Below are 922,746 nucleotides of genomic sequence, written 5' to 3'. Positions count from 1 at the left end.
TGAACTCAGAATCATTTTTAATTTTGGTATACTTTAGTCCGGATTCCGTTTTAACTGTACCAAAGGTTTTTTCCAGGTCTGCCTGTCCGGAGTAAATTCTGTATTTACTAATCGGATTGGCCATTGTAGAAATAACCCCGGAAGTAATGGTATTAGAGAAATTTCTGGCGTTGGCATTGTTGATCATCATATTGGCGGTCAGGTTCAGCTTGCCTCCCGTACTGTCCAGTTTTGTTTCATAAAATGCCGTGGCATTATGAACATCCCTGCTGTTTTTATTGTTAAAATTAGACAAAATATTCAGCAGGCCTTCCTCATTGAATCTTGTGGATTTACTTACTCCTTTCTCCTGAGGATTACTGTGGGAATAATTGTAGTTGATCCCCACTAAATTTTTATCACTGATCTTGTATTCTGCCTTTATATTTCCGCTTTTGTATTTATAATTATTGAGATTATCGCTGTCCCGGTTCCAATAATCAGTCGTGTTGATCCCGGTCAGATAATTGTACGTATTGTATTGCCAGTAATTGTCGCCCACAGACAGATTGGTGCTGAGGGATAATTTTTCTCCCTGGTAATTAAACGTGGCACCGCTTCTGGCAGAAACGGTAGGTTTCCCCCAGAAATAATTTCCGGAAGTCTGGATAGAGCCATTCCAGCCAAGGTTGGCATTTTTTTTAAGAATAATATTGATCAGTCCGCTTTTACCCTCTGCATCATATTTTGCCGGGGGTGTGGTAATCACCTCGATTTTAAGGATGTCATCAGAACGTAGGGTCTTCAGATAGTTGATCAGCTCCTGGCCATTGAGATTGAGAAGCCTGTCATTGATCATCACGGCAACATTGCTTTTACCTGCAATGCTGATGGCGTCATCGCTGGTTTTTACCATGGGGGTTTTTGATAAAGCTTCAATGGCATCAATACCCTGAGAAGCTACAGAATTCTCGACATTGAAGACCAGACGGTCTACTTTTCTTTCAAATAACTTTTTCTTTGCGGTAATGGTGACCCCTTCTACCTTTTGTATTGTGACAGGTTCGCTGAGCTGGATGTTTTTTTGAGCGTTACCCTGTACTGTAATATTTTCACTGTTCGTTTTTACTCCGTCTTTTATGATTTCTAATAAGTAGTTTCCATTTTCTCTTAAAGGAATTTTAAACATCCCTTTTTCATCCGTGATCGCAGAAAATTTAGCATTGTCTTTTATAATCAGTACCTCAGCTTCAGCAGCCGGTTTATTTTCCCTGTCTGTAACGGTCCCTTCAACACTTTGTGCAAAAATGAATGAAGTGGATAGAAGGCTGACAAGAATAACGGTCTTTCGATTCATACTTCGTTTTTTATACAAGACAATTTCTAAGGAGATGATATTACATGGGGGCTGTGAAAAATCTTTTTTGGAAAGAAGGTATTTCTGATGTTTTGTTTGGTTATTTTTGCAATGGATTCAGAAAAAAAATCACTTTCAATGCACGATAAATTATTGCAATATATACGTTTAGGTTATGATTTTACCGAGGAAGAGACCGAGGCGGTAAAGCGTTGCTTTGAACCCGTGAAATATTCAAGGAATACAGTGATTGAAGAAGCAGGAAAAGTCCCGAATTATCTTTATTATATTGTTTCGGGCTATATGAGGCTATATTATCCGGATTCCAAGGGGAATCAGGTAACCACCCATATCAACTGCCCTCCCGGCTTTTTTACTTCTTATGCCCATTTTATCAACAGAACCAGATCTGAAGATTATGTAGAATGCATTACAGATTGTGAACTGCTTAGGATTACCAAAGATGACCTTGATTCTTTAGTGGCGGGAAGCCAGGCTATGAAAGACTTCAGTATTTCTGTTTTCCAGCAGTCTATTGCTTATAACGAAAACCGGTCCAGGGAATTGTCAGCTTTGGGAGCTGAACAGCGCTACCTTAAGCTTCTGGAAGATTACCCGGGCATTATTCAGAATGTTCCCATCCAGTATATTGCTTCATTTTTAGGGATGAAACCTGAAAGTCTCAGCAGGATCAGAAGAAAAATAATTAACTAACAAAAGTCAAGTGATTCGGGAAACAGGAAGATGAACTTTGCAGTATTAAAATCAATACAATGACAAAGAATCATCTAAGTCTGGTTTCAGGAGCAAACGGACATTTGGGAAATAATTTGGTACGGTTTCTAGTAAAACAGGAATTCCGGTGCGGGCAACCGTACGGAATATCAGGAATAAGAAACCTTTTGAAAATCTGGATTGTGAAGTGGTATATGCAGACATTACGGATAAAGCTTCATTTGTAAAAGCACTGCAGGGTGTGGAAACATTTTACGCCGTAGGAGCATCCTTTACCTTGTGGGCGAAAGATCCCCAAAAGGAAATTTATGATGTTAATATAAGCGGTACCCGCAATACCATTGAAGCGGCGGCTGAAGCAGGGGTGAAGAGAATTGTCTATGTAAGTTCCATCGCAGCGCTGAACTACAGCATTCTTCCTGCCAAAGAAAGCAACGGCTATAATCCTGACAGAAGGGATATGTACTATAATTCCAAAAACGATGGTGAAAAGCTTGCCTTTGAACTGGCTGCCAAACTAGGAATAGAACTTGTCTCAGTGATGCCTTCTGCAATGATCGGAAGCGAGGCATTTTTACCTTTAAACGTCTCTTACGGGGTTCTCAGGCTTATTCTTAATAAACAAATTCCGGTAGATACTAAAATAACCCTAAACTGGGTAGATGTGAAAGATGTGGCTGAAGGATGCTACCGGGCTGCCCAAAAAGGGCGGTCGGGAGAAAGGTATATTCTGGCGAATGAAAAATGTATGAGCATAACCGATACTACTATTTTAGCGAATACGCTGTACCCGGAACTGAAGCTGAAAGTGCCCGGTTCGGTGCCTAAAGGAATGCTGTTGGTCATTGCCGGCATTATGGAATTCTCTGCCAAATTAAGCGGAAAGGCTCCTGTACTGACCAGAAAAGATATTGCCATGTTTTCAGGGTTGCAGCAGGATTTTGATATCTCAAAAGCAAGGAATGAACTGGGATTTGATCCTAAAAGCCCGGAACAAGCAGTGAAAGATGCATTAGACTATCTGATGAAAAACCCGGAAATTTTAAAAGAGGCCTGAAGAGTCTCTTTTTTATTACCGGTTTTAAAGCTGAATAATAGGACCTTTATAAAATTTTGTCAGATCATACAGATCGTTAAAATAATGGTAGAGGCTTAAATCACTTTTGTCATTCGGATCTTTTAAATAAAACTGATTTTCAGCAAGAAGGTACAAAGATTCATGATCGGCTTTTAAATAATGGGACAGAACATTTTCATGGCCATGATTTCCGTCAAATAAGCTGGTGAAAAATAGTCCATAGATCAGGAACTGATTGAAGTTTTGGGCGTTGACAATATAGTCCAGATGCTGTTGGGAGGACTTTTCATAATCTGAAAGGATTTGCAGGAAATGCTGTACATTATTTGCAGAAGGGATTTCGTAAAAGAGGTCAATACCATGAACAAAAAGCTGTGTTTTGATTTCTTCATGGTTGGCTGGGTACTTATAGCTGAACCATGAAAAAATATTCATCAGCTCTTCTTTCGAGAGCTCTTCTACAGAATCTTTTACCTTCTCTTTTATCGTTTCAAGGTTGATCTGGGAATCAGCCTTCAAAAACTGGGCTATCTCTTCTTCTTCCCGGCAGAGCTTATTGTATAAATTGATTTTAGCAATATTAGGATTGGTTTTAATAAAATAAAGTTCTTCTGCCATTACTTTTTACCAAATGTTTTATGAATATGGTAACTAAAGATACAAAATATGCGGATAATTCAACTAAAAAATACTATGTATAAAATGATAAGTTGATTACCGAACGGTTTCGTGCAGTGCAATTCTGTTTCCTTCAGAATCTTCAAATTCTGCCACGGCAAAGCCATATTTTTCATCTGCTTTTTTGGGATAGAGAATTCTTCCTCCCTGTTGAAGAACCTTTTTCAGGGTTTCATCAATGTTTTCATCCTTAAAATAACTTTAGACGGTGTATAGACATCACCTTTTGCCAATGCCCCGGTAATTCCGCTATTTTTTTCTTCAAAAGGAAATAAGGCCATTTCATACCGGTCTATAAGCTCTTTTTCAAAAGAAAAATTGAAAACTGCGGTGTAGAATTTTTCTGCACGTTCCAGATCATTGACGGGAATCTCAAAATATACGACCGGATTGCTGGATTTCATAGTTGGGATATTAGTCTGTTTTTGTGTCTGATTACAGGATATACAGGTCAGAAGTAAAAATATATAAAATAGGGATTGAAGGCCCATAATAAATTATTTTTTTACAGATGCTACCGCAATCTTTGCCATATTTCTGGTGATCTCAGTAGGAGAGTGGCAGTCGCAATTGCTGAATCCTATCACATAAATATCTTCCTGGGGAATATAGATCCCCATACTTTTGAATCCGAAAATACTTCCTCCATGTTCGCGATCCGGAATTCCGCTGATCTCTTTCAGATGCCAACCATATCCATACGTGAATTCTTTACCATTATTCAGATTATATGTTTGAAATGCCTTTTGGGTTTCTTCAGGGTTTAATAAAACATTCCCGTTTAAAGCCTGCTGCCATTTAAGCATATCATCTGCGGTAGACAATAAGGAACCTGAGGAAAAAGGAACACTGAAACTGATCACGGTTTTATTCACAAATTCCTGCTCTTTTTGATGGTATCCGTAAGCTCTTTTAGGAATGACTTTTCTGTCAGAAGCATAGTAGGAGCTAGACATCCCGGCTTTGTCAAAAATGTTTTTCCTGATAAAATTTTCATACGTTTCCCCCGATACCGATTCTATGATATAGCCCAGAACAACATATCCTGAATTGTTGTAATCAAACTTTTCTCCCGGTGCAAAATCCACAGGTTCATTCTTAAAAAAATCAACCATAGCCTCAGGTTTCATTTCTTTTTGAGCAATGGAAGACAGGGATTTCATTTTGGTGAAATCCTTAATTCCCGAAGTATGGGTCAGAAGATGGTGAATGGTGATTTTATCTCCGTTAGGATAATCTTTGATGTATTTGGAAATAGGGTCGTTGACATTAAGTTTGCCTTGTTGTTCCAGCATCAGAATAGCCACAGCGGTAAACTGTTTGGTCATAGAACCGATTTGAAAAACATGGTCAGGAGTCATATCAACATCAAGCTCCAGGTTAGCTTTCCCGAAAGCTTTCCTGTATAGGACGTTTCCCTTGCGGGTCATCATAAATACACCTCCCGGTTCATTTTTATTCCCGAATACAGTTTGAATAAGGCTGTCAATTTTCTTTTCATCTCTTTTTACAAGCTTTTGGGCATCCACTGCAATGCTGAAGAATAAAAGCAGAGGAAGGGCAATGATCAGTTTTTTAATCATCATATTTATATACTTTGTTAAGCAAAGATATAAATTATTTTTATTACTATGTTATGCAATATAGTAAATTGTGTTTTTAATCTTAACAATGAAATTTGATTTCGGGTATTTTACATCATGGTTTTACTTTTCTGCAGAAATTAATAACATCATGGGTCTTCTGAGCTCATCTTTCATCTCCGCGATTTCTTTAAGCATGTCTGGGCCCGGTTCCGGCTCTATCATTTCTTTGATTTTGAAACCCTGCTTTAGTAAGGTATTGAGATAAGAAGTTAAAGTCCTGTGGTATTTGGTTATCTGCTCGCCTAAAAACGTGGTGTTTCTTTTTCCTTCCATAAAATACCGGTCTACAGGCCAACAAGTTTTTTCACCGTTTTTATCATATACCCAGTCCTGGCTCCCTTCAGCTGTAAAGACAGGATGTTCCACAGAGAATACCAAATGCCCCCCGGAGCCAGCCATCGATAGATATTTTGGGAAAGAACATCAAAAGATTCCACATAATGAAGGGTCAGCGAACTTAAAATCATATCAAATGTTTCAGCAGGATATTCAAGATCCTCCAGCGCTTTTCTTTCATACCGGATACCTTCCAGATTATTGATTTCTTTAGCTTTAGCCAGCATTTTCTCCGAAAGATCTATTCCGGTAACGGATGTAGCGCCATTTTCAATAGCATAGCGGCAGTGCCATCCAAATCCACAACCCAGATCAAGGACTTTTTTTCCTTTAAAATCCGGCAGCATTTTTTTCAGGGCATGCCATTCTCCGGCTCCTTCCAGGCCTATTTGTGACCGAAGCATTTTTTCATACTGGTCAAAAAAAGACGGATTGTCGTATTTATTTTCTTTCATAAATAAGTTGGATTATGGCTTTTCGTTTTTGATAATTTTTTGAAAAAGGTTCAAACTTTGGGAGTTCCCTTATAGATAAAGGTCTTACTATTTTATCAGTTGTTAGATGATCTACAGTAAAATTACGATAATTATATCAGAATCTGAATCATCAATATTATAATTTCTCTTCTTCACATATAAAGCCGGACGTTTAAAACATCCGGCTTTATATATTTTTACAATTTTTAATGAATGATAAGTTGATCTATCCTTTATTGTCGCGCATGGCTTTAATCAGCCTGTCAGTTCTCTTGTCCGCCCGTGCATTGTTTAAAGACACAACAGCCCAAATGGCAGCCGGAAGCCACCCGATTAATGTGATTTGTAAAATCAAACAGATAATTCCGGTAATGATTTTTCCCCGTACCATAAAAGATAAAAAGGGAAGTAAAATGGCTAATAGCATAACATGGTTTTAGATTGATTGATGTTAAATTTAATGAGATTGAGGGTCAAAATAAGCTTTAAAAGTGAGAGGATCTTCAATTTTATCTTCAGCTTCTTCAAGATATTCTAAATATTCTTCCTGATGTTTCTCCATATAAATAAGTACGATCGCAAGATTTACGAATAAATTTTTGTCGTTCGAACCCAGCTGTAATGCCATCTTTAAATAGTGCAATGCCTTTTCATTTTCACCCATATCAGAATAAACAGCACCGATATTAATTAAAGCCGGATTGTTGTTAGGCTCAATAAGTAAAATTTCATCCAATTCCTTGACTAATAAATCATTTAGAGTATCCCAATGGTCTTCATTTTCCCATCTTTTAGCCTGGAGCTTTTTTACGTTTTCTAATCTCAGTGTTATATTACTCATTATTTAAAATTACAGAATTGATGTTTTTTTTACTTTACAAATTTAGCTTTCCTGCAATAAATCTTTCGTTTTTTGATCTGCTAAAAATTGGATTAATAATTATCGTAACTTTTTATATTTAACAAAATCCCCTTGACTCTACATCAAAGGGATTTGTTTATTTATCCAAAAGCTCTTTTCAACAAGCTTTCCACCTTCGGCTCACTTCCTCTGAAATCTTTATACAGTTCCATGGGATCTTTTGTTCCGCCTGAAGAAAGGAGGACCTTATATTTAGCTGCGATTTCCGGATTGAATATTCCGTTTTCCTTAAAATACTGGAAAGCGTCGGCATCCAATACTTCTGCCCATTTGTAAGAATAATATCCTGCGGAATATCCGCCCTGGAAAATATGGGAGAAACTTGGGCTCATCGCTGTTTCAGAATGGATAGGGTAAAGGGTGGTAGGCTTTGTATACTTATCTTCAAAATCCTTTATACTTTCATGTTCTAACTCTCCAACTTTCGTATGGTAGTTCATATCCAGGATTCCAAAACCAAGCTGTCTCAAAGTCTGGTAGCCTTCCATGAAATTTTTAGACTGTTCGATCTTTTCAATTTTTTCATCAGGAAGTACTTCCCCTGTTTTATAATGTTTGGCAAAAGTTTTTAAAAACTCAGGCTCATAGCAGAAATTTTCAAGAAATTGGGATGGTAATTCCACAAAGTCCCATTTTACGGAAGTTCCGGAAAGAGACGGATATTGGGTATTGGCCATCATTCCGTGAAGGGCATGTCCGAATTCATGGAATAAGGTAGTCACTTCCTGGAATGTTAATAAACTAGGCGTATCTTTTGTAGGTTTGCTGAAATTGCAGACAATGGAAATATGCGGGCGGGAATTTTCCCCGTTTTGCTGATACTGGTTTTTGTAGCTTGTCATCCAGGCACCTGCTCTTTTTCCTTTTCTTGGAAAATAGTCAACGTAGAGCAGGGATTTGTAGTTTCCATTCTCTTTTACCTCATATACCTTTACATCTTCATGGTATTTTGGAATATCTTGTCTCTCCTCGAAAGTCAATCCGAAAAGTTTTTCTGCCAATCCGAAAACGGCATCCTGTACCTGGTTCAGCGGGAAGTATGGTTTAAGCTCTTCATCATTAAGGTCAAACTTCTGTTTACGAAGTTTTTCGGCGTAAAAGGCATGATCATAACTTTGCGTTTCTTCAATACCATCTGCTTCTGCCAAAGATTTTAATTCTTCAATCTCCTTATCAGCATACGGCTTTGCTTTCGTTAAAAGCTCATTGAGAAAGTCAAAAACTTTTACCGGAGACTTGGCCATTCTTTCTTCAAGGACAAAATCTGCATAATCTGTGTAGCCTAATAATTCTGCTTTTTGCTGTTTTAAATGAAGAAGTTCTTTAATAAGATTCTGGTTGTCATGCTCTCCGCCGTCAAAGGATTTTTTACCATTGGCTAAAGCAAGTTCCTTTCTCAGTGCACGGTTTTCGGCATAGGTCATGAATGGAATGTAGCTTGGATACTGTAAAGTTACCACCCATCCGTCAAGATTTCTCTCTTTAGCCTCCTCAGCATATTGTTCTACAATTGCTTCAGGAATTCCTGCCAGATCTTCTTTATTGGTGATATGTTTGAAATAGGCATTCGTAGAGGCCAGCACATTCTGTCCGAACTGCAGAGACTTGACAGAAAGATCCATGCTGATCTTCTTCAGTTTTTCTTTATCTTCTTCATTCAATAAAGCACCGCTTCTTACAAAACCTTTATAGGTCTCATTTAAAAGCATTTTCTGCTCTTCATTGAGGTCATACTTTTCCCTTTCATCGTATACTTTTTTGATTTTGTTGAAAAGGGCCTCGTTTTGAGATATTTTTGAAGAATATTCAGTTAAGATCGGAGAAACTTCCTGAGCGATCTGTTGGATCTCATCGCTGGTTTCTGCAGAATTTAAATTGAAAAATATATTGGAAACCACATCCAGCTGTTCTCCTGAATATGCTAATGCTTCAATAACATTTTCAAAAGTAGGGGTATCAGGATTATTGACAATAGTGTTGATTTCTTCTTCAGACTTCTGGATCAGTTCTTTAAAAGCAGGAAGAAAATCTTCATTTTTAATGTCATTAAAGGGGGCAGCATGATATGGCGTGTTAAATTTTTCTGTTAGAATATTCATTTTTCAATTTTTAAATGAGGTTAAATTTTAATGATTCATGGGGAATCACAGCTGAAATCGTCAAAAATAATGCCTGAATACCAAGTTATGACAAAAATACTTATCTTTAAATAATCTTGTCATATGAAAAGAAGGGGTGATGTTGGAATATTTAATTTTGAGAACAGATTTAACCAGTATCAGTTAGAAAAACATAACCTTAAATATATAGACTATGAAAACACTCTTAAAAATTATCGGGATCATCATTCTGTTGATTATCGTATATGCTGTAATTGCAATACTGACTTTCAGTAAAGATTATCACTATGAAAAATCTGTTGTGATCAATGCTCCCAAAGAAAAAGTATGGCAGTATGTAGGCTCTTTAAAAGGGTATAATGCCTGGGATCCTTTCTCAAAATCAGATAAGAATATTGTAATTACCTACTCCGGAGAAGGAGATAAAGTAGGAGATTCCTACCATTGGAAAGGAGATAAAAATGTGGGAGAAGGAGAGCAGTCCATTGCTGAAATAGTTCCCAATGAAAAAATGGCTACCCATCTTCATTTCATTCAGCCTTTTGAAGGGACGGCCAAGGCCGCTTTTATAGTGACCCCGGAAGGAAACGGAACCAAAGTAACGTGGATGATTGATAATGAACTCAACACCATGATGAAGATTATGAAACCCATGATGGATCATAATATGGATAAGATGTTTGGACAGGGATTGGGAGATCTCAAAAAATTATCAGAAAAATAAAAAAAGAAGCCTTGTAAATTTTACAGGGCTTTTTACAGGTGTCTGTTTATTGTCTCCGTAATCACTTCCGCCTGACAGCATAATAAAAAAATAACCTTGAATCTTCCTGTTTCATGGGATAAAAAAGAGGAAGTTTTATAGTACTTAATGGCCTTATGGATCATAATTTAAAGCAAAACAGGTGATAAGTGAAATAATATATTTTCCTCTCTTGATTCTGCCATGCGGGAGAACTGAGTGAGAATTTTGCAGATCCAGTCTGTTTTTAGAGGAGGGAAAAATATAAATTATTATGATAAAAATATTATCTTTATATAAAGAATCGATTTATGGAGAAGATTGTATTTGAAAAAAACAATATCAGAGACTTCGTAAAAACTACCATTACAGAGAAAATTGAGAAACTTAAAAATTTTATAGAATTTACTCTGGAAGCAAGCCGGGATATTAAAAAGACCCCGAAATATGACAGCATGCGGGAAGAAATGCAGGAGGAAATTTACCAGATGCAAAGACAGCTGGGTGCTTTAAATGATCTTAAAAGAAATATGGCAAAAGTTCTGAATACTGCCACTGAGAGAGTTCAGCTGGGCTCTCTGGTCATTACCAATAAAGCCCGTTTTTATATTTCAGTTTCTTTAGGTGAATTCTTTTTTGAAGGAGACCGGTTCTATGCCATTTCTCCGGAAAGTCCCATGGCCAAAAAAATGATGGGAATGAAAGCCGGAGATGAATTTACATTGAATAAAATTCATCAGAAAATAGTGGAGGTGCTGTAATGATTGAATCTCATGTTGTAAATTTGCTGGTATGAATAAAGCAGAAATTTTAAAAGAAATCATAGAGCAAAGAAGAAGTATTTTTCCTAAAGATTATACCGGTACTGAAATTTCTCAAGAGGTAATTGATGAAATTTTAAATTCGGCAACATTTGCCCCCAATCATAAACGTACGAAACCATGGCGTTTCAAAATATTCAAAGGGGAAGAAAAAACAAAACTGGCTTTAGAAATGCAGCAAATCTATAAAGCGACTCAGCCTGAACACCTTTTCCTGGAAAAAAATACAATGACATAGGCTTTAAAATCAATAAAGCTGATAGGGTCGTTTCCATTGTTGTTAATTTCAGCGGAATGGTTCCTGAATGGGAAGAAATTGCTGCGACTTCAATGGCTGTTCAGAATATGTATCTTACCTGTACTGCCCACCATATCGGATGCTACTGGAGTTCTCCTAAAATTGTTGATTATTTGAAAGAATCTTTGACGATTGAAGAAAATCAGAAATGTTTAGGGCTTTTCTATATGGGAGCCGTTTAGGATGAAGAATATTTACAGAAATTATAATGAAGAAGACCTGATCGTGGCTTATCTTTCTTTGATTGACCATACAGGTACAATCAATAATGAAATGGATGAAGCGATTCGGCAGAATTTCAATTATGATGATTTTGTAAAGAAAGCAGAATACAGGAGAGCATTCATAAAGGAAAAAGGACGAATATCATTTGAGGTTCATCAAATGGTACGGAAAGGATTGGATCACAATTTTATTTTAGACAACACTTCTTCTGAAATTATGGAAGATAAAGAGCTGAAGAAATTCATTTTGCAGAAATTTTCTGAATTCTCAGCTGTCAAAGAAAATAATACCATTGATAAGGATACCATTTATAGAAGCCTTTTGGGGATTCTGATATCTTCCGTTACCGGGTTTCTTTTCCTCGGAGTATTTGCTTTTATAATGAATACGTTTTTATTTGCCCTGCTTGTTCCTGTGTATATTATTAATTATTTTGTCATCCGGTTTGTTACAGGGAAAACAAGGGATAATCTGATTGTATTTCTTGCCGTTTTTATTTCCGTAATCATTTCAACGCTATTGCCTTTTATCTTAATACGCCAGGTATGACAGGACGGCTGTAAAATAAGTCTTAAAATAATTATTGCATTTTACATTGATACATTGAAAATTTTATTTATCTTTGCACTCTTAAATATTTAACTGGGACGAGTTCCCGTAAAATTCAAACATTATGTCAGTAAAAATCAGATTACAAAGACACGGTAAAAAAGGAAAACCTTTCTTCCACATCGTGGTTGCAGATTCTAGAGCTAGAAGAGATGGTAGATTCATCGAAAAACTAGGAACTTACAACCCAATTACTAACCCGGCAACTATCGAATTGAACGTTGATTCTGCTGTACAGTGGTTAAACAACGGTGCTCAGCCTACTGATACAGCTAGAGCTATTCTTTCTTACAAAGGTGCCCTTTACAAAAAACACTTACAAGGTGGTGTAGCTAAAGGTGCTTTTGATGAAGCAGAAGCTGAAAAAAGATTCAATGCTTGGTTAGAATCTAAAGAATCTAAAGTACAAGGTAAAGCAGATGGTTTAGCTCAATCTAAAGCTGATGCTAAAAAAGCTGCTTTGGAAGCTGAAGTAAAAGTAAACGAAGCTAGAGTGGCTGCTGCTGCACAAGCTGAAGCTGATGCTAAAGCTGCTGAAGAAGCTGCAAACGCACCTGCTGAAGAAGTTGCTGAAGCTGCAGAAGGAGAAGCTCCTGCTGCTGAAACTGAAGAAAACACTGAAGCTTAAGAACAAACCCTGTTATGCGTAAAGAAGATTGCTATTTTTTAGGAAAAATCACACGCAGACACGGACTTGCGGGTAACGTGATCCTTAAACTGGATACCGATCAACCCGAGCTTTACAATAAATTGGAATCAATATTCGTTGAAATCAACGGATTATTGGTTCCATTTTTTATTGAAAAATCCTCTTGGAGCAAATCTGATGCTCTGAATCTTGCATTCAAAAACTCTTCCGAAGCAATGGTAGACCAGGTTTTAGGTAAAAACGTTTACCTGCCGCTTGCCACATTGCCTAAACTTTCCGGAAAACAATTCTATTACCACGAAATCATCGGATTTGAAATTTTTGATCAAAATGATAACAACTGTGGAGTGATCAGATCTGTAAACGATCAGACGGCACAGGTGTATTTCATTACCAATCTGGATGGGAAAGAAGTGGTTATTCCTATGATCAAAGACTGGATTCTTGAGGTTGACAGGGAAGAAAGAATAATCAAAATGGAACTTCCTGAAGGTCTTATTGATGTTTTTCTGATTCCTTCGAAGAAAGACGAATAGTTTTGCAATAAGCAATAAGCAATAAGCAATAAGCAATAATAAGCAATAAGCAATAAGCTATTCTTTCTCACCTTTCCACATTACTCATTACTGATTATTCATTACTCATTTTTAAGGCGGGTAAAAGATACTCCTGTACCATTTTATCTGCTTGTGAATGGGCGTAAGGCTTATTGTAAGCTTTCGCCGTAATCACCATTACAACAGGTATTTCCGTAAAAATGATAATTTTGTTTCCGCCATTTCCGCTGGACTGATAAGCTTCAATGTTTTTATTTCCCATTTTATAAACTTTCCGCCAGAATAAATAGCCGTAGCCTTCAAAATCTTTATGGTCCGTAAAATAATTGGTGAACGATTTTTTTACCCAGCCTTTATCCAAAACAGTTTTTCCGTTCCATTTTCCGTTATTTTTATACAGCTGTCCGAATTTTGCAAAATCTAATGCCTTCATTCGTAATCCTCCAGCTAAAGAAGGCTTTTGCTGCGGGGTAAACTGCCACTGATAGCCGGTAACTCCAAGAGGTTGAAATAATTTTTTATCAGCATAATTTTTTAACCCTTTCGAACAGCCCGGTCTAAGATATCTCCGGTGACTACAACCCCAGCGGTAAAATAGCTCCAGTTTCTCCCGATCTCATTTTTTGTCATAGGCAGGTCTAGCGTAAATTTTACCCAATCACTGGTGGGATACATATTTTCTTCGTTACCCGGAGATTCGTAGTCGTCATCATTTCCTTCAAAGCCGGAGCTCATAGTGAGCAGACTTTTAATGGTGACACTGTCTTTTTTAGGGGAGTAATTGGCGAACTTTCTTAGCTCATAGAATTCTTTCAGATTTTGATTCTCACTTTTAAGATAACCGTCTTGTACTGCAATTCCTGTGAGGGCCGAAGAAAAAGATTTCCCTACTGACCTGGTATCCTGCAGCGAATCTCTTCCGGATGAATTGAAATATTCCTCAAGAAGGAGTTTACCGTTTTTAATCACAACAACACTGGTGATCTCTCTAAGCCTGTTTTCAGCAATTTTTAAATTGAGAAGTCTTATTTTTTCAGTATTAAATGTTTCATCAGAAATTTTCCATCCACTGTCGGACTGAATCGGCTGAACCGCAATCAGGTTTTCACTGATATTCTTTTGGGGAACATATACATGGAGCTGCCCCGAAGCAATAATCTTTCCTGTTTTTACCGTTGAAGTATTGAGGTAAGGCCGGATTTCAATTTTTAGAATATGGTTTCCGGCTTCCAGGGCATCAGCACCATTGCCTTTAAAATAAAATCTCATCCATAAAAATCTGCCCCAGGAATCTTCATTGCTTGAACTGATAAGAGGGATCCTGAATGTTGTTTTCACTTTTTTACTTTCCGCTGTCCCGGCCCTAGTATTTAAATTTTCCTGATACATCATTTTTCCGTCTACATAAAATGAAAACTGATAATTTCCCTTTTGGAGAAGTTCTTTTTCTGTTAAAGAAGGATCAAGCTGATGCAGGTAATTTAGCAATGAGTTGTCCATAAAGATACGGAGATCCAAATCTTTGTCTTCATGAAAATCCAGATGATTTATGAAATCAGATTCCCTGATATTCTCTAAAGAAATGGGTTTGCTCAGGAAAATAATTGTATTCAGATTGTTTTTATGAATAGGATTTTCGATTTTTTCATGATCGGCGATATTGGGAATCTGTCCATAAAAAAAGCTGGGTAAAAGATAAAAAACAAATAAAAGTATAAATCTCATTTCAGCGGTTGTTTGATATTGTAATTATAAAATTCTTTTTGTATAAATTTCTGAAATTCAATACTATCATCCTAATTTTTTTTATGGTTATATATAATCATCAGGACTGTCGTCCAAATGGTAGGAAAGGATTGTCTTTCTAATTGTTTAATCTTTGTCTAAGGGATAAATCTGTCCATACATCCAAGAATTTGTCCTGATTTAATAGGTTTATCCATCCATCCATAAAATTTTAAACGGGATAGAATAGATCAAAAATGTGCCCGGCTGTTATTGATTTTAGAGAGAGGAATGAGATGAAGGTCTGTTACTTTTTTGACGGATCAGGGGTATAATCTTCTTTACGAAGATAAAGGAAAAGTATATTAGCCGGAAGGCAGGGCAGAGTGGAAATGATCTCCAAGCGGACAATAAAACTGTACTGTCTATTTTGATATGTAGGGAAAAACAAGTTCAAAAAAATTTAAATTTCAGAATAAAATATTCATATTCGTGAAGTTGATATTCATACCGTGGTGATAAAACCCTACAAAAACACGATGATCATTTTCCATGTGATACAATTGAGATAATAGCAGTGATTTGTCTGTAAGTTTCTTATTGTGAGTTAGTTAAAATTCATAAATTCATAAATTTATAGATATAAATTTATGAATTTATAAAGTATTCACTTGTATCATCATTCTTCTTTACTGCATCTTTGCTTCAAGGTAAAAACACAACATTTATGTTTTTGTATGTGTACAGTACAAAAATGTAAATACCCAAACATCCCATGCAAGGGATGGTATGACAAGAAGATTATCTGAACTGATAAAATTGAGAAATGAGAAGCCAATTTTGAATTGTTCAGGGTGAGAAATTAAAAAAACAAATTACAAAAAGTAAAGATGGCCGATTAAATTAATAATGTTCAGAAAGTTAGATACGTAGATTAGAGGTCATCAAAATTATTTATCAATACTATTAAAATGGGCGGAATTTATTAACTGTGTCAATAAGCGTGGTGTAAAATATAATGACAGAGTTAATGACATGACTTGAACGTAAGAGAATCATGAGTCATATCGAATTATCACTTAAAAACTAATAACTATTTCCATAAGTAAAAACTAACCATTGAAAACCAGGAATGACGTAGACTTATTCCTTTTAGAAGTGATAAAATTGATGTGTTAAGTTCAAGTCAAGGTACATTCTAAGCAAGTTCAGGATAGAGTTTATACTTTATAAAAAAGGGAACGGAGAAGAATACAAAGGGAGTTTTCTTGAACTAAGATTTTTAATACCTGATAAATGATTTTTAAAGACAGCGTAACCATTAAGTTGCGCTGTTTTTTTGTAACTTTGCAAACATTAATTTTTATACAAAAATTTATCATCAACAAATGAAAAAGCAAACGATCAAAGAAATCCTTAAGGATTACAAGAAAGTATTACATCATGACATTACAGTTTTCGGATGGGTAAGAACATTCCGTGCTAATCGCTTTATTGCACTTAATGATGGATCTACGATTAATAATTTGCAGATAGTTGTTGATTTCGAAAATTTTGATGAAGAGATCATCAAAAATATTAATACAGCTTCTTCCCTTAAAGTGGTAGGTGAAGTGGTAGAAAGCCAGGGAGCGGGACAGTCTGTAGAAATTATCGCTAAAAAGATCGTCATTTTAGGAGATAACTTTACAGAAGAACTTCAAAACACGATTCTTCAACCTAAAAAACACAGCCTGGAAAAGCTTCGTGAGCAGGCCCACTTAAGATTCAGAACCAATTTGTTTGGAGCTGTTTTCAGAGTACGTCACGCGGTCAGCTTTGCTGTTCACTCGTTTTTCAACCAAAACCAGTTTTTCTATATCAACACTCCTGTAGTTACAGGTGCTGATGCAGAAGGAGCAGGAGAAATGTTTGGGGTAACGAATTTTGATCTGAACAACATCCCAAGAACTGAAGAAGGTGAAATTGATTTTGCACAGGACTTCTTCGGAAGAAAAACAAATCTTACCGTTTCAGGACAGCTTGAAGGAGAAACTGCGGCCATGGGGTTAGGAAGAATTTATACATTTGGACCTACTTTCCGTGCTGAAAATTCGAACACAACGAGACACCTTGCAGAATTCTGGATGATTGAGCCGGAAGTGGCTTTCAACAACCTGGAAGATAATATTGACCTTGCTGAAGATTTCTTAAAATATGTGATCCAGTATGTTTTGGACCACTGTAAAGATGATCTTGATTTCCTTGATAAGCGTTTTGCAGAAGAACAGAAAACAAAACCGGAAAAGGAAAGAGCAAAAGAAGGGCTTATTGAGAAACTTCAGAATGTAGTGGCTAAACGTTTTAAGCGTGTAAGCTATACAGAAGCTATTGAAATCTTATTAAACTCAAAAGAGAATAAAAAAGGAAAATTTGCTTACCCGGTAGAAAAATGGGGGACAGACCTTCAGTCTGAGCATGAAAGATTCCTTGTTGAAAAGCATTTTGAAAGCCCGGTTGTATTATTTGACTATCCAAAAGAAATCAAAGCTTTCTACATGAAACTGAATGATGACAACAAAACCGTTGCCGCAATGGATGTTCTTTTCCCGGGGATCGGTGAAATCATTGGAGGTTCTGAAAGAGAAGCAAGATTAGACGTACTGAAGCAGAAAATGGCTGATATGCATGTTGATGAACATGAGCTATGGTGGTATCTTGATACCCGTAAGTTCGGTTCGGTTCCACATGCAGGATTTGGTTTAGGATTAGAAAGATTAGTTCTTTTTGTTACAGGAATGACGAATATCAGAGATGTGATTCCTTTCCCAAGAACGCCGAAAAGTGCTGAATTCTAGCATAATAAAAAAAGCCTTAATCATAAGATAAGGCTTTTTTTATTTTTTAGTAGTTTATTATGTTAGTAAGTATAATGCAAAAATCATGCTAAATGTATTTATTATCAAATAAATTTATTAAATTCGTAGAATATGTTATGTTAAAACGCCAATATTAGTATGCTTAAACAACACTTACAACTCAAATTAGGACAGAAGCTGGCCCCTCAGCAGATCCAGTTGATGAAGCTTATTCAGCTTCATACTCTTGAATTTGAAGAGGAGTTGGAGAGAGAGCTAGAGGAAAATCCTGCTTTAGAAATTGCAAAAGAGGATTCTAAAGAGGAAGAATATTCGTCTTTGGAAGATGCCTATCAGGATGAAGGTACGGAAAGCATCGAAACAGATTTTGATGTGAATGAATATCTTTATGATGACGAGCCAAGCTATAAAACGGCATCCAGCAACTATTCTCCTGATGATGAGGAATTTGACAACGAAAGCCTTTTAACGGAAGGGCAGTCATTATATGATTATTTGATGGAGCAGATCCATTTGGTTAATATTAATGATGAAGATTTAAGGATTGCAGAATATGTGATCGGAAACCTGGATACCGACGGATATTTGAGAAGAGAGATCAAATCTATTGTTGATGATCTTGCTTTTTCACAGGGAATTTATACGACCAAAGAAAAAGTGGAAGATATCCTTGAGAATTATATCCAGAAACTGGATCCGTCCGGTGTAGGGGCAAGGGGATTGCAGGAATGTTTACTGCTTCAGATAGAAAAGAAGGTCAGTTCAGATAAAGCAGTTTCTCTGGCTGCCAATATTTTGAGATATCAGTTTGATGCTTTAACAAATAAGCATTATAATAAAATCATTCAGAAATATGATATTGAAGAAGATGATCTGAAAGACGCTTTAGATGAAATTTCCAAATTATCGCCTAAAGTGGGTGGGAATTTCGATACCCAGACTATTACCATCAACCAGGAAATTATCCCGGATTTTGTGATCCAGGTAAAAGATGGTCAGGTAATTCCTATGCTTAACAGCAAGAATGCGCCTACGCTGAGAGTCTCTGAAGAGTATAAAGATATTCTTACAACGTATTCACATGATAAAAATTCATCCGAACACAAGCAGGCTGCCTTATTTATCAAACAGAAGCTGGATGCTGCCAAATGGTATATCGATGCTATTAATCAGCGTCAGAATACCTTATTACAGACCATTACAGCGATCGTTAAATTCCAGAAAGATTACTTTATCACAGGGGATGAAAAGTCTCTGAGACCCATGATCTTAAAAGATGTAGCAGATATTACGGGATTTGATATTTCTACGATCTCGAGAGTGGTAAAAAGCAAATATGCAGATACCCCGAATGGTATTGTATACCTTAAAGATTTATTCTCAGACAGCTTGACCAATGATGATGGTGAGGAAGTTTCTACGAAAGAAATTAAGACTCATCTTCTGGAAGTAATCAGCAAAGAGAATAAAAGAAAGCCGCTTACAGATGATGCTCTGGTAGTCATCTTAAAAGAACAGGGCTATAATATTGCAAGGAGAACGATTGCCAAATACCGTGAACAGCTCAATATTCCTGTAGCGAGATTAAGAAAAGAACTTTAGAACTAAAATAAAAAGCATTTCCATTAGAAATGCTTTTGTTTTTTATAAAAATTGTGGTCGTTATGAATGGGAACCGTGTTTTGCATTTTCCAGGCCTAATTCTCTCACAGAGATCTCCCGCATTTCCACTTTTCTTATCTTACCTGAAATAGTCAATGGAAATTCATCCACAAATTTCCAGTATTTCGGTACTTTATAATGAGCGATCCTTCCTTTGCAGTAAGAAAGAAGTTCCTCTTCAGTGATCGTAAATCCTTTTCTCACTTTGACCCATGCCATTACCTCCTCTCCGAATTTTTCACTGGGAACTCCAATGATCTGGACATCCAGAATATGAGTGTAGGTGTATAAAAAGTCTTCAATTTCTTTAGGAGAGATATTCTCTCCACCCCGGATGATCAGATCCTTAATTCGTCCTGAAATGGTAATATAGCCGTCTTTATCCATTACCGCCATATCTCCGGTATGCATCCATCGGGCATCATCCAGTACTTTTTTTGTGTTTTCAGGATCATTCCAATATTTTAACATTACGGAATACCCTCGTGTACAAAGTTCACCGTGCTCTCCACGTTTCAGTATTCTTCCGTTTTCATCAACGATTTTTATTTCCAGATGATCCTGAACGGTTCCTACCGTACTGACCTGTTTTTCCAACGGAGTTCCGATCAGGGTCTGAGTGGAAACAGGAGAAGTTTCTGTCATTCCGTAACAGATGCTCATCTCCTTGATATTCATCAGATTCTCAACTTTCTTCATGATTTCAGGCGGACATACTGAGCCTGCCATAACACCTGTTCTTAAAGTTGAAAAGTTATATGTATCAAAATCTTTCACGGCAAGTTCTGCAATGAACATCGTAGGAACACCATATAATGAAGTGCACTTTTCTTCAGAAACGGTTTTAAGGGTAATATCCGGATCAAAGCTGTCATTGGGAATTACCATGCAGGCCCCATGCGTAGTACAGCATATATTTCCGATTACCATTCCGAAGCAGTGGTAGAAAGGAACAGGAATGCAAACCCGGTCCTTTTCAGTATACTTTAACCGGATCCCGATGAAATAACCGTTGTTTACAATATTATGATGGGAAAGTGTTACCCCTTTTGGAAAGCCGGTAGTTCCCGAAGTATATTGAATATTGACAGGATCATCAAACTGTACATGTTCTTCAAAGCTGTGAAGTACTTCATCTGAAATATCCTGTCCGTTGTTCACAAAATCCTCCCAGCTTTCATCAAAGAAAATCTCGTGCTCAAGGCTGGGACATACCTCTTTTGCATATTCAACCATTTCCTTATAATTACTGGTTTTAAAGCGTAAGGAAGAAAAAATAAAACGAACTTCCGATTGGTTGAGGACATAAGTAAGTTCATGGGTTCTGTAGGCAGGATTGATATTGACTAAAATAGTTCCTATCCTGGCAGTAGCATATTGGAGAAGTACCCACTCATAGCGGTTGGTAGCCCATATTCCGATCCGGTCTCCAAATTTTGCCCCTAAAAATAATAATGCTTTGGCAACAGCAGTGGTTTGGTTATAAAATTCCTGGTAAGTTGCTCTGTAATTCTGATGAACGCAGACTAAGGCTTCCTGATGAGGGTATTTTTCGACAGTACTTTTAAGGTTTCTCCCGATAGTCTGTCCTAATAATGGAATCTCAGAAGCTCCATAGACATAAGATAATGGCATAATAGTATAAGATTTGGTGAAATAAAAGTAAAAAAAAATCTTAACTATTGCCCTATATGGATTAATTTTCCTGGGAATCTATACTTCTTAGCTGTTTTAAGTTTTTGTCTAGTTTTTTAATAATACTTCCATAGACTAACCGGTAATAAAACCAGATCATGGATACAGCAAGTAATGTGCTGACTACAAGTCCAACAATAATGATGGTCAGGTTGGAATTGGTAGGCTGTATGTTTTGAGAATTTAAAGTATAAAATATAAAAGCCGTTAAAACAAATGTAAAGATAACCAGCAGTACAATACTGATAAGAATAAATGCATTGACTGTCTTTTTGAATTTAATAATCTTTGTAATAAGCCCTTTAAGGTTTTCTTCAATCTTTATTTTGCGGTAATTCTGATAGAACTTCAATACAAAATAAGCTGTGATCAGTAAGCTTAAAATTTTTATAGCTAAATAAACATGACTGAAATTATTTTCTACCTCAGGAGATTCCTGGGCTCCCAATCTTTCCAGCATTTTGCGGAAGCTTTCTGATTCTTCTTCCTGAAAGAAATAGAACAATCCCAGAACAGAAAAGAACAGGAATTCTACAACGCTAATCCAGAAAATATATTTTATATAATTGCGTGATTTTCTATTCAGCATCTGAAGAATCTCGCTGTTATCATATTTTGGCTGAACAGGCTGCTCCTGCCATGTTTTCTTAAAACTATCTAAATCAAATTCAGGCATATTTTTCCATCTGTTCTTTAAGGGTTTTCTTTAATCTGTTCATTTTTACACGAGCGTTAACTTCGGTGATCCCGAGGTTTTCGGCAATATCCTTGTAAGGCAGATCGTCAAGATACATCATGACAATGGCTCTTTCTACATTGGGAAGAGTCTTGATTACAGTGTACAAAAGTGATATTTGTTGTTGTTTTTCGTCATCATCTTCCACAAAATCTTTGTGATTAATATCCAGCTCATTGGTGGGAAGACTTTTACTTTTTTTCTGAAGAGGGTAATGGCTGTATTAAGGGCTACACGGTACATCCATGTAGAAATTTTAGAATTTCCTTTGAAAGAATCATAACTTCTCCAAAGCTGTAATACGATTTCCTGAAAAAGGTCCTCTTCGTCTTCGAGAGAATTAGTATACAGGCGCGATACTTTAATAATCAGACCCTGATTATCTTTAATAAGCTGCGCAAATTCTTTTTCTCTGGAATCCATAGATATATAATGGCACGAAGATAATAATAAAGTGGTAATTGATGAAAATTATAATGGTAAAATCGTGAAGTCGCAAGGAAGTCGGAAAGCATAAGAGCGAAAAAACTAAGAAAGCCAATAAACAATGAGCTTCTATACCAGCATTCTTTGTATGCAAATTCAAGGTTTATAAAAAAACGCTCTCTGATTTAAAAAAGATATTAAAAACAAAAAATGGGCTGTTCACCTATTTGCAAATTTGCCCTTTCCCTTCGCTGCTTTCTTTGCCTCTTCGCGGTTTACCTTCCCGAAATTTATGTATCTTTGCCATCGCGAGAAAATCGGCCTGTTGATTCCTGTTTTGACAGGGGTAGGAAAGTCCGGACACCAAAGAGCAGCAAAGCGGATAACATCCGTCACCCGTGAGGGTAGGACAAGTGCAACAGAAAGCAAGTACAGTTCGGCTGTAGTGAAACCAGGTAAACTCTTTGCGGTGCAATGGTAAGTATATCGGTTCTTTTCAGTAATGGAAATAGGGGCGGCTCGTCCTGAAAACCGAGGGGTAATCAGCTCAAGTCATGCAGCAATGCAGGACGTAGATAAATAACAGGCGCTTCTTCGGAAGTACAAAATCCGGCTTACAGATTTTCTCGTGATTTTTCTTTTTACAATGCAGAAATAAAAAAATCCTCAATTTAACGTATTGAGGATTTTTTTATTATTCATTTTCAAGACTGCTCTTGGCATCAATAAGCTCCTGTTTTTCTTTTTCCGAAAGAGTAGGATATTTAAGATTCATTTTTTCAAGAGTATCGATAATAATCTGTACCGCTGCAACCCTTGCAAACCACTTACTGTCAGCAGGAAGCACATACCAGGGAGCATAATCTTTTGACGTTTCGTTGATGGCCGTCTCATAAGCTTCCATATACTGATCAAATAAAGCTCTTTCCGGAAGGTCTCCGGCAGAGAATTTCCAGTTTTTTTCCTGCTCGCTGATTCTGTCCAATAGCCTTTTCTTTTGTTCGTCTTTAGATACGTTCAGAAAGATCTTGATAACAGTGGTCCCGTTTTGTGCAAGGTGTTTTTCAAAATTTCGGATGCTTTCATACCGGTTTTCCCAGAACTTGCTGTCAAAGTCTTTTACCGAAGACCAGGTTTTTTCACTGAGATTGTATTCTGGATGAACTTTACAGACTAAAACACTTTCATAATGGGAACGGTTGAAGATCCCGATCATTCCTTTCTGAGGTAAAGCTAAATAATGTCTCCATAAAAAATCATGGGAATACTCTTTGGAACTTGGTGTTTTAAAACTGTTCACGTTACATCCCTGTGGGTTGACTCCTCCGAAGACATGCTCTATCATACTGTCTTTTCCAGCAGCATCCATGGCCTGTAGTACCACCAGAAGAGATTGGCTTCCGTCTGCGTAGAGCTTTTCCTGCAGTTCGCGAAGCTTTTCTTTTTCATTGATGAGCATTTGCTCTCCTTCTTCCTTTGTAAGCTTTCCTTTATAGGTTGTTGCTGTTTTTTTTATTGAAAATTTTCCGTTAACCTGAAAGTCATCTGAGAAATTGGTGTCCATATGTTTTTTAAGATTAAAGATTAAAGATTAAAGATTAAAGATTAAAGATTAAAGATTAAAGATTAAAGATTAAAGATTAAAGATTAAAGATTAAAGATTAAAGATTAAAGATTAAAGATTAAAGATTAAAGATTAAAGATTAAAGATTAAAGATTAAAGATGTTTTAGTAAAATTCAATAGGGCTGTGCCTTAGTCTGATTTCATACATAGATCCGATTTATCCGGCTTCAGTCAACGATATGCAGATTTCAATATCTTACATTCAAAATCTGATGCATCTGTGATCCCTCTTTATTATAAATGTAATAAAAAACCACACACACACACACACACACACACACACACACACACACACACACACACACACACACACACACACACACACACACACACACACACACACACACACACACACACACACACACACACAAGTCTCCATGGAGACGGTTTTTTTATTTTTTTGAGTAGAGCTTACTTTGCAGCAGCTTTTTTAGCTAGTTTAGCAGCTTTTTTCTCAGCTTTTGCAGCTTCTTTCTGCTCAGCAGGAGTCAATACTTTTGGCTCAGGAGCATTAGCGTCTACATTACCTTTGATGTAGATTACACTTCTACTGTTGGCAGGGTCATTAGAGAAAACTTCGATCATTTTGTTGAACCCTCCGTTAAGAGCTGTGTTGTATCCAACTTTGATCTTAGCAGATTTTCCAGGCATGATCGGATCTTGGCTAAATTCCGGAGTGGTACATCCACAAGAAGGTTTTACATTTGAAATGATCAAAGGTTTGTCACCTGTGTTCGTTACTGTAAAGAATCTCGTACCGTCAGCATTAGGCTTGATAGTGCCATAGTCAAAAGTAGTTTTATCAAACGTGATCGTTTGTGCAGATGCTAGAGCAAATGTTCCGAATAATGCAATTCCTGCGATTAATTTCTTCATATTCTTGAATGTTAATATGTTTGTTAGATAAATTTTGTGAAACAAAGTTAAAAATTATTTTAATTCATGCTTAAAAATTTTTTTCTTTAGACTATTTTTGCAAATTGCAAGCCAAAGAAATAGAATTTATGCAGATTTCAGAAAAGTACAATCCACAGGAAACAGAACAAAAATGGTACAATTACTGGTTGGAAAACAAATATTTCCACTCAGAGCCTAATGACAAACCACCCTATACTGTGGTAATACCTCCGCCAAATGTTACGGGGATATTACACATGGGACATATGTTGAACAATACCATTCAAGATGTTTTGGTCCGCCGTGCAAGAATGCGTGGCTTTAATGCCTGCTGGATTCCGGGAACAGATCACGCTTCAATTGCTACTGAAGCTAAAGTTGTTGCCAAATTGAAGTCTGAAGGAGTCAGTAAGTCAGATATCACCCGTGAACAATTCCTGGAACATGCCTGGGAATGGACTAATAAATATGGCGGGACAATCCTTGAGCAGCTTAAAAAATTAGGATGTTCTTGTGACTGGGACAGAACCCGTTTCACCATGGAAGATCGACTTTCACAGCAGGTCATCAAAAGTTTTGTAGATCTTTATAATAAAGGATTAATCTACAGAGGGTATAGAATGGTCAACTGGGATCCTGAAGCAAAGACCAATATTTCAGATGAAGAGGTAATATTCAAAGAGCAGAACGGAAAACTGTATTTCCTTAAATATAAAATTGAAGGTTCCGAAGAATTCCTTTCGGTAGCTACCACACGTCCGGAAACTATTTTCGGGGATACTGCCGTATGTATCAATCCTAATGATGAGCGGTATGCCCATTTGAAAGGTAAAAACGTAATCGTTCCGATCGTAGACAGAGTGATTCCGATCATTGAGGATGAATATGTAGATATTGAATTCGGTACAGGAGCACTGAAAATTACGCCTGCACATGATATCAATGACTATGAGATCGGGCAGAAGCATCAGCTGAAAATGATTGATGCCCTGGATGATGATGGAAACCTTAACGAGCATGGTTTACATTATGCCGGGAAAAATAGATTTGAAGTAAGAAAGCAGATCGCTAAAGAGCTGGAAGAGAAAGATCTTTTGCTGAAAGCTGAAGATTATGTAAATAAAGTAGGAACCTCTGAAAGAACAGGAGCCGTGATTGAACCTAAAGTTTCGGTACAGTGGTTCCTGAAAATGTCTGAAATTGCTAAACCTGCATTGGATTTAGTAATGGATGATGAGGTGAAGTTCTACCCTGAGAAGTTTAAAAATACTTATAAACACTGGATGGAAAACATCCGTGACTGGAACATCTCTCGCCAGCTTTGGTGGGGACAGCAGATTCCTGCTTATTATTATGGTGCCGGAGATGAGGATTTTGTGGTTGCCGAAACTAAAGAAGAGGCTGTAGAGCTGGCTAAACAAAAGACTGGAAACCAGGAGTTCACTGCAGAAAACCTGAGACAGGATGATGATGCATTGGATACATGGTTTTCATCATGGTTATGGCCAATATCTGTATTTGATGGATTGCTTGATCCAGAAAATAAGGATATCCAATATTATTATCCGACGTCTGATCTGGTGACGGGGCCGGATATTATTTTCTTCTGGGTAGCAAGAATGATCATGGCAGGACTGGAATATAGAAAAGAAGTTCCGTTCAAGAATGTTTACTTTACAGGAATTGTAAGAGATAAGCAAAGAAGAAAGATGTCAAAATCTTTGGGAAATTCTCCTGACCCGCTTGAATTAATGGATAAATATGGTGCAGATGGTGTTCGTGTAGGAATTCTGTTGAGCTCTGCTGCAGGAAATGATCTTCTTTTCGATGAAGATTTAATGCTTCAGGGAAGAAACTTTATGACGAAAATTTGGAGTGCCTTCCGTTTGATCCAGGGATGGAATCATGAAGATAAACCGGCAATTGCTACAGATACCCAGGCTATCGAATGGTTTGAAAATAAATTAAACAAAACGATTGTTGAGATTAACGATCAGTTTGATAAATTCAGAATTTCGGATGCGCTGCATTTGATCTATAAATTAATTTGGGATGATTTTTGCGGATGGTATCTTGAAGCAATTAAACCGAATTATGGAGAAGGGATTTCAAAGGAAGTGTATAACAGAACCATTCTTTTCTTTGAGGAATTGATGAAGTTACTTCACCCGTTCATGCCTTTCCAATCGGAAGAAATCTGGCAGCTGATTTCTGAAAGAAATAGTGAAGACGCGCTTGTTATTGCTCAGCAGAAAGAAGCGGACAGCTTTAATGAAGATGTAATTAAAAACTTTGAGACTTCAAAAGACTTGATTTCCGGAGTTAGAAATTACCGCCAGACCAAAGGGATCTCCCCAAGAGAGGCTGTAGAAATATATACCAATGCATCTGAATTTGCCAATGAAGCAGTGGTAAGAAAATTAGCCAATATTTCTGAGATCCATTTTGGACAAAAAACAGACAAACCAAGCTTTACCTTCCTGGTAGGGGCAACTGAAGTTTCTATTCCTTTAAGTGAAAATTTAGATTTAGGGGAAGAAAAAGCTAAAACTGAAGAAGAATTAAAATACTTAAAAGGATTCTTGGTTTCAGTGGAAAAGAAACTTTCTAACGAAAAGTTTGTTGCCAATGCTAAACCGGAAGTGGTAGAGGTGGAACGTAAGAAACAAAAAGATGCTCTTGACAAAATTGCCATTTTGGAAGAGAAGCTTAAAAGTTTATAATTGATTCAAATAAGCTAAAGAATCATTGATAGGGATGTCGGGCTGAACAGAGCCAAAGCCGTTTTAAAATAGGATGAAACAATATTTCGTATATATTTTAAAATGTTCTGATAATTCCTATTATACAGGAGTTCCGACTGATATTGAGATCAGATGATCTCAATATCAGTCGGACAAAATTTCCTGAAAGTTATGCCCATAAAAGAAGACCGGTTGAACTAGTCTTCTTTTATGTATTTAATGATATAAATCAGGCAATCATACTTGAGAAGCCGGTGAAAGGATGGGCAATCTGTCAAAATCGAAGTTATTCTGATAATTGTGAAAAAAGAAATCTCAAAGGTTTTATGAGCACTTGTCCGCAGATATTTTCATCTGTACCGGCACTAAAATAAATATTACTATTCAATGACACATATAGAAAACATACAGAAGCTATTTTCAAAGGACTTTGTAGAAAGCCCGTTGTTAGAAAGTTTTGAAGTTGGGAAAATTTATCTTTCCAGTGGGAAACTGGTGGCCTGTGATCCTTTGATCACTAATGATATGCTTCCTTTTTCTACGGAATTCCCCAAAGGAGATTTCCAGGTAATGCTACATAAAGAAAGAGAAAGTAACTGTGTAGCGTATGCCGAAATTATTTTCAGTAAGTCTGAAATCAAAGATTGGAAACTAGCCACTACAGCCGGCCAAAATATTAAGGATCTTGCCGAAGAGGAAGTTTTCGGATATCCTGTAGAAAGCGGAATGGGCTGCCTGATGGATGTGGATACCCAAAATAACCTTAATGCACTGGAGCAAAAGTTATATCATAGCAAAGGAGTAGATTTTATGGGAATTTATGAAGAGTTTTTCCATGAACATTTCTTTGATGAAAACGGAGCGATAGACCAATATGCCTTTTTAAAGCCGGCAGATGAACATCCCGGAACTATATTTGCTTTTGAAACAGGATATGGAGAAGGCTTTTATGCCAGTTATATAGGCTATGATGGAGATCAGCAACCGGTAAAGATAATTACTGAATTTATTGAAATAAGTTAATTAAAATTAGTTATTTTTGGTTCAACGATTTTCATTCAATATAAATCTTAAAACTAACATAAATCACAATGAAATTCTCCTCAGAACAACCCAGAATTATTGTTGTAGGCAGTTCATCAATTGATTTGGTTTTAGAAACCGAAAAACTTCCTTTACCGAACGATACCGTTTTGGCTGTCAACTCAGATAGCTATTTCGGAGGTAAGGGAGCCAATCAGGCAGTGGGTACAGCAAGGCTTGGAGCAAGTGTTTATTTCATAGGTTGTGTAGGAATGGACCCGCTTGGACAGCAGATTATGAGAAATCTTGTGGGCGAGAATGTGAATGTAGGTTTTGTACATGAAACGGATAAAGAATCTACCGGAACAGCTTATGTGACAACTTGTGAAGGAAATGCTGCTATTGTAGTAGTACCTGCCGCCAATAAATATTTAAATAAAGAGCATATAGACGAGGCAGACCGGTACTTTAGCACTGCTGATCTTATTTTGGTACAGCTTGAAGTTTCCATGGATGTTGTGGAATATACCGTTAAAAAAGCCAAAAAATATGGCAAAAAAGTGGGATTATATGCCTCTCCTGCTATGAGAATCAACGATGCCATCATTGAAAATGTTGACTTTATTGTAGCGAAGAGCAGCGAGTTGTATATTATTTTCGGTGAAGAACAGCGGGAAGAAGTTCTTAAAAAGTACTTCAACAAAGTTTTTGTAAGAGATGATACCAATTCCACGATCTATTTTGACGGTACTGAAATGAAGTACTACAGAAATGATAAAGACACTACTGTTTATAAAATGGGAATGGGGGACGCTTTTACTTCAGGATTTGCCATTGCCCTTTGCCATGGAAATTCTATTGAAGACTGTGTGAAGTTTGGAAATGAAGTTTCCTCAAGAGTGTCCGGAGGAAAAGGTTCGCAGACAGGGCTGCCCAGAATGACGGATTTCTTCTCCTAAAATTATTTGAGGCATATCAAAAGTTCAAAACTTACTATAAAAATATATTGAAAATGTCCACTTTTATAGTGGATTTTTTCTTTTATACTATGGAAAAACTAATACTTACCACAGAAGACTATGTCTCTTTAACAGCTCATCTTTTCAAACCTGAAAAAAGCAATGGCAAATTATTGCTTATCAATTCTGCAACAGGGGTAAAGCAGCAAGTATATTTCTCATTTGCCCAATATTTTTCTGAACAGGGATTTACAGTTATTACCTATGACTATAGGGGAATTGGGCTATCTAAACCTAAAAATATGAGGGGATTTAGCGGCTCTATGAGGTTATGGGGCTCGAAGGATTATAAAGAACTTACCCGTTATATAAAAGTAAAGTTTTCCGGCTACAGGAAGTATTGTCTGGGGCATTCCGTAGGAGCTCTCATTCTAGGAATGAACAGGGATTCTGAAATATTTGAAGAGCTTATTTTTGTAGGAACTCAAAATGCTTTTGTAGGCCATTTAAAGCTGAGAACAAAAGTGGAGGCTTATCTGGGCTTTGGAATTGTTCAGCCATTAACAACCTCTCTGTTAGGCTATTTCCCTGCAAATTGGTTTGGACTTGGAGAAAGTCTTCCAAAAAATTGTGCATATGACTGGAGAACCTTAATTTTAAACAGAAAATCAACCAACAGACTGCTGGAAAAAGTGGATGATTATTCTAAAAATTTAAAACAGAATGTATTTGTAATCCGGGCTGAAGATGATGTATGGCTGACTGAGAAAGGAGTATTAAGTCTATTGAATGATACCTATCCTAACCTTATCCCCACCTACAGACTTGTAAAAGCTTCCGAATCCGAGAAAAATGAAATAGGACATGTTAATTTTTTTAGAAATTATAATAAAAAACTCTGGGATATTATTTTAAATGAACTGAAAGATCAATGAAAAGTACAATTGAAAACACCGTAGAATTTGTAAAAGAGAAACTGAAAGGAGCAGAGGCAGGCCACGATTGGTATCATATTGAAAGGGTATGGAAGCTGGCCGGTAAAATAGCAGAAACGGAAGACTGCAATAAAGAGGTTGTAGAACTGTCTGCCCTTCTTCATGATATTGCTGATCCCAAATTTCATAACGGAGATGAAACTATAGCGCCGAAAATTTCTAAGGAATTTCTAGAAAAGCAAAATGTTTCCCATGAGATTATTGATAAGGTTCTCTTTGTTATTGAAAATATATCGTTTAAAAACAGAGGCAATGGCCTTCAGAATCCATCGATAGAACTTAAAATTGTGCAGGATGCTGACCGTATTGATGCCATTGGGGCTATCGGTATTGCAAGAACATTCAATTTCGGGGGATTCAAAAATAACCTGATGTATGATCCTGAAATTAAGCCGAATCTTACTATGTCTAAGGAGGAGTATAAAAAATCAAATGGTACTACAATCAATCATTTTTATGAGAAATTACTGCTTTTGAAAGATTTAATGAATACAGAAAGCGGTAAGAAAATGGCTCAGGAGAGGCATGATTATATGCTGAACTTTCTCGATCAGTTCTATAAAGAATGGAACGTAGACTAAGATTCTCCTGAAAAATCTGAAATCAGTATCTTTGCAGTATGGTATTTTTCATTTTTGTTATCTTTTGGGCTTGTGTGCTTTCTTTGGTTTTATATAAAGTAAAATCAGGAAGGATGGCAAAATGGGCGAAATTGTTCCGTGTACTCACTGTTGTCTTCTCTATTTCAACTTTTGCTTATTGGTTTATTCAAAAAAGTGCAGTCTCCTTTGTCGATAACTCCGTAGGCTTGCAGGTCGTGAATAAACTTCCGCAAACACTGGATTTTTATCTGATCAAAGTGAATAAAGAGGAAGCCAGCACAACACTGGAACCCAAGCATATCGGAAAAATACGCCCGGAATACTACAGGATAGAATATCTGAAAATGGATCGCTCTGACGAATATTGGATTGTAGGGTATCTGGGTAAAAAGAATCTGGTGTATTTTTCCCAGCATTCTGTTCCTAATAAAAATATTGATCAGATTGTAGAAGTACAAAATTATATCAATCAAAGTGTAAAGCTTTCTGATGCTGCCAAAAAGCAGGTTGATGCTTATAACTATGAAAATGCAAAACTGGGGATCTGGATCTCCCTGGATTTTCTGCTTTTATTTCTCAATCTTGTATTGCTCCTCAGAAAAGTAAATAAGAGTGGTAAGCAATGAGTAATTAAGATCAAATTATTACTCATTGCTGATCCTCCGTTAAGGATAATCCAGGAAGTGCATGATCTTTTCTTTAAGCTCTTCCGGGCAGTTTTTTATTAACTTATCTTTGCTTTGTTTACTGATTTGCCCGGGCTCCAGCCATTCAGTAACATCTGAACTCAGACTGTGGTTGTCATAGATTCTTTTTATCGTTCCGTTGTCATAAAAGATATAGTCATCGTTGAGCGAATTGGTGGAGATACTAATTTTACAAATTTCCTTTTCCATGTTTTGTTTTTAAGTATACACTGTTGTGTGAAATATTTTGCACTAATGTATAAAATTTTATGATATGAAAAGGTTTTTCCCCTTATATTTATTTTTGAAGGGGAAATTTAAAATTAGTCTATTTAAGTTTTTATAAATGAACAGATTATTATGTCAAAATGAAGCTGCGGGAATCTGTTTTGATTAAAATAGTGTACCAGTACTTTCGGTTGCCATTTGCGGAATATGGAGATCGGTCTTCCATTCTTCGTTTAATTTTTTGATAAAATACGCGGACAGTAACGGAGAGGCTTTTTCAATATTTTGGTGTACAAAAAAATAAAGATTTTGTAAGCCCTCTTTTTTCCATTTTGTTAGATGTTTCAGCCAGTCATCTAACCTTTCATAATCACTTTCGGCATTGGCCCCTACGTAACGGATGAAGGCATTGGGGGTCGTAAGTCTCATGTGAAGCATATCTCTTCTTCCCGCAGTATCTACGATAATATTGGTGATGTTATGGGCTTCAAAAAGCTCACAGGTCGTATTCAGAATTTCGTCATTGGTAAACCATTCCGTATTTCGGAGTTCAATAGCCAGCGGTACTTCTTTAGGCCATTCTTTTACAAATTTTTCAAGTCTGTCGTAGTCTTTTGGCTTAAAATTATCGTGAAGCTGAAGAAAAGCCATTCCTAATTTTTCATCAAAATTGATGACCGCAGAGGCAAAGTGGGTCACCGGATCCGTTACATCAATAAGTCTTCTGAAATGGGAAACCGTATTGGTGATTTTAGGAAAGAATTTGAAGTTTTCAGGAGTCTTCTCTTTCCATGTCTTTACCTGATCAGGAGTGGGCATTCCGTAAAAAGTGGCATTCAGCTCAATAGAATTAAACTGAGTGGCATAATATGTCAGTTCGTCCTTGGTTCCTTTAGGATAAAAACCTTTAAGGTCGGTTTTATTCCATTTTGCACATCCGATAGAGATATTCTCCAGTCCGTTTTTATTAAGAGCTAGTATTTCTTTAGTCTTAGGATGATCTTTAGGAAGTGTAAAATCTATGGTTGAAGGGTCTTCTACTTGTCCGAATTTCATATTAAGCGATTTTAATTTTTTAAAATTAAGCATTTTTTCAGTGATTTCCATAGAAGAGCGAGAAATTAATGATGAAGATTGGGTATTGATATTAAGTTTTTTTTAAGGAAATGTTAAACTTTGTGTTACGTAATGTTAATTGTATGTTACCATACTTCCTCTTTATGACTTCTAATTTTACTCCCGATTTCGTAGCAATAAAAATATGAAGAAAAAAATTATCTGTGCTTTTGCTTTACTGTCTTTTGGATTTGCATTCTCACAGGAAACCAGTTCTAAAGTTTTTGGAAGATTAAAAGGGATTTCTTCCGAAGTTACAGTAAAGATAGTACATCTCCCTACCAACACTGCCTTTGAAACCAAAAGCAATAGCAAAGGGCAGTTCAGCCTGGATAACCTTCAGCCGGGAGGTCCCTATAAGATCGAAATATCAGATGGCTCCCAGGTTATTTATGAAAATCCTAATGTGCAGCTTTCTTTAGGAAATAATGATTTACCTGTAGTAGACGTCGGAAGCAAAGAAAAAACAATTGATGAGGTAAAGATTACCTCTAAGAAGACCAGTGTGAAAAATGGCGTAGGGATCAGCCAGGCACAGATTTCGGGATTGCCTAATATTAACAGGGGAATTCAGGATGTCACTAAATTGGTTCCCCAAAGTGCCAACAATTCTTTTAACGGGACTAATTTCCGTTATAATAATGTTACGATTGACGGATCAATCAATAATGATGCAATTGGCTTCAGCCCGTCTTTGGGAGGGCAGACCGGTACATCCGGAATGCCGGGAAGCAGTACGCGTTCCAATTCTATCAGTTTGGATGCCATTCAGGACGTGCAGGTCTATATTGCTCCTTATGATGTAAAGCTGGGGAATTTTCTTGGAGGAAGTATCAATGCTGTCACCCGCAGCGGAAGTAATGCTGTCACAGGATCGATGTATGTGTATGGGAGAAATGCCACCATTACCGGTAATAACAGGGTTGGTGACAACTCCAAAATGCCGAAGGATTTCTCGGATTTCATTTATGGAGGAAGAGTAGGATTGCCGGTGGTAAGGGACAAAGTGTTTTTATTTACCAATTTAGAATATACCAAAAGGACAGATCCTGTTTTCTATAATGCCGGTGACCCCAATGCATTGGTTAGTGAAGGAGTAGCCCGACAGATTTCAGATTTCGTAAGAAATAAATATGGTTTTAATGTAGGAAGCTCTAATCAGTATAATAACTTCTCGGAAAGTTCCAAGCTTTTTAATAAGTTAGACTGGAAGATCAACGATAAACATACTTTATCCATTAAAAACAATACGGTGTTTTCACAGGCTTCCAATCTTGAGAGAGATGGTGCCAATTTCCGATTCTCCAGTATGGATTTCGTTCAGAAGAACGCCGCTTCTACCACAACCCTTGAATTGAAAAGCCGTTTTAATGATAAATGGAATAATAATTTAGTATTGGGATACTCATCTATTCATGATTACAGGGATCCTACTTCAGGAAATCCAATGTTTCCGCAGGTTGAAATTGCGTATAACGGGGGGAACGATCTTGCTAGGGAACGACAGGGAGGCCACTGTTTTTAATATGAAGCAGAAAACTTTTGAAATTACGGATAACCTTACCTATAAAACTGGAAACCATACTTTCTTATTAGGAACCCACAATGAACTGTATAATATTAATTACGGTTTTGTAAATGCCTTAAATGGAAGGATTTCATACAAAAGTCTTGATGACTTTTATAATTCCAATCCGGCAAGGATAAGAGGTACCTATCCTTTCAACGGAGACAGCAGACAAACTCTTTTTGATAATCCTTATGCCCAATATAAAGTGAACCTTCTTTCATTGTATTTCCAGGATGAAATCAACTGGGGAAGGGTAAGATTATCTCCGGGAGTCAGAGTTGATTATACGGATTTACCTGACAAACCACAATTGAGCCCGTTAGTAACCAATTCACCTCAAGACCCGAATTACGGGAAGACCTATACCTATACTCCTTTGAACCAGCTTACCAATACTTATTTAAATAAGCCGACCTTATCTCCAAGATTAGGATTTACCATTGATGTCACTGAAGACAGGTCTATGGTATTAAGAGGAGGGTCTGGTATCTTTGTAGGGCGGATTCCATTTGCCTGGTTAGGGTATGCATATTATAATGACGGGGTAGGCTTTGGAAGTTATGATTATAATGCTCCGACAGCGGGTCAACTTGCGGCCAATGGCGATCCGCTGGTAGGTTCAAATTTCCCGAAATGGCAGAATTCTTCCAAGGTACAGGTAGACCTTGTTGACAACAATTTTAAAATGCCAAGGGTATGGAGAAGTTCTTTAGCTTTTGATTATACTTTAAAAGGCTATAAACTTACCTTAGAGGGTATTTATACGAAGGTTCTGTATGATTTGAAATTCCAGCAGGTCAATAAGACGGATAATGTTACTTATTACAGCTATGATATCAATCATGAAATGCCGGTCTATACTACTAATATCAATAGCAATTTCTCCAATGCCTATCTTCTTTCCAATACCAAGGAAGGATACCGTTATAACCTGACCGCACAGCTCTCAAAGTCATATGATTTTGGATTTAACTTCTTTGTGGCCTATACCTATGGTGATGCAAAGGATATTACCAACGGGATCAGAAACTCTATGGAAAGTAACTGGCAGATGAACCAATCCCTGACTCCCAACGATCCTAAGCTGACAACCTCCAATTTTGCAATCAAAAACAGGGTAGTGGCAAACTTAGGATATATGTTTAGCATCTCTAATTCGAACAGGTTATATACAAATGTGTATTTCAACGCACAGTCAGGAAACCCTTTCTCATGGGGATTTGTGAACAGTACGATTGCGAATACGGGGCAGGCCGCGGGATTGGCCTATGTCTTTAAAGATGCAGCTGAAGCGGCTAAATATATTGTACCTATTAAAGATGCAGGTGGAAATGTCCTGGTATCTGCTCAGCAACAGGTCGCAGATTATGAAAATTTTGTCAACAATAATGACTACCTGAAATCAAGAAGAGGGAAGTTTACAGAAAGAAATGGCGACTTTACCCCTTGGAATGTACAGGCAGATATCAGAATTATGGATGAAATCAGGCTTAGTGAGAAATCGAAGAATAATATCCAGATTTCTTTAAGCATAATCAATTTCACCAATTTGCTGAATAAGGATTGGGGAAAAGTTTATTTTGTCCCGAATACCTTCAATTCCACGGCAAGTGTCGGACTTACAAAAGTTGGCAATGTTGCTGCAGGACAGCCTTCAGCAGGAGATCCTACTTATAACTTTAAAACACCGGGATTACCGTACACAATTGATCAGTTTGCATCAAGATTTCAGGCGCAGCTTGGGGTTAGATACAATTTTTAGTGATCAGTTTTTATTTTACTTTACAACTTTTTCAATGGGCCCGGATTTTCTTTCCGGGTCTTTTTTGTAAATGTAGAGACTGGAGATGATCAACTGTTTATATCGGAAAGAATCGTTGGGAAGTGAGCTGTAAATAATAAAAGCACGCCAAAAGGCGTGCTTTCGTTGATATGGTGTATTTATTATTTGGGTCTATGCTTCGCAGCTTGAACATGATACAAAGTTCACCATCATCTCTTTTGATACAGAAGAACTTCTTTGGTAGTAAAGTGTTTTTACTCCTTTTTTCCATGCCTCGATGTACAGGTAGTTTACATCTTTTACAGGCATTGTAGAAGGAATCTGAAGATTCAGGGATTGTGCCTGGTCGATATACTGCTGTCTTTGTGCTGCCTGAGAAATAATCTCCATAGGAGAGATTTCCTTGAATGTTTTAAATACTGCTTTTTCTTCCGCAGTAAGTTCATTCAGGTGTTGCACAGAACCGTGGTTCAGCATGATTGTTCTCCATGTTTCCTCATTATCCAACCCTTTTTCCTCTAATAATTTTGCTAAATACTTGTTCTTACGCATAAAGTTTCCTTTAGCAAGACCAGCTTTATAATAGTTGGAAGCAAATGGCTCAATTCCAGGAGACGTTTGTCCTAAAATTGCAGAACTTGAAGTGGTAGGAGCAATAGCCATGGTTGTGGTATTTCTTAATCCGTATCCTTTTAATACTTCCGGTTCTCCGTATATATTGGCAAGCTCCCTTGAAGCCTGTTCAGCCTGTTCTTTGATATGTCTGAAAGCTCTTGCATTGAACTGTGTCGCCTCAAAACTTTCAAACGGAATCATATTTTTCTGTAAATAAGAATGGTATCCTAAAACCCCTAATCCAAGGGCTCTGTGGCGCATTGCAAAGTTTCTTGCTCCCTGCAGGTAATAGTTGCCTTCAGTTTTATCGATAAACTCTGATAACACAGCATCCAGGAAGTAGATTGCTAATTTTACAGCATCCGTATCTTTCCACTCGTCATATAGTTCAAGGTTCATTGAAGACAGACAGCAGATGAAAGACTCCTCTCTTGTAGAAGGAAGCATAATCTCCGAGCACAGGTTACTTGCATTGACTGCCATTCCCAGATCCTTATACACCTGCGGTTTGTTTCTGTTAACGTTATCCGTAAAGAAAATATAGGGAAGTCCTTTCTGCTGGCGGCTTTCTAAAACCCTTGCCCAAACTTTACGTTTTTCCATATCACCGTCAATCATATCCTGCATCCAGTAATCCGGAACACATACTCCGGTGAACAGGTTTTGAATTGGGCTGCCGATATCTTTAATCGCTAAAAATTCTTCAATATCTCCGTGGTCAATATCTAAATAAGCAGCAAAAGCCCCTCTTCTTACTCCTCCCTGAGAAACTACGTCCATTGCCGTATCAAATAACTTCATGAACGAAACCGCTCCTGAAGATTTACCATTGTCCGTTACAGCCGTTCCTCTGTTTCTCAATTCCCCGAAGTATCCCGAAGTACCTCCACCGATTTTTGTCTGCATGATCACCTCACCCATTTTATGAGTGATTCCCTCAATGCTGTCCGGGATGTGAACGTTGAAACATGAAATAGGAAGTCCTCTTTGCGTTCCCATATTCGCCCATACAGGAGATGAGAAGCTGATCCATCCTTTTGTGATCATTTCCTTAAAAGCCGCCTGAAGTTCAGGTTTGTATAACCTTTTTGCAGCAGCAGTGGTGATTCTGTCAATAGCTCCGTCTACTGTTTCACCTTTCAACAGGTATCCTCTGTTCAACATCTGCTCAGACTCTTCGTTGAGCCACCATATATTTGAATTTTGCTCTTCCATAGATCTTATATTTTCGAATTCCGGCGTGATGCTCTCACTCCGGAATTTTGTTTTTTTTTATAGTATTGATTGTAAAAATTCTACTTTGTGGGAACCGTTTAGTCCACTTTCATCTCTTAATTGCTGAAATTCTTTAAAAGACGGAACATTCAAAACTTCATGCTGAACTTCTTCATTAATGTAGTTTGAATAATGTACAAAAGTAACACCGTCTTCCTTTACAAAAACTTTGTATTCAAACATGGAAGCATCTAAATTCTTAAAATCTTCCAGAAACTTTTGGATATTAGCTTTGTTTGTAAGAACAAATTCAGGGTTTACAGTGTAGCTTACGATTACATTAATCATCTTTTATATTTGTGTTTGTTGATATTGGCTTATTCGGTTTAATATACCGGAATGATATGATCCTAATATGATTGGCTTTGGCGCTCGCTTCGCTCGCGCTTTCGCTCTTAGAATAAATCGTTTGCCGTAATACTCTTATCGTGTTTCGTGTAGTCTACAGGTCTTTTCGCGAAGAAATCATCCAATGAATTGGCGAAAACTTCTTCCTCGAACCATACCATAGGTCTGTATTGCTCAGGAGTGATGTTGTATCTTGTTTTCATGTTGATTTTCTTCAAACTGTCATCTACACGATACTTCATGAAGTTGAGCAAATCTTCTTTCGAAACGTTGTCGATCTCACCCAATTCAAAGATCCAGCTCAGGATATCGCCTTCTCTTGCGATCGATTCGTCTACAAGGGTGTAGATATCTTCAATATCACTGTCTGTTAACAGATCCGGCTGTTCTTCACGGATTTTGTTGATCAGATAAATCCCTGCATTAGCGTGAATCTGCTCATCTACGGAAGTCCATGCAATGATATTCGAAACATTTTTCATGAATCCTTTAAACCTTGTGAAAGAAAGGATGATGGCAAACTGAGAGAAAAGAGAAACGTTTTCTACAAGAATACTGAATAATAACAATGCTGAAACATACTCTTTAGGAGTAGCGGAATTCGCATGTTTTAAAGCATTTCCAAGAAATTCAATCCTCCCTTTTACAGCAGGAATTTCGATAACGTTAAGGAATTCATCGTTATACCCTAATACCTCTAACAAACGGGAATATGCTTCAGAATGGCGGAATTCGCACTCTGCAAAAGTAGATCCTAATCCATTGAATTCCGGCTTTGGAAGGTGGTTGTATAAATTCCCCCAGAATGTCTTTACAGACACCTCGATCTGTGCAATGGCTAACAGCGCATTTTTCACAGCGTGCTTTTCATGTGGTTCCAACTGCGAATGAAAATCCTGAACATCTGCAGTAAAGTCCACTTCCGAATGTACCCAGAATGATTTGTTGATGGCCTCTACATATTGAAGGACCTCAGGGTATTCAAATGGCTTATAGCTTACTCTTTTATCAAAAATTCCCATATTAAATATCTTTATAATTAAAATAATTCAGATCTCTGTGGATAACGTTCAGAAAATATATAACTTTTTGTTTATCTGGCGGTTGCGAATGAAAGTTATTCACATGATAAGTTTGTGTCTCTGACCAAAATCTAACTACAAAGTTCGAAAAAAAGAACTGATTTTGAAAGAGGTAAATACTAATTGACTGACTTTTAGCTGTAAAAGTTTTCCACATTTACATGAAACCAGCACGGATAATAGGCTAGAAGGCAATATTGGGGAGAAATAGTACGAAAAGCAGACTTACAACTAAACACTTTGTTGTAAAGTATTATAAATAAAGGATTATATTATTAAACAAAAAAAAGTTTGAATAAATTTTCATTCTTGTAACAATTTGAAAATATCATCTACTTATTGGGTATAAAACAGAGATCACTTAATGTTAGTAATTCAGGATTTACATAAGTCATACGATACAGGAAAAAGCAAGCTTCATGTTCTTAAGGGCATCAATCTGAATATTTCAGAGGGTGAGTTTGTTTCTATCATGGGAAGTTCCGGTTCCGGAAAATCTACACTTCTTAATATTATTGGTATTCTGGACGAAAAAGATTCGGGAACCTATGAATTGGATGGGGTTCCGATTGAACATTTATCTGAGGTAAAGGCCGCAGAATACAGAAGTAAGTTTTTGGGATTTATTTTCCAGTCTTTTAATCTGATCAGTTATAAAACCGCTTTGGAAAATGTAGCGCTTCCTTTATACTATCAGAATGTACCCAGAAAAGAGCGGAACCAGCAGGCATTGGAATACCTGGAAAAAGTAGGGCTTACACAATGGGCCAATCACCTTCCTAATGAACTTTCAGGAGGACAGAAACAGAGGGTTGCCATTGCAAGAGCTCTGATTACCAATCCAAAGGTTGTATTGGCGGATGAGCCTACCGGAGCGTTAGACTCAAAAACCACCCATGATATTATGAAACTTCTTCAGGATATCAACAATGAAGGGAAAACGATCATTGTGGTTACCCACGAACCTGATGTTGCTGCTCAGACCAAGAGAAATGTCATATTGAAGGACGGGATTATAGAAAGCGATGAGTTTATTAAGCAGATCGTGTTGTAGAGAATAATTGGAGAATTTGAAACTAAGATAATTTGAAAATTTAATGATTGTAATCTTTTAATTTTCAATCTTTTAATACTAATAAAAATGTTTGACCTAGATCGTTGGCAGGAGATATTCAGTTCTATCCGCAGTAATGTACTCCGGACAGTACTTTCCGGATTTACCGTGGCCTTGGGATTGTTTATTTTCATTGTGCTTTTCGGAATTGGAAAAGGGCTACAAAATGCATTCTCTGAAGGGTTTGCAGGTGATGCTAAAAATCTGATCACTATTTATACAGGGAAAACCACATTAGCTTATAAAGGCTTACAGTCTGACCGTACGGTTACCATGAATAATGGGGACTACGATTTCCTGGTCAATACAGATAAGGAAAAAGTAGGCGCATCCAGCCCGAGATATGAAGTCAATTTAATGGTAAAATACGGGAAAGAAAGCGGACTTTACCAGATACACGGAGCAGAGCCCGGAGAACAGGTCATCGAAAACAGAAAAGTAATTGATGGCCGCTATATTAACTCTTTTGACCTGCAAAGAAAACAAAATATAGCCGTTATCGGAAGAATGGTTCAAAGGGACCTTATCAAAAACGGAAGTCCCATAGGAAAGGAACTGGATATTAACGGAACCATGTTTAAGGTGATCGGAGTATTTTCAGATGATGGAGGAGACAGGGATGAAAGACATATTACGGTTCCGATCACTACTCTGCAGCAGATGAAAAAGGGTTCTGATACGGTAAACACGGCTTATATTTCCTATAGTGATAAACTGACCCCCGAGCAGGCCATCAAATACGGTGATGAGCTGAAAGATAAATTAAAAGCAAGAAAAAATGTTTCTCCTGATGATGAGAACGGAGTCCGTATCTGGAACAATGCCAAAAATATGAATGACACCTTTACATTTATGGCAGTTCTTACCGCTATCGTAGGATTTATCGGACTGGGAACTCTCCTGGCAGGAATTATCGGGATCAGTAATATCATGGTGTATATCGTGAAAGAAAGAACCAAAGAAATTGGGGTGCGAAAAGCCATTGGTGCAAAACCAAAAGGAATTGTAGCGCTGATTGTTCAGGAAAGTGTGGTGATTACCGTAATCTCAGGATTTGTAGGAGTAGGGGTAGGTGTTTTAACTTTAAATCTGCTGGGAGACAGCCTCGAAGCGTTTTTTATTAAAAGTCCAAGTGTAGGATGGGGTACGATTTTTATGGCATTTATAGCCTTGATTTTCTCCGGATTGATCGCTGGATTTGTGCCGGCATACAGAGCTTCGAGAATTAAACCGATAGAAGCGTTAAGAACAGAATAAATAAGCAAAAAGGTATTTAAAAACTTATAATTTAACTCATAAATCAGAAAGGTGAATATCATATTTAAAAAAGACACTTGGCAGGAGATTTATTATTCTTTGAGGAATAATAAGCTTCGGACATTTCTTACCATGATAGGCGTAGGATGGGGGATGTTTTTGTATGTAAGCCTTTTAGGTGCCGCAAAAGGGATGGAGAATGGTTTTGATAAATTATTTTCCGGGTTTGCTACCAATTCAATTTTCCTGTGGGCACAGAAAACTTCTATTCCATATGAAGGGTTTCCTAAGGGGCGGGAAGTTCATCTCAATCTATCTGATATGGAAATGCTGAAAAGAAAAGTGACCGCCATAGATTATATATCTCCGCAAAATGCTAGAGGAAGTTTTACCGGAACACCTGGAGAATCCATGTCGAAAAATGGGAAAAGCAGCACCTATTCTCTAACGGGAGATTATTCGGTAGGAAATAAAATCTCCGAAAAGAAACTTATTTTCGGCCGATATATTAATGATGCCGATGTTTCAGGAAATAAAAATGTAGTAGTGATCGGAGAGGAAATCTATAAGAACTTTTTTGATTCCAAGAAAAAGGAAAACCCAATCGGCCAATCTATCAATATAAAAGGAATTTTCTTTAATGTAATTGGTGTTTTCAGAGTGAAAAAAGGAGGTGGTTTTGAAAATGACCGTACCGCTTTTATTCCACTTTCAACATACACAAAGATGTACAATGCAGGAGAGCAGATCGACATGTTTGCCATTGTAAGCAAGCCTAATGCGAACGTGAATGCTGTAGAAGAAGATGTAAAGCAGGTCCTGAAGTCTAAGAATAAAGTTTCTCCTGAAGATACCAATGCCTTTGGAAGCTTCAATCTGGGAAAAGAATTTAAAAAACTGACCGGTTTTCTTACAGGGATGCAGCTGCTCACCATTATTGTGGGAACACTGACGATTCTTGCCGGGGTAATTGCCATCTCCAATATCTTGCTGATTACCGTAAAGGAAAGAACCAAAGAAATCGGGATCAGAAGAGCCCTGGGAGCAAAACCGGCTGAAGTAAGAAATCAGATTCTGCTGGAAAGCGTAGTTATTACCCTATCATCCGGATTGCTGGGATTTATGTGCGGGATCTTTTTGTTGATGATTTTAAATGCAGTCACACAAGGCCAGGATGCATTTCCATTCTATAACCCGACCGTCAATTATGGGAATGTATTTGCCGCAATGGCTGTAATGGTAGTTCTGGGATTGATTATCGGAATGATACCTGCACAGAGAGCGGTGAAGATCCGGCCTATCGAAGCATTAAGAACAGAGTAGTGCATAATTTGAAATGAAAATAATTTGAAAACGAGAGGGCTGGCCATCAGTATGCTGGATCCGTCTTTATTTTTCAATCTTAAAATAAAAAAATAAACTATACATATGAAAAAGAAATTCACTTGGAAAAAAGCCGTTTATATCGTGTTAGGGCTTTTATTTGCAGTGGCATTGTTCTCAGGGATTGGCTATCTCGTAAAATCTAACTCTAAAGAGAGTGAGGCCTTTCTTATCCGTAAGCCTACCGTTCAGAATATGGATGATAAGGTAATGGCTACAGGAAAAATTACTCCAAAAGAAGAAATTGAAATCAAACCCAATATTACAGGGATTATTGATAAAATTTTAGTGAAAGAAGGAGATCGGGTAGAGGCAGGACAGTTGATTGCTACGGTAAGAATTGTTCCTAGTATTTCTGAGGTAAACGCTGCGCAGCAGGAAGTCCAGAATGCACAGCTTCAGATCAATAATGCACAGCTGAATGTGAATAATATGCAGAAGCAGTTTGATATGCAGGATAAATTGTATAAACAGGGAGTCGCTTCCAAGCAGGAGTATCTTAATTCTCAACAGCAGTTGTTTTCTCAGCAGCAGTCTCTTAAAAATGCCCAGCAGCAACTGAATACCGCTCAAAAAAGATTACAGATTGCCAAAACAGGGGCTACCCCTGAGCTTCAGGGACAAGGTTTGGCTACTACCCAGATCCGTTCCAAAGCTTCAGGAACCGTTCTTGAAGTTCCTGTAAAAGTAGGAAGCCAGGTAATTGAAGCCAATAACTTCAACGCCGGTACAACGATCTGTTCAGTAGCAGATTTGAATTCTCTGATTTTTAAAGGAGAAATTGATGAAGCACAGGCCGGAAAATTAAAAGAAGGAATGGATATGAATATTGTAATCGGTGCATTACAGAATAAAACTTTCCCGGGAAGACTCACGATGATTGCTCCAAAAGGAAAAGATAATGCCGGAACCATTAAATTCCCGGTTGAGGGAGATGTCAATAATCCTAATAACGAATATATCAGAGCCGGTTTCTCTGCTAATGGCGAAATCGTGCTGAGCTCTCAGAAAAATGCATTGCTGCTGGATGAATCTTTGGTTCAGTATGAAAAGAAACAGGGAAAAGATGTTCCTTTTGTAGAGGTGAAGCAAAAAGACGGGAAATTTAAGAAGGTATACTTAAAACTTGGAGCAAGTGACGGAATCAACGTTCAGGTTCTTCCGGGATCAGATATTACAAAAGATTCTGAGGTGAAAGTATGGAACCCGTCAGATAAAGACAAAGAAGAATTAAAATCAAAGCAAAAATAATAAACTGACACTATAAACATTTAACTGTTAGATCCCGGAGCAATCTCCGGGATTTTTTATTTGTAGCTTTAAAATATGGAAGATGTAATGAAACAAATGTTTTAAATGTCTTAATTTTAATTCTAAACTTTAAACCATGAAGAAAAGCTATTGGATCCTCTTTCTTTTTATCATTGCAAAATTTATCCTTCAATATTCATTGATCAATCCTGAATATGAATTGCAGCGTGATGAATATTTGCATCTTGACCAGGGATATCATCTGGCTTGGGGATATCTGTCGGTACCCCCGGTAAGTTCATGGCTGGCCTGGCTTATCAGAATACTGGGAGGATCTGTATTTTGGGTTAAATTTTTTCCTGCCCTGTTCGGAGCATTAACAATTTTTGTGGTATGGAAAATTATTGAAGAGCTAAATGGAGACTTGTTTGCTAAGCTCTTAGCATCTTTTGGAATTTTATTTTCCGTCCTTCTCCGTTTAAATATGCTTTTTCAGCCCAATTCTTTGGAAGTGCTTTTATGGACTTTATTCTTTTATATCCTGATCAAATATATCAATACAGAAAAGATAAAGTGGCTGTATTGGGGAGGAGTGGTATTTGGAATCGGTGTGTTGAATAAATATAATATTGCATTCCTTGCACTCGGGTTCATTCCGGCACTCCTGATCACAGAACAAAGAAAGATTTTAAAAAATAAACATGTATATGGGGCTGCGCTGCTAAGTTTATTGATTGTTTCCCCTAATCTTTTCTGGCAGTATAATCACGGCTTTCCGGTTGTTCATCATATGAAAGAGCTCTCAGAAAGGCAGTTGGTCAATGTAGACCGGTGGGACTTTTTAAAGTCTCAGGCACTGTTCTTTATTGGAGTTGCCTTTGTTATTATAGCCGGTTTGTATGCTTTGCTGTTTTATCGTTCTTTTAAAAACTTCCGGTTTTTTTTCTGGGGATATGTAATGACTCTCGCAGTATTCATCTTTTTCAAGGCGAAAGATTATTACGCCATAGGTCTTTATCCTGTTTATATTGCTTTTGGAGCTGTTTACCTGGGTTTTATCTTTCAGAATGGATGGAAGAGGATTTTCAGGCCCATCTGTATCCTGCATCCTGTCATTTTGTTTATCCCTTTATACAATATTAGTTTTCCTAATAAGAGTCCTGAGTTTATCGCCAGCCATCCGGAACGGTATAGAAAATTTGGGTTACTCCGTTGGGAAGATGGAAAAGACCATTCCTTGCCTCAGGATTTTGCCGATATGCAGGGGTGGAAAGAATTGGCTCAAAAAGTGGATCGGGAATACTCCAAGCTTTCAAAAAATGGAAATACATTGGTTTTATGCGATAACTATGGCCAGGCGGGAGCCATCAACTATTATTCAAAACTGGGAATAAGGGCGGTTTCATTCAATGCGGATTATATCAATTGGTTCGATCTAAATAAAAAATATAAGAATGTTATCAGGGTTAAAGATTACTCAGAAGCAGGCAATGAGCTAATGGAGACAAGTCCTTATTTTGAAATTTCTGAAATTTCAGGCGCTGTCACCAATCCCTATGCAAGAGAAAAAGGCGCTGCGATTTTCAGTTTTAAAAATGCAAAAATCGATATTAACGGGAGACTTCAGAAGGAAATTGACGAAGAGAAGTGGTGATATTAACCCTTGGTTAACTCTTCAATGTTGGTGTTGGCTTTACAATAATTTCTTAATTCGCTATGATCAAAAGCATTGGTATGCATCTAATTTCTAAAGTTCCGTTGGTATCATTAGCTTTACTTTTCTTAAGCTGTACTACTTAAAAATCCCGGGGGAAGCCAAAAGTGGTGTATAAAACAGAAAATCTTTCAATTATTAAATGGTCAGATCATGTGATCAGTATATCTCTATCTTGGCGATATCCATGTTCAGGCGTAGCCGGTGATTCTTGAAAAGATCAAAAAACAATATCCTGACGCAAAGTTGATCATTCCGGGCCATGGAGAGGTTGGAGGAACATAACTGCTGATTACACAATACACCTATTTAAAAATAACTAAATATACACCCGATCAGTTGTGTTTGCATACCATTCGTCAAAAGCTGATTTTTGAATTAAAAGTTCGGGATTGGGTTTTTGGCTTTTAATCCCGCTGTTATTACTGCAACTTTATTGCATTAATTGTTTTTTGTTTTAACTTTGCATAAGCAATAACAACAAAATATGAAAAGTAAAACCTTTGATGTGATTATAATAGGAGGAAGCTATGCCGGTTTATCAGCAGGAATGGCTTTGGGGAGATCTTTGAGAAATGTGTTGATCATTGATAATGAAAGACCGTGTAACAGGCAGACTCCGCATTCACACAATTTTATTACTCATGACGGAAAGACGCCCAAAGAAATTTCAGAGGCGGCAAGAGAACAGGTGAAAGCATACCGTACCGTAGAGTTTTATAATGGAACTGCTGAAAAAATGAGCAAAGATCCTGAAGGTTTTAAAGTGGAGACCTCATCCAATGAAAGTTTCTATGCTAAAAAGCTTATTCTGGCCTCCGGAGTAAAAGATCTCATGCCGGCTATTCCCGGTTTTGCAGAATCCTGGGGGATTTCCGTCATACACTGCCCTTATTGCCACGGCTATGAAGTGAGGAATGAAGTAACAGGAATTCTGGCGGATGGTGATATGGCTTATGAATTCTCAAAACTGGTTTTCAATCTGACTAAAAATCTCACTTTGTTTACCAATGGAAAAACAAACCTTACCTCTGAACAAATCCAAAAATTGGATCAGAATAAAATTAGGGTCAATGAAGATGAAGTTCAAAGCATAACACATGAGCATGGTTATATTCGGGAAATTATTTTTAAAAACGGAAAGACAGTTCCATTGAAGGCCTTGTATGCCAAAATACCGTTTGAACAAAATATTGATGTCTCATCTGATCTCGGTTGTGAATTGACAGAGCAGGGGTTTATCAAGGTCGATTTTATGCAGAAAACTACGGTTCCCGGTGTTTTTGCCTGTGGTGATAATGTGACCATGATGAGGTCTGTAGCCAATGCCGTTGCTCAGGGGAATTTTGCCGGAGCAGTTGCTAATAAGGAGCTTTCGGAGGAAGATTTTGAAATCGGTAATTTTTAAAATCACCAACTAAAAATCATGCTTTCCAATACCGAAATCTTACGGGAAATTCCGTACATTTGGGGTGAAAAATTTCAAAAACTAAAAGTAAAATGGATATTATTTTTGACCTGATTGAAAAGGAAAGACAAAGACAGGCCCATGGATTAGAGCTTATCGCATCAGAAAATTTTGTTTCTGAAAACGTGATGAAAGCAATGGGAAGTGTACTGACAAATAAATATGCTGAAGGATATCCCGGAAAAAGATATTACGGAGGATGTGAAGTAGTAGATGAGGTCGAAACACTAGCTATCAACAGGGCAAAAGAGCTTTTCGGAGTGGATTATGTAAATGTGCAGCCACATTCGGGTTCTCAGGCTAATGCTGCCATTTATCTTGCGGTTTTGAAACCTGGTGATAAAATTATGGGAATGGATCTTTCCATGGGCGGACACCTTACTCATGGTTCCGCAGTGAACTTTTCAGGAATTCAGTATGAGGTTGTTTCTTACGGAGTAGAAAAAGAAACAGGTCTTATTGATTATAACCAAATGAGAGAAGTCGCTTTAAGAGAAAGACCAAAAATGCTGATCGCTGGTTTCTCAGCTTATTCAAGAGATCTTGACTATGCAAAATACAGAGAAATCGCTGATGAGATCGGAGCTACTCTTTGGGCTGATATTGCCCACCCTGCAGGTTTAGTGGCTAAGGGATTATTAAATTCTCCATTTGAGCACTGCCATGTAGTGACTACCACCACCCACAAAACATTAAGAGGTCCTAGAGGAGGAATGATCATGATGGGTAAAGATTTCGAAAATACCTACGGTCACAAAACGCCTAAAGGAGAAACTAAAATGATGAGCCAGGTATTGGATGGAGCTGTATTCCCGGGGATCCAGGGTGGCCCGTTAGAGCATGTAATTGCGGGTAAAGCAGTGGCTTTCGGAGAAGCTTTGGATGGTCAGTTCGAGACCTATGCCAAACAGGTGAGAGCGAATGCTCAGGCGTTATCAAAAGCCATGATCGACAGAGGATTTGATATCGTAAGTGGAGGTACAGATAATCACCTGATGCTGGTAGATCTTAGAAATAAAGGAGTAAACGGTAAGGAAACTGAAAAAGCATTAGTACTTGCTGATATTACCTGTAACAAAAATATGGTTCCTTTCGATGATAAATCACCATTCACAACATCTGGTATCAGATTGGGAACGGCAGCGATTACCACAAGAGGGCTGAAAGAAAATGATATGGATACGATTGCAGGATTTATTTCTGAAGTAGTAAACAACATCAAAAACGAAGACGTGCTTGCCTCTGTAAGAAATAAAGTGAATGAATTAATGGAAGGTAAAGCACTATTCAATTATTAATATTCATTACAATACAACATAAAGAATGGGCAACGGCTCATTCTTTTTTTATGCCTATGGAAAAAAAGTCTTTTACTTTTGATGAGATTAAACAAAAACTGGTTAACTATTGTGTTTACCAGGACCGGTGTCATGCAGAAGTGGAACAGAAAATGAGGGAGTTCCTGCTTATTGAAGAAGCTAAGGAAGAGATCATATTGTATCTTTTGAAAGAGAATTACCTGAATGAAGAACGGTTTACACGAAGTTATATCCGGGGGAAGTTTTATATTAAACACTGGGGTAAAAATAAGATCAGAATACACCTTAAGCAAAAGCAAATCTCTGAAAAACTGATTAATATGTGTTTTGATGAGATTGATGAAAACGACTACAGGAAAACCATTACCAGAATTTACGATGATTATCTTTCTAAACAGAAAGGACTTCAGGAATATCAGAAAAAATCAAAAACTATAAAGTATTTGATGGGAAGAGGTTTTGAATATGAAGTAATTTTACAGGTAATTGAGTAAAATTTTAAGAAATATTTTAAAATTTAATAGAAGCCGGCAGGTAGTATTTTTTTAATTGTAATACTTTTATTTGTAATATCTTACATTATTTTATTAAAAAAAAATTAAATTTTTAATGTTGGAATCTTGGAAATGGCATGAAAAATGCATTTGCTTAGAATATTTCTCTTTTAGGGATTTATTGTGAAAAAAATGATTGTACTGTATAAAATAAGTAAATTTTATGTTGATTATTGTATGCAGGTTTTATAATCATGGTAATTGAAAGACTTCCTGATATGGGATACATATCCATAAAAAGAAAATTAAACACCATTTAGATTATGAATATTATCCATTACCCTTGCCCGGCAAATAAATCACTTTATGCTGAATGAAAAAGTTGCGCGATGCTTTTAATGCTCTTTACAATGGAGATAACATTGTAAAAATTACGAAATTACGATATATACCACGATGGCTGGTTATTGTTATAGATATTTTAATTATTCTATTTTCCATTTTTCTTTCACGTTTATTCTTGCAAAATCTAGACGTTGAAGTTAATTTTCCGGAATATACGCTTCAGAAAAGATTCGTTGTTATAGGATTTAACATTCTGTTTATGTACGTTTTTAAAACGTACGCAGGAATTATCAGGCATTCTACTTTTTTTGATTTTTTCAAGATTATCCTGGCCTCAGGAAGTACACTTTTCAGCCTTTTAATAGTAAATTATATTTCGGAAATAATATTAGGAAAATCCTTGTTCCTGTATCCCAACCTCTATTTGTACTTTCTTATTTCTGTTTCCATTATGTTCTTTTTTAGAATGGTTACGAAACAGTTCTTTAGTATTCTTGTGGATATTCAGGGAGCTTCATCTAAAGTAAGAGTTGCTGTTGTAGGAGTAGGAGAAGCATCTGTTGCTGTAGCAAGAGCAATTATGCATAATCCAAACTATCCCTATAGACTGGAAGGATTCCTTACCGGTAGGTCAGATTCTTACAGGGCGCTGTTGTTGGGATATAAGATTTACAATAAAAATCATTTCTTTACAGATGAGAAACTGATCAAACAATTTGATGCTGTACTTCTCATCAAAGAGATTATGTCGAAACAAGAAATTGAAGAGTGGATGACTCTTGCCCTGGATAAGGGTTTAAGAGTTCTGAAAGCTCCTACGCTGAGTAAAATGCGGGACAGTGATCTGGTAGGCGGAATCAGTCAGCTTCAAATTGAAGATTTGTTGAATCGTAAGCCAATTAAAATAGAAAGTGAAGAGGTAAGAAAAAGACATTTTGATAAAAATGTTTTGATAACCGGAGGTGCCGGATCTATCGGTAGCGAAATTGTAAGACAGGTTTCCCAATTCAACCCTTCACTTATCGTCGTTCTTGATCAGGCAGAATCACCTTTATATGAACTTGAGCTTGAACTTCTCGAAAAATTCCCGGACCAGAACTTTAAATTTATATTAGCTGATATTTCCAATAAATACAGGTTGGAAAAGGTATTTGAGGATCATCAGTTTTCTATGGTATACCATGCTGCTGCTTATAAGCATGTGCCATTAATAGAAGAGAATCCTCATGAAGCTATTTTTGTCAATATTTTAGGAACAAAAAATCTGGCTTTATTATCTAAAAAATATAAAGTTAACCGATTTGTAATGGTTTCTACAGATAAAGCAGTAAACCCAACGAATGTGATGGGTGCATCCAAAAGAGCCGCTGAATTATTTGTACAGTCTTTACAGAATACTCCGGGGCACCCTACAAAATTTATTACTACACGTTTTGGAAATGTATTAGGATCAAACGGTTCAGTAATTCCTCATTTCAGAAAACAGATTGAAAAAGGAGGACCGGTAACGATTACACACCCTGATATTATTAGATACTTTATGACAATCCCTGAGGCTTGTGAGCTGGTACTTCAGGCCGGTACAATGGGAAATGGAGGTGAGATCTATGTGTTTGATATGGGAGAACCGGTTAAAATTCTTGACTTAGCAAGAAGAATGATTAAACTTTCAGGCTATACTCCGGATGTCGATATTCAAATTACTTTTATAGGCTTAAGACCCGGAGAAAAACTGTATGAAGAGCTTTTAAGCAATAATACAGTTACTATTCCTACTCATCATAAAAAAATTCTAATCTCAAGAGATCCATCAATGGGATTTGAAGAAGTGAACATTTTAAGCAAACAAATTATTATGGCTGCCATGAAAAGGGATAAGTTACAGGTTGTAAAAATGCTTAAAACAATTGTTCCTGAATTTATAAGCAATAATTCGGAATTTGAAGCTTTGGATAAGGAGATTGCTATGGACAAGGAGATTATTAAGAATTTTATATCTTAAAATTAGGGCATGAAATTTTATTTTATACAGTTTAAAATGAAATTAAAGTAAGATTTTTATAGAAAAAATAGTGATTTATTGAAATTTAAAAATTGATTAGCAATATCTTTTACTGGATGCGCTTTAAAAACGGTTTCACCTTAAAATAATTATCCTATTTTTGTGAAAAAAATTACCAAAAATGAGTTTGAAATATTTAATCTGCGGAGTTATAAGCATCATATTATTTTCTTGTACCCCAAGACAGGAGATCAATTACATGAAAGATATCGACAATATAGCTTTGGAGAATTCAATTAAAAATAGCAGGGTTGATTTTCAACCGGGTGATCAGTTAATAATTTCTGTTTCTGCAAAAGATATGGAAGTGGTAAAGATTTTTAACCAGAATTATTCTTCCAGCAGTACTGTGGCACAATACTCATTGCCAAGCAGTAATAATCTTCCTCAAGCTAGTCCTGTGGCGGGTCCTACTTATACAGTAGATACAAACGGAGATATTATATTTCCTCAGATCGGACAGGTAAGTACTAAAAACGAAAATATTGAAACATTCAGAGCTAAATTATCAGGTCTTCTCAAAGAGTACGTAAAGGATCCAATTGTTGATGTTAAGCTTATCAATTTTAAGGTTTCTGTTTTAGGAGAAGTTACTAAACCCGGAACTTATGTAGTGCCTGATGGCAATACAACATTATTAGGAGCTTTGGGACTTGCAGGAGATCTTACCGCTTATGGAGTAAGAAATAATGTTTTAGTGGTTCGAAATATAGACGGACAAATAAGTAAGGAAAGAATAGATCTGACAAGTGCTAATTTTATTAATTCTCCCTATTATTATCTGAAGCAGAATGATGTTGTTTATGTACAACCCAATGCTGTGAGAGAGAAAGCTTCCAGAGTAGATCCAAATACAGGATTATACATATCTGTTGCTTCAGTAATTGCTTCAATTACAGTGGGAATATTAGCTTTAATAAAGAATTAAAATATATAATTTAACCAAAAAAATATTATTTGAAGAGCCCAATGATGGCCAATTAATAGACACAAATAGTTTTGTAGTGCGTTATCTCGGTACTGTAGTTTTTACTGATCGATGTAGAGCATACTTACTAGATATAAATAACATCATGAAAAAAACAATTATTACATATCTTATACTGTTATCAGTGATCCTTTTATCCTGTAAGCCAAAACAGAATATGGTTTACATGGCACAGCATAATATGGAAGAGGAGGTTGCCAAAGCTAAATTTCAAGGACTGCATATTCAGGAAAGTGATGTACTCTTAATTTTAGTTTCTGCTCTGGATGAATTAGCGGTAAAACCTTTTAATCTAAATACGGCAAATCGTGTCGGTAGTGAAGCTCCAAATGGGGTTAACCAATATGTGCAGCCAAGTGAGTATTTGGTAAACGAAGCGGGATATATTAATTTTCCTGTATTAGGTGATGTATACGTTAAAGGAATGACTCAAATACAATTGAAAAACGATCTTGAGTCCCGTTTGAAGAGATACCTTAAGGATCCTTTGGTAACTATTACTCTAAAGAATTTTAATGTAAGTGTTTTAGGCGAAGTTAAAGTGCCGGGTCAAAAAGAAAGTGCTACACAGAAGCTTAATATTTTTCAGGCATTGAGTTTGGCAGGAGATATGACTGATTTTGGGGACCGAACAAAAGTAAAACTTATACGTACTGCAGATAACGGAGAAGATCAGGTTGTTAATTTAGACCTGTCAAGATCAGATATTGTCAATTCACCTTATTATTATATGAAACAGAATGATGTACTTTACGTAGAACCGGATAGAAACAAACAGGTTCAGGCCAATTCAAATCCTAACAGGGCTCTTACTTTTCAGATTATTGCTTCTGCATTGGGAGTTGCGACCCTTATCATTTCCCTAACCCGATAAACTAATATATGCAGCAGATAGAATTACAGGAAAATGAAGGAACGTTAGATTTAAGAAAGATTATTGGAAAATATCTAAGTAAGTGGCCCTGGTTTGTGGGATCCGTTTTACTTTGCTTAATAGGAGCTTTTATATATCTCAGATATTCTGTACCTCAATATCAATCAACGACAACTCTTAAATTTGATAAAAAACAATCGGATTTAGCGGGAGCATTAGCTGATCTTGATAATCTGGGATTAGGATTAGGGAATGCAGACGAATTAAAGAGTGAAATTGCAGTGGTGAATTCCAGACCCATTCTTATGAAGGTTGTAGAAAATCTTAATCTGAACGTACAATATTATAATTCGGGTGAAATTAAAGATTCTGAATTATTTGCAAAAATTCCCATTGTAGCTAAAGTCATTTCCTATAGCGATGAAAAAAAATTCGTTACTTCTGAATACATAGTGAAAGAAGTAAATGGAAATAATTTTACTTTGGAAGACAAAGAAAAAAATCTTATTAAAGGAAATTTCGATAAAACATTGAAGCTGAATTTTGGAACTGTTATACTACAAAAGGTCCCAGGATTAAACTTTCATTCAAAATATAAAATCGTTTTTTGGAATCCTTTAGAGAAAGTTAAAAAATTACAGTCGAAATTGCAGGTCAATCTGCCGGATCAGAAAGCTATGTTGATGGATATAAGCATAGTAGGGACTGTTCCTGATAAATCTGAGGCCATTCTTAATGAACTGACTAAGCAATATAATATGGATGGGCTTAAGGATAAGAATTTACAAGCTCAAAATACGCAGGAGTTTATCGATAAAAGATTGGAGGTGATCACTCATGATCTTTCCGGAGTAGAAAACCAGAAAGAAGATTTTCAGAACCGTAATCGCATTGTAGATTTGCAGGCACAGGCACAATTAGCACTTCAGAATACCAATGATAATACTAAGGTGCTTCTCCAGCAGCAAACCCAGCTGGATCTGCTGAATTCTCTTCAGGCAGAAGCCTCAAAAGGAGATAATCAGCTTATGCCTTCCAATCTGGGGCTTAATCCATCATTGGAGCAAGCTATCTCTCAATATAATACTCTTTTGATCAGTAGGAATAAGACATTAAAGCAGGCTACCAATGAAAACCCTGCTGTCATAGAAATGAATAAGGAGATTGCGTCACTAAAGGATATTGTTCGTGATAATATCCGCCAGCAAAAAGCAACAATCCAAGCTTCTATTGCCCAGATAAACGGACAGATCTCCACGAGTACAGGGATGATAGAAAAAGTTCCCGGCCAATCAAAGATTTATAGAGGAATAGAACGTCAACAAAATCTTAAGGAACAACTTTTTCTTTTCCTCTTGCAAAAAAGGGAAGAAAATGCAATTAATTTATCAATAAATGTTCCTAAAGCTAAAATTGTAAATCCTGCATATACTAACGATATTCCGGTTTCACCAAAGAAGAATATCATCCTGTTAGCGGCTATTGTATTGGGATTATTATTCCCCTTTCTATTATTTTATTTGTTTTTTATGTGGGACGATAAAATATATAGTCGTAATGATATCACAGAGCGTACTTCTTTAGGAGTATTGGCAGATATCCCATCATTAAAAGATGACCAGAATCACCTGGTACAGAAAAATGACTTTTCTGAACTGGCAGAAGCTTTCCGGGTGTTAGTATCCAATTTAAAATTTGTACTGCCTTCTAAGGACTCCGCCAAAGTTGTTATGGTAACTTCTTCAGTGAAAGGAGAAGGAAAGACATTGGTGTCTGTTAATTTGGCTTTAACATTAGGGAATAAGAACGGAAGATCATTGCTGATCGGTTCTGATATCAGAAATCCTCAGATTCAGAGATACGATAATGAACCCATCAAAGGTAAAGGTCTTACAGAATATCTGTATGATGAATCCATAAATGTAGAAGAACTTATTCATACGTCAGATACCAATCCTAATTGTGATGTGATCTATGCAGGAAGTATTCCACCTAATCCACAGGAACTTTTATCCAACGGCAGATATCAAAAGCTTATTGATAAAATGGGCGGCCAATATGCCTATATCGTTATAGATTCAGCACCTCTTATGCTGGTTTCGGATACTCTTAACATTGCAGATACAGCAGATGCCACCCTGTATGTAGTAAGATCCGGAGTATCAAGGAATATTCTGATAGATTTTGCCAATGGATTGGTAAAAGAATCAAAACTGTCAAACGTTTCCTTCGTTATTAATGATGTTTCTAAAAATGCAGGAGGCTATGGCTATGGTTATAATTATGGTTATGGCTATGGCTACACCAGTGAAAAGAAGAAAAACTGGTGGCAAAAATTATTTAAATCATAAGTATGCATAAAATTTTAATTACCGGTGGAGCAGGTTTTATAGGCTCTAATTTAACTGAGTATTTTTTAAATAAAAATTATAAAGTTGTTTGTCTGGATAATTTTGCAACTGGGCACCGTCATAATGTAGAGCCTTTCTTCGAAAATCCTGATTATACTTTAATAGAGGGAGACATCCGTGATCTTGACGTTTGTAGAAAAGCGGTTGATGGAGTGGATTATATTTTACACCAGGCAGCATTAGGTTCTGTTCCCCGTTCGATTAAAGATCCTATTACGAGTAACGATGTTAATGTTTCAGGCTTTTTAAATATGCTGGTGGCTGCACGTGATGCCAATGTTAAACGTTTTGTATATGCAGCATCGTCATCTACCTACGGAGATTCAGAATCTTTGCCGAAAGTGGAAGAGGTGATTGGAAAGCCATTATCTCCTTATGCAATCACAAAATATGTCAATGAGCTTTATGCAGATGTGTTTAGTAAGACTTATGGCATAGAATGTATAGGATTGCGTTATTTCAACGTTTTTGGACGCCGCCAGGATCCGAATGGTGCTTATGCAGCAGTAATTCCATTGTTTGTAAAACAACTGATGAGCCACGAATCACCCAAGATTAATGGCGAGGGTAATTACTCACGGGATTTTACCTATATCGACAATGTTATTCAGATGAATGAACTGGCGATGTTGACAGATAATCCTGAAGCGATTAATACCGTTTACAATACTGCGGTTGGAGACCGTACCACTTTAAATGATCTGGTTAAATATCTAAGGGAATATCTTGGAGAATTTGATGCAGAAATTGCTGATATTAATGCTATTCACGGTCCCAACCGTATCGGAGATATTCCACATTCATTGGCTTCTATTGAAAAAGCGGAAAAATTATTAGGCTACAAGCCCACCCATACTATAGATAAAGGATTAAAAGAAGCCGTTCAATGGTATTGGGAAAATTTAAAATAAATATTAAAATCAAATAATAAATAAAGTATTAAATGAATACGACACATAAAATAGCAATTATTGGTTTAGGCTATGTAGGTCTACCCTTGGCACGTTTATTTGCTACAAAATATTCTGTAGTAGGTTTTGATATTAATCAAAAACGTATTGAAGAATTAAATGAAGGGAAAGATCATACATTAGAATTAGATGATGATATTTTACAAGCTGTACTGATCAATGAAAATCCTTTTACAACATCAGAGTATGGACTTTATTGTTCTTCAAATCTTGATGATATTAAAGAAGCTAATATTTATGTGATAACAGTACCAACGCCTGTAGACAAACATAATCGTCCAGATTTAACGCCTCTATACAAGTCCTCAGAAACTGTTGGGAGAGTACTTTCAAAGGGAGATATTGTGATCTACGAGTCCACGGTATATCCTGGTGTCACTGAAGAAGAATGTATTCCTGTGTTAGAAAAAGTATCAGGATTAAAGTTTAATCAAGATTTTTTTGCAGGATATTCACCAGAACGTATTAATCCGGGAGATAAAGAGCACACTGTTGAAAAGATTTTAAAAGTGACTTCTGGTTCTACTCCTGAAATAGGTCAGGTTATAGATGATCTATATAAGTCTGTTATTATAGCAGGTACACATTTAGCTCCTACCATTAAGGTGGCTGAAGCAGCAAAGGTTATTGAAAACTCACAAAGGGATATAAACATTGCTTTTGTCAATGAACTGGCGAAGATATTTAACTTATTAGATATTGATACTCACGCCGTTTTGGAAGCAGCGGGAACAAAATGGAATTTCTTGCCTTTTAAACCAGGGCTTGTTGGTGGGCATTGTATCGGGGTTGACCCTTACTATTTAGCTCAGAAAGCTCAGGAAAGAGGTTATCATCCTGAAATTATTTTAGCAGGGCGACGTCTTAATGATTCTATGGGGCAATATGTTGCTTCTCAGGTAGTTAAAACAATGATTAAGAAAAGTATTAAGGTAAATGGTGCCAAAATATTAAATTTAGGAATTACCTTTAAAGAAAATTGTCCGGATGTACGTAATACCAAGGCCGTGGATGTTATTACAGCCCTGGAAGATTATTCGTTGGAGGTCACTACTTATGACCCTTGGGCTAACGAAGCAGAAGTTTATCATGAGTATGGTATACACTCTAACAACTCTCTTGATGATATTACAGAAAAATATGACGCAATTATCCTTACCGTTGCCCATAAAGCGTTTCTTGAATTAGACTTAGGCAACTTTTTGAAGGAAAATGCAATTATTTATGATGTGAAAGGTATTTTAGATAATTGTGATGCCAGATTATAGTGTAATACATAGATAGTATAACAGGAAGAGCCGGTTTTATCGGCTCTTATGTTATAAGGCAATTAATTATTCACTATCTGATATTGAATTTTAACTTAGATTCCAGTTTGGACTACCATTGAAGAATGCTGATAAAATGAATGTAGAAAATACTTTACTTATATATGATTCAGTGAAACATTTTGTACCGTTTATTGAAGATAAAGGTGTAAAATGCTTTTCGTCATTTCGAGCTGTAAACAGGCTGGAGAAAGTTCTTAGAAAAATTTCTTTTAAGACCGGTCTATGCAGAAAAGAATGGTATGGCGAGTGGAAAAACCAGTTAGCCAATATAGAAACTGTTATAATTTTTGCTACCAATCGTTATGGTTTTATAAAGGACTTAGCAGATAATCATCCAAATATAAGGATTATTGTTTGGTACTGGAATCCGGTATTCAGATGCTTTAATCCAAGTCATCTTAAAAGAAAAAACATAGAGTATTGGTCTTTTGATAAAGACGATTGTAGAAAGTACAATCTACACTATAATACAACTTTTTATTTTGATAATATTTCAATTGAAAAGAAACCTCTAGAAAAAGAAGTTCTCTTTTTAGGAGCAGATAAAGGAAGAAAAACAGCTCTTACTGATTTAGAAAATAATCTGATTCAACAAGGAATTTCAACTAATTTTCATATTGTTCCAGATAAAAATCATCCTAATCCTTACAATATAAGGCCAATCAAATATAATGAATACTTAGATTTAATTAGTAAAAGTCAAGTAATAGTAGATTATATTCAGTTAGGGCAAGTTGGACTAACATTGAGGCCGATGGAGTCGATTTTTTTAATAAAAAGCTAATAACAAACGATATTAATATTATCAACGAAGATTTTTATAATGCTCATAATATTTTTGTTTTAAACCATGATAATTTTGAGAATATATTTGACTTCATCCATTCACCTTATACAAATATTAATCAAAATATTTTAGAAAAATATGATTTTATGAATTGGCTAAAAAGATTTAATATAAATGAATAACTTCTTAAAAGCATTCCTATCCTTTGGATTAGCAACCTCGATTGAGAAATTGTTAGGGTTTGTTATTTTACCTATTTATACCAAATATTTCAATGCAACAGAATATGGTATAATAGATATGATAGGAACCGTTTTGCAGGTCGCTTGTATATTTGGATTATTACAGTTAGAAACATCTTTACAGCGTTACTATTATGAATATGATAAATTAAAAAGGAAATTACTGGTTTCAACGATTTATTATTGGATAGGTATATGTTCTATTGTTATCGGTGGGATTATCTTTTTAGCTTCAGGCATTTTATCACAACAGCTTTTTAAAACTCCAGAATATGCAATGCTTATTAAAACAATTGCTATACAGCTTCCTCTTACTAATATTAGTATGTTAGGTTTAGTGTTGCTGCGTTTTGAGAAAGAGAACTTAAAATTTTTAAGTGTTATTATAACAAAAGTGGTCTCAACTCTTCTTTTTGTTTATGTTTTTGTAATTTATCTTAAACTTGGATTAAAGGGAGTTTTTATAGCACAGGTAAGCGCCATTTTTTGTTCAACATTTCTGGTTACTTTTTATGTAAGGAAACAATTTGTCATGAAGTTATCGAAAATAATGTCGCGCAAAAATTTAAGCTATGCTTTACCACAGTTTCCTGCCCGTGTGGGAAGTATGGTATTGGGACAGGCAAACAGGTTTTTTATGTTAGGCTATTTATCGCTAGCTGCAATTGGGATCTATTCTGTTTCTATGAAGCTGGCTTCTTCTATACAGCTCATTAATACAGCTTTTATTATGGCATGGGCACCTTTTATGCATGCTCAATTCAAAAAAGAAAATAATCAGAAAGTTTTTAGTAATATATTCCCATTGGTCGGTTGGGGTCACCTTTTTATGTGTATGTCTGATTAGCTTATTTTCTTTGGAAATGGTAAAGCTACTTGCTACACAAGAGTTTTATTCAGCAGCAAAATACGTTGGAGGATTGTCTTTGTTCTTTTCATTATATATTATTAAAGAGGTGGTTGATATCGGTCCTAAGATAAAGGAAAAAACAAAATATTTATCCTTTAATTTTATTCTGTCAGTGATTGTGAATATTGTCTCTCTCTATGTATTAATTCAGTTTTTTGAATTAAAGGGTGTTGTTATAGCTATGATTATAACTAACTTGTTTTTAGTAAGCCTTTCATGGTTTATATCCAATAAATTATATTATGTCCCATTCAGTATTCCTAAATTTATATTACTATTAACTCCTACATTGTTCATTACAATATTGATGATGTATGTAGAGCTTGATTTGTACAAACGAATTTTAATAGCACTAATAGTTTGTGTAGCTTTTGGTATGCATTTGTGGTTTTCTTATAAAAATGTAAAGAAAATAATGAAATGATTTATTTACTGGTATTTATTTATCTTTTATTATTGTCAATATCCTTTGATTTTTTTAGAGTCAAGGGGCCTAAAACGTTTTTCTACTATCTATCAATGATTATCCTGATTCTGATCGCAGGATTAAGATGGAAAGTAGGCGGTGACAGTATGATATATCAATTAAGATTTGAAACATTGATTTATCCAATTGATCAATTTTCAAAAATTAATTTCCTGGAAATAGGATGGGAACCAGGGTATGTGTTGCTTAATTCTATTGCAAAATCTATAGTACCGGAATTTTGGTTTTTCCAAACCATTCATGCAATTTTCGTAAATGTTATAATTTTTCAATTTTTTAAACGCTATACTCCTTATTACTTTACGGCTGTTTTATTTTATTCTTTTTTTTATTATTTCTATTTTAATATGGAAATTTTACGGGAGATTATCCCAGTATGTATCTTTGCAGGTTTTATGTATCCTGCAATGGAAAAAAAGAGTATAAGAAGTACTATATAATAAATATTATATTGCTTTTTTTCCATAATTCGTCTACGATATTGTTATTGCTGCCTTTCCTTGCTAATTTTAAATTGGATAGGAAAGGATTAATGATTCTGATATTTTCAGGGATCACAGTAATGTCTGTTTTTACATTATTTCCTGGTCTGGTAAATTTTATTGCATTGACAGAAAGTATGTCATCCAAATTTGCCAATTATTCAAAATACTCATTGAGTGTTAATGGAATGATATATAATTTTATAGTTTTTGCTTTATTTCCTTACTGTCTTGTCGTTTTAAATAGAAAATATTTTAAAGAACTTACTTTTGAGAAACTTATTTTTCCTTATTTCTTTATCATTTCTATTTATATACCTTATTCAGGATTTGGGCGTTTAATTAATTACTTTGGATTATTCATGCTTGTCTTTTTTGTGAACACACTATACCTGGTTATGCATGTGAAAAAGTTTAATAAAGCACGATTTTTAATGGTTTTTATCTTAACAATAGGTCCGTTATTTTATAAATATCAATTTTATAGTGCTGATACTTCAAAGTACTATAAAAACACTCAAAAAGCTAATTTGTGGTATCCTTATTCGGATATTTTTGATAAAACTGAATATCAATTCAGGCAGGTAATATTTCAAGAAGGTATGAACGAGTCTGCTGAAAAGGCAAAAAAATAGATGTATCTTAATAACAATAATTAATAGATGAATATATTATTTTTAGAAGCTGTACAGGTTCATGGAGGTGCAAGAAAAAGCACAGTAGAGCTGGCTGAAAGATTGAAAAAACAAAATCACAATGTTCATATTGTTGATTTTTGGGGAAATTGTACAGAATTTGTTGATGATGTCACACAAAGGAATATTAATTTAAAAATATTATTAAATAGAAATAATCCAATTATAATTAACTCATCCAAAAATCCTCTGGTAATACTAAAAAATATAGTAGATTTTTATGTGCAACGAAAAGAAATGCAAAAGAATCTTGAAAAATATATTACTACGAATAAAATTGAATTAATAATTGTAAACAACTCAAAGACCTTATCAATTTTAAAAAAGTCTGAATCTTATAAAATTATTTACTTTGCTCGAGGTTGGTTTAATTTGAATTCCATTCCAAAATTAAAAAGGTATATTTTTAAAAGCAAAGCCGAATATTTTATCGGAGTTTCAGAATCAACCCGTCAAGCCATTTTCTCAGGAGGATTTTCTAAGCCAGAAAATATTTATGTTGTTCACAATGCTATAGATATTGATAAAATTGAATCTTATAAAGTAAACAATCCTGTAACAAAAAATAACAAGCTTACAATTCTTCATTGTGGAGGGTATCTAAAAGAAAAAGGGCAACTGCTCACTATTGAATTAGCAAAAAAATTAAAAGCTGCTGAAGTAGATTTTGAGATTATAATTGTAGGTGCTATATATGACCACTTGGATTCTCAGGAATTTTATAAAAAGATAAATGAATTAATTGATCAGAATAATTTAGGGAATAATATCAAACTAGTTACTGATAGTAATGATCCTTATAAGTATTTTAATGAAACTGATATTGTAATACACCCTTCTTATACAGAAGGACTACCTCGTGTTGTGATGGAAGCATTAGCATTTAAAAAACCTGTTATTGCGAATGCCGTAGGGGAGTTACTGACTTTATTCTGCATAATTTCACAGGTTATTTATCAGACTTTAATGCTGTAGATGATTATTTTAATACTATTATGTTATTGAAAGGGAATGATTATGAGTATAATAAAATAGCTCAAAATGGTTATAATTTAATTATAGCAAATTATGCTCCTAAACAACAGGTTGATAGATTCGAGAACGTGTTAGAGAAGATTTTGACAAATGAATAAAATAACAATATTTACTCCTACTTATAATAGAAGAAATACTCTATTCAAGTTGTATGAAAGTTTACTAGAACAATCATATCAAGACTTTGAATGGTTAATCGTTGATGACGGAAGTACTGATAATACAGACGATCTTGTAGATTTATGGAAGTCGGAAAACAAAATTTTAATCCGTTATTATAAACAAGAGAACGGAGGAAAACACCGAGCTATTAATAAAGGATTAGATTATGCAGAAGGAGAACTGTTTTTTATAGTGGATAGTGATGACTATTTACCTTCCGATAGTTTGGAAATTATAAACAAGCACTACAGTACAATAAAAGGAAATGATTCCTTTATTGGTGTTGTAGGTTATATGGCTACACCTAATAGAAATATTTTGGGAAGTAAACTACTTCCCGTTGATATATTGGACTCTAATTTGATTGAAAGAAGAGAGAAATTTGGAATAGTAGCTGATATGGCTAAAGTATTAGTGACAGAAAAATTTAGAGAATTTTACTTTCCTGAAATAAATGGAGAGAAATTTGTTGCAGAATCACTGATATGGAATAGGATGGCTCTTAAATATAAATTCCGGTACTTTAATGAAACTATCTATATAGCGGAATATATGGAAGGAGGTTTGTCTAATAATAGTATTCGAAATAGAAGAAAAAATCCTCAGTATGCAACATTATTATATAAAGAATTATCGCACAGTCAACAAAGTTCTATGAATCTTAAATTAAAATCTATGATCAATTATTGGCGGTTTGGATTTTGTAAAGATAAAAATATATTAAGGTTGATGCGGGAATTAGGGGCGGAACCATTATCCCTTATAACTTTACCATTTGGGCTCGGACTCTATATCAAAGACAGCTTTTCCGATGACATTAATATCAAAAAACTAAACAATGACGGGTAGAGATCAGTTTAAAAAGTTTGAGAGCATTATAAAACTGCTAATTACACTTTTTAGTCTTTTAGGAAAAGGAGGAAATTATTTCCTATTGAAAAGTTTTAGAAATACCAATGGAAAAGTTGGTTTGTTGCTACGTTATATTTTTGTTAAAAATATCGCAAAAAAAGCAGGAACCAATGTTTCTATACAACCTGGGGTTTTTATCTTTAATTTGGAAAATATAGAATTTGGAGATAATATAAGCATTCATCCTATGTGTTATATAGAAGGAGCTGGAGGAGTTAAAATAGGTAATGATGTCTCAATAGCACATTCAACAACATTGATCTCTACAAATCATACTTGGAAAGACACTACAATCCCAATAAAATATAATCCAGAGACTTTAGGACCTATATGTATTGAAGATGATGTTTGGATTGGTTGTGGTGTTAGAGTTTTATCAGGTGTTACAATTTGTAAAAGATCTATTGTAGCTGCAGGCGCTGTTGTAAATAAATCTTTCAGTGAAAAATTATTAATTGGAGGAATACCCGCTAAGATCATTAAAATATTAGAGTAGTAATTATTAATGTTTTGAATTACTATTAACCCCATTAAAAGATATGAGCTATGAAAATAATGTTAAATATTATGTCTGCCCTGTTATTTTCTAATTGTATTAAACAAAAGGACAATAATATAAGTATTGATAATAGCTATCAAAATCAGATAACGTCTGAAATGAGCATTGGAAAAGAGGGAAATAAGCCCACCCCAGGTATAGAGAATAAACATCCGGATAAAAATGATATTTCAAATATCATTAAGTATTTACCTGCAAACTATTCTATGAAAGGAGATGTTGATTATACAAAATATCTGCAACAAGCCTTTAATGAAAATAAGGAAATTATTATGCCTAATTTTCCAATAGCGGTAAGTTATACAGGAATAACTGTTCCAAGTGATCGGATCATTACATTTCAGAAAAACTCAAGCCTGATCGTATTGCCCAATGATCAGCCTAAATATCAGGCATTGTTAGTTTCTAATGTTAAGAATGTGAAAATTATTAACCCCAATTTGGTTGGTGAACGAGATCAGCATATGAACAGTAATGGAGAATGGGGAATGGGAATTAATATAATTTCTTCAAATGATGTGAATGTCATTAATCCTAATATTAAAAACTTTTGGGGCGATGGTATTTATATTGGAAGAAGCGGAAAGCAGCAGTCTTATTGCAATAGAGTTAGGATTTCGGGTGGTGTCTTAGATAATAATAGAAGAAATGGTATTTCTGTTATTTCTGGAAAAGATATTATTATTGAAAATATGACCATTAAAAATACCAATGGGACAAACCCTATGGCAGGAATTGATTTAGAACCTAATTTAAATGATGAGTATTTATATAATATCAATTTAAATAATATTAAGACTATAAACAACAAAGTTGATGGAATAAAAGTCGTATTTCACAAATTTACAAATAAAAATAATGTTTTGGTTAATATAGATAATCATATAGATGAAGGAAGCCAAAACCCATTAACTTTAGTTGGAGTAGATAATGTGAATACTGGAGATTTTACCGGAACCCTGAATTATACCAACTCAAAATGGAATAATGCAAAATCTAATATTAGAGTTCAAAGAAGTCTGTCTCCCAATTTAAAATTAAATATTAAGCAAGTAGATGTTAATGGGAAAATGATGAACAAGTCCGTTAAATAAATAGGTCTTGCCTATAAAGATTGGTTTTGTTATTTCTCATCAAGAATCTATTTTATAACAAGCAAATAACAAGAGTGGAAATTTTTGTTGCCATTGAAAATAGCAAATGAAAGAGTAAAAATGAAATTGATGGCCTTACTTGTATTGAATTTAAATTTCCGGATGCTGGATAAACCTTGTTGTAAAAGTTAAATCTTTGCTGATTGTTCATAATATAAAGAGTCTAATTTAAATAAAATAATTGCTGAGTTTGAAAGCTAAACTAATACGCATAACTACAATTCCACTTTCTCTAAAAGTATTACTTAAGGGACAACACCAATTTATGTCGAATCATTTTGAAGTAATTGGTGTTTCTTCACCGGGAAAAGAATTGGAAGAAATAAAATATGATGAAGGAATAGAAGTTATATCTGTTAATATGTCTCGTAAGATTACCCCTTTCCAGGATCTCAAATCTTTGAGGAAGATGTATCAATTTTTGAAAAAAGAAAAGCCTCAAATTGTTCATACCCATACTCCAAAAGCGGGGATTGTAGGAATGTTAGCTGCGAGATTAGCAGGAGTACCTCACAGATTACATACTGTAGCAGGCTTGCCTTTGATGGAAGCCACAGGTGTAAAACGTAAAGTACTGGACTTTGTTGAAAAACTCACCTATTCATCAGCTACCGGTGTATATCCCAACTCAAAAGGGCTGTATGATTTTATTCTTCAAAATAACTATATTTCCAAAGAAAAGCTAAAGGTGATAGCCAATGGCTCTTCAAACGGAATTGATACTTCTTATTTTTCTCCGGATCAAATAACTCCGGATCAAAAAGAATCATTAAAAAGAAATTTGAATATAGGAGGCTCGGACTTTGTTTTCGTGTTTGTTGGCCGTTTGGTAGGAGACAAGGGAATCAATGAACTAGTCAAAGGATTTGAAATGATGAGTAAAATGAAGAATCTGCCGAGTACCCCAAAGTTATTACTGGTTGGGCCGTTGGAAACGGATTTAGACCCTCTGCATCCTGAAACTTTAAAAGAAATTGAAAATAATAAAAGTATAATAGTTGCAGGATTTCAGAAAGATGTACGTCCTTACTTTGCGATTGCAGATGCATTGGTTTTTCCAAGCTATAGAGAAGGATTTCCGAATGTTGTAATGCAGGCGGGAGCTATGGGGCTGCCAAGCATTGTTTCAAACATTAATGGATGTAATGAAATTATTATAGAAGATAAAAATGGCATTATCGTTCCTGTCAAAAATATTGAAAAATTGCAGAATGCAATGGAGAGAGTAATGACTGATGCGGATTATTATGATCAGTTAAAAAAGAACGCACGTTCTATGATTCAATCACGATATGAGCAATCAGTTATTTGGAACGCTTTATTAAATGAATATAAAACTTTACTTAAACAAGATAGTGATGTATAGGTTTTTTTTAAAAAGAGTAATTGATTTTCTGATAGCTTGTATAGGATTAGTAATCCTGTCTCCAATATTAATAGTCGTAATAATATGCCTGTATTTTGCTAACCATGGAAAACCTTTCTTTTTTCAGGAACGTCCGGGATTGAAAGGGAAAATCTTTAAAATCGTTAAGTTTAAAACGATGAATGATAAAAAAGATGCGGATGGACAATTGTTATCTGATGCAGAAAGACTAACAACAGTAGGATCATTTGTCCGTAAAACATCATTAGACGAAATTCCTCAGTTAATAAATGTTTTAAAGGGCGATATGTCTCTTATTGGACCAAGACCATTATTAGTACAGTATTTACCTTTATATAGCAGGCATCAGGCAAGAAGACATGAGGTAAGGCCCGGAATTACAGGTTGGGCACAGGTCAATGGGAGAAATGCCATCTCATGGGAAAAAAAATTTGACTATGATGTATGGTACGTAGATAATCTATCGTTTTTACAAGATATTAAAATTCTTTTCCTTACCGCAAAGAAAGTAATGATAAGAGAAGGAATTTCTCAAGAGGGACAGGCAACAATGGAAGCCTTTAAAGGAAATATATAATAAAAAATATGAATAAAATTGCAATTGTAGGAGCAGGAGGCTTTGGCCGTGAAGTGAAGATGTTGATTGATAATATCAACGAAGTAAATAAACAGTTTGAAATTATAGGTTTCTATGATGACAAAGAATATCCAAGTGATATCAATGGAATTCCTTATTTGGGAAAAATTGAAAAGCTTAATGAAGTAGATTATCCATTAAATGTAACGGTTTCGATAGGAGATCCTAAAACAAAGAAAAAAATAATAGAAAATATTACCAATAACAATATTGGGTTTCCTAATTTGATACATCCGTCAGTTATATTGGGACGTGATAATGTTAAAATTGGAAAAGGCAATATTATTTGTGCAGGTGTAATTATTACTATTGATATAGAAATCGAAGATTTTGTAATTTTGAATCTTTCCTGTACTGTAGGACATGATACTAAAATTAAAAAATATTCTTCATTTATGCCTTCTGTAAATATATCGGGAGAAGTTTTAATTAATGATTCAGTGTACGTAGGTACGGGTGCGAAAATTATTAATTTGTTAGAGATAGGAGAAAATACTGTAATAGGTGCAGGAGCTGTAGTCTCAAAAAGCCTTCCTGCAAATTGTACTGCAGTTGGTATTCCCGCGAAACCAATAAAATTTCATGAATAATATGTTAGAAAAAATATGGCTTTCTTCCCCTCATATGGGAGGTAATGAATTAAAGTATATCCATGAAGCATTTGACGCCAACTGGGTAGCCCCTTTAGGACCTAATGTGGATGGGTTTGAAAAGGATTTGGAGAGTTTTCTACATGCTGATGTGAAAGTAGCCGCATTATCTGCGGGAACTGCAGCATTGCATTTAGCATTGATTGAATGTGGAGTAGAATATGGAGATGAGGTGATTTGCCAGTCAATGACATTTTCTGCTTCTGCCAACCCGATCGCTTATCAGGGGGCTAAACCTGTTTTTGTAGACTCAGAGAAAGATACCTGGAATATGTGTCCGGCAGCTTTACAGGAGGCGATAGAAGACAGGATTTCAAAAGGTAAAAAGCCTAAAGCTATTATTATCGTTCATTTATATGGTATGCCGGCTAAGATGGATGAAATTTCTGCGATTGCGGAAAAATATAATATCCCACTGATTGAAGATGCTGCTGAAGCATTAGGATCCAAATATAAAGGAAAGGCATGTGGAACGTTCGGACGTTTTGGCGTGTTGTCTTTTAATGGTAATAAGATTATTACAACTTCTGGAGGGGGAGCGTTGGTTTGCCATTCAGAATCAGATAAACAGCATACCGTGTTTTTATCAACTCAGGCTAGAGATAATGCACCTCATTATCAGCACTCTCATATAGGCTATAATTACAGAATGAGTAATATTTCTGCAGGAATAGGGCGTGGACAAATGGAAGTTTTAAATGACAGAGTAAATGCCCGTAGAAAAATGCACGATTTTTATGTGGAATTATTTCAGAATATAGAAGGGGTTGATGTGCTGTCTGAGAGCAGCGCTGATTACTATTCCAACCACTGGCTGTCTGCCATCCTTGTGGATGAAAGGATAACAGGTAAGAGCCGCGAGGATTTACGACTGGCACTGCTGGAAGAAAATATAGAATCCAGGCCACTCTGGAAGCCGATGCATATGCAGCCTGTCTTTGCTGAAGCTCCTTATTATGGTAAAAATGTTGCTGAAAATTTATTTGAACGCGGGCTATGTTTGCCTTCGGGTTCCAATCTTGAAGAAGAAGATAAAAAGAGAATACAACATATCATTGAGAAAGTATTTTCCAAATAATATAAAATCTGCTTTATTTTAATAAAGCAGATTTTTGTTTCTATATAATTAAATTAAAATATACTTTCCTTTAGTACAATCATCATCCTGATTTGGCAAAGTTTCAAATCCCAACATTTTTATATATTTGCTGTCAATACAAATATTTTGAAAAAATACCCTCTTTGGAAAATGCTGATGGACTACAGTATCGCACTTTTGCTGTTGTATTACTGTTTCCCCTGTTTATTTTGCTCCTGATTTTGACTTCCTGGGATACAGGTTTTCCCGGAATATTCACCCAGGAACGTATAGGCTGTTATGCAAAACCTTTCACCATTTATAAATTCAGAACACTGGATACCAAAACCCGTCGAAAATCATCCATTGGCCATTGGATGAGAAAAACAAAATTAGATGAATTACCTCAATTGTTCAATATTTTAAAAGGAGATATGTCCTTAGTAGGTCCCAGACCTGATATTCCGGGTTATTATGATAAGCTGGAAGGAGAAGACCGCAATATACTTTTACTAAAACCGGGGCTGACCAGTGAGGCCGGAATAAAGTACAGGAATGAAGAAAAATTATTATGTGCCCAGGAAAACCCGTTACAATATAATGATGAAATTCTTTTTCCTGATAAAGTGAAGATGAATCTGGAATATTACCATAATTTATCTTTCAAAACAGATATCAGGATATTACTGAAAACTTTTTTCGTCCTGCGAATTTGAAATTGTAAGTTGGATCTATATTTTTAAACTCATAACCTGCCGCTATTACATAAATTTGATAGGGCTCCGAAATATAGATAAATTGGGATCAATTATTTGCTAATCAATTGTTTATTTGAACGTTTTTTTTCTTCTATGGTTTGTGTTGCTGTCATTATTCTATGGGAACTATGTTAATACAATAATAGTGCTGAGATTGTGTAAAATATTAGATATATTTGCATGTCATAATCATAAGTAATGAATAATTCTAAATCTGAACTGGAAAACAGTGTTGTTACCAAAGAAGTTCCTGCCAATACGATCTTGGTTCGGGAACCCGGCAGGACAAAAAGATCACTTGATGAGACGGGAAAGATTACTTATTTATAATAAAAAATGATGATTAAATTTCTAGATTTACAGAAAATAAACCTTGTTCATCAGCAAGAAATAGAAGAAAAGTTATTAAGCACATTTCGTTCGGGTTGGTATCTTTTAGGAAATGAAGTGAAAAATTTTGAGATCCGTTTAGCAAAATATATTGGCTCTCAATATGCTATAGGGGTAGCCAATGGATTGGATGCGTTAAGATTAATACTTAGAGCTTATATCGAGTTAGGAGTTTTCAAAAAAGGAGATGAAATTATCGTACCGGCTAATACTTATATAGCCTCTATTCTAGCCATATCAGATAACAATTTAGTTCCTGTTTTAGTGGAACCGGATATTGATACCTATAATATAGACATTTCTAAAATACAGGAAAAAATTACTTCAAAAACTAAAGGAATATTGATTGTGCACCTTTACGGCAAAATAGTCTTTTCCGAAGAATTGAGGAATATTGCAACAAAACATAATCTTAAAATTATTGAGGACAATGCGCAGGCAATAGGAGCAGAATGGAATTCAATAAAATCAGGCAATCTAGGTGATGCGGCAGGATTCAGTTTTTATCCGGGTAAAAATTTAGGAGCTTTGGGAGACGCTGGAGGAATAACCACCCATGATGAAAGTTTGGCCAAATGTATTAGAGCATTAGCTAATTACGGTTCCCACCAGAAATATATCAATATTTATCAAGGTTTAAATTCCAGATTAGATGAAGTACAAGCCGCAGTTTTAGATGTTAAGCTTAAATATGTTGACGAGGAAAACCAAAGAAGACGAGAAATTGCTCGACGATATAGTGCAGAAATAAACAATCCGGAAATTATACTTCCTGAATTTCCTGAAAATGAACATGAACATGTCTGGCATTTGTTCGTAATCAGGACAAAATCAAGAAATGACCTTCAGAATTATCTTTCTGATAACGGTATACAAACATTGATACATTATCCTATTCCTACCCATAAACAGGCTGCTTATAAGGATTTGAACCATTTGAGTTATCCGGTTACAGAACAGATCCATGATGAAGTCCTGAGTTTACCTATAAGCCCTGTAATGACTCATGAAGAAGCAGATAAAGTAATCCACATTATAAATTCTTATCCTAACAAGTTTTAAAATTACTTTTAGCAAGTATAAAGCTTTGTTTCTTACAGATAAGCCATGTTAAATATTTCAGATAATTTATTAGAGATTGTCGGAAACTATGAGTAATGAAAACCTTTCATACCGCCAGATTTTTAAGGCCACATCAATTTTTGGTGGAGTTCAGTTTATTAATATTTTAATTTCTGTTATCCGGTCTAAATGCATTGCAATCTTATTAGGACCTCTGGGAATGGGAATAGCGGGCTTGCTGAATTCTACTATTACTTTGTTATCTTCAATTGCTAATTTTGGAATAGGAGTAAGCAGTATAAAAGATATTGCAGTAGCTAATGAGCATCAGAACAATGCTCGGCTTTTACAGGTAATAAGTATTGTCAACAAATTAGTTTGGCTGACAGGTATTTTTGGAATGATACTGACTTTGGTGCTTTCCCCGTTATTATCAAAACTGACGTTTAATAATTATGATTATACTTGGTCTTTTATTTTCTTATCAATCACTTTATTTTTAGGACAGCTCACCTTAGGAAAGGATGCGGTTTTGCAGGGGACCCGGCAGATAAAATGGCTGGCATATGCCAATATATCAAGCTCAATAGTCTCTTTACTTGTCACACTGCCATTATATTTTTTATATGGGATAAATGGGATTGTCCCGGCAATGATTATACTATCATGTACAACCCTTGCCGTTACTCAGTTATTTTATAAAAAACTTAATTTAAGTTTACCTCCGGTAAGTTTTAAGAAAAGTTGGGAAGAAGGGCTGCCAATGCTAAAATTAGGGTTCTTTTTAAGTCTTAGCGGTATTATTGCTACAGGATGTACTTATGCTGTCAGGATTTTTATAACCCGTATCGGCGGGTTGGACGATGTTGGCTTTTATAATGCAGGTTTCGGAATTGTTAACTCTTATGTTGGAATTATCTTTACTGCAATGGCAACCGATTATTATCCGAGGTTATCAGGAGTAATAAATGAAAAGCTAAAATATATAGAAACAGTAAACCAACAGGGCAATGTAGCTCTATTGATCTTGGGACCTATAGTTACAATATTTGTTGTGTTTGCCAATCTTGCGATTACAATGCTTTATAGCAAAGACTTTTTACCTATCAATACAATGATACAATATGCGATGATTGGCATCTTTTTTAAAGCTGCTTCTTGGTTAATGGGGTTTATTGTTTTAGCGAAAGGCTCAACACAACTGTTTTTTTGGTGTGAATTAATAGCCAATATTTATATGACCTTTTTAAATTGTATAGGATTTTATTATGGAGGTTTGGAAGGCCTTGGGGTTTCCTTCCTTGTGGGATATATTCTTTATGCTGCACAAATGTTTTTTATTTCAAAAAAGATATACAATTTTTACTTTGATATCTCTTTCTTAAAATTATTTGTAGTGCAAATCTCTATATCCATTATTGCGCTATTAATAATGAAGGTGGTGGATAATGATTATATTTCATATACTCTGGGGAGCATTATGGTGATTATTACAGGAATATATTCAATCTATCATATCAATAACATCATAAGCCTGAAAAGCTTAATTTCAAAATTCACACGGAAATGAGTATGATCCAGAATCCTTTAGTTTCAGTTATAGTTATAACTTACAATTCAGAAAGCTCTGTTCTGGAAACATTGGACAGCATTAAAAGCCAGACTTATCAGAATATTGAGTTGATTATTTCTGATGACTGCTCGAAAGATAACACTGTTGAACTCTGTAACTCATGGCTACTGCAGAATAAAGAAAGGTTTGTTCGTACTGAAATGATTACGGCAAAAGAAAATACCGGAATTTCAGCAAATTGTAACAGAGGCCTTAATCTGGCTCAGGGTGAATGGGTGAAATTAATTGCAGGAGATGATTCTTTATTTGAAGATTGTGTACTACAAAACATTGCTTTCATTAAAGAGAATCCAGATATACGTGCTTTGCAGTCATTTTCAGAGATGTACGTTGACAAGCTGGTTGGCCAGTCAATAGGTAAGGTCCCACTTGAAAAGAACCTGAAGTTTTTTGAACTGCAAACACCAGAACTTCAGAATAAGCATCTCCAAAACCATGGAAATGTTGTTGCTGCGCCTTCAATGTTTATTGAAAAAAAAGTATTGGATAAAGTGGGAGGATATGATGAGAGATTTAAAATGATGGAAGATTTCCCGCTATGGTTAAAACTTACTGAGACAGGAACGAAAATTTATTTTTTTGGAGAATCTACAATACGTTACAGAATACACTCAAAATCTGTAATGAAAAATAAAAAACCATTTATATCTGCTAAATTTGCATATGAGTATATAAGCTTTATTGACGTATTTTTTAAAAGTAAACAGTTGACTTTTTATTTTAAAAAAGAAAAACTGAAATATAGAACAGCGGTACTTTTTGAGAAACTAGGATTAAACAGACCTGGCTTTATTCCTAAGGTACTGTATGCAATACTGTTTAGATTGTAAGCAAGATATTTACTTTAACATTAGTTGGAAATGAAAAAAATAAATGTACTGCATGTTGTTAACCAAATGAATAGAGGAGGTGCGGAAACCTTATTGATGAATTTTCTGCGTAGAATTGATAAAAACCGGTTCAAGTTTTACTTTCTAATATTCAATAATGCTAAAGGTGACTATGATGATGAAATTGGGTCTTTAGGAGGCGAATTTATTAATATTAACGGACGGAACTCGTTTGCCCGGTTTTATAATTTATATTGTTTTCTAAATAAAAATAAAGGAAAATTTGACATTGTTCACAGCCATTTACTCCTGAATGATGGGTTTCAGCTTACCGCTGCAAAGCTGGCAGGCATACATAAAAGGATTTCCCATTCACATAGTACGGTGTATAAACAACATATGACAATGATTGACAAAGCATATGAGTTTTTTTTTAAAAAAATGATTGCTTTCTCTGCCACCCAGAAGATCGCCTGTGGAGATCTTGCCGGAAAATATTTATTCGGTGACAATTCGGATTTTACCATTATTAATAATTCAATAGATCTGAATAAATTCAGGAAAATAAAAGAACTATATGAGAATTATTGGGATGTTGTAACAGAGCATAAGGGCTTGAAAATTATACAGGTAGGCCGTCTTACAGATCTTAAAAATCATAAATTTTCTTTAGAAATTGTGAAAAAAATAAAAGATTTAGGTCATGAATTTACCTTTATGATCGTGGGTAAAGGGAGAAGAATATGCCGCCATTTCGGAAATGATCAGAAATTTGAACCTTACTGATAATGTTATTTTAATGAATGTACGTTCGGATGTGGCAGAATTAATGGCTGGAGCTGATATTCTTTTGATGCCATCTAAATTTGAAGGCTTTCCTATGGTATTGGTTGAAAGCCAGGCTATAGGCCTCCAGGCTTTGGTTTCAGATAGGGTTTCTGAAGAAACTAATTTAGGATTAGATCTTATTAAATTTCTGGAAATTGACAAAATTGACGGCTGGGTCGATGAAATTGTAAAGTATTCGAAACAAGCTTCTTTTTCAGAAAATGCCTACGAAGTACTTCGTAAAAAAGGATTTGATCTTGATTCAAATGTAGCATTATTGGAGCAATTGTACAGCTAAGTGAAAATGTAAAACAATTCCATATGATCTAAATTATTATAGATAATAGGATTAAAGAGTAAGAAACGTTTTTTTAAATAAAATTATTTATATTCGTCAACCAAAATTCAGGGTAACATAAACATGAGGAAAGAGTATCAGAATTCAACAGAAGATTCATTGAAACACATTATACAGCCATATATAAAAAAGTGGTATTGGTTTGTTATTTGTCTATTCTTAACAGCAACGCTAGGTTTCATCTACATTAAAATGACCACTCCGGTGTTTGAAGTCTTAACAAAAATCCTAATTAAAGATGCAAAAAAAACTGGAAGTTCTGCATCCGATATTGCTGAAATGCAAGGGCTTTCGGCTTTTTCAGGTTTTGGATCAAATACTGTTGAGAATGAAATGGAAGTTCTGTCTTCCAAGAAAATTCTTTCGCAGGTAATTAATGAGCTGCCTCTACAGTGCTCGGTTTTTAGTATTGGTACATTTCATGATACTGAACTCTACAGAATACAGTCTCCAATCATTATTCAGGTAATTAATGAGAAGCCCTTTGCACAACAACCCAATAAAAGAATTAATCTGACAATTAATGGTGATGCATTAGAATTAAGTTCCGAAGAGCTGGAAAAGCCAATAAAAACTTTTTTTAATAAAACGATAAGCTTACCGTATGCTAATTTGATGATTATAAAAAATCCATTATTCAATCCAAAACAATTAAAAAATGTTAGCAATTATAATTCCTTATATTTTATTTATAAAAACAAGGAAACTATTATTGATGATCTGCAAGAAACATTGAATGTTGGACTTAGTAATAAGGAAGCTACAGTTATCAGTCTTTCCCTGAATTATCAAAATGTAGATAAGGCTAAAGATATTTTAAATACTTTGGTGAGAAAGTATAATAATGAGGCAATTGTTGAAAAAAATACAGAGTCTGAAAAAACAAAGGAATTTATAGATGAAAGAGTAGAGCTAATTTCAAAAGAGCTCGGCGATGTAGAGGTTAAAAAGGAAAATTTTAAAACAAATAATAATATTGTTGATATACCATCCGAGGCTGGTGTAAATTTACAGACCAATACAGAAGCTGAGAAAAAAAGACTGGAATTGTCTACTCAGCTGGAACTCAACAATATGTATGCGAATTATTTGAATAATAAATCTTATGACGATATATTACCGGCAAATATTGGTTTAGATAATGGTACTGCAATTAGCAATATTGCATCTTATAACCAGCTTATTATAAAAAGAAATAGGTTGCTGGAAAATGCTACACCTCAAAACCCACTTATAAAAGAGTTGAATGATGAAATAAAAGTATTAAGATCTACTATAAAGGAGGGGCTTGATAAAAATAAATCAAATATCCAGCTGGCAATCAACAACATTTCTTCAGTTGAAAGGAAAAGTAATAATGAACTGAAAAAAATTCCTTCCTTTGAGCGTATTTTCAGAAATATAGAACGACAGCAACAAATTAAAGAAGAGTTATACTTGGTTTTACTGAAAAAAGAGAAGAAACTGCTATTACCCTGGCAATGTCTTCAGATAAAGCTAGGATATTGGATCTGGCTTACGCTAAAAGAAAGCCGGTAGCTCCTAAGAAAATTATTATAATGGGGTTAGCTGCATTGCTAGGGGCAGGGATTCCCTTTTTAATTATATTCTTAAAACAATTCTTTAATACAAGAATATCAGATAACAAAAGTATAGGTAAGCATAGCGACATACCTGTAATAGCAGAGATTCCACACTTAACACTAAAGGAGAACAACTTAATTCAACATAATGACATATCTCCGCTTGCAGAATCTTTCAGAATTTTAGCAACCAATGTGAATATGCTTTTGCCTGCTTCTAAAGAAAAAGACAAAATAATACTTGTGACATCCAGTGTAAAAGGAGAAGGAAAAACCTTTATTTCTATTAATTTAGCATTAAGTATTGCCAAACCGGGTAAAAAGGTTCTTGTAATAGGTTCTGATATCAGAAACCCCCAGTTACAGAGATACAAGCCAGAGATGAAGAATGCATACGGATTAACAGAGTTTTTATATGGAAGTGTTGATAAAGTGGAGGATATCATCTATCCTAGCGGATTTAATGTTAACTGTGATTTTATTTTCTCAGGAATTATACCTCCGAATCCGGTAGAACTTTTTGAAAATGGTAATTATAATGTTTTAATAGAACAGCTTGCAGGTAAATACGATTACATTATTATAGATTCTGCACCGTTAATGCCGGTTACAGATACATTTATCATAGTAAAATATGCTGATGCTATTCTTTATGTTGCACGTTCGGAAAAAACAGAAAAAGCATTTATCGAATATGCTGATAGCGTAGCAAAAGAGAAACTCAAGAATGTCAATTTCGTTCTCAATGATGTTAAGGCGGAAAACTTTGGCTATGGTAACAAACATGGCTACGGATATAAAAGTACAAAGCAGCAGAATACTTTAGGAAGTAGATTAAAATCTTTTTTTAATAAATAGATTGAATTAAATGGACAAAATAAATATTGCAGGTTTTTAAAATAAGGTTGATGGATGTTTTTAATTTAAAGTACTATATCATATACTTTGTGTTTGCTGTTGCAGCGTTTATTTTTTCTATGTATGTAGATATTAAAAAGAAGAATTATAATAATATTTCCCGTTTTGTTACATTCCTGTTTTTTATAATTATTGCTTTTATTTTTGGTTTTAGAGACTCGGATATAGGTTCAGATACCGAAATGTATAAATGGCAGTTTCTTACTTATTCAAATGTCGATTTTGGTATCCAGATTGCTTTTAAATATCTGATAATTCTGACTCATTTTTTTACAGGAGATTATCACTACTTTTTATTTACCGTAAGTTTATTATATGTTTCGGTTATTTTTTGGAGTATTAATATTTACATGAAAAATTTTGAGACTAATTTCCTTTTGGTGGGCTTTGCCTTTGTAAGTCTCATTTTTTTTATTCAGCTTGGGATTAATATTGTGAGGCAGGGAGTATCCCTTGCCTTCGTGTTACTGGCTATAAGTTACTATATTAAAGATAAAAATAATGTTAAGAGTTGGCTGCTGCCTTTTATTGTGGCAATAGGGTTTCATGCAACTTCAGTGATAATACTGCTTTTGTTTTTTGTTATTTTATTACTTAAAAGAATAACATTAAATTATTATTATTTCTGGTATTTTATTTTACTAGGGATATCAGCAGTTGGAGGCAGTATTTTATCCTTAGGTGCTTTTTTAAATTATTTTTTAGTAATTGATAGTAAGCGGGCAGATTTCTATGTGAAAGACCAGGGAACTAGCGGGGATTTCGTTGTTGGATTTAAAGCTCAATTTGCCATTTTTAATACCATATTTCTGGTTATTTTTTCTTTAATTAATTATAAATTACTGAAAAATGAAAATGAAAATTACAAATTACTTTTAAAATACTACATGCTAATCAGTGGTGTGTTTTTTATGATGTTCCAGATCCCTTATTCGGATCGGTGGGGAATCATGTCGTGGATTACCATACCATTTCTGGTTGCTCCTCTGTTTAGTATCAGGAATACTTCAAAATTTGGAATGCTTACTGTTATGTTTTTTATTTTTATTTTTGCTTTCTTTAACATTTATAATAACAGCAAATGACAGAAGTAACTATTGCAATACCCTTTTACAACGCCGAAAAATATCTCGAACAAGCAATTCTTTCTGTCTTATCTCAAACATTTGAAGATTTTATCCTGTTATTAATAGATGACGGCTCTACAGATTCCTCTTTGAAAATAGCTCAAAAATATCAGCACGATGCGAGAGTAAAGATCTTGTCTGATGGTGAAAATCTTAATTTGGGGAATCGTTTAAACCAAATTCCTTTTATAACTGAGACTGAATTTTTAGCAAGAATGGATGCGGATGATATCATGCATCCTAAAAGAATTGAGCATCAGCTTAAAATATTAAAAAACAATCCTGAAATTGATGTTTTAGGAAGTAATATATATTCTATTGATGAGGATGATAATGTGACAGGGAAAAGGATGGATCTTGCAGATGATCAGCTGGTCATAGCCCATACATTTTCACATCCTACCGTAATGGCAAAAACAACTTGGTTTAAAAATAACCCCTACGATGTACATGCGGTGCGTATCGAAGATGCAGAGCTTTGGTTAAGGACAAAAGATAAATATATCTTTAAAGTTACTGGAGAACCGCTTCTTTTTTATAGAGAAATAGGTAATAAATATTATGAAAAATATTTTAAAGGCATGCCCGGTATTTGGTATATGATAAAAAAACATAAATTTTCGGCGGCTTATTTTATATTCTCTACAAAATATTTACTATCTTGTATAGTGTATTTTATTTTTGATTTGTTTGGGAATGAAAGCTTTTTGATCCAAAATAGAAATGATATCAAAATTGAGAAGAAGAATTATAAATTTTACATATAAATAACATAAAATGATGTATAAAGATATTTTTCAATTATTTTTTCTTAGAATATCATTAGGATTTGTACTATTGAGCTGTGACGGTTTTGCACAGGGGTTCTCCACTAAAGTAGTTTCTCAACAAATTGTTTCAAAGTATTATTCACCCAATTATAAGAGTCAGTATTATACAACGGATCCTATTTTTATCGTGGGCCCGGAGCTTTTAAAAGGGGACGACCATACGGCGGTAATTCAAAAAATTATCGATACCCATCCCAATATACTATTACCCAATACCACCATACTGATTAATAAAAATGGTCTTAAAATTGGGTCTGATAAAAAGATAGTTTTTCAGAAAAATACAAAAATTAAGTTTTTAGGTCCTGCTAATGGAAGCTATTCAGACGTCGTAAAAATATATGATGCTCATAATGTAGAAGTGATAAACCCTATAATTGTTGGAAGCAGAAATAGCAATCTCGAACAAAGCGGGCAGTGGAGTGCCGGTATTTCTGTTTTGAACTCCAAAAATATAAAAATTATTAACCCTAGAATAACAGAAACCTATGGTGACGGAATTTTTATAGGTTCTGAAAATGGAGGGTTTTCTGAAAATGTAACCATTTATGGTGGCTGGATTGATATTGCAAGACGAAATGGAATTTCTATTACCTCGGGAAAAAATATAAAAGTTCAAAATATTTTGATCTCAAATACATTTGGGCATGATCCGGAATCTGGCATTGATATAGAACCCAGCTGGGACAAAGATATTCTTGAAAATATAGTAGTTAATAATGTTTGTACGTTCAATAACGGGTCAGCGGGAATCTCTATTAATCTTAATGGGTTAAGTACCAATGATATTAAAAAAGCTAAAGCTACAAATATCCTTATCGATGGACATACCGATATAGGCTCCAGACATGGATTTTTGACATCCTTAAACGTAACACAAGATATGTTTGATGCTACAGGAAACATTATTATTAAAAATGCTGACTGGAAGTTAAGTAGAGATGTTGCTTATTGGAAAACTCCCCAGGATCACCGGGTAAATATTACTTTTTCTAGGATTAAGATTGACAATGTACAAAAGCAGCGGGATTTTGAAAGCAGTATCAAAAAAACACAAAATATAAAATTGACTCAATAGAATGAAAATCTTACATGTCATTACGCTTGCTGAGTTGGGAGGTGCACAATCTGTGGTAATAAACTTAGCGGGAAAGTCTATTGAACAGAATCATGAAGTTTTTGTAGCATCCTCTTCACATGGTGAGATGTGGAATGTATTACATAAAGATGTACATCAGATAAAATTAAAAAATCTGCATCATGCAATAAATGTCAAAGATATTTTAGTTATGAATGACCTGAGAAATCTTTACCATGAGATTAAACCGGACATTATTCATTTACACTCCTCCAAAATTGGAATCTTAGGCAGATTATGTTTCCCAAAATCGAAAATAATATATACTGTACATGGATTTGATTCAATACGATTGCGGTATAGAAAATTTTTGCCCATAGAAAAAGCATTAAAGAACAGATGTAAAGCAATAGTAGGCGTAAGCCAGTATGACACCTCAAATTTATTGAAAGAAGGTATAAAAGATAACGTTTACCTTGTTAGAAATGGAGTGAAAGACTTCGCTGCACTGGATAAAGAACAAGATCCTGAAAATGTCTTATACAAGATAAAAAAAGATACTGGGAAAAAAATAATTCTCTCCATTTCCCGGCTGGCACCACCTAAAAGATTTGATCTGTTTTGCAAAGTTGCTGAAGAATTTTTAGAGTCTGACTATCAGTTTGTCTGGATTGGTAACAAAGAAAATGTTTCTGAAATTCCTGAAAATGTTATAATGTTAGGAGAAATAGAAGATGCACACCAATATTATCAATATGCTGATATTGCCCTTTTATTGTCTGATTATGAAGGCTTGCCAATATCATTAATAGAAGCTTTATGCTATTCAAAACCTATTATAGCCTCTAATGTGGGAGGGATATCCGAATTACTCGAAGAAAACGGAGCACTGGTTTCCAATGAAAATTTACCTGAAATCGTAAATTCTGTCAGTTTTATACTTGCCAATCAAAATATTTATGAGAAATTTGCGCAAAATTCCAGGCAAATTTTTGAAAATAAATTTACAATTGGAAAAATGTATGAAAAATATATCCATGTGTATACACAAAATGACAAATGATGAGTATTTCAAAATTATCACCCCCAGCAAAAAGGCTCCTTTTTGTAAATGTTAGTGACATTTCTTATAAATTACTTAAAGAAACAAATTTTGTTGAAAATAATAAAGTTATCTTCTTTAATACTAAAACAGAAAAACGGAGTATTTCAGAATATATTGTGAAACTAAAAATAAAAACTGTAATCATCGAAACTTCAAATATCAACCATATTTCGGAAAAAGTGACTAACGAAATAATTGAGAGTAGAATAAAAGGGGTTAAAGTATATGATGCTCAGGAATTTTATGAAGTTGTAAATAAAAGAATCCCCTTAGTTAAATTTGAAACAAATGAATATTTTGCAGATAATATTTTTTCAATAGGACTTCATAGATCTGATGAAATATTCAAGCGTATATTTGATGTATGGGTCAGCCTAATGATTTTACCATTTTCGTTACCTCTGATCGCCCTCGGTTGTTTGTTGATTTTTATAAATTCTCCAGGAAGTGTTTTCTTTACGCAGAAAAGAGTTGGGAAAAATTCCATTCCGTTTAAAATTTATAAAATCAGAACCATGAAACTACATCATCATGGTGATTTTACTCAAAAAAATGATGACAGACTTTTAAAGGTTGGGAAGATCTTAAGAATAACCAAAATAGATGAGTTACCTCAACTTTTTAATGTTTTAAATGGTAATATGAGTCTTATTGGGCCAAGGCCGGAAAGACCAGAATTTGTTGAAGAATCAATCAAAGAAAATGCTTACTTTGATTTAAGACATTTAGTGAAACCAGGGGTTACAGGTTGGGCACAGGTCCACTTACCAAAAGCAACTCCAAAGGATAATCTTAAAAAGCTGGAATATGATCTCTATTATATTAAAAATTACAGCTTTAAGTTAGACCTGGTAACACTTTTAAAAACCATTAAAGTTGTTTTGACTATGAACAGCCACTAGTTAAAATGATGAGTTTAAAACTTTTAAAAATAGGTGTAATAAAGAAAAATGAAAATTAAAGAAACCCCGCTTAAAGATTGCTATATCATAGAACCTACTGTTTTTGAAGATGAAAGAGGCTATTTCTTTGAAAAGTATAACGAAAAGAAATTTGAAGAATTAACCGGTATGAACGGGCACTTCGTTCAGGATAATATTTCAAAATCATCTTATGGAGTATTGAGAGGACTGCACCTTCAGAAAGGAGAGCATGCCCAGGCGAAACTGGTATCATGTCTTGAAGGAAGTGTTTGGGATGTTGCAGTAGACCTTAGAGAAGATTCTCCTACCTTTGGAAAATGGTTTGGCGTTGAGCTCACTGCAGAAAATAAATTACAGTTATATGTACCCAGAGGCTTCGGGCATGGGTTTTCTGTATTGAGTACCAATGCTGTTTTTTCATATAAGTGCGATAATTTTTATAATAAAGAATCAGAAGGAAGTGTGAAATTCAATGACCCTGATCTGGGCATAGACTGGAGGATTGATGAAAAAGATGCTGTGCTTTCAGACAAAGACGAAAACGCACCTGGTTTTAAAGAAAAAAACTTCTAAAGTATATCCTTGAAAACCACTTTTTTAAAGTGGTTTTTATTTTTTAATCTTTCCTCTCCAATATTTTGTATCTTTGCACACTCAAAATCAAAAAGATGCGTACAAAATCTGTAGGGAAGAAGAAAATCAATGTAGTCACTCTTGGATGTTCCAAGAATGTATATGATTCTGAAGTATTAATGAGCCAATTGAAAGCTAACGGCAAAGAAGTGGTTCATGAAGATCGTGGTGATATTGTTGTGATCAATACCTGTGGTTTTATAGATAATGCTAAAGAAGAATCCATCAATACCATCCTTGATTATGTAGAAGCCAAAAACAGAGGTGAGGTAGAAAAGGTATTTGTTACAGGATGTCTTTCCGAAAGATATAAACCGGATTTAATAAGAGAAATTCCGGATGTAGATCAGTATTTTGGAACAAGAGACCTTCCGGTTCTTTTAAAACATCTCGGAGCAGATTATAAACATGAATTGGTAGGAGAAAGACTGACCACGACTCCTAAACATTATGCATACCTTAAAATTTCAGAAGGATGCGACAGGCCCTGTTCATTCTGTGCCATTCCATTGATGAGAGGAGGACATATTTCAACGCCTATCGAAAAGCTGGTTACCGAAGCTCAGAAATTAGCCAAAAAAGGGACCAAGGAATTGATCCTTATAGCTCAGGATCTTACGTATTACGGTTTAGATTTATATAAAAAACGGGCACTCGGAGACCTTTTAAAAGAATTGGTAAAAGTGGAAGGAATAGAGTGGATCCGTCTTCACTATGCTTTTCCAAGCGGTTTCCCTGAAGACGTTTTGGATATTATCCGTGAGGAACCAAAAGTTTGTAATTATATAGATATTCCTCTTCAGCACATCAATTCAGATCTGCTGAAATCAATGAAAAGAGGAACGACCCATGAAAAAACAGATGCTCTTTTAGCCAAATTCAGAGAAAAGGTTCCGGATATGGCCATCAGAACCACACTAATTGTTGGATATCCCGGCGAAACAGAAGAAAGATTCCAGGAACTTAAAGAATGGGTAAGAGAACAGAAATTTGATAGACTGGGTTGCTTTACTTACTCCCATGAAGAAAATACGACAGCATATGTGTTGGAGGATGATATTCCACAGGAGGTAAAGGAAGGAAGGGTAGAAGAGATCATGGAGCTGCAGTCCCAAATTTCCTGGGAGAAGAACCAGGAGAAAGTAGGAAAAACATTCAGATGTATTTTTGACCGTAAAGAAGGGAACTACTTTATTGGAAGAACAGAATATGATTCTCCGGATGTAGATAATACAGTATTGGTTCTGGCTGAAAATACATATATTTCTATAGGCGATTTTGCCGACGTTAAAATTACATCGGCAGAAGAATTTGACCTTTATGGTGAATTAATATCATAATTTTGGTTATTGTTGATTATCAATCTATATATAATATGAATTTTTAGATAATTCTAAAAAATACTTATCAAAGTGTCTTTGTTTAATGGTCTGATTTTTAATTATATATATTTTTACTAAATTAAGATTTATTTAATTTTCGATTATAAAGTATACATAATCAAAAATTATGTATTAAATTTGCACAATAAGCAATATTTTTTTAAGTCATGGCTTTCAGTAAGTTAATTGTTGAAATAGAGCTTGAAATGACTATTTATAATGTATTATTTTTGTTTATATTATATTAGCTTTACGGGGTAATCGTCTCAAGTTGGGATATGTTTTCCTTTTTGAAATATTTGATGAAAAATAATGTAATTAAAATCTTTAAAAACTTATGAAAAAATTTTTATTAACAGCGACTATGTTAGTCGGCTTTGCAACAGTTTCTCAGGCTCAGCAAGGACGTGTTGGGGTTAATACAACAACACCCGCTGCTACTTTAGATGTTGTAGCAAATACAACAGATACTAATAGACCTGATGCACTATTGGTCCCTCGTATGTCAAGAGCTGAATTAGAAGCTAAAAATGGAGCGTATAACAACGGTACCGGTGCTGGAAATCAGAACGGTGCTTTAGTGTTTGTTAATGCTTTAGGCGGTGCAGGAACTGGTAAGACAGTAAATGTTACTGCTACAGGTTTCTACTATTATGACGCGCCGAATTCAGTATGGAAAGCGGTAGGAGGAGGAACTACAGCTCCAAACTTCCAGATCCAGAAAGGAAGACTTCATGCTGTAAACGCTCCTATTGTTTGGGCTGCTGATGATTATTCCGTGGTTACAACTGCAATGGGAGGAACTAGCCAGTTATTATTACCAAATGCAACTACGCTTCCATTAAACTCAGTAAGATGTGTATCATCTAACGGTCCAGGAAATGTTGGATGGGACCCTGCTGCTGTAGCGGGACCAACCAGACCAATCAACAATTTACCTAGTACAATTACTTCCGGAGGTTCTTTCTGCTTTATAGTGGTTGACCAGGCTGGAACAAATGTTTGGGGTATGCTTTCTGGAAGATAATAGAATTTAGTTGTAATATTTAATTTAAAACAAAATGAAAAAAATAATATTTGCACTTTTTGTAGCTACAGGTACATATGCAAGTGCGCAGGTTTTATCTAATGGTGCTATTGCAAACCAGTTCCCCAATGAGAATATATTTTTAGATGCTTCTACAAATAATAACGCTTCAGTTAATGATGGAAAAGGGCTATTATTCCCTTCAACTGATTTAACTCAATTTACTTTTAAGACAGGCAGTCTTGACGGAATCAACTTCCCATCTGCATATGATGGGATGGTAGTTTATAATACTGCTACTGGTAATACTGTTGCCGGTAATGGAGTCGTAACTGCGGTAGTTCCTGGTTTCTATTACTTCTCTAATCCTGGTCAGAGTACTAATGTTACTTCAGGCAGATGGTTGCCAATGGGAGCGAATCCGAATGCTGGAAAAGTAGATATCCTTACTACTGAAACGATTACCAATACTTCCCTAAACGGTAATCAGGTATACGCTAAGAAAGCATCATTTACAGTAAGTGGAACTTCTACAGCTCCTACTTCCTATACTCCTGCTGCTATTTCAATTCCTGCAAGTTCTACTGCCGGTATCTATAGAGTGACTGTTTATAAAGCAGGTACAGGTACTGTTTTTGCCAACGGAGTTTACTCTTATGACATTACAAATGGTAACTTAATTACAGGTTCCCCAAGTATGTCTGTAGTTTACCCTGCTGGTACATATGACTATATCGTAGAATATACCAAATAAGAATTACTTTTATAAAAATAAAAACCAATGAAATTTTCATTGGTTTTTTTGTTGTTTGAATTTTAACCGTTTGATCATCTGGTAGCAGATTAAAGAGATACATGTTATAAAAGGTGTAGGTACGTGTTTTGATATGGTATGCAATAGAATGGGAAAAGCTTAAAATGCTGCCGGTTATCAAGCTTAGGAATATAAATTGTTATATCGGCTGAATAGATTCACCAATATATAACGGGTATTATAAAACAGCAGCCCTGCTTTTAAATCCTTTAAATAAATAAGAGGATATAGCTGATGTAAATAATTTTAGGACTCCATTTTTTTAATTTTAATAATTTTTAACTTATTGATAATTAATTGTTTATGAAAGTTAATTTTTATAATTATGCATGAGTTAGTTAATTATATTAACGTTTTAATTATTTTTTTAACACTTTTTAACAGTGCTCTCTAAAAAGCCTATTCATAGGGGATTACAAGGTTGTTTAACATATCTTTTGGTTTTTGTTAACTGTTTTTAACAGTTCGGCTATGGACTTTAGCAGATTCCTGATACATTTGCTCCGTCAAAACCAATAAAAGTTCAAAATGATGAAAAGATTCATTCTCGTAATCATAATGATGATTTCAACCTTAGGTGTTTATTCTTTTACGATGAATACCTTAGATGCGAAAAAAACAAGTTATGCATCGTACTACCACGATAAATTTAACGGTAGAAAAACCGCTAGCGGAGAAATTTTTGATAACTCAAAGTTTACTGCAGCAAACAGAACGCTTCCATTTGGAACAAACGTTAAGGTAACAAACCTTAAAAATGGTAAAGAAGTAATAGTGAGAATTAATGACAGAGGACCTTACCATTCATCAAGATCTTTAGATATGTCTAAAGCAGCGTTCGATGAGATCGGAGATATCAGTCATGGTACTATTCCGGTTGAATATGAAATTGTCGATTAAATTTATGATTTAAATTAAAAAAGCCAGCTGATTCAGCTGGCTTTTTTGTATCCTTTTATTATACCTCTAATTCCAATAAAGCAGGACAATGATCCGAATGTACCGCTTCCTTTAGAATAACAGCTCTGCTAAGCTTGTCTTTTAAACCATAAGAGGTAAAATTATAATCTAACCTCCATCCTTTATTTTTTGCCCTTGAATTTTGTCTGTAGCTCCACCAGGTGTAGTTGTCAGGTTCATTGTTAAAAAACCTGAAACTGTCAATCAGCTCACATTCGTTGATAAAGTCCGTCATCCATTCCCTTTCCATAGGAAGAAACCCTGAAACATTTTTTAAACGGATGGGATCGTGAATATCAATGGCCTCATGGCAGATATTAAAATCACCGGAGATGATAAGATCAGGGATTTCTTTCTTTATATTTTTAATGTATTCTAAAAAGTCATGGCAAAACTGCATTTTAAAATCCAATCTTTCAATATTGGAAGCAGACGGTACATAGACTGAAATGACAGAAAAACCATCAAAATCTGCACGGATTATCCTGCCTTCATTATCATAGCTTTCAATACCGCAGCCATACTCTACATGATTGGGCTTTACTTTTGAGGCTATTCCGACCCCGCTGTAGCCTTTTCTTACTGCGGAATGCCAATAACTGTGATATCCTAATTTCTCGAGGCTTTCGATGTCTATCTGATCGTTTCCGGCCTTGCTCTCCTGAATGCAGATAATATCAGGATCTGCGGTTTTTAACCATCCTAAAAAATCTTTGGTAAATGCAGCCCTGATTCCATTGACATTGTATGTAATTAATCTCATTAGTCTTTTATAAAGCGTTTAAAGTTTTCGTTATGTTTTGAAGGGATAAATTCAATGATCTCATAATCCGCGATCTGTTGAGTATAAAATGGGTCTTCACTGATGATCTGCTCCGCCTCATTTTTGGAAGAAGCATTCGCAATGATGATGCCTCCCGTCCTCGGCATCTTTCTTCCTGAGGCAATAAAATGTCCGGAATCATAATACTTTTGAAGAAATATGCTGTGCTCCGCAATATAGCGCTCTACCTCATCAAGGGAAGCTTTGTAAGTGAGTGAAATAATAAACATGATTTATTTTTTACGAAGATATAAACTATATAAAAAAAGCGGAAAAAATCAGATGATTTTTTCCGCTTTAGAGCCCAATTAAATAAACTATGAAAAAACTATTTGGGTTCTAATATACTGAACGGAATAATACACTCTTCAAGTGAAATTCCTCCATGCTGGTAGGTTTCTTTATAGTAATTTACAAAATGATTGTAATTCTTAGGATAGGCAAGGAAAATATTATTTTTGGCAAAAATATATTTTGAGCTTAAATTTCCTTTCGGAAGGAAAAGCTTTTCCGGATTCGTGATGGCCCATACATCACTGTCATCATACGTTAAACTTTTACCTGTTTTATAACGGATATTAGTAGAGGTTTCCCTGTCTCCCACTACTTTGCTTGGCTTTTTAACGTATACAGTACCGTGATCGGTTGTAATCACCAGTTTATAACCGCTTTCTGCCGCTGCTTTAATAATTTTCATTAATGAAGAATTTTCAAACCAGTTCAGCGTAAGGGAACGGAACGTCTTATCATCACGGATCAGCTGGTCTACAATATGATTATCTGTTTTAGCATGTGAAAGAATATCAATAAAGTTATAAACGATAACCAGCAGGTCATTGTTTTTATGTTGATTGAAATCGTCATAAATTTTTCTTTCAAAATCAGCATTCAGTACCTTAAGATATTTCATAGACTTGGAGCCAAGTCCGATTCTCTTCATCTGGTCTTCCAGGAAATCACGTTCAAATTCATTTTTATTTCCTTCTTCATTATCATTGAACCACTTATCAGGAAAACGTTTTTCAATTTCAGACGGCATCAGACCTGCAAAGAAAGAGTTTCTCGCATACTGTGTAGCCGTAGGAAGTATACTGTAGTAATAATCTTCTGAAATTTTATTGTAATATTTTGTAAATAAGGGTTCTACTACTTTCCATTGATCATAACGGAGGTTGTCTACCATCAGAAGAAGTACCTTTTCCTTTTCCACTTCCGGCTTTACCTTTTCTTTAAAAAGGGTATGGCTCATAATTGGTTTATCGGGATCCGTAAGCCATTTTTCGTAATTTTTTTCAATAAATTTGGCAAACTGAATATTGGCCTCCTCCTTTTGTGACTGCAGAAGGTCAGCAAATTCATTATCGGCCACTTTATCAAATTTAATCTCCCAGCTCAGGATCTTTTTATAATATTCCGCCCAATCCTGGTACGTTTTCAGATAAGAAAGCTCCATAGAAAGGTTTCTGAATTCCTGTTGGTACTGTAAAATGGTTTTCTGTTCAACCAGATTATCTTGTTGAAGGTTTTTCTTTAAGGAAAGTAAAATCTGGTTAGGATTTACAGGTTTTAGAATGTAATCAGCAATTTGAGACCCGATTGCTTCTTCCATGATGTGTTCTTCCTCACTTTTAGTGACCATTACTATTTTCAGGGAATTGTCTTTTTCCTTGATCATAGGGATAGCCTCCAGCCCGGAGATGCCAGGCATATTTTCATCAATTAATGTTAATGCAAATTTCTCTGAATCCATAAGCTCCAGCGCCTCATTCACGTTATTAACGGGGGTTACCTGGTAGCCCTTCTTTTCTAAAAATACGATATGAGGTTTTAGTAAATCTATTTCATCATCGATCCATAATATCTTTTCTGACATAATTTATTTTTTACGTGATTATTCTATCAAAATGTTGACCAAATCCTTTTAAAATCTCACAAAATAGAAAGATTAAAAGTTAAATATTAGTTAAATGAAAAAAGCCGGTTTTATATAAGGCATTCGTTTCATTTACTGATTGTTTTTTATATAAAGTAAAGCCCTTTCCAATACTTCATCAGTCCCTTTTTTTATACCCTCCACGGTTGGTTTAACGATAATGTCGGGAATGATGCCTACTCTTTGTGTTTCCCTGCCGTCAGGATAATAAGCGCCAAGGCCGGTAAAACAGGTATCCAGATCAGCAATCTTAAACAGGATAATATCTCCGTTGGCTCCCGAAGTATTACTTCCGATTACTTTTGCTCTGGGATGCTGCTTAAACATCATGGTGGTTGTCTCTGCCTGGCTCTGGGTGTTTTCATCTGCCAAAACGATCACATTCCCTTTATAATAGTCCTTGTTTCTTCTTCCGATACTGTTTTTTCTGCTGTAGAACTTGCCGGGATAATCGGTTTCAGGAAAGTTAAACTGATAATAAACGGTCGTTTCAGGAAGCAGGAGCCTGCTTAGCGGTATGATCGTCTGTTTGGGGTAGTTTCTGAGATCGAAAATGATAGATTGGGTAGATTGTAAGTTTCTATACATTTCATCCAGATCTTCCTTTTCAATGATTCCCATATTAACGTAGCCAATATTTTTTTTATGATCCAGGAATTTCCACTTTGGGGGAGCAGGGGAATTTTCTTTGATAATGTCTTTTATAAAATAGGTTTTTGCGGTAACCGACAGATTCTGTCCCGCCCTTTCAATCTTTACGGTAACTGAATCTTTATTGCTGAAGAGCAACAGATTCTTTACTTTTTTTACCTTGCCCCAGGAATTGGAAGCGGGAATGTATTTTCCCAAACTGTTGACCATCTGTGGAATGGTTTTTCCGTTAATATCGTAGATGACGTCTCCGGCATATAAAGGTATTTTTTCATTAAACCGTATGGTATTTACTTTGGTAATCACCAATTTCCCTTCTGCATATGAATATTCCACCGGAATTTTTCTGTTCCCATACTGGTGGAGGCTGATCAGTGTAGAATATAAAAAGGCATGGGAGTCATCCGTTTTGGCAACCAGTTCTGCCAACGTTAACTGATAGTCTTCATCGGTTGTTGCCAACAGGAACTTGGGGATCATTTCTGACAAAACCCTATTCCAGTTCTGATCTGTCTGATATTTATAAGGAAAAAAATATTCTACATAATTCCAATATCTGAACAGTTCCAGTAAAGCAATAGACTGGGAACTAAATGCAGATCCATACGAATTTTCATTTCTGAAATAAATTTTTCTTCCGCCTTTTCCCAGGTAATGGTTACTCCCTGTATTCCGGTTGTTCTGAATGCCATGAAGCTGTTGAGTGACATTTTCAGTGAATATTGCAGGATCATCTATCCAGTTCAAATCAAAATTTTTCAGAAAATAGGTGGTGCCGTCATCTTTTGAACATGATTTACAGGCATCAATTTTTCCGAGGCTTTCAATCCAGGCAGCATATAAGTTATTGAGCTCAGTTTTTTCATTGATTTCTTTGAGTTCACGGAACTTTTGAAAAAGTTGCTGGTCCCAGTCCAGTTTTCCTTTTGCCACATAAGGATGGTAATATTTTAAAAATCCCCAAACCCTACAGAGGGACTCCAGTTTTTGATTTTCTGATAAAACCTGTGCGGAAAAAAGTAAGCTTACAAATAAGGCAATGAAAAGAGAGAGTTTTCTCATGTAAGAGTTATCGTGTTTTCTCTCAAAGATAGATTTTTAATGCAACAGCCGCAATGGTTTTTAATAAAATAAACAGGGACCTTGGTATTGGGTTACAATCTCAAGGGGTTAAAATTAAATTACGTCTATATATTGATGTATTTAGGTTAAATATTTTAATGGTAAATTAATCAGGGCTAAAATTTAAAATCCCTAACTTTGTTTACTAATTTCGACGTTTCAATGCAGAACAAGCTAAAAATCATCAACGATCCTGTTCACGGATTTATCAAAATTCCACACGAAATTTTATTTGATATCATTGAACACCCCTATTTTCAAAGATTGAGAAGAATTGGGCAGACCGGTCTGTTGAATCTTATTTTTCCGGGAGCTACCCACACAAGATTTCATCATGCTCTGGGAGCGATGCACCTGATGTTTACCGCATTGGAAACGCTGAAACAAAAAGGGATTAAGATTTCTGAAGAAGAAGAAAAAGGAGCAATGCTGGCTATTTTAATGCATGATATGGGTCATGGTCCGTTTTCCCACGCCCTGGAAAGCATGCTGATGGATGACTGGCACCACGAAAACCTTTCGCTGTTGCTGATGAATAAATTGAATGATGAATTTGACGGGCTGCTATCCGTCGCTATTGAAATGTTTCAGGGAAAATACCACAGGAAGTTTTTTAATCAGTTGATTTCATCTCAGCTGGATGTTGACAGATTGGACTATCTGAAAAGAGACAGCTTTTTTACAGGGGTATCGGAGGGAAATATTAATACCCAGAGAATTATCTCGATGATGAATGTCTGTGAAGAAGGAGAGCTGGTTATTGATGCTAAAGGAATTTATTCTATTGAAAACTTTTTGACGGCCCGGATGTTTATGTATTGGCAGGTGTATTATCATAAGACTTCTGCTTTGGCCGAGTTTCTTTTGGTTAAAATCCTGGAAAGAGCAAAATATTTGATTTCTCAGGGAATTGAGCTTCCTGCAACAGATAATCTGAAGTATTTTTTATACCGCGAAAAGAGTGCTGCAACGGATGAAGATATAGAAAGATTTACCCAGCTTGATGACAATGATGTAATCCAGGCCATGAAAGAATGGCAGAATTCTGATGATTTTATTTTATCTTATTGGTGCCAATGCGTGATTCAGAGAAACCTACCCAAAACAATCATTTCTTCACATCCATTTGACCAGCAGATTGTTGAAGAAAAAATAAAAATTACCAATGAATTTTTCGGAATTGATAACGGAAAAGAATTGGTTCACGAAATTAAAAGAAAACTTGTTCCCTATGTTACGGAGAAACAGCCGATCTATCTATTGCAGAAAGATGGTCAAAGAACGAGGCTTCATGAGTCGGAATACCAGCTTTTATCGGGGTTGATGATCAATAAAACCACAAGGCATATCCTCATGTTTCCCAGGGATATTTCCATGCTAGACTCTTAAAGGAATATTAAAATTTACGATCTGAAACTAAAAAATGTTTGCAAATTATAGAATTTCTTATCTTTGCAGAATATGGAATTTACAGCTTCGCAAATTGCAAGTTTTATTGACGGAAAAATAATAGGTGACGAGAATGCACTTATTACTGGGGTTTCACCAATTGAAAATGGGGAATCAGGACATCTTTCTTTTATAGCACAAGATCGATTTTCTCATTTTTTGGATACTTCCAAATGCTCTGTTATCATCGTTTCGGAACAACTTTTAGTCAAAGATAATTACAGCCCAACCTTAATTGTAGTAAAAGATGCCTATCTATCTTTTCAGATTCTGATGAATTTATATCAGGAAATGAGAGGGAGAAAAGAAGGAATTGAGAATGGATCTTCCATTCATGATACCGCTGTGATAGGAGATAAAGTTTATATTGGAGCATTTACTTATGTTTCAGAGAAAGCAAAAATCGGCGAAGGGTCACAAATCTATCCACATGTATATATCGGAAAAGGCGTGAAGATTGGCAAAAACTGTAAAATTGACAGTGGTGCCAGGATTTACGACTATTGCATTATCGGGGATAACTGTGTCATTCACTCCAATACGGTAGTAGGAGGGGATGGTTTTGGCTTCCAGCCTACAGCTGAAGGATTCAAGAAGATTCCTCAGTTAGGAAACGTAATTATCGAAGATGATGTTGAAATCGGTTCAAACTGTAGTATCGACAGAGCTACAATTGGCTCTACAATCATTGGAAAAGGAACCAAAATTGATAATCTGATTCAGATTGCCCACAATGTGAAAATTGGCCAGAACAATGTGATTGCAGCACAGGCTGGAATTGCAGGTTCTACCACAATCGGTGACTGGAACCAGATTGGTGGCCAGGTAGGAATCGTGGGGCACATTAAAATCGGAAACCAGGTGAAAATTCAGGCCCAGAGCGGTGTGAATTCCAGCGTTAATGATAAAGAAACATTGTACGGTTCACCGGCAATAAGCTATAATGACTATTTGAGGAATTATGTTCATTTCAGAAATTTCACTGAAATAGTAAGCAGAATAAATAATCTTGAGAATAACTCAAAAGATAATACTAATGAGTGATATGCAAAAAACACTTCAGGAAGAGGTTACTCTTTCTGGAATTGGTCTTCACACAGGTAAAGAAGTAAAACTTACCATTAAACCTGCTAAAGAGAACACAGGTTTCGTATTCGTAAGAACAGACTTAGAGGGGCACCCTCAGGTAGAAGCAGATGTAAATTATGTTGTAGCAACCGAAAGAGGAACGACGTTAGAAAAATTAGGGGTAAAAATTACCACATGCGAACACCTTTTAGCAGCCTTAGTAGGGTGTGATATTGATAACGCAATTCTGGAAATGGACGCTTCTGAACCTCCGATTTTGGATGGATCTTCAAAGTATTTTGTGGAAGCTATCGAAAGCGTTGGGGTAGCAGAACAAAATATTGCCAGAGAATATCTGGTGGTAAAAGAAGTTCTTACTTACAGTGACCCGGCTACCGGTTCGGAAATCACAATCATTCCTTCAGATACCTACGAAGTAACAACAATGGTAGATTTTGGTACTAAAGTACTAGGAACCCAAAATGCTACTCTTAAAAATATTTCTGAGTTTAAAGACGAAATCTCTTCAGCCAGAACATTCAGTTTTTTACATGAGCTTGAAATGCTCTTAGACCACGGATTGATCAAAGGAGGAGATATTTCCAATGCTATTGTATATGTAGATAAAGATCTTACTCCGGAAACTACAGAAAAACTAAAAAAAGCCTTTGGTAAAGACAATGTGTCAATCAGACCCAACGGTATTCTTGATAATCTTAACCTTAACTATCCTAACGAAGCGGCAAGACATAAATTACTTGATGTAATTGGTGACTTGGCGTTAGCAGGAGTAAAAATAAAAGGAAAGGTCATCGCCAACAAACCAGGACATTATGTAAATACTCAGTTTGCAAAAAAACTGAACCGTCAGTGGAAATTACAGAAAAAGAAAAATGTTCCGGATTTTGATCTGACTAAAGAACCCGTGTTCGATATCAATGGAATTATGAAGCTTATGCCTCACAGACCTCCATTCTTATTGATTGACAAAGTTCTTGAGCTTTCAGATTCTCATGTGGTAGGGTTGAAAAATGTAACCATGAATGAACCTTTCTTCGTTGGACATTTCCCTAAAGAGCCTGTGATGCCGGGTGTACTTCAGGTAGAAGCTTTAGCACAGACCGGAGGTATTTTGGTATTGGCAAGTGTTCCGGATCCTGAAAATTATTCTACTTACTTTATTAAAATAGATAAAGTAAAGTTCAAGAGAAAAGTAGTTCCGGGAGATACTATTATTTTCAAAATTGAATTGATAGAGCCTATCAGAAGAGGGATCGTCCACATGCAGGGATATGGATATGTAGGAGATACAGTGGCAGTAGAAGCAGAGCTTATGGCTCAAGTTGCAAAAAATAAAGTTGATTAAATGATTCATCAATTAGCAGCCGTAGATAAACGTGCGAAAATCAGCAAAAATGTAATTGTAGAACCTTTTACTACAATTGCAGGGGATGTGGAAATTGGAGAAGGAACGTGGATTGGTTCTAACGTTACGATTATGGAAGGAGCAAGAATCGGAAAAGATTGTAAGATCTTTCCCGGGACTGTAATTTCTGCAATCCCTCAGGACTTGAAGTTCGATGGAGAAGATACACAGACAATTATCGGAGACAATACCACGTTAAGAGAATGTGTTACTGTAAACAGGGGAACGAAAGCACTCGGATTTACAAAAGTAGGCAGCAACTGCCTGATTATGGCGACTTCTCATGTCGCTCATGACTGTATCATAGGAGATAATGTGATTATTGCCAACGGTTGCGGTATTGCGGGACATGTTGAAATCGGAGACTTTACCGTAATGGGAGGATTATCCGCAGTTCAGCAGTTCGGTAAGATCGGAAAGCATACGATGATTTCGGGTGGATCTTTGATCAGAAAAGATATCCCTCCTTATGTAAAAGTAGCCAGAGATCCTATTTCTTATGCCGGGATCAACTCTGTTGGGTTGAGAAGAAGAGGGTTTTCTAATGAAAAGATCTTTGAAATTCAAAAAATCTACAGAGCTATTTTCCAAATGAAGATGAATGTTTCTCAGGCTTTGGCCTATATCGAAAAAGAAATGCTTCCTACAGCTGAAAGAGATGAAATCCTGCAGTTTATCCAAAACTCGCCGAGAGGTATTGTAAAAGGCTACGGAACAAGCAAAGACAGCAACTAAGCAATGCTAAAAGCAAATTTGTACATGCTCTTATTTGCTGATGGCCCAATAAAAAATTAAGTAAAAAGATAATATAAATTAATGGCAACAAGTAACGATATCAGAAAAGGGCTTTGCATTGAGTACAGCAATGATATTTATAAAGTAATTGAGTTTCTTCACGTGAAACCTGGAAAAGGTCCGGCTTTCGTAAGAACAAAACTAAAGTCAGTAACCAACGGTAAAGTAATTGATAATACTTTCTCTGCAGGACACAAAATTGAAGAGGTAAAAGTGATCACCAGAAAGTTCCAGTATCTTTATGATGATGAGAACGGATTCCACTTCATGAATAATGACGATTTCTCTCAATTATATATCAACAAAGAAATGATCGAGAATTCTCAGTTTATGAAAGCTGGTGAAGAAGTAACGATTATTTTGAAAGAAGCTGACGAAACACCGCTTTCTGCTGAACTTCCACAATCAGTATATTTGGATGTTATCGAAGCTGATCCGGGAGTAAAAGGAAATACGGCAACCAATGCTCTTAAAAACGCAATCGTTGAAACTGGAGCAAGAGTGATGGTTCCTTTGTTTATTGAACCGGGAGACAGAATTAAAGTAAGCACTGAAGACGGCAGCTACTTGGAAAGAGTGAAAGAATAAATAAAATGTACATAAATTCGGTTTGCACTAGCAGTCCGAATTTTGTTTTATAAGAAAATCTATTGTTATGAGATTCCATTCTCCGCAAAAGCTTAAAACAATTGCTGATTTAATTGGCTCAAAATTTGTTGGCCCGGAAGACTTCGAAGTCTTAGGTTCCAATGAAATCCATATGGTGAAACCGGGAGAAATTGTTTTTGTCAACCATCCTAAATATTACGACAAAGCATTAAACTCACCGGCGACCATTATTCTGATTGATAAAGAAGTAGACTGTCCGGAAGGTAAAGCGCTTCTTATTTCTGATGATCCTTTCAGAGATTTTAATAAAATCAATACTCATTTTACAAGAATATCTAATTTCACAGAGGAACTCCATGATGCAGAAATTGGGGAAGGAACAAGAATCCACCCTTCAGCAGTGATTGGAAACAATGTGAAAATCGGAAAAAATTGTCTTATATTCCCTCATGTTGTTATTGGTGACAGGACTGAAATAGGAGATAATGTCATCATCCAGTCTGGAACGGTGCTTGGTGGTGATGCTTTCTATTACAGAAAACTGAACGGAAACTTTGACCGCTTGATTTCTGTAGGAAACGTTGTTATAGAAAACAATGTGGAGATCGGAAATAACTGTACCATTGACAGAGGGGTGACAGATTCCACTATTATTGGAGAAGGTTCTGTTTTGGATAACCAGATTCAGATCGGACATGATACCATGATCGGGAAAAAATGTCTGATTGCTTCTCAGGTGGGAATTGCAGGATGCTGTATCATCGGAGATGAGGTGACATTATGGGGGCAGGTAGGAATTGCTTCCGGCAATAAAATTGAGGCAGGATCTGTAATTTTGGGAAAAACAGGAGTGAACAGAGATCTGGAAAAAGGAACCTATATTGGGATGTTTGCAGAAGATTTCAAGACTTATCTGAAAAAAGAAGTAAAGCTGAGAAATCTCAAATAAACAATTCCAAAGGTTTTATCCAAAATCAAAGAAATTTAAGTAAATTTGTGATCATTAATAAAATAATAAATAAATTAAAACAACAATAAAATGTCAATTTTAGTAAACAAAGATTCTAAAGTAATTGTACAAGGATTTACAGGGAACGAAGGTACTTTCCATGCAGGTCAGATGATTGAATACGGAACCAATGTAGTAGGTGGTGTTACTCCAGGAAAAGGAGGCAGCGAGCACTTAGGGAAGCCGGTATTTAATACAGTAGCTGACGCTGTTGAAAAAGCAGGAGCTAATGTAAGTATCATTTTCGTACCACCGGCATTTGCAGCAGATGCTATCATGGAAGCTGCTGAAGCAGGGATCAAAGTAATTGTATGTATTACTGAAGGTATTCCTGTAGCTGATATGGTAAAAGTAAAATCTTATATCGCTGACAGAGACTGCAGATTAATCGGACCAAACTGCCCTGGAATCATTACTTCTGAAGAAGCTAAAATTGGTATTATGCCTGGATTCGTTTTCAAAAAAGGTAAAGTAGGTATCGTTTCAAAATCAGGTACTCTTACGTATGAAGCAGCTGATCAGGTGGTAAGAGCAGGATACGGAATTTCTACGGCAATCGGTATCGGTGGTGACCCAATCATCGGGACCACTACAAGAGAAGCTTTGGAATTATTTATCAATGATCCTGAAACTGAAGCTGTTGTTATGATCGGAGAAATTGGTGGTGGATTAGAAGCTGAAGCTGCAAGATGGTACAAGGCAAGCGGATCTACAAAACCGGTTGTAGGATTTATCGCAGGACAGACTGCTCCAAAAGGAAGAACAATGGGACACGCTGGTGCTATTGTAGGAGGTGCGGAAGATACAGCACAGGCAAAAATGGAGATCATGAGAGAAAATGGGATCAACGTTGTTGATTCTCCTGCTGATATCGGTGCTACCGTTGCAAAAATCCTAGGATAATCTTAAACTCAATATATGAAAAAACTTTTATTAACCTCAGCTCTGACTTTTTCTGTTTTATCCTTTGCGCAAGTTCAATGGAAGAACACAAGATTTGGTCTTACTGCAGGATTAAACTATTCCAGAGTAGCGAATGCCCACAATCCTTCCGGCCCTAGATACACCGCTCAAGGTGGAGCTTTGGCTTTAATTCCCGTAGGAAAGGCAAACCAGTTCTTTATCCAGCCTGAAGTACTGTATTACGGTGCAGGAGAAACCGGAAAAGATAAGGACGCCAAAGGAAAAGACGGTTATGATGCAGTATATGCGAATAACTATTTAAGTGTGCCTCTCTATTTTAAAGGATACTTCTCAGAATCTGCATCGGAATTCTTTGGAATGGCAGGTCCTAGATTCAACTTTTTGTTAAGTCAAAATGTTAAAAATGCTCCTTTAGACAGACCTTATTATGATCCGGACGTTATCGATCCGGCAAGACCGTCATTAAGCGGTAAAGCAAAAAGCTTTAACTGGGGGTTAGGATTAGGAGTAGGATACAGCTATAAAAGACAACTGGAATTAGCTGTTAAATATGACATTGGATTTTCAGATACTTATCCCGGCCTTGCCAAAGAAAAAGGAGGTACTGATAAGAAAAAGTCTGAACAGGTAATAGCACTTACCTTAAGCTACATATTCAAATAAAAGATATTTATCAGAATATAAAAAATCCCGGAAGTTATTTCCGGGATTTTTATTGCAATATATTTTAAAAATTAAGCATACTGAAAGATTGGCTTCTATCCTCTGATCCATTTCCAAAGCTCTTTTAGGGTGGCTTTGTTTCCATACATTAAAATACCTACACGATAAATTTTTCCGGCCAGGAATATCATGAAAATGGTGGTTCCCAATAAAAGGACAATGGATAATGCAATCTGCCATGCCGGAACTCCAAACGGTATTCTTGCAATCATGGCAACCGGGGAGGTAAATGGAATAATTGACAGCCAAAAACCTAGCGGGCCGTCAGGATTATTCATCAGCGAGAAGCTACCATACATTCCCAACATCAGTGGTAGAATAGCAAATAAAGTAAACTGCTGAGTCTCTGTTTCATTATCTACAGCAGAACCGATCGCTGCGTAAATAGAGCTGTAGAAAATATATCCTAAAAGAAAAAATACGATGAACACAAAGATGATCAATGGGAAATTCATTTCCAGTAAGCTGTGGGATATCTGGGTGGCGAGCTGCGTCACATCAAGTTTATTCATCACTTCCTCATTGCCTCTGGGAATATTCCTTTGTATTGAAGAAAAACCGGTGTTAAGAACCACAGCCCCAATCACAGACATGGTGATCCAGATAATAAACTGGGTCAGTGCCACCAATGTTACACCAAGGATTTTCCCCATCATCAGCTCAAATGGCTTTACAGAAGAAATAATGATTTCCACCACACGGTTGTTCTTTTCTTCCAGAACGCTTCGCATGACCCTTACCCCGTAAATAATGATAAACATAAAGGTAACATACATTAAAATCATGCTTAAGCCTGTTTTTACTCCAAAAGCAAGATCAGAATCTTCCTTGTTGTCATCAGAAACATTAATGGTTTTCAAGACGAAACTTTTATCGAGATCATTTAGCTGGGCTTCCTGAATCCCTAATTGCTTGATCTTTTCTTTTTTGATGACATTGGAAATATCAGAAACGATCTTTTGTTTGGTATCAAGGCCTATTTTACTGTTGATGACCAGCCGGGTCTCTTTTTCCAGCGCATCAAAATTCTGATTCCGTAATTCGGGTAAGATCAAAATGCCGTCTAAAGATTCATTGCCTTTTAGATGATTGATTTTTGATTTTTCATCTGCTGCAGAAATAAATTCATAGTTCAGTTTATCATTAGAGGTAAGCTGATCTTTAAATAATCCGCTTTTATCCACCACTTCTATGATACTGTGAGATTCATTCGCCTTAAACATGAGTCCTATCACAGCGCCAAAAGCAATAATAAGTATAGGAGCTAATAAGGTCAGTATAATGAAAGATTTTTTCTTAACCTGGGTAAGAAATTCCCTCTTTGTAATTAAAAAAATATTATTCATAAATTAAGAATGATTACTTACGGCATTAATAAACACTTCATTCATACTAGGAATCCTTTCGTCGAATGATCGTACCTGGCCTACATGGATAAGGTCAAGAAGAATATTATTTTGACCGGTTTCGTTTTTAAGATCGAAAGAAATAAGTTGGTTAGCATTGGTAAAATTGAAAATTTCGTATTTATTTTTAAAATTTTCAAATTGATCATTGTTGACCTCTGAAAGGGTAACCCCAAAAATATTTTTCTTAAACTTTTCTCTTACATCGAAAACCCGGCCATCAATAATCTTCTTGGAATTGTTGATCAACGCTACATAATCGCACATTTCCTCTACACTTTCCATTCGGTGGGTAGAAAGAATAATGGTGGTTCCGTTATTTTTAAGGTCAATGATCTGATCTTTTATTAAATTGGCATTGACAGGATCAAAACCGGAGAACGGTTCATCGAGAATCAAAAGATGGGGCCTGTGCAAAACGGTTACCACAAACTGTATCTTTTGTGCCATACCTTTGGACAGCTCGGAAAGCTTTTTCTTCCACCATTGATCAATATTTAGCTTTTCAAACCACATTTTGGCTTCATTCAGGGCGTCGTTCTTACTCATTCCCTTGAGCTCGGCAAAGTAAAGGATCTGATCACCCACGCTCATATTTTTGTATAAGCCTCTTTCTTCGGGCATATAGCCGATATTTCTGATATGGTCCGGATTCAGTTTGTCTCCATTGATGAAGATGTCTCCTGAGTCAGCCTGAGTAATCTGATTGATAATGCGGATAAAAGAAGTCTTTCCGGCTCCGTTGGGGCCTAAAAGCCCATAAATACTGCCTTTTGGAACATGGATGCTAAAATCATCCAATGCGACCTTTTTTCCGGCATTATAGGTCTTTTTAATATGTTCAGCTTTTAACATTAAATTGTTCTTTTACAATTAGTATAAAAAAGTTCTGAAAGTTACGGAAATATTACACAGAATTAATGTAAAAGAAAAAATCCTGATGATTATCAGGATTCTAATTTATTGTTTTACGATTTGAGTAACCTTTTGCGTATTATCACTTAAGATATAGCGGATCAGATATTTTCCCGGCTTCAATTTTTCAATATTGATTTCCCCGGAATTCATATTGACCGCATAATTCGCAACCTGCATACCCAAAATTGAATAAAAAGTCACACTTTTGATTCTTAAAGAAGAATCTTTTGCCTTTATGATAAGGTAATCCTTTGCAGGATTGGGATAGGCAATCACTACTCCATCATCCGATTTTTGTGAGATGGAATTTGGCTCCTTTAGCTGAGCTTGTACATTATTGGAAAACCCAACAAAAGTGCCTGCGAATAAGATTAAAAGTAAAAGTTTTTTCATCAATTTATAATTTCTCGAATATATATAACAAATATAACAAATTCTATAATCTTGTACAATAGTTTTTTATAGAACTTATAGTAAATTTGTAGAAACTTATTCAAAAAGTATTCCAAAATGATACATTCAAGAAATAGAAGACTTAGAGTTAATGAATCTATCAGAAGTCTGGTAAAAGAAAATGTGCTTACCACTGATGATTTTGTAATGCCGATCTTCGTAATGGAGGGCGAAAACAAGCAGGAGGCGATTCCGTCGATGCCGGGAATTTTCAGGCGGAGTATCGATTTAACGGTGAAGGAATGTAAGGAATTATTTTCTTTGGGCGTAAAAGCTGTCAATTTATACATGAAAGTGTCAGAACATCTGAAAGACAATACAGGAAAAGAGGCATGGAATAAAGACGGACTGATGCAGAATACCATCAAAGCTATTAAGGATGCCGTTCCGGGTATGGTGGTAATGCCGGATGTCGCATTGGATCCCTATTCAATCTATGGCCATGACGGAATCATTGAAAACGGAAAAATTTTAAATGATGCCACCAATGATGCCCTGGCAAGAATGTCTGTGTCCCATGCTGAAGCAGGTGCCGACTTAGTGGCTCCAAGTGACATGATGGATGGCAGGGTATTGGTGATCCGTGAGGCACTGGAAGAAAGTGGATTTACAGATGTAGGGATAGTAAGCTATGCTGCAAAATATGCAAGCTCTTTCTATGGACCTTTTAGAAGTGCTTTGGACAGTGCTCCGAAAGATGATATGGAAATTCCGAAAGATAAAAAAACATACCAGATGGATTTTCATAATTCCCGTGAAGCGCTAAATGAAGTGTATAAGGATATTGAAGAAGGGGCTGATGTTATCATGATCAAACCGGGCCTTCCTTATCTGGATATTGTTTCGAAAGTACGTGAGGCCATTGATCTTCCCATAGCAGTTTATAACGTAAGTGGAGAATATGCCATGGTAAAGGCAGCCGTTCAGAATGGCTGGCTGGATAATGACAAAACAATCATTGAAAACCTTACCTGCTTTAAAAGAGCCGGTGCAGATATGATCTTTACTTATTTTGCTAAAGAAGCGGCAATGATCTTAAATAAATAATGTAACAATAGTCTACAAAAAACACCTCACATAGAGGTGTTTTTTGTTATCCGGAACAGATAGCCCTGTTGGGATCTATCGGATTGCCCGGTCATCATTTAAAATACCATCCCCGAAAATAGTTGCCATTTTTATCAGGATAGGTAAAGCAACCTCCTTTGATTTTTCTTCAACTCTTTTTCCGTTAATTTATTCGTGATCAGTATTTTAATATTTAGTTTAACCAAAATATAAAAGTTACATGATATTGAAATCTTTGCCTTTGGTAAATTTTGCTGCAAAAGGAGCTTGCTTTCCGGAATACTGTAGAACGAAATGCTTTTGAGTATCCGTATCTATTTTTGAGTCCACTTCTACATTTTGAGTCTGGAAGCTGATGTCTAAGCCAACCGTTGACTCTTTTTCCAAATAAATTTCGACACTTTCAGCGTAGAATAATGAGGTGCTCAAATAATTAAACTTAATATTTTTTCTATACGTTTTAGATTTTGTTTGTGTGAATAAAGAATAATTTTTCAAAATCTCAATTCCGGGAGAATCAATATTGGTAATTCTGGACTTTGTAACATTGTTTACCCTCACTGAAAGGCTTTTGACATTTTTGATATTTCCGTTGATGCCTATATTGAATAAAGAAGGTAGTGACAGCCCGTATTCAATCATACTGTCTTTTGTAAATTCAAAATCGGGGATTAAGGCAGGATGTTTAGGAATACTGATGAGTTGTTCTTTAACAGTATTCAGTGCTCCGTCGGAGAATAAATATCCAATAAGATTGTTCTCGGTGGTCCGCCAGTTTCTGCCGTTCCACTCGAAGATTTCACATAATAATGTGTCTGCTGAAGAGTGGGGAAGAAGATCCATATCCTGCCATTTAAAAACCTCCTTGGCATAGGGCCTTCGGTTGACAATATTGATCCCCAGATCCAATGCCAGCAGATCCGTTAGTTCCTGGTTATTTTCCATGATAATTTAATTCTTGATTTGGGTTGATAAAAATAGGGAATAAAATTTTAAATCATTAAGCTGGATCAGCTTAAGGGTATGAAGAGAAATGTAATTAAAAAAAGAGATTAAAAAACATTTGATTTTAATCTCTCTTATTATCTTCATTATTCTTGATGGCTAAAGAAATTTCTGGTTTACTGTAAGAAACCGCCTCATCTTATAACCAGCCTTTTCTGCCGTAGACATACGTGTCATCAAATTGCTTGTCACTCATAAAAAGATACAGAATACCTTCAATAAAAGGGATAACCGAGGCTACTCCGAAAGTAACAATATTAAGCACAATTTGAATAATTCCCTCCTTAGTATAGCCCAGATAAAATTTATTTAAAGCCAGCCACCCTACCAGAATACCCAATATGGCAGCAGGAATCTTTTTTTCTGAACGATAAGGAATATTGTTTTGTTGAGGCTGTGGACCTTATGTCTTTGTATAACCGTAATTTTCCATTTTTACTGTTTTAATATTTAATAATAGGTCGGCAGATCTTGTAAGTCGTTACAGGATAATAATGTAATGGATTTTATCCAACAAATATGCTGGCTGCAACGAATTAAATAAACCGCAGACAGTGGAATACACCTGCATGCAGGGACATAAATTTAACAATTAGCCCGGTTATCGTTAAACTGTATATAAACTATGGGAAGGTGTATATAAACTTGTTGGCATTTTTGATATATTTGCCCTATGATTTTACGAGGAGAAAACTTAATCAAAGAATACGGTCCTAAAAAAGTTGTAAAAGGCGTTTCTGTACAGGTTCAACAGGGAGAAATTGTTGGTTTGCTAGGCCCGAATGGAGCCGGGAAAACCACGTCGTTTTATATGATCGTAGGATTGGTTAAGCCTACTTCAGGGAAAATCTTCCTGGATAAACAGGAGATCACCACAGATGCAATGTACCGCAGAGCTCAGAAAGGAATTGGTTACCTGGCGCAGGAAGCTTCGGTTTTCAGAAAGCTTTCCGTAGAAGAAAATATCATGGGAGTACTGCAGCTGACCAAGCTTTCGAAACGTGAACAGCAAATCAAATGCGACGAGTTGATCGAAGAATTTTCTTTACAGCATGTCCGTAAAAACAGAGGAGATCTTCTTTCCGGCGGCGAAAGACGTAGAACAGAGATTGCCCGCTGTCTTGCCACAAGCCCCAATTTTATTCTGCTGGATGAGCCGTTTGCAGGGGTAGACCCTATTGCTGTGGAAGATATCCAGAAAATTGTAAGAAGCTTAGTCGATAAAAATATCGGGATCCTGATCACGGACCACAACGTACAGCAGACGTTAGCGATTACCAACAAAACATACATCATGTTTGAAGGAAAAATCCTGAAGGAAGGGCTTCCGGAAGATCTCGCGAATGATCCACAGGTAAGAGAGGCCTATCTTGGAGAGAATTTTGTGTATCAGAGTATTTTGGATAAACCTAAAAAGAAAAAATATGCCTACAATATCTGGGCAGGAAACTTTGATTCCAGAGCCCATTTCCAGGGATTTGTTAATGAAAACTTTAAGCACTTTGATGATTTGAGACTGATGTACGGCTTTGAGGATATCAGTTTTGCTTCCTTAGCGAATTCTGAAATTGAACATATCTTTAATGAGGTGGTAGACAAGAATGCCAATAACGCATTTGTTTTCCAGAAAAAAGAAATTAATAGTCAGTATTCTTTAGAACAGGCCCAGGCAGAATCTAAAGAAGCCAGCCGGCAGGAGCTTCATTATCTGACTACCTATATCTATGAAGGCTAAAATCCGAAGCAAATAATTTGCTGAAAATAATAATAAAACGTACCTTTTTCTCTGGAAATCGGTGCGTTTTTTCAGTTTAAATAATTCTATGGCAAAACCTTTTAACAGAACAGTCACTTTATTCGGAATCTATAAACAGCTTGTCCCATTTATCAAGCCCTACCGGCCAATGATTTACGGAACACTGTTTCTTACTTTTCTGGGCGCTCTTGCAGCACAGGTCAATCCCATTGTTCTGAAATATACAGTAGATGAGGTTACCAAGCTTACGCATCTTCCACATCCGATGACAGAGGGAATTCATATTCTAATTGTGATCTCTGTTATTTTACTGGGAAAAGAGCTTCTGAATATTTTCATCAATTTCGGGCAGAAATTTTACGGTGAAAAGATCAGGATTAATGTAAGTTCTATTCTGGCACAGTCAGCTATTGATAAGATTTTAACCTACAGGGTAGCTTATTTTAATGATGAAAACCACGAATCCGGAAAATTGCAGATCCGGATAGACCGGGGGATTGAAAGTCTTACGAAACTCGTTCAAAACTTTTTTATTGATATTCTTCCGCTTTTTTCCAACGCCATTATTGCCCTCATCATTATGTACATGCAGAATGTGTATGTGGGAGCCGTATCAACGATTATTGTCCCCATCTATTTTTATATAAGCTCTCTTCAGGCAAAAAAACTAAGCGGAGTCCGCCGGCAGCTGAGAAACCAAAGGGAAAAGAAAACTTCCGGACTTTTAAACCTGATCAATTCCATTATGGTGATCAAAAGTTTTGTCCGTGAAAAATTTGAAGGTAAAAAACAGTATGATCTGCAGATGCAGCTTATGGAAAGTCAGATGTTTACCCGGAAGACCAATTTTATTTATGATGGGTTAAAAACTTTTCTCGAACAGTTTGGAGTGGTTTTAATTATTCTTCTGACGGTTTATCTTGTGCTTGATCAGCAAATGACCATAGGAGCGATTATGCTTCATATTATGCTTTTTAATAATGTTTCTGCACCGATCCGTCAATTGCACAGGATTTATGATGATATGAATGATGCAATGATCTATGCTGAAGGCTATTTTGATATTCTCAATGCCGATAACGAAGCCGAGCCGGATGGTAGCTTTATAGAAAAAGAGATCAGGGGAACTTTTGAACTGAAAAATGTTGATTTTACCTATCCTAACGGGACAAAAGCTCTTCATAATGTCTCTATGAAAATTGAAAACGGAAAGACGACAGCTCTGGTAGGATTGAGCGGTGCTGGAAAATCAACGGTTATTAACCTTTTATGTAAGTTTTACCTTCCGGATTCCGGGGAAATTCTGCTGGACGGGGTAAATCTGAATGAATATGATAATACATTTCTGAGAAGTGATCTTGGATTGGTCCTTCAGAAAAATCATATTTTTCAGGGGAGTATTGAAGATAATATCCGTTACGGAGATATGAATGCGAGCTTTGAAGAAATTCAGGAAGCAGCAAAAAAGGCCTATCTGCATAATCAGATTATGGATCTTCCCGATCGGTACCAGCATGATGCCACCCAGCTTTCCGGCGGGCAACAGCAAAGAATTGCCATTGCAAGACTGTTTCTTAAAAATCCGCCGATTATCTTTCTGGATGAGCCTACCGCCAGTTTGGATGCTATTGCCACGGAGCAGATCAAAAATTCTCTGGACGCTATAAAAGAAGGACGAACGGTTATTATTATTTCTCACTCACTATCCCAGATTCTGGACTCGGACACCATCTATGTGATGAAGAAGGGAAGGGTGGTTGAGAACGGAACTCATGACGAACTTTATAATAAGGACGGGACTTACCGTGAAATCTTTGACGCATCAGCGCGAAGCTTAAACCTTGATAAATTGGTAAATACTTTTAAAGAAAATTAAATTAAAAAACTCAGCGGTCCGCTGAGTTTTTTAATTCCATCATCATCATTGACTAGGCTTTTTCAGGAACCTGGTAAGCACCAACATTAGCTCCGAAAGCAATATTAATTCTATTATAGCTGTTGATCGCAATGACAGCCATGGTTAGATCCACTATTTCTGTTTCAGAGAAGTGATGACTTACCTTTGAATAAATTTCATCATTGACTTCCTTCCCATTTAAAGCCGTTAAAGTCTCAGCCCATAATAATCCAGCCTTTTCTTTGTCCGTATAAAACGAACATTCTCTCCAGGCACTTACAAGAAATATTCTTTGTTCGGTTTCACCTTTTGCCCTTAATTCTTTAGAATGCATATCCAAGCAAAAAGCACAGCCGTTCATTTGAGAAACCCGGAAATACATCAGTTCCAGAAATGAATTGTCCAGTGAAGAGTTCTGTACCTGAAACCCCATGTTGTGAAGTGCATTTACAGCCTTGTTGCCAATTGCAAATGCGTTGATTCTTTGTGACATACTATTTGTTTTTTTTGATTAATGATGGGACAAATGTAGAACTGAATTTTTTGGATTTTTTTTACAAATGATAAATAATATGAAGAAAGATTTTTGAAGCTGGAGGATGGGAGCGGGATGCTGGAAGTTACTATTAGGTAGATGATATATATTCAGTCTTCAATAACTTCTCTCTCCCAGCTTCCAGCATCCTTTCTCTTAAAATTTCTGAGCTCTGATTCTGCTTAAAGATACCTGAGTGATGCCGATATAATCTGCCAGATCTCCAAGGCTGATACGCTGGATAAGGTCAGGTCTTTGTCGTAAGAAATTATAATATCGCTTTTTCCCATCGTCTTCAAGCATTTCACTGATCCTTCCACCATATTGACCGGTGCTTTTGAATACAGTTTGCTGAAAAGTGTTTCAGCCGTGTGGTATTTTTTGCATAATCCTTCGATCACATCTCTGGGTATCCGGAGAACTTCTGTAGGTTCCAGAGCAACGATCATGTATTTTGACGGCTGTCCGGTAAGAAAACCACTCAGTTCTGCAAAAAAAGCATTTTCAGCAAAAAAGGTCATGATAACATCTTTTTCACCATTGTCAAAAAATAGTTTTACCAGCCCTTTTTCAATAAAATAGAAATACCTGCAGGTTTCATCAGCTTTTAACAGAAAATCTCCTTTTCTATACGTCTTAGATTCTAAACCTGAGACAAGTTCGTTCATAACTTCCTCTTCGGGTTTTAAAATCTTCTCAATGGTCTGGATAAACTGGGAATGAGGCATAAGAAATAGTCTGTTTGAAAAAAATAAAATTAGTAAAAAAGCGCTTACATTTTATGGGATACCTCAAAAAAGAATTTTAGCTTTGTTATCATAATGAACGATCACTATCTTAAAAAACTCGATCGGGTAACGGCCATTCTTACCCAATTACAGTCAAAGCCTGTTGTGCGGGCACAGGATCTGGCTGAAAAGTTTGATGTAAGTATCAGAACCATTTACCGGGACGTAAAAACCCTGGAAAATGCGGGTATTCCCATTGTAGGAGAAGCTGGGAACGGATATTCTTTAATGGAAGGATATAAGCTTCCGCCGATCATGTTTACCAAAGAAGAAGTATTGAGTTTCATCACTGCTGAAAAACTGATGCAGAAATTTTCCCATCAGAGTTTGGGGAATCATTATCAGGCTGCAATGGAAAAAGTGAGGTCAGTATTGCGGTATTCCGATAAAAATCTGATTCAGAATATAGAAAAACAGATTGATGTATTCAGCTTTCATACCGATTCAGGGAATTCTCTCAAAAATGTGATTCCCATTATTCTGGAAAGCATAGCAGAAAAGACCCAATTGGTGATAAAATATAAAACCGTAGACGCTGCAGTGACCAGCAGAACCATTGAGACTGTTGGGGTATTCTTTGAATTTAATTTCTGGTACATCATGGCATTCTGTACTTTGAGAAAAGATTTCAGACAGTTTCGGGTAGACCGGATTCTGGAGATCATGAAAACCCAGAACCCATTTTTACAGGAATACGGACAGGTAAATGATTACCGGAAAAAATCAAACGGAAATAAAGTCACCGCTAAGCTTTTAGTAGACAAAAAGATAATGTCCCATCTTGTCAACTCTAAAAAATACTACGGACTCGTTGAAGAGGTGGAAACCGATAACGGGGTAGAGCTTACTTTTGAAACAGAATGGATTGATGGCGGATTTCCGCGCTGGCTGATCACTTTTGCAGATTATGCTACCGTGTTAGAACCGGAAAGCCTTCGTACAACGCTCAATGAGATGCTTCTAAAGATGACCGAAAGACATAAATAAACCCCAACAGATGATTGTTAGGGTTAATAAAGACTTAATTTGTGCAAAAAGATGAAATGGGTATTGAGGCAAAACTGCAAAAAAGCAAAGGGGCAAAATTATGATAAACAATGGTTGATATGAGCTTTGTTTACATTGAGTGTACTGATCATTATTGCCAAGCATAATAACACCGGCAAATCTGCCTGGTCTTTTCGCGCTTTCACTTTTTTGCTCATGCTCTATTAAAATCTCTCCCAGAAAAAAGGCGGTTCAATTCCCAGAGCTCTTAAATAAACATATCCCTGGCCGCGGTGGTGAATTTCGTTATCTACAAAATAAAGAATGTTCTGATATACCGGGAATTCATATTGTCCGAATAAATTGAAGGTCTCCTGGAAACGCTCTTCAGAGATCTGACCGAAATAATGGTTGATCACTTCAGTCTCTTCATCCCATTTTTTCAAAATTTCTTCTTTGGTCTTTGGAGTAAAGCCTTCCTCGTTATACGCTTCCATATTTTTTTCAACAATTCCTTTTAAAGCAACTCCGCCGATGCTGATCAGCTCTACTGCCAGTTTTGCGAAGGGTCTCATTCCGCCTAGTGAAAATTCAAATAATTCTTTTTCGGGAAAAGATTCAATTACTCTTCTCGTAAGGTTTCTATGACCTTGCCAATGGTTTAATAATTGCTCGGTTGTCATGAATTGTTGAGTGGCTGTTGCTGTAGTTGTCATAATTGTATGGTTTTTATTTGTTATTGTTGAGACAAAGGTAAGAGCCGGTTGTGACAACAGCGTGTCAGCAGGATTTTGGATGCTGAAATTTTTTATTCTTTGTTAAAATATCCGGCCTGCTTTTCCGTTTGAGAAAAAGGATATTAATAAAAAGATGACCCTTATTTAGAATTATGAAGAAGTATATTTTGCCTGTTATTGCTGTTCTTTTATTAGTATCATGTAATAAGATTGAAGAAAAAATAGATCAGACCGTTCAAAAAACGACAGAAACGGTGCAGCAGAAGGCCCAGCAGGCTGTAGAGGAAACTGTCAAAAAAACAGTGAATGAATCGATCAATTCTTTAACCCATTCTCAGGATGTTAAGTTTAATGAAGTGTTCCCCGGTATAGGTTCCTCCGTAATTTCAGAGGAGAAAGGAAAAAAGTTCAAATTTCCCAATGGCTCTGAAGGCTATATTTTTAAATACAAAGCTGATATTGCTGTATTGTTGCCTCTTTTGGAGGGGCAAACTACTACTGATGAAGGTAAATCAGATCAAAAAGCCCGTAAGATTGACGGACAAAGCCTTATTGATAAAATAAGTCTTTTGTCAAAATTTCTTCCTGATAATACCTTTGATACAAGTATTCTGGAGGATATAAAATCTGATAAAGACATTCAATATTATAAATTGAAAAGGTTTCCCAACAGTAGTACAATTATCTACAACCCAAAAAATCAGACCATCATACAATACGTAGAGGTAAATAAATAATTTGGATATGGCCGGTTTCCCGGCCATTTTTTATTCCCACTCATTGCGAGCCATAGGCGAAGCAATCTCAACCCGTTGAAAACTACTTATCAGAACGAATGAAATCATGTTTATTTCTGATGTTAACTAATTAATTTTTTTATACAGATATGATATTATTGATTTATTTTTTTTCATATTATTAATAAATCACTTTATGTTTGTAAATAAATTCTTGTTTTTGTGAAATGATATATTTTTCACAAATATGGAGATTAATTTTTATTATATGTTTTATTTTTATGTTTAATATTAATTTTTTTACTAGATTTATTAAATAATTAACAATTGACATGGAAAAGAATTTATTTAAGAGAAAAATCTATGCATTAGTATTAAGTGGAGCTGGTGCTATGGGATATGCTCAGGACAGCATAAAACAAAATAAAATAGATGAAGTGGTGGTTACCACGGGTAGAACCAAGCCCAGGACCATCATTACCTCTGCAATTCCTATTGACAATATTTCGGCAGTACAGTTAAAATCCACAGGGCAGGTTACTTTTGATAAAGCTTTGACTTATGCTGTACCCTCTTTTAATTCATCACAGCAAACTGTTTCTGATGCAACCGCTCACTTTGATCCTGCAGATTTAAGAGGATTAGGACCTTCCAGAACATTGGTTTTGGTGAATGGTAAAAGAAAAAATCAAAGTGCTTTAATTTATGTAAATGATACACCAGGAAAAGGTGAGGTAGGTACAGATCTGAAAAGTATTCCTTCAGCAGCCTTACAAAATGTAGAAGTATTGAGGGATGGAGCATCTGCACAATATGGCTCTGATGCCATTGCAGGAGTTATTAATATAATTCTTAAGAACAGTGTGGGCAAAAGCACAGTCAATCTTTTTTCAGGTATTACTTCAAAAGGAGACGGTTTTAATATCGGAGCAGATTTTAATACGGGAATCAGAGTAGCAAAAACCGGAAGTCTGAATCTTACATTCGGATTTTCCTCTCAAAATAAAACGAACCGCGCAGGCTCTATTACAAAAGACGAACTTTTTGGTGTCGATAATGCCTGGACTCAGGCTAATCCCGGTTTAGGAATGATTATAGGGCAGCCGGAGACAAAAGTTGCCAATATGTTTGTGAATTTTGAATTGCCAACGGGTGAAACTGGTAAATTTTATGCTTTTGGGGGTACCACTTACAGAAATGGGACTAGTTTTGCTTTGTATAGAACCCCCTATTGGGTACCTTCAGATTTTGGTTTATTAACTCCAAAAGGACAACCTTACAATGGATTTCAACCGGAATTTAAAACAGATGTTTATGATTATAATTTAACTTCCGGATGGAAAGGCATGTTTGGAAAATGGAGTTTTGATGGGAGTGCAACCTTTGGCTCTAATGCAGTAGATTATGCTGTAGGAAATACTATTAATACATCTTTGGGTGCAAATTCACCAACCCGTTTTAAAGCAGGTGGCCACCAGTTCAGTAATATTATAGGAAACATAGATGTCAGCCGGGATTTTGGTGCCCTTGTTTTAGGAGCCGGAGCTGAAGTGCGCAATGAAAATTATCAGGCAAGGGCAGGAGAGGAAGCGTCTTATATAGGAAGTGGAGCAGAATCATTTCCAGGACTGCAGCCTCAAAATGAAGTCAATAAAAATCGTCAGAATATTGGAGCTTATATGAATGCTGAATGGGATGTTACGAAAAACCTGTTACTTGGAGGAACTGTGAGGTATGAAAATTTCAGTGATTTCGGAAATAATGTTTCCTGGAAAGGAAATGCAAGATATAAACTGTTAGATGATAAATTGGTTTTCCGAGGGTCTGTTTCTACAGGATTCCGAGCACCTTCATTACACCAGATTTATTATTCTAATGTTCAAACCAAGATTACAGGGAATACGGTAGCTAATCAGGGTACTTTTAATAATGATTCTCAAATTGTAAGATCTGATCTTGGGGTACCCAAATTAAATGCTGAAAAAGCCTTTAATATTACAGGAGGATTTGCTGTAAAACCTTTTAAAAACCTGACTATTACAGCAGATTATTATAGAATAAAAATTAAAGACCGGGTACTTTTCTCAGGAGATATTGGGTACAAAACCGGTGCTCCAGGGAATCCGGATCTAACAAACCCTGTGGAAGTAATATTAAACAATAACAAAATAACCTCCCTGAAGTTTTTTACCAATGCTGTAAATACAGTGACTGAAGGGATTGATTTTGTAGCTAATTATTATACTTCTGCTATTGGCAAAGGAAAATTGGGAATTATTGCTGCTTTCAATTATAACGAAACTAAAATAGTAGATAATATTGCCGTTCCGCCTATTTTGGCTGAAAATGGTTACTCAGAAAACTTTTTTGATAGAAAAGAACAATCCAGAATTATCTCTGCAAGACCAAAAACAAAAACTATTCTTAGTCTTTCGTATGACATTTCAAAGTTTAATTTTAACCTTAATAATACGTATTTTGGTTCTGTTACATGGCAGCACGCCACTGATCCTGCCAAAGATCAGACATTTTCCGGTAAGGTAGTTACAGACATCGTTTTAACCTATAAAATCACGAATGATCTTAAAGTTTCCGGAGTCGTGAATAATTTATTTAATATTTACCCGGATGTAATAGACAGCAAAGGAGATGTAGTAACGGATCTTGGAGGAAGATTCAAATATCCCTGGGAGGTAAATCAGTTTGGATTTAACGGAACCATTTTTCAGCTAAATGTTAATTATTCTTTTTAATCTATACATAAAGAATTGGATTTGCGTTGTAATGCTTAACAAAGACGAAGCAATCTCAAAAGATATAAAACTTACATGTACAAATATAAACTGACATTAATTCCTAGTGTCAGTTTATCATTTTTCAGATAGAATAGGAAGCTATTGCTACATTTTACTTTTTACATTCTACAAAAAAAAGTATTTTAGTCGTATGAAAATTTATACAAAAACAGGAGATAAAGGGCAGACAGCATTATATGGCGGAACAAGAGTTTCCAAGGCCAGTGCGAGAGTTGACAGTTATGGAAATATAGACGAACTGAATTCATTCATCGGAATTGCCAAAAGCCATATTGAAGATGAAGAAGTTCTAAAGCAGCTGAAAAAAATACAGTTTGATCTGTTTACAGTAGGTTCTGAAGCAGCAACGCCGGTGGATAAATTGATGCTTGCCAATGGTAAATCTAGACTTCCATTAATTATTTCAGAAACTGAGATTGAAGAACTGGAACAATGGATGGATGCGTTTGATGAAAAGCTGGAACCTCTTCAGTATTTTATTCTTCCCGGCGGCGGAAAGCCGGCGACTTTTTTACATGCGGCAAGAACCATCTGCAGAAGGGCAGAGCGTTCCCTGGTATTTTTAAATGAGTCTGAAGAAGTACGCCCTGAATTAATCAAATATTTAAACAGACTTTCAGATTATCTTTTTGTATTGGCAAGATATGTTTCAAAACTGAATAACGAACCGGAAGAATACTGGAATCCGAATGAGAGATAAAGTATTGCTTTTTATCAATGGTGAGGCTCCAAAAACGTTACCTGATCCTGAAAATTATGGATTGATCGCTTGTACAGACGGTGCTTTCCATTATCTGAAAAAAATGGGCTTCCGTTTAGATCAGCTGGATTTTATTTCCGGTGACTTTGATTCGCATTCCGGATCGGATGAAGATAGATATCAGGAAAAATTTATCCTTACATTGGATCAGGATAAGACAGATTTTCATAAAGCTTTGGAAATCATTTTGGAAAAAGGCTTTTCGGAGATTGATGTTTTCGGAGGAAGTGGAGGTGAGCAGGATCATTTTCTTGGAAACCTTACGGTTGCTTATGGATTTAAAGACCGTATGGAAATCAGGTTTTATGATGAATTTTCGGAATATTATTTTATTCCCAGAAAATTTAAATTGAAAGGAGTAAAGAATAAAATGGTCTCTCTTTATCCTTTTCCGTCAGCTGACCAAATTACAACAAAAGGGCTCAATTGGCCCCTGACTCATGGAAACTTAAGCATTACCTCAAGAATAGGAACCCGGAATTTTGCTATTGAAGATGAGATTTCAGTGGAATATGAATCAGGAGATGTATTATTTTTTGTAGGTCTCAACGAGATAGAATATCCAATTATATATTAAAGCAATTAATTTGAATAGAAACGGGCTTTAGCCCGTTTGATCAAAATAAACAAGTCAACCGGCTTTAGCCAAAACTTAAAACAACATACAATTTAAAACCTGGGTTAGTGCCACAATGGGACGCGTGAAAATTCCTCTCCCCAGGAGCGGGGCAAATCGACAGATTTGACAGGGTGCATAACTTTTGTAGCTAAACAAAAAACTATTGAATAGATTAATCAAAATATCAGTTTTTACGATTTCATTATTCTGTATTTTATCCTGTAAAACACAGCATTTTGAGACACCGGAATATGGGCAAAATGAAACGGAGAAAAGTCTTCCGGTCAAAAAAGTTTATAATTTCCGAACGGTAGGAGACCTTAAAAATATCCAAGGAAGGGCATTGAGGAAAGGTATATTCTATAGGAGCGGCCATCTTCACAAGCTTAAAAAGACATCTTTTCATGATCTTCAAAATCTGGGAATAAAAGAAGTTATTGACCTCAGGAATTCAAAAGAAATTGCCCAGAAACCGGATAACCTTCCAAAGGAAATCAGATACAAAAATTATTCAGCTTTTGAAGATAAAGGTGATCAGCTGGATCAGGCTAAAAAACTTGTACTAAGAGGGAAAGTGAATGGTTCTGATGCTGATCAACGAATGATTGATTTTTATCGTGAGTATGTTGCAGAAAATCCAGGAACGATAAAAACTATTATTACAGAAATTTTAGAATCCAAAGGTCCGATTCTTTATCATTGTACAGCAGGTAAAGACCGCACCGGAATTATTACCGCGTTACTACTGACCATTCTGAAGTTTGATAAAGATACCATCTATAACGATTATCTTTTGTCCAACAATTATAGAAAAGGTCTTGTTGAGAAAAGACTTGGACTAGCCAATAACCTGCATTTCTTATATCCTAAAATGGATATACAGGTTTTGGAAAAACTGAGTTGGGTGGAAAAAAGATATCTTGACGCAGCTTTCGGGGAGATAGAAAAAAAATATGGCTCAACAGATGCCTATATTCAAGAAGCTTTAGAGATCTCTGACAGTAAGAGGCAGGAATATATTCAAAAGTTTACCTATTGATTTTCAGGGAGAAATTTTTGAAGGGAGCAATATCAGGGGATTATAGAAAATTATAATAATTTTAACACCCAAAAACCAAACTTTTTTAGCAATTTTGCATTTCTTAATTCACTTGTTTAGAAATGAAAATAAAGTACTCGGAACTTATTGATCAGACATTATATTTTCCTACAGAGGAATTTAATGTTTCTGAGAACAATTTGTTGTTTCACGATGTTCCATTGATGGACGTTGTTGAGCAATTTGGCACTCCGCTAAAGATTAGCTATTTGCCGAGAATTTCTCAAAATATTCAGAAAGCTAAAAGCTGGTTTAAAGAAGCTTTTGAAAAAACCGAATATAAAAAGAATTATACCTACTGCTACTGTACAAAATCCAGTCATTTCAATTTTGTATTGGAAGAGGCACTAAAGAATGATATTTCGATAGAAACTTCTTCTGCTTATGATATGGATATTGTAAAGTCCCTTTACGAGAAAGGTAAGGTAAATAAGGATATTGAAGTGATCTGTAATGGATTCAAAACGGATGATTATCTGACGAAAATTTCAGATATGATCAATAACGGGTTTGAAAATATTACTCCAATCCTGGATAACTACCGTGAGCTGGATAAACTGACGGAAAGTATAGATTCTACTTTCAATATCGGAATCAGAATCGCGTCTGAAGAAGAACCCAAATTCGAATTTTATACCTCAAGACTGGGAATCGGATATAAAGACATTATCCCTTACTACAGCCAGAAAATCGCTGAACATCCTAATGCAAGATTGAAAATGCTTCATTTCTTCATTAATACTGGGATTAAAGATACTTCATACTACTGGAATGAATTGTATAAATGTCTCCGGGTGTATGCACGTTTGAAGAAAATTGCTCCTGAAGTTGATTCATTGAATATTGGAGGAGGTTTTCCCATTAAAACTTCTTTAAATTTTGATTACGATTATCAGTATATGGTAGAGGAGATTGTTTCTCAAATCAAAAAATTCTGTGAGGAAGAAGGAGTGGAAGAACCTAATATTTATACAGAATTTGGAAGCTTTACCGTAGGAGAGAGCGGGGCTAACCTTTATAAGATCATTTCCCAGAAACGTCAGAATGACAGAGAAAAGTGGAATATGATTGATTCTTCATTCATGACGACACTTCCTGATACATGGGCGATTTCAAGACACTTTATCATGCTTCCGCTAAACCGTTGGGAGGATACATATGAAAGGGTTTTCTTAGGAGGGTTAACGTGTGATTCAGATGACTACTATAACTCTGAACAGCATACCAATGCAATTTATTTGCCGGTATTCAGTGATACGAAACCTTTGTATATCGGATTTTTCCATACCGGAGCTTATCAGGAAACGATCGGAGGTTACGGCGGCGTACACCACTGCTTGATGCCTCAGCCGAGACACGTCCTGATCCAAAAAGATGAAAACGGTGAGCTGCAGTATGAAATTTTCCGTGAAAAGCAGGAACCTGAGGATGTATTGAAACTTCTCGGTTACAAATAAGACCTCAACTTGCCATTGCGAACGGAGTTGAATTCCACTTCATTCAGATGATAAGGCAGATATAAAATAAAAGCTCTCACCAGGTTGAGAGCTTTTGCTATTTAAAAATATTTTGAAATTTTATCAAGTTCAAGATCCTCATAATCTGAAATTACAGTGTCGGCTAATGTATAATCCTGATTTTTAGAATGGGGGCTTCTGTAGGCTGCACAGAAAATCTCTGCCCGGTGTGCCGCCAGAATTCCATTGGTGGAATCTTCGATAACCATACAGTTTTCCACTGGTTCTCCAGCCATTTCAGCAGCTAACAGGAATACTTCAGGATGAGGTTTTGATTCTTTTAAATCTGCACCACTTATTTTTCCGCTAAAATATTTCTCAAGTCCGAATTTATCAAAAACCATATTGATCGTAGTCATTGTTGCAGAAGAAGCTAAGATCAGCTTTATACCATTTTCATGATAATGTTCGATCAGTGGTCTTACTCCCGGGATCAAATCAAATTCGTCATCGTTATAGAAATAATCTTTGAAATGGGATCTTTTGATTCCGGCAATGGCTTCATGAGTGTGATTCAAATTATATTCATGAATCAGAGTTTCACAAACTCTTTTGGTGGAAGCTCCCGTAAATGAGGTGTACAGATCTTCGGAAACTGCAATTTCCAATTCATCAAATGTTTTGAAATAAGCTTTTCTATGTAATGGTTCTGTATCTACAATGACTCCATCCATATCGAAAAGAACAGCTTTTAAAGACATATTTGAAAGTTTTTACAAAAATAGCTAATTGAGAGACAAGAGGCAAGAATCAAGAACCAAGAATCAAGAGACAAGATAACAGATTTCAGATGCCAGACTTTTAGAATGTATGGTTTCAGACCTGAATATCCCAACGAGCAACCGATAACCGTAACTCGTCAATTCTCTTATCCTCAAACTCGCAAACTCTTCGTATCTTTGTTCCCAATATTTCAATCTTTACAACATTAAAATTTTTACATAAAGCATGAGAACATACGCAGGAATTCCCGAAGAAAACGCAACGTTAGAGAATTCAAAAGTAATGTTGGTAACGGTTCCTTATGATGGAACTTCAACATGGGGTAAGGGAGCTGATAAAGGTCCTGAATTATTCTTAAACGCTTCTGAAAATATGGAGCTTTACGATATTGAAACAGGAACAGAACCCTATCTTGAAGGTGTATATTTAGCTGGAGAAGTTTCTGAAAACTCCAGTCCTGAAGCAATGACAGAAGCCGTATATCAAAAAACAAAGGAACTTTTACAGAATGAAGGGAAAGTATTTACGCTTTTCGGAGGAGAACATTCTGTTTCAATAGGTTCTATCCGTGCAGTAGGTGAGAAATTTGAAAATTTAACGGTTCTTCAGCTTGACGCTCATACAGATTTACGTCCTGAGTTCCACGGATCTACTTCTAATCATGCCTGTGCCGTTTTTGAAGCAAATCAGAAGCATAATTTAGTTCAGGTGGGAATTCGTTCTATGGATATTGAGGAGGCTGAATATCTGCCTGAAGGAAGAGTGTTCTTTGCTCACGAGATCGCAAACAACGAAAACTGGATCAATGATGTATTGGAAAAAGTATCAGGAAACGTTTATATTACGATTGACCTGGATGCTTTTGATCCTTCTATCGCTCCTTCTACAGGAACTCCTGAACCAGGCGGGTTACAATGGTATCCGACATTGGAATTATTAAGAAAAGTATTTGAAAAATGTAATGTAGTGGCATTTGATATTGTTGAACTGATGGATTCTCCAATGGCTAAGCCTACTGCTTTCTTGGCAGCTAAATTATATTACAAAATGCTTGCTTATAACAATATTTATAATAACAACTAAAATTCCGCAGGAATCGGATTTTTTCTGCCGTATATTCTTTGGAAATTTGTGAGGTAAAACAGTATAAAGATGTCCACACAAAGTCAAATAGATTATAACAGAATTGCCAAAGCGATAGAGTATATCCGGAGCAATTTCAGGCTTCAGCCAAGTTTGGAGGAAGTGGCAGAGAATATTCACTTGAGCCCGGCCCATTTTCAAAAGATCTTTACGGATTGGGCAGGAACAAGTCCGAAAAAATTTTTACAGTTCATCAGTCTTGAACATGCTAAAAATCTATTGAAGGAAGAAAAGGCAAGCCTTTTTGATACGGCTTATGAAACAGGGCTTTCCAGTACAAGCAGACTTCATGATCTGTTTGTAAAAATTGAGGGAATGTCTCCTGCGGAATATAAAAACGGAGGAAAGAATCTTGTCATTCATTATAGTTTTTCTGAAAGCCCATTTGGAAATATAGCAGTAGCTTCTACGGAAAAAGGAATCTGTTATATGGCTTTTGAAAATGATAAAGAAACAGCATTAGGGGAGCTGAAACATAAGTTCCCCAATGCTTCTTTTATTGAGAAGCAGGATGCTCTTCAGAAGAATGCATTGTCTATATTCGATAAAGACTGGTCAAAACTCAATACGATCAAACTTCATTTAAAAGGGACCGATTTTCAGCTTAAAGTCTGGGAAAGTTTGCTGACGATTCCTATGGGTAAGCTGTCTACTTATGGGAGCCTGGCAGAGAAGATCGGAAATCCTAAGGCTTCAAGGGCTGTAGGAGCCGCCATTGGCAGTAATCCGGTAGCGTTTCTTATTCCATGTCACCGTGTCATCCAATCTACGGGGCATCTGGGTGGGTACCGATGGGGAAGTGTGAGAAAACAGATGATTATGGGCTGGGAGAGTTCGCATATCTATTCATAAAACACAACTTTACATTCACCACAAAAGCCATTAAAGACTCTAGGCAGAGATTGAAGCTAAAGCTAAGATTGCCCCTATACTGAATGAAAATCTTTGATTTCAAAAATTTAAATGTATTTCTTATATCTAAACTTATCCATTAAAATAACTCAGGGATTCAAATCTTTTGTGACTTTTTATGTTTAAGTTTTGGCTGAAGCCAATTGATTTTGTTTATTTTTGATTACGGACCCATTCCGTTTCTATTAATGTTTATCGGTTTTATTTGTGAAATTTGTGGTTCATAATTCATTGACAATCATTAATATATTTTAGCTTGTACTTTTTACAGAAAAATTATGCTGAACTTATTCGAAGAAATATCAGATTATCCCATCAATATACTTCCGCACGATGGAGTTGTTCATTATTATGGAAAAGTTTTCTCCAAAGAAAAGGCGGATTGGTATTATCAATATCTATTCCATCAGATTCCCTGGGAACATGATGAAGCGATGATTTTTGGGAAGCTTATTGTAACCAAACGGAAAGTGGCCTGGTTTGGAGAAAAGCCCTTTGAGTATACCTATTCCAAACGAACAAAATATGCAAAATCCTGGACTCCCGGGTTACTTGAATTAAAAAGAAAATGTGAAGAAGTTTCAGGGGAGACCTATAATTCCTGCCTGCTGAATCTCTACCATGACGGAAGCGAGGGAATGGCTTATCACAGTGACGGTGAAACAGATCTGAAAAAGCATGGAGCTATTGCTTCTTTGTCTTTCGGAGCGGAAAGAAAGTTTTTATTTAAACATAAAAAGACAAAGGGGAAAGTAGAAATATTCCTGGAGAACGGAAGTCTGCTTGTTATGAAAGGAACGACTCAGGATCATTGGCTTCACAGGCTTCCTCCAACAACAAAGGTAAAAGCACCCAGAGTAAATCTTACGTTCAGAACGATTGAGGAGTAATTTATGGTGTGCAGCCTATGCTAATTAAAAATCTGTGCAATCTCTTCAGCGCGTAAATAAAAAAAGCTGTTCAAACGAACAGCTTTTTCATTTTATTTCAGGATTTCAGCTTCAATAGAGCTGTCATCATATACTTTAATGAATGCTTTTGTATAGTCTTCCTTTGTGGCAAAATTAGGATTATCTAAAAATTTTTGCGGATTGATGGCAAAAAGCGGGAACCAGGTACTGCTGACCTGTATTTGGATTTTATGTCCTTTTTTGAAGGTGTGAACTACATCCTGAAGCCTGAAATTGACTGCTGTTTTCTGGTTAGGAACTAAAGCCTCACCCTTTTCTCTGGAGTTTCTGAATCTAGCAGGCATAATTTCACTTCTTACCATCTGATGATAATTTCCATAGACAACACCGTCTTTCTTCTCAGCAGGTTTGAAATCTTCAGGATATACATCGATCAGTTTTACAGCAAAATCAGCATCAGTGGAGGAAGAGGCAATCATAAGTTTAGCCATAATCTCTCCGGCAAAAGTAATATCTTCTGTCAGTACATCTGTTGTGAATGTCAGTACATCAGGTCTTCCTTCGGCAAATCTTTGGTCTTCCGACATATAGTTTCTGGGAGTGAACCCATTGAAGTCCTTTAAATGATCAGAACTTAAAACAGGGTTTTCGGGATCGCTGTAATATTCGGAATAGCCTTGTCCTGAAGTCTTTTTTAGGGTTTTATCGGATAAATAGAAATTCACTTTCTGAGCATTTTTAGGAGGATAGGAGGCAAACTCCCTCCATTGTTTGGCTCCCGTATCATACATTAATGCTTCAGGAAGTCCTGAATCTTCTTTTGTATTTCCTTTCAGATAATGAGTAAAGAATTTTGCTTCCACATTTTTCTGATAGTATGTTGCGATACTGTCTCCAAAATAAGTTTCACTGTGAAAATGTTTCCCTTGTTCCTGAGACCATCCACCATGAGAGAAAGGTCCCATGACAATTGTATTTTTAGCCTTCGGGCTTGTCTTTTCAATCGTTTTGTAAATATTTAAAGGGCCGGAAAGGTCTTCTGCATCAAACCATCCTCCTACGGTCATCACTGCATGGCTGATATTTTTCAGATGAGGAAGAAGACTTCTTTTTTGCCAGAATTCATCATAGTTGGTATGATTCATAATTTCTGTCATGAAGAAGTTGTTTTTGTAATATTTTTCATAAGCCTCTTTCAGGGTGCCAAGCTCCCTGTAGAATTTTAAACCGTCTTCAGAAGTTTGTTTAATGAAAGAATCCATATACCATGCCTGTTTTTCAGGCTGTGTTTTTTGAACTCCAAAAACAGGAAGTGTTCTGAAATATCCCAGCATAAACCTTCCGTTGTGAAGAAAATCATCATTCCAGAAATCAGAAATAGGGGCCTGCGGAGATGAAGCCACTAAAGCCGGATGCTGGGCCAGTGTTCCTACAGCAGTATAAAATCCAGGGTATGAAGTTCCGAACTGGCCTACTTTACCATTGTTATCCTTAACATTTTTCAAGAGCCATTCGATGGTATCATAGGTATCCGTACTTTCATCCACATCTTTTTTTGTTTTATGTTCCACCTGCGGAGTCATATTGGTAAAAGTGCCTTCACTCATGTATCTTCCCCGTACGTCCTGGTAAACAAAAATATACTTGTCTTTCATCAGATAGATGTTCGGACCCAGCTTTGTTTTATACTCATTCTCACCGTAAGGAGCAATATTGTAGCAGGTTCTCTGTATCAGGAAGGGATATTTGTTTTTATTTGAAATATCTTTCGGAATATAGACTGCCGTGAATAATTTTGTCCCATCACGCATCGGAATATAAAATTCTTTCTTGGTGAAATTATCTTTAACAAAATTGTCTTTCTGTTCCGCTTTTTGCGCCTTCCCAAGAAGAAAGAAAAGAATTAATACAACTGAAATATGGATTTTCATAAAAAAAATTTACGGCTAATTTAGAAATAAAAATGCGTCTGTAGAATTTTATCCTATGAATCTTCCTGTAAAAATGGGCGTATTGAGTTTTTTAGGAAGCAGGGTTAGGAAAATATTGTCGAAAGAATCCTCATTAAATCTTCAATATGCCCCCTCTCCGGGAAAGGTACATTTCATGCCTTCACTGGGAATATTATAAGATTAGATTTTCAAAAAATGTAGAATAAAATATCAATGTGTAATCACCGGTTTATTTTTTATTCATTTTTTTTACCGGAAAATTTATTCAGTTTCATGCTTAATGAAAACATGATATACCGTTTTAGGATCAGGTCTTCACGATCTTCAAAATAAGAATCTGTGATGGTTCTTCTTACACTTTGATTTTGATTGAACACATCATAGATCTTCACCTTCGCGGTTAATTGTTTTTTAAAGAATGAATATCCCAAGCTGGTATTCCAGAAATAGAAATCTTTTTTAAATCCCGGTGCAATATTGGAGCTGGTATTATATTCGAAATCATTTCCAAAAACGAGCCTGCTTTGGAACAGATAATTCGTAAGTTCCAGTTTTAAAGACTGATTGGAAGTATTAACCTGGTCAATACTGTAATTGGAGTACTTTGAAAAATTATATCCGATTCTGTAGGAAGGCTTTATGGTGATTTTATCCCTGATCTCATAGTTCAGATTTAAACCGGGGTTGAAATTATATGAATTGCTTTTGAAGGGCTGTCCATTGATAAAACCGTTATTGTACGTATAATTCATGCTGAATCTTGGGCTGACCGTCAGTTTGTTATCCTTCCATTTAAACGTTTTGCTTAAACCTGTACTTAGATTGATATTTTTATTTCCACTTATGTTGTCATAAGTAACAATCTGTTTTCCGGAACTGTCATACTGGGTATAATTGATGACATCATTATTCCTGTAGGTAAAGCCTGCATTGATATAGTAGTTGAAATTTTTTATAATATTGAAACTGCTAAAAGAAGCATTAGTGCTGGTGACCCAGGTATTTTTAAGATCAGGATTTCCGGTATAGGTGACCAGCGGATCGGACTCATCTTTATAGGGAATTAACTGTTCTGCGCCGGGAATATTGAAGCTGGATGAATTGGATAAGGTTAATCTGTTGCGTTCCGAAAAAACATACTGAAAATTGACGGAATATCTCGGAAGGACAAAGTTTTTTTGCAGCTGATACTGCTGCCCTTTAAAAACGGAATTTACCTTCATATCTGAAATGTCAATATTGAAAGTACTCCAGGTATTAAACTTTTTTTTGTTGAGGAAAAAAGAGAGTTCAGGTGAAAACTGATTGACCCTTTGATCCATGCTGTTGGAAAGAAGACTGTTATACTTTGAATACTGGCCTGTAGCAGGATCAAAGTCGCTAAAATCTCTCAAATCCCGGGATAATTTAGAATTATACTGTATCTCAAAACTTACAGATGCAGAATCCGAAATAGGTTCTGTATATCCGGCTCTGAAATTATAATTATTGCCTTGGCTCCGATTCCTTTGTAGCTGATCGCGGTTGTCTGTCGTCACCCCGGAATTCTGATAGAAGGAGTTCTGAGACTGGTGGATAAGATCGCTTTTAGACTCTGAAATGGTACTGTTGATCATAGCAGAGATCAAACGGCCTTTTTTTCTTAAGTTCTTAGAAAAGTAAATATTGGGAGTAAACGTATTGCTTTCTCCACGGGTGTTACTGAAAGAAGCACTTTCATTAAGAAGCTTCTCATCTTTTAACGTTGAGGATGCTGACCTGCCGGAACTGAAATTTTTTGATCTTGAAAAAGAAGGGGAGATATAGATATTGGTCAGCGAGTCCAGTTTTATTCTTGCTGAGCTGTCAAAGCTATACTCTCTGGATTCATTTTCACCCTTATTTTCAGAATTTGTTTTGAGCGTATAATCCGGAAGAAGGGTGGTTCTGGAAACTTTGGATCGGGTTTCCATATCAGAATTGGAATATTTTAAGCTGAGGTTATCAAGATCGGTATCATTTCCTAACTTGTCGCTGTAATTAAGACCAAAAGTGGTCGTTTTTTGAACTCCGCTGCCAGTATTCTGCATCCCGGAATTTCTGCTGTGTCCCATATTATCAAAAACATCATCCGCGGAAACACTTCTCGAATTGATATTATTCGAAGAGGCCAAAAGACTGATCTTTGTATTTCCTTTAAAATAACTGACGAGTCCGCTTCCCTCATACCGTTTATCAGAGCCATAACCTGCCGTAATCCTTGAAAGAAATCCCTTGTTTTTCCTTTCATCAATATTAAAATTAATGGTGGTGTTTTGTGATTTCGGGGACTTTCCGCTAAGTTCTTCTTCTTTGCTTTTGGTGGTTGTAAACTGTATGTTTTTAATGATGTCTGCCGGGAGATTCTGTAAGGCAATTTTACCGTCTTTATCAAAAAAAGGTTTCCCGTTGACCATGATCTGATCCACTTCTTTTCCGTTGGCTGTAATTTTCCCGTCATTGCCGATTTCCACCCCGGGAATTTGTTTCAGAAGTTCTTCAATTTTACTGTCAGGGCGCACCTTGAGTGCAGATGCATTGAATTCTATGGTGTCATTTTTTATTTTTACCGGAGCCACTGTGATGTGTATCTCGTCAATATTGATTACTGCTTTTTTCTCAAGCTCTATATCACCCAGGGATAAAGAATGATCAATCTTTTCAAATGTTTTTGAATAGGACATCTTTTCAGCATCGACCGTCAGAATAGAAGGCTCTTTCACCTCATCAATTTTCAATGAAAATTTACCTTCCTTATTGGTAGCGGTATAATTAACGATCGATGAATCTTTTGCTTTCAGCAGGTAGATGGTCGCATTTTCTAAAGGTTTCTTTCCCAAATCATAGACTTTTCCGTCAATATGCAGTTTCTGAGCATGTGCAATCAGGATATTGCATACCAAAATCAATAACAGTAAGAGGTTCTTCATTGAGCTTTTTCAAAGCGTAAAAATAAAAAAACATCCCAATATCGGGATGTTTCTCAGTATATTTCTGAAATTATTTTCTGTAAAATTATGCTCTCAGATATCTTGAATATGCATATCCTTCCTGGCCGTCAGCTGTTTTTACTTTCCACCAGTCGTCAGAAGTCTGCTCAATTAAAGTCACTGAAGAACCTTTTGCTGCTTTTCCTACAACAGCTGCTTCCGTAGAAGGCTCTTGTCTGATGTTGAGGTTAGATTCATCTGTAGCTACTGTTAAAGAAGCTCCTGAAGAAAGTCCCGCTACCTGTACATCGATATTGATGTCTGAAGCGGAATAGGTAGAATCAATAGCACCTAAAGCATTCCATACTGCATCTTTTGCAGCGGTGCTGGAAGCATTTCCGGAAACGTATAAAATCCCGTCCTGCTCCTGAACCTGAAGGTTTGAAATCCCTGCAGACTGAGCTGCCGAAACTACACTTGAGTATTTATCTTGTAATTCGCCCATCTTAAATTATTTTACAATTAAATTATTGTTATACTTTCCGATTTTCAAAGCATCTACAGATTCTTTGATCTTTCTTGCCTGTAGGCTTGAAACATTTCCTGTAAGGGTAAGCTGTCCGTTTACAACTTCTACCTTTACAGATGGGAAATCTTTTACAGCGTCTTGAACTTTTTTCTGAACAGCAGGATCTACAGCAGATGTAGTTTCAACCGGTGCAGGCGCAGGTGCTGCGATAGTAGACATATCCATTACGTCTTTTACTCCACTGATTGCTTTCAGTTTTGCAATCATTGCATCCTTAGACTGTTGGTCGGCAAAAGTTCCGCTCAAGTGTGCTACACCTTCTTTTACTTCAACAGAAGCATTGGGATTAGAAGTTACTACAGTTGTAGCCTGAGTCTGAAGATCGGCATCAGAAACTTTCTTTTTACAAGAAACTGCTCCGAAAGATACTGCTACAGCTAATGCAGCCATTGCGATAGTTTTTTTCATATTGTATATTTATTAATGTTGTTATACAATCAAATGTAATAATAAAATTTGTACCAAAAGAATAAAAATTAAATAAATGTTTCTTAAATTTTTTGCAATATTTTCTAAGCCAACGATTTAATTTTTTTGTTTCAAAAACTGGATACAGACTTCAACTCAATTTGAAGAAAATCTTCTGCCAATTGAAAAACCATTATATTTGCGCAAATTGAACTATATATATGAAAGGACAAAATAAACTTTTTATAGCAATTGTCATTGCTCTTATCCTGGGAGTAGGAATCGGAGGTATTGTACACGTGAAATATCCGGAAAGTGCAGAACCTTTTTCCAAGAATATAAAATTACTGGGAACTGTTTTTATCAGGCTGGTACAGATGATTATTGCACCATTGGTATTTACCACACTGGTGGTAGGAATTGCCAAAATGAGTGACATCAAAATGATCGGAAGAGTAGGAACAAAAGCAATGCTTTGGTTTATTTCTGCTTCTTTGATCTCCCTTTTCATAGGATTGATGCTGGTGAACTGGCTGGAGCCGGGGCATGTCACAAAATTACCGGTACAGGATGTGGCTTCTGCTGATGAGCTTCTTAAAAGCAGTAAAAGTTTCTCTATGGAAGACTTCGTAAAGCACATGATTCCTAAAAGTTTATTTGAAGCTTTTGCTACCAATGAAGTGTTGCAGATTGTGGTGTTTGCCATTATGTTTGGGGTTGCTTTGGCAAATTTGGGGGAAGATTATTCTAAACCTGTTGTGAAGCTTTTTGATATCATTGCTCATGGGATCCTTAAAATGGTAGGATATATCATGTGGTTTGCCCCGCTGGGAGTATTGGGAGCTATTGCAGCTGTGGTTGCCACCAATGGTTTTGAAATATTTAAAGTGTATGCCATCTATTTGAGGGATTTCTTCTTTGCGCTTGGCGTACTTTGGTTGGTCCTTTTATTGGTAGGTTATTTTATCTTAGGAAACCGTTTGTTTGATTTATTGAAGAGAATTAAAGAACCTTTACTGATTGCCTTTTCTACAACAAGTTCAGAAGCGGTATTCCCAAAACTGGTAGAAGAGCTTGAAAAATTCGGATGTAACAGCAGAGTGGTATCTTTTATTCTGCCTTTAGGATATTCTTTTAATCTGGATGGAAGTATGATGTATATGACGTTTGCCTCTATCTTCATTGCCCAGATCTATGGTATTGAAATGACATTAGGACAGCAGATCACCATGCTTTTAGTATTAATGCTTACTTCAAAAGGAATCGCCGGAGTGCCAAGAGCTTCCCTGGTCATTATTGTGGCTACCTGTTCAATGTTTGGGATTCCACCGGAAGGGATTGCCTTAATCCTGCCAATTGACCATTTCTGTGATATGGGAAGAAGTATGACCAATGTATTAGGAAATACACTGGCAACTTCAGCAGTATCGAAATGGGAAGGGGAATTAACCGAACCTTTAGACAAAATTTAAAATAATCAATGAGTGTAAAAAACTTGGAATTCTATAAAAGCCATATTCTTGAATATGGCTTTACTGTTATTAATAGCATATTTTCAGTTGAAGAAACAGAACAGATAAGTACCGTTCTCCAGCATCTGGATACTTCGCGGGAAAATTTTAGGAAATCTGAAGACCTGTTTGCGATAAGACAATTTTTAAAGGAAGTTCCGGAGATTCAGGACCTCATCTTTAACGACAATATGAAAAGAATAGTCAGGGAAATCTTTGGAGAAAAATATTTTGTGGTAAAAAGTATCTATTTTGATAAACCTGAAACCTCCAACTGGTATGTGGCCTATCATCAGGATCTGACCATTTCCGTGGATAAAAAACTGGAATTGTCCGGTTTCGGACCGTGGACAACAAAGAAAAACCAGTTTGCCGTTCAGCCTCCGCTGCATATTTTAGAAAATATCTATACCATCAGGATTCATTTGGATGAAACAGATGAAAACAACGGAGCTTTAAAAGTAATTCCTAAATCTCACACGAAAGGAATCTGGAGACCGGAAACAATAGACTGGGATGTAGAGACGGAAGAAATATGTACCGTTGAAAAAGGAGGCATTATGATCATGAAACCTCTTACCCTTCACGGTTCAAACAGAACTACCAACGGGAAGAAAAGAAGAGTGATCCATATTGAATTCTCTGATATGGAACTTCCGGAAGTCCTGCACTGGTCTGAAAGAATGAATGCATAAAAATGCCCTTCGAATTTTCGAAGGGCATTTTTATGCTAGCAAGCCGGATGCCGGAAGAAAGAGATTTCTGAAAGACTAAAGACAAGTCTAAGCCTATTTCATTAACTTTTGGAACAAACCGGCTTCAATAAATAAGCCGTCAAATAGTAGCTTCCATCTTCATTCTTCCAGCTTCCATCTTAAATTATCTCGCAGAAATCTCATCAATAAAGATATATGCCTCACCGCCGGCTCCCTGATGCCATTCAGGAAGTTTTCCAAAATAGTAGGCTTTTACTTTGATGTATCTGGCTTCAGTGGGAAGAATTTCAGTGGAAAAATCTTTAATCTGTACTTTTTCGTCTTTGGGATCAATGGTATTGTCAATTGCTGTAAGCAAAATGAAATCTTTACCGTTCATGGAAGCATAATATTCCACTTTTTTAGGCATCAGGATCCAGGCCTTGCTGTCCTGAAGGTAAGTGGAAGATAATTTTGAGATTTGCTGAGGAGATTTAAAATCAATAATCGCTTCAAAATTCTGTCCCTGATATCCATGCCATTCGCCTTTTCTCCAGTTGATATCCCCTCGGATTCCGTCGATAAGTGCCAGTTTTCCATTGGCTGTATACTGTGGAGTTGCATTTGACAGAATATTGATATCCCAATAATTGGGTCTTCTGTTAAAGTTGGCAACAGCAGCAGAGCTTTTCTCCCCGTTTTTTTCCGCATAGGCAATGACCTGCGTCGTTTTCGTGATTGTGAAAGGCCCTTTATAAGCGGTGAAAGTTTTCCTTTTATTGCTGTCATTTTCATCCATGGTCATGTAATAGACTTTATCTCCCGGGTTCAGCGGAGTGATCTCAACTTTTGTAGAAAAGTCGAAAATCCGGTCTGCAGCAATAACCGGAGATGCGGTAAGCTGGGAATATTTAAAATCTTTAACAGGCTTTACGTTTTCAAAACCAAGTTTTTTAAGTGCTGCTCTGGCCGTATTTTTAGTAATGATTCTCGTGGTTCCGTCTTCAAGATGGATTTTAATTTCATCAAAATAAGGAGTCGTAGTTTCCCATTCAGGCAGTCCCGGGGTTACAGAATAGATTCCCATTGAACTTAAAATATACCAGGCGCTCATCTGGCCGCAGTCTTCATTTCCAATCAATCCGTCAGGGGCATTTTTATAAAAGTTATCAAGGATATATTTGATTTTGGCATCTGTCTTTTCAGGCTTATCTACAAAATTGTACAGATAGGCGATATGATGGCTTGGCTCATTTCCCTGAGCATACTGACCTAACAATCCTGTAATATCCACCTGTTCTCTCCCTGTTGTTTTATCCGGAGCAGCAAAAATAGCATCGATAAACTGCTCAAACTTTTCTTTTCCGCCATGTGCTGCGATAAGCCCCGGGATATCCTGTTGCACAGAATAAGAATAATGCCATGAATTCCCTTCCGTATAGTTATTATTTACCTCTCTCGGATCGAAAGGCTGGTACCAGTTTCCATTCTTTCTTGGCTGCATAAAACCGTTGTTGGGATTGTAAAGGTTCTTCCAGTTTTGAGAACGTTTCATGAAATACTGATAGTCTTCTTTCTTGCCTAAAATTTTTGCCATTTGGGCAATACACCAGTCATCATAGGCATATTCTACCGTCTTGGAAACGCTTTCATGCTCATCATCTATGCTGATATAGTTGTTCTGCTTGTAAGCATTTAAACCGAAAATATCCAGCATGGCTGAGTTTTTAGATGCCTGATAAGCCTTTTCATAATCAAATCCCCGGATTCCCTTGGCCATGGCATCAGCAATTACCGAAACGGCATGATAGCCAATCATACATTCCGTTTCATTGGAAGCCAGTTCCCATACCGGAAGTTTTCCGCCCTGCTCGTATTGTCTGATGAATGTATTGATAAAATCTGCAGTTCTTTTCCTGTCTATTAAGGTCATCAGCAGATGAGCGCTTCTGAATGTATCCCAAAGTGAGAATACGGTATAATAATTAAAATCTTTTGCGGTGTAGAGTTTATTGTCCCGGCCTCTGTATCTCCCGTCAACATCCATATTGATGTTCGGTTGTGTAAAAACATGGTATAGGGCAGTGTAGAAAATAGCCAGTTTGTTTTTATCATCAGATTTGACTTCTATCTTAGAAAGTTCTTTATCCCAATCGGATTGGGCCTGTTTCTTTATGGTTTCAAAATCTTTGGACTGCCCTTCTGCCAGCATATTTTTTTCTGCTCCTTCATAGCCTGTTGGAGAAATGGACACCTTTACATTGATTTTTTCTCCTCTTTTCACATCGGTAGAAAAGGCCAAGACCAGCTTTGTTCCTGTATATAAGTTAGATTCCTGTTTTCCATTGACATCTTTTTTAGAGATCTTCATCGGTTTTGAAAACTCAATTCTTGCGTAGATATACTGGTTGGTTGCCCAGGCTTCACTTCTCCTGAAAACTTCGATGGTTTTATCATCAATGATCTTTACTTCCCCTTCCAGAAGCTTGTCTCTATGGTTGAGATCTAAGATGATATTGGCACTTCCTGCATTATTGAAGGTATATTCATGATAACCGACTCTTTTTGTTGTAGTCAGGCGGACATCGATATTATCTTTATCTAATCTGACAGCATAATATCCTGCTGCAGCTTTTTCATTTTTATGCGAAAATTTTGAAGAATAATCTTTACTGTTCAGACCCGGGTTTCCCATGGCAGGCATCAGCATAATGTCTCCGTAATCTGAAACTCCGGTCCCGTTCAGATGGGTATGGGAAAAACCGTAGATCAGTGAATCTGAATAATGATATCCGCTGCATCCGTCCCAGCTCCCGTCTATTCTGGTATCCGGAGAAAGCTGTACCATACCGAAAGGGACAATTGCCCCTGGAAAAGTATGTCCGTGGCCTCCGGTTCCTATCAACGGATTGACATATTGAGAATAATTCTGTGCAGAAATAATCTGGGTAATAAATAAAGAAAATGCGATCAGCCTTTTTTTCATATTCTAATTTTATAACAGCGAATATATCGAAAAACGGTAAGACAGATGTAATAAAAAAAGAGTAAAGCCTGTCTTATAATAAAATACAATGTATGAAGAAAATACTACTTTCTGCCATTATGCTGCTGCCGGCGGCTGCATTTTCCCAAAATATAACAGGAAAGATCACACAAGCCGGAAAAGGGGTTTCCTATATTGAAATTATAGCAAGTAAAGACCAAAAAAAGCAGACCTCTATTTCAGATGAAAAAGGAAATTATCAGCTTAAACTTCCTGAAAATGGGAATTACAACATAAAGCTGATACAGGATGGAACTGAAATATCAAGCAGGGAGATTATGGTAAAAGGTGATATGAAAGAAGATTTTTCCATCGAAAAAAAACAGGAAAAGCAGATTGAAGGGATTAGTCTTACCGCCAAAAAAAACTGATTGAGAGAAAAGCTGACAGATTAGTTTTTAATGTCGCCCATTCCGTGGCATCACAGGGAATGGATGGGGCAGAAGCGCTGGGAACTGCTCCTCTGATCAAAGTAGATGATACTTCTGGAATTTCCATTGTGGGAAAAAGTGGCGTTGCAGTAATGATCAATGAAAGAATGCTGAATCTTTCCGGAAGTGAGCTGATCAATTATCTGAAAAGTCTCAGGTCAGAAAATATTGAGAAAATTGAAGTGATCACAACCCCTCCTGCAAAGTACGAAGCCCAGGGAAACAGCGGTCTTATTAATATTGTCCTTAAGAAAAATCAAAATCTCGGTTGGGGAGGGAGCTTTACAACAAGCGTTCAACAGCAGACTTATACCGGATTTTCCAACAGCGCAACGGTCAATTATCAGCATGAAAAACTTCGGTCTTCATTGAAACTGAGACAGTATGAGTATGAAAAACACTCTTATGAAAATTATAGAATAGAAGGATCGGACGGGCTTAAAAGTTCTGATGACAGAAGAGATTTTGGAGATGGGCTTGGTGCTAATATAAGTGTTGACTACCAGCTGAATGTGAAATCTAATGCAGGTTTCATCTATGACTATGGATATGGGCATTCCAATATGGATATTACGAATACTTCGGATTATTTTCAGAATGAAAGTTATACGAATACATTATCTACCTATGCCGAACACAGAGGGAAGAGCCGGCAACAGACAATAAGTGCCTATTATGATCTCAAATTCGGAAAACGGGATAATAAACTGAGTATTACCGGGAATTATTTTTCCAATATTCCGAAGAATGTGATCGATTTTACCACCACCACTGAAAATACAGGTGATCGGTTTGCGGTGAAAACTCCTTCTACAGTAGATTATAAAGTGTATTCAGGGCAGGCGGATCTTACACTGCCCTATCAACTGGCCAAAACGGAAGCAGGGGTAAAATTCACCAATTTCGATAATAATTCGGATATATCTTATCAGAATCTGATAGAAGGAAATTATGTCACAGATCCTGTAAGGAGCAATGACTTTAAATATAATGAGAAAAATTATGCGGCTTACATCAGTTTTGAAAAATCTTTCAATGAGAAATGGTCTGTAAAGGCAGGAGGGCGTTATGAATATTCTATGGTGAACGGAAACTCTCTGACCTCGGGGCAGCAGACAGAAAATTCTTATGGGAAATTCTTTCCTACAGCGTATGTTACCTATAAAAGTAATGAAAACCATGTATTCAGTCTCAACTATTCAAAGAGGATCAACAGACCGGGATTCCGGGCGATCAATCCATATCGGTGGTATATCAACATCAATTCTTATTTTACTGGAAATCCTCTTTTAAAACCTTCAATCAATCATAATTTGGAATTTTCCTATGTCTATAAGGGAAAGCTTTCCGCATCCGCCTATTTCCAGAGAACATTGAATGGTTTTGATCAGGTAGTGAGTCTTGAAGGAGAAAACAGGACCAGTACTTTTGCGAACTTCTATAATGTAAACAGCATGGGCGTTTCATTGAATTATTCAGATACTTTCTTTAGAGTTTGGGAAGCCAGTTATGCTGCCGATCTGTCTTATATGGAAACGGAAGTCTTTGCTACCGATGCTGTGTCCAGAAAAGGAAATGGTTACAACTTTAATTTTCAGAACAATCTGTCATTGAATAAAGGCAAAACAATTCAGCTGATCTTCAATTATTGGTTTCGGTTGCCGTCAAATTCCGGAAATAAGTACTGGAACTATGTAGGAAATTTTACATCAGGGCTTAAAATGAGCCTGATGGAGAAAAGCCTTCAGCTGAATCTGTTGGTTTCTGATATTTTCAGGCAGTCAAAAAGTAAGGGACAGATTTATTATACGACAGGAACTCATTCTTTTAATAATTATTATGATGCCAGAAGGCTTACTTTATCAGCAGCTTATACTTTTGGAAATAAAAAGGTAAAAGGAGCCAGCCGGAATGTAAATTTTGATGAAAAAAACAGGGCCAATTAATAAGCTATTATTAAGAGGACTATTCAGTGCTTTTATTGGCAGGGCTATACCCGCCCTTTTATTTTGGATTTCATTAAAAATAAAAAATATAGGCGGTAAAACTTTTAATGATCTGATTTATCACCTGATGTTATAGATTTTATTGATTCTAAATTACCAAAAAAATGCGTAAATTTGTGAACAATTTATATTTAGTATGTTGACGAAAGAAAAGGTTCAAGATTTCCTTAAAGAAATAGAAGTAGACGATTTGGTGAATAATCTTCAGATTGTGGGTGATGATGTGTATATCGACATGACCGCTCATTCGCCTGCCATGCACGAAAAGAAAAAGCTGGAGGCTGCCATGAAACAGGCTTTTGCCAGTGAGTTTGGAGAAAACGTTCATTTAAAACTTAAAATCACTTCTCCGGAGCCTAGTGAAATTCAGCAAAGTCAGATCAAAGGGAAACAAATTCCCGGAATTCAAAATATTATAGCCATTGCTTCCGGCAAAGGAGGGGTAGGAAAATCTACCGTTTCTGCAAATATGGCCGTCACATTAGCTAAAATGGGCTTTAAAGTAGGATTACTGGATGCCGATATTTACGGGCCATCTGTTCCTACCATGTTCGATACAGAAGGTGAAAAACCAATTTCTGTAGAAGTAAATGGTAAAAATATGATGAAGCCTATCGAAAACTATGGTGTGAAAATGCTTTCTATCGGATATTTCTCAGGAGCTAATCAGGCTGTAGTCTGGAGAGGTCCTATGGCTTCAAAAGCATTGAATCAGATGATCAGGGATGCTGCATGGGGAGAGCTGGATTTCCTATTGATAGACCTTCCTCCGGGAACTGGTGATATCCACCTGTCTATTATTCAGGAAGTTCCTGTAACAGGTGCTGTGATTGTAAGTACCCCTCAGCATGTTGCATTGGCAGACGTAAGAAAGGGTATTGCGATGTTCCAGATGGAAAGTATTAATATTCCGGTTCTTGGATTAATCGAAAATATGGCGTATTTTACGCCGGAAGAACTTCCTGACAATAAATATTATATCTTTGGAAACCAAGGAGCACAATATTTGGCTGAAGATCTTGGAATTCCTGTATTGGGAGAGATTCCATTGATCCAGAGTATCAGAGAAGCCGGAGATGTAGGAAGACCTGCAGCGCTTCAGGAAGGCTCTAAGATCGCAGAGATCTATACCGGAACAGCAAGAAAAATGGTTGAAAGCTTAGTAGAAAGAAATAAAAACCTTCCTCCCACTGAAGCCGTGAAGATCTCAACGATGGCTGGATGCTCACCCAAAGCAAAATAATAATGACTTTCAATCAAATTTGAAAAAACCGAATTGAACTGAAAAAATATGGAAACAAATATAACGCACGAAGATACAGTAACAAGAGTAATGGAAGCTCTGGAAAGCATCAGACCGTTTTTGAACAAAGACGGAGGTGATATTGAGCTTATTGACGTGAAAGATAATCAGGTTTTTGTGAAACTTTTGGGTAACTGCTCCGGGTGTTCATTGAACTTTTCAACTCTTAAATTGGGAGTTGAAAATACCATTAAACAACACGCTCCGGAAATTGAAAAAGTAGTGAACGTAGAGTAAAAACTACATCTGAATATTTTTAAAGACAGACTTTTTATAAGGTCTGTCTTTTTTATTGTCTGTCTTGTTTGAAGACCGGATGGTTAAACTACTTTGATTTCCTATCTCGGGACGAACAGAAAAGCTCCGGAAAATCCGAAGCTTTTGAATTCAATAATTGATATGATTTTACTTTACAATAATTCTCTTAAGATGACCTTCCGAGGTTTTCACAAGGTAAACTCCTGTAGAAAGGGTGGAGGTGTTGATGGTGAAGGCATTTTTTTCTTTTCCGACCAGTCTTCCTGAACTGTCATACAGCTCATAATCCTGTTTTCTGTTGAAATAAAGAGTATTTCCTTTATTGACAGGATTCGGGAATACATTGAATGTTGCAGTTTCTGATTGGGTTTCGCCTGTTCCTAGGGTTGGAGACATCACGACTTCATACGTGGATAAGGTTCCACTGATTTCATTGGCAATTATAACATAGCCTTTGGCTGTTGTGGTATTTTCAGGAGCAATGTAAATGATTCCTTCCGGTCCGTTGTCACCTCCGTAAGCAGAAGTGGACCGGGAGTGTTTATAATCCGTGAAAGTAGGATTGTTGGGATCTGTGATATTATATACCATTACTCCTCCAGTCCTTTCCAGGGTGATGAAAGCATAGGTTTGTCCGTTAATGGTTCCCAATGCTACACCTTCCGGTTCAGGACCTTTTGCACGGCTTCTGTTTTTAACGGTATTGGATTCATTGTCCGCATTAAAAATAAGCGGATGTTTAGCTGCAATATATCTTTCAAACTGATCTCCGCTGTCATAGACCTGTTGTTTTGTATCGGTATTGAAGATGGAAAATGAACGGGCTCCTAAAGCGGCAATTTCTTCAAATTCCGCATCTCCGTCTGTATTTCCTGTTGCTGTTGATACCCTTAATCTTCCCAGGTTATGGGAAGCTTTCAGTATCGCTGACTGTGGAAAAACGGCAGGATCTAAAGTATAGGTATTGGCTCCAACTGTTGTTCTTTCACTGTATCCGGAAAGATCTTTTTCATCCCCTTCATTGGCGGTTACAATATAATGGGTATTTCCTACCTTATAATTCTGTACGGCATCCGGGAGGTAGTAGGCTTTCACCGGCCAGTTGGCGATCAAGATTTCTCCATTATTATCTGAAGCGTCAAAACCATTGCCCGGAAGATTCATATCTTTCTTTCCTAGCCCCCAGATGCCGGTAATTGTTTTGGTGGCAAGATTCACTTCTGCAATGGCATTGTTTTCCTGAAGGGTTACCCATGCTTTCTGACTGTCTGCACCCACTGTTACATATTCTGGTTCCAGATCCTGGGAAAGCGTATTATTTGTTCTTACTTTTCTTAACCCTGTTGCTGTAAGAGCGGCCACCTGAGAATCAAAATTATTAAAATTGAGGGTTGTTACATGGGTTTGTGTAAGATTGGCAATTCCCCCTGAAATATCGATGATACTGATGGTTCCTTCTGGATCTACGGTATAGGCATCATTGGGTTCCCCTTCATTGGCGGTAATTACTTTTGTTCCGTCAGGTGTGAAAGTAATCATATCGGGTAAAGCTCCTACGGTAACCTGTTTCAGGAAGTTTCCGTTAATATCAAAGAATACGACAGAACCATTCTGCTGTGGATTGGTATTGGGTGATGCTGCGGCAATGATTCCGTTTTTCACGGCAATACTGGTGATCCCACCATAAGGAGCCATATTTACCGTACTGATAACGGACGGACTGGTAGGGTTGCTGAAATTGATGATATCAAAAACATCGGTAATGGAGCTGATGGTAAATAACCGTTGCGATGCGGTGTCGTGTACCACAATTTCCGTAGAACTGTTGTTGTTTCCCGAAGGATCAAAGCTTCCGATATAATTCAGTTGAATTTGGTGAGAAGGAACAGGAGCCACTTTGTCATTATCTACAATATAAACGGTAGCAGACTTGTCTCCGGAAATAGTAGCACCGACTGGGTTTTCAAGGCTTACAACGAAATATTCTGCCTGCTGTTCCTCCAAAGTATCATCAATTATGGGAATATTGATGGTATAACTGCTTGTGGAAGGAGTAATATTGATTGTTTGATTGGCTAAGGTAAAATCATTACTGTCAGCAGTGCTGAACGGTGCCGGCTTTACCACAAGATTAACCGTTGCTGCGGAAGGATTGGCTACATTGATTTTGAATTCCAGATTTCCGGCATTTTCATTTACTTTAATAAAGGTTTTATCCAGGGAAATGGATGTTCCGGCTGTTGTAAATGTGCTCGAAGTTGATGCTGTCACTCCATTATCACTAAAGTCTTCCACGGTATTGGGCTTGAGGGCCAAATAATAGGTTTGTCCCGGCACTAAGCCGGAGTTTGGGATAATGGTGATGGTATTGCTGCTGAAAGCAGTGGTAAAGGGAACTTGTGTACCTGCAGAGTTTCCGTTCCGGAATTCTACAAGATTTTGTGCATTAGAATCGTTGATCGCGGAATTGTTGGCCAATCTTATGTTTTCATTAAAAGAAATCGTAGGATTGACAGTGATAGAGGCGTTATTTGTGTTGTTTATAGGAAGATAAGTAACCGTGGGTGGAGTCGTATCGGCACCTCCTGTTGAGGCAGCATCTACAGTAAAATTATCAAAACGGTTGTTTCCGCCAGTTCCTCCACCAGTTGCGGAGAATTCAACTTTTAATTTAAAATTGGGGTTATTGGAAACCCCGGGAACTGCGGAAAAATCAAAAGTGATTAACTGCGGATTGGCATCCTGTGGACTCACGGTCTGATAGGGAATAAAAGAAGTGCCATCTGTGGAGTAAGACCATGTTTGTGTTCCTGCTCCCTGTCCTGATCTTCTTGTCGTAAATTTTACAGTGACATTATCGTATCCCGGTGTCGGCAGATTAAATTGTAATGCTCCGCCGATAGGATTGTTAAGCCTCAAATGGGCCCCGGATGCATCACCATTTCGGGCATTCAGGTTTTCAATATCAAAGTTCTGTCCGGTACCCCCTGCAAAATCAAGACTGCTGTTTCCTCCTGCTATGGCTGAAAGAGAACCGTTGGCCAAAGTGGAAGAAGGAGAGGTAATAGAGGCTGCGGAAGTATTATTGTTGAAATTCCAGTAATGAATCAGGGTCTGTCCGAAAAGTCCGCTCTGAAAAAAGAAGGCGGCGAGGACAGATCCTTTTAATAGGTAGTTGTTGATCATTTTTCACTTCAATTAGATGAATACAAAAATGAACTTAATATTTGGTAAGTATTTTAATGTAATTTTAAGAAATGTTTAAAAAATAGGTCTAGTGATTGAAAGCTGTATTTTATGAGACTGGAAGACCTGTACGGTTGCCATGCATATGGCTATTTGGCAGCTTTACCGGAAAAATTTAAGAGCGTTCCTGATTTATTTTCTTCCAGGGGATGTTTCTGCATATAGAAAAACCCTGAAACGGCGGTCAGAAGCAAGAGTACAAAAATAACCAGAATAATTCTTTTTAACATGTCTCTCATATCGCTAAATTTTTAATATCTCTAATTTCTAAAGTTGAGGTAGGGTATCCTTTTTGTACAGCATTGATCATTGCTCTGCCCACTTCGTGTAAAGTTAATGATTTTGACGGTAAAAAAACAGGAAAAATCCAAATAAAAGGTTTGAAGAACCATTTTACATTCAATTGGCCGTCAACGGGTTTCATAAATCCGGGGCGAAAATTGTATACCCTTTTGAAATTCATTCTTTTTAAATCATTTTCTGTTCTCCCTTTTACTCTTGCCCACATCAGTTTTCCACTTTCCGAACTGTCGGTCTGTGCTCCGGAAACATAATTGAAAACCATTTCCGGGTTTTGGTTCAGGACAGCTTTTGCAAAATGAATGGTCGTATCATAAGTAATTTTGGTATACTCTTCTTCATTCATTCCTACACTGCTGATTCCGGCACAGAAAAAACAGGCATCATAGCCTTTCAGGTTTTCATCATGGATATCTATTGACAGAAAGTCAGGAACAAGATATTCTTTCAGTTTGGGATGTATTTTCCCGGACGGTTTTCTGCTTATACTCAGGATTTCAGCAACATTCGGATTTTCAAGACATTCCATTAAAACACCTTCGCCTACCATGCCTGTAGCTCCTGTAATAATTATTTTGATTGGGACCATTGTTTTGCTATTGATAGTTGTACGACGGATAAGAGGTTGGTTTTACTTTAAAATTAGGCAATTTTTTTTGAAAAGAATAAAAGAATAAAAGAATAAAGAGTAAAGATGCTGTTGTTATAATTCAGTAGGAGCAGGCTTTAGTCTTGTTTTACTTATAAATCATGTCTTATAATCACAGGAATATGATATTTTAACAGAGAAAACCGGACAACTGTGCCCGGTTTTCAGATAATGATGCTTTAAAAATTATTTTTTATGCTGCAACTGGCTGTAAATATTCTGAATAAGCCCGTCTGCTACGGAGATTTTAGGAACAAAAATTCTATTGATCTCCGACCATGACATAATATTGTTGAAAATGCTCAGGGCATGAACCAAAACGTCAGCTCTGTCTTCTCTGAGACTGTATTGAGTCATTCTTTCTTCTACGGAAAGTTCATTAAATTCTTTGTAAACCTTTTTAAGGTGTGATAAAGACATGGGTTTTCCGTCTTTAATTTTGCTCATAGAAAATACTTTATTGATATTTCCTCCTGAACCGATTGCCACGATAGGTTTTGTGCTGACAATATTTTGTTTGATCTCATCTTTCATTTCTTTCCAGTTGTCCATTGTAACCAGATTATTCAGAAGCCGGATGGTTCCGATATTGAAGGATCTTTCATAGACCATTTTGCCGTTTTCATAGAAGGTAAGTTCGGTGGAACCTCCGCCTACGTCGATGTACAGGTAGGCAAATTCTTTATCTAAACCTTCTGCTACGTGGTTTTCATAGATCAGGGTAGCTTCTTCGTCACCGGAGATAATCTCTATAGTGATACCTGAGGTTTCCTGAACCTGCCGGATGATTTCATTACCGTTGGCGGCATCACGCATGGCACTTGTGGCACAGGCTCTGTAATGGTCTACCTTATAGATCTTCATCAGGTCACTGAAAATTTTCATGGAATCGATGACCATTTTTTCTCTTTCGCTGCCTATTTTTCCAATGGTAAAAACATCCATTCCCAGCCTTAAAGGAATTCTTAAAAGATTGAGTTTGATGAATTCAGGCTTTCTGTTATTGATTTTTACTTCATTGATAAGGAGGCGGGCTGCGTTACTTCCTATGTCTATCGCTGCTATCTTCATTTTTATTGGTTTTAGCTTTTAAATATGTATAGGTTTCTATCTGGGAACGGCATTCTTTCTTGTCATTTCTTATATATTCATTGCTCAGTTTTTTATCCAAAATTCTCGCTTTTACATTGTCTCTGAGCTGAATTTCGAGAATGTCTTTCAATTCTTTTTTAAGGTTCTTATCTGTAATTTTTGCTGCGGCCTCAATTCTGTAATCAAGATTTCTGGTCATCCAGTCGGCAGAAGAAATATACAGGTCTTCAATACCTTTATTGTAGAAATACATGACTCTGGCATGCTCCAGGTATTCGTCTACGATACTTATTGCTTTTATTTTTTCTTTAAATTCTTTTTGGTTGACTGCACAGTAAATTCCCCGTACGATCAGTTTTATAATAACTCCTGCTTTTGCGGCATCATATAATTTTTCAATCAAAGATCTGTCACTTAGAGAATTCACCTTGACGATGATCTCCGATTTTCTTCCTGCTTTGGCTTCTTCAATTTCTTTATCGATATGATGAACGATCCTTTCACGCATGAATTGTGGGCAAACTAATAAATTTTTACAAGTTTTCAAAACCGGAAGATTATCTTCTTTTGGTTTTTTCAGAACATTGAATACTTTATTGATATCTGCCATAATGCCGCGGTCAGCCGTTAACAGCAGATGATCTCCGTAGATTCTGGCTGTTTTTTCGTTGAAGTTTCCGGTACTCACAAAGCCGTACTGAATGGTTTTATTGTGAGCCCTTTTTTTGATGACACAGAGTTTGGCGTGAACCTTTTTATTGGGAAGCCCCACCAATACAGTGATTCCTTCCGGTTCCAGCATATCTTTCCACTCCAGATTGGATTCTTCATCGAATCTTGCCTGAAGTTCAAGCATGACGGTTACTTCCTTACCGTTTCTTGCTGCATAGATCAGGGCATTGATGATCTTGGAGCTGCTTGCCAGGCGGTAAGCAGTGATCTGTATCGATTTTACATCCGGATCCATGGCTGCTTCGCGCAATAGGTCAATCACCGGATTGTATTTATGGTACGGAAAGGTGAGCAGTACATCTTCTTTTAAAATAACATCCGTTACTCTCTCGCCATGTTCAAAAGCCTGATGGGTAAAGGAAGTTCTCTCCACTGGTCTCTCATAAGTTTCGAAAACATCAGGGAAATCCATAAAATGTTTGAAATTATGGATTTTTCCACCCGGAATGATGCTGTCTTTTTTGGTAAGGTTTAATTTTCGGATAAGAAGCTCCAGTAAAGCTTTGTCCATATCTTTATCAAAAACAAAACGGGTAGGTTTTCCTTTTCTCCTGTTTTTGAGTCCTTTTTCTATTTTTTCCGCGAAATTGGTTCTGATATCATTGTCCAGATCCAGTTCGGCATCTTTGGTTACTTTAAAAGCATGGGCTGCAAATTCGTCATATCCGAAATAGGAGAAAATATGGGGCAGGTTGAATGTGATGACATCTTCCAGAAGCATTACATTTTTTTCTTCCGGATCTTCGGTAGGCAGTAGTACAAACCTTCCTACAAAACGGGACGGAATTTCAATGATAGCATAATTACTGGAATACTGCCAGTCTTTTTTTCTCATGGCAACGCCCAGATAAAGACTTTTGTCTCTTAAATAGGGCATTGGAGTGTTTTCATGAAGCAGAATAGGAATGACATTGGACTCTACCACTTCATCAAAATATTTTCTGACAAAATCCTTCTGTTTAGCGGTCAGATTTTTTGAATTTTTAATGGAAACTTTATGATCAGCCATTTCAGTCTGGATCTTTTTCCAGGTTTTATCGAAGTTCAGCTGCTGTTTCATGACAATTTCATTAATCCGTTGAAGGATTTTGGAGGGCGGCTGATAGAAAGACTCAGCAATTACCTTTTCTTTAAAATCCATGGCGCGCTTTAATCCGGCAACACGTACTCTGAAGAATTCATCTAAATTGTTGGAGAAGATTCCGAGAAAACGTATTCTTAAATGTAAAGGAACTTTTTCGTCCATGGCTTCTTGTAAAACCCTTTCATTAAAGGCCAGCCATGTAATATCTCGTGGATTAAAGTGTAAAGACATTCTTAATGTATATATTTTATCAAAATTAATAATTCATGAAGTTTCTATCCCTATTTCTAAGATTAAACTTTGATTAATTTTATCTGGTAAAAAGGTTGGATAGTCATTAATTTACAGCTTTCAGTTCAATAACACTACTTTTGAAGCTTCCATTTAAAAACCACTGAAGTCCTACTTTCATCAGATAATCTCCTGAAAATATTTTCCCGTTTTGAGGGAGCTGAGGCTGGGCCTCATTTTCAAGATTGAGTTCTTTGAGCTGGTATTTTTTATCAGGATCAAGTCCCTTACAATATACCGGAGTAAAGTAATCCCCTAATTGAGTTTGCAGGTTATAAGTATAGAGTACTGCTTTACTTTTGGATTGGTCGGTCAGCATCCATGCTGCGTAATGATTGTTGTAAGGAGCTATTAATCGGTACATTTTACCGGTATTGATGATGTCCTGGAGGCTCTTATAATTGTTCAGGGCATTCTGCGAAAGTTGAAGTTCCTGGCTACTCATTTCATCAATTCTAATGTCAAATCCAAGTTTACCGCTCATGGCTACATCGAGTTTAAATTTCAGAGACTGTTTTCCCCAGTTGGTTACATGAGCACACTGGATTCCCATAGGGAAGAAATAAGAGTATCCGTATTGAATAAATATCCGCTGTAAAGGATCAGTGTTGTCACTCGGCCAGAATTCGTTGGTATATTTTAAACCTCCATATTCAGCACGCCCACCACCGCCACTACACCACATAAGTTCTACATCAGGGTATTTCTGACGAATGTTTTGTAACACCTTATAAAGTCCTAAGGTATAATCAATATAGAGGTTATTTTGTTTGTCTTTCAAATAACTGGAGAAGCTATTGGTCATATATCGGTTACAGTCCCACTTAATATAGGCGATATCGGGATTTTCCTGAAGGATATTGTCTACCACTTTGAAAACATGTTCCTGAACTTTAGGATTGGCCAGATCCAGCACCAACTGGGATCTGCGGAGGTTTTCAGGTCTGTTGGACAATTTTAGAATCCAGTCGGGATGTTTTTCATACAGTTCACTTTTGGGATTCACCATTTCCGGTTCCACCCATATGCCGAACTTGACATTATGCTTTTTGGCTTCATTTACCAGAAATGGCAGCCCGTTAGGCAATTTTTTACGATTAGCTTCCCAGTCTCCCAATCCAGCATTGTCATTATTTCTGGGATATTTATTTCCAAACCAGCCATCATCCAAAAGGAAAACGCTTACCCCTAAATTTTGTGCTTCCTTCAATAAGCCGGAAAGCTTTTGTTCATCAAAATTAAAATAGGTAGCTTCCCAGTTGTTTAGAAGGGTCGATTTATTTTCTTTTCCTTTATAAATTCCATAATTGATAGCCCATTGATGAAGGTTTCGGGAAGCCTGTCCTTTTCCGGTGTAAGAATAGGTGTAAATAAATGGAGGGGTGATAAAAGAAGTACTAGGAGGCAAAGTATAATCGGATGCATAATTGTTAATACCCGGTAATACCTGCAGGAGGTGTCCGATATCTTCACTATAACGGATGTTTTCAAAAGTTAATTTGAAATTACCGCTCCAGGCCAGTGTTCCGGCCAATACTTTTCCATCTTCTTCATTGGCCGGGGTATTTATTGAAAGCATGAAGGAAGGCAGATCAAAGTTAGTTGCCCGTGTACCTAATTTGGATTCTATATTGTAAATACCTTCCGGGAGAAGACTTTCCTGCATACGCATTTCATTAGCCCAATCGCCAAAGAAGTGAGTGAGATAATAGTTTTGTACAGATAGCTGGAGAAATGCTGAGGAATAATATTTTAATAGGACAGGTTTCTTTTCCTGATGTTTTATTTCAGTCCACTGTTCAATAACATTTTCATTCCTGTATGCTTTGAAATGCAATGACACAAAAAATGGATATTGAGGATCCCTGAGCTGAATTTCAGTAGACTGTATATTTCCTTCTGTCTTTGTACTGTGATTAAGATACTGAAGTTCCAATGACGGGTTGTTGTCCGCATGTACCACTCCCAGTGCCGGTTCGCGGACAGGGCCGGTTCCTTGTGTAATGAGCGCAGGAACAGAAGGTGAATTGATCAGTGAATATTCCGGAATTGTTTTTAGAGTTTGCCCAAAATATAATTGAGCCAGCTGATTTTTAGTATTTATTGTATATACAAGTGCTGTGTTTTCTGTAGAAATTATAATAAGAGGAGCTTTTTTCTGAGCTTGTAAAGCTCCAAAACAGAGGATAATACAATAGATCATGAGTAAACAGATTTTTTTCATATGATGTGTATGCTTTTTAATAAAGATATATAAAAAATATAAGTCAGTTCTACTTTTTTTAAAGTAAGCTTACGTGAAAAAATTTCCGTATTAATCCACAGAAAACCTCATACAGCCAAGGTTTTTATTTTTAGTGTGTCATTTTGTCACAAATCTTTGAATGGTACAGATATTGAGAAATTGAGAGTGTAAATTAAATTAAAAATTAGAAAAAAAATAAAATATTATGAGTAAAATAATTGAATTGACTTAGGAACAACCAACTCTTGTGTTGCTGTTATGGAGGGTAAAGACCCTGTTGTTATCCCAAATGCAGAAGGTAAAAGAACAACACCTTCTATCGTAGCCTTTACAGAAGATGGTGAAAGAAAAGTAGGTGATCCTGCAAAAAGACAGGCTGTAACGAATCCAAAGAAAACTGTATACTCTATCAAAAGATTTATCGGTACTCATTTTAAAGAAGACGCTAAAGAAATCTCAAGAGTACCTTATGAGGTAGTAAGCGGACCAAACGATACCGTAAAAGTAAAAATCGACGATAGAGAATATACACCACAGGAAATTTCTGCAATGACTCTTCAAAAAATGAAGAAAACGGCTGAAGATTATCTTGGACAGGAAGTAACAAGAGCGGTAATCACTGTTCCTGCATACTTCAACGATGCACAAAGACAGGCTACTAAAGAAGCTGGTGAAATCGCTGGTCTTAAAGTAGAAAGAATTATCAACGAACCTACAGCTGCAGCGTTAGCTTATGGTCTTGATAAAAACCATAAAGATCAGAAAATCGCAGTATATGACCTTGGTGGTGGTACTTTCGATATCTCTATCCTTGATTTGGGAGACGGTGTATTTGAAGTATTGTCTACAAATGGTGATACCCACTTAGGAGGTGATGACTTTGATGATGTGATCATCAACTGGATGGCTGATGAATTCAAAGCTGAAGAAGGAGTAGATTTAAAATCTGATGCGATCGCGCTTCAAAGATTAAAAGAAGCGGCTGAAAAAGCAAAAATCGAATTATCCTCTTCTCCTCAGACTGAGATCAACCTGCCTTATATCACGGCTACAGCTACAGGTCCTAAACACTTGGTGAAGACTTTAACTAAAGCTAAATTCGAGCAGCTATCTGCCGATCTTGTGAGAAGATCTATGGAACCGGTTGCTAAAGCATTGAAAGATGCAGGTTTATCAACTTCTGATATTGATGAGGTAATCTTGGTAGGGGGTTCTACAAGAATCCCGATCATTCAGGAAGAAGTAGAAAAATTCTTTGGTAAAAAACCTTCTAAAGGAGTTAACCCGGATGAGGTTGTTGCCATTGGTGCAGCGATTCAGGGTGGGGTTTTAACAGGAGATGTAAAAGATGTATTACTTCTTGACGTTACACCACTTTCTTTAGGTATTGAGACTATGGGTTCTGTATTCACTAAATTGATTGAAGCGAACACAACAATCCCAACTAAAAAATCTGAAGTATTCTCTACTGCTTCTGACAACCAGCCGGCAGTAAGCATCAGAGTAGGACAGGGAGAAAGATCCATGTTCAACGACAACAAAGAAATCGGTAGATTCGATCTTACAGATATTCCGCCAGCACCAAGAGGTGTTCCTCAAATCGAAGTAACTTTCGACATCGATGCGAACGGTATCTTAAGTGTATCTGCTAAAGATAAAGGAACCGGTAAAGAGCAGTCTATTAAAATCCAGGCTTCTTCAGGTCTTTCTGACGAAGAAATCGAAAGAATGAAGAAAGAAGCTCAGGAAAACTCTGCAGCTGATGCTAAGAGAAAAGAAGAAGTTGAAATCTTCAATAAAGCTGACGGATTGATCTTCCAGACTGAAAAGCAGTTGAAAGAATTCGGTGAAAAACTTTCTGCTGACAAAAAAGCAGCGATCGAAAGTGCTGCCGCAGAATTGAAAACGGCTTTCGAAGCTAAAAATGCGGATGACGTAAAAGCTAAAACTGAAGCGCTGGACGCAGCATGGATGGCAGCTTCTGAAGAACTGTATGCAGCAGGCCAGCAGCCGGGAGCTGATGCAGGAGCTCAGAACGCAGGGGCTGGTAGCAATGCAGGTGGTGAAGATGTACAGGATGCAGACTTCGAAGAAGTAAAATAATCGATGTAAGGAATACTAACATTTAGTTATAAATCATAAACCCGCGGTAAAACTTTGTTTTACCGCGGGTTTTGTATTTTAATGATTATAAAAACATGTTCAGGTAGAAGCTTACAGTTCATAAAATATAGGCATTGATTTAAACAGTTGAACGTGTTGAAAACAGTAATCAGAAGTAGATGATTTTCATTACTTAATGGAAACTATGGTACTTTGTTTGTGAAACTTTATAAATCAAATATTTGATACTCTTTTATTATGTTTCATTTCTTTAAGAATAAAATTTTTGGAACAGGCTCAGCTATTTTAATGTATTGGCTTTATGGTAACAAATGCCCGTAGGCGGATATCATCTTCCACATCAATAGGCCTGAATAAGTCATACCAACCGGAGCGAAAACCGCTGGCGCCATAATTAATATGCACATAAAAAATACTGTCTTTTTCCGAATATCCGTCTATTACTGTAGAATGGCCGTAATTAGTAAAATTGCCCATGTGGAAATAGACTGGCCTTTTCTGTCTGATCTCATTTTTAATCAACGGAATGATACTGCTTTTATCAATTATATTTTTTATCTGTTCCTTATCAGCAATGAGTTTCATCTGTTCTTGTGGAATAGGAATTTTACCTGTGAAACTGACATAAAAAGTAGCATTACAAGTGAAGTGTTTTGCAACCTGAGGTGCTGGGTTGATCATTTCCAGATACTTTGAAGTTCCGAAATCTTTCCGGATTGCAACAGCAGTAAGATATGAATAGCGTGCCACTGCATCTATAAGCTCCGGGCGGCTTTTATCGTTTATACTTGTTGTAAAATTCTTCCAAATGGGAACATAGTATGATAAAGTATCCTTAATGATATATCCTTTGGAACAGCGATAGGAAACTGAGCCAGATGCCTTCAAACGATGATAGTACAGTATTTGTGCTAAAGCTGTACTCCAGCATCCCAATACTTGTTTGTCAGGAGTATATTTGGCATAGGTTCCCCACTGGTCCCAATTCGTTTTCAGTAGAAAAGGGGCCTTAATGATAACAGGTTTTTGTGCAGGAATCTGGTTTGCACTGATTTGAGAATATCCCATGTGGCAAATCATCAATAGGGCGACGGATAATAGTTGTATCTGTTTCATAAGTAAAATTTATTGCGCAAATGAACAATATCCTAAACTCTTAACCCACTCAAAATATGTTTTGAGCGTTCTTTTAATGCTCGCGTTTTGTTGTCTGCAGATAGGTTTTGGGAGAATATCCGGTATGTTTTCTAAAAATACGGTAAAAACTGGCTTCAGAATTAAATCCACAATCAAAAGCAATACCGGTAAGGCTAAGGTGTTTATGTGCCGGATCATTCAGCCTTTTTTTTACTTCTTCCACACGGTAATGGTTTACCCAGCTTCGAAAATTTACCCTAAATTTTGCATTGATAGCAGCAGAAACTTGTGCAGGCGGGAAATCAATCGCTTTTGCTATCTCTTTAAGGCTTAATTCAGGTTCCATATAGAGATGATGATTTTCCATTATTTCTATCAATGCGGATTGGATGACAGAGAGGTTTTCCTGGCCTGCCGCAGTTTTTATATCAGTGTCCGGAACATCTGTCAGTGCCACTTGTTCCGAAGGTTGTTCATCATTTGACAACCGTATGATTTGTACTTCAGCAGCTAAGATAGTCCTGTATCCTTGAAAAGAGAGATAATAGATCAGTATTGTAAGATAGCCATAAAAGATTTCAAGATACAGGAACGAATTATTAAGCTGGAAAATAGTAGAAGATATTGAAGATAAAAACAACAGAACTACCAATATACCGGTTCCGATAAGCAGGTTACGGAGCCATGCCAATTCAGAATACTGTGTTGCAGATTGACTGGTAAACAGCCAATGCCGGTATCTTTGTGTCTTCCGGAAGCTCAGATACCAATAAATGCCGGCAGAAAAAAGGGCAAAAACGTCTTCAGTCCATTTAATAGTATTATAATGCATATACCGCTCAGCTATAAAATCTTTTGTTGTTATATCGGAATATATAAGACCTATGGCATACACGATCATTGCATGAAGCTGAAATATAAGTACAGGTATAAAGTGCCTCAATTGTCTTGCATCCAATGAAAAATTCTTTTCCGTCAAAGAACAGGTATATAGATAAAATAAAGGCTGGATCAGAGTATCAATGGCCAGAGGAAAATAATGGAAAGCAGGAGATTGCCATAAACCGAGACTGTGAAGCAGTATTTTGACGTGAAGAAATGCCAGGATAAGTAATATAGCAGATAACAACCTTTTGCCGGGTGCATTGGAAGGATAGCACCCGATAGATATTGCAGAGGCTGCGCCCTGTATAACACCAACGATAACGATGGTATCAAAAATATCAATGGTTTCGTTCATTCATAGGAAAGCTATAAATCAAGAATGATTATTCAAATATACAGAGTTCTATGATAATCCCGGATGAAAATTTATGTACTCCTGTTTATTCCTATAGATATACATTAACAGTTGTTTCTGTTTGCTGAAATGTATTCGGTAATATGATTTGCTAAGGTGAAAGTGTCCTAAATACTCCTTTTTAGGACCTATCCTGTAATATCCTGCCGTAATGCTTAAAAATGATGAATAACCCCCTCAAAAAAATTGAGAAAGGGAAATAAATTATTTATACATTTGTTTTTATTTAGAATAAATAAAAACATTATGAAAACTAAAAACTATGGAACAGCAAAGTAAAAGAATTGCAGCCCTTGATTTAATCAAAGGAATGAGTGTCATAGGAATGATCATTATCCATACCTTACTCATATTTGCAAATGTAAAATCACAGTCAGAGACCGTTATCGGTAGTTTTATCGTCTTTTTAGGCAGAGGAACGTCTATTTTTCTCATCTGTATGGGAATAACATTTATGACTTCAAGCCACCAAAGTCTAAAAAGTGCCGTACAGCGGGGCGGTTTACTTTTAGTGGCTGCTTTTTTTATGAATTTTATGAAATTTATTGTCCCCGTAATGTTTGGTTTTGCTTCTGATAATTTTATCCAAAAATATGGATGGCATGCTCCAATAGAGCAGCAATATCTGTATTTGGAACTGTTGGGAGATATTTTACAGTTAGCGGGATTGTCCTTACTCTTTATCGGCTTTATCAGGAAGTATGTAAAAAATAAATACGGCATTCTTGCTATAGGATTATTCATTGCATTAGTCTCCAGAGAAGTGAGTGGAATTACTATTGATTATCCTGTTATTAATTATATCCTGGATCTTCTTTTTAGTAATGATTTTCCTGCCTATGTCTATTTTCCGGTTTTTCCCTGGATGTCTTTTATCATCATCGGGATGTTTTTTGGTAAATGGTATCTTGAATTGAATTATAACGCAAAACAATTATTTAAGAATATGCTGTATGCAGGACTTCTGTTTGTGGCTCTTGGCGCTCCTTTGGTTTTTATATATGGTGAATATCATTATAATGGTTTTTACCATATGGGGCCTGGAGGAGTTATTTATTTTGCCGGTTGGACATTGATTTTTCTTTGGGCTATTTTTACAGCAACTTCAAAGATTCAAGAGAACAGTTTTATTAGAATTTTAAAGTATTGCAGCAGGAATTTAACATCCATGTACATGATACAGTGGATATTAATTTCCTGGGGAAAAGGCATCTTTGGATACAGACAGCACGGTATTGGATTCGTATTGCTGCTTATTGTATTATATATGGTACTGACATTTTCAGTTCAGTTTTCGTTAGACCTATTAAAGAAAAAAGCCATTCATGGTCTTTCAACGGATCTCAACAGATAAAACGGCCCTGAAGTAAATATTACCATGGGCTCAATCTTTAACATAAAGATATTTTTGCCAGTCAGGAGGTAAGCCCTTTCATTACTTTAGGACAGGATAGGATATTTGATCTTCTCTGGGTTTATGATGTTTTTTTATCCCGTTTAATCATTATAAAACCGCTGTAAACAATATCTTACAGCGGTTTTATGGTCAATAGAATCCTTTAAAGGATTTCCACTTCTTCAGGAACGACAAAAAGGATCATGCAGCCATTTTCCGACGTCACAGCATGTTTGAAATTTGGCGGAGTGTATAGATAATCTCCCTTTTTCAGTTGGGCACCTGCAATGGTAGCATCACCTTCCATGATGAACAGCTCTTCACCTGCAGGATGATTGTGATAAGGATAGCTTGCTCCCGGTTCAAACTTTAATAGAATGGTGGTGGAACGGTTATTTTCAGGATCAAATTTTAATGATTTTACGAAAATACCTTGATAATGAACTCCTTTTTCAAGTAAAGGCTGCCATTCTTTCTGTTCTGTTTTTACGATATAATCGTGGATGTTTGTGCTCATTGTCATATGTTTTTAAAGTATTATGGATGTAAAAGTTGATCTAAAGACCATTTGTAACGGGGAAAAGTACTTAGCAGAAAAGATGAGGCGCTGAATACAAAGACCGAATAATCTAAAGGCTCTTTAAGTCCAAAAGAAATACCCATGGCGATGGCAAATAATAGTGTTAAAACGGAAGCGCACAAAGCCGTTTTACTTATCTGATACCCTATAAGAAGTAAAATACCCATTGATAGTTCAGCAAGAGTTGATACTGCTGCAATACTGGGTGCAAATGATTGTGGCAGAAACGAATTGGTTTCGGCAGTAGAGTGTACAAAATTTTTCCAGCCGGAAGAATGCCTTCCCCAAAGATTCAGCCTGCTTGCCGTGGCGGATAAAAATCCTGCTGCCAGAGTTATTCTTAATAAGAATATAGCGAGGTCCTGTTGAGTTTTTATACTTGTCATTTTTAGGTCTTTATTACAAGTACAAAGTTCAGTGAAAGCCCTGATTTAAAGAATAGACAATTCTTGGAAAAGCATGTAATATTTTAATTTTTGACGGCTTTCTGATATTCCTTTGGGGATCGTGAAATATGTTTTTTAAAGAAATTGGAAAAATAAAAAGGATCGTTAAAGCCAAGCTGGTAAGCAATTTCCTTTACACTGAGCTTTTCATAAAGCAGCAACCTTTTCGCTTCGGAAATGATAAGGCTATAAATGACATTTTGTGCTGTTTTCTGGGTGTGAAGCTTTGAGATCTCATTCAATTTGGCTTCAGTAGTTCCTAAAATCGCTGCAAAATGAGATACAGGATAATTGTCACTAAAATGATATCGGACACTTTCCAGGAATTTTAAAAACAACGCATCAGGTTTCCAGATCTCATCTCCGTTGGCAATTTTACTGCGGTTGATTTCTATTAATAACAGTTCTACCAGGGAATGGGTGGAAATCAGATATTGATAAGGTTTCTCCTGGATTTCCTTTTCAATCATGCTGAGGGTTTCTGTAAAAAATGAAGGACGGCGAACGGTGATGATTTCATTCATCCCGAAATGGCAGAAGAGCCCGTTGTGAAAGATAAGTTCAATGTCACTGTCACTTTTACTGAAAAAATCCAGGGTAAATTCGAGTGCGGTCACTTCGCCTTCTACAGCGATCAGCTGATGAAATTGTCCTGAAGTAATGGTAACGGTCTGACCGGCTTTCAAAAAAAAGAGATTTTCATCAATCAGAATTTCAGCACTTCCGCTCGTACACCAGAAAAGAGTATACCTGATCACCCGTCTTGGCTCCGGATAGCCTTCCTGATTTGAATATTTTTTTATTTCAATCATTGTATAAACCTGGTAAAAGTTGAATGTTAAATTGAGCGGATAAATTTTAGTTTAATTTTTTAATATCAATCTTTTCTAACTGCTTTTTTACAGACTTGATATTTTCTTCCGTAAGTTTACCATAGCCCAGTTCTTTGATTTGCCTTAATTGTATTTTTGATATTTCATCTTTATTTTTTAATAACTGATCCCGTAACGAAATATAATCTTGGGCTGAGTATACTTCATCTTTCAAAAACTCTGAAATATTTTTATGTTCTCCAACACACCCCAGGGTATATTTCATAATTAAAGGATTGCCAGAATAGAATGTATAGATTTCTAAAAATCTTTTATCATTTCTTTTAAATAGCTCTTGTCCGGAATAAACTCTTAAAGCATTGCTGCCATTCATCGCATAATAATAGAGTTCATCATTACTTGCTATTTTGGCAATTTTTTTAAATTGATTATAAATTTTACTTTCTTCTCCCATATACCCGATATGAGAGGACTCAGCATAAGAAATAGTATCTAAGGGCTGAGCCAGTTTTTTTACCGCATCAGAAAACTGAGCATGGGAAAATACAATAGTAATGACGAGCAGAAGACTGTAAAAATATTTATACTTCATTATTTATAATAATATTTAAAGTTAAATAAAATAACTGAACGATTAAATACCTAAATTCGTGTAGATTTAAACAAAATTCAGAATGAAATACTCAAAAATTATTATCATTATAACGCTGTTCATGTTTCAGCTGGGTATGGCACAGGAAAAAACAAGTGTAGTACTCAATAAGGCCCTTACAGAAGCAAAGGCCAACAACAAAAATGTACTGCTGATGTTCCATGCTTCATGGTGCAAATGGTGTAAGGCGATGGAGAAAAATATGAATCTTCCGGAAACAAAACCTATTTTCGATAAGAAATTTGTCACGGCCTATGTGGATGTTCAGGAAAGGGGAGAAAAGAAAGTCCTTGAAAACCCTGGCGGCCAGGAACTCATGAATAAATATAAAGGCGAAAATGCCGGGCTTCCCTTCTGGCTGATAATAAACCCTAAAGGAGAAGTGCTCGCCGACTCTTTTGATGATAAAAAACAAAACCTTGGAGCACCTTCTACAGCTGAAGAAGTAGCGGCTTTTACAGCAAAACTTAAGAAAACTGCAAAACTCAATAAAGAAGAAATTCAGCTCATTGAAAATGCGTTTTTGAAAAAAGATAAATAAAACAAATCCCAGGCTTGCAGCCTGGGATTTGTTTTATCATAAAAGGATTCTGTACAAAGCCAAATGATAGCGGATCATCCGTTTGAACCTGTTTATAATGATTGATAGGAGTATTCGATATTACTCCAAAGGACTTCATCCCCGTTTTGGGTCATCTGTGAAGGGGCGGAAAAAACAGATCCAAACATATTTTCATATTGAGTCGTTCCGAAAAAAGCACTTTTAGTAATAAACAGGGCGTCAGTTTCATTTCTGGGTACTTTTTTTACATATCTGTAGGTTCTTTTTAAAGTAAAGGATGATTCTTTTTTATTAAAACTACCGATATAATTCGGTTGCTTGGGGGTATCATTGAGTAATACGGAATCATTAGCAATTGTAATGCTGTGCGTCTGAACTGTGGAGTTATCAGAAATTAATTGTATAGAACTGTTCTTCAGATCAAGAATGATCTTTTTCCATGCCGGTTCCTGATAGAGACTCCAATAGGTATTCAGATAAGATTCTTCAGGGTTTGATTTCTGGCCTAATGATCCCTGGTAGAGCGTGGTTCCCTGTACATGGTAGCTTTTGAATGCAAAATTGTAAACGTCTTTATCAATGGGTCTCGGATCTTCTATTATCGTATCATTGCTTCCACAGGATACTATTGATAACAGGGCGAAAACCGTACATAAGGCATACTTCATGATTAATTTTTTACAAAAATAAGTTTTTTACACGGATTGGTGAAAAATATAGAGTGGGAAATAATTATAATGAAGAGGAGTTCGAAAAGCTTTTTTCGCTCTTCCGCCTTTGGCTCTTTGCGGTTTCTCCAAAATATAACTCCCCGGACAAACGAATGCCCAGGGAGTCTTTTTCAAATTAAACTATTTTATTTACCAAAGTAGATCTGATCCTGTTTTTGCTGTTCATTGTAGATAATCTGGAAACTGACAGGCATATACTGATATAAAAGCTTCCAATGCTGGATCTTAGCATGCTTTTTAAAGCTTTCAAAAGACCTTACAAACAGGTTTTCGATCATGGTCCTTACATAGGAGTTTCCGTTCCTGTAAATCCAGTCCATCAACTTAATATGATGGGCAATAATATTGATCTTCGATTCCTGCAACAGGTTTTTCAAATAATTGACAGTAGCCTGCATTATTCCTGCAAAATTATCCTGAACAGATAACTGTGCGATTTCATTGCGGAGTGGCGGATAGAAAAATTTTAAGTATTCAACAGCTATTTTTTGATTAATAGTTTGCATTTGTACTTTCATCATAATTAAGAATTTTTCAAACACTTTTTATTGCAGCGAAATGTATACCAAAATTTAAAGACAGGCTGCAAAAATGAATACTCCCACAATCACAGCGATGTGAGTGAGTAATATCTCAGAATTGTGTCTGTTAGTCGTAGTTTTCCAGCTTTTCCAGTCTGAAATTTTTCTGATTTTTGTTTTCATAATCTATTGATTGTGAGTTATTTTTAATTTTGTTTAATTTAAACACTTTGTAATGAAACGGATAAAAAATGTAACAAAACCTTTATATACCGTGACTGTAAATCTGTCTTGAATATACCTGCTGAAGGTTTGCAGAAATATGACTAAAAATCACTTTTCTGTATTCCTCACTGCAGAAAGCGGTACAATTGTCCAGAGAATAGATAAAAGTAGTCTCAACAGCATTCTTTAATACCGTATCTCCGTCAGTGTATATTTTGTCCATTTTCTGCAAACTTCTCAGCAACAGGTTTCTGTCATTCTGGCGGATCATATTTTTAATCCGTTCCGTAAAAGCTCTGACGATGGTGTATGGATTTCGGTTTTGAGTTTCTTTCCATTCATTTTCAAAATCGGGAACCACTTCTGTGATTTCCTGCGCGGCTTGTAGATAGTTCATATTTATGATGATTTAATTGGGTTTGTGTTCCAGTACCTTGATGACGGCACCAAAAATAAAAATGGTTAAAAAAGCAAAAAAGAGCAGATGATAAGGCTTCAGCCATTTGGGAGTCTCCGGTCCTTTGCTTTTTAATCTTGTGAGCTTGTCTATTCGGTTTAATGTTTTTAAGTCCATTTTTCTATGTTTTCAAATGATGATGCCAATCGTATTCCGTTGGTGATGAAATTGATTTAAAGTATTGATAAGCAATATGTTGTGATTTTTACAATCTGTTTTTCGAAGAAATAAGCATGTCAAAATGATAAGGTTTTTATCAATTTGGAAAAATGAACGACAAAAAACGTCTGATATAGCCCATCACAAATGAATGGCTGAGAATTCCCCTCCTTTGGAGGGGTGGCGAAAATTCAAAGAATTTTTGACGGGGTGGTTTAAAATTCTCTTTAATAAAGTCTATCCTGTGTCATGACATTTTTAAGTTTCGCAGTAAGGATAAGAATGAATATCTTTGCAGTCCAAATATTCAGAAAAATGTTTTCAAAAATAATAGTACACAGAGTCGGAAATAAGATCAACGGAGATTCCCTGACGCTTTCCCAGGAAGAATTGAAACTGGAAAAAGGAATGGCAGAAATGCTTGAAGATTACTTTTTAGGTTCTTTTAAATCGGAAGAGACCTTTCATTTTTACAGTGACACGTATCTGGTGAATAACCCGGTTTACAGTGCCGTATCTGAAATTTTTGATGACAAGTCCAAGTTTCTCTGGGAATCTGAGAATATTGCCAAACACCTTTTTGAAGCTGCAGAAAACCCAAGGGTTCAGAGTGGAGAACTTTTCATCGTACTTTTTGAAGATGAAAGTGACCGCCCTGACAAAGTGGATAAAATCGGGATCTTTAAAACAGAGAAGAGAGAATCTTTCCTGAAAATCAATCCTGCCGAAGAAACATTTGATATTGAAAAAGATCAGGGAATCGGCTTATCCAAAATTGATAAGGCAGCTTTGATCTACAACAACAATAAAGAAACCGGGTATGTGCTTTCTGTAGTTGACAACAACAAAAACGGGGACATGTACTACTGGTTTGAAGATTTCCTGAAAGTAAAACAGCGTGACGACGAATATTTTCACACGCAGGAAGCTTTGATGGTCTATAAAGATTATATCACAAAACAGCTTCCCCAGGAATTTGAAGTTTCCAAAGCTGACCAGGCAGATTTCCTTAACAAATCGATCAATTTTTTCAAAGAAAAAGAAGAATTCAAGTTAGATGAATTTGCCAGTGAAGTATTGGGAGACGAACACGTTATTGAAAGTTTTGTCAATTTTAAAACAGATTACGAGCAGGACATGCAGGTGAATATCGCTGAAGAATTCCCGATCAGTGAAGCTGCGGTAAAAAAGACTCAGAGACACTTTAAAAGTATCATTAAATTAGATAAAAACTTCCATATCTACATCCACGGAGACCGGCAGAAAATTGAGATGGGAGAGGATGACAAAGGAAAATACTACAGGCTTTATTTCGAAAAAGAGGTGTAAAAATACGCTTCCCGTTCCATAATAATATCATAACTTTATTGCTGATTACAAAATAGCAGCTATGAAATTTATGATCATTTTCTGGGGAGCTTTTCTCTTTTTTTTCTGCGCTCCTTTTCCGATTTTCATTTATATGATGGGTGAGGAACTCGCAACAGAACCGAGAAATTCATTAGCGGTGAGCTATGGATATCTCGGTTTTTCTTTGTTAATATGAGGATATGTGATTATTTTCTTTATCAATAAGCTTTTCATTACAACTTTTAAAGAGAAAAATACGATTAAGTCCATTCTACGGAACGGAATTCCGAGAGAGGCCAAAATCATTGATTATAAACTCCTCAAATACATTCCGAAATCCAGTATGAATCTCATTCAGGTTGCGCTTTCATTTCCCAATCTCAGCAATACACTGATAGAACATAAAATGATGTTTCATGATTCCAGGCCACGGGAAAAAAGATTCGATGTCGGAAATAAGGTAAAAGTCTTGCTGAATCCCAAAGTATCACAGGAACCTTACTTTATTTTAAGTGATCAGAAAGTAGGATTCAACCCTTCAGGGATGATGTTAAGAATTATTTTTCTTGGATTACTGATCGCTTATGTCATCGGATTATACTATTATTTCTATAGGCGGGAATCCTTTGATTTTGGTTGGAGATTTCTGACATTCATGCACCCGATTATTTTCAGTGGCGTAATGACGATTATTTATGTATTGGTTTTTCAGCTGATTTTCGGCAAGTTTTTTAAAAATACAAAAGAAGAACGTATCCTCTTTTCAGGGAGAAATGCTGAAGCCAATATCATCAGTGTAAGCGAGACAGGTCTCACTGTAAATGATCAGCCTCAAATCATGTTTCAGGTAAGTTTTAAAGATTTCAGAGGAACCGAACATATTGCTGTATATAAGAAAATTGTCAGCCGCCTGAACCAGTCTTCCGTTCCTAAAAAAGGAACCATTGAGATCATGTATGATGAGAATGATCCGAAGAAGATTATGATCCCTAAAGGGTTTTAGGGCGAAGAGGTGAAAGTGCAAAAATAGCAAATAGACGAAATTGCTCTTTGTGTTTGGATTAATAATGATGAATTTTTAGGAGAAGCAAATCAGCCTTTTTACTATTTCACCCTTTTGCTCATTTGCCTTATTCGCTATCTTTGCTTCCTTAGCTAAATCATATGAAAACAAGAATTGTAGATTTAACAAAACCCATTCAGTACAATACAGGAGATCCATGGTTCATGCGGGTGAAAATCAAACATAAAGCACACCGAAAATCGCACTGGCTGATTCGTCTGGCATTGAGGCTTCCGTCAAGGCTTTTTCCTAAAAACTGGACCGGCTGGGCAGATGACACCATCAAAAATATGGGACTTCACGCCACCACCCATATTGATGCTCCATGGCATTATGGTCCTGTAGTAGAAGGGAAACCTGCTAAAACGATAGACCAGATTCCGTTGGAGTGGTGTTATGGTGATGCTATCGTGATCGACTGTACCCATAAACAAGATTTTGTGGCCATCACCGTAGATGATTTGAAAAATGATCTTGATAAAAATGGGATTATCATACAGGAAGGGAATATCGTATTGATCAGAACCGATCGCGATAAAATGATGGGAACCCCGGATTTTGTAGAAAAAGGAACGGGAATGAGCAAAGAAGCTACAGAATGGCTGATAGACCAGGGCGTAAAAGTAATGGGAATCGACCAGTGGGGATGGGATCTTCCTCTAAAATATATGGCCCGGAAAGCCAAAGAAATGAATGATCCCGAGTTCTTCTGGGAAGGGCACCGTGTAGGAATCGAAAAAGAATATCTGCATATCGAACAACTAACGAATCTAAGTGCACTGCCTCCATCCGGATTTAAGATCTGTGTATTCCCGCTTAAAATTGTCGGCGGTTCTGCAGCTCCGGCGAGAGTGGTGGCGATGATGGATGCTTAGGAAGATAAAACAGGAAATGGGGCAAACAGCAAAATTGTGAAATGGCAAAAAAGACAAATTTACTTTGTTTATTCTTAAGAATTTCTGCTAAAAATAAAAGGACGAATTTGCCTGTTTACAAATTCGCCCTTTTAGCTTTTTGCGGTTTTGTCTTTTCGCTAATTAATTCTTTTTCTGAAAAACAGTGCCCTGTTATACTCAAAATTCATTCTGGCGATATTCAGGACTGAAATCCCCTGCGGACATTCCACCTCACAGGCTTCCGTATTGGAGCAGTGCCCGAAATGTTCGCTGTCCATTTGGGCAACCATATCCAGTACACGTTTGTTTCTTTCTTCCTTTCCCTGAGGCAGCAATGCCATATGGGTGATTTTTGCCGAGGTGAACAATGCCGCACTTCCATTTTTACAGGTAGCTACACAAGCGCCACATCCGATACAGGCTGCCGAATCAAAAGATTCCTCAGCTGTTTGATGATTTACAGGAATTGCTGTAGCATCCGGAGCCTGGCCGGTATTTACCGATACGAATCCGCCTGAAGAAATAATTCTGTCAAAAGCGGAACGGTCTACCTTTAAATCTTTCTTTACAGGAAAAGCTTCTGAACGGAACGGTTCTATCAGAATTGTTTCACCGTCTTTAAAAGAACGCAGGTGAAGCTGGCAGGTGGTTGTATTTTTTAAAGGGCCATGAGCTATTCCATTGATCATGATACCGCACTGTCCGCAGATCCCTTCACGGCAATCGTGGTCGAATTCTACAGGTTCATCTCCTTCAATAATCAGTTTTTCGTTTAATGTATCCAGCATCTCTAAGAAAGACATGTGAGAATTCAATCCTTTCAGGTCATAATTAACCAGTTTTCCTTCACTTTTTCTGTCTTTCTGTCGCCATATCTTAAGGTGTAAATCCATAATTTTTGTTTTTTATTTGTAGCTTCTTACCGTAGGCTGTATTTCTTCAAAGATCAGCGGTTCCCTGATCAGTTCAGGTTCTCCATTCTCACCAGTCCATGCCCATGCAGAAATAAATTGATATTCTGTATCATTTCTAAGGGCTTCTCCATCCGGAGTCTGGAATTCTTCCCGGAAATGAGCTCCGCAGGATTCATTACGGGTTAAAGCATCATAGCACATCAGTTCGCCGATTTCAAAATAATCAGCAACCCGGCCTGCTTTTTCGAGTTCAGTATTCATTGTATTTTCCTGGCCTGACACTTTTACTTCTCTGTAAAATTCCTGTTTCAGTTTGCGGATCTCCTGAATAGCATATTTCAGACCTTGTTCATTCCTGGCAAGCCCACAATAGTCGTATAGCAGCTTTCCTAATGTTTTATGGAAATGGTCTGCCGTTTTGGTTCCTTTGATATTGATTAAATCCTTTATCTGATCTTTAACCGCATTTTCAGCCTGTTCAAACTCAGGAGCATCCGTTGAAATTTTTCCGGTATGAATTTCATCCGCCAGATAATTGGCTATGGTATAAGGTGCGATAAAATAGCCGTCTACGGAAGCCTGTAAAAGAGAATTAGCTCCCAAACGATTGGCTCCGTGGTCTGCAAAATTGGCTTCTCCCAATGCAAACAGCCCCGGAACGGTAGTCATCAGTTCATAATCTACCCAAAGACCGCCCATAGAAAAGTGTGCTGAGGGTGAAATCATCATCGGTTCTTTATAAGCATCATATCCCGTTATTTTAAGATACATATCGAATAAGTTGCCATATTTCTCACTGATCTTATCTTTTCCCTGCTCTTTGATCGCTTTGGAAAAATCAAGATAAACAGCATTTTTCAAAGGTCCGATTCCAAATCCTGCATCAATTCTTTCTTTGGCGGCGCGGGATGAGATATCTCTTGGAGCTAAATTTCCAAAAGCGGGATACCTTCTTTCAAGGTAATAGTCTCTTTCGTTTTCGGGAATATCATTGGGAGGTCTGTTTTCATCTTGTTTTAAGGGAACCCAGATTCTTCCGTCATTACGCAGGGATTCGGACATCAGTGTTAATTTAGACTGATAATCTCCGGACTGTGGAAGAGAGGTAGGGTGTACCTGGATCCAGCTTGGGGATGCCATTAATGCTCCTTTTTTATGGGCTCTCCAGATCGCAGAGCCATTGCAACCCATGGCTAAAGTAGAAAGGTAATAGATTTTTCCGTAACCTCCTGTTGCCAATACTACAGCATGAGCAGCATGTCTTTCAATTTCTCCCGTGTCCAGATTCCTTACGATAATTCCTCTGGCTTTGCCGTCCACAACTACCAAGTCAAGCATTTCATGTCTGGAAAACAACTGTACAGTTCCTTTTCCGACCTGTCTCATCAAAGCCTGATAAGCACCCAGAAGCAACTGTTGCCCGGTTTGTCCCCTTGCATAAAAAGTACGGCTTACCTGAACGCCGCCGAAAGAACGGTTGTTGAGATAACCGCCATATTCACGTCCGAAAGGAACACCTTGTGCGACGGCCTGGTCGATGAGGTGCAAAGAACATTCTGCCATACGGTATACATTCGCTTCACGGGCTCTGAAATCTCCCCCTTTCAGCGTATCTGCAAACATTCTGTAAACACTGTCACCATCATTTTTATAATTTTTAGCAGCATTTACTCCTCCCTGTGCAGCCACAGAGTGGGCCCTTCTTGGACTGTCCTGGAAGCAGAATGATTTCACATTATATCCCATTTCACCCAATGAAGCAGCAATAGAACTCCCTGCCAGTCCCGTTCCTACTACAATGACATCCAGTTTTTTACGGTTGGCCGGGTTGACAAGTTTTGCTTTCTTTTTATAGTTATCCCATTTTTGTTCCAATGGGCCTTTTGGTATTTTTGAATCTAAAATCATAATCGTTCTGTTTAATGATAAGTAAAGAATACATAAACCGGCATCAGGGCAAACCCTAAGCTGATGATGATGGAATAAGCGATCCCGATGGTTTTGAACCATTTTACGAACTTAGGATGATACAATCCCAATGTTCTTACCGCACTATATATTCCATGAATCAGGTGATAGCATAATGCAATCATGGACAGTACATAAATAATGACATACCACCATTCTTTAAAAACAGTTACCACCAGAATATACAGGTCTTTATTTCCATTCTCATCCAAAGGCGGGTTTCCGAATTTGTAGACGTACCAAAAATTCTGAAAATGGATCACCAGGAAGATCAGGATCAATGTTCCAAGGATTCCCATATTCCGGGAGGCCCATTTGCTGGCTCTTCCGCGTCTGTCGGTCTGATAATTTCCGCCCGATTTTTTATTCTTTAAAGTAATCGCCAATCCGTCTACGGCATGCAGGATGATAGAGGTATATAAAACATAGGATACGATTTTGATGATGATATTTCCGGATAGAAAATGGGAATACGCATTGAACTGCAGATGTGCCTGTTCCTGTGGAAGAAACAGCTGGAGGTTTCCCAGAAAATGAATCAGCAGGAAGAACCCCAGGAAAAGTCCCGTAAGACACATCAGCATTTTTCTTGACAATGTTGATAACATATATTTGATTTAATAATTAATAATATCCTAAAACTTTCATCCATAATCCTCCTACAACCATGTAGATAATTAATAATACGATTCCTATTTCAAGACCTCTCAGCCACCAGACTTTCAAGTCGACATAGCCGCTTCCGAAGAATACCGGAGCCGGGCCATGGCCGTAGTGGGTAAGCACCCCATAAATAGAACCTAGGAAACCAAGCATCATAGCCAGCAACATAGGCGGAATTCCCAAAGAAACACCTACTCCCAGCAATGCGGCATACATAGCTGCTACGTGGGCAGTAGCACTTGCGAAAATATAGTGGCTGAAAAAATAGACTACAATAATGACAGGGAAGGCTACCTGCCAGCTCAGTCCACCGATTTTCATCTTGATAAGGTCACTGAACCAGCCGATGAAGCCTAATTCATTCAATGAGCTTGCCATCATTACCAGTACGGCGAACCAAACAATGGTATCCCATGCTCCTTTTTCTCCTTTTACATCCTCCCATGTCAGCACGGAGGTCAATAATAATAAGGTTAGCCCAATGAAAGCCGTGGTTGTCGCATCGATAGAAAGGGCTCCCCCAAATATCCATAAGGCCAGAAGAATGAAGAATGCCAATAACATCAGCCACTCGTTTCTGGAAATAGGCCCCATCTCTTTTAGTTTCTGAGCTGCCATTCTTGGAGCATCACCTGTTTTTTTCAGTTCTGGCGGATATAATTTGTATAGTACCAAAGGAACGATAAAGAATGCTACTGCCCCCGGGATGAAACCCGCTGCTGCCCAGGACATCCAGGTGATATTGATTCCGAGATTGGCTGCAAATTTCTGACACATCGGGTTACTTGCAGTACCAGTCAGGAACATGGAAGAGGCGATGAGGTTCATATAATAGCTGTTCAGTGTTAAAAAAGAACCTAATTTTCTATGTGTCTCCGGTTTTTCCGGAACTGAATCAAAGCTCATAGCCATAGATTTCATGATAGGATAGATAATCCCGCCTCCTCTTGCCGTGTTACTTGGAATAGCAGGGGCCAGGCAGACATCTGCCAATCCTAATCCATAAGCCAGTCCTAATGAACTTTTACCAAAAATTCTGATAAACAAAAAGGCGATACGGTTTCCAAGACCTGTTTTGATAAATCCTCTGGCAATAAAGAAGGAGATCCCGATCAGCCAGATCACTTTATCTCCAAATCCTGAAAGGGCTTTTGTAATGGATTTTCCGGCATCACCGGGAGCTACCACCTGCGTTAAAGCAGTAAAAGCAATAGCCATCATACACATGGTACCCATCGGAGCGGCTTTAAGAATAATTCCTAAAATGGTTGCTGCAAAGATGGCAAACAAATGCCACGCATCCTGGGTAACACCTTCGGGTACAGGAATGAACCATATGATCAACGCAACGATAAATGTGACCGCAACGTTTTTAATATTAATTTCTTTCATGATAATAACGATTTAAAGGTTAGAATCTACTCTGTACCTGAACAATGAATAGATTGTTGTTGTATTGCGAGGTGTTTTCCACCTGATATTTGTAACGGTCAAACTGTACGCCCAGCTGGATCCTTGCTCCGTAATTTTTCAGGAACTCCAGGCCGAACATCGGCGTAATGGTCTGTCTTGGGTTGGAAGCCATCCTGAAGTTGGTATCAAGATATTCGTAGCGGCATGACAGCTCGAAGGCGCTGAGGTTTTTGTGGTTGATCTCATATCTTACATTCGGAAGAAAGTAAACGCCACGAATCAGGTACTGATCCGGATTTTCGGGTCTGACCTCCGGGTCTATAGAATTGTACAGGACGTGATTGGTAGCCTGCTTGGCTTCCAGCTGCATATCAAGGCTCCATCGTGGATCAAATTTGATCAGAGAGCTTAAGTCAACGCCTAAAGCATATACTTTTTTACTGAATACTTCTCCGATTCCTCCATTCAGGCCTACATTGAAATTGTATTTTTTAGACAGCCCGAAAAGCAGGCGGGTAGAATATTGCTTTCCGTTGTCGTTGTCATTGACCTGGTTTTTCCCGTTTCCGTTCACTACAGAAACTGCATATTGGAAAGGAATCTCTCCCAGCTGAAGCTGTCCTGTTGCTGAAATCCCGATCTGGAAGCTTGTCCAGCCTAATTTACCGAATTCAGCGTATTGATTGGACCAATCGAGAGATTTAATGATGTCAATAGGATAGGTTTCTTCAATTCCGAACCAGGGTCTGAACTGTCCTACTGTAATGGCCAGCTTAGGATTAAAAGTATACTTCAAATAAGCATTTTCAAGAACTCTGCTTTTAGGGTCATTTTTGAAATCTGCTAAATTGGCGAGGGCAACTACTTCGGTACGTTTGCTGATCTGTGCCCTTACCTGAACCCTCATATATTTAAGCATGAAATTATTACTGGTTCCGGATCCGTCAGCATGATGAAGTCCGTTGACATCTACATCTTTTGTCATCCCTACGAGATAGCGTGCCTGAAAAAGCCCTTTGATCTGAAGCTGAGGATATTTTACATGATCTTCTTCCTGTTGAGTTTTGGTTTGTAAAGAATCCTGTATCTGGGCATTGGCTGAAAACCAGCAGGTAAGAATGCAGAGTAACAGGCTTTTCTTTTTGAGTGAAAAAAAGGCCATATCTTTTTGTTTACTGATTGTTTGTTGTTTTTATCACAAGGCCAAAAAGTACTTAAGAAGTTTTAAGGCCACCCCGGCAAATCGAAGATTTGCCGCCTCTCCCGAGAGAATATAACCCATCGGATAGGAGTTGTTTACATAATCTCCGGTTAGAAACCACGTGTATTTCCTGCACATTGGGTAGGGCACTTCAATAGCTTACATGTTGTATTCTCTGGTCTTGTGATTTATTCTAGTTTAATCCAAGGAATTTGAAAGGTACTGCTTCTTTAAAATCAGTATTTGTTTTCCCATTGTAAGTATGGAAGCTGCTTAGATCCAGTTTCATGACTTTTCCTTTTGGGCTTAGGTCGAAATCCTTAAGATCTACCCAGAAGGTATTGGGGGTAAATACTGTTTCAAAATAGTAGACCAGATTTTTTTGGTCTGAAACAGAGCGCCATCTTGTAGAAGAAATATTGGGTTCTGTTGCCGAAGTAATTCCATAAGGAACGGAGCAGTTTCTGATAACACTGAAAACACTGGCTACGGCACTACGGGTATCGGCAGTTTGCGGAATGGCATTGATATAATAAGAGGCTCTTACGAATCTGTCTGCGGCGCGGTTGGTGCCCGGAAGCATAACCGTTCCCGGAATTCCCTTCCAGTAATTATTAAGTGCAAGTTGTTCTTCAAAGACAGGAGAGTTGGTCATCACTGTATATGATGGATCATGATGGATCACCAGTTTACCATTGATGTATTCAAATACGGCATTGTCGCCTGAAGCATCGGAAATGGAAAGGTGTATTGTTGTAAATCTTTCGGTTCCCGGAATATAATCGCTTACAATGACAAAGGGCTCTTTTCTTGAAAATTCCACCGCTTCTTTTACGGTCGCAAAGTTGTCGAGATAATACTGTGCCCATAAAGAAATGGAAAGTCCCTTTTTACTTCCCTTTGGATCGAATTTGGGGTACTGTGATTCGCCTAACCATAATAAATTGGCGACCAGTCCTTTTTCGTTCATTCCGTCTGCTGAAGCGATATCCCAGCTGGAACTGATGATGCTTCCGTATTTAGAGGTCCATTTTACAGATTTTGGTCCGGTCTGTCCGGTGTGTTCTATGCCTTTTGGAAAGACCCAGAGATTGGCAGGGATTTCATCACGCCAGTCCATAGAGCGGGCTGTAATGACGGTGTTTTGTGGACCTTTGTAAACAACCCGTGTACATGCTTCTGACGGATTCCATAATCCTATTGAAAGAACAAGAGAAAATAAAATTAATGGGAACTTTTTCATAATAGTATTATTTGAATTTAAATTTTATGTTGAATTTTTTGTGAATAATTCAATGGATTATTGCCTGTATTCATTATTTGGTGACATAAATTTAGAGAAATTTGTTTAAATAACATAATTATTTTAGCGGATAATGTGTTATTCATGTTATGAATCATATATAAAGGGGCAGATACCCGCTATATCAGTTTTTTTTCTTATATTTTAGAAATATCCCAGTAAAACATGACGAAAATAAAGAATGCTTCAATAAAACGGATACCAGTTTTCCGGGTCTTGAAAAAATTACATACCACACGACACGGGCTGTTAAAAAAAAGCCCTATCTTTGATTGATAGACTGACAGCTTATATGAATTTTGTAGAATGCCATGAAGAACCTATCCATATTCCAGGGTATATACAAAGTTTTGGTTATTTGATTGGCATTGATGCGGAATCCCGTTCCATTACTTTTTTCAGCAGGAATATTTCGGATTTATTTAAAATCGATCGCTTAGATGAGCTGTTCGGGAGAAAACTTACGGATTTCCCGGAAAGTTTTCAAAATATTATCGCTTCAGATTTCTACACTTCACTGGACAGGTTTACCAGAAGGGAAAATGAAACGTATTTCGACAAAATTTTTATCCATCAAAAAGAATATCATTTTTCTGTTTTTAAAAGCGGAAATTCTGTCTTTTTAGAATTTGAAAAAGTCCTGATCAATCCTGATAAACGGATCTCCAATAAATATGATAATTTTTATGGCATAGATAATCCGCCGGAACTTTGGAACCATTTGCTGGAAACCCTTTCAAAGGTGGTGAATTATGACCGGATGATGGTCTATAAATTTATGATGGATGGTTCAGGAAAGGTCATAGCAGAGAAGAAAAATGATGATATGGAGAGTTTTCTGGGACTACATTACCCGGAATCTGATATTCCAAAACAGGCCCGGGAGCTGTATCTTAAAAAAAGGAAAAGAATTTTCAGTAATATTTATGCTGAAACAGTTCCGATCGTAAGCAAAACCGAAAAAAACATTGATCTTACTTTTGCGGCCTCCAGAGGGATGTCTCCTATTCATGGACAATATCTTAAAAACTCCGGGGTTTCTTCCAGTTTCAGTGTTTCGATTATTATTGATAATCATCTTTGGGGACTGGTAACATGTCAGAATATTGAACCTAAGCATATTGATCTTGAAGACAGGGTACAGGCCGGAATTTTTACGGCCCTGGCAGCCAATGCCTATTCTTCATTTAAATCTAAAAACGAACTGAATTACCGGTTGGAGCTGAATGAGAGATTGGCAGAGCTGAAAACAGACTTTTTAAAACATACCTACCTATTGGATTCTCTGATTGAAAATAAATCGGAGATCAAAAATTTACCTGAAGCTGACGGTCTTGCCATTGTTTCAGAAGAGCATATCGTGACAGAAGGAGTGACTCCTTCCATAAAAATTATTAACAATATCCTGCAGTGGGCATTAGAAAATACGGAAGAGCAGATTTATGTCAGCCGGGAATTTCTGAAAAATTACGGTGATGAACTGGGACTTTCTGAGAATGCAGCCGGGATCATTATTTATTTTATTGAGCGGGATAAAAATGAAATGCTGATCTGGTTCCGTAAGGAATTTGATGAACATATCAACTGGGCCGGTAATCCTGAAAAGAACATCGGAATATTCTCTCAAAATGGAGAGGAAAAAAGATTGTGTCTCCGAGAACGTCCTTCCGCATTTTTACAGAGAATATTAAAGGATATTCAAAAAGATGGAGTTCCAGGAATATCAGTGCCGTTCATGCTGTTCGTGATCTGATCCTGGAGACTTCCCATAAAAATTACAATGCGATCAAAAGGCTTAATGATGAGCTTAAAAAGGTGAATGAGGAACTGGACAGTTTTTCATATACCATTTCTCATGATTTGGGAACCCCGCTTACGGTTATGAAGCTGAACGCACAAATGCTTTTGGGAAATCTTACCATTGATTCGGAGAAAAGTAAAAAGAAGATCAATACGATCATTGAGGAAATAGACAATATGGCGGAAATGATGCAGGATGTTTTACAGCTCAGCCGTGCAAAGCACAGTGAAATTCAGCTGGAAAGTTTGAAAACAGATGGTACGATCCGCAAAATTTCTGAAAATGCGAAGATGACTTATGGCAGTTCAAAAAGTGAGGTTGTGATCAAAGAATGTCCGGATGTACTTGCTGATAAGACAATGCTTCATCAGGTGTTTTTAAATATCATCAACAATGCTGTAAAATACTCTTCCCATCAGGACCAGCCGAAAGTAGAGATTGAGGGAACAGAGGATGGGCAGACCATTGTGTACCGGATTTCAGATAACGGAATCGGGATTCCTGAAGAAGAGAAACATAAGATGTTTAAAATTTTCAACAGGCTGGATAATGCGAAAAAGTTCAAGGGAAACGGAGTCGGGCTGTCCATCGTTCATCGGATCATGAAAAGGATTGGTGGAAATGTAGATTATGAGAGCAATAAAGACGGAACTTCTTTCATTTTAACGTTTAAAAAGCCTTAAATTTGAGAAACTTTTAAAACGTTATTATGGTATCAGAATATTTAAAACAAAACACCGCAGACTATCATGATGCAGCTGAAAAGCTTTTTAATTCTGAAAAAATTTTTAATAAAACTTTCACTTTAGAAGATTATAAAAAGATCATTCACACGAATTATCTGATGCTTCTTCACAGTGAGGATCAAATTTTCAGCAGCCTTTCTGATAAATATTCAGAAAAGCTTCAGCTTAACGAAAGAAAAAAACTTTCTCTTATTGAAAAAGACCTGAAAAGCCTTTCTCTGGAAAATCAGACCGCTTCCCACAACCTTGAATTTACTAATGAGCATGAAGCATTGGGAGCAATGTATGTGATCGAAGGTTCTACTTTGGGAGGAAATGTAATCGCCAAACAGCTTTCTAAAACGGAAGGTTTTGATGAGGTTACTTTTAACTTTTTCGGATGCTATCAGGAAAATACAGGGCCGATGTGGAAGAGCTTCAAAGAGGTTCTGGATACTGAAGTGGCTGAAGAAAACTATGGCAAAGTACTTTCCGGAGCAAAAAACTCTATACATTTTTACTGAACGTCAACTAATTTATTTTAATTCTAATTAAATTCCTGAAAAATTGCGCATTTTTTCAGGAATTGTTAAATTTGGGGAGTTTCAAATTTAAAACTTAACTAACAAAAAAATAATTTAAAAAGTAACAATATGAAAGTAACTGTAGTAGGTGCAGGCGCTGTAGGAGCAAGCTGTGCAGAATACATCGCAATGAAGAACTTCTGTTCAGAAGTAGTTTTGGTAGACATTAAAGAAGGGTTTGCTGAAGGGAAAGCAATGGATTTGATGCAGACAGCGTCGCTTAACGGATTCGATACAAAAATTACCGGGACAACAGGAGATTACAGTAAAACTGCAGGTTCTCATGTAGCAGTAATCACTTCAGGGATTCCAAGAAAACCAGGAATGACAAGAGAAGAATTGATCGGTATCAATGCAGGTATCGTGAAAGAAGTTACTGAAAACTTAGTAAAACATTCTCCGGAAGTTATCATCATCGTAGTTTCCAACCCAATGGATACGATGGCTTACCTTGTACACAAAACTTCAGGTCTTCCTAAGCACAAAATCATCGGAATGGGTGGTGCATTAGACTCTGCAAGATTCAAATACAGACTGGCTGAAGCATTAGAAGCCCCGATTTCTGATGTTGACGGAATGGTAATCGCTGCCCACAGTGATACAGGTATGCTTCCATTATTGAGCAAAGCTACAAGAAACGGTGTTCCTGTAACTGAGTTCTTAAGCGAAGAGCAACAAAAATATGTAATCGAAGAAACCAAAGTAGGCGGCGCTACTCTTACTAAATTATTAGGAACGTCTGCTTGGTATGCTCCGGGTGCAGCTGTTTCTGTAATGGTTCAGGCCATTGCATGCGACCAAAAGAAAATGATCCCTTGTTCATTGATGCTTGAAGGAGAATACGGACAAAATGATATCTGCTTAGGAGTTCCTGCAATCATCGGAGCAAACGGAGTAGAGAAAATCGTAAACGTAACGCTGACTGCTGAAGAGCAATTGAAATTCGCTGAAGCTGCCAATGCGGTGAGAGAAGTGAACGGAGATTTGAAATTCTAATTGATTAGACTTTATATAAATTGGAAACCGCGCCTGAAAGGCGCGGTTTTTTTGTGATTATCGGCGCGGCCAAAGGCCGCGCCGATAATTATTTTCACAAGACTTCTGTCATTTTACCTGGCTTATAAACCCCTTCACAGCATTCACAAAGTCTTTATTTTTTTCATAATACAAAAGATGTCCGCCATCAATGGAAACCACTTTCTGATTGGGAAACTGAAAGGTCTTATAATGCCGGGTTCCGACTGCTTTATCCTTTTTTCCTGTGATAACCAATACAGGAACGCGCATATCTCTGGTCATGGGAGCATAATCCATGTAATATTCAGGAAAATCTTCCGGTTTTGAAATGACTGCCCTGCCGAAATCGATGATCCGTGGATGAAGAGAATCAATTTTATCCGATTGTTTTATGGTTTCGATATCCTCAGTAAGGAATTTATACCCGATTCTCTTTTTTCTTAGTGCACTGCTTATCTTGGAAAGCTCCGAAGACAGGCTGTCTTTGGAAACTGCTCTGTTTTTTACTTGTAAAAGGCTGTTCCCGTATTCAATCTGTTCGGTGACAGATTCATTATTCAGAAAATGAAGGGTGACGTTAGCAAGAATAAGTCCTTTAGTATGCTGAGGATATTTTTTAGCATAACTGACGGCAATGATTCCGCCAAAGGAATGTGCCAGCAAGAAAACTTTCTTTAATTTCAGGTGCTGTCTCAGCTCTTCAATGTCCTGAACCATCTTTTCCAGATGATAATTTTCCGATGTGCCCGATTCTCCTGAACCCCGCTGATCCATATAAACCATTTGCATATTTTTTTCCAGGCTGTTTCCGCCCATCAGTTCAAAGGACGGATATCCCTGGCCGGGACCTCCGGGAATATAGATGCAGGTTTTTCCTTTTCCGGAAACTTTATATTTTATTTTGATATGATCTGAGGTTTTGAAAAAGCCTTCATAGCTCTTGCTTTGAGCTACAGCAATCATCGATAGGAAGAAAAAAATAAATAATGCGATGGTTTTCATATACTAATAACAGTTGAGAAAAGCTATTTATTACTTTTTCTATATATTGTTTTTTTGAAAAAGAAATTTTAAAGTATTGCAGATATGAACTTTGGGTAAGCCTTATTTTCTATAGAGTTGTTGATATTTGAGAGGGCTTTTACCGGTAATATTTTTAAAACATTCATGGAAGCTGGTAAAATTGTTGAAACCGCTGGCAAAACAAATCTCCTTTACAGAAATCTGGTCTTCTATTAATTTTTGGCAGGCATCACCAATGCGTATTTCATTAACAAACTGGGTGTAGGTTTTTCCTGTTTTGGACTTAAAGAATTTACAAAAAGAGTTGGGGCTGAGACTGGCAATCTCTGAGATTTCCTCCAAAGTAATCTTCTCTGTATATCTGGATAAGGTGTAGTTGTAGATCTCCTGAATCCGGCGTTTTTCATCCTCATTAAAGTGATATTTGAAATGAGATGAAGCTAAAAAATCATATTCTATAGAAGTACTGATGCAGGATAAGGCTTCCAATAAATTAATGATTTTCATCGTCCCTGCATTGTTGATAATCTCCGGAATTAACTGTGTCAGCTTTTCACGGGTTTTTCCTTTGATTTGAAGCCCTCTTGAGCTCAGAATAAGCATTTTTTTCAACTCATAATTTTCCGGAAGCTTTAAAAAATCTCCACCCCAGAAATTTTCATCAAAATGAATCACGAAGACCTCCACTTTGTTTCTTTTGGGATTTTCAAAGTATTTTGGATCAAATTGCCAGTAATGAGGCAGGTTTTTTCCAATCAATGCCACATCTCCTTCCTTAAACCTTTCAATATTGTTTCCTACGTATTGGGTTCCGGAGCCTTTTCGGAAATAGATAAGTTCCAGGACCATATGATAATGCCATTTATTATTCACATCAGGCATTATATCCTTTCTCGCACTGAAAGAATGTAATGCATGAGACGATATTGAAAGGAACTGAGGTTTCATTATTTAGTTATTTCATCATATATGAGATAAAAATATGATTTTCTGGATAATATAGCTTAATGATTGGATAAAATGTTGGAATTTTATTTTTGATATAAAGGCTAATTTAGGTGAATAAAATGTAAATTTTTGTTTAAATATTTATTAAATTAATATGAAAGTTGGGTTATTTATACCATGCTATATAGATTTGCTGTATCCTCAAGTTGGAATTGCTGCCTACACTCTTTTAAAAAAACTGGATGTGAACGTGGTGTACCCAATGGGACAGACATGTTGTGGACAACCCATGGCTAATTCCGGTTATGGGCATCTCACCTGTGAAACCAATAAGAACTTTATTCAACAATTCAAAGATTTTGAGGCAATAGTAGCACCTTCTGGGAGCTGTGTTCTTCATATAAAGGAACATCTGAAGGGAGAAAATGGCAGAGAAGAGGATAAGGCTGTACATATTCAGGAGAATATCTATGAGTTGACAGAATTTCTGACAGATGTATTAAAGATCGATGATCTGAAGGCATCTTTTCCCCATAAAGTCGGATTCCATCAAAGCTGTCATGGGCAGAGAGGCTTGCATCTTTCGGGAATGAGTGAGCTGACTGCCGCTTATTTTTCAAAACCGGAACAATTACTGCAGCAAGTTGAGGGAATTGAATTGATTCAGCTGGATAAACAGGATGAATGCTGTGGTTTTGGCGGAACATTCTGTATTACGGAAGAAGCTGTTTCTTCTAAAATGGGAAAGGATAGGCTGACAGATCATATTAAAAACGGAGCAGAATATATTACAGCCTGTGACATGTCCTGCCTGATGCACCTGGAAGGTATTGCGAACAGAGAAAAAAGAGGCGTGAAAATCATCCACATTGCTGAAATTTTAAATGCCGAAAATTTAAACAGATGAAAAGCCATGCCTCTTTAGCAGAACAGTTTAACCGGGATGAAAATCGGGTGGACTGGCATAATGAAACGTTATGGTTTGTCCGGGAGAAAAGAGACAGACAGAGCCATCAAGTCTCCGACTGGGAAAAATTAAGGGAAGTGGCTTCAAAGATAAAACTGAACGTTCTTTCAAATCTCGATATCTATTTAATGGAATTTGAAAAAAACGCCTTGACTAATGGAATAAAAGTACACTGGGCTAAAGATGCTGAAGAGCATAACAAGATTGTACTTTCTATCCTTCAGGATCATCAGGTGAAATTTATGGTAAAGAGCAAATCTATGCTGACAGAAGAATGTCACCTGAATGATTATCTTGAAAAAAATGGTGTTGAAGTAACCGATACCGATCTGGGTGAAAGGATTGTTCAGCTTGCTAAAGAAACGCCGAGTCATATTGTATTGCCTTGTATCCATAAAAAGAAAGAAGAGATCGGTGAAATTTTCCATCAATATCTCAATACCCCTAAAGGACTTTCGGATCCTCAGATGCTTACTGAAATAGCACGTCAGGATTTAAGAAAGAAATTTTTACAAAGTCAGGCCGCATTGACAGGAATTAACTTTGCAGTGGCAGAAACAGGAGAATTTGTAGTCTGTACCAATGAAGGAAATGCAGATATGGGAGCCCATCTGGCAAAAGTACATATTGCCTGCATGGGACTGGAGAAAATAATTCCGAAGCGCGAACATTTGGGAGTTTTTCTTCGCCTCCTTGCCAGAAGTGGTACGGGACAGCCTATTACTACTTATTCCAGCCATTTCAGGAAACCCAGGGCAGGGCAGGAAATGCATATAGTGATTGTTGATAATGGCAGGTCAGAACAACTGAGTAAAGAGAAATTCAGAAATTCATTAAAATGCATACGCTGCGGAGCGTGCTTCAATACTTGTCCTGTATACAGGCGGAGTGGGGGGCATAGCTACCATACGGCGGTTGCCGGCCCAATCGGATCTATTCTGAATCCGATACGGAATATCGCTGCCTATAAAGATCTGCCTTTTGCTTCTACTCTATGTGGTTCATGTACCCATGTATGCCCGGTACAGATCGATTTGCATCAGCAGCTATATGAATTAAGACAAGAGATTATCGCTTCCGGAATGGGAGAACCGGTGAAAAGTTTCTCAATGAAAATTCTGGCACGATCACTAAGCCATGTAAAAAAATATGAAAAGCTAAGGCGAACAATGAAATTCGGCTATCGTTATGCTCCATTCCTGCTTAAAAACAATGCAAACCCTTGGTATAAACATCGGGAAATGCCGGAAATGCCCAAGGAAAGTTTTAAAGAATGGTACCAAAAAAATATAGGAGATGGGAAGTAGAGAAGATATTTTATCAAAAATAGCAAAAGCTAAACCTGTAGGAAATGAACTGCCGGAAGATTTATCATTTATTTCCATAACTGAAAATTTGTTGGAAACATTTGTGCTGGCAGCTCAGAATAATGGTTCACAGGTAACATTGGTAGAGGATACAGCAGAGATTCTGGCCTATATCAGTGAAAATGTTGCCCCGGAAAAAAGAATAATTTTTAATATCAAGGAATTTCGGGGAGAAAATGCAGAGGTAACAGATCAGGAAATGAATGACCCCCATACGTTGGAAGATGTGGAGATAGCAGTGATAGAAGGAAGTATAGGCGTAGCCGAAAATGCTGCCGTTTGGATTACGGAAAACCAGATGAAGTACAGAGCTTTGCCATTCATCACCCAACATCTGTTTGTGATCCTGGAGGCAAATAAAATAGTTCCCTTACTGCACGATGCTTACAAAATCATACCGGTAGAAGACGGATTCTCTTGTTTTATTTCAGGTCCTTCTAAAACAGCTGATATTGAGCAATCATTAGTGATTGGTGCACATGGAGCGAGAAGTCATCATCTATTTTTAGTGAAGTAATTCAGTATATGCAAAAATTAAATACAATCATTTAAATCATAGCCGCAAAAAGATTATGGATTTAAAATTAATTTTTAACCATTGAGTTTCAGGTTAAGGATAACTTATAGATTATCACACTATGCAAAATATAACACCAAAACAATCAACAAAAATTCCATCAGAAAGAAAAAATTATCTCTTTCCACTGATTCTTGTTACCAGCCTCTTCTTTTTTTGGGGGTTTGTTCATAATTTGGATCCTGTGCTTATTCCTCATTTGCGGAAAGCATTTCAATTGACTGATTTGCAATCATCCCTGGTAGATTTTTCTGTGTTTATTGCCTATTTTCTGATGGCTATTCCTGCCGGAAATGTAATGCGGAAATATGGTTATAAAAGCGGAATTATATTAGGATTGTCCCTCTTTGCGCTAGGAGCTTTCCTTTTTATTCCGGCAGCCAATACTAAGATGTATATTTTCTTTTTGGGCGCTCTCTTTATTATCGCTTGCGGACTGGCATTCTTAGAAACCGCCGCCAACCCTTATGTAACCATATTGGGGCCGGCAGAGACAGCAACACGAAGGCTCAACTTTTCGCAGTCCTTCAACGGGCTGGCGGCATTTATAGCACCAATTGTCGGCGGTAAATATATATTGAACGGGCAGTCTCTTACCGATGTACAGATAAAGGCTCTTTCTCCTGAGAATCTTGATAGGTATATCAAACAGGAATCTGCCAGTGTGAAGGGACCTTATCTTATTCTGGGAATTATTATTGTGGTGGTGATGTTATTGTTTGTTTTTACAAAACTACCGGACATTAAACATGAGGATGATGGAGATTCATCCAAAATTTCCAATGCCTGGAAACATAAACACCTGAGATGGGCCGTAGCCGCACAGTTTTTTTACGTAGGGGCTCAGGTATGTGTACTCAGCTTTTTCATCCGCTTTATTGTTGTTTCTGCAGGAATTACAGAAAAAAATGCAGCCTTTTATTCCGGATTGGCAGGGCTGGCTTTTATGTTGGGACGTTTTGTAGGAACTTTCTTTATGAAGTTTGTAAAACCTAATATATTACTAATGATATATGCTGTTCTGAGTATGCTACTTACTTTAGTTGCCATATTCGGGGAAGGAAATATGACCATTTATGCATTAATTGGAGTAGCTTTTTTTATGTCTATTATGTTTCCAACTATCTTTTCGCTGGGTATTGCAGGGTTGGGAAAAGATACCAAAATAGCTTCATCCCTCATTGTAATGTCTATTGTCGGCGGAGCTATTCTGCCATTGGGATTGGGATATATATCAGATTTTACACATAATATCCAATATGGTTATATGGTACCTTTCATCTGCTTTATTGTTGTATTTGCATTCGGCTTGTATGGCTGGAAACCTGCTGGGAAATCCCCAGAGAACATTTTAGAAAACAGATCATGAAAAATAAAGTTTTAAAAATTAATCAAAAAGATAACGTCCTTGTAGCATTACAGGATATTAAGGATGGTGAAGAGGTACTGTTCGAAGGTCAGAAGTATAAAGTATTGGAACGCATTCCGGCAAAACATAAATTTTTCATGCAGGATCTTCCGCAGGGAAGTGATGTATTGATGTATGGAGTATTGGTGGGAAAGACCCAGTTGGAGGTGAAGAAAGGAGAGCGCATGAGTGTAGAAAATACCAAACATGCAGCAGAGCCATATGCTTATAGAGAAGCAGAGTATCACTGGAAAGCTCCGGATGCTGCACGGTTTAAAAACAGAACATTTGACGGTTATCATAGAAGCAACGGAGAAGTGGGAACGGCAAACTACTGGCTTTTTATTCCTACTGTTTTTTGCGAAAACAGGAATCTGGATGTTATTAAAGAAGCCCTGCATAATGAATTGGGTTATGCCGTAGGAGATAAATATAAAGAATATACCCATCATCTGCTGGAAGCTTATCAGAAAGGAGAGAATCTCGAGAATATTTCTTTAACCCCGGTTATAGATCCTAAAGAAAGAGTTTTTAAAAATGTAGATGGGATTAAGTTTCTTAACCATAGCGGAGGTTGTGGCGGAACAAGGCAGGATTCAGCAATCCTGAGCAAATTGCTGGCTTCGTATGCAGACCATCCTAATGTAGCCGGAGTTACCATATTAAGCCTGGGTTGCCAGCATCTTCAGGTGGAGAATTTAAGAAAAGACTTGCAGGAAAGAAATCCAGAGTTTGATAAACCCCTTTTTGTTTTTGAACAACAGGGATCACAAAGTGAAGAGGCCTTGATTAAGCAGGCCATTCATGACACTTTTATCGGGTTGACTGAAATTAATAAAATAGAACGGAAACCTGCGGGGCTGGATAAACTCGTATTGGGCGTAAAATGTGGAGGGAGTGACGGATTTAGCGGTATTTCTGCCAATCCGGCAGTGGGGCATACTGCAGATATATTGGTAAGTCTTGGTGGAAAGGTATTGCTGGCCGAGTTCCCTGAACTTTGCGGTGCCGAGCAGGAAATGATCGACCGGGCGGTAAATAAAGAAATTGCAGAGAAATTCATCAGGTTGATGACAGAATATGACGCCTTAGCCCATCAGGTGGGCTCAGGGTTTTATATGAATCCTTCGCCGGGAAATATTAAGGATGGGCTGATTACAGATGCCATAAAATCAGCTGGAGCCGCCAGAAAAGGCGGGCTTTCCCCGGTTACGGATGTGCTGGATTATACTGAAAAAGCAATTAAGCCAGGGTTGAACCTGGTTTGTACTCCCGGAAATGATGTAGAGGCTACCACCGGAAAAGCCGCTTCAGGAGCTACTTTGATATTGTTTACAACAGGTTTGGGAACGCCAACGGGAAACCCGGTTTGCCCTACTATAAAAGTAGCCACCAATTCTGCATTGGCCATGAGAATGGCCGATATTATTGATATTGATACAGGCCCCGTCATTGAAGGAGAAAAAACAATAGCAGAAATGGGAGAAGATATATTAGATTATTGTATAGAAGCAGCAAGCGGAAGAATAATACCAAAAGCAGTGCTGCTGAATCAGGATGATTTTATCCCCTGGAAAAAAGGAGTCAGTTTATAATTTAAAAAAAATAAAATGTTTTCATTAAAAAATAAAATAGCAGTCGTTACCGGAGGTGGAAGTGGTATAGGAAAAGCCATTTCGGAATTATTTGCAGAACAGGGAGCGGAAGTTCATATCCTGGAACTCAATGAAGCTAATGGATCCGAAGTTTTGTCAAATATAGAAGCTAAAGCTGGGAAAGCCTATATACATGCCTGTGATGTTTCAAACCATCAGCATATAAAAGATATATTTATGCATATCGGACCCATTCATATTCTGGTGAACAATGCGGGTATCGCACATGTAGGGAAAGCAGATACTACTTCGGAAGAAGATTTTGATAAAATAGTTTCCGTGAATATAAAAGGAGTATACAATTGCCTGCATGCTGCAATCCCCCAGCTGAAAGTATCCGGCAATGGAGTGGTGCTTAATCTGGCTTCAATTGCAGCTTTGGTAGGTATTCCTGACAGATTTGCCTATAGTACGGCAAAAGGCGCTGTGAAAGCAATGACGATGAGTGTTGCTAAAGATTATATTCATGACAATATCCGTTGTAATTCTATTTCCCCAGCAAGGGTTCATACCCCTTTTGTAGACGGCTTTCTGCAAAAAAACTATCCGGACAGGGCAGAAGAGATGTTTCAGAATCTTTCCAAAACTCAGCCTATTGGAAGAATGGCAACCCCGAAAGAAATTGCAGCATTAGCATTATATTTATGCAGCGATGAAGCGTCTTTTATTACAGGATGCGATTACCCGATCGACGGAGGATTTACAACATTAAATAACTAATTTTAGAGGAAGATGAAATTGATAAGATACGGCGCAGAAGGCCAGGAAAAACCAGGCGTAATAATTGATGAAAAATATTATGATGTTTCTCACCTGGTAAATGATTATGATGAAAAATTTTTCTCTGGAAATGCTATTGAAGAGATGAAAGAGAGAATTATGGCAGGAGGGCTTACGGAAATTGATAAGAAGGTAAGGCTGGGAGCGCCATTGGCACGGCCGTCAAAGATTGTATGTGTAGGGCTCAACTATAAAGACCATGCCGCAGAAACCAATATGCCCATCCCCTCAGAGCCGATTTTGTTTTTTAAAGCAACTTCAGCGATAGTAGGGGCAAATGATGATTTAGTTATTCCGAAAAACAGTACAAAAACAGACTGGGAAGTGGAACTGGCAATTGTAATCGGAAAAAAAGCCAGTTATGTAGAACCTGAAGATGCTTTTGACCATATTGCCGGATATGCCCTGCATAATGATTACAGTGAAAGAGCTTTTCAGATTGAAAGAAACGGACAGTGGGTAAAGGGAAAAAGTGCAGATACTTTTGCACCTATAGGACCTTTTATCGCAACAAAAGATGAAATAGATAATGTTAATAATCTCCATCTTTGGCTGAAAGTAAATGATAAAATGATGCAGAATGGGAATACGTCCAACTTTATTTTTGATGTAGCTTATATCGTAAGTTATATCAGCCAGTTTATGACCTTATTGCCGGGAGATGTTATTTCAACCGGTACACCTGCCGGGGTGGGAATGGGACAGAAGCCTGAAGCCTGGTATTTAAAACCCGGTGATATTGTAGAATTAGGTATTGAAGGGCTGGGAACAAGTAAACAAAACGTAAAATCTTATTCTTAATGAAGAAATATACGCTGGCGTTGGATCTTAAAGATGATGAAAATCTGATCCGCCAATATGAGGAATACCATCAGAAGGTATGGCCGGAAATTCTGGAAAGCATTCAATCTTCCGGAGTCCGGAGTATGGAAATATACCGCACAGGAAACCGCCTCTTTATGATGATGGAAGTGGAAGAGGAGTTCTCTTTTGAAGCAAAAGCCGAAGCTGATCAAGCCAATCCTAAAGTTCAGGAATGGGAAACTTTAATGTGGAATTATCAGCAGGCATTGCCCCATGCTAAGCCAGGAGAAAAATGGATGATAATGAGTAAAATCTTTAGCCTGTAAAAAATGGTCGACGCCCACGTACATTTCTGGAAATATGATAAGATTCGGTACTCCTGGGTTGATGACAGCATGTCCGTCATCCGGAAAGATTTTCTGCCTTCGGATATTGATGGATTACTGATGAATAATAATATTGAAGGGATTGTTGCGGTTCAGGCAGATCAAAGTCTGGCAGAAACTCAATTTCTACTGGAGCTGGCAGAGAAATATCCTAAGATCCTGGGTATTGTAGGATGGATTGATTTTCTGAGTGATCATTTTGAAGATCAGCTGCAGACGTTCAAAAACTATCCTAAAATAAAAGGTTGGCGTCATATTGTTCAAGCTGAGCCCAAAGGCTTTCTCACCCATCCTAAATTTGTAGAAAATATCAGAAAATTACAAGTATATCAGTATACTTATGATATTTTAATCTACCATTCCCAGATGGAAGAGGCGATCAGTTTTGTAAGAGAACTTCAGGATCAGAAATTGGTTTTGGATCATATCGGAAAACCTGATGTGAAAAATCTGGAGATTGCATCCTGGAAAAGGAATATTTCCATATTGGCCCAGTCAGAGAATGTCTATTGTAAACTTTCGGGATTGGTAACCGAAGCTGAACGGGGAAAATGGACAAAAGAAATGCTGGAACCTTATCTGGATATTGTGTTCAGATATTTTGGAACATCCAGAATGATGTTTGGCAGCGATTGGCCGGTAATGCTTTTGAATACAGAGTATTGTGAATGGCTAGAACTTATAAGAGAATATATACAACAATTCAGCAAAGAAGAACAAAAACAGATCCTTGAAGGGAATGCTATTCATTTTTACAATTTATAACATATGGATTTACAACTCGAAAATAAAATCATTGTCGTAAGCGGCGGAGCTAAAGGAATTGGAGAAGGAATTGTACGGGTGTTGGCTCAGGAAAAAGCGGTTCCTGTTATTGTAGGAAGAAATGCGGAAGACAATCAACAATTAATTGATGCCCTGACCTCCGAAAATCTTACCGCTCATGCTGTAGTGGCAGAGCTTACCCAACCTAACGAGTGCCGGAAGGCGATTGATGATATCATGGCCAAGTTTAACAGAATAGACGGTCTTGTCAACAATGCCGGCGAAAATGACGGTGTTGGATTGGAGAATGGAAATTATGAAGCCTTCATGCAATCATTACATAAGAATCTGGTTCATTATTATCTTCTGGCTCATCATGCCCTTCCAGCCTTGAAAAATAGCAGAGGAAGCATTGTCAATATCGGAAGTAAAACCGCTGAAACCGGCCAGGGTGGAACCTCAGCTTATGCTGCGGCCAACGGAGGAAGAAATGCACTGACCAGGGAGTGGGCCGTAGAATTGCTGCCTTACCATATCCGGGTAAATGCCATTATTGTAGCGGAAGCATATACTCCTTTGTATGAAAAGTGGATCAAAACTTTTGAGGATCCGCAAGCCAAACTTAAAACAATAACAGATAAAATCCCCTTTGAAAAAAGAATGACTACTACCGAAGAGATAGCCAATATGGTGGCCTTTTTACTTTCGGAAAAATCTAGCCATATGACAGGTCAGCTCATCCATGTGGATGGCGGCTATGTACATCTGGATAGAGCTTTATAAAAAAACACAATTATTATATTAGCATTTGATTTTTTCAGAGGAGAGGCTGTCCCTATACTTGATTTTACAAATATAGGGGGCAGCCTTCTTGTTTATTGCGGATTGTTATTTGAAAAGGGTCAGAGTCTTATTGTTTTTTGGATCTATTCAAACATAGGGATATTGGTAAAAGTGCCCAGAATAAAGGTTGTATACTATTTTACAGGTTTTGTAAGAATTCACTAGTCTTTTCAAACAGCTTAGGGTAACTGATCACTAATCCTGCTTCATCTACTGAAATCTCTGCTTTAAAATCGGTTTCAATATTTTCATAGAGATATTTATTGAGGGCTGTTCGGGTATATTGTTGTTTGGCAGGTCTGATATGATGGTTTAAAACATCAATATAAATAACATCGATTTTCCGGGAGCTGTTCTCCGCAAGCTTTAAGTTGTTGATCGGTAGCGTATTGGTAAATGGGGTTAAAGAAATATCAATGTATTCAAAGCCTTTAAAATCCGGATGGATCACATTATTGATTACCCATTCATCCTGCCGTTTTTTTCCTGTGAGTATATTTTTAATGGTATTGATTTCAGATTCAATGACAAATTCCAGAACAGTCCAGTCTTGAGTGATGAGAATTTTGTAATCGGCTGTATACATTTTATTTTCATAACATCCAATAATTTTTGATTCTATGGTGTAGCGGTCCCCGTTTTCTTTTATTTTAAAATATTCAAGAGACTGATAAAGGATTCCCTGCCAGATTAATGTTTTCATGTTACTTGGATTTATGTTGAGATAATATTTCGGATATTGGAGAGGCATGGTCATTCATTAGAAATTCTCCGTTTTCTGATCCTGCTTAATGTTTCTCTTGCCACCCCTAAAAATGAAGCCAGTTGAGTAAGGGGTATGCGCTGCATCATTTCAGGATATTGGGTTTCCAGATAGGCTAATCTTTCCTGGGCCGTATAAAGTTTGAAAAGATTGGAAAATTCTTCCTGTTTCAAAGCAAAGCGGCGGATACAATGGCGCCCCAATGCTTCTATTTCAAGAGATTCTTTGGCTGCTTCGAATAGTTTTTCTTTATCAAAAATAATAGTTTCTGCTTCCTCACAAGCTGCTATAGTAAACTCTGAGGGCCGCCCGCTTCCAAAGCTGTTGATATTGGTAGCAATTTCATTTTCAAAGAAAAAACCTGTATTTTTTACCACTCCATCTATTTCATAATAACTTTTGCAGAATCCTTTATCCATAAAAAACAGGGACCTACATACTTTGCCTTCCTGCAGCATCAGCTCGTTTTTCTTAAAGCTTTTTTCAGAGAGGGCCGGCTGGAGCAAATCCCAGCTTTTATCGGAAAAAGAAGTAAGAGAACGGATATAGTGTAACAGGTTTTCCATATTGAATTTTTTATTCTTATCTATTTTTTTAATCAGAATAAAGTTTTTCAAAGGTCAGTATTTTTTGTTACAATCGCCAGTTCAAGATTCATTTATTATGAGTAAATTGCAATAGACCGGCTGTATTTGCATTATGAAAAAACTGATTCTTCCTTTATTTTTTATTCCTGTTGCCATGAATGCCCAACAGATTGTTCACAAAGATGCTGAAATTGCAGATTATGTTTCACAGGTGAATATAGATTCGTTGAAAGGGCATATCAATACATTGGTAAGCTTTGGAACGAGACACACGATGAGCGCTACTACAGATCCTAAAAGAGGAATTGGAGCGGCAAGAAGCTGGGTATTGAAAAAGTTTAAAGAGTATGGCAGGAATACAGATGGAAGAATGGAAGCTTTTATACAGAATCAGACGATCCAGCCTGATGGAAAAAGAATAGACCGTCCTACGGATCTGGGAAATGTTATCGCTGTTCTCCATGGAACCAATCCTGATGATAAAAGGCTGTTTATGGTAAGCGGGCATCTGGATTCAAGAGTAAGCGACGTCATGAATACAAAAGATAATGCTCCGGGAGCCAATGATGATGGGAGTGGAGTGGCAGCGCTCATAGAAAGTGCAAGAATACTAAGCCGGTCTAAATTCCCTGCAAGTATTGTTTTTGTAGCTTTCTCCGGAGAAGAGCAGGGATTGCTGGGTTCAAAAATGCTTGCGGAAAAGGCGAAAAATGAGAACTGGCAGTTAGAAGCTTTGCTGAACAATGATATGATTTCAAATCATCTCAGCAGTGAAACCAATCTTACCAATACCCACCAGTTAAGAGTCTTTTCTGAAGGCTTACCCCAATATGAATTGGATAAAAAAGCTCAGGGGATCAGAACATTGGGATTGGAAAATGACGGGGAAGCCAGGCAGTTGGCAAGGTATATTAAAGAAACTGGGGAACGCTATACAGATCATCTGGAGGTGAAATTGATCTATAGAAATGACCGGTTCTTAAGAGGCGGGGATCATACCCCATTTGTTGAAAAAGGGTTTCCTGCTGTAAGACTGACCGAGTTTAATGAAAATTTTAATCATCAGCATCAGGACATCAGAAAGGAAAATGGTATCCAATATGGGGATTTACCTGAGTTTATGGATTTTGAGTATTTTAAAAAGAATGTAAGCGTTACTCTTTCTGTTTTGGCTAATCTGGCAAAATCTCCTTCCCAGCCTCAAAATGTAAAAATAGAAGTAGAGAAACTAACCCATTTTACGACCTTATCCTGGGAAAAACCAAAATTTAGTGATCAGATCCACGGTTATTATGTTTTAATGCGTGATACAGATGCTTCGATGTGGCAAAAAAAGTTTTTCTGTAAAGAGACTTCTGTAAAGCTGCCTTATTCTAAAGATAATTATTTCTTTGCTGTACAGGCTGTAACCGTCTCAGGAAACGAAAGTCTGATCGTTATTCCGAAAATATCAAAATAAAAAGGTCAGGTGAATCCTGGCCTTTTTGTTTTGATAATACATGATTATTCCAGATCCAAAGTCATAAAAACAGCGATCTCATCCGGGTGATCATATAATCTCGTATTCACACCGGTAATATTGAACCCCATTCTTCGGTAAAACTGAATGGCGGGGTAGTTGGTATTCTGTGTTTCAAGTTCAATCACCCTGCAGTTTAATCTACGGGCTTCCTTAATGATCCTTTTAATCAGCTGTACTCCGGCTCCCTGTCTTCGGTATTGTTCATGAACCAGAATGTTTTCGATGTAAAAACTGTTGTTCCACGTTCTTTGCTCACCGATGATCCAGCCTATGAGTTCCTGATTGTCGTAGACTCCGAAAGAACTGCCTTTTTCGATGACTTCATTGAGTGATTCAATGTCATCAGCGTTCGTTTCCCATCGTTTGGTATAAGGCAGGGATTTTTCTTTTAAGGTGAATTCAAAAATACGGGCGTACTCAATGGATGAAACGGAATAGATCTTATCCGTGATGTAGCCGTTGTGACCCCAGCCGATGGTGGGATTGGTATTTAATTTTTCCAGTTTTTTTATTTCCATAGGGTTTGGAGATTAAGTTTACTGCATCTCAGTACAGATTTCTACTAAATAATTATCAGGATCTTTGATGTAGGCTGTTTTCTGTCCCCAAGGTTTTACGGCAATATTTTCATACAGGACAGCACCGTTTTGAACAGCTTTTTCAATGAGTGCTTCCACCTGGTCAGTTACGAAACCCAGTTCTATCCCGAAAGGCTTGTTTTCTGTTTTAGAAATAATAAAGCCCTCTTTTATATTTGAGCTGGCTAAGTCTACAGAGGCAAAGGAAATGGTGGTTTCTCCTGTCATCAGTTCTCCGTAATCTTTTTCCGGAGTGATGAATTTTATTTCGGTATCAAATGTATTTTTATAGAAATTCATCGATCTTTCTACATCTTCCACATACAGAATGACATATTTAAATTTGATCATAATGTTGAGTTAAATGGGATTTATTTTTTATGTAATATATGGTTTTCATCTATCATAAGCTCAATATGAGGCCCGTTAAGAGGATAATATTTCATACCTCCAAAATGACCAAAATGAAGCGGATATTTTTGGGAAAGATCTCTTACTTTGCTTCCGAACGAATTGATATTGACAGATTGAATGTGATTCTTGTATTGTCTGCCATTAGTAAAAAAAAGCATTAGGTTACACTGACTATTAAAATCATAATCGTTGTAATAAAACACATGAAGGTTTTCTTCGTTGCATATTGGAATTAAGTCATTGATGAAATCTTTTTTATAGACTAAAGGCAGGTTGCAGTCAATTCTGATCGAGAAATTTTCGGCATTGTTTTGTTTGAAATCTGATCCCACCATCTGGATAAACCGATGCTCTATCGTTTCAAATTTCTCTTTTTCGGGATGATAGTTTTTACTGAATTTTGTTTTAAAAGGAATTTTATCATCTAACCGTACTGCATTTTCCTGAAGAAGCAGCTCTTCTATGCCGGCAGCCAGTTGAAAATGATAATCGAAAAGCTGGCGATCTCCTGTTGCAATGACTAATTGATGATCATTAACACTAATAAAAAGATATGTTCTGGGAAATTGTACTTTTAGATCTTCCAGCTTTTGGATGAAGCCTTCCACATTATCCACCTGAACCCTTGTTCCCAGTTCAGCCCCATTATCGGCATGCCCGCCATATCCTCCAAAAAACTTGAAAAATTTGAATTGGTATAAATTTTCAGGAAATTTAAAATACCAGTATACTCCTAAAATCATAGCGGAACTGTTAATCTATTGAATGTTGATCAAAAGTAATTAAAATTTTGCACCTGGCCCTGTTCAATAAAAAAACGCATCATATGATGCGTTTTAAATAATCTTTATCATTTTCAAGACATTAGAACTGATAGAGTTCTCTCCATTTGAATAGGGGTTTGTAAGTATCAATCCAATAGTTGCTTTTGGAAATCCCGATATCATAGCCTGAGGTTAATGTTATGTTTAAGATATCCGTATCCTTTTCATAAACCTGGCTGTCGATAAATTTTTTTACAGCCTGTTTCACCTCTTTATTATGGATGATGTATTCAGGGTCTTTCATATTGGCTATATTATTCTTGAATTGAATCACAATAGTATAAACCTGCGTATTATTATTTAATGGAAGGGTATTTACTGTAATACTGGCGTTGGCAATTTCTTCCTGTTTCATGATGTTTTCATATAAAGGAATCAGTTTTTTGGCAGTGGAATTAGTGGTAAAATTGTAAACTGATGTACAGATGATGATGACAATAAGTCCCCCGGTAATATAAAATGACCGTTTATTTATTGGAAGCATCAGTTTAGCCATGCTGTTTCTGTAATTCTGAACCACATAGGTTCCGGCGACAAGGTCATGAACCGATTGCCTGGTTTCTTTATTGGCAATATAAAATACGATGATTCCGATACCTAATGTCATGATCAGAATAGACTGGATGATTGTCAGTACTGAGAAAGGTGTTAGTCCGGGGATTTTATATCCATTAAGAAAAAATGGCGCTGTAAATATCAAAGCCCTGATAAAAGAAGTTTTCAGGGATATGAATTGACCTGTACAATCAACGACCTGAATATTCATCATTTTTTTTCCTATGGTCTGCCCTTTATTAAGGGTAGAATTTAAAAGAGAAAAATAAGCGAGTGCAATAAACCATCCGATCAGTTTTCCTTCACTGCCCAACGAAATAAAAAAGTTTTTGAATAAAGCTGTCAGGATAAACCCAAAAATTCCCAGAATAATACTGTCGATTAATAAAGCCCAGATTCTTGTCCAGAATCGGGATAAAAGTAAATTTGTTTCCATGATTACTGAGTTTTTAACGGGGGCAAAAGTAATGAAAAAATGTTCTGTTTTTTCTAAAATAATAGCCGTAAAATATATTGTACGTAATAAAAACACGTTTATTTTTAAATTTGAATAAAATTTCATACGCCAAAACTTTCAAAACGCTTAAATTTGTGGTCAATAAAAATTTACTTGGATGCTTAGGAAAATTTCAATTGCGGCCGCTACTTTCTTGTCCGTAGTTACAATCAATGCACAGAAGAACAGAAATACCCAACTGGAAAGACCCAAATTAGTAGTAGGTTTGGTAGTGGACCAAATGCGTTGGGATTATTTATACCGTTTTTACAACAAGTTTGGAAATGATGGTTTCAAAAGGTTACTGAATACAGGATATTCTTTAAATAATGTACATATTCCTTATGTTCCTACCATTACGGCGCTGGGCCATACATCTATCTATACAGGATCTGTACCTGCGATCCACGGAATTGCGGGAAATGACTGGACAGATAAGGAAACAGGGAAAGGAGTATATTGTACTGCGGATGAAAGCGTTCAGCCGGTAGGTACAACAAATACAAAAATCGGGAGCCATTCTCCTAAAAACCTTTGGTCTACAACAGTTACCGATGAGTTAAGATTAGCAACCAATTTCCAGGGAAAAGTAATCGGTGTTTCCCTGAAAGACCGTGCCTCTATTCTTCCTGCGGGCCATACACCCAACGGAGCTTTCTGGTTTGACGACAGTACCGGAAATTTTATTACGAGTACATGGTATATGAAGGAACTTCCTCAGTGGATCAGGTCATTCAACTCTCAGAATTTACCGGAAAAGCTAGTGGCTAATGGCTGGAATACCCTGCTTCCGATCAACCAGTATACGGAAAGTTCACCAGACAATTCTGCATGGGAAGGATTACTGGGAAGTGCAAAAACCCCTACATTCCCTTATACCAGCTTAGCAAAGGACTATCAGGAAAAGAAAGATAATATCCGTTATACGCCTTTCGGAAATACACTGACCTTAAAATTAGCTGAAGCTTCTGTAGAGGGAGAGCAGCTAGGAGGAGATAATATCACAGACTTTTTAGCGATCAATTTAGCATCTACCGATTATGCAGGGCATAAATACGGGCCTAACTCTATTGAGGTTGAAGATGTTTATATCAGACTAGACCAGGATTTAGCACAGTTTTTCAGCTATCTGGATTCCAAAGTAGGAAAAGGACAGTATACTGTTTTCCTTTCTGCTGACCACGGCGGAGCCCATTCTGTAGGATTCCTTAAAGAGCACAATCTTCCGACAGGTTTCTTTGGAGAAGGAATGGAAAAGAATCTTAACCAAAAGCTGAAAGATAAATTCGGAGCAGATAAACTGGTCAATGCTATTGATAACTATCAGGTTTACTTTGACAGAAAAGTATTGGCAGACAGCAAACTTGAACTGGATGATGTAAGAAACTTCACCGTGAAAGAACTTGAAAAAGACCCTACGGTTTTGTATGCTGTTTCTGTAGACAGAGTTCAGGAATCCAGCATTCCGGAGCCCATCAAGCAGAGAATTATCAACGGGATCAACAGACAGAGAAGTGGGGATATCCAATTGATTTCTCACGATTCTATGCTTCCGCCATATTCTAAAACCGGAACTACACACAGTGTATGGAATTCTTATGATTCACATATTCCATTGATCTTTATGGGTTGGGGAATTCAGCATGGAGAAAGCAATAAGGCTTACCATATGACCGATATTGCACCTACGGTTTCTTCTTTACTGAAAATTCAGTTTCCAAGCGGAAATGTTGGAAATCCAATCACAGAAGTTATCGGTAAATAATATAACAATACCTTTATACAATATAGGGCTGCCTCAGATAGTGAAGGCAGCTTTTTATTTTACATTATCAGGAGGATTCTGCAAGAGAGATAAAAAAACGGATTACAGGTCTCTAAAACCACTTTTTTGTCCAATGCATTTAAAAAGCTATATTTGCAAAAATTTTGGTTTCCAACATATTGGAATGAAAAGGGAATCGGGTGTAACTCCCGGACTGTCCCCGCAACTGTAAATCGCATGTCAAGATTCTGTAAAAAACCACTGTAAAAAAACGGGAAGGTGCAGAAAGCGAAAGTCAGGAGACCTGCCAGGATAATAATCAAAATATATTGCTTTCGGAGGAAAAGTAAAATAGTATGGATATAAAAAGATCTTTAGTACTGTTTTTTTCATCTTACGGTTGTTTTCTTTTTGGACAGGAGAAAGCAATAGATACTGTTTATCTATTTGACAGCCAGATGAATAAAGTGAAGCTTTTTCATCATGTAACTTCCATTACCAATGAAGACGCTGAAAAAAATTCTACCAACCTTTCCGAACTGCTGAGGTTTCAATCGCCAGTGTATATCAAAGAAAATGGCCGTGGAGCAGTTTCTTCACCCTCTTTTAGGGGAACTACCGCACAGCAGACTGCTTTTGTATGGAATGGAATCAATATCAACTCCAGTTTTTTAGGACAGGGAGATATCAACAATATTGCTTTGTTCGGATATGACCAAATCGGAATAAAAGCAGGCGGCGGAAGCGTGATCTATGGAAGCGGAGCTATCGGCGGAAGTATTCACCTGAACAATAATCTTGATTTTAATAGGGGATTTCATGCCTCTTTATTCTCAGAACTGGCTTCCTTTAATACCTACAATAATTTTGTTAAAGGGGCTTACAGCAATGATAAGTTCAGTTTTAAAGTTTCCGGTAATCATTCCATAAGCCGGAATGATTATAAAGTACAGGAAAATGGAGGGAAAAGCTATACCAATGATAACGGACAGTATTATAATACGGATGTCAACATCGCCGCGGCTTATAAAATTGCTCCTCACCACCAGATCTCATGGATATCGGAGATTTTTAACGGCAGACAGCATTATCCCGTTCATTTTGGAAACCTGGAAGAGAAGACAAAATATCATACCCAAAATATCCGAAGCCTGATCTCCTGGGATTGGAATAAACTCCGTTTCAGCAATTCATTCAGGGCGGCTTATACAGAAGAGAACTTTCAGTATTTTGACAATATTGACGGCCCCGAGACCAGCGGTGGAGCAGGGAAGAATTATATTTTGAAAAATGATTTCAATTATTTCCTCAACTCAAAGTGGAATATCAATATTATCGGAGAATTTCAGGTCAATAAAGGAAACGGGGAAGGAACCTCCAGAATCGGCCGTATCAGCAGAAATGCAGGATCCATTGCCGGGTTGCTCCGTTATTTTGCCACCAAAGATTTACGTTTTGAAGCCGGAATCAAGAAAGACTTCGTAGAGGATATCAGTTCGCCTGTCCTGTTTTCTTTTTCAGGAAAATGGAATGCCGCAAAATGGTATGATCTGGGAATAAATGTGTCAAGAAATTTCAGAGCCCCATCATTTAATGATCTGTATTGGTCTCCCGGAGGGAATTTGAACCTAAAACCGGAAACATCCTACCAGTTTGAACTTAGAAACCTGTTTAAGCTGGGAGATGTTAAGCTTTCCATAGCTCCTTATTATATGAATATCCGGGATATGATCAGATGGCTTCCGGCTGCTTCCGGATACTATGCCGCTTTCAATACCAGCAGGGTAGAATCTTACGGACTGGAATCGCAACTGGAATTTGAAAAAAAGCTGGGAAAACATATTTTGAAAACCAACTTGGGATATTCCTATACGAAATCTACAGATCTTGACACTCAGAAACAGCTGATGTATGTTCCTCTTCATAAACTTACCGGAAGCATTGATTATCAGTATGATTTTGTGAAAATATACGTACAGGGGATGTTTAACGGACTTACCTATACCGATTCTAATGAAAAAAGAAGTGAAGCCCTGGATCCTTACTTTGTGATGAATGCAGGCGTCAATGCAACATTTCTTAAAAATTATACGGTAGGCTTTAAAGTGAATAATATTGTAAACGAAACCTATTACACGATGCTTTCTTATCCACTGCCTCAACGAAATTACAGGGTAAGTCTCAATATCAATTTTTAAAATAAATTAATTATATATGAATATCAGAAAAATTTTATCTTTTGCATTTGCTTCCATGCTAGTTTTTACCCTTTCATGCAGCAGTGATAGCGAAAATATTGAACAGCCCATTACGTATGAAGCCGGAGTGCTTATTGCCAATGAAGGCGGATTTACAACAACAACTGCTGAGGTTTCTTTTGTAAGTAATAACCTGGGGAACGTTTACAATAAAATTTATGGAGGGAATAATAATAATGAACCTCTTGGAAAAGTTCTTCAAAGTATAGGTTTCAGTGGCGACCGTGCTTATCTGGTTTCCAATTCTCCTAATAAAATTGACATCGTTAACCGATATACATTCAAAAAACAGGCGACTGTAACGGCTAATATTGATGGAGCTAGATATATTGCTTTTTCCGGAAACCAATATTATGTAACGAACACGAATTTTACCACTAACAAGAAAAAACTTAATATCTACAATACTGCAGATAATTCTTTTGTAAAGAGTATTGATTTTACCAATGCTGCTGAAAAAGTAGTGGAAGCTGAAGGGAAAATCGTAGTCCAGACTGATGGAGTGGGATATGATGCGAACTGGAATCCAATTGCAACAGGATATACTGTTACTGTGGTGAATCCATCAACGAATGCAGTAAGCCAAACTGTCAATCTTCCAAACAGTGGAATTATCAAAGATCTTATCTCCTATAAAGGAAGTGCCTATGTATTGGTTTCCGGGGCTGCCAATTCAGTCATTTATAAGATTAATACTGCTGACGGAACCTATGCAGCGACCACTCTTACTGCAATTCCGAATGTTCAGAAGCTGAGAGCAGATGATAATAAATTCTATTTTATTACGGATACGAATAAAGTCTATGGAATGACTATTGGCTCTACTACAGTTCCAGCTGCCCCTATCCTGACTGCAACAGGTAATGTATATGGTTTTGATGTTATTGACGGGAAGATTTTCGCTTCTGATGCAAGCTTTACAGCTGACAGCAAAGTAAATGTTTATACCGCAAGCAATGGAACTTTATTGAAAACCTTTACTACAGGGATCGGAACGAATGGATTCTATAAAAACTAAAAATTACGCTTCGGCGTATACCTTATAATTTTTTATTTTTTCATCATTTGTGTTTTTTTCCGGCCGGTTCGAAAGAACCGGCCGGCTTTGTTCCCTGATATTGTACTCATAAAAAACCCCGGCTGGATGATCATCCAGCCGGGGTATATTTTCTAATAAGATGGGCTTATATTGTTAATCCCAATTTTTCTGCCTCGGCAATTACAAATTTTGTTGCTTCTTCCTTTTCGTTGGGAATTTCACCTTCAAGGATCGCTTCTTTTACCTTTTCTTTTAAAATACCGATTTCACGGCCAGGTTTAAGCTTGAACATCTCCATAATTTCTTCCCCTGTAATGGGTGGCTGGAAATTTCTTACCTGGTCTTTTTCTTCCACTTCCTTGATCTTAACCGCCACATATTCGAAATTCTTCTTAAATTTCTCCTGCTTTTTAGAGTTTTTAGTGGTAATATCCGCCTTGCAGAGCGTAAAAAGATCTTCAAGATTCTCGCCGGCATCAAACAGCAGTCTTCTGAGTGCAGAATCAGAAGCATCATCAGTGATCAGTGCGATCGGCCGCGAAGAAAGCTTTACCATTTTCTGAACATATTTCATATCGCTGCCCAATGGCAATTTCAATCTCTGAAAAAGTGTTTTCACCATTTTTGAACCTAAAAATTCATGCCCGTGAAAGGTCCATCCCGTCCCTTCTACAAATTTTTTAGTAGGAGCTTTTCCTATATCATGAAGCAGGGCAGACCAACGCAGCCAAAGATTGTCTGTATTTTCAGAAATGTTGTCCACCACTTCCAGTGTATGGTAAAAGTTGTCTTTATGGGTTTGCCCTTCCACTTCTTCCACACCTTTTAATTCGATCAGCTCAGGGATGATCAGTTTTAAAAGACCGGTTTGTTCCATCAGTCTTAATCCCACAGATGGCTTTTCGGACATCATGATTTTATTAAATTCAACCATGATCCTTTCCATAGAGACAATGTCTATTCTTTGGGCTTCCTGTTTAATAGCTTCCAAAGAGTTTTCTTCGATGGTAAAGTTTAAAGTAGAAGCAAACCTCAAAGCTCTCATCATTCTCAATGGATCATCAGAATATGTTTGGGCAGGTTCCAGCGGAGTTCTTAAGATCCCTTTTTCAAGGTCCTCAATCCCGTTGAAAGGATCGATCAGTTCTCCGAAATTATCTTTATTGAGAGAAATCGCCATCGCATTGATCGTAAAATCTCTTCTTTTCTGGTCATCTTCCAGTGTTCCTCCTTCAACTTCCGGTTTACGGCTCTTTTCTGTATAGCTTTCTTTTCTTGCCCCTACAAATTCAAGTTCAAGATCCTTATATTTGATCATCGCAGTGCCATAGGTTTTAAAAACAGAAACCTTGAGTTTAGGATCAATATCCCGGGCTACATTCTGAGCAAGCTCAATACCGCTTTGTTCGGTGACAAAATCTATATCCGTAGATGCTTTTCTTTTCATTAAAAGATCACGGACATAACCACCGACAATGTATACAGATTGGTTATTCCTTTCTGCAGCCTCAGAGATTATTTTGAAAAGTTTTAAATTTTTATTTTGGTTAAGATTAATTTTCATCGTTAGTCAATAGCGTCAAGTTCTGGTCATGGTACTCATTAATCATAATGAGCATACATTTTATTAATTTTTCCTTCTTCATTAAAAAACATTACTTCAACAGCATGTTTGTCCATAATAGATTTGTACAATAAAGCAACAGAGTCAACTCCTGCAGTAGATTGTATCAGCTCAAAATGAAGATCAGGAAATTTATCCAATGCTTTTCTCCAATACTGGCGGACAGCCTCTTTTCCCTGTAGTGAGCTTTCCTTTCCTCCCGTAGCCATGGCAATCATCGGAGTAGTGATTTTAATATCATCAGAATAATGGGAAAGGATATCTTCCAAATCATGAGAATTCCAGGCATTAATCCACTCCAGAGCAAAATCTTTATGGTCCATACTATATTTTTATGAGTTGAGGTTTTGCAAAGATAAAACTAAAAAAAGAAATCCTGTCGATATGAACAGACAAGACTCTAAAATAAGACAGATAAATGCAGGATTTTTATTCTCTGAGAATTTTAATCCTGTTGTCGCTCCATATTTTAATAACCGAAGATCCTGAATATTTGGAAACTTTTTCTCTATCCTCTTTTACAGCATAATCTACAAGATGAATGATCTCATCTGAAATATCTGAAAATTTAAGAGGGCTTTTTTCTCCGCTAAAGTTGGCAGAGGTAGAGACCAAAGGTTTATTCAGTTTTGTAATCAGCTTTTTACAAAAATCATTTTTGACAAGCCTGATTCCAATGCTTCCGTCTTCTGCAAGTAATTCTTTGGGTAAACCGCGTGGATTTTCATATACAATCGTTACCGGCTTTTCGCTAAGATCAATGATTTCCCAGGCCATTTCCGGAACATCCACGAGATCCTGAAGCCTTTTCTCGGACTCTACCAGAATAATCATAGATTTGTTTTTTTCACGCTTCTTAATGTCAAAAATTTTATTGACAGCCTCTATATTGGTGGCATCACAGCCAATTCCCCAGATCGTATCTGTAGGGTAAAGAATCGTTCCGCCGGATTTTAATATTTCGATAATAGGTTCCATAGTTGTATTGATTTCAAACCAGTTGATAAAGGTAGAGAATCTATGAAATTTAGGCAAAAAAATACGGTGTAAATGATATCGTATTTTGAAGATTTTCAGGTTTCGGCTAAAGCCAGTGGAAGGATTTTTAATTAGAAAAACGGGCTAAAGCCCGTTCCTATTGATGTATATTAAATTCAGCTTCGGATGATCATATTGATACCGCCAGGGCTGTTGGTGAAAATGATATTGTATTCATAGAAATAGGCTTTAGCCCATTTAACAAAAAAATAAAAGTTCTGTTGGATTTAGCCCAAACTTATCAAAATAGAATCAGCGAGATATGGAATTAAATAATTTTATTTATCATATTCGGGGTATTCTTTAGTTTTTCTTACATCCATCCCAGTTTAGATAAATATCTTTCTTCTATAATATGGAGATGGTGATAATTGTGTCCTATGATCAGTTTTCCGATGGTTTCTACTGAAACTTCATTGCCGTTGGCGATTCCTGTATTCTGTAAAGCAGAAGGGGTAAGAGTTTCCAGAAGAATCTGGGATGATTTTCTTACCAGTTTATATTCTTCCAGTAAAGACTCCACTGTTCTTTCATCAGCAAAAGAATGGTTGGCATATTGATTTTCATCAAATCCCGGCAGGTTGTTTTTATCACCTCTTGCAAATGCTAACATTCTGTATTGAAAAACTCTTTCAGTATCGGATAGATGCAAAAGCAGCCCTTTTAAAGTCCATTTTCCTTCAGCATAAGCAAATTTAGACTGTTCTTCAGTAAGATTGGAGTAGATACCTATTGTTTTTTCTGCTGATATTTTTAATTCAGCCAGCCAGTCTCCAGAAGGAATTTGGTCTAAATATCTTTGAATGTATTTTTGAAAATCGGTCATAGTATTATGTGTTATTGATTATGAAATGATGAGTCTGTGATGCGGGTTTTAAGTTAGGAAACGGCATCGTACCTATGAATTTGTCCACTCGTAAAAATTCACCGAGTCATAAAGTTGAAAGCCGCAGGATGGATACAACTGATTTCCGATATCATTGCTTTTACCGGTTTCAAGTAAGATTCCACAGGCATTTGATGACCTGCATACCTCTTTAGCCTCTTCGATCAGGTCTTTAGAATGTCCTTTTCCTCTGTGATTTTCATTGACAAATAAGTCATTCAGCAGCCAATAGCGCTGCATTCTTGTCGAGGAGAATATAGGGTATAGCTGTACAAAACCTGTCAACTCACCATTCTTTTCTGCAACAAAGATTTCAGAATCTTTATTTTCTATTCTTTCCCGGAGAAAGTTTTCTGCGGAAAGAATATCCGATTCTTTATGATAGAAAACTCTGTATTGGTCAAATAACTTGGCCAATTGGGGCAGATCATGAATAAGAGCTTTTCGTGTGTTTTTCATATGTAGTAGGTGATCATAGTATAATGAGAAGGAGCTTACATCAAAATACTCCTTCTCATTATTATTTATTTTAAGAAAAAGCTTTCTCTAAATCTGCAATAAGGTCTTCAGCATCTTCAATACCAACGCTTAGACGAACTAGGTCATCCGTAATTCCTAATTCAGCACGTTTTTCTGCTGGAATAGAAGCGTGAGTCATTAAAGCAGGGTGGTTCGCTAAAGATTCTACACCTCCCAAAGATTCAGCTAATGTGAATACTCTTACTTTCTCTAGGAATTTGATGGCATCTTCTTTTTTTCCGGATTTGAAAGTGAATGAAACCATTCCTCCCGATTCTTTCATTTGAGATTTTGCCAGGTCATATTGCGGGTGAGATTCCAGCCCCGGATAAATCACTTTATCCACCGCAGGATGAGTTTCAAGATATTTTGCTACAGCCAGACCGTTGTCAGAATGTCTCTGCATTCTTAACGCTAAGGTTTTGATCCCTCTCAATACAAGATAAGAATCGTGCGGACCTAAAATACCACCGCTCGCAAACTGAATAAAGTGAAGTTTTTCTCCTAATTCAGCATCTTTGGCAATAAGGGCCCCGGCAATTACATCAGAATGTCCGCCTAAATATTTTGTTGCAGAGTGCATCACAATATCAGCTCCCAGATCAATAGGTCGCTGGATGTAAGGAGTCGCAAAAGTATTGTCTACCGCCACTAAAATATCTTTCCCTTTGGCAATGTCTACTACCGCTTTGATATCTACCAGTTTCATTAATGGATTTGTTGGCGTTTCCACCCAAATCAATTTTGTGTTATCAGTAATGACATCCGCAATTTTAGAAACATCATCAAAATTCACGAATGTAAATTTCAACTGATATTTTTCAAAAAGTCTGGTAAACATTCTGTAAGTACCCCCATAAAGGTCATCTACAGCAATAACTTCATCACCAGGATTTAGTAACTTCAAAACACAGTCGATCGCAGCAAGACCGGAACCGAAAGCCAGACCTCTCGCTCCGTTTTCAATGCTTGCCAAAGAATCTTCCAATGCCTGTCTTGTAGGGTTGGCTGCTCTTGAATATTCATATCCGGAATGCACTCCCGGGCTTTTCTGCGCAAAGGTAGAGGTTAAAAATACAGGTACATTGACAGACCCTGTTGCAGACTCATGATGCTGCCCTCCGTGAATTACTTTTGTATTAAAATTCATAATATTTTATAATTTATCAATCTAACAGTGTACTAATTTACCATTGTTTTTATAATATAGGGGCACGGTTAGACTGATTAGGTTACATTTTTATTTTATAGCTGATTTTACAGCAAACTCTTCTGCAATTTCTTCCATCCATTGTGCTACATCCTCTTCACCGGTTGCTCTGTGGTAGGTATTTCCTAAAGAGATCATGATCTGGTGGATAAACATCTTCATCTGGTCTACAGGCATTTCTTTCGTCCAAAGATCGATTCGTAAAGCTTCCATTGTTTTGTCATCCCATACCGAGATCATCGTTGCTTTTGTCTCTTGTTTTTCAATACCTCCATCCTGTGCGTTCCACGTTATATTTTCAGGGATGTGGTTTTCGTCCAGTTCTACATCTATTGTAATCTGAGTCTTTCTCATTTCTCTATTTTTTCTAAATTCTGATTTTTATTATTTAAGTTTCGGTTGATAACCGGATTGATTGAATATGGTTGTCGCATCCATTTTCAGGAAGTCTGTCAGTTTGGTTTCCGGCTTCTCCCTAAGATAAGCTTTACAGATCTGCCATCCCGTAAAAATCCCGATTTGTGGTGAAGACTCATTGTCAATCTCTGTATAAAATTTGGAGAAAGGCCCCGGAGCAATAAAACGCTCACCCAATCTAGGATCATCTCCAAAGATCAGGTTACTTTCCACAAAGTAGTTCCAGATATTCGCTTCGTTTACTTTAGCCCATTCATATTGTTTCTGGGTATAGTTCATTTTAAGATAATCAGGAAAATCCGGTAAGAAAGCATCCTGTAGAATCATTACTTTACCATTCAGTATGATCTGATCAATAAATTTCTGGTGGTCAGGAGATTCCGTAACAATATTTTCAGCGAAAATCTGGGAAACTTTCGGAACCATATTCTGAGGATTCATCGACTTCTGGAAATAAAGTTCCAATCCTTTATAATGAGCATTGCCGTCTCCCATGAACCCTGTAACGTCAATAAAAAGGAAATTCTGCTTTTCATCATAAAAAATAGGATCCTGGGCCATCTGTAATGCCGATGAGAAGAGGTATACCTTAGGATTCTTGAATTGTGGGAAATGATAATTGATATGGGAAAATAAATCCTGAAGCTCTTTCTGAAGTTTTGCTTCATCAATTTTTCCAATGGCTTCTTTGTAGATCTTCATTTCCTCTGCGTCAGCTCTTCTTTTTTCATAATCTGCGTCAGATACACTTCCCTGGAACCAAGGAAATTTAGCTTTAAATTGATCCAACGGAATTCCCTGATTATAAAATTCTTTGGAAATATCCGTCATTTCAATTTTTTCAGCGGTCTTCTTTAATTCGACCTTCCATGGATTTTCCGGTTCTTTTTTGCAGGAACTCAGTCCTGTCACTAAAACAGAAGAAAGCGCAATAATTCTAAAAATCTTCATTATTTTTACATGAAATTTAAGGGTACAAAAATAAGGATTAAAAAGACAATTAATGATGAAAATTAAAATATTTACAGCGCTTTGCCTTATTTCGGGACTTTCTTTTTTTTATAGTCAAAAGCTTGAATTTAAAGATAAAAACTTTGAAAAAGCAGTGCTCGAAAACTTTGATCTGAATAAGAATGGAATACTGGAGCAGACCGAAATAGGAACGATCACCAATTTATTTTTAGTTCAAAAAGGCATTACTTCAACGGAAGACCTGAATCTTTTCAAAGACGTGAAAATGGTTGTATTGGATGATAACGCCATTTCCGGGATCACGGTAAGCAACCTGGATAAGCTGGAGCTGTTTTCCTGCACGGGATGTAAAATTTCATCGTTCAAAGGGGAAAATCTTAAAAATCTGACGGCATTGTATCTCGATCGTAATCTTTTGGAAACAATTTCATTGAAAGGAACTCCGAAAATAGATCAATTAACATTATCTTTAAATCAGTTAAAAACCATTGATCTTACTCCACTTAAAAACCTAAGGAAATTAAACCTTGAACATAATAAGCTCCAACAACTGGATGTCTCTGGAAATCCTGGCCTGCAAACGGTCAATGTAGGAGGAAACAATATGAAGGAAACGGATATTAAAAAAGGAGTGAAAACAGATACTACCATTTTTGGAACTGAGAAATAAACGAATACGATGATACTGGAAACGAAAAGACTTATTTTAAGAAAACTTGAAGATACTGATTACGAACGCATGTTTCTCATGGATTCTGATCCCGAAGTAATGAAATATATTGGAGTACCGGTCCTGACGGATATCAACGAGTCAAAAAATGTAATCAAAATGATTCAGGAACAGTATAAGACCAATGGAGTGGGAAGACTTGCTGTTGTTGAAAAAGAGAGCGGAAAGGTGGTAGGATGGAGCGGCTTAAAGTTATTGACCAAAGAAGTTAACGGCTATCAAGATGTATTAGAACTGGGATATCGCTTTTTGCCAGAATCCTGGGGAAAAGGATATGCGGTGGAAGCGGGTATGGCTTCTCTTGATTACGGATTTAATGAGTTGAATGCAGATACAATCTATGCGTACGCTCACTCTGAGCATGATGTTTCAAATCATATTTTAAGAAAGCTTGGTTTCGAGAAAACAAGCGAATTTGAAGAACCGGATGGAATTTGTTTCTGGTATGAGTTGAAACGCGAAAAATACATTTAATTTAACATGAAGCTGACCATACGGAAAGAAGAGGAAAGAGATTTTCAAAAAGTTTTCCAACTTACCGAAGAAGCTTTCAGGGATATGGAACACAGTGATCACCGGGAGCATTTTCTGGTTGAAAAATTAAGAAGATCCGATACTTTTATCCCGGAACTGTCACTGGTAGCAGAAGATGAAAACGGCGGAATTGCCGGGCATATCCTGTTCACAAAAATTACAATAGAGAATGGTTCAGAGTCCTATGAATCCTTAGCATTAGCTCCCGTTTCTGTAAAACCTGAATTTCAAAACATGGGTATTGGAGGTGCGCTGATTACTTTTGGGCACACCGTTGCAAAAGAATTGGGATACCATTCTGCCATACTCATTGGACACCAAAACTATTATCCTAAGTTTGGTTACGAAAAAACCAGTAATTTTGGAATTTCTTTTCCGTTTGAGATTCCGAAAGAAAACGGAATGGCCATAGAATTGATAAAAGACGGATTAAAAAATGTAAAAGGTGTTGTAAAATACCCGCAAGAATTTGGAATAGACTAAAAAAATAAACAATGCAGACACAAAAAGTGATAGACCATATCGTAGGCTGGTTAAAAGATTATGCAACAAAGGCCAGAGTAAATGGTTATGTAATAGGGGTTTCCGGAGGTGTGGATTCCGGAGTCGTTTCTACCCTGGCGGCAATGACCGGTCTGAAAACCTTGCTGATCGAAATGCCGATCCGTCAGAAAGCAGATCAGATAGACCGCGCATGGGAGCATATGAATGACCTGAAATCAAGATTTCCCAATGTAGAAGTGATGTCTGTCAATCTGACTCCGGCATTTGAAGAGCTTTACAAAACTTTTGATGTAAAGGATGATCTGTATCCCAACGAAAAATTGGCTTTTGCCAATACAAGATCACGTTTAAGAATGCTTACCCTATACTATTATGGACAGCTGAACGGCCTTTTAGTGTGTGGAACAGGAAATAAAGTGGAAGATTTCGGAATCGGATTTTATACCAAATACGGGGATGGCGGGGTAGATGTTTCTCCAATTGCAGACCTTTATAAAACTGAAGTATATACTCTTGCCAAAGTACTGAACCTGATCAAAAGCATCCAGGAAGCTATTCCTACGGACGGGCTTTGGGATACAGACAGAACAGACGAGCAGCAGATCGGAGCCACGTATCCGGAATTGGAGAAAATTCAAAAAGAATACGGAACCAAAACCGCTGAAGATTACGAAGGCAGGGATAAGGAAGTTTTCCTGATCTTCGACAGAATGCATAAAGCCGCAAAACATAAAATGGAACCTATCCCTATCTGTGATATTCCTGAAGAATGGAGAAATGAATAAATACCATGTCAATGTATCAATGTGTCAGTGTACCAATAATGTACACATTCTTACATGGCTAAATTGTTACCCTAATACTTATTACCATGAACAGTAAAATAAGAGCTGTATTTTTTATGTGTCTGGGACTTCTCTTCGGGATGTCTGTGATGTATATTTATAATCATTTTATAGCAGACAAAAAAGATGAAGCAACGCCTGCGAAAACAGAGACGGTAAGTTATGGAAGTGCCTCTACGGAAAACCGCTATAATACTGAGAATGCTTCAGAACAGGTTTCCATTGACCAGCTGACAGGAGAAAAAACAGTTATTACCTATGTAAAACAGAATCACAGGTTACCGGAGTATTATATCACAAAAAATGAAGCCAGAAGACAAGGGTGGAATCCATCAAAAGGGAATCTTTGTGAAGTGCTTCCAGGAAAAGCCATTGGTGGAGATAAGTTCAGCAACCGGGAAGGGCGGCTTCCGGAGGGCGTAAAGTATTTTGAAGCAGATGTCAATTACCATTGCGGCGCTAGAAATGCAGACCGGATCATTTACACAGACCATGGAGATGTTTACCTGACCAAAAACCATTACAAAAGTTTTGAAAAACAGTAAATAGTCATTGCGAGGAGCGAAGCGACGAAGCAATCTCTAAAAATGTAATAAACAGATGAAAGCAGGTTTTATTTATATAATGACCAATAAAAATCATACAACTCTTTATACAGGAGTTACTTCAAACCTGCCCAAACGTATTCAACAGCATAAAGAAAAGTATTATTCTCAAAGTTTTACATCAAGGTATAATTTGTATATACTTGTTTATTGGGAAGCTTTTCAAGAGATTGGTGATGCTATATTTAGAGAAAAGCAGATAAAAGCGGGCTCAAGGCAAAAGAAATTAGATTTAATTAATATGATGAATCCTGAGTGGAGAGATTTGGCGGATGAGATCCAGAATATAATGGATACTTATTGAGATTGCTTCGTCGCGCAGCTCCTCGCAATGACAAATTATTTATAATAATTATAATATAAAGAAATATGAAAACAGTATATATAGATTTTACAGAAATAGGCGATTATGAAGATTTTTACGCCCAATTAAAGGAAAAAATTCAGCTTCCTGAACATTTTGGGGATAATCTTGATGCCCTTTTTGATACCATTACCGGAGCCCTCGGAATGCCACTCCATATTGAATTTGTAAATATGACGGTAGATCAGCTTGAAATTTTTGAAGATCTTCTGACCACATTGGAAGATGCAGAAGATGAAGTGGAAGACTTTAGTTTCAGCTATTACCTGGAGCAGTATGAAGATGATCAAGATGATGATGTAGAGTCAGAAGAATAATGGAAGTAAAAAAATACAAGAGGTTATTTCAAAAACAGAGATAACCTCTTGTATTTTCCCCGAAACCCAAGAGATAATACTGGTTTCTCTACAGATATGGACCTGAAAATTAAAAAAATAAAACCTGTGGAAATTTCCACAGGTTTTTAATTTAAATATTATCCATAATATTCCCATAAGATAAACAAACCGCCTCAATATCAAAGCAATAGCTAAGTATGTATTGTAGGGCATTTGACCAGCCCAATTGCAATGTTGCCGATTGGCCTCTCCGTTTTCTTATAGGAATGTCGAATCAAAATAAAACGGCAACAGATCCTTTACAGCATGCACCTTGACCACTTCCTCATTCATACTTGAAAAATAAAGGTCAATGTTTTCGTTTTGCTTGGTTTCGTATTCTATTAAACTCTGCCGGCAGGCTCCACAAGGAGGAATCGGCGGATTGCTCTCATGGAATTCCTTAGGACCACCTACGACAAAGATCTTTTTGATCTTTACATCCGGAAAATTGGCGGCTACCCAAAAAAGGGTGGTTCTTTCAGCGCAAAGTCCCGACGGATAAGCAGCGTTCTCCTGGTTATTGCCGGAATAGATCTCTCCATTTTCCAGCAATACGGCGCATCCAACTAAAAATTGAGAATAGGGTGCGTAAGCATTTTCGCGGGCTTCTTTGGCTCTGGCAAATAATTTATTTTCTATATCGCTCAGCTCACTGCTATTTTTAAAATATTCGTAACTGATCTGTATGTCTTTTTTCATATATTGTAGACTAAAAAAGGGGGGTAAAATTAGTTCTTTTTAATGAAGTGGGCAATATTTATTCTTCCGGAGTTAAGTTGAATTTTTTTTAAAGATAAAATGCTGTATACACCAATAAAATTCAGGAATGTAGAGTTGAAAAACCGATGGGTAATGTCTCCTATGTGCATGTATTCATGTGAAAACGGAATCGCTAATGATTTCCATTTTGTCCATTACGGAAGCAGATCCCAGGGAGGAACAGGATTGATCGTTGTGGAAGCTACGGGAGTAGAGCCCAGAGGAAGAATTACCAATCACTGTATGGGAATCTGGAATGATGATCAGGCCGAAAACCTGCAGAAAATTGTAGCGTTTGTACATAGAAATTCAGAAAGCAAAATAGGCATTCAGTTGGCACATGCCGGAAGAAAAGGATCCACATGGAATAATCTGCAGATCCCTGTTGAAGAAGGCTGGGAAACCATTGCTCCAAGTTCTATACCCTATCATCCGTCAGAAAGAATTCCGCATGCATTAAGTATTGTTGAGATAAAGGAACAGATCCTTAATTTTAAAGAAGCTGCAAGAAGAGCAGTGAAAGCAGGGTTTGATGTTATTGAAATTCATGGTGCCCACGGATATCTTATACATCAGTTTCTGTCACCGCTTTCCAACATAAGAACCGACGAATATGGCGGAAGTTTTGAAAACAGGATCAGATTTCTGATTGAAATTGTGGATGCTGTGAATGAAGAACTGAATGAAAATACAGCTCTTTTCGTGAGGATTTCCGGGACAGAATATGCCGAATACGGATGGGATATAGAAAGCAGTGTAGCACTAGCAAAAATTTTAAAAGAACATGCTGTTGACCTGGTAGATGTATCCAGCGGAGGAAATATTCATGGAGCAAAGATTCCTGTTTTTGACGGGTACCAGGTTCCTTTTTCTTCACGGATTAAAAATGAGGCAGCTGTTAAAACAGGAGCCGTAGGTTTAATTACCGGAGTGGAGCAGGCAGAAGAAATTCTTCAAAATGGAGACGCCGATCTGATCTTCGTGGCAAGAGAAATTCTGAGAAATCCCTATATTGCTGTTCAGGGATCATTTGAGATGAAAGAAGACTGTTTTTTTCCGCATCAATATACCAGAGCGAAGCTCTCTTCATAAATAATAATAAGCGGTACTACTTAAGAAATGAATATCGAAGACTTTATGCTGACCTGTCCCAGTAAAAAATTTCTGGGAGTGGAATGTCTTGGGTGTGGTGCCCAAAGAGCCATTGTGCTGGTATTTGAAGGGAAGTTTTCAGAAGCTTTTCAAATGTATCCTGCCGTATATACCCTGTTATTGTTCTTTTTTACACTTGGTCTGAGCTTCATTGACAGGAAAAGAAAATACACCGCCGTTTTACTTATCATGGCGGCTGTCAATCTAATGATTATGATTGTTTCTTATGGATATAAGCATTATTATTTACATTCTTAATAATGTTATAAAAAGAAAATATTTATCAGAAAAAGTCGTAGAACTACTACAATTTATGAAACTGTTGCCTAAAAACTTTTTAAATTAGAACTTGAAGTCTATCTTTGTTATATAAATCCTATACGAGGGAACAATTATTAAGGCTAAAATTTAAGAATATGGCAGGAAATTCAAGAGGAATCTTAAAATTCAATGGAGGTGAAGGTCAAAAGCTATTAAAGCTTAATTACAGCGTATCGAGATCTACAGATGTTTCAGGACGTGTGGCATCAGACCCGTCAAACGCTCTTATTAAAGTAACCATCGAAGCAACAGAAAAGTCTGATGTTTTGGAGAGCTTACTGAACAGTAAATACAAGCCTACAAGCGGAGAAATCAATTTCAACAAGTCTCATGAAGAAGGGACATTGATCACTTTGAAATGGGAAAATGGATACGTCATCCAGCATGAAGTAGACTTTGATGCTTTAGACAGCAACAATATGCTGATCAGCTTTGTAGTAAGTGCAGAGAGTATTACTTACGGAAATTCATCTTATGAAGGACTTTGGCCTTTAAGCTAAGTCTTCAGTATTAAGATATCAAAAGACTGTCCTTATAAGACGGTCTTTTTTTACCTGTTATAAAAACCAAATTCTAAGGGAATTTTGTTTGTTTTTAAAAATTCCCGTTTTCTTGAATAATTTTTTAAAACGTAAACAAATCACTACAAAATATGAACACACCTGAAAAATCAAACGCAGCGTCTTTTCGTCCGACGCAGAATGCAGATGGTGTTTCTGAGAACCACCATACCGGCATTAACCGTTTGGTAAAGCTTTCTCTGGTCATAGAAGGGAAAATTATCAAATACTATAAACATTTTAAGCTTAAGCAGAGTACAAGACATCACCATGAGTTTACCCTTATATTGGCCCATGACACATTGGGAGGGAGGCAAACCCATGCATTAGAGGATGCTAATAAATTCCTTGGAAAACGTCTTACGGCAATCATCTCATATAAAGACATAGACAACAGCCCGGAAAGAACTTTTGTAGGAGTCATTACAGGAGTAGGATTCAGCCAGGAGAAAATGAGTCTTGGAAATATAGTCCTCAGCGGCTACAGTCCTACGATCCTTCTTGACGGAGCCCCTCATATCCAGAGTTTCGGAGGAGCTCAGCCTGTCAATATGGGAATTATTGCTGATGAAGTGATCAGACAGGGAATCGATAAAGGACGCTTTGATATCAGAGTGGATGCGAATAATTTTTCCCAGATTATTTACAGCAGCCAATACGATGAAACCCATTACAATTATCTGGCGAGGATGGCAGAAGCATACGGCGAACAGTTTTACTATGATGGTGAAGTATTGCATTTCGGAAAACTTCCACCTCAGAATAAACCTATTGTACTGACGTATGGAAGCAGTGCCAATGATATCAAGGTTGAGCTGAAAGCAGTTCATACCAAGCCGCAATTTTACGGTTACAACAGTAATAAACATGAAAAGCTGACGTCAGGCTCCACTCCCATCAAACATGTAGGAGATTTGGCTAAAACGGCATATGATCATAACGATGCGATTTATAAAACACCGGCATTACAGATTGCACCGATCAGAGCATCTACCCATCTTGATGTTGAATATTCACAGAAAAGTGCTTCAGGAAGTGAGGCCGTGAATGTTTTTTCTGTTTCAGGAAATACAACGGTTCCTTTTCTTCATCCGGGCTGTGTAGCGGATATGCAGATGCGCAAGCCTGATTCCAATGAAACCTCTTATTTTACAAGAATCATGATCACGGAAGCTGAACATGAGATTGATACAATCGGCCATTACCATGGAAGTTTTATCGGAATTGCAGCAGATACGGGATTCCTCCCAAAACCGGAATTCACCGTTCCCAAAGCTGAACCACAGACTGCAACTGTAATATCAAATACTGATCCTGAAGGACAGGGAAGAATACAGGTAAGGTTCGACTGGCAGACCAGCGATACCACCCATTTTATCAGAATGATGAGCCCGGATGCCGGAGGAACCGATCAGGTTTCTCAAAACAGGGGCTATGTGGCCATTCCCGAAGTCGGGGATCAGGTCATGGTAAATTTCGTTCACAGCCATCCGGACAGACCTTTCGTAATGGGAGGAATGTTCCATGGAGGAGTCGCTCTGGGAGGAGGAATCAACAACCGTTTGAAATCTATACAAACCAGAAGCGGCATCAGAATTTTATTGAATGATGAGGAGGGAAGTGTAACGATTCTGGATCCAAGCGGCAACAGCTATAATATGGATGGTAAAGGCAATATCAGTATGAAAGCGCCTAAAAACTTCACCTTAAATGCCGGAGAAAATATCAATATTACTGCGGGAAAAGAAATCTCAGTGAGTGCAGGAGCAAGCATTACAAGCTCAGCCAATGAAGATATTGTTTCTACGGCGGGAAAAGATATGAGACTTACGGCATCAGGTGATATCAGAGAATCTTCGGACACCAGAACAGAAATGGTAGAGAAGGAATTCAAAAGACAGTCTGAAACGTCTAACGAAATAGCAGGGGAAATTTCCATGTTCAGCGAACTTGAGAATATGACCATGCAGAGCGGAAAAATTGTAGAGTTCAATAGCGCTGAAAAATCAAAACTTTTCTGATATGGCAATTATTAAGACAGCAACCAATATCCTGATAACGGTCAAAGACTCTTATCAGATGAACGTAGGGAAGAAGGTGGAAAAAATTGCAAAGAAAATCAATGTAGAGGCACAAAAAGAAAACCTTGTTTTGGCAAGCAATAAAAAAATAATGTCTCATGGGAACAAGTAATGTAAAAGGGCTCATCCTTTTAGTTTTATTGAGTTTCTCGGTAATGAATTGTCAAAAGAAAAAAATGGAAGAAAAATACAGCTGGCTGGGAACCATTTCCGCACCTCAGGAATATCCGATGGAAATTTACAGGGGCGCTATTGTAGCGGATGATTTTACCTATAATTTTGATAGTATTTGGGGAACCCAAAATACAGGCTGGGGAAATGAAGGCGGAACCATGAGTGTGGAAACCGAAACAATGGAGCTTCCGCATCATCTGGAATTTACCTGGTATTCTTTAGTGGAAAAAAAGTTTTACACCGGAAAATGGGAGCTGGATCAGAAAAAAATAAAAAGTCTTTTTGATGAGGGTTTTGTAGATCAGGATACCCGTAAACGTACAACGTACAGTTCTTTTGTTGTAGGGTTGGCCCCGAAAGGAAGGGTCGTTTTATGGGTAAAAGGTCCGGGAAATCAGAAAGAAGCAGGTGTCTTTCAGGCTCATGATACCATTATTGCCAAGGAAAAAGCATATGATAACGCTCAGTACATGTTTAAAGAAGGATTTGCAGACAGAATGCTGAATGATCCGGAATACAAGACTTTTAAACCTGAAATTCGTGAAAAGATTAAGGAACAGGGATATCCGGCTGCAGATACTTATGATCTGTACAGAGAAAAATACCACTGGAAACCTGTGGTGATCCTTCCTGAAGGAGGTGTATGGATCGATTTCGGATTTACCAACTATAATGGAGAACAGGAAAACCTTTTTGCAAAGAGTTTAGATGACAATACTTACAAAAGCCGGGCTATTCCAAAATTCTGTGGATTTTACTGGAGAGATAAAAACAAGAACAGATATGCTGTATGGGTAGATTCTTTCGATGAGAAAGAAATCTTTGAATTATTTCAAAAACTGGGTAAAGACGAAGACATTGATTTTACCATTAAAGTTAACGGAGATAACACCAACGCATTTTTATCTTTAGTGACTGAAAAAGAAGAACTTTCTATTACGAAGGCAAAAATCAGGTTATCCCGTAAGATAGAGTGATGTATTTCTGCCAATCCATTTTAAAAGAAGAACTATGCACAACAATCAATTTGGAGATTATACACCTTCTATATCCAAAGAGGAAGTATTAGATATTACGATTGGAATTTTTTTTGACGGGACTTTAAATAACAAGACCAATACCACAGCCAGAAAAGAAAATAATGAGGCTTATAAAAAACATGGAGGTAAACCGTCTGATAACAACAGTTACAATAATGACTGGAGTAATGTAGCCCGGATGTGGGATAACTACGATAAAAATTTCGGGATTTATATAGAAGGGATCGGTACTGAAGATTCTAAAGGAGATGCCACCTTGGGATATGCTTTTGGAACAGGTGAAACCGGAATCAGAGGAAAGGTAAGAAAAGGCTGTGAAGAGATCGTAAAAAAAGTGAAAAACATTAAAAGTTCAAAAAAAGCAGATAAGATTGCGGTCCTTACTTTTGATGTATTCGGCTTTAGCCGCGGAGCCGCTGCCGCCCGTAACTTTGTACATGAAATAGGAAAAGCAAAATATAAAGCGAATACCCATACTGCCTCAAATGAAGGGATGAGCGTCACTTCCTATTCGGATGACGACGGTAAAAGTGTCAGCTCGGAAGAACTTCCTAAGTGGGGACATCTGGGATTGAAATTAGAAGAAGCCGGAATTACCGTTGATGTGTTGAAAGTAAGATTCTTGGGAATCTATGATACTGTTTCTTCCTATTCAAAATATTTATCGCCGGTTCCGAACTTCAGTAATGATGTAGAGGAATTAAGCTTAAATGATATCGGTAAAGCACAGACGGTGATTCATTTTATCGCAGAAAATGAACATAGGGAAAACTTTGACCTTACCCAGGTACATATTGGAACTGAAAAAACGTTTCCCGGTGTACACTGCGATGTGGGCGGAGCGTATGAAAACGGAACGGAAATATGGGAAGAAGTGGAAACATCATGGACTACCAGTTCCAAATTAGTTGCCTTGAAGGAACAGCTGGTTTCAGAAGGATGGTATGAAAAAGATCAGCTTATCATTACCCCGGGGTTTTACCTTGCACTGCGGGGAGAACGTTACCTGCTAAAAACCTATAGCTATATTCCTTTGCACTTTATGGCTGAGTATAGTATTGATAAAAATCTTCCCATTACCTTAAAAAAACTTACTGATGAGAAGTATTCCATTACCAATGACCAGTTTTTACTGGGTATAAAAGACCGTCTCAGACCTTATGTGATGGGCGGAGGGAAGCCTTATTCCTTCAGACGTTTCAAGGAGCTGCGTGATGCCTATGGAGGGGCAGAAATTCCGGAACATCACTATGACGCTTACCAGAAAGAAGTTAAAGAACAGGATGATCTGAGATTTCTTCGGAATAAATACCTGCACTGGTCTGCAAGAAGAGAAGGTATTGGTATGGACCCTAGATCCGACAGAAACAGGGTAATTCATTAAAAAACAATAAATAACTGAAGTCAATTAGATATAGAATTTTGAAGCCGGATCATTTGTATGCAGAGATTTAATAAACATATCATTCAGGAAAATGAAACCTTAAAAAGCATTGCTGCGCTTTACAGGCTGGATGCTGATACCTTAAAGTTATTTCACAATAACCACTGTGAAGTAAAAGATATGATTCTGATAGAGCTCACCGGGCAGCAGGAGCTTTTTGTTCCAAGAACGGCCATTGCTGACACTGAAAAACTGGTCAGATTCGGAAGAGGCAACAGCCTGATATTCCAGCCCGCGAATTCTTTCTGCAGATTTGGAGTTATCATCAATATTGAAAAGGGGAGCTGTAAAAATGAGCTGAAATATGAAACTTCAGTTCGCTGGATGAAAACAGAAAAAAAACTGCATTTTTTTGAGATCGACCGAACCTCCAATCTCTTTTTAAATGAAGAAGAAGTGAATGATATCGCAGATGTATTGGCTTATAAAACGTCTAAAGTCTTATATCCGCTACAGATCAGTGTAGATGAGCACGGGAAATTCAATGCCGTTGAAAATCTTTCAGTTTTTAAGGAAAGATGGCCCGCTGTGAAAGAAGAGGTCTATAAAGAATTTGATGGTGAAACAGTAGATCGATATTGTGGAAAAATTGAGAAAATAATATTTGACCCTGATGCGATCAGTCTCTATCTAAAAAATGATTATTTCATCAGAACCTTATTTTTGGGGATCTATCAGAGCTTCGGCCAGCATTATCAGGCTGAAGGAACTGAAACCTTTCCTATCCTTAATAATCCTGTGGAACCCAAATATAAAATAAAACTGGAGATTGACCCCCTGAAAGACGAATATGATCTGGTATGCATAACTGGTGAAGGAAAATTAAATGAGGAAAGAACGGTACATGATTTTATCAACAACTCCCCATTTTCACTGATGATTGATGATCATCCCGTGGTAAATGACAAGGGAAGTTTCAGAATAAGATATTACCTGAACGGAGAAACTCAACGCCCGGAGTCCATGTATCTGGAATGCAGCATTATGTTGGAGGAAGAAAAGAAAATATCAGTAGTGGTAGCTGCTATACCGGAATTATAAAAAACAAAATACAATGAAAATAAAATTAAATCATACCCTTTTTACATTACTTTTTGTCGTATGCTTTACCCTGTCTTTTGGACAAAAAACAGAGTTTACAGTCCCGAAAAATATTGAGACGCTGCAAAGCTCTATTTTTAATTTCAGCAACGATTTTACAAAAGACGAACCAAAGGCAGCTGCAGCAGCAGATGATCATTTTTCAACGACCGTGGATCTTTATCAATTAAGATATGAAGCAGATTATAAAAATCCTTACCTGAATCTGGCTCTTACAAAAGGAGCCCGGCCAAAGCAGTTTATTCAGCGGGCAGTTTGGAATGTAAGCATGAAAAAAATCTCTGCGAAAAGTACAAAAGTCACGGTTGTCCTGGGAGAAGTTACTCCCGACCGCGAGTCAAGGAAAGATGTAGATGTGAAACTGACCAGATCAACAGGCAAAGTTGAAGAAGAAATCAAAGATTTTCTGTTCAAAGATAAAGAAGCTGAATCTTCAGATGCCCATGCAGTGTCAGGAGCTGTATCTGCAGCTGATGAGGCCGGAGCAGCAGCGGCACAGGCACAGGCTGAGGTAGCCGCTTTTGAAGCAAGAAGCTCACTGAAAAAAATAACATCTGAGAAATTACAACGTATATTCAGTAAAAAGCAGTTTATTCCCCTGCCGGCCACGGCAGAGACTTTTACAAAACCTTTACAGGTACAGCCAAGTGAATTGGAATGTAAAGGATGTAGAAACGGAAAATATACCAGCTGGGATTTTGATGATTTTAATATGATCTATGCGAATATGGCAGCCGGAGAAGAGTATTATGCTTTACAGTATTATGGAAATGATATGGTTTCCGGATTACCATATGGTTTGGTTTTTAATGAAAGCTCACCCACTGAGTGTAAGTCAAAATTTGCAAGGTATGATGCGCAGCTCTACCAAACTACGGTTGATACAGATGAAAATACTTCAAATGCACTTACGGTAGTTACTTTTAAGATGAATGCCGGTTTTGTACGTCTTGAATTTGGGAATGGCTATTTAAGCAGACTTGTAATTTCAAATAAAGAATTTTAACCATGGCAGAAAAACATATTGTAGTACAGGGCGCTATGTGCAAATGTCAGTTCGGACAGGCTCCGGATAAGCTTAAGGTGCTTACCCATCAGAAAGAATATGCCAATGATAAGAGTGCTTCCAAAAAGCTGATCGTAACCACAAAGGAGATCGGTGGGGCAACCTTTGAGAAAAATACTTTTGGCAACTGTACCAAAAATGGAGGCCCGCCGCCGCCGTGCAAGATTATGGTTACCGAATGGCAGAATTTTTATGATAAAGTACAGCTCAGCAACGGTGGATTTATCATCCTTGAAGACAGTAAAGCCGTTTGTGCTGTAGCCGGTACTCCATGCATTGAGATCATAGATCATGGCCAGAGAACCGAAGCCGGTCAGCAGAATTTTAAAAATGCGGACCCGGATGTGCAGCAACAGATCAATCCATTGGTGGATGCTGAAGAAATGTACAAAAAAGAAATAATGTATGATACATCAGGGGATGCTTAAATAATTACCGTATGGCAAAGGGAATAAAAAAAATAGGGATCGCTACAGGCCGGGACAATGCAAAAGTAGTGGCCACTCAGGGTGATTTTATTGGGGTGGAACCCGGAAAACATATATGGTTTAAAGTTTCGGAATGGTTTCCTGATACACCGGATGCTGACCAAAAAAAGGAAGTGATCTGGATCAGGCAGGACTCCTCACGCCAAAAGGTCATTAATCAGCTCAGAAGACCTGCAGGCTTTGTATATGGCTATAAATTTACCAAAAAGGAATGTGGAGTTCTTTCCTACTATATCGAAGCCAGTTTGGGAGGAAAACCGGATAAAGTCAATAAAGTAGGGAAGTATATTTTTGGACACTGTCCTCCGAAAATCATAGATTCAAGATGGAGTACTACAGAAGGAGGGAAGGATGTAAGGCAGACATTTCAGTTCAGTTATGGACATATCATTTATCTTTACCTGGGAACGGAAGGACTGAACGGAAGAAAGACCTTACTGTTGAGATATACAGAAGAATCCGTACAGGAAGAGGAGCGAAAGATGATCCTATGATGAGGAGATGGGTGAATGTAGAGGTAAATAACGGTGAAATTAATGTCAAAGTCCAGAATACTTCCCAGTGGAAAGGAACAATAAAGGATATAAAAGAGGTCGAAGAATTATATGTAAAAGTTAAAGATCCTAAAACCGGAAAATATATTGTCGATGAGAATAACGATGATATCCACGCAAGATTTCTGAGGATGAAGAACCAATTGGTTGCGGAAGCCCCTCAAAAACCTCAGAATGTTGTTCCTACCAAGATCTATGCACCCGATAAAAACCTGGCAAGGTATGAGCCCTGTAAGTTTGAGACCATTCAGATCAGCGATATCATTTTTGATAAGGACAAAGAGGTTAAAAAACCGGTCATGCTTTTTGATAACGGGGTCGGGGTTAGAAATATCGCAGCAAAGGAAACCATTCATGCCACTATTTTTTATGAATTTAATTCTGCAATTATAGAAGGAGACGGAGAAAAAAAACTGAATAATATTCTTCGCTTCTTATTGGAACACCAGCATTCCACCATTACAGTGGACGGATACGCCTGTGTCATTGGAAAAATGCAGTATAACCAGGGCCTTTCACAGAAAAGGTCGGATATTGTAAAAAAGTTTTTTACAGATGGAGGCCTGGACAGCAAAAGGATAAAGTCTCTCGGAAAAGGAGAGGTAAATCCTACAGATGATAAACAGGGCCGGGATAACATAAAATATAAGGACGAAAAAGAATATAAAAATAATCGCAGAGTAGATATCTATTTCGATTATTTCCCACACGACGCCAATACGATTGTGTACGAAACGATTGCCCCTTCAGTTTCCACGAAAAGGAATATAACCATCGAAGTGGCAGGCTATGATACCAAGGCGTGTTTCAGAAATAATGACCTCCACACAAAAGAGATCCGGGTACTGGATGTGGGGCAGGCCATTGATGCAGGAGATAAAGAGAAAAAATTTGCTCCGCCATCATTTGATTATCCGGTTTATTCCGAGCTTTCCAGGATTAATGTACTTCCGCTGCAATACATCTGGCCGGAAGCCAATACTCCGAACAAAATCCATCTGCATGCCCACAGCTGCAGATTTTACAGCAGCAAGAAAAGAACTACCGTCTTAATAAAAGCTTATCCCGATATCAAATGGGGATTTCATTTCTTCCTGAATCTGAGCAATGATCTCAGTGTTAAATGGCAGAACCTTTCGGCGGCAAAACATAAAGAAATGCAGAGCAAAGCCGGTAAAATAGGGGCCGAAAAAAGATGGAAGCAGACCGAGATCGATTTTGGAGTAACGCTGGAGGCGGATTGGGACAGAACAGGGGCCGATAGTTATAATGGCCATTTTGATGCTACCCTGAAATACGAGGAGAAGATAAAATGGATGTATAAAGTCTTCAGCTCACTGAAAGAGTTTTCAAAAGGAGTGACTGACCAAACCAAAGGTAAGATAAGAAAGAATAGCTTTACCAGTAAGCTGCCGTTAAAAATAGAAATGAAGCCGCCTAACTTCTGTCTGGGAGCAGACTGGATGTTGCAAAGAGGCCAGAAGAACAGGAAAGCACTGCCTACTATTGGGACAGATCTTAAATTGTATTTTAAAGCTTCCCCGGTGGTAGGGATTGAAATGACGATAGATCTTCTCGATATGCTGATCCAGGCCGGAGTAGGAGTAGTAAGTGGCGGAACGGCCAACGTTGCTGCCAAGCTGATCCTTGATGAAGTAAGAGCCTGGCTGGCTGATGATGATCATCCGATCACCTTAAATATGTATATAGACCTGAAGTTTTTCGGAACCATTTCAGGTGAATCCCATATCAATTTTAATACTAATTCAGATGCGGGTAAAGCAGATGCAAAGCTGGAGACCCAGATTGGTATTGAATTGGATGCAGGTATCGAGGTAAAAGCAAAATTTGTTGTCATCATTGCTGAAGCTTATGCTGAAGGGAAAATAAAAGCAACAGGTAAGGCTACCGCTACTTTTGGACATAATCTAATTTATGATCAGAAGAGCAGTACCCAGAAAACCCTCTACTATAAACCGGATCTTAAATTTGACGGATTGATTGCTACAGTAGTAGTGAAGGCAAGTGTTGGCTTATACATTAAAAAAGGAATTTTAAAAGGAGACAGAAAAATGGATCTTGCAGACTTTGATAAAACATACGAAATCATCCCTGAATTTGATATTATTGAAAAGTTGGAAAAATATACAGGATTCTCTGCAAGGATACCATTCATTCAGCAAGGATAAAAGATCATATGAAAAGAATAATAACCATAGGCGTACTTACGTTATTTAATGTATGCAGTTCACAGTCAAAAACAGATCTGGCAGTAATGAAGGTGGGAGTAGCCAATGATGCTGCGATTAAAAATACAACCAGGCAGACCGATCTTGAACAGACTACCGGCTACCCCTATTATAATACGTATCAAGTTGACCGTTATCAATATGGGGACATCAGTTTTCTGCAGGATTATCCTAAGGAAAGGAAATATGTGAAAAGCGAAATCGGATTTTTGGTGGAAAATCAGAATGAAAATACGCTTGCAGGATATTATATAACCACAAAAAACCTTACGGAAAGTGAAGCCTTAATGGCGGCATTAAAGAAAAAGTACGGAGCTCCCAAAGTAATCATCGAAGCTACTGAGAGATGGCCTTATGCAGGATATTACTGGCAAAATACCAGGGATGGGTTTGATATTCTCCTGGAACAGGTAAAAAAGAAATTCACCATTGATCAGAAAGAAATGAAAGGATTTGAGACCAGCCTGTATTTCATAAAAGCAGGATCGCATTACGGAAATATGAAAGACAGGGAAACTGTTTTGCAGAGCTTTATAACCAGACATGAACAATAAGAATATGAAAAATTTGAAATACGTATTACTACCGATAATCTGTATGGGATTTACATCATGCAACCAGCAGGAGAAGAAAAACAGCGAATCACCCGGGATACAGAAAGAAAGTCTATCAGGATCTTTTGACTCTGCTTCTCTTACTGTAGGACAAAATATCAATGATATTCTAAAATCTGCGGGAGTAACCGTTAAAGATACTGTTCTTACCGATGAAGTGACCCTGATCGGCAATGAAAGGATGGCATTTTCTTCGGGGAAATTATTGCAGTATAACGGAATCAGCCTAGCCGGGAAAAATAATAAAAATACCAATAAAGTTCTTTTGCATTATGGGAAAGTAGATCAGGAAATTGGTCCTCTTGCTCATGAGAAGAATGACGAATTGGGGATGTATCAGATTGATATTTACAGTGAGCCGGAAAAAAAGCACTTCAGGATAACTTAAACAAAACGCTTCAGAAACCTGTGTTTAGTACAACCCATGAAAGTTTTGACGCCGACGTGAAAGATAATGAAATCATTCAGACTCCGAATAAACTCAGACAGGAAGTGGCAATCTGGAAAAATAGAGGGCTGGTATACTATTACTGTGAAACCAAAATTGATAACAAACCCGATGAATACCGGTGCAATTTGTTTGTTTTCAAAGATAAAGAATGGAAAGACCTCCTGAAAGGATCAGGATATCCTGATTTGGATAAAATTTCTCAGAATTGATCTGAAAAAACTCTAAATGACAGTTAAGAACAATAAAGTTTTAGAAAAACATATTATAAATTTCCTATGCAGCAGCCTTATTATGTAATTGACTTCAGTGCATCAGCATGCATGTTTGAAATCAGAATCAATGATTATCCTGTTATCCACATGAATGCCGCCAACCAGGTGTCTACCATGATTCCTATTAATTATGCCATTCTGGAAAAAGGAAAACAAACAATAACCGCCTCCGTTTTACCGGTAGCAGGACAGACGGAATTGGATAAGCAGGCTGAGCTGAAATTCAATATCAAACTTTTTGATGTCACCAATAATTTTGTATTTGACAAGCAGTTCGGAGACTATCAGTCAAAACCGGTCCAGGATAAAAAAATACCGGTGATCAGGTATGATAGTTCATTTGAGGCAGAGGTCCCCTATAAGCTGGATGCATGGCAGGATGGAACCAATCTTAAAGAGGTGAAAGACTGCAGAGAAAAACTGGATCTGGCGTATAACAGGATTATCAGACTGATTCAAAATGGAAAGTATGAGGAATACAAAAAGCTTATTGCGAGAAGAGAAAACAATATGGCCCAATCGATGTATCTGTCAGACCAGGAATCTGAAGGAAGATTTAAGGAATTGCTTAATGAATTCGTTGGAGGAATGAAAATACAGCCGGTACCTGATGATGCAGCCATGATCCTGTATGCAGACAATAGGACCGCTGTTTTAAAAAGACTGAATGGCGATGCCGCATTATATTTAGTAGATCCCAAAACCCAGGAAGAGCTGATGCTAGACATTACCTTCTATATTCCTAAAGGAAAAACTGAATTTGAGATCATATAATTTTGAAATAAAATGTATTTTTAAGGGCCGGCTTCATTCCTGATGGATGTTACCGGCCCTCACATATCTATCAGTACATCCATGAAAAACGAAAAGAAAATTTCATACACAGGCTATGCTATTTTAGGAACAGGACTGTTCTGTTTTCTTTATTTTATTTTGTGGCTGATCTTTACAGAAAAAATGCCTTTGCATGAATACATTTCGGACATTTACAATAATTATGATCACTATGCAGAACGGGCATTGATCCTTTTTCCTCTGGTTCTTTTTGTTTTCATTTTCCTCAGTCTCATGAAGCCTACTTCGGCAAAACGCTTTTTGCGCCTGCAGGCCTCGCTTCCCACCTCAAAAATACAGTCAGTTGCTAAAGGGCTTGTGGAAATAGAAGGAATACTGGTGATGAAGACTCCTTTATCTTCTCCGGTAGACAATGAAATATGTATCGGATATTACTATACCATTGAAGAGATTGATAAAGATTCTGATGGAGATACATCTTACAGAACAGTTCACCGGGAAACCCAGTGTAATGCTTTTCAGATACAAGATGACACCGGAATCATAGAGATTCAACCTGATGGAATTGAACTGGCACTGCTGGGAGAAACCAATATAAGCAGTAATCATAATAAACGATACAAAGAAACCCTTCTGAAAGACGGGCAGAAAATGCTGCTGGTAGGATATGCAGATTCCCAAAACGGGGTCCCTTTCATCAGAAAAGATGACCACTATAAAATATTGGGAATTACCTCAGCTTCAGGAGTTTCAGTATGGAACAAATACCAGCCGCTGATGAGGTCTTTTTTATTGGTCTGTTCTGTCATACTTTTAATAATCATATTTATACTTATACAATAATGAACCAAGCCGTTGCCATCATATTACTTATCCTGCTCGCAGTAGCTGTGATTAGCTTTCTCATCAGTCTGTACAACAAACTGGTCATGCTTAAATTCAATGTCGAAAAAGCCTATGGAAATATTGATGTGGTGTTGAAGCAGAGAGCCGATGAAATTCCTAATCTGGTCAATGTAGCAAAGCATTTTATGAACTACGAAGAAAAGCTCCTCGCCCGTCTCACGGAATTAAGGACTTTCTATAACAGTACCACCGATTCGGACAAAAAAACGGAACTGGCCAATGAAACGTCAAAAGCCCTGTCTTCCTTCTTTGCTGTTTCCGAAAATTATCCGGAGCTTACCTCCAACAACAACTTTTTGGAACTGCAGAAAAGAATCTCAGAACTTGAAAATAAAATAGCTGACAGGAGGGAATTCTTCAATGATAGCGTTAACCTTTATAATATAGGAATCCATGAATTTCCTAATGTTATATTGGCAAAAATGCTGGGATATAAAGATAAAACCTTACTGGAAATAACAAGTGCCGAAAAACAATATGATGGAGTTCAGTTTTAATACTTTTTTCGGGCTCGAAAGAGAGCTTGCTGAAAATCCTGAGATGGTCATATTCGGCGCACTGTTCCTGCCGTTGATTGCCTTTTTGCCCGTTGTGTTGATAGGATGGATCTTTAGAAAACTTAAATTTAATAAGTACATCATTCATGTATTGCTGTACACCTTATTGTTCACTTTCCTGTTGGGGATCCTTACCATTTTTATCCTCTACTTTATTACAGATAAAAATGGGGTCAAATTAGCGTATTGCTGGCTCACAGTGCTGATAGGAATGTTTTTCTTTAGCATGATGAATGCCAATACGCTTACCAAAATGTTTACCGACTGGTCAAAGATAATTAAAGAGAAAGGGGAAGTTGTTAGAATAAAGAATAAAGAATAAAGAATAAAGAGTAAAGACGCAGTATACTACGAAAGAGTTTTCTGCTGATCTGTAAAAGCAAAAGGCTGTCCTCTGAAAACAGGGACAGCCTTTTCTATATTAATTTGTCTTCGGTTATTTTACCAAAAACTGCATGGTAGTATTATCCAGCTTCAAAATATAAATTCCCTGACCAAGGTTTTGGGTCCTGATAGAATTTCCATTTTTAAAAGGGTGGGTAATGGTTTGCAGGACTTTGCCCTGAAGATTATAAATTTCTGCTTTTTTGATGTGCTGAGCATCACCTTTTACCAGGATTTCCTGATTGGTAATCGGATTAGGAGATATTTTGATACTTTGTACAGTTGCTTCTGCGGCTAAACTTTGAGTTTGAGCTTGTCTGGCGGCAGATCCGTAACAAGTCCATGTAAGATCATCAATCGCTACCCTGTTGGTGCCGGAATTGTTAACGATGCTTACCGTTACGTTACCTGAGATATTGATGTTATTGATCGTTGTTGTAGCGGCAGCTGTACCGTAAGGAATCGTTCCTACAGTCGTTCCGTTTACTTTTACATCAAGATTTCCGCTGCTGCCGGAGAACTTCAGCTGAGTCGTTACTGTTAGAGAACCGATACCATTGCTTGCGTTCCCTGATGTTAAAGCTCCGGTTCTTACCGTAATCGCTCTAGTGTTGATGGTCTGATCCGTTCTTGAATCTGTAGCCGTCCAGGATATCCCATTGTTGCTCCAGGTTCTGGTAGTATAAGAAGAATTGCTTGCCGGGATGGTTTCAAAAGTTTCATTGACACAGTTGGAAGGTGGAGTAGTAGAACCCGCACTGGTAGTTCCTGAAACGGTTGAGCTGTTCGAAGAAGAATTGCCGGCAGCATCTTTGGCTACCACATAAAAACTGTAGGTCGTGGAAGCGCTTAATCCCGAAATCGTTGCTGAAGGTGAATTTACTGTGGTCTTTAGATTTCCGTCCATATAAACGGCATAAGAGGCAACCCCTACATTATCTGTAGAGGCGTTCCATGTAAGAGAAATACTGCTGGAGGTTGTTCCGTTTACAGTTAAACCTGTTGCTGCCGTAGGGGCCTGGGTATCACCTGTCGGCTGCTGGGATCCCCAGATAAGATTTACATAGCTAGGATTGTCTATAAAAGGATTTCTGTTTCCCTGGTAAGTATAGGAAGCATTGTTTCTTTTGATTTCGGCCTGAGATACCGGATCCTGATTGTGCCAAGCTAAAAGAACGTTAAGCTCCCAGGTCTGTAAGCCGGGAAAAGTGGAACTTCCCAGCATATCTCCTGAAGAAAAAGAAGAAAGCTTGCTTTGATAGCGGGTTACAAAATAAAAGATCATACGGGCTACATCACCTTTAAACTCATCGATGGGTTCGAAAACCGTTCCCGAATATCCTGAAGAAGCAGAACTTCCCAATTTTGAACCGTTTTTAGAAGTAAAAGAAGCACTTCCTACCTTTCCGAAAGGGTAATTGCTTCTCATTCCGTTTACCTTTCCGTCTGTAGCCCTGATAAAATGAATATCAGAAACCATAGGAGAAGCCTGGTTGAAGAGACTCTGTGGAACGATATGCTCTCTGTTATAGCAGTTTCCTTCCGTAGAATAAGTACCACACTGGTTGGTTCCCGGGGTATAGTTATAAGGATCGGCACCTGCTGGTTTTTCCGAATAGATATCAAGGATGGAGCCGTCATTTTCGTAATCCTTGTCAATATCAGTGGTTTTATAGCCTGTCCATAATCCACTATAGCCCTTGTCCATGTGCCCATTGGCAGTAATGGTGCTTAAAGCTGTTTTTAATGCGGCGCCGCTTAATCCGTTGGCAGCATTGTAGTATCCCGCCGGAGCCTGTGCATTGGCAAGTCCTACAGCAAATACAGAGAATAAGATGATTTTTTTCATATTAATATAATTTCCAGCAAGAATACTACATTTTTATGAATAAAAAATTACATGATTGTTAATTTTTAATGCACTGCATTTAGCTTTAAAAAAATAATATATAAATTTTATTTTTATGTGTTAAATATTAATAGTCGCTATGTAATCTAAAAAAATCATAGACTATTCTGAAAAATTCTAATAGTCAAATAAAAATGCCAGTACAAAAATTGCACTGGCATAGATATAATGATTGATTTAAATTTATTTTTGCTGTGGCGGATAGTTTTTCATGATCTCAGCCATGATTTCAGGAATCTGTCTCTGTTTAGCTTTCGGAGAATCTACAGAAATTCCGCTTCCGATACCCTGCCAAACCAATTTGTTTGTTTTTGAATCAATAAGGTCTACGATTATGGCTCCTTCATTATAATTGCTTGTCCATGTTCTGCTCATTCCAACACCCCAGCCAAAAGGACCGCCCCAGCCCCACATTCCGTAAGGGGAGCTGCTGTTGATATCTGTAATTTTTTTATGATTGGCTTTTACATTGATAATCAGATCAGGGTTTTCTCCGGATTGAAGCCCTTTGCTTTGAAGCTGTCTGGATAATTCGTTTAAAACTCTGTCTTTGTCAATATCATTCAATTTCAAATCATCGATTCTTATTTTATAGGTTTTATAAGAATTAAAGTTGGCTGTTTGAGCATAATCAGAACGTACCTGGAAAGGGCTGCATGAGGTAAGGCCCAATGTAGCCGCTGCCATCAGAATAAAAATATATTTTTTCATTTTATTTATTTTTTTTATCGTTTTTAATGAATGTATCTGTCTTTTTATCGTACCCGTAAGGACAGTGTCTGCAGCCGCTTTTACAACAATATCCTCTTTTCAGATGGAATTTTTCCGTAAAAACCTTGTATCCCTGTTCGTTATAGTAAAAGTCCTCACCTTCTTTGATGTCAAAATGGGCCATAAGTTAAACGTTAGTCAAAAACTTTTTATATTTGTTATTATGATAATTGTATGCCAAAAGCCATTAAAAAAAATGAAAATTAATGGCATTGCACTCTTTCCCTTTATCTTCATTAGGAAACCCGAAGATAAGGAAAATAAAGTACTTATCAATCACGAAAAAATCCATTTAAGACAGCAGTTGGAAATGCTTGTCATTTTTTTCTATATTTTCTATGTCATTGAATATTATTACTGGCTTTTCAAACTGAAAGACCGCTATCTGGCATACAAAAGGATCTCTTTCGAAAGAGAAGCCTATGCACGGGAAGCGGATTTAAATTACCTTCAAAAAAGAAAGCTCTGGAGCTTCAGGAAATATCTGTAGTTGATGATATGTAGACTCAGAATAAAGATAGAAGCGGGCTTTAGCCCGCTTAAAAATAAATATCTTCTCATCCGGCTTTAGCCGAAACCTGGAAAAATTAAAGCATTTCACAATCTGATAATCTGCTGTACACATTTTACAATCTCTGAAAACTAAATCTTTTGCTAATTTTGCAGAGAATAAACTTTGAATAGTCTACCGCCGAATGTTATTAAAACTCCCCACAGACCCCATTCCTATTCAGGAAATCCCTATCCATAAAAATGTGAGACTTTTCATGAAACGGGAAGACCTGGTTCATCCCCAGATTTCAGGGAATAAATACTGGAAACTGTTTTACAATATCAATCATTATCTGGAGAAGAATCCCGAGAATCCTTATATTATTACATTTGGCGGCGCATTTTCAAACCATATCGCTGCGGTTTCTGCGGCGGGTAATCTGGCCGGTATTCCCACTTTGGGAATGATAAGAGGAGAAGAATTGCAAAATAAATGGCGTGACAACCCGACTTTACTTTTTGCAAAAAGAAATGGAATGAACCTGAAATTTGTCACCCGTGAAGAATACCGCCATAAAGAAAAACTCACAGAATTCCTGCAGCAGGAGTTCCCGGACGGATTGGTGGTTCCGGAAGGCGGAACCAATGAAGAGGCTGTAGCCGGCGTAAAAATGATGCTCAATGAGCAAACAAAAGATTTTGACTATCTTTGCACCGCAGTAGGAACCGGAGGAACCATTGCCGGAATCTCAAAATTTTGTGAAGAAAATCAGAAAGTTATAGGATTCAAGGCCGTTGATGACTCTTCATTGGAAAATAGAATATTTGAATTAACTTTGAAACGGAATTTCAATCTAATAGATTCAAGTTTTGGAGGTTATGGTAAAATAAATGATGAAAATATCCGTTTTATCAATGATTTCAAAGAGAAATATGGCATTCCTTTAGAACCGGTTTATACAGGAAAGATGATGCAGAAGATTTTTGAACTGATAGAAGAAGGATACTTTCCTGAAGACAGTAAGATTTTATGCTTTCATACAGGTGGTTTGCAGGGTATTGAGGGAGCTAATCTGCTTTTAGAAAAACAGAATAGAAATTTAATTATATAAGTAAAATTGAAAAACATGAAAAGACTTTTTTTATCCATAAGCCTTTTAGTTTTATCAAAATTTTCTGCCCAGAATTGGGCTACCGAAGATCAGTACATTCAGAAGTTTGCTAAATATGCGGTAGAAGAAATGGAAAAATATAAAATTCCGGCTTCTATTACGCTGGCCCAGGGACTCCTGGAAACGGGAGGCGGACAAAGCAGGCTGGCGCTGGAAGGAAAAAACCACTTCGGAATAAAATGTAAAGAAGACTGGACCGGTAAGACAATGAAGCACACAGATGATGCACCCAACGAATGCTTCCGTGTGTATGAAGATCCAAGACAATCTTACGAAGATCACTCTGTCTTTTTATCAACCAGAAAATATTACGCCAATCTTTTCAAACTGGATATGAAAGATTACAGAGCGTGGGCCTACGGATTGAAAAAAGCAGGCTATGCAACCAATCCACGCTATGCTTCCATTCTGATTACTAAAATTGAAAAGTATAAATTATATGAATACGACAATACCAGCTCAAATGAAGTATTGTATGCTGTTCTTAAAATGTATCCGGATCTGAAAGACGACAGAACTTTCATGGCTCAGCTGGAACCGTCAAAAGCAGGGAAAAAAGCTAAAGAACCGGTAACGGTTGAAGTTCCTTACAAACAGACCTCTTATGCCCAGCAGCAGAAAAGAGTGGAAAGAATTAAAACAAAAGCTGAGATTCTTAATGCTATCCTTATCAAAAGCCATCCGAACGACGGCCTGAAATATATTATCATTCCTGAAGATACCAATGTACAGTTTATTGCGAACAAATTCAAAGTGAGTGAAAGCAGGCTGATCAAGTGGAATGAACTGCAGGGCGATGTATTAAAGAAAAATGATATCGTCTTCCTTGAATCAAAAAACTCTTCCGGAAATACAGCAACCTATAAAGCAGAATCAGGAGAAAATATGCACGATATCGCTCAGAAATTCGGAATTAAATTAAATAAATTATATGCTAAAAACAGAATGGATGACGGCCAGCAGCCTTCTACCGGACAATTGATTTATTTAATAGACAAAAAACCAAGAAACTAATTTTTGTTGATCGTTTATCATTGACAGTTGATTGCTAACTGCCAACGGATAACCGTCAACCAGCAACGAATATATGAAGTATCAAAGAAGTTCGGCTTTGTTTGATGAAGCCTACAAATACATTCCGGGAGGAGTCAACTCCCCGGTTAGAGCATTTAAATCAGTCGGAGGTGTTCCGGTTTTTATGAAATCGGCCAAAGGAGCTTATCTTACCGATGCAGATGACAATACCTATATCGATTATATTAATTCCTGGGGACCGGCCATTTTAGGACATACCCATCCTGAGGTATTGGAAGAGCTGAAGTTGCAGGCTGAAAAAGGATTCTCTTTCGGAGCCCCTACAGAGCTGGAAACAGAAATTGCCAAATTCATCATTGAAAATGTTCCGAATATCGACCAGATCAGAATGGTTTCTTCAGGAACAGAAGCATGTATGAGTGCCATCAGACTGGCAAGAGGCTATACAGGAAGGGATAAAATCGTAAAATTTGAAGGATGCTACCATGGGCATTCAGACTCATTCCTGATCAAGGCGGGAAGTGGTGCTGCCACATTTGGAAATCCAAATTCACCGGGAGTAACGGAAGGTACGGCTAAAGACACTTTATTAGCACGGTACAATGATTTTGAACAGGTTGAAGATTTATTCCGTCATAACCAGGGAGAAATTGCTGCTGTGATTATTGAACCGGTAGCCGGGAATATGGGATGTGTGCTGCCTGAAAATAATTTCCTTCAAAATTTAAGAAAAATCTGTGATGAGAACGGAGCTTTATTGATTTTTGATGAGGTGATGACCGGCTTCAGATTAGCGTTCGGTGGGGCGCAGGAGCTTTTTAACGTAAAAGCGGACCTGGTTACTTACGGGAAAGTAATCGGAGGAGGGCTTCCGGTAGGAGCTTTTGCCGGAAGAAATGAGATTATGGATCATCTGGCACCAAAAGGCGGTGTATACCAGGCCGGAACATTAAGCGGAAACCCGCTGGCCATGAGAGCAGGATTAAAAACCCTTCAGCTCATTAAAAATGATACGGAATTTTTTAACAGATTAAGTAAAACAACAGAAACCTTAGATTTTGAAATAGGGAAAATTTTAAATGAAAAAAGTATTCCCCATAAGATCAACAGAAAAGGTTCTATGATGTCTGTTTTCTTCCATACCAACAGAGTGTCTAACTTTGATGAAGCACAGGAAGCTAATCATCCGCTGTTCAATAATTTCTTCCATCAGATGCTTCAAAACGGAGTTTATCTTCCGCCAAGTGGTTATGAAACGTATTTCATCAGCGATGCGATCAAGGATAAAGAAATTGATATGACGCTGGAAGCTGTAAGAAAATTTGAATATTCTAATAAGTAAATAGAATGAGGCCGGATTTTAAATCCGGTCTTTTTTATAGAAAGTATAATGTCAAATCCTTACGGATGAGGGTTGATAAAAAGTCAATATAATTTTGCCATTCGGGATGAACCTCAACAGTTTCTACGGAATGACCGGCTTTGGGGTTTATCACAGCTTTTCATATCTGTGATCTCGTCTTATTATGTAAACGGCTCCGGAATCTGTGTGATCTGAAAGAAATTTTATTTTTACAATGGGTTCAGAAGGTAGAGATCAAAAACATTAATGATCCACAAAGCATAAATCATACAGATTTTGTAATAAACCATACACTTCGTTCAGGACACTTCTTTTTAATTTTGTCAGAAATAGATTGGAAAATGAAGACTTCAGACAATAGTATATCCCGAAAAGATTTTCTAAAAAATTCTGCGCTGGCCATGGCAGGATTCACTTTAATACCCGGTATTATGAATGCATCCCCGTTTTTAGATGAGAAAAATACTTTGATAAAAGGAAAGCTAAGCCTTAAAAATGTTCGTCTGGAAACCGGGTTTGAATATCAGGAGGAAGAGGTTGTCTCAACAAAAACCGATCTGTTTTATATAGAAGTTGAAAACGGAAAGATCACAAAGGTGGCACCCAATCAACCCAATGCAAAAGCAGTAGATGCAAAAGGCTTGCTTATGCTTCCTGCGTTTAAAGATATGCATATTCACCTGGATAAAACCTTTTACGGAGATCAATGGCAGGCTGTAAGAAAAAGAACAGGCGGTGTGAAAGGGATGATTGAACTGGAGCAGAAGATTCTTCCTGAAATGCTGAAAAATTCAACCTTTAAGGCCGAAAAGATGATTGAATTGCTGCAGTCCAAAGGAACATCATTTGCCCGTAGCCATGTGAATATTGAACCGACTTCCCGGCTTCAGTCTTTAAAAAATCTGCAGAAAGCCTTAGATAATAAAAAGAAGAGTTTTGGTGCAGAGCTGGTCGCTTTTCCTCAGCATGGCGTATTTTATACAGACTCAGTCCCTTATCTGAAAGAGGCTGCCAAAATGGATATTGATTTTATTGGCGGGGTAGATCCTTTTAATATTGACGGAGATATTGAAAAAGTAATGGATTTTACCGTTCAGCTTGCTTTGGATCATCAAAAAGGAATCGATATCCACCTTCATGAAACCGGAGATCCGGGATTGAAAACAGTGGAATACCTTATTAAGAAAGTGAATGAAAATCCTTCTTTAAAAGGAAAAACTTATCTAAGCCATTGTTTTATACTTGCCAAACTGGACAGTACAAAACAGGAAGAAATTGCTGAAAAATTAGCTGACGCACAGATCGGAGTAGTGTCTACCATTCCTTTCGGAAGGCTGATCATGCCGATCCCAACCTTGTATAAACATAATGTAACAGTATTGACCGGTAACGACAGTATTGTAGATCACTGGAATACTTTCGGAACAGGAAGTGTTCTTCAGAAAGCCAATGTAATGGCCCAGCTGTATGGATATTCCACGGAGTTTTTATTGTCAAGAAGTTTAAAGCTGGCAACAGGTAATATTCTTCCGTTAGATGATAAAGGAGTTCAACAGTGGCCTAAACAGGGAAATCAAGCCGATTTTGTATTGCTGGACGCAAGCTGCTCAGCTGAAGCGGTATCAAAGATTTCAAATGTTGAATCGTTGGTACATCAGGGAAATGTTGTCTTTTAATGTAAAGAAAAGTTATGAAAGTTTTGCTGTTTCTTTTAGCGTTTGGGTGCATGAGTGCCTGTGAAATAAAACCCGGTAATTCTTCAAAAGAAAACAGGATGCAGAAGAAAAATATAATAGACCTTGTAAAAAAGAATGATATTGCTGCAGTGAAATCTGCTCTGGACCATGGTGCGGATGTTAACACCCGGGATAAAAACGGACGTTCTTTATTGCTGATGGCAACCCTAGAGAAGCAGACTGAAATGGTGAAGCTCCTTGTTGCCTATCAAGCTGATGTTAACCTTCAGGATAACCAGCTGGATAGTCCGTTTCTATATGCCGGGGCGAGTGGGCAGACAGAATTGGTCCGGTTATTTCTGGAAAACGGAGCGCGCTTTGATCTGTTCAACCGCTATAACGGGACAGCTCTCATTCCTGCATGTGAACGGGGACATGTGGAGACTGTGAAGGTGCTCGTCAAGACAAAAGAGTTTCCGGTAAATCATGTGAACCGGTTAGGATGGACAGCCTTAATGGAAGCCGTGATCCTTGGAGACGGGACCTTAAAATACCAGGAAGTTGTACAGATTTTAAAAGATAACGGAGCTGATATTAGTATTCCTGATCACTCTGGAAAGACTCCTTTGCAGCATGCCGAATCTTTAGGGTTCACAGAGATCGTTCAGATATTGAGATCTTAAAAAGTGAGATGTCCTTATGCTGTAATTGGTTGGCAAGGGTGAAAAATCATTTTCCGAAGATAAAATCGTTGCGCCTTAAAACCATAAAAATATTAATAATCTGTTGCGCCTTTGCGGTTAACAGCTTGTCAAAGTAATGTTAACAACTGATAAGATTAGATCTATCATTGAGTTGATATGTTAACCACAAGAGATGAGAAAGGTATTCTATTTGTGGTTATTTTAATATTTCATCCCATAATTTTTATTAATTTTAGGAGAAATTCAGGGAGTGTGGGGCATCATACAGATCATTTTCCTATTTTAGGAATTCAGGAGTTTAGTGAAAATCAGCTGACGGGCTGCCATCTGCTGTTCAATGAACTTTACGGGGCACGTTCTATAGATGATCCTCATAAACACGATTTTTTTATCATTAATCTTTTCGAGCACGGACGAGGTTCCCACACCATTGATTTTACAGAGCATCAGATAAAAGACCACCAGATCCACCTTGTTTTTCCCGATCAGGTTCATCAGTGGGTCATTGAAAAAGAAACGATAGGCTATCAGCTCATGATCAGCAGGGACTGGTTTGAAAGTTTTCTGCCGTCATTAAGGTTTTCTGCTTCCTATTATCAGAATCATCCGGTAATTCATCTTTCCAAAGAAGTTTTTGAAACTTTCCTCTATGAATTTCAGGCGATCCAAAAAGAACTTAACGGAGAAAAAGTGGTTTGGGAACTGATCCAAAAGCGGAGTGAATTAATCGGTTTGTTGGTCAGCAAATCGGTAGAAGGGGTTTTTAAGGACTTTGAAGTTTATAATTCAAATCCTATTATTTCCAAGTTTTTACATTTAATAGATGAACACTTCAAAACCGAAAGGTCGGTTTCTTTTTATGCGGATAAACTCAATATTTCTGCGAATTATCTGAATATTGTCTGTAAAAAGAACCTTAATGCTTCTGCTTCATCTCTTATCCAGGACCGGATCCTGCTGGAAGCAAAACGTCTTTTAAAGGTTTCCGAGATGTCTGTAAAAGACATTGTCTATGATCTTGGATTTTATGATCACGCCAGTTTTTCCAAATTCTTTAAAGCTCAAACTGGCATGACGCCGTCCCAGTTCAAAGAATAATTGATACAACACAAGACATAATTGATACACCGGTTGTAAGCAGAAGCAGATGTAATTTTGTAGTGTTAAATTTAAAATCATGCAATTTCCATATCAATTAACTGCAAAAGGAAAATATTCACTGAAAAATGTACGCCTGGAAACAGGGTTCGAATATGAAAATGAAGAGGTAGCCGCAACAAAAACAGACCTTTTCAGTATTGACATTGAAGACGGAAAGATCAAATCCGTAAAAGCAAATGATCCTGCTTCTGGTGCGATAGATGCCAAAGGATATCTGATGCTCCCTGCTTTCAGAGATATGCACATCCATCTGGATAAAACATTATACGGACTTCCGTGGCAGGCACTTTCTCCGAAAAGGAGAACCGTGAAAGATATGATCGCTTACGAACAGGAAATTATTCCTGAGCTGCTAAAGACCTCTGTGGAGAGAGCGGAGCAGCTGATCAGCCTCCAGCAGCATTATGGGACTTATTTTGCCAGAACGCATTTCAACATTGATCCCACTTCAGGATTAAAATCGCTTGAACATTTGGAGCAGGCTCTTGAAAATAAAAAAGATTCCTTTAAAGCGGAGCTGGTTGCTTTTCCGCAACATGGAGTATACTACACAGATTCTGCCCCTTTAATGAAAGAAGCTGCACAGTTGAAAAGTGTAGGTTTTATCGGGGGGCTTGATCCTTTGAGTATCGACGGGAATATTGAAAAAGTAATAGATTTTACAGTTCAGCTGGCATTAGATCACCATAAGGGAATTGACATCCACCTTCATGAAGCAGGAGAATCAGGAATGAAAACGATCAATTACCTCATCGATAAAGCGGTAGAAAATCCACCGCTTCAAGGGAAAACATTTGTAAGCCATGCTTTTGCTTTAGCCCATCTTTCACCAAAAGAAACGGAACAGATTGCGGAAAAGCTGGCTCACGGTAAAGTAGGCATTGCTTCATCTGTACCGTTTAAAGGAACTGTAATGCCGATCCCAACCCTGAAAAAATGCGGAGTGAATGTGCTGATAGGAAATGATAATGTACAGGATTACTGGAGTACGTTCGGCTCGGGAAATATGTTGCAGAAAGCGAATCTTATTGCAGAGCTGTATGGCTATGGAACAGAACTGGCGCTGTCAAGAGCACTACAGTTTGCCACTCAAAGTATTCTTCCTTTGGATGAAAAAGGAGAGCAGCAGTGGCCTAAAGCCGGTGATGAAGCAGCCGTTATTCTTACCAATGCTTCATGTTCTGCAGAAGCAGTCTCCCGAATGTCGCCAATAGAAGCCCTTATGAATGAGGGAAATCTGTTCTGGCGAAAGTAAAAGAATATATTTTTTATATACACTTGTTTTTTTGTGAATGAGCCACCGGTTTTTACGGTGGCCTTCTTTTTATACTTATTCTGTTTGAAAATAATTCATTTGTTTTTTTACAGTCTATATTCACATAAAAAAGCCTTCGGAATATTCCGAAGGCTTTTTTAATAATGTGAAATGATATTGAACTGCTAATATTATAAGTTGAAGTTAGTCCAACCAGCATACCAGGTATCACTGTTATCTTTTACGGCACCTCTGTAAGTTACCTTATTGAACCATGACCCTAATTTTGTATTGGTGAAGTCACCTCCTGTTAATAATGGAGAGCCGGAAGCTGGCGAGAAGTTTGGTGTAGTCCCTGCAGGAGCCCATGCATTGGTAAGTTTCGCATCAGCTGTATAGGCAAGGATCGTATTTCCTTTACTGTTAAATAAAGTCGTAAGATCGCTGAGCGTATACCCTGTTACAGTAGTAGTAGAAGCTCCAAATTTTAAAGGAGTTACATTTCCTGCCAAAATATTATTTTCGAAAGAAAGACTTCCTGAAGTAAGGTTCTTGTCTGTTGGAGTTCCTTTGGTAGCATCAATGAATAAACCAACCGGGAAACCTGTGAAAACAGAGTTGAATACTGAAATAGATGAATTTCTTCTGATTTGTAATGCGTTTTGGAACAATGAGTTGATTGACCCTACATTCGTGCTTGTACTTGAAGAGTTGATGGGCCCGATGATCGTCATATTTGAGAATATGGCTGAAGACTGAGGGGTTAAAGAAGAACCGTTGGCATCATTATCAGATTCAAATCCGTTAGACCCGGAAACGTCGGCAACCTGAGAATCTCTTACGGCAATACCGAACTGAATTTTTCCTGAGAACCCATTATCAGTATCGAAATCGTCATCCAGCCCTTTATAAGAAATAAGGTGAGAACAGTTTACCGTTCCTCCGAACCACTCAAAGCTGTCATCATTGGCGTACGCAACTTCTACGTAATCTACCGTAGTACCGTTACCTACTCCTCCGAATGTAATACCGTTGATTTCTTTATCCGGTAAGAAGGCATATCCTGCGTATTCAATTCTTACATATTTCAATACGCCACTGTTGTCAGCAGCGTTAGTTCCTCCGTAAAGACCATGTCCTTCCGTGTTATTGATCCCTCCTTCGATTTCTCCAACTCCCTGTTGACCGTTGAAAGAAGAATTGGTAGGAGCATTTCCTAAGATAACAAGACCTGCCCAGTCACCTCTTTTTGGACTTGGTTTTTCAGAAGTAAAGATGATTGGGTTGGCAGCAGTACCTTCTGCCATGATTTTACTTCCTCTTGTGATGATCAAAGCTCCGTTTTTATCAGCCTCACCTACAATTTTTGTTCCCGGTTCGATTGTTAAGGTAGCTCCGTTCGTTACATATACTAATCCTCTTAACTTATAAATTTTATTAGCTTTAAGCGTAAGATTGGATGTGATTTTTCCTGAAAGAATAAGGTTTTCAGTATCTCCGTTTCCGGAACCTCCACCTTGAACGATGGTTGGCCCGTCTTCTTCTATATTTCTACATGCAGTAGTTGTAGCTAGGGCGCCAAGCATTAAAGAATATAAAACGAATTTTTTCATGTTATAAAGAATTAAATTATTTATTAAATATTGATTGTGTTAAAAATTGTATCCCAGTGTTAAACTGATATTGGTTCCTGTTACTCTTTCTATGGCAAGAGCGTCAGCATTGTCATATTTCTTGTTTCCGTTCAGGTCATGATAAAATTTGGCACGACGGTTAAGGATATCTGAAACATTGAGTTTGATTTCTCCTTTGTTCTGCCAGATTTTTTTAGCGATCTGGAAGTCTAAAAGCGGTCTTGGAGCTTCCCATATGGGTGGAACCTGATCGTTACCTACATACAGGATTCTTCTTCCGATCATGTTGAAAAGTACGGTGGAACTCCAGCCTGTTTTCTCAGCATCATACTGAAGGCTTAGGTTGATGGTATAAGGAGACTGTCCCTGCATCGGTCGGTCGGTCTTCGTTGCTTCATCCGTTACTTTGTTTTTGATGAAAGCGAAGTTTCCGCCGAAGGTGAAGTTTTTAAGAGCACTTGCAAAATCAAGTTTTTTTCTGAATTCAAGCTCCAGACCATATGCATCAGCCTTATCAGCGTTAAGGTAATTGAACGTATTACTTGTTCCTACCCCGGACTGATTGAAATATAATTCGATTGGGTTTTTGAAGTTCTTATAGAAACCTGCTACGGAAAGGATCTCTCCGTTTCTTGGATAATATTCCCAGCGGAGATCTGCATTGGTGATCTTCGTTCTTTCGATGAATTTGTTACCAATTACTGTAGCCCCCAAATCAAAGTCGTAATATGCCAAAGGAGAAACTTCTCTGAACTCCGGTCTTACCACCGTCTGAGAACCTGCAAGACGTACGTTCATTTTAGGATTTACCTTGAACGTTAAATTAACGGCAGGTAAAAAGTCGGTCACCCGGGTATTGACAAAACGGTCATCACTTCTTTTTGTGCTTCCTACCAATTGGTCAAAGTTTTCAACTCTTAATCCCCACACCGCTCGTAACCATGGCGTAAAGTTATTGTCAAACTGCAAATATCCTGCGTTAAGGATGGTATTGGCAATGTATCTGTACTGGTTTCCGGCGATTTCATCAAATGTAAATTTGCCGTCTGTCCCGAAATTCTCAGCATTAAAAATGGTTTCAAAAGGTTGGGAAAGTAATCCCTGGTTGTACCTTTCAAGTCTTACAGAAAATGGTCTTGAGTTATAGATCCTGTCTTTTACCTGGAATAAATAACCTCCTTTAATTGTTTGTTTCTCACCAAACATTGTAAAAGTCTTAGAGGCATCTCCACCTGCATTATACAGATAATCACTCAGAGTAGAATAGAATACACTTCCTGATTTTTGAGAAAGACCATTAGAGATTAATGCTAAATAAGGGCTTCCGTCAAGATTAGTATACTGGTTGTATTGTAGACGCTGCAGTAATGGAATATACTGGTCCAAAATTCCGAAACTTCCGTACCAGTTTAGGGTAAGGCCTCCAAGAGCGTCTATTTTATGAGTCCCGTTAAGCGTTGAGTTGTAGAAGGTCGTTTGTTTAAACCCTATTTCTCTCGCAACAATGTTGGTCCCGTTAATAGGGTCAAACTCAAAATCCTTTCCTGTCCTGAATGACATATGGTTCACGGTATTATTCGTGATGATATTCTTAAGGGAAATTTTGTTGTTGCTGTTAAGCTTTAAAGTAAGGTTTAATAAACCTCCCAGGATGACATCGTTGCTGTATTTTTCAGTATAATAATCAAAGTTGGTATCAGCAAGCTGGCTGTTGATGGTAAAGAAACGGTTTTTAGACTCGGTTCTTCTTTTGTTATTACTGTAGTTAAGAACTGCGATTACTCCGAGGTCTTTTCCAAAAATCTTGGTATTGAATCCTCCATCAAGCTGTAAGCTTACATTTTCAGGATACCCCACACTGTTGAACCCGAAATTTTTTGTAAAACCTTTACCGATATCAGTTTTCTGAGCTTCGTTCAGAATGCTGAAGGCATTTTTAGCAGGCATATTCGTGGGGATCTTTCTGTATCCGTCATCAATACCCAGGAAGTCCCATTTTCCGCCTTTCTGCATGAAAAATTCATGATTCATGGTAATGGAATTTCCTCCCACACCTACCTGTACATTGAAGAAATCTTTATTGGGAATATCTTTAGTGTTTACCTGGATCAATCCTCCGCCCCATTCACCGCTGTATTCAGGAATAAAGGTCTTATTAATCACCAGGGTTTCAATAACGTTGGCTGGAAAAAGATCAAAAGAAAAAGTCTTTCTGTCAGGTTCAGTACTGGAAAGCTGAATACCATTTAACATCGCCTGATTGTAACGGTCTGATAAACCTCTTACAACAATATATTTTCCGTCAAACAAACTCACACCGGATACTCTTTTCAGAACTTCTCCCGTATTTCTGTCTGGACTTCTTTTAATGGCTTCAACACCTATAACCTGTGAAACGACACCAGCATTTCTCTGTAATCCGATGGTAGAAGCTATTGTTTCTTTTCTCGCATTAGATTTTATAACCACTCCTTCGATCTCTTTTTCTTTAGCTGAAGGCTTGTCTAAAACAATGTCCAGGTGGGTGTTTGCGTCATTTTTTACAATAACTTCGCTGATCTCTTTTCTGTTGTATCCGTTGGAAGTTACCGTTACAATATAATTGGTTCCAGGTGACAGGTTGATTGAGTAATATCCGGAAATATCGGTTACGACCTCCTGGTCATTTACCTTTACCTTTACACCTTCAATAGGAGTGTTGTCTTTCTCGTCCAGTACCCTGCCTTCTAAAATCTGACTTTGTGCATAGGCAAAGCCAGCAGAAAACAAGGCAAGTAGCATAATGCTCTTGTGGAGTTGTTTTTTCATTTTACTTCTTTTTCAGTGGCAAAATAAAGGCTAAGTTTTTAGGAAACGTTTAGGAGAGTTTTAATTAATTATGAAGTTTGTATTAATAACACAAAGAGGTTCTTACTTGCTGCTCGTCGTTTTTTTATTTGATTTTTTTATTTTATTTATAAATATTATTTTATATATTTGTTTAGTATGTATTTATTTACCTGTTTTATTGTTGATTGTTGAATTTAAGATAGATCATTTGTTTTTTAATAATTAGTTAACATTGGGAGGATAGATAAAATCAATGAAAATAATTAATTTTGTGGGAATTCTTAAACTAGAAGATGAGCAAAAAAATTCTTTTAATAGACGACGAACTGGACATTTTAGAGATACTGTCTTACAATTTGGAAAAAGAAGGTTACGACATCTATACAGCTACTAATGGTAATGAAGGTATAGAAAAAGCAAAGGAAATCATTCCGGACCTTATTTTACTGGATGTGATGATGCCTGAAAAAGACGGCATTGAAACTTGTCAGGAACTTCGTAAAGTGAAAGAACTTCAAAAAACACTTATCGTTTTCCTTTCCGCAAGAAGTGAAGAGTTTTCACAGCTGGCCGGTTTTCAAGCAGGAGCTAATGATTATGTTGTCAAACTGATCAAACCGAAAATTCTTATCTCCAAAGTAAACGCATTATTACAACTGACTTCTCAGGTTTCAGACAACGCAAAACTGATAGAGATAGGAGATCTGGTAATCGATAAAGATAATTTCAGAGTTTCAAAAAGCGGACAGCAGTTTCTGCTTCCTAAGAAAGAATTTGATCTGCTTTATCTTTTGGCTTCCAATACTGAGAAGGTTTTCAAAAGAGAAGAAATCCTTGAAAAAGTTTGGGGGAATGACGTCATCGTAGGAGAGCGGACTATTGATGTCCATATCCGAAGACTGAGAGAAAAATTGGGAATCAATACCATTCAGACCTTAAAAGGAATTGGATATAAACTGATCGTTTAATCACTTAAAAATCCTAACTTTACATTCACTAACTAAAACTTTGTAAAATTGAAATTTTACAGACTTACCTTCGTTGCTTCTTGTCTGCTGACACTGGTGATGCTTTTTTTAGTGGTCGTTTTCGATTCGCTGAAGGATATTTATTATGAAACCCCTTTATTCAAGATCGGGCTTCTCATCTGTGTTATACTGATCTTCATTATCAATTTTGTTGTATTGGAGCTTCTTTTTAATTATTATGGACGGAAGCAGGTTAGAGGGCTTTCTCAGATCCTTCCGCAGGAAATCGTTCATGATCATGATGAAAATATTACCATCAAAGAATTAGGAGAACGTTTTTCAGATCTTAACCAGCAGCAGGTAACAGAGATCGATATGATGAAGGAAATGGAAAGCTACCGTAAAGAATATATCGGAAACGTTTCTCATGAGCTTAAAACACCGCTATTTTCTATCCAGGGATATGTGGAAACATTAAGGGACGGCGGTGTCGATAATCTTACCATTCGGGATAAATATCTCGAAAGAATTGATAAATCCGTTGAAAGACTCATTGCCATTGTAACAGATCTTGATATGATCAACAGGCTGGAGGCAGGAGAGATCAATCTTACCGTTTCAAAATTTGATGTTAACCTTCTGATCAAAGAAATTTTTGATCTTCTTGATCTTGAGGCAGAAAAACGGAATACAACATTACAGATCCAGACCCTGCATCCGCAGATTTTCGTAGATGCCGATAAACAGAAGATTTCCCAGGTTTTTATCAATCTTATTTCCAATGCCATTCATTATGCGAACCGGCAGGAGGCCAAAGTGGTTGTAAAGACCAGCATTTTAAAAAATAAAGTACTGATAGAAGTCATAGATAACGGAATGGGAATCAAATCTGAAATTCTTCCAAGAATTTTTGAACGGTTCTACCGTGTAGAAACCAGCCGGAGCAGAAGAGAAGGAGGTTCAGGACTTGGGCTTGCTATTGTAAAACATATCCTTGAAGCTCACAACGAAAACATTACCGTAGAAAGTGTCTATCTCGAAGGCACAAAATTCAGTTTTATGCTTGAAAAAAGCAAATAATTCCGGCAAAATGTAAGAAAAAAAAATATTTTAAAAAATCCTGAAATATTTTTTTGTCACATGTCATTTATTATATATTTGCACCAGAGATTTATCATAATTATAAAGGCAAAAAAGTAATTTAAGAAACTGATATGGTTTACAAAATCCGCGTAATATTAGATGCGAAAGAGGATATTTTCCGTGATATTGAAGTTAAGGGAAAACAGTCATTATGGAACTTACATTTAGGAATTAAAAGTGCGTTCAGTCTGCAAGGGGACGAGCTTTCTACTTTTAATTTGTTAGAGAATGACGGAACGATAGTAAAAAGTGTTCCATTGGAAGATATGAGTGACGATGGAGACGGAGAGATCATGTCAGACGTATACATTGATGAGGCTTTTGAAAGCATAGGCGACAAAGCTCAGTTTCAGTATGGACTTCTTGATTTGTGGGAGTTCTTCTGTGAGCTTGTAGAAGTGATAGAAGAAACAAAAGGAGTCAATTATCCAATTACAGTGTACAGATTCGGGAACGTTCCTTTGAAAGCACCTAGTAAAAGCGGTACGGGAGGATCTAAAAAGAAATCAGCAATGCCTTTAATGGAAGATGATTTTAGTTTCGATGATGATTTCGGATCAGGTGGAAACTTCTCTGATGAAGATGACAACTTTGACGATGATGAGGAAGAAGACTACAACGATGATGTTTTCGATGATGAAGATGATAATGACGATGAAAGATAAAATATAGCAATATACGATACAGCCCCGGATTTTTGATCCGGGGCTTTTTTTGCAGCAAATTTGCCCTTTTGCCTTTTTTCCATTTCGCTTTTTTACCCTTTTACCTTCCTAAAATCCTTACTTTTGTTAAAAATAGATTAATGAAAAAATTAATTTTATTAGCCTTAATTGGTCTGGGAATTGTTTCCTGTACCACTCAAAAAAAGACCCGAAAAATGACAGAGCTGCCAAAAGAATGGAAACAAACCACTAATATCTATGAAGTAAACATCAGACAATATACCCGGGAAGGAACTTTCAAAGCATTTGCCAGGGAAATGCCCCGCCTGAAATCAATGGGAGTGAAAACCCTTTGGTTTATGCCTGTTACCCCCATTGCCCAGCAAAATAAAAAGGGAAGCTTGGGAAGTCCCTATGCCGCAGCAGACTACACCTCTGTTAATCCGGAATTCGGGACACTTGAAGATTTTAAGGATATGGTGAATGAAGCCCATAGACTGGGATTTAAAGTGATCATAGATTGGGTAGCCAATCATACGGGCTGGGATCATGTATGGACGAAAACACATCCCGAGTTTTATTTAAAAGATCCTGACGGAAAGTTTCACATCGCTTCCGGAATGGATGATATCATTGAACTGGACTACAAAAACAGGGAAATGCGCCAGGCGATGATCGATGCGATGAAGTTTTGGGTGAGAGAAACCGGTATTGACGGTTTCAGATGTGACCTTGCTTCATGGGTAGAAGTCGATTTCTGGGAACAGGCACGCCCCGAAGTGGAAAAAATAAAACCTCTTTTCTGGCTTGGAGAATTTGACGAATTGGAAAGCCCGGAATATGGAAAGGTTTTTGACGCCAGCTATTCCTGGAAATGGATGCATAAATCAGCTGATTATTATAAAAAAAATGAACCTCTTCAGGAATTAAAAGATCTGCTGGTTCAATATTCCAATATAGGGGATCGCTCAATGAGGGCATGGTTTACAGCTAACCACGATGAAAACTCATGGAATGGGACAGAATATGAAAAATATGGAGTTATTGCAAAACCTATGGCCATATTTTCTGCAACATGGAATGGTGTTCCGTTAGTATACTCAGGCCAGGAGCTTCCGAATATGAAACGGCTGGAATTTTTTGAGAAAGATCCTATTAAATGGACCAATACTTACCAGGTAGCAGACTTTTACAAAACATTACTGGATTTAAAAGCCTCCAATCCTGCGTTAAGAGGCGGAGATTCAAATGTTACCACCTATCTTTTGAATACAACCGCTAATGACAAGATCCTGGCGTATGTAAGAAAAAATGGAAATAACGAAGTGCTGGTCGTTTTGAATATGTCTAAACAGCCGGTCAGCTTTACGATTGAAGATGAGCATTTGGCTGGTAATTTCAGAAATGTCTTTGATAAGACCAAAAGAGATTTTAATGACGGAAAACATTTCGATTTCAAAGTTTCAGACTATGCTGTTTTTGAAAAATGAATAGTAAAACCATTCGATTGTCGGATGAATTTATAAACTTACGGCTTACATTTTTTTAGGACAACCGCTATTCCTTTTCCGAAAAGAGTATGAAGGGATGGCTCATTCCATTACAATTCCAATATTAACAATGAACAAACAGGAAATATTAGACCTCGTTAAGATAAAAATCTCGGATAAGATTCAGTATTTTGAAAATCTTATTGCGGAAACCCGGGCTTCGAATAATGATACGAAAAGCTCGATGGGTGATAAATATGAAACCGGCAGGGAAATGCTTCAGCAAGAAATCAATCATCTGCAGAGACAGCTCAATGAAGCCTTGAATCAGCAGAATGTTTTACAGAAAATAACCTCCGATCCCTCAGAAAAAGTTCAGAACGGAGCTTTGGTAAAAACAAATAAAGGCCTGTTCTATATTGGAGTTTCTATGGGTGAAATTGTTTTTGAGGATCAGAAAATCATGACGGTTTCTGCAGAATCCCCTCTGGTAAAGGCTATGTTTGGCAGGAAAACGGGAGAGACATTTAGCATAAATACCATGAATCAGGATATTGAAAATATCTGGTAATCTCATCTTTGGCTTTATGATGAAATTTAAAAATCTACTTCTCTTTGCTTTTGTACTGGCCGGCCTATTGATGAATGGCCAGATCCGGGCGAATGTTTCGGGAAAATCATATGATCTGGAATCTGTAAATCTTACCGTTGACGGTTTTATTATTACGGTGGATTCCCATGGGGAAATCAAAGATTTTCACGCTCCTGACCTGAATGGAGATATTGCCTATTATGATGATCCGTACTTTGATCCGTATAAATATGGAAAGGTTAAGCGTATTGGCGATGTCAAAATAGATTACTGGGATGATGTGAACAAAAACAGTGCAAAATACGGTAAACTGAAAAATATCGGAGACATAACCATAGAATATTGGGACGACTCGTTTTTTAACAAAGAAAAATTCGGTAAAGTAAAGAAAATCGGAAGTTGTACGGTGGATTACTGGCCTGATGATGTTATTGATAACAGCAGGATGGGAAAGCTGAAATCAATTGGGGATATTTCTATCGACTATGGAATAAAAGACATTATCGATCAAAGCAAATATCAGAAAATCATAAAGTTCGGACCGGTAGCACTTGATTATTGGAATGATAAATTTATTGATAAAGATAAATATGGGCAGCTGAAATCCATTAACGGTAACAGTAATATGATCAGTGTATTGATATTGTAAATGATCCCGGGTCCATATTTCAATACTTTTTTTGATCCTTTTTTAGTAAATTTGAACCATAAAATTCCTTTCAAAATGCAAAACTACCTAGATCTTTTACAACATATTTTAGATAACGGAACCGATAAAACCGATAGAACCGGTACCGGGACGAGAAGCGTATTCGGGTATCAGCTGAGATTTGATCTGTCTAAAGGTTTTCCTTTGGTGACTACTAAAAAGGTGCATTTGAAATCAATTATTTACGAACTGCTCTGGTTTCTGAAAGGAGATACCAATATTAAATACCTTAACGATCATGGAGTGAGCATCTGGGACGAATGGGCAGATGAAAATGGTGATTTGGGACCGGTATACGGAGCCCAATGGAGAAGCTGGAATGGCGCAGATGGTAAAATTGTGGACCAGATCACAGAAGTAATTGATCAGATTAAGAAAAACCCGGATTCCAGAAGACTGATTGTGTCTGCCTGGAATGTAGCCGAAATTCCTACCATGGCCTTAGCTCCCTGCCATGCATTGTTCCAGTTTTATGTAGCAGACGGTAAACTTTCCTTGCAGCTTTATCAGAGAAGCGCGGATGTTTTCCTTGGAGTGCCGTTCAATATTGCAAGCTATGCCCTGTTATTAATGATGGTAGCGCAGGTTTGTGATCTGGAAGTAGGAGATTATGTTCACAGTTTTGGAGATGTTCATATTTATAACAATCATTTTGAACAGGTACATAAGCAGCTTTCAAGAGAGCCAAGACCGCTTCCCACAATGAAGCTGAATCCGGAAATCAAAGACATTTTCGATTTCAGTTTTGAAGATTTTATATTAGAAAATTATGATCCGCATCCCGGAATCAAAGCTCCCGTAGCCATATAAAAAAAACATCTCAGTAGAGATCCCTGTAAAAGTGAAGCGCAGACTTCACTTTTTTTGTAACTTTCAGCTGGTTTTTTCAACTTATCTTTAAATTCTTTATATGATCAGGAAGGTTTGTTTTCTTTTAGCTGTAAGCATTTCAACCACTGCTTTCTCTCAAAATAGGGTAAGAGAAAAGCTGGGGGATTACCTGGACTCCCTATATGTACATCACAATGTAATGGGAAGCTTTGCTTTTACAGACGGTAAAAATCCTTCTTTTTTGAAAGTTACCGGATTTGCAGATGCAGCAAAACAGCAGAAAGCCAATATGAATACCCAATATCGCATAGGGTCTGTTTCCAAGATGTTCACTGCTGTTTTGATCATGAAAGCCGTTGAAGAAAAAAAACTTTCACTCAATAGCAAGCTGTCTCAGTTTTATCCACAGATAGAAAAGGCCAGTACCATAACGATTGAAAATCTCCTGCAGCACAGAAGCGGTATTCATAACCTTACGAATGAAAAAGAATACTGGACGTATAATACAACTCCTCAAACTGAAAATTCACTGGTTGCCATTATCCAGCAATATAAAAGTGATTTTGTACCGGGAATACGATATGAATACAGCAATTCAAACTATATTCTGCTTAGCTTCATTTTAGAAAAGATCTATCATAAAAGCTATGCTGATCTTATTCAGCAAAAAATTGCCGGCCCATTACAGCTGGCACTCACCAAAGTGGGAGGGAAAATTGATCCCGCCCGGAACCAGGCACTTTCTTACCAGTATTCCAACGGAAGCTGCCAGCCTTGGCAGGAAACAGATATGAGTGTCCCTATGGGAGCCGGAAATCTTATTTCCACGCCAACGGAACTTCTGAAATTTATCACTGCCTTGGAGAGTGGGAAACTTGTCAGTAAAAACAGCCTTGTACAAATGAAGGGCTTTATCGACAATTATGGATACGGCATTGTAAAAGTTCCGTTTGGAGAACATTCGGGGTATGGGCATAATGGAGGGATAGACCAGTTCAGGTCTGTATTGTATTATTTCCCCGGTCTGAAAGTGGCTGTCAGCAGTATCACCAATCAGTCAGATTATGATAATAACGAAATCTCTATTAAAATGATAGAGACGGCATTGGGAAAGGATTTTACTATGCCGGACTTTAAGAAAATTTCGGTGGCGGTAGATATCCTGAAACACTATGAAGGGCTGTACAAAACCAGCAGCTTCCCATTAGCCATAAAAATTTTTATAGAGGACGGAAAACTGAAAGGACAGGCAGACGGCCAGGATGCTTTTCCACTGGAGGCTGTTTCTGAAAATGAATTTAAGTTTCAGGCAGCCGGAATTAAATTGAAATTCAATGCTGAAAAACAAAGCATGGATTTTTCTCAGGGAGCTGAACATTTAATCTTTAAGAAACAATAAAATGAAATATTTAAAAGTCAATATCGAAGACCATGCAGATATAGAAGTCCTTAAAAATACCTTACTCCAGTTGAAAGGGGTGGCTTCTGTAGACCTCATTGATGATGAGAATCCTGAAAGTGAGTTGAAAAAAGCTTTTGCCAAAACAAAAGAACAACTGAAAACAGGGGATTATGAAACCCTGGTCAATGATATTTTTGAGATCATCATAAAAAAATAATTCTAAATAAAATAGACGAATGAAAAAGGCCATTTTATCCATTGCAATACTTGGAATTTTATTTTCTGCCAATGTATCGGCACAAACTGATACTTCGGGAAGAGAAAAGGTATACAGAGCCACTCATACCAAAGTAACGGAGCTTAAACACACCAAGCTGAAAGTGAAGTTTGATTATCAGAAAGAACAGATGAACGGAGAGGAATGGGTTACAGCTTCGCCTTATTTTTATCCTTCCAATGAGTTGATATTGGATGCTAAAGGAATGCTGATCCACGAGGTAGCTCTTGATAATAACGGGAAAAAATCCCCTTTGCAATATGAATATAAAGATGAAACCTTAAAGATCAAACTGGATAAAACGTATCAGAAAAACCAGGATTATACCGTATACATCAAATACACGGCCCGCCCGAATGAGGTGAAACAAAAAGGAAGTATGGCGATCAATGACGCCAAAGGGCTTTACTTCATCAATCCGCAGGGCACAGAACCCAATATGCCGACACAGATCTGGACACAGGGAGAAACCGAATCCTCTTCAGCATGGTTTCCAACAATAGATAAGCCCAATCAAAAGACCACGCAGGAAATTTATATGACCGTTCCTGATCAATATGTAACACTCTCCAATGGGATCCTGAAAGATTCACAGAAAGAATCAAACGGCCTCAGAACAGATCACTGGGTGATGGATAAGAGGCATGCTACCTATCTTTTCTTTATGGGAGTAGGAGGATATGCTATTGTGAAAGACAAATGGAAAAATATTCCGGTAGATTATTATATCGAAAAAGAATATGAACCGTACGCAAAACAGATCTATGGCAATACCCCGGAAATGATCGATTTTTTCTCCAAAAAAATGAATTATGACTATCCATGGGCAAAATATGCACAGATCTCAGGAAGAAATTATGTGAGCGGTGCCATGGAAAATACAACAGCAACACTACATGGAAGTGATATTCTTCAAAAGCCAGGACAGCTGATTGATGAAAATAAATGGGAAGATACCATTGCCCACGAGCTTTTCCACCACTGGTTTGGAGATCTTGTTACCGCAGAAAGCTGGAGCAATCTTACAGTAAACGAATCTTTTGCCAATTATTCAGAATATCTTTGGAATGAATACAAGTATGGAAAAGACCAGGCAGACTACCATCAAATGACGGATGTGAACATGTACATCCATAATCCTTCCGATTTTAAGAAAAACCTGGTGAGATTCAATTATGATTCCCGTGAAGATGTTTTTGATTTGGTGACCTACCAGAAAGGAGGAGGAATTCTTCATATGCTAAGGAATTACCTTGGTGATGAGGCTTTCTTTGCCGGCATGAATGATTATCTGAAAACCAATGAATACCAGAATGCGGAAGCCCACCAGCTAAGGCTCTCTTTTGAAAAAGTTTCAGGGAAAGACCTGAACTGGTTTTTCAACCAGTGGTATTTTGGAAGCGGAAATCCGAAGATTAACTATTCATCTACTTTTGAACCGGTAAAAAAACAGATCGCGGTAACCATCAACCAGACTCAGGATCAGATGTTTGAATTTCCATTAGCTATTGATGTCTATGATAACGGAAAGCCAAAACGATATAACGTATGGGTCAATGCAGAAGCCAAAAATACATTCAGTTTTGATGTTTCCAAAACACCTGATCTGATCAATATCAATGCAGATGGAGTGTTGCTTGCAGAAATTACAGAGACTAAAACACCGGAGCAGAATCTGTTGCAGTTTACGAATTCAAAAGAATTCAAAAGCAGATATAAAGCATTGGCAGGGATTAAAGATCAGGTAGGAAAAAGCCCGGCTGCCACAAAATTATTGGCGGCCGCATTAAAAGATCCGTTCTTTAGAGTCAGAATTAAGGCATTGGAACTGATGGACCTTACCAGCCCGGAACAGATGAAAGCATTAGGGGCAGAGGTGGAAAAGCTGGCTTCAAACGATCCTAAAACACTGGTTCAGGCTGCAGCGATCGGAGCTTTGGCCAAGACAAAGGATAAGAAATACCTTCCTTTATTTGAAAAAGGAGTCAATGCAGTCTCTAATGCCGTTAAAGGAAACGCTCTAAGCGCGGTTCTTACGATCGATCCGTCGAGAGCGGACGCTTTGGCAGGAAAGATTGATCTGGATGGAGCTTCAGATGAGCTGTTAGCGCTTTTCCTTCCGGTTGTTGTTAAAAATAAGATAAGCTCTCAAATGGAGTATATTGCTCCTCTTGCAGCGTTTTATCCATTTGTTAAATTCCAGAATCCGGAGCTGGGCAAAACAGCAGAAGATGGATATAATTGGATCATGAGCACTGATAACCTAAAGGCAGTTGAAAGTATTACAAAAATGCTTGGCTATGCAAAAAATCAGATGGGAGATAATCCGCAAGCTAAAATGATGATTGTCCAGATGCTGAAAGACGGATTGAGCAAAAAAATGGATCTGCTGAAGCAAAACCCACAAAATGCAGCAAGCATTAATAAACAGATCGATGCTTTGAATAAGGCCATTGAAAATTATAAGTAATTTCAGACCGATTGGAGTATCAATACAGATAAGCAGCAGTAAAAAATGATACTGCTGTTTTTTTTGCTATTCAGCGCATCCAGGAGAAGTTATCAACAGAACCTTAAAAAAAGTTGGATATTGAAAGGTTATTCAGGCTACATTTTCTAAATTCGTATAAAAATTAGAATAAAAATGACTTTTGGAATTGAGGCTGCTAGCTATTATGTGCCCGGATTGTATTTGGAGATTAAGGAGTTAGCTGAAAAAAGAGGAATAGAACCGGCAAAACTGGAAAAAGGCTTAGGACTATATAAAATGGGGCTTCCCGATGTTCATGAAGATGCAGCAACCTTTGCAGCAGAGGCACTTCTGAGATTAATTAAAGACTATCATATCCATCCGAAAGAAATAGCAAGAGTATATCTGGGAACAGAAAGTGCATTGGATGCAGCGAAGCCTACCGCTTCTTATGCGGTTCAGATGGTGGAAAAAGTGGTAGAAGAGGAATTCGGGGAAAGATGCTTTAAAAACTGTGATATTGTAGATATGACTTTTGCCTGTGTAGGAGGAGTAGATGCACTGCATAATGCACTTGATTTTGTAAGGGTAAATCCGGACAAAAAAGCGGTAGTGATTGCCAGTGATTATGCCAAATACGAATTAGCATCATCAGGAGAATATACCCAGGGTGGTGGAGCGGTTGCCTTACTTATTTCTTCAAAACCGGATCTTCTAGAGATTGAAAACCAATGGGGAGTGGCGTCTGAAAGTGTTTTTGACTTTTTTAAGCCGAGAAGGCAATATAAGAAAGGAGATTTAAATAATGCTCCTGAGGTTTATCCTGATACGATTGAAATCTTCACGGATGAGCCCGTTTTTGACGGCCAATACTCCAATCAGTGTTACCAGGACAGAATAAGAGAAGCGTATCAGCATTATAAAGAAGTGACGGGCAGAGAAAAACCGTATGAAAATTGGAAATATATCGTCTTCCATCTTCCGTATGCCTTTCATGGAAAAAGAATATTTACTGAAATCTACAGCCTTGAGAATGGGCTTCCCCATACGGGGCCCGATGAGCAGAAAGCGGTTGCAAAATCTGAAAACTATCTGAATTTGATCAGCAGTACCATAGAGAAAACACAGCGGGCTTCTTCAGAAATAGGGAATATGTATACCGCTTCTATCTTTATGGCTTTCCTTTCTGCCCTGCAGGCTTCCTTTAATGAAAATGAAGAACTGTCAGGAGCAGAGATCGGTTTCTTCGGTTATGGAAGTGGTTCAAAATCAAAAGTATTTGCAGGCAGGATTTCTGAAAACTGGAAAAAGGTCGTAGCACATTGGAAGTTATTTGAAAATCTTAATAACAGAACCTCCATTGATTTTGCTACCTATGAAAAACTACACAGGAAACAGCTGGAAAAATCTGTCAATCAATCTTATAAAGGATTTGGTCTTAGAGCGGTAGAAGCTGAGAATGCTGTTCTTATCGGGGCTAGATATTATACGTATCAGAATTAGTTTTTCTCTAAATAAATTAAACAAAGCATTTCATTTTTTGGAATGCTTTGTTTTTTTAAGGTGTTTTGGAGTTTATTTTTGTTGATTTTGTACGTTTTTATTGATTTTAGTAATAATTTACAAAGATTGATTTTGGCATTTTTTTAACTGAAAATTCTAAAACTCTGAATTTTTTTTGTTGTTTTTTCAAATTACGTGTAGGGAAAAGGAATTTTTAATGGTTGTTAAAATTCTGTTAATATTATATTGTGATTAATTTTTTTATTTCTTTTAAAAAAATCACTTGTTTTTTACAGTACATCATTTGTTTTAAACGAAATTAATACGTTTTAAAGTATTGTTTTTCAGTATTTTATATGTTGACGTTGTTGGTATTTATTAACATATTTGTGGGTAGAATATTAAAATGTGTTAAAATGAATGTAAAATTACGTGTATTGAGTGCTGGAGCAATATTTTTCTTTGGAGGAATGGTATTTGCGCAGCAGACAACAACTAAGAAAAAGGACACGATAAAAAATGAAACATCAATCGATGAAGTGGTTCTATTAGGTTACTCAAAAAGTATTACAAAGCCTAAATCAACTGTTGCTTCTAATACTGTTGGGGAAATATTTCTCGAGAACAGGCCCAACGTCAATATGTTGACTTCTTTGCAAGGCTCAGCTCCCGGGGTGATCATGAATGGAGGTTCCGGAAGCCCGGGTTCTGCTAAATTTAGTTTACTGATTCGTGGAACGAGTTCTATTAATGGTAATACAGATGCCTTAATAGTCATAGATGATATTCCATCAAATGCTTCAGAATATAGAAACTTAAACCCTAATGATATAGAGTCTGTAACTATTTTGAAGGATGCTGCAGCAACATCTGTATATGGTAACCGTGGCGCTAATGGGGTTGTTGTTATCAGGACAAAAAGAGGGAGATATAATGGTGGTTTTAAGCTTTCCTATACTGGTATGACAGGTATGTCTTTACGGCCGCTTGATAAATATAAACTTGCCAATACAGATGAGTATATGCAAATTATGAGATTGTATGGTATGACCTCAGCCAATACTGCTTATCAGAAAGCAGAGGAAGGAAAAGCTGCAGGTATTGATACAGACTGGTCTAAATATTTTTTCAAACCAGAAATGTTTCAATCTCATGATGTAGCAATTTCTACCGGTGGGGAAAATATATCATCTTACAACTCTTTTGGGTACATGGAGCAAGGCGGAGCGGTACCAACTACAGATTTTAAAAGATTTACTGTAAGATCAAACATTCAGGCAAAATCTAAAGATAACAAACTAAATATTAATTCACAAATTGGCCTCGCTTTTTCAAGAAGAAATGAGTTGAATGAGGAAACTAATGCAGGCATTAGCAACAACTCTGTGCAAAATCCGCTTCTTGGTGTCCTTTTAGGACTGCCATATTTAGCACCCAATAAATATGCCAATGGGCAAGAGCTATTTAAAGCGATAGGTACTAATTTCGATTATGGAAATAATATTTATGTGCTAGAAAATCTTTTAACCAGAGGCAATCTGCCCAGTTATGTAGATCAGATATCCATCAGTGGTAATTTAGGTGCATCTTATAATTTCACAAAGAATTTTAGTTTAGGCAATAAGATAGGTGTTGATTATAGGCAAGGTGACAGGATTTTTGGGCGAGCGCCTTGGTCCTATTTGGCTAATGCTACTCAGGGGAGTGCTAAATATACAGGCTTTGAAGACCAGACTACAACAAGAGATTTAACTATTAATAATGTAATCTCAGCTTTATATAGTGGGAAGTCTGGTGATCATTCCGTAGATGCTTCCGTGAATATGGAATATAATAAAGTATATTATAGAACAACATACAGAAGGCAAAACGGATTAGACCCTAGAACATATGTGCCGGGTTCAGGTACCGGATATGTACCATTTGATGGTACGGCAACATCACGTTATGTTCCTGTAGTAAGTGCTTCCAGAATTACAGCCGGAACCTTGGCTGTTTTCGGAACTGTAAACTATGATTATGCAGGACGTTTTGGTTTTAGCGGTACTTTAAGAAGGGATGCATCATATCGATTTGTAGGAGAGAATAGATGGGCAACTTACTGGTCTGTAGCAGGTAGATGGAATATTGATAAAGAGAGCTTTATGGAAGGTTCTATCTTCAATAATCTTAAACTAAGGGCATCTTATGGAACTAATGGTAACCAGAATATTGTAGGAGCAGCATCTGGTGCAAACCCATTACTAACAGCAAATAATGTAGTAAGAGATTTGTATACTTCTCCTACAGGATATGGTAACGCTCTTGGATTAGGTTTTGCCTATGGAAACCCATTAGTAAAATGGGAAGATGTAGCTCAAGCCAATATCGGACTGGATTTTACTCTACTTAATAATAAATTGGAGGGTACTCTTGATGTATACAGAAAGAAAACGACCAACCTTTTTAGCACAATCCCAATTTCAGGTGTTTCGGGTGCTTATTCAATAAATGGTAACAACGGGGCAATGACAAATGAAGGTATTGAACTTGGATTACGATATAATGTTATAAAAACTGCAGATATCAACTTTAGTGTATTTACCAATGGATCTTATAACAAAAATACAGTTAATGAATTTACTATTTTTGGAGATCCTGCACCTGGTTCAGCAGTTACTATGGCTGGTCACATGTTAAATGAATGGTATGTATATAAATACGCAGGAGTCAATAAAAGTAATGGTAACTTATTATTTCATACAAAGGATGGTGGGGTTACCGAGGCTCCTGATGTGAAGGATGCACAATATACTAATGTAAGTCCTATTCCTAAATATGCAGGCAGCTTTGGTTTTGAAAGCGGTTATAAAGGATTTTTCTTTGATACATTATTTACGTTCCAAGCGGGGGTTAAAAAATTTGATAATTCACTTTATTGGTTAGCCAATCCTGAAGGATTAGGATCCAGTGCTGTTGGAGCATCCAATATGACAAAAGATTTATTAGGAGCATGGACTCCTGAAAATTCAAATTCTGACATACCAAATTTAAGAGCTACAAACTGGGGCTATACTGCAAATTCTGATTACTTCTTAAAAGATGCATCCTTCCTGAAAGTAAGATCGGTTACTTTAGGATATCAGCTTAGAAAGGATCAATTACAAAATATGCCTATTACAGGACTTAGAATATATGTACAAGGTGAGAATCTTTATACATGGACAAAATGGAGAGGTTTCGATCCTGAACCACTTACAGGAACAAATTTAAGTTTATATCCTAATCCAAGAATGTATACAATAGGGGTAAAAGTTGATTTTTAAAAAATTATTATAATGAAAAAAATATTTTATATATTATCGTTTTTCTTAGTGTTGACTTCATGTAAAGATGCACTAGATATTGTTCAGGATGGGGAAATTAATAATCCGGAAGTTGCTTTTCATTCAGTAGAAGATATGCAGAAGTTTCTTAATGGAAGTGTTTATCCGGCTGTAAATCCATTAAGTGAGATTTCCTTTACTGCGCTTTTTACAGATGAAATAGGTTATGGACCAAGTAGTGTAAGTACTTCGGATATATTAACTCATAGATTTGTACTTAATTCCACAACAAGCCAGGTATCCGGTATATGGGTTGGTAATTACAATATTGTAAATAAAGTGAATATCCTTTTGAAAGGAAGTACTTTAATTAACTATAATACTCTGTCAGCTGATGATAAATTGTTGTACACCAATGTTTTGGCACATGCAAGAGCAATAAGAGCATTAGCCTATATAACTTTAGAGTCGTATTTTTCTCCGAATATGAAAGATGCGAATGCATTAGGGGTGATACTTAGTGCTATACCTGCAGATATTTTTACTACCAAATTGCCAAGAGTTAAAAACTCTGAGATTTATGCTTTGATTGAATCTGATCTGCAATATGCACTTGCCAACTATAATACAAGTAATATTACAGCTGGTACCACCCAGCCGCAGCATTATTTACAAAAAGCTGCAATTAATGCTATTGCTGCCAGATATTATAATTATAAGGGCGATGACGTTAATGCAAAGCTTAATGCTTCAGCTGCTATATCAGAAAGTGGTTTAACGCTAGCAAATGGGACTGGTACCGCGTACACTACTATGTGGACTGATGCAACCAGAGGCGAAATTTTATGGTCTCTTTACAGGCCAAACAATACAACTGGATCTTGGTCAAATATTGCAGGTTTATGGACAACCAATTCTACTGATATTAATGGGTCTGTGAATTTTGATATGAGTAGAAAGCTATTTTCTCTTCTTAATAACCAGATTGCAGGAGGTGATATTCGTTACGATGTATTTATAGATGCAAGCAGTAAGTTTGATCCGGCTTATCCTTCAGGACCTAATCCTAGAGAAGATGATGTTATTGTTATCAATAAATATCCTGGTAAAAGTTCTCCTGCAAGTTCTGCAATGAACTTGAGGAATGATATCAAAATGTTCAGATTGTCAGAAATGTATCTTATTTTGGCAGAAGTTGCTGTACATGAAGGAAGTTTAACAACTGCTGCCACTAATATTAAGACTATTAGAATAAATAGATCTAAACAAGGTGTGACAACTGCGGTTACCTATACAACTGCTCAGCAGGCATACACAGATATTCTTCTGGAAAGAAGAAGAGAGTTATGCTTCGAAGGACACCGCTATTTGGATCTTAAGAGAATGGGAGTAGCTGCTGGAGTGGGTATTGATAGGGATGTGTATGATGATGATAATCAGACAATGCCACTTACATTACCTGCTAGTGACTATAGATTTACACTTCCGATTCCGTTAGATGAAATTAATGCGAATCCTAATATCCAACAAAATACAGGTTATAATTAATAAATCAGATCTATGAAAACTATGAAAAAGTTTACATTTTTAATATTGGCATTTGTTATTTTCTTCTTAAATAGTTGTAAAGATGAAGCCGAAGTTTATGAAGGGCAGCCTTATTTGCATTTTAATAAAGGAGTAAGGTCGGAAGCTATTGTAAAATCAGGAACAGGTTCTACTACGGTTAATCTTGATTTTGGCACAATCCATGCGCTCTCTGGATCAGCACAAGTGAAGCTGGTAGTAGATACAAGTATTTCAAATGCTGTAGAGGGAACGGATTTCCAGATTGTAAATCAAAATTTGACGGTTGATGCTGGTAAAATTGGAGGACAATTCCATGTAAAGTTACTGGAATCGGGAGCAACCGTTGAACCTAAATTTATTGTGTTTAAGTTACAGTCATCATCAATTGCTAATGCAACATTTGATCAGACCTATATCTTAACCTATGCAAAATCCTGTCCGAATTCAGCATTTATTGGTAATGGAATCTTTAAAAATACAGTAGCCAGCTGGTTTAGCGGGGATGTGAATTATACAGTACAGGATTTGGGTGTTACAAATGGCGTAGGAACATTTAAAATTCTTGGTATCTGGGATGATGGTAGCGATATGATATTGAAATATAATCCAGATACTTATATTGTAACCATGCCTGAGCAATCTACGGGTAACCATCCAAGCGCAGGCAGTACTACGTATGGCTCTGATGCCAGTGATGGGACTAAATCAACTTTTAACCCATGTACGAGAGTTTTAAAACTTCGAGTTCATTATTACATAAAAAATAGTAGTGGTCAAATGACAGGTACTTATGGTAATTATGATGAAGTATTTACAGGTCAATAATAAAATATTATATATTTATTTGTAAAATTAGCTCCACATTTACTGAACTGCCCCTAAAAAGCGTCTAGCTTTTCAGGGGCAATTTTTTGTCGGATCATTAAATAGAGCTTAATTTTTAAGAAAAACTATATAGAACAAAAATCATTAAAAACTATCTTTTGATAAGGTAGTAACTTTATAAACGTGATGGTGAGCGGGGTTTTTATAATAAATACGACCACTGTTTTTTGATGCAGGATTTACAATCGACATTTAGAGTGGCTAACGAGAGAAGGAGAACTTTTTACAGAGATCTCTTTTTGTTTTGTATCATCCTCCTAAACAATTATTTTGAAAATATACTTCCGCTTCTTGTCTGATAGCTTTTCGGGGTGACACCCACCAGCTGTTTAAATACTCTGGTAAAGTAATTGGTATCGGAGAAACCTGTCTGGTAAGCTGTTTCTTTAATGCTGTTCTGGTTGGCTAACAGTTCTTTAGCCCTGTTGATTCTTTCCTGCAGGATAAAATCATTAGGAGAAGTTCCCAGTTCGTCTTTAAACATTTTAAAGAAATTGGATTTGCTTACATAGGCAAGTTTTGCAATACTGTCAATAGATAGTTTCTGATGCAGGTTTCTTTTGATATAATCTACTGCAAAACCTATTCTTGATTTATTTTTTACCACATTTTTTTCCACCATGCTTCTGGCCTGGGTTTGCATCAGCCTGATCAGAAGTTCTTTCAGGGCAAAATCGGCCATGATATCTTTTTGAGAATTATCATCCATGGCAATTCTCATGATATTGTTGGTGGCAGAGGCTAATGCTTTGTTATTAAAAAGAAAATATTCATCCAGCTGAATATTCCACTGGGCCGTTTCATCTACTTTCGGGAGGTGATAATTCAGGTAATTCAGAGAATCCTCAATGAATTCGGGATTTAAGCTTAAGGAAATACATTGGGTAGGCGTATCATCTGCTTCAGGAAAATCAATAACCATAGTTTCGCCCGGGGCGACCAATATACTTTCACCCGGGAAATAATCAAAATAATTGGTTTTATTATCCAGCTTCATATGTTTCTTGCCTCTTAACATGGCGGTAAAAGCTATATTTTCGAAATGAAGTTTGACATCGAAAGCCGCTTTATGCGTTTCGTAGATACTGAATTCACAGTTGTTGAGATTGAATTTGGTCTGGTTTTCAATGATGTTCAGCAGTCGGTTCTCCTGTGTTAATTCAGGAGTATTTAATAAATATTTATTATTGTTATTCATTTCTAAATATTTTTAAGAAGCAAGTAACTCAAATATAGAGATTTTGACCGTACGTTGCTGTTAATAAAATTATAAATTTGACTGTCTGCATTATTCTGCACTTTTTTTATACGATTGTGCTATAGGTTTTAGGGCTGTACATGTAATTTGGCATACAACAAAAATGTAAAAAATACTAATATGAGCACAATTACAGAACCTAGATCAGCGACTCTTTTACAGCGTCCGGAGTTTAAACACAGATATGATAATTATATTGACGGGAAATTTACACCCCCAGTTAACGGACAGTATTTTGATGTCGTTTCACCGGTTGATGGTAAGAATTTTACCCAGGTAGCCCATTCATCAAAAGAAGATCTGGAACTGGCGGTAAATGCTGCTGAAAAAGCATTCCAGTCATGGAAAAATACCTCTTCTACAGAAAGAAGTATTATTCTGAATAAAATTGCAGACAGGATAGAGCAGAACCTTGAATACCTGGCGATCGTAGAAACGATTGACAATGGTAAAGCCGTGAGAGAAACACTGGCAGCAGACTTACCGTTGGCGATTGATCATTTCAGGTACTTTGCCTCAGTGATCCGTGCAGAAGAAGGCTCTCATAACGAACTGGACCAAGATACCGTATCTCTGATTGTACACGAACCGCTTGGCGTCATTGCACAGATCATTCCATGGAATTTTCCGATACTGATGGCCGTTTGGAAACTGGCTCCTGCATTGGCAGCCGGAAACTGTGTGGTTTTAAAGCCGGCAGAGAGTACCCCGGTTTCTATTATGGTGCTGATGGAGCTTATCGGCGATCTTCTGCCCGCAGGAGTAGTCAATATTGTGAACGGCTTCGGAGCAGAACTGGGACGGGCGCTGGTAACGAATCCTAAGGTGGCAAAAGCGGCGTTTACGGGTTCTACAGCTACAGGGCGTCTGGTAATGCAGTATGCTACTGAAAATATTATTCCTGTGACACTGGAATTAGGTGGAAAATCTCCGAATGTTTTCTTCAGCTCGGTAATGGATGCTGATGATGAATTCCTGGATAAAGCGATTGAGGGAGCGGTACTTTTTGCCCTGAACCAGGGAGAGATCTGTACATGTCCTTCAAGACTGCTGGTTCAGGAAGATATTGCAGATGCCTTCATCGAAAAAGTAATTGAAAGGGTAAAAGCTATTAAAGTAGGAAACCCATTGGATAAAACGGTTATGATGGGCGCTCAGGCATCCCAGATCCAAAAAGACAAAATCCTTTCTTATATCCGGTTAGGAAAAGAGGAAGGTGCGGAAGTGCTGGTAGGAGGAGAAGTCAATGACCTTGGAGAAGAGCTTGAAAGCGGATACTATATCCAGCCTACCATTTTTAAAGGAAACAACAGGATGAGAATCTTCCAGGAAGAAATTTTCGGACCGGTACTGGCCTTTACCACTTTCAAAGATGAAGAGGAAGCTGTAAAAATTGCCAATGACACCATTTACGGACTTGGAGCCGGAGTATGGACGAGAGATGCACATCAGCTTTACAATATTCCACGCCGGATCGAGGCAGGAAGAGTTTGGGTGAACCAGTATCATTCATACCCTGCAGGAGCTCCTTTTGGAGGGTATAAGCAGTCCGGAATTGGAAGAGAGAATCATAAAATGATGCTTGATCACTATCGCCAGACTAAGAATATGCTGATCTCCTACAACAAGAATAAGTTAGGTTTCTTTTAATATTTATTTAGGACGTGCCCGATTGCCCTGGCCTGGTCAGGGCAAAACGGTCGGGCTATTCAGGGCTTCACTTCGTTTCGGTGCTCCATGATATTCCGCACCGGCTCGTTCCTCGCCGCCCTTCCTATCCCTCACAGGGAAATGCCGCTCCTTCGGGCAGTATCCTGTGATAAACTTTAGATTTTTAAAAGCCAATTGCTGATTTACAAATTTGGCAATACAGAAGTCTGACTCAGAAAATATAATCATCATCATAAAAAACTAAACTCAAAACATACAATATGATCCCAAAAACAATGAAAGCTGCTGTAGTTCAGGGTTATGGCCAGCCACTAAAAATTGAAGAAGTACCGGTAAGAGAACCTGGAAGATATGAAGTTCTCGTAAAAGTAATCGCCTGTGGCGTCTGCCATACAGATTTACATGCTGTAGACGGCGACTGGCCGGCAAAACCTAAAATGCCGCTTATTCCGGGGCATGAAGGAGTAGGAATTGTGGTAGCATGCGGACCGGAAGCTTTCGTAAAAGAAGGAGATGCTGTAGGAGTTCCCTGGCTGTATAGTGCCTGTGGATGCTGCGATTATTGTATAACGGGATGGGAAACACTCTGCGAAGCCCAGAAAAACGGCGGCTATAGTGTGGATGGTGGTTTTGCAGAATATGTTATTGCAGATTCAAGATATGTGGGACATTTAAAATCTGATGTTAACTTCCTGGAAATCGCTCCTATTTTATGTGCAGGAGTAACTGTTTATAAAGGATTGAAAGAAACTGAGACAAAACCCGGAGAATGGGTTGCGATTTCGGGAATCGGAGGATTGGGACACGTCGCAGTACAATATGCCAAGGCAATGGGAATGCATGTTGCAGCCATTGATGTAGCAGATGATAAACTTGACCTGGCCAAAAAACTCGGAGCAGACCTGGTTGTCAATGCAAAAAACACGGATCCGGGAGAATATCTGCATAAAGAAGTCGGCGGAATGCACGGCGCATTAATTACAGCAGTCTCGCCCATTGCTTTCAAGCAGGGAATAGATGTTTTAAGAAGAAAGGGAACCATTGCTCTCAATGGTCTTCCTCCGGGATCTTTTGAACTTCCGATTTTTGAAACCGTTTTAAAAAGAATAACCGTGAGAGGCTCTATTGTGGGAACCAGGAAAGATCTGCAGGAAGCTCTGGATTTTGCCAATGAGGGACTGGTGAAGGCTACTGTAACCTCAGCAAAACTTGAAGAGATCAATGAGGTTTTCGATAAAATGAAGAAAGGGCAGATTGACGGCAGAATCGTATTGGATATTGCCGGCTCAAATTAACCATGATAAGAACTAAGTCCGGCCCGTTTATCGGCCGGACTTTTTAATAACGAAATGAATCGTAATCATAAAACAATGGAAGAAAAAATAGCCAGACTTTCTGCAACAGAAAAGGCTCTTGATGTCATCAGGGAACTGGAAAATAAATATGGTGCACTGATGTTTTATCAGGCAGGAGGATGCTGCGAAGGGACACAGCCCCAGTGTTTTGAAAAGGGCGGCTTTTTCCCAAGAATGAATGATGCCATGATCGGAACAATTAACGGACATGAGTTCTGGATAGACCGCGATCTGTTCGAATATTGGAAATATTCCCATTTTACCCTTGATGTGGCAGATGGATTCGGACCGGGAGGTTTCTCACTGGAGACACCTTTAGGAAAAACATTTAAAGTTCAGTACAGGCTTTTTACTCCGGAAGAATATGAAAATCTGGAGCCCGTAAAACGCAGTGAGTAATCCAACAGGAGAAAAAAGTTAGACGTATTGAACTGGTATGGCTCAGCTATGTTCGTCAAAAGAAAGTTTTCAGATCATTTAAGACGAGACTTTTACAAACCGGTTGACAAACATGGCCGCAACGATATCCCCTACCGCATTCAGAACGGTTGCTAAAGGGTCTACCAGTGTTCCAATGATCATCACGGCAGGGATCGCTTCCTGAGGGAGTTTATACACTGAGATCATTAGCATTTCACCAATATACCCGCCGTTAGGAATTCCTCCGGCCACTATGCTTACAAAAACAGTTATTCCCAGAGCCAGCAATAAATTGGACGGATCAAAAAAGTCTTTTCCAATGATGAGAAAAGCAACATAGATCTTTATAATAGAAGACATGGAAGATCCGTTTTTATGCAATGTCGTACCAATAGGAATAACCAGATTGGCAATAGAATTCGGGATTCCTATTTTGGAGGCGGCCAGCAGGTTTGCCGGCATGGTAGCAAAGCTGCTGCAGGTACTTATGGCGGTAAGGGTAGGATAGATGGCATTTGTCCAGAAATTTTTCACTCCTTTTTGCCCACTGGCCATAAAAGCATACATTGAAAAGAAGACAAGGAAGTATATAATTCCTGCGATATAATAAAGGCCTAAAGGTTTAGCGTAAAAGCCAAAAAGCTGAGGTCCCAAAGTTGCCACCTGATAGGCAAAGTAGGCTCCAAGACCTACAGGAGCCAATTTCATAATTAATAAAAGCAATTCTTTCATCACTTCATATCCGGAAGCGATAAAAACTCTGAAAGGGCCGCCTTTTTCTCCGGTTTTTCGGGCCGCAAAACCGGTCAGAAAAGCAAATATAAGAAGAGCAAGCATATTCTGTCTTGAAAAAAGAGCCGTGAATTCTCCCACGGTGAAAAACCCTACAATTCTGTCACCCCAGGTATCATTATTGGCTGCTTCTGTAATGGCTTCAGAACTTCCGGAAACTCCGGAAACAGGGAAGAGATACACCGCACAGATGGTAAAAACAGCGGCGGTGAGAATGAAGAACAAAAACGTAAGAGCCATAATCAAAATGATTCTTCCGAATTTCGATTGCTGCTCCAAAGAGGCAATAGAATTGGAAACGGCAAAGAATACAAGAGGAACCACACTCACAAAAAGAAGATTAAGGAAAATATCTCCCAAAGGCTTGATGTATTGCACGATACCCGGAGCCGCAATTCCAATAATGCTTCCTACGGTAATCCCTAAAAGTAAAAATAATATTCCTGAATAATTTTTCAATACCTCTTTCATACGGTGTTTTTTATCAAAGATAGGTTTATTTTCTAAGTGTATGAGAGAAATTGAGCAGACTAAGTATGAAATTTATTTATCATATGATTTTAGTGTATTTGTTTAAAATTACACTATTTTGATTGTTAATAATTGAATTTTTTTCTATAAAAATCCAATTTAATGTAAAATAATTAAATTAACTTATATTCATTATTTTTATTTAAAATATGAATTATTGATAATTAAATTGCAAAAATATTGATTTAATTATTTTTTTTATCCAAAATTTGTGATATATTTGTAAAGCACTAATCAAAAAATATTTCAAATTATGAAGAGAAAAAACGAAATTTCGTTATTGTTGATTGCGGCTGCAATCACTGTAAGCTGCAACACTGACAGAGGCAGCGATGTAACCCATTCCAATGAGGTTGCAAATTTAGAGAATACAGCTTCTTCCAATTCTTCCACTCCTATTCCGGGACAGTATATTGTTGTTTTGAAGGATGGTATTCTGGAGGCAAATGGCCTTGCTGTTTCTAAGACAACCACCGAGAACAGGGAAAGCTATTTAAGGAAAAACGGGGTATTATTAGACAAAATGAAAAGTAATAATGATGGATTGAAACTGGGTATCGATAACCAAAAGATTTCTAATGCTTTTGGCTATGCTCTCGAAGGTTTTGTTGCCAAGAATCTTACCGATGCTGAGGTGGAAGTACTTAGAAAAGACGGCAGAATCAAAAGTGTTGAGCAGGATTACTTAATCTCATTAGGAAATCCAAAAGGAAAAGTAGTACAGGCCGCTACACAGGAAACACCATGGGGAATCACAAGAATAGGTGGTGCGGGAGATGGAACAGGGAAAACGGCCTGGGTAATTGATACAGGAATCGATCTGGATCATCCGGATCTCAATGTAGATACCCAAAGAAGCGTTTCTTTTGCAGGAGATAACAATCCGGATGACGGGAACGGGCACGGAACCCATGTTGCAGGAACCATTGCAGCCATTAATAATAGTATTGGAGTGGTAGGGGTAGCTGCAGGTGCCAGCGTTGTTGCCCTGAAAGTTTTGGGGAATGACGGGACCGGAAGTTTTTCATGGACTGTCTCTGCATTAGATTATGTGTATGCTAATGCTTCTACAAATGATGTTGTCAATATGAGTTTAGGCCCTAAGACACGATTTAGAGATTCAGCTACAGAGCAGGCCGTTTTAAAAGTGGCCCAAAAAGGCGTTAAGCTCGCCATTGCTGCAGGTAATTCTTATGACGATGCCAATTATTATTCACCAGCTGCGGTCAATCACGCAAACATTTATACCATTTCAGCAATAGCTCCCGGGGATTTTTGGACAACATTTTCTAATTATGGAACGTGTGTAGACTATGCAGCGCCGGGATATCAGGTGAAATCAACCTGGCTGGCTGGCGGTTATAATACAATTAGCGGAACTTCCATGGCATCCCCGCACGCAGCAGGAATTCTTTTATTAGGAGCTCCAGTAGCAGACGGTTCTGTAAAAGCGGCTTATTGGGAACATAATTATGTTAATTATAGTGGTAATTATGGAGCGACTAATATTTACTCGGCATCATCTTATGTCTATGACAAAGACGGTGTAATTGACAAAATTATTCATAGATAATTATTGGAGTTTTTAACTAAAAGAGAGATGGAATTATTCATCTCTTTTTTTATTGCCCAATTGTATAGTAAGCGCTGCCTAACATTTTTAATGTGTTTTTTCATCTTTTGGGCATTTTGTTGTGTGATTTTCAAAGATAAAATTCATAAATTTGAGTAAACATCGTTTCTATGGCTTATATAGATTACTATAAAATTTTAGGTGTAGATAAAAGCGCAACACAGGATGATATCAAAAAGGCTTATCGAAAGCTGGCACGAAAATTACATCCTGATCTTAACCCTGATGATAAAGAGGCAGAAAGAAAATTCAAGGAACTGAACGAAGCTAATGAAGTACTCAGTAACCCTGAAAACCGTTCCAAATACGATAAGTATGGAGAGCACTGGAAGCATGGCGAAGAATATGAAAAGGCCCAGCAACAGCAAAGGCAATATCAACAGCAACAGAATTATGGAGGAGGATTCTCCGGAGCGGATTTTGGAGAAGGGGAAGATTTTTCAGATTTTTTCCAAAGTATGTTCGGCGGAGCCGGAGGTTTCAGTAAAAGTTCCCGGGGAAGCGCTTCTGGTAAATTTAAAGGACAGGATGTTCAGGCAGAGCTGACTTTGAATTTAAAAGATGCCGCTACCACACATCCGCAAACCTTTGAAATTAATGGTAAAAAGGTAAGGATTACTATTCCTGCAGGAGTGTATGACGGACAGCAGATTAAATTGAAAGGACACGGTAATCCCGGTTATAACGGAGGTCCACACGGAGATCTGTATATCACCTTCAATATTCCTGCTGATCCCGACTTTGAAAGAATAGGTGATGATCTGAAAACCAAAGTCACCATTGATCTTTTTACCGCTGTTTTGGGCGGAGATGTAAAGGTCAATACCCTGAATGGCAGTGTAAATCTCAAAGTGAAACCGGAAACCCAGAACGGAATGACGGTAAGACTCAAAGGAAAAGGCTTTCCTGTTTACAAAAAAGAAGGGCAGCATGGCGATCTTTTTGTAACCTATGAAGTAAAACTGCCGGTAAACCTTACCGAAAAGCAGAAAGAACTTTTTGAACAAATAAAAAATTCCTAGGCTATGAGTGAAAGAATATCACGGGAAGAACTCGTAAGAATTTATAATATAGAAATTACTTTTTTTGATGAGCTTGTAGATTATGGTTTGCTGAACATACAGATTGAAAATAATATTCATTATCTGATGTATGAGGACCTGCCGGAACTTGAAAAGTTTGCCAACTGGCATTATGATCTTGAAATCAACCTTCCCGGCCTGGAAGTTATCCATAATATGCTGAAAAAACTGGATGCTCTGAAAAAGAGAAACAGGGAGCTGATGAACAAACTTTCTGCAATAAGTGATCAATATGAGGATATTTAGTTTAGCTTTGTAGCTTTTTAAAGCTGACTATAATTATGAGTGAGGAAAAGGTGATTGTATTAAGACCTGACAGAAAGACTTTTGAAGATATTTATTTTAGCGGGAACCAGGGGAATTTACTTTTCTCGCCCACCACTAAAAGTAAGACGGTAACAACAATTGTTTCTGCATTTATTGTATTGATTGCATTTCTTTTAAAGGATCGTTTCAGTAAAGACAGTGTGGGAGTTTTATACTTTCTGAGTTTTATATTTCTTCTGTGTGCAGTGTTCCTGTCCGTAAGTGTCAATAAGGTCTCACGATGGAAAAAACAGGTGAACCAATACCTTAATGTACTTGAAAACTGTACAGTATACGAAATCCGATTTGATCATTTGTTTTTTACGGTTACTATCGACGGGGAAAAGGAAACCAGTGAATGGAAAGATTTTGAATATTTTGATTCCAATGAAAACTTTATGACGGTGGAAGGTAAATACAGTTATATGTTTCCAAAAAAATCAATGGGTGAGAAAGATTATAATCTGCTCAAAAAAACACTGAAAGACCATATCAATAATAAATAAAAAAATCAGAGCAAACGCTCTGATTTTTATTTTATAGTAAAAGTAAATGTGCTACCCGCTTTTTTACGTTTTCTTCTTTAGCTTATTATTCCAGCCATCCCATTTCTTTCATCCACTCATCGTTGTAGATCTTTCCTACATATCTTGAACCGTGGTCATGAAGTAAAACGACAATGATGTCATCTTTTGTAAACTGATCTTTCATCTGAATCAAAGAAGCAATAGCGCTTCCTGCAGAATATCCACAGAAAATACCTTCTTCTTTAGCCAGTTTCCTTGCATAGATGGCTCCGTCTTTATCCGTTACTTTTTCAAAATGATCAATGACAGCCATATCATAGTTTTCAGGAATGATATCTTCTCCGATACCTTCTGTAATATAAGTATAGGCATGATCATAGTGAAGTTCTCCGGTTTCATGGAATTCTTTCAGAATAGATCCGTAGGTATCCACTCCAATCACTTTAATATCCGGATTTTTTTCTTTGAAGAAAGTTCCACATCCCGTAATCGTACCTCCTGTTCCGGCACCTACTACAAAGTGAGTCAGCTTTCCTTCCGTCTGTTCCCAGATCTCAGGAGCTGTAGATTCATAATGGGCAGCTCTGTTGGATAAGTTGTCATATTGGTTTACATACCATCCGTTTTCTGTTTCTTTAGCCAGCCTTTTAGATACTGAATAATAAGAACGCGGATCAGTAGGTTTCACATCGGTAGGACAAACAATTACCTCAGCACCTACCGCACGAAGAATATCACATTTCTCTTTTGACTGCTTGGAGTTGGTTACAAAAATACATTTGTAGCCTTTGATAATAGCAGCAAGGGCTAATCCCATGCCTGTATTTCCTGAAGTTCCCTCGATGATGGTTCCTCCGGGTTTTAATCTGCCTTCTTTCTCGGCATCTTCTATCATTTTAAGAGCCATTCTATCCTTTACAGAATTTCCAGGGTTGAATGTTTCTACTTTTGCTAAAACCAGTGCCGGAAAATCTTCTCCCAACACATTGTTAAGTTTTACCAACGGTGTATTACCTATAGTTTCAAGAATATTTTTTGCGTATTTCATAAATGTTTTATATGCAGTGCAAAGATAAGGCTTTTAAAATTATCTTACTTGGGTAGCGGAAGGACAAAACAAATTAAAAGCCCTTTGGAAATAGCTCTGAATTGGCCGTTAATCCCTTATTATTAATTATACTTAATAGCTTTTACCGGCGAAATCTTACTGATCAGGTAGCTCGGAATAATCAATGCAAATCCTGATATCAGCAAAATTCCCAATGAAATAGAAATAATGGCAATAGGATTAAGATCTACCGGAACTGTACTCACATAGTAATTTTCAGGGTTAAGTTTAATGATTCCAAAGAATTTCTGAATCAGAATAAGCCCTAATCCAATGGCATTTCCATATAAAAGCCCGGGAATCATAATGATAAGGGTGTAGTTGATAAAGGTAGCCCTGATCTGGGAATTGCTGGCTCCCAATGTTTTAAGGAGGCCTATGGAATTTGTTCTTTCAATGATAAGAATCAGGAGAACCATGATGATATTAATGACCACTACGATCAGCATAATAATGATGATCAAAGCAATATTCGTGTCAAAAATGCTGATCCAGTCGGTGATTTGTGGAAATTTTTCTGTTGCTTTTTCAGCGTAGTTTTTATAGCCGATCAATTTTTCAATATCCGGGAAATCCTTGTCGATGTCGTTTACATCTTTCAGGAAAATGTCAAGACCGCCAATTTCATCAGGCTTCATATCCTGGATCTTTCGGACATGATTAATTCCTCCAATAACAAATTGCTCGTCAATCATTTTGATGTCGGTTCTATAGATTCCAAGGACACGGAATTTACGGTAAATTGGTTTTTGATCTGACTTTAAAAATACCGTGACAATACTGTCATTGATCTTGAGGTGCAGGTCATTGGCTATTTTTTGTGAAATAGCAACATCATTATTGAATCCTACTTCTGTAACTTTTGGAGTGGTACCCGCCACTAAGAATTTCTTAAACCGGAGGCTGTCAAAATCTTTTCCAATTCCTTTAAATATAATGCCTGCAAAATTGTGCTCATTCCGCATGATACCGGTAACGGTTGCATATTTTTGAATGCTTTCCACATCGGGAAGTTCTTTGATCTTCGGAATATGTAATCCCTGATTGTCAAGTACCGAAGTAATATAAGAAGAATTGGACCGTGTAGATCTTACCGTAATATGACCGCTGAAATCTGCCAGTCTTTCTTTAATAGCCTTTTTAGAACCAAAACCAGTGGCAACGGTAATCAGGGAAACAATAATTCCTAGCGCAACGGAAAGCCTGCCAATGAAGATGATAACTCTTGAAAGGTTATTTTTGTTATCTTTGGAAAATGCTATTTTTCTAGAGAAATATAAAGGAAATTTCAAGCTTATGAATTTAGATTTCAAAATTAAAAATTTACTTCTTATTTGCCTAATTTTTTTAGGAGGAATCAATCAATATTATTCTCAAACTCAAGATCAACCGGATTTCAAGACCGGGGCAGACCAGCCTGAATTGTATTTACCATTGTTGAAAAATAAGACGGTGGGCGTAGTGACTAATCAGACGGGATTGATGAAGGACAGAATTCACCTGGTAGACTTTTTAGTAAAGAATAATATCAACGTTAAAGCTATTTTTGCTCCGGAACATGGGTTCAGAGGTGAGGCAGATGCCGGCGCCAAAGTGAAAAACGGGGTAGATGTTAAAACCGGAATTCCTATTATTTCTTTATATGCCAGTAATAAAAAACCAAAGCCTGAACAGCTAAAGGGAATTGATATTGTCGTTTTTGATATTCAGGATGTGGGCGTGAGATTCTATACTTATATTTCTACTTTAACTTATCTGATGGAGGCTGGCGCTGAAAATAATGTTGAGGTAATGGTACTGGACCGTCCTAATCCGCATGACGGTTATACAGACGGGCCCGTTTTGAAAAAGAAATGGACCAGTTTTGTCGGGATGCATGAAGTTCCGGTAGTATATGGGCTGACCATAGGAGAATACGGAAAAATGGTGAATGGCGAAAAGTGGCTTAAAGATGGTGTGCAGGCTAAATATACCCTGATTCCGATGAAAAATTATCATAAAAAACAACGGTATCAGATATCGGACAGACCTTCACCGAATTTGCCGAATGATAAAGCGATCAACCTATATCCAAGTTTATGTTTTTTTGAAGGAACCCAGGTTTCTGTAGGAAGAGGTACGGATCTGCCTTTCCAGATGTATGGTTCTCCATGGACAGAAGGATTGCCTTACCAGTTTACTCCAAAACCTAATTTTGGGGCTAAAGATCCTTTCCTGAACGGTAAATTATGTTACGGTGAGAATCTTTCGAATTATCCGAAAGATTTAAGAGAGCTGAACCTTGAATGGGTGATCAAAGCATACCAAAGTTATAAAAATCCCCAGCAGGATTTCTTTTTGAAAAACTTATGGTTTGATACACTGTCCGGAACTGATGAACTGCGAAAACAAATCATGGCAGGGCGATCAATTCCGGAGATTAGGGCATCATGGAAAGAAGGGTTGAATAATTTTGAAAAAATCAGAACCCGGTATATTGTGTACGAAGATTAATCAATCAAAATGTTGGGGCGGGTTTTTGTCATTTTTCCCTCTGTTTAAGATGAAAAGACCAATAGTTAATCCTACAACTCCTGCAAAAGCCGTTAATAAGGCTCTCTGCAGTTTATCAGGAAGATCATTCCCGATATAGTTCATTAAAAAAAGGATCACAAAAGTGATCACTGAAATGATAATATGATTTTTACCGAATGGTTTCATTGTATTATTTTAATTTGTAAGAGATCATGATACCGCCTCTGTATGGGATAATTTCTCCACTTTTATTAAGGCCGGTTGCCTGGTCATAGCGCTTACCTGTAGTGCGGTCATAACCTTTATAAAAGCTTTGGGATGTTCCGACAGTACCGTAAATGTCAAGATTCCATCGTTCAGATAACTGAAACTGATACCCTGCTGTGACGCCTAGCAAAATAGAGTATCCTTTCTGGTGAAGATTGGAGTTGACAAAAGTTTCTCCATTATCATTCACATGTATTGTGTCATTCCAATAGTTCCATTTCTGGACGTTGTACGCTGCAAAGCCAAGGTTAGCGCCTATATACCAGTGTTTGAAGGCTTCCTGAAAATAATATCTCCCTTCAACGGAAGCAGAATAATACTGAAGCTCATGTCCTGCGAACGACTTCCAGGGGGAAATAAAAACATCTCCCTGGAGGGTATACTTAGAACTTAACTGCTTTTCTGCCCCTACATTTAAGATACCGATTGGAGCAAACAGCGCATTTCCCTTTATGTATAAACTTTTATCCTGTCCCTGCTCCTGCTCCTGGGCGCTTAGAGTTCCTACAGATAAGAACGCTAAAACACCTGTCAATAATTTATATTTCATCAGTAATGTTATTTTATTTGGCTTAATAATTCTTCAGCCAGTTTTGAATCTTTATGGGTCTGAGTTGCTATATTCCTAGACATTTCTGCATAGTTTTTTGCCATATCTTTATTTCCTGTTACAAAGTAGAGTTTGGCAAGAATATAGGTGTTCTCTGATGTTTCACCTCTCATGACGGACTTTTCTGCCCATTCAGTTGCTTTCTTTAATGAAGCCGGTGTTTTGATATGATCACTGAACACCCATGCTGCTCTTAAGAGCTCATTGGGTTCAAATGAATCTGAATTTTTATAATATTCCAATGCCGCCTTTTCAAATTCCGGGAAATTAGCATTTTGCTCATAATAGCTCAGTTTGGTCTGATTGAGTTTTGTGATTGCGGCCTCTTTTCCAACCAGAGGTTCAGCTGCTTTCATGAATTGCTCATCATTGATTCTTCTATTCTTTTCATCAATGGACTGCTCTACGATTTTGGCCAGTTTCAGCTGTGCATCAAATTCCCTGTATGTTTCTTCCGGCAGAAACTGGATGATTTCATCTTTTCTGGCTGTGAAGACATTGTAATTATGGTCCTCTGTTGATTTAACAAAGTATAGCAGCAGACCTATTTCCTCTTTTGAAAGTTTTTCCGTCTTTTTCTTAGTATCAAAGTATCTTTCAGACGCTTTTTTTGCAAAATCATAATCACTGCTGGAGTTCAGTTTCATGATGTTGATCAGGAATTCGGGGTCTTTGTCTCCGCTGGCAAAGCGTTCTTTCAGAGATCCTTTTTTATTACCCGGAGAATTGATATCCTGAGCCATGGTTACAAAGAGACCTGCATCCATATAACCTGTATTTTGCGAAACAAGTTCTCCCTCACCATTTAAAAAAAGATAGGTAGGATAGGAACGCACACCATACTTGGCCGCAATTTCTCTTCCTTCTCCTTTTTCCATATCAAATCTTGCATTAACGAAGCTGGTATTGAAATAATCACCAACGGTTTTTTGAGTAAATACATTTTTCTCCATCAGTTTGCATGGGCCGCACCATGAAGCATAGGCATCAATAAACACCAATTTCTTTTCTTTTTTAGCTTTTGCAATAATGTCTTTGAATGGTATATCCTGAAACTGTATAGCTTCCTGGGCTGAGATAATGACGGTACAAAAAATAGATATCCCGGAGATGATCTTCTTCATTTTCAAATAAGATTTGTAGGCGAAGATAAATAATTTTCAATATATAAAAGGTTGATTCTGCTGCTCAGTATATCATATTAACTAATTTTAAGACTTCCGGCATTTGGCATTCATGACTGTTTACAGGAGGGTTTTCTATACTTTATGTCGATGAAATTTCTAAGATAGAAATGGGTGCAGAGAAAAAAATCAGCGGTATTTTTAATTCACTTTTCGGTCCTGAAATCTTTGTTATATTTTTGCAAACGAATAAATTATCTGCAGAAGAAGTCATAAAAGAGTTCCGCTTAGCCTAAGTATGGTCCCGTCTTTCTTTCAAAGAAAATTAAGAATATAGAATACATTGAAGATTAACTTTAAACACGCTTTATCCAAAAAATCCATTTATATTACTGCTTTGTCTGCCTGTCTGATTGCTGTGGCAGCATTTGCTGTCTTGAGCCTTTTAATTACAGAAGACAGCCGTAAAAATACTGATGATTTTGCAAAGAAAACGTTCTTTAGAAAATATGAATCGATAGAACATGAGTTCAGAAATATTGAAGATTATCAGTATCTGCTTCGTGCGCTGATCCAGAAAGACGGTCTGAAGAATTATAAAGACTATTCTTTAGTTTTAAATGATTTAAACAAAAAAAGAAATCTGCTGCCTTACAGCTGGTATTATTACGAAAATACCGCTTCAGGAAAGTCAGAGAGCAATAATCCGTTATCCGATATTTTCAAAAAGAAAGAGTATAAAGAATCCTCTATTGCTATAAATAATAATGGCCCCGGACATTTTAAAGATCTTTTGATAAGCAAAAGAGACAGTATGTATTGGGTAAGCTATGATTCTCTGGTACTGCCAGACAAAAACAAACTGTATTATGGCTCTACAGTAAGTCTGGATGATCTTCATCAGTATTTTATCAATGTAGACAAAAGTTCTAATACTTATGCGTATGTTTTTACCAAAGAAGGAATTTGCATCACCCATCCTGAGAAGAAATACATCGGGAAGAATATTTTTGACTTTACGGATATTAAACCAAATGACACTTTAACCAGGAAAACTGAAGCCGGATATACCAAAGGAACCGCGATCTCAGAATACCTTGGAGTGGAGGTGACACGATTTATAAAACCATTAAAAACAGATAATTTTGACGGATACACAGTCGTGAATCATGTTAATTTTATTATCGATGAAAATATCAGCAAGATAAAAACCTATACCGTCTATATTTTTCTTGCCGCCTTATTCCTTATTGTAACGGTCTTTATTTTATTCCAGAGGGCAACCAATCTAGCCTATCAGGAAAAAGAAAAAATACAGTCTGAGAAGAACTATCTTCTTATTGAGAACGAAAAAATGCATAAAGCGGAAGTCATTAACCAGCTGCAACAGCTGAAAAATAATATCAATCCGCATTTTCTTTTCAATTCGCTCAATTCTCTTTATATGCTGATCGGTATCAATAAAGAGAATGCCCGGAAATTTACCATGAATCTTTCAAAGATTTACAGGTATCTTATTGTGCCTCCTAAAGAAAATATTGTTCCCGTTTCTCAGGAAATTAATTTTATACAGCAGTATATGGAGCTTCTGAAAAGCAGGTTTGATGAAGAGTTGAGTTTTGAGCTGATTATTAATGCTCCCGGAAGTTTGGAAAAACGGATTCCTTATTTGTCCCTCCAGATCGTAACTGAAAATGCGATAAAGCACAATATAGCAACCATAGATCAGCCTTTAGCGATTCTCATTACCGTAGAAGAGGACGGAATCATTGTAAAGAATACCTGGCAGCCCAAAACGGAGCCTGTCCAGGGAGAGAAATTCGGGATTGATTATTTGAATCAAATTTATGGATATTTTAAGAATAATTTTCTTAATATTTCTGTAGATGGTGAATATTTCATATGTTTTTTGCCATTAATGAAGTGAAAATAAAAATCCACTCACTCCCGAAAAATCACCTCTCACTCCCTAACACTGTTTATATAATTTTCGATACCTATAGCTTTGCTGGCTGAAACTAAGATATTTACTATTTGGAATGAATCGGACTATTTTAATGAAGAATTACAGGCTGGCACTGTATTTAGGACTTGCTATGGCTTCGCCGGCAGTTCTGGCTCAGAAAAAAGATACTGTAAAAACGGCTAAAGAGAAAACTGATAAAACAGATGTTTCGTCGAAGAAAACAAAAAAAATTGAAGATCTGATCAAAAAAGGGACTTATAAAAAAGGGCTTTTTAATACGATCCAGGTAAAAACGGATATTTATTTTGAAATTCCCGACAGTTTAATGGGGCGTCAGTTTTTGGTGGTTAATAAACTTTCTCAGGTACCGATGCAGGTGAATGAGGCAGGGTTGAATAAAGGAATGAATTATGAGAATAAGATCATTTCTTTTCACCGGGATACCGTTGCTAAAAAAGTATGGGTTAAAACTTCGGTGGCGAAAGTGTCTTCCCCTCAAAATGATGCCATTACAAAATCTGTAAAAGATAACTTTTCAGAATCTGTTATCGAAGTTTTTGATATTGAGGCTCAAAATAATGATTCTACCGCTGTAGCAATTAAAGTGAACAAAGTTTTTGATGGAAATCAGAAAAGTTTTAATGATGTTTTGGCGAATGTAGGTCTGGGAGGATCTGTTAAATCAAGTCTTTCTTATATTGAAGGCGTAAAGACATTTCCTCGGAACCTTGTTGTGAAATCTCAATTGTCTACGTCTGTGAACGAAGGAGGAGTTGATCTGCCTGTAACCCTTGGGGTGACAACAAATCTTGTATTGCTTTCCAGGACGCCAATGAAGCCGAGAATAGCCGATCCTAGAGTAGGATTTTTCACTGAAAAGCACTGGTCTTTTAACGACCGTCAGCAGAAAATGGATGAAAAATTCTTCATTACCAAATGGAATTTAGAGCCTAAAGACGAAGATAAAGAAAGGTATTTGAAAGGAGAACTTGTAGAGCCTAAAAAACCGATTGTTTATTATATTGATCCTGCAACACCAAAGCAATGGCGTGAAAAAATTATCGCAGGTGTTCATGACTGGCAGGTCGCTTTCGAACAAGCTGGTTTTAAAAATGCTGTAGTGGCCAGAATGCCGGATGAAAAGGATGAAGATTTTGATATTGACGATGTACGATACTCGGTGATTACCTATGCGGCTTCCCCTAAGTCCAATGCAATGGGACCTTCTGTAGTGGATCCGAGAAGTGGTGAGATTATAGAAGCTGACATCATCTGGTGGCATAATGTAATGACTTCCCTTCATGACTGGATGAGAATTCAGACGGGGCCTATCGACCCGAAAGCCAGAGGAAATAAGTTCAGTGATGAGCTTATGGGAGAAGCCATTAGATTCGTTTCATCCCATGAGGTGGGACATACTTTTGGGCTGAAGCACAATATGGGAGCTTCATTTGCATTCCCGGTAGAATCCCTTCGTTCCAAGGAATTTACTGATAAAATGGGTGGGACGGCACCCTCTATTATGGATTATGCACGCTATAATTATGTAGCTCAGCCTGAAGATGGAGTTACTGCCATCACTCCAAAAATCGGGATTTATGATAAATATGCGATTGACTGGGGGTATCGTTGGTATCCTGACGAATTCTCTGAGAAAAAAGCATTGAGAAGTTTAATAGAAAAACACGAGGATGATCCTCTGTATTTTTATGGTGAACAACAAAGTTATTTAGAAACAATTGACCCGCGTTCGCAATCTGAAGATTTAGGTGATGATGCGATGAAGGCCAGTGAGTATGGGATGAAAAACCTGAAAATTGTTGTAGATAATCTTTTAAAATGGACGTATGAAGATGGTAAAGATTATACGGATGCGGGGAAATTGTATTTGGGAGCCATAGGGCAGTGGGATTTATATACGGGCCATGTGATGGCGAATGTAGGAGGAATTTATCTGAACAATACGGTTTTTGGAAATAAGAAAAAAGCGTACGAAGCAGTACCTGCCGATATTCAAAAAAGAGCTGTTGATTACCTTGTTAAAAATGCCGTCAACCTTCCGGAGTGGTTATTTTTTAATCCGATCACAGAGAAAACTTATCCTGTTAAGAATTCACCGGTGGGACCGTTCGAACAGACTCCCTATACTTTAGCGAGAGGAATGCAGTATGCCAATATATATTCCCTGTTTATGGATGACAGACTGCTAAGGCTGCTTGAAAATGAGTTAAAACATGAGGTTTCAGGTTCGAAAGAAGAAATCTATACAGTTGAGAATTTATTTGATCAGGTAAGAAGTGCTATTTTCAATAAAAAGGGCAGTCTGACTATTCTTGAAAAGATGACGCAGAAAAACTATGTGGATGCCCTGATCGTTTCTGTCAATAAATTATTTGAAAAAACTGCAGTGAAGGGATTGAAGGTAGACAATACTCTGAACATGCCGCTGATCTGTAATTTCCATGAAGAAGACAGCAATCTTAGAAACATTAATTATTCATCGATGAAAAGAGTATCTGAAGTGACTACTTATAAAAGAGCGGAGCTTCAGAAGGTACTGGACCTACTGAACAGAACCAGATATAAAGGAGATGATGCCTCAAGGGCTCATTATACAGACTTAATTATCCGTATTGAAGAGGCTTTAAACAAATAATCAGCTATGAAAAAAACTCTAATACTTTTACCTCTTTTGGCTGCTAATATTGTGTTAGCCCAACAGAAGAAAACCATCACAGGTAAGGTCCAGGACGGCAATACCTCACAAATCATCGCAGGAGCATCCATTAAAATTGAAACACAATCCGTTTCTGCAAAAACCAACCAGAAAGGAATTATTGAAAGTGTTTCAATAGGTACCGTTACTGATAAGAATGGAAAATTTGTTTTAGACATTCCTGCAGATACAAAGTCTGTATTGGTCAGCTATCTTGGATATGAATCCAGACTGATTCAGATCGATGAAGAACAGACCAACTATAATATTACATTGATGCCTGCCGGTGAGGTTTCTGATAAAAATAAAATCCAGGAAGTCATCATTACCGGATATCAGAAAATTGAAAAGCGCAAGCAGACCTCAGCGGTTTCTACGGTGAAGATGGATAATATTACCCAGGCAGGTGTTGCCAGCGTGGATCAGATGCTTGCGGGACAGATTGCGGGAGTTGCCGTAACTCCTGAAACCGGTGCTCCGGGAAGTCCTGCCAAAATCAGGATCAGAGGAACGGCTTCCCTATCCGGACCGCAGGATCCGTTATGGGTGATCGATGGTCTTCCGTTAGAAGGAAATGATGTGCCTAATTTCACGGATAAGGACAATATTGACCAGCTTCAGAATTTTTCTATCGCAGGGCTGAATCCTAATGATATTGAAGATATTACCATTTTAAAAGATGCCGCTGCTACTGCAATTTATGGAGCCAGAGCTGCCAACGGGGTTATTTCTATTACCACGAAAAAAGGGAAAAGAGGAAGCATGAAATTAAATTTCTCAGCAGATACTTTTGTCACAGCCCGTCCTGATTTTAGTAAACTTAATCTTTTGAATGCCTCTGAAAAAGTTGACCTTGAATTAATGCTTGCTCAACGTGCCGACCTAACGTATCGTGCCGATAAAGGGGAGGTCATGAGAATTCTAACGAAAAACGGGCAGCTTGATACTTTTAGAAACGGCGGTTTAGATGCACTGAATGCGTCAACACTTCAACAGATTAACGGGTTACGAAATAACAGCACGGATTGGGGTAAACTGTTGTACAGAAATGCGATCAACAGACAGTACGGATTAAGTATTTCCGGAGGTAGTGACCGCTCAGATTACTATTTCTCATTAGGATACTATGATGAAGAAGGGACAACGATAGGCACCGGTTTTAAACGATATAACCTGACTTTAAAAAACAATTATAAATTAAGCGATAAGCTGAATGCAGGAATCTCTATTTTTGGAACCCAAAGTGAGCGTGAATCGTTTGTGACAGACGCTGACGCTTCGATCAGCCCTGTAAATTATTCAAGAAATGCCAATCCTTATCTGAAGCCTTTCAATGCAGACGGAAGTTACAACTATGATAAAGATATAGATGGTTTTGATGATAGATATATTCCTTTCAATTTTCTTGAAGAAAGAGAAAATACAAGCTATACCCTGAAAAACAATTCACTGAAAGCGATTTTGGATTTAGAATATAAGGTTTCAAAAAGCTTGAGGTTTACTTCACAGTTGGGCGTTCAGTACGATGGCAATAAAACGGAGAAATATGCCGCTGAAAATACATATTTCACCAGAAAAATGAGAGAAGGTACCCGTTATTATAAAGACGGTGGCTACCACTATTTCCTACCGGCAGGGGCGGTAAAGCAAAACTGGGATAATGACTTCTTTCAGTACAACTGGAAATTGCAGGGAACCTACAGTACAAAAATCAATTCAGTGCATGAAATTGATCTGATGGCGGGAACGGAAATCCGTAAAACTGAAGATAATACTACCGTTACCAGAGCGTTCGGGTATGATCCTACAACGAGAAGAGCTACTGCCATTGTTTTTCCGAACTCAAGCTTTGCATCGGATAAGAGATATGAAACTTACCGTGAAATGCCTCCGATAGAGAATGCATATGCTTCCATGTTTGCTACGGCTTCTTATACCTATGATCAGAAATATACTTTCTTCGGAAGTGTGAGATATGACGGTACCAATTTGTTCGGAGTAAACAAAAAGTATAAATATCTTCCGATTTGGGCGGTTTCAGGATCATGGCTGGTGACAAAGGAAAACTTCATGAAAAATATTTCTGCGGTTTCTAACCTTAGATTAAGAGCTTCCTATGGTCTTCAGGGAAATATAGACCGTAATACTTCTCCGTTCTTCATCGGAGAATACAGTGACGCGACTATTCTTCCGGGAATGAAAGAAGGGATTATTAATGTAATCAGCCCCCGAATGATAAGCTTCGCTGGGAAAAAACCACCAATGTCAACCTTGGGCTTGATCTTGGATTATTCCAGAACCGTATTAACCTTACTGCGGATATCTACAGCAGAAAAGGTACGGATATGATCAGTATGAAAGAAACTCCGCTTGAAACAGGGTTTGAATATACGATGATGAACTGGGGAAGCTTAACCAACAAAGGTTTTGAATTGGCATTATCTACCCGAAATATCAATCATGACAATTTCAAATGGTCAACCACCATTAACTTTGCCCATAATAAGAGCAGGGTACTTAGCGAGCAGCCCCGTGACAATTCTTTCCTTCCTTCCAGAGAAGGTCTTCCTGTGAATGCTGTTTTTGCCTTAAAAACGGCAGGAATGGATGAACATGGAAACCCAATGTTCTGGAAAGGAAATGAAAAAATATCAGCGGTAGAATTCTTTAAGCTGTATGACGTGTATGCAGATTTTCTTCCGGGACAGCTTGTGGATACGAAACTTACCAATGCAGAGCTGAGAAGCCTTTTCACTTATGTAGGGGATAGAGATCCGAAGTTTACCGGAGGGATCATCAATACTTTTAAGGTACGTAATTTTGACTTTACAGTCTCTGCAACTTTTAATCTGAAGCAGACCGTAATGAGAACACCTTCTTACCGTGGAATGGAGCTGGACAGAGGAAGAAACTATACAAAGGATATCTATGAGGCGGGATCTTCACTTCCGGGGATTACAAGTCCCGATATGGATGCCAATCCGGACGGATGGATGGCCAATAAATGGTTTGCCGGAAACCGCTCAAGTGCTTACAGCCTGCTTGATGTTTGGGCAAAAGAAATCAGTTATGTAAGAATCAGCAGTATCCGTTTAGGATATACGCTTCCTAAAGAATTTACAAGTCCTATGGGAATCAGCAGCCTGAGACTGAGTATTGAAGGGCGTAACCTGTTCGTATTCAGTAATGGCTATAAAGGGTATTTTGATCCGGAAACGTACGGTAATATTTATGCACAGCCTATAACAAAGTCGGTTACCGTAGGATTTAATATTTCTTTTTAAAACTTGAAAAAAATGAGAAAAATTACAGCATTTATAGCAATTGCAGCCATCAGCTTTATCAGTGTAGGATGTGACAGGTTTTTAGATATCCAGCCTGAAGGGAAAATTATCCCTACCACTGCTGAGGATTACAGAAAAGTATTAACGTCTGCCTATTCAAAATATCCGGTTCACAAATCTTTAACAGCACTTCGTACCGATGAGGTCAGCATCGATGAAAACGGAATGGACTTTATTTCCTACCGTGAAATTGCCATGTGGAAGGATTCAAATAATGATCCGGCATCCACGGAGTTTCCATGGGTAAGCTTTTATTCCGTGAACTTTTATCTGAACCAGATCATCAACGAAGGAAGTAAGACCATGCAGGATTCCCCTGAAATGAGACAGATCCTCGCGGAGGCCTATGCACTTCGTGCTTATCTATATTTTGATATGGCCAATTTGTATGGAAAGCCATACAACAGTGCGACAGCCTCTACGGACAGAGGGGTACCGATCAACCTTGAAATTGATCTTGAAAAGGTATTGAAACCGTCTTCTGTACAGGAAGTCTACAACCAGGTTCATGCAGATATTAAAAAAGCTGAAGAGCTTATGGTGGAAGAGAAGCAGCCGGCCGGTATCAACTACAGATTCTCTAAAACAGCGTTAAGAGCTTTCCAGGCCAGAACGGCTCTTTATGAAGGAGACTGGAACCAGGCTTTATACTACGCAGAGCAGGTATTGGCGGTAAAAGGAGATCTGAGTAATTTAAATACGGTAAATACACCACCCAACCATTATGCTTCACCAGAATCCATCATGGCTTTGGATAATACATGGGACAACTCTATAAAGAACTTGTCTTTTGCGTCCCCGGAACTGATTTCAGCATATAATGCTACGGATAAAAGATTTGGAATTTATTTTGAAAAGAACGGTAACAAATATAAGGTCATCAAAGGAGGAAGCTCAGATTTCAGAGTGTCTTTCAGAACTGCCGAACTGTACTTTATAAAGTCTGAAGCATTATTAAAACTGAATAAGCTTAATGAAGCTAAAGAAACACTTCTTAAAGTCTTAAAAAACAGATACACTCCTGACGGTTATACTTCAGTACAAAATGCAGTATCTCCAATGGATGCATCAGCATTCATGACTTTCATCCTGGATGAGAGATACAGGGAGTTTGCCCTGGAAGGACAGCGCTGGTCTGATTTAAGAAGAGCCAACCAGAAAAAAATCACCCATACCATCAATGGGAAGGAATATATTCTTCAGCAAAATGATGTGAGATATACGATAGAATATCCAATGAGTGCGAAGAAGAATAATCCTAATTTATAACACTTCATATTAACACCCTTTGAAACCGCTTGAACTTGATTGTTTTAGCGGTTTTTTTGTACTTTTGCGGATAATTATGAAAATTGCCATTATAGAAGATGAACTGCTGGCTGTTAATTATCTGAAAAATCTGTTAGATAAACAAAGCATAGTCCCTGTTACAGAGACGGTTATTCTTCGTTCTAAAAAACAGGCAATTGATTTCTTTCAAAAAGATTCAGCGGATCTGATCTTCATGGATATCCATCTTGGTGACGGGATGAGCCTTGAAATCTTTGAACAGGTGGAACTTTTTACCCCTATTATTTTCATTACCGCCTTTGACGAATATGCATTAAAGGTTTTCAGGCATTTTACCATAGACTATCTTTTGAAACCTTTTGAAGAGGAAGAACTTCATCAGGCATTGCAGAAATTTATTTCGATACGGAATAATTTTGATCCTGAACCTGTCCTGAAGTCTATTTCTACCTTACAGCAGCAGGCAGGTGATTCCGAACTTATGAAACGCTTTATGGTACGGGAAGGGAATAAGCTCAAGTCTGTAGATGAGCATAACACCGCTTATTTCTTTGCCTCCGGAAAATATCTTTTCCTCACCACTATGGATCATCAGACCTATATTTATGATGATACCATTAAAGATATTATTCAAAAGCTTAATCCGCAGGTTTTCTTTAAAGTGAACCGTAAATTTATCATTAACAGAGCGGCAATTACTGAAATAATCAAGCATTCAAGCCAGAAGGTAGAGCTCAAGCTTTCTCCTGAACCGGAGGTGAATACGGAGGTTTTTATCAGCAAACGGCAAATTGCAGAGTGCCTTCATTGGCTGAACAGGTAGATGCTCTTTCTGATTCCTTATTTATAGGGTAAGGCTAATCCGGTCATCGCATCAGCATGATAATTTTTTGTATTTTTCATACTTCAATTTATTTGTGACTCACGTTATTTATGGTCGCATCATAGGAATTTGTTTTTTTTCCGGAAAAAATATAATGCGTCAAGTTTTGACGTTCTGCCCCGATACCTTTGTTACAGAATAAAAGAGCAAGCTATGATGAAAATGAATAGAACTCAGCCAATGATGTTCAAAGATTTTTCGAATCCGGGAGCGGGTGATAAAAAATAATCATATAAGAGATGACAGAAGTTTAAATTTTTCTATCATACAATATAACACGTCAGGTTTTGACGTTATACTACAATAGCTTTGCCTTACAATCAAACACCCAATCACAAAATAATAATCAATCATGGATAAACCAAGTGAAAACAGAATAAAAAAACTTCATCCTTTGGTAAGGGAAGAGATCATGCAGGTCGTCAGGGAATGCGATCAAGCCCTTACCGGGAGAGCCAAAGTAAGGATTACCCAGGGGTTAAGAACCTTTAAAGAACAGGATGCACTCTATGCGCAGGGAAGAACAAAAGCCGGAAAGAAGGTCACCAATGCAAAAGCCGGACAAAGCATTCACAATTACGGATTAGCGGTAGATATCTGCCTGATTATCGATGGAAAAGTGGCAAGCTGGGACACTGCCAAAAACTGGGATAATGACGGCGTTGCCGACTGGTATGAATGTGTGAAGATCTTTGCCAGACATGGCTGGGACTGGGGCGGAAACTGGAAAACAATGAAAGACCTGTCACATTTCGAAAGAAGATCCATCTGGAAGGAGAGCGGAAGATCAAAGCCTCCTGGAGAAACTTACAGAATTTACCAAAAGATAAGGACGGATATGTAATTTTCACGAAGTAATCAAAAGATGATTTACCGTTGAAAATCAATATTACAATCAATGAAGGTGATTGTACAGGAAGGGTTTTGTCTTTACCGTAAATACCATCCTTTCTGAATTGGGCAGATCATAATATTTGAAAGAACTTTTGAATCATTGCGACTCTTGAAGCGGCTAAGATACATGAAGAAAACTCACTATAAATTTAAGGAAATACAGCTTACATAATAACCAGGCTTAGTCTTCTTAAAGCCTTAATTGTCTCTGATGGTTCAGGACAGCTTCAATATGGCTGCCATCATCAATCACCAGCCTTACCTTTTATTAACACCAAAAATCACAAAAATGCCACAAAACATTCCATCGGGAACTTTACCAACAGCTCCCGACAGCAAAGGGCTTAACGTACGGCCAGACCTTCTGCCGGAATCTTTCTTCTTTCTGGAAAAGGGGAAGACTTTCTCGCAAAGCCCGGCCCAAAAGTTTGGAGCTAATGGTACTGTATTCAGGACCACCTCCAAAATAAGCGAATACAACGGCAAAGTATATACAATTTGCCAGGGACAGGTATTTTTACAACCTTGTGGAGATGATTCCACTAAAGTAAACGCGATCCTGAAGCCTTTTAACCAGCCGGTTAAAGGACTTGCGATCAAATACATTGTGTACAGGGGTCTGAATAAATTAGATTTCTTTGGAGCCAATGATGTCATCAATGACGGAACAGCAGTAACAGGATTTGTAGATCTCATCAGGAAAGATTTTAAAGCCCTGTATAATATGCTGGGAATTACAGCACCTACATTTACCGCTCAGTATATCGGATACCCCGGGACCAACAGCCCACAGCCCGGAAATACTCTTATTGATGATTATTTCCTTAAGGTTTCCAAAACACAAACAAATACTGGAACAACGACTGAAGCAGATCCCACCAAAGCATTTGAACTGCCCATGATCCCAAGAGGAACCCATCTTGGAAATGCTACAGGAAGCATAGGAATTGATATCGTATTGAATGAAGGAGATTATACTGTAGCGAATGATCCCAATCCCTTCCAGTTAAATTTAAATTTTGCCCGTCATGCGGATCACGTTTTAGATCAGGCGGCAGGTACTACTGCATTTCAAAAGAAACTGATCAGGGAAACAGCCACTCAGTTCCTTGATATTGCGGCCTTTTATGGTTTGCATACTCAGGGAAAAGGCAAAATTCATATGAATGATAACTCTGTCCTGCAAACGGTAGAACAAATTGCCAGCCAGATTTCAGGCTTTAAAACAGCGGAGACTACCTATCTGTACATCCAGGGAAGCAGGCAGAGATCATATAATTTCTACGGAAATCAGAACCTTGAATCCAGCACCAATAACATTAAGATTGGACCGGCAGCCGGTAACCTTTTCCTACAACAGTTCGAACAGGGCTGGCCGGTGAAAGAGCTCGAGGCACAGCCATCACTTGTCATTCAGCTGACTACGGATAACAATGATGCCGCTGCTTTGTATGTGAAACAAGGAGTTTTACATGCGGATACTCCGAATGAGGACTATTTTATCCGAGGGAAAAATTTACTTCAGGAAGCAGGTGACGGAATTGATACCAATTTCACAAAGCCTATTACTTTCAGTTTAAATAAAACAAGTGCCAATAAAACGGTTGCTTCGTTTGTGCAGCTGATTTATGAGGGAAAGGTTATTGAAATTACCAATACAATTCCTCCCACAGCTTCTACTAAACCCATAATCTTAAAGGATATAGATGATGTTTTTGGATTAATTAATGTAAGTCCAGCTATAGAATCCAGAACTTCAAATGAGCTTCGGTACGTAATTGATCAAAATCTATTGCTTATTGATTTTGAAAATAAAGATGGCGCTAAGGATATAGCAACAGTTACGACAAAGCGGGTGGAGGATATGATCTATAAAAATGACACCGAAACTTTGGAACGAATAACGTATGAAACTTTATTGAACGATATTCGTCAGACTTTTGGGGGCTTTGTTAGAAGCAGATCGGCTTATCGGGATAATAGTAATGGAGGGACACTTACTTTTAGTGGGCAAATGAATAATTACTATATGCCGGAAATTCCATACTACCTTAAAACTGAATTTTTTACTGAAGAAAATGGAGGTACAATAACAGGCTTATCTCTGCAAGTTCGTGAGAAATTTTTACCGAGCAAAAAACTATTGGGAATTACAAAAACTCAGAATGATAAACTGGTGAGTATCATCAGTGCTAACGTACTAAATAATCCTAAGTTCTATCTGAGAAATGAACTTCCTGATGAATCCTTTTATTCTACTTCTTTAGAAGGAATACGATATAAAAAATATGCGGTAGGAGTAATTGGAGAAACTCAAAATGGAGGGTTACTCATTGTATTTCCGACAGAATTATTTTATGTGACAACAATCGATAATATAGTCTTTACTTCTTCCGTCTTTAAGTATAAGTGCATCTGCCATTAGAATAAGTCTAGTTTAAATGTTATTTCTTTCTCCGCAACCGGATTATGCTAAATATAATCCGGTTGCGGAGAAAGAAATAACATTTAAACTAGACTTATTCTAATGGCAGATGCACTTATACTTAAAGACGGAAGAGTAGTAAGAAAAGGAGCTCTAAATGAGATCATTTATTTTACTACAGGACATTTGGCTAGTTTTGTATTAGCTGACGGTCGTTATACCTGTGCAGGTTATTTGGATGGTAAATCGAGCCATACTTTTTATGTACAGGAAACTAGTTTCTATGAAAATATTGAAGCAGGAAACTACGGTAACATGAAAAAATATGAACAGTGGGAGAATGCTGAGATTAATGATAAAATGACAATAGAAAAAAGAGAGATTGCTCTTACAGGAACTCCTAGCTATTGCTGGAATCGCTATACTAAAAATTTTAAGGAAAAAGACAGAGAAGTTTTTTTAACAGGAGTAATACCATCTAATGGTTTTGCTAAAGATAATAATGGTAGCCGATGTGGCAGCTTAACGCTTACCAGTACAGCACTTGAATTTTTTAATAACAATGTCATATTAACAGACAGTCCTGATGTTAAAAATAAAATTGCAGATGTAACACAATTAATAAATAATATTGATAAATTCATCTTTGAAGCGTTCAGTTCAGGAGTTGATTTATTAAAACAAAATCAGAAGGCACTTTGGAGTACGACAAACACATCATCATTAACTGATTCTCAAAAAGAAGATTACTATACTGAATATTATTTTTATTTATTAAAATATTATAATGAGGTTAAAAAGCATCTTTATATCTTAAATAATTCTACAGATATAAAAGCTACGATCTTAACACTAATGGGTATGCACCCTAAAATTCTAGTAGGTCTTGGCGTATCTAAGAAAATAGAGATATTGAAGTACATGGCTAAAGAGCTGCTTTCAGAATATATAAATAGTGTAAACTACGAGGAGTTCGCCATAAACCTTGCTTATTCATTTGAGAGTACTGATACCGATAATATAAATGCATTCCTGGATCAGCTGATTCATCAAAAGAATTGGATTCCAGATACCAGGCAAAAACAACAGCCTACGTCGCAAGATTATGAAATCGGAAGAAATTCAGCAACGTTATTCGAAGCATTATATACTAGAATGTCACAAAGTTGGCATGTTACACAAGATGTGATATCATGGGTAAATTATATTCCTGGAATAGAATTAGACCCTGTAAAAACAAGGTATAATTTTGTGAATGCGGTTTACCGTTTATGGCGATATAGCAGATTTAATCCCTATAAAGATGATATTTATAATGATAATCTGCTGAGTTTGGTGGAAGAAAACAGAAATACCCTTTTCAAGTATAATAAGAAACCATCGATAAGGTATGCTCCCAATTTAGGTTATACTATTGATAAGACATCGGGACCGGTTATTATTAATTATAAATCAAGTGATTGGGGGTTTTTTAATCAGAATTTTGTTTTTGAATTTACAGGAAATAATAAAATCTGTGCACTTACCAATGATTGGAATATTGCAAAGTCAGGCGATATATCTGAACCACCACTTGCAAGAAGCTGGTATCCTTACGGATATTATGATATATATCAACCGGTTACATTAGTCAATCATTTAAGTTATACGGAATTGCCTATTTTATCGACAGATAACCATGACCCTTCAGGAAATCTAAATAACTATAATGCAATTATACCGATATTTTATATTAAATATATTGCAGAAGTCAATAAAAATAAAAACGCTGAGTCTTTTATTTTTAAGGCACTGGATGTTGTAGATTTCTTTACTTCTGGTGGTATGGCAGGAAAAGCCCGTAAATTTCTGCATATCAGAAAACTTTCCAATTTTGAAAAGTTTATTGTATTTACAGATGCAATTAGCCTTTCAGAACAGTATAGTAAAAACATATTAGATTATGCAGCAAGCTGTAATAATGGTTCTTCAGAATTTTGCAGTAAATTGAAAATATTGCTTGGCTGGTTAGAATTAAGTTCACTGGGAGATGATGCTATAGCACGTCGTCAGAAAAAAGTTGCAGCGAAACGATTGCTATTGGCTCCTGTACCCGCAGATTTTAATACACCCGCAGCCAATGAATTTCTTCAAAAAGTAGCCTTAATAGCAGAAGGCACGGGAGATCTGAACGATTATGATGAAGAAGAAGTAAATTATTATTTTGATCGTATAAGACCTAATATGGCCAAAAGGATAAAAGATTTTAACGGGGGACTCAATAAAGAACATTTCGCAACACAATTTCCTGATCATAAAATAAAATTGCTAATTAAGGAATGTTTGATATTGGGAATAATTAATCCTAAGTTTGTTGAAGATATGATATTAATGGCATGTAGAAACTCAAAACCATGTACATATGATGAACTATTAATACAAATAGTTTACTATAAAAAGGTTATTTTAGCTAAAGGATTTCCTTCAGGATTTGAGACTTTACAGGATTTTAAATCATATTGTACACAGGCAATTAATTTTTTTGAAAAATTAAACTTTATTAAAGGCAAGGTGGTAAGATATGCGATTCAAGGAAGTACACTGTTTAAAAGAGCAGAAGGAATTGATCCGCCAGATCCTACGAATACACCCTATCTTCCTGGTAATCCTCCAGGCGATTTGGATGTACAGTTAGTAATGACAAAAAGTGATGCAGAGTCTGTTGTAGATTTTGTAATTAATAGATGGGTTGGGTATCGAGAGACTGTCAAACATGATTCGGCAAGAAGGGATATTGCCTCAGGTGTGATTAGTAGCATACCAAAAAAAGTATTTAATGAGCAGGTCGGAGGAATGTTGATGGGAGATGTTATTTTTGATAAAGACCCTTATATTGAGAATACAGCACAGCCTCAGAAGAATAAGTCAGATATTATGAGAGCTTATAGAGCTGCAATTAAAAAAAGTAACGGACAGGAATATTTTAAAATACCAGAAAACCCGGCAATTCCGGATGTTGTTAAAATTGGGTATTCAATTATTGTCAAGGATAGCCCTTATGATATTTTACCTGTCATGAATTTTAAAAAATCATAAAATGAGCACAACAGTAAGTTTTTTTAACAGCAATAAAAAGCAAATTACAGAGCAACAGGCATTTTCTTTAAATAATTTTTCTAAACATATACATATTAATAATGTACTAAAAAAAGAAGAGACTTACAGAGATAATAATCTTTGGGGCGGAAGATATTATTTATCTCCTGGAGAAGATGTTATTCAAGTTCTCACGGCATTGGATCCCAGTTTAAACTGGACGATTTTGAGTAATAAACAAATTATTAATAATTACACTGTTTGGGATTGTAAGTTTTATACCGATCTGCAGCAAGATGCTACCTATTCAAGAATTGTTTTAAATTCTGGAGGAAATAAAATAGCAACAATTACTTATGATAGCATTACTCATGAGGCAAAAGGAGGCCTGAAAGTTTTTAATTACGGCAACAAACACATTCCTTGGGGAGATCCCGATGATGTGTTCTTTGAAGACTCTGAAATTTATTTTAGTTTTTATGATAATGGCGACATTAGAACAATATTTATGAATTATGATCTTTTCAGTAATGATAGCTTTTGGGACAGCTTAGACGTCTTTCTGAAAGATGCTGGTGATTTTTTTCAGAAATTGGGAATAACTAATGAGCAATTATATTATTTTACTCATGTAGAGCCGCTGGTTCCTAATTTTTAATGAACGTAGCACGTATAAATTAGAACTTTTATTTACTATACTTATAAGTTACTTTAATTGCCCATAATTTTATGAGCCTCAATTGTCATTGTCTTTACTCTGATATTCTAAATCGAAAATCAATTAAATATATATAGGTTTTTAAATATATACCACTGAGTTCTAAGTATACCACGGGAAATTAAGTAATCCCTACTTAAATAAGCTTTGTACATATACAAAAGCTTCCAACTACCCAAAACACAAAATTATTTTTATGTCAAATCAAACACCGGTAACACACAGGTATTACCCGAGGTTATCCTCTGTGATTACACAAGACGACATCCCGGATATTCTGGGATTCATAAAAGATGGGGTGACCAACCTCCTCGACAAAATCTACTATAAAGATTTACAGTACAGTAAAGGGCCAAAAGGAGATTCGGCTTTTTACAGTTTATCTATCGTTTCGAAAAGGATCGATATCGAAATTCCGGGAACCGGAATCGCTTTGGTCCTGAATCCGGATCTCAAAAATAACGATTCTAAAATCTCCGCATTCCCTATAACGATCGAATACCAATGGAAGATCCTGGCGTATTTACGCTATTTCAGCTTAGGAAACTTTTCCTTTGAGCCCCAGCAGATCTTCGAGGTAGCGCTGAGAGTGCTCAACGTGACGGAAGAACAGGCGATAGCCCATTTTGTGAACACCTTTGTAGAGCCTTCGGATCAGGATATTACGCCATTGGTGCAATTCGTCAATGATATGAATGCTGCTTATGGAGGATGGTCCGGAAACCCGATTCCTGTGCCTACTAATGCCACAACAATTACTGAAGTAGTACAGCAGATTTTTTCCAGAGCAGGAAAATATGCCTCTTTAGCAGCATTCGGCGCCTATCTGTTAACAAATGATCTTCAGGAAACAGGAAATAATGTAAAAAAATTCTTCAAATCCCTGATTCCGCAGGATATTGATGAATTTATTAAGGAAGTCGTGATCCCAAAATTTAAGGCAACATTGATGCTGTCTGCGGCAATTGAGTTTCCGAGAAATATTTTGGTGCCGGTTTATCCGCTTAAACATCCAACCACTCCGTTGGATCCGATTCCGGAAGGCAACCAGGATCCCTTATATCCTGATAAAGTATTGCTGAGCTTCGGAGAAGCATTATTTTATGCGGATACCGAAAAAGGATTCGGTTACAATATGGACCTGGTATTAAATACCAATACTCCGGCTCAAATCGGAAATACAGGTTTTGTGATTGATATCCACAACCTGAAAATTGACCTTAGTAAAAAAGAAAACATTGCTGAAGCCGATGCGGACGGAAGGCCTAAGGAATTTATGGGAGTATACATGGAGTATACAGAGATCTTCCTTCCGAAAAAATGGTTTAAAAAGAAAAATCCGGAAGCCAATACCCAGCAGACCATCGGGATTTCTGCCAATCATTTACTGATCGGAACAGGGGGGCTTTCAGGAAATATCTCCATTAAACCGACCTATGCTGTTAAAACAGAAGGTAATCAAACATCAGTAGTTGATTATTTCAGCAAATTTTTCTCCCTTGATTATACCAACCTTAAGGTAAAATCAATGTCCAATGATACGGAGGTGGCAGTTGCCAATAAAGCTAAATTACTTGAATATATCAATACACTGCCTTCTCCTTCCCAGCTTAAATTTGTTTATCCGATAGGGTTGACGACCTCAGCGGGTGATTACAGGGAATTTAAAAAAGAAGAGGAATATTATAAATTTATCAGCAGCCTTTCTGTAGACAGCCTTGATGAAAATAACCGTACATTATGGTTTGACCTTGGTAAAGACCCTGATAAAGCATGGCAGTTAGGATTCAGCAAATTTGAAATCGATTTCCATCAGGGGAAAGTGGTGCATTCATCACTGGAAGCAGGATTAAAGATCAAGAAATTTAAACTTTACAACAGTACTGCAGACCTGATCATTAAAGTTAAAGGAGAATGGGAAAGTAAAGAGAATTTCAAGCTTTCTGCTGCATTCCTGCCATTTGGTCTTCCACTGAACCTTTTTGACGTTCTTACTTTCTACCTTCAGAATATTGAGATCGGGAAGAAAAATGATAACTTCTACATTGAAGCTGATACTAAAATTACTTTCCCGGATGGTACTTTTGGGGCAGAGCTCTTAAAAGAAGGAATTGACCTTCCTGCCGTACGCTACTATGCTAACGGTAAATTTGAAATTGCCGGAGGAAACTCTATTATTCCGCTCAACCTCAATCTGAATTTAGGACCCATTGTGATGAGTGTAACAGCGATCCACTTCGGAACCATTCAGAGAGAGCGTGATGGAGTGATGAGAAGTTACAATTACATCGGATTCGATGGAGGAATCAATGTGAATCCTTTAGGTCTTGATGTAAGAGGAAACGGAGTGAAATATTATTACACCAATGATGATGATGAACACGGAGGGAAAGGAGACAGTTATTTCCATATCTCAACATTGGAAGTGGATCTTGTTATTCCGGGATCAGCAAGCCCGGCATCCGCGATGGCCATTATCAAAGGAGCACTTACCATTCCGGAACCTGGAGTTTCTACCGAATACAGAGGTAAAATTTCAGTACAGCTTCCTAAAATGAATATGTACGGGGCTGCAGAAATGGCATTTGACCCTAAATATCCAGGGTTTTATATTGATGCCAGCGTAGATCTTCCTACAGCTATTCCTTTAGGGTCATTCGGGATCTTCGGATTCAGAGGACTGTTAGGGTACCGGTACATTGCCCATAAAGAAGCGATCGGGATGACCGATAACGATACATGGTATGACTACTATATGCATCCTCAGCGGGGGATCAATATGGATAAATTCATTGGACCTCAGTATACTCAGAAATACGATTTCCCTTTCTCCGTAGGACTTGGAGCTTCTTTGGCAACATTAGACGGAAGGCTGGCTTCGCTTAGAGCGATGGTATTATTGTCATTACCGAGCATGTTTGCCATTGATGCCGGGCTTACGATTATCAGTGAGCGTCTTGGATTGGCAGAAACCGATCCGCGTGTACCGCCATTCTATGCTTTTGTTATTGTAGGAAACAACTCATTGGAAATCGGAGCAGGAGGAAACTTCCAGCTGAACAGAAAAGACGGTTCCTTTATTGATATCAAAGCTGAGGTTCAGATGGGATTCTTCTTCAAGAACCAGCGACCATGGTATGTAAATTTTGGAACCAAAGAAAAACCGATTACAGCAGCTCTGTTCAAAGATTCCGTCAATATCAAAGCACAGGCTTATCTGATGATTGCTGCAAAAGGAATTGAAGCCGGAGCCAGGGTAGACTTTAACCTGAATCTGTTTATCGTCAAAGTATGGGCAGCCATAGAAGTGGGTGGTAAAGTCAGCTTTGAAAGACCTCAGACCGGAGGATATATCTATGTGGAAGGAGGAGCGGAAATCAACCTGTTTATCATCAAGGTTTCCTTATTTATTTCTATTTATTTCAGAGTAGAATTGGTAAAACCATTCCTGATTCTGGCAGAGCTGAAATTTGAACTCAAGGTCAAAATTGTATTCATTAAGATCAAGCTTAAAGTTCATTTAACTCTTAAATGGGAAAAAAATAATGAAACAGATACTTCAGGAATACCTCCTATCACCCACCAGTCAGATCCACCAACGATTGATTATCCAAAAGAAGCAAGACTGGATAGTGCGGTAAAAGGGGTACATATGTTGACGAGTGAAGAGTTTCTTCTAAAACCTTTCCTGCCGATTAACGCCATGCCTGCTCCGAACAAAGTTAAAGATGAGGGGCCATATATCCCTCTGGATACTTATGTAGACATCAAGGTAGAAAAAGGATTGATTCCGACTGCTGCAGCGGATCATAAGATCGGAGGACATACGACCGGCGCAAGCGGTTATCTGGATCTTATCCCACCAGAGAAAAATCAGCCGGGAGGACACGTGATCCGCCAGGTACAGCATAAATATTTTATCGAAGATGTCATCATTAATATCGTTAATAAAAATGGAGCTTGGGAAGAATATAACCCTTACAGAGCCGTGGTTTCAGATAATGATCTGATCCATATTCCCAATATCAATGATTTCAAGATCGGATACTGGCAGAAAACGAATGAGAAATATGATACCATCCGTCTTTTGGCGTCGACTCCATTCTCATTCCTGGATGGCGGTCAACCGGGATGGTTTATTCCTGAGCAATATGGAATTACCGCATCTTCTCTGTTCTGTACGGAACATACGGAAACATGGCATGAATCCAATGTTCTTGATAAAGCGGTTGGAACAATCTACCATCAGCCTTTAATGTATCCTGCGGAATATATCAACGGAGCTTATTACAGCCTTTTAGGTACGGTTACAGACAATGATTATATGAGTGTATCCAATATATCGAATCCACACAATTTTGCCCAATCATTAAAAATCAATAACGGGAATTCATTGGTAGTCCTTCTTCCTCAGGCTTCTGCACAGGTGAAGTTATGGCTTTCTACAATGGCATCCGGTGTTACGGTGAAATACTATAAAGATGTTTTCTCCAATGCGATCTACCAGCAGTATGAGCTTATTACTGAAGTGGTAAAAACAAAAGCAGAACTGGCAGATATCTTACTTTACAACTCGCAGGATTTTAATGGTCAGTATGTATCCAAAATTGAGATTATTCCTCAGAATGCCAATCAGTCACAAATTGATAATATCAATACGATGATTGACCAGATTTGGACTGATGCTGTAGCCAATACCACGGGAGAGGTTTCCACAGTTATTCTTTCACCTGATCAGCAGAAAGAATATGATGAGCTTCTGGAGAAATTACAGTATTTAAAAAATAAAGGATGTACGTCCTCTCCATGTAATGAACTTGATTTTGAAGTATTAGAGGTACAGAAAGACTTTGGAGGAATCGGAGGAACAGGAGTTGTTAACCTTACTGATTCAACAGTAGTAAACAGCCTGAACGACTATCAGTATCAATATCAATTGATTACAGGAAACGACGGTCCTTATGTAGATTTTAATTTGCATTCGGTGCTATTCCTTCATCTGCCCTATGAGGATGTTGAAAATAACAAGGATATTGTAAAAGTTTCTGAGGGAACTTCAGCGCTGAATATCTGTTTCGCCAATGACAGCATCAAAGATTTTACCAATAAGGTGATGATCATTAAAATCAATAAGACTACCAATAAGCCGGTTAAACTTAAATATAATCCCGATTGTGGTTGTGAAGATAAAGGATGTACCAAAAAAGATGAACTCTGCAACTTCCTGGCTGAGATCACTTATAACCTTAATAACTGTGTTTCTAACTCATCAGATGTATTGCACGATAGCTGGAAATGCTTTGATAGTATGATCTATAGGATTGATGAGTTTGATAAAATGCATCCTGAATATGAGTTGCGTAATGGCAAAGAATATATCCTTGCCCTTATTAAAGAACTCCAGGAATACGCCGGACAGAAGGGAGCTACATTATCCTATGCAATGCAGATTGTTCAGAAAATCTTTAACATTATGTATGAGCTTGGAGATTGTGGATGTAATGGAAACGGCAACAGCGGTACTGTGATAGACTGTCATACAATGCTTCAGCAGGTTTCATGGTTTACAGCACAGGACTATGAATATCAGCAAACCATTCCGGGACAGCTGGCAGTTCAGCAGGATACCGGATTAATGATGGATGCCATTGAAAATGTAGTACAGCCTATCTGGAGACCTAATAGTGTTTACTGTGTCAATCTTAAACTGAGAGATGAAGTAAACGGAGGGGATTCGTCTACCACTTTCAATTATTATTTCGGATTTAAAACTGCTGGACCTATCGGGCACTTTGAAAAACGAAATATTGAATATTTAGAGGAAATAAAAGATGAAAACGGAGCTTCATTTAATCCTGTAAAAAGAAGAAAACCTGAAGAATATCCGATTACTTCTCTGAAATCCTATATCGATATGAAAAAATCATATCCTAATGCTGACGGGAATTTATTGATGGCCAAACCGGTATTCTATGGAAATGAAGAATGTGAGATCCGTCTCTTCTTTACGAAACCATACGTTTATAACATGCTTAAAACATGGGAAGGATATTCTCAGCTGAAAGAACTGAAAGGAAGTGTCAATATTGTTATTAAAGATCCCGTTACGGATGCTATTGTTCCCTATCCTTTACCACAGGACTGGACGCATGAAACGGTTCCGGAGACGATTGAAAACTGGGCACCGGATGATCCTAACTTACCGCTGGGCATTCAACAGATGTTTAATTATATCAACCACGCCAATCTGCCGGCCAATGGTATGAATTGTCATATTGAACTGGGTAACCCGGTGAAACCTAAATCACACAGTTATTCCGTAGTGCTTACCAATCTTAACCCTGAAAAATTATATACAGCAATTGTTTATAATGCATTTGATGAAAACCAAGACGGAGTTATTGCTCCACAGTTAAGTGGAACTAAAATCATCTATGAAGAGAATCAGAAGGTACATGAGTTTGTATTTAAGACTTCAAGATATAAGAATTTCCTTGAGCAGATAGAAAGTTATAAACTGAAAGAGGTTGATGATAACAATGTATTGGTAGAAGAAAGAGATGCTGTTTACAAGATTGATGTCAATCTTTCCCAGCAGCAGTTGGACGACGCCTATACTTTAGTTTCAGGAGGTACGGAAAACAGCTATTTACAGGGCCTTGTGAATACATACTCTGAAGTATTCGACAGAACGTTTGAAGGCGTATTGGGAATAAAACCGTTGAATCCTGCCTCTACAACAGAATTTGTAAAAATTGTAAATGCCAATAAAGACGTAGTTGCAATTTTGGTAAGAAACCCTGAGCCTTTCAATGATCCGAAAGTTCCAATGGCAGATGGTAAAGAAACATTCAAAATTCTGAATGCCTCCGGAGGAGATGATTACAGTTTCAAAGTTCTGCACTCTAAAGATTATTCACAAATGCTTGTGATGAATGCAGGTAAGAAAATTACAAATGAAAGAATCAAATGCAAATTTGTTCATAAATCATGGAATGGAACAGCTTACGTTCCAAAATCAACAGTGATCACCAACGAAATACAATTAATAAAATAATCAAATCAAAAAAATGAGTTTTTTAAAATATTATAATTATTACAGCCCTGATACCCAAATCAATTACTCCTGCAAAGGTACAGGAAATGTAATGCAGGTAGGTACAGTAGGAGCATCAGGACTGATAACGCTGTTTGATGAGGCTGGCAACCAGCTGTGGAGCAAAACCTACTCTGAGGATAGGGATATTGTTTTTACTAAAGTAATGCCGTTTCAGAATGGAGATTTTATTGTAGTAGGTATTCGTGGAGGAAAGACCCCTTTGGTGATGAGAATTACATCTAATGGAGTAATGGTATGGTGCCGTTATTTTCAGCAGACGACTACCATAGTAGGACATTTACACGCTGCTACATTCCTCAATCTCGCAGTTTATCTGGCATTCTTTGATGTTAATGATTCAACGAGTGGAGTTATGTTTATCTCCGGGAACGGAAATGTTGAAACCAGAACCAGAATTAAGCATAATAGCAGTCCGGGTACGATGTTGCAGGTAAATGGTATTGCAACATTTGGTGAAGAAGTCTTCTTAAGTGCTAATGAAACAGCTCCAAGCGGACAAAAGCGAGGGGTTTATTTAAGAGGACAGGTCAATTATCCGGTGATGCAGTCTGAATATTTATCTGTGGATGGAATTAAAGTGAACCTGAATGATGTTTACTGCAGACCTACCCCGGACAATTATTACGAAATTTATATGCCCGGAGATATAGACAGCACGCCTGTTTCCCTGAATATGGCTGATAACCGGGCAATGTTATATAAGGATTGGTATGGCCAGAAACTTCGTTTTACGTACGGTGAAAAAAGCCTGTATGCTATTAACAAAAATAATGAAGTGCGCTGTGCACAATATTACAATACTTTACCAGACTGGACCAAGAAAGTGGATGCCAAAGAATTCTTTATTGACCATGTGGCAGGAGGCGAAGTTGTAGCCAGAGGCGAAGACAGTACCGGAGGTTTTTCCGGTCTTTTACCAGACACCATAGACTCCTGTAAAATATATCCGGCAGGTATCTTTGAAACCCCTCAAAAAGGGGTTCAAAGAGAGAATGCAGACTATATCGGAACCAATATTCCTTATGATGAAAATGATCTGCTTCTTTCTGTTCAGGATCATCTGTACGACGGAAAGAATGTATGTGATAACGGTGGAGATTCAACAATTAATTTTGACGAGTTCTCGGGATTACAAACACCAGCTTTCTATCTTCAGGCCGCAGGATCCACAGGTGCTGATAGTACTGAGGGGATTCACTTAAGATGGGCCTTTGGAGGAAAATTGGGAGAAAATCACCTGCCTAAAGGAACAGAGGCTGCCAATAAAGAAAATTTCAACAAGAAAGATGATTTTGTAAAGATCTACAGAACTCCTTATGTCAAATCTACTTTCAATCTGAATTTTTCAGTACCGCCACAAATGATTGATGATAATCAGAAACTGTGGGTGTACAAGTCAGGAAACAACAACCAGAGAATGGTGTATGTCTATTTTAAAAATGCCGGTACCTATGCATTGGTAAGACAGACGATCAATCCCCTTACACAGCCGGCTCAGTTCATAGAAAAATACGGGAATGAACTGATTGAGGTACAGTGTAAAACAGATCTGTTTTTCGCAGCCAAAATAAATGTATTGAGACTGATCGGATCTGAACTAAAGATTGAAGCGCTTTCTGTGGCTGATCCTGCCAATACATCGCAGCAACATCTGGGCTTCAGGGACTCTACAGGAAAAGGTAATCCTTACTTTACAATAGAAAATGGTAAAACAATTCGTTTTAAGGCCAGTAAATGTAAAGTGATCTCTCTGGATTTTGAATTCTATTCCGATTTTATCAGAAGCAGGAATAATGCTCAGGCCTGGAAACCTATGGGAGATTTTGCATTGACTAAAGATACGGAGACCGCTTTTAAAGCACTTGATCCGCTTCCGGATATAAGGCCTGTTCATGGAGCATGGCTCAGATATAATGATGATGCTTATGTAAATACCGAAAATTATAGAAACAGATGGGAACATCAATCCCAGGGGCCTTTAGACAGGGATATCCGGACTGTAGTGGAAAATTTCATCAACCTGAGTAATGATCCGTCCAATCCGAAAGCCTATGAAACCATCAATTTCAATTTATCTGTAGATCCGGTTGTTAATATTTCAACTGATGACCCTGAACCGGGAGCCACACAGGTTTCGAATCTTGATCTTTTGAATATTGCAGCACTTGATTATCATATCGCCAGAATGCTTGGATTAGGATATCTTGATTTAAGTGATGATGCCATGGGACCTGAGTACATCTATATTGCAGAATATTATACCAATAGGAATCTGGATATCAGCTCTACAGATAAAGGCTATCAGTTGCTTTCAATGTCTCTTCCTGTTTCCACTAATATTGAAAGGCTTTCCTTGCCTGTTCAACTTTTAAAATTAGGGAAAGGAATGGATGGTAACAATCCGAACTCTTCAAACCTGTACAACAGTGAAGGCTATTCGCATGATGGAAAATACCGGTATATCAGTATTTATAATCAGCCGGTACCGGATGTTGAAATCAACCCGGGCTTCTTTTCTTCAACAGACTTTTATGATGCGGCCTCACAGACCAGACCGGTATATGCAGGATTAGAGCACCGTTTGATAGAACCGGGTGCACAGGATGATTTTAAATGGGTGAAACCGGAACTTTCTCACGATACTCAATATCTGAACATCGATTCAACGGTTGGAGCATCAAAAGCTATGGAAACCATTTCAATTCAGATTCCTGATACGAATGCCCCTATGTATATGCACAGACAGGAAAAAAGCGGAATATATCATTACCAATCTTATGGAATCAACTGGTTTTCAAGAGCGCAGCGGGCTTATGGTGAACTTTCTATATCTACAGAAATAAAACCTGCTAACAGGCTGTTGCCGCCATCGGGAGTTACGGCTTTTAATATCCAGAAAGAATTTCCGCTGACGTTTACTTCACAGGATGAGCAATTACGTTTACAGGCTATACCGGCGAATGAGGATAAAACATTGGTAAGAATTCTCTTCGACTATTACAGTTATCAGGATCTTATTAATTATTCTATTCCTTTTGATTCACCGGTGACCAATCAGGAATACCTTTCGGATCCGAACTCATTGTTCCCGGATAATAAAGAGATCTTTGCTGATGAAGCAGAAATTTATTTCAGAAATTCCGAACCTAAAGTTATTTCTGCAAAAGCTTATAATGTACTGCCTCACCAGAATCAGCTACTGGCTGTCTTTGAAACAAAAGATTATCCGGTACCGAGTTCAGGTGCAACAGTTTTGGGCAGTGCTCAGCCGTCTGTAGTTCAGGAAACCTTTAAATCCAAAATTCCGGACGGATCGGTTGCCGGTGATTTTATTGGAGGAATCTTTTTACTGGGATCGGATGCCTACATCATCCATGAGATTACACAGGGAACATCGGGGCTTAATTTCACGGTGTTTAAAAAAGGGCCTAGTGATGCTATCATGGCGGGGCAGACCCCTGTCATAACTCAGGCTGGGCTGGCGCTTCCTGCAATTGCTCCGGCAACGGAAGGATTATTTCATGTTACTGAAAACATGCAGAATACATCAACCTGGGGCGTGAAGAATCCCAATACCTTAAAGGTGAAAATCGGATCCAATGACTGGGCAGTACACAGAGAAATAATCGAAGTTCCGGCTTCTGGCGGAACGACCCAGAGATATCTGGAAAAAACCAGAGGAATCTGGAAAAATGCGAAAATTGAACCTTTCCTTGAGAAAATTGATAAATATCAAAACAGTGAAGGAGTAGTGACCACTTTTCCGGATACTAAGCCGCCGGTATTCCAGGGAGTCTATAAATTAACGCTTCCGGGATTCTCTTTAGGCCAGCATTCACAGTATATGGACAATAGCCACTCTGTGGAATGGTATAAAGGAATTGTAAGGTTGTTTATCAATGAAAATTTAGTTAACGGAGTTGCCGTTGATTCAAGATCTTCATTTAAAGTGGTAAAAACCGAAGGAATCGGGACCGCCCAGGATCTGGTACTTTATATTTATGATGAAAGTTTTGAGATTAAAGAAAATACAGCAAAAGAACCTATCCTGTATGATCAGATGCAGAATGTTCCTAAGCTTCCTTCGAACCCTTTAACCGGGGATTCGGTGATGATCAACTATTATCCGTCGTATAAAGTGTATCTGTATAAAAATACGGCCAACAACCTGACCCAGGACGCTATTTTACCGGAAGGTGAAGAAGAAGTGAGATATTCTGTTTTCGGACTGAAAAGTGTGGATAACGATTATGTAGACATGCAGGGAGCGAAGTACAAATCGAAGTTCAGTGTTCCTGCAGTAATGTTTGCCAACAGAATTGTGATACCGAAGCAGCCTGAGCTGCCTACCGGGTCTACCTATGCTACGAGACCGGATCAGTTTGGAAAATCTACTTATAGTTTTATTACAAATTATCAGCAGAAACCTTATTCGGTACAGTTTTACAGAGCCAATAATGCCCTTTTACTAGCAGCGTTGTATAAACCGAAAACAATTGAGGAAATTAAAAGGAGACTGGCTTCAGTAGGAGGAAATGATGAATTATTCTTCAATGACAGATGGAAAAACTTTGTCGATTTTGATATGCTGACCAATGGCGGAATGATGTATCAAACGTATCCAAAAGCAGGACGTGTAAGATATGCATTGCCACTTCCGGACAGTAAGGAATTTTTTGCAGACATTAATGAGTTTATCAAAGCCCATAATGACCATTACAATGTAAATGTTCCTCTCTTGAATGATGGAGCTATAGGAGGTACTTTCTTTAGTGATGTAATTATTGCAGCCATTCCGAATGTTTCAGGTGAATTAAAATTTGGACATTTTATCAAAGAAAGAATATTCAACTGCTTTTTACCGCTTACTGAGGTTCCTGTGATCTATCAGCATATAAAAAAACTGAATGTATCAGATCCTGCAGGGCATAGACCAAAAAATAAGAAACAGAATATAAGGGATGCCAGCGGTTATTTATTGCCAACTACCCACGATGATTTTGATATGGCGCCTATGGCCGCCGTGTATAGTGAGAATCCTCATTCAACCTTATTTACCGATTTCACGCTGGATGGCGCTTCAGATAACTTCTATTTTTATGGCGCCCGTGAAATGGGCAACCAGATGCAGATGGGAGAGTTCAGTCCATTCTTGGGGCCTATTAAACTGGTCAATACCAATCCGGCTGAACCGCCAAAAATCCTGAGCTTACTGCCCATTGTGGATAATACTACACTGGGAATAACTGCCAAAGTCAGAATTGAAGTCAATCAGTATCCGGATGTACAAAAGATTGAAACTGTTTCTATCTATAGAGCCACCAATAAACTTGATGCTGAATCTATTCTGACGATGAAACGTATAAAAACAGTTAATGTTTTAACCGTTGAGACAGATACGGAGAATAGTTCCTGGATCTTATATGATGAATTTACTGATATGCAGAATAAACCGTATGGAGATCCTCTGTATTACCGTGTAGTAGTTTCAAGGAGAGTGGATTATACTACAACAGATTATACTGTGATACCTCCTTCTTCCAAGGAAGTTATGGAGCTGGCTCCGTCACAGCCTTCAAAAATTGTGGTTTCTACTTTAGTTGAAAATTATAATCCGCCGACACCAGTGCTGAGATACCATTCAGAGCCGGTAGATTCCGACGTCATCAACTGGGTGATCTTATCCTGGGATCAGGTATGCTATAAAGGCAAATATCACCTTTATAAGTTAAACAACCTGGGGAACTGGAAAGAAATTGCCAGAATTGATACCGACGAAAAGGATATTTCAAAAGCAAAACTTTATGTATTTGCCAATAACCCTGCCACCAATACAGACGAATGGGTATTTAAAGAAACATTTGACATGACTGGAAATGAGTTTTTCCTTCCGGTAGAAAAACTGGGATTAGATCCTATGCAGATCAAAGATGCAGACGGAAATGTATTGTATCACCACTTCAAAATGGAAGCTCAGAATACGTCTAATATGCTCAGCACGGAAGAAAAGATTCTGACCATCTATAAAAAAGAAACGTGGTCTGATATCGGGGGAATTTCTCATGATGGAACAGACGGTATGATCTTACAGGGAACTTTCATTGTAAGACCAGACTAAACCCTTTATTATAATAAATGAAGATGAAACAGTTCCTTCCTCCTTTCATCAGTGAGAAGGAACTGATCTTCAAAAACAAAAATTATGGCAAAAAAAACAATAGCACAATTAAAAGATTATTTTAAAGTAAGCAAAAGACCTACAGAAAGTCAGTTTGGAGATCTTATTGACAGTTATTTACATTTGGATGCTTTTAATCCCAATGCATATTTACCGCTTGCAGGGGGAAACATGACAGGATCTATTAATCTCATGGCTTCAACCACAAATGCGTTGAATAGAGATATGTCTTCAAATACCACATCAGGAGGATTTGCTAGAAACTTTACTCAGTTGAAGGGGACTAACGGAATTGCAGATATATATGGTCATTTAGGATCTGTAGATGCCTCAGGAAATATAACATTGACCTATGGATATATTGGTGGCACCACCTATAATGGAAAAAATGCAATCAGATGGACTTCGGATCAGAGGGTTGCAATAGGAGGGAGCTCTGCAGTAACTCCAACGGCAGGATATGCATTGGATGTAATAGGAAATGAATACGTAAGAGGAGATGTTACTATTGCTGGCAACTTCAATACCTATCAAGGTTCATTAACAGCTCAACATCAAAGTGTGAATAAACTGAGGGCAGATAGCGTAAACACAATTTTATCAGCAGTTTCAAATAGTGGCACAAGTGGAATATTTTTGAGGCCTGCAGGGGATACAGTGGCTACAAACCAAATTATTATTAATGCAAACGGAACTCAGTATGTAGATAATTATAATGTACTTTTCGGATCTCAAACCGCTGCAGGATCATCCATTTTCCATACCAATGTTTCAGGGAGCAATACTCCGGGTTATGGTATTTGGCTGGCACACAATCTTCAGTTTAACGGAACAGATTTTATTCAGCCAAGAGGAAGCCTTAATTCCTTGGCTTTTACTGTCAATAATCATAAAGGTTTTTCCTTTAACAAAGCAAACCTAAGTGGAACAAATGGTTCAGCCGTGTCACCAATTGAATTGGCAAAGATATCAGGCACAGGTGTGATTACTACATTAAATACAGGAAGTTCAGATCAATGGAATACAGCTTACAGTTGGGGAAATCATGCTGGAAAATATTTACCCGTAAATTATGCTAGTCCGGTTAGTGCATTACCTTATCAAAATGATATGTTAGCTGTACCTGTAGGAACTTACGTAGCAGCAGTTACTTCGGGTTCTCTTAATGCACCTTTCACACAGACCGGGGGATTGATCTCTTTTGGGAGTACAGCGGTTTCAACAAGATTGTTGGGAGCCAGAGACAACTCAGATAATTTGTGGTTTCAATCCGGTGATGGTAAAGGAGCCTGGAGGCAGCTTGCATCCAGGGATTGGGTCATTTCTCAATTAGCATCAGCATCAAGGGCCAAGCTGGAAACAGCTGAAGTATCGGATACTCAAATGCGGGAAAGTATTACGGCAACTAAAAAACAATACGAAATCGGTTCAGACTTGTATTTGGAATTAAACGATGAAACGAAATGTATTACTGTTACAGGCAGTCAATCGTCCGATATGATTTGTAATATAACGGAATTATATCAAGAACAGGAAATCAAAATCATCAATTTATCAACTTCCTCTTTAATTACACTTCAGTTAAAAGGAGATCAAACCGCTATAATAGAACCAATGAAGTACATGAAAGTCTATATCACAAGAGGTCTGCAGGTAATAGATTTAGGACAGTTTGGTTTGAAGATTCTGGTCTAAACAAAAATATAAATCTCTCCTTTTATACATTAAAAGGAGAGTTACCAAACAACAAAATTATGGCAAAAAGAACAATAGCAGCATTAAAAGAATATTTTAAATCAGGAAAAAGACCGACTGAAAGCCAGTTTGGCGATTTAATAGACAGCTATGTACACCTGGATGCATCATCTGAATATTCTACATTCGTAGAGTTTCCCGCAGATTTTCAGGTAGGGGATTATATAGAGTTTGTAAATTTCGAGCCTTCAAGTGCCCGTGCGGGGGGATTTTTTGAAGTCTCTATGGCATATACAAGAGGGAATATTGCCTGTGGAGCGACCCATGTTGCTGCCGTTTCACATTCGAATTCCGATACCTGGAAAGAATGTGGTGCAATCAATAGAAATAATTACATCGATGGTATTGATAATTATAACTTTACGATGGATGTAAATGGCGGAACATGTAAGTTTCGTATCAGAGCGGTCAATACCTATGGAGAGACAAGCCAGACGCTAAGAGTGTTTATTAAAATAAGATCCGTTAATAAAAATGACTCCTGGGTGACAACAGATATAAGAGGCAATAGTATGGCCTCTATTCCCCGCCAGCCGATGAGCAATGAGTGGAATCTTTGGGTAGGCAATCTCTTGTCCGGTGAAAGTGCTAAAGTGGGGCTCAAAGTGAATACCCAAGGAAATGTAGGAATTGGCACAGCGACTCCCGAAACAAGACTGAATGTAGTAGAGGAAAACTCATTGAATCAAAATTCGACGATCGCTAAATTTACAATGAATGGACCGACAGGAGGAAGTAATATCATTAACCTTTCTTATCATAACAGTGCCAATTTAGAATTAAATTCAGGATATTCAGGCAATGGAAGGAGATATGGTGATTATTTTGATTTCAATATTGAAAATGATAATTCTTATGATCACAATTTCGGTTCCATCAATTTTGTTACAAGTCAAAAGGTCCAGATGACCGTCAGACCTAATGGAAATATTGGAATTGGAGAAAGTAATCCAACGTCTAAATTAGATGTCCGCGGAAATATCTTAGCCGGCGACACGGATTCTACAAGGGGAATTAATGCTCTTGCGATTCGTTATGAAGATGGTTCTATGAATAACTGGGGATCTTTAAGAAGTAATGCCGAAACCTATATGAGCTACGGCGCCAAAGCAGATCCTTATACAGCTTCGGCATGGCTATCGAGTTGTGGCACTTTTTCTAATTTCAAAATGGCAGTCACTGCCGGACACGAAGGAATTAAATTTTTAAGCTCTGCCAACCAGCAGGTTCCTGTAGATAATCCGGTAGCGATGTCTGAACTGATGAGAATTACCCCTAACGGAAGTATAGGGATTGGTACAGATACTCCCAAGCAAAAACTGGATGTACAGGGAACAATAGTGTCACAGGTAAGCAGTAAAGAAGGAGGAGCAATATTTTTGGAAAACCATAGCAAAACAGCACCTGGTACTGCAAGCAGGTGGGCAATCTATAATATGACCGGAGGCTACGGTAATGGCTTACAGTTCTGGAGTTATTCTGACGATGGCAACTATGGATCCAGGTTATTTTTATCCGATGCCGGTAATATGGCATTGTATGGTAAGTTGGAAGCCAAGGACGTACTGGTTACCCAAACTCCTACGGCTGATCACGTATTTGCTGCAGATTATAACTTAAGAGAAATCGGGGATCTTGAAAAATTTATTTCTGAAAAGAGCCATCTTCCGGAAATCCCATCTGCTAAAGAAATGACGGATAATGGACTTTCAATAGGGGACTTTCAGATCAAATTACTTCAGAAAATCGAAGAATTAACACTGTACATGATCTCAATGAAAAAGGAGATTGATGTTCTTAAATCAAAATAACCATGGCAAAAAAAACAATCACAGAATTAAAAGAATATTTCAAGGCAGGCAAAAGGCCTACAGAAGCTCAGTTTAGTGACACATTAGACAGTTTTGCCCATCTTGAAGATCCACAGCTATTTCCAAAGAACTATTATCAAAAAAGGCTGTATGTAACTTTTCCCAATCAGGTATCTGATCAGGCCGTTGATATCCTATTTGGGAACAGGGGAATGGCTGGATGGCTCGAAGTGGAAATTGTAGGAACTTTTATGCACACCAGCAGCGTTGGGAACGTAAAAAAGCTTTTTCAGATCGGAGCTAATCCGGATAATGGGATATGGTATACGCCGACTTCCAGAATAGTAGAAGCAGGAGGACATGTTATTTACAACATTTATATCGGGGACTTTGTATGGGACAGTTCCGTTAATCAGTACAAAGTGACGGTCTTCCATACCAGTCCGTTGGGTAATCCATATGACATCAGGCTTACTTATCACTGTGCATTAGATACACTCGATTTTAAAGATGTACAGCTTTCGGATGTTTATACTAATCCACTTTCAGGACCAAGAACTCATTATATACATTACAATGATAACCTTGGGGTAGGAACATCGCAGCCTGAGGCCAAATTACATGTGAAAGCCATTCAGAATCAAGGGCATTCCAATGTAACTTCTGCATTATTTGACAGAAGTGAGGCTGCAGGCGGAAGTAATATTGTACAGTTGAGATATCATACAACAGCTGATCTGGAGCTTAATTCCGGGTATACAGGAACAGCTTTCAGATATGGCTCGTATGGCGATTTTAACATCGTGAATAATGCAGATGGGGCTGCTCTAAACTTTGTTACCAATGCTGCCGTAAGGCTTTCTGTAAGAGCTGATGGAAAAGTTGGAGTAGGAACCAACGAACCTAAGGCGAAAATGAATGTAATTTCAGCAATGCATACCCCAGATCAGGAAGGTACCCTGATCATTGGCGATACTTCCAACACTAACCTGAGATTAGGATGTGCTGAAAATTATTCATGGATACAAAGTCATGCAGGAATGCCGCTGCATATTAACCCTGTTGGCAATAATCTGATTCTTAGTGCAGATGCAGGAAATGTTGGAATAGGAACAAAAAATCCGGATCAGAAGCTTACTGTAAAAGGAAAGATTCATGCAGAAGATGTTATCGTTGATACCAATGTCCCTGCAGATTATGTTTTCCAAAAATATTTTGACGGCGAATCTTCAATCAGACCGGATTATCAGATGCCAAGCATTCAGGAACTTGAATCTTTTATACGGGAAAACAAACACCTCCCGGAAATTCCTTCTGCAGAAGAAATGACGGATAACGGGTTGCCTGTAGGAGACTTTCAGATCAAATTACTTCAGAAGATCGAAGAACTTACGCTTTATATTATTGCTCAGAATAAAGAAATAGAAAATTTAAAAACCATGATCAATGCATAACCTCATTGAGTTTATCCTTATGTAAAAAAACTCCCCCAAATCTATTTTGGGGGAGTTTATTTTTTAGCTGAGAGTTTTAGCATAATAAACAAAAAAGCCTCTGAATTATCAGAGGCTTTAAGTGGTTTCTCCAGGAATATATTTAATCTTCCATCCATAATTTTGCGAATTTCCATTTAACTTTGATATCCCAATAATTTTCTAATTTGATAGAAGAACCTATGGATCAATCGTAAATCTTGTGTAACAATTTCAGCATTACCTTTAAGTTCTTTATCAAATGGGAGGTTTTTGTTGTAAGTTGTCTTTAAACCTTTTGGAAGAGTAACATCTACATAATAATTTCCGGTATTATCTGGAGTAAGCGAAATGTTCCGAACCCTACCTTCTATAATACCGTATTCCTGGTAACGATAATTGTCAAGTTTAATTAAAACTTTTTCTCCTGATGCGATCTTGCCCGAATTTGTAGCCGGTACAGACATTCTGCCTACCAAATTTTCCTTGTTCTTTGGAAAGATAGATAAAATAACGTCCCCCGCTTTTACGAACTGATTTTCGCCAAAAAACTGCTGGAAACTAGCAGGACCATTAATAGAAGAAATGATAAGATAATTCTGTTCCCATTGCCGTAAAGATTTTCTAAGCTGTTCAAATAATTGTGATGTTTGTGAAGAATAGGTAATCTTATCTTTTTCGGTATTAATGGAAGCTCCGCTTTTGGTTTTTGTAACATTAGAAATTCCTTCTTCGATTTGCGATAATGAAATACTAATGTTTTCTATATTCTGTTGAGCTTGTAAAAATTTGATTTTCTCATTTTCCAATTCCACAGCAGCGATCACACCCTGATTAAATAATTCCTGAGAACGGTTATAATTTTTCTTTGTTAGTTCATATTTTGCCAGCTCAAGGTTCTTTTGTTGTTTTAACATAGCAATCCTGCCTTGGTATTCAGAAATAATTTGATTGGCTGCCAAATTTTCCGGTGCATAAGGTTGTAATCTTGTAAACAACTTTTCATCCTGAAATGCCTTTGCAAAACCATTATAATCTCCTTGTAACTCACCCAATTTAAAATGGGAAGTTTGTTGAATGGGAAAAGAACTCAATTCATTAGGCGAAATGGAATCTATTAGTTTTTTAAGCTCCAAAACATCCTTATAATTAGCAGTGGATTGCATGACCATCAAAACGTCATTTTTTTTTACCTCCTGATGATCTTTAATGAAAATTTTTTCGATTTTAGAATTGGTTCGTGCCTCTAATTTTTCCGGTGGATTCTGAGATGTAACAACGATTGGTGCAGGGATAAATTCAGGATACCTGATCATATAGCTCATTGCTAAAATAAGCATGAGAATAATTAATATAATGGTATTTCCCCAACGGATCATCCAGTGAGGTGGCTGAGTAAGAATATCCTGAACGCTTTCAGAACGTAATTCTATATTATCTAATATTTCTTTGTTAGTTTCCAAAATTTAATTTTTAGTAAACAATGTTTTTATAAATTCATAATAGCTTTGACTTGTTAAAGTAGCTAATTCCCCAATTCTAATTGATTTTTTACCAATCTGTAATATTCACCTTTTAAGGCAACCAGCTCATTGTGATTTCCTTCTTCCACGACTTTTCCTTTGTCTAAAACAATAATCTTATCGGCGTGTTTTACGGTTGAAAGCCTGTGTGCAATGACGATAGCAGTTTTACCCTGAAAAAACTGCTCTAAGTTTTCCATGATGACTTTCTCATTGTTGGCGTCTAAGGCAGAAGTAGCTTCATCGAAGAAAATATATTCCGGAGATTTATAGACGGCTCTTGCGATAAATAACCTTTGTTTTTGTCCGCCACTCACTCCCAAACCTTCGTTACCTATTTTTGTGTTATAACTTAACGGTAATTCTTCAATAAAATCTTTAATATTGGCGATTTCTACGGCTTTTCTTAGCTTTTGCTTATCCACAAAATCCTCTCCGACGGCAATATTATTGGCAATTGTATCATTAAAGACATAGCCTTCCTGCATCACCACGCCGCAATGATCTCTCCATAATCTTGGAGAGACATTTTTTAATTTTGTGTTTCCGATTTTAATATCGCCTTCATTGGGCTCATAAAATTTCATAAATAATTTTAAAAGCGTTGTTTTTCCACTTCCACTGGCTCCCACGATAGCAGTTGTTTTCTGATAAGGAATATTTAAACTTAAATTTTCAAAAACCAAAGCATCTGAACCAATATATCTGAACGAAAGATTTTCTATTTCAATATCTTTTTCAGGAATATCGTGAGCGTATTGTTCGTCTTTACTTTCCTCATCTTCTTTATCATGAATTTCACTTAATCTTTCCAATGAAATTTTAGCATCCTGCGTCTGTTTGATAAAATCTATCAATTGTAATAAAGGACTATTCAACTGTCCAATAATGTATTGAACGGAAAGCATCATTCCCAATGTTAAATTTCCACTAAGAACAAGCTTTGCAGAAAGAAAACTTACCAAAATATCTTTCATTTGATTAATAAAATTTCCTCCGACGGACTGCCATTGTTCTAATGACAAAGATTTTATCCTTATTTTAAATAATTTAACCTGTAAAAATTCCCAATCCCAACGCTTTTGTTTTTCGGCGTTGTGCATTTTGATTTCCTGCATTCCGTTGATCAGTTCGATCACTTTACTTTGCTCCTGGGAAACTTGTGAGAATCTTTTATAATCAAGCTCTTTTCTTTTATTAAGGAAAAAACTGATCCATGCGATGTACAAAACAGCTCCGACCAAATAGACGACGAAAAGCTTGTAATCATAAAATAATAAGATGATGCTGAAAATGATAAGGTTGACCAATGAAAATAATGTATTCAGAGATGAGCTGGTCAAAAGCTGCTCAATCCTGTGATGGTCATTAATTCTCTGCATGATATCGCCGGTCATTCTCGTATCAAAAAAGCTGATGGGAAGCTTCATTAATTTAATGAAAAAGTCAGAAATGATGGAAATATTTATCCTTGCTGAAAGATGGAGCAAGATCCAGCTTCGGATAACTTCGATTCCCATTCTTCCCAGGAAAAGCATGATCTGGGCTAATAAAATGATATAAATGAAATTCAGATCTTGATTCTGAATCCCGACATCGACGATACTTTGGGTAAGGAAAGGAAAAATCAATGATAATAAACTTCCCGCCAAAAGCCCGACTGCCAGCTGAATGACAAGAGATTTGTATTTTAATAAATATTTTGAAAGAAATGTAAAGCTTGCTTTACTTTCTTTATCATCAAATTCGGTTTGAAAAAACGCAGGGGTAGTCTCCAAAATCAGAGCAATACCTTCTTCTGTGCTTTCGTTGGCATTTTCGCCGATCCATAATTTTATAAATTCGTCTCGGCTGTAGGTGATCAACCCGTAACTAGGGTCCGAAATGTAAACTTTATTGTTTTTATCAATTTTATAAACGACTACAAAGTGATTTTTGTTCCAGTGAACAATACAGGGAAAAGGAACTTCTTCTGTAAGAGTTTTAAAATCAATTTGTACTCCGAGTGAGCGGAAACCAAGATCTTCAGCAGCATCACTCAAACCAAGTAAACTACTTCCTTCTCTTGTAGTCTCCGAAAGGTTACGGATTTGTTGCATGGATATAGTTTTTCCGTAAAATTTGCTTACAATACGGAGGCAAGTAGGACCGCAGTCTTTGGAATGGGGCTGCTTATAAAAAGGAAACTTTTTTTCAATTAATTATGTTTTAATTTCTCTTTACCAATTGCTCCCACATGACTTAATATTTTATGGCTTTGTCTTTAAGAGGATTACTCCATTCCGTATTCACCTGTACGAATTATAGCGACCTGATATTGGGTTTTTCTGATCAGAAATTTATATTTAGATTTTTATACTGTACACATGTAAAAAAATAAATTTATACCTTTACCTAGAGCAAAGATGCAACAATATCAAGAAATTTTACAATATATTGGTCCATAAATTCATGAATTTAGGTACCTGATTTCATAAATTTAAAATAGTTAAAATGTTTTATTCCAGATATATATATATCAGTTCTTTAATTGTTATCTGCTACTTTTCAATTTACTTGAATAGATAGAAAGTGGAGTTGCTTTGCGAATGATTGTTCAGTATTATACCCTAATTAATCAGCAATAGAAGAAATTTTGCATAAACAAAACTTTTGTCTTTGCTAATCTGTTGATAAAGCAATTAATCCAATGCAAAAAATCTTTGAGTTGATTATCATAAACGAGAGTCTAACAAGGTTATTGTTCTCATCTGTTTGGTACCAGATAAAGATAATTTATTCCGCAAATTAAGTTGCAGCAGAAGTAGCTTTGATCTATTATTCTAAATGAATTTGATAGATGTCCTCTAATTTGTTTTAACTTTTTGTGAACTGCCCTCAATTATAACTTGAAACCAGACAACAAATAAAAATATGAGAAGTATTTTTTTTATCTTTAATATTGAAAAAGATGGTACAAATTTGTACAGCCAATTACAGAAATTATGCTCGAAAGCGCCGTTTCAAAAACGGTTTATGAAAACAAGAAAAGATAATTAATACTTGTATTTGATGGAAGGACCTTACTTCTGTATCATGCTCCGTGAGAGTATATTTCCGTTAATAGCAGCTAATTAATCCAAACAACATATGAAAACAACATTTTTTTTATTTTTCACCATTTTTTCTTTGAACATAAAAGCCCAAAATCTTTATAAATTTTCAAATGATATTGAAAAGGAAATTAATAATGATAAAAGCGGAGACAATTCTTATAAATATCAAATTGGGGCAATGAAGTATTCTATGTCAAATTATTATTTTAAGGGATTACAAACTTGGGATAAACTAGGACGAAAAGAAAAAAATTATCTAATGATTACAGTTTGAAATTCGTAAAACATAAAGTTGAAAATGCTAAAGATTATATCTTAAATAAATCAAAAAAAGAGGAAATATTGATTCTCAACGAAGCGCACCATTATGCGAGTCATAGAACATTTGCAACATCTCTATTAAAAGGACTTTATGAAAATGGCTATCGTTATTTAGGTCTGGAGGCTTTAGGTGATGATTCAATAAATATTAGAAAATTCCCAACAATCCACAGTGGCTTTTATACTTCCGAACCACAATTTGGTAATTTCATTAAAACTGCTTTGGATTTGGGCTTTATTCTATTTAAATATGAAGCGGAATCGGGAAAAAAATGGAAAAGAAAGAGAGATAGAACAAGCAGAGAATATCTATAAATTTATGCAGAAAAATAAAAATGGAAAATATTTTATTTACTGTGGATATGAGCATGCATATGAAGGAAAACACCAGACTTGGGAAAAAACAATGGCAGGAAGACTTTTTGACCTGACGAAGATCAACCCTCTTACAGTTGATCAAACGCAATTATCTGAAAGAAGTGACTCTGAAATGAATGACCCATTATTAAGCTCTATAAACGGGAATTTTCCTTGTTGTTTTATTAGACGAAAATAAAATGGTATTCACAGGAATTCAAAAGGAGCCTTTTACAGATATAAAAATTATACATCCAATTACAGCATACATTAAAGCAAGACCTAATTGGATGCTAAATAAAACCCGCCAATTTTATGAAATACCAAAATCTAAAATTAAAAATTATCCATCCTTAATTTTTGCGTATAGAAAGGGAGAATTTGAAAACAAGGGTGTTCCTGCAGATATTATAGAATTACAGAGTGTAAAAGATTCAAGTTATCTTATTTTAGATAAGGGAAATTATGATATTGTAGTAAAAGATAGAGCATATAACATTACTAATAAGTTTGAAGAAACCATAGAATAACTACCTCTTAATTCCCGAGTTCCAGTTGATTTTTAACCAAACGATAGTATTCGCCCTTCTGAGCAACCAATTCTTGATGATTTCCTTCTTCAACGACCTTACCTTTATCCAACACAATAATTTTATCTGCATTTTTTACGGTAGATAAACGATGTGCAATAACAATGGCTGTTTTACCTTTAAAAAACTGTTCCAGATTTTCCATGATAATCTTTTCATTATTAGCATCTAATGCGGATGTTGCTTCATCAAAAAAAATAAATTCAGGAGATTTATAAACAGCTCTTGCAATAAATATCCTCTGTTTTTGTCCTCCGCTAATTCCTACCCCTTCGTTTCCAATTTTAGTATTATGGCTTAGCGGTAAGCTGTCAACAAATTCTTTAATACTGGCAATTTCTAAAGCTTTGCTTAGCCTTTGATTATCTATATAGTTTTCCCCTACAGCCACATTATTAGCAATTGTATCATTAAATACATAACCATCCTGCATGACGACTCCGCAATTATTTCTCCACGTTCTTGGGGAAATATCTTTTAGAGTAGTGTTTCCCAATTTAATTTCTCCCATATTAGGTTCATAAAACTTCATTAAAAGTTTTAAAAATGTAGTTTTTCCGCTTCCACTTGCTCCTACAATTGCAGTAATTTTTTGATAAGGAATTGTAATATTCAGGTTTTCAAAAACAAACTGATCAGATCCCATATAACGAAAAGAAACATTATTTACTTCAATATCTTGAGAAGGAATTTCTTTAGCATACTGTTCATTTTTGTTTTCTTCGTCTTCTTTATTATGAATCTCGCCCAATCTTTCAATGCAAATTTGCACATCCTGAGCCTGTTTTATAAAATCAAAAATCTGCAAAAGAGGACCGTTTAATTGCCCGATGATATATTGTACAGAAAGCATCATACCTAAAGTTAAATTTCCACTTAAAACTAATTTCGCTGAAAGAAAGCTTACCAAAATATCCTTCGTTGTATTAATGAAATTTCCTCCAACAGATTGCCACTGTTCTAATGAAAGAGATTTAAGTCTAATCTTGAAAAGTTTGATCTGCAAAAATTCCCATCCCCATCGTTTTTGTTTTTCAGCATTATACATTTTAATTTCCTGCATACCATTAATCAGCTCGATTACTTTACTCTGCTCTTGAGAAAGCTGAGAGAATCTTTTATAGTCTAATTCTCTCCTTTTTTTAAGAAAAAAGATATCCAGGTAATGTATAAAATGGCCCCAACAATGTATACAAAAAATAAACGATAATCATACAATAACAGTACAACACTATATATGATGAGATTGATCAGAGAAAATAATGTGTTAAGAGAAGAATTTGTAATTAATTGTTCTATACGATTGTGGTCATTGATTCGCTCCAAAATATCTCCTGACAATCTTGTATCAAAGAAACTAATGGGAAGATTCATTAATTTAATAAAGAAATCGGAAACAATAGAAATATTGATCCTGGTAGAGAGGTGAAGTAAAATCCAGCTTCTTATGACCTCTATACCCGTTCTGCCTGTAAAAAGCATTATTTGAGCCAATAACACAAGATAGATAAAATTAAGATCTTGATTTTGAATCCCCACATCTACTATACTCTGCGTAAGGAACGGAAAAATAAGGAAAGAATACTTCCTGCAAGAAGACCAATAGCAAGCTGAAAAGCCAGTGGTTTATATTTGAAAAGATATTTGGAGAGAAATTTTAGACTGACTTTACTTTCTTCATCAAATTCATTTTGATAAAATGTTGGTGTTGTCTCTAAAACAAGTACAACTCCTTCTTCGGTTTGTTCATTAGCATTTTCACCGATCCATTGTTTGATAAATTCTTCTTTTGAGTACGTTATTAACCCGTAACTTGGATCGGAAATGTACACCGTATCATTTTTATCAATATTGTATATTACAACAAAATGTTCTTTATTCCAATGTACAATACAAGGAAGCGGAACTTGTTCTTTTAACGTATTAAAATCAATTTTAATGCCTAACGAACTATATCCTATTTTCTCCGCTGCATTGCTGAGTCCCATGAATGAACTTCCTGCTCTTGTAGTTTCCGAGAGAGTACGAATCTGTTGTAAGGGATCTCCTTTCCATAAAACTTGCTTACAATTCTTAAACAAGTTGGACCGCAGTCTTTGTAATCTGGCTGTTTGTAGAATGGGAATTTTTTCAAACTTAAATTAATCTGGATATTTTATAGCATCAGACAGCTCTATTGGATTGTTATTTTTTTTTCAAGCGGGTTTGGGCTGTTGTTGTCATTTTTCTGAAATCAGGTTCAATATCTTTTCCGTTCTCATCTTTAAATTTTGCCTTTATATTTCCAGACTTCATTTCTCTGAAAGGGTCATTGTAATAATCTAAAAATGCTTTTTGCAACTGCTTTTGAGGGATATTAATTGCTCCTTTATACATGTTTTCAAATTCTAAAGTGTCAGTTCTCTTCTTTATCGTATAAAGGCTAAATTTATAAGAACCCGTAGTATCTTCCATATAAACTATTACTCCAGGTAGATTTCGGAATATATACGGGCCCCCTTGAATTGGTAGATCTTGAGTAAACCATGCTTCCCAAACTCTTCCTTTATATTTCAAAATTGCCTTTGTACATAGATAGTTGTCTATTTTTTTGGTTTCGGGTTTCAGCTCCCAATTTAAATTGACATGTTCTGTTACTTTGTATACATCTTTAAACAAAAAATAATATTTAGAACTTAAGTTTTCTTCATGATTAACAACTAAAAAGCTGTTATCACCCACAGCAAAATCTTCAAATCCTTTGCTTCTCATTGAATCTACTTTGTATTGTTTTTCAGTCAAGAATTTAGATTTTCCTCCCTGAACCAAAAGCGTCATGTTTTTATTCATTGTCTCGGAACTTAAGGAATCTTCTTTATAGGTAAGTTGATAATCAAGTCGAAAATTTTGGGCATAAAAATTACAAGACAAAAAGATTAGTACTAAGCTTTTTAAAATTTTAGAATTCATAGTAAATGTAGATTTATCATTTAATTTTTTGCTCTTTTAATTAAATTCTGCGATGTAGGGATTATAATTACAATTAACTGTATATCCGGTTTTACCTTTCTCTGGTAGATATGTCGTTGTGCAGCAATACCTAAATTCACAAACATTACATGGGGTAATATCATCTTTTTTAATATTCCATAATTGTGATAATTTTTTTACAGTGTTTGTTTTTTATTTCTTCAAAATCTTCCAAGATATTTCCGTAACTATTTTTATCTGAAAAACTATGTTTTATATTGCCATTTCCATCAATAAATATCGTTTTGTACAATGCCAGATTATAATTATTAGCAATGTTATATGCACCTATACTTATTGCAATATCGTAAAGTCTAAATTGTGTTAAAAATAAATTAGAATCGTCTGTGGTTATATAATTTGTAATTACCTCACTGTTTTGGCGAGTTCTTTTTTTAGGAGAATTAAATAGAACAATTGATTTTACTCTATCATTTTGATAAATTCTTTTATCTATTTTTGGTATGGTATTGAAAATGACAAATTAGATACTTGTGAATATTCCAAAGATGATAATATCTGATGTACTTGTTCCATACAGTTTTTATTATCAATATGAAAATGCAGCCTTTTAACACCTAGTTGCTGAATATTTCTCGCAAAAGAATTAATATTATCATAAATATATTGGGATAATATTACAGTTGTAAAAATGAATATTGATGTATCTTCATTAGTGCTTAAAGCGGGTAAATCTGGAAAAAAATTGTTGGCAGAATAAAAAATAAACTCTTTTTCTTCCAATAACTTTAAATATTCTTTTGCTATTTTATTGTGTTTATATTCTTCCAAAACATCATTGACCTTTCTTCCTCTAATATCTTCAACAAAATCTATTAAGGTATTCGGTATAAATTCTATATTTTCTCTTTGGATATCATATATAGCACTTCTTTCAAAACCTCTTACCAATAGGCAACAAGAAAAAAAGTTAATATATTTGTCTTTATTGCTCTGTAAATAAATTGATTCCATCTTTGTATATGCTTAAACAGTAAATTTCTGATTGATGTGCAAGTGTATTGATTGCTCTATATCGACGATTCCTCCTAACAGAATTGGTATTTACAGGATATAGGTTGGAAAACTGTATTGGGAACAATTCCTTCTTACTAGTTCCCATTTCTTTTAATAGACTTCTTTTCATACATTCATATTTTTTAAACAATTAGCAACTTCAATATGAAGATTATAGCCACAAGGAAACGAGGTCATTCTAAACTGACCGGAAGGATTTATTTCTAAAAAATAATATTCACCATCATCAGCTTTAATCATGTCCAGGGATCCCGTGTTCAACCCTAATTTTTTCATCAAAGAAGATATTTTCTGATCCACATCATTGGGAAGTGTATATGGTACAAGCCTATTAGGGTTAACATAATTGTATTGCCTATAATCTGTACTTGTTTGATTATCAGTTTGAGAAAATATAGCCATACTGTAATTTTTTCCATTCAAGTGAAAAATCCGAAGTTCATATTCTTTGTTAATTTTTTCTTGAAATAAACTTGGAAAAAAATTTTCATAACTACGAATCTTTTTCTCTCCTATTTCATTGGTGAAAAAGTAGAATATTTTGTCTTCTATATCTAAAACTGTAGCGTCTTTTATAGATTTAGTGATATATGACTGATTGTAGTTTAAATTATTTGAATTGTTGGTTATATACGTTTGGGGAATTTTAATTCCTAATTCCTGAGCCGTCATTAAACACCTAATTTTAGTCATTTGATTTACGTTGAGATAATGGTTAAGCCATTTTTTATCTTTTAAAAATTCAAAAAAAATATCTAATGTTGATATGTACTCTGATTTCAAATAATCTAACATTTCGATATTTGTCTCGGATCTAATATGCTCTCTATACTTTCTAAAAAAACCAAATTTTCTATACCAAACACAATTAACATCTGAAATATCCACTTTTCCAAAAAAAATATTTTCAACAAACAATTTAGGAAATGGTTGTAATTCAACATACATTTTTGTTTTTCCAGTAAATAAATCTAAATCGTTAATTCTTATGTGTTTTTCACCAAGTATTGACAAGTGTTCCATTACCCAGTTCGTGTCGTCATCATTGGGAGTAGATAAAATCAATATCATATTAAATTATTAAAACATTTTAAAAGAAAAAGGCTGCTCTTAATACTTAGAGACAGCCTCTTTTGTAAGACTGTTGTTACCTATGATTTATCATCACATCCGTCATCAGCCGTACCTCCATTGTTCATAATCGTAGTAGTTGCAAGCATGCTAGCATCACTAGGTTGTAGAGACAATGATCCTGCATAAACAGATTTCAAATCACCTAATTTTTTACCTTTTAAGGATTCTAGGGATTTTTTTGATTGCATTTCTTTTTTCATAACATAGAAATATTAAAATAATTTTTTTCCTACTCTATTTAAGCTTTTCGGATTCCGCTATTATTTATTATTGTGAAAATTAAAAAATCAATTGTGATTTGCTTTGAAACAAAGATGCAGGAACAGCAAAAATTCCACAAGTATACACTCAATAGATTCAAGAATTTATAAGCATAAATTCTTGAATCTATTGAGTGCAAATATTGATAATAAGTATTGTGTGTCGCTAAGCGGTTAAGTCTATTTTATTTTCAATTTCTTTTAAATAGACCCCAAGGGGAGTTCCTGTTCTTCTTTTGAATGCCAATGTAAATGCCTGTTCATTATTATATCCTAATTCTTCCGCAACAAAAGATATTTTGTAGGAGCGAAATTTTTTGTCAGTTGCTAATCTGTTAATAGCATGGTCTATTCGTAAATCATTTATGTAAGTTGCAAAGTTTTTACCCTTATAAATATTAATGACTTCCGACAAATAACGGGGGTTTGTTTTTATCTTTTTTGCTAGACTACCCAGCGTAATTCCTTTTTGTAGAAAATGTTCTTTTGCTTCAAACATGTTTAATTCTCTTAATATACTTTGAGCAACTTCTTCAGAAGTTATCCTGATTATTTTTTCTTCTGTGTTTTCATTTTCTATTGAATCGCTTGATATATCTTGAAGTTTTCCCGTATTATTATTACTTTGATTTTTCTCGAAGACCGAATCTAGCAGTTCTTGAGCAATAATTTTATGCCTTCTTTCTGATTTTTTAGATTTATAATACAGAATTACCGTCAACAATAATATTATAGCTAGAACAACAATTGAAATATAAAGAATTACTTTTCTGTTTTGTAGGTCATTAATGATATTTTCTTTTTCTTTTACAAGATTAGGAGCATCGTACCTTCTAGGAAGCTCTCTGGATACATATCTAAATTGTGAATCGAGTTTTTTATCAATATTCAAAAAACGATCAATATAGTAGAGTTGTTTTTCTTTATCATTCTTTTCCTTATAATAATCTATCAGGTAGGAATAGACTTCTCGGAGCTCAGGAAAAGTATTATCAGTTTTCTGAACAATAGAATCTATCGTAATAAAATTTTTTATGGCATTTTCCTTTTGGCCAATACCTGCATATGCCTGACCAAGATATAATGCAGCATAATTAATACTTAGAGCGTCTGCTTCTGTTTTGGTAAAATATTCCTTAGATTTACTGAGCTCATTAATAGCTACAGCATAATTCCTGAGCTTTAGATTATACAAGCCAAATAGTGATAGGTATTGATTATAGCGATAAATATTTGTTTTTTTGATGCTTGCAACCCTTCCTGAATAAGTACTTTGGCGGAATCCATCTTCTCAATATCCAAATAAGTACTTGCCAAATTTAAATGAATATCAGAAAGTTCGTTTTCAGTTAGGTAAGGGGCACTGTAAAGATAATATCTCAATTTCTTTGCAGCTTCATAATGTTTGCCAATATAATTATTTAAGTAAGCGATACTAATCTCAGCAAAAGCAATCTGTCTTTTATTTCCCTTTTCCTTAGCATACTTCAATCCCAAAATATAATTGTTCAATGCTTCTTTTTGATGATCGTACCTCAAATATAGATTGCCCCTCAGTAAATAAATGCGTGCTGGATAGGTGTCTTTTTTAGAATTTTTTGTTAAAGATTGCAGACTATCAAGATATTTTAATGCATTGGGTAATGAATCGTTAAAATGCATTAAAACGTAAGCTTCTGCAATTTTATCATTATTTTTTTCTTGCTTAGCCCTCCGCAGATAGTAATGACTTATTAAATTTGCCTTCTGTAGATTGTCAGTACTGTTGTACTCGTAATATTTTGTTTCTAAATCTGAGAACGAAAATTTTTTTAATGAATCAATATCGTTATTTTTTGCAGATATTAAACTAAAAGACAGGACTAATAAAAAAAAATCGAACTTTTATCATCATTTTTTAATATTATGTAAAAATATAATTTTAATTCCTTATAAAATTACGTATATCATGTTTTTCATAATAGATGTGTAATTGATTGTAAACTTGTTGTTTATATTCGTTTTTATGGCCATAAATTCAAGAATCTATGGTTACACTTATTTGGCAATTAAATAAATAGCACTTTATTTGCTAATTGCATTAATTACAAAAATAATCAACAAATGAAAAAACTAAATCAAAATCAAAGCGAAAAAAAATTATCTTTGAAAAAGTTACAACTAAGTAAAATTAATAACATGGCAAATGTTCATGGTGGGGGGCCTTTGCAAGCTCAACTTGCTGAAGGTGGGAATGATTGTATGTTTCCAGAAGACGCGAGTAAACCTGCTGACCATGGTATTAAAACTCCTACACAATAATCTTTAATGATTTATGAAAAGCAAAATATTTATCATTACTTTTTTTTTATCGGTTTTCATCCAGGCACAAAAAACAAATGTGGCTCCTTCTGTACCCGTTACAGAAGAATACTTTGGAATTAAGGTCACCGATGATTACAGAAATCTTGAGGATCTAAATGATTTTTCAACTAAGCAATGGATGAAATCTCAAACAGATTACACCAATTCTATACTTAGAAAAATTCCTAATTGGGATAACTATTTAAATCTAAGAACCGAATTGGATAAAAAACAAGGGTATTCTGTGTCTGATTTAAAAATTACCAGTAATGATAAATATTTTTATTTAAAAAGAAATGCAGGGGAAAAGACTGCAAAAGTATATTGTAGAGAAGGATTTGTAGGTAAAGAAGAATTACTATACGACCCTTCTAATTTCGTTTCTGCAAATGAAAGTAAAACTTCAAATAGTCATGAATTCATTATTAACGTAATAAGTCCTAGCTGGGATGGTAGCAGAATAGCTATATCTTTATCCGAGAAAGGAAAAGAATTTTCTGAAGTTATAATAATGGATGTAAAAACTAAATATATTCATCCGCAAATTATTACACAGCTTAATCCATCTAGTATAGGTGGGATTAAATGGATGGGAGATAATTCTGGTTTTTTCTATGTATATTATCCTGAAATAGATGTCAAATCGCCATTATTTGCAAAAAACACTCAAACAGTATTATATAAAATTGGAGAAGATCCTAATAAACGAAATGTTGTTTTTTCTAATCTTCATAATCCTGATTTAAATATTACAAAGGAAGTATATCCTTCAATATTAACATTTAATCCTAAAGATAAATATTATATAGGTATATTGGTTGACGCTGAGGATTTTAGGAATACATTTATAATAAGCAAAAAGATCTTCTTGCTGGTAAAAACAACTGGAAACCATTGTATAATAAAAGCAATAAGATATTCTTTTTGAGAGTGGCAGATGATGAACTGTATTTTTTGTCAGGATACAATTCTCAAAATTATAAGCTATGTAAGACAAGTCTTTCCAACCCAAATTTCAAAAATCCTGAAATAATAGTACAAGAGAAAAAGGATGAGGTCATAAAAGGTTATACAATTACTAAAGATGGCGTTTACTATACTACCACCAAAAACGGAGTAGAAGCAAAATTATATTTACTTAAAGACCGTAAAGAAGTCCCTATTAAACTTCCTTATGTTTCTGGAAATGTTGATTTGCTATCGAAAGGCAAAGACTTTTCTGAGTTATGGGTTAAATGTTCTGGTTGGGCAAATGTAGAACAGCGATACAGATATACGTTAAATACAAATACTTTTACCAAGGAGAACCTTGCGCCAGTTATTGAATATCCACAATTTAAAGATATTATCGTCGAAGAAATAACCGTGGAGTCATATGACGGTACAGAAGTTCCTTTATCTCTGATTTACAGTAAGAATCTTAAGAGAGATGGCTCTGCACCAGTGCTTATGCAATGCTATGGAGCATTCGGGGAGTCTTTTTTATCCATTTTTTGCCATTAGTTATCTATCATGGGCAAGTCAAGGTGGTATTGTAGCCGTACCACATGTTCGCGGAGGCGGAGAAAAAGGAGAACAATGGCATATTGATGGACAGAAGCTGAAAAAACCAAATTCGTGGAAAGATCTCATTGCTTGCACAGAATATTTAATAAATAAAAAATATACTTCGACTAAAAAAATTGCTGTATGGGGAGCTAGTGCCGGTGGAATATTAGTTGGTAGAGCAATTACAGAAAGGCCGGATTTATTCGGAGCTGCCATTGTAGAATCAGGAGTTTTGAATCCACTTAGAGTGGAAAAAAGTGGTAATGGAGGAACGAGTATTCAAGAATATGGAAATCCTAATGATCCCAATGAATTTAAGGGTTTATTAGAAATGGATGCTTATCAGTATATTAAGAAAGACGTTCAATATCCTGCTATGTTAATTAGCACAGGAGTTAATGATCCCAGAGTTGCCCCTTGGCAATCAACCAAATTCTCTGCTAAAGCATTAGCTAATAATGTATCCAAGAAGCCGATTTTACTAAATATTGATTATGAAGGAGGTCATGGAGGTGATATTACGGTATTAAAGAGATACACTGGCTTAAGTGAAATTTTCGCTTTTGCATTTTGGCAATTAGGACATCAGGATTATCAGCCAAAAGAAAACATTGTCAAATAAATGTCTAGTTTTCCTTATCAGTTTTTTGAAGAACTTGTAGTCCGCACTCCAGTATTTTCGTACAAAACATTTATACAACGTTTAAGTAAAGATAATATTTCTGATTTCGAACTTAAGGAAATATACTCAGATGCTTTTTTTCAGGAAGCTGTTTATCTTGCTTCACCAGATCTGTATAAAGAGTTGAGAAAATGGTTTTTGTCTGAAAAAGAACTTACTTCAAAAGACCAATCCAGATTAAAGAATACTCTACTGAAATATTACAGCCGTATCAGTTCGCGTTGTACTCCTTTTGGATTGTTTGCAGGAGTAGGTTTAGGAAAATTCAATAAAGATGTTTCTCTTTTATCTGAAATAAGCAGTTCGGATAACAGCATAATAAGAGATACAAAATTGGATATGCATTTTCTTGTATTATTGTCTCAACATTTTGCTAAAATACCTGAAATAAAAGAAAAATTACTATATTTTCCTAATACCAGCATTTATAAAGTTAGAGATAAAATACGGTATACAGAATATGAGGACCACCGTGGTAAAAGACAATATATAGTTTCGACCGCATTACTTTCTAAAGAGTTGGAAGAAATATTAGAATTTTCTGAAAAAGGTAAAACTATTTCTCAAATTACAAATATTCTTGTAAAAAAAGATGTCTCAGAAGAAGAAGCAAAAGAATTTATAGGGGAGCTTATAGACAATCAAGTATTATTAAGTGAATTAGAACCCCATGTTTCGGGCGGAGATTTTTTGTCAACACTTATTTCTCTGCTAAAAGATAAGAAGAAGGAAAAATATGATATGTTGGTAACTATATGGAGTAAGTTGGAAGCACTAGACAAAAACTTATCCAATGACATCCAACTTTACCATGAATTAGAAAGTCTAATAAAATCTTTTCAAATAGAATATGAAGGTAAATTTCTTTTCCAAACCGATTTATATTATCAAAACAAAATAGAGCTTCCCAATCATTTGAAGAAAGAGTTGAAAACGGGAATAAGTTTTCTAAATAAAATTACTCCGGTTAATAAACAAACTTATCTTGAAAAGTTTAAAAAAGAATTTATAGAAAGATTTAATGAAGAAAGGTTCCATTGCTCTATGTATTAGATACGGAAATTGGAATCGGCTATAGGCAAGATATTGTAGCCAAAGGAGTGCATCCTTATCTGGGGGATTTAAAAATGCCCATATCAAAAATAAAGCAGGAACTTCATATAAAATTAAATCCAATACAGATTCTGTTGAATCAAAAATTGCAAGAAGTACAGTTTGAAGATAATGCAATTATTAAATTAACTGATGACGATTGTTGTGATTACAAGGAAAACTGGGAAGATATACCAGACACTCTTTCTATTTTAGCTGAAATTATTACTGAAAAAAATGAAGAAAAACTTGTGTTACAAGGATATAGAGGAAGCAGCGCAGCCAATATACTAGCTAGGTTTTCTTCAGACAAATCAGAAATACAAAATGTATCAAAAAAAATAGCTGAAAAAGAAACTGAATTGAATCCTGGCTACATTTTAGCGGAAATTCTTCATTTGCCAGAAGCCAGAATAGGAAATATAATAAGACGACCAACTTTAAGAAGTTATGAAATTCCATACTTAGCACAATCTATCTTATCAAAAGAAAATCAAATATCTGTAGATGATCTATATATTTCTGTAAGGGAAAATAAAATTGTTCTGCGATCTAAAAAATTAAACAAAGAAATAAAGCCCTATTTAACCAATTCACATAACTATTCAAGCAATTCCCTTCCTGTCTATCATTTTTTATGTGATTTGCATTCACAAGATGTCCGCCCAAGGCTACAATTTGACTGGGGAGATTTAAAACATTTATATCATTTCTTTCCAAGAATAGAGTATAAAAATATTATTTTGTCTAAGGCAAAATGGATGGTTATCGAAAAAGAGTTCGAGCAATTACATGCAATAAAAGATGATAAAACTAAGTTCCTTTCAAAGACATATAGTTGGAGAGAAAAAAGAAAAATTCCGGTTTGGGTACAATGGGTAAGGGATGATAATACCTTAACTTTAAACTTGGAAAATTATGATATGATAAAATTGTTCATCCAGATTGTCAGAAAAGAAAAGAGAGTGAGGATTGAAGAATTTTTATATAATGAAAGTGACAATTTTAAGCGTGAGTTTATCTTCCCAATGTATAAAAATAGCAAATGAAGATGGTAAAAAGAAAACTCATTCCCGGAACTGAATGGCTCTACCTGAAAATTTATACAGGAATAAAAACAGCAGATATTATTCTGGAAGAAACTATCACCCCAATAATAAAATATTTTCAAGAGAATAATTATATTTCACAATGGTTTTTTATCCGTTATAATGATCCTAAATCTCATTTAAGAGTAAGATTTAAATTAAACAATACTGATGATTATAGCAGAATCTTTGATAAAACCAATGAGGCTCTGCAAAAATATATCGAAAGCGGAGAAATTTCAAATATTATAATTGATACTTACAACAAGGGAGCTTGAACGTTATGGCGAGAATACTATTGAAGAAGCTGAAACTCTATTTTATAAAAATAGTGAATTTACCCTAAAATGTTTACATTATGACGATGAAGAAAAAATTATGGTCAGCCTTTTCTTTATCAATGAAATGCTGAATAAACTCAATCTTTCAGTTCAAGAAAAGTTGGGTTGGATCAAAGATTTCAATGTTACTTTTAAGCAGGAATTTAATGCAAATAAAAAGCTTAACTCACAACTGGATAAAAAATATAGAGAATTCAAACCAAAGTTTATAGATTTGACCCAGTCAGAAGAATTTTCGGAGGAAAGAAATTATATTATTTGCAATATTCAGGAAAGCAATTCGGCATTACAAAATATTACTCACCACCATGAAAACCAATCTTTAGGTATGCCTTTACAAAGTTTTTTTCAAAGCATATTCCATATGAATATCAACAGACTATTTGTTTCTAATCAAAGGCTGTTTGAGATGATAATATATGATTATTTGTTGAGGTATTATAAAATGAAATTTTACACTGCTTTATAACTTTAATATGAGCTGTATTCCCTCATTTTTAAGACTTCTTCAAAATGATCACTATAAAAATGGGATGATGCAACCTTTTGACTATTGCAAAATTTTTTCCATTCAGAATCTGTAAAAGCTTTGTAAAATGGATTTGCAAGTTCCTTTTCATAATGTCCAGGTGTTCCATCCCGTAACCAAGCAATAGGATAAAATTCTCGCCTTTTAATTTTATCTGTCAAATAGTCGAAGGATCTAATTTCAGCTCCAATTTCCTCGGCTATTTGATTTCTTTTTTCGACTTCATAATGATTTGATAATCTTCTACCTATTATTATCTTGAATTTAAAATGCATTGGGTTTGATATTCTTGTATTGACAGTGGGCAAATATTTCCCCATCCAATTGCGATTATCCATTAACCATCTTTTCCAATCTCTTATTTGTTGTGTAGCTCTATTAAACTCTGCAGTCATTAATCCCTTATCCGTAAATAATTTGGCTGACGGTTGTTTGATTTCAATAAATTCAAAAATGTTTCCATTACTAAAACCATCTGATAAAGTTATAAAATCAGTTTCTAGCTCACTGCCAAGTTTTAGTTTAGAAATAACTAAATGGCAATCATCATCGCTTAAAAAAATCCCTGCATTTTCAGTCAAATACGTTTGATAATTATTTTCTAACAAATTTTTAGAGAGGAGATTTTCCCATTCTTGTATTTTTTGGGATTTAAATTCTCTTCCGTACCATTCTGAATGATTAATGTTTTCCAAAGTTTACTAATAAGATTTTAAAATTTCAATTAACTCATCATAAAGATCAAGTATAGTAGCTTTTACTTCAGCATTAACTAAGTTTCCTGTACTAATATCGTGAGGTTCACGCAAACCAGCTAAAATCAACTCTATTTCATTATAACGTTCTCCATGAATTTTATCTTTCGATTTGACAAGTCCCTCAATAACAACAGATATGTTATTCAATAAATATCTGTTATATTGGTTGTTACGAGAAGCTTCTAATTTTTGGATAAAGGATTGGATTTCTTGAGATTTTAAAATTTTCATAAAAGAATGTCTTGACCCAAATATAAAGATATTTTTTTATTGAATTTATAAGATTTATATGTAAAATGAAGCGAGGGTAGACCACCTCAAGAAAATATAATTTTCACTATCGACAGATCAGAAATAAGGTGAAATGAGGTGTTTTTACTATCGGGTGTTGATGGTTGCTCTTATTATTCTATATAGCTAATATGGTACTTAATTTAGTTGCATGTTGATTTTTCAAAATAATAAGATTCCGAGGTTTTTAAGTTTTGAACTACAATAAAAGAGCCTGATTTATGTAATTGTAATGGTCAGGCTCTTAAGATATTTAAATGAATATTTTTGTTATTCCATTTTGGGATAAAATAGGAATTTAACAATAAAATAGTATTTTATTTTTTCCATGCAGAATGTAGGCTATCAGCTACCATTTCACGGGAAAATTGAACGTATTTTTTGAAAGACTTGTAATGCTTATGACCCGTTATTTTTCGGATAAATTATTCATTCATACCTTTAATTAGGGAGTTTGTAATAAAGAATACTCGCGCGTAGTGCATTGTTAAGTAATCATGGGCCTTTTTTTCTACTGTAATTTTGCTACTACCTGAATATTTTACAAATCGTATTTTATCATCAAAACCAATTGCTTCAAAAAGTTTTTTGATTTCTCTATTGCAGAATTGATTAGTGGGTACTTTTAGTCTACCATAACGTTCTGTGTGATTTTTGATTATCTCTTTTGGTACATCCAATAAAGGAATTTCGAGCATTTCTTTTGCTTTCTTAATGTGTAAACGTAAGAAATCTTCTGTAACATCTTCTGGTCTCATATTCTGAATGTCAATAAACCTCAAACCTGTGTAAGAACTAAAAATGAAAATATCTCTAACGATATTGCTGTAATCATTCTCGAAATCTGTTGTTCTCAACTTTTCTACGATTTCAGGAGTAAGTTTTATTTTTTCAGAATCCTCTTTAAAAACTAAGAATTTTTTAAATTCCATATTATTATGAAATCTTCTTTCTCCTGTCCAATTCATGAACGTTTTGAGTATTGTTGTATATTTTCCAATGGTAGAGTTATAAAAGTTTTTTTCAAAAAAATATGCAAGCAGTTCATCATGAAAATTAAGGTTGATATTTTCAAACGATAGATTAAATTTTGTTTCATCTGAAAATGCTTGAAGGTGATTTTTACACGTTTTATATGTCTTTACTGTATTTTCAGACTTTTCAAGTCTTCTAACTTCTATAAATTCATCAAAAACCGTTAGGAGACTTTTTTTCTTAGCAGCTGTTGTGGTAATAGGAGTAATTTTGTGTTCAAACTCTTTTTCCAAAATCTCTTTAGATAAAGGTTGCTCCTTTAATAAATACTCCCTTTCAATATCTTTTAAGATTTTGACAGTGTTTTCGATTTTCAGATTTTTAGTTGCTGATTCGGGAGCAACTTGTCTCACTTTTGTCCCCGTCCATTGTGAGGGCTTTACTTTTACCCCTGTAGAGCATTTCAGTCTCTGACCTTTTACGGTTGCTGAAACATATACCATTGTTTCGGTTGCCTTTTTAGGCTCTTTTAAAAAGAATGCAATGTTCATAGTTCTATTTTTTGTTTCAAAATTAGGCTGTGATACAACTGAAAATCTTTTTAAATTGTCCTCAGGGACAGTATAGGGACAAAAAAAGGACTAAATTTGATGGACACTATTAAACATCATTAAAGCAAAAATCCCTTCTAAACATTGTTTAAAAGGGATTTTCTTGTTTGAGTAAGTTAAGTTGTGTTTAACTTTTGTGGTTTCTCCAGGAATCGAACCAGGGACACATGGATTTTCAATCCATTGCTCTACCAACTGAGCTAAGAAACCATTGTATTGTTGTTTGTCTTACTTCGTTGTTTTAAAGTGTTGCAAAAGTAATACATTTTGTAATACCGCGCAAGTAATTTTTGTATTTTTTATTGCTAATCGTGATTGTTTATTCCTAAGGGATACATTAGCAGGCTTATAAAAAATAAATGAGACTGATATTTTTTTGTTCTGAGACTTGCCTGAACGAAAGATACTCAAGTTTTGACTCCTACGGTCTAACATCTGAAATCTGAAATCTGATATCTAGCATCTAATCTCTAACATCTTATAAGGAATAAAAAACAAAAAAACCTCTAAATAAATTAGAGGTTTTCAAGTGGTTTCTCCAGGAATCGAACCAGGGACACATGGATTTTCAATCCATTGCTCTACCAACTGAGCTAAGAAACCATTGTATTGTTGTTTGTCTTACTTCGTTGTTTTAAAGTGATGCAAAAGTAGTAAGTTTTAGTATACAAAACAAGTATTCATCGTACTTTTTTTTGATAAAGTTAAAAACTTATTGATTATCAGCCGGATTATTTTCCTGCTCTTTTCTGATTTGTTCACTCATCTCTTCCAATACCGGTTTAATCGTATTTTCCGGAAGATCACTGATTCTGATATACATCAATCCGTCAATTGCATCATTGAAGTTAGGATCAACGTTGAAAGCGATCACTTTGGCATTTTGTTTAATGTATTTTTTTATCAAAACGGGTAATCTCAATTCAGGTTCCAGGTCGTCAATGATTTTATCAAGCTTGTTAAGATCAGACTCCATTTCTTCAAAGAAAATATTTTTATCCCTGTCGCGCAGCTTTACTTTATATTCATTTCTGGGCGTGATATATTGGGCTACTGCGGAATCAAAATAATTGGAACGCATGAATTCGATCATCAGGGATTTGGAGAACTCTGAAAATTTATTGGAAATACTTACGCCTCCCATCAGGAATTTATGGTCCGGATTTCTCAGGCATACATGCACGATTCCTCTCCAAAGAAGGAAAAGCGGCAGCGGCTTCTGCTGATACTCCTGGCAGATATAAGCACGGCCCATTTCGATAACTTTTTTAAAGAAAGGATGAATGTCCTGCTCAAACTCAAATAACGAGCTTGTATAAAAGCCTTTGATCCCGTATTTCTTCATGACTTCTCTACCAAGTGCCATCCTGTAAGCTCCTGCAAGTTTCTGCTCAGCATTGTCCCAAAGGAAAAGATGATGGTAATGCTTGTCATATTCATCCAGGTCAAACGGAAGGTTACTTCCTTCCCCTACGGCACGGAACGTAAGTTCTCTCTGGCGTCCGATTTCCCTCATAATCGAAGGAATTTCCTCATAGGTGGTAAAGTAGATCTCGTAGTTTCCGTTACTGAATAACATTTTATCAGTACCCCTCAGTTTATCAATATCCTTGACAATATCTTCTTTGGGAGTTTCATCAATGATATTCTGAACAATATTCTCTTCTTTTAATAAAGGAAACTTTACATATAAATTTTGAAGATTGATGCTTTGGGCAAGAGATTTTCTTTTTTCATAATAAGATTTCATCATATACACCTTACGTTTCAGAAACTCGCCCAGTTCCTCAATCGTTTCCATCTCGTCCATCGCCTTTACAGTAATAGGACGTCCGATTCTTATTCTGATTGGTCTTTCCCGGTCATTCATCATTTCAGCCGGCAGCATCAGAGTCTGTAAGCTCGGATGAAGTTTGGCTACCTGATAAAATAAACGGCTGTTTTTTGCATGAAAATACATAGGAACCACCGGCACCTTAGCCATTCTGATCAGCTTAAGTGCCGTTTTTTCCCATTCTTTATCTAGAATTTCTCCGTAAGGATTGTTTTTGTTGGAAACTTCTCCCGCCGGGAAAATACCTACACAGCCTCCGTTTTGTAAATGCTTCAATGTTTCACGCATTCCTGAAGAGCTGCTGTACGCTTCTTTTCTGTTTTCAAAAGGATTTACAGAAATTACATACGGTTCCATAGGTTTGATTTTTTCCAAAAGAAAATTTCCCATTACCTTGAAATCCGGACGAACCTCCGTAAGGATCTTGCACATTAAAATTCCGTCAATAGCCCCCAGCGGGTGATTGGAAACCAATACAAAAGGTCCCGTTTTCGGAATTTTGGCAAGATCTTCTTCAAAAGCTACATAGCTTAGGTTTCTTTCTCTTACAAATGAGTCGAAAAAGTCTTTGCCTTCCTTGTCTTTTAGTTTATCGTATAGTTTATTTACCTCATTTATTTTAGCAATGCTCATTACAGCAGATGCTACCGGATTCTTGAGGAACCCAATTTTACTTAAGCCGGAAGCTTTGATCAGATCGTTTTTCGAAATTAAACTCATGTGTGTTTAGTCGCAATTAATATTATTGTGTTACCATTTGAAGAGTATTCTTGGAAATCTGCTCCAATAATACATTTTTTTCCTGGTAAAATCTATCAATGTGATCCATCTTCGCATTTCTTACTGTGAATAAAGATACATTTTTAATTGCTTCAGTTTTAAAAATTTTTTGAAGCTCTTCGTTAAGCTCTTCAAGGTGATTAAATTTATCTTCCAGACATAAAGCCAGTGAAATGGCAGAATTCTGCATCAGGGAAACTTTAATTTTATATTTGGATAAATATCCGAAAATCAAGCTCATATGATCTTCTGCAATAAAAGAGAAGTCTCTGGTGGAAATTTTTAAAAGATCCTGGTTCTCTTTCAGAATATAAGATTCTTCCTGCTGGTTTTTGTCTGAAGCCCCTACTTTGGTTCCTTCCTTGGTAGGATCTACAAAAGATTTTACATAAAAAGGAATATTCTTTTGTTGTAGCGGCTGCAATGTTTTCGGGTGAATTACACTCGCGCCGTAATAAGCCATTTCAATAGCTTCTTCATAAGAGATATGGGAAAGAAGAGAGACATCGCTGAATTTTCTTGGATCTCCGGTCATGACTCCCGGTACATCCTTCCAGATCGTCATCGCATCAGCATTTAAGCAATACGCGAAAATAGCAGCAGAGTAGTCAGAACCCTCTCTTCCCAATGTTACGGTAAAATTATTGTCATCGGAACCAATGAAACCCTGGGTTACATAGCAGATCTCGGGATTTAAATTGGATATAAACTCTTCTGTTCTTACCCAATCTACGACCCCTTCTCTATAGGAGTTGTCTGTTTTTACATAATCTCTTGCATCCAGCCACTGGTTGGTAAACTGAATCTCGTTCAGGTATTCACTTACGATTTTAGTAGAAATCATCTCTCCGCAACTGACTACCTGGTCATAGACAAAGTTGTAATTAGGAGATTTATTCCTTCTCAAAAAGGAATCAATGTCATCAAAAAAGAGATTGATTTCTGCAAAAACTGCATGGTTTTCAGGAAACAAACCTTCCGCAATACCGATGTGTTTCTGTTTTATCTTTTCAATCTCAGTTTGATAGTTATCCTTCTTGAAATAAAGCTCTACCACTTTTTCCAACTCGTTTGTCGTCTTGCCCATTGCTGAAATCACCAGCAAACATTTGGCAAATCCCTGGCTTTTTAGAACCATGGACACGTTTTTTACACTTTCGGCATCCTTTACAGATGCTCCACCAAACTTGAAAATTTTCATTAAATTGTTAAAAATAAAATTGTTAGATAAAAAATTACATGAGTTTTTTACGGACGTCAAAATTATAAATTTACAACGAGATATGAAATAGCCCGGCTCGCTGATGAAATTAAGATTTCCTTAAAATGTCTGATCGATAGAAAAACCTTGGATTTTCACCAGTCTGATAAGGGGAATCCGGATTGATAAGAAATGCTCATTGATCAGTTTTATATTTAATTTTAAATGTATTGTGTTGTAAAACAGCGAGTAATATCTTTTGGAATTAAATTTTCCTAATGTGATAAATTTTCCGAAATTTGGGAAAACCTAAAAAGTAAAATATGTCAGATCAATCATTACAGACGCTAGGAGAATTTATTATTGATAAACAGGAAGATTTTCAGTATTCCACAGGGGAGCTCTCCCGTCTTCTAAGTGCTATAAGGTTGGCTTCAAAAGTGGTAAACAGAGAAGTAAATAAAGCTGGGCTAGCAGATATTCTGGGGAAATCCGGAAATGAAAACATCCAGGGGGAAGAACAGCAGAAATTGGATGTTCTTGCCAACGAAATATTCATCACTGCCCTTTCACAGAGAGAAGTGGTATGCGGTATTGCATCCGAGGAAAATGATGATTTTATTGATATCAAATGCTCCGGAAACGGACATTTAAGTAAATATGTCGTATTAATCGATCCTTTAGATGGATCTTCAAATATTGATGTGAATGTTTCCGTTGGAACCATTTTTTCTATCTACAGAAGAGTTTCTGAACCGGGAACCCCTGTACAGCTGGAAGACTTTTTACAGAAAGGGATTAATCAGATTGCAGCAGGATATGTTATTTACGGCTCTTCAACCATGATTGTGTATACTACAGGAAACGGAGTGAACGGATTTACCCTGGATCCGTCTTTGGGAACGTACTATCTTTCTCATCCGAACTTAAAATTTCCGACAACAGGAAAGATTTATTCTATCAACGAAGGAAACTATATCAAATTCCCTCAAGGAGTAAAAAACTACCTTAAATACTGCCAGATGGAAGAAGGTGACCGTCCGTATACATCAAGATATATCGGTTCTTTGGTAGCGGATTTCCACAGGAATATGCTGAAAGGGGGAATTTATATCTATCCTTCCTATTCACAGGCTCCCAACGGTAAGCTGAGACTCCTGTACGAATGTAATCCTATGGCATTCCTGGCAGAACAGGCAGGAGGAAAAGCCACAGACGGATTCAGACGGATTTTGGAAGTGGAACCTACAGAGCTTCACCAGAGAATCCCATTTTTCTGCGGAAGTATTGATATGGTAGAAAAAGCAGAAGAATTTATGCGTATCGACAGCGTGAAATAAATGGAAGCATCATATTTTAGATATTTATTAGAATTCAAACGCCCGAGTGGAACATCTCGCGGCGTTTTGCATGAAAAGGAAACCTTTATTCTGGAAATCTCAGAGAACGGAAAAAAAGGGGTAGGAGAATGTGCGGTTTTCAGAGGATTAAGCTTTGATGACCGGCCTGATTATGAAGAGAAACTGAAATGGCTCTGTGAAAATATAGAACAGGATAATGCTTATCTGAGAGAAGAACTGAAAGCGTTTCCATCTATATGGTTCGGTTATGAGCAGGCGGTTCTCAACCTAAAGCATGGAGCCCGTATTTATTTTCCAAGTGAGTTTACAGAAGGGAAGTCTGCTATTACCATCAATGGGTTGATCTGGATGGGAGATATTGGGTACATGGAAGAGCAGATTCAGGACAAGCTGGAAAAAGGATTTCATTGTATTAAGCTCAAAATCGGGGTTAACTGGAAAGAAGAGTACGTGGTCCTTCAGAAATTAAGAGAAAAGTTCTCAAAAGATCAATTGGAGTTACGTGTAGATGCTAATGGAGGTTTTCATAAAAATGAAGCAATGGCTGTTTTACAGCAGCTGGCAGAGCTGAACATTCATTCCATTGAACAGCCTGTTAAAGCGGGAAACTGGAATGATATGGCCGAGCTGTGCGCAAAAACCCCTACGCCGATTGCATTGGATGAAGAATTGATTGGAATTACTGATACGGATCAAAAGAAAGAACTCCTTAAAATGATAAGGCCTCAGTATATTATTTTGAAACCTGCCTTAGTAGGAGGTTTTGCCGGTTCTGATGAATGGATTTCTTTTGCTGAAGAACACAATATCGGTTGGTGGATCACTTCTGCACTGGAAAGTAATATCGGACTGAATGCCATTGCTCAATATACCTTTACAAAACAAAATCCAATGCCTCAAGGTTTGGGCACTGGAGCTTTATTTGTAAATAATTTTGAATCAGATCTGGAACTCAAAAATGAGCTGCTGTGGTTCAGAACTGATCGGAAAAATTAATAAGGACAGGTAGGATTATCCCAGTGATCAGAATCCCATTCTCTGCAACATCCTGCTTTGAAATCCCAGCTATTGCAACCGATGGGAACCGGCGGAATATTTCCTCCTTTAATAGTTTTTAATTCGCCCTTTTTTAACTTTTTCATGTTGTTTTGTACAGGTTTCATAATTAATAATTTTAATGATTGGTGTGAAAATATCAAAAAAAATTCTAATTATTCCCAATTTTAAGACTTATGATTAATGATGTTGTTTTAAAATAAAGCATAATAAATGATCCAAACTTATGAGATAGATTGGAAAATCATTTTTAATTCCCCCATATGATCTAAGGAGTTTAGATGATCGGCAGGGTGGTCTGTTACTTACCGTTTCAGTTTCAAACTGGCCAATGGTAGAAATACGAATAGACCCTGCAAAGCATTGAAGGATCAGTGTTTTTCTTTACTATTTGTTAGGACTGTGATGATTGATAGGACCGGATATTCAGAAGTTTTTTTAAGTTAAAGTTTTTCGATTAATCAAATGATGTCTGTTACAAAAATTGCTTTCTTAATATGACTCAGAATATAAGAGAGTCTTTTTTTTATTTTTTTCATGATAAATATTTGTAATTCCCCACAGTATGAATTGCAATCTTCGTGCCATTTTGATAATATTCAAAAAAATTAACTTATATTTATTTTTATAATATTTATTTAATTAATATTATGAAATAATTGTGAACATATTCTCGTTATTTTTTATCCTATTGGTGATTAAATTTCTATCTACACCATACAGATTTTGGAATATATCTTTTTGAACCTGAGAACTTGAGAGATATCCCCAGTGATTTCCCACTTCAAATTTAAAACTGTTTAAAACATCATCTTTAACAAAAGTACAGTCGATGACGGAAACAATATCTTTGAAATGCTCTATATCACTCGGCCCATTTTTTCCTAACCTTGGAGTAAGTATATTCTTGGTGAACTGTGATATCCCCAGAATGGCATCCTGTCGGTTTAAATAAATGGAAATACGGTTGGCGAGAAGAGGAAGTTTGTTAAAGGAATCTTCAGCATCTTCAAATACCTTATACGTAACATCTGCATTCAACAGGATGACCTGATCAATAACTCTCAGGATATTTTCTCTTTTCAGGCTGTACAGCATGCTTTGAAGAACCCTGTTTCCCAGGGAGTGAGCGATAATATGAATCCTTTGATTGCATGGGGTAAGATCACGGTTCGAAAAAATATCTTTTAAAAACTGGGTATAGAAATAGAATAGCCTCATAAGGGATGTTCCCGAGTTGATACTGGAGGCTTTATCATCAAAATAAGTCAGTGGTACAATACTGCTTGAGGCAGGCCAGCTTACAAATAAAATATGTTCAACAGGGGAGTCCGGATTATCTATAAATAGTTTTTTCAGGTCAATGATCGCTTTTAATTCATCATCAAAATCATAAGCATAACCATGGATAAATATCAATACATCACTCCTGTCCTTGGTAGAAGACATATTTTTATATAATTCATAAAACATTCTTTGTGTCCCACCGAGGTTATTAGCTGTTAAAGGAGATTTTTTAATTCCTTTTTCACTGAGCAGAACCTCCAAAACTTCTTCATATCCCTGTTTCTCCGGCTCAGAGAATAGTTGATAATCCAAAATATTCCGGTTGGTATACTCTTTCTTCTTTTTAGCTTGCGGACTTTGTTCTTTATCATTATCAAAATTACATTTAGCAATCCTGAAATTTGGAATTGAGTATTCATCATTGGAAAAAGAATCTACTCTCTCGCCTTTATGGCGGACGATTTTTCTATTGCTTAAGATATAAACGGCCATGATTAATAGTTTGATAAAACGGGTTTAACGTTTCCTAAATTAGTGAAAAAATACAGGATTGCAATAAGCCGGGCTTTTAAATTATCATTTTCACAAACGCTTATTTTTCCGTAACTTTGTTCAACTTTTTTTGCTAAAAAATAAAAGCTAATTTAATGGAAGAAGAAAAAAAATCACTCAATTTTATTGAGCAAATTATAGAAGATGATTTGGCAAACGGTCTGAAAAGAGATCAGATCCGTTTCCGTTTTCCCCCTGAACCTAACGGTTATCTGCATGTAGGACACACAAAAGCGATCTGCATCAATTTCGGGTTGGGCGAAAAATACAATGCACCCGTAAACCTTCGTTTCGATGATACAAACCCTGAAAAAGAAGAACAGGAATTTGTAGATTCAATCAAAAAAGATGTGGAATGGCTGGGTTTCAAATGGGATAAAGAATTGTATGCATCAGACTACTTCCAGCAGCTTTATGAATGGGCAGTACAATTGATCAAAGAAGGAAAAGCTTATGTAGATGAGCAAGCTTCTGAAGTGATTACAGAACAGAGAAAGAATCCTACAGAACCAGGAGTGGAATCACCCTACAGAAACCGTCCGGTTGAAGAATCCCTTGATTTATTCGAAAGAATGAAAAACGGAGAGTTTGAAGAAGGGACCATGTCTCTTCGCGCTAAAATCGATATGGTTTCCCCAAATATGAATATGCGTGACCCTGTCATGTACAGAATTCTGAAAAGACCTCACCACAGAACTGGTACCGCATGGAAAATCTATCCGATGTATGACTGGGCACACGGTGAATCAGATTATTTGGAACAGGTTTCCCATTCATTATGCTCATTGGAGTTTGAAAACCACAGACCTCTTTATAACTGGTATTTGGAGCAGGTATATGATGAAACTAAAGTAGCTCCCAAGCAGAGAGAATTTGCAAGGATGAATGTTTCTTATATGATCACCTCCAAAAGAAAGCTGCAAAGACTTGTAGCCGAAGGAGTGGTGACAGGATGGGATGACCCGAGGATGCCTACCATTTCAGGAATGAGAAGAAAAGGTTTTACGCCGGCTGCGATCAGAAACTTTATTGAAAAAGTAGGAGTTGCCAAAAGAGAAAACCTGATCGAAATCCAGTTACTTGATTTCTGCGTGCGTGAAGATCTTAATAAAGTGGCTAAACGTGTCATGGCAGTAGTAGATCCTGTTAAATTGGTGATCGAAAACTATCCTGAAGACAAGGAAGAATGGTTGGATACTGAAAATAATCCTGAACAGGAAAATGCAGGAACCAGAGAAATTCCTTTCTCAAGAGAACTGTATATCGAACGTGAAGACTTTAAAGAAGAAGCGAATAATAAATTCTTCAGACTGAAATTAGGCGGAGAAGTTCGTTTAAAATCAGCATATATCATTAAGGCAGAAAGAGTAGAGAAGGACGAAAATGGCGAGATCACTACCATCTATGCTACTTATGATGAGAAAAGCAAGTCCGGAAGCGGAACAGAAGAAAGTTTAAGAAAAGTAAAAGGAACATTGCACTGGGTATCTGCAAAGCATGCTATTCCTGTAGAAGTAAGGATTTACAACCAATTATTTACAGTAGAGCAGCCTGATGCTGAAAAAGATGTTGACTTCTTAAACTTCATCAATCCTGAATCGGTAACTACTATTCAAGGTTTTGCCGAACCTGGCTTGAAAGAAGTTGCGGTGGGAGAACCCCTTCAGTTCCAGAGAATCGGATACTTTACAAAAGATCAGGATTCTACGGATGCTACGTTGGTATTCAACCGTACAGTCACATTAAAAGATTCTTATAAGCCTGAATAATTTTCAGGAATATATAATAACAAAAGCAGGACTTCATTTGGAGTTCTGTTTTTATTTTTGTTGAAAACGCAAAGGCGCTAAGAAATTTATGTATTATGGATATTTTAAGATGCAAGGAAATCAAAGATTTTCAGCAAAAGTGAAGATCATCAATGCGTATATATTATGTCTTAACAGTGTTTAATTTTAGCGGAGATAAAATCCTTGCGCCTTAAAACGTTTCGGAAAGAAATAATCTTGCGTCCTTACGTTTTCGAACAGACAGTTTTATGGAAGAGAATCAATCTTAAGAATATTTGATAAATAAAAAGCAGAACTTATATTAGGTTCTGCTTTTGTTTTAATAGTTTGAAATCTGAAGTTTACTATCTTATTTCAGAAAGTCTTTGTCCTGGTAAGCCGGATTCGGGTATTGATAAAATCCTTCACCGGTTGATACCCCTAATTTTCCCTTGTCGATATAGTCTTCTTTTAACTTCTCAACAGCTTTGATCTTCAGCGGATCCTGGGTTTCTTCAGCTTCCATCTTATTAATATTATAAGCCGTTGTAATTCCTACAACATCCAAGATTCCAAATGGTCCTACAGGAGCTCCGGTAGCTACCATCCAGGTCTTATCGATCGTTTCAATATCGGAAACCCCGTTGATCCAAAGATTAACAGCGGCATCAAGAAGAGGAACCAACAATGAGTTGACAATATAGCCCGGCTGCTCTTTATAGATAGGAAGTGCAACCATACCAATCGCTTTGGCGAACTGAATGACGGAATTGAATACTTCATCTGATGTTGCCGGGTGGCGCATTACCTCTCCGGTGTTGTGTTTCCAGATTTCATTGGCAAAGTGAAGGGCAACAAATTTTTCAGGTCTTCCGGTCGCTTCCGCAAACTGGCTGGGAAGAAGCGTAGAAGAATTGGTTGCAAATACGGTCTTTTCCGGAGCTGCCTGAGCCAGTTTATGGTAAAAATCCGTTTTGATTTCAGGGTTTTCAGGCACTGCTTCTATCAGGAGATCGGCATCTTTTACGGCTTCAGCAAGATCTGATGAATAGCTGAGGTTTTTGAATGTTGCATCAATTTGTTCCTGGGTCGCATGCAAATCCTGTTTGAAAGCTTCGCCTAAAGTGGTGAATTTAGTTTTGGCTTTTGCCAATACTTCGTCATTGATGTCATACACTGTGACAATGAATCCGTGGTAGGCAGCCTGAAATGCAATTTGATATCCCAATACGCCGCTTCCGGCTACCGTTATACTTTTAAAATCCATGAGTTTTATATTTATGATGGTAAACAACCTTATATTTGGGTAAAAACACAAAGAGACAAAAGTCCTTTTCAATGCTTTACGTGGTAAGGTGCAAGAATTGTATCGACAATAAAATTCAATAGTGTTTATAACCGCCAGAATGCACAAGTCATTTTGTTAGTACATTCTTCAATTTTCCTGCACCTTAACCATCTGTACCATGTATCACAGAACTGCATCTTTGCATTTACTGATACTTTTTGATACAGTTTTATTAAACTTTTTTATCCTTTTACTCCTTTGATCCAATCTTGGAATTTGCCTACCTGCTCCATGAAGAAAGATTCATGTTCTTCTTTTTCTTCAGGACGGTTGACTAAAATATGCTCAAAATAAGTTCCTTTCAATATTTTTCTTAAGATTCCTTCTCCGAGGAATGGTTTATAATCATTAAGAGCCTGAGTCGCTTTTAATAAATGCCGGATGTCATACTGCAGCGGATTGATGTCCGGAACCTGTTTGTTAAGATTAAGAAGGTTGTATACTGCTATTCTGGCTGTTCTTACAGAACTTTCCATCGTGAATACAACATCATTATTGGTTTCCACAAACTGTCCTACCAAACCTAAGTTGGTACAGCCTTCAGGAACTACTCTTGGACGGTCTCCCTGAGCTCTCGGCATGAACATCGATGTAATATAGGGCATAAATGCAGTACGGACGATCGTATTTTCTACAATATTGTCAAGCTGATCTATTAAACCTAAGTGGTGGCACAATTCTGCAAGAATTTCGTTTCCGGTACATTGAGGCATGGTCTTCTTGATATAATTTCCTTCTTTGTCCATCAATAAAGCATATACCCATACAACAAGAATATCATCAGGCTGAGTAGGGAAATGGGGCTGTCTGTTGCAGGTAAAACTCATCACCCAATTGGAATCGGTGATGGTAATAATACCTCCTGTAGCCGTTCTTCCTGAATAAGGGTCATTTACACACAGTTCTTTCAGTTTTTCTGTAAAAGCAGAAGGACGGCACGTTAATGTGGCAGATTCCCACGAAGATTTTTCAATATGGCTACAGAATTTTTCAGGTTTACCAAATACTTCAGATTTTGCAGCAAGGTTTTTCCACAGTTTCCATCCGGCACTTTGTCCTGCACTGCTGTTGTCTATAGTCACCTCCGGAACTGTATTATTGTCTCCGTAGAAAGTACTTTCCGTCATAGAACCGGTAGTGACAATCACATAATCATCTTTTCCGACCGGGATTTTTACTTCCTCTCCGTTCTGCTCGGTGATAATTCCTTCTACTGTTTTTCCTTCCGTATTGATATGAATATCCAGATCTTTCACCAGGGTATTGAACTGGATCTGTACTCCTTTTTCAACAAGGAAATTTTTCAGAGGAGTTACATAAGTATCATATTGGTTGTACTTAGGGAATACAAGGCAAGAGAAGTCTTTCATTCCGTCAATGGCATGCAGGAATCGGTGCATATAGAGTTTCAGTTCCAGCAAACTGTGCCAGTTTTCGAAAGCAAACATGGAGCGCCAGAAAAACCAGAAGTTACTGTTAAGGAAAGATTCTGCAAAATAATCTTCAATGGTAAGATCATCAAGTTCTTCTTTTTTCTTTAATAGAAGTTTAACAATGGCCAGCTGATCTTTTTTCTCAAGTCCGAATTTACTGAAATCTTTGATCTGTCCCTGGTTATGGATCAGTCTTGCCTTGGAATAATTGGGGTCGTTGTCGTTGATCAGACGGTATTCGTCCAAAACGCTGTAGGGAGCGGGTAATTCCAATGCCGGAATATCCTGGAACATATCCCAAAGGTTTTCATAGGTCATATCCATTTCCCGTCCTCCACGGATGATGTAGCCGTCTTTTGCATTTCCGGCTCCATCCAGGGATCCGCCTTCAACATTCAGCTGATCAAGAAAAATGATGTTTTTGCCCGGAACATGTCCGTCACGGATGAAATAGTAAGCGGCAGACATCCCTGCAATTCCGCTTCCTACAATATAGATTTTGCTGTTTTCGTAAGATTGTATAGGAATTCCTTTGTTACGCTGGTAATTTCCGATCTGGTCGGAAAAAGGCATTGTTTTTTCAGGGGTGTTAATCTGAACTTCTTTACTTGAATCCGGTTCGTGATTTACTTTTCCAAACTGGTCAGAGGCATTTAAAACGTTGTCGAATTTTGAATTGATCGTACTCATTTTTTGTTTTGTTTTGAATTAACATGTTAAAGGTACTTCTATTCATCATGCGGTACATATCCCCAATGTCGGAATTATTATCCCCAAATTCTCAAGACTGGATATTTTCTTTTGTACGGTACTCGGAAGGAGAAATGGAAGTCTGTTTTTTGAAAAAACGTCCGAAAGCAGAAGCGGAATTAAACTGGAGCTCAAAGGCAATTTCTGAAATTATGAAATCCGGATTTCCGAGCATCACATATGCTTCTTTCAGTAAGGTCTCGTCTATGACTTCATGCGGTGTTTTTCCACAGGCCTTTTTAATGATTTCTATGAGGTATTTATTTGAAACACAAAGCTGGTCTGCATAAAACTGAACTGTTCTATGCTGCCTTATATTTTCCCGGATAAGTTGACTGAATTTCAGAAATAGATCTTTTTTTCCTTCTTCTTTTTCAGGACGGGTGCTGCTTTCTTTTTCTATGATTTCTGCAGCTTCAAGCAACAGATTAAAAATAATGGTGCGGATAATCTCTTCCGTGAATTTTCCTTTCTTCCTGGATTTCTTTTTTAGGTAATCCAGCAGGTTTTGTATTTGCAGAGAATTTTTTGCTGCTGTTTTTACAATGCTGTAGGATCCTTCAGAAAAAAGATTCATTTTTTCTATGATGAAAGGATTGGAGATATTTTTAATCAGGAAATTCTTGTCAAAAAACAAAAGTTTCATCATAAAATCTTTGCTTGTTTTCAGGAATCTTACAATGGTGGAAGGAGCTGCTATCAAGAAGCTGTGAGCATCTACCTTGTATTTTTTACTGTCAATCTCAATATTGATTTCTCCCGCAGTGCAAATGCATAAAGCATAGTAATCCATTCTGAAGGGTGCTTTTGGGAAATCAAAAATGGGGTTTCCGGAGGAAATGTAGTAAGACTGGCGGCAATCAATATTGTAAAAAGACAGGGTATCATGTAAGTTTTCGTAAGTAACCATTTTTACGGATTGCTTGAATTTTTATTACTTTTTTCCAGGTTTCCAGACAGAAAACCACTGTTATTACTGCAATTTACAAATTTTATAAGAGTTTTTATATCTTGTTTATCAAAAATATTCACTTGTAAAGCCTTGTTTCCGGGATATGTATTGGTTGATAGAAAGGCTGATCAGTCTTTCCAACAGAGCCAATTGTTCAAAACTTAATGCTTCCATTTTTTTAACCGTAATAACATTAGTATTTTTGCAGCAAATTAATCACATGCAAAATTATTTAGAATTCAATTTCAAAATTTCTCCATTGCAACCTTGGAATGAGATCTTAATGGCAGAGCTTATCGAAATAGGTTTTGACAGTTTTACAGAAGAAATTGACGGAATTTTAGGATACATCCAGACCGATTTGTTTCATGAAGATCAGCTGAAAGCTCTTTCTATTTTTGAAAACGAAAACGTAACGATTGAATATTCTTTCGAGGAAATGCCTAATATCAACTGGAATGAAGAATGGGAAAAGAATTTCTCTCCTATCAATATTGACGATAAAGTATTGATCAGAGCGGAATTTCATGACTCTGTACCGGGAATGCATGAAATTATTATCCAGCCTAAAATGTCTTTCGGAACAGGGCATCACCCGACAACGCATCTGATGATCCAGCAGATGATGGATATTGATGTTAGCGGAAAGAAAGTATTGGATATGGGATGCGGAACTTCTGTACTGGCTATTTATGCAAAACAGCAAGGTGCCGGAGAGACCAAAGCCATTGATATCGATGAATGGTCTGTGGAAAACTCAAAAGAAAATGCTGTAAGAAATAATGTTGAACTGGATATTGAGCAGGGAACGGCTGAAAATTTAGGAAAAGAAAATTTTGATGTTATTTTAGCCAATATCAACAGGAATATTCTGATTTCGGATATTCCGGCCTATGTTTCCGTATTGAATGAAGGAGGAAAATTATTGCTTTCCGGACTTTGTTTCTTTGATGTGGATGATATTCTGGAAGTATGTAAGGACAGCGGTCTTGAGCTGAAAAGACAGCTGCAGCGAGAGGAGTGGGTAAGTCTTTTACTTGAAAAATAAAAAAAACGAAATACAAAATACAAAATACAAATATGAAAACTTTATTGACCGCTTTAATTTTATTGACGGTACAGCTTTTTGCAGCTCAGGAGAATGAAGTGTTTGCAGATGGTGTTTTTAGTTTTGAAGACAATAAACCCCAGAAAATTTTTACAGACTGGACCAGGATCAGAAAAGAGCCTGATGTAAAGGCTCAGGTTTTGGATTCATTACAGTCTAATCAGCCGGTATTAATCCTTAAAAAAGAAGAAGCAGTATTGAAACTGGGAGAAAGAGGAGCCAACTGGTATAAGGTCTCTTATCAGAAAGGAGATGTGACTTCTGAAGGGTATGTTTGGGGAGGAAATCTTTGTGTGGGATATCGTAACAAAAACGGGTATGATTTCCTTTTCGGGCTTTCAAAAACCGTGGACAGGAAAAGCAAGGACTTCAATGATGTTGAAAAGCAGAATATTGCCGGTATTAAAGTAATGGAAGGTAATACTCTGATTGATGAGGTTTATTTTGATACCGGAAGAGGAGAGGAGCTGAGCTATGCGACATTCAATATTGAAAGTAATCATAAGCTTCAGAATGTTGAACTGACTTTAAAAGCAATGGTTTCCGGTGAAGCTTGCGGTATTGCAAGTTATGATCAGTATGTTCTTTTTAAAGATAAAAAATTAATTGCCCTTCCACATCTGATGAATGTAGGGGATGCGGATGTTTTTTACCATAGTGAACACTATATTTTCCCTAATGATAAAGGAGGAATTCCTGATGCTTTCATCTTTAAAACGGAAGAAATGGAAAGAGATGAGAAAGACCGTGAAAAGAAAAAACGGTCTTCCAAAACTTATCTTTGGAATGGAAGTTCCTATCATCTGAAATAACTTTTTACCATTTAATACATGAAACCACTGTAAATATACGGTGGTTTTCCAAATTAGAAGTTTTGTTATTTACTAAAACAATTGTCTGTTCACTTTGTTTTTTTATAAGCTGATCTAAAGGAAAGTATTTGATCGTTAGCTTCATAATTTGTACTGTAATCAACAATAGGATTTTTACAATCTAATGTATATTTTGTTCTTGTATTACAATTATACAGAACTAAAACTGAAAAATAATGTAAATAAATATTTCATAGTAAAGTATACCACTTGGGTAAAGTCATTTATGTTTTTGTAAAATTAATTCTTACTTCAAATCCTACATCCGATAATGCTCAATTGCTTTTTGTTTTAGTGGATTTGTACTCCACTCTTCCCATTCACCAGTATATGGATTGTAGCCACATTTTAAAGGCTTGGAAATATCTAATCCTTCTTTGCTGATATGGGTTTGTTCTGTGTATGCTCTACAATCTGTGCAGATATATCGAAATTCACAATCTTTGCAAACTTCAATACTATCTTTGGTTAAGTTCCAATATTTCTTAAATTCAGAATGATTGAGAGTATTTTCCAATGTTGTCTCCTTTATATTTCCAAAACTTTGAGACATAGAAGGGCAGTTTTTAATGTTGCCTTCTTTATCAATTCCTATTTTTTTATAAAGACAAGAGTTATGACACTGAGCCTCCAAATAAAAAAAGCGATTAAGATTAACATTTTTCAAATCAATAAAACCACAGCTTAAAGGGATCTTAATTTTATTTTTAATAACAGTTATATTAACATGGTCTAACATCTGAAAATCTTGTTCATTAGATGAATGTAATACAATGCTAAGAAATTTATTTGAGATTTTATAACTATTTTCTTTAATGAATGAAAGTAGCTCAATACTATATTCTGCAATAATAGAAATTTCATTGATGTTGAAATCATTAAACTGTTCTAGTTTAGAAATTATTTCTATTATTTCGTTTGATCCTAACTCTAAAAATCTTATTTGCAAATATTTAATTTTTAAATTACAAACCTGTTTTATTAGATTGTTATTTAAAATTCTTGAATTATTAATATCTAAAATTAAATAATCAACATGAGAAGGTATTTCATTAAAATGAGATTTGCTTTGAAAACTCTGCAATTCTTTTTTAGAACTTATTATAAATCCCAGATTATTGTCAATTATAAAACTCAGATATTCTTCTAAAGCCTCTAAACTACTAGGGTCTAACTGCTTTTTTAATACAGCATAATTTTGCTTTTCATTTGATAGTAAGTCAAAGAAAGCATTTGGAATGAGTTTTAAAAAGCCAGTATTTGTATCAAAAATGATAGAGTTTTTAGCCCCTTTGGTAATCTTAACGGAATCAAATAATTTTAAAAACATCTTTTAATATAAAAGTGAATAATATTTGGGTGAACGATAAATTCTGGTCTTACTAGTCTTCTTATTTTTATTTTTAGAAAATTTAACTTTTGATATATTGTTACTCTTTCTCCATTCCTGTAATGAAAATTCAATCCCATTTAAATGTAGTATCTCTTCTTCTTTCATAATAAGTCTGCGATATATTTTTCAATCTGATAATTACCATAATAACTAACTTGATGAAATTGTCCTAAAGGATTTATCTCTAAAAAGTAAAAGTCATCTTCTGATTTTATTAAATCTATTGTACCGCACTTTAAATTTAATGTTTTTGCCATTTTAAGGATTTTTCTCTGTATCTCAATAGGAAGCTTACAGGGCAGGTATTTCTTATCACTGTCTTTTATATTTCTAATATCAATATTATCTGAGAAATCAAATGTAGCAACAGCCCAAATTTTCTTTTCAAAGAAAAACACCCTTACTTCATAAATGTTATGTATTTTCTCTTGTATAAGAGAGGGTATAATATTCTCTTTTTTATTCTGAATATGGTTAATGTCTATTTCATGAGTATAATTTAAATACAATGCATTCTCAACGAAAATAGGTTTCATTTCTGAAACAGCTTTGGTAATATATTTCTGGGAAGAATCAATTTTTGCCAAGTCTTTTAATTGTGATAAAATATAGGTGTCAGGAACTTTTATGCCCAAAGATTTAGCCAAAAATAAAACCTCTAATTTGTTGACTTCTTTGGTGAAAAGATTTCCAAATATACTTGCTCCATTTATTTTTAAATAATAATAGATAAACTCGGTTATTGATCTAAATTCTGAATTATAAAATTCAACTAAACTATTATCTATTTCTTGTTTAGGTATATCATAATAAATTCCACCATTTCTATAAAACACTGATTTAAAATTATTTAAATTGTATTCAATATCATTTATAGAAATCTTGAAAGCATTATTATGGAAATCAAAAGATACTTTGGTAATGTATTGATTTTCATTTAATCGCACAAACTCTTTATTTTGATAAGATAACCAACTACATATTTCATCAGTCATAGTATCATTATCAACACTAATGAGCAGTATCATTAAGTTTTATCATAAGGTTTTTAAATTGTTCTGCATCTTTAGGATCTCTAAAATTAAAGCCTTCAAGTACATTATTTGAAAATATATATTCTTTATTATTCAGGAAGAATATGCTTTTACGTATTTCATCTTCTGTTGATGATAAACCAAGTAACTTTCTTTTATCATTAACTTGTTGGATTTTTTTAAGAGAACTTTCATTTCTATTTCCAGGTAAAAAATCTTTATTCACATAACAACAATCGGATTTTCCATCATTTGAATTAAATTGATAAATTTTGAAATAAGAATAATCATAAGTGTTATTATTTAAATCAAGTAAAAATCCAGCTATGTCTGGTCTTATTTTTCCATCATTTAAAGCCTTGACTATTTCATTTGAAAAATTAACTTTCTGACTGCTAATATTATTGGATGCCAACTGATGCCAAATAATATAATAGAAGTTATGAAAATACACATCATTTTTCATACTTAATCCAATATTATACTCATTTGGGAACCCTTTTTTCTTGATGAGTTTTAACAGGTTTATAGAAGCAATACTATCACTTTTTGTGAGCTCCTTTCTGTATGAAGTATAATTTCCTTTAGATAATTTTCTATAATATTGATCTATGTCAAATAATGAATCTAAGCTTTTTTTATATTTTAAATCAATTACATTTTTACACAATTGCTGTTTAAACGGTTCAGGATTTTTAAAATTTTCCTTTAAAAAATCTTCATCAAACTCTTTCCCTAAACATTTTAAAGATCGATAGTAATCGTATGCAGTTTCAATATCTTTTACTTTTAAAGCTATTTTCAATGCATTATGTAAATCTTTTGCGTGTGGATATTTAAACTCTCTGTAAGCGCTCTTATATAGACTATTTGCACCAATCAAATCATTATTTATAATCTTGTTTTCTGCCTCATTAGTTAAATTATAATATTTAATTAAAGTTGAATCTCTTAAAACGTAGTTTTGAGATTTAGCATAAATACTAAATATAAAAAAAACTAACATTAATAATTGTTTCATAATACTTTTATAAAAAGAGAAGCTTAATTAAGCTTCTCAAATTTTAATAAAATTAAGAATTAGCAAGGTTTATCAACTACTTGATCCAGTTCAAAATAAATTCCACCATTGGCAAGTCTTGTGTCTGAAGAATATGTTACACATTTACCTAAAAAACATGTTTCACCTGCTCCAGTAGTTTCAACATCAATAGACAGAGTTGGTGCAGCAGGACCTCCTTGTCCTCCTAAAACAGTTGCTAATTTTTCGTTTTTAAGCTCAAAGCTTGCTAATTTTTCTAATGATTTTGTTTTCATCATGTTTAAATTTAAATTGTTAATAAATAGTTTTATTAAATTCACTATAAATATGTATTGATTAGTGAATATTATGTCAAATAAATGTATTTTATGGCATAAAAACAAATTTTAACAGCTTTTTATTGATAACTCCAATATTTAAAATCATCAGCTTCATTAATGAAAAGTGATTATGTCTATTAATATTTCACGTTGTAATGAATGTAATTGATATTTGTATCAATATGTGAATTTATTTTAATTGAAATTTTCAACATATAAATATTGTTTTTTTTAAACTTAAAGCAAAGATTATCAACCCTTTTTTATAATCATTAAGTAATAATGATGAAAATTAGGCTTTATCCAGAATGTGAAATCATCATTTAACTAAATCACACTGAAAAAACTTATTATCTCACCGAATAGTAGAGTAATAAAAGCTAAAAATATTGGAAGTGGTAAGGGGGGTAAAAGACATTATGTCACATAATTAAGAAAAATACTCAACCATTGAGTTAAAAATGTAAATGGTATTACTATTGACATTATAAAAATGGCTGAGTTGCAGACAACCTTGAAGGTATCTTTATTTTTAGCAAAGCAAATATACAACTTCTAAAGGTTCTAGCAAACGGGATTTCAATCTCACCCGTTTTGTTGAGAGGTACAAAAATCAATGTATATGAGTTGTTATATTATTAACTACGATTTGAATAACTCCAAAGATTATGAGCCTGTTTAAATCTATAAAGTCTTACGGGACATGGGCAAAGGTTTTAAAATCCTGCTGGGCAATCATAACAACAAAAACTGCTGCTGAAGTAAGAGACCACTTAGCATCTGTTATGGATTATGATGATGGACTTTTTGTTGTTAAATCCTGTGGTTTAGGGGCTTGGAGAAATTTGGATCCTTCAGTAAGTGATTGGTTAAAAAAGAATCTGTAAAATTAGAGCTACTTAATTGTGGCTCAATTTGTTTAGATTTGTATTTCTCTAAATAAATCATCACAACCACATAAAAGTTCTTTTTAAATCATGAATTATTCTTTATCTGTGGTTCAGTTCCCTATATGAACAACAAGCCCCTCCCGTTGTTTTGATTTTGGCAATGCCCCCTCTTTCTGAAATCAGGCTTTTTTTGTGATTTGTGGCAGAAAACTAATTTTGGAGTTTTAAAGATTTTTTATAAAAGTAAATTTGCTTGAAGTGTTGTTGAAAGAGTAGGAGGGATTAAATTTTTGTTAAGATAATTTTAGATTCCTTTTACTGCCATTTACTAAAAAACCTGACCCTAACCCAGACCTGAGTAAAAATAAAAAAGTCCTTACATTGCTGTAAAGACTTGATTTTCAATTAGTGAGCGCGAAAGGATTCGAACCTTTGACCGTCTGCTTAGAAGGCAGATGCTCTATCCAGCTGAGCTACGCACCCTTGAATTTTTTAAAGTCGGGGCGGCAGGATTCGAACCTGCGACCTCCTGGTCCCAAACCAGGCGCGATGACCGGACTACGCTACGCCCCGAGGATGGTCATCAAGAATAACTTTGTTTTGCAATCGCAAAGGTACAAAGCCTTTTGAAATTAAAAAAAACTCACAAAATATTGTGAGCCTTTGGTGAGCGCGAAAGGATTCGAACCTTTGACCGTCTGCTTAGAAGGCAGATGCTCTATCCAGCTGAGCTACGCACCCTTGAATTTTTTAAAGTCGGGGCGGCAGGATTCGAACCTGCGACCTCCTGGTCCCAAACCAGGCGCGATGACCGGACTACGCTACGCCCCGATTGGCTGTCATCATTAACGAATTTTACTTCGTTTTTGCGGTTGCAAAGGTACAATACTTTTTTAATTAAAAAAATAAAATGAAGAATAATTTTTAATTAATTTTTCAGCTGACTTTTTCGTTAACTTTACGTTGCTAATAACCATTGAGTTATAGCCATTTTAAAAAACAGGAGTTTTTTTAACTTTTTTTGTTTTCTCCTTTTCAAAGGAGGTAAAGCTATATTTCTTAAGATGGAATCTTTTGTAGTGGAAATAAAAGATCTTTACAAAATATATATTCCTGCATTGAAAAAGCACTTCAGAATGATGAAGCCAATGATGGATTAAAATTTACAGAAAGGAAATCAAAAGGGGAACTCTAAAGATACGCTCGCTTTTTAAGCAGCAAAATAGAATAAACTAATACTTTGGATGTTATCGAAAATTATTTTTAAAACTGAAGCTAGATAAGAAAAAAACTTCGTAAAATCCTTTAAAATGGGAATATTTATAGATTTTTAGAGGTCTTAAATTTCTATCTTTACGGGATGAAACGATTGATATTGGGATGCTTGTTTTTCCCACTGCTTATTTTCTCCCAAACCAGTGGAAGAGTCATTAAAATTTCAGATGGAGATACCATCACAGTACTCCTGAAAGGGAACCAGCAAAAAAAACTGAGACTGGCTGAGGTAGACTGTCCGGAAAAAGGACAGCCGTTTGGAAAAAACGCCAAGCAGTTTACTTCAGATCAGGTATTTGGGAAAACCATTACCTTTATTGAAACGGATACAGACCGTTACGGCAGATCTATTGCCAAAGTGTATTATGACAATGGCAGATATCTTTCAAAAGAGCTGATAAAGGCAGGATTGGGATGGTGGTATTTCTCTTATTCCAAGGATGCTTCGTTAGGAAAACTGCAGGAAAATGCCCAGCGCGGAAAAGTTGGACTTTGGCAGGATGTACATGCTGTTGCTCCCTGGGATTTCAGGAAAATGAAAAGAGAGCTTAGAAACAAAAAAGATGAGGTGGCTAAAAACGAGGTGAAGGTAAAAGGAGCGGCCTAGTGATGTCTTCAAAAGTTTCCTTTTCAAGTGCAGGAGTTCTATAAGTACTACATGTTTATAGTCTGCATCTGGGTATTTTTTTAAACTCCTTAATAACAAAAATGATATTTGTTACTCCTGTCTTCCAGAATGGGAGTTGTCTTTGGTATAAATTTTCTGCTGCCGTAGGGCATTTACTTTTTTGCTGGCAATCAGTTAAAAACTGAAAGAGCTGCTTGGATCTCCCAGACAGCTCTTTATGATTGCTTATTTTTTCAATATTCCAAACTTCTTATTTTTAAAATCGATGATCAGTATTTTATCGAGGAACAGCACATTGCCGGTAAACCCAAAAATACCATTGTCATCAAAGAATTTCTGTGAGCTTGCTGCTTTATCACTATAGTACACATATTCGTTTTTAACCGGGCTTTTACCCAGATGCATCCGTTTGTTCATCTTTTTCTTATACATCTGATGGACTGCTCCCCAGCTGGAAACACCCAAAGAATCAGTAACAGGTTCTTTAGGGTCTGTGATGAGTTCGGCATATTTAGGAAAGGTGATAATAGGAAAGGCACTAGAACCCGTATCAAACATCAGGAACTCCGTTTTATTTCCGATGGCAAATGGTATCATCACTCTGTCGTCCTTATTAAATTTCGCGGGCAGAAATTCGGTTTTGGCCAGAAAACTTTTAGGAATATCATCGAGAATGGCAATCCTCCGGTTAGGGTAATCAATGATCAGCGTTTTATTGGCACACAGATCAACGCCAATTGTACCAATATGCTTAACGCTGCTGGTCTTTACGGAATCCGGTGGGATCTCTTTGCCAAAACCGGGTAATTTCACGACCGTCAAATTAGGAAATGTAGTTTTGTCCAGACGCAGGGTAATATTTTTTAACAATGGGAATTTTCTCCCTTTAATCCGCAGGGTATCACCGGATTCCTTTAGATTAGGAGAAAAAGAAGAGTAATGGGTGATCGACTTACCATATATGACCGTTGCAAAAGATCCAAGATCAAACTGGGCATCAAATCTATAGGGCAGATCTTCAATCTGAACCGGGATATTGATGTAAGCTTTATCAAAATAATGGTTGCCTATATAATCCCCGACCCAATTAAACTTGATCCAGGGGATATTATCATCAGTAGTTTTCTTCTTACTATTTTGAGCAAATAAACTCGAAGAGAAGGTAAATACTACCAGAAACAGGATGAAATGGCTGATTTTTGACATATAATAAATTTATTATCGAAATTATTACTGGGAGGCATTGTAACTTTTCATACCTGCAGATCAGTGAAGTGCTAAGATAGTTTAAATTTCATTGGCTACTTAAAACATTTCTCAGAAGTTCCAATAAGCCATCATCATCGGGCAGCATGAAAAGAAATTATTCCTCTTCTGATGTAAATGAATCACTGCCGTTTTATTCGAAGATAATGCCTCGGGATTATTTATTTTATTTGCAGAATACAATTGCATGCTATATTTTATAAGCTCCTCATACCGGATATAAGGTCTTGTTTAATAAAAGATTGTATTTTTTTATAGAGAATATAGTTGATTTTTTATTGTATTTAGATTTGTTTATTTCATATTATTCATTGTTTTACTTTAATTATTGTTTATTTTATAAGTTAAATGTATTTTGTATTGTATATTGACAATTAAACGATTATTTTTATGCGATTAATTTATTATATGTGAAAAATATGGAAAAAAATATCCTCTTTTAATTGCATTTTTTTATTTAGCTGTGATCAGCTTTATTTCAAATGCTTGTACAACCGCGACTTTCCCATATAGTGAGAACTTTGATGCAGGGAATGGGAATTTTATTTTTGAAAATTCTACACAGAATAATCAATGGGTGTATGGGGTTGCTGCCGGCAATCCGCCCAATGCTATTTATATATCAAATAACTATGGACTCTCAAATAACTATGATGTAACTAGAGCAAGCATTGTTCATACCTACAGGAATATTGCTATTCCGGCGGGAATTACTATTTGTAAGTTATCATTTGATTGGAAAGCTGGAGGAGAGAATGTACAGGACCGCTTAAGAGTATGGCTTGTCCCTTTATTTTTTACGCCGGCAGCAGGAGCTAATATTACGGCAGGATTAGGAAGAATTCAGGTGGGTAATGATTTTAACCAGAAGACTACCTGGCAGACTTATCTTAATAACAATTTAGATTTAAGCAGTTTTGCAGGCACAACCATGCGTCTGGTGTTTGAATGGACAAATAATGGCAGTGGCGGTATGCAGCCTCCGGCCTCTATAGACAATATTTTTCTCAGTGCGGCTTGTAGGGAGCCTGTCGGAATGTCTGCATCTGCAACAACGCCTAATATGGGTACCTTGAACTGGACAGCCCCTTCTCCGGCCCCTGCCAACGGGTATGAGTATTATCTTACCCCTACAAATGTTGCACCCAATGCAGGTACAAATCCAACAGGAACTTCAGGGGGTACTTCTGTAAACTTAACGACACTATCGTCTAATACTACCTATTATTGGTGGCTTCGTTCTGTATGTAGTCCGAATGATAAAAGCGTCTGGGTCCCAGGACCCAGCTTTACCACTCCGAAGTGCAGTACTGCTGCGCCAACAGTAACCGTAAGTGGGATTACTTATAATTCTGCCTCCATCAGCTGGCCTGAAAACGGAGGTGCATCTTCTTATATAGTAAGATACAGGCCTGTTGGTACCTCAAACTGGATTTCTGCAAATGTACCTGTAGCCACTGCACCGGCAAACAATATTTTTAATTTGCCAGCCAATTTGTTACCTGCTACTTTATATGAAATTGAAGTAGCTGGTGTATGTGACGGTACAACGGGGGCATATTCTCACAATGAATTTTTGACAAAATGTGACCCTGCACCGCCGACATTTACAGTTAATAATATTACAGCAAATTCAGCATTGATTACATGGTCATTTGCAGTAAACTCTAACTATGTGTTAAGATGGAGAAAAGTGGGGGTTGCAGGCTGGCCAAATCCAACTATTTCTCTGCCGGCTGCTCCTGCCAATACCTATACTCTTGGTGGTTTAGATCCCTCTACTACATATGAGGTTCAGATTGCCAGTCAGTGTGTTGGAGAAACGACTCCAAATCCGTACTCGAATCCTAAAGTGTTTACTACGGAAAGAACTTGTGAGCTTCCGCCTTCCGGATTAACGATCACCCAGCTTTTTCCGACATGGGCAGAAATCAAATGGGATCCTTTCCCAGGGGCAACATATGTTCTGAAATATAGAAAAGTAGGTGTTCCAAGCTGGACGGAAGTCTCAACATCCAATAATGTTTATACATTAACAGGGCTGACGGAACTTACAAAATATGAAATGCAGGTAGCAAATATTTGCCATGGTACACCTGGCGGCTACACCCCTCTGTATTATTTTATAACCCCTACGGTAACCTATTGTAAGATGCAGTCAGGAAGCTCAGCAGCAGAGCATATTTCGAAAGTGACGGTTAAGCCAAGCGAAAAATCAGTTATGGAGAATCCTTCAGGAGCATCAGTATATACAGATTTTACGGGAACTCCCAAAGCGTTTATAGAGATGGTCCAGGGATCTGCCGACAACGAGATCATCATTGAAAAAAAATGGACCGGTACCCAGTATAATGAAGGGGTTGCAGTATGGCTTGATTTTAATAGAAATGGTGAATTTGATATCAATGAAAGGGTGTTTGTTTCCCCTCCGAATACATCCTCTCCTGTGTCAGGTAAATTTAGTGTACCTGCAGATGCTTTTGTAAGTTTAACCAGCCATAAATATGTGGTAATGAGGGTAGCCATGCAGAGAGATGGTATTCCTGTAAATTGTATTGGTTTTTCCAATGGAGAAGTTGAGGATTATTTAGTAAGGATTTATAAAAAGCCCGTTGTAAATCCTGTGGATCAAACTGATATCCTGATTTACCCAAATCCTGTAAGGACGGTATTGTATGTAAAAAATATTAGTAAAAAAGCTAAATATAAAATTTACAATATCTCCGGGCAGCTAATTGCAGAGGGCATTTTATTGAACAATCAAATCAATGTCAGTAAACTGATCAACAGTGTTTATGTAATTGATATCAATGATAATGGTAAAACTGTTCAGAAGAAATTTATAAAAGAATAATAAGACAGTATTCCACGAAGTGGGTAAGCTGAAAAAGTTAGGGCTTGGATTTATATCCGGGCCCTTTTTTTAATAAGAGAAGCTGGCTTAAAATTAATCTTCGGTTTTGAATGGGCATATGCTGTTTTTTAGCTGCTTTTTTCAGTGTTGAATTTTCTTACTGCATCATCTTCTCTGTTATACAAAGTGATTACCTTGCCCGGAACGCCTGGATAGAACTTTCATATCTCCCTGATAAGGCTTCAATATGGGGCTTGCCAGAATTGTTTTGCATTGAACAGATTATAGGTGTTAAACACTGTCTTTAAACCTGTGTTGTAATAATCATCTGTTTTTAAGGGGACTTTTTTATTGTAGTCTAATGGAAAAAGATAAACATAGGTTACTCGTCTGTTCTGACCCCATGTTTCATAATTGTATTCACTGCTTAAGGGGCAGTAAAACCTGTAAAGATTCTTTGCCATGTAAGTATCAAGATAGTAAGATTTTTCGGTTGAAGTTTTTCGGTTCCAATTCGCATCCGGATTTACTATTAAGGATTTCCCTGTAATAAGCCGCTCTCGCACCTCTTCTATACTTAAAAGTTCACCACGTTCATCCATTACGTAGGCATCATTGGTTGGATCCATCCACACCCACTTCTTTTTTGAAGAAAGATAAACTGCATTGATAACGTGTGAATCATGGTCAATTCCTAAACTGTCTTTGGGAAAGCAGTAGACCTTTCTGGACTTCCAGCCCATTGCCAGATAGCAGTCATTTAGCGTGGTTGCCAATTCACCACAGGAAACACCTGTATTTCTTTGTTTTGCTGCTGTAACGATTGTGTATGCATTAATATCTTTAATGCCGCTTTCGTTTTGGCCATCGTGTTTAACTGTATTATGCACCCAATGAAGTAAATTAATAAGCCGGGAAGCCTCGTTTCCAAAACCTGCTATGGAATCCAGTTTAAACCGTTTGCGAAGGTCAACTAAGTCTGGATTGGAAGGTGACTGGTAAGTAAATTTAGGTAAACTATTGTTGTTTTCTTTGCTGTAAACTGATGCCCGTTTCAAAATGGCTAAGTAATCGACGTCCGATCTGGGCTGGGCTGATAATGTGAAAGTGAAAAAAAGAAAGAACGAAACTATAAAAACTCTTAAGGGGATAAAATTTATTATTTGATCATTAAAAGTTGCGGACGTAAATAATTTTTTCATTTTTTTAGTTTTGATTAAACATACTTAATATACTCATTTCTGTTTTGAAATATTGTGATGGCCAAAGAACTTGCAAGTATGCGGCTACAAGAAAGCAGCTCCCTGTCCCTATAGAACTATTTTGAATTTTATCAATTTAATAATCAGATAATTGCTAATATACAAAATATAGTTTAGCAAATTAAAAATGCCAGCTTTTTTACGATATTTATTATAGAGATACTTTAAAAATGATGATAATATAGCCCAATGTAGCAGTGTAAAAATAACCCGATTCAACTTTCAAAAACTTAATTTTATACGAAATACAATGCTGTTAAATAACCGGCTATCTATTTATATTTGATGCATTAAGTATAGTCAACACTGGATATCATACAACTGAATGAAAAAATTTTTAGTAATGAAAATTTTCACAATGCAAAAATTAACCAAACCTATCGCTCATACAATGAGTCTGATGGTTTACAGGTACTTGGCTGTCAGAAAAAAATAAACTGAATAATACTCAGGTAGCAAATCATTTCAAACTTAACATAAATACTATAACCAAGTGAAAAAAAATTTTGACCTAGAGATTGATTGTAAATAAATTATTGTTTGGTTTAAAAAGCTATATACATTAATTTACAATTCATCACAATCTTGAATTATCTATCACACTAAGAATATCTTATTTGTCACTATAGCATACAGTCGCCTGTACTTAATATTTAGGATTGATTCTGTGAAAAATAAGTAAGATCTTTTTTAATTTACTATAAAAGTGTATCACCTTTAGCTTAGTATGAGATCAGCTATTATAATTGTTTTTCAGAGGTTTATAAAATAGAGGGATTGTTGGGGGGTGTTTTTTTTGACTTCATTTCTCTTTTTCTATTCCTTTGCAAGTTCAATTCTCAGATGTATTATTTATTCTGAAAATCATGCTAAAATGATTCTAAAATACACATATGTTAGGCCGGTTTCCCTTCAGTGAAATAGGCCATTAAAAAAATCAATAATACAAACAATTATGAAAAAACAATTATTGTTATTGGGGATGACTGTCATTTCTATAACAGCTAAATGTCAGATTGGCATTAATACCCCCAACCCTAAAAGTACATTAGATATTGTAGCAAAGAATGTTACAGGTTCTGCCACAACTACAGATGGGCTGCTCATTCCTCGGGTAGACAGGCAGCGAGCATTAGGTATGACAAATGTTGAGTCATCAACATTGATTTATGTCAACGATATTTCAACAGGTTCCGCAACCGGACAAGCATCCAACATAGATAAAGTAGGTTTTTATTATTTTGATGGAGCGGTTAGTAAATGGATAAAACTTAATAATATTGCCGGTGATCCTACTCCCGATGCTTTTATCGACAATCCAGGCAGTGCAGGGGTAGAGTTGGGATCAACTTCTACAGGCTTAGGAAGAGCAGCAGGATCAGAGTTTATTGTGAAGGACAATGGAAATGTAGGAGTAGGTACAAATCAGCCAATTTCCCATGTACATGTATGGGAGAGCGGAGCAGCCGGAAGCAATGAGATTAGAAATACATCTGTAAATACTTCTCCAAAACTTATTTTAGATAGGGCCACTGCTGATAATTCTAATATATCAAGTGGTACAGTAGTGGGAAATCTTGTTTTCAATGGAAGGGTAGCCGGCAGCTCTTTTCCTTTAGCGGGTATTAAGGCGGACTATTGGGGAAATGGATTGACCAATTCATCTTCTTTAACGTTCAGTACAAGTGACAGGCCAAATATGCTTATTGACGAAAAAGGATATATGGGAATTGGAGCTGGTGATGTTAACCATGCAATGAGTCCTACCCAAAAGCTGGATGTAGATGGCAATGTACGTTTTAGAGGAGTGCCTGATGCAAGCATGAATTCATCTGATAAATTAATGGCATTGGAAAGTAATGGAACTGCAAAAGCTGTTTCAGGGATACCTAGAATGACATTCGCTGCTGTAAGTAATACCTATTCTCTAAAAAGCGGAGGAAATTCCAGACATATTTTATTGTTTGAGGATGTAAAAGGTATCAATACAAATATCATCAATAGAATCGATGCAGGTAATTTTCAGGCTAAGGCAGCCGGTTTATATACAATATCTATTGCGGTAAAAACTTCTGATATTCCCAATAGGACCAGTGAAGGTATAGACATAGATAGAGGAGTGTCATCTGCAATACAAATAACAGATGGGAGAAAATATCAATCTCAAGGAAATAGATGGGTTGATGCTACCGGAGACTGCTCAATTACTATTACTATACCGTTAAATACAGGAGACGGGTTCTATATAGATACTGTTATGCCGGGAAGTGGAAACTATAATCAGGCACCAGACTCTACAATATCGGTAATGTATACTCCTTTTTCTTTATAACAAAATATAAATAGAAGTAGAGGTCTGCTTTATGAGCCTGAGTAATTTAATATTATTTTCAATGTAAATGACTCAGAGGCCATAAAGTATTTGTTCAGACAAGATATACATTTGAATGTTTTAAGTTGTGTTTTTGCATTATTTTTCAATTAATTATTCTTCCTTCTGGAAGGATTAAATAATGAGCCTTTTGTCATTCAGGAATTGATAAATTAAATTTTTGATCGGCTCCTTGAAGGCATGTCATTATTTTATGTAATTGAGAAATAAACTATTGAGTATCATCTGCATGATGCTTGAATTTATCCATTTGGCAAATAATAAATGATCAGATTTTTGGTATTTCTTTAGTAAAGTCCAGCTATGAGTATTTTTCGGACTGGTTTTTGTATAACGTCTTCATAATGATGTATGTAATACATGGGTGAAGTAATATTTATCACACCCGAAATATCATCCTAAAGTTTTTGTCATGACATTAGAGTAGCAAGAAAATATGCTCTACAGCAATCAACTTCTTTATCTAGGGTTGAAGGTCTTTAACATAAGACTTCATCTTTAATTTTCCATCATTTTTCCAAATTCAAAACTATGGGACCTATACGATTTAGGCTATTATTTAGCATTATGTGTTTTTTGCTGTTTACCAATTTATCCTCTCAAAAAAATGTAGAAAATGAAATAGATATTTATACAAAGAAAGCTGATTTTTTTTTTAATAGTTATGAAGATGTTAATGCCTTAGAGTATGCAAAAAAAGCAAATGATTTGGCAATCAAATCAGGGAATTCTGAAAAAATTTCTAAATCATATTTTTTAATAGCAGTATTATTATATGAGATGGATATGGAGCATGAAAGTTTAGAATATGCAGAAAAAGCATTGCTTGAAAAATATGTTAAGAGTGATTATAAGATCAGGGCTGAATTATATAAATTGAAAGCAAATAATTATACAATGTTAAATCTATATGAGAGCGCTAGAAGAGAATGTAGAAAAGTCATTAAAATTATTTCTCCTTCAGATCTTGATCCAGTAATGATTCAAGAACTTTACGGCTCTTACCGGGATATTGGAGTAACATATTATAGAGAATTAGGAAGTATGGACTCTCTTCAGAAATATTCCAAAATAAAACTGACCATACTTAAAAATAAACCTGAAAAGCTTGTATGTATTTCTTTATCTGAATATTATATTGATGAAGCAGGTGTTTTTTTAACACTAAAACAAACAGATTCTGCTCTTTCTAACATTAATAAAAGCTATGCACTCAAAAAAAATATGTTGATAAGGCTTTATTCTATGAGCAGTATATTGCTTATGGAAATTATTATTTTGAAACAAAAGAGTATAATACTTCCTTAAATTATTATCTCGCAGCACTTCAAGAAATAGAAAAATATAATGTTAAGGACAGATTCTTTTTAGATATTTATAAAAAGTTATCTGAACTATATGGTTTAATTGGTGATACTGTGAAAGAAAAGGAGTATTTGTTAATTTACTCTGATAAAACTGAAAATTCATTAAGGGAGAATGAGAAAAGAACAGCCTGTGCATTAAAATTAATTGTAAATGAAGAAAAAGAAAAAAGTTCATCCGTTCAAAATAAGCTGATCATTCTAATCTCTTGTATCTCTGTTATCATATTGATTTTAATTATTTTTTATAAAAAATCTCAAACAATAAAAAAACAGGCGATGACTAGTCTTCTGCTAGAGAAGGAACTTGTTGAAGATCTTCAGCAAAAGGTTAATGAATCCTTTTCTGAAATAGTGCAATTGGCAAGGGATAACAATCCTCAATTCTGGACACGTTTTCAAGAAGTATATCCTGAATTTCTCGGTAAAATGCTAGAGCTTAATCCCAATTTCAAAGTTTCAGAACTTACATATTGTGCTTATATATATCTTGGTTTTTCTACTAAAGAAATTGCCGAATTTACTTTCAAAGCTGTCAAAACAATTGAAAATAACAGATATAACCTCAGAAAAAAATTGAAGTTATCCCCTGAACAAGATTTCTCAATTTGGCTTCATAATTTTATTGACCGAAGTTAGTGGTCTGATTATCAGCTGTAATTTTTGATTAGAGGACCCGTTGAGGGGTTCCTTTTTTTGAAGCATTTTACCTTTTTAGTTTATTTGCTCCTCAATTTTGATTTGTTTGGCAGGCTATTGTATTAAATTGCTTAAAAAAACGCTTCTATGCATATGCAATAGCTTTTTTCAGAAGTTCGGTAATGTATATTGTGCAGGAGCCGATTTAGCAAATGTTATCGAATTGGGGCTTGAGGGGGCCCGTAGTTGACATAGAAACCTGTATCTATTGGCGGGTTTACATTGGGATTAAATACTCAGTTTGAATCTTAGATTTACTTTTCCAACCTCTTATTTCTCTTCCTCTTGTATATGCTTGGGATTTGGAATTGAAAATTTCAAAATAAACAATAACCTAATCCTTAACTTTTGAAGTCAATCCTTGGTGATCTGAAAGGTGTTTCCTAAGTCTTTCCTGCAGCTCCCCACAAGAATGACCCCACATAATATTTGTCTGAGGACTCAGAATAAAGGATATAGCAGAAACACATGAAACGAATATAAACAAAAAACCTCACAATTTTTATTGTGAGGTTTTTTGTGATCCTTAAAGGATTATCTTCGAACTCTTTAATAAATGATCTTAATTGGATTTTGCATGTATTTTGTTGATATTCAGTGTTTTATTGATGGTTGTTAATGGATTGATACGGCAGGCTTGCTAATAATCTGCCATACTTTCGTACAAAACAGAATTATGATCAATCATTGCTACTAAAAACAGAAGCCGATTCTTTCGCTGCTGTTACTATAGCGATCAATGCTTTCTCTGTTTCATCCCTAGTGTCTGGTTTTATCCGCAATTAGGATTTAACCATAATTGATCAGCTGGGATTACATTTCGAGCCATACGTAAGAGTCCAACCATTTCTTCTTTTGATGGAACTCTTGGTGAATAAATATCATAAACATACGACCAATATCGTTCGGATCTTTAAAATCTGCAAAAGCATTCAAAGGTTCCAATTGTAAACGGGAACATTTTATGGTGATTACATCAGCATCCTTATTATTAATAGCTTTGAAATCCACACATTTATAAATAAGATAAAAGAAATTTTGGAAAAAAGAGCTTTATATATTCTTAATAACAATGTTCATTGTAATTTTTATAATTCATTTTTTCACATGAAAGGAAGGGATTCGAACTTATTTTGTTTTTGACCCTGTTAGCGCTGTTTTCCGACTGTTGTATAATCGCTTTGCCACGATTCTGCCACAATCTTTGTTTATGCGCTCCAAACTGCGTTTTTTATGTCTCAGCGGAGAGTGAGGGATTCGAACCATCTCTTTCTAAACACTTTAAAACCTCATTTTGATGTATATTTTTAATTACTGCCATGATTTTGCCACTAAAAACTATCGGCAAAAATTGACGCTATAACCATTCTATAACGACCTTAAAGAACAACTATTTCATTGTGTTAAATATAAGAATTTTCATATTAATGCTGATAGCATCATTCTAATTTGTAATGTGAAGAGAGCATCGTTAATTTATCAATTGCCCCAGTTATATCCCCTCCAGTCTGTTTTATAGGATTATCCACTTGAATTTAATTTTTTAATAACCTATATTACTTGTGTTTTTATATATTACGGTTTTCCGTAATTTGTAATTATGTTGTTTTTAGTATATTTGTTTGACTGGCAATTCAGTATTTTTTGATTGTTAGCTTGCTTTCGCATATTTCAAATCCTATTTAATGCTTGAATAATATTTATGAAAATTAATTTATGCTCTCTCGAATTTTCTATCAAAAAACAGGAAGTAAAAATATTGTAAGGCAAATATTAACTTCAAAGTGATCAATATCTCTAAATATTAGAGGGAAATCGCTTTTATTAAAAGATAGATAATAGATGAATAATATATTTCTCACTACCAAAGTAAATTATGTTCCGAAGGAATTTGATATGCGTTCCTGGCTAATCTGTTTTTAATTAAACAGATATTTGAAGTGGATAAAATATTTATAAAGAGATGGACAAAGGATTCTCTATTAAATGAGTATTCGGCCAGTAAGATTATAGAAAAAGATAAGCCAGTTATTAATAACATATGAAATAGTTTTATATGCAAATAAAATTTTTACAAGCATTTAATGGGGATTCTATTTGGATTTCATTTCTTGAAAATGGTATTCCAAGAAATATTCTTATTGACGGCGGTGTTGGAAATACTTATAAGAGTACTTCACAAGCAAAAGGTGATTTGCATAAAACAATTGAAAAGATCAGAAAAGATAAGCAGTTCATAGATATTCTTGTTTTAACTCATTTCGATGACGATCATATCGGCGGAATTCTGAGATGGCTGAATAAAGACAAAGAGGCTTCTAATCTTATTAAAAAGGTTTGGTTTAACTCGGGAAAGGAAATAGCTAAGATGTTTAATAGTGATGAAAACAAAGATTTATGTATTGAAATTGACGAAGCAGGCGATTTTCACACGAGTCCTAAACAAGGAATTAAATTCGAAAAATATCTTAAAGATAATAATCTATGGGAGGGAGATATTATTGAGCAAGGTTCAGAATATGACTTATTTGGCTTAAAATTTAAAATTTTGTCGCCGAACCGCACGAAACTCGATGAGCTTTTAAAATTGTATAAAAAACAAAAGGATTATTTTACGAGTGGTGATGAATACGATTTCCAAATTTCTTTGAAAGATTTTATTGCTGAAGAAAGTCAACCAAATTTTAAATTTAAGGAAGATACAAGTGTCGCCAATGGAAGTTCTATCGCTTTTATAATAGAATATGAAGACAAAAGTTTTCTTTTTTTAGCTGACGCACATCCTTCTGTAGTAATCGAAGGTTTGAATAAGTTCGGTTACAATAAGCATAAGCCGTTACATGTAGAATTGATGAAGGTTTCTCATCACGGAAGTATGTACAATACTAACAAAGATCTTTTGGAAATTGTAAAAACAGACAATTATCTAATAAGTTCAGATGCAACTAAACATGGGTTACCAAATAAAAGAACTATAGCTAGAATTATCAATAACAATCCTAATACTTTTATTTACTTCAATTACGATTTAAAAGATGCAATCTTTTCAGAGCAGGATTGGAAAGATTACCCAAGATTTAGATCTAAAATGCATAATGAATTTCAATGGACGAAAACGACTTAAAAAGATACACTATAATACTTGGTGCTGGTAGTGGAATTCTGTTTCAACCATTGGACGAAACTAAAACCTATATACTTTCAGCAAAACATGTGTTTTATGAAAAGGTTCAAAATGATAATGGGCCAGATACTTATGAATTGGTAACTGCAATTAGATTCTCAATGTCAGACAACCAAAATGTATCTACTGAGGTTTCAATTATAAAAGGACAAAATTATTTCGAGCATCCGAGTGAAAATGTAGATGCAGCGATTTTAATTTTAAATGTAAACTTAGGTTTTAATCAGATTTTTGTTGATGAAGATTGTATTGCTTTCAATGAGTGTTTACTATGTGGTTATCCTAATAAAATAGTTGACAATGAGAATGATAGATATAGTAATTATCAAATTAAACGTAAAGTTGATATAACCAATAACGGGTACTTTAGATTAGAGACAAACTTCGGAAATCTAAATCATGAAGATATTATTGGTTTTTCCGGAGGTGGAATTTTGAGATTAAGTAATGGAATCATAAATATCATTGGTATTCAATCATCGACAATCACAGATTATGCAAATGGACAGATAGATGTTGTTCCTATTAATAAGTTTGTAGAAATAATTGAGGAACACGCTTTATCAGAAATTATACCTTCCTTTTTGGTAAGTTTTGAGTTTCTAAAGGATAAAGCTTTTGATATTTCTGCGGGAATATTAGATGAAAATATTTCTTATACAAGAAAGTTTCTTAAAGACAAAACACTTGAAGTTATTAATAGTGATATTACTCCAATATTTATCAAGGAACTCTTCAAAGAGAGATTATTAATTAATGAAAATAATGGGGTGAAACTTAATGATGAACTAATCTATCTTACTTGGTTAGAGTTCTTAACATTAATAAATATTGCAAAAGAAGTTTCTTGCAGTCAAAATGATCTTGAAAGTATTTTTTCAATGACAAGATTATTATATAAGAATACAAATGATGATTGGCAAGGTGCTAATTTCTTAAGAGATTGTTTGTCATCAAACTATGTAGGACTAAATGAAAATGGAACTGTCTTTATAAAGACAAAAAGCAATCCAATTGCTGGAAATATAGCTTATTACAAGCTAGAAAAAGGGAGTTTAGTTCCAAGAATTGATACTTTCAGGAAAAACTATGAAAACGGGACCTTAACAGTAAATAATATTGGAAGTGCTGTTTCCGATGTCGATGAGTTTGCTTTTGATAAATATAATTTTATTCATTTTGAATATCTAAAAAAATATATGCTCATTGAGAATAGTGAAGATTTCAAAGACTATAAAAAGTCTAATAAGCATGAGCTATTAATTAAACTAAAAGAAGAATATGGAAAAGTATTTGGAATATAGTACTGATGTAATAAATCAATTAACAAAAAAATATAAGAATTGCGATTTTCAGTTTTTTTTAGCACAGTCCAATGTAAACATATCTGTGTTTTTTGTATTGACAAATAGTTCTGTTCTCTCTGGAGAAAACCTTTGGGAGGATATTTCAAAAGAAATTGCCTTAAAATACCAATCTAAACTAGAAACAGTATATGAAAAATGGAATCTCTACATCATATATGCTACGAGTGATATAACACCTAAGGAACTTAAAAACAAAATTGAGAATGATAAATTTTCAAGTAGAAAGATTGTAGAGGATTCTTATAATAAAGATCTTAGTGAAGATGAGGCTTATCGCCTAATTGTAAAACACATTACTAATGCAGATTTAAAAAAAATTGTTGAGGAAACTCAAGAGGTCACGATTTCAGCATACATCCCTAAAAATGAGAAACTTTGGGAACTATTATTAGATGAAGAAAAACTTATTGGCGACAGGAAAGCTCAAGCAGCGTTCGTAAAAAAAATAAATACAATATGAAAATCAAAAGTGTAAAAATTACTGGATTCAGAGCGTTTGAGAAAGAAAAAGATGCCACTTTTGATTTTACAAAAGGAGGGGAAATAATGAATTTTGCTTCAATATATGCCCCAAATGGTTTTGGTAAAACCTCTTTTTATGATGCTGTTGAATGGGGAATTACTCATAAAATTCAACGCTTCGATAGAATGGTTGATTTTGAAAAAGTAAGAAAAGATAATGATGCTCCTTTGTTATTAAATAAAGCTTCGTTGTCAGGAAAAGTAATAGTGGAAACAAGTTCGGAAAGTTTTGAAAATGTGATCAATAAAAAGAAAGTTTATAAATATAATCAAAAACCTGTAAACGAGTATTTTCAAAATCAAATATTAACTCAAGATTTAATAGATGCTTTTCTAAAAGAAGAGAAAGCCGATAAACGCTATGAAAACTTCTTGGAAATTGATGATAATTTAAAAAAATACGATTCAGCTTATAAAAAGATCATTCGTCTATTAGAGTATATAAAGGATGAGAGAAAAGATTTAGTTGATAGAAAAAATAAAGAAGAAGCCAAATATCAAGTTGAGATTGATTTTGAACAAGAATTTAAAAAGTTTGATGAGATTAATGAAGTAATCACTTCGCTTAACAAAGAAAGTGAGAACTTAAATTTAATTGATCAAAATACATTCAATCAGACCACTTATGATAATCTATCTAGGAATGTTGATATTCGATTATTATCATTACAAGATGAAATAGAAAAAGTGAAATCGCGTATCATCACGATAATATTAGCTAGAGATGGAGAAGAATTAGAAGGTAGTAAATTAAATGGCGGAGTTTTATCTTACCTGGAAAATAGAAGTGAAATTTTAAAATTGGATAATCAAATTAAAGAATTAGATCAGATAATAACATGGTTTGATGAACAAGAAAAGGTTAATAATGAACTCAGTGTTAACGATGAAAATTTAACAATTCATAGAAATAAATTGGAGCGAGCTCTTAATATTGAGAGGCAATTCGAAACATTTCTTAATATACAAAAAGAGATAGATAGTTTACAGAGGAATATTACAGAGTTTAAAGACGAATTACTTAACACCGAACGTGGGAAGCTTAATGTTGAAAAGGAGAAAAATGATGCACTTATAAGACTTAATGAATTAAAGAACTCTCTTGAGAATAATCGCTCTAAACTAAATAACTTACCGGCCCAACAAAAACAGTTGGAATTAACTTCGCAGATCATTGTTGATTTACAAAAGATTATTGATGCTTTAACAAATTCAATTGGTATAGAAGAAAAGAAGCGAAATGACTTAAGGATAATTTTAGATGAATTCGGGTATTATGAAAATAAGATCAACGATGATATTCAACTTTTATTAGAATTTAAATTATTCGATGGGCATAAAGAATTAATTAATCAATATATAACCGAAGAAAAAAAACTAGAAAAATTTAAAAAAGATATTCAGGAAATCCAATTAAAAATAGATAATCAGAATCAGTTCAATAAAGAACTTAATGATTTTATCAAATCAGGGCTGGAACTGGCGAATAAGTCGCAAAGTTCAAATTGCCCTCTCTGTAATTATAGTTATGGTACATTTGAAAAACTATCTGCGAACATTTTGTCTAATAATTTATTAGATAGTCATTTGAAAATATTTTTAGAAGAAAAGGTTGAGACGGAATCAAAAATAAATGAATTGGTAATACAGCTGTCTATTGACCAAGAAAAAATTAAGGAAGTTTTTTCTTTAATCAAACAGCCTTATTTATCGAATTATACAAACATACAAAATGTAATAAATAAATTAAGCTCTGAGAGAATAATCAATTTAGAGAAATTAAATAGTCATCAATCTATTTTAAATGACATTAATTTATCATTAGGAGATTCGCAGACATTTGAAGAGTTATCGGCCAAAATACAGAATGACTTATCAAAAATAGATAGCCAGATATTAGAACTTTCTAATCAACTGAAAAAAGTTGATGAAACACTTTTAGAGAGAAAAACATTAGTTAAATCAACTAAAGAAAAGTTAGAAATTTCAGAACGCAACGTTTTAAAATATCAATCTTCAAATGAGTATAAAGAAATTAGAGAGTATTTTATTAAGGAGTTAAACTCTAATAGTCTTGAAAAAATTACTCTATCCGAAGGTATTTCTAATATTCGATTGGATATTAATGGTTTAATAATTAAAAAAGAAACTCAAAACAAATCTTTGGCTGAGTTAAGAGTGAAACTATCTAATTATACTTTATCTAAGGATGAATACATTAAAAGAACTCAGCAAATAAATGAGGCTAAAAATCTAATATTGAGAAATTATGAAAGCTATGAAAATTATATTCAATCAGAATTTGATTTAATAATAAGGGACAAAGATAAATCTCAAATCGAACAAGCATTTGTAGATTTAGTAAACAAACAGAAGGAAATAGAAAGGCAAGCTGAAACGAAATTTGAAAAGTACAAAATTGTCAGAATTTTAAATGATGCTTGTATAGAAGCTACTGAATCTAAAAAAGTACAGGATGTGATTAAAGAGATTACTAAGGGGTTACAAGATTTAGGTAGTTCTGAGGAGATGTTAAATGCAGAAAAGGAAAATCTAAAAGCATACCTTAAAGGTACAATTGAAGCTTACTTCTATACACCTTTAATTAATGCCATTTATAGAAAAATAGATCCTCACCCCGATTATAAAGAGATTGAATTTGAATGTGATTTTGCCGAAAACAAACCTCGTTTACAGATTTATACTTTGTCAATCAATGAAAAGGGAGAAGAAATTTGGTCTGTACCTTCTCTATATTTTAGTACGGCTCAAATCAATATTTTAAGTTTAAGTATTTTTCTAGCTCGGGCTTTAAAAACTAAAGATAATGAAAAGCTGCCTGTAGATTGTATCTTTATTGACGACCCAATTCAATCAATGGACAGTATTAATATTCTTTCGTTTATAGATTTATTTAGAGGTATTACTTTGTCTCTAGACAAACAATTAATAGTGTCGACTCACGAAGAGAACTTTCATCTCCTATTGAAGAAAAAAATACCTAGTGAACTTTTTAAATCGACATTTATAGAATTTGAAACATTTGGCAAGGTAAAACCAAATTTTTGATTACTAATAGAAGAAAACTGATGTAAAAATCTTATATGAGTAACGCAAGAGCAACCACTATATACTAAATACGACCTACATCTCCTCTCAAAATTTTGACGAGGGGTATTGGGTTATTGCTCTTTATGAAAAATCAAAAACGATAAATTGAAGAATATGACGTTTCAATTCCGGGCTACTGAGGCGAGTTTACTATTTCATCAAAAATCTAAACTTGGGTCTTACCCCTTCGTATAAAAGAAATAATAGTTTCATTCGTTACAGCATGAAGATACTCTAAACATTACTATAATTTAGTGTAAATAGCTTTGTTTTGATATAGAGAGGTTTAAAGTTTTCCAGGTTCTGATCTCTACACAGATCAGAACCAGTCTTTTCAAAATAGCATAAAAGCCTGTATTTTTATTCATTTTTAAATTACTGCCATGATTCTGCAATAAATGTAAATTATGCTATTACCAGTCAGTAAAACAAATCTGAACGAAGCATAAAAGCCATTTTGTAAAAACATGTATATAAACTAGTCAAATAATTTGTTCTGTTTTTCGTTTAAATATATAGGAGTTCTAACTAAAGGACTTTAATTAATACCACGCCATGCAAGCCGTTTATCTGTACATACGAGTCAGTACTGATGAACAGGCTGTAAAAGGATATTCCCAACGCAGCCAGTTGGATCGACTTGTGCATTATTGTAAAGATCACAATCTCATTGTTGCCAAAACTATTTTCGAAGACTATTCGGCGAAAACATTTAACCGGCCAGAATGGAACAAACTGTTCGCTGAGCTTAAGCTCACTAAAAACCAATCTTCACTTATTCTCTTTACTTATTGGGATCGATTCAGCCGCAATATTATGGACGCTTACAAGATGTTAGAAAGATTGCAGAATATGAAAGTTTCTATTCAGGCAATTGAACAGCAGATAGACTTCTCAATCCCGGAAAGTAAAATTATGTTGGCAATGTACTGGGCTACTTCTGAAGTAGAAAATGATAAAAGAAGCCGTAATGTGCGTTTGGGAATGCAAAAAGCAAGACTGGAAGGAAGATGGATCAATAAAGCTCCTCTAGGATATAGAAATAAAATCACATCTGATGGGAAAAAATATATCGCCATTTATGAATCAGAAGCATATATTATCCGTGAGGCTTTTACAGCTATAGTGAGACAAAATAAATATTGTTTAACTGAAATATACAAGGATGCGGTATCAAATGGGCTTAATTGCAGCAGAAGTGCTTTTTATCGGTTGGTAAGAAATCCTATTTATTGTGGTAAAATAAAAATTCCGGCATTTGAAGATAAACCTGAAAAAATTGTTGAGGGTACTCATGAGCGTCTTATACCTGTAGTCTTATTTGATCAGGTTCAAAGAATAATAAAAGACGCAGATTTGAACCATCCTAAGAAATTAACTTCAAAAAGGATAGCTAATGAAAATTTAATTTTTAGAGGTGTCCTACAATGTCCTAATTGTGGAAAGACGCTGACAGGAAGTGGCTCACAAGGCCACATTAAAAAATATTATTATTACCACTGTATGGGACACTGTTCATACCGGGTAAGAGCTGACCTTATCAATTTGAGTTTTCTTTCATTTCTTAAGAAGAATAGAGTAGTAGAACCATTTTTAGAGCTTGCAGATAGTATTTCAAAGGAAATTTACAGTGAAGAGCATCATGACTATACTCAAAAAAAAGAAGAGATAAAGAAAGAAATGGAAAAATTGATTGATAGGGGATTCAATGCACAAAAGCTATTTTCAAATGGGAATATTGATTATGATGATTATATACTGATAAGAAGCCGTTGCAAGGAATCTTTAAAGGATAATACTGATAAATTAAGACAGCAGGCTTTAAAAATAGTGGCTGAAAAGCATACAGAAAAGGGAAATGATTATATAATTAACCACTTAGGGAGTTTTATGAAAATTCAGATACTATAACCAAACAGAGAATTATCAGGTTGTTTTTTCCGGAGAAAGTAAAAGTAATAGAAGGGAATATTGAAAAAATGCTATCAGAAAGTGTTAAGACCATATTTGGATTAACTATTTCAGCTGCGAAAATAAAAGAAATCCATGGTCAGCAGACAGAGCAGGTAATAGTTGAATTTTTTAAAGAATTATATTTTTTGGGGTATGAACAAAACTTGAAAAACATCTAAAAATTAATTGATTAGTTTTTGATTTTTCAGAGTAAAGCTGATTTATTAAATTATATTAATGTAAAATTCTGAAAAACAGTGTATTGTATAGTGTTTGAAGTGTTCGAGATCCTGTATAGATAACTTAATGGGCTCGTATTTTCGAACTTTTTGCTTAACAGAAAAAAAACGATTTTGGTATTTATTTGATTTTCAGTTGTTTAATATTTTTAAAAAGGTTCGAATCCTGTCAGCTTCGTAGCAAAAATATGGAGCTTTAATCGAAAAATCGACTAAAAAAGATAAAATATTGGTTGTTTAAGAAAAAAAAATTGCTTTAGAAAATAAGGTAAAAGGGTGGGAAATACTCTAAATAGACTGAATTACAAGTATTTATAAATAAAATGACACCATTTGGCCTAAATTGTCCTAATGGTGTCATTAAGTGAGCGCGAAAGGATTCGAACCTTTGACCGTCTGCTTAGAAGGCAGATGCTCTATCCAGCTGAGCTACGCACCCTTAAACGTTGATTGGCTTAATTGATAAGCTCATTAAAAAGTCGGGGCGGCAGGATTCGAACCTGCGACCTCCTGGTCCCAAACCAGGCGCGATGACCGGACTACGCTACGCCCCGAGAATATATAAGAGAGCGGAGGGTAAGGGATTCGAACCCTTGCGACACTTTCGCGTCGACAGTTTAGCAAACTGCTCCGTTAACCACTCCGGCAACCCTCCTTTTTGTTTATTTTTTAATGATCGTTGTTCCGTTATTGCGAGTGCAAATATAGAACAGATTTCTTTATTTACCAAATAAATTTCAAGAAAAATTTGTGTATTTTTGAACTAATAAATCATTAAAAAACTTAACTAATGCGTAAGACATTATATATCATCGGATTAAGCGCTTTTGTTTTTTCATGTACTTCCCAACAAAATGTGAAAAAAAACACTTACAAACCGAAAACCCCCGTAACACAGCCTAAACCGGTAGCTAAAACACCAACGCCGCAACCTCCAAAACCAAAAATTGTTTCTGACCATGGAGTAGATTTTTTTACGACCAATATAGCAGATCCTACCAAAAATGATAATACGGCAAGTTATGGTTCTATTGTTTCAGCAAAACCAGCCGGATATAAAGTTGTAAAGACCTATTTTCCTGCCATTGCACAGAATTTCAGACAGCGTTACTTAATATTACATTATACAGCATTACCGGATGATAAATCAATTACAGTTCTTACACAGCAGGCGGTAAGCTCACATTATCTGGTAAACAATACAGGAGATAACGAAATTTACCAGCTTGTAGACGAAAACAAACGTTCCTATCACGCCGGAGTAAGTTCATGGAGAAATGATAAAAACCTTAATGATACCTCCATTGGAATTGAGATTGTGAATGCAGGCTATTCTACAGATGCAACGGGAAAAAGGATTTTTGCAACATTCAGTGATGAACAGATAAGAAAAGTAGCCGCTCTGGCAAAAGATATTGCGGCAAGATATCAGATCCCTGCAACCAATGTTCTGGCTCATGCAGATATTGCTCCTACCAGAAAACAGGATCCGGGCCCTATGTTTCCATGGAAAAAGCTGTATGATGAATACCAGTTAGGAATGTGGTATGATGAAATGACCAAGCAGAACTTCTTCAGTATTGCACAGACGGATTTTGCTGCAAAATACAATGATACCACTTTTATTTTCCTGGTTCAGACCACTTTGCAGAAATTTGGTTATGGAATGGATCTTAGCGGAAAATGGGATGATGCCACGAAGAAAACCATTGAAGCCTTCCAGTATCACTTCCGTCCTCAAAATTATGACGGAATCATGGATGCTGAAACATGGGCTATACTGCAAGCTTTAAATCAAAAATATCCAACAAAATAATTCAAATTAAAGCGCATCGGTTCGATGCGTTTTTGCTATCTTTAAACGATCAAAAACAGTAAAATATCTGTAATGGAAAATTTCAGAAAAGAAAGCGATCTATTAGGTGAACTTAATGTGCCTTTAGATGCTTATTATGGGGTGCAGACACAAAGAGCAATCAACAATTTTAAAATTTCGGGACAGCTTTTGTCTTCATACCCGGATTTTATTAAAGGCTTAGCTTTCGTAAAAAAAGCAGCCGCTAAAACGAACTATGAATTGGGCCTTCTTGAAGAAAGTCTGTATTTCAAAATAGCAGAAGCCTGTGATGAAATTATCGATGGGAAATACCATGAGCAGTTTCCGGTAGATATGATTCAGGGCGGTGCAGGAACTTCCATCAATATGAACGCGAATGAAGTGATTGCGAATGTTGTACTGGAGAAACTGGGAAAAAATAAAGGCGAGTATGAGTTCTGCTCACCTAATGACCATATCAACCTTTCTCAGTCAACGAATGATGCTTATCCTACAGCCATCAAAATGGGATTGTTGCAGATGAATATGGGCTTGGTAGAAAAACTGGAAAGAATTATAGCCGCTTTCCGCAACAAAGGACATGAATTTCAGGATGTCATTAAGATGGGGCGTACACAGCTTCAGGATGCAGTGCCCATGACGTTGGGACAAGAATTTGAGGCTTTTGCTGCAACATTGGAAGAAGATATTTCCAAATTGAATAATAATGCCAGCCTTTTTGTAGAAGTTAATATGGGAGCAACGGCAATTGGTACAGGGATCAATGCTCCGGTAGGGTATGCAACGCTTTGTGCTAAAAACTTAGCTCAGATCACAGGTTTTCCTATCATTTCTGCACCGGATCTTGTAGAAGCTACACCGGACACCGGCTCTTATGTTATTTATTCATCAGCAATGAAGCGTCTTGCAGTGAAGCTTTCAAAAATCTGCAACGATTTAAGATTACTTTCATCAGGCCCAAGAGCTGGTCTTTTTGAGATCAACCTTCCTCCAATGCAGCCGGGATCATCCATCATGCCGGGTAAAGTGAATCCTGTTATTCCGGAAGTGGTGAATCAGGTCTGCTATAAAGTGATCGGAAACGATCTTACCGTAACTTTTGCAGCGGAAGCAGGACAATTACAGCTGAATGTAATGGAACCGGTACTTTCCCATGCGATCATGGAGAATATCAATTTCCTTTGCAATGCTTTGGATACCCTTCATGACAAATGCGTAGTAGGAATTACGGCTAACAAAGAAGTGTGTCTGAATATGGTAAAACACAGCATCGGTATCGTAACCGCCCTTAACCCTTATATCGGGTACAAGCAGTCTACACAGATCGCTAAAGAAGCATTGGAAACTGGAAAAAGCGTTTATAATCTTGTGCTGGAGAAAGGAATTCTTTCTCAGGAAAAACTCGATGAAATCCTTGACCCAAAGAATATGCTGAAACCGCATAATAAATAATATCAATCCATAAGTGATAAATGGCGTCTGGTCATTTATCACTTATCATTCATCATTTATAAAACAATCGTGAGGTTTTTAATTATAATTCCTGCACATAACGAAGAAGATAATCTTTCATTTACTTTGGATTCTTTACAGAAACAGAGTAGCAAAGATTTTAAAGTGGTCATCGTTAATGACGGTTCCACAGACCGCACGCCTGAAGTCATCCGGAGATATACGGAGAATGATTCCCGGTTTGAAACCATTAATCTTCAAAAATCTGAGCATCAGCCAGGCTCAAAAGTCGTTCATGCTTTTAAAAAGGGTTTGCAGACACAGTCTGTTGATGAATATGAGATCATCTGTAAATTCGATGCAGACATTATTCTGCCTGAAAATTATCTTGAAACAGTACAAAAAGCCTTTATGGATCATCCGAAATATGGGCTGGTAGGTGGACTGCTGTATGTAGAGAAAGACGGGAACTGGGTGTATGAAGGGAACTCCAATAAGCATCACGTAAGAGGCCCGATGAAAGCTTACCGTAAAGAATGCTTTGCGCAGATCGGTGGGTTAAGGGAAACATTAGGTTGGGATAATATAGATTCCATACTGCTTGAAAATTTAGGATGGAAAGAAAAGGTTCTGCCTGAGCTGCATGTCAGACTCATTAAAGTAAAAGGGGCCGATTATACGATTAGACCGGCCGATTATTATGGCCGATATTTTTATTTTTTAGGTTTAAACCGATTTCTGGCCTATATTGCCTCTTCAAAAGAAGCAATGAAGAGCAGATCTCCGTCATTCTTCTTTGATATCCTTACATCTTATGAAAGATGCAGATCAAAGAATCTGGAACTTAAGATTACAAAAGAAGAACAGAAAGCGGTCAATGATCAGCGCTGGAGGATGCTGAAGAAAAAATGGCTGAGGATGTAGACCTCAACCTGAAAACAGATGTGAATTCATGTGCTGTTTCATTCATAATACAGACTGCGATCAATAAGAACGGCTTTAACCCGTTTAATAAAAATAGCATATTCAGAACGGCTTTGGCCGGAATATAAACAAAACATTTTAATCATCCCATTCATCAGTGAAAAAGATAGCCTACATAGAAATAGATACCCACGCAGAAATAGCACAGGCTTTCATGGATATCATGAGAGACTCCCGGGATATAGCGGTAGATTATTATTTTTCAAAAAAAATCAAGGACCAGGTCAGCCAAAATGATGAAGCTGTATTTCTTTCAGACAGTTCGATGATTTTTGACCAGTTGAAAGGAAAGGGATATGATCTGATCATTATTGGAACTGTCCACCGTTATTTTAATACGTTTTTTGCTATTGTAAAGAAATACAATACGGCAGTTATTGCCCATAATCTCAATTTTACCAAAGCTTCAAAACTGGATCTGATGACGGGCATCTTCAAAGGAGACGTTATTTACCGGTTGAAATTGTGGTTGAAAGAAGGATTGTTCTATTCTTCTAAAATATATCAGAAAACCAGGTCTCTTTTGGTTTTGGATGAAGCGTTGTCTTCAGAAAGATATCAGCTCCTGCCTCTTTTCTATACAAGGAACTTTGAGAAAGCTCGAAATGGAAGCCGGATTATTGTCATTCCCGGCGGGGTTTCCCAGAAAAGGAGGGATTATCAGTATATTTTTAAAGCAATTGAGAATTTGAGGACTGATACAAACTATGAGTTTGTATTCCTGGGAAAAGCAAAAGACCGTGAACTGAAGCATCTGGAAAAAATGTCCGGAAAATTGCCTGCTAATCTTCACATCACCTATTTTTCGGAGAGGGTTTCTCCCGGAGAATTTGAAAAATGGATGCAGAAAGCAGATATTCTGTGGTGTCCTATCCAACAGCAAACAGAATTTTTCAGTTTGAAAGAAACCTATGGCGTTACCAAAATGACCGGTAATCTTGGAGATGCCATTGCCTATGGAAAATGGGCTGTTTTTCCGGCCGGTTATCCATCCAAACTGGATTTTATCATTCCTGAAAAGGGAAATATTCTTGAAGATCTGGATCATTTTGCCGGAATGTATTTTGATTTTCAAAAGATCTACAGCAAAGAAGAAGTCCAGAAAAAGCTTCAGCAGCTGTTACTACACCTTATCTCTGCCTGATAAGGCTGCCTATTTTATAAAAGCCAATTTCCAAAAATAGTATACAAGCTTCAGCAGGTTGAGGGTTGTATTTTTTTATCGCTTAATTTTTATTCACGAACCGGTGTTTAATTATTGATAATTTAAAATTAGTTGTTTAAAATTATTTAAATGATAAATTTCATTGTGGATTTATTTTTATTTAGAAAAATTATAAATAACTTTGCGACCTAATTATAAAAAATTGAAACGAATTGTATTGAGCGCAGCCTTATTCATAGGGTCTGTTACGATTTTGTATGGTCAGGAAAAGAAAGTAGACCTGAATGCCGGGACTTTTGAGGTCAAAAAATGCGGCATCATCTATGTGGAAAAAGGAATTACGACCTATACAGGAGGATGTGAAATTATCGTGAAGCATCCGGGCCAGCCTCCCCAAACTATTTTTTTAAAAAAGGATGAAAAACTTGTTGTTAAAGATAAGAAGGCGTCTATAGTTCATACAGATGTAGTTTCAGATATCAGAATAGAAGGAATCGAACTCATTGCCAAAAAGAAAAATTTCTCAGAAATAGAAATTAAGCAGGAGGCTCTTCAGAACATTCAGTCTTTCTCTATAGGGGATGTTCTTCAGCAGCTTCCCGGACAGTTTGTACAGCCTTTTGATAATACCCAATTTAAAAATATTGTTTTCCGTACGGCAAGTGGAGCTTCGGTGGCCTCCAATTCCACTTCTCTGTCCGGAGATGAAGCAGGAAACAAAGCTTTCGGGGTGCAGCTGATGGTAAATGATATAGCCTTGTCCAATAATGAAAACATGCAAAGCTATAATTCGGCCTACAGCTCTCCATTTGGGATCAACTTCACAACAACAGGGAGATCAGGGACGCTTACCCCTTCCCAGCCCAACTTTGGAGTAGACTTACGTGAAATTCCTACGGAAAATATTGAGAGTATAGAAGTGATCCAGGGAATTCCTGATGCTAAATACGGGGATCTGACTTCAGGGCTTATTAAGGTCAGTACATTGGCAAAACGCTCACCATTGCGTTTGGATGCTTCTGTCAGGGAAGGCACTTACCAGTTTGGCCTTACCAGGGGATTTTCTCTGAAAAATGATCAGGCGCTGAATGTTTCAGCGGATTATATGAATTCAATTACCGATCCCAGGACAAGTTTAATAGGATATGACAGGTTTAGTATCAATACCCTTTGGGGAATTAATGCTAAAAATGTTAAAAATAAACTTTCATTTTCATTCTCCCAAAATACAAGCAACGGAAGAAAAGATCCTGATGATCTGCAGGGAATAGTGATCAACAGTAATAACAAGACCTTTTCATTAAGCAATAACTTTAAATATTTTATAAGAGGTTCCAAAAAGAAAATATTCAATACGGTTGGAGCAGATGTAGGGGTGAGCTATGCCACTCAGCTTACAGAAAGAACTTACCACCTGAATCAAGGTGCGCGTCCTTATGGAAACGCATTGGAAAACAGTGTGTATTATGCTCCCTACACGCCGCCAAGTTATGAAAATCAGACGTTTGTAGATGGGAAGCCCATCAATATTTATATCAATGCAAGTGCTGATGGGGTGTATACCACTTCTAAAAAATGGGTTCACGTTTATTCTGCAGGATTCAATTTCAGATATGGTGATAACCTTGGAAAAGGAAAATACGGTACAGCCGGACAATTTTCTACGATTGCTTCTACAGGAGGAACGGCCAACGGCGTAAGGGATTATAATTATCAGGACAATGTACTGGCAACGTCACAATACGCATTCTATCTTCAGGATAATATCTTTAAAAGAATCAATAATAAACATACATTAAGGGCCAATCTCGGGCTTCGTTATGATATTCAGAATGGAAGGTCTACAGTATCTCCAAGGATCAATACTTCCTATCAGATGGGAGACTTTACGCTGCGTGCAGGACTTGGTTTAACTTCTAAGGCGCCTTCTTTGAATCAATTGTATACAGGGCCAAGGTATTTTGATATTCTGCTGGGTGATTACCGTCTTCCGGGATATTATACGGTAGGAGTGATGCAGACGGTTGTTACTCCGGGAGATAATTCAGATCTTAAACCTTCTAAAAGCTGGAAAACAGAAATCGGGGTAGATTATAGACTTCCTTTTGCGACATTGAACCTTACAGGATATTACAACAAGCTTTTCGATGGTTTCAGTACGATATCTGTGGCTAAAGTGATGGATAAGGCCAAAGTGGAAATATCTGCGGAAGGGACCCATATTCCTACTTTCGAAATTGTAGGAACTGACAAATTTTACTATCTCCAGAACAGGATTATCAACGGGTATGAATCCTCAGATATGGGATTGGAGCTGATGATGTTCTTTAAAAAAATAGAAGCCCTCAATCTGATTACAGGATTTAATGCTTCTTATGTAAAAACAAAAAGCAAGAAGAACGAAGGAATACCAAGCATCGCCGCCCTTACCGTTCCGGATCCTGCTTTCCAGTACGGATTGTACAGTGATACCCATACGGAAGCTACTATGGCAAGAGCCAGCTTTAGTTTCGATTATCATTTGCCGTCTTCAGGGCTTATTATCGGTCTCCGTACCGACCATTTTCTTATTGATAAGAGAACGACAAGCGGAAGGGATATATATCCGATTGGTTATATTGACCACCAGCTTAATACGGTTATGATTCCGGAAGCAGAAAGGGATAATACCAAATACCAGAACCTGTTCAGAAAACCTTCAGACGAATCGCTGTCAGGGTTAGGCAATAAAACACTTCACAATGTACATTTCAGGGTGACGAAAGATTTCTTAAGTGGATTCAGGATTTCCATCTACGTCAATAATGTTTTTAACCTGAAAGCGTACAACGAATATGGAAGCCTCTATACCAACTTTAGTCCGACTTCGTTCGGGGCTAATGTCTCCTATAAATTTTAAAAAAATATAGTATTATGAAAAATATAATAACCTATTTGTTTTTACCTGTTCTGATATTGATTACAGGATGTAAAAGAGAAGATGATTTCGGTGGTGGCGGTGAACTTCAGCCGGTACCGTTTACCATAACTGCAAAGTATGATGCTGTAAAGCTGAGTGGGAAAAATGCTGCGAATGTCGACGTGATTCTGGAGAATACTTCAACGGGAGATAAGATTATCGGGAAAACGGATGCGAATGGAGAATTGAAGTTTGAAGCTATTCTTCCGGGAACCTATAATATTACAGCAGAATCAAAGATGTCGAAACAGGAATATCAGGAATTGTTTGGAGCCTCTATTGCCAGTGCTGAAGCACATTTTGGAGGGATGCAGGAGAAAGTGACCATCAATGCCAATATTTCTTCAACAATAGTTACGCTTTCTTCGGGGAGAGTGGGAGACCTGCTGATCAAACAGGTATACTATGCAGGGTCTTCTACTACTGAAGGTGCTGTTTTCAGGGACCATTTCCTTGAAATCTATAATAATTCTGATGAAACCATCTTTGCAGATGGATTGTATGTAGCTCTTCTGGAAGGAAATACAAACAGTAATGTTACCTCTTATACTTTGGCTAACGGCCAGTATGACTGGAGTAAGTCTGCCGGAAATAATATCGGGGGAAGTGCCAATACAGAGTATGTATATGCCAATACGGTGATCAGAATTCCAGGGAGCGGGAGCCAGTATCCTATCTATCCGGGAGAGAGCATTGTCATTGCTCAGACGGCTATCAACCACAAAGCCCCTTATGATAATATCAACGGGCAGTCGGTTTCTATCAAAAAGCCTGAACTGACGGTGGACCTTAGCGGAGCAGATTTTGAAACCTATCTTGGTGATTATCTTACAGCCAATGGAGGCAGCCCGTATATGTATGATATCCAAAACATTTTGGTTCCTGACATGAAGATTATACACTGGTCAGCGGCTTCCAAAGACCTGCTGTTATCCCCTACTTCGAGACCTGCATTCGTTATTTTTAAAGCAGCAGATGATGAGGTGGCTTTATTTGCAAAAGTACCAAGTCCTAAAAGCGTAACAGGGCCGCTATTTGCGAGAATTCCTAAGAAAATAATCATTGATGGGGTGGATACCACAGATAAAGAACTGAAAGCTCCCAAAGATCTACCTGTGGATATAGATGCCACCAGAGCATTTATCAAAGATGAGACCGGAGCTCCCTATCCCGATTATAGTTCATATTCCATCATTCGTAAAATAAAAGAAGTCGTTAATAACAGAGCGGTCCTGATGGACACCAATAATTCTCAAAATGATTTCACAACGATAAAAGCAAACCCAAGAGGCAATGCACCACTATAAAAAAATACTGTCATTTCATACATCTTTCCCGGTATTTATCCTGATTCTGGTGAATCAATGTATGTTTTCCCAGAATACCAGAATGGACAGTATTGATATCAGTACTGTTGAAAAGAATATCCGGTTGGAAAACCCGTATCTAAGCTTTTTTCATCCGCTGGACTTTTCAGCTACCTCTTTTAATTATTCTGCCAGCAAGCAGGGATTTAAAAGAGTTCAGTCTCCGGATAAGGCTGAAGCATTTAATTTCAATTCTCAAGGGGTATTTCAGCTTTCTCCGAAAATTGCCCTTTCCGGAAGGCTGAATGCGATCCGGGAAAAAGAACATAATGTCCCTTTTATCTTAACGGATGAGAGAACTACGAATCAGTCTTTTATACACAATCCTTCTTATTTTTATGTTCCGAGACCGGCAGACTGGCTGAAGCAGGACTATAATATCTATGGAGTAGTGGCTTACAGGCCTGTTAACTTGATCATAGCACAGCTGGGAGTAGAAGGCGATTTTACAAAAGCTTACCGGGATGCGGATCCACGTCCGAAAACAGATCGCTACCTGTATCATATATTTTCTAAAATAGGGCTGAGCTGGAAAGGGCATACCTTATTTGCAAAAGGGAAGTATTTTAATGATTATAAAAAGAATGATATTATGTACGTGAATCTGAATACCAATGTTCCTTCCAATGACAGTGTGTATATCCGATATAACGAAGGGTATGGAAATCAGTATAAAGGAGAGCTGTACTCCTCTACAGAATACAAATCTGACGGCTATATATGGGGAGGTGAATATGCATTCAATAATAAAAATATTCACTTGAGTGCAGGCTATGACTATCAGTATTCTGTTGAGCGCTTTTACAGAATATACAGCTATAAAGAACCTAATGAGAAAGAACAAAGGGTATATAATAAATATTCGGGACTAAGGACGGACAAACACAGTGCCTATTTGAATTTTTTAGGCAGGTTTAATGGATACAACTGGGCATCAAGACTGGATTTCTGGGATCAGCTGGATGATAATTACAATTATGCCCTTCAGTATAAGACTTATAGACTTCATCAGTATCAGCTGAGATGGAATAACAGTCTCCGTTGGTTTAACTCAAGGAATGAGTCCCAAAAAATAAACCTGGATCTTTTATACGGGAGAAACAGGGTAAAAGATATTTCTGTCGTTCTGGATCGTGAGATTAATTATATTCAGTACGCTTTAGGATATGAAAAGGAATTCCGCCTGAATTCTGCAGATAAACTGGCCCTGGGAGCGGAGCAGTATCTGTACATTCCTGTTCATAAAAGCTTTAGCTATATCCCTTATCAGAGTACCCGAGAAAATGTATTTGTGCAAAAAATAGCGATTCCGGATTATGGTTACGATGCTTCTTCAAAAGCAGGACTCAGCCTTAATTTGAAATATAAAATGGACCGGAAAAAGATCCGCTACGAATTAGAAGGAATGATAACACAGAACTGGCTTGCCGGACATCAGTATAAACGGGCAGTACCCGGTTATAATGGTAATGCCAACTTTATTGCTAGTTTTGCACTGAAAGTATTTTATTAAAATGAAGGAAAGATATTTGGCAGTTATTGCTATTGCATCAGTAATGATCATGTCCGCCTACCGGTCCAATGATCCTACGGGATATACGGTAGCAGAGCTGCGTGAAATGTATGGAAGCGGAAACCATGCTTTGTGGCCTAAAACTTCTCTTTTTGATGAAGCTAAAGAAGGATTTCAGGATATAGGGTCTCTTCCTGAAATGGTATTCCCTGATGATAATCCCTATTCTGAAGATAAAGCTGAGCTGGGTAAAATGCTTTTTTTTGATCCCCGTTTATCCGGATCCGGCCAGATTTCCTGTGCTAACTGCCATAATCCGGACCTGGGTTGGGCAGATGGAAGCAGGGTTTCTTTTGGACATAACAGACAGACAGGAACCAGAAATGCTCCCACTTTACTGAATATTGGATACGCGAAATCATTATTTTGGGATGGAAGGGCAATGACCCTTGAGGAGCAGGTGAAATCCCCTATAGAAAACCCGGTGGAAATGAATCTTCATTACAAACTGGCTACTAAAAATATCCGAAAAATAAAAGGGTACAGAACGTATTTTGAAAAAGCTTTCGGAACCAAAGAGGTCACGGAAGACAGAATTTCCAAAGCGATTGCCACTTTTGAACGAACATTGGTAAGCCCATCTTCCCGTTTTGATAAATTTATAGGAGGTAAGAAAAGTGAATTTACTGATTCTGAAGTCAATGGACTGCACTTGTTCCGCACCAAAGCAAATTGCATCAATTGTCATAATACTCCGTATTTCTCAGATCAGAAGTTTCATAACCTGGGACTTACCTACTATGGAAGAAAATATGAAGACCTGGGAAGGTATAAGGAGACCCTGAACAATGAAGATGTCGGTAAATTTAAGACCCCGACATTAAGAGAGGTAACAGACAATAAACCCTATATGCATAACGGTCTTTTTCCTGAACTGGCCAATGTCGTGATGATGTATAACGCAGGAATGGGAAGGGAAACCCCAAAGGCAGACCAGGTCAATGATCCGAAGTTCCCGCATAAATCAGGAATGATTGTAAAGCTGAATCTTACAGATGATGAGGTTTTTGATATCGTGGCTTTTCTGAAAACCCTTACCAGCTATAAATATAAAATGAGACCGCCGGAACTTCCGGTTCAATAATAGTTAGGACTCTTCAATACAGAAATGTATTATTTTAAGTTTTGTATTATGATAACCGCTCCATTTTCGGAGTGGTTATTTTTATGGGTAAAAGGGACTTATTTATGTTTATCATTCAAGCTAATGTAAGCTTAAATGAGTTGGCCAGCAGATGAAAAAACAGGCTTAGTTATTATGATCAACACTTGATCTCAGGTCCAATCTCCGGTTTATTTAAACTTAAAAATACTTTTAATAAATCTTATATTCAGGTAATCCTCTACCGGGAATATCCTGGTAAAGTGGTTTCCCACATAGATCAGGGCCAAAACTACTGCCGGTTTATACATAAGATTGATCAGATTGCTGTTGAAATTAGGAAGAACGATAGCTACTGTGATGGCCAGAGTACAGATGATTGAAACAAAGATCATTTCGATGGTCAGCGGAGAAACTTTAAAGACAATATAGTTGAAGATGATTTTTATAACATTGTAAACAGTCAGGGAAATAGCTGTGGATAAAGCAATTCCAATAAGCTTCAGCTCTGTATTTTTGATGAAGTAATAATTCAGTCCGATGGTTAATCCGGCTAGTAAAAGCATGACCAGGATGTTAAAACGGTAATATTTTGAAAGAGAGATAATATTGCCGTTGAATCCGGTGGCCAGATCAATTAAAACGGCAGACCCCCAGATCCAAACTACAGGTTCATACTCTCTAAGCATGGTGCCGTTTTTCGGCATAAATTGAGTCAGATAAGGAAATCCAACCATAATGCATGAGAACAATACAGCCCCTAGAAAATATAATGACAAAGATGTTTTTTTGTGAAATCTGTCCAGTTCTTCCATATCCCCATCCGCAAGTGTTTTGTTGATGATAGGAGCGGAGATGTTAAATAATCCCAGCTGGGGAATAGAAATCAATGAAATAAGAGCATAGAGAACAGAATAGATTCCTACCTCTTCCATTCCCATGAATTCCCCGATCATAAAGCTGTTGATGGCCAGGTAATTTCCAAAAGTTCCTAAAAAACCAAAGAAACTGTAGTTGAAAAAATTTTTCCACAGATTATTCTTCTTAAAATAATCGGTATTGAAATCAAGGTTAATTTTTTCAAGTTTATTTGTATAATAGATGTAGCCGAAAAGCATTAAAGCAAATATCCCGAAAAAGAAAGCAAATGCAATCTTCTGAGACAGAGCAAAATAATAAAACAGACAGAAAGCTCCCAGATTAGCTATTTTAGGAAATAGATTGTCAAAAATATTGGAAACTACAATTCTTTTATAATTGGAGGTGTATTTATTGAAAATAGCACAAAAGGAAAGAATTAAAATTAAAGGAAGAATCATTTCTTTGATTTTCCATGCCTCCGAATGTCTGAACTTCGGATAAAAATAAGGCAGTACAAAAAATACTGCGGTAAAAATGAGAAAGTTGATAAAAACAGTAAGCAGCGATAATGACAGCATATTCTGCTTTTTACCATCTCTTTCCACCGTGTGAAAAAACTTTACATTAGAATAAGAAATACCCAATACTACAAAAGGAACCAGCATTTCAGCAGTAGGGAGAATATAGCGGAGCTTTCCGTAAAATTCAAAATCATTCGGAAAAATGAATATTGCAGAGACTGTGCCCAGCAAAAAACCAATATAACCGATAATGGAATATTTGAAGCCTTGTCTCGCTACTACGCTCATAAAGTTGTTTTAAGGTTTTTTAGGTATAAAAATAATATTGTTGATATACTGAGTTTTATTTTTTTCGTCGTTTGTATTTTGTAAAAGAATGTCTTCTGTAAGTGTTTCTAATGTGAAGCTGTTTCTGTTAAGATATTTAGCTTCATATCCCCAGCTTTTCACTTCAGATATTTCATTCCATATCGGTGTTTCGTGGTGTCTTTGTTCCATTTCGACCATTAAAGTCGGAAGAAACTGCCTGATGGTTTCTTTAGCTCCGGAAAGGGTTTTTACTTCATTTCCCTCCACATCGATCTTAATAAAATCAAGCCTGCCCATCTGCTCTGTCGCTGCCCATTCGTCCAGTTTGATAACCTTTACTTTTTCAGTATAGCTTTTTTCTTCTCCTTTTTCCTTGTAAGAGGTATTCAGGGTTCCGCGGGAAGCGATTGCTTTTCCGTTAATCACGGGAACTTTAAACTCTGCCGTCGTGTTCTCATCAGAAAGAGCCAAAGGGAGAACCCTCATCGCAGGAAACAGTCTCTTCAGACGCAGGTAAAGTTTTTTATTCGGTTCAAAAGCATAGATATGCCCGGGATCCAGTTTCTTTTCCAACTGATAAAGGAAAGTTCCCACATTGGCACCAATGTCCAGTATTACAGCATTTTCAGGAAGATATTCCTTGATCCATACCAGTTCCGGCTCTACATTACGTTCCGAAAAATTATCTTTGTTAAGACTGTTTAAGTTTTTAAAATATCTTTTTTTGTAGAAATTCGGACTTATATATTGTAGTTTTTCTGCAATTTTTTGGTATAAAGACATTCTTAGCTTTTTGACGAACAGCAAAGATAAGCAAAAATGTAAAACTTATCTTAAAAAATGTTAAATATAATAAACTGATAATCAGCTGATAGTGTTTATTGGCTTTTAATAGGAAAAATGAGTTTTGACAGGTTTTCGTTGATCATCAAAAGATCCTTCGCTGATATATAGCAGGTTGACGAAGTTTAACGGGTGGTCAAGAGGATTAGAAAAATTAAGTTGATAAGCAAATAAGATAAGTTTTGTTTTTCCATAAAAATCAATCATACACAGATTTTTACGGAAAAACAATCGGACTGTTGTAATAGAGGCTTAAGTTGTAGATATTCCTTTTATATCTGCAAAAACGGGGCATTCAGAAAATCATTGAAAGGCTTCATCAGGGTAAAGACCTTTGCCATATTTTTAACCGCATTTTGATCTAAAACGTCTTCGTCTTTCAGGCGATACAATACGATAAAATTTTTAAGCTTAAGGTATTCTGCCATCGGGTCATCTTTTTCAAAGCCCTGAGGAACTTTTTTCAGCTTGTCTTCCGGGTCCAGTTCCGTAAAATATTTTTTAAAATCTTTATTGTTTAGGATCTTGAGAAAATCTTCTCCATACAATGAAATCTCTTTCCGGACTTCTTTCAGAACAGAAGATTCAGGCATATAGATTCCTCCTGCTAAGAATGATTTGCCAGGTTCAAGATGAAGATAGTAGCCTCCTTTCTGGCTTCCTTTACCCATGCCCAGTGAAGCTCCGAAATTAGTTTTATAGGGAGTTTTATCTTTTGAAAACCGGGTGTCCCGATAAATTCTGAAAAGAGCCTTTTTAGCATCTATTTTAGCCAGCTCCTTATCAAATTCCGCCATTTCCTTAATGAGATCTTCGAGGAACAGAATGACATTTCCCTGGGCTTCTGTGTAAAGATCCTTATTCTCGTTAAACCACTCACGGTTATTGTTTTTGGTTAATTTTTTTAGAAATTCAAATGTTTTGGAAGAAATAGGGGGCATAATTTTATCTGGTGTTTTATGGTTGGGTAGATTTGCTGGTTGCCGGCACTTCGCACTCCGCAACCCAAATGTACATAAAACTACTCATATCTCAATGCTTCGATAGGATCAAGTTTGGACGCCTTCAATGCCGGTAATATCAGAAGAATACACCTGGCTACTGCTGATAAGAGAAGCTGGCTGATAGATTCGTGGTGGAAATAAGCTCGGCCTGTGTTCTTACACTGAAATCATCATTGCTTTCCTCCAGGGTCAGTTTATGCTGCTGTAAGTGTCATGGAAGAGTTTAGCCCTATACTTTGGGACTGGGCGCTGTTGAGTTGAAGGCCGTTACTCCCGTGTAACGCCAAAAGTCCGCGGGATATCGTTCCGTTCAGATTAGGATATTGGGGCTCTTTTGCCTGAAGAAGATCCTGTTCTGCAGCATTTTTTGAAAACCGTAATGAATTGATGGAAATATTATTTTCCTTTGCGTATTCAATACAATTTTCCAGGGTCCAGCTGACGGGGTAACTGGGGTTTTGGGTAAATATTTCAAAGGCGATGCATGAGAATATCAAAAATAAAAATTTACGTTCCATGGTTTTATTTTTGAAAATTCATCAATAACCCAGAAAAAATTAATCCAATTTAATAAAAAAAAATAATGTTTAACAAGTATTTAACCTAAAGCTTTTTTTTTGCATTTAATTTTCAAAAAATTAAAGATATATTAAAAGATTCTGAATTTAAGTTTGTATATTTAAAACTTTATTCAAAAACAAGTCAAATATTTATTGTATCTTTGCAAAAATTTTAAAATAGTTAATGAATTTATTTACGGAAACCAATTTAAGTCCTGATATCCTTAAGGCAATTGGCGAACTGGGCTACGAAAGCCCAACAGAAATCCAAAAACAGACTATCCCTTTTATTCTTTCAGATATTCGCGATTTGATCGCACTTGCGCAAACAGGGACAGGCAAGACAGCAGCGTTTTCGCTTCCGATTTTGGATATGATTGACGATACGAGTCGCAAAATCCAATTATTGGTGCTTTGTCCGACACGGGAATTATGTCTTCAGATTTCGAAGGACATAAAGAATTACTCTAAGTACATGAAAGACATCAAAACTACTGCAGTTTATGGTGGAAGTAGTATTGTAGATCAGATGAGATCTTTGAAGGATAAGCCACAGATTATTGTGGGGACTCCAGGAAGAGTAATTGATCTTATCAACAGAAAAGCACTTGACTTTTCTGCGATTCATTGGCTGGTATTAGACGAAGCTGATGAAATGCTTTCTATGGGATTCAAAGACGAATTGGAAACCATTCTAAGCGAAACCCCGGAAACTAAACAAACTTTCTTATTCTCGGCTACGATGAATAAAGAAGTGGAAAGGATTTCCAAAAATTACCTTACCAAACCACACCGTATTTCAGTAGGTTCTATCAACGAAGTGAAAAAGAACATTACTCACGAATACTATGTAGTAGGGTACCGTCAGAAAAAAGAAGCGTTGAAGAGACTGATCGATGCCAATCCTAACCAGTATTCCATTATCTTCTGTAGAACGAGAATGGAAACTCAGGAAGTTGCAGATTTCCTGATGCAGAACGGTTATGCAGCCGATGCCCTTCACGGGGATCTTTCCCAGGCGCAGAGAGATACGGTAATGAAGAAATTCAGATTGAAAAATATTGATATTCTTGTCGCAACAGACGTTGCAGCAAGAGGATTGGATGTAAACTCTCTGACTCACGTTATTCATTTCTCTTTACCTGATGATCCGGAAGTATTCGTTCACAGAAGCGGAAGAACCGGTAGAGCTGGAAAAGACGGTATCTCTATGGCTTTAATCAAGCCTGAAGAAAGCAGAAAACTAAAGCAGATCAAATCCGCTACAAAAATTGAAATCAACGAAAAATTCATTCCTACAGGTGAGCAGATCATCAAAGCTCAGGTAGGCGGAGTCTTCGAAAAACTATTGACAGAACACGAAGATTTATTCGAATTTGATGATAGCTTAATCCCGGATCTAAGCAATTTTACAAAAGAAGAATTGGTGCACCAGTTGCTGCAGTTCCAATTGAAGGATCTTGCTTTATATTACAAAGATAAACACGATCTTGCTGAGCAGAAATTCAGCAGCAGAGATGATGATTACTCAAGAAGAGACCGTGGTCGTGATAGAGACAGAGAGCGTGGTCGTGACAGAGATAGCAGAGACAGCAGAGGAGATCGCGGAAGAGACAGAGATCGTGGTGGAAAGCCAAGAAGAAAAGATGAGAGCATGGTAAGGTTCTTCTTTAATCTTGGAAAAAAAGACCACTTGAAGAAGCTTGATGTTTTAGATATTATCAATAAAGCTACTGGTGATGGAAAAAGCAAGAAAAGAGCTGAAATCGGAGATATCGAAATCTTAGAGAAATTCTCTTTCTTCGAAGTTGAAAAATCGTTTAAAGACAATGTCTTGAGCAATATTCAATCCATGAAGTTCAAAGGAAAAGATATGAGAGCTGAAGTAGCAAACTAAATCTCATCAATTACTATACAAAACCGGCTTTAATGCCGGTTTTTTTATTTGATAATCAGCTGTTAAGCGAATGTTAACAAAACTTAATGTCATATAGTTTCACGTGCAATCCTTTTTTAGGAAATTTGCACACGAATTATAAATACTAAAAAATGGGAATTGGTAATATTTTCCACGCTTTTCAACCAAAAGATAAAATCTTCTTTGTACTTTTCGAAAAAGTAACTGAAAATCTAGTTGCAATGTCTGAAGATTTCAACACAGGAATCAAGGATTTCGATCTTAATGACGATTCAATGCTGAAGAAAATGAGTGACTTCGAACACAAGAATGATGAACTTACTCACGAAATTTTCGTAGAATTGGGTAAAAACTTCATTACACCTTTTGACCGTGAGGATATCCACACATTGGCAACAGGACTGGATGATATCGCTGATTATATCTACGCTTCCACAAAATATATTTTCCTGTACAAATCACCTGAGATGAAGGCGTATTCAGACTTCTCTTTATTGATCCACAAAGCATGTCTTGAAATTCAGAATGCAATGAAAAACCTTAAAGGGTTCAAAAATATGGAGCAGGTAAAAGAAGCGTGTATCAAAGTAAACTCTATTGAAAACATTGCAGATGACTTGCTTTCCAATTCAATGGTAGAATTATTTGAAACAAACGATGCAATCAATATCATTAAAGTTTCATCTGTTCTTAACTATCTTGAAGTAGTAACTGATAAAGCAGAGGATGTTGCCAACACGATTGAGAACATCATGATTAAATACGCTTAAACAATACATCGTAACAAATGGAATTTCCGGTTTTACTGATAATTATTATTGCGCTGGCGCTAATCTTCGATTATATCAATGGTTTTCATGATGCAGCCAACTCAATTGCAACTATCGTTTCTACAAAAGTTTTAACTCCATTCCAGGCTGTACTATGGGCAGCACTTTGGAACTTTGCAGCATTTTTTATTGCTGCTTATATCATTGGAGAATTCAAAATTGGTAATACAATTGCCAAAACAGTTAATGAGAATTTTATTACACTTGAAGTTATATTTTCCGGCCTTGTAGCAGCAATTGCCTGGAACCTGCTGACATGGTGGTTCGGAATTCCTTCTTCATCATCACATACATTGATCGGAGGGTTTTTAGGAGCAGCATTAATGCATGCGTTTATGCTGGATTATCATGATGTGGCAGCAGCCCAGCCCAATCTGGGTTTCTGGGAAACAGCTAAAGAAGCTTTCAACCAGGTAACCCATCAAAGTGTAGTGAAATTTGATAAAGTTATTCCTATCTTCCTGTTCATTTTTATGGCACCGATTATAGGGATGATTATCTCCATCATTATTACTCTGATTATCGTACACCTTTATAAAAGATCAAATCCCCACAAGGCAGACCAGTCTTTCAAAAGATTACAGTTGGCTTCTTCAGCCTTATTCAGCTTAGGACACGGATTGAATGATGCTCAGAAAGTAATGGGGATCATTGGTGCAGCTCTTATCTACTACCACGTTGAAATGCTGCATGATCCGGTGTATCTGGATATTCCTGCTGCGGGACGTTTCGATTATTTTGCCCAGCATTACCTTTGGGTTCCTTTGGTTTCTTTCTTGGCAATCGGTTTAGGTACTATGAGCGGTGGCTGGAAGATCATCAAAACTATGGGGACCAAGATTACGAAAGTAACTTCATTAGAAGGAGTAAGTGCAGAAACAGCAGGTGCGATTACTTTATTCATCACAGACCACTTCGGTATTCCTGTATCTACTACACACACGATCACAGGATCTATTATTGGAGTAGGATTAACAAAAAGAATCTCTGCAGTAAGATGGGGAATTACGGTAAGCTTACTTTGGGCTTGGGTACTAACCATTCCGATTTCAGCGATTGTAGCAGGAATCACTTATCTTATCGTAACGTTCTTATTCTAAGATAAAAATTATAAATTATCATACAAACTTTGTCCGTCAGGGCAAAGTTTTTTTGTTTTTTAACACCTTCTGCTATTAGGTTTCGTTTAAAAAAAACATTGAAATATTAATACCCGTTATTGTGATTAATGTATTTGTATTTTGTTTAGAATGAGTTTCGTATTGTGTTGATACGTATTGTTTTATGTTTTAATTGTTTTGTACATTCGGGAAAAGCTTTCGCGAAATTCTTTTCATGTATAAAAAATAGTATTCATTCAAAATCACAAATTAAAATGAAAAAATTATTCTTTCTTTCAGCATTTATATTTGCTGGATTTGTCAGTGCAAAGGAAAGCCTATCTAACAATTCTAATTCTACCAATGAAAAAAGAGAACAAAAGATTGTATTTACGCGTTATTTAATAACATTAAAAACTATTTGTGGAACTACCCATCAGACTATTTTTGATACTGAATTTGACATAGTATGATTGTTTAAAGAATGAATGGGAGATGTATAATAAACAAGATTGTGGACGTTCCAGCTATGAAAATCCTCCGACTTAATATTAAGTTTTAAAATATGTGAAAATGTAGTTTTAAGAAATCTTTTAAATAGCTGTAATTTTTAAATATGAAAAAAATTTTACTATATATTTTTGAATTTTGGTTTTATTTTTTTGTAAAAAGTCAAGTTTCAAAACAGGTAAAAAGATATTTCTATATTGGATAGTTATAATTATACTTTTCATATATAGCGGATACTTTGGATAAAACAGCGTCATTTCAGAACCAATGATATTGCTTGTAACGGTAAAAAGTCTATATATTACAGTCAAAATGATAAAAGTTTTCGGATGGTTTTAAGAAACAAATAGATGCAGCAATAAAGACAGGAAGCATTGTAGAGCCGGGAAAATTACCACAATCTAAGGTGAGACATTCCATCTATAAGGATAATGATTCCATCTATATATCAAACCATTTGGGGAAAGATTATTATACTTTCTATGTAGAGGGTATTAATTGGAAAATTGAGCAAATCGATTAATGAAGATATTCAAGGATATAAATGTAAAAAAGCTACCGGCAAAGCTGGTAAAAGAATGTATATAGCATGGTTTACTTATGAAATACCAATTAATGATGGACCTTATAAATTTAAAGGTCTGCCAGGATTAGTTCTGAAAGTTTATGATGAAAATAAGTTCTTTAATTTTGAACTTCTTTCGATAACCAAAATACATGTACCGATAGAATATAAAAAAGGATTATTAATCACAAAAAATCAATACTTAGCAAAACGTAAAGAATATATGGATGACCCTTCTCAAGGTAAAATTAACACTCCTGAATATAGAAAGAGGATTGAAGGAAATAAAAAAAATTTAATAATTTTTTGGAATAGTAGAAATAAAGATATCTGTTTTTGAAGTATCTTTATTTAATTGTTTTATCTATCAGGACAAGATTTTTACAAATACTTTACAGTAATAATCTCTTATGGACGTTCCAGTTATGAAATATTTTATGACTTAATATGAAAAAAATGTACTGCAGAAAATACTATTTAGAATTTTGGTGTTATTCTTTTTATAAGTAATTAATTTAGAATGAGATATATAAAGCGTAAAAAAATATCATCAGCGATCCTCAAAATCTTCATCAAACGGTGGGGATTTTTGTTTTATAGAGCCTTGAAAAATCGTATTTTTGTTCAAATTATAAGAATTTATGGAATTTTTAGACAGATATCAGCAGCTCGTTGGTGACGCCATTGAAAAATATACTTTTAAAGATAAACCCACGGAATTATATGATCCGATGAATTATATTATTTCCCATGGTGGAAAACGTCTTCGTCCCATTATGGTACTGATGGCATGTGATCTGTTTGGAGGAGACCTTAAGCAGGCTATAAAGCCGGCATTGGCTATAGAATTTTTCCATAATTTCACCCTGATCCATGATGATATTATGGATGAAGCGCCTTTAAGAAGAAACAAACCTACCATCCATACTCTACATGGGATTAATGTGGGAATTCTTTCCGGAGACGGACTGATGCTTAAAGCCTATAAATTTTTTGAAGATCTTGAACCTGAAATTTTTAAAGCCTGTATCAGAATCTTTACTCATACCGGGCTTTTATTATGCGAAGGACAGCAGTATGATATTAACTTTGAAACTCAGGAGAACGTTACTTTTGATGACTATATCCGAATGATTACCTATAAAACCGGAGTGCTGAGCGCTTCTTCTTTTGAGATCGGAGCCCTGATTGCAAGAGCCGATTTTAAAGACGCCAAAGCTATTTTCAATTTTGGAAAACATATCGGAATTGCTTTCCAAATTATGGATGATTATCTCGATGTTTTCGGAGATCAGGCACAGTTTGGAAAAAAACATGCCGGAGATATCTACGAAAATAAAAAGACTGTTCTCTACCTGCTGGCAAGAGAGCATGCGACAGATGAAGAAAGAAAAGAACTGGATTATTGGTATTCAAAAAAGACCGAAAATATTGATAAAGTATATGGTGTTGAAAAGATTTTTAGAAGAACAAAAGTAGATGAGAAAGCCCTTCGTCTTATTGAAAAACATAATGAAATAGGGCAGAGCTACCTTCAGAAAATTGATATCCCGGAGGAAAAGAAAAAACCGTTTATCGAACTGGCAAATTATTTGCTGAGAAGAGAAAGTTAAATATAGGCAGCAGATGGTAGGTGGCAGGTGGCAGCAATTGACCTGCAACCTACTTTCCTGCAACCTGATACTGTACAATGAAATTCAGAACCGAAGTTGACATAAAAAAATCAGAAAAGAAGATTGAAATTGAGGATAAAGTATTTTCAATAGGCTCATGCTTTGCTTCTGAGATGACTGATTTGCTGCAGCAGGGACAGATTCAGACGCTCAACAACCCTTTTGGTACCATTTTCAATCCCCTTTCGATTCATAATGAGGTGAAAATCCTTCATGATTCAGCATTTTACGAAGAAGAAGATCTGATCACCTATAATGAAGAATATATCTCACTGGATCATCATACGAGTTTTGATACCAGATATATTCATCAGACACTGGATAAGATCAATAGTGCCATTGAAGAAGGAAATGCTTTTCTTCAGGAAGCAGACTGGGTTATTGTTACCTATGGAAGCTCATTTATTTATGAGTTCCTTCCCAAGAAAAAACTGGTAGCCAACTGTCATAAGATCCCACAGAAGTTTTTCGAAAAAAGACTGCTTTCCCATCAGGAGCTGACCCATTCTATTTATAACATGATCCTGGATCTTAAAGACATCTGTAAAGAAGGGGTACAGATTTTATTTACAGTTTCTCCCGTAAGACACACTAAAGACGGTATGGTTGAAAATCAGCTGAGCAAATCCAAGTTGATTACAGCCATTCATGAATCTATAACCCTATTTGAAAATTGCCATTATCTTCCGGTGTATGAAATCTTAATGGATGACCTCAGGGATTATCGCTTTTACAAAGAAGATATGATTCATCCCAGTACTCAAGCCGTAAATTATATTTTTGAAAAGTTTGGAGATTCTTATTTTTCAGATGAAACAAAAGATTTCATTAAAGAAAATTTTAAAATTATAAAAGCTTTAGAACATAAGACCAACGATAAAAAAGATCCTAAATTTATCGAGTTTAAGGAAAAACTGGATCAAAGAATTGAGATCCAGCGCAGGAAAGTGAAACATGCAATATTCCCGAAATGATTGATTTTACCAGGATTGACTATCTGAAAGAAGGCAATGAAAGGCAGAGAAGAGCATATGAAGTACTTACGACCTATAAGGTTTTAGAAAAATTAAAACCTTATTCTCCTATCCTGGCAGGAACAATTCCTATTGAGATTGATGTAGAAGGCAGCGATCTGGATATCATCTGTGAGGTAGATCTGAGATGGGAAGAAGACTTTTTGGAAGAGATAACATTCGCTGGATTAATACCGGCTGATACTGAAGTAACCGTTGAAAATATCATTGTAAACGGGAAAAAAAGTGTTGTGCTGAACTTTATGCTGGAAGAATTTCCTGTTGAGGTTTTTGGACAGAATACACCTACTCAGGAGCAAAACGCCTACAGGCATATGATTGCTGAATACAACATACTGCAGGAAAAAGGAGAAGAATTTAAAAATAAAATAATAGAACTGAAGAGACAGGGAATAAAGACTGAACCCGCGTTCGGGATGGTAATGAATTTGAAAAACCCTTATGAAGATCTGTTAAAATGATAAAAAATGATTGATACACATACACATTTATATGCGGAAGAATTTGATGAAGATAGAAAAGAAGCGATTCAGAGAGCTTTAGATAAAGGAATTACAGAATTCTATCTTCCGGCTATTGATTCTGAATCCCATGAAAAAATGCTGCAGCTGGAAACTGAATATACGGGACAGATTTTTTCCATGATGGGCTTACACCCTTGCTATGTAAAGCCGGAATCCTGGGAAAAAGAGCTGGAAATCGTTAAAAATTATCTTGATCAGAGACATTTTCCGGCGATAGGGGAGATAGGAATTGATCTTTACTGGGATAAAAGCACATTGGACATCCAGGTGAAGGCTTTTGAGCAGCAGATCGACTGGGCGATAGAAAAAGACCTTCCTATTGTGATTCATACCAGAGAAAGTTTTGAAGAAACATTTGAGGTTCTGGAAAGAAAAAAACATCCTAAACTTCGGGGAATTTTCCATTGTTTTTCCGGTAATCTGGAACAGGCCCGGCAGGCTATAGACCTTAACTTTATTTTGGGGATCGGTGGAGTCGTAACTTTCAAAAACGGGAAAATAGATCAGTTCCTGAACGAAATTCCTTTGGATAAAATTGTCCTGGAAACAGATTCTCCCTATCTGGCACCGGTTCCGCACAGAGGAAAACGGAATGAAAGTTCATATCTTGACCTGATAGCAGGAAAACTGGTTGATATTTATGGAAAAGATTTCTCAGAGATTGATAGAATAACTACAGAAAACGCAAAAAACATCTTTGAAGTTTTGAAATAATAAGTGCGTTGCAAAAGACAGTACTTTTTAACAATGATAATGAATAAAAAAAGTCCTTGCAAAAGGACTTTTTTTTATTTTTTTCTGGTGAAATTTTTATTTTTTGGTTTTTTAAACCCTACGGAAGCAGCAGGTTTATTATTGTTTTTAGGTCCTCTTGATGGTTTTGGACCTTGTTTTTCCGATCCTGCAGATACCGGTTTATTATTGGAATCTCTTTTCTGGGCGACCAGATCATCAGTATGGAACGGATGGTTTTTTACAACAGGAATCTTCTTTCCGATCAGCTTTTCCGTATTCTTCAGATTAAGAAGATCAAGACCGTCAACAAAAGATATTGAATTTCCTTCAGCACCGGCTCTTCCCGTTCTTCCGATTCTGTGTACGTATGTTTCAGACACATCAGAAAGCTCAAAATTGATAACAAATTTTAATTCATCGATATCAATCCCTCTTGCAGCAATATCGGTTGCGACAAGCACTCTTGTTTTTCCTGATTTGAAATTATTCAGCGCATTCTGTCTTGCGTTCTGAGATTTATTACCATGAATGGCTTCGGCAGAGATATTGTCTTTTTGAAGCTTTCTTGCAATCTTGTCGGCACCATGTTTTGTTCTTGAAAAGACCAATACAGAATCTGCAATGTCATTTTTAAGAATATGGGACAATAGGTTCAGCTTGTTTTCTTTTTCTACAAAATAAACCGATTGTTTGATGGTGTCTGCTGTAGAAGAAACCGGGGTCACTTCTACCTTTACAGGATTATTCAGGATAGAATTGGCCAGTTTCTGGATTTCACCGGGCATGGTGGCAGAAAAGAATAAAGTCTGTCTTCTTTGAGGAAGAAGCTTAATGATTCTTTTAACGTCATGTACAAAACCCATATCCAGCATTCTGTCAGCCTCATCAAGAACGAAAATTTCAAGATTCTTCAGGCTGATAATCCCCTGAGCAATAAAATCAAGAAGTCTTCCCGGTGTAGCCACCAGAATGTCAACCCCTCTTTTCAATGCAGCTTCCTGATTTCCCTGTTTTACTCCTCCAAAGATCACAAGCTGTTTTAAGGGAAGATATTTACCGTAGGCATTGATGTTTTCTTCAATTTGGATAGCCAATTCTCTCGTAGGAGTAAGAATTAATGCCTTAATATGGTTGTTAGAAATTTTATTTTTTGATAAATTCTGTAGGATAGGAATAGAAAAGGCTGCTGTTTTCCCTGTTCCGGTCTGGGCACAGCCTAAAAAGTCTCTGCCTTCTAAAATTTCAGGAATAGATCTTTCCTGAATAGGGGTAGGATTCGTATACCCTTGTTCCTGGATTGCTTTTGCAATAGGTTCTATTAATTGTAAGTCTGTAAAATTCAAATGAATTATTTTAAAATTTTAAATAAAAATTCCCTCTGTCTGAAAGAATTACATTTTGCAAAGGTAATCTAAATATTTTTAAGAATTATTTGTTTTTAATGACTCTTGTATAGGACACGAAAGGATCAGGTGCAGATTAAACTTAAAAAGAATAGGCGTCCGGATCAGGACAGACAGCTCTATTTAAAATTAGATGGTACCAAAGTAGGTTATTTAAATCTATATCCTACACCAGCGTGTAAGAAACCAATTTTAGTGGGCACCGCATTATCTTTGTTGATTTCAAAGAAATTGAAATGGTATCGGGCATCCACAAAAAAATTCTGATTAATCTTGTATTCTGCACCCAGGAAAGGAAAGACGTTCAATGTTTTTATACCGTCTGAATTGTTGCTGCTAACCTCACCAAAAAGAGTATTTGTTTTTATTTTGGATGATATATTAAATCCTAAGTTCATCCCCGCAGAAGCAGAAAAATTAGGAATAAAATAATATTTTACAGAAATAGGTACCTGGATCTGATTAAGTTTATAATCAAACTCCATATCATTTACACTTACAATTTCATTGCCTACCAATTGAGCCCCGGAATATGTTTCTCTCCCTCCCAGTTGTGTATATAATACTTCAGCCTGTAAACCGAATGTAGAGGATAAAGGCTGCTCGGCCAAAATACCTGCATAGAAATAAGATTTTGGATCTAGCTGAGTATTAAAAAATTTCATACTGGATAAGGAATATCCTCCTTTTACTCCAAAACTCATGGATGAATTTTGTGCAGAGACAAAAACAGGTACAGCCCATAACAAGGCAAATAAAATGTTCTTCTTCATTTTTATTTTTTAGTTATAATGATTACAGTTTTTATAAAAAAACAATTCCTCCCAAACGAAGGAATTATGACTGCAAAAATAATTTAAATATTGTTAAATGAAACTATTTTACCTTAGTCCATTCTTGATTTTTTCTCAGATTTTCAAAAAAATGATAGACTTCCGAAAGCTTTTCGCTTCCATGTTTTCCATAGTCCTCTATATTTTTTGAGGTTCCGTCAGCGAAGTTTATTCTTAAATAGGAAGTGGAAAGGTCTGTAATATTTTTTTTACCGTATTTCTCATTTAGATTTTTTACGTCTAAACCATCCAGTAAACTGACTAATTTGTTGTAATCCGCTTCCCTGATCGTTCCTTTGAAGGTCCCTTCACGCGGTTTAGAAAATTCATCTTTTGAAGGACGGTCATTAAAATTAAAATGTTCCGCTTCAAAAACAGCCGTTCTATCCGGATGAATCGTTATTTTAAAAACAGGGCAGAATCCAAAACAGGGCGTTGCTTCATATTCAATGGTAGAATATTTTGACTGTACTTTCTGAGAAGTGCAGGAGAACAGGAATAGAAATGCACAAAGACCTAATACATATTTCATAGCTTATATTTTCAGAGACTCACTCAATAATTGTTCCAAAGAAGATTTGCTGATCTCCGGATTGGGCTCTTCAAAATAAACAACCCCGGGAAATATTCCGGGGTTGTCTATTTTGAATATAATCTTTACTGTATGAAAAGTAAAAACTATTGTTTTATCCATGAAGGTGTTTCCAGATCGCATCTTTCAGCTCTACAAGACCTTCACCCGTAACACCAGAGAAGAACAATGGCTGTTTATTTTCAGGGAATTCTGCTGCAATTTCTTTTTTCAGTTCATCATCCAAAAGATCGGACTTTGAAACAGAGATAATGAAATCTTTGTCTAAAAGCTCAGGATTGTATTCTACCAGCTCATTTTCCAGGATCTTAAACTCCTGATAATGATCTTCAGAATCCGCAGGGATTAAGAATAGCAGGATCGAATTTCTTTCAATATGTCTAAGGAATCTGTGTCCTAATCCTTTCCCTTCTGCTGCCCCTTCAATGATCCCCGGAATATCAGCCATTACAAATGATTTGTAATTTCTGTAATCTACAATACCAAGATTGGGGGTCAATGTTGTAAAAGCATAGTCTGCAATTTTAGGTTTTGCTGCAGAAACGGATGATAAGAGTGTAGATTTTCCAGCATTTGGGAATCCAACCAGCCCTACATCAGCTAAAATTTTAAGCTCGAAAACGATATAGCCTTCCTCACCCGGGAGACCTGGCTGTGCATATCTCGGGGTCTGGTTTGTTGAAGATTTGAAATGCTCATTTCCTAAACCTCCTTTTCCACCGTGCATCAGGATGATTTCCTGCCCGTCTTCTAAAATTTCACCGATAATTTCGCCTTCTTCATTTTTAGCAATCGTTCCAATCGGAACTTCAATATAAACATCAGCTCCGAAAGCACCGGTTAACTGGTTTTTTCCTCCGTTTTCACCACGTTCCGCTTTTACGTGACGGGTGTATCGAAGGGGAAGTAAAGTCCATTCATTGCCATTTCCTTTCATGATGATATGGCCTCCACGACCTCCGTCGCCTCCGTCCGGACCTCCTTTAGGAATATATTTTTCACGGCGGAGATGGGCAGAACCTGCACCTCCGTGTCCGCTTTTACAATGAATCTTTACGTAATCTACAAAGTTAGACATATAGTTTGTGTTGCGAGTGGCAAGTACGGAAGAAAATGTATCCCGTATCCTGAATCTCGATTATTTAATTTTCTCTACTTCAGCAAAAAGTTTTTGTGAAATCTCATCAATTTCTCCTACGCCGTTTACCTCTACATATTTTCCCTGCTGCTTATAAAGTTCGGCTACTTCTGCTGTTTTAGCATAATATTCTTTAATTCTGTTTTCGATGATCTCTACATTGCTGTCATCAGATCTGCCGCTGGTCTCTCCTCTTTTCAAAAGTCTTTCAACCAAAATTTTATCTTCTACCACCAAGGCAAGGCAGATATCGATCTCATCATTTAATTCTTCTTTAACGATTTTTTCCAATGCCTCTGTCTGAGCAGTTGTTCTTGGATAACCATCAAAAATAAAACCATTGGTATCGGTAGGTTTTCTGATCTCATCGATCAGCATATCTGTTGTTACCTGATCCGGAACCAATTCTCCCTTATCGATATAAGACTTGGCCAGTTTCCCAAGTTCAGTGTCATTTTTCATATTGTATCTGAAAAGATCACCTGTTGAAACTTGCTTTAAATTGAATTTCTCGATTAGGTTTTGAGCCTGTGTTCCTTTTCCACTTCCTGGAGGGCCGAACAGAACAATGTTTATCATAATTTTGATTCGCTTTTGGCAAATGGCATTTTGCTTTTGGCTCTTCGCTTTTGGCGGGTTGCTCTTTTTGCTTTCAGCTTTTTTTAGTTATTATTAAATTTATTTCTTTATTTTAATTTTTTAAGCTAAAAGCTATCAGCTAATAGCCAACAGCGTTTAATGGTTGATTTGTCCGTCTTCCAGCTGATATAAATTGCGAAGGTTCCTTCCCAGCTCATCATAATCCAGTCCATAACCAAGAACGAATTTATTCGGGATTTCCTTTCCGATATAATCCAGCTTGAAATCTTTCTTATAAATCTCCGGTTTCAGTAAGAAACTGGCCAGTTTTACAGATTTTGGACGCTGTGTTTCCTTGAAATATTTGAAAAGACTTTCCACCGTATTCCCGGTATCAACAATATCTTCCACAAGGATGATATGACGGTCTTTTACATCTTTAGTCAACTCCATTTTCTGATAAACGATTCCTGTAGATTCAGTTCCTACATAAGAACTCATTTGAATGAAAGCAATTTCGCATTCACCTGGATAATACTTTAATAGATCTGAGAAGAACATGATCACTCCGTTCAAAACGCCAATGAAAACAGGAACTTCATCCTTATAATCTTCATAAATTCTTAATGCTGTCTTTTTTACAATTTCCTGAATTTCGGCGTCCTCTAAATAAGGAACGAAAGTTTTGTCGTGAACTTTAATGCTTTCCATAAAAATTTTTAGTAGTTGGCAAAGTTACGGATTTTTGATTTTTGAATAAAATCTTTTTGTGTTTAATCCGGGTTTTATATTATATTTGTCCTTTCAAAACCCAAAAATACAGGCATGTAGGATATAATTTCTTTCAGATTTGATCAAACGGTAACCGGAGTGTTACTGATGTTTAACTATTTTTAAGAAAGAAATCGTGATTTTACTACAAAATATATCCTTTGGGTTTCCGGGAGGCGATCTGCTATTTAATCATACCAATTTATCAATACAGGCCCACACCAAATCTGCTTTAGTGGGGAGCAACGGCATGGGGAAATCTACCTTGCTGAAAATAATGGCTAAAGAAATACAGCCGCTGAGCGGAAATGCAGCTATTCAGGGTGAGATTTTTTATGTGCCCCAAATGTTCGGTAATTATAATCACCATACCATTGCTGAATGCCTGAAAATTGATCAAAAGCTACATGCTCTTCAGAAAATAACGGAAGGAGAAGTTGATGAAAAGTACTTTGAAATTCTGAATGATGACTGGGATATTGAAGAACGGTGTCAGCATGCCTTACAGTACTGGGGACTTCAGGATTATGAATTAAATAAGACCCTTGAGGGGTTAAGCGGAGGACAAAAGACCAAAGTATTCCTGGCCGGAATTCAAATCAATCAACCGGATATTGTCATATTGGATGAACCTACGAACCATCTTGACCTGGAGGGTCGAAAATTGTTATATGACCTGATTGATAAAACAAACGCTACTGTAGTTATTGTCAGTCATGACAGAGCTTTGCTGAATCTTGTCGACATTATTTTTGAATTAAGCAACCAGGGAATTGCGGCGTATGGTGGGAATTATGATTTTTATGCGTTGCAAAAAGAAATTGAAGAAGAAGCTCTCCACAATGATATTCATGCGAAGGAACGGGCTTTGAAAAAAGCAAAGGAGAAAGAACGGGAAACCTTAGAGCGCAAACAGAAACTGGATGCAAGAGGAAAGCAGAAGCAGGAAAAATCAGGGGTGGCCAGAATTATGATGAATACCCTTAAGAATAATGCAGAGAAAAATACTTCCAAACTGAAAAGTGTTCACACGGAGAAGATAGGCGGGATTTCAGGAGATCTGCGGGACTTACGCTCCTCATTAAAGAATTCTGACCAAATGAAAGTCAGCTTCAGTGATTCCAAATTACATTCAGGTAAAATTTTAATCAGCGCAGAAAATGTGAATTTCAACTACGGCGAAGCAGCGCTTTGGAAAGAAAATTTGAGTGTTGAGATGAGAAGCGGAGACAGAATCTCATTAAAGGGGTCAAACGGATCGGGAAAAACAACACTGATCAGGCTTTTACTCGGAAAACTTGAACCTTCTGTTGGAAAGGTGATCACGACGGATTTTAGCAGCATTTATATTGACCAGGAATACTCCCTGATCGACCATGACTCAAGTATTTATGGTTTTGTTCAACAGTTTAACGACCGTGCATTACAGGAATCCGAGGTGAAAACATTCCTGTCAAGGTTTTTGTTCGGTAAGGAAACATGGGATAAAAAATGTGGAGTATTAAGTGGGGGAGAACGGTTGAGGCTACTTCTGTGCGGACTGTCCATCAGCAGTACAGCGCCCGATATGATGATCCTTGATGAACCTACGAATAATCTGGATCTGCAGAATGTCGAAATTTTAACAAATTCGATTAAAGATTACCACGGGACTCTGGTTGTTGTTTCCCATGATGAAGTTTTTCTGGAAGAGATTGGTATTGACCGGGAAGTGATCCTAAACTAGCAGGTGAAACCGGCTTTTCACAGATTTTGTATAATGTGCAAGGTATTCATTGGGAACGGGCTTTAGCCCGTTTTTAACATAAGGCAACGTTCCGCCGGCTTTAGCCAAAACTTATAAAAATAAGTCCTGGATATCAATTTCCAGGACTTTGCTATTTGAAAATTATTTTTTCTAAACAGGCTGCTCTTCCAAGATCCTATGATTTTATGGCGAAAGCGATCTCAATGAATAGTGGGCAAACGTTAATTATTCCAAAGACGGGCTATTTTACCTGTAATTCGCCTGCTTTATTTTACTCAGAATCATATCTGTTTTTTGGTATAGCTCATAATCTCCTGAAAGCTCTATCAAAGGGGTATTCATAGCAGACAGCCATTCAAGGTGGGCTTTTAAAGTTCTGTTGGCAATGCCGGTACTGTGATCATAATCTTTAGCCCATTCCATGAACTCTTGAAATTTTCTTGCCATTTCCGGATTAGTTATAATTTCATCACCATACCTTTCATATTCTCTCTTTCTCAGCCTTTCCAATCTAAGTTAGGAGGCAGATAGAGAAATATAACCAGATCGAATGCAGGAAAAACATTTTCACCCCAATGAATGATTGAGCCTCCGAAAATCCAGCTTTCAGCAGTATGAAGTAGATCCGAAACAATTGCATTCCTTATTTCAGGACTTTGTCTCTCCGTAAAAGGCATATGGGTCTTAAGCCAGAAAAAATCATCGCTGTCTAAGTATTCAATATGGAGTTCCTCGGACAATGCTTTCCCTAAAGTGGTAACTCCGGAACCTGACGCCCCGAAAATATGGATTCTCATGGCTTTTTAATTTTATAAATCTGTACGATCTTCTAGCCCTACAATCCAATTATAGATTTCCTTCAGTACTTCTTCCCGTATTTCTTCATTCAAAATCTCATGTCGCATATCAGGATATATCTTTGCCTCTACATTTTGAAAACCGTCTGCTTTTAAGTTGTTGACCGTCTGCATCACTCCTTTTCCAAAATCACCGATCGGATCATTCTGCCCGCTTACGAATAGCAAAGGGAAGGACCTGGAGATAGAAGCCGCCCAGTTTCTTGCGGTAGCCTTTTTGTAAATGGTAAACAGGGTATAAAAAGCATTATGGGTAAACGGAATTCCACAGAGTTCATCCTGTTCAAAATTTTTCCTGTTTTTAGAGTTCACGCTGAGCCAGCTTGTATCACTGAAATCTCGATCCCTTTTAAAATGCTTGTTATTGACATTCGTAAAAACAGAATTCAAAAAAGTACGATGACGAGGAGCGATGGCATTGGCTAATGATAAATAACCTCTTAATAAATCTATTCCCGGCAAAGGTCCGCCGGTTCCTGTAATGACCGCTCCTGCAAATTTACTGCTGGCTTTTTGAAGAAGACAGCGCGTAATAAAAGATCCCATAGAATGTCCCAAAATAAAATGAGGAACATCCGGATACTGCTCTGCAAGATGATCAGCCATCATTTCCGCATCTGCAATCAGTCTTTCATCCGGTTTGTTGAGTTGGAAAAAACCGATCTCTTCTTTCTTTTTAACAGATTTTCCATGTCCCAGATGATCATACGTCAATACAGCGATTCCCCGATTGGCAAAATATGCTGCTATCTCTGCATATCTTCCGCTGTGCTCCTGCATGCCGTGAACAATGAGTAGAGTAGCTTTTGCTGTTTCTGGAGAGAACAGAGTGTGGAAAAGTTGGGACTCACGGTTTATTTTTGATGGTAAGTATGCTGATGTTTGGGATATTGGCATAAGAGCTTGTTTAGATGCTAATCAAAGATAAGGAATAAAAGAAGTTTTTTTATTAACAGAATCTATTCCTCCTTTTTAATTGATACTGCCCATAATTTTTTATCCAGATTATATTTGTTTTGTATGCTTATATTGGGAATAGTCCAACCAAAATCAGTTTGATTTGCATAAATAATATTTATTTTATTGATGATATTTAATGTATAAATCTTATCTTTTTCAAAAAAATGATCTCCATAAAACTCAGGGCATTTTACTATAATAGGAATTGTTTTATCTATATAGTTTTTTATATTTGAGTCAATGATTTCAAATTCTATCACTGTAGCATAAGCGATATATCCACAACCTGGAGGAAGAGAAATATCACTTACTATTTTTCCGGTCAGTTTGTATTTTCTGCTTTCCATTCTTTTGGGTGAAAAACTCAAAGAAGTCCCCAGAATAAGTATAAAAAAAAGTAGATAAATGTTTTTCATTGGAATTTTAAATTATATTAAACTTCTTCGGAAAGCATAAAACCACAATATGTGTATAATTGTTAATCAGTTCAACAAGAAAATTAAGAATCATTTCGGCCGAATTATTTATATTCATTCTTCATAAGGTAATATATCATCATCTTCGTATCTAAATAATTTTAACATCTGTTTTTCAGCTTCTATTTCTTTTGAAATTTCTTGTATAAGAGCAATTATTTCATGTTGAGATTGATTTAAAGTTATAGCATCAATTGTATGACTATTGTCATTAAACCAATAATGAATTTCTAATTTTTTAGAAAGTAAGGGGTTGGGAATTATCATTATCGCTATTAGTTTTTGTATTTTTTTAATAAATATAACAAATTATCAATTAACGTTATATAATTCAAAAAAATATTATTTCTCAAATTTTAAAATTCCTGCCTTACTCGAAAATAAAATCCACCTAGAATTTGCTCACCCAATTTTTTAAAAGTAATTTTGCACGAATCTAAAAACAAAAGTAAAATATGTCAACTTATGTAGTTGTAGGTCTTCAGTACGGAGATGAAGGCAAAGGAAAAATCACGGATGTTTTATCAGCAAAATCGGACTATGTAGTGCGTTTCCAGGGTGGAGACAATGCAGGGCACACGGTTTATGTAGGAGATGAAAAATTCGTTCTACACCTTCTTCCTTCAGGAGTTCTTCAATGCAAAGGGAAATGTATCATTGCGAATGGAGTAGTGGTAAACCCTAAGTCTTTCATTAGAGAAGTTGGTCAGATCGAGAGCAAAGGTTTGAGAACGGACCACATTTTTATCAGCAGAAGAGCGCATGTGATCATGCCTTACCACATCCTTTTGGACACTTACCGTGAAGAGGAACACGGAGGAACCCAGATCGGAACTACCAAAAAAGGAATCGGACCTTGTTATGAAGATAAAATAGCAAGAGTAGGGATCAGAATGGTAGACCTTTTAAATCCTGAGATTTTAAGAGATAAAATTGAGAAAAACTTAAAAGTTAAAAACTCTCTTTTTGAAAAATATTACGGAAAACCAACTTTAGATGTTGAAGAAATCTACAATGAGTTTTTAGAGATCGGAAAACAGCTTCAGGACAGAATCGTTGATACGGAATTAGAATTAAACGAAGCGATCCAGGAAGGAAAGAATGTATTGTTTGAAGGAGCCCAGGCACTGATGCTTGATATTGACTTCGGAACCTATCCATATGTTACTTCGTCTTCTCCATCTACAGGAGGAGTTTGTACGGGAGCAGGAGTTCCGCCAACTTCACTTCAGAACTTAATCGGGGTTGCAAAAGCATATTGTACAAGAGTTGGAAACGGACCTTTCCCATCTGAGCTGGATAATGAGTTAGGTGAGAAAATCAGACAGATTGGTGGCGAGTTTGGAGCTACAACAGGCAGACCGAGAAGAACAGGTTGGTTAGACCTTGTTTCCTTAAAGCATGCTTGTATGATTAATGGGATCAATAACTTAGTGATTACGAAATTAGACGTTCTTACAGGCATTGAAAACCTTAAAATCGTTACTCATTACAAAACTGAAGACGGAAAAATCATTGATTATTTCACTTCATCAACTGAGAAATTGTATAACTACGAACCTATTTACCAGGATTTACCGGGTTGGGAAGAAGATATTACAAAAGCCAGAAGCTATGATGAACTTCCTGACAATGCTCAGAAATACATTGAGTTTATCGAAAAATATTTAGGAATCAATGTATACCTGGTTTCTGTAGGGCCTGAAAGAAGCCAGAACATTATCAGAAAAGAATTATTCTAATATTCCTGGAAAATAAAATAACAAAGAGACTATCGATTGATGGTCTCTTTTTTTTGTTTAAAATTAATGAGATATGCTGTTTTACTGATTGTTTATTTAGGACTGCACTAAGTGATTCAGAACTAATCTTTTGCTAAGCTATTTGTATTTATGGTGCTTATTGTTTTCATCAGAACTGAAACTCTTTTCCTGTATAGATTTTCTATGTAAAATGTTAAAATTTAAACCTTATCATAATTTTTTTTAATATTATGTTATTTCGGCAATTTTTTGGCAGATCTTTTGATATTGAAACAATGCTTATCGATAAGAACTAAAAAATTAATAATCATTTTTTTAACAGTTTAAATAGTAGTAGTGATGAAATACCAGAATCAAAATCAGGAATTTCGTTTTAACGAAGTTCTTTTTGAGCACCGCAACAAAGAATACGGCGCTTATGCATTAAGAAACGAATCAGATAAAATATTAACCAAAGCACTTTTTGTAGGAGTAAGCTTATTGGCTGCTGTGTCCATTACACCTTTTGTAATATCAGCTTTCAAAGTAGAAGCACCTTCAAAGACACCGGAAGGAGTTGTGATTGATTTTACTCCGGTAATACCTGATGAGCCGGTTACTCCCCCTGTGAAAATTGAGCCGGTTAAACCGGTTTCACCCCCTGATGTGAAAACGTATGACAGCACGGTTCCCACCCCTTCCCGTAATGCTCCGGATAATGTTCAGAAAGATCCTATTCCGGATGATGCTGTGGCAGGCTTGGATACCAATCTAAAAGGTAAACCCGTAAACAGTGACTCCTATGTTCCGGCTCCTCCATCTGTAGGCACAGGACCTGTGATTCATACGGCTCCACCAGCTGTTCCTCAGCCGGTAGACAAAAATAAAATTGAAACAGAACTTAGTGTTGAAGCTAGTTTTACAGGAGGAATAGATTCATTCAGAAATAAAGTAATGAACAACTTCGATGGTTCAGGATTTGAATCAGAAGATGTAGTAAAAACGACAGTTACCTTTATTGTGGAAATGGACGGAACTATTTCAGGGGTAAAAGCTAATGGAACCAATGCCGACTTTAACAGCGAGGCCATGAGAACAATTAAAAACATCTCAAGTAAAGGAAAATGGATTCCTGCAAAAAATAAAAAAGGGGAAAATGTAAGAAGTTATTTCAAATTTCCCATCTCCATGAGGTTTGAATAATCAGTACTAGAATATATTTTAAAAGTTATCCACAAAGATTTTTTTTTGTGGATAATTTTTTTGAATGTTAAAGTGCTTATTAACAATATTTTAACTCAATTTTGAATTTCTCTATTCACCGAGAGCAAAGAAAAAAGTGTATTTTTGAAACTTAAAGTTCGAATAATGGCAAAAATCATAGGTATTGCTAATCAAAAAGGAGGTGTTGGTAAGACTACCACCGCCGTAAATTTGGCAGCAGCATTGGGAGTATTGGAAAAAAGAATATTAATCATTGACGCTGACCCCCAGGCGAATGCTACATCAGGTCTCGGTGTGGAAGATGTTCAGTATTCTACATATAATCTATTGGAGCACAGTGCAGATACGAGAGCTTGTATCAAAAGAACTGCGACTCCGAACCTGGATATTATTCCATCACATATTGACCTGGTAGCGGCAGAAATCGAATTGGTAGACAAGGAAGACCGTGAATATATGCTTAAAAAAGCATTGGCAAGTGTAAGAGCAGATTATGATTATATCATTATCGACTGTGCGCCGAGTTTAGGTCTTATCACGGTCAATGCGCTTACTGCGGCAGACTCCGTGATTATTCCGATCCAGTGTGAATACTTTGCATTAGAAGGGCTTGGAAAGCTTTTGAACACCGTTAAAAATGTTCAGAAGATCCATAACAAGGATCTTGATATTGAAGGCCTTCTTCTTACGATGTATGACAGCAGATTAAGATTGTCCAATCAGGTTGTGGAAGAAGTTAACCTGCATTTCCCTGAAATGGTTTTTGAAACGATTATCAGCAGAAATGTAAGACTGAGTGAAGCTCCAAGTTTTGGAGAAAGTATCCTGAATTATGACGCCGAAAGTAAAGGAGCGATACAGTACATTCAGTTAGCAGAAGAAGTTCTTTTAAAGAACGAAAATTTAGTAAAAAATTAAATTAATAATAAATGGCCGGTAAGTGAATATTCACATCACTTGTCAGACATCATTTATCAATTATATCTATGAAGGACAAAAAAAGAGCTATGGGACGCGGCTTGGGAGCCATTTTAAGTGCAGAATCTAAAGCAATGATTAATTCCGCTACTGATGAAGGAGCAGATAAATTTGTTGGAAATATTGTAGAAGTGGCCCTTGAAGATATTTATCCGAATCCGACGCAGCCAAGAACTTATTTTGATGAGAAAGCACTAAATGAACTCGCACAGTCTATCAAAAACTTAGGCGTGATCCAACCGATTACCCTGAGAAAAGATGGTGAGAAATTCGAGATCATATCGGGGGAAAGACGTTACAGAGCAACGAAAATTGCAGGGCTTACGACTATTCCTGCCTATATCCGTTTAGTCAATGACCAGGAGCTTCTTGAAATGGCTCTTGTTGAAAATATCCAGAGAGAAGATCTTGATGCGATCGAAATTGCCCTGACTTATCACAGGCTTTTGGAAGAAATTGGCCTTACCCAGGAAAATCTGAGCCAAAGAATCGGAAAAGACAGAAGTACGATTACCAATTCAATCAGACTCTTAAGGCTGAACCCGGATATTCAGAATGCAATCAGAAGCGGTGAGATTTCCGCAGGACACGGCAGGGCCATCATCAGTCTTGAAAATGAAGAGGATCAGCAGATTCTGTTTGATCTGATCATCAAAGAAAAACTGAATGTCCGCCAGGCTGAACAGGCTGCTGCCGCATTAAAAAATCCAAAATCTCAGGCAGCTAAAAAAGCAAAAGCGGAGCTTTCCAATAACTATAAAAAAGCCCAGAAGACGATTGCTGATATCTTAGATGTAAAAGTAGAGATCAAAGCATCCGGAAATGGTAAAAAAGGTAAAATTGTTCTGGATTTCAAAAACGAAGAAGAGCTGGAATACATTTTGTCTCATATTAAATAATGAAGAAAATATTTTTCACATTTTTTTTAAACCTCACGGTACTGGCTTATTCACAAGTCGGTCCCATTGATACTGTCCGTTTGCAGACAGCTCCGAAAGAAGAGGTACCTGCGGTAAAACCAGGGAAAACTGAAGCTAAAATAATTGCCGACCTGGAAAAATCCAACGGACCTACCAAAAAAACAATAAAACTGAATCCTACCAGAGCCGGATTGTATTCAGCGGTTTTACCGGGATTGGGACAGTATTATAACAAAAAATACTGGAAGATTCCTATTGTATGGGGTGCGGTAGGTGCCGGAGTAGGTATTGCCGTCTGGAATGATAATCAGTACAAAAAATACCGTGAGTATTACATTGCCAAGCTTAATGGTACCCCTAACGAATTCGTAGACAGCCATCCATGGCTGGATAAAAAAGCTTTGGGAAATGTACAGGACAGGGCAAAAAGACAGAGAGATTACGCGATTGCTATTACAGGGTTGATCTACATTCTGAATATTGTGGACGCAGTAGTAGATGCCCATCTTTATGAAAGCCGTCATGACCCGGATTTATCTTTTAAACCTACAGTGATTCAGGATCAATATGGATATGATCAGCCAAAGACAGGATTAAGCTTAAGTTATAGATTTTAAAACATATCAAATTATAAAACAGAAAAACAGCATATGAAAATAGCATTAGTTGGATACGGTAAAATGGGAAAGATCATTGATGAGATCGCACAGAAAAGAGGACATGAAGTAGTTGCCCGCCTGAAACAAACACCTACTGCTGAAAATCTTAATAATCCTGATGTTGTCATTGAGTTTTCCCTTCCGGAAGTCGCTTTTGAAAACATTAAAGCCTGTCTTGAAAATAAAATTCCGGTCATCTGCGGAACTACCGGATGGCTGGAGAAAAAAGAAGAAATAGAAAAACTGGCTGTTGAAAATGATACCGCATTCCTATACGGATCCAACTTTAGTTTAGGGGTAAATTTATTTTTTGCACTTAATGAAAAGCTTGCCGATCTGATGAAAAACGTGGATGAATATTCATGCCAGTTGGAAGAAATTCATCACATCCATAAAAAAGATGCACCCAGTGGAACCGCAATTTCCATCGCAGAAGGCATCATTAATAACAACCCGAAATTTGATGCATGGAAGCTGGAAGAAACCCAGGGAAAACAGCTTGGAATATTTGCTGTACGTGAGGATGAGGTGCCGGGAACCCATAGCGTTTTCTACCGAAGTGAAGTGGATGAAATTGAAATCAAACATACCGCTTTCAACAGAAATGGTTTTGCATTAGGCGCTGTAGTCGCTGCAGAATGGATTAAGGATAAGAAAGGAAATTTCGGAATGAAAGACGTTTTGGGACTTTAATTTGTAACAAATTCTTTAAATTGCAAACTAATAACAGAAATGATGAATAGTGAATTGTCAATAGCGTAAAGCTGTTATCATTGATTACTCATCATTTTATCATTTTATATTATCAGAATAGGCAAAAAAATTTATGAATTATTTTTTAACTTATACAGTATATGTTCTCATTCTATCCGTATTAATGGGAATTTCAACTTGGAAGCTGTTTAAAAAAATGGGGTACAGTCCTCTATTGGCATTTATACCCTTCTACAATTATTTTATTATCCTAAAAGAAACAAAACATCCGAAATGGTGGGCAATTCTATCGTATCTTCCGATCGTAGGACCTATCATGATGTCTGTTTTCCATCTTTATTTAATGAAAAAGTTCGGGAAAACTCTTTTCAAGGACCAGGTTCTTACAGTGATTCTGCCGTTTATTTATATGGCTACTGTCAACTATTCCAATGCAGAGCTGGAAGATGAAAATGCCAATGACCTTTTTCTTACCGATGAAGAAAAAAATGCAAAAAAGAAAGATACCTTTTTGGGATCTATTACTTTTGCCGTTGTTTTCGCAACCATCATCCACGTTTTTGTAACTCAGCCGTTCGGAATTCCTACAGGATCAATGGAAAGAACATTATTGGTAGGAGACTTCCTTTTCGTTAACAAATGGAGCTATGGATACAGAATGCCGATGCGTCCTTTAGCCATTCCTTTCCTTCAGGGAACCATTATGGATACAGGACAGAAAGGGAATCCGAAAGATGACCCGAAATCTTATGTAGATGGGGTAAAATTACCTTATACAAGAATTTTACAGTTCAACAAACCACAGAAAAATGATGTAGTTGTTTTCAATTATCCTCAGGATTCTGTACACACAGCGATCGACAGAAAAGATCCTTATGTAAAAAGATGTGTGGCTACAGCTGGCGATACCTTCGAAGTGAGAGGAGGAAGGCTTTTTGTCAACGGAAAACCTGAAACTGTTTTAGGAGACCAGGAAGTACAGCATAGTTATACCGTAATTGCAAGCAGTCAGTTGGATATTCCTGCTTTGTACAAAATCTATGGGTTCTTGCCCGTTCGTGAAGAGGAACACAATGGAGGCTATGTTTATGGTTTTCAGGGGCTTACCGATAAAATTGCGAAGGAAATCAAGCAACTCCCACAGGTGGTGAGTATGAATGAAAATATTAATACTAAAGGAGAATCTGCTATAGCTTACAAGGACGAGCTAAGAACAAAAATTGATACTACACAATCAATTTTCCCGGTGAACAAACCTTGGAACCAGGATTGGTACGGTCCGTTAAGAATTCCTAAAAAAGGAGATGTCGTAGCGATCAATGCTGAAACACTTCCTATGTATCAGTGGATTATTTCCGAATATGAACACAACAGCCTGGAGAAAAAGAACGGAAAGATCTTTATCAACGGAAAAGAAACGAATCAATATACAATTCAGCAGGATTATTATATGATGGTTGGAGATAACAGGGATGCTTCTCTGGATGCAAGATTCTTTGGTTTCGTTCCTGAAGAAAATATTGTCGGGAAACCGATGTTTACGTGGCTGAGTCTTCAGGGGGCGTTCAAAGACGGAAGCTCTACGTACCAGGCACCATTCAAGATCCGTTGGGACAGAATGTTTAAAGCAACCAATACCGGAGAAGCCAACAAAACTTCTTACTGGTGGATTGCTGCAATGATCTTGATCCTGTTTTTCGGATGGGAATATTTTGTAAAATTATTCAGAAAGAAAAACACAGAAGACGAGTTGTAAAATAAAATTAAACTTAAAATAGAATGAAGTATTTGAAAAAATACTTCATTTTTGCATTATGAATATGAAGAATGTTTTATTGCCGGTTTTTTATATGCCGCCGGTTTCATGGTTTTCAGTGTTTTTGAATGCTGAAAATGAAGTTGTATTTGAACAGTTTGAAAATTTTCCAAAACAAACCTATAGAAACAGGGCTAATATCTACGGTGCGAACGGAAAGTTATCATTGATTATTCCCATTAATCACAACGGGAAAAGAGAAATGAAGGATATTGAGATTTCTTATAGAGAAGACTGGAGAGGCCTTCACTGGAAGTCAATCAAGACCGCTTATCAGAGCTCTCCCTATTTCGAATATTATGAAGATAAGTTCAGAAAGATATTTGACCTGAAAGAAAAGTTTCTTCTGGATTTTAACCTTAAAGGGTTAGAAGTCATCCAACAGATCCTTAAAACAGAAAAGGCACACTCTTTGAGTGAAGAATATATCAAAAATCCTGAGAGTGTCAATTTCAGAGAAAAGTTCCCGGCAAAACTTCCATCAGAATTTGAAATGGAAGACTATTACCAGACCTTCTCAGATAAATTCGGATTTTTGGAAGATTTATCGGTTCTGGACCTTATTTGTAACAAAGGCCCTGAATCTTTGACTTATATAAAAAATATTAAACAATCATATTAACATGAAAAAGGTATTATTAGCAGCTGTTTTTTTAGCAGGATTTGGTTTCTCCAACGCACAGGAATCTAAAGCTAAAAACATTGATCCAAAAGAAGATAAAGATCTGATGACATGGTATCATAAAGATTTTTCCACTTCAAAAGTCTATGGTGTAAATACAGCAAACGCATATAAATACCTGGAATCTAAAGGTTTGAAACCTAAAACTGTTGTTGTCGGGGTTTTAGATAGTGGTGTACAGGTAGATCATCCGGGGTTGGTGAAGAATATCTGGACAAACCCGAATGAGGTTCCGGGGAACGGGAAAGATGATGATGGAAACGGGTATATTGATGATGTACACGGCTGGAACTTCATAGGAGGAAAAAATGGAGACATCGACATCGACAATATGGAGGTGACAAGAGTGGTCGCCAAGTATAAACCTGTTTTTGAAGGAGATGATTCTACCAAGAACAAAGCAAATCAGGCTAAAATGCCGGAAGAATTTGCCATGTACATGAAAGCTAAAGATCTTTTCAATAAAAAAAGTATTGAGGCCCAACAAAACTTCCAAACCTATTCTATGATCAGTGAACTGATCCCTAATATGGTTAAACTTTTGGCAGGAAAACCGGTAACGGCACAAACTATTTCAGCTATAAAACCGCCTACAGAACAGAAAGATGCTATTGCTTTACAGATTTTAACCCAGGTTTCCCAGAGTCCTGAATTCAAAGGGAAATCTTCTGAAGAATTCGAGAAGCTGATCAAAGATCAGATGAAGGAAGCTATAGACCATTATGCACCATCGGCAAAGCAATATGATCTCACCTACGATCCAAGAAAAGAAATTGTAGGCGATAATTATGATGATTATTCCGAAAAAATCTATGGTAATAATCATTATGAAGGACCTGATGCCGAGCACGGAACCCATGTAGCCGGAATTATTGCAGGACTTCCGCAGGGAAATGTGATCCAGTATGGTGTTGCCTCTAAAGTGGCAAAAATCATGTCTGTAAGAACCGTTCCCAATGGTGATGAAAGAGATAAAGACGTTGCCAATGCGATCAGATATGCAGTGGACAATGGGGCAAAAGTTTTAAATATGAGCTTCGGAAAACCTGTTTCTCCGGGTAAGAATGTGGTTTGGGATGCATTTAAATATGCCGAAGACAAAGGAGTCCTTCTGGTAAAAGCAGCAGGTAATGAAAATGAAGATGTAGCGGAGCATCTGGCTTACCCTACCAATTTTAAAAATATTACGGACGAAAAACCATTCGTAAGCAATGTTCTTGTAGTGGGGGCAAGTACGAATAAAAATAAAGAATTGAGAGCCAGTTTCTCCAACTATAACAAGAAAATGGTGAATGTTTTTGCTCCGGGAGAAGAAATTTATTCCACAGTTCCTAAAGATAAATATGAATACCTTCAGGGAACCTCTATGGCTTCCCCGGTAGTGGCAGGAGCAGCGGCAGTACTGTTAGCTTACATGCCGGATCTTAAACCTTATCAGATTATTGAATCATTAGTGAAAAGCAGTAATCCCAGTACAGAAAATGGCTTCGCTGACTATTCTCAGGCGGGAGGTGTCATTGATGTGAAAAAAGCAGCGGAATATGCTTATACCAACTTCTATAAGGGCAAAGTTTCGAAAATCACCAAGCCTTCGAAATCCGTAAAAAAGAAGGTTAAAAAATAATTTATCTGCCTGTGTTTAAGGCTAAACCATAAAAGGTCCGAAATTTTCGGACTTTTTTTGTTTTTTATTTTCAATTTTGGCACGGTTTTTTGTAACTTTAATGTAACAAAATAATAAACAACAAAATGAAAAAGTTACTACTTGCAGGGATGTTAGGAACATCACTTTTTGCAGTGTCTTGTTCCTCAGTGAATAAAGCAGCTACATCTCAAAATCAGAGAGCTGATTTCCTTCAGTTAAAAGGAGATTGGCAGATTGTAAGCGTGAATTATGAGAAAGGCTATAAGATCAAACCTTTCGATGAAGGAGCAGACGCACAATGCTTCGTAGGAAGCCATTGGAGACTGATTCCCAATAACTGGACGGGTGCTTATACGCTGAATGGCGGAGGAAGCTGCCCGGCTATTACACAACCTATCAAGTTTGAAGTAAAGAACGGTAATACGTTCATGTTTAAAAAGATTGCTGCAGGTACTAAAGCAAAACAGAATACTGCAGGGTATACTTTGACATTAGTAAACCAGACTACAGATCAGTTCTCCCTTGAACAGGATGTTCCGTTTGAAGGTGGAAACGTAAAAGTTGTTTACAACTTTGAAAGAGCTGGGATGAAATAATTATCAACATAAAAGATCAAAAAAAATGAAATTTAATAAAACATACGTAGGGGCCCTTTTCTTATCATCAGCATTGCTATTGACAAGTTGTGAAGCGGTTCAGAATTCAAACCACCAACAAAGAGGTACAGCGGTAGGTGCTGCATCAGGAGCTGTATTGGGAGGTATCTTAGGAAATAATGTAGGTAAAGGAGGAAACGGAGCGATCGGTGCTGTACTGGGGGGTATTATCGGTGGTGTTGCAGGTAACGTTATCGGTAACAAAATGGATAAGCAAGCCAAAGACATTAAAGAAACTTTACCAGGTGCTCAGGTAGAAAGAGTAGGAGACGGTATTAAAGTAACCATGAACGAGAGTATCGTTAACTTTGCTTTTGATTCCTCAAATCTTACTTCTGTTGCACAGGCCAACTTAGATAAATTGGCTGATGTGTTAGCCAATAACCCTGATACCAATATCAATATTTATGGACATACGGACAGCAAAGGAGCTGATGCTTATAACTTGAAGCTTTCTCAAAGAAGAGCTGATGCCGTAAAAGCCTACTTGTCCGGAAAAGGAATTGCATCGGGTAGAATGTTTACCAAAGGAGAAGGTGAAGCCATGCCGGTTGCAAGCAATGATACTGAAGAAGGAAGAGCTAAAAACAGAAGAGTGGAGTTTGCCATCACTGCTAATGAAAAAATGATTAATGATGCCAAGCAAGGGCAGTAATTAATTTAACATATAAATATTTTCGTAAAAGACCGCCCCGGCGGTTTTTTTTGTATTTTTATACTGTAAATTATGAATTTGTTATTTTTGTATTTGAAACAACATAAATGAAGAAATATCTTAAACTGCTCCGTGTAGAGCAATGGGTGAAAAACCTTTTTGTATTTGTCCCTCTGTTTTTTTCAGGTAACATTACCAATTTAGACTTACTTACCAAAAGTATATTCGCCTTTATCATTTTCTCATTGGCTGCCAGTATCGTTTATATTCTGAACGATTATAATGACATTGAAGCAGATAGGAAACATCCTGAGAAAAGAAGAAGACCTCTGGCGAGTGGGGCCGTTTCAAAATCAAAGGCTGTAGGGATTCTTATCGGGATTGCCGTTATAGATGTCGTTCTCGTATTCTTTGCCCAGCTTTATTTCGAAGAAGTTTTATGGAAATTCGGGACCATCATAGGATTTTACCTGGTGATGAACCTTGCTTATACATTCAGGCTGAAACATGTTCCCATTATTGATATTTTCATTATTGCAATAGGATTTGTATTACGGGTTCTGGCCGGAGGCTATATCACCGGGATCAGTATTTCGCAATGGGCTATTTTATTGACCTTCGTATTAGCACTTGTATTGGCTATCGGGAAGAGGAGAGGAGAACTTATCAATGCCCAGGTTTCAGGAAAGACCAGAAGGGCACTGGACGGATACAATGTCCAGTTTGCAGATATTGCCCTGTCTATTTCCATAACGCTTGCCATTGTATGCTACCTGATGTTTACCCTTTCACCGGAAGTTCAGGCAAGGTTTCATGAAAGAGTGTTTTATACGGTGATTTTTGTAGTATTTGCCCTGTTGAGGTATCTTCAGCAGACATTGGTGTACAACAGGACAGAATCGCCTACCAAGATAGTATACAGAGACCGTTATATACAGGTGACCTTATTGCTTTGGGTTGCTGCATTTTTAATTCAAATTTACTTTAAAAAATGAAGCCGAATTTCACACAGAAAGTTACCAACTGGGGAAATTTCCCGGTAGTGGAAAAAGAAATGAGATCTGAGGACAGCTTCAAAAAAATAAAGGAGTTTGTGCTGAATCACAACGAAATTATTGCGAGAGGAAACGGAAGATGCTACGGAGATGCTTCGTTGGGAGAAACTATATTTTCCACTAAAAAATTAAATAAATTCATCAGTTTTGACCGTTTGAACGGAATCATCGAATGCGAATCGGGGGTGCTGCTTTCAGATGTACTTGAAATAGCAGTTCCTCAGGGATATTTCCTTTATGTGACCCCGGGAACAAAGTTTGTTTCAGTAGGCGGAGCCATTGCTTCTGATGTTCACGGTAAAAACCATCATGCAGAAGGATGTTTTTCAGAATATGTTATAGAATTTAAACTGATGGTAGAGAATGGTGAGATCATCACCTGTTCCAGAGAAGAGCATTCAGAAAAGTTTTGGGCTACTATCGGAGGAATGGGGCTTACCGGAATTATTCTTACTGCAAAATTTAAGCTTAAAAATATAGAGTCGGCCTATATCCGTCAGGAAAGTATTAAGGCGGATACCTTAGATGAAATTTTCAGCTTGTTTGAAGAAAGTGAAAAATGGACCTATACCGTGGCCTGGATAGACTGCCTTCAAAAAGGGAAAAATATAGGACGAAGTATTCTGATGAGAGGAGAACATGCCTTTCAGCACGAGCTTCCCCAGGATTTAGCCAAAACCCCTTTAAGGTTAAAGAAAAAATTACAGCCTACCGTTCCTTTTTATTTTCCGGGATTTGTACTGAATGCTTTGACCGTAAAAATTTTCAATTGGCTGTATTATAAAAAACAGTCGAAAAAGGAAGTGAAAAGCTTTATCGATTACGAAACATTCTTTTATCCGCTGGATGCGATTAACGACTGGAATAAAATCTACGGAAAGTCAGGTTTTATCCAATATCAGATGGTTATCCCCAAAGAAGCGGGAAAAGAAGGGATGAAAAGGATCCTTGAAACGATCGCTAAAAGTGGAAACGGCTCATTCCTGGCGGTTTTAAAACTTTTCGGGAAAAACAATCTGCAGGCTTACAATTCATTTCCACTGGAAGGATATACACTGGCACTGGATTTTAAGGTAAACTCAAAACTGAAAAAACTGGTTGACCAGCTGGATGCTATTGTTCAGGAGTTCGGCGGAAGAATTTACCTTACAAAAGACAGCATGAGCAGATCATCGCTTACCAATTATCTGAAAAATATTCGCAATTCAAAATTTGTGTCTTTACAGCACAAAAGAATCATAAATAACAACTCATAATGATCGTTCTGGGAAGTACATCTGAAGTGGCACAGGCTTTTGTGGAAAAAGCACTTCAGGAAGGAGAAAAATTTGAAAAGATCTATCTTTTTACCTCAAACAAAGAAACTACAGAAAGGTTTGCAAGACATCTTGATGTGAAGTTTCTGCAGCAGGCTGAAGTCATTGAACTGGACCTGACGAAAGAAATTGATTACAACAGATTTGATCATATCAATTCAAATGTATTATTTTGTGCAATCGGATATTTGGGTGAAGGAACGGAAGAAGGGCTTTATGACAATAAGAACACTGAACGTATCATCGGGATCAATTATGCTAAACTTGTTCCTGTAATGAACTATTTTGCCCATAAATTTGAAAGCAGAAGATCAGGAACGATCATTGGGCTTTCATCAGTGGCAGGGGACAGGGGAAGACAGAGTAATTTTATCTACGGAAGTGCAAAAGCGGCTTTTACAGCCTATCTGAGTGGCCTGAGAAACTACCTTTTTGATAAAAAAGTACATGTTTTAACTATAAAACCGGGATTTATGGCGACTAAAATGACAGAAGGCCTGCCTTTAAATCCTAAGTTGACAGCAACGCCAAAGCAGGCAGCCGCCTGCATTTATAAGGCCTTTAAAAAGCAGAATAATGTGGCATATGTTTTGCCGGTTTGGAGTATTATCATGATGATTATCAGGAATATCCCTGAATTTATATTTAAAAAATTAAAGCTTTAAAAAAATGAAAAAATTGTATTGTTTTGATTTTGACGGAACCCTGACGTATAAGGATACAATGTTTATGTATCTTAAATTCTACGATTCTACAAAGTACCGGATACAATTTTTACGACACGTACCCCTTTTTATTTTGCTGAAGCTCAAGCTGGCAGAAACTGAAAAGGTGAAAAAAAGCTTTATAGGGTCTATTCTGAAAGGGCAGACCCAGGAAAAAATTGAAATGAAGTCTAAACAGTTTTTTGAACATCATTACCCTCATATCGTGAGAGAAAATGCATTAGACTTTATAAAAAATATCGATAGGAACAATACACAGAGTTTATTGGTGACGGCTTCATTGGATATCTGGGTTAAACCTTTTGCCGAAGAATTAAAAATGGAGCTTGTTTCTACACGGGCAGAGTTTAAAAACGGAGTTTTTACAGGAAACTTTGTCGGTAAAAACTGTAACGGAAAAGAAAAGCTGATAAGAATAAAAGAAGAAATTAACGATTCCAAGTATGATAAAATTATTGCATTTGGGGATACTTCAGGAGATCGGCCGATGTTGAAATGGGCAAATGAAGGACATTACCAATTTTTTCATTAATTTTGGATGATAAAAATGTAAAAAATGAAAAGCTTATTAATTGGATTTGCAGCAACTCTGATGAGCTGTGCAGGTACACCATCCCAGACATCATCAGGTATGCAGAAAAATACAGATCTTCTTGTCTCTGAATCTCAGGGAGGAACAGACCAGGCTGGTTTCCGGGTAATCAAAGACGAAAAAGATTTCCAGAATACAATCAAGGGAAGTTCCCGTGTTGTAGATCTGGGAACAGAACCTGCGGTTAACTACCCGAAGTTTCCAAAAAATAAAAAAGTAGTATTGTACAACCTGGGTACTTTCAGATCAGGAAGCCACAGCATTACGAAGATCAACGGTGTTTCTGTAAAAAACAATGTCCTGTATGTGGAAGTTCCGGCTGGAGAACCCTCAGGCGGAATGGAAATTCAGGTGATATCCAGCCCTTGGTTCATTTTTACCGTTCCTTCAGATTACCAGTTTAACTCCGTAGAATTAAAATATTCAAAATAATAATGAATAAAGTATATTTAGATAATGCCGCGACCACTCCTCTTGCAGAAGAAGTTATAGATGCAATGGTTGGCACGATGAAGATGAATTTCGGAAACCCGTCTTCTACCCATAGCTTTGGCCAGGAAGCAAAAATCCTTATTGAAAATGTAAGAAGGCAGGTTGCAGACTATCTTCATGTAACTCCTGCTGAAATTATTTTCACGTCCTGTGGTACGGAATCCAACAACATGATCATCAAATCCAGTGTGGAACACCTTGGAGTAGAAAGAATCATCAGTTCTCCCTTAGAACACAAATGTGTTTCTGAAAGTATTCTGGATATGAAAAGCAGAAAGGGAGTAGAAGTAAGCTACATCCGTCCGAATGAAAAAGGAGATATTGACCTTGCCAAATTAGAAGAACTGTTAAAAGCTTCAGATAAAAAGACCCTGGTAAGCTTAATGCATGCCAACAATGAAATCGGGAATATTATTGACCTTAAAAAGGTAGCTGAGCTGTGCAAAAAATATAATGCTCTTTTCCACTCAGATACAGTGCAGACCATGGCTCATATGAACCTTGATTTTTCTGATATTCCGGTAGATTTTGCTTCCTGCAGTGCCCATAAATTTCATGGTCCGAAAGGTTCCGGGTTTGCATTTATCAGAAAAGCAACAGGCTTAAAGGGTATCATTACAGGTGGTCCTCAGGAAAGAAGCCTTAGAGCGGGAACAGAAAACGTTTGCGGAATTGTAGGTCTTGGAAAAGCGTTAGAGCTTAGCCTTACGCATATGGAAGAATATACCAACCATATGCAGGAGATCAAAGAGTATGCTATTGAAAGGCTTTCAGCCGAAATAAAGGGAATTAAGTTCAATGGAAGAAGTGCTGAAAAAGAGAACAGCCTTTATACCGTATTAAGCGCTTTATTGCCCTATAAAAACCCATTGATAGGATTACAGCTGGATATGAAAGGAATTGCCATCTCTCAGGGGAGTGCATGTTCTTCCGGAGCGTCCAAACCTTCCATGGTGATGATGATGGTTCTTTCTGAAGATGAAATGGATCACTGTACTCCATTACGTATCTCTTTCAGCCATATGACTACAAAAGCAGATATTGATACATTAGTGAATTCTTTACAGGAAATTTCAAGCGATTATGCTATAGAAAAAACTAATGTTGAGCATAGATAGTCTTATGATGTAAAAATCGTAATTTTGAATATTCAATAGAGAGTTGAAACAAGAATATAATATTAATTAAAATAAAAGAAACAAAAATGGCTTTAGAAATTACAGACAGCTCATTTCAGGATACGGTTTTAAAATCAGATAAACCGGTATTAGTAGACTTCTGGGCAGTATGGTGCGGACCTTGCAGAACTTTAGGTCCAATCATCGAAGAAGTAGCATCCGATTTTGAAGGAAAAGCAGTGGTGGGGAAAGTGGATGTAGACAACAACCAGGAAATTTCAATGCAGTATGGCATCAGAAATATCCCTACAGTTCTTATTTTTAAGAATGGTGAGGTAGTAGATAAATTGGTGGGGGTAGCTCCGAAAGAGGTAATCGCTGAGAAATTAAGCGCTCACTTATAAAAAAATAAGTTTGATAATGAATGCCTTCCATGATTGGGAGGCATTTTTTTTGAAAATAATTTGCAGGTAATAAAAAAAGGTGTAATTTTGCAACCACGAAAAAGAAACGAAGTTCCTTAACAAATTTGATCCGGTAGTTCAGTTGGTTAGAATGCCGCCCTGTCACGGCGGAGGTCGCGGGTTCGAGTCCCGTCCGGATCGCAGAAGTTTTATCAATTTCTTTTTAAAAAATTGATCCGGTAGTTCAGCTGGTTAGAATGCCGCCCTGTCACGGCGGAGGTCGCGGGTTCGAGTCCCGTCCGGATCGCAGAAGTTTTATCAATTTCTTTTTAAAAAATTGATCCGGTAGTTCAGCTGGTTAGAATGCCGCCCTGTCACGGCGGAGGTCGCGGGTTCGAGTCCCGTCCGGATCGCAGAAGTTTTATCAATTTCTTTTTAAAAAATTGATCCGGTAGTTCAGCTGGTTAGAATGCCGCCCTGTCACGGCGGAGGTCGCGGGTTCGAGTCCCGTCCGGATCGCAACTAAAATAATAAAACCTGTAAATCAATTTTACAGGTTTTTTTGTTTTCTGATACTTTCAAACGAATTATAGGATTTTGATGGGCAAAAAAAATTACTGTCTTGCAGGACAGTAATAGACAAAGATAAGTAATATAGGTTTTGATCAGTCTGCGCCTTTTAAGCAGAGATTTATGCTGTTAAAAGACTGATCCCGGGAGCTGCTTTAATTCGGTCATTTTTCTTTACTATGGTCAGTCCGAATAGGTTTCATGATCTAAGTTGGTTACGATAAAAACTGTATTAGCGAAATCTACTTTTACTGTGACCGAATTGTTGCGGCAGCTTCTTTTATATCATGGTTATTGATAACATTAAAGGGGAACTTTCGATAAAAGCTTTATGGGCATTTTCAAGTTCAACCTGAGATGATGTTTTAAACAGGTACAATCATGCAAAACATTTCACAAATGTAGATCACTGTATTTTGAAAACTACTACACTATTGTGTAGATTTGCAGTATCAAACTAAAAACTACCCTTTTGTGTAGTGGGTAAATGGAGACTTAAAAATATATGGAAAAAATTAAGAGATTTTTTAACGATAAAAATGATGTTAGCCACGATGCCGCTATTGACTTCAGCCAGTCCGGAGATTACCTGGAAGCTGTGAAAGCTTTTGCCAGAACAACTTATCAGAGTCTTTACGTTATTAATTATCAGACCAAAACGTTTGAATATGTCTCGGAAAATCCTCTTTTCCTGTGTGGCAAAACCTCTGAAGAGGTCAAGGATTTGGGCTATGCTTTTTATTTTCAAAATGTAAAGACTGAAGATGTAGAAATGCTGATTAAGATCAATGAAGCAGGATTTGAATTTTACGATACCATTCCCGTACATGAAAGAAAACAGTATTCTATTTCTTATGACTTCAATCTTATCAACAGCAGAAAGAATCTGATTCTCGTCAATCATAAACTTACACCAATGTTCCTTACAGAGGAAGGACAGGTGTGGAAAGCATTGTGCGTAGTTTCACTTTCTAACAGCAGCTCTGCCGGAAATGTTGTGCTTAGTAAAGACGGAGTGGATGAAGTGTGGAAATATGATCTGGAAGCAGATCGATGGGAGAAAAGTGAAAAAATTAAACTTTCCTCCAGGGAATATGAGATCCTGAGCTTGTATGCCAGCGGACTTACCATCAATGAAATCGCTGAAAAATTGTTTATTACTGCAGATACGGTAAAATTTCACCGTAAAAAGCTCTTTGAAAAAATTGAAGTGAATAATATTGCAGAAGCACTGGCTTATGCGAAAACCAATAAACTGTTATAATAAAACAGTAATCTTACCGTTTTTTTACGGTATTTTTAAGAATGTCTTTTATGATTCGATTTTAGGTCTGATATTTGTACTGGGTAGCCAAACTAAATGACCTCTATTTATTTATGAAAAACATATCTGTGAAAAAATCAATTTTATATGCCTGTTTATGTGCGGTATTTTTAGTTTCATGTAAAAAAGAGATAGAAAAAATAAGTGATACTTTTAAAGATACTGTGTCTTCTGTTTCAGAGAATCCTGAAGCAGAAACAGATTCAATCAAAAAAGATTCCGTACCTGTAGTAAAAAAAGAATCCGTTCCGCCTGCCATGCAGGAAGATGGTTTTTATAATGCTTTTGTCCTTCCAAAGGATAAAAAGATGAGAGACTCTGTGTATGCCGCATTCAGCAAGAAGTATAATGAAAAGGAACGTACTGCTATTTTAGCACTGAACAGGCTGGATTCTAAAAGTAAATGGAATGCAGACACGCTGGTAGTCCCTGCAAAAATAGACACCACTTTGATGGCCTATTCTCCTTTTCCTATGCAGCTGGATGTATTAAGCGGAGTGAAAAAATTTGTTATCTTTTCTTATCCTATACAGGCTTTTGCTGTATATTCCAACGGAAGTCTTGTGAAATGGGGGCCAACGAGTATGGGAAAAAAGGCTGCTCAAACAACCCGGGGACTTACCTTTGCCAATTGGAAAAAGAAATTGTCTATCTCTACTGTCAGCAGTGAGTGGAAACTTCCTTACAACTTTAATATCCATAATATCGGAGGGATCGGATGGCATGAATATACTCTTCCTGGATATCCTGCATCTCACTCCTGTTTACGATTATTAAGGAAAGATGCGCAATGGTTATATTCTTATGCTGATACCTGGATATTGAATCCCGGTGGGGCAACTACAAAAGCAAAAGGAACTCCTGTTATGGTATTCGGTGATTATAAGTGGGGCGGAAGAAAGCCATGGAAAAAGCTTTTAGATGACCCGAATGCGAATAATATCTCGGTGGAAGAGCTTACGAACTTACTGGCACCGGATGTTCCCAAAATGCTGAAGGAGCAAAGCAACAGGGAAAAGGTAGCAGACTCAATTAAAACAGCTAAAGCGATGGCTGCTCCTGCAGCTAATGAAAAACCTGTGGAGCCTTCGTCTAATTAATCTTCTTTTCAAACTGTAACGTAGATTCTTCAGCAAACTTTCTCAGCTTATACATTTCTTCTTTTCCTTTATGTTGCCCAAATCTTGCCGCAGCATACGTAAGAAGAATAAAAAATAACATCACAAAAGAAGCGCTCAGTGCCCAAGGGTATTCAGCGCTTTTTATTTGTTTTTCTACATAATACATGGTAAAGAAAGTCATCCAGAGAATAGAAAAAGAAAAATAGAGGAACATAAAAAATGTCCAAACGGCAGAGCTGGGTCCGAACACTCCCCGGATTACGGTATGGTCATCTTCAATTTCAACCCGAAGGGAAAGGCGTGGTTTCCAATAATTGTCATACTTTGTTTCCGCCCAGATGGTGGCAACTTCTTTATTGATATTGCCGGAAAATTCGTCTGTATGCCCGGCAAGGTATTTTTTTAGGTTCTCCGCATATTCTTCTTTGGTAAGATGGGTAAACATTTTAAACCTTGGCCGGGTTCTTATTTTGTCTAAGGTGGTTTCTTCGGTTTTCATATTTCTATTCTTGATAAGGTATCGGGTCTTCCAATGTAAAACTTAAGGTTAGAGTCTCATTCTTTCTTTGCACAACCATGGTAATCGTTCGTCCTTCTGAAGACTTCATAAGTTCCAGGATTCTTGCCAGGGTCATGTCTGAAGCTTTATTTCCGTTGATACTAAGTACTCTGTCGTCTGTATGCAAACCCGCTTTAAATGCCGGAGAATCTTTTCTTACCCCTGCAATGGAAAATATAGGTTTCAAATTGAACCTGTATTGAAAGGACTCCCCATTGTATCCTTCGCTTACAGAGCCTGTAGAAGGTTTGGTCTCGATTCTTACCCTTTCCTGGCTCCATTCTATTCCATCCTGCTTGAAATCCAATCCGCTCATATTAAAATGAAAAGGATCATCGAAATTTCTGTTTTTCCTTAAATACAATTTCCTGTTGGGATAGTCAAAAATAACGGTAAACCTTCGCATAATTTCACCCCCTACAGAACCTTTTCGGTCTTCCACCAAATTGACATGCTGAATGGAATATTCATCGGGCATTGCAGTAAGTGGTTTTTCAAACTGAAATCCTCCAATATAAAAATTATGAATCCGGCTTCTCTTCCCATAAATATCCCCATTGAATCCCCGTCCAAGAAAATCATCAATATTAGGCCTGTTGTAGACAAAATTTTTGATGAGGGCAGGGAAGAGCCATACCGCATCACTGTTTCCAAGGTCAATCAACAGTTTTGAACTCTTCTTTTCATTGGTCATTTCTACATCGGCGTAAAGATAAGGCTTATCTTTTTCTATGGTAATAGGAGCCTCCTCAAATTTTCTGAGTTTCTTTTTTAGCAGATCTATATTTTCATAGACGGTTATCTTTTTGGAAAGATAGTCTATGGCAACCGGATGATTTTTAAAAAAATGATAACCAATCACTCCGTTTACCGGGATACCCACATGAGATGAAATATTAAACTCCTCATCAAGAATAAGGTAAAGTGACATGGACGTATTGAGGATAGCATCACCTATCCGCGCCGTATTCCGGTCAGATTTCAATCCATCGATGCTTAAATTCCCGCCTAATCCGGAAAATTTTATCTTTTCAATATTTTCCAGTTTTACTTCTTTATTATCAATGCTGAAAAGAAGGGTTTCTGCCACTCCTGTATCCAGTAGGAAAGTAAGTTCTGCTCCATTGATGTTGATTGGAATAAAGATAAGGTTATTGATCAGCTTAAACGGAATCACCACCTTTTTTGTATTCACCAGCTCAAAAGAATTCTGAGCATTCACTACAATGCTTAAAAAAAATCCCAGTAAAAGAGCTTTCAGTTTCATTTACTGAATTTAGTGAAAATATCCTTATTGTAAATAAAAAAACATTCCCAAATGCAGGAATGTTTATATAAACTACATTAAAGTAGTGTAAATAGTTAATTTATTTTAAAATTGCAAATATCTTATTTTGAGAAGAATTCCATCAGATCCATATAATTTTTCTGATTGACCCCGTGCCCGCTCATGTATTCTCTGAAAGTAAAATAACAACTCAGGTCATACAGCAGGTCGGCCGCTTTTCTTCCCCATTCGAGAGGGATGACAGCATCGTCTGTACCATGTGAAACAAAAAAACGTAATCTTTCCAGTTTCTTTTTATCTTTTACGATACGATCAAGTAATTTTTCCTCAGGATAAGCACTTAAACAGGCAACATTATTAAACATTTCCGGGTATTGTAACGCCAAAGCATAACATAGGATTCCTCCCTGGCTGAAGCCGCATAAATGCACTTTACTCTCGGTAAGCCCGTAATGATTGACTATTTTTAAAATATTTTCCAGAACGGCATTCAAAGATTCTTTAGCCTGAACGATATCGATGTAATTTTCAGGACTGTTGAAATCAATATCGTACCACGAATATCCTTCAAACTGAGTCTCCTTAGGAGCTCTGAAACTTACAATAAGCCAGTCTGGGGGCAATGTTTCTCTAAAACTGAACAGATCCTGCTCATTACTGCCATAGCCATGGAGCATAAAAAGAATAGGAGTATGGGAAGTGATATTTTCCGGTTCTCTTACTAGATAATCTAAATTCATACGGCAAATATACTTAATAATTCATATTGTAAAACTTGAGAGCTGCCATTCGTCTAAGGAAGTTTAGGAATATAATATCTTATAGGTAACAATTCATGATTTGAGCTGTAGTATTGGATTTTATACCAGGAGTTTGTTTTTTGTTGATTTGATATTATTTGTAAATCTTTATTGGAAATTTTTCATAAAAGTTATTTTTATATTAATAAAAAACTTATATTTGAAACATTAAAAAATCTATTTGGAGAAATGAAGCAATTTTACAAATCAAAAAGTTTACTTAGACTTTCTTTTTTATTCGTTTTATTATTTTCTGTGATTACTGTTGTCAATTCCTGTAAAAAAGATGACGACGAGGAATTCCAGGATCACGTGGTTCAGTTCGAAGTAAAAACTACTCCAGGAGGGGTTATTAAAACTATTGTAACACAGGTGGGTACCAGTAAGACTGATATTTTTGATCCTGTAGGGACTACATGGAAAAGTGATGAATTTTTCGTGAATTCAAGCCAGGCACAGTTGAATCTGGATGCTAACGCATCACTTCCTGATACCGATTCAGAATTGACAATCAATCTTTGGATAGACGGCGAAATCGTAAAGACAGACAAGAAGAAAGGAAAAGGCGTTTTGGTTGCTTCCATTGATTACAGCTTCTTAGAATTGTAAATTTTATACCGATATAAAACTAAAAAACTAAAACCGCTTCATAGGAGCGGTTTTTTTATTATTGGTTTTCAATCATATTCTGCTGTACCGCACGGCTGATCAGTTCGGTAGAGTTTTTTGCCTGAAATTTCTGCAGCAAATTTTTACGGTGCGTATCTACAGTAAGAGGGCTTAGAAACAGCTCATCAGCGATCATGATACTTGTTTTGCCTTCAGCGACCATCTGCAGGATCTGTTTTTCTCTCTTGGTCAATCTTGGGGTTGGAATTTCGTGCTGAGAAGGCTTACTGATGATCTGCCTGGTCTCATTGCAGAAAACGATGTTTCCGGAATAGGCTCTCTGTATACACACCACCAATTCATCTATAGAGGTATTTTTAAGGATGTAACCGCTGGCTCCGTTTTGTATAGACTGCATGATGATACTTCTTTCAGAGCGGTTACTAAACATAATCACTGAAGTATCCGGAGATATTTTTTTTATCTCCCGGCAGAGTTCCGTACCGTTGGCATCCGGTAATGTAATATCCAAAAGGATAATATCTGCTTTATGATCCTGTATAAAGCGGATGATCTCTGAACCGGAGGTAAAACTTTCAGAAACCGTAAAAGGCATTTGGCTGCTCAGCATCATTTTCAAGCCTTCGATCACAATAGGATGATCGTCTACGATGACAATATTTATCTTTTTATTCTCCATCAATGGTAAGTTCGATATTAATATTGGTTCCCTGGCTGTCGGAGCTGACCTCCATTTTACCTTTCAGATAATTTACTCTGTTTTTCAGATTTCTAAGTCCCATGCTTTTTGTAGTCTGTTCAATGTTTTTTTCGAACCCTTTTCCATTATCCTCAATGGTGATCATGAAGTTTTCTTCTGACTGTGAACATTGCAGTAAAATATTATTGGCGCCTGAATGTTTTACTGCATTAGCGAGTAATTCCTGTACGATTCTGTAAATATTGAGCTGGATGGTAAGCGGAAGATTTTTTTCAATAGTAAGAGGCTGAAAAAATACATCAAGGTCTTTTCTCGTGTAAAATTCGCAAAGATCATTCAATGCTGTTTCCAGTCCAAAATTGAGCAATGATTCGGGCATTAAATTTCTGGCAACATGACGAAGTTCGCTTACGGAATTGTCTAACTGGCCTAAGATCTTATAAAATTCCTTATCTTTTTCAGGATGCAGATGATTGGATGACCAGGTGGAAAGATTGATTTTAACACCCGCCAGCATACCGCCTAAGCCGTCATGAAGATCTTTTGCAATGCGTTCTCTTTCCCTTTCTTCACCGTCAAGAATAGCTTTGGTGAGAGACAGCTCTTCCTTTTGCCTGATGTCATTTATTTTTTGCTCATTTATTTTTTTATTTTTTCTGAAAATGACAAAAAGGAAAATCAAGAGGCTGATAACCAGTAATAAAATAAGGCTCAGTCCCCATAAATAGGAATTTTTCTTATTTACTTCTAAATCTTTCTGGTTTTTCTCAGCATTTAAGGTGGCTATTTTTCTCTCTTTTTCGGCAGCATTGAATTTTGACTCAATTTTATTGATTTCCAGTTTTACATTTTCAGTATTCAAACTGTCATTGAGCTTGGAATATCTTTGTTCCCATGCTAAAGCTTCACGGGAATTTCCCATTTCCTGGTTCAGTGCGGAGAGCTGTTTATAAATGGTTTTCCTGTTGTTGAGGTCAATGGCTAGGGATTTTTCTGCTAAAATATCTTCCAGCACCGTTTTAGCTTCATTGTACTTTTTTAATTTTTTTAAAATGTCATATTTATTGAAATAGAACATTTGTGCCAATAGATTCTGGTTGGTTTTTTTTGCATAGAAAAGGCCTTTTTCAATAACCGGCAGCGCTTCTGAATTTTTTTGTTTGGTAATGAAATAAAGAGTTTTCCCGTAATAGTAGAATGCATTGGCTGAAGATTCAGGATAGGGCTTTATTAGTTTCTCGGCCTTATCTAAGAAAAACTGGGCCTCGGCTCCTTTGGCCTGATAGCAAAAATTGCTGGCAGAATTGATGTAGGTGTAAAATAATTCAGCAGAATTAGGATAGTTTTTCTCCAGGATTTCTAAAGCTCTGCGGTTGTAATTTTCTGCTTTTTTAAACTCGGCATTATAGGTAAGAATAATGGCGAGCTGAGTGTATAAAAACCCTAAGTTCCTGCTGGTTTCATATTTTTTGATCTGAGGAATGCTTTTTTCAAGAATGATCTTTACTAAAAAAGGGTAGCCTTCTTTATCTTTTTGGGTAACCCCATAGCTGTACCAGGCCAGAGACTGGAAGAGGTCTGATTCTTTATTTTTAAATTTTGATAATGCTTTAATGGCCTTCTGATACGAGATACCGGCTTTTTCTTTTTTCCGGTCCAGGTTATACTGTCCTTCGTAATAATAATATGTTGCCGTAAGGAAAGGATCATTCTTAATGAATGTTTTGCTGTTTTCCAGATATTTTTTGCCTAAAATCGAGTCACTGTTTCTGTAGTAATTTGATAAAAGAAAAGAGGCTGATGCCTTTGAGGTATTTGCTGTTGTACTTTTTGTAATATTCTTCAGGCTGTCTACATAAGACTTTTCATTAAGAGGAATCACTTGCTGTGACTGTAGAGCGAAAGACAATAATAGGCTGAATAGAATAAGTAATCTCTTCATTGGGGATCAATTCTGTAGAATATTTTTTTAAACGCTCAATTTAATTAAAAATTTCAGCAAAAAAAATACCTGAATTCCGGTAGAAAAAATTACTCATTTTTCAGTATTGATAAAGTTTGGCGACTCTAATAGCTTTGCACTTATCAAATCACTGATCATAGAATATTAAATAAAGTAATTAAAATTTAAACAAAAGATTATGAAAAAAATGAGAATGAGTCAACTGTTGAGAGGAACATTTGTAGTATTATTAACAACAATGTTCATCGGTTTTGTATCATCTTGCAGTAAAGATGATGATGATGACAATGTTTCAGGAGCTGGGAAAAGTCATAAAGTGGTTTTTAAAGCCATTGCTTCTGCAGGAAGTAACATTGATGTGGCGGTATACGGAATTGATGGTAATCCTACAACGGCATCCAGTCTCAGCGGAACAACCTGGACAAGCCCTGAAGTTACCTCGGAAGCGGGCGCTTATAACGCGAATGCTGCGGTAAGCGCAATCGGGGCAGATGCTTCTTCAACTTTGAAAGTTCAAATCTGGGTAGACGGAGAATTAAAAAAAGAAGGTACTTCCAGCGGTCATATTTTATCGGCTTCTGCAAGCTACACATTTTAAAATCAAATTATTTTCGAACAAAAAACGGCGCTGAGATGAATCTCAGCGCCGTTTTAATATTGTATTGAGCCTTACATTACTTTTACAATAAAGTAGCTTTTTTTACCTTTTTGAAGTAGTAAGAATTGACCATCAATAAGATCGCTTTCATTAGCGGTAAAAGTATCATTTACCTTTTGTTTGTTCACAGAAATCGAATTTCCTTTAATTTCCCGCTGTGCTTCACTCTTAGATTTTAAGAATCCTGATTTCTCAGAAAGAAGATCAACGATATGAACACCCAATACCTCTGCTTTTGCGATCTCTTTTTGAGGAACTCCATCAAAAACTTCAAGGAAAGTTTCTTCATCCAGGCTTACCAGGTCTTCAGCCGTAGAACGTCCGAAAAGGATCTCTGAAGCCTTCAGTGCTTTTTCATATTCTTCTCTGCCGTGTACCCAAACTGTCACTTCTTCAGCCAGTTTTTTCTGTAGCTTTCTTTCATGCGGAGCTGTTTTATGCTCTTCAATTAAAGTTTCAATTTCTTCTTTTCCTAAGAATGTATAGAATTTAATGAATCTTTCAGCATCCTCATCAGTAGCATTCAGCCAGAACTGATAAAATTTGTATGGAGATGTTTTCTTTTTATCCAGCCAATAGTTTTCTCCGCTTTCAGATTTTCCGAATTTGGAACCGTCAGCTTTTGTGATCAAAGGAACCGTTAAAGCAAAGGCTTCTCCCTGAGCTTTTCTACGGATTAATTCTGTTCCTGTGGTGATATTTCCCCATTGGTCAGAACCTCCCATCTGAAGTTTTACATTATTGTTTTGGTACAGATGAAGGAAATCATATCCCTGGATCAGCTGGTAGGTAAACTCTGTAAAGCTCATTCCGTCAGCCCCGGCTTCTCCTGAAAACCTTTTCTTTACAGAATCTTTAGCCATCATATAGTTGACGGTAATGTTCTTCCCGATATTTTTTGCAAAATCAAGGAAAGAGATATTCTTCATCCAGTCATAGTTGTTCACCAGTTCGGCTTTATTAGGTCCGCTGCCTTCGAAATCCAAGAATTTAGAAAGCTGATTTTTTAAGCAGTCAACATAATGTAAAAGGGTTTCCTCATCCAAAAGGTTTCTTTCCGCTGATTTTCCGGATGGATCTCCAATCATTCCTGTTGCCCCTCCTACCAGAGCAATTGGCTTATGCCCATGCTGTTGGAAGTGTGCAAGAATCTTTATCTGGATAAGGCTTCCGATATGTAAAGAATCGGCTGTTGGATCAAAACCAATATATGCAGTAGTTACCTCTTTATTCAGTTGTTCATCGGTTCCAGGCATCATATCGGCAAAAAGACCACGCCATTTAAGTTCTTCTATAAAGGAATTCATTGATTTTACTTTAAAATTTTACGGTGCAAAGATAGTAAATTCAGAAGAATGAAGGATCATAGCAGAATGGCAAAATCGTATAAAGGGAAATAGGCAAAACTGTGAAATGGTAAAAGGGCAGATTGCTGGTTAGATGATTTACCTGATCGCCTTTTGGCCTCTTTGCGATTTCGCTTAAATACGCTATATTTGTTATTAATGAACGACGAACAGCTATTTCTGCTCATCCAAAAAGCCAAGGATAAAGACCAAAAGGCACAGACTAAACTCATCAATGTTTTTTGGGTGGATGTTTTCTCTTTTGTCATGAAAAAAGTAAGAGATGAAAATGATGCAGACGAGATTACCGTAAATGTTTTTTCCAAAGTACTGTCGAAACTGGATATGTTCGATCCCCATTTCCAGTTTAAAACCTGGGTACTGACCATTGCCCAGAATACAGTCATTGATTTTTGGAGAAAAAGAAGCCGTGAAAGTGAGGATTCTATCGAGAATCTTGATGAGGTTAAAAATCAGTATGCAAAATCTCCTGAAGAACTTATGATTTCTGACGAAGAGCAGAAAAAAATCATTAAAACCATAGAGTCTTTGGATGCCAACTATCAGGATATTATTAAGCTGAGGTTCTTTGAAGAAAAAAGCATTAAAGAAATTGCAGAAGAGTTGGGAATTTCCGTTGCCAATACCAAAGTAAGGGTGATGCGTGCCAAAAAAGTTTTGGCGGAGCTGCTTAAGAATAATGAGTTCGAGGATAATTAATCTTCAGCCCTAAGTAAGAAAACCGGTGATTTTCAACGTAAAGCTGTTTTTATGAAAAATATCTTGTTGATTATAGGTATTCTGTTCCCGTAACCGGCAGAACAGAATTCTCATTCAATTCCATTGCTAAAATATTTACTTCTGCTGCCATTATGCAGCTGGTGGAAAGGAACAGCCTTCAGATTGAAAAACCGGTTTCTGCGTATGTAGAACATTTACCTGAAGACTGGAATAAAATTACAGTTAAACAATTATTAAGTCATACTTCGGGATTACCGGATATTCAAAGCCCGGACGGGAATGGTTTAATTAGTGAAAAAGGGCAGGACTCTGCCTGGGTGAAAGTTCAAACGATGCCTTTACAATCCGGACGCGGAGAAAAATTTAACTATAACGCTACAAATTATCTTCTGTTACAAAAGATCATTGAAAAGCGGCTAAAATCCCTTTCGAAAAATTTGTTGAAGGACATCAGTTACTGATGGCTGAAATGGATCATACAAAATAGGAAAATACATTTTGCCGCCGCCGCTATTGGCGGGGGCGTGCTTCTGTTACTATTTATCCTAATGATAATTTAGCGGTTATCTTATTGACCAATCTTACCGGAGTTGAAACTTATACCCTGACAGAGCCCATTTCAGAATTTTGTTTTAAAAATTAGCAGGTAAGTTCAACAGGCGTTCATTGAAAGAGAGAGGTAAAGAAAAAATAACAAATTATTAAGGAAAATACACTGTACAATTCATCTTTCGGCTTTAAATTTTTCGTAACTTTCGGTGTTTAAAAAAGAAAAGAATGACTTCAAAGGAAAAAGTTGCTGCACTTCGTGAAGAAATGCAGAGAAATAATGTTGATGCATTTATAGTATATTCTGCTGATCCTCATATGAGTGAATATCTTCCTAAAGAATGGCAGGAGAGGGCCTGGTTATCAGGATTTCTGGGCTCTGCGGGTTTTGTGGTAGTGACTAAGGACAAAGCAGGGCTTTGGACAGACGGAAGATACTTTACACAAGCAGCTATTGAACTGGATGGTTCGGGAATCGACCTTTTTAAAGACGGGATGGAAGGAACTCCTCACTATATTGACTGGATTATTTCGGAAATTCCTGCCGGCGGTAAAGTAGCTGTAAATGCTGTTGCTGTTTCTAATGCCAACTGGGAATTACTTTCTCAAAAACTGAATTCAAAAAATCATACACTGGTTGATATTCCTCTTTTAAAGGAAGTTTGGAAAGAGAGAGGGACCCCTTCAAAAAATCCAATCTTTGTACATCCTGTAGAAAGAGCAGGTAAATCGGTTGCTGATAAACTTTCTGCAATCCGTCAGAAAATGGAAGAGCAGGATGCAACGGTCCACGTGATTTCAAGTTTAGATGATGTAGCATGGACATTGAACCTTAGAGGAAGTGATGTGGAAAGCAATCCTGTATTTTTAGGATATATTGTGATCACTAAAAATGATGCGGTTCTGTTTACAGATTTAGATAAAATGGAAGTGGACGCCAGAAAACAAATGGATGATTCTTTCGTAAAAATGATGCCTTATGAAGAGTTTTACAATTATCTGAAGACATTCAAAAACGAAAAAGTACTGGTTTCTCCCAACAGCAACCAGCAGATTTTTGAAACATTAAAAGCAGATAATCAGTTTATCAAAGCTCCGGTTCCGGGAAATCTTATGAAAGCCCAAAAGAATGATGCCGAGCTGGAAGGTTTCAGAAAAGTAATGGTGAGGGATGGGGTTGCCATGGTCAAATTCCTTTACTGGCTGACCCACAATGCCGGAAAAGAAGCAATGAACGAATATTCCATTGGTGAAACACTGAGAAGCTTCCGTGCAGAAGGTGAAAATTTTGTCGGAGAAAGCTTCGGTTCAATTATAGGATATAAAGATAATGGTGCCATCATGCACTATTCTGCGAAGAAAGAAGGAAGTAAGGAAGTGACCAATGATGCCAGTATCCTGGTAGACTCAGGAGGACAGTATCTTGAAGGAACTACGGATATTACAAGAACTTTTGCTTTGGGAGCTGTTTCCGAAGAATTCAAAAGAAATTCAACACTGGTATTACAGGGATTGATTCGTTTATCAAGGGTAAAATTTCCTAAAGGGACTAAAGGAGTACATCTGGATGCTATTGCAAGACTTCCGCTGTGGATGGAAGGAAAAGACTTCAACCATGGAACGGGACATGGGGTAGGAAGCTTTATGAACGTTCACGAAGGACCGCACAGCATCAGGAAAGATATGAATCCGCAGGATCTTCTTCCGGGAATGGTCTGTTCAAACGAACCTGGATATTATCTGGAAGGACAGTATGGAATCCGTCATGAAAACCTGATCGCAGTAAAAGAAGCAGAAAAAACAATTCACGGGACTTTCTATGAGTTTGAAACACTGACTTTCTGCCCGTTCTTTAAAGATACTGTGGTGAAAGAGATGCTTTCAGAAGAAGAAATCGCCTGGTTGAACGGATATCACAAAACATGTGAAGAAAAGCTTGCTCCTTATTTGGAAGGAGAAGTTAAAGAATGGTTCTTAGAGTTGGTAAGCCCGCTCTAATATAAAGCCAGGGGTTAGAAAAGACGGTAACGAATTGTTATTATCTTTAAATCCTTTATCTTAAATTTTAATAGAATAATTGTTAGATAAACTAAAGTCCTGTAAGTTCTCTTGCAGGGCTTTTTCGTTTATACAACCGTGTTTTTACGGATAAAATTGTAGGGATTCCCCTGAGAAGGATGAAGTCGTTCTGCATTATCTTTGTATCAACAAAAACATCATTCATATCTTCATATAATAACTCAATCAATTCAAAACGGTGAAATCATCCTGTCCTGGGATGATTTTTTTATAAAGAGCAGTATTTCCATACATTCAACAGGTTTTTTAAGAAGATCATATGAAGTTTTATCATATAGAGGCTTAAAATTTGACTGTAAACCTGTTTTTTTATTTATTTTCGCTGTATTCAAATGAAATTTCATTAATTTTTTCAGATCGATGGTACAGGATTATTTTCAAAGTTTTAAGCTGTTTACAGAGAATGAGATTGAAGAGCTTTTAACGCTTTTTGAGATCAGAAAGGTGAACAAAGGGGATTATTTCATACAGGAAGGTGAAAGATGCAGGGAAGTGGCATTTATAAAATCAGGGATCTTCCGCTCCTTTTATATTTCTGACCAGGGAAAAGATATTACCTATTGCTTCAGGTTTCCGGACAGCATGATTGCAGCTTATTCATCGTTTATCTCCGGTTCTCCGAGTCAGGAAAATATGCAGGCTATTACAGAGGCTGAATTGCTGGTTCTTAAAAAAGAGACTATGGATAGCCTGGTACAGGATGATCTTAACTGGACAAAATTTCTGAAAATAATTGCCGAGCAGGAATACCTTGAGCTGGAAAAAAGATTCTTCCAGCTCCAGAGGGACAACGCTACCCAAAGGTATATAACCCTTCTTGAGAATTATCCGGATTATATTCAAAACATTCCTTTACAATATCTTGCTTCCTATCTTGGCATTACCCAGCGGCATTTAAGCCGTATCCGAAAGGAAATTTCTTTTTAGACATTTGTCCTGTTCTTTAGAATACGGGCTCTATAATTTTGTAAAAAAATATATATGGAGCACAATATTCTTATTATTGGGGGAACAGGATTAGTCGGTAGGACCATCGCCCGAATCTTACAGTCAAGAAATCCTCATATTTCTGTTTTTATCGGAGGAAGAAAAGGAGGAAAGACTGATAAAGACCTGAAAATTGATGTCACGGATCCCTCTTCTTTTCAGATTATCTCGGATAAAAAAATTAATCTGGTCATTCTTTCTGTGAATGATAAAGCAGATGAGATTCTGCGTTTTGCGATTGAAAAAGGAATCGATTATCTGGATATTACAAAACCTACTCCTGCTTTGGTAAAGGCTTATGATATCGCTATGGATCAGAAGGTCGGCAGCAGGATTATATTCAGTTCCGGCTGGATGGGAGGGATTGTTCCCGGATTGGTAAAAACACTTTCAGATTCTATGGCAGCTATTCAGGATGTACAGCTTTTCGTGTATTATTCTGTCAGGGATCTTGCCGGCGAGAGTTCCGCCCATTTTATGGCAGAAAATGTAGCCGTTCCTTTTCACCGGTATGAAAAGAATAGGCCTGTATCTGTGAAACATTTTTTAGATACCGAAGCTTTTGATTTTTCTTTTGGGATTGGAAAGAGAAATGCTTATAACTTTGATGTGCCGGATCTGTATATTTTAAACCATGTTGAAAGGGTTCCTGACGTTAGCGTAAAAATGACTTATAATTCAAAATTGATAACCTGGCTACTGGGAGCTTTCCAGTCCTTGAGAATTTTCAGTATTTTATCGTTAAAAGAAAGGAAGATGATTTTTGGGTCCAGTGGAAGCGGGGATCAGTCTGTGTTTGAAATTGTTGTAAAAGGGAAAGGAGGAAGCAGAAAATTAAGTCTGCAAAGTGTAAAAGGGCAGGCGGAGCTAACAGCTTTATCTGCAGTTCTGCATACGGAAGAGCTTTTGAGAAACTCCCATGAAAATAAAGTATATTTCAGCCATCAGCTGCATGAGCCTTTATCATTGATGGCTCAGCTTAATGCCTATGAAACAATCAATATCCGGGTAACCCAATGAAAAAAATAGCAATTATTAACGGGCATCCCAATAAAGATTCTTTCAACTTCGGAGTGGCTGAAGCTTATAAAGAAGGCACTGGGGAATCGGATGCTGAGGTAAGAGAAATTATTATTGCAGATTTGAATTTTAATCCGAATCTGCAGTTCGGATACCAGAAAAAAATGGAACTTGAGCCGGATTTGGTTAAAGCGTGGGAAATCATCCGATGGGCTGATCATCTGGTTTGGGTACACCCTATCTGGTGGGGAGGATTTCCAGCGGTCATGAAAGGTTTTATAGACCGGCTTTTTCTTCCCGGATTTGCTTATAAATACAGAAAAGATTCCGTGTGGTGGGATAAACTTTTACAAGGAAAAACGGCCCATATTATCACTACGATAGATCAGCCAGGCTGGTATTACCGTCTTTTCTATGGCAGACCCAGCGTGAATCAGCTTAAAAAGTCCGTGCTTGAATTTTGTGGAGTAAAACCGGTGAAGGTGACTTACCTTGGAATAATCCGAAACTCTACGGAAAAACAGCGGGCCCAGTGGCTGGCAAAGGTTAAAAAATTAGGTGTGAATCTTCAATAGATGCGCTGTTGATTTTTCAGTCTGGAACGGTCTGTGAAAACTTTATCTGGCGGTTTATCAATACCAAATGCCAGATAAAGTTAATAAAATGGAACCATTAAAAAAATCTATAGACCTTTCCTGCCTTCTATCCAGTAGGCCTGCGTTCTGATGCATCTGGGAGAAACTCCTTTTGCCTTGAGAAACTGTCTGACCTGGGACAGCGTGTTGCCGCTTCCCGTCAGATAAAAAGTAACTTTATTGTTATAAATAGCCTGTTTTTCTTCTTTCAGGAAATCTGTTAAAGCTTCAATGATGTCTATGGTATTGTTTTTAGGAGCATGATATCCATATAAACTTAATGTTTCCAGGGCTGAAGGATTTTCCAGTTCGTGAAGGCATATGAATGAAGCCTTCGTTTCTTCTGCCATCTCTTTGATCGAAAGGGAACTTCCGAGTGAGGTTTCATCACCGATTGAAAAATGGATGGCAGCAGTAGGATCAAAAAATCGTTTTCCCCGGGGCATTAAAATTTTTATAGAATCTCCTGTTGATAATCGGGTGACAAAACTGTTTCCTGCGGCAGTGGTGTCGTGCAGATGAAAGACAACATCAAAGGTTCCCTTTTTTTTATTAAAATTAAAAGGGGAGTAATTCCGGAAATCCCTTTCGTTGATTCTGATTCCTATTGCATAGGCAGGTTCAAAATGAACCTCTTGCAAGTCTGCTGCGAAACGGATGAGGCGAAGATCATCAGTAACAGATTCTGTATGGGTAACGGTACAGTCTTTAAATTTTGAGGACCAGACATTTTCTACCGTGTCATTGATCCATTTGGGTAAGCTGGGCATATATAATTTTTATTGCAAAGGAAGCTTCAAAATCAATAGATACCGATAGCTGTTTCAGGGAATTGATTGGACTATCCGTGGTTTAGTACTATGAAGGAAGTGGGAGGGCTGGGAACGGGAAGCATTTTGAGCTTAAAAAATCTAGTTTGTAATTTCAATATTATGCGTAAGAGCGGGGACTATGGATCTTACTCCCAGCCTCCATCTTCCCGCTTCAATTCTGACTTACCTGTTTTTATTCTTATTCCTGAATTCTGAAGGAGATTCATGGGCTAGTTTTGAAAATAAACGGCTGAAATAAGTGTGGTCGCTATATCCCAGTTCATAAGCAATTTCCTTTACTGTGAGATGGGTAAAAGCCAATAACCGTTTTGCCTCTATTATTATTTCCTGATGGATCCAGTATTGGGCAGGTTTGCCGGTTATTTCACGAATGGCTTCTGTCAGATATCCTCTTGAAATATGTAAAATTCCCGCGTATTCTGATGGACTTTTCATGGTTTTAAATTCTTTCCTTACCAGAATCCTGAACGCTCTTGCCAGTTGTAAAGAACGGCTTTCTCCGGATGTTTCACACCAGCTTTCACGGGAGTATAGAAAGGCAAACATCCCGACAAAGGCATTCAATAAGGATTGAATAACAAGAAACCCTTCTTTAGAGCCAAACGTTTCATCGGTAAGGGAAGCCTGAAGCATACCGGCGGATGCAGTGAACTTCTCTGCCCAGTTTTTATCAATGAGTAAAGGGGTTATTTCTTCCAGAGACTCCTCAAAAACCACGCGTACTGTATCCGTTACCAGATCTGCCTTGACGGCTACAAACCAACCGCTGACGTCCTCCATTAAGAGTCCCTGATGTACCTGATTGGGCAATATACAGAAAATGGAAGCCTCATGGCATTCAATGGTTTTAAAATCAACCATCATTTTTACATGACCGCTTTCCATACAGGTAAAAATATAATGGCTGTCACGGTGTATCCCTTTATCCAAAAGATGGTCTTCTGAATAATGATACTGTTTATCTATTCTTTTTACAAGAAAATGATGTTCAGAAATATCACTTAAATCATAGGTAGGAATGGCTTGCTTCATTTTGAAAAGGGATAGAAAATTACAATATCTTAAAAGGATAGGCTGATCATTTTAATAACAGGTACTTGCAGGTGCTTTATTTCGCCTTTGATAAAGCCATCTTTATCGCTAGATAGGTTAACACCCCTGCCATAAACCATTTTTGAATCTTGATCCAACCGGGATTATTGGAAAAAAAGACCGCGACTTTTGCTGCAGTGAGTACGATTAAAAAATTAACGCTAAAGCTTACCAAAACCTGTACAACTCCAAGCTCTAAGCTTTGGGATAATACTGAGCCATACTTAGGATTAATGAATTGAGGAAAAAATGATAAATAAAAGACTGCTACTTTTGGATTCAGTACATTCGTTAAAAATCCTATGGTAAAAAGCTTTTTAGGGCCATCATTGACAGTATTTTCTTCAACTTCAAAAATGTTTTTGCTGTTAGGTTTAACGGCCTGATAGGCCAGGTAGAGTAAATATACGGTTCCTATTGTTTTAAGGACTGTATAGGCCATCGGAACAGCCAATAATACTGCTGTCAGACCAAAAGATACCATGATGATGTGAAACAGAAAGCCGCAGACCACCCCGGCCAATGAAATAAATCCCGACTTTTTCCCCTGTGTTATTGATTTTGAGATCAAATAAATCATATTGGGACCCGGGCTGATTACAAGAACGAGGGCAGCCAGGATAAAGAGTAAAAGTTCGTGCAATGGAATCATTGTTGAATGTGATATTAAAGTTTACTTCCCGAGATCAACAACTATTGTATTTCCCGGTATAAGTTTAGCAAAAATAATAAAATATTAATTTTTACTTCCTTAGAGCCTGTTTCCCACTAATAAGTGATTTAAAAACCAATATAAACGCTTTTTTTTGTAAATTTCAACGCATAAAATTTTTATCCCTCACAAATATCTACGACCATGACTACTGAAAACATTTATCAAGCCATTAGAAATTGGAAAACCCTTATTAAATCTTACCAAAGCGGAAATAGCGTAAATGAAACTGAAATTTTGGGTTATTTAAACCAAGGGACTCATTTTAGTGTTTCAGGAGAAGAAATAAAAAAATGGAAAACAGATCTTGAAAATGAGGATACAAAAAAAATACATGCCTATGTAGGCCTTGACAATGGTAAAATGAAGTTCTTCCTGATCGATTCTAAAAGCGATAAAGAGGCCCGTTTTGATACTATTATCATAAAAGAATTCACCCGTGAGTCTCCGGACATGAAACTTCAGGAAACCAGTAGTTTAATGGTAAGCCCTCCCATTACTTCGGAAGCGGCGATCAACCGCAATTTCAGATGGAATATGTTTTGCACCCAGTGGATTAAAGCTCAGCAGACAGGAGATTTTTTTCAACTGATTTCCATTCCTTTTTCGGATTATGAATTATTGGAGCTTGAAAACGATCATTTATGTACTTCCTTCTTCGGGCTTACTGATGACCTTGATCGCAAAAATTCAGACTTTCCTTATCATATAGAAATTATTACGGTAAAGGATTTAACGATCTATGAAATGAGTAAAATGGCGGAAAATTATTCCACTCCGAGACCGCCGTTTACGGTTGATACGGTTGAGGATTATCAACTTTTGAAGAAAAGCGGTGCTTTCTTATAACAGTTTGTCCCTGTACTTGCAGATCGTGATCAACCTTACTTTATGTACGGGATTGATTCTGTTTATCATAGCAGGGATTAAAATAAGACTGGCAGTCATGTTATTTTTTTCGGGAGAATTAGCACTGGAGCTGACTGATCTTGTCGGCAGGCTTATGAAATTAAATACACTGAACACGTATAATTACGCGTTAAGCCAGTTTTTGAGCCTGATTATGCTGACGGAGATCTACCGCAAATACTGTATCCGCATTCCGGATGTAGCCAGAGGGATGATTTACCTGTACGCAGGCGCATTGCTGATGGGGAATATGATCTATATGCAGAGCAATACTTCTGTTACTTTCTATTCCAATATCATCAGCAGTATCATCATCTGTAGCTTTGCTGCTGCTTATTTTATGAAAATCATCAGACGGGGAAGGGCAGAAAAAAGTTTGTTTGTCATCAATATTCTCGTTTTTTTATTTTTTTCCGTTGAATGTCTGATTTCTACCACTTTTAGTTTCTTAATCAGCAACCACCTGGACTGGGTGGCGCCCGTTTGGCTTTTCAGAGGCGTCTTGTTATTGTCTTTTTATATTGCTTTTATCAATCTGGGATGGTGCGTTGGGAAAATCAGGGTCAGGTAGTTATATGGATATGGATCGGTATCGGACTGTTCTTTTTGACTACAGTATTGATCACATGGCTGGTCATTCATTATTTAAAAAGTATACACAAAAATAAACAGAAAGCCAGGCAGCTGGTCCGGAAAACACAGACGGAATACAGAGAGAGCATGCTGCACTTACAGGAGCAGGACCGGGAACGCTTGGCGGAAGAACTTCATGATAATGTCATCTCACAGCTCAACCTGATCCGGCTGAATATTAATGATAAAAACCCGGCTGAACTCAGCCTTGATTTAAAAAGATCAATGCAGCTGATCCGGGAGTTGTCCCATAATCTGACACCTCCTGATCTCAATGAAATAGAACTGGCGGATCTTATTGCGGATTATCTAGAACAGGTGAATAAAAATGTAGAGGTGATCTTCCGTCATATCACAGCAGAAATATCCATCAGCAGTCCTGTGAAACTGAATCTTTTCAGAATTGTACAGGAGCTGGTCACCAATATTTTAAAACATGCCCATGCGACGAGGATTCATGTGTCTCTCAGGATATCTCTCAATTATCTGATGCTCGTCATAGAGGATGATGGGCGTGGCTTTACTGCAGGAACTCATTCCGAAGGGATAGGGCTAAGGAATATTCAGTCCAGAGCTCAAAAAATTAAAGCGGTTTATAAACTTAAAACACAACCGGAAAAAGGAACAAAATTTATAGCCTGTATGGCCATACCATAAAAATAATAAAAAATGGAACACTTAAAAATTAAAATCGGAATTGTAGATGATGATCTGCTGTTTGTGCAGCTTTTAAAAAATTATATAGAAAACAATGACCGTTACCAGGTTGTACTGACTTCAACAGGTGGTCATCATTTTCTCACCGAACAGGCATCAAACCCGTTGGATATCCTGATCCTGGATTTAAGGATGACAAATGGCGACGGGCTGGAAGTGATGTCTGCCTTGTCTCAACATACGACAGAAACCAAAATTATTGTTCTTTCCAGTTTTTACCGCCGTTCTTTTATGGGGCAGATGTTGAAAATGGGCGCCCACGCTTTTTTGTCAAAAGAAATTGAACTTGAAGAATTGGTAAGTGTCATCAATGCCGTATATCACAACGGGCATTATTTTTCCAATGAACAGATCGATGTGATGCGGGGACAGCTTTCTAATAAACTGCCTGAATTCCATGCTTTTTCTAAAAATGAACTGACCGAGAGAGAAATGGATGTCTTAAGACTGGTCTGTCAGCAGTTAAGCACCAAAGAAATTGCCGATTCATTGTTTATCTCCCCGAAGACGGTGGAGACCCATAAAACGAATCTGATGATCAAGACAGGAGTGAAAAATATGGCCGGGCTGGTTATTTATGCCGTGCAAAATAATATCGTGGACCCGAATGAAATTGTATTGTTTGATAAGTAACCTGAAAAGGAATCAGGGAGTACAAATCCTGTACTCCCTGATAAAAGAAATCTAAAAAACACGTTATAGTTATGGATTTAAAATTTTAGCAATAGAAACCGCGTCTGCCACGGTATCCATGCTATAGATCTGGATCACCCCTTGGGTAGTGGCTGCCTGGCCTAAAATATTCTGTTGATTTTGCGTATTGACTGCATTTTCAAACATAATTCCTGTAGAATGTGCAGCGGTCTGATAGACGTTGCTTAGCGCCATTGCAGGAGATTCTGCGACTACTTTTACGTTGGACTGCGTTACTGCGTCTGTGATTTGTTCGTTTACTGGCATAATGATTATGGTTTATTGGGGTTAAAAACAACCGGGTTTTCCGGTTGTTCTGATAATGGTATTCCGCTGTTCGCAGGAATTAATTACGGATTAAGGATTTTAGCAATAGAAACCGCGTCTGCTACGGTATCCAGGCTATAGATCTGTGTAATCCCCTGTGTAGTCGCTGCCTGAGTGACAATGTTTTGCTGGTTTTGTGCATTGACTGCATTTTCAAACATAATTCCTGTAGAATGTGCAGCGGATTGATAGACGTTGCTGAGCGCCATTGCAGGAGATTCAGCGACTACTTTTACGTTGGACTGTGTTACTGCGTCTGTGATTTGTTCGTTTACTGGCATAATGATTATGGTTTATTGGGGTTAAAAACAACCGGATTTTCCGGTTGTTCGGATAAGAATATTCAGCTGTTCGCAGAAATCATTAAGGATTAAGGATTTTAGCAATAGAAACTGCGTCTGCCACGGTATCCAGGCTATAGATTTGTGTAATCCCCTGCGTAGTCGCTGCCTGAGTGACAATGTTTTGCTGGTTTTGTGCATTGACTGCATTTTCAAACATAATTCCTGTAGAATGTGCAGCGGATTGATAGACGTTGCTGAGCGCCATTGCAGGAGATTCTGCGACTACTTTTACGTTGGACTGGGTTACTGCGTCTGTGATTTTTTCGTTAACTGGCATAATGATTATTGTTTATGGGGTTTAAAATAACCGGATTTTCCGGCTTTATAAGATTGTTTTTATTCTGCGATCTGCAAAAATTGATTACGGTTTAAGGGTTTTAGCAATAGAGATTGCATCAGCAATGGTATCTTTGCTGTAGATTTGGCCAATGCCTTGTGTCGTAGCTGCCTGGGTGACGATGTTATGCTGGTTTTGGGCATTCATCGCATTTTCAAACATAATTCCTGTAGAATGTGCTGCTGTTTGATACACATTACTTAAAGCCATTGCAGGAGATTCAGCGACTACTTTTACGTTAGACTGTGTTACTGCGTCTGTGATTTGTTCGTTTACTGGCATAATGATTATTGTTTATTAAGATGAGAGACAACCGGACTTTCCGATTGGGATCTTTACTTTTTATCAAAAAGTAAAACTAAGGTTTAAGGATTTTAGCAATGGAAACTGCGTCTGCTACAGTGTCCAGGCTATAGATCTGCAGGATGCCCTGAGTGGTCGCTGCCTGACCTAAAATATTCTGTTGATTCTGCGTATTAACCGCATTTTCAAACATAATTCCTGTGGAATGTGCAGCGGATTGGTATACATTGCTTAAGGCCATTGCAGGAGATTCACCTACTACTTTTACGTTAGACTGTGTTACTGCGTCTGTGATTTGTTCATTTACTGGCATAGTTGTAATTGTTTTTTCTTGAGATCTGATCTCGGTTAATAATTATTGATGTAAACTAGTTTTCTATTCTATATTTAAACCCACAACAGATCCTGCAGATGAATACATTTCAAAAGCATTGCTATAGACTGGTAATGAATGATTAGATCGTAAGGGTGGCTCAGTATACAATGGTTGAAACCATTTTCTGTAAAATCTGCGCGGGGTTAAAGCATATTTTTTTGTAAAAAGAATGCGGTTATAATTTTTAATATCTGTCTTAAAAATTAATCTGTAGGTATGCTGGCAATGCTGGATTCCTTTGGGCCGGAAAATGGATTCTGAATGATTGCTTTTGTACACTGACAGCCTCTAAAAGCCGGTGCGAAAATAAATGTTGACCTGATTGTATATATGTTGAGGGCACCGGATTTTATCTTTACAGAGAAAGTAAACCGCATTCTATAATTTTTAGAAGCAGGGATTAAAACCTTCCCTTTTTAAATGTTCCCAATTCTCTGTATTTAAGCTTTCCCGGATTCATTTTTTTTACTCCCATGACATAGTTGCTTATTCCCAGCATACTGTCACGCTGTTGATTCAATGCGGAGTTGATATGCATTAATCCGGTGGAATGTGCGCTCACCTGCATAGAAATCGCTTGTGGTACGGCAGTTGACATTCCTGTAATCATGGTATTGATTTCATTCATAATATGGGTTGATTTTGGTGTTTTTATTTACGGATATTGGATAATCTTGTATTCAGCTTGTTCATTCTTTCTGCGATCTTCAGCTCCTTCTCCTTGACCTTTGCCATCGAGGCCTCCTGAAGTTTTTTCAACTGCTCTTCATAATTCATGATGGCAGGAGCCTCCGCAGCTTCCGATGATTGACAATCCTGCTGTTTAACAGCTTCTTCCAGCTTTTCCAGTAAAGGTGATAATGACTTAAGGGTTTCTTTTGTTGCCTTGTCTTTGATATAATTGATAATCTCGTCTTCATGCCTGAGAACAAACGGCATTATTTCTTCTTCTACGATTTCAGGCTTTATCTGTTCTACAGCTCCAGGAGTAGGAGTCCGATGTTTTATTCGTTTGCGCATATCTGTAATTTTTTAATGATTAATGTTCTTGTGAAAGGATGGTTATAGCAGGTAACCTATAAAAGCACTTGCTGCAGTCCAGTCCCTGTTGAGGTCCTTGATCACATTGCTGCCTGCGATCTCCAGGGCAAGGCATCCGGAAATAGCATTGGCTGATATCATCTCTTTCAGCTGGTCCTGAGGAAGATGTAAAATATAGTCATCCGGAATAACAGGCAGTTTACCATGGTTTGCAGGAGTTTCATTAACGACAATGCTCAGGATTTCCTGAAAGTAATGCGCAATGAGTTTAGATCCCTGAAATTCCAGTTCTCTTTTGATTTCGATAACTTCATCCGGAGTAACCAGGTCAGAGATGCCTGAGACATCTACATCGTGCACAGAATATAAAGCTTCCCCTGTATTAGATGCCGTAATGGTAATATCCGTTTTCAGAACGCACCTGGATTTGTCAAGGTTGATGGTAAGAAACTTCGAATCCTGCTCCGGCATAGCGATTTCACTCAAGGTGCTGAGGGGTAGCGTCCTTACGTTGCAGTAGAATCTTGTATTTTCATCCATTTTAATCATGATGACGGCTATGCCGGTAGATTTATCTTTAGGCTCTATCACAAACGACTGATAGCCGCTGTATTTTTTCAGTTTATTGATACAGTTCACCGGTCTTATTACAGGCTGTATATTGATACTGGAAGTCTGAAGACCAAATACGATACGGTCAATATTATTATCATTTTTTTTGGGATCCGGATCCAGATAAGCTTTGTCACTGTTTCGGGTCAGATAAAGACTGTCGTTCAGTTCCTTCAGGGAACGAAGGTTTAAAATTTGAGCGGGTTTGGTTTCGATAGAATAATTCATCTCTTATTTTTTTTAAGTTTTTCTGTAATTCGGGTTATAATATTTTTTCTGACAGGCTGTGCTTCAGGTTCTTCTGAAGGAATTACTGCTTCTTTAATTTCTGGTTTTATCAGTGGCTGAGTTAGTTTTATTGATTTTAATACTAATTTTCCCTCCTGATCAGCTGTAATAACGCTTTTTCCCATATGATCCTTTTGTATGGAGGTTTCTTCAGGCTCAGGTTTCGTTACCCGTTTTTTTTTTCGGGATCAGTTTCATCGGAATCCTCTGTAAAAAGGGGAGATTGAGGCATTTCATTTGATACGGGATGCGTATTGGCATTATAAATTGTATTGGAAATTTTAGCCTTTACTTCGGCATAATCGCTTACCATTTTGAATACATCCTTCATCATTTCATTTCCTTTACCTGCATCCTGAGCCTGCAAATGGTCAGCTGTGTGGCTAGAGGTATCTTTACTGCCGGGAGGAGGTCCCACCGGAGATCCGTAGGTCAGTAAATTATTGGCCAATCTGCTCAGGGCAATCAGGCCTACCTGTTCAAATCCTTTTAAAAAAGACTGTAAATCCTGAACCATCATTCCGGTAGACTGCTCGATCATTACTTTTGCAACACCGCTCATGGGAGAAGCCTTAGGCGGTGCCAGTACTTCAGTGTTGACAAATACTACAGCTTTCTCTGCCGGAGTGGTAGCATTTGCTTCAGATTCTTGGGGGTTACTGTAGTGCTCATTCATGGGGGTAAGATTTTATATTATCCTTTTAAAATTTTAATGGCATCAGCAACAATCGCAGGATTGAGTTGATTCAAGTTCTGCTGATTGGTTACCGAATTCTGAATGGAAATTCCACTGGCATGGGTAGCCATCTGGTAGAGCATGCTCATCGCCTGTGCCGGAGATTCGCCAAGCACGGTAACATTAGTCTGCGTCACTGCATCTGTAGTCTGGTTGTTTACTGTATCTGCCATAGGTTGGGTTTAAATGATTATTGTTGTTTTAATTTTCAAAACATCTTTTTCTTATCATTCAATCTTTATTAATGTAGCAGGATTGAAACTTTAAGATCAGATGGCTTATCTCTTTTGTCTGATACAAATTTCCTAAATCAAAACAAGTTATCATTAAGGGAAAAGACTGAATTTTTAAAAATCAGGGAATTCTCTCAAGAGTGATATTTTAAACTGTAATATTCTGAATCCGTAGTCATTGATCAGTTGTTTTCTGTTGAAATAGAGGGGTTTAAGTTGCTGTAGTGTGCCGGTTTTATTTTATCACTGCGCCAGGAGTATTTTTACGGAATCCTATATTTGGTTGTTTATACTCTACCATCCCTGTTTTTTTGTCCGTTACTTTGAGTGATCCGATCAGGAAAATTTCTGATGAAATCTTAAAACAGCCCCTGATGATTTCCGATCCATGGAACGTATCAGTTGTCAGGATTCAATAAACCCAAATAATAGGAATATAAAACGACCAGGGGAAGCCGAAAACCTTTCAGAGTAGGCAGAACTAAAATCAAATCACATGGAAAAACAGACTTTACATGCAACATCATTTCAGTACAATGAAAACGGAAAATCATATGATGTTACATTTCACGCCAATAAGGGCTTTTCTTCATTAGCGACCTCAAGACTTACCGCAGATTCGGTAGCCAATGAGAAAGTTCAAAAGGCCTATGTTGCCCTTATGCCGTACGAAACCAAAATCATGGAATGGCTGTCCCAGTCATCGGATAATGGTCAGAAATACCTGGAAAATCCTATTCTGGCAATACAGAATGCCGATATAGGGATTCCACAGGATGTTATTCAGATGATTAAAGAAGCTTCAGATGTATTATTAACCACCATTAAAAAATAAAGATATGGCAACAGTAATGACCCAGGGATGGGATCTGGTAGCGGTAGCAAAGCAATCGCTGCTCAATGTACTCATTGAAGATGCTTACAATGATAATATTTTCCCTCATGATGCCAATGTATCATTATTTGGGATGACATTCGTGGGGACTTTTGGAACCCCGACCGCCAACTTGAATCCCTCACAAAGTTCAGGAACAAATTCTATGGCTTCTATAGAAGTTCCCATAAGCGGAACCATCACGATATCCGGTACCTCTAATACTATTCCTCCCAATAGTACTCTTGTTATTGTTTCCAACTTACAATATGTAAATATAACATTAGAGGGAACCAGTGCCGTAAGGTTATATTTGGATCTTAGCAGCCCGCTGGCCATATTTACAGTAAATATACAGCCGTCCCAATCATGGGTAGCTGCATTAAACGGAATGGTTCAATACTACCTGCAAAATTTGTATCAGGGAGGATCCTATTATTTAGGAACCGTAAATATGGAAGGGGTGCCGGCGGCTGTGTTGCCGACAGGTAATGTATATTTTGCCACCCAGCCCAATAGCTCTGATGCTGATTCTAATATTCTGGCATTGGTGGCCAATACAAGTACAGGATCTGCAGGGTCACTCGTATTTACCGGCGGACCCGTTTTATTACCGGGTAACCAGAGCGCTGCGCTTTATATCTCTAACCGGTGTATCCTGAATAATATGCTGCTCCCTGTTCTGGTGACACAGCTGAACACGACTGCCGGTTCATTTACGGTAAGTGGAAATTCCAGTACACCCTATACCGTAAGCTTAAATACCTCTGTCAATCTGGATGGAGAATATGATCCTAAGCTGACCAGTATGAATAACTATGTTAATAACAGCGGGCAGATACAATCTGATTATGGAGCGGTTGGATATCCTGTATCGGCATTCTCGAGCCTGATTTGGATTAACGTAAGCGGGCATATTTATCTTACGCCTTCTTTATCAGGGCAGACCATCTCATTTGGTGTTGATGCACCGTCCGGAAGTGGTTCTGCAGAGCTAAGTGCGGGCGGCTGGGTTATTGTTGGAGCATTGATTATTGCGACCTTTGGAACTTTGGGGGCATGTGTAGCGGCTGTTGTAGCCATTGTTGTCCCTATCGTTGTCACCCAGCTTAAATTCAATGTCAGCCTATCCCAGGTTGGAGCTAATCTGGGCAGTGCTACGACATCTTTCAACTGGCCGGCTGCTTCTATAGCACCTTTAACAAGCATTGCACTTCCGGGGGATCTTATTCTTTATGTTGATCCTCAGGTTTAATATACTTGAAATAATGTTCCGGATTGTTTAAAGAAATGGATTGATCATTGTCAATCCATTTTTTTTATGGATAAATGGTCTGCTTAAAAAATCAAAAGTCCACAGTAAAAAAGGAGGTTTAGCTTCAGCAGCTCGGTCCCATACAGGTAAACCCTTAGTTTCTGAAAATGGGGATTTCCCCTCTATAGGGTCTGGTTCTTTACCTTGAAATTTGTTTTTATAACCTATTCTAACGATTACAACTATGGGAAAAAAAACAAAAAAAATGGAATTCCTGCCAGATGACAATGAAACACCAATATTAATAGGACAAGCCGGACACGCTACAGGGGATATATTTTCCGTTGCTACCACTTTGGTGGGCGATGAAAGAATCCATGTCGTTATTTCTGAATATGAAGGCGATAAGAGAACCACTGCCATTAAAGATTTTTATCGGCAATCTAAAATTGCCGAAGACAGAATATTAGGGCTGAAGACTGAAAAAACAGAAGAAAATGTGGCAGGTAAGCTTAAAAATGACGGGATAATGCTTTATAAGGAAAAAATCAAACAGTTGGGAGGAGATGAGACCAAGATTCAATATGTATCGGTACAGGGGGCAACGGAATGGGTTGCTAAAAATTATTCTGTCGCTCTTCAGGAAAAATTAAAAAATGCATGGGAGGTCAATGGTTCCAAAGATCCGCAAATAAAAGAGTGGCTTAACAGCAAGGGGATAAAAGACGAGGTAAACAATGTTCTTGTTCTTTGGTCCCGGTTCAGCGGTAAAAATGGAGAAATTCATTTGGAACATGATAGCAGCTATACGGGGATTAAGCAGATTTTGGAAAAAGTGGCTGAAAAATATGATGCCGTCATCATCACAGGAGATAAAAGATATAATACTGGAAATAAAGAGGATAATGCAAGAAAAGAAAAAAAATATGATGATATTGCTAAGGTTATTAACAGTCAGTTTGATACTCCCAGGGTATTCAACCTCACGGAATTTTGGAAAGATATAACCGACCCTTTGCTGCTGGCCTGGCTCAGAGAAAATGACCGCATAGGACAATTCAAGCTGTATGATTACCTGTCGAGAACTTGTAAAAATGTTCAGCATTTGGGATTCAGAAGCGGAAACCTTGAAGCCATGGCTTTGCTGGGTAATTGGGTCAGGTATATGGAAGAACCGGTAAGCAAAGGGGGTGAAAGGATGACCATGTGGGATGAAAACAGTGAGGTGAAAGTAAAAGAAGGAGGAATAAAGCCGCAATATAAAAGGTTGCTGGTACAGAAAGTTTCTACAAACTCAGGGAAATGGCTCAAGGATAATATAGCAGCTGTCCAAACTGAGATAGATTTGATCCATACAGAAAGGGAAAAGGACCAGAAGACCAAACAAATGATTTCTGCTCCATTAAAGATAATTACTAATAAAATAAAAAAAGGAGTCAGCTCTAAATTGAATTCCGTTGAAATGGATGAACACCAAAAAGCAGAGTATGAAAGAGTTTTAGCGGGCATTCATGAAAGAGAGGAAGTGTTTAAGCGTGATATTAGTAAATTAGAAATGAAAAAAGACCAATATATACGCCCTGATGAGGATATCCGCAGACTTATTAAGGAAGGAAAAGCAAAAGAAGGCAAAGGATTTACCCCTGAAGACCTGAATGAGATTACCAAAATCTTATTCTCCAGATTATCTGAATCACAAGACTGAGAATATGAAATTTTATGCCACAGCGGTAACGGCTCTTATCAGTCTAAGCTTTATAACTTTATAAGAATATACATCAGAATTCGGGATAGGATCAAAACTATTCCGAATTTTACTATAATACAAAGCGGGTATTCAAAAGGTAAGCCTTATCCAATTTACATCCTGAAAGCAGTGTTCTGTTACTATGCAGAATGCTGTTTTCTATGATAAAGCTTTCCGGTTTACTACTAAAAAAGATGTACATTAGCCATGAAAATCAACGGAAAGCCTTCTTTTTAGAATAAATGACCAGTATGCCTCCATTAAAAGCTGTAAGAGAACAGAAAAATATAACCCAGGAAGAGTTATCAGAAAAATCAAAAATTTCTGTACGAACAATTCAGCGGATTGAATCAGGAACTGAACCCAAAGGACATACGCTCCGTGCCCTGGCTAAAGCATTGGAAATAGAAGAAGGAGCATTGCGGGAAACAACAGCTATCACAGAATCTGATGAGGTAAAAGCGGAAGACCCGGCTGGTATCAATTATGCTTACATTAAAATCATTAACCTTTCCCCGCTGCTGTTTATGATACTGCCGCCACTTAATATTCTGGTCCCGCTTCTGCTGATGTTTAAGATGAAACAGAGAAACAGTCTTGCAAGACAGATTATTTCAGTACAGATGGTGTGGACGGTGATGGCCCCCATTATATTTATGCTGGGAATCTTTTTAAAGCTGGGGCGACAGTTTACCTTGATCCTTATGATCCTGATTGTGCTGTCTAATGTATTCATTATTCTACGGAATGCGGCGGAAATTGACCGCAATAAAAAACTGTATTTCAGATTGAATTTCAGTATGATATAAAGCTTGTCAGGGCTTTGTCGGGTTTTTGTCAGGTTCATTTTTCGTGCCGGAACAGCTGAAAATCCAACCTTTGTCAAAAATCTTTAACGATGGCAAAGTATACTCATTTTATTCTCTTCTTTCTGATCATCCTCTTCTGCAATGTCAATGCCCAAATCAGGAAGACTGATGATCTGTACAAAACAATCATGTCCAGAGACAGCCTGCTTTTTTCTGTAGGATTTAATACCTGTAATATCGGGGTGATGGAGAATATACTCAGCGACCGCCTTGAGTTTTATCACGACAAAGACGGTATTTCCGATAAAAAGAAATTCATGGCCGATTTTAAAAACGGATTATGTAAAGCGCCGGAAAAATATCAGGCTAAAAGGGTCCTGATGGATAAAAGCACAGAAATATATCCCATGTTTCAAGGCGGAAAACTATATGCTGTGATTCAGAATGGGGATCACCAGTTTTATGAAAAAGAAAACAGCCGGCCTGAAAAAAGAGTAGGCTCAGCTAAGTTTACCAATTTCTGGATGGTAGAAAACGGAAGCTGGAAACTGGCAAAATCATTGAGCTTCGATCATCAGGAAATATCAACCCGCCAGGAGTCTCTTTTTGAGAATGATCAGGCCATTGAAAACTGGCTGAAAGACATTAAAATTCCTACACTGGGATTAGGAATCATCGATAGGGGAGCGCTCAGGGAAGTAAAAGTTTTTGGTGACATAAAAAAAGGTATCACAGCACCCTACAATACCTGTTTCAATGTAGCATCTCTTACCAAACCCGTGACAGCAGTGGTTGCCTTACGCTTGGTCAGCCTGGGAAAATGGAAACTGGATGAGCCTCTTGATCTCTATTGGACTGATCCGGATATTGCTAATGATCCGAGGCGTAAAAAACTGACCACCAGGATTATCCTGACCCATCAGACCGGCTTCCCAAACTGGAGGTGGATGAATCCTGATAAAAAACTGAGTTTTCAGTTTGATCCAGGAACAAAATACCAATACTCAGGAGAGGGTTTTGAATACCTGCGGAAGGCATTGGAAAAGAAGTTTGGGAAATCACTGGACCAACTGGCCGGAGAATTGGTTTTTAAACCACTGAAAATGAATGATACGAACTATATCTGGGATCAAAATACAGATGAAACAAGGGTTGCAATAGGGTACAATAAAGAGGGTAACCCTTATCCCATAGAAAAAAATAAAACAGCCAATGCGGCTGATGATCTGCATACTACAATAGAAGATTATGGGAATTTTATGGTCAGTGTAATGAAAAGTAAAGACCTCAGTCCTGAAGTATTCCGTGAAATGATCGGGAAACAGGTGAAAACCAAAGAGAATAAATATTTCGGATTAGGATTTGAAATCTATGATCTCGGAAATGGTGACTATGCTTTATCTCATGGCGGAGCTGATCTTGGCACAAGATGTATTGCTTTTGTACTGCCCCGTTCAGGAAAAGGAATTATAATTTTTACCAATACAGATGATGGATATAAAGCGTATGAAAAGCTGATTGTCCATTATTTAGGAGAGCAGGGGCGGAAGATTGCTGAGATAGAAAACAGGTAAAAGCAGGCAGGAACAAAATGACAGCGTTATGCAATTACATTTTTAAATGCAAAGCCTGTAAGCGGTATACAGGTAAACTATTGATGTATTATTCTTGAATATGTATTGTGAATTTTGATGCCCATCTGGTAAATCTTTGTACCTTAGGTACTTCAATGTGTTGATTTACAGTATTATTTTTTAATCTGATAATCTGTTTTTAGAAAATGGGCGCACCATGAACACCATGAATAAGAAAACTATGTGGTACTATTATGTAATCCTTGGAGCAGGAATAATTCTGCTCATCCTGGCATTTTTTAGTTTTAGGGATACCCTGTCATTCTTAAAAAGAGCCGAAAAAGCGACCGGAACGGTTACCTCATTGCGAACCATTCAGTCAGAAGGGGAAGTGTATCTGCCGGTCTTTACTTTTCGGACTAAAAACAATATTGAATATACGTACGAACTGAGCGAAGGCAGCAATCCTCCAAGCTGGTCTGTCGGCGAAACAGAGACCATCATCTATGATCCGGCAGATCCTTCTGCTGCAAGATTGTATACTTATTTCAGAATTTTTGGCTGGACCATAGTATTGATCTCTATTGCACTGCCGTTACTGGTGATTGGCGGCGGATACTGTATTGCGGAACAATTTTTAAAATAAAATTCCTTTTCAGATTAAAAAAGGGTTATCTGTATAAGATACTATGATGGTATTGAAGCAAATGCTCTTACGGGAAAAGTACCGACCCCTTTGAATTTTGGAGGAACTGCCGTAAAAGTAAATTGGCCATCGGGAAGCAGATTCAGATGACACAGATGTTCTGCAATTAATATTCCGGCTCCTAAAAGAATGGAATGTACAGGTCTGCTTCTGCCGGTTGTATCATCAATATTGTAAGAATCAATGCCGACTAACTGTACATGGCAGTCTCTAAGGTATTCTGCTGCACTTCTTGTCAGATAAGGATGATTCTCATCATATGCTTCAGTATTCCAATGCCGGTCCCATCCTGTATTGATCAATACGGCTTTGTTTCTGATTTCTTTGTTTTTGAGATGATCATCTGTAATTTCCAGTGTTTCAGAATAGGGAATCCGGATGACTACGGCCTCTAATTCCACAAATTTTTTCAATTCCGTTTCAGCGAGATCCTCTCCGTTTTCAAATCTATGAAAAGGACAGTGTATATAAGTTCCGGTATTGGTGGCCCTTTCAATTTTCCCGATCTGAAATTCTGTTCCTTCTTCATACAGCTGCCTGGAATTTTCCCTGCTCAGATAGTCACAGATATGAGGGGCGGGGAGTCCTTTATAAGGGATAAGTCCGTCCTCATTAGTATGGCTTATATCTATCAGCCGGCCTGGAGAGGAGTGTGGGGTAACCGGTTTTCTTTTGTGGGGCTCACTGAAGATCTTTTTATTCAGAATAGTGACTTTCCCTGCCATTAATAATCTCAGATCTTCAATGATATAATCTGCCAGTTCCTGATCTGTAATATCATCACCCATGATATCAAGCCTGAAATCTTCACCTTTGAGGCTTCCTCCGTTGGTAAAATAAACTTCAAAATCAAATTGTACTCTTTTGTCCATTATTAAAATATTTAGGACAAAAGTGAAGAAATTCAGATCTTATGTACTTGACTTATATCAATTTGATTGATTTTTTTACTTCTGATCCGGCTCAATGTTTCAGGGCTTATTCCAAGATAGGAGGCAATATGGAAAAGAGGAATCCTGCTTTCTGAAAGGGGAAACTGCTCAAGAAAAGACAAATAGCGTTCATTGGAATCACAGAGTAAGAAAGAACTTTCCCTGCGGCACTTTTTGATAAACTCTTTTTTGAGTATCCGGTTAAGGAGTAAATGCCATTTCTGATCCTGTAGCAGCAGATTGTCAATTAAAGCTTTGGGGATGACAATGATTTCGGACGGTTCCAGGCATTGAAAATTCAGTCTTGTTTTTTCACCGGTAAGAAAACTCGTCAATGCTGTAAAAAAATCATTTTCAAAGAAAAACTCGGTATTGATTTCACGGTAATCTTTATGATAAAAACTTCGTATCAGTCCTCTGTCTATAAAAAACAGATCATTGGCTATCATATTTTCCTTTATTAAAAGACTTTCCTTATTCAGGGTTACTATTTTTGTTTCGGACCGGAGTATTTGTTCCTCCGTATCCGTAAGATCAAACAAAGGATATATTGCTGTTTCAAGGAAAGTAGTGATCGTATACTCTGACAAAGCTTATTTTTTTATTTGCGGTTAAACTTAATCAGCGGTTATTAAACCCGGAGATTTCTGGTAGCTAAGCAATAAAAGCAAGGGAGCTCCGGAAAAGGGAACTCCACACAACTTGTTATATTCTATTTTACCTTCTCCAGAAGATATAATTTGGCTCCGGAGAATGCTAATTTAGGCATAAGGTTTCCTTCCAGGACCATGGTCTTATTGTTGACGTCAATCACTGAAATGTAATTATTGGAATTGTATTCTATATAGTTTTCCTTTTCTTTGGTCAAAGGGTTCTTTCCAAATTCCAGGGAATATTTTACCCAGTCTTCTTGGCCGGAACTGCAGTGTACCGGTTTGAATTTAGATTTTTTGGCCTTAAAAACAATCTGGTCAAAGCTGTCCGTACAGTCTGAAGTAAATGACGCTTCCGGATTCTGGTCTTTGGAAAAATCCTCAAAAGAACCGCGGTAAGCTCCCACGACTTTCCATGTTCCATCCAGACGGTCTTCATCAATCTTTCCTTTTGCTTTGCTTACGGCCCAGCTGATTCCATTCACCGTCCCTTTTACGGCTTTGTAGCTTACATTCACCGCACCCTTTACGACTTTGGCAGCAGTAGAGACTACACACGAATTTAATACAAGAACAGCTGAAGCGAGAAATATTATTTTTTTCATATGTTGAGTTTTATTGATCATCTGCGAAGATAATACTTTAAAAAAGATAATTATATTAATTTTAAAAGGTAGGCCGTATCACCTTTTGTGAGCCAGTAAGTTTTCCATAATGAAAATGTACCAAACCTTAAAGATTCAGTACATTTGAAATATGGAGTCAAGTTTTATATAAGTGATTTTTGATCCTAATTATTGAAAAGACCAGCACATATTATCACTGCAAACGGGATTGTCGTTAAAGTACTGGTAGCAGCAATCGGTAGCCGCAGAACTGCTGCTGATTACTGAATAGCCACCGGTAATGACAATATGCTGTTGTGATTTTACCTTTTTGATATCCGGACGATGCAGCAGGGTTTTCAGTTTTTTATTTTTCATATTTATCGTTTTTTAATTTTGAATAAATATTATTGAAAAGACCAGCAATTATAGCCACTGTAGTCTGGTGGAAGGTGGTAATCATGACATGTTACGGGAACATCTTCTAGAGCTGAAGAACCACCTGTTATTACAATAAGCTGTTTGGATTTGATCTTTTTGACCCCCGGACATTGCAACAGGGTTTTTAGTTTTTTGTTTTTCATAGCTATATCTTAGAATTTGGGTGCATTATTTTTTTCAACAGGAATGTACCGTTCTTTAATCATTTTCTGCATCATCATTTTTTTCTTGTTGAGCTCTTCTAATGACTGCACATTGTCTTTTCCAAAATTGACCTGTTTACCATCTTTGACATTATTCAAAAAGACCCTTGTCGGATTATTATAAATATCGATGATATACTTGTTATACTTTTCCAGTGAAATAGGAATCGGTTTTTTATCATAATGATTTTCCAAGAAATCTGTGGTATCATAGGTATCCGGAAGTTTGGTATTTTTAACCAGTTTATAGACAAAGTCACTGTCCTGATCCTGAATAATGAATATTAAACCCGGCAGGCCTCTGAATTTGTATGGTCCCTCAGGAATTTGTACGTCATTAGAAAACCATGCTGTCCAATGGCGGCCGCCAAAATCACATTCTGCTTTTTGAAGTTTATACTCATTATAGACCATCGTTTCCGGAGAAAGTTTCCAGTTCAGCTGATTTTCGGTTTTAACGACGAAATAATCGAAGAAGTCACGGTACCAGAAATTGGTATTTGAATTGACAGCCCGTACAATCAGCTGATCCGTTGAGGTACTGGTCCTTGATTTTAAACCATTCGTCTTCTTTGCCGCTACATTGAGAGAATCATATTCCAGAAATTTTTTATCATAGAATTTTACATTTTTCTTATTAATATCCAGAACCATGAGTTCTTGCCTGTAGTCCTGTGAAGGATCTGCCCTATATTCCAGGGTGTAGATAAACCGATTGGTCTGGGCAGATAGATTTAACAGAACAAAAGCGGCCACTAAGGTTAATAATTTTTGCATAAATTTTTTAAGTTTTGTGAAATAATATTAGTTTACTCCCAGCTCTAGCTGGTTTTTTACTAATTCATAATAATTTTTTCTGTTGCTTACCAACTGCTGATGGGGACCGGTTTCTATAATCCTGCCGTTGTCAAGCACAATGATCTGATCCGCATTTTTTACTGTAGAAAGTCTGTGAGCGATAATAAGCACGGTTTTACCTTTAAAAAACCGTTGCAGATTAGCCATGATCAAGCTTTCATTCGTTGAATCCAGGCTGCTGGTCGCTTCATCAAAGAATATAATCTGAGGATCTTTATAGACGGCCCTGGCGATCATTATTCTTTGTTTCTGTCCGCCGCTCAAATCCACTCCTGTATTTCCGATTTTAGTTTCAAACCCCAGCGGAAGATTTTCGATAAAGTCAAATATCTGCGCAATTTTTGTGGCATAAATAAGCTTTTCCAGATCCCATTCCGTATCCATCGAAATGTTTTCGGCAATAGAACCGCTGAAAATATTATTATCCTGCATCACCACTCCGCATTGCGAGCGCCACCAATCTTTGTCGAGACTGTTGATTCCATACCCATCGATCGTGATTTTTCCCTCAGTGGTAGGGTAGAAGCCAAGCAATAGCTTTAACAACGTTGTTTTTCCACTTCCGCTGGACCCTACAATGGCGGTCACCTTTCCTTTGGGGATTTTTGCCGTGATGTTTTTCAACACCAAAGGCTGTGATCCTCCGAAATACTTATAGGAGATATTGGAAAGGATAATATCACTGTTCGAAATGGGAAGGTCCCGTAAATGATGGGATTCTGTCTCATCTTTAGATTTGTAGATTTCCTGGGTACGGTTGTAAACAAGTTTGGAATCCTGCAAAGAACGTAAAAAAACGATTATATTTTCTATAGGTAAGGAAATTAATCCCATAATATAGCCGATACTCATCATTTCCCCGACCGTAATCTTTTTATTCATCACCCAGTAAGCACACACAAAAGTTAACGTTATACTGAATAATTGTTTGATAAATGAAGTGGTGTAGTTTTGGTAGCTTTCCAGGATAAGGCTTCTTACCTTGAGGCTGTATATTTTATTCTGTAACGTGTGCCATTTCTGAAGTCTGCTCGACTGGGCATTGCTTATTTTGATGGAAACCATCCCCGTAATCATCTCCGTCAGGTTATTTCTGTTCTCAGAGGTGAGTTTGAATGAATAATAATCAATGATTTTTCGTCTGTTGTAGAAGAAAAACATCCAGAATATGGTAAAAATGATTAAAAAGACAAAACATGAACCCAGGTAAACATTATACAGGAATAGCCTGCACGATAAAGCAACAAACAGAAACACAGAGAAAACTGCGGTAATTAACTGCTTGGTGAGCAGCTGCTCTATCTTTGACTGATCTTCTATTTTCTGCAGAATATCTGTGTAAAGACGGTTTTCAAAAAAATAAATAGGAAGTTTGACAATCTTATTCAATAAATTGGAAAGTATTTTTATACTCACCTGGGTACTGAAATGGACCCCGATAAAATTCTGAATCAGATTTACAATGGTTTGACTGAAAAATAAAAGCAACTGAAAGCCAAAAATGATAAACAGCTGATTTTGATCTGAAACCTTTATTGAATTATCAAATAAATTCTGAATGGTTTTGGGGAATACAAAGGAAATAATGGTACTTAAGCAAATGAGAAAGCTTAACCAAAAAATCTTGTTCTTCTGATCTTTTACAGAATTAAGAATATATTCCCGTATCCCTTCAAAATTGTTTCTTTTATAGGGCAGATTCTGTTCGGAAAAAGCCGGAGTAGGCTCCAGTTCAATAGCAATACCTTCATTATTGTTATCACTCCACAGTTTTAGGAATTCATTTTCATGAAGGCTGAGCTTTCCAAAATTCGGGTCAGAAATATAGTATTTATTGTTCTTGATTTTATAAAGAACCACAAAATGATCCTGTTCCCAGTGTACGATGGCAGGAAGGGTAATAGCATCTTTTAACCCTACTATATCTGCCATCACAGGATTGGTTTTGAAGTGCAATACTTTCGATGCTTTAATAATATCATTAAGAGAGATACCGGCACGGGTAACTTGTGTAAGTTCTCTTAAATAAGATATATCACAATTTTTACCATAATATTTTAAAATAATCTTTAAACATGCAGCACCACAATCACTGTGCTCTACCTGAGGATAATATGGAAAATTGTCTATAAGCATAGTTAGCAAAATATTTTAGTTCAGTGCAATCCTGTATTTTTGTTTTAATAGTTTTATTTTTTCATGACCATTAATTTCTGAAGTGTCCGTTTTTTCGGGATTCAGGAAAATTTTGGTAAATATTTTTTTCTGCATAGATACCGGGAGCTTAGGGAGTATATTCCGGTTTTCATGAATATGCTTGACGAAGCTTTCCGTATCGGAAGAATTGTATTTCAGAAGGAGATATCCGGACAACACATCATTATTGATGGAAGCCCTGTCCGGGACCACGATATGATCGCAAATATTTAAATAAAACGAATCCGTTTCCTTGAAGCTGCTTTCATAAGCCGAATGGATACTGTTGATCACATGATCCAACATACCGATCCGGTCTTCTGTTTCTACACTTTTATAAGAGTTTTCAATCGCAGGATTCTCATGAATGCCATATAATATCAGGTGTAAGAGCTGTATGGTCTGAGAGATCGTATGCGCCATATCCTTCTTCTTGATGTAGATTCTGATTTTATTCAGCCATTGCTCGCCGATTACGGAGATAAAACCGGGAAAAGTTTCACTTTGTTTTACAGCATAGTCTATGGCTAAATCAAGCTCTTTTTCAGCAGTATCGAATTCATTGTTCACATAATTCCGGTAGGCACTGATGGCTAAATGTAAATTGGTCATTCCATCCAGCACGGGCTCTGAAAAATGTTCTGTAAGACCTTCAGCTTTTAAAAAATAGTAATCACCCTGTGCCTTTTCTCTGTTTCTGTAATGAACCAGCGCTTTTTCAGAGATGGTCATATAATAGTACAGTGCCGCTTTATTCTCGTCGAGCTGTGGCCCGAAAAACTTTTCCAAAGAAGTGAAGATATGCTTCCCACGTGAGGCATCCATTTCTTTTTCAGATTTCTTCTCCAGGCTTTCTGCAATATCTAGTATTAACTGTTCCATAATCAATTGTTATTAATATATCTCTGTAATAGTAAACGATCCTCGATATTAAATTTAAATGACGGACATGCCGGAGTTCCTTCAGCCCAGTCTTTAGGACATGCACCGCCGCATAATGGCAGGAATGTACAGTCTTTGCACCATGAATCATTCGTAGGAATTTCATCAAACCAATTACGCATATGGGCATTGGTGGTATCTATATCTTTAGATTTTAAAAGATTACCTGAGTAATATTTGGAATCATCATAATAAGGAGTATAAGGGACTTCCCAACAGGTGGATACGTTTCCAAAGGCATCGAATACTTCAGATGTTTTACTTACCACCATACAAGGTTTTCTTACCCTTTCCGGCACTACTACCGTATGTTTCAGACATCCGTATTCATGCAGTTTTAAATAAACATCTATTTCAAAATCAGCAAACTCCTGCTTGGAGATCCCTTTGATGGTCGCTTTGTTATCACCCCAGTCATGAATGGCAGCAATGTAGAAGCTCACATACTTAAGGATGCCTTTATCATGCAGATAATCTATCAATGCAAGTACATTATCTTTATTTTCCGAATCTACGTTACATCTGAAATTAATTAAGGCTCTTTTATCCTGATACAACTGAGAAGCAACAATGGTTTCAATATTATTCATGATGATATCGAAACTTTTTTCACCGTTTTTCAGCATTCTTCTTTTGTCGTGGAATTCACTCAATCCGTCCACTGTGATCTGGTATTCTGTGATCCTGAATTCTCTGACCAGTTTTTCAAATAGAGAATACTTTAAGTTTAAAGCATTCGTGATGATATTGGAAGTGTATTCTAAATTATTGGACCGGGCCAGATCTATGAGCTTTGTCGATAGCTGTGATAAAGCGGACAATCCTGTTAAAGGCTCTCCTCCATACCATGTGATATGCATCCTTCTTATCGTCTCTTTTTGTTCCTGTAATTTGTTCTTCACCCTTTCATAGGATAAATCAAGGATCTCCTGAGACATACTTTTCTTCGTGTGCAGCTGGCCGCAATAGTGGCAGCCCAGCTGGCAGTTGCCTGAAGGTTGAATAACATACGTTAAAGTCCCGGAGTCAATATCTGTTACCCCCAGTTTATTGGACGTTAATATTTCTGTCATCTCTACTTCATCAGACGGTACGTAGATTTCCATTTGAATAATCTGTGCCAGGATTTGAGCCGGGATATTTTTCAGATCTAATGCCAGAACAGAATCCAATGTCTTCTTGGGCATTTCTATGGAAATCCCTGTACGGGTAGAGTATAATATCGCGCTGTCACCAAGAATGTCTTCGTCAGCTACTATTATTTTATATTTTGATAATTTAAATTGCATAATTGTTGAGTTGTTAAATAGAGGGGAAGCTAAACACTTCCCCTCAAGTTTTGATTAGGTTCTAGTAAGACCAGCAGCTATTTTTAGCTCCACATGCCGGTGCACTGAATCCCCAACATCCATTATCACCGTTGCAAGTTGATACTTCTAGATCAATTGAACCTTTTCCTCCTGAAATAGTGTTCACTTCTTCAGTTGATAATGACTTTACTTTTCCTTCTGTTACCTTTTTAGATAGATCAGTTAATTTTTGATTTCTCATGATAATAGATTTTAAATTAAACAATAATTAAACTTGCCTGAATAGTTTGGTTTCCGCTCAGGCTTTTACAGAAATTTGTTAAATATGAATATGTGTAAAGGTGTGTCTGTTATAAGATTAAACTGGTAGGGAATGTTATAATGGTTTCTTTTTTAGAGCTTGGCTCTTTATGAAATTTTATAACATTTCTTTTAATCTTTAATTTATTCTCATTAATTGCGGTGTATTCTAATGTGTTTTTCATTTCAGTTGTTTATTCCACGAAAATGTGATAAATTAGGTTGTCTTGAAAAAAAAATCGTCAAAAACCTAGTTTTTGACGATAAAAGCTACAAATAGCCCGATTGTTTTATTTCTGAATATTGAGGATCGTAAATAATTCCTCTTTCTTCTCCGGGCTTACGGTCAGTTTTTTATTGTTGGTAAGCTCAATAAGATTCCCGGTAAAAGAGTGAATATAGTCCAGATTGATGATATAAGATCTTTGAATTTTAAAGAATATTTTAGGGTCGAGTTCATTTTCAATAGACTTCAGGGTCATCAGTGTTTTATATTCCTGTTGTACCGTGTGAACGTATACATAATCTTTTTCAGATTCTATAAAGATGATGTCTGAAAAATTGACCCGGATATTCTTTCCCTGGCTTTTAATAAAAATGTGCTGGGAAGAGTACCGGTCTTCCGGAACAGGCTTAGTTTCTTTATTTAAATAATCAACAGCGCGGTTCACTGCCAGTACAAACCGGTCAAATTCGATCGGCTTGGAAATGAAATCCACCACACCGATATTAAAACCTTCAATGGCATATTCGTTATAAGCCGTCACATAGATAATAGCCGGCTTATTTTGGAGAGATTTGATAAAATCAAGACCGTTCATATTCGGCATTTGGATATCGGAAAATATGATATCTACCACATTGTCAGACAGATAATGTATGGCATCAATAGCGTCTTCACAGACCGCTGACAGTTCTAAAAAAGGGAGCCGGGAGATATAGGTTTCTATGATGTCCCGGCTTATCGGCTCATCATCCACAAGCAGGCATTTAATTTTTGTTTTCATTATTCAAGGGTTATAGTTAGTTTGACTTTGAATGATTCCGCATCTTCTGTGATCACTAAAGTATGTTTATCAGGGTATATAAGTTCTAGTCTTTGCTGTACGTTTTGCAGGCCAATACCGGAGGCTTTCTGTTTTTCATGATGGCAATTAAGCCGGTCACTGTCGTTTTCAATATAAAACGTAAAGGTGCCGTTTTCAATGCGGATACTGATGTGTAAAAACTTATTCAGCTTGCTTTGCAGTCCATATTTAAACGCATTTTCCAGAAATACAAAAGTGATCAGCGGGGCAATATAAAAACCTGTAATGGGCTGCTTAATCTCCTGGGTGAACGTGAGATCAACATTTGGTAAATAACGGGTTTTGTTGATGTTGAAATAATGATCCATAAAGGAAATCTCCTTTTCCAGCGTCACTTTCTCCAGGTTATTTTCATACAGCGTATATTTCATGATTTTAGAGAGATCGATGACCATTTTTGAAGCACGGCTGTCATTTTTTATAATTAAACCGTAAATATTGTTAAGGGTATTGAAGAGAAAATGCGGATTGAGCTGGGCCAGCAGAAACTGTTTTTCAATATTGGTTTTTTCGATACTTAAAGTATATTTTTCCTTTTCAGATTTTATTTTTTCCAGATACAGTCTGGTAAGATCAAAAATTATTTTTAAAAAGAAAAAAGGCGAGATCGCAAAAATTACACTCGGAGTATTTAAGAGGATATATTTGAACGTTAAAATTTCCGAATAGGAAGGACTGTAGTTTTTTCCTAAATAACGGTACAGAATATGGGTGTCTATATTCAGTTCTTCCCCAAGGGTCAACGCAAATCGGTTGACAAGCAGCCATAAAATGACCAGCAAAGGCAATACCACGATAAAAAGATAATATTTGTGGTACTTGGTGATCTGCGGAGCCAGTACATAAAAAAAAGTATAAAAAACGACTGACGAACAAAGCGCAACCCGTACGGATAGAAATAAACTGGTGAATGCCGGAATATGTAAATCATATACATACTGACACAGTAAAATAAATATAAAAGAAGCCCATACAAACAAATGGCTCATCAGCTGAACGGCAGGAGTATAGTGTTTTTCTATGCGCAGTAAGATGTCGAATGGAGATTGGTTATTGTCTTTTTTCATGAATTTTTGGATTGGATGCGTTGATAATATTTACCCGCAAAAATATAAATAAGATATTCATATAAACGCTGTTTCGCAGGAAACCATCTGTTTGTACTCATATGAATGATACTGGTGATATTGGACGTTCCTAAATCCAGAGGCTGCAATGCCATACTCCTTTCCCAAAAAAAAGAGTCATAATCAGAGCTTTCCATGATAGAATACAGGGCTGAGGATATATTTCTGTATTCATTGTAAATATTAAATTTTTCTTCTTTACGGAATTCCCTTTCAAAATATTGTTCCATTTTTTTACAGAAGTCTAATTTTTCCTGAGCGGTCAGCTTAAAATGAGAAAGCAGAAAGTCAATATTTTTTACGGCCAGCAAAGTTCTCAGCTGAATATCTTCGGTGAAATCCTCATGAGCCAGCATCGTAAAGACCAGCTGGCTGTCATAGGCGAAGAAACTTTCTATATCCTCCATATGCCGGCTTCCATAGCGTTCCGTTTCCCGGATATAAGTGGAAAATTTGGTTTTCTGAATAATATTCTGTTCCACGAACGGTTTAAGCCTGCTGTGAATGGAAACCACGGTAGAAGCAAAATATTGCTCATCACTCAATAACAGCCGGAGCCTGATATGATAATCAGGATCCTGATACCGGATAAAAAATCCTTTTTCAATAATTTTTGCCTCCATCCACTGGTCTAAAAGCGGAGCTATAACCTGTGACAGCAGGATATCAGAAAAAGTAGCACTGCAGTAGATCTTAAAATAGAACCATTTACTTCCGGGCAAAAATGTCTTTTGAATATCGGAACTGTGGATTTTCAAGACCGGATTGATTTTCCCGGCACCCGGATTTTTAAAAGGAATGAGCACCTGATTGATATAGGAATTCTGATCCGTAGGCTTCTGAAAAAGCCATTCACACAATGTGGCAGTTTCGGATTTTTTTATTTCGTCAGCCAATATTTCAACATAAGACGCATTATGAGTATCAATAAAAAGTTCATGATCGCCTTTTACAAACACTACAAATTGAGAGGTTTTCAGTTTTCTGAGAATATCCATTAATGCCGAAACCGGGTTTTTACTGCTGTTGATGGCACGTATATCCGTTTCAAAAAGGATCCAGGTAGCCCGCTGCAAAATGATATTGCCATAAATGATCCGGGGGATATACGGTTTTCTGCTTTTAACACAGTCAATATTCAATCCGATGGGAGAAGCATGCTGATGCTGCAGGGAAGCCAGGAATTTATAGACTACCGTATCCGAATGATGAAAATTATGAGCATTGGACAGGACGGGAACAATCCGTTTATCCAGTTTTTCAGAGCGCAGTATAATTTCATCACCCACAATAGAAACCAGCAGGTCTTCTATCCTGATTTTGGTGTTCTCAGCAAGGCTTTCCCCGATAATATTGATCTCATATTCCGAAGTATTCATGGGACGTGTTACGTTAGCCGCTTTTCCTCTGGGAATAAAAATAATATTGGCGGTTATGATCTCCGGATTATGGGCTTTTTCGAAAACAGAGATGTCGTCATATAGTTTTTGAATTTCGCAGTCAAGATGAGTAAACCTTCCCAGCAATGTTTTGGCAGAAGTGCCGCCTGCACTTTGTAGAAAGAACTGCTGGCGTTCCAGTACATTTCCCATAGCATAAAAAGTAGGGGGAAGAGAAGCCGGATTTTCCTGTTTGGGAACAGAAGCGAGGGCTAAATCTATTGGTTCACCGGGCTTTGATTTTTCAATAAGCTCAATAAGCCAGGAGGGGGCCCATACTTTATTGTCTTTGGCAATGATATCAGCAGTTGCGATTTTATCAATCAGTACATCATTATAATGGGTTCCTATTCCTTTGTTGACGGGAAACCCGATTCCTGTATCCGGATCAAGGATCTGAACCAAAGGAATTTCCTGGGATTCATAGACGGACGTAAATTTTTTCTTAAATTCATTGAGCGCAGCCGCAGCGGGATTCCCCTCCGATTTTATCTGGTGCAGAAAGTTGATGCCGGCCTTAATGTCTTTTAAAAGCTGAGTGTGGAGAGGCTCTATATCTGCAGGAGAATGTCTGAAGTCAATATGAAATAGATGTTCAGCTTCCAGTCCGATATGCTTTAGCTGTGCTTTTATGGTATATAGCTGGCTGAAGGGGATTACCGGCAGGGGAGTGCGGTCTATTTCCTCAATGGTAGACTGAAGTTCCCGGATTAAATGATAAAAAAAATGGGCTTCTGCAGAAGCTGTATAAGGGCGGAGAAAATTTTCAGCAGTGCTGAGCTCATCCGGGGCATAGAGGGTATCTGAAATTTCGCTTTGCAGAAACTGTATATCGATCAGCTCCAGGATGAACTCCATTAATTTTTCCCGGTCAAATTCCTGGGGAAGGAGGTCTGCCATTTCAGAAATACTGAGCATTTTTTCCGATGCATGCCGGTATACAAGATCAATGAACTCCGTTTTGTCTATAGAATTAAGATGGTAATCATTATCGGTAACGGCCAGATAACGGTATTTTAAATGCTGCAGATAAATGGTGGGATTGGTCCGGTATTTCAGTTTTTCCCGTAGCTGCCCATTGCTTTCTATGCCGGCAATGAGTTTTGAAAATAAGGTCCTGTCAATATGTGCCTTTCGGTATAAGGTATGACGGCTGCTATTCTCCTCTGCCTCTGCGGTATTGAAAGAAGAAACAGTGCTGCCGGCAAATGTTCCGTACGGAGTTCCTCTGGTAGTGGTGCGGATGATGTATTTTTTTAAAGTATTGAACAGCCTGGCCTTCTTGTCACTTTTTAAGGTATTGTTCTGATATTTCATCATCATTTCATAAAGCTGTGAAGAACTCCAGTAAATAGCTGATCTGAAGGTCTCGTCTTCCCAGAATGCTGAAATTAAATCATCCATATTCTTGGTCGTCCCGTCTTTTTCAAAAAGTAACGTAAAAGGAAAAGCCGGTTTTCGGATAATATAGCTCCCAAAATCTGCAAGATGTAGTTTTTTCCCCAAATTCCCTGTGTTTAAAATATACCGAAATATAGGTATTTTAATTTAAAATAATACGTCTGGAAGCTTGCTAACCAACTTTTTAGCTCCAATCTAAAACCGTTCTAAATTACGTGAATTATTGAAGTCCAAAATTGTTTATTTTTCAAAAAAACGACTTCAAATCTGATAAAGTTAACAGTCAATTCCTGCCAGCCTGAAAAATTAGGGAGTATTCTGTCGGCAGTCTACATAAAAATACGGGATCATCACACGGTCAGTCTTTTTACGGGGCTCGGCCCAATACCGCAAAAACCTGAAAAAAAGCTGAATCTTTCCCTGAAAAGGACATTACTTACTTTCAAAATACCTCTTAAGATCAGATATGCTTTTTATCCCGAGATCCTCAGATTGTTTTCTGCGCATCATCAATGCATAGGAATTATTAAACCCAAGGGGCTGTAACCATTGGATGCCATATTGTTTTTGAAATTCTGCGTCAACATACCGGTAGGTGCTGTCAGCACTTTGCATGGCATTTTTGGCGTTTTCTGCCGTAGGTTTTAAAAGGACCAGAAGCCCGGTTCCCGTATATTCCGGATAAAAATCGATGGCCTCATTCACCAGGGCATCAAAACAGATTTTAGTACCGCCCAGACCTGTTTTTGTCTCTACCTTATAGTTGGTATAGCCTTTAATCAGCATCGTATACATCTCCGCAAGGATGTACTGCTCCCCAAAGATCTTTGAGCCGATCCGGATCGTTCCGGAATTTCCGTTTCGGGGATTTTTATAAAGGTTATTCCTGATTAAAAAATCCTTTGCGATCCTTTCCGGGGTCTGATTGAGATAATCTGACCTGTAGTTCAAATCGGTCATGATCGAATCGTTCAGCTGACCGGCCAGAAGATTTAAGGTTTCCTCAAGCCCGGGAAATTTTTCCAGGGTTTTCGTTTTAATGATCGGGGCAGCGAAATACGGCGGAAATATTTTTTTATCATCATTCAGCACATAAAGATCAAAAGCTTTAATTCTGCCGTCCGTAGAATAGCCGTCAATCAGGTCCAGTTCTTTTTCATAGACTGCTTTGTACATCAGGGCATCATTTACAACGAGAGGATTCAGGTGGAGCCCATATATGGAGCGCAGGCCAAGGTCTCCATCCTGTCTTCCCATAAATTCCGGAGTAAATCCCGCCTTAAGCTTATTGTCTGAAGCAGATGTGAAAACATATCCCGCTCCAACCATAATCAGTATGACCGGAATTACATATTTCAATTGTTGAAACAGCCGGTATCCTGATTTCTGTATCAAAGCAATCATCTGGTCCAGAAAAACGGCCAGTAATGCAGCCGGAATGGCACCGGCCAAGATCATATTGGTATTGTTGAGTGAAATTCCACCAAAGATAAATTCTCCCAACCCTCCGGCGGCAACAAATGAGGCTAAGGTGGCGACTCCTACATTGATCACGGCAGCAGTTCTTATTCCTGCCATGATGACAGGCATTGCCAAAGGAAGTTCCACTTTAAAAAGGAGCTGCCATCTGTTCATTCCCATTGCTTTTGCCGCTTCAACGACCGTAGGGTCTACTCCCGTTATTCCGGTATAGGTGTTGCGGATAATGGGTAAAAGAGCATAGATCAGCAGTGCAGCGATGGCGGGTTTTGCCCCGATTCCGAAAGCAGGGATCATAAAGCCCAGCAGCGCAATACTGGGAATCGTCTGCAAAATACCGGCAATTCCCAATACCGGGTTTGAAAGTTTTCTTTTTCGGGTGATCAGAATCCCTAAAGGTACCCCAACGGCGATGGCCAGAAGCAATGACAGGAAGGTAAGACCTAGATGCTGTATCACCTGGGTCATTAATTTTTCCTGCTGTTCAATGATAAACTGCCAAAAGCTCTGGTGCGTCATACAATCTGTATTTTTCTGTAATCATTAAATGCCTTGATCAGCATTTCGTAATGTTCTGTCTTTTTGGGATCCGAGCTTAATTGCTGTAAAGCCGCCCAGATACTGGTGTTTTCTGTACCTCCAAATTCAGGATAGGATTCCTCCGCGCTGAGGAATGAGCCGATGTCTTTTAATGCGGTGATCTTATACTCCAGTAAAAGCCGGTTTTCTGCAAAAAAATCACGGACAAAATCATTTTGGGGATGATAAAGCATTTCTTTTGGGGTTCCCGTCTGAATCACTTTTCCTTTATCCATCAGACAGATCCGGTGTCCCAGTTCAAATGCCTCCTGTACATCATGGGTAACCAATATGATGGTTTTGTTTTTAATTTCTTCCAGCGATTTAAATTCCGAATGAATATCGGCTTTAGTGATATTGTCCAGAGCTCCGAAGGGTTCATCCATCAGCAAAATGGGAGTATCTGCAATCAGGGCCCTGGCAATCCCAACCCTCTGTTGCTGCCCGCCACTTAACTCATGGGGAAAACGGGAAAGAACCTCTCCGGAAAGATGAAGCTTAGCTATAAGTTCGCGGGTTCTCCTTTCGGTTTTCTTTTTCTCCCACTTCAGCAGTTCGGGAACGACTGCGATATTCTGCTGAACCGTATAATGAGGGAATAAGCCGGAATGCTGCATCACAAAACCTATCCCCATCCGAAGCGCTTCTGCTTTCTGATCACGGATGTTTTTGCCGTTAATCAGAATATTTCCCGAATCCGCTTCTATAAGCCGGTTGATCATTTTTAAGGTGGTCGTTTTACCGCAGCCGCTCGTCCCTAAAAGTACCATTATTTCCTGATCATAAGCCTGAAAGGAAATAGTGTTAACTGCAGGGTTTCCGTTAAAATATTTTGAAACTGATTCAACTGTTATCATCGGCAAAAATTATTGGGCAAGCCTGATTCCTGTAAACTGCCACTTCAGATAGGCCTGGAAAAAATTACGATAGGTATTTCTGCTGTGTCCGGGAGGTGTTGCTTCGGAAGCGCCACGCAAAACCATTTGATTGATCATGAATTTTCCATTGTATTCTCCAACGGCACCTGCTTCTTTTTTAAAATGAGGGTAAGGAAGATAGGCTGAATTGGTCCATTCCCAGCGAATTCCCCAATCGAAATGACTGGAGGCAACCTCCCATTCTTCTTCAGTAGGAAGGCGCATGCCTTTCCAGGAGGCAAACGCTGAAGCTTCATAGAAATTAATATGGCAGACTGCATCATCAGGTTTTATTTCTTCCAAACCATTCCAGGTATAATTCATCCATTTTCCATCGATAAAATGCCAATATAACGGGGATTTTGCCTGGTTCTGTTTTACCCAGTCCCATCCGTCGGCGTGCCAGTATTTAAAATTGCCGTAGCCGTTATCTTCCATAAATTCAAGGTATTCACGATTGGTCACCAGCCGATCGGCAATTTCAAAATCTGTAAGGTATACCTTATGTCTTCCCAGCTCATTGTCAAAACAGAATCCTTCCCCCTTAAAACCTACTTCATACACTCCTTCAGAAAACCTGAGCATCTGCAGGTCTTCAGCATCCGGTTTTATAGTTTTTTTATCCTTTGTATAGGCAGGAAAAAGCGGATTGTGGCCCAGGATATATTTAATATCGGTCATTAATAGCTCCTGATGCTGCTGCTCATGGTTCAATCCCAATTCCAATAAAGGTTCAATAGACTGAGTCATCCATTCGCTTTGAAGAAAAGCTTTCATCTGCTCATCTACATATTTCCTGTATTGGTAAATATCCGAGACTGAAGGACGGCTGAGGTTTCCGCGGTCCGTACGGATCACTCTTGCACCAATGGTCTCATAGTAGCTGTTAAAAACAAAATTATACTGCGGGTCAAAAACCTGGTAACCCGGAAAGTTCGGGAGGAGAATGAACGTCTCAAAAAACCATGTGGTGTGGCCAAGATGCCATTTGGGCGGACTTACATCAACAATCGGCTGTACTACATAATCTTCAATTTCCAACGGGGCACAGATTTCTTCTGAATGTCTGCGGATATCCGTATATTTTTTCACAATATCTTGTGTTGCGGTGTCTGGTGTCATGTGTTTTAGTGTATGAGGTTATTGGGTAAAACAGGATCTTGATCAAGCTGTTTCAAATGGAAGAATTTTGGTCTTACATTTCTATCCTTTTTGCTCTTGCAGATTTTTTGTCTTTATTTTACCTGCCAGATGGTGTCTACAAACCAGTTTTTAGAATCTCTGATCTCTCCGGCCATTGTAAAGCCTGATTTCTCACCCAATGCTCTGATTTGTTCTTCAGAGAATTTCTGAGAAATTTCCATGTCAATCAATTCATTTTCTTCAAATGCAACAGGATCATTTCCAATCATTACCTGTTGTTTTTTAAGGCTTATCAGAAAACTTTTGCAGGCTCCGCTTACAGGATCATAAGTCTGGTAATGCTGAAACTGTTCCGGATCAAAATTTCCTTTGAGCTCCCTGTTGATACGGGACAGAAGATTAAGATTAAATGAAGCGGTAATGCCTTTCTTATCATTATAGGCGTTTAAAATAACGTGAGGATTTTTCTTCAGGTCAAAACCGATCAATACCCGGTCTCCTGAAGACAGGTTCCGGTTCAGATGCAAACAGAAACTTTCAGCTTCTTCCACCGTCATATTTCCAATATTGCTTCCCAGAAATAAAACAACTTTTCTTCTGTCTGACAGGGAAGCCGCCTTTTGAAGCATCTCAAAATAGTCTCCTTCCAGGCAGTTTATTTCAAGGGCCGGAAACTGGCTGCTTAATTTTTCATTGAGTATGGAAAGGATATTTCCGGAAATATCAATGGGCATATAGGTGAATCTGGCCCCTTTTTCTACGAGATGGCGGAGTAAAAACGTGGACTTCATGGCATCTCCTGCTCCCAGTTCAATCAGATCAAAAGGCTCATTTTCAGGGATGACCAGGTCCGCCAGTTCTCCTGTTTTATTTTTGAAAATATCCAGTTCGCAGCGGGTAAGGTAATATTCAGGCATTGCCATGATCTCCTGAAAAAGGCGGTCACCGGTCTTATCGTAAAAATATTTTGATGATAGCCGTTTGGGGGTACTTTTTAAGCCTTCCAGCACCTCTCTGCGAAAGTGGTCATGATGAGAATTCCGGGCTTTGGAAAGCGGATGGATCTGTAAATTCATATGTTTTAATTTGTGTGGTTTTAAGATTACTGCAACTATCTTGCCTTTCACAACATTGAATTCCTCTGCTGTTTATCTATTTTAAATATAAAAAAAAATAGTTGTAACCGGATGATTTTCATGATCTTTTTAGCAGATGTGGTACTTTTTATAAAGAAACCAGGGTCGGATATAAGGTGGGATTAAAAGCTGAAAATAGGGATAAACGGATACAACTTCCTTATATAAAATGCTGATAAAGAAGTTGGTTTCACGGGTATTGACAATAGAGCAGGATTACGATTCATTGGAGCCATGAAGGATTTCTCCGCCCCGCAAAGATATTTCAATAGCCTGGTTGTTGTACACCCTCATTTTTTCTTCATAATGTGCAACCGCCAGTACAATACTGCTGTTATCCTTCAGGGCCTTACATATATTTTCCGTTAGCAGAGCTGCATCCATAAATGCGGTATTGGCAACTGCACCACCGGCGGGACTCATGGTATGAACCGCATCTCCCAGCGCAGTAATCCTGCCGGACTTCCATTTTTCTTTTGGTAAAGAGGAGCGGATCGCGGTGGCAGATAAGGAGGTCCTGTCAGCATGTTCGAATAATGCTCTGAGTTCAGGATGCCATTGTCTGATGGCTCCTGAATACAGGAGAAGATCTCCTCCCCCGAATAATGGTAGAAATCTGCTGAAGGTAATCCAAAAGCTTCCGGATTTCCAATAAATGCCCAATAAAAATAATCAGAAACAGGATTTAATACTTCCTATGAGCTGTCTTTTTTTGAAATATCAAAAACCATTGCATCTGCTATCAATGAAAACCGGTTGTTCAGAATCACGGAAGTTCCCTGCTGTAACGCCGGGGCTATTGTATGGCAGTGATGCTGAGCAATGGTGCGTACTGCTGTACTTGCTTTTTGATTATAAAGTGGTCTGCAATAAGCTTTTTGAACTGTCTTGTAATCGAATATTTCTGGCCATTATTCTGAAGTCCGGACATCGGAGCTTCGGAAATCCTGGAAATGATTATCCCTATTGCAGAAGCTGCTAAAGACCGCCCTACAGAAGGATCATGACATGTTTTATCTTTTTCTGTTTTTTCAAGTAACGGAGGAAAATCAAAGATCAGATCATTGGCATCCATATCAACCGATTGATGGATCCATTGATAGGTGTCCAGTATTTCCCGGCAGTGCCCGGTAACAGCTTCGGCTCCCACAAATAAAAACCAGCCCTCATTATTGTTCTGCTGAATATACCTGTGAATCTGTCCCGGCCCTACAAAACAGACTGAAGGTCCTTTAAGTTCCACCCTATTGAAATCCACTTCGATAACAAAGTCTCCTTTCTGCTGCAAGATAAACATATAATGATCATCCCGGTGAATCTCTGTCTGCTTTTCATGAAACACGGATAAGGGCATCAGTCTGACCGCTGAATTTTCAAGCTGATTATGGTGGGAAGGAATCATCTTTTTCATCTCAGGAGATCTTAAAGTCGTTTAAATTTTTTACAATTTAAATATTTTTTAAACTCCAAAAGCTTTATTTCAACTACTTTAGTCGACTTAGGCCCGTTTAAAATGATATTGGATAAAAAGTTCATGTCAGAAAAAAAGATTTTTCCCAAAGCTTATGTGTACTTTCTATGCATAAAAACTGTTAAGTATTTGCGTTTTTACCACTTTTGTGGCTGCTCTCAAAAAATTTACTGTGCTCCTGAAATCTTTCCTTTATATTTTAATTGATTGATCAGAGGATTCGCGTACATTGCCAGGAAATACTCTTTGGAAACAGGATCTGAAGGATCAATACGCATTTCAAGCCTTCGGACAAATAATTGTTTTTCCTGTTCTGTGTATTCGGAAGCGTAGGTATCCGTATGGTGAAGCAGATCATAAGCGATGTACTTGGTAGGCCAAAGCTTATAATTACTGATGATGGAGCGGTCAATCACCTGTGCCATTGCCTGAAGCTGTTTGTTTTTATTGTCAATGGTGGCTGCAATTTCATCCAGTTCCGTATCAATGACATCTCCGGCATGAAGGTGAATGCGTTTCTTTTGTCCTAAAATTCCACTGAGGATGTTGGTGAAATCTTCATTTTTTCCTTTAATGTATTCCTCATCCCTATGCTGGGCCAGCAGCTGAGGCATCTTTAAGGAATCCGTAGGATCGTACTCATAGGATATAGAGATCGGAACGATCTTTAATGTTTTAAAATAATCTGTCAGTGACTGGTCTCCGGCAGCCATGGCAAGCATTTTTAAAACGCCTTGCTGGGTGGAATCGTTGCCGTCTTTTGTACGGCCTTCACGCTGGGCAATCCATACCGAGCGGTTTTCCTGCTGCAGCTGCTCCTTAATATACTCAGACATCGTCTGTGAACTTGTCAGCTGTTCACGGAGCGGAAGGCCTCTTTGTACTAAAAAGTTTCGGTTCAGCTTAGCAAGTACGTTTAAGAATTTTTTGCGGACAAGGTTGTCACCAATAGCCGAAGCGGTCATAATATAACCTCCTTCCAGCAATACCAGATTAAGCAGTGAAGTGTCCAGCACAATATCCCGGTGGTTCGAGATGAAAAGGTAAGGAGTATTTTTATCCAGCTTATCGAAACCTGAAGTCGTTAAACCGTCAGAACTTTTTGCAAGGATCTGGCGAACGGCATACGCTACAAACTGATGCTGAAAATCACTTATGGAATGAACATGTTTAAACTGTTCCAGCCATACCTGCTCATCCGTATCGGGAAAAGTAAAATTCATCAGTGCCTTCATCATCGGATCCCGGGCAATGCTCCCTAATCTCTCATTTACTTCATAATCATGGAAATAGCGGATTTCATCAAACTTCGACATGCAATTATTTAAAAATTAAAACTTTTTGCAAAAGAACGAAAATTTATCTGGGGATAGGGTATAATGGGTGTTAAAGTATTATGAGTGGCGTAGGAGTTCAGGGAATAGGATGTAATGTATTTAGAATGAGCGGTATTGGGAAACTGTTTCATTATATAAATAAAAAACACTTCCCTGATGATGTCAAAGGAGTGTTTTTTAACCTGTTTATTTAATAAGTCTGAGGACTTAGGATATCCGCTCTTTCCTTCAAAAGTTCTGTGACTTCTATCCTATGCTCCGCAATTTCATAATTTTCCCATTTTTTATTTGCATTTGTCAGATCATACATTCTTTTCTGCTTTGGGGGTATCTTTCCATTTTTATAGTATTTGCCTGTGGAACTTGAGTCTGCCTTACCCACAGGAGACTCATTGTTCATCCTTGAATTGGAACTTTTACTTACCAAACAAAGGTTTCCGAGGTTATCCTGAAAAGGATTATTGAAAGATTGAGACAGATGATGTTCTACAGAATTACGATAGGTAAATTTGAAATCAAAATCAGCAGGTGATTTTACCCAATACAGATAATCAATAAAATTGAATAGGAAATGAGGAACCTTAACACCCTGATCATAATTTGATTGACTGATATTATTTTCAAAATAGGTCATGATGATCTTATCAATTACTGTCTGGTACTCTATTCCCGATAAACCGAAATTTTCCTTATCAGAGAAAAGATGCAAAATATCCTGTAACCAGTTTTTATATTTTCGGTTTCTGAAAGTAACCTGAAGTAAAGAAACAGCCTTTATAAGACGGTCCTGATGATCAAATATATTTTTATACCTTAAACTATGAGAAATGCTGTCTTCACTTTTATGATAGATATATTTAGAGGGCTTTTGAAGGGTCCATTTGTAAGAATCCTCCTGGTCATCATCTTCTGAAGATTTTATAATAAACCTATCGAAGACCGTTCTATAGTACAATAGATCACTGATGAAATCTTTTGCATCAATTTTATATTTCAGCCCATCATAGACTGTAAGCAGATCTTTTTCATTCAGCGGGATCTCTGTTTCATGACCATTATATGAGTATGTGTGGTATTTTACTTTAAAGATATGCATTAAAAAGTTTGGGAAATCTATGATTGAATGATCTTTACCCGAATCATCAATATCATTGATGTTGATTGAATCTGTTTTTTCTATTGGCTTTTTCAGAGCATCATCGATCGAGAAACCCAATGTTTCCATGGCTTCTTCTTCTCTAAAATCTACAGGATAAAACTCATCATAATTTTCACCAAAATATTTTTGTCTGTCTCCTGAAGAAAATAATTTCTGAATATGGGTATCCATCTGAGAGCAGGCATCCCAAATTTTAGAAAATTCATTCTGCTGTTTTTCAAAATAATTACCGCTTTTATCTTTCAGGGTTTCCATAAGGTGAGACTTTAAAATCTCATGTTTTTGTAACTGTTCACCACGATTATTCATGATCTCAAAATAAGAGGCTACATCCGTTTCATGAGGGATTTCCACAAGAACAAGAATTACATTTTCAAAAACAAATTTTTTAAAAAGATCAAGCCGGGGAATTTCGGAAAGTCTTTTCCCTGATTTTTCATCAGGATTTATAATGATATTTTCAAGCAGATCTACGGCATTTATAAGGTGTGAAACTTTATAGTTAAATACAATATCTTCTGTCTGACCATTTCTGTAATAAGAGTCAAAGAAAGCTTCCACTTCCGGCCTTGATTCATAGAAAAGTTTAGGATTTTCTACCAATCCAAGCATTTTCATAAGTATAGATAAGGTTGTCAGTCTTTGCTGGCCATCTATTACTTCATAGAGGCCGTCCTTTCTTTTTAAAACGACAAGGCTTCCAATAAAGTAATTTAAAGTAGGATTGGTCTCAAACTTTTTAAAATTTTCATAAAGATCATGAAGCAGCTGTGCTATTTCGTCTTCAGCCCACGCATAGTTTCTTTGGTATAGGGGAACAATATATTTATAATTAAATATTTCCTTTAAGTTTTTGTTTAGATTCTGATTTTCCATTATGTGAAGCTGTAGTCTTTAAGATTAACTTTTCTCTCATCTGCGGATTCAAGGCGGATGTTTTGTTTTAAAAAATATTCGATAACTGCCGCCACATTTTTTTTGCAAATCACATTTTTATTTGCCATTTTCTCTAATGGAAGCAGATCTGAATATGATTTGGCATTTTCAATGATATTAAAAACTTCATTTTCAGCCGGATATTTGACAACACTGTTATATCTTACCTGTTCTTTTTCCAGCCTTAGCCTGTAAACCAATAAATACAGTGTTTTATGATATTTTTCTACCCCTTCTTCTCCAAATTTATCAAACATCAAAATGATAAGAGATTTATAGAGCTCGAAAAGATACTGATCGCCATCGCGATGCGATCCGTCATACTTACAGTTTTTCTGCACAAATTTTTTAAATTCTTTCATTTCTTCAAACTCAGAATTAAAGAGCCTTTTATAGATCTCAATATAGGTTTCTGTATAATCGAAAAAATCTTTACCATTAACAATATTTTGATTCAGTAAAGAAAACGGATTGATATTTTCCGGCGAAATATTTCTGAACCTTGATTTTATGCCATTTACAGAAACGCCTAAAGATTTGAAATAATTCTGCATCACATATTGCATCAGTTCTCTGTTTTGGTAAGGAAAATCAATCGGGTGGTTTTTATTGACGGTAATTCCTTTGAATTCTCTGATCTGCTTTTTGTCAAAGGCGTATGCTTCTTTCTTGCGACTCCATAGCCTGGTTCTGTACAGCTGTTCGTTGATCAGTTGTCTGAGTAAATTTGAAACATGTGGATTTTCTTTATCCGCCTGATATCTGGCAGCACCTTCCCACGTTATGTCACAAGTTACCTTTTCTTCAAAAGTATTGCTTTCCATGGCGCGGATGTGGTACGCTTTCAAAAGATTATAAGCTTCCAGTTCCTTTCCACGGCCATTCTGGGAATCAAACATCTGGAATGCTTCTGAAAGATCTGCTACTCTGATTTCTACAAATTCGCAGGAGTTCAGAATATATTTCTCAAAACTTTTATTGTCATTTCCTATATTTTCCTGTAGCCAGCCATCTATAAAATGCTTGTTTTGGATGATTGCGTTCAGTGAATCCGAATGCCTGTATTGTAAAGAATCCCTCAATGCAGATCCTGCATTGCTTTCCAGAGCTTTCAGGATGAGTAATAGGGTGGTGATCCGTTGCTGTCCGTCAACAATATTAAGTTGAGAATCATTAGTGTTCAGGATAAGGCTTCCAATCCGGTAAGAATTTTTACCTTCTTTCCAGCTTTGGGTAATATCTTCTAATAATAGGCGGACATTATCCTCTGTCCAGCGATAAGGTCTTTGATAATTTGGGATAGACATATTGCCCTCCAATATAGAACTTGCCTTTTTTATTTCTGCGTTTATTCTGCTCAAGGTATTAGTTTTTAATCATAGAAATCCCGGAGGTTTTTTGTTGACAGCAATGATAAGGAAAATCTTTAGCTTCTGTTTACGGGAAACCATAATTTTACAGAATAATCACTTCAAACACCTGTAAAAGTATCTGTACGTATTTCTTAATCTCCTGCAACAGGACAGATAAGCCTCTGGCACTGGTTGTCAATATATCAGAAACCGATCCTGAAATACCTGCAACAGGTTGGTTAAGTGTCCATAGGTATTTCAGAATAACCCTGAGCCATTTCACTCATTACCTGCAAGGAGTTTTTTAATGGTAATACCCCCTTGGGGAAGGGGGTATTGATACTTATGAAAATAGATGCCGGAACTACAGAACCGTATATTGATACTTAATTAACTGGTTTTTATCCGTTCTTTACGTCATCAGAGGGAGTTACCGGAGAGGTTGAAGTTGCTGTTGTCACAAAAAACTGTTTCATATCTTCATAAATGACATTGGTACCCGGAACATTTTCTCCTGAAAGGAATTTCATGTTTCTATAGAAGGTTATGGCATTGTGGTAGTTGTCGTGATCCAGTAAAACTTTAGTGTCAGACAGCTGTTCTGTTAATGAGCTCATGATTTGCAGGCGTTGTTCTACCTGTTCTCTTCCCAGATAATCTTTATCGAATTCCACTTTATCTAAAAAGTTCGGAACATACTGTGGATATTGCTCCATGTAGATTTTAGCTTTATTCACGAAGAGTTTGTTCTGTTCTGCAATACTTCCGTATTGCTGTCTCTGATCCGGAGTAAGATTGATAGTTTTTCCTAACAGTACAGACTGGATGTCCTGAATGGCTTTATCAAGAGTTCCCAAATCACTTTTTGAAAAGCTAACACTGATTAAATTGTCTAGTACTATAATATTGTGTTTTTTGGTTTGTTTTATCAAATATAGGGAACGTAAAGCGTAGAAAAATACAGTGTAATAAGATTTTCAGAGCAGTCTTATAGCCTTGAAAAGAGCATTAAGGAAGTATAAGGGTACAATAGGAACATTAATTCATCATTCTGATCGTGGCTTACAGTATTGTTCGAATCAATATCAGAGGATCCTGGAAAGTATCAATTAAAAAGCAGCATGACTCAAAACTCTGATCCTTATGAAAATGCAGTTGCTGAGAGAATAAACGGCATTTTAAAATATGAGTTTGATATTGATAAACATAATATTAACAATGCTCTAAGAAGAAAAATTGTAGATGAATCTATTGAGATTTACAATGATTTACGACCTCACTTTTCAAATTATTATCTAACTCCAAATCAAATGCACAGACAATCCAAAATCAGAATGAAAACCTATAAAAACAAAAACCAAAGCAAAAAAGATTTTACATTGGTTTAAGTGTGTATTTTTGTCCTTTAATATGTATCGGATTTTCAGGACTAGTCAGGTATATATGTAAATCATTTTTATTAACTATCATTCCCCTAAAAAATAAATTGGATGCAAAGGCAAAAATGACTTTTGTTCATCAGTCATTTTTGTATAATATTCTTGCCATAAAGAAACAAATCTTTCAAAATCAATTAACTCAATATGTTCCCTGGATTCACGAGCTTCTTTCTTTGCTGGTTTTGAAAATGTACCTGAGGTCACAAATATTCCTACATCTGAATTCCTTTTTAATGTACCTCCTAACTTTTGAATTTCATCAGAAGAAACTGAATCATTAGGGCGATGTTTAACCTGAACAATTATTCTTGGATGTTTGGTTCCTAAAGGATCTGTATAAGCTACAAGATCAATACCACCATCAGCTCCTCTTTGAGCAATATCGGAAATATAATATCCCATAGCTGTTAAGAGCTGACCTACCAGATCTTGAAATTCATAAGGGTTTTTACTAATAATGTAGTTTCTGATTCCATTATAAGCATCTTCTTCATATTGATTGATTAAAGATTTTTGAACTTGTGCAGCCTCTTCTTCTGTGAAATCCCCAAGATCAGTCTTTATGCCGTCTTCTGCTTTCCTTTTTGTATTCCATTCTCTATATAATTTCGTTGCGGAGTTTAGGAGTTTTTCTGCTCCTAGATCGATGGCTTTTTCTCCTTCTTCTGTCAAATACCAAATCCCTTTTTGCTTTCGAAGATAACCTGCTTTCATACAATCAATTGTATAAAAATGTAATATGGATTCCCAGCGGATGTATCCGGTTTTTTCAAAACGATGTTTTTCATAGTCGTCAAAAGATGTAGTCTCTCTGATTCTATCTACGACATCTTTTCCCCTCATTTCCCCACCATTTTCTTTCAATATTTTGAATGTAGCAAAAATTGTTTTTTCGGCTATTTTTTTTGACCTGGACTTTGACATATTATATTAATTATGATTTTTTGAAGATCGGTTTATTCTCAGACATCAACTTTACGATTTAAAATTAGAAGTTAAGCTTTTTTCCAATTCTTTTAATTTGATGTTCAGTTCTACTTTTATATTGAATTGTTTGCACCGGGCAATTTCAGATTTTACTTTTTCCATTTCTTTTCGTAAAGAATCATCCTTCTTTTGTGCCTGAACTAATTCCCAAATATTAGATACATTTGTATTAACTGTTTTTAGTTGCTCACAAAAGTTTTGGAATACCCAATCCAGATCACTTTTTAGTTCTATTGTATATGGATTCTCATTAATGCTTAGCCAAACAGATTTAAAAGTATAGTCAATAACGGCATTATCTTCATCATTCGGATGGAGATGTTTTACAGAGGTGGAAATATAAAACTCCTTATTAAAATCTATTAAAAAAATAATATGATAGGGAATCGCTTTATCAATGATATTAAGGATATCTTTAATTTCTATTTTCTCCTTTAATTCAACTTTAAAGATTTGAATTTCTTTTATTTCTGCATCTTTTAGGTTAATGGTTTCAAAAGAAATTTTATTCAACCAGGTTATTCGTTGTATCTTATTGGCAAATGCTTTTTTTTGCTTAGTATTCGTATAGGCATCAAATGCATTTTTGGGTACAACTTTTTGAACTAATGTAGATTTTGGCAGATTGAACATAGTACTATTTTACAATTAAGAATGAAATCAGCTTGAAATCTTCTACTCCTTTGAACTTATCTTTCATAACATTTGTTCCACCTGATTTAAACAAACTCAAAACTTCTTTTTCATCTTCCGTTTCCAGTATTGTACTGATTGATTTTTTCAGTAATTCAGAATATACAAACATATTGTGATATTCATCCGTTTCTGTGTTAACTTGTTCACATAAAGAAATAATAGGCTCCTGAATGCCTTTGCATAACAACCTTACAGCATCCAGAATTTTTTTAGAATCTATATGATTGAATAATAACTTGCCTTCGTTGTCAATATAAACCAAATAATAAGGATGTAAACGGTTTAGTTTGTTGATGTTAATATTTTCATTGATATTTCTCAATATATAAATCACTCCAGGTTTCAACAATTCCGTAGCTGAAACTACTGCATGAATTCCTTCGGGAATATCGGTTAGTTCTCCATATTGTTTGATATAATTGGATAGGTCAATTCTAAAATCATTCAGTCCTAAGTCTGTAATATCAATACCCTCGCGAAGATCTTCCAAGTCTGTTACTTCATCTTGCAGTTTCTGTAATTGAAGCTTACGATATTCGAGATCTTTCTGATTTTCTTTCAGGATATTATCATCGGCAGTACTCGCCATATCAGAGATCGTCATACGGTCTTCCACACGTTGTTTCAGATTGATGTAATTATCTAAAGTGATGTCTGGCCAGAAATTGACTAATGTGATGGAATCATTTTTAGAACCAATTCGGTCAATTCTGCCAAAACGTTGAATAATACGAACCGGATTCCAGTGGATATCATAATTGATAAGATAGTCACAATCCTGTAAATTTTGACCCTCAGAAATACAATCCGTAGCAATCAAAATGTCTATATCCTCATTGATTGATGGAAATAATAAGGCTTTGTCTTTCGACTTAGGTGAAAAACAAGTTAGCAAAGTATTAAGTTCCGTTGGAATTGTTTTAGTAGTAGCTACTCTTCTTGATCCAGATATAAGTGTTGAATTAATACGATAATTATCCTTAAAATAGGCACTTATGTTTTTATATAAATAGTCTGCTGTATCTGCAAAAGCTGTAAATACAATAACTTTTTTATTGTCTGTATTGATAGGGTTTTGAATCTTATCTTCAATAGTAGTAATTAGTGTCTGTAACTTTAGATCGAGTTGAGGAACTATCTGATTTACCTTCATCAGAAGTTGATTTAATAGGGCTAAATCTTCTTCTAAATCTTCTTTCCATTGTCGACGATCGATATCAGCTAAATGTATTTTTACTTTTTTACCTATTAGGTTTTCTTCATCTCCCCAATTAGCATCCCAATCGAAATTTTCAGATTGCGTATCAAAGTTTTGTTCGGATATGGTTTCCAAACCTTCTTTTGAAATTGATTTTAAAGTTTGTTCTATTTGTGACTTAATACCATTTGTCGTAATCCTAAAAGAGTCAATAGAACTTTCAATACGTTTCAGCATGTTGATACGCATCAATATTTTTAAACTTGTCTCTCGGTCAAGTTGTGTTAATTTACCACTTTTTGTTTTTTTATCGTAACGTTCTGCATATTTTTCCTTCTGACTTGGGAGAATATATTTTAGAGGTGTATACACCGATAAATTTAAGCGGCTTAGTAAATCTGCTATTTCTGTATATGTTATGTTTTTTTCTTGGGTAAGGGCACATTCTCGGGATACAGGCTTGTTTCGTATTGGAAACTTTCCAATATCGGATGTATCATAATAGGTCGTAATATGCTTACGAGAACGTGCAATAGTGAGAGAATCCAGAATTTCAAAAAAATCAAAATCCAGCAAATCCAATAATTTTTCAGTAGTTCTATTGCTAATATCTAGTTTTGACCAGGAATTAAATGCGGATTGCGCTCTTTTGAAAATGACATCTATTCCGTTGTTAGTGTTTAGTTTTTCGTCAATCAATTCTGGGTTGCCTTCATAAGCAAGTGCAAGTTGGTTTTTTAGGTCATTGAAGCGGTTGTTTACCGGAGTGGCAGAAAGCATGAGTACTTTTGTTTCAATGCCTTCACGCATTACTTTTCTAAGTAATGCCTGATAGCGATTTTCTTTTTCCGAATAAGTTAGCCCTGCATTTCGAAAGTTATGAGATTCATCAATTACAACCAATCCATAGTTACCCCAATTGACATTGGCCAAATTACGGCCATTACTTATACCGGATTCCCGGGACAAATCGGTATGAAAAAGTACATCATATCGCAGGCGGTCTTTGGCCAGAATATTATTTTTATCGTTGTGGCGATAGATATTCCAGTTGGCTTCTAATTTTTTTGGGCATAATACCAGAACATCTTTATTACGCATTTCGTAATATTTGATGATTCCTAAAGCGGAGAAGGTTTTACCTAACCCAACACTATCTGCGAGAATACAACCCTTGTATTTTTCCAATTTATTGATAGCGCCAACTACCGCATCTTTTTGAAAATTAAACAACTTGTTCCACACTACGGTATCTTTAAAACCTACTTTATCGTCGGGGAGGTTGTCTAGACTAAGATCATCGAGAAAATCATTAAAAATATTGTAGAGTGTAATAAAATAAATAAATTCAGGACTGTTGTCTTTGAATGCTTTTTCAAAGTATTGTTGGACTTTTTGGGTAACTATTTCTAGGTCCTCCTTATTATCCCAAATCTGATTGAACCAATCTAAATAGGCTTGGCTATTGGGGAAATCTGTTTTCTGAATTAAAGTGGGAAACCCCTTTTTAGGAGTAATCCCAAGATCAGACGTTGTAAAACTGTTGACATTGTTCCAGGAGAACTCTGAATCATCTTCATTTTTGACGTGAATCATTCCTGAAGTCGGAAAAGAGGGCTGCTTGTTGGATTTAAAGATTACTTTTTCTTTTACCCATTTGCTGCATTCTTTAGCAATGGCTCTTTGATTAAGCTGATTACGCAATCGCAATTCAAATTCTCCGCCGCATAGATCTGCTTCTTTGAACAAGTGTGGAATAAAGAATTTTGGAACTTCTTTTTTTAAATTTTCTTGTAAAAATGCAGGAGTGGTAAACACAAATCGCAACTCTTCAACACCCTGTAATTCTTTTCTTAAGGCTTCAAATGCATAAATGGAGAATGAAGAAGCGGCAATAGCAACTTTACTTTTCTTGCTAATGCTCTCTTTTAAATCGTCAATTAAACGGGTATTAATATTGTCAATGTGTTTCATGGTCTGTCTTCGAAATAGTTATTGTAAATTATAAATTATATCACTTTCATCTCACTCTCCGGACTCAATTGTTTTAGTAATTGTTTTACATTCTCTTTAGCAGTATCATCTTTAAAACCTTTATCTCGGAAAACAATACGCAATGGCTTTTCAGCTGCGATTGCTTTGGCAAACGTTTCATCTATATCTTTGCCAAAGCAGCAATATAGAGAATCTCCTGCTACAGTATATACTTCTTTGCCAGCGATGGTTTTACATTCTATTGGTAAAGAAAGCTGTAATCCCCAATCTAACATTACCTGAGTAACAAGATCTTCTGCAGTACGGTCTTCTTTTACATTGTCGGCAAATAGATCCAATGTACCTTGGTTATAATCTTGTGGTTTGTAATAGACGTCCTGCATATTAGAAGTATCTAAACGATATACTCTAAAACCGTAGTCTATATCTGCATTTGTTTCTTCTTTTATTTTGTTGGCTGCACGGCGAATACGCTCTTTGCCAAGTTCAGTAAGTAAATGTGGTTTATTTAGTTTTTCTAAAACATCAATAGCGTTTAACAATGTTTGTTTTGTATTTGTATCTGTAGTTTTTAAGCTTTCATCTAAATCTTCAGGTAGTTGAATCATTATAAATTTCAGATTTCTTTTAAGTATTGAATTAGATTGTATAACTGCATCTGCTGATGTTGCTGAACCTGAAAAAAAATCAAGAATAATACTATTTTCTAAATCAATTGACTCAATGAGGCTTTTTAATAATGATGTTGGTTTAGGGTAAGAGAAAATACTTTTATTTTGAAATAATAGTTCTGTTTCAATACCTCCATCACTTTTTGTACTTATAATTGATCTTAATAACATATTATCTACTTCATGCAAAAATTTTATTGAACTTGGTTGAGTTTCAAGATCCTTTGCAAACCAGATTTTGCCACACATGTAACTTCCATCATGAAGCTCGATTATATTCTGATAATTTACCTCTTGTAAAAATGTTTCTTCTTTCCATCTCCATCCCCTTTCTGGGACTTTTACTGGTTTTTTTAAAACTGGATGCAGAACATCATATTTGGGGCCAAATGTATTTGCATTTGGCCAACTCATATTGATTTTCCCCCATAATCTATAGTTTTCATCTAATGAATTGTATAAGGTTATTCCTCTATCAAATCCCTTCTTTTTATAAAGTTTTTTAATTTCCTTTTCTGCATCACCTATTGAGACTTTGTTCTTTTTTAATTTTTCTGTTAAGTCAAAAATTTCGTCCAGACCTTCTTTAGGCATTTTAAAAATGTGTTCTCGTTCATTATCCTTGACATATATAATTATATACTCATGAATATTACCAATTCCTTTATCATTTTTTGGAACCCTTTTATTCCATGTAATACATTCAATAAAATTTGTTTCACCAAATATTTCATCGCATATTTTTCTTACATTATGAATCTCATAGTTATTAATTGAAATAAAAATAACACCATCGTCTGTTAAAAGATTACGTGCTAGTTTTAATCTTGGATACATCATAGATAACCAATCAGAATGATAACGTCCATTGGTTTCAGGGTTAGCTATCAATTTTTGATTGTATTCATCTTTTTGTCCGCTTTCCAAAAGTTCATCTTCGCCAGCTTTTGCAAAATTGTCTTTATAGACAAAGTCTTTTCCTGTATTATATGGAGGATCTATATAGATCATTTTAATCTTGTTCAAATAACTTTCCTGTAGAAGTTTTAATACTTCCAGGTTATCACCTTCTATATAGATGTTTTCGGTCGTATCAAAATCTACAGAGTCTTCACGCACAGGTCGAAGAGTTTTGGTAGTCGGGATATTTGCTGTTACTATAGCTTCACGCTTACCAGGCCATTCCAGACGGTAACGTTCTTTATTACCTTCTATAATTTCTGTTGATAGTTCCTGTTTCAGTAGATCAAAGTCTATTTTTTTGCCTTCTGCTGTTTCGGTTAAACAATTTGGGAAAAGCGCTCCTATTTTTTCTATATTCAGGCTGGTTATATCTGTGGATTGTAAATCTAATTTATCGTTCATGTTATTTTACTTTAATTGTGCAATGTCTAAGAGTTTGCTATAACTGCTAATGACATCAAATTTTACTTCGCCATTACTAATGGATTTAAAATGTTCTTTGGCGCAATGTATTTTAAGCTGTTCAATGCCCCGCAGATCATTTGCATCATCAGAACCCTTAGTTTCAGCAACAAAATAAATATGCTTTACTTTTTCATTGTCCAAGACAATGGCCCAGTCGGGACTGTAATTGGCAACGGGTGTGGCAATATAAAAACCTTTTGGGAGTTTGGCATATACCACTACTTCGGTTGCCTGCTCAAGATTTTGGGTAAATTCCCGTTCTATTTTAGAATCAGTTTCTAGGAAATCGTAAATATGCTTTTTCAGTAGTTCATCGCTTCGTTGTACATTCTTTACATTTGTAAATACTGTTTTGGCATCAAAATATTCTTCTGTTTTATGATAGGCAATATTGTTAATGATTAATGAGGCTTTTGTTTCATTAATTAATCTAGCACATTTTGCAATAAATTCTTCAGGGTTCTTTCTTAGTAAAAAGAATTTTTCAGAATTCGTCTTTTTTAGGATGTCTACAATAGTGCTTCGCTTCAGATTAGTTAATGCTTCAATTTCACCTACAATATCATAGGCTACCTGTGTGTAAAGGTCGGAAGATAGCTTTTTAGGATCTGTCTTAGTAACTTTAAATGCGGTTCCATCTTTTAAATCTTCTTTATAGATTTCATGCATTTCACCAGTTTTGATTTCGTACTTGCGTTCAGAAATATGTAAATCGGCATTGATGCGTATTTTGCTGTCTTCAATCAGTTTGTCAGTATCAAATTTTACTTCGTATACACTTTTTTTGCTGATTTTTTTCCATAATTCCTGAAACTCTTTTTTAGCAAAATTCTTGTTAACTACTAAAGGAACTGTATTACGATCATCATCAGGTTTGAAGCCTTCACCATTATATACAGTTTGTAATAATTGATTTATGGCTTTTGCGAAAGCCGTTAAATGCTCGGGAACTGGCGCTTCATTTTTTTCAATTTGCTCTTTTCCTTCTGCTGTGATCTTGTCATCTTCGTCCAGAATATCATGTTTATATAAAAACTTATTTAGTTTTTTTGCATCTTCTTCCGTTAGACGAATACTTTCACCCATTTCGTTAGTCAATACTTTTCCAAAGAAGAATTTGGTATCAGCATTTGCAGGTCTGTCTTTCAGGGATTTTGCTATTTCTGTTTGTAATCCTTTTGCAAAGTTCTCATAGCTTTCTGAAGCGATTACAGTTAATATATTAATATTATGAACCTGTTCACCTACTAATTCAAAATCCTGACGAATACCTCGCTTGTCAACTGCCAGACGCATTCCACGACCAACTTCTTGTCTTCTTCTTGTCTGGCTTCCACTATCTACATTTTTCAACGCACAAATTTGGAAAACATTAGGGTTGTCCCAGCCTTCTTTTAACGCAGAGTGTGAAAAGATAAAGCGTGTAGGTTCTTTAAAGCTTAGCAAACGTTCTTTATCTTTCATAATCAGATCATAAGCAGAAGCATCATCTGAATCTTCACTGCCACGTTTGATGGTAGGATCTACAGGCTTCCCTTTTTTGTCAATAGAAAAATAGCCATTATGAACAAGATCTGCATCATCACGTTGCAAATATTCCAAATAATTACCAGGAGCATAGCCTTTATGCATTTTATTGGTATCTGTTTCAATCACATAATCGGTATAGTCTTGATGAAAAAGATCTATGAATTCATTGATTGCATTTTTATACTCTTCTTCAAAGATTTGTACATATTCTCCTGGTTCTTCTTCACCCATTTCATTATACTTTCTATATTTCTCTACTGAGTCAATAAAAAACAGGGATAGAACTTTTATACCTTTTTCAAATAAGTATTTCTCTTTTTGTAAATGAGAAAGAATAGTTTCTCTAATTTGAATTCTACGGAAAGCTAGCTCGTCCTTATCATTAACAATATCTCCAGGATAGATATCCTGTCCGTTGACAACAATTTTGTTCAGGTATCCATTAACTTCTGTTACCAGACAATTTTTGTAAGCAGGTAGTCCACCAGAGGCTTCATATAAATCTGTGCCTTGCGCTATTTTTTCACGCACACGTTTTACACCATTTCCAGCCCTCTGTTCATACTCCAAAAATGCTAGAGGTGGCTTATTAGAACTTAAGCTGATATGTTCCAGATATAAATATCCGGTTGTTCCGCTCGATCCTTTTAAATTGATTCCCTTAACTTGGATTTTTTTAACCAGTTTTCTATTGTAGGCATCCAAAGCATCCAGACGAAATATTTTATTATATTCTTCGGCATGTGTTGCAGAATATCGTAATGTAAACAATGGATTAAAATCCTCCATACTTTTTAGAGTTACCGAACCTACTTTCCCAACAGATTGTGGTTCATCTATAATAATGATGGGTCTTGTTTGAGCAATTATATCTATTGGTCTCCTTGATCCGAAGTGATCCAATTCCTGATGTATTCGTCTTGCATCTGCTCCTTTTGCGGCAAAAGCTTGAGTATTAATAACCATTACACTGATTCGGTTATCTGATGCAAATGTTTCAATATCCTGAGGACGGGAAGAGTTATAGATAAACGGACTTATTTTATGTCCGTAAATTTCCTGAAAATGGTTCTGTGTTAGTTCAAACGTTTTGAAAACACCTTCCCTGATAGCAATACTTGGAACAATAATAATGAATTTACTCCAGCCATATTGTTTGTGTAATTCATACATAGTACGGATATAAGTATAGGTTTTACCTGTACCTGTTTCCATTTCAATAGTAAAATTGTGTCCAATATTTACTCCTTTGACAGTATCAATATTTTTATTTTCTATAAGGTAATATTCTCTTTGAACATTCACTATATTTTCAAATATTTGCTTATCTGTAATTTGTATAGAACTGTTACGATAACCAATTTGTTCTTCAACTTCAAAATCTAGGGTTTGTAGACCTTTAGAAACTTCTTTAGCTTTAAGTAAGATTTCATTAGTTTTTTCAAGAGTAAATTTATTGGTTTTTAGAGCTTGCCCTTCAAAACATTTAACAACTGCGTTAACTGCTTGTATTTGAAATTCTTGCTCTTTAAATTGTAACTTCATGGGGGGGACTGTATATTTTGAAAGGTTAAATATACTAAAAAGGAAATAAAAGTGCTTTGAAATAAACCCTGATTTGTATTTATGTATTTTATAATCAATGTATTATGTTAATGTATTTTTCAATTTGAAATATTGTAATAAATTTATCAAATAGATCTAGATTATTGATTTATTTTCGTCCTACCACACATCCTCCTTTTCAATCTCCACATAGACAAATACACGAAAAACACAGTTAAAACACTCATGAATGTTCCCACTACTTAAGTCAATGATCTGTGTACAGTGACTTTAACTCCCAAACTTCTTCACCCTAATCACCTTCTCCCTTACTTTAATCACAAAAGGTTCAAGGCTTACTATTTTCCCAGCTTCTACTTTAAAAGTATCAGTACAGCGTTCACAATAAGTATTGGAAGGCAGGGAGTTTTTATTCAGTTCAATCCTGTAATTTCCGGAGGGTAGGAAAGAAGCGAATTCCCCGTTGTCATCGGTCATGATATGCTGTACTAATTGATCATTGCGGTAAATATTGAACAAGATACCTCCGGTTTTTGGGGTGAAATCTACTGCTGTTTTGGTATCAAAATCGTAGGTTACCTTTCCCTGGGTAGTTCCGTTTTGATGAAGAGGAATCTCGAGAGCGTAGTGGTGCTTATCTACTGTAAATTCGGTTTCATCATAATACCAGCCTTGCTGGATCACCTGTTTTAAGGTGTATTTGCCATACGGAATGGATTTATAGCTGATATTCCCTGACGGATCGGTCTTAAAAGAAATGGTATTGAGCATGATAAGGTAGCCTGCCGCTTCTTTGTCGCCTTCATCATAGATATTGTTTTCATTCAGGTCATAATAGACAAACGCTTTGATATCGCCTTTCTTGCCCGGGTTCAGGGTGCTGTTCCTCAGGTTAACGGTAACACCGGCTTCAATGGTAAAAAGATTATTGTTGAAATTGCCGGAAGAATAGCTGAACCATGAAGTGTTCAGGTAAACGGCATACCGTTCTCGTGAATATTTCAGGTTGACAAAGCCGGAAGGTGATTTTCCGTATAAAACATCATCCGTATAAGAAAGTCCGGATGTCACGTTCAGTGTCCGGTCGAAAAAATTTTTATTGACAAAAGCTGAAAGGGAAAGTTTCTCGTAGGGAGTGCTTTTGTTCATCAATCTGGAAAAAGCATATTCCGAAAGAAAATAGCTTCCGTGCTGATAAATACCGTTGATCGTAAGCCATTTGTAATTATACGTTCCGCTTACTTTCATCTGGTACTGAAGCTGATCGCTGTCCGGGTAGCGGACCAATCCTGTTTCCATGCTCAGGATAGAGGTATGCTGTTTATCAGGGCTCAGCCAGGTAAGGTATTCGGTAACACGCTGTGCTTTCAGCTGCTTGGTCTCCTCGTAGGGCTGGGCATTGAAAAAATTATTGTAAGAGTTGGAACTTTCTTCCTGGTACTGGTAACCCAATCCCATTCCGAAATGGCCTCTTTTAGGAAAATTGATTCCTGATTCCAATCTTATATTGCTTGAATTCAGGGTGTTGTTATAAAAATAAAATTTAGGCGAAAAATGAGAAACCATGATATTGGCATACACATAATGATCTTTGAAAACCATTGCGGAAAAGTTTTGCTGGATCTGTAAGATTCCTCTTCTGTTTCCGGGATAATAATCTGTGCTGTAGAAATAATTTCCATTCAGGTTTACCTTTCTGATCATCCCTGAATATTGGGATTCCAACGCCAGGGAAGGTTTGGCCTCAGGGGTGTTTTCGTAGAAACTGAGCCCGCTGTAAACCTTTGTATTCATTTTCCAGTCCTTATTGAAAGCATACTGAACGTCTGTTCCTGCCACATGATGCCTTGCCTTTTCATAGGGATCATTCCTGAAAATATAGGTTCCTGAAATATTCCGGGATGCATTTTGTGCCCCGAGGACTCCTCTGGCATAGAATCCATATCCATACTTCAGAAATGAATTTCTCTCAATGAGGCTGTAAGTCTGGTCCACGAAGCCTACTTCTATTTTCTTATCCTTATCCGGAGAGGTAAAGGCATATTCCAGCCCTCTCCCGAACATAGACAGTTCAAGTAATTTATTGATATTCCCAACGGTGAATTCGCTGTTTTCCCGGCGGTAGGTCAGATACGTATTATTGACAATAGGATCACTCTGATGATTCATCGTATAGATATTTCCCCGGATAAAAACATATCCGGAAGGAAGATTGAAGCCCCAGAACCCACCAGCTGATACATATCCAGGTTTTCACCGGCATGTCTGTAGCTTGCGGTAATGCTGTTTTTCGTAAAGTTTGAAAAGGCAGTAGATTCCATATCCTCGTAGCGCTGTACAGAGGAAACATTCTGTATGGAAACACTGGTATTGCCGAATATTTCTTTATCCGGTTCCCTGAAGCCTGCAATATTTACCGAAAGCTGGGTGCTTCGGGTTCCGAGTCTGGAAGGCATAAACCGGAATACAAATACCGAATCTTTCTGTACCCCGATACTTCCTTTCTGCTCTACAAATGCATTTCCCTGATTAGCTTCGGGAATTTTAAATACGATGGTCACACGCTGTTTTCTGTTGCCCAGATTGGAAACCCTGGTCCGCACCTCTACCGAATCAGTAGCTTTATTCATATAGATAACAGGATTTTCTGCGGTGATGCGCATGGCGTTATTTTCTGCTACCGTGTACAGGGTCTGTTTTTCAGCAACGGTTGTATTCTGCTGGTCCGCAAGCCGGAAAACAAGCCGGGATTCTCCTGAACCGGCATTGCTGCTGACCAATATTTTTACGGGTAAGAAAAGATGCTCTCCGGATTTCATTTCAACCTGGAGGTTATTGCCTGAAATATTCCTGAAACCTGCGGGGATATTAATTTCGACCTTACCTTTGAAATCGTGTGCCCCCTCGTTGTTCAACACAATGATAAGATCCAGGATACCGGCTTTATCAGGCCTGGATTCATTACGGATATCAAGGCTTAGCCCGGAACTGTTCTGTGCCGGAATCCATATCAGAAATGAAATCAAAAAAACGGAAAGGATTTTTTTGAACAGGTCTTGAAGCATAGGTTTACTGGGGAATGATCTCGTATTGGAGGGTCGTGGAATATTCTTCTGATTTGGCATTAATCACCCTCTCGTCATTAGCCTTGGTAGAGTATCTTATATCGTAGTACACACTGGAGCCTCCGGTAGAACCTCCTGTAGCAATAAGCTGGGGAGAAGCACTCAGCAGGACAGGGTATACATTGCCCTTGTTTCCTGAAACGGGGCTGAGATTCAGCTTTACTGTTTCCAGAGGAATAGAATTTCCGGCAGGAGAGCTAAACTGCCCCTGAAGAGACCGTAATTTGATCTGGTAATTGGTATTGCTGCTTACGATCAGTGCATTGGAGTAGGTTACACTGACTCCGTTGATATAGTCGTCCATGCTTTTAAATTCCAGTGATCCATTGACCGCTTTTGCAGAAAATTTAAGGGAGAGTTCCGGGATATCTGTCGGGGTTCCGCTAAGGGCCCCAATCTGGAACTGAAAATTATGATCCGCTTTTCCGATAACATTATTGTACTGGTCATATGCAGTGAACTGTACGGGAGCTATAAAGCTGATCCAGGAAGGATAGCTTCCTAGGTAGGATCCTCCGGTAACATTCATGCTGTATTTCAGTTGGAGGCTGTAATAGCCGTTAGGCTGCATAGGCTGATTATATAAAGGAGCATTCGACTGCGGAACCAAAAAGACTTCCTGCTTTTCCTGAAGAAAAACGTTCAGAGGCATTCCGATCTGGGGAAGGGTAGGGACGGGTCCGGGATATGCCTGCCCCGAGGAAGAAACCGGCTGGAACGAAATTTTGTTGGTCGGTATTGTATACTGGCCGTCTGTAGAGGTAATGGGCTGTTTCAGCCTCACTGAGATTTTCCAGTACGGGATATTAAACTGGCCGTTGCCTGCCAGGGTAAAAGTATAGGCATCAGGATTGGTATTCCCGCTGTAAGAGTTGATCTGTAAATAGCTGTTCACCCATGAGGTGTAATTTACCTGCGAGAAACAGTTCAGGGAAACCAGCAGCAAAAGGCAGAAGAATTTTTTACTATTCATAACTGAAGCTTAATTCTCCTAATTCCAGGTTGTTGCTGTCTCCGTAATCGATCATCACAGAAGCGGTATACTTTCCTTTTTCAAGGCCTGCCGGAAGTGGAATGTTCATTTCTCTTTTGTTTCCGGGCATAGTGTAAAAAATGACCGGGTCCAGCGATATTTTTTTCCCGTTTTGTGTATTGACAAAGTCTGTATATATTTTTCCGTCCGCCCATACGTCTCCATGGTTTTCAAAAAAAACATTGACTGTATTGGTGGATTTTCCGTACACCAGGTTCTGGATTTCAAGTTTTTTTATTTTAGCGGCAGGAAGCTTATGGAACAGTTTGATCCCTGAACGGATGCTTACTTTGATATTTGCCCCTTTATGGTCTACATCATCCACCGGGTTCATCTGGCTTACATATAAAACAGCCGTATGGGCATCCGGCTGGTTCGGAAGAGCATTGGGTACGGTAATGGTCACATCAATATCTTTTTTTTCTCCTGGAGCCAGGGTAAAGTAGTTGTCCTCCTTTTTTACAGAAATCCAGCTTGTGCAGGAAGAAGGAAGGGTATTGGCGGGATACATTACGTTCTCTCCTTTGCTGTCATACTCCCAGTCTCCCAGGCTTACGGCGAGATCCAGGGAATTCTTCGCGCTTACATTCGTTACCGTTATTTTCTGAGTATTGCTGTTTCCGTTACCCGACTCAAAATACAGTCTGGGAGGAGAAACTGAAACTCCTGTCTGTGCGTATCCATAAAAAGATGATAAGAAGAGAATGCTAAAAAAGAGAAAAAACAGTCTGTTCATTACGGATCATTAGTTTTTAGTGAGGATAAAGTGCTGCCATAGACCACAACACTTTATCTTTACATGGATTTTATATTTTATTGGGAAATAATCGTATATGTAAGCTCAGTAGTATATACAGTAGGATCTTGTCCGGCAATGTAATTATCCAGGTAAGCATTAGCTCCGGCACCTTTATATTCAATATTGATCTTTTTGTCTACTCCTCCGTTAGCAGAACTTACCAAAGTGGTTTCATTGGCAGATAACTGTACATTTTGTGCATATTGGGCACCATTTACAGCTTCAGAACCGGCACTTGCCTTGATCTGTATCGTGTTTGCCTGAATATTTTTAGCACCATTCTGTAGGGCAGCGTTAGCACTCTTTACTTTTACCTGAAATCCTCCGGTACTGTAAATGCTTAAATGATCTGCATTGACAGAGGATACCCCGTTAGCATAATCGTCTTTAGTAACATAGTCTAAATTTACGATTTTCTGGGCATTGTTGATAACAAGAGTCTGAATAGGTTTCAGTCTTACGTTCAGCGTTACGTTTTGTGCTTGTAATGTTGCGAATCCCAATAGAGCAAAAGATGCTAAGATCAACTTCTTCATAGTTTTAATGATGTTTTTTTGTATTAATAATTTTTTTAAATTGCGGATGCAAAGGTAGATACAAAGAACATCAGCGCTTTTGTGAAAAAACACTTATCATTTGTGAATTTTTACGGGCAAATTTATAATCAGCAGAAACTGATTTTTATGAAGAAAAACATAAAAAGTATTATTATGACACCAATACAATTACGATAAAATAAAACTAATGCTATATTAATCTTAAACATTTACTTTTACCTAACATATCGGAAATGAAGAAATTATAAAATTACTATTCAATACATAACGATTTTTTTAACCTTCATTAATTTTTTACTGAGAAATTAGAGTTAATATTAAAAAATTAGGTTCATTAGCGATGCTGCTGCCTAAATTTTTTATTACATTATCTATATCTTTATTTATTTTATACCTTTTTTGAACCACTCCTTTCCGGTGGCTGATAAGATTATATTCATCAGATCTGGTCATGTCGCTTTCCATCATGTTTATATCATCCGGAAATTCTTCATAATGAGCCTTTAACTCAAATCCTGACGGGCTGGAGATCAGTACAGACTGAAACTCCCGGGAGGAATATTCATTCCTGCCATCATCTGAAAATCCTGTATCAATAGCAAGCATCTGCACCGGATACAGCCGTACATTAAGTCGCATGCCGTCTGATGCTTGTGCAAAGGATTTTGTAAAAGCAAAATATAATACAATGAATAAAACGTATTTTGAAAGCATATAACCTAAATTTTCCCCAAAAGGTTATTTAGGTAAATATACAAATTATTTCATTTCTGAGGGATTTTTTCCGGTATGTTTTTTTATGAAATTGGTAAAGTTTCCTTCATTGCTGAAACCCAGCTCATAAGATATTTCAGAAATTGTAGAATTTGAAAAGTTTAGTGCTTTTCTGCATTCTGCGATCAGTTTTTCGATGATGATGTGCTTGGCTGTTTTTCCAAGTACGTATTCTGTCATCTCAGTGAGTTTTCTTGAGGAGATATTAAGTTCCCCGGCATAGTAGGCAACTTTTTTTGCCTTTTTGTAATCTCTTTGTAACAGGACCTTGAACCGGTTGACATAATACATATAGTCAAACTTAATATCTTTCTTGATTTCTTCGGTGGGAATATGTAAAAAAGCGTCCAGGATCAGTCTTTCTATTGCATTATGGGCAGCAGATATATACAGGCTTTCATCCTTATTCCGGAAATTTTCCATCCGTTCCATAAAGATCACCTTCATCTGCTCTATATTGATGAACGGAGCGATAAAAATATCAGAATCATAATTGTAAAAAAGCTGGGAATTGATAAAAAGGCTGTCTTTGGTTGATCTTTCATAAAAACTGGATGAAAAAGCAATCACATAGACATCAGATTTTTTGGTCTCACCAAAAACTATTTTCTTTTGCGGACCCACAAAGGCAATATTTCCCCCTTTTATGGGGTGGGAAACATTTTCTACCGTTAACTGGATATCTTCCAGAATGATGTAAATACAGAAATATTCTAACGTGCTTAATTCTCTTCTGTTGTTATTTCTATTGATAATATAATCTAAACGATTGATACTGAATCCTATATTTTTTAACTGATCCGTGATTTTGTACATACATTATTACTAATTCTGTCCAAGAAAAATTCTTGTAAATTATTTATATAAATATAAAAAATTTACCAAATATTGCATTTTAAAGAAAAAAATTAAGTCAGTTAACATGCCGGAATGCAAAGCGGCCTGAAAGTCATCCAGCCATAGTGAGCATATTTGGTTTGTAATTAAATGATATACAGCAGTATAGTGTAAACGGTTAAGGGTTTATATCTGCAGGTAAGGGCACCACCCTGCACATCCACTTCCTCAATCTCCATACCGGCAGATATACAAAAATCACGGAAAGCACTCCTGCGAGCACTCCTACTACAACAGCCATTGCTGTAGCATCCAGCTTATACTCTTTTGAGAAATTGTACTGTCCTATAAAGAGTAAGGATAATACTAATGAACCTGTAATCAAACCATGTAAGATACTCAGTTTGGTCATCAGTTTTTTACTATTAAGTTGTTTATCTACCGTAAATTCAATGGCTTCCTGGCTTGCAGCGTCCGTTACCCTTTTGATGATGTCAATGGTAAGAACCACCGGCAGGAATATTGCCATGGGCAGGGTGAGGCGGGCCAGGTTTTGGGTCCCGGAGAAAAAATGCGTGTAGCCCAGTTCCTGGAAGCTTGCGTAGGCAATGATAAAATTAAAAAATACGTTAGGAAGGACATAATAGATCATCCGCTTTAATAAAAAGCGTTTGAGAGTGGTTTTTTTGATTTTTTTAGGTGGTGGCGGTTTAAATTTAAATTTCATAAAGAGGTGGTCAATAGCTCGGTGGCTTTATCTTTTATTTGATGGGCTTCTTCTTGGGGAAGGAAATATTCATTGGACATAAAGGTGAAATCCATTTGTTGGTTGTACGTACTGGTAACCAGGGTGTTGGAATTCAGCCATGGAAATGCAACCGTTGGGCTGAAAATGGTTTCCAGTTTGAAATTTCTGTAATCATTCGGGATATTGATCTTACCCATATTGGATAAGGTAACATCATGCCCGCCTTCACTGGATTTTAGCATGCTGATCATACGTTCAACAATGGGGTGCATACGTTCTCCCATCCACAACAGTTCCCGGGCTTCCATTCTGGATATTTTCTCAATGAGGTCTTTTTTGATCTCTTTGGCGTTGTCCATTACATCCATGCTTCCTTTTTTCAGTGAAAGCTCTACCGTTGGCGCAAAAGCAAACAAATGATCTTCTTTGATCTCCGGAATAAAATGGCGGACATCTACAGGACTGATCACTTTCCCTTTGGCGCGTTTTCCCTGGATATCCCGGAAGGCCTGCATCACCGAGGAACACAGGAAAGCATGTACAGAAATGCCATTGGCTTTGCATTTTTCAGTGATAAGCTGTGTTTCTGCAGGATTCAGTTTCCAGTGAATGGCGTAATTTTTTCCAAGATTTCTTTTTTTGCTTTTCCGCTGGATAGAAAAGAATATTCTCGCGAACAGCAAATAAAGGTTAGCCTTGTATTTCTTTCTGCCGGTATTAAAGTCTGAAGGCAGGAAATCATTAACGGAGTCAAAAGCCTGATAGGGGAGCAGTTCAGAAAAAGGATTATCCAGCAGGGCAAGAAGTTCCCGCATCAGGGTTACGCCCGTTGTTCCGTCCGAAATGCAGTGGGGCATCACCCAAAGGATTTCCGAAACATCCTGTCCTTGTACCCATACCAGTTCTGCCAGTGGCTTTTTCGCGTTCTCAAACAGGCGGAACCATGCACTTTCAGATTCTGCCAGCCAATCCTGATCGGTCTGTCGCGGAACAATACGGAGTGGGATCGGCTCGATTTCTTTTTGTTCAATAAAAAAGGGATACCGTTCACTTTTATGATCGATGGTAGCTCTCAGCAGGGGATGTTTCTGCTGGATTTTAGCTAAGGCCATTGTAAAATTCCGTTCAGGAATCTCTCCGTTGATCCTTGCCGTATAAACACAGTTTAAAGGGGTTTCAGGATCTACATACATGATCCTTTCCACCATCATTAATTTTCTTTTGATCATGATACGGCTAAATATTCCAGTTGTAAGGTAATAATCTTCATGACTTCATCGCGGATGGCCAATGCTTCCACATATGGTAAATACCCTTCGCTTCCCACCAGTGAAAAGTCCATTTCTCCCCTGAAGGTAGAGGTAACCAGGGTAGTGGTATTGCCCAAAGGGCCAATCACGGAAGGGCTGAAAATGGTATCCAGCGTAAATTCCTTATACTGGTGAGGGATCTGGATGCGCCCCAGATTGGAAAACATACAGTCGTTGGATGATTTTCCGTTCTTCAGCAGCTTTGTGAAATTATTCAGCGCATCATGCCCGGATTCCATTACCATCATGGTCATATATGGATTAAGCTTGGCGGTCTTTCGTTCCACAGATTCCTGCATCGAGCGCACATTGTCTAAAAAGCCCAGTTTATGGTCAGATGAAACTACGATCATTAGTCCGAAAGCAAAGATATGATCTTCCTTGATCTGCGTAGCAAAACGCCTGATATCTACGGGGCAGGAAACTTTATTGAAAGCTGCAGCTCCTTTTACTTTTTTGAAGGCCTGCAGTACAGCCGCGCTTAAAAAGGTATTCACCGTGATTTCATTGGATCTGCAGTAGGCAATGAGCTGTTTGCTTACCTTTTGATCGAGCTTCCAGTGGATGAGATAATCGGTTTGGCGTTCAACAGCTTTTTTGTTTACAGGGATCCATTTGATAGCTGTTGCTGCCAGCCTGCCGATTAATTTAGCCTTCATCTGCTGTCTGCGGCTTTTTAAAATAGCCGATGGAACTACATCCTGAATGCCCAGAATAGGATTTTCTATCCCGATATCTGCGGACGGATTATCCAATACTTGTAAAAATTCATATAAAAAGGCCATTGCAGAACCACCATCACATAAACAATGGTGGAATGCAAAGAGCATATCCGAAACTTCTTCCCCTTTGATCCATACAAAGCGGATCAAAGGAAGCTTTTCATAGTTAAATGGGAGGTGCCATTCTTTCCTGGACTCTTCCTGCCATTGGTTCTCACTTTGACGGGGCAGAATCCTTACCGGTATGGCTACAGGAGTTTCCGGTACTTCAAACCAGGGCACATTTTTTTCATCATAGCTGATGAGTGCTCTCAGCCAAGGATGTTTATGCTGAATCTGAGCCAGAGCCCTGCGGATGTGTTCCAGTGTAAAGGTTCCTCTCAGTCTGAAAGGGATCACCGCATTGAACGGTTCTTTTCCGTCTCCCAATAACATGCGTTCACCAAATAACAATCTTCTTTTCATGTGTTGATTCATAGGTTATACAGAAGCTAATGTTGAATGTTCCTGTACAAAATTTTCTAACAGTTCTACCGCTTTGTCATTACCTCCGGCAAGGGTGAATGTATTTCGGACTTCCTGAGCGGCTGCTCTGTATTTCGGATTTTCCAATAATTCAAAAACCGTTTCGCGAAGGGCATCCACACGCAGCCGCTTGTACCGGATACTGATTCCACAGCCTGCCTGCTCAATTAATTTGGCAATATGGAAATGATCGTAGGCGATAGGCGTGATCAGCATTGGCAATCCGTTTCGGAAGGTATCGTTAACGGTATTGAAACCTCCATGGCAAATCACCATATCCATTTGCTGCATCACCGCAGACTGAGGGACAAAGCTGTTTACAATGAAATTGTCCGGCCATTCTTCAAAGATTTCCGGTGGAGTAGCAGCCACTACCGTAACAGGCTGGCCGGCAAATGCTGCGATGATCTTTTCAAAGAAGGATTTTCTTATATCCACCAACAATGTGCCTAATGATACAAATATCTTTGGAGTAGTGGAGGCGTTCAATTTATCCCAGTCAAATGGCGCATCGTTCGGACGGCCTTTCACCGGACCTACAAACTTCATATGAGAAGGAACGGTTTCAAACCCTGCAAAAGCCTGGGAGGTGAAAACCATATTCAGTTTATGAGAATGGATATAAATACCTTCTTCATGAATGCCTACTTCTTTTTGTAAGTCTTTGATCAGGTTTTGCTGCCATTCCCAGATTTTAGGGGCACTTTTTTCGGTATCTCCCATGACATCCGGTGGAACAGGAGTAGTGGTTACACAGGGAATATGATGTTTGTGGGCAAAAAGGGCTCCTCCAAAAGTAATACAGTCATTCACGATCACATCAGGCATCCAGCTTTCTGTCAGTCTGGTTAATCCCGGCATCATCATTTTAGCAAAAGGAACATACGTTTCTTCCAGTGCCAGTTTCATCACTTCAGGTCCGGAACATGCCGGTCCGTCGTCCTGTCTTTTTAAAATACGGGCAATTTCCTCCTGATACGGAATAAGATCTTGTTCAGGATAAAAATAAGAACCTCCTTCAGGAATATGTTTGCTGTCTAAAGGGGTAATCCCGAACCATTTTACTTCATGACCACGCGCAATCAGACTCGCTCCTACACTTAATGTAGGGCTCACGTGTCCGAAAAAGGGAGGAATAACGAATAAAAACTTAGACTGGTTTTTCAGGTTTTGAAGCCTTTGAGATAGCCTGTTCCAATAAATTCGCGGCAGTAGCTGCACCTCCGGCTTCCACAAAAGACTGTCCTACCTTCTGAGCTGCTTTACGATAGCTTGGATTATTTAAAATCTGTTGTACAGCTTCTTTCAGGTGATTGGCTTTAAATCGGTTAAAATTAAGACGTTCACCCGCTTCTGTACGCACCACACGTCCTGCAACATGCGACTGGTCATACGCAATCGGGATCACAACCAAAGGAATTCCGTTTGATAAGGTTTCAGATACGGTATTGTGACCGCCATGGCATACCACACCGTCAAGATGAGGTAATAAATCCAATTGCGGAACCTGCTGATAGACCATGAAGTTTTCCGGCCACTGCTCGAAAAGCTGTGGATCAGAAACGACTACAACGGTTAAATCTTCGTCTTTAAAGGCATCAATGACCTTCTGGAAGAATGCTTTTTTATGATCGTGATCGAAGGTAGTTCCAATGCTTACCAGGATCTTTTTGTTAGTAGCATTTTTCAATCTGTCCCAATCGAACTCACAAGAAATACGACGCTCTGTGAGAACTGGTCCTGTGAATTTATATTGAGGTGCCAGATCTTCCATGTCACCAAAGAAATAATTCGAGGTTAAAACAAGGGTCAGAAGATCTGAAGTCGCCAGAGAACGTTCTTCATGGAAACCAAGCTCTTTCTGCAAGTCGATGATTTGATTCACTTCCCATTCGTGTACCTTAGGAAGCTCATTCATAATTTTAATGGCTGCCGGAGCAGTAACGGAAGTTGCATAAGGGATTCCAAGAGCCTTTGCCGCAACCGGGGCAGCAAATAGCTGATGATCACCGATGATCAAATCGGGCTGCTCTGTTTTTAATAAAGCAACAATCCCTTTATAGCAATGTCTGTTCAGCGGAATAAGAACCTCTTCGTAAAGGAACTTAACGCTGTCTATGCCATACACCACTTTTTTGGAAATAATATCGAGATATTGCTCACTTTCTTTCTTTTCTTCGTCGGTCTGATCGTACTGGATCAGTAATAATTTTCCTCCCTCGGGAAGTTTAGCCTCTAAAGTAGGGTCAAGGCTGATCCAGGCTACTTCATGTCCTCTTTCCAGTAGTGTAGCACCGATGCTTAGGGTAGGGTTGACATGTCCTGTCAATGGTGGAACTATAAATGCAAATTTAGCCATGGTTTTGTGTTAAGATTTTAGATAAAAATTGAGCGATGGTTTCTGCGATCAGATGAGGTTCCTGGATAGGAATGTTGTGATCGCCCGGTATTAATTCAAGTTCAGATCCACTGATCTGTGTTTGCAGCCATTCTCCTGTAGGTCTGCAGTTGGAATCAGCGCCATACAATAACAATGTAGGAGCAGTCAGTTTATGCAGCGGAACTTCTACAAGAAAATGTTTTTCCCTGATCATATCTGCTTTAATGCTGGTCTGTTCAAATAAAAACTCATACATACGATGGTTTTTCTCCATTTGCCTTTTGCCCATTTGAACTTTTGTGGTATCCGTAAAATTGGCTACATAATGTTCAAGAAACTCTTTGCTGTATTCATCCATAATATTACGCGTTTTGTCGTCTTTGGGATCAGGAGCTTCCGTGATCACCAGCTGATGGATGCGTTCCGGATATTTCAATGCCGTTTTCAGGGCGATGAGCCCCCCGAAACTGTATCCTGCAAGATGTACCTTTTCCAGTTGCAGATGATCCATTAAACTGATCAGATCGGATGACATGTTCTCAAGGTCATAACCATTCAAAAATCGCTCACTCATTCCGTGGCTTTTCAGATCGTACATCACCACATGGAAATGCTTTGCCAGCACAGGGGCAATATTAAAATAATAAATGGACAGGTTACTGAACATACCGTGGATCAATACCACGGTTTGTTCGGCACCTTTGTTGAGTTCCTGTATATGAACTTGTCTGTTATTGACCGTGATTATTGGCATTCGTAGATATAATTGATGATCATACTAAGGTCAAGATTAATAAGCTGGTCAAGATCCATAGAAGATAACCAACCTGTAAAGTCGATCTGATCGCCAAAATGCGCTTTGATTTTTTCAGAAAAAGAAACAATCTCGATGCTGTCCATTTCAAGATCTTTGGTGAATGAACTTTCAGGAGTAATATCCATTTCTTCTACAAATTCAGCGCCTATCACTTCAGTAATAAAACCTTTTAAAAGAGTGAATAGTTCTTCGTGGTTCATTTTTAATGTTGCGTTTACAGTGTCCATCCGATGATATAATTTTGATGTTTAATAGTTTTGATTTCAATGTTGTTGATCCACAGGTGATCGTCTTTTATCATTTCGACTTCGAAGGCTTTAGGATTTCCTTTCAGTCCTGTTCCCAGGAATTTTCCGTAAGCTTCCTTGGCTACCCAGAAACGGGTGGTCCATTCTGCCTGATCTCTGTCTTTTAATAAGGTTAATTCTTTGTCGGTAAATACCATGTCGTAGAATCCTGAACTGCGTTCTTCCATCAGCTCCATATCGATTCCTACAGATTTTCCATATCTCGCAATGCCCACGGCTTCTTTGCCTTTATGAGCTAAAGAAATATGGATGTCTTCCGTAAAATCACTGATGAGGTAAGGTTTCCCCACTTCATCGGAACGGATTTCAAAGGTGATTGGGAAGCAGGCATGATTTTTTTCCTGGCGAAGAAGGTTTCTTACAGCATCTTTCACCGCTACACGGCTTACCATCCAGTTTTTCTTTTTGTTGGGTAATAATTGCTGGTGATGCTGTTTTTCCGTTTGGTTGAAATATCTTTTCAGGATAAAATCCCATGAAGCGACTCTGGTATACGCCTGGTGGAAGAAGAATACTTCAGGAGCAATCTCTTCAGAAAGACGGTTGTGCAGCGGTGACATGGAAACATTCCATAACGGAGCATCAATTTCCATTCTTCTGTTCTGCCAGCCGGTAATGGCGCACCATACTTTTCCGTCTCTTTTCAGGATGATATCGGCGATGGCAAATTCATCATTAAGCTCGGTCAGCATACAGGTACATTCAAAAATACCTTCCTGATCGTGCATATCTCCGAAGAATTCAATATCTCTGATTTTCACGGGGAATGCAATACGGTCTTTCACCAAAGTAAGCTGAAGCCAAAGCCCGAATAACTGTCCTGCATTATCCAATAAAGAACCTTTACCGCCGTTTCCTTTGATTTTTCCTACAATTCCCTTGTTTCCAACGGCTGAAACTTCAGTAATTCCCTGATATTGATCTCCATGGAACATGTGCATGTCATAGATCTCTTCCGGAGTTCTTTCAATGGGCAAAAGATCACCGATGGAAAGGTTGAATACAGGTGCAGGTACAGGAGAAGACTTCAATAGGACCTCTGCATTTGCAAAATTATCAATATCCAGATAAGCGTGATTCGGTGAGCGCCATTCTCCTTTTACTGTTTTTTCAAAAGGACTGGCAACGTTCATCCATTGGAATACACTTACGTTCATGATTTTATGAACCTGCGTTCCCGGAGCTTCAGCTTCCGCAATTTCTGCAAGCTGCTCAAAGATCATGGTCATCGGAATCACCGGCTCCATATCAGCGACATGAGCCCATCCTTTAGGCTGTCTCAATAAGCTGTGGTCGATCAGGTAAGGATGACTTTCCAGGGTTACATACAAGTCTTTTGAGAAGGTTGTACTTCTTGATGCCTTTTGAGCTGTAGGAACTACAGGGGTAGGTCTTTGGATTGTAATTTCCGGACGGTTCTGGAATAAAGTCAGTACTTCTTCCTGCATACGGATCATATCCGCAACGTTGTCCTGGAATGCCTGTACCAGTGGATGACCACTTTTTGTGGCAATGGATGAAGCGGTTGCGGTATATTGTTTTGGTGCCTCAAAAGATTGAGCCAGTGCTTTAACTTCTTTAAAATTACGGATAATAGGCGACCCTAATTCCAACTTAATGCCTTTTCCTGATGGTCTTTTAGAATGATTCTGAATCTCCAGAAAATCAAGAGCGATTGTTTTCCCTTCTACAAATAATGAAGCGACTACACGTTGTAGTTGTGCTGATGCGGAACGAGTAGGAACGCTGGAAGCAATCGTACTGAAGGCTTTCCCCTTTAAGGTATCATCAATAAATCCGATCAGACCTCCTGTGCCTACCTGGATGAAGACTCTTGCACCTTCTTCGTATAATCTATCTGTCAGTTCACGGAAACGAACAGGCTGCACCAAATGCTCGGCACTCAGTTTTCTGATCGCTGCCTGATCTGCAGGATAAGGTTCTAATGTGGTAGCAGACCACAATGGTATTTTTGTCTGCTGGAACTGTGCCTTTTCCATTCCCGCAAGGATGACATCCAGTTTATCCGCGATAAAAGGAGAGTGGAATCCGGACTGGAATGGCAATACCTGATGGAAGATCTGTTTTGCTTTTAACAAAGGCACTAATTCATCCAGAGCTGTATTGCTTCCGCAAAGAATCACCTGATTAGGGCAATTGTCATTGGAAACATAAAGGTTTGAAATTTCAGTGATAAAAGGTTTTATAACATCAATTCCCGCTCCGATGGCAATGAACTTGGAATCCTTTAATTCAAATGTTTCAGGATTCAGCACATCAATTAATGCTTTCACAGAGTTGGCTTCCGCTAATTCTGAAGAGTAACCCGCCAGCCATTCTCCTAAACTGTGTCCGGCATTCATATCTGGGATAATTCCCAGTTTTTTCAGTGAATGATCAAGGATACTGCAATTGTTGAAGATATTTAAAGCGTCGGTTAAAAGTCCTTCACCTTCCGTTTCGATAGGAGCTGTTAATCCAAAATAACGGCTCACACTATCTACCTCACCTTTTGCCAGGCCGTCTAAGCCAGGGAATACAAAAGCTACTTTACCGCCATATTTTAATAATGGAGCAGAAGTATACCAGATATCCTGTTTGTTTCTCCAGGTAATATTCTTGGAAACAATTTTAATGGCTTTTTCTACTCTTGCGGGAGTAGGATCGAAGATAGCAACTCTGAAATCACCTTCACCAATGGTCGTTTCATTATTTTGTAATGCTGAAAGCAGTTCTTCATGGCTAGGTCTTGCCAATATCAACACATGATCTTTTTTCGGCATATCATAGCCTTCAAGGACAACATGTGCATTGATCCCGCCGAATCCGAAAGCATTCACTGCAGCTACTTTTGGCAGTCCTGTTTTTGACCAGTTTTTGGCTTCCTGTACGGGTTCAAATCTTGTGTTCTGCATCTCTGCAGTGGGATTCTCACAATATAAGGTTGGCGGCAAAGTATCGTGATGTAATGCTAAACAGGTTTTAATCAATCCTGCAATTCCGGCTGCCGGCATAGCATGCCCAATATTGGACTTTACCGATCCGATCCCTGCTGCCGGGGCCGCTTCTTCTTTTCCGAAGAACTGAGCTAAGGTCTGAAGCTCTGTTTTATCTCCAAGGGGAGTTCCTGTGCCATGAGCCTCAAGATATCCTACTTTATTTTTATCTAAATCAGCATTGATCCATGCCTGTTCCAAAGCCTTTAACTGACCTTTTACTGAAGGACTCATCACGCTGGTTCCATTACCATCACTGCTTACGCCCACCCCTTTAATCACAGCATAGATTTTATCCTGATCCCGAACGGCATCTTCCAATCTTTTTAAGACTACAAAACCGCAGCCTTCACCAATCAATAGACCGTCAGCATCTATACTGAACGGCTTGATCTGCTGTTGATGAGACATGGCTCCCAGCTGGGCAAAAATACTCCAGAAAGCGGCATTCTGTCCTGTGTGTACGCCTCCTGCAATCATGATGTCGGAACGACCTCTCTGAAGTTCCTGTACGGCATGATCTACAGCAATTAAAGCAGAGGCGCAAGCGGCATCAACGGTAAATGCGGCTCCGCCTAAATTGAAGCGGTTGGCTACAAGAGAGGCAACAAGATTGGGAATTAATCCCATGGCAGTATCTGCTGCAAAACGTCCTTTACGTTCCTGGAAGGCATGTTTTACCTTTTCAATGTCTGCAGAAGAAACGTGAGGCAGTAATTCCTGCAGTAACGAGGAGATCTGCTCGCCGGTTCTTACAATTTCAATAGCCCGGGTAGCTCCGGGACCGGTATAGTTTCCTTTACCGATGATAATCCCTGTTTTTTCAAGAGAAACCTTCTTTTGGAATACCCCTGCATCTTCCAGTGCTTTCTGTACCAGATCAAGGGTCAGCAAATGATCCGGTTCCGTACCTTCAACAGCCAATGGCAGAATACCAAACGCGGTAGGATCGAAGGTGTAATCAGGGATAAACCCTCCACGCTGACAATAAAAACGATCAACGGGACTTGTCGCATCACTAAAATGAACCGGATCGATCCGATCAGCCGGAGCGAGCTCGGTAGAATCGACTTTATTGACAATATTCTGCCAAAAAGTGTTGGCATCCTGTGCCCCGGGAAAGACACAGGATAGACCAATTACAGCAACATCTGTTTTTTTCATACTTTTTTATACAGAGGGTTACCAATTGTTTCCTGACATGATCAGCACTTGGCTTTCAGTTCCGTATTTGATCTCGTTAAGGAAGGTTTCTTTCCCTTCATCCAATGGAATCATAGAAATACCTCTGCGTTCGTACTCTGATTCGAGGGTGGAAGAAACCATTCCGGCACCTTTCCAAGGCCCCCAGTTGATGGAGATTACTTTTCCTTTTAATCTTTTATTTAAAGCATTCGCATAATCATCCAGTACACTGTTGGCCGCAGCATAATCTGTCTGGCCTTTGTTACCATATACTGAAGCTATACTTGAAAAAAGAACCACAAACTGGCAATCTGTACGCAGTTGTTCTGCCAATACACGCAAAGGTTTTACTTTCGTATCGAATACACGTCCGAAAGAACTGGTGGTCTTCTGTTTGAAAAGCTTGTCTTCCAAAAGACCGGCTCCGTGAATCACTCCGTCCAGACGGTCGTATTTTTCATAAATACTGCTGATCAGGTTACCTAAACCTTCTTCATCGCAAAGGTCTAATGATTGATAAATAATGGTGTTCCCAAGCGCTTCCATATCACGGATTGTGCGCAGGATCTGATTGTTTTTGAAAACTCTTGTTGTTTCTTTTTCTATTTCTGCAGGAGAAGTGAATTGGCCGGATTTGATAAGGAAGCTTCTTATTTCTTCCTTGGTTTTCATTCCTTCAAATTCCTTCAGAGAAGAGGCTTCATTTCTTGGATCTGCTGATCTTCCCACCAGGATATAAGTGCAGGGATAAGCTTGGGACATATGTTTTGCCAGTTCAGCGGTAATCCCTTGTGCACCTCCAAGTACCAAAACAACAGATTTCTGATCCAGTTGGATATGAACTTCTTCCAGGCTGGTTGACAATGGAGAAGGAATGATATCTACTTTATGTCGTTGGTCATTTTTGTAAATAATTTCAGCAGGTTTATCATTAGTAAGGATTTCCTTTAAAGTAATTTCAGCAATCTGATCCACTTCCTGAGGAGTACTTAGACTGATCAATCTGCAAGTAGTATGGTCAAACTCTCTTGCTAAACTCTTGAACAGACCCGGATATCCCTGATGATGACGCAATACGCGGGCATCCGTTATTTCCTGAAGGTGTGCCGGGATATCTGAAATCAGGTACACCCATTTTGCTTTATCAAAATCCAGTTTTTTGATCAGATCTACGTGATCGATAATGCTTGGTTTATCCGTTGCGGAGAATAGGTCTAACATAATTAATCCATCAATGTTTGAAAGATCTTTTTCTGTATCTACTAATTCCACGATGGCTCCATGTTTTTCCAACGCTTCTTTGATTGCAGACGTTTGTTTGCTGTCATCTTGAGTGATGGCGAAACGTTTCCCCTGCAATACTTCTGTATTTTGTACTAGAGAAGCGTCAGTCGGTGTGATATCAAAACGAAGACGTGAAAGTACATTTTGGGTTGGTTCTGCGGTATTTGTTTCTTTTGTTTCCTGAGTAGCTTCGTTGGTTTCACCATTCATTTCGCTGATCCAGCTTGCCAGACCGCGAAGTGTTTTAATGGCAGCCAGTTTTTCCATGACATCATCCGCCTGTTCAAGGTTTTGACCAAAACCGATCTTGGTTTTAAGGTCACCAATGATTTCCATACGCTTAATGGAATCGATACTTAAATCAGCTTCCAGATCTAAGTCCAGACCTAACATTTCTTTCGGGTATCCTGTTTTTTCACTTACAATATTCAGAATAGCATTTTGAAGATCTTCGAGAGAGAATGCTGGTTGAGTTGGTAATTTTGAAGCTGCAGGTTCATTTGCTGATCCGTTTTTTTCAGGAGCTTCAGAAGTTTCTGTTCCTGTATATTCAGTAAGCCATGAAACAAGACCGCTTAAGGTTTTTATTCCTGCTAATTGTTCCATAACGGTATCTTCACTGGTATTTCCGTTACCCAGACTTCCCAGTTCATTACGAAGTGTTCCGATGATTTCAACTCTTTTAATGGAATCAATACTTAAATCCGCTTCCAGATCCATTTCCATACCCAGCATTTCCTGAGGATATCCTGTTTTGTCACTTACCACCTGCAGTAATAAGGATTTGATATCTCTTGATGGAACTTGTTTCACAGCTGCAACGGCTACCGGTCTTTCCTGCTGAACAGGCTGAACCGGAATGGCAGATATTGGCTGTTGAACCGGAGCCTGTACCGGAGCATTGTATACAGGAGCAGGGAATGCCTGAGGATTCTGTCCCATAAAGGAAAGCATCACATCACGCTGTGCCTGTATCATTAATTTCATGCTGTTTAAATATTCCTGCAGCATACGTTCAGCAGTAGACTGAGCTTCAGTTGCAGGGGCCTGTGGTTGATTAGTAAAATTGTTCATGGGAATAGGGTTTATGAGTGGTAAAGCACCATTAGATGGCAGATTACCATGAGTTGGGTGGGCAGTCTGCCCGTTAACATGCCAGATGGCTGGGCTCTTCTTGTAAAGCTCAGGTTGGTTAAGATCAATAACCTTAACGCTGCGGCCATCAAAAAGTTTATCAATACTGAAGCTTCGGCCAGTTCCTAAATATTGTGCCAACATGCAAAGCAGGTGACTGAATTTATTGCGGCTGTTGTCTTCAACATATAAAGTCAGCTGATCTTTTTCCAGGCAGGATTTAGTCAATCCGGTAAGTACTTTTCCTGGTCCTACTTCGATGAAAATTCTTGCGCCATCGTTGTACATTGCCTGAAGCTGCTCTACGAATCTTACAGGCTGTACCAGATGATCAGTAAGTCTTTCTTTTATTTCAGATGGATTCGCCGGATATACTTCCGCAGTAGTATTGGACCATACAGGAATCTGCATTTCCTGGAAAGGAACGTCTTTTAATACATGAGCATATAAATCCTTGGATTTTGCCAATAACGGGCTGTGGAATGCACAGGCTACTTCTAGTTTTTTAGCAGAAATACCTTCCTGTTTAAGGATTTCCAGTAATTTGTTGATTGCTTCTGTACTTCCTGCAATAACACATTGAGTAGGAGCGTTAAAGTTGACCGGATAACATCCTTCTACTTTAGCAATGACCGGCTGTAAACGTTCGTGGGTAGCACTTGCTGCCAGCATGGAGCCTGGATCTCCACCTTCTACGGAATCTAAAATAGAGTGAGCTCTCTGAACACTTAAGTCAACCAATTGATCCTCTCCAAATACCCCTGCAAAACATAAAGCCGGTATTTCACCATAGCTATGACCTGCCAGCATATCCGGAATAATGCCCAGTGACTCCAGGAATTGAGCTAATGCAAGGTCTACAATTCCTAAAAGGGGTTGTGCTAAACGGGTATCTTTAATGGTTTCTTTTTGTTGTTTTAAATCAGCTTCGTTAAAGGTTTTAGATGGAAAAACCACTTTTTCAAGTTCAGGATACTCATCAATAATCTTACGCATAGCCGGGAAAACGACGAATAAGTCACGAGCCATATTGATTCTCTGGCTGCCTTGTCCAGGGAATAAAAAGGCTACTTTACCTTCTTTTTTATTCACGGTAAAGGTGTCTTTTGTTTCAATCCCTAGCAATACCAGTTCAATTTCATCATCAGATCTTCTGCAGTATCAGCAACAATGCTTAACTGGATTGTCTTTTCTGAGCTTATGCTTAAACTGTAAGCAATATCTTTTAAGGGAAGTCCATCATTGATCTCTAATAAAGATTTGACCTGTCCCAATTGTCCTTTCGCTTCTTCATAGGTATCTCCACGGAAAACAAATAGTTCTGAAGGCCATGACTGCATGGCTATAGAGTCATTTTGTTTTGGGTGATTGGCAATGACCGTATGGAAGTTTGTTCCTCCAAATCCAAAAGCACTGATTCCGGCATAGCGGTTCTTTTCAGTCCATAGTCCACTTTCTGCATGGAAAGAGAAGGGACTGGTTTGTGCATTATAATAAGCGTTAGGCTGTTGAAGGTGAAGAGTAGGAGGTTTTACCCCGTGATATACTGCCAGGGAAGCTTTGATTAAACCTGCCAATCCAGCCGCACATTTGGTATGTCCGATCTGTGTTTTCACAGAACCTAAATGAGTCTGCCCAGGCAATGCCCCTGAACGGCTGAATAAATTAGTCAATGCACTTAATTCTGTTTTGTCACCTACTACAGTTCCTGTACCGTGAGCTTCCACTAAACCTACAGAAGCAGCACTGATACCAGCTTGGGAATAAGCACGTTCTAATGCTCTTACCTGGCCTATTTGTCTTGGAGCAGTCAATCCCAATGCTTTACCGTCACTAGATCCGCCAACTCCTTTGATTACTGAATAAATACGGTCACCATCACATACAGCGTCCTCATATCTTTTTAAAACAAGGATGGCAATACCTTCTCCAAGAGCAATACCGTCTGCCTCACCGTCAAAAGTAGCACATCTTCCTTTTCTGGAAAGGGCGTGAGTACTGGAGAACATCAGGTAATCATTGATTCCGTTGTGTAAATCTGCTCCACCTGCAAGAACCATATCGGATTTTCCTAACACAAGTTCCTGACAAGCCAGATCAATAGCGGCTAATGAAGAAGCACACGCTGCATCTACAGTAAAGTTTCTGCCGCCAAGATCCAGACGGTTCGTGATCCTTCCTGCGATCACATTGGCCAGAATACCCGGGAAAGAATCCTCTGTGGTATGTGGGAAGGCTTCTTTTACTTCTTCATGAAGTTCACCGAAAACCTGCTTATAATATCCTCTGAAACTATAGCTGTTGGCAAGGTCATTCCCTCCTTCAGCTCCGATAATGACAGAAATGTTTTCTCTGTTGATGTGTTTTTCACCATATCCTGCATCTTCCATTGCACGTTTAGCAACCAATAAAGTTAACAGCTGTGTAGGTTCAATGGCAGCAAGAGATTGTGGTGGAATACCAAATGCCAACGGATCGAAATCAATTTTAGGAATAAATCCTCCCCATTTGGAGTGAGAGACATCCGGTCCGTCAGAATCAGGATGGTAGTAAAGATCTTTATTCCATCTCTCATCCGGTACTTCGGTAACACTGTCCTTTCCCAGAATGATATTTCTCCAGTATTCATCCAGGTTTTTAGCGCCCGGGAAAATACATTCCATTCCTACAATAGCGATATCCAGAGGTTTCTCTGTGGATACCGGTTCTTCTGGCAGTGCTGCATCCTGAATATGTTCGTAATTGTCAATAATATTCTGATGAAGAGCTGCTAATGAGATCACACGATTATGCATCGTTGCTATCTGCCCGATCATGTACATTCCTAAGTCTAGTTGGTCGTCTTTAGGAATGTTGACAAGCTTATCACCCTGACGTTCTATACCTTTAGCCGCAATTCGTAAACGGCCTACGTTTAATTTTTCAAGCTGTTCCCATACCTGCTTTTTGTCCATTCCTGCAGCAAGAAGTTTTGCTTTTTCTGTATTGAAATGATGGGCAAATGCGGTATTTAAGCAGCGGGTTTCATGTCCTGGAGCTGTTTCCAATAAGACCGTATCTTTCGCCTGCATAGCCTGCGACTGGAATTCCTCCTGAATGGCTCCGGTCTGTACAGCTTCATGGGTGTAGAGATAGGCGGTTCCCATCAATATACCAATTTTTACTCCTCTTGCAGCTAATGGTGCAGCCATGATAGAAACAAATGCGGTTGAAAATGCGTTATGAATCCCTCCTGCAAAAAAGACACTGATGTTTTCAGGGTGGTCTTCTTTTAAGATCCGTTCAATTTGTTTTTCCCAAAGAACCATACTTGAAAGGGGACCTACGTGGCCTCCGCACTCACGTCCTTCAAAAATGAAATTTCTGGCACCTTCTTTCAGGAAAATATCCAGAAGGGCAGGGGAAGGAACGTGTAAGAATGATTTTATTCCAGCTTTTTCGAATACTTTAGCCTGAGCTGGTCTTCCGCCTGCAATTAAAACTACAGGAGGTTTGGCTTCTAATATATAAGAGGTCTGTTCTTCTCTTAATTCTTGCGGTGCAAATCCCAGAATACCCACACCCCATGTTTTTTCACCAGCCAGTTTTTTGGTATCCATTACCAAAGATTTTGCAGATTCTCCTTTCAGCAAGGATAAGGCAACAAACGGTAAAGCTCCTGCTTCCGCTACAGCATTGGCAAATAAAGGGACATCACTTACACGGGTCATCGGCCCCTGTGCGATAGGATAATGGAGACCAAGATCCCGGGCCATAGTATTGTCCTTATCAATCACCTGAAGAGCTTTCGCCTGTTTCAAATGGCCGTGCATTGCTTCTTTGAATCCGAAAACCATTTTTTTCAGGGTTTTGAAATCCTCATAGAGATCTATGGCTAAAGATATGTCTTGCCCCATGGGGATGTAGCTCTTGCTGAGGTCAAGGTCGGTAAAATATTGCTGCAGTTCCTCTGCAGTACTGTTTTCGGGGAGGATAGGCGAATTAGGCCTTACCAGTACACGGTGATTGGCTATGATTTTAGTTTCTGTACCGTTCAGTTTTGAACATACGTCTTTAATGTCGCGGTGCACGGAACTCTCTGGAAACAGGGCCAGCTGGCTGTCTAATACGACACCCGTCGCTCCCAGTGCCTTTACAGCAGCTGCGGTATGAAGACCTATTCCTCCCTGTACCCATACAGGAATGGAAGTGATTTCTTTGATGATGCGCTGGAACAATACAAAGGTTGATTCATAGCCTACCAGGCCGCCGGCTTCATTTCCTTTTATAATAATACCTTTCGCTCCCAATTGCTGGGCGTGTCTGGCTTCTGTCAGGCTGGTTACCTGGTATATTACAGAAAGTTCCGGGGAACAATTGATTGTTACTCCCATGGGAAGGATAGCCAGTTTTACCTTATCCGGAATCTGGAGGGTTACTAATTTATCAGTAGGATAGTAAATACCATAAGAAGGGATATCGGTCTGGCCAAGTTGGTGAAGTGCTTCCTGAGCGGTCATTAAATCCCGTCCTAAACTTAGGACAGGGAATGCACCCGCCAGATGTAATTTAGGCATAAGGCTAACGTCCGGTTTTTCAAAAGGAGTTAGTCCAATAATGGTTAAGTTTTTCATTGCTTTGATGATGTTAGCAGGAGTTTTCATAACAAAAATCTAAACCTATTGGTAGAATAAGTAAGGATCTGTTATGAAGGAATTAAAAGTAGTTAGTTTTGTTATATCTTTAATTATAAGGGTATTATAATATTAAATCCTTAATAATGAGAGTATTGGTTGTACTGATGCTCTTATTTCCGAAGTTATCAGGTATAAGATTAAAATCCGTCTGTTCTGAGGGGGTCAGCCCGATTGTAATGAAGTTTTTCATAGCATTTATGGTATTGAAGTGATCGTCTGGGAGCTTATAACAAAAACGCGAAACCTATCGGCATAAAGAGCAATTGTTTGTTATGCGGGAATAAAAATAATAAATTTATATTATATCTTCAATCATAAATGCAATTTTGTAATGATTTTTTAACAAAAAATATAAATTGTTTAAATGATATTAAAGTATATAGTTTATTTTCTTATTCTTATGAACAAGCGGGTACAATCTGGATAATTATAAATATAAATGTTTATAATTAAATTAATGCTACACAAAGATAACAATAAAAAATAAAATATTTCAATAATAAGAGATTTGTTTTTGGAATATTACAAAAAGATAATATACTATGAATAGACTCCGGAATTGCAAGAATACTCTTTATCAATCTGGTAAAATAGAGAAGCGAATTTATATAAAACTAATCAACGTATTGTGATTTAATTTTAATTATTTGTGAATTGTATCTATCTTTTTGATCAATAAACAGATAGATTTTTAAGAAAGGATTAAAAATAGATTTTTTCTGGCAAAAAAATTTATTTGAAGTATATTGAGCGGTGGATTACTATAGATGTGAACAAAAATTCAAAATATAAATTCATACCATGAATAGCAGCGAGATCAACTTTAAAAAAGTTAATACATCAGAATTAATTAACAGCCTAAGAGAAAAAAAGATCGAAGTTCCATCAAAAAAACAAATTAAGGAAGTCTTTAAAAAAGCCGAGCAGGCAATGGCTTCGGGTGATTATTTAACCGCAAGGAATACGTTGATATTCACCATTTATTTTGATTGCGACAATGTCTTTAACCAAATAAGAAGAAAGGGACTGTTTAGATATTCTAAGTATATTAATAAAAAATGTATAATAAAAAATATTGCAACAGAAATTTTAAATAGGTGTTTGGGGTTTGAATGGATGAGCAGCTCAATTGAAAACTATTTAAAATCAATTGTTAATTATTCGGTTGTAGGTGATTCGCTTAACCTTTTTGAGGGGCATATTTTAAGAGAAATACATGCATTTGAAAGAAAATATAAAGGCAGGTCTTTGATTAAGACATTGCTGGCTGCTGTGGATTATCTGTTTTTGACAGATCATATCCGGGAGAGTAAAAATGACTTGTCAAGTCTTTCAGGAAGAACGAAAGAAGAAATTTCCTCTGCAGTATCGTTTTTAATTTATTTTTATACAGATAGGGTAAAAACGAGAAATATAGATACTGTTTTTATAGCGGACGAATTTATCATGTCTGGAGATCTATCAAGACTGATTATTCCCACTTGTTATAGCTTGGATTGTAAAGAATTTGAAATATTAATAGATCATTTTGACTACAGCTGTGAGATCATTGAAGATAGAATTTCAATAAAGCCGCCTTTCGAGGATTTTGAAAAAGCAATCCGTTTGGGATATATAAGAACTGATCTGCAACTAATGAATGACAGAATTCATAATTACGATGAAATTGTTTCACTGGAAGAAATAATTGACAAATTAAATGGACAGGATTTATTTGAATTTTTTAAACTTGTAAATACTCATGATTATGTAAGGTATGTATTGAGAGTGCCAGACAAGTTGTTTGATTTTATAGTGGATGAATTCATACAATCTGATAAGCTGTTCAGAGAAGAGGTTATTTATCTTTCTTCTGTTTTTAAGGAACAGCTTTTGAATTTTGAGGATCTTGATAAGATAAAAATTGATAAGGACCTGACAATAACAGAATTTATGAAGGTTCGCAGAGTGTTTATCCTTTTTTATTTACTGATTAAAAAAGGAATTTACAAAAAAGGAAAAATAGGAACAATGGTTTTACTACGGTCACTAATTCCTAGTTTTCTGCAAGATGTATTTCATGAGTTTTTTGGAAAATTTTTATCAGCAGATAAAATTGATCCCTTTCTTGATGTGATTTGTTGGGAACCAGATCTCGATGTGATTTTTGATTTACAGTATCAACCTGTGTTGTTTATTGAAGATCACTTCTTATTGTCTTTGTCAGTTTTTGCAAATTCAAATACAATAAGAAATTTATATGCTTCACAATATAAACTAAATAATACTCAATTGCTAAATGATGGTAGTATTGATCCGCTGGTTGAGAGGTTGCATGCATCACTGGAAAAAGCTTCAATAGAATGTTTTTCAGAAACAAATATTGATTTTTCAGATCTTGACGAATTTGCTGTTTTTGGAGATGTTTTATTGGTATTTGAATGTAAGCACTCCTTGCATCCTGTGAGTTCATATGATTTAAGAACAACTTATGATTATGTTAAAAAAGCTGAGAAACAACTGGATTTGATCATTGAAGATTTTAATGTGGGTGAATTAAAAAAGAAGTTAGAAACCAGATGTGGTGTTAATCTTAACGGTGTTGAAAAAATACAAGGAGTAATTGTATTGAGTAACCGCTTGTTTTGTGGGAATATTTTTAAATATCCCGTAAGAAGTATAAATGAAGTCGATAATATGGTGAACCGGGGTACGATGCAAACCCCTGAAGGAATTTTCTGGCTTTGGAAAGATAAAAAACTTACCCCGGAATTCTTACTTGAATATTTTAGTTTAGATAATGAATTGACAGCCCTTTTGTATGAATCGCTGTCTCCAAAAAAACTGACTTATACATTTGGGAAATCCATAATTGACTTTACTACTTATTCTCTACAGCTTGATAATGCTACTTCCCAATTAAAAGAATTTGCAAATAATTTGGAAGTTAAAGTCTAAAGAATACGTTATAATTGATTAATACGCTGTTTTCTGTCAGATGATTTTAATGAAAATTTAAAACACACTTAATCCATATTGCTTCACCAGGTCTAAAATCATGTGGTATCCTGCCAATGAATTTCCGTGTTGGTCCAGCGCCGGGCTGAAGACGCCGATTCCCATTTTTCCCGGAACACTTACTGTAATTCCTCCTCCGACGCCAGATTTGCTCGGTAAACCGATCATTCGGGAATATTCTCCGCTGAATTCATACATTCCTGCAGTCAGCATTTGGGATTCTATCAGTTGGGCAATATCCGTATTTTTATAGGTGGAATCTCCGTCAAAACGGACGCATTGGTTGGCAAAGAAATATCCTATTTTAGCCAGATCTTCGGCAGTCAGCTCAATGGAGCATTGTTTAAAATAATTGTCCAGCTGGTCTTCATTGCCTGAGATCAATCCGTTGTTTTTCATCAGATAGAACATTCCCCGGTTGCGGTGGCCGGTAGATTTTTCAGATTCATAAACGGACTTGCTGTAATCGATCGTTTGATTTTTTGTGATGTATCTTACCATATCCAATACTTTAAGGAATGGTTTTTCTCCATCACCCGAAATGAGTGAAGTGGTAAGGATGGCTCCGGCATTCATCATCGGATTAAGAGGTTTCCCGGTGGTTTCAAGATTAGAGAAATGATTAAAAGGTTTATCCGAACCGAAATATCCCATTTTATCGAAAATATGAGCTTCTCCTTTTTCACGCACGGCAATCATTAAAGCAATGATTTTGGAGATGCTCTGCATGGTGAATTTCCTGGTAACGTCACCAGTGTTCAGTACTTTACCGTTTTTATCCACTACAGAAAAAGCAATTGCCTTAGCATCCATTTTTCCAAGTTCAGGAATATAATCGGCAACTTTTCCCTGTGCATAATAAGCTCTGTTTTTTTCCAGAATACTGCTCAGAGTCTTTTCAGAAATTGTTGAAATATCGGCTGTTTTCTGGGCGTAAGCTATTGTATGTAAGGAAATAAAAGTGGCGGTAAGAATTCCTTTGGCAGAAAATAAAAAACTATTTTTTTTCATATAGAAGATCTTCAATAAAGTATTTTGATAAGTCTTAAAAAACAAAGATAAAATATTTCATCTTATATGCAATTCTTCTCGAAATATCTGTTCTGAGATCCGGTTTATAAGATTGTTTCTCATTTGAAAAAGACAGCGCAATGAGTGCTTTTGCGGATGGGTGGCGGGTGTAAATATTTGTTAATCAATGATTTTATATTTTGTTGAAATCCAATCGTAGTTTTACTACAATTTTCAAAATAATACCTAATTCATTTGGCTGTGAATAGTAATGATATTATCTTGCAATACCAAAATACAATATATTAAACTAACAACGAGCAGGATACATACATTGCATTAATTATAATTGGCACAAGGTTGACATCATGAATGTGGACTTTTAAGTTGAATTATTCTCATACCAGTCTTTAGTAAAACAGTTTCGGAGGCCGAACACTTCACTGGCTGTATGATGAGAGAAAAGGGCCTTTTCTATCCATGGAAACCATTCCATATTTCAATAGTAAACACATCTGCAAAATATCTAACTATGTTTCAGGAATCCAATGGGAACATTTCAGGTAAGGGTGCCAATCTACCCGATACTGATCTTCCCAAAAACATTAAGAAAAGTTCTACTGAACTTAGGAGAGGACCTGAAGAGGTCCAGCAAATCAAAGACCAGGGCCCAATGCTGATGAACCAAGTTATGCTTCCCAATGAACCTTCTGTCGTCGAAAATAAACTATGGGCTAAACAGCCGACCTCAAAAATACATAATGCTGAAGGGATTCCATCCAATCAGGTTGCCGGAATTAACAGGGTTGTCAAACTTGAAATTATAGTTGATGGCAGCATTATTAAACATTTTAAGCATTTTAAACTGGTACAAAGTGCTAACAGGCACCATGAATTCGATCTGATTCTGGCACATGATGCGCTGGGTGAGCCTGAAAATTATAATCTGGAAACAGCGCAGAATTTTTTGGGAAAAAGAATGACGGTCGTATTCAGATACAAAGATGTGGAGGATTCTCCCGAACGTAATTTTATAGGCGTAGTGACAGAAGTAGGTTTTTCACAGGATAAAGGAAGCCTCGGAAATATTGTACTGACAGGATGCAGTCCGACCTTGCTTTTAGATGCAGCTCCTCATACCCAAAGTTTTGGAGGAAAGCAGGCTATAAGCCTTAATAGTATTGTGTCACAGGTACTCAAGGAAGGACTGGGTGAGAGCAATTTTGATTTCCGTGTTGATGCAGGGCATGGGAATGTGAGTTACAGCTCGCAGTACGAAGAAACCCATTACAATTATCTGGCTAGAATGGCAGAAGCGTATGGTGAACAATTTTTCTATGACGGAGAGGTGCTTCATTTTGGAAAGCTGCCTCCATCAGAGCAGCCCTTAAAACTGATATACGGAAGCAGCGTTAATGATATAAAGGTAAAAATGCGGGTACAGCATGTCAATCCTACTTTTTATGGGTACAACAGCAGCAAAAATGAGAAACTGAAAACAGGAAATTCTAAAATAAATCATACTTCAGATATAGCCAAACGGGCTTACGAAATATCGGAAAAAACATTTTCTACCCCTTCTCTCAGGGTGGCTCCTATCAAAGCAGCCAATTTTATGGATGTAGAGGCGTCTCAGAAGGGGACAGCAGGAAGCAAGGCTTCCGAAGTCTTTGTCACATCCGGTACGACTACGGTACCATTTCTCTATCCCGGATGTTCCGCAGATATTGAAATGCGGAAACCGGAAACCAATGAAACCACTCATTTTACCAAAGTGATGATGATACAGGTTACCCACGAAGTAGATGCAAGAGGGTATTATGATGGATATTTTGAAGCAATAGCTGCTGATTCGGGATTTATTCCGCGCCCTGAGTTTCATGTTCCGAAAGCTGAAGCCCAGTTTGGTAAGGTGGTCTCCAATTCTGATCCGCTGAACCAAGGCAGGGTACAGGTGCAGTTTGACTGGCAGACGGGCCAGGATACCACAGAGTTTATCCGGGTGATGACACCGGATGGAGGAAGCAGTGATAAAGTAAGTAAAAACCGTGGATTCATGGCTATTCCTGAGGTGGATGACCAGATTATGGTCAATTTTGTTCACCAGCATCCGGACCGTCCTTTTGTAATGGGCGGAATGTTTCATGGAGGGGCAGGAGGCGGAGGCGGACAAGGCAATAATATCAAAAGCCTTAGCAGTAAGAGCGGTCATATCATCAGCCTTGATGATGGCGGAGGAATTACAATCAAAGATAAGACGGGAGGAAATATAATCACCGTAGATGGGAAGGACACAATTTCCGGAGTAGCCAGCAAAAAAATTTCGCTGAATAACGGAAAATCATCCATTGTCATTGATGATGAGACCATTACCATTCATGCTAAAAATATCAATATCACGGCAGATACCATTGTTTCTATGGGAAGTGGTAAGGCCGGGATAGAACTGACTTCAGAAGCTAATGTAGCTGCTTTGAGCGGCGTTACCGTAACCGCATCAGGAAGTAAGGAAGTACAGGTTACCGGAAAAGAAACAAGTATCAGCGGGACTAAAGTTTCTATGAATGGCGATGGTGAGACGATCATTACAGGAGGTCTGGTTAAACTGAATTCTTAATTATGGAAACATCCTCAATAGCGCAGGAGTATTATAAACTCAAAGATCTGTGGTCTGCTGCTGAAAAAAAGGAGTCCTGGAAACTGGCTGTCTGGGTCGCTCAGTATCAGGATGTTGAAATGATCGATAAATTTATGCAGATCGAGCAATCTCCTATTGGTGAATCCAATGATATTTTTTTTCGTTTTGAAACCGAATATAAAGGAGATAGGGAACAGTTTGAAAAACAGCTTTGGAATGAATTTCTGGGATGGTTTATGCCCCATCCGCAAAAAGATAAGGACCTTCACAGGGCCCTGTGGGAAAATAATATCATACAAGAACCTTTTGTTCCGAATGATCAGCTGCTTCCCAATGCTTCTAACCTGTTTGGTGAGTTGGAGCGTCTGAAAATGAGTATAACGGATCAGAGTGCCCATTTTTATTTCTGTTTATATTTTCCTCTGGCTGCTCATGCGAAGCAGGATATCGCCCATTGGTTTCAGCAGGTCACAGAAAACGTTCCGGATCAGCTTCGCCTGGTCACGATGGATCTTGCGGAAGAAAGGCGTATCAAACTGCAGGGAAAAAGGAATGGTGACGATGTTTATCATTACTTATATCCCAAACTTAAAATGGCTGAAGCTATTAAAAATGAAATGTACAAAGCCAGTGACGGTTACAATACCGTAGATGCTGATGCCAGATTCAGAAAGCAGGTGATTGTGGTCATGGATTCCACAACGCAGAAAGTACAGAACAGGACGGAGGTTGAAGTAAAACGCCTTATTGGAATTACAAAAGAAATAAACACGGTGTCTTCGAGGATAGCAGGGCTTTTAGTCGCTTCACAGGCATTTTTTGCTATCCAAAACACTAAAAAAAGTGAAGAATATACAGATAAAGCCCTGGAAGAATCCGCAGCAGCAATGCAGTATGATGATGCTACGGGATATCCGGTTTGGAAATCATGTATGCTTTTAAAAGCAGCCCTATTGTATGGCAACAAAAATAGAGATTCAGCTTTATTGATTTATCAGGAATTATCTGAAAAAGCATCCCAGCGTCAGGATGTGTATTATGTGATGGAAGCTAACAGGCTTTCAGCTCATATTTATTATGAAAAAAATGATTTGCAGACCGCCTTTGAAAATATTCTATTTTCTTTGGCTGCCGGGGCTTATTTGGATATCAGTGTAAGAAGACAGTCTACTTTTCTGCATGCTGCTTTTATGGCTCTTTACCTGGGAAGACAGTTTAAAACAGAAGAAGAAGTAAAGGAAATAAAACTGCAGCTGGCAGAATGGTTAGGTGATGACTGGGAAATTTTACTGGCGCAGGCTGGCGTAGATTCAGCTTCGCTAAAAATGGAACAGTCAGTTTGGAAAGACCCATTATTAAAACTTAAAAACTAACCTATGTCAGATATTATTGGAAAAGTAGTCACGGCTCCTGCTCCGCGGAGGGGTTTTGGGGAACTTTTTGGAGAAGCCAAAAATAAACTGGACCATTTACAAAAAGATATGGCCAGTATTTTACCGGCTATGCCCGGAATGCCTGTAGGAAAATATTTTGACTTGGCAATCGGGATTGATTTCCATGAAACCATTTTTCCACCTATGCCTTTATTGCCTGTACCGCATATCGGGATGGTATTCGATATTATGAGTGCGGTGATGAATGCTGTTTCCAACATGCTTCCGGAGCCTCCTGCGCCTCCTGCTGACGGTTCGGAACCTCCGACAAGTTTAGCTTCCGTCTGTACAGCCATTGTCAATGGGATGAAACCGTCGGTACAGGTTCACGGGCAATGGGTCGCCAATGCGGGAACGGGAATTCAGCATTTACCCGGAATTTTTTTACATATTCCTTTTCCTATTGTAAAACCTATTGCCAGTTCTGAAATGTTTCTTGGAAGCAGTACGGTTCTAGCAGATGGCGGACCATGCAGTACACAGTTTCATCTCGCTTTATCATGTAATTTAATAGGGATACCGGCTCCATTCCGTATTACAAAACCAAAGCCGAAAGTGGCTTTAATGGCACCTACTTCCATGCTGCTGATCATGACTTCAGCCGGGAAACCTGTTTTAGCGGGTGGTCCTCCTACCATTGATCTTTTTCAGCTTGCAATGAGCTTAGGACTGAAAGGAATGGGGAAATTATGGAAAAAAGCGGGTAACAAACTACAGGATGCAATTGACAGGATCAAACCTAATAAACCCAAGCTGGCTAAAGTTTTACAGCCTGTAAAATGCCGTCTGTTCGGAGAGCCTGTGGATGCGGCTACCGGAAGAGTATATTCTACCAATACTGATATTGAACTGCCGGGGCCTATTCCTTTTGTATGGCAGCGTACCTATTACAGTGATGCGGAAGTGAACGGACCGCTAGGTTTTAACTGGCATCACAGTTACAATATGGGATTGTACGACCTTGGAAATGATTTTGCTTCCCTACGTTTGTCAGACGGCCGCGAAACGGTGGTTCCGCTTATAGAAACCGGTGAAAAGTATTTTAGCAGAAAAGAACAGCTGATTTTTAGTAAAGATGAAAAAGGGTATTTGCTGACGGATTCTGATAAGCTGCAGTACAGATTTAACGGGGCATTGAATGAAGACGGATACCGGATGCTTTCGTCCATAGCTACAGCAGATGGATTTACGATCACTTTAGAATATCATTCCAATGGTGGTCTGAAAAAGATCACAGACAGTACCGGCAAAATCATTAACGTAGAAAGTGATTCTGATCATCGCATTACCAGTCTGTATACGGTCTCCGGCAACAGAAAAATCATCTATATTCAATATGAATATGATGAACAGGGAAATATGGTCTATAATAAAGATGTTATAGGAGCAGAAAAATATTTTTATTATGATGGTCATTTGCTTGTGCAGCTCACCAACCAGACCGGCCAGAGTTTTTATTGGCAATATGAAGGGAAGGGAGAGGATGCAAAATGTATACATACCTGGGGTGACGGCGGTGTACTGGAATATTTTACAGAATATCATCCGGGACATACCGTTACAAGAAACAGTCTAGGTTTTACCGCAGAATATTTCTATGATGAGCATCAGCTGATTTATAAAATAATAGATGAAAAAGGAGGAGTTACCCATCAGAAGTACAACCGATATGAGGAACTTGAACTGGTTGTCAACGCTGAAGGTTTCACAACAAAGTATGTGTATACAGAAAACGGGTTGTTAAAAACAGTCGAAAATGAGAACGGCGAGCCAACTCAGTTTCAATATGATGATACTTTTAACTTAACAAAAGCCACGACTCCCGGCGGAGCAGAAATGGAATGGAGCTATGATCTGCTGAACCGGATTGTTAAAAAGAAACTCCCTTCAGGGGAAAAGCTGTATTATCAGTATGACAAAATGCATCTGAAAAAAATTACAGATGATAAAAACCGTTCTGTACATTTCTTTTACAATAAGGCACATCAGCTGGTGCAGATTATCTATCCCAACGAAACCTATAATAAATGGGACTATGATGCGATGGGTAATGTAACCTGTGAACGTGATGTGCGGGGTAATTTGACTTACTATACCTATGATGATGCCGGAAATGTGGTGTACATCAAAGAGCCTGACGGCAATGAGCATTACTTCGAGTATGATACTTCCTATAATATAATTCATGCGAAGGATGATTTACATGATGTACGGTTCAGATATGGCAGCCTGGGTATTCTATTAAGCCGTACCCAAAATAACCGGACTGTAAAATTCGGATATGATACCGAATTGCAGCTTAAGAGTATCAGCAACGAAAAAGGGGAAGTATACCGGTTTGCATTGGATGGGCTGGGAGATGTGATCAATGAGTGGGGATTTGACGGGCTGCACCGTCAATATGTACGCGATGCAATAGGAAAGGTGAAAAAAGTAATCCGTCCGGATAACCGCTGGACAGAATATGGCTATGACGGTGTCGGAAATATCATTATGGAACAGCATAATGACCTCTCATTTACAGGCTACAACTATAATAAAGACGGCTTTTTGACCGGTGCCTTGAATCAGGATATCAGCATCAAAATACATCGCGGTAAGGATGGCCGTATCCACAAGGAGCAACAGGGACAGCATTGGATCAGTAAAACATTCGATAAAGAAACCGGTGTTTTATTGATACAGAGTTCATTGGGCGCCCATATCACAAGTCAATATGATCATTTTGGACAGGTAAAGGAAATGGAAAGTGGCGGCTGGAAAGCCCAATGGCATTATGATGTTACAGGGCTGGAAATACAGCGTGAACTGACCGGAGGCATCAGCCAGATTACGGAGCATGATCAACAGGGCCGTGTGGTGCGTAGAAGCATAAACAGCCATAATGTTGAGCAAAACCGTACCCGTTATTTTTGGGGTAAGGCCAACCGGCTTTTAAAAACGGTCAATGAAATCACCGGAGCCAGTGCCCATTTCAATTACGATTCATGGGATAATCTGGTGAGCGGAACCTATCAGAACCGCCAGCTGGCTGAAGCCATTTATAAAGCACCTGATGCAATCGGTAACCTGTTTGAAACGCCGGAACAGACGGACCGTACATACGGTGCAGGAGGAAGGCTTTTAAAGGATTTGCGCTATAATTATTACTATGATGCTGAAGGAAACCTGATTTTTAAAGAATTCAGAAAAAGCGATCGGTCCGCAGCTCTACCACCATCCACTATAGAACATAAATACGGAATCAGCCTGATGGGAAGCGGCGTTGGCTGGCAGTATGAATGGAAAGGAAATGGAATGCTTGCCAAGGTAATATTACCACAAGGTGGTGAAGTTATTTTTTCTTATGATCCTCTGGGAAGGCGTATTGCTAAACAATACAAAGATAAAGTAACCCGCTGGCTGTGGGATGGAAATGTCCCTTTGCACGAATGGCAGTATGAGGGAAAGTTTCCGCCGGGGCTGGCTATTGATGAAGAAAATAATGTAGAAGAAATTCCGGAATCTGCAGAAAATGTAATAACTTGGCTGTACCAGGAGGGAAGTCTTACGCCTTGCGGTAAAATTGCTGGAGAAGAACAGTTTAGCATTATCAGTGATTATTTAGGAACACCGACTCATGCTTATGATAATGCAGGTTCTCTGGTTTGGGAAAGGGAACTGGATATTTATGGTTCGCTTCGGAAAGGGGACAATGTATTTGTTCCGTTTTTGTATCAGGGACAGTATGTTGACTTAGATATTGATTTAGTATTTAATCGTAATCGATGGTATGATCCGGAAAGTGGATTATATACTCAACAAGATCCTATCGGAATTGTTGGAGGATTGCAACAATACGCCTATGTTCATGATACCAATGCCTGGTTAGATGTATTTGGGCTAACCCGGGGAGCAAGAGTCAATAAACTGCCGAAAAATTTACAGAGAAGGCCAAAATGGAGAAAAGGAATAATAGATGATTTAAAGAAAAATAATCCTAAAAATGCAGACGGTAAATATCTTGATGCTAAAACAGGGCAGCCCATTGAACCCGGAAACGAGGTGGTTGGGCACCAGAATCAGTCATGGCGTGAATATCAGGAAGATCCTGCCAATGCTAAAAAAACAAGAGCTCAAGTAATAGAAGATTATAATAAACTGAGCAATTTAGGATTTGAAGATAGTAAAAGCAGTTCGAGTGACGGCGGGAAATTCAGAGGGCATGAGCATTAAAAAAACAGATAATATGAAGCACATAGAAGATCTTAAAAAGATTATAGTTGATTTAAATTTCAAGGAATTAGAAGAAGCTTTAAATCAATATAATATTGAAGAACATGATAAATTTGGTAATAATATTTTACATTACTATGTAAATTATTTAAATAATAAAGGGAAATAGATCATAATTTTAAAGATGTCATTAATGCGTTTTTAGAAAAAGGATTGGATATTAATGAAAAACAAACGACAGGTCCTTTTCAAAGAACCCCTTTACAGATGTCCGTAGTGTTAAATCTTAAGGAAATTTTTGATTTCTTATTGGAAAAAGGAGCGGATGTTAATTCTGTGGATGCTAATGGAAACACTATTTTGTTTAATGCTGTTTTTAATTATAATAAGGATCATGAAAGTTACGGATACTATATTTCAACGCTTTTAAAGAATAATGCAGATCCTGCTGTAAAGAATGCACATGGAGTTTCTGCTTTGTCTTTATCTCAGGATATTGCCAATTCAGATATCAATAAATACTTTGATAGCCTTTGAGATGATTTAGGCTGAATATTTATATATAATCAGTATGAATGGGCTTTCCCGGTTTTTGAGAGCTCCGATGTAATATTTGAAATATTTTTTCGGCTCGCGGTAAAATTGTCGGAGAAGAACAAGTTAGGATGATCGGTGATGATCCGGGAACTCCTGCCCATGTTTATAATAGTTGTGCCCCTTCGATTTCGGAAAGCGGCCGGATGCATAGATTATGAGCAAATTAAGATGAATGAAGCGCAGGGCTGTTAAGGCAGAAGATCAAGTTCAATAGGATTGTTGTCTTTTTTTAACCGCTCTTTTTCCATGATTTCCATATCTCTTAACACCTCCTGAGCAGTTCTCTTTTTTCCACTGGCATTGATCTGGTCACCCATGATACCGATCCAGCGGGCAACAGGGTTTTCCCGGAAATCCCTGTATAATTTGACATATTGGGGCTGACTGATCTCTATAAAATGATAACTCGTCTCATCAGGATATACAAAATCTGTATTTACATTTTGTATACCTTTGAGTTCAAAGGAATGATTTCGGCCCTTATCTTCAATGGCAAGGATCAGCCCCGGCAGCCCGCGGAACTTATAGGGACCATCCTGAATGGGAATATCTTTGGTAAACCAGGCAGTCCATTGTCTTCCTGCAAAGCCGGTTGTGGCTTTTTGGACTTTTAAGCCTTGTATCTTACTGAATTCAGGAAACAAAACCCATTGCATGGTACGCTGATCATTGACTAAATACCAATCTGCGCTGACAGGTGTTGCCCACTTTACATTTTTCGTACCGGTATATTTAATAACCCGGTCCGGATTATTTTTCTTTTTGGAATAGGTGTCTAAAATCCCCTTTTTACGATCCGCCGCTATTGTTGAATCTGAAACATACCTTTCATAAGAATAGTACTCAGATTTCTTTTCATCAACAGACAGGACCATGACCTCGGATATCGTATTTACTTTTTGGGTAGAATCAGGAATATAAACATGTTCATACATGAAATTTCTATGCTGGCTGAAGATAACACCTCCCAGACAGAAAAACACAACTCCATACCATATCTTTTTTATAAATGTCATTCCGCTGTATTAAAAGTTTCTACAATATACCAATAAAAAAGATCACAACAGGGTGATCCTTCTTGTTTTTTACATCGTTTACAAATCCAGGATCCATTTTGTAAGATCGGTTTACCGTGGAAGTTCTAATTTCTTTTTAAGTCTGTATTTCCTTGTCTCGGCGGCCCTTAGCGTGATGTTTTCGAACTGAGCCATTTCTTTAGTCGTAAGGTTTAATCTTATATAAGCACAAAATTTTAAGTCGTAATCGGTTAATTCGTTATGATGATCATTTAGTTTCTGATAAAAATCAGGATATACTTCCTTAAAACGGGTAAGAAAAAATGGACTGCCTGTTTCTGCCAGTTCGATGATCTTATCAAAAGATTCGTTGACCTGTTTTTTTAATTTATCCGTCTCTTTCAATTGTTTTTCAATCATCTGATCTTTTTTCAGTTGTTTTACGGTAAACTTTTTCCAAATCAATAAAACCAATCCGGCGCAGATCGCCATAATAATGGAACCCCAGATATATAACCTGTTTCTTTCCTTCTGTTTTTCTTCCTTTTGCTCTAGTAACAGGTTATTGACCACAATATCCACCGCTTCTTTTTCTTCATTTTTGATGCTGTCATTGATGGCCTTATATTTCTTAAAATATTCATTGGATCTTTCCATATCATGAAGAGATTCATAAGAGCCTGATATAGAATCATAAGCCGTTTTTATAAAATTTTTAAACCTCACTTTCTGAAAGTCAGCAAGAGATTTCTTATAATATTCCAGTGCTTTCTGGTGATCTCCTTTTACCGTATTTAATTTTCCAAATCCCATCATGGTAATTCCTTTGATGGCAATGATTTTTTCATCAGGAGCCGTAAGAGCTTTATTAAGATAGTATTCTGCAGAGTCTAAATTCGTTTTGCCGGCAATAAAATGATCGGCAATTTTGGAATAGGTGATCGCACTGGACATCACCTTCAGTGTTTTTTGGTCTATCCTGTGTAAAGAATCCTGTTGGCTGAGAAAATTAAGTCTTTTCCAGGTATAGCCATAAAATAAAAGATATTTTTTTTGTCGCTCGTCCGGAATCTTTTTGGCATAGTCTAATGCTTTATCAAAATTGATATTCGACTGTTCGCGCATTCCCAGTTTTGTATAATTTTTGGCATATTCGTTATAGATCCTTGCCCGGAACAGAGGATTATTGCTGCCTTTCATCTCTTCTTTGGCTTTATCCAGATAATGAAGACTTTCCTTTAACTTATTAAAAGAGAAGAGAAGATAAGCGATATTGGTGTATACCGTCACAATTCCTTCTTTATTTTCTTCTTTTTCGTATTCCTGAAGCCTGTTCATGTTGAAATGCAATGCTTTTTCATACTAGCCCCTGTTATGATACTCTGCCGTGATCTTTACATCTTCCGGTAAAAATGAATAATCCTGAGATCTAAGGAAAAGCGATAGAAATAAAAAGAAAAGTAAGAAAAAATTTCCTGAAATATAATTGAGGAACATGTGGTAATAAATTTGATATCAAAATTAATTAATTGTTACTAATAATACGATAAAAAATAGTATCCGCCAGAAATTTTTTGTACACCGTCATAAAAGATTTAAAATTGATTTTGTTGTTTGTAATCAAATGCTTATCAATGTTTTATTATTTTGAGTGTATATGGAGTAGTCCATATTTGTGATCCCCGGTGTACTTTTTCAGGATCATAATGATAAAGGCATGCAATTTTATAGGGTATGCCTTTTTTAGTGCTCTGGTCATTACAGTCATAAATTTTTCTATGGAACCAAAAGGAATATTTTCGAAAGGCAATATAAATATTAAGGAAAACCTATTAAAGTTAAATAATTCTAAAAAAATACGTTAAAAATAGACCTTCCATGATTACTGAATATGTACTACATTGTTTATGTAATGATTTGAAAAACAGTTGTTTATTTTCTTGTGTAGAATTGTAGTACCTTATTTTGGGGGAAGGGGCCATAAATTTGCAGACATAATCCCGAAACAATCAGTTGACGTCAGACCGGTTTTTTTCTGAGTTCGTTTCATACGGTTCAAAACACACAGGAATAAAAATTTTCCAAACTCAAACAATGTAAGAAATGAAGAAAAATATAATTATTTTATTAGCTCTGCTGTGTTCTGCTTTGCTTTTTCTCAGGTAGGGGTGAACACACCAGAACCACAAGCAACCTTTGATATTACAGCAAAAAACGCAACAGGAACTTCCACAGCTGCCATAACAACGCTGGTAGCCGCGGTATCAACTGTACAACAGGTTCATTCCTTATACCTTATACAGCAAATGGCGGAACAGTAAGTGGAACGATAAATGGAGTTCCTGTAACGGCAACCATTACGTCTACAAATATTCAGCAAGGACCTGCAGTGTCTAACTGTTTCGGAATTACTCAAAATGCTACTTTCCGTGCAGCCGGAACAATATGCAAATTGCGGTTATGGTGCAAATACCACTACTGCACGTCCTGCAGAAGGAGTATGGTATGACGAAATAATTATAGGAATTACTCCTTCAAGCAGAAATATCGAAATGATTTGTGTAGGAAGTATCCAATAAAAATAAAAAAAGTAACAGGAATTACTCTTGATCGTACAGATCATTATCCCAAGTCGTAATTCCGGTTTCATTAAGTGTTTGTGTTTTGAAAGCAGGGATCCCAGATTTTCATTTCCCTGCTTTCTTTTTTACATGTTTATTTTTTCAATAACCTTTATAAACAATATACAATGATTACATTAAAAAAAGTTTTCTATTTATTTACAGCTTTTACTTTAGCCACAACAGCTGTATCCTGTTCCAACGATGATGACCAGATCATAAGAGAAGAACAGCTGACTCCCTCACAGATCCTGTCTTCCACTCCCTGGGAAACTACAGGAGCAAAGGATAACAAAGGAAATAATGTTGCACTGGACCATCCTGCTGTAGCCGGTTTTGTCGGTTTTGCATACTTCAAAGGAGATGGAAATTTTGCTATCTACGGACTGAATGATGTTCTGCGATCAATAGGAAAATGGGCTGTAGATCCATTAGGAAAAACCAGAACCATTACAGCACTTCGGCCAGACGGAACCGCGATTTTTACGCGTGACGTAGAAATTCTTGAGCTTACTAAGAATGTGTTCACATACAGAATTCATACAAATCCTAATGATTCTTCTGTATATTATGACATCATCCATACAAAAATAAATCATGCAGAGCCTGCAAACGGACAGCGTATATTAGCTTCTACAGCTTGGGAAACTACTGAAGCCCTTGATAATACAGGGGAGCATGTTGACCTGAATGATCCGAAAGTAAACGGTTTTGTAGGATATGCTTATTTCAGGGCTGATGGAAAGTATGCGATCTATGGCCTCAATGATATCGTAAAAAATCAGGGAGACTGGTCGATTTCTCCGGATGGAAAAACAAGAACCCTTGTTGCAAGAAATCCTGATGGAACTATAGCTTGGACACGTATTGTAGATATCCTGGAGCTCAATGACGGAAAATTCACGTATAGAATAATTCCTGATGCAGCCAATCCTGCAGTCTATTATGATATCGTTCATAAGCCTGTAGACCACCTGGAGCCATAATCATCATTTATTTTCATTATAAGGGAAAGCCTGTTCATTTTTTAGTGAGCGGGCTTTTAATGATCGTAAAATAACATCCTCTTTGCCCTCAGCTCGAGTTAAAGTGAACTCCACTTTTTCTACAATCTTATTTTCTGATTCAGCACGTGTAAATCCCTTTATCCATAGTGCTTAAAATACATTGGGATATAGGAATTGGCACTATATTTTTAATAAGGATGTTCTGAAAAAAAAACTTATTTCTTACATTGTCTTCTATTGTTCATTATTTTTGTAGTCAACTAGCTGACCAGGCAATTTTTCTAATATATGAACAATACATTTTCTGACAACAGCCAAATTGGAATGGTTTCTTCTTTTTCTGAACTTGTCAATACCAAGTTCCAGGGAGCTATGAATGCAATATGCTGGCACAGAAACTTAGTGGGAGATTTTAAAGAAATTGTATCCCAACTTCAGTTAAAAGAGAACATTACAGAAGTTTCCCTTGAAGATCTTTTAGCATTGCCGCTCTCAGAAAATGGCAATGCGGCAAGAGAAATTATTGTAAGTGATGTACAGGTATTGGCAGATTTTGGAGCCTCACCTTCTCTCAATTTACTAAAGTGTTATGAACGGGATGAAGAGCTGGATTTCATTTCAACTGACGTATATTCCTATCATGTCGATCGTTCTCCCATTGGAACGGATACTTTTTTATGCACCTATCATGGTGCAGCAAGTGATATTATACCTAATAGCCAGGTTGAACAGAAAATTTTGATTCCGGAAATCCGGGAAAAGCTTAAAAAATTACATGACGGTCCGGAAACTGAATTTGAAACCTTCCTGAAAGACTATTTCTTCGATCTGCATTATCAGCCTAAACCCAATGCGGAACCTGTCAATTTAGGCTTAGGACATCTTTGGCGCCTGGCGGTAGATCATCCGGCACAACAGGTCTTACCTTGTGTTCATAGAGCTCCTGTTGAAAACGATGGGGAGTATCGGCTGCTTTTGATTTGTTGAAGGATTATTTGGGCAAAAATGTCACCATGCTATTTGCACGATAAAGAAGGAAGTACGAAGCGGAGGAGCGTATCAAAAAAGATGTAAGCATGACTTTCAGAGCACCTTATCCGCAGGAGCACGAAATTGCCTTTCCCGTATGAAACGATTCTAACAAGGGAATCGGTGACTATTCAGTTTTCCGCAAGTTGACGTTTTGAATATATCCGCCCCTGACGGTCTTGTTGTCTTCAACAAAGATGATCTGATAAAAGGCACCATTTTGCTTACCTGTTTTTATTCGTGTTCCGGTACTTAAGGTATCAAGAACAGGACTTTTGAGATTTGCTTTTCTATAGACGGGGGCAGCGGATGTGACCTGTACATTGGGTCTGTACCGTTCTTTTATGAGTGCGTGGTCGCGCTTGGCATACCGGTAGATCATAGCTGAAAACAGCAAAGTTCCGATGATGAAAACAATATTTCGGGCCTTATTTTTCATGTCAATCTAGTTTTTCAATTCTCTATATTCCATCTCATGCAAGCAAAGGCTTGCAAAATAGGCTGCATAAGCAAATACAATTCCGACAGAAACACCATCACTCTGGAGAAATCTGCCGATATAGTATCCTGATAAACCATATAAAACCGAGAAAAATAAAGTCATGATATACCTTGAGAGGCGCCATTTTAAGAAAAGGAATATAAATAGTCCGGTGATAACAGGAACAGCAACAAAATTGATTGCCCAATGGTAATCAAACTTTTTCCACAGGAATACACTCAGGATAATCACAGTTACAAATGTTTCTAAAATAACAACACTGATCTCGGTCTTTTTATAAAAATATATTCTCCTCATATGCTTAATATTGATCCGTTATGAGTCACAGTACCGCCGGATTTATTGGTTTTTTCCTTGAAACTTATTGAAGATTAATTCATTAAGTAATATCAAATCCAGCCGTAATTTTTTAATACTGTTTCCTGTTGAGTTAAACTTGTGGTTGTTTGCCCATTGAATGTCCAACAAAATTCTTTCATTGCACAATAAGCAATGAATTTCTTTGCATAAAAAATTGGAATTGCAACTATAAAATTATCATTCGAAAATTCTTCTTTTGCGTTTTCTAAAAGTTGTTTCAATCTGTGATCTAATTTTTTCATAATTTATTTAGTCTTGTTTAAATCTCATATCTTCATATTTTGATCGTTCCGTTTTCAAAGATACCAACCAATCCAAATACATTTCCTCTGGCATACTGCGATAGCCTATTTTGTGGATATGAGTATATTCTTTATTCATTAGATCAAATAGTTCTTTAGCCTTTGAATTGCTTAATGTAGCCTGAATATCTTTTGTATTCTGTTCTTTCATTAATTTTTGAAACTGTTTTGTATGGGTTTCAGCCTGTAATAGTAAAGCATTAGGCAAATAAGGATATATTTGTATTGCTCTTTCAGCACATTTCAAAGCAAAACTTCCCTCATTCTCTGGATAACTTCTGTTGTAAGCATTAGCTAAATCCACTAATAATAATGCAAGGCTTTCTTTATTGTTCAAGGCTTTCATAAACACACCATTTTTAATAGCATCTAAATGAATAAATCCCGAAGCAGACAACCAAGCATCAATCGGAAAAATACCACTTGTAAGCTCTGTATTATACCAACCGATTGATTTAATATTATGCTTGATGTAAACATGGTTTGGTGCAAGAGCTAAGTTAGCATCAATTCCTAATTCCTCAGCCAAAATCTTATACAGATATGGCATTGAATTACAGTTGCCTTTTTGGGTATCTAATAATTTTGATACAAACAGATTAGACAGTTCTTTATGTCCGAATACATCCTCAAAATCGTAAGTGAATGGCTTGTATTTTATGATGTCATTTCCAAAAATAACAGGTGTAGACTGACACATGACAGTATAGATTGCTGCATATTTATTTACTTTTTCAGAATCTTTTTCAGAATAACTCAGACTTCTGTTTTTAACTAATCGGTTACAGAAATTTGTTAAAAAACCAATTTTACGGTTCAAGCCTCCTGTATCTAACTTTCCTTGATAGTATGCATTTTCAACGCCAAATACGGCTTCTTTAAAGCTGTATTGCTGTCTGTCATTGAGCATATTGTCAATAGTTTGGTAAGCATCGGAATAAAATTTATTTTCCTGACTTTTTGAAAGTCCGAAAATCAGGCAAGTTAAAATGAAAAGTATTTTTTTCATTATTTTTGTTTTTTCCATTGGAGAATGTAGTAATCATTTTGTGGTAAATACATGACTTTTTCCAATATTACTTTATTATACAAATATTTTGTTTTTGTTCGGCAGAATAATAATGATTATATTTAATAATAGTTGAATCATTTAAAATATACTCATTAGGTGAATCAACGCCCTGTTGTATTAAATCACTTACTGGAATTATTTTAAAAGAATACTTTTTTCCCAACTCTATTTTTTTACATTTATTAATGTTATTTTCTCTAAACACTTCTATAATATCATTATTATCTGCTACTAATACACTAACATCTTTATTTTCTTTAAAAGAGATGATTTTTCTTGTAATAGAAGTTGGTTTTGAGCTGATAATTGCATTTTTGGTCTGACAATTATACATGATAATTGAAAATAATAAGAAAACTATTTTTTTCATAAAATTATTTTTTTAGTTTTTTATCATCGGTATAAACTTTATATAAAGGGATTGTCTGAATTTTTCCATTAGAATCCTTTTTCCCCGCAAATCCTTCATAATATTTTCTAGGATTTGTACCGCCAGTTTCAAATCTTGTTCTAGCTGATATAACTAGATTATCATAAGGCATCATGCTTCTTGTCAAATCATGGAATTTATTGAAAACAGGATTAGGATTGCCAGAAGTACTAATAGAAACATCACTTTTGGTTTTTAGAGATTCTTGTGTAATAAGAACATTTTCTACAACCTCATGTGTCATTCCAGTGCCTTTTTGAGTTCCTGTAAAACTCTCGGCATTTCCTAATACTTCAGGGTTTGTATATTGGGTTCCCGTGCTAGTATTTGTTGTTGAATTATAATCAGCTCCCCCAAAAGAACCACCAGGAATTAATCCTCCATTAGGAGTTACATTATTATTATCAGCATATATTCTTGAATCAATATTAGTATTTTTTATGCCATCATATAAAACCTTATCTGTTGCAGACAAGTTATTGTAATCACTTTTACTCAAATTTGCAGTATTTAGTTTTCCATTTGAATCCATTGTCATAGCAAGACTACTATTTGATTGTAATTGTTCAAATCCTTTTTGTGCTAAATTTCCCAAAATATGAATATCCTCAGGAGCCAGACCTGTGGGATCAATATTTCTCAAAGGATTACTTTGAGCATAATTATAGGGTGACCAATCAGGAAACTCTTCACTGAGTGGATCGGGAGACATCCAACGTCCGTGAGTATCACCGATAGGTTGTGCATCGGGATCGGATAAATCAACTTCCCTTACCTCGATTATATTCTTCCTTTTTGTGTTATACTTTATAGAACCAATTATTACAATGCTATCCGTATCGTGAAATTCCAAATATTTACCTCTGGATAATGTAGCAATCTTTGGATAAACTCCATATTTGGCAAAAGGATTTCCAATAGCAATATTCTTTCTTCGTCTTTCTGCTTCCAATGGTGTTAATGAATCTTTTGTTTTTAGGACTTCATCCATATACGGACGGTTTCTTTCTTCTTTTGTCAATTTAACCGGATTTACCCATTTCTTTTCTGTTTTGGGTTTCTGTGTGGTTTGAGTTTTCTTCTTGACCTGTGCCTGTGTAAAGCCTGTTATGAGTGCAAAAGCAATTAATAATATTTTTTTCATAGTCATTTGGTTACTTGTTAAAGTTATTTATTAATTTTTTATAATCAATCATTTGTATTAAAATATCTATGTTTTTATCGGAAAATATATAGGTTTTTGTTCCTTCTTTTTCTTTTCCTGTGCCTTTTTTACAGCTTCCTGTTCCTGTTTTTCCTTTTGTTTTTGAAGTTGATACAAGCGCATTCTTTCTGCCAATGCTTCGCTTTCTTGCTTGCCTTTTGCTGTGTTCAGACTTCCGAGCCACGATTCATAAGCAGAAGCAGGCATTTCGGCATATCCTAAATTGTCAATAGTGTTAAACTCTTCGTTGACTTGCTTTAGCTGTTCAACTGCCTTTGGAAAATACCCGATTCTCTGCAAGTCCCTCTTGTCTTCGGGATTAATACCTAATTGTTTCATCACATTTGCAAATCTTACCTGACTGACATTTGCCTTTTCCATATTGGGTGCTATTCCATTAGGATAAAGTTCTAACGCTTTGTCAATAACCTTATTTACAAATTCATCATAGCCAAACTTGCTTACATATCCTCTTGCTAAATCAAAATAGGCCATTCCCAACAATTCTTTTTTGCTGAGATTGTTCATATAGATTTTATTCTGCAAGGCTTCTGATTTGATATATCCTGATTCTAAAAATGCATTATCAGTAGGAAACATTCCATTGGTAAGTTCCATGTTTCTCATAGTTCCTTCATCATCCACAAAACGGATATAAGAGTGATTGGGAGCTAATGATAAATAAGCTTCTGTATTCATTGCTTCTGCCAACATCAGATAGTACAGAGGCATTGAATGGCATTGTCCTGAGCCTGTTTTAAGGAGTTTGGAAACAAACATCTTGGAATAGTCTTTTTGTCCCATATAGTCCTTAAAGTCGTATTCATAGGCTTTATGTGTTGTACCTCCTAATTTCATGTCCTTAGAGAAATACTCAAACAGCATCAAATTTTTAGAAACATGACTTTCTGTGTCTTGTTTCCGTTCTTTCATTTTCTGTAACAGTTGTTTTGCTGTTCTTTGTATTCCTGATTTAAATTGTTGCAAATTCTGTTTGTTGTCGTAAAAAGCATTTTCTACAGTAAAATTAGCTTCTGTTAATGAATAGTTTTCTGTATCCATTCCAGAAAGTTTGTTAAATGCATCATAATAGGCTGTTGTTCCTGCTTTTCCTGATAACGATGGCATTTCATACGATATATTTCTACCGTCTTCCACCCACTTACGGAATTGCATTTCCCGAACTTCTGCCATATCTTGTTCTATACCTCGCATTACAGCATCATTCTGTGATCTTGCTTGTGATTCATAGGTATTATGTTGTTGAGCTGTGTTTGAAGATCTTTGATAGGAACTTGGTAAAGACGGAGCATAATTCCTTTGAGAGTTTCTACCAATTGTAGGACTGCCGTAACTCATATTGGAATAGTTACCCAAGTCGTTGGCTTCGGGTTTGGAAACAGTAGGCAGGTTCGGGATTTGTGCATATCCTAATGAACTTGTAAACAGGAAAATTACTGTAAAATAAATCTTTTTCATTATATTTTTGTGGTTATTACAAAATAAGCATTTTTTAGTTCACGTCATAGTGATTAAATTATACTTTGCTTATACAAAGCTACATGGTTCAACGTCAAAACTTGATGTGTTTTATTTTTTAGATAAATAAATTTTGATATTATTCAATAATGGAAGTTATTAAAATCTTCTTCAAATCTAAAAATATTTCAAAAAGACACTAATAAGATACTCCTTTTTAGTGGTAACATAAAAGAGTGTTATTTACAAGCTTTGTAGTCGTCCAAAGAAACTGCTATGAATAAAGATTTTTCCAAAGAAGAGGTTCTGAAAAAACTAGGGAACAGAATAAAATCCCTGAGAATAAAAAAGGTTATTCCAGTTATGAGTATTTTGCTTATGAGCATAATATTTCACGTGCACAATTCGGAAGATATGAGAGAGGAGAAGATTTAAGATTCAGTACTCTTGTTAGAATAATCAAGGCTTTTGATATGGCTTTTGAAGAGCTATTTGCAGAATATATTCTGCCTGACGGATAGATAAAATATTCTCGGACAAAGCCAAAGTCTCTTTATTTTCTGTTTTTTCTTTAGCAGTTTTTAGGAGAGGAATGTAAAAACATTTTTAGATTTTCATAATCTCTAAGGTGCCTTTTTCCTTCACTATTAAGCTCAGAACCTCTATAGTACTCTATAGAAAGGCTTATTCCACCATCTTTTAATTTTCTTTCATGTAAGGATATTTTCATAAGTGGTACGTTTGTACCTCTTATTGATTTGAAGTAGTACAAGTGTAGTAACAAATATATAAATAAACTCTAAGAAGAGAAAGTGGAAATTGTATAAGTTACTGTAAATCAAATAAAAGAAAGCGTATAGAGCTAAAAGAAAGTATAATTATTTCCCTATACAAAACTTAGAAAAAATATTCCCCAGCACTTCATCGTTTGTTACTTCACCTGAAATTTCTCCGAGGTGTTCTAATGCATTCCTCAGTTCATAGGCCAGGAGCTCTGTGGAAATCTGGAACGAAATGGCTTCTTTTACTTTGTGGGTAGCTTCCAGAGATTTGCGAAGGGCTTCAAAGTGTCTTTGGTTGGTGATGACCACGTTATTTTCCTGGGACTTTAGCTGTTCTACATATGAGGACAGTTCGTTTTTGAGGTCCTGGATGTTCTGGTTTTCAACAGCGGAGATTTTGATGAAATCAAATTCATGGGTGATGGCATTTCTGAAGAGATCTTCTACCGTTTCATATTGGGTAGGGGTGACCTCGTCAATTTTTGTAGCACAGATGATCAGTTTTAAATCCTCTCTTAATAAAGATTGGATCATTTCGATATCTTCTGAAAAATCTACAGTGGCGGCATCGGCAAGGTAGACCAGGATGTTGGCGTTTTCTACTTTTTCTTTGGCCTTCTTTACTCCGATGGCTTCAATTTCATCCACTGTTTCACGAAGTCCTGCCGTATCAATAAGTCTGAAGGCATGTCCTTTAATATGAAGGACCTCTTCAATGGTGTCTCTGGTGGTTCCGGCAATATTGCTTACAATGGCTCTTTCTTCTTTTAAAAGGGCGTTGAGCAGGGTAGATTTTCCGGCATTCGGTTTTCCGATGATGGCAACGGCGGTTCCGTTTTTAATGGCATTCCCGTATTGGAAACTTTCAATAAGAGAATTTAATTTCAGTTCAATCTTATCCAGTAATCCGCTCAATGCACTTCTGTCGGCAAATTCTACATCTTCTTCAGCAAAATCCAGCTCCAGTTCGATCAGGGAAACAAAATTCAGGAGGTCAGTTCTTAATAACGATATTTCATTGGTAATTCCTCCTTTCAGCTGGTTGATGGCCACTTTTCTGGAAGCTTCATTTTCAGAAGCGATCACATCAGCAATGGCTTCTGCCTGGGAAAGGTCAATTCTTCCGTTGATAAAAGCGCGCAGTGTAAATTCTCCGGCCTTAGCCATTCTTGCCCCGTTTTTGATCAGGGTTTCAAGGATGCGTTTCCCAATGTGCGGTGAGCCGTGGAAGGCAATTTCTACAGAATTTTCTGTAGTAAAACTTTTGGGTGCCAGGAAAATAGAAAGCATCACTTCATCTATAGCCTCTTCCTCATCCATAAAATAACCATAATGAATGGTATGGGATTTCTGTTGATCCAGTTTTTTAGCCGGAAAACTTTTCTGAACTACAGATAAAGCTTCATTTCCTGAAACTCGGATGATGCCTAAAGCACCTATTCCATTGGCGGTAGCCAGTGCACAAATGGTATCGTTATTCATGCTGCAAATTTACGGTTTTTAATATAAATTTTCGCTGGGGTCTGCTATTCAGATTATCTATCGTTGTATTAAGAGGGAAAATAGAGAAGAGTATATCATGATAAAATTCGTCATCGTTTTGATCATTCTGTATTGTGAATAGGGATGCTGTATGTAAAAACACAGCATTCTTTTTATTAAACTATAATCTAAGAAAATAATATTTACACTTTAAATATTATACAATAATCTCTTAAAAGTAAATAGTTTTTAAGGAATGTAATACTTTGTAATGTAGTATTTTATAATTGTTTTTAATAGTGTTGGAAAATACACATTCTGGTGAAGCATTCCAGGATTTTATAAAAATTAAACACGTGTTTGGTATGTTAATTGTTTAATAGTCCGTCGATGATGTTGAAAATTTAAATATTTTTTATTAAATTGATAATAATCTGTTAAAATATTATAAATATATATGAATAACTTATTTTTTGTAAACATTAATAAAAAAATCATTTTTTTATTAATGTTTGCCTTCTGTACGGTCTTGAATGCACAATGTATACCCTATACCGGACAGGCAATGACAAGTGGAAATACCTATTGCCTTAACGGAACCCTGAGTGTAGGGGCCAATATCAATATTCCGAATGGAGCAACACTTAGTATCCAGTCCGGAGAGCTGCAGTCTGTTAGTATTCAGGTTGATGGGGTTTTGGAAATCGGAGATGGAACAAGTGTAAAATCTACCGGTACTGTTAAGGTAGGATCATTTGGATCTCAGAAAAATTCAAAAATTAAATTAGGTACCAAATCATTTTTATCACTTGTAGGATCAGTTATCCAGGAGGATCCCACTTTTGGAGGATTCTATCCGGGAACTACCTCCGTTATTGAAATGGGAACCAGCAGTGTTGTAGAGATATGCGGAACATTTACCCAGCAGTCTACAACATACCCGTCTGTTGAATATGTCGGTGCGCCTACAGGTAGAGCTTACTGTATTGCCAAAGCAGATGTGAGCGGAGGGGGAGGAGCTTCTATCATCAGTGATGACAGTCAGATTGTAACCATTGCGATGGGGTCTGTGACAGGATTGGGTATGGGAAATGCAAGTTTCTGTGGCCCGAATGCAACAAAAGCCATGTGTCCCGCATTGTGGCCGAACGGCTTGTCAGAAGATAAATCCAGCTGTGGAAATGCACCATCGATTATTAATGAGATAGATGGGTTCTGTACAAAACCGGGAGCTTCAGGAACGCCTGACGGTTTTACCAGATTCGGAATTACAGTACAACAGAAAAGTAAGTCCTGGCCTGAAAGTATTCCTAACGGTTTTATTGCTATGGAATCAAAAAATAAAGGTTTTGTCATTACCAGAGTTCAGCATGTAAGCCAGACCCCACAGCCGGGGGATGCTGTCACAGAACCTAAAGAAGGAATGCTGTTATATGACATCCAGGATAAATGTGTGAAACTTTATAATGGAAGCACATGGAAATGTGCGGAAAAAAGCTGTAATGATTAATGTAACGGATAAGTAGTATGAAAAATATAAAAAATATAAGTATTGCGGTTGCTCTTGTTGTTTTCAACTCATTCTTTGCCCAGATAGCTATCGGGAAACAGGGGGTGGACGGCAACAGTACCGTATTGGATTTTGATAATGTATCAGGAAACACAAAGGGCTTAATTCTTCCGGCAACATCGGGTTTCCCTACAGGAAATCTGGTCAACGGAACATTTATTTTTGATGTTACGGATAACAAAGTGAAAGTATATGAAAATGATACATGGAAGTCCTTATCAGATGCAGGCAGCTTAGGTGCTGTTGTTGTGAACGATTCTGCGGAGCTGGGGAAAGGAGTTGTTATGGGAGCAGCGTCCAGCAGTGCAGATGGGGTATTGGTGCTGGAAGCTCCGGATAAAGCCATGATTCTCCCAAAAATAGCAGCGCCGCATCTCAATGTGAAAAATCCATATCCGGGTATGGTGTGCTACGATACAACCAGTAAGACTCTGGCTGTATTTGACGGATCAGTCTGGAACTACTGGAAATAAACCAACTATACATTAGCCGGAACAGACCGGTTTGAATCCCAGTGAAGGAGGCGGTCTCAAACTTTTGAGACCGCTTCTTTTTTGTTTAAACAATCTGAGCGCTTTCCTTAATGCTGTTCATCACGAAAATACTCTTGGTCTGGCCAATTCCTTCAATCTCTGATAGTTTGTTTACAAAGAACTCATGGAACTCATCCATATTGGGCGCAAGAATCTTCAGCATAAAATCGAAATCCCCGCTGATGTTGTAAAACTCTACCACTTCTTTCAGTTTCCCGACTTCCTCAATGAACTTTCCCGCGGTTTTTTTATTGTGGACATTCAGAGCGATCATACAAATGACCATCATTCCTTTATTGACTTTTTTACGGTCTACAACAACGGTATATTCCTTGATAATCCCCAATTTCTCCATGCGCTTGATGCGCTCATGAGTAGGAGTGGAGCTTAAATTGATTCTTGCGGAAATATCACGAACACTCATTTTAGCGTCCTTCTGAAGAATACGGATGATGGAAAAGTCTTTTTCGTCGAGGGTGTAATTTTCTGTCGGCATTTGTTCTGTTTTTATAAGTTATGATTTAGGAATACAGTTGAATTGTTCTTTTATATTTTATAAATTATCAATTATGTTCCAAAATTAACTAAAAATTTTAACATGTGTTCTATTAATTTTAATTTTGCAGGAAATTTGAATAGATGGATACAAGGAAGAATGTAATATTAATTTTAGCATCGGTAGGAACATTTGTAGAGGCATTGGATATTGCCATTATTAATTTAACGATTCCTTCTATTCAGGAACAGTTTCATATTGGGGCGGAAACGGTTCAGTGGCTCCAGACTCTGTATGTATTGTTTTTTGGAGGCTTTCTGATTATTGGCGGGAAGCTTTCTGATCAGATCGGAAGAAAAAAGATGTTTCTCCTGGGAGCGCTCATCTTTATGCTGACATCATTAGGAGCAGGGGTATCTCAACGTTTTGAAGTATTAGCGGTATTCCGTGCTTTGCAGGGATTGGGAGCCGCATTGGTAATGCCTTCAGCCCTGTCTATTGTGACCCATACTTTCAGAGGCGAACAGGAACGTAACCATGCTATAGGGATCTTTAGTTCCTTTGCTGCCATTGGTTCGGGAAGTGGCCTGTCTGTCGGAGGGATTATCAGTACTTATTTAAGCTGGCACTGGGTTTTTCTGATCAACGTTCCGGTTCTTTTCATTACTCTGATCCTGTCCTGTTATTATCTGCCGGCAGATGAGAAGAATGAAACAAGTCAAAAGACTGATGCTGTTTCCGGTATACTGATGGTTTTAGGACTTTTAAGTTTAACATATGGTACCCATGAGTTGGTCCATATTAAAGAACAGCCTTTCTTTGTCATCGGTTCTCTGGCCGCAGCTTTAATACTTTTAATCATGGTTTTCTACCGGTTGAGATCGGTAGCCCAGCCGTTAATTGATCTAAAGTTGTTCAGACACCGGTCTCTTGTTATTTCAAATGCCGCATTTTTTATGCTGGGAGCATTTTTCATCGGATTTTTATTCCTTATTTCATTAATGCTTCAGAAAGATATGGGATACAGTGCAGCCTCTGCAGGATTAATGCTTGTTCCGTTCAGTATTATATCTGCGTTGACGGCTAAGTTTATACTGCCGTATATCTCCAAAAGATTAAGCTCTTCCCGGATGGGTATTTTCGGATGGCTGTTTATGCTGACAGGAGGACTATTGCTCTTGACATCTGTTTATACAGGACATCCGCTGACGGTAGTATTGTTAGGGGCGGCATGTATTTCAGGAGTTGGGATGACCTTCTGCTTTACTGCGCTTTCAGTGATGGGAATTCAGGATGCTGAACCTTCAAATTACGGTGTGGCATCAAGTTTGACATCTACCAGTTACTTTCTGGGAGCTGGGATTGGGCTGTCATTCATGACTTTAATGAGCCAGGTTTTTCCTTCAGAATTTGCAGTAGGAAGTCTGAACCTGATTATTTTGATAGGCTACGCAGTGCTGGCACTTGGAATGTTATTGTATTTTATATTGAGAAGCTTACAGGGGAAACGCAGAGAAATAGCGGTTTCATGATAAGCGACCTTAAAACGGCACAAACTATATGAGAAAGGAATCGGCACTTAAGGGTCGGTTCTTTTTTTAGGCTGAAAACAGAAAAGTGAAACGAAGAAAAGGAAAATTGGCAGATTAGATTATTTCTTCGCCACTTTGCCTTTTTACAAATTCGCCTTTTTTATATTTTTACAGAATGAAAATACAGGTGATCAGTGATCTTCATCAGGAGTTTGGATATACTGAATTATGTTTTGACCATTCAGATGTGGTGGTATTAGCGGGAGATATAAACCTTGGGCTTAAAGGAATTGAATGGATAAAGTCCAAAATTCCCAATAAGCCGGTGATTTATGTTCTGGGCAACCATGAGTATTATAAAGGTTCATATCCCAAAACACTGTATAAAATTAAAGAAGCAGGTCGGGATTCCAATGTTTTTGTGCTTGAAAATTCTTTGGTAGATATTGACGGAATCCGTTTTCATGGGGCAACCTTATGGACTGATTTTTCCATCTTTGGAAACCCGTTGCAGTATGGAATGCTGTGCCAGCCTAAGATGAATGATTATAAAATGATCAAACGCGATCCTTCCTATTCCAAGCTCAGAACCATAGATACGTTTAAGATTCATCAGTTCTCAAAACTATGGCTTAAAGAAAGTCTTGAGAATTCAAAAGATCGCAGGAATATAGTGGTGACCCATCACGCACCCAGTATTCAGTCTGTACCGGATCATTATAAAGAAGATCCCCTGACGTCCGCTTATGCCTCCGATCTGGAGGAGATGATCAGGGAGTACAACCCCTTATACTGGATTCATGGGCATATTCATACACCGTGCAGGTATGGTCTCGGAGAGACGGAGATCATCTGCAACCCGCACGGCTATATTGATGAAAAATACAATGGATATCAAAAAGAGCTGATCATCGAATGCTGAGGGTTACCTGATTTCTTCCATGAATTTTTTCAAGGTCTGTGAAGCCTCTGTTTTTTGAGAGAACACCGGGTAAATACTAACTTTCGAAGCTCCGGAAGCGGTAAGCCATTGCGACCAGATGATCTTCATGATCTCAAAATCCGTAGGCTGTACCGTACTGGCTCCGTTTTTGTCTAAGGAGCGGTCTACCATTTCCAGAATCAGAACATAGGTGTTGGGGAGAGGAGCAGATGTTTTCTTAATAAGATACTCAGGTTTTGACGTGATGAATTTCTCCAGGTCGGAAGATCCGCTTTCTAAGAAACTTTTTCTGATCTTTTGTATCAGCTTCTGATCCAGTGTGTATCCGGAATTGTCATTAATACTTTCAATATACCCGTCTGTCAATAGCACGACAATATTTCTTGTCCCTTTGATGATGAATTCATCTTTTGCTATTTCCACTTTTGTGTCAGGCTCATTGATCAGGGAGTTGTTGACGGTCTGGTTAAAATAATTCCATACATCCGATCCGGATAGATTCTGCAAAGAATAGGTGTAGATCTTGGATACATTGGTTTTAAAAGAGTGAATGTCCTGCTGAAGATGTTCCCTTTTATAACTGGAAGTCTTTTGCAGATCATTTCCGAATTTTCTGAAATTAATTTCCAGTTGGTGGGAATCTGCCACATTCTTATTCAGAATGCCCCGGTTGATGAAATCCAGCTTATACGTGTCCAGCTGATTCATCTGTCTGCTGTTGATCTTCAGGAGACTGCCGATGCTGTCTGCAATATTGTTGATCAGAATCGTGTCGTGTAGCGGTTTCGGATGAATGTCGGGATTGATCCTGTTAGAAAGGTCCGGAACGATGAGAACGTTGTAATCATAGATTTTCGGAATGTCTGCTGTCGGGGGAATATCCGTTTTACAGCAGCCGGTCAATGTCAAAATGGATGCGGCGGCCAGCAGGCCTGATATAAATGGTATTTTCATAGTCTTGTATTAGTTTTGAGCGAATTCTGAGGTGAGATTTTCCTGAAAGGTAAGCCTGTTGAGCCAGTTTTCGCATTCGGTGATCGCTTCGGAAGTTTTGATCTCGGCTTTATTCACTGAATAATTCTCATACAGGTATTTGCTCCAGCCCTCCATGAAAATATTAACCCTGTTTTCCATCTCAGCTTTTGATATGGGAAGTCTGTCATTGTCTACCTGGCTTTTATAGATTTGGGCAAGGTTTTCTACTTTTTCTTTAAAAGTGAGTAAGAGCTGCTTCAGGCTGTTGATTTTTGTATTGGTTACAATAGGAAGTTCCTGGAGCTGTCTGTTCAATGTGATCTTATTCCTTTCCAGATCTTTGATCTCACCGTTTAATCTGTTGTTTTCCTCTTTTAGATCATTGACCTGCAGCTGATGCTGCTCTTTTTCTTCTTCAAGTTTTTTAACGATAAATGCTGTTTTTTCCTGATGATGGGTGTTGGTTCTTTTATGATAAGAGCGGTAAAGTTTTTCTGTGACCAGTCCGAAAAGATAAACACTTAAGGTTCCCAGGGTGAAGACCAGTAAAAAGTTCTGGGAAAATATAATTTCTGAAAATTGGGCTTTTTTGTCCGTTTGATTGATGAGGTACTCAATGTCGTTAATGTTTTTGGCAACCTTATAGGCAATAAAGCAGTCCACTAAAAAAATGAGGATAAGACCTTTGTTTTCCTGGAAAAAGCGGAGGATTCCGGAATGGTTATTTTTGCGTTCTGTTTCCGGATGGATAAGGTCATGGTGCTCCGGTTTGATTAATTTCAGCATCCCGAGTGCCAGCGGTATGCTTACAAAAAGGAATAAAAATAAAATTCCTCCGGCGCCCTTGTTCCATATTTTTGTGATGGCGTGGGCATTGAAGACCTCGGGCATTTCTGTAATAAATCCTTTTCTGAGTTCAGCTGTAATATCCTCCTTTGAAAAGATGAAAATATAAGCCACGGAAGAATAAAATATAAAAATATACAGCACGAGCATGAGGGTAATGAAACTTAACATTGAGGTCAGCGGCCAGTTTACCGGAGGCTTTACAAAGTCAACCTTTAATTCATTGGTCTTGTGAAGCAGCGCGTCGATTTTGTCCTGAATAAAAGGAATTTTAATGCTGGTATTGGATTCTATATGCTGCTTTTTATCTTCGGTATCTTTTTCAGTTTCCCTGATCGTATTTTCAATGTTTTGAGTTTCAGAGTGGAGATTGTACTGCAGAGCGTCTGTTTCATTCTGGGTCTTCATTTCTACATTGCTGACACTTACCTTTAGCTGCTCCTCGATCCTGTTTTTAAGTCTGGTCTTTTTTTCAGTAATGACTTCAATTTCATTAATGAAGTTGGAATAAAGGCTGTCCATCGCCTGGGGAAGCACCTGGTGATCCCCTTTGTTTTCAAAGGCCCGCTGGTAGGCATTTTCTTTGAGAAGGCTTTTGTCAAATGAACCCACTTCTGTAGCAATAATATTGTCCAGGACATCCTTGAACTCTTTTAATGACTGTTCCTGGAATGTAATCGGCTGAATGGGGAGTTCTGCCTTCACCTTGTTCACCATAAGCGGGGCAGCTTTTTTTTCTTCCCTTTCGATTTCTTCAATACTGAAGCCTTTATTCAGTTTTTCAATTCTGTTTTTAAGGGTAAAAAAACTTTCCGTGAGTTCGGTGATTGTTTTGGGATAATTGGTGACCAAAACCTGCTCATGATTGTTTTTGGCATTGTTAGACCAGTTGTAGGATCCTGAAATAGCCAATGCCCGGTCAATTACACAAAATTTAAGGTTCATCATTCCATATCCCACATTTTTTATTTTGGTAAAGTTCAGGCCAAGGTCGACGAGCTCGTCAAAATCCAGTTTTTCATTATCCGACTGATCGGAAAGGATTATTGATATTTTTACGTTCTCTTTAAGTTTATCACGAATGATGCTGTATAGATCTTGGTTGGTAAACCAGGCCATGGCGATCAGGATTTCTGATTGGGCATGGTGCAGCTCTGATTTAATTCTTTCCAGGATCTCATCCGTATTGGAAATGGAGTCTTGAATCATGGTATTCATAAGTAAGGGTATATCGTTTTGTTAAATGAAATGTGCTGTTTTCTTTACTTTTTGTCAATGCTTCAAAATTAAAAACATTCAAAACGCAGTCTTTACGGGTTCCCGTAAACTGAAAAAAGCATCGCTTTACTTTTTATTTAACAACCAAAAAGTTTTTTATTGACTACCTTCGCAGTCTAAATCACCTCAGATGGCAAAAAAACTCCAGGTGGAACCGGATTTTGTTTCACAGCTGGCTTTTGATGAAGTTCTTCAGCAGGTAGAATTTGATCTCCGGATCAAAGAATTTGTAGTCATGGAAATTGATAAAGCAAATTACATTATCAAACCTAATATCCCTTACCGCTCAGATTATTTCTGTATTTTCTTGGTACAGGACGGGAGTGTGAGTTTCCGGCTTGATGACAAATGTTATGAAGTGTCTAAAGGAGATGCCGTTTTTTGTCCGATGGCTGAGACTTTTTGGGTAGATCATATTGCTGAAGACTATCATGCCAAATATATTTTCTTTTCCGTCGATTTTATTTCGCAGGCAGGTTTCAATTACAAATCCAATAATGTGTTGAAAAGCCTGTCCTCAGATCCTACCCACATAATCAGGAATGAACCGGATATGTACCGGAAGCTTAATTTCCATCTTGATGAACTGAAAACCCTGAATAATAAAGAAAAGGACAATTATTATTTTAATGAAATGATCTGGCATCACTTTTCACTGGTCATTTATGAGATTGACAATTACTTCAGGAAAATAGAAAGACCGCATTTGGTTACCCATAGGGAAGATGAGCTGACCACCGGTTTCTTTAAGCTGGTTCAGGAATATTTCAAAGAGGAACACAATGTTCAGTTCTATGCAGATAAACTATGCATCAGCCGTAAATATCTTACGAAAGTGATCAATAAAACCACGTTTAAATCCCCTAGGGATATTATCCATCAGGTTTTGGCGGTAGAAGCCAGATTATTGCTTAGAAATCCCAGCCTGAATATCAATGAAGTGGCAGCCCGGCTGAAGTTTTCTGACCAGGCGTCTTTCAGCAAGTTTTTTAAAAAACATACCGGAAGATCTCCTTTGGAATACAAAAAGGATGATTTATATTGATAATGAGAACGTTGAGGTTGATGGTGTCTTTTTGCTAAATTTTAATTATAATTTCGATTAAAAATATGAATATATCTTATTGATACTGTTTGTAAATGATATTTCTCATGTTTTGAAAAATAAGGAGTCCTTTAGACAAAATAAGGGGTTTTTTGAATATTCCCATTGAATTTTTTTCGTTCGAATTTTGTGCGGAAATTTAAAAGGAATATTGTTATGCAAAGATTTTTTATTCAGAAATCAACCCTGCTTATCCTCTCGCTTATCGTATTGACGGGATGTAGGAAAAATAACCAGGATCAGGCTTATCAGCAGCAAGCGCCGGAACTTCCTGTAGAAACAGTGAAGCAGGGAGATGCTTCTGTTTCCAGAGAATATGCAGCATCTGTCGAGGGAGTATCCAATGTGGAAATAAGACCTCAGATAACAGGATATTTAAGTAAAATTTTTGTTGATGAAGGGGATTATGTAAGAGCCGGGCAGCCTTTGTTCAAAATTGAAGATCAGGTGTTCCGTGAGCAGCTCAAAAGCGCCCAGGCAGCTTTGATCACTGCACAGGCTAATCTTTCCACTTCTAAGATTGACCTTGACAGGAAAAAGGAACTGTTCAGAAATAAAATGGTTTCCGATATCCAGGTAAAAGAAGCAGAAGCGGCATATAATGCGGCAAGAGGAGCAGTAAGCCAATCGACTTCTTCCATTGAGTCGGCAAAGATCAATCTTAATTTTTCTACGATCAAAGCTCCGGTAAGCGGATTTATCGGAAGATTCAACTACCGTTTGGGAAGTTTGATGACACCCGGAAATCAGGATCCGATCACATTGCTGTCCGATATTCACCAGGTTTACACGTACTTCAGTTTGAGTGAAAATGATTTTAACAATTTTCAGAAACAGTACGCCGGAAGCAGTATTGAAGAGGTGATCAAAAATACACCTGCTGTTTCGTTATTGCTTTCCGGTGGCGAAAAATATGAAGAGACAGGAAGGATTGATGCAGTGGAAGGACAGTTTAACAAAACCACAGGCTCCATCACATTAAGGGCGAAATTCAACAATCCCAAGAACCTTTTGAGAAGTGGTAATACAGGAAAAATAGTGCTGGACCAGTTCTACAGCAATGTTGTTCTACTCCCGATCGCTTCTACGAGAACCATTCAGGATAAGGTTTTTGTATTTACCATCAAAGACGGGAAAGCAGCCCTATTACCGGTTGAAATCAATGGGAAGTCAGGAGATTACTTCATGGTATCCAACGGATTGAAAGCAGGAGATCAATACATCGTTTCCGGTTTTGACAGGTTACAGCCCGGAACACCGGTAGTAGCCCAGAAAAAGAATGCTCAACAGAAAAAATCGTAAGAAAAAATCATGTTAAAGAAAATTATAAAAAGACCCGTACTGGCAACGGTTATTTCCGTATTGCTTGTTATCCTGGGGATTGTCGGTATGGTGAGCCTGCCGATCACCAAATTTCCGGACATTGCACCGCCTACCGTTATGGTGACGGCCGCCTATCCGGGAGCCAATGCTGAAACAATTGCAAGGTCCGTAGCCCCGCCATTGGAAAATGCTATCAATGGGGTAGAGAATATGGACTATATTACTTCTACAGCCAGTAACGACGGAACCTTAAGCATTACTGTGATTTTTAAATTGGGTACAGATCCCGACCAGGCGGCCATTAATGTTCAGAACAGGGTAGCGCAGGTAACGAATCAGCTTCCTGCAGAGGTTATTCAGGCCGGGATTACTACCGTGAAAAGGCAGAACAGTATGATTGCAATGGTGTCCCTGACCAGTAAAGACGGTACAATGAGCGATCTTTTCCTTGAAAACTATGCGAAGATCAATATTGTACCGGAACTGAAAAGGGTAAAAGGAGTGGGAGACGCTATGGTATACGGAAATAAAGACTATTCGATGCGGATCTGGCTGGATCCGAATAAACTGACTTCATACAACCTTACACCATCCGATGTTTCCCGGGCCATTCAGACGCAAAACCTTGAAGCTGCGCCGGGAAGATTAGGGGAAAGAAGTAAAGAAGTCATGGAATATGTCCTCCGTTATAAAGGGAAATTCACAGAGCCTGAGCAATATGAAAATATCACCATTAAAGCACTTAATGACGGTTCTGTTTTAAAACTAAAAGATATTGCCAAAGTAGAATTTGGGGCTTACAGTTATACGGTATCTTCCAATTATAATAAAAAAGCTTCTGTAACGATGGCGATCTTTCAGATGGCAGGATCCAATGCCAACGAAGTACAGATCGCTCTTCAGGAAAGAATGAAAGAACTCGAAAAGTCTTTCCCGGCAGGAATGGACTATGAAATTCCTTATGCTACAAAGGAAGCACTGGACCAGTCGATGGAACAGGTAATTCATACGTTGATAGAAGCATTTATTCTGGTATTTATAGTAGTCTATATTTTCCTGCAAGATTTCCGTTCTACATTGATTCCGGCCATTGCCGTTCCGGTATCTATCGTCGGGACATTCTTCTTTATGAAGCTTTTCGGATTCTCCATTAATATCCTGACCCTTTTTGCTTTGGTGCTCGCGATTGGTATTGTAGTAGATGATGCCATTGTAGTGGTAGAAGCAGTTCATGCCAAGATGGAGCATAAAAAACTAAACCCGAGAGCAGCAACGATGTCAGCGATGAGTGAGATCACAGGAGCAATTGTTTCTATTACCCTGATCATGTCTGCCGTATTCGTTCCGGTGGCCTTTATGAGTGGTTCCACGGGATTGTTTTACCAGCAGTTTGCCCTTACTTTAGCCATTGCCATTGTGATTTCGGCGATCAATGCATTGACCTTAAGCCCGGCTCTGTGTGCTTTATTTTTAAAACAGCATCATGGAGGAGCCCATGAGAAAATGAATTTTAAAGACCGCTTCTTTGCAGGTTTTAATGCGAGTTTTAGCAAACTGACGTTCCGTTATGGAAAAGCAGTATTATTTTTTTAAAAAGAAAATGGATTGCGGGAATTTTAATCATTGCATTCGGAGGATTGTTTGCTTGGATGTCTATGACAACTCCAAAAGGGTTTATTCCGGATGAAGATCAGAGTTTTATCATTGTAACGGCCAATCTGGCTCCGGGAGCTTCCAAAGACAGGACTTCCAAAGTAGTTTCTGATACGGAAGACCTTCTCATGAAAAATCCTGCAGTGGAAAAGGTGATTTCAGTAGACGGGCTGAACCTGTTCAGCGGTTCCATGTCGTCTTCAGCGGCTTCTATTTTCGTTAAATTAAAAAAAGGAGGGGAAAGAGGACCTGTGAATAATATCAATGACATTATAGGACAGACCCAGGGAATGCTTTCTCAGGATAAAAGAGCCAATTTCCTTGTGATCAATACCCCTACAGTAGATGGCTTTGGAAATACGAGCGGGATGGAGCTCGTGCTTCAGGACCGTACCAATGGAGAACTTCAGAATTTAGGGAATATCTCTTACGGAATGATGGGGGCTTTGATGCAGAGACCCGAGGTTGCGGTAGCGTTTACAACATTTGATGTTACCTATCCGCAGTTTGAAGTGCTTGTAGATGAGGTGAAATCAGCTCAGCTTGGGGTCAATGTTTCTGATGTATTGGGCGTAATGCAGGGATATTACGGGAGTATCCAGGCTTCTGACTTCAACAGATTCGGAAAATATTACAGGGTATTGGTACAGTCTGCACCGGAAACAAGACAGGACAAGGAATCCCTGAACGGAATTTTTGTTAAAAATAATCTGGGTCAGATGGTTCCTGTCAATACGCTGGTAAGCCTTAAACAGGTAACCGGAGCTGAGGTGGTAGACCGTTTCAACCTTTTCAACTCATCTAATTTAACGGTAATGGCTGCTCCCGGATACAGTACAGGCCAGGCTATGGCGGCTATTGAAGAAGTGAGCAAGCAGGTACTTCCTCCGGGATACACTTATGATTATAAAGGAATGAGCCGTGAAGAAGCAGGCTCCAGCTCACAGTCGGTGATGATTTTCGGATTGTGTATCGTATTCGTATTCTTCCTGTTGTCAGCCCAGTATGAAAGTTATATTCTCCCGCTGGCAGTACTGATTGCTATTCCGGTAGGTTTATCGGGAGTATTTGTGGGAATCACATTAGCTGATTTGTCTAATAATATTTATGTCCAGATCGCTCTGGTAATGCTGATCGGACTTTTAGCAAAGAACGGTATTTTGATTGTGGAATTTGCGATACAGAGACGTAGAGCGGGCAAGAGCCTTATCGCTTCTGCCGTTGAAGGGTCCAAAGCCCGTTTGCGTCCTATTTTAATGACCTCTTTAGCATTTATTACAGGATTGATTCCATTGATATTTGTAGTAGGGCCGTCAGCATTGGGTAACCATTCCATTGGATATGCCGCCATTTCGGGGATGCTTTTCGGAACAATTCTCGGGATTTTCGTAGTGCCTGTTCTTTTCGTTGTATTCCAGGCTTTACATGAAAGGATCAATGGAAAAGTAGTGACAGAAGCCGACTGGGAATATTAATTCAAATGATTTTAAAAATGAAAATTAAAAATATAGCCTATATCGCATTCATTTCAGGAACCGCAGTTTCCTGTACAGTTCAGAAATATGAGCAGCCGGAAGTGAAAATGCCTGAAGCTTTCAGAAGTGACCGTGCAGCCGCTGAACAGCATGATAATATCGCTAGGATCAGTTATAAAGACTTCTTTAAAGACCCTGTGCTGATCGGATTGATTGATAAGGCGATGGTGCAGAACAATGATCTTCAGATTGCTTTAAAACAGATCGAGTTTGCTTCATTAGCTTATCATCAAAGTAAATGGGCAAATGTTCCGACGGTAAGTGCAGCCGCCAATGCGAACATCAACCGCCCGTCGGATAACAGTATGAACGGGATGATGGGCGGCCAATTTATGGGAAAACGGTATATGGAAGATTATACGGCCTCCGTCAGCATCTCATGGGAAGCTGATATCTGGGGGAAGATCAAAGGAAGAAAAGAGCAGGCTTTAGCGGAATATCTTAAAACCCGGGAAGCAGGAAAAGCGGTAAAAACACAATTGGTGGCTGCGGTAGTGCAGGGATATTATAATCTGCTGATGCTGGATACTCAGCTGGAGATCACAAAATCTAACCTGAACTATGCCGATAATACCCTGAAATTTTTGGCTAAACAGCAGGAACTTGGATTGACAACAGCTCTGGCAGTACAGCAGCAGGAAATTGTAAAAGACCAGATCTTAAAATCAGTTCCTGCTATTGAAAGTTCCATTGCCATTCAGGAAAATGCACTAAGCCTGCTGACCGGTTCAATGCCCGGTAAGATCGAAAGAAGTGCAGGTTTGAATACTGTACAGTCTCCGGATCATATGGAAGCAGGGATTCCTTCGGAATTATTGAGCTACCGGCCGGACATCAAAAGTGCTGAGCTTGAAGTAAGAAAAAGTGCTGCGGCCATTCATGTGGCAAAAATGAGTATGTACCCGTCCTTGAATATTACAGCACAGGGCGGAGTGAATGCTTTCCAGATCAGCAAATGGTTCTCTGTTCCGGGATCTCTTTTTGGAATGGCAGCAGGAGCCATTGCACAGCCTATTCTGAATGGAAAACAGCTGAAAACCCAGTATGAGCAGTCTAAAGTTTTGGCTGACCAGGCAGAAATTACGTTCAAGCAGTCTGTTTTAAAGGCAGTGGGGGAAGTTTCAGATGCACTGGTGCAGATTCAAAAGCTGGAAGAACAGCAGAAAATAGCAGAAGGACTGGCTTTGAAATCTAATGAAGCCGTAAAAAAAGCTGATCTTTTATTTAAATATAATTCAGCGACCTATGTGGAAGTGATCATCGCTCAGACCAATAAACTTCAGGCCGAACTGGAGCTGGCTTCTCTGAAAGCCCAAAGACTGAATGCAATCACAGCACTCTACCGTTCTGTAGGAGGCGGATGGCAATAAAGTAAAATTGAACCTGCTTCGTCTTTCATGATGCAGCAGGTTTTTAATCCCATGATCATTATGAAGAATACAAATATACAAGAGGGAACCATTCTTATTCCGGATTTCAGCGGATTTACTGAATTTGTGTTCAATACAAAATTGTATACAGGAGAATATATTGTAAGACAACTACTTTCTACACTGATCGATGTGAACGGTCATTATTTTGAGATTTCGGAAATTGAGGGCGATGCGATTTTATTTTACCGTTATGATGAACATCCGTCCTATCAGAATATTTCGAAAATGCTTTTGAAAATGCGGAATGCTTTCAACAGGAAAATTGAAGAGCTAAATAAGAGCTTAAGTACCACGATTGACCTGTCTTTGAAGTTCATCGTTCATTATGGAACCTTTTCACAGTATACTATCGGAAGTTTCAGAAAACTCTATGGCAAAACCATTGTAGAGGCCCACCAGCTTTTAAAAAATGGATTTGCAGAACAGCCTTCCTATGCATTATTCAGCAATTCTTTTTTAGAGAACATCAGCAGTCAGGAGGCTGATTTTAATAAGGATCAGCTTCATCTGCCTGAGGTAGGGGTTATCCGTTATTTTGAAAGTGTAAACTAGCATATTTTTTAATATTAATCCTTGTAAATTTGCTATTGCTAGCGGCCCGGGTGAGATCCGGGCTTTTTTATATCCTTTACATAATGCTTTTGTTGATTTGATATATATTGTTGTTTTAATTAAATTCATTATCAATATTGGTGTTATAATTTCCTTTTATTGATATATTCTTCCATATTGTTTTGTTTGTTTGATTTGTTGTTAAAGAAATTATAGCTTAAGTTGCTAGTAATTAGTTGTTTATTTTATTTTTTTTCACATTTTGGTGTAACAAATACCGGTTGATAGTGGTCTTATAGAAAAACTATAATTTCAAATGAAAACAATTATATTTCCAATAGCAATATTAGCAGGCTCACTAGCAATGGCCCAGCAGGCCCCAGCTCCGTCAGCAAAAGATACTGTAAAAGGAAATGCAAAAGAAATAGAAGCTGTTACCCTGGTTGCCAGAAAACCAACGGTAGAGTCAAAGGTGGACAGAACGGTATTTAATGTTGCTAACAGCGCAATTCTGGCAGGAAATACAACATGGGATGTCCTCAGGATGACGCCTCTGGTGAGTATTGATAATAATGATGCGGTAAAGGCGGAAGGGCAGACCGTGACAGTATATATTAATGACAGAAAATCGGTGTTTACAGGGAAGGAATTAAAAGAATATCTTAAAACCATTCCTGCAGATAACCTGATGAAAATTGAGGTGATTACCAGCCCGTCGTCACGTTATGAAACTTCAGGGTCAGTGATCAATATTGTCCTCAAAAAAAGAGATGATGAAGGATTGAAAGGAAGTATCTCCCTCAACAACAGACAGAGCACCAAGAACTCACAATACACGAATTTTAATCTTAACTACCATAAGAAAAAGTTTACCCAAACCCTTATAGGAAGTTACAATAACGGAAATTATGTGCAGAAGACTCAGACGTGGGATAACCGATATGAAGGCAATAAGCTTACCCAATTCAATCTGGAAAACATCATGAGAAATGAAAGTCCGTCTCTTTCTTCTACTTCGGAATTTGAAATCAACGATAAAAATAATTTTGGGCTTGTGCTGGAGTATTCACAGAACAGGAATTTATCTTCGGCAGAATCTGACGGGATGACTTCAAAAAATGGAGATCCCGGTGATTCTTTTCACCAGACCCAGAACATATTGGGATTCAGCCGTAATCTGGGGACTAATGCCTTCTATAAATACTATGATAAAGAAAAGAACAGAATTTTAGATATTAATGTGGGAACCAATTATTCCAGTGATAATAATGATAACTTAATTGACAAGCAAATTGATAAGCTGGGCGCGAAAACAAACCAGCAGCTGGGAGTAATCAGCACAAATCAGATGCGAAATTATTACCTGAAAATAGATTATACACAGCCTTTAGGTAAATCCGGCGGTACGATAGAAGTAGGAGGGAAAACGGAATTGAACAATCATATTATTCCCAACAGCCTTTATGGGTTCAGTATGAATGACCCGCAGTCAGAATATTATCATCTTTCGAGAAATGACACGTTTCATTATGAGGACAATCTGAGCTCTTTATACGCCAACTACAGCAAGACATTTTTCAAAAAATTGGAAACAAGAATCGGACTCCGGTATGAATATATTGATTATAAAGTAAGACAGGATGTTGCCGGTACAGAGAGAAAAGATTCATATGGAACTTTTCTCCCCAATCTATTGCTTAAATATAGCTTTTCTGAGAAATTTGATGTGAGTCTTACCTATAACCGAAGCATCTGGAGACCATGGTATTCTGAATTTAATCCTTTCCTTGTTCCTGAAATCAACGGAACCTATTCCAGAGGAAACCTGTATCTGAATCCGAATCCGAATGACCGGCTTTATCTGAAATTCGGGATTCTGAAAAAATACTTTATTTCTGCAAGGTATATGCACACCAATCAGGACTACTGGACGACGTATGTAACGGAAAACGGAAGAACGGTTTCTTTACCGGGGAACTTTGATGGAAAGGTTGAAAAATATTACCTTTTTGCCAATACGAATCAGAATTTTCTGAAAAATAAACTGAATGTCAATGCCGGATTTGGATGGTACTATATTAATAATAAAGACTTTAACGAGAAAAACAAGTTGGGGGGTAAAGATTATATCAGCTATTGGGGAGCTTCTGCCAATGTATCATATACCAATCTTTTCAATAAAAACATTAATGTAAGTGCTTGGGTGGAACTTGCCAATCAGAATAACGGGAATTCATATGCCAATAATACCAATGTGTTCCACAATATTTCAGTCACCAAAATATTCCCAAAAACCCAAATGGAGCTGAGCATGCAGCTGATGAATATTTTTAAAAGACCTTATGGAGATAATACGACTTACAGCCAGGATGGAACTTTCAGAGAGTATTCAAAATGGGACTGGTATGGAGTTTCCCTTACTTTTGTAAAGCGTTTCGGAAACCAGAAGGTAAAAGAAAACACGAAAACTGACGTAGAGAAAAATGGCGGCGGCGGAAAATAATTCAAGATTTGTTAGATACAATGAAAGCAGGTTTCAATTTGGAATCTGCTTTTTTGTTTTTGGTTGGAAGTTAGAGGCCAGGAGAGGGAAGAAGTGAAGGACGATCTTGATGTTTGTCTAACGAAACTGTGTGATCTCTGTGATCTGCGGGAGAAATAAAAAAACAGACCCCAATCCGGAATCTGTTTAGCATTCTATCAAATAATGTATTAAATAGAGTTTTGCACTCAGTTTTTTATTTAAGCGTAAATTTCACTTTCGTTTTAATGGCATCTGAAGAATTTCCGATCAGGGCTTCAAAATCTCCTGGCTCAGCCACCCAATCGTGCTTACCGGCATCAAAATAACTTAATGCAGTCTTATCGATGGTGAATGTCACTTCTTTTTGTTCCCCCGGATTCAAATATACTTTTTCAAAACCTTTCAGCTCTTTTGCAGGGCGGGGCACCGATGATTTTAAATCACTGATATAAAGCTGGGCAACTTCAGCTCCTGCTTTTTTACCTGTATTTTTAACCGTCACGGTAAAGGTGATTTTGTCTTCCTGAGAAAGGGTTGTTTTATCTGCTTTTGCTTTTCCAAATTCAAAAGTAGTGTAGCTCAATCCATGTCCAAAACTGAAAAGCGGCTTAATATTTTGGGTATCATGCCAACGGTATCCTACAAAAATTCCTTCGTTATACGTGATATTGATCGGATTTTTCTGGTCTTTTCCTTTTCCGGCAGCAAATTCTTCTTTATTGCCGGGATATTCCCCAAGGGTATGGGCTGAATTGTCTTCCAGTTTTACCGGGAATGTGAATGGAAGTTTTCCTGAAGGATTAGCATCCCCTGCCAGAACAGATGCAATGGAGTTTCCTGCCTCTGAGCCCAGGTACCATGCCTGTAGAACAGTTGGAACTTCTTTGATCCATGGCATAGCTACAGCATTTCCTGAAACCAGAACGACTGCAAGATTTTTATTCGCTTTGGCGAGAGAAGAAATTACGTGATCCTGATTGTAAGGTAATCCATAGCTTTTTCTGTCATTTCCTTCACTGTCCTGGAAATCAGATTTATTCAATCCGCCTACAAAAATTACGTAGTCTGATTTTTTTGCCAATTCTACAGCTTCATTCAGTAATTCAGCTTCAGAACGGGTATCTTTTAAATCCTGGCCGGATTTTACCCCGTTATATTCACCTCCGATATCTCCTACATACCCTCTTGCATACTGTACATCTGCCTGCTTGCCAAATCTTGATTTGATTCCATCCAGAGGAAGTGTTTCATATTTTACTTTTAATGATGAAGAACCTCCGCCTACCGTCATTATTTTAATGGCATTTTCTCCGATAACCGCTATCTTTTTGGCTTTATTAATATCAATTGGAAGAACATTTCCCTGATTTTTTAATAAAACGATTCCTTCCTCTCCAATCTCTTTAGCAAGCGCTTTATGTTCCTCAGAAGCAATATTTCCGAAAGGCTTATTTCGGTTCATCGTAGTTTTATAGGCAAGACGAAGTAATCTTGTTACTTTGTCATCAAGTTCTTTGGTTCCTACTTTTCCTGCTTTAATCAGATCAAGATAAGGCTTTGCCAGATAATAATTGTCATAGGCATTTTTCGTTCCTGCAGAAAGTCCGTTGGTCCATGATCCGAACTCAAGGTCAAGACCGTTATGAATAGCCTGTTCCGTATTGTTGACAGCACCCCAGTCGGATACAACCACTCCTTTATATTTCCATTCCTTTTTCAGGATGTCATTTAAAAGATATTGATTTTGGCTGGCATACTGCCCTTTATACATATCATAAGCTCCCATGATCGTCCATGAATCACCCTCTGTTACTGCTGCTTTGAAAGGAGGAAGGTAAATTTCGTAAAGCGTTCTGTCGTCTACATTGACATTACTGGTATGACGGAACATTTCCTGGTTGTTCAGTGCGAAATGTTTTACGGAAGTAGCTACGCCGTTAGACTGTACCCCTTTGATGTAAGGAACCACCATTTTTGAGGTCAGATAAGGATCTTCACCCATGTATTCAAAGTTTCTTCCATTCAATGGAGTTCTGTAAATATTGACTCCGGGTCCCAGAAGAATATCTTTCTTTCTGTACCGTGCTTCTTCGCCTAAGGCTTTACCGTAGTTCCATGACATATTTTTATTCCATGTCGCAGATAAAGCGGTCAGGGCAGGGTAGGCAATAATGGAGTCATTCGTCCATCCGGCCTGGTCCCATTCGTCCCACATTACCTCCGGACGTACCCCGTGAGGACCGTCAGTCGTCCAGAATTCAGGAATTCCCAATCTTGGAACTCCCGGTGAACTGAATTTCGACTGTGCATGCAGCATCGCTACTTTTTCTTCCAGGGTCATTCTGGAAAGAGCATCCTGGATACGCTGTTCTACAGGTTTTGTTTCATCTAAATAAACGGGTGGAGTATTATTTGTCTGAGCCATATAAGAAACAGAAATAAAGGTGAATAAACTTACAATGGCGGTTTTCTTTAACATAATGCCTTTTTATTTGATTGTAAGCAAAAATAAAGAAAATTTTTATTATCTCAAATTGAGAAAATAAAATTTAACCAATAAAAAAACTATCACTGGGTAAGCTGACAGTCAACCGTTACAAGCGGAAAGGGTTTGAGAAGGGAATGAAAAGGCAAAAAGGTGAAAAGACAAAGCCGAAAATAAACGCATTGCCGCTCATTTACTCTCATACTTCTCCGGCCTTCAAATCCTCCGGATCATCATTACCATCCTTTCACAGCTCCTCCTTTGAAGATTTCCTTTGCTTTCTTTTCAACTTCATCAGATTCATACGCCTTAACGAAATTTTTTACCTTCTGGCTGTTCTTGTTGTCTTGTCTGGCCACCACTACATTTACGTAGGGAGAATCTTTATCTTCTTTAAGGATACCCTGCTTTTCTGAATCTAAACCGGCCTGTGCAGCAAAATTATTATTGATAATGCCTACCACGACGTCTCTGTCATCTAAAACCCTTGGAATCTGTGCTCCTTCAATCTCCATAATGTTCAGTTGTTTTGGATTTTCCGTGATATCAGTAACTTTTGGTAGAAGTCCGACTCCGTCTTTTAGTTTCAACAAGCCACTTTTCTGCAAAAGAAGTAAAGAACGGCCTCCATTGGTAGGGTCATTAGGAATTACAATCGTGCTGCCATCCTGTAACTCACTGATATTTTTAATCTTTTTTGAATATGCTACAATGGGGTAAACAAACGTATTGCCGACAGGAACAAGATTGTAGCCTCTCTGTTTGGATTGCTCTGTTAAATAAGGAATATGCTGAAACGCATTCGCATCAATATCTCCATTTGTTAAAGCTTCATTGGGAACTACATAATCATTGAAGGGGATCAGTTCTACCTCAAGGTTGTATTTTTCCTTAGCTACTTTCTTTGCTACTTCAGCAATTTCCTGTTCCGGACCGTATGTTATTCCTACCCTTATAAAATTCGGATCATCTTTTCTTCCGGAACAGGCATTGAATAAGAGTAAGCCTGCTGTTAATAAACCTAGGATCTTTATTTTTTTCATTGTCAATTTTTTTAATTCAAAAATGGTATAAAGTGAAGAAGGCTGAGAAAGCAAATGGTAAACAGGCAAATTTGCCTGTACGATTTCAACTCTCAGATCCTCCGGCTCATTTATCTGTGGTCAAACTTTTTAGACAGCCTGTCTCCGGCAAACTGTATGATAAACACCAAAAGAACAAGCAATATCAATACCGTATTCATGATCACAATATCATAGCCGATGTATCCGTACTGGTAACCTACCTGGCCCAATCCACCGGCACCTACTGCACCTCCCATCGCAGAGTATCCTACCAGCGTGATCAGGGTGATGGTGGCATTATTGATGAGTGAAGGCAGTGCTTCCGGAAGCAATACTTTTCTGATGATCTGAAATGGCGAAGCTCCCAGCGCTCTGGCGGTTTCTATCAAACCGTAAGGAACCTCAATAAGGCTGTTTTCTACCAGTCTTGCAATAAACGGAGCCGCTCCAACGCTTAGCGGGACCAATGCTGCGTTAACACCAATGGATGTTCCTGCCAAAATCCTTGTAAAAGGAATCATCCATACAATTAAAATAATGAAGGGAATGGCCCTGAAAACATTGACCAAAATAGACAGTGCTCTGTGATAGGCTGTATTCTCCAACAGCTGTCCTTTTCTTGTTAAAAATAATAGAATCCCCACCGGAAGACCTAATACGAATCCAAAAAAACCGGACACGAATGTCATATAAACCGTTTCCCAGGCTCCTTTTGCCAAAAGAGCAATTACCGTATCACTAAGCATATCCTTTTACTGTATTTTGAATTTTATTTTGATTGAAATAATAGATCGCCTCTTCGTTTTCCTCTTCTTTTCCCTGAAGCTGCAGCAGCAGTTTTCCAAAATTGGAATCTCCAAAATATTCTACATCAGCCTTCAAAAGCTTGTAAGGGATTTTATATTGGGTATATAATGTGGAAAGAATCTCTTCCACACTGATATTTTCATTAAGTTCTATTTCGACCAGTGGGAATAAACCGTCCTGCGGTTCTTTCTGTAGCCTGTTATTGAGTTCCTGTGGCAGGGTCATGATGTCTGAATTTATAAATTGCCGGATCACCGGATGTTCTTTATCCGAAATAATCTCGTTCAACGTTCCTTTTGTTACTAATTTTCCTTGGTCTATCACCGCGACATGGTTGCAGACCGCCTTGATCACTTCCATTTCGTGGGTAATCAAAAGGATGGTGATTCCCAGTCTTTGATTGATATCTCTTAACAGCTGTAAAATAGACTGTGTGGTTGCCGGGTCAAGAGCGCTGGTTGCTTCATCGCAGAGCAGGAGATGGGGATCATTGGCTAATGCCCTTGCAATCGCTACTCTTTGTTTCTGGCCTCCTGAAAGGCTTCTTGGATAATCATTGGCTTTATCTTCAAGGCCTACGATTTTCAGGAGCTCATTTACCTTTTTATTGATTTGGTCTTTACTCGTGTGATCCAGCTCCAAAGGAAGCGATACATTATCAAAAACCGTCCTTGAAGAAAGCAGGTTGAAATGCTGGAAGATCATCCCTATTTTTTTACGTTCTTCCGCCAGTTGCTTTGAATTGAGTTGGGTGAAATCTTTTCCATTAATGATAATCTGTCCTTCATCCGGTCTTTCCAGTAGATTGACCGTACGGATCAGGGTGCTTTTTCCGGCTCCGGAAAACCCGATGATTCCTACAATATCTCCTTTCTCAATACTGAGGCTCACACGATCCAGTGCTTTAAAGGACTGTTTCTTCTGATGGAATGTTTTTGATATGTTTCTGATTTCTATCATTCTGATGTTGTATACTGTTTAAATAGGCTGGTACCGTCTGCCTGCTTTGTTAAAAAATCTTCTCACTCTCCTGATCTTTACCTTTGACCGCTTTGAAAGTTTAAAATACTTGGTGACATTGGTCAGAAGTACTCCCAATAATATGACGGATAAACCGTACAGCTGACTTCCATTGATACTTTGATTGGCAACAATCCATCCTGCAATAACGGTAACGATAGGGTTAATGTAAGTATGGGTGCTTACCAAAGCAGCGGGTTTCACAGACAAGAGCCAAATGTACGACAAATAAGCGATTATAGATCCAAAGAAAATCAAAAACAGAACCCCCAGCCATGCTGATAACGGGATGGCTGAAACGGAAAAACCGGTCCATTCTTTTCTGAAAAAGGAGATTAGAAAAGAGGCGAATCCCGCTACTATAAGCTGTTGTGCAATATTCATAAAAGTGGATTGCGAAGCCGGATTTTTCTTTGAATACAAAGATCCCAGCACCCAGGCAACAGAGCTTAATCCCAGTACCACAAATGCTGTAATTCGGAGCTGGCTGTCAGCTACCGCATGATTTGAATAGACACTTCCCTGTAAGAATAATACCAGTCCTGCAAAACCGATGGCCAAACCTATCGGGATAAATTTATCTGAAAAATAATATTTCCAGTTTTTTCTGTCAATAGCAATAAACCAAAACGGACCGGTAGCAATAGAAATGGCTGCTTCAGAGGCGGTCACATACTGTTCTCCCCAGGCAACAAGACCGGTTCCCCCGGTAAGGATAAGGATTCCGGTGATTGCATTCTTTTTCCAGTTGATCATAGAATTCGCTTTTTCTCCTTTGGCCAGCAGATAGCCAATCATCAGAATTCCTGCAACCAGAAATCTCAATCCGGAAAGAATAAACGGTGGAAAACCTTTCAAGCCAAATGAAATAGCTAAAAACGTAATTCCCCATATCACATAAATGTTGGTAAACGCCAACGGAACCAACCATCTGTTTTTAGAATTGCTCATTTATTATGTTTTTAAGTTGTTGTTAATAAAAAAGGCTCTACAACGTTGTAGAGCCTTTAAAAAATATGTCATATAAAAGTAAGGTCATCCACAATATTCCTGATGTATAGGCATACAGATCCACATCATCATATTTTTGATGCTATGTTTCTTGATTGAATTATTTTTTAATCCGGCCTTCATTTTATTTTATTTCCTGAATACGTTTGCAAATATATAATATAATTTTATTTAGTCCACTAAAAAAGTAGACTTTTTAAATATTAATTTATTGTTAATGATTTAAGTTATTTTAAATCAAAGTGTTGTAAGTTTTGTTGGGTTGCTGTTTTACAGTTGTATATTGATGAGATATCCTTTTTGATGCCGTTTTTGTTGAAAATATAATAAAACTGATGTTGACAAAAAAGTAAAATAATTTGAAATTTTTGAGAATTGTGTAAATCTTTTTTCTTCGCGGCCTTACACCGGAAAGTCAATGCTGTGTCTGGGGTTAGCTTTTACATCAGGATGTGAAATATTTTGGAAAAGTTGAATGTTTTGGTATTTATTAAGATAGATCAATGCCGGCCGTTCTTATCTTCTGTAATTTAGATTTACCATAATTAACCGTTTAAAAAATCTTCTACATTATGAAAAATATATTCACCCAATCATTTATAATCTCAGCTTTAGCATTCTCTACGTTAAACCTTGCACAAACAACAACGACTACAGCTGCAAAAACAGCAGCTATCGGAACTTCCAAAAACTGGGGTTCTGTAGATGGAATTTCCATGATAGGATTGGTACAGGGGCCATCGTCTGCTGATGCCCAGCTTCAGGTAGCCTGTGTTTTCGAATATACGGAAGGAGACATCTTCAGTGCTCAGGCTTTACCGGCCAATCTGAACGGATTGGTTCATCTTGATGAAGCTTTAAAAGGAGAACTGACCAACCTCAGAAAAACAGGGCAGTTTCAGGGACATTCTTTAGAAACCCTTTTAATTATGCCACCTGCCGGATCTATGTCAGCAAAGAAATTATTACTGATCGGATTGGGTGACCGTAACAAATTCACTCCAGATTTAATGACTTCCGTAGGTGAAGTGGCAGCCCGTGAAGCCATGAGATTAGGCGTTACCAATTTTGCCTTTGCCAGCGACCTGAAAGATGCCGGAATAGATTCTCCAACCGCTTTGGTAGCCGGAAATGTAGTAAGAGGAATCATCCATGCCAACCGTTCTGAAAATTACCTGAATGAACACAAACTGTCCACCACAAAAAAATTAGAAAAAGTATACCTGCTGGCCGGCCCTGCCTTCTTTGAAACCGCAGGCGGAGGAATCTCAGAAGCTATTGCTGATGTGAAAAAGAAATAATGCACTTAGTTTCATTACTACTGGTGATGAAGAGGTTGTCTCAAAGTGAGATGATCTCTTTTGTTTTCATATTTTTAGCCGCTCATACACGAATCCTTTCATTAGCGTATGAGTGGCTGGAAAATAAAGCATTGCTAAAAATTCACCCCTTTTTTTAATAAGGTAATTAGCAGAGGCTTTTACAGTCTTTAACGCTCAACTATGAACTGTCAACTCTCAACTAAATTAGCTAAAGTCAAAAAAATTCCCGATTTTTGCACCCCTACAATAAACCCGAGTTCATGAAATTATGTATTGCCGAAAAACCCAGTGTTGCCAGAGATATTGCTAAAGTATTGGGCGCTACCACGCCTAAACAGGGCTATATGGAAGGAAACGGCTATTGTGTGACATGGACGTTCGGACATCTTTGTACCCTGAAAGAACCTCACGATTACGGTCCTCAGTATAAATCATGGAATTTATTTTTACTGCCGATTATTCCCAGTAGTTTTGGGATCAAACTGATTCCGAATAAAGGGGTTGAAACTCAGTTTAAAGTAATTGAAAGACTGGTTGAAGAATGCGATGAGGTGATTAACTGCGGGGATGCCGGGCAGGAAGGAGAACTGATCCAGCGTTGGGTATTGCAGAAAGCAAAATGCAACAAACCGGTTCAGCGTTTATGGATTTCATCATTGACGGAAGAAGCCATCAAAGAGGGTTTTGCAAGTTTAAAACCGGCAGAAGATTACAAAAATCTTTACCTGGCCGGAAATGCCAGAGCCATCGGGGATTGGTTACTGGGAATCAATGCCACGAGACTTTTTACGAAGAAATTTGGCGGAAATAAGGCCGTTCTTTCCATTGGCAGGGTACAAACCCCGACATTGGCGATGCTGGTTCAGCGTCAGAAAGAAATTGATGCCTTTACCACAGAAGAATACTGGGAACTGAAAACTAAATACCGCGATGTCATTTTCAATGCTGCGATCGATCGTTTAAAAACATTAGAACGGGCAGAAAAAGGACTGGAATACCTTAAAGTAAACCCATTTGAGATCGTTTCTTTCGAAATTAAAGAAGGAAAAGAAAAAAATCCACGACTTTTTGACCTGACCGGACTTCAGGTAGAAGCCAATAAAAAATATGGATATTCAGCGGAAAATACGTTGAATTATGTCCAAAGTCTTTATGAAAAGAAGCACGTAACCTATCCGCGTGTTGATACCACCTATTTATCAGATAGTTTATATCCGAAAATAGCCGGTATTCTTCAAAAGATGTATCCTTATCAGGACCTGATTGCTCCATTGCTGGAAGCTCCGATTCCAAAATCAAAAGCGGTTTTTGATGATACCAAAGTAACAGATCACCATGCGATCATTCCTACAGAAGTTCCCCCTTCTCAAAACCTGAGCAGGGAAGAAAAGCTGGTTTATGATCTGATCGCCAAACGTTTTATCGCGGTTTTCTATCCGGAATGTAAGATTTCAAATACTTTGGTGGAAGGAAAAGTAGGAACCATTCCTTTTAAAACCAGCGGAAGACAGGTTCTCGAAGCGGGATGGAGAGCAGTTTATGCCAAAGAACCCAAAGAAGAAACCACCGATAAGGAAAAAGAAAAAGAGGAAGAACAAACGATCCCTGAATTTATTGTAGGAGAAACCGGACCACACGATCCGATGATTCACCAGGGGAAAACCACTCCTCCGAAGCCTTATACCGAAGCAACATTGCTGAGAGCCATGGAAACGGCCGGAAAACAGGTAGAAGATGAAGAACTGCGTGAGATGCTGAAGAACAACGGGATCGGAAGACCATCCACCCGTGCCAACATCATCGAAACCCTTTTCAAAAGAAAATATATAGAAAAGAAAAGAAAAAATCTGATCGCTACTCAAACCGGAATTCAGCTGATCGATACCATCGAAGACGAGTTGTTAAAAAGTCCGGAACTGACCGGTGAGTGGGAATCCAAACTCCGTAAGATTGAAAAAGGCGAGTATGAAGCCAATCTTTTCAAGGAAGAACTGATCCAGATGGTTACAGAACTTACGGAGAAGGTAGTGTATGGAAAAGGAAAAGTGATTACGCTGCAGGAAGAAGTAAAAGAAGAAGTGAAGGAAAAGAAAAAAAGAGAACCCGCACAGAAAAAAGAACTTCAGTCCTGGGAAGAAACGAAATGTCCGAAATGTAAAGAACACAACCTGATCAAAGGAAAAACAGCTGTAGGATGCTCCGATTTCAAAAACTGTGGCTTTAAAATTACTTTTGAAATTTTCGGTAAAAAATTATCAGATAAGCAGCTTTTAGACCTTGTTTTAAAAGGAAAGACTTCAAAGCTGAAAGGGTTCAGCACCCATCCGGAAGGACTCGCAGAAGGCGTTTTAACTTTGCCGGATGACTTTCAGGTATTGCTTACCTAATGGCTTAAACTACAAAAATCTGCATAATTTGCGAGAGAAGACCCGCATCCGCCAGATCAGCGCGGGATTAAACACATCCAAAATCATTCGTGTATTAGTGGCTAAGCATTAACCACAAGAGGTTTTATAGACTTAAGGTATTTAAGTTTCAGACTTTGCCCGTATAAAGAAACCTTACGTGTCATGGAAATCTTTGATTTTCCCCTGCAGCGGATGTACCCGCAATGTGGCAACAACTACTATTTTTTGATAGAAGGGCCTGCATCACAAGAAGAGTTTAAAAAAGGGGAGTAATATGAGTTATCCCGATTCTGTAAAAGGAGAATAGCTTGAGCAATAAGCATTCACGACCAAAAAGATGATCTGTAAGAATACCATACATGGACGTAAATTTACGGATTGGATACACATTGGAAAACCCGCCGGTCCGGCGGGTTTAACTGATTCATTATTGGTATGCTATTTTATTAGAATCTTAAAGTGGCTGCAATAGACCAGGTTCTTCCAAAGCCCAGGAATCCTGTATTCCCGTCAGCGATCCCCTGATAAACTCTGCCTGCTTCCTGGTATGTTTTCCCGGCATCCGGACCATTGGCAATTTTATCACTTGTGAAAATATTGGAGCTTAGTTCAGAAATATAATATTTATTGAATAAGTTGTACACGTTAGCCCTCAATGTTAAAGATTTTTTCTGGTCAATCGTAAATTTGTAAGTAGCACCTAAATCAAATAAATGATAGCTTGGTAATTTTACGATCCCTTTTTCTCTGGCTGCTTCAGTAAGGAAGTTGATCGGGTTGAACTGCGCATACAGCTTATCATAATATTCCCAGTTGGCATCAATACTGAAAGCTTTGGTAATATTATAGTCAGCCCCAATGCTCGCTGTTGTTTGTGCAGCATCTCCAACCTTCAGATCTTTAATATTGATCGTCCCCGTTGCTCCGGAGACTTCCTGATTGTTTTGAACATCAATGATGTTGAAATTTGCATTTCCTTTGTACTTCCAGTTACCTAACGATACCATTCCTCTAAGCCTAAGATTAGCAAGAGGTCTTGCTTTCGCTTCCAGCTCAACCCCCTGGTGAAGCTGTCCAACATTCAGAGCATTGTAGAAATAAGCGTTTCCAAGTTTTAATTGAGAGAAGTTGGCAACATCTGCAGGAGTAGCATTGAATGTTCTTGAAATGAATCTGTCATCCCATTGCGTTCTATAAGCGTTGATATTAATATCCACATGACGCGATTTGAAACCGTAGCCTAGCTCCAGAGAGAAGATTCTCTCATTCTTTGCATCGTTGTATATGTTTTGGTTGGATGGGAATAAAGCATTGAATAATGGCTGTCTTGAAATAACTCCTGTATTGAAAAATACATTATGATGCTCGTCTATGTTATAGTTGGCTCCTCCTTTTACAATATAACCTGTTTTGTGATACCATTTGGTTTCCTGATTTCCGGGAGTATACAACATATAGTCTCTTCTTTTGTAATATTGTTCGGAAACTGATCCCTGAACGGATGCACTCAATTTTTCGGAGCTATATTCCACCATTCCATATATTCCAGCCCATTTTACTAACCCTTCATTGTAGATCGATATTTTCTGAGCATTATTAAGCTTGGTAAATGGCTCCGGTTTTACTGTGCGATCTACATAATAACCCTTTGGAGCATTCGCTGTACCAGGAACAAATAATGCATCAGATCCCAGCATATCGGTAACGATGTCATAAAGAGCCCCTTTGTATGTTTTAAGGTCGATACCTCCGTTAAAAGTCCAGTTATTTTTTTTGTAATTAAGATCTGCGATGGCTCCATACCAGTCATGAGCGTTAATACTCTGTTTTCTTATGATACCGCTGGTGCCGTTTAAAGTCGTTACATACTGTCCGTTATAATCGGCAGGAGATCCTGCAGGTGCCGTAAAGGTTGATTTTTGGAAAGAATTTCCATTATAATCTGTTACCATGCCACCTCTGTTATAGCGGGAAATCATATCCCAATTGATGGTGCCGTCTCCGCCCGGGCCGTAGTTCATGAAATTCATAACATCTCCTTTAGCGTTTTTAATGGAACCGTTAAGTCCGGTACCGCCACCGCCACGTCCCCAAGAACCATAAACAACGGTGGATAGTTTCAGGTTATCATTAATATTCCAGTCCCAGTTAAGTGATGCAATAGGTTTATGATAGAAGTTTGGAGCTAAATTGAATTCAGAACCGTTCAGCATTCCTGTTTGTGGATTGTATCTTCTTCCGTACGTACCAAACTGGCGCAGGGTTGCCACATTCGCTCCGGTTGCAGAAGATCTTCTTGTATCGTGTACCTGCGGCGCACCGGTTGCAATTAAATTGAATGCATGTTTTTCATTCGGCTTAAATCCTGTAGAGAAAAACCAGGAATAACCTTCCCCCTTAGTTCCATTAATGTAACCGTCACCCTGCCAACGGGAGAGTAATACAGTTGTTCCCCATTTGTTTTTTAACCCTGAAGAGTACATGGCTGATAGTCTGGAGTAATTGTCGTTCCCTAGTTCTCCTTTGATCATTGCTTTTTGCTCAGAATCGGTAGCTTTGGTTACAATATTGATGGTCCCCCCTACAGACGGAACTACAAATTTAGATGCTCCCAAACCTCTCTGAATCTGAATGGAGCTTGCAATGTCTGCCAACCCGGTCCAGTTAGACCAATACACAGTACCTCCCTGCATATCGTTGACAGGCTGCCCGTTGATGATTACCGCAATGTTGGCTCCATCAAAACCTCTCATATTAATTCTGCTGTCTCCAAATCCACCACCTACTTTGGTAACGTACACGGATGGGGTGGACTTCATAATTTCGGGAAATTCCCTATTTCCCAATTTCTCCTGGATTTCAGCTGCCTTTATGTTGGACACTGCAACAGGGGTTTTTCTTTCTTTGGCGGTCTGGGAAAGGTTTCTTCCCACTAACATCACCTCATCAATGGATTTGGATTTTTCTAATGAATCCTTCGTACTCTGCCCGTAATATAAGGCGGCCGTTGGTAAGACAAGCGCTATAAGCAGTCGCTTTTTGAAAATAATGCTCATGAAATAAACTAGCGTTTTTGATTTTAAGGCTGCAAAGATGGATATTTATTTTTGAATAGAGTATTAAATCTTTATTAAGTGATTTCACGAAGAATGTAATCGGGCTATAATCACTCATTTTTTCGGCGATGTTACATGCCATTGTGTAAATAAATTGATATAAAAAGCAATCTGTTAAATTTGTGGATTTATCGGTTTTCCGGTACCGTTTGAAGATTTTCTCAGCTGCAGCCGGGTGAAGAATACAGGATTGGGAACCGTGGCCTTTTGACTGCCGGCCAAACGCCGTCTTAAAGTGTTTTTGAAGATGAAACACGAAAAGATATCCTGTACAGAAATCCGATTGGCGTGGTGGCTGCTATTGCTCCCTGGAACTGGCCTCTTATGATTGCCATCTGGCAGATCATTCCGTCGCTCAGAATGGGGAATGCGGTCATTATAAAACCGTCAGAATATACAACGTACTGCAGCCTGGAAATGATAAAAGTAATCAATTCCGTACTTCCGGAAGAGGTATTACAGGTGGTCACCGGAAGAGGCGAGGTGGGAGCCTATCTCACTGCCCACCCGGAAATCGGAAAGATTATGTTTACAGGATCTATTGCTACCGGAAAAAAAGTAATTGAAGCTTCTGCTCATAATATGGCCCGGTTAACGTTGGAATGCGGAGGTAATGATGCCGGAATTATTTTACCGGGTCTTGATATAGCCAGCCATATTGAGACTATTTTTTGGGGAGCTTTTCTGAATATAGGACAGACCTGTGCCTGTTTAAAAAGGCTGTATGTACATGAAGATGATTATGAAAAAACAGTTCGGGCTTTAGCAGAATATTCTTCTCATGTCCCAATGGGGAACGGGGCTGATGAAGCCAGTGTGCTGGGCCCGATACAAAATAAAATGCAGTACGATAAAATTCAGGATCTGATCCTTGATTCCGAAAAGATAGGAGCCGATTTTATTTTTAAAGGCCAGAAACCTGATCTGGAAGGATATTTTATTCCTGTGACCCTTGTCGTAAACGTTGATAATGGCGATAGAATAGTCGATGAAGAGCAGTTTGGACCTGTCTTACCGGTCATTACCTATAAAACATTGGAAGAAGCCATTGAAAAAGCCAATGCTTCGGAAAATGGGTTGGGAGCTTCGGTGTGGAGTGATGATCTTGATCTGGCACAGAAAGTGGCCGGACAGTTGGAAGCCGGAACAGTATGGATCAACCAGCATGGCGCTATTCATCCTTTCGTCCCATTCGGAGGGGCAAAACAGTCCGGCTATGGCGTTGAATTCGGGATTGAAGGGCTGAAATCAGTGACCGTTCCTAAAGTGATCAGCATTAAAAAACAAAAAACAAATTAAGACTTATGAAATACGATTTTATCATTGTTGGATCCGGCTCAGCAGGAGCTGTCATAGCCAACAGATTAAGCGAAAATGAAAATATAAACGTGCTCCTGCTGGAAGCAGGACCGGATGATAAGGTAAATGAAGTACAGGAACAGGCAGGGTGGCCCGCCATATGGAATACCGAAAGAGACTGGGCTTACCATACCGTTGCCCAGGAAAATGCTGGCGGCAATACCCGGTATTGGCCCCGCGGTAAAACGTTGGGAGGCTCAAGTTCCATCAATGGAATGATCTACATCAGAGGGCATCAGCAGGATTATGATCACTGGGCTTATAGCGGATGTGTGGGCTGGGACTGGGAAAGTGTCTTACCTTATTTTAAAAAATCTGAAACCCATGAGGAGGGAGAAAGCGATATTCACGGAGGAGAAGGACCGCTTTTCGTAAGCCGTATCAAGCGTCCGAACTCTATTTCCATAAGTGCTATTGAAGCCTGTAAAGAATTAGGATATCCCCTGACTGATGATTTTAACAAAGAAATCTGGGGAGCCGGTCTTAATCATCTTAGTGTGGGGAAAGATGGAAAAAGATGCTCTACGGCAAAGGCTTTTTTAGATCCGGTGAAATCACGGGCCAATTTAGAGATCCAAACAGATGCCCTGGCTCAAAAATTAATTTTTGAAGGTAACCGGTGTGTCGGGGTTCAGTACATGAAAAATGGGGAATTACAGGCAGCGAGAGCCGGAAAAGAAGTGATCGTATCCTGTGGCACGATAGAATCTGCCAAACTTCTGATGGTTTCCGGAATCGGAGATCAGGAAGAACTGGAATCTTTGGGGATTGCTGTAATAAAAGACTTGAAAGGAGTAGGCAAAAACCTTCAGGATCATCTTTTGACGAGTGTTATTTTTAGAGCTAAAAAGGAAATTCCTGCTCCGGAAGCCAATTTGCTGGAAGCCCAATTATTCTGGAAAAGCAAAGAAGAAATGGTTTTTCCTGACCTGCAGCCTTTGTTTATGGGACTTCCTTATTACAGTCCCGGATTCACAGGGCCGGAAAATGCCTTTACTTTCTGTGCCGGTTTTATCAGACCTGCAAGCAGAGGATATATTAAGCTGACTTCCTCAGACCCTTCTTCCCCCTTAGAAATCAATCCAAGGTACCTTTCTGAAGAATCTGATCTGGAAGCCTTGTACAGGTGTGTTGAGATCTGTCGTGAAATGGGAAAAACAGAAGCGATGAAAGAATGGAATGACGGCGAAATCTATCCGGGAGAAGGGAAAACCAAAGATGAAGTGATCGATTATATTAAAAAATCATGTTCCACCTATCATCATATGACAGGAACCTGTAAAATGGGAATAGACCGCCTTTCTGTTGTGGATCCGAGACTTAAAGTGTATGGGATCAAAGGGCTCCGGGTCGCAGATGCTTCCATCATGCCGGATGTGGTTTCCGGAAATACCAATGCACCCACGATGATGATTGGTGAAAAAGCGGCTGATATGATCAAAGAAGATTATGAGCTGAAGCCATCGGATGAATCCGAAAAAGTTATTGTTAGTTTAAATAGGGTTTAAAAACTCAAAGAAAGAGTCGTTTTCAACCATTTTGAAACGGCTCCTTTTGATGAAAATTTTTAAATATAATAGTGATAGAAACCTCATAGCTCTTACCTTTGTTTAAAAATAAAATTCATGACCCCAGAGAAAAGAAAACTCATCACAGACAGTTTCAGCCGTTCGGAAACATTAAAATTCTATAAAGCAGACCTGCTGGAAGTGGAAACTGATTTTGTGTCTATAAAGATTCCCAAAATGGAAATAATGACCAGAAAAGCGGGAATGTTCAATGGAGCCATGATTGCTTCTTTAGTGGATGTTTCCTCAGGATATGCAGCCGTGAGCCATTATGAAGAAGACTGTTATGTGGTCACCATTGAGCTGAAAGTAAATTATCTGCGTCCGGCAATGGGAGATTTCCTGGTTTCAAAATCCTATGTTATCAAAGGCGGTACTAAAATCAGTGTGATCAGAACCGAAATTTATGTTCAGCATGAAGGCTCGGATTCGGAAAGTCATGTGGCGACATCATTGGTGACGATGATGAAAATAAAATAGCGGGCCTGAAGTGGGAAAGAACCAAAAATATTCTTTAAACAAAGGGTTTTATTGAATCTTTTTTATCGGAATGGAATGGCTTTTGCTCCACAACCCCCATAAACATTAAAAAATAGCAATATGAACTTAATTATCCGATTGTTTGTAACGGCGATAGTTGCCTACCTTTTAACTAAAATTTTACCGGGAGTACACTTTGAAGGATTCTCCACAGCCATTATTTTTGCCATTGTACTTGGGGTTTTAAACATATTTGTTAAACCTATTTTAAGTCTGTTCGGCCTTCCGTTAACTATTATCACCTTAGGCTTTTTCGCGCTGGTGATCAATGCGGCGATCATTCTGATTGCAGATTACTTTATAGACAGTATGGTCGTAGATGGCTTCTGGTGGGCATTTATCTTTAGTATCCTGTTGTCGATTGTCACCTCTCTGGCGAACTCAATGTTCTCAGATGGAGATTAACTGATTAAACATATAATGAAAAAGAAGTCCGTTGGTGTTACACCGGCGGACTTTTTTGTTAGAAAGTTTGATGGCCTGAGAGATGATGAGCCTGAGAATGGATAAGGGCCAATAAGCTTATTGATGAATTTGCAAGTTTGCCTGATTGCTTTTTCAAATTCACGTTATTTCCAACTTTATTGTTAATTCTTTCGGTCATTTTTATTTTAAATATTAACTTTGGCAATCTTTGAATTTAATAAAAGGAAGGTATGAAATCTTTATGATTCCATAGATCCGCTAAAAAATGAATATCATATGAAACTTAAGTACAGCCTGCTGGCTCTGGCAGCTCCGTTTTTAATGAATGCACAACAAGTAATGACGCCTGAAATTCTTTGGACTTTGAAAAAAGTAGGAGTACAGGCAGTTTCACCGGATCAGTCCTCCCTTATTTATAAATTGGGACAGGTAGATCTGAAAACAGAAAAAACCAAAAATGAGAACTATTTTCTGAATGTTCTTAATAGCCAGTCTTCTAAAATTGATTTCGGTAAAAAAGCCCTGATTCAATGGGATAAAAACGGAATCTACGCTCAGGAAGGCGATAAAATCTATCTTTCAAAAGATGCCGGAAAAACCTGGGCCGAATTTTATACCATCGGTGAGGCCGATAACATCGTTATTTCTCCGGACGGGAAAAAAATCGCTTTCAGTAAGCAGGTTTTGGTAGAAAAATTAATGGGGAAAGATAAATACAGCGATACTCCGAAAACGACCGCTCAAGTGTATACAGATCTGAACCACAGACACTGGGATTACTTTAATGAAGGGAAATATAACCATGTATTCGTTGTGAATATTTCTGATAAAATAGACGGTGCCAAAGATCTGTTGGAAGGAAAAACATGGGATTCTCCTCAGAGACCTTTCGGAGGGGCTGAAGACTTTATCTGGAGCCCGGATTCTTCACAGCTTTTATACGTTACAAAACCTAAAAGCGGTAAAGAATATGCCACCAGTACCAATACCGATATTTTTGCCTATGATTTTGCTTCAGGAACTACTAAAAACCTTACAGAATCGAATAAAGGGTATGATGTTAATCCTAAGTTCAGCCCGGATGGAAAATCTTTACTCTGGCAGAGTATGGCCAGAGATGGATATGAAGCTGATAAAAATAATGTAAAGGTCATGGATTGGAAGTCAGGTAAGACCACCAATCTTACTGCGGGTTGGGATGACAGCGTTTCAGGAGATGTCCTTTGGAGCGGGGATTCAAAAACAATCTATTTTACTGCTGCCCACAGAGGGACCAAACAGCTTTTCTCATTAGATCCTAAATCGGCAAAGGTACAGCAGATTACAAAAGGGGATTTTGACGTTAACGAAATCTTTACAGACAACAAAACGTCATTGTTGGTCGGTAGAACAGACGTTAACCATGCAACGGAAATCTTCTCTGTAAATCTTAAGAACGGAGAAATGAAACAGGTTACTGAAGCTAATAAAGAGACCTACGCAAAATTAGCTCAGGGGAAATCTGAACTTAAAATGGTGAAAACTTCGGATGGTAAGGAAATGGGAGTATGGTTCCACTATCCACCCAACTTTGATCCGAATAAAAAATATCCGACATTGGTATACTGCCAGGGAGGTCCGCAGTCTGCATTGACACAATATTTCAGTGTGAGATGGAATTTTGCTTTAATGACGGCAAATGATTATATCGTAGTAGCACCCAACAGAAGGGGAATGCCGGGCTGGGGAACAAAATGGAATGAAGACATTTCCAAAGACTGGGGCGGACAGCCGATGAGAGATTATCTGGCTGCAACAGACTATGCGAAAACATTACCTTACGTAGATGGAGACAGAGTAGCGGCAGTAGGAGCAAGCTACGGAGGATACAGTGTATTTATGCTGGCCGGAATCCATGAGAACAGATTCAAAACATTTATCGCCCATGATGGATTATTTGACATGAAATCCTGGTATCTGACTACGGAAGAGCTTTGGTTTGCGAACTGGGATCTTGGTTCACCATGGGAAAAACCGCTTCCAAAAGCCTATACAGACTTCAACCCAAGTAATTTTGTAGAAAAATGGAATAAACCGATCATGATCGTTCAGGGAGGAATCGATTTCCGTGTACCTTACGAGCAGGGACAGGAAGCTTTCCAGGCAGCGAAACTAAGAGGATTGAAATCTAAACTGGTTTACTTCCCGAATGAGAATCACTGGGTACTTCATCCGCAAAACGGATTGGTATGGCAGAGAGAATTCTTTGACTGGTTGAAAGAAACCTTATAAGATTATAAGAATTAAATATCAATAGAAACGGGCTTTAGCCCGTTTTTTTATGACAGAACAATTTCAATGGCTTTAGCCAAAACCTAGATAACCTGAGTTTAAGATAATAGTTTTCTATTGTAATCAGCTTAAGCTGGAAGAGGGAGGCCGGAAGTTACTGTTAGCCTTAATATTTATAGAGGTTACCATAAATCAAGAATATTATTGTTTTAAAAAAGATGAAAATATGGAAAAACTATTCTTTACAACCTCAATAGCTTCCTTCTTCAAGCTCCCAGCTTCCAGCTTCCAATAGCCTGAATTTTAATTTCCTTTACTGAACGCAGGTTAAATAGGAAATAGTTTAAATCTGCATAATCAGCGAGAAATAAAATTGATATCTTTGAAGATGCAAAACCGTATTTCCTCATTTTCTCCGATTATTGATGCTCAATCTGAAATTTTAATTTTAGGATCCATTCCTGGAGTGAAATCATTGGAAAAACAGCAATATTATGCCCATCCGCAAAACAAATTCTGGAAAATCATTTTTGAATTGCTGAACGAGGAATTTACTGATAATTATGCTGAGAAAATTAAAACTTTAAAGAAGCATCATATCGCTCTCTGGGATGTCATTGATTCCTGCGAAAGAAAAGGAAGCCTGGATTCTGAAATCAGAAATGAAGAAGCGAATCAGATCGCTGAGCTGGTGGAAGAGCACCCAAATGTAAAAGCCATTTTCTGTAATGGAGGAAAGTCCTATAAAAACCTACAGAAACTGTTAGGAAAAGATTATAAATTGCCTGTTTTCCTGTTACCGTCTACCAGCCCGCTTCATACCGTTTCCTTTGAAAAGAAACTGGAAGAGTGGAAAAGAATACTGGCGTTTCTGAGTTGAGAGCGAGCGATGAGATGCCTGCTTCGGGTTATTTAGTGAGTGAGGTTGAGAGTCAAAGGGGTGAGGCTGTAAAAATATAGTATGTAGTAAGAATCACAGGAACCTAAAAACTACTCACTTCCCAAATATTCTCTCAACCCTTTCAACAGTTGCAGCTGATTTTTAGTCCGGTCCAGATTATGTTCAGGATATTTCGTAGAATAATAAACACTTCCATTCAGGTAATCCGTTAAAAAACGAAGCTCCTGGATATAAATGGCGACTTGTGCGGCATAATCAAGATTACCGGATTCTTCGGGGGTCAGTTTTTCCTTTAAATAGAATAGGAATCCTTCTTTTACAGCCCTATACATTTCAGGGTTGAAATTGTTTTGGGCACTTCCATCATCTTCATGTGTTGTATTGGTATAGGACTGGATCATCGTTCCAAAATCATATAGAAGAGTAGAAATCATCATGGTATCCAGATCAATTACAGCTAGCGGATGATGATTTTGATCGAAGAGGATATTGCTGATTTTTACATCTGCATGGATGATTCTTTTGGGAATTTGCTTTCTTTTCTCCATTTCAATCCATTGATCAGGTAAGGACAGAAACTGGTTGGTGATTTCTATTTCAGCCTTTGCATTTTCTCTTAAATGAGGGGCTGCATCTTTTAGTGAGCTTTTATAATCTGCAATCCTTTTCTCAAAATTGAGGAAATTGGGAAGAGTATCTTCAATGGGCGGCAGCTTTTCAGTATTTACGGTGGTAAGGAAATAACTAAAGGTTTTAGCTGCTTCAAAAGCCGTCTGTAAAGATGGAGCGGTAAGAAAGGTCCTGCTGTTTTCTACAAAACTTAGCATGCGCCATGGCTGGTTATCTGAATCTTTTACCAGAAGTTTATTGGCAAGAGAAGGGACAGGCTCTATAATTTGAAATTGATAGTTATTTGACCTGAGAATTTCGTTAATTATCAAATGATTATTGATGATGGTCTCCGGCTGTTTGAAAACATGATTGTTGATCTTTTGCAGGATAAACTTTTTCCCGAGATCTTTATCTTCCAAAAGATAGGTTGTATTGATCAGTCCGTCAGTAATAGGGGACAGGCTGTAGTTATCTGTGCCGATAAATTGAATCACAATATCGTTTAGTTCCATAAATTTTCCGGGTATCTGTTCTTTTGTATTTCTGAGGTCAGAAAATCTTTAATATTCTTTTTGTCATCCGCATAGGTAACCCCCATCCATTGTGAAGGGGAAGCTTTTACCATTACTTTTACTCTTTTTTCACTTATCATCCTCTGTACGGCAGAAGGAATATAAAATTCCTGGTTGGGCAAAGGTCCGGACTTTATAAAATCATGGAAATAGGTTTCCAAAGCACTGAAAATGACGGGGTGAAAAATAAAAAAATTCATTGATACCAACGTGTCGGGTGCTATTTCTATAGGGTTTCCGTTTTCAGTATAGATGATCGAATTATTTACCCTCTGAATAGAGGTTTGTTCTTCCACTTTGACCAGATAATTTTCAGGGTCTAAGGTACAGATTCCCCGGGCTACCGTTCCGTTGCCGCTCAAAGTAGTGCTTACCGGATAAGCGGCCATACCGAACCGCGAATCTGTAATATGATGATGTTCAATTTCTTCAGCAGCCAGTGGGTAAGCTTCTTTTCCGTAAAAATCATCTGCATTGATCATGACAAAAGGCTCCTGTACGGCGTCCTTTGCACAGAGAACGGCATGGGCGGTTCCCCATGGCTTCTTTCGCTCCGGATAGTCAAGATCATACATACGAATACTGTCTATTTCCTGATATACCCAATGCAGTTCAAATCCTTTTGTTTCTGAAATGGTATTGAGCCGTTCTATATAACTTTGGGGAATAAGCCTGTTCACAATAATGACCACTTTCCGGAAGCCGGCTTCCAATGCGTCAAAGATGGAATACTCCAAAATCGGAGATCCGTTACCGAGTATTCCATCTACCTGTTTAAGACCTTTATAACGACTGCCTAATCCGCCTGCTAATATGAGAAGTGTTTTTTTAGAACTCATCGGTCATTCCAAATACAGGTTTACGGGTTTTCCATTTTCCGTTGGTGAAATCAGGAATCTCAACAACCTGGCCGCCTTTGGCAATCGATTCTTCGCTCAGCGGAGTGATGGAGTACCATAAAGCAAGATCATAGACATCCATTGGGAATTCTATATTTCGCTTGATACATTCAATAAAGGTATTCATGACAAAGAAATCCATTCCGCCATGTCCTGCCCCTGCAGCGGTACTTTCAAATTTTTTCCACATCGGATGATCATATTCCTTCATCCATTTTTCCGTATTATCCCAACGGTGGGTATGGTTCATTGTTTTTTCAAAATAAATATGCCCCTGGTTGAATTCTCCCCATCCGAAATCCTGCCACAGTCCCTCAGTTCCCTGAACACGGAATCCTAAATCATAAGGTCTCTGTAAGCTGGTGTCATGGGTTAAAAGGATCGTTTCACCGTTGGCACAGGCAATTTGCGTCGTGACAATATCTCCCTGGTTGAATTTTACCTTGGCATTGGGATGGTTTTCTCCTCCTTTGGGATGCTCAACAATATATTTATGCAGCCCGACAGATTTTGAGGAGAATGATGAAAGTCTTGTTAAGCGGTTTCCTCTGTTAATGTCCATCATCATCGCCACCGGGCCCAATCCATGGGTAGGATAAAGTTCTCCGTTACGTTTTACATAATGTTCGGTTCTCCATTTAGCCTCACTGAAGCCCTTCTCTCCAAATTCGGCTCCGGAATTATAAGGGTTTACCCCGTCATTGAAAAGTACACCTCTCAAATCATGCTGATAGCCGCCTCTTCCATGAACCAGTTCTCCAAACATTCCTTTACGAACCATATTCAGGATGGCCATAATATCTCTCCGGTAACATACATTTTCCATCATGAAAATAGGAACTTTCGTTTCCTCGTATACTTTCACAAATTCCCAGCAGTCCGACAATTTTATCGCACCGGAAACCTCCATGCCGACAATTTTTCGGGCACGCATTGCTTCCACCCCCTGCGTAAGATGCCATTCCCACGGAGTAGCAATCACTACAGCGTCTATTGTTTTTAATTTTAAAAGATTCCGATAATCATATTCGCCGTTTGAAAACTCCTGAGCAGCAGCTTTGTTATTGTCTTTTAATATTTTTTGAGAAGTGGAAAGCATTCTTTTATCCGGATCTGCAAAAGCTACAATTTCCACATCATTTCGTTTTGCCAGTAATTTCACATGTTCCTGACCACGAAGCCCCACACCGATAAAGCCGACACGTACTTTTTTATCTGTTTTAAAGTCATTCGAATAGGCAAATAAAGAATTGGGTAAAACCAATGCCCCAAAGCTTGCCAAAGCTGCTGTTTTTAGAAAGTTTCTACGGGAAGTACTATTGTCCATCTATTTTTTTTCTAAATATATTAAAACTTTTGCAAACAGCGATAGAATGGGAGCTGCGAGTTCAAGGATCAGAGAGTAATAGAGCGAAAAAGGTAATGGTTGGCGGCTAAGAATAATGCTGGAAATGGAGAATGTTAAGCGATGATCTACTCATTGAGGTTGACAATAATTTTAAAATTGAGGGGTACGTTATATTTAAATGAATATTGAACTGGCAACTAAAATGACCGGCAGCTCCAAAATAATAAACGCCAGCAAATAAAAACTACTGCCCGTAATAAGCCGCAATCACGTTTTCTCTCATTTTATTCAAATATTTGATGGCTTTCGTATTGGAAAGAATGATGACGGTAAGTCCCTTATCGGCTAAATGCACCCAATTGGCACTGTGCCCGTATCCTTCTCCCTGGCGCTCTACAAACAATGTATTTACTGAGCCGAATTTTTTAGGATATACCCAAAAGCCAAAAGCGGTATCTTCAAGTTTTTTATCAGGAGTAATCATGGTTTCCAGCGTACTTTTATAAATCAGGGTATGATTGAATATCGCCTGGTCAAAGAGGAGTAGATCTTTAGGAGTAGAGTACATGGCCCCGGCGGAATAAAAATTGTCAATATAGGTATTGGTAGGCATATGAAGGGAAAATGGATCTGTTTCGTCAGCAGAATAGCCTTCATCGAGATTGGTAATAATGTCATTATGATGCAGAAATCCGGTGTCCTGCATTTTGAGAGGAATTAAGATCTGTTCTTTGAGGACTTCTTCAAAGGACTTGTTGTATATTTTTTCAATGATCTTTCCCAGCAGAATAAAATCACCATTGTTATAGCTGAATTTTGTACCAGGTTGATCAACCAGTTTTTCAGAAAGAAATACAGAGATAAAATCGTCCAGCCCCCAGATGGTATTGTCATAAGCCTGATGAATGAGTTCCGGTGAGCTGATGTCTTTATTTTCCCTCCCGCTGCTGTAGGTAAGCAGGTTCCTTATGGTTGCCTTTTTTGCAGCTTCCCCTTTGTATTCAGGATAATAAGTTGCGATAGGAGCATCGAGATTGATTTTTCCTTTTTCATAAAGCTGCATGATCAGTACCGCAGTAAAAGTCTTGGTAAGAGAGAAAATAGGGAACCGGGTTTCATCCGAAAAAGGAATGTTATAATGCCTGTTGGACAGACCTTTGTAAGTAAGTAATTCAATTTTACCGTTTTTTGCCACCAGTACAGATCCGTTGAAATTATCTTTTTCTACAGAGGAGTCAATAACTTTTTCCACTTTCTGTATCTGTGGATAGGCCATACTTATTACCATTAACAGAAATCCTGACAGTATATTTTTCATAGGTTGGCAGCTTTATGTGATCAATGAATTACTTACTTCAAAGATAGAGGTTTACGGGATTATTTCTCCATAAAATAAACTTCTTCATAAGGCTGGATCAATACCCATCCGTTGCCTGAAAATTTCATCTGGAATTCTTCACCGCTTCCTCTTCCGATAAGGCTTTTGAAAGAGACATTGGTTTTCAGTTCCGGGCTGAGGTTTCCGGACCATGCAACGGTAGCATTAGGATCTGTGAAAACAGGCGTATCAGGAGTTACCAGTAAGGTCAATGGATCTCCGTGAGTGGTAATCGCAATATGCCCCGTTCCTGAAAGTTTCACCTGGAAAAGTCCGCCGGACATCATTCCTGCAATACTTTTAAGCATGGTAATATCACTTTTTATACTCTGCTCATGGGCCAGCACATCATTGCCGTTCACACATACTGACTCATTATTCAGATAAAGGATACGCACTTTCTTTCCGGAATCTGCAACATATAATTTTCCGGTACCTTCAGCTTTCATCAGTTTGCTTCCTTCACCGCTGATCGCTTTTTTCAAAAGATTACCGATACCTCCCGCCAGCATTCCCTGCCTTTCAAAGTTGATACTGCCTACATAGCTTACCATGCTGCCTCTTTTCGTCCATACAGACTGGTTGTTAAGATTAATTTCTAAAAGATGTTTGGTTTCCAGTTCAAAATAATCTCTTTGCTGCGGATTTTCTTTCGTTTCGTTGATAAAGGCTTCTATTGAATATTTGCTCATCATTAATATTTTTATATTTTTAATTTTTATACTGTTATTGTTTTAATTTGTCGAGTTTATATTCCCTTTTGTTACTTTTAGGATTCAGATCCACAAATTCATACTCTTCAAAGTTGGCAAGTCTATCTTTGAATATTTCAGTCGCTTTTTCCAGTGACCAGGTTTTAGGATAATGAAACCCTTCGAACTCTACATTGAAAATCTGTGCCTTGAAATCATGTGAAAACTCATCATCCCCGGCGTAGGTCAATGCTATTTTACCAGTCCATGTCATATCATATCGATTGTTGTCTCTTTTTGAAAATTGTATCTTATGGCCTGCACAGCTGTCATGACCCAGCAGATAAATACTGAAGGCAACATCATCATCATCGAAATGTTGTTCAGACGGAAGGTCGTTACTGAAAAGATCATTTTTAACAACAGCATCGAAATCCAGTGCTTCATCCAGGCTGTTAATTCTGATTCCTCTTTGTTCACCCCAATAATTTGATGATATAGTACAGGTGTGATAGTTTCCCCATACTATTTTGGAGTTCCAATCAGGCAGATCTTCGTTTTCTTCTTCGTTGTTTTGATCATCATTTGCGTAATAATTTTCAGTTTTTAAATGAAAATCAAACCAGATAAATCCATACTCATCAATCCGCCCGCTCCAGTTGAACGTTTCAATGGTATGACCGTCAGGATACGGATTATCAATAAAATATATTTTACTTATAGGTTCCATGCTGAATTTTAAGGTATTCAAAAATAATATTTTTAAGCCTTAAAACTCCCCATAAAATCACGCTTTTACATTTGATTGTAAATAATACTTGACAAAGGGGTATTCAATGTCGTATATTTGCACTCCGAAAATTACACCTTGTAATTTCAATAATTTTTAAACCGTAATTTAAAAAATGAAAACATCAGATTTTAATTTTGATCTTCCTGCGGAATTATTAGCAGAACACCCATCAGAGCACAGAGATGAGGCTAGATTAATGGTTCTTGATAGAAAAACACAAACTATCGAGCACAAATTATTCAAAGATGTAGTGGATTATTTTGATGAGGATGATTTGTTTATCTTCAACAATACTAAGGTTTTCCCTGCACGTCTTTACGGAAATAAAGAAAAAACAGGAGCCAAAATCGAAGTTTTCTTATTAAGAGAACTTGATAAAGAAACCAGAGTTTGGGACGTTTTGGTAGATCCTGCAAGAAAAATCAGAATTGGTAACAAATTATTCTTTACTGAGGATGAATCTTTGGTAGCTGAAGTTATCGATAACACAACTTCAAGAGGAAGAACGCTAAGATTCCTATTCGATGGTTCTTACGACGAATTCAGAACGAAATTAAAAGAACTGGGAGAAACTCCACTTCCAAAATATATCAAAAGAGCGGTAGAGCCGGAAGATGCTGAAAGATACCAGACCATCTATGCAAAAGTAGAAGGAGCGGTTGCTGCCCCTACAGCAGGCCTTCACTTCTCCAAGCATTTGATGAAGAGATTAGAGATCAAAGGAATCAATTTTGCTGAGGTAACGCTTCACGTTGGATTAGGAACTTTCAACCCGATTGAGGTAGAAGACCTTTCTAAGCACAAAATGGAATCTGAAGAGATCATCATTGATGAAAAAAATGCAGCGATTATCAATAAAGCCGTAGAAACTCACAGAAGAGTATGTGCAGTAGGTACTACCACAATGAGAGCGTTGGAAACTTCTGTTTCTTCAAACAAAAAGATCTCTGCTTTCAACGGTTGGACGAATAAATTCATTTACCCGCCTCACGATTTTGGAGTAGCGAATTCAATGATTACCAACTTCCACACGCCAAAGTCTACATTGATTATGATGATTGCAGCATTTGCAGGAAGAGATTTCGTAATGCATGCTTATGAAGAAGCCGTGAAAGAAAAGTATAAATTCTATTCTTACGGTGACGCAATGTTAATTCTATAAAAAGATATTAGGTAATAGGTTGCAGGTAGGAGTTACCTGCGACCTGAAGCCTAAAATCTACAACCTACAATGAAAGATATCCGTACATTATCACTGGACCAGCTTAAAGACTACTTTGTCTCTTTAGGAGAAAAACCGTTTCGTGCGAAACAGGTCTATGAATGGCTATGGAGCAAAAACCTCCATTCTATTGACGAAATGACGAATCTTTCCAAATCACTTCGTGAAAAAATTTCGGAAGAATATACCATTAACCCTGTTTCCGTAGATCTTCTTCAGAAAAGTTCTGACGGAACCATCAAAAACGGGGTGAAACTTCATGACGGACTGATGGTGGAGTCTGTTCTTATTCCAACAGAAACAAGAACTACAGCCTGTGTATCCTCACAGGTAGGCTGCTCGTTAAACTGCGAATTCTGTGCTACAGCAAAACTGAAAAGGATGAGAAACCTGGAAGTGGCAGAGATTGTAGATCAGGTAGCTCTTATTGACAGCCAAAGCAAAATGTATTTTGACAGACCTCTTTCCAATATCGTATTCATGGGAATGGGTGAGCCGATGATGAACTACAAAAATGTAGTGGAAGCCATCAAAAAAATCACTCAGCCGGAAGGACTTGGAATGTCGCCAAGAAGAATTACTGTTTCTACATCAGGAATTCCAAAGATGATCAAAATGCTTGCAGATGACGAGCTTCGTGTAAAACTGGCGCTCTCCCTTCACTCTGCCATTGAATCAAAGCGTAATGAAATTATGCCTTTCTCTGATAAATTTCCATTAACGGATATTATGGAGTCTCTTCAATACTGGTATCAAAAGACAGGTTCAGTAATCACTTTTGAATATTGTGTATGGAAAGGGATCAATGATGGGGATGAAGATATCAAAGCTTTGATCAAATACTGCAGACAGGTTCCTTCTAAAGTGAATCTTATTCAATATAATCCGATTGGGGATGGTAAATATGACCAATGCAACAAGCAGGCAGAAGAAAACTATATCCGTCAGCTTGAAAATGCCGGTATTACCGTAATGGTAAGAAGAAGCCGTGGCGGTGATATTGATGCAGCATGCGGGCAGCTGGCGAACAAAAACTCAGATTAAAATTTCCTTAAAAAAAGTTAAAATCTTCTTAAAAAAAGGGCTTAAAATCCTACCTTTGCGTAAATTATTTTGCGATGATGGATTTTTTTATGAATGAGGACGGGTTAGAAAGTGTTTATGCATGGGCTATTCCGTTACATGCGACAGTAATTTTAGCTGAAATGATTTATAGCCACGTTTCAGAGGCTAAACTATATAGCGGGAAAGACGTTGCAACGAATGTTTATCTGGCATTGATGAACTTTGGTCTTGACCTTATCATGAAAGCTTTTGCAATGGGGGTGATGTTTTTCTTTTACCACCATAGGCTGTTCTCGTGGGATTTTACGATCTGGTATTGGCTGATCTGCTTTGTCATTACAGACTTTGCTTACTATGTATTACATTATGTGGACCATCGTTCCAGAGCATTCTGGGCCGTTCACATTACCCACCATAATTCTGAATTCTTTAATCTGACTACAGGGTTTCGAAGCCCGGTATTACAGCCTCTTTACAGATATTTATATTTTTCACCGTTGGCATTCTTAGGATTTAATCCCTGGCATATCATGGTCGTTTATGCCCTTGGACAGGTATATGGAACATGGGTGCATACACAGACGGTAAAAAGTATGGGATTCTTGGAACATATTCTGGTCACCCCTTCTCATCACCGTGTACACCATGCTTGTAACATCAAATATCTGGATAAGAATATGGGGATGTGCCTGATCATCTGGGACAAACTGTTCGGAACCTTTGAGAAAGAAGACCCGAATGTTCCGGTTAAATACGGGATTTACCCAAAAATGCCGGACAACAAACCGGATACCGTCCTTTTATATGAATGGAGAAAAATCTGGAAAGACCTTAAGCAGCCCGGATTAAAATTTACAGATAGAATCAACTATATTTTCAATTCTCCGGGATGGAGACATGACGGAACTGGAAAGACGGTGAGACAATATCAAAAAGAGTATTTTGCAAAGCAGGCTAAAAAGAAAGAGCAGCAGCAAGATCAAAAAGAACAGAAAATTGCTTAACTTCTAAGTTAATTTTAATAAAAATCTATTGAGAAAAACGGGCTTTTTAGCCCGTTTTTCTGTTTTATGAGGTTATCTTTTTCAACGCTTCGTGCCAGCAGAGAAATCTGTGGAATTTAAACCACCCCCGGCAAATCGAAGATTTGCCGCCCCTCTGGAGGAGGGGAATGGCTACCCATCGAATGTGGAAAAATAGCCGGGATAGGTAAACGAAAAAGAGAATAAGGCTGAGGAAGGCAATAGAAGAAATTACTAAAAGATCAATTTGTAAATTAGCTTATTCGCCTTTATCCATTCTCAAAAGCTCAGCCCCGTACTCCGCAACCTTTTACCGGAACCCCCGCATCTTTTATGATGTAAACTGAAAATCCTATTTTTGCACTATGAAAAAAATCTTTCTGATTGTTGCCTTTATCGCCGGCCAATCCGCCTATTCGCAACAGGCCGATTTCCTTAAAATAAAAAAATACAGAGTCAGTTATTTAGAGGATAACATAAAAGAAACTTCCGGATTGAGTCTGTTTAACGGTAAACTATACACCTTTAACGACAGCGGAAATACTCCGGAATTATTTGAGATCAGTAAAACATCTGGAGAAGTCCTGCATACCTTAAAAGTTGAGGCCAAAAATACAGACTGGGAAGCACTGACGAATGACGGAACGCATTTTTATATCGGTGACTTTGGAAACAATGACGGAAGCAGAAGACACCTGAAGATCTTTAAGGTTCCTTTTAAAAATGACAGTTTACAAAACAGCGGGCTTACAGAAATACCATTCCATTATCCGGAACAGACGGATTATATATCCGATTATTTCAACACCGATTACGATGCGGAAGCCATGGTGTATGCGCATGGGAAAATCCACCTTTTTACGAAGGAATGGGCCTCAAAGGCAACGGTACATTATGTGATCGATCCCGAAGTGTACGAAAAGCAGGATGCAGTAAAAACAGAATCCTATAAAACCAATTTTATGGTAACGGATGCTGCTTATTTTGATAAAAAATTATATCTGATAGGGTATACCAAGAAAACGGAAGTCTTTTTGGATATTTTTACAGAGACAGAACCAGGTATTTTTTTTACAGAAAGACCGAAGCATTATTACCTGGGAAGCTCTATATCAATCGGGCAGATTGAGGGAGTTGCCGTAGATGAAACAGGAATATATATCTCCGGAGAAAAATTCAAATCACCACTAGGAAGTACTAAGCCGTCATTCTATTTTATTCCAAAAGACAAACTCAAAGATTAATTTCTCTTAAAATTGAGCGAAAAAAATTATCTTTGTGAGAATTAATAATTATTCACCCAGCATTTGTAGATTGTGGCAAATACAGTAGAAGAGATTAAACGACCGATCAATGATGAAATGAAACTTTTCGAACAGAAGTTTTATGAATCAATGCAGAGTAAAGTAGCTTTATTGGATAAAGTAACCCGTTTTATTGTTACCACAAAAGGAAAACAGATGCGTCCGATGTTTGTATTTCTTTGTGCCAAGCTGGTAGGGGACGTTACTGAAAAAACATACCGTGGAGCGTCTATGATCGAGTTGATTCACACGGCTACCCTGGTACACGATGATGTGGTGGATGAAAGTTTCAAACGCCGTAATTTTTTCTCGATTAATGCGTTATGGAAAAATAAAATTGCGGTTTTGGTAGGGGATTACCTGTTGTCAAAATCCGTATTGTTATCTACCGACCATAAAGATTATGATCTGCTCAGTGTGATTTCCAGAACGATCCGTGAGATGTCTGAAGGAGAGCTTCTTCAGCTTGAAAAAGCCAGAAAACTGGACATCACCGAAGATGTTTATTATGAAATTATCCGTCAGAAAACAGCAACATTAATTGCTGCCTGCTGTGAGATTGGAGTTCTTTCCAACAGTACAGATGAAACGCTTGCCAAAAAAATGCAGGATTTCGGAACGTATACCGGAATGGCTTTCCAGATTAAAGATGACCTTTTTGATTACTTAAGCTCCAATGTGATTGGTAAACCTGTAGGAATTGATATTAAAGAGCAGAAAATGACCCTTCCTTTGATCCATACGCTGAAAATAGCCGGTGAAAAGGATAGAAAATATTATTTTGATACCATAAAACGTTATAATAACAATCCCAAAAGAGTAAAAGAACTGATTGAGTTTGTTAAAAGTTCAGGCGGGTTAGAATATGCGATCAAGGTGATGAAAGATTTTCAGCAGAAAGCGAAAGACCTCCTGAATGAATTTCCGGATTCTGACGCCAGAAAATCATTACATATTATGTTGGATTATGTAATTGAGCGAAAATTTTAAATCAAATTATTTTTACCGTTACAATAACTACAGCTAGAACTATACAAAATAAAGCGATTAAAAATAAATAATCCGCAATAGTCTCAAACTTAATTTCCCTCTTTTGTTCTTTAGTCCTGATTGCCAGGAATGAGAAGAAACAGCTGCATGCAAAAAGCAGGCATGCCAGTCCTGCAAATTCGTCCAAATAGGTATTGCGACTGATTTTAGAGATTTTTAATGAAGTAATAATAATCAATGAAAATCCTAAAAGATTGCTGGATGCATTAAGGATATGAGGTGATTTTTTTTCCATCTTTTACAATTTTTTTCAAAATAAAGCACAATTTTTTTTATTATCAAATTTTTAATAAAGATTATTAAAAATTAAAATTAATTTAAAAAGTGTATATTAGCAAAATACTTGAAGAATAAAAAACTTTTATACTTAGCTATGCAAACAACCTATATTGAAACACAGCAAATATCCTTTCAAGATTTTAAAAATCAGATACTTGAAGATTACAAGTTAGGAAGGATCTCTCGTGAAATGTCTTATCTCGGAAGGAGAGAAGTTCTCACAGGAAAGGCTAAATTCGGAATTTTTGGGGATGGTAAGGAACTTCCTCAGCTGGCAATGGCGAAAGTTTTCAGAAATGGAGACTTCCGTTCAGGATATTACAGGGATCAGACTTTTGCATTAGCAGTCGATGCTTTGACCGTAGAAAGTTTCTTTGCACAGATGTATGCAGATACAAGCGTGGAAAGAGAACCGGCTTCAGCTGGAAGACAGATGAACGGGCATTTCGCAACAAGAAGTTTAAATGAAGACGGAAGCTGGAAAGATCTTACAGCGCAAAAGAATATTTCTTCCGATATTTCTCCTACTGCAGGTCAGATGCCAAGATTATTAGGATTGGCTCAGGCTTCTACCATTTATAAAAGTGTAAAATTTGAAGGTTCTGAAAAATTCTCCAGAGAAGGTAACGAAATTGCCTTCGGAACCATTGGTGATGCTTCTACAGCAGAAGGCCATTTCTGGGAAACTTTAAATGCAGCATGTGCACTTCAGGTTCCCATGATCGTTTCTATCTGGGATGACGGATACGGAATTTCAGTTCCAACAAAAAATCAGAGAGCAAAAGCTGACATCAGTGAGATGTTAAGCGGTTTCCAAAGAAAGGAAGGTGAACAACAGGGATGTGAGATCATCCAGGTGAAAGCTTGGGATTATCCTGCATTATTGGATGCGTATGCAAGAGCTGAGCATTTTGCAAGAACAGAAAGTATTCCGGTGGTGGTGCACGTGATCGATGTTACCCAGCCCCAAGGACACTCTACTTCAGGATCTCACGAAAGATATAAAAATGAAGAGCGTCTTGCATGGGAAGCAGAATTTGACGGATTGGCAAAATTCAAAGAATGGATTCTGAACTATTCTATCGAGATCGATGGAAAAGAAGAAGTTATTGCTACTGCTGAAGAATTGGATGCCATTGATGATGAAGCAAAAAAGAAGGCTAAGGCCGGGCAAAAAGCAGCCTGGGATAACTACCAGAAATCTATTGCAGATTTGATTCAATCTATCTTACCTTTGGTAGAAAACCTTAAAGGTCAGAATACCGAAGTTGAAACGTATATCTCACAATTCAATACATTAGTTTCCAAAGCTAAAAAAGATATTTTCCACTTGGTAAGAAAAGCTTTACTGGCAACCAGAGGAACGAATTCTGCAGAAAGAAAACAATTGATGCAGAAATACAATGAAGTAGCTGAAATTGAAAAAGACAATTATTCTTCCCACTTATATTCTCAGTCCCAATGGAAAGCTGAAAATGTGAAAGAAATCAAACCGGTCTACTCGGATCATTCTGAAGAGGTGGACGGAAGAGTGGTAATCAGAAATAATTTTGATAAAATTTTCTCAAAATATCCTGAAACCTTGATCTTTGGAGAGGATACCGGAAATATCGGTGACGTAAACCAGGGGTTGGAAGGAATGCAGGAGAAATATGGCGCATTACGCATTGCTGATACAGGGATTCGTGAAGCGACCATCCTTGGACAGGGAATCGGAATGGCGATGAGAGGTCTTAGACCAATCGCTGAGATTCAGTATTTAGACTATGTTCTTTACTGTCTTCAGGGAATGAGTGATGATCTTGCAACGGTACATTACAGAACAAAAGGAGGTCAGAAAGCACCTCTAATCATCAGAACAAGAGGTCACAGACTGGAAGGAATCTGGCATTCAGGCTCTCCAATGGCAGGAATTCTGAACCTTTCAAAAGGTATTTTGGTATTGGTTCCAAGGAACTTAACCAAAGCGGCAGGATTCTATAATACCATGCTTCAGACTGACGAACCTGCGATTATCGTAGAATGTCTGAACGGATACCGATTAAAAGAAAAGCAACCTGACAACTTAGGAGAATTCACGGTTCCAGTAGGTAAAATTGAAGTCACGAAAGAAGGAAAAGACGTTACTTTGGTCACTTACGGTTCTACATGGAAAATTGTAACAGAAGCAGCCAACGAACTGGAAAAGCTGGGGATTTCTGCAGAAGTAATTGATATTCAATCATTAATTCCATTTGACTTATCACACGAAATTGCTGAAAGCGTTAAGAAAACGAACAGATTGGTCGTGATCGATGAAGATGTGGAAGGAGGGACTACCGGATTTATCTTACAGCAGATCTTAGAAAAGCAAAAAGCATTCAGATACCTGGATTCAGATCCGCTGACCATTTCTGCGAATGATCACAGACCTGCGTATGCAAGCGATGGAGATTACTTCAGCAAGCCGTCTGCAGATGATATGGTAGAAAAGATCTACGCCATGTTTAACGAAAACAATCCTCAGAAATATCCTGCGATATTCTAATGGGACTTAAATAATACAGCAGCGGGCTTTCAGATTTCTGAAAGCCCGCTGTTTTTATATAAAAAAGGAAATCCGTGATAGTCCAGGATATAATTTGAATTCCTCAATCCTCCTCCGCTAAAGTGATCCGTAGTTTATTTAAAGTATTCATTAAAGTTATACTTGCGGTCAGCTCTACAATTTCCTGCTTAGTGAAAGATTGGGCTAACTGCTCTTTGATTGTATTCCAGTCATCATTATTATTAAGCACAGCTTCTGCCCAGCTTAAAGCAAGTTTTTGCTTGGAATCAAAGACATGGGTGTGCTTCCAACCCGGAAGCCTGTTGATGAGGTCTTGTTCAAAGCCAAAATTAAGCAGCTCTTTAGCATGATAGCTGCAACAATAAGCAGATCCGTTAATTTGAGATACCCGCAGTTCAACCAGAGCGATTAATTTTTCATCAATTCCGGATTTTCTAATACTGTTGTGGGCTCTGTATAGATTTCCAATGGTTTCTTTTGCAATTTCTTTGTAATTCATAATGAAATTTTTTCTGCAAATTTGCATCAGAAATGGTTTTGAACCTATATACTTACCTTTTTGAAAGTTAAGATAGCTGGAAGATGGAAGAGAGAGGCTGGAAGTACTACTGGCCATGTGGCCTCTGATAGTTTCATAAAATGAAGTGAATGGCTTTTAAAAAAGATGAAAAGCCGGGATATACCTGTTCTGTAACCTTATTAGCTTCGCTCTCTATCCTTTATTCAATTCGGAAGCCCTTGCTCCAAGCTCAGATAACTAATAAAATTGTTTTACACTTTCAATGGCTCCAGTTTCCTGGTCAACAAATAAATAAACGCATCCGTCATCAAACAGGTCACAGTTTTTAATTTCGATCTGTCCTAAAAAGAATAAAGGTTTGTTGTCTTTAATGGGCCAGTTAGGGTTTTGGACCCATTCAGGTGGTTTTGTCAGGTATTTAAAAAGTTCAGTATATCGCTGCTTTATGTATTGTTTTTGATCAGACTTTGAAAGTTTTTTGTCTCTGGGTAAAATATATTTTTCAATAAAGCTTGCTTCAGCAGCTACATATCTGGGACTTGTCCTGAGAATAAGATCATATTCATCAGTATACTTTGTAGATGGAGTTATTTCAATTCCGATTGTTGAAAGAAACAGTTTGATTGTTCCATGAGCATTTAATCTGCCTGTAGTACTCTTATAATCCTGTTCAGCTAAATACAGAAATGGAGAAGTATTTTGTAAATAGGTTCCCTGCCAATTAATGGACGGATCCGAAAGAAGTTTTTCTAACTCCAGATTTGTGTAAAGCTGTTGTTCAAAGTTTTTGTCAGAAAGTTTACCTTCAACAAAGTCTTTTAAAATTTGTATTTCGTCTGACATCTTTAATATACAGCTTTTCTATCAAATGTACGGGTTATCTTTTCTAACTTACACAGAGTTCTTTGAAATCAGTTATCTATTGATTGGAAAAAGAAAGTAACTCAGACCTTAGCCGCTTTTTCCTTTTCTTTTTTCAATACACTACACTGCTCAGACTGTAGTCCTTTAACCTGGTATTTCGCTTCCCATTCTTCCAGTAAATATAAAATAGGCAGTAATGCCAGTCCTTTTTCTGTAAGAGAATATTCTACTCTCGGAGGAAGTTCTTTAAATTCTTCGCGGATAACCAGACCGTCGTTTTCCATCTCCCTTAGCTGATCAGTCAGTACCTTCCTGGAAATAACATTAATACGCACTGCCAGTTCTCCAAAACGCAACTTCCTGTCTTTAATTACCAGAACAATAATGGGTTTCCATTTGCTTCCCAAAGCGGCCATTGCCTTACCCAGAGGGCAGCTGTATTGCATTAATTCATTCTTTTTCATAGAGAGATCTTTATTTTAAAATATCATATGGAACCGGAGTTTCATATGTTACTTTGATGTTACTAATGTAAGTTACTGCGAAGTTACCACTATTTTTTCAATGAAAGATACAAAAATGAACTATTATTAGTTACTTTGTGTAACAATTATAAAATATAAATTTAAATATGAGCACATCATCATTATTTAAACCGTTTCAATACAAAAATTTACAGCTTAAAAATAGAATCGTAATGGCTCCGATGACCAGAGCACAATCTGATAATGGAGTTCCTACACAGAATATTGCAGACTATTATGGAAGAAGAGCCGCTTCAGAAGTAGGATTGATTCTGTCTGAAGGAACTGTGATCAACAGACCGGGATCAAAGAACTTACAGAATATCCCGGATTTCTACGGAACAGAAGCCTTAAACGGCTGGAAAAATGTAATTGATACCGTACATCGTAACGGAGGTAAAATGGGGCCTCAGATCTGGCACGTAGGTGATACAAGAATGTCAGAAGACTATCCTTTGGTTCCAATGGAAAAAGCTTCAACGATGACCATTGAAGATATTCAGGATACCATTGCTCAGTTTGCAGCCTCTGCAAAATCAGCGAAAGACCTTGGTTTCGACTGTATTGAGATTCATGGGGCTCACGGCTATCTTATCGACCAGTTTTTCTGGGAAGTAACCAACACAAGAACAGATGAGTACGGCGGTAAAACATTAAAAGAAAGAAGCAGGTTTGCCGTTGATGTCGTTAAGGCGATCAGAGCAGCAGTAGGAGAGGATTTTACGATTATCATCCGCCTTTCACAATGGAAGCAGCAGGATTATAAAACAAAACTGGCTTTTACTCCCAATGAAATGGAAGACTGGTTACTCCCATTAAAAGAAGCGGGAGTGGATATTTTCCACTGTTCTCAACGCCGTTTCTGGGAACCTGAATTTGAAGGGTCCGATTTAAACTTTGCAGGCTGGGCTAAAAAGATTACTGGGCAGCCCACTATCACAGTAGGATCAGTAGGGTTGAACGGGGATTTTCTTAATGCTTTTGCCGGTCAGGGAACAGAGAAAACAGACCTTACAGAATTGATCAGAAGACTCGATCAGGAGGAATTTGACCTTGTTGCAATAGGACGTGCTATTTTACAGGATTACCAGTGGGTAAAAAAGATCAAGGAAGGAAATACGGAAGAACTTCTGGACTTTTCAGCAGAAAGTATGGGGGTATTATTTTAATGGGAATGGTGAGGTAAATAGTCAGTTTTGCCGCGCAAATGGATAATGCTGTAGAAATGGAGAGCGAAGCGGATTCACTGTTGGCCATTACCATAATCATCATAATTCACTTTATTTTATATTTAATTTTTTCACCTATTTATTAAAAACCCGGCTTTCAGGATTTCCTGAAAGCCGGGTTTGATTTGTCTTAGGATCTGATCTCTAGAATGTACAGCTGGTACTGTCCGGTTCACAGGTCCAGTACGCAGGAATACCACCTTCAGCCTTATGATGGCATGCAATGGTTCCTTCCGGGCATAACGGAGCATTTCCTCCGTGGATTCTCTTTAAATCTGATTTTGCTAATTTTTTTAGATTTTTCATAGGTAATAATTTGTTGGTGCTTGCAAATATAATATTTTTTATACATGTTGTACTGTTGGAGAGGAAATAACTAAGTCATAGGATACCTTGAAAAATTAACCTGCTTCTCTCATTCCTACAGGCGCATGATCTGTTGTTCCCCTTTTAGCACGAATAAAAACAAACCCGCTCCTGAAATTTTCAGGAGCGGGTTTTTAACAGATTTAAATATCTAAAACTGCCATTTAGTATAGGGCAGAAGTGATTTCATTGCTTATAAACCAATGTTTTTAGTAGGTTTCAACTGCTTTAAAATGCTTTTTGGAATTGCCTTTTTATGAACCAGAATAGCTGTTGATTTATATTCCACATAAGGCCTTGTCACATAAAGATATCCCGCGAAGTCATTGGTTACTCCCCAAGAATTTTTTACCATATAATATTCTTTACCCGTCTGGTCTTTAGCCAAACCTACGATATGCATTCCGTGGTCATCCGTGGTAGAAAGATTGTTAAGGGCTTTCTGACGCATATCTTCTGTAATGGTTTTATCCTTTTTAGGCTCAGTAAACAAAGTCTGTTTGTTGTCTGCATTGATCTGGTCCAGATCAATATCAGGAACATAAGCTACTCCATTTTTATATGAAAAATAAGGTTCGGAAACATCTGTTGCCCAGCCTACAGAATATCCTTTAGTCACTGCATTGTCAATGATGGCCGTAAGGTCTTTCATCGGTACATTCCAGTCAGAATCGTGGCTCCAGTTGTCAGGAATCGGAACTACGAATTTTTGGTAATATGGATAGTCTTTGTAAGAAGATAATTCTACATAATCATCAGGATTGATCCCCACTACTTCTTTAGCAAATGTTTTCGGACTGTAGTTTTTTCCTTCATACGTAAAGTTAGCAGGTACCTTTCCTAAGTATTCATCAAGAATGGAATCTACAGAACTCATCCAGTTGTCAGAAAGTTTTCCTTTGGAAGAAGCCTGAACAAGGCTGTCTAAAACGGGCTTTAACTTCCCCTGCATTTCCTTGAAATTGTTCAGCGTTTGTCCGGATTTCAATCCTGTATACACATCCTGAGGAACAGCTCCGTATTTTTTATACATATTGACAACATCGTGAAGTTCCCCTCCGTCGCCCCAGCTGATAGCTCCGTTATTTAAAACATATAACTTCGCTTTATCATGATATGAATTTCTGGCTGTAAAAATTTCAGCAAGATCTACAGGTTTTTTGCCCATTCTCTGCATTTCAGATTCAAGGAAAGAGTTCCCTGAGTAGCTCCAGCACGTTCCTGATGAACCTTGGTTCTTTACAGAAGTGGCTCCCACATCTTTGAGGGTCGTGAACTGAAAATTAGCATTTTGTGATTGGTTGTTTTTTAACTTATTGATTAAGTCATCTTGGGCAAACATCATACTTCCTGCAGACAAAACAAAAAGTAATGATGCCATTTTCGCATTTTTCATTACTATAAAAAGATTATTTGTATTAATAGTCGTTACTACTAAAGATTTGTTACAGCAGGAAAAGTTAAATTTGGAAATAAAAAAAAGTGAAAATAAAAATGGTAAAAGGCAAAATTGCTTAAAAGCAAATGATCCTATCCGTACTTTCACTCAAAAAAGTTTACCATGTTTCCAACCCAAGTAAAAGTTTCTGCATCTATCATAGTATAACTCCTGACTATGGAACGAGAATTATTATTAGAATGCCAGCGTAACGACCGCAATGCACAGCGGAAAGTTTACGAGAGAATGGCGGGTAGGCTGTATTCGGTCTGCAGACGCTATCTGAAAAATGATGAAGATATTGAAGAAGTATTGGCCGATACCTTCTACAAAATTTTCACGAAGGTAAGCCAGCTTCAGAATCCTGAAACTTTTGAAGCCTGGGCAAGAAAAATTGCTGTTAACGAATGCCTGCAGAAACTAAGGTCTAATAAAACTATGTTTATTTCCTTAGAAGAGAACTTTATTGATTCTTCAGAAGGGAATACAGAAAATATTTCTTTTGAAAAAGATCTCCTGGGTCTGCTGAATTTCCTCCCGGAAGGGTGCAGGGCAATATTTAATCTTTTTGCTATTGAAGGATATCCGCATAAAGAAATTGCCACAATGCTTTCCATAAGCGAAGGAACATCAAAATCCCAACTCAATGTTGCCAGGAAAAAACTACAGGAACTTTTGATGAATCAAAACATTTAAACTTTTACAACAATGGAAAATAATCATATTGATCAACAATTCAACGAAGCTTCGAGGCTTTCAGATGGGCCAACGGTTTTTCCGGGTTTTGAAAAAGTCTGGGGAAAAATTGAAGAAAAATTAGACCAGAAAGAAGAGAAAAAGAGAACCATACCTCTCTGGCTTCCTTATGGAATTGCTGCGAGTCTGGTGATTGGTTGGGGAGCATTTTATTTTATGAATAAAAAAGAGGGCTTAGAACCTTTGAAGACTACAATTGCAGAAAATAAAACCCTAAGAGGGCCGGTTACCAAAGCTGATATTGTAAAAATTGACAGCATAACCAAGGAGAATATCCAAAAAGAGAAAAATATTGTTAAACCTGTAGAAAACCTGGCAATCCATACAGTTCCGGCTCCTGCTAAATATTCTGTTGAAGTGCCGCCTTTACCAAATCCTGTGACTTCAGATCAGATATATCAACCGGTAGTCTCCAGTAAAAGAAACACAGAATATTCAACAGATGGTTATTTAATCAAAAAGAAGGATGCTCAGGAAGTTACACAAGAAATTGATGAAGTGGTAATGACTGGATTGGGTATTAAAAAGAAGGTATCATCCGTTACAAGTGCCGCGACTGTGGTAGGTTCAACAAGTCTTTTACCTCCATCCTCTACTGTTTCTTCAGTATTACAGGGAAGAGTTGCAGGTGTGCAAATAGCATCAACGGGAAAGGGCAGCCAACATCGGAAAGAGGTGAAAAATACCTTTGACAATATCAATAAAGGTTATCTTGATAACAGTCAGGTGGTGATCAGAGGAATTGCTTCTATTACCCCGGAAAACACTCCTCTGTATATCATTAATGGAAAAATTCAGGGAAAAGAATATTTCAGAGGATTAGATCCCAACAAAATTGAAAGTTTGAATATTCTGAAAGGCACTTCCGCTACGGCAATATATGGAAGCAAAGCGGCAAACGGAGTGGTGGTGGTAACGACTAAAAATCTCTCAAAAAAGGAAATGAGAAGAATGGAAAAGCTTCTGAATGAAATCAATAAGCAAAAACAGGTTTCTTCAGTAGTGAATGATGAAAGCTATAATGCCTTTGTAGAAAATCCGTTTGAGCTTACCCGCAGCCAGCCCCTGTCTACATTTTCTATAGATGTGGATAATGCTTCTTATTCCAATGTCAGGAGAATGATCAATAATGGAGATAATCAATAAAAATGCTGTACGGGTAGAGGAGATGATCAATTATTTTAAATATGATTATCCACAGCCTACGAAAGAGCCGTTTTCTATCAACACAGAATACAGCAGCGCTCCTTGGAATTCTAATCATAAATTGTTAAAAATAGGACTTCAGGGAAAAAAATAATCCATGAATAATCGTTTACCGGCATCTAATATCATTTTTTGATTGATGTTTCAGGTTCAATGGACGAGCAGAATAAGCTGCCATTATTAAAATCTTCTTTCAAAATCTTATAGATCAGCTGAGACCGCAGGATAAAGTGGGTATCGTTGTCTATGCCGGAAGTGCCGGAATGGTTTTACCGCCTACTTCTGCTAGAAAAAGCATAAAATTATTCAGGCTTTGGATCATCTTACAGGCAGGAGGAAGTACTGCTGGAGGCGCAGGAATCGAACTGGCTTATAAACTGGCACAGGAAAATTTTATAAAAGAGGAAATAACAGTGTTATCATTGCAACAGACGGAGATTTCAATGTGGGAATCCTTCTCCTCAGATCTTGAATCATTGATTGAAGAAAAGAGAAAGTCCGGGGTTTTCCTGACGTGTTTAGGCTTCGGGATGGGAAATTATAAAGACAATACGTTGGAAACATTGGCCGACAAAGGAAATGGCAATTATGCCTATATCGATAATATGCAGGAAGCCAATAAATTTCTGGGGAAAGAATTTGCCGGGAGCATGTATGCGATTGCTAAAGATGTGAAGATCCAGATCGAATTTAATCCTGAGTTCGTAAAATCCTATCGACTGATCGGCTACGAAAACCGGAAATTAAGAAATGAGGATTTTGTAAATGATAAGATCGATGCGGGAGAACTGGGAAGCGGACATACCGTTACTGCCTTATATGAGATCATACCTGCAGATGTACAGTCAGAATTTCTTCCCAAACAAAATACATTGAAATATTCTGCCACTGCCCATACCCAAAAGTTCGGGAATGAATTGGCAACTGTAAAATTCCGTTATAAAAAACCGGATGGAGATCAAAGTACGGAGATCACCCAAGTGATTAAAAAAACTGGCCTCTCTCTTTCAAAAATAAGTCCCGATTTCAAATTTGCGTCTTCTGTTGCATGGTTTGGTCTGGTTTTAAGAGATTCAAAATTAATTAAGGAAAAAGATTTAAATAAGATTGAAAACCTGGCCAAAGAAGGGAAGAACAAAGATGAAGAAGGATACCGTTCAGAATTTATAAGACTGATTGAGAGCTATAAATCAATAAAATAAAACCATAAAAACAGGCATTCGCGGGAATGTCTGTTTTATTTTTATATTTATTTTCAAAAATTATTGAAAATTCAAAAAATATAATTATATTTGTAATAGAAAATAAAGAAGAATACATGAAACTGTCAGAAGCAAAAGAAAAATACATTCAAACCTGGGGAACGTTTGCAACCAACTGGGGGATCAACCGTACGATGGCACAGGTGCATGCCCTGCTTTTGGCAAGTGATAAACCACTATCAACTGATGAGGTAATGGAACAATTGGAAATTTCAAGAGGGAATGCCAACATGAATCTCCGTGCGCTGATAGACTGGGGGATCGTGAGAAAAGAATTTATAAAAGGAGACCGGAAAGAGTATTTTGTGGCGGAAAAAGATGTCTGGTATCTCTTCAAACAAATTACCAAAGAGCGCAGAAAAAGAGAGATCGAACCTGTAATTTCTTTTCTGGAAGAACTAAAGAATATTGAAGATAAAGATTCTGATGAAGCCAGAGAATTCATTAAGCTGATGGATGATTTCAGCTCTGTTACCGGAAAGATCAACAATATTATGGATCTGGCGATCAAGAGTGATGATCACTGGCTGGTAGGGAAGATTACCAATCTGTTGAAATAGAAAGAGGATGAAAATCCTTTTTTATTTCATTTTAATTTTCAAAAATTACTGAAAATATAAAAATTATAAGATGTTCAATATTATTTCATACCTCCTTTTTCTGGGCATCAGCTCCTACATCACGATCGATGTAGGCAGAAGATGTTATCAGACCGGAAAAGTGTATCTGAAATACCTCCTTGAGGATGAGAGTCTTTGTCTGACGATTAACCGAATACTTCTTGGGTGTTACTACCTGCTGAATTTAGGCTATATCGCAATAAACCTTACTTTCTGGGAGAGAATAAACAGCATGGGGCAGGCAGCAGCAGTAACAGCAGGACGTATCGGAGGTATTACGCTGATCCTTTGTATACTTCACTATCTGAACATCTTTACTTTTTATCTTGTAAGAAAAAAATTAATTTTAAAATAAATCCTATGATGTCAACTACCGTTTTAACCGCTACGTATAATTTTTCAGCCTACATGATTTATTTACCTATTGTCATTAGCCTTACCATCCTGGTTTCTTAGTTTTTGTTTAAAAATTCGAAAGTATTGATGATTGATATTTTTCACCAGAAGAATGACATTGCGATAGCCACCAATTCATTGTTCAAAATTGGTTTTTACCTTCTTAATATAGGCTTTGCCCTATGTATTATTGAGTTTGGCCAAATTGAAACCGGAGAAAGGCTGGTTGTTGCTTTAAGTACAAAGATCGGAGGCTTTTCAATTTACCTTGGATTTATGATGTTTTTGAATTTACTGTTCTTTCTAAGAGGACGTAACCATGCTATGAATAAAGAAATTAAAATCAAATATGAAAACATTGATTTTTAAGATCTGGATGTATTTTACCTTCAGATTCCCGAATAAAAGAACAAGAGGCGATTTCCTTAATTTATAAAATGAAATAAAATGAAAACCCTGAAAAACCATACCCTGATCTATGACAGCGATTGCCCGCTGTGTACTCTTTATTCCAGTGGCTTTACCAAAAGCGGAATGCTTGATAAGGATGGAAGAGAAGCCTTTACTGAACTGTCATTAAGAAATAAAGAGCTGATCGATCTCCATCTGGCAAAAAACGAAATTGCATTGGTGGATCATCATAATGGCCAGGTGGTATACGGGCTGGACAGCCTTCTGCTGATCATAGGAAACTCTTTTCCGATCCTGGAGAAAATAGCAAGGATAAAACCTTTATATTGGTTTTTCAAAAAGATGTACTCCTTTGTTTCTTATAACCGTAAACAGATTATTCCGTCCGCAAAAGATACTACTGAAAACGCATGTGTCCCTGATTTTAATATGACATACAGACTGGTATACATTGCATTTGTTGCTGTTTTCTCAGCGTATATCCTAAGTATGTTTTCAGGAAAACCGGATCTGGGGATAACCCGGAATTTTTGGAGAGAATTTGGAGTTTGTCTTGGGCAGATCCTCTGGCAGCTTGTTTTCCTGAAAGGATATTTAAAAGACAAAATCTGGGATTATCTGGGAAATATGATGACCGTTTCCCTGCTGGGCACATTGCTTTTAATTCCAGCATTGTTGACGGATTTTACTCCTGTTTTCTATATGATTTATTTTGGAACGGTGGTTTTTATCATGTTCCTGGAACATATGAGAAGGTGTAACATCTTAAAGATAAATTACCTTCCTACAATTTCCTGGATTCTTTTTAGAATGACGGCTTTAGCTTTCATTATTGGACAGGTAATAAAATAAGAAAAAACAAACCTTTTGATCATGTCAGCAATTTATTTAGAAACCTTAATTAATGCCGGTATACAACGTGTCTTTGATAGTGCAAGGGATATTGAACTGCATCAGAAATCAACTTCAAAAACCCACGAAAAAGCAATTGCAGGACGTACATCCGGGCTTATTGAAGAAAATGAAACAGTTACCTGGAGAGCGAAGCATTTGGGAATATATCAAAATCTTATGACGAAGATAATCAGTATGGAAAAACCTTATCAATTTACCGTTGTAATGCTGAAAGGAGCTTTTCAATCTATGCATCATCAGCATCTCTTTAAAGAGACGGAAGGAAAAACACTGATGATCGATATTTTTGAATTTGAATCACCACTGGGAATTATTGGAAAGCTTTTTAATACCGTTTTTCTCACCCATTATCTGAGAACCTTCCTGTTGGAAAGAAATGAACCCATCAAAGTTGCTGCAGAATCTTCCGGAGCCGAAAAGTGACGGTTTAACCGAGGATAGAATGCAGTTCTATCACTAATTTCAAATATAAAATTACCAATATGAATTTTTTAAAAGCCGAATGGCGAAAGCTGGCCATCATCAATTACGAAATCAATCCCGGATTATTATTGAAATATGTCCCTGAAGGGACAGAGCTGGATGATTATAAAGGAAAATGGTATGTAAGCTTAGTAGGGTTTATGTTTTTAAATACAAAATTATTAGGCCTGCCGATTCTTTTTCACCGGAATTTTGAAGAGGTCAACCTGAGATTTTATGTCAGGAAAAAAGAAAACGGAGCCTGGAAAAGAGGAGTGGTTTTCATCAAAGAAATAGTTCCTAAGCCAGCTTTAAGCCTTGTGGCCAACGCTGTTTATAAAGAAAATTATCATACCATGCCGATGAAAAACCTGATCCATGAGAAAAACAATGAACTACTGATCAGATACTCCTGGAAAGATAAAAATTGGCATTCTATTCAGATTACAGCTGAAAGTACAGCAAGACCAATGGAAACTGATTCTGAATTCGAATTCATTACAGAGCATTACTGGGGGTTTACGAAAAAAGAAAACAATACTTCCGAATACGAGGTATGCCATCCAAAATGGAACTGCTATCAGGTAAAAAGTCATGAACTTGAAATTGATTTCAATACAATTTACGGACATGATTTTGAATGCCTGAATCATCAGAAACCTGTTTCAGTAATGCTTGCAGAAGGTTCTGAAATTGAAATAAGAACAAAAAAATATTTTGTGTGAAAATAAAGCTGCGTTTAGCATGCACTTTATATTCAATACCAGCAAACTAAAACCTTTAAAGATGAAAATAATCATAGCCGGCGGAACCGGATTTCTTGGTGAAAACTTAGAAAAATACTTTGCAGAAAAGGGAAACCAGGTATATATTTTAACCCGGAAACCTAAACGGAAAAATGAAATCTACTGGGATGCAGCAACAATAGGAGCTTGGAAAAATATCCTTGAAAAGTCAGATGTTTTGATTAATCTCACCGGAAAATCAGTGGATTGCCGTTACAATGAAAAGAACAGGCAGGAGATCTGTTCTTCAAGAATTGAAAGCACGGGCGTATTACAGGAAGCGATTGATACCTGTTCCGAAAAACCGAAAATTTGGCTGAATGCCAGTTCTGCCACCATTTATATCCATTCAGAAAAACAATTGAATACAGAAGAAAATGGAATAGTAGGAGATGACTTTTCAATGAATATCTGTAAGAGCTGGGAGAAAGAGTTTTTTAAAATCAAAAATGAAGAGGTAAGAAAGGTAGCATTGAGGACTTCCATTGTTTTAGGAAATAAAGGGGGAGCTTTTCCCAAATTACGGATGCTGACAAAGTTAGGGCTGGGAGGAAAGCAGGGAAAAGGAAATCAAATGGTCAGCTGGATCCATATTGATGATTTCTGTAGAGCCGTAGAATGGATTATTAATCATGAAGACATCACCGGGATAATGAATATAACAGCTCCTGATCCCCTGTCCAATGAAATAATGATGAGGAAATTAAGAAAACAGATGAAGGTTCCTTTTGGGCTTAATACTCCTGTCTGGCAGCTGGAAATAGCCTCTGGATTTCTGAAAACAGAAACCGAATTATTGCTGAAAAGCCGGAATGTTTATCCAGAAAAAACTTGTTAAAAAGCGGGTTTCAGTTTTCCTGTCCAAACTTTGAGATGACGATTCTTAAACTGTTGAAATTCTAAGGTTTGTATATTGAGCGAGGATGATTAAATTAGTGGAAAATTATTTCGCTATGCCAACCATAAAAAAAACGAAAACCTTGCTGTTTTCAGCCATTCTCACCAGCTCAACATTGCTTTCACAAGCCCATAACGTATCTGAAGGATATGTGAAACCGACAGATCCTCTTGTCGTCCAAAACCTGGAACAATGGCAGGATCTGAAGTTCGGATTGTTTATGCATTGGGGAACTTACAGCCAGTGGGGAATTGTTGAAAGCTGGAGCTTATGTCCGGAAGATGAATCCTGGACCCAAAGAAAACCCGAACATGGAACATCTTATGATGAATACGTGAGAAACTATGAAAACCTTCAGACTACTTTCAATCCGAAACACTTTGATCCGCAAAAATGGGCGGATGCAGTAAAAAAAGCAGGGATGAAATATGTGGTTTTTACCACAAAACATCATGATGGTTTTGCGATGTTTGATACGAAACAATCTGATTACAAAATCACCTCTTCAAAAACACCTTTCTCAAAGAATCCAAAGGCAGATGTTGCAAAAGAGATTTTCAATACCTTCAGAAAAGAAGGCTTTAAAATTGGGGCTTATTTTTCAAAACCGGACTGGCATTCTGATGATTACTGGTGGCCATACTTTCCGCCAAAGGACAGAAATGTGAATTATGATCCGAAGAAATACCCGGAAAGATGGAACCGTTTTAAAAAATTTACCTTCAATCAGCTGGATGAAATTACTTCTCATTATGGTAAAATTGATATCCTGTGGCTGGATGGAGGCTGGGTCCGCCCTTTTCATACCATTGATCCCAATATAGAATGGCAGAGGACAATCAAAGTGGAGCAGGATATTGATATGGACAAAATAGGAACTATGGCCCGTAAGAACCAGCCGGGAATTATTATTGTTGATCGTACAGTGTCTGGAAAATGGGAAAATTATGTCACTCCGGAGCAGTCTGTTCCCGAAAAGGCACTTTCTATTCCGTGGGAGAGCTGCATCACAATGGGAGATTCGTTTTCCTACGTTCCCAATGATCATTATAAATCATCTCAAAAGATCATTGAAACATTGGTTAAGATTATATCAGGAGGAGGGAATTACCTGATGAATATTGCACCCGGGCCTGATGGTGACTATGATGCGGTAGTGTATGACAGGTTAAAGGAAATTTCCGCATGGATGGAGAAAAACCAATCTGCTGTCTTTGCGACAAGAAGTAGTGCTCCTTACCACGACGGGAGCTTTTATTATACCCGGAGTAAAGATGGCCATACTTTGAATATCTTCCATCTGGATGAAAAATCAGAATATCATACCCCTGCGGAGCTTACCTTTTTTGTTCCGGAAGCTTTTAAGCCAAAATCATTGAAAGTTTTAGGAATTTCTTCTAAGGTTCAATGGAAGAAAAATGGAAGTACAATCCAGGTTCGTCTTCCGGCTGACCGGTCAAAACTACAATATGCCACCGTAATTCAGATAAGGCAGTAGGTCCGGGAAAAAAGAGCAGATTTACTTCTGCTCTTTTTGAGAAATATATTTTTTTAAGATCCTTAATATTTTCTTGCCAAAAGCAGGTTCAGTAAGAAAGTACCGGCCCAGTTACTGGTATTGGTACCATTCGTTCCGATGAAGTCTATACGGGCAACAGATACAGTAAGTCTTGTTTTTCCTCCGGTACCGCTATTGGCAAGGCTTACAAACGATGCTGTAAATACATCCGGAAAACTTGAATTATTTCCGGCAGTAAGGATAGGATACATATTGGTTACATTGAAAGGGGTACCCTGATATTCATAAACAAGTGTCATTCTACTGGAGTTGGAATAAGTAGAGGTATGAGCCGTGGCTATGGAAGTTTTACTGATGACCCACCATAAATCGGTTCCTGATCCTGTATCATAACTGGCGTTGGCGTGATTGGTCCAGTCTGCTACTGGAGATGATGCATTGGCATGAGGAGGAATTGTGACCTGTGCTCCGTAGATTTCCACGTTACTTGGTTTAGGAAGAACCGTAAATGATAAATCCCATGTTCCTCCGGTAGTATTGCTGTTGTTGACTACCTCGGCATATGCTCCTGTAGGGATTACAAAGCTGGCAACCGGAGTATTGTCGATTCTTAACGTGTTACCACTGGACGCCTGAAGCGTAATACTGGAAGCTGAAATATTTTTGATCTTATAAAGCCTTCCCGTATAACTTGTTGTTCCGGATCCGATAACAGGCAGCGTAAAGGTTGCATTACCCGTTCCGTTGTAGGTGATGTAATGATCAGTTGCTAAAATAGTGTAGCTGTTAGCGGTAATTTGGTTATAGCCTGCTCTTAAAGAACCATTAACGGCTAAAGTACTGTTGGGAGTAGTAGTATTAATCCCTACTTGTGCATTAAGAGACAATCCAGCAAGCAAAAGAATTGAAATGTATTTTTTCATATTGTATTATTGATGGGTTTCTAAACAAAAATACAAAAAAAATAATATTGTAATGACTTTATTTTGAATAAATTAAATATAATGTTAGTAAATCCCTTGCCTGTGATGTTTTATCGGTTTAAGATCTCTTAAACCAGCCTGCAGGGAACCTCAAGATCTTCGGTAAGGTAATAACTACAGCATAAACGATGGTAGCCGTCAGCAATAATCAATTCATTCGCTCCTCTTACCAGTAATATAGGAGAGAGCTTTTTATTCTTTTCTACCTTTTTCAGATTTTCTTTAACATGAATATTGGTCTCTGGTAGCAGAGAAAGCTTACTGGCCCTTAGAATGTCTTTGGACTTTTTTGTAATGGTAACAGCCTTTTTGAGCTTTTCTACAATTTTCTGGGCCTGGTCAGGCTCAAAAAGAAGCTCAAGATAGTCTTGTGCCGCAGGGAAATCGTGATCCTCCGGTTCTTTTAACCAGATGCTGTCTTTAGCCGAGTTCTTTTTTTTCATAATGTAAAGTGTTAACATCGTAAAGAATAGGTAATTAAAGATACTAAAAATAGATTTACGCATTATCGCTAATCTGTTTAATTTTAAAATATTGGTATGATATATGCAATATTTATCACGAACCTGAATGAATTTAATTCAATAATATCGGATGGATTGAAATCATTCAAAAATATAAACATTATGAAAAAGGTATTATTTTCAACACTATTAGTATTAGGTTTATGTATGAATGTTTCTGCCCAAAAACGTCCGCCAGCTCCTCCACATCCTTCAAAAACCGAATTGGTTAATATTAAAATGCAAGAGCTTACCAAAAAATACAATACGGAGAAAAAGCTGATCCTTAATCATCCGCTTGCTACCAAACAGATGAAGAGAGATCAAATGAAAGCTTTAAATGACAGATATCAAGCTGAAAAACGATTGCTTCAAAAGGTGAAATAATGCAGAATTCTTGCGGTTATTAAAATGGGAAATGACAATTTTAACAACTCTGATTTTGAGAAATTTTCAAAATAAAATAAAAAATATTGAAAGAGAGTGCGTATTGTACTCTCTTTTTTATTTTAAATTGAATAAAAATAGCTTTGTTAATGCATTTTTAGATCAATTTGCAGAAACATGAAACATCCAATATTTTTCCTTAAATTCGCATAAAAATTTTTAAAGTAATGAATTACGATATTATTGTCATTGGAAGTGGTCCTGGTGGATATGTTACTGCGATCAGAGCAGCACAGTTGGGTTTCAAAACCGCAATTATCGAGAAAGAAAACTTAGGAGGAATTTGTCTTAACTGGGGATGTATTCCAACTAAAGCTTTATTGAAATCTGCTCAGGTTTTTCATTATATCAACCATGCTGAAGATTATGGTTTGAATAAAGTAGAAGGAAGCTTTGAATTCCCTAATGTTATTCAGAGAAGCCGTGGAGTTGCCAGCAAAATGAGCAAAGGAATCGAATTCTTAATGAAAAAGAATAAGATTGACGTAATTCTTGGTACAGCAACCGTTCAGAAAGGTAAAAAAGTTTCTGTTACAGATAAAGAGGGTAAAGTAACTGAATATTCAGGAAGCCACATTATCATTGCAACAGGAGCCCGTTCAAGAGAATTGCCAAATTTACCTCAGGATGGTAAAAAAGTAATCGGATACAGACAGGCATTATCTCTTCCTGAGCAGCCAAAATCTATGATCGTAGTAGGTTCAGGTGCTATCGGGGTGGAATTTGCCGATTTCTATAACACAATGGGAACAAAAGTGACTATTGTAGAGTTTATGCCAAATATTGTTCCTGTAGAAGATGAGGAAGTTTCCAAGCACTTAGAGAAATCTCTGAAAAAGACAGGAATCGAGATCATGACAAATGCTTCCGTAGAAAGTGTTGACACAAGCGGAGAAGGGGTAAAAGCTACCGTAAAAACGGCTAACGGAAATATCACCCTTGAAGCAGATATCTTACTGTCTGCAGTAGGTATTGCCGCAAACATCGAAAATATCGGTTTAGAAGAAGTAGGAATCCAGACCGATAAAGGAAGAGTTTTAGTAAACGAATGGTATGAAACTTCAGTACCGGGTTACTATGCTATCGGAGATATTATCCCAACTCAGGCATTGGCTCACGTTGCTTCTGCTGAAGGAATCACTTGTGTTGAGAAAATCAAAGGATTGCATGTTGAAAAGATCGACTACGGTAATATTCCGGGATGTACTTACTGTCACCCTGAAGTAGCTTCTGTAGGGCTTACTGAAAAGCAGGCAAAAGAAAAAGGATATGAAATCAAAGTGGGTAAATTCCCTCTTTCTGCAAGCGGTAAAGCTACTGCCAACGGAAATACAGACGGTTTCATCAAAGTTATTTTTGATGCTAAGTATGGTGAGTGGTTAGGATGCCACATGATTGGTGAAGGAGTAACGGATATGGTTGCTGAAGCTGTTGTTGCCAGAAAACTGGAAACTACAGGTCATGAGATCATCAAATCTATTCACCCGCACCCAACGGTTTCTGAAGCGATCATGGAAGCCGCAGCAGCAGCTTACGGTGAAGTGATCCACATATAATCTAAACAGATCAATATCAGAATAATAAAAGCCCGGAGATCTCTGGGCTTTTTAAATTCATATTATGAAAAAAATTAGCTTTTTATTTTCCTTATTATGTTTTGTGCTGGGATTTTCTCAGAATGCATTTTAATATAAAGAAAACCATTTTTCTATACAATATGTCCTGAAAAACGCTTCGGATACCATTAGGACCAGAGTGCAGAATATCGGTATTTTTACCAGCAAGAAATTTTCGCCGGCTACGTATACCATCAATCTGAATGTTTTGGATTCTCTTGGAAACAAAACCAAAATAAGCGAAACGGAAATTGCTTTTATGAAGATTACCGATCTTCAGCATGTAAAAAGAAAATTAGATCTTCCAGTGCTCTTCACCTTACAAAAGACTATGGCGTGATAGAGATTCTGCATCTCGGCAAGATCAATTGGTATCGTGATTATTTTTATTTGCAAGGGATCGTAAGTACAAACATCGGTAAAACTGATTACCTGATAGATCAGAAGACAGGAGCTTTGATTAATGAGTCAGGCTTTTTTAATCCGGGCCTGAAAAGCCAACCTCAAAGAAAAACTGTCAGCTTATCCGGATCTTGTAAGCTTACTAGACAAATGGAAGAAAGATGAGGATCTTTTAAAAATACTGGAATTGTATGACAAAAAGTAAAGTCCATACTTTCAATACTGTAGGGCTGTTCCTGCCTTGCGGTCATTACAACCATAGATTTTATCTGTGGTTTTTTTATTTAAAATACCTAATTTAGGTAAAAATTTTATATGAGGAATCAATCTATTATAGCACTTTTTGCTTTAGCGGGAACCTTCTTCTCTGCACAGCAGAAAAATGAATTTGTAGCACCCAACGAAAATCTCATTACAGAGAATATTTTGCCTATTCCCAAAAATCTGGGGCAGAGCCTTAAAAAAATATTCGGAAAGCCGAAATGCATCTTTGGCGGATATCCACCCTAACGGAAAGGAAATCATTGCTGTTACCCGTTTCGCGTCTACCAATCAGCTGTACAGAATTACGATGCCTATGGGAGCCCGGCGGCAGATCACTTTTTCGATGAACCCGTGAATATTGCTTCTTATGAGCCGACCAAAGGAGACTATCTTATTTATTCAAAAGATACGGGAGGAAATGAATTCGGACAGCTGTATAAACTGGATCTGAAAACATTGGAATCCCAACTGCTTACAGACGGGGAAGAACTCAAAATGGGGGAATTATATGGAAAAAAGACGGTTCCGGTTTTTATTTTACTTCGACGAAAAGAAATGGCGGAGACCGGGATATTTATTATATGAACCCGCTAAAACCGGAGGAAACCCAGCCTGTTCTGGAGCTGAAAGGTGGAGGATGGGGAATCAGTGATATTTCTGATGACAACAAAAAACTGTTGATCACAGAATATGTTTCTGCGAATGATTCCTACCTGTATATTTATGATCTGGCGACGAAAAAGCTGGAATCTCTTACAGACAGAAAGGAGAAGGGAGTGGTACAGCTTAATGCTTCTTTTGGAAAAGATTCTGATGAGATCTATTATGTCACAGACCGTGATAATGAATTCAGCAGGCTGGCTGTATTGAATGTAAAAACAAAAAAGACCAGCTATCTGACGACTTCCATTCCCTGGAATGTGGAAGGGTATGACCTCTCTAAAGACAAATCCAGGCTTTCTTTCATCACCAATGAAAGTGGGATCAACAAGCTGTACATGTTGAATACCGATACCCGGAAATTTAGTCCTGTAGGCAATATTCCTGTTGGACTTATCGGAGGAGGCAAATTTTCAGGAGATGGAAAATCCCTTTATTTCTCACAGTCTGCAGCCAATTCAGGTTCAGACATCTATAAAATGGATGTAGCTTCCCAGAATATTGAAAGATGGACGGAAAGCGAGCAGGGAGAAATGCAGCCTGCTGACATGGCCATTCCGAAACTGATTGAATGGAAAAGCTTTGACGGGATGAAAATTACAGGGTTTTATTATCCGGCATCCTCAAAATTTACAGGCAAAAGACCGGTTCTGATTTCAATCCATGGAGGTCCGGAAGGGCAATCGATGGCCTCTTCGCTCGGCCAGGCGAATTATTTTCCCAATGAAATGGGGATTGCTATGATTGCTCCTAACGTAAGAGGTTCTTCAGGATTCGGAAAAACATATATCGCAGCAGACAATGGATATCTGAGAATGAATTCGGTAAAAGATATCGGAGCTTTATTAGACTGGATCGCAAAACAGCCTGAACTGGATAAAGAAAGGATCATGATCACCGGAGGAAGTTACGGAGGGTTCATGACCCTGGCAACCGCGTATGAATATGCTGACAGAATCAGGTGTTCTATGGATGTTGTAGGCATTTCTGATTTCAATACATTCCTTAAAAACACGGAAGAATACAGAAGAGATCTGAGGAGAGTGGAATATGGTGATGAAAGAATTCCTAAAATGGCAGAATTCTTTACAAAAATTGCCCCTTTGAATAATATCGACAAGATTAACAAGCCGATGTTTATCGTTCAGGGAACCAATGATCCGAGAGTCCCTGTATCTGAAGCTATTCAGATGCGTGATAAACTGAAAGCTCAAGGAAAAACAGTGTGGTATCTTGAAGCGAAAAATGAAGGCCACGGCTTTAGGAAGAAAGAAAATGTAGATTTCCAGCGTTTGGCAATGATCCGATTTATGCAGGAATACCTGCTGAAATAATCATCTGAAACCGATTTATTTCTAATGACACCACAACAAACAGAGATCCTGCTATTTGTTGTGGTTTTTTAATGATTACAGCCGGAGAAAAATTCAATGGCCAGATACATCATACTTTTGGATCAATTATACAGCATTTAAATCCTCAAAAAAGTGATACTTCGCCATTGTTCCGTCAACGATTTTAAATATGGCTACAACTGTATTTTTATTAAAATAATTTTAAAATCAACACATTTTATAAAAAATTGTCGCATTATGTCAGCCTGTTTTCTTACATTTATTCTATGAATTTTGAGAGAGTCGGGCTTGTTCTATCAGGAGGCGGTACCAAGGGGATCGCTCATGCAGGAGTATTAAAATTCTTGAAAGAAAAAAATATAGAAATAGATATTTTGTCCTGCTGTAGTGCCGGCTCTATTGTAGGATGCCTTCACGCGATCGGAAAGACTCCTGAGGAAATTATGGGATTTTTCAATTCTGTCTATTTTTTCAATTGGAAACATTTTACCTTCAATCAGCCCGGATTGGTTTCTTCTGTTATTTTCAGAAATTATCTCAAACCTATTTTTCGTGATATGAAATTAAGGGATCTGGATATGGAAGTGAAAATTGTCGCCACAGAGCTGGTTTCCGGAACCCAGAAGATTTTTGATGAAAATTTTGAAATTGTAGATGCCATTATTGCTTCATGTTCTATTCCCGGAATTACAACGCCCTATATCATTGGGGATGAAATGTATTGTGATGGGGGAGTCCTGAACAATTTTCCGGCTGATATCATCAGAGATGAATGTGACAAGCTTATCGGCGTATTCGTCTCACCACCGAATGAAGCTAGGATTGAAGACCTGAATTCGATTAAAGCGATTGTGTCCCGTTCTTACGACCTCCTTTCTTACAGAATTGAAAAGGTGAAATTTGAATACTGCGATTGGTTTATTTCTTCTCAGAAATTGTCTGCTTTTGGAACTTTTGAAAGACGTAAAGACCGCCTGGAACACATTTTTAATATCGGCTATAAGGCGGCTAAAGAAAGCTATGAAAACAGCCGTTTTCTTACAGAATTAAGAGAATCAGGAAGCTAAAACACTCAGTTGAATACGGAAGAAAGAAACTTCATGACAGGAAACTTCTTCCTTCCAGTATCTGTTTTTTTTCTTACTTTTTAACGACTTGTCCATCTTCCCGCAAGACCTCACGACCACTATCGTCAGTTACAGAGAGTGTATAAGGTGCCTTTTTTGCAGAGTCGGTAAGATAATTTCTCCAAACCTGGTAACTATATCCTTCATTGGTAAAGGCGAAATAGTAATTCCCTCCGCTGCCATCAGGAATTAATTCTCCATTACTGATAATCATGCTTGGCTTGCTTGTAATTTTTGCATTAGCGTTCCAGGCCTGATAAAGATATTTACCGTTAGGTTGTTTATCAATTCTGATTTTAAATTTTTTTGTTTTGATAATGACCGTTTTAGGTATTTTCTGAACAACAGAATGGCTGGCAAAATTTTCATTTTTTAAAATCTGCGGAACTTCTTTTGCATAAGCGAAAGAAAACTGTGCTATACAGAAAGTTCCTAATAAAAAATTCTTAATCATAGATTGGCGGTTATTGGTTAGCTTTAGGAAGTTATCAAATATAACGCCAATATAGCGGCAGGAATCTAAGCCTGGTATATCTTTAAACACTTTAGCGCACTTAAGAAAGTTTAAAACGGTACGGTATAAGTAAAGTTCACTTCAGCAGAAAATCAAAGATTTTCATAAAACTTTAGTGTACTTCTTAAGCACAAAGCTTGGAACTTAAAATCACTTAAGTGTTTATTCTTTTGTGACTTTTAAAGCAAGCAAGGAATCTAAACCTGGTATATCTTTAAACACTTTAGACCACTTAAGAAAGTTTAAAACGGTACGGTATAAGTAAGTTCACCTTAGAAGAAAATCAAAGATTTTCATGAAACTTTAATGTACTTTTTAAGCACAAAGATTTTCACTTACAATCACTTAAGTGTTTATTCTTTTGTGACTTTTGTGGTAAAGCAAACAAGGAATCTAAACCTGGTATATCTTTAAACACTTTAGACCACTTAAGAAAGTTTAAAACGGTACGGTATAAGTAAGTTCACTTCAGCAGAAAATCAAAGATTTTCATAAAACTTTAGTGTACTTCTTAAGCACAAAGCTTGGAACTTAAAATCACTTAAGTGTTTATTCTTTTGTGACTTTTAAAGCAAGCAAGGAATCTAAGCCTGGTATATCTTTAAACACTTTAGACCACTTAAGAAAGTTTAAAACGGTACGGTATAAGTAAGTTCACTTCAGCAGAAAATCAAAGATTTTCATAAAACTTTAGTGTACTTCTTAAGCACAAAGCTTGGAACTTAAAATCACTTAAGTGTTTATTCTTTTGTGACTTTTAAAGCAAGCAAGGAATCTAAACCTGGTATATCTTTAAACACTTTAGACCACTTAAGAAAGTTTAAAACGGTACTGTATAAGTAAGTTCACCTTAGAAGAAAATCAAAGATTTTCATGAAACTTTAATGTACTTTTTAAGCACAAAGATTTTCACTTACAATCACTTAAGTGTTTATTCTTTTGTGACTTTTGTGGTTTAATATAAATGGATTGAGCATCTCAAGCAGATTCTTTAGGTCTGAACCTGAAATACTATTAAAATGATAACAGGGCGCTATAATTCATCATTATTCAGCGGGAATGGCTGTATAGCTCGCAAAAGCTTCTTCCAGACTTCCAAATCTGCCTTTAAATTCATCAATAGGGCAGTCCTGCAGGATATTTCCTTTATGAATAAGGATCACGCGTGAGCAGAGTGCTTCGACTTCCTGCATGATGTGAGTGGAAAGCAGTACTGTTTTCTGCTGGCCAATTTCTTTCACTACATTTCGGATTTCGATGATCTGGTTAGGATCCAGTCCGTTGGTAGGTTCATCAAGAATTAGGAGATCCGGCTGGTGGATAATAGCCTGGGCAAGTCCTACACGCTGTTTATATCCTTTGGAAAGCTGGCTGATCTTTTTTGATTTTTCCGGGGTGATCCCTACCAGATTAATGACCTCATCTACCCTGGATTCAGAAATTTTATGGATGTTGGCCACAAACTGAAGATATTCTTTTACATACATTTCCAGATAAAGCGGATTGTTTTCAGGAAGGAATCCGATTTTTTTCTTGCTTTCGATCTCATGTTCCGCAATATTCTGACCGTTAAAAATAATTTCACCCTGATCAATTTTCAGCGCTCCTACGATTGATTTCATCAACGTTGATTTTCCGGCACCGTTTGGGCCAAGAAGACCGATGATCTCATTTTTATCAATAGAAATATTGATATTGTTAAGGGCAGTTTGCTCACCAAACTTTTTAGTCAAATTGATTATCTGAAGCGGCATAATGATGAATGTCTTTCTGCAAAAATAAAATAAAAAAACTCATTCGGTGGAATGAGTTTCGCAATATTTGAAAATAATAATTATTTTTTTGTTTTTTTTCCACCACTGTTGGAGGAAGACCCTGCTGTGGAGGCTGCATTCAACCCTGATTTTTGGGGTACTGAAGCGGGCCTGTCGTACAGTGCATATTTACCGTTTGTTCTTCCAAAAATTTTTTTTCAACCTGTTTTTGTGTTAAAAACTGGGATTTTCCGATATATTTTCGGTTCTTGTTGATGATCTGGATAAACTGAACCGTTTGCTGGCCATAGTTTTTTTCAAAATGAAGCTCGATAATATCATTAGGAAGCTCCAGTACAATATTTTCGTCAGGAACAGCAGATATAAAGCCGTCCATAATGAGTTTATATAATCCTAATACATCTCCATTCAGGTTTTGAAAAGAAAAAGACCGGATTGTATTCAGGTTGCTGGTGTTCAGATCCTGGTAGTTGACTGTAAATTTATCTTCCTTTTTATAGAGACCAACGGAATTATCTTTACCAATTTCCACCAAACTTTCATTTTTCAACACTTTGATCTGTGAGAAAACTGAAATACCGAACATACATGTAAGAAGTAGAATTATTTTTCTCATGGAATGAATTTTAATGTTTTATAACTTGGTGCACATAAAATTACTAATAAAAAAGCGTAAAAGCAATTTTATTCGGATAGAGCAAAAATAACCATTTTTTTTAATATCCATACAGGTTGGTAGAATAATGTTATGCAATTCATTATATATGAATTTGACTATAATGTATTTATTTACAATGCTTTATATTGTAAAGAGATTCCCGCTTTAGCAAATGTTAAAGTTATTAAATAAGGTGGTTTTTTATCATAATCTACTGATATATAGGGAGTATTTTTTAAAATGAAAATAAAATGTGATTAATTTAATGTCCATAGCTGATCACTCTTGAGATTTTCCATCCATCAGGGGTTTGTTTCCAGATATGAACAAATTTGAATGTTCCACAATTGATCAGTAAACCATTTTCCAGACGGCAAAATTGATGGCTCCCGGTTTGTATAGCCCCATAATCTTTAATAGGATATATTTCCACAGATTCAGGAACTAAAACTCTTCGGGTGTGTGCATAGTTTTTAGCTACTCTAGTGAAATTATCAATAGTTTCTTTATAGTTTGCCAGACCACCAACATCATGGAAGAACTCGAGGTTTTCAGTAAAAAACATTTTGAGTTTTTCAATATTTCCTGAGTTGGCAGCACTAAAAAGAAGGCTGTCCTTTTTCATTATAGTATTGTAGAGTTCCTGCGAGACTGGTGTATAAGATTTTGATTGTGAGAAAGTGCTAGTCCATATTAAACAACATAATAGGGTTGAGAATAATGGAATAAAGAATCTGTTTTTCATATTTTATGGTTTTATAATTCGAAATTTTTCAAAAGCATGTTATACTTACTTTCAGGTTATCCAAATGTAACCAATTAAATTTTAGTAGATTATGAAGAGATATTCTTTAGTTGTTAATAGAACGTTTAGAAATAATAGCTATAAAAGTATCAAATTCATTTTTATAACTTCTTCCCACAGGGATTTGATGATTGCCAAGAAGAACCTCATTATTACTGAATGCAGTAATGAATTGAGCATTAATGATAAAAGATCTGTGAATTCTTACAAAGCCTTTACCAGACAAAGTTTTCTCCAGATCGGTGATTTTATTTTTTGAAATAAAACTCTCCTGGGAAGAAAGTACCACTCTGATGTCGTTTCCCTGGCTTTCAAAATAAGCGATCTCCGAAAGCATAATTTTCCGGTGCATTCCCTCTGTTTTGATAAGCATGAAATCCTGTTTAGCATCTTGAGCCGTTCTCAGTATGCGCTCTACAGATCTGAAAAACCGTTCAAAAGTAATGGGTTTCAGAAGATAATCTACTGCTTCCAGTTCAAAACCTTCAATAGCAAAATCACGATAGGCAGTCGTAAAAATGGTTTTAGGTCTTTGGGAAAGGGATTTTAAAAATTCAATTCCGTTCAGGTGCGGCATCTGAATATCTAAGAACATAAGGTCTACCGATTGGTTTTGAATTATTGTATAAGCATTCATGGCATTTTCAGCCTTTCCTATCAGCTTTAAATGATCGATCCTGGAGATATGCTTCTCCAATAATGCTGCTGCCAAAGGCTCGTCATCTACAATAATACAGTTAATCATATCGTGAAGGAGTTGTTATTTCAACCTTAAAAATATTGTTTTCCCGGGAGATTTTAAATATAAAATTTTCATGATAATAATGTTCAAGCTGTCTTTTTATATTTTCAAGTCCGATTCCTTTTTCATTCTTATCCTGATCCTGGCTGTAAGTGTTTTCAATACTGAAAACAGAATTCTTATCATTGGTCTGTACCTCTATGTTGATGGTTGTCTGTCCCGAGCTTTTCCCCGCACCGTGTTTAAACGCATTTTCTACTAAAGTAAGATACAGAAGCGGGGGAATGGTGTTGGAGGAGCTGAATAAAATCTGTTGGTTTATCTTTAATCTTTCATGATGATACCGAAGACCTTCCAGGGCAATATAGTCTTTCACAATGGTCATTTCATCTGAGACCGACACCCATTTTTTCTGTCCTTTATACAAAATATAATCTAAAATATCCGAAAGCTGGCTGATAGACTGGGAGGTCTTCTCAGAATGCGTCAATGAAAGGGAATAGATATTATTCAGGGTATTAAACAGAAAATGGGGGTTAAGCTGAGACTTTAGAGATTTTAATTCCAGCTCTGCTTTCTCTTTCTGAAGCTTTGCCGCACGTTCTTTTTCATCTTTATATCTTATAAAAAACAGAATGGAAACAAAGATGAATGCCCCGCTGACAATAGGGAAAGTGTAATGCAGCAAAAGGTATCTGAGATCTGTAAAAATGCTGAAAATACTGTCTTTAGTTTCATTAATAAAAAAAGGTTCTGCCACATAAACAATAAAAATCCTGTTGATGACCGAAATGATATAAAGGCTGGCCATCAGAAGCAGCGTAAATGCAATATATTTTTTCCGGTCAAAAAAATTCCGGATGAGGATAAAGTAAATCCAGTTAGCCCCGAAAATCTGAAAAATCCAGTGGCAGAAATTGTAAATAATGATGTCTTTAGATACCCCGGCATCATATTCTCCGTAGCTTCTCGCAGTACCAAAAAGGAATAAAGCGATCCAAAAGAAAAGCTGGAAATATATATTCTGCCTGATCAGCATTGCGGAAATGTTCTTCATAATCTTCAAAAATATAAAATCTTAAACGACGGTGAGTGAAAGCCTTGTTAAAGATGATTAATGAAGGACCAACAGCATCATTTTCCATTCGGATTGCTTATGATACTGTTGGCACCTGATACGCTGCTTTCCGCACTTCATCGTGATGAACATTCGGGAGTTTAGCAACATTTGTAAAAAAATATTATGACAGAGCATTCACAAAGGCTTTATGGATTGGATCATTTACGCTCATTGGCAATTATACTGGTTTTATTATATCACTACCGCGCATTTCAGCATCCCGGCTGGGTTGACAGTGTAGGAAGGTTTGGGTGGACGGGTGTTGACCTGTTCTTTGTTTTAAGCGGATTTTTGATATCAGGCCAGCTGTTTCGGGAATTGGAAAATACGCAGACCATTCACTGGAAAACATTTTATATTAAACGTTTTTTCAGGATTATTCCACCTTATGCTTTTACCCTTTTCCTGTATTTTACTTTTCCTTTTTTTCGTGAACGGGAAGCATTGCCCCAGGTATGGAAATTGATCACTTTTACTCAGAATTTTGGCCTGGATGTTATTGATCAGGGAACATTTTCACATGCATGGTCATTATGCATAGAAGAACAGTTCTACCTCATTCTTCCTTTATTTCTTTTATTCCTGCACCAAAGGAATCGGTTTAAATATCTGGTTATTTTAATCGTTCTCTTCATCGCATTTTCCTTGGTGTTCAGATTCATGATGTGGAATGAGTTTTTAAAGACTTCGAATAGGGATTCCCTGGAATTTTGGAGAGTATGGTATATGAAAATTTATTATCCCACTTATACGAGATTGGATGGGCTGGGAATTGGGGTTCTGATTGGCTATTTGATGCAGTTCTCGTCAGTATTTCAACAGAAGGTTCACCGGTATGGAAACCCGCTTTTCTTTGCGGGAACGTTGTTATTGGGACTTTCGTTTTGGATCTGTAATGAACAGGCTTCAGAAGGAGCTTCAATATTTGGATTCACAGGGGTGGCGGTGAGTTACGGATTTATGGTGATGTCTGCTGTTTCATCATCTTCATTTCTTTTCCGTTCCGGGTCCTTTATTACAGCACAGCTGGCAGCTTTATCGTATGCGATTTATCTTTCCCATAAAGGAATTATCCATATGGTTCAGCATACCCTTGATTATTTAGGTATTCAGACCGCTGATACTATAAGTCTTTTTATTTGCCTGCTGGCCTGCATTGCCGGAGCGTTGCTGTATAGATTTGTGATTGAGCAGCCTTTTGCCCAGCTTAAAAAGAGGGTGTTGAGCAGTAAAGTGTAAGTGGAATTAAAAAATCCCCGGAAGAGTAGCCTTTCTGGGGATGTATATCTGGCTGAAGGTCTTACCATTTATTTCATTCTAACGTGGGTTTGAGTTGGGTAGGAGATATACCATATTTCTTTTTAAAAGAGAAAGAAAAATGAGACAGGTCTTCAAATCCTACTTCAAGGTATATGTCTTTGGGTTTCTCTTTCTTCTCCATCAGCTGATAATAGGCTAGTTCGAGTGTTTTGGCGATCAGCCATTTTTGCGGAGTGACATTAAAGTGCTTTTTAGTAAGAATCAAAGTCATTCTTATTCATGAGAATAAAGTTTATTTTTTTTAACGTGTCAAAATTATTTAATTATTTGCGGACCCCGCTCAATAGAGGATATGAGATAAATCATACTAGTCTACTGATTTAGTAGGATAATAAAATTTCTATGATTTAAAATCGAATCATATTAGTTTAAATTATTGTTAATCAATACTTTAATTGATTTTAAAAAATAAGTTGAAAAATCTTAAAAAAGCGCATTGTAAGCTGTGAATAAAAATTAACAATTGAAGTCTATTGTTTTTGTAGACTTTTTGTTTATTTTATGACCCGGGACTCAGTTTCAGGAGCCTGATCCCGCTATCCACTCATACTCCTCACGCCAGGCAAAGGCCGGGGCATGTTGCGGGGTAACCGTTACTATCGGGGCTAGTTTTATGAATGATACATGATCGGGAATGGGTAATGGCGGTTATAGATTTTCAAATATCTGTGTACGTCTGGGAAGTCTGCGGCTCCTTAAGTTCAATCCAATAAACCCGTTTAAACAAAAAGAAGCCTATCTTTCGATAGACTCCTTCGATACAAAATAAGATTTTTATTTTTTAGTAATAGCCGGAGCGGTCAGAGGACTTTCATCCCATCCGCCGCCCAATGCTCTGTATACCGCCACACTTGCTTTAAGCTGATTCACTTTTTTCTAAGCCAGTTCAAATTTTGATTCTAACGCATCGCGTTGGGTCAACAAAACTTCCCTATAATCAGTACGGGCATACTTAAACAAATCATTGGAAATATCAATGGATTTAGTCAATGCATTAACTTCCTTAGATTTGATATCCACGCTGCTTTCAAGATTATGGATTTTAGACAGCTGATTGGCAGCTTCTATATAAGCTCCCAAAACGCTCTGCTCATAATGATACACCGCCTGGATCTGTTTTGCATTGGCATTGTAATAGGCTGCTTTGATAGCTCTTCTGTTAATCAAAGGAGCGGTAAGTTCTCCTGCAAGAGAAAACAGAAAAGACTGAGGCTTGATGGGATGAGAGACCGATCAATAATAATGTCAGTTATTTTTTCTGATTTTAATTCAATAAACCTTTCCCAATCCTTGTTTTATAATTGCAGAGACCATTTCCCGGCAGTTTTTGTATTCTCCTCATTAACTGTTCTTTCAAACCGTAAAGTTAAGAAGCTTATGCTTACTACCTCTCGCCGTAGGAGAGTGTTTAACGCAGAAGATAAAATGTTCAGGCATCCTGTTTTGACGGAATGAGGATGTTTTGTCCATTATCTTATCTGATACCAGAAAAATTAATTATATTTTTGAACATTATTTTATCAAAAGAGAACTCAATATGATTATGAAGAGAAAATATTTTACTTATGTTCTGCTTTTTGGATTTCCTTTATTCGGGTGCCAGCATAAAGCGGTTGACGAATCCACCTACCGGCAGAACTGGAAATTATTAGAGCAGGAAAATGAAGCGTTAGCTTTTGATGCTGACCTCCAATTGTCTGATGCTGAACTTACATTAGATAAAAAACTATTTCAGTTACGAAAGCAGTTCCTTAGTGAAACAGAAAAGCAAAAGATCGCTTTATATAATAGCTCCTTTAATGAAATAAAACCATTCATTGAAAGCAGCAAACTGTTTCAGGTCATTCAGTCAATGCCCAAAGGAGGCTTGCTGCACACGCATAGCGGAGGGATAACAGATGTAAAATGGGTAATTGCAGCGGCAAGAAGGTACCCGGAATGTTATGTTTATGATCAGCAAGATAATGACCAGTTTATTTTTGGGCAGCTGGCATTTTTTGAAAACGGGAAAGTTCCGAAAGGATTTGTCAGCCTCAATAAAAAGCTGGATTCAGACCCTAATTTTGAAAAGAAATTACAGGAGCTTCTCATCCTGAAACGAGACAACCTCTGTAAGTATACAGATTATTGGATTGAATTTGAGAAGCGTTTTAAACGGATTAGCTTATTGTTGCCTTACCGTCCTTTTTTTAAAGAATATTATGCAAAAGGCTTCAGGGATTTAGCGAAAGATAAAGTGCAGCACGTGGAAATCAGATTTATCTTTGATGAGCTCTACGATTTTCAACATGAAAAATATCCTTTAAAGACTTCGGTCACTGATCTGCAGGATGTCGTTAAAGAAATACACAAATCAGATCCGCAGTTTAGCCTGAAACTAATTTATTCAAGCTTTAAATTTTTAGATCCTGAAAGTATTGACAAGCAGCTTGAAACAGCTTTTCAGCTTAAAAAAGAATTTCCGGATATGATTTCCGGTTTTGATCTTGTGGCAGATGAAGCTGCAGGACACAGTATTTATTCTTTCCTGAAAAATTGGACAAAATTGGGTGTGCTGACGAAAAAATATGGAGTAGACATGCCTTTGTTCCTTCATGCCGGTGAAAGTAATTCTGTCTTTAACAAAAATGTCCTTGATATTTCATTATTGAACAACCAAAGGATTGGGCACGGCTTAAACCTGATTTATTTCCCCAAAACAATAGAGCTGATCAAAAAACAGAATAAATTGGTGGAGGTAAGCCCAATAAGCAATCAGATTTTAGGATATGTGAGTGACCTAAGGAATCACCCGGCTAGAGTTTTGTTAAGTAACGGGATACAGTGTTCCATTAATAGTGATGATCCGTCAGTGTATGGTTATGAAGGTCTCAGTTACGATTTCTGGGTAGCTTTTATCTATTGGGAACTGGATATAAAAGCCCTGAAAAAACTTGTTTTTAATTCAATCAACTACGCTTCTATGAATGAAAATGAAAAAAAACAGGCTCTTGCGTATCTGAACAAACAATGGATGGACTTTATCTTAAAAAACAATCAGAAGCTAGACTAACCAGAATTATTTACGGTCAAAATAAAATAGCATCATTGATTTCAGTGATGCTGTTTGTTTTTAATGCTATAAACGAAAGAAACGCTTACGCTGCCTGGCAGAGCTTTATTCAAACCATTTTATCAGCAGGCAGAAAATTTCATTTTTGAAGGATGAGGACGGACAACTAGCCCTCACACGTCGGGCTGTCCCTTAATTCCCTAAAAAACAGATTTTGATTCCTTGTTTGCTTTACCACAAAAGTCACAAAAGAATAAACACTTAAGTGATTGGAAGTGAAAATCTTTGGGCTTAAAAAGTACACTAAAGTTTTATGAAAATCTTTGATTTTCTTCTAAGGTGAACTTACTTATACCGTATCATTTTAAACCTTCTTAAGTGGTCTAAAGTGTTTAAAGATATATCAGGCATAGATTCCTTGCTTGCTTTACCACAAAAGTCACAAAAGCTTAAACACTTAAGTGATTGGAAGTGAAAATCTTTGGGCTTAAAAAGTACACTAAAGTTTTATGAAAATCTTTGATTTTCTGCTGAAGTGAACTTACTTATATCGTACCATTTTAAACTTTCTAAAGTGGACTAAAGTGTTTAGAATAAAGTCATGTCAAACCTAGTGTTTTTAAAGATATATCATATTCAGATTCCTTGCTTGCTTTACCACAAAAGTCACAAAAGAATAAACAATTAAGTGATTGGAAGTAAAAAAAAATCTTTGATTTTCTTCTAAGGCTTTGGGCTTAAGAAAGTACACTAAAGTTTTATGAAAATCTTTGATTTTCTTCTAAAAAGTGAACTTAAGGTGAACTTACTTATACCGTTTTAAACTTTCTAAAGTGGACTAAAGTGTTTAAAGATATATCAGGCATAGATTCCTTGTTTGCTTTAAACAAAAGTCACAAAAGAATAAACACTTAAGTGATTGGAAGTGAAAATCTTTGGGCTTAAAAAGTACACTAAAGTTTTATGAAAATCTTTGATTTTCTTCTAAGGTGAACTTACTTATACCGTATCATTTTAAACCTTCTAAAGTGGACTAAAGTGTTTAATATAAGATTTCTTGTGCCTTGCTTTAAAAAAGTCTGACATTCCTAAGTGAATTGAAAGTTTAAACTGCTTATTGTGCAAAAAACAAATGTCAAACCCAGTGTTTTAAAAATATACCAGTTTTATGAACAAAAGTCACAAAAGAATTTGATTTTCTTTTGTGCTAAGAAGTGTTTTATGAAAATCTTTGATTTTCTTCTAAAGTGAACTTACTTATACCATTTTAAACTTTCTAAAGTGAACTAAGGTGTTTTTAAAGATATACCAGATTCAGATTCCTTTTTTTGCTTTACCACAAAAGTCACAAAAGAATAAACACTTAAGTAATTGTAAGTCCCAAGCTTTGTGCTTAAGAAGTACACTAAAGTTTTATGAAAATCTTTGATTTTCTGCTGAAGTGAACTTACTTATACCGTACCATTTTAAACTTTCTTAAGTGAACTAAAGTGTTTAGAATAAGGTCTTTTGTGCTAGTGCCGGAATCATAAAATTTAATACAAATTTAATGCTGAGATCATCCCAATGAAAACGGAATCCGCCAGTTTCGTACGCAATTTATTGTAAGACGTATTATACCTTATTACACCACTAAAAACTTACTATGATTCAAAAACAAATACTTGGATGGATGCTCATGCTTGCGGTAGCGGGCATCGGATGCCAGAATAGTGAAATGGCTTCCGTTTCAATGGAGGAAGAGCTTCCTTCAAAACCCAATGCCGGTAGAGCAGCTGCAGAGGTCAGTGTCAATGCTTATGTAGACACCAGTACGTATATCAGTTCAGGCTTTAGCTTTTTAAACCCATCCCAGATTAATAAAAACCGGCAGGCGGTTGGCGGAAATGCTTACACCGAAGTCTACGGATTCAATATCCCGGAAGAAAACAGGGTAAGAGGGATCCGCTGGAACACGGATGATGAAACGACTTCCATCTGGCGGCCACAGGGCATTGCAGGATTTACCAGGGATGGCGTCCGTTACCTGCTGGTAAGCTGGTATGCGAAAGATGATGCCGAATATAAAGGTTCGCGCATTACCCTGATCGACATCAGTCCAAGTTCACCCACTTATCTAACGTATCGGCATATCCTGCTGGTACAGCCTGATATTCCTGCCGGTACCACCACCTATACCCAATATGGCTCTTACGCTCCACTGAAAGTACATGCCGGCGGGATTGCCTATTTTAAAGGAAAAATTTATCTCAGCAGTACGAATCTGGGCGTCCGGGTATTCGATCTGGATAAAATAATTGAAGTCAGTACAGGGGACACTGCCAACGACAAATGCGGTAAAGATGCCAACGGTAATTTATTCGCCTTCAACTATCGGTATATACTGCCTCAGACAGGGTATCAAAAGATCAATAATGCCAGCCCTTTTTCCACCATACAGGTCAATGATGAAGGGACTCAGCTCTGGACCGGACAATACTACGCAGGGAGTGCCGATACTTCCATTGTCCCTCAGGTCTTTGGCTTTCCTGTAGATGCCAATGGAATGCTTCAAAATTCAGGGATTGTTGCCGTAGCGCCCAAAAACAGCCTTTTTGCCGATAACCATGCCCACGGCATCCAGGGCATATTCAGAAAAGGGAACAGGACATGGCTTTCCTGTACCGGATCTCCAAGCAACTCTTACGGTTCCAATGCAAGACTGGCACGGTATACCGATGGAGCCGATGATACCGTACGCTACCGATGGCCATACGGAGCAGAATCCCTCTACTACGAATCCCAATACGGCTATCTATGGAGCCTCACAGAATATGAACCCAATGCCGGAGCTCAGAATGGCAGCCAGGTCAACCGTTGTATTTTTGCGGTGGATTTTTCTAAGTATGAATAGCGGGAAAATATAGAACGTTTTTAAGATATAAAAAGCATCATTGTTGTAATGATGCTTTTGTTTTGTTATTGCTTGCCTGAAATACAACCTAAAAATTCGGTAAACTTCAGAAAGGAGTGTGAATTATGATTATTTACTTTCTATTTGTATGGTATCTAAACCAGCATTAAGTACACAGTTATACTCACTTATAATGATGTTGATATTATTAGGCTCATTTACAGTTTTTAATGATGCTTTATATGCTATTTCTCTAATTGTCTGTATGTTTATATCATCATTTTCAATATGAAATATGGACTTGGGTAGCATATAGTATTTAGCTTCTACAGAATCTTTTATAATTTTTGAAAAAAAATCATCTTCTGTTTTCATGTAATCTTTAATGTATTCATTATTAATTACATCCTTAATATTTTTTTCCAAATTATCATAGTCTTTATCATCTGAATTTAATAGTACAAAATTTACAATATATCTTGACATGAGTATTAGTTTTAAATTTACTTCAAAAATATCACTAATTGTTGATATAAACAAGGAAACCCGCATTAAAGCCGATTTTTGTTATAATCTATCGAGTGTTCGAATCTCTTCAACGACATGAAAAGTGGGAGAGGAGAATTTTTGTAATATTTGAAGGGTGTAAATTTGCCAAGTAAGGTTTTTCAATTATTGTTTTTGTTGGATTGAAATAAGATCTCAAAGTCAGGAGATTGGAGATCGGTGGGTTACGTTGAAAAGTGATTGAAGCAGATAAAAGATTTTTTTGAATATAAAAAGCCTTTTTAACTTTGTATGTATTCTATATTATAAGAAAGTTTTAGTAAATTAAAATTCCCTTCATAGTGATTAAAAAATATATTATATATTTATAACGAAAAATAGGATTGATTTTTATTATTAATTCTCCTAAGACATTATTATATGAAGAAAAATTTATTAGTATGGCTTGCATTAGGTCTTTGTCTCCTATTATATTCCTGTCGCTCTGAAGATGACTTACTTAACAGTAAAGATGAAAAATACAGCGATAAATTCAGGGTATTTTCAGCTCAACAAGAAGAAAAAATCAATTATGGGAACGGTTTCAAAACATTACTGGAACGGTATGATGAAATTAATAAAGTTCAGCATACTGCTAAAGCATTAAAAAGTGCATTGAAAAATTCATCAAAGATGAGTGAAGAATATGTTGATCTTAATATCAGGTCTCAAGATGTTACTACCAAAAATAAGGAAATATATACTTTGTTTCCTTTAATTAGGAATGGGCAGGTAGACGGAATCATCATAGCGGTTTTAAAAAACAATAAAACTCAGGTTGAGTATCTCAAAATGTCTTCCGAAGCAGAACATTATAATGAAATAAAACAACTTTTCAGGAATGAATATTTTAAAAATATAAAGAAAAATAACCCATTACAGAGAGGAAATGGAGGTCCATGCAGTTCCGAAGGTTCTCCATGTGATACGGGAGAAGTCATCATTACTGTTCCCGGAGGAGGTGGTGGATCTTTGCCTCCAGGCGGAGGATGGGTTCCTCCCGGGGGATGTTCTCCATATGAAGATTGTTTAAGCAATCCTGATGCTGGAGGTAGCGGAGGTGGTGGAGGTACACCCCTGCAAACCCTTGTTTAAGATTAAAGACAATGACTGACACTCCAACATTTAAAGGAAATATAAAAACATTGGAAGGGAAAACGGGCGAAGGGTTCGAAAGTGGTTTTAGAATAGGTACCTCTGCTGGAAGCGTACAAAACCAGATGTTACAAAATAGACCAGGAACTAAGGAGGTTAGCTTAACTATATTTCCTAATACTGTTGTCATCATGCACTCTCATTATGATCAGTTATATCCTATATTTTCACCGGGGGACATCTTGTTTTTTAACCAGTGGATTAATTGGGCACAAAATTATAACAGTAATCCAGCAAATTTCCCTAAAATTCCTCTTGATCAAATTGTATTTACAATAGTCAGCAGTTGGGGAAATTATTCTTTCACTTTTGATGGTTCCGTTCCAACTCCTTTCCCTAATTTTACTCAACAAGAATTTGATAATTTTAACAGAATGTATATGCAACAACTTGATGCTGCAAAAAGTGTTGGTAATGTAAGTGGTAATATAAGTTTTGATTCACAAAAATTAGAAAAAGGATTTCTTAAATTTATGAATGAAAATATGAATATGCCTGGTGCAAAGCTTTTTAGAAATACTGCAAACGGAAACACCCAGCTAAGCCTTGTGAACGGAAAATTAACAGAAACAAACTGTCCTTAATATTAAAATAAAAAATATGAAGAACTTATTTTTAATTATAGTAACATTACTTTCATTTTCTTGCAAAGCTCAGGAATACCCTCTTAATACTGACCCAAGTGAAATTCCAAATAATGCTTATTTAAAGGATATGAACAATGAACTGGATAAGTACATTGGCTTATGGAAAGGAACCTGGGATGGTAAAACTATTTATATCCAGTTTAAAAAAGTTAAATATTATTTTTCAGTTCCTGGAGGAACTCATCCTTATTATAGTGATTTAATAATGGGAGAAAGAAAAGTAGTAGCAACTAACGGAACTGTAGAAATTGATAGGATTACTCATTTCGACGAGCAGGGTGCTGAAATAAGCGGAATATTTTCAAGCTTGAGAAATGGAAACTGGAAAAGATTATACTTTTCTCCTAAAAATATGTGTGGAAAGTCTGCTGCTTTAGATATTACAAATTTCACCGGAAATCAAATGACACTCCATTTTGAGTATATGCCAAGTATTTATAAAGAAGACTGTATTCATAACAGCTATGTAGATCAAAATGGTGATTTTCCTATTAACTTTCCAAAGGATATTGTTCTTACTAAGCAATAAATAAAAAATTATAGCTTTATCAAAGATCCCCACCTTCAAGTGGGGATTGTTTATTTAGAAAACCGCTTATATGCTTCAGCCATTTTGATATCATAATTATTCGCTTTGTAATGACTGGAAAAGTGTAAAAACTAGCGGACAAGAAGATATATTCCAACACCAACTGCGGTATAAGCAGCAACCGTAATAATATCAGCTATGGGTTGTGAAAAGCGTTTTTCGGCAATTTTATCGGAATTGATCTGGTTCTTATGGAATTTCAGAATTTTTTTTGGGTTATGAACCGGGTGTGCCACCAGACTGTCGCTTTCCCATCGGTCAACGATTATTTTATAGGATTTGCCTTCAACGTCAATTTTAACATTTTTATTAGGGGCAAGTTTCTCCTGAATATTGATCGGAGCGGGCGTTGGCTGTGAGTTCAGGCTTTGGGATTCAGCTGCGGTACTTTTCATTGGCGCAGCAGTAGTATTAACAAGAGCTGCATTCTTTTTAGAATCCTGCTTATTGCCGGCCGCGGGATCCACTTGTTTTTTTACCTGGTACGTATAGCAACTGCTAAGAGAACATAATATAATGATGAAATAAAGATTCTTTCGCATGAGCCAAATTTAAGAATTAAACGGAATATTTGGAATTTTCTTTTGAAAGATCTGGCTTTTAAAAGAAAATATGTTATTCAATCCACCGCTGATCTGCTTTTTCTTCAGTATCGTGTAAATTTTTAAACATATACATAACAAGAAATTTATTCGACACTTCGAGAATCTAACGATAACAAAAAATCCCAACTCTCGTCAGAATTTATTTATTCATAGGTTAAAAAAAAAATGACTGATGGTTGCTATTAAATAACCTTAAAAACATAAAAACATAAAAACAGGGATGAAGGGAGGGAAGCTGGAAGTTGCTTTTCGTTATAATGACTGATGGTCAGTATTAAATTACTTAAAGAGATAAAAACAGGGATGAAGGGAGGGAAGCTGGAAGAGGGAGGATGGAAGTTGCTTTTCGTTGTAATGACCAACGTTCAGTATTAAATTACTTAAAGAGATAAAAACAGAGATTGAAGGGTTGGAAGCTGGAAGAGGGAGGCTGGAAGTTGCTTTTCGTTGTAATGACTGATGGTTAGTATTAAATAACCTTAAAAAGATAAACAGGGATGAAGGGAGGGAAGCTGGAAGAGGGAGGCTGGAAGTTGCTTTTCGTTATTATGACTAATGGTTAGTATTAAATTACTTAAAGAGATAAAAACAGAGATTGAAGGGAGGGAAGCTGGAAGAGGCTGGAAGTTGCTTTTTGTTATAATGACTAATGATCAGTATTAAATTACTTTAAAAGATGAAAACAGATATTGAAGTGAGGGAAGCTGGAAGAAGGAGGCTGGAAGTTGCTTTTCGTTATAATGACTAATGGTCAGTATTAAATTACTTAAAGAGATAAAAACAGAGATGAAAGGGCGGGAAGCTGGAAGAAGGAGGCTGGAAGTTGCTTTTTGTTATAATGGCTGGCGGCCACTATCAGATTGAATTATTTAAAAGATAAAAGCAAATTTGTCTTTGCTTAAAAAAAATAAGAATATAGTTGAAATTCGGGCAATAAAAACGGCAGATCTCTGGAATATTGGCCATTTTTAGTACCCGAAAGGATGATCTTCGGACTCCTTTTCAGAAGATGAAGTTCGTTGGAGCCCAATTAAAAGTGATAAAGCTCTTTCTCGTCGTCGTTATAAATAGCCAGACTATACGGCCTGATCAAAATAACGTTATTCTATCCATAGATGTCCCATAGAATAGGTTCTGGCTTTACCTGCCACAATCACTCTTTCATTTTTGTTTTCACAATAGAGCTGGCCGCCTCTTTCGGACAGCTGGCGGGCAAAAAGCTTATCTTTTCCTAATCTTGACGCCCAGAACGGAATAAGCGAGCAGTGCGCAGAGCCGGTAACAGGATCTTCAAGGATTGATGACTGCGGGGTAAAATATCTTGAGACAAAATCACTGTCAGTACCTGCCGCTGTCACCACAACACCTCCCGGATCCAGATTGATACGATCAAAAATGGATCTTTCAATGTTGATATTTTTTATATCTTCCTCAGAATCATATACCAGAACATAGTCTCTTGACTTGAAGACTTCTCTTGGCTGTACGTTGAGAGACTTGGCTATATTATCAGGAAGAGTAGATGTTTCAGGCATTCTTGACGGGAAATCCATATAATAAAAGCCGTCTTTTATATCGACGGTTAATTCACCGCTTTTGGTTTCAAAAACGATGCTGTTATTCTGATAGTTTAAGATGGAAACTAAGCAATGAGCTGTGGCAAGGGTAGCATGCCCGCATAAGTCCATCTCTATTTCAGGCGTAAACCATCTCAGATGAATCGTATTGCCATTATCAATAAAGAAAGCCGTTTCTGCTACGGCATTTTCACGGGCTATCTTTAAGAGAATCTCGTCTGGTAACCAGTTTTTTAAAGGAACAACACACGCAGGGTTTCCATGGAAAAGCTCATCTGTAAAGGCATCTATTTGATATAATTCTAACTTCATGATTGATAAAATTTCGGTCTGTAACAAAGATAATTTATTTTTCTTACGGGCCTTTAGATTAATTGTAGTCTTTTGAAAACGGAGAAAGGGTGGGAAGCTGGAAGAAGGAGGCTGGAAGTTGCTTTTCGTTATAATGACTGATGGTTAGTATTAAATTACTTTAAAAAGATAAAAACAGTGATGAAAGGGCGGGAAGCTGGAAGAGGGAGGATGGAAGTTGCTTTGAGTTATAATGACTAATGGTCAGTATTAAATTACTTTAAAAAGATAAAAACAGGGATGAAGTGAGGGAAGCTGGAAGAAGGAGGATGGAAGTTGTTTTTCGTTATAATGACTGATGGTTAGTATTAAATTACTTTAAAAAGATAAAAACAGGGATGAAGTGAGGGAAGCTGGAAGAAGGAGGATGGAAGTTGCTTTTCGTTATAATGACTGATGGTTAGTATTAAATTACTTTAAAAAAAAGATAAAAACAGGGATGAAGTGAGGGAAGCTGGAAGAAGGAGGATGGAAGTTGCTTTTCGTTATAATGACTGATGGTTAGTATTAAATTACTTTAAAAAGATAAAAACAGGGATGAAGTGAGGGAAGCTGGAAGAGGGAGGATGGAAGTTGTTTTGAGTTATAATTAGTTACAGTCACTATAAAATTAAATTACTATATTTTAAAAAAGACAAATACCTATTTTTTATGACCTTTATAACATCCTACTTCCGGTTTCCAGCTTCAAAACTATCCTGTTATTTAAAAATTTCATTCTCATAGAGAAGATTGTCATCTTCATCAAAACTGATGATCAATACTTTATATTGCTTTGCACTGTCATTATTAAAAAACTTAATCCTCGGAGGAACATAGTCACTGTCAAATAAATTAGGATTCCAGTAGAGTGTTTCCCGGGTATCATTTTCAATTTTCGCCGGAGAATCATCATCTAACATTTCAATAGGAAATTCAGAAGGTTTATCATAGCCTTTTATGGTAGATGAGTTGTTCTTTTGCGCTTCTTTTTCATTATTTTTAGATTTCATATTGCCTTTCATCGTATACACTACTACCGCATCACCTATTAATCCTGATCCTTTAAGAATTTTTACCATCGCAATATTGCTTATGGGAAGGTCTGCAATCATCGATGGATCAGTAAGCATTTCATTTAAATAGAGCTTAGCCTGCTGGTTGCGGATGTAAGGCACGTTGACCCCTGAATTATTTCTTTGAAATGTTAAACCGGCCACTCTTCCTTGCAGCCAGTCCAATATGTTATTGGATCCGGAGGCATGCTGATCTTCATTGACGAAGTCAAATACGGTAGCATTAATGGAAGTAAACATTCCGCTGGACAGTTGTTTGTCTAATTCTTCTTTTGGATCTTTCTTTTTTCCTACTAATTCTACTTCTTGAATTTGTATATCATTACCCTCTGTTTTTTTAATATTTTTTTGAGTGTTGATCGCCCTGGAAATTGTTGGAGAAAGGGTTTTATTTTCACCGGCCTTTACCAGTTTATATTTTGTACCCGGGAAACTGCCTTTAAATTCGGTGGGAGTGACCAGTGGTTCTATGGTGACGAATACATTACCCGCATTGGACTCTTTATTATTTTCTGAATTCACAAATAATGAAACATCCAGAGGTTCATCATAGTTAAGATTATTTAAATAAATATATCCGTTCTGATCCGTTTTAAATTGATTGATAACGGGTTCATTTTTGCCTAATTTCAATACCAGATTTACATTCGTGTTGATCAGCAGGGCATTGTTTTTAATAGGTTTTACCCGGTAAGAAAGATATTTTGGAGAAGCGGTAAGAGCTGGTGCAGATCCGCTGAGTACGGAATTCCAGTCGAATCTTTTCCAGTTTTCAGACATAAGCAGAGCGTCCAAAGCTTCCGTATTGGCATTTTTAGAAAAATATTGCGCCGGACGGTCTATTTTTGTAGTAAAATCTCCTGTTAACCAAAGTGCGCTCAGTATATTTTCTTCCTCCGGATCGTGAGTGCCGCCATCCTCACTTACCAAAACAGTATAATTTTTAAAATAGGACTCCGGGGAAAGGTCAATGCTATTGAAAGATCTTGGAGTCTGTTTTAAGTCCTGACCTATAATTTCTGCTTTCTCAATCTTTAAATTACCGGGTTTTATAAAGCAGAGCCTTTGTGCAGCCAGATTGTCCTGCTCATCAAAAATGGCTAGCTGTAAAATACCGTTAGCTCCATTGCTGATTTTTGTAGGAATAAGGCTTGAAGCTTCATTGGTTAAGTGGTTAATATTTGCTTTGTAAGCAAGGTGGTTATTGATGGTTCCTACAATTTTATAATTCTGAAGCTGTTGTTTTAAGTTAACGCCTTTTAAGGTATATTTAATCCCTTCTTTAGAGCTGTAAACTTCTAAATGGAGACCGCTGCCTGCAACTTGCGGCAGATCTGTTGTTTGACTTTTCCCTGTATTATCCTGAATGATAGCCTGGTATTTTTTTCCTAAAGCTGGAGTGATTGTAAAAGAGGCCACATTTTTATCAAAAGATTTAAATGTCGTTATAGGAACATTCGGGTTTTGGGTGTCTATTATTTTTCCGGTCCAGCTTTCCGGCAAAGAAGTATTGCCTGATAATCTTACGGCAAATTTCGTAGGTATGCCGTTAATGAAAGTTCCCCCTTCCGGAAAGGCTTTTGCAGACCAATCAGAACTTTTAGAAATCACTAATGATTCAGTGGAGTCAGGATTGTAAACCGGAATAGTTTTAACAATCTGAAAATCTTCATTAAAATTGGTCATGTAAGGGGTATAAGCTCTTACAAAATAAATGTGTTCAGGCAGCTCTTCTTTCAGCTTAAAATCTCCGCTGCCTTCACCATTGGTCAGAAGTATCGTTTTCCAGTCTATTAATTTTTTATCAGAATTGTACAATTCAACAAATAGAGTAGTAGACAATGCAGACCGATTATACCCATCAAATACAAAGGTTTTAAACCAGATTTTGTCACCGGCTGCATATTGTGATTTGTCGGTAAGCAAGTATACTTTCTCTTGTTCATAATTATTCTCAAGATTGGTAATTGCTTTTTCTAATTGAGTTTGTGCCAGTACAGGCTGTACCATTGAAATAAGCAATACACAGAATATATTTTTCATAGAATCTCAGCGCATTTTAATTCCGTGCTAATTTAATCATTTAAAGACTTCTAACATTGATAAATATCTTCCGGATATGATTTCTGACCTAAGAAATATTGTGATAAGAAGAAAAAATCCAAATTAAAAAATAAAACGATAAATATGCAGGCTGTAAAAGTCTGGTATACAGCTTTTTATTGGTATGAAAAAGAGAGGCTCTGTAAAATTTCATTCTGAACGAAATGGAATGCAGTGAAGAATATTAAGTGTTTGATTTTTAGAAGCGTTTTGATGGTCTCAGAATGACAAAGGTCTGATTTTTTGACCGTTGAGACAGCCTCCCGACGTGTTTATCATTGTAATAAATATTCACCTTATCCTCTCTATCACTTTTTGCTTTCAGTACTAACTTTTTATAGTCGATGATTTTATCCTTTTCAAAAATGTTTTTTTGAAAAACGAGTTAAAGAAAAAAAATAATATAATTTTTGTTGAGGACCTAAAGACGGATGATATCCGTGATCACTTATTGTAACCGGAATGTAAATGGACAAGACCTTCCGCAAAGCTGCAGCTTTTATGGTCAATATTATTCCAAATTAGGCAGTCATTGTTTTTGCGCATAAATGTATTGATGCCTCATTAATGTATTACGAAGACATCGCCTTAAATTCGGTAGGCCTCATATTTGTCAGCTGGTGAAAATTATTACTGAATGCAGAGATATTCGAATACCCGACTTCATAGGCAATCTCCGTCATGTTCAGGTCGGTATCTTTGATCAATTCCATAGCCCGGATGATCCTCAACATTTTTACATACTGAATAAAGGTGATGTGAAGTTTTGTCTGAAATAATCTTGTCAGACTTCTTACACTTATACCCCATTCCGAAGCCGTCTGTTCTAAGGTCAGGTTTTCGTTCAGTTGATTTTTTAACTGACCGGCTATAGCCTGGAGCCGCTGATCGTCAGTAGTTGGAAGTTGAATCGAAAACTTTTTGAGGTTTTCTTTAGACAGTACCTTTCCCAGTGTTGTTAAAAACTCAAATTCCCATGATCCTTTGAAATAGTCACTGTGCCATTTTTCACTGAAAGACAGCATTTCAGCTAAGAGCTTGCTCACCGGATAGATGCCCAATTCATTATAAAAGTCACCTGAGATTTCTCCTGGAAAATAAATGTTGATGATATGCAGATCCTGCGTGTTGAACATCAGGTTATGAGGATAATTTTTCGGGATCCAGATATAATGATTGGACGGAATATACAAATCCTTTTCGTCTGTTTGCAGGTAAGCAATTCCTCCAAAAACCAATAGTAACTGAGCCTTATCATGCTGATGTGAAGGCAGACGCTGTTCGGTCTGCTGTCTTACCACCAGGATGGAGTCAGGATGCTGGTCAACACTATTGATAAGTTGCTTAAGAATTTCCATATGGCCAAATATAACAAATAATAGGCTAATTATATAAAAAGATGACTTACCGGTATACATACTTTTGTTATGTAAAAAGTAATAGAATCATTATGAAACAGAAAATCTCAAATCCTGATAAAGGCGTTGCGTGTGTGGTAGAGGAGAAACCTTGTGATCATGCAGTATCCCATTCGGCAGAAGCAATGACACACTGAATATCTACCGGTTTGCTTATTCTTATCCTTTCGTGCCCATGATGGATTTAACCTTTGTCTTTGATGAATTAAGAAAGAGGATAAAAAACGGGTTTCTAAAGAAAAGAGAATGTAAAATCACCCATAAGAAGAAAATCCATGAAACGATATAAATCAATTTCAATTTTTTGGGGCCTGCTGCTGCTCGCACAGACTCTTCATGCCCAGGATGCAGAAACGACCCAGACATTGAGTTTGGAAGAAATATGGAAGATTGCAGAAGCGAATAACCGCCAGCTCAGAGTTGCGGAGTTAAATCTTCAGCAGAGTAGTTTAGAAGTACTTGAAGCCAAAGACCGTCTGCTGCCGGAACTTTCCATAGGTGGAGATGTAAAACTCAATTCCCGGTTTCTCATATATGATCATGGATTATTCTCGTCTCCGCAAGATGTACCTGTAAAAGGGTATGGCTATGGAGCAGGATACAACTTAAATTTTAACCTCTTCAACGGAGGTAAAGACAGAAGAAACATCCGCATGAAAAAGGAAGAGGAGACACGCAGCCATTACGCAGCCGATCTGCAAAAGCATACCGTAAAATACAATGTTGCTATTGCCTATTTCGATCTGTATAAATTTCTGAACTTTCGTGATTTTATTGCTGCAGAAATTGCTGCTGAGAAAAAACAGGTATCTCTCATTGAAAGCTTACGTAAAAACGGTGTGGTGCTAAAGAGTGATGTGCTGAGAACCTCAGTGAAATTGTCAGAATTGGAATTAAGCCTTTCGGATATTGAGAAGAAAATCGACATTGTCACACAACGTCTCAATATCCTGATGGGCCGTGATAACGAAGCGAAAATCGAGATTAACTATCGGGGCGGTTTTGAAACGGAAGCTATCACAGATTCTGACTACCATGATTATGTAGCTGTTGCACTCAACCAATCGCCAGCCTATAAAATAGCCAATAGCGACATGAAATTGAGTGAGATGAATATCAAGCAAAGTAAGGCTGCGCTTTTGCCTAAAGTTTCCTTGTACTCCTATTACAATTATACGTATCCGCAGATCTCATTTTATCCTTATTCAAATGATTTATGGGCATTTGGACAGACAGGAATCAAGGTGCAGTTTTCTATTGATAATGTATACAAAGGCAGGCATTCCATTGCACGTGCCCAGGTCGTAAATAATCAGGCCAAAGAAAAAGCGGATATTAAAAAGGATGAAATTTCAATTCAGGTAAAGGAAGCTTATTTACAACAGCAACAGGCTTTGGAAAGTGTAGAAACGGCAGAAAAAAATATCACTGAAACTTCCGAAGCCGTTCGGGTCATCAGGAACAGTTATCTCAATCAGGAATCACTTCTGACTGATCTTTTGGAAGCAGAAAACGCTTTGCTGGAAGCAAAATTTAACCTGACAAGCGCACAAGCAGATTTCAAGCTCAGTCATATCCGGCTGCTGGCAATCACAGGAATTCTTTAATACAAAAAATATGAATAAAAATAGAGCAGATAGAATAATTGTAAATATGACCCAATGGTTTGGCATCGCCTTATTTACAGGAATCATCATTTGGGGGGCAGTATACTTCTTAAAAGGATACCGTTATGAACAAACCAATGATGCGCAGATAGATGCGTATCTGTCGCCTGTCAATGCAAAAGTAGGCGGCTATATCAGCAAAATTTATTTCAGAGACAATCAGCAGGTTCAAAAAGGAGATACACTTGTGGCTATCGGGCTTGACGAATACGGACTGAAAAGAAATGCCGCATCAGCAGAACTGATGAGTTCGCATGCCAGGTTGCCTATTTTGGCTGCTAACGAAGAAACACAAATAAAGAGTATCGAAGTCATAAAAGCACAGCTGTCCGGTGCAAAAGCGAAACTGAATCAGCAGCAAAGAGAATTCGACCGTTATAAAAATCTATTGGCTGATGAATCTACCACACCACAAAAGTTTGAGAATGTCAGTACGTCTTTGACCATCACACAATCTGATTATGATCAGGCAAAAGCTTCCCTACAGGTCGCCGAATCCAAACTCAATGATCTTAGAGCACAGCGTAATGCGATAGCGGCAGAAATAAAAATCAAGGAAGCGCTGCTCGAACGGCAGGAACTGGATGTTAAATATACTGTAATCACCGCACCTTTTGACGGACAGATTGGTAAGAAGACCATTCAGGAAGGGCAGTTGATACAGCCGGGGCAAACCCTGGCATTTCTGGTGAACAAAACTGAAGAAAAATGGGTGATGGCGAACTTCAAGGAAACACAGATCGGTAATTTCAGGCCAGGACAATCCGCATTCATAGATGTAGATGCTTTTCCAAACGAAAAATTCAGCGGAGCCATAGAATCCCTATCTCCAACTACAGGTTCACGTTATTCGCTGCTTCCGCCAGATAATGCTACGGGTAATTTTGTTAAAATTATTCAACGTATTCCCGTCCGGATCAGGCTTACCGACAGACCTGAAAAATTAAACAAGCTTTCTGCAGGTATGAACGCCAATGTATATATTTTAAAAGATTAACCATGCAGGCACATCAAATTCCGGTTTTCAGACCATGGGTATCCGAATGGACGGCAAGATCCGTGATATTTGCCATCCTGATGACCTCTCTGTTTGCTTTCACCATTTACAGCAGTCCCGTTACGGTAATGGGCTTTTACGGCGTGCAGCCTGCCGATGTTCAGTATGGTATGGCCGTTATCTACGGATCAACTGTAGCTTTTTTGGCGCTGGACTTTCGCATGGTAAAGTATTTTGCGCCGAGGAAATATCTGATAATGGCACTTGCCACCAATGCGGCATGCTCCGTTGTCTGTTTTTATTCAAAAGATTGGACTGTTTTTGTCATTTGCCAGTTTGTGCAGGGGATTACCTGTGCATTGATGTCGGGCATTGTCCTGCAACTTACTTTTCCACGGTTGGGGTCTGTACGTGCCCGGGTGATCGGGTATAGCCTTTTGTATGGAAGTATACAGATTTCCGTTCCGTTTTATTCCATCTGTTCCAGTGTAATGCTTCATTTTTATGACTTCAATTGGCTGTTTTATGGGTACAGTATTATGCTCCTCATTCTGATATTGACAGTGTGGCTGACGATGAACAGCAAGGCAAGATTTACAAAAAAGATACCGCTTTATCAGGTAGATTGGTTGGGATATCTGTTTTATATCTGTTTTATTTTGATATCAGGATACCTCCTGATCTACGGAAGGCAACTGGGCTGGTTTGACAGTCCGTTAACCGTTTTTCTCAGTCTGGGCAATGTTGGCATCCTTATGCTATTTGTGATTAGAGAATCGAAGCTTAAACGGCCGTTGATCAACCTGCAGATTTTCAAGGGTAAGAATTTTGTCATCGGCCTGCTCTTGCTTTTTTCGTTTTACATTTTCAAAGGAAGTACCGGGCTTGCTTATGGCTATCTTGAAGTCATTTTAGGCAATCATCCCCTCAGTACTATTCCGATATGGATTGCCGTAATTGTTGGAACCATACTGAGTATGTTTGTTACCTCCCGGTTTGTTTTGATGGGGTTTAACCTGATACGGATTATAATAGCAGGTTTTGGTATGATGGCTTTGTATTATGCCTATATGATACTTTTTGTTTCTGTACAGGGCGAAACAACTGACTTTATTCTGCCTATGTTTATCTATGGCGTTGCAACTGGCGTTTTATTTGTTCCGATTGTTTCATTCACCAGCTCTGCAGCACCGCCAGAGATTGCAATACATGCGTCACTTATCGGAATATTTGCACGGTTCACTGGTTTTACGGCCAGTATGGCTCTTAATAACGAAATTCAATTATTTTCAAAATCTGCAGTCAGGGAGAAGATTCGGGAAACATTAACCGGAACTAACCCGCAGCTGCCTGTTACCTTACTGGATATTCAAAACAAATATATCAATGCAGGCAGCGATATCGATACTGCAAAAGGAGTTTCAGAAGTGCACTTTAATAAACTGGTAGGCCAGCAGATATTGGCTCGTGCTACCCGGGATTATTATGATTTAATGCTTGTCGGGGTACTGGTTATTATGTTGATACTAATATTGACTCCACAGATTTACAGGGTGGTCCTTAGAATAAGGAAAGGAAATATACTCTGCTAAGAAATAGATGATTTTCAATTGATTTCATTAAAGCTGAAGGTTTTACATTCGCATTTTATTTGTAAGTTAGTGTCGCAAAAAATAGTACAGTATAAAAATATACCGGACAATTTTGATGAAAAAGGATTTGTGCTGGTTTATCTCTCATTATTTAAAAGAATTTTATAGACCAAAAAACTAAATTTATTAACATGAAAAAAACGCTGATTATTCTATCAATAGGTGCTTTGCTGGCTGCTTGTAACAAAAAGGCTGAACAAAAAACAGATGCTTCACAGGATACTGTCACAATAGAAGATACTACAGCTACAGAAAAATCTTCGGGAGGAACAACTCAATTTGATATCAATTCCGTACCGGTTTCCACCGCTGAAGTGGGTGATTTTCCCTTTTTCAGTTTTCCCAAAGGATTGGAATTCCAAAACAAACCGGTACAAAGAAGCTATGATATGCTGTTTGTTCCGCTTAACGGCGTAATGACACCAATAGAAGGAAAAGTATGGAAAACGTATGTCGTAAACGAGAAAAGTAATAAAGAAGATTGGTCGTTGACGTATTTTTTGAAAAGCTATGATGACGCTATTACAAAATTGGGCGGTGTAAAAATATTTGAGGGTAAAGTTTCTCAGCAGGAGCTTGACAGAATACAACCGGAAGCCAAATACTTTGGAGAAGAAGGCTCTATAGATTATTGGAATGAACCCGTAAAAGTGTATGTCATAAGAAGGACCAATGGCGATGATATTTATATTCAGGTATCCGGAAATACGGCGACCGGAGAAATACAAATTGTACAGAAATCGCCGTTTAAACAAACGATTTCGATAATAAAATCTGATGAAATAAAAAAAGCGTTAGATGCCACAGGCAAGGCAGTATTGCATATTAATTTTGATACGGACAAAGCGAGCTTAAAACCCGATGGCAAAACAGCCGTAGATGAAATAACAAAAGTCCTGAAAAACGACAGCCATCTAAAATTGGCTATTAACGGATATACAGATAATAGCGGAAATGATGCCTATAATCTCCAGCTGTCAAAAGATCGTGCTACAGCAGTATTGAATGCCATAACCACTTCAGGTATAGATCAATCAAGACTTTCAGCAGAGGGCTTCGGCAGCAAAAACCCAATTGCGGATAATAGTTCGGAAGAAGGTAAGGCGCAAAACCGTAGAGTGGAGCTGGTAAAAAAATAATGTAAAACCTCATAAGAATACAGGATTAGATATTCTTTTGCTTAAAAAAATTCCCAACGAAAGCTGGGATTTTTTGTTTTAATTTCTGATGTGGAAAGTTGCAAGACTTTGAGCTGGTAAATAGGATCATTTCCTTTAAACTTGCTTTGAAGTCGGGAGACTTAGGAGAGCGGGAGTTAGGCATTTGTCGTTTCCAAATATGAATAATGGAAAAATGTATGCATCAGAGCTCAAACATTGATTGCTTTATTATTAAAATTAAAATAAGCTCAATTGTTCAAATTTTGACAAGTATTTAGGATTTGTTCCCAATGAAGATAGTGGGTTTATTTATGGAAATGTGATTATGCCTCCTTCTACTTCTTTACAGGAAACGGTTCGTATAGCCAATCAAATTGATAGTATAACAGCAACGATCCCAAAACTAGGAATGAGAGCCCGCTGGGTCGGAGGTGATTTCTTTAGTGGGAAAGGGAGTTCTTATGCTGCTCAATATGTCAAGTTAAAACATTGGGATGAGCGTAAGGATGAGGGAGAAGACTCGCAGAGTATTGTTCAGGAACTCTTTAAAAAAACAGCTCATATCAAAGGGGCCAATATTGTGTTTTTTGCTGCTCCCACTTTGCAGGGTTTTAGAAATAATTCAGGTTTTGAATTGCAGATGCAAGATAAGACAGGGGGTGACTACAAGAAATTTGAAGACGTGATGGGGAAATTCATAAAAGAATTGAATCAACGTCCTGAAATTATGTTTGCAACAACATCATTTAATACCAACTTTCCACAATATGAAGTTTCGGTAAACGTGGTTAAAGCTAAAGAATCTGGTGTAGGTGTAACGGAGATCCTGACTACTTTACAAGGGTATTTAGGAGGGATCTATGCCACTAATTTTAACCGATTTGGAAAGCAATATAAAGTAGTCATTCAGGCGGCTCCTGATTTTAGAGAAAATAAAGAAGCAGTCAATGGACTGTATGTAAAAAACAGTGAAGGCACCATGACGCCTATTACTGCTTTTATTAATCTAAAGAAAGTGTATGGTCCTGAATTTTAAACCCGGTTTAATTTGTTTAATTCAGCTATGGTTAGTGGAGCTCCCCATGCAGGATACAGTTCAGGAGACGCCATTAAGGCGATTGAAGAGGTGGCGGCAACGCTCCCAAAAGGCTATGGATTTGAATACTCAGGACTTTCAAGAGAAGAAAGCACAAGTGGTAATCAGACCGTTATTATCTTTATCATGTCAATTGTATTTGTGTATTTCTTGTTAAGTGCACAGTTTAAGAGTTTTATACTTCCACTGGTCGTATTATTTTCATTGCCCATTGGCTTAGCCGGTGCCTTTATTTTTGCTCAGCTCTTCGGTATAGATAATAATATCTTTTTACAGATTAGTTTGATTATGTTGATTGGCCTTTTGGCGAAGAATGCTATTCTAATTATTGAATTTGCTCTTCAGCGAAGGCTGCAGGGACAATCTATAAAAGAAGCTGCTATAGAAGGGGCTCGTGCTCGGCTAAGACCGATCCTGATGACATCTTTTGCTTTTATCTTTGGGTTATTGCCTTTGATGTTAGCCTCCGGTGCCGGTGCTTTGAGTAATAAATCTATCGGAACAGCTGCCATAGGCGGTATGCTGATAGGGATACTTATCGGAGTATTAGCTATTCCCGCTTTATTTGTTGTGTTTCAATCGCTCCATGAGAAAATTACTGGGAACCCTGAATGGGTTTCAGATGAGGTAACCAATCCAATACATTAATTTAAACATTCCAAAGTGGCGCCATTTGGCTTTTGGTGAACTTGACAGGATTATCTTCGAACCAATTTCTTGCAGATATTGATCGAATTTTAAATGTACTTAATAAAAAAATGGACAATAAAGCTTAGAGTCTGTTTTAAACTGCTGTTTATCAGTTTCTTCTATTTGTAGAGGGGAATCTTTATGCATTGTTACTTAGCGATAATTTTATGCCTTGAAAAGATTTTCAACTCTAAATATCCATTGACCTTCGCGCTTTTAGGTGGCGGATCAGTTATGATGATACTCAGAACATTTAACAGTCCGTATTCTATAAAAGTATATTACTGACCTAAAAATCCTAAAGGAATTTTAGGAACCAATCAACTGCCGATTTTGAAGCGATATCAAAGTGCTGGATGTAAGGGGAGAAGTGTCCGTCGGGAATGGTGACCAGTTCTTTGGGCTGTAAGGCTTTCTCATAGGCATCTAAGCAAAGGTCTGTAGGTGTCACAATATCATGTAGCGCAACGATAAAAAGGATAGGGGAGCTGATACGAGACAGGTAAATACTTGGTTCGTACATGCGACTATATTCAGTAGTCCGAAGCGTTACTTCGTTGCGGAAAGTTGGAGACAATGGAAACGCACCCATATAATACTCTAAGGCGTCAGCTGTCGGATAAAGCGGATTTTCGTTCTTTTCGCCTACAAGTTTTCTCATCATAGGTTCTTCACCCCGAAGACGATTCAGCCTATCTTGCGCAACACTATCCCAATAAGCTGGCTCATCTTCCATGGACATTCTTCTCTGTGCTGAACGGAAACCACTAATCGTAGGGACCTGTGATACGATACACTTGACTCGTTTATCTGTTGCCCCAGTCACGATGACGTGCCCACCGGAGAAGCTTGTTCCCCAGATCCCTATTTTATCCTTATCAACTTTATCTAGCGTGCAGGCATATGTAATGCTGTTTTTGTAATCATCAATCTGAGAAAATGGATTGACCTCCTGCCGTGGATAGCCATCACTTTCGCCCAAATTCTGGTAATCAAAAAGAATGACAACAAAACCGTTTTCGGCAAATTTTTCTGCAAACTTATCAATGTACGCTTCTTTAGTAAGCCCAAAGCCATGCGCCATTATAATTGCAGGACATTTTCCGTCTTTTTCTGGAATGTACTGCAATGCGGTGATTTTCACTTGCTCACTCAGGTAATTTACTTTTTCCGTTCTATACTTGTACATAAGACTCATTTTTTATACTCCATTTCTTGAAACATATTACGGTTTGAGGAAGTTGAAGCGGTATAATTTATTGTCCAGCAAAGTTATTGTGAAGCAAAGAAAAACTATTGCCGTAAAGGCTCTATGTTTTGTCGATTTGGCCCGCCGTCTCTGCCCGCATAGATGATGGGGTTTTGTGAAAGTGTTTTCTAAAGGACTTATCAAATCGGGAAAGTGTGCTAAAACCACATGCAAATGCGATTTCAGAAATACTTTTATCTGTGCTGGTCAACAGGACACGGGCATCCGATAATTTACGGGTCAGTATCCATCTGGCAGGGGAAGAACCGAAAATGCTGTTAAACTCACGCTTAAAAACAGATAAACTGCGATTGGACAACCGGGCAAGCTGGTCGATGGTATAATTTTCCTTATAGACTTTCTCCATCATATCCGACAAATCATTGCTTTGCTGCCCGATAGAATTAAAAAAATCCTTAGAATTTGGATGCCTTTTCATAATGAGGTAAATAAGTTCCACTACTTTCAATTCAAGAAGGGCACGGGTATTTTCGTTTTCTTTGATATAACTGAAATACTGGGTTACAAAGCTGTCCATCATCTTGCTTTTATCAAGTATCAGCATGTCTGGAGGTAGCAGGTGGGTTTGGTGGATACTGTTTAACTCCAGTAAAGTTGCCTGCTTGATCAACGCCTTATCAAAATAGATAACAATCGCTTCAAAGAAACCATCTTCTGCAAGATACTCGGTCATTGTATATACATCCTTTTTTAGGAGCAAAATCTGATTATTGTTTACCTCCAGCATTTTTTCATCATAGAATATAATCTTTTTGCCTTTTGTAACGATAACAAATGCATTTTCCTGCATCAGTATAAGTTGTTTGGTGGAAACGATATTCGTCTTCCACTTTGCAAACATTAACTTGTCATCTTTTAAGATTTTTTCTTGTGGAAATGTTTTCACTCCTATAATATTTTGACACAAAAATAAACATAAATTAACCGTGCCGTCAGTTTTATCGATTACTGAAAACAAGCCGCTTCTATATAGTAGAAAAATAGCTGCTTCTGAAACAATCGAAGTTGGCATCGTTAGATCTTGGTTTACTTCGATTGTTTTTTACTGCTAAACTGCTGTTGTATGCTATTTATTTTTGGGCACTATATATTTAAATGTACCGAATCAAAAAAATAAATAATATTTGTTGTATAATCAATCTGGTTTATTTGTATAAGAAGTAGAATTAACATTTTTATAAAATATAATCGGGCACATCCAGGTATATAATGCCCTAATTTTTTCTATATTTAGATGAAGTATAGTAGTATATATGTTTTACTAATGTTTAGTAAAATGACTTGTGTCTGTATTTTGCACTCTAAAGAATGCCTATAAATATTAATATAAAAAAAGACAATGCCAATAAACCACTTACCTCCGGACGGAGGCATGTTATATAAAGAAACAGATATGGCTCAGTTTTTTCCTGAGCCGTTAAATGCAGTGACTGCAGTATTTTTTTTAGCCTTAGCCATTTTTTGGACTTTTAAAATTAGAGGTAATTTTAAAGAATATCCTTTTTTAACCTACTGCTTGGTTTTATTATACATTGGTGCCATAGGGGGAACTGTTTATCATTCATTCAGACAATGGCCGGTATTTATTATGATGGATTGGCTGCCCATCATGTTGCTCTGTCTGTCTGCCGGGTTTTATTTTATAGCGCAGAGCACCAAATGGTACTATGCTGTTGTAATGGTTCTCGTATATGTACTGCTCATGTTTGCATTAAGAAACTGGATTTTGATAGATAACCCTTCTCTTTTTATCAACCTAAATTATGCAATCATGGCTTCATTTGTAGTTTTCTCGGTATTGCGTTATTTGATGTATACCCAATGGAAAGCTGGCAAATGGGTAGGCTTTGCTGTATTGTCATTTGTTTTTGCATTGACCTTCCGTATCGCTGATAAATGGGAATGGTTCAGTTTCGGAACACACTTTTTATGGCATACTTTTGGGGCAGCAGCAACATTTTGCATGTTTAATTATATTAGTCTTACGCGGAATACAATTAGAAAAACATAAGTGGTTTTTATTTCTCTGCAGCCCAATGTCTCCTGACTTTGAGAGCGGCTTCATTCTAACTTATTGAAGGAAGGCTAGACTTGTTTGTGTAATAAAGCCAAACAGATTGTTTGGACTGGTGGTTTTTCCAACCATTGTCTTCAACCTGTTTGGCTTTAAGGAAAATACGTTTTTACTTCTTTGTTAAGCATTCTGTTGTTCTAACCATTTTAAAATCGACAGGGTAGTTTCTTCTGGCTTTTCTTGTTGAATCCAATGGCCACAATCCAGACTCACAATATCCAGATTAGGAACAATATTTTTTAGGTTTTCAGATTTGGGAATCGTGTCCTGTTCACCATATATCATAAGAGTCGGCTGATGAATGATTGGGGGTACGTCCGCCATTAAGTGCCAGTTTCTATCAAGGTTTCTGTACCAATTTATACTTCCTGTAAACCCTGATGATTCGAAAGCAGAAACAAATACAGAAAGTTCGTTGTCTTCCATTAAGGGTTGTCCTAGCGGACTTTCTGCTCTTGCAAGATTGATCATTAGCATTCCGGGCTCTGGTAGTGTTGGAGGTACATTTTTGCGGAATAGGTTACGGAGGAACTGAGAGGTGTTTTCATTCATGATAGCATCTGCTACTCCTGGCTGTCGATTGAAGTGAACAAAATAGAAGTCTCCTCCAAATATGACTTCCATCAACTCAATCCATGGTTTTTCTCCACGCTCTTGGTAAGGCAAGGCCAGGTTTATTACTTTATTTACCCGCTTAGGATGCAACAATGCCAGGTTCCAAACAACATTGGCTCCCCAATCGTGACCAACAAAAGTGGCATCTTCATATCCAAAGTAATCGAGTAGTGCGACCAGGTCACCTGTCAGGTGTACAATATCATATTCAGTGACTTCGGTCGGACGGGATGAGTTGCCATAACCTCTCTGATTGGGAATGATGACATGATAACCAGCTGCAACCAATGCTGACACCTGATGACGCCAGGAAAAAGCATGTTCCGGAAAGCCGTGGCAGAGTACAATAGGTTTTCCGGCATTCTGTTTACCTGCTTCAAAGACTTCCAGTTCTACACCATTCACTGAAATAAGAGTGGGGTTGGGAAAATGGGTTGGCTTAAATACTGAGCTAATTTCGTTTGTCATTTTTATTCTTTTAAAGATTAATTAATGATGCAAACTTACACCCGCAACGTGACAGCAGTGTGTCAGCAGTCAAAAATAAATGAGATCTATTACCTTCTGCTGCGTAAATTCTCCTCACTTTGAGCTGGTAAATAAGATTGTTTCCTTTACACTTGCTTCAAAGTTGGGAGACTTTGGAGAGCGGGGTCCTGACAATCGTCAAGACTTATTTTTTATTTTGCCAATTTGTTAGCAAATAAACGATTGGTTATTTGAAATTATCCCTTAAAACTCAATCCCATAATATCCTTTTATTGCTGTTGCAAGTAAATTTGCGCTAACAGCTGTTGATATTTTACCAATTCCTTGCATGGACTTATCTAAAATTTTTAATATCCAATTTCTCGATTTTTCACCTAAGTTATTATTTTCATCAAGATTTTCTTCCTGAACAATCTCTGCTATTTCAATAATATCCTGTTCTTCTATATCGTACTTTCTCAATTCTGTTTTTAAAGATTCGACATCATTTTTAATAATTTTTGAAGAATTTGAGATATTGTTATTATCTCCAGTATTGAGAATATTGCCATCTCCAGAATTATTTATTGTAGTATTCATAATATTGTTTATTATTTGATTATTTTCTAACGAGTTTAGTTTAAAACTTTCTATCAAAATATTGTAGCCAAATTTTTCTCCAATCTCCATTACTAATTCTAATAATTTTGTTCTTATATGGCTTTGTATCTCCAAAAAGATATGCGAATTTGATACTGTCTTTGCATGTTGGATATAAATTTTGGAATTAGTTCTTACTATTTTCTCAATGACTGTTTGAATGGGGGGTAACATTTCCATAGGAATAGGTCTGTAAATCTCATTTTTACTCCTATCTTCCAACATTTCTTTTGCCATTTTTTCTATGGTTTCTATTCCATCAAAAACGTACATTTTCTGCAAACCTATATCAAAAGGTTCTTCTAGCATTGAAATGGGAACTTCCATATCTTGCTCTATCATAAATCCTCGAACATTTGCAATTAGTCTTTGAGAGGCCATTCGGTACTCAGGAAAATCATCTCTCGAACTATATCCTTTGATTTCTTTAGACGTAAAGTCAATTAATTCTTGATTTTTTATTAGCCTTCCAAAGTAGTTCAATTTCATTAATGGGCTAATTAATGAAGTTTTTGAATCAACTAAATCATTTATTACTTCTTGTAAAATGAAATTATTTGTATTGTCCATATACTCTTATCTAAGGAGTGATGTTTATATATCTAATATAAGAAATAAAAGTTTGAATTTTACAAATATTTTAGAATTAAATATCAATACCTCTGCTGTGCAAAGTCTCCTCACTTTGAGCTAGTCAATAAGATTGTTTCCTTTACACTTGCTCCAAAGTCTGGAGATTTAGGAGAGCAAGTGTTTTCTTTTTATGAATCAAATATTTTTTGGGAATCAGCGTTATAACCCCTAATAACCTATTTAATGATGAACATCAGATACTTTACCCTTCTCCTGGGCCTATTTTGTACTAACCTTTTTGGACAGACTCCTGAAAAAATCACTTTTAAAGATACTCAGAACCATTATTTGAAATTACTTCCGAAGGATAAACCTGAAGGAATACTTGTTATTTTACCGGGTGGAGGTGAAAATGGCGAAAAAGTAATGAATCAGATTAAGCTGGATGATCTGGCGTTGGAAAAGAATCTTATCGTATTACTCCCAACCTGGGAAGACGGGGATTTTGGATTTCATATAGAGCAGAAGTTTTTAGACAGAATGGTAAAAGATACAGTGGAAAAGCATAAAATTTCCAAAGATAAAATATCAATGGGAGGACTTTCCGGCGGCGGAATGCTGGCTTTTACCTATGCTGAAAGGGCAATCAGGGACAAAAACACTTATTTTATACCCAATTCTGTATTCGCTCTTGACGCACCGTTAGATTACGAGAATATGTATTACAGATTGCAGAGAGAGAGAGAAAGAGACTATTCTGATATTGGAACTAATGAAGCTAAATATTTAACTGCTGAAATGGTTGATGCTATGGGTACACCGGATAAAAACAGAGCCAATTACGTAAGAGAATCGATGTTTTCTTATCGTGAAAAAGATGGCGGCAATGCAAAATATCTTCTGAATATCCCTATTCTGATGTATACAGAACCGGGGATTATTTGGCAGATGGAAAACAGAGGAAGGGATATTTACGACCTTAATGTGGCAGATATTACAGCTATGATTAATCTATTACGACTAAAAGGCCACAAAAACGCTGATCTTGTCATCACCAATGATCGTGGAATTCGTCCGGACGGTACAAGACATCCTCATTCCTGGAGTATCATGGATTCTAAAGAATGTTTAAACTGGATATTAAAACATATGGGGGCATAAAGCTGCCACAGCTGATTGCATGTTTTCCAGGTATTTACTAACGGATATACAGATAATAGCGGAAAGGATACTCATAATATCCAACTGTCAAAAGACCGCACTACAGGCGTATTGAACTTCAGGGATAGATAAAGCAAGACTTTCAGCAGAGGTCTTTGGCAGCAAAAATCCGATTACAGATAATAATTCTGAACAAGGAAAGGCCCAAAACCGTAGAGTGGAGCTGGTGAAAAAATAATGTAAAACCTAGAATTAAATATTCTTTTGCTTAAAATCCCAACGAAAGCTGGGATTTTTTTTGTTTTAATTTCTGCTGTGCAAAGTCAGGAGACTTCGGAGAGCAGGGAGCGGGGTTTTGCAGCTAAGTTAATTCTGACTCTATCTGTATTGTTAAATTGTTTTATCTAAATAATCTTTACAGATGAATCCAAAAATCCTCACAATTATTTTCAAAATCAAAAGTCATCAAAAGACTTTTGTGTACATAATAAGGATATTGGATTTTCTTTAATAATATCAAAAAAGCTAATTCTGTGGTAGGTTATTACCTTTTCGTTCTCATCTGACAAAGCATGAAACAAGTATATTTTTCTCAACGTATCATCATTTTGATTTACGACATGTTTCCTTATCTGATTTATTGCAGAGGCTAACGTTTTATTGGCTATTATCATAACGGCATTTTCAAAATTAAGATCATAAGATACAGAGTATATTAATTTCCCTAAATCATCTTTAAGACTGCAATTAGGATCAATTTTGAGCTCACTATAAAAAACCTGTTGATTTTGATTAAATGGACTTTCATGAAGTACAAAATCAGGCTGTATTTGCTTTCTTCCTTTGAGTACATCAAAATGGAACTTCAACTTATGATAACGTGTCTTATTCTCAGCCGATTTCATAAGCGTTCTAAAATGAAATTTAATTTCTGAAGCGAAATTATTTTCAGCTCTTTGTGAATATTCTTGATCATTTACATTAATTGCTGTCCAAAAATAGTTATCAGGTTCAACAGAATGTAACGATTCTTCAAGGTCTATGAGGTATTGATTCATAAAATGTTTGCTAGAAGCCGATGGACTTGCCATCAACTTTATATATATCAATTCGAATTTACTGATGTATTTTAAGTTTTGAAAAGTTAACATCTAAAATTTACTTCCATTGTTTCATTCTTGTCTTTATAGATGTGGAGTTCATGAATGAGTCTGTTGTTTTGTATATTTTTTGACAAAGCCTAGGTCGGAAAGATCAAAGAGAGTATAATCTTCTTTTTAGTCGCTTCTACAATTCTTTCTTTGACAGTATCAAATAGATCTTGATTTTTCATGGATTTTAAATTTGAGCTATTTTCAAATTTAACTAAAATTATTCAACGTAAATTTAATTGATTAAAAAGTTAACCCGTACTAAACTAAATCTCCTCTTTTATTACTCTGTCAAATAAAGAATTAATATAATCTATCCAGTTGTCTTTATCCAAAATATTGTTTAATGGCTTATAAGTTCGTGCGACAAATTTAATGTCACTTTCTTCTACAATTTTATTGTAGCTTTTGTAAATACTTCTAACCTTTTCTATCAGCCAATCTTCTGTAAATTCTGCACTAAATTCTTTGCTATATACAAGTTCATTTGCAAATTTCTTTTGTGAAAATTTATCTAAAGTATCTCGTAAGTATATAGACAAGTAAAAGTTTTTAAAATCTTCTTTTTTATCAATATTTATCCAAATAGGTTTTATTATATCTGTGATGTAATTTTCTAAATTCCAATTAGAATCTTTAAACGCATTACTGAATTTTTGGATTAGCTTTTCCTCAACTTTTTTCTTCTGACTTTCTGAAAGGTCAGTGTAATATTTAGAAAAATTATCAGTAAAAATGGAACGATGATAAACAGCAAAGTCTTTAAAAATTAAATGTTGATAATATTCTTCAGCTATAATTTTTTAAAGTTTCTGTATTCGCCTTGAAGTTTTTCAGAAATTTATCGAAGTTTTCAATAATAGTGTAGTCAAATTTAAGATTTGTAAATCTGGCATTAAAAATATCAGAATACATTGAAATAATTTTTTCAAATATTTTATTATTTAAAACCTCGCTGTTTTCGTTTATTTTTAATATTAAATCTGTTTCCAAGATTGGTGTTTTCCATAAACTATTTTTAATAAAGGCAATAGAATCTTCATTAAAATTTTCTATTTTTTCAACTGACTTTTCATTCTTTAGTATGTCTAGATACTTTTTGACTGGAAAATGTAAAATGTTATCATAAGAGCACAATCTTAGGGTATGAGAAATGTATTCATTGATTTTTATATCATTTTTTGGATTGAATAATAAGTCAATATCTTCTCCGTGGATAACTAGAACGACTTGTCTTCTGCCTTTATTAAGAGCATCAATAAAGTTTTCTGATAATTTTTCTTTTGATATGAAAATACCTAGTGTACCAAAGAATTTATTTTCAATTTTTCCAATAAAAGAGAATAAATCAGATGCTGCTATATTTGATTTTACCCATTTAGTTTCTATCAAAAATATTCTGTTATCTATTTCTATTGCACCATCAATTTGTTCGGACTTATTATCTGCTGTGTGAAATCCTTTCCTGAGTAAAACTGTTTCTTCTTGAAAAATATTGTTGATTAATTCTTCAAAATCTCTTCCTCTTTGCTGTAAGAGTTGTGGATCATCGTTAGCTTTTTGTAGTGTTTCAAATCGATCTATAAATTCTTGTTTCATTAGATATATGGTTATTTATTTGCTAGCAAATATAAAAATATAGTTTTGTGTTGACGTTAGTAAGAAAAACATCTTGCTATGCAAAGTCTCCTGACTTTGAGCTAGTAAATAAGATCATTTCTTCTAAACTTGCTCCAAAATTAGGATACTTCGGAGAGAGGGTTGGTTAAATAGCAAGAGCTTTTAATTAAATAAACCACAATATTATTTTATTCTTGGAAAAATCAACTTGGTTTGTAAAATCATTTTTAGACACAGCCACCATGTATATAGCCCATACTTATGGACGAGTGTAGTTTCCATTAGACCATGCAGTAGCTCGTTTCTGAAATTCATAGAACTATTCTGTACAAGAAAACTTTCCAATTCTTCTATAATGTCATCAGTAGCCAATGGACGAAGTTTTGAGATTAAACCTCCTAATAGATTCTCTAATTGAAACCTCTTTTCATAAGTTGTAACTATGATATCATTTGTGACTGCTAATTGTCTTAGACTATTTTCTAATTGAGGAATAAGCAAATGAGCAGCAGTAACAAAGTCATTCTGAAAACCAGCCGTAATTCCCAAACTATAAATATGTAATCTATCCTCAGGAATAAATGGACTTTTTGATTCTATTAAAAGCTTCGTTACCATTGAATAATTCATATCAATATATGCATCCAACGTACCCTTGACAAAATAAATATAAGCTATCAGTTTTTCTCTAATGTAAGTTCTTGCATTGCTTGCATAGCTATCTACAATATTTTGAGAAGCGACTTGAGCTCCTTTCTTTGTAATCTTAACCTGCTCTGAAAAAAAAGCTGATAATCCTGTAGCTAATTCTATGTCTGACTGTGCTACTTCTTTAACTGCAGAATTTGAGATTAGAGGAAGTTCTAACAATGTGTGATATGCCATGCTAGAAGAACTTAGATTCAACCCCAAAACATTATTATGAATTTCACCAAGATCGATTTCTGGTATCATACGGATGCCACCAGCTTGCAATATACGATAATCCTCAAGTTGAAGTTTTGCAACTTTCCGTTCTAGTCTGTCATGTAATTCTTGGCAATCACTTGCAGATGCAATTAATCTAAAGCCTTTTAAGTACACAACAGAAATTGTAGGGTAGTAAGTATTAGGTTGCATTTCTGACACATACTGGTCACCTTCTGTTTCATAGTTTTCAGCCATTCTAATATTGCATTGATTTTTGTTTAGGGCTCCAATTAGCTGTAATGATCTGATGCAAAATCTTGCAGAGCGAAAGTCCTTGGTTGTAGAAAAATGATTTATTTTTTGTTCAATATATTCATTAAACTCTACTTGACATCTGTCCTCACCATATATGGAGACTAATTCAATTAATATAAGCTGCTGATAGTATGCCGAAGTGTATCCAAAAAAAGCATTTTTTACTTTATCAAATATTACTTCAATTTCGTTTTTGAAAAAGTTCTTGGCATATTTAACCAGAGCAATAGAACGGATCATATAGTGTATCTCATTGTTTACTGAATAGACCGTCATATAAACTTCATGTACTAAATTAATGTAGACTTTGATGTTTTTTTTATTTAAAGTTAGCATCACATCAAACCATCTCGCTAAAACTTCTTTATTTTCAATTCCATTGACAGCATTTGTATCTCCAAAAAGGTCAATTTCATTTTCAGTAAAATACATCTTAAGGTCTTTTGCTTCGCAATGCATTAAATCTGTATTACAAAGTTTTATAATTAGTGTTAACAATTCCTTGTGTTCCGGATGGTCGTATTGCTGTTTCCAAAGTAATTTCTTTAGTTCAAATCCGAAGATGTTATCCTCAATGAGCAATGTAGAATAAGCAGAGTTTTCCATAAATAGTTATTTCATATTATTTAAGAGTACATTAATACGTAATACTCAGTTGCATAAATTCTCCTGACTTAGAGCTAGTGAAAATGAGAACATTTTCTTTAGGCTTACTCCAAAGTCGAGAGATTTCGAAGAACAAAGTATCTGTTTATGCTACTATAAATTTGTTATTTTATCAATTTCATTTGATTTTATTACCAATGTCTTGATGTTAAGTTTTGAGAATGTTTGTTCAGCTTTATACTTGCATCTATCATCATTTGTTATAAAGACGTCACAATGTGATGCATAAAAAGTGTGCAATCCATCATCAAACATATTGTTAAAATTAGAATCAGTTTTATAGCCTTGTAAATCAAGTTTGTAGAAAGTTTCAATTACTTTGTAATAAGATTCATTATCATTTTCTTTAATTTCAAATTTAGGTTTATAAGCATCAACGATTGAAGAGAAATCTAACTTTAAGTTATTGGGAGCTTGATCATTATTTCTTATATAGTTTACTACATCTTTATTACCTTTCAAAGAGGAGATATTTTTTGATAATTGCGCTTTAAAAGCCTTATAAAAACTATAGTCCGATTTAAGCTTAATTTGAAAATTATATAAATCCGCAAATAGATTATATAATGATTTTTGTTCAATTGTTGTTGGAAACATCAATTGAGCAAATTTATCTTTCTTGATTTGAGAAACCCATTCATTTGGTAGGGGAAATTTTTTAGTGAGATGAATAGGGCTTTTATCACCTAAGCCAAAATCAAACATTTCATCTAAAGTTTCATCGAATATATCTGCTTCATCTTTCTTTGAATTAAAGAATTCAAAAATGTTCCTTTTGTGCCACCAAACCTTTTTTTCTCCCCAATATTGGCAAATACATAAATCTTTTGTTATCTTTTTAATGTTTTTAAGATGTCCATCAATGTAATTTGGATTCTTCTTCCAACCTCTTAGAAGATCATTTAAGTGTGCATTTGAATAGGGTAGCTCAATATTATCATTTGAGATTAGATCTAATAATTGAAGATATTCATTTTTTTCATTTTCTTCAAGGAGATCAATTTTTTCTATTCTATCAAAAATATTTAGATCAAGGTAGATTATCATAATAACTTTTGTTAAAAGCCAAATATACTAAACAAGTTATTACATACATTATGGTTTTCCGTAAAGTAAAAATCCCAACTTTCGTCAGGATTTATTCATTTATAAGTTTAAAGAAATCAGATAAACTAATTTTTCTTGCTTCACATATTTTAAAAAGTGTTTCAACTGGTATTCTGTAAGTTTCTTCACTTTTAATTTTTCTAATGGTACTTTCTTCTACACCATGATTTTTGGCAAAAGAATTTTGTGACTTGCCTTCTTGAAGCCAAGGTATCAACCATTTTTTTGTAATGTATGAGCAAATTTTGTCGTTAATATCTGTCATAGAAACAAATGAAATAATTAAATAATAAAAAATTACGGTCGATCGACCGTAATTCAAATGTTTTTTTATATTTGTACAATAAGCTACAATAAAGTAGCTTTGCGATACTTCAAAGAATAATAGAAGCTATTGCTTAGAATCTCAAACTGAAAACTGGTAATTTTTAGCACACGAGACGATAAGCAGGAAGCTCACGACCTAGGCGTGGGCTCTCTTATCTGTTGCAGGGTATACCAGTACCTCTGATTAGATATTGTAGAGTCCCATGCCGTTTTTATTTCATGTTGTTCTGCTTTTCTGCAATCATCTTTTTCTAAGCCGCTTCACTACATAAAGTATCATGATAGGGTACAATGGAGTGTACAATCCATTGCGGCTTCAGGGCTTTCACGGGAACACAGATTTTATTTCTATTCATCATTTACATACAACTCAGCGTACATCGGTAGGCTGGTGGTTTCATGCATTCTAAAAATACAAAGTCATGAAAAAGATAAAAACAGATTTTGATACCCGGTTTCGGGCAGGTAAGAAGTGCTCCGGGTTGCAGCTGATGGAAACTTTCTTTCAGTTCAATGAGCTGGATGATTCCAAAGAAAGGCTCAGCAATTTGATGAATTATGCTGTAAAGAGAAATAGTTGGATCCATGAAGATCCGGCGGTCATCTTTGAGTTTTACCAGTCGATGAGGTCGTTGATCCGGGCAGGATATCTCATCATGCTAAAGGAAAGGCAATGGACGATAGATACCCGGCCGGAAAAGATTTCCCCGTGGGTTCTTGGTCCTGCTTTCGGAGAAGGAATACCGGAATCCTCTGCTGGTGTTTCAAAAAAGCATTCAGGGAATACAGCATCAAAGAATTTGATTATTTTATGTCCGGAATCGTTTATTTCTCCATGGGTGTCTATGAAAATCTACCGGAAAGGAATATCGTTATGCCCTACATCCATACGGTTAAAATGCTGGATGCCGCACACCTTATACTTCAAAGAAGGAGAGAAAAGAAAATGGCTGACACCAATTCAGGATAATTATTTTACCTGAAACTCTAATTCATAGATAAAACTCTGTTTAAACTTAACCACAAAAGTCACAAAAGTTTTTATTTTTTAAACATTTTAGTACACTTTAGAAAGTGTAAGGAAATACTGCACCATTAAGTTCAAATAAGATGAAAATCTTTGATTTTCAACAAAACTTTAGTGTACTTCTTATACATAAAGTATATAACTTAAATAACTAAAGTGTTTAAGAATCTTTTGTGTCTCCTTTTGTGGTTTAATAAAAAAGTTTAAACTTAACCACAAAAGTTTTTTATTATTTAGACACTTTAGTACACTTTAGAAAGTTTAAAAAAATACAGCATAAAAGTACACTGAAGAAAAAAAATCAAAGATTTTTTAAAACTTATGTGGACTTATTCTGCGCCAGGATATCCTCTTAAGCTCACTTAAGTGTTTCAATCTTTTGTGTCTTTTGTGGTTTTTAAACTACAGATGGTACAAATTTTTGCAGAAAACATTGCCTACACATTGTCTTTTTATTTTTAAACACTTTAGTACACTTTAGAAAGTGTAAGGAAATACTGCACAATTAAGTTCACATAAGATGAAAATCAAAGATTTTCAACAAAACTTTAGTGTACTTCTTCTACACAAAGTATATCACTTAACTAGCTTAAGTGTTTACAAAGCTTTTGTTCCTTTTGTGGTTTTATAAAAAAGGTTAATCTTAACCATAAAAGTTTTTATTATTTAAACACTTTAGTACACTTTAGAAAGTGTAAGGAAATACTGCACAATTAAGTTCACATAAGATGAAAACCTTTGATTTTCAACAAAACTTTAGTGTACTTCTTCTACACAAAGTATATAACTTAACTAGCTAAAGTGTTTAAAAAGCTTTTGTTCCTTTTGTGGTTTTATAAAAAAGGTTAATCTTAACCATAAAAGTTTTTATTATTTAAACACTTTAGTACACTTTAGAAAGTTTAAAATAATACAGCATAAAAGTGCACTAAAGAAAAAAAATCAAAGATTTTTTAAAACTTATGTGGACTTATTCTGCGCCAGGATATCCTCTTAAGCTCACTTAAGTGTTTCAATCTTTTGTGGCTTTTGTGGTTTATTTTTAACTACAGATGGTACATACCTACACATTGTTCTTTTATTTTAAACACTTTAGTACACTTTAGAAAGTGTAAGGAAATACCGCATCATTAAGTTCACATAAGATGAAAATCCTTAGTGTACTTCTTCTACACAAAGTATATCACTTAACTAGCTTAAGTGTTTAAAAATCTTTTGTGCCTTTTGTGGTTTTATAAAAAATTTTAAACAGCTTTTTTTATGAAATTCAGAGTATAATTCTTTTAAGGTTGAAAGAAAGATGATTTACTTATATTTGCCCTGCAAAGCAAATTCAAATGTTCAAAAAAGTAATCACTGTATCTATACTAGGCTTTAATACGGTTTTTTGTTTGGCCCAGCAGGTCCGGCCTTCCAAATCATCTGAAATTTACCGTGAACTCAAAACTCTTAAACAGCTGCCTAAAGTTTTATACCTTGCGGCTCATCCCGATGATGAAAATACAGGATTACTCTCCTGGTTAATCAACGATCAAAATGTAGAAACGGGCTATCTGTCTTTAACCAGAGGGGATGGTGGTCAGAATTTATTAGGTATAGAGCAAGGTGCGGCATTGGGTTTAATCAGAACGCATGAGCTTTTAGAGGCAAGAAAGTTAGACGGCGCCCAACAGTTTTTTACTCGGGCGATTGACTTCGGGTTCTCTAAAAATACGACTGATACCTTTAAACAATGGGACGAAGACAGCATTATCGCTGATGCAGTTTGGGTAATCCGTAAATTCCGTCCTGATGTTATCATTTGTCGTTTTCCTCCTACTGCTGCGGCAGGCCACGGACAACATGCGGCTTCGGCTGTGGTTGCGGAAAAAGCTTTTAAGCTGGCAGGTGATAAAACCGCTTTTCCAAATCAACTAAAATATGTTACTATATGGCAGCCAAAACGCGTATTGTGGAATACTTTCCGCTTTGGTGGGGTCAATACGACAGCTGAAAATCAACTGAAAGTTACCGTTGGGCAATATGATGCGCAATTGGGAATGGGATACGGTGAATTGGCAGGATTAAGCAGAAGTTTACATAAAAGCCAGGGTGCGGGAACACAGTCTGTAGCCGGGATCAGAACTGAATATTTTGCCCACGTTATCGGCGAACCTGCAAAAGCAACACTTTTTGACGGAGTCGTTAAAACCTGGACTGCAAAAGGAAATGCTGATATTGACCAATCATTAGATAAAATTATTTCCGCTTTCAATTTCAATAATCCAGACCATAGCTTACCTGCATTGCTTGCATTGCGAAAAAAGATTATGGCGCTGCCTGATGCCGACCTAAAAAAGGATAAAATTAAATCTATTGACAACATCATTTTAAGCTGTGCCGGGTTTATGGGCGAGGTCGTTACCAATCAGGCCGAAGCTGTTGCCGGAGATCATTACAATTTCAGGTTAAATCTGATCTCAAGAGCTGAAAATCCTGTTGTTTTAGAAAATGTAAAATGGTTAAGTCAGTCAGAAAATTTCAACAGAAAACTATCAAAAGATTCTTTAATTACCCTTGAGCATAAAATTCAGATTCCTGCAGATGCAGCACTCACAGAACCTTACTGGTTGGCAAAACCAGCCACGAACGCGGCAACTTTCGCTGTTCCAAATGATACTTTAGTTGGTTTGCCTGAGGCAGAATCACCACTGAATGTTTTGCTTGATTTAAAAATCGGATCGGAAAAGCTTCAGGTTAAACTTCCTTTATCTTTCAAGAAATTAGACCCGGTGCGTGGTGATGTGGTGGAAGCCTTGCGCATTGTTCCTGCATTGGAACTGAAATTTACACAACCAGTTTATTTAGTCAAAGAAAATGAAGATTTACATTTGAGTTTAAATTGTAAGGTGAATTCTAACAAACAATACAGTAACGGTATTCTCAACCTGATGTATAACGGAGAACGGTTAGGCGGAGCTGATGTAAGTTCGCTCAATGGGAAAGATAGTACCGTCGATTACGTTATTCCAAAAAATAAGCTTGCCTCCATACATTCGGATCGTTTGCAATTGGATGCCAATTTTGTGGCAGATGGAGTCACTTATCATAAAAAACAAGTATTAATTCAGTATCCGCATTTACCCTCCTTACAATATTTTGCGCCTGCAACAGTAACCGTAATGAAAGGCGATATTCAGGCGAAGGTTAAAAAAGTGGGTTATATAGAAGGTGCGGGCGATTTCATTCCTGAGTTCCTACGCATTGCAGGTATTCAGGTAGAGGTCTTGAAAGACGAAGATTTTTATGGCAGCTTAGATGAATCTGGTGGAAACGGCAGCCAAAACAAGCTATCACAATATGATGCCATCGTACTGGGTGTTCGTGCCAATAACACAGAGAAAAAACTGGGTCGCTGGATGCCTTTTTTATGGTCTTATGCAAAAGCTGGCGGTAATTTGGTGATGCAATACAATACTAACCAGGATACAACTGTTGACAAATTGGGAATGTATAATTTCAGCATTGCCAATAAGCGGGTTACCGAAGAAAATGCTGCGGTAACGTTTTTAAATCCCAATCATAAATTACTGAACTTTCCGAATAAAATTACTGCAGATGATTTTAAAGGCTGGGTACAAGAGCGTGGCGCCTATTTCCCTGCTCAATGGGATACAGCGTATGAACCGCTTTTTGAAATGCACGATACAGATGAAGAGCCACTGCAGGGATCAACTTTATATGCCAAATATGGAAAGGGTAATTTTATTTATACACCGTTGGCATTTTTCAGACAGCTGCCCGCGGGAAATGTTGGGGCGGCACGTTTATTTTTTAACTTTTTATCTGCACAGAAAAACTGATGAACAAGCAATTTAAAAATTGGAATATCTGGTATATATTACTGGCAGCTGCATTAGTATTGCAGATCGTATTTTATTATTTGTTTACTAAATTCTGGGCATGAGCAATATAGATTGGACAGTTCTCATTTTTACACTTGTTGCAGTGGTAGTTTACGGCGTATTCATCGGTCGTGGCCAAAAAAGCAACGCATCCTACCTGAAAGCAGATAATAAAATGCCCTGGTATATTGTGCTTATCGGTATTATGGCTACGCAGGCAAGTGCCATTACATTTCTTTCAGCACCGGGCCAGGCTTATACAGACGGTATGCGTTTCGTTCAGTATTACTTTGGTCTGCCTTTGGCGATGATTGTGATCTGCCTTACTTTCATCCCGATTTTTCAACGCTTAAATGTTTACACGGCTTATGAATATTTGGAAAACCGTTTTGATAAAAAAACAAGGGTACTCACTTCACTACTTTTTCTTTTTTCCAGAGGCTTATCAACAGGAATCAGCATTTATGCTCCGAGTATCATCTTGTCAAGCGTTTTAAACTGGAATATTTATGTAACCAATGTTTTAACAGGCGGAATTTTGTTGATTTACACCTATGTTGGCGGAGCAAAAGCGATTGCTCACACCCAAAAATTACAGTTTCTCATTATTCTGGGAACCATGGCTTTTGCAGGTTATTTACTTATTCAAAATATGCCGAATGGAATTGGTTTTAAAGATGCGCTGTATCTGGCGGGGAAATCCGGAAAGCTCAATGTAATCACCACAGAATTCGATTGGAAAGATAAATACAATATTTGGAGCGGGCTGATTGGCGGTTTTTTTCTGGCACTTTCTTACTTCGGTACTGACCAGAGTCAGGTCGGGAGGTATATTACTGCGAAAGACAATACCAATGCAAAAATGGGCTTGCTGTTGAACGGATTGGTTAAAATTCCGATGCAATTTGCTATTCTCCTGATCGGTGCCTTGCTTTTCGCATTCTTTTCTCTAAAACCGGCTCCGATTTATTTTAACGAACGTTCTTATCAATATTTAAAGGAAACAAAACCTGAACAGGCTGCGGTATTTGAAAAGGAGCATCAGAATCTGCAAATAAAATTTAATGCAGAATCGAAAGAAATTTTAAGATTGAAAGAAACTCATTCTCCCCAACTTAAAAAAACAATTCAGGATTTTAAAAACACACAAACCCAGGTAAAAGCACTGCACGGAAGGGTAGAGGAAGCGATCAATACATCAAACTATAATGCAGAGAAAACGGATACGAATTACATTTTCCTGTATTTCGTGAAAAATACCCTGCCTGTAGGGATGATCGGTTTATTGTTTGCCGTCATTTTTCTAGCCAGCTGGGGTTCAATTTCGGCAGCGCTGAATTCCCTTGCCGCCTGCTCATTAAAAGATGTTCATTTGATATTTAAAAAAGAAATTCCTGATGATGCAACCGAATTGAAGTACAGCCGCCTGCACACTTTAGCCTGGGGTATTTTCTCCATCGGCGTTGCTATGTTTGCCACTCAAATGGGTTCTCTTATTGAAGCGGTAAATGTATTAGGCTCTCTTTTCTACGGTCCGATATTAGGGATTTTTCTTGTTGCCTTTTACTATAAAAAAATTACCGGTTCCAATGTATTTATTGCTGCAATTTTATCAGAAATTGCTGTGATTGCCGTTTATCAGTTCGATATCGTTTCTTTCCTTTGGCTTAATGTAATTGGGGCAGCGGCGGTAATTATATTTTCGACAATTGGTTTATTGTTTTATAAACCGAAAGCAGTAAATTCGTAAACGAACAACAAACAAAAAAATAGTATGAAAACAATGATTAAATCTGCTACCATGCTTTTTGCTGCAATGACGATTTCAGTAAATGCCTTTGCACAGGACACTAAAAAACCTGCCAGCCCTCCGGCTACTGCTACGGGAAAAATTAAAGATGCAACCATTACAATTGCCTATAGCAGTCCTTCTGTTAAAGGGCGTACAATCTGGGGCGGTCTGGAAGCTTATGATAAAGTTTGGCGTGCAGGTGCCAATGAAGCAACTACTTTCGAAACGGATAAAGATATTACCGTTCAGGGTAAAAAACTTCCTGCAGGTAAATACAGCTTTTTCTTAATCCCTAAAAAAACGGAACCTGGACTGCGATTTTCAACAAAGAGCCCAAACAATGGGGCGCTTATAAATACGAGGAAGCAAAAGATGCTTTGCGTGTTGATGTAAAAACAAAGGCTTTACCAGCAACACAGGAAACTTTAGTGTATAAAGTAAATAATAATGGATTCACAATGGATTGGGATAAAATCTCAGTTCCTGTAGAGATAAAATAAATTTAAATATAAGAAATTAAAATCCCGTTAATGCGGGATTTTTTTTGTTTAAATTTTTGATATTGTATCAAATATTACTAGGTGATTTCAGACTGTTTATTTAAGCAACAGGATAAAAGTCACAACAAAGCGTATCTTCATTAAGCAGAGAAACAATTTTTACATTTATTTCTTTGCAGTTGCTATTAAATAAGTGGAGAGTCTTAAGGTTTCCACTTACCATTTGGGTTATATTCTCTAATGTTATCATTGTGATATTTTTAATATGAAAACTTTTTATAGTTTACTAAATCTATTTTTGTATTTGTAAAAGTATGTATTGCAAAGGAAGTATTTATTTACGCATTCTTTTTGCGTAGTTATTATAATGTCTATTAAATAAAAAATCCCTAAACTTTAGGGATTCAATTTTATTAACTATTTCTAAGAAAAGAAAAATTAAAAATCAAGCATTTTAGCATAATCATACTTTTCATACTCGTCATTTCTTTTTTCTTCTTTTCTTAACTCAATGATTTCATTTTTAATTTGTATTCCAAACCAATATTCAGGTTTAGTATGAGTAAAACGACTAATTTTTAATGCTACTTTAGCATTTAATTTTCTTTCACCAATTAAGTATTTATGCAAATTAGAATCTTGCATATCTAGATATTTAGCAAACTCTTTTTTAGTAATATTCAATATTTTCAAATACATCTTTACAAAATCTAAAAGCTTAAGAGTTTCGTCGTTAGTACTGTCAAGTGCAATATAATCTTCAATCTGAAATTGAATAGATAAGAGTTCATTTCTTAATAATCTTCTTTTAGATTGATTACTAGAATTTTGTTTGATATATTCTTTTACCAAACTTCTTCTAGACTCATTAAAAACACTTTCTATCTTAATTTCTTTAACTTCTTTTGTTGTTTTCATATCTAACTATTTAAATAAAACTCAATTAGTTCCTCCCCATCTTGGGGAGCTATTATCATCATGTTTGTTCCTTGAATTCTCATGGCTTTATATTTTTTTGAATATAGTCCCATTAATTTGTCGGCCTCTTCTTTTGTAGGTTCCCAAACCTCAAAAGAAAGCCATCCTTTATAGTCATCTTCACCCAGTTTAAAACTTAACCTGCAGGCAAATGCAATAAGGCAACCTGCCACTTTATCAAACTGCCCATCTTTTCCTTTATTATGGGGAGCTATTTCTACGTAAGCCATAAAGGGTTCAACTTTATCGCGCATTTCAAAAATTAAGCATCCTTCTGGAACTTCTTCATCGTTTTCACGAACCAGCACATACGTTTTAGTATTTTTAACTTTAGAATGCTTTTTAAAATTGAATCTCCAATTATCAGTTAAAGAAGGAAGATTTCCTTTGTAATCTTTGAGCTCAATAATTTTTGCTTCAATCCCTATCTTATTATTTACATCATAAATCTTTACTTTCATTCAACATTTTGTTTATATCAAAGATAGCAAAAATTATACAAATTGTATAATTTAAATAGAAGTAATTTATTGTTCTCAACATATATAATACACTAACTATAATAAAATTGTAAGAATGTCTTTAAATACTTTCATAAAATTTACTATAGTTTAGGTTAAACAGAAATTTTGATTTAAAAGAAAGAGGATTAAAAAGTAAATATAGTTGGTTGCTTTTTGATGGCTCATTATTTATTATAAAAGGCAGTTTACGCAGGTTGGGAAAATAAAAATTGATGAAGTTAATATTTGATAGGAGCGTATTAATATAGCTTTTAGACTTATTATTTAATAACTTTATACACTATAAGTTATGTTATGTAACAATAAAAGACTACCATATAACCATTTTTGATTTTTAATTAGACAGATAATTCTATTTATGAGTTTACCAGATTATTTTCACAATATTAGAACATATTTGTTCGCCTATGCTGACCATCTAAAATATACAAATTCAGTAGGATTAGGTGATTACAATATTTTTGCAGAAAATCTATTTAAAGATTTGTTAAATGTACTGTTTGATTGGGATCTTCTTAATGCTAATGCTCAAAGAAGAAATCAAAAAAGTTATGACTTGGTTTCCAAAGCAAATAATATTTTTATACAAGTTACAGCAAACAAGAATCATAAAAAAAATATAATAGTAGTGTAGAATCATTTAAAGATCTTGCCAAAGATGGTGATCATTTTATAGTCTTTTTTATCACTAAAAATGTCAATAAGAATATCCTGAAACGTGATATCGTGGAAGGTGTTATATACGAAGCTTACGACCTTTCCAAATTAATGGATACTATTTTATTTGAATGTTCAGAATCTGGAAAATTAATGATGATTAACAATATTCTTGCGAGTTCCCTACATGCCAAGCTTTACGAACAGCTGCCCATCATTTTCAAAGAAGCAAATCCAGAAATTCCACTACAAAAAATAAATGATAATTATCCTGAAGTATATATACATAGAGAAAATTTAATCGACCGGCTCTATGATTTTCTACAAGAAAAGAATGGGTTATTAGTTGGAGGTCCTGGATATGGAAAAAGTTTTATCCTTGAAGAACTCCAAAGGTATTGCAGAAATAAGAAGCAGTCTTGTTTAATCATAAGAATTAATGATCTGACTGAAGGTAATAATGAAGAAATAGGGGAAGAGCTAAAGTTAAACAAAGATTGGCTGGCTACATTGTCCCAGATGAAGATGAATAAAGAACTAGCAATATTAGTTTTTGATGCCTATGATACAGCTAAGGATGAAAAATTAAAAAGCAATATATTAAAGGCAATAAAAAAATCAATAGAAGATTTACCTGTAAATTGGCGAATAATTGTAAGCGTAAGGACTTATGACGCCACGAAATCAAGGAAACTTCTTGAAATGTTTCCAGCTGATGATGTCAATAACCAAGTATCATGTAGGCATTTCCAAATACCTGAATTTTCTGATTCTGAAGTTGAACAAGCATTTTCTTCAATTCCTGAATTTCAAGGAGTTCTTGAACAATGTAATGTGGAATTAATAAAACTATTAAGGATACCTTATTTTTATAATTTGTTTTATAAGGTTTTAATTGGGAATATAGAAAAATTGGGTGAATTCATTGGTATTAACAGCGAAGAACAATTACTAAATGTTTTTTGGATTAATAAAATTGAAGACAATTTGGGAAAAGAATTATTCCTGAAGAGGTTGACTTCAGATCTGGTAAAGAACTCAAGTTTATCTTGTGAGAAATATTCAGTAGTCACTGCGGAAAATGCTACTGTATTTAATGAACTTATCAGTTCAGGAGTTTTAGAGGAAGTAACTGTTATGAAACAAAAAATTGCATTTACTCATAACATACTTCTTGATTTTGCAATCTCTAAATATTTGCTAAATCTGGATGTGGAAAAACAGCTGGAATTTGTTTCAGCTAATGAGAAAGTTCCATTATTTTTAGGCAAAGTTTCATTTATTTTTATACTAAACTATACAAAGAAGATAATGTTTTGTTCTGGCTGCATTACTTTAAAATAGTTAAAAAAGATGTTGCCTTATTTCGATTATTCCATCAAACATCACTGATTTATGTGTTGGTGAATTGTTATAACTCAGATGAGGATCTGCAGATAATTTTTGAAGAAAAAGAAGTTAATGAAAAAGGCCGAATTATAAGAAAATTACTTGAAGGTATAAGGTTTTTAACCAAAGGTAATATCAGAGAAAAGGATGTTAATTTGCTGTTGAAAATTTCTTCAAATTTACATTGGTTAAGTTTATGGGAGACAAATGTCCTCATTGAAAAAAGTATTGAACAATTCTCTTTGAGTGGCAACTTATCAGTTGTTGAAATTCTATCTAATGCAAGCTGCAATTGTTTTGATTTTGTATGGGAAAACAGAACAACTAGCCAAAATAAAGCTGTTCTTGATCATAACGGAGGTATGAGAGCTATTGAAAATATATCTAAAACTCTACCATTTAATTTAAAAAAAGCGGAAAGTATTTTTAACAATGTTTTATCCTTACTAAATGAAGATGATTTTCCTATTGGCTACTTCAATGAATTAGCAGATAATATTTTGCTGATGAATCAGCATGATAAGGAAATGGCAGCTCAAATTTACAAATCACTCTATTTTCATACAGAATTAAGTGATAAAGAGACAAATTTAGGTAATGGAGTTGTATTAGCTCTTAGGAGTAACAGAAAACAAGATTATGGAATGGTACATTATGCACTCGAAGAAAAGTTTACAGAACTTTTGAATTTGGATTCAGCACTCATACTCGGTCTTGAGATTTACAACATAGCAAATAATCTGGAGAAAGACAGACTCTATAAGAAAGCAAATTTTAAAATTGGAAAGAATAGGCTGGAAATATGTTCTGATTATTCTAGATTTGATTATGATAGTTCAAATGCTCCATCATCTTATATGGGTAAGATTATGGATGTGATACGTGAAAATTTAAGCAGTAGTGCTACATCCTCTAAAGCAATATATCAAATTAGAAAACTTATGCCTGAATTAAGGCATGCAATGGCTTGGCGGCGATTGATTCAAATTTTCAGGATGTTTCCACAAAAAACAAAACTTATAGCTTACCAGTTGCTGACTAAAAAAGAAATTTATTTATTTGATGAAACACTATATGAAGCTGGGGAATTGATAAAAGCTGTTTGGCCTTATCTAACCTATGATAAAAAAGAAAAGGTAGAAAAAATTGTTCTTTCACTGTTGTCAAATAATGAATATGTTGACATACCTCATATTATTAGAGAAAGAGTTAATCAAATCATAAACTGTATTCCTTCAGAACAAGCGATAACGAAAGAAGCAAAAGAAATTCTTACAGAAAATGTAAAAGTTCCTAATGAGCCATTAGTTTATGAAGGTAATGTGCTTGCCGATGTTTCTTATGCGTCACGAGAAGAAAAAGCGAAAATGGCTGGATTTAATCTTGATGATGTTGATGATGTACTAATATATCAGAAAATAGAAGAAATTGAAACTTTTAATAATCTATATAATAATACAGAAGAGCTTCCTGTAAAATCTGACTTCAAAACTATTTTGAGTTATTTAGAAGAGATGTTTTTAGAATGTAGTACTTGGGATAATTATAAAAGAAAAAATGCAGAACTCGAAATTGCGAGGTTTATAAGTATATTTTCAAAGTTTGGAAATCAATTAAGTAATAATGAGCATAAACTTGTCAAGAAAATAGCGTTAAAATATATTCAAGATGTAAATTACCAGAAAACTGAATGCGAGTTCGGTGACCTGAGTCAAACTGTATCAGGGTATGGGCCAGATGCAAAAAATATATCAGTGCTTACACTGCTTAGGATAATGAGCATTTTCAAAGAAAAAGATATAGAAGATATTGTTTTGTCACTAATGTTTGATAATGAAAAAATTGTAAGATTTAAAGCGCTCAAGGGACTTAAATATTTTTGGAAAGAAAGGAGAGAGAGTTATTGGAATATTGCTAACAAATTGTGCATTGTAGAATCTGATGGAATGTGCTTTAATGAGCTTCTTTTGGCAGTGTATCCACATGAAATTATTGTAGAAAATCAGAAAGATGTCGAAGATTTAATATTATCTGTATTATCAAGATTAAATACCTACAATGGTAAAGTAGCTCCAGAAATTTGGAAAGTATTAGTGGTTATTCTTTTAAAATTAATAATTTATCAGGATAGTTCGAGAGCACGGATATTAGTTAGCGAAAATAAACACATCAAAGCATTTTCTCACAATCTGATATTTGAGATTATGAAAGTCATTGATCCTCATAATGAGAATAATAATTATCAAGGTGATCCGGAACAGCATAATGAACTTATAAATATACTTTTTGAATTAATTACATACAGGTTCAAAAGAATCCACGCTAAACACTTAGATTCTGACTATAATCTTGAAGATTTTGAAATCGTCGATTATTTAATTCAGCATTTGTATTTTACGGTTGATCACGGAAAAGGAATTAATAAAGGAAAATCTATCTCACAGGATGATAAAATTACGTTTTACAAAAAATTAAGCCATTAATCAATTATGTTGTTGAGCAGTCTGTGGCTCTCGATTCTGGATACATGTTAGCTCATACGGGATATTATTTTATGAAAATGTTGAATGTTTTATTTGAATTAGATCCTGAGAATATTTTAGATTTCTCAAACAAAATAGTGCTGTGTGCTTCTAAATCGGGTTTTACATATGACCAAACAACTTTAAGAGAAATTATAAAATTAACAGAGCTTATTCTAACAGACTATAAAGAGATATTATATGAAAAGGATAATTTCAATAAATTAATTTCTGTGTTAGATTATTTTTCTAACTCTGGTTGACAGGAAGCAATGGAAATGACCTGACGATTACAGGAAGCATTTTAGGAATGATGTAAAAAGATTTTTAACTTTTGCATCAAGAATCGTTGAATAGATTTTGTTAGAGCTTTAAAAAACATTATTCTGGCATCAAAAACAAAAAAATGGCTCAATTTAGATTAAATTGGAGCCATTTGGGCGTTTGTGACCTCGACAGGATTCAAACCTGTAACCTTCTGAGCCGTAATCAGATGCGCTATTCAGTTGCGCCACGAGGCCGTTGTTTCCTTGTTGTTTAAGGGTTTGCAAATATAGCACTTTTTTCTTTTCTTTGAAAGATGAAACAGAAAATTTTACTTCTAATCGCGGTTTTTTCGCTAATTGCCTGTAAGAGAGAACCAAAAATTTCGTCCTCAGATTGGACCCATATTTCAAACCGTACCCAATATAAGGAACATGACGGGGTTCTTGAGCTAAAATCGGGAAATTACAGCTATAATTTTAAGCAAAATCAAACTCCGTTTAAGAAAATCATCCTCTTAAATGCAAGTATGGCGGGCTATATCTCGGAACTTGGAGCCGAAGACCTGATCATAGGAGTGTCAAGCCCGGAATATATTTATTCCGAAAAAATTCAAAACCTGTTGAAGGAAGGAAAAATTCAGAATGTGGGAAGCGAGCAGAAGTATGATGTGGAAAAAATCATTTCCCTGAAGCCGGATGCTATTTTTACAAACCATATTGCCAGTTTTGACAATACCTATGAGCTGCTGAAAAACAATGGAATTCAGGTGGTATTTCTGGATGAGTATATGGAACAGCAGCCGTTGGAAAAAACAGCCTATATTAAGCTTTTCGGAGAGTTGTTAGGGAAAGAAAAAGAAGCAGAAGCCCAATACCAGGAAATTGAAAAGAACTACAGTGAGTTGAAAGAGCTTGCCTTAAAAGCAAAAGAAAAGCCTGTTGTTTTAGCCAATGAAATGTATGGCGATGTGTGGTATCTTCCGGGTGGAAATACGTCTGTTGCCCACTATATTGCAGATGCCAATGCTTCCTATGTTATGAAAGATAATAAAGATGAAAAAGCGTTAACGATGAGTTTTGAAGAGGTATACGCCAAAGCAGGAGGCGTGCAGTACTGGGTGAATGCAGGGAGCCATACTTCTAAAAAAGAAATGCTGGGAATGAATTCTTTTTATGGAAAACTGGACGTATTCAATAAAGGAAAGATCTATACCATCGCGGGAAAAGAAAAACTGAAAGCCAATGATTTCTTTGAAAGCGGTGTCGTAAGAGCCGACCTGGTTCTTAAAGACTATATTAAGATCTTTCATCCTGAACTTCTTCCGGATTATCAGCTGACGTATATGAAAGAATTGCAGTAACTCAGACTATTTGCTTATTTTTGCATTTCCTTTTTAGAAAAAATTATGTGGAAAAAAATTAAACAGCTGATCTTCATCGCTCTTGTTCTGAATGTGGTTTTTATTATTTGGGGACGGTTTTTCAATCCGCCGGTTACCATTACCCAGATAGGAGCTCTTTTTGAGTATGGAAAGCTGCACAGAGACTATATTTCCTACGACGAAATGGGAAATAATGTAAAAAAAGCGGTCATCGCTTCTGAAGACCAGAAATTCTTTGATCATAACGGATTCGATTATACAGCCATTGAAAAAGCAATGAAGTATAACGAAAAAGGGAAAAAAATAAGAGGAGGAAGTACGATCTCCCAGCAGACGGCAAAAAATGTTTTTCTCTGGCAGGGCAGAAGCTGGGTCAGAAAAGGATTGGAAGCCGTCTATACGTTTATTATAGAAAAAGTATGGAGTAAAGACATTATCCTTGAAAGATACCTGAATTCTATTGAAATGGGGCAGGGCGTATTTGGAGTGGAAGCGGCCGCTCAGTATTATTTTGGAAAATCATCCAAAGATCTGAGCGCTTCAGATGCTGCCTGGATTGCTGCTGTACTGCCTAATCCAAAGAAATATGATCCGAAAAATCCATCCCCATATTTAAGAAAGAAGCACAATTGGATCATGAGACAGATGAGGAATGTGAGTTTGAAATAGTATCTTTGTACTAATGAAATTTTTTAATTCCAGCACAAATTTTGAGTCAGTTCTTAAAAAATATTTTTCTTTTAAGAACGAAACCCTTTCTTTAGAGCCGTTTGCAGAGTTTTTAGAGAGCATTAAAGTAGCAGATTTTACAGATGTCCTCAATTTTTTCAGAAATAATCCCAATTTTGCTGAAAATTTTAAACACTACTTACACAATATATTTAAAGGAAGACCCTTCAATTTGTCTTTGACAGAAGCCAATATCCTTTCCGAAAATGCTTTCTTTCCGGAACTTAAAAAAAGAATCCTGAACAAGGTTTTGCCTCCCGTAGAGAATGAGAAAACGGTGTGGTATATGATTGATAATGTCAGTCTGAGGCCTAAAAGAGACCTGAAGTATATCCATAACCTTCCTGAAAATGAGATTGATGAGTTTTTGACCATTGTAGGAGCTTCTGACTTTATTGTGAAGCCTAATGTGAAAAAAGAGCTGATCTTCTCTATGAACATCCTTTCCTGGAGGGTTACCGGAATGGCTATGGAAGTGGAAGTGGTAAGAATGGCCCCACAGTACAGGAATCTTGATAACCCGTTTCTGGCCCTCCAAAATGAACTGGAAACACTGGCTGAGGATCTCGTAAAAGATCCTGAACTGCAGCTTCATTCTAAAGACAGCAGATACAAACAGATCAAAATCTATACAGAACAATGTCTGGAGTTTGTGAATATTGCATTTAAAAACTCCGCCAAATATGGTATTTCAGGAAAGATCAATCAGGCATTGCTGAAGATCCGCCAGCAAACTGAAAGGATCTATGAAATTGTACAACTGCTGGTTATCGATAGTGACGAGGATGTTATGATTAAGTCAAAGCAGCTGATCTTTAACATTCTGAGCTATAAATCTCACAAAAATAATATTGCGGATCTGATCAACGACAGCACAAGGCTGATCTCCCATCTTATTACCAATCACACCGCAGAAACCGGTACCCACTATATCACTTCTACCCGTAAAGAATACATGACGATGTTCTATAAGGCGAGTGGTGGTGGAATCATTGTAGGAGCGCTTTGTGTGCTTAAAATGCTGTACGGATATATTCCGGGGAGTGATTTTTCCCATGCATTCCTGTATTCCATGAATTATGCGATGGGATTTGTGATGATCTATCTGATGGGATTTACCCTGGCCACCAAACAGCCGGCCATGACAGCCGCTACGATGACCAAAGTATTGTCAGAGGAAGGAAACAGCAAAAGAAATAATACTGAATTTGCCCACCTTGTCTCGAAGCTTTTCAGAAGCCAGTTCATTGCCTTTGTAGGAAATGTACTGCTTGCCTTTCCGATAGCCCTTGCCATTATTTATGGGCTGGATGTGTTTTTTTCACAAAACCTTGCGGTTGAAAGATCGGACAAATTATTAAAAGACCTCGATCCTTTTAAATCCAAAGCGATTCTGCATGCCAGTATTGCCGGGTTTTACCTTTTTATTTCAGGGATTATTTCAGGAAATATCGGGAACAACTCCGTTTTCTACCAAATCCCGGAAAGAATTGCGAAAAACCTTTCCATCAGAAGCTTTTTTGGAAAAAAATTCGCAAAAGGCCTTTCAAAATATTATGCTAAAAACTGGCCGGGTATTGTTTCCAATTTCTGGTTCGGTGTTTTCCTGGGAGCTACAGCACCGGTCGGATTGTTTTTCGGACTGGATCTGGACATCAGACATATTACCTTTGCTGCCGGGAATTTTGCGTTAGGGCTCTACGGAAAAGATTTTTCGGTAGATTCCTATACTTTCTGGATTTCTTTTATCACCGTTTTTCTGATAGGATTCTTTAATTTCCTGGTGAGTTTCAGTTTATCTATGTTCCTGGCATTCAGATCAAGAAAGATGAATTTTGGACAGGTAAGCGAGATCTATAAGGAAATCTTCAGATACTTTGTAAAACATCCGTTGAAGTTTTTCCTGCCATTGAGTTCAGGATTGGACAAAAAAGCTGATGACCTGATGAGCAGCACTATTGCTAATAAATCAGAAGAGCATTAAAATATAAAATAGAATAAAAAGAGGTTATTCCCGACGTGGAACAACCTCTTTTTTGTTTTCGCCGCGAAGGTACTTATGAAATAATTCGCACATTCATTGCTTTAGAATGAAAATTTTGCATACAAAAAGACTCTTAATTCTAGAGCGGATCATATGGCAAACATTCATTTTTTTGGTCACTTAAAAAAGCTTAGCGTTTTACATATTTTATAATATCTGGAGGTCATTGAATCGCTCCTCCCCAAATTTATCCTGGAATTTTTTCAGATAAAAGCTTTTGCGCATCTTAAAATCATGCTTTAGTAATGGAGAATCAATTGTGATAATGATACATCCTTTTTCAAGGCTGACACTTTTGATTTCACGGAAAAGGCTTTCGTCAAGGTAGTCTTCAAGAAAATCCTTGATCTCAAAGGCGATAAGTTTTCCCTCAAAGCCATAGATCCTGGCAAAAGATTTCACCAGTTCAGAGGATTGATATTCTCGTTTTTTCTTCTTCATAGTCGGGATGCGTGTTACGTATTTCGCGTTACGTGTTTCTGGCACGTACTTGTGTTAATGAGCTTTGTGGTTTAGATTAACCAGTGCTTAAGGTTGTTCCGATTCTTTATTTTCATTCCGGTTTTCTTTACCCCATTTTTATATACCTTCATTGTTCCACCTAATATATTGTATTCATTTCTTAATTTTTCAAATTCTGAGGAAATATCAGGATATAGGACAATAATTTTTTCCAAATGATTAATCGTTTCGTCATTGCCTGCATAACTGGTTTCCTGATTCAAACAGTTCATACTTAGGAAGAAGAAGAAAGGGCTGATGGGTTTTTAAAGATAAGTCCATCGTAATTTTGTAAATGTCCGGATTTCTGTAATTCTTATCATTCGTGTTATTTGCCTGATAAGTTAAGATAAAAAAACAGATACTTAATGCTTTATTTTTTTAACTTCATATCCCCGCACCTCGCACCTATATCTCAAAAATAATACTTTCCTCGTTAATTTTCTTTACTACACTTTCAGTACGTTCCCTATGAGTATCTGTAATAAAGATCTGTCCGAAACTTTCCTTATTGACCAGCTCAATCAGTTGTGAAACCCGGATGTCGTCGAGTTTGTCAAAAATATCATCCAGTAGAAGAATCGGTGTTTTACGAGTCAGTTCTTTTATAAGACTCATCTGGGCTAGTTTTAAAGAGATCAGGAAGGATTTCTGCTGTCCCTGAGATCCTATTTTTTTGATTAAAACATGATCCATTTCAAAAAGCAGATCGTCTTTATGGATTCCTTTTGAAGTATAGGTAAGCATGCGGTCTCTTTCAAGGTTTTCCTTTAAAAGATCTTCAAAAGAGTTTTCTAATAAATGAGATTCATAAATAACGGATACCGTTTCTTTCCCTCCGGAAATGATATCATAGAAATTCTGAACAATAGGATTCAACTGTTCTACAAATTCTTTTCTTTTCTTAAAAATTTTAGTTCCAAATTTGGAGATCGGATCATCATAAATTTCCAGTGAATCCTTATCCCAGGTTCTGTTTTTGGCAAAATATTTCAGTAGGGCATTTCTCTGCTGGATGGTTTTTTGATACTGGATCAGGTCAAAAAGATATTCTGAATCTGTCTGAGAGATCATGGAATCCAGAAATTTCCGTCTGCTTTCTCCGGAATCTGAAATGAGATTGGAATCATAGGGAGAAATCATAACGCTGGGAAGATAGCCAATATGATCAGCTAATCTGTCATAGCTTTTATCATTTTTTTGATCACTTTTTTGGCTTCCTTAGGCTGTGCTATTCTAATGATATCATCAGCGTCTTCGTTGATGATCTCTGCATCGATCGTGAAGAAATCTTCTTCTCTTTTAATGTTGTTGAGATCTGTGTTTCCTAAAAAGCTTTTTCCAACCGAAAGGTAATGAAGAGCATCCAGGATATTGGTCTTTCCCACGCCGTTATTTCCTACAAAACAGTTGATCTGCGGGGAAAATTCAAATTTTTTCTCAGAATGGTTTTTGAAATTGTAAAGGGAAAGCTTCTTGATAATCATTTGTCAAAAATACTCCATTATTAGTAAAAATAAAAAAGGAAGTGCAGAACAAGTTTCCACTCCAAATGAAAAATAGCTGTCATCTCTTTTATTTTCAGCGAAATAGATAAAAATATAGGTGGTCATACCGGACATAAAAAATGTGGCTGCATAGAGAGGTTTCAGATAGAAAACCCCAATCAGGCTGCTTATAAAAACAAGTGCATAAGCAATATATTTTGTATTCTGAACGCCTATTAACATCGGAAAGGTCTTCACCGTATCATTATCCATATCCCGGATATCGAAAGGAAGAACCAAGGCCGTGATAAAGAAAAAACTAATCAGAAAAATAGGGATGCTGAATTCAGAAAGGGTGAGCCAGCAGTTGACCAGCGCCCATACCAGTCCTACATAAAAAACCTTCAGCAAAGGGATCTTCCGGATATAAACATCGAGGAAAAAACTGTTATACAACAGTCCTAGAATGACAATAATAAACCATTTCAAAAGCCTTATTTCGTTGTGGTTGTGGATGATCAGAAAGGCACAGACGATTCCTGCTACAGCATTTAAAGCCACTATTTTTAAAAAGTGTCTGGTATACTGATACTTGGTGTACAGGTAACCGCTGAAATAGGTGATGAAAATTAATAATATGGTAGGGAAACGGAATGTGTTTTGCTCTTTCATGAAAAATACTGCAAAAAAAGTTCCCATTAATGAGACATAAATTTGGCTGTCTATGACATATTTTTTCAGTATTTTTAAGAAGTTCATTTATCAAAAATAATATATATGAAAAGATTTTCCAAGATATTTATGCTTTTGCTTTTAATGCTGGGCTTTTCACCGGTTTTCGCACAAAAATATTATGAAGACCAATGGAAAAAAATTGTTGAAAATAGGACAAAAGGAGCTTATAAATCTAATCTTCCCATTATTGTAAACATACAAAACCAGGCTATGAAAGAAAATAATGCACTCCAGCTGATCCGTGCGCTAAAAGCGGAGTTTAGTATTGTTAATCAGACTGTAGATGACGATCAAAATAATGCGGCTTCGAAATTCTTCGGTAAACTTCAGCAGTCAGAAGAGAAATTAAAGGGAGAAGAAAAAGCAGTTTATAAAGTTTTGTTAAATGGATTTTTTCTGGATTATTATAATCAGAATTACTGGAGAATAAACGGAAGAACCAATATCAATTCGCAGGATCTATCACAGATTGAAACCTGGAGCAAACTGGATTTTAAAAACTATTTAACCAGGTCCTATCAGGAACTTGACCAGCAGAAGCCGGAAATGGAAAAAGTTTCTCTGGCTAAGTATAAAGATCTATTCTCAGACACGAAAGATATTGCCTATTTCCCAACTTTGCGGGATTGGTATGCGCTGAAAAAAGTAGGCTTTTTATCAGAAAATAACCTGTTTACAAAAAATGAGCTTACAGAAAACCAAACTTCGGTCCATATTATTTTTGATGAACTGATTGCCCGGAACAATGGAAATTCAAAGCTGTATTTCATGAAGGAAAAGATGATGGAGAACTGTAATTTCAATCAGTGTAAAGATAAGCTTGAACAGCTTCAGAACTTATTGAAATCCGATGTGGAGGGAGACTATAAGGTCATTATCATGGAGGATATCATGAATGAGCTTATCATTAAAAAGAAAACAAAAGAAGCCATTGCGATGGCGCAGCAGGCCAAAAGCCAGTATCCGAAATCTCCATTTATTGAGAATATTAAAAACAAAGAAAATCAGATCATTAATCCTGTTCTGAATATCAAATATGAGCCGCAGACCCAGAATAACCTGCCTGTTCATTTTGTGGCTGAATATAAAAATGTTTCAGGCTTCTCCTTGAATATTTACGAAGTAAAAGAGGATTTTAGCCCAGTCCTGCAGTATATTCTGAATCCATACGGTAATCTGTTGGGAAAGGTTAAAAAGAATCTGGTAAGAAAAGAAACCTATCAGCTTTCTGATCCTAAAGATTATCAGCTGCATAAAACCTCACTGGAAATAAAGCCGCTTCCGTCCGGTATTTATGTCGTAGAATATGCTGTAGCCGGAGAAGAAAAAAATAGTGATTCCAAACAGAATTTTTATTTTTTAGTTTCCGGGAATAAAATTATATACCAGAATAAAACAGACAGAAATCAGCTTTCAAACAACCTGAAACTGGTCAGCAGTGAAAACGGTAGGTCAATAGCTAATGAAAACCTTGTATTCTATGAATTTGTGGCGAATAAAACCCTGAATAAAATAGAGGGTAAAACTGATGAAAAAGGGGTTTTCAGATTTCCTTCCACTGCCAATGATGATTACTACAGGACTTTCCTGATCCAACAGCCTAAAACCAATGATTTCCAGATCATGCAGGTATATGGAAACAGGGGGAATACCGAAGTATACAACCCTAATAAAGAATCCAGGACTATGGCACAGATCTTTACAGACAGAGCCATTTACAGACCGGGTCAGACAGTATATTTTAAAGTCATCAATACCGGATTGAACAAGGAAGTAGAGTCTGTTCTTTCAGGATTAAAACAGAAGATCACTTTACTGGATGCCAACAGCCAGGAAATTTCCGCACAGGATTTTACAGCGAACGAATTTGGTTCGTATCATGGCAGCTTTATTCTGCCAAAAGGCAAGCTGAATGGTACTTTTTATCTGAGAACCGACGGGAATACCGAGGGATACAAAGATATCAGGGTAGAAGAATACAAAAGACCGAAATTTGAAGTGACCTTCGATCCAGTAAAAGAGGAATACAAATATGGGCAGACCATAGAACTGAAAGGAAAAGCACTGATGTTCTCGGGTGTGGCTCTAAGCAACACTACAGTAAGCTACGAAATTAAAAAACATAACATCAGATGGAGGTATTTCTGGTGGTATCCGCAGGATAATGATAACGAAAATTCTATCCTGGGAGAAGCTAAGACCAATGAAAAAGGGGAGTTCGTCATCCGTCTGGATCTTAAAAAAGATGAAAAACTGGAAGGAATACAGATCGATAACTATGAAATCAATGCTTCCGTTACCGATATCAATGGGGAAACCCAGTCAGCGGAAACCCAGCTGAAGGTAGCGTCAGTTTCCCATTACATTAAAGCAGATGAAATCAGCAATACCTTTACTGATGAAAATGTAAAAGTAAAAGTAGAAACAAAGAACTACAATGAACAGAGCCTTAAAAAATCATATCAGGTGAAACTCTCAAAACTGAGAGCTCCGGACAGAATTTTCAGACAGAATTTCCAGACCGAAGTTCAGGATCTGCCGAAATATTCAAAAGAGGAATTCATCAGTAAATTTCCCCATGATCTTTTTGATAAAAATGATGAGATCAAAAACTGGAAGACTGAAAAGACTGTTATGGAAAGACAGCAAGGACCATCAACGGATAACGCTCAACTCTCAACTAATCTGGACTTGGGAAAACTTGAAGCCGGAGATTATCAGCTGGAGTTATTCAATAGAGAAGGAAAAGACACGATCAAATCTTCTCAATATTTCAGTGTCTGGGATAAAAACGCCTTAAAACCGGAACAGAAAACGTTTTTGACGGTTATTGCTCCGAAAGAGGACGTTTCAAGAGGAGAAAAAGCTAAAATCTATGTGTATTCTGCGGTTCCTGATGCATTAGTGAATATTTTTGTTCAGGATGGTTCAGGAAAAACAGTTTCAGAAACCCACCAGCTTAAGAAAGGAATACTGGAATATATGGCGGATATTCCAAAAGATAAAGGAGTGTCACAGTTGAATATCCAGTTTCAGGTCGTGGCTTTTAATGATGTGAAAACACAGTCTGTTACGCTGAAAATAAAAGATACGGAGCAGCCTTTAAAAATTGAAACCGTGACTTTCAGGGATAAGCTGGAGCCGAATTCAAAAGAAAAATGGACGGTAAAAGTAACTGGAAATGATAAAGAAAAGATCAATGCTGAAGTTCTGGCCAATATGTATGATATGTCGCTGGATCAGTTTGCTGTCAATACTTTCAGCTGGAACAAATTATATGTGCCCTTTACAATAATCACTTCTTATGATATCAGAAACTATTTACCACAGAAGACTTACCAAAAGAAATTAAAATATTTCAATGGCAATTATGTAAGTGTTCCTAACTTTAATTGGTTCGATGGAGATTTATTCTACTCAGGTATAGGAGGAAGAGTTTCAGGAGTACAAGTTTACAATAATACTGTTCCTTCACCTCTTGCTGCTCCTGCTGTCAGAAGTGAAAAAAACATGGAAGAAGTTGTAATGGTAGGCTATGGTGTACAAAAAAAAGGCAGAATAGCTAAGTCAGCGGTTACAGCACAGGATGATTCCGATGGAGCTTTAGATCAGATAGAGCCAGAAGAATCATTGGAAAAAGTTCCTGTCCGTCAGAATCTGAACGAAACAGCATTCTTCTATCCTGACCTGAAGGCAGATGCTGAAGGCAATGTAAACTTTGAGTTTACTTCCCCTGAAGCTTTGACAAAATGGAAGCTGATGTTCTTAGCCCATACCAAAGATGCGAGAGCTGCGACTTTAGAAAAAGAAGTGGTAACACAGAAAGAGTTCTCCGTTACTCCAAATTATCCTAGATTTTTAAGAGAAGGAGATGAACTGAACTTACAGTCAAAATTATCCAACCTCAGCAATAAGAAACTAAGTGGTTCCGCTGAATTGAAGATTTTGGATGCTTTCACCAATGAAGATATTTCTTCAAAATTCGGAGTGGCATCAGGAATGCAGAACTTTAATTTAAATGAAAACGGAAACGGAGCATTAACCTGGAAACTGAAGGTTCCGGATAATGTTTCATCCATCATTTTGAAAGTGGTAGCAAAAGCAGGGACCTATTCCGACGGAGAGCAGCAGGCTGTGGCCGTATTGCCCAACAGAATGCTGGTAACCGATGCCGTTCCTGTTTTTGTGAAAGAAGGCGAAACAAAGACATTTGTTTTGGATAACCTTAAAAATAACACCTCTACAACAGCTTCCAATGTGTCCAATACCCTGGAACTGACAACCAATCCAATTTGGGAAATCATGTTTGCGCTTCCAAGCCTGAAAAATGACCAGAATAATTCTGCAGATGTCATCTTCAACAAATGGTTTGCAGATGTACTGGCCTCTGAAATCTTCAAAGCCAATCCGAAAATGAAAACCGTTTTTGAGGAATACCAGAATAAAGGACTGTTGAATTCAAATCTTGAAAAGAACCAGGAGCTGAAGCAGTTGCTGCTGGATGAAACCCCTTGGGTGCTGGAAAGCAAAAATGAAACAGAGCAGATGCAAAAGCTGGCCTTATTATTTGATGCCAATACAATGAAAAATTCTATCAATCAGGATTGGGATGAGTTCAAAAAGCTGCAGAACCCGGACGGAGGATTCTCGTGGTATTCAGGGTATCCTAGTTCTTACAGTACGTCATTATATATCCTTAAAAACCTGGGGAAAATCAATTCCTGGCTGAAAGATAATGTAAAAGATTACCAAAGTTCGGCTCAAAAGGATTTGGCAGCAAAATTAATTCAATATGTGGATAACGAAATCAGCAAATATTCAAATAGCAATAAAGGAGACATCTGGAATAATTGGGCTTTGGATTACCTTGATACCAGAAACTACTGGGAAAAGCAATATCCTTTAAAAGGAAAAGGGGCTGCTCTGAAAACGTTGGTAAAACAGAAAGCAAAAACAGCTAAGATCACAGATTTCACCTTTTTCGGGCTTCACCGTGCTGCATTATTAATGAATGATTACGGTCTGAAAGATGTATCCGATAAGTTGATGACCTACCTTAAAGAAACTTCTACAGATACAAAAACACAAGGCGTGTACTGGAAACAGAATCTTAACGACTGGGGCTGGTTCAGTTCAAAGGTCGTGAATCAGGCAGGCGCATTGGAAGCCTTCAATAAGCTGAAACCTAATGATCAGAATTTTATTGAAGAGATGAAGATCTGGCTGGTAACCCAGAAAGAAGTAAACTCATGGGGAAGTTCAAGAGGTACTTCAGAAGTAATCTTCACCCTTTTGAATTCAGGAAAATCATGGACAGGAAGTGAAAGTGATAAAGCAACCATCATTTGGGGCGGAAAAGAACTTGTTCCTCAAACACAGGCGACAGGATATATGAAGTCTGCGGTGAAAACAGATACGGTTGATAAAAACTTAGCCACGCTTACGGTTACCAAACCTGGTCCCGGAATTGTTCAGGGAGGATTATTCTGGCAGTATTATGAAGATCTTGATAAAATTAAATCTTCCGAAAACTATATTTCCGTAACGAAAGAACTGTATAAAAAAGTAAAAACGGTGAACGGCGAAGAACTTCAGAAAATTTCAGCAGATACTCCGTTGAAAATAGGCGATAAAGTAACGGTAAGGATGATTCTGAATACAGACCGTGCGATGGAATTTATTCATATTAAAGACATGAGGGCGGCAGGATTTGAGCCGCTGGATGCACTGTCAGGATATCAATGGAAAAATAATTTAGGATATTATCAGTCAACAAAAGATGCATCTGCCAATTTCTATATCCAGTACATGCCGAAAGGAAAGTATGTCTTTGAATATGATGTGGTTGCCAATGCATCCGGGAAGTTCTCCAATGGAATCACCACCATGCAGAATTACTATGCTCCACAGATGAATGCCCACACAAAAGGAACAGGTGTTCAGATTTTGGAATGATTTTTGGCTATAGGGAAGTAATTAAATGTAAAACCAAATAAAATGAAATTTTCAAAAACTTTAATTACAGGACTGGTATTGATGGCTGGAGTAAGTGCTTTCGCGCAAAAGAAAGCTGAGAAGTTTGAAAAACTGCAGATTGAAATGTTCCCAAAAGCTAAAGAAGGATATAAACAAGTATATATTCAGCTTCCCGTAGCCAAAAACGAAAACGATTTAAAAGTTGAACTTTTCGTAGGTGCTGAAAAAATGTTAGACTGTAACAACTATTTCCTGATGGGAGAAATGAAAACCCAGGATCTTCAGGGATGGGGATATAATTATTACGAAGTAGAATCTAACGGAGAAACCGCAGGAACGCTGATGGGTTGCCTGGATAAGAAACCGACTAAAAAGTTTGTTACCCTAAAACCTGAAATTGTAAGATACAACAGCAAACTTCCATTGGTATTCTATGTGCCGAAAGACATCGAAGTACGCTACAGAATTTTACGTCCGGATGCTGCCATGAAAAAAGCCGTTCAAAAGTAAATCAGCTTATTATTACATAAAGAATTCCTCACAGTAATGTGGGGAGTTCTTGTTTTTAAGAGCATCCACATGATAAAAAATATATTGAAGTGTTTAGAGCTTAAGTTTTGGCATAAGCCGATAATCTTATCCAAGATGTAAATCCCGAAAGACAGGGATTGCTATTTTAATTTCGGTTCATTTGTGCTGTTGAATGTCAATTGATTTTAAAACCAGATGGGGGCGGGTCATCAAATGACGGGATTGGACGTTAGTATTCCTTCTATTACAATGCTTTTGGGGTTGAAACCATTCAATAGGGATGCGTAATTTTTCCAGTTAATACTCTTACAGGCCTTCCTTATGGATGAAAAAAACGGATACAATAAAAGTGTTAAAAGTAGAGATAATTTTTTTTCAAAATTTTTTTGTTTTTTAATTGAATTTTAAACGCTTTTTCCCTGAGTTTATGTAATGGTGTTTTCAAACTTAAACATATTTTAAACTTGTTTTAAATTCATTAGTTTCTTTAACTTATTTATGAGGGTTTTAACATTTTTTGCATTATATTTGTTATAAACATAAACCATGAAAAACAATTTATTGATTTTTACGTTTAGTTTTTTCGCTTTTCCTGCTTTGAGCTGGGCACAGTCTGCGCCGGATTTTAAAGAACTTTTAGATAGTGCAATGGTTCGGGACTCGAATCTTAAAATGCAGATTACCCAAAACAAACTGACTGATCTTGATGAACACAAACTGAAAGATATCTTTCTTCCTACTCTGGAATTAAGTGGAAAAGTAGGCTATCTGAACGGAACAGCAAGACTGACGTCGCCGGAAATCAACCTGGCCCCATTTATCAATATTCCGGAAGGAACTTTTAACAACAATTTTAATGTATCCGGATTTTCAGGTATCGCTAAAGCCGATGCCAAGATGCTTCTGTATTCCGGAGGGAAAGTCAAATATCTGAAGAAAGCCATTGAGGAAAAAAAAAGGTCTGAGGATATTCTGCTGGAAAAAACAAAAGACGATGTCATCGCCAATGTTTCCAAAGCTTATGATCAGCTGGCATTGATCCATCAGTCTAAAAAAGTGCTGGATGAAAGTAAAAAAAGACTGGATATTAATAAGAAGACTGCAGATAAAGCTTTAGGATATGGCCTGATCACTCCCTATGATCATAAAAAGATTGAGCTTGCACAAGCTACTTTAAATGCAAAAATGGTAGAGTACGAAGGAAAGAAAGAATTACTTCTTACCCAGCTGTATATTTTTACGGGAATCAATAGAGAAAGGCTGAGAATGATTGAACCGGTCCTGTCGCCTGTAGATTTACTCTCTCCTGAAAAAGGAATAGAGGAAAGAGCCGAAATCAGAGCTCTTGATCATGGAATTTCCGCTGCAGATTATAAGGTAAAGGCCGAAAGAACATGGATGATCCCTAAAGTACAGCTGATGGCTTCTGCTTATTACATCGGACTTTACGGAAACCGGATTAAATCTTCAGAAAATATAATTCCTGCCGTTCCACTGCTGGGATACGAAGGGAAAAAACTGGACTGGAGTCCCAATAATATTAATGTATTTCCTCTGATCACCGCCGGAGTTGGCTTTAAGTGGGAGATTTTTGACGGAAAAGAAGGAAAACATGCTGAAGAAACAGCTAAAGTCGGAAAAGAAGTATTGCAGAATCAGAAAGAAGAGGCCCTGAAAAAACTGACCCTGAATCTGGCTAATAACCAAACCAATTATGACATTGCCACAGCTCAGATCACTTTGAAAGCTAAAGAAAAAGAGCTGGCAAAGAATGCTTTGGTGCAGGCAGAAAAAGAGTTCAGGTATGGAATGAGCAAATCTTCACAGCTTATAGACGCTGAAAATGATCTGGAAGCCGTGGAACTGGAATATCAGAATGCCATTTTCAATCAGAGAAGAGCGGGAATAGAACTGATGAGATCTACTCAGGAGCTGGATATCACCAAATTTTATTTAATCCCTTAAAAATTAAAATGATGCATAAAAATAGAGCTATACTCTTTGCTGCTCTGCTTCTGTTGGGGAGCTGCGACAAAAAAAATGAAAAGATCAAGGAACCTGAAGGGAAAACTAAAAAAGATGTGATTTCTTTTGCCCCGAAAGTAACCGGAAGAATTTTAAAAATATATGTTTCTGAAGGGCAGACTGTGAAAAAAGGAGATACACTGGCACAGCTTGACGTACCGGAAGTTTCCGCAAAAATTGCCCAGGCCCAGGGAGCGGTAAGTGCTGCTGCCGCCCAGGAACAAATGGCGAAAAACGGAGCTACCGCTGACCAGATGAAACAGCTGCAGGCAAAATATAAAGGACTCAAAGAACAGTACGAATTTGCACAGAAATCGTACCGAAGAGCCAATAATATGTTCCGTGACAGCTTGATGTCGCCGCAGGCTCATGATGAAGTGTATGCAAAACTTCAGGGTGCAAAGGCTCAGTATGATGCTGTAGTGGCAGAACTGGATGATGTGAAAAGAGGAACCCGTTTCGAAAAAGTGGAAATGGCAGCAGGGCAGGCTTCCCAGGCTAAAGGCGCTTTACAGGAAGCAAACGTCGCGTATTCCGAAAGGTACATCATCGCTACCAATGATATGGAAATAGAAACCATCAGTCTGAATCCCGGTGAATTGGCGACAGCAGGTTTTGCATTATTCAATGGGTATATTCCGGAAAGTACCTTCTTCAGATTTACAGTTCCTGAAAGTGCGATCTCAAAATACAAAAAAGGACAGGAGGTCACCATGCAGGTGGTTTACAATAAAGAAAATCTTCAGGGAAATATCGTGTATATCAAACAGCTGACGAGATATGCGGATATCACCACTGCTTATCCCGATTATCAGCTGCAGGACGCGATCTATGAGATCAAAGTGAAACCTAAAGATATGAATAAGGCTAAAAACATTCTGGTGAATGCGAATGTTATCCTGAAATAAGTACTGTGGAACGGAGCATGCCGGATTATTCTCAAATAGAATTTTATGAAGTGCAAAGTTTCCTCTGATCTTAAAACATAAATATAAATGAAAGAATTTTTCCGTCTTTTACAACGTGAGTTCAAACTTTTTATTGGCAATTCAACCTTAAGGACCGTATTTTTCCTGGCTCCTGTCTTTTATGCAACCCTGCTGGGATTTGTGTATAAAAGCGGAAAAGTTGAAAACACACCTGTATTGGTCATTGACAGGGATAATACCCCTTTGTCCAGCCAACTGACGGAAATGCTTGATGACAATAAGAGTGTCAAAGTTATTAAATACCTTCAGGAACCTTTAAGTATCAAAGATGAGGTGATCAGGCATGAAGCCGCGGCAGTTGTTATTATTCCCTCGAGATTTGAAGGAGATATGCTCCAAAAAAAATATCCTGAACTGAATGTTTATATCAATACCGGGAACGTTCTTACTGCTAATTTCGCCTCCAAAGCACTTCAGCTAACCATTGGTACTTTCTCTGCGGGCGCTTCTATCAAGGCGCTTCAGAAAGCAGGCATGCCTGCAGCAAAGGCAGCAACACAGTACGAACCTTTCAAAGCGAACTATATCACGCTCTTTAATACTACCGGAAACTACCTCATCTTCATGTGGCCGGCCATGTTGGCGGTGGTATTGCAGCAGGTGATACTCCTGGCCATGGCGGTAAGTTTTGCTGCAGAATTTGAAAGAGGATCTTTCGTAAAAGAATATCTTAAGATGAAAAAATGGGCATTTCCGACGATGCTTATTAAAGTCATTCCGATTTGGGTTTTTTCTGTTCTTATTGTTGGAATCTATTACTTCATGCATATGATTTTCAGGGTTCCGATGCCCGAGGGAATTCTTAATTTCATTCTGCTTACAGCCGTATTTGTAGGTTCTGTGTCATTTTTGGGAGTATTCATCAGCATATTGATTCCGGACGCTTTAAAGGCAACTCAAATTCTTATGGTAATTGCTTCACCCGCTTTTATCATCAGTGGTTTCACATGGCCTTTAAATGCGATGCCTGCTTTTGTACAGTTTATCGCTAATATTATTCCCTTAACTCCTTTCTTACAGGCCTTTAAAATCTTATTGATCCAGAAAGGTTCGGTAGAACTCACTTTTCCCTATTTAAAACATTTAAGCATTCTTTTAGTAGTGTATGCTGTTTTAGGCTGGATTGCTTTAAAGATCAAACTTTGGTTTATTTTCAGGAAAGCTGCGCCAAAGGAGGTTGCAGGGGATGAGAATTCTCAGAAAGAAATAGGGTAGATACCGGCTATTGGCTGTCGTTTCCTTATTACTTGTCGAATAATGCTCAGTGGATGATATTCAATATGGAACAATAAGAATGTAAATAATCACTATCAATACGGACCGGCCCTGTACATTCATGTTTCCTGTTTCTCCATAATTTTTAATATACTGAACTGCCGGCCACCAATAATCTGCAGCTGTCAGCTGTCAGCGAATAAGTCGTAAGCAATTTCCGGCCACCTGTAAAAATCAAACAAAAAAACTGATATATTTGTCTTTAGTAAATTAGAGAAAATATGGAAAACGTATTTGACGCAAAAGTTGCTCAGAATTATATTGATAGAATAAATAAACTTGTTGAAGATACCCATGGATTGTGGGGAAAATGACCGTTGACCAGATGCTGGCCCATTGTTGTGTAACCTATGAAATGATCTATGAGCCTGAAAAACATAAAAAACCAGGATCTATTGCCAGATTTATTCTTAAAACTTTTGTAAAACCTAAAGTGGTTGGCGAGAAAGCTTATCCCAGAGATTCACCAACGGCTCCCCAGTTTCTGATTACCGGAAGAAAAAACTTTGATGAAGAAAAAGGAAGGCTGATTGGTTTTATCCAGAAGACACAACAGCTGGGAGAAGCGGCTTTTGATGGGAAAGAATCATTTTCTTTTGGAAAATTAAATGCCTGGGAGTGGAATAATATGTTTGCCAAGCATTTGAACCACCACCTGGCCCAATTCGGCGTTTAAAAATAACCTTATGAAAAAGCTTTTACTACTCTTTATCTTAACGGCCAACTTTGTGTGGGGCCAGATGCCTGATATTTCAAATGTATGGCTGAACAACAGTAAGCCTTATATAGGAACAATCGGGAATAAAGGACAGGAACTGAAACTGAAGATCAGTATTTCTGAGCAGAACAAAAAGAATGATCAGGAATATTTTGTATCAGGATATTCTCTTGCAGATGCTTCCTATGCAAAATTTGAAGGAAAAATTACCATTTCAAAATATAAAGATACCAAGAAGCAGGGAACTGTATTTGGAGAATATGAACTGGCTGAAGAAAATAAAGGAAAACATTCAGGGCTTTTCAAAGGAAAATTTATTTATACTTTTAAATGGAATAAAAAAACCGAAAAAGTAGAAGGCCAGTACATTGAGCTGATCGGTGACTGGAAAAGTTATGACGGAACTTTGGATTTTAAAACCCATCTGAAAAACCAGTGATCATAGTCTTCAGGTAATATCCAGTATCTCAAACGTACCTTGAATTTCAACCTTAAAACAACCTCAACAACTAAAAATGAAACTAGGAGCATTCTCAATCAGCTTAAGTGTAAAGGATCTTCAGAAATCTAAAGAATTTTACGAAAAATTAGGCTTTACATCAATGGCAGGAAATATAGAACAGAATTACCTGATCATGAAAAACGGATCTACCCTGATCGGTTTGTTTCAGGCAATGTTTGATGGAAATATGATTACTTTTAACCCAGGATGGGATGAAAACGCCCAGAATCTTGAATCTTTTGATGATGTGCGGAGTATTCAGAAGCATTTGATAGAAAACGGAATAGAAATTGACCGGAAAGCAGATGAAACCACTTCAGGACCGGAGCATATCTACCTTAAAGATCCTGACGGGAATATGATTTTAATAGACCAGCACAGGTAACCTGCCTACCCATCATCAAAACTAATTAAAACTTAACTTATAAAAAATCATGGCAACAGTAAACGTTTATTTGACATTTAACGGAAATTGCAGAGAAGCATTCGATTTCTATAAATCCGTTTTCGGAGGTGAATATCCTTATATCGGAACTTTTGGAGAAATGCCTCCGGCGGAAGGAAAAGAAACGGCCGAAGAAGATAAAAATAAGATCATGCACGTTACCCTTCCGATTTCTAAAGAAACCGTATTGATGGGAAGTGATACCGGCGGAGAATGGGCTTCTCATTTTAAAGCCGGAAATAATTTTTCAATCTCCATCAATGCAGAATCCAAAGAAGAGGCAGAGAAATTATTTAACGGCCTTTCTGAAGGCGGGCAGGTGACTATGCCAATGGCTGATACCTTCTGGGGTGCTTATTTTGGTATGTTTACGGATAAGTTCGGGATCAACTGGATGGTCAACTACGATGATCCTTCAAAAATGCAGCAGCATCCGTAAAGTTGATATTGTATGAAACAGAGTGAAAATATACCGGCATCCCTACTGCCGGTTTTTTATTGCACGATATCTTGGCATTCAAAAATTTTTAAATTTGAAGAACATAACGTATAGGCGATCCGTTGCTTCAACAATATAAACAGATGAAAAATCCAATTGAAGACATAGCTGCAGGGCACCAAACGTAAAAAAACAGCGGTGGTTTTTCTGGTAAGACCAGATCTTTAAATACTACTTGTTATTATTGATTAAAATTATTAATTTTGTTAAGAACGATAGATAATAGTAATTAAAGAACATGAGAAAGGTTTTTACGGAGTTGGCATTCACGGTATTAGGATTGGCTTCAGTAAGTACATTTGCCCAGAAAAGTGACCTGGGTGCCTGGTATATGTATTTTGGAAATAATAAGATCAGCAAAAAATTAAACTGGCATAATGAGGTTCAGTACAGAAACTTTGATGCCATAGGGGATTTGGAGCAGCTTTTAATCCGTACAGGTATTGGCTATGATCTGACTGAGAATAACAATAATGTTTTGCTGGGATACGGTTTTATTCTGAGCCAGCCTTATGTGAACGGGGAGAAAAAAGAGAATATAGAGCACAGGATTTTCCAGCAGTATATTACAAAACAGAAGTTTGGACGTATTTATCTTCAGCATCGTTACCGTCTGGAAGAACGTTTTCTGGAAGATGATTTTAGAATGAGATTCCGTTATATGCTGGGAGTGAATATTCCGATTACTCAAAAGGAAATGCTGCCAAAAACACTGTATGCATCGGTTTATAATGAGCTGTTTTTACACTTCAACAGTCCGGTTTTTGATAGAAACAGAGTCTATGGTGCTTTAGGATATGTTATCAATAAAAATATGAGAATCGAAGCGGGGTATATGAATCAGATCCAGGAAAACAGAAATCGCGGCCAGATTCAGATCGGTTTTTATAATAATATTCCATTCACGAAAAATTAATAATGACTACGGAATGCTGAATGCGTGATGAATGAAAATTTTCGGATATAATCAATTAACACATTAAAATTACACATATGCATTCAGGAAAAAGATTTGGGGCGCGGGAGTTCATTACCTGGACGAGACGCAGTATTTATGCCCTGACCCTATTATCAGCGATTCCTACCGTCCTGTATTCTTTTGGCTGGACATTCCTTTCCGTTCCATGGCAGCCCATTGCGATTATGGGAACGGCAGTTGCATTCATCGTAGGGTTTAAAAATAACGCGAGCTACAGCAGGCTTTGGGAAGCCAGGCAGATTTACGGAGCGATCATCAATGACAGCCGGAGTTTCGGATATATCCTAAGAGATTCCCTCGCTTCTAAAGATCCCCATAAAGTACAAGAAATGTTCCTTCGTCATTATGCATGGCTGACGGCTTTACGGTTTCAGCTTCGTGAACCCAGAGCCTGGGAAAATATGGATACCGCCCAGTTTGATGAATATGCCCAAAAATATGATGTTCCGGAAAGGCTTACCCGACTGGATGATGAGCTGAAAAAATACCTATCCGGAGCTGAACTTCAATATATTATAAGCAAAAAGAACAGGGCTACACAATTGATGGCCCGTCAAAGCAAAGAATTATCCGGGGCATATCGAAAAGGGGAAATCAATGATTTTCAATGGACGCAGATCAATCAACAGCTGGTAAAATTCACAGACAGCCAGGGAAAAGCTGAAAGGATTAAAAATTTTCCGTATCCAAGGAACTTTTCTTCTATCACCACGTATCTTTTGCTTTTGTTTATTGTTTTTGTACCCTTTGGATTGCTGAAAGAGTTTGATAAATTAGGGGAAGGAACAATAGTAGAAGGATGGACGCTTTGGTTTAATATTCCATTCTCCTTATTGGTAACATGGTGTTTTCATACTTTAGACAGTGTGGGAGAGGCTTCTGTAAATCCTTTTGAAGGAAGTCCGAATGATGTCCCGATCACTCAGATCAGCCGTACTATAGAAATTGATATGAGGGATATGCTGGATGAACCCGATCTTCCGCCGGCGATTACTCCAAAGAATAATATTGTCCTTTAATTGTACAATGATGATGCTTCCCGTAGATTTTTATCAGGTAATGAGATGATCGATAAGGAATTGATTCATTGCATTCAAAAATAACACTTAAAAAAATTTAAAACAAAATGATTCACAGTTATGTTATTATATCTATTGCAGTACTGCTGTCTGTGATGATATTAGTAATGATCGGGCAGAAATTAAAAGTTGCCTATCCTATTTTTCTGGTGATTGCAGGGCTGTTGATAAGCCTTGTTCCCGGAATGCCGCGTATTGAAATAGAGCCTGATCTTGTTTTTCTTATTTTCCTTCCTCCTATTTTGTTTGAAGCTGCCTGGTTTACTTCCTGGCAGGATTTTCATAAATGGAGGAAGCAGATCTTTTCCATGGCTTTCGGACTTGTATTTTTAACTTCAATAGTGGTTGCCTATCTTTCGTCTTCCATTATTTCTGGACTTACAGTCGCGATGGGCTTCTTATTGGGCGGGGTAAATTCTCCACCGGATGCGGTAGCGGCAACCTCTGTGCTGAAGCATATGAAAATTCCCAAAAAAATCACGAGTATTCTGGAAGGGGAAAGCCTTATCAATGATGCATCCAGTTTAATTGTATTTAAATTTGCGTTAGCAGCGGTCATTTCCGGCCAGTTTATCTGGAGAGATGCCGTTCAGGACTTTTTTACCATGGCCATTGGTGGTATTGCAGTGGGAGTGGCAGTCGGTTTTCTGTTTGGAGCTTTGTTGAGAATTATTCCTACCAATTCTAATATAGATACCGTTATCACCCTTATTGTTCCCTATATTATGTATGTCGGAGCAGAACATTTCCATTTTTCCGGAGTACTTTCTGTGGTTGCAGGAGGCTTGCTGATGTCTTATAATTCCCATTGCTATCTGAGCCATACCTCCAGGATTCAATCCGGAAACGTCTGGAGTGTCCTGATATTTTTGATGAATACGATCATCTTTATTCTGATAGGGCTTGAGCTGCCGGTAGTGGTAGAAGGGCTGACTGATTATACTTTCTCAGAAGGAATTTTCTACAGCATCGTGATTGGCGGGGCTATTATCGGAACAAGAATACTATACAGTTATGCGTTGATGTATTTTCCAAGACTCTGCTCAAAAGAACTGAGGCTGAAAGTCTCCAAACCGGACTGGAGGGAGCCTTTTATCATTAGCTTTGCCGCAATGAGGGGAGTGGTTTCACTGGCCGCAGCATTGTCTATTCCTGCTTTTTTGCCTAACGGAGATGCATTTCCGCACCGAAATATTATTTTATTTGTAACTTTCGTCATTATACTGATCACTCTGGTAGGACAGGGACTTCTGTTGTCACCCATCCTGAAATTATTAAATATACAAGATTCGGGAAGTGAACTGCCGGAAGAAAAACAGGAAGTGATCCTTATGCGTAAATTAAAGGAAACAGCATTGCATAAACTCGATAATGATTTTTCCGAACTGGCAGAGAGGAACAGCCTGGTGCGCCATCAAAAGCATAAGCTTGAAAACGAGATGATGCTGATGGCTGATAAAGCCCAATGTATGGCTTCCACCGGCGATTATGTGACCGCTATCAATGAGAATAAAGATGTATTGAGGCAGGTGATTCAGGCACAGAGAAATGAGCTGCACAGGATGAAAAAAGAAAAGATATTTGATGATCATGTCATGAGAGCGATTGAAATGCAGCTGGATTTTGATGAAGCTAAGATTACCGGATTTTCTCATGGTTAAAATAAAAGCGGCCCTGATAGGTAAGCTTAAAGAAAACATGTAATTGCATTTTAAAATAAAGAAGATGAATACACCCATCATTGTTCAGTACAAAATAAATGCCCCGATGATAAACGTTTGGAAAGCATTGACCGATAAGGAAGAGATGAAACTCTGGTACTTTGATATCCCGGATTTTGAGCCGGAAGTGGGAAAGGAATTTAATTTCTATGAGCCGGGAGGAGAAAACCAATTTCACCATCAGTGTGAAATTTTGGATATTGTTCCTGAACGGAAATTAAAGCATACCTGGTCCTACCCCGATTTTTCACCCTTAAAAACAATCGTAACCTGGGAATTGTTTCCTGAGGAGGATGGAGAAACCCTCGTAAAGCTGACTCATGAGGGAATTGAAAACTTCAAAGAGCTGGGTGGCGGGTTTTCGGGGGTGAATTTTACAGGCGGATGGAATACGATTATCGGGCAGAGTTTGAAAGCATATGTAGAGAATAAATGATGATTGAATTATTGCCTTTTAATATTGAGAATGCTGAAGAACTGATTTCAAAGATCAGGGATGAAAGAATACTTCTTCAGTTTGCCGGTCCGGCCTATCATTTCCCATTGACCAAAGAACAGCTGAACGGAGATCTGGCCGATGAAAACCGGATGCTGTTCAGAATAGTGGATACGGCCAGTCAGAACACGATCGGTCATGCCCAGCTGTTGGTGAAAGAAAAAACATTTCTGCTCGGAAGAATTCTGATCTGGGATGAAAGCAACAGGGGAAAGGGCTATGGTAAAAAAACAGTCCGGCAGCTTCTGGAATATGGATTCAGTCATTTTGATCAGCAAACAGCCGAGCTTAATGTCTATGACTGGAATAAAGGAGCTATTGAATGCTATAAAAAAGCAGGATTTGATATCGACCCAGAAATGAAAAGCGAAGTCAGGATAGAGGACGAAATATGGTTGTCTATCAATATGAAGATCGCAAAGGAAACTTTTGAACTACAGAAATCATGATACAGTTTACCGGGCTTCGTCCCATTCTTTGGACAGAAAACATTGAAGATACCATTGGATTTTATATCCGGGTATTGGGCTTTTCGCTGGCAGGCAGAAGTGACGAATGGCAATGGGCATCACTTCGCAGAGATGAGGTGTATGTTATGATATCCCAACCGAATCAGCATGAAAAGAACCATGGGATAGGTTTTACCGGCTCATTTTATTTTAATGTCAATCATGTGGATGAGCTTTGGGAGGACCTGAAAACAAAAGCTGAAATCTGTTATGAAATAGAAACTTTCGAATGGGGAATGAGAGAATTTGCCATATACGATAACAACGGATATATATTACAATTTGGTGAACCTGTGGATAATATTGGCAATACGGAATAAAATTTGCTATTTTTGGGGAAATATTTAGAAAGTAAATGAAAAAAAATATAATAGCGGGTTTCGCAGCGATTTTATTACTGGCATCTTGTAATAACGATAAAGAGATTCTTAATACCTTAAACAATTATAATAATTCAATGGAAGCAAAAGGATATCACTTTGGTGATAAACTTGAACTTCCAAAAGAGGTGACAGATCATGCAGAAAGCGTTACCATCAGCTTTGGAGATAAAGAAACGTCTAATTTAGTGATTGATCCTAAATTCTTTACCTTAGGAGACAATGCCGTGACTTTCAATGTTAAGACCAAAGGCGGGGAAGTATTAAACCAGGATGCAACGATCAATGTATTTGCCAAAACTCCGGAAAAAAATATTTCCTATCAGATTGTAGCGGAATATCCCCACGATCCTAAAAACTTTGTGCAGGGCTTTCAGGTCGAAGGAAATACAATCTATGAAAGTGACGGTCAAAACGGATCTTCACAGATCTTAAAATATACGCTGGGAACTACCACACCCCTTGCTTCTACCAAACAGGCTCCGGAAGATTTTTCTGAAGGAAGTACCATCGTGGGAGATAAGGTATACCAGCTGACATGGCAGAGCAAAAAAGGATATGTTTATGATAAAAGCTCTTTAAAACTGCTTTCAGAATTTGCTTATCCAAATGTACTGGGTGAAGGATGGGGACTTACTTATGACGGGAAAAACCTGATTGCATCAGACGGAAGCAAACTCCTTTATTTCCTTGATCCGGCCAATCCTTCAAAACTGATCAAATATATTGCTGTGGCAGGAAGCTCCCAGGCTTATGATCAGTTGAATGAACTTGAATACCACAATGGATTTATCTATGCCAATGTATGGCAGAAACCAATCATCTTAAAGATCAATCCGGCAACCGGAGAAGTGGTGGGAACGTTTGACTTTACAGATATTGCTAAACAAAATACCAAAGGAAGTGATGACGTATTGAACGGAATTGCTTTTAAAGGAGAAAATATGCTGGTGACCGGGAAAAACTGGTCAAAGATTTATGAAGTTGTTATTAAGTAAGAAAAGACGTATCACAATTTCTGTCAGAATAAAATAAAGTATGTAAATTGGTAGCGTTCCTCAAGGAGCGCTATCTTAGTAAAAAGAATTTGAGATTACTATATCTGATAACGATTTTTATTTTCTGCTCATCCGCAGCGCAGAAAGTACTTCCTTTAGACACTTTGAAGCTAAAGGAGGCTAAAGATATGCTTGCAGATGATTACGGAAACCTGTATATCTATAAAAATAAAGACTTCAGCTTTACCAAATATGATTCTCTGGGAAAGCAGATCGGGAAAATGATGCTTACGGTTCCTTATAAAGTACAGTCTGTACAGAATCCTTTGAATGTCCCATTGTTTTCTGAAAATGCACAGGAAATGAAATTTGTCGACCAGAATCTGAATGAGATCCAGCGAATCGACTTTAAGCAGAAATTTGGCTTTATCAGAATGGCCTATGCAGAAGATCTGCAGCAATTATGGTTATTGGATGACAGTACAAAACGTCTGATACAATATAATTTCAGGAATGATACCACCATCAATTCATATCCTTTTGATATCAGTTTTGAAGATCTTATGGATATGCTGGTGTATGAAAATAAAGTCTATATTTTAACAAAAAACCACATCAGGGTCTATACCCCGAAATTTGAAAAATTATTTGAAGCTCCGGTAGAAAACGGAAAGCGATTCAGAAGGGAAAATGATGTAATATTGGTCATCACCAATACATCTATTTTGAAATATATCCCTGAGAAAGGCATGGAGACTGTTTTTGAAGATCCGGAAGCACAAATTGTGGATAAAAACATCCTTTCTTATTTTGAAATCAACGGGAACAAACTTTATCTTTACAGCCTTGAAAAAGTAAAGAAGCCCCAGCAGGAAAAACAGACGGAACCTTTGCCGGAAACAACACCTCCATTGTTGGAAAATCCTGGTGAAAACAAGGAAAAAAAGCCGGAGGAAATAGTACTGCCAGGAAAATCTTCAGACAATACTTTAGAAAAATTGATTGAAGATGCAGCTGAAGTTCAGACTGAAGGGGTAGAAAAACTTATCAATTAATCAGTAAATACAAGGGAAAAATATGCATATTGCAGTTACAGGAAACATTGGAGCAGGAAAAACAACTTTGACCACAATGCTTTCCAAGCATTACGGATGGGATGCACAATTTGAAGACGTAGATCACAATCCTTATCTGGAAGACTTTTATTCAGATATGAGCAAATGGAGTTTTGCACTGCAGGTGTACTTTCTGGGAAGCAGATTCCGCCAGGTAAAAGAGATCAGGGAAAGCGGCAAAAATATTATTCAGGACCGTACCATTTATGAAGATGCACACATTTTTGCAGAAAACCTGAATGATATGAAGCTCCTTTCTGACAGGGATTTCAACAACTATTCATCGGTTTTTGATTTAATGAAGAGTTTTGTGTCTGCACCGGATCTGCTAATTTATTTAAAATCTGATGTACCCAATCTTGTAAAGAAAATTTACAAAAGAGGACGTGAATATGAAGCATCCATCAGTATAGAATACCTTTCAAAGCTCAATCAGAAATATGAAAAATGGATCTCCAATTATACAGAGGGCAAACTGCTGATCATTGAAGTGGATGACCTTGATTTTGTAGAAAAGCCGGAAGACTTCGGAATTATTCTGGAAAAAATTGAAACTGAATTACACGGTTTGTTTTAACAAATATTTATCAAACCTTTAAGAGAAGATCAGTCAAATTCTTGCTAAATTTGTTAGAAAGCACGTTTAATTTTAAATCAATAGAAGATGCTAGTTAAGGTTTTACATAACGGGAACTGTTCGAAATCAAATGCTGTACTGGAGTACCTGGATGAAAATGGGGTACCTTTTGAGATTATCAATATCATGGATGATCCGTTAAGCGTTTTGGAGATTAAAACGGTATTGAAGAAACTTAATCAAAGCGTTTTCCATATCATTCGCAAAACAGATAAACTGTATGTGGAACAATATGCAGATAAGAACTTTTCCGAAGATGAATGGATCAAAATACTGTCTGAAAATCCGTCACTGATACAAAGACCTATTTTGATAAAAGGTTCAGTAGCGATGCTGGGAAGACCTATTGAAAATGTGAAATTCTTTATTGAGAAATAATAAATAAAGACTAAATACAAAGAGGCTGTTTCCATCTGAAGCAGCCTTTCTTGTTTTACAAATCTAATTTTCGATACAAATTTCTTTTTTTAATAATATCTCTTAATTGATTGTTTTTTAATATACTAATTGATTATTTTTTGCGAAAAAGTAACAGCTGTTTGAGTAAAAACATATGGTTCTTTCGTAATTCCTGCTTTAGTATATTGAGAAAAGTTTTTTATTTTAGTATTATAAGATAGTATTATGCTAAAAATAAAAAAGATATTGTTTCTCTTTTATCTGCTTTGTGGAGCATCGGCCGGGGCACAGGATTTTTCGGCAATTCAGAAAATCGCAGACAGGAGATTCCCGTGGCTAAAGAATAAAATAATAATTAAAAAAATACCCCTGGAAAATCACAAAGATGTATTTATTCTTCAGACAGAAAACAATAGGTTGAAAATCTCAGCTTCTTCTGTGAGTGCAGCATCCCGTGGATTAGACTGGTATGTAAAATATTATGCGCATCAAAGTATTTCCCATCTTGGAAATAATGTGAAAAATCTGGATCAGCTGCCTGTGATTAATACCCCTGTAAAGAAAAAATCATTTATCACATATCGATATGCGCTTAATTATTGTACAATCAATTATTCTTACAGCTTTTATACTTGGGAAGATTGGGAAAAGGAACTAGACTGGATGGCACTTAATGGAGTCAATATAATGCTAGCACCGGTAGGTACAGAACTTATCTGGTACAATACATTGATACATATAGGATATACTGATGCCGAAGCAAGGGCCTTCATCGCTGGTCCTGCCTATACTGCCTGGTGGTTGATGGGGAATCTGGACGGTTGGGGAGGACCTGTAAGTATTAAATTGGTACAACAACAGGCTGATCTCCAGAGAAAGATTCTAAAACGGATGAGTGAGCTGGGAATAGAACCTATATTGCAAGGGTTCTATGGTATGGTGCCCCAATCCTTGAAAGAAAAAATCCCCACAGCTAAACTTATAGACCAGGGGAAATGGGTAGCATTCAGGCGGCCAATTATTTTAGATCCTACTACTGACACCTTTGCAAGAATTGCCGATATCTACTATAATGAAATAAAAAAGCTTTATGGTGATCGTGTTCATTATTTTGGTGGCGAGCCCTTTCATGAAGGGGGAAGTACAGGAGGTATTAATATAAAAAAGGCTGCAGAAGATATTCAGTCTGCTATGCTTAAGAATTATCCGAACAGTACATGGGTGTTACAAGGGTGGCAGAATAACCCTTCGAATGAATTATTAAGTGGCTTAAATAAAGAAAATACATTAATTATTGAACTCTTCGGCGAAAATACCAATAATTGGGAAAAACGCAAAACTTATAATGGGACAGATTTTATATGGTCTAATGTGAGTAATTTTGGTGATAAAAGTGGTTTGTATGGTAAGTTGCAACGTTTTATTGATGAGCCTTTTAGAATTAAAGATAGTGAATTTAGCAAAAATCTTAAAGGTGTTGGGATAATTCCGGAGGGTATTTATAATAATCCAGTAGCCTATGATCTTATGTTGGATTTGGCTTGGTATGAGACAAAACCTGATCTCAATATTTGGTTGAAACATTATACAGAATACCGTTACGGGAAATACAATCAGTTTATTTTTGAAGCTTGGAAAGAGTTTGCACAGACAATATATAGTAGCCCCAATGTCAATCAGGAAGGTCCGTCAGAGAGCATCTATTGTGCCCGCCCGTCACTGGAGATTGAATCGGTATCTTCATGGGGAACCCGAACAAGAAATTATGATCAGCAACGTTTTAAAAAGGCCGTACAGCTTTTCCTTCGGGCAGACCGGGAATTTATGAATTCAGAGACCTATTTTACTGATAAAGTAGACTTTCTTAGACAGGTGTTGGCGAACAAAGGGCAAGAAACTTATGATGACCTGCTGAAATCAATCAACGAAAAAAATCCTCAAAAAATAAAACAGGCAGGAAACAAATTTTTGCAAATGATTATTATGCAGGATCAATTAACAGGGAATAGTAGGTATTTTACACTAAATCGTTGGTTAAAACAGGCTTGTGATTTTGGGAAGTCGCTGGCGGATGATACTGAAAATATATTGTATAATGCTAAATCACAGATTACCTTTTGGGGACCAGAGAATAGTCCTGAAACACCTTTGCGTGATTATGCTCACAAAGAATGGAATGGATTATTGGGATCTCTGTACTTCCAACGTTGGAAGTTATTTATTGATGATGCGATAAAGGGGCAAATAACTGCTCCGGAAACTTTTTACCAGATGGAAGTAAAATGGGCTAAAAAGAAAGAAATGTATCCAGCTGTGAACTCTAAATCTAGTGAATTGAGTGAGCTTCAAAATAAAATTATGAAATAAATGCTTGCTTAATATACGGATGATATAAACAAGAAAAGCTGCCTTGTGAGACAGCTTTTAAATTTTTACAATAGAATAACGCCTTCTATCTTGGCTACTTCTTTATAAATATTCACTACCTGATTCGCATCTAGCACAAATGCATTAATATTGCAGGCTGTATATCTTCCATTTTTGCTTTCGCGGTTTCCCAATGTAAATTTAATCCCATCAAAAACCCTGTATATCTCAGTAAGTTTTGACTGGTCTGTAGGAATAATAAATTTAAATAAATAATCCTCCGGAAAATCGTGATGATCTTCCAGTTTTTCCTTTAAAGATTCATAAAAATCTTCGGGACTTGCGTGTTGATTTCCTTGTAATATATCCATCTGCAATTCTTAATAATATAAATATAGTGAAAATTTTTCTATTTTCCAAATGGTCCCAGCAGGGATTTGGAGTTCTGATGTTCATAGTCTTCGATAATATTGAATAGTCCGTTGACCAGTTGTTCTGAAGCCAGCTGGCTAAGCCCGCCTGCATTTACTGTGTTGTTGTTTCCTCCTAAAAGACTTCCCAGAAAATTGCTTCCTGATAAAGCCGTGTTGATGGTCTTAACGATTCCGTATTCATTCAGTTTCTCATCTACCTTTGGGGCAATGGCTGCCACAAGCTGCTGAGATGTTTTTTCTTTCAGGATCTGCGTTGCCGTAGTTCCCTGGATAATCCTCGTTACGTCCTGTGCATTTAAGCTGTTGACGGCACCCTGTAATATCGGCCTGGAGGTCGTAACAGTATACGCTGCCGCCTGTGCGATATAATCTCTTTCCTTAGCAACTAATGATGGGGCTATTTTCTCAAGCATAGCATTGATGTCTCTCAGCTCTTTAGGAAGCGCCTTGTCTACCATATTATTCTGTAGAAAGGCCTCTTTGTTAGCATAGACTCCCATTCCTTTATCAATTCCGTTGAGTAGCATTCTTTTAATAATAGAAAGTCCCATATCGGATGTCGCCAGGGTAGTACAGGATTGTACTGTAGTGGTAATAACTGCGCCGGTTCCGATTAAGATAGCCGCTGCAACAATATATTTTTTCATTGATCTTTTTTGTTGGTTTCTCAAAAACTGCACCAAAGGTAAATACTATTATCATATTAACAAAATATTAATTCAGGATACGCATTTGGTGAATTATTTCAAAAAAATATTGATTTTATCATTGGTGAAATGATAGTAAATCGGCAGTTGTCTTGAGATTAAATTCATAAATTCTAATTGTTTCATGTTTTCTGCCTAATAAAAAACAGGTGTTTTTAAATTTTTAAGATATATTAACATTATTCGTTTTTTTTTATATTTTTGAATAATGTCTTTTTTTGAGAATATACACTTCTTCTAAAAAAGAGAATTTTCGAAAATTGATTGTACGAATAAAATTGAAACTATATGAAACAAGGCAATTTAAAGTATTCATGCCTCATCGCAGTTTTATACTTCGGTATGAATGTAGATGCACAGGTTACCAAGGATTCTGCCAAAGTCCAGAAGATTGACGAGGTCGTAATGATTGGATACGGAAGCCGTAAAAAAGTAGATAACACCACATCTGTCAGCTCGATCAGTGCGGAAGAAGTAACCAAAACAAAGGTTTTAAATGCTTCGCAGGCCATTCAGGGTAAAGCTGCAGGGGTACAGGTTATAGCTTCTGATGCACCAGGCTCTACTCCTACCGTAATGATCAGAGGTCTGGGGACAGTATTGGGGGGAAGAACTCCCTTATATGTAGTAGATGGAATGTTTACTGATAATATTAATAACATCAACTCCAATGACATTCTGACATATGATGTGCTGAAAGATGCTGCTGCATTGGCGATTTATGGTAACAGAGCTGCCAATGGGGTTATCATTATTACCACAAAATCAGGTAGGGGCAAATTAAGCGTTTCCTATGACGGATTAGTTGGATTTAGAAGTCCGTTAAAGACGATCAAGATGGCCAATGCTTCAGAATTTGCCATCTATAATAATGCAGGTTCAAAAAGTGATTATTTAAATCCTAATCAACCCTACAATACGGATTGGTTCAATGAAATTACCAGAACGGGGATTTACAACCAGCATAACTTATCCATTTCCGGATCTTCTGAAGTTGCAAAATACTTTTTAAGTTTAAGTAATTATGATGAACAGTCTATTCTTAAAGGAACTGATTATAACAGAACAACAGTAAGAACTAATAACGAATTTAGAATTACTAAAGGGATCAGGCTGGCTCAGACTTTAAGTGCTACTTTTACCAATGATACTCCTAAATCATTCGGGGCTTTTACCAATGCTTATAAACAATCACCATTAGTCCCTGTATATTATCCAAATGGAAAATACGGCCAGCCAATTATTAATAAAGCTAGCGGTGATATCAGTTATGAGGGAGGAAGGTTTAATAATGTAGCGAACCCTGTAATGCAGCTTGCTTATGACAACCAGAAAGGGAAAAATTTCTTGTTGCAGGGTGGTTTGAAATTAGATGTGGATATTGTTAAAGATTTAAAATTTACTTCTCAGTTTAGTGGAGAATACGGCAATTATAAATACTATAATTTTGTAAACTCTAAGGCTTTCTGGTTGGATAGTGATCCGATGAGAACTGAAAATCTTTATTCAGCTACCTCTCCAAAAACGAGATTAACCAATAAAAGTCAAAACTATTATAACTGGGTACTTAATAATTATTTGACCTATACCAAGAAAATTGACAACCATGATATTGAAGTTGTTGCTGGTACAGAAGCTTCCGTAAAGAACGGTCTGGAGACTTTAATCATTAACAGAAAAGATGTTCCTGTTTCACAAGACTACTGGAACCTTGATAAAGTAGATTACTACGGTAATTTATACAGTGACAATGATACAAAGGCTATTGAATCCATTAAAGGAAACAGGAATACAACAATTTCTTATTTCGGAAGATTCCAATATAAATTTATGAACCGTTATTTATTGAGCGGAACGATCAGAAGAGATGGTTCTTCTCAGTTTGCTGCTGGTAATAAATGGGGTACATTCCCGGCGTTTGGTGCAGGTTGGATCATTTCCGAAGAAAACTTTCTGAAAGACGGATTCTTTGATCTGTTGAAGGTTAGAGGAGGATGGGGTAAAATCGGTAATCAGAATGTACCTCTGAATTATTTACCACTTTCAATGGGAGCTAGCTACAATTATGCTTTTGGAAGCTCTCCTGTAAGTAACGGAGTTACTGTCAACAAAGGTTATGATCCGGATTTAGGATGGGAGGTTACAGAAGAATCTTCTCTAGGCTTGGATTTTGGTATCTTGGACAAGAGATTAACCGGTACTTTCGATATTTATAACAGAAAGACAAAAAATCTTATTTTGGGGGTTGTACCATATTTGGCAACCGGGATTTCTGATGTGAATTATTCTCATATGGGAAGTGTGGTGAATAAAGGAGCTGAGGTAAGCTTAAACTGGGCTGATAAAATAGGTGAAGATTTTACTTATTCAATAGGTGCCAACTATTCTTATAATAAAAACACGCTTGCCAGCATAGATCTTTCTAAGCCGGTTTCCCAAATAGTAGGAGGAAATCTTGGTAACGGAGTGGATACCAAACTTTTCAATGCTTCGGCAGTAGGGTATGCTTTGGGTAGTTTTTATCTGTATGAAGCAGACGGTTATGATGAAAAAGGAAATCTGAAATTTAAAGATTTGAATGGTAATGGCGTAACGGACGGAGGAGACAGACGTTTTTTTGATTCTTATATACCAAAATCAACATTAGGGGTGAATATCTCCATGTCCTATCAAAACTGGGATTTCGCGCTTAATGGTTACGGAGCTTTCGGATTTAAAGTATATAACGGTAAAAAAGCACAGAGAAGTGGCGGTGAAAATGTTGAGGCTTCTGTAGCTAATAATTTCTGGACACCAACAAACACTAACGCCGCGAATCCTGTAAATCCTGCAAATATTCCAATTGCATCAACATTCTATCTTAGAAAGCGGAGATTACTTCAGAATCAATAATATTTCGGTAGGATATACCTTTAAGAATTTAACAGATTACGTGAAATCAATTAAATTGTATGTAAGTGCGATTAATCCTTTTGTGTTCCAGAAATATTCAGGATACTCTTCTGAATTATCAGGATATAATCCTGCAGATTCTACTGCCGAAGGAGATCCCTATAAACGTGCAGGAGTAGAGTTGGATGCTTATCCTACATTGAGATCTTTTGTATTTGGTGTTAACCTAAACTTTTAAAAAAATGAACAAAAAATATATCATAGCAGCGGCATTTTTGATTGTAGGAGCTGTTAACCAAAGTTGCAGTAATGATTTTATAGATGTATCCCCTACAGAAGCAATTCCTGAGTCTGCGCTTGGTGAAATTTACAACAATGATGAAGGGGCAAATAATTTGGTTACCGCTATTTATGCCAAGTTTTTAGACTGGAATATGAGTACGTTTGCCTGGATCGGGGTGACGTCAATTGTTTCTGATGATGCGGACAAAGGCTCTAGTGCAAGTGATTCCGGTTCAGATAAAGATATTTTAGATGCTTTGACCTTTACAGCAGCAACGCCATCGTTCAAAGAATTATTTGCTTCTAATTATCAAGGGATTAATAGATGTAATCAGGCATTGAAATACCTTCCTCAGTTAGATAAAGCTGATCCGCAATTACGGGAAAGGTTAACCGGTGAAGCCAAATTTTTAAGAGCATTCATGTATTTTACTTTAGTGAGATCTTTTGGAGGAGTTCCTTTGGTAGACCACGTTCCGGTAACAGGAGTTGAAGCAGATAAACTGATGACGCTTACCAGAAAAAGTAAAGAGGAAATTTATGCATTTATAGAAAAAGACCTTAAAGAGGCAGCAGCAGTTTTGCCATCTGGAACCGGAGGACAAAGAGCTACAAAAGGAGCAGCCCATGCACTTTTAGCTAAGGTCTATCTATATCAGAAGAAATGGCAGCTGGCTGTAGATGAAACTAATTTAGTGACAGGTTATTCATTGACCCCTGTATTCCAGGAGATTTATAAAGTGTCAGGAGAAAATAATGCTGAATCCATCTTCGAAATTAATGGTAGTGGCGGAACAGCAGGAAGAGCAATTCAACAATACAGCCAGGTTCAGGGAGCCAGAGGGACTACCGGTTGGGGCTGGGGATTTGCTACACCTACTCAAGGGCTGTATGACGCTTACTCTGCAGCAGATACAAGAAGGGATGCTACAATTATCCATAGAGATATGACATTATATGACGGATATTATGTAGGTCCAAATACAGAAAATAAATTCTATAATTATAAAGCTTATTCTTCGAACTACAGAGATCAGGCTTCAACAGATGTAAACATTCGCTATTTGAGATATGCCGAGGTATTGTTAATCAGAGCTGAAGCAATGAACGAACTGGGACAAACTTCTGCAGCGATTCCTTTCCTGAATCAAGTAAGAAACAGAGCGAATATCGGGAATACTCCTGCATCTTCTCAGGCAGATGTAAGATTAGATATCTGGAAACAAAGAAGACTGGAGCTTGCTTTCGAGCACGACAGATGGTTTGACCTTGTGAGAACAGGACAGGCTCAGGCGGCAATGGCTGCAGACGGGAATAAGAAATTTATCGTTGGAAAACATGAATTATTCCCGCTTCCGCAAGACTTTATTATGGAAGCAGGTGGATTGTCAGCTCAAAACCCTGGCTATTAAATTTAATTAATAAACTTTAGAGGAGAATGAAAGTTCTCCTCTTCTTTTAGACCCCTATAAAAAGAGATCTCATGAAAAGGAACGTATTATCAATTGCTATCACCTCTTTATTCTTTGTCTATTCCTGTAAAAATGCTCCCATTGCGAAACAGGAAATTGGAAAAACTGAAGCTGTAAAAAGCAATATTACGGATGAACAGCTGATGGATAGAGTGCAGAAAGATGCCCTGAAATATTTCTGGGATTATGCTGAGCCTCATTCGATGTTGGGAAGAGAACGTTACCATGAAGACAATATTTACCCTGATAATGACAAACATGTTATTACCACCGGAGGTTCAGGATTTGGACTGGCCACTATTCTTGTGGGAGTAGAAAGAGGCTTTGTTCCAAGAAAAGAAGCTGTGAAAAGACTGAGTCATATCATGGATTTCTTAGCCAGGGCAGATCGCCATAAAGGAGCCTGGTCTCACTGGATCAATGGTGAAACCGGAAAAACGGTCCCTTTTGGTAAGAAAGATAACGGAGGAGACCTGGTAGAGACGGCATTCCTTACTTCAGGAATTCTCATGGTCCGTGAATATTTTAAAAACGGAAATGCTGAAGAAAAAGCTTTGGCGGCAAAATGTGATGAGCTGTGGAAGGGAATCCAATGGAACTGGTATACCAAAGGAGGTGAAAAAGTATTGTACTGGCACTGGTCACCGGAATACCAGTGGGAAATGAATTTTCCTCTGGAAGGATATAATGAATGTCTGATCACGTATATTTTGGCAGCCTCGTCACCTACCTATTCCATTGACGCGGAAACATATTATAAGGGCTGGACGAGAAACGGAACCTATCTCACAGAGAAAACAAAATACGGATTACCCCTTTACGTAAAACATAACTATGCCGAAGAATACGGAGGTCCGCTTTTTTGGTCCCAATATTCATACATAGGTCTTGATCCGACCGGATTATCAGATAAACTGATTAAAAATTATTTTGATATCAATAAAAATCAGACCCTTATCGATTATCAATACTGTGTGGAAAATCCAAAACAATGGAAGGGCTATGGTCCGGACTATTGGGGATTGACGGCCGGTTATACCAGAAATGAAGACGGAACCACAGGCTATACGGCTCATATGCCAACCCATGATAATGGAGTCATCACTCCGACAGCTGCTCTAAGCAGTTTTCCATACACTCCAAAAGAATCAATGGCTTTTCTAAGGTTTATCTATACCCAGAAACCTGAGTTTATTGGAACGGCCGGGCCATACGATGCTACTTCGATCAATTACAACAATTGGTTCACCCCGAGATATCTTGCAATTGATCAGGGGACAATAGCCCCGATGATAGAAAACTACAGATCAGGATTCCTGTGGAAACTGTTTATGAATGCTCCGGAAATTCAGCAGGGCTTGAAAAAATTAAGCTTTCAGTCTCCGAAGTACGGAATACAATAAAATGATCCCGAAAGGATAAATGTTGAAACGCAAAGGCCCGAAAGGATAATACTGACAACAACTTGTTAGGCCGCAGGGTTTGCCTCTGATAAGAATTATAGTTTTCAATAGGTAATTTATAGCGGCATCACCTCTGAAAATCTTTGATTTTCTTGGACCTTAAAACAGGATGGAAAAATAAACAAAGCTTTGCGCCTTTGCGTTTCCAACAAACTAAAAATTAAAAAATAACTCTAGCCAGCCCCTAAATTACAATATGAAATTAAAATTAAAACATGTTCCTTTTTTACTCCTTCCGTTTTCATTATCGCTGAACGCGCAGGAGGTAAAAGCCGAGCTTAACAAAGAAATTAAGAGAGCCGAAAAAATATCCTATATTCTGGATTATCCGCAAAAAACCAAAGGAAATGTTCCTTTGATTGTATTCCTCCACGGTTCAGGGGAAAGAGGAAATAATCTGGAAATGGTAAAGGCACACAGCCCGTTTACCTATAAAGAACTGATCAAGGAACCGGTTGCTATCCTTGCACCGCAATGTCCTGCAGATACCTGGTGGGATACCGTTACGGTTTACCATTTGATCAAAGAGATTCAGAAAAAATATAAAATTGATGCGTCCAGGATTTACCTTACGGGACTTTCCATGGGAGGCTGGGGAACGCTGAAGCTGGCCATGGAACATCCGGAAATGTTTGCTGCTGTCGTATCAGTCTGTGCCCCGACAGATCAGGTAATGACTGCTAATATTCAGCAATATAAAGATTTGAATATGAAAATTTTTCATGGCGGAATGGATGATGTCGTTTTGCCCGAGAATGCTTTTAAATTTTACCAAAAGCTGCATCCTGTCAATCCTGCGGCAGAATTGGTGATTTTCCCGAATGATAATCATAATTCCTGGGATTCGGCCTATTCAAATCCTCAGCTGTATGAATGGATGCTGTCAAAGAAAAAAAATAAATAAATCCGAGATTTTCCTTTCCGGGTCAATCTTAAGGTAAATTAATCCGTATTTAAGGTGATAAACATTAAGATTGTAGAATAATTTCCCTATTTTTGGGTATTGTCCTTTTGAGAGACAATAAAACAGGCCCATTATACGGAATCAGTTAAAAATAACGTTTTAACGTTAAATAAAATAGAACAATAAGAAGTTAGATTTATGAAAAAACTAATCGTACTCGCTGCCTTAGCTCTTTCGCCGGTATTCTCGGCGCAGGAAATGGTGGATAAACCCGTACAGTCTTATCAGACAGCCCAATATCAGGCAAAAAAGAAAGCCTTTGTAGATCATTTGTTATCTAAAATGACATTGGATGAGAAAATCGGCCAGCTCAACCTGCCGACTTCCGGAGATTTTACGACCGGAATGGCTCAAAGTTCCGATATTGGAAAAAAAGTAGAGCAAGGATTGGTAGGCGGATTGTTCAATATAAAGGGAGCTGATAAAATTAAAGCCGTTCAGAAAGTAGCCGTTGAGAAAAGCCGTTTAAAAATCCCGATGATTTTCGGAATGGATGTTATTCATGGCTACGAAACTACGTTTCCTATTCCATTAGGATTAGCATCATCATGGGATATGAATCTGGTACAGCAGTCTGCGAAAGTAGCCGCAAGAGAAGCCGCTTCAGACGGAATCAACTGGACCTTCTCTCCGATGGTGGACATTTCCCGTGAGCCAAGATGGGGAAGAGTTTCCGAAGGTTCCGGAGAAGATCCGTACTTAGGAAGTGAAATTTCAAAAAATATGGTCTACGGTTACCAGGGGAAAGACCTGGCCAACGGGACCAGTATATTGGCCTGTGTAAAGCATTTTGCATTATACGGAGCCGGCGAATCGGGTAAAGATTATAATACCGTTGATATGAGCCATGTAAGAATGTTCAATGAGTATTTCCCTCCTTACAAAGCGGCTGTAGATGCCGGAGTAGCTTCGGTGATGGCCTCTTTTAATGAAGTGGACGGAGTTCCTGCTACAGGGAACAGATGGCTTCAGACCGAGGTATTGAGAAACCAATGGAAATTCAAAGGTTTTGTAGTAACAGATTATACCGGGATCAATGAAATGGTTGACCACGGAATGGGAGACCTTCAGCAGGTTTCTGCCCTGGCTTTAAAAGCAGGGGTGGATATGGATATGGTAGGAGAGGGCTTTTTAACAACCTTAAAAAAATCCCTGTCCGAAGGAAAGGTTACCCAGGCTGAAATCGATATGGCAGCGAGAAGAATTCTTGAAGCAAAATATGATCTGGGCCTATTCGATAATCCATACAAGCATGGAGATGCAAAATTGGCAGCAAAAGAAGTGTACAATATGGAAAACCGTAATATTGCAAGAAATGTTGCGGCCCAGTCAATGGTTTTAATGAAAAATGAAAACCAGGTGCTGCCATTGAAAAAATCAGGAACTGTTGCGGTAATCGGCCCATTGGTGAACAACTCGATGAATATGGCAGGAACCTGGAGCGTAGCTACCAAGCACGCCATTTCTGTTAATCTGGTGCAGGGGCTTCAGGCGAATTATGGTAAAGAAGTAAAATTCCTTTCCGCAAAAGGTGCCAATATCGATTATGATGCAAAATTAGAAGAGATCTATGCTGCCCATGGTAAGAAAACCGATAGAGATAGCCGTTCTAAAGAAGAATTACTGAAAGAAGCTGTTGATATTGCCAATAAAGCAGACGTTATTGTTTTGGCTATTGGTGAATCTGCTGAGATGAGCGGTGAATCTTCATCAAGATCAGAAATTACCATTCCTCAGTCTCAGGTTGATTTGTTGAACGAATTGAAAAAGACAGGAAAACCAATCGCAATGGTACTTTTCACAGGACGACCATTAGCATTGACCAATGTAAAGGATACGCCTGATGCTATTTTGAATGCGTGGTTCCCGGGATCAGAAGCAGGAAATGCCATTGCAGATGTTCTTTTTGGAAAAGTAAACCCTTCAGGAAAGCTTCCGATGACATTCCCAAGAAGCCTGGGGCAGGTTCCGATCTATTATAATGCTAAAAATACAGGACGCCCTCTGGATCAGAAACTGGTTGATAAATGCGAATATCAAAGATTCCGTTCCAATTATATGGATGAGTGCAATACACCGCTGTATCCTTTTGGGTACGGACTGAGCTATACCAAGTTCAATTATTCAGATATCAGTGTTTCCAATGCCAATCCAAAAGGAAATCAAACCATTCAGGCCTCGGTAACAATAACGAACAACGGGAATTATGACGGGGCAGAAGTCGTTCAGTTGTATATCAGGGATTTTGTAGGAAGTATTACAAGACCGGTTAAAGAATTGAAAGGGTTCCAAAAAGTATTTTTGAAAAAAGGAGAATCGAAAAAAGTAACCTTTGCTATTAGTCCTGAAAATCTGAAATTCTATAATGGAGATCTGAAATATGACTGGGAATCAGGAGACTTCGATATTATGATCGGAACCAACTCTGATGAGGTGAAACATTCAAAAATTAACTGGACAAAATAAGGAAGTAAAAGTTTTTCACAGGAATGTGTTTTGTTGGTCCTTTGGCATGGTTTTTAATAATACCTCGGTAGCTATCATAACAATACAACAAACATGAAAAAAACAATTTTACTTAGCGCAATGTTCCTTGGTTCTTTAGTGTTCGCACAGGAAAAACCGATGTTAGGGGGTGACAGAGATGCTCACGGATGTATCGGATCAGCAGGATATACGTATTCTCAGATTAAGAGAGACTGCGTAAGAGTTTTTGAACAGAAAATCAAGTTAACGGAGGTGGCTCCAAAAGGAAGTTCTACTTCAATGGCAGCCGTGATCTTCAGCAAAGACATGAAAAAAGCTGAGGTGTTCGTTAAAGATGCAGAGAATGGAAGCATAATTCTTACCAGACCAGGAAAAGCAAAAGCTTGGAAAAAAGAGGGTTATGTACTCGTTCCTTACAAGAAAAGCGGCTATCAGCTTAAAAAGGATAATGTCGTAATCTATCGATAAAATCATTTAAGAAATGAAAGGCCACTCGAAAGAGTGGCCTTTTTTTATTTGTTATCGGATTGATGTAAAGAATTTACCTTTAAAATACGACATGTTCTGTCGCTTTATCCAGTTACTTTTGTGTCAGTAAATATTAATATTTAAAAAATCATAGTGAATTTTATATTAAATTAAAATAATAAATCTTTTTGTTGTGAACTAAAAGCAATATTTTTGCAACCAAATTAAAAATCAATAATAACTCAAATTAAACACTGACATGAAAAAAATGTATCTCTGTGTATGTACCTTATACGCATTTTTCGGCCTGTCTGCCCAGGAAGTGATCTGGCAGAAAGATATCAGGTCTTCCACACAGGATTTCCTAAGCCAGGTGACCACGACCATAGACCAGCAGTATTTAATCACCGGAAGCTGTATACAGTCAAGAAGCGGGAAGCCTGAGGCTGGAAGTAAGCAAAACAACGGTTACGACTACCATCTTGTAAAACTGAACCAGCAGGGTGAAGAAGTCTGGGAAAAATACTTCTCCGGCCAGAACCATGATTACTTATCCGCTGCCGTTACCACCCGGGAAGGAGGATTTCTTGTTGCGGGAACTTCCTATTCGGGGAAAGGGCTCGATAAAAAAGAAGAATCCAGAGGCGGATCAGATATCTGGCTGATAAGAATCAATGAATTCGGAGATGAGCTGTGGCAGAGAACGCTTGGAACTTCATCGGACGAAGAATCCAGAGCGGTAATCCAAACTACAGACTTAGGATTCTTTGTAGCAGGGAATGTGCAAAACTCATCTAAAGGCTACGGTTCCAAAGATGTATGGATCATCCGGCTTGACAAAGACGGCAAAGAACTTTCCCAGCTGATCTTAGGCGGAAGAGGGCTGGATGAAGTCGAAAAGATGATTCCCACGAAAGACGGCGGTGCTTTATTGGGCATCTATTCCAGAAGCGGCGCTTACATGAGTAATTCTCAATCAGCAGCGACTAATCCTGTTTCGGCTGAAAAGCCTGCTTCCTCAGCAGCCATTAGCCCAATGCCAAAAGCCAGCAGCAATTTCGGTGAAGGCGACTACTGGATCGTAAAACTGGATAAGACCGGGAAAGTAGAATGGGAAAAGAACTTCGGCGGCAAAGGCGATGACCATATCAGAACCCTCGCTTTAACCTCAAACGGTTTCATTATCGGTGGAGAGTCCCGATCCGAAAGATCCGGCAATAAAACCGTAGGCATCGAAGAAGGTACAGACCTCTGGCTGATCTCACTGAATGAAAGAGGCGACGAGCAGTGGCAGAAATCCTACAATTTTAAGAACCGCGATATTTTGATGGGAATGAGTGTAATACAGAGTCAAGATCCAGGAATCAAGAATCAAGACATCACCAAAGGAATATTGTTGGGCGGTTATACTCAGGCCGAAGGCAGAATAGAAAAAGATGATGAAACCTTCTGGATGCTGTATATAGACGGAAACGGTAATGAACAGTGGAGAAAACATGTGAATGGAGACTCAAGACGAAGAGAAGAGAGACTTTCAGATATCAGGCTGAACAGGGACGGTTCTATTATATTGGCCGGTACCAGCGCCGAAGAACTGGGCAAAGAGAACTGGAAGATCGTGAAGCTGGGTGATAAGCAGGTGAAAGATCTGATCCAGAAATACGACATCAAAATCTATCCGAATCCTGTATCCGACTATGCTTATGTGGAAATCGGCTTTGAGTTTAAGGAAGCGGAGATTGTAGTTTATGACATGAGCGGAAGGCAGGTTCAGCATCTGAAAACTAAAAATACGGTAACCAAAATCAATACCCAGCCTTTGATTCAGGGTGCTTACCTGGTAACGATAAAAACGGATACGAATAAAACGGCGAATGCTAAAATGATTAAGAAATAAACATGAAAAAAATATACAGATTAATTGTGGGTGGCATACTTATGCTTAGTGGTAGTTTTACCTCTGCCCAGGTCAATAATAACAGCATACAAAAGAAAAATATAGTCGCTTTTCCAACATCAGCAAATGCATATGCAATGGATAAGGTGGGGAAACTGGCTGTTGATATGTTTAGGGGAAAAGCAAACATCAATATCCCTTTTTACACGGTAATTGTAGATGGAGTCAGTATTCCGGTTTCACTTTCTTATAATACAGGAGGAATAAAATTAAATGAGGTTGCAAGTACAACCGGTCTGGGCTGGTCATTGAATATTCCCAGTAGTATCAGCCAGAATATCATGGATAAAGATGATAAAAAGTCTTTGATGTATACTAAAGATATTAATGTGGTTAATGCTAATATCAGAAGTGTCGGGATGTATGATAATGATATTCGTCAGATGATAGATGATCATTATGGAGGTGTATATGATACAAGACCTGACATCTTTAATTACTCACTGCCTTTTGGAGGAGGAAGTTTTATTTTTAATAATGATACAGGATATACTATTCCCCACGAGGATCTTCTGATTACAGGCACCAATAATAAAAAAAATATTAAAGTCGTCAATACGGACGGAACCTCTTATTTCCTAAGTTTAAAAAATTCAACACTTGTAAATTCAGGAATTCCCGGTGATACCGGATCAGGTTCAGAGACATTATATCAGATAGATAGTATAAAGACGATAAATAATAAGAAAATTTTATTTGAATATGCCAAACAATATTCCTATCAGGAAAAAACAATTACTGAAAAGGCTAATATTGATATTTCACGTGAACTTGATCCTATTGCTGATTTACCGGAAAGTTTACCAGCCTATGAGAGATATATGGGGGATATTGTTAATATGGAAAAATTACTGTCAAAAATTATCTTTCCTGATGGGGTTATATATTTTAATTACTCAAATGATGGACTGCCTTTTTCGGACGGTACTATTTTTAGAAAAGATTTATCCGGATCAAATGGCATAGCATTACGTCAGGTTTTAGTAAAAGATAATTATGGGAATATAATTAGAAACTATCATTTAAATTTTTTCTTATTTCATATCTAATCCAGCTGTTGATTTTCAGAGTTATAGACTTAAATTAATAAATGTATATGACAATTTACAGAAGAATTATTATAAATTCTCTTATAATGAAGTTATTCCGTTTCCGGCAAGAAATTCTAATAATGATGATTATTGGGGATATATAAATTCTACAATGTATGGCGAAACCTCAGCTAATCTCCCTGATAAAATTTATACAGATTATACAGCAGAGAATATTACAATACCAGCACAATACACAAGAAATAGAAATACCAATCCGGACTATACTCAGATTGGAGTTTTAAATAAAATTGTATATCCAACGGGAGGAAGTAAACATTTATATTATGAAAATGCTAATAAATACTTTACCCGGACAGATTATCAATGGGGATACACAGACAATTACATTAATGTTTTGAGTGAACCTTCTGGAGGTATAAGTGACGGTTTCGGCAACGTAAATAAGACCGTTACAATACCTTCTGGTTTTTTTGATGGAAAAGAATCACCAAAAATCAAACTTACCTTTGGAAATACCTGTGAAAATAATATGGATGATGAAACCAGTCAGGTACATGATACATCTTGTTATGGGAATGCTATAGCTGGCGGTATTCAGTATGGAACAAATGGAAAACCAGCATCTTTTGAACTTAATAATATCAGTAACTCTATTGATATTTCATTGTCCAGAATGGGAAAATGTTCTTGTGGATACGCTGTAGATGTAATCTATGGGAGATATAACACAACGAATACAAATATGCCTATTGGAGGGCTTAGAATTAAGAAAATAGAGGATCAGAATGAAAATAATCTGGTCAATACATATAATTATAAATATGAAATTCTAGATCCATCAACTAATACTTTCAAGAGTAGCGGAGTTCTTAATATGCCTTTTCAGTATACCAGCCTTCTAAAGAGATATGTCACAATGGGAACTGATGGAACAGAATTATATTCTCCTTCCATACAAAAATATTTGGTTGTTAATAACTCAAATGCTAATTATAATGCATATGGTTCTTCGGATGTAATTACGTATAAGCAGGTTACAGAATATAATGACTTAGGACAAAATATAAATATTTTTTCACAAATAAATAATTCGGATAGTTATAAGATGTATACTCATGTTTATTCAAATTATAATGAATGGAAAAATGGATTATTGGAAAAAAGTACTATTTTGAATAGACTAGGAGATACTTTAAAAGTTGAAGCGAATAAATATGCTTTTAATTCTTTGAAAAACCCAAAAGCGGGCTTTATTACAGGAGCTTCTGAGCAAATTGGATTTGCATTAAATTTAGATATTGCTAAATTTCCTAAACGTGTAACAGGTAGTCTTCCAGATGAGCACGGACAAGCCATATACGAGCAATTATATGCGGTTACTAAAGAAATTATTGGGATAAATTCAGGAAAAGTAGAGAAGACTGAATCTAAAGTGACCGAGTATTTCCCTGGAAATAAGGTGGTTGAAACTACCACAAAATTTTCTTATTATGATACGGATATTGATAAACCGATCAATATAAAATCTGTATCTGTAAAGTTTCCTGATAATACAAGTACAGAAACTAATTATCAATATGCCCACGAAAAAATAATCTAAAACTCATTATTGCCAATATGGTGGGCATTCCATTGGAAGCAACAGAGATTAAACGACAAAATATAACTGATGTTTCAGGAAAGATACTTTCAAGAGTAGAAACGAAATATGATAATCTTTTAATGTTACTACCTACATCTGTAGTTTCCTATGGGCTTCAGAATAATACACCTTTGACGGAAGTCACTTATGATAAATATGATTCAAAAGGAAACCTTCAGCAGTATACCACCAAAGAAGGGATTTCCACCGTAATTATCTGGGGCTATAACAATACCCAGCCTATTGCCAAGATCGAAAATGCCAAATTAACGGATATTCAGCAATCCCTGATTACGGCACTGGTTAGTGCTTCGGATACAGACGCCGCTGCTGTACCCAATAATGATGAGACTGCTTTACTGAATGCCTTTAAAAATTTTAAAAATAGCTTATCGGGTTATCAGATCACCACGTACAGCTATGATCCATTGATTGGCGTAAGAAGCATCACCCCGCCCTCAGGAATTACAGAATATTACCTCTATGACTCGGCCAACCGTCTTGAAAAAGTAGTGGATGTAAACGGAAAAGTATTGAAGGAAATGAAATACCATTATAAAAACTAACAAACGATGAAAAAGATAATTACACCTCTCAGTGCATTATTTGTGGTGGGGTTTTCCTCTGCGCAAACAACACCGAGTCCCGCAGAAAATTATATTTACAGTAAAACCTATTTATCAGACCCTACACTTGCCAATCCCAAAACCTCAGAAACGGTTCAGTATTTTGACGGCCTGGGAAGACCCAAGCAGGTCGTGAATGTCAAATCCTCGCCATTGGGCAGAGATGTGGTGAGCCATATCGAATATGATGATTTTGGAAGACAGGTAAAAGAATTTTTACCCGTTCCCCAGCAAGGAACTCAAAACGGAGCAATTTACACCTCTCCATTAACCAATGCTTCCCAGTCCTCCCTTTACGGATCAGAAAAGATCTATGCAGAGAAATTACTGGAAAACTCACCGTTAAACAGGATCCAGCAGCAGATCCAGGTAGGAAATGCCTGGCAGAATAAGCCTGTGAAATTTGACTATGATGTGAACATTACAGGAGAAGTTATTAAATATACCACAACGACCACCTGGGAAAATGGTGCCACTAAGTCTACCATTGATTACGGAGGGACTTATGATGGCGGACAACTATATAAGAACACAATAACCGATGAAGACGGCAACAAAACCATAGAATTCAAAAACGGCAGAGGACAGCTTTTGTTAGTGAGAAAAGTCCTGAGTGCTACAGAAAATGCAGATACGTACTACGTATACAATGAATATGACCAGTTGGCCTTGGTGATTCCCCCCTTATTATCAAAAAAGGTACACTGGCAATGGGAAGATCAGCAGGCTTTAGCTTATGAATACCGTTATGACGGCAGAAACCGTTTGGTCGAGAAAAAACTGCCTGGAAAAGGCTGGGAATATATGGTGTATGATCAGGCGGACAGGCTTATCATGACCCAGGATGCCAATATGCGGGAGAAAAGCAAATGGCTGATTACCAAATATGACCCATTCGGGAGAGTGGCTTATACAGGGATCATTGCCGGAGGAAGCAGAAGCAGCATGCAGTCCCAGGCAGGGCATCTCATAATAGTGGAGAACAGGAGCAGTACAGGATTTACCAAAAACGGAATGCCGGTTCAGTACAGTAATGGATATTTTTTTGATATTGAAACGGTTTTAAGTGTCAACTATTATGATACTTACCCGCAATATAGTTTCAATCCCTCTTTCCCAACCACCATTCAGGGCGGGCCTACCTTAACCGATACCCCTTCATCAGCAGGAAGAAGCACCAAAGGCCTTCCCGTGATGAGTTTGGTAAAGAATATCGAAGATGACAGCTGGAGCAAGACCTACACCTATTACGATGACAAAGCAAGAGCCATTGGTACCCATTCCATCAACCATCTGGGAGGCTATACCCGTACAGAATCCCTGCTGGATTTTTCAGGAACCCCTCAAAAGACGGTGACCGAACACAAAAGGCTGACAACTGAATCCGGAGTAAAAGTAACAGAACGCTTTGGCTACGACTCCCAGAACAGATTAATACAACATTGGCATCAGGTAGATGATAAACCAGAACAGCTACTCACAGAAAACAGCTACAATGAACTTTCCCAGCTTAAAAATAAAACAGTAGGGAATAACCTGCAGAGCATTGATTATGCCTACAATATCCGTGGCTGGCTGACCGGTATCAATAAAGACCAGATGTCAGCGGCCAATTTAAACGGAAAACTCTTCTCTTATAGAATTAAGTACACCCAGAAAGAAGGAATTGATAACCCGGACCCGTTACAGTTTCCCGGAAAGAATGTAAAAGCACTCTACAACGGAAACATAGCAGAAGTAGACTGGAGAGCTGTAGAAACCATTGGAGCCAATCCGCCAATGACCCCTAAAAGATATGGGTATGCCTATGATGCTTTAAACAGGCTGACAGCAGGATATTACCAAAACCCCAACAACCCATACAGCAAGGAGCATACAGAATCCATGACTTATGACCTGAACGGGAATATTACCAATCTCTACAGAACCTCTGTAATGGAAAGCGGAGGTACTATTGCAACCAAAATTGATGACTTAGCCTATACTTATACCGGCAATCAGGCAGCCAAGGTTAATGATAGTTCAAATAATCCTTCAGGCTATGAAGGAGGTGGAAACACCATTGAATATGACCTTAATGGAAATATGTGGAAAATGCCGGATAAAGGGATCAGTAAAATCAAATACAATTACTTGAACCTACCTTACAGGATAGAATATGGAGACTTAGGATTACAGGGTTCCCATAATTATCTCTACAGGGCAGACGGAGTTAAACTTCAGAAAACCATTCCAATGTCAGAATGTGGCATTGTAAATTGCTATACCGTCACCGATATCTCAGACTACCTGGACGGCTTCCAGTATTTCCATTCGGTAACCTCCGGTAATGGAGGCAGTGGAGGACTTGAAGGACTGGCATTGCTTTCTCAGCAAACCAAATATGCCTACGAACAGCAGGCTTATACCATTGATGGAGGAGCGGCCAATTTAGTTGCTGCCATTAAAACTCCGGATCTTAGATTTTTCCCTACTGCGGAAGGATTTTATGATTATGTAAAAGATCAGTATATTTACCAATATAAAGATCATCTGGGTAATGTGAGAATCAGTTTCGGAAGAAACAGCGCCAATGCTCTTGAAATCACGGATGCCAATGATTATTATCCGTTTGGGATGAGCCATCTGAAAACCGGAAATGCTTTCTATGGAAAAGGAAGTTATCAGAATTATAAGTACAATGGAAAGGAGCTTCAGGAAAGCGGAATGTATGATTATGGAGCAAGGATGTACATGCCGGATCTGGGAAGATGGGGGGTTGTGGATCCGCTTGCAGAGAAAATGACTAGACATAGTCCTTACAATTATGCATTTAACAATCCACTAAGATTTATTGATCCGGATGGAAGACAAGGGACGGATTGGGTGAGGGATAACGGAACTCAAAATCTCCGTTGGGAAGCATCTGCAAAAGATCAGGGTACTTCACCTGCTGGAACTACCTATGTTGGGGAAACATTCAAAGATGGTGATCTAAATTATGCTGCAAATGGTAAAGTTTATGATGATTCTGCAGCTGGCGGAGGAAAAGAAACTTTTGCAGAAACAAATATAGAAGCTATTGCTATAAAAGCTCCAGAGAGTTCATTATCAAAAGCTTGGAATAGTGGTGTTGCACGAAATATAATATCAGATACTTACTCTATGGGCTTATCATCTAATGTTACTGCATTTTTAGGAGTGGGTACAACACCTATCAATTTTACATTATTAACCAGAGGAAAAGATCCTGGATTATACTTTACTCCAACAGTAAATGCTGCAATAGGAACAGGTATAGAGGGAAATGCTGGTATTACTTTTGGATCAGGAACATATACGGGAGATTCAAGACAAATTCAAAGTTCATTCATGCAAGGGCACTCAGGAGGAGCTTCTGTAGGATTAGGGCTTGGTGTAGATGCTTCAGCTGGAGTTTCTTACGCTCCTGTTGATATTAAAAACCCAATAAAAGGAGGTGGATTTATTAATGTTTCTGGACAGGTTGGAGTAGGTATACAAGGAAGTCCGGTTACTGGAATAAATGCCCAATTGAATTATCAATATACACCTATTGTAAAACCTATTTTCCAATTTAAATAGTTATGAAAGCGAAGACTTATTATCGCTTCATTCCTATTTTGCTAGGATTGATAGCATTTGCATATTTTTACGTTTACAGAATTGTATTCCTAAACAACAATTATTTCTATAAAAATAATGTACAGGCAAAAATTATCAGAGTTTATAATTATGAGAACAAATCATTACAATTTTATTACAGCGATGATTATTGTATAACTACGACTGATACTAAAAATGATACGTTGCAGGTTGGAGATTCTATTTCTAAAAATGCAAATGCAGGAGATTTTAACATTTTTAAAAAAGATAGTTTTGGAAAATATAAATTTTATAAAAGTTATAAAATAGAATGATAGATAATGACAAACCCCTAAAAATAGGGGTTTTGTTATTATTAATTGGGACTTATAAAATATCCCACGATTTTAATAGAATTTCCTTCTTTATGTAGGGTAAATTTTTCTTGAGTATTTTTGAAGTCTCGCTTTACATTATAGATTAATACATATTCATTTTTAGAGTTAATACCTTTTATAATATTAGTCTGCTCATATATCAGAGAGTCGTTTTTAATATTACCAAATTGCGAAGAGGAAGTATCAAACATTTGATTTACTTGTTCCTTTGAAGCAACTTTAAAAAGTTCATCACCACATAATTTAAAAATTCCTTCTCTATTATTTTCTTTTAAAAGCGTATAAAATTTTTGTGTTATTTTTTTAGCATCTTTTCTATCTTGTTCCTTAGAATTACAACTTACAAGAAGAAATGTAAAAAGAATTAAGATATACTTTTTCATAACGCTGCAATATTCTTAAGTTTAGCAGCTTTAATAAAAGCATCAATGGTTGCGAAAATATGAGCTTTAGTATCACTATCCAACTCCTGTATTGCTTTTAATTTTTTTAACGTATCATTATCAATTTGTTCATATTCTCCGTCTTTTACGAGATAATCCAGAGTAACACCTAAAGCATTGGCAATTTTAGTCGCCACGTCGGTCGACGGAACATTTTCCCCACGTTCGTACTTCCTGATAATGTCACGGGAAGTTCCAATGGTCTTTCCGAGATCACTTTGTTTTATTTTTTTCTGCTTACGAGCAAAAGCTAATCTGTCTGAAAAAGCCATAAATAGGTCGTTTTTATGAGTTATAAATTAAGAATAAACAAATATAAACAACTTATAGGTTAGATAAAAATAAAATAATACTTATGTAGAAAAGTCAAATGAGTTAGATTTGTGAGGTATTTATCAGATGAAATATTTTCAAAAATTTTTAAGTCAATGGAAATCTTCGCCATCAAAGAATAGATAAATATGAACAAATTATAAGTTATATAAAATAAAATAACGCTGAGATGTATCCTATGGCCCCAGCAGAAAGGGCCATGGAAATGGAAGCCTACTCTGTTCAGCCTGAAAATACCGCTACGATTTCCCTTAAAACTCAGGATTTGCAGTTTTTCCCTACCGCAGAAGGATTTTATGATTACACAAAAGATCAGTATATTTACAGTTACAAAGACCACTTGGGAAATGCAAGGGTAAGCTTTGGAAGAACCAGCGCAGGCGCTCTTGAAATTGTAGATAGCAACGATTATTATCCTTTCGGAATGAATCATCTGAAGACAGGAAATGCTTATTTTGGTCAAGGAAGTTTTAAGAATTACAAGTACAACGGTAAGGAACTGCAAGAGACTGGTTTTTATGATTATGGAAGTCGCCAATATATGCCTGACATCGTTCGTTGGGGAACAGTAGATAAGTTAAGTGAGAAATATCCTTTCGCCAGTAATTACGCATATGTTCTAAATCGTCCTACTGTTGCAGTAGACCCTGATGGAAAAAGAGTTTACTTTATCGGAGGTGCAGGAAACGACCAAGACGGATGGGATTATATCAACCGTTGGGCAAGAGCTTTTGCCTCAAATGGTATAAATGATTTTTATCGAGTAAATGCAACCAGAGGAAAGGCTGGTGATATTGAATTTACTACAATGTATCGTCAAACAGGATATGACAAGATGAATAACTCAATGTCTCCAAGTGCGATGGGAGGATTTGGAACCACTTCTTATAATGCCTATAATAACGAAACCAAGCCTGTTCAGGATGATATGATAGATGCTACTGTTAGTATGTATCAACAGCAACTAAAAGATAATCCGTTAAAAGAAGGAGAGCAATTTAATATGGTGGGCTACTCTTACGGAAGTGTCTTACAGGCACAGTCGGCATTAAGACTAGCGGACTCCGGACAAGTGATTGATAATTTAGTTTTGATAGGAAGTCCAATATCTGATAACTCCGATTTGATGAAGCAACTAGAAGGGAATAGCAATATTAAAAATGTTACCCGATATGATTTGAAAGGAGATGCTTTGAGTAATCCTCAAGATATATATGATTACCTTATAAAGGGAGGGCTTATTCAAGGAGGCATTCAGGGGGATAATGCGCATCATTTTGATGCAGCAAGACCAGGAAATCAAGCAGACCAATTAATGAATACCATTGTACAATGGTTACAACAACAAGGCGTAAAAAATTAATTCTATGAAAAAGTTTTTGCTTATATATGTTGTATTTACAGTATTCTATATTGTATCGATAGTTATCACAAGTCCCTTTTTATTAACGTGGGGAAAAGAGAGAAGTTTTTTAGAAAACTGTATGTTTGGTTTTTAACAAAGCCTTTCAACTTAGAATTTTCTGCGGGATTAATTTTTGCTAATTCATTATTTTGGACAGCTATAATATATTTTATCCTACAAGGAATAAGGCTTTTAAAGAAATAATTATAAAAAAATATTTTATACACAAATATTAATATAACAAACAAAAGCCACTCATTGAGTGGCTTTTTGTTGTTATAAAATGCTTTGAATTTTCCTCTTCGCTATAAAAGCATCAATGACGGAAAAAATATGATTGCGGTCTTCGGGTTCAAATTTTGAGACTTCCAAAATACGGCTACTTGTATTTTTATCAATCTGTACATCCTCTTTACCAGTAAGGTAATCCAAAGACACCTCTAAAATATCTGCAATTTTACGAGCAATATCTATCGAGGGGAAAACTTCGTTCCTCTCGTATCTTCCCAACACGTTTTTATGAATCCCCAATTGGCTTGCTAAGTCTGTTTGGGAAATCTTTTTTTGTTTTCTAAGTTCTGAAACTATACTTCCGAAATCCATAATAAAGAAACTTTATAGGTTTAAAAACCTTGTTTACTATTGAAATGTAAATATATGAAAACAAAATCGGTTCTTCAAAACTGAAAAAGTTTGCAAAATAAAACTAAATTGGTATCTTAGCACCGAAATAGTTGTCAAAAAATATTACTCTCCATGTCACAAATATAATATTGTGTTTTATAAAAGAATGGTTTGCTAAAACCTTTGTGCAATAATACCGTGGTTATTAAAAACAAAATAAAAAATACTCTGTCAAAATTGTTCAGTACAGCAAATAAAAAATAAATCTACTAATAAACAAAGCTATTTTTGTTCGAGTTACTTATATATTGGTTCGTTATAACACTATTTTTGGTATTAACATATTGCTGTATTAGCTTTATTACTATTATAAGCTTATAAAATATCAGCTTTAAGTCATTCTTCCAGCAAATAAAAACATTGTCTGCTAAACTTTCACTACTATTTTTGACATTAATTATTTTTTTCAATTGAAAAGAAAAATTATATTTACGTAGGCGAGCAAGAGCAGACGATCACAGTGTAATACCTCGCGTGAGAAAAGGTTGACTAGGCAAATCCTGAAAAGTTGAGTGGAGATATAGAACTACAAGTACAACGGAAAAGAACTCCAAGAGACCGGAATGTATGACTACGGAGCAAGGTTTTATATGGCGGATATCGGAAGATGGGGTGTTGTAGACCCGTTAGCTGAAAAATGCCAAGCTGGTCGCCCTATGTATACACGTTCAATAATCCAATAAAACATACCGATCCTGATGGCAGAGAACCAGAAGATATAATTTTTAAGGGAACAGATAATAAAGAATTAAGAATCATAGCGGCAGGACCAGATAAAGTTTATAATGTTCCTTTTGCTCTTAATAAAAATACAACACTTGATGTTGGTATAGGAAATATTGATCCAGGTAGATTTGCAGTGGGCTATACAGCGCAAGGAGATATAGGGGGAGCATTAGGAATTGGTGCAGGTGCAGGTATACAAGCGTCAGTAGTTCAGTTTACAGATAATAAATATAGCGGGTATAATTATGTTTATGCAGGAGCACAAGAAACTTTTTCGGGAGGAGTGCAAGCTAATGTATCTGCAAGCGTTGGAGGAAGTGTTTTTGTTGCTTACAATACTTCTAAAGATAAACTTGATCCTACAACTTATTCGGGAATTACAACATCCGCAGGAATCTCCGCAGATGTTAAATATGTTGTTGGAGGTGGAGTTAATGTCAATGCATTCTCTGGCTCTGGGAAAAATGCTGGTTGGAAAGGTGTTTCTATAGGAGCCAGTGTTGGTGTTGGTGCAGGTGCAAATGTAGGCTCTGGAAATGTAACACTTTCCAAAACATGGTTGCTCAATGACGTGAAACCTACAGCGCAAAGAAGTTTAATAGACCGAGCAACTAATGCAGTAAGTCCTGTAGCTTCTGCGATTGCAACAGGTACAATAGATAAGATACAACAATATAATAAAAAGAAATAATGTTAAAGTATTTAAAATATTTATGGTATATTATTTTATTGGGATTTTTTGTAGCAATTATCATCTATTACAATAAAAGTTCAGATATTGCAACGAAACAATCAGTACAATATCTTCGTAATAATGTAGAATTTGAAGGCTATGTGACAGGATTTGAACAATCAGATAATCACGCTTTCGGAGTTATTCATTTAAAATTAACCAAAAGCAATACACAGGAATTTAACAAAGTCATAAAAGAAGGAATATATCCTTACAGAATTAAAGGAGATATAGCTGAATTATATTGCACAGTTTCTGTTGATAGAAAAAAAGGAGATATTGTTAAACTAGTATCGGAAGAACAGATAGTATATTATAATCCTCAAAATAGTAAAGAAGAAGGTAGTATATTTATAATAACAGATCCTTATAATATAGATTTTGTGAAAGAACATACAGTCTTTAAATAAGAATCTCCCGCTCTCCAAATGCCGTTCATCCGGCAAAAGCAGGATTAAATACAACAATAGGAGCAATTGGTGTTTGGGGAGGACCTCCGGGAGCGATTATTTCTACGGTTTACTTTGGTATAGATGCTTTTTATCCGGGAGGATGGGCAGGAGCAGCAACAGATCAGGAAAGATTATATCAGGAAAATAAAGCAATAGATCCCAACTGGCAAGCATTTCCAGGAGCTATGAAACAGTAATATTATGGAGTTTATAAAAAAAGCTATTATTATTTTTTCTATAAGATTTATCGTTCTATAGAATATACATCAGATTTATCGGGAGGCAGGTTTTTTACTTCTTTTAAAGTAAGTATTGTTATGATTGCTTTAGAATTTTGGTTTACGATTACTCTTTTAAATTATTATAATATTTTTGTTAATAGAAATATTCATTTTTCAAAAAGTGTTTATATAAGTATTGCTTTATTTTTTGTAATCTTATCTTATTTTTCAATTGATTATGAAGAAATATGGAAAAAATACAATAAAGAGTTTGATCAATTACCTAAGAGTAAAAATAGAATTGGAAGCTGGATAGTTTTTGGTATAATTTTATTTATAATTGGAAATTTTGTTTACTCAATTTACCTAATGAGCCAGATAAATTGAAGCTAACATTAGCAGTAAAGCGACTTTAGAGGGTAAAGACACACCTTGAGACCAAAAAGCAATTACTAATGGATATAATTATAACCCAGTAGATTGGAAAAAATAAATGACAGGCTGCTGGCGATAATATCGTTTATAATTTTTTTAGTTAATATGACTAAATATTATTTAATAAATGTACAACAGCTTATATACCCATATAGTCCCACAAATAGATTAATAAGTTACATTATGTTACCTGTAATATTTATTGGGATACTATTATCATTAATTGTTTTATTCAAAAATATATTTTATAACAAGAAAAGTATAATAAATATATTACTATCAATTCCGTTAATTGGGTTTGTTGTGTATTTTTTCTTTATTAAATAGTTAACTGACAAGTTTGTAATAAATGGAAAAAATAAAAATATCTAAAACGGCATTCATTCCATTGGTGATATTTATTATAAACTTTACAATTTATCTATTGATAGAAGTTTTTGGGATAGTTTATATATACAGTAGCACAGCTAAGAGAACATATTTGTTTTTTGCTTTCCATTGAATGTAATTAGGATTTATATTATTCATTTACTTTTTTATAAAGTTTTTGATTTCTAAGAAAAATTTTTGGAATATCATACTTTGTTTACCACTATTGATATTCATATTTTATTCCGATAATCAAAGGAGAATAAATAACTAAGCAAAAGCCACCCATCGAGTGGCTTTTGTATTACATAATACTTTTGCAGCTTAGTTTGTTTAAGAAACGCAAACAGAGAGCGAAGACATATTGTCTATCGTTCTCTTTTAGCCTTTGTATATCTAAAATTTTAGCTACAATATTTTTATCCAGTAGAATATGCGTAGAACCTACGAGATAATCCAAAGACAATTTCAGAGCTTCTCACGCTCATGTTTAGCGATGACAGCACCGTGAACGTCCACCAAGTTTGTCCCACTTCGTTATTTGAAAATAAGTATATTTACAACGATACTGAGATGGAAAATCAAGAACTTATTCTAATGGGAAAACTTCTTATAACCTTCGAAATGATAAGAGAGGAAATCCTACAGCTGATTTCAAAAAAAATCCACATGGGATAGGAAAAACGGATATTAAAATATGATTAAAACCATAAATATGGAAAATTTTGTAACTGATAAAAAAGAATTTGAACATTATAAATCAAAAATAAAAAAGTTGTTTCCTGAGTATCTTTCACTTGAAAAAAACTCTTTTAACAATAACTTTAAATACTTTATAGCTTTTGATTTTGACTATATTTTTGAAGAAATATTTTTTGAAGGAATAATAGCTTTTCTGAATAAAATTAAAAATGAGAAGTTATTTTTCTATACAATTGATCCTTCACCTGAAGACTATTTTTTTATACATTTTAATAAATATAGCGTTTTTGAATTAGAAATAAATAAAAATTATGATGATGTCTAGTCCTGAAATAGCGATACACAAAAAAAGAATCGTTATGAAAGAACATATAACTCGCTTTATATAAAGCGTACCCAGAAAGATTATAGTTTAAGTTTAAAACTTCAGATTGTAAAAGAAATTGAATCGGAAGAATGCACCATTACCAACTGTCGCAAGAGATATGGGATACAATCTCATGCTACGGTTTTGAATTGGCTTAGAAAATATGGTAACTTTGATTGGGAAAATCAAAGACATTCTTTTATTATTCAGTATTATGTTATTTTCTTCTTGTAACTCTCAAGGAATCCTTTCGTGTAGCAGTTTTTATTAACAATTAGCTATATTTACCAGTATAAAGATCATCTGGGTAATGTGAGAATCAGTTTCGGAAGAAACAGCGCCAATGCTCTTGAAATCACGGATGCCAATGATTATTATCCGTTTGGGATGAGCCATCTGAAAACCGGAAATGCTTTCTATGGAAAAGGAAGTTATCAGAAATATAAGTACAATGGAAAGGAGTTGCAGGAAACGGGTATGTATGATTATGGAGCGAGATTCTATATGGCAGATATTGGGAGATGGGGCGTTGTAGATGAACTAGCAGAAAAGTCAAGAAGGTTTTCTCCATATACTTATGCTTTAGACAATCCTATTATGTTTGTTGATCCAGATGGTAGGGAAGCCGAAAGATGTTGTAGTTGGAATGATGTGAAAGCTTTCGGTAGAGGAGCATGGAATACTACAAAAGGACTAGTTATAGGAGCTATCCAATCTGGTAATCCTGTTAATGGTGCGATTACAGGAGCTGTAAATTTGGGTAAGACTTACAATGCTTATCAAAAAGGAGGTTTATCTGGAGCTACTAGGCAAGTTGGTAGTATAATATCTGAGGTATCTGGAGCGAAAGCAATTATACAAACAGGAAAAGGAGTATTGAATGGTAATCCTGAAGCTATCGGATCCGCAGTGGCTGTAGTTGCAGCAGCGGTTACTACTCATAAAGTAACAGGTACTATGAAAGGTTCTGCAGCTGTTGAAGCTGAAGTAGTTTCCAGTCCTAAAACGATAACGGTTACACAGGAATCAGTAACAAAAGCTCTCCAAGATTCAAACTTACAAACAGCCCAAGGTGTGGTCTCAGGCCCAATGGTTGAAAGGTATGTTGGAAAAATTCAAAATGGCGAAACAGCTCCTGCAATAAAAGTTACAAGTGATGGTGTGATAGTAGATGGAAATCATAGATATGTTGCGGGAAAATTAACGGGTAATGAGCCAGCCCAAGTCCCAGGGACATTATCTCCAAGCCAACAATCTAAAGTCCAACCTGTCCAAAACACAAAAGTTGACCCAAATGATTGGGGTGGACATTAATATAAGTATTATGAAAATATATTGTGAAAATGATAATGTAATAGAAATTCCATACAATACATTAAATGGAATTTCTCTCTCAAATTTAAACTTGCATAGAGCAAAACTTGAAAATATGGATTTGAGTAATACAACTTTTTTTCAATCAAATCTTAGAGGAGCATTCTTATTTAATTCAATTTTGATGAAGTCTAATTTATCATATACAAAATTAATGACAGCTGATTTAAGAGATACAGTTCTGTTAGATGCTGATCTATCTGATAGCATAGCATCATATTGTGACTTCAGTCACTCAAAATTACAGGGCTCTAATTTTCAAGGAGCAAAAATAGATTTTGCTAATTTTACAGGTGCTAATGTATCTAATGCAAATATGCTTTGTATTGATTTTGAAAAAGCAATATTTAAAGATACTATTTATAATATAGAAACTGTTTGGCCTAAAGGTTTTGATCCATTAATTAACGGTTGTATATTGCTATAAAAAGTATAAAAATATTTTAATAACAAAATCCCCAAGCTGGCGCGAGCATCTTGCTGGTGTCCGGATAAAAATAAAACCACAGTATGAGCTGTGGTTTTTGCTCTTTCATCATCAAAAACCGTTATATTTACCAGTACAAGGATTGTCTTGGAAATGTCCGTTTAAGTTATTTCAAAAATGGGAGCAGCGCAGAAGCTCTTGAAGAAAGTAATTACTATCCATTTGGATTGAAACATGGAATCTAATCCTTCTGTTGGAAATCCAAGCTATAACTATAAGTACAATGGTAAGGAGCTGCAAGAGTCTAGAATGTATGATTATGGAGCGAGATTTTATATAAGTGACATTGGGAGATGGGGTGTTTTAGACAATTGTAGTTTTCCTATTTCTCCTTATAGCTATGTAGCAAATAACCCTGCTAAATTTATTGATATAAATGGAGAATGGATATATATTAATGACCAAAATGGGATTCAATATAGATATCACAATGGCGCGACACAGCATCAAGTAGATGGAAAATGGACAAATGTAGATGCAAATACTAACTTATCAGATTATGTTATTCAGACTGTAGCAGGGTTAAGTCATTTAGACAAAAACACCTCAATAGGAAATACAATGATTGGATATTTTGACCAGGCACAAGGGAAAGATGGAAAAGTAAGAGATATTTATTTTAATTATACTAGTGGTGGTTCACAAATAAAATATGGCATAAGCAATATGATTGAATTAAATACATCTTCAACCAAAGCAGTTTGGACCACTTTGGGTAATGGTTCTAAATACTCTCCTTTATACACAACAATAGCACACGAAATGGGGCATATTTACGAAAACTATGCTTTAGGGGTAACCTCTCAAGCCGACACAAGATTTGGACCCGATAGCACCACAGCAGAAATATATGGTACACACGTAGAAAATATTGTAAGAGCTGAGTCTGGTCTACCATTGCGAACAAATTATGGCAGCGTATGTTTAGGTTCCTCTTGTATTCCTAATAGTGATGGGAGGTTAATAGATAATGCGGGAAGTAGTATTTATTATAATTCAAATGGAGGTCAAATATCTCCTACTCCTAGCGTTCAAAGTGTTCTTAATGTAAATAGCACAATATTGCAAAATAGGTATAATTATATTGGGGCTGCTGCATATTACCACTTGCAAAAATTTAAAAATCGCCTGAGATAACCTATAAATTGTTAAAAATGAAAAACATTCTTTTATTATTCAGTATTATATTATTTTCTTCTTGTAACTCTCAAGAAAAGATCTCTTTGAAACAAATGAATGAGAATTTATTAAAAGATAAAAATTCTTTTACCTATCGTGATTCAGCAACAATAAAAATACTTACAGAAGGATATACGATTTTTAGATTGTTGGGTGCAAAGTCCTGCAATATCTATACCGATAAAAAATATTCCAATATTTATATAGAGGACGGTTTCCACGATGAAGAAGGTTTTTACAATGGGATTATTATTCTGGACAATAAAAATATTTGTGAGGTTACGACAAGTCCTTACAAATTGCGTCAAGACAACCTTTTCTATACTAAAATCAAGGGAAAAAATGAAATTGTTTTCTACACTAAAAAACTTTCTATAGAAGACTTTAAGAATAAATATCCTGATGAATATTTTAGGTATGAATTGGTTATTCAAGACAAAGTGAATGCTTTAGAAAAATGCTTGGCAATAGATAAATATACACCAAAATCGATTGTTTATGCTCGAAACTATTACTTTGCAGGAAAAGGAATTCAAACTTATAATTTACCAATAAAGTATAGTGATATTAAAAATGGCATAGAAGGATTGCCTTATTTTAAGGAAGATAAGAAGAAAGAATTTATAGAGTGTATAAATAAGTTAAAAATATTGAAAATACATAATTCATCTAACGTTAAGGCATCCGATCTCTCGTCTTTGTAATCCGTGAACAGATAAAAAAAGAACCCACCGCACTAGTTTATGATGAACAAAGAAGTGCACAAACGAACTGTAGAACATATGACTCTCATCTGGATAATGAGAAACATCAGAAATCCACCACTGGAAATTACCGAAACGGGCATGGACGTAAAAAAATAAAATCATCGTTTGGAGAGTCTGAAATTAAAATTCCCAAGGATCGTGAAGGAAATCTTGAACCCGCATTAGTTCCAAAAGACACCATATTATCGACGGTTTGGAAAACATCATCATCTCATTCTATGCAAAGGAATGAGCGTATCAGACATTGAGGAACAAATCCGCGAAATGTATGATTTTGAGGTTTCTACTTCCACCATATCAAGAATAACTAATGCTGTTGCAAGTGAAGTGGTGAGTAAGCAGAACCGACCGCTTGAAGATTTATATCTCATTGCCTGGATGGATGGGATTGTTTTCAAAGTAAGGTAAAACTCCAAAGTTATTAATAAACCCCAAGCTTCTGCACGAATCCTTTCGTGTAGCAGTTTTTATTAACAATTAGCTATATTTACCAGTATAAAGATCATCTGGGTAATGTGAGAATCAGTTTCGGAAGAAACAGCGCCAATGCTCTTGAAATCACGGATGCCAATGATTATTATCCGTTTGGGATGAGCCATCTGAAAACCGGAAATGCTTTCTATGGAAAAGGAAGTTATCAGAAATATAAGTACAACGGCAAGGAACTTCAGGAAACCGGCATGTATGATTATGGAGCAAGATTTTATATGCCTGATCTAGCTAGATGGGGTGTTGTAGATCCATTGGCAGAAAAGATGACACGTCATAGTCCTTATAATTATGGCTTCGATAATCCAGTACGTTATACAGATCCGGATGGTATGGCTCCCGAAGATGTGCTTGAGACTGATTGCTGCCCCGACTCTTCTTTATCTCGTGACGAAATGGAATTTGCGAGTATGATTGCTGGAGGAATTAATAGTGTACGTGCATCTGTTTCTAATCTTTTTGCAAGGGGTTACAATGAAGTAGCAGAGAAAAGAATAGACCGTAAATATGTAGTGGATGAAATGGGCGGGTTAGTTTTAGCAACTGGTGTTCCAGCAGAAACTGGAAAAGAAAAAATTCAAAATACAATTAGTTACTATTGCTCTATCGGTTGCAGGAGGACCTGAAGGTATGCTAATGAGCCAAGGAGGAAAAGCTCCCGCTATGGAACTTCTTGGAGATGTAAAGAAAACAGCAAGAATGTCTGTCGTTAAAAGGGGGACTTCGGAGTGGCAAGATGCAATCAAAACTATTCAAACCCCAAAAAAAATCCGATATCCTTGTTGAAACAGCTTCTGATGCAAAGACTTTACTACTAGGCTCACAAGGTAATTTGAATAGATACAAAAACTATACAACTAAACATCAATACAAAAAAGGTTATGAAGTCCATAATAGTCAGAATGCAAGAGAACTTGGGGTAGGAAACGATAAACAACATTTAAAATGGAAGAACGGAAAATCTTCAGGACATATATTCTATAACAAACCTAATTAAAAATGAACAATATTCTTATATCTGAAACATTCTATAATGAATACTTTGATGACGAAGTGGAAGATATTTATTTATTAGATAAAACCGAAGCTTTAAAATTGTGGATATTATATATAGATAAAACAGCAAATAATTTTTTTAGATTAAATGATAATAATCCAATAATATCAAAGTCAAAAAATATAGTTGATTGGCGGGAATATTATGATTCAAATAATATTACAGGATTACAGGATTTTTTTACTTCAACATTAAATTGGAATAATGAGGATTCAATACTTTTTTATATTAATAAAGAAACAATAATCAGAACTACTTATGAAATATTTTTGCATAATATTTTCAATTTTTTAGAATTGTATGATGAATGTCCAATAGTTCAGAATTTGAATAAAAGTAATGATTTAGAATATATATATTTTGCACCATTAGGAAATACTTTTTATTCTCAAATCAAAGCTGATATTGTAGATTCATAATCTTTCCTTGCTCCTGCACGATTGTATCGTGTGGCAGATAAACACAACACTGTCTAGTCCTGAAATAGCGATACACAAAAAAGAATCGTTATGAAAGAACATTTAAACTCGCTTTATATAAAGCGTACCCAGAAAGATTATAGTTTAAGTTTAAAACTTCAGATTGTAAAAGAAATTGAATCGGAAGAATGCACCATTACCAACTGTCGCAAGAGATATGGGATACAATCTCATGCTACGGTTTTGAATTGGCTTAGAAAATATGGTAACTTTGATTGGGAAAATCAAAGACATTCTTTTATTATTCAGTATTATGTTATTTTCTTCTTGTAACTCTCAAGAAATCCTTTCGTGTAGCAGTTTTTATTAACAATTAGCTATATTTACCAGTATAAAGATCATCTGGGTAATGTGAGAATCAGTTTCGGAAGAAACAGTGCCAATGCTCTTGAAATCACGGATGCCAATGATTATTATCCGTTTGGGATGAGCCATCTGAAAACCGGAAATGCTTTCTATGGAAAAGGAAGCTATCAAAAGTACAAGTAAAACGGGAAGGAACTTCAGGAAAGCGGAATGTACGACTACGGAGCTAGATTCTATATGCCTGACTTGGGAAGATGGGTTGTGGTAGATCCATTGGCGGGAAAAATGCGTCATCATAGTCCGTATAATTATGCGTTTAATAATCCTTTGAGGTTTATTGATCCAGATGGGAGATCAGGAAAAGATATTATTATCATGACAGCAAACGGATCTTTTAAGGCTTCAAAGGAAATATTATATAAAACTCCTGAAGGAAAAAGATTGTGGGATAAATATGGAACAAGTAAAACTGATGACATTTATATAAATTCTAAAAGCTTTGGTGTTAATTCTTCTAGTGTAGCAGAAACAATAAAAGATGTTAAATCTATGGGATTTGTAAAAGATAATAAAGTATCAATACCTGAAGTATATAGTAATATGTCAGAGTTTAGTGGTTTAGATATATCTAAGTCAGGCGATAAAAATGTTCATTTAATATCTTTAAATGAGAACTTTTTTAAAGAAGAAAATAGTGATTCAAGGTATAGTGCAACAATTATAAATTCCGACGGAGATTCAAAAACTATTGGATATAATAATTATGATTTAGCAGAGGCAATTTATCATGAAGGTAAGGCGCATATTGAAGATGGAGATATTGAAAGTGCAGATACAGACCATGTCAAATATGGTGCTGATAGTTTTAAACTTATAGCACCTCGTGCGCCAGGATCTCCTTCTGAAACAATTACTAACCAGCTTATAGAGGTTAGAGAAGAAACGAAAAAAAAGAAAAAATGACACGAAAAATAACAGTAACAATTTTATATATCCTATTGTTATCCTTTACTAATATTGTGAAAGGGCAAGTTTTAGAGTTTTACAAACCAATTATAGTTACTTATAAATCAGGAATGTTAAATAATGAAAAGATTAATTTAGGAGTATTTGATTATTTTAAACAAGACACTTCTAAGATGAAATATGAATATCTAAAATATGATTCTGACAAAGAAAGTTTACTTAAATATGATGATGCAAATAAGATTTTTCAGGAAATAATATGCTTGAAAACCAAAAATTTTAAATCTCAAGAAAAAATAAAATTAGGAATATTTGATGAATTTAATTTAGTAAATGAAAATTCTAAAAGTTTTATAGCTTCTTCACCGTATGGAAAGTACCCCTCTCATCATAAAATAATTAATTCTATTGAAATACTTCAAAAAACAAAGAAGACATTAATATTAAGAATTAATTATCAAGATGAGTTTGAATGGAAATATTTTGGAATACTAGTTCTAACAGATTATAAGTATGAAAATGTAGAAGATGAAGAATAAAAATCTGAAGGAGATAGAACAGAATCTATAAATAACCCCGGTGCGTATTCTATGACACGAAGCAAATAAAAATTGTTAAAATTAAGATGCAAATTTATAAGTATTAATGTAAGGAGTTTGCCTGCTGCGCAAAGTCTGTGACTTTGAGTTAAAACAACCTCCAATCTTTTTCTGATCCCTGCAACGGCAACATTTTTCAGAAACCGGAGTAGTACAGCAATCATTTTAATCATAAATGTATTCGGGAGTATAATTACTGTTTTAGGTGCTTTTCTGGCTTTGGCATTGATAATGATTCAATGCTGACCCCCCGTAAAAAAAGAAGAAACTTTTTAATTCAAATCCATAAAAATATCAGGTCGAAAAATCATAAAAGCAGGATTTTCATCTCTCACTGAAAAGTCGTATTTTTGTACATCTAAAAAAGTAAAAGAACGAATGAATTCCTACAAAAATCCATTGGAAGAGCGCTATTCCAGTGAAGAAATGTTGTTTAATTTCTCACATAATAACAAATTCCGTACCTGGAGAAAGCTTTGGATCGCTTTAGCTGAAATTGAAAAAGATCTTGGCCTTGAAATTACAGACGAGCAGATTGCAGAACTGAAAGCGAATGCTGAAAATATCGATTTTGATAAAGCAGCAGAATACGAAAAGAAATTCCGTCATGATGTAATGGCTCACGTTCACACCTATGGAGATGTGGCGCCTTCGGCAAAAGGAATTATCCATTTGGGAGCTACTTCAGCTTTTGTAGGAGATAATACAGACTTAATTCAGATCCGTGACGGACTTTTGATCTTAAAGAAAAAGTTGGTTAACGTGATGAAAAACTTAGCAGATTTCGCTATTCAGTATAAAGACCTTCCGACTTTAGGATTTACGCACTTCCAGCCGGCTCAGCTGACGACTGTCGGGAAAAGAGCTACCCTTTGGTTACAAAGTTTGGTTCTGGATATCGAAGAGCTTGATTTCTTCCTTGAAACCCTTCGTTTCAGAGGAGTAAAAGGAACAACAGGAACTGCTGCAAGTTTCCTTGAGCTTTTCAACGGTGATTATTCCAAAGTAAAACATTTAGATCAGGAACTTTCAAAAAGATTCGGTTTCGAAAAAGTTTTCGGAGTTTCCGGACAAACCTATGACCGGAAAATTGATGCTAAAGTGGTTGCCTTACTGGGAAATATCGCTCAATCTGCACATAAATTCACCAACGACTTGCGTTTACTTCAAAACCTTAAGGAAATTGAAGAACCGTTCGAGAAAAACCAAATTGGCTCATCGGCAATGGCATACAAACGTAACCCAATGAGAAGTGAAAGAATCGGAGCATTGGCGAAATATGTAATGTCGCTCACCACAAGTTCCGCAATGGTGGCTTCTACACAATGGTTTGAAAGAACACTGGATGATTCTGCAAATAAAAGATTAACGATTCCACAGGCATTCCTTGCGGTAGACGCTATCTTATTAATCTGGAACAACATTATGAACGGAATCGTGGTATATCCGAACAGAATCAACAAGCATATCGAAGAAGAACTTCCTTTCATGGCCACAGAATATATCATCATGGAAGAAGTGAAAGCGGGAGGTGACCGTCAGGAGATTCACGAAGTAATCAGAGTTCATTCTATGGAAGCTTCCAAGCAGGTGAAAGTAGAAGGGAAAGAAAACGACCTTATCGAAAGAATCTTGAATGATACCTCTTTAAAATTAGATAAATCAAAATTAAAAGAAGTTTTAGATCCTAAGAACTTTATAGGATTTGCACCGATTCAGACGGAAGAATTCGTCAAGAACGAAGTGCAGCCGATTCTCGACCAGAATAAAGATCTGATAGGATTGGAAGCTGATCTTAAAGTATAAAACAATATGCAGTCTTTTGGGCTGCATATTTTATTTCCAACCTCACGACTATGAAAAAAATACTGTTAACCATTGTATTAGTAACACCAATCATCTCTTTTTCGCAGGGAAAAGAAGTCTTACATTATTTTAAGAGCAAAGACTCTCTGGTTGGAGTAAAAAATAAAGCAGGGAAAATTATTGTTCCTGCACAGTTTAAAGTCTTTTCATATCTTAAAGATGGTGAGCCTGTAATGGGGGAAACGATTCTTTTTGATGGTGAAAAAAATGGGGAGAAAACGGAAAAAAATGCCTGGGGTTATGTGTATGACAGGAATGGAAAGTTTTTATATAACCCTTATCTGTATGATAATGGAGCCGATTATTTCTCAGAAGGAGTAAGAAGGCTGGTTAAAAATGGGAAAATAGGATTTGCAGACAGAAACGGTAAAATTGTAATTGAGCCTGAACATGACTTCGTTTCTCCTTTCAACTATGGATATGCCGCTTTTTGTGACGGCTGTGACTGGGAAAAAACTGAAGATGAGCATAAAGCAATGGTTGGCGGAACGTGGGGCGTAATGAATGCTAAAGGACAGCCTGTTCAGCCGCTTGCCGGACATTCTGAAAATGATGTGGAGATCGATGGAAAATATTACCCCAATCCGTTTGAATACAATGAGAAAGAGAAAAGCATCCTCCGGTTCTTTGAAAAACAGCATAAAAAACTCTCAGATATTTATTATGTAAATGTTTATGATAAAATGTCTGAAAATGAGAAGAAGCTGTTTTTTGAAATCGTGGAAAGACCCAAGGAAAATTTCCCTTATTATCAGATAAATACCTATGATTACAGGAAAAAGGATCTCGGAATGCTGTACCGTTTTAAATTTATGGCTTCAGAAGATGGTAAAACGTTTTATGCCATCGAAGATTTTAATGAGCAGAAAATTCCTTTTGAAAAATGGCTGAAAACCGAAATTAAAGAAGCCGGAGAATTTCAGAAAACACATCCTGATAACCCAAACAAATTCTCAAACGAACACCATTAAACGTAATGAGAAAAAATATATTGATATTTATGTTTGCCTTAGCCTTTGTAAAAAACTATGCGCAGACTGATACAACGATAGATTCGATAATAGGTGCGAATGCTGAAAAGCTTGCGCAAAAGTCAGGAGCCTATTCGGTTTCTGTCGGAGTTCTGAAAAACGGTAAAATCTATACCAGACATTTCGGCGAAATCGATAAAGGAAAAGGAAACAAGGCTAATGATAATACCTATTTTGAGATCGCTTCCGTGACCAAACTTTTTACAGGACAGTTGCTGGCAAAAGCAGTGCTGGATGGTAAAATAAAGCTGGACGAGGATGTGGGTAACTATCTTAAAGGCTCTTATCCGAATTTGGAATATCAGGGAGTACCTATCAAAATTAAAGATCTGATCTCTTATCGTACAGCGCTGCCAAATTCAAAACTGATTCATACTGTTTCTGTTGCAGGGAATTTTAATGACTGGAATCCCGGAAATAAAGACTATCAGATGACCAGAAAAGAAAAGAATCATTACGAATTGGAAATTCCGGTGTCCAAATTTGAAAAAGATAAGACTTATTCCTTTAAATTTGTAATCAATAATGCAGGGTGGATGGTTACCCCCAAAAGAGCGGCCAATGTAGATGGCACAGAAGACAACAATCTGATATTGGTACTCTAAATGAGTAAAAGTAGAAGAAAAAATAAATCCAATATTTCTGGTATCATATAATAAAAGATTGTACTGGAAAATCGGACTGATGAATCTGAAGAGGATCATATAAAAGTTGTAGAATATTGCTTATACTCCCTTCAGAAAAGGGTTTACTTGAAAAACGGCACCGTTCAATGGAGATAGCAAGGAATAAATTTGAAAAATAAAAATAAATCTAATATTAAAAATCTGACATCTAATGTCTAATAACAAAAGAATTTTCGTAGAAAAGAGAGGTATTTTCGATGTTGAAAGTCCAAAAATTTTTGATGAAGTAAAAGCGGTTGTTCCGGGAGTTCAAAGCGTAAAAGTCTACAATGTGTATGATATTTTCGGTTTGAATGAAGGAGAATTTGAAAAAGTAGTGAACAATACTTTTGTAGACCCTGTTACTGATATTTTGCACGCAGAAAACCCTGCAAAGGCAGTTCATTTCGCAATGGAGTTTTTGCCGGGCCAGTATGATCAGAGAGCAGACTCTGCACAGCAATGTATCGCTCTATTAACAGAAAATGAAAAATCAAAAGTAAGAAGTGGTAAATTGATCGAGTTTGAAGGAGTTTCTGACGCGGACCTGGTTAAAATCAAAGATCTTTTGATCAACAAAGTAGAATCTCAGGAGAAGGATCTGTCTATCTTAGATATTCCTGCCGATGAAATACCATCAAAGGTTATTATCCACGAAAACTTCATCAATTTCAACGATGCTGAGCTGGAGAGTTTTTATAACAACCATGGGTTTGCATTAGGATTGGATGATTTAAAATTCATTCAGGAATATTTTAAAACAGAACAGAGAAACCCTACGGAAACCGAATTGAAAGTGTTAGACACGTATTGGAGCGACCACTGCCGTCACACTACCTTTGAAACAGAATTGTCAGACATCCGGTTTGAAGGCCCGTTCAAACATACGTTGGAAACCATTTTCAATGACTATATTGAAAAAAGAAAATTCTTAGGCCGTGAGCTGAAGCCGATCTCTTTAATGGATCTGGCAACGGTATGCGGTAAATATTTCCATAAGACAGGCAATCTGGAGAACCTTGTGATTTCTGATGAGATCAATGCATGTACGATCCGGATTGAAGCAGAATATGATGGTAAAAAAGAACCCTGGTATTTATTATTCAAAAATGAAACCCACAACCACCCAACAGAAATTGAGCCTTTTGGTGGAGCTTCAACATGTCTGGGAGGCGCAATCAGAGATCCGTTATCCGGAAGATCTTTCGTATTCCAGGCGATGAGATTGACAGGGGCTGCCGATGTTTTGGAATCGGTAGATAAAACCTTACCAGGAAAACTTCCTCAGAAAACCATTACCAAACAGGCTGCCAACGGATATTCATCTTATGGCAACCAAATTGGTTTGGCAACGACTATGGTTTCTGAGATCTATGACGAAGGCTACAAAGCAAAAAGAATGGAGGTCGGTTTCGTTACCGGAGCCGTTCCTGTGGATTGGGTAAGACGTGAAAAGCCGGCAAAAGGAGATTCCATCATTATTTTAGGAGGTGCTACAGGCCGTGACGGCGTTGGAGGTGCCAGTGGAAGTTCAAAAGAACAGGATGAAACTTCTATTCATACAATGAGCTCGGAAGTTCAGAAAGGAAATGCCGTAGAAGAACGTAAAATTCAGAGGCTGTTCAGAAGTTCAGCCGTAACGAAGCTGATCAAAAAATCAAATGACTTCGGAGCCGGAGGTGTTTCTGTAGCGATTGGTGAAATTGCGGACTCTCTTGAAGTAAACCTTGATGTGTTACCATTAAAATATGAAGGATTAAACGGAACAGAGCTTGCCATTTCTGAGTCTCAGGAAAGGATGGCCGTTGTGGTAGATCCAAAAGATAAAGAACAGTTCATCAAATTCTGTGAAGCTGAAAACATTGTTGCCGTAGAAGTGGCAAAAGTGACGGATTCAGGAAGAATGCAGATGTTCTGGAAAGGAAATAAAATCGTTGATCTTTCAAGAGAATTCCTGGATACCAACGGGTGCTCAAAATCTCAGGGAGTAAAAATCGACCACCTGGAAGAAGTAAAAGAAGAAACCAAAGCTTTCACGGAAGAAAACTTCCTGAATATTTTAAAAGATAAAAATGTAGCCTCTCAGAAGGGATTGCTGGAAATGTTTGATTCTTCAGTAGGAGGAACTACCGTAGCAATGCCTTTAGGAGGAAAATATCAGCAGACGCTGATGGAAGGAAGTGTTCAGACATTACCCATCTTAGGCGCCAAAGATATTAAAACCGTTTCTTTGGCAAGCTGGGGATTTGATGCGGAAATTTCAAAACAAAACTCATTATTGGGAGCTTCCTATGCTGTAGTAGAAAGTGTAGCGAAGATTGTTGCAATGGGAGGTGATTACAAAAACATCCGGTTAAGCTTCCAGGAATATTTTGAAAAATTAGGACAAGCTCCTGAAAAATGGGGTAAACCTTTAGCTTCTTTGTTGGGAGCTTATGATGCTCAGATCAATCTTGGGCTTGCTGCCATTGGTGGTAAAGATTCCATGAGTGGAACATATCAGGATCTGAATGTGCCTCCAACATTGATTTCTTTTGCCTGTGCCAACGGAGAAAAACAAAATATCATCTCTCCCGAATTTAAAAACGCAGGAAACAAAATCTACTTCTTCAATCATATTCCGCAGGAAAGCGGACTTCCGGACTATAACGCTTTAAAAGACGTTTTTGAATTGATTTTCGAAAATATCAAAGCAGGGAAAATCGTTTCTGTGAAAACTGTTAAGGAAGGAGGTGTTGCTGTAGCATTGGCAAAAATGAGCTTCGGAAACAGATTGGGTGCTGAAATCACTGCGGATGAAAATACTTTACTGGCTAAAAACATCGGTAGCTTAATCATTGAATCTAAAGAAGAATTAAGCTCAGCAGTCCTTCAGCTGATAGGAGAGGTGAAAGATTCAGGTGTTTTAAAAATCAACGCTCTTGAAACCCGAATCACGAATCTTGAATCGGCATACACCAATACATTTGAAAACCTTTTCCCAACTGTAGAAAAAGAAAAGATCACGGTTGAAATTGATGAACAATCAAACTCCATCAACCCAAGAAATATTATCATTAAGAAACACGGAATTGCACAGCCTAAAGTTTTTGCTCCGGTATTCCCGGGAACCAACTGTGAGTATGATACGCTGAATGCATTCCAAAAAGAAGGTGCCGTAGTAAGCAGCTTACCTTTGATCAATATCAACCACCAGCTGCTGGATGAAAGCATTGATGCCTGGGTAGAAGAAATCAAAACCTCTCAGATTTTAGCATTTTCAGGAGGCTTCTCTGCAGGGGACGAACCGGATGGTTCTGCAAAATTCATTGTTAACGTGTTGAAAAATGAAAAGATGAAAAATGCAGTTCATGAGTTATTAGACAGAGACGGGATGGTCATCGGGATCTGTAACGGTTTCCAGGCTTTGGTTAAATCAGGGCTGTTGCCTTACGGAAGAATCAAAGATCTGGATGAAAATTCTCCGACATTGGCTCACAATGCGATCAGAAGGCATATTTCCCAAATGGTAACGGTGAAAGTCGTGAATGATGAAAGCCCATGGCTGAAAGGAATGAAAGGCCAGACCTTCACGATTCCGATTTCCCACGGAGAAGGACGTTTCATGGCTTCAGAAGAAGAAATCAAGAAGTTGTATGAGAACGGACAAATTGCTACTCAATACATAGACTTTGATGGAAATATCGCTCACGGGATGCCGTTCAACCCTAATAATTCATTATTCGGAATTGAAGGGATCACGAGCCCATGTGGAAAGATCTACGGAAGAATGGGGCATCCTGAACGTTTTGCCGACGGTCTCATGAAAAACATACCTACCGCGAATTATCACAATATCTTCAAAAACGGTGTTGAATACTTCAAATAACAATAAAAGAAAAATGATCGTCATCAATGGCGGTCATTTTTCGTCTTTAGGAGGATTCTATGAAGAGATCTCCAATGTTTTAATGCGTGATACGGATTGGAAAGTAGGAACCCTGGATGGATTTGATGATATTCTTTACGGAGGTTTCGGACTGTTTGAAAACGGAGAAAAGATTGAAATCCTATGGAAAGAATCAGAAAAATCAAAGGAAGATCTCGGGCTGAAAGCAACTCAGGAGTTTTACGAAAATAAAATCAGGCAGGGAAAGCCTTTCAATGTAGAACTGATTCAGCAGAAACTGGATGAATTGTTAGACGGAAAAGGGCAGACATTGTTTGACATCCTGGTCGAAATTATACAATCGCATGCCCATATAGAATTGAATATGGATTAATGAATTAAATGAGTAATAGATTTTAACAGATTATAAGATCCGCTTCATCAGATGAGCTTGCTGATTCCGGAAGTTCCGGCACGAATGATAAACCTGGTATTAAAAAAGTCTTTACCTCTAAAAAAGTATATTTTATCGGGGCAGAACTTTTTTATATAGTGTAATCTTAATAATTTCACTGAAACAAAATGGGCGACAACAAGAATTAAAATGAAGAAAATAACTTATGGGCTGTTCTTTGGAGACAGTATTACGTACGGAGAATATGACGGAGTATTTGGAGGCTGGGTAGATATCCTGAAAAGATACGCCCTTCAAAAGTTTCATGAAGGGAATGGGGATGAGCTGATCCTGTTCAATCTGGGAATTGGCGGAGAAACCACCGAAGGATTACTGAAGAGATTGCCATATGAACTGAATGCCAGAAATTCGGCTGACGGAAATCTTGTTTTCCTGGGATACGGAGCCAATGACCTTGCCATAAAAGATGGAGAATACATCGTAGGACCTGAAGTGTTTAAAAACAATATCGAGGCTGCTGTTGAGCTGGCAGGACCATTTTCCAATGAGATTTACCTCGTAAGTATTCTCCCTGTTTCTCAAAAAATAGATGGAGTAGTCGTAGCCTCAGGAAAAGTAAGAACTAATGCAGAAGTAGAAGCTTACAATCAGATTCTTAAAGATATAGCCTCAGAGCATTCTTTAGGATATATTGATTTTTATGCTGCATTTTTCGAGGATAAAGAGATTTTGCTGTCTGCTGACGGGGTTCATCCTAATGAAAAAGGCTATGGAATGATGGCCGAAATAGCAATACCCATCATTGAAAAATACATATAATGCCGCATTTATTTTCTTATGGAACCCTGTAGAAAGAGCAGGTACAGCTCGAAACTTTCGGACGGGTTTTACAGGGTCAGAAAGATATGCTGTCCGGATATCAGCTCAGGATGATTGAAATTACAGATCCTGAAGTCCTGAGAAAAAGCGGTCAGCAATACCATCCGGTTTTGGCATTCTCAGGAGACACCGGGGACGAGGTGGAAGGAATGCTTTTTGAAGTTACGGAAGAGGAAATCCTTCAGGCTGATGCATATGAACTGGAAGATTATAAAAGAATTGAAACCACCTTTAAATCCGGAAAGAAAGGGTTTATTGATGTGGGAAGATAACGAAACAGAACGGGCAGAATCACAGATATAAAGGTATATTTAAACGGGCTTAAGTCCGTTTTTTTGTTTGGAATGTCCATTTACTGGCTTTATCCAAAATCTGAAATAGGGTCATACATCGCGGCAGTCTTTCCGGTCTGTGAGAGATATGTATGCAGATGAAAAAGACTCAAAATACTTTAGAAAGCCTGTTGACATACAGTTGTCACAGCCTGAGTCTATCTTTGAAGAAGAATAAAATATTGAAATAATGAACAACGTCAGAACAGAAGCCTGTAAGGTAATCGGTATTGCAGTAAGAACCACCAATGAAAATAACCAGGCGGCAGAAGATATCGGAGCGTTATGGGAAAAATTTATGAAAGAAGGTATTTTAAACGCCATTCCCAATAAAGTCGATAATACCCTATATTCAATATACACAGACTACGAAAAAGACCATACAAAGCCTTATACAACCCTGTTGGGATGCAAAGTGGAAAATCTTGACAGCATTCCGGAAGGAATGACCGGGCAGTCTTTTGACGGTGGGAATTATGTGAAATTTACAGCTAAAGGAGACCTGACAAAAGGATCGGTCATTAATGAATGGGTAAAAATCTGGAATATGGAGATAGACAGAGCATTCACTGCAGATTTTGAAATATACGGAGAAAAGGCACAGAATCCTTCAGATGCTGAAGTGGATATTTTTATTGCTGTGAAATAAAATGGGTAAGGAAGCTGGGATAGGGAAGTCTGAGGTCTGGGAAAGTATCAAAGTCACAAGATAGGATTACTTCCAGCTTCCGTCTAATTAAAAATATATTTCCAGTAAACAAGAATTCCAACCCCTACTGAAGCAGCAGCCATTAACGCGACAGCTCCGGCAGCAATATCTTTAATAAAGCCAATTCTTTTGTCGAAATCAGGCTGGATGATATCGCAGATCCTTTCAATGGCAGTATTGAAAATTTCAGCACTTAAAACAGCAAAAGAAACGATAAGGATAAGGGCTGCATCAGTCCCGGAAAGCCTGAGATAAAAAATTAAAAATAAATTAACAAAGAAAGCCAGCAGTTCGATCTGAAAATTTCTTTCTGTCTTTACCATGAAAAATACCCCGCGAAAAGCATTCAGAAAACTTTTATGAATAGGCGGTTTTTTCATGAGTTCTAATTTTTTTTGACAAAGATAGCTTTTGTATTTTGATTGTTGGCTGTTATCCGCTATATTTGAGAAGCAATAATGATGAAAAAAAGATGATCTGTAATTCCGGGTTCTAAATCCCGGTATCGGTATTTTCCAGCAGTATAAGCATAGTGCAGGAAAGGTTTTTTAGCGGAGAAATGAATAACTGAAGAAAACCGCCACAAGGTCAGGATTGAAAACAGATTCATGATGTTTGTTAAAAACTACTGGAGATTATTTTTTTCTTTGTTATATGTATTTATTATATTTGTAGAAACTTATTTTTAAATCTATGAAATTTATTATTTCAAGTGGTGAACTGCAGAAGGCTTTGCAAACTGTAAGTGGCGTAATATCAAGCTCTCAATCGAGACCTATTTTAGAAAACTATCTTTTTGAACTAGACGGAAATAATGTTACCATTACAGCATCTGATGGCGAGACAACTCTTGTTACTTCTTTGGACGTGAAGTCTGATGACACAGGTAAATTTGCTGTTCCTGCTAAAATTTTTCAGGATTTTATCAAGACCTATGGCGAACAGCCTTTGACATTTGTCGTAAAGGACAATGCTGAAGGAACCGGAAGCCAGCTTGAGATTTTAGATGAAAAAGACAACTTTGCCGTAGCATTGGACAATGCGGATGACTATCCTGAATTGCCTGAATTTGATGCTTCCCAAAGTGTAACAATGCCGGCAGGAGTATTATCTGAAGCGCTTACCAATACACTTTTTGCAACCAGTAATGATTCTCTTCGTCCGGTAATGACGGGAGTGCTGTTCCAGTTTGGAGAAAATGAAACGAATTTCGTTTCCACAGATTCTCACAGATTGGTGGTCTATAAAAGAACAGACCTGATGAACGCTGAACCTATGGAGTTCATCATGCCTAAAAAACCTTTGAATATTTTCAAAAATATCCTGGCAAGTTCCAATGAAGACGTTAAAATCGACTTTAATGAGAATATGGCCAAGTTTACCTTTGATAAACATATCTGGATCTGTAGACTGATCGATGGGAAATATCCGAACTATACCGCGGTAATTCCAAAAGAAAATCCAAATGTTCTCACGATCAACAGAAACCTTTTATTAGGAGCGATCAAAAGAGCATCGATCATGTCTAATAAATCCACCAACCAGGTGAGATTTAAACTTTCCGGAAATATTCTTCACCTTCATGCAGAAGACACAGAATATGCAAACAAAGCGGATATGCAGATCCCTTGTGACTACAACGGAGAAGATATCAACATTGGATTCAGCTCTAAATTCTTAACAGAAATGCTGACGATCTTAGGTTCTGATGATGTAACTATGAAAATGTCTCAGCCCAACAGACCGGGGATCATTGAACCTATTGACGGTCTTGAAGAAAATGAAAATATCTTAATGCTGTCAATGCCGGTAATCGGGTTGTAAGATTAAGAATGAAATACTATAAAAAAGCTGGATTTTTCCGGCTTTTTTTATTGATAATACCCGGGAAGATGTTGTGATTCTTATCAAAATTCTTAACGGTTTAAACATCAGGAAGCACTTAGAGAATCAAAACTTTTGAGTTGCACTGCATCAACCGTTTTATTTGCGAAATAGTAGTGCTGAGATCTTATTTTTCCCGATTTTTGTACAGTTCTTCAACTCCTCAAAAGATCAGGTAATTATGCAAGTAACAATAGAGTCATATGAAACCTTCGGTTTTCCCTCAGCATTGACGACTGAAAATTACAGTGTTGTATTATGGAAGGGTTCAGGTGTTTTTTCGGTAGATGATATTAATTATTCTTACAAAGGATGCAATATACTATTTCTTTCCCCTTATCAAAAGCTGAAACTGGCTTCTGAATCCAATGAAAAGGTTGCTGTTCTTCTTTTCCATAGTGATTACTACTGCATAGAATATCATAAAGAGGAAGTAGCGTGTAATGGACTTCTTTTTAATAATATTTATCTCAATCCCGGTATAGAGCTCAGTGAAGAGAATTACGCATATATTCTGGAACTTTTTAATCACATAAAAAAAGAAAATACTGAAAATCATCAGTTTTCCAAATCCATCATTAAAACCTATATACAGCTGATTCTTGCTATAGGCAGCAAACAAAAGAACAACATCCGTGACGAATCAGCTTCCGCGGATCAACTTCCGAATAAAAATGCAGCAGCATTTCAAAAACTGCTCGAAATTCATTTCAAAGAAGAAAAAGAGCTTTCATTCTACAGCGATAAGTTAAGTATTACAAACAATACTTTAAGCAAAGCTGTTAAAAAGGAATTTTCCAAGACGCCAAGCCAGCTGATGAATGAGCGAATAATCCTGGAATCTAAAAAGCTACTTCATCTGACCTATAGATCAGTTAAGGAAATTGCTTCGGAACTGGGATTCACGGACGAGTTTTATTTCAGCAGATATTTTAAAAAATCAGTGGGATGCTCCCCAAAGAACTATAGAGAAAAAGTAGGGATTTCTATTGTGGCAAAAATGTCCATGTAATGTCCTTAAATATCTATTCTTTGGATTTCTGTATCCGGATACTTTTGCAGGAAAATAAATCATATGCAGCACAATAGAGTATTCAGTTATTTACTAAGATTAGATGTTTATGCTCTCCATTTTCTGAGAATTTCAATATTCATCGTCATGGCCTGGATTGGCGGGCTTAAAGCATTTCAATATGAAGCGGATGGGATCGTTCCTTTTGTTGCCAACAGTCCTTTCATGAGTTTTTTCTATAAAAATGCAGGAAATAAAAGGGTTGGTGAAGATCAAAGGCCTGTTTCAGAATACACTTTGTATAAAAATCCGGAAGGAAAAATAGTACATAAGAACATTGACTGGCATACACAAAACGGAACCTATGTATTTTCATATGGCTTGGGAACAGTGATTGTCACCATAGGAATTTTAGTGGTACTTGGAATTAGGTTTCCTGGTATAGGGGCTGTCGGAGGAGGGCTCACCTTTCTGATGTCTTTGGTGACGCTTTCGTTTTTAATCACCACTCCTGAAGTATATGTTCCCAACCTTGGCGGAGATCATCCTAGTCCTCAATATGGCTTTCCTTATTTGTCCGGGGCGGGACGTTTGGTGTTAAAGGATATCATCATGGCCGCAGCAGGGCTGGTATTGTTCTCCGATAGTTTAAAAAAAGCGGTTAAGCCTGCCAGCTGATCCATCAGAAAGTAACCGGGGCTGTCGGGCTATCATCCTGACAATCTTCTGACTAAGACGAAGCCTGATACTTGAGCGGTTTGCAGGGCTGGTGGAATTAACGAAAATTTATTATCTTAAAGTTGGTTCTAAATTTCTGTATTTCTCAAAAAAACACGACATTTGTACGCTTAAAACTGTACGACTACAATTGTACAAATTCAAATAAATTTTTTGAAAATATATCGGATGAAACTCCAAGGTGGCATCTGGCTTTAGAAAAAATAAAATTATCAGATGAAAATATCAAACAATTGGCTGAAAGACTTTGTAAAAACGGAATTGAAAACTGAAAGAATCGGTGAGTTTCTTACAGATATAGGTCTTGAAGTTGAAGGGATAGATAAATTTGAAAGTGTAAAGGGCAGTCTGAAAGGAATTGTGGTAGGGAAGGTTTTAACCTGCGAAAAACATCCGAATGCTGATAAACTAAAGAAGACTACGGTAGATGTAGGAAACGGAAAGGTACTGAACATCGTTTGCGGCGCTCCGAATGTGGAAGCAGGACAAACCGTACCGGTAGCTGTGGTAGGGACTAAAATCTACGACAAGGCCGGAAACTTTTTTGAAATCAAGGAAGCGAAGATCAGAGGAGAGGTTTCTCAGGGGATGATTTGTGCTGAAGATGAGCTTGGCCTTAGCGAAGATCACGGAGGAATCATGGTGCTGGATGAAACAAAATATAAAGTAGGAAAGAATTTTGCGGATTATTTTGAATTAACGAATGATGAGGTTTTCGAAATTGGATTAACCCCAAACAGAACGGATGCAATGTCACACTATGGAGTGGCAAGAGATCTTCATGCTTACCTTTCTACCAATCAGTTGAAGTCGCAGTTTAATAAAGTGGCTTCAGAAGCTTTAAATAATGAAGGTTCCCATGATTTTACCCTGGTAATTGAAGATGCAGAATTATGCCCAAGATATATTGGAGCTGTGATTGAAGACGTAAAAGTAGAGGAGTCTCCGGCGTGGTTGAAAGACAGATTGAAAGCTATCGGACTGAGCCCGATCAATAATGTTGTGGATATTACCAACTATATCCTTCACGGATACGGACAGCCGCTTCATGCTTTTGATGCGGATAAAATTGCAGACAAAAAAGTGAAAGTAGGAGTTGTGAAGCCGGGGACGAAGTTCACCACATTGGACGGAGTGGAAAGAACACTGAACGGAACGGAAATCATGATCAAAGACGGAAAAGACACCCCCATGTGTATTGCCGGAGTTTTTGGCGGAGCTACGTCAGGCGTTTCTGAGACAACCAGGACTGTTTTCCTTGAAAGTGCTTATTTCAACCCGGTAGCGGTGAGAAAAGGAGCAAAACTGCACAGTTTGAATACAGATGCTTCTTTCAGATTTGAAAGAGGAGTAGATCCTAATATTACAAGAACAGCCATCACGCATGCTATCAAATTAATTCAGGAAATAGCCGGCGGAAAATTAGCGGGAGATTTGCTGGAAGAATATCCTAAGAAAATCGAGGACAGCTATGTGATCCTTAGATTCTCTAAAATTGAACAGATTTTAGGAACAAAAATCCATAGGGAGAAAGTAAAAGAAATTTTGAAAGCACTGGAAATTCAGGTGCTCAATGAGATTCCTAACGGTTTTGAAATCTCTGTACCTGCTTACAGAGCTGATGTAACGAGAGAGATTGACGTTATTGAAGAGATCTTAAGAATTTACGGGTACAATAAAATTGATGCTCCGCAAAAGATTTCATTTACCCCGGTTAAATTAAGTGCGAACGATCAGGATGAATTGGAAAACAGCTGGGCAAGAACCTTACAAAGCTTAGGCTTCAATGAAGTGATGAATAACTCTCTGACTTCTGTAAAAGATGAAACGGATGCTGTTAAACTGCTAAATCCTTTAAGCAATGATCTTGCATTCATGAGAAAGTCTTTATTGGAAGGGCTTCTTCAAAATGCGGTGTACAATATCAACAGAAAAAATCAGGATATCAAATTTTTTGAATTCGGGAAAATTTATCACAAAAAAGATAAGTATGAAGAAAGAAAGCAATTGGCAATCCTGGTGACAGGAAGAGATGTTGCTGAAAACTGGCTTCAGCCTAAGTCATCGGTAAGTTTCTACAATCTGAAAGCATATGGTAAAGTTTTATTGGAAAGGCTTGCGGTAGACTACAGGGAAGTGCCCTTATCTGATGACAGATTTTCCGATGCGTTAGCGTACGAAGCAGACGGAAAAACGTTGGTAAGAATCGGAAAAGTAGCGCCTGCATTGTTGAAGGAGTCTGATATTGACCAGGAATGCTTCTATGCAGAAATTGAATTGGAATGGGCTCAAGAACTGCGTTCTAAGAATGAACTGAAGTTTAAGGATATTCCTAAGTTCAACAAGATCAGAAGAGACCTGGCTTTATTGATTGATAAAAATGTAGGTTACGAGGAACTGTATCAGACTGCAAAAAAGAATAAATCTCCATTTATTAAAGGAATCAACTTGTTCGATGTGTATGAAGGCAAAAATCTTCCGGAGGGTAAAAAGTCTTATGCCATGAGCTTTGAGCTTTTAAATGAAGAGAAAACACTGGAAGAAAAAGAAATTACGGAAGTGATGGATTCATTGATCAAATCTTTCCAGAAAGAATTCAATGCTGAATTGAGATCTTAATTCTAAAAAATATTATATATGAAACGGGCTTTTTTAAGCCCGTTTTTTTTATCCGCTGTTCCAAGTAAGCAGCAGAACTTCGTAAACTTATGTCATTCCGAAGAGTCAATAACAAAGATTGCAGATGATTCTGATTACAGTACAGCACTGAATGTTATTGGCTCCGCCGGTGAATACCCATAATTTTACCGGAGATACATCTCTGGACCTTAAAATAGTCTCGTACAAACCGGTTTGGGTCTTTGTATTTCCAACAGATCAGAAATATCTTAAAACCGTCTATGAAACGCTTTGTTCACGAGCATTCATCCTCAAAAAACAGCACGTATTGGTGAATCCGTTAGTGTTGTTTCCGGTTAAAAGAGTACTGAAAAATATCAAAAACATCTAATGTTAAAGAATAATAAAATTCGCTGCAACCCGTTTAAATAATATAAAATCCGTAAATTTGATTAATTCAAAAAGAAAAAAATGAAAAATCTTTTTTTAAGTATATGTACAGCAGCAGTATTGGCATCATGTGGAACCATGACCAGCCCATCTGCCTCTAAAGTAGGAAAAGCTCAGCCGGCTCTTGCCAATACCAAATGGACATTAGCTGACAATGTAAAAGGGAAAATTCCAACACTGAATATTGAAGGAGAAAAGATCACCGGAAATGCCGGGTGCAACAACTATTTTGGAACAGCTACAATAGATCCGTCTAGCGGAGGGTTCTCTGCCGGCCAGATGGGATCAACAAAAATGATGTGCAACAACATCGGTGTTGAGCAAAACTTTATGGATATGATGGGAAAAGCAAACAAATATGTGATCTCCGGAAATACCTTGGAATTGTATAAAGACAATCTTTTATTATTGAAATTCAATAAGACTGAATAAAACAAAAGGAACTCAAATTGAGTTCCTTTTTTATGTTTAGATTGTTATTATTATTAATCTTCCTCTTCTTCGTCGTACTTAGCCAACTCTTCGTCACACCATTTGAATGCTGCTTCTACCACTTTCGTAGCTTCGTCTGCCATCGTCTCTTCATCGTCTCCTTCAAGATCATCTAACCACTCAACTTCTTCTTCCTCAACGTTTAAGATAAATCTTGGATATTCAGTATGAACTACGAATAAATCTTCTGGAAATTCCGAATTATCTGCTAATAAAAACTTTGGTAATTTCATTTTTTTAATGTTTTAACTTTCTCAAAGATAAATAAAATTATTGACTTAAAATGAGTTCAAAAACATTTTTGAAACTTTTTCAGCTTTTTTGCTTTCAGAATAATCATAGAAGCCTTCCCCTGATTTTACACCCAGTTTTCCGGCTGTCACCATGTTTACCAATAATGGATTAGGAGCATATTTAGGATTTTTGAAACCGTCATACATCACATTCAGGATTGCAAGACATACATCAAGACCGATAAAATCTGCCAGCTGAAGAGGACCCATCGGATGAGCCATACCCAATTTCATTACCGTATCAATTTCCTCTACACCCGCTACACCATTGTAAAGGGTTTCAATAGATTCGTTGATCATCGGCATCAGAATTCTGTTCGCCACAAAACCAGGATAATCATTTACTTCTACAGGAACTTTACCTAATGTTTTGCTCATTTCGTAGATGGCATCAAAGGTCTCTTTGGAAGTAGAATATCCTTTGATAATTTCTACCAGCTTCATGATAGGAACAGGATTCATAAAATGCATTCCGATTACTTTATCAGCTCTTTTCGTTGCTGCAGCAATTTTGGTAATGGAAATTGATGAAGTATTGGTTGCTAAAATACAGCCTGCAGGAGCCAGTTCGTCCATCTGGCCGAAAATCTTTAACTTAAGATCAAGATTCTCAGTAGCTGCTTCTACAATAAGATCAGCACTTCCTACAGCATCATTAAGTGCCGTAAAAGTAGTAATGTTTCCTAAGGTTTCAGCCTTTTGTTCTTCTGTAAGGTTTCCCTTCGCAATGATTCTGTCAAGGTTCGTAGTAATGGTTTTTAATCCTCTGTCTAAAGCTTCCTGAGAGACATCTACCAGATTCACTTTAAAACCGCTTTGAGCGAAAGTATGTGCAATACCATTCCCCATGGTTCCCGCTCCGATAACTACAATGTTTTTGATCATTTTCCTTTATTTTTTATAGATAGTTAAATTTTTAGTGTCAAGATCTGGTTGGTGTACAACAGTGGCCGAATCAAAATTGACAAGCCCGCTGCTGTTTTGCTCCCTCTTATTATTTTGGTTGGAAACAATTGCTGAAATACCTCGTTTAAGCCGGCTTCGCTGGTTTTGGGTAAGGTGGTCAGTACCCACGTACAGATTAAACTCTCCTTCTCTTCCCAAGCCTCTTTGGACCAATATTTCGAGGTTTCTGATCTGATTTTTTTTCTTAAACTCTTTCAGATAGGTAATGACTGGTTTTTCAGAAGGAGGTCCGCAGCAAATGCTTGCATAGCCGATCTGTAAATAGTTTTGATTCTTCTGCGAAAAGAAGAAAGTGAAGCAAAATAAAGCCGCTGCTAATAGTACTTTTTTCATAATGATGACTTCAGAGAATCAATCGAATTCTCTGCTCTAAAATTAAGCTTAAAATTTTATTTATTAAAATAATCCCAGACCGCCTTTGAAATATCCGAAATCACCTTGCAGTTTACCGCATCCGTTTCCATTGAATTACTGACAAATACAGCTAATGCGTAATGCTTGCCATTCGGTAAGGTGATGATTCCTATTTCATTTTCGGCCCCTGTCAAACCCTCTTTATTTTTTCCGGAAGCTCCCGTTTTTCTTGCCACAGGAGTGTTTTTGGGAAGTTGTTCCACCATTTTGTTTAGTCCTGTTGAGGTAGACCGCATCACTTTCATCAGATAATCTGTAGATTTCTTTGAGACCAATTTTCCGTCATACAGCTTTTTCAGGACATCAACGGCTGATTTTGGGGTGCTGTAATTTTCATATTGAACATTCCAGTCTTTATGCATGGCTTCCTCATTATATTTGATCTGAAAGCCTTTTACGCCTTTTGAATCCATTAATTTTTGAACGGTCTGAGTACCACCCAACAGCTTGAGAAGGATATCACAGCCATTATTATCACTTTTGGCAACGGTATATTCAATGATCTCACTTAATGGAACTTCAACATTTCCTTCGGGATATTTGTCGCGAAGGGGTGACCAGGTGTTTTTCAATAAATTAGATTGATTCAGTAAGACTTTCTGATCTAATGAAAGTGTGCCCTGATCTACAAGATGAAGAACAGCAGCAGCAATATGAAACTTAAAAACACTCTGCATCGGAAATTTCTGATCCCCGAACTGATCATACGTGAATTTATTCTCAAAGCCTGAAACAGAAACTCCTACCGTAGCATTTTTACCCTTGGTAATTGTACTGATCTTTTGGCTCAATCCTGTTTTTTGTGCCGATATAAATGCTGAAATGAGAAGAAAAATGAATGCTGTTTTTTTCATAATGCCGGAATTAAAAAGATCCCTTTTAAAGACTAAAAGGGATCTGCAATTTAAGATAATTATTACTATTTTACTTCAAAATAATTCAGGTTCGCCCCATCATTTTCAAAAACGATCCTGATTTTGTTTTCTCCTTTTTTCAGAGGAATATTTTTTACCGGAATAGTCTTCCAGTTTTCATTTCCGCCGGTAGAAGGTAGTGATACGCCTGCTAAAACTTTTCCGGATTCTGTTTCAATTCTTATTTTAGAATCATTGGCAGCAGCATATCTGATATCAGCGGTATAATTTTTATCTCCTTTGGAATAGATGGTATACTGAAGCCATTCTCCGGATTCTGTTTTTCCTACATAATACTGATTCGTGATCTTATCATTACATTTATAGAGGTCTACGCCGTCATTTCTCATCTGCTGGCCGGAATTCCATTCTGATCTTTTAGCCGGATCACTTACCCATAGATTGATGAAATCCTTATCCAGGTAAGCAGAGCCCATTCTTCCCAGATCATACTCTGTAGCAAATACTCTTCCTGGAACCCAATGGTTTTTAAACGGTTTTGTAGAAGCATCCGTTACCTGTCTGAACATCGCATCAATAACATCATTTTTAATTTCCACACTGCTAAATTTATAATGATCAGCAATCTGCATTAAAGCTTTCTTAGCGTATTCTTTGGTCGGTTTTTCGCCTCCGTTTTTCCAGTAATCCAATAGCTTTTCGTATGCAGGAGTGGTTTTAACATTGGTAATTCCTGCAATATTATCGATCTTTTTCATGGGCCAGAATGCATAACCAATATTGTGTTTATCCAACAATTGAATCAGCTCTGTAAACCAGACATTTGAATTTTCTCCTGTTTCTCCGAGCCAGATCGGCATATTGTGTTTTTCTCGCAGATCCAGAGCTGCTTTTATGGTTTGGTCATCATTATAATTCCAGTATTTATGGAAACTGAAGGCCATATTATGATCCCAGATAGGAATCAGCCCGTTATAGTTATTACCCCAGCCGTTTCCTTCGATAAAGATGATGTGCTTCTGATCTACCTCCCTGATGGCTGCAGTAATATCCTTCTGAAGTTTCCACAGAGGGGCATTTGACATTTCATCTGTTCCGTTTGGATTTTTTCCTGTAAAATTGATATTAGGTTCATTAATTAGATCATAGCCACCTATCCATGGGCTGTCTTTATACCTTTGGGCCAGTTTTTTCCAAAGTGCTATCGTTTTTTTCTGATTGTCTTCGTTCTCCCATAATGACGGTTTGGATTTATCATGATCAGAGATGTTAACATCATTTCCCTGACCGCCCGGAGCTGCATGAAGATCCAATATCAGATATATTTTATTATCGGCACACCATTGAAGAAGATCATCCGTCATTTTAAAACCTTCTTCCAGCCAGGTATTCTGGCCTTTTACCGGTTCTTTTTCGATAGGAAGCGTATAGAGGTTGTAATGCATGGGAAGCCTGATCGAGTTAAATCCTGCTTTTGCTAAAAAATCAATGTCCTGTTTGGTTATTCCGTTAGCAAGATAGGCTTTGTAGAATTCATTCATTCCGTCTTCACCGATAAGTTCAGCAATCTTTTCCTTGATCTTATACTGAGGGCCTGCAAAATCAGCTGTTTTCAGCATATACCCTTCCTGAAGCATCCATCCGCCTAAACCAAGGCCTCTCAGCTGGATGTTTTCCCCTTTATCATTAATGATCTTTTGTCCTGAAGTTGTTAATAATTGTGATGTCCCAAATTGAGACAATAATAAAGCGGATAATAGAACGGCTCTTTTCATAGTTGTTGTAATTATTTAGTAATAGGGATTATTTTGGAGTTTCATCATAATGAATCGTAACGTCATAATAGGAATCTACGCTTACACCGTTTATTTTGCCAGGGATCCATTGAACATGTAAAACAAAATCTTTCAATTGTTTATTGAATTGTTTTTCAAATATATTGTTTTTTTTGTTTTGAAACTGACTTTCTATTGATAAATCTTTAATTTCTCCGTTTTTAGTATAACAAAGCTGGCGGAAGTATAAGAATGATACTCTTCATTCTTTCTGCTATATTCCTTGGGAGCAGGACACTGGCAAAATAGTCCGCATCAATTTTCTCAGACTGATGGTCTATGGTAGAATTGGGATACCGTGAAAGCTGATCGCATTGTTCAAAGGAAAAAACTTCGCTGGGTGAGCCTTTACAAAATCCTGTTTTGCAATGTAACGGAGAGAATCAATGAAATTTTTCCCAAACTTTTTTTAGTAAGCCGGTTCATTTCAATGTCGCCACAATTTTCATGCTGATCATTGGGAAGCCGGAGACAGGAAGTAAGCACTTCTTTGGTATTGATATCATGCTTTCAGAAGTTTTTTAAACTCTTCCTCGCCGAGATAGCCATACCCTAAACCTGAGAAAATGGTCCAGGTATAATTTTTATAGTTAAATTCATTCTGAGCCTGCTTTTTTTCAACATTACAATCTATCTCGTAACCCTTTTTATTCTGATTACAAGATAGCACTGTAAGTATTGCTGCTAAAGAAAAGAGCGCAGACTTTATTTTCATTTTAACTGATCAGTTTCATGATCTCCAAAGCGACCTTTAATGCTTCGGTGCCATCTTCAAGGGAAACCTCCACATTTTTATCATCTGTGATCGCATCGGCGAAAGAATTCAATTCATCTAAAATCGCATTGTTCGGTTCAATGTTCGGATATTCAAAAAGGATCTGGTTCTTCTCACCATCAGCATTTTCGATGATCATATCAAATGGGGTAGGATTTTCAGGAGCATCTTTCATTCTGATCACTTCCGCTTTTTTCTCCAGGAAATCAACAGATATATAAGCGTCCTTCTGGAAGAATCTGCTTTTTCTCATCGCCTTCATAGAAATTCTGGAAGTGGTAAGGTTAGCCACGCATCCGTTTTCAAACTCTATTCTGGCATTGGCAATGTCCGGTGTCTTGCTGACCACACAAACTCCGCTTGCATGAATATTTTTTACCTTGGATCTGGCCATACTCAATAGAATATCCAGATCGTGGATCATAAGGTCCAATACCACGGAAACATCTGTACCGCGAGGATTGAACTCCGCCAGCCTGTGAATTTCAATGAACATCGGGTTATTGATATATTCCTTGGTGGCAATAAAGGCCGGATTATATCTTTCCACATGCCCTACCTGCGCCTTGATCCCATTTTCCTGGCATAGCCGTAAAATTTCCTGGGCCTGCTCAAGAGTTTGGGTCACCGGTTTTTCAATGAAAAAATGCAGTCCTTTTTCGATCGCTTTTAAAGCATAGTCATAATGATAAACCGTTGGCGTTACAATGTCCAGCATATCAATCTGGCCAAGAAGTTCATCAAAATTTTCAAAATATTTATATCCGAATTCGGCCTCTAATTTTTTCCCGTTTTCAACATCTTTATCATGGAAACCTACAAATTCATATCGATCAGATTGATTAAGAAGTCTTAAATGTATTTTTCCCAAGTGTCCGGCACCTACCAAACCTGCTTTTAACATAGCTGTATTAAATTTTTGTAAAGATAAGAAAGAAGTTAGATTGTAGAAGTCAGAAATTGGTTTTTTGTGGATAATTCTTTCCTCTAATCGCTGCAATCTAATTTCTAATTTATTACTTTTGTCAAATGCAGGATTCGTTTGTACATAAAGGAAAAAGAAAGATTTTAGTGGATTATCTCCGACAGAGGATTGGAATTTCGGATGAAAACGTACTTCAGGCAATGAGTGAAGTTCCGAGACACCTTTTCATCGAGAGCATCTTTGAAGATTTTGCCTATGAAGACAGGGCTTTCCCTATTTTGGCGCATCAGACTATTTCCCATCCTTCAACGGTAGCAGAGCAGTCTGAGCTGCTGCAGGTAAAGGCAGGTGAAAAAGTACTGGAGATCGGAACAGGATGTGGATATCAGACAGCTGTTTTACTGGCGATGAAAGCTTTGGTGTATACAGTAGAAAGACAGAAGGATCTTTTCGATTTCTCAAAAAACAAATTAAGGGAACTTCATTTGTTCCCCAAATTCCAAAGTTTTGGAGATGGCTTTGCAGGACTTCCGACTTTTGCCCCTTTTGACAAAATTATTGTAACCTGTGGAGCATCCGCTTTACCGACTGAATTATTAAAGCAGCTGAAAGTAGGTGGAAAAATGGTGATCCCATTAGGACCCACAGATGAACAGGTATTGTACAGATTTACAAAAGTAGGCCCTACAGAATTTGAAAAAGAAGAATTTGGAGCGTACAAATTTGTTCCGATGCTCGGAAGTACCAATCAGTAAATAGTAACGGAATTGGTAGACGCGCAGGTCTCAAACACCAGTGCTTTTATACAATTAATCTGATCAATATAAACGGACTGAGTCCGTTTTTTTTTATAGAGAATCTTATGAATCTTTAGCCAAAATTTAAAATTTTTTAACCTGTTTCGGAATGAAAATTGGATTCGTTTAGAACCTAATCATTAAAATATAATTATTATGGATACGAATAGATTCAAGTCATCACATGATTTCAGTAATGTTCAGAAGAATCTGCATAATAATCCGGGATATAGTGTAGAAAGCTATTCCCAGCAGGTCAAAGATTATATCAACGAGATGAAAGGAAAGAACCAGGAAGCGACCAAACAAGGGTTTATGAGCCACGCCCAGAAGTCTGCAAAAGAAGTTTGGGAAGAGATTCAGGAGATGGCTTCCGAAGCCTGGGAGAACAATAAAAAACATACGGATGAAAAGAAATAGTTTTTAATATTAAAGTTAAATAACCTTGCTTTTTACAGAGTAAGGTTTTTTTATTCAAACCAATAATGATACAATGAAAGTTTTTATAAACAAAAGGATTCCTGAAACCGGGATCAAAATATTGGAAGAAGAAGGACTGGAAATCATATTTCCTCAACATGAAAACCTTTCTCATGAAGAATGGCTGAAGTACTGCCAGAATGCAGATGCTATTTTAAGTATAGGAAATGATTTTAAATATAATAAAGGGTTTTTTGAAGCCTGCCCCAGCATTAAAGCGATTGCCCTGTATTCGGTAGGCTTTGATCATGTAGATATTAAAGAAGCCAGCCAGAGGAATATTCCGATCGGCAATACTCCGGATGTTTTGAGCAAAGCTACTTCTGATGTCGCTTTTCTGTTGATGCAGGCCGTAGCAAGAAGAGCCAGCTATAATTTCCAAAAAGTAAAAGAAGGGAACTGGGGCGCTTTCGATCCTTTACATGCCTTGGGCCAGGAACTTTACGGGAAGACACTGGGGATTTTCGGATTGGGAAGAATCGGTTTTGAAATGGCTGAAAAATCTCAAAAAGCTTTTGATATGAAGATTATCTATCATAACCGTCATCCTAATGGTGAAGCGGAAAAAGAATTGGGAGCCACCTATGTCTCTTTTGAAGAACTGATTAAAAATTCAGATGTATTAAGCGTTCATGCTAATTTTACCCCGGAGCATCAAGAGCTTTTTAATCATGAGGTATTTGAACAGATGAAGACCAATGCTATTTTTATCAACACGGCAAGAGGAGGCTTCCACCATCAGAAGGATCTGTATCATGCACTGGTAAAAAAACAGATTTGGGGCGCAGGCCTTGATGTGACCAATCCTGAACCTATGATGAAGGACGATCCTATCTTAGAACTTTCGAGTGTTTGCGTACTGCCTCATATCGGTTCAGCGACCATTGAAGCCCGAAATGGAATGGCAAAGCTGGCAGCAGAAAATATTACAGCCTTTAGTAAGGGGCAAAGAATGCCGCATTGTGCAAATCCTGAAATATATTCCCCTACTTTATAACAAGTTGGAATTATTTTTGTTCTTAGTATCCTAACATTAAAACCTAAACATCATGGCACCGGAAAATAATAGTAATGAACAGAACAGAAGGTTGGAAAGTATGAATTATGACCCCAACGAAGATATATTTAAAAGAGAAAAGCATATTCCGCTTGATGGAGATGGAAACCCTATTTTAAATGAAGAAACTGAGGATGATAAAATAGATAAAGGGCTGGACATTCCGGGAGCAGAAGAGGACGATGAAATGGAAGATATAGGAGCGGAGGATGAGGAAAACAATTATTGGAGCCTCAGCGATAATGAAGATGATCACGAAGAAGAAAATGAAGATGTTTTAACTTAAACTTTGAATACCTCATATACTAGCCTTGCTGAATTTCAGTGAGGTTTTTTTATGCTGGATAACGACTTCCTTTGGAGGGGAGGATTCAAAAATTTAAAGAATTTTTGAAGACGAGGTATTTCCATAGTGTAGTATAATAAAATCCTCCAACTCCTTCATCACCGCACTCAGATTATTCCTCACATCAAAATCACTAATTCTGAAAACCAGTAGTCCAAGAGACTCAAGATATTTCTCCCTTATCCCATCATATACTTCTTTCTCATCATAACTTGAACCGTCAATCTCAATGATAAGCCCTAAAGTTTTTACATAAAAATCAACAATATAATTTCCAATAATCCTCTGTCTGTCGAAATCAATCTTATGAAAAGTTTTTGCACGAACCTTCTTCCAGAAAATCACTTCACCCAAAATCCGGGCTTTGCGCTTTTCTTTTAATAATACTTTTAAATAAGGACTGTAGGGAAGGTTTTCTACGAAATTCCTGTAGATAGGAATTCCATTGATGGTGGTAAGGATTTCTTTCATGATTGTGTTTTTAACCACCCCGTCTTCCAAAGTTTATCACTTTGGAATCCACCCCTCCAAGGGAGGGGAATTCAGGTGTGTCTATTCAAATATAATGTTTAAAATAAAATTAGCATTGATTTTTGCAAAAAGGCAAATAACCGAAACTGCAAATTTCCCTTTTTACTATTCTGCGCCTTCGCTTTTGCCTTTTCCCCTTGCCTATATTTCCTAATTTGAATATCTTTAAAACTTTAAAAATTGTTTAAACATAGAACTTTAAATAGCAATATGACTTTTCAGGAACAAATACAGCAAGGCATACCAGGCCGCTTACCACAGGCAAAACCATACGAAAGCAATATCAACCACGCTCCGAAACGAAAGGAGATTTTAGGGGAGGAGGAGAAAAAACTGGCATTGAGGAATGCTTTACGTTATTTTGAGCCTCAGTTTCATGCGGAATTACTTCCTGAATTTAAGCAGGAATTGGAAGATTACGGAAGGATTTATATGTATCGTTTCCGTCCGGATTACGAAATGAAGGCGAGACCGATTGCAGAGTATCCCGGAAAATCTGAGCAGGCCAAAGCGATTATGCTGATGATCCAGAATAACCTGGATTATGCCGTGGCGCAGCACCCTCATGAACTGATCACTTACGGTGGAAATGGGGCGGTTTTCTCAAACTGGGCACAGTACCTTCTGACCATGAAGTATTTGTCTGAAATGACAGATGAGCAGACTTTAGTAATGTATTCAGGGCATCCGATGGGATTGTTTCCTTCACATAAAGATGCTCCGAGGGTAGTGGTGACGAATGGAATGATGATTCCCAACTACTCCAAACCGGATGATTGGGAAAAATTCAATGCACTTGGTGTGACCCAGTATGGTCAGATGACGGCAGGCAGTTATATGTATATTGGCCCTCAGGGAATTGTGCATGGAACAACCATTACCGTTTTGAATGCATTCAGAAAAATTGAAAAAGAGCCGAAAGGAGGTCTTTTTGTGACTTCCGGGTTAGGAGGAATGAGCGGTGCTCAGCCAAAAGCTGGAAATATCGCAGGCTGTGTTACCGTATGTGCGGAAGTGAACCCTAAGATCACCAAAATACGTCATGATCAGAAATGGGTGAATGAAATTCATGAAGACCTTGATGCATTGGTAAAGAGAGTGAGGGAAGCTCAGGAAAATAAAGAAACGGTTTCTTTGGCTTACCTTGGAAATATTGTTGAAGTTTGGGAAAAATTTGACCAGGACGATTTAAGAATCGATATCGGTTCAGATCAGACGTCTCTTCATAATCCATGGGCCGGCGGATATTATCCGGTGGGACAAAGTTTTGAGGAATCAAACAGAATGATGGCTGAAGATCCTGAACTGTTCAAAGAGAAAGTACAGGAAACTTTAAAGAGACATGCGGCAGCTATCAATAAGCATACAAAGAAAGGAACGTATTTCTTTGATTACGGAAATGCTTTCTTACTGGAAGCTTCCAGAGCCGGAGCAGATGTAATGGCTGAAAATCCGACATTGGGAAGGGAATTCAAATATCCAAGTTATGTTCAGGATATTATGGGACCAATGTGTTTTGACTACGGTTTCGGGCCGTTCCGTTGGGTATGTACCAGCAGTAACCCGGAGGATCTTCAGAAAACAGATGATATAGCGTGTGCAGTATTGGAAGAAATGATCAAAAATGCTCCGGAAGAGATCCAGCAGCAGATGAAAGACAATATCCAATGGATCAAGGGAGCCCAGGAAAATAAACTGGTGGTAGGTTCCCAGGCGAGAATTTTGTATGCTGATGCGGAAGGAAGGATGAAAATTGCCGAAGCTTTCAATAAAGCAATTAAAAACGGAGAAATCGGACCTGTAGTATTAGGAAGAGACCACCACGATGTTTCAGGAACAGATTCTCCATACAGAGAAACTTCCAATATCTATGACGGATCGAGATTTACAGCGGATATGGCGATTCACAATGTGATTGGTGACAGCTTCCGCGGTGCAACCTGGGTGTCCATCCACAATGGAGGCGGAGTAGGCTGGGGAGAAGTGATCAACGGAGGTTTCGGGATGCTGCTGGATGGAAGCGATGATGCAGACAGAAGGCTGAAATCTATGCTGTTCTGGGACGTAAATAACGGAATCTCAAGAAGAAGCTGGGCCAGAAACGAAGGCGCTATTTTCGCTATTAAAAGAGCTATGGAAGCGGAACCGAAGTTAAAAGTGACCCTTCCGAACCTTGTCGATGAAAATTTACTGTAAATCATAATCATTGAACCTTGGCAACAATCAACAAAAAACTGTTTTCACATCTTAATGTAGAGGATAGTGATCCTGTATGGGAGAAATTTGCCAAGGTTGAATTTTCAAAGAAAAACAGATTTCCGGACCATAAAGCCTATCTCGTTGAAGACGGGCTGGTCCGGAAATTTTATCTCAATACAACTTCGGATATTGATACCGAAATATCTGCAGAATTTTATTTTCCGGGTGATATTTTTACCGTTGAAAAAAACTCTGATGCCTTATATGAAGCCATAAACAGCGGATTGGCATGGGAAATTACCCTGGATGAGGTGAAAGACATATTTGCTGTAAATCCGCACTGCCGTTTTGTACAGAATTACTATCTGAGCAGAAAGCTGAATGCGGCGATGAAGCGGGAAATGCTTTTACTGAAAAACACTCCGCAGGATCTTTATGAATATCTGCTGAAGAACAAACCTCATTATATTCAGAATATTCCTCTGAAATACCTTGCCTCTTATATCGGCATCACACCTATCTCATTAAGCAGGATCAGGAAAAGGGTTTTTTGAGGCTGGAAGAGGGGAGCTGGAAGCTGGAAGTTACTTCCGGACCTAAAGTTTCTGTAGGTTTTCATCATTAATAAATCGTCTAAAATTTAAAGGCTGAGGGACAGTTGTTCTGTCACCTCCGTAATATCGGGATTACGCTTATCTCATTAAGCAGGATCAGGAAAAGGGTTTTTTGAGGTTGGAAGAAGGGAGCAGGAAGCTGGAAGTTACTTCCGGACCTTTAAATTCTGTAGGTTTTCATCATTAATAAGGCTGAGGGAGAATTGTTCTGTAACATAATATCGGGATTACGCTTATCTCATTAAGCAAGATCAGGAAAAGGATTTTTTGAGGCTGGAAGAGGGGAGCAGGAAGCTGGAAGTTACTTCCGGACCTTTAAATTCTGTAGGTTTTTATCATTAATAAACCGTTTAAAATTAATAAGACTGAGGGAGAATTGTTCTGTCACCTCCATAATATCGGGATTACGCCTATCTCATTAAGCAGGATCAGGAAAAGGATTTTTTGAGGCTGGAAGAGGGGAGCAGGAAGCAGGAAGTTAATTTCGGACCTAAAGTTTCTGTAGGTTTTTATCATTAATAAATCGTCTAAAATTTAAAGGCTGAGGGAGAGTTGTTCTGTAACCTCCGTAATATCGGGACTGCGTCTATCTCTTTAAGCAGAAGATCAGGAAAAGGGTTTTTTGAGGCTGGAAGAGGGGAGCAGGAAGCAGGAAGTTACTTCCGGACCCATATTTTCTGTAAGTTTTCATAATGAGTAAATTATTTAAAATCAAAAAGAAGTATAGCTGTTCTATCACCTCCATACCTTCCATCTTCCATCTCCAGGCTCCCATCCTTTCCATCCTTCATTAATTATCTTTTGTTTATTGTCTTGCCTTCCATAAGTCTTTTCCTTTGTTGAAAAAAGAATATGGAAATACAAAAATTAAACTGGGCAGGTATCCGCCTCACTTCCCACCACAAAACCATCTTAATAGATGCGGTAGAAGATTTCTCTTATTATAAACCTGTTTTGGGCGATGCTGTGGAGAATCTTATAGCATTCTCAGATCATGTACAGGCAGATTACATCCTGTTTACCCATCTGCATCTCGATCATTTTGATAAAGGAGTGATCCCGAAATGCTTAAAGAAAGACGGAAAACTGATCGTCTATTCAGGGCTGGAACCTGTTGTAAAAAAGCTTTTAGATGATGTAGAAATGATTGTCCTGGATCTGAACGAAACCTTCACAGAAAATAATATTACCTTCAAACCTGTATTTGCGATGGATGGAGTGGGAGAAATACAATCTTCATGGATCGTAGATGACGGAACCACAAAAATCTTTCATGGCGGAGATACGATCTGGCACAACCAATTCTGGAAGCTCGGAAAAGAAAATCCCAACATCGATTATGCATTTTTACCGGTAAACGGTGTCGTTGTCAATTTTGAGATCATCGGATTGGAATACAGCCCGGTTCCCGCTTCCCTCAATCTGAAAGAAGCTTTTGCAGCAGCCCATCTTTTACATGCCAAAAAGCTGGTGCCGATCCATTACGGATTGTTTGCGCATGAGAAATGCTATATTCCTCAGGTGTTTGATGAAAATGATCTGAAAAACGTTTCAGAGGAAGTAGGGCAGGAGTATATGATTTTGAAAGATGGAGCGGTGCTGCTAGAATCTTAAACAATTTTAGTTCAGAATAAAATAAGAAAGATATTTAAACATCAATAGGAACGATCAATAGGAACGGGCTTTAGCCCGTTTTCTTTTGAGTATAATGTAATTGGCTTTAGCCGAAATTTAAAATTAAGTTTTGGCTAAAGCCTGATGTATTTATCTTTTTAATATCGGGCTAAAGCCCGACGCTATTATGATGTTATTGTATTTTAAAAAAACAAGCACTCATTATTATTCTGTAAAAAACTTCACTGGAAGATTTTAGATTCCACGCTTCACTTTGTTTGGTTCTGAATGACAGACATCGTTTAACTTTAAACGTTCTTTAAAGATCTGCATTAACTGCACAATCAGATGAACTTTCTATGTTCTCTTTGTCATTCCGTAGGAAGCTCAACAGATATTAAGCGTTTGAAAAACCTTTAGGTATTTAACAAAAAAACTCAGCTAAGTGCTGAGTTTTATTTTTTTAACCATTAAGAATATTGAAGTTGTGAAGGTAGATTAAGAGAAACACCAAAGATGTTTTAAGGGGCTAACGCTTCATCTTATTATTCTTAATTATTTAAATCTCCTTAATGGTTTAATGTAAAAAGTAAGAGAGCTTACTGTTTTACAGCCGCAATAGCCGCTTCATAATTAGGTTCCTGTGAAATATCAGCCACCTGCTCTTCGTAAATGATTTTTCCCGAAGGATCGATTACCACAACAGCTCTGCTGAGAAGTCCTTTCATAGGAGAATCTATCATTTCTACACCATAGTTCCATCCGAAATCGGAACGGAAATCCGAAAGCATGACAACATTGTTAATGCCTTCGGCACCACAAAACCTTTTTTGAGCGAAAGGCAGATCTTTGGAGATACAAAGAACCACCGTATTGGGAAGGTTTGCGGCATCTTCATTGAAATGATGTACGGATGCTGAGCACACTCCTGTGTCCACACTTGGAAAGATATTTAAGATGACATACCTTCCTTTGTAAGAATCTAAAGTCTGGTCATTCATATTAACATCCGTAAGCGTAAACTTAGGAGCCGGTTTATTTACCGCCGGTAATTTGGAATACGTACGTACAGGTTGTCCTTTCATCAAAACCGTATTGGCTGCTTTCGTATTTTGGGCAAACCCAAATGCTGATAGAAAGAATAAGGTACTGAAAACTATTTTTGAAAACATTGAAAATTTATTTTGAACAAAATTATTCTTTTTTTCAGTTGGCCGGATTAAATTGTATTCAAAAAGCTTTTAAATAGAGCAAATCTATTAAATCACTATTCTTAAAATCAATTTTTACATCTACCTTTATTCTTCAAAAGTTTCAAATTATTAAACATTACAATATGAATTCGATCAACACAGCATCATTTCATGATATTTTTAAAAGTGAAAATGAAATTCCGGAAGAATATAAAGTTCCCGTTATTCACCAAAGAACCTATCTTTTAAACGGAGAACTGGTAGAATGGAACGGGGATGTCACCGAAATCTATTCACCCGTATGTATTCCCACAGAAAACGGATTGGAAAGAAAGCTGCTGGGAAGCATCCCGAATATAGGTCCCAATGAAGCCATGGAAGTTCTTGAAGCGTGTGTAAAAGCCTATGATAACGGGCTGGGAGAATGGCCGACCATGTCTGTGGAAGGAAGAATCAAATGCATGCAGAAATTTGTGTATCTGATGATCCAGCAGCGGGACCTGATCATTAAATTACTGATGTGGGAGATCGGGAAAACATTGGCTGATTCTACCAAGGAGTTTGACCGTACAGTAGATTATATCAACCAAACCATTGATGCGTTGAAGGATCTGGACAGGGAATCTTCCCGTTTTCAGCAGGCAGAAGGAACCATTGCCCAGATCCGGAGAGCTCCGCTTGGGGTGGTTTTAAGTATGGGGCCTTTCAATTATCCTTTGAATGAAATTTTTACTACGCTGATTCCGGCACTCATTATGGGAAATACCATTTTATTCAAGCTTCCGAAACATGGTGTACTGGCTCATTATCCTTTATTGAATGCCTTTAAGGAAGCTTTCCCGAAAGGAACTGTCAATACCTTGTATGGAAAAGGGTCAGAGATCATTACCCCAATCATGGAAAGCGGGAAAGTGAATGTACTGGCTTTCATTGGATCAAGTAAAGTAGCGAACGGACTTAAAAAGCTGCATCCGAAAGTGAACCGCCTGAGAGCGATTCTGAGCCTGGATGCTAAGAATGCAGCGGTTGTTACCAAAAATGCAGATCTGGATGTAGCGGTGAGTGAATGTATTTTGGGAGCGCTTTCTTTTAACGGGCAGCGTTGTACGGCACTGAAACTGATATTCGTTCAGAAAGAAATTGCTTTAGAATTTACGGAAAAACTGAGTGAAGCCGTTTCGGCCCTAAAAGCTGGGTTGCCATGGGAAAAAGACGTGAAAGTAACCCCGCTTCCTGAAGTCAATAAACCTCCTTATTTAAAAGAATGTATCGATGATGCATTGATGAAAGGGGCAGCCGTTTTAAATAAAGATGGAGGATATACGGAGGAATCTTTTGTATTCCCGGCTGTTGTTTATCCCGTAAACAGTGACATGAAACTGTATCATGAAGAGCAGTTTGGACCGGTGATTCCTGTGGTGCCGTTTGAAGATATCGAAGAGCCGATAGATTATCAGGTAAATGCTTCTCATGGAATGCAGGTGAGTATTTTCAGTGAAGATCCGGAGGAAGTTGCAAAACTGATTGATTCATTTGTCAATCTTGTAAGCCGGGTCAATATCAACTGCCAGGCACAGCGCGGACCGGATGTTTTTCCTTTTACCGGAAGAAAAGACAGTGCCGAAGGAACGCTTTCCGTTTTCGATGCGCTCCGTTCGTTTTCGATAAGATCCCTGGTAGCCGCAAAACTGACAGAATCCAATAAAGAATTATTAAATACCATTGTTAGGGATCACGATTCCAACTTTTTAAGTACAGATTATATTTTCTAGTTGAATTTCACTCCTTATTTAACATAAAATAAAAATCCTTAAAAAACTTCTTTATTTTTTAAGGATTTTTTAAATTAATGCCTGGAATTTTAGTTTTTGTGTTAAAACAGAGTTTCATTTTTGTGAAAATGTTACTTTATGGATTAGTTTGTGAATCATGTCTTCATCGGAAAAAGAATTTTTGGAGAAAATTGAAAAGCATAAAGGTGTTATTTTCAAGATCTCTAAAATGTATATGGATAATAAGGACGACCAGAATGATCTCTATCAGGAGATTATTTATCAGGCCTGGAAATCGTATGGGGATTTTCAGAAGAGGAGTGATTTCTCAACATGGCTGTACAGAACCGCATTGAATACTGCGATCGTATTTCTGCGAAGTGAAAAAAAACGTAGTTTTATACAGAGTCAAGATATTGACGCATTGCGTGCCCAGCACGAGCCTTACAATGATGTGGATGACAATAATATGAAGCTGATGTATGAGGCCATCCACCAGTTGAGTCCTATTGACAAGGCCCTGGTCTTTTTCTTCCTGGAAGACTTTTCCGGAAAAGAAATAGCACATCAGTTAGGAATTACAGAAGTTAATGCACGCGTAAAACTTAACAGGGCAAAAACAAAGCTGAAAGAGATCATTGAGAAAAGAACGGGCTCAAATTAAAAGATAAGAACATGGAGCTAGAAAACATTAAAGAACTTTGGAATAAAGACAATGGCCAGGAACCTCCTGAGGTTTCTCTGGAAAAACAGCGTGAGATTCATTCTCCGCTGCAGATGTTGAAAATCAATATGAAAACTGAATTTTGGCTGATGGTCTTTACCTTGCCCATGCTTCTTTCCGGTTTTCCTTTTACTTCTTTGGATTCCAATATAAAAACGATATCTGCCTTTGTCACGATTCTGACACTCGCTTTTATGATCTATTTCTATTCGCGTTTTCTGAAACTGTATAAATTGCTTGAGAAAAACAGCATCAATACGAATTATGATCTTTTTAATCTTAAAACCCAGCTTTTGATCTCAAAGGAAATTTATATTTCATATTATATTTCCTACATTCCGCTGGCATTTCTTCTCTCCCTGATCAAGATCAATTTCCAGTTTGATATGGAATATAACCTGGCTATTTTCGGGACGAGTTTTCTTATCACCCTTTTATTAGTCGTCTTTATTATTAAATACTGGATTTATTATATGTACGGCAGATATATAGAAGATGTGGTACAGCTGGTAGATGAGCTTAACGGGATTGAAGCTGCCCCAAAAACAAAAAGGAAGAAAAAATCCTGGTTTGAGCGTTCACAGAAATTTTTCATCAATAGGATGGGGATTAAAGGAAATATCCTGAATACAATTATATGGTTTGTGTCGATGTACGTGTTTATTATTTTATTTTTAACCCTTGTTCTTTTTGTATTCATCATGATCGGGGCCAAATTGGGTTTCATTGATATCAGTACGCTTCAAAGGGCGTTAAACCGGTTGAATTAGATAAGATAGGGGCGTTAAAATGTCTCCATTATACAAGATAAAACAGATGCCGGAAAATTTTCCGGCATTTTTTGAATAAAACCATGTAACAATTTTGTTTTTTTTCTACTAACTGAACAAAATTATTATTTCGGGGTAAATACTATTTAAAAAAATAGCTATTGACTAATATTTTTAAAAAAACACACAATGAGAGCCTGACAGATATTCTGTTGGGTTTTTCTTTTGCAAAATACCTGTAGCAACCTTTTTAAATAGAAAGGACCTTACAGATCCACAAGCAATATTTAAAAAAATCAATTGTGAAAATTTCTCTTTTCTTTGGCAATTTCATTTTTAATCCAGTCCAGCTGCGGATCTTTTTTATCAAGAATATCCTTCATCGTTTCACTGATGGTCACATGGGGAGTTACTCCCTTTTTATCATCCCGGAAGTTAATATTAGGCTGTACGAGAAGTAATCCGATAGGAAATCCGATCCTTGTATTGGGAAGCTTCTGGTAAGAGTAAAATCCGGCGACTGTTCCGTCATTGGCTCCTCCGGTTTCTTCACCTACCAGGGTGGCTCTTTTATCGTTTTTAAGTTTGGACGTAATGATCGAAGATGCAGAAAAGCTCCCTCCGTTGATCAGGACAAATACTTTTCCGACAAAAGCTTCCTTTTTAGGTTTTGTGGGTTTATCTACCTTCATTTTGTAGAATACCTTTCCATCCTTTTTGTAAGTACTGAAGGCCTGGGCAAAAAAATATCCCGGATAGGCTATACTTTTGAATGCATACTCCAAAGGAGTGCTTTTTCTGAAGTAATTGGTCCTTAAAGGCGTATTTTTTGAGGTAACCTGTGATGGCTTTACAAGTGTAAAAGGCTGGTCTGTCAGATATGAATACAGGTTATTGATTTCATGAAGCGAACCTCCGTAGTTGTTACGGACATCAATGATGAGGTACGGAGACTTTGCCTTTTTGATTTTAGCAAAGGTTTCTTTGTAAAATCGATCCGAATAGTCTCTGGAAAAGCTTTTTACTTTGATATAGGCAATGGTGCTGTCCTTATCCAGGAATTTAAAGGTTCTGTTGTAAGAATTGCTGGCGGCAACATAATCATTCACTTTCTTTTCCTGCGTCCTCTTTTTCATTTCCTTATCCTTTTCAAGATCAGTTTCTGATTTGGACTCTCTGCTTAAAGTGTAAGTGTATTTTTTACCTTTATAAAGTGTTTCAATGGTGGCTGTATCAGCTAGGCCGTTTTCCGCAGTATAAAAGTTAAAAAACAGGTCTTTCAGAAAATAGGAATGAAAAGTGGTGTTGTAGCCGTCACTGCTGATCAGGCTTCTGTATTTTTTGAGATAATCTGAAACAGCAATATCATTGATCTTCAGGATTTCAGTTCCGGGTTTTATACCAGCAATAGAATCTTTATTCTCAATGATATACATATGGTTGCCGTTGATATAATATTCAAAACGGCTGAACATCCCTTTGGTCTGCTCAAATTTTTTAATCTCCTTTTTGGTGAATTTCTTTCTGGGAATTCTCAATGAAAGGTGTCCCTCGCGGATGCTGGCAATGACAGGCTGCAGCTTGAAATAAAACTGAAGGGGAGTAAGCGGCTCGGTAATGGTTTGTTTAAGGCTGTCAAACTTATAATCAAGTTTTTGTTTGGGGATATACCAATAAAGCTGCGGATGCATCTGCTGGAGCTTTGTATAAGCATAGTCTACATCTTCTTTAAGGTGTTCCGGGGAAATAGGTAAAGCGCTTTTTTCGTTATGTTTTTTGATTGATGAGCATGACGAAAATATTACTAAAAGAAATATTACCGGATAATTTTTCAATGTGCTTTGAGTTTTTTTAAGCTGCTAAAATATAAAGATTTAAATTAACCATCACGAAAATGAATAATAAATTTTTAGAAAAACCTTATAAATTTAGTTAAAAAGGATTGGCTTTGCGGTTATATTTTCATGTAAAAACAAAAGTCAATACATTTGGGGTTTATTTTTGTAAATGATGTATTGGATTATTATAATGGGGTTGTTACTGGTTGCTGTTTATTGGTTCGTGATCAATGGAAAGGCATTTGGGGCTGTACCTAAGGGAAAACGGTTGGAACGGATCAGACAATCCAGGCAGTACCAGAATAAACAGTTTCAGAATATCAGCTATACTCCCTCTATTGCTGAAGGATATAACACGTGGAAGGTGACCTATGACTTTTTTTTAGGTAAAAAAGATCCGCTGCTTAAACCGCTGAAGGATATTCCTTCCATCCATACGGATCTGAAAAAAATTGATAAAAATAAAGATGTATTGGTATGGCTGGGGCATTCATCCTATTATTTGCAGACTGATGGGGTTTCTTTTCTGATCGATCCGGTACTCAGCCTGTATGGTTCGCCTTTTAAATATTTTAATAAAGCTTTCAAAGGCGCGGATATTTTTAAACCCGAAGATATTCCGGATATTGATTACCTGGTCATTACCCACGATCATTTTGACCACCTGGATTATCCCACCGTTACGTCAATTAAAGACAGAACGGGAATGGCTATCTTGCCATTGGGAGTCGGCGCCCATTTGGAAAGATGGGGATATCCGGAAAGCAAGCTTATTGAAGAAGAATGGGGGACAGAGATTGAATTGAAAAATAACCTGAAAATCATTTTCACTCCGGCAAGACATTTTTCCGGAAGAAGAATTAAGCAGAATAATACCCTTTGGACCTCTTACGTACTGATCAGTTCCACGCAAAAGATTTTCATAGGCGGAGACAGTGGCTATGATGCTCATTTTAAAAAAATAGGGGAGCAATATGGCCCTTTTGATTATGCCATTCTTGAGAACGGGCAGTACGGTGAAGCATGGAGATATATTCATACACTTCCTGAAGAGGTGATTCAGGCAGGTATTGATGTCAATGCAAAGCATATTATCCCTGTTCATGCAGCGAAATTTGCACTGGCCCTTCATCCCTGGAATGAACCTTTACAGAAAATAACAAGTCTGGGAAAAGAAAAAAACCTAGATATCCTTACGCCGATGATCGGAGAGGTGGTGGATCTGAATCAATCAGATCAAAAGTTCCGGGTCTGGTGGGAAGACTGATCAGGCGTGCCAGATGTCCTTATATCGTACCGGGTGATTTTCAAATTGCTGGCGTACAAAATCACATTCCGGGTCTACAAGCAAATCTTTTTCCTCTGCATAGCGTACCAGCTCATCCAGTAATAACTTGGCATATCCCTGCCCTTCATGTTCCTCATTCAGCTTGGTATAATATACAATCAGCAGTCTCCCGTCAACTTCTATGGACATATAGCCTACTTTTTCATCGTCAATGAACAACTGCAATTCGTCCTGATATGGAGATACTTTAAATTTTATATTTTCCATAATTATTGAGATTTGATTGATTAATGACTTTAAAAGGAGAATCGTAGAAAACGATCTTTCCCTTAAAATTACGAATTTAAATCATATGAAATAGCATATTTGGATAATCTTAACGAATTTTATAATTAAAAAGATTGAAAAGTCTTATTACAAACTAACGGCATTTAAGTATATATAGGAAACACAGCTGTTTACTCATGAAAATGGGGTGGATAATAATCATAATAACCTTCTGATTCTCTATTAAAACAGAAGATATTTTAAAGATAATCAGGTATTTAGGGTTTTTCTTAACAAATATTGGCAATTGCAGATAATAATTGGCACTTTAATTGACTATTTGAATATGTTTAATTTAAAAGGGGAAAATGAAATGAAAAAATTTTTATTAACAGCATTTTTGATCGGGACTTTCAGCCTGACCTATGCGCAGTCCGATTATTATAATGATTACCGGAGAAGTATTTCAGATGTTAACTGGCAGACTGTAATCGCTGATCTGTTACTTTCTACCACACAGGCCAACCAGATATATGCCTTGAACGACAGATATCGTGATTATAATTCCTGGAACCGGGTATATGTAGTAGAACCGGGCAGGTGGAGAGGAGACCGGTATTCAGAGCTGGAAAGAATTCTCGGAAGAGAAAAATATGTAGTATTTAAAAAGAAATATTATAGAGGACAAAATCCTGTGATTGTATATGGTAGAAAAAACGATTTTAAGAAATACCGTAAGCAGCAGGAGAAATATTATAAAGAACAGGAGAAATATTACAAAAAGCAAAACAAACATCGTAACGGTCATGGACATGGACACGGCGATGATTGGGATTAGACCATTATCAACTATATATTCACTTTTAAGTGGCTGGCATAATGTCAGCCATTTTTTGATGAGATTGTTGAAATAATTTTTGTAGGTAGATTTGTTTGAATTTTATAATTTTGAAATATGGAATCTAACGAATCATTACAAGGTTTTTATGAGCGGAATGCTTCCAATCTCGGACCACAGTGCCTGGGGCCGCATGGACTGGGACATTTCAATGTGTTTTCGAGAGAGCATTGTTCTCCTGTAGCTCCTTACAGCAGAAGGGATTATTATAAAATTGCACTGATTATAGGAAAAGGAAGGCTCCACTATGCTGATAAATGGATCGAGGTGGATCGGCCGGCACTATTGTTCTCAAATCCTATTATTCCCTATGCCTGGGAGTCTGATGAAGAAGATCAGAAAGGATGGTTCTGCCTTTTTACGGAGCAGTTTTTACAGAACGGCAGCCGTTTGGGAAATCTCCAGGATTCTCCGCTTTTCAAAATCGGGGGAACTCCCGTTTTCTTTCCGGATGAAGAACATCAGAAGATATTTTCTGAAATTTATATAAAAATGATGAATGAGATTCAGTCGGACTATGTTCATAAATACGATATACTCAGAGCATACCTTTATCTGATGATTCATGAAACAATGAGAATGAATCCCGCAGAAACTTTTGAACCTTATCAAAATGCTTCCCAGAGAGTGGCTTCATTATTTATGGAATTATTGGAAAGACAGTTCCCCATTGATAGTCCGGAGGTCTTTCTGAAATTAAAAACACCAAACGATTATGCTCAGAGCCTTTCCATTCATGTTAATTCCTTAAACCGTTCTGTAAAAGAGATTACCGGAAAAACGACCAGCCAGCAGATTACCGCCAGAGTGATTCAGGAGGCCCACGCGTTATTAAAACATACAGACTGGAATATTGCTGAAATCGCCTATGGACTGGGTTTTGAAGAACCCGCTTATTTTACGAATTACTTTAAAAAACAAACGGGAATAGCGCCCAATGCTATAAGAATGAACCTTGTTTGAATTTTATAATTCTTGGTTTGAATTCTATATCACAGATACCGGTTGCATGTCCTAATTTTGTCCTGTACATTAAAATACAATACCATCATGAAATTTAGAAAATTAGGAAACACAGGAGAGCAGCTTTCTGCTGTAGGTTTAGGATGTATGGGAATGAGCTTTGCTTATGGTCCTGCAGATGAGCAGGAAAGTATCAATACATTACACAGGGCATTAGATCTGGGAGTTAATTTTTGGGATACGGCAGATATGTATGCCAACGGAGAAAATGAAAAACTTATTTCTAAAGTCCTGGTTCCGAACAGGGATAAGATTTTCATAGCCACGAAATTTGGATTCAGATTTAAAGATGGCCATGCCAGCCACAGCGGGGCCCCGGGAACTTATTTTGACGGCTCGCCGGAATGGATCAGAAAGGCCGTAGACTTAAGCCTTCAACGATTAAAAATAGATACCATTGATTTGTATTATGCGCACAGAGTTGATCCCAATGTGCCGGTTGAAGAAACTGTGGGAGCCATGGCAGAACTGGTAAAAGCCGGGAAAGTAAAATATATAGGGCTTTCGGAAGCTTCCGCTGAATCGATCAGAAAAGCCAATAAGATTCACCCCATTACAGCTTTACAGTCAGAATACTCAATCCTTACCAAAGATGTGGAAAAAGAGATTCTTCCCACGATCAGAGAACTTGGAATTACACTGGTTCCTTATTCTCCTTTAGCCAGAGGTCTTTTTGCCAACATCCATGAAGCACAGAACTTTGGTGATGATGACTTCAGAAAATCATTACCACGCTACCAGCAGGAATATATGGAGAACAATATCAGACTGGCCAATGAAATTAATGATTTCGCCGCATCAAAAGGAGTGAAGGGTACTCAGCTGGCTTTAGCCTGGGTGTTGAATCAGGGGGAAGATATCATCCCGATTCCGGGTACCAAAAGAATCAGATACCTTGAAGAAAATATTGCAGCAGCCAATATAGAACTTTCTCCGTCGGATCTGGAAACCATTGATGCGATCCTCAAAAAATACCCCAATGTAGGAGAAAGATACAGTGAAGGATCTATGAAACTAGTCAACAACTAAAGACCCTATTACAAACTGAGTTCCTTTAGAAGGAGCTCAGTTTTTTGTATGTAGGAGAAGTAAGGAAGCTTTTCATAAAAGAAGAGGAACCTTTTGAATAACAATAAAAATAACAACATCACAAATTAGAATATGAATAGAAGAGAACTTTTAAAGAGCGGTTTGCTGGCGGGAACCTTGAGTTTGGTCCCTTTTTCCAATGCCTTTGCGGAAATCAAAACGAACGGGGAAAAAGCAGGAGATGATGACTTATCCGGCTTTAAAAACATAAAATTGGGAGAGCTGGAATTGTTTATCCTTACGGATGGCTATATTCATGAAACCGACCTCAGCTCATTTGCCCCAAGAGGCAATGTATCTCAATTGAAAGCAATTCTTAAAGATAACTTCCGGCCTGATGATTATATCGACATGGCAATAAATATCATGTTGGTGAAAACCAAAAATAAACTGATTTTATTAGATGCCGGAATGGGGATTTTTGCTGACGAAAGGACCGGGTTTTTGCTAAAAAGCCTTCAAAAGGCCGGATTTCAGGCAAAAGACATTACTGATGTTTTTATCTCTCATGCCCATCCGGATCACATCGGAGGAGTAGTGGATAAACAGAATAATCTTGTTTTTCCTAATGCAGCAGTTTTTATTTCAAAGATGGAATATGATTTCTGGATGAGAGCTTCCCTTAAAGATTTTAACAATAGTGCTTTGAAAGCCAAACCCGAAGCACTCCGTCAGATTGTTCCGGCACTTCAAAATATATTGAAAACCATTCAGCCCAAATTGCAATTTTATGATCTGGACAATACATTGTATGATCATTTCAATTTTCAGCTGGCCCCGGGGCATACCCCTGGTTTAACGGTAACCACAATTTCTTCAGGAAATGAAAAGCTAGTATATATTGGAGATTTGATTCATTCTGATGTCATTCTTTTCCCACATCCTGACTGGGGATTCTCAGGCGATACAGATCTGGATATCGCTACCGCTTCAAGAAAAAAACTCCTTCAACAATTAACAGATACTAAAACCAGAGCGTTTGCTTCTCATTTATCGTGGCCGGGATTAGGCTTTACAAAGAAAAAAGCGGCCGCATTTGAATGGATTCCGGAAGTTTTTATGAATTAGGTGAAATGTAGTAGGAATTAGCGAGTCATTAGCCTCTTTTAATAAGTATGTGCCCAGCGCCTCCTTTAAAAGACCGGCAAGTCGCAGATTTGACAGGGAGCGTTAAATCAATAGAAGCGGACTGTAGTCCGCTTTCATACGCTATGTCCATTCATAGGGCTTTAGCCAAAAAAAAATAGACTGCCCCCAAAAAGTTAGACACTTTTAAGGGGTATTTTTTATGGGAACATCAAAATATAGTTTAGAATTTAAAACGGATTGTGTTGTTAAGGCTTTACAAAGGGATCAATCTATATCTACAATTGCTAAAGAATTAGGGCTCAATAAATCTTTGGTGAAGCAATGGGTTAGATACTATATTCAACATGGATCTAGCGGTCTTCTTCGCAGTAATAACAGAGTTTATAATGTCGGGTTTAAGCTGAAAGTTTTACAGTCCATATCAAAAAATTATCTTTCGGTTAAACAAGCATGCTTAAAGTTTAATATAGGCGCCGAGTCCAGTATTTTGAATTGGCAGGACGCTTATAAAAAAAGTGGTATTTTAGGGTTAGAAAACCAGCCGGGAGGAAGACCTAAAATAATGAGTAATAAAGGTAAAAAAAAAGAAATCAGATAAGGTTTTGACACGAGAAGAAGAACTTCTCCTTGAAAATGAAAGGCTTCGTGCAGAGATCGATTATCTAAAAAAGTTAGACGCCTTAGCTCTAGCCAGCAAAAAGCAAAAGCCATCGAAGAGTTAAGTCCAAAATATAATTTAGCAGTATTGCTGAAATGTTCAGGTATGGCAAAAAGCAGTTTTTATTATCATTTAGCCCGAGGTATTGCTGGAGATAATCTTTGGAACATTAAAATCCGAAATGTTTTATCTGAAAAAATTCAGCTCAATACAGGAATTAAAAGAAGAAATCCATCAATATATTAACTATTATAATAATAACAGGATAAGACTTAATTTAAAAGGAAAGAGCCCGATAGAATATCGAACTCTTTATTATCAAAAGATTATTTAATTTTGTCTAAACTTTTGGGTGCACTCTAAAAAAAAGGAGCTTTTAAGTTATAATTGAAACGGGAAATTAGATTCCGTCAATAATTTCGTTTAAAACGGTGCTTGGTCTCATTGCTGCATACGTTTTGTAAGTATCAGTTTTGTAGTACCCGTCAATGTTTTGCGGCTTACCCTGAGCTGCTATCAGTTCTTGATTAATTACAGCCTCATTTTCCTGCATTATCTGCGCAACCGGAGCAAATTGAGCGGCCAATTCAGCATCTGCAGTTTGGTTAGCCAAAGCTTCTGCCCAGTACATCGCTAAATAGAAGTGAGAACCTCTGTTGTCGATTTGTCCTACTTTTCTTGCAGGGGATTTATCGGTTGCTAAGAACTTAGCATTGGCTTCATCCAATGCATCTGCCAATACCTGAGATTTTGTATTGCCCTGAGTTTGTGCCAAGTGCTCTAAAGAAGCTTGTAAAGCTAAGAATTCCCCTAAAGAATCCCATCTTAAATATCCTTCTTCCAAGAATTGCTCAATGTGTTTAGGAGCAGAACCTCCCGCTCCTGTTTCGAACAAACCACCTCCGTTCATCAGTGGAACAATAGAAAGCATTTTTGCAGACGTTCCAAGCTCAAGGATTGGGAAAAGGTCAGTTAAGTAATCTCTCAATACATTTCCTGAAACAGAGATTGTATCTTTACCTTCTCTTGCTCTTTTTAGTGTTTCAGTCATTGCATCTTTTACATCAAGGATTTTGATATCAAGACCTGCAGTATCATGATCCTGAAGGTATTTTTCTACTTTTTTGATGATCTCTCTGTCATGTGCTCTTCCTTTGTCTAACCAGAAAATAGCAGGAGTATCAGAAAGTCTTGATCTGTTTACGGCCAATTTTACCCAATCCTGGATAGGAGCATCTTTAGTCTGGCACATTCTGAAGATATCATCTTTTTCTACTTTTTGAGAAAGAAGAACGTTACCAGCTTCATCCTGAACCTCTACAGTTCCGTCAGCAGACAATTGGAAAGTTTTATCATGGGAACCATATTCTTCAGCTTTCTGAGCCATTAAACCTACGTTTGGAACAGATCCCATTGTTGTAGGGTCCAGTTTTCCATGGGCTTTCATATCATCAATTACAGACTGGTAGAAACCGGCATAAGAACGGTCCGGAATCATGCAGACAGTATCTTCTTCATTACCGTCTTTGTTCCACATCTTACCTCCGCCTCTTACAAGGGCAGCCATAGAGGCATCAACGATGATGTCTGAAGGGACGTGGAAGTTGGTAATTCCTTTGTCAGAATTTACCATTGCCACTCTTGGTCCTTCAGCAAGAGCTTTTTCAATATCAGCTTTGATGTCGGCCTCCTGTGCATTTCCTTTGATTTTATCGAAAAGATCAGCTAATCCGTTATTAGGGTTGATATCTAAAGATTTAAAAGTCTCTGCATATTTAGTGAACACATCTTTGAAGAAAGTTTCTACAATAGCCCCGAAAATGATAGGGTCAGAGATTTTCATCATGGTCGCTTTAAGGTGAGCTGAAAGAAGTACATTTCTTTTCTTAGCTTCCTCGATCGCTTCCTGAACAAATACTTTCAATGCATTTAGGTTCATTACAGAAGAATCGATTACCTCTCCGGCCTGAAGACCGGCGAAGTCTTTCAATACCGATTCGGAACCGTCATTTCCTTTGAATACGATTCTGTATTTTGTAGCGTTTTCTAACGTTGTAGAATTTTCTGTTCCGTAGAAATCACCATTGTTCATGTGAGCTACGTCAGTTTTGCTGTCAGAAGCCCAGTCTCCCATTCTGTGGGGGTTGGCCTTTGCATAATTTTTAACAGCTTTTGGAGCACGTCTGTCAGAGTTTCCTTCTCTCAATACAGGGTTTACAGCACTTCCTAAAACTTTTGCATATTTAGCTTTGATGGCTTTCTCTTCATCATTTTTAGGTTCTGCAGGATAATTGGGAATGGCAAAACCTTTAGCCTGTAATTCAGCAATAGCTGCGTCCAGCTGAGGTACAGATGCTGAAATATTAGGTAATTTGATAATGTTTGCATCAGGTTGGGTCGCCAGTTGTCCTAATTCAGCCAAAGCATCGCTGATTTTTTGGTCATCTTTTAAGAACTCAGGAAAGTTAGCTAAAATTCTTCCTGCCAAAGAAATATCCGGAACTGCGATCTCGATATTTGCTGATTTTGTAAATGCTTTTACAATAGGTAAAAACGAGTGTGTAGCCAGCATTGGAGCTTCATCAGTAAGTGTGTAATAGATTTTTGATTTTTCTGACATTATACTGTTATTTGTTATTTGAAATTAAAGTCCCACAAATTTAGTTAAAATTTAATTTTTTGGGTCAATCCTATACTGAGAATTTTCACTTTAAGAATTATTTAACCTTTATTTGGTAGAAATAATTTCCATTTTAATTAAATTTGAAAAACTTTAAAAATAAAATTATGTCAACGATTACTTTAAAAGGGAACGAAGTACACACAATAGGAACATTACCGTCAGTAGGAACTACCGTTAAAGATTTTGCTTTGGTAGATTCAGGATTAAATGTAAAAACACTTGAAACTTTCGAAGGAAAGAAAAAAGTATTCAATATTTTCCCTAGTATTGATACCCCAACTTGTGCTGCATCCAGCAGAAAATTCAATGAGGAGGCTTCAAAACTAGACAATACCGTCATTATTAATATTTCAAAAGACCTTCCTTTTGCATTGGGTAGATTCTGCGCTGCAGAAGGGTTAAATAATGTAGAAACCCTTTCTGATTTCAGAAGCAGCTTTGGTGATGATTATGAAGTGACGATTACGGATTCCCCATTAAAAGGACTTTTAAGCCGTGCAGTAATTGTTACCGATGAAGACAACAAAGTGCTCTATACGGAACAGGTTTCTGAAATTGCAGATGAGCCTAATTACGAAGCAGCACTTGCAGCATTGAATAAATAAGATAAACAACAGCAATAAGAGAATACAGAAGCCTTGTGAATATAATTTTACAAGGCTTTTTAATAATATAATGTAAGATGGTAAAAAGAATCGTAGCCAATATAAAAACTGATGATCCTTCCAAAGCCAGTCGCTTCTATCATGATATATTAGAGCTTGATGTTTTAATGGATCATGGCTGGATCCAAACGCTTGGAAGTAACGGGCAGGCAACCGTACAGATCAGCTTTGCCCAACAGGGAGGAAATGATACCGAAGTTCCTGATCTTTCCATTGAAGTGGATCATGTGGATGCAGTCTATCATGCAATGAAAAATGCAGGCTTTGAAATCGTGTACGATCTTACCCATGAAGATTGGGGAGTCCGCAGATTCTTTGTCAAAGATCCGTTTGGAAAATTAATTAATATTCTTTCCCACCAATAAAAAACAACCTGCAATGAAGGCAAAACAGATTATTCCTGTTCTCAGGATTTTCGATTATCAGAAAACCCTGGAGTTTTATATCGGCTGGCTGGGTTTTGAAATAGCCTGGGAACATCATTTTGATGAAAATACACCAGTTTATATGGAAGTAAAAAAAGATAATATCGTTCTTCATCTGAGTGAGCACCATGGAGATGCAAGCCCCGGAAGCACTGTATTTATCTGGGGAGAAGAAATTGCCGAATATCATAAAGAACTCATTGATAAAAAATATAAGTATAACCGGCCTGGCCTGGAAAAAACATTTTATGATGCTGTTTCATTCACGGTGAATGATCCTTTCGGAAATAAAATTATTTTCAATGAAGAATTTGATAAAGAAAAGCATGGTTCGCTGGAATTTTACTCGATTCATTGATGGTGATCTGGTCATGAAACCGTTCAAATAATGATCCGGATCATTAAAATTTAAGATTAATAGCGCTACCTTTACACTTTAATTGATAATTGATTATGAAACGTTCAGGAACCGCAGATTTACCGCTTCACTATGGCAAAGTGCCGCCTTGGCTGTATGAGCGTATGTCTGTTCTCGGGCTTTCCATTATTGAAGTTATCCTGATGGATTACGGTAAAGATGAAGTTCTCCGCAGATTGGCAGATCCGTTTTGGTTTCAGAGTTTTGGAGCTGTCATGGGAATGGACTGGCATTCTTCAGGGATTACCACTTCCGTTATGGGCGCTTTGAAACGTTCCATTAATCCCAATTCCCGGTCATTAGGTCTTTACATTTGCGGGGGTAAAGGCAAATTGTCCAGAGAAACCCCTTCAGAGCTGATCCGTATTGCTGATCAGACAGGGTTAAACGGAACCGAGCTTGTGAGAGCCAGTAAACTCTCTGCTAAGGTCGACAATACAGCCATTCAGGATGGCTATCAGTTATACCTGCATAATTTTATCCTGTCTGATAACGGAAACTGGAGCGTTATTCAGCAGGGTATGCATGAATCGGACGGTACGGCAAGACGTTACCACTGGCATTCAGAAAATATAACCTCTTTTGTAGAACAGCCACACACGGGTATTAACGGTATTTCAAGAGGGAAGATCCTTAATTTGACAGATGCTGAAGCTTCGGGAAACAGAAAAGGAATTCTGGATATTTCCCACACAGACTCTGTGGATGTAATGAAAGATTTTTCAAGATTAATTCTTCCTGCACATCACGATGTACGGGCTTCTGATGTTGATCTAAAACGTTTGGGAGCTCTATTGTACGTTACCCGTGAGCAGCAGCCTCAGAATTTTGAGGATTTGCTGATGCTGGAAGGAGTAGGTCCCCGGACGATGCAGTCACTGGCACTGGTTAGCGAGGTTATTCACGGAGCGCCGTCACGGTTTACAGATCCCGCAAGATTTTCTTTTGCCCATGGAGGTAAAGACGGGCATCCCTTTCCGGTTCCCACCCATACCTATGACGAAAGCATCAGTATTCTCCGGAGAGGAATAGAAAAATCCAAACTCGGAAACGCTGATAAGGTGAATACTTTACATAAACTTCACCAGATTGTTACTACAGCTGAAAAAGATTTTACTCCTGATTTTGATATTCAGCAGGTCATTGAAGAAGAACGACACAATTCCTGGCGGTTTGGTGGTAAAACCGTTTTCGGTGATGCTGAAAAACCCAATAAACCTATTCAGCTATCTTTGTTTTAGAATATTCGTTTAATTCTTATTATTCTACAAAAGTGCTTGGTTTCAGTGGGGTATATGGTTGTTTGATAGGATTTTGATTGAATTGTTTAATGTTTATTATCCTTAATTCAATTAAAAATTTTATTTTTAAGTTCTTAAAAAAATTAACCTGATGACCCATAAATCCTTAGAAATATGCTATGATTTTCCCTTTTTTTTTCAGGAAGAATTGGAAGAAATATTTAAGGCTCATGAAAAGACTTCATTTCAAAAAGGAGATTTTATCCTGGAAGAAGGAAAGACTGCCAATGAATATTATATTTTGGACAGCGGGTTAGCGCGTTCATTTGTTAATGATTTCAACGGAAACGAAGTGACTACTCATTTTTTTGTTGAGAATGAAGTGATTATTGAAGTGTTATCGATGTTTCAACGGATCCCGTCTCAGGAAAATATTGTTTGCATTACAGATTGTGAATGCTGGAAACTGGATTATGATACATTTCAAGAGTTGTTTCACAAAATACCCAATCTTAGAGAATGGGGAAGATCATGGATGTCTAAAGAGCTTTTTGCGTACAAACAGCGCTCTGTAGAGATGTTTACCCTTTCTGCGACCAAAAGATATCTGAATCTGCTGGAACAGAAATCAAAGGTGGTGCAGTTTGCTCCCCTGAAACAGATAGCCTCCTACCTTGGAGTAACGGATACTTCTTTAAGCCGTATCCGTAAAGAATTGGTTTCCCATCCCAAGAAAAATTAAATCTTGCCTTATGACAAGTTGATTTTCATGACAGTATGGTAATTTTGGTGAAAAGTATAACACTAAAATTATAAAATATGAAAGTCAATCAAATTTATGTGAACCTTCCGGTAAAAGATGTACAGAAAACAAAAAATTTCTGGACTACGCTGGGTTTTACGATCAATGAACAGTTTTCAGATGACAAAGCGGTATGCGTTGAAATGAAACAAGACAATATCTACGTAATGTTTCTGAAAGAAGATTATTTCCAGACCTTTATCAATAAACCTGTTGCCAAAAGTGATACCTCACAGGTATTGGTCGCAGTAGGCCTGAACAGCCGTGAAGAAGTGGATAACATAGTGAATACTGCCTTGAAAAACGGAGCGTCACAACATGAGGAGCCTCAGGATTACGGATGGATGTATCAAAATTCTTTCTGGGATATAGACGGACATGGCTGGAATATGACATTTGCTGATATTTCTCAAATGCCGGCACAATAGTTTAAAGATCCTGTTATCCGGTAGAAATAATCATTTTTCCGGGCTTTGAAAACGGGTCTCTTCATTTCAAATAAAATTAAATCTTGCCTTATGACAAGTATAATTTCACCACGTCAGGGTAATTTTGGTTAAAAGTTTAACATTAAAAATTACAAAATGAAAATCAATCAGATTTATGTCAATTTACCTGTAAAAGACGTACAAAAGACAAGAACATTCTGGACGAAGCTTGGCTTTTCAATCAATGAACAGTTTTCAAATGATAAAGCAATATGTGTCGTAATGAAAGAAGATCATATTTACACGATGTTTCTGAAAGAAGAATTTTTCCAAACATTTACAAACAGGCCTTTTGCTAAAGGAGATACTACACAGGTACTTCTTGCAATTGCAGTAAATAGCCGTGATGAAGTGAATGATATGGTTAAAACAGCAATCGAAAACGGAGGCTCAAAATATAGTGACCCCATGGATTACGGATGGATGTATCAAAGTAGTTTTGCAGACCTCAATGGCCATCAGTGGGAAGTAACATATGGAGATATTTCTCAATTGCCTGCAGAATAATCATTAGCTTCCAACTATCAAATAATAGTCATATGGAAACAAAATCAAATGATATAGAAATCATAAAAAATCAGGTAATCAGTAACTACTATTTGATTACGATGAATATTGACGGTATTACCCACGAAGAATCGATGATTTTTCCCAATGGTGAGGCCAATTGTATGAACTGGATTCTGGGGCATTTGATCTACATCAGAAACCCTTTACTGAATATTTTAGGAGAAGAGTCCGTGTGGGACAGTGAAAAATTTTCCTTCTACAACAGAGGTGAAATTGCTTTGAACCGAAAAGATGAATTGGTCAGTTTCGAAGATTTAAAATCCTATTTAAAACAATCTCAGGACAAGTTGGAAGCAAAACTCAACACCCTTGAAAGTTTTGAATCTGGAACGGTTAAAGATATCTCAACCCTTAGCCTTCATGAAATTTACCACAGCGGACAGCTGGGATATCTCCGAAGAATTTTAGGAAAACCGGGCGCCATAAAATAGCATAATGAAATTCTTCAAACCGATTTTGTATAGTCATCTGCAAAATCTGCGAGTAAATCATTCCTGATACAAAGTTCAGATTCCTTGCCTTGCGCGGAATGACAGAAGCATTGTTAAGGTATTCATCCTATTTTAAAAGAGTGCAGTTTTATCGCAGATAAAATCCTAGCGCCCTAAAAACATATAGTTTAAAATATTTTGCGCCTTTGCATTTTTCAACCTTCTAACTTCTAATATCAAATTAAAATGGACACACCAAAATCAAAAAAAATGGAAGTCATTATTCCGGCTTACAGAATGCATTCCCAAAGCTTTATGAACGTTTTGGACGGCATTTCGGAAGAAGACGCGTTGAAAAGAATTGAAAATAAGACCAACCATATCATATGGATGGCAGGAAACTTTGTCAACATGCGCTATGCCCTGGGCTGGGTATTGGGACTACAGACTGAGGATCCGTACAATGATCTGTTTTTCCAGGGAAAGACCCTGGATGAAAACAATAAATATCCAACTTTAGCTGATTTGAAGAACAATTTTCATGACATTTCCCCGAAAGTGTATCAGAAACTATGGGAAATAACAGATGAAGAACTGGAAGAAATCTTTGAAATGGGAATGAATATCCCTTTCATCAAAGAAACCAAACTCAACTTTACCGGAATGTGTATCGGTCGTGAAGATTATCTCTGCGGACAGATAGGACTGATGAGAAGGATCCTGGATTATCCGGGAATGAAATATGATGTGGACGAAAATCTTAAATACTGATCTATGAATCCTGTAGAAAAAGGGTACAAAAATGTCCACGGAATTCAGATGTACTATGAAATGTACGGTTCCGGAAAACCATTGGTCCTGATTCACGGTGGAGGATCTTCCATACTATTTGATTTTAAAGAGGTTATTGCCAGATTGGGAGATCAGTTTCAGCTGATTGGAATTGATTTACAAAATCATGGGAAAAGCGGACATCGCTATATCCCTGAAACATTTGAACAGGATGCTGATGATGTGGCTGCTCTTTTAGAAGAAATAGGTATTCATAAAGCTTCATTCTGGGGATTCAGTAATGGAGGAAGTACAGTGATGCAGATTGCCCACCGGCATCCGGAAATGGTAGAAAAACTGGTCGTTGCCTCTGCATTTTATAAACGCGACGGGATGATAGAAGGTTTTTTTGAATCAATGAACGAAGCTACGCTTGAATCAATGCCTGAACCATTAAAGATTAATTTTTTAAGCTTAAATCCTGATTTTTCAAAGCTTGAAAACATGTTTGATAAAGACAGTAAAAGGATGCAGACCTTTGAAGATTGGGATGATGGCGTATTAACCGCTATAAAATCACCGGCATTATTCATCAGTGGAGACAAAGATGTTATGAAACCGGAGCATACGGCAGCGATGTGGCGATTGGTGAAAGACTCACAGTTAATGATTCTTCCCGGTGTTCATGGAGCTTATATGATGGCTGATTTTGGAGGAAACGTAGCGGTCAACTTAATAGACTTTACCGTAAGAGAAGTAGAGAAATTCTTAAATCATTAAATCACAATTAACACGTAAAAATGATGGTGTTATTGGGGGTTTGAAAAATAAACATAAACATTTAAAATTAAAAATCATGGCAAAATTAAATCCGTACCTAAACTTTGATGGTACAGCAGAAGAAGCGTTCAACTTTTATAAATCTATTTTTGGAGGAGAGTTTGTAGGCGAAGTACACAAAATGGGAAATGCCCCGGGAACTGAAAATCTTTCGGAAGAAGAAAAAAACAGGGTAATGCACGTTGCTTTGCCTATTGGAAACGACCTTTTAATGGCATCCGATATTGTTCCGGGATTTGGACAGACGTTAACAGTGGGAAATAATAATTATGTTTCTATTTTCCCGGATTCAAGAGAGGAAGCTGAAAGACTTTTTAAGGGACTTTCAGAAGGGGGAAATGTAGAAATGCCACTTGAAGATCAGTTTTGGGGTGATTATTTTGGAAGCTTTCAGGATAAATATGGTGTTCATTGGATGGTGAACTATAATGATCAGTATACAAAATAATCTTATCTTTAACTCATTATAAAAGGGCACCCGTTTTCGGGTGGCCCTTTACCTAATCACTAAAACAGATAATATGGACCCGATTAAAATAGACATTACGATTTTAGCCCCAGTAGAAAAGGTTTGGAATTATTTTAATGAACCCAAGCATATCACAAAATGGAATTTTGCCCATGAAAGCTGGCAGTGTCCAAGTTCTGAGAATGATCTTAAGGTAGGAGGAAAGTTCAAAAACAGAATGGAAGCGAAGGATAAAAGCTTCGGATTTGACTTTGAAGGAGTCTATGATAAGGTTATTCCCTTTGAAAGAATAGAATACCACATTGCTGACGGAAGAAAAGTACAGGTGATCTTTGATAAGATCGATGAAAATACAACGAAAGTGATTGAGATCTTCGATCCTGAGAAGCAAAACTCTGTAGAAATGCAAAGAGATGGCTGGTATGCTATTCTCAATAATTTCCATAAATATGTTGAGAATCATTAAAAATATTTTTTATAGCCATGATCAATTTAGTTATCATGTCAAAAAGTTTAAATGCTGTTTATGCTGTTAATTATGATTCTAAAGAAGAATTTCTCCACGGGATAATTGCCTTTCCTGCCAGAAGAGCTTTGGAAAGAGAAAAAATAGATTCTTTAGAAAAGCTGTCAGACTATTCTGAAAAAGAAATTATGCAGCTGCATGGTTTTGGCAAGAATACGGTAGCTAAACTGAAGACTTATATGAAAGAAAACCAGGTGTTTTTTAAGGAAGCATAAGTATAATTCTGAAGATTTTTTGTCGTGTCATTGTAAAATGGGATAATTTTCCGCATAAAAAACGGCACCCCATTTCTTTTGTTTTTTGTTATGCTGACTAACCATCTAAATGAAAAATATCTCCCGCAGATTACGCAGATTATTGCGCTTGTTACCAATTCATCGGAGAGAAAAATACAGCTTTATCAATCAATTTTAAATATAAACTTATGAATAACGATATTTTCCCATGTCTCTGGTATGACGGAGATGCAAAACAATCTGCAGAATTTTACTGTAAGGTGTTTGGGGGTGAGATCACAGCAGATACTCCTGTTGTAATGAATGTTGATCTGTTCGGGCAGAGATTAATGCTGCTGAACGGAGGTCCGCAGTTTAAAAAGAATCCTTCCGTTTCTTTCATGGTAATCTGTGAAACGGAAGATGAGGTACAGAAATACTGGGATCAGCTATTGGAAGGCGGTATGGCATTGATGGATTTAGGATCTTATTCGTGGAGTAGAAAATACGGATGGGTACAGGACCAATACGGAGTAACCTGGCAGTTGTTTTTAGGAGAAAAGGCAAGTGATCAGAAAATCATTCCGACACTGATGTTTATCCATGGAAATAATGGAAAAGCCAAGGAAGCGATGGAGCTTTATACCCGAACTTTTCCTAATTCAAGCATCGGAAATATATTGAAATACGGAGACGGCGGAGAAGGGCACGGTATTCAGGAGCCGGCAGACCATGTGCAGCATGCTCATTTTGTAATTGATCATTACAGTTTGTTCTGCATGGATAATTCGTATGATCATCCGTTTGATTTTAATGAAGGAATTTCCATGGTCGTCATGACGGATGACCAGGAGCAGACAGATCATTACTGGAACACTTTGACTTCAAACGGAGGAAGAGAAAGTAGGTGCGGCTGGCTGAAAGATCCATATGATTTAAGCTGGCAGATTGTGCCGAAAAGACTGATCCAGCTCATGAATGATTCTGACCAGGAAAAAGCCTATAAAGTAGTTCAGGCGATGATGAAAATGCAGAAAATTATAATTAAGGATCTGGAAGACGCATACCAATCCTAAGGTTTTTCGGCTTACTGTTTGATGTAGTTTAGATAAAGATTTGCTTATGAAGACACAGAACAAGTCACAATCTAAGTCAAAAGTGCCTAAAGAAGGACTTTTTCCGGAAATTATCCGGAATGATTATCAGGGCAGCAAGAAGCTGCTTGGAAAAAAAGCCGTGATTTCAGGAGGAGACAGTGGAATTGGTCAGGCAGTGGCGGTTCATTTCGCGAGAGAAGGTGCAGATGTTGCCATTATCTATAAAGAAAGCGATGATGACGCCAAAGAGACCAAAAGGCTGGTAAAAAAAGAGGGACAGCAATGTATCCTGATCAAAGGAGATCTTACTAGGAAAGCCTTCAGGACCAAATGCGCAGAAAAGATTAAAACAGAATGGAAGAATCTTGATATCCTGGTTAACAATGCCGGTATTCATACCTCTGAAAACAGCCTTGAGAAAATTTCAGATGAACAGATCCGGGAAACATTTGAGACCAATATCATGTCTATGATCTCTTTCACACGGAATTTTCTTCCCTTCATCAGGAAAGGAGGCAGAATCATCTGTACAACTTCCGTTACAGCTTATAGAGGGAGTAATCATTTAATCGATTATGCGGCTACGAAAGGAGCGGTTCTGTCGTTTATCCGGTCACTTGCCGATAATCTCGCTGAAAAAAAGATCCTGGTCAATGGAGTAGCTCCCGGACCTATATGGACCCCGCTGGTGAAAGAAGCTTTTGATGACCTTTCTACTTTTGGAAAAGATACCCCTTTAAAAAGGGCTGGCCAGCCTTCTGAAGTAGCGCCTGCCTATGTTTTTCTTGCTTCCAAAGATGCCAGTTATATTACTGGGGAAGTGATCCACATCAACGGCGGTGATTTTGTCGGAGGATAAAATGAGAAGTTAAAAAGTGATTGACCAATAATTCTCTCACTCTCAAGCCCTCCAGCCAAGTACCCACCACCTAATACTTTAAAATATGGAACGATTATCATATGAAATAGAAATCAATGCCGAGCCTGAAAAAGTGTGGAGTGTCCTTTGGGGCGACATTACCTACAGGCAATGGACAACGGCTTTTAAAGACGGTTCTTTTTACGAAGGAACGCTCGAAGAAAATAATATTGTCAAATTTCTGGATCCCAAAAACAACGGAATGTACAGCAGAGTAGTAAAAGTGATCCCTAACGAAGAAATAACGTTTCTGCATCTGGGTGAGATTTATGATGGTATTGAAGTTTCACAGGATTGGGGTGAAGCTACAGAAGCTTACTTTTTAAAGGAGAATGAAGAAGGAACTTTGTTGAGAGCCGAAATTCAGACTCCTGCAGAATTTAAAGAATTTTTGAAGAGAAATTTCCAAAAGCGATGTCACTCGTTAAGCATCTTTCGGAAAATCAGCTGTAGGAACTGCCAAAAAAATAGTATTACAAATCATAAAAAATTAAAATATGGAAACCTTATCATACGAAACAGTAATTGACGCACCCATGCAGAAAGTCTGGGATATTCTCTGGAGCCCTGAAACGTATAGTGAATGGACCAGGTATTTTGGAGAAGGATCTGTCATGAAATCTGATTGGAAGGTGGGCGGAAAGACCTACTTCGTTAATGCCAATGGAGAAGGGATGGTTTCTACCATAGACAGTCTGGATGAACCCAGACAGGTGGTATTCAAACATCTGGGAATGGTAGATAAAGAAGGACATGAAGATACACAAAGCAAGGAAGTAATGGAATGGAGCGGCAGTTTTGAAAAATATTTCCTGATAGATTTTGATGGGAAAACAAAGCTTCATACGGAAGTTCAGGTTGAAAAAGAATGGCAGGATCATCTTAATACAGGTTTTACAAAAGGATTGATGGTTGTAAAAAGCATTGCCGAGGGAGCCAATTTAACTTCGGTATAAAATCTCCGGAATCTGCCATCTACCAACTTTTATCCGCTATCTAAGTTATGAAACTACTAATCATTCTTTTTGCCACATTTATTCTGGCTTTGCTGGGAACCTTTGTTTTTCAGGGGAAACCGGATTTTATATTTTCAGGAAATCTGGGAATGGCTGTTTTTATCATCTTTACAGGTTTTTCACATTTTAAATTCCAAAAAGGAATGGCATTGATGATCCCTGATTTTATCCCTGGAAAACTGTTTTGGGTCTATTGTACGGGTGTATTGGAAATTGCAGCGGGAATTGGGCTTATGATTCCGGCCATTCGTGAAACTACAGCCGTTTTACTGATCATATTTTATGTACTGGTTTTTATAGCCAACATTAATTCCTCCCGGAAAAAGATCAATATTTTTAAAGCAGATTATACCGGACCCGGGATGAAATACCTTTATTATCAAAGAATTCCCATGCAGGTTATTTTAATTGTCTGGACATGGTATTTCGGAATTTATTTATATTAAAAAAGATCGTCGGGAAAGGCTGTCTTTTTCATATTATTGGTATTTTTTTAAATTAAGTGATAAAAAATTTGTAACATTTTATAGGGATAGTGTGTCTTATTGTATAAATGCACTTGTTTTTATTATTTTAAAAAAGAGCTTTCAATAACTTTTAACCTTTAAAATATAAGTTATGAATTTACTGAATCCCAACATTTTCGGTACAGCCTATATTGTACTGTCTACGATCATGATCAACGCACAAAGTTCTACTGCCAAACTGCCGGGAGATCCTACTTTGCCATCTTCCAAAGCCAATCTTGAAAAGCTTATTTCTTACGACAAAGGAACCTTCAAATATAAAGTTGAAGATTATTTTGCAAGGCCGAAAGCGTCAGCATTTAAAATTTCCCCGGATGGCAAATACCTTTCCTATAAAGAAAAGGATCAGGACCGTAAAAATCATGTTTATGTCAAAGACCTGAATACAGGAAAAATTACCAAAGCCATTGTAGAAAAAGAGGATCTGATCAAAAGCTACGGCTGGCTTAATAAAAAAAGACTTTTCTACACCCAGGATAAAGGTGGAAATGAAAATATCCATCTTTATGCAGCGGATGTTGACGGAGGAAACCTTAAAGATTTAACACCGTTTGAGGGGATTACTCTGGGGACCATAAAACCGATAAAAGATACTGATTTCGTTGTTGTAACGATGAATAAAAACAACAAACAGATTTTTGAACCTTATAAAATCAATTTCATTACAGGAGAAATAACTCAGCTGTATGAAAATAAAGATGTTAACAGCCCTATAGATGACTATATTTTTGATAAGGACGGGAATCTGAGAGGGTATACGGTTCTTGAAAACGGACTGACAACAAAAACCTATTATAAAGACCTGCAGACAGGGAAGTTTAACCTTATGAAGTCAACAGACTGGTCTGATACGTTCAATATCATCAGGTTTAATGATAACTCCAAGAATAAAGATGAAGCCTATGTGGTTACCAATCTGGACAGTGACAAGGCCAGGATTGTATTGTATGATCTAAAGAAAAATACAGTCATCAAGGAGGTTTATTCGAATCCTGTATATGATGTGAATTCCATTAGTGTTGCCGGTAAAAACAGGAATTATGAACTGGATTATATCAGCTATAATGGAATTAAGGGGGAAACGGTTCCTGTAAGTAAATTTTACAAGGAAATCGACGATAAATTAAAATCTCAGTTTAAAGAAAAAGAGTTTGGGATCGTTTCTTCAGATGATAATGATGAAAAACTTCTGGTAATTGTAGGAAGTGATAAATTGTATGGAACTTATTATGAATATGATACCAAGGGTAAGGAATTAAAGGTTCTTTACAACCTTATGCCGCAACTGAAGGAAGAGGATATGGCTGAAATGCGGCCTATTGAATTCAAAAGCAGGGACGGATTGACGATTCATGGCTATATAACGTTACCCAAAGCTGCTTTGGAAGGCAAAAAAGTACCTTTGGTCGTAAACCCTCACGGAGGTCCGCAGGGAATCAGGGATGACTGGGGATTTAATCCGGAAGCTCAGTTATTTGCGAGCAGAGGATACGCTACCCTTCAGGTGAATTTCAGAATTTCAGGAGGTTACGGAAAAGAGTTCCAGAAAGCAGGGTATAAGCAGATCGGAAGAAGAGCAATGGATGATGTGGAAGATGGAGTCAACTATGTTATCAGCCAGGGATGGGTAGATAAAAATAAAGTAGCCATCTATGGAGGAAGCCATGGCGGCTATGCCACTTTGATGGGATTGATCAAAACGCCGGACTTATATGCCTGTGGTGTAGACTATGTAGGCGTGTCCAATATTTTTACTTTCTTTGATTCCTTCCCGGAATACTGGAAGCCTTATAAGGAAATGGTAAAACAGATCTGGTATGATCTGGATAATCCTGAAGAAGCTAAGATTGCCAAAGAAGTTTCACCGGTTTACCAGATTGATAAGATCAAAAAGCCTTTGTTTGTCGTACAGGGTGCGAATGACCCGAGAGTCAATATCAATGAATCCGATCAGATTGTAAAAGCCATGCGTGCTAAAGGATTTGAAGTTCCTTACATGGTAAAATATGATGAGGGACACGGGTTTGGAAAAGAACCGAACAGAATTGAGCTTTACAAATATATGTTAGGATTCTTTGCGGAGAATTTTAATAAGTAACTAATAATTTTATAATGTTTGGAACGGAGGGCTCAGGTCTTCCGTTTCTTTTTTGTCACAAATCGCAAAGACGCTAGAGATTCTATAAGGGTTCTGTTTTTAAGGTGCAAAGATTTTATCGCCGATAAAATTGAATACCGGCTATTTTAAATCTTCTCGCCAATTGTGCAGATTAAGCAGATGCTTGTAGATAGATCTGAGAAATCCCGGTAATCTGCGAGAAATAATAACACATCGTTTGCCGGAACACTTCAATTTTCTTGCGCCTTAAAATAATGCATAATGATTATAAAAGTTTGCATCCTTGCGATTCACAACAAAAAAGAAGGCCGTTTTATTATTCATCAATTATCATTAATAATCCTAGCCCCGATAGCAGCGGTTACCCCGCAGCAAGCACGGGATCCTTCGGCTACGCTCAGGATGACAGCCTGGTGCGAGGAGTATGAGCGGATAGCGGGAAAAAGCTCCCTTAAAAATAAACAATGAGTAATAAGCAATGAGTAATCTGATAACATAAGAAGATAAAAAGATCGATGGATAAAAGAAAAACTGAATTGTAAGAAAAATATTTTAAATTTATTAAAGTAAAACCAAAAGGATAGCCGTCATAGCAGTATGGAGGTTGTCGAAAAAGTAACAATGCCACAGAAGGAGAAAGAAAGCATCATCTCACAAACCGTTTCCAACTACGGAGGGAAGCTGATGTCCTATATTCGTCCTAAAGTGAAAAACGCTGAAGATGCGGAAGATATTCTGCAGGAGGTGTGGTATCAGTTCAGCAGCATTACAAATCTTTCTGAGATTGTGAATGTAGGGGGCTGGCTGTATAGGGTGACGGCAAATAAAATTACGGACCGTTACCGTAAAAAGAAAACAGAAAATCTTGAAGATTTCGTCTATGAAGATGAAGACGGAAGCTTTTCCATCAAAGATATTTTACTGATGGACGAGAGCGCAGGTCCTGAAGTGAAGATGTTTCAGGATGAGATCTGGAAAAAACTGTTTGAGGCACTTGATGAACTTCCCGAAAAACAAAGGCTGGTCTACGTAGAAAATGAGCTGAACGACAAAACCCTCCAGGAGATCGCCGATGAACAGGAAGAAAACATCAAGACGATTATCAGCAGAAAAAACTATGCTGTGAAGCACTTGAGAAACAGATTGAGAAGATTATACGAAGATTTAAAAAGTTAGTAAAAAGAAATTATGAATTATAAACACAAAAAAGGCTGGATTTTTTTATTGTTATGTCCGCCATTGATCCTCTTAGCCGTTACATGGATTGTGATGTCACTTTGGAACTGCCTGCTTCCTGAAATTTTAGGAGTGAAGGCCATTACATTCTGGCAGGCTATGGGAATACTGGTTTTAAGTAAAATTCTTTTCGGGGGCTTTCATTTTGGAAAAGGGATGAGAGATTTCAAGGAAAGAAAAATGAGACAGAAAATGGAAGGATGGTCGCCTGAAGAAAGAGAGAAATTCAAAGAGGTATGGAGAAATAAATGCTCGGGAGGATTCTTCAACAGAAACAACGAATAATTTAAAAATTTTAAAGAAGTAGTAAAGTAAAATTAAAATTCATTCGTCTCTATAAAAAACAAGAAGTAGTAAAATTTAAAATTTTGAAAAAATGAAAAATTCAGCATTAAAAGGAGCTCTTGGAGCACTAGCCGTTGTGGGGGTAGCCCTAATCGCTAAAAAAGCCGCACAAAGAAAAAGATTTATCAAAGGTATTTTTGATGAATATGGAATCAAGGAAAAATCCCCATTCGGATTAGCAGATAAGATCAGAGAAATGAATGAAGAGGAGTACCAGGAATTAAAAGGGAAATTTAAAAAAGAATTTACTTCAAGATGCTGCAAAAAGGATAATATCTGCGAAGCATAAGATGTAAAATACTAAATTGAAATTGTTAAAATCCGGCGCGGGAAGCAAAGCTTCCCGCGCCGGATTTTTCTATAATTATACAATTTGTATAATTATTGCTATATTTGAGAAAGCAAACTGATGAAAATTAAAATTATACGAGTAGGCGATAATGGATTAATTGATGGTGAAATAATAGATTCCAGAAAAACAAAAATTCCTTTACCATCAATAACTGACGGCTGGAGATTTAATTTTAAAAAGCATTCAAAAAATAAAGATACTGAAACTTATGTCTTGATTATTGATGGGAAAAATAGGATAGAAGGTTGTTTAGTATTTGAAATGAGAGATAAGGTTGAGCCTTATATGGCCTATATAGAGATCGCTCCTCACAATAAAGGAGACCAAAAAGAGTTTGACAGGGTAGCCGGTTGCTTAATTGCCTATGCAAGCAAATTGAGTTTTATCTATGGAAAAGGATACTATTTAGGGTGGCTGGCTTTTGATGTTAAAGAAGAAACAGAAGAAGCTATGCTTAAATTGATGACTGTTTATTCTGAGAAATACAGAGCTCAAAGATTTGCGGAAACAACGATAATGCTTATTGCACCGGAAGATGGTGAGTGGTTGATTAATGAATATTTAAATGTAAAATGATGAAAGCAAAAGAATCAGTTTTTGATAAAAAAAAGGAGTTAATCAAAGATCATATTAAGGCGGAATCTTTGAAACAAAGTAAAGAAAGAATAATAAGAAATGAACTTCTTTCTATACGGTATAAAATTGAAAATTATATAGATTCAAATACTTTTGAACCTGAAAAATCATTGAAAGCACTTGATTTTATAAAAATGTATCTTAAAGTATTGGATATTACTAAAAAAGACTTGGCGAAGCATTTGGATATGCATGATTCAAATCTGCATAAATATTTATCTGGAGAAAGGAAATTGAACGCACAAATTGTACTGAAATTAAGCAAATTTACCCATACAAACCCGGAATATTGGTTCAGAATCCAAATTAAAAATGAATTATTAGAACTGAAAAAAGAATCAGAAAAAGTTTCGGATTACACTAAGTATGACTATAAATATTTGGCTGAAGACTAATTTTATTAAAGCTGTTTCATGAGTAATGAAGTGGTTCTTTTATCAGTAAATTTCTCTTTTTCATTGAGTAACTAGAAAAATAAATCCTTATTTTTGTACTGCTCAATGAAAGATTATTACTATTTTCTCGGTATACCCCAGGATGCTTCGGAAGAGGATATTAAAAAAGCCTACCGAAAGCTGTCTTTGAAATACCATCCGGATAAAAATGACAATGATGATTTTTTTGCTGACCGTTTCCGAGAGATTCAGGAAGCATATGAGATCCTGAGTGATGCTGTAAAAAGACGGGCTTACGATCAGAATTTGGAGAATCATCAGAAAAGCTTCAGATATACGGTTCCACCTGCGATCAAAACTTTTACAGCCAATAAGATTCACGCTAAAAAAGGGGAGGAGATTATTATCAGCTGGCAAACGAGTAATGCCGACGTGGTAAAAGTATTACCTTTTGGGCTGGAAAAACCTTACGGAGAAAGAATATTTAAGATTACAGAATTTAAGAACGGTAAATTCCAGCTGTTACTTCATGCGACCAATTCTCTTCTGCATAAAACGGCTGTTCAGGGTATTACCATTACAGAAGTTTTTGAAAATGATTCCGAGAAATTCAAAAACAGTGTTGAGGAAATGTTTAAGCCACAGCCTGCTACCAGAATAAACAAATCAGGCCAGCCTAAAATTGTGATGCTGCTGGTGGGAATTATAGTGTTGATTGTTGCTATTTACTTCCTGATAAAAAGCTTTAGCTAGTTTAAGCCATTTTTTTTCTTCCAGGACACTTTTTACATCTTTTCCCTTTTTTGAATTTCTTGCAGCACGATTTCTTTTCACAAAACATCTCTTCATTATTGAAGGAGTATACGGGAGCCAAAGGCGGAACTTTAAATGGAGTAATCATATTCATGCTGCAAATATATTAATTTAGAATAAATATAATTAATAATTTTTCATAAAAATCTTAAAACGTGACGGATAACAGCCGCCGCCTACTTCTGAGCAGATCCATAAGACCAGAATCTCTCGATAATAATTATTGAATTTGATGTAAATAAATTTGACTTCGGATATAAAATTAGCCGGAGCCGCAAAAAATTTTTTAAAATAAATCAGGATCAGAAAGTGGAATATTTACCCCTATTTTTAAATGAAATATCAATATCTTATTGGAGATAAATTAATTGTTTTATTAAGTATTATGCATAAAATAGTGCATATTTTTATTTAAACCTGAGAGAGCTTGTCATAAATTTATTAAAAGCTCATCTCGTTGAAACCCACAAGTATTTTCGTGAATTATCATCCGTTGCAGGCTCTTGTACAATCGTTCAAAAAATTGTAATTTTACCCATCTTTTTACAAACAAAATCTAATAAATAAAAATGAATACAGAACAGTTTGTGAGCCGTCACATTTCCCTTAATGAAGCCGATAAACAGGCGATGTTGGAAAAGCTTGGCGTTTCTAGTATTGAAGAGTTAATTTCTCAAACCATTCCTTCTTCTATCCGCTTAGAAAAAGATCTTGAGATCTCGGAACCGCTTTCAGAATACGAAATGCTGAACCATTCCAAAGAGCTGGCATCAAAGAATACGGATTATACAAGTTATATCGGTTTCGGGTACCATAACACCTTGCTGCCATCAGCTATTCAAAGAAATATCTTTGAAAATCCGAGCTGGTATACGGCATATACACCTTATCAGGCGGAGATTGCCCAGGGAAGGCTGGAAGCTCTTCTTAATTTCCAGACTGTAGTATGTGACCTTACAGGTTTTGCATTAGCTAACGCATCTCTATTGGATGAGTCTACAGCAGCAGCTGAAGCTATGCATATGTTTTTCAACAACAGAACTAAAGACCAGAAGAAAGCAGGAGCCAATAAATTCTTCGTTTCCGACCTTGTTTTTCCTCAGACCCTTTCGGTATTAAAAACAAAAGCTGAAGGACTGGAAATTGAGATCGTCATCGGAGATCATAAAACACATCCGCTTGATGCTTCTTATTATGGTGTACTGTTGCAGTATCCCGGGAAAAACGGAATTGTTCTTGATTATACTGAAGATATTGTAGAATATAAAAAACTGGATCTTCAGGTGGCCGTTGCCTGTGATCCGATGGCTTTGGTAAAGCTGAAGTCTCCTGCTGAAATGGGAGCTGACTGTGCCGTAGGAACTTCACAAAGATTTGGTATTCCATTGGGCTACGGAGGTCCTCACGCAGCATTCTTTGCTTGTAGAGAAGATTATAAAAGAGATATTCCGGGAAGAATCATCGGGGTTTCTCAGGATATGTACGGAAAACGTGCATTAAGAATGGCTTTACAAACAAGAGAACAGCATATTAAAAGAGAAAAAGCAACTTCCAATATCTGTACAGCTCAGGTTCTTTTGGCAGTAATGGCGGGGATGTATGCTGTTTATCACGGTCCGAAAGGATTAAACTATATCGCTGATCAGATCCACTTTAAAGCAAATGCATTAAAGAACGGTCTTAAGGCATTAGGATACCAAACCGTAGAAGAGCCGATCTTCGATACGGTGAAAATCGTAATGGCTGAAGATGAGAAAGGCAGACTGATGAGAATGATGCAGGATCACAGAATCAACCTTAATTACTTTACTGAAGGAGTGGTAAGTGTTGCAATCAATGAAAGTACAACATTAGAGAAATTAAACTATCTGATGACTTCTTTCGCTCAGTTTAAAGATAAGCAGAGCTTCAAATTGGAAATCAAAGAAGGATACAGCATTCCTGAAGAAAATTTAAGAAAGGATGAAATCCTTACAGAAGAAGTATTCAACAAATACCATACTGAAACAGAATTGATGCGTTACATCAAGCGTCTTGAGAGAAAAGATTTATCATTGACGCATTCAATGATCTCTTTAGGATCTTGTACAATGAAACTGAACGCAGCGACTGAAATGTTGCCGCTGTCTTGGGCAGATTGGGGAAGTGTACACCCGTTCGTACCGGTAGATCAGGCTGGCGGATATCAGCAGATGATTGCAGAACTTGAAAAAGATCTTGCTGAGATCACCGGTTTTGCAGGAACTTCATTACAGCCGAATTCAGGAGCTCAGGGTGAATATGCAGGATTAATGGTAATCAGAGAATACCACATTTCAAGAGGAGACCACCACAGAAATGTAGTATTGATTCCTCAGTCTGCACACGGAACAAATCCGGCTTCCGCAGCGATGGCAGGAATGAAGATCGTAGTCGTTAAAAACCTTGAAAACGGGGAAATCGACTTCGAAGACCTTAAAGCTAAAACAGAGCAGCATTCAGAGAATCTATCAGCGGTAATGATTACTTATCCGTCTACTTACGGATTCTTTGATGCGAATATTAAAGAAATTACCAACCTGATTCACGAACACGGAGGACAGGTATATATGGATGGTGCCAATATGAACGCGCAGGTAGGATTTACAAGTCCTGGAAATATCGGAGCTGACGTTTGCCACCTTAACCTTCACAAAACTTTTGCTATTCCTCACGGAGGCGGAGGTCCCGGAGTAGGGCCTATCTGTGTTGCTAAACACCTGGTTCCTTTCCTTCCTTCTAACGCGAATATCAGAATCGGAGCTAAAGAAGCGATCGAAGGTATTTCCGCAGCCCCTTACGGTTCAGGATTGATCCTTAACATTTCTTATGCTTACATCAAGATGTTGGGAACGGATGGTCTGAAAAAGGCTACAGGACATGCTATTCTAAATGCCAACTATCTTAAAGAAATATTGGCAGAGCATTTCCCTATCTTATATTCAAATGATAACGGAAGAGTAGCTCACGAATGTATCGTAGATTTCCGTCAGTTCAAATCTTTAGGAATTGAAGTAGCGGATGTAGCGAAGAGATTGATGGACTATGGTTTCCATGCGCCTACCGTTTCTTTCCCTGTTGCAGGAACATTGATGATTGAGCCTACGGAATCTGAAAGCAAGTCTGAAATCGACCGTTTTGCAGAAGCGTTGATCTCTATCAAAAAAGAAATTGATGAAATTGCAAATGGAGAAGCTGATGCAGCAAACAACGTATTGAAAAATGCTCCTCATACAGAGCAGTTGGTGATTTCCGATTCTTGGGACAAACCATACAGCAGAGAAAAGGCAGCTTATCCTCTGGAATGGGTAAGAGATCACAAATTCTTTGCTTCTGTATCAAGAGTAGATGAAGCTTACGGAGACAGAAACTTAGTGTGTACGTGTGAGCCGATTGAAGCTTATATGTAATTGAAGTTTTTTCCGGATATAACAAATCCCTTTCAGTAATGAGAGGGATTTGTTATTTTTTATCAATAAATTGAAATTCGTATGGGCATTTTTGTCATTGCAAGCGAGCTATTGTAAAAGTTTTACTATTTCCGGGTTGTTCTTTTCTTTTGCTAAATCTAAAGCTGTTTTCCCATCTTTATTTTTAATCGTCAGATCGGGTTTGTATTGCAGCAAAAATTTTACGGTTTCCAAATTTCCTCCCTGAGCACAATACATTATTGGAGTTTCATGGTCTTTGTCAATATTATTGATGTTTGCGCCATTTTTAATAAGATATTCCGCAATGTTCAAATAGCCTTTCCCGATAGCTGATGCGAGTGGTGTTGCATCATCATTGGCTTTGGTATCCACTTCAGCTTTGTTTTCTATCAAAAGCTTCACTACTTCTATTTTATTGTTTCTTGTCGCAAATCTTAAAGCTGACCATCCGTTTGCATCTTGAAAATTTGGATTTGCGTTGTTTTTTAAAAGCAACTCAACAATTTTTATATTTCCTTCCTGCGCGGCAAAATTCAACGATGTTGCCGTAGTTTCTAACGGCATATTCACGTCAGCGCCCTTTTTAATAAGCAGCTCAACAATTTTTGCATTTCCAGTTCCTGCTGCAGCATATAAAGGGGTAATGCCGTCTTCTTTTGATTTTTGGTTGACATTCTCTCCTTTTTCTATAAGCTTACTGACCCTCTCAAAATCCTGATCTTTAATGGCAGTAAATATTTTTTGTGAATACACAGAATTAAAGGTTAATAATGATAAAACAATGAAAAAGCTTTTAGTTTTCATAAAGGTTAAGTTTTTTTGGAATAAAATGTAAGAGACAAATATAAAATAATATTTCTTATATTCTCAAACCTTACAGTCCTCCATTGTGGGCAAAGCATTTGTGCTGAACCTGCCGAAATGAAGCGTCTATAGGCTGATATCCGGCAAGAAGTTCTAAATGATATTTCAAAACCGCAGGAGTGGCGGGAAATATACTTCAAATATTTGCCGGCAACGTTATCCGGAGTAGATGAACCCACAGGAAGTTAGTTGGTACCTGTGAGCCGGTTGAAGCTTATATGCACTACCAATTTTACAAATCAATAAAAAATCCTAAGTCTTGTCTGGGATTTTATTTTACGAAAAAATGCTCGTGAATTTTTTATATTTTTGCCGGCAATTAAAATTAATAACCTAATAAGAACAAATGAACAAAATTTTATTTCTTTTTTGTGGTCTTTCTTATGCTTTGACGGCTGCACAGACCGCTTTTCCTCAGGATATCGTGATTGACGACAGCTATGGGGTAATCCGACCCAATAAAGTCATATCCGTAGATTTCGATAATGATGGAAAGACAGATATTCTTACCAATTCAACCACTTACTATACCAAAATAGTCTGGCTCAGGAATGATCAGATCAATAACGGCTTTCGACATGCCCAAACCTTGTATACCCATACAGACACGATAGTTGATTTTGATGCCAAGGATGTAACAGGTGACGGAATAACGGATATTATTTTCAGTACAGCCACTGGTCTTTTTATGCTTAAAGGAACCGCTGCGGGCCCTAATCCTGCTTTTACGGCGCCTATCACGATTATCGATGTGAAAGTTCCTGTGTTTCAGGTGGTGGATGTAGACGGAGACGGTTATCAGGATATTTACTGGCACCAGAGTAACGGAACATTTTGGAGAAAAAATGATGGTACCGGAAACTTTACAGTCAGTAAAAAGGTACTTGCCTCTCCTCCCGAGATTTCCTTTATGAAAGATCTGGATCATGATAATAAACCGGATCTGATCAAAAAGTCCGGATTTGATGTGGAGTGGCATAAAAATGACGGGACGGGAACTTTTACTTTTAAACAGAAGATTTTAGGAGTAGCAGGCCTTCAGCTTCAGACTGGGGATGTAGATGCGGATGGAGATACCGATCTTATCTATGTCTACGATAATGTGGGGACACAGATCAGGTGGTTCAAAAACCTTAACGGGTCGGGGAATTTTTCCACTGAACAAATCATGTCCAATATTCCTTACAATCCGGCTAATATTGAAAACTATATTCCTGACAGATACAAACTGAAAATGCTGGATGTTGACAATGATGGTAAACAGGATGTGGTATTCAGCGTCTACTGGGATAAGAAGCTGTATTGGAAAAAGAATCTCGGAAATGGAGCCTTTGGTCCGGATCAGCTGATTACTGATGCGGTAAGAGGAGTAATATCATTTGATATAGGTGATTTTAATCAGGATACAAAGAAAGATATAGCAGTTGCTTCATTTCTGGATAATAGAATTGGCTGGTATCAGAATACGACAGGCTCAGGGAATTTTGGACCTGAAAAGATCATTACCGAAAGTATTGACGGACTTAATAAAATCTCAACCGGTGATATTGATGGCGATGGTGACCATGATCTATTAGCCTCTTCCGCAGCAGATGGAAAGCTTACCTGGTACCAGAATACAAACGGACAGGGAGCCTTCTCCGGAATGCAGAAAATAATTGCCAAAGGATTATATTCGGTAACCGATGCTGCTTTGGTAGATATGGATGGAGACGGTGATAAAGATGTTGTAGTAAATTACCGAGAGGTAATAAATGCTAACCTGACCCATCATAAGATTGTTTGGTATGAAAATGCCGGCGGCGGGAACTTTACCACTCAGCATGTAGTGGTGGGGGATCAGACGATTGATATCCTTAGAATAGCATGTGCTGATTTTGACAATGATGGTGATGTGGATATCGTATCAGCTTCAAGAGACAACAGGATCGCATGGTTTAAAAATGATGGTACAGGTAATTTTGGCCCGGCACAGACTTTTACTGTTCCGGTAAGCGGTAAAACAGTACTGGGCATCAGAATAGATGATTTTGATGGGGATGGAGATAAGGACATTCTTATATCTTATAATAATGATGAAATTGTTTGGCATGAAAATGCAGATGGATTGGGAGCATTTACCACCAGGCATCTGGTTATTCATGATATGCATTGTCCGATGGATATTTATTCGGAAGATATGGATAATGACGGGGATAAGGATATCCTGTTTGTCAATTATTATCAGAATGAAGTGGGATGGTTTGAAAATTTGGACGGATTAGGAAATTACGGTCCTAAAAAAGTGGTTGCAAGCGGTACCATGAATTATATGGTACATCCAAGGTCTGTATTTGCCAAGGATATGGATGGAGACGGCCTGAAAGATCTGCTTACAACTTCCAATGTGGCCCCAAAGTTCAGGTGGTATAAAAATAACGGGAATAAGACATTTGACGGCACACCAAGGCTGATCAGCAACAATATCGGACGTGTAGCCTCTATGGAAGCTTCAGACCTGAATGGTGACGGCGTTTCTGAGCTTATTGCTGGATGTGAAAAGGGAGAAGCATTGTTGACGGACAGACCCAATATGATCACCTGGTTTGAAACGTATACGGCTTTTCAAAATAAAACCAAAGGAAAAATTCGCTATGATATCGATAACAATGGATGTGATGCGAATGATACTGCTGCATCTATGATCATGGTGTCTACTCAGAATGCTAACAATACCTATTCTACTTTTACCAATGGAAATGGTGAATATACTATCATAGCAGGACAGGGGCAGTACACTACTTTTGTAGATACTTCACTTCCGAATTATACGGTGAATCCTCAAAATCATTCCTATACGTTTACTTCCACAGGAGTGACAGATATCGCTGATTTCTGTATTGCCCCTAATCAGGTGTATAAAGACCTTGAGGTAAGTATTTATCCGGTTTTGGCTGCAAGACCGGGATTTGATACGAAATACAGAATGGTTGTCCGCAATAAGGGAACCCAGAAAGTAAGCGGTCAGATTTCATTGGCCTATAACGATGCAAAGATGAATTTCCTTCAGGCTTCATCTGCGGTAGCCTCGCAAACCAACGGAAATGTAAGTTTTAATTACCAGGATTTTGCCCCTTTTCAGACCAAAACAATTGATCTGAGATTCAACGTTCTTCCAATGCCTGCCAATAATATTGGAGAGCAGCTGCATATCAACGGCACCGCTATCGTTTTCGGGGATGTTACCCCCGCAGATAACGAGTTCAGCCTGCGTCAAACGGTTGTAGGCTCTTATGATCCGAATGATATCACAGTGTTGGAAGGTTCCCAGATCCCTTTGCAGGATGCCGGTGAATATCTGCATTATATCATCCGTTTCCAGAATACCGGAAATCATTTTGCTGAAAAAGTGAGAATTCATAATATTCTGGACGCTAAACTAGATTGGTCTACGCTAAGCTTAGAATCTTACAGCCATCCAAGCGAAGTGAAAATTATCAACGGAAATGATGTGGAATTTAATTTTAATGCCATTTATCTTCCGGGAACCAATGATGAGCCCAATTCACATGGATACATTGCTTATAAGATAAAGCCTAAAGCCAATGTTCAGGTCAATGATATTGTACATAATGTAGCTGATATTTACTTTGATTATAATCCCGCAGTGGTTACCAATACCGTTTCAACAAAGATTATTGACCAGATGTTAGGAACCAAAGAACAGGTAAAAAATACAGTACATATCTATCCTAACCCTACGGCCGGAATTATTCATCTGAATACAGGATCGGTTCCTGAAAAAGTAGAAGTATACAATGCTTTGGGACAAAAAGTAAAAACATTCCGGAATGCCAGCAGAGTAGATCTCTCAGATTTGGCTGCCGGAGTCTATATGCTGAATGTAACTTCAAAAAAAGACGGCTTGACTGCCGTTAAGGTCCTTAAAAAATAAACCCAGCAGCATTCAAAAAAGAAACACCTCTCCAATTTTGAGAGGTGTTTTTAATAGATTGTATACTTGTTCCTGTTATCTTCTTTTATAGGTGTAAGCTACCAATATGGCTACGCCTAATGTAACGCAGGTTATAATTGAAATCGTTTCAATTGAAATTTCACTTTTCATCTGTGTATTTTCTTTTTCACATGAAAAAAAGAATAATACTGCCATGAACAGGCAGCTCGATAGTAATTTTTTAATCATAAATGCATTTGTTTGGTTGTTAGTGTTTTATGAGCAAAAATTGTACCGAAATGATAAGCTGAAAGGAGACCGGTTTTAACAGAGGAATACTTTAGTTTTCGTTTAGATTTCTGGAAATTTTATCAATAACGGCATGATGCTGAAAGTAACTGACCATAGTGATAAGAATAAAAAATAAAGAAGGAACTATAAGTTCGATGATAAGATGGCGGGCAAAATTATATAAGATCAAAAAAAGGATACCTGAGTACATCAGATTCATTAGGATAGGATAAAAAGCCTCTATCTTATAGGTTAATGTTTTTGTGCTTTCATTGTAAATGAAATATTCTTTACCAGGCGATATCACCAGTGGAGATCTGCCTGAAAAGTCAAGTTTAAAGAGATTGTCTTCTCCGGTTATTATATTTTCTTCAATCTTTATATGATCTACCTTTCTTTCCACAAATGAATCGCGTACGGCATGGGTAACATTTTCTATTGTTTTTCCTTGTTTTATTTCTCTTTCGAAAGTATAGGTAAATGGGAACATAGGACCTTTTTTTATTATATACTTTACTGCTCTTCGTTTCTTCCTTCATCCCAGTAATACCTGTCCGGATAGAGTCTTGGCCCGAAGACTGCCGTACCTACCCGTACGATCGTAGCACCTTCTTCAATAGCTGTTTCCAGATCCCCGCTCATTCCCATGGAAAGCTCATTCATTTCAACGCGGGCAATATTGGCAAGGATAATCTCTTCCCGGAGGTTTTTCAGGATTTTAAAACATGCTCTCACTTTCTCTGTTTCAGCACTGAAAAGACCAATGGTCATTAAACCTTTTACCTGTAATGTAGAGAATTCGGAGACTTTTTGGGTCAGTTCAAGTGCTTTGTCCGGAACAACGCCGAATTTACTTTCTTCGTTTGAGGTATTCACCTGGATCAGCACATCCATGGTTCTGTTTTCTCCTAAAAGCTTTTGATGCAGTTTTTCCGCAAGGTCCAACCGGTCAAGAGACTGGACGCAGGTTACCCGATATTTCAGAATATCTTTGATTTTATTGGTCTGCAGATGCCCGATGAAGTGATTTTCGTGAGGTATTGGTTCTAAAGCTTCATATTTCTCTTTCAGTTCCTGTACTTTGTTCTCTCCAATTAAAGAATGCCCGTTTTCCAAAGCGATTTTGATTCGTTCTGCAGAAACAGTCTTGGTAGCCAGCAACAGCTTAACCTGATGCGGGTCTCTTCCTGACTTCTCGCAGGCATTCTTTATCCGTTCATCGATAATACTGAGGTTGTGGAGAATATCTTCTTTCATGACTGGATCGTTTCCTTAGCTTCAAGTTTCTTGATCAGGGCAGCCTTTACCGATGTAAGGGCATGGTCTTTAGCTTCTGCAAAAGAGAGGGCATATTTTCTTTCAATGTTTTTCAGATCTTCCGGGAACGGCCTGAGCAGCTGATCATAGAAAGTATCCAGGAATTCAGCGGAAGGCATTTTATAATTGATCTTTAGCTGAAAACGCCTCAATATTGCGGTATCAATAATTTCAGGATGATTGGTTGCGCAGAGTAACAATGCATTTTCAGGATAATAGTCGATCAATTGGATCAATGTGTTGACCAGTCTTCTCATTTCACCCACATCCTTATCATCACTTCCCCGTGCTTTTCCGATCTGATCCAGCTCGTCAAGGAAGAGAACGGATCTTTCTCTTGCAGCTTTATCAAATATCATTTTTATATTCTGGGAAGTTTCCCCGATACGCGATGAAACGATATTACTCAGATTGAGAATGATAATATTTTTACCTAAGACATTTGCTACTGCTTTTGCAGTCATAGTCTTTCCGCAGCCTGAACTTCCCTGAAGCAGGATCTTATTATTGACCGGTAAGCCGTACTCCTGTAATTCTTTAACGTAGGTATGCTCCTTGATGAGCTGTGTGAGCAGTTCTTCATTGGTTTCATCAAGAAATATATCATTGAAGTTGACTTGTTCTTTGTCCTGAATAATAAGATTGTACAGATTCATGATCGGCGTTAAAATAGTTAATTCTTAGGTACACCAAAGATAAGGCTTTATTGCATCATGTTTCAGCCTGAAAAAGAATAAAGGGATGGTCCAGGAAAATTTTCGCTGTTATGAACACGAATATCCGCCCAATAATAAAGAAAAGCCAAACAAACGTCTGGCTTTTTCTTTGGATATTAAAACTTGTTGTGAAACTAAGATCTTTCTGTTATGTTTTTGGGCCCTTTTACCCCATTGAGTAAAAGAGCGGAATCTGACGGATCAGACTAAAAACATAAAACAATATAATGAGTATAGCTATTCTATAGGCTTATTGTAATTTTTTAAGAATTAGTTTCTCTCTCTTCTTACTGTCATGAAATATGATGTGAACACTACTACACATGTTGCGATACCAATATAAGTTACCATTTTGTATTATTTTTAATTATTTGACTTTTTTTTATCAATCTTTCAATTGCAATATTACAGTTTTCAAATCACGTGCCAAAGTAAAATTTCATGATGTATATCAGTGTATTAGGGGTGTTTGTGTTTAGTAATTGATGATTTTTTGTTTACATTAAATTAATACATTATTGAGAATTTATTAATACTTTTATTATTCTATCTGTAAAATTATGTGAAAACGTTAACTGTTTAAAGACTTCTATAGCAGACTTGATAAAACAAATAATAAATAATGCATAGCATAATATTGGGATCCGGCTTCATTTTAGAGGGTAAATTTTTAGCGTAAAAGTGATTTCTATGTTAAGAAAATTTATTTTTCCGAATGTTTTTTTGTGCTGGAATTTTTGTCACCTGTCAGCTTTTATGACAAAATGTAATTCCTTTTTTATGACAAAACGAATAGAAAATGAGCATGTTACCTGACTTTAATCAGTTTGTTATTCATATGTTGGAGAATTAAATCGTGGAATTATATAGGTGTAAATGGTTTATTGATAATAAACTAGGTTTATTTTTTTCAAAGAACAGATGCCGTTGAAAAAGGTTAATTTCTATGAATTAATTTGTGGGATATTGAAATAACTCCTTATTCAGGGATGTTTTTAACTTAATGACCTGAGAGAACTGACCAAGTTTCTGTACATTCCATCATCATGATGAAGCAGATACCAGATCTGTTTTTATTACTTTTGTATAAAGAATCAACGATGGGACGCAGTTATATTTTCCTTGCCTTAGCAATTATATTTGAGATCATAGCCACCACTTTTCTGAAAAAATCTGAAGAATTTTCAAAATTATGGCCTTCCGTGGTGACTGTAACAGGATATGCCTGTGCTTTTTATTTCTTAAGTCTTACCCTTCGTCAGATTCCTGTAGGGATCACCTATGCGATCTGGTCAGGAGTAGGGATCGTTTTTATTACCATGATCGGAATTATAGCTTTTAAGCAGGTGCCGGACTTACCGGCGATTATCGGAATTGCACTGATTGTGGCTGGAGTTATTGTGATTAATGTTTTCTCAAAAATGGGAACGCATTAAGGGTCAAAAATAAAGCATCCTGGCTTTCTTTATCTGTCCGATCAATACAATGCCATTTTCTGAATGGGTACAGCATAAAAAGGCTATTGAATACTTCAGAAAATACTATTTCTTCCCTGATCTTCCAAATGGGTTATAAGATATCCCGGCGTTGAAATAAAATGACGGCTGATAGCTTGCTTCCCAAATATAATTTTTAAAAGATTCCTCTTTATTGAAAACCCGTGTGTTCAGTACTGTTTTTATTCCTGCCTTAAAAGTTCCCATCAAATTTCCCCCAAGGTTATGTTCATAGATGGCTCCTGAATTCAGGTCTATCTGGCGAAATTCATAAGTATTGTTATTATGATAGATATAATAAGAAGTGTTGTCCATTTCTGTTCCTATTGATACTCTTCCGTTGTTAGAAATATTCTTTCTGACCAGAATTTTTTTAGGAAGCAGGACGTCAAGTACCCAGCCGTTACTGAACCTGTTTTCATAGGTAAAGATGGGAAGTATGGGAATCTGCGAACTGGGGTCAATAATACCTGCCAGCCCCAGCATCATTTTAGTTTTTGAATTGGCTTTAAGAATCAGAGAGGCCGTCACCATTCCTCTGATCCGCTCAAAATGCTCATCGCTGCCATCTGTGGATAGACTGGCAGAGTAGATGGATGTTTTTCCTAATAATTTTGAGAAATAGCTTAGCGTAAGAGCTTCCGAATGATAATGAAAATCTCCGTGGGTACTGGCTGGCTGTAAAACCTCCGGGTTTTCGGTTTGTAGCGAAGTGTATCGATAGTTCAATGCTGTACTCAAAAGCCAGTTTTTGTTTTTAATAAAATAAATATTGGCATTGGCTTTCACCTGCTGAAAGCCTGCCACTTTATTGTCCGGTAATCTGCTGCCCTGAAGATGAGATGATGAAGTGTAAGGAGTAACAAAGGTGTAATCGATATTAAAATCCCGGGCCTGCGGAAACTTATCGGCAAAAAAGCACGTACCTTTATAGGAATGCTGTCTTTTTTTAGAGCATAGGCAATATTTTTCAGCGGAATCATGGCCAGGGGCACCAATGCTCTTCTCAGTGTTTTCATGGTTTTATTTTAGGGGTAGAATACTAGATTGAAAAAAGTTGAATAAAAAAATCCTGTCATAGAAGATATCCAGGCTGTTTTCGATGATGCAGTCAGAATGAGAGGCCGTTTCGTCAACAAAATCTTCTTCTACAAATACAAACCAAAGTTCTGAAAGATTGTACTTCCTTTTGAATTCTTCAGAAATATTACTATCAGGAAATGAAGAATATTTCAGATCATAAAATAAAATCCCTAGGGAAAGGTTATTCTGTTTTATAATATTAATAGGGTGGCGGAGGTAGCTGACGATCTCTATTTTCGGATCAAAACATTCTACAAAATGATGAAGGTCAATAAGCTGTATTACTTTTTCTTCCTGCTGGGATTCGGTCATAAAAAAACATTCTGATGTTATTTCTTCAGTTAATTCCTGAAAAGTGGCTAGTTCCATACGCATTTAATTAAACAGGACAAAGGAAGTGAGAATAGAACTGCATAGAATTATTTTTATACAAAACAGCCGGGATTTTATACGAAATCTGAAGGAATAGAATTGGTATAATAAAATGAAGGTTTTGTATAATATAATAGGTGTACATGATGGGATTGCCTATTTTTGTGGTCTTAAAACGGGTCGGATCATGATGAAATACAGTCCATGGAAATTTAAAGAAACCCCTGTGATCGATTTTCTGATAGAAAGTCGGTACAGGCTGTACAGGCACCTGCTGTTTCTGGTTTTCTTTTTCTTTCTGCTGTACAGCGCAAGGTTTTGGCATTGGTATTCCGGGACGTACCAGTACTATGTATTATTTTTTGTATATACCATATTGATTGCCATGGTATATATTAATATCTATGTATTAGTGCCCAGGTTTTTCTTTAAAGCACACTACATCAGTTACCTGGTATTGCTGGTCCTCATGGGAGTGGTGGGGCTGAATATCATAGCCTATGGATTTCACTCTTTTTTTCTGATTTTAGGGTTGAAAATATCCAGACAGATAATAACGAAAAAGGAGGAATCTATGAAGGAATACTGATGTGCATTCCTATTATTCTGACCACTACTACCGTCAAACTTCTGCAGAAATGGATCAATGATAATAAAAAAATCAATGAACTGAGTAATCTTACATTGAATATGGAACTAAATGAACTCAGAAATCAGATCAATCCGCACTTTCTGTTCAATATGCTGAATAATGTAAAGGCGCTGATCAGAACAGATCCTGAGAAAGCATCCGTCGTGATTGTAAAGTTTTCAGAGTTTCTGCGGTATCAGCTTTATGAAAGCGGTGAGGAAAAGACGTTGCTGACCTCAGAAATTGATTTTTTGTCTAATTTTTTAAATCTTGAAAAAATAAGACGGGAAAATTTCTCTTTTGAAATTCATACGGAAGCAGACAGAAGAACAATAAATACCTGTTTTATCCCTCCCAATCTATTTACAACCTTCGTAGAAAATGCAGTAAAACATAGTATTGATATCAGCGGAAAAGAATCTTATATTACAATAGAAATCGGTATTGAGAACAAAGAGCTCCATTTTAAATGTGTAAACTCCAGGAATCTGGATTACTCTGTTCTGGACAAAAAGAGCAGCGGACTTGGGCTTGCCAATATTAAGAGAAGGCTGGAACTTCTGTATCATACTACATTTGAACTCCGGATAGATTCCGGGGATGAAGAATATACCGTTAATTTAAAAATTCCAATATAATGAACTGTATTATCGTTGATGATGAACCCCTGGCCAGAGCAGAAATGAAATCGCTGATCAATGAAACGTCAAAGATGGAGATCCTTGGTGAGTTTTCCAATGCTCCGGCTGCCCTGGAATTTCTGAAGGACAATGATGCAGATCTTATTTTTCTTGATATTGAAATGCCTATGGTGACAGGTCTGGAATTTGCGGAAATGCTCCCTAACAGATCTCTGGTTATTTTTACCACAGCATATTCCCAATATGCCCTGAAAAGCTATGAACTTGAAGCAGTGGATTACCTGCTGAAACCCATTGATCCCCAAAGATTGAAAAAAGCTATTGAAAAAGCAGTCTTATATACAGAGCTTTTGTCTAAGGATACCATTAAAAACACCGTAGAATCTAATACGGCTGATTTTTTATTCATCAAAGCTGAAAGACGGTTTTACAAGATCGGCTTTTCAGATATTAAATTTATAGAAGGGTTAAAAGATTATGTAGTGATCCATACCAGGCAGCAGAAGCTGATTACCGCGATGAACCTGAAAACCATTCATCAAAAGATTTCCAGTGAAAAATTTATACGGGTCAGCAAATCATATGTGGTGAATGCAGACTCCATTGATTCATTTGATAACCATAATATCTATATCGAAAACTCGGAGATTCCCATAGGGGAAGTGTACAGGGCTGAATTTTTCGCAAAATATGCCGGTGGTTTTTTAAATTATGACTGATTTCAGTACCGTTTCTGATCTTTTTCACAGTAAAAACTTCGTCTTTTTCCCTTTCCTGTCTGCTTCTTGATGAGCTTTTGTCCACATATCGGACATGTCTTTTTGGTATGAACGAGCCAATGCTTTTTCAGGGTGAAATCCCTTTTCCAGTCCAGGAAATCATAGCTGTAATTCCTGGCTTCCTTAATCAGCTCTTTTCGTTTTTTGGCGGGAAGATGCCCTGTTATACTCTCAGGCTGGATTCCTGTTCTGAAAAGAACCTCATTTTTGATAATATTTCCGACCCCTGAAAAAATATCCTGATCCATCAGGGCATCACAGACCATCATTTCAGGGTTGGATTTCAGTTTTTTTTCTGCTTTCTCCGGGCTCCACAAGTCACTCATGACATCAGCTTCCCAATCTATAGCAGACAGATATTCTAGGTCAACAGGTTTTACAGAACACGTATAGAAATACATTCCATGGGTCGAAAAGACTAATGCTAAGCGAAGGCTTTTGTCCGGTTTGGTCTGTTCATCAATACTGTAAGATCCGAACATCAATAAGTGGATCCGGATTGCCGCCTTCTCAAAAACCAGATAAGTCTGTTTTCCGAATGTACGGATTTCAAGAAGAGTCTGGCCAACGAAAGGCTCTTTTTCAAATTTAGCATTCCCTGACGCTTCTGTTACTTTCTGACCGGCAAACTGTTGCAGGTTTTCTTTCATTAAAATTATGGATGGACCTTCAGGCATAGCTTTTATTTTTTGCAATAAAAGTTCAAATACCATTCCGTAAAGCGTAAAGTTGCAGTGAAAATCTATCTGCTTTTTTATTAAACAGGCCACAGTGATTATAACATGCTGTGGCCTCTACAGATGTCTATCGTTTTCTTCCCGTAAACCGGATCACAGAACCGGTTCCGTTATGAAACAGCCCTTCTTCAAGTTCCACTTCAGTTTCTGCCAATTCCAGAATATCATAGTCCGGGAAGTCGGACCTGATTTCATCAATGGAAAATAAAGATTCAATATCTTTAGGACCGCCGATTTTTTCATTTCGTGCGATATATTCAAGATGATTTTTGCTGAAGGCTTCGAAAATAATCAGACCCCCTTTACGGAGATACTGATCAAGCATTCTATGCATTGAAGATTTGATCTCAGCAGGGAAATGAGCATAGATAAGCGCTACAGCATCGAACTGTTGCTCCTGGTATCCTAATGCCGGTAATTCCCCAACCTTATAGTCGATCGTTACTTTATTTTCTTCTGCAAGTTGTAAAGCTTTCCTTTGACCTTCATAGCTGATATCAAATGCGGAAGCTCTCCACCCCTGCAGGGCGGCGTAAACAGAATTTCGTCCCTCGCCGTCGGCAGGAAAGAGAATGGATCCCGGATTTACCTGTTCCAGTTGTTGCCGTAAATAATTATTGGACTGTATTCCGTATACGAATTCTTCGTTGCTGTATCTCTCCTCCCATTTCTCAAGCCATGTATTGTCTTTCATTGGTAAACATTTTTTAATCAATTATAGGTAAGCTGAATTTTTAAGCTCTTTCAAAGGTAAAACGTTTTCTATTGTTTTGCCAGCGGAAAAAACAGTGAGTGGCATAGATTTTTTAAATAGGATTGTAGTCCATTAAAAAAGCTGCTCAATGAGTTCCTTGAATGGCACAGGAGCCGCTGATGGTATAATCGCCGGTTAAGGTTGTAGACTTCTTTTCAAGTTTTCTTCAAGATTGTCAATGATTTCCTATAGTTATAAATGCGGGCTTACCCCACAAATGGGAATGCATTATAAATAGGGTTAATATCAATCATTGCAGGAAATGGGTTAAGGCAAGTATATATCTTAAATTTATATAAAAAGCTGTTCTAATAAAAGTTTAAATACTATTCCGTAAAACTAAAATTTGGAGTAATTTTGAAAAATGATGAATTTAAACCAGATTTTTACCAATCAACGTACAGGAAACAATCCACATACCAAAGCATCAAGAACTGATTTTCAAAGGGATTTCGACAGAATTATATTCTCTTCTGCCTTTAGAAGGCTGCAAAATAAAACTCAGGTTTTTCCTCTTCCGGGAAGTGTTTTTGTACATAACAGGCTGACGCATTCTTTAGAAGTATCGTCGGTAGGTAGAAGTTTAGGAAGTATTATTGGTGAATTTATCGCTGAAGACTTTAAAAATGATCTTACTGAAGATTCGAGGAATTTTTATCTATATAATTTAGGAAATGTAATAGCGGCTGCATGCCTGTGCCATGATGTGGGTAATCCTGCGTTTGGACATTCGGGTGAAGATGCTATTGCAAGCTATTTTGAAAGGAATGAAAAAGACCTGAAAACAAAATTCAATGAAAAGGAATGGGCAGATCTGGTGAATTTTGAAGGAAATGCAAATGCCATCAGGGTATTGGCCCAGCAGCAGCAGGGAAAAGATGCCGGAGGGATCCAGCTTACTTTTTCTACCCTCGCCAGTATTGCCAAATATCCTTGTGAAGCCATTGCCAAGAAAAAGGGATTATTCACCGGAAAAAGTTTGGATTTTTCCAGAATGAAAAAGATATATTCCTTGAAATTGCCAAAGGAACTCAGCTGATTTCTGAAAGCGAAGAACCTCATATTTTCAAAAGACATCCTTTTGTATGGCTGGTAGAAGCAGCAGATGATATCTGTTACAACATTATTGATATGGAGGATGCTCACCGATTGGGAATTGTATCGACTTCCGACTGTGAAAATCTGTTTGTTGAACTGGTAAAGTCTGAAAGCAATGACATAGACCGGGTAAAAAATAAACTGGCTTCCATTTCCAACGAAAATGAAAAAATCTCTTACCTGAGGGCGAAAGCCATCAACGCGCTGATCAATAAGTCACTTGAAATCTATAAACAGAACTTTGAAACCGTCCTTCAGGGAAATATGGATAAGGCGCTTCTGGATGTGTACAAATCTGAAAACAGAGCTCTCAATGATATAGAATCTTTTTCCATTGAAAAGATTTATAATCACAAAGCCGTAGTGGAAATTGAAAATGCGGGGTATAAATGTAATGTATGAACTGCTGGATCATTTTATACCTTCCATTCTGAAACCTGACGAGGAAAGAAAGTCTTATGATAAAAAGGCGCTGAAGCTTCTTCCAAGACAGTTTGTATATGACAACGGAACAGACTATCAAAAAGTTCTCGGGATTATTGATTTTGTTTCCGGAATGACAGATAATTACGCTACCGACCTCTATAGAAAAATTAAAGGAATTGATATTGGAATGACCGTTTAGTTTAAAAATAAGTAGTATATTTATGAAAACTGTTTCAGCTTCCTAAAGTGTTTAAAAACAAACTTTTGGGTAAAATAAGCTGATTTGTTTTAACAAAACATGAATTATTACTACTTATTACTAAAAAATTAAACTATGGGTATATATCTGGCACCCGTTATTCTTTTCGGGCTTATTATTTTGTTTGCTTCGTTCTTTGTTGTAAAGCAGGAGACCGCGGTAATTATAGAACGTTTCGGTAAATTCCATGGAGTAAAACATTCCGGGCTTCACCTGAAACTTCCGGTTATTGATCAGATTGCAAAAAGATTGAATCTCAGAATTCAGCAATTAGATGTCATGATTGATACGAAAACATTGGATAATGTTTTTATTAAAATGAAAATATCGGTTCAATACCAGGTTATAAGAACCCAGGTTGGAGATGCTTATTATCGGTTGGAAAATCCTGAAAATCAGATAACCTCTTATGTGTTTGATGTGGTAAGAGCGGAAGTTCCCAAATTGAAGCTGGATGATGTTTTCGTGAAAAAAGATGATATTGCGATTGCGGTAAAAGGGGAACTGCAGGAAGCGATGCAAAGTTACGGTTATGATATCATTAAGGCATTAGTTACTGATATCGATCCCGATGAACAGGTGAAACATGCCATGAACAGGATCAATGCTGCGGAAAGAGAAAAAACAGCCGCAGAATATGAATCAGAGGCCCAGAGAATCAGAATTGTAGCCGTTGCAAAAGCTGAGGCAGAATCCAAGAAGCTGCAAGGGCAGGGGATTGCAGACCAAAGAAGAGAAATTGCAAAAGGGCTTGAAGAATCTGTAAGAATGCTGAATAATGTTGATATTAATTCCCATGAAGCATCTGCTTTGATTGTGGTGACTCAGCATTATGATACCTTACATTCTGTGGGAGCCAGCAACAGAAGTAATCTGGTTTTATTGCCCAACTCACCAACTGCCGCAAGCGGAATGCTGAATGATCTTGTGGTAGCGATGACCACTGCGAATACAGTAGGAGAGGCCACTAAAGGAAAATATCCCGATCCGCCGCAAAAAGAGTCCGGGTTTTAATATAAAAACAGAAGCCGTAAGAAGAAAGTTCCTGAAGTCTGGAAATATCAGGAATCAGTTTTTGAAGCTTAATAGATCTTAAAAAAAGATTGGTCATATGCTGATTCATCCTTGATCGTCTAAAAATGACTTCCGCTTATTCTTCCGTCTTCCGATCTCAATAAAAAAAGCTCCCGAAAAATTTTCGGGAGCTTTTTTATTATTTTTTAGTCTTGGAAACCTGTTTGATCAGGGTGTATTTTATGGATGAGGCATCTGCCGGAGGATTAGCGATTTTTTCAGTTTTTACCTGTACAACATATTCGTATCCCGGTTCATAATCGAATCCTTCAATATTGCTGTAGAAATGAGTCCAGCTGTCAGAGGCATTTTCTTTTACCTGTAAGCATTTCATGCGTCCTGCTCCTGCCGAGCAATCTACCGTCTGTGATCCTATAATAAGTGTTTTTTGACCGGCATCAGCGCCTTCTTTTTTCGTTTTGGAAACCTGCTTTACCAGAGTATACTTTATAGAAGATCCGTCAGCGGGCGGATTGGCAATTTTTTCGGTTTTTACTTTTAAAACATATTCATACCCCGGCTCATAAGTAAAACCTTCAATATTGCTGTACAGATGAGTCCAGCTTTCAGAATTTTTTTCTTTTACCTGCAGACATTTCATTGGAGCTACTCCTGTACAGTCTTCTGTTTGCGCCCCTACGATGAATGTTTTTTCATCAGCAGCGGATGCTCCGGCGGTAGTTGTACATTGTGTCATTGCAAATAATGCTAATGCGGGAGCTGCCCCTTTTAGAACTGTTGCTATACTTTTCATAAACTTGATTTTCGACTTACCTCGCAATTACCATGCCGAAACTTTCCGTGAATTGTCGCACTTCTGCTATTGTTTTTTACTTTTTTAATTGTTTAATTTGAGGTCCTTAATGATTTATAACCAAAAAATACAATTATTAATACAATATGGATAATCAAATTCAAGTTGAAAATTATAAGATTCAAAAGCCTGAGGCATGGGCGGGAAATATTGGAGATCAGGAAATTATAGACAGAATTAAGGACTCTGAATTTGCCGGAAAACAGATTGATGAAGGCCGGGATTACTGCTATTTTTTAGATAAAAAATATTATACAAGTAATAAAGAAAACAGTGAGTATGTCTGCATGGCCTATACACTGAATGAGCCTGGAAACTTAGAAAGAGCCTCTGTTTCTGATGTTGTCGTAGAAGAAAATGAAGTGTACCAAATCCATAGGATCAGCGTGCTAAGGGATGGGGTGCTGATCGATAAAATTCCAGATACGAAAATTAAAGTATTGGATAGCGAGAACCAGAGCAGCGGAGGCGTGCTGAGCAGTAATAAGAAAATCAATATTACGATCAGGGACCTTAGATTATATGATGTGCTGATTTTAGAAGATTCCCGGATCAAAGAGTTTACAGACCGTGATTTTCTTAGAAAAGAGTTTTCGAAATATGTTTGGGTAAGCCCGGATAATTACTGGGCATATGGTCATTTTAAATTCACGTTCATCAATGAGCGGGAGCAAACGATAGCTTATAAAAAAACATTCTTCAGAAATGAGCAGGGGAATGTTTTGGACCCTGAAATCAATGATCTGAAGAAAGGCGAGCGTTTTGTGATTGAAGAGCATAACTATATTAATCCTGTAGATTCCGGGCGTGAAATTTTCCCATACGTAGATTTTGCGACCAAAAGTACCTGGAAAGATCTTTCCAACTATATTGTCCCGATCTATGAGGATGTTTTCACTAAGGCTTCTTTAAAAGATTTTGCTCCCAATCTGGTTGAAAAGCTGGATGCTGTCGCCAACCCGGATGAAAAACTTCAGTTTGCCATAGAATATGTTCAAAATTATATCTACTATATCTTCAATGCAGATGAAATGAACGGACATAAGCCTCAGGAACCATCCCTAACGTATGAGAACAAGCAGGGAGACTGCAAGGCAAAATCGGTTTTGCTGAAAGTGATTCTCGATTATATCGGAGTGGATGCATCAGTGGTGCTGGTCAATTTTAATACCGACTATTATATTAAATATTATCTGCCATCTCTGTTAAGTTTCAACCACGTTGTGGTAAAAATTAACTATAAAGGGCAGGAGTATTTTGTAGACGCTACAATCCGTGATGAATTCGGATTGATTGAAAACAGAGGTTTTATGTACTTTATGCATTATCTGGAAGTAAAGAGAGACCAGGAACTACAGGTTAGAAAGCCTTATAAATTTCCTTATTACTGTGTGGATGAAAAAGTGGATTTCAATGTAAAGGGGAACACAGGAATCCTCAACTTGATCACTACCTATAAAGGAAACCGTGCCAATGCTATGAGGAGGTATTTCAAAAGTACCCAAAAAAGAGAGATCATAGACAGCTGGAATAATTTCCTTTTTTACAGTCTTAATTATTCCAATGACAGAAACGGGACTGATATCCGGCATATATTCAAGGATGCATCTATTGATATAGTGAGTGATGATAAAAAATTGAATGAAGTTAAGATCCAATATACCGCTACAGTTGAAAACCCTTATTATGTAGACCCTCAGAATAACCGTTTTCTGATGTATTTTGACCGGAATGTAGTGAAAGCCAGTGCAAGGGATTTTATGCATAAAGACCTTCCTTTCTGGCATAATTTCGATAGTGAAAAGTATGAGATCAATTTGTATACGGATCACAAAATTGACAGTGAAGAAAAGTATACCATTCAGGAAAGTACCATAAAGAATGCTTATCTGGATTACAAGAGCCGTAAGAAAGTGACGAAGAACGGGGCCAGTGTGTATATAGAATCCAATCCTTTGGTCAATCTTGAAATTCCTCAGAATGAGTTTGAACAGTTCAGAACTGATCATCATACAGTGGCAGACAGTAATTTTGGACTGGGGATTGATATTATAGAGCCGGGACTGATGAACAGGCTTAAATTTAGTTTTAAAAAAAGGTTTAAATAAAAGCCCAGACTCATAGTTTTTGAGAGACTTCTTGTTTTCGGGCGGCAAAGCCGCCCGAAAACAAGAAGTCTACCCTGTATTGCTCTCATCCGAGATTATTTTTGAGGGAATTATTGATTGGGAGAGCATGAAGATGAGGATGGCCGAGACATCAGAATAATAACAGAAAAAGAAATAAGAAATGATACGGATACTGCTTTCCCTTAGCTGCTTTTTATCTTTTCCCTCTTTGATGAGTTCCCAGAAATTAAAGAAAGAAGATGTTACAGGATTCTGGAAGCTGAAAGAAGCTGGATTTTATGAGGGCAAAAAGAAAGTGATCAAAGATTTTGATAACTGCCGCTTAATGAGAAATTATGCCATCCGGGAAGACGGCTTTGCAGTGTATAATTATGCAGAAGGGAGCGTGGGGGATTGCATGCCATCCGAACCAAGGCTTTCTTTCTGGAGAGTGGTAGAAAACAGAATCCAGTTCTATGTGGATGATAAACATATTCTTGAAGAAGTAATAGTGACTTTAAATAAAGATAAAACGATGACTTTTTCGAGCTATATACCTGAGCGGATTAAAACTGAAGGAGATCCTGATACAGATCTGTTCATCAATACGATCCATTATGATATTCTTGAGAAACAATACTGATTATGAATAGTAATCTCTTATAATATTTGATTTTCTTGTGCCTTAAAGCAGTATGCTGTTTAAAATTCCCGGACCTTTGCGTTTACCCTACAAGATCTCCCACAGCTCTTTCAGATTCTGCAGATTTGTAGAAAAGCTGTCAATGGAAGCTGTTATAAGATATGAAGAGGAGGGTAGCAATGCCGGTGAAAATATGCGCAGTATCTGCCATTCCGAAAAAGATCAAAGCTCATTTTTAGGATTCGCAAAATGTATATTCACAAGAGGGTAAGCATTCAAATACTTTTCTTAAGATCAATCTATTTTTCCGCAGATTGGTTGAAAGGCTGAGTATTCATTTCCTTAAATTTCTGTTTACCGATCAGCAGTTCAAAGAAGAGCCTGAAGTCTGAAATTAATGACCATAAAGGATATTTAAAGGTGGCCGGTTTGTTCCTTTCAATCACTGCATGGCTGAACCACGCAAAGCCATATCCCACGATTGGAATATACCATAAAAACCTTTCTTTTCCTGAGCTGATGACATACCCGATGACTACAAATACGAGCAGGGTTCCAATAAAATGAAAAATTCGTGTTCCTGTTTTACTGTGCTCAGTAAGGTAGAACTGATAAAACTCTCTGTATGTTTTTATTCTTTCAGACATGGAAGCATTAGTTTAGGGTTTCTGTAGGAACTATAGCAATAATTTTGCCGATTTTTAATCAGAGGTAAAAAAAAAAAGGCAAAACCGCAAATCAGTCTGTCCATAGGGTTCGACCTTTCTGCCATTTTGCCTTTTCGCTGCTTTGCTTATAAGTAATCTTAGCTCTTCTTTAATTCTTTTCCAAGTTTACTGTTCTTATAGCCATAACAGAAGTAAATGACCATGCCGATCAGGAACCACATTCCAAACCAGAACCAGTTTTCATGGCTCATTCCGGTAAGAAGGTATAAACATGAGCTTAAACCCACTAACGGGATTAAGGACAGGTTTTTCACAAAAGTCAGAATACATAAAACCAGATTGATCAGGATAAAAAAGAAGATGGAAGCCCTGAATTCACCTTCTTTCGCATCCGTCCAATCCATCAGGTTATGGAAGAATTCCGGCTGCCAGTAATAGAATGCAATTAAGCCGCCGATGAAGACAACAGGAAAAATTATTTTACCGTTTATATACGGGAGGTGAAATCTGCCTTTAATCTTTTCTTTGGCAGGAAGAACAAGAACTCCGGCACACACTAATACGAATGCGAAGATCGTTCCGATGCTCGTAAAATCCAGGATGAACGTTTTATCTGTAAATAAGATCGGAATTCCGACTACGATACCTGTAACGATGGTGGCAAAAGAAGGTGTTTTGTATTTTGGATGGATGGTCAGGAACTTCTGAGGCATCAATCCGTCACGGCTCATAGCATACCAGATTCTGGGCTGTCCCATTTGGAATACCAATAATACAGTGGTAATCGCAACGATGGCTACGAAGGAAACTACCAGTTCCATCCAGGCTACATTAGCATTGGTTTTTTCAAATATAAAGGAAAGCGGATCACCCACACCGTCAAATTTTTTGTAGTCTACCATACCCGTTAATACCAAAGTAAGGGCAATATAGATTACGGTACACAATACCAAAGAGATTATCATTCCTTTTGGAAGGGTCTTTTGCGGGTCTTTTGTTTCTTCCGAAAGAACGCTTAGGGCATCAAAACCAATATAGGCAAAGAAGACCCCTGAAACAGCACTCATGACTCCGGTGAAGCCGTTCGGCATAAAAGAAGGACTTCCTGTTGACGGACTTATTGGCGTCCAGTTGTCTGTATTGATATAAGCAAATCCCACGAGGATTACCAACAGGATTACGCCTAATTTTAAAAGTACCAGTGAGTTGTTGAAATTTTTACTTTCTTTTACTCCTACATAACAAAGCCATGTAATCAGTCCGTTGATCACCAATGCCGGGATATCGATGATGAATTTCAGACTTCCGATCAGTGGAGCGGTATTCCAAGCATTGAGTAATTCTTTATTTTCAGAGCCGTTGTGAAAGGCTTTACTGGCTTCTGTATAGCTGCAGGTAAGATAATCCGGGATATGCATTCCCAGCCGTCCTAAAAAGCTGGTGAAATAATCTGACCAGGAGAAGGCTACATAGATATTTCCAAAAGAATACTCCATGATCAGGGCCCAGCCGATAATCCAGGCAATCAGTTCCCCGAAACTTGCATAGGCATAGGTATAGGCAGAACCTGCCGTAGGGATTCTGCTGGCAAATTCAGCGTAACATAAGGCTGTAAATCCACAGGCAAAACCACAAATCAAATATAGCAGAATAACACCGGGCCCACCTCTGAAAACGGCTTCTCCCAAACTGCTGAAACTTCCAGCTCCAATAATCGCCGCAATACCAAAAAATACAATGTCCCATACACCTAAGACTCTTAAAAGTCCTGTCGAAGTATCTGTATCTGAATAGATTTTTCTTCTAAAAAGTTGACTCATTCAATAACTATATTTGATTTGAAAAAAAGCAAATGTAATGATTTTTTATTTTGATGTTAACAGTCGTTAAGAACATTTAGGTAAAAATGCTTAGTCAAAAGGCTTTAGTCTTTATAAACAGGTATTTCCACATAGCTGTCATTGTACCATCTGACTTCCAAAGGCTCCCCGGAATCCTGTATGGTTTCATCACTTACATCCTTGCCGGTCCCGTAATTGATCTGCCAGTTAGGACTTTTATTGACTCCTACGAGTAAAAGCAGCTTACTTCCTTTTTCTATTTTTTTGCTGACAAATATTGAATGATGTATGGGGATCTGTTCGATTGTATTCGGCTCCAGAAGTTTTCGCACCGCACGATCTCTGGCATAGCTTGCTCTCGCCATATGAGTGGACAATAAAAACGATTTGCCGTCCGGCTGTATCTGGTATAAATAAGTATTTGTATCAAAATCTTTTTTGTTAATGGAAACATTGAAGAATCCGGATAGATTTCCACTGATAATGAGGTCATGATCCAGCACCTCACTCTCAAAATAAATGGAATTGGTTGTTTTTATGCTGTCTTTTTTACTCACCATATAGTAAGTGTCTTTCTTATTCCGGTCCTTAAAATCAACGGCTTGTTGGGTAAAACTTTTATGATTGGGTTTATCAAAAACGGATCCTCTGTTTTTACGGTCCTGAAGGTAGAAAGAAAGGCTGGTGGTGTGTACTTTGTCGAGATCGGGAACATGTTTCCAGGTATTGGTATTCATAATCTGAAAATTGACTTTATCTTTTAAAATTTCAGGTTTCTTCCCGTTTTTCAGGATATAATCAAACCACGAGAAAGCGAGGTCATCAATGCTTATTCTAGCAGCAGGGTCTATGGGATTACCGTTAACATAAGTAAATCCAAAGCTTTGGGCTCCTCCATGGTTATAAGGCCCTATGACCATATAATGCTCTGCATTTTTATTGTACTTATAATGTTCTTTAAAATAATAAAGAGCTCCTATCTGGTCATCGTCATAATATCCTGTAGTGGTTAAGACAGGAATATTGATTTTAGAGAAATCTTCCTGATAGGGGACCATTTTCTGCCAATACTGATCATAACCGGGATGGTCCAGCCATCGTTGAAATATGTTGTTAGGCTTCCCACTTATGGAATCCAACGCCCTGAATGATTTTCCACTTTTATACCAGGCAGTATTGATAGAATCCCATTTGGTGAAATTGGTAAAATCAGCTTCATCGGTGTATTTATTATTGGTGACATAATGGATCCATTGCAGCATATAGCTCATAAATATATTATTTTGAGCAGGATAATCGATCCCAACCCCTACAGCCACTTGCGGGACAATTGTTTTTAGGGCCGGATGCAGTTTTTTTACAGCGGCCCACTGGCTGAAACCTAAATAGCTCCCGCCCATCATTCCCACTTTTCCATTGCTCCAGGGCTGCCTGCTCAGCCAGTCTATCACTTCATAGAGATCCCGGGATTCATATTCAAAAGGGTTGTTCTCATCATTGCTGTTTCTTTTGCCGCGGGTGTTCACAACAGCGCCCACATAATTATAGCTCGCCGCTCTTTTCCCGATGTAGGCATCAAGCTGGCCGGCATAGATATTATTGGTAAGGATGACAGGAAGTGGAGAGGGATTCTCTTTTTTTCTGACAATAGTGATGGCAAGGGTATTTCCGTTTTTTGTTTGAAGATTCCGGGTTTCAATGATGAATTTTGCCTGGTCTTTAGCCTCCAGCAATTGCATGATTTGCGGTTTGATGCCCGAATAGGTTTTATAATTTAAGTAGCTTTTACATAATGCTAAAGCTGAATTATAATCAATACTGTCTTTACCCTTTTGTTTATCCAGAGCTTTTTTCAAATTTTTTCTGTAATCATTTACGTCTCCGTCCACCATCATTTTCACCTTGGCCTTCAAGGGGTCTGTAAGGCTTTCATATTTTTGGGTAAAAACTTTGGACAGGGCATTTTTAAAAGGTATATGGAGGTTATTTTCAGCTATTTTAGCCAGGCTGTAAAACTCATAGCCAATGAATCTGTTGCCTGCCATATTGTGATCTGCATATTGGCTGCGGTAATCAGATAGGGTTTCGATCGATTTTGGGTAGTCTTTAGCGACCATCTGTAGGCGGAAAAGATTGTCCAGGAAGTCGAGTTTGTTTGCCGTTTGCCGGTTTACCAATTGATGGCGGGTGATCACCTGCAGTGCCAGACCCTGCATTTGTTTCTCTAAAACAAGGGAGTCTGTCACAGCTTTTTGGGGAAAGTGAAATTTTTGAGCCTGCATCAGGTTTACAAAAATTAATGCTAAAAGTATCTTAATTTTCATGTAATGGTATGTTTTTAGCTGCTGTAGAAAAAGTATCAGGTCACAATATATTTTTGATACCTGTTTACTGAAATTGTTTCAATTTTATCAGACTAAAGTAATAAATTTTATCATTAAACAGTGAAAACTTTTTATTGTTGCTGAATTGGCATTTTAGGTTATTACATCTGCTAAAACTTGCTTAAACAATAAGTTTTTAATATTTTCGTTAACTTATTTAGACTAATTTTCTTATATCAAGAAGAATGAAATCAAAAAAAATACTTTTAGCGGCTGCTGTGATCTATTTCGGAATCTCCGATGCTCAACAGTCCCAATATTTTACCCAGAAAGAAAATTATAGATTTAATCTAGCTGAAAATCTCTATCAGACAAAAATATACAACGCTTCCCAGTATGAATACGCAAGACAATATTTCTACAATCAGAATCTGTCCCGTTCAAAAAAGGAAGCCGCACAGTTTTTTGACAATGTGATCGGAGTAATTCTTCAGAAAAATCATGCTGAGGATGGGTTGACAGCTTTCATGAAAGAATATCCAAATTCTGCGTATTTTGCTCAGGCGAATCTCCCGTTAGCCGATTATTATCTGGCTAAGAAAGATTTTGATAAAGCGTTGGAGACTTTGAAAAAAGTAAATCAGTACCAGCTTTCAAAAGAGGAAAATACCCAGTATATTCTAAAATTAGGATATGCCAAATTCATGACCGGAGATTCTAAAGGAGCAATAGATGCCCTTGAAGAGGCTTATAAATCTGCTGATCCTTCCCAAAAGGAGATATTGCTTATATGCTGGGTCATTTGTATTACAGCAGCAGGCAAAATGATAAAGCTTTTCAGTATTTTGACTCTATAAAAGATCAGGATAAGTTTTCAAAGCTGGTGCGTCCTTATTATGTACAGATGTACTATAATGACAAGAACTATGACCAGGCTATTTCTGAAGGGACTGCTTTACTGAACGAAAATATTTCGGATTCTTATAAAGCTGAGGTCCATAAGATCATAGGGGAAAGCTACTTCATGAAAAATGATTATACTTCAGCCTATCCGCATTTGAAAGATTATCTGAGCGTACAGCAGAATCCATCAGAAAACGATTTATACGAGATGGGATTTGTTGCTGCTCAGCTGAAAAAATATGATGAAGCGGTTTCTTATTACAACCAGCTTCTTAACAGCAATTCAGCATTAGCACAGAATGCTTATTACCAATTGGGAAATGCTTACCTGGCGGTAGATAAAAAGCAGGAAGCACTTTCGGCATTCCGTTCTTCATACCAGATGGATTATGACGCCAAAGTGAAAAAACTGGCCCACGAGCAGTATGCTAAATTAAGCTACGATATCGGTAACCCGTTTGAAAGTCCGTCTGCGGTAATCCAGAGCTATATTAATGGAAATCAGAATGATGCCAATGCTTCGGAAATGAGATCATTGCTGGTGAAATCATATCTGTATTCAGGAAATTACAAAGAAACGCTGAATGCGATCGACAGGTTACAGAGTTCTACTCCTGAAATCAATAAAGTAGATCAGGAAGTTTCTTATTTACTGGGAACGGAAGAATTCAACAAAGGGAATTATGATGAGGCGGAGAAATATTTCTTAAGAAGCCTTGGATTTAATATCAATAAAGAATTTAACAGCAGGGCTTTATACTGGCTGGCACAGGTATATTATCAGAAAGGGAATTATCCGTCTGCCATTGCCCGTTATGAAAAACTTCTTAACGAAAACTTCCCTGAAAAACAGCAGCTGCCTTATGATTTGGGATATGCTTATTTTAAATCTAAGAAATTTGATCAGGCGGCTACTTATTTCAAACAATATCTGGCCAATCCGAAACCTGAGTTTAAAAATGATGCAGAACTTCGTTTGGCAGATATCCATTATGCCAATAATGACCTGAACGAAGCGATTGCCATTTATGATAAAAATGAAGATGCTACAGATTATACGCTGTACCAGAAAGCAATGGCTTTAGGGTTTAAAGGAGATACCCAGGCGAAGATCAATAATTTAAAAAATCTTTTATCTAAATATCCGGATTCTGAATATTACGATGATGCCCAGTATGAAATAGGAACAGCGTACGCGGCCCAGGATGATTTTGCCAATTCCAATGATTATTTCGGAAAGGTGATCAAAACATCCTCAGACAAAGATCTGATTGCCAATGCATCGATCTACAGGGCACAGAATTATATCGACCAGAATCAGAATGACAAAGCACTTTCTGAACTGAAATCTCTGGGTGAGCAGTACAAAAATACTGCGTATGCTCAGAAGATTGTTCAGGCAGCAAAACCGATCTTTACGAAAAACGGGGATGTTTCAGGATACGAGAACTTTGCAAGAAACATTGGTGTAAACGTGGATACTGCTGAAATTGATGAGATCAACTTATCTACAGGAAAACAGTATTTCGCGAAGAAAGACTACAAAAATGCAATTTCCTATTATGAGAAGTACCTGACACAGAATCCGACCGGAGAAGGTCTTTATCAGGCGAAATATGAACTGGGAGAAAGTTATTATCAAACGAACAACTCAACGAAAGCTTTGCTTGTTTTACAAGAGGTGGCGGGTGTTCAGAATGATTATCAGGATGATGCCCAAACCCGTCTGGCGCAGATCTTCATTGCTCAGGGGAATACGGCAGAAGCCAAGAAATATCTCGAAGGAATTAAGAACTCTTCCGATATCAGTATTAAAAATTATGCAAATGTTGAGCTGATGAAGCTGTATGCAGATGAAAAGAACTTCTCTGAAGCTGAAAAATTAGCAAATGCGGTAATTGCCAATTCTAAAAACTCGGCAGCGGTGATTGAAACCGCAAAAGTAATCAAAGCAAGAAGTCTGATGAATTCAGGAAAAGACAAAGACGCACAGTCTGCTTATGTTTCTCTTGAAAAATCATCCAACACTTCGGTAGCGGCAGAAGCACTGTATGCAAAAGCGTATTACCAGAATAAAGGAAAAGCTTTCAAATCTTCTAATGAGACGATCTTTAAGCTTGCCAATAATTATGCATCAGAAGAATATTGGGGAGCCAAAGCATTGGTATTGATGGCTAAAAACTATATCGGTCTGAAGGATAACTATCAGGCAAGTTATACCTGTGATCAGATCATTGCGAACTATAAGGACTTCCCGGAAATCGTAGCAGAAGCAAAAGACGTTAAAAAGCAGATTAAGAAATAGGAGATGAGAATGTTTACAATAGCAATATATTCTTTTTTAACTTCTGTTTCACTCTGGAGCTGCATTCCTTCGTATACTGCTTATCCTAAAGAGTATAACGGAGCGAAAGCTGACTTTTCGAAGCAAAAAGCTTTTGTGGTGAATAAAGACCTTAAGAAAGAATATGATATTTTAAAACATTCTGGCATTTATGAAATTGTGGAGGACAGTACCAATGCAGCTAAAATAACGCTGCATCCAATGCTGACGCGTACTCCTTCATGTGGAAATCCCATGATTGGAAGCATGATTACCCTCGGGTTGCTGCCTTCAGGATTTCCTTACACTATTGCTTACAGTTATGATGCAGCTGAGAACAGGACAACAAAAAATTATCAATACAAATTACAAGTTTATCAAAGCCTTTGGCTGTTTAATATATTCAGACTGGGTAGAACTTTTTCAAAACAGTCAGGGAAAGCTTTATTAGGCAGTTATATAGCTTCCAATAAATAAAACCCTTTATATTTTTTTCAAATAAAGAAAATATGAACAAGAAAATTCAATTATTATCCATATTATTTTTAGGGGTTTCGCAGCTGGCGTTTTCCCAGATCAAGGAGGAAAAACTGGTTCTCAATAAAAAGAGAGAGCCGGAAGTGAAGAAGATCGAGAAGAAGAAGACTTCCGTGGAAACCATTAAAAATTATCCGCCGGAGGAGAAATCCCAGAACCCTGTACGGTATACGATTACAGATGTTCCTGCGGTTTCAGACTTTAAAACTTCTACGATCCAGGGAGAAGATGTGGCTCCAAAATTCGATGCCACAGCTCAGAACAATTACTTCCAGTTCGGAATGGGGAACTATGGTAAAATCCTGGCAGACGGAAACATCTCGAAAACCCTTGAAAACAAAATCGAAGTAGGAGGTGATGTTCACGTACTTTCTACCAATGGTCTTAAAAAAGACTATGACTGGAATTCAAAACAGACTTCAGCAACTTTCGGGGCCTTCCTGAATTCCTATGGTGAAAAAGGGAAGTTCAATGTAAATGCTGAATATGGATTGAATAATTATAATTATTACGGTATTTATGCCTTACAGCCGGCTGCAGATGTTGATCTGAAGCAAAAGGTAAATCAGTTCAAGGTCAATGGATACTATGATTTCTATTCCAATGAGATCTTAAATGATGTAAGGGTAAAATCATCCTTCCTGAAAGATCATTTCGATGCACAGGAAAACCAGGTTTCCATTTTGGCCAACTTTTCAAAACATGCGGTTGAACTTGGAAAATCAGGGATCAATCTGAATGCCGATCTTGGAGTAGGATTGGACGCTGTGAAGACCGATTTCGCGATCAGGGATAAAAATTCTGCTAATTTCTTCAATACAAATCTGACCCCGAAAGTGACGTTCAGAAAAGGAGAATCTTACTTGATGTTAGGCTCTTCATTCTCTTTCCTGAATGCTAAAAATTCAAATGATCAGATGGCGCAGGAAAAAAATAATAAAACATTTTGGTTCCCGCAGGCAGAATTTCAGTTGGCTGCTGCTAAAGAATTTAAATTCTACGGTGGGGTAGACGGAGGTCTTAAGTTAAATACATACGGAGATATGCTTCAGACGAATCCGTTCATTCTTTCTGACCAGTTTTTAAAGCCGACAGAAACGAAATATCATTTTTATGTGGGATTGAGAGGAGATATCGATGAAACGCTGAAATATGACTTCTCTGCAGGATATGGAAAGATGAGAGACATTATGTTCTTCAAAGCCAATGACCTTTTTGATAATTTATACACTCTTAACCGTTCTGCCTACAATTTTGCAAACACGTTTTCTGCAGTATATGATGACGGAAATGTAAGCGATATCAAAGGAAGTGTACAGTATTTCCCGCTAGAAAATTTAGTTTTAGACGGAGAAATGAGATTTACGAAGTACAATCTGAAGAATTATGACAATATTTATAACGTTCCATTGTTCAATGCGAGCATCGGAGCCAAATATACAATGCTTGACAAGAAATTGCTGTTAGGGTTCAAAGGAATCTTTGCAAGTGACAGAACTACAAACTCTTATATGATCGAAGGAGCGGGTGGTGCAGGCATGATTTTCCAGTCTACGGAGAACACAAACGATAAAGTTGGGGGTTATGCTGATTTAAATCTTTCCGCAGAGTATAAAATTCACAAAAATTTCAGTATTTTTGCACTCGGAAATAATCTTCTGAGCTCAAAGTACCAGACGTACAAAGGATATAAAGTCCTGGGTGCACAGATCCTGGGAGGCGTGAAGATTACTTTCTAGAGGTGCAAATGCAGGATACAGGTAAAAAAGCCAGGCTCACTATTACCTAAGACCTGCCGTCTGCTACCTGAAAAAAGGCTGCATAGTTTAATGGATAGAACTTCGGATTTCGGCTCCGACAGTGAGGGTTCGAATCCTTCTGCGGTCACAGTTTTAAATAAACAACCTGCTGTTTTACAGTGGGTTGTTTTGTTTTTACGCTTTATTTTTTGTAATTGGTCAAGGTAAATGTGATAGATAAAATAATCTGTTGTTAAACACACGACAATTAAAATAATCCCTAAAATAATTTTCTTGCCTTTGCTTTATCACTCAACTTGCATTGCCATCAATTGCAGAGAAGTTTCCTGATTCGGAAACATTTCCATTAACATTATAATCTTCATTAAATACAGCTGATGTTGTTGTTCCTGTCACGCTCAACTACCTTTAGATCGATTTATGGTTGCTTTTGAAAAGAAAGACGTATTGTCAACACATGCCGCGCAAGATGTATCAAAAGTATTCTAAATAAAGAATCCCCACCTAATGGTGGGGATATTTACAAAACTAGACCCTTTTAATTTAGGGGTCAGCTGATTTTAATTGTGAATAATGATAGGTCATAAAGTCCTCTATTGTACTATTCACCACAAGGACGCGTATTGCAATAGGTGAATCCAGCTGGATGCTGACAACATCTTTCATAATCATAGCATCTTTTACCTCCACTTCCACATACTTCTCCAGTTGGATCTCCTTCACCAGGAGCTGGTTCGTCAATGGGATCACCTCCAAATATGACTTTTAGTTTAGATCTTGTAAGTCGATTCTTTACATTTAATTTTTTCATGGTTTTCGTTTTAAATTGTTATTTAATTAAAAGAATTATTACAAAAGTATTAAAATGAATCAAATAACTGGAAGTTATTTTTTTATGTTAAATCCCACCTTTCTCACTCCTATTCCATTAGACAGAAGGTCCACTCACTGGTAATCCATAGGAATATCGGGTTGTCAATTCTTTTAATTCATTTCAAGTTTATGATGATTATTAGAGGGTAGAAATTCTGGATGTCTGTCTGTAGCATCTGATTAAATTGATGAGAATATTCAACACCCTGTTTTGATAAATATCTTTAACAATGAACTTTTTTGTTCATTCCATTCATGCAAAATTGGGTAGCTTACACTGGCTAGAGCTAAGGCGTCTAACTTTTTTAGATAATCAATCTTTGCACGAAGCCTTTCATTTTCAAGGAGAAGTTCTTCTTCTCGTGTCAAAACCTTATCTGGTTTCTTTTTTTTTACCTTTATTACTCATTATTTTAGGTCTTCCTCCCGGCTGGTTTTCTAACCCTAAAATACCTTTTTTATAAGCATCCTGCCAATTTAAAATACTGGACTCGGCGCCTATATTAAACTTTAAGCATGCTTGTTTAACCGAAAGATAATTTTTGATATGAACTGTAAAGCTTTCAGCTTAAACCCGACATCATAAACTCTGTTATTACTGCGAAGAAGACCGCTAGATCCATGTTGAATATAGTATCTAACCCATTGCTTCACCAAAGATTTATTGAGCTCTAATTCTTTAGCAATTGTAGATATAGATTGATCCCTTTGTAAAGCCTTAACAACACAATCCGTTTTAAATTCTAAACTATATTTTGATGTTCCCATAAAAAATGCCTTAAAAGTGTCTAACTTTTTGGGGGCAGTCTATTTAACAGGTGTTTTTTTTATTAATGAGGGCCAAAATTATTTGTCTTTTTGGTCTTCCCATTCAAAATGCTGCTCAATTCCTAGGCGAATTGATGCTATTTTTCCAGTGCTTCCACTAACCTTGCTATTATTTAAGTGATTGATTGTAGTATCATCTTTTCGTATTATATAATCTTTCATTTTAGCTTTTGTAAAGTTAGGGAACTCGGGATTATATTCAACGTTCGAGTTATCATTAAGGTCAACTTTTACAGCTTTCCATAAATCAAAATCTTTACCATCAACTCTTACGTCTAGAATTGTTCCAGGTAAACCGAAAAATTTAAATGGACCAACAGAATACGGGATTTCTTTTGTAAAATATGCAGTTATTGGGGATCCTCGAAAATTAGCTGTTGCTTTTGTACATTCGTAACCAAGAATTTTTCTAGTAAATTCTTTTTCAATTTTCCAATTAATCTGAGGAACTTTATCATATACAAAATAGTAATCCTCTGCATTGTCTCTAACAAATGATGTAAAAAAGAAGTTTCTATCTTTTGTAGTTTCATCAATAGTAGAAATAAAATAAAAATCTTGAGTTTTTTTATTTTTATTAAAGCTTGGATCAGTCCACATAATGTTACCATCTTGTTTTGATATAACCTTTGTACCATTAGTATATAAATCCTCATAGACATTGGCAATAGGAGATCTAACATTAAGATATTGTATATGTATCTGCTTTTGTGCTAATAAGCTTCCATAAAACAAAAGGGAAAAAAGAAAAAGGAATTTGTTCATTATAGATTCTTTGGTTAATTCTTAAGAGTTAATTAATGTCAGTACTCGCTCCTTGTGGTTTAACATTATAACCTTTTGACTTTAAATCTGCAATTATTCCAGCTTGGTAAGCCATGCACGCGTTTAAAGTTGGTTGATCAGATGTAAACCATTGCTGCCCCGTTGCTTGTCCTGACGAGTTGTAGTAGGTTACCATAACTCCACATAGTTGAAAAGCAACTTTAGTAGTTTTTGCTTCAATTTTGCCTTCCACTGTTCCTTTTGCGTTAATAAGACCGGCAATTCCAATGGTTGCTAATAAAATTAATTTTTTCATGAATTGTTTTTTTATGATCAGTTAATAATTAATGAATCATTTCAAAAGTATCAAAATAAATCAAACAACAAGGAATTTATTTTTTATGTTAAATATCTCTATATTAATATTTTATATTTGTTTAAAGAAAAGTAGAATGTTTTTATTATAGAAATCCGTAAAATTATTAGGAGATAATTTTTAATAAGTATTCGAAATTTCTATAAAGGAAAGTGGAGATGTAAGGATCTATATTGGAATGAAAAAATAATATACCATGAAAAAGAGAATAATTTTCCTATTCACACCAAATAAAAAATGAGTTATATAAAGATTATACATTGTAATTATTGCAATAAAACGTGATGTATCTAAACCGAAATCTCTGTTTTTGAAAGTGAAAACTATTCAATGACAGAGATTGAAATCAATTTTTTTAGACTTTTTAAGCCACAAGGGGATTCCCAAATGAATTAATATTAGAATGGTCATCTAAACACTCTAATCTTTTACAGCGTTGACATTCTCTTTCAGTGTTGCTAGTGTATTTCCATTTATGGATATTAAAAAAAACACAGTAATTTTCTCATCATAAATTTTTTTGTGGAAAAAAATCATTTTATCAATGTTATAATTATGGTATTCCGTAACCAGATAGAAAATTAGAAATCACTTTATCTTTGAAAGGGCTTTTATTGTATTTGTCATAAAAAAGCAACCCCTTCCAATACAAGGGTTGCTGCTATTCCGAAGATGCAAACCGAAGTGTACTCAAATATTGCAATTTCGTTTCTGTCTACTAAAATATTAATAGAGCTTTTAAATAAACGTTGAAATAAGTGTTGAATTAACCGGAATATCTGAGCATATCATCACTTTATCCTACAAAGGAGTATAGATGATGGACATAATTGCATTTTCTTCATAAAAAGAATCTGCTCCTCCGGCGATGATGTTACATTTAACAGTATCACCGGGATTAAGTTTTAAGGATAAAACCTGGTTTACAGTATACCTGTTGTTGAATAGTAGAAGACCACCCGAGTTTTGGGCAAAAGGAGTAGTTACGATGATAAAATTTGCGCTGGGGTTGCTGAAATCAGATAATTGGATACTTCCGGAAATTTGATAAACTCCTGCTGTATTAGCGGTGAAGGTATTGGTACTTGCATTCCAGTTGCCTATACCAGCTAATGGGCTAATATCAATCGTATCAAACCTTACCAGGTTTACTGCGTTGCTTCCTGGCAATAGAGTAGTACCGGGCGTAGCAAGTCTTACGCTTAGAACTGTGGTGGGAATTTTAAGTTGGGCAGTGACTACACCGGGATCAATTTCATATATGTCACCGTTGGTTTGGGTGATTAACAGCTTGGAAGTACCGAGAGTAGACGCTACCGGTGTTTGTCTGATCCTTGCAGTTCCGTTGACATCCAAAGTTTGAGTAGGGGAAGGGGTATTAATCCCTACTTGTGAGAAAACAATATTTGAGACCAATACTGTAGCTAAAATAATAAGGTTTTTTTTCATAGTGCATACTTATATTTGCTTTGCAAGAGTATATTCTGTAATAAAAAATGTTATAGTATAAAATCCAACGAACGTGTACTAATTATAATTTTTAAATGCATTAATTCTTAGGTACAAAGGTACTTCTCAATACATCCATATAGCTTTCATCCGTTCCTCCATTTCTGATATCAATAAGCGGCTGTAAATCGGAGCCGATGACGTAACGTAATATATTGCTTTCGTCTGTGGCTGCTTTGAAAATGGTTTCGGCCACATCAGCTGCTGTAGAACCGCCCCCGTTGTAAATACTTTTAAATACTTTATCCATCTGTTTCAGATAATCTGCATAATCGATTAATGCTTCGCCATCGGCAAAATTTTCCTTCGTAGTTTGTTCAAAATTGGTTGCGATATTTCCAGGCTCGATGATTTTGACCCTGATGTTTTGCGAAGCCAATTCAAATGAAAGTGACTCGCAGAAACCCTCCAATGCAAATTTGGATGCTGCATAAATTGATACCAAAGGAACTGTTACCCTGCCAACGCCTGAAGTAATGGTGATGATGTTTCCACCTTTCTGTTCTCGGAAATGGGGCAGTAAAGCTCTCGTAATTTCCATGGTTCCGAAAAGATTCACTGAAAACTGACGGTGGATTTGCTGAGATGTTGTTGCTTCAAAAAGACCGTGCTGTCCGTAGCCGGCGTTATTCAGCAGCACATCAATTTTCCCGAAATGAAAAATAGCCGTTTCTATCACTTCCTTAAAAGTTTCGGGTTGTTCCACATCAAGTTTTAAAACAAGCAAATGCTCACTATTTTTTAGAACATCCTGTTTTTTGGGACTGCGCATGGTTGCTATCACATTCCATCCCTGTGCTGCGAAATATTGGGCAGTTGCCTGTCCTATTCCGGAGGATGCTCCGGTGATAAAAATGGTTTTATTCATTCTATTCAATTTTTTAATTTAGATATAAGATGTGATCTGCGTCATGTTCATATGACCTGATAAATTATGAATTGAACAATTGACGCATATGTCTTGCAAAAGTTAAATCATCCATTGATGTGCGGTGCTTGATCCATCCTTTTGCATCTTCACCCACGATGTAGCGGAATTGATCGGAATTATCTGTTGCAGCCTGGAAAATCTCATCCGCCACTTCTTCGGCAGTTGACATATTTTCACCCATTTGTCCTAATTTGGCTAAGGCTGCTTCACTGAATTCATTATAACTTGCTAATTCAGGGTTGATGGCAAAAAACTTTGCTGAAGTTTCATGAAAAGGTGTTGCCACGCCACCGGGCTCAACCAATTTCAGGCGTATGTTTTGTGAAGCCAGCTCATAAGACAATGCTTCAGAAAAACCTTCCAGTGCAAATTTTGAAGACACATACATCGAAATCAATGGAATACCGATTCTACCGCCGGCAGAACTTACGTTGATGATATTTCCCTGTTTTTGTGCTCTGAAATGCGGTAATAGGGCACGGATGACATTCATCGTTCCAAAAACATTGACGCTGAATTGTTTTTCGATTTGTGCAGGTTCTAAGGCTTCGAAAATTCCGTACTGTCCGAAGGCAGCATTGTTGACTAATAAATCTATTTTCCCGAATCGGTGTATCGCTTTCTGAATGCTGCTTTCAATGGACGAAACATCCTCCAGATCCAAGCGGGTTACCAACCCATTTTCCAGTTGGTTAAGTTCTTTTTCAGCCTCAGGAGTGCGCATCGTTGCGGCTACATTCCATCCATTTTGGGCAAAAAGAAGTGCTGCGGCTCTCCCTATTCCTGTGGAAGAGCCCGTAATTAAAACGGTCTTGTTCATATGTGATATTTTAAATTATAGTCGGGAAGGACTCACCCCAAAGTGGTTTTTGAAGGTATACGAAAAATGTGATAAGGTTTCGAAACCAACTTCCAGATAGACATCCTTTACTTTCATTTTTTTATGTTTGAGTAAATAATGGGCTTCCTCCAGACGTTTTTGCTGTATCCATTTGTGAGGAGACATCTGAAAGAGTTTTTCGAAATCACGCTTAAAGGTAGCCAAACTCCTCCCCGTTAAAAAAGCAAGTTGTGACAATGGCACATTGAAACGGAAGTGGGTATTCATAAAGGCTTCGAGATTAACTTTTCCCGGCATTCCGAAATGAAATAATATATTTTTAAACTCCTTATTATTACGCAGTACCAGAAGAATCATTTCTGTCTTTTTAACGGTGGCAAGTTCGGTGCTGATTTTATTGCTGAACCAAGTTTCAAGTCCTTTAAAATATGTCTGGATCAATTCATCCTCTTTCAGTTTAAACAAACTCTCCTTAGGGCTTTTATCGGAAAATATTTCGTACTGTTCTGCAAATATTTTCAATAGTTTTTCATCCAGAATAATAGAGATCGCTTCAAAACACTTTTCCTGATGTGGATATTTCACAAAACGGATCAAAGCATTTTTTCGGTACAATACCACATCACCTTTCTGGTACAAATGTTTGGTATTACCGTCGTAGGCTTCCATTTCGCCCGAAACAATGAATGAAATGCCATGTTCACCAATGAACTGCTCACCAGCTTTGCTGCTTTTTGTATAGCAGTGGCGCAGAATGCCGTGTAAGTCTTCTAGCTGTTTCATTGTTTTTTTATTTTATTCTTTCCACCAATAGGTCGGTTTATAACGGTATTTAAGGTGCCACTTCACCAATTAAGAGCGTTACCATCGCTTGTTCCTGCTGCAAAGCCTTTTGCTGTCATTCAAGGGTTCATTTTAGCCTTTAAATAAGAGCTGAGGATTTTTGGCAGTTTTCTTTTCATTTTTTCAATACAAAAGTAATGCAGAAAATGAATAACCAGTTTCCTGAAAAGCTCAATTTAAGTTTCCTGAGTGGCTCAAAAAAGATGGAGAGGGGAGTATTAAGTGCTTAATCATATAATTCACAAATTATCATTGGAGATTTTAATTATCGTGCAAAGAGACTCTTATTTGTCTAAAAAAGTAGGGTTTGCCTCATTCAATTGGAATACTTACAACCACCTTCCTATCTTTTGCATAGATATTTCCGGATATTAGTATGTTTTTAACCTCTGTTGGCTTGCAAATTGATAGTACAAACCTTATTGAATTTTTGATGACTAATGACTAAATCGATTATAACTGTAATTTTCCTTTTAAGCGGCCTTTTCTTTTTACAGGCACAGGAGAAAAAAGATTCGCTTTATTATAAAATAGAAGAATTTTCGGATCAGAGAAAAGTTACCAAATTCATTCACCGTCTGATATTCCGCAGGGAAGCGGATTCTGCTTCTGTTAAATCCAGGACGGAAAAACTGTCGCAGGAGGCTTATAATAAAAAATATATCAGAAAAATCCGGGTAGAAACAATTGATCCCTTTGGATATGGTTCCAAAGACAGTAAAGAAAAAACTAAGTGGTATGACTGGCTGACCAATCATCTTCATTCCAATACTAAAATTTCTACCGTTAATCATTATTTGCTTTTTAAGGAAGGCGAAGAATATAATGCTCAGAAACTCTACGAATCCGAACGTTTGCTGAGAGCAATGCCTTTTATCAACAGGGTGAATATCAGTGTTTCTGACAGCACTTCCGGCAGAGATTCCATCGATGTTGTTGTAAAAGTTCTTGATTCGTGGAGTCTAAAGCCGCGGGTCAGTTATTCAGGAAGTAAAATAGGGTTGGGAGTCACCGAAGAAAATGTATTCGGATTAGGGCACGAACTGAATTTCCTTTACAGAAATGATTCCAAAGAAAAGCAAAATTATCTTTTTGGAAGTTATACAGCCTATAACCTTTGGGGTTCTTATATCAACGCCCAGATTCTGGGGGAACGGGATTTTTTTAGAAATGAAAGAATTAATTTCAATGTCAGAAGAGATTTTTTCTCGCCCTTGACGAAATGGGCAGGCGGTTTTAGTTTTGAATATTTTATGCGGAATGTTTTGCTTCCGATAGAAACGGACACTACTTTTCCTGAAGTTCAGATCAAGGTCTACAGCCAGGATATATGGGGCGGTTATCAGATTCCCGTTTCAGCTGATCCAAACGAAAAAGTCTCCGGTAATATTGCTTTGATAGGAAGGGTTCAGAATTATCAGTACAAAGACAGTCCCGGAATAGACCGGTATCAGTATTTCAGCTCATACAGCAGCTTTCTGATGTCTGCCGGATATATTCACAGGAGTTTTTCGGTTCAGAGGAATATTTTTCAATATGATTTGCCGGAAGATATTGCTTATGGCCATTCGGTGAATGTTACTGCAGGAGCTTTATCAAGAAGTAATGACGTGAAGCCCTATGTGGGGATTTCTGCGTCTTATGGTAATTTTACAAAGTTGGGTTATTTCAATGTGAAAGCTCAGTTTGGAAGATTTTTTAATGAAGATAATCAAAATCGCGAGTCTTTTCGCCTGGATGGAACTTATTTTACACCTCTTATGGATTGGAAGTTTGCCAAAGCAAGACATTTCTTTTCTCCGACGTTAGCACTAGGAAATCCGCAGCATAATTATTCTTATAAAGACCGGATTAATCTTTCTTCCGCAGACGAATTTCCTGTGTACAATTCGGATTATATCGGGACTAAAAAATTGGTTTTAAGATATCAGCTCCAGCTTTTCATTAATAAAACCTGGAAGAATTTCCATTTCAGTCCATATGTAACGGCAGCAGTCGGTTGGCTGGGTATGCCTGATGATAAACTGCTGAAAACGAATACAAACACAAAAATAGGGATTGGTGTTTTAATTAATAATCCGTTTCTGGTGTTCAACAGGATTCAGATTTCTTTCACCTATTATCCCCGTGTTCCTTTCGATAATAATTCGGTCTTTGATTTTAACAGCAACCGGAATAACCTTTTGCCTATGAATAGTTTTTCGACAGATATCCCTCATTTTGTGAATTTTGGAAATTGATCATGAAAAATTTTAATATCAAATAATGGTAGGATTTGGTCTTAGATATATATAATAACGCTGACTTTGAAATTGTATGGTATATCTTAGGTATTAGGCAAGCGGGGATATAGTATTATCTTTGGAGCATCTTGTTAAATATTTTTTTATTTTATGGTTATTGATGAAGATGTACTTTTAAAAAATGGAGCAGAATTTCAAAAATATGCTGCCGGAGAAACAATCCTATTACAGGAATCACTCCCCAGATTTTATTTTCAGATAAGCTCAGGTCTCGTAAAGCTTAATACTTTCAGAGATGATGGCAGTGAAATTATTTACAGCTTACCCTCCGATGGACATTGTTTTGCTGAAACTTTTCTCTGGCACGATGTGCCTTACTGTATCAATGCGGTAGCGATGAATGATACGGAAATTATAAAACTGGCAAAAGGAGACTTTATGGAAATGGTCAGTTCAAATAGTGAGCTGATGAAAAACCTAATGGGTTATACTGCTGAAAGAATGTTCTATCGGTATAAAATGCTTGACATTTTATCATTGAATAACCCCTCACGCCGGATTTATGAAGTCTTAACCTTTTTAAAATTACACCATAAAGTAAAGGAACCGTTTAAATATATAGTACCATTTACCAGACAGCAATTAGCAAACATTACCGGACTTCGTGTAGAAACTGTAGTTCGGACTATTAAAAAATTAGAAAAAGAAAAACGGCTGATCATTTTAAAAGGAAAAATCTGTTTATAACCAGCATTTCAAACTGTAACCCCCTGTTCCGTTTCACATCTGAAGACCACTTATAAATCCTCTGTTCAGATGGTTTTGCAGCATTCTTAAAATAGATGTTTATGCTCCTTTTTAATGCCTAAAAGGGTATGGCAAAGGTTTTGGAAATGATCTGAGCGGATCATCCTCTTGATTTTGGCAAATAAATTGTTGCGTTTATCATGAAGTATGAAGGTACTTCGTTATCAATCACCACTTTAAATTTTATTATTATGAAAAATTTTGTTGTAACAGTTTTTGCAGCAGCTGCTATGATAGCCTGCAAAAAAAACGAAACGGTACCTGCCAACCATTCTGCAGAAAGTATGGGAGTGTCTGCCCCTGCTGAAACAGGAATGGTTGTGAGCGACTCTACTAAGATGCCGGGCACTGCGGCACATTCCCTTAGTGATCACGACAAAAAGTTTGCTGATGCTGCTGCCAAGGGAGGGCTGATGGAAGTCATGATGGGAAAACTGGCTGCCACAAATGCTTCGAATTCAGTTGTAAAATCATTGGGGGCAATGATGGTTACCGATCATAGCAAAGCCAATGATGAGCTAAAGAAATGGGCAGAAGCAGCAGGATATACACTACCTACAGCCCTGGATGCTGAAAAACAGAAGATGTATGATGACCTGAAAGCTAAAAAAGGAGTGGATTTCGACCGTAAGTATACTGATCTTATGGTAACAGATCATAAAGAGGATATAGAAGAGTTCAGGAAAGAGGCCGAAAATGGGAAGGAGACATCCCTGAAGTCTTTTGCAAGCAGAACTCTTCCCACCCTGGAACATCATTTAAAGGAATCAGAAAAGGCGAAGGCTGCTGTAAAATAGCGTGCTGGGATCTTATTGCTTGATATGATCTGGGTCATAAAGTAAACAGGATTTGTTTACTATTTTTGAAAAGATTACCCATTATTTTTGCATTAAACAAATTAGCTTCCCCCTAACAGTAAGGGGGAGCTTTTTGTTTGCCATCCTTAGCTTTCATATCCTTATGCAGTTTCGGGTATATTGATATGCTATCTACCGCTGAGGTAAAGGTACAGGAGAAATATTTTTGCTGTGGTTTTAATTTTATTTCATTAGCATACCTCATCATTAAAAAACAGATCAGGAGCGCAACCAGCTTTGCAGTATTGGATTTAACTGAAATTACAAACCTCTTTGGGTTTAGCCATCTGCAATTTTGATCCAAATTCTTTTACGGTGTTGACGAATTGAAAAAGATATAATCAGATTAGACCATGAAATTTTGACAGTTTTTCTGAAAAAATAGCACATTTTTTCTTCTGGTATTTTTTTTGTTTTTTGTTGAGTAAAGCTGGCCAGCTTGAGTTCATTAAAATTATTTGTTTAACTATTTAAAAGTACATTATTATGAATCTAATAAGAAGAAACTGGAATAATTCGTCACTTCCAAATCTTTTTGACGATTTTTTTAATCGTGAACTTTTTAACTGGGGTAACAACAATTATTCCTCAACCAGTACAACCGTTCCATCAGTAAATATTAAGGAGAACGGAGAGGCTTACGAGGTGCAGGTCGCTGCACCGGGCATGGAGAAAAATGATTTCGAAGTTAAACTCGATGGAAATCTTCTGACGATATCCTCTAAAAAGCAGGATAGCAGTGAAACTACAGAAGAAAACTTTACGCGCAGAGAGTTTAGTTATCAGTCTTTTCAGCGGAGCTTTGAGCTTCCACGCGATGTTGTGGATCAGGACAACATCAATGCAAAATATGAAAACGGCTTGTTAATGCTTACTATTCCTAAAAAAGAAGCTGTAAAGCAGAGACCGCCCAGACTGATCGAAATATCTTAAAGTAACTGCCATTCAAATATGGAAAAAAGGCTTCCTCAATTGAGAGGGAGCCTTTTTATGTTATACTTGGTCTGATCCTACCTTATAGGCCTCTTAGAGAATAAATGATGCGCTGCCGGATGACAACTCAATTTTTTTTAACTTTGTTCATAGGGGCAGACCTGCAATTAAATTAAATTAAAAATCAAAATGATATGGGCTTAAAAATACTTTCAATAGTGTGGGGCGTACAAAATCTTGAAAGAGCGATTGCCTTTTGGTCTGAGGCATTGAATTACCGGTTAAAGCGGAATCCTGATCCAGATTTTGCAATTTTGATTCCTATTGTAGGAGATGGAATGCAATTATCATTGAAATTAACCCGCTCGGAAGAACCGAAAAGACATCATATTGACCTGATCACTGAAAATCAGGAAGCAGAAGTGCAACGGCTACTTAGTATTGGTGCTGCAAAAATGGAAGAGTGGGATTACGAACAGAATGCCGACTATGTAGTTTTACTTGATCCGGAAGGAAATTCTTTCTGTGTGGTACAAGCTTGATCGATGTCGGAGTATAAGTCTCTAAAGACCTACAGGAACACCAGATCGTTGGTAGAGTAGAAATTCCAATATAGCTTCATAAGATAAATAAGATAGTAAAGAACCCCTTATGAAGAAGTTCTTTACTATACCGGGAATTTTATCTTGCCGGATGTGCACTGTCTGATACTGCGGCATTGATGTTGCCGGTGCTGTTACCTGTATTATTATTGCTTGTTTTTCTGCCGCCTATGTGGGTCTTTGTGTTGATACTGTCATGGCCTGCCATACTGTCGCTGGAGGTGCGGGATGCTGAGGCTGCTGTATCGGAATAGCTGCTTTGTGTATTTGCTGAATCAGCAGGAGCTATATTTTTTTCTGTATTGTTTTTTTTACAGGCTAAAACTACGAAGCTTATGGCAATGAATGGTAAGAATAAATTTTTCATAAGATATTTTAGTGATGGTTAATGTATTATATGAAATGCTTGGTTCTTCAAAATTAGATATTTACTCATCAGGATTTATATGAGCGAGATCATACTACCTTATCAAGTAAAATTTATTAGTGTATAGTAAAGGACATCATTAGCTTTCGGCGGAATCAATACTTCCAAAGCATTAATCCTGCCTGGTAACCTGTTCCTAAAGTCCATATAAGAACAGAGTCACCTTTTTGCAGCCTGTTGACTTTTTTTTGATACTGGTGCAAGGCTAAAAAAGGGCTTGAAGCTCCGGTATAGCCTAATTCCTCAGAGTAAAAGGGAACTTTTTTTGCCGGTAAATGAAGGGATTCCATGATAATATTGATATTTTTTATTGAAAATTGTGAAAATAAAAACAGATCGATTTGCTCAATCGTAGTATGGTTACGCTTTAAAAAATTACTGATATGGTCCAATGCGAAGTCCACACTTCCCATTCCGTCAAATATTCTGTCCCAGGGGGCCTTATCCTGGAGGTTGTGGCAAGAATGTCCGTTAGGAGGATACAATACAGTATTACAGAAACTGCTGTCCGTATGGTATAGCACATCGATTAATCCTGATGCTGCATTGCCGTTGTCTTCTATAATAAAGGCAAAGGAAGAATCAGAAAGGCAAAAGGCCGTAATGGGATTTTGGGGATCCAGTACCCTGGACATCTTTTCAGCACAGATAATTAAAGCCTTTTGGGCTGATTCAGATGACGCCAGATACCTTGAAACCTGATCCAAAGCTATAAAACCACCAATACAGTTGGCATTAATATCATAACATAACGTCTCAGGTTTTCCTTCCAAAGCGTAATGTATTTGTATTGCATCACAAGGAATCTGATGCTCGGGAGTGTTGCTTACAAAAACAATAATGTCAATGTCCGAAATGGAAATTTTACTTTCTCCAAGAACTCCCTTTGCTGCTTCTATTCCCATAGAAAGTGAAGTCTCTTCAGATTCTCCGGGGACAATGAACCTGTTTTTTCTTCCCAGGGCATTTTGAATTTTTTGCATGGATATTCCCTGTTTCTCAAAATGCTGAATAACAGATTCATTATTTTCTGCATATTCCGGATGATAAAAATAAGTGTGGCTCAGTCTCATATTTATAATGGTTTTGATTTTTTATTTTAATTATTTCCCAATATAGTGATTTTTACAAAAATAGAAATTTTATACTAAAAATATAACCCGGCAGAATATTAATTTTAATAACAAATTATCTTTATACTTTCCGGTAAAAGGCGCCTGCTGTGCAGATTTTACTTATAATCAGTGACTGAGTAAGAATGATAAAAGCCATTTGAAAATATACAGGAAGAGTATATAGGACTTAAAGTAGTAAAAAGTACCTGCTTCTGTAAGAATAACAATAGTTAAATAATATAAATGAATTATCTTTACAGTATTGGTAAAAACAATTGGTTTGTATAAAAATTTTCTAGTATTTGGTTTTTTATTTACTTTTTTTCACTTTACGCTCAGCATTATACTATTCAGCATTACAATACCGATAACGGGCTTCCTCAGAACAGTGTAAAAGATATCATTAAAGATCAATATGAATTTATATGGCTTACTACAGAAAATGGAGTAGTACGATATGATGGGCTAAAATTTCTGGTATTTAAAGATTTACCATTAAACAGCCAACGATTTACATTCTTCTACGGGCATCCTGAAAAGGATAGTATTTTTACAGCAGCAGATTATGGAAAAACGGTTTTAATCCATCGGAAAATTCCTAAAGTAATTAACAGCATAAAAAGATCTTCAACGCTTATCGTTAAAGACAATATCAACTATCATTTATATATTTCAAATTACAGCTACAGCCCTTCTCCGGGAGTCTGCTTCTTTATGAATTTCAAAAAAGGAAGGTATTTTATATCACAAAATTCCTTTACCTATGAAGATTTCTACTCAAAGTCCCGGGTAAAACTGAAAGCAGAACCTTTCTATAGAAACAATCCCGCAGCTTTTGCTATTGGTGAGTTTCTGTTTTCTATTGATTATAATTCCGGGAAAGTCAATGCTATTGAGGAGGGAAAAATAATCAAATCCTATGATGTACCGCTTGTCACCGATACCAGGAGTAAGATATTTTGGAACAGGGTAAATAAACAGGTCTTTATCTTGAATAATGGGGTAGTGTATACCTGTATGTATAGCCATGGAAAACTTAATACATCAAAACTGGTCCAATTAGATCAGATCAGCGAGACAAACCTGATCAGTATTTATTATGATGAAAAATATAAAAAGCTTTATCTGGGTAGCAGCACGGATGGGCTGAAAATTGTAAGTTTATCCGATTTTGTTTCTTCTAAAAGAAATTCTTCAAGAGCATCCACTGTTTTTTATGCCACCCAGCCCTATAATGATTCTTGTGTAATCACCCCTACAGGTGAGATTTATGACAGGAAGGGTTTTGTAGAAAGTAAAAAATTTAAAAAAGCGATCTCTTATTTTTTGAATTATGATAGAGCGGGAAATATTGTTACCAGAAAAGAACAAAGTCTTTTTATATACAATAAGGAATCAGCTTTTACAAAGTTTCATAGTGTGTCTACGGGAGAAGACACTCTGAAAGATCTTTTCTTTGCCGGCGGCTTGTACTATCTGTTATCCGTCAGGCAAAAAAAAGGCAGTACAGAGTTCACCGGTGCATTGAGCATATATGAAGACTGGCCAGGGAAGACCTTAAGGAAAGATATCTTTTTGCCCATGAACCGACAAGACTTATATTGACCAATGAAGGGGATGTGATGGTCGGTACGATCAAAGGAGTATACAAAATCTCCGGCACTACACATAAAATATACAATGTAATGGGTAAAAATGAATTGTCGGTTCGGGATATTATATGCACTAATGATGGCAATGTATGGATAACGACCCTGGGAAAAGGGTTCTATCTTTTAAAAAACAACCGTCTTATAAAAATGCCAGGGGATGGGGAAGGAAACCTTTCGTCACCCCATACCATACTGGAGGATCAGAACGGCTATTTTTGGATCCCTACCAATAATGGACTGTACAAGGTCAGGGAAAGTTTGCTTTTAAAATATGCGAAGAACCACGACTTTACATTCAATTATTACAGGTATTCAAAGGAAGCCGGTTTTACTACCAATGAATTTAATGGGGGAGGTAATGTAAATGGGAACAAATTAAAAAACGGTGATTTTGTATTGCCCTCATTAAGTGGCCTTGTATTTTTTAATCCACTGCAAGCCAAAAGTTATTATCCCAAAGACCTATTTATAGAAAGAGCGCTGGTTGGCGATAAAGAAGTTCTTTTTAAAAATAGGTTAGAGCTTAGGCAGGAAAATAAAAGGTCCGACATATTTATTGATGTTCCTTACTATGCAAGTCCGGATAATATTATAATTCAGGCAAAGCTGGATGATGAAACGTCAAACAACTGGATGCTTATCGGAAAAGACAGAAAGTTTTCACTCAACAATCTGAGTTATGGGACCCATTTTCTGATGGTAAGAATGCTTATTTCGGATCAGCAGGAGTACATCTACAAAAAGATAAAGATCAGTATTCCCCCTTTTTTTTACCAAACGGTGTGGTTTAAAGTGCAGATGTGCTTTCTGCTGCTTTTTTTACTTTATTTATTAGTGAAATGGCGAACCCATTTCCTGAAAAAGAAAACCCTTGAACTTGAAGGAATAATCCAGCTGAGAACTAAAATTCTCTCCGAAACCGTAGACAGCCTGGAAATAACCCAGATAAAGCTTGAAAAAGAGATTGAACAGCAAAAGAAACTTATCGGAACAATTACCCATGATATCACTACACCATTAAAATTTATTGCCTTAACAAGTAAAGAGGTTTTGGATCATCAGGAAATGGACAGAGTCCACACAGAAAAAATCCTGAACTCTATTTATAAATCTTCAAATCAATTATTCAATTTTACAAAGACCTTAAAAGAATATGCTGATATCTATAATGAATACAGAGCCGATGAAACGGAAATTTATTCCCTTTATGAATTAGTGGAAGAAAAAAAAATCCTTTTTGATGAGATTGCAGCAAACCATGATACTGTTATTGTGAATAATGTCAGCAGAACAACAGATATCCGGACCAGTAAGAATATTCTGGCCGTTGTTATCCATAACCTGATGGACAATGCTGTAAAATACACAATAAACGGGGTAATTACTATAAATGGATTTGAAGATAAAGGAATGGTCAATTTAGAAATTATAGATACAGGAGTGGGAATGGATGAGCAGAAGATCCGGTATTATACCAAGCTTCAGGAAAATATTGAAAATGAGAAACTATTATTGCAAAAATATGGTATGGGACTTCATCTGATTCTGCAGTTGTTACAAATGATAGAAAGTAAAATTATCATCAAAAAGAATGCGTCAAAAGGTACTTCTTTCAGATTAATTTTAAAAAATGGAAAAAAATGATTAAAAAGATCCTTATAGCAGATGATCATGATATTGTATTGACTGGAACCACGATCATTTTAGAATCGCGGATTCCCGGCGTTTTAATTGATACTGCCGCAGATTACCCTGAAGTTCTTGATAGAGTTTCTAAACACAAATATGATTTACTTATTCTGGATATCAATATGCCTGAAAGCAGAAATAAAAAAATGATTCCGGAAATCAAAATGATTGATCCCCATTTGAAGATACTGGTCTTTTCCGCATACGAAGAGGAAATTGCTATACAATATATAAAGGCGGGGGCTGACGGGTATATTAATAAGCTGAGTAAAGTGGATACGATCTATGAAGCAGTAAAGAAAATGTTTTCAGAAGGTAATTATTACCCCAATGGCATTGTTAATAAACTTTTACAGCCTTCCGCACTGGATGCGGTAAAAAGTTTATCCGAACGTGAATATGAAATTTTTTTATTAATGGTAAAAGGAAATGGAAATTTGGAGATTTCAAATGAAATGGATATCCAGATGTCTACCATCAGTACCTACAAAAAAAGGATACACAAAAAACTGAAAACCACCAACCTGGCAGATCTTATTAAACTGTATGACGCCTATATATCATAAAACCCCCTTTTTATCAGAATAAAACTGGTTTTTTTGATGTAGAAAATTTTCTACAAATTGCTTAGTTTTTTTCTACGTAGTGTTGAGGTTTCTGTAGAATTTATTCTAATATTTTTACATTATGTTAAATAATATAGTTTATTGATGTATTTAAAATAATGATAAATGTTTAAAATTTCTACAAAATTAATTTTGGCAATGATGGCTTTAAGCCCGGCGGTTATCTTTGCTCAGGCAGGGAGTATTGGAGTTAATACTGCAACTCCCGGTTCCACTATGGATATTAACGGATCATTAGCAGCCAGTTATAAAGCGGTTAATACAGCCTCTTATAATGTAACCGCAACAGACTTTCATGTGTCCTATAATGGCGGTTCTAATGCAATATTCAATCTTCCTTCCTCAATCGGTGGAGTTGGGAATTTTAAAGGGAGAATCTACAGAATTAAGAACAATACGAATTTTACGGTCACGGTAAACTCTGCCGCTCCGGAAACGATTAATGGAAATACAAGTATTTCGATACCTGCCAATCAAAGTGTGGAATTAGTCAGTACAGGGCTTACAGGAGCCAATTCTACCTGGGAAATGCTTTCTCTGGGAACTTCTTCCACAGGAGATTATATTATCGTTAAACCCAATGCAGCCCAGAGTGTATCTACAGGGTCAGATGTTACATTTGGATCAGTAATCGCATCCAATAACATTACCTATAATGCCGGTGTTTTTAATCTGAAAGCCGGAAAGACGTATGTGCTCCGCTGCCAGTTGCATGCTACAGACTTTTCGCTGGCAGGAGGCTTTTTTGTTTATGAATGGGTAGATGCCTCCAACAATTCAGTACTTTCTTCCAGTACTACGGGAGTCGTTGATGCGATCAACAACTATCCTGCAACAACAATAGGCGGGCAGCCCGAAGCATATGCAATTTACAGGCCGGCTGCTGATACCTCTGTAAAGGTAAGATTAGGCGGTGCGGGAACAGCCCAGCTCAATCCGGGAATAGGATTTATGACGATCACGGAACTTGCCGGCGGGAACGGAAACGGAGGGACTACCATTATCAATAATAACATGACGGCAAGCAACGGTCTTACTTTGTCAGGTACTGATGTTAAACTGGGAGGAACTCTTTCGCAGCCGACCGATATTGCGCTGGCAGGGAATAACTTAAGTGTAAACGGGACCGGGAAAATCCTTGTCGGAACCAATACAGTACCAGCCGGATCGTCAAATGCAAAATTAGTTATTGATAACGGAACGGCCAATGGTGCGCTTCAGATTAAAGATGGTACACAGCAGTTAGGATATGTATTGACAAGTGATGCCAATGGACTGGCAACATGGTCATCTACAGTTACCACAGCATTTGCCAACAACTGGACTCCGTATACAGGAACATTAGTAAACCCCTATTTAGGTGGAACAGGCGGAGGCGGCCTGAATACAGGAATACAGGTGACCATTCCTGCAAAGGGCTGGTATTTCTTTAGGTGCGGTATTTCCATTAATTCCGATTGTAATGATTACTTCTTTTACATTAACGGAATTGGGGATGTCTGGAGAAGCTACTGCGGATCAAACACGGCCGCTTTTATGTTTCCCCGGGATCAGAATCGTGTATTGTATTTCGCGACACCCGGAACTTATACCGTGCTGGCAGGTAAAACAAATGGAGTAGTACCCGCTACTTTTAATGCTGGAAATCCTGTTTTTTATTTAGATTTTGTAAAATTTCAGAATTAACATTCCTGTTATTTGTTCTGGATTAGACATCACATTCAATTCGTCAGCGGTTCTAAAAACATACAATGAAATGAAAGGCTGCAAAGATTTATATCCTTGCAGCCTTTTTTGCCTATTGTTCTGTTCCTTGGCTGGAACGATAGATTGGTTTGTGTACGGAGAGCTTATCAGCCATCATCAGTCCAACAATGTAAGATACTCTTGAAATCATAATAGATAATATAAAATACGAGAGCTAATACCATTAGCCCCCGTACACAGATTTATAGATCTTATTTTAATTCTTCCAAATTCTCGAATTTCTGATAAGAAGATCTCAGCTGATGCAGCTGATCCGAAACTACTTTTGTACTTTCCGGACAGAGATCTCCGCTGTCTAAGGCATCTTCATACGCTTTGATTGCTGATTTTTCTCCGAATACTACATTTTCCAGAGTAGATTCATCCTTATCGCTTACTAAAGAGTTTTTTACATCAATCCACGCTCTGTGTAAGGCTCCGGCGGTACTGGTTGTATTATCAGGATTTCCGCCGCGTTCATTAATGAGCCTGATAAGATCTGTTTTCATGGCTTGTGATTGTGATACCATTTGATCATAATCTCCCTTTAAAGAAGAATGGGTATCCCATAATTTGTCTTCCACTTTTGAAAAACCATCAATTCTGTCATTCGTAATGTTCAGTAAGTCGTTGAGTACTGAAACTGTTTTTTCGTTGTTCATATTGTTTTATTTTAAATGGTGTACTGATAAAGGTGCCGGATTAACTGCTATATCTGATGATGTTGAGTCCGGTACCGGTCTGATAGTAAAATTCAGCAGGTTTAAGCTTGCTTTATATTTTTAGAGTGCTTTACTGTTAAGGGTGGTATCCGCTATTTTGGTCAGTAATTCATCACACTTTTTTTCTTCATTTAAGGTGTGTAAGAAATTCTGAAGGCATTCATCTTCTTTTAAAACTTTTGCAAATGCGGCCAAAGTACCATATGTAGCAATTTCGTAATGTTCAACTTTCTGAGCTGCGGCAATGATTCCTGCATCTCTTACGGCTCCAGGCTCTGTTTCTTCAATGATACTCTTACCTTCATCGAGCAGGCCCTGCATCGCATCACATTTTTTAGCCTGAGCTTTTTTGCCGAGTGCCTTAAAACAATTTTCCAGCCTTTCTACATGACCTTTTGTTTCAGCAATATGCTTTTCGATCCCTTTTTTAAGCTTTTCATCGCTCGCATTTTTCATCATGGTAGGTAAAGCTTTAATCAACGCTTTTTCCGCCCAATAGATATCCTTTAGCGAATCTTCAAAAAGATCTTTCAATTCCTTTGCTGCATTTTTCTTAGCAGGAGTTTTACGGGTTGATTGGGAAGTTGTTGCCGTACCTGTTGTTTTTTTTACCGTTTTTTTTGGTGTCTTTGTTTCCATAATACTATATTTGGTGATTGCTGATATGTGTACAACTATAAGACCATTATTACCCGAAACAGGTAAATGTGGTATCTAAAGTAAATTATAACAACGGGACGGCGATGTCTCATTATTCAGTTTTTTTCTTAGGATAAGGCCTATAAAACAAACTTATCACGGATTATTAAACCGTAAAATTTCAAACGAACATTTCCAGTAATTGAGATATCATTTCAAAAAGGTAGCGCGGAATATAATTTGATAATGCGTGCAGCTGCTTTTATGAATATGATCGAAAGCATAAAACAGTGGATCGTATTTTTAATACATTCGATTCAATATAATTATAAACTGCATTGTGGGTTTATAATAAAATATAAGGAAGTCTACAAATAACGGATTGAATACATTTTCATTTAAAAAAAATCTCATGAAATACGATGAAGCATTACGCCATAAGAAAGAAGCAGTAAAAAAAGCCGATGATTCAGTACTGCAGCACTATCATATCATCATTACACCGGCAGACACTACCGAAAGTGTCAGGTATATTGAAGAATATTCAAAACAGCCTGATCAGTTTAAGGATGAAAGCTGTAAAAAATACTGCTCAAACGGGGAATACGAAGTGGTTAGCTTTAAAAAGAATTCATAAACAAACTGCCTTCGTGAAAAATGGTTCGCTCTCCGAATAATTTAAATCTCTTTTGAAATTTTTATTTAAAATAACCACTTTCAATATGACCTGGCTCATATATTTTTAATAGGTGATAGGCTATATTAAATGTAATTGTATGCATGTAGTTTCTTGCAGTGCAGTAAACATTTATTCTACAAAATTTTATAGTATGAAAAAGAATCTTTTTGACAAGTTTGCAGACTGGGCGGTATGCTTTACCGGAAGTGCAGGAGCCTTCATAGGAGCGAGTTTGCTGGTTGTAATTTGGGCAGCTACAGGACCGATGTTTAAATTTTCTGAAGTTTGGCAAATGGTAATTAATACAGGAACAACCATTATCACTTTTCTTATGGTATTCCTGATCCAGAAAGCGCAAAACAAAGATTCAAAAGCAATTCAGATTAAGCTGAATGAGCTTATCGCCACCCAGGTGAATGCGAGTAATAAAATTGTGGATATTGAGGATCTGACAGAGGATGAGCTGGATGAATTGCACAAATTTTACGAAAAAATAGGTAAGTTTCCTAAAGGGAAAGAATTCTCTGAAGCAAGCCCTGATGTTGCCAAAAAGCAGCCTGAGCGCTATAAGTAACCATTTTAATCAGGTTTAATATAATGTTTGATCGTACCAAAACACAATAATCAGTTAATAATATGGAGGTTTTACAACTGCAAAATAAATCCGTACTCATTACAGGAGCTGACAGTGGAATAGGAAAAGCTGTTGCTTTACTTTTTGCCCGGGAAGGAGCAGATATTGCATTTATTTATTTAAAGGATCATCAGGATGCCGAAAATACCAGAAAGGAAATTACTGAATTGGGCCGCAGAGCGATTTCTTTTAGCGGTGATATTAATGATGCCGGATTTTGTAAAGAAGCAGTAACGAAAACAGTTGCTGAATTTGGCGGAATTGATATTCTGATCAATAATGCAGGCACACAGATTCCCTGTGATACGATTGCAGATCTGGAAGAAGAAAATATCAGAAAAACTTTCGATTCAAATATCATAGGAATGATCCTCTTGACAAAAACCGTATTTCCATACCTGAAACAGGGAAGCGCAATTATCAATACAACATCAGCCGTTGCCTATATGGGGCATGAGGAACTGCTGGACTATTCTGCGACCAAGGGGGCTATTGTTTCTTTTACCCGCTCATTGGCCCTACAGTTAAAACCCAAAGGCATCCGGGTGAATGCCGTTGCTCCGGGACCGGTCGCTACACCCCTTACTGAAAAAACATTTGGTGAACAGGAAGAAGATGAACACAAGCCGCCTTTGGAGCGCAATGCTTCAACAGATGAAATTGCCACCAGCTTCCTGTTTTTAGCAAGCCATGCGGCAGCTCAGATTACAGGCTAGGTTTTGCATCCTAACGGAGGGTTAATTGTAAACGGATAAATGATGAAGGGAGTAACGATTCATTTTTTCCGGGGACTATTTCGTACAACTAATGGATTTTTAACAGTACTCCCTGTTCTGTACAGTGTTTCTGCAACGAAAGCAGATCCCCTTGTTCCGTATCTTTTTGATCAGCACATTTTTCATGCTTTTTAATGAAAAATCACGCGACCGCTATTACTCTTTTGCGTCGGGATAGATTTTCCTGGCTTTCCTTCGGCTTTTTCAAATTTGCCGGTCATTTTATGTGAGAATAATAGGCGTAAGCAGCTTTGCAAAAATAAAAAATAACAGGAAATACGGGCGATGTGACTCAGATCATAAAATACTTTATGGTAATCCGGTAACTTTGGAATACCAATTTACAAGTTCAACTTTCATGTTGCAATAACAGAATATTTAAAAAAAAAATTCAAACAAGCATCAAATCATTAATTGTTATTTAATACTAGTCACGGGTAACAATTAATATATCACTTACTATTAATATAAAAAATTCAGTTATGAACACTAGAAATTCAAACAATCGAAGTTCAAGACGCAGTTCTTCAGACAATGAATCAAGATCAACCCTTGAAGAAGTTTATCAACTAGGTTATGACCACGGTTATAATGATGCTTCTCAAGATGAAGATTATGATGATGATTTCTCAGAATTTGAGGATTATTATGATGATTATGACGACGATGATGATTACGATGAAGATTATGATGACGACTATGATGATGATGACTACGATGATGACGATAACGACAACAGAGGCCGTAGAAGTTCAGGTGGAAACCAGCAAAGAGACAGCAGAGGACGATATTCATCAGGAAGCGGAAGTTCCCGTGGCAATTCGGGTAATTCCAGTTCAGGAAGAAGATCAAACTCATCTTCAAACTCAGGACGTTCCTCATCATCTGGAAGAGGAAGAAGCTCTTCATCAGGAAATAGCTCTCGTTCATCAAGTAATTCCGGAAGATCAGGCAGCTCAAGAGGATCAAACAACTCTAATTCTAATTCAGGCTCAGGAAACAGCACCTCAAAAAGAGGTTTTGCATCTATGAGCAAAGCAGAACGTACAAGAATTGCACGTATGGGAGGCCAGGCTTCTCACGGCGGAGGCAGATCTTCAGGTTCTGGAAGATCAGGATTTGGAGGCAGACGTAATTCATAATTCATTATACAGGTCACTTCTTTCGTGAAGAAAGGAGTGACTTTTAATAATCAAACACCACACATCATATTATGGCAACCAAGACAGAAAACAATACAACCGCTACAGATAAAAAAGTAACCGCAGGAAATGCTGTTGTTAATGAGAAAGAAATGAAAAATTCTTCTTTACACCAATTTTTTGTTGATGCATTAAAAGACATTTACTATGCTGAGCACAAATTAGTAGATGCGCTGCAAACGATGCATGATGCTGCAACTACTGAAGAATTGAAAGACGCTTTCGAAGACCACCAGCTGCAGACCAAAAAGCATATCAGCCGCCTGGAGAAAGTGTTTAAACTCATCAGTGAAACGCCGGAACAGAAAAAATGCGAGGCCATGGATGGATTGATTAAAGAAGGCGAAGAAATTATAAAATCAACTGAAGAAGGTTCAATGACAAGAGATGCTGCATTAATTATTGCAGCACAAAAAGTAGAACATTACGAAATTGCAACCTATGGCGGTCTTGCCCAGCTTGCCATTACAATGGGACACGACAAAGCTGCTGATCTCCTGGAAAAAACGTTACAGGAAGAAGAAGACACAGATTATAATCTTACAGAAATTGCAGAGACATCAATTAATTTTGATGCCGAGCAGGAAGATTAATACCCTGTAAATCCATATAATTCCAAGCCATATAGAAATTTCCTATATGGCTTTTAGACAGTGCGTTATATTAAAAATAACAGAGGGCAGCCTTATAAGTTTGGTCATATTATTGCATTCATTTACCAATACACACCACAAAAATTATCTGATATGAAAAGTAAAGAAAATCAAAACGAAAAGTTAAATCAATTAAATTCGTTAAGTACATCAAACGAAAATGAAAAACTAACCACGAATCAAGGATTAAAAATTAATAATAATCAGGATTCTCTAAAATCCGGAGACAGAGGTCCCACTTTATTGGAAGATTTTATTTTAAGGGAAAAAATTACCCATTTTGATCATGAAAGAATTCCGGAAAGAATTGTTCATGCCCGTGGTTCAGGAGCTCATGGTATTTTTAAGCTTAATAAAAGTCTTGAAAAATATACCAAAGCAAAATTTTTAACTGAAGTGGGAAAAGAAACTCCTGTTTTCGTAAGATTTTCAACGGTAGCCGGAAGTAAAGGAAGTACAGACTTGGCAAGAGATGTAAGAGGTTTTGCCGTTAAATTTTATACGGAAGAGGGCAATTATGATCTTGTAGGGAATAATATTCCGGTGTTTTTTATTCAGGATGCAATGAAATTTCCTGATTTGATCCATGCGGTAAAACCTGAACCCGACAATGAAATTCCGCAGGCTGCTTCTGCCCACGATACATTTTGGGATTTTATTTCATTAATGCCTGAAAGTATGCATATGATCATGTGGGCAATGAGTGATCGTGCCATTCCCCGAAGTCTGAGAATGATGGAAGGTTTTGGTGTTCATTCATTTAAATTTATTAATAACGAGGGAGCGGTTCACTTTGTGAAATTCCATTTTAAACCGAAATTGGGAGTGCATTCCGTTGCCTGGGATGAAGCGCAGAAAATCTCCGGAGTTGATCCCGATTTTCATAAAAGAGATCTTTGGGAAGCTATTGAAAGCGGGCATTTCCCTGAATGGGATTTCGGAGTACAAATTATTCCTGAAGAAGATGAAAACGATTTTGATTTCGATCTGCTGGATCCTACCAAACTTGTTCCTGAAGAAGTCGTTCCTGTACAGATCGTCGGAACTTTAACCTTAAATAGAAACCCTGACAATTTCTTTGCAGAAACAGAACAGGTGGCTTTCCATCCCGGTCATCTTGTTCCCGGAATAGATTTCAGCAACGATCCTCTACTGCAGGGCAGATTATTCTCTTATACCGATACCCAGCTATCAAGATTAGGATCTCCGAATTTTCATGAAATCCCGATCAACCGATCTGTTAATACCGTTCACAATAACCAGCGTGACGGCCACATGAGACAGCAGATCGTAAAAGGAAAAGTAAGCTATGAACCCAATTCTATAGGAGGAGGATGTCCTTTTCAGGCCATGATGAAAGAAGGAGGATTTACTTCTCATCAGGAAAGGATTTCGGGGACGAAAATCAGAGCCAGAAGCGAAAGCTTTGTAGATCACTATTCTCAGGCAAAATTATTCTACAACAGCCAGTCAAATCCGGAAAAAGTACATATTCAAAAGGCTTTAACTTTTGAATTGTCTAAAGTGAATATTCCTGAGATCAGAGAAAGGGTAGTCGGCCAGCTTGCTTTTATAGACATGGATCTGGCTGAAAAAGTAGCCCAAAAATTAGGGGTAACAGTCAAAAAACCGGAGCAGCCTAATCAAAGTATTCCTGCAGATGCCAATCCTGCCGATCTGCAAAGCGAAGAAAGAGAGCCTAAAACAAAAATTTCTGAAGCGCTAAGTATGGAAAATACCGTTAAAGATACGATTGAGAGCCGGGTAATAGGATTTATTGTAGGAAACGGAGCCGATGCCAATGCGGTCAATACATTAAAAACAAAACTTGAAAACCAAAAAGCAAGAGTGGATTTCATTGCCCCGAGTTTAGCCCCCGTAAAAGCTAATGACGGAAGTTTAATCACTCCAAAACATACGTTAACCAATACTTCAAGCGTGTGTTTCGACGCGCTTTATATCTGTTCAGGTGAAAATTCTGCTAAAGAACTTTTAAATCCTGAAAATAAACACGCTGTTTTGAATTTCGTAAATGAAGCTTATAAACATTGCAAAGCCATCTATTTTGGAGCTGAAACCGATGAAATCTACAACGCCAGTAACGTCAATGATAAAAAGCATGAAGATCCTGCCATCATCACTTCTGACCATAAAAAAAGTGACGAAGATTTTATAAAAGCAGTTGCACAACATCGTGTTTGGGAACTCGAAAAAGAAAGAAATAGCTAGACGCCATACAATTTTAAATAACACACCACACATCAAAATATATTAAAATTATGAAAGCTGCAGTTTTTCACGCTCCGGGTAAAATTACCTGCGACACGATTGACGATCCCATCATTCAGGATCAAAATGACATTATTTTAAGAGTTACCTCAACCGCAATTTGCGGAAGTGATCTTCATATGTATTCAGGAGGAATGCCTCAATTGAAGCCTATGGTTATGGGCCATGAATTTATGGGAATTGTCGAAGAAACAGGCAAAAATATCAGCCATCTCAAAAGCGGAGACCGGGTTGTGGTTCCTTTTCCCGTAGCTTGCGGAGGATGTTATTTTTGCCAGCATGATCTTCCCGGTGCCTGCGAAAACAGCAACCCTGATCACTATGGTCCTGAAGGCGGAATTCTTACCGAAAAAGGCGGCGGAATGTTCGGGTATACTGATCTTTACGGCGGGTACAATGGTGGACAGGCACAATATGTAAGAGTTCCATACGCTAATTTTGGCCCCCGGAAAGTTCCTGAAAACCTTACGGATGAACAGGTTTTGTTTTTAACGGATATTTTCCCGACGGGCTATACAGGGGTGATGTGGGGTGAATTAAAAGGAGGGGAAACGGTTGCTGTTTTCGGAGCCGGACCGGTGGGCTCAATGGCTGCTAAAAGTGCAATTCTTCACAACGCGAAAAAAGTTATTGTGATCGATACTTTGCCTTACCGGTTAGAACAAATTAAAAGATTGACCGGTTGTGATACGATTCTATGGGAAAATGCGGATCAAACTGTTGAACAAATCAGGGATTTAACAGACGGCCGGGGTGCTGATCTCTGTATCGACGCCGTAGGTTTTGAGCCTGAACGAAGTTTTTTAGACAAAGCAAAAGCATTGATCAACTTCGAAAAAGGGTCTATTAAAGTTTTGGAAGCCTGCCTGAGCGGAGTGAGACGTGGCGGGATTGTCTCTGTTCTCGGGGTTTATCCTGTGCATTATGACAATTTTAAACTCGGACAGATTTTTGATAAAGGAATCACCTTGAAAGCCGGTCAGTCACCTGTACATGCCATTATCGATAAACTTTTAAAATATATTGAAAACGGACAGGTAAAGCTGGAGGACATTATTACCCATCGTCTTTCTCTGGATGAAGTGGCAAAAGGCTATGAAATTTTCCATAAAAAAGAAGACGGATGCGTAAAAGTAGTATTGGATCCCTGGAAATAACGGGGTAGAAATTTAAATTGTAATTAGTACCTATCAATGCCATGAAATTTCAGCAAAACTTACTTGAATATATTAGTAATTCATTAATTACGGTCAATGAAACTGTTTCAGTTGCAGAAAGTGTAACATCAGGATTAATACAGCTTGCCTTTTCTCAAATGCCCAATGCAAGCTTATTTTATAAAGGGGGAATAACGGCCTACACCTTGCCTGAAAAAGTGAAATTTTTAAATATCAATCGGATCGAAGCTAAAGAAAATGATTGTGTCACTCAAAATATTGCCGATACCATGGCGCTGAATGTTGCACAATCATTTGAAACAGATTGGGGGATCGCGATTACGGGCTATGCAACACCTGTCAGAAGCTCGGGGTTTAAAATTTTTGCTTTCTTTTCTTTTGGTTACCAAGGTGAAACTGTGCTTTCGAAATGTATTGAACTTCATCCCAAAACACAGGCTTTGGATGCTCAATTATTTTATACTGAATTTATTCTGGGTTGCTTTAAAACTGAGCTTAACAAACTTATCATTTCAAATTAAAAGAGCCGGGAATATAGGATTTCCATGTAAAAATGATCACTTAAAAAACAAGTCATTATGAATAGGGACGGAGCACGAAAAAGTATCTGGCAGGAAGAAATCAAAAGATTTTCTTCTGACGGAGATTGTAATCAACAGTTTGATGTCGCGATTGTGGGTGGCGGGATTACCGGTGTTTCCACTGCTGTTAAACTGCAGCTTTCCGGTAAAAAATGTATCCTCCTGGAAGCTTCAAATATAGGTTTTGGAACCACCGGAGGAACGACTGCCCATTTGAATAATTTCTTTGATACTACGTATGCCCAGACAATAAAAGATTTTGGTTTACAGAATGCAAAACTTCTTAAATATGTAGGAATCGAGGCCAGGAATATCATTAAAAACAATATCCGGGAATTTAACATCGACTGCGATTTTGAAAATAAAACGGCTTATCTTTTCGCTTTGGATGAAAAGCAGGAAAAACAATTGAATGAGATTGTGGAAGGAGCTCTGCAGGTAGGGCATCAGATGATTTTCACCCATGATATTCCTTTTCCCATCCCTTTCAGAAGAGCAGCTGTAATTCCCGATCAGGGGCAATTTCACCCAATAAAATATAGCAGGGGGCTTGCCGGAGCTTTTGTGAACGCAGGGGGCCTTATTGTGGAAGATTGCCTTTGTGAAAGCCATGATGAACAAGAGGATACAGTAATTTTAAAGACATCAAAAGGAAATGTAAAAGCCCATAAAGTAATCTATGCCACCCATATTCCTCCGGGCCTCAACATTCTTAATCTTTATGTTGCCCCTTACCGGAGCTATGCAATGGCCTTTAGCTTAAACGGTAAAAATTATCCTAAAGATTTGGGCTATGATCTCACCGATCCCTATCATTATTACAGAATTCAGAATATCAACGGTGAAGATCTGTTGATTGCAGGAGGCGAAGATCATAAAACAGGTCATGCAGATGATACCGGAGAATGTTTTTCTAAACTGGAAAATTATGTCAGAACCTATTTTGACGTGGGTACTGCGGTTTACAGCTGGTCAAGCCAGTACTACGAGCCCGTTGACGGAATGCCTTACATCGGAAAATTACCGGGCAGTGCCGGTCATGTTTATGTTTCAACCGGTTTCAGGGGGAACGGAATGATGTTCGGGACTATTACATCTCAGATTTTAAGTGATTTAATTCTCAACGGATCAAGTAAATACGAAAAGCTTTTTAATCCCGCCAGAATAAAACCAATGGCAGGGTTTTCAAACTTTATAAAAGAAGGTGTAAATGTTGTGACGGATTTTATAAAAGATAAAATTTTTATTGAAAAAATTGATTCGCTGACAGAGCTTAAAGAAGGAGAAGCTAAAATTATACAATATGAAGGCGAATCTTATGCCGTTTATAAAGAAATCAAAGGGAAGCTGCATATCTTAAAAAGTACCTGCCCGCATGCAAAATGCGAAGTGCGGTGGAACAGTGCTGAAATAAGCTGGGACTGCCCATGCCATGGCTCACGTTTCAGTGTTAACGGTAAAATGCTTACGGCACCTGCTGTTCATAATTTACAGAGAATCACTCCCGGACAGGAAATATAAATTATACCTATGTCTAAACAAAGCTTTATTTACAGAAACAGCTTGAGCATTGTGCTTATTATTCTGATGCTTTCATGCTGGGCCGGTCAGTTTTTTACAGGTTGGAAAACCGAAAATAAGGAATTGGCGGAAGAAGGGCAGGCTGTACTGAGCTTAGGCGAATATATTCACAGCGGTCATTTTATTCAAGCTACTTTTGAAAACTGGGAAAGTGAATTTTTACAGATGATGTTATATATTTTGCTTACCGTTTCTTTACGCCAAAAAGGGTCCAGCGAGTCAAAATCTTTAGAGGAAAAAGAAGAGGTAGACAGGGAGCCTGTTTCACACAGAAAAGCACCCTGGCCGGTAAAGAAGGGAGGACTTTGGCTTGTCATATATAAACATTCTTTATCTCTGGCCTTTGCCATTTTATTTATAGTGAGCTTTGCTTTTCATTTTTATGGAAGCCTCAAAGATTTTAATACGGAGCAAATTTCTAAAAATGAGCCGGCTGTGACTGCTATGAAATATATTAGTGAGTCAAGATTTTGGTTCGAATCCTTACAAAACTGGCAGAGTGAATTTTTAGCTGTTTTTTCTCTTGTGGTCCTTTCAATTTGGCTTCGTGAGAAAGGCTCTCCTGAATCTAAACCTGTTGATACCCCTCATGACGAAAATTAAGTGCATTTAATCATTTTTATTTGAATGATGGGAGTTTCAAAAATACAGAGGAAACAGACACGATGCTTCATTTTTAAACGGTTATAATATTTTATGAGGAACTATCTTCACTCATCCCTATGGCAGTCTCTATGGAATGAATAGCCATGTACTTTAATCCCCACTGTTAAAAGTTTCCGGTTTGTGAATCCGTACAGTTTTTAAAATGATGAGATAAGATTATTCTTTATACAGATGGGTAGCATGTTTTTTTAGGGGACTAACCCGGATATCATCAGTATCTTAGCACAAAATGTGGTATGTAATATCAATTCAAAGTCTTTAAAAATACATGTTTTTTGAAATATTGTGAGTATTTTTGAACCTAAAGTAAATATAATTAATTATTGATTTTAGCTTCTATGATTTTAATTGTTGATGACAACCAAAGTAACCTGTACTCACTACAAAAGTTACTCGAATCCAAAGATTTTCAAGTGGATACTGCCGATTCCGGTGAAGAGGCCCTGGGCAAAGCGCTGAAAAATGATTATGCCCTAATTATTTTAGATGTTCAGATGCCGGATATGGATGGTTTCGAAGTTGCTGAAACTTTGGCAGATTACAGTAAAACAAAAGAAGTTCCCATTATTTTCTTATCGGCCGTCAATACTGACAAAAAATTTATAACACGTGGCTATGCTTCTGGAGCTAAAGATTATGTAACGAAGCCTGTAGATCCTGAGATCCTTTTGCTTAAAGTGAAAACTTTTTATAACCTTCAGGAGCAGAATATGGCGATGAAAAAGACGCAGCAGAATCTGGAGATGGAAGTGAAAGGAAGAAGGGAGTCACAGGTTACGATGAAATCTCAGATTGATCATTTCCATCTGATGCTGGAGTCTCTTCCCCAGATTGCATTTACATTGAATGAAGAAGGAATCGTTGATTTCGTCAATGGTCAATGGTACCATTACTCTGACTCTGAGCAGAGTTTTCCGGAAACACATCCGGATGATCCCGATATTCAGGAAGAATTTGAAAGATGCAGAAAGAAAGGAAAAGCGCTGGAGCTGGAGATCAGAATTAAAAGTGCCGGTACCGAAAAGTACCGCTATCATTTGCTTCGGGTAACTCCGGTGTATGATGAAGGACGTATTAAAAACTGGGTGGGAACTTTTACTGATATAGACGGACAAAAGAAAGCAGAAAAGGAAAAAGATGAATTTTTAAGTATTGCCAGTCATGAATTAAAAACTCCTTTAACCAGTATTAAAGCTTATGTTCAGTTACTGGACAGGAAATTAAAGCTGGATAAAGAAAGCTCCGAAGCGGGGTTTGTAACCAAAGTCCAGGGTCAGATTGAAAAACTCAACACCTTGATTACCGATCTTCTGGATGTTTCCAAAATTGAAAACGGAAAACTCAAAATTAATAAAAAACCTGTTAACCTGGAGAAAGTGATCAGTAATGCTATTGAAACCATTCTGCAGACGCATGATGAAAATAAAGTGAGAATTGAACGCCACGGCATGAAACCGGATATATTGATTCCTTTGGATGAAATCCGTATAGAACAGGTGCTGATCAATTTCCTCACCAATGCCATTAAATATTCTCCCCACAACAATCAGGTGATCGTGACCACATTCGTAGATGATGAAGCACAGGAGGTAAGAGTAAATGTAACAGATTTTGGAATCGGTATTCCGGATTTTAAGCAGGAAGCGGTATTCCGAAAATTCTATCGTGTAGAAGAATCTTCACTGCAGTTTCAGGGAATGGGTATCGGATTGTTTATCTGCTCTGAGATCATTAAACAGCATCATGGAAGTGTTGGTGTTTCGAGCATCGTAGGCGAAGGATCTACATTTTATTTCACCTTACCATTAAATTAAATTTCATGCCGAAAAAAATTATACGAAATCTCCAGTTTGGAGTAGGCCTTTCGCTTTTGATTTTAATTGCCAGTTCCATAGCTTCCTATTGGAGTATCCAAAATCAGATGAATCACCGGGAAAGTCTTTCCAAAAGCAGGCGTTCAGTCACAGCGGTTAAAGATGTCCTGATTGCATTATTGGATGCAGAAACGGGAAACAGAGGCTATCAGCTGACCGGAAGAGAAGATTTTCTTGAACCTTATAAGCGCGGTTTAAAAGAATACCCAAAAGCAATTGAAAGGGCAAAATCATTAGGCTTACAGGATAGAATCCAAATGGAACGGCTTAATAGCCTTGAGCAGAACGTTAATGGTACGATAGCCTATCTGAAACAGCTGGTTGACAACAGAAGCAGAGGTATTGTGATGAGCCAGCAGCAGATTCTGACCGGAAAAGCCTATATGGATCGATGCCGGAAAACTGTAGGGGATTTTGTGCAGTATGAGGAAAGCCAGCTTGAAATTAAAAATAAAGCCCTTAACCGTTCCTCCGGAACCACCGTTTTGTTTATCCTTTTTTCAGCACTGGCAGCAGTAGTGGTGACTTCATTTTTCTATATTAAAATGAGGGCAGACCTGATCAGAAGAGACAAGCTGGAAAGAATGCTTAAGGAAAAAGATCAGGAAATGACAAGGCGTGTAAGTGCTATCCAAAGGATCGCCAACAGGGTGGCCAATGGTGACTACAGCGAAAAAGCGGTAGACAATGCACAGGATGATCTCGGAGACCTTGTTGATTCCCTGAACCATATGACAGAATCCCTTAAAATTTCTTTTGATAAAATAAATAAAAGCGACTGGCGCCAAAAAGGCCTTGCTTTACTGAATGAGTCCCTGGTAGGCAATAAAACCGTGAAGGAGGTTTCAGGAAAGGCCTTAAGCCAATTGATCGAATATGGTAACTGTATCAATGGTTCCTTATACCTTTATGATGAAGGGGTTTTAAAGCTTAACAGAGCTTTTGGGCTGGAAGCTAATATGAAAAAGAGCTTTGAACCGGGTGAAGGAATGGTAGGACAGGCTTTTATGAATGCTAAAATCCAGGTTTATAATAACCTTCATGAAGATGATTTTGTAGTCACTTTTGCCAGCAGTACCCTCAAGATCTACGGAATACTCTTAATTCCGATCTTTGCAGACGGTCATACCATTGGTGTTTTAGAATTGGGATCTACTTCCAGCTTTGATGAAGACAGAATCAGCTATTTTGTGGAATGCTGCATTAATATAGGAATTGCGCTGAGCGCTGCTAAAGGCCGTGAAAAGGAACAGCAGTTATTAGAAGAAACCCAGGCTCAGTCAGAAGAATTGCAGGTTCAGCATTCTGAGCTTGAAAATCTGAATACGGAACTGGAGGCCCAGACCCAAAAACTCCAGGCTTCGGAAGAAGAATTAAAGGTGCAGCAGGAAGAACTGATGCAGGCCAATGCTGAACTGGAAGAACGTTCGAGATTATTGGAAGAGAAAAACCATATGATTGCTGAACGCAACAATGAAATTCAGAAAAAAGTGGAAGAACTCGCCTTAAGCACCAAGTATAAGTCGGAATTCTTAGCTAATATGTCCCATGAACTGCGTACCCCGCTGAATTCAATCCTTCTTCTATCCCGTTTAATGGCTGAGAATCCGGATGAGAATCTGAATGAAGACCAGGTGGAATCTGCAAAAGTGATTCAAAGCTCAGGGACCAGTTTATTAACGCTGATTGATGAAATTCTGGATCTGGCAAAAATTGAATCCGGTAAAATGACCCTGGAATATCAGGATGTCGTGATTGAAGAAGTCGTTAAAGATTTGCAAAGTCTGTTTAATCCTGTATTTCAGGATAAGGCCCTTCAATTTAATATTCAGATAGATCATGATGTACAGAAAATCATTGAAACGGACCGTCTTAGAATAGATCAGGTATTGAGGAACTTATTGTCCAATGCCTTAAAGTTTACCACAGAAGGAAGTATAGGCTTACATATTAAAAAGCATTCAGAGAAACCTGATTTCATTATATTTTCCGTAAAAGATACAGGAGTGGGCATTGCAACGGATAAGCAGAAAATTATTTTTGAAGCATTCCAGCAGGCTGATGGATCTACCAAAAGAAAATTTGGGGGAACAGGGTTAGGCTTGTCCATAAGCAGGGAAATTGCAAGGCTTTTAGGCGGTGAGCTGGTGCTGCAAAGTGAACTGAATAAAGGAAGTGAATTCAGTTTTATCATTCCGGTGCATGCCATTACTGAAATTATTCAGCATGAAACAGACCAGGATTTGGTAGAGATTATTCGTGAAGATGTTGAGGAAATTCAAAGCATCCTGGATGATGGGGATTCTGAAGCTGTTCAATTACTGAATACATTGGAAATTCCTGAAGATGTAGCCGATGACAGGGATCATATCAAAAAAGGCGACAAAGTCATTCTGATTATAGAGGATGATACCAATTTTGCAAAAGCTCTTCTTAAATATGCTCATCTGCAGAATTATAAAGGAATTGTAGCGGTAAGAGGGGATCATGGTCTGTCCGCTGCACAGAAGTTCCGCCCGCATGCTATTTTACTGGATGTTCAGCTTCCTGTAAAAGATGGATGGGAGGTGATGGATGAGCTTAAATCTAATCCGGAGACCAGATCTATTCCTGTTCATATGATGTCTGTACTGCATCTTAAAAAAGAAAGTCTGATGAAAGGGGCCGTTGACTTTATCAATAAACCGGTCGCTTTAGATCAAATGACTGATGTATTCAGAAAAATTGAAGAAGCCCTAAAAAAAGGTCCGCAGAAAGTGTTGATCGTTGAAGAAAATGCCAAACATGCCAGTGCGCTGTCTTATTTCCTGAGTAATTTTAACATTTCCCTGTCCGTTGAACATAATGTTGAAGACAGTGTGAAAGCATTGACTACAGACCTTGTCGATTGTGTTATTTTAGATATTGGAAAGTCGAAAGGGAACGAATATCATGTCATAGAATCTATAAAGAGTTATGAAGGATTGGAAAATCTTCCGATTATTATCTTTACAGAACAGAATTTATCCAGAGAAGAAGAACTGAAAATAAAGCAATATGCTGATTCTATTGTGGTGAAAACAGCACATTCTTATCAAAGAATTTTAGATGAAGTCGGCTTATTCTTACATTTGGTGGAAGAAAAAAATAACTCCTCCGAAAACAATAGCGGAAGAGTGCTGGGTTCTTTAACCGAAGTTTTAAGCGGAAAAAAAGTATTGATCACCGATGATGATGTCCGTAACATCTTTTCTTTAACGAAAGCCCTGGAAAAATATAAGGTTGAAGTTATAGTAGCCATGGATGGAAAACATGCTCTTCAGCAGATTCACCAGCATCCTGATGTGGATGTTGTTTTAATGGATATGATGATGCCGGAAATGGATGGGTATGAAACGATAAAAGAAATTAGAAAAATGCCGGCGTTCGGAAGATTGCCGATCATTGCCATTACGGCAAAGTCGATGATTGGAGAACGTGAAAAATGCATTACGGCGGGAGCTTCGGATTATATCTCAAAACCTGTGGATATTGATCAGTTATTATCTCTGCTCCGTGTGTGGTTATATGAAAGTTAAACAGTTAAAATTCTGATGAGTAAGAAAATTTTAATCGTGGATGATGATCCGCGTAATATATTTGCACTGAAACTGACACTAAAGTCTCGTGGATATGCGGTGGAGAGCTGTATGATGGCGCAGGAGGCTATTGAGATCCTGAAGTCAGATCATCAGTTTTCTGTAGTCCTTATGGATATGATGATGCCGGGAATGGATGGCTATGAAGCGGTCAGGATTATAAGAAGCAGTCCGGTGCTTGCAGATATTCCCGTAATTGCTGTTACGGCACAGGCGATGCCGGAAGATCGTCAGAAATGTATTGAGGCGGGAGCAAAGGATTATGTATCAAAACCGATCGATGTAGACCTGTTAATAACGGCTATAGAAAAACTGACTTAATGCTGGAACCGAGTATTGTAAAAGATGAAGAAATAGAGTACCTGATCAATGATGTCTATGAAATGTATGGATATGATTTTTCGGGATACAGCAGAGCTTCCTTTAAGCGAAGGGTCAACCGTATCTGCCTGTTAGACAGGTTTACCAGCTTTGCGGAGCTCAGATATACGGTCATGAATGATTCCGAGTATTTAAAACGGTTCATAGAAGAAGTTACGGTAAACGTTACAGAAATGTTCCGGGATCCTCTTTTTTTTAAAACGTTGCGGGAGAAAATTCTGCCTCAGCTCGGGACCTATCCTTTAATCCGGATCTGGATCGCAGGATGCTCAACGGGAGAGGAAGCCTATTCTATGGCCATCTTGCTGAAAGAAGCCGGTCTTTATCATAAATCACTGATTTACGGGACAGATCTGAATCCATCTGTTCTGGAGACGGCGAGAGCCGGTGTCTTTCCCTTACAACAGATGAAACTGTATTCTGAAAATTATATTCAGTCAGGCGGTATAAAGGACTTTTCAGATTATTATACTGCGAATTATGATAGTGTGAAGTTTGACAAAAGTCTACAGGAAAAGCTCATTTTATCTACGCATAACCTGGTGTCAGACAGTTCTTTTAACAGTTTCCAGCTGATTATCTGCCGGAATGTTTTGATCTATTTTGACAGAGAACTGCAGGAAAGGGTTTTCCGGCTTTTTGACAACAGCCTGGAAAATTTAGGGTTTCTCGCTTTAGGAGCTAAGGAAACACTGAAGTTTTCGACAATTGATAAAAATTATCATCAGATTGATGAACAGAAAATCTGGAAGAAACTAGATCACCATTAACAGATCAGTCATGAAAATACAAAAAAATATAGAATTGATCATTATTGGAGGGTCGGCAGGAAGTTTACAGGTCATTATTGAGATGATCAAAAAATTAGATGATGTGCTGAAGATTCCTATTTTGCTGGTGATTCATCGTAAAGCTCAGTCCGGGAATATTTTGCAAACACTTTTACAGCAGTTTACACAGGTACCGGTCATTGAAATTGAAGATAAAACTGAAATTCAGAATAACAAGATATACATTGCTCCTGCAGATTATCATTTGTTATTTGAAAATAAGAGGAATATGTCTTTGGACAGCTCGGAAAAGATGAATTATTCCCGCCCGTCTATTGATGTGACTTTCAGGTCTGCAGCAGAAATTTATGGGGAGAATATGATAGGCGTATTATTGTCAGGGGCCAATGCAGACGGAGTTGAGGGCTTAAGCTACATAAAGAAAAATAACGGCCAGGTCTGGATTCAGGATCCGGAAACCGCAGAAGTGGATTATATGCCCAAACACGCTGTGGAAGAAATTGATTATGATTTAATTATTAAACCGGCTAATTTAGCGGATTATATAAATCATTTGTAATATATCGAACAAACATAAGTCTAACGAATATGAGTAAAAAGAGAATTTTGATTTTTGATGATGATACTGCTATTTTGGAAGTGGTCACCATAATTTTTGAAGAGAATGGCTATGAAGTTAAAATTTCGGAAACGTCACATGATATTCTTGAAAAAGTAGCCGAGTATAGGCCGGATGTTATTTTAATGGATAACTGGATTCCGAAAATCGGCGGGGTAGAGGCAACAAAGCTTCTGAAAAACAATGAAGAATTTAAAAATATTCCGGTAATATACGTCACGGCCAATAATGATATTGTTGCTTTGGCAACTGAAGCCCAGGCAGATGATTATGTGTCAAAACCTTTTAATTTGGAAGACCTGGAAGATATGGTCGCCAAATATATGAAAGAACAGGTATAAAATACATAAGATATTCATTGCCGCTTCATTGGATGCACAGAATAACGGCATAAGAAAAGCCCTCAAAATTTTATTTTGAGGGCTTTTCTTTATGATCTGCACAGGTTGCAATGTATTATTGACAATGCTTAACAGGCCTTATTGCTGCATTTCCGTATTGATAAACTTATTTGTTTTCTCTGAACATTTCTATTGCTGCCATCATTTGATCCCTGCTTAAAAGGCCAGTATTGATTTTATGAATCAAAGACTGTATTAAAAGATGAAGCTGTGAATCTGAAGTTATGGAATCCGAAAATGTCTTGACCAGGATCAGTTTTTTTGATACAATATTTCGGGTCATTACATATTCATTACTGAAAGAAATATCTATGTTCAGCTCCTTTTTTACCATTACATTAAAATAATCATCGATGAGATTTTTATCTCTTGTCAGGTTTAATTGATCAAATCTAATAGTATTCATAATTCTATTGTATTGTATTTTCAACAATCTTACATTAAAATAAAAACAGATTAAACTATGTTTACAAATATACTAATTTGAGTTTATAATTAGTATATTTGTTTACTATTTTACAATGCCGTTTATGGCAGACGGTAAAACAATTTTCTATTAAAATGAGTAAGATCAATATTTTTTGGTTCAGAAGAGATCTTAGGCTGGAGGATAATACAGGCCTGCATCAGGCGCTCCGTTCAGGGGTACAAGTTGTTCCCGTTTTTATATTTGATACCGGGATTCTTGATAAGCTTCATGATAGGTGTGATAAAAGAGTAGATTATATTCACAGGGCCTTGCAAAACCTTCATAACGAATTACAGCAATATAACAGCGGTATCCGTATTTATCACGGAAATCCACTGCAGGTTTTCAAAAAACTGGTTAAAGATTTCGATATTAATACGGTTTTCTGCAACAGGGATTACGAACCTCTGGCCATTCAAAGGGATAAGGCAGTCGCTGATCTGCTTTCAAAGCATGCTGTCAAATTTGCAGACTTCAAAGATCAGGTGATATTTGAAAAAAATGAAATACTTAAAAGCGACCGTTCACCCTATACAGTATTCACTCCTTATTCCAAAAAATGGAGGGAAAGCCTGAAGGATATTGAACATGTTGCTCCCGACCTTACCCATTGTGCCGTATTTCATGGCTCTGCAGAAATTATTTCGCTTGAGGAAATTGGTTTTAAAAAGACAACCGTAGAATTTGCAAAACCAGAACTCAATAAAAAGATTATAGCGTCTTACCAGGAATACCGGGATTTTCCGGCGATGAATAATACAACCCATCTCGGAACAGCACTTCGTTTCGGAACGGTTTCTGTAAGAAAATGTGTGAAATATGCTGTCAGGCATAGTGAAACCTGGCTTAATGAATTGATATGGAGAGAATTTTTTATGCAGATCCTGTTCCATTTTCCTGATGTTGTAGCATCATGTTTTAAAAAAAGTATGAGAATATAATCTGGAGAAATAATGAAGAGGAATTTAAGGCATGGTGCGAAGGCAGAACCGGATATCCGATTGTTGATGCAGGAATGAGAGAACTTAATGCAACAGGTTTCATGCACAACAGGGTAAGGATGATTACCGCAAGCTTTCTTACCAAACATCTTCTTATCGACTGGAGATGGGGAGAAGCCTATTTTGCCGGAAAGCTTTTAGATTATGATCTTTCAGCCAACAACGGGAATTGGCAGTGGGCAGCCGGCTGTGGTTGTGATGCAGCCCCGTATTTCAGGATATTCAATCCCTATGAACAGGCAAAAAAGTTTGATAAAGATGCTAAATACATAAAAAAATGGACTGCTGAAGACTACCGCGAAGAACCCATTGTTGAACATAAAAAAGCCCGGGAACGCGCATTGAAAACCTATAAGGAAGCATTAACAGAATAGCTGATCTTATAACCATATAAACCATTATAAAAAAATAAAAAAATTGGCTAAAAAAGGAATTTTACTGGTCAATCTTGGCTCTCCAAGATCAACCGCTGTAAAGGACGTAAAGGAATATCTTGATGAATTCCTGATGGATGAAAAAGTGATCGATTATCCTTGGATTTTCCGTGCTCTTCTGGTACGCGGAATTATTTTGAATACCAGACCTGCAAAATCTGCTGCAGCCTATACAACGGTTTGGACAGAGGAAGGCTCACCATTGATCGTCATTACAAAAAAAATACAGAAAAAACTTCAAAAAATAACGGATGTGCCGGTTGAGATCGGGATGAGATATGCAGAACCCAGCATTGAAACAGGAATCAGAAAACTGGTTGAAAACGGGGTTTCCGAAATTGTGCTTTTTCCGCTCTATCCGCAATATGCGATGAGTACCACCGAAACGGTAATCGAAAAAGCGGAAGAAGTACGAAAGAAAAAATTTCCCGATCTGAAGATACAGTATATCCAGCCTTTCTATCACCGGGATATGTATATTCGCTGTTTAGCGGAAAGTATTCAGGAGAAACTTCCTGAAAAATGGGATACATTGATGTTTTCTTATCACGGGGTGCCCGAAAGGCATATCTATAAGACTGATCCTACCAAAACATGTAATCTCAATGACTGCTGTTACAGGGAAACGAATCCCAGCCATCAGTTTTGTTACCGCCATCAATGTTTCAATACAACGGAACGCGTTATCGAAAAGCTTGGATTATCAAAAGACAAAGTCATTGTTTCTTTCCAGTCGAGATTGGGAAAAGATAAATGGATTGAGCCTTATACGGATCATACGCTGGAAACCATTCCTGCCCGGGGAATTAAAAATCTAGCGGTAGTTTGCCCTGCTTTTGTTTCTGATTGCCTCGAAACCCTGGAGGAAATTTCGGTGGAAGGGAAGGAGCAGTTTTTAGAAGCAGGAGGAGAAAACTTTCATTATATACCCTGCTTGAATGATGAAGACCGTTGGATAGAAGTCATCCGGACGTTATGCGAAGAGAAACTGGATCAGTTTTATCAGGTATAAATAATTTTTAGAATCAATTAAAAAGAGCTATAGGATCTTCTATAGCTCTTTTTACTGGGGAATGAAGTATTTTGTAGAGTGTAGTCCATAGATCTGTAAACATGATGGGAACAGAATGTTTAATAAAATATCTTTCTGTTTTGAAGTCTTACCAAATTAATATTATGCATTTTTTTAATCGTTCTGATAACGGTTTCCACCCGTAATCCCGTTAAGTTCGCCAACTGCTGTCTTGTAAGGGGAATCTGAAATGAATATTTATTATTGTCATCATTTCCTTTAAGGCAATCCATTACCGTTTTGATTTTAAGGATGGGATCCGGAGATGAAACGTTAAAGAGCATCACATATTTGTAATACAACCGGTCGGCAAGACATTTAAACATTCTGGAGGAAACCTCGGGATGTTGGTTCAATAAATGAAAGAAGTCGGTTTTGGGCAGTTTAAGTATCGTACAGGTGGTTTTAGCGGTGGCATTGGTGGGGTAGACCTTGTCGTCAAATAAAAAAGACTCTCCAAAGCTTTGACCGTCAGACAGAATGTTTTGAGTAAATTCTTTACCGTCTTCGTGGTAATTGTTAAGTTCAACAATACCATGTGTAATCTGAAAATAAAACTTAGGCAAATTTCCTTCATAAAAAATCGTTTCGTTCATTTCAAAGGTCTCATAATTTGCACCATAGGCCAATAATAAATCTTCACTTATTATCATGTCTCAAAATTTTAGGTTATTAATGAATATTTTTTGTTAAACTTTCCTTTCAGAGATTACAAATAGTAAACCATATTAAGATTATATTAATAAAAAATATACCACATTTTGTTATTTTAAAATGTTTGATAAGGTTTATATTTTAAAATGAATTGTAAATTGGCCAGTACAATTAAAAAGGTATATTTGTAAACTATTTATGCAATATGAATTATACCCTTATCAAAGACTTTATGGGGCTGCTGGAGCAGTTTGAAATGGAAAACCAGGATCACCCCAATGCTTATTCCGGAACTGTCCAGGGCTTTAAGGCATGGATGTTCGATAAAGAAAATGCGGCAGTGCAGAGAGAACTGGAAGAACCTTATTGGGAAGGCAAAGAAAATGGAAGAACTCCCGAAAGTGCGATCAATACTTTGCTTGTTCACCTCAACCGATATGCAAAGACCTATTCAAAATCAGCAATTTCAAATTCGGAGTTTTCTACGCAGGAAGACTTCATCTATCTGATCAATCTTAAAGCCTTCGGGCAGATGACCAAAATGGAGCTCATCAAAAAAAATATTCATGAAAAGCCTGTCGGCATGCTTATTATAGCCAGATTACTTCGCCAGGGCTGGATTGTGCAGACCGAATCCGATATCGATAAACGCAGTAAACTGATTCATATTTCTGAAGCAGGATTGGAGGCACTGGAAAATCAGATGGAAAAAATAAGGAAGGCTACCCATATTGTAGCCGGAAACCTTACCTATGATGAAAAAATGGATCTTATTCGAATTCTTAATAAACTGGACCGTTTTCATTATCCTATATTCTCAAGAAATATAGATGCCCATGAGCTTATCACTACGGTTTATGAAGAATATTCATTCGGAAAAAAGAAATGACGACTATATGTTCAGCGACAATGTAAGCCCCTTTTTTTAGGGGCTTTTTTGTATATATCAAGAGACATAAAAGTGTGCTGATAAAAACCGAAAAGCTTTGCCATTAAAAGGAGTGATTATTTTGCTTCCAGTATTCGTTTCGAAAAAATATTAAAGTTTATATTGTATATTAATATACTTTGTATTATTTAAATTAGTACATTTGTATACTAATTTGTTTTTTATGAATTACAAGCTTGTCCATGAGGTGGTAGAACTGGTTCACCAGTTTGAAACCGAAAATAAAAATAAAATGAATTACAGCAGCGACCTTACAGGTTTCAAAGAATGGGTAGCAACATCTTCCGAAGGCCGTTATTCAGCAAAGGAACCTTATTGGAAAGGAAAAGAAAATGGCAGAAGTGCAGAGAGTGTGATTAATACTTTAATAGTGCACATGAACAGATATGCAAAGTCATATTCTAAATCAGCAATCAGCGATTCAGTGTTTTCTACTCAGGAAGATTTTATCTATCTCACCACCCTGAAGTCGTTTGGGGCTATGCCAAAAATGGAGTTAATTAAAGAAAACGTACATGAAAAGCCGGCAGGAATACAGATTATTAACCGGCTGATTCATCATGGGTGGGCTGAACAGACGGATTCTGAAACGGATAAACGGATAAAAGTTATTAAAATAACAGAAAAAGGGCTTCAGGCTTTGGATGATCAAATGCATAAAATCCGCAAGGCTTCCCAGATTGTAACAGGAGCTTTAACCTATTTTGAAAAACTGGAACTCATCCGCCTGCTATCCAAACTGAATGAATTTCATCATTCTATTTACCGTAAAAATTTACAATCTAAAGATCTGCTGGATGCCGCCTATGATTATTTGCAAAATTAAAAATTCTAAAAAAATACAACAATAGATACCTGACCGGTCTCCCTATCCATTATAAAAAAGAATCATGAAAACAGCAAAAAGAAAGAAAATAGCAGTTATAGGCTCTGGGTTCTCCGGAATTTCTGCTGCTGCTTACGCGGCAAAATCAGGAAATGAAGTACATGTTTTTGAAAAAAATTCCCAGCCCGGCGGACGGGCAAGACAGTTGATGACAGAAGAGGGATATGTTTTTGATATGGGGCCCAGCTGGTACTGGATGCCGGATATCATCGAAGGGTTCTTCCAGGATTTCGACTGCAGATCCAGTGATTTTTTTGAGCTTATTTCCTTGAATCCTCAGTTTGAAATGATTTTTTCAGATGAAAAGATCTCTGTTCCTCAACATAATGATGATCTCCGCAACCTGTTTGAGCAAATAGAAGAAGGAGCCGCCAGGCAATATGATAAGTTTATGCAGTCTGCAAAATTTAAGTATGAAGTCGGAATGCAGGAATTTGTAACCAAGCCTTGTCATAGCTGGCTGGAGTTTGTTTCCCTGAAAATTGCCGGTAGCGCACTGCGGCTTGATTTGCTAACTAATTTCAGAAAGTATGTTGCCCGGTATTTTTCTGATCCGAAACTGAGATCTCTGATGGAATTTCCTGTTATTTTTCTCGGTGCCTCACCCCGGAATATTCCGGCACTGTACAGCCTTATGAATTATGGAGGCTATGGATTGGGTACCTGGTATCCAATGGGAGGTTTTTATCAATTGGTTCTGGCCATGAAGCAGGTTGCTGAGAAACAGGGTGCTGTATTTCATTTTAACCAGGCAGTGCAGAAGATTAATATTGAAAACGGGAAAGTGTCTTCACTTCTTATCAATGACAGGAATTATGAATTTGATGCAGTAATAGCATCCTCAGATTATCACCATACGGAAACACTGCTCCCCAAATCACTTAGGAATTATAATAAAGAATATTGGAGAAGCAAAACATTTGCCCCTTCCTGCCTGATTTATTATTTAGGGATAAAAGAGAAAATTCCAAATTTAAAACATCATACATTGTTTTTTGAAAATGATCTGGATAATCATATAGACTGTATTTATAAAAATAAAAAATGGCCGCGCAAACCATTATTTTATTGCTGCTCTCCCTCAAAAACGGATTCTGGTGTTGCCCCTGAAAATTGTGAAAACTTATTCTTACTCATGCCATTGGCTCCCGGGATCAATGATGATGAAGACATCCGGGAAAAATATCTGGAGGAAATGCTGATAAGAATTGAACGGCATACCGGACTAAAGGATATCAGCTCAAAAATAGAATATAAAAGGAGCTATTGTGTAAGTGATTTCATCTCTGACTACAATGCCTATCAGGGAAATGCTTACGGACTGGCCAATACTTTATCACAAACTGCAGTTCTAAAGCCAAAGATTAAAAATAACAGGATTTCCAACCTTTTTTATACCGGCCAGCTAACCGTGCCCGGCCCCGGGGTACCGCCCTCCATTATTTCAGGAAAGATTGTAGCCACCGAAGTAAATAATCTTAAAGTAAAAGAATATGAAAAAATTGTTTGATGAATTGTCTTACGACGTAAGCAAACGGACGACTCAGAAGTACAGCACGAGTTTTTCATTGGGAATATTAGCTTTGAAACCTTCCATACGTTCTGCTGTTTATGCGATTTATGGTTTTGTACGTCTGGCAGATGAGATTGTTGATAGCTTCCACACGTATAATAAAGAAAAACTGCTGAACAGATTAAAGACAGAAACTTACCATGCTTTGGAAGAAGGGATTTCCCTTAATCCGATTTTGCAGTCTTTCCAGGAGACTGTCCGCAACTACAGGATTGATAGAAAACTTATCGAACAGTTTTTGCACAGTATGGAAATGGATCTGCAGAAAATTGATTACGATTCAAAATTATACAACGAATACATCTATGGCTCTGCTGAAGTTGTTGGACTGATGTGCCTGCAGGTATTTACAGAAGGGAACAGGGAAAAGTTTGAAGAACTTAAACCGTTTGCAATGAAACTGGGATCAGCTTTTCAAAAAGTAAATTTTTTAAGGGATCTGAAGGATGACTACCACATTTTAGGACGGACCTATTTTCCCGGGATCAATATGGCAGTGTTTGACAATGCTGTGAAAGATCAGATTGAGAAAGAAATCGAAGCAGAATTTAAAGAAGCTTTAACAGGGATAAAAAAATTACCCGGCTCTTCCATGTTCGGGGTTTATCTTGCGTACAGATATTATCTGTCATTATTTGAAAAAATAAAGAGAACAAGTTCTCAAAAGATCTTACATAACAGAATCAGAATCCCCAATTCTCAAAAAGTATTCCTGGCATTTAAAAGCTATATACGCTATAAATCCGCTTATTTATGAGATGGTAAATACCATAGACGGAGCTTTTATTAAAAATTCTAACATAAACTTAAAAAACAAATAATGGTTTACCGGTTATATAGAGAGCAGCAGTTGAACTGTGACTTACAGACAGCGTGGAATTTTTTTTCATCGCCTCATAACTTATCAAAAATAACACCTAAGAGCATGAAGTTTATCGTTCTTTCAGACCTTGAGGAACAGCCTGTTTATGAAGGAATGGAAATCAATTACAAGGTCTCTCCATTACTTAATATCCCCATGTTCTGGAAAACAAAAATAGTACAGGTGGATGATCAGAAGAGTTTTACTGATTTTCAGGAAGCAGGACCTTATAAATACTGGAACCATTTTCATGAATTTATTCCAAGCGGAAATGGGGTTTTAATGAAGGATACTGTAGAATATGAACTGCCGTTTGGTATTGTAGGAAGAATTGCCCACTGGTTATTTGTGCGCGCCAAACTAAACAGCATATTTAATTTCCGATATAAAGTTTTGGAAGATTTTTTTAATCAAAAAAACCTGTTAAAATGAACCTGTTGATCGTCTTGCTGGTCTTTGTCTCCATGGAAGGAGCTACCTGGCTTATCCACAGGTACATTATGCATGGTTTTTTATGGGTACTGCATCGTGATCATCATGACCACAGCAATGAGGGCTCATTGGAAAGAAATGATTTATTTTTTGTCATCTTTGCTGCTCCAGCGATCGCTTTGCTGTATAGAGGAGTACAGCAGAACTTTAGTAATCTTTTTTTTATTGGCCTTGGAATCAGCCTGTACGGAATGGCTTACTTTTTTGTTCATGATATTTTTATTCATCAGAGGGCTAAAATTTTCACAAAAACTAAGAATCCATATCTTCTTGCCATCCGCCGTGCCCATAAGCAGCACCATAAGCACCTTGGAAAAGAAAAGGGGGAGTGCTTTGGTTTCCTGTGGGTTCCCATGACTTATTTTAAAATGTATTTTAATAAAAAATGATGCCTTATACCTATATTTTAATTAATTTTTTCACGGTTGTCATCTGCTTTTTAGCATCTTTTGACAGAAGAATAAAATTTAACAAACTTTTTGGTACCTACTTGCTCTCAGCTACAGTGGTCGCTATACCGTTTATTATCTGGGACATCTGGTTTAGCAGTATGGGGGTATGGTGGTTTGATACCCGCTATACGCTGGGTCTCGTCATAGCCGGGCTTCCTCTTGAGGAGTGGCTGTTTTTCTATTGTATACCTTTTGCCTGTGTTTTTACCTATTACTGCCTGGATCAATTTTTTAATCTTGCCTGGGCCAATGCTTTTAATACCCTTATTGTATTTACAGCGGTTATTTTTCTCAGCGTTGCAGGATTGTTGTATTATGATAGGATTTATACTTTATTAACTGTTATTGTAACGCTTGTAACGCTCTGCTATCTCCATTTTGTTGCCAGAAGAGAATGGATAGGGCAGGCAACTTTTACCTACCTGATTCTCATGCCTGGTTTTTTTGCTGTAAATGGTATACTGACAGGCTCCATCATCCAGTCGCCAGTTGTTAATTATAACCCTGCCGATTTCCTGGGAGTTAGGATGATTACTATTCCGGTAGAAGATGCAGTCTATGGGTACAGTCAGTTTTTACTTAATATCTATTGCTTTACAATTGCAAAAAAGTATATCAATCCTGAGCCATAGCCATATTTTTTACACAGATTACGTCTTTTCTGGGCTTCTGTGATTGTATAGTGGGCTGGATTAGATAATCGGCTGTTAAATCCTTGAAGAAAATCAATATCACAGTTAATTAAGTTGATAATTAACAATAACCAGGCTTAAAATGAAATGGACATAATCCTGTTCGGCTTCTTGCCTGTTGAGCAGTTTGTTTTTATACTCATAGGAATTCAGGACTTTTATCAGTTTCTGGTAAGAATCGAAAAGATCTCCTTTGACTTTGACCCTTCCATGACCTGCTCTCGTTTTAATAATATCATTGTCCAGGGTTCTGACTTTAAATAAAACATGACATAATCTGGGATGGGAATCCATGCGGCCCAAATATCTTTCCACTACATTAACCTTGAATGAATCGAATATGATTGTATTAAATACAATGTTAGAGTTAGGTTCCTGCGTATTAAGATCAAGTGTATAATTCATTATTTTATTTTGTACAAATTTACTCGGAAGCGGAAAAGAATCAAAATAAAATAGAAAGTAAACTTTTAAAATTTCATCTATGATTGTTATTGGTTTTTTCTATCATGATTGTATAAAGAAAAAGACCGGATGATAAAAGATCGGGAAAAATAAAAAACCCTCTGAAAAAGAGGGTTATATTCATTATGTACAAGCCTGGGTACTGCAATAGTTTCCGACAGGATGATAGCAGCATCTGTAGTTGTCATCCGGGCATTGAGAACCTCCACAAGCCGGTCCTGTAGGATCTAATCCTTCAACTGGGTCTAAAGGTCCCCCAGCCATTGTTTTTTTCAATTGTTTTCTCGTTAATTTTCTCATGTATTAATTTTTTATCGTTTGAAGTCTAAATATAACACGAATTGGTGATAAAACTGTTTAACATAATAAAATATCTGTAGTTAAGCCCAATTCCGGCTATTTAATGCAATCAATTTTTACAATTAAAAATATGAATATGACATGACCTTTACCTTTAAAAATAAAAAACCCTCTAAAAAGAGGGCGGTATTTTGATTAAGTACAAGCTCTTGTACTGCAATAATTTCCAACAGGATGATAGCAGCATCTGTAGTTGTCATCCGGACATTGAGCCCCGCCGCATACAGGGCCGATAGGGTCTGTCGGTAATTTGGCTCCTGCCATTGTTTTCTTCAACTGATTTCTCGTTAATTTTCTCATGTATTCATTTTTATCGTTTGAGATTCAAATATAACACATGTTGGTGATAAAAATATTTAACATAATAAAATATCAGCAATTAAGCAGGAGTATAAGATTTGATAACATTAGTTTTTAAGATATCGTTCCCGGTTCTTCTGCTAATGATGGAAAGCATCCGCAGTCTTAGTTGCGCTGGATAATCTGCGATCGGGATCAAGAAAAGTATGGGCCCCGGCAGGTAAATCTATTTTCTGAAATTAAAAACAGCATCATCAGAAATCCAATGGTGCTGTTACATTCAGTGTTTTTACCTTACTTGCTGGTTTTCGAAATTATCTTTTCATTCATTGTGCCCACAACAACATTTTTACGTTTCATTCCCTCCTCATTTTTTACGTTCTTAAACAACAGGATCATTTAACGGAGGACCACTCAGTTTTTACCTACTTTACAGCTTTAATTAATGCTGGGGCAGATTTTCCCGGCTGATCCTGCACGGAATATGGAAATTAGTTTTTTAACTTCGATTGTGTTTTTAATATAGGGAATGCTTATTAGTTTGTGCAAATATATGAAATAAGACACTTATTAGTGTCTAAAAATAATTGTTTTTTCCAAAAATATTTCTAACTGAATATTTAGTTGCTGATATACAGTGTTTTATTTTAAAAACAAAAAAAAGAAGTACCCTATGAATTTTAACAGGTTGGGAAAAATAACTTTACTGGTTCCTGAAAATAAAAGCAACACCTTAGATTTCTCATGGTGTTGCCTACATTTCATTCTATCAGCATTTAATATATGAAATGGTTATTAGTTTTTACAAATATATAAAATAAGACACTATGTAGTGTCTAAAAAACAAAAAATTTTATATTATTTTTTTAATTTTAGTTTAAATTATTGAAATACAGTATTTTGTATTCATGATCCGGACAGTGGATGAAGTAAAATAATTGAGTTTAATGTTTTACTTTCACGCTGGACTGCCTTTTTTGTGGATATATCCAGACCCTATTTTGATCAGCTGGAATGACTGATGTACCTTTTTCTGCAATGATTAGATAATCCTGCTGTATTGGTTTTACCTACTGATCGTGAGTGTAATATAGACCGTTCTTTTTATTCCTGGGCTGTATTCCTGCTCTTTGGAATGACCTAATTTTTGCAAATATATAAAATAAGACACTTATAAGTGTCTAAAATAATAAAAAATTTCATAAACTTGTATATTGAATATTTGTCATGGAAAGAAAATCAGCAGCTGGCAGTATCCGGAACAAGGAACGCAGCAAGAAAAAATTTTTAGATGCGGTTGGAAAAATTCTGAAAACGAAAGGATATGCAGCACTAAAGATCAATGATATCGCTGCTACTGCCGGAGTAGATAAAAAAATGATCTATACCTATTTTGGCGGAATGGACGGCTTGATGGACGAATATATCCGCTCACAGGATTTTTGGAGCAATGCGACACCTGATGAAACAATGCTGAATTTGAATGATGGAGGAAAATTACTTACAGAAGCCATGTTACTGGCACAATTCGATTATGTTCACTCCAATAAAGAGTTGCAAAAAGTATTATTGTGGCGCTTATCCGAATCCCGGAAATCACTCAAAAAGCTCACTGATCTACAAGAGGAAAACGGCGAAAATCTTTTCAAATTTATTGCAGATCCTTATTTTAAAGAACATGCGCAGGATTTTCGCGCAATATCGGCTATTCTGGTTTCGGGGCTTTATTACCTGAACCTGTATGCTTCTGTGAATGGCAGCGTTTTTTGCGGAATAGATATCAATACTGCTGAAGGACGGGAAAAAATCAAGAAAGCCGTCTCTTTTTTAGTGGATAAAACCTATGAAAATCTGTAGTATCCGGCAATGTATGGTATCTATCATGCTATTTTAAAACAAATCTCAATATAAACAAAAAAGAGGCAATTATTGCCCCTTTATTTTGTGTTACAATCAATAACATTAAACTTTATGGTAAGGACATCCGGCTGCCGGATCAGCCGTACTGCCAGTCACGAGATCAGGTTGTTTATTAAAAAACTGTTCTTCTATCACCTTTCTCTGATCTTCAGGAATATCTTCTAGCTTACGAAGGGTATTGACCTGGATGTGGGGCCAGCTTGTAGTGCCTCCGTCATTTCCGAAATCAAATTCGAAGAATACGATCTGCTCGTATTGCAGCTGAAGAATTTCTTTTCCATTTTCGATGACCGTTTCAATCCACATATCCATATCCACTTCAACAGTCGGAACAAAACGGTTGACAAACGGAACATTTAAAATTCCCCCCTGTGCTCCGGTCTTCATTTTAGATGACATTTTCACATGAACATAATTGCTGACTTCCTGGCCTCTTAGTGTATCACGGAGCCTTAGATCAGGCCGCACAGAATAAGGATATAAATCGTCTGCCAGTATCCGTTGGGTGTAGATCTTATTTGACCCCTTGTCATTATCGTCAGTGAGTGTTTCATGTACCCAGGCCGGTGCAGGCTGGTCAAGATCAATGATATCATCAGGCGTTACCCCTGCGTTCCCCATTGTACGTGAAATCGAAAGATGATTAGTCTCCCATGCCTCTTTACCATAAGGAAATTTAGGAGAACCTTCAATTAAATAGAAGGTGTTCTCAGAAATATTCTGAGGAGCAATATCTCCAAGTAAAGTAATAGTACTGCCATGAGGAATAACACCGCTTCTCGAAATAGAGTAGTCAGGAATAAAATAAGGACCATCAATTCCTGCTCCAGGTTTTAATTCCTGTGCCGGAATAATCTCATAATAGGGCTGCCCAGGCTGTAACTGGCTCAAAAGAATATATTTTTTTTCCTCCCCGTCCGGTGTTACCCTTACCAAAGGTTCATCTCTGTACTCACCCTTATAACCGTATTTTTCAAAATCCTCTTGTGAAAAAGCATGTATGCCACGGTCCCTTTCGATAGATTCCTTAGTTGCCGCATGATTATATACATCACTCAGCCATAGATACATCCCGTTTTCTTCATGGATAGGCGTGTATTGTAAAGCGTCTTGTCCCTGTACGGTAGTAACGCTCTTAATGCTTTGCTCGTATTTAACCGCTCCACAGAAAAGTTCACTGGCCCCGCCGCGGTTACGGACCCCGCCGGGAACAATAGAAAATGTTAACTTCTCAATATATTCCTCACAGTCAAAGGCGAATTTTCCGGGAATTGTCCCTGAATTGGTACCTGGTGAAGGCATGATCGTAGTATGCACTCCGCTTGCCAGTGATGGTTTGGTGACAGCTTTATTATAATTAACATTGTAACTTACCCATGTACCGTCCAAAGCTGCAAGAATCCCATAATCTACATTATTCTCTATTGCCTGCAGATTTTCTTCTCTGAACGGTCTCACCGGATCATCGATAAGAAGTTTTGAATAGCCGTCCATTAATGCTGCCAAAACACCTTTATCCTGAGCCGGCATTTTGCGGTATAACTGTTCTCCTCCCGCTTCGGGACTTTCTTTTTTTCTTTTAAGCATGATATATAATTTTATGGTTATCAATTGATGTATTCGAAAGTTGGCCCTGCATTATGCTGAGAATCCAGCGGCTGTTTCATCAGGCCAACAGCCTGTTCTTTCAGGGCATACATATACATGATGGATTTTTCAAGTTCTCTCTGATTTCCTTCCACAGCACTTTGAATAGCGTCTAATAAACGTCTGTATGTTTTGTTAAACTCAACTCCCTGTGCATAGAGTTCCTTGTTACCGGTATAATCTTCCAGCTTAGGATTGGGCTTCATAGGATAGGCTTCGTTCCAGTCTACAGGTAAATCTTTTCCTGTTGGTGGCGTAGTCACTGGCATCATTCCGTTTTCATCCATAAAAGATTCATACTTTCCTCCAAGATAGAAATGCTCATGGAAAACTTCTTTAAATCTGAAATAATGGGCCAGCTCCATACCTTCTTCAAACTGCGAAGGATCAACATCAAAAATAGAATCATCCGCTCCTTCACCCTGTCCTTTAATTTCCTGGAAAACGGCGATTACTCCGGCTAAAGCTTCCACAGAGTGTAATTTACCACCACTTCCGTAATACTGCTCAGGACGGATCTGTTTTGCAGGATCCCCTGTAAAAATTCCTCCGGTATTTAATTCATTGAAATCCTTCGGAAGGCTTCCATGTTCTTTGCAGTAAGCAATGATTTGGAAAATAACGATATAGAAGAATAAAACATCATAATACTCACCGATGGTATGTACATTTTCCATAATGAAACCCTTCATATTTTCAAGAGTCCAGAAATTGTTTTCCTGCACAGCTGTTCTTTGGGAAAATAATGCTGAAGAATCAGTTTCATGATCATATTTCGGGGCTTTTACCAAAGGCTTGCTCGGACTTTCAATAGCGATAAATGTAGCAATACTATTAGATGAGAAGGTTTCCAGGCCTATATAGAAATCAACATTCATCGGTAATTTCATCGGATAGGTAGGGTAGTTTTCCTGCTTATTGACGGAAGGTTGAATATCAATGGCATTCAGTACATTACACACCATGATCAGATGAAGCATTTCTTCTACGGCTACACTTCGTATGATTTGTGAAGCCAGAGCATTGGTTCCGTCTTTGATAGAGTATAAAGCTGTAAGATAAGGCGGAATTGTAGAGTGCTCAATAAGAATTGCCGTCTGTAAAAGATCCTGTAAAACCGGACGGTAATCTACATCGGTTACCCCTTTTTTAAATTCTGAAACTCCTGAGCCAAACTGAGATTCCAGATAAGTATTAAACTCTTCGGTCTGATCGTTTAGCAAAAGATGAGTCAATATTTTGCTGTGATGCTTTAATCCTTCAACCCAATCTTCTTTACTGAGTGTTGAATCAAATAATAAAGAAGGTAAAGAAACGGAATCGGAAACAACGGCGCTTCTGCCTGCCATTTTTGCTCCTTGTAAAAGAGTTTCCTGTGGTTGTTCTGTTTTATTGATAAGTCTTTGTCTCATGTTTTTATTTTTTAAGTTGGGTTTCAAGATCAGCAAGAATGGATTCTACTGAACGGATTGTGAATGCTGATAATGTTAAAGTAGGGTTTGAAGTTCCCAGGGTTGTCATATTTCCGGCTCCTACAATGTATAAATTCGAATGGTCCCAGGCTTTACAATAGCTGTTGGTTACAGAATTTTCCGCTGCAGAACCCATTCTGTGAGTTCCTACAATGTGGCCCGCTCCGTTGTAAGAATACCTCTCTCCGTTGTAAAACACAGAATTTTTATCTGCATCCGTATATTTTGTAAAATCCTGAATGCCCAATCTATCAAACATCTGGTCCGAAGCTTTTTTTGCCTGCTCCATCGCTTTCTTTTCGTAGTCTGTCAGTTCATAATGAATAACAGGACGTGGAATTCCAAGAGCATCCAGGTACTGATCATTAATAGTGACCCTGTTATTGGGATGTGGCAGCTGCTCGATCTCAAAATGGAACAACACCTGTTTTGAAAGCCTGTTCGTAAGCGCTTCTCTCAATTCTGATCCGAAAAGACCTTTGCCAATAAATTCTGCAACATCAGATCCGGGAGAAAATGCCGGCCAGCCCCAGCCCCAATTATCAAGCGGAGAGATCCATGCTGAAAATTCACCCCTGAAATTTCCGTCACGGAAAGATGAAATGTTCGTGGTAGAACCAGGGCCTCTGTATGGATAAACCGGTTCAGGGAACAGTCCCCAGGTCAGCATTACCATATGGTCCATCAGGTTTCTACCTACCTGGTCACTGCTGTTGGCAACGCTTTTTACAACGTCCTGATCCGTGTATTTGGAATTCAGTAAAATCTTTGGATTTTCAAAAGCATTTGCTGCCAGAATAACAATAGAATCCGAAGTATCAACCGCTTCTTCAACGAAATCGGTTTTCTCTTTTGAAATATACCTTCTCAGATGAACCTTGGAAATTTTCTCTTTATCATTCTGATCGACACTTAATCTGTAAACCACACTCTGGGCCTGTACCTGCATATAGGGATTACGCTTAAGATTTGCGTTCTCATTAAGTTTATACAATGCTTTTTTCAATGTTTTTAAAGCATTGTACTTCGCCTGGACAGGGCAGATCGGAACACATGAAGCATTTCCTTCACAGCGTTCTCCCATATACGGATTCCAGACAGCACCAAGAGCCTTGTATTCTTCTTTTTCAGAACTGTCTAACATCAGTTTGTACCCGGATCCGCTGGGTTCAGCTTTGATGATCTTTGTATTTCCGTATTTTGGATTGGGAATGGAATTTCTCCCTTGCGGAGAAGGTACCAGCAGTAAAGGAATCTCTCCCGAGCTTAGCTTTACACTTGTACCTTTGAGACCTTCAGTGATCTTATGATCCATATAGCTCTGAGGAATTTCTTCCATCGGGAAAACATACTTTCCATAATATTCTTCTGAACTTTCAGAAATAGGATATTCCTGCCTTGAAACATCTCCTGAAACCCCGATTTCAAATTCGGCCATTTCATAATAAGGCCTTAATTCCTCGTAATCTATAGGCCAGTTGATGGATGTTTTTTTGTCTGAATCCGGCTGATCTATTGCAATGCCGTATTTTTCAGTAAGCTTAAAGTCATTCGGAAGCATTCTTGGGGTAGTTCCCAGCCAGTGAAGGGTAGTTCCGCCTCCTACTCTGATGGCGTCACTTGCAAACGGCATCGGCCCAAACTGAACGAGATATCCTTTTTTACCCGGAAAAGGGGGAGTGATCTGTTCCATATCGAGAACATTCGGAGAAGGAGCCTGCTTTAAATTAGGATAGGGTGAGTTGGGAACTTTAGCTTCCTCCATAAAAAAAGTGCGCATATATTCATTATACGTGGTCATTGACGATACAGAATCCAGCTCCAGACCGGCTTCTAATCCAGCTTCGTACATGAGTATTGATATTTCACGGATATTATCCGATTTTCCTGCATCTGCACGGTGGATCATCTTTCCCTTTGTTATATCAAACACATGATCAGTCAGTAATTTTGCGATGAGTGATCCTGCGATCCCCGTTCCTACGATGATCACATCCTTTTTATTATTGATTGGGTTCATGAGTTGCTGTTTACAGGTTTAATATTCCACGATTTGTAGCCCGGTTGTTTTGCTCCGGGTGGATGGGAGTGCATCAGGTTCCAGACAAGACCTTCTTTGTAAGAAAGATCATTGATATAAGCTCCTTCCCAGGTTCCCAGATACCACATGGTGATCACTTTTCCGGCCATATCATTCATTCCGGGGTCGGCTATAATCCCGGATTGTATGGCATTTCTTAATTGATGTTCATCGGAAGAACTTTCAAGTATATTTTTAGAGACTGTAAGGAATTCTGCGAAAGTAGCAGCTTCTAAGCTTTTTAGAATGTATGTGTAATAGGTTTCTGCCAAACCTGTAGACTGCAATTCATTTACCGTGAACCCGGCAAGCGCTTCCGAGATAGACATAAATACGTCGAAATAATAATCATCGACGTTGAGGATTTTGTTAATAATATTCATTTCGTTAAAAATTTTGGGTTAGATATCTTCAACTCCCTTTCAGCAGGAGGCTATCATGCCTTTGATCTATAGCTGCCGGATTTTTCAGATAAGGTCTCTTTTCTCAGAAATGATTGAATGTTTTTCAGGCGATCCATAGTTCTTAGTTTTTGTTTACTCAAAATTAATCAGTTATTGTTGGATGGCCTTCAGTATTTCTACGTAATTTTTGAAGGTGTTTAAAAAAAATACTTAGAAAAATGCTTTAAATAAAGGGATTGTAGAGATCCAATTTTCACATAGTTTAGAATTGTTTTAAATAATGTGGTAGGAAATTGTTTTATTCAGAATGCATATCAGGAGATGCCTATATTCGAAAATAAAACGCTGAAATTGGGCAAGGTGTAAATGTTTTTTAGGCTTAAGGATGAAATAGCCTTACCTTAGACATCAGAGAAATACTATATAACAATAGTACGTAATGAAATAAAAACAATAGTTGTTTCTGGAAATAACCCTGATACAACCCATTACTTCAAACCATGAAAAAACTTGCTTTAACTGTACTATGTCTGATCTTTTCTGCACTTTCTGCACAAGGATTGAACAGCAAAACAGAGGTGGATGTCCAATCTTCCCATAATATACAGAAACAATCAATACATCAATCTGTTCAACTCGAAACAGACAGAATATTTAATAAGTTGGTTAATATCAGGAGAAATTTTCATGAAAACCCGGAATTGGCGGGTGGGGAAAAACAAACTCAGGAAAAAATTAAGCAATATCTGCTTGATTTAGGTTTGGAAGTCCGGACGGATGTTTACGGGTATGGTGTTGTAGGAATCTTGAAAGGAGATAAGAAAGGAAAGAAAATAGCCTGGAGATCGGATATGGATGCACTCCTCAATGATAATTCTGATCCGGAGGCTTTCAAATCGAAAATTAAAGGAGTTCAGCATGGCTGTGGCCATGATCTACATATGGCGATTGGATTGGGAATTGCTGAAGTTCTTGCAAAGAATAAAAAATCCTTGAAAGGAACAGTATATTTTATATTCCAGCCTGAAGAAGAAACATTCAAAGGAGCAATAGGAATGTTGAATAATGGTTTGCTTTCCAAAATAAATCCTGACGAAATATACGGATTACATGTAACCGCTATACCGGCCGGGCAGATCATGGTGAAACCGAATGAAATGTTTGCTTATCAGAAGAAAATAAGAGTTCAGTTAAAAAATGAATTATCTGAAGAAGAGACAAAAGGGTTAACAAAGAAGATCAGTAATTTTTTATTCCGTATTCATCCCGGAACTAAGCCCTGGGAAATACAATCTATTGTTGATCCTAAAATCGGATTGACAAATCCCGATACTATTTTCAAAGATTATCTTTTCACGGATGGAAAATTTACTGCCTATTCTAAAAATAATGAGTTTTTTCTTGAAACGTATCTGTATGAGACGAATTCCTCTGATTTAGATAAAATAATTCCCGGAGTTCAGAAAATCATTAAAGATAGCGGTTATCAAAATCAGCTTCTTTCCGTTTCATTTGTACAGGGAAACCCAACAGTTATCAATGATGAAAAATTGACCAAATCAGCTACGGAAATCCTTCAGAATATCTATGGTAAAAATACGATTGCCATAGATTACGGCCAGGTCCCGTTTTTCAATGATGATTTTTCCTATTTTCAACAAAAAATCCCCGGAGTTTACTTCTTTCTGGGTGGATCTAATTTTGAAAAAGGAATGATTGCCATGAATCATTCCTCGGATTTCCAGGTGGATGAGGAAAGTATCAGAACCGGAATAAGAAGCTTTGCATCATTAATTATAGAACGTCTTAACAGGAACTAACCTTTCACTGCAATCGCATCTATCTCAAACAACATCCCGGGTAATGCCAGCTGGCTGACAGGTATAAGGGTACTTGCAGGTAAAAATGAAGGATTCCATACCTTTCCGGCCTCTTCAGCCCATATAGCCAGTTTTTCCTGGCTGTGATTTACGATTAAAAGGGTGATTTTAACGATATTGTCAAAGGTCATCGCGTGGCTTTGCAGTACGATCCTAAGATTATTTAAAGCATCCCGGACCTGGGTTTTAAAATCATCAGCCAGCAGATGCTGTTCTCCCACACCGCCGCTCTGCCCGGCTATAAAGCACATCTGGAAAGGAGATTGTATTGAAATACTGTGGGAAAAACCGTAGGGAGCAGGATTAAATAGTTCAGTAGGATTAATCAGTTGAAGTTGTTTGTAATTTTTCATAATCTTTCTTTTTAATGCTGTAAAAATGAGAGATAAAAAATGAAAAAGGCTTTACATATGTTGAGAAAAATATTCCTTTATTTATGTAATATTTCTTTTGAAAACGATGAAATCCCAGTATAAAAAATGCTGCTCATAAAGAACAGCATTTTTAATTTTTACTCTACAACAATGCTTTCAATTCCCTTTTGCAGAGCCGTTTCCTGTATAACGGGAACCGAAAGTCCTTCCGCACGGAAAACAGAAATATCCGTCATTCCCATAAAGCCCAGCGTTTGTTTAAGGTAAGGGACCACAAAATCATAAGCCTGTCTTTCTCCCTCAGAGTAAATTCCGCCACTTGAAAAAGCCAGATATACCTTCTTGTTTTTAACCAGTCCTTCAGGTCCGTTTTCGCTGTAACGGAATGTAACGCCTGCTCTTGCAATATGATCAAGCCATGATTTAAGGGTAGACGTGATACTGAAATTATACAAGGGTGCTTCAATAACAACGATATCCGCTTTCTGCAATTCTGCAATCACGGTATCGGACAGTGCTACAGACTCCAGCTGCTCCGGCGTACGGTGTTCGGCAGGGGTGAAAAATGCATTGATATGCGTTTCTTCCAAGTGCGGAAAAATAGGATTGGTTAAATCCCGTTTTTGTAAAACACTGTCAGGATACTTTGCCATAATTTGATCTATAATAGCATTTCCCAACTTTTTACTGATGGATGATTCGCTTCGCGGGCTTGAAATAATATGAAGTACCTGTTTCATTTTTTATTCTTTTTAAAATTTGACAGTTCAAAATTATCTATATTTACTAAACAAAATATAGTAGTTACCGAAAGGTTAGTAATAACTTTTAGGTTAGTAATTAAAAAAAGTAAAAATGGAAGAAGAGAAATTAGTGTATTCACAGCCGCAATGTACCACTCATTTATCAGCGACTGAAGACGCTTTATATGTCCTCGGCGGCCGCTGGACGATACGGGTAATGATTGCTATTTTGGGAGGCCATACACGGTTCAACGAGCTGCAAAGAACCATACAGGGTATTTCAGCAAGAGTATTGTCCAGTGAGCTGAAAAAACTTGAAGTCAATCATTTGGTAGAAAGAACAGTTCTTATTGATCAAAAACCTGTATTGGTAGAATATATTCCTACAGAATACAGCCGGTCATTGAAAGATGTGATCTCTGCGTTGGCGGAATGGGGAGTAAAACACAAAAAGAAAATCACAACGCCATAAGACAAAAAATTCAATTCTGCCATTCAAAACCACAGATGTCAGCATTGAAAAAGCAGCCCATTCCCACAGCCCGACAAATTTTATTTTTGTGGTATTTGATAAGTTGCATCATTCCTTATACTTACTTAATTTTACTTAAACTGATGATAAGATGATTATATGTGAAGACTTATTATTTTCTCAAGGAGCCAAACTGGAAAAATACAATTCTGCAGACTATGTTTTTCAGGAAGGAACCCCTGCCAGATACTACTGGCAAATAAAGAGCGGAACCGTGAAAGTGAACACTTTTTTAGAAGATGGAAAAGAGTTTGTACATGGATTTCCTTTTGATGGGCACTGTATCGGGGAGAGCTATTTGTTTACAGATCATCATTATGCAGTAAATGCCGTTGCGGTAACCAGCTGTGAAATTATTAAGATGCCGAAAGGTAAATTTTTAAATATCCTATTGGAAAAGCCTGCCTTAATGTTTGAACTGAATAAATATACAGCGGACAGGCTTCATTTCAGATATATGATTTCCAGCTTTCTGGCTATTGCAGACCCTATTGTAAAATTGGAAAAACTATTCAGCCATATTAAAAACTATTTTGGATTTGAGGAAGTGTATTCTTTTGTGATTCCTTATACAAGACAGCAAATAGCTACTTTAACCGGCCTGCGTGTGGAAACCGTGATTCGGTATGTCAAAAAAATGCAGGAACAAAATCTTGTTAAGCTTGATAGTTCTAAGATTTACTATTAAGACTCAAAGAGTGAATAGAACCGTTTTTTACTCTTCAAAAGATAACCAACATCGTTCACAGCCTTGAAAGTATTATTTTAATATTAAAACAGGCTGATTGGTATTTTGGTAAATGCCCTCGGAAATACTTCTGCTGGCTAAATAATAGAGAAAACTGTGCCTTCCGGGTAAAGCAATAATAAGATCTGTTTCATTTGAGGACGCGAAATTCAAAATCCCGCTGATGATATTTTCGTCATAAGAATAATGAATACTGCTTGGAATCTCGGTTAAATGCTGATGAATATATTCTTCAAGCGCTCTCTTTTTATCGGGGCTGATATCGCTGCCTTCTTTAGTGTTTATATTTAAAAAAAGCAGCTGTACATCTTTCTGCCGGATAACAGACTGATGATGAAACAGCCTTTCAAGGGTGGCAATGCTTTTTACATCACAGGGAATAATAATCTTTTTAACAGGAGTATAAGTATAATGATCAGGAACAATTAATGTCTTTACAGGACTTGTTCTTGCAATACTTATAATATGGTCTGAAACAAAACTCTCATTTGAAGATGCCTGGTCATCACTTCCCAGGATAATCAGTTCGATGGAAGGCTGATTTTTTAAAACCTCATTAACACTTCTGGTAAGAGCCCAGTCGCTTACTATTCTTGAAACCTTGATATGAGGTGCCTTTTCCGCAATCATCTTACTAAGCTGATCCAGTAATAGGTCCGTTCTTTTCAGCAGGCTGTTGACATTTTCTTCATTAACGAAGGAATGGCCTTCTGCAATATGCAGGTAGTCAAATTCAGATTCACCGACTGTTTTTAAAAGGACAATGTGTTCATAATCATAATGTTTTGCCCATTCTGCAGCGAGTTTTACTGCATTTTCTGTGGTAGATGTAAAGTCGATAGGGACAAGAATAGTTCTCATATTGTATTATTTTTGGATCCTTATTATTCTAGGCTGACTGTCATTTTTTTTACTAAAAGAAGAGCATGGCTGATCTCATCTTTGCCAAGGTCGCCTGCTGCTTTTTTATAAAGCTCTAAAGCCCATGGATAAATTGTTTCTACAATTTCCTTTCCTTTGGGAGTCAGAAAAATCTGCCTGTTTCTCCGGTCATTTTCATATTCAACCCGTTCAGCCAATCCGCGTCTTACAAGGCTGTTGATCAGATACGTGATGCTTGATTTGTCCTTATTTACCTTATTTCCGATTTCCTGCTGGTTGATGCCGCTGTTGCGTGAGATGATCCCCAGGATCTCAATCAGTTCAAAAGAAAGATCCGGATCATATTCATTGATTCTGGTCTGAATCTTTTGCCGCAAACGGCTTTTCATTTCGCTCATTGCCCAGCCCAGTTCCAAGGCCAGTTCTGAAATATTATTGTGTTGTACAGACATATATTTTATAAAAATAACGGGCAGGGCTGAATCAATGAAAATTATATTTAAAAAATTCTATACCATGACTCAGCATAACAAATATAGTGAAAATTAGTTTTAATTAAAACTAATTAATCATAAAAACGGAACATTTTTAGACCCATTTTTTTATGCTATGAAAAGGAATTGCTGAAGGACAAAAGACTTTTAAGCAACCAAAATGTGCTACCTCAGGCAAAAATGTATACATTTGTTGAAGTATAATACAAGGAAAAAATTTCTTATTCTATCATGCTGAAAAGAAGGTAGGCAATGATCAGATCGCTCCGGTACAGTAAATATGAAAAATAAATGGACCTTAGAACAACTTCAGTTTGCCACATTGGAAAGCCAGGGGCTAACGGAACTTACTCCATTTGGAACGGGTAAAAAAGCCGTTCTGAATGCTTTGGAGCATCTTGGATATGTACAGATCGATACACTGTCAATTGTGGAGCGGGCACATCATCATACTCTTTGGACCAGGATCCCGGATTTTCAAACAGGCTATTTGGAGGAGCTGGTAGAAGAGCATACAATATTTGAATACTGGTTTCATGCTGCTTCATATCTGCCGATGCAGGATTTCCGTTATGTACTGCCTCAAATGAACCATGCCAGAAAAAGTAAATCTCACTATTATAATGCTGACAAAAAGGTGATGCAGTATGTCATGGATATGATCCGTATTGAAGGACCTCAAAGAGCAAGAGATTTTGAAACGGAAAGTAGCAAAACAGGCAGCTGGTGGAATTGGAAACCTGCGAAATTGGCCCTGGAAAGACTTTTTATGCAGGGGGATCTGATGATTTGCGGACGCAAAGGGATGCAGAAGATGTATGATCTTACTGAAAGAGTATTGCCACAACATATTTCCACTACAGAACCTGATCCCATTGAATTTGCAGAATATTTGATAAAGACTTGTCTCCGCGCCTATGGATTTACTACATTAAAGCAAATAACCCATCTCCGGACCGGAAATCTGTTAAAAATAAATGTCAGTAAGGTTTTAAAGTCAATGCTTGAAGAGGGAAGCATCATCCAGGTTGATATGGAAGGGCTGCCTCCTGTTTTTGTTCAGAATAGTCTCCTTGAAAAAACAGTGGAATTTTCCAATTCCCATGTCCGGCTGCTGTCTCCGTTTGATAATTCAATCATTCATCGTGACCGGATCAGGCAGGTTTTCAATTTTGATTTCCGGCTTGAATGTTATACCCCAAAAGAAAAGAGACAGTATGGCTATTTCTGTCTGCCCGTTCTGTTTGGAGATCGGTTTATAGGAAGGGCTGACTGTAAAGCTCATAGAAAAGATAAACAATTTGAACTGATTCATTTACATATCGAAGATTCCGGTATGAGTACAGAATTATGGCTTGAACCTTTTGTGGAGACCCTAAAACGTTTTGCTGTCTTTAACGGCTGTGAATTGCTAATGCTGACAAAAGTAAGCCCTTCAAAACTGACAGCAGCAGTCAGGGAAGCCCTGTATAAACAAATGTAAAAATTTAACCACCATTCGATACTACTGAAATTAGCCTATTGAATGACGGTGAGAATTATTTTCCTGTACTACTCTCCAGAACGATATTTTTAATCACTGCTTCTTTGTAGCTCCAGAATTCACTGTTTTCAGGCATCTGGTTTTCCAGGATGATCAGACTGGTATCAACAGAAGGGAAATAAACGTTGAGGCAGGTAAAGCCGTCTCCCAGGCCGGTTACCCCAAAATAATCCAGCCCTTTTTCCCTGATAATTCTGACATTGTAGCCAAATCCCATACTTTCTTTTCAAAATCTTTATAACCGTGTGCTTTTATATATTTTATTTTCCCTCCCTGAGAGACCAGAACAACGCCATTGAACTGTATCGCAGAAGAGGCTGTCACAACGCTGTCGATCTTTTTGAAGTAAGGAGTTGCTTCCTGCGCATGTATGATGATACTGAATAATGAAGCAATGATGAAAGGATATCTGTTTTTTTTCTTGAATATCATAGTACTTTGTTTTGTGGTAATCAAAGGCTGCTGCTTTCCGGGTATTTGCTTTCAGTTCCGGAACCCGGCAGATAACGGTACAATAATCTGTAAACGGCATATTATTTTTTGATGAGGCTTATTTACTGAACACTGAATAAGGAACAGGCCCATAATACCGGATAGTAAGAGTTTCAGCTCATTTTTTGTTCTAGTGGCCGTCCATGATGCCGGAAGGGTAGGTATTCGTTTTTTTGAAGTCATCTCTTTCCTTGTCTGTTGTCGAATAAAAACAGGATCCTGATTTTTAAAGATGGACTAATTTAATAAAAAAACGGAAGGATTGATATAAAAGTCATTCATCCGGGGATAGGATGATGATCAGGGCAGAAAGCAAATGCTTCTGCCTGAAATTCGGGATTCCTTTATTTGCACAAAAATCCCCGGTAAGTGCCGGGGATTATAATTTGTTATATAAAGCTATTTCTTATACTGGCCGGGAGCATAAGGTTTAGCCGATTTCGATCCTGTCACTTTTTTTACCTGTCCCGGAGGGAGGCCGTGATTACCGTTAGGTTTCAATACCGGCGCACAGGAAAATACAAACGATCCTAACAGAAGGATAAGGCCGACCTTTTTAATGGTATTCATCATTTTTCTTTTTAAGGTAATCATTAAAAAAATGTGCCAAATGCTCTTAAAAAAATAATATTTAGCAATGCTGTAATCAAAACAGGGATCAATTCACTGCTTTTTCTTTTTTTACAGCCTGGTTCATCACAAGGATTATTCCCAGCAGGAAAAGAGCAATGATAAGATAGCGCCACGACAATCCTTTCTGTTCTGTTACAGTTCCGGTTACAGAAATAATAAAACTTGTAACAGAGGTGATAACGTACACCAATCCGCCCATTAATCCACCTGCCGTACCTGCATTTTTAGGAAAATACAACATACTGGTCGTAAAAAACGAAGTAAACAGAATTCCCGAACAGATATGAATAAAAAAGGCAAAAGGAATCATAATGAAAAGGCTTTCTGCAAAACTGCTGGTGATGATCAGGGCAGTAATCAGGATCAGCTGCAGAAGAATAGGCTGAAGGATCCTTGGCTTAAAATCCAGGGTAAGCCTCCGTTTTCCGATGAAACCTCCGATCATCCAGGAAAATCCCAAGATCAGGGTGCAGTATCCAATCACTACAGGGGTAAAATGAAAGGTGTTTTCAATGATAAAAGGCCCTGTAATATTGAATAGCATCACAATGGAATAGCTTAATCCCAGGATAAAAATTCCCAGCATGAAAATCCTGTTTTTAAGCATCATCTTGTATAGGCTGATATTTTCACCAAGATCAAGTTTCTTTTTCTCAGGAAGACTTTCACCACTGAAGAACCATTCGAATAAGAATAGGAATCCCGCATAAAAAGCCAGAAAATAGAAATTGGCATGCCAGTTGAAAAGCTTTTCAAGATAACCGCCGAGGAAAGGAGCGAGAATAGGGCCACATGACCATACAATGGTAAAATAGCTCAGGTAATGTTTTACTTTTTCAGCATCATAAATATCTACGAAAATAGCACGGGTAGCGACCACCAGTACCGAAACGGCGGCCCCCTGAAGAATTCGGAGCAGGCAGATCAGTAAAATACTGTTGGTCATGGTGATCAAAATACTGCTGATTACCAATAAGAATAAAGCAAGTAATTTGGGCCGGTAGCGCCCTATACTGTCAAGGATTCCCCCTACAAACAGTTGGGAAATACCATAACTCAGCAGGTAAGAGGTGAGGGTAATTTGGATGTCTTTTTCTGAAACCATCATTTCCTTGGCCATAGAAGGGAATGACGGCAAATAGATATCTGTGACAAACCCCGAAAGCGGGATAGACACAAATGCCATAATGGTTATTAATCTGATACGCTGTTCAGATGCTTCTCTCAACATATTCATTCTTTTTTACTATGCAAAAATAGTTCAAGAAATGCAAAAGTGAATTTTAAAAGACAAAGTAAAAATTACAAAATTCAAATATTTAAACTGAATTTTTAAATTTTAAAGGTGAAGTTCGGGCATGCTTTTTAAAGAAATTATTAAAGTGGGAGGGCTGCTCAAATCCTAAAGTATATCCTATCTGTGCAATATCCCAGTTGGTATATTTCAACAAATTTTTAGATTCTTCAAACATCTTGTCCTTAATGATCTGGGTGGTCGTGAGATTGGTCACTGATTTCACAGAAGAATTCAAGTGGTTGACATGTACATTAAGATGATCAGCAAAATCGGAAGGGGTTTTTAAAGCCAGTGGATATGCAGGAGAATCCAACGGGAACTGCTTATTGAGCAGCTCATCAAATAGCCGATACAGACGGATGTTGGCCGGAAGTTCACTGGGATTGATGTCTTCTACTCGGTTTTCCAGCGCCAGATGCAGAACCGATGCCAGGTGGCTTTTGATACTGCTGCAGCGGAACGGATAGGCTGAATTATTCATTTTGTACATCTGGTCAAAATAAAGCGTTGCCAGCTGAGTCTGCTCTTCCGTTAAAAAAACAATAGGCTTGCTCCATTCTTTGAACAGGGAAGTTTTTTTAAACAGGTTGAATTCTGAATTTCCGTTAAAAAACTCCTGGTTGAAAAGGCAGAAATACCCATCCTGGAAATCACTTTCGCACTCCCAGGAGTAGGGAATGCTGGGGGAAGGGAAAAATAATGCCGGACGGTCTATATACAACTGATGTGCACCATAATGAATGGTGCCTTTTCCTATGATAAAGCTGATCTTATAATAATCACGGCGGTTGTAAGGGCTCTTGAAGCTGCAGTACTTCCGCATGGAGATATTGAAATGGGACTTTCCAGTTTCAAAATCCTCGGAATCAAACATTTTAATCTCGTCCTTACGGATGCGTCTGTAATAATCTTCTATGGTTTCCAGCTGATCACTCATTGCGGTAAAATTATAAAAATCAAAGATACATAAACGGTTACAATTTAAAATTATTTTCAATGAGAAGTAGAAATGGGGATTATAGTTTCCTTCAATAGGACCGGGCAAAATATAGAACTTTATTCAGTACAGACATTCATATACGATCCCAAAAACACAAGTTTTCCCCTATTTCTTTGCTGAGCTATAAGGGAAAGTATTCCTCTAACGAAAGCTAACTTTTATTAATCTCCATTTTTAATAGATGCGACGGAAGCTGAAAAGGTCCTGACCGGGTATCGGAAATTGCGGTAAAGCCGGATTCTTTTAAAAACTCAAGGAGCGGATCATGAGACAACATGTTGATCCATATTTCATCCGTAAAACTCACCGCAGATCTGCATTTTTTCCAGAGTGATTGTCTTGTTTCCGGTGAATCAAACTCAGGAAGAATAACAAAGCTGATTTCTGTAGCTCTTTTTCCGTCAGCTATTCCGGGGTATAGAGAACCGCTTTTTATAATACTGTATCCAATAGGCCGTTGATCTGCATACGTTATGATAAGCTGATTGGAAAGATTATTCAGTTCGTTGATCATCTTTCTCGGGTCTATTCCGTGTTCAATGTATTGTTTGATGTCTTCCTCAGAAACAAATTCTTTGTACAACGCATAAACCGAAGAATCGATGATGGTTATAAGATCAGAAATTCCGTCTTCAGAACCCACTGTAAATTTTGAAATGATCTCCATAAATCTTTTTTTTATTCAAAATTATAAGATTAATTTATTTAAAAGGGATACAGTTTGTTAAAATACAATCGGTACAGATGTAGATTTTGTAAATTTGTCCGGTACAGTTTTTTATTAGCCTTTATGAAGCCTTACAAATACGAAATTTTTACAGCAGTTATCGAAAGACAGATTTGTGATGGAATTTTACAGAGCCAAGATCGATTGCCGTCTGTGCGGGAGATTAAAAAAAGATACGGACTGAGTATAAGTTCCGTCCAAAGCGGTTTTGAGTATCTTATGATTAAGGGATTGATTGAAAGCAGTCCGCGTTCAGGATATTTTGTAGCAGATATACAGGATGAAAATGTTCCGAAGAGAACAACAAACCTTCCTCCGGTGGCCAGGGATGAAACATTCATGAAAAATATGATGCTGACGTCCAAAAGAACCTCAGAGTCCAGTTCATTTAATACGGCGGTGCCTGGAGACCTGCTGGTTCCACAGAAGCTGATACTCAGGACTATGCAGGAAGTGATCCGTGAAAAGGGAGCCTCACTGCTCCGGTATTATCCTTCAAACGGGCTTGAGGCACTGAGAAAACTTATTGCCAGGCAGATGAACAGGTATGGCGCCGCATTTAATCCTGATGAACTGCTCATTACGGATGGCGCTTTGCAGGCATTAACCATAGCATTAAAGTCTGTAACGGAACCGGGAGATGTCGTAGCCGTGGACAGCCCCTGTGTATTTTCCGTGCTGGAGGTGATTGTAAATCTGGGGCTTAAGGTCATTGAAATTCCGGTCCATTACCGGAATGGTTTTGATACGGAATATTTCAGAAAGGTTTGTGCAGAAAATGATATCCGTGCATTGGCAGTTACTCCTGATTTTCATAACCCGACAGGGATCATGATGGATGATAAGGCCAAGATAGAATTGCTGGAAGTTGCCGTAGCTTATCAAATACCTGTTATTGAGAACGATATGTATAGTGATCTTTATTTCGGAGAAAAAAGGCCGCCCTGTATACAAAGTTTTGATGAAACCGGATTGGTAATGACCTATTCTTCATTTTCAAAAACACTGGCACCCGGAATTCGTCTGGGATGGCTGAATGCCGGACGTTTTTATTCACAGGCGGAAAGGAGCCGGTTCATACTTGGAAGATCCGTCTCACCGGTCTATCAGGAACTGGTGCTGAAGATTTTACAGGGGAACAGCTATGAAAGGCATCTGCGTTTGTTCCGTAAAAGATTGAGCCGGCAGGCATCCCAATTGCTGGACGTTTTAAGAAAGAGCTTTCCCGAAGGTTCTTATTTTCACCGGCCTCAGGGAGGATACAGCATCTGGGGACAGCTTCCCAAAGAAGTGGACATGAAGAAGTTCTATCAGTACTGTGAAGAAAGCAACACTTTATTTACTCCCGGAAATACCTTCTCTTTCACGGAAGAATACAGCCATCATTTCCGCATTATATTTGCAGACCGGATTACTCAGGAAAGTCTTATTGTTTTAGAAAATGCAGGGAAAAAGGCATACGAGCTTCTTCACCGGTAATGATTATTTATTTTTTTTTAAATGTAAATTAATTCTTATAAGAGGTTGCCTGTTTTGTAATAAGAGTTATCGGTAATGAAGCTGTTTAAGGCTCTTTTTTACTGTTCTGTTCCCCGAAAATGGCCGTTATGGACAAAAAAAAGCAAATTTTGATCATTTACCTTAAACTTTTTTCGCTGCAGTTAGGCTGGAATCACCATAAAACCTATATTTGCAGCCTAAATTTTTAAATCAATGAAAGAACTAATTGAAAAAATCAACGCGGAATTTGAAGCGTTCACAACTGAGGCAAACCAACAAGCGGAAAAAGGGAACAAAGCAGCAGGTACAAGAGCTCGTAAATCAGCTCTGGAACTAAGCAAATTGTTCAAAGAATTCAGAAAAGTTTCTGTTGAAGAAGCTAAAAAATAATTCACCTTTAGCCGGCTTTCGAAGCCGGTTTTTTTATGCTTGTCATTTGAATTTCAAATGATACCCTATGATTCCACTTTTCCAATGGCTTTTTTCTATGAATTCGGTGTTGCACCTATTCAGCCTTACCCGTAGGGAATTCAATTGTGTTTTAGCATCATTCTGAATTTTACGGATTAATTTTACACTAATCCGTGAAAAATGTTCATATAATTTGTATTTTCGGATGATTAATGCATAGATCATTATGAAGGCTTATTACTTTTTATTCCTTTTTTTCTTTGGATTTCTTTCTGCTCAGAAAATCAGAGTCGTAGATGCTGAAAATGGACATCCTATTCCCAATGCAAGAATTCTCCTGCAGGATCAGATTGTTTATACCAATGAAGATGGTTTTGCACCGTTAGATCAAAATGCCTCCAACTTTACTGTTTCGGCTTCCGGTTTTCAGAATAGGAAAGTTCAGCAGTTTTATTCTCCCATAGCATTGAAGCCGGCGTATAAAAATATAGATGAGGTAAAGCTGGCCAGTGTAGATATCAGAAAGCTTTTTGAGGATGTCAATAAAAATTATAAGAAAAGATATTATAATGAACCGTCGCTGTATAATGTTGTGTATAAAGAAAAAAGAAGCGATAATAATAAACTGTACTTTTTAGTGATTGCAGAAACCAAGTTATGGACCAAGAGCAATTATTATAATTACAAAGACGGGTTTCATAAAGACTATGATAAGATCCTTCAAATGCAGCTGAACAATGTGAAATACCTGAAAAATATAAAGTCAGACAGTATTTTTACTGCCGGTGCCAATGAATTTTCACATAAATATATAGGGAATTATTTCTTCAATTTTGAGCTGAACCGTGTCTTGTTTCACCTGAAAGATAAAGATTCAAAATACTCTGGATGGATGTTTTTTGAGGAAGGGGACGAACAGCTGGTTTCTTTTAAGATCAAATCCGGGAAAGGGATCGAAATGGAAGGAGAATTTAAATATAATAAAGCAGATAAAGTAATCACATATTTTGAAATCCATTATTTACAGGACCAGTATCCTATGGTGAAAAGAAAAACGCCTGAAGGTGAAGAGTATGATTATCAGCTTGGAAATGCGATTCTTATTTTTGATTTTTATAAAAATGAAGTCGGGTATGTTCCGGCATTGAGCAGGCTTGAAGGAAATAAATATGTTGCTTATTATAAAGGAGTAAAACATGAAAGAAAGATCAGCAGGGAACTGGTTTATAATACTTTTAAGAAATCTGATGAAAAGGGCCTCAGCCCTAAACTGGATTTCAGGAAAACCATTTGGGATAATATTCCGGTAAAAGAAAACAAAAACAGTACGTTCCTGCTTTCCGAAGAAGAACAGGCTTTTGTCAACCGGAAATTACCTGATTTCGGATCAAAATAACAGCAGGAACTGCAAATAATTTAATTTTTATAAGAAAAAGTCTTTAAATACGCATGTTTAAAGACTTTTTTGTTTTAATTCCTTTATCATTTCCTTAAATTCCTTTATCTTTAAACCAATCAATATATACTATGAAGATAAATAGATTTTTTGCAGTGCCGGCTGTTGTGCTGGCTGCCCAGTTTTCATGGGCCCAGGTAAAGGTAGATCCTAAAGAGAAACTTGACCCTATCGTAAAAAGTTTTGTAGATGAGGTAAACGGTAATTCCCAGCTTGAAAACATGGCGTATGAGCTGTTGGACGTGATAGGGCCACGTCTTGTAGGAACTCCTGAAATGCTTGCGGCGAATGAATGGAGTGCTGATAAACTCCGTTCATGGGGAGTGGATGCCAACCTCCAGCAGTTCGGAACATGGAAGGGATGGCAGAGAGGGATTACGCATGTGGATATGGTTTATCCGCGTGTGAAATCATTGTCGGCAACACAGTTGGCATGGAGCCCGGCTACGAAAAAAGCAGTGGAGGCGGAAGTGATTATTCTTCCCAAAGTATCTTCCAAAGCAGAATTTGACAAATGGCTTCCTTCAGCAAAAGGGAAAATAGTATTGATGGCGCAGTATCAGAAGATTGGACGTTCTGATGAGCAGATTAAAGAATTTGCAACGCCGGAGCTTTACGAAAAACTTAAAGCAGAAAAAGAACAGGCTACGAAAGACTTTACGGCTTATGTAAAGAATATCGGGTATAATAATAATACCCTTCCGGAAGCTTTAGAAAAGGCAGGAGCCTCAGGAATTGCCATCTCCAACTGGACCGGAATTATGGGAGCTAACAGAATCTTTGGTGCTAAAACATCAAAAATTCCCATGATCGATATTGAGGTGGAAGATTATGGAATGCTTTACAGAATGGCAGAAAAAGGAGCAAGGCCCAAAATTAAAATTAATGCTCAATCCAAAATACTTCCCGATGCCAAAAATTTCAATACGATCGGAATGATCAAAGGAAAAGAAAAACCGGATGAATATGTAATTCTTTCTGCTCACCTGGATTCCTGGGACGGGGCTCAGGGAGCTACAGATAACGGAACGGGAACGCTTACCATGCTTGAAGCCATGAGACTGCTGAAAAAATATTATCCCAATAATAAAAGAACCATTGTTATCGGACTATGGGGCAGTGAAGAACAGGGGCTAAATGGTTCCAGAGGTTTCGTAGCAGATAATCCCCAAATTATCAAAGGCGTACAGGCTGCTTTTAACCAGGATAACGGAACAGGGCGCGTGGTGAATATCAGTGGCCAGGGATTTGTAAAAGCTTACGATTATGTTGGAAGATGGCTTGACGGGGTTCCGAAATCGGTAAGAGGACATATTAAAACAGATTTCCCGGGAATGCCCGGAGGTGGAGGTTCAGACCATGCTTCATTTGTAGCGGCGGGAGTACCCGGAATTTCCCTGGGTTCTTTGAATTGGGGATACTTTGGCTATACTTGGCATACAACAAAAGATACTTATGATAAGATTGTTTTTGATGAGGTGAAAAACAATGTGGTTTTAACCGCAGCATTAGCTTACATGGCTTCTGAAGATCCTGAATTGAGCAGCAGAGAAAAAAGAGTGATGCCCAAGGATGAAAAAGGAGAAACGGTAAAATGGCCGGAAGCAAAAGAGCCCAAAAGAAGTTCTAAAGATTACCAATAGAAAAAGGAGAAGATAAGCTTATTGAAATAGGGAGTTTTTATCCCTAATAAATCCAATATAAAAGGCTGTCTTACCAGGCAGCCTTTATATTTTCCTGTGTAAGCAGTTCTTTTATCTCTTTTATTTTGCTTTCTTTAACGATATATGTTTTGCAGAGTCTATTGTTTATATGCATACTGAAATTCATTTGTGTAGTTTCTGCTTCCCAGGTACGGTTAGGCGGTGGAATATAATCTGTAAAGACCGGCCAGAAATTGGCCAGGTACAAAACATTTCTTTGCAGCGATTTTATAAATCCCGGATGATTTCCATGGTCATCAAGGATTGTAAGCTTAAAAACTTTCTTTCCCAGGGTTGTTCCAACATACCATTCACAGAACGACCCCAAAATAATAACACCGGGAACAGAAAGTAAAAGGCATATAAAAACAGGCTGATGAAAAAGGATGAAGAAGACCAGAAAAAAAGGAATCATGTCAATAATCTTGGCAAACAGCCTTTCTGTCTCATTGCTTTTATGAACGGGGTTATAAGGAATTTCATATTCGAATTCATTATAGATCCTTTTTCCTGACTCATCAAAGTACCGGGTAGGCCTGTGAATAATTTTCTTTTCTTTAAGTTCGGAGATCTTCATATTATTTTATAAGTCCGGAAAGACCGGTCCCCAGGTCTGAAAATTTTACAATAGAAGGTTCATAGGATGGGTCGGTGAGTTTTCCGAAGCCATATCTGCAGAAAATAAAGGGCAGCCCATTAGAACCGGCGGCATCGTAATCCGTTTGGGTATCGCCAATGTATACAGAGTCTTTAACGGATACCTGATTTCTCTCCATAAGGAGTTGTATGTTATCTGATTTTGGTTTCCGGGTTCTGCCGTGAGATTCAAAATCCGTAAACAGATTGCTGAACTGATAGTATTCTAAAAAAGCCTCAATATATCCGTCCTGACAGTTGCTTACAATAAAAAGATGATGGGTATTGGTAAGGCTTTTCAATGTGTTTTCAACACCTTCATACAAAATCCCGCCCTGTATACGCAGCACCTCATTTTCCTGAGCTACAATTTCAGAAAGGATTTCCTGAACCTGCAGATCTGAAATTCCGGGAACAATATCTTTAACGATATCATTGGCCAGTAATCCCATGTACGGATCCATATCTTCAGGTTTCAGATCTTTTTTTATCAGCTGGTGTTTGTTTAAAACCTCATTCCATATTTTAATGATCGTCGCTCTTGGGTCCCATAAAGTACCGTCAAGATCGAAAATTAAGTTCTTCGTACTCAAAACGTAGTATTTTTATTGTTTATATTTTAATCCTTACTCATAAAAAATTAGAGGATCATGCTCAGCTGCACTCTTTTTCTTGCCTCATCCACTTCCGTTACTTTTACCCTGACATGCTGGTGGAGTTTTACCACGTCATTCACATCGGAAACAAATCCGTCTTTCAGCTGGGAAATATGCACCAGTCCGCTTTCTTTAATACCCAGGTCTACAAAACATCCAAAAGCTGTAATATTGTTGACAATTCCCGGAAGGATCATTCCTGCTTTTAAATCTTTAATGCTTTTCACATTAGGATCAAATTCAAACACTTTAGCCACCTTTCTCGGATCTAATCCCGGTTTTTCAAGTTCTTTTAAAATATCTTTAATCCCGAAGATTCCGATATCCTCTGTAATATAATTTTCAGGTTGTACCGATGCTATTTTTTCTTTATTGGCGATCAGTTCATTGGTTTTAATACCCAGATCTTTAGCCATTTTTTCTACAATTCCATAGGCTTCAGGGTGTACGGCAGAATTATCCAAAGGATTTTCAGCATTTGAGATTCTCACAAAAGCAGCAGCCTGCTGGAAAGCTTTTTCTCCCAGTCTCGGCACTTTCTTCAGCTGTTTCCTGTTTTCAAAGGCTCCGTTCTCCGTGCGGTAGCTGACAATATTTTCTGCCATTTTCTCACCGATTCCCGAAACATAGCTCAGGAGAGATTTACTGGCGGTATTGAGATTAATCCCCACGGAGTTCACACATTTCATCACTGTAGAGTCCAGTTCGTTTTTCAGCTGGGTCTGGTCTACATCATGCTGATATTGCCCTACGCCAATAGATTTGGGATCTATTTTTACCAGTTCAGCTAACGGGTCAGAAAGCCTTCTTCCGATAGAAACAGCACCACGCACCGTCACATCATAGCTTGGGAATTCGTCTCTTGCAATTTTACTTGCTGAATAGACCGAGGCTCCCGCTTCCGAAACCACAAAAACCTGCAGTGGCTTATCAAAAGCGATCTTTTTAATGAAAAATTCCGTTTCACGGCTTGCCGTTCCGTTTCCGATAGAGATCGCCTCAATATGGTAGGCATTCACCATGGAGCGGATTTTTTTCATCGCCATTCCGCTTTCATTCTGTGGCGCATGAGGGTAAAGGGTTTCGTTATGAAGAAGATCTCCTTTTTCATCCAGGCAGACTACTTTACAGCCGCTTCGGTACCCTGGGTCTATAGCTAAGATTCTTTTCTCACCCAATGGCGGAGCCAAAAGCAGCTGGCTTAAGTTTTCAGAGAAGATCTCAATCGCTTTTTTATCTGCTTTTTCTTTGGCTTCCTGTAATGCTTCGTTGGAAATAGCCGGCTCAAGAAGCCTTTTGTAGCTGTCTTTTATTGCCAGGGCAATCTGATCTGAACTTTCATTGCCGGACTTGATAATTGCTTTTTCAATGAAATCAATCGCTTCCTCTTTGTCGATTCCCACATTGGTTTTCACAAAGCCTTCCGCTTCCGCTCTCAACATAGCTAAAAGCCTGTGGGAAGGAGTTCTGCTGAGGTTTTCTTCCCATTCAAAATACTGGGAGAACTTCTGGGCATCTTCCTCTTCTTTTTTAGCCTTTACCACCTTGGAGGTAACAACAGCCTTACGCTGAAATAATCTTCGCAGGTTTTTACGCACGTACATATTTTCATTGATCCATTCTGCCATAATATCTCTGGCACCCTGAAGGGCTTCTTCTTCAGAGGAAACTTCATTATTTACATAGTGGGAAGCAAGGAAGTGTACATCATTATTTTTCTGACTCATAATGATTTTGGCTAAAGGTTCCAGTCCTTTTTCTTTGGCAGCATCCGCTTTAGTCTTCTTACGCTTTTTAAAAGGCAGATATAGGTCTTCCAGTTCCTGGAGATCATAGCTTTCTTCTATTCTCTGGTGAAGTTCGGGCGTTAAAGCATTCTGCTCCTCTATAGATTTTAAAATACTTTCTTTTCTCTTTTTGATCTCTTCAAACTGTTTGCTAATCTTTGCGATCTGTTCAATCTGGGTTTCATCCAGGTTTCCGGTCTTATCTTTTCGGTAACGGGCAATAAAAGGGATCGTGCAGTCTTCTGCTAAAAGTTGAAGGGTATTGGTAATGCTCTTTTCAGAAATATCGAGCTGTTTCTGTATAAATTCTACGGTCGTCATTGTTCTGTTTTCGGAAAGCTAAAATAGGGTTTTGGAATGAGAAAAGGCTGAATGTTTTGCCTAAAATTCTGAATTAAAAAAGGGTGGATAATAAAAATCCCCCGTATTGTAAGACGAGGGGGCTTAAATGTTTTCACAACGGAATAATCCTTATTGTGAAATGCTTTCAAAATTTATAAGTCAAAGATATAAAAACTGATAATAAAATACAATACGGAAAACCGTAAATAACATTCTTTATTTCTTCTTATATTTATAAATACTAATGACAAATACTATGGTGAAAAAAATTTTGGGGCTGGATTTGGGTGTTTCTTCTATAGGTTGGGCTTTTGTAGAGGAAGATTTGGAGAATCCTAAAAATAACAGGATCATAAAACTGGGAGTAAGAGTTAATCCTTTAACGGTAGATGAGCAAACTAATTTTGAAAAAGGAAAACCTATTACGACCAATGCAGCAAGAACGTTAGCAAGAAGTACGCGCAGAAATCTTCAGCGTTTTAAGCTTAGACGGAAAAATTTATCAGAAATACTGATCCGTAATAAGATTATACGGAGTGATGCGGTTTTAGCCGAAACTGGCAAAAATTCTACTTTTCAAACACAATATCTGCGGGCAAAAGCAGCTCAAGAAAGAGTCGAACTTGATGAGCTGGCAAGAGTTCTTTTTTTAATTAACAAGAAAAGAGGATATAGAAGCAGCAGAAAAGTTCAGAATGATGACGAAGGAAAAGCAATTGACGGAATGTCAGTAGCGAAGGAACTATATGAAAAAAATTATACCCCGGGACAATATGTTTATGATTTACTGAAGAAAGGCAGTAGACAGATTCCTGATTTTTACAGATCAGATCTTCAGAATGAGTTTGACCGGGTTTGGGAAGTGCAAAAAGAATTGTATGCTGATATTTTAACAGATGAGTTTAAAAAAGAACTTGAGGGGAAGGGACAGAGGGCAACTTCTGCTATTTTCTTAAAACACCATAAAATTTATACAGCTGATAATAAAGGAACGAAAGAAGAAAAAAGACTTAAAGCTTATCAATGGAGGGCTGAAGCTGTTTCTCAACCACTGGATATTAAGGAAGTTGCTTATGTGATTACGGAGATCAATAATAATCTTAATAATTCAAGCGGATATCTTGGAGCCCTCAGTGATAGAAGTAAAAAGTTATACTTTAATGGACAGACGATAGGAGAGTATCTTTATGCAGAACTTTCCGGGAATCCACATACCCGTTTAAAAAATCAGGTATTTTACCGACAGGACTACTGGGATGAGTTTGAAAAGATATGGGAAATACAGGCGAAATTTTATCCTCAATTAACCAAGGAGCTTAAAGAAGAAGTTCGTGATTCTATTATTTTCTACCAAAGAAAATTGAAATCACAAAAAGGATTGATAAGTCTCTGTGAATTTGAAAGCAGGGAAATCGAGATTGAAAAAAACGGGAAAAAGAAAAGAAAGACTGTTGGATTAAAAGTGGCGCCTAAATCATCCCCTTTATTTCAGGAATTTAAAATCTGGCAGATTCTTAATAATATAGAAATAAGAAATGATGAGGAACATCGATTTTTGGATTTGGAAGAGAAAGAATTATTGTTCAGTGAATTGAACTGTAAAGGAAATCTTACATCGCAGAAATGTCTCGAGCTTTTAGGCTTTAAATCAAAAGAGACTAAAATTAACTTTAAAGTTATCGAAGGAAATAGAACCAATGAGAAATTATATGAGGTTTTTCTGAAGATTCTCGAGCTTGAGGGCTATAATATTTTTGAATTGCTGAAAATAAAAGAAGATAAGGATGAAGCTAAATTGTCTGAACTGAAGGTTTCGGCGTTAGAAATTAAGGAGATGATAAAGACCGTTTTTAATGCAAATCATATTGAGACGTCTATTCTTAATTTTGATGCAGAGCTTGAGGGAAAAGATTTTGAAAACCAGACTTCTTATCAGCTATGGCATCTTTTGTATTCTTACGAAGGAGATGATTCACCTTCGGGTAATGAAAAGCTTTATGATCTGTTGGAGAAAAAGTTTGGCTTTAAGAAAGAGCATTCCAAGATTGTATCGACGATTACTTTTCCACAGGAATACGGTAGCCTCAGTACTAAAGCGATGAGAAGAATTTATCCTTATAGTAAAGAAAACAAATACAGTGATGCCTGTGCTCTTGCCGGATATAATCATTCTAAACATTCTTTGACCATGGAAGAATTGGAAAACCGGATATTGAAGGATAAATTAGAAATTCTGCCTAAAAATTCCTTGAGAAACCCTGTTGTCGAAAAAATTCTTAACCAGATGATCAACCTTGTGAATGCAGGGATTTCAGAATATGGAAGACCTGATGAAATTAGAATAGAACTTGCCAGAGAACTGAAAAAAAATGCTCAAGAAAGGGAAGAAATGACCAGAAGTATAAACGAAGCTACCCTTCTTCATCAAAAATATGCAGTTATTCTAAGACAGGAATTTGGAGTTGTAAATCCATCCCGAAATGATATTATCCGTTATAAACTTTATATGGAGCTTGCCGCGAACGGTTTTAAGGATCTGTACACAAATACCAGGATTGAAAAAGAAAATCTTTTCACAGACAAATATGATATAGACCATATTATTCCACAGTCAAGATTTTTTGATGACAGTTTTTCTAATAAAGTTTTAGTTCCTAGGCAGGCTAATCTGGATAAAGGAAACTTGACCGCTTACGATTTTATGTCTAATAAAGGAAAAGAAAGAGAAGAGCATTTCCTAAATATTATTCAAGAATTATTGGATAAAGGGGGTATCTCCAAAGCTAAACATGAAAAGCTTAAGAAAAAAGGGACAGAAATAGGCGATGGTTTTATAGAACGAGATCTGAGAGATACTCAATATATAGCAAGAAAAGCTAAAGAAATTCTTTTGGAATAACCAATTCTATAGTTTCTACTTCAGGAAATATCACGGATAAACTTAGAGAAGATTGGGATCTTGTCAACACAATGAAAGAGCTTAACCTAAATAAATATAGAACGCTGGGGCTGACCGAATTTATTAAAAACTCAAAAGAGGAAGAAAAAGAGATTATATCAGGATGGACAAAACGTAATGACCACCGCCATCATGCGATGGATGCCTTAACAGTTGCCTATACTACGAGAAATCATATTCAGTATTTGAATTATCTCAACGCAAGAAAAGACGAGAAGCATAAAGAGCATAAAAATACGTATGCCATTGAAAATCTGATTACGGAAATTATTGAGAAAAAGAATGGTTCTAAAGTCAGACGATTTAAATCTCCAATAGATAAATTCCGGCAGGAAGCAAAGCAACATTTGAAAGAAATTTTGGTTTCACATAAAACCAAAAATAAGGTAGTTACTTCCAATATCAATAAGACAAAGAAAAAAGGAGGTTTTCAGAAAAAAACGGAACTTACCCCAAAGGGACAGCTACATAAGGAAACGATTTATGGGAGCCGAAAATTTTTGAAAACCAGGGATGAAAAAATATCTGCTAAATTTGATTATCAGACGATAATGATGGTCGTCAACCCTTTGTATAGAAATGCTTTATTGAAAAGACTTCAGGATAATGAAAATGATCCTAAAAAAGCTTTTTCCGGCAAGAATACAGTCAGTAAGAATCCTGTTTATCTGAATGATTCAAAAACTGAAATTCTTCCTGAAAAAGTAAGTCTTTCCTGGTATGAAACAGGATACACTATTAGAAAAGCAGTGACATCAGATAA

At 37.2% G+C, this 922,746-nt stretch carries 815 protein-coding genes, 15 tRNA genes, 1 other RNA gene, 24 pseudogenes and 1 riboswitch (2 of these 856 running past the window's edge); of the genes and pseudogenes, 520 read left to right on the top strand and 335 right to left on the bottom strand.

Annotation, left to right across the window (positions count from 1 at the left end):
* A protein-coding gene (locus MUW56_RS05405) for an outer membrane beta-barrel family protein (RefSeq protein ID WP_292012230.1) crosses the window boundary here: on the bottom strand, window positions 1-1,336 show its 5' portion. Its footprint begins 1,034 nt before the window's first position; 1,336 of the gene's 2,370 nt are visible here — the first part of the coding sequence; its start codon is at window positions 1,334-1,336; its stop codon lies beyond the left edge, outside the window.
* Window positions 1,337-1,474: 138 nt separating this feature from the next.
* Here MUW56_RS05405 and MUW56_RS05400 point away from each other — a divergent pair, with 138 nt between their 5' ends.
* Together MUW56_RS05400 and MUW56_RS05395 are read left to right on the top strand one after the other, a co-directional pair.
* Window positions 1,475-2,050, top strand: coding sequence for a Crp/Fnr family transcriptional regulator (locus MUW56_RS05400; protein ID WP_292012229.1), 576 nt, complete (start codon window positions 1,475-1,477; stop codon window positions 2,048-2,050).
* 148 nt (window positions 2,051-2,198) lie between these two features.
* Entirely contained in the window at window positions 2,199-3,128 is a 930-nt protein-coding gene (locus MUW56_RS05395) for an NAD-dependent epimerase/dehydratase family protein (protein ID WP_292012228.1), read from the top strand.
* Window positions 3,129-3,152: 24 nt separating this feature from the next.
* Here MUW56_RS05395 and MUW56_RS05390 read toward each other — a convergent pair whose 3' ends face one another.
* From MUW56_RS05390 to MUW56_RS05360, 7 genes and pseudogenes are all read right to left on the bottom strand, one after another.
* The gene (locus tag MUW56_RS05390; RefSeq protein WP_292012227.1) at window positions 3,153-3,767 is read right to left on the bottom strand and encodes a hypothetical protein; all 615 of its coding nucleotides are present in this window, start codon (window positions 3,765-3,767) and stop codon (window positions 3,153-3,155) included.
* Between the two features lie 224 nt (window positions 3,768-3,991).
* Window positions 3,992-4,231, bottom strand: a complete 240-nt coding sequence (locus MUW56_RS05385) for a VOC family protein (protein WP_292012226.1) — start codon at window positions 4,229-4,231, stop codon at window positions 3,992-3,994.
* 93 nt (window positions 4,232-4,324) lie between these two features.
* A complete protein-coding gene (locus MUW56_RS05380; protein WP_292012225.1) occupies window positions 4,325-5,413 on the bottom strand; it encodes a serine hydrolase in 1,089 nt (362 codons plus the stop codon).
* 120 nt (window positions 5,414-5,533) lie between these two features.
* Window positions 5,534-6,264, bottom strand: a pseudogene (locus MUW56_RS05375) (class I SAM-dependent methyltransferase).
* Window positions 6,265-6,511: 247 nt separating this feature from the next.
* Window positions 6,512-6,712: a YqaE/Pmp3 family membrane protein gene (locus MUW56_RS05370; RefSeq protein WP_292012224.1), complete on the bottom strand. Its 201-nt coding sequence runs from the start codon at window positions 6,710-6,712 to the stop codon at window positions 6,512-6,514.
* 30 nt (window positions 6,713-6,742) lie between these two features.
* Window positions 6,743-7,126, bottom strand: coding sequence for a tetratricopeptide repeat protein (locus MUW56_RS05365; RefSeq protein ID WP_292012223.1), 384 nt, complete (start codon window positions 7,124-7,126; stop codon window positions 6,743-6,745).
* Window positions 7,127-7,287: 161 nt separating this feature from the next.
* A complete protein-coding gene (locus MUW56_RS05360; protein ID WP_292012222.1) occupies window positions 7,288-9,306 on the bottom strand; it encodes a M3 family metallopeptidase in 2,019 nt (672 codons plus the stop codon).
* 214 nt (window positions 9,307-9,520) lie between these two features.
* Between MUW56_RS05360 and MUW56_RS05355 the strand changes: the two genes are divergently transcribed.
* The 6 genes and pseudogenes from MUW56_RS05355 to rimM all read left to right on the top strand — a co-directional run bounded on the left by MUW56_RS05355 (window position 9,521) and on the right by rimM (window position 13,207).
* Window positions 9,521-10,051 (top strand): SRPBCC family protein, encoded by a 531-nt coding sequence (locus MUW56_RS05355; protein WP_292012221.1) that lies wholly within the window; start codon window positions 9,521-9,523, stop codon window positions 10,049-10,051.
* A 329-nt stretch (window positions 10,052-10,380) separates the two neighbouring features.
* Complete coding sequence (locus MUW56_RS05350; protein WP_292012220.1) at window positions 10,381-10,830, top strand: hypothetical protein; 450 nt, start codon at window positions 10,381-10,383, stop codon at window positions 10,828-10,830.
* A 31-nt stretch (window positions 10,831-10,861) separates the two neighbouring features.
* Window positions 10,862-11,370: pseudogene (locus MUW56_RS05345) on the top strand (nitroreductase).
* A gap of 1 nt (window position 11,371) precedes the next feature.
* Entirely contained in the window at window positions 11,372-11,962 is a 591-nt protein-coding gene (locus MUW56_RS05340) for a hypothetical protein (protein ID WP_292012219.1), read from the top strand.
* 124 nt (window positions 11,963-12,086) lie between these two features.
* A complete protein-coding gene (locus tag MUW56_RS05335; protein WP_292012218.1) occupies window positions 12,087-12,650 on the top strand; it encodes a 30S ribosomal protein S16 in 564 nt (187 codons plus the stop codon).
* A gap of 14 nt (window positions 12,651-12,664) precedes the next feature.
* Window positions 12,665-13,207 carry a ribosome maturation factor RimM gene (gene rimM, locus MUW56_RS05330; RefSeq protein WP_292012217.1) on the top strand — a complete coding sequence of 181 codons (543 nt, stop codon included), beginning with the start codon at window positions 12,665-12,667 and terminating at the stop codon, window positions 13,205-13,207.
* A 94-nt stretch (window positions 13,208-13,301) separates the two neighbouring features.
* Here rimM and MUW56_RS05325 read toward each other — a convergent pair whose 3' ends face one another.
* On the bottom strand, window positions 13,302-13,661 hold the full coding sequence (locus MUW56_RS05325; protein WP_367118498.1) for a hypothetical protein: 360 nt from the start codon (window positions 13,659-13,661) through the stop codon (window positions 13,302-13,304).
* 101 nt (window positions 13,662-13,762) lie between these two features.
* Entirely contained in the window at window positions 13,763-14,953 is a 1,191-nt protein-coding gene (locus tag MUW56_RS05320; RefSeq protein WP_292012216.1) for a serine hydrolase, read from the bottom strand.
* A 1,388-nt stretch (window positions 14,954-16,341) separates the two neighbouring features.
* Between MUW56_RS05320 and asnS the strand changes: the two genes are divergently transcribed.
* Together asnS and rpoN are read left to right on the top strand one after the other, a co-directional pair.
* Window positions 16,342-17,790, top strand: coding sequence for an asparagine--tRNA ligase (gene asnS, locus MUW56_RS05315; protein ID WP_292012215.1), 1,449 nt, complete (start codon window positions 16,342-16,344; stop codon window positions 17,788-17,790).
* Window positions 17,791-17,949: 159 nt separating this feature from the next.
* Complete coding sequence (rpoN, locus tag MUW56_RS05310) at window positions 17,950-19,413, top strand: RNA polymerase factor sigma-54 (RefSeq protein WP_292012214.1); 1,464 nt, start codon at window positions 17,950-17,952, stop codon at window positions 19,411-19,413.
* Window positions 19,414-19,473: 60 nt separating this feature from the next.
* On the opposite strand, the gene MUW56_RS05305 is transcribed toward rpoN, so the two are convergent.
* The 3 genes and pseudogenes from MUW56_RS05305 to MUW56_RS05295 form a co-directional block, all read right to left on the bottom strand.
* Window positions 19,474-21,108 (bottom strand): AMP-binding protein, encoded by a 1,635-nt coding sequence (locus MUW56_RS05305; protein WP_292012213.1) that lies wholly within the window; start codon window positions 21,106-21,108, stop codon window positions 19,474-19,476.
* 61 nt (window positions 21,109-21,169) lie between these two features.
* The gene (locus MUW56_RS05300; RefSeq protein ID WP_292012212.1) at window positions 21,170-21,844 is read right to left on the bottom strand and encodes a beta-carotene 15,15'-monooxygenase; all 675 of its coding nucleotides are present in this window, start codon (window positions 21,842-21,844) and stop codon (window positions 21,170-21,172) included.
* Window positions 21,837-22,327, bottom strand: a pseudogene (locus tag MUW56_RS05295) (RNA polymerase sigma factor). Before MUW56_RS05295 ends, MUW56_RS05300 begins: the two are co-directional and overlap by 8 nt.
* A gap of 312 nt (window positions 22,328-22,639) precedes the next feature.
* Here MUW56_RS05295 and rnpB point away from each other — a divergent pair.
* Window positions 22,640-22,963: RNase P RNA component class A (rnpB, locus tag MUW56_RS05290), an RNA gene on the top strand.
* Between the two features lie 61 nt (window positions 22,964-23,024).
* Here rnpB and MUW56_RS05285 read toward each other — a convergent pair.
* Together MUW56_RS05285 and MUW56_RS05280 are read right to left on the bottom strand one after the other, a co-directional pair.
* A complete protein-coding gene (locus MUW56_RS05285) occupies window positions 23,025-23,894 on the bottom strand; it encodes a polyphosphate kinase 2 family protein (RefSeq protein ID WP_292012211.1) in 870 nt (289 codons plus the stop codon).
* 472 nt (window positions 23,895-24,366) lie between these two features.
* Window positions 24,367-24,831, bottom strand: a complete 465-nt coding sequence (locus MUW56_RS05280; protein ID WP_292012210.1) for a DUF1573 domain-containing protein — start codon at window positions 24,829-24,831, stop codon at window positions 24,367-24,369.
* A 128-nt stretch (window positions 24,832-24,959) separates the two neighbouring features.
* Here MUW56_RS05280 and MUW56_RS05275 point away from each other — a divergent pair, with 128 nt between their 5' ends.
* The 6 genes from MUW56_RS05275 (at window position 24,960) to MUW56_RS05250 (ending at window position 31,801) form a co-directional block, all read left to right on the top strand.
* Window positions 24,960-27,575 carry a valine--tRNA ligase gene (locus MUW56_RS05275; RefSeq protein ID WP_292012209.1) on the top strand — a complete coding sequence of 872 codons (2,616 nt, stop codon included), beginning with the start codon at window positions 24,960-24,962 and terminating at the stop codon, window positions 27,573-27,575.
* A gap of 408 nt (window positions 27,576-27,983) precedes the next feature.
* On the top strand, window positions 27,984-28,619 hold the full coding sequence (locus tag MUW56_RS05270) for a DUF4241 domain-containing protein (RefSeq protein ID WP_292012208.1): 636 nt from the start codon (window positions 27,984-27,986) through the stop codon (window positions 28,617-28,619).
* Between the two features lie 68 nt (window positions 28,620-28,687).
* Window positions 28,688-29,578, top strand: coding sequence for a PfkB family carbohydrate kinase (locus tag MUW56_RS05265; RefSeq protein ID WP_292012207.1), 891 nt, complete (start codon window positions 28,688-28,690; stop codon window positions 29,576-29,578).
* A gap of 89 nt (window positions 29,579-29,667) precedes the next feature.
* Window positions 29,668-30,513, top strand: coding sequence for an alpha/beta hydrolase (locus MUW56_RS05260; protein WP_292012206.1), 846 nt, complete (start codon window positions 29,668-29,670; stop codon window positions 30,511-30,513).
* Window positions 30,510-31,154 (top strand): HD domain-containing protein, encoded by a 645-nt coding sequence (locus MUW56_RS05255; protein WP_292012205.1) that lies wholly within the window; start codon window positions 30,510-30,512, stop codon window positions 31,152-31,154. Before MUW56_RS05260 ends, MUW56_RS05255 begins: the two co-directional genes overlap by 4 nt.
* 113 nt (window positions 31,155-31,267) lie before the next feature.
* Window positions 31,268-31,801 (top strand): hypothetical protein, encoded by a 534-nt coding sequence (locus MUW56_RS05250; RefSeq protein ID WP_292012204.1) that lies wholly within the window; start codon window positions 31,268-31,270, stop codon window positions 31,799-31,801.
* A 39-nt stretch (window positions 31,802-31,840) separates the two neighbouring features.
* Here the strand turns inward: MUW56_RS05250 and MUW56_RS05245 are convergent, their stop codons facing one another.
* Window positions 31,841-32,071 (bottom strand): hypothetical protein, encoded by a 231-nt coding sequence (locus tag MUW56_RS05245; RefSeq protein ID WP_292012203.1) that lies wholly within the window; start codon window positions 32,069-32,071, stop codon window positions 31,841-31,843.
* 183 nt (window positions 32,072-32,254) lie between these two features.
* Window positions 32,255-33,145 (bottom strand): DUF72 domain-containing protein, encoded by an 891-nt coding sequence (locus tag MUW56_RS05240; protein WP_292012202.1) that lies wholly within the window; start codon window positions 33,143-33,145, stop codon window positions 32,255-32,257.
* Between the two features lie 205 nt (window positions 33,146-33,350).
* Here MUW56_RS05240 and MUW56_RS05235 point away from each other — a divergent pair, with 205 nt between their 5' ends.
* Complete coding sequence (locus MUW56_RS05235) at window positions 33,351-34,730, top strand: hypothetical protein (protein WP_292012201.1); 1,380 nt, start codon at window positions 33,351-33,353, stop codon at window positions 34,728-34,730.
* Between the two features lies 1 nt (window position 34,731).
* Window positions 34,732-36,537, top strand: a complete 1,806-nt coding sequence (locus MUW56_RS05230; protein ID WP_292012200.1) for a hypothetical protein — start codon at window positions 34,732-34,734, stop codon at window positions 36,535-36,537.
* A 192-nt stretch (window positions 36,538-36,729) separates the two neighbouring features.
* Here the strand turns inward: MUW56_RS05230 and MUW56_RS05225 are convergent, their stop codons facing one another.
* The 3 genes from MUW56_RS05225 to MUW56_RS05215 all read right to left on the bottom strand — a co-directional run bounded on the left by MUW56_RS05225 (window position 36,730) and on the right by MUW56_RS05215 (window position 39,818).
* Window positions 36,730-38,397: a ribonucleoside-diphosphate reductase subunit alpha gene (locus tag MUW56_RS05225; RefSeq protein WP_292015380.1), complete on the bottom strand. Its 1,668-nt coding sequence runs from the start codon at window positions 38,395-38,397 to the stop codon at window positions 36,730-36,732.
* Window positions 38,398-38,445: 48 nt separating this feature from the next.
* Window positions 38,446-38,736 carry a DUF1398 family protein gene (locus MUW56_RS05220; protein WP_292012199.1) on the bottom strand — a complete coding sequence of 97 codons (291 nt, stop codon included), beginning with the start codon at window positions 38,734-38,736 and terminating at the stop codon, window positions 38,446-38,448.
* A gap of 107 nt (window positions 38,737-38,843) precedes the next feature.
* Window positions 38,844-39,818: a ribonucleotide-diphosphate reductase subunit beta gene (locus MUW56_RS05215; protein WP_292012198.1), complete on the bottom strand. Its 975-nt coding sequence runs from the start codon at window positions 39,816-39,818 to the stop codon at window positions 38,844-38,846.
* A 424-nt stretch (window positions 39,819-40,242) separates the two neighbouring features.
* Here MUW56_RS05215 and MUW56_RS05210 point away from each other — a divergent pair, with 424 nt between their 5' ends.
* The 46 genes and pseudogenes from MUW56_RS05210 (at window position 40,243) to MUW56_RS04980 (ending at window position 88,216) form a co-directional block, all read left to right on the top strand.
* Window positions 40,243-40,932, top strand: a complete 690-nt coding sequence (locus MUW56_RS05210) for an ABC transporter ATP-binding protein (RefSeq protein WP_292012197.1) — start codon at window positions 40,243-40,245, stop codon at window positions 40,930-40,932.
* A gap of 87 nt (window positions 40,933-41,019) precedes the next feature.
* Window positions 41,020-42,249: an ABC transporter permease gene (locus MUW56_RS05205; protein WP_292012196.1), complete on the top strand. Its 1,230-nt coding sequence runs from the start codon at window positions 41,020-41,022 to the stop codon at window positions 42,247-42,249.
* A gap of 51 nt (window positions 42,250-42,300) precedes the next feature.
* The gene (locus tag MUW56_RS05200; RefSeq protein ID WP_292012195.1) at window positions 42,301-43,572 is read left to right on the top strand and encodes an ABC transporter permease; all 1,272 of its coding nucleotides are present in this window, start codon (window positions 42,301-42,303) and stop codon (window positions 43,570-43,572) included.
* Between the two features lie 105 nt (window positions 43,573-43,677).
* Window positions 43,678-44,883, top strand: a complete 1,206-nt coding sequence (locus MUW56_RS05195) for an efflux RND transporter periplasmic adaptor subunit (protein ID WP_292012194.1) — start codon at window positions 43,678-43,680, stop codon at window positions 44,881-44,883.
* A gap of 136 nt (window positions 44,884-45,019) precedes the next feature.
* Window positions 45,020-46,537: a glycosyltransferase family 39 protein gene (locus MUW56_RS05190; protein WP_292012193.1), complete on the top strand. Its 1,518-nt coding sequence runs from the start codon at window positions 45,020-45,022 to the stop codon at window positions 46,535-46,537.
* A gap of 231 nt (window positions 46,538-46,768) precedes the next feature.
* Window positions 46,769-46,882 (top strand): annotated as a pseudogene (locus MUW56_RS05185) (subclass B1 metallo-beta-lactamase); the annotation flags it as partial.
* A gap of 202 nt (window positions 46,883-47,084) precedes the next feature.
* Window positions 47,085-48,005 (top strand): NAD(P)/FAD-dependent oxidoreductase, encoded by a 921-nt coding sequence (locus tag MUW56_RS05180; protein ID WP_292012192.1) that lies wholly within the window; start codon window positions 47,085-47,087, stop codon window positions 48,003-48,005.
* A 92-nt stretch (window positions 48,006-48,097) separates the two neighbouring features.
* Window positions 48,098-49,363 (top strand): serine hydroxymethyltransferase, encoded by a 1,266-nt coding sequence (glyA, locus tag MUW56_RS05175; RefSeq protein WP_292012191.1) that lies wholly within the window; start codon window positions 48,098-48,100, stop codon window positions 49,361-49,363.
* 50 nt (window positions 49,364-49,413) lie between these two features.
* Entirely contained in the window at window positions 49,414-49,878 is a 465-nt protein-coding gene (locus MUW56_RS05170) for a regulatory protein RecX (RefSeq protein ID WP_292012190.1), read from the top strand.
* A gap of 373 nt (window positions 49,879-50,251) precedes the next feature.
* Window positions 50,252-52,225 carry a nucleoside-diphosphate sugar epimerase/dehydratase gene (locus tag MUW56_RS05165; RefSeq protein WP_292012189.1) on the top strand — a complete coding sequence of 658 codons (1,974 nt, stop codon included), beginning with the start codon at window positions 50,252-50,254 and terminating at the stop codon, window positions 52,223-52,225.
* Between the two features lie 181 nt (window positions 52,226-52,406).
* The gene (locus tag MUW56_RS05160; protein WP_292012188.1) at window positions 52,407-53,213 is read left to right on the top strand and encodes a polysaccharide biosynthesis/export family protein; all 807 of its coding nucleotides are present in this window, start codon (window positions 52,407-52,409) and stop codon (window positions 53,211-53,213) included.
* 145 nt (window positions 53,214-53,358) lie between these two features.
* On the top strand, window positions 53,359-54,147 hold the full coding sequence (locus MUW56_RS05155; protein ID WP_292012187.1) for a polysaccharide biosynthesis/export family protein: 789 nt from the start codon (window positions 53,359-53,361) through the stop codon (window positions 54,145-54,147).
* Window positions 54,148-54,155: 8 nt separating this feature from the next.
* On the top strand, window positions 54,156-56,498 hold the full coding sequence (locus MUW56_RS05150; RefSeq protein WP_292012186.1) for a polysaccharide biosynthesis tyrosine autokinase: 2,343 nt from the start codon (window positions 54,156-54,158) through the stop codon (window positions 56,496-56,498).
* A gap of 2 nt (window positions 56,499-56,500) precedes the next feature.
* Window positions 56,501-57,469, top strand: coding sequence for an SDR family oxidoreductase (locus MUW56_RS05145; protein WP_292012185.1), 969 nt, complete (start codon window positions 56,501-56,503; stop codon window positions 57,467-57,469).
* A 32-nt stretch (window positions 57,470-57,501) separates the two neighbouring features.
* A complete protein-coding gene (locus MUW56_RS05140; protein ID WP_292012184.1) occupies window positions 57,502-58,797 on the top strand; it encodes a nucleotide sugar dehydrogenase in 1,296 nt (431 codons plus the stop codon).
* Between the two features lie 136 nt (window positions 58,798-58,933).
* The gene (locus MUW56_RS05135) at window positions 58,934-59,644 is read left to right on the top strand and encodes a hypothetical protein (protein ID WP_292012183.1); all 711 of its coding nucleotides are present in this window, start codon (window positions 58,934-58,936) and stop codon (window positions 59,642-59,644) included.
* Between the two features lie 177 nt (window positions 59,645-59,821).
* On the top strand, window positions 59,822-60,736 hold the full coding sequence (locus MUW56_RS05130) for an oligosaccharide flippase family protein (protein ID WP_292012182.1): 915 nt from the start codon (window positions 59,822-59,824) through the stop codon (window positions 60,734-60,736).
* 16 nt (window positions 60,737-60,752) lie between these two features.
* Window positions 60,753-61,223, top strand: coding sequence for a polysaccharide biosynthesis C-terminal domain-containing protein (locus MUW56_RS05125; RefSeq protein WP_292012181.1), 471 nt, complete (start codon window positions 60,753-60,755; stop codon window positions 61,221-61,223).
* Window positions 61,220-62,403: pseudogene (locus tag MUW56_RS22800) on the top strand (EpsG family protein). Before MUW56_RS05125 ends, MUW56_RS22800 begins: the two are co-directional and overlap by 4 nt.
* 27 nt (window positions 62,404-62,430) lie before the next feature.
* A complete protein-coding gene (locus MUW56_RS05110; RefSeq protein ID WP_292012178.1) occupies window positions 62,431-63,438 on the top strand; it encodes a glycosyltransferase in 1,008 nt (335 codons plus the stop codon).
* Between the two features lie 150 nt (window positions 63,439-63,588).
* A complete protein-coding gene (locus tag MUW56_RS05105; protein WP_292012177.1) occupies window positions 63,589-64,509 on the top strand; it encodes a glycosyltransferase family 2 protein in 921 nt (306 codons plus the stop codon).
* Window positions 64,499-65,068 (top strand): acyltransferase, encoded by a 570-nt coding sequence (locus tag MUW56_RS05100; RefSeq protein ID WP_292012176.1) that lies wholly within the window; start codon window positions 64,499-64,501, stop codon window positions 65,066-65,068. Before MUW56_RS05105 ends, MUW56_RS05100 begins: the two co-directional genes overlap by 11 nt.
* A gap of 50 nt (window positions 65,069-65,118) precedes the next feature.
* The gene (locus MUW56_RS05095) at window positions 65,119-66,225 is read left to right on the top strand and encodes a hypothetical protein (RefSeq protein WP_292012175.1); all 1,107 of its coding nucleotides are present in this window, start codon (window positions 65,119-65,121) and stop codon (window positions 66,223-66,225) included.
* Window positions 66,226-66,466: 241 nt separating this feature from the next.
* On the top strand, window positions 66,467-67,651 hold the full coding sequence (locus MUW56_RS05090) for a glycosyltransferase family 4 protein (protein ID WP_292012174.1): 1,185 nt from the start codon (window positions 66,467-66,469) through the stop codon (window positions 67,649-67,651).
* Window positions 67,644-68,249 (top strand): sugar transferase, encoded by a 606-nt coding sequence (locus MUW56_RS05085; protein WP_292012173.1) that lies wholly within the window; start codon window positions 67,644-67,646, stop codon window positions 68,247-68,249. Before MUW56_RS05090 ends, MUW56_RS05085 begins: the two co-directional genes overlap by 8 nt.
* An 8-nt stretch (window positions 68,250-68,257) precedes the next feature.
* Window positions 68,258-68,899, top strand: coding sequence for a NeuD/PglB/VioB family sugar acetyltransferase (locus MUW56_RS05080; protein ID WP_292012172.1), 642 nt, complete (start codon window positions 68,258-68,260; stop codon window positions 68,897-68,899).
* A gap of 1 nt (window position 68,900) precedes the next feature.
* Window positions 68,901-70,037 (top strand): aminotransferase class I/II-fold pyridoxal phosphate-dependent enzyme, encoded by a 1,137-nt coding sequence (locus MUW56_RS05075; RefSeq protein WP_292012171.1) that lies wholly within the window; start codon window positions 68,901-68,903, stop codon window positions 70,035-70,037.
* Window positions 70,038-70,201: 164 nt separating this feature from the next.
* Complete coding sequence (locus MUW56_RS05070; protein ID WP_292012170.1) at window positions 70,202-70,753, top strand: sugar transferase; 552 nt, start codon at window positions 70,202-70,204, stop codon at window positions 70,751-70,753.
* Window positions 70,754-70,993: 240 nt separating this feature from the next.
* A complete protein-coding gene (locus MUW56_RS05065; RefSeq protein WP_292012169.1) occupies window positions 70,994-71,125 on the top strand; it encodes a hypothetical protein in 132 nt (43 codons plus the stop codon).
* 9 nt (window positions 71,126-71,134) lie between these two features.
* Window positions 71,135-72,247, top strand: a complete 1,113-nt coding sequence (locus MUW56_RS05060) for a DegT/DnrJ/EryC1/StrS aminotransferase family protein (RefSeq protein WP_292015379.1) — start codon at window positions 71,135-71,137, stop codon at window positions 72,245-72,247.
* Window positions 72,248-72,335: 88 nt separating this feature from the next.
* Window positions 72,336-73,817: an O-antigen translocase gene (locus MUW56_RS05055; protein ID WP_292012168.1), complete on the top strand. Its 1,482-nt coding sequence runs from the start codon at window positions 72,336-72,338 to the stop codon at window positions 73,815-73,817.
* Window positions 73,814-74,710 carry a glycosyltransferase gene (locus MUW56_RS05050; protein ID WP_292012167.1) on the top strand — a complete coding sequence of 299 codons (897 nt, stop codon included), beginning with the start codon at window positions 73,814-73,816 and terminating at the stop codon, window positions 74,708-74,710. The genes MUW56_RS05055 and MUW56_RS05050 overlap by 4 nt, the downstream gene beginning before the upstream one ends.
* 30 nt (window positions 74,711-74,740) lie before the next feature.
* Window positions 74,741-75,496 carry a glycosyltransferase gene (locus tag MUW56_RS05045; RefSeq protein ID WP_292012166.1) on the top strand — a complete coding sequence of 252 codons (756 nt, stop codon included), beginning with the start codon at window positions 74,741-74,743 and terminating at the stop codon, window positions 75,494-75,496.
* Window positions 75,471-75,836 (top strand): glycosyltransferase, encoded by a 366-nt coding sequence (locus MUW56_RS05040; RefSeq protein WP_292012165.1) that lies wholly within the window; start codon window positions 75,471-75,473, stop codon window positions 75,834-75,836. The genes MUW56_RS05045 and MUW56_RS05040 overlap by 26 nt, the downstream gene beginning before the upstream one ends.
* A 123-nt stretch (window positions 75,837-75,959) precedes the next feature.
* A complete protein-coding gene (locus MUW56_RS05035) occupies window positions 75,960-77,435 on the top strand; it encodes a Wzz/FepE/Etk N-terminal domain-containing protein (protein WP_292012164.1) in 1,476 nt (491 codons plus the stop codon).
* Window positions 77,378-78,337: a polysaccharide biosynthesis tyrosine autokinase gene (locus MUW56_RS05030; RefSeq protein ID WP_292012163.1), complete on the top strand. Its 960-nt coding sequence runs from the start codon at window positions 77,378-77,380 to the stop codon at window positions 78,335-78,337. Before MUW56_RS05035 ends, MUW56_RS05030 begins: the two co-directional genes overlap by 58 nt.
* Before the next feature lie 50 nt (window positions 78,338-78,387).
* Window positions 78,388-79,482, top strand: coding sequence for an EpsG family protein (locus MUW56_RS05025; RefSeq protein ID WP_292012162.1), 1,095 nt, complete (start codon window positions 78,388-78,390; stop codon window positions 79,480-79,482).
* Window positions 79,479-80,291 carry a glycosyltransferase family 2 protein gene (locus MUW56_RS05020; protein ID WP_292012161.1) on the top strand — a complete coding sequence of 271 codons (813 nt, stop codon included), beginning with the start codon at window positions 79,479-79,481 and terminating at the stop codon, window positions 80,289-80,291. The genes MUW56_RS05025 and MUW56_RS05020 overlap by 4 nt, the downstream gene beginning before the upstream one ends.
* 10 nt (window positions 80,292-80,301) lie before the next feature.
* Entirely contained in the window at window positions 80,302-81,432 is a 1,131-nt protein-coding gene (locus MUW56_RS05015) for a right-handed parallel beta-helix repeat-containing protein (RefSeq protein ID WP_292012160.1), read from the top strand.
* A gap of 1 nt (window position 81,433) precedes the next feature.
* On the top strand, window positions 81,434-82,495 hold the full coding sequence (locus MUW56_RS05010) for a glycosyltransferase (protein ID WP_292012159.1): 1,062 nt from the start codon (window positions 81,434-81,436) through the stop codon (window positions 82,493-82,495).
* Window positions 82,492-83,439: a sugar transferase gene (locus MUW56_RS05005; RefSeq protein WP_292012158.1), complete on the top strand. Its 948-nt coding sequence runs from the start codon at window positions 82,492-82,494 to the stop codon at window positions 83,437-83,439. Before MUW56_RS05010 ends, MUW56_RS05005 begins: the two co-directional genes overlap by 4 nt.
* Window positions 83,440-83,487: 48 nt before the next feature.
* Window positions 83,488-84,033, top strand: a complete 546-nt coding sequence (rfbC, locus tag MUW56_RS05000; protein WP_292012157.1) for a dTDP-4-dehydrorhamnose 3,5-epimerase — start codon at window positions 83,488-83,490, stop codon at window positions 84,031-84,033.
* A 95-nt stretch (window positions 84,034-84,128) separates the two neighbouring features.
* Window positions 84,129-85,433, top strand: coding sequence for a 30S ribosomal protein S12 methylthiotransferase RimO (gene rimO, locus MUW56_RS04995; RefSeq protein WP_292012156.1), 1,305 nt, complete (start codon window positions 84,129-84,131; stop codon window positions 85,431-85,433).
* A gap of 406 nt (window positions 85,434-85,839) precedes the next feature.
* Window positions 85,840-86,502: a hypothetical protein gene (locus MUW56_RS04990; RefSeq protein ID WP_292012155.1), complete on the top strand. Its 663-nt coding sequence runs from the start codon at window positions 85,840-85,842 to the stop codon at window positions 86,500-86,502.
* A 34-nt stretch (window positions 86,503-86,536) separates the two neighbouring features.
* Window positions 86,537-87,256, top strand: a complete 720-nt coding sequence (locus tag MUW56_RS04985) for a hypothetical protein (protein WP_292012154.1) — start codon at window positions 86,537-86,539, stop codon at window positions 87,254-87,256.
* Between the two features lie 588 nt (window positions 87,257-87,844).
* A complete protein-coding gene (locus tag MUW56_RS04980) occupies window positions 87,845-88,216 on the top strand; it encodes a septal ring lytic transglycosylase RlpA family protein (protein ID WP_292012153.1) in 372 nt (123 codons plus the stop codon).
* Window positions 88,217-88,274: 58 nt separating this feature from the next.
* On the opposite strand, the gene MUW56_RS04975 is transcribed toward MUW56_RS04980, so the two are convergent.
* The 4 genes from MUW56_RS04975 to MUW56_RS04960 form a co-directional block, all read right to left on the bottom strand.
* On the bottom strand, window positions 88,275-89,039 hold the full coding sequence (locus tag MUW56_RS04975) for an exodeoxyribonuclease III (RefSeq protein WP_292012152.1): 765 nt from the start codon (window positions 89,037-89,039) through the stop codon (window positions 88,275-88,277).
* Window positions 89,039-89,329, bottom strand: coding sequence for a YciI family protein (locus tag MUW56_RS04970; protein WP_292012151.1), 291 nt, complete (start codon window positions 89,327-89,329; stop codon window positions 89,039-89,041). Before MUW56_RS04970 ends, MUW56_RS04975 begins: the two co-directional genes overlap by 1 nt.
* Window positions 89,330-89,427: 98 nt before the next feature.
* Window positions 89,428-90,972 carry a bifunctional response regulator/alkaline phosphatase family protein gene (locus MUW56_RS04965; protein WP_292012150.1) on the bottom strand — a complete coding sequence of 515 codons (1,545 nt, stop codon included), beginning with the start codon at window positions 90,970-90,972 and terminating at the stop codon, window positions 89,428-89,430.
* 132 nt (window positions 90,973-91,104) lie between these two features.
* Window positions 91,105-92,745, bottom strand: coding sequence for a S41 family peptidase (locus tag MUW56_RS04960; RefSeq protein ID WP_292012149.1), 1,641 nt, complete (start codon window positions 92,743-92,745; stop codon window positions 91,105-91,107).
* 222 nt (window positions 92,746-92,967) lie between these two features.
* Between MUW56_RS04960 and MUW56_RS04955 the strand changes: the two genes are divergently transcribed.
* The 8 genes from MUW56_RS04955 to MUW56_RS04920 all read left to right on the top strand — a co-directional run bounded on the left by MUW56_RS04955 (window position 92,968) and on the right by MUW56_RS04920 (window position 100,748).
* Window positions 92,968-94,194 carry an HD domain-containing protein gene (locus MUW56_RS04955; protein WP_292012148.1) on the top strand — a complete coding sequence of 409 codons (1,227 nt, stop codon included), beginning with the start codon at window positions 92,968-92,970 and terminating at the stop codon, window positions 94,192-94,194.
* Between the two features lie 72 nt (window positions 94,195-94,266).
* A complete protein-coding gene (lpxD, locus tag MUW56_RS04950) occupies window positions 94,267-95,298 on the top strand; it encodes a UDP-3-O-(3-hydroxymyristoyl)glucosamine N-acyltransferase (RefSeq protein ID WP_292012147.1) in 1,032 nt (343 codons plus the stop codon).
* A complete protein-coding gene (locus MUW56_RS04945; RefSeq protein ID WP_292012146.1) occupies window positions 95,291-96,688 on the top strand; it encodes a bifunctional UDP-3-O-[3-hydroxymyristoyl] N-acetylglucosamine deacetylase/3-hydroxyacyl-ACP dehydratase in 1,398 nt (465 codons plus the stop codon). Before lpxD ends, MUW56_RS04945 begins: the two co-directional genes overlap by 8 nt.
* Entirely contained in the window at window positions 96,689-97,483 is a 795-nt protein-coding gene (lpxA, locus tag MUW56_RS04940; protein ID WP_292012145.1) for an acyl-ACP--UDP-N-acetylglucosamine O-acyltransferase, read from the top strand.
* 81 nt (window positions 97,484-97,564) lie between these two features.
* Window positions 97,565-98,131 carry an elongation factor P gene (efp, locus tag MUW56_RS04935; protein WP_292012144.1) on the top strand — a complete coding sequence of 189 codons (567 nt, stop codon included), beginning with the start codon at window positions 97,565-97,567 and terminating at the stop codon, window positions 98,129-98,131.
* A 67-nt stretch (window positions 98,132-98,198) separates the two neighbouring features.
* Entirely contained in the window at window positions 98,199-99,101 is a 903-nt protein-coding gene (locus tag MUW56_RS04930; protein ID WP_292012143.1) for a UDP-3-O-(3-hydroxymyristoyl)glucosamine N-acyltransferase, read from the top strand.
* Between the two features lie 90 nt (window positions 99,102-99,191).
* Window positions 99,192-100,064 carry a succinate--CoA ligase subunit alpha gene (gene sucD / locus MUW56_RS04925; RefSeq protein WP_002977143.1) on the top strand — a complete coding sequence of 291 codons (873 nt, stop codon included), beginning with the start codon at window positions 99,192-99,194 and terminating at the stop codon, window positions 100,062-100,064.
* Window positions 100,065-100,079: 15 nt separating this feature from the next.
* Window positions 100,080-100,748 carry a porin family protein gene (locus tag MUW56_RS04920; protein WP_292012142.1) on the top strand — a complete coding sequence of 223 codons (669 nt, stop codon included), beginning with the start codon at window positions 100,080-100,082 and terminating at the stop codon, window positions 100,746-100,748.
* A gap of 95 nt (window positions 100,749-100,843) precedes the next feature.
* Here the strand turns inward: MUW56_RS04920 and MUW56_RS04915 are convergent, their stop codons facing one another.
* From MUW56_RS04915 to MUW56_RS04905, 3 genes are all read right to left on the bottom strand, one after another.
* Window positions 100,844-102,154, bottom strand: coding sequence for an ABC transporter permease (locus tag MUW56_RS04915; RefSeq protein WP_292012141.1), 1,311 nt, complete (start codon window positions 102,152-102,154; stop codon window positions 100,844-100,846).
* Window positions 102,155-102,157: 3 nt separating this feature from the next.
* Window positions 102,158-103,069 carry an ABC transporter ATP-binding protein gene (locus MUW56_RS04910; protein WP_292012140.1) on the bottom strand — a complete coding sequence of 304 codons (912 nt, stop codon included), beginning with the start codon at window positions 103,067-103,069 and terminating at the stop codon, window positions 102,158-102,160.
* Between the two features lie 105 nt (window positions 103,070-103,174).
* The gene (locus MUW56_RS04905; RefSeq protein WP_292012139.1) at window positions 103,175-103,525 is read right to left on the bottom strand and encodes a T9SS type A sorting domain-containing protein; all 351 of its coding nucleotides are present in this window, start codon (window positions 103,523-103,525) and stop codon (window positions 103,175-103,177) included.
* Between the two features lie 117 nt (window positions 103,526-103,642).
* Here MUW56_RS04905 and hemB point away from each other — a divergent pair, with 117 nt between their 5' ends.
* Entirely contained in the window at window positions 103,643-104,632 is a 990-nt protein-coding gene (gene hemB, locus MUW56_RS04900; protein WP_292012138.1) for a porphobilinogen synthase, read from the top strand.
* 237 nt (window positions 104,633-104,869) lie between these two features.
* Here the strand turns inward: hemB and MUW56_RS04895 are convergent, their stop codons facing one another.
* Window positions 104,870-105,598, bottom strand: coding sequence for a hypothetical protein (locus MUW56_RS04895; protein ID WP_292012137.1), 729 nt, complete (start codon window positions 105,596-105,598; stop codon window positions 104,870-104,872).
* A 199-nt stretch (window positions 105,599-105,797) separates the two neighbouring features.
* Window positions 105,798-106,013 (bottom strand): TM2 domain-containing protein, encoded by a 216-nt coding sequence (locus MUW56_RS04890; RefSeq protein ID WP_367118558.1) that lies wholly within the window; start codon window positions 106,011-106,013, stop codon window positions 105,798-105,800.
* Window positions 106,014-106,331: 318 nt separating this feature from the next.
* Between MUW56_RS04890 and lptB the strand changes: the two are divergent.
* Both lptB and MUW56_RS04880 read left to right on the top strand, forming a co-directional pair.
* Window positions 106,332-107,057 (top strand): annotated as a pseudogene (gene lptB / locus MUW56_RS04885) (LPS export ABC transporter ATP-binding protein); the annotation flags it as partial.
* 424 nt (window positions 107,058-107,481) lie between these two features.
* Window positions 107,482-109,290, top strand: coding sequence for an ABC transporter ATP-binding protein (locus MUW56_RS04880; protein WP_367118497.1), 1,809 nt, complete (start codon window positions 107,482-107,484; stop codon window positions 109,288-109,290).
* A 52-nt stretch (window positions 109,291-109,342) separates the two neighbouring features.
* Here the strand turns inward: MUW56_RS04880 and MUW56_RS04875 are convergent, their stop codons facing one another.
* Together MUW56_RS04875 and MUW56_RS04870 are read right to left on the bottom strand one after the other, a co-directional pair.
* The gene (locus tag MUW56_RS04875; protein WP_292012135.1) at window positions 109,343-109,804 is read right to left on the bottom strand and encodes a carboxymuconolactone decarboxylase family protein; all 462 of its coding nucleotides are present in this window, start codon (window positions 109,802-109,804) and stop codon (window positions 109,343-109,345) included.
* Between the two features lie 224 nt (window positions 109,805-110,028).
* The gene (locus MUW56_RS04870; protein ID WP_292012134.1) at window positions 110,029-110,574 is read right to left on the bottom strand and encodes a Crp/Fnr family transcriptional regulator; all 546 of its coding nucleotides are present in this window, start codon (window positions 110,572-110,574) and stop codon (window positions 110,029-110,031) included.
* Between the two features lie 93 nt (window positions 110,575-110,667).
* Between MUW56_RS04870 and MUW56_RS04865 the strand changes: the two genes are divergently transcribed.
* On the top strand, window positions 110,668-111,621 hold the full coding sequence (locus MUW56_RS04865) for a YafY family protein (protein WP_292012133.1): 954 nt from the start codon (window positions 110,668-110,670) through the stop codon (window positions 111,619-111,621).
* A gap of 224 nt (window positions 111,622-111,845) precedes the next feature.
* Here the strand turns inward: MUW56_RS04865 and MUW56_RS04860 are convergent, their stop codons facing one another.
* Window positions 111,846-112,337 (bottom strand): DinB family protein, encoded by a 492-nt coding sequence (locus MUW56_RS04860; protein ID WP_292012132.1) that lies wholly within the window; start codon window positions 112,335-112,337, stop codon window positions 111,846-111,848.
* A 173-nt stretch (window positions 112,338-112,510) separates the two neighbouring features.
* On the opposite strand from MUW56_RS04860, the gene MUW56_RS04855 reads away from it, so the two are divergent.
* The 6 genes from MUW56_RS04855 (at window position 112,511) to MUW56_RS04830 (ending at window position 119,846) form a co-directional block, all read left to right on the top strand.
* On the top strand, window positions 112,511-113,095 hold the full coding sequence (locus MUW56_RS04855; RefSeq protein ID WP_292012131.1) for a hypothetical protein: 585 nt from the start codon (window positions 112,511-112,513) through the stop codon (window positions 113,093-113,095).
* Between the two features lie 332 nt (window positions 113,096-113,427).
* Complete coding sequence (locus tag MUW56_RS04850) at window positions 113,428-115,848, top strand: TonB-dependent siderophore receptor (protein ID WP_292012130.1); 2,421 nt, start codon at window positions 113,428-113,430, stop codon at window positions 115,846-115,848.
* A gap of 193 nt (window positions 115,849-116,041) precedes the next feature.
* A complete protein-coding gene (locus MUW56_RS04845; RefSeq protein ID WP_292012129.1) occupies window positions 116,042-116,611 on the top strand; it encodes a cob(I)yrinic acid a,c-diamide adenosyltransferase in 570 nt (189 codons plus the stop codon).
* Window positions 116,601-117,248: a thiamine diphosphokinase gene (locus MUW56_RS04840; protein WP_292012128.1), complete on the top strand. Its 648-nt coding sequence runs from the start codon at window positions 116,601-116,603 to the stop codon at window positions 117,246-117,248. The genes MUW56_RS04845 and MUW56_RS04840 overlap by 11 nt, the downstream gene beginning before the upstream one ends.
* A 205-nt stretch (window positions 117,249-117,453) precedes the next feature.
* Window positions 117,454-118,329: a tyrosine-protein phosphatase gene (locus tag MUW56_RS04835; RefSeq protein WP_292012127.1), complete on the top strand. Its 876-nt coding sequence runs from the start codon at window positions 117,454-117,456 to the stop codon at window positions 118,327-118,329.
* Between the two features lie 122 nt (window positions 118,330-118,451).
* Entirely contained in the window at window positions 118,452-119,846 is a 1,395-nt protein-coding gene (locus MUW56_RS04830) for an arginine decarboxylase (protein WP_292012126.1), read from the top strand.
* A gap of 101 nt (window positions 119,847-119,947) precedes the next feature.
* On the opposite strand, the gene MUW56_RS04825 is transcribed toward MUW56_RS04830, so the two are convergent.
* Window positions 119,948-120,607, bottom strand: a complete 660-nt coding sequence (locus MUW56_RS04825; protein ID WP_292012125.1) for an HAD-IA family hydrolase — start codon at window positions 120,605-120,607, stop codon at window positions 119,948-119,950.
* A gap of 247 nt (window positions 120,608-120,854) precedes the next feature.
* Here MUW56_RS04825 and speB point away from each other — a divergent pair, with 247 nt between their 5' ends.
* The 3 genes from speB to MUW56_RS04810 all read left to right on the top strand — a co-directional run bounded on the left by speB (window position 120,855) and on the right by MUW56_RS04810 (window position 123,574).
* On the top strand, window positions 120,855-121,712 hold the full coding sequence (gene speB, locus MUW56_RS04820) for an agmatinase (protein ID WP_292012124.1): 858 nt from the start codon (window positions 120,855-120,857) through the stop codon (window positions 121,710-121,712).
* A 69-nt stretch (window positions 121,713-121,781) separates the two neighbouring features.
* Complete coding sequence (locus MUW56_RS04815; RefSeq protein WP_292012123.1) at window positions 121,782-122,624, top strand: methylated-DNA--[protein]-cysteine S-methyltransferase; 843 nt, start codon at window positions 121,782-121,784, stop codon at window positions 122,622-122,624.
* A 341-nt stretch (window positions 122,625-122,965) separates the two neighbouring features.
* Window positions 122,966-123,574, top strand: a complete 609-nt coding sequence (locus MUW56_RS04810; RefSeq protein WP_292015376.1) for an alpha-ketoglutarate-dependent dioxygenase AlkB — start codon at window positions 122,966-122,968, stop codon at window positions 123,572-123,574.
* 92 nt (window positions 123,575-123,666) lie between these two features.
* Here the strand turns inward: MUW56_RS04810 and MUW56_RS04805 are convergent, their stop codons facing one another.
* The 4 genes from MUW56_RS04805 to MUW56_RS04790 form a co-directional block, all read right to left on the bottom strand.
* The gene (locus tag MUW56_RS04805; protein ID WP_292012122.1) at window positions 123,667-125,526 is read right to left on the bottom strand and encodes a CocE/NonD family hydrolase; all 1,860 of its coding nucleotides are present in this window, start codon (window positions 125,524-125,526) and stop codon (window positions 123,667-123,669) included.
* A 257-nt stretch (window positions 125,527-125,783) separates the two neighbouring features.
* Window positions 125,784-128,495 (bottom strand): outer membrane beta-barrel protein, encoded by a 2,712-nt coding sequence (locus MUW56_RS04800; protein WP_292012121.1) that lies wholly within the window; start codon window positions 128,493-128,495, stop codon window positions 125,784-125,786.
* An 85-nt stretch (window positions 128,496-128,580) separates the two neighbouring features.
* Complete coding sequence (locus MUW56_RS04795) at window positions 128,581-129,000, bottom strand: SH3 domain-containing protein (protein ID WP_292012120.1); 420 nt, start codon at window positions 128,998-129,000, stop codon at window positions 128,581-128,583.
* A 6-nt stretch (window positions 129,001-129,006) separates the two neighbouring features.
* Entirely contained in the window at window positions 129,007-129,492 is a 486-nt protein-coding gene (locus MUW56_RS04790) for a BON domain-containing protein (RefSeq protein ID WP_292012119.1), read from the bottom strand.
* A 221-nt stretch (window positions 129,493-129,713) separates the two neighbouring features.
* Here MUW56_RS04790 and MUW56_RS04785 point away from each other — a divergent pair, with 221 nt between their 5' ends.
* Together MUW56_RS04785 and MUW56_RS04780 are read left to right on the top strand one after the other, a co-directional pair.
* Entirely contained in the window at window positions 129,714-130,964 is a 1,251-nt protein-coding gene (locus MUW56_RS04785) for a cation:dicarboxylase symporter family transporter (RefSeq protein WP_292012118.1), read from the top strand.
* Between the two features lie 8 nt (window positions 130,965-130,972).
* The gene (locus tag MUW56_RS04780; protein WP_292012117.1) at window positions 130,973-131,698 is read left to right on the top strand and encodes a phytanoyl-CoA dioxygenase family protein; all 726 of its coding nucleotides are present in this window, start codon (window positions 130,973-130,975) and stop codon (window positions 131,696-131,698) included.
* 184 nt (window positions 131,699-131,882) lie between these two features.
* Here MUW56_RS04780 and MUW56_RS04775 read toward each other — a convergent pair whose 3' ends face one another.
* Entirely contained in the window at window positions 131,883-134,684 is a 2,802-nt protein-coding gene (locus MUW56_RS04775) for a GH92 family glycosyl hydrolase (protein WP_292012116.1), read from the bottom strand.
* Between the two features lie 92 nt (window positions 134,685-134,776).
* On the opposite strand from MUW56_RS04775, the gene MUW56_RS04770 reads away from it, so the two are divergent.
* From MUW56_RS04770 to MUW56_RS04755, 4 genes are all read left to right on the top strand, one after another.
* Window positions 134,777-135,115, top strand: coding sequence for a carboxypeptidase-like regulatory domain-containing protein (locus MUW56_RS04770; RefSeq protein WP_292012115.1), 339 nt, complete (start codon window positions 134,777-134,779; stop codon window positions 135,113-135,115).
* Window positions 135,116-135,159: 44 nt separating this feature from the next.
* Window positions 135,160-137,121: an outer membrane beta-barrel family protein gene (locus MUW56_RS04765; RefSeq protein WP_292012114.1), complete on the top strand. Its 1,962-nt coding sequence runs from the start codon at window positions 135,160-135,162 to the stop codon at window positions 137,119-137,121.
* A 196-nt stretch (window positions 137,122-137,317) separates the two neighbouring features.
* Window positions 137,318-138,424 carry an Mrp/NBP35 family ATP-binding protein gene (locus MUW56_RS04760; protein WP_292012113.1) on the top strand — a complete coding sequence of 369 codons (1,107 nt, stop codon included), beginning with the start codon at window positions 137,318-137,320 and terminating at the stop codon, window positions 138,422-138,424.
* Between the two features lie 48 nt (window positions 138,425-138,472).
* Window positions 138,473-138,721, top strand: coding sequence for a NifU family protein (locus MUW56_RS04755; RefSeq protein ID WP_045500144.1), 249 nt, complete (start codon window positions 138,473-138,475; stop codon window positions 138,719-138,721).
* A gap of 168 nt (window positions 138,722-138,889) precedes the next feature.
* On the opposite strand, the gene MUW56_RS04750 is transcribed toward MUW56_RS04755, so the two are convergent.
* The 6 genes from MUW56_RS04750 to MUW56_RS04725 all read right to left on the bottom strand — a co-directional run bounded on the left by MUW56_RS04750 (window position 138,890) and on the right by MUW56_RS04725 (window position 148,360).
* Window positions 138,890-141,928, bottom strand: coding sequence for a choice-of-anchor I family protein (locus MUW56_RS04750; RefSeq protein ID WP_292012112.1), 3,039 nt, complete (start codon window positions 141,926-141,928; stop codon window positions 138,890-138,892).
* Between the two features lie 149 nt (window positions 141,929-142,077).
* On the bottom strand, window positions 142,078-142,227 hold the full coding sequence (locus MUW56_RS04745; RefSeq protein ID WP_292012111.1) for a hypothetical protein: 150 nt from the start codon (window positions 142,225-142,227) through the stop codon (window positions 142,078-142,080).
* Window positions 142,224-142,877 carry an NAD-dependent epimerase/dehydratase family protein gene (locus tag MUW56_RS04740; RefSeq protein ID WP_292012110.1) on the bottom strand — a complete coding sequence of 218 codons (654 nt, stop codon included), beginning with the start codon at window positions 142,875-142,877 and terminating at the stop codon, window positions 142,224-142,226. The genes MUW56_RS04745 and MUW56_RS04740 overlap by 4 nt, the downstream gene beginning before the upstream one ends.
* Before the next feature lie 246 nt (window positions 142,878-143,123).
* Window positions 143,124-144,008 carry an exopolyphosphatase gene (locus tag MUW56_RS04735; protein WP_292012109.1) on the bottom strand — a complete coding sequence of 295 codons (885 nt, stop codon included), beginning with the start codon at window positions 144,006-144,008 and terminating at the stop codon, window positions 143,124-143,126.
* Entirely contained in the window at window positions 143,977-146,076 is a 2,100-nt protein-coding gene (gene ppk1 / locus MUW56_RS04730; protein WP_292012108.1) for a polyphosphate kinase 1, read from the bottom strand. The genes MUW56_RS04735 and ppk1 overlap by 32 nt, the downstream gene beginning before the upstream one ends.
* Before the next feature lie 106 nt (window positions 146,077-146,182).
* Entirely contained in the window at window positions 146,183-148,360 is a 2,178-nt protein-coding gene (locus MUW56_RS04725; protein ID WP_292012107.1) for an alpha-galactosidase, read from the bottom strand.
* Between the two features lie 226 nt (window positions 148,361-148,586).
* Here MUW56_RS04725 and dnaK point away from each other — a divergent pair.
* Window positions 148,587-150,484, top strand: a pseudogene (dnaK, locus tag MUW56_RS04720) (molecular chaperone DnaK).
* A gap of 306 nt (window positions 150,485-150,790) precedes the next feature.
* Here dnaK and MUW56_RS04715 read toward each other — a convergent pair.
* Both MUW56_RS04715 and MUW56_RS04710 read right to left on the bottom strand, forming a co-directional pair.
* The gene (locus tag MUW56_RS04715) at window positions 150,791-151,621 is read right to left on the bottom strand and encodes a C10 family peptidase (protein ID WP_292012106.1); all 831 of its coding nucleotides are present in this window, start codon (window positions 151,619-151,621) and stop codon (window positions 150,791-150,793) included.
* Window positions 151,622-151,694: 73 nt separating this feature from the next.
* On the bottom strand, window positions 151,695-152,882 hold the full coding sequence (locus MUW56_RS04710; protein ID WP_292012105.1) for an AraC family transcriptional regulator: 1,188 nt from the start codon (window positions 152,880-152,882) through the stop codon (window positions 151,695-151,697).
* A gap of 322 nt (window positions 152,883-153,204) precedes the next feature.
* On the opposite strand from MUW56_RS04710, the gene MUW56_RS04705 reads away from it, so the two are divergent.
* Window positions 153,205-154,296 (top strand): heparan-alpha-glucosaminide N-acetyltransferase domain-containing protein, encoded by a 1,092-nt coding sequence (locus MUW56_RS04705; protein WP_292012104.1) that lies wholly within the window; start codon window positions 153,205-153,207, stop codon window positions 154,294-154,296.
* Between the two features lie 205 nt (window positions 154,297-154,501).
* Here the strand turns inward: MUW56_RS04705 and MUW56_RS04700 are convergent, their stop codons facing one another.
* The 4 genes from MUW56_RS04700 to MUW56_RS04685 all read right to left on the bottom strand — a co-directional run bounded on the left by MUW56_RS04700 (window position 154,502) and on the right by MUW56_RS04685 (window position 156,651).
* Window positions 154,502-154,855 carry a dimethylsulfonioproprionate lyase family protein gene (locus MUW56_RS04700; protein ID WP_292012103.1) on the bottom strand — a complete coding sequence of 118 codons (354 nt, stop codon included), beginning with the start codon at window positions 154,853-154,855 and terminating at the stop codon, window positions 154,502-154,504.
* Between the two features lie 20 nt (window positions 154,856-154,875).
* Window positions 154,876-155,304 carry a DoxX protein gene (locus tag MUW56_RS04695; RefSeq protein ID WP_292012102.1) on the bottom strand — a complete coding sequence of 143 codons (429 nt, stop codon included), beginning with the start codon at window positions 155,302-155,304 and terminating at the stop codon, window positions 154,876-154,878.
* Between the two features lie 83 nt (window positions 155,305-155,387).
* Window positions 155,388-156,176 (bottom strand): helix-turn-helix transcriptional regulator, encoded by a 789-nt coding sequence (locus tag MUW56_RS04690; RefSeq protein WP_292012101.1) that lies wholly within the window; start codon window positions 156,174-156,176, stop codon window positions 155,388-155,390.
* Window positions 156,177-156,222: 46 nt separating this feature from the next.
* Window positions 156,223-156,651: a hypothetical protein gene (locus MUW56_RS04685; protein WP_292012100.1), complete on the bottom strand. Its 429-nt coding sequence runs from the start codon at window positions 156,649-156,651 to the stop codon at window positions 156,223-156,225.
* A 220-nt stretch (window positions 156,652-156,871) separates the two neighbouring features.
* Here MUW56_RS04685 and MUW56_RS04680 point away from each other — a divergent pair, with 220 nt between their 5' ends.
* On the top strand, window positions 156,872-157,390 hold the full coding sequence (locus MUW56_RS04680) for a thioredoxin family protein (RefSeq protein WP_292012099.1): 519 nt from the start codon (window positions 156,872-156,874) through the stop codon (window positions 157,388-157,390).
* A 92-nt stretch (window positions 157,391-157,482) separates the two neighbouring features.
* Here MUW56_RS04680 and MUW56_RS04675 read toward each other — a convergent pair whose 3' ends face one another.
* From MUW56_RS04675 to MUW56_RS04655, 5 genes are all read right to left on the bottom strand, one after another.
* Window positions 157,483-158,079, bottom strand: a complete 597-nt coding sequence (locus MUW56_RS04675; protein WP_292012098.1) for a hypothetical protein — start codon at window positions 158,077-158,079, stop codon at window positions 157,483-157,485.
* A 188-nt stretch (window positions 158,080-158,267) separates the two neighbouring features.
* A complete protein-coding gene (locus MUW56_RS04670) occupies window positions 158,268-158,663 on the bottom strand; it encodes a hypothetical protein (RefSeq protein ID WP_292012097.1) in 396 nt (131 codons plus the stop codon).
* A 51-nt stretch (window positions 158,664-158,714) separates the two neighbouring features.
* Window positions 158,715-158,846, bottom strand: a complete 132-nt coding sequence (locus tag MUW56_RS04665; RefSeq protein WP_292012096.1) for a hypothetical protein — start codon at window positions 158,844-158,846, stop codon at window positions 158,715-158,717.
* Between the two features lie 82 nt (window positions 158,847-158,928).
* Entirely contained in the window at window positions 158,929-159,285 is a 357-nt protein-coding gene (locus MUW56_RS04660; protein ID WP_292012095.1) for a hypothetical protein, read from the bottom strand.
* Window positions 159,286-159,297: 12 nt separating this feature from the next.
* Window positions 159,298-159,462, bottom strand: coding sequence for a hypothetical protein (locus tag MUW56_RS04655; RefSeq protein WP_292012094.1), 165 nt, complete (start codon window positions 159,460-159,462; stop codon window positions 159,298-159,300).
* 357 nt (window positions 159,463-159,819) lie between these two features.
* Here MUW56_RS04655 and MUW56_RS04650 point away from each other — a divergent pair, with 357 nt between their 5' ends.
* From MUW56_RS04650 to MUW56_RS04640, 3 genes are all read left to right on the top strand, one after another.
* On the top strand, window positions 159,820-160,833 hold the full coding sequence (locus MUW56_RS04650) for a nucleoid-associated protein (protein ID WP_292012093.1): 1,014 nt from the start codon (window positions 159,820-159,822) through the stop codon (window positions 160,831-160,833).
* Window positions 160,834-161,056: 223 nt separating this feature from the next.
* Complete coding sequence (locus MUW56_RS04645) at window positions 161,057-161,857, top strand: hypothetical protein (RefSeq protein WP_292012092.1); 801 nt, start codon at window positions 161,057-161,059, stop codon at window positions 161,855-161,857.
* A gap of 161 nt (window positions 161,858-162,018) precedes the next feature.
* On the top strand, window positions 162,019-162,792 hold the full coding sequence (locus tag MUW56_RS04640) for a cyclase family protein (RefSeq protein ID WP_292012091.1): 774 nt from the start codon (window positions 162,019-162,021) through the stop codon (window positions 162,790-162,792).
* Between the two features lie 158 nt (window positions 162,793-162,950).
* Here the strand turns inward: MUW56_RS04640 and MUW56_RS04635 are convergent, their stop codons facing one another.
* The 6 genes from MUW56_RS04635 to MUW56_RS04610 form a co-directional block, all read right to left on the bottom strand.
* Window positions 162,951-163,706, bottom strand: a complete 756-nt coding sequence (locus MUW56_RS04635) for a succinate dehydrogenase/fumarate reductase iron-sulfur subunit (RefSeq protein ID WP_292012090.1) — start codon at window positions 163,704-163,706, stop codon at window positions 162,951-162,953.
* A 12-nt stretch (window positions 163,707-163,718) separates the two neighbouring features.
* Window positions 163,719-165,635, bottom strand: a complete 1,917-nt coding sequence (locus tag MUW56_RS04630) for a fumarate reductase/succinate dehydrogenase flavoprotein subunit (RefSeq protein WP_292012089.1) — start codon at window positions 165,633-165,635, stop codon at window positions 163,719-163,721.
* An 11-nt stretch (window positions 165,636-165,646) separates the two neighbouring features.
* The gene (locus MUW56_RS04625; protein WP_292012088.1) at window positions 165,647-166,303 is read right to left on the bottom strand and encodes a succinate dehydrogenase cytochrome b subunit; all 657 of its coding nucleotides are present in this window, start codon (window positions 166,301-166,303) and stop codon (window positions 165,647-165,649) included.
* A gap of 16 nt (window positions 166,304-166,319) precedes the next feature.
* The gene (locus MUW56_RS04620; protein WP_292012087.1) at window positions 166,320-167,750 is read right to left on the bottom strand and encodes an anion permease; all 1,431 of its coding nucleotides are present in this window, start codon (window positions 167,748-167,750) and stop codon (window positions 166,320-166,322) included.
* 19 nt (window positions 167,751-167,769) lie between these two features.
* A complete protein-coding gene (locus MUW56_RS04615; protein WP_292012086.1) occupies window positions 167,770-168,933 on the bottom strand; it encodes a porin in 1,164 nt (387 codons plus the stop codon).
* 232 nt (window positions 168,934-169,165) lie between these two features.
* Window positions 169,166-170,215, bottom strand: coding sequence for a linear amide C-N hydrolase (locus MUW56_RS04610; RefSeq protein WP_292012085.1), 1,050 nt, complete (start codon window positions 170,213-170,215; stop codon window positions 169,166-169,168).
* 328 nt (window positions 170,216-170,543) lie between these two features.
* On the opposite strand from MUW56_RS04610, the gene MUW56_RS04605 reads away from it, so the two are divergent.
* From MUW56_RS04605 to MUW56_RS04590, 4 genes are all read left to right on the top strand, one after another.
* On the top strand, window positions 170,544-172,028 hold the full coding sequence (locus tag MUW56_RS04605) for a GAF domain-containing protein (protein ID WP_292012084.1): 1,485 nt from the start codon (window positions 170,544-170,546) through the stop codon (window positions 172,026-172,028).
* Window positions 171,923-172,759, top strand: coding sequence for a HAMP domain-containing sensor histidine kinase (locus MUW56_RS04600; protein ID WP_292012083.1), 837 nt, complete (start codon window positions 171,923-171,925; stop codon window positions 172,757-172,759). Before MUW56_RS04605 ends, MUW56_RS04600 begins: the two co-directional genes overlap by 106 nt.
* Window positions 172,760-172,785: 26 nt before the next feature.
* Window positions 172,786-173,325 (top strand): biliverdin-producing heme oxygenase, encoded by a 540-nt coding sequence (locus MUW56_RS04595; RefSeq protein WP_292012082.1) that lies wholly within the window; start codon window positions 172,786-172,788, stop codon window positions 173,323-173,325.
* 129 nt (window positions 173,326-173,454) lie between these two features.
* Window positions 173,455-174,381 carry a malate dehydrogenase gene (locus tag MUW56_RS04590; protein ID WP_292012081.1) on the top strand — a complete coding sequence of 309 codons (927 nt, stop codon included), beginning with the start codon at window positions 173,455-173,457 and terminating at the stop codon, window positions 174,379-174,381.
* Between the two features lie 108 nt (window positions 174,382-174,489).
* On the opposite strand, the gene MUW56_RS04585 is transcribed toward MUW56_RS04590, so the two are convergent.
* Together MUW56_RS04585 and MUW56_RS04580 are read right to left on the bottom strand one after the other, a co-directional pair.
* On the bottom strand, window positions 174,490-175,404 hold the full coding sequence (locus MUW56_RS04585) for an alpha/beta hydrolase (protein ID WP_292012080.1): 915 nt from the start codon (window positions 175,402-175,404) through the stop codon (window positions 174,490-174,492).
* A 102-nt stretch (window positions 175,405-175,506) separates the two neighbouring features.
* Complete coding sequence (locus tag MUW56_RS04580; RefSeq protein WP_292012079.1) at window positions 175,507-176,373, bottom strand: AraC family transcriptional regulator; 867 nt, start codon at window positions 176,371-176,373, stop codon at window positions 175,507-175,509.
* A gap of 154 nt (window positions 176,374-176,527) precedes the next feature.
* Here MUW56_RS04580 and MUW56_RS04575 point away from each other — a divergent pair, with 154 nt between their 5' ends.
* The 10 genes from MUW56_RS04575 to MUW56_RS04530 all read left to right on the top strand — a co-directional run bounded on the left by MUW56_RS04575 (window position 176,528) and on the right by MUW56_RS04530 (window position 185,865).
* Window positions 176,528-177,280 (top strand): (Fe-S)-binding protein, encoded by a 753-nt coding sequence (locus tag MUW56_RS04575; RefSeq protein WP_292012078.1) that lies wholly within the window; start codon window positions 176,528-176,530, stop codon window positions 177,278-177,280.
* Window positions 177,277-178,647: a lactate utilization protein B gene (locus tag MUW56_RS04570; protein ID WP_292012077.1), complete on the top strand. Its 1,371-nt coding sequence runs from the start codon at window positions 177,277-177,279 to the stop codon at window positions 178,645-178,647. Before MUW56_RS04575 ends, MUW56_RS04570 begins: the two co-directional genes overlap by 4 nt.
* Entirely contained in the window at window positions 178,637-179,224 is a 588-nt protein-coding gene (locus MUW56_RS04565) for an LUD domain-containing protein (protein ID WP_292012076.1), read from the top strand. The genes MUW56_RS04570 and MUW56_RS04565 overlap by 11 nt, the downstream gene beginning before the upstream one ends.
* 121 nt (window positions 179,225-179,345) lie before the next feature.
* Entirely contained in the window at window positions 179,346-180,653 is a 1,308-nt protein-coding gene (gene fucP, locus MUW56_RS04560; RefSeq protein WP_292012075.1) for an L-fucose:H+ symporter permease, read from the top strand.
* A complete protein-coding gene (locus tag MUW56_RS04555) occupies window positions 180,650-182,287 on the top strand; it encodes a UxaA family hydrolase (RefSeq protein ID WP_292012074.1) in 1,638 nt (545 codons plus the stop codon). Before fucP ends, MUW56_RS04555 begins: the two co-directional genes overlap by 4 nt.
* A gap of 15 nt (window positions 182,288-182,302) precedes the next feature.
* Window positions 182,303-183,067, top strand: a complete 765-nt coding sequence (locus tag MUW56_RS04550; protein ID WP_292012073.1) for an SDR family NAD(P)-dependent oxidoreductase — start codon at window positions 182,303-182,305, stop codon at window positions 183,065-183,067.
* Between the two features lie 12 nt (window positions 183,068-183,079).
* Window positions 183,080-183,928, top strand: coding sequence for a fumarylacetoacetate hydrolase family protein (locus MUW56_RS04545; RefSeq protein ID WP_292012072.1), 849 nt, complete (start codon window positions 183,080-183,082; stop codon window positions 183,926-183,928).
* A complete protein-coding gene (locus MUW56_RS04540; RefSeq protein WP_292012071.1) occupies window positions 183,928-184,257 on the top strand; it encodes an L-rhamnose mutarotase in 330 nt (109 codons plus the stop codon). Before MUW56_RS04545 ends, MUW56_RS04540 begins: the two co-directional genes overlap by 1 nt.
* Before the next feature lie 3 nt (window positions 184,258-184,260).
* Window positions 184,261-185,082, top strand: coding sequence for an amidohydrolase (locus MUW56_RS04535; RefSeq protein ID WP_292012070.1), 822 nt, complete (start codon window positions 184,261-184,263; stop codon window positions 185,080-185,082).
* Window positions 185,083-185,085: 3 nt separating this feature from the next.
* Window positions 185,086-185,865 (top strand): SDR family oxidoreductase, encoded by a 780-nt coding sequence (locus MUW56_RS04530; protein WP_292012069.1) that lies wholly within the window; start codon window positions 185,086-185,088, stop codon window positions 185,863-185,865.
* A gap of 199 nt (window positions 185,866-186,064) precedes the next feature.
* Here the strand turns inward: MUW56_RS04530 and MUW56_RS04525 are convergent, their stop codons facing one another.
* Both MUW56_RS04525 and MUW56_RS04520 read right to left on the bottom strand, forming a co-directional pair.
* Window positions 186,065-186,628: a putative glycolipid-binding domain-containing protein gene (locus tag MUW56_RS04525; protein WP_292012068.1), complete on the bottom strand. Its 564-nt coding sequence runs from the start codon at window positions 186,626-186,628 to the stop codon at window positions 186,065-186,067.
* 50 nt (window positions 186,629-186,678) lie between these two features.
* Entirely contained in the window at window positions 186,679-187,254 is a 576-nt protein-coding gene (locus MUW56_RS04520) for a Crp/Fnr family transcriptional regulator (protein WP_292012067.1), read from the bottom strand.
* Window positions 187,255-187,387: 133 nt separating this feature from the next.
* Here MUW56_RS04520 and MUW56_RS04515 point away from each other — a divergent pair, with 133 nt between their 5' ends.
* Window positions 187,388-188,734, top strand: a complete 1,347-nt coding sequence (locus tag MUW56_RS04515) for a M28 family metallopeptidase (protein ID WP_292012066.1) — start codon at window positions 187,388-187,390, stop codon at window positions 188,732-188,734.
* Window positions 188,735-188,778: 44 nt separating this feature from the next.
* Here MUW56_RS04515 and MUW56_RS04510 read toward each other — a convergent pair whose 3' ends face one another.
* The 4 genes from MUW56_RS04510 to MUW56_RS04495 all read right to left on the bottom strand — a co-directional run bounded on the left by MUW56_RS04510 (window position 188,779) and on the right by MUW56_RS04495 (window position 191,604).
* On the bottom strand, window positions 188,779-189,315 hold the full coding sequence (locus tag MUW56_RS04510) for an N-acetyltransferase (protein ID WP_292012065.1): 537 nt from the start codon (window positions 189,313-189,315) through the stop codon (window positions 188,779-188,781).
* A gap of 18 nt (window positions 189,316-189,333) precedes the next feature.
* Window positions 189,334-189,726 (bottom strand): VOC family protein, encoded by a 393-nt coding sequence (locus MUW56_RS04505; RefSeq protein ID WP_292012064.1) that lies wholly within the window; start codon window positions 189,724-189,726, stop codon window positions 189,334-189,336.
* A 20-nt stretch (window positions 189,727-189,746) separates the two neighbouring features.
* A complete protein-coding gene (locus tag MUW56_RS04500) occupies window positions 189,747-190,532 on the bottom strand; it encodes a hypothetical protein (RefSeq protein WP_292012063.1) in 786 nt (261 codons plus the stop codon).
* Between the two features lie 121 nt (window positions 190,533-190,653).
* The gene (locus MUW56_RS04495) at window positions 190,654-191,604 is read right to left on the bottom strand and encodes an RDD family protein (protein WP_292012062.1); all 951 of its coding nucleotides are present in this window, start codon (window positions 191,602-191,604) and stop codon (window positions 190,654-190,656) included.
* A 178-nt stretch (window positions 191,605-191,782) separates the two neighbouring features.
* Between MUW56_RS04495 and pafA the strand changes: the two genes are divergently transcribed.
* From pafA to MUW56_RS04480, 3 genes are all read left to right on the top strand, one after another.
* On the top strand, window positions 191,783-193,429 hold the full coding sequence (gene pafA / locus MUW56_RS04490; RefSeq protein WP_292012061.1) for an alkaline phosphatase PafA: 1,647 nt from the start codon (window positions 191,783-191,785) through the stop codon (window positions 193,427-193,429).
* A gap of 148 nt (window positions 193,430-193,577) precedes the next feature.
* A riboswitch (cobalamin riboswitch) is annotated at window positions 193,578-193,756 on the top strand.
* Between the two features lie 29 nt (window positions 193,757-193,785).
* Window positions 193,786-195,627 (top strand): TonB-dependent siderophore receptor, encoded by a 1,842-nt coding sequence (locus MUW56_RS04485; RefSeq protein ID WP_292012060.1) that lies wholly within the window; start codon window positions 193,786-193,788, stop codon window positions 195,625-195,627.
* Window positions 195,628-195,643: 16 nt separating this feature from the next.
* A complete protein-coding gene (locus MUW56_RS04480) occupies window positions 195,644-196,705 on the top strand; it encodes a hypothetical protein (protein WP_292012059.1) in 1,062 nt (353 codons plus the stop codon).
* Between the two features lie 166 nt (window positions 196,706-196,871).
* Here the strand turns inward: MUW56_RS04480 and MUW56_RS04475 are convergent, their stop codons facing one another.
* From MUW56_RS04475 to MUW56_RS04440, 8 genes are all read right to left on the bottom strand, one after another.
* Window positions 196,872-198,290: an HD domain-containing protein gene (locus MUW56_RS04475; RefSeq protein WP_292012058.1), complete on the bottom strand. Its 1,419-nt coding sequence runs from the start codon at window positions 198,288-198,290 to the stop codon at window positions 196,872-196,874.
* A 38-nt stretch (window positions 198,291-198,328) separates the two neighbouring features.
* Window positions 198,329-198,673 (bottom strand): nuclear transport factor 2 family protein, encoded by a 345-nt coding sequence (locus tag MUW56_RS04470; protein ID WP_292012057.1) that lies wholly within the window; start codon window positions 198,671-198,673, stop codon window positions 198,329-198,331.
* A gap of 106 nt (window positions 198,674-198,779) precedes the next feature.
* Entirely contained in the window at window positions 198,780-199,328 is a 549-nt protein-coding gene (locus MUW56_RS04465) for an L-threonylcarbamoyladenylate synthase (protein WP_292015375.1), read from the bottom strand.
* A 373-nt stretch (window positions 199,329-199,701) separates the two neighbouring features.
* Entirely contained in the window at window positions 199,702-200,214 is a 513-nt protein-coding gene (locus tag MUW56_RS04460) for a DinB family protein (RefSeq protein ID WP_292012056.1), read from the bottom strand.
* A gap of 72 nt (window positions 200,215-200,286) precedes the next feature.
* Window positions 200,287-200,733, bottom strand: coding sequence for a GNAT family N-acetyltransferase (locus tag MUW56_RS04455; RefSeq protein WP_292012055.1), 447 nt, complete (start codon window positions 200,731-200,733; stop codon window positions 200,287-200,289).
* Between the two features lie 70 nt (window positions 200,734-200,803).
* Window positions 200,804-201,943, bottom strand: a complete 1,140-nt coding sequence (locus MUW56_RS04450; protein WP_292012054.1) for a cystathionine gamma-synthase — start codon at window positions 201,941-201,943, stop codon at window positions 200,804-200,806.
* 90 nt (window positions 201,944-202,033) lie between these two features.
* Window positions 202,034-202,357 (bottom strand): gliding motility protein GldC, encoded by a 324-nt coding sequence (gldC, locus tag MUW56_RS04445; RefSeq protein ID WP_292012053.1) that lies wholly within the window; start codon window positions 202,355-202,357, stop codon window positions 202,034-202,036.
* A 30-nt stretch (window positions 202,358-202,387) separates the two neighbouring features.
* On the bottom strand, window positions 202,388-203,371 hold the full coding sequence (locus MUW56_RS04440) for a gliding motility protein GldB (RefSeq protein ID WP_292012052.1): 984 nt from the start codon (window positions 203,369-203,371) through the stop codon (window positions 202,388-202,390).
* A 52-nt stretch (window positions 203,372-203,423) separates the two neighbouring features.
* On the opposite strand from MUW56_RS04440, the gene MUW56_RS04435 reads away from it, so the two are divergent.
* The 7 genes from MUW56_RS04435 to MUW56_RS04405 all read left to right on the top strand — a co-directional run bounded on the left by MUW56_RS04435 (window position 203,424) and on the right by MUW56_RS04405 (window position 207,291).
* Entirely contained in the window at window positions 203,424-204,062 is a 639-nt protein-coding gene (locus MUW56_RS04435; RefSeq protein WP_292012051.1) for a leucine-rich repeat domain-containing protein, read from the top strand.
* A 9-nt stretch (window positions 204,063-204,071) separates the two neighbouring features.
* Window positions 204,072-204,596, top strand: coding sequence for a GNAT family N-acetyltransferase (locus MUW56_RS04430; protein ID WP_292012050.1), 525 nt, complete (start codon window positions 204,072-204,074; stop codon window positions 204,594-204,596).
* Between the two features lie 6 nt (window positions 204,597-204,602).
* On the top strand, window positions 204,603-205,139 hold the full coding sequence (locus MUW56_RS04425; RefSeq protein WP_292012049.1) for a GNAT family N-acetyltransferase: 537 nt from the start codon (window positions 204,603-204,605) through the stop codon (window positions 205,137-205,139).
* 11 nt (window positions 205,140-205,150) lie between these two features.
* On the top strand, window positions 205,151-205,945 hold the full coding sequence (gene nadE / locus MUW56_RS04420) for an NAD(+) synthase (protein WP_292012048.1): 795 nt from the start codon (window positions 205,151-205,153) through the stop codon (window positions 205,943-205,945).
* 86 nt (window positions 205,946-206,031) lie between these two features.
* Entirely contained in the window at window positions 206,032-206,550 is a 519-nt protein-coding gene (locus tag MUW56_RS04415; RefSeq protein WP_292012047.1) for a ribonuclease domain-containing protein, read from the top strand.
* Window positions 206,551-206,605: 55 nt separating this feature from the next.
* Window positions 206,606-206,914, top strand: a complete 309-nt coding sequence (locus MUW56_RS04410) for a GIY-YIG nuclease family protein (RefSeq protein WP_292012046.1) — start codon at window positions 206,606-206,608, stop codon at window positions 206,912-206,914.
* Between the two features lie 65 nt (window positions 206,915-206,979).
* Window positions 206,980-207,291, top strand: a complete 312-nt coding sequence (locus MUW56_RS04405; RefSeq protein WP_292012045.1) for a barstar family protein — start codon at window positions 206,980-206,982, stop codon at window positions 207,289-207,291.
* A gap of 279 nt (window positions 207,292-207,570) precedes the next feature.
* On the opposite strand, the gene MUW56_RS04400 is transcribed toward MUW56_RS04405, so the two are convergent.
* Window positions 207,571-208,053, bottom strand: a complete 483-nt coding sequence (locus MUW56_RS04400) for a cytidine deaminase (RefSeq protein ID WP_292012044.1) — start codon at window positions 208,051-208,053, stop codon at window positions 207,571-207,573.
* A 99-nt stretch (window positions 208,054-208,152) separates the two neighbouring features.
* Between MUW56_RS04400 and namA the strand changes: the two genes are divergently transcribed.
* From namA to MUW56_RS04305, 19 genes are all read left to right on the top strand, one after another.
* Window positions 208,153-209,205 carry an NADPH dehydrogenase NamA gene (gene namA / locus MUW56_RS04395; RefSeq protein WP_292012043.1) on the top strand — a complete coding sequence of 351 codons (1,053 nt, stop codon included), beginning with the start codon at window positions 208,153-208,155 and terminating at the stop codon, window positions 209,203-209,205.
* A gap of 27 nt (window positions 209,206-209,232) precedes the next feature.
* Window positions 209,233-209,523 (top strand): DUF2752 domain-containing protein, encoded by a 291-nt coding sequence (locus tag MUW56_RS04390; RefSeq protein WP_292012042.1) that lies wholly within the window; start codon window positions 209,233-209,235, stop codon window positions 209,521-209,523.
* Between the two features lie 158 nt (window positions 209,524-209,681).
* Window positions 209,682-210,086: a type VI secretion system tube protein TssD gene (gene tssD / locus MUW56_RS04385; RefSeq protein WP_115964014.1), complete on the top strand. Its 405-nt coding sequence runs from the start codon at window positions 209,682-209,684 to the stop codon at window positions 210,084-210,086.
* A gap of 152 nt (window positions 210,087-210,238) precedes the next feature.
* Entirely contained in the window at window positions 210,239-212,167 is a 1,929-nt protein-coding gene (locus MUW56_RS04380; protein ID WP_292012041.1) for a phage baseplate assembly protein V, read from the top strand.
* Between the two features lies 1 nt (window position 212,168).
* Window positions 212,169-212,339: a hypothetical protein gene (locus tag MUW56_RS04375; protein ID WP_292012040.1), complete on the top strand. Its 171-nt coding sequence runs from the start codon at window positions 212,169-212,171 to the stop codon at window positions 212,337-212,339.
* Window positions 212,326-213,378 (top strand): DUF2931 family protein, encoded by a 1,053-nt coding sequence (locus MUW56_RS04370; protein WP_292012039.1) that lies wholly within the window; start codon window positions 212,326-212,328, stop codon window positions 213,376-213,378. Before MUW56_RS04375 ends, MUW56_RS04370 begins: the two co-directional genes overlap by 14 nt.
* Window positions 213,379-213,412: 34 nt before the next feature.
* Window positions 213,413-214,825: a DUF2235 domain-containing protein gene (locus tag MUW56_RS04365; RefSeq protein ID WP_292012038.1), complete on the top strand. Its 1,413-nt coding sequence runs from the start codon at window positions 213,413-213,415 to the stop codon at window positions 214,823-214,825.
* Between the two features lie 57 nt (window positions 214,826-214,882).
* The gene (locus MUW56_RS04360) at window positions 214,883-215,926 is read left to right on the top strand and encodes a hypothetical protein (RefSeq protein WP_292012037.1); all 1,044 of its coding nucleotides are present in this window, start codon (window positions 214,883-214,885) and stop codon (window positions 215,924-215,926) included.
* A 13-nt stretch (window positions 215,927-215,939) separates the two neighbouring features.
* A complete protein-coding gene (locus MUW56_RS04355) occupies window positions 215,940-216,992 on the top strand; it encodes a hypothetical protein (RefSeq protein WP_292012036.1) in 1,053 nt (350 codons plus the stop codon).
* Window positions 216,993-216,994: 2 nt separating this feature from the next.
* A complete protein-coding gene (locus tag MUW56_RS04350; protein ID WP_292012035.1) occupies window positions 216,995-217,480 on the top strand; it encodes a DUF4280 domain-containing protein in 486 nt (161 codons plus the stop codon).
* An 11-nt stretch (window positions 217,481-217,491) separates the two neighbouring features.
* A complete protein-coding gene (locus MUW56_RS04345) occupies window positions 217,492-218,034 on the top strand; it encodes a hypothetical protein (protein WP_292012034.1) in 543 nt (180 codons plus the stop codon).
* Window positions 218,031-220,283, top strand: coding sequence for an OmpA family protein (locus MUW56_RS04340; protein WP_292012033.1), 2,253 nt, complete (start codon window positions 218,031-218,033; stop codon window positions 220,281-220,283). Before MUW56_RS04345 ends, MUW56_RS04340 begins: the two co-directional genes overlap by 4 nt.
* 8 nt (window positions 220,284-220,291) lie before the next feature.
* On the top strand, window positions 220,292-220,897 hold the full coding sequence (locus MUW56_RS04335; protein ID WP_292012032.1) for a hypothetical protein: 606 nt from the start codon (window positions 220,292-220,294) through the stop codon (window positions 220,895-220,897).
* Window positions 220,898-220,901: 4 nt separating this feature from the next.
* Window positions 220,902-221,345, top strand: coding sequence for a hypothetical protein (locus MUW56_RS04330; protein ID WP_292012031.1), 444 nt, complete (start codon window positions 220,902-220,904; stop codon window positions 221,343-221,345).
* Window positions 221,346-221,365: 20 nt separating this feature from the next.
* Window positions 221,366-221,617 (top strand): hypothetical protein, encoded by a 252-nt coding sequence (locus tag MUW56_RS04325; protein WP_292012030.1) that lies wholly within the window; start codon window positions 221,366-221,368, stop codon window positions 221,615-221,617.
* 66 nt (window positions 221,618-221,683) lie between these two features.
* Window positions 221,684-222,454 carry a hypothetical protein gene (locus tag MUW56_RS04320; protein WP_292012029.1) on the top strand — a complete coding sequence of 257 codons (771 nt, stop codon included), beginning with the start codon at window positions 221,684-221,686 and terminating at the stop codon, window positions 222,452-222,454.
* Between the two features lie 81 nt (window positions 222,455-222,535).
* Window positions 222,536-223,318, top strand: a complete 783-nt coding sequence (locus MUW56_RS04315) for a hypothetical protein (protein ID WP_292012028.1) — start codon at window positions 222,536-222,538, stop codon at window positions 223,316-223,318.
* A complete protein-coding gene (locus tag MUW56_RS04310) occupies window positions 223,318-223,878 on the top strand; it encodes a LemA family protein (RefSeq protein ID WP_292012027.1) in 561 nt (186 codons plus the stop codon). Before MUW56_RS04315 ends, MUW56_RS04310 begins: the two co-directional genes overlap by 1 nt.
* Window positions 223,859-224,260, top strand: coding sequence for a hypothetical protein (locus tag MUW56_RS04305; protein ID WP_292012026.1), 402 nt, complete (start codon window positions 223,859-223,861; stop codon window positions 224,258-224,260). The genes MUW56_RS04310 and MUW56_RS04305 overlap by 20 nt, the downstream gene beginning before the upstream one ends.
* 114 nt (window positions 224,261-224,374) lie before the next feature.
* Here the strand turns inward: MUW56_RS04305 and MUW56_RS04300 are convergent, their stop codons facing one another.
* The 3 genes from MUW56_RS04300 to MUW56_RS04290 form a co-directional block, all read right to left on the bottom strand.
* Window positions 224,375-226,171, bottom strand: a complete 1,797-nt coding sequence (locus MUW56_RS04300) for an endonuclease (protein WP_292012025.1) — start codon at window positions 226,169-226,171, stop codon at window positions 224,375-224,377.
* Between the two features lie 243 nt (window positions 226,172-226,414).
* On the bottom strand, window positions 226,415-226,942 hold the full coding sequence (locus MUW56_RS04295) for a DUF4136 domain-containing protein (RefSeq protein ID WP_292012024.1): 528 nt from the start codon (window positions 226,940-226,942) through the stop codon (window positions 226,415-226,417).
* Between the two features lies 1 nt (window position 226,943).
* A complete protein-coding gene (locus tag MUW56_RS04290; protein WP_027379717.1) occupies window positions 226,944-227,126 on the bottom strand; it encodes a DUF5522 domain-containing protein in 183 nt (60 codons plus the stop codon).
* 39 nt (window positions 227,127-227,165) lie between these two features.
* On the opposite strand from MUW56_RS04290, the gene MUW56_RS04285 reads away from it, so the two are divergent.
* The 8 genes from MUW56_RS04285 to MUW56_RS04250 all read left to right on the top strand — a co-directional run bounded on the left by MUW56_RS04285 (window position 227,166) and on the right by MUW56_RS04250 (window position 235,860).
* A complete protein-coding gene (locus tag MUW56_RS04285; RefSeq protein ID WP_292012023.1) occupies window positions 227,166-227,492 on the top strand; it encodes a hypothetical protein in 327 nt (108 codons plus the stop codon).
* A 205-nt stretch (window positions 227,493-227,697) separates the two neighbouring features.
* Window positions 227,698-228,606 carry a 1-aminocyclopropane-1-carboxylate deaminase/D-cysteine desulfhydrase gene (locus tag MUW56_RS04280; RefSeq protein WP_292012022.1) on the top strand — a complete coding sequence of 303 codons (909 nt, stop codon included), beginning with the start codon at window positions 227,698-227,700 and terminating at the stop codon, window positions 228,604-228,606.
* Between the two features lie 15 nt (window positions 228,607-228,621).
* Window positions 228,622-229,680 (top strand): glucosaminidase domain-containing protein, encoded by a 1,059-nt coding sequence (locus MUW56_RS04275; RefSeq protein WP_292012021.1) that lies wholly within the window; start codon window positions 228,622-228,624, stop codon window positions 229,678-229,680.
* Between the two features lie 73 nt (window positions 229,681-229,753).
* Window positions 229,754-231,043, top strand: coding sequence for a glutamate-1-semialdehyde 2,1-aminomutase (gene hemL, locus MUW56_RS04270; RefSeq protein WP_292012020.1), 1,290 nt, complete (start codon window positions 229,754-229,756; stop codon window positions 231,041-231,043).
* A 362-nt stretch (window positions 231,044-231,405) separates the two neighbouring features.
* On the top strand, window positions 231,406-232,740 hold the full coding sequence (locus tag MUW56_RS04265; protein ID WP_292012019.1) for an amidohydrolase: 1,335 nt from the start codon (window positions 231,406-231,408) through the stop codon (window positions 232,738-232,740).
* 14 nt (window positions 232,741-232,754) lie between these two features.
* On the top strand, window positions 232,755-233,423 hold the full coding sequence (locus MUW56_RS04260) for an ankyrin repeat domain-containing protein (RefSeq protein ID WP_292012018.1): 669 nt from the start codon (window positions 232,755-232,757) through the stop codon (window positions 233,421-233,423).
* A gap of 273 nt (window positions 233,424-233,696) precedes the next feature.
* Entirely contained in the window at window positions 233,697-234,542 is an 846-nt protein-coding gene (locus MUW56_RS04255) for a helix-turn-helix transcriptional regulator (RefSeq protein WP_292012017.1), read from the top strand.
* A gap of 79 nt (window positions 234,543-234,621) precedes the next feature.
* Window positions 234,622-235,860, top strand: a complete 1,239-nt coding sequence (locus MUW56_RS04250) for an amidohydrolase (protein ID WP_292012016.1) — start codon at window positions 234,622-234,624, stop codon at window positions 235,858-235,860.
* 191 nt (window positions 235,861-236,051) lie between these two features.
* Here the strand turns inward: MUW56_RS04250 and MUW56_RS04245 are convergent, their stop codons facing one another.
* A complete protein-coding gene (locus tag MUW56_RS04245) occupies window positions 236,052-237,473 on the bottom strand; it encodes a hypothetical protein (RefSeq protein WP_292012015.1) in 1,422 nt (473 codons plus the stop codon).
* Window positions 237,474-237,512: 39 nt separating this feature from the next.
* Window positions 237,513-240,302, bottom strand: coding sequence for a TonB-dependent receptor (locus MUW56_RS04240; RefSeq protein ID WP_292012014.1), 2,790 nt, complete (start codon window positions 240,300-240,302; stop codon window positions 237,513-237,515).
* Between the two features lie 314 nt (window positions 240,303-240,616).
* Between MUW56_RS04240 and MUW56_RS04235 the strand changes: the two genes are divergently transcribed.
* The 14 genes from MUW56_RS04235 to MUW56_RS04170 all read left to right on the top strand — a co-directional run bounded on the left by MUW56_RS04235 (window position 240,617) and on the right by MUW56_RS04170 (window position 258,072).
* Window positions 240,617-241,291, top strand: coding sequence for a response regulator transcription factor (locus MUW56_RS04235; RefSeq protein WP_292012013.1), 675 nt, complete (start codon window positions 240,617-240,619; stop codon window positions 241,289-241,291).
* Window positions 241,292-241,339: 48 nt separating this feature from the next.
* On the top strand, window positions 241,340-242,371 hold the full coding sequence (locus MUW56_RS04230) for an ATP-binding protein (RefSeq protein WP_292012012.1): 1,032 nt from the start codon (window positions 241,340-241,342) through the stop codon (window positions 242,369-242,371).
* Between the two features lie 134 nt (window positions 242,372-242,505).
* Window positions 242,506-243,099: a hypothetical protein gene (locus MUW56_RS04225; RefSeq protein WP_292012011.1), complete on the top strand. Its 594-nt coding sequence runs from the start codon at window positions 242,506-242,508 to the stop codon at window positions 243,097-243,099.
* Between the two features lie 140 nt (window positions 243,100-243,239).
* Window positions 243,240-244,589, top strand: a complete 1,350-nt coding sequence (locus MUW56_RS04220; RefSeq protein WP_292012010.1) for an alpha-amylase family glycosyl hydrolase — start codon at window positions 243,240-243,242, stop codon at window positions 244,587-244,589.
* A 130-nt stretch (window positions 244,590-244,719) separates the two neighbouring features.
* Window positions 244,720-245,160, top strand: coding sequence for a hypothetical protein (locus MUW56_RS04215; protein WP_292012009.1), 441 nt, complete (start codon window positions 244,720-244,722; stop codon window positions 245,158-245,160).
* A 16-nt stretch (window positions 245,161-245,176) separates the two neighbouring features.
* Window positions 245,177-245,830 carry a hypothetical protein gene (locus MUW56_RS04210; protein WP_292012008.1) on the top strand — a complete coding sequence of 218 codons (654 nt, stop codon included), beginning with the start codon at window positions 245,177-245,179 and terminating at the stop codon, window positions 245,828-245,830.
* A gap of 75 nt (window positions 245,831-245,905) precedes the next feature.
* Window positions 245,906-246,700 (top strand): thymidylate synthase, encoded by a 795-nt coding sequence (locus MUW56_RS04205; RefSeq protein WP_292012007.1) that lies wholly within the window; start codon window positions 245,906-245,908, stop codon window positions 246,698-246,700.
* Window positions 246,701-246,800: 100 nt separating this feature from the next.
* Complete coding sequence (locus tag MUW56_RS04200) at window positions 246,801-248,120, top strand: serine hydrolase (RefSeq protein ID WP_292012006.1); 1,320 nt, start codon at window positions 246,801-246,803, stop codon at window positions 248,118-248,120.
* A 1-nt stretch (window position 248,121) separates the two neighbouring features.
* Window positions 248,122-248,340 (top strand): hypothetical protein, encoded by a 219-nt coding sequence (locus tag MUW56_RS04195; protein ID WP_292012005.1) that lies wholly within the window; start codon window positions 248,122-248,124, stop codon window positions 248,338-248,340.
* A gap of 19 nt (window positions 248,341-248,359) precedes the next feature.
* Window positions 248,360-250,870 carry a M1 family metallopeptidase gene (locus MUW56_RS04190; protein ID WP_292012004.1) on the top strand — a complete coding sequence of 837 codons (2,511 nt, stop codon included), beginning with the start codon at window positions 248,360-248,362 and terminating at the stop codon, window positions 250,868-250,870.
* Between the two features lie 174 nt (window positions 250,871-251,044).
* A complete protein-coding gene (locus MUW56_RS04185) occupies window positions 251,045-252,373 on the top strand; it encodes a hydroxymethylglutaryl-CoA synthase (protein WP_292012003.1) in 1,329 nt (442 codons plus the stop codon).
* A 416-nt stretch (window positions 252,374-252,789) separates the two neighbouring features.
* Complete coding sequence (locus MUW56_RS04180) at window positions 252,790-255,678, top strand: SusC/RagA family TonB-linked outer membrane protein (RefSeq protein ID WP_292012002.1); 2,889 nt, start codon at window positions 252,790-252,792, stop codon at window positions 255,676-255,678.
* Window positions 255,679-255,690: 12 nt separating this feature from the next.
* Window positions 255,691-257,226 (top strand): RagB/SusD family nutrient uptake outer membrane protein, encoded by a 1,536-nt coding sequence (locus tag MUW56_RS04175; RefSeq protein WP_292012001.1) that lies wholly within the window; start codon window positions 255,691-255,693, stop codon window positions 257,224-257,226.
* Window positions 257,227-257,238: 12 nt separating this feature from the next.
* Window positions 257,239-258,072, top strand: coding sequence for a hypothetical protein (locus MUW56_RS04170; RefSeq protein ID WP_292012000.1), 834 nt, complete (start codon window positions 257,239-257,241; stop codon window positions 258,070-258,072).
* Between the two features lie 325 nt (window positions 258,073-258,397).
* On the opposite strand, the gene MUW56_RS04165 is transcribed toward MUW56_RS04170, so the two are convergent.
* Window positions 258,398-259,330, bottom strand: coding sequence for an AraC family transcriptional regulator (locus MUW56_RS04165; RefSeq protein ID WP_292011999.1), 933 nt, complete (start codon window positions 259,328-259,330; stop codon window positions 258,398-258,400).
* 180 nt (window positions 259,331-259,510) lie between these two features.
* Here MUW56_RS04165 and MUW56_RS04160 point away from each other — a divergent pair, with 180 nt between their 5' ends.
* The 3 genes from MUW56_RS04160 to MUW56_RS04150 all read left to right on the top strand — a co-directional run bounded on the left by MUW56_RS04160 (window position 259,511) and on the right by MUW56_RS04150 (window position 262,815).
* Window positions 259,511-261,040: an aldehyde dehydrogenase family protein gene (locus MUW56_RS04160; RefSeq protein ID WP_292011998.1), complete on the top strand. Its 1,530-nt coding sequence runs from the start codon at window positions 259,511-259,513 to the stop codon at window positions 261,038-261,040.
* A gap of 281 nt (window positions 261,041-261,321) precedes the next feature.
* Entirely contained in the window at window positions 261,322-262,356 is a 1,035-nt protein-coding gene (adhP, locus tag MUW56_RS04155) for an alcohol dehydrogenase AdhP (protein ID WP_292011997.1), read from the top strand.
* Window positions 262,357-262,431: 75 nt separating this feature from the next.
* Complete coding sequence (locus tag MUW56_RS04150) at window positions 262,432-262,815, top strand: DUF779 domain-containing protein (protein ID WP_292015374.1); 384 nt, start codon at window positions 262,432-262,434, stop codon at window positions 262,813-262,815.
* 78 nt (window positions 262,816-262,893) lie between these two features.
* Here MUW56_RS04150 and MUW56_RS04145 read toward each other — a convergent pair whose 3' ends face one another.
* The gene (locus MUW56_RS04145) at window positions 262,894-264,099 is read right to left on the bottom strand and encodes a dicarboxylate/amino acid:cation symporter (protein WP_292011996.1); all 1,206 of its coding nucleotides are present in this window, start codon (window positions 264,097-264,099) and stop codon (window positions 262,894-262,896) included.
* Between the two features lie 313 nt (window positions 264,100-264,412).
* Between MUW56_RS04145 and MUW56_RS04140 the strand changes: the two genes are divergently transcribed.
* From MUW56_RS04140 to MUW56_RS04125, 4 genes are all read left to right on the top strand, one after another.
* A complete protein-coding gene (locus MUW56_RS04140; protein ID WP_292011995.1) occupies window positions 264,413-265,732 on the top strand; it encodes a S8 family serine peptidase in 1,320 nt (439 codons plus the stop codon).
* Window positions 265,733-265,902: 170 nt separating this feature from the next.
* On the top strand, window positions 265,903-266,814 hold the full coding sequence (locus MUW56_RS04135; protein WP_292011994.1) for a J domain-containing protein: 912 nt from the start codon (window positions 265,903-265,905) through the stop codon (window positions 266,812-266,814).
* 3 nt (window positions 266,815-266,817) lie between these two features.
* Complete coding sequence (locus MUW56_RS04130) at window positions 266,818-267,120, top strand: chaperone modulator CbpM (RefSeq protein WP_292011993.1); 303 nt, start codon at window positions 266,818-266,820, stop codon at window positions 267,118-267,120.
* A 35-nt stretch (window positions 267,121-267,155) separates the two neighbouring features.
* Window positions 267,156-267,686, top strand: a complete 531-nt coding sequence (locus MUW56_RS04125) for a hypothetical protein (RefSeq protein WP_292011992.1) — start codon at window positions 267,156-267,158, stop codon at window positions 267,684-267,686.
* 85 nt (window positions 267,687-267,771) lie between these two features.
* Here the strand turns inward: MUW56_RS04125 and MUW56_RS04120 are convergent, their stop codons facing one another.
* Entirely contained in the window at window positions 267,772-268,755 is a 984-nt protein-coding gene (locus MUW56_RS04120; RefSeq protein WP_292011991.1) for a PLP-dependent cysteine synthase family protein, read from the bottom strand.
* A gap of 122 nt (window positions 268,756-268,877) precedes the next feature.
* Window positions 268,878-270,107 carry an FtsX-like permease family protein gene (locus MUW56_RS04115; protein WP_292011990.1) on the bottom strand — a complete coding sequence of 410 codons (1,230 nt, stop codon included), beginning with the start codon at window positions 270,105-270,107 and terminating at the stop codon, window positions 268,878-268,880.
* Between the two features lie 4 nt (window positions 270,108-270,111).
* Between MUW56_RS04115 and MUW56_RS04110 the strand changes: the two genes are divergently transcribed.
* Window positions 270,112-271,308 (top strand): DUF1343 domain-containing protein, encoded by a 1,197-nt coding sequence (locus MUW56_RS04110; RefSeq protein WP_292011989.1) that lies wholly within the window; start codon window positions 270,112-270,114, stop codon window positions 271,306-271,308.
* Here the strand turns inward: MUW56_RS04110 and MUW56_RS04105 are convergent, their stop codons facing one another.
* From MUW56_RS04105 to MUW56_RS04095, 3 genes are read right to left on the bottom strand one after another with little or no spacing between them, the layout of a single operon-like run.
* Window positions 271,309-271,515, bottom strand: coding sequence for a hypothetical protein (locus MUW56_RS04105; protein WP_292011988.1), 207 nt, complete (start codon window positions 271,513-271,515; stop codon window positions 271,309-271,311).
* A gap of 4 nt (window positions 271,516-271,519) precedes the next feature.
* Window positions 271,520-272,146 (bottom strand): DUF3575 domain-containing protein, encoded by a 627-nt coding sequence (locus MUW56_RS04100; protein WP_292011987.1) that lies wholly within the window; start codon window positions 272,144-272,146, stop codon window positions 271,520-271,522.
* Window positions 272,147-272,154: 8 nt separating this feature from the next.
* The gene (locus MUW56_RS04095; protein ID WP_292011986.1) at window positions 272,155-273,330 is read right to left on the bottom strand and encodes a thioredoxin fold domain-containing protein; all 1,176 of its coding nucleotides are present in this window, start codon (window positions 273,328-273,330) and stop codon (window positions 272,155-272,157) included.
* 343 nt (window positions 273,331-273,673) lie between these two features.
* Between MUW56_RS04095 and MUW56_RS04090 the strand changes: the two genes are divergently transcribed.
* The 14 genes and pseudogenes from MUW56_RS04090 to MUW56_RS04025 all read left to right on the top strand — a co-directional run bounded on the left by MUW56_RS04090 (window position 273,674) and on the right by MUW56_RS04025 (window position 308,959).
* Complete coding sequence (locus MUW56_RS04090; RefSeq protein WP_292011985.1) at window positions 273,674-275,257, top strand: histidine kinase; 1,584 nt, start codon at window positions 273,674-273,676, stop codon at window positions 275,255-275,257.
* Window positions 275,258-275,387: 130 nt separating this feature from the next.
* Complete coding sequence (locus tag MUW56_RS04085) at window positions 275,388-277,952, top strand: zinc-dependent metalloprotease (RefSeq protein ID WP_292015373.1); 2,565 nt, start codon at window positions 275,388-275,390, stop codon at window positions 277,950-277,952.
* A gap of 6 nt (window positions 277,953-277,958) precedes the next feature.
* A pseudogene (locus tag MUW56_RS04080) lies at window positions 277,959-281,296 on the top strand (SusC/RagA family TonB-linked outer membrane protein).
* A gap of 12 nt (window positions 281,297-281,308) precedes the next feature.
* Window positions 281,309-282,625 (top strand): RagB/SusD family nutrient uptake outer membrane protein, encoded by a 1,317-nt coding sequence (locus MUW56_RS04075; protein WP_292011984.1) that lies wholly within the window; start codon window positions 281,309-281,311, stop codon window positions 282,623-282,625.
* Between the two features lie 76 nt (window positions 282,626-282,701).
* Window positions 282,702-283,469 (top strand): LytTR family DNA-binding domain-containing protein, encoded by a 768-nt coding sequence (locus MUW56_RS04070; protein WP_292011983.1) that lies wholly within the window; start codon window positions 282,702-282,704, stop codon window positions 283,467-283,469.
* Between the two features lie 412 nt (window positions 283,470-283,881).
* Window positions 283,882-284,387, top strand: a pseudogene (locus tag MUW56_RS04065) (M15 family metallopeptidase).
* A gap of 247 nt (window positions 284,388-284,634) precedes the next feature.
* Window positions 284,635-286,848, top strand: a complete 2,214-nt coding sequence (locus MUW56_RS04060) for a hypothetical protein (RefSeq protein WP_292011982.1) — start codon at window positions 284,635-284,637, stop codon at window positions 286,846-286,848.
* A gap of 102 nt (window positions 286,849-286,950) precedes the next feature.
* Window positions 286,951-289,923, top strand: coding sequence for a hypothetical protein (locus MUW56_RS04055; RefSeq protein ID WP_292011981.1), 2,973 nt, complete (start codon window positions 286,951-286,953; stop codon window positions 289,921-289,923).
* 1 nt (window position 289,924) lies between these two features.
* The gene (locus MUW56_RS04050; protein ID WP_292011980.1) at window positions 289,925-290,581 is read left to right on the top strand and encodes a hypothetical protein; all 657 of its coding nucleotides are present in this window, start codon (window positions 289,925-289,927) and stop codon (window positions 290,579-290,581) included.
* Between the two features lie 256 nt (window positions 290,582-290,837).
* Window positions 290,838-297,698: a hypothetical protein gene (locus MUW56_RS04045; RefSeq protein WP_292011979.1), complete on the top strand. Its 6,861-nt coding sequence runs from the start codon at window positions 290,838-290,840 to the stop codon at window positions 297,696-297,698.
* Between the two features lie 13 nt (window positions 297,699-297,711).
* Window positions 297,712-303,879, top strand: coding sequence for a hypothetical protein (locus tag MUW56_RS04040; RefSeq protein ID WP_292011978.1), 6,168 nt, complete (start codon window positions 297,712-297,714; stop codon window positions 303,877-303,879).
* Between the two features lie 84 nt (window positions 303,880-303,963).
* Window positions 303,964-305,634, top strand: a complete 1,671-nt coding sequence (locus tag MUW56_RS04035; protein ID WP_292011977.1) for a hypothetical protein — start codon at window positions 303,964-303,966, stop codon at window positions 305,632-305,634.
* Window positions 305,635-305,693: 59 nt separating this feature from the next.
* Entirely contained in the window at window positions 305,694-307,505 is a 1,812-nt protein-coding gene (locus MUW56_RS04030) for a hypothetical protein (protein ID WP_292011976.1), read from the top strand.
* A 2-nt stretch (window positions 307,506-307,507) separates the two neighbouring features.
* Entirely contained in the window at window positions 307,508-308,959 is a 1,452-nt protein-coding gene (locus MUW56_RS04025) for a hypothetical protein (protein WP_292011975.1), read from the top strand.
* A 176-nt stretch (window positions 308,960-309,135) separates the two neighbouring features.
* Here MUW56_RS04025 and MUW56_RS04020 read toward each other — a convergent pair whose 3' ends face one another.
* A complete protein-coding gene (locus tag MUW56_RS04020) occupies window positions 309,136-310,440 on the bottom strand; it encodes an HlyD family efflux transporter periplasmic adaptor subunit (RefSeq protein ID WP_292011974.1) in 1,305 nt (434 codons plus the stop codon).
* 62 nt (window positions 310,441-310,502) lie between these two features.
* Window positions 310,503-312,698: a peptidase domain-containing ABC transporter gene (locus MUW56_RS04015; RefSeq protein WP_292015372.1), complete on the bottom strand. Its 2,196-nt coding sequence runs from the start codon at window positions 312,696-312,698 to the stop codon at window positions 310,503-310,505.
* A 931-nt stretch (window positions 312,699-313,629) separates the two neighbouring features.
* On the opposite strand from MUW56_RS04015, the gene MUW56_RS04010 reads away from it, so the two are divergent.
* The 4 genes from MUW56_RS04010 to MUW56_RS03995 are packed head-to-tail and all read left to right on the top strand — an operon-like array spanning window position 313,630 to window position 314,803.
* Window positions 313,630-313,869: a hypothetical protein gene (locus tag MUW56_RS04010; RefSeq protein ID WP_292011973.1), complete on the top strand. Its 240-nt coding sequence runs from the start codon at window positions 313,630-313,632 to the stop codon at window positions 313,867-313,869.
* Window positions 313,866-314,231, top strand: coding sequence for a hypothetical protein (locus MUW56_RS04005; protein ID WP_292011972.1), 366 nt, complete (start codon window positions 313,866-313,868; stop codon window positions 314,229-314,231). Before MUW56_RS04010 ends, MUW56_RS04005 begins: the two co-directional genes overlap by 4 nt.
* Before the next feature lie 4 nt (window positions 314,232-314,235).
* The gene (locus MUW56_RS04000; RefSeq protein ID WP_292011971.1) at window positions 314,236-314,472 is read left to right on the top strand and encodes a hypothetical protein; all 237 of its coding nucleotides are present in this window, start codon (window positions 314,236-314,238) and stop codon (window positions 314,470-314,472) included.
* Between the two features lies 1 nt (window position 314,473).
* Entirely contained in the window at window positions 314,474-314,803 is a 330-nt protein-coding gene (locus MUW56_RS03995) for a hypothetical protein (RefSeq protein WP_292011970.1), read from the top strand.
* Between the two features lie 7 nt (window positions 314,804-314,810).
* Here MUW56_RS03995 and MUW56_RS03990 read toward each other — a convergent pair.
* The 7 genes and pseudogenes from MUW56_RS03990 to MUW56_RS03960 form a co-directional block, all read right to left on the bottom strand.
* Window positions 314,811-316,997, bottom strand: a pseudogene (locus MUW56_RS03990) (peptidase domain-containing ABC transporter).
* Between the two features lie 50 nt (window positions 316,998-317,047).
* Window positions 317,048-317,812, bottom strand: a complete 765-nt coding sequence (locus tag MUW56_RS03985) for a GLPGLI family protein (RefSeq protein WP_292011969.1) — start codon at window positions 317,810-317,812, stop codon at window positions 317,048-317,050.
* 513 nt (window positions 317,813-318,325) lie between these two features.
* On the bottom strand, window positions 318,326-318,847 hold the full coding sequence (locus tag MUW56_RS03980) for a hypothetical protein (RefSeq protein WP_292011968.1): 522 nt from the start codon (window positions 318,845-318,847) through the stop codon (window positions 318,326-318,328).
* Between the two features lie 168 nt (window positions 318,848-319,015).
* Complete coding sequence (gene gwsG / locus MUW56_RS03975; RefSeq protein WP_292011967.1) at window positions 319,016-319,981, bottom strand: grasp-with-spasm system ATP-grasp peptide maturase; 966 nt, start codon at window positions 319,979-319,981, stop codon at window positions 319,016-319,018.
* Window positions 319,982-320,061: 80 nt separating this feature from the next.
* Window positions 320,062-320,244 carry a hypothetical protein gene (locus MUW56_RS03970; RefSeq protein WP_115973002.1) on the bottom strand — a complete coding sequence of 61 codons (183 nt, stop codon included), beginning with the start codon at window positions 320,242-320,244 and terminating at the stop codon, window positions 320,062-320,064.
* 226 nt (window positions 320,245-320,470) lie between these two features.
* Window positions 320,471-321,499, bottom strand: coding sequence for an AraC family transcriptional regulator (locus MUW56_RS03965; RefSeq protein WP_292011966.1), 1,029 nt, complete (start codon window positions 321,497-321,499; stop codon window positions 320,471-320,473).
* Window positions 321,487-321,966, bottom strand: a complete 480-nt coding sequence (locus tag MUW56_RS03960) for a hypothetical protein (protein WP_292011965.1) — start codon at window positions 321,964-321,966, stop codon at window positions 321,487-321,489. Before MUW56_RS03960 ends, MUW56_RS03965 begins: the two co-directional genes overlap by 13 nt.
* A gap of 441 nt (window positions 321,967-322,407) precedes the next feature.
* Between MUW56_RS03960 and MUW56_RS03955 the strand changes: the two genes are divergently transcribed.
* The 7 genes and pseudogenes from MUW56_RS03955 (at window position 322,408) to MUW56_RS03925 (ending at window position 327,867) form a co-directional block, all read left to right on the top strand.
* Window positions 322,408-322,605, top strand: a complete 198-nt coding sequence (locus tag MUW56_RS03955) for a hypothetical protein (RefSeq protein WP_292011964.1) — start codon at window positions 322,408-322,410, stop codon at window positions 322,603-322,605.
* Window positions 322,606-322,618: 13 nt separating this feature from the next.
* On the top strand, window positions 322,619-323,575 hold the full coding sequence (locus MUW56_RS03950) for a hypothetical protein (protein WP_292011963.1): 957 nt from the start codon (window positions 322,619-322,621) through the stop codon (window positions 323,573-323,575).
* Window positions 323,576-323,577: 2 nt separating this feature from the next.
* The gene (locus MUW56_RS03945) at window positions 323,578-324,150 is read left to right on the top strand and encodes a hypothetical protein (protein ID WP_292011962.1); all 573 of its coding nucleotides are present in this window, start codon (window positions 323,578-323,580) and stop codon (window positions 324,148-324,150) included.
* Entirely contained in the window at window positions 324,107-324,817 is a 711-nt protein-coding gene (locus tag MUW56_RS03940) for a prolyl oligopeptidase family serine peptidase (RefSeq protein WP_292011961.1), read from the top strand. Before MUW56_RS03945 ends, MUW56_RS03940 begins: the two co-directional genes overlap by 44 nt.
* Window positions 324,818-327,018, top strand: a pseudogene (locus MUW56_RS03935) (lantibiotic dehydratase family protein).
* Window positions 327,015-327,335, top strand: coding sequence for a thiopeptide-type bacteriocin biosynthesis protein (locus MUW56_RS03930; protein ID WP_292011960.1), 321 nt, complete (start codon window positions 327,015-327,017; stop codon window positions 327,333-327,335). Before MUW56_RS03935 ends, MUW56_RS03930 begins: the two are co-directional and overlap by 4 nt.
* Complete coding sequence (locus MUW56_RS03925) at window positions 327,310-327,867, top strand: thiopeptide-type bacteriocin biosynthesis protein (protein WP_292011959.1); 558 nt, start codon at window positions 327,310-327,312, stop codon at window positions 327,865-327,867. Before MUW56_RS03930 ends, MUW56_RS03925 begins: the two co-directional genes overlap by 26 nt.
* A gap of 2 nt (window positions 327,868-327,869) precedes the next feature.
* Here MUW56_RS03925 and MUW56_RS03920 read toward each other — a convergent pair whose 3' ends face one another.
* The 7 genes from MUW56_RS03920 to MUW56_RS03890 all read right to left on the bottom strand — a co-directional run bounded on the left by MUW56_RS03920 (window position 327,870) and on the right by MUW56_RS03890 (window position 334,377).
* Complete coding sequence (locus MUW56_RS03920; protein ID WP_292011958.1) at window positions 327,870-328,622, bottom strand: Shedu anti-phage system protein SduA domain-containing protein; 753 nt, start codon at window positions 328,620-328,622, stop codon at window positions 327,870-327,872.
* Between the two features lie 6 nt (window positions 328,623-328,628).
* Entirely contained in the window at window positions 328,629-328,916 is a 288-nt protein-coding gene (locus MUW56_RS03915) for a hypothetical protein (protein ID WP_292011957.1), read from the bottom strand.
* Window positions 328,917-329,401: 485 nt separating this feature from the next.
* Window positions 329,402-330,502 carry a phage integrase SAM-like domain-containing protein gene (locus MUW56_RS03910; protein WP_292011956.1) on the bottom strand — a complete coding sequence of 367 codons (1,101 nt, stop codon included), beginning with the start codon at window positions 330,500-330,502 and terminating at the stop codon, window positions 329,402-329,404.
* A gap of 197 nt (window positions 330,503-330,699) precedes the next feature.
* Window positions 330,700-330,772, bottom strand: a tRNA-Phe gene (locus MUW56_RS03905).
* 320 nt (window positions 330,773-331,092) lie between these two features.
* Window positions 331,093-331,165: transfer RNA gene (locus MUW56_RS03900), tRNA-Phe, on the bottom strand.
* A 109-nt stretch (window positions 331,166-331,274) separates the two neighbouring features.
* Window positions 331,275-333,116: a lysophospholipid acyltransferase family protein gene (locus MUW56_RS03895; protein WP_292011955.1), complete on the bottom strand. Its 1,842-nt coding sequence runs from the start codon at window positions 333,114-333,116 to the stop codon at window positions 331,275-331,277.
* A gap of 22 nt (window positions 333,117-333,138) precedes the next feature.
* Entirely contained in the window at window positions 333,139-334,377 is a 1,239-nt protein-coding gene (locus tag MUW56_RS03890) for an aspartate kinase (RefSeq protein ID WP_292011954.1), read from the bottom strand.
* Between the two features lie 323 nt (window positions 334,378-334,700).
* Between MUW56_RS03890 and fbp the strand changes: the two genes are divergently transcribed.
* Complete coding sequence (fbp, locus tag MUW56_RS03885) at window positions 334,701-335,717, top strand: class 1 fructose-bisphosphatase (protein WP_292011953.1); 1,017 nt, start codon at window positions 334,701-334,703, stop codon at window positions 335,715-335,717.
* Window positions 335,718-336,734: an o-succinylbenzoate synthase gene (menC, locus tag MUW56_RS03880; protein WP_292011952.1), complete on the top strand. Its 1,017-nt coding sequence runs from the start codon at window positions 335,718-335,720 to the stop codon at window positions 336,732-336,734.
* Here the strand turns inward: menC and MUW56_RS03875 are convergent.
* Together MUW56_RS03875 and MUW56_RS03870 are read right to left on the bottom strand one after the other, a co-directional pair.
* Complete coding sequence (locus tag MUW56_RS03875) at window positions 336,731-336,880, bottom strand: hypothetical protein (protein WP_292011951.1); 150 nt, start codon at window positions 336,878-336,880, stop codon at window positions 336,731-336,733. The two genes, menC and MUW56_RS03875, sit on opposite strands and share 4 nt — an antisense overlap.
* A 562-nt stretch (window positions 336,881-337,442) precedes the next feature.
* The gene (locus MUW56_RS03870; RefSeq protein ID WP_292011950.1) at window positions 337,443-338,573 is read right to left on the bottom strand and encodes an alpha/beta hydrolase; all 1,131 of its coding nucleotides are present in this window, start codon (window positions 338,571-338,573) and stop codon (window positions 337,443-337,445) included.
* Window positions 338,574-338,728: 155 nt separating this feature from the next.
* Here MUW56_RS03870 and MUW56_RS03865 point away from each other — a divergent pair, with 155 nt between their 5' ends.
* Window positions 338,729-340,402, top strand: a complete 1,674-nt coding sequence (locus tag MUW56_RS03865; protein WP_292011949.1) for a glutamine--tRNA ligase/YqeY domain fusion protein — start codon at window positions 338,729-338,731, stop codon at window positions 340,400-340,402.
* Window positions 340,403-340,772: 370 nt separating this feature from the next.
* Here MUW56_RS03865 and MUW56_RS03860 read toward each other — a convergent pair whose 3' ends face one another.
* From MUW56_RS03860 to MUW56_RS03850, 3 genes are all read right to left on the bottom strand, one after another.
* Entirely contained in the window at window positions 340,773-341,669 is an 897-nt protein-coding gene (locus MUW56_RS03860; protein WP_292011948.1) for a 3-hydroxyacyl-CoA dehydrogenase, read from the bottom strand.
* 263 nt (window positions 341,670-341,932) lie between these two features.
* Window positions 341,933-343,873, bottom strand: coding sequence for an oleate hydratase (locus tag MUW56_RS03855; protein WP_292011947.1), 1,941 nt, complete (start codon window positions 343,871-343,873; stop codon window positions 341,933-341,935).
* A gap of 91 nt (window positions 343,874-343,964) precedes the next feature.
* Window positions 343,965-344,843 carry an AraC family transcriptional regulator gene (locus tag MUW56_RS03850; protein WP_292011946.1) on the bottom strand — a complete coding sequence of 293 codons (879 nt, stop codon included), beginning with the start codon at window positions 344,841-344,843 and terminating at the stop codon, window positions 343,965-343,967.
* Between the two features lie 262 nt (window positions 344,844-345,105).
* Between MUW56_RS03850 and prmA the strand changes: the two genes are divergently transcribed.
* Window positions 345,106-345,933 (top strand): 50S ribosomal protein L11 methyltransferase, encoded by an 828-nt coding sequence (prmA, locus tag MUW56_RS03845; RefSeq protein ID WP_292011945.1) that lies wholly within the window; start codon window positions 345,106-345,108, stop codon window positions 345,931-345,933.
* A 32-nt stretch (window positions 345,934-345,965) separates the two neighbouring features.
* Window positions 345,966-346,805 carry an SH3 domain-containing protein gene (locus MUW56_RS03840; protein ID WP_292011944.1) on the top strand — a complete coding sequence of 280 codons (840 nt, stop codon included), beginning with the start codon at window positions 345,966-345,968 and terminating at the stop codon, window positions 346,803-346,805.
* Window positions 346,806-347,124: 319 nt separating this feature from the next.
* Here MUW56_RS03840 and gwsS read toward each other — a convergent pair whose 3' ends face one another.
* The 4 genes from gwsS to MUW56_RS03820 form a co-directional block, all read right to left on the bottom strand.
* Complete coding sequence (gene gwsS, locus MUW56_RS03835) at window positions 347,125-348,195, bottom strand: grasp-with-spasm system SPASM domain peptide maturase (protein WP_292011943.1); 1,071 nt, start codon at window positions 348,193-348,195, stop codon at window positions 347,125-347,127.
* A gap of 164 nt (window positions 348,196-348,359) precedes the next feature.
* Window positions 348,360-349,253 (bottom strand): hypothetical protein, encoded by an 894-nt coding sequence (locus MUW56_RS03830; protein WP_292011942.1) that lies wholly within the window; start codon window positions 349,251-349,253, stop codon window positions 348,360-348,362.
* 16 nt (window positions 349,254-349,269) lie between these two features.
* A complete protein-coding gene (locus MUW56_RS03825) occupies window positions 349,270-350,313 on the bottom strand; it encodes a hypothetical protein (protein ID WP_292011941.1) in 1,044 nt (347 codons plus the stop codon).
* Window positions 350,314-350,372: 59 nt separating this feature from the next.
* Complete coding sequence (locus MUW56_RS03820; protein WP_292011940.1) at window positions 350,373-350,612, bottom strand: hypothetical protein; 240 nt, start codon at window positions 350,610-350,612, stop codon at window positions 350,373-350,375.
* A gap of 710 nt (window positions 350,613-351,322) precedes the next feature.
* On the opposite strand from MUW56_RS03820, the gene MUW56_RS03815 reads away from it, so the two are divergent.
* Window positions 351,323-351,541 carry a hypothetical protein gene (locus MUW56_RS03815; protein ID WP_292011939.1) on the top strand — a complete coding sequence of 73 codons (219 nt, stop codon included), beginning with the start codon at window positions 351,323-351,325 and terminating at the stop codon, window positions 351,539-351,541.
* A 412-nt stretch (window positions 351,542-351,953) separates the two neighbouring features.
* Here MUW56_RS03815 and MUW56_RS03810 read toward each other — a convergent pair.
* From MUW56_RS03810 to MUW56_RS03795, 4 genes are all read right to left on the bottom strand, one after another.
* Window positions 351,954-352,027, bottom strand: a tRNA-Arg gene (locus MUW56_RS03810).
* A gap of 15 nt (window positions 352,028-352,042) precedes the next feature.
* Window positions 352,043-352,117 (bottom strand) — tRNA-Pro (locus tag MUW56_RS03805).
* 91 nt (window positions 352,118-352,208) lie between these two features.
* Window positions 352,209-352,285, bottom strand: a tRNA-Arg gene (locus tag MUW56_RS03800).
* Window positions 352,286-352,300: 15 nt separating this feature from the next.
* Window positions 352,301-352,375: transfer RNA gene (locus MUW56_RS03795), tRNA-Pro, on the bottom strand.
* Window positions 352,376-352,904: 529 nt separating this feature from the next.
* Between MUW56_RS03795 and MUW56_RS03790 the strand changes: the two genes are divergently transcribed.
* The gene (locus MUW56_RS03790; RefSeq protein ID WP_292011938.1) at window positions 352,905-353,426 is read left to right on the top strand and encodes a thermonuclease family protein; all 522 of its coding nucleotides are present in this window, start codon (window positions 352,905-352,907) and stop codon (window positions 353,424-353,426) included.
* A gap of 246 nt (window positions 353,427-353,672) precedes the next feature.
* Here the strand turns inward: MUW56_RS03790 and MUW56_RS03785 are convergent, their stop codons facing one another.
* Complete coding sequence (locus MUW56_RS03785) at window positions 353,673-354,653, bottom strand: hypothetical protein (protein WP_292011937.1); 981 nt, start codon at window positions 354,651-354,653, stop codon at window positions 353,673-353,675.
* 523 nt (window positions 354,654-355,176) lie between these two features.
* On the opposite strand from MUW56_RS03785, the gene MUW56_RS03780 reads away from it, so the two are divergent.
* Entirely contained in the window at window positions 355,177-357,567 is a 2,391-nt protein-coding gene (locus MUW56_RS03780) for a fibronectin type III domain-containing protein (RefSeq protein ID WP_292011936.1), read from the top strand.
* 242 nt (window positions 357,568-357,809) lie between these two features.
* On the opposite strand, the gene MUW56_RS03775 is transcribed toward MUW56_RS03780, so the two are convergent.
* Window positions 357,810-358,769 carry a transglutaminase domain-containing protein gene (locus tag MUW56_RS03775; protein WP_292011935.1) on the bottom strand — a complete coding sequence of 320 codons (960 nt, stop codon included), beginning with the start codon at window positions 358,767-358,769 and terminating at the stop codon, window positions 357,810-357,812.
* 1,015 nt (window positions 358,770-359,784) lie between these two features.
* On the opposite strand from MUW56_RS03775, the gene MUW56_RS03770 reads away from it, so the two are divergent.
* The 3 genes from MUW56_RS03770 to MUW56_RS03760 all read left to right on the top strand — a co-directional run bounded on the left by MUW56_RS03770 (window position 359,785) and on the right by MUW56_RS03760 (window position 363,224).
* Window positions 359,785-361,161, top strand: coding sequence for a hypothetical protein (locus MUW56_RS03770; RefSeq protein ID WP_292011934.1), 1,377 nt, complete (start codon window positions 359,785-359,787; stop codon window positions 361,159-361,161).
* A 591-nt stretch (window positions 361,162-361,752) separates the two neighbouring features.
* Window positions 361,753-362,529, top strand: coding sequence for a hypothetical protein (locus MUW56_RS03765; protein WP_292011933.1), 777 nt, complete (start codon window positions 361,753-361,755; stop codon window positions 362,527-362,529).
* 110 nt (window positions 362,530-362,639) lie between these two features.
* Window positions 362,640-363,224 carry a hypothetical protein gene (locus tag MUW56_RS03760; RefSeq protein WP_292011932.1) on the top strand — a complete coding sequence of 195 codons (585 nt, stop codon included), beginning with the start codon at window positions 362,640-362,642 and terminating at the stop codon, window positions 363,222-363,224.
* Between the two features lie 832 nt (window positions 363,225-364,056).
* On the opposite strand, the gene MUW56_RS03755 is transcribed toward MUW56_RS03760, so the two are convergent.
* Entirely contained in the window at window positions 364,057-364,131 is a 75-nt protein-coding gene (locus tag MUW56_RS03755) for a hypothetical protein (RefSeq protein WP_292015371.1), read from the bottom strand.
* Window positions 364,132-365,340: 1,209 nt separating this feature from the next.
* Here MUW56_RS03755 and MUW56_RS03750 point away from each other — a divergent pair.
* The 5 genes from MUW56_RS03750 (at window position 365,341) to MUW56_RS03730 (ending at window position 373,379) form a co-directional block, all read left to right on the top strand.
* Window positions 365,341-366,408: an MBL fold metallo-hydrolase gene (locus MUW56_RS03750; protein ID WP_292011931.1), complete on the top strand. Its 1,068-nt coding sequence runs from the start codon at window positions 365,341-365,343 to the stop codon at window positions 366,406-366,408.
* On the top strand, window positions 366,390-367,772 hold the full coding sequence (locus MUW56_RS03745) for an ABC-three component system protein (RefSeq protein ID WP_292011930.1): 1,383 nt from the start codon (window positions 366,390-366,392) through the stop codon (window positions 367,770-367,772). The genes MUW56_RS03750 and MUW56_RS03745 overlap by 19 nt, the downstream gene beginning before the upstream one ends.
* Window positions 367,750-368,295, top strand: a complete 546-nt coding sequence (locus MUW56_RS03740; protein WP_292011929.1) for an ABC-three component system middle component 1 — start codon at window positions 367,750-367,752, stop codon at window positions 368,293-368,295. The genes MUW56_RS03745 and MUW56_RS03740 overlap by 23 nt, the downstream gene beginning before the upstream one ends.
* A complete protein-coding gene (locus tag MUW56_RS03735; protein WP_292011928.1) occupies window positions 368,292-371,426 on the top strand; it encodes an AAA family ATPase in 3,135 nt (1,044 codons plus the stop codon). Before MUW56_RS03740 ends, MUW56_RS03735 begins: the two co-directional genes overlap by 4 nt.
* A gap of 597 nt (window positions 371,427-372,023) precedes the next feature.
* Entirely contained in the window at window positions 372,024-373,379 is a 1,356-nt protein-coding gene (locus MUW56_RS03730) for a recombinase family protein (RefSeq protein WP_292011927.1), read from the top strand.
* Between the two features lie 646 nt (window positions 373,380-374,025).
* Here the strand turns inward: MUW56_RS03730 and MUW56_RS03725 are convergent.
* The 3 genes from MUW56_RS03725 to MUW56_RS03715 form a co-directional block, all read right to left on the bottom strand.
* A tRNA-Arg gene (locus MUW56_RS03725) sits at window positions 374,026-374,099 on the bottom strand.
* 40 nt (window positions 374,100-374,139) lie between these two features.
* Window positions 374,140-374,214: transfer RNA gene (locus tag MUW56_RS03720), tRNA-Pro, on the bottom strand.
* A 16-nt stretch (window positions 374,215-374,230) separates the two neighbouring features.
* Window positions 374,231-374,315: transfer RNA gene (locus MUW56_RS03715), tRNA-Ser, on the bottom strand.
* A gap of 135 nt (window positions 374,316-374,450) precedes the next feature.
* Between MUW56_RS03715 and MUW56_RS03710 the strand changes: the two genes are divergently transcribed.
* The 9 genes from MUW56_RS03710 to MUW56_RS03670 all read left to right on the top strand — a co-directional run bounded on the left by MUW56_RS03710 (window position 374,451) and on the right by MUW56_RS03670 (window position 386,081).
* On the top strand, window positions 374,451-375,476 hold the full coding sequence (locus MUW56_RS03710) for an N-acetylmuramoyl-L-alanine amidase (RefSeq protein ID WP_292011926.1): 1,026 nt from the start codon (window positions 374,451-374,453) through the stop codon (window positions 375,474-375,476).
* A 72-nt stretch (window positions 375,477-375,548) separates the two neighbouring features.
* Complete coding sequence (gene aspA / locus MUW56_RS03705; protein ID WP_292011925.1) at window positions 375,549-376,949, top strand: aspartate ammonia-lyase; 1,401 nt, start codon at window positions 375,549-375,551, stop codon at window positions 376,947-376,949.
* Window positions 376,950-377,018: 69 nt separating this feature from the next.
* A complete protein-coding gene (locus MUW56_RS03700; protein ID WP_292011924.1) occupies window positions 377,019-377,873 on the top strand; it encodes a glycosyltransferase family 2 protein in 855 nt (284 codons plus the stop codon).
* Window positions 377,858-378,001: a hypothetical protein gene (locus tag MUW56_RS03695; protein ID WP_292011923.1), complete on the top strand. Its 144-nt coding sequence runs from the start codon at window positions 377,858-377,860 to the stop codon at window positions 377,999-378,001. The genes MUW56_RS03700 and MUW56_RS03695 overlap by 16 nt, the downstream gene beginning before the upstream one ends.
* Window positions 378,002-378,030: 29 nt before the next feature.
* Window positions 378,031-379,077, top strand: a complete 1,047-nt coding sequence (locus MUW56_RS03690; protein WP_292011922.1) for a hypothetical protein — start codon at window positions 378,031-378,033, stop codon at window positions 379,075-379,077.
* 223 nt (window positions 379,078-379,300) lie between these two features.
* Window positions 379,301-381,997 carry a TonB-dependent siderophore receptor gene (locus MUW56_RS03685; RefSeq protein WP_292011921.1) on the top strand — a complete coding sequence of 899 codons (2,697 nt, stop codon included), beginning with the start codon at window positions 379,301-379,303 and terminating at the stop codon, window positions 381,995-381,997.
* A gap of 14 nt (window positions 381,998-382,011) precedes the next feature.
* Complete coding sequence (locus MUW56_RS03680; protein ID WP_292011920.1) at window positions 382,012-383,364, top strand: DUF4876 domain-containing protein; 1,353 nt, start codon at window positions 382,012-382,014, stop codon at window positions 383,362-383,364.
* Window positions 383,351-384,937, top strand: coding sequence for a DUF6850 family outer membrane beta-barrel protein (locus MUW56_RS03675; protein WP_292011919.1), 1,587 nt, complete (start codon window positions 383,351-383,353; stop codon window positions 384,935-384,937). The genes MUW56_RS03680 and MUW56_RS03675 overlap by 14 nt, the downstream gene beginning before the upstream one ends.
* A gap of 1 nt (window position 384,938) precedes the next feature.
* Window positions 384,939-386,081: a cytochrome c peroxidase gene (locus tag MUW56_RS03670; protein WP_292011918.1), complete on the top strand. Its 1,143-nt coding sequence runs from the start codon at window positions 384,939-384,941 to the stop codon at window positions 386,079-386,081.
* Between the two features lie 209 nt (window positions 386,082-386,290).
* On the opposite strand, the gene MUW56_RS03665 is transcribed toward MUW56_RS03670, so the two are convergent.
* The 4 genes from MUW56_RS03665 to MUW56_RS03650 form a co-directional block, all read right to left on the bottom strand.
* The gene (locus MUW56_RS03665; protein ID WP_292011917.1) at window positions 386,291-387,769 is read right to left on the bottom strand and encodes a lipopolysaccharide biosynthesis protein; all 1,479 of its coding nucleotides are present in this window, start codon (window positions 387,767-387,769) and stop codon (window positions 386,291-386,293) included.
* A 9-nt stretch (window positions 387,770-387,778) separates the two neighbouring features.
* On the bottom strand, window positions 387,779-388,573 hold the full coding sequence (locus tag MUW56_RS03660; RefSeq protein WP_292011916.1) for an FkbM family methyltransferase: 795 nt from the start codon (window positions 388,571-388,573) through the stop codon (window positions 387,779-387,781).
* Window positions 388,574-388,905: 332 nt separating this feature from the next.
* Window positions 388,906-389,574: a DUF2461 domain-containing protein gene (locus tag MUW56_RS03655; protein WP_292011915.1), complete on the bottom strand. Its 669-nt coding sequence runs from the start codon at window positions 389,572-389,574 to the stop codon at window positions 388,906-388,908.
* Window positions 389,575-389,831: 257 nt separating this feature from the next.
* The gene (locus MUW56_RS03650; protein ID WP_292011914.1) at window positions 389,832-390,155 is read right to left on the bottom strand and encodes a TolC family protein; all 324 of its coding nucleotides are present in this window, start codon (window positions 390,153-390,155) and stop codon (window positions 389,832-389,834) included.
* 226 nt (window positions 390,156-390,381) lie between these two features.
* Here MUW56_RS03650 and MUW56_RS03645 point away from each other — a divergent pair, with 226 nt between their 5' ends.
* The 9 genes from MUW56_RS03645 (at window position 390,382) to MUW56_RS03605 (ending at window position 399,065) form a co-directional block, all read left to right on the top strand.
* Complete coding sequence (locus MUW56_RS03645) at window positions 390,382-392,094, top strand: DEAD/DEAH box helicase (protein ID WP_292011913.1); 1,713 nt, start codon at window positions 390,382-390,384, stop codon at window positions 392,092-392,094.
* 152 nt (window positions 392,095-392,246) lie between these two features.
* Window positions 392,247-392,885, top strand: a complete 639-nt coding sequence (locus MUW56_RS03640) for a DUF47 domain-containing protein (RefSeq protein ID WP_292011912.1) — start codon at window positions 392,247-392,249, stop codon at window positions 392,883-392,885.
* 17 nt (window positions 392,886-392,902) lie between these two features.
* Window positions 392,903-394,045, top strand: coding sequence for an inorganic phosphate transporter (locus MUW56_RS03635; protein ID WP_292011911.1), 1,143 nt, complete (start codon window positions 392,903-392,905; stop codon window positions 394,043-394,045).
* Window positions 394,046-394,320: 275 nt separating this feature from the next.
* Window positions 394,321-394,518, top strand: coding sequence for a hypothetical protein (locus MUW56_RS03630; protein ID WP_292011910.1), 198 nt, complete (start codon window positions 394,321-394,323; stop codon window positions 394,516-394,518).
* Window positions 394,519-395,061: 543 nt separating this feature from the next.
* Window positions 395,062-395,460 (top strand): GLPGLI family protein, encoded by a 399-nt coding sequence (locus MUW56_RS03625; RefSeq protein ID WP_292011909.1) that lies wholly within the window; start codon window positions 395,062-395,064, stop codon window positions 395,458-395,460.
* Window positions 395,461-395,761: 301 nt separating this feature from the next.
* On the top strand, window positions 395,762-396,733 hold the full coding sequence (locus tag MUW56_RS03620) for a polyprenyl synthetase family protein (RefSeq protein ID WP_292011908.1): 972 nt from the start codon (window positions 395,762-395,764) through the stop codon (window positions 396,731-396,733).
* Window positions 396,734-396,810: 77 nt separating this feature from the next.
* Window positions 396,811-397,767, top strand: a complete 957-nt coding sequence (locus MUW56_RS03615) for a GSCFA domain-containing protein (RefSeq protein ID WP_292011907.1) — start codon at window positions 396,811-396,813, stop codon at window positions 397,765-397,767.
* On the top strand, window positions 397,764-398,288 hold the full coding sequence (locus MUW56_RS03610) for a DUF4269 domain-containing protein (RefSeq protein ID WP_292011906.1): 525 nt from the start codon (window positions 397,764-397,766) through the stop codon (window positions 398,286-398,288). The genes MUW56_RS03615 and MUW56_RS03610 overlap by 4 nt, the downstream gene beginning before the upstream one ends.
* 6 nt (window positions 398,289-398,294) lie before the next feature.
* Entirely contained in the window at window positions 398,295-399,065 is a 771-nt protein-coding gene (locus MUW56_RS03605; protein WP_292011905.1) for a TatD family hydrolase, read from the top strand.
* A gap of 74 nt (window positions 399,066-399,139) precedes the next feature.
* Here the strand turns inward: MUW56_RS03605 and MUW56_RS03600 are convergent, their stop codons facing one another.
* From MUW56_RS03600 to MUW56_RS03575, 6 genes are all read right to left on the bottom strand, one after another.
* On the bottom strand, window positions 399,140-400,429 hold the full coding sequence (locus MUW56_RS03600) for a DEAD/DEAH box helicase (protein WP_292011904.1): 1,290 nt from the start codon (window positions 400,427-400,429) through the stop codon (window positions 399,140-399,142).
* A 209-nt stretch (window positions 400,430-400,638) separates the two neighbouring features.
* Window positions 400,639-401,262: a porin family protein gene (locus tag MUW56_RS03595; protein WP_292011903.1), complete on the bottom strand. Its 624-nt coding sequence runs from the start codon at window positions 401,260-401,262 to the stop codon at window positions 400,639-400,641.
* Window positions 401,263-401,365: 103 nt separating this feature from the next.
* On the bottom strand, window positions 401,366-401,854 hold the full coding sequence (locus tag MUW56_RS03590; RefSeq protein WP_292011902.1) for a DUF6438 domain-containing protein: 489 nt from the start codon (window positions 401,852-401,854) through the stop codon (window positions 401,366-401,368).
* A 154-nt stretch (window positions 401,855-402,008) separates the two neighbouring features.
* A complete protein-coding gene (gene obgE / locus MUW56_RS03585) occupies window positions 402,009-402,992 on the bottom strand; it encodes a GTPase ObgE (RefSeq protein WP_292011901.1) in 984 nt (327 codons plus the stop codon).
* A 60-nt stretch (window positions 402,993-403,052) separates the two neighbouring features.
* Window positions 403,053-403,631 carry an adenylate kinase gene (locus MUW56_RS03580; protein ID WP_292011900.1) on the bottom strand — a complete coding sequence of 193 codons (579 nt, stop codon included), beginning with the start codon at window positions 403,629-403,631 and terminating at the stop codon, window positions 403,053-403,055.
* A 156-nt stretch (window positions 403,632-403,787) separates the two neighbouring features.
* Complete coding sequence (locus tag MUW56_RS03575; RefSeq protein ID WP_292011899.1) at window positions 403,788-404,342, bottom strand: phosphoribosyltransferase; 555 nt, start codon at window positions 404,340-404,342, stop codon at window positions 403,788-403,790.
* 196 nt (window positions 404,343-404,538) lie between these two features.
* On the opposite strand from MUW56_RS03575, the gene MUW56_RS03570 reads away from it, so the two are divergent.
* The gene (locus MUW56_RS03570; RefSeq protein ID WP_292011898.1) at window positions 404,539-406,128 is read left to right on the top strand and encodes an ABC-F family ATP-binding cassette domain-containing protein; all 1,590 of its coding nucleotides are present in this window, start codon (window positions 404,539-404,541) and stop codon (window positions 406,126-406,128) included.
* A 267-nt stretch (window positions 406,129-406,395) separates the two neighbouring features.
* Here the strand turns inward: MUW56_RS03570 and MUW56_RS03565 are convergent, their stop codons facing one another.
* The 5 genes from MUW56_RS03565 to MUW56_RS03545 form a co-directional block, all read right to left on the bottom strand.
* Window positions 406,396-406,596: a hypothetical protein gene (locus tag MUW56_RS03565; protein ID WP_292011897.1), complete on the bottom strand. Its 201-nt coding sequence runs from the start codon at window positions 406,594-406,596 to the stop codon at window positions 406,396-406,398.
* A 50-nt stretch (window positions 406,597-406,646) separates the two neighbouring features.
* The gene (locus MUW56_RS03560) at window positions 406,647-406,946 is read right to left on the bottom strand and encodes a hypothetical protein (RefSeq protein WP_292011896.1); all 300 of its coding nucleotides are present in this window, start codon (window positions 406,944-406,946) and stop codon (window positions 406,647-406,649) included.
* Window positions 406,947-406,958: 12 nt separating this feature from the next.
* Window positions 406,959-407,903, bottom strand: a complete 945-nt coding sequence (locus tag MUW56_RS03555; RefSeq protein ID WP_292011895.1) for an alpha/beta fold hydrolase — start codon at window positions 407,901-407,903, stop codon at window positions 406,959-406,961.
* Between the two features lie 62 nt (window positions 407,904-407,965).
* Window positions 407,966-408,382, bottom strand: a complete 417-nt coding sequence (locus MUW56_RS03550) for a hypothetical protein (protein ID WP_292011894.1) — start codon at window positions 408,380-408,382, stop codon at window positions 407,966-407,968.
* A 114-nt stretch (window positions 408,383-408,496) separates the two neighbouring features.
* Entirely contained in the window at window positions 408,497-408,709 is a 213-nt protein-coding gene (locus MUW56_RS03545; RefSeq protein ID WP_292011893.1) for a hypothetical protein, read from the bottom strand.
* A gap of 188 nt (window positions 408,710-408,897) precedes the next feature.
* Here MUW56_RS03545 and MUW56_RS03540 point away from each other — a divergent pair, with 188 nt between their 5' ends.
* The 24 genes from MUW56_RS03540 to MUW56_RS03425 all read left to right on the top strand — a co-directional run bounded on the left by MUW56_RS03540 (window position 408,898) and on the right by MUW56_RS03425 (window position 428,829).
* Window positions 408,898-410,184, top strand: coding sequence for an adenylosuccinate synthase (locus MUW56_RS03540; RefSeq protein WP_292011892.1), 1,287 nt, complete (start codon window positions 408,898-408,900; stop codon window positions 410,182-410,184).
* Window positions 410,185-410,544: 360 nt separating this feature from the next.
* Entirely contained in the window at window positions 410,545-411,387 is an 843-nt protein-coding gene (locus MUW56_RS03535) for an energy transducer TonB (protein WP_292011891.1), read from the top strand.
* A 165-nt stretch (window positions 411,388-411,552) separates the two neighbouring features.
* Complete coding sequence (locus tag MUW56_RS03530) at window positions 411,553-412,326, top strand: ParA family protein (RefSeq protein WP_292011890.1); 774 nt, start codon at window positions 411,553-411,555, stop codon at window positions 412,324-412,326.
* Window positions 412,327-412,394: 68 nt separating this feature from the next.
* The gene (locus tag MUW56_RS03525; protein WP_292011889.1) at window positions 412,395-413,285 is read left to right on the top strand and encodes a ParB/RepB/Spo0J family partition protein; all 891 of its coding nucleotides are present in this window, start codon (window positions 412,395-412,397) and stop codon (window positions 413,283-413,285) included.
* Window positions 413,285-413,923: a DUF5683 domain-containing protein gene (locus tag MUW56_RS03520; RefSeq protein ID WP_292011888.1), complete on the top strand. Its 639-nt coding sequence runs from the start codon at window positions 413,285-413,287 to the stop codon at window positions 413,921-413,923. The genes MUW56_RS03525 and MUW56_RS03520 overlap by 1 nt, the downstream gene beginning before the upstream one ends.
* Before the next feature lie 33 nt (window positions 413,924-413,956).
* Complete coding sequence (gene dapB, locus MUW56_RS03515) at window positions 413,957-414,658, top strand: 4-hydroxy-tetrahydrodipicolinate reductase (RefSeq protein WP_292011887.1); 702 nt, start codon at window positions 413,957-413,959, stop codon at window positions 414,656-414,658.
* A 133-nt stretch (window positions 414,659-414,791) separates the two neighbouring features.
* Window positions 414,792-416,435 (top strand): signal peptidase I, encoded by a 1,644-nt coding sequence (gene lepB, locus MUW56_RS03510; protein WP_292011886.1) that lies wholly within the window; start codon window positions 414,792-414,794, stop codon window positions 416,433-416,435.
* Window positions 416,436-416,499: 64 nt separating this feature from the next.
* Window positions 416,500-417,117: a WbqC family protein gene (locus MUW56_RS03505; protein ID WP_292011885.1), complete on the top strand. Its 618-nt coding sequence runs from the start codon at window positions 416,500-416,502 to the stop codon at window positions 417,115-417,117.
* A gap of 1 nt (window position 417,118) precedes the next feature.
* Window positions 417,119-418,801: a S8 family serine peptidase gene (locus tag MUW56_RS03500; RefSeq protein ID WP_292011884.1), complete on the top strand. Its 1,683-nt coding sequence runs from the start codon at window positions 417,119-417,121 to the stop codon at window positions 418,799-418,801.
* A gap of 125 nt (window positions 418,802-418,926) precedes the next feature.
* Window positions 418,927-419,418 carry a lipocalin family protein gene (locus MUW56_RS03495; protein ID WP_292011883.1) on the top strand — a complete coding sequence of 164 codons (492 nt, stop codon included), beginning with the start codon at window positions 418,927-418,929 and terminating at the stop codon, window positions 419,416-419,418.
* A gap of 25 nt (window positions 419,419-419,443) precedes the next feature.
* Entirely contained in the window at window positions 419,444-420,133 is a 690-nt protein-coding gene (locus MUW56_RS03490) for an OmpA family protein (RefSeq protein ID WP_292011882.1), read from the top strand.
* Window positions 420,134-420,240: 107 nt separating this feature from the next.
* Window positions 420,241-421,128: a decaprenyl-phosphate phosphoribosyltransferase gene (locus MUW56_RS03485; protein WP_292011881.1), complete on the top strand. Its 888-nt coding sequence runs from the start codon at window positions 420,241-420,243 to the stop codon at window positions 421,126-421,128.
* The gene (locus tag MUW56_RS03480) at window positions 421,125-422,444 is read left to right on the top strand and encodes an FAD-binding oxidoreductase (protein ID WP_292011880.1); all 1,320 of its coding nucleotides are present in this window, start codon (window positions 421,125-421,127) and stop codon (window positions 422,442-422,444) included. The genes MUW56_RS03485 and MUW56_RS03480 overlap by 4 nt, the downstream gene beginning before the upstream one ends.
* A complete protein-coding gene (locus MUW56_RS03475; RefSeq protein WP_292011879.1) occupies window positions 422,444-423,169 on the top strand; it encodes an SDR family NAD(P)-dependent oxidoreductase in 726 nt (241 codons plus the stop codon). The genes MUW56_RS03480 and MUW56_RS03475 overlap by 1 nt, the downstream gene beginning before the upstream one ends.
* Before the next feature lie 4 nt (window positions 423,170-423,173).
* A complete protein-coding gene (locus MUW56_RS03470; protein WP_292011878.1) occupies window positions 423,174-423,761 on the top strand; it encodes an HAD family hydrolase in 588 nt (195 codons plus the stop codon).
* A gap of 24 nt (window positions 423,762-423,785) precedes the next feature.
* A complete protein-coding gene (locus tag MUW56_RS03465) occupies window positions 423,786-424,253 on the top strand; it encodes a hypothetical protein (protein WP_292011877.1) in 468 nt (155 codons plus the stop codon).
* Window positions 424,254-424,255: 2 nt separating this feature from the next.
* On the top strand, window positions 424,256-425,431 hold the full coding sequence (locus MUW56_RS03460) for a cysteine desulfurase family protein (RefSeq protein ID WP_292011876.1): 1,176 nt from the start codon (window positions 424,256-424,258) through the stop codon (window positions 425,429-425,431).
* A gap of 86 nt (window positions 425,432-425,517) precedes the next feature.
* Window positions 425,518-425,835, top strand: coding sequence for a thioredoxin (trxA, locus tag MUW56_RS03455; RefSeq protein ID WP_027374941.1), 318 nt, complete (start codon window positions 425,518-425,520; stop codon window positions 425,833-425,835).
* A 127-nt stretch (window positions 425,836-425,962) separates the two neighbouring features.
* Window positions 425,963-426,036 (top strand) — tRNA-Asp (locus MUW56_RS03450).
* A gap of 32 nt (window positions 426,037-426,068) precedes the next feature.
* Window positions 426,069-426,142, top strand: a tRNA-Asp gene (locus tag MUW56_RS03445).
* A gap of 32 nt (window positions 426,143-426,174) precedes the next feature.
* A tRNA-Asp gene (locus MUW56_RS03440) sits at window positions 426,175-426,248 on the top strand.
* A gap of 32 nt (window positions 426,249-426,280) precedes the next feature.
* Window positions 426,281-426,354: transfer RNA gene (locus MUW56_RS03435), tRNA-Asp, on the top strand.
* Between the two features lie 556 nt (window positions 426,355-426,910).
* A complete protein-coding gene (locus MUW56_RS03430) occupies window positions 426,911-427,669 on the top strand; it encodes a response regulator transcription factor (RefSeq protein ID WP_292011875.1) in 759 nt (252 codons plus the stop codon).
* Window positions 427,670-427,797: 128 nt separating this feature from the next.
* Window positions 427,798-428,829, top strand: a complete 1,032-nt coding sequence (locus MUW56_RS03425) for a L,D-transpeptidase family protein (protein ID WP_292011874.1) — start codon at window positions 427,798-427,800, stop codon at window positions 428,827-428,829.
* Here MUW56_RS03425 and MUW56_RS03420 read toward each other — a convergent pair.
* The 3 genes from MUW56_RS03420 to MUW56_RS03410 all read right to left on the bottom strand — a co-directional run bounded on the left by MUW56_RS03420 (window position 428,822) and on the right by MUW56_RS03410 (window position 431,437).
* Window positions 428,822-429,349, bottom strand: coding sequence for a hypothetical protein (locus MUW56_RS03420; protein WP_292011873.1), 528 nt, complete (start codon window positions 429,347-429,349; stop codon window positions 428,822-428,824). The two genes, MUW56_RS03425 and MUW56_RS03420, sit on opposite strands and share 8 nt — an antisense overlap.
* Window positions 429,350-429,353: 4 nt before the next feature.
* Window positions 429,354-430,676, bottom strand: coding sequence for a PDZ domain-containing protein (locus MUW56_RS03415; protein WP_292011872.1), 1,323 nt, complete (start codon window positions 430,674-430,676; stop codon window positions 429,354-429,356).
* A gap of 122 nt (window positions 430,677-430,798) precedes the next feature.
* Entirely contained in the window at window positions 430,799-431,437 is a 639-nt protein-coding gene (locus MUW56_RS03410; RefSeq protein WP_292011871.1) for an alpha/beta fold hydrolase, read from the bottom strand.
* Between the two features lie 249 nt (window positions 431,438-431,686).
* Between MUW56_RS03410 and MUW56_RS03405 the strand changes: the two genes are divergently transcribed.
* A complete protein-coding gene (locus MUW56_RS03405) occupies window positions 431,687-432,106 on the top strand; it encodes a hypothetical protein (protein WP_292011870.1) in 420 nt (139 codons plus the stop codon).
* A gap of 58 nt (window positions 432,107-432,164) precedes the next feature.
* On the opposite strand, the gene MUW56_RS03400 is transcribed toward MUW56_RS03405, so the two are convergent.
* Both MUW56_RS03400 and MUW56_RS03395 read right to left on the bottom strand, forming a co-directional pair.
* Complete coding sequence (locus MUW56_RS03400) at window positions 432,165-432,806, bottom strand: response regulator (RefSeq protein ID WP_292011869.1); 642 nt, start codon at window positions 432,804-432,806, stop codon at window positions 432,165-432,167.
* Entirely contained in the window at window positions 432,796-434,769 is a 1,974-nt protein-coding gene (locus MUW56_RS03395; protein ID WP_292011868.1) for a sensor histidine kinase, read from the bottom strand. Before MUW56_RS03395 ends, MUW56_RS03400 begins: the two co-directional genes overlap by 11 nt.
* Before the next feature lie 199 nt (window positions 434,770-434,968).
* Between MUW56_RS03395 and MUW56_RS03390 the strand changes: the two genes are divergently transcribed.
* The gene (locus tag MUW56_RS03390) at window positions 434,969-435,388 is read left to right on the top strand and encodes a hypothetical protein (RefSeq protein ID WP_292011867.1); all 420 of its coding nucleotides are present in this window, start codon (window positions 434,969-434,971) and stop codon (window positions 435,386-435,388) included.
* Between the two features lie 71 nt (window positions 435,389-435,459).
* On the opposite strand, the gene tyrS is transcribed toward MUW56_RS03390, so the two are convergent.
* A complete protein-coding gene (tyrS, locus tag MUW56_RS03385) occupies window positions 435,460-436,755 on the bottom strand; it encodes a tyrosine--tRNA ligase (protein ID WP_292011866.1) in 1,296 nt (431 codons plus the stop codon).
* A 198-nt stretch (window positions 436,756-436,953) separates the two neighbouring features.
* On the opposite strand from tyrS, the gene MUW56_RS03380 reads away from it, so the two are divergent.
* From MUW56_RS03380 to MUW56_RS03355, 6 genes are all read left to right on the top strand, one after another.
* Window positions 436,954-437,514, top strand: a complete 561-nt coding sequence (locus MUW56_RS03380) for a sigma-70 family RNA polymerase sigma factor (protein ID WP_292011865.1) — start codon at window positions 436,954-436,956, stop codon at window positions 437,512-437,514.
* A gap of 122 nt (window positions 437,515-437,636) precedes the next feature.
* On the top strand, window positions 437,637-437,996 hold the full coding sequence (locus tag MUW56_RS03375; protein ID WP_367118557.1) for a serine hydrolase domain-containing protein: 360 nt from the start codon (window positions 437,637-437,639) through the stop codon (window positions 437,994-437,996).
* A gap of 316 nt (window positions 437,997-438,312) precedes the next feature.
* The gene (locus MUW56_RS03370; protein WP_292011864.1) at window positions 438,313-440,082 is read left to right on the top strand and encodes an aminopeptidase P family protein; all 1,770 of its coding nucleotides are present in this window, start codon (window positions 438,313-438,315) and stop codon (window positions 440,080-440,082) included.
* Window positions 440,083-440,523: 441 nt separating this feature from the next.
* Window positions 440,524-441,090: a Crp/Fnr family transcriptional regulator gene (locus tag MUW56_RS03365; protein WP_292011863.1), complete on the top strand. Its 567-nt coding sequence runs from the start codon at window positions 440,524-440,526 to the stop codon at window positions 441,088-441,090.
* Between the two features lie 54 nt (window positions 441,091-441,144).
* Complete coding sequence (locus MUW56_RS03360; protein WP_292011862.1) at window positions 441,145-442,170, top strand: saccharopine dehydrogenase; 1,026 nt, start codon at window positions 441,145-441,147, stop codon at window positions 442,168-442,170.
* Window positions 442,167-442,745, top strand: coding sequence for an NAD(P)H-dependent oxidoreductase (locus MUW56_RS03355; protein ID WP_292011861.1), 579 nt, complete (start codon window positions 442,167-442,169; stop codon window positions 442,743-442,745). The genes MUW56_RS03360 and MUW56_RS03355 overlap by 4 nt, the downstream gene beginning before the upstream one ends.
* 107 nt (window positions 442,746-442,852) lie before the next feature.
* Here the strand turns inward: MUW56_RS03355 and MUW56_RS03350 are convergent, their stop codons facing one another.
* The 3 genes from MUW56_RS03350 to MUW56_RS03340 all read right to left on the bottom strand — a co-directional run bounded on the left by MUW56_RS03350 (window position 442,853) and on the right by MUW56_RS03340 (window position 445,382).
* The gene (locus tag MUW56_RS03350) at window positions 442,853-443,575 is read right to left on the bottom strand and encodes an FAD-binding oxidoreductase (RefSeq protein WP_292011860.1); all 723 of its coding nucleotides are present in this window, start codon (window positions 443,573-443,575) and stop codon (window positions 442,853-442,855) included.
* Between the two features lie 225 nt (window positions 443,576-443,800).
* Complete coding sequence (locus MUW56_RS03345; RefSeq protein ID WP_292011859.1) at window positions 443,801-444,670, bottom strand: AraC family transcriptional regulator; 870 nt, start codon at window positions 444,668-444,670, stop codon at window positions 443,801-443,803.
* 76 nt (window positions 444,671-444,746) lie between these two features.
* Window positions 444,747-445,382 carry a LysE family translocator gene (locus MUW56_RS03340; protein WP_292011858.1) on the bottom strand — a complete coding sequence of 212 codons (636 nt, stop codon included), beginning with the start codon at window positions 445,380-445,382 and terminating at the stop codon, window positions 444,747-444,749.
* 204 nt (window positions 445,383-445,586) lie between these two features.
* Here MUW56_RS03340 and MUW56_RS03335 point away from each other — a divergent pair, with 204 nt between their 5' ends.
* The 4 genes from MUW56_RS03335 to MUW56_RS03320 are packed head-to-tail and all read left to right on the top strand — an operon-like array spanning window position 445,587 to window position 448,334.
* The gene (locus MUW56_RS03335) at window positions 445,587-446,291 is read left to right on the top strand and encodes a hypothetical protein (RefSeq protein ID WP_292011857.1); all 705 of its coding nucleotides are present in this window, start codon (window positions 445,587-445,589) and stop codon (window positions 446,289-446,291) included.
* A gap of 4 nt (window positions 446,292-446,295) precedes the next feature.
* Entirely contained in the window at window positions 446,296-446,922 is a 627-nt protein-coding gene (locus MUW56_RS03330; protein ID WP_292011856.1) for a hypothetical protein, read from the top strand.
* A complete protein-coding gene (locus MUW56_RS03325; RefSeq protein ID WP_292011855.1) occupies window positions 446,892-447,641 on the top strand; it encodes an ATP-binding protein in 750 nt (249 codons plus the stop codon). The genes MUW56_RS03330 and MUW56_RS03325 overlap by 31 nt, the downstream gene beginning before the upstream one ends.
* Before the next feature lie 12 nt (window positions 447,642-447,653).
* Window positions 447,654-448,334, top strand: coding sequence for a response regulator (locus MUW56_RS03320; RefSeq protein ID WP_292011854.1), 681 nt, complete (start codon window positions 447,654-447,656; stop codon window positions 448,332-448,334).
* A 69-nt stretch (window positions 448,335-448,403) separates the two neighbouring features.
* Here MUW56_RS03320 and MUW56_RS03315 read toward each other — a convergent pair whose 3' ends face one another.
* The 11 genes from MUW56_RS03315 to MUW56_RS03265 form a co-directional block, all read right to left on the bottom strand.
* A complete protein-coding gene (locus MUW56_RS03315; protein WP_292011853.1) occupies window positions 448,404-448,661 on the bottom strand; it encodes a RebB family R body protein in 258 nt (85 codons plus the stop codon).
* 83 nt (window positions 448,662-448,744) lie between these two features.
* Entirely contained in the window at window positions 448,745-449,002 is a 258-nt protein-coding gene (locus tag MUW56_RS03310) for a RebB family R body protein (RefSeq protein ID WP_292011852.1), read from the bottom strand.
* Between the two features lie 82 nt (window positions 449,003-449,084).
* A complete protein-coding gene (locus MUW56_RS03305) occupies window positions 449,085-449,342 on the bottom strand; it encodes a RebB family R body protein (RefSeq protein WP_292011851.1) in 258 nt (85 codons plus the stop codon).
* An 84-nt stretch (window positions 449,343-449,426) separates the two neighbouring features.
* Window positions 449,427-449,684, bottom strand: a complete 258-nt coding sequence (locus MUW56_RS03300) for a RebB family R body protein (RefSeq protein WP_292011850.1) — start codon at window positions 449,682-449,684, stop codon at window positions 449,427-449,429.
* A gap of 76 nt (window positions 449,685-449,760) precedes the next feature.
* Entirely contained in the window at window positions 449,761-450,018 is a 258-nt protein-coding gene (locus MUW56_RS03295) for a RebB family R body protein (RefSeq protein ID WP_292011849.1), read from the bottom strand.
* 463 nt (window positions 450,019-450,481) lie between these two features.
* The gene (locus MUW56_RS03290) at window positions 450,482-450,709 is read right to left on the bottom strand and encodes a RebB family R body protein (protein WP_292011848.1); all 228 of its coding nucleotides are present in this window, start codon (window positions 450,707-450,709) and stop codon (window positions 450,482-450,484) included.
* A gap of 23 nt (window positions 450,710-450,732) precedes the next feature.
* The gene (locus tag MUW56_RS03285; protein WP_292011847.1) at window positions 450,733-451,101 is read right to left on the bottom strand and encodes a hypothetical protein; all 369 of its coding nucleotides are present in this window, start codon (window positions 451,099-451,101) and stop codon (window positions 450,733-450,735) included.
* Between the two features lie 42 nt (window positions 451,102-451,143).
* The gene (locus MUW56_RS03280; protein ID WP_292011846.1) at window positions 451,144-451,962 is read right to left on the bottom strand and encodes a hypothetical protein; all 819 of its coding nucleotides are present in this window, start codon (window positions 451,960-451,962) and stop codon (window positions 451,144-451,146) included.
* Complete coding sequence (locus MUW56_RS03275; RefSeq protein ID WP_292011845.1) at window positions 451,959-452,147, bottom strand: hypothetical protein; 189 nt, start codon at window positions 452,145-452,147, stop codon at window positions 451,959-451,961. Before MUW56_RS03275 ends, MUW56_RS03280 begins: the two co-directional genes overlap by 4 nt.
* 41 nt (window positions 452,148-452,188) lie before the next feature.
* A complete protein-coding gene (locus MUW56_RS03270) occupies window positions 452,189-452,698 on the bottom strand; it encodes a hypothetical protein (RefSeq protein WP_292011844.1) in 510 nt (169 codons plus the stop codon).
* A gap of 17 nt (window positions 452,699-452,715) precedes the next feature.
* Complete coding sequence (locus MUW56_RS03265) at window positions 452,716-452,931, bottom strand: RebB family R body protein (protein WP_047400697.1); 216 nt, start codon at window positions 452,929-452,931, stop codon at window positions 452,716-452,718.
* Window positions 452,932-453,487: 556 nt separating this feature from the next.
* Between MUW56_RS03265 and MUW56_RS03260 the strand changes: the two genes are divergently transcribed.
* The 6 genes from MUW56_RS03260 to MUW56_RS03235 all read left to right on the top strand — a co-directional run bounded on the left by MUW56_RS03260 (window position 453,488) and on the right by MUW56_RS03235 (window position 459,896).
* Entirely contained in the window at window positions 453,488-453,826 is a 339-nt protein-coding gene (locus tag MUW56_RS03260; protein WP_292011843.1) for a hypothetical protein, read from the top strand.
* A 4-nt stretch (window positions 453,827-453,830) separates the two neighbouring features.
* Window positions 453,831-455,120 (top strand): hypothetical protein, encoded by a 1,290-nt coding sequence (locus tag MUW56_RS03255; protein WP_292011842.1) that lies wholly within the window; start codon window positions 453,831-453,833, stop codon window positions 455,118-455,120.
* 265 nt (window positions 455,121-455,385) lie between these two features.
* Window positions 455,386-456,825, top strand: a complete 1,440-nt coding sequence (locus MUW56_RS03250) for a hypothetical protein (RefSeq protein WP_292011841.1) — start codon at window positions 455,386-455,388, stop codon at window positions 456,823-456,825.
* A gap of 293 nt (window positions 456,826-457,118) precedes the next feature.
* Window positions 457,119-457,676 (top strand): helix-turn-helix domain-containing protein, encoded by a 558-nt coding sequence (locus tag MUW56_RS03245; protein WP_292011840.1) that lies wholly within the window; start codon window positions 457,119-457,121, stop codon window positions 457,674-457,676.
* A gap of 89 nt (window positions 457,677-457,765) precedes the next feature.
* Entirely contained in the window at window positions 457,766-459,250 is a 1,485-nt protein-coding gene (locus tag MUW56_RS03240; protein ID WP_292011839.1) for a serine hydrolase, read from the top strand.
* A 217-nt stretch (window positions 459,251-459,467) separates the two neighbouring features.
* Window positions 459,468-459,896: a DUF3592 domain-containing protein gene (locus MUW56_RS03235; RefSeq protein ID WP_292011838.1), complete on the top strand. Its 429-nt coding sequence runs from the start codon at window positions 459,468-459,470 to the stop codon at window positions 459,894-459,896.
* 41 nt (window positions 459,897-459,937) lie between these two features.
* On the opposite strand, the gene MUW56_RS03230 is transcribed toward MUW56_RS03235, so the two are convergent.
* The 22 genes from MUW56_RS03230 to MUW56_RS03125 all read right to left on the bottom strand — a co-directional run bounded on the left by MUW56_RS03230 (window position 459,938) and on the right by MUW56_RS03125 (window position 485,817).
* The gene (locus MUW56_RS03230; protein WP_292011837.1) at window positions 459,938-460,828 is read right to left on the bottom strand and encodes a cyclase family protein; all 891 of its coding nucleotides are present in this window, start codon (window positions 460,826-460,828) and stop codon (window positions 459,938-459,940) included.
* 32 nt (window positions 460,829-460,860) lie between these two features.
* The gene (locus tag MUW56_RS03225) at window positions 460,861-461,478 is read right to left on the bottom strand and encodes a Crp/Fnr family transcriptional regulator (protein ID WP_292011836.1); all 618 of its coding nucleotides are present in this window, start codon (window positions 461,476-461,478) and stop codon (window positions 460,861-460,863) included.
* A gap of 122 nt (window positions 461,479-461,600) precedes the next feature.
* The gene (locus tag MUW56_RS03220) at window positions 461,601-462,146 is read right to left on the bottom strand and encodes a hypothetical protein (RefSeq protein ID WP_292011835.1); all 546 of its coding nucleotides are present in this window, start codon (window positions 462,144-462,146) and stop codon (window positions 461,601-461,603) included.
* A gap of 189 nt (window positions 462,147-462,335) precedes the next feature.
* On the bottom strand, window positions 462,336-462,524 hold the full coding sequence (locus MUW56_RS03215) for a hypothetical protein (RefSeq protein WP_292011834.1): 189 nt from the start codon (window positions 462,522-462,524) through the stop codon (window positions 462,336-462,338).
* A gap of 215 nt (window positions 462,525-462,739) precedes the next feature.
* Complete coding sequence (locus tag MUW56_RS03210; RefSeq protein ID WP_292011833.1) at window positions 462,740-463,567, bottom strand: GLPGLI family protein; 828 nt, start codon at window positions 463,565-463,567, stop codon at window positions 462,740-462,742.
* A 27-nt stretch (window positions 463,568-463,594) separates the two neighbouring features.
* Window positions 463,595-465,784 (bottom strand): peptidase domain-containing ABC transporter, encoded by a 2,190-nt coding sequence (locus MUW56_RS03205; protein WP_292011832.1) that lies wholly within the window; start codon window positions 465,782-465,784, stop codon window positions 463,595-463,597.
* A gap of 15 nt (window positions 465,785-465,799) precedes the next feature.
* On the bottom strand, window positions 465,800-466,726 hold the full coding sequence (locus tag MUW56_RS03200; protein WP_292011831.1) for a hypothetical protein: 927 nt from the start codon (window positions 466,724-466,726) through the stop codon (window positions 465,800-465,802).
* A 2-nt stretch (window positions 466,727-466,728) separates the two neighbouring features.
* Window positions 466,729-468,075, bottom strand: a complete 1,347-nt coding sequence (locus MUW56_RS03195) for a radical SAM protein (protein WP_292011830.1) — start codon at window positions 468,073-468,075, stop codon at window positions 466,729-466,731.
* A gap of 61 nt (window positions 468,076-468,136) precedes the next feature.
* Window positions 468,137-468,337, bottom strand: a complete 201-nt coding sequence (locus MUW56_RS03190; protein WP_292011829.1) for an ecotin — start codon at window positions 468,335-468,337, stop codon at window positions 468,137-468,139.
* 349 nt (window positions 468,338-468,686) lie between these two features.
* Window positions 468,687-469,403, bottom strand: coding sequence for a LytTR family DNA-binding domain-containing protein (locus tag MUW56_RS03185; protein WP_292011828.1), 717 nt, complete (start codon window positions 469,401-469,403; stop codon window positions 468,687-468,689).
* Entirely contained in the window at window positions 469,403-470,551 is a 1,149-nt protein-coding gene (locus MUW56_RS03180; RefSeq protein ID WP_292011827.1) for a sensor histidine kinase, read from the bottom strand. Before MUW56_RS03180 ends, MUW56_RS03185 begins: the two co-directional genes overlap by 1 nt.
* Window positions 470,548-473,556, bottom strand: a complete 3,009-nt coding sequence (locus MUW56_RS03175; protein ID WP_292011826.1) for a lantibiotic dehydratase — start codon at window positions 473,554-473,556, stop codon at window positions 470,548-470,550. Before MUW56_RS03175 ends, MUW56_RS03180 begins: the two co-directional genes overlap by 4 nt.
* A gap of 327 nt (window positions 473,557-473,883) precedes the next feature.
* Window positions 473,884-475,449, bottom strand: coding sequence for an ABC transporter permease/substrate-binding protein (locus MUW56_RS03170; protein ID WP_292011825.1), 1,566 nt, complete (start codon window positions 475,447-475,449; stop codon window positions 473,884-473,886).
* Window positions 475,446-476,366 (bottom strand): ABC transporter ATP-binding protein, encoded by a 921-nt coding sequence (locus MUW56_RS03165; protein WP_292011824.1) that lies wholly within the window; start codon window positions 476,364-476,366, stop codon window positions 475,446-475,448. Before MUW56_RS03165 ends, MUW56_RS03170 begins: the two co-directional genes overlap by 4 nt.
* Window positions 476,367-476,375: 9 nt before the next feature.
* Window positions 476,376-477,548 (bottom strand): ergothioneine biosynthesis protein EgtB, encoded by a 1,173-nt coding sequence (gene egtB, locus MUW56_RS03160; protein WP_292011823.1) that lies wholly within the window; start codon window positions 477,546-477,548, stop codon window positions 476,376-476,378.
* Window positions 477,549-477,661: 113 nt separating this feature from the next.
* A complete protein-coding gene (gene egtD / locus MUW56_RS03155; protein ID WP_292011822.1) occupies window positions 477,662-478,645 on the bottom strand; it encodes an L-histidine N(alpha)-methyltransferase in 984 nt (327 codons plus the stop codon).
* 276 nt (window positions 478,646-478,921) lie between these two features.
* The gene (locus MUW56_RS03150) at window positions 478,922-479,368 is read right to left on the bottom strand and encodes an FAD-dependent monooxygenase (RefSeq protein WP_292011821.1); all 447 of its coding nucleotides are present in this window, start codon (window positions 479,366-479,368) and stop codon (window positions 478,922-478,924) included.
* A 133-nt stretch (window positions 479,369-479,501) separates the two neighbouring features.
* The gene (locus MUW56_RS03145; RefSeq protein ID WP_292011820.1) at window positions 479,502-480,116 is read right to left on the bottom strand and encodes an AraC family ligand binding domain-containing protein; all 615 of its coding nucleotides are present in this window, start codon (window positions 480,114-480,116) and stop codon (window positions 479,502-479,504) included.
* 227 nt (window positions 480,117-480,343) lie between these two features.
* Window positions 480,344-481,492, bottom strand: a complete 1,149-nt coding sequence (locus tag MUW56_RS03140) for a 1-acyl-sn-glycerol-3-phosphate acyltransferase (RefSeq protein ID WP_292011819.1) — start codon at window positions 481,490-481,492, stop codon at window positions 480,344-480,346.
* Window positions 481,493-481,703: 211 nt separating this feature from the next.
* Window positions 481,704-483,548, bottom strand: a complete 1,845-nt coding sequence (locus tag MUW56_RS03135) for a DUF262 domain-containing protein (protein ID WP_292011818.1) — start codon at window positions 483,546-483,548, stop codon at window positions 481,704-481,706.
* Window positions 483,548-484,969 carry a DUF262 domain-containing protein gene (locus MUW56_RS03130; protein ID WP_292011817.1) on the bottom strand — a complete coding sequence of 474 codons (1,422 nt, stop codon included), beginning with the start codon at window positions 484,967-484,969 and terminating at the stop codon, window positions 483,548-483,550. Before MUW56_RS03130 ends, MUW56_RS03135 begins: the two co-directional genes overlap by 1 nt.
* 392 nt (window positions 484,970-485,361) lie before the next feature.
* Complete coding sequence (locus MUW56_RS03125; protein ID WP_367118494.1) at window positions 485,362-485,817, bottom strand: hypothetical protein; 456 nt, start codon at window positions 485,815-485,817, stop codon at window positions 485,362-485,364.
* Window positions 485,818-486,081: 264 nt separating this feature from the next.
* Here MUW56_RS03125 and MUW56_RS03120 point away from each other — a divergent pair, with 264 nt between their 5' ends.
* Entirely contained in the window at window positions 486,082-486,348 is a 267-nt protein-coding gene (locus MUW56_RS03120) for an integrase core domain-containing protein (RefSeq protein WP_292011816.1), read from the top strand.
* 78 nt (window positions 486,349-486,426) lie between these two features.
* Here MUW56_RS03120 and MUW56_RS03115 read toward each other — a convergent pair whose 3' ends face one another.
* From MUW56_RS03115 to MUW56_RS03010, 22 genes are all read right to left on the bottom strand, one after another.
* Complete coding sequence (locus MUW56_RS03115) at window positions 486,427-487,323, bottom strand: restriction endonuclease (RefSeq protein WP_292011815.1); 897 nt, start codon at window positions 487,321-487,323, stop codon at window positions 486,427-486,429.
* A gap of 51 nt (window positions 487,324-487,374) precedes the next feature.
* Window positions 487,375-488,019, bottom strand: coding sequence for a DUF4391 domain-containing protein (locus MUW56_RS03110; RefSeq protein ID WP_292011814.1), 645 nt, complete (start codon window positions 488,017-488,019; stop codon window positions 487,375-487,377).
* 4 nt (window positions 488,020-488,023) lie between these two features.
* On the bottom strand, window positions 488,024-491,254 hold the full coding sequence (locus tag MUW56_RS03105) for a helicase-related protein (RefSeq protein WP_292011813.1): 3,231 nt from the start codon (window positions 491,252-491,254) through the stop codon (window positions 488,024-488,026).
* A gap of 35 nt (window positions 491,255-491,289) precedes the next feature.
* Complete coding sequence (locus MUW56_RS03100; protein ID WP_292011812.1) at window positions 491,290-493,311, bottom strand: site-specific DNA-methyltransferase; 2,022 nt, start codon at window positions 493,309-493,311, stop codon at window positions 491,290-491,292.
* A gap of 6 nt (window positions 493,312-493,317) precedes the next feature.
* Window positions 493,318-496,449, bottom strand: coding sequence for a DEAD/DEAH box helicase family protein (locus MUW56_RS03095; protein ID WP_292011811.1), 3,132 nt, complete (start codon window positions 496,447-496,449; stop codon window positions 493,318-493,320).
* 291 nt (window positions 496,450-496,740) lie between these two features.
* Window positions 496,741-498,639 carry a hypothetical protein gene (locus MUW56_RS03090; protein WP_292011810.1) on the bottom strand — a complete coding sequence of 633 codons (1,899 nt, stop codon included), beginning with the start codon at window positions 498,637-498,639 and terminating at the stop codon, window positions 496,741-496,743.
* Window positions 498,636-499,496 (bottom strand): hypothetical protein, encoded by an 861-nt coding sequence (locus MUW56_RS03085; RefSeq protein WP_292011809.1) that lies wholly within the window; start codon window positions 499,494-499,496, stop codon window positions 498,636-498,638. The genes MUW56_RS03090 and MUW56_RS03085 overlap by 4 nt, the downstream gene beginning before the upstream one ends.
* 43 nt (window positions 499,497-499,539) lie before the next feature.
* Window positions 499,540-500,568: a hypothetical protein gene (locus tag MUW56_RS03080; protein WP_292011808.1), complete on the bottom strand. Its 1,029-nt coding sequence runs from the start codon at window positions 500,566-500,568 to the stop codon at window positions 499,540-499,542.
* Window positions 500,561-501,364 carry a molecular chaperone gene (locus MUW56_RS03075; protein ID WP_292011807.1) on the bottom strand — a complete coding sequence of 268 codons (804 nt, stop codon included), beginning with the start codon at window positions 501,362-501,364 and terminating at the stop codon, window positions 500,561-500,563. Before MUW56_RS03075 ends, MUW56_RS03080 begins: the two co-directional genes overlap by 8 nt.
* Window positions 501,365-501,441: 77 nt before the next feature.
* Window positions 501,442-501,963, bottom strand: a complete 522-nt coding sequence (locus MUW56_RS03070) for a hypothetical protein (RefSeq protein ID WP_292011806.1) — start codon at window positions 501,961-501,963, stop codon at window positions 501,442-501,444.
* Between the two features lie 315 nt (window positions 501,964-502,278).
* Window positions 502,279-502,698, bottom strand: a complete 420-nt coding sequence (locus MUW56_RS03065; protein ID WP_292011805.1) for a hypothetical protein — start codon at window positions 502,696-502,698, stop codon at window positions 502,279-502,281.
* A gap of 45 nt (window positions 502,699-502,743) precedes the next feature.
* A complete protein-coding gene (locus MUW56_RS03060; protein ID WP_292011804.1) occupies window positions 502,744-503,574 on the bottom strand; it encodes an AraC family transcriptional regulator in 831 nt (276 codons plus the stop codon).
* 199 nt (window positions 503,575-503,773) lie between these two features.
* The gene (locus MUW56_RS03055) at window positions 503,774-504,247 is read right to left on the bottom strand and encodes a hypothetical protein (RefSeq protein WP_292011803.1); all 474 of its coding nucleotides are present in this window, start codon (window positions 504,245-504,247) and stop codon (window positions 503,774-503,776) included.
* 71 nt (window positions 504,248-504,318) lie between these two features.
* Entirely contained in the window at window positions 504,319-505,572 is a 1,254-nt protein-coding gene (locus MUW56_RS03050; protein ID WP_292011802.1) for a hypothetical protein, read from the bottom strand.
* Window positions 505,569-506,840, bottom strand: coding sequence for a condensation domain-containing protein (locus MUW56_RS03045; protein WP_292011801.1), 1,272 nt, complete (start codon window positions 506,838-506,840; stop codon window positions 505,569-505,571). Before MUW56_RS03045 ends, MUW56_RS03050 begins: the two co-directional genes overlap by 4 nt.
* 15 nt (window positions 506,841-506,855) lie before the next feature.
* Complete coding sequence (locus MUW56_RS03040) at window positions 506,856-508,016, bottom strand: nucleotide disphospho-sugar-binding domain-containing protein (RefSeq protein WP_292011800.1); 1,161 nt, start codon at window positions 508,014-508,016, stop codon at window positions 506,856-506,858.
* A 34-nt stretch (window positions 508,017-508,050) separates the two neighbouring features.
* Entirely contained in the window at window positions 508,051-509,259 is a 1,209-nt protein-coding gene (locus MUW56_RS03035; protein WP_292011799.1) for a nucleotide disphospho-sugar-binding domain-containing protein, read from the bottom strand.
* Window positions 509,252-510,034 carry an alpha/beta hydrolase gene (locus MUW56_RS03030; RefSeq protein ID WP_292011798.1) on the bottom strand — a complete coding sequence of 261 codons (783 nt, stop codon included), beginning with the start codon at window positions 510,032-510,034 and terminating at the stop codon, window positions 509,252-509,254. The genes MUW56_RS03035 and MUW56_RS03030 overlap by 8 nt, the downstream gene beginning before the upstream one ends.
* Window positions 510,025-510,324, bottom strand: a complete 300-nt coding sequence (locus tag MUW56_RS03025) for an acyl carrier protein (protein WP_002977699.1) — start codon at window positions 510,322-510,324, stop codon at window positions 510,025-510,027. Before MUW56_RS03025 ends, MUW56_RS03030 begins: the two co-directional genes overlap by 10 nt.
* On the bottom strand, window positions 510,312-514,565 hold the full coding sequence (locus tag MUW56_RS03020; protein ID WP_292011797.1) for a beta-ketoacyl synthase N-terminal-like domain-containing protein: 4,254 nt from the start codon (window positions 514,563-514,565) through the stop codon (window positions 510,312-510,314). The genes MUW56_RS03025 and MUW56_RS03020 overlap by 13 nt, the downstream gene beginning before the upstream one ends.
* Window positions 514,566-514,583: 18 nt before the next feature.
* A complete protein-coding gene (locus tag MUW56_RS03015; protein WP_292011796.1) occupies window positions 514,584-518,129 on the bottom strand; it encodes an SDR family NAD(P)-dependent oxidoreductase in 3,546 nt (1,181 codons plus the stop codon).
* On the bottom strand, window positions 518,123-521,647 hold the full coding sequence (locus tag MUW56_RS03010) for a beta-ketoacyl synthase N-terminal-like domain-containing protein (protein ID WP_292011795.1): 3,525 nt from the start codon (window positions 521,645-521,647) through the stop codon (window positions 518,123-518,125). Before MUW56_RS03010 ends, MUW56_RS03015 begins: the two co-directional genes overlap by 7 nt.
* An 834-nt stretch (window positions 521,648-522,481) precedes the next feature.
* Here MUW56_RS03010 and MUW56_RS03005 point away from each other — a divergent pair.
* Window positions 522,482-524,617, top strand: a complete 2,136-nt coding sequence (locus MUW56_RS03005; RefSeq protein WP_292011794.1) for a hypothetical protein — start codon at window positions 522,482-522,484, stop codon at window positions 524,615-524,617.
* Between the two features lie 57 nt (window positions 524,618-524,674).
* Here MUW56_RS03005 and glsA read toward each other — a convergent pair whose 3' ends face one another.
* Entirely contained in the window at window positions 524,675-525,688 is a 1,014-nt protein-coding gene (gene glsA / locus MUW56_RS03000; RefSeq protein ID WP_292011793.1) for a glutaminase A, read from the bottom strand.
* A 691-nt stretch (window positions 525,689-526,379) separates the two neighbouring features.
* On the opposite strand from glsA, the gene MUW56_RS02995 reads away from it, so the two are divergent.
* Genes MUW56_RS02995 through MUW56_RS02975 form a run of 5 tightly spaced genes read left to right on the top strand, consistent with a single transcriptional unit; the run spans window position 526,380 to window position 534,511 of the window.
* The gene (locus MUW56_RS02995; protein ID WP_292015368.1) at window positions 526,380-528,305 is read left to right on the top strand and encodes a phage baseplate assembly protein V; all 1,926 of its coding nucleotides are present in this window, start codon (window positions 526,380-526,382) and stop codon (window positions 528,303-528,305) included.
* Between the two features lie 2 nt (window positions 528,306-528,307).
* Window positions 528,308-529,699, top strand: a complete 1,392-nt coding sequence (locus MUW56_RS02990; RefSeq protein ID WP_292011792.1) for a hypothetical protein — start codon at window positions 528,308-528,310, stop codon at window positions 529,697-529,699.
* 3 nt (window positions 529,700-529,702) lie between these two features.
* On the top strand, window positions 529,703-533,974 hold the full coding sequence (locus MUW56_RS02985) for a DUF6531 domain-containing protein (protein ID WP_292011791.1): 4,272 nt from the start codon (window positions 529,703-529,705) through the stop codon (window positions 533,972-533,974).
* Between the two features lie 13 nt (window positions 533,975-533,987).
* Entirely contained in the window at window positions 533,988-534,143 is a 156-nt protein-coding gene (locus MUW56_RS02980) for a hypothetical protein (RefSeq protein ID WP_292011790.1), read from the top strand.
* Window positions 534,140-534,511, top strand: coding sequence for an ankyrin repeat domain-containing protein (locus MUW56_RS02975; protein WP_367118556.1), 372 nt, complete (start codon window positions 534,140-534,142; stop codon window positions 534,509-534,511). The genes MUW56_RS02980 and MUW56_RS02975 overlap by 4 nt, the downstream gene beginning before the upstream one ends.
* Before the next feature lie 248 nt (window positions 534,512-534,759).
* Here the strand turns inward: MUW56_RS02975 and MUW56_RS02970 are convergent, their stop codons facing one another.
* Both MUW56_RS02970 and MUW56_RS02965 read right to left on the bottom strand, forming a co-directional pair.
* Window positions 534,760-535,587 (bottom strand): GLPGLI family protein, encoded by an 828-nt coding sequence (locus MUW56_RS02970; RefSeq protein WP_292011789.1) that lies wholly within the window; start codon window positions 535,585-535,587, stop codon window positions 534,760-534,762.
* Between the two features lie 111 nt (window positions 535,588-535,698).
* Window positions 535,699-536,925, bottom strand: coding sequence for a hypothetical protein (locus MUW56_RS02965; protein ID WP_292011788.1), 1,227 nt, complete (start codon window positions 536,923-536,925; stop codon window positions 535,699-535,701).
* Window positions 536,926-538,004: 1,079 nt separating this feature from the next.
* Between MUW56_RS02965 and MUW56_RS02960 the strand changes: the two genes are divergently transcribed.
* The 3 genes from MUW56_RS02960 (at window position 538,005) to MUW56_RS02950 (ending at window position 540,202) form a co-directional block, all read left to right on the top strand.
* A complete protein-coding gene (locus tag MUW56_RS02960) occupies window positions 538,005-538,166 on the top strand; it encodes a hypothetical protein (protein ID WP_292011787.1) in 162 nt (53 codons plus the stop codon).
* Between the two features lie 170 nt (window positions 538,167-538,336).
* Window positions 538,337-539,194 (top strand): DUF4822 domain-containing protein, encoded by an 858-nt coding sequence (locus tag MUW56_RS02955; RefSeq protein WP_292011786.1) that lies wholly within the window; start codon window positions 538,337-538,339, stop codon window positions 539,192-539,194.
* 309 nt (window positions 539,195-539,503) lie between these two features.
* Window positions 539,504-540,202: a DUF1826 domain-containing protein gene (locus tag MUW56_RS02950; RefSeq protein ID WP_292011785.1), complete on the top strand. Its 699-nt coding sequence runs from the start codon at window positions 539,504-539,506 to the stop codon at window positions 540,200-540,202.
* A gap of 169 nt (window positions 540,203-540,371) precedes the next feature.
* On the opposite strand, the gene MUW56_RS02945 is transcribed toward MUW56_RS02950, so the two are convergent.
* From MUW56_RS02945 to MUW56_RS02915, 7 genes are all read right to left on the bottom strand, one after another.
* Window positions 540,372-540,683 carry an SH3 domain-containing protein gene (locus MUW56_RS02945; protein ID WP_292011784.1) on the bottom strand — a complete coding sequence of 104 codons (312 nt, stop codon included), beginning with the start codon at window positions 540,681-540,683 and terminating at the stop codon, window positions 540,372-540,374.
* A 6-nt stretch (window positions 540,684-540,689) separates the two neighbouring features.
* A complete protein-coding gene (locus MUW56_RS02940) occupies window positions 540,690-541,043 on the bottom strand; it encodes a hypothetical protein (protein WP_292011783.1) in 354 nt (117 codons plus the stop codon).
* A gap of 92 nt (window positions 541,044-541,135) precedes the next feature.
* A complete protein-coding gene (locus MUW56_RS02935; RefSeq protein WP_292011782.1) occupies window positions 541,136-541,348 on the bottom strand; it encodes a hypothetical protein in 213 nt (70 codons plus the stop codon).
* A gap of 7 nt (window positions 541,349-541,355) precedes the next feature.
* Entirely contained in the window at window positions 541,356-542,417 is a 1,062-nt protein-coding gene (locus MUW56_RS02930; RefSeq protein ID WP_292011781.1) for a hypothetical protein, read from the bottom strand.
* A 67-nt stretch (window positions 542,418-542,484) separates the two neighbouring features.
* Window positions 542,485-542,850 (bottom strand): hypothetical protein, encoded by a 366-nt coding sequence (locus tag MUW56_RS02925; RefSeq protein ID WP_292011780.1) that lies wholly within the window; start codon window positions 542,848-542,850, stop codon window positions 542,485-542,487.
* Window positions 542,851-542,854: 4 nt separating this feature from the next.
* Window positions 542,855-544,054 (bottom strand): hypothetical protein, encoded by a 1,200-nt coding sequence (locus tag MUW56_RS02920; RefSeq protein WP_292011779.1) that lies wholly within the window; start codon window positions 544,052-544,054, stop codon window positions 542,855-542,857.
* A 66-nt stretch (window positions 544,055-544,120) separates the two neighbouring features.
* A complete protein-coding gene (locus MUW56_RS02915) occupies window positions 544,121-545,593 on the bottom strand; it encodes a hypothetical protein (protein WP_292011778.1) in 1,473 nt (490 codons plus the stop codon).
* A 332-nt stretch (window positions 545,594-545,925) separates the two neighbouring features.
* On the opposite strand from MUW56_RS02915, the gene MUW56_RS22795 reads away from it, so the two are divergent.
* Entirely contained in the window at window positions 545,926-546,114 is a 189-nt protein-coding gene (locus MUW56_RS22795) for a helix-turn-helix domain-containing protein (RefSeq protein WP_367118555.1), read from the top strand.
* A 50-nt stretch (window positions 546,115-546,164) separates the two neighbouring features.
* Here MUW56_RS22795 and MUW56_RS02910 read toward each other — a convergent pair whose 3' ends face one another.
* Window positions 546,165-546,323, bottom strand: a complete 159-nt coding sequence (locus tag MUW56_RS02910; protein WP_292011777.1) for a hypothetical protein — start codon at window positions 546,321-546,323, stop codon at window positions 546,165-546,167.
* Between the two features lie 148 nt (window positions 546,324-546,471).
* Complete coding sequence (gene mnmE / locus MUW56_RS02905) at window positions 546,472-547,857, bottom strand: tRNA uridine-5-carboxymethylaminomethyl(34) synthesis GTPase MnmE (protein WP_292011776.1); 1,386 nt, start codon at window positions 547,855-547,857, stop codon at window positions 546,472-546,474.
* Between the two features lie 457 nt (window positions 547,858-548,314).
* Here mnmE and MUW56_RS02900 point away from each other — a divergent pair, with 457 nt between their 5' ends.
* Window positions 548,315-549,367 (top strand): hypothetical protein, encoded by a 1,053-nt coding sequence (locus MUW56_RS02900; RefSeq protein ID WP_292011775.1) that lies wholly within the window; start codon window positions 548,315-548,317, stop codon window positions 549,365-549,367.
* Window positions 549,368-549,384: 17 nt separating this feature from the next.
* Window positions 549,385-549,900 carry a hypothetical protein gene (locus MUW56_RS02895; RefSeq protein WP_292011774.1) on the top strand — a complete coding sequence of 172 codons (516 nt, stop codon included), beginning with the start codon at window positions 549,385-549,387 and terminating at the stop codon, window positions 549,898-549,900.
* Window positions 549,901-549,985: 85 nt separating this feature from the next.
* On the opposite strand, the gene MUW56_RS02890 is transcribed toward MUW56_RS02895, so the two are convergent.
* Window positions 549,986-550,456 carry an Lrp/AsnC family transcriptional regulator gene (locus MUW56_RS02890; RefSeq protein WP_292011773.1) on the bottom strand — a complete coding sequence of 157 codons (471 nt, stop codon included), beginning with the start codon at window positions 550,454-550,456 and terminating at the stop codon, window positions 549,986-549,988.
* Between the two features lie 143 nt (window positions 550,457-550,599).
* Between MUW56_RS02890 and MUW56_RS02885 the strand changes: the two genes are divergently transcribed.
* Together MUW56_RS02885 and MUW56_RS02880 are read left to right on the top strand one after the other, a co-directional pair.
* A complete protein-coding gene (locus MUW56_RS02885; RefSeq protein ID WP_292011772.1) occupies window positions 550,600-551,988 on the top strand; it encodes an MFS transporter in 1,389 nt (462 codons plus the stop codon).
* A 175-nt stretch (window positions 551,989-552,163) separates the two neighbouring features.
* Window positions 552,164-552,910, top strand: a complete 747-nt coding sequence (locus MUW56_RS02880) for a metallophosphoesterase (RefSeq protein ID WP_292011771.1) — start codon at window positions 552,164-552,166, stop codon at window positions 552,908-552,910.
* Between the two features lie 3 nt (window positions 552,911-552,913).
* Here the strand turns inward: MUW56_RS02880 and MUW56_RS02875 are convergent, their stop codons facing one another.
* Together MUW56_RS02875 and MUW56_RS02870 are read right to left on the bottom strand one after the other, a co-directional pair.
* On the bottom strand, window positions 552,914-553,885 hold the full coding sequence (locus MUW56_RS02875; protein WP_292011770.1) for a hypothetical protein: 972 nt from the start codon (window positions 553,883-553,885) through the stop codon (window positions 552,914-552,916).
* 9 nt (window positions 553,886-553,894) lie between these two features.
* Window positions 553,895-555,970, bottom strand: coding sequence for a phospholipase D-like domain-containing protein (locus MUW56_RS02870; RefSeq protein ID WP_292011769.1), 2,076 nt, complete (start codon window positions 555,968-555,970; stop codon window positions 553,895-553,897).
* Window positions 555,971-556,160: 190 nt separating this feature from the next.
* Here MUW56_RS02870 and MUW56_RS02865 point away from each other — a divergent pair, with 190 nt between their 5' ends.
* From MUW56_RS02865 to MUW56_RS02840, 6 genes and pseudogenes are all read left to right on the top strand, one after another.
* Window positions 556,161-557,075 carry a helix-turn-helix domain-containing protein gene (locus MUW56_RS02865; RefSeq protein ID WP_292011768.1) on the top strand — a complete coding sequence of 305 codons (915 nt, stop codon included), beginning with the start codon at window positions 556,161-556,163 and terminating at the stop codon, window positions 557,073-557,075.
* Window positions 557,076-557,291: 216 nt separating this feature from the next.
* On the top strand, window positions 557,292-558,437 hold the full coding sequence (locus tag MUW56_RS02860) for an efflux RND transporter periplasmic adaptor subunit (protein WP_292011767.1): 1,146 nt from the start codon (window positions 557,292-557,294) through the stop codon (window positions 558,435-558,437).
* Between the two features lie 9 nt (window positions 558,438-558,446).
* Window positions 558,447-561,586 (top strand): annotated as a pseudogene (locus MUW56_RS02855) (efflux RND transporter permease subunit).
* 17 nt (window positions 561,587-561,603) lie between these two features.
* Window positions 561,604-563,016, top strand: a complete 1,413-nt coding sequence (locus MUW56_RS02850; RefSeq protein WP_292011766.1) for an efflux transporter outer membrane subunit — start codon at window positions 561,604-561,606, stop codon at window positions 563,014-563,016.
* 60 nt (window positions 563,017-563,076) lie between these two features.
* Window positions 563,077-563,631, top strand: coding sequence for a DUF2652 domain-containing protein (locus tag MUW56_RS02845; RefSeq protein ID WP_292011765.1), 555 nt, complete (start codon window positions 563,077-563,079; stop codon window positions 563,629-563,631).
* A 316-nt stretch (window positions 563,632-563,947) separates the two neighbouring features.
* Window positions 563,948-566,134, top strand: a complete 2,187-nt coding sequence (locus MUW56_RS02840) for an outer membrane beta-barrel protein (RefSeq protein ID WP_292011764.1) — start codon at window positions 563,948-563,950, stop codon at window positions 566,132-566,134.
* Window positions 566,135-566,369: 235 nt separating this feature from the next.
* Here the strand turns inward: MUW56_RS02840 and MUW56_RS02835 are convergent, their stop codons facing one another.
* The 5 genes from MUW56_RS02835 to MUW56_RS02815 all read right to left on the bottom strand — a co-directional run bounded on the left by MUW56_RS02835 (window position 566,370) and on the right by MUW56_RS02815 (window position 572,482).
* The gene (locus tag MUW56_RS02835) at window positions 566,370-568,634 is read right to left on the bottom strand and encodes a glycoside hydrolase family 3 C-terminal domain-containing protein (protein ID WP_292011763.1); all 2,265 of its coding nucleotides are present in this window, start codon (window positions 568,632-568,634) and stop codon (window positions 566,370-566,372) included.
* Window positions 568,635-568,876: 242 nt separating this feature from the next.
* On the bottom strand, window positions 568,877-569,683 hold the full coding sequence (gene metQ / locus MUW56_RS02830) for a methionine ABC transporter substrate-binding lipoprotein MetQ (protein WP_292011762.1): 807 nt from the start codon (window positions 569,681-569,683) through the stop codon (window positions 568,877-568,879).
* Between the two features lie 110 nt (window positions 569,684-569,793).
* Entirely contained in the window at window positions 569,794-570,450 is a 657-nt protein-coding gene (metI, locus tag MUW56_RS02825; RefSeq protein WP_292011761.1) for a methionine ABC transporter permease MetI, read from the bottom strand.
* Complete coding sequence (locus tag MUW56_RS02820) at window positions 570,443-571,471, bottom strand: methionine ABC transporter ATP-binding protein (RefSeq protein ID WP_292011760.1); 1,029 nt, start codon at window positions 571,469-571,471, stop codon at window positions 570,443-570,445. The genes metI and MUW56_RS02820 overlap by 8 nt, the downstream gene beginning before the upstream one ends.
* 18 nt (window positions 571,472-571,489) lie before the next feature.
* Window positions 571,490-572,482, bottom strand: coding sequence for an EamA family transporter (locus tag MUW56_RS02815; protein ID WP_292011759.1), 993 nt, complete (start codon window positions 572,480-572,482; stop codon window positions 571,490-571,492).
* 632 nt (window positions 572,483-573,114) lie between these two features.
* Between MUW56_RS02815 and MUW56_RS02810 the strand changes: the two genes are divergently transcribed.
* Together MUW56_RS02810 and MUW56_RS02805 are read left to right on the top strand one after the other, a co-directional pair.
* Window positions 573,115-573,843 (top strand): M17 family peptidase N-terminal domain-containing protein, encoded by a 729-nt coding sequence (locus MUW56_RS02810; RefSeq protein ID WP_292011758.1) that lies wholly within the window; start codon window positions 573,115-573,117, stop codon window positions 573,841-573,843.
* Between the two features lie 281 nt (window positions 573,844-574,124).
* Entirely contained in the window at window positions 574,125-576,251 is a 2,127-nt protein-coding gene (locus MUW56_RS02805) for a type IA DNA topoisomerase (RefSeq protein WP_292011757.1), read from the top strand.
* A 467-nt stretch (window positions 576,252-576,718) separates the two neighbouring features.
* Here the strand turns inward: MUW56_RS02805 and MUW56_RS02800 are convergent, their stop codons facing one another.
* The gene (locus MUW56_RS02800) at window positions 576,719-579,328 is read right to left on the bottom strand and encodes a TonB-dependent receptor (protein WP_292011756.1); all 2,610 of its coding nucleotides are present in this window, start codon (window positions 579,326-579,328) and stop codon (window positions 576,719-576,721) included.
* 321 nt (window positions 579,329-579,649) lie between these two features.
* On the opposite strand from MUW56_RS02800, the pseudogene MUW56_RS02795 reads away from it, so the two are divergent.
* The 6 genes and pseudogenes from MUW56_RS02795 to MUW56_RS02770 form a co-directional block, all read left to right on the top strand.
* A pseudogene (locus MUW56_RS02795) lies at window positions 579,650-580,687 on the top strand (aldehyde dehydrogenase family protein); the annotation flags it as partial.
* Between the two features lie 5 nt (window positions 580,688-580,692).
* Window positions 580,693-582,255 (top strand): GMC family oxidoreductase, encoded by a 1,563-nt coding sequence (locus MUW56_RS02790; RefSeq protein ID WP_292011755.1) that lies wholly within the window; start codon window positions 580,693-580,695, stop codon window positions 582,253-582,255.
* A gap of 117 nt (window positions 582,256-582,372) precedes the next feature.
* A complete protein-coding gene (locus MUW56_RS02785) occupies window positions 582,373-582,795 on the top strand; it encodes a PaaI family thioesterase (RefSeq protein WP_292011754.1) in 423 nt (140 codons plus the stop codon).
* A gap of 120 nt (window positions 582,796-582,915) precedes the next feature.
* Window positions 582,916-583,260, top strand: a complete 345-nt coding sequence (locus MUW56_RS02780; RefSeq protein WP_292011753.1) for a phage holin family protein — start codon at window positions 582,916-582,918, stop codon at window positions 583,258-583,260.
* Between the two features lie 297 nt (window positions 583,261-583,557).
* Window positions 583,558-585,552: a S9 family peptidase gene (locus tag MUW56_RS02775; RefSeq protein WP_292011752.1), complete on the top strand. Its 1,995-nt coding sequence runs from the start codon at window positions 583,558-583,560 to the stop codon at window positions 585,550-585,552.
* 388 nt (window positions 585,553-585,940) lie between these two features.
* Window positions 585,941-586,432, top strand: a complete 492-nt coding sequence (locus MUW56_RS02770) for a DNA-deoxyinosine glycosylase (RefSeq protein WP_292011751.1) — start codon at window positions 585,941-585,943, stop codon at window positions 586,430-586,432.
* Window positions 586,433-586,542: 110 nt separating this feature from the next.
* Here the strand turns inward: MUW56_RS02770 and MUW56_RS02765 are convergent, their stop codons facing one another.
* From MUW56_RS02765 to MUW56_RS02740, 6 genes are all read right to left on the bottom strand, one after another.
* Complete coding sequence (locus MUW56_RS02765) at window positions 586,543-587,577, bottom strand: aminoglycoside phosphotransferase family protein (RefSeq protein WP_292011750.1); 1,035 nt, start codon at window positions 587,575-587,577, stop codon at window positions 586,543-586,545.
* On the bottom strand, window positions 587,568-588,476 hold the full coding sequence (locus tag MUW56_RS02760; RefSeq protein WP_292011749.1) for a sugar phosphate nucleotidyltransferase: 909 nt from the start codon (window positions 588,474-588,476) through the stop codon (window positions 587,568-587,570). Before MUW56_RS02760 ends, MUW56_RS02765 begins: the two co-directional genes overlap by 10 nt.
* The gene (locus MUW56_RS02755; RefSeq protein ID WP_292011748.1) at window positions 588,466-589,863 is read right to left on the bottom strand and encodes a Gfo/Idh/MocA family oxidoreductase; all 1,398 of its coding nucleotides are present in this window, start codon (window positions 589,861-589,863) and stop codon (window positions 588,466-588,468) included. The genes MUW56_RS02760 and MUW56_RS02755 overlap by 11 nt, the downstream gene beginning before the upstream one ends.
* Window positions 589,864-590,128: 265 nt before the next feature.
* The gene (locus tag MUW56_RS02750) at window positions 590,129-591,202 is read right to left on the bottom strand and encodes a serine hydrolase (protein WP_292011747.1); all 1,074 of its coding nucleotides are present in this window, start codon (window positions 591,200-591,202) and stop codon (window positions 590,129-590,131) included.
* A 59-nt stretch (window positions 591,203-591,261) separates the two neighbouring features.
* Entirely contained in the window at window positions 591,262-591,957 is a 696-nt protein-coding gene (locus tag MUW56_RS02745) for an AIM24 family protein (protein WP_292011746.1), read from the bottom strand.
* A gap of 31 nt (window positions 591,958-591,988) precedes the next feature.
* A complete protein-coding gene (locus tag MUW56_RS02740) occupies window positions 591,989-592,684 on the bottom strand; it encodes a hypothetical protein (RefSeq protein WP_292011745.1) in 696 nt (231 codons plus the stop codon).
* A gap of 175 nt (window positions 592,685-592,859) precedes the next feature.
* On the opposite strand from MUW56_RS02740, the gene queA reads away from it, so the two are divergent.
* The 5 genes from queA to MUW56_RS02715 all read left to right on the top strand — a co-directional run bounded on the left by queA (window position 592,860) and on the right by MUW56_RS02715 (window position 598,350).
* On the top strand, window positions 592,860-593,909 hold the full coding sequence (gene queA, locus MUW56_RS02735; RefSeq protein WP_292011744.1) for a tRNA preQ1(34) S-adenosylmethionine ribosyltransferase-isomerase QueA: 1,050 nt from the start codon (window positions 592,860-592,862) through the stop codon (window positions 593,907-593,909).
* 69 nt (window positions 593,910-593,978) lie between these two features.
* Window positions 593,979-595,013 carry a 23S rRNA (adenine(2503)-C(2))-methyltransferase RlmN gene (rlmN, locus tag MUW56_RS02730; RefSeq protein ID WP_292011743.1) on the top strand — a complete coding sequence of 345 codons (1,035 nt, stop codon included), beginning with the start codon at window positions 593,979-593,981 and terminating at the stop codon, window positions 595,011-595,013.
* A gap of 74 nt (window positions 595,014-595,087) precedes the next feature.
* Entirely contained in the window at window positions 595,088-596,038 is a 951-nt protein-coding gene (locus MUW56_RS02725) for a sterol desaturase family protein (RefSeq protein WP_292011742.1), read from the top strand.
* 383 nt (window positions 596,039-596,421) lie between these two features.
* The gene (locus MUW56_RS02720) at window positions 596,422-597,300 is read left to right on the top strand and encodes a hypothetical protein (RefSeq protein WP_292011741.1); all 879 of its coding nucleotides are present in this window, start codon (window positions 596,422-596,424) and stop codon (window positions 597,298-597,300) included.
* A 72-nt stretch (window positions 597,301-597,372) separates the two neighbouring features.
* Window positions 597,373-598,350, top strand: a complete 978-nt coding sequence (locus tag MUW56_RS02715) for a polyprenyl synthetase family protein (RefSeq protein ID WP_292011740.1) — start codon at window positions 597,373-597,375, stop codon at window positions 598,348-598,350.
* Window position 598,351: 1 nt separating this feature from the next.
* On the opposite strand, the gene MUW56_RS02710 is transcribed toward MUW56_RS02715, so the two are convergent.
* Window positions 598,352-598,645 carry a hypothetical protein gene (locus tag MUW56_RS02710; RefSeq protein WP_292011739.1) on the bottom strand — a complete coding sequence of 98 codons (294 nt, stop codon included), beginning with the start codon at window positions 598,643-598,645 and terminating at the stop codon, window positions 598,352-598,354.
* A 138-nt stretch (window positions 598,646-598,783) separates the two neighbouring features.
* Between MUW56_RS02710 and MUW56_RS02705 the strand changes: the two genes are divergently transcribed.
* Window positions 598,784-601,216 (top strand): thiamine pyrophosphate-dependent enzyme, encoded by a 2,433-nt coding sequence (locus MUW56_RS02705; RefSeq protein WP_292011738.1) that lies wholly within the window; start codon window positions 598,784-598,786, stop codon window positions 601,214-601,216.
* A gap of 103 nt (window positions 601,217-601,319) precedes the next feature.
* Here MUW56_RS02705 and MUW56_RS02700 read toward each other — a convergent pair whose 3' ends face one another.
* From MUW56_RS02700 to MUW56_RS02690, 3 genes are all read right to left on the bottom strand, one after another.
* Complete coding sequence (locus MUW56_RS02700; RefSeq protein WP_292011737.1) at window positions 601,320-601,736, bottom strand: carboxymuconolactone decarboxylase family protein; 417 nt, start codon at window positions 601,734-601,736, stop codon at window positions 601,320-601,322.
* 258 nt (window positions 601,737-601,994) lie between these two features.
* The gene (locus MUW56_RS02695; protein ID WP_292011736.1) at window positions 601,995-602,600 is read right to left on the bottom strand and encodes a hypothetical protein; all 606 of its coding nucleotides are present in this window, start codon (window positions 602,598-602,600) and stop codon (window positions 601,995-601,997) included.
* Window positions 602,601-602,701: 101 nt separating this feature from the next.
* Entirely contained in the window at window positions 602,702-603,085 is a 384-nt protein-coding gene (locus tag MUW56_RS02690) for a helix-turn-helix domain-containing protein (protein ID WP_292011735.1), read from the bottom strand.
* 167 nt (window positions 603,086-603,252) lie between these two features.
* On the opposite strand from MUW56_RS02690, the gene MUW56_RS02685 reads away from it, so the two are divergent.
* A complete protein-coding gene (locus MUW56_RS02685) occupies window positions 603,253-604,314 on the top strand; it encodes an NADH:flavin oxidoreductase (RefSeq protein ID WP_292011734.1) in 1,062 nt (353 codons plus the stop codon).
* A gap of 204 nt (window positions 604,315-604,518) precedes the next feature.
* On the opposite strand, the gene MUW56_RS02680 is transcribed toward MUW56_RS02685, so the two are convergent.
* Entirely contained in the window at window positions 604,519-604,680 is a 162-nt protein-coding gene (locus tag MUW56_RS02680; RefSeq protein WP_292011733.1) for a hypothetical protein, read from the bottom strand.
* A 253-nt stretch (window positions 604,681-604,933) separates the two neighbouring features.
* Window positions 604,934-606,136: a C1 family peptidase gene (locus MUW56_RS02675; RefSeq protein WP_292011732.1), complete on the bottom strand. Its 1,203-nt coding sequence runs from the start codon at window positions 606,134-606,136 to the stop codon at window positions 604,934-604,936.
* Window positions 606,137-606,355: 219 nt separating this feature from the next.
* On the opposite strand from MUW56_RS02675, the gene MUW56_RS02670 reads away from it, so the two are divergent.
* From MUW56_RS02670 to MUW56_RS02620, 11 genes and pseudogenes are all read left to right on the top strand, one after another.
* A complete protein-coding gene (locus tag MUW56_RS02670; protein ID WP_292011731.1) occupies window positions 606,356-606,874 on the top strand; it encodes an RNA polymerase sigma factor in 519 nt (172 codons plus the stop codon).
* Window positions 606,875-606,886: 12 nt separating this feature from the next.
* Window positions 606,887-608,234: pseudogene (locus tag MUW56_RS22790) on the top strand (von Willebrand factor type A domain-containing protein).
* Window positions 608,235-608,370: 136 nt separating this feature from the next.
* Entirely contained in the window at window positions 608,371-609,342 is a 972-nt protein-coding gene (locus tag MUW56_RS02660; RefSeq protein ID WP_292011730.1) for a YfbK domain-containing protein, read from the top strand.
* Window positions 609,343-609,458: 116 nt separating this feature from the next.
* Window positions 609,459-609,962 (top strand): transcriptional regulator, encoded by a 504-nt coding sequence (locus MUW56_RS02655; RefSeq protein ID WP_292011729.1) that lies wholly within the window; start codon window positions 609,459-609,461, stop codon window positions 609,960-609,962.
* A gap of 70 nt (window positions 609,963-610,032) precedes the next feature.
* Complete coding sequence (locus MUW56_RS02650; protein ID WP_292011728.1) at window positions 610,033-610,377, top strand: hypothetical protein; 345 nt, start codon at window positions 610,033-610,035, stop codon at window positions 610,375-610,377.
* A gap of 128 nt (window positions 610,378-610,505) precedes the next feature.
* Window positions 610,506-610,787: a hypothetical protein gene (locus tag MUW56_RS02645; RefSeq protein WP_367118493.1), complete on the top strand. Its 282-nt coding sequence runs from the start codon at window positions 610,506-610,508 to the stop codon at window positions 610,785-610,787.
* Window positions 610,788-610,865: 78 nt separating this feature from the next.
* A complete protein-coding gene (locus tag MUW56_RS02640; RefSeq protein ID WP_292011727.1) occupies window positions 610,866-611,681 on the top strand; it encodes a DCC1-like thiol-disulfide oxidoreductase family protein in 816 nt (271 codons plus the stop codon).
* Window positions 611,682-611,702: 21 nt separating this feature from the next.
* Window positions 611,703-612,167, top strand: coding sequence for an SRPBCC family protein (locus MUW56_RS02635; protein ID WP_292011726.1), 465 nt, complete (start codon window positions 611,703-611,705; stop codon window positions 612,165-612,167).
* Window positions 612,168-612,226: 59 nt separating this feature from the next.
* A complete protein-coding gene (locus MUW56_RS02630; protein WP_292011725.1) occupies window positions 612,227-612,931 on the top strand; it encodes a DUF2071 domain-containing protein in 705 nt (234 codons plus the stop codon).
* Window positions 612,932-612,992: 61 nt separating this feature from the next.
* Window positions 612,993-613,829: a TIGR01777 family oxidoreductase gene (locus tag MUW56_RS02625; protein ID WP_292011724.1), complete on the top strand. Its 837-nt coding sequence runs from the start codon at window positions 612,993-612,995 to the stop codon at window positions 613,827-613,829.
* A 115-nt stretch (window positions 613,830-613,944) separates the two neighbouring features.
* A complete protein-coding gene (locus tag MUW56_RS02620; RefSeq protein WP_292011723.1) occupies window positions 613,945-615,387 on the top strand; it encodes an alpha-L-fucosidase in 1,443 nt (480 codons plus the stop codon).
* Between the two features lie 62 nt (window positions 615,388-615,449).
* On the opposite strand, the gene MUW56_RS02615 is transcribed toward MUW56_RS02620, so the two are convergent.
* Window positions 615,450-616,331 carry a hypothetical protein gene (locus tag MUW56_RS02615; RefSeq protein WP_292011722.1) on the bottom strand — a complete coding sequence of 294 codons (882 nt, stop codon included), beginning with the start codon at window positions 616,329-616,331 and terminating at the stop codon, window positions 615,450-615,452.
* Window positions 616,332-616,459: 128 nt separating this feature from the next.
* Entirely contained in the window at window positions 616,460-616,834 is a 375-nt protein-coding gene (locus MUW56_RS02610; RefSeq protein WP_292011721.1) for a hypothetical protein, read from the bottom strand.
* Window positions 616,835-617,017: 183 nt separating this feature from the next.
* Here MUW56_RS02610 and MUW56_RS02605 point away from each other — a divergent pair, with 183 nt between their 5' ends.
* From MUW56_RS02605 to MUW56_RS02575, 7 genes are all read left to right on the top strand, one after another.
* Complete coding sequence (locus tag MUW56_RS02605; RefSeq protein ID WP_292011720.1) at window positions 617,018-617,281, top strand: hypothetical protein; 264 nt, start codon at window positions 617,018-617,020, stop codon at window positions 617,279-617,281.
* A 227-nt stretch (window positions 617,282-617,508) separates the two neighbouring features.
* Window positions 617,509-618,897: a dihydrolipoyl dehydrogenase gene (gene lpdA, locus MUW56_RS02600; protein WP_292011719.1), complete on the top strand. Its 1,389-nt coding sequence runs from the start codon at window positions 617,509-617,511 to the stop codon at window positions 618,895-618,897.
* Window positions 618,898-619,674: 777 nt separating this feature from the next.
* Window positions 619,675-619,869 (top strand): hypothetical protein, encoded by a 195-nt coding sequence (locus MUW56_RS02595; protein ID WP_292011718.1) that lies wholly within the window; start codon window positions 619,675-619,677, stop codon window positions 619,867-619,869.
* The gene (locus MUW56_RS02590) at window positions 619,850-619,978 is read left to right on the top strand and encodes a hypothetical protein (RefSeq protein ID WP_292011717.1); all 129 of its coding nucleotides are present in this window, start codon (window positions 619,850-619,852) and stop codon (window positions 619,976-619,978) included. The genes MUW56_RS02595 and MUW56_RS02590 overlap by 20 nt, the downstream gene beginning before the upstream one ends.
* On the top strand, window positions 619,975-620,208 hold the full coding sequence (locus tag MUW56_RS02585) for a hypothetical protein (protein WP_292011716.1): 234 nt from the start codon (window positions 619,975-619,977) through the stop codon (window positions 620,206-620,208). The genes MUW56_RS02590 and MUW56_RS02585 overlap by 4 nt, the downstream gene beginning before the upstream one ends.
* Complete coding sequence (locus MUW56_RS02580; protein ID WP_367118554.1) at window positions 620,127-621,617, top strand: alpha/beta fold hydrolase; 1,491 nt, start codon at window positions 620,127-620,129, stop codon at window positions 621,615-621,617. Before MUW56_RS02585 ends, MUW56_RS02580 begins: the two co-directional genes overlap by 82 nt.
* A gap of 287 nt (window positions 621,618-621,904) precedes the next feature.
* Complete coding sequence (locus MUW56_RS02575) at window positions 621,905-622,705, top strand: patatin-like phospholipase family protein (protein ID WP_292011715.1); 801 nt, start codon at window positions 621,905-621,907, stop codon at window positions 622,703-622,705.
* A 73-nt stretch (window positions 622,706-622,778) separates the two neighbouring features.
* On the opposite strand, the gene MUW56_RS02570 is transcribed toward MUW56_RS02575, so the two are convergent.
* The 6 genes from MUW56_RS02570 to MUW56_RS02545 form a co-directional block, all read right to left on the bottom strand.
* Window positions 622,779-623,309 carry a hypothetical protein gene (locus MUW56_RS02570; RefSeq protein WP_292011714.1) on the bottom strand — a complete coding sequence of 177 codons (531 nt, stop codon included), beginning with the start codon at window positions 623,307-623,309 and terminating at the stop codon, window positions 622,779-622,781.
* A gap of 1,016 nt (window positions 623,310-624,325) precedes the next feature.
* Window positions 624,326-625,033 carry an ABC transporter ATP-binding protein gene (locus MUW56_RS02565; RefSeq protein WP_292011713.1) on the bottom strand — a complete coding sequence of 236 codons (708 nt, stop codon included), beginning with the start codon at window positions 625,031-625,033 and terminating at the stop codon, window positions 624,326-624,328.
* A gap of 139 nt (window positions 625,034-625,172) precedes the next feature.
* Entirely contained in the window at window positions 625,173-625,670 is a 498-nt protein-coding gene (locus tag MUW56_RS02560) for a hypothetical protein (RefSeq protein ID WP_292011712.1), read from the bottom strand.
* 304 nt (window positions 625,671-625,974) lie between these two features.
* A complete protein-coding gene (locus MUW56_RS02555; protein ID WP_292011711.1) occupies window positions 625,975-626,337 on the bottom strand; it encodes a nuclear transport factor 2 family protein in 363 nt (120 codons plus the stop codon).
* A gap of 226 nt (window positions 626,338-626,563) precedes the next feature.
* The gene (locus MUW56_RS02550) at window positions 626,564-627,262 is read right to left on the bottom strand and encodes a LytTR family DNA-binding domain-containing protein (RefSeq protein WP_292011710.1); all 699 of its coding nucleotides are present in this window, start codon (window positions 627,260-627,262) and stop codon (window positions 626,564-626,566) included.
* Complete coding sequence (locus MUW56_RS02545) at window positions 627,255-628,316, bottom strand: sensor histidine kinase (RefSeq protein ID WP_292011709.1); 1,062 nt, start codon at window positions 628,314-628,316, stop codon at window positions 627,255-627,257. The genes MUW56_RS02550 and MUW56_RS02545 overlap by 8 nt, the downstream gene beginning before the upstream one ends.
* 186 nt (window positions 628,317-628,502) lie before the next feature.
* Between MUW56_RS02545 and MUW56_RS02540 the strand changes: the two genes are divergently transcribed.
* Window positions 628,503-629,618 (top strand): acyltransferase, encoded by a 1,116-nt coding sequence (locus tag MUW56_RS02540; protein WP_292011708.1) that lies wholly within the window; start codon window positions 628,503-628,505, stop codon window positions 629,616-629,618.
* A 73-nt stretch (window positions 629,619-629,691) separates the two neighbouring features.
* Here the strand turns inward: MUW56_RS02540 and MUW56_RS02535 are convergent, their stop codons facing one another.
* Together MUW56_RS02535 and MUW56_RS02530 are read right to left on the bottom strand one after the other, a co-directional pair.
* Window positions 629,692-629,910 carry a helix-turn-helix domain-containing protein gene (locus MUW56_RS02535; protein WP_367118491.1) on the bottom strand — a complete coding sequence of 73 codons (219 nt, stop codon included), beginning with the start codon at window positions 629,908-629,910 and terminating at the stop codon, window positions 629,692-629,694.
* Window positions 629,911-630,473: 563 nt separating this feature from the next.
* Window positions 630,474-630,911: pseudogene (locus tag MUW56_RS02530) on the bottom strand (TolC family protein); the annotation flags it as partial.
* 331 nt (window positions 630,912-631,242) lie between these two features.
* Here MUW56_RS02530 and MUW56_RS02525 point away from each other — a divergent pair.
* Window positions 631,243-632,751 (top strand): adenosine kinase, encoded by a 1,509-nt coding sequence (locus tag MUW56_RS02525; protein ID WP_292011707.1) that lies wholly within the window; start codon window positions 631,243-631,245, stop codon window positions 632,749-632,751.
* A 1,645-nt stretch (window positions 632,752-634,396) separates the two neighbouring features.
* On the top strand, window positions 634,397-635,644 hold the full coding sequence (locus MUW56_RS02520; protein WP_292011706.1) for a hypothetical protein: 1,248 nt from the start codon (window positions 634,397-634,399) through the stop codon (window positions 635,642-635,644).
* A gap of 129 nt (window positions 635,645-635,773) precedes the next feature.
* Here the strand turns inward: MUW56_RS02520 and MUW56_RS02515 are convergent, their stop codons facing one another.
* Window positions 635,774-636,130 carry a hypothetical protein gene (locus tag MUW56_RS02515; RefSeq protein WP_292011705.1) on the bottom strand — a complete coding sequence of 119 codons (357 nt, stop codon included), beginning with the start codon at window positions 636,128-636,130 and terminating at the stop codon, window positions 635,774-635,776.
* 441 nt (window positions 636,131-636,571) lie between these two features.
* Between MUW56_RS02515 and MUW56_RS02510 the strand changes: the two genes are divergently transcribed.
* The 3 genes from MUW56_RS02510 to MUW56_RS02500 are packed head-to-tail and all read left to right on the top strand — an operon-like array spanning window position 636,572 to window position 638,521.
* Window positions 636,572-637,285, top strand: a complete 714-nt coding sequence (locus MUW56_RS02510; RefSeq protein WP_292011704.1) for a hypothetical protein — start codon at window positions 636,572-636,574, stop codon at window positions 637,283-637,285.
* Between the two features lie 11 nt (window positions 637,286-637,296).
* Window positions 637,297-637,929 carry a hypothetical protein gene (locus MUW56_RS02505; protein WP_292011703.1) on the top strand — a complete coding sequence of 211 codons (633 nt, stop codon included), beginning with the start codon at window positions 637,297-637,299 and terminating at the stop codon, window positions 637,927-637,929.
* A 16-nt stretch (window positions 637,930-637,945) separates the two neighbouring features.
* Window positions 637,946-638,521 carry a DUF6705 family protein gene (locus tag MUW56_RS02500; RefSeq protein WP_292011702.1) on the top strand — a complete coding sequence of 192 codons (576 nt, stop codon included), beginning with the start codon at window positions 637,946-637,948 and terminating at the stop codon, window positions 638,519-638,521.
* A gap of 131 nt (window positions 638,522-638,652) precedes the next feature.
* Here the strand turns inward: MUW56_RS02500 and MUW56_RS02495 are convergent, their stop codons facing one another.
* From MUW56_RS02495 to MUW56_RS02480, 4 genes are all read right to left on the bottom strand, one after another.
* A complete protein-coding gene (locus MUW56_RS02495; protein WP_292011701.1) occupies window positions 638,653-639,123 on the bottom strand; it encodes a hypothetical protein in 471 nt (156 codons plus the stop codon).
* A 1,163-nt stretch (window positions 639,124-640,286) separates the two neighbouring features.
* A complete protein-coding gene (locus tag MUW56_RS02490) occupies window positions 640,287-641,075 on the bottom strand; it encodes a PhzF family phenazine biosynthesis protein (protein ID WP_292011700.1) in 789 nt (262 codons plus the stop codon).
* A gap of 740 nt (window positions 641,076-641,815) precedes the next feature.
* A complete protein-coding gene (locus MUW56_RS02485) occupies window positions 641,816-644,212 on the bottom strand; it encodes a hypothetical protein (RefSeq protein WP_292011699.1) in 2,397 nt (798 codons plus the stop codon).
* A gap of 632 nt (window positions 644,213-644,844) precedes the next feature.
* Window positions 644,845-645,630 (bottom strand): AraC family transcriptional regulator, encoded by a 786-nt coding sequence (locus MUW56_RS02480; RefSeq protein WP_292011698.1) that lies wholly within the window; start codon window positions 645,628-645,630, stop codon window positions 644,845-644,847.
* 335 nt (window positions 645,631-645,965) lie between these two features.
* Here MUW56_RS02480 and MUW56_RS02475 point away from each other — a divergent pair, with 335 nt between their 5' ends.
* From MUW56_RS02475 to MUW56_RS02455, 5 genes and pseudogenes are all read left to right on the top strand, one after another.
* Complete coding sequence (locus MUW56_RS02475; protein WP_292011697.1) at window positions 645,966-647,297, top strand: TolC family protein; 1,332 nt, start codon at window positions 645,966-645,968, stop codon at window positions 647,295-647,297.
* 10 nt (window positions 647,298-647,307) lie between these two features.
* The gene (locus MUW56_RS02470; RefSeq protein ID WP_292011696.1) at window positions 647,308-648,354 is read left to right on the top strand and encodes an HlyD family secretion protein; all 1,047 of its coding nucleotides are present in this window, start codon (window positions 647,308-647,310) and stop codon (window positions 648,352-648,354) included.
* A 2-nt stretch (window positions 648,355-648,356) separates the two neighbouring features.
* Window positions 648,357-649,946 (top strand): MFS transporter, encoded by a 1,590-nt coding sequence (locus MUW56_RS02465; RefSeq protein WP_292011695.1) that lies wholly within the window; start codon window positions 648,357-648,359, stop codon window positions 649,944-649,946.
* Window positions 649,947-650,137: 191 nt separating this feature from the next.
* Window positions 650,138-651,145 carry an OmpA family protein gene (locus MUW56_RS02460; protein ID WP_292011694.1) on the top strand — a complete coding sequence of 336 codons (1,008 nt, stop codon included), beginning with the start codon at window positions 650,138-650,140 and terminating at the stop codon, window positions 651,143-651,145.
* 310 nt (window positions 651,146-651,455) lie between these two features.
* A pseudogene (locus MUW56_RS02455) lies at window positions 651,456-652,910 on the top strand (efflux RND transporter permease subunit); the annotation flags it as partial.
* A gap of 340 nt (window positions 652,911-653,250) precedes the next feature.
* Here the strand turns inward: MUW56_RS02455 and MUW56_RS02450 are convergent.
* Together MUW56_RS02450 and MUW56_RS02445 are read right to left on the bottom strand one after the other, a co-directional pair.
* The gene (locus MUW56_RS02450) at window positions 653,251-654,141 is read right to left on the bottom strand and encodes an alpha/beta hydrolase (protein ID WP_292011693.1); all 891 of its coding nucleotides are present in this window, start codon (window positions 654,139-654,141) and stop codon (window positions 653,251-653,253) included.
* Window positions 654,142-654,262: 121 nt separating this feature from the next.
* On the bottom strand, window positions 654,263-655,108 hold the full coding sequence (locus MUW56_RS02445) for an AraC family transcriptional regulator (protein ID WP_292011692.1): 846 nt from the start codon (window positions 655,106-655,108) through the stop codon (window positions 654,263-654,265).
* Between the two features lie 453 nt (window positions 655,109-655,561).
* Between MUW56_RS02445 and MUW56_RS02440 the strand changes: the two genes are divergently transcribed.
* Window positions 655,562-656,233 (top strand): hypothetical protein, encoded by a 672-nt coding sequence (locus MUW56_RS02440; RefSeq protein WP_292011691.1) that lies wholly within the window; start codon window positions 655,562-655,564, stop codon window positions 656,231-656,233.
* 183 nt (window positions 656,234-656,416) lie between these two features.
* Here MUW56_RS02440 and MUW56_RS02435 read toward each other — a convergent pair whose 3' ends face one another.
* The gene (locus MUW56_RS02435; RefSeq protein ID WP_292011690.1) at window positions 656,417-657,379 is read right to left on the bottom strand and encodes an alpha/beta fold hydrolase; all 963 of its coding nucleotides are present in this window, start codon (window positions 657,377-657,379) and stop codon (window positions 656,417-656,419) included.
* A gap of 264 nt (window positions 657,380-657,643) precedes the next feature.
* On the bottom strand, window positions 657,644-658,609 hold the full coding sequence (locus MUW56_RS02430; RefSeq protein WP_292011689.1) for a hypothetical protein: 966 nt from the start codon (window positions 658,607-658,609) through the stop codon (window positions 657,644-657,646).
* Between the two features lie 246 nt (window positions 658,610-658,855).
* On the opposite strand from MUW56_RS02430, the gene MUW56_RS02425 reads away from it, so the two are divergent.
* The gene (locus MUW56_RS02425) at window positions 658,856-659,773 is read left to right on the top strand and encodes a hypothetical protein (protein ID WP_292011688.1); all 918 of its coding nucleotides are present in this window, start codon (window positions 658,856-658,858) and stop codon (window positions 659,771-659,773) included.
* Window positions 659,774-660,228: 455 nt separating this feature from the next.
* On the opposite strand, the gene MUW56_RS02420 is transcribed toward MUW56_RS02425, so the two are convergent.
* The 6 genes from MUW56_RS02420 to MUW56_RS02395 form a co-directional block, all read right to left on the bottom strand.
* Window positions 660,229-660,864 carry a hypothetical protein gene (locus MUW56_RS02420; protein ID WP_292011687.1) on the bottom strand — a complete coding sequence of 212 codons (636 nt, stop codon included), beginning with the start codon at window positions 660,862-660,864 and terminating at the stop codon, window positions 660,229-660,231.
* 326 nt (window positions 660,865-661,190) lie between these two features.
* Entirely contained in the window at window positions 661,191-661,466 is a 276-nt protein-coding gene (locus MUW56_RS02415) for a hypothetical protein (RefSeq protein WP_292011686.1), read from the bottom strand.
* Between the two features lie 247 nt (window positions 661,467-661,713).
* Window positions 661,714-662,523, bottom strand: a complete 810-nt coding sequence (locus MUW56_RS02410; protein WP_292011685.1) for a restriction endonuclease — start codon at window positions 662,521-662,523, stop codon at window positions 661,714-661,716.
* 204 nt (window positions 662,524-662,727) lie between these two features.
* Window positions 662,728-664,374 carry a DUF4209 domain-containing protein gene (locus tag MUW56_RS02405; protein ID WP_292011684.1) on the bottom strand — a complete coding sequence of 549 codons (1,647 nt, stop codon included), beginning with the start codon at window positions 664,372-664,374 and terminating at the stop codon, window positions 662,728-662,730.
* 153 nt (window positions 664,375-664,527) lie between these two features.
* Window positions 664,528-665,481: a hypothetical protein gene (locus MUW56_RS02400; RefSeq protein ID WP_292011683.1), complete on the bottom strand. Its 954-nt coding sequence runs from the start codon at window positions 665,479-665,481 to the stop codon at window positions 664,528-664,530.
* A 91-nt stretch (window positions 665,482-665,572) separates the two neighbouring features.
* Window positions 665,573-665,806, bottom strand: coding sequence for a helix-turn-helix transcriptional regulator (locus tag MUW56_RS02395; RefSeq protein ID WP_292011682.1), 234 nt, complete (start codon window positions 665,804-665,806; stop codon window positions 665,573-665,575).
* A 484-nt stretch (window positions 665,807-666,290) separates the two neighbouring features.
* On the opposite strand from MUW56_RS02395, the gene MUW56_RS02390 reads away from it, so the two are divergent.
* From MUW56_RS02390 to MUW56_RS22785, 5 genes are all read left to right on the top strand, one after another.
* The gene (locus MUW56_RS02390; protein WP_292011681.1) at window positions 666,291-666,851 is read left to right on the top strand and encodes a hypothetical protein; all 561 of its coding nucleotides are present in this window, start codon (window positions 666,291-666,293) and stop codon (window positions 666,849-666,851) included.
* Window positions 666,852-668,232: 1,381 nt separating this feature from the next.
* Complete coding sequence (locus tag MUW56_RS02385; protein ID WP_292011680.1) at window positions 668,233-670,737, top strand: PIG-L family deacetylase; 2,505 nt, start codon at window positions 668,233-668,235, stop codon at window positions 670,735-670,737.
* 100 nt (window positions 670,738-670,837) lie between these two features.
* The gene (locus MUW56_RS02380) at window positions 670,838-672,529 is read left to right on the top strand and encodes a sodium:solute symporter (RefSeq protein ID WP_292011679.1); all 1,692 of its coding nucleotides are present in this window, start codon (window positions 670,838-670,840) and stop codon (window positions 672,527-672,529) included.
* Between the two features lie 24 nt (window positions 672,530-672,553).
* The gene (locus tag MUW56_RS02375; protein ID WP_292011678.1) at window positions 672,554-672,964 is read left to right on the top strand and encodes a DUF2911 domain-containing protein; all 411 of its coding nucleotides are present in this window, start codon (window positions 672,554-672,556) and stop codon (window positions 672,962-672,964) included.
* A gap of 35 nt (window positions 672,965-672,999) precedes the next feature.
* Window positions 673,000-673,071 (top strand): hypothetical protein, encoded by a 72-nt coding sequence (locus tag MUW56_RS22785; protein WP_367118553.1) that lies wholly within the window; start codon window positions 673,000-673,002, stop codon window positions 673,069-673,071.
* Window positions 673,072-673,509: 438 nt separating this feature from the next.
* Here MUW56_RS22785 and MUW56_RS02365 read toward each other — a convergent pair whose 3' ends face one another.
* Window positions 673,510-673,989, bottom strand: a complete 480-nt coding sequence (locus MUW56_RS02365) for a helix-turn-helix domain-containing protein (protein ID WP_292011677.1) — start codon at window positions 673,987-673,989, stop codon at window positions 673,510-673,512.
* A 2-nt stretch (window positions 673,990-673,991) separates the two neighbouring features.
* Window positions 673,992-674,510: a hypothetical protein gene (locus tag MUW56_RS02360; protein WP_292011676.1), complete on the bottom strand. Its 519-nt coding sequence runs from the start codon at window positions 674,508-674,510 to the stop codon at window positions 673,992-673,994.
* A 421-nt stretch (window positions 674,511-674,931) separates the two neighbouring features.
* On the opposite strand from MUW56_RS02360, the gene MUW56_RS02355 reads away from it, so the two are divergent.
* The 4 genes from MUW56_RS02355 to MUW56_RS02340 all read left to right on the top strand — a co-directional run bounded on the left by MUW56_RS02355 (window position 674,932) and on the right by MUW56_RS02340 (window position 679,404).
* Window positions 674,932-675,207: an SMEK domain-containing protein gene (locus MUW56_RS02355; RefSeq protein WP_292011675.1), complete on the top strand. Its 276-nt coding sequence runs from the start codon at window positions 674,932-674,934 to the stop codon at window positions 675,205-675,207.
* 92 nt (window positions 675,208-675,299) lie between these two features.
* Entirely contained in the window at window positions 675,300-676,574 is a 1,275-nt protein-coding gene (locus tag MUW56_RS02350; protein ID WP_292011674.1) for a hypothetical protein, read from the top strand.
* A complete protein-coding gene (locus tag MUW56_RS02345) occupies window positions 676,547-679,102 on the top strand; it encodes a hypothetical protein (RefSeq protein ID WP_292011673.1) in 2,556 nt (851 codons plus the stop codon). Before MUW56_RS02350 ends, MUW56_RS02345 begins: the two co-directional genes overlap by 28 nt.
* 44 nt (window positions 679,103-679,146) lie before the next feature.
* Window positions 679,147-679,404, top strand: coding sequence for a hypothetical protein (locus tag MUW56_RS02340; protein WP_292011672.1), 258 nt, complete (start codon window positions 679,147-679,149; stop codon window positions 679,402-679,404).
* Between the two features lie 184 nt (window positions 679,405-679,588).
* Here MUW56_RS02340 and MUW56_RS02335 read toward each other — a convergent pair.
* A tRNA-Arg gene (locus MUW56_RS02335) sits at window positions 679,589-679,662 on the bottom strand.
* Window positions 679,663-679,721: 59 nt separating this feature from the next.
* On the opposite strand from MUW56_RS02335, the gene MUW56_RS02330 reads away from it, so the two are divergent.
* From MUW56_RS02330 to MUW56_RS02320, 3 genes are read left to right on the top strand one after another with little or no spacing between them, the layout of a single operon-like run.
* Complete coding sequence (locus tag MUW56_RS02330) at window positions 679,722-680,768, top strand: ABC transporter substrate-binding protein (protein WP_292011671.1); 1,047 nt, start codon at window positions 679,722-679,724, stop codon at window positions 680,766-680,768.
* Window positions 680,769-680,813: 45 nt separating this feature from the next.
* A complete protein-coding gene (mtgA, locus tag MUW56_RS02325; RefSeq protein ID WP_292011670.1) occupies window positions 680,814-681,458 on the top strand; it encodes a monofunctional biosynthetic peptidoglycan transglycosylase in 645 nt (214 codons plus the stop codon).
* Window positions 681,459-681,471: 13 nt separating this feature from the next.
* Entirely contained in the window at window positions 681,472-683,502 is a 2,031-nt protein-coding gene (locus tag MUW56_RS02320; protein ID WP_292011669.1) for a recombinase, read from the top strand.
* Between the two features lie 207 nt (window positions 683,503-683,709).
* On the opposite strand, the gene MUW56_RS02315 is transcribed toward MUW56_RS02320, so the two are convergent.
* From MUW56_RS02315 to MUW56_RS02300, 4 genes and pseudogenes are all read right to left on the bottom strand, one after another.
* Complete coding sequence (locus tag MUW56_RS02315; RefSeq protein WP_292011668.1) at window positions 683,710-684,003, bottom strand: hypothetical protein; 294 nt, start codon at window positions 684,001-684,003, stop codon at window positions 683,710-683,712.
* Between the two features lie 71 nt (window positions 684,004-684,074).
* The gene (locus MUW56_RS02310) at window positions 684,075-684,296 is read right to left on the bottom strand and encodes a hypothetical protein (protein WP_292011667.1); all 222 of its coding nucleotides are present in this window, start codon (window positions 684,294-684,296) and stop codon (window positions 684,075-684,077) included.
* Between the two features lie 175 nt (window positions 684,297-684,471).
* Window positions 684,472-685,550 (bottom strand): annotated as a pseudogene (locus MUW56_RS02305) (DNA replication/repair protein RecF).
* Between the two features lie 3 nt (window positions 685,551-685,553).
* Window positions 685,554-686,249: a hypothetical protein gene (locus tag MUW56_RS02300; RefSeq protein ID WP_367118490.1), complete on the bottom strand. Its 696-nt coding sequence runs from the start codon at window positions 686,247-686,249 to the stop codon at window positions 685,554-685,556.
* 78 nt (window positions 686,250-686,327) lie between these two features.
* Between MUW56_RS02300 and MUW56_RS02295 the strand changes: the two genes are divergently transcribed.
* The 20 genes and pseudogenes from MUW56_RS02295 to MUW56_RS02200 all read left to right on the top strand — a co-directional run bounded on the left by MUW56_RS02295 (window position 686,328) and on the right by MUW56_RS02200 (window position 709,925).
* Entirely contained in the window at window positions 686,328-692,240 is a 5,913-nt protein-coding gene (locus tag MUW56_RS02295) for an alpha-2-macroglobulin family protein (protein WP_292011665.1), read from the top strand.
* Between the two features lie 42 nt (window positions 692,241-692,282).
* A complete protein-coding gene (gene eco / locus MUW56_RS02290; RefSeq protein WP_292011664.1) occupies window positions 692,283-692,771 on the top strand; it encodes a serine protease inhibitor ecotin in 489 nt (162 codons plus the stop codon).
* A 567-nt stretch (window positions 692,772-693,338) separates the two neighbouring features.
* Window positions 693,339-694,757 (top strand): TolC family protein, encoded by a 1,419-nt coding sequence (locus MUW56_RS02285; RefSeq protein ID WP_292011663.1) that lies wholly within the window; start codon window positions 693,339-693,341, stop codon window positions 694,755-694,757.
* An 11-nt stretch (window positions 694,758-694,768) separates the two neighbouring features.
* On the top strand, window positions 694,769-695,725 hold the full coding sequence (locus tag MUW56_RS02280) for an HlyD family secretion protein (protein WP_292015364.1): 957 nt from the start codon (window positions 694,769-694,771) through the stop codon (window positions 695,723-695,725).
* Window positions 695,726-695,812: 87 nt separating this feature from the next.
* Complete coding sequence (locus MUW56_RS02275; RefSeq protein ID WP_292011662.1) at window positions 695,813-697,021, top strand: ABC transporter permease; 1,209 nt, start codon at window positions 695,813-695,815, stop codon at window positions 697,019-697,021.
* 281 nt (window positions 697,022-697,302) lie between these two features.
* Window positions 697,303-697,757, top strand: a pseudogene (locus tag MUW56_RS02270) (DUF1569 domain-containing protein).
* A gap of 10 nt (window positions 697,758-697,767) precedes the next feature.
* Window positions 697,768-698,238, top strand: a complete 471-nt coding sequence (locus MUW56_RS02265) for a hypothetical protein (RefSeq protein WP_292011661.1) — start codon at window positions 697,768-697,770, stop codon at window positions 698,236-698,238.
* A 76-nt stretch (window positions 698,239-698,314) separates the two neighbouring features.
* Complete coding sequence (locus MUW56_RS02260) at window positions 698,315-698,686, top strand: VOC family protein (RefSeq protein WP_292011660.1); 372 nt, start codon at window positions 698,315-698,317, stop codon at window positions 698,684-698,686.
* 49 nt (window positions 698,687-698,735) lie between these two features.
* Window positions 698,736-699,185: a VOC family protein gene (locus MUW56_RS02255; RefSeq protein WP_292011659.1), complete on the top strand. Its 450-nt coding sequence runs from the start codon at window positions 698,736-698,738 to the stop codon at window positions 699,183-699,185.
* Window positions 699,186-699,483: 298 nt separating this feature from the next.
* Window positions 699,484-700,161: a DUF2490 domain-containing protein gene (locus tag MUW56_RS02250; RefSeq protein ID WP_292011658.1), complete on the top strand. Its 678-nt coding sequence runs from the start codon at window positions 699,484-699,486 to the stop codon at window positions 700,159-700,161.
* A gap of 77 nt (window positions 700,162-700,238) precedes the next feature.
* Window positions 700,239-701,243, top strand: coding sequence for a bestrophin family protein (locus tag MUW56_RS02245; protein WP_292011657.1), 1,005 nt, complete (start codon window positions 700,239-700,241; stop codon window positions 701,241-701,243).
* A gap of 107 nt (window positions 701,244-701,350) precedes the next feature.
* Window positions 701,351-702,964: a Na+/H+ antiporter gene (locus MUW56_RS02240; RefSeq protein WP_292011656.1), complete on the top strand. Its 1,614-nt coding sequence runs from the start codon at window positions 701,351-701,353 to the stop codon at window positions 702,962-702,964.
* A 64-nt stretch (window positions 702,965-703,028) separates the two neighbouring features.
* A complete protein-coding gene (locus MUW56_RS02235) occupies window positions 703,029-703,460 on the top strand; it encodes an SRPBCC domain-containing protein (RefSeq protein WP_292011655.1) in 432 nt (143 codons plus the stop codon).
* The gene (locus tag MUW56_RS02230) at window positions 703,457-703,969 is read left to right on the top strand and encodes a GNAT family protein (RefSeq protein WP_292011654.1); all 513 of its coding nucleotides are present in this window, start codon (window positions 703,457-703,459) and stop codon (window positions 703,967-703,969) included. Before MUW56_RS02235 ends, MUW56_RS02230 begins: the two co-directional genes overlap by 4 nt.
* The gene (locus MUW56_RS02225; protein WP_292011653.1) at window positions 703,966-704,349 is read left to right on the top strand and encodes a VOC family protein; all 384 of its coding nucleotides are present in this window, start codon (window positions 703,966-703,968) and stop codon (window positions 704,347-704,349) included. The genes MUW56_RS02230 and MUW56_RS02225 overlap by 4 nt, the downstream gene beginning before the upstream one ends.
* A 35-nt stretch (window positions 704,350-704,384) precedes the next feature.
* A complete protein-coding gene (locus MUW56_RS02220) occupies window positions 704,385-705,407 on the top strand; it encodes a glutaminyl-peptide cyclotransferase (protein WP_292011652.1) in 1,023 nt (340 codons plus the stop codon).
* Between the two features lie 89 nt (window positions 705,408-705,496).
* The gene (locus MUW56_RS02215) at window positions 705,497-706,462 is read left to right on the top strand and encodes a hypothetical protein (protein WP_292011651.1); all 966 of its coding nucleotides are present in this window, start codon (window positions 705,497-705,499) and stop codon (window positions 706,460-706,462) included.
* Window positions 706,463-706,484: 22 nt separating this feature from the next.
* Window positions 706,485-707,099 (top strand): deoxynucleoside kinase, encoded by a 615-nt coding sequence (locus tag MUW56_RS02210; protein ID WP_292011650.1) that lies wholly within the window; start codon window positions 706,485-706,487, stop codon window positions 707,097-707,099.
* An 87-nt stretch (window positions 707,100-707,186) separates the two neighbouring features.
* Window positions 707,187-707,537 carry an ArsC/Spx/MgsR family protein gene (locus tag MUW56_RS02205; protein WP_292011649.1) on the top strand — a complete coding sequence of 117 codons (351 nt, stop codon included), beginning with the start codon at window positions 707,187-707,189 and terminating at the stop codon, window positions 707,535-707,537.
* A 246-nt stretch (window positions 707,538-707,783) separates the two neighbouring features.
* Window positions 707,784-709,925 (top strand): alpha-N-acetylglucosaminidase, encoded by a 2,142-nt coding sequence (locus MUW56_RS02200; RefSeq protein WP_292011648.1) that lies wholly within the window; start codon window positions 707,784-707,786, stop codon window positions 709,923-709,925.
* Window positions 709,926-709,990: 65 nt separating this feature from the next.
* On the opposite strand, the gene MUW56_RS02195 is transcribed toward MUW56_RS02200, so the two are convergent.
* A complete protein-coding gene (locus MUW56_RS02195) occupies window positions 709,991-710,296 on the bottom strand; it encodes a DUF493 family protein (RefSeq protein WP_292011647.1) in 306 nt (101 codons plus the stop codon).
* 38 nt (window positions 710,297-710,334) lie between these two features.
* Window positions 710,335-711,006, bottom strand: a complete 672-nt coding sequence (locus MUW56_RS02190) for a DUF4197 family protein (RefSeq protein ID WP_292011646.1) — start codon at window positions 711,004-711,006, stop codon at window positions 710,335-710,337.
* A gap of 348 nt (window positions 711,007-711,354) precedes the next feature.
* Between MUW56_RS02190 and MUW56_RS02185 the strand changes: the two genes are divergently transcribed.
* The 13 genes from MUW56_RS02185 (at window position 711,355) to MUW56_RS02125 (ending at window position 730,291) form a co-directional block, all read left to right on the top strand.
* Entirely contained in the window at window positions 711,355-713,958 is a 2,604-nt protein-coding gene (locus MUW56_RS02185) for a SusC/RagA family TonB-linked outer membrane protein (RefSeq protein WP_292011645.1), read from the top strand.
* Window positions 713,959-713,998: 40 nt separating this feature from the next.
* Entirely contained in the window at window positions 713,999-714,196 is a 198-nt protein-coding gene (locus MUW56_RS02180; protein ID WP_292011644.1) for a hypothetical protein, read from the top strand.
* 4 nt (window positions 714,197-714,200) lie between these two features.
* Complete coding sequence (locus tag MUW56_RS02175) at window positions 714,201-715,652, top strand: RagB/SusD family nutrient uptake outer membrane protein (RefSeq protein ID WP_292011643.1); 1,452 nt, start codon at window positions 714,201-714,203, stop codon at window positions 715,650-715,652.
* Between the two features lie 71 nt (window positions 715,653-715,723).
* Window positions 715,724-717,115, top strand: coding sequence for a glucoamylase family protein (locus MUW56_RS02170; RefSeq protein WP_292011642.1), 1,392 nt, complete (start codon window positions 715,724-715,726; stop codon window positions 717,113-717,115).
* A gap of 256 nt (window positions 717,116-717,371) precedes the next feature.
* On the top strand, window positions 717,372-718,079 hold the full coding sequence (locus MUW56_RS02165) for a prolyl oligopeptidase family serine peptidase (protein ID WP_292011641.1): 708 nt from the start codon (window positions 717,372-717,374) through the stop codon (window positions 718,077-718,079).
* Window positions 718,080-718,277: 198 nt separating this feature from the next.
* Window positions 718,278-720,605: a beta-glucosidase BglX gene (gene bglX / locus MUW56_RS02160; protein ID WP_292011640.1), complete on the top strand. Its 2,328-nt coding sequence runs from the start codon at window positions 718,278-718,280 to the stop codon at window positions 720,603-720,605.
* A 93-nt stretch (window positions 720,606-720,698) separates the two neighbouring features.
* The gene (locus MUW56_RS02155; RefSeq protein WP_292011639.1) at window positions 720,699-721,094 is read left to right on the top strand and encodes a hypothetical protein; all 396 of its coding nucleotides are present in this window, start codon (window positions 720,699-720,701) and stop codon (window positions 721,092-721,094) included.
* A gap of 259 nt (window positions 721,095-721,353) precedes the next feature.
* Window positions 721,354-722,991, top strand: a complete 1,638-nt coding sequence (locus tag MUW56_RS02150; RefSeq protein ID WP_292011638.1) for a T9SS type A sorting domain-containing protein — start codon at window positions 721,354-721,356, stop codon at window positions 722,989-722,991.
* Window positions 722,992-722,993: 2 nt separating this feature from the next.
* Window positions 722,994-724,100: a hypothetical protein gene (locus tag MUW56_RS02145; RefSeq protein ID WP_292011637.1), complete on the top strand. Its 1,107-nt coding sequence runs from the start codon at window positions 722,994-722,996 to the stop codon at window positions 724,098-724,100.
* A 154-nt stretch (window positions 724,101-724,254) separates the two neighbouring features.
* Window positions 724,255-725,706, top strand: coding sequence for a hypothetical protein (locus tag MUW56_RS02140; RefSeq protein WP_292011636.1), 1,452 nt, complete (start codon window positions 724,255-724,257; stop codon window positions 725,704-725,706).
* A 17-nt stretch (window positions 725,707-725,723) separates the two neighbouring features.
* A complete protein-coding gene (locus MUW56_RS02135; RefSeq protein ID WP_292011635.1) occupies window positions 725,724-726,314 on the top strand; it encodes a hypothetical protein in 591 nt (196 codons plus the stop codon).
* A 6-nt stretch (window positions 726,315-726,320) separates the two neighbouring features.
* On the top strand, window positions 726,321-729,956 hold the full coding sequence (locus MUW56_RS02130; RefSeq protein WP_292011634.1) for a DUF6443 domain-containing protein: 3,636 nt from the start codon (window positions 726,321-726,323) through the stop codon (window positions 729,954-729,956).
* Between the two features lie 2 nt (window positions 729,957-729,958).
* Complete coding sequence (locus tag MUW56_RS02125) at window positions 729,959-730,291, top strand: hypothetical protein (RefSeq protein WP_292011633.1); 333 nt, start codon at window positions 729,959-729,961, stop codon at window positions 730,289-730,291.
* Between the two features lie 41 nt (window positions 730,292-730,332).
* On the opposite strand, the gene MUW56_RS02120 is transcribed toward MUW56_RS02125, so the two are convergent.
* The gene (locus tag MUW56_RS02120; RefSeq protein ID WP_292011632.1) at window positions 730,333-730,737 is read right to left on the bottom strand and encodes a hypothetical protein; all 405 of its coding nucleotides are present in this window, start codon (window positions 730,735-730,737) and stop codon (window positions 730,333-730,335) included.
* Window positions 730,734-731,069 (bottom strand): helix-turn-helix transcriptional regulator, encoded by a 336-nt coding sequence (locus tag MUW56_RS02115; protein WP_292011631.1) that lies wholly within the window; start codon window positions 731,067-731,069, stop codon window positions 730,734-730,736. The genes MUW56_RS02120 and MUW56_RS02115 overlap by 4 nt, the downstream gene beginning before the upstream one ends.
* Window positions 731,070-731,308: 239 nt before the next feature.
* Between MUW56_RS02115 and MUW56_RS02110 the strand changes: the two genes are divergently transcribed.
* Window positions 731,309-732,493 carry an RHS repeat-associated core domain-containing protein gene (locus MUW56_RS02110; RefSeq protein WP_292011630.1) on the top strand — a complete coding sequence of 395 codons (1,185 nt, stop codon included), beginning with the start codon at window positions 731,309-731,311 and terminating at the stop codon, window positions 732,491-732,493.
* A 318-nt stretch (window positions 732,494-732,811) separates the two neighbouring features.
* Here the strand turns inward: MUW56_RS02110 and MUW56_RS02105 are convergent, their stop codons facing one another.
* Entirely contained in the window at window positions 732,812-733,138 is a 327-nt protein-coding gene (locus MUW56_RS02105) for a helix-turn-helix transcriptional regulator (protein ID WP_292011629.1), read from the bottom strand.
* A 644-nt stretch (window positions 733,139-733,782) separates the two neighbouring features.
* Between MUW56_RS02105 and MUW56_RS22780 the strand changes: the two genes are divergently transcribed.
* The 27 genes and pseudogenes from MUW56_RS22780 to MUW56_RS01975 all read left to right on the top strand — a co-directional run bounded on the left by MUW56_RS22780 (window position 733,783) and on the right by MUW56_RS01975 (window position 754,632).
* Window positions 733,783-733,902, top strand: a complete 120-nt coding sequence (locus tag MUW56_RS22780; protein ID WP_367118488.1) for a hypothetical protein — start codon at window positions 733,783-733,785, stop codon at window positions 733,900-733,902.
* On the top strand, window positions 733,857-734,636 hold the full coding sequence (locus tag MUW56_RS02100) for a hypothetical protein (RefSeq protein WP_292011628.1): 780 nt from the start codon (window positions 733,857-733,859) through the stop codon (window positions 734,634-734,636). Before MUW56_RS22780 ends, MUW56_RS02100 begins: the two co-directional genes overlap by 46 nt.
* Entirely contained in the window at window positions 734,636-735,088 is a 453-nt protein-coding gene (locus tag MUW56_RS02095; RefSeq protein ID WP_292011627.1) for a hypothetical protein, read from the top strand. Before MUW56_RS02100 ends, MUW56_RS02095 begins: the two co-directional genes overlap by 1 nt.
* A 359-nt stretch (window positions 735,089-735,447) precedes the next feature.
* Window positions 735,448-735,738, top strand: a complete 291-nt coding sequence (locus MUW56_RS02090) for a hypothetical protein (RefSeq protein WP_292011626.1) — start codon at window positions 735,448-735,450, stop codon at window positions 735,736-735,738.
* Window positions 735,739-736,870: 1,132 nt separating this feature from the next.
* Entirely contained in the window at window positions 736,871-737,182 is a 312-nt protein-coding gene (locus tag MUW56_RS02085) for a hypothetical protein (protein WP_292011625.1), read from the top strand.
* Window positions 737,183-737,536: 354 nt separating this feature from the next.
* The gene (locus MUW56_RS22775; protein ID WP_367118487.1) at window positions 737,537-738,538 is read left to right on the top strand and encodes an RHS repeat-associated core domain-containing protein; all 1,002 of its coding nucleotides are present in this window, start codon (window positions 737,537-737,539) and stop codon (window positions 738,536-738,538) included.
* Window positions 738,519-739,025 (top strand): pentapeptide repeat-containing protein, encoded by a 507-nt coding sequence (locus tag MUW56_RS02075; protein WP_292015363.1) that lies wholly within the window; start codon window positions 738,519-738,521, stop codon window positions 739,023-739,025. Before MUW56_RS22775 ends, MUW56_RS02075 begins: the two co-directional genes overlap by 20 nt.
* 83 nt (window positions 739,026-739,108) lie before the next feature.
* Complete coding sequence (locus MUW56_RS02070) at window positions 739,109-739,270, top strand: hypothetical protein (RefSeq protein ID WP_292011624.1); 162 nt, start codon at window positions 739,109-739,111, stop codon at window positions 739,268-739,270.
* Complete coding sequence (locus MUW56_RS02065) at window positions 739,260-740,222, top strand: RHS repeat-associated core domain-containing protein (RefSeq protein WP_292011623.1); 963 nt, start codon at window positions 739,260-739,262, stop codon at window positions 740,220-740,222. Before MUW56_RS02070 ends, MUW56_RS02065 begins: the two co-directional genes overlap by 11 nt.
* A 17-nt stretch (window positions 740,223-740,239) precedes the next feature.
* Complete coding sequence (locus tag MUW56_RS02060) at window positions 740,240-740,968, top strand: hypothetical protein (RefSeq protein WP_292011622.1); 729 nt, start codon at window positions 740,240-740,242, stop codon at window positions 740,966-740,968.
* On the top strand, window positions 740,947-741,279 hold the full coding sequence (locus tag MUW56_RS02055) for a transposase (RefSeq protein WP_367118552.1): 333 nt from the start codon (window positions 740,947-740,949) through the stop codon (window positions 741,277-741,279). Before MUW56_RS02060 ends, MUW56_RS02055 begins: the two co-directional genes overlap by 22 nt.
* A complete protein-coding gene (locus tag MUW56_RS02050; RefSeq protein WP_292011621.1) occupies window positions 741,260-741,439 on the top strand; it encodes a transposase in 180 nt (59 codons plus the stop codon). The genes MUW56_RS02055 and MUW56_RS02050 overlap by 20 nt, the downstream gene beginning before the upstream one ends.
* Before the next feature lie 107 nt (window positions 741,440-741,546).
* Window positions 741,547-742,146 carry an RHS repeat-associated core domain-containing protein gene (locus tag MUW56_RS02045; protein ID WP_292011620.1) on the top strand — a complete coding sequence of 200 codons (600 nt, stop codon included), beginning with the start codon at window positions 741,547-741,549 and terminating at the stop codon, window positions 742,144-742,146.
* 206 nt (window positions 742,147-742,352) lie between these two features.
* Entirely contained in the window at window positions 742,353-742,517 is a 165-nt protein-coding gene (locus MUW56_RS02040; protein ID WP_292011619.1) for a hypothetical protein, read from the top strand.
* Window positions 742,518-742,519: 2 nt separating this feature from the next.
* Window positions 742,520-742,996: a DUF2947 family protein gene (locus MUW56_RS02035; RefSeq protein ID WP_292011618.1), complete on the top strand. Its 477-nt coding sequence runs from the start codon at window positions 742,520-742,522 to the stop codon at window positions 742,994-742,996.
* A gap of 90 nt (window positions 742,997-743,086) precedes the next feature.
* Window positions 743,087-743,329, top strand: a complete 243-nt coding sequence (locus MUW56_RS02030; RefSeq protein WP_292011617.1) for a hypothetical protein — start codon at window positions 743,087-743,089, stop codon at window positions 743,327-743,329.
* Window positions 743,330-743,407: 78 nt separating this feature from the next.
* Entirely contained in the window at window positions 743,408-743,545 is a 138-nt protein-coding gene (locus MUW56_RS02025; RefSeq protein ID WP_292011616.1) for a hypothetical protein, read from the top strand.
* Between the two features lie 12 nt (window positions 743,546-743,557).
* Window positions 743,558-744,325 (top strand): annotated as a pseudogene (locus tag MUW56_RS02020) (RHS repeat domain-containing protein); the annotation flags it as partial.
* On the top strand, window positions 744,322-744,867 hold the full coding sequence (locus MUW56_RS02015; protein ID WP_292011615.1) for a hypothetical protein: 546 nt from the start codon (window positions 744,322-744,324) through the stop codon (window positions 744,865-744,867). The pseudogene MUW56_RS02020 and the gene MUW56_RS02015, both read left to right, overlap by 4 nt.
* Window positions 744,868-745,305: 438 nt before the next feature.
* Window positions 745,306-746,733: an adenylosuccinate lyase gene (gene purB, locus MUW56_RS02010; RefSeq protein WP_292011614.1), complete on the top strand. Its 1,428-nt coding sequence runs from the start codon at window positions 745,306-745,308 to the stop codon at window positions 746,731-746,733.
* Window positions 746,734-746,783: 50 nt separating this feature from the next.
* On the top strand, window positions 746,784-747,764 hold the full coding sequence (locus MUW56_RS02005) for a WG repeat-containing protein (protein WP_292011613.1): 981 nt from the start codon (window positions 746,784-746,786) through the stop codon (window positions 747,762-747,764).
* Between the two features lie 5 nt (window positions 747,765-747,769).
* A complete protein-coding gene (locus MUW56_RS02000; RefSeq protein WP_292011612.1) occupies window positions 747,770-748,429 on the top strand; it encodes a serine hydrolase in 660 nt (219 codons plus the stop codon).
* A 232-nt stretch (window positions 748,430-748,661) separates the two neighbouring features.
* Window positions 748,662-752,357 (top strand): phosphoribosylformylglycinamidine synthase, encoded by a 3,696-nt coding sequence (locus MUW56_RS01995; protein ID WP_292011611.1) that lies wholly within the window; start codon window positions 748,662-748,664, stop codon window positions 752,355-752,357.
* On the top strand, window positions 752,338-752,751 hold the full coding sequence (locus MUW56_RS01990; protein WP_292011610.1) for a ribonuclease inhibitor: 414 nt from the start codon (window positions 752,338-752,340) through the stop codon (window positions 752,749-752,751). The genes MUW56_RS01995 and MUW56_RS01990 overlap by 20 nt, the downstream gene beginning before the upstream one ends.
* Window positions 752,752-752,961: 210 nt before the next feature.
* Entirely contained in the window at window positions 752,962-753,591 is a 630-nt protein-coding gene (locus MUW56_RS01985) for a GDSL-type esterase/lipase family protein (RefSeq protein WP_292011609.1), read from the top strand.
* 80 nt (window positions 753,592-753,671) lie between these two features.
* Window positions 753,672-753,923 (top strand): annotated as a pseudogene (locus MUW56_RS01980) (gamma-glutamylcyclotransferase family protein); the annotation flags it as partial.
* A 250-nt stretch (window positions 753,924-754,173) separates the two neighbouring features.
* Window positions 754,174-754,632, top strand: coding sequence for a GyrI-like domain-containing protein (locus tag MUW56_RS01975; protein ID WP_292011608.1), 459 nt, complete (start codon window positions 754,174-754,176; stop codon window positions 754,630-754,632).
* A gap of 83 nt (window positions 754,633-754,715) precedes the next feature.
* Here MUW56_RS01975 and MUW56_RS01970 read toward each other — a convergent pair whose 3' ends face one another.
* The gene (locus MUW56_RS01970) at window positions 754,716-755,072 is read right to left on the bottom strand and encodes a diacylglycerol kinase (protein ID WP_292011607.1); all 357 of its coding nucleotides are present in this window, start codon (window positions 755,070-755,072) and stop codon (window positions 754,716-754,718) included.
* Between the two features lie 313 nt (window positions 755,073-755,385).
* Between MUW56_RS01970 and dnaN the strand changes: the two genes are divergently transcribed.
* From dnaN to MUW56_RS01940, 6 genes are all read left to right on the top strand, one after another.
* The gene (gene dnaN, locus MUW56_RS01965) at window positions 755,386-756,516 is read left to right on the top strand and encodes a DNA polymerase III subunit beta (protein ID WP_292011606.1); all 1,131 of its coding nucleotides are present in this window, start codon (window positions 755,386-755,388) and stop codon (window positions 756,514-756,516) included.
* Between the two features lie 241 nt (window positions 756,517-756,757).
* On the top strand, window positions 756,758-757,588 hold the full coding sequence (locus MUW56_RS01960) for a helix-turn-helix domain-containing protein (protein WP_292011605.1): 831 nt from the start codon (window positions 756,758-756,760) through the stop codon (window positions 757,586-757,588).
* A 63-nt stretch (window positions 757,589-757,651) separates the two neighbouring features.
* A complete protein-coding gene (locus MUW56_RS01955; RefSeq protein WP_292011604.1) occupies window positions 757,652-758,266 on the top strand; it encodes a DUF417 family protein in 615 nt (204 codons plus the stop codon).
* 276 nt (window positions 758,267-758,542) lie between these two features.
* Window positions 758,543-760,945 (top strand): phenylalanine--tRNA ligase subunit beta, encoded by a 2,403-nt coding sequence (gene pheT, locus MUW56_RS01950; protein WP_292011603.1) that lies wholly within the window; start codon window positions 758,543-758,545, stop codon window positions 760,943-760,945.
* 151 nt (window positions 760,946-761,096) lie between these two features.
* Window positions 761,097-761,336 (top strand): hypothetical protein, encoded by a 240-nt coding sequence (locus MUW56_RS01945; RefSeq protein ID WP_292011602.1) that lies wholly within the window; start codon window positions 761,097-761,099, stop codon window positions 761,334-761,336.
* 80 nt (window positions 761,337-761,416) lie between these two features.
* Window positions 761,417-761,827, top strand: a complete 411-nt coding sequence (locus MUW56_RS01940; protein ID WP_292011601.1) for an META domain-containing protein — start codon at window positions 761,417-761,419, stop codon at window positions 761,825-761,827.
* Window positions 761,828-761,880: 53 nt separating this feature from the next.
* On the opposite strand, the gene MUW56_RS01935 is transcribed toward MUW56_RS01940, so the two are convergent.
* The 7 genes from MUW56_RS01935 to MUW56_RS01905 all read right to left on the bottom strand — a co-directional run bounded on the left by MUW56_RS01935 (window position 761,881) and on the right by MUW56_RS01905 (window position 767,949).
* A complete protein-coding gene (locus MUW56_RS01935; protein WP_002977986.1) occupies window positions 761,881-762,120 on the bottom strand; it encodes a hypothetical protein in 240 nt (79 codons plus the stop codon).
* 45 nt (window positions 762,121-762,165) lie between these two features.
* Window positions 762,166-763,062, bottom strand: a complete 897-nt coding sequence (locus tag MUW56_RS01930; RefSeq protein ID WP_292015361.1) for a 3-hydroxybutyryl-CoA dehydrogenase — start codon at window positions 763,060-763,062, stop codon at window positions 762,166-762,168.
* Between the two features lie 9 nt (window positions 763,063-763,071).
* Entirely contained in the window at window positions 763,072-763,479 is a 408-nt protein-coding gene (locus tag MUW56_RS01925) for a hypothetical protein (protein ID WP_292011600.1), read from the bottom strand.
* 56 nt (window positions 763,480-763,535) lie between these two features.
* The gene (bla-A, locus tag MUW56_RS01920; RefSeq protein ID WP_292011599.1) at window positions 763,536-764,414 is read right to left on the bottom strand and encodes a CGA/CIA family class A beta-lactamase; all 879 of its coding nucleotides are present in this window, start codon (window positions 764,412-764,414) and stop codon (window positions 763,536-763,538) included.
* A 65-nt stretch (window positions 764,415-764,479) separates the two neighbouring features.
* Window positions 764,480-766,210: a cellulase family glycosylhydrolase gene (locus tag MUW56_RS01915; RefSeq protein WP_292011598.1), complete on the bottom strand. Its 1,731-nt coding sequence runs from the start codon at window positions 766,208-766,210 to the stop codon at window positions 764,480-764,482.
* Window positions 766,211-766,772: 562 nt separating this feature from the next.
* Window positions 766,773-766,985: a hypothetical protein gene (locus MUW56_RS01910; protein ID WP_292011597.1), complete on the bottom strand. Its 213-nt coding sequence runs from the start codon at window positions 766,983-766,985 to the stop codon at window positions 766,773-766,775.
* Window position 766,986: 1 nt separating this feature from the next.
* Complete coding sequence (locus MUW56_RS01905) at window positions 766,987-767,949, bottom strand: Gfo/Idh/MocA family oxidoreductase (protein WP_292011596.1); 963 nt, start codon at window positions 767,947-767,949, stop codon at window positions 766,987-766,989.
* A gap of 125 nt (window positions 767,950-768,074) precedes the next feature.
* Here MUW56_RS01905 and MUW56_RS01900 point away from each other — a divergent pair, with 125 nt between their 5' ends.
* From MUW56_RS01900 to MUW56_RS01885, 4 genes are all read left to right on the top strand, one after another.
* On the top strand, window positions 768,075-768,725 hold the full coding sequence (locus tag MUW56_RS01900; protein ID WP_292011595.1) for a protein-L-isoaspartate(D-aspartate) O-methyltransferase: 651 nt from the start codon (window positions 768,075-768,077) through the stop codon (window positions 768,723-768,725).
* 198 nt (window positions 768,726-768,923) lie between these two features.
* On the top strand, window positions 768,924-769,187 hold the full coding sequence (locus MUW56_RS01895) for a prevent-host-death protein (protein WP_292011594.1): 264 nt from the start codon (window positions 768,924-768,926) through the stop codon (window positions 769,185-769,187).
* A gap of 73 nt (window positions 769,188-769,260) precedes the next feature.
* The gene (locus MUW56_RS01890) at window positions 769,261-770,244 is read left to right on the top strand and encodes a D-glycerate dehydrogenase (RefSeq protein ID WP_292011593.1); all 984 of its coding nucleotides are present in this window, start codon (window positions 769,261-769,263) and stop codon (window positions 770,242-770,244) included.
* Between the two features lie 52 nt (window positions 770,245-770,296).
* On the top strand, window positions 770,297-770,590 hold the full coding sequence (locus MUW56_RS01885) for a hypothetical protein (RefSeq protein ID WP_292011592.1): 294 nt from the start codon (window positions 770,297-770,299) through the stop codon (window positions 770,588-770,590).
* Between the two features lie 93 nt (window positions 770,591-770,683).
* Here the strand turns inward: MUW56_RS01885 and MUW56_RS01880 are convergent, their stop codons facing one another.
* Window positions 770,684-771,121 (bottom strand): endonuclease domain-containing protein, encoded by a 438-nt coding sequence (locus MUW56_RS01880; RefSeq protein WP_292011591.1) that lies wholly within the window; start codon window positions 771,119-771,121, stop codon window positions 770,684-770,686.
* A 270-nt stretch (window positions 771,122-771,391) separates the two neighbouring features.
* Here MUW56_RS01880 and MUW56_RS01875 point away from each other — a divergent pair, with 270 nt between their 5' ends.
* From MUW56_RS01875 to MUW56_RS01865, 3 genes are all read left to right on the top strand, one after another.
* Entirely contained in the window at window positions 771,392-773,377 is a 1,986-nt protein-coding gene (locus MUW56_RS01875) for a urocanate hydratase (protein ID WP_292011590.1), read from the top strand.
* A 17-nt stretch (window positions 773,378-773,394) separates the two neighbouring features.
* Window positions 773,395-773,934, top strand: a complete 540-nt coding sequence (locus MUW56_RS01870; protein WP_292011589.1) for a hypothetical protein — start codon at window positions 773,395-773,397, stop codon at window positions 773,932-773,934.
* A gap of 912 nt (window positions 773,935-774,846) precedes the next feature.
* Window positions 774,847-775,608, top strand: a complete 762-nt coding sequence (locus tag MUW56_RS01865) for an MBL fold metallo-hydrolase (protein WP_292011588.1) — start codon at window positions 774,847-774,849, stop codon at window positions 775,606-775,608.
* A gap of 599 nt (window positions 775,609-776,207) precedes the next feature.
* Here the strand turns inward: MUW56_RS01865 and tpx (MUW56_RS01860) are convergent.
* On the bottom strand, window positions 776,208-776,780 hold the full coding sequence (tpx, locus tag MUW56_RS01860; RefSeq protein ID WP_292011587.1) for a thiol peroxidase: 573 nt from the start codon (window positions 776,778-776,780) through the stop codon (window positions 776,208-776,210).
* 164 nt (window positions 776,781-776,944) lie between these two features.
* Between tpx (MUW56_RS01860) and MUW56_RS01855 the strand changes: the two genes are divergently transcribed.
* The 3 genes from MUW56_RS01855 (at window position 776,945) to MUW56_RS01845 (ending at window position 780,067) form a co-directional block, all read left to right on the top strand.
* Entirely contained in the window at window positions 776,945-778,573 is a 1,629-nt protein-coding gene (locus MUW56_RS01855) for an NADP-dependent glyceraldehyde-3-phosphate dehydrogenase (protein ID WP_292011586.1), read from the top strand.
* A gap of 157 nt (window positions 778,574-778,730) precedes the next feature.
* A complete protein-coding gene (locus tag MUW56_RS01850; RefSeq protein WP_292011585.1) occupies window positions 778,731-779,237 on the top strand; it encodes a sigma-70 family RNA polymerase sigma factor in 507 nt (168 codons plus the stop codon).
* 11 nt (window positions 779,238-779,248) lie between these two features.
* Window positions 779,249-780,067, top strand: a complete 819-nt coding sequence (locus MUW56_RS01845) for a hypothetical protein (protein ID WP_292011584.1) — start codon at window positions 779,249-779,251, stop codon at window positions 780,065-780,067.
* Between the two features lie 296 nt (window positions 780,068-780,363).
* Here the strand turns inward: MUW56_RS01845 and MUW56_RS01840 are convergent, their stop codons facing one another.
* On the bottom strand, window positions 780,364-781,902 hold the full coding sequence (locus tag MUW56_RS01840) for a S41 family peptidase (protein WP_292011583.1): 1,539 nt from the start codon (window positions 781,900-781,902) through the stop codon (window positions 780,364-780,366).
* A 172-nt stretch (window positions 781,903-782,074) separates the two neighbouring features.
* Between MUW56_RS01840 and MUW56_RS01835 the strand changes: the two genes are divergently transcribed.
* Complete coding sequence (locus MUW56_RS01835; RefSeq protein ID WP_292011582.1) at window positions 782,075-783,172, top strand: MBL fold metallo-hydrolase; 1,098 nt, start codon at window positions 782,075-782,077, stop codon at window positions 783,170-783,172.
* On the opposite strand, the gene MUW56_RS01830 is transcribed toward MUW56_RS01835, so the two are convergent.
* Entirely contained in the window at window positions 783,173-783,460 is a 288-nt protein-coding gene (locus MUW56_RS01830) for a GNAT family N-acetyltransferase (protein WP_292011581.1), read from the bottom strand.
* Between the two features lie 373 nt (window positions 783,461-783,833).
* Between MUW56_RS01830 and MUW56_RS01825 the strand changes: the two genes are divergently transcribed.
* The 6 genes from MUW56_RS01825 (at window position 783,834) to MUW56_RS22770 (ending at window position 788,551) form a co-directional block, all read left to right on the top strand.
* Window positions 783,834-784,298, top strand: a complete 465-nt coding sequence (locus tag MUW56_RS01825; RefSeq protein WP_292011580.1) for a hypothetical protein — start codon at window positions 783,834-783,836, stop codon at window positions 784,296-784,298.
* Window positions 784,299-784,415: 117 nt separating this feature from the next.
* Window positions 784,416-785,321 (top strand): helix-turn-helix transcriptional regulator, encoded by a 906-nt coding sequence (locus tag MUW56_RS01820; RefSeq protein ID WP_292011579.1) that lies wholly within the window; start codon window positions 784,416-784,418, stop codon window positions 785,319-785,321.
* An 87-nt stretch (window positions 785,322-785,408) separates the two neighbouring features.
* Window positions 785,409-786,410: an aldo/keto reductase gene (locus MUW56_RS01815; RefSeq protein ID WP_292011578.1), complete on the top strand. Its 1,002-nt coding sequence runs from the start codon at window positions 785,409-785,411 to the stop codon at window positions 786,408-786,410.
* Between the two features lie 132 nt (window positions 786,411-786,542).
* Entirely contained in the window at window positions 786,543-787,538 is a 996-nt protein-coding gene (locus tag MUW56_RS01810) for an MBL fold metallo-hydrolase (protein WP_292011577.1), read from the top strand.
* A gap of 220 nt (window positions 787,539-787,758) precedes the next feature.
* Window positions 787,759-788,157 (top strand): transposase, encoded by a 399-nt coding sequence (locus MUW56_RS01805; protein ID WP_292011576.1) that lies wholly within the window; start codon window positions 787,759-787,761, stop codon window positions 788,155-788,157.
* A gap of 205 nt (window positions 788,158-788,362) precedes the next feature.
* Window positions 788,363-788,551: an IS3 family transposase gene (locus tag MUW56_RS22770; RefSeq protein WP_367118485.1), complete on the top strand. Its 189-nt coding sequence runs from the start codon at window positions 788,363-788,365 to the stop codon at window positions 788,549-788,551.
* A 66-nt stretch (window positions 788,552-788,617) separates the two neighbouring features.
* Here the strand turns inward: MUW56_RS22770 and MUW56_RS01800 are convergent, their stop codons facing one another.
* A complete protein-coding gene (locus MUW56_RS01800) occupies window positions 788,618-790,837 on the bottom strand; it encodes an NADP-dependent isocitrate dehydrogenase (protein ID WP_292011575.1) in 2,220 nt (739 codons plus the stop codon).
* A gap of 167 nt (window positions 790,838-791,004) precedes the next feature.
* On the opposite strand from MUW56_RS01800, the gene tpx (MUW56_RS01795) reads away from it, so the two are divergent.
* From tpx (MUW56_RS01795) to gcvP, 26 genes are all read left to right on the top strand, one after another.
* Window positions 791,005-791,505 (top strand): thiol peroxidase, encoded by a 501-nt coding sequence (tpx, locus tag MUW56_RS01795; RefSeq protein WP_292011574.1) that lies wholly within the window; start codon window positions 791,005-791,007, stop codon window positions 791,503-791,505.
* A gap of 77 nt (window positions 791,506-791,582) precedes the next feature.
* The gene (locus tag MUW56_RS01790) at window positions 791,583-791,930 is read left to right on the top strand and encodes a VOC family protein (RefSeq protein ID WP_292011573.1); all 348 of its coding nucleotides are present in this window, start codon (window positions 791,583-791,585) and stop codon (window positions 791,928-791,930) included.
* A gap of 13 nt (window positions 791,931-791,943) precedes the next feature.
* Entirely contained in the window at window positions 791,944-792,348 is a 405-nt protein-coding gene (locus tag MUW56_RS01785; protein WP_292011572.1) for a glyoxalase superfamily protein, read from the top strand.
* A 95-nt stretch (window positions 792,349-792,443) separates the two neighbouring features.
* Window positions 792,444-793,649 (top strand): DUF763 domain-containing protein, encoded by a 1,206-nt coding sequence (locus MUW56_RS01780; protein ID WP_292011571.1) that lies wholly within the window; start codon window positions 792,444-792,446, stop codon window positions 793,647-793,649.
* Window positions 793,650-793,800: 151 nt separating this feature from the next.
* A complete protein-coding gene (locus MUW56_RS01775) occupies window positions 793,801-794,391 on the top strand; it encodes a Crp/Fnr family transcriptional regulator (RefSeq protein WP_292011570.1) in 591 nt (196 codons plus the stop codon).
* Between the two features lie 77 nt (window positions 794,392-794,468).
* Window positions 794,469-794,879, top strand: a complete 411-nt coding sequence (locus tag MUW56_RS01770) for a VOC family protein (protein ID WP_292011569.1) — start codon at window positions 794,469-794,471, stop codon at window positions 794,877-794,879.
* 156 nt (window positions 794,880-795,035) lie between these two features.
* Complete coding sequence (locus MUW56_RS01765; protein WP_292011568.1) at window positions 795,036-795,446, top strand: VOC family protein; 411 nt, start codon at window positions 795,036-795,038, stop codon at window positions 795,444-795,446.
* A gap of 32 nt (window positions 795,447-795,478) precedes the next feature.
* The gene (locus tag MUW56_RS01760) at window positions 795,479-795,940 is read left to right on the top strand and encodes a hypothetical protein (RefSeq protein ID WP_292011567.1); all 462 of its coding nucleotides are present in this window, start codon (window positions 795,479-795,481) and stop codon (window positions 795,938-795,940) included.
* A gap of 246 nt (window positions 795,941-796,186) precedes the next feature.
* A complete protein-coding gene (locus MUW56_RS01755) occupies window positions 796,187-796,711 on the top strand; it encodes a DinB family protein (RefSeq protein ID WP_292011566.1) in 525 nt (174 codons plus the stop codon).
* 3 nt (window positions 796,712-796,714) lie between these two features.
* Window positions 796,715-797,491 (top strand): alpha/beta hydrolase, encoded by a 777-nt coding sequence (locus MUW56_RS01750; protein ID WP_292011565.1) that lies wholly within the window; start codon window positions 796,715-796,717, stop codon window positions 797,489-797,491.
* Between the two features lie 76 nt (window positions 797,492-797,567).
* The gene (locus MUW56_RS01745) at window positions 797,568-797,999 is read left to right on the top strand and encodes a VOC family protein (RefSeq protein WP_292011564.1); all 432 of its coding nucleotides are present in this window, start codon (window positions 797,568-797,570) and stop codon (window positions 797,997-797,999) included.
* A 73-nt stretch (window positions 798,000-798,072) separates the two neighbouring features.
* Window positions 798,073-798,486 (top strand): SRPBCC family protein, encoded by a 414-nt coding sequence (locus MUW56_RS01740; RefSeq protein WP_292011563.1) that lies wholly within the window; start codon window positions 798,073-798,075, stop codon window positions 798,484-798,486.
* Window positions 798,487-798,521: 35 nt separating this feature from the next.
* Entirely contained in the window at window positions 798,522-798,761 is a 240-nt protein-coding gene (locus tag MUW56_RS01735) for a DNA-directed RNA polymerase subunit alpha C-terminal domain-containing protein (RefSeq protein ID WP_292011562.1), read from the top strand.
* A gap of 209 nt (window positions 798,762-798,970) precedes the next feature.
* Complete coding sequence (locus MUW56_RS01730) at window positions 798,971-799,837, top strand: VOC family protein (protein ID WP_292011561.1); 867 nt, start codon at window positions 798,971-798,973, stop codon at window positions 799,835-799,837.
* Between the two features lie 46 nt (window positions 799,838-799,883).
* Window positions 799,884-800,717: an SDR family oxidoreductase gene (locus tag MUW56_RS01725; protein ID WP_292011560.1), complete on the top strand. Its 834-nt coding sequence runs from the start codon at window positions 799,884-799,886 to the stop codon at window positions 800,715-800,717.
* Between the two features lie 85 nt (window positions 800,718-800,802).
* A complete protein-coding gene (locus MUW56_RS01720; protein WP_292011559.1) occupies window positions 800,803-801,306 on the top strand; it encodes an SRPBCC domain-containing protein in 504 nt (167 codons plus the stop codon).
* Entirely contained in the window at window positions 801,275-801,733 is a 459-nt protein-coding gene (locus MUW56_RS01715; RefSeq protein ID WP_292011558.1) for an SRPBCC domain-containing protein, read from the top strand. The genes MUW56_RS01720 and MUW56_RS01715 overlap by 32 nt, the downstream gene beginning before the upstream one ends.
* 47 nt (window positions 801,734-801,780) lie before the next feature.
* Window positions 801,781-802,239, top strand: a complete 459-nt coding sequence (locus tag MUW56_RS01710) for a hypothetical protein (protein WP_292011557.1) — start codon at window positions 801,781-801,783, stop codon at window positions 802,237-802,239.
* Window positions 802,240-802,411: 172 nt separating this feature from the next.
* The gene (locus MUW56_RS01705) at window positions 802,412-804,418 is read left to right on the top strand and encodes a S9 family peptidase (RefSeq protein ID WP_292011556.1); all 2,007 of its coding nucleotides are present in this window, start codon (window positions 802,412-802,414) and stop codon (window positions 804,416-804,418) included.
* Window positions 804,419-805,060: 642 nt separating this feature from the next.
* Entirely contained in the window at window positions 805,061-805,615 is a 555-nt protein-coding gene (locus MUW56_RS01700) for a sigma-70 family RNA polymerase sigma factor (RefSeq protein ID WP_292011555.1), read from the top strand.
* 12 nt (window positions 805,616-805,627) lie between these two features.
* The gene (locus tag MUW56_RS01695) at window positions 805,628-805,960 is read left to right on the top strand and encodes a hypothetical protein (RefSeq protein WP_292011554.1); all 333 of its coding nucleotides are present in this window, start codon (window positions 805,628-805,630) and stop codon (window positions 805,958-805,960) included.
* A 91-nt stretch (window positions 805,961-806,051) separates the two neighbouring features.
* Window positions 806,052-806,309, top strand: a complete 258-nt coding sequence (locus MUW56_RS01690) for a hypothetical protein (RefSeq protein WP_292011553.1) — start codon at window positions 806,052-806,054, stop codon at window positions 806,307-806,309.
* Window positions 806,310-806,429: 120 nt separating this feature from the next.
* Window positions 806,430-806,948: a hypothetical protein gene (locus tag MUW56_RS01685; RefSeq protein ID WP_292011552.1), complete on the top strand. Its 519-nt coding sequence runs from the start codon at window positions 806,430-806,432 to the stop codon at window positions 806,946-806,948.
* On the top strand, window positions 806,945-807,403 hold the full coding sequence (locus MUW56_RS01680; RefSeq protein ID WP_292011551.1) for a helix-turn-helix domain-containing protein: 459 nt from the start codon (window positions 806,945-806,947) through the stop codon (window positions 807,401-807,403). The genes MUW56_RS01685 and MUW56_RS01680 overlap by 4 nt, the downstream gene beginning before the upstream one ends.
* A gap of 105 nt (window positions 807,404-807,508) precedes the next feature.
* Window positions 807,509-808,156, top strand: coding sequence for a DnaJ domain-containing protein (locus tag MUW56_RS01675; RefSeq protein ID WP_292011550.1), 648 nt, complete (start codon window positions 807,509-807,511; stop codon window positions 808,154-808,156).
* A gap of 629 nt (window positions 808,157-808,785) precedes the next feature.
* Window positions 808,786-811,644 (top strand): aminomethyl-transferring glycine dehydrogenase, encoded by a 2,859-nt coding sequence (gcvP, locus tag MUW56_RS01670; RefSeq protein ID WP_292011549.1) that lies wholly within the window; start codon window positions 808,786-808,788, stop codon window positions 811,642-811,644.
* A 108-nt stretch (window positions 811,645-811,752) separates the two neighbouring features.
* On the opposite strand, the gene MUW56_RS01665 is transcribed toward gcvP, so the two are convergent.
* The gene (locus tag MUW56_RS01665) at window positions 811,753-812,469 is read right to left on the bottom strand and encodes an ankyrin repeat domain-containing protein (RefSeq protein ID WP_292011548.1); all 717 of its coding nucleotides are present in this window, start codon (window positions 812,467-812,469) and stop codon (window positions 811,753-811,755) included.
* A gap of 406 nt (window positions 812,470-812,875) precedes the next feature.
* On the opposite strand from MUW56_RS01665, the gene MUW56_RS01660 reads away from it, so the two are divergent.
* Complete coding sequence (locus MUW56_RS01660; RefSeq protein ID WP_292011547.1) at window positions 812,876-816,463, top strand: T9SS type A sorting domain-containing protein; 3,588 nt, start codon at window positions 812,876-812,878, stop codon at window positions 816,461-816,463.
* A gap of 75 nt (window positions 816,464-816,538) precedes the next feature.
* Here MUW56_RS01660 and MUW56_RS01655 read toward each other — a convergent pair whose 3' ends face one another.
* From MUW56_RS01655 to MUW56_RS01640, 4 genes are all read right to left on the bottom strand, one after another.
* A complete protein-coding gene (locus MUW56_RS01655) occupies window positions 816,539-816,712 on the bottom strand; it encodes a hypothetical protein (protein WP_292011546.1) in 174 nt (57 codons plus the stop codon).
* A 91-nt stretch (window positions 816,713-816,803) separates the two neighbouring features.
* A complete protein-coding gene (locus tag MUW56_RS01650) occupies window positions 816,804-817,244 on the bottom strand; it encodes a hypothetical protein (protein ID WP_292011545.1) in 441 nt (146 codons plus the stop codon).
* A gap of 23 nt (window positions 817,245-817,267) precedes the next feature.
* On the bottom strand, window positions 817,268-818,011 hold the full coding sequence (locus MUW56_RS01645; RefSeq protein WP_292011544.1) for a YggS family pyridoxal phosphate-dependent enzyme: 744 nt from the start codon (window positions 818,009-818,011) through the stop codon (window positions 817,268-817,270).
* Window positions 818,008-818,727 carry an AAA family ATPase gene (locus MUW56_RS01640; RefSeq protein WP_292011543.1) on the bottom strand — a complete coding sequence of 240 codons (720 nt, stop codon included), beginning with the start codon at window positions 818,725-818,727 and terminating at the stop codon, window positions 818,008-818,010. Before MUW56_RS01640 ends, MUW56_RS01645 begins: the two co-directional genes overlap by 4 nt.
* 1,160 nt (window positions 818,728-819,887) lie before the next feature.
* Here MUW56_RS01640 and MUW56_RS01635 point away from each other — a divergent pair.
* A complete protein-coding gene (locus MUW56_RS01635; RefSeq protein ID WP_292015360.1) occupies window positions 819,888-820,223 on the top strand; it encodes an SMR family transporter in 336 nt (111 codons plus the stop codon).
* A gap of 105 nt (window positions 820,224-820,328) precedes the next feature.
* Here MUW56_RS01635 and MUW56_RS01630 read toward each other — a convergent pair whose 3' ends face one another.
* Genes MUW56_RS01630 through MUW56_RS01620 form a run of 3 tightly spaced genes read right to left on the bottom strand, consistent with a single transcriptional unit; the run spans window position 820,329 to window position 821,735 of the window.
* Window positions 820,329-821,090 (bottom strand): DUF6268 family outer membrane beta-barrel protein, encoded by a 762-nt coding sequence (locus tag MUW56_RS01630; RefSeq protein ID WP_292011542.1) that lies wholly within the window; start codon window positions 821,088-821,090, stop codon window positions 820,329-820,331.
* Window positions 821,069-821,302 carry a hypothetical protein gene (locus MUW56_RS01625; RefSeq protein ID WP_292011541.1) on the bottom strand — a complete coding sequence of 78 codons (234 nt, stop codon included), beginning with the start codon at window positions 821,300-821,302 and terminating at the stop codon, window positions 821,069-821,071. Before MUW56_RS01625 ends, MUW56_RS01630 begins: the two co-directional genes overlap by 22 nt.
* 4 nt (window positions 821,303-821,306) lie before the next feature.
* Window positions 821,307-821,735: a hypothetical protein gene (locus MUW56_RS01620; RefSeq protein WP_292011540.1), complete on the bottom strand. Its 429-nt coding sequence runs from the start codon at window positions 821,733-821,735 to the stop codon at window positions 821,307-821,309.
* Window positions 821,736-821,925: 190 nt separating this feature from the next.
* On the opposite strand from MUW56_RS01620, the gene MUW56_RS01615 reads away from it, so the two are divergent.
* From MUW56_RS01615 to MUW56_RS01605, 3 genes are read left to right on the top strand one after another with little or no spacing between them, the layout of a single operon-like run.
* Window positions 821,926-822,327 carry a hypothetical protein gene (locus MUW56_RS01615; RefSeq protein ID WP_292011539.1) on the top strand — a complete coding sequence of 134 codons (402 nt, stop codon included), beginning with the start codon at window positions 821,926-821,928 and terminating at the stop codon, window positions 822,325-822,327.
* The gene (locus MUW56_RS01610) at window positions 822,327-823,007 is read left to right on the top strand and encodes a sensor histidine kinase (protein ID WP_292011538.1); all 681 of its coding nucleotides are present in this window, start codon (window positions 822,327-822,329) and stop codon (window positions 823,005-823,007) included. The genes MUW56_RS01615 and MUW56_RS01610 overlap by 1 nt, the downstream gene beginning before the upstream one ends.
* Window positions 823,007-823,729 carry a LytTR family DNA-binding domain-containing protein gene (locus MUW56_RS01605; RefSeq protein WP_292011537.1) on the top strand — a complete coding sequence of 241 codons (723 nt, stop codon included), beginning with the start codon at window positions 823,007-823,009 and terminating at the stop codon, window positions 823,727-823,729. Before MUW56_RS01610 ends, MUW56_RS01605 begins: the two co-directional genes overlap by 1 nt.
* Before the next feature lie 2 nt (window positions 823,730-823,731).
* Here the strand turns inward: MUW56_RS01605 and MUW56_RS01600 are convergent, their stop codons facing one another.
* Together MUW56_RS01600 and MUW56_RS01595 are read right to left on the bottom strand one after the other, a co-directional pair.
* Complete coding sequence (locus MUW56_RS01600) at window positions 823,732-824,466, bottom strand: DNA-formamidopyrimidine glycosylase family protein (RefSeq protein WP_292011536.1); 735 nt, start codon at window positions 824,464-824,466, stop codon at window positions 823,732-823,734.
* Window positions 824,467-824,593: 127 nt separating this feature from the next.
* Complete coding sequence (locus MUW56_RS01595; protein ID WP_292011535.1) at window positions 824,594-825,220, bottom strand: bifunctional 2-polyprenyl-6-hydroxyphenol methylase/3-demethylubiquinol 3-O-methyltransferase UbiG; 627 nt, start codon at window positions 825,218-825,220, stop codon at window positions 824,594-824,596.
* Window positions 825,221-825,647: 427 nt separating this feature from the next.
* Here MUW56_RS01595 and MUW56_RS01590 point away from each other — a divergent pair.
* Both MUW56_RS01590 and MUW56_RS01585 read left to right on the top strand, forming a co-directional pair.
* Window positions 825,648-827,003: pseudogene (locus tag MUW56_RS01590) on the top strand (deoxyguanosinetriphosphate triphosphohydrolase).
* Between the two features lie 135 nt (window positions 827,004-827,138).
* Window positions 827,139-828,077, top strand: coding sequence for an SPFH domain-containing protein (locus MUW56_RS01585; RefSeq protein WP_292011534.1), 939 nt, complete (start codon window positions 827,139-827,141; stop codon window positions 828,075-828,077).
* 199 nt (window positions 828,078-828,276) lie between these two features.
* Here MUW56_RS01585 and MUW56_RS01580 read toward each other — a convergent pair whose 3' ends face one another.
* Entirely contained in the window at window positions 828,277-828,891 is a 615-nt protein-coding gene (locus MUW56_RS01580; RefSeq protein WP_292011533.1) for a DUF4377 domain-containing protein, read from the bottom strand.
* Window positions 828,892-829,037: 146 nt separating this feature from the next.
* Between MUW56_RS01580 and MUW56_RS01575 the strand changes: the two genes are divergently transcribed.
* Both MUW56_RS01575 and MUW56_RS01570 read left to right on the top strand, forming a co-directional pair.
* Entirely contained in the window at window positions 829,038-831,059 is a 2,022-nt protein-coding gene (locus MUW56_RS01575) for a DUF3857 domain-containing protein (protein WP_292011532.1), read from the top strand.
* A gap of 181 nt (window positions 831,060-831,240) precedes the next feature.
* A complete protein-coding gene (locus MUW56_RS01570; RefSeq protein ID WP_292011531.1) occupies window positions 831,241-831,702 on the top strand; it encodes a lipocalin family protein in 462 nt (153 codons plus the stop codon).
* A gap of 299 nt (window positions 831,703-832,001) precedes the next feature.
* On the opposite strand, the gene MUW56_RS01565 is transcribed toward MUW56_RS01570, so the two are convergent.
* The 3 genes from MUW56_RS01565 to MUW56_RS01555 form a co-directional block, all read right to left on the bottom strand.
* Window positions 832,002-832,349: a DUF962 domain-containing protein gene (locus MUW56_RS01565; RefSeq protein WP_292011530.1), complete on the bottom strand. Its 348-nt coding sequence runs from the start codon at window positions 832,347-832,349 to the stop codon at window positions 832,002-832,004.
* Between the two features lie 158 nt (window positions 832,350-832,507).
* Window positions 832,508-834,190: an APC family permease gene (locus MUW56_RS01560; RefSeq protein WP_292011529.1), complete on the bottom strand. Its 1,683-nt coding sequence runs from the start codon at window positions 834,188-834,190 to the stop codon at window positions 832,508-832,510.
* Between the two features lie 104 nt (window positions 834,191-834,294).
* Window positions 834,295-836,535, bottom strand: coding sequence for a CocE/NonD family hydrolase (locus MUW56_RS01555; protein WP_292011528.1), 2,241 nt, complete (start codon window positions 836,533-836,535; stop codon window positions 834,295-834,297).
* Between the two features lie 245 nt (window positions 836,536-836,780).
* Between MUW56_RS01555 and MUW56_RS01550 the strand changes: the two are divergent.
* From MUW56_RS01550 to MUW56_RS01535, 4 genes and pseudogenes are all read left to right on the top strand, one after another.
* A pseudogene (locus MUW56_RS01550) lies at window positions 836,781-839,743 on the top strand (tetratricopeptide repeat protein).
* Window positions 839,744-839,752: 9 nt separating this feature from the next.
* Window positions 839,753-840,238, top strand: coding sequence for a hypothetical protein (locus MUW56_RS01545; RefSeq protein ID WP_292011527.1), 486 nt, complete (start codon window positions 839,753-839,755; stop codon window positions 840,236-840,238).
* 32 nt (window positions 840,239-840,270) lie between these two features.
* Window positions 840,271-842,037 carry a TonB-dependent receptor gene (locus tag MUW56_RS01540; protein WP_292011526.1) on the top strand — a complete coding sequence of 589 codons (1,767 nt, stop codon included), beginning with the start codon at window positions 840,271-840,273 and terminating at the stop codon, window positions 842,035-842,037.
* 76 nt (window positions 842,038-842,113) lie between these two features.
* Window positions 842,114-842,185, top strand: a tRNA-Arg gene (locus MUW56_RS01535).
* 416 nt (window positions 842,186-842,601) lie between these two features.
* Here the strand turns inward: MUW56_RS01535 and MUW56_RS01530 are convergent.
* The 8 genes from MUW56_RS01530 to MUW56_RS01500 all read right to left on the bottom strand — a co-directional run bounded on the left by MUW56_RS01530 (window position 842,602) and on the right by MUW56_RS01500 (window position 848,964).
* Window positions 842,602-842,808 (bottom strand): hypothetical protein, encoded by a 207-nt coding sequence (locus MUW56_RS01530; RefSeq protein ID WP_292011525.1) that lies wholly within the window; start codon window positions 842,806-842,808, stop codon window positions 842,602-842,604.
* A 633-nt stretch (window positions 842,809-843,441) separates the two neighbouring features.
* Window positions 843,442-843,699 (bottom strand): transposase, encoded by a 258-nt coding sequence (locus MUW56_RS22765; protein WP_367118480.1) that lies wholly within the window; start codon window positions 843,697-843,699, stop codon window positions 843,442-843,444.
* A 78-nt stretch (window positions 843,700-843,777) separates the two neighbouring features.
* Entirely contained in the window at window positions 843,778-844,524 is a 747-nt protein-coding gene (locus MUW56_RS01525) for a GLPGLI family protein (RefSeq protein WP_292011524.1), read from the bottom strand.
* A 28-nt stretch (window positions 844,525-844,552) separates the two neighbouring features.
* On the bottom strand, window positions 844,553-844,840 hold the full coding sequence (locus MUW56_RS01520; RefSeq protein WP_292011523.1) for a hypothetical protein: 288 nt from the start codon (window positions 844,838-844,840) through the stop codon (window positions 844,553-844,555).
* 861 nt (window positions 844,841-845,701) lie between these two features.
* Window positions 845,702-846,349: a hypothetical protein gene (locus tag MUW56_RS01515; protein ID WP_292011522.1), complete on the bottom strand. Its 648-nt coding sequence runs from the start codon at window positions 846,347-846,349 to the stop codon at window positions 845,702-845,704.
* 100 nt (window positions 846,350-846,449) lie between these two features.
* Complete coding sequence (locus MUW56_RS01510) at window positions 846,450-847,277, bottom strand: SDR family oxidoreductase (RefSeq protein WP_292011521.1); 828 nt, start codon at window positions 847,275-847,277, stop codon at window positions 846,450-846,452.
* Between the two features lie 64 nt (window positions 847,278-847,341).
* On the bottom strand, window positions 847,342-848,160 hold the full coding sequence (locus MUW56_RS01505; protein WP_292011520.1) for an SDR family oxidoreductase: 819 nt from the start codon (window positions 848,158-848,160) through the stop codon (window positions 847,342-847,344).
* Window positions 848,161-848,175: 15 nt separating this feature from the next.
* Entirely contained in the window at window positions 848,176-848,964 is a 789-nt protein-coding gene (locus MUW56_RS01500) for an AraC family transcriptional regulator (RefSeq protein WP_292011519.1), read from the bottom strand.
* 500 nt (window positions 848,965-849,464) lie between these two features.
* Between MUW56_RS01500 and MUW56_RS01495 the strand changes: the two genes are divergently transcribed.
* The 5 genes from MUW56_RS01495 to MUW56_RS01475 all read left to right on the top strand — a co-directional run bounded on the left by MUW56_RS01495 (window position 849,465) and on the right by MUW56_RS01475 (window position 854,406).
* A complete protein-coding gene (locus tag MUW56_RS01495; RefSeq protein WP_292011518.1) occupies window positions 849,465-851,264 on the top strand; it encodes a hypothetical protein in 1,800 nt (599 codons plus the stop codon).
* A 153-nt stretch (window positions 851,265-851,417) separates the two neighbouring features.
* Window positions 851,418-852,014, top strand: a complete 597-nt coding sequence (locus tag MUW56_RS01490; protein WP_292011517.1) for a Crp/Fnr family transcriptional regulator — start codon at window positions 851,418-851,420, stop codon at window positions 852,012-852,014.
* 251 nt (window positions 852,015-852,265) lie between these two features.
* Window positions 852,266-852,871: a DUF4142 domain-containing protein gene (locus MUW56_RS01485; protein ID WP_292011516.1), complete on the top strand. Its 606-nt coding sequence runs from the start codon at window positions 852,266-852,268 to the stop codon at window positions 852,869-852,871.
* A gap of 546 nt (window positions 852,872-853,417) precedes the next feature.
* Complete coding sequence (locus tag MUW56_RS01480; protein ID WP_292011515.1) at window positions 853,418-853,864, top strand: Hsp20/alpha crystallin family protein; 447 nt, start codon at window positions 853,418-853,420, stop codon at window positions 853,862-853,864.
* Between the two features lie 194 nt (window positions 853,865-854,058).
* Window positions 854,059-854,406, top strand: a complete 348-nt coding sequence (locus MUW56_RS01475; protein WP_292011514.1) for a VOC family protein — start codon at window positions 854,059-854,061, stop codon at window positions 854,404-854,406.
* A 139-nt stretch (window positions 854,407-854,545) separates the two neighbouring features.
* On the opposite strand, the gene MUW56_RS01470 is transcribed toward MUW56_RS01475, so the two are convergent.
* Both MUW56_RS01470 and MUW56_RS01465 read right to left on the bottom strand, forming a co-directional pair.
* The gene (locus tag MUW56_RS01470) at window positions 854,546-854,833 is read right to left on the bottom strand and encodes a hypothetical protein (RefSeq protein WP_292011513.1); all 288 of its coding nucleotides are present in this window, start codon (window positions 854,831-854,833) and stop codon (window positions 854,546-854,548) included.
* Window positions 854,834-854,988: 155 nt separating this feature from the next.
* Window positions 854,989-855,966, bottom strand: a complete 978-nt coding sequence (locus tag MUW56_RS01465) for a 3-oxoacyl-[acyl-carrier-protein] synthase III C-terminal domain-containing protein (protein ID WP_292011512.1) — start codon at window positions 855,964-855,966, stop codon at window positions 854,989-854,991.
* Between the two features lie 756 nt (window positions 855,967-856,722).
* Between MUW56_RS01465 and MUW56_RS01460 the strand changes: the two genes are divergently transcribed.
* From MUW56_RS01460 to MUW56_RS01445, 4 genes are all read left to right on the top strand, one after another.
* Window positions 856,723-857,613: a hypothetical protein gene (locus tag MUW56_RS01460; protein WP_292011511.1), complete on the top strand. Its 891-nt coding sequence runs from the start codon at window positions 856,723-856,725 to the stop codon at window positions 857,611-857,613.
* Window positions 857,610-859,304 carry an ATP-binding protein gene (locus tag MUW56_RS01455; protein WP_292011510.1) on the top strand — a complete coding sequence of 565 codons (1,695 nt, stop codon included), beginning with the start codon at window positions 857,610-857,612 and terminating at the stop codon, window positions 859,302-859,304. The genes MUW56_RS01460 and MUW56_RS01455 overlap by 4 nt, the downstream gene beginning before the upstream one ends.
* Entirely contained in the window at window positions 859,301-859,915 is a 615-nt protein-coding gene (locus tag MUW56_RS01450) for a response regulator transcription factor (RefSeq protein WP_292011509.1), read from the top strand. The genes MUW56_RS01455 and MUW56_RS01450 overlap by 4 nt, the downstream gene beginning before the upstream one ends.
* Before the next feature lie 165 nt (window positions 859,916-860,080).
* Window positions 860,081-861,661 carry a hypothetical protein gene (locus MUW56_RS01445; protein WP_292011508.1) on the top strand — a complete coding sequence of 527 codons (1,581 nt, stop codon included), beginning with the start codon at window positions 860,081-860,083 and terminating at the stop codon, window positions 861,659-861,661.
* Between the two features lie 272 nt (window positions 861,662-861,933).
* Here the strand turns inward: MUW56_RS01445 and MUW56_RS01440 are convergent, their stop codons facing one another.
* Window positions 861,934-862,383, bottom strand: coding sequence for a PA2169 family four-helix-bundle protein (locus MUW56_RS01440; protein WP_292011507.1), 450 nt, complete (start codon window positions 862,381-862,383; stop codon window positions 861,934-861,936).
* A 120-nt stretch (window positions 862,384-862,503) separates the two neighbouring features.
* Complete coding sequence (locus tag MUW56_RS01435) at window positions 862,504-863,082, bottom strand: ferritin-like domain-containing protein (RefSeq protein ID WP_292011506.1); 579 nt, start codon at window positions 863,080-863,082, stop codon at window positions 862,504-862,506.
* A gap of 412 nt (window positions 863,083-863,494) precedes the next feature.
* On the opposite strand from MUW56_RS01435, the gene MUW56_RS01430 reads away from it, so the two are divergent.
* From MUW56_RS01430 to MUW56_RS01355, 16 genes are all read left to right on the top strand, one after another.
* Complete coding sequence (locus tag MUW56_RS01430; protein WP_292011505.1) at window positions 863,495-863,719, top strand: hypothetical protein; 225 nt, start codon at window positions 863,495-863,497, stop codon at window positions 863,717-863,719.
* A gap of 193 nt (window positions 863,720-863,912) precedes the next feature.
* Window positions 863,913-864,335: a low affinity iron permease family protein gene (locus MUW56_RS01425; protein WP_292011504.1), complete on the top strand. Its 423-nt coding sequence runs from the start codon at window positions 863,913-863,915 to the stop codon at window positions 864,333-864,335.
* 62 nt (window positions 864,336-864,397) lie between these two features.
* On the top strand, window positions 864,398-865,111 hold the full coding sequence (locus MUW56_RS01420; protein ID WP_292011503.1) for an SDR family oxidoreductase: 714 nt from the start codon (window positions 864,398-864,400) through the stop codon (window positions 865,109-865,111).
* Between the two features lie 542 nt (window positions 865,112-865,653).
* The gene (locus tag MUW56_RS01415) at window positions 865,654-866,313 is read left to right on the top strand and encodes a KGG domain-containing protein (RefSeq protein WP_292011502.1); all 660 of its coding nucleotides are present in this window, start codon (window positions 865,654-865,656) and stop codon (window positions 866,311-866,313) included.
* Window positions 866,314-866,384: 71 nt separating this feature from the next.
* Window positions 866,385-866,966, top strand: coding sequence for a ferritin-like domain-containing protein (locus MUW56_RS01410; protein ID WP_292011501.1), 582 nt, complete (start codon window positions 866,385-866,387; stop codon window positions 866,964-866,966).
* 153 nt (window positions 866,967-867,119) lie between these two features.
* Complete coding sequence (locus tag MUW56_RS01405; protein ID WP_292011500.1) at window positions 867,120-869,255, top strand: catalase; 2,136 nt, start codon at window positions 867,120-867,122, stop codon at window positions 869,253-869,255.
* Between the two features lie 50 nt (window positions 869,256-869,305).
* Window positions 869,306-870,472 (top strand): zinc-dependent alcohol dehydrogenase, encoded by a 1,167-nt coding sequence (locus tag MUW56_RS01400; protein ID WP_292011499.1) that lies wholly within the window; start codon window positions 869,306-869,308, stop codon window positions 870,470-870,472.
* 41 nt (window positions 870,473-870,513) lie between these two features.
* Window positions 870,514-871,014 (top strand): CinA family protein, encoded by a 501-nt coding sequence (locus MUW56_RS01395; RefSeq protein WP_292011498.1) that lies wholly within the window; start codon window positions 870,514-870,516, stop codon window positions 871,012-871,014.
* Window positions 871,015-871,071: 57 nt separating this feature from the next.
* Entirely contained in the window at window positions 871,072-872,595 is a 1,524-nt protein-coding gene (locus MUW56_RS01390; RefSeq protein ID WP_292011497.1) for an FAD-dependent oxidoreductase, read from the top strand.
* Between the two features lie 9 nt (window positions 872,596-872,604).
* Entirely contained in the window at window positions 872,605-873,258 is a 654-nt protein-coding gene (locus tag MUW56_RS01385) for a DUF6766 family protein (protein ID WP_292011496.1), read from the top strand.
* A 401-nt stretch (window positions 873,259-873,659) separates the two neighbouring features.
* Window positions 873,660-875,135: a response regulator gene (locus MUW56_RS01380; protein WP_292011495.1), complete on the top strand. Its 1,476-nt coding sequence runs from the start codon at window positions 873,660-873,662 to the stop codon at window positions 875,133-875,135.
* A gap of 5 nt (window positions 875,136-875,140) precedes the next feature.
* Window positions 875,141-878,752: a response regulator gene (locus MUW56_RS01375; RefSeq protein ID WP_292011494.1), complete on the top strand. Its 3,612-nt coding sequence runs from the start codon at window positions 875,141-875,143 to the stop codon at window positions 878,750-878,752.
* Between the two features lie 15 nt (window positions 878,753-878,767).
* Window positions 878,768-879,133 carry a response regulator gene (locus tag MUW56_RS01370; RefSeq protein WP_292011493.1) on the top strand — a complete coding sequence of 122 codons (366 nt, stop codon included), beginning with the start codon at window positions 878,768-878,770 and terminating at the stop codon, window positions 879,131-879,133.
* Window positions 879,133-879,963, top strand: a complete 831-nt coding sequence (locus MUW56_RS01365; protein ID WP_292011492.1) for a protein-glutamate O-methyltransferase CheR — start codon at window positions 879,133-879,135, stop codon at window positions 879,961-879,963. The genes MUW56_RS01370 and MUW56_RS01365 overlap by 1 nt, the downstream gene beginning before the upstream one ends.
* Window positions 879,964-879,973: 10 nt before the next feature.
* Complete coding sequence (locus MUW56_RS01360; protein WP_292011491.1) at window positions 879,974-880,543, top strand: chemotaxis protein CheB; 570 nt, start codon at window positions 879,974-879,976, stop codon at window positions 880,541-880,543.
* Window positions 880,544-880,572: 29 nt separating this feature from the next.
* Complete coding sequence (locus tag MUW56_RS01355; protein WP_292011490.1) at window positions 880,573-880,944, top strand: response regulator; 372 nt, start codon at window positions 880,573-880,575, stop codon at window positions 880,942-880,944.
* Window positions 880,945-881,110: 166 nt separating this feature from the next.
* On the opposite strand, the gene MUW56_RS01350 is transcribed toward MUW56_RS01355, so the two are convergent.
* Window positions 881,111-881,410, bottom strand: coding sequence for a hypothetical protein (locus MUW56_RS01350; RefSeq protein WP_292011489.1), 300 nt, complete (start codon window positions 881,408-881,410; stop codon window positions 881,111-881,113).
* Window positions 881,411-881,565: 155 nt separating this feature from the next.
* Here MUW56_RS01350 and MUW56_RS01345 point away from each other — a divergent pair.
* Both MUW56_RS01345 and hemH read left to right on the top strand, forming a co-directional pair.
* Window positions 881,566-882,848, top strand: a pseudogene (locus MUW56_RS01345) (deoxyribodipyrimidine photo-lyase).
* 43 nt (window positions 882,849-882,891) lie between these two features.
* Window positions 882,892-883,920 carry a ferrochelatase gene (gene hemH, locus MUW56_RS01340; RefSeq protein WP_292011488.1) on the top strand — a complete coding sequence of 343 codons (1,029 nt, stop codon included), beginning with the start codon at window positions 882,892-882,894 and terminating at the stop codon, window positions 883,918-883,920.
* Window positions 883,921-884,039: 119 nt separating this feature from the next.
* Here the strand turns inward: hemH and MUW56_RS01335 are convergent, their stop codons facing one another.
* Complete coding sequence (locus tag MUW56_RS01335) at window positions 884,040-884,633, bottom strand: Crp/Fnr family transcriptional regulator (protein ID WP_292011487.1); 594 nt, start codon at window positions 884,631-884,633, stop codon at window positions 884,040-884,042.
* A gap of 206 nt (window positions 884,634-884,839) precedes the next feature.
* On the opposite strand from MUW56_RS01335, the gene MUW56_RS01330 reads away from it, so the two are divergent.
* The 7 genes from MUW56_RS01330 to MUW56_RS01300 all read left to right on the top strand — a co-directional run bounded on the left by MUW56_RS01330 (window position 884,840) and on the right by MUW56_RS01300 (window position 890,480).
* Window positions 884,840-885,523 (top strand): MarR family winged helix-turn-helix transcriptional regulator, encoded by a 684-nt coding sequence (locus MUW56_RS01330; RefSeq protein ID WP_292011486.1) that lies wholly within the window; start codon window positions 884,840-884,842, stop codon window positions 885,521-885,523.
* A 223-nt stretch (window positions 885,524-885,746) separates the two neighbouring features.
* Window positions 885,747-886,409, top strand: coding sequence for a MarR family winged helix-turn-helix transcriptional regulator (locus tag MUW56_RS01325; RefSeq protein WP_292011485.1), 663 nt, complete (start codon window positions 885,747-885,749; stop codon window positions 886,407-886,409).
* A gap of 64 nt (window positions 886,410-886,473) precedes the next feature.
* The gene (locus tag MUW56_RS01320) at window positions 886,474-887,979 is read left to right on the top strand and encodes an NAD(P)/FAD-dependent oxidoreductase (RefSeq protein ID WP_292011484.1); all 1,506 of its coding nucleotides are present in this window, start codon (window positions 886,474-886,476) and stop codon (window positions 887,977-887,979) included.
* Window positions 887,963-888,799, top strand: coding sequence for a phytoene/squalene synthase family protein (locus tag MUW56_RS01315; protein ID WP_292011483.1), 837 nt, complete (start codon window positions 887,963-887,965; stop codon window positions 888,797-888,799). Before MUW56_RS01320 ends, MUW56_RS01315 begins: the two co-directional genes overlap by 17 nt.
* Before the next feature lie 168 nt (window positions 888,800-888,967).
* The gene (locus MUW56_RS01310; RefSeq protein ID WP_367118478.1) at window positions 888,968-889,336 is read left to right on the top strand and encodes a hypothetical protein; all 369 of its coding nucleotides are present in this window, start codon (window positions 888,968-888,970) and stop codon (window positions 889,334-889,336) included.
* The gene (locus MUW56_RS01305) at window positions 889,333-889,785 is read left to right on the top strand and encodes a sterol desaturase family protein (protein WP_292011481.1); all 453 of its coding nucleotides are present in this window, start codon (window positions 889,333-889,335) and stop codon (window positions 889,783-889,785) included. Before MUW56_RS01310 ends, MUW56_RS01305 begins: the two co-directional genes overlap by 4 nt.
* Complete coding sequence (locus MUW56_RS01300; protein ID WP_292011480.1) at window positions 889,782-890,480, top strand: lycopene cyclase domain-containing protein; 699 nt, start codon at window positions 889,782-889,784, stop codon at window positions 890,478-890,480. Before MUW56_RS01305 ends, MUW56_RS01300 begins: the two co-directional genes overlap by 4 nt.
* Before the next feature lie 105 nt (window positions 890,481-890,585).
* On the opposite strand, the gene MUW56_RS01295 is transcribed toward MUW56_RS01300, so the two are convergent.
* The 3 genes from MUW56_RS01295 to MUW56_RS01285 form a co-directional block, all read right to left on the bottom strand.
* Window positions 890,586-890,945: a prevent-host-death protein gene (locus tag MUW56_RS01295; RefSeq protein WP_292011479.1), complete on the bottom strand. Its 360-nt coding sequence runs from the start codon at window positions 890,943-890,945 to the stop codon at window positions 890,586-890,588.
* A 183-nt stretch (window positions 890,946-891,128) separates the two neighbouring features.
* A complete protein-coding gene (locus MUW56_RS01290; protein ID WP_292011478.1) occupies window positions 891,129-891,305 on the bottom strand; it encodes a hypothetical protein in 177 nt (58 codons plus the stop codon).
* 195 nt (window positions 891,306-891,500) lie between these two features.
* Window positions 891,501-891,665 carry a hypothetical protein gene (locus MUW56_RS01285; RefSeq protein WP_292011477.1) on the bottom strand — a complete coding sequence of 55 codons (165 nt, stop codon included), beginning with the start codon at window positions 891,663-891,665 and terminating at the stop codon, window positions 891,501-891,503.
* A 1,227-nt stretch (window positions 891,666-892,892) separates the two neighbouring features.
* Here MUW56_RS01285 and MUW56_RS01280 point away from each other — a divergent pair.
* Complete coding sequence (locus tag MUW56_RS01280; RefSeq protein WP_292011476.1) at window positions 892,893-893,522, top strand: TetR/AcrR family transcriptional regulator; 630 nt, start codon at window positions 892,893-892,895, stop codon at window positions 893,520-893,522.
* Window positions 893,523-893,627: 105 nt separating this feature from the next.
* On the opposite strand, the gene MUW56_RS01275 is transcribed toward MUW56_RS01280, so the two are convergent.
* From MUW56_RS01275 to MUW56_RS01260, 4 genes are read right to left on the bottom strand one after another with little or no spacing between them, the layout of a single operon-like run.
* Complete coding sequence (locus tag MUW56_RS01275) at window positions 893,628-895,172, bottom strand: peroxidase, FMP-type (protein ID WP_292011475.1); 1,545 nt, start codon at window positions 895,170-895,172, stop codon at window positions 893,628-893,630.
* A gap of 20 nt (window positions 895,173-895,192) precedes the next feature.
* On the bottom strand, window positions 895,193-896,644 hold the full coding sequence (locus MUW56_RS01270) for a ferritin-like protein (protein WP_292011474.1): 1,452 nt from the start codon (window positions 896,642-896,644) through the stop codon (window positions 895,193-895,195).
* 4 nt (window positions 896,645-896,648) lie between these two features.
* Window positions 896,649-898,724, bottom strand: coding sequence for a GMC family oxidoreductase (locus MUW56_RS01265; protein ID WP_292011473.1), 2,076 nt, complete (start codon window positions 898,722-898,724; stop codon window positions 896,649-896,651).
* A complete protein-coding gene (locus tag MUW56_RS01260) occupies window positions 898,721-899,167 on the bottom strand; it encodes a hypothetical protein (protein ID WP_292011472.1) in 447 nt (148 codons plus the stop codon). Before MUW56_RS01260 ends, MUW56_RS01265 begins: the two co-directional genes overlap by 4 nt.
* A 521-nt stretch (window positions 899,168-899,688) precedes the next feature.
* Between MUW56_RS01260 and MUW56_RS01255 the strand changes: the two genes are divergently transcribed.
* A complete protein-coding gene (locus MUW56_RS01255) occupies window positions 899,689-901,008 on the top strand; it encodes a M20/M25/M40 family metallo-hydrolase (protein ID WP_292011471.1) in 1,320 nt (439 codons plus the stop codon).
* On the opposite strand, the gene MUW56_RS01250 is transcribed toward MUW56_RS01255, so the two are convergent.
* Window positions 901,005-901,421: a RidA family protein gene (locus MUW56_RS01250; protein ID WP_292011470.1), complete on the bottom strand. Its 417-nt coding sequence runs from the start codon at window positions 901,419-901,421 to the stop codon at window positions 901,005-901,007. The genes MUW56_RS01255 and MUW56_RS01250 overlap by 4 nt on opposite strands.
* 158 nt (window positions 901,422-901,579) lie before the next feature.
* The gene (locus tag MUW56_RS01245; RefSeq protein ID WP_292011469.1) at window positions 901,580-902,182 is read right to left on the bottom strand and encodes an NAD(P)H-dependent oxidoreductase; all 603 of its coding nucleotides are present in this window, start codon (window positions 902,180-902,182) and stop codon (window positions 901,580-901,582) included.
* Window positions 902,183-902,297: 115 nt separating this feature from the next.
* Between MUW56_RS01245 and MUW56_RS01240 the strand changes: the two genes are divergently transcribed.
* Both MUW56_RS01240 and MUW56_RS01235 read left to right on the top strand, forming a co-directional pair.
* Complete coding sequence (locus MUW56_RS01240; protein ID WP_292011468.1) at window positions 902,298-902,657, top strand: helix-turn-helix domain-containing protein; 360 nt, start codon at window positions 902,298-902,300, stop codon at window positions 902,655-902,657.
* 151 nt (window positions 902,658-902,808) lie between these two features.
* Window positions 902,809-903,405, top strand: a complete 597-nt coding sequence (locus MUW56_RS01235) for a Crp/Fnr family transcriptional regulator (RefSeq protein WP_292011467.1) — start codon at window positions 902,809-902,811, stop codon at window positions 903,403-903,405.
* A gap of 72 nt (window positions 903,406-903,477) precedes the next feature.
* On the opposite strand, the gene MUW56_RS01230 is transcribed toward MUW56_RS01235, so the two are convergent.
* Both MUW56_RS01230 and MUW56_RS01225 read right to left on the bottom strand, forming a co-directional pair.
* Complete coding sequence (locus tag MUW56_RS01230) at window positions 903,478-904,326, bottom strand: universal stress protein (protein WP_292011466.1); 849 nt, start codon at window positions 904,324-904,326, stop codon at window positions 903,478-903,480.
* Window positions 904,327-904,349: 23 nt separating this feature from the next.
* A complete protein-coding gene (locus MUW56_RS01225) occupies window positions 904,350-904,799 on the bottom strand; it encodes a MarR family transcriptional regulator (RefSeq protein ID WP_292011465.1) in 450 nt (149 codons plus the stop codon).
* A 322-nt stretch (window positions 904,800-905,121) separates the two neighbouring features.
* Here MUW56_RS01225 and MUW56_RS01220 point away from each other — a divergent pair, with 322 nt between their 5' ends.
* The gene (locus MUW56_RS01220; protein WP_292011464.1) at window positions 905,122-906,324 is read left to right on the top strand and encodes a crosslink repair DNA glycosylase YcaQ family protein; all 1,203 of its coding nucleotides are present in this window, start codon (window positions 905,122-905,124) and stop codon (window positions 906,322-906,324) included.
* 55 nt (window positions 906,325-906,379) lie between these two features.
* On the opposite strand, the gene MUW56_RS01215 is transcribed toward MUW56_RS01220, so the two are convergent.
* The 6 genes from MUW56_RS01215 to MUW56_RS01190 all read right to left on the bottom strand — a co-directional run bounded on the left by MUW56_RS01215 (window position 906,380) and on the right by MUW56_RS01190 (window position 910,473).
* Window positions 906,380-906,601 carry a hypothetical protein gene (locus MUW56_RS01215; protein WP_292011463.1) on the bottom strand — a complete coding sequence of 74 codons (222 nt, stop codon included), beginning with the start codon at window positions 906,599-906,601 and terminating at the stop codon, window positions 906,380-906,382.
* Entirely contained in the window at window positions 906,541-906,816 is a 276-nt protein-coding gene (locus MUW56_RS01210; protein WP_292011462.1) for a hypothetical protein, read from the bottom strand. Before MUW56_RS01210 ends, MUW56_RS01215 begins: the two co-directional genes overlap by 61 nt.
* Before the next feature lie 459 nt (window positions 906,817-907,275).
* Window positions 907,276-907,449 (bottom strand): hypothetical protein, encoded by a 174-nt coding sequence (locus tag MUW56_RS01205; RefSeq protein ID WP_292015470.1) that lies wholly within the window; start codon window positions 907,447-907,449, stop codon window positions 907,276-907,278.
* An 85-nt stretch (window positions 907,450-907,534) separates the two neighbouring features.
* Window positions 907,535-908,740: an MFS transporter gene (locus MUW56_RS01200; RefSeq protein WP_292011461.1), complete on the bottom strand. Its 1,206-nt coding sequence runs from the start codon at window positions 908,738-908,740 to the stop codon at window positions 907,535-907,537.
* A gap of 88 nt (window positions 908,741-908,828) precedes the next feature.
* Window positions 908,829-909,743 carry a helix-turn-helix transcriptional regulator gene (locus MUW56_RS01195; protein ID WP_292011460.1) on the bottom strand — a complete coding sequence of 305 codons (915 nt, stop codon included), beginning with the start codon at window positions 909,741-909,743 and terminating at the stop codon, window positions 908,829-908,831.
* A gap of 214 nt (window positions 909,744-909,957) precedes the next feature.
* Window positions 909,958-910,473, bottom strand: a complete 516-nt coding sequence (locus MUW56_RS01190; RefSeq protein ID WP_292011459.1) for a hypothetical protein — start codon at window positions 910,471-910,473, stop codon at window positions 909,958-909,960.
* Between the two features lie 123 nt (window positions 910,474-910,596).
* Between MUW56_RS01190 and MUW56_RS01185 the strand changes: the two genes are divergently transcribed.
* The 4 genes from MUW56_RS01185 to MUW56_RS01170 all read left to right on the top strand — a co-directional run bounded on the left by MUW56_RS01185 (window position 910,597) and on the right by MUW56_RS01170 (window position 915,543).
* Window positions 910,597-912,012 carry a PLP-dependent aminotransferase family protein gene (locus MUW56_RS01185; RefSeq protein ID WP_292011458.1) on the top strand — a complete coding sequence of 472 codons (1,416 nt, stop codon included), beginning with the start codon at window positions 910,597-910,599 and terminating at the stop codon, window positions 912,010-912,012.
* A 234-nt stretch (window positions 912,013-912,246) separates the two neighbouring features.
* Window positions 912,247-912,423 carry a histone H1 gene (locus MUW56_RS01180; RefSeq protein ID WP_027373301.1) on the top strand — a complete coding sequence of 59 codons (177 nt, stop codon included), beginning with the start codon at window positions 912,247-912,249 and terminating at the stop codon, window positions 912,421-912,423.
* A 247-nt stretch (window positions 912,424-912,670) separates the two neighbouring features.
* A complete protein-coding gene (locus MUW56_RS01175) occupies window positions 912,671-913,840 on the top strand; it encodes a carboxypeptidase-like regulatory domain-containing protein (RefSeq protein ID WP_292011457.1) in 1,170 nt (389 codons plus the stop codon).
* A gap of 131 nt (window positions 913,841-913,971) precedes the next feature.
* Window positions 913,972-915,543, top strand: a complete 1,572-nt coding sequence (locus MUW56_RS01170) for a M20/M25/M40 family metallo-hydrolase (protein ID WP_292011456.1) — start codon at window positions 913,972-913,974, stop codon at window positions 915,541-915,543.
* A gap of 70 nt (window positions 915,544-915,613) precedes the next feature.
* On the opposite strand, the gene MUW56_RS01165 is transcribed toward MUW56_RS01170, so the two are convergent.
* The 3 genes from MUW56_RS01165 to MUW56_RS01155 are packed head-to-tail and all read right to left on the bottom strand — an operon-like array spanning window position 915,614 to window position 919,003.
* On the bottom strand, window positions 915,614-916,180 hold the full coding sequence (locus MUW56_RS01165; RefSeq protein ID WP_292011455.1) for an RDD family protein: 567 nt from the start codon (window positions 916,178-916,180) through the stop codon (window positions 915,614-915,616).
* Window position 916,181: 1 nt separating this feature from the next.
* Window positions 916,182-916,832 carry an HAD family hydrolase gene (locus MUW56_RS01160; protein WP_292011454.1) on the bottom strand — a complete coding sequence of 217 codons (651 nt, stop codon included), beginning with the start codon at window positions 916,830-916,832 and terminating at the stop codon, window positions 916,182-916,184.
* 47 nt (window positions 916,833-916,879) lie between these two features.
* The gene (locus tag MUW56_RS01155; protein ID WP_292011453.1) at window positions 916,880-919,003 is read right to left on the bottom strand and encodes a Tex family protein; all 2,124 of its coding nucleotides are present in this window, start codon (window positions 919,001-919,003) and stop codon (window positions 916,880-916,882) included.
* Between the two features lie 280 nt (window positions 919,004-919,283).
* On the opposite strand from MUW56_RS01155, the pseudogene cas9 reads away from it, so the two are divergent.
* A pseudogene (gene cas9, locus MUW56_RS01150) lies at window positions 919,284-922,746 on the top strand (type II CRISPR RNA-guided endonuclease Cas9); it runs 745 nt beyond the window's last position.

The organism is Chryseobacterium sp., from assembly GCF_022869225.1.
Lineage (GTDB): Bacteria > Bacteroidota > Bacteroidia > Flavobacteriales > Weeksellaceae > Chryseobacterium.
Note: the sequence above shows the minus strand (reverse complement) of the source record. Positions and strands in the feature narration are given on the sequence as shown.

Coding starts and splice junctions, on each gene's coding strand:
- MUW56_RS05400 (WP_292012229.1), top strand. CDS start 1,475: ATGCACGATAAATTATTGCAATATATACGTTTAGGTTATGATTTTACC.
- MUW56_RS05390 (WP_292012227.1), bottom strand. CDS start 3,767: ATGGCAGAAGAACTTTATTTTATTAAAACCAATCCTAATATTGCTAAA.
- MUW56_RS05385 (WP_292012226.1), bottom strand. CDS start 4,231: ATGAAATCCAGCAATCCGGTCGTATATTTTGAGATTCCCGTCAATGAT.
- MUW56_RS05380 (WP_292012225.1), bottom strand. CDS start 5,413: ATGATGATTAAAAAACTGATCATTGCCCTTCCTCTGCTTTTATTCTTC.
- MUW56_RS05370 (WP_292012224.1), bottom strand. CDS start 6,712: ATGCTATTAGCCATTTTACTTCCCTTTTTATCTTTTATGGTACGGGGA.
- MUW56_RS05365 (WP_292012223.1), bottom strand. CDS start 7,126: ATGAGTAATATAACACTGAGATTAGAAAACGTAAAAAAGCTCCAGGCT.
- MUW56_RS05360 (WP_292012222.1), bottom strand. CDS start 9,306: ATGAATATTCTAACAGAAAAATTTAACACGCCATATCATGCTGCCCCC.
- MUW56_RS05355 (WP_292012221.1), top strand. CDS start 9,521: ATGAAAACACTCTTAAAAATTATCGGGATCATCATTCTGTTGATTATC.
- MUW56_RS05350 (WP_292012220.1), top strand. CDS start 10,381: ATGGAGAAGATTGTATTTGAAAAAAACAATATCAGAGACTTCGTAAAA.
- MUW56_RS05340 (WP_292012219.1), top strand. CDS start 11,372: ATGAAGAATATTTACAGAAATTATAATGAAGAAGACCTGATCGTGGCT.
- MUW56_RS05335 (WP_292012218.1), top strand. CDS start 12,087: ATGTCAGTAAAAATCAGATTACAAAGACACGGTAAAAAAGGAAAACCT.
- rimM (WP_292012217.1), top strand. CDS start 12,665: ATGCGTAAAGAAGATTGCTATTTTTTAGGAAAAATCACACGCAGACAC.
- MUW56_RS05325 (WP_367118498.1), bottom strand. CDS start 13,661: ATGAAGGCATTAGATTTTGCAAAATTCGGACAGCTGTATAAAAATAAC.
- MUW56_RS05320 (WP_292012216.1), bottom strand. CDS start 14,953: ATGAGATTTATACTTTTATTTGTTTTTTATCTTTTACCCAGCTTTTTT.
- asnS (WP_292012215.1), top strand. CDS start 16,342: ATGAAAAAGCAAACGATCAAAGAAATCCTTAAGGATTACAAGAAAGTA.
- rpoN (WP_292012214.1), top strand. CDS start 17,950: ATGCTTAAACAACACTTACAACTCAAATTAGGACAGAAGCTGGCCCCT.
- MUW56_RS05305 (WP_292012213.1), bottom strand. CDS start 21,108: ATGCCATTATCTTATGTCTATGGAGCTTCTGAGATTCCATTATTAGGA.
- MUW56_RS05300 (WP_292012212.1), bottom strand. CDS start 21,844: ATGCCTGAATTTGATTTAGATAGTTTTAAGAAAACATGGCAGGAGCAG.
- MUW56_RS05285 (WP_292012211.1), bottom strand. CDS start 23,894: ATGGACACCAATTTCTCAGATGACTTTCAGGTTAACGGAAAATTTTCA.
- MUW56_RS05280 (WP_292012210.1), bottom strand. CDS start 24,831: ATGAAGAAATTAATCGCAGGAATTGCATTATTCGGAACATTTGCTCTA.
- MUW56_RS05275 (WP_292012209.1), top strand. CDS start 24,960: ATGCAGATTTCAGAAAAGTACAATCCACAGGAAACAGAACAAAAATGG.
- MUW56_RS05270 (WP_292012208.1), top strand. CDS start 27,984: ATGACACATATAGAAAACATACAGAAGCTATTTTCAAAGGACTTTGTA.
- MUW56_RS05265 (WP_292012207.1), top strand. CDS start 28,688: ATGAAATTCTCCTCAGAACAACCCAGAATTATTGTTGTAGGCAGTTCA.
- MUW56_RS05260 (WP_292012206.1), top strand. CDS start 29,668: ATGGAAAAACTAATACTTACCACAGAAGACTATGTCTCTTTAACAGCT.
- MUW56_RS05255 (WP_292012205.1), top strand. CDS start 30,510: ATGAAAAGTACAATTGAAAACACCGTAGAATTTGTAAAAGAGAAACTG.
- MUW56_RS05250 (WP_292012204.1), top strand. CDS start 31,268: ATGGCAAAATGGGCGAAATTGTTCCGTGTACTCACTGTTGTCTTCTCT.
- MUW56_RS05245 (WP_292012203.1), bottom strand. CDS start 32,071: ATGGAAAAGGAAATTTGTAAAATTAGTATCTCCACCAATTCGCTCAAC.
- MUW56_RS05240 (WP_292012202.1), bottom strand. CDS start 33,145: ATGAAATTCGGACAAGTAGAAGACCCTTCAACCATAGATTTTACACTT.
- MUW56_RS05235 (WP_292012201.1), top strand. CDS start 33,351: ATGAAGAAAAAAATTATCTGTGCTTTTGCTTTACTGTCTTTTGGATTT.
- MUW56_RS05230 (WP_292012200.1), top strand. CDS start 34,732: ATGAAGCAGAAAACTTTTGAAATTACGGATAACCTTACCTATAAAACT.
- MUW56_RS05220 (WP_292012199.1), bottom strand. CDS start 38,736: ATGATTAATGTAATCGTAAGCTACACTGTAAACCCTGAATTTGTTCTT.
- MUW56_RS05215 (WP_292012198.1), bottom strand. CDS start 39,818: ATGGGAATTTTTGATAAAAGAGTAAGCTATAAGCCATTTGAATACCCT.
- MUW56_RS05210 (WP_292012197.1), top strand. CDS start 40,243: ATGTTAGTAATTCAGGATTTACATAAGTCATACGATACAGGAAAAAGC.
- MUW56_RS05205 (WP_292012196.1), top strand. CDS start 41,020: ATGTTTGACCTAGATCGTTGGCAGGAGATATTCAGTTCTATCCGCAGT.
- MUW56_RS05195 (WP_292012194.1), top strand. CDS start 43,678: ATGAAAAAGAAATTCACTTGGAAAAAAGCCGTTTATATCGTGTTAGGG.
- MUW56_RS05190 (WP_292012193.1), top strand. CDS start 45,020: ATGAAGAAAAGCTATTGGATCCTCTTTCTTTTTATCATTGCAAAATTT.
- MUW56_RS05180 (WP_292012192.1), top strand. CDS start 47,085: ATGAAAAGTAAAACCTTTGATGTGATTATAATAGGAGGAAGCTATGCC.
- glyA (WP_292012191.1), top strand. CDS start 48,098: ATGGATATTATTTTTGACCTGATTGAAAAGGAAAGACAAAGACAGGCC.
- MUW56_RS05170 (WP_292012190.1), top strand. CDS start 49,414: ATGCCTATGGAAAAAAAGTCTTTTACTTTTGATGAGATTAAACAAAAA.
- MUW56_RS05165 (WP_292012189.1), top strand. CDS start 50,252: ATGAAAAAGTTGCGCGATGCTTTTAATGCTCTTTACAATGGAGATAAC.
- MUW56_RS05160 (WP_292012188.1), top strand. CDS start 52,407: ATGAGTTTGAAATATTTAATCTGCGGAGTTATAAGCATCATATTATTT.
- MUW56_RS05155 (WP_292012187.1), top strand. CDS start 53,359: ATGAAAAAAACAATTATTACATATCTTATACTGTTATCAGTGATCCTT.
- MUW56_RS05150 (WP_292012186.1), top strand. CDS start 54,156: ATGCAGCAGATAGAATTACAGGAAAATGAAGGAACGTTAGATTTAAGA.
- MUW56_RS05145 (WP_292012185.1), top strand. CDS start 56,501: ATGCATAAAATTTTAATTACCGGTGGAGCAGGTTTTATAGGCTCTAAT.
- MUW56_RS05140 (WP_292012184.1), top strand. CDS start 57,502: ATGAATACGACACATAAAATAGCAATTATTGGTTTAGGCTATGTAGGT.
- MUW56_RS05135 (WP_292012183.1), top strand. CDS start 58,934: ATGAATGTAGAAAATACTTTACTTATATATGATTCAGTGAAACATTTT.
- MUW56_RS05130 (WP_292012182.1), top strand. CDS start 59,822: ATGAATAACTTCTTAAAAGCATTCCTATCCTTTGGATTAGCAACCTCG.
- MUW56_RS05125 (WP_292012181.1), top strand. CDS start 60,753: ATGGTAAAGCTACTTGCTACACAAGAGTTTTATTCAGCAGCAAAATAC.
- MUW56_RS05110 (WP_292012178.1), top strand. CDS start 62,431: ATGAATATATTATTTTTAGAAGCTGTACAGGTTCATGGAGGTGCAAGA.
- MUW56_RS05105 (WP_292012177.1), top strand. CDS start 63,589: ATGAATAAAATAACAATATTTACTCCTACTTATAATAGAAGAAATACT.
- MUW56_RS05100 (WP_292012176.1), top strand. CDS start 64,499: ATGACGGGTAGAGATCAGTTTAAAAAGTTTGAGAGCATTATAAAACTG.
- MUW56_RS05095 (WP_292012175.1), top strand. CDS start 65,119: ATGAAAATAATGTTAAATATTATGTCTGCCCTGTTATTTTCTAATTGT.
- MUW56_RS05085 (WP_292012173.1), top strand. CDS start 67,644: ATGTATAGGTTTTTTTTAAAAAGAGTAATTGATTTTCTGATAGCTTGT.
- MUW56_RS05080 (WP_292012172.1), top strand. CDS start 68,258: ATGAATAAAATTGCAATTGTAGGAGCAGGAGGCTTTGGCCGTGAAGTG.
- MUW56_RS05075 (WP_292012171.1), top strand. CDS start 68,901: ATGTTAGAAAAAATATGGCTTTCTTCCCCTCATATGGGAGGTAATGAA.
- MUW56_RS05065 (WP_292012169.1), top strand. CDS start 70,994: ATGAATAATTCTAAATCTGAACTGGAAAACAGTGTTGTTACCAAAGAA.
- MUW56_RS05060 (WP_292015379.1), top strand. CDS start 71,135: ATGATTAAATTTCTAGATTTACAGAAAATAAACCTTGTTCATCAGCAA.
- MUW56_RS05055 (WP_292012168.1), top strand. CDS start 72,336: ATGAGTAATGAAAACCTTTCATACCGCCAGATTTTTAAGGCCACATCA.
- MUW56_RS05050 (WP_292012167.1), top strand. CDS start 73,814: ATGAGTATGATCCAGAATCCTTTAGTTTCAGTTATAGTTATAACTTAC.
- MUW56_RS05045 (WP_292012166.1), top strand. CDS start 74,741: ATGAAAAAAATAAATGTACTGCATGTTGTTAACCAAATGAATAGAGGA.
- MUW56_RS05040 (WP_292012165.1), top strand. CDS start 75,471: ATGATCAGAAATTTGAACCTTACTGATAATGTTATTTTAATGAATGTA.
- MUW56_RS05035 (WP_292012164.1), top strand. CDS start 75,960: ATGAGGAAAGAGTATCAGAATTCAACAGAAGATTCATTGAAACACATT.
- MUW56_RS05030 (WP_292012163.1), top strand. CDS start 77,378: ATGTCTTCAGATAAAGCTAGGATATTGGATCTGGCTTACGCTAAAAGA.
- MUW56_RS05025 (WP_292012162.1), top strand. CDS start 78,388: ATGGATGTTTTTAATTTAAAGTACTATATCATATACTTTGTGTTTGCT.
- MUW56_RS05020 (WP_292012161.1), top strand. CDS start 79,479: ATGACAGAAGTAACTATTGCAATACCCTTTTACAACGCCGAAAAATAT.
- MUW56_RS05015 (WP_292012160.1), top strand. CDS start 80,302: ATGATGTATAAAGATATTTTTCAATTATTTTTTCTTAGAATATCATTA.
- MUW56_RS05010 (WP_292012159.1), top strand. CDS start 81,434: ATGAAAATCTTACATGTCATTACGCTTGCTGAGTTGGGAGGTGCACAA.
- MUW56_RS05005 (WP_292012158.1), top strand. CDS start 82,492: ATGATGAGTATTTCAAAATTATCACCCCCAGCAAAAAGGCTCCTTTTT.
- rfbC (WP_292012157.1), top strand. CDS start 83,488: ATGAAAATTAAAGAAACCCCGCTTAAAGATTGCTATATCATAGAACCT.
- rimO (WP_292012156.1), top strand. CDS start 84,129: ATGCGTACAAAATCTGTAGGGAAGAAGAAAATCAATGTAGTCACTCTT.
- MUW56_RS04990 (WP_292012155.1), top strand. CDS start 85,840: ATGTTAGTCGGCTTTGCAACAGTTTCTCAGGCTCAGCAAGGACGTGTT.
- MUW56_RS04985 (WP_292012154.1), top strand. CDS start 86,537: ATGAAAAAAATAATATTTGCACTTTTTGTAGCTACAGGTACATATGCA.
- MUW56_RS04980 (WP_292012153.1), top strand. CDS start 87,845: ATGATGAAAAGATTCATTCTCGTAATCATAATGATGATTTCAACCTTA.
- MUW56_RS04975 (WP_292012152.1), bottom strand. CDS start 89,039: ATGAGATTAATTACATACAATGTCAATGGAATCAGGGCTGCATTTACC.
- MUW56_RS04970 (WP_292012151.1), bottom strand. CDS start 89,329: ATGTTTATTATTTCACTCACTTACAAAGCTTCCCTTGATGAGGTAGAG.
- MUW56_RS04965 (WP_292012150.1), bottom strand. CDS start 90,972: ATGTCAGAAAAGATATTATGGATCGATGATGAAATAGATTTACTAAAA.
- MUW56_RS04960 (WP_292012149.1), bottom strand. CDS start 92,745: ATGAGAAAACTCTCTCTTTTCATTGCCTTATTTGTAAGCTTACTTTTT.
- MUW56_RS04955 (WP_292012148.1), top strand. CDS start 92,968: ATGCAGAACAAGCTAAAAATCATCAACGATCCTGTTCACGGATTTATC.
- lpxD (WP_292012147.1), top strand. CDS start 94,267: ATGGAATTTACAGCTTCGCAAATTGCAAGTTTTATTGACGGAAAAATA.
- MUW56_RS04945 (WP_292012146.1), top strand. CDS start 95,291: ATGAGTGATATGCAAAAAACACTTCAGGAAGAGGTTACTCTTTCTGGA.
- lpxA (WP_292012145.1), top strand. CDS start 96,689: ATGATTCATCAATTAGCAGCCGTAGATAAACGTGCGAAAATCAGCAAA.
- efp (WP_292012144.1), top strand. CDS start 97,565: ATGGCAACAAGTAACGATATCAGAAAAGGGCTTTGCATTGAGTACAGC.
- MUW56_RS04930 (WP_292012143.1), top strand. CDS start 98,199: ATGAGATTCCATTCTCCGCAAAAGCTTAAAACAATTGCTGATTTAATT.
- sucD (WP_002977143.1), top strand. CDS start 99,192: ATGTCAATTTTAGTAAACAAAGATTCTAAAGTAATTGTACAAGGATTT.
- MUW56_RS04920 (WP_292012142.1), top strand. CDS start 100,080: ATGAAAAAACTTTTATTAACCTCAGCTCTGACTTTTTCTGTTTTATCC.
- MUW56_RS04915 (WP_292012141.1), bottom strand. CDS start 102,154: ATGAATAATATTTTTTTAATTACAAAGAGGGAATTTCTTACCCAGGTT.
- MUW56_RS04910 (WP_292012140.1), bottom strand. CDS start 103,069: ATGTTAAAAGCTGAACATATTAAAAAGACCTATAATGCCGGAAAAAAG.
- MUW56_RS04905 (WP_292012139.1), bottom strand. CDS start 103,525: ATGAAAAAACTTTTACTTTTAATCTTATTCGCAGGCACTTTTGTTGGG.
- hemB (WP_292012138.1), top strand. CDS start 103,643: ATGATACATTCAAGAAATAGAAGACTTAGAGTTAATGAATCTATCAGA.
- MUW56_RS04895 (WP_292012137.1), bottom strand. CDS start 105,598: ATGGAAAATAACCAGGAACTAACGGATCTGCTGGCATTGGATCTGGGG.
- MUW56_RS04880 (WP_367118497.1), top strand. CDS start 107,482: ATGGCAAAACCTTTTAACAGAACAGTCACTTTATTCGGAATCTATAAA.
- MUW56_RS04875 (WP_292012135.1), bottom strand. CDS start 109,804: ATGTCACAAAGAATCAACGCATTTGCAATTGGCAACAAGGCTGTAAAT.
- MUW56_RS04870 (WP_292012134.1), bottom strand. CDS start 110,574: ATGCCTCATTCCCAGTTTATCCAGACCATTGAGAAGATTTTAAAACCC.
- MUW56_RS04865 (WP_292012133.1), top strand. CDS start 110,668: ATGAACGATCACTATCTTAAAAAACTCGATCGGGTAACGGCCATTCTT.
- MUW56_RS04860 (WP_292012132.1), bottom strand. CDS start 112,337: ATGACAACTACAGCAACAGCCACTCAACAATTCATGACAACCGAGCAA.
- MUW56_RS04855 (WP_292012131.1), top strand. CDS start 112,511: ATGAAGAAGTATATTTTGCCTGTTATTGCTGTTCTTTTATTAGTATCA.
- MUW56_RS04850 (WP_292012130.1), top strand. CDS start 113,428: ATGGAAAAGAATTTATTTAAGAGAAAAATCTATGCATTAGTATTAAGT.
- MUW56_RS04845 (WP_292012129.1), top strand. CDS start 116,042: ATGAAAATTTATACAAAAACAGGAGATAAAGGGCAGACAGCATTATAT.
- MUW56_RS04840 (WP_292012128.1), top strand. CDS start 116,601: ATGAGAGATAAAGTATTGCTTTTTATCAATGGTGAGGCTCCAAAAACG.
- MUW56_RS04830 (WP_292012126.1), top strand. CDS start 118,452: ATGAAAATAAAGTACTCGGAACTTATTGATCAGACATTATATTTTCCT.
- MUW56_RS04825 (WP_292012125.1), bottom strand. CDS start 120,607: ATGTCTTTAAAAGCTGTTCTTTTCGATATGGATGGAGTCATTGTAGAT.
- speB (WP_292012124.1), top strand. CDS start 120,855: ATGAGAACATACGCAGGAATTCCCGAAGAAAACGCAACGTTAGAGAAT.
- MUW56_RS04815 (WP_292012123.1), top strand. CDS start 121,782: ATGTCCACACAAAGTCAAATAGATTATAACAGAATTGCCAAAGCGATA.
- MUW56_RS04805 (WP_292012122.1), bottom strand. CDS start 125,526: ATGAAAATCCATATTTCAGTTGTATTAATTCTTTTCTTTCTTCTTGGG.
- MUW56_RS04800 (WP_292012121.1), bottom strand. CDS start 128,495: ATGAAGAACCTCTTACTGTTATTGATTTTGGTATGCAATATCCTGATT.
- MUW56_RS04795 (WP_292012120.1), bottom strand. CDS start 129,000: ATGGGCGAATTACAAGATAAATACTCAAGTGTAGTTTCGGCAGCTCAG.
- MUW56_RS04790 (WP_292012119.1), bottom strand. CDS start 129,492: ATGAAAAAAACTATCGCAATGGCTGCATTAGCTGTAGCAGTATCTTTC.
- MUW56_RS04785 (WP_292012118.1), top strand. CDS start 129,714: ATGAAAGGACAAAATAAACTTTTTATAGCAATTGTCATTGCTCTTATC.
- MUW56_RS04780 (WP_292012117.1), top strand. CDS start 130,973: ATGAGTGTAAAAAACTTGGAATTCTATAAAAGCCATATTCTTGAATAT.
- MUW56_RS04775 (WP_292012116.1), bottom strand. CDS start 134,684: ATGAAAAAAAGGCTGATCGCATTTTCTTTATTTATTACCCAGATTATT.
- MUW56_RS04770 (WP_292012115.1), top strand. CDS start 134,777: ATGAAGAAAATACTACTTTCTGCCATTATGCTGCTGCCGGCGGCTGCA.
- MUW56_RS04760 (WP_292012113.1), top strand. CDS start 137,318: ATGTTGACGAAAGAAAAGGTTCAAGATTTCCTTAAAGAAATAGAAGTA.
- MUW56_RS04755 (WP_045500144.1), top strand. CDS start 138,473: ATGGAAACAAATATAACGCACGAAGATACAGTAACAAGAGTAATGGAA.
- MUW56_RS04750 (WP_292012112.1), bottom strand. CDS start 141,928: ATGATCAACAACTACCTATTAAAAGGATCTGTCCTCGCCGCCTTCTTT.
- MUW56_RS04745 (WP_292012111.1), bottom strand. CDS start 142,227: ATGAGAGACATGTTAAAAAGAATTATTCTGGTTATTTTTGTACTCTTG.
- MUW56_RS04740 (WP_292012110.1), bottom strand. CDS start 142,877: ATGGTCCCAATCAAAATAATTATTACAGGAGCTACAGGCATGGTAGGC.
- MUW56_RS04735 (WP_292012109.1), bottom strand. CDS start 144,008: ATGAAGATAGCAGCGATAGACATAGGAAGTAACGCAGCCCGCCTCCTT.
- ppk1 (WP_292012108.1), bottom strand. CDS start 146,076: ATGTCTTTACACTTTAATCCACGAGATATTACATGGCTGGCCTTTAAT.
- MUW56_RS04725 (WP_292012107.1), bottom strand. CDS start 148,360: ATGAAAAAAATCTGTTTACTCATGATCTATTGTATTATCCTCTGTTTT.
- MUW56_RS04715 (WP_292012106.1), bottom strand. CDS start 151,621: ATGAAACAGATACAACTATTATCCGTCGCCCTATTGATGATTTGCCAC.
- MUW56_RS04710 (WP_292012105.1), bottom strand. CDS start 152,882: ATGAACGAAACCATTGATATTTTTGATACCATCGTTATCGTTGGTGTT.
- MUW56_RS04705 (WP_292012104.1), top strand. CDS start 153,205: ATGGAACAGCAAAGTAAAAGAATTGCAGCCCTTGATTTAATCAAAGGA.
- MUW56_RS04700 (WP_292012103.1), bottom strand. CDS start 154,855: ATGAGCACAAACATCCACGATTATATCGTAAAAACAGAACAGAAAGAA.
- MUW56_RS04695 (WP_292012102.1), bottom strand. CDS start 155,304: ATGACAAGTATAAAAACTCAACAGGACCTCGCTATATTCTTATTAAGA.
- MUW56_RS04690 (WP_292012101.1), bottom strand. CDS start 156,176: ATGATTGAAATAAAAAAATATTCAAATCAGGAAGGCTATCCGGAGCCA.
- MUW56_RS04685 (WP_292012100.1), bottom strand. CDS start 156,651: ATGGGAGAAGAAAGTAAAATTTATAATCAATTTAAAAAAATTGCCAAA.
- MUW56_RS04680 (WP_292012099.1), top strand. CDS start 156,872: ATGAAATACTCAAAAATTATTATCATTATAACGCTGTTCATGTTTCAG.
- MUW56_RS04675 (WP_292012098.1), bottom strand. CDS start 158,079: ATGAAGTATGCCTTATGTACGGTTTTCGCCCTGTTATCAATAGTATCC.
- MUW56_RS04670 (WP_292012097.1), bottom strand. CDS start 158,663: ATGATGAAAGTACAAATGCAAACTATTAATCAAAAAATAGCTGTTGAA.
- MUW56_RS04665 (WP_292012096.1), bottom strand. CDS start 158,846: ATGAAAACAAAAATCAGAAAAATTTCAGACTGGAAAAGCTGGAAAACT.
- MUW56_RS04660 (WP_292012095.1), bottom strand. CDS start 159,285: ATGAACTATCTACAAGCCGCGCAGGAAATCACAGAAGTGGTTCCCGAT.
- MUW56_RS04655 (WP_292012094.1), bottom strand. CDS start 159,462: ATGGACTTAAAAACATTAAACCGAATAGACAAGCTCACAAGATTAAAA.
- MUW56_RS04650 (WP_292012093.1), top strand. CDS start 159,820: ATGTTTTCAAAAATAATAGTACACAGAGTCGGAAATAAGATCAACGGA.
- MUW56_RS04640 (WP_292012091.1), top strand. CDS start 162,019: ATGAAAACAAGAATTGTAGATTTAACAAAACCCATTCAGTACAATACA.
- MUW56_RS04635 (WP_292012090.1), bottom strand. CDS start 163,706: ATGGATTTACACCTTAAGATATGGCGACAGAAAGACAGAAAAAGTGAA.
- MUW56_RS04630 (WP_292012089.1), bottom strand. CDS start 165,635: ATGATTTTAGATTCAAAAATACCAAAAGGCCCATTGGAACAAAAATGG.
- MUW56_RS04625 (WP_292012088.1), bottom strand. CDS start 166,303: ATGTTATCAACATTGTCAAGAAAAATGCTGATGTGTCTTACGGGACTT.
- MUW56_RS04620 (WP_292012087.1), bottom strand. CDS start 167,750: ATGAAAGAAATTAATATTAAAAACGTTGCGGTCACATTTATCGTTGCG.
- MUW56_RS04615 (WP_292012086.1), bottom strand. CDS start 168,933: ATGGCCTTTTTTTCACTCAAAAAGAAAAGCCTGTTACTCTGCATTCTT.
- MUW56_RS04610 (WP_292012085.1), bottom strand. CDS start 170,215: ATGAAAAAGTTCCCATTAATTTTATTTTCTCTTGTTCTTTCAATAGGA.
- MUW56_RS04595 (WP_292012082.1), top strand. CDS start 172,786: ATGGTATCAGAATATTTAAAACAAAACACCGCAGACTATCATGATGCA.
- MUW56_RS04590 (WP_292012081.1), top strand. CDS start 173,455: ATGAAAGTAACTGTAGTAGGTGCAGGCGCTGTAGGAGCAAGCTGTGCA.
- MUW56_RS04585 (WP_292012080.1), bottom strand. CDS start 175,404: ATGAAAACCATCGCATTATTTATTTTTTTCTTCCTATCGATGATTGCT.
- MUW56_RS04580 (WP_292012079.1), bottom strand. CDS start 176,373: ATGAAACCTCAGTTCCTTTCAATATCGTCTCATGCATTACATTCTTTC.
- MUW56_RS04575 (WP_292012078.1), top strand. CDS start 176,528: ATGAAAGTTGGGTTATTTATACCATGCTATATAGATTTGCTGTATCCT.
- MUW56_RS04570 (WP_292012077.1), top strand. CDS start 177,277: ATGAAAAGCCATGCCTCTTTAGCAGAACAGTTTAACCGGGATGAAAAT.
- MUW56_RS04565 (WP_292012076.1), top strand. CDS start 178,637: ATGGGAAGTAGAGAAGATATTTTATCAAAAATAGCAAAAGCTAAACCT.
- fucP (WP_292012075.1), top strand. CDS start 179,346: ATGCAAAATATAACACCAAAACAATCAACAAAAATTCCATCAGAAAGA.
- MUW56_RS04555 (WP_292012074.1), top strand. CDS start 180,650: ATGAAAAATAAAGTTTTAAAAATTAATCAAAAAGATAACGTCCTTGTA.
- MUW56_RS04550 (WP_292012073.1), top strand. CDS start 182,303: ATGTTTTCATTAAAAAATAAAATAGCAGTCGTTACCGGAGGTGGAAGT.
- MUW56_RS04545 (WP_292012072.1), top strand. CDS start 183,080: ATGAAATTGATAAGATACGGCGCAGAAGGCCAGGAAAAACCAGGCGTA.
- MUW56_RS04540 (WP_292012071.1), top strand. CDS start 183,928: ATGAAGAAATATACGCTGGCGTTGGATCTTAAAGATGATGAAAATCTG.
- MUW56_RS04535 (WP_292012070.1), top strand. CDS start 184,261: ATGGTCGACGCCCACGTACATTTCTGGAAATATGATAAGATTCGGTAC.
- MUW56_RS04530 (WP_292012069.1), top strand. CDS start 185,086: ATGGATTTACAACTCGAAAATAAAATCATTGTCGTAAGCGGCGGAGCT.
- MUW56_RS04525 (WP_292012068.1), bottom strand. CDS start 186,628: ATGAAAACATTAATCTGGCAGGGAATCCTTTATCAGTCTCTTGAATAT.
- MUW56_RS04520 (WP_292012067.1), bottom strand. CDS start 187,254: ATGGAAAACCTGTTACACTATATCCGTTCTCTTACTTCTTTTTCCGAT.
- MUW56_RS04515 (WP_292012066.1), top strand. CDS start 187,388: ATGAAAAAACTGATTCTTCCTTTATTTTTTATTCCTGTTGCCATGAAT.
- MUW56_RS04510 (WP_292012065.1), bottom strand. CDS start 189,315: ATGGAAATAAAAAAACTGGAAAAATTAAATACCAATCCCACCATCGGC.
- MUW56_RS04505 (WP_292012064.1), bottom strand. CDS start 189,726: ATGATCAAATTTAAATATGTCATTCTGTATGTGGAAGATGTAGAAAGA.
- MUW56_RS04500 (WP_292012063.1), bottom strand. CDS start 190,532: ATGATTTTAGGAGTATACTGGTATTTTAAATTTCCTGAAAATTTATAC.
- MUW56_RS04495 (WP_292012062.1), bottom strand. CDS start 191,604: ATGGAAACAAATTTACTTTTATCCCGATTCTGGACAAGAATCTGGGCT.
- pafA (WP_292012061.1), top strand. CDS start 191,783: ATGCTTAGGAAAATTTCAATTGCGGCCGCTACTTTCTTGTCCGTAGTT.
- MUW56_RS04485 (WP_292012060.1), top strand. CDS start 193,786: ATGGATATAAAAAGATCTTTAGTACTGTTTTTTTCATCTTACGGTTGT.
- MUW56_RS04480 (WP_292012059.1), top strand. CDS start 195,644: ATGAATATCAGAAAAATTTTATCTTTTGCATTTGCTTCCATGCTAGTT.
- MUW56_RS04475 (WP_292012058.1), bottom strand. CDS start 198,290: ATGAAAATTAATCTTAACCAAAATAAAAATTTAAAACTTTTCAAAATA.
- MUW56_RS04470 (WP_292012057.1), bottom strand. CDS start 198,673: ATGGACCATAAAGATTTTGCTCTGGAGTGGATTAATGCCTGGAATTCT.
- MUW56_RS04465 (WP_292015375.1), bottom strand. CDS start 199,328: ATGGAACCTATTATCGAAATATTAAAATCCGGCGGAACGATTCTTTAC.
- MUW56_RS04460 (WP_292012056.1), bottom strand. CDS start 200,214: ATGACCGATTTTCAAAAATACATTCAAAGATATTTAGACCAAATTCCT.
- MUW56_RS04455 (WP_292012055.1), bottom strand. CDS start 200,733: ATGAAAAACACACGAAAAGCTCTTATTCATGATCTGCCCCAATTGGCC.
- MUW56_RS04450 (WP_292012054.1), bottom strand. CDS start 201,943: ATGAATTTTAATACAAAAGTAATTCACGGAGGGCAGCATCATGAGTCT.
- gldC (WP_292012053.1), bottom strand. CDS start 202,357: ATGAGAAAGACTCAGATTACAATAGATGTAGAACTGGACGAAAACCAC.
- MUW56_RS04440 (WP_292012052.1), bottom strand. CDS start 203,371: ATGAAGATTTTTAGAATTATTGCGCTTTCTTCTGTTTTAGTGACAGGA.
- MUW56_RS04435 (WP_292012051.1), top strand. CDS start 203,424: ATGATGAAAATTAAAATATTTACAGCGCTTTGCCTTATTTCGGGACTT.
- MUW56_RS04430 (WP_292012050.1), top strand. CDS start 204,072: ATGATACTGGAAACGAAAAGACTTATTTTAAGAAAACTTGAAGATACT.
- MUW56_RS04425 (WP_292012049.1), top strand. CDS start 204,603: ATGAAGCTGACCATACGGAAAGAAGAGGAAAGAGATTTTCAAAAAGTT.
- nadE (WP_292012048.1), top strand. CDS start 205,151: ATGCAGACACAAAAAGTGATAGACCATATCGTAGGCTGGTTAAAAGAT.
- MUW56_RS04415 (WP_292012047.1), top strand. CDS start 206,032: ATGAACAGTAAAATAAGAGCTGTATTTTTTATGTGTCTGGGACTTCTC.
- MUW56_RS04410 (WP_292012046.1), top strand. CDS start 206,606: ATGAAAGCAGGTTTTATTTATATAATGACCAATAAAAATCATACAACT.
- MUW56_RS04405 (WP_292012045.1), top strand. CDS start 206,980: ATGAAAACAGTATATATAGATTTTACAGAAATAGGCGATTATGAAGAT.
- MUW56_RS04400 (WP_292012044.1), bottom strand. CDS start 208,053: ATGAAAAAAGACATACAGATCAGTTACGAATATTTTAAAAATAGCAGT.
- namA (WP_292012043.1), top strand. CDS start 208,153: ATGCTGTATACACCAATAAAATTCAGGAATGTAGAGTTGAAAAACCGA.
- MUW56_RS04390 (WP_292012042.1), top strand. CDS start 209,233: ATGAATATCGAAGACTTTATGCTGACCTGTCCCAGTAAAAAATTTCTG.
- tssD (WP_115964014.1), top strand. CDS start 209,682: ATGGCAGGAAATTCAAGAGGAATCTTAAAATTCAATGGAGGTGAAGGT.
- MUW56_RS04380 (WP_292012041.1), top strand. CDS start 210,239: ATGAACACACCTGAAAAATCAAACGCAGCGTCTTTTCGTCCGACGCAG.
- MUW56_RS04375 (WP_292012040.1), top strand. CDS start 212,169: ATGGCAATTATTAAGACAGCAACCAATATCCTGATAACGGTCAAAGAC.
- MUW56_RS04370 (WP_292012039.1), top strand. CDS start 212,326: ATGGGAACAAGTAATGTAAAAGGGCTCATCCTTTTAGTTTTATTGAGT.
- MUW56_RS04365 (WP_292012038.1), top strand. CDS start 213,413: ATGCACAACAATCAATTTGGAGATTATACACCTTCTATATCCAAAGAG.
- MUW56_RS04360 (WP_292012037.1), top strand. CDS start 214,883: ATGCAGAGATTTAATAAACATATCATTCAGGAAAATGAAACCTTAAAA.
- MUW56_RS04355 (WP_292012036.1), top strand. CDS start 215,940: ATGAAAATAAAATTAAATCATACCCTTTTTACATTACTTTTTGTCGTA.
- MUW56_RS04350 (WP_292012035.1), top strand. CDS start 216,995: ATGGCAGAAAAACATATTGTAGTACAGGGCGCTATGTGCAAATGTCAG.
- MUW56_RS04345 (WP_292012034.1), top strand. CDS start 217,492: ATGGCAAAGGGAATAAAAAAAATAGGGATCGCTACAGGCCGGGACAAT.
- MUW56_RS04340 (WP_292012033.1), top strand. CDS start 218,031: ATGATGAGGAGATGGGTGAATGTAGAGGTAAATAACGGTGAAATTAAT.
- MUW56_RS04335 (WP_292012032.1), top strand. CDS start 220,292: ATGAAAAGAATAATAACCATAGGCGTACTTACGTTATTTAATGTATGC.
- MUW56_RS04330 (WP_292012031.1), top strand. CDS start 220,902: ATGAAAAATTTGAAATACGTATTACTACCGATAATCTGTATGGGATTT.
- MUW56_RS04320 (WP_292012029.1), top strand. CDS start 221,684: ATGCAGCAGCCTTATTATGTAATTGACTTCAGTGCATCAGCATGCATG.
- MUW56_RS04315 (WP_292012028.1), top strand. CDS start 222,536: ATGAAAAACGAAAAGAAAATTTCATACACAGGCTATGCTATTTTAGGA.
- MUW56_RS04310 (WP_292012027.1), top strand. CDS start 223,318: ATGAACCAAGCCGTTGCCATCATATTACTTATCCTGCTCGCAGTAGCT.
- MUW56_RS04305 (WP_292012026.1), top strand. CDS start 223,859: ATGATGGAGTTCAGTTTTAATACTTTTTTCGGGCTCGAAAGAGAGCTT.
- MUW56_RS04300 (WP_292012025.1), bottom strand. CDS start 226,171: ATGAAAAAAATCATCTTATTCTCTGTATTTGCTGTAGGACTTGCCAAT.
- MUW56_RS04295 (WP_292012024.1), bottom strand. CDS start 226,942: ATGAAAAAATATATTTTTATTCTGATGGCAGCGGCTACATTGGGCCTT.
- MUW56_RS04290 (WP_027379717.1), bottom strand. CDS start 227,126: ATGGCCCATTTTGACATCAAAGAAGGTGAGGACTTTTACTATAACGAA.
- MUW56_RS04285 (WP_292012023.1), top strand. CDS start 227,166: ATGATAATTGTATGCCAAAAGCCATTAAAAAAAATGAAAATTAATGGC.
- MUW56_RS04280 (WP_292012022.1), top strand. CDS start 227,698: ATGTTATTAAAACTCCCCACAGACCCCATTCCTATTCAGGAAATCCCT.
- MUW56_RS04275 (WP_292012021.1), top strand. CDS start 228,622: ATGAAAAGACTTTTTTTATCCATAAGCCTTTTAGTTTTATCAAAATTT.
- hemL (WP_292012020.1), top strand. CDS start 229,754: ATGAAGTATCAAAGAAGTTCGGCTTTGTTTGATGAAGCCTACAAATAC.
- MUW56_RS04265 (WP_292012019.1), top strand. CDS start 231,406: ATGAAGACTTCAGACAATAGTATATCCCGAAAAGATTTTCTAAAAAAT.
- MUW56_RS04260 (WP_292012018.1), top strand. CDS start 232,755: ATGAAAGTTTTGCTGTTTCTTTTAGCGTTTGGGTGCATGAGTGCCTGT.
- MUW56_RS04250 (WP_292012016.1), top strand. CDS start 234,622: ATGCAATTTCCATATCAATTAACTGCAAAAGGAAAATATTCACTGAAA.
- MUW56_RS04245 (WP_292012015.1), bottom strand. CDS start 237,473: ATGAAAAAATTCGTTTTATATTCTTTAATGCTTGGCGCCCTAGCTACA.
- MUW56_RS04240 (WP_292012014.1), bottom strand. CDS start 240,302: ATGAAAAAACAACTCCACAAGAGCATTATGCTACTTGCCTTGTTTTCT.
- MUW56_RS04235 (WP_292012013.1), top strand. CDS start 240,617: ATGAGCAAAAAAATTCTTTTAATAGACGACGAACTGGACATTTTAGAG.
- MUW56_RS04225 (WP_292012011.1), top strand. CDS start 242,506: ATGGTTTACAAAATCCGCGTAATATTAGATGCGAAAGAGGATATTTTC.
- MUW56_RS04220 (WP_292012010.1), top strand. CDS start 243,240: ATGAAAAAATTAATTTTATTAGCCTTAATTGGTCTGGGAATTGTTTCC.
- MUW56_RS04215 (WP_292012009.1), top strand. CDS start 244,720: ATGAACAAACAGGAAATATTAGACCTCGTTAAGATAAAAATCTCGGAT.
- MUW56_RS04210 (WP_292012008.1), top strand. CDS start 245,177: ATGATGAAATTTAAAAATCTACTTCTCTTTGCTTTTGTACTGGCCGGC.
- MUW56_RS04205 (WP_292012007.1), top strand. CDS start 245,906: ATGCAAAACTACCTAGATCTTTTACAACATATTTTAGATAACGGAACC.
- MUW56_RS04200 (WP_292012006.1), top strand. CDS start 246,801: ATGATCAGGAAGGTTTGTTTTCTTTTAGCTGTAAGCATTTCAACCACT.
- MUW56_RS04195 (WP_292012005.1), top strand. CDS start 248,122: ATGAAATATTTAAAAGTCAATATCGAAGACCATGCAGATATAGAAGTC.
- MUW56_RS04190 (WP_292012004.1), top strand. CDS start 248,360: ATGAAAAAGGCCATTTTATCCATTGCAATACTTGGAATTTTATTTTCT.
- MUW56_RS04185 (WP_292012003.1), top strand. CDS start 251,045: ATGACTTTTGGAATTGAGGCTGCTAGCTATTATGTGCCCGGATTGTAT.
- MUW56_RS04180 (WP_292012002.1), top strand. CDS start 252,790: ATGAATGTAAAATTACGTGTATTGAGTGCTGGAGCAATATTTTTCTTT.
- MUW56_RS04175 (WP_292012001.1), top strand. CDS start 255,691: ATGAAAAAAATATTTTATATATTATCGTTTTTCTTAGTGTTGACTTCA.
- MUW56_RS04170 (WP_292012000.1), top strand. CDS start 257,239: ATGAAAACTATGAAAAAGTTTACATTTTTAATATTGGCATTTGTTATT.
- MUW56_RS04165 (WP_292011999.1), bottom strand. CDS start 259,330: ATGAATAACAATAATAAATATTTATTAAATACTCCTGAATTAACACAG.
- MUW56_RS04160 (WP_292011998.1), top strand. CDS start 259,511: ATGAGCACAATTACAGAACCTAGATCAGCGACTCTTTTACAGCGTCCG.
- adhP (WP_292011997.1), top strand. CDS start 261,322: ATGATCCCAAAAACAATGAAAGCTGCTGTAGTTCAGGGTTATGGCCAG.
- MUW56_RS04150 (WP_292015374.1), top strand. CDS start 262,432: ATGGAAGAAAAAATAGCCAGACTTTCTGCAACAGAAAAGGCTCTTGAT.
- MUW56_RS04145 (WP_292011996.1), bottom strand. CDS start 264,099: ATGAAAGAGGTATTGAAAAATTATTCAGGAATATTATTTTTACTTTTA.
- MUW56_RS04140 (WP_292011995.1), top strand. CDS start 264,413: ATGAAGAGAAAAAACGAAATTTCGTTATTGTTGATTGCGGCTGCAATC.
- MUW56_RS04135 (WP_292011994.1), top strand. CDS start 265,903: ATGGCTTATATAGATTACTATAAAATTTTAGGTGTAGATAAAAGCGCA.
- MUW56_RS04130 (WP_292011993.1), top strand. CDS start 266,818: ATGAGTGAAAGAATATCACGGGAAGAACTCGTAAGAATTTATAATATA.
- MUW56_RS04125 (WP_292011992.1), top strand. CDS start 267,156: ATGAGTGAGGAAAAGGTGATTGTATTAAGACCTGACAGAAAGACTTTT.
- MUW56_RS04120 (WP_292011991.1), bottom strand. CDS start 268,755: ATGAAATACGCAAAAAATATTCTTGAAACTATAGGTAATACACCGTTG.
- MUW56_RS04110 (WP_292011989.1), top strand. CDS start 270,112: ATGAATTTAGATTTCAAAATTAAAAATTTACTTCTTATTTGCCTAATT.
- MUW56_RS04105 (WP_292011988.1), bottom strand. CDS start 271,515: ATGAAACCATTCGGTAAAAATCATATTATCATTTCAGTGATCACTTTT.
- MUW56_RS04100 (WP_292011987.1), bottom strand. CDS start 272,146: ATGAAATATAAATTATTGACAGGTGTTTTAGCGTTCTTATCTGTAGGA.
- MUW56_RS04095 (WP_292011986.1), bottom strand. CDS start 273,330: ATGAAGAAGATCATCTCCGGGATATCTATTTTTTGTACCGTCATTATC.
- MUW56_RS04085 (WP_292015373.1), top strand. CDS start 275,388: ATGAAGAATTACAGGCTGGCACTGTATTTAGGACTTGCTATGGCTTCG.
- MUW56_RS04075 (WP_292011984.1), top strand. CDS start 281,309: ATGAGAAAAATTACAGCATTTATAGCAATTGCAGCCATCAGCTTTATC.
- MUW56_RS04070 (WP_292011983.1), top strand. CDS start 282,702: ATGAAAATTGCCATTATAGAAGATGAACTGCTGGCTGTTAATTATCTG.
- MUW56_RS04060 (WP_292011982.1), top strand. CDS start 284,635: ATGGTTCAGGACAGCTTCAATATGGCTGCCATCATCAATCACCAGCCT.
- MUW56_RS04055 (WP_292011981.1), top strand. CDS start 286,951: ATGGCAGATGCACTTATACTTAAAGACGGAAGAGTAGTAAGAAAAGGA.
- MUW56_RS04050 (WP_292011980.1), top strand. CDS start 289,925: ATGAGCACAACAGTAAGTTTTTTTAACAGCAATAAAAAGCAAATTACA.
- MUW56_RS04045 (WP_292011979.1), top strand. CDS start 290,838: ATGTCAAATCAAACACCGGTAACACACAGGTATTACCCGAGGTTATCC.
- MUW56_RS04040 (WP_292011978.1), top strand. CDS start 297,712: ATGAGTTTTTTAAAATATTATAATTATTACAGCCCTGATACCCAAATC.
- MUW56_RS04035 (WP_292011977.1), top strand. CDS start 303,964: ATGGCAAAAAAAACAATAGCACAATTAAAAGATTATTTTAAAGTAAGC.
- MUW56_RS04030 (WP_292011976.1), top strand. CDS start 305,694: ATGGCAAAAAGAACAATAGCAGCATTAAAAGAATATTTTAAATCAGGA.
- MUW56_RS04025 (WP_292011975.1), top strand. CDS start 307,508: ATGGCAAAAAAAACAATCACAGAATTAAAAGAATATTTCAAGGCAGGC.
- MUW56_RS04010 (WP_292011973.1), top strand. CDS start 313,630: ATGAAAACAACATTTTTTTTATTTTTCACCATTTTTTCTTTGAACATA.
- MUW56_RS04000 (WP_292011971.1), top strand. CDS start 314,236: ATGCAGAAAAATAAAAATGGAAAATATTTTATTTACTGTGGATATGAG.
- MUW56_RS03995 (WP_292011970.1), top strand. CDS start 314,474: ATGGTATTCACAGGAATTCAAAAGGAGCCTTTTACAGATATAAAAATT.
- MUW56_RS03985 (WP_292011969.1), bottom strand. CDS start 317,812: ATGAATTCTAAAATTTTAAAAAGCTTAGTACTAATCTTTTTGTCTTGT.
- MUW56_RS03980 (WP_292011968.1), bottom strand. CDS start 318,847: ATGGAATCAATTTATTTACAGAGCAATAAAGACAAATATATTAACTTT.
- gwsG (WP_292011967.1), bottom strand. CDS start 319,981: ATGATATTGATTTTATCTACTCCCAATGATGACGACACGAACTGGGTA.
- MUW56_RS03970 (WP_115973002.1), bottom strand. CDS start 320,244: ATGAAAAAAGAAATGCAATCAAAAAAATCCCTAGAATCCTTAAAAGGT.
- MUW56_RS03960 (WP_292011965.1), bottom strand. CDS start 321,966: ATGCATTTTAACGATTCATTACCCAATGCATTAAAATATCTTGATAGT.
- MUW56_RS03955 (WP_292011964.1), top strand. CDS start 322,408: ATGAAAAAACTAAATCAAAATCAAAGCGAAAAAAAATTATCTTTGAAA.
- MUW56_RS03950 (WP_292011963.1), top strand. CDS start 322,619: ATGAAAAGCAAAATATTTATCATTACTTTTTTTTTATCGGTTTTCATC.
- MUW56_RS03940 (WP_292011961.1), top strand. CDS start 324,107: ATGGAGCATTCGGGGAGTCTTTTTTATCCATTTTTTGCCATTAGTTAT.
- MUW56_RS03930 (WP_292011960.1), top strand. CDS start 327,015: ATGAAGATGGTAAAAAGAAAACTCATTCCCGGAACTGAATGGCTCTAC.
- MUW56_RS03915 (WP_292011957.1), bottom strand. CDS start 328,916: ATGAAAATTTTAAAATCTCAAGAAATCCAATCCTTTATCCAAAAATTA.
- MUW56_RS03910 (WP_292011956.1), bottom strand. CDS start 330,502: ATGAACATTGCATTCTTTTTAAAAGAGCCTAAAAAGGCAACCGAAACA.
- MUW56_RS03895 (WP_292011955.1), bottom strand. CDS start 333,116: ATGAGTTTAATTTCGAAAAACGATCTGATCAAAGCTTCCGGCTTAAGT.
- MUW56_RS03890 (WP_292011954.1), bottom strand. CDS start 334,377: ATGAAAATTTTCAAGTTTGGTGGAGCATCTGTAAAGGATGCCGAAAGT.
- fbp (WP_292011953.1), top strand. CDS start 334,701: ATGTCAGATCAATCATTACAGACGCTAGGAGAATTTATTATTGATAAA.
- menC (WP_292011952.1), top strand. CDS start 335,718: ATGGAAGCATCATATTTTAGATATTTATTAGAATTCAAACGCCCGAGT.
- MUW56_RS03875 (WP_292011951.1), bottom strand. CDS start 336,880: ATGAAAAAGTTAAAAAAGGGCGAATTAAAAACTATTAAAGGAGGAAAT.
- MUW56_RS03870 (WP_292011950.1), bottom strand. CDS start 338,573: ATGGCCGTTTATATCTTAAGCAATAGAAAAATCGTCCGCCATAAAGGC.
- MUW56_RS03865 (WP_292011949.1), top strand. CDS start 338,729: ATGGAAGAAGAAAAAAAATCACTCAATTTTATTGAGCAAATTATAGAA.
- MUW56_RS03860 (WP_292011948.1), bottom strand. CDS start 341,669: ATGGATTTTAAAAGTATAACGGTAGCCGGAAGCGGCGTATTGGGATAT.
- MUW56_RS03855 (WP_292011947.1), bottom strand. CDS start 343,873: ATGAGTACGATCAATTCAAAATTCGACAACGTTTTAAATGCCTCTGAC.
- MUW56_RS03850 (WP_292011946.1), bottom strand. CDS start 344,843: ATGGTTACTTACGAAAACTTACATGATACCCTGTCTTTTTACAATATT.
- prmA (WP_292011945.1), top strand. CDS start 345,106: ATGCAAAATTATTTAGAATTCAATTTCAAAATTTCTCCATTGCAACCT.
- MUW56_RS03840 (WP_292011944.1), top strand. CDS start 345,966: ATGAAAACTTTATTGACCGCTTTAATTTTATTGACGGTACAGCTTTTT.
- gwsS (WP_292011943.1), bottom strand. CDS start 348,195: ATGTTTTTAAAATTATTTGATTCCGTTAAGATTACCAAAGGGGCTAAA.
- MUW56_RS03830 (WP_292011942.1), bottom strand. CDS start 349,253: ATGACTGATGAAATATGTAGTTGGTTATCTTATCAAAATAAAGAGTTT.
- MUW56_RS03825 (WP_292011941.1), bottom strand. CDS start 350,313: ATGAAACAATTATTAATGTTAGTTTTTTTTATATTTAGTATTTATGCT.
- MUW56_RS03820 (WP_292011940.1), bottom strand. CDS start 350,612: ATGATGAAAACAAAATCATTAGAAAAATTAGCAAGCTTTGAGCTTAAA.
- MUW56_RS03815 (WP_292011939.1), top strand. CDS start 351,323: ATGAGCCTGTTTAAATCTATAAAGTCTTACGGGACATGGGCAAAGGTT.
- MUW56_RS03790 (WP_292011938.1), top strand. CDS start 352,905: ATGAAACGATTGATATTGGGATGCTTGTTTTTCCCACTGCTTATTTTC.
- MUW56_RS03785 (WP_292011937.1), bottom strand. CDS start 354,653: ATGTCAAAAATCAGCCATTTCATCCTGTTTCTGGTAGTATTTACCTTC.
- MUW56_RS03775 (WP_292011935.1), bottom strand. CDS start 358,769: ATGAAAAAATTATTTACGTCCGCAACTTTTAATGATCAAATAATAAAT.
- MUW56_RS03770 (WP_292011934.1), top strand. CDS start 359,785: ATGAAAAAACAATTATTGTTATTGGGGATGACTGTCATTTCTATAACA.
- MUW56_RS03765 (WP_292011933.1), top strand. CDS start 361,753: ATGGGACCTATACGATTTAGGCTATTATTTAGCATTATGTGTTTTTTG.
- MUW56_RS03750 (WP_292011931.1), top strand. CDS start 365,341: ATGCAAATAAAATTTTTACAAGCATTTAATGGGGATTCTATTTGGATT.
- MUW56_RS03745 (WP_292011930.1), top strand. CDS start 366,390: ATGGACGAAAACGACTTAAAAAGATACACTATAATACTTGGTGCTGGT.
- MUW56_RS03740 (WP_292011929.1), top strand. CDS start 367,750: ATGGAAAAGTATTTGGAATATAGTACTGATGTAATAAATCAATTAACA.
- MUW56_RS03735 (WP_292011928.1), top strand. CDS start 368,292: ATGAAAATCAAAAGTGTAAAAATTACTGGATTCAGAGCGTTTGAGAAA.
- MUW56_RS03730 (WP_292011927.1), top strand. CDS start 372,024: ATGCAAGCCGTTTATCTGTACATACGAGTCAGTACTGATGAACAGGCT.
- MUW56_RS03710 (WP_292011926.1), top strand. CDS start 374,451: ATGCGTAAGACATTATATATCATCGGATTAAGCGCTTTTGTTTTTTCA.
- aspA (WP_292011925.1), top strand. CDS start 375,549: ATGGAAAATTTCAGAAAAGAAAGCGATCTATTAGGTGAACTTAATGTG.
- MUW56_RS03695 (WP_292011923.1), top strand. CDS start 377,858: ATGGCTGAGGATGTAGACCTCAACCTGAAAACAGATGTGAATTCATGT.
- MUW56_RS03680 (WP_292011920.1), top strand. CDS start 382,012: ATGAAAAATATAATAACCTATTTGTTTTTACCTGTTCTGATATTGATT.
- MUW56_RS03675 (WP_292011919.1), top strand. CDS start 383,351: ATGCACCACTATAAAAAAATACTGTCATTTCATACATCTTTCCCGGTA.
- MUW56_RS03670 (WP_292011918.1), top strand. CDS start 384,939: ATGAAGGAAAGATATTTGGCAGTTATTGCTATTGCATCAGTAATGATC.
- MUW56_RS03665 (WP_292011917.1), bottom strand. CDS start 387,769: ATGAGCGTAGTAGCGAGACAAGGCTTCAAATATTCCATTATCGGTTAT.
- MUW56_RS03660 (WP_292011916.1), bottom strand. CDS start 388,573: ATGTCTTTATACCAAAAAATTGCAGAAAAACTACAATATATAAGTCCG.
- MUW56_RS03655 (WP_292011915.1), bottom strand. CDS start 389,574: ATGCCCCCTATTTCTTCCAAAACATTTGAATTTCTAAAAAAATTAACC.
- MUW56_RS03650 (WP_292011914.1), bottom strand. CDS start 390,155: ATGGAACGTAAATTTTTATTTTTGATATTCTCATGCATCGCCTTTGAA.
- MUW56_RS03645 (WP_292011913.1), top strand. CDS start 390,382: ATGAATTTATTTACGGAAACCAATTTAAGTCCTGATATCCTTAAGGCA.
- MUW56_RS03640 (WP_292011912.1), top strand. CDS start 392,247: ATGGGAATTGGTAATATTTTCCACGCTTTTCAACCAAAAGATAAAATC.
- MUW56_RS03635 (WP_292011911.1), top strand. CDS start 392,903: ATGGAATTTCCGGTTTTACTGATAATTATTATTGCGCTGGCGCTAATC.
- MUW56_RS03630 (WP_292011910.1), top strand. CDS start 394,321: ATGAAAAAATTATTCTTTCTTTCAGCATTTATATTTGCTGGATTTGTC.
- MUW56_RS03620 (WP_292011908.1), top strand. CDS start 395,762: ATGGAATTTTTAGACAGATATCAGCAGCTCGTTGGTGACGCCATTGAA.
- MUW56_RS03615 (WP_292011907.1), top strand. CDS start 396,811: ATGAAATTCAGAACCGAAGTTGACATAAAAAAATCAGAAAAGAAGATT.
- MUW56_RS03610 (WP_292011906.1), top strand. CDS start 397,764: ATGATTGATTTTACCAGGATTGACTATCTGAAAGAAGGCAATGAAAGG.
- MUW56_RS03605 (WP_292011905.1), top strand. CDS start 398,295: ATGATTGATACACATACACATTTATATGCGGAAGAATTTGATGAAGAT.
- MUW56_RS03595 (WP_292011903.1), bottom strand. CDS start 401,262: ATGAAGAAGAACATTTTATTTGCCTTGTTATGGGCTGTACCTGTTTTT.
- MUW56_RS03590 (WP_292011902.1), bottom strand. CDS start 401,854: ATGAAATATGTATTAGGTCTTTGTGCATTTCTATTCCTGTTCTCCTGC.
- obgE (WP_292011901.1), bottom strand. CDS start 402,992: ATGTCTAACTTTGTAGATTACGTAAAGATTCATTGTAAAAGCGGACAC.
- MUW56_RS03580 (WP_292011900.1), bottom strand. CDS start 403,631: ATGATAAACATTGTTCTGTTCGGCCCTCCAGGAAGTGGAAAAGGAACA.
- MUW56_RS03575 (WP_292011899.1), bottom strand. CDS start 404,342: ATGGAAAGCATTAAAGTTCACGACAAAACTTTCGTTCCTTATTTAGAG.
- MUW56_RS03565 (WP_292011897.1), bottom strand. CDS start 406,596: ATGGCAAGAAAATTTCAAGAGTTCATGGAATGGGCTAAAGATTATGAT.
- MUW56_RS03560 (WP_292011896.1), bottom strand. CDS start 406,946: ATGAGAATCCATATTTTCGGGGCGTCAGGTTCCGGAGTTACCACTTTA.
- MUW56_RS03555 (WP_292011895.1), bottom strand. CDS start 407,903: ATGCCAATATCCCAAACATCAGCATACTTACCATCAAAAATAAACCGT.
- MUW56_RS03550 (WP_292011894.1), bottom strand. CDS start 408,382: ATGAAAAACATTTATCTACTTTTTTTTATACTTATTCTGGGGACTTCT.
- MUW56_RS03545 (WP_292011893.1), bottom strand. CDS start 408,709: ATGATAATTCCCAACCCCTTACTTTCTAAAAAATTAGAAATTCATTAT.
- MUW56_RS03540 (WP_292011892.1), top strand. CDS start 408,898: ATGTCAACTTATGTAGTTGTAGGTCTTCAGTACGGAGATGAAGGCAAA.
- MUW56_RS03535 (WP_292011891.1), top strand. CDS start 410,545: ATGAAATACCAGAATCAAAATCAGGAATTTCGTTTTAACGAAGTTCTT.
- MUW56_RS03530 (WP_292011890.1), top strand. CDS start 411,553: ATGGCAAAAATCATAGGTATTGCTAATCAAAAAGGAGGTGTTGGTAAG.
- MUW56_RS03525 (WP_292011889.1), top strand. CDS start 412,395: ATGAAGGACAAAAAAAGAGCTATGGGACGCGGCTTGGGAGCCATTTTA.
- MUW56_RS03520 (WP_292011888.1), top strand. CDS start 413,285: ATGAAGAAAATATTTTTCACATTTTTTTTAAACCTCACGGTACTGGCT.
- dapB (WP_292011887.1), top strand. CDS start 413,957: ATGAAAATAGCATTAGTTGGATACGGTAAAATGGGAAAGATCATTGAT.
- lepB (WP_292011886.1), top strand. CDS start 414,792: ATGAATTATTTTTTAACTTATACAGTATATGTTCTCATTCTATCCGTA.
- MUW56_RS03505 (WP_292011885.1), top strand. CDS start 416,500: ATGAAGAATGTTTTATTGCCGGTTTTTTATATGCCGCCGGTTTCATGG.
- MUW56_RS03500 (WP_292011884.1), top strand. CDS start 417,119: ATGAAAAAGGTATTATTAGCAGCTGTTTTTTTAGCAGGATTTGGTTTC.
- MUW56_RS03495 (WP_292011883.1), top strand. CDS start 418,927: ATGAAAAAGTTACTACTTGCAGGGATGTTAGGAACATCACTTTTTGCA.
- MUW56_RS03490 (WP_292011882.1), top strand. CDS start 419,444: ATGAAATTTAATAAAACATACGTAGGGGCCCTTTTCTTATCATCAGCA.
- MUW56_RS03485 (WP_292011881.1), top strand. CDS start 420,241: ATGAAGAAATATCTTAAACTGCTCCGTGTAGAGCAATGGGTGAAAAAC.
- MUW56_RS03480 (WP_292011880.1), top strand. CDS start 421,125: ATGAAGCCGAATTTCACACAGAAAGTTACCAACTGGGGAAATTTCCCG.
- MUW56_RS03475 (WP_292011879.1), top strand. CDS start 422,444: ATGATCGTTCTGGGAAGTACATCTGAAGTGGCACAGGCTTTTGTGGAA.
- MUW56_RS03470 (WP_292011878.1), top strand. CDS start 423,174: ATGAAAAAATTGTATTGTTTTGATTTTGACGGAACCCTGACGTATAAG.
- MUW56_RS03465 (WP_292011877.1), top strand. CDS start 423,786: ATGAAAAGCTTATTAATTGGATTTGCAGCAACTCTGATGAGCTGTGCA.
- MUW56_RS03460 (WP_292011876.1), top strand. CDS start 424,256: ATGAATAAAGTATATTTAGATAATGCCGCGACCACTCCTCTTGCAGAA.
- trxA (WP_027374941.1), top strand. CDS start 425,518: ATGGCTTTAGAAATTACAGACAGCTCATTTCAGGATACGGTTTTAAAA.
- MUW56_RS03430 (WP_292011875.1), top strand. CDS start 426,911: ATGGAAAAAATTAAGAGATTTTTTAACGATAAAAATGATGTTAGCCAC.
- MUW56_RS03420 (WP_292011873.1), bottom strand. CDS start 429,349: ATGAAAACCGAAGAAACCACCTTAGACAAAATAAGAACCCGGCCAAGG.
- MUW56_RS03415 (WP_292011872.1), bottom strand. CDS start 430,676: ATGAAACTGAAAGCTCTTTTACTGGGATTTTTTTTAAGCATTGTAGTG.
- MUW56_RS03410 (WP_292011871.1), bottom strand. CDS start 431,437: ATGAATTTAGATTATCTAGTAAGAGAACCGGAAAATATCACTTCCCAT.
- MUW56_RS03405 (WP_292011870.1), top strand. CDS start 431,687: ATGAAGCAATTTTACAAATCAAAAAGTTTACTTAGACTTTCTTTTTTA.
- MUW56_RS03400 (WP_292011869.1), bottom strand. CDS start 432,806: ATGGAGAATAAAAAGATAAATATTGTCATCGTAGACGATCATCCTATT.
- MUW56_RS03395 (WP_292011868.1), bottom strand. CDS start 434,769: ATGAAGAGATTACTTATTCTATTCAGCCTATTATTGTCTTTCGCTCTA.
- MUW56_RS03390 (WP_292011867.1), top strand. CDS start 434,969: ATGAAAAAAATGAGAATGAGTCAACTGTTGAGAGGAACATTTGTAGTA.
- tyrS (WP_292011866.1), bottom strand. CDS start 436,755: ATGAATTCCTTTATAGAAGAACTTAAATGGCGTGGTCTTTTTGCCGAT.
- MUW56_RS03380 (WP_292011865.1), top strand. CDS start 436,954: ATGAACGACGAACAGCTATTTCTGCTCATCCAAAAAGCCAAGGATAAA.
- MUW56_RS03370 (WP_292011864.1), top strand. CDS start 438,313: ATGACTTCAAAGGAAAAAGTTGCTGCACTTCGTGAAGAAATGCAGAGA.
- MUW56_RS03365 (WP_292011863.1), top strand. CDS start 440,524: ATGGTACAGGATTATTTTCAAAGTTTTAAGCTGTTTACAGAGAATGAG.
- MUW56_RS03360 (WP_292011862.1), top strand. CDS start 441,145: ATGGAGCACAATATTCTTATTATTGGGGGAACAGGATTAGTCGGTAGG.
- MUW56_RS03355 (WP_292011861.1), top strand. CDS start 442,167: ATGAAAAAAATAGCAATTATTAACGGGCATCCCAATAAAGATTCTTTC.
- MUW56_RS03350 (WP_292011860.1), bottom strand. CDS start 443,575: ATGCCCAGCTTACCCAAATGGATCAATGACACGGTAGAAAATGTCTGG.
- MUW56_RS03345 (WP_292011859.1), bottom strand. CDS start 444,670: ATGAAGCAAGCCATTCCTACCTATGATTTAAGTGATATTTCTGAACAT.
- MUW56_RS03340 (WP_292011858.1), bottom strand. CDS start 445,382: ATGATTCCATTGCACGAACTTTTACTCTTTATCCTGGCTGCCCTCGTT.
- MUW56_RS03335 (WP_292011857.1), top strand. CDS start 445,587: ATGACTACTGAAAACATTTATCAAGCCATTAGAAATTGGAAAACCCTT.
- MUW56_RS03325 (WP_292011855.1), top strand. CDS start 446,892: ATGGTGCGTTGGGAAAATCAGGGTCAGGTAGTTATATGGATATGGATC.
- MUW56_RS03320 (WP_292011854.1), top strand. CDS start 447,654: ATGGAACACTTAAAAATTAAAATCGGAATTGTAGATGATGATCTGCTG.
- MUW56_RS03315 (WP_292011853.1), bottom strand. CDS start 448,661: ATGCCAGTAAACGAACAAATCACAGACGCAGTAACGCAGTCCAACGTA.
- MUW56_RS03310 (WP_292011852.1), bottom strand. CDS start 449,002: ATGCCAGTAAACGAACAAATCACAGACGCAGTAACACAGTCCAACGTA.
- MUW56_RS03305 (WP_292011851.1), bottom strand. CDS start 449,342: ATGCCAGTTAACGAAAAAATCACAGACGCAGTAACCCAGTCCAACGTA.
- MUW56_RS03300 (WP_292011850.1), bottom strand. CDS start 449,684: ATGCCAGTAAACGAACAAATCACAGACGCAGTAACACAGTCTAACGTA.
- MUW56_RS03295 (WP_292011849.1), bottom strand. CDS start 450,018: ATGCCAGTAAATGAACAAATCACAGACGCAGTAACACAGTCTAACGTA.
- MUW56_RS03290 (WP_292011848.1), bottom strand. CDS start 450,709: ATGAATGAAATCAATACCATGATTACAGGAATGTCAACTGCCGTACCA.
- MUW56_RS03285 (WP_292011847.1), bottom strand. CDS start 451,101: ATGCGCAAACGAATAAAACATCGGACTCCTACTCCTGGAGCTGTAGAA.
- MUW56_RS03280 (WP_292011846.1), bottom strand. CDS start 451,962: ATGAATTATTCTATCGAAACCAAACCCGCTCAAATTTTAAACCTTCGT.
- MUW56_RS03275 (WP_292011845.1), bottom strand. CDS start 452,147: ATGGGAAAAAGCGTTATTACAGCTGATCAGGAGGGAAAATTAGTATTA.
- MUW56_RS03270 (WP_292011844.1), bottom strand. CDS start 452,698: ATGAATGAGCACTACAGTAACCCCCAAGAATCTGAAGCAAATGCTACC.
- MUW56_RS03265 (WP_047400697.1), bottom strand. CDS start 452,931: ATGGCAGATACAGTAAACAACCAGACTACAGATGCAGTGACGCAGACT.
- MUW56_RS03260 (WP_292011843.1), top strand. CDS start 453,488: ATGGAAAAACAGACTTTACATGCAACATCATTTCAGTACAATGAAAAC.
- MUW56_RS03255 (WP_292011842.1), top strand. CDS start 453,831: ATGGCAACAGTAATGACCCAGGGATGGGATCTGGTAGCGGTAGCAAAG.
- MUW56_RS03250 (WP_292011841.1), top strand. CDS start 455,386: ATGGAATTCCTGCCAGATGACAATGAAACACCAATATTAATAGGACAA.
- MUW56_RS03245 (WP_292011840.1), top strand. CDS start 457,119: ATGCCTCCATTAAAAGCTGTAAGAGAACAGAAAAATATAACCCAGGAA.
- MUW56_RS03240 (WP_292011839.1), top strand. CDS start 457,766: ATGGCAAAGTATACTCATTTTATTCTCTTCTTTCTGATCATCCTCTTC.
- MUW56_RS03235 (WP_292011838.1), top strand. CDS start 459,468: ATGAACACCATGAATAAGAAAACTATGTGGTACTATTATGTAATCCTT.
- MUW56_RS03230 (WP_292011837.1), bottom strand. CDS start 460,828: ATGGACAAAAGAGTACAATTTGATTTTGAAGTTTATTTTACCAACGGA.
- MUW56_RS03220 (WP_292011835.1), bottom strand. CDS start 462,146: ATGAAAAAAATAATATTTCTCGCTTCAGCTGTTCTTGTATTAAATTCG.
- MUW56_RS03215 (WP_292011834.1), bottom strand. CDS start 462,524: ATGAAAAATAAAAAACTGAAAACCCTGCTGCATCGTCCGGATATCAAA.
- MUW56_RS03210 (WP_292011833.1), bottom strand. CDS start 463,567: ATGCAAAAATTATTAACCTTAGTGGCCGCTTTTGTTCTGTTAAATCTA.
- MUW56_RS03205 (WP_292011832.1), bottom strand. CDS start 465,784: ATGCTTATAGACAATTTTCCATATTATCCTCAGGTAGAGCACAGTGAT.
- MUW56_RS03200 (WP_292011831.1), bottom strand. CDS start 466,726: ATGGAACAGTTAATACTAGATATTGCAGAAAGCCTGGAGAAGAAATCT.
- MUW56_RS03195 (WP_292011830.1), bottom strand. CDS start 468,075: ATGCAATTTAAATTATCAAAATATAAAATAATAGTAGCTGACGAAGAC.
- MUW56_RS03190 (WP_292011829.1), bottom strand. CDS start 468,337: ATGAGAAATCAAAAATTAACTGATCTATCTAAAAAGGTAACAGAAGGA.
- MUW56_RS03185 (WP_292011828.1), bottom strand. CDS start 469,403: ATGAAAACAAAAATTAAATGCCTGCTTGTGGATGATGAGCCGATAAGC.
- MUW56_RS03180 (WP_292011827.1), bottom strand. CDS start 470,551: ATGAAAAAAGACAATAACCAATCTCCATTCGACATCTTACTGCGCATA.
- MUW56_RS03170 (WP_292011825.1), bottom strand. CDS start 475,449: ATGACGCACCAGAGCTTTTGGCAGTTTATCATTGAACAGCAGGAAAAA.
- MUW56_RS03165 (WP_292011824.1), bottom strand. CDS start 476,366: ATGATAACAGTTGAATCAGTTTCAAAATATTTTAACGGAAACCCTGCA.
- egtB (WP_292011823.1), bottom strand. CDS start 477,548: ATGACACCAGACACCGCAACACAAGATATTGTGAAAAAATATACGGAT.
- egtD (WP_292011822.1), bottom strand. CDS start 478,645: ATGAATTTACAGATCCATCCGCTTTCCAAAGCCCGGAATTCTCATCAT.
- MUW56_RS03145 (WP_292011820.1), bottom strand. CDS start 480,116: ATGAAAAAGATGATTCCTTCCCACCATAATCAGCTTGAAAATTCAGCG.
- MUW56_RS03140 (WP_292011819.1), bottom strand. CDS start 481,492: ATGTCGAAGTTTGATGAAATCCGCTATTTCCATGATTATGAAGTAAAT.
- MUW56_RS03135 (WP_292011818.1), bottom strand. CDS start 483,548: ATGGAAAATCAGAATCTAAACAAAAACTTAAAGGAAATATTTAATTAT.
- MUW56_RS03120 (WP_292011816.1), top strand. CDS start 486,082: ATGACTCAAAACTCTGATCCTTATGAAAATGCAGTTGCTGAGAGAATA.
- MUW56_RS03115 (WP_292011815.1), bottom strand. CDS start 487,323: ATGTCAAAGTCCAGGTCAAAAAAAATAGCCGAAAAAACAATTTTTGCT.
- MUW56_RS03110 (WP_292011814.1), bottom strand. CDS start 488,019: ATGTTCAATCTGCCAAAATCTACATTAGTTCAAAAAGTTGTACCCAAA.
- MUW56_RS03105 (WP_292011813.1), bottom strand. CDS start 491,254: ATGAAACACATTGACAATATTAATACCCGTTTAATTGACGATTTAAAA.
- MUW56_RS03100 (WP_292011812.1), bottom strand. CDS start 493,311: ATGAACGATAAATTAGATTTACAATCCACAGATATAACCAGCCTGAAT.
- MUW56_RS03095 (WP_292011811.1), bottom strand. CDS start 496,449: ATGAAGTTACAATTTAAAGAGCAAGAATTTCAAATACAAGCAGTTAAC.
- MUW56_RS03090 (WP_292011810.1), bottom strand. CDS start 498,639: ATGAATCATCAGAGTGATCCTATTGTCAATAATACGTATCTGACCTAC.
- MUW56_RS03080 (WP_292011808.1), bottom strand. CDS start 500,568: ATGAATAGTAAAAAATTCTTCTGCCTTTTGCTGCTGGTTTCCCTGAAC.
- MUW56_RS03075 (WP_292011807.1), bottom strand. CDS start 501,364: ATGAACAGACTGTTTTTTCTCTTTTTTAGCATTCTCTTCTTATCATCT.
- MUW56_RS03070 (WP_292011806.1), bottom strand. CDS start 501,963: ATGAAGAAGTTGATCTTAGCATCTTTTGCTCTATTGGGATTCGCAACA.
- MUW56_RS03065 (WP_292011805.1), bottom strand. CDS start 502,698: ATGCTTTCAAAATACGTTTTATTCATTGTATTATATTTTGCTTTTACA.
- MUW56_RS03060 (WP_292011804.1), bottom strand. CDS start 503,574: ATGTACAAAATCACGGATCAGTTAAAAAATATAGGATTCAGTATCAAT.
- MUW56_RS03055 (WP_292011803.1), bottom strand. CDS start 504,247: ATGATCTATTATGTCCTTCCTAACGTATTTTTTAATTTTATCATTGCC.
- MUW56_RS03050 (WP_292011802.1), bottom strand. CDS start 505,572: ATGATCAAAAGAAAATTAATGATGGTGGAAAGGATCATGTATGTAGAT.
- MUW56_RS03045 (WP_292011801.1), bottom strand. CDS start 506,840: ATGAAAAGAAGATTGTTATTTGGTGAACGCATGTTATTGGGAGACGGA.
- MUW56_RS03035 (WP_292011799.1), bottom strand. CDS start 509,259: ATGGCTAAATTTGCATTTATAGTTCCACCATTGACAGGACATGTCAAC.
- MUW56_RS03030 (WP_292011798.1), bottom strand. CDS start 510,034: ATGCCAATAATCACGGTCAATAACAGACAAGTTCATATACAGGAACTC.
- MUW56_RS03025 (WP_002977699.1), bottom strand. CDS start 510,324: ATGGACACTGTAAACGCAACATTAAAAATGAACCACGAAGAACTATTC.
- MUW56_RS03020 (WP_292011797.1), bottom strand. CDS start 514,565: ATGAAAAAAACAGATGTTGCTGTAATTGGTCTATCCTGTGTCTTTCCC.
- MUW56_RS03010 (WP_292011795.1), bottom strand. CDS start 521,647: ATGAAAACTCCTGCTAACATCATCAAAGCAATGAAAAACTTAACCATT.
- MUW56_RS03005 (WP_292011794.1), top strand. CDS start 522,482: ATGAATAGCAGCGAGATCAACTTTAAAAAAGTTAATACATCAGAATTA.
- glsA (WP_292011793.1), bottom strand. CDS start 525,688: ATGAAAAAAAATAGTTTTTTATTTTCTGCCAAAGGAATTCTTACCGCC.
- MUW56_RS02995 (WP_292015368.1), top strand. CDS start 526,380: ATGCTTCCCAATGAACCTTCTGTCGTCGAAAATAAACTATGGGCTAAA.
- MUW56_RS02990 (WP_292011792.1), top strand. CDS start 528,308: ATGGAAACATCCTCAATAGCGCAGGAGTATTATAAACTCAAAGATCTG.
- MUW56_RS02985 (WP_292011791.1), top strand. CDS start 529,703: ATGTCAGATATTATTGGAAAAGTAGTCACGGCTCCTGCTCCGCGGAGG.
- MUW56_RS02980 (WP_292011790.1), top strand. CDS start 533,988: ATGAAGCACATAGAAGATCTTAAAAAGATTATAGTTGATTTAAATTTC.
- MUW56_RS02970 (WP_292011789.1), bottom strand. CDS start 535,587: ATGACATTTATAAAAAAGATATGGTATGGAGTTGTGTTTTTCTGTCTG.
- MUW56_RS02965 (WP_292011788.1), bottom strand. CDS start 536,925: ATGAACAGGCTTCAGGAATACGAAAAAGAAGAAAATAAAGAAGGAATT.
- MUW56_RS02960 (WP_292011787.1), top strand. CDS start 538,005: ATGCTACTTTCCGTGCAGCCGGAACAATATGCAAATTGCGGTTATGGT.
- MUW56_RS02955 (WP_292011786.1), top strand. CDS start 538,337: ATGATTACATTAAAAAAAGTTTTCTATTTATTTACAGCTTTTACTTTA.
- MUW56_RS02950 (WP_292011785.1), top strand. CDS start 539,504: ATGAACAATACATTTTCTGACAACAGCCAAATTGGAATGGTTTCTTCT.
- MUW56_RS02945 (WP_292011784.1), bottom strand. CDS start 540,683: ATGAAAAATAAGGCCCGAAATATTGTTTTCATCATCGGAACTTTGCTG.
- MUW56_RS02940 (WP_292011783.1), bottom strand. CDS start 541,043: ATGAGGAGAATATATTTTTATAAAAAGACCGAGATCAGTGTTGTTATT.
- MUW56_RS02935 (WP_292011782.1), bottom strand. CDS start 541,348: ATGAAAAAATTAGATCACAGATTGAAACAACTTTTAGAAAACGCAAAA.
- MUW56_RS02930 (WP_292011781.1), bottom strand. CDS start 542,417: ATGAAAAAAATACTTTTCATTTTAACTTGCCTGATTTTCGGACTTTCA.
- MUW56_RS02925 (WP_292011780.1), bottom strand. CDS start 542,850: ATGAAAAAAATAGTTTTCTTATTATTTTCAATTATCATGTATAATTGT.
- MUW56_RS02920 (WP_292011779.1), bottom strand. CDS start 544,054: ATGAAAAAAATATTATTAATTGCTTTTGCACTCATAACAGGCTTTACA.
- MUW56_RS02915 (WP_292011778.1), bottom strand. CDS start 545,593: ATGAAAAAGATTTATTTTACAGTAATTTTCCTGTTTACAAGTTCATTA.
- MUW56_RS02910 (WP_292011777.1), bottom strand. CDS start 546,323: ATGAAAATATCCTTACATGAAAGAAAATTAAAAGATGGTGGAATAAGC.
- mnmE (WP_292011776.1), bottom strand. CDS start 547,857: ATGAATAACGATACCATTTGTGCACTGGCTACCGCCAATGGAATAGGT.
- MUW56_RS02900 (WP_292011775.1), top strand. CDS start 548,315: ATGAATAACTTATTTTTTGTAAACATTAATAAAAAAATCATTTTTTTA.
- MUW56_RS02895 (WP_292011774.1), top strand. CDS start 549,385: ATGAAAAATATAAAAAATATAAGTATTGCGGTTGCTCTTGTTGTTTTC.
- MUW56_RS02890 (WP_292011773.1), bottom strand. CDS start 550,456: ATGCCGACAGAAAATTACACCCTCGACGAAAAAGACTTTTCCATCATC.
- MUW56_RS02885 (WP_292011772.1), top strand. CDS start 550,600: ATGGATACAAGGAAGAATGTAATATTAATTTTAGCATCGGTAGGAACA.
- MUW56_RS02880 (WP_292011771.1), top strand. CDS start 552,164: ATGAAAATACAGGTGATCAGTGATCTTCATCAGGAGTTTGGATATACT.
- MUW56_RS02875 (WP_292011770.1), bottom strand. CDS start 553,885: ATGAAAATACCATTTATATCAGGCCTGCTGGCCGCCGCATCCATTTTG.
- MUW56_RS02870 (WP_292011769.1), bottom strand. CDS start 555,970: ATGAATACCATGATTCAAGACTCCATTTCCAATACGGATGAGATCCTG.
- MUW56_RS02865 (WP_292011768.1), top strand. CDS start 556,161: ATGGCAAAAAAACTCCAGGTGGAACCGGATTTTGTTTCACAGCTGGCT.
- MUW56_RS02860 (WP_292011767.1), top strand. CDS start 557,292: ATGCAAAGATTTTTTATTCAGAAATCAACCCTGCTTATCCTCTCGCTT.
- MUW56_RS02850 (WP_292011766.1), top strand. CDS start 561,604: ATGAAAATTAAAAATATAGCCTATATCGCATTCATTTCAGGAACCGCA.
- MUW56_RS02845 (WP_292011765.1), top strand. CDS start 563,077: ATGAAGAATACAAATATACAAGAGGGAACCATTCTTATTCCGGATTTC.
- MUW56_RS02840 (WP_292011764.1), top strand. CDS start 563,948: ATGAAAACAATTATATTTCCAATAGCAATATTAGCAGGCTCACTAGCA.
- MUW56_RS02835 (WP_292011763.1), bottom strand. CDS start 568,634: ATGTTAAAGAAAACCGCCATTGTAAGTTTATTCACCTTTATTTCTGTT.
- metQ (WP_292011762.1), bottom strand. CDS start 569,683: ATGAAAAAAATAAAGATCCTAGGTTTATTAACAGCAGGCTTACTCTTA.
- metI (WP_292011761.1), bottom strand. CDS start 570,450: ATGCTTAGTGATACGGTAATTGCTCTTTTGGCAAAAGGAGCCTGGGAA.
- MUW56_RS02820 (WP_292011760.1), bottom strand. CDS start 571,471: ATGATAGAAATCAGAAACATATCAAAAACATTCCATCAGAAGAAACAG.
- MUW56_RS02815 (WP_292011759.1), bottom strand. CDS start 572,482: ATGAGCAATTCTAAAAACAGATGGTTGGTTCCGTTGGCGTTTACCAAC.
- MUW56_RS02810 (WP_292011758.1), top strand. CDS start 573,115: ATGAAAAATATATTCACCCAATCATTTATAATCTCAGCTTTAGCATTC.
- MUW56_RS02805 (WP_292011757.1), top strand. CDS start 574,125: ATGAAATTATGTATTGCCGAAAAACCCAGTGTTGCCAGAGATATTGCT.
- MUW56_RS02800 (WP_292011756.1), bottom strand. CDS start 579,328: ATGAGCATTATTTTCAAAAAGCGACTGCTTATAGCGCTTGTCTTACCA.
- MUW56_RS02790 (WP_292011755.1), top strand. CDS start 580,693: ATGAAATACGATTTTATCATTGTTGGATCCGGCTCAGCAGGAGCTGTC.
- MUW56_RS02785 (WP_292011754.1), top strand. CDS start 582,373: ATGACCCCAGAGAAAAGAAAACTCATCACAGACAGTTTCAGCCGTTCG.
- MUW56_RS02780 (WP_292011753.1), top strand. CDS start 582,916: ATGAACTTAATTATCCGATTGTTTGTAACGGCGATAGTTGCCTACCTT.
- MUW56_RS02775 (WP_292011752.1), top strand. CDS start 583,558: ATGAAACTTAAGTACAGCCTGCTGGCTCTGGCAGCTCCGTTTTTAATG.
- MUW56_RS02770 (WP_292011751.1), top strand. CDS start 585,941: ATGCAAAACCGTATTTCCTCATTTTCTCCGATTATTGATGCTCAATCT.
- MUW56_RS02765 (WP_292011750.1), bottom strand. CDS start 587,577: ATGGAACTAAACGATATTGTGATTCAATTTATCGGCACAGATAACTAC.
- MUW56_RS02760 (WP_292011749.1), bottom strand. CDS start 588,476: ATGAGTTCTAAAAAAACACTTCTCATATTAGCAGGCGGATTAGGCAGT.
- MUW56_RS02755 (WP_292011748.1), bottom strand. CDS start 589,863: ATGGACAATAGTACTTCCCGTAGAAACTTTCTAAAAACAGCAGCTTTG.
- MUW56_RS02750 (WP_292011747.1), bottom strand. CDS start 591,202: ATGAAAAATATACTGTCAGGATTTCTGTTAATGGTAATAAGTATGGCC.
- MUW56_RS02745 (WP_292011746.1), bottom strand. CDS start 591,957: ATGATGAGCAAATATTCAATAGAAGCCTTTATCAACGAAACGAAAGAA.
- MUW56_RS02740 (WP_292011745.1), bottom strand. CDS start 592,684: ATGGAACCTATAAGTAAAATATATTTTATTGATAATCCGTATCCTGAC.
- queA (WP_292011744.1), top strand. CDS start 592,860: ATGAAAACATCAGATTTTAATTTTGATCTTCCTGCGGAATTATTAGCA.
- rlmN (WP_292011743.1), top strand. CDS start 593,979: ATGAAAGATATCCGTACATTATCACTGGACCAGCTTAAAGACTACTTT.
- MUW56_RS02725 (WP_292011742.1), top strand. CDS start 595,088: ATGATGGATTTTTTTATGAATGAGGACGGGTTAGAAAGTGTTTATGCA.
- MUW56_RS02720 (WP_292011741.1), top strand. CDS start 596,422: ATGAAAAAAATCTTTCTGATTGTTGCCTTTATCGCCGGCCAATCCGCC.
- MUW56_RS02710 (WP_292011739.1), bottom strand. CDS start 598,645: ATGGAAAAAAAATCACCTCATATCCTTAATGCATCCAGCAATCTTTTA.
- MUW56_RS02705 (WP_292011738.1), top strand. CDS start 598,784: ATGCAAACAACCTATATTGAAACACAGCAAATATCCTTTCAAGATTTT.
- MUW56_RS02700 (WP_292011737.1), bottom strand. CDS start 601,736: ATGAATTACAAAGAAATTGCAAAAGAAACCATTGGAAATCTATACAGA.
- MUW56_RS02695 (WP_292011736.1), bottom strand. CDS start 602,600: ATGTCAGACGAAATACAAATTTTAAAAGACTTTGTTGAAGGTAAACTT.
- MUW56_RS02690 (WP_292011735.1), bottom strand. CDS start 603,085: ATGAAAAAGAATGAATTAATGCAATACAGCTGCCCTCTGGGTAAGGCA.
- MUW56_RS02685 (WP_292011734.1), top strand. CDS start 603,253: ATGAGCACATCATCATTATTTAAACCGTTTCAATACAAAAATTTACAG.
- MUW56_RS02680 (WP_292011733.1), bottom strand. CDS start 604,680: ATGAAAAATCTAAAAAAATTAGCAAAATCAGATTTAAAGAGAATCCAC.
- MUW56_RS02675 (WP_292011732.1), bottom strand. CDS start 606,136: ATGAAAAATGCGAAAATGGCATCATTACTTTTTGTTTTGTCTGCAGGA.
- MUW56_RS02670 (WP_292011731.1), top strand. CDS start 606,356: ATGGAACGAGAATTATTATTAGAATGCCAGCGTAACGACCGCAATGCA.
- MUW56_RS02655 (WP_292011729.1), top strand. CDS start 609,459: ATGAAACTGTCAGAAGCAAAAGAAAAATACATTCAAACCTGGGGAACG.
- MUW56_RS02650 (WP_292011728.1), top strand. CDS start 610,033: ATGTTCAATATTATTTCATACCTCCTTTTTCTGGGCATCAGCTCCTAC.
- MUW56_RS02645 (WP_367118493.1), top strand. CDS start 610,506: ATGATTGATATTTTTCACCAGAAGAATGACATTGCGATAGCCACCAAT.
- MUW56_RS02640 (WP_292011727.1), top strand. CDS start 610,866: ATGAAAACCCTGAAAAACCATACCCTGATCTATGACAGCGATTGCCCG.
- MUW56_RS02635 (WP_292011726.1), top strand. CDS start 611,703: ATGTCAGCAATTTATTTAGAAACCTTAATTAATGCCGGTATACAACGT.
- MUW56_RS02630 (WP_292011725.1), top strand. CDS start 612,227: ATGAATTTTTTAAAAGCCGAATGGCGAAAGCTGGCCATCATCAATTAC.
- MUW56_RS02625 (WP_292011724.1), top strand. CDS start 612,993: ATGAAAATAATCATAGCCGGCGGAACCGGATTTCTTGGTGAAAACTTA.
- MUW56_RS02620 (WP_292011723.1), top strand. CDS start 613,945: ATGCCAACCATAAAAAAAACGAAAACCTTGCTGTTTTCAGCCATTCTC.
- MUW56_RS02615 (WP_292011722.1), bottom strand. CDS start 616,331: ATGAAAAAATACATTTCAATTCTTTTGCTTGCTGGATTGTCTCTTAAT.
- MUW56_RS02610 (WP_292011721.1), bottom strand. CDS start 616,834: ATGAAAAAAAAGAACTCGGCTAAAGACAGCATCTGGTTAAAAGAACCG.
- MUW56_RS02605 (WP_292011720.1), top strand. CDS start 617,018: ATGAAAAAGGTATTATTTTCAACACTATTAGTATTAGGTTTATGTATG.
- lpdA (WP_292011719.1), top strand. CDS start 617,509: ATGAATTACGATATTATTGTCATTGGAAGTGGTCCTGGTGGATATGTT.
- MUW56_RS02595 (WP_292011718.1), top strand. CDS start 619,675: ATGAGGAATCAATCTATTATAGCACTTTTTGCTTTAGCGGGAACCTTC.
- MUW56_RS02575 (WP_292011715.1), top strand. CDS start 621,905: ATGAATTTTGAGAGAGTCGGGCTTGTTCTATCAGGAGGCGGTACCAAG.
- MUW56_RS02565 (WP_292011713.1), bottom strand. CDS start 625,033: ATGCCGCTTCAGATAATCAATTTGACTAAAAAGTTTGGTGAGCAAACT.
- MUW56_RS02560 (WP_292011712.1), bottom strand. CDS start 625,670: ATGAGAAAAATAATTCTACTTCTTACATGTATGTTCGGTATTTCAGTT.
- MUW56_RS02555 (WP_292011711.1), bottom strand. CDS start 626,337: ATGAAAAAGGACAGCCTTCTTTTTAGTGCTGCCAACTCAGGAAATATT.
- MUW56_RS02550 (WP_292011710.1), bottom strand. CDS start 627,262: ATGATTAACTGTATTATTGTAGATGACGAGCCTTTGGCAGCAGCATTA.
- MUW56_RS02545 (WP_292011709.1), bottom strand. CDS start 628,316: ATGAAGAACATTTCCGCAATGCTGATCAGGCAGAATATATATTTCCAG.
- MUW56_RS02540 (WP_292011708.1), top strand. CDS start 628,503: ATGACAGAGCATTCACAAAGGCTTTATGGATTGGATCATTTACGCTCA.
- MUW56_RS02535 (WP_367118491.1), bottom strand. CDS start 629,910: ATGACTTTGATTCTTACTAAAAAGCACTTTAATGTCACTCCGCAAAAA.
- MUW56_RS02525 (WP_292011707.1), top strand. CDS start 631,243: ATGAAGAGAAAATATTTTACTTATGTTCTGCTTTTTGGATTTCCTTTA.
- MUW56_RS02520 (WP_292011706.1), top strand. CDS start 634,397: ATGATTCAAAAACAAATACTTGGATGGATGCTCATGCTTGCGGTAGCG.
- MUW56_RS02515 (WP_292011705.1), bottom strand. CDS start 636,130: ATGTCAAGATATATTGTAAATTTTGTACTATTAAATTCAGATGATAAA.
- MUW56_RS02510 (WP_292011704.1), top strand. CDS start 636,572: ATGAAGAAAAATTTATTAGTATGGCTTGCATTAGGTCTTTGTCTCCTA.
- MUW56_RS02505 (WP_292011703.1), top strand. CDS start 637,297: ATGACTGACACTCCAACATTTAAAGGAAATATAAAAACATTGGAAGGG.
- MUW56_RS02500 (WP_292011702.1), top strand. CDS start 637,946: ATGAAGAACTTATTTTTAATTATAGTAACATTACTTTCATTTTCTTGC.
- MUW56_RS02495 (WP_292011701.1), bottom strand. CDS start 639,123: ATGCGAAAGAATCTTTATTTCATCATTATATTATGTTCTCTTAGCAGT.
- MUW56_RS02490 (WP_292011700.1), bottom strand. CDS start 641,075: ATGAAGTTAGAATTATATCAAATAGATGCCTTTACAGATGAGCTTTTC.
- MUW56_RS02485 (WP_292011699.1), bottom strand. CDS start 644,212: ATGAAAAATATATTCTGTGTATTGCTTATTTCAATGGTACAGCCTGTA.
- MUW56_RS02480 (WP_292011698.1), bottom strand. CDS start 645,630: ATGGAAATTCTTAAGCAACTTATCAATAGTGTTGACCAGCATCCTGAC.
- MUW56_RS02475 (WP_292011697.1), top strand. CDS start 645,966: ATGAAACGATATAAATCAATTTCAATTTTTTGGGGCCTGCTGCTGCTC.
- MUW56_RS02470 (WP_292011696.1), top strand. CDS start 647,308: ATGAATAAAAATAGAGCAGATAGAATAATTGTAAATATGACCCAATGG.
- MUW56_RS02465 (WP_292011695.1), top strand. CDS start 648,357: ATGCAGGCACATCAAATTCCGGTTTTCAGACCATGGGTATCCGAATGG.
- MUW56_RS02460 (WP_292011694.1), top strand. CDS start 650,138: ATGAAAAAAACGCTGATTATTCTATCAATAGGTGCTTTGCTGGCTGCT.
- MUW56_RS02450 (WP_292011693.1), bottom strand. CDS start 654,141: ATGTACAAGTATAGAACGGAAAAAGTAAATTACCTGAGTGAGCAAGTG.
- MUW56_RS02440 (WP_292011691.1), top strand. CDS start 655,562: ATGCCAATAAACCACTTACCTCCGGACGGAGGCATGTTATATAAAGAA.
- MUW56_RS02435 (WP_292011690.1), bottom strand. CDS start 657,379: ATGACAAACGAAATTAGCTCAGTATTTAAGCCAACCCATTTTCCCAAC.
- MUW56_RS02430 (WP_292011689.1), bottom strand. CDS start 658,609: ATGGACAATACAAATAATTTCATTTTACAAGAAGTAATAAATGATTTA.
- MUW56_RS02425 (WP_292011688.1), top strand. CDS start 658,856: ATGATGAACATCAGATACTTTACCCTTCTCCTGGGCCTATTTTGTACT.
- MUW56_RS02420 (WP_292011687.1), bottom strand. CDS start 660,864: ATGGCAAGTCCATCGGCTTCTAGCAAACATTTTATGAATCAATACCTC.
- MUW56_RS02410 (WP_292011685.1), bottom strand. CDS start 662,523: ATGAAACAAGAATTTATAGATCGATTTGAAACACTACAAAAAGCTAAC.
- MUW56_RS02405 (WP_292011684.1), bottom strand. CDS start 664,374: ATGGAAAACTCTGCTTATTCTACATTGCTCATTGAGGATAACATCTTC.
- MUW56_RS02400 (WP_292011683.1), bottom strand. CDS start 665,481: ATGATAATCTACCTTGATCTAAATATTTTTGATAGAATAGAAAAAATT.
- MUW56_RS02395 (WP_292011682.1), bottom strand. CDS start 665,806: ATGACAGATATTAACGACAAAATTTGCTCATACATTACAAAAAAATGG.
- MUW56_RS02390 (WP_292011681.1), top strand. CDS start 666,291: ATGAAAAAGATAAAAACAGATTTTGATACCCGGTTTCGGGCAGGTAAG.
- MUW56_RS02385 (WP_292011680.1), top strand. CDS start 668,233: ATGTTCAAAAAAGTAATCACTGTATCTATACTAGGCTTTAATACGGTT.
- MUW56_RS02380 (WP_292011679.1), top strand. CDS start 670,838: ATGAGCAATATAGATTGGACAGTTCTCATTTTTACACTTGTTGCAGTG.
- MUW56_RS02375 (WP_292011678.1), top strand. CDS start 672,554: ATGAAAACAATGATTAAATCTGCTACCATGCTTTTTGCTGCAATGACG.
- MUW56_RS02365 (WP_292011677.1), bottom strand. CDS start 673,989: ATGAAAACAACAAAAGAAGTTAAAGAAATTAAGATAGAAAGTGTTTTT.
- MUW56_RS02360 (WP_292011676.1), bottom strand. CDS start 674,510: ATGAAAGTAAAGATTTATGATGTAAATAATAAGATAGGGATTGAAGCA.
- MUW56_RS02355 (WP_292011675.1), top strand. CDS start 674,932: ATGAGTTTACCAGATTATTTTCACAATATTAGAACATATTTGTTCGCC.
- MUW56_RS02340 (WP_292011672.1), top strand. CDS start 679,147: ATGTTAGCTCATACGGGATATTATTTTATGAAAATGTTGAATGTTTTA.
- MUW56_RS02330 (WP_292011671.1), top strand. CDS start 679,722: ATGAAACAGAAAATTTTACTTCTAATCGCGGTTTTTTCGCTAATTGCC.
- mtgA (WP_292011670.1), top strand. CDS start 680,814: ATGTGGAAAAAAATTAAACAGCTGATCTTCATCGCTCTTGTTCTGAAT.
- MUW56_RS02320 (WP_292011669.1), top strand. CDS start 681,472: ATGAAATTTTTTAATTCCAGCACAAATTTTGAGTCAGTTCTTAAAAAA.
- MUW56_RS02315 (WP_292011668.1), bottom strand. CDS start 684,003: ATGAAGAAGAAAAAACGAGAATATCAATCCTCTGAACTGGTGAAATCT.
- MUW56_RS02310 (WP_292011667.1), bottom strand. CDS start 684,296: ATGAACTGTTTGAATCAGGAAACCAGTTATGCAGGCAATGACGAAACG.
- MUW56_RS02300 (WP_367118490.1), bottom strand. CDS start 686,249: ATGGGAACTTTTTTTGCAGTATTTTTCATGAAAGAGCAAAACACATTC.
- MUW56_RS02295 (WP_292011665.1), top strand. CDS start 686,328: ATGAAAAGATTTTCCAAGATATTTATGCTTTTGCTTTTAATGCTGGGC.
- eco (WP_292011664.1), top strand. CDS start 692,283: ATGAAATTTTCAAAAACTTTAATTACAGGACTGGTATTGATGGCTGGA.
- MUW56_RS02285 (WP_292011663.1), top strand. CDS start 693,339: ATGAAAAACAATTTATTGATTTTTACGTTTAGTTTTTTCGCTTTTCCT.
- MUW56_RS02280 (WP_292015364.1), top strand. CDS start 694,769: ATGCATAAAAATAGAGCTATACTCTTTGCTGCTCTGCTTCTGTTGGGG.
- MUW56_RS02275 (WP_292011662.1), top strand. CDS start 695,813: ATGAAAGAATTTTTCCGTCTTTTACAACGTGAGTTCAAACTTTTTATT.
- MUW56_RS02265 (WP_292011661.1), top strand. CDS start 697,768: ATGAAAAAGCTTTTACTACTCTTTATCTTAACGGCCAACTTTGTGTGG.
- MUW56_RS02260 (WP_292011660.1), top strand. CDS start 698,315: ATGAAACTAGGAGCATTCTCAATCAGCTTAAGTGTAAAGGATCTTCAG.
- MUW56_RS02255 (WP_292011659.1), top strand. CDS start 698,736: ATGGCAACAGTAAACGTTTATTTGACATTTAACGGAAATTGCAGAGAA.
- MUW56_RS02250 (WP_292011658.1), top strand. CDS start 699,484: ATGAGAAAGGTTTTTACGGAGTTGGCATTCACGGTATTAGGATTGGCT.
- MUW56_RS02245 (WP_292011657.1), top strand. CDS start 700,239: ATGCATTCAGGAAAAAGATTTGGGGCGCGGGAGTTCATTACCTGGACG.
- MUW56_RS02240 (WP_292011656.1), top strand. CDS start 701,351: ATGATTCACAGTTATGTTATTATATCTATTGCAGTACTGCTGTCTGTG.
- MUW56_RS02235 (WP_292011655.1), top strand. CDS start 703,029: ATGAATACACCCATCATTGTTCAGTACAAAATAAATGCCCCGATGATA.
- MUW56_RS02230 (WP_292011654.1), top strand. CDS start 703,457: ATGATGATTGAATTATTGCCTTTTAATATTGAGAATGCTGAAGAACTG.
- MUW56_RS02225 (WP_292011653.1), top strand. CDS start 703,966: ATGATACAGTTTACCGGGCTTCGTCCCATTCTTTGGACAGAAAACATT.
- MUW56_RS02220 (WP_292011652.1), top strand. CDS start 704,385: ATGAAAAAAAATATAATAGCGGGTTTCGCAGCGATTTTATTACTGGCA.
- MUW56_RS02210 (WP_292011650.1), top strand. CDS start 706,485: ATGCATATTGCAGTTACAGGAAACATTGGAGCAGGAAAAACAACTTTG.
- MUW56_RS02205 (WP_292011649.1), top strand. CDS start 707,187: ATGCTAGTTAAGGTTTTACATAACGGGAACTGTTCGAAATCAAATGCT.
- MUW56_RS02200 (WP_292011648.1), top strand. CDS start 707,784: ATGCTAAAAATAAAAAAGATATTGTTTCTCTTTTATCTGCTTTGTGGA.
- MUW56_RS02195 (WP_292011647.1), bottom strand. CDS start 710,296: ATGGATATATTACAAGGAAATCAACACGCAAGTCCCGAAGATTTTTAT.
- MUW56_RS02190 (WP_292011646.1), bottom strand. CDS start 711,006: ATGAAAAAATATATTGTTGCAGCGGCTATCTTAATCGGAACCGGCGCA.
- MUW56_RS02185 (WP_292011645.1), top strand. CDS start 711,355: ATGAAACAAGGCAATTTAAAGTATTCATGCCTCATCGCAGTTTTATAC.
- MUW56_RS02175 (WP_292011643.1), top strand. CDS start 714,201: ATGAACAAAAAATATATCATAGCAGCGGCATTTTTGATTGTAGGAGCT.
- MUW56_RS02170 (WP_292011642.1), top strand. CDS start 715,724: ATGAAAAGGAACGTATTATCAATTGCTATCACCTCTTTATTCTTTGTC.
- MUW56_RS02165 (WP_292011641.1), top strand. CDS start 717,372: ATGAAATTAAAATTAAAACATGTTCCTTTTTTACTCCTTCCGTTTTCA.
- bglX (WP_292011640.1), top strand. CDS start 718,278: ATGAAAAAACTAATCGTACTCGCTGCCTTAGCTCTTTCGCCGGTATTC.
- MUW56_RS02155 (WP_292011639.1), top strand. CDS start 720,699: ATGAAAAAAACAATTTTACTTAGCGCAATGTTCCTTGGTTCTTTAGTG.
- MUW56_RS02150 (WP_292011638.1), top strand. CDS start 721,354: ATGAAAAAAATGTATCTCTGTGTATGTACCTTATACGCATTTTTCGGC.
- MUW56_RS02145 (WP_292011637.1), top strand. CDS start 722,994: ATGAAAAAAATATACAGATTAATTGTGGGTGGCATACTTATGCTTAGT.
- MUW56_RS02140 (WP_292011636.1), top strand. CDS start 724,255: ATGTATGGCGAAACCTCAGCTAATCTCCCTGATAAAATTTATACAGAT.
- MUW56_RS02135 (WP_292011635.1), top strand. CDS start 725,724: ATGGTGGGCATTCCATTGGAAGCAACAGAGATTAAACGACAAAATATA.
- MUW56_RS02130 (WP_292011634.1), top strand. CDS start 726,321: ATGAAAAAGATAATTACACCTCTCAGTGCATTATTTGTGGTGGGGTTT.
- MUW56_RS02125 (WP_292011633.1), top strand. CDS start 729,959: ATGAAAGCGAAGACTTATTATCGCTTCATTCCTATTTTGCTAGGATTG.
- MUW56_RS02120 (WP_292011632.1), bottom strand. CDS start 730,737: ATGAAAAAGTATATCTTAATTCTTTTTACATTTCTTCTTGTAAGTTGT.
- MUW56_RS02115 (WP_292011631.1), bottom strand. CDS start 731,069: ATGGCTTTTTCAGACAGATTAGCTTTTGCTCGTAAGCAGAAAAAAATA.
- MUW56_RS02110 (WP_292011630.1), top strand. CDS start 731,309: ATGGCCCCAGCAGAAAGGGCCATGGAAATGGAAGCCTACTCTGTTCAG.
- MUW56_RS02105 (WP_292011629.1), bottom strand. CDS start 733,138: ATGGATTTCGGAAGTATAGTTTCAGAACTTAGAAAACAAAAAAAGATT.
- MUW56_RS22780 (WP_367118488.1), top strand. CDS start 733,783: ATGTATGACTACGGAGCAAGGTTTTATATGGCGGATATCGGAAGATGG.
- MUW56_RS02100 (WP_292011628.1), top strand. CDS start 733,857: ATGCCAAGCTGGTCGCCCTATGTATACACGTTCAATAATCCAATAAAA.
- MUW56_RS02095 (WP_292011627.1), top strand. CDS start 734,636: ATGTTAAAGTATTTAAAATATTTATGGTATATTATTTTATTGGGATTT.
- MUW56_RS02090 (WP_292011626.1), top strand. CDS start 735,448: ATGATTGCTTTAGAATTTTGGTTTACGATTACTCTTTTAAATTATTAT.
- MUW56_RS02085 (WP_292011625.1), top strand. CDS start 736,871: ATGGAAAATTTTGTAACTGATAAAAAAGAATTTGAACATTATAAATCA.
- MUW56_RS02075 (WP_292015363.1), top strand. CDS start 738,519: ATGATTGGGGTGGACATTAATATAAGTATTATGAAAATATATTGTGAA.
- MUW56_RS02070 (WP_292011624.1), top strand. CDS start 739,109: ATGAGCTGTGGTTTTTGCTCTTTCATCATCAAAAACCGTTATATTTAC.
- MUW56_RS02065 (WP_292011623.1), top strand. CDS start 739,260: ATGGAATCTAATCCTTCTGTTGGAAATCCAAGCTATAACTATAAGTAC.
- MUW56_RS02060 (WP_292011622.1), top strand. CDS start 740,240: ATGAAAAACATTCTTTTATTATTCAGTATTATATTATTTTCTTCTTGT.
- MUW56_RS02050 (WP_292011621.1), top strand. CDS start 741,260: ATGAGCGTATCAGACATTGAGGAACAAATCCGCGAAATGTATGATTTT.
- MUW56_RS02035 (WP_292011618.1), top strand. CDS start 742,520: ATGAACAATATTCTTATATCTGAAACATTCTATAATGAATACTTTGAT.
- MUW56_RS02030 (WP_292011617.1), top strand. CDS start 743,087: ATGAAAGAACATTTAAACTCGCTTTATATAAAGCGTACCCAGAAAGAT.
- MUW56_RS02015 (WP_292011615.1), top strand. CDS start 744,322: ATGACACGAAAAATAACAGTAACAATTTTATATATCCTATTGTTATCC.
- purB (WP_292011614.1), top strand. CDS start 745,306: ATGAATTCCTACAAAAATCCATTGGAAGAGCGCTATTCCAGTGAAGAA.
- MUW56_RS02005 (WP_292011613.1), top strand. CDS start 746,784: ATGAAAAAAATACTGTTAACCATTGTATTAGTAACACCAATCATCTCT.
- MUW56_RS02000 (WP_292011612.1), top strand. CDS start 747,770: ATGAGAAAAAATATATTGATATTTATGTTTGCCTTAGCCTTTGTAAAA.
- MUW56_RS01995 (WP_292011611.1), top strand. CDS start 748,662: ATGTCTAATAACAAAAGAATTTTCGTAGAAAAGAGAGGTATTTTCGAT.
- MUW56_RS01985 (WP_292011609.1), top strand. CDS start 752,962: ATGAAGAAAATAACTTATGGGCTGTTCTTTGGAGACAGTATTACGTAC.
- MUW56_RS01975 (WP_292011608.1), top strand. CDS start 754,174: ATGAACAACGTCAGAACAGAAGCCTGTAAGGTAATCGGTATTGCAGTA.
- MUW56_RS01970 (WP_292011607.1), bottom strand. CDS start 755,072: ATGAAAAAACCGCCTATTCATAAAAGTTTTCTGAATGCTTTTCGCGGG.
- dnaN (WP_292011606.1), top strand. CDS start 755,386: ATGAAATTTATTATTTCAAGTGGTGAACTGCAGAAGGCTTTGCAAACT.
- MUW56_RS01960 (WP_292011605.1), top strand. CDS start 756,758: ATGCAAGTAACAATAGAGTCATATGAAACCTTCGGTTTTCCCTCAGCA.
- MUW56_RS01955 (WP_292011604.1), top strand. CDS start 757,652: ATGCAGCACAATAGAGTATTCAGTTATTTACTAAGATTAGATGTTTAT.
- pheT (WP_292011603.1), top strand. CDS start 758,543: ATGAAAATATCAAACAATTGGCTGAAAGACTTTGTAAAAACGGAATTG.
- MUW56_RS01945 (WP_292011602.1), top strand. CDS start 761,097: ATGTTATTGGCTCCGCCGGTGAATACCCATAATTTTACCGGAGATACA.
- MUW56_RS01940 (WP_292011601.1), top strand. CDS start 761,417: ATGAAAAATCTTTTTTTAAGTATATGTACAGCAGCAGTATTGGCATCA.
- MUW56_RS01935 (WP_002977986.1), bottom strand. CDS start 762,120: ATGAAATTACCAAAGTTTTTATTAGCAGATAATTCGGAATTTCCAGAA.
- MUW56_RS01925 (WP_292011600.1), bottom strand. CDS start 763,479: ATGAAAAAAGTACTATTAGCAGCGGCTTTATTTTGCTTCACTTTCTTC.
- bla-A (WP_292011599.1), bottom strand. CDS start 764,414: ATGAAAAAAACAGCATTCATTTTTCTTCTCATTTCAGCATTTATATCG.
- MUW56_RS01915 (WP_292011598.1), bottom strand. CDS start 766,210: ATGAAAAGAGCCGTTCTATTATCCGCTTTATTATTGTCTCAATTTGGG.
- MUW56_RS01910 (WP_292011597.1), bottom strand. CDS start 766,985: ATGAAAATAAAGTCTGCGCTCTTTTCTTTAGCAGCAATACTTACAGTG.
- MUW56_RS01905 (WP_292011596.1), bottom strand. CDS start 767,949: ATGTTAAAAGCAGGTTTGGTAGGTGCCGGACACTTGGGAAAAATACAT.
- MUW56_RS01900 (WP_292011595.1), top strand. CDS start 768,075: ATGCAGGATTCGTTTGTACATAAAGGAAAAAGAAAGATTTTAGTGGAT.
- MUW56_RS01895 (WP_292011594.1), top strand. CDS start 768,924: ATGGATACGAATAGATTCAAGTCATCACATGATTTCAGTAATGTTCAG.
- MUW56_RS01890 (WP_292011593.1), top strand. CDS start 769,261: ATGAAAGTTTTTATAAACAAAAGGATTCCTGAAACCGGGATCAAAATA.
- MUW56_RS01885 (WP_292011592.1), top strand. CDS start 770,297: ATGGCACCGGAAAATAATAGTAATGAACAGAACAGAAGGTTGGAAAGT.
- MUW56_RS01880 (WP_292011591.1), bottom strand. CDS start 771,121: ATGAAAGAAATCCTTACCACCATCAATGGAATTCCTATCTACAGGAAT.
- MUW56_RS01875 (WP_292011590.1), top strand. CDS start 771,392: ATGACTTTTCAGGAACAAATACAGCAAGGCATACCAGGCCGCTTACCA.
- MUW56_RS01865 (WP_292011588.1), top strand. CDS start 774,847: ATGGAAATACAAAAATTAAACTGGGCAGGTATCCGCCTCACTTCCCAC.
- tpx (WP_292011587.1), bottom strand. CDS start 776,780: ATGTTTTCAAAAATAGTTTTCAGTACCTTATTCTTTCTATCAGCATTT.
- MUW56_RS01855 (WP_292011586.1), top strand. CDS start 776,945: ATGAATTCGATCAACACAGCATCATTTCATGATATTTTTAAAAGTGAA.
- MUW56_RS01850 (WP_292011585.1), top strand. CDS start 778,731: ATGTCTTCATCGGAAAAAGAATTTTTGGAGAAAATTGAAAAGCATAAA.
- MUW56_RS01845 (WP_292011584.1), top strand. CDS start 779,249: ATGGAGCTAGAAAACATTAAAGAACTTTGGAATAAAGACAATGGCCAG.
- MUW56_RS01835 (WP_292011582.1), top strand. CDS start 782,075: ATGATGTATTGGATTATTATAATGGGGTTGTTACTGGTTGCTGTTTAT.
- MUW56_RS01830 (WP_292011581.1), bottom strand. CDS start 783,460: ATGGAAAATATAAAATTTAAAGTATCTCCATATCAGGACGAATTGCAG.
- MUW56_RS01825 (WP_292011580.1), top strand. CDS start 783,834: ATGAAAAAATTTTTATTAACAGCATTTTTGATCGGGACTTTCAGCCTG.
- MUW56_RS01820 (WP_292011579.1), top strand. CDS start 784,416: ATGGAATCTAACGAATCATTACAAGGTTTTTATGAGCGGAATGCTTCC.
- MUW56_RS01815 (WP_292011578.1), top strand. CDS start 785,409: ATGAAATTTAGAAAATTAGGAAACACAGGAGAGCAGCTTTCTGCTGTA.
- MUW56_RS01810 (WP_292011577.1), top strand. CDS start 786,543: ATGAATAGAAGAGAACTTTTAAAGAGCGGTTTGCTGGCGGGAACCTTG.
- MUW56_RS01805 (WP_292011576.1), top strand. CDS start 787,759: ATGGGAACATCAAAATATAGTTTAGAATTTAAAACGGATTGTGTTGTT.
- MUW56_RS01800 (WP_292011575.1), bottom strand. CDS start 790,837: ATGTCAGAAAAATCAAAAATCTATTACACACTTACTGATGAAGCTCCA.
- tpx (WP_292011574.1), top strand. CDS start 791,005: ATGTCAACGATTACTTTAAAAGGGAACGAAGTACACACAATAGGAACA.
- MUW56_RS01790 (WP_292011573.1), top strand. CDS start 791,583: ATGGTAAAAAGAATCGTAGCCAATATAAAAACTGATGATCCTTCCAAA.
- MUW56_RS01785 (WP_292011572.1), top strand. CDS start 791,944: ATGAAGGCAAAACAGATTATTCCTGTTCTCAGGATTTTCGATTATCAG.
- MUW56_RS01780 (WP_292011571.1), top strand. CDS start 792,444: ATGAAACGTTCAGGAACCGCAGATTTACCGCTTCACTATGGCAAAGTG.
- MUW56_RS01775 (WP_292011570.1), top strand. CDS start 793,801: ATGACCCATAAATCCTTAGAAATATGCTATGATTTTCCCTTTTTTTTT.
- MUW56_RS01770 (WP_292011569.1), top strand. CDS start 794,469: ATGAAAGTCAATCAAATTTATGTGAACCTTCCGGTAAAAGATGTACAG.
- MUW56_RS01765 (WP_292011568.1), top strand. CDS start 795,036: ATGAAAATCAATCAGATTTATGTCAATTTACCTGTAAAAGACGTACAA.
- MUW56_RS01760 (WP_292011567.1), top strand. CDS start 795,479: ATGGAAACAAAATCAAATGATATAGAAATCATAAAAAATCAGGTAATC.
- MUW56_RS01755 (WP_292011566.1), top strand. CDS start 796,187: ATGGACACACCAAAATCAAAAAAAATGGAAGTCATTATTCCGGCTTAC.
- MUW56_RS01750 (WP_292011565.1), top strand. CDS start 796,715: ATGAATCCTGTAGAAAAAGGGTACAAAAATGTCCACGGAATTCAGATG.
- MUW56_RS01745 (WP_292011564.1), top strand. CDS start 797,568: ATGGCAAAATTAAATCCGTACCTAAACTTTGATGGTACAGCAGAAGAA.
- MUW56_RS01740 (WP_292011563.1), top strand. CDS start 798,073: ATGGACCCGATTAAAATAGACATTACGATTTTAGCCCCAGTAGAAAAG.
- MUW56_RS01735 (WP_292011562.1), top strand. CDS start 798,522: ATGTCAAAAAGTTTAAATGCTGTTTATGCTGTTAATTATGATTCTAAA.
- MUW56_RS01730 (WP_292011561.1), top strand. CDS start 798,971: ATGAATAACGATATTTTCCCATGTCTCTGGTATGACGGAGATGCAAAA.
- MUW56_RS01725 (WP_292011560.1), top strand. CDS start 799,884: ATGAAGACACAGAACAAGTCACAATCTAAGTCAAAAGTGCCTAAAGAA.
- MUW56_RS01720 (WP_292011559.1), top strand. CDS start 800,803: ATGGAACGATTATCATATGAAATAGAAATCAATGCCGAGCCTGAAAAA.
- MUW56_RS01715 (WP_292011558.1), top strand. CDS start 801,275: ATGGAAACCTTATCATACGAAACAGTAATTGACGCACCCATGCAGAAA.
- MUW56_RS01710 (WP_292011557.1), top strand. CDS start 801,781: ATGAAACTACTAATCATTCTTTTTGCCACATTTATTCTGGCTTTGCTG.
- MUW56_RS01705 (WP_292011556.1), top strand. CDS start 802,412: ATGAATTTACTGAATCCCAACATTTTCGGTACAGCCTATATTGTACTG.
- MUW56_RS01700 (WP_292011555.1), top strand. CDS start 805,061: ATGCCACAGAAGGAGAAAGAAAGCATCATCTCACAAACCGTTTCCAAC.
- MUW56_RS01695 (WP_292011554.1), top strand. CDS start 805,628: ATGAATTATAAACACAAAAAAGGCTGGATTTTTTTATTGTTATGTCCG.
- MUW56_RS01690 (WP_292011553.1), top strand. CDS start 806,052: ATGAAAAATTCAGCATTAAAAGGAGCTCTTGGAGCACTAGCCGTTGTG.
- MUW56_RS01685 (WP_292011552.1), top strand. CDS start 806,430: ATGAAAATTAAAATTATACGAGTAGGCGATAATGGATTAATTGATGGT.
- MUW56_RS01680 (WP_292011551.1), top strand. CDS start 806,945: ATGATGAAAGCAAAAGAATCAGTTTTTGATAAAAAAAAGGAGTTAATC.
- MUW56_RS01675 (WP_292011550.1), top strand. CDS start 807,509: ATGAAAGATTATTACTATTTTCTCGGTATACCCCAGGATGCTTCGGAA.
- gcvP (WP_292011549.1), top strand. CDS start 808,786: ATGAATACAGAACAGTTTGTGAGCCGTCACATTTCCCTTAATGAAGCC.
- MUW56_RS01665 (WP_292011548.1), bottom strand. CDS start 812,469: ATGAAAACTAAAAGCTTTTTCATTGTTTTATCATTATTAACCTTTAAT.
- MUW56_RS01660 (WP_292011547.1), top strand. CDS start 812,876: ATGAACAAAATTTTATTTCTTTTTTGTGGTCTTTCTTATGCTTTGACG.
- MUW56_RS01655 (WP_292011546.1), bottom strand. CDS start 816,712: ATGATTAAAAAATTACTATCGAGCTGCCTGTTCATGGCAGTATTATTC.
- MUW56_RS01650 (WP_292011545.1), bottom strand. CDS start 817,244: ATGTTCCCATTTACCTATACTTTCGAAAGAGAAATAAAACAAGGAAAA.
- MUW56_RS01645 (WP_292011544.1), bottom strand. CDS start 818,011: ATGAAAGAAGATATTCTCCACAACCTCAGTATTATCGATGAACGGATA.
- MUW56_RS01640 (WP_292011543.1), bottom strand. CDS start 818,727: ATGAATCTGTACAATCTTATTATTCAGGACAAAGAACAAGTCAACTTC.
- MUW56_RS01635 (WP_292015360.1), top strand. CDS start 819,888: ATGGGACGCAGTTATATTTTCCTTGCCTTAGCAATTATATTTGAGATC.
- MUW56_RS01625 (WP_292011541.1), bottom strand. CDS start 821,302: ATGAAAACACTGAGAAGAGCATTGGTGCCCCTGGCCATGATTCCGCTG.
- MUW56_RS01620 (WP_292011540.1), bottom strand. CDS start 821,735: ATGGAACTAGCCACTTTTCAGGAATTAACTGAAGAAATAACATCAGAA.
- MUW56_RS01615 (WP_292011539.1), top strand. CDS start 821,926: ATGATGAAATACAGTCCATGGAAATTTAAAGAAACCCCTGTGATCGAT.
- MUW56_RS01610 (WP_292011538.1), top strand. CDS start 822,327: ATGTGCATTCCTATTATTCTGACCACTACTACCGTCAAACTTCTGCAG.
- MUW56_RS01605 (WP_292011537.1), top strand. CDS start 823,007: ATGAACTGTATTATCGTTGATGATGAACCCCTGGCCAGAGCAGAAATG.
- MUW56_RS01600 (WP_292011536.1), bottom strand. CDS start 824,466: ATGCCTGAAGGTCCATCCATAATTTTAATGAAAGAAAACCTGCAACAG.
- MUW56_RS01595 (WP_292011535.1), bottom strand. CDS start 825,220: ATGAAAGACAATACATGGCTTGAGAAATGGGAGGAGAGATACAGCAAC.
- MUW56_RS01585 (WP_292011534.1), top strand. CDS start 827,139: ATGGGTATATATCTGGCACCCGTTATTCTTTTCGGGCTTATTATTTTG.
- MUW56_RS01580 (WP_292011533.1), bottom strand. CDS start 828,891: ATGAAAAGTATAGCAACAGTTCTAAAAGGGGCAGCTCCCGCATTAGCA.
- MUW56_RS01575 (WP_292011532.1), top strand. CDS start 829,038: ATGGATAATCAAATTCAAGTTGAAAATTATAAGATTCAAAAGCCTGAG.
- MUW56_RS01570 (WP_292011531.1), top strand. CDS start 831,241: ATGATACGGATACTGCTTTCCCTTAGCTGCTTTTTATCTTTTCCCTCT.
- MUW56_RS01565 (WP_292011530.1), bottom strand. CDS start 832,349: ATGTCTGAAAGAATAAAAACATACAGAGAGTTTTATCAGTTCTACCTT.
- MUW56_RS01560 (WP_292011529.1), bottom strand. CDS start 834,190: ATGAGTCAACTTTTTAGAAGAAAAATCTATTCAGATACAGATACTTCG.
- MUW56_RS01555 (WP_292011528.1), bottom strand. CDS start 836,535: ATGAAAATTAAGATACTTTTAGCATTAATTTTTGTAAACCTGATGCAG.
- MUW56_RS01545 (WP_292011527.1), top strand. CDS start 839,753: ATGTTTACAATAGCAATATATTCTTTTTTAACTTCTGTTTCACTCTGG.
- MUW56_RS01540 (WP_292011526.1), top strand. CDS start 840,271: ATGAACAAGAAAATTCAATTATTATCCATATTATTTTTAGGGGTTTCG.
- MUW56_RS22765 (WP_367118480.1), bottom strand. CDS start 843,699: ATGGGAACATCAAAATATAGTTTAGAATTTAAAACGGATTGTGTTGTT.
- MUW56_RS01525 (WP_292011524.1), bottom strand. CDS start 844,524: ATGAACAAATTCCTTTTTCTTTTTTCCCTTTTGTTTTATGGAAGCTTA.
- MUW56_RS01520 (WP_292011523.1), bottom strand. CDS start 844,840: ATGAAAAAATTAATTTTATTAGCAACCATTGGAATTGCCGGTCTTATT.
- MUW56_RS01515 (WP_292011522.1), bottom strand. CDS start 846,349: ATGAAAAAAAACCTTATTATTTTAGCTACAGTATTGGTCTCAAATATT.
- MUW56_RS01510 (WP_292011521.1), bottom strand. CDS start 847,277: ATGAATAAAACCATTTTTATCACCGGAGCATCCTCCGGAATAGGACAG.
- MUW56_RS01505 (WP_292011520.1), bottom strand. CDS start 848,160: ATGAACAAGACCGTTTTAATTACGGGCTCTTCCACAGGAATAGGGAGA.
- MUW56_RS01500 (WP_292011519.1), bottom strand. CDS start 848,964: ATGAAACAGCTAGAAGACTTACACGGCATTCTGCGCCACTGCTATACA.
- MUW56_RS01495 (WP_292011518.1), top strand. CDS start 849,465: ATGACTAAATCGATTATAACTGTAATTTTCCTTTTAAGCGGCCTTTTC.
- MUW56_RS01490 (WP_292011517.1), top strand. CDS start 851,418: ATGGTTATTGATGAAGATGTACTTTTAAAAAATGGAGCAGAATTTCAA.
- MUW56_RS01485 (WP_292011516.1), top strand. CDS start 852,266: ATGAAAAATTTTGTTGTAACAGTTTTTGCAGCAGCTGCTATGATAGCC.
- MUW56_RS01480 (WP_292011515.1), top strand. CDS start 853,418: ATGAATCTAATAAGAAGAAACTGGAATAATTCGTCACTTCCAAATCTT.
- MUW56_RS01475 (WP_292011514.1), top strand. CDS start 854,059: ATGGGCTTAAAAATACTTTCAATAGTGTGGGGCGTACAAAATCTTGAA.
- MUW56_RS01470 (WP_292011513.1), bottom strand. CDS start 854,833: ATGAAAAATTTATTCTTACCATTCATTGCCATAAGCTTCGTAGTTTTA.
- MUW56_RS01465 (WP_292011512.1), bottom strand. CDS start 855,966: ATGAGACTGAGCCACACTTATTTTTATCATCCGGAATATGCAGAAAAT.
- MUW56_RS01460 (WP_292011511.1), top strand. CDS start 856,723: ATGAATTTCAAAAAAGGAAGGTATTTTATATCACAAAATTCCTTTACC.
- MUW56_RS01450 (WP_292011509.1), top strand. CDS start 859,301: ATGATTAAAAAGATCCTTATAGCAGATGATCATGATATTGTATTGACT.
- MUW56_RS01445 (WP_292011508.1), top strand. CDS start 860,081: ATGTTTAAAATTTCTACAAAATTAATTTTGGCAATGATGGCTTTAAGC.
- MUW56_RS01440 (WP_292011507.1), bottom strand. CDS start 862,383: ATGAACAACGAAAAAACAGTTTCAGTACTCAACGACTTACTGAACATT.
- MUW56_RS01435 (WP_292011506.1), bottom strand. CDS start 863,082: ATGGAAACAAAGACACCAAAAAAAACGGTAAAAAAAACAACAGGTACG.
- MUW56_RS01430 (WP_292011505.1), top strand. CDS start 863,495: ATGAAATACGATGAAGCATTACGCCATAAGAAAGAAGCAGTAAAAAAA.
- MUW56_RS01425 (WP_292011504.1), top strand. CDS start 863,913: ATGAAAAAGAATCTTTTTGACAAGTTTGCAGACTGGGCGGTATGCTTT.
- MUW56_RS01420 (WP_292011503.1), top strand. CDS start 864,398: ATGGAGGTTTTACAACTGCAAAATAAATCCGTACTCATTACAGGAGCT.
- MUW56_RS01415 (WP_292011502.1), top strand. CDS start 865,654: ATGAACACTAGAAATTCAAACAATCGAAGTTCAAGACGCAGTTCTTCA.
- MUW56_RS01410 (WP_292011501.1), top strand. CDS start 866,385: ATGGCAACCAAGACAGAAAACAATACAACCGCTACAGATAAAAAAGTA.
- MUW56_RS01405 (WP_292011500.1), top strand. CDS start 867,120: ATGAAAAGTAAAGAAAATCAAAACGAAAAGTTAAATCAATTAAATTCG.
- MUW56_RS01400 (WP_292011499.1), top strand. CDS start 869,306: ATGAAAGCTGCAGTTTTTCACGCTCCGGGTAAAATTACCTGCGACACG.
- MUW56_RS01395 (WP_292011498.1), top strand. CDS start 870,514: ATGAAATTTCAGCAAAACTTACTTGAATATATTAGTAATTCATTAATT.
- MUW56_RS01390 (WP_292011497.1), top strand. CDS start 871,072: ATGAATAGGGACGGAGCACGAAAAAGTATCTGGCAGGAAGAAATCAAA.
- MUW56_RS01385 (WP_292011496.1), top strand. CDS start 872,605: ATGTCTAAACAAAGCTTTATTTACAGAAACAGCTTGAGCATTGTGCTT.
- MUW56_RS01380 (WP_292011495.1), top strand. CDS start 873,660: ATGATTTTAATTGTTGATGACAACCAAAGTAACCTGTACTCACTACAA.
- MUW56_RS01375 (WP_292011494.1), top strand. CDS start 875,141: ATGCCGAAAAAAATTATACGAAATCTCCAGTTTGGAGTAGGCCTTTCG.
- MUW56_RS01370 (WP_292011493.1), top strand. CDS start 878,768: ATGAGTAAGAAAATTTTAATCGTGGATGATGATCCGCGTAATATATTT.
- MUW56_RS01365 (WP_292011492.1), top strand. CDS start 879,133: ATGCTGGAACCGAGTATTGTAAAAGATGAAGAAATAGAGTACCTGATC.
- MUW56_RS01360 (WP_292011491.1), top strand. CDS start 879,974: ATGAAAATACAAAAAAATATAGAATTGATCATTATTGGAGGGTCGGCA.
- MUW56_RS01355 (WP_292011490.1), top strand. CDS start 880,573: ATGAGTAAAAAGAGAATTTTGATTTTTGATGATGATACTGCTATTTTG.
- MUW56_RS01350 (WP_292011489.1), bottom strand. CDS start 881,410: ATGAATACTATTAGATTTGATCAATTAAACCTGACAAGAGATAAAAAT.
- MUW56_RS01335 (WP_292011487.1), bottom strand. CDS start 884,633: ATGATAATAAGTGAAGATTTATTATTGGCCTATGGTGCAAATTATGAG.
- MUW56_RS01330 (WP_292011486.1), top strand. CDS start 884,840: ATGAATTATACCCTTATCAAAGACTTTATGGGGCTGCTGGAGCAGTTT.
- MUW56_RS01325 (WP_292011485.1), top strand. CDS start 885,747: ATGAATTACAAGCTTGTCCATGAGGTGGTAGAACTGGTTCACCAGTTT.
- MUW56_RS01320 (WP_292011484.1), top strand. CDS start 886,474: ATGAAAACAGCAAAAAGAAAGAAAATAGCAGTTATAGGCTCTGGGTTC.
- MUW56_RS01315 (WP_292011483.1), top strand. CDS start 887,963: ATGAAAAAATTGTTTGATGAATTGTCTTACGACGTAAGCAAACGGACG.
- MUW56_RS01310 (WP_367118478.1), top strand. CDS start 888,968: ATGAAGTTTATCGTTCTTTCAGACCTTGAGGAACAGCCTGTTTATGAA.
- MUW56_RS01305 (WP_292011481.1), top strand. CDS start 889,333: ATGAACCTGTTGATCGTCTTGCTGGTCTTTGTCTCCATGGAAGGAGCT.
- MUW56_RS01300 (WP_292011480.1), top strand. CDS start 889,782: ATGATGCCTTATACCTATATTTTAATTAATTTTTTCACGGTTGTCATC.
- MUW56_RS01295 (WP_292011479.1), bottom strand. CDS start 890,945: ATGAATTATACACTTGATCTTAATACGCAGGAACCTAACTCTAACATT.
- MUW56_RS01290 (WP_292011478.1), bottom strand. CDS start 891,305: ATGAGAAAATTAACGAGAAAACAATTGAAAAAAACAATGGCTGGGGGA.
- MUW56_RS01285 (WP_292011477.1), bottom strand. CDS start 891,665: ATGAGAAAATTAACGAGAAATCAGTTGAAGAAAACAATGGCAGGAGCC.
- MUW56_RS01280 (WP_292011476.1), top strand. CDS start 892,893: ATGGAAAGAAAATCAGCAGCTGGCAGTATCCGGAACAAGGAACGCAGC.
- MUW56_RS01275 (WP_292011475.1), bottom strand. CDS start 895,172: ATGCTTAAAAGAAAAAAAGAAAGTCCCGAAGCGGGAGGAGAACAGTTA.
- MUW56_RS01270 (WP_292011474.1), bottom strand. CDS start 896,644: ATGAGACAAAGACTTATCAATAAAACAGAACAACCACAGGAAACTCTT.
- MUW56_RS01265 (WP_292011473.1), bottom strand. CDS start 898,724: ATGAACCCAATCAATAATAAAAAGGATGTGATCATCGTAGGAACGGGG.
- MUW56_RS01260 (WP_292011472.1), bottom strand. CDS start 899,167: ATGAATATTATTAACAAAATCCTCAACGTCGATGATTATTATTTCGAC.
- MUW56_RS01255 (WP_292011471.1), top strand. CDS start 899,689: ATGAAAAAACTTGCTTTAACTGTACTATGTCTGATCTTTTCTGCACTT.
- MUW56_RS01250 (WP_292011470.1), bottom strand. CDS start 901,421: ATGAAAAATTACAAACAACTTCAACTGATTAATCCTACTGAACTATTT.
- MUW56_RS01245 (WP_292011469.1), bottom strand. CDS start 902,182: ATGAAACAGGTACTTCATATTATTTCAAGCCCGCGAAGCGAATCATCC.
- MUW56_RS01240 (WP_292011468.1), top strand. CDS start 902,298: ATGGAAGAAGAGAAATTAGTGTATTCACAGCCGCAATGTACCACTCAT.
- MUW56_RS01235 (WP_292011467.1), top strand. CDS start 902,809: ATGATTATATGTGAAGACTTATTATTTTCTCAAGGAGCCAAACTGGAA.
- MUW56_RS01230 (WP_292011466.1), bottom strand. CDS start 904,326: ATGAGAACTATTCTTGTCCCTATCGACTTTACATCTACCACAGAAAAT.
- MUW56_RS01225 (WP_292011465.1), bottom strand. CDS start 904,799: ATGTCTGTACAACACAATAATATTTCAGAACTGGCCTTGGAACTGGGC.
- MUW56_RS01220 (WP_292011464.1), top strand. CDS start 905,122: ATGAAAAATAAATGGACCTTAGAACAACTTCAGTTTGCCACATTGGAA.
- MUW56_RS01215 (WP_292011463.1), bottom strand. CDS start 906,601: ATGGGATTTGGCTACAATGTCAGAATTATCAGGGAAAAAGGGCTGGAT.
- MUW56_RS01210 (WP_292011462.1), bottom strand. CDS start 906,816: ATGATATTCAAGAAAAAAAACAGATATCCTTTCATCATTGCTTCATTA.
- MUW56_RS01205 (WP_292015470.1), bottom strand. CDS start 907,449: ATGATGAATACCATTAAAAAGGTCGGCCTTATCCTTCTGTTAGGATCG.
- MUW56_RS01200 (WP_292011461.1), bottom strand. CDS start 908,740: ATGTTGAGAGAAGCATCTGAACAGCGTATCAGATTAATAACCATTATG.
- MUW56_RS01195 (WP_292011460.1), bottom strand. CDS start 909,743: ATGAGTGATCAGCTGGAAACCATAGAAGATTATTACAGACGCATCCGT.
- MUW56_RS01190 (WP_292011459.1), bottom strand. CDS start 910,473: ATGGAGATCATTTCAAAATTTACAGTGGGTTCTGAAGACGGAATTTCT.
- MUW56_RS01185 (WP_292011458.1), top strand. CDS start 910,597: ATGAAGCCTTACAAATACGAAATTTTTACAGCAGTTATCGAAAGACAG.
- MUW56_RS01180 (WP_027373301.1), top strand. CDS start 912,247: ATGAAAGAACTAATTGAAAAAATCAACGCGGAATTTGAAGCGTTCACA.
- MUW56_RS01175 (WP_292011457.1), top strand. CDS start 912,671: ATGAAGGCTTATTACTTTTTATTCCTTTTTTTCTTTGGATTTCTTTCT.
- MUW56_RS01170 (WP_292011456.1), top strand. CDS start 913,972: ATGAAGATAAATAGATTTTTTGCAGTGCCGGCTGTTGTGCTGGCTGCC.
- MUW56_RS01165 (WP_292011455.1), bottom strand. CDS start 916,180: ATGAAGATCTCCGAACTTAAAGAAAAGAAAATTATTCACAGGCCTACC.
- MUW56_RS01155 (WP_292011453.1), bottom strand. CDS start 919,003: ATGACGACCGTAGAATTTATACAGAAACAGCTCGATATTTCTGAAAAG.